The 721,362-nt window shown below is 64.4% G+C and carries 689 protein-coding genes and 13 tRNA genes (1 of these 702 cut by a window edge); 354 read left to right on the top strand and 348 right to left on the bottom strand.

The window, feature by feature from the left end:
• The first annotated feature begins 333 nt into the window (after window positions 1-333).
• Genes ACVRRC_RS14530 through ACVRRC_RS14520 form a run of 3 tightly spaced genes read left to right on the top strand, consistent with a single transcriptional unit; the run spans window position 334 to window position 3,902 of the window.
• A complete protein-coding gene (locus ACVRRC_RS14530) occupies window positions 334-990 on the top strand; it encodes a paraquat-inducible protein A (RefSeq protein ID WP_037005208.1) in 657 nt (218 codons plus the stop codon).
• Window positions 977-1,600 (top strand): paraquat-inducible protein A, encoded by a 624-nt coding sequence (locus ACVRRC_RS14525; RefSeq protein WP_048329770.1) that lies wholly within the window; start codon window positions 977-979, stop codon window positions 1,598-1,600. Before ACVRRC_RS14530 ends, ACVRRC_RS14525 begins: the two co-directional genes overlap by 14 nt.
• Window positions 1,593-3,902 (top strand): PqiB family protein, encoded by a 2,310-nt coding sequence (locus ACVRRC_RS14520; protein WP_472997150.1) that lies wholly within the window; start codon window positions 1,593-1,595, stop codon window positions 3,900-3,902. The genes ACVRRC_RS14525 and ACVRRC_RS14520 overlap by 8 nt, the downstream gene beginning before the upstream one ends.
• A gap of 101 nt (window positions 3,903-4,003) precedes the next feature.
• Here ACVRRC_RS14520 and mksF read toward each other — a convergent pair whose 3' ends face one another.
• The 3 genes from mksF to mksB all read right to left on the bottom strand — a co-directional run bounded on the left by mksF (window position 4,004) and on the right by mksB (window position 8,877).
• Window positions 4,004-6,838: an Mks condensin complex protein MksF gene (gene mksF / locus ACVRRC_RS14515; protein WP_472997149.1), complete on the bottom strand. Its 2,835-nt coding sequence runs from the start codon at window positions 6,836-6,838 to the stop codon at window positions 4,004-4,006.
• Window positions 6,835-7,524 carry an Mks condensin complex protein MksE gene (gene mksE, locus ACVRRC_RS14510; protein WP_013983820.1) on the bottom strand — a complete coding sequence of 230 codons (690 nt, stop codon included), beginning with the start codon at window positions 7,522-7,524 and terminating at the stop codon, window positions 6,835-6,837. Before mksE ends, mksF begins: the two co-directional genes overlap by 4 nt.
• 66 nt (window positions 7,525-7,590) lie before the next feature.
• Entirely contained in the window at window positions 7,591-8,877 is a 1,287-nt protein-coding gene (gene mksB / locus ACVRRC_RS14505; RefSeq protein ID WP_013983819.1) for an Mks condensin complex protein MksB, read from the bottom strand.
• Window positions 8,878-9,128: 251 nt separating this feature from the next.
• Here mksB and ACVRRC_RS14500 point away from each other — a divergent pair, with 251 nt between their 5' ends.
• Both ACVRRC_RS14500 and ACVRRC_RS14495 read left to right on the top strand, forming a co-directional pair.
• Window positions 9,129-10,226: a carboxynorspermidine decarboxylase gene (locus tag ACVRRC_RS14500; protein ID WP_014597552.1), complete on the top strand. Its 1,098-nt coding sequence runs from the start codon at window positions 9,129-9,131 to the stop codon at window positions 10,224-10,226.
• A gap of 26 nt (window positions 10,227-10,252) precedes the next feature.
• On the top strand, window positions 10,253-11,497 hold the full coding sequence (locus ACVRRC_RS14495) for a saccharopine dehydrogenase family protein (RefSeq protein WP_472997148.1): 1,245 nt from the start codon (window positions 10,253-10,255) through the stop codon (window positions 11,495-11,497).
• 63 nt (window positions 11,498-11,560) lie between these two features.
• Here the strand turns inward: ACVRRC_RS14495 and ACVRRC_RS14490 are convergent, their stop codons facing one another.
• The 3 genes from ACVRRC_RS14490 to ACVRRC_RS14480 are packed head-to-tail and all read right to left on the bottom strand — an operon-like array spanning window position 11,561 to window position 14,583.
• The gene (locus tag ACVRRC_RS14490) at window positions 11,561-12,868 is read right to left on the bottom strand and encodes a citrate:proton symporter (RefSeq protein WP_313288957.1); all 1,308 of its coding nucleotides are present in this window, start codon (window positions 12,866-12,868) and stop codon (window positions 11,561-11,563) included.
• 45 nt (window positions 12,869-12,913) lie between these two features.
• On the bottom strand, window positions 12,914-13,234 hold the full coding sequence (locus ACVRRC_RS14485) for an AtuA-related protein (RefSeq protein WP_313288955.1): 321 nt from the start codon (window positions 13,232-13,234) through the stop codon (window positions 12,914-12,916).
• Window positions 13,234-14,583, bottom strand: coding sequence for an acyclic terpene utilization AtuA family protein (locus ACVRRC_RS14480; protein WP_048329764.1), 1,350 nt, complete (start codon window positions 14,581-14,583; stop codon window positions 13,234-13,236). The genes ACVRRC_RS14485 and ACVRRC_RS14480 overlap by 1 nt, the downstream gene beginning before the upstream one ends.
• A gap of 110 nt (window positions 14,584-14,693) precedes the next feature.
• On the opposite strand from ACVRRC_RS14480, the gene ACVRRC_RS14475 reads away from it, so the two are divergent.
• The 4 genes from ACVRRC_RS14475 to rimI all read left to right on the top strand — a co-directional run bounded on the left by ACVRRC_RS14475 (window position 14,694) and on the right by rimI (window position 18,724).
• On the top strand, window positions 14,694-15,620 hold the full coding sequence (locus ACVRRC_RS14475) for a LysR family transcriptional regulator (protein WP_108242242.1): 927 nt from the start codon (window positions 14,694-14,696) through the stop codon (window positions 15,618-15,620).
• A 294-nt stretch (window positions 15,621-15,914) separates the two neighbouring features.
• Window positions 15,915-17,459, top strand: a complete 1,545-nt coding sequence (locus ACVRRC_RS14470; protein WP_472997147.1) for a 2-isopropylmalate synthase — start codon at window positions 15,915-15,917, stop codon at window positions 17,457-17,459.
• Window positions 17,456-18,262 carry a hypothetical protein gene (locus tag ACVRRC_RS14465; RefSeq protein WP_061373107.1) on the top strand — a complete coding sequence of 269 codons (807 nt, stop codon included), beginning with the start codon at window positions 17,456-17,458 and terminating at the stop codon, window positions 18,260-18,262. The genes ACVRRC_RS14470 and ACVRRC_RS14465 overlap by 4 nt, the downstream gene beginning before the upstream one ends.
• A 9-nt stretch (window positions 18,263-18,271) precedes the next feature.
• Window positions 18,272-18,724, top strand: a complete 453-nt coding sequence (gene rimI / locus ACVRRC_RS14460; RefSeq protein ID WP_014597543.1) for a ribosomal protein S18-alanine N-acetyltransferase — start codon at window positions 18,272-18,274, stop codon at window positions 18,722-18,724.
• 101 nt (window positions 18,725-18,825) lie between these two features.
• Here the strand turns inward: rimI and ACVRRC_RS14455 are convergent, their stop codons facing one another.
• On the bottom strand, window positions 18,826-19,368 hold the full coding sequence (locus ACVRRC_RS14455; protein WP_013983812.1) for a hypothetical protein: 543 nt from the start codon (window positions 19,366-19,368) through the stop codon (window positions 18,826-18,828).
• Window positions 19,369-19,558: 190 nt separating this feature from the next.
• Here ACVRRC_RS14455 and otsB point away from each other — a divergent pair, with 190 nt between their 5' ends.
• The 8 genes from otsB (at window position 19,559) to ACVRRC_RS14415 (ending at window position 24,738) form a co-directional block, all read left to right on the top strand.
• The gene (gene otsB / locus ACVRRC_RS14450) at window positions 19,559-20,335 is read left to right on the top strand and encodes a trehalose-phosphatase (protein ID WP_472997146.1); all 777 of its coding nucleotides are present in this window, start codon (window positions 19,559-19,561) and stop codon (window positions 20,333-20,335) included.
• Between the two features lie 15 nt (window positions 20,336-20,350).
• On the top strand, window positions 20,351-21,766 hold the full coding sequence (otsA, locus tag ACVRRC_RS14445; protein WP_037002483.1) for an alpha,alpha-trehalose-phosphate synthase (UDP-forming): 1,416 nt from the start codon (window positions 20,351-20,353) through the stop codon (window positions 21,764-21,766).
• 69 nt (window positions 21,767-21,835) lie between these two features.
• Window positions 21,836-22,480: a carbonate dehydratase gene (gene can, locus ACVRRC_RS14440; RefSeq protein WP_020308441.1), complete on the top strand. Its 645-nt coding sequence runs from the start codon at window positions 21,836-21,838 to the stop codon at window positions 22,478-22,480.
• Window positions 22,480-23,379 (top strand): DMT family transporter, encoded by a 900-nt coding sequence (locus ACVRRC_RS14435; RefSeq protein ID WP_019406308.1) that lies wholly within the window; start codon window positions 22,480-22,482, stop codon window positions 23,377-23,379. The genes can and ACVRRC_RS14435 overlap by 1 nt, the downstream gene beginning before the upstream one ends.
• 161 nt (window positions 23,380-23,540) lie before the next feature.
• Window positions 23,541-23,617 (top strand) — tRNA-Met (locus ACVRRC_RS14430).
• Window positions 23,618-23,708: 91 nt separating this feature from the next.
• On the top strand, window positions 23,709-23,990 hold the full coding sequence (locus ACVRRC_RS14425) for a hypothetical protein (protein ID WP_472997145.1): 282 nt from the start codon (window positions 23,709-23,711) through the stop codon (window positions 23,988-23,990).
• Between the two features lie 226 nt (window positions 23,991-24,216).
• Entirely contained in the window at window positions 24,217-24,426 is a 210-nt protein-coding gene (locus tag ACVRRC_RS14420) for a hypothetical protein (protein WP_013983798.1), read from the top strand.
• Window positions 24,427-24,576: 150 nt separating this feature from the next.
• Entirely contained in the window at window positions 24,577-24,738 is a 162-nt protein-coding gene (locus tag ACVRRC_RS14415) for a hypothetical protein (protein WP_014597539.1), read from the top strand.
• Between the two features lie 121 nt (window positions 24,739-24,859).
• Here the strand turns inward: ACVRRC_RS14415 and ACVRRC_RS14410 are convergent, their stop codons facing one another.
• The 16 genes from ACVRRC_RS14410 to ACVRRC_RS14335 all read right to left on the bottom strand — a co-directional run bounded on the left by ACVRRC_RS14410 (window position 24,860) and on the right by ACVRRC_RS14335 (window position 44,038).
• The gene (locus ACVRRC_RS14410; RefSeq protein ID WP_472997144.1) at window positions 24,860-26,122 is read right to left on the bottom strand and encodes an OprD family porin; all 1,263 of its coding nucleotides are present in this window, start codon (window positions 26,120-26,122) and stop codon (window positions 24,860-24,862) included.
• Window positions 26,123-26,394: 272 nt separating this feature from the next.
• Window positions 26,395-28,110, bottom strand: a complete 1,716-nt coding sequence (locus ACVRRC_RS14405) for a tannase/feruloyl esterase family alpha/beta hydrolase (protein WP_472997143.1) — start codon at window positions 28,108-28,110, stop codon at window positions 26,395-26,397.
• 251 nt (window positions 28,111-28,361) lie between these two features.
• On the bottom strand, window positions 28,362-28,760 hold the full coding sequence (locus ACVRRC_RS14400; RefSeq protein ID WP_011914299.1) for a DoxX family protein: 399 nt from the start codon (window positions 28,758-28,760) through the stop codon (window positions 28,362-28,364).
• 111 nt (window positions 28,761-28,871) lie between these two features.
• Window positions 28,872-30,371, bottom strand: coding sequence for a sigma-54 interaction domain-containing protein (locus tag ACVRRC_RS14395; protein WP_017245606.1), 1,500 nt, complete (start codon window positions 30,369-30,371; stop codon window positions 28,872-28,874).
• Between the two features lie 76 nt (window positions 30,372-30,447).
• Window positions 30,448-31,818: a TRAP transporter large permease gene (locus ACVRRC_RS14390; RefSeq protein ID WP_011914297.1), complete on the bottom strand. Its 1,371-nt coding sequence runs from the start codon at window positions 31,816-31,818 to the stop codon at window positions 30,448-30,450.
• A 16-nt stretch (window positions 31,819-31,834) separates the two neighbouring features.
• Entirely contained in the window at window positions 31,835-32,437 is a 603-nt protein-coding gene (locus ACVRRC_RS14385; RefSeq protein ID WP_472997141.1) for a TRAP transporter small permease subunit, read from the bottom strand.
• 75 nt (window positions 32,438-32,512) lie between these two features.
• A complete protein-coding gene (locus tag ACVRRC_RS14380) occupies window positions 32,513-33,598 on the bottom strand; it encodes a TRAP transporter substrate-binding protein (RefSeq protein WP_011914295.1) in 1,086 nt (361 codons plus the stop codon).
• 404 nt (window positions 33,599-34,002) lie between these two features.
• Window positions 34,003-34,401 (bottom strand): MerR family transcriptional regulator, encoded by a 399-nt coding sequence (locus ACVRRC_RS14375; RefSeq protein WP_011914294.1) that lies wholly within the window; start codon window positions 34,399-34,401, stop codon window positions 34,003-34,005.
• 73 nt (window positions 34,402-34,474) lie between these two features.
• Window positions 34,475-35,656, bottom strand: coding sequence for an acetyl-CoA C-acetyltransferase (locus tag ACVRRC_RS14370; protein ID WP_061373111.1), 1,182 nt, complete (start codon window positions 35,654-35,656; stop codon window positions 34,475-34,477).
• A gap of 257 nt (window positions 35,657-35,913) precedes the next feature.
• Window positions 35,914-36,543, bottom strand: a complete 630-nt coding sequence (locus ACVRRC_RS14365) for a CoA transferase subunit B (protein ID WP_014597528.1) — start codon at window positions 36,541-36,543, stop codon at window positions 35,914-35,916.
• A gap of 4 nt (window positions 36,544-36,547) precedes the next feature.
• Window positions 36,548-37,243, bottom strand: a complete 696-nt coding sequence (locus tag ACVRRC_RS14360; RefSeq protein WP_011914291.1) for a CoA transferase subunit A — start codon at window positions 37,241-37,243, stop codon at window positions 36,548-36,550.
• 85 nt (window positions 37,244-37,328) lie between these two features.
• The gene (locus ACVRRC_RS14355; protein WP_256517721.1) at window positions 37,329-38,228 is read right to left on the bottom strand and encodes a hydroxymethylglutaryl-CoA lyase; all 900 of its coding nucleotides are present in this window, start codon (window positions 38,226-38,228) and stop codon (window positions 37,329-37,331) included.
• A 161-nt stretch (window positions 38,229-38,389) separates the two neighbouring features.
• Complete coding sequence (locus tag ACVRRC_RS14350) at window positions 38,390-40,300, bottom strand: acetyl/propionyl/methylcrotonyl-CoA carboxylase subunit alpha (protein ID WP_437207881.1); 1,911 nt, start codon at window positions 40,298-40,300, stop codon at window positions 38,390-38,392.
• Complete coding sequence (locus ACVRRC_RS14345) at window positions 40,300-41,097, bottom strand: gamma-carboxygeranoyl-CoA hydratase (protein WP_041771981.1); 798 nt, start codon at window positions 41,095-41,097, stop codon at window positions 40,300-40,302. The genes ACVRRC_RS14350 and ACVRRC_RS14345 overlap by 1 nt, the downstream gene beginning before the upstream one ends.
• A 57-nt stretch (window positions 41,098-41,154) precedes the next feature.
• On the bottom strand, window positions 41,155-42,762 hold the full coding sequence (locus ACVRRC_RS14340; RefSeq protein ID WP_011914287.1) for a carboxyl transferase domain-containing protein: 1,608 nt from the start codon (window positions 42,760-42,762) through the stop codon (window positions 41,155-41,157).
• 112 nt (window positions 42,763-42,874) lie between these two features.
• Complete coding sequence (locus ACVRRC_RS14335) at window positions 42,875-44,038, bottom strand: isovaleryl-CoA dehydrogenase (protein WP_011914286.1); 1,164 nt, start codon at window positions 44,036-44,038, stop codon at window positions 42,875-42,877.
• 320 nt (window positions 44,039-44,358) lie between these two features.
• On the opposite strand from ACVRRC_RS14335, the gene ACVRRC_RS14330 reads away from it, so the two are divergent.
• From ACVRRC_RS14330 to ACVRRC_RS14285, 10 genes are all read left to right on the top strand, one after another.
• A complete protein-coding gene (locus tag ACVRRC_RS14330) occupies window positions 44,359-45,381 on the top strand; it encodes an apurinic/apyrimidinic endonuclease family protein (protein ID WP_279647747.1) in 1,023 nt (340 codons plus the stop codon).
• Between the two features lie 280 nt (window positions 45,382-45,661).
• Complete coding sequence (locus tag ACVRRC_RS14325) at window positions 45,662-47,344, top strand: AMP-binding protein (protein ID WP_013983784.1); 1,683 nt, start codon at window positions 45,662-45,664, stop codon at window positions 47,342-47,344.
• A gap of 57 nt (window positions 47,345-47,401) precedes the next feature.
• Window positions 47,402-48,007, top strand: coding sequence for a peroxidase-related enzyme (locus ACVRRC_RS14320; RefSeq protein ID WP_003280108.1), 606 nt, complete (start codon window positions 47,402-47,404; stop codon window positions 48,005-48,007).
• A gap of 103 nt (window positions 48,008-48,110) precedes the next feature.
• Entirely contained in the window at window positions 48,111-49,385 is a 1,275-nt protein-coding gene (locus ACVRRC_RS14315; RefSeq protein WP_053527788.1) for an OprD family porin, read from the top strand.
• A gap of 320 nt (window positions 49,386-49,705) precedes the next feature.
• Entirely contained in the window at window positions 49,706-50,482 is a 777-nt protein-coding gene (locus ACVRRC_RS14310; protein WP_045157748.1) for an ABC transporter ATP-binding protein, read from the top strand.
• Window positions 50,479-51,195, top strand: coding sequence for an ABC transporter ATP-binding protein (locus ACVRRC_RS14305; protein ID WP_472997140.1), 717 nt, complete (start codon window positions 50,479-50,481; stop codon window positions 51,193-51,195). The genes ACVRRC_RS14310 and ACVRRC_RS14305 overlap by 4 nt, the downstream gene beginning before the upstream one ends.
• 76 nt (window positions 51,196-51,271) lie before the next feature.
• Window positions 51,272-52,489, top strand: coding sequence for an ABC transporter substrate-binding protein (locus ACVRRC_RS14300; protein ID WP_041771818.1), 1,218 nt, complete (start codon window positions 51,272-51,274; stop codon window positions 52,487-52,489).
• Between the two features lie 69 nt (window positions 52,490-52,558).
• The gene (locus ACVRRC_RS14295; protein ID WP_003299777.1) at window positions 52,559-53,446 is read left to right on the top strand and encodes a branched-chain amino acid ABC transporter permease; all 888 of its coding nucleotides are present in this window, start codon (window positions 52,559-52,561) and stop codon (window positions 53,444-53,446) included.
• Window positions 53,447-53,448: 2 nt separating this feature from the next.
• Complete coding sequence (locus tag ACVRRC_RS14290; RefSeq protein WP_013983777.1) at window positions 53,449-54,456, top strand: branched-chain amino acid ABC transporter permease; 1,008 nt, start codon at window positions 53,449-53,451, stop codon at window positions 54,454-54,456.
• Between the two features lie 105 nt (window positions 54,457-54,561).
• A complete protein-coding gene (locus tag ACVRRC_RS14285; protein WP_026012537.1) occupies window positions 54,562-54,765 on the top strand; it encodes a hypothetical protein in 204 nt (67 codons plus the stop codon).
• Between the two features lie 64 nt (window positions 54,766-54,829).
• Here ACVRRC_RS14285 and ychF read toward each other — a convergent pair whose 3' ends face one another.
• From ychF to ACVRRC_RS14240, 9 genes are all read right to left on the bottom strand, one after another.
• The gene (gene ychF, locus ACVRRC_RS14280; RefSeq protein WP_019406794.1) at window positions 54,830-55,930 is read right to left on the bottom strand and encodes a redox-regulated ATPase YchF; all 1,101 of its coding nucleotides are present in this window, start codon (window positions 55,928-55,930) and stop codon (window positions 54,830-54,832) included.
• Window positions 55,931-55,953: 23 nt separating this feature from the next.
• Window positions 55,954-56,538 (bottom strand): aminoacyl-tRNA hydrolase, encoded by a 585-nt coding sequence (gene pth / locus ACVRRC_RS14275; protein WP_014597511.1) that lies wholly within the window; start codon window positions 56,536-56,538, stop codon window positions 55,954-55,956.
• Window positions 56,539-56,571: 33 nt separating this feature from the next.
• Window positions 56,572-57,189: a 50S ribosomal protein L25/general stress protein Ctc gene (locus ACVRRC_RS14270; protein ID WP_014597510.1), complete on the bottom strand. Its 618-nt coding sequence runs from the start codon at window positions 57,187-57,189 to the stop codon at window positions 56,572-56,574.
• A gap of 119 nt (window positions 57,190-57,308) precedes the next feature.
• Window positions 57,309-58,250, bottom strand: a complete 942-nt coding sequence (locus tag ACVRRC_RS14265; protein ID WP_003294564.1) for a ribose-phosphate pyrophosphokinase — start codon at window positions 58,248-58,250, stop codon at window positions 57,309-57,311.
• 78 nt (window positions 58,251-58,328) lie between these two features.
• Window positions 58,329-58,403, bottom strand: a tRNA-Gln gene (locus tag ACVRRC_RS14260).
• 47 nt (window positions 58,404-58,450) lie between these two features.
• A tRNA-Gln gene (locus tag ACVRRC_RS14255) sits at window positions 58,451-58,525 on the bottom strand.
• A gap of 19 nt (window positions 58,526-58,544) precedes the next feature.
• Window positions 58,545-59,405, bottom strand: coding sequence for a 4-(cytidine 5'-diphospho)-2-C-methyl-D-erythritol kinase (ispE, locus tag ACVRRC_RS14250; RefSeq protein ID WP_045157752.1), 861 nt, complete (start codon window positions 59,403-59,405; stop codon window positions 58,545-58,547).
• A complete protein-coding gene (gene lolB / locus ACVRRC_RS14245; protein ID WP_020308412.1) occupies window positions 59,406-60,026 on the bottom strand; it encodes a lipoprotein insertase outer membrane protein LolB in 621 nt (206 codons plus the stop codon).
• Between the two features lie 3 nt (window positions 60,027-60,029).
• Window positions 60,030-61,757, bottom strand: coding sequence for a tetratricopeptide repeat protein (locus ACVRRC_RS14240; RefSeq protein WP_221292567.1), 1,728 nt, complete (start codon window positions 61,755-61,757; stop codon window positions 60,030-60,032).
• Window positions 61,758-61,957: 200 nt separating this feature from the next.
• Here ACVRRC_RS14240 and hemA point away from each other — a divergent pair, with 200 nt between their 5' ends.
• From hemA to ACVRRC_RS14210, 6 genes are all read left to right on the top strand, one after another.
• On the top strand, window positions 61,958-63,226 hold the full coding sequence (gene hemA / locus ACVRRC_RS14235; protein WP_013983768.1) for a glutamyl-tRNA reductase: 1,269 nt from the start codon (window positions 61,958-61,960) through the stop codon (window positions 63,224-63,226).
• Window positions 63,223-64,305 carry a peptide chain release factor 1 gene (prfA, locus tag ACVRRC_RS14230; RefSeq protein ID WP_014597505.1) on the top strand — a complete coding sequence of 361 codons (1,083 nt, stop codon included), beginning with the start codon at window positions 63,223-63,225 and terminating at the stop codon, window positions 64,303-64,305. Before hemA ends, prfA begins: the two co-directional genes overlap by 4 nt.
• A gap of 35 nt (window positions 64,306-64,340) precedes the next feature.
• Window positions 64,341-65,168 (top strand): peptide chain release factor N(5)-glutamine methyltransferase, encoded by an 828-nt coding sequence (gene prmC, locus ACVRRC_RS14225; RefSeq protein ID WP_196111459.1) that lies wholly within the window; start codon window positions 64,341-64,343, stop codon window positions 65,166-65,168.
• A 24-nt stretch (window positions 65,169-65,192) separates the two neighbouring features.
• A complete protein-coding gene (locus tag ACVRRC_RS14220) occupies window positions 65,193-65,948 on the top strand; it encodes a molybdopterin-synthase adenylyltransferase MoeB (protein ID WP_013983765.1) in 756 nt (251 codons plus the stop codon).
• On the top strand, window positions 65,941-66,735 hold the full coding sequence (gene murI / locus ACVRRC_RS14215; protein WP_013983764.1) for a glutamate racemase: 795 nt from the start codon (window positions 65,941-65,943) through the stop codon (window positions 66,733-66,735). The genes ACVRRC_RS14220 and murI overlap by 8 nt, the downstream gene beginning before the upstream one ends.
• 83 nt (window positions 66,736-66,818) lie before the next feature.
• Window positions 66,819-67,337 carry an acyloxyacyl hydrolase gene (locus tag ACVRRC_RS14210; protein WP_013983763.1) on the top strand — a complete coding sequence of 173 codons (519 nt, stop codon included), beginning with the start codon at window positions 66,819-66,821 and terminating at the stop codon, window positions 67,335-67,337.
• A gap of 61 nt (window positions 67,338-67,398) precedes the next feature.
• Here the strand turns inward: ACVRRC_RS14210 and ACVRRC_RS14205 are convergent, their stop codons facing one another.
• The 3 genes from ACVRRC_RS14205 to upp form a co-directional block, all read right to left on the bottom strand.
• On the bottom strand, window positions 67,399-67,707 hold the full coding sequence (locus ACVRRC_RS14205) for a YkgJ family cysteine cluster protein (RefSeq protein WP_019406788.1): 309 nt from the start codon (window positions 67,705-67,707) through the stop codon (window positions 67,399-67,401).
• A gap of 74 nt (window positions 67,708-67,781) precedes the next feature.
• Window positions 67,782-69,041 (bottom strand): uracil-xanthine permease family protein, encoded by a 1,260-nt coding sequence (locus ACVRRC_RS14200; RefSeq protein WP_020308402.1) that lies wholly within the window; start codon window positions 69,039-69,041, stop codon window positions 67,782-67,784.
• 2 nt (window positions 69,042-69,043) lie between these two features.
• Window positions 69,044-69,682 (bottom strand): uracil phosphoribosyltransferase, encoded by a 639-nt coding sequence (upp, locus tag ACVRRC_RS14195; RefSeq protein ID WP_045157755.1) that lies wholly within the window; start codon window positions 69,680-69,682, stop codon window positions 69,044-69,046.
• A 259-nt stretch (window positions 69,683-69,941) separates the two neighbouring features.
• On the opposite strand from upp, the gene ACVRRC_RS14190 reads away from it, so the two are divergent.
• From ACVRRC_RS14190 to ACVRRC_RS14175, 4 genes are all read left to right on the top strand, one after another.
• Window positions 69,942-70,499 (top strand): hypoxanthine-guanine phosphoribosyltransferase, encoded by a 558-nt coding sequence (locus tag ACVRRC_RS14190; RefSeq protein WP_013983759.1) that lies wholly within the window; start codon window positions 69,942-69,944, stop codon window positions 70,497-70,499.
• A 523-nt stretch (window positions 70,500-71,022) separates the two neighbouring features.
• Window positions 71,023-72,894: a DUF1302 domain-containing protein gene (locus ACVRRC_RS14185; protein WP_019406786.1), complete on the top strand. Its 1,872-nt coding sequence runs from the start codon at window positions 71,023-71,025 to the stop codon at window positions 72,892-72,894.
• A gap of 101 nt (window positions 72,895-72,995) precedes the next feature.
• On the top strand, window positions 72,996-74,357 hold the full coding sequence (locus ACVRRC_RS14180) for a DUF1329 domain-containing protein (RefSeq protein ID WP_014597496.1): 1,362 nt from the start codon (window positions 72,996-72,998) through the stop codon (window positions 74,355-74,357).
• A gap of 259 nt (window positions 74,358-74,616) precedes the next feature.
• Complete coding sequence (locus ACVRRC_RS14175) at window positions 74,617-77,232, top strand: LuxR C-terminal-related transcriptional regulator (RefSeq protein ID WP_472997139.1); 2,616 nt, start codon at window positions 74,617-74,619, stop codon at window positions 77,230-77,232.
• Window positions 77,233-77,382: 150 nt separating this feature from the next.
• Here the strand turns inward: ACVRRC_RS14175 and ACVRRC_RS14170 are convergent, their stop codons facing one another.
• The 4 genes from ACVRRC_RS14170 to ACVRRC_RS14155 all read right to left on the bottom strand — a co-directional run bounded on the left by ACVRRC_RS14170 (window position 77,383) and on the right by ACVRRC_RS14155 (window position 79,143).
• A complete protein-coding gene (locus ACVRRC_RS14170; RefSeq protein WP_014597494.1) occupies window positions 77,383-77,652 on the bottom strand; it encodes a DUF3509 domain-containing protein in 270 nt (89 codons plus the stop codon).
• A gap of 111 nt (window positions 77,653-77,763) precedes the next feature.
• Window positions 77,764-78,018, bottom strand: a complete 255-nt coding sequence (locus ACVRRC_RS14165; protein WP_014597493.1) for a YebG family protein — start codon at window positions 78,016-78,018, stop codon at window positions 77,764-77,766.
• A gap of 85 nt (window positions 78,019-78,103) precedes the next feature.
• On the bottom strand, window positions 78,104-78,568 hold the full coding sequence (locus ACVRRC_RS14160; protein ID WP_020308393.1) for a hypothetical protein: 465 nt from the start codon (window positions 78,566-78,568) through the stop codon (window positions 78,104-78,106).
• 119 nt (window positions 78,569-78,687) lie between these two features.
• Entirely contained in the window at window positions 78,688-79,143 is a 456-nt protein-coding gene (locus ACVRRC_RS14155; protein ID WP_014597491.1) for a DciA family protein, read from the bottom strand.
• 270 nt (window positions 79,144-79,413) lie between these two features.
• Between ACVRRC_RS14155 and secA the strand changes: the two genes are divergently transcribed.
• The 8 genes from secA to ACVRRC_RS14115 all read left to right on the top strand — a co-directional run bounded on the left by secA (window position 79,414) and on the right by ACVRRC_RS14115 (window position 89,726).
• Window positions 79,414-82,152 (top strand): preprotein translocase subunit SecA, encoded by a 2,739-nt coding sequence (gene secA / locus ACVRRC_RS14150; RefSeq protein ID WP_472997138.1) that lies wholly within the window; start codon window positions 79,414-79,416, stop codon window positions 82,150-82,152.
• A 108-nt stretch (window positions 82,153-82,260) separates the two neighbouring features.
• A complete protein-coding gene (gene argJ, locus ACVRRC_RS14145; RefSeq protein WP_472997137.1) occupies window positions 82,261-83,478 on the top strand; it encodes a bifunctional glutamate N-acetyltransferase/amino-acid acetyltransferase ArgJ in 1,218 nt (405 codons plus the stop codon).
• A gap of 119 nt (window positions 83,479-83,597) precedes the next feature.
• On the top strand, window positions 83,598-84,230 hold the full coding sequence (locus ACVRRC_RS14140; RefSeq protein WP_221292564.1) for a glutathione S-transferase family protein: 633 nt from the start codon (window positions 83,598-83,600) through the stop codon (window positions 84,228-84,230).
• Complete coding sequence (locus tag ACVRRC_RS14135) at window positions 84,227-85,165, top strand: Nudix family hydrolase (protein ID WP_472997136.1); 939 nt, start codon at window positions 84,227-84,229, stop codon at window positions 85,163-85,165. Before ACVRRC_RS14140 ends, ACVRRC_RS14135 begins: the two co-directional genes overlap by 4 nt.
• A 183-nt stretch (window positions 85,166-85,348) precedes the next feature.
• Complete coding sequence (gene ahpC / locus ACVRRC_RS14130; RefSeq protein WP_013983746.1) at window positions 85,349-85,912, top strand: alkyl hydroperoxide reductase subunit C; 564 nt, start codon at window positions 85,349-85,351, stop codon at window positions 85,910-85,912.
• Window positions 85,913-86,030: 118 nt separating this feature from the next.
• Window positions 86,031-87,593 carry an alkyl hydroperoxide reductase subunit F gene (gene ahpF, locus ACVRRC_RS14125; protein WP_068506229.1) on the top strand — a complete coding sequence of 521 codons (1,563 nt, stop codon included), beginning with the start codon at window positions 86,031-86,033 and terminating at the stop codon, window positions 87,591-87,593.
• A gap of 227 nt (window positions 87,594-87,820) precedes the next feature.
• Window positions 87,821-88,948 carry a DUF3182 family protein gene (locus tag ACVRRC_RS14120; RefSeq protein ID WP_061374357.1) on the top strand — a complete coding sequence of 376 codons (1,128 nt, stop codon included), beginning with the start codon at window positions 87,821-87,823 and terminating at the stop codon, window positions 88,946-88,948.
• Window positions 88,935-89,726 (top strand): alpha/beta hydrolase family protein, encoded by a 792-nt coding sequence (locus ACVRRC_RS14115; protein WP_061374164.1) that lies wholly within the window; start codon window positions 88,935-88,937, stop codon window positions 89,724-89,726. Before ACVRRC_RS14120 ends, ACVRRC_RS14115 begins: the two co-directional genes overlap by 14 nt.
• A gap of 16 nt (window positions 89,727-89,742) precedes the next feature.
• On the opposite strand, the gene ACVRRC_RS14110 is transcribed toward ACVRRC_RS14115, so the two are convergent.
• The 5 genes from ACVRRC_RS14110 to ACVRRC_RS14090 are packed head-to-tail and all read right to left on the bottom strand — an operon-like array spanning window position 89,743 to window position 95,311.
• Complete coding sequence (locus tag ACVRRC_RS14110; protein ID WP_243364397.1) at window positions 89,743-90,771, bottom strand: ion transporter; 1,029 nt, start codon at window positions 90,769-90,771, stop codon at window positions 89,743-89,745.
• The gene (locus tag ACVRRC_RS14105; protein WP_106442231.1) at window positions 90,764-91,354 is read right to left on the bottom strand and encodes a cob(I)yrinic acid a,c-diamide adenosyltransferase; all 591 of its coding nucleotides are present in this window, start codon (window positions 91,352-91,354) and stop codon (window positions 90,764-90,766) included. The genes ACVRRC_RS14110 and ACVRRC_RS14105 overlap by 8 nt, the downstream gene beginning before the upstream one ends.
• Window positions 91,355-91,367: 13 nt before the next feature.
• A complete protein-coding gene (locus ACVRRC_RS14100) occupies window positions 91,368-93,383 on the bottom strand; it encodes a sensor histidine kinase (RefSeq protein WP_017246214.1) in 2,016 nt (671 codons plus the stop codon).
• Between the two features lie 46 nt (window positions 93,384-93,429).
• Complete coding sequence (locus ACVRRC_RS14095; protein WP_106442229.1) at window positions 93,430-94,341, bottom strand: putative 2-dehydropantoate 2-reductase; 912 nt, start codon at window positions 94,339-94,341, stop codon at window positions 93,430-93,432.
• 4 nt (window positions 94,342-94,345) lie between these two features.
• Complete coding sequence (locus ACVRRC_RS14090) at window positions 94,346-95,311, bottom strand: response regulator (RefSeq protein ID WP_014597479.1); 966 nt, start codon at window positions 95,309-95,311, stop codon at window positions 94,346-94,348.
• Between the two features lie 150 nt (window positions 95,312-95,461).
• Between ACVRRC_RS14090 and ACVRRC_RS14085 the strand changes: the two genes are divergently transcribed.
• Window positions 95,462-95,941, top strand: a complete 480-nt coding sequence (locus tag ACVRRC_RS14085) for a YajQ family cyclic di-GMP-binding protein (RefSeq protein WP_011914241.1) — start codon at window positions 95,462-95,464, stop codon at window positions 95,939-95,941.
• A gap of 89 nt (window positions 95,942-96,030) precedes the next feature.
• Window positions 96,031-96,855: a mechanosensitive ion channel family protein gene (locus ACVRRC_RS14080; protein WP_014597478.1), complete on the top strand. Its 825-nt coding sequence runs from the start codon at window positions 96,031-96,033 to the stop codon at window positions 96,853-96,855.
• A 49-nt stretch (window positions 96,856-96,904) separates the two neighbouring features.
• Here the strand turns inward: ACVRRC_RS14080 and ACVRRC_RS14075 are convergent, their stop codons facing one another.
• Both ACVRRC_RS14075 and ACVRRC_RS14070 read right to left on the bottom strand, forming a co-directional pair.
• A complete protein-coding gene (locus ACVRRC_RS14075) occupies window positions 96,905-98,605 on the bottom strand; it encodes an AmpG family muropeptide MFS transporter (protein ID WP_011914239.1) in 1,701 nt (566 codons plus the stop codon).
• Between the two features lie 38 nt (window positions 98,606-98,643).
• Window positions 98,644-99,003 carry an MGMT family protein gene (locus ACVRRC_RS14070; protein ID WP_181090865.1) on the bottom strand — a complete coding sequence of 120 codons (360 nt, stop codon included), beginning with the start codon at window positions 99,001-99,003 and terminating at the stop codon, window positions 98,644-98,646.
• Window positions 99,004-99,138: 135 nt separating this feature from the next.
• Here ACVRRC_RS14070 and ACVRRC_RS14065 point away from each other — a divergent pair, with 135 nt between their 5' ends.
• Window positions 99,139-100,143, top strand: coding sequence for a DUF481 domain-containing protein (locus ACVRRC_RS14065; RefSeq protein WP_045158883.1), 1,005 nt, complete (start codon window positions 99,139-99,141; stop codon window positions 100,141-100,143).
• A gap of 70 nt (window positions 100,144-100,213) precedes the next feature.
• Here ACVRRC_RS14065 and ACVRRC_RS14060 read toward each other — a convergent pair whose 3' ends face one another.
• On the bottom strand, window positions 100,214-100,972 hold the full coding sequence (locus ACVRRC_RS14060) for an SDR family oxidoreductase (RefSeq protein ID WP_011914237.1): 759 nt from the start codon (window positions 100,970-100,972) through the stop codon (window positions 100,214-100,216).
• Between the two features lie 100 nt (window positions 100,973-101,072).
• Here ACVRRC_RS14060 and ACVRRC_RS14055 point away from each other — a divergent pair, with 100 nt between their 5' ends.
• The 5 genes from ACVRRC_RS14055 to ACVRRC_RS14035 all read left to right on the top strand — a co-directional run bounded on the left by ACVRRC_RS14055 (window position 101,073) and on the right by ACVRRC_RS14035 (window position 104,980).
• Window positions 101,073-101,780: a HugZ family pyridoxamine 5'-phosphate oxidase gene (locus tag ACVRRC_RS14055; RefSeq protein ID WP_011914236.1), complete on the top strand. Its 708-nt coding sequence runs from the start codon at window positions 101,073-101,075 to the stop codon at window positions 101,778-101,780.
• Window positions 101,781-101,911: 131 nt separating this feature from the next.
• Window positions 101,912-102,370, top strand: coding sequence for an FxsA family protein (locus ACVRRC_RS14050; RefSeq protein ID WP_472997135.1), 459 nt, complete (start codon window positions 101,912-101,914; stop codon window positions 102,368-102,370).
• A 248-nt stretch (window positions 102,371-102,618) separates the two neighbouring features.
• Window positions 102,619-102,912 (top strand): co-chaperone GroES, encoded by a 294-nt coding sequence (locus tag ACVRRC_RS14045; protein WP_011914234.1) that lies wholly within the window; start codon window positions 102,619-102,621, stop codon window positions 102,910-102,912.
• Between the two features lie 47 nt (window positions 102,913-102,959).
• Window positions 102,960-104,600 (top strand): chaperonin GroEL, encoded by a 1,641-nt coding sequence (groL, locus tag ACVRRC_RS14040; RefSeq protein WP_011914233.1) that lies wholly within the window; start codon window positions 102,960-102,962, stop codon window positions 104,598-104,600.
• Between the two features lie 158 nt (window positions 104,601-104,758).
• Window positions 104,759-104,980 (top strand): hypothetical protein, encoded by a 222-nt coding sequence (locus tag ACVRRC_RS14035; protein ID WP_011914232.1) that lies wholly within the window; start codon window positions 104,759-104,761, stop codon window positions 104,978-104,980.
• Window positions 104,981-104,991: 11 nt separating this feature from the next.
• Here the strand turns inward: ACVRRC_RS14035 and ACVRRC_RS14030 are convergent, their stop codons facing one another.
• The 7 genes from ACVRRC_RS14030 to ACVRRC_RS14000 form a co-directional block, all read right to left on the bottom strand.
• On the bottom strand, window positions 104,992-108,048 hold the full coding sequence (locus ACVRRC_RS14030; protein WP_019406967.1) for a multidrug efflux RND transporter permease subunit: 3,057 nt from the start codon (window positions 108,046-108,048) through the stop codon (window positions 104,992-104,994).
• A 54-nt stretch (window positions 108,049-108,102) separates the two neighbouring features.
• Window positions 108,103-109,236, bottom strand: a complete 1,134-nt coding sequence (locus ACVRRC_RS14025; RefSeq protein WP_472997134.1) for an efflux RND transporter periplasmic adaptor subunit — start codon at window positions 109,234-109,236, stop codon at window positions 108,103-108,105.
• A gap of 222 nt (window positions 109,237-109,458) precedes the next feature.
• Window positions 109,459-111,081, bottom strand: coding sequence for a methyl-accepting chemotaxis protein (locus ACVRRC_RS14020; protein WP_014597472.1), 1,623 nt, complete (start codon window positions 111,079-111,081; stop codon window positions 109,459-109,461).
• A gap of 84 nt (window positions 111,082-111,165) precedes the next feature.
• Window positions 111,166-112,260, bottom strand: coding sequence for a DUF1513 domain-containing protein (locus ACVRRC_RS14015; protein WP_019406969.1), 1,095 nt, complete (start codon window positions 112,258-112,260; stop codon window positions 111,166-111,168).
• Between the two features lies 1 nt (window position 112,261).
• Window positions 112,262-113,338: an imelysin family protein gene (locus ACVRRC_RS14010; RefSeq protein ID WP_048330539.1), complete on the bottom strand. Its 1,077-nt coding sequence runs from the start codon at window positions 113,336-113,338 to the stop codon at window positions 112,262-112,264.
• 68 nt (window positions 113,339-113,406) lie between these two features.
• The gene (locus ACVRRC_RS14005) at window positions 113,407-114,825 is read right to left on the bottom strand and encodes a di-heme oxidoreductase family protein (protein ID WP_014597469.1); all 1,419 of its coding nucleotides are present in this window, start codon (window positions 114,823-114,825) and stop codon (window positions 113,407-113,409) included.
• A 168-nt stretch (window positions 114,826-114,993) separates the two neighbouring features.
• A complete protein-coding gene (locus ACVRRC_RS14000; RefSeq protein ID WP_011914225.1) occupies window positions 114,994-116,328 on the bottom strand; it encodes an imelysin family protein in 1,335 nt (444 codons plus the stop codon).
• A 167-nt stretch (window positions 116,329-116,495) separates the two neighbouring features.
• Here ACVRRC_RS14000 and ACVRRC_RS13995 point away from each other — a divergent pair, with 167 nt between their 5' ends.
• Window positions 116,496-117,068, top strand: a complete 573-nt coding sequence (locus ACVRRC_RS13995; protein WP_019406971.1) for a LemA family protein — start codon at window positions 116,496-116,498, stop codon at window positions 117,066-117,068.
• A 1-nt stretch (window position 117,069) separates the two neighbouring features.
• A complete protein-coding gene (locus tag ACVRRC_RS13990) occupies window positions 117,070-117,963 on the top strand; it encodes a GIDE domain-containing protein (protein WP_472997156.1) in 894 nt (297 codons plus the stop codon).
• 6 nt (window positions 117,964-117,969) lie between these two features.
• Here ACVRRC_RS13990 and ACVRRC_RS13985 read toward each other — a convergent pair whose 3' ends face one another.
• The 4 genes from ACVRRC_RS13985 to ACVRRC_RS13970 all read right to left on the bottom strand — a co-directional run bounded on the left by ACVRRC_RS13985 (window position 117,970) and on the right by ACVRRC_RS13970 (window position 122,702).
• The gene (locus ACVRRC_RS13985) at window positions 117,970-118,653 is read right to left on the bottom strand and encodes a spermidine synthase (RefSeq protein ID WP_019406973.1); all 684 of its coding nucleotides are present in this window, start codon (window positions 118,651-118,653) and stop codon (window positions 117,970-117,972) included.
• A 105-nt stretch (window positions 118,654-118,758) separates the two neighbouring features.
• Window positions 118,759-120,819: a putative bifunctional diguanylate cyclase/phosphodiesterase gene (locus ACVRRC_RS13980; protein ID WP_013983724.1), complete on the bottom strand. Its 2,061-nt coding sequence runs from the start codon at window positions 120,817-120,819 to the stop codon at window positions 118,759-118,761.
• 290 nt (window positions 120,820-121,109) lie between these two features.
• The gene (locus ACVRRC_RS13975) at window positions 121,110-121,691 is read right to left on the bottom strand and encodes a superoxide dismutase (protein WP_003299885.1); all 582 of its coding nucleotides are present in this window, start codon (window positions 121,689-121,691) and stop codon (window positions 121,110-121,112) included.
• Window positions 121,692-122,093: 402 nt separating this feature from the next.
• Complete coding sequence (locus ACVRRC_RS13970) at window positions 122,094-122,702, bottom strand: LysE/ArgO family amino acid transporter (protein ID WP_011914220.1); 609 nt, start codon at window positions 122,700-122,702, stop codon at window positions 122,094-122,096.
• 92 nt (window positions 122,703-122,794) lie between these two features.
• Here ACVRRC_RS13970 and ACVRRC_RS13965 point away from each other — a divergent pair, with 92 nt between their 5' ends.
• Window positions 122,795-123,685 (top strand): LysR family transcriptional regulator ArgP, encoded by an 891-nt coding sequence (locus tag ACVRRC_RS13965; protein ID WP_017246198.1) that lies wholly within the window; start codon window positions 122,795-122,797, stop codon window positions 123,683-123,685.
• Between the two features lie 9 nt (window positions 123,686-123,694).
• Here ACVRRC_RS13965 and ACVRRC_RS13960 read toward each other — a convergent pair whose 3' ends face one another.
• Window positions 123,695-123,967, bottom strand: a complete 273-nt coding sequence (locus ACVRRC_RS13960) for a hypothetical protein (RefSeq protein WP_011914218.1) — start codon at window positions 123,965-123,967, stop codon at window positions 123,695-123,697.
• 360 nt (window positions 123,968-124,327) lie between these two features.
• On the opposite strand from ACVRRC_RS13960, the gene ACVRRC_RS13955 reads away from it, so the two are divergent.
• Window positions 124,328-125,227 (top strand): hypothetical protein, encoded by a 900-nt coding sequence (locus tag ACVRRC_RS13955; protein ID WP_048329726.1) that lies wholly within the window; start codon window positions 124,328-124,330, stop codon window positions 125,225-125,227.
• 57 nt (window positions 125,228-125,284) lie between these two features.
• Here ACVRRC_RS13955 and ACVRRC_RS13950 read toward each other — a convergent pair whose 3' ends face one another.
• Complete coding sequence (locus tag ACVRRC_RS13950; RefSeq protein WP_011914216.1) at window positions 125,285-127,195, bottom strand: autotransporter domain-containing esterase; 1,911 nt, start codon at window positions 127,193-127,195, stop codon at window positions 125,285-125,287.
• A 356-nt stretch (window positions 127,196-127,551) separates the two neighbouring features.
• Between ACVRRC_RS13950 and ACVRRC_RS13945 the strand changes: the two genes are divergently transcribed.
• Window positions 127,552-128,748 (top strand): GGDEF domain-containing protein, encoded by a 1,197-nt coding sequence (locus tag ACVRRC_RS13945; protein ID WP_017246195.1) that lies wholly within the window; start codon window positions 127,552-127,554, stop codon window positions 128,746-128,748.
• 28 nt (window positions 128,749-128,776) lie between these two features.
• Here the strand turns inward: ACVRRC_RS13945 and pncB are convergent, their stop codons facing one another.
• The 4 genes from pncB to hmpA all read right to left on the bottom strand — a co-directional run bounded on the left by pncB (window position 128,777) and on the right by hmpA (window position 132,249).
• A complete protein-coding gene (gene pncB, locus ACVRRC_RS13940; protein WP_019406975.1) occupies window positions 128,777-129,976 on the bottom strand; it encodes a nicotinate phosphoribosyltransferase in 1,200 nt (399 codons plus the stop codon).
• A 403-nt stretch (window positions 129,977-130,379) separates the two neighbouring features.
• Window positions 130,380-130,550, bottom strand: coding sequence for a con-10 family general stress protein (locus tag ACVRRC_RS13935; RefSeq protein WP_003290130.1), 171 nt, complete (start codon window positions 130,548-130,550; stop codon window positions 130,380-130,382).
• A 213-nt stretch (window positions 130,551-130,763) separates the two neighbouring features.
• The gene (locus ACVRRC_RS13930; protein WP_011914212.1) at window positions 130,764-131,021 is read right to left on the bottom strand and encodes a hypothetical protein; all 258 of its coding nucleotides are present in this window, start codon (window positions 131,019-131,021) and stop codon (window positions 130,764-130,766) included.
• Window positions 131,022-131,070: 49 nt separating this feature from the next.
• Window positions 131,071-132,249: an NO-inducible flavohemoprotein gene (hmpA, locus tag ACVRRC_RS13925; protein ID WP_095461018.1), complete on the bottom strand. Its 1,179-nt coding sequence runs from the start codon at window positions 132,247-132,249 to the stop codon at window positions 131,071-131,073.
• A gap of 254 nt (window positions 132,250-132,503) precedes the next feature.
• Between hmpA and ACVRRC_RS13920 the strand changes: the two genes are divergently transcribed.
• Window positions 132,504-132,728: a DUF2188 domain-containing protein gene (locus ACVRRC_RS13920; protein ID WP_013983712.1), complete on the top strand. Its 225-nt coding sequence runs from the start codon at window positions 132,504-132,506 to the stop codon at window positions 132,726-132,728.
• 13 nt (window positions 132,729-132,741) lie between these two features.
• On the opposite strand, the gene ACVRRC_RS13915 is transcribed toward ACVRRC_RS13920, so the two are convergent.
• From ACVRRC_RS13915 to gcl, 6 genes are all read right to left on the bottom strand, one after another.
• Entirely contained in the window at window positions 132,742-133,590 is an 849-nt protein-coding gene (locus tag ACVRRC_RS13915; protein ID WP_472997133.1) for an urea transporter, read from the bottom strand.
• Between the two features lie 93 nt (window positions 133,591-133,683).
• On the bottom strand, window positions 133,684-135,099 hold the full coding sequence (pyk, locus tag ACVRRC_RS13910; RefSeq protein WP_020308775.1) for a pyruvate kinase: 1,416 nt from the start codon (window positions 135,097-135,099) through the stop codon (window positions 133,684-133,686).
• A gap of 56 nt (window positions 135,100-135,155) precedes the next feature.
• The gene (locus ACVRRC_RS13905; RefSeq protein WP_472997132.1) at window positions 135,156-136,427 is read right to left on the bottom strand and encodes a glycerate kinase type-2 family protein; all 1,272 of its coding nucleotides are present in this window, start codon (window positions 136,425-136,427) and stop codon (window positions 135,156-135,158) included.
• A 328-nt stretch (window positions 136,428-136,755) separates the two neighbouring features.
• Window positions 136,756-137,646: a 2-hydroxy-3-oxopropionate reductase gene (locus ACVRRC_RS13900; protein WP_472997131.1), complete on the bottom strand. Its 891-nt coding sequence runs from the start codon at window positions 137,644-137,646 to the stop codon at window positions 136,756-136,758.
• 71 nt (window positions 137,647-137,717) lie between these two features.
• Window positions 137,718-138,500, bottom strand: a complete 783-nt coding sequence (gene hyi / locus ACVRRC_RS13895; protein WP_020308776.1) for a hydroxypyruvate isomerase — start codon at window positions 138,498-138,500, stop codon at window positions 137,718-137,720.
• Between the two features lie 173 nt (window positions 138,501-138,673).
• A complete protein-coding gene (gcl, locus tag ACVRRC_RS13890; RefSeq protein WP_011914204.1) occupies window positions 138,674-140,455 on the bottom strand; it encodes a glyoxylate carboligase in 1,782 nt (593 codons plus the stop codon).
• A gap of 114 nt (window positions 140,456-140,569) precedes the next feature.
• Between gcl and ACVRRC_RS13885 the strand changes: the two genes are divergently transcribed.
• Entirely contained in the window at window positions 140,570-141,478 is a 909-nt protein-coding gene (locus ACVRRC_RS13885) for a LysR family transcriptional regulator (protein ID WP_013983705.1), read from the top strand.
• A gap of 5 nt (window positions 141,479-141,483) precedes the next feature.
• Here the strand turns inward: ACVRRC_RS13885 and uraH (ACVRRC_RS13880) are convergent, their stop codons facing one another.
• Together uraH (ACVRRC_RS13880) and ACVRRC_RS13875 are read right to left on the bottom strand one after the other, a co-directional pair.
• Window positions 141,484-141,894 carry a hydroxyisourate hydrolase gene (gene uraH / locus ACVRRC_RS13880; protein WP_003285094.1) on the bottom strand — a complete coding sequence of 137 codons (411 nt, stop codon included), beginning with the start codon at window positions 141,892-141,894 and terminating at the stop codon, window positions 141,484-141,486.
• A 16-nt stretch (window positions 141,895-141,910) separates the two neighbouring features.
• Window positions 141,911-142,414, bottom strand: coding sequence for a GlcG/HbpS family heme-binding protein (locus ACVRRC_RS13875; protein WP_013983703.1), 504 nt, complete (start codon window positions 142,412-142,414; stop codon window positions 141,911-141,913).
• 200 nt (window positions 142,415-142,614) lie between these two features.
• On the opposite strand from ACVRRC_RS13875, the gene ACVRRC_RS13870 reads away from it, so the two are divergent.
• From ACVRRC_RS13870 to ACVRRC_RS13850, 5 genes are all read left to right on the top strand, one after another.
• Window positions 142,615-143,289, top strand: coding sequence for a heavy metal response regulator transcription factor (locus ACVRRC_RS13870; RefSeq protein ID WP_014597453.1), 675 nt, complete (start codon window positions 142,615-142,617; stop codon window positions 143,287-143,289).
• Entirely contained in the window at window positions 143,286-144,644 is a 1,359-nt protein-coding gene (locus ACVRRC_RS13865; RefSeq protein ID WP_472997130.1) for a heavy metal sensor histidine kinase, read from the top strand. The genes ACVRRC_RS13870 and ACVRRC_RS13865 overlap by 4 nt, the downstream gene beginning before the upstream one ends.
• Window positions 144,645-144,719: 75 nt before the next feature.
• Entirely contained in the window at window positions 144,720-145,511 is a 792-nt protein-coding gene (gene xth, locus ACVRRC_RS13860) for an exodeoxyribonuclease III (protein WP_014597451.1), read from the top strand.
• A gap of 136 nt (window positions 145,512-145,647) precedes the next feature.
• A complete protein-coding gene (locus ACVRRC_RS13855; protein ID WP_017245851.1) occupies window positions 145,648-146,901 on the top strand; it encodes a sensor domain-containing phosphodiesterase in 1,254 nt (417 codons plus the stop codon).
• Window positions 146,902-147,037: 136 nt separating this feature from the next.
• Entirely contained in the window at window positions 147,038-147,490 is a 453-nt protein-coding gene (locus ACVRRC_RS13850; RefSeq protein ID WP_011914196.1) for a PA2169 family four-helix-bundle protein, read from the top strand.
• Window positions 147,491-147,550: 60 nt separating this feature from the next.
• Here the strand turns inward: ACVRRC_RS13850 and ACVRRC_RS13845 are convergent, their stop codons facing one another.
• From ACVRRC_RS13845 to ACVRRC_RS13830, 4 genes are all read right to left on the bottom strand, one after another.
• Entirely contained in the window at window positions 147,551-148,948 is a 1,398-nt protein-coding gene (locus ACVRRC_RS13845) for an efflux transporter outer membrane subunit (protein WP_472997129.1), read from the bottom strand.
• Window positions 148,945-150,060 (bottom strand): HlyD family secretion protein, encoded by a 1,116-nt coding sequence (locus tag ACVRRC_RS13840; protein ID WP_472997128.1) that lies wholly within the window; start codon window positions 150,058-150,060, stop codon window positions 148,945-148,947. The genes ACVRRC_RS13845 and ACVRRC_RS13840 overlap by 4 nt, the downstream gene beginning before the upstream one ends.
• Window positions 150,057-151,631: an MFS transporter gene (locus tag ACVRRC_RS13835; RefSeq protein ID WP_336512847.1), complete on the bottom strand. Its 1,575-nt coding sequence runs from the start codon at window positions 151,629-151,631 to the stop codon at window positions 150,057-150,059. Before ACVRRC_RS13835 ends, ACVRRC_RS13840 begins: the two co-directional genes overlap by 4 nt.
• Before the next feature lie 177 nt (window positions 151,632-151,808).
• Complete coding sequence (locus ACVRRC_RS13830; protein WP_011914192.1) at window positions 151,809-152,429, bottom strand: TetR/AcrR family transcriptional regulator; 621 nt, start codon at window positions 152,427-152,429, stop codon at window positions 151,809-151,811.
• A 223-nt stretch (window positions 152,430-152,652) separates the two neighbouring features.
• Between ACVRRC_RS13830 and ACVRRC_RS13825 the strand changes: the two genes are divergently transcribed.
• Window positions 152,653-154,584: a methyl-accepting chemotaxis protein gene (locus tag ACVRRC_RS13825; RefSeq protein WP_014597445.1), complete on the top strand. Its 1,932-nt coding sequence runs from the start codon at window positions 152,653-152,655 to the stop codon at window positions 154,582-154,584.
• A 62-nt stretch (window positions 154,585-154,646) separates the two neighbouring features.
• Here ACVRRC_RS13825 and ACVRRC_RS13820 read toward each other — a convergent pair whose 3' ends face one another.
• The 10 genes from ACVRRC_RS13820 to puuE all read right to left on the bottom strand — a co-directional run bounded on the left by ACVRRC_RS13820 (window position 154,647) and on the right by puuE (window position 165,868).
• On the bottom strand, window positions 154,647-155,459 hold the full coding sequence (locus tag ACVRRC_RS13820; RefSeq protein ID WP_019406771.1) for an outer membrane protein OmpK: 813 nt from the start codon (window positions 155,457-155,459) through the stop codon (window positions 154,647-154,649).
• A 198-nt stretch (window positions 155,460-155,657) separates the two neighbouring features.
• Complete coding sequence (locus ACVRRC_RS13815; protein ID WP_014597443.1) at window positions 155,658-156,485, bottom strand: outer membrane protein OmpK; 828 nt, start codon at window positions 156,483-156,485, stop codon at window positions 155,658-155,660.
• Between the two features lie 85 nt (window positions 156,486-156,570).
• Window positions 156,571-158,079: a uracil-xanthine permease family protein gene (locus ACVRRC_RS13810; protein WP_230387504.1), complete on the bottom strand. Its 1,509-nt coding sequence runs from the start codon at window positions 158,077-158,079 to the stop codon at window positions 156,571-156,573.
• Window positions 158,080-158,257: 178 nt separating this feature from the next.
• Window positions 158,258-159,808, bottom strand: a complete 1,551-nt coding sequence (locus tag ACVRRC_RS13805) for a cation:proton antiporter family protein (RefSeq protein WP_079328741.1) — start codon at window positions 159,806-159,808, stop codon at window positions 158,258-158,260.
• Window positions 159,809-159,942: 134 nt separating this feature from the next.
• Window positions 159,943-161,283, bottom strand: a complete 1,341-nt coding sequence (locus tag ACVRRC_RS13800) for a nucleobase:cation symporter-2 family protein (RefSeq protein ID WP_014597440.1) — start codon at window positions 161,281-161,283, stop codon at window positions 159,943-159,945.
• Between the two features lie 144 nt (window positions 161,284-161,427).
• Window positions 161,428-162,657 (bottom strand): urate hydroxylase PuuD, encoded by a 1,230-nt coding sequence (locus ACVRRC_RS13795; RefSeq protein ID WP_020307060.1) that lies wholly within the window; start codon window positions 162,655-162,657, stop codon window positions 161,428-161,430.
• Between the two features lie 83 nt (window positions 162,658-162,740).
• The gene (locus tag ACVRRC_RS13790) at window positions 162,741-163,253 is read right to left on the bottom strand and encodes an ureidoglycolate lyase (RefSeq protein WP_011914187.1); all 513 of its coding nucleotides are present in this window, start codon (window positions 163,251-163,253) and stop codon (window positions 162,741-162,743) included.
• 99 nt (window positions 163,254-163,352) lie between these two features.
• On the bottom strand, window positions 163,353-164,348 hold the full coding sequence (gene alc / locus ACVRRC_RS13785; protein ID WP_472997127.1) for an allantoicase: 996 nt from the start codon (window positions 164,346-164,348) through the stop codon (window positions 163,353-163,355).
• 75 nt (window positions 164,349-164,423) lie between these two features.
• A complete protein-coding gene (gene uraD / locus ACVRRC_RS13780) occupies window positions 164,424-164,939 on the bottom strand; it encodes a 2-oxo-4-hydroxy-4-carboxy-5-ureidoimidazoline decarboxylase (RefSeq protein WP_472997126.1) in 516 nt (171 codons plus the stop codon).
• Window positions 164,939-165,868 (bottom strand): allantoinase PuuE, encoded by a 930-nt coding sequence (gene puuE / locus ACVRRC_RS13775; protein WP_019406765.1) that lies wholly within the window; start codon window positions 165,866-165,868, stop codon window positions 164,939-164,941. Before puuE ends, uraD begins: the two co-directional genes overlap by 1 nt.
• Before the next feature lie 281 nt (window positions 165,869-166,149).
• Between puuE and uraH (ACVRRC_RS13770) the strand changes: the two genes are divergently transcribed.
• A complete protein-coding gene (gene uraH, locus ACVRRC_RS13770; protein ID WP_019406764.1) occupies window positions 166,150-166,503 on the top strand; it encodes a hydroxyisourate hydrolase in 354 nt (117 codons plus the stop codon).
• 245 nt (window positions 166,504-166,748) lie between these two features.
• On the opposite strand, the gene ACVRRC_RS13765 is transcribed toward uraH (ACVRRC_RS13770), so the two are convergent.
• Both ACVRRC_RS13765 and ACVRRC_RS13760 read right to left on the bottom strand, forming a co-directional pair.
• On the bottom strand, window positions 166,749-167,375 hold the full coding sequence (locus tag ACVRRC_RS13765; RefSeq protein WP_019406763.1) for a LysE family translocator: 627 nt from the start codon (window positions 167,373-167,375) through the stop codon (window positions 166,749-166,751).
• Between the two features lie 63 nt (window positions 167,376-167,438).
• Window positions 167,439-168,785, bottom strand: coding sequence for an NCS2 family permease (locus ACVRRC_RS13760; protein ID WP_026006664.1), 1,347 nt, complete (start codon window positions 168,783-168,785; stop codon window positions 167,439-167,441).
• Between the two features lie 351 nt (window positions 168,786-169,136).
• On the opposite strand from ACVRRC_RS13760, the gene ACVRRC_RS13755 reads away from it, so the two are divergent.
• From ACVRRC_RS13755 to ACVRRC_RS13740, 4 genes are all read left to right on the top strand, one after another.
• On the top strand, window positions 169,137-169,892 hold the full coding sequence (locus ACVRRC_RS13755; RefSeq protein ID WP_011914179.1) for a GntR family transcriptional regulator: 756 nt from the start codon (window positions 169,137-169,139) through the stop codon (window positions 169,890-169,892).
• Between the two features lie 282 nt (window positions 169,893-170,174).
• Window positions 170,175-170,849 carry a metal ABC transporter ATP-binding protein gene (locus ACVRRC_RS13750; RefSeq protein ID WP_472997124.1) on the top strand — a complete coding sequence of 225 codons (675 nt, stop codon included), beginning with the start codon at window positions 170,175-170,177 and terminating at the stop codon, window positions 170,847-170,849.
• A 41-nt stretch (window positions 170,850-170,890) separates the two neighbouring features.
• Window positions 170,891-171,709 carry a metal ABC transporter permease gene (locus ACVRRC_RS13745; RefSeq protein ID WP_185749842.1) on the top strand — a complete coding sequence of 273 codons (819 nt, stop codon included), beginning with the start codon at window positions 170,891-170,893 and terminating at the stop codon, window positions 171,707-171,709.
• An 11-nt stretch (window positions 171,710-171,720) separates the two neighbouring features.
• Window positions 171,721-172,593, top strand: a complete 873-nt coding sequence (locus ACVRRC_RS13740; RefSeq protein WP_472997123.1) for a metal ABC transporter substrate-binding protein — start codon at window positions 171,721-171,723, stop codon at window positions 172,591-172,593.
• Here the strand turns inward: ACVRRC_RS13740 and guaD are convergent.
• The 8 genes from guaD to ACVRRC_RS13700 form a co-directional block, all read right to left on the bottom strand.
• Window positions 172,590-173,897 carry a guanine deaminase gene (gene guaD, locus ACVRRC_RS13735; RefSeq protein ID WP_472997122.1) on the bottom strand — a complete coding sequence of 436 codons (1,308 nt, stop codon included), beginning with the start codon at window positions 173,895-173,897 and terminating at the stop codon, window positions 172,590-172,592. The genes ACVRRC_RS13740 and guaD overlap by 4 nt on opposite strands.
• An 88-nt stretch (window positions 173,898-173,985) precedes the next feature.
• Window positions 173,986-174,846, bottom strand: coding sequence for a xanthine dehydrogenase accessory protein XdhC (xdhC, locus tag ACVRRC_RS13730; RefSeq protein ID WP_472997121.1), 861 nt, complete (start codon window positions 174,844-174,846; stop codon window positions 173,986-173,988).
• A gap of 101 nt (window positions 174,847-174,947) precedes the next feature.
• Window positions 174,948-177,344: a xanthine dehydrogenase molybdopterin binding subunit gene (xdhB, locus tag ACVRRC_RS13725; protein WP_472997120.1), complete on the bottom strand. Its 2,397-nt coding sequence runs from the start codon at window positions 177,342-177,344 to the stop codon at window positions 174,948-174,950.
• The gene (xdhA, locus tag ACVRRC_RS13720; protein ID WP_256043340.1) at window positions 177,337-178,785 is read right to left on the bottom strand and encodes a xanthine dehydrogenase small subunit; all 1,449 of its coding nucleotides are present in this window, start codon (window positions 178,783-178,785) and stop codon (window positions 177,337-177,339) included. The genes xdhB and xdhA overlap by 8 nt, the downstream gene beginning before the upstream one ends.
• A 161-nt stretch (window positions 178,786-178,946) precedes the next feature.
• The gene (locus ACVRRC_RS13715; protein ID WP_472997119.1) at window positions 178,947-179,921 is read right to left on the bottom strand and encodes a 2-oxoglutarate and iron-dependent oxygenase domain-containing protein; all 975 of its coding nucleotides are present in this window, start codon (window positions 179,919-179,921) and stop codon (window positions 178,947-178,949) included.
• 139 nt (window positions 179,922-180,060) lie between these two features.
• Window positions 180,061-181,164, bottom strand: coding sequence for a BMP family ABC transporter substrate-binding protein (locus ACVRRC_RS13710; RefSeq protein WP_472997118.1), 1,104 nt, complete (start codon window positions 181,162-181,164; stop codon window positions 180,061-180,063).
• 203 nt (window positions 181,165-181,367) lie between these two features.
• Window positions 181,368-182,723: an 8-oxoguanine deaminase gene (locus ACVRRC_RS13705; protein ID WP_061374190.1), complete on the bottom strand. Its 1,356-nt coding sequence runs from the start codon at window positions 182,721-182,723 to the stop codon at window positions 181,368-181,370.
• A gap of 209 nt (window positions 182,724-182,932) precedes the next feature.
• Window positions 182,933-183,613 (bottom strand): SDR family oxidoreductase, encoded by a 681-nt coding sequence (locus ACVRRC_RS13700; RefSeq protein ID WP_045632549.1) that lies wholly within the window; start codon window positions 183,611-183,613, stop codon window positions 182,933-182,935.
• A 200-nt stretch (window positions 183,614-183,813) separates the two neighbouring features.
• Between ACVRRC_RS13700 and ACVRRC_RS13695 the strand changes: the two genes are divergently transcribed.
• Entirely contained in the window at window positions 183,814-186,531 is a 2,718-nt protein-coding gene (locus tag ACVRRC_RS13695) for a cation-transporting P-type ATPase (RefSeq protein WP_472997117.1), read from the top strand.
• A gap of 21 nt (window positions 186,532-186,552) precedes the next feature.
• On the opposite strand, the gene mltF is transcribed toward ACVRRC_RS13695, so the two are convergent.
• Window positions 186,553-188,013 carry a membrane-bound lytic murein transglycosylase MltF gene (gene mltF, locus ACVRRC_RS13690; RefSeq protein ID WP_017246462.1) on the bottom strand — a complete coding sequence of 487 codons (1,461 nt, stop codon included), beginning with the start codon at window positions 188,011-188,013 and terminating at the stop codon, window positions 186,553-186,555.
• A gap of 145 nt (window positions 188,014-188,158) precedes the next feature.
• On the opposite strand from mltF, the gene ACVRRC_RS13685 reads away from it, so the two are divergent.
• Window positions 188,159-188,434 carry a GIY-YIG nuclease family protein gene (locus ACVRRC_RS13685; protein ID WP_014597419.1) on the top strand — a complete coding sequence of 92 codons (276 nt, stop codon included), beginning with the start codon at window positions 188,159-188,161 and terminating at the stop codon, window positions 188,432-188,434.
• 117 nt (window positions 188,435-188,551) lie between these two features.
• The gene (locus ACVRRC_RS13680; RefSeq protein WP_017246461.1) at window positions 188,552-189,490 is read left to right on the top strand and encodes a glutathione S-transferase family protein; all 939 of its coding nucleotides are present in this window, start codon (window positions 188,552-188,554) and stop codon (window positions 189,488-189,490) included.
• 3 nt (window positions 189,491-189,493) lie between these two features.
• Here the strand turns inward: ACVRRC_RS13680 and ACVRRC_RS13675 are convergent, their stop codons facing one another.
• From ACVRRC_RS13675 to yejK, 3 genes are read right to left on the bottom strand one after another with little or no spacing between them, the layout of a single operon-like run.
• A complete protein-coding gene (locus ACVRRC_RS13675; RefSeq protein ID WP_017246460.1) occupies window positions 189,494-190,333 on the bottom strand; it encodes a DUF4344 domain-containing metallopeptidase in 840 nt (279 codons plus the stop codon).
• Complete coding sequence (locus tag ACVRRC_RS13670; RefSeq protein ID WP_045158921.1) at window positions 190,330-191,148, bottom strand: polyphosphate kinase 2 family protein; 819 nt, start codon at window positions 191,146-191,148, stop codon at window positions 190,330-190,332. Before ACVRRC_RS13670 ends, ACVRRC_RS13675 begins: the two co-directional genes overlap by 4 nt.
• A gap of 7 nt (window positions 191,149-191,155) precedes the next feature.
• Window positions 191,156-192,163 (bottom strand): nucleoid-associated protein YejK, encoded by a 1,008-nt coding sequence (gene yejK / locus ACVRRC_RS13665; protein WP_020307039.1) that lies wholly within the window; start codon window positions 192,161-192,163, stop codon window positions 191,156-191,158.
• A 159-nt stretch (window positions 192,164-192,322) separates the two neighbouring features.
• On the opposite strand from yejK, the gene ACVRRC_RS13660 reads away from it, so the two are divergent.
• The 4 genes from ACVRRC_RS13660 to ACVRRC_RS13645 all read left to right on the top strand — a co-directional run bounded on the left by ACVRRC_RS13660 (window position 192,323) and on the right by ACVRRC_RS13645 (window position 195,158).
• Window positions 192,323-193,216 carry a prenyltransferase gene (locus tag ACVRRC_RS13660; RefSeq protein ID WP_014597414.1) on the top strand — a complete coding sequence of 298 codons (894 nt, stop codon included), beginning with the start codon at window positions 192,323-192,325 and terminating at the stop codon, window positions 193,214-193,216.
• A 101-nt stretch (window positions 193,217-193,317) separates the two neighbouring features.
• Window positions 193,318-194,529 carry an MFS transporter gene (locus ACVRRC_RS13655; protein WP_045158924.1) on the top strand — a complete coding sequence of 404 codons (1,212 nt, stop codon included), beginning with the start codon at window positions 193,318-193,320 and terminating at the stop codon, window positions 194,527-194,529.
• Entirely contained in the window at window positions 194,529-194,651 is a 123-nt protein-coding gene (locus ACVRRC_RS13650; protein ID WP_013983667.1) for a hypothetical protein, read from the top strand. The genes ACVRRC_RS13655 and ACVRRC_RS13650 overlap by 1 nt, the downstream gene beginning before the upstream one ends.
• A gap of 315 nt (window positions 194,652-194,966) precedes the next feature.
• Window positions 194,967-195,158, top strand: coding sequence for a hypothetical protein (locus ACVRRC_RS13645; protein WP_011914160.1), 192 nt, complete (start codon window positions 194,967-194,969; stop codon window positions 195,156-195,158).
• Between the two features lie 29 nt (window positions 195,159-195,187).
• Here ACVRRC_RS13645 and rlmF read toward each other — a convergent pair whose 3' ends face one another.
• The 9 genes from rlmF to ACVRRC_RS13600 form a co-directional block, all read right to left on the bottom strand.
• Entirely contained in the window at window positions 195,188-196,171 is a 984-nt protein-coding gene (gene rlmF, locus ACVRRC_RS13640) for a 23S rRNA (adenine(1618)-N(6))-methyltransferase RlmF (protein ID WP_011914159.1), read from the bottom strand.
• A gap of 57 nt (window positions 196,172-196,228) precedes the next feature.
• On the bottom strand, window positions 196,229-197,398 hold the full coding sequence (locus ACVRRC_RS13635; RefSeq protein WP_013983665.1) for a YbfB/YjiJ family MFS transporter: 1,170 nt from the start codon (window positions 197,396-197,398) through the stop codon (window positions 196,229-196,231).
• Between the two features lie 97 nt (window positions 197,399-197,495).
• Complete coding sequence (locus ACVRRC_RS13630; protein ID WP_408103669.1) at window positions 197,496-199,322, bottom strand: SLC13 family permease; 1,827 nt, start codon at window positions 199,320-199,322, stop codon at window positions 197,496-197,498.
• Window positions 199,323-199,327: 5 nt separating this feature from the next.
• Window positions 199,328-199,624, bottom strand: coding sequence for a winged helix-turn-helix domain-containing protein (locus ACVRRC_RS13625; protein WP_011914156.1), 297 nt, complete (start codon window positions 199,622-199,624; stop codon window positions 199,328-199,330).
• 57 nt (window positions 199,625-199,681) lie between these two features.
• Window positions 199,682-201,064 carry a sodium:proton antiporter NhaD gene (gene nhaD, locus ACVRRC_RS13620; protein WP_011914155.1) on the bottom strand — a complete coding sequence of 461 codons (1,383 nt, stop codon included), beginning with the start codon at window positions 201,062-201,064 and terminating at the stop codon, window positions 199,682-199,684.
• Window positions 201,065-201,418: 354 nt separating this feature from the next.
• The gene (locus ACVRRC_RS13615; RefSeq protein ID WP_472997116.1) at window positions 201,419-204,253 is read right to left on the bottom strand and encodes a valine--tRNA ligase; all 2,835 of its coding nucleotides are present in this window, start codon (window positions 204,251-204,253) and stop codon (window positions 201,419-201,421) included.
• A 101-nt stretch (window positions 204,254-204,354) separates the two neighbouring features.
• Window positions 204,355-204,741 (bottom strand): hypothetical protein, encoded by a 387-nt coding sequence (locus tag ACVRRC_RS13610; RefSeq protein WP_019406745.1) that lies wholly within the window; start codon window positions 204,739-204,741, stop codon window positions 204,355-204,357.
• 73 nt (window positions 204,742-204,814) lie between these two features.
• Window positions 204,815-205,234 (bottom strand): DNA polymerase III subunit chi, encoded by a 420-nt coding sequence (locus ACVRRC_RS13605; protein WP_011914152.1) that lies wholly within the window; start codon window positions 205,232-205,234, stop codon window positions 204,815-204,817.
• Window positions 205,235-205,301: 67 nt separating this feature from the next.
• Window positions 205,302-206,792 carry a leucyl aminopeptidase gene (locus ACVRRC_RS13600; protein ID WP_192476496.1) on the bottom strand — a complete coding sequence of 497 codons (1,491 nt, stop codon included), beginning with the start codon at window positions 206,790-206,792 and terminating at the stop codon, window positions 205,302-205,304.
• A gap of 254 nt (window positions 206,793-207,046) precedes the next feature.
• Here ACVRRC_RS13600 and lptF (ACVRRC_RS13595) point away from each other — a divergent pair, with 254 nt between their 5' ends.
• Window positions 207,047-208,168 (top strand): LPS export ABC transporter permease LptF, encoded by a 1,122-nt coding sequence (gene lptF / locus ACVRRC_RS13595; RefSeq protein ID WP_013983659.1) that lies wholly within the window; start codon window positions 207,047-207,049, stop codon window positions 208,166-208,168.
• Window positions 208,161-209,222: an LPS export ABC transporter permease LptG gene (lptG, locus tag ACVRRC_RS13590; RefSeq protein ID WP_013983658.1), complete on the top strand. Its 1,062-nt coding sequence runs from the start codon at window positions 208,161-208,163 to the stop codon at window positions 209,220-209,222. Before lptF (ACVRRC_RS13595) ends, lptG begins: the two co-directional genes overlap by 8 nt.
• Before the next feature lie 79 nt (window positions 209,223-209,301).
• Here lptG and ACVRRC_RS13585 read toward each other — a convergent pair whose 3' ends face one another.
• The 3 genes from ACVRRC_RS13585 to ACVRRC_RS13575 all read right to left on the bottom strand — a co-directional run bounded on the left by ACVRRC_RS13585 (window position 209,302) and on the right by ACVRRC_RS13575 (window position 210,591).
• Complete coding sequence (locus ACVRRC_RS13585) at window positions 209,302-209,799, bottom strand: RDD family protein (RefSeq protein ID WP_013983657.1); 498 nt, start codon at window positions 209,797-209,799, stop codon at window positions 209,302-209,304.
• Window positions 209,800-209,896: 97 nt separating this feature from the next.
• Window positions 209,897-210,109, bottom strand: a complete 213-nt coding sequence (locus tag ACVRRC_RS13580; protein WP_003246255.1) for a cold-shock protein — start codon at window positions 210,107-210,109, stop codon at window positions 209,897-209,899.
• A gap of 395 nt (window positions 210,110-210,504) precedes the next feature.
• Window positions 210,505-210,591, bottom strand: a tRNA-Leu gene (locus ACVRRC_RS13575).
• A gap of 111 nt (window positions 210,592-210,702) precedes the next feature.
• Between ACVRRC_RS13575 and queA the strand changes: the two genes are divergently transcribed.
• From queA to ACVRRC_RS13545, 6 genes are all read left to right on the top strand, one after another.
• On the top strand, window positions 210,703-211,752 hold the full coding sequence (gene queA, locus ACVRRC_RS13570; protein ID WP_061374197.1) for a tRNA preQ1(34) S-adenosylmethionine ribosyltransferase-isomerase QueA: 1,050 nt from the start codon (window positions 210,703-210,705) through the stop codon (window positions 211,750-211,752).
• 14 nt (window positions 211,753-211,766) lie between these two features.
• On the top strand, window positions 211,767-212,882 hold the full coding sequence (tgt, locus tag ACVRRC_RS13565) for a tRNA guanosine(34) transglycosylase Tgt (RefSeq protein ID WP_020307028.1): 1,116 nt from the start codon (window positions 211,767-211,769) through the stop codon (window positions 212,880-212,882).
• Window positions 212,883-212,924: 42 nt separating this feature from the next.
• Window positions 212,925-213,254, top strand: coding sequence for a preprotein translocase subunit YajC (yajC, locus tag ACVRRC_RS13560; RefSeq protein WP_014597404.1), 330 nt, complete (start codon window positions 212,925-212,927; stop codon window positions 213,252-213,254).
• Between the two features lie 64 nt (window positions 213,255-213,318).
• Window positions 213,319-215,187 carry a protein translocase subunit SecD gene (secD, locus tag ACVRRC_RS13555; RefSeq protein WP_061374199.1) on the top strand — a complete coding sequence of 623 codons (1,869 nt, stop codon included), beginning with the start codon at window positions 213,319-213,321 and terminating at the stop codon, window positions 215,185-215,187.
• 12 nt (window positions 215,188-215,199) lie between these two features.
• Window positions 215,200-216,111, top strand: a complete 912-nt coding sequence (gene secF / locus ACVRRC_RS13550) for a protein translocase subunit SecF (protein WP_011914143.1) — start codon at window positions 215,200-215,202, stop codon at window positions 216,109-216,111.
• Window positions 216,112-216,188: 77 nt separating this feature from the next.
• Window positions 216,189-216,722, top strand: coding sequence for a glycine zipper 2TM domain-containing protein (locus ACVRRC_RS13545; RefSeq protein ID WP_013983652.1), 534 nt, complete (start codon window positions 216,189-216,191; stop codon window positions 216,720-216,722).
• Window positions 216,723-216,780: 58 nt separating this feature from the next.
• On the opposite strand, the gene suhB is transcribed toward ACVRRC_RS13545, so the two are convergent.
• Window positions 216,781-217,596, bottom strand: a complete 816-nt coding sequence (suhB, locus tag ACVRRC_RS13540) for a type III secretion system regulator SuhB (RefSeq protein WP_011914141.1) — start codon at window positions 217,594-217,596, stop codon at window positions 216,781-216,783.
• A 94-nt stretch (window positions 217,597-217,690) separates the two neighbouring features.
• Here suhB and trmJ point away from each other — a divergent pair, with 94 nt between their 5' ends.
• The 19 genes from trmJ (at window position 217,691) to der (ending at window position 234,334) form a co-directional block, all read left to right on the top strand.
• Entirely contained in the window at window positions 217,691-218,527 is an 837-nt protein-coding gene (gene trmJ, locus ACVRRC_RS13535; RefSeq protein ID WP_011914140.1) for a tRNA (cytosine(32)/uridine(32)-2'-O)-methyltransferase TrmJ, read from the top strand.
• Complete coding sequence (gene cysE, locus ACVRRC_RS13530) at window positions 218,527-219,303, top strand: serine O-acetyltransferase (RefSeq protein WP_011914139.1); 777 nt, start codon at window positions 218,527-218,529, stop codon at window positions 219,301-219,303. Before trmJ ends, cysE (ACVRRC_RS13530) begins: the two co-directional genes overlap by 1 nt.
• Before the next feature lie 164 nt (window positions 219,304-219,467).
• Window positions 219,468-219,959, top strand: a complete 492-nt coding sequence (iscR, locus tag ACVRRC_RS13525) for a Fe-S cluster assembly transcriptional regulator IscR (RefSeq protein ID WP_013983650.1) — start codon at window positions 219,468-219,470, stop codon at window positions 219,957-219,959.
• Between the two features lie 31 nt (window positions 219,960-219,990).
• Window positions 219,991-221,205, top strand: a complete 1,215-nt coding sequence (locus tag ACVRRC_RS13520; protein ID WP_472997115.1) for an IscS subfamily cysteine desulfurase — start codon at window positions 219,991-219,993, stop codon at window positions 221,203-221,205.
• A gap of 43 nt (window positions 221,206-221,248) precedes the next feature.
• Entirely contained in the window at window positions 221,249-221,635 is a 387-nt protein-coding gene (gene iscU / locus ACVRRC_RS13515) for a Fe-S cluster assembly scaffold IscU (protein WP_011914136.1), read from the top strand.
• A 12-nt stretch (window positions 221,636-221,647) separates the two neighbouring features.
• A complete protein-coding gene (iscA, locus tag ACVRRC_RS13510) occupies window positions 221,648-221,971 on the top strand; it encodes an iron-sulfur cluster assembly protein IscA (protein ID WP_013983648.1) in 324 nt (107 codons plus the stop codon).
• Window positions 221,972-221,978: 7 nt separating this feature from the next.
• On the top strand, window positions 221,979-222,500 hold the full coding sequence (hscB, locus tag ACVRRC_RS13505) for a co-chaperone HscB (RefSeq protein WP_011914134.1): 522 nt from the start codon (window positions 221,979-221,981) through the stop codon (window positions 222,498-222,500).
• A gap of 39 nt (window positions 222,501-222,539) precedes the next feature.
• The gene (gene hscA, locus ACVRRC_RS13500; protein WP_019406738.1) at window positions 222,540-224,402 is read left to right on the top strand and encodes a Fe-S protein assembly chaperone HscA; all 1,863 of its coding nucleotides are present in this window, start codon (window positions 222,540-222,542) and stop codon (window positions 224,400-224,402) included.
• 5 nt (window positions 224,403-224,407) lie between these two features.
• The gene (fdx, locus tag ACVRRC_RS13495) at window positions 224,408-224,746 is read left to right on the top strand and encodes an ISC system 2Fe-2S type ferredoxin (RefSeq protein ID WP_014597399.1); all 339 of its coding nucleotides are present in this window, start codon (window positions 224,408-224,410) and stop codon (window positions 224,744-224,746) included.
• A 10-nt stretch (window positions 224,747-224,756) separates the two neighbouring features.
• Window positions 224,757-224,957 carry a Fe-S cluster assembly protein IscX gene (gene iscX / locus ACVRRC_RS13490; RefSeq protein WP_014597398.1) on the top strand — a complete coding sequence of 67 codons (201 nt, stop codon included), beginning with the start codon at window positions 224,757-224,759 and terminating at the stop codon, window positions 224,955-224,957.
• A gap of 157 nt (window positions 224,958-225,114) precedes the next feature.
• The gene (gene ndk, locus ACVRRC_RS13485; protein WP_011914130.1) at window positions 225,115-225,546 is read left to right on the top strand and encodes a nucleoside-diphosphate kinase; all 432 of its coding nucleotides are present in this window, start codon (window positions 225,115-225,117) and stop codon (window positions 225,544-225,546) included.
• A 19-nt stretch (window positions 225,547-225,565) separates the two neighbouring features.
• On the top strand, window positions 225,566-226,714 hold the full coding sequence (gene rlmN / locus ACVRRC_RS13480; protein WP_472997114.1) for a dual-specificity RNA methyltransferase RlmN: 1,149 nt from the start codon (window positions 225,566-225,568) through the stop codon (window positions 226,712-226,714).
• A gap of 11 nt (window positions 226,715-226,725) precedes the next feature.
• On the top strand, window positions 226,726-227,484 hold the full coding sequence (gene pilW, locus ACVRRC_RS13475; protein WP_011914128.1) for a type IV pilus biogenesis/stability protein PilW: 759 nt from the start codon (window positions 226,726-226,728) through the stop codon (window positions 227,482-227,484).
• Complete coding sequence (locus tag ACVRRC_RS13470) at window positions 227,481-228,485, top strand: RodZ domain-containing protein (protein WP_011914127.1); 1,005 nt, start codon at window positions 227,481-227,483, stop codon at window positions 228,483-228,485. The genes pilW and ACVRRC_RS13470 overlap by 4 nt, the downstream gene beginning before the upstream one ends.
• Before the next feature lie 7 nt (window positions 228,486-228,492).
• Entirely contained in the window at window positions 228,493-229,605 is a 1,113-nt protein-coding gene (gene ispG, locus ACVRRC_RS13465) for a flavodoxin-dependent (E)-4-hydroxy-3-methylbut-2-enyl-diphosphate synthase (protein WP_472997113.1), read from the top strand.
• A gap of 16 nt (window positions 229,606-229,621) precedes the next feature.
• Window positions 229,622-230,911 (top strand): histidine--tRNA ligase, encoded by a 1,290-nt coding sequence (gene hisS / locus ACVRRC_RS13460; RefSeq protein WP_011914125.1) that lies wholly within the window; start codon window positions 229,622-229,624, stop codon window positions 230,909-230,911.
• 27 nt (window positions 230,912-230,938) lie between these two features.
• Window positions 230,939-231,580 (top strand): YfgM family protein, encoded by a 642-nt coding sequence (locus ACVRRC_RS13455; RefSeq protein ID WP_014597393.1) that lies wholly within the window; start codon window positions 230,939-230,941, stop codon window positions 231,578-231,580.
• 3 nt (window positions 231,581-231,583) lie between these two features.
• Window positions 231,584-232,732 (top strand): outer membrane protein assembly factor BamB, encoded by a 1,149-nt coding sequence (bamB, locus tag ACVRRC_RS13450; RefSeq protein ID WP_013983639.1) that lies wholly within the window; start codon window positions 231,584-231,586, stop codon window positions 232,730-232,732.
• A gap of 102 nt (window positions 232,733-232,834) precedes the next feature.
• Window positions 232,835-234,334, top strand: a complete 1,500-nt coding sequence (der, locus tag ACVRRC_RS13445) for a ribosome biogenesis GTPase Der (RefSeq protein ID WP_472997112.1) — start codon at window positions 232,835-232,837, stop codon at window positions 234,332-234,334.
• 84 nt (window positions 234,335-234,418) lie between these two features.
• On the opposite strand, the gene cysE (ACVRRC_RS13440) is transcribed toward der, so the two are convergent.
• Window positions 234,419-235,213: a serine O-acetyltransferase gene (gene cysE, locus ACVRRC_RS13440; protein ID WP_045632574.1), complete on the bottom strand. Its 795-nt coding sequence runs from the start codon at window positions 235,211-235,213 to the stop codon at window positions 234,419-234,421.
• A gap of 159 nt (window positions 235,214-235,372) precedes the next feature.
• On the opposite strand from cysE (ACVRRC_RS13440), the gene ACVRRC_RS13435 reads away from it, so the two are divergent.
• Together ACVRRC_RS13435 and ACVRRC_RS13430 are read left to right on the top strand one after the other, a co-directional pair.
• Window positions 235,373-236,521, top strand: coding sequence for a pyridoxal phosphate-dependent aminotransferase (locus ACVRRC_RS13435; RefSeq protein ID WP_472997111.1), 1,149 nt, complete (start codon window positions 235,373-235,375; stop codon window positions 236,519-236,521).
• Complete coding sequence (locus ACVRRC_RS13430) at window positions 236,509-237,303, top strand: amidohydrolase (RefSeq protein WP_125842795.1); 795 nt, start codon at window positions 236,509-236,511, stop codon at window positions 237,301-237,303. The genes ACVRRC_RS13435 and ACVRRC_RS13430 overlap by 13 nt, the downstream gene beginning before the upstream one ends.
• On the opposite strand, the gene ACVRRC_RS13425 is transcribed toward ACVRRC_RS13430, so the two are convergent.
• The 7 genes from ACVRRC_RS13425 to ACVRRC_RS13395 all read right to left on the bottom strand — a co-directional run bounded on the left by ACVRRC_RS13425 (window position 237,300) and on the right by ACVRRC_RS13395 (window position 243,565).
• Complete coding sequence (locus ACVRRC_RS13425; protein WP_061374359.1) at window positions 237,300-238,637, bottom strand: APC family permease; 1,338 nt, start codon at window positions 238,635-238,637, stop codon at window positions 237,300-237,302. The two genes, ACVRRC_RS13430 and ACVRRC_RS13425, sit on opposite strands and share 4 nt — an antisense overlap.
• 14 nt (window positions 238,638-238,651) lie before the next feature.
• Window positions 238,652-239,452 (bottom strand): 50S ribosomal protein L11 methyltransferase, encoded by an 801-nt coding sequence (locus ACVRRC_RS13420; protein WP_125856591.1) that lies wholly within the window; start codon window positions 239,450-239,452, stop codon window positions 238,652-238,654.
• Between the two features lie 211 nt (window positions 239,453-239,663).
• Window positions 239,664-240,029, bottom strand: coding sequence for a DUF2784 domain-containing protein (locus ACVRRC_RS13415; RefSeq protein WP_011914116.1), 366 nt, complete (start codon window positions 240,027-240,029; stop codon window positions 239,664-239,666).
• Window positions 240,030-240,033: 4 nt separating this feature from the next.
• On the bottom strand, window positions 240,034-240,696 hold the full coding sequence (locus ACVRRC_RS13410) for a DUF2238 domain-containing protein (RefSeq protein WP_207238679.1): 663 nt from the start codon (window positions 240,694-240,696) through the stop codon (window positions 240,034-240,036).
• A 34-nt stretch (window positions 240,697-240,730) separates the two neighbouring features.
• The gene (locus tag ACVRRC_RS13405; protein ID WP_218651033.1) at window positions 240,731-241,462 is read right to left on the bottom strand and encodes an endonuclease; all 732 of its coding nucleotides are present in this window, start codon (window positions 241,460-241,462) and stop codon (window positions 240,731-240,733) included.
• Window positions 241,463-241,562: 100 nt separating this feature from the next.
• Complete coding sequence (locus tag ACVRRC_RS13400; RefSeq protein ID WP_049325158.1) at window positions 241,563-242,420, bottom strand: carboxylate/amino acid/amine transporter; 858 nt, start codon at window positions 242,418-242,420, stop codon at window positions 241,563-241,565.
• Window positions 242,421-242,509: 89 nt separating this feature from the next.
• Window positions 242,510-243,565, bottom strand: coding sequence for an NAD(P)-dependent alcohol dehydrogenase (locus ACVRRC_RS13395; RefSeq protein ID WP_011914112.1), 1,056 nt, complete (start codon window positions 243,563-243,565; stop codon window positions 242,510-242,512).
• Between ACVRRC_RS13395 and ACVRRC_RS13390 the strand changes: the two genes are divergently transcribed.
• A complete protein-coding gene (locus ACVRRC_RS13390) occupies window positions 243,564-243,692 on the top strand; it encodes a hypothetical protein (RefSeq protein WP_472997110.1) in 129 nt (42 codons plus the stop codon). The genes ACVRRC_RS13395 and ACVRRC_RS13390 overlap by 2 nt on opposite strands.
• Before the next feature lie 121 nt (window positions 243,693-243,813).
• Here the strand turns inward: ACVRRC_RS13390 and leuA are convergent, their stop codons facing one another.
• Window positions 243,814-245,484: a 2-isopropylmalate synthase gene (gene leuA, locus ACVRRC_RS13385; protein WP_048329678.1), complete on the bottom strand. Its 1,671-nt coding sequence runs from the start codon at window positions 245,482-245,484 to the stop codon at window positions 243,814-243,816.
• A gap of 315 nt (window positions 245,485-245,799) precedes the next feature.
• Here leuA and ACVRRC_RS13380 point away from each other — a divergent pair, with 315 nt between their 5' ends.
• Complete coding sequence (locus ACVRRC_RS13380) at window positions 245,800-246,180, top strand: DUF2946 domain-containing protein (RefSeq protein WP_014597383.1); 381 nt, start codon at window positions 245,800-245,802, stop codon at window positions 246,178-246,180.
• Between the two features lie 50 nt (window positions 246,181-246,230).
• On the top strand, window positions 246,231-248,426 hold the full coding sequence (locus ACVRRC_RS13375; RefSeq protein WP_236451497.1) for a TonB-dependent copper receptor: 2,196 nt from the start codon (window positions 246,231-246,233) through the stop codon (window positions 248,424-248,426).
• A 167-nt stretch (window positions 248,427-248,593) separates the two neighbouring features.
• Here the strand turns inward: ACVRRC_RS13375 and ACVRRC_RS13370 are convergent, their stop codons facing one another.
• The 4 genes from ACVRRC_RS13370 to xseA all read right to left on the bottom strand — a co-directional run bounded on the left by ACVRRC_RS13370 (window position 248,594) and on the right by xseA (window position 252,831).
• Window positions 248,594-249,895 (bottom strand): mechanosensitive ion channel family protein, encoded by a 1,302-nt coding sequence (locus tag ACVRRC_RS13370; RefSeq protein WP_017246435.1) that lies wholly within the window; start codon window positions 249,893-249,895, stop codon window positions 248,594-248,596.
• Window positions 249,896-249,974: 79 nt separating this feature from the next.
• Entirely contained in the window at window positions 249,975-250,517 is a 543-nt protein-coding gene (locus tag ACVRRC_RS13365; RefSeq protein WP_472997109.1) for a hydrolase, read from the bottom strand.
• A gap of 19 nt (window positions 250,518-250,536) precedes the next feature.
• Window positions 250,537-251,361: a peptidoglycan DD-metalloendopeptidase family protein gene (locus ACVRRC_RS13360; protein WP_472997108.1), complete on the bottom strand. Its 825-nt coding sequence runs from the start codon at window positions 251,359-251,361 to the stop codon at window positions 250,537-250,539.
• 93 nt (window positions 251,362-251,454) lie between these two features.
• Window positions 251,455-252,831, bottom strand: a complete 1,377-nt coding sequence (gene xseA, locus ACVRRC_RS13355) for an exodeoxyribonuclease VII large subunit (protein ID WP_014597380.1) — start codon at window positions 252,829-252,831, stop codon at window positions 251,455-251,457.
• 132 nt (window positions 252,832-252,963) lie between these two features.
• Here xseA and ACVRRC_RS13350 point away from each other — a divergent pair, with 132 nt between their 5' ends.
• The 3 genes from ACVRRC_RS13350 (at window position 252,964) to guaA (ending at window position 256,808) form a co-directional block, all read left to right on the top strand.
• On the top strand, window positions 252,964-253,515 hold the full coding sequence (locus tag ACVRRC_RS13350) for a hypothetical protein (protein WP_048329677.1): 552 nt from the start codon (window positions 252,964-252,966) through the stop codon (window positions 253,513-253,515).
• A gap of 126 nt (window positions 253,516-253,641) precedes the next feature.
• The gene (guaB, locus tag ACVRRC_RS13345) at window positions 253,642-255,111 is read left to right on the top strand and encodes an IMP dehydrogenase (protein WP_013983621.1); all 1,470 of its coding nucleotides are present in this window, start codon (window positions 253,642-253,644) and stop codon (window positions 255,109-255,111) included.
• A 116-nt stretch (window positions 255,112-255,227) separates the two neighbouring features.
• Window positions 255,228-256,808: a glutamine-hydrolyzing GMP synthase gene (guaA, locus tag ACVRRC_RS13340; RefSeq protein WP_011914102.1), complete on the top strand. Its 1,581-nt coding sequence runs from the start codon at window positions 255,228-255,230 to the stop codon at window positions 256,806-256,808.
• A gap of 80 nt (window positions 256,809-256,888) precedes the next feature.
• Here guaA and ACVRRC_RS13335 read toward each other — a convergent pair whose 3' ends face one another.
• Genes ACVRRC_RS13335 through ACVRRC_RS13310 form a run of 6 tightly spaced genes read right to left on the bottom strand, consistent with a single transcriptional unit; the run spans window position 256,889 to window position 262,098 of the window.
• Window positions 256,889-257,629, bottom strand: a complete 741-nt coding sequence (locus ACVRRC_RS13335) for an amino acid ABC transporter ATP-binding protein (protein WP_019406726.1) — start codon at window positions 257,627-257,629, stop codon at window positions 256,889-256,891.
• An 8-nt stretch (window positions 257,630-257,637) separates the two neighbouring features.
• On the bottom strand, window positions 257,638-258,366 hold the full coding sequence (locus ACVRRC_RS13330) for an amino acid ABC transporter ATP-binding protein (protein ID WP_019406725.1): 729 nt from the start codon (window positions 258,364-258,366) through the stop codon (window positions 257,638-257,640).
• Window positions 258,363-259,865, bottom strand: coding sequence for an argininosuccinate lyase (argH, locus tag ACVRRC_RS13325; RefSeq protein WP_019406724.1), 1,503 nt, complete (start codon window positions 259,863-259,865; stop codon window positions 258,363-258,365). The genes ACVRRC_RS13330 and argH overlap by 4 nt, the downstream gene beginning before the upstream one ends.
• A gap of 20 nt (window positions 259,866-259,885) precedes the next feature.
• Window positions 259,886-260,572, bottom strand: coding sequence for an amino acid ABC transporter permease (locus ACVRRC_RS13320; RefSeq protein WP_013983617.1), 687 nt, complete (start codon window positions 260,570-260,572; stop codon window positions 259,886-259,888).
• Window positions 260,573-260,579: 7 nt separating this feature from the next.
• Window positions 260,580-261,242, bottom strand: a complete 663-nt coding sequence (locus ACVRRC_RS13315) for an amino acid ABC transporter permease (protein ID WP_048329676.1) — start codon at window positions 261,240-261,242, stop codon at window positions 260,580-260,582.
• Between the two features lie 13 nt (window positions 261,243-261,255).
• Window positions 261,256-262,098 carry a transporter substrate-binding domain-containing protein gene (locus ACVRRC_RS13310; protein ID WP_048329675.1) on the bottom strand — a complete coding sequence of 281 codons (843 nt, stop codon included), beginning with the start codon at window positions 262,096-262,098 and terminating at the stop codon, window positions 261,256-261,258.
• A gap of 207 nt (window positions 262,099-262,305) precedes the next feature.
• Here ACVRRC_RS13310 and ACVRRC_RS13305 point away from each other — a divergent pair, with 207 nt between their 5' ends.
• The 3 genes from ACVRRC_RS13305 (at window position 262,306) to tadA (ending at window position 265,275) form a co-directional block, all read left to right on the top strand.
• Window positions 262,306-263,226 (top strand): LysR substrate-binding domain-containing protein, encoded by a 921-nt coding sequence (locus ACVRRC_RS13305; protein ID WP_013983614.1) that lies wholly within the window; start codon window positions 262,306-262,308, stop codon window positions 263,224-263,226.
• Between the two features lie 176 nt (window positions 263,227-263,402).
• Window positions 263,403-264,773, top strand: a complete 1,371-nt coding sequence (locus ACVRRC_RS13300; protein WP_084904020.1) for a multicopper oxidase family protein — start codon at window positions 263,403-263,405, stop codon at window positions 264,771-264,773.
• Between the two features lie 19 nt (window positions 264,774-264,792).
• Window positions 264,793-265,275 (top strand): tRNA adenosine(34) deaminase TadA, encoded by a 483-nt coding sequence (gene tadA / locus ACVRRC_RS13295; protein ID WP_048329673.1) that lies wholly within the window; start codon window positions 264,793-264,795, stop codon window positions 265,273-265,275.
• On the opposite strand, the gene ACVRRC_RS13290 is transcribed toward tadA, so the two are convergent.
• The gene (locus ACVRRC_RS13290; protein ID WP_048329672.1) at window positions 265,272-266,369 is read right to left on the bottom strand and encodes an ABC transporter ATP-binding protein; all 1,098 of its coding nucleotides are present in this window, start codon (window positions 266,367-266,369) and stop codon (window positions 265,272-265,274) included. The two genes, tadA and ACVRRC_RS13290, sit on opposite strands and share 4 nt — an antisense overlap.
• Window positions 266,366-267,286: an ornithine carbamoyltransferase gene (gene argF / locus ACVRRC_RS13285; RefSeq protein WP_013983610.1), complete on the bottom strand. Its 921-nt coding sequence runs from the start codon at window positions 267,284-267,286 to the stop codon at window positions 266,366-266,368. The genes ACVRRC_RS13290 and argF overlap by 4 nt, the downstream gene beginning before the upstream one ends.
• A 274-nt stretch (window positions 267,287-267,560) precedes the next feature.
• Between argF and grxD the strand changes: the two genes are divergently transcribed.
• Window positions 267,561-267,887, top strand: coding sequence for a Grx4 family monothiol glutaredoxin (grxD, locus tag ACVRRC_RS13280; protein WP_011914097.1), 327 nt, complete (start codon window positions 267,561-267,563; stop codon window positions 267,885-267,887).
• 191 nt (window positions 267,888-268,078) lie between these two features.
• Window positions 268,079-268,441, top strand: coding sequence for a VanZ family protein (locus ACVRRC_RS13275; protein WP_020306992.1), 363 nt, complete (start codon window positions 268,079-268,081; stop codon window positions 268,439-268,441).
• 408 nt (window positions 268,442-268,849) lie between these two features.
• On the opposite strand, the gene ACVRRC_RS13270 is transcribed toward ACVRRC_RS13275, so the two are convergent.
• Both ACVRRC_RS13270 and ACVRRC_RS13265 read right to left on the bottom strand, forming a co-directional pair.
• Window positions 268,850-268,925: transfer RNA gene (locus ACVRRC_RS13270), tRNA-Asn, on the bottom strand.
• A gap of 99 nt (window positions 268,926-269,024) precedes the next feature.
• Complete coding sequence (locus ACVRRC_RS13265) at window positions 269,025-270,221, bottom strand: amino acid aminotransferase (RefSeq protein WP_079327373.1); 1,197 nt, start codon at window positions 270,219-270,221, stop codon at window positions 269,025-269,027.
• Window positions 270,222-270,518: 297 nt separating this feature from the next.
• Between ACVRRC_RS13265 and uvrB the strand changes: the two genes are divergently transcribed.
• The 7 genes from uvrB to ACVRRC_RS13230 all read left to right on the top strand — a co-directional run bounded on the left by uvrB (window position 270,519) and on the right by ACVRRC_RS13230 (window position 275,437).
• The gene (uvrB, locus tag ACVRRC_RS13260) at window positions 270,519-272,534 is read left to right on the top strand and encodes an excinuclease ABC subunit UvrB (RefSeq protein ID WP_472997107.1); all 2,016 of its coding nucleotides are present in this window, start codon (window positions 270,519-270,521) and stop codon (window positions 272,532-272,534) included.
• Between the two features lie 158 nt (window positions 272,535-272,692).
• The gene (gene gltX / locus ACVRRC_RS13255; protein WP_472997106.1) at window positions 272,693-274,174 is read left to right on the top strand and encodes a glutamate--tRNA ligase; all 1,482 of its coding nucleotides are present in this window, start codon (window positions 272,693-272,695) and stop codon (window positions 274,172-274,174) included.
• Window positions 274,175-274,341: 167 nt separating this feature from the next.
• A tRNA-Ala gene (locus ACVRRC_RS13250) sits at window positions 274,342-274,417 on the top strand.
• Window positions 274,418-274,482: 65 nt separating this feature from the next.
• A tRNA-Glu gene (locus tag ACVRRC_RS13245) sits at window positions 274,483-274,558 on the top strand.
• 43 nt (window positions 274,559-274,601) lie between these two features.
• Window positions 274,602-274,677: transfer RNA gene (locus ACVRRC_RS13240), tRNA-Ala, on the top strand.
• A gap of 42 nt (window positions 274,678-274,719) precedes the next feature.
• Window positions 274,720-274,795 (top strand) — tRNA-Glu (locus tag ACVRRC_RS13235).
• Window positions 274,796-274,987: 192 nt separating this feature from the next.
• The gene (locus ACVRRC_RS13230) at window positions 274,988-275,437 is read left to right on the top strand and encodes an acyl-CoA thioesterase (protein ID WP_106442160.1); all 450 of its coding nucleotides are present in this window, start codon (window positions 274,988-274,990) and stop codon (window positions 275,435-275,437) included.
• Between the two features lie 10 nt (window positions 275,438-275,447).
• On the opposite strand, the gene ACVRRC_RS13225 is transcribed toward ACVRRC_RS13230, so the two are convergent.
• On the bottom strand, window positions 275,448-275,699 hold the full coding sequence (locus tag ACVRRC_RS13225) for a hypothetical protein (protein ID WP_013983603.1): 252 nt from the start codon (window positions 275,697-275,699) through the stop codon (window positions 275,448-275,450).
• 97 nt (window positions 275,700-275,796) lie between these two features.
• On the opposite strand from ACVRRC_RS13225, the gene dinB reads away from it, so the two are divergent.
• A complete protein-coding gene (gene dinB / locus ACVRRC_RS13220) occupies window positions 275,797-276,861 on the top strand; it encodes a DNA polymerase IV (protein WP_026012421.1) in 1,065 nt (354 codons plus the stop codon).
• Between the two features lie 326 nt (window positions 276,862-277,187).
• On the opposite strand, the gene ACVRRC_RS13215 is transcribed toward dinB, so the two are convergent.
• Window positions 277,188-277,589: an META domain-containing protein gene (locus ACVRRC_RS13215; RefSeq protein ID WP_013983601.1), complete on the bottom strand. Its 402-nt coding sequence runs from the start codon at window positions 277,587-277,589 to the stop codon at window positions 277,188-277,190.
• Complete coding sequence (locus ACVRRC_RS13210; protein ID WP_472997105.1) at window positions 277,586-278,029, bottom strand: hypothetical protein; 444 nt, start codon at window positions 278,027-278,029, stop codon at window positions 277,586-277,588. The genes ACVRRC_RS13215 and ACVRRC_RS13210 overlap by 4 nt, the downstream gene beginning before the upstream one ends.
• An 89-nt stretch (window positions 278,030-278,118) precedes the next feature.
• Here ACVRRC_RS13210 and ACVRRC_RS13205 point away from each other — a divergent pair, with 89 nt between their 5' ends.
• Together ACVRRC_RS13205 and ACVRRC_RS13200 are read left to right on the top strand one after the other, a co-directional pair.
• Window positions 278,119-279,489: a DUF6538 domain-containing protein gene (locus tag ACVRRC_RS13205; RefSeq protein WP_472997104.1), complete on the top strand. Its 1,371-nt coding sequence runs from the start codon at window positions 278,119-278,121 to the stop codon at window positions 279,487-279,489.
• A gap of 571 nt (window positions 279,490-280,060) precedes the next feature.
• Window positions 280,061-280,651 (top strand): hypothetical protein, encoded by a 591-nt coding sequence (locus tag ACVRRC_RS13200; RefSeq protein WP_472997103.1) that lies wholly within the window; start codon window positions 280,061-280,063, stop codon window positions 280,649-280,651.
• Between the two features lie 172 nt (window positions 280,652-280,823).
• On the opposite strand, the gene ACVRRC_RS13195 is transcribed toward ACVRRC_RS13200, so the two are convergent.
• Window positions 280,824-281,888, bottom strand: a complete 1,065-nt coding sequence (locus tag ACVRRC_RS13195; RefSeq protein ID WP_472997102.1) for a hypothetical protein — start codon at window positions 281,886-281,888, stop codon at window positions 280,824-280,826.
• Window positions 281,888-283,156: a hypothetical protein gene (locus ACVRRC_RS13190; protein ID WP_472997101.1), complete on the bottom strand. Its 1,269-nt coding sequence runs from the start codon at window positions 283,154-283,156 to the stop codon at window positions 281,888-281,890. Before ACVRRC_RS13190 ends, ACVRRC_RS13195 begins: the two co-directional genes overlap by 1 nt.
• A gap of 218 nt (window positions 283,157-283,374) precedes the next feature.
• On the opposite strand from ACVRRC_RS13190, the gene ACVRRC_RS13185 reads away from it, so the two are divergent.
• Window positions 283,375-283,959, top strand: a complete 585-nt coding sequence (locus ACVRRC_RS13185) for a recombinase family protein (protein ID WP_472997100.1) — start codon at window positions 283,375-283,377, stop codon at window positions 283,957-283,959.
• A 533-nt stretch (window positions 283,960-284,492) separates the two neighbouring features.
• Here the strand turns inward: ACVRRC_RS13185 and ACVRRC_RS13180 are convergent.
• The 6 genes from ACVRRC_RS13180 to ACVRRC_RS13155 all read right to left on the bottom strand — a co-directional run bounded on the left by ACVRRC_RS13180 (window position 284,493) and on the right by ACVRRC_RS13155 (window position 290,482).
• Entirely contained in the window at window positions 284,493-285,299 is an 807-nt protein-coding gene (locus ACVRRC_RS13180) for a dienelactone hydrolase family protein (protein WP_106442158.1), read from the bottom strand.
• 164 nt (window positions 285,300-285,463) lie between these two features.
• A complete protein-coding gene (locus tag ACVRRC_RS13175; protein WP_013983598.1) occupies window positions 285,464-286,165 on the bottom strand; it encodes an ABC transporter ATP-binding protein in 702 nt (233 codons plus the stop codon).
• 2 nt (window positions 286,166-286,167) lie between these two features.
• Window positions 286,168-286,935, bottom strand: a complete 768-nt coding sequence (gene livG, locus ACVRRC_RS13170) for a high-affinity branched-chain amino acid ABC transporter ATP-binding protein LivG (RefSeq protein ID WP_011914086.1) — start codon at window positions 286,933-286,935, stop codon at window positions 286,168-286,170.
• Complete coding sequence (locus ACVRRC_RS13165) at window positions 286,932-288,188, bottom strand: high-affinity branched-chain amino acid ABC transporter permease LivM (RefSeq protein WP_011914085.1); 1,257 nt, start codon at window positions 288,186-288,188, stop codon at window positions 286,932-286,934. The genes livG and ACVRRC_RS13165 overlap by 4 nt, the downstream gene beginning before the upstream one ends.
• On the bottom strand, window positions 288,185-289,108 hold the full coding sequence (gene livH, locus ACVRRC_RS13160) for a high-affinity branched-chain amino acid ABC transporter permease LivH (protein WP_011914084.1): 924 nt from the start codon (window positions 289,106-289,108) through the stop codon (window positions 288,185-288,187). The genes ACVRRC_RS13165 and livH overlap by 4 nt, the downstream gene beginning before the upstream one ends.
• Window positions 289,109-289,363: 255 nt before the next feature.
• Window positions 289,364-290,482, bottom strand: a complete 1,119-nt coding sequence (locus ACVRRC_RS13155; RefSeq protein WP_011914083.1) for a branched-chain amino acid ABC transporter substrate-binding protein — start codon at window positions 290,480-290,482, stop codon at window positions 289,364-289,366.
• Window positions 290,483-290,681: 199 nt separating this feature from the next.
• Here ACVRRC_RS13155 and ACVRRC_RS13150 point away from each other — a divergent pair, with 199 nt between their 5' ends.
• A complete protein-coding gene (locus ACVRRC_RS13150; protein WP_013983597.1) occupies window positions 290,682-290,999 on the top strand; it encodes a DUF2288 domain-containing protein in 318 nt (105 codons plus the stop codon).
• A gap of 30 nt (window positions 291,000-291,029) precedes the next feature.
• On the opposite strand, the gene phnE is transcribed toward ACVRRC_RS13150, so the two are convergent.
• Genes phnE through ACVRRC_RS13130 form a run of 4 tightly spaced genes read right to left on the bottom strand, consistent with a single transcriptional unit; the run spans window position 291,030 to window position 294,346 of the window.
• Window positions 291,030-291,797, bottom strand: coding sequence for a phosphonate ABC transporter, permease protein PhnE (gene phnE / locus ACVRRC_RS13145; protein ID WP_013983596.1), 768 nt, complete (start codon window positions 291,795-291,797; stop codon window positions 291,030-291,032).
• On the bottom strand, window positions 291,794-292,627 hold the full coding sequence (locus tag ACVRRC_RS13140; protein WP_013983595.1) for a PhnE/PtxC family ABC transporter permease: 834 nt from the start codon (window positions 292,625-292,627) through the stop codon (window positions 291,794-291,796). The genes phnE and ACVRRC_RS13140 overlap by 4 nt, the downstream gene beginning before the upstream one ends.
• Complete coding sequence (locus ACVRRC_RS13135) at window positions 292,621-293,475, bottom strand: phosphonate ABC transporter ATP-binding protein (protein WP_213918125.1); 855 nt, start codon at window positions 293,473-293,475, stop codon at window positions 292,621-292,623. The genes ACVRRC_RS13140 and ACVRRC_RS13135 overlap by 7 nt, the downstream gene beginning before the upstream one ends.
• Before the next feature lie 19 nt (window positions 293,476-293,494).
• Window positions 293,495-294,346 carry a putative selenate ABC transporter substrate-binding protein gene (locus tag ACVRRC_RS13130; RefSeq protein ID WP_013983593.1) on the bottom strand — a complete coding sequence of 284 codons (852 nt, stop codon included), beginning with the start codon at window positions 294,344-294,346 and terminating at the stop codon, window positions 293,495-293,497.
• A gap of 230 nt (window positions 294,347-294,576) precedes the next feature.
• Between ACVRRC_RS13130 and ACVRRC_RS13125 the strand changes: the two genes are divergently transcribed.
• Window positions 294,577-294,771 carry a hypothetical protein gene (locus ACVRRC_RS13125; RefSeq protein ID WP_019405280.1) on the top strand — a complete coding sequence of 65 codons (195 nt, stop codon included), beginning with the start codon at window positions 294,577-294,579 and terminating at the stop codon, window positions 294,769-294,771.
• 65 nt (window positions 294,772-294,836) lie between these two features.
• Here the strand turns inward: ACVRRC_RS13125 and ACVRRC_RS13120 are convergent, their stop codons facing one another.
• Window positions 294,837-295,649: an undecaprenyl-diphosphate phosphatase gene (locus ACVRRC_RS13120; RefSeq protein WP_472997099.1), complete on the bottom strand. Its 813-nt coding sequence runs from the start codon at window positions 295,647-295,649 to the stop codon at window positions 294,837-294,839.
• A 261-nt stretch (window positions 295,650-295,910) separates the two neighbouring features.
• On the opposite strand from ACVRRC_RS13120, the gene ACVRRC_RS13115 reads away from it, so the two are divergent.
• From ACVRRC_RS13115 to ACVRRC_RS13095, 5 genes are all read left to right on the top strand, one after another.
• Window positions 295,911-296,798: an NAD(P)-dependent oxidoreductase gene (locus tag ACVRRC_RS13115; RefSeq protein WP_013983590.1), complete on the top strand. Its 888-nt coding sequence runs from the start codon at window positions 295,911-295,913 to the stop codon at window positions 296,796-296,798.
• The gene (locus tag ACVRRC_RS13110) at window positions 296,795-297,577 is read left to right on the top strand and encodes a hydroxypyruvate isomerase family protein (protein WP_472997098.1); all 783 of its coding nucleotides are present in this window, start codon (window positions 296,795-296,797) and stop codon (window positions 297,575-297,577) included. Before ACVRRC_RS13115 ends, ACVRRC_RS13110 begins: the two co-directional genes overlap by 4 nt.
• Before the next feature lie 120 nt (window positions 297,578-297,697).
• A complete protein-coding gene (locus ACVRRC_RS13105) occupies window positions 297,698-299,044 on the top strand; it encodes a spinster family MFS transporter (protein WP_013983588.1) in 1,347 nt (448 codons plus the stop codon).
• A 160-nt stretch (window positions 299,045-299,204) separates the two neighbouring features.
• Window positions 299,205-300,470: an Hsp70 family protein gene (locus ACVRRC_RS13100; RefSeq protein WP_014597360.1), complete on the top strand. Its 1,266-nt coding sequence runs from the start codon at window positions 299,205-299,207 to the stop codon at window positions 300,468-300,470.
• Window positions 300,471-300,574: 104 nt separating this feature from the next.
• Window positions 300,575-301,498, top strand: a complete 924-nt coding sequence (locus ACVRRC_RS13095; RefSeq protein ID WP_081104925.1) for a CHAD domain-containing protein — start codon at window positions 300,575-300,577, stop codon at window positions 301,496-301,498.
• A 60-nt stretch (window positions 301,499-301,558) separates the two neighbouring features.
• Here the strand turns inward: ACVRRC_RS13095 and rapA are convergent, their stop codons facing one another.
• Window positions 301,559-304,408: an RNA polymerase-associated protein RapA gene (rapA, locus tag ACVRRC_RS13090; RefSeq protein WP_472997097.1), complete on the bottom strand. Its 2,850-nt coding sequence runs from the start codon at window positions 304,406-304,408 to the stop codon at window positions 301,559-301,561.
• A gap of 149 nt (window positions 304,409-304,557) precedes the next feature.
• Between rapA and ACVRRC_RS13085 the strand changes: the two genes are divergently transcribed.
• The 4 genes from ACVRRC_RS13085 (at window position 304,558) to ccoM (ending at window position 306,005) form a co-directional block, all read left to right on the top strand.
• Complete coding sequence (locus tag ACVRRC_RS13085; RefSeq protein ID WP_011914069.1) at window positions 304,558-304,854, top strand: hypothetical protein; 297 nt, start codon at window positions 304,558-304,560, stop codon at window positions 304,852-304,854.
• A 1-nt stretch (window position 304,855) separates the two neighbouring features.
• Window positions 304,856-305,479: an alpha-ketoglutarate-dependent dioxygenase AlkB family protein gene (locus tag ACVRRC_RS13080; RefSeq protein ID WP_061374225.1), complete on the top strand. Its 624-nt coding sequence runs from the start codon at window positions 304,856-304,858 to the stop codon at window positions 305,477-305,479.
• Window positions 305,469-305,606, top strand: a complete 138-nt coding sequence (locus tag ACVRRC_RS13075; protein ID WP_472997096.1) for a hypothetical protein — start codon at window positions 305,469-305,471, stop codon at window positions 305,604-305,606. Before ACVRRC_RS13080 ends, ACVRRC_RS13075 begins: the two co-directional genes overlap by 11 nt.
• 288 nt (window positions 305,607-305,894) lie before the next feature.
• The gene (gene ccoM / locus ACVRRC_RS13070) at window positions 305,895-306,005 is read left to right on the top strand and encodes a cytochrome c oxidase subunit CcoM (protein ID WP_011914065.1); all 111 of its coding nucleotides are present in this window, start codon (window positions 305,895-305,897) and stop codon (window positions 306,003-306,005) included.
• 69 nt (window positions 306,006-306,074) lie between these two features.
• On the opposite strand, the gene pulA is transcribed toward ccoM, so the two are convergent.
• Entirely contained in the window at window positions 306,075-309,194 is a 3,120-nt protein-coding gene (gene pulA, locus ACVRRC_RS13065) for a pullulanase-type alpha-1,6-glucosidase (RefSeq protein WP_472997095.1), read from the bottom strand.
• Window positions 309,195-309,431: 237 nt separating this feature from the next.
• Window positions 309,432-309,902, bottom strand: coding sequence for a MaoC family dehydratase (locus tag ACVRRC_RS13060; RefSeq protein ID WP_011914063.1), 471 nt, complete (start codon window positions 309,900-309,902; stop codon window positions 309,432-309,434).
• 273 nt (window positions 309,903-310,175) lie between these two features.
• Between ACVRRC_RS13060 and fadD2 the strand changes: the two genes are divergently transcribed.
• The 7 genes from fadD2 to rarD all read left to right on the top strand — a co-directional run bounded on the left by fadD2 (window position 310,176) and on the right by rarD (window position 324,470).
• Entirely contained in the window at window positions 310,176-311,864 is a 1,689-nt protein-coding gene (fadD2, locus tag ACVRRC_RS13055) for a long-chain-fatty-acid--CoA ligase FadD2 (RefSeq protein WP_472997092.1), read from the top strand.
• Window positions 311,865-312,087: 223 nt separating this feature from the next.
• Window positions 312,088-313,779: a long-chain-fatty-acid--CoA ligase FadD1 gene (gene fadD1, locus ACVRRC_RS13050; protein WP_014597354.1), complete on the top strand. Its 1,692-nt coding sequence runs from the start codon at window positions 312,088-312,090 to the stop codon at window positions 313,777-313,779.
• A gap of 175 nt (window positions 313,780-313,954) precedes the next feature.
• On the top strand, window positions 313,955-315,640 hold the full coding sequence (locus tag ACVRRC_RS13045; protein ID WP_472997091.1) for a methyl-accepting chemotaxis protein: 1,686 nt from the start codon (window positions 313,955-313,957) through the stop codon (window positions 315,638-315,640).
• Window positions 315,641-315,827: 187 nt separating this feature from the next.
• On the top strand, window positions 315,828-317,513 hold the full coding sequence (locus tag ACVRRC_RS13040) for a methyl-accepting chemotaxis protein (protein ID WP_017246296.1): 1,686 nt from the start codon (window positions 315,828-315,830) through the stop codon (window positions 317,511-317,513).
• Window positions 317,514-317,757: 244 nt separating this feature from the next.
• Window positions 317,758-319,362 (top strand): M28 family metallopeptidase, encoded by a 1,605-nt coding sequence (locus ACVRRC_RS13035; RefSeq protein WP_014597352.1) that lies wholly within the window; start codon window positions 317,758-317,760, stop codon window positions 319,360-319,362.
• A gap of 106 nt (window positions 319,363-319,468) precedes the next feature.
• A complete protein-coding gene (gene hrpA / locus ACVRRC_RS13030) occupies window positions 319,469-323,545 on the top strand; it encodes an ATP-dependent RNA helicase HrpA (protein WP_472997090.1) in 4,077 nt (1,358 codons plus the stop codon).
• A gap of 31 nt (window positions 323,546-323,576) precedes the next feature.
• Window positions 323,577-324,470 (top strand): EamA family transporter RarD, encoded by an 894-nt coding sequence (rarD, locus tag ACVRRC_RS13025; protein ID WP_041755630.1) that lies wholly within the window; start codon window positions 323,577-323,579, stop codon window positions 324,468-324,470.
• 105 nt (window positions 324,471-324,575) lie between these two features.
• Here rarD and ACVRRC_RS13020 read toward each other — a convergent pair whose 3' ends face one another.
• From ACVRRC_RS13020 to ACVRRC_RS13000, 5 genes are all read right to left on the bottom strand, one after another.
• A complete protein-coding gene (locus ACVRRC_RS13020) occupies window positions 324,576-325,415 on the bottom strand; it encodes an FHA domain-containing protein (protein ID WP_472997089.1) in 840 nt (279 codons plus the stop codon).
• Window positions 325,416-325,472: 57 nt separating this feature from the next.
• The gene (locus tag ACVRRC_RS13015; protein ID WP_472997088.1) at window positions 325,473-327,029 is read right to left on the bottom strand and encodes a protein kinase domain-containing protein; all 1,557 of its coding nucleotides are present in this window, start codon (window positions 327,027-327,029) and stop codon (window positions 325,473-325,475) included.
• An 18-nt stretch (window positions 327,030-327,047) separates the two neighbouring features.
• Complete coding sequence (locus tag ACVRRC_RS13010; RefSeq protein ID WP_014597348.1) at window positions 327,048-327,824, bottom strand: PP2C family protein-serine/threonine phosphatase; 777 nt, start codon at window positions 327,822-327,824, stop codon at window positions 327,048-327,050.
• A 205-nt stretch (window positions 327,825-328,029) separates the two neighbouring features.
• On the bottom strand, window positions 328,030-328,761 hold the full coding sequence (locus tag ACVRRC_RS13005; RefSeq protein WP_048329659.1) for a TrmH family RNA methyltransferase: 732 nt from the start codon (window positions 328,759-328,761) through the stop codon (window positions 328,030-328,032).
• Between the two features lie 11 nt (window positions 328,762-328,772).
• On the bottom strand, window positions 328,773-330,410 hold the full coding sequence (locus ACVRRC_RS13000) for an NAD(P)/FAD-dependent oxidoreductase (RefSeq protein WP_472997087.1): 1,638 nt from the start codon (window positions 330,408-330,410) through the stop codon (window positions 328,773-328,775).
• Between the two features lie 246 nt (window positions 330,411-330,656).
• Here ACVRRC_RS13000 and rlmE point away from each other — a divergent pair, with 246 nt between their 5' ends.
• Window positions 330,657-331,277, top strand: coding sequence for a 23S rRNA (uridine(2552)-2'-O)-methyltransferase RlmE (gene rlmE, locus ACVRRC_RS12995; RefSeq protein ID WP_013983571.1), 621 nt, complete (start codon window positions 330,657-330,659; stop codon window positions 331,275-331,277).
• 431 nt (window positions 331,278-331,708) lie between these two features.
• Window positions 331,709-332,548 (top strand): bifunctional allantoicase/(S)-ureidoglycine aminohydrolase, encoded by an 840-nt coding sequence (locus ACVRRC_RS12990; RefSeq protein ID WP_013983570.1) that lies wholly within the window; start codon window positions 331,709-331,711, stop codon window positions 332,546-332,548.
• A gap of 83 nt (window positions 332,549-332,631) precedes the next feature.
• Here ACVRRC_RS12990 and ACVRRC_RS12985 read toward each other — a convergent pair whose 3' ends face one another.
• From ACVRRC_RS12985 to ACVRRC_RS12970, 4 genes are all read right to left on the bottom strand, one after another.
• Window positions 332,632-333,447, bottom strand: a complete 816-nt coding sequence (locus ACVRRC_RS12985) for an alpha/beta fold hydrolase (RefSeq protein WP_472997086.1) — start codon at window positions 333,445-333,447, stop codon at window positions 332,632-332,634.
• A gap of 136 nt (window positions 333,448-333,583) precedes the next feature.
• On the bottom strand, window positions 333,584-334,471 hold the full coding sequence (gene yghX, locus ACVRRC_RS12980) for a YghX family hydrolase (RefSeq protein WP_472997085.1): 888 nt from the start codon (window positions 334,469-334,471) through the stop codon (window positions 333,584-333,586).
• Between the two features lie 109 nt (window positions 334,472-334,580).
• Window positions 334,581-335,588 (bottom strand): ribonuclease Z, encoded by a 1,008-nt coding sequence (locus ACVRRC_RS12975; RefSeq protein ID WP_423566588.1) that lies wholly within the window; start codon window positions 335,586-335,588, stop codon window positions 334,581-334,583.
• A gap of 70 nt (window positions 335,589-335,658) precedes the next feature.
• Window positions 335,659-337,194, bottom strand: coding sequence for a type IV pilus assembly protein FimV (locus ACVRRC_RS12970; RefSeq protein ID WP_472997084.1), 1,536 nt, complete (start codon window positions 337,192-337,194; stop codon window positions 335,659-335,661).
• Between the two features lie 305 nt (window positions 337,195-337,499).
• On the opposite strand from ACVRRC_RS12970, the gene ACVRRC_RS12965 reads away from it, so the two are divergent.
• Complete coding sequence (locus ACVRRC_RS12965; RefSeq protein ID WP_192475974.1) at window positions 337,500-338,813, top strand: citrate:proton symporter; 1,314 nt, start codon at window positions 337,500-337,502, stop codon at window positions 338,811-338,813.
• A gap of 78 nt (window positions 338,814-338,891) precedes the next feature.
• Here the strand turns inward: ACVRRC_RS12965 and ACVRRC_RS12960 are convergent, their stop codons facing one another.
• The 7 genes from ACVRRC_RS12960 to ACVRRC_RS12930 all read right to left on the bottom strand — a co-directional run bounded on the left by ACVRRC_RS12960 (window position 338,892) and on the right by ACVRRC_RS12930 (window position 344,679).
• Window positions 338,892-340,055 (bottom strand): acetyltransferase domain-containing protein, encoded by a 1,164-nt coding sequence (locus ACVRRC_RS12960; RefSeq protein ID WP_011914042.1) that lies wholly within the window; start codon window positions 340,053-340,055, stop codon window positions 338,892-338,894.
• 195 nt (window positions 340,056-340,250) lie between these two features.
• On the bottom strand, window positions 340,251-340,667 hold the full coding sequence (locus ACVRRC_RS12955; RefSeq protein WP_011914041.1) for a VOC family protein: 417 nt from the start codon (window positions 340,665-340,667) through the stop codon (window positions 340,251-340,253).
• Between the two features lie 17 nt (window positions 340,668-340,684).
• Window positions 340,685-341,104, bottom strand: coding sequence for a YciI family protein (locus ACVRRC_RS12950; protein ID WP_011914040.1), 420 nt, complete (start codon window positions 341,102-341,104; stop codon window positions 340,685-340,687).
• A gap of 120 nt (window positions 341,105-341,224) precedes the next feature.
• Window positions 341,225-342,004 carry a CPBP family intramembrane glutamic endopeptidase gene (locus ACVRRC_RS12945; RefSeq protein WP_106442141.1) on the bottom strand — a complete coding sequence of 260 codons (780 nt, stop codon included), beginning with the start codon at window positions 342,002-342,004 and terminating at the stop codon, window positions 341,225-341,227.
• The gene (locus tag ACVRRC_RS12940; RefSeq protein WP_048329652.1) at window positions 341,976-342,530 is read right to left on the bottom strand and encodes a COG3904 family protein; all 555 of its coding nucleotides are present in this window, start codon (window positions 342,528-342,530) and stop codon (window positions 341,976-341,978) included. The genes ACVRRC_RS12945 and ACVRRC_RS12940 overlap by 29 nt, the downstream gene beginning before the upstream one ends.
• A gap of 77 nt (window positions 342,531-342,607) precedes the next feature.
• Window positions 342,608-343,315 (bottom strand): MOSC domain-containing protein, encoded by a 708-nt coding sequence (locus ACVRRC_RS12935; RefSeq protein WP_019405258.1) that lies wholly within the window; start codon window positions 343,313-343,315, stop codon window positions 342,608-342,610.
• A gap of 119 nt (window positions 343,316-343,434) precedes the next feature.
• Window positions 343,435-344,679 (bottom strand): M20/M25/M40 family metallo-hydrolase, encoded by a 1,245-nt coding sequence (locus ACVRRC_RS12930; RefSeq protein WP_019405257.1) that lies wholly within the window; start codon window positions 344,677-344,679, stop codon window positions 343,435-343,437.
• A gap of 122 nt (window positions 344,680-344,801) precedes the next feature.
• Here ACVRRC_RS12930 and ACVRRC_RS12925 point away from each other — a divergent pair, with 122 nt between their 5' ends.
• The 4 genes from ACVRRC_RS12925 (at window position 344,802) to ACVRRC_RS12910 (ending at window position 347,756) form a co-directional block, all read left to right on the top strand.
• Window positions 344,802-345,245: an HIT family protein gene (locus ACVRRC_RS12925; RefSeq protein ID WP_013983560.1), complete on the top strand. Its 444-nt coding sequence runs from the start codon at window positions 344,802-344,804 to the stop codon at window positions 345,243-345,245.
• Window positions 345,246-345,353: 108 nt separating this feature from the next.
• Window positions 345,354-346,361: an ABC transporter substrate-binding protein gene (locus ACVRRC_RS12920; protein ID WP_270067569.1), complete on the top strand. Its 1,008-nt coding sequence runs from the start codon at window positions 345,354-345,356 to the stop codon at window positions 346,359-346,361.
• Entirely contained in the window at window positions 346,358-347,119 is a 762-nt protein-coding gene (locus ACVRRC_RS12915; RefSeq protein WP_048329650.1) for an ABC transporter permease, read from the top strand. The genes ACVRRC_RS12920 and ACVRRC_RS12915 overlap by 4 nt, the downstream gene beginning before the upstream one ends.
• A complete protein-coding gene (locus ACVRRC_RS12910; RefSeq protein ID WP_048329649.1) occupies window positions 347,112-347,756 on the top strand; it encodes an ABC transporter ATP-binding protein in 645 nt (214 codons plus the stop codon). Before ACVRRC_RS12915 ends, ACVRRC_RS12910 begins: the two co-directional genes overlap by 8 nt.
• 5 nt (window positions 347,757-347,761) lie before the next feature.
• On the opposite strand, the gene ACVRRC_RS12905 is transcribed toward ACVRRC_RS12910, so the two are convergent.
• From ACVRRC_RS12905 to ACVRRC_RS12895, 3 genes are all read right to left on the bottom strand, one after another.
• Window positions 347,762-349,027: a DUF445 domain-containing protein gene (locus ACVRRC_RS12905; protein ID WP_472997083.1), complete on the bottom strand. Its 1,266-nt coding sequence runs from the start codon at window positions 349,025-349,027 to the stop codon at window positions 347,762-347,764.
• A 170-nt stretch (window positions 349,028-349,197) separates the two neighbouring features.
• A complete protein-coding gene (locus ACVRRC_RS12900) occupies window positions 349,198-349,596 on the bottom strand; it encodes a hypothetical protein (protein WP_011914030.1) in 399 nt (132 codons plus the stop codon).
• Window positions 349,597-349,724: 128 nt separating this feature from the next.
• Window positions 349,725-351,740, bottom strand: coding sequence for a methyl-accepting chemotaxis protein (locus tag ACVRRC_RS12895; RefSeq protein WP_394391216.1), 2,016 nt, complete (start codon window positions 351,738-351,740; stop codon window positions 349,725-349,727).
• 171 nt (window positions 351,741-351,911) lie between these two features.
• On the opposite strand from ACVRRC_RS12895, the gene ACVRRC_RS12890 reads away from it, so the two are divergent.
• From ACVRRC_RS12890 to ACVRRC_RS12880, 3 genes are all read left to right on the top strand, one after another.
• Complete coding sequence (locus tag ACVRRC_RS12890) at window positions 351,912-352,100, top strand: hypothetical protein (RefSeq protein WP_020306956.1); 189 nt, start codon at window positions 351,912-351,914, stop codon at window positions 352,098-352,100.
• Between the two features lie 50 nt (window positions 352,101-352,150).
• On the top strand, window positions 352,151-352,360 hold the full coding sequence (locus ACVRRC_RS12885; protein ID WP_048329648.1) for a hypothetical protein: 210 nt from the start codon (window positions 352,151-352,153) through the stop codon (window positions 352,358-352,360).
• Window positions 352,361-352,445: 85 nt separating this feature from the next.
• A complete protein-coding gene (locus ACVRRC_RS12880; RefSeq protein WP_013983552.1) occupies window positions 352,446-353,033 on the top strand; it encodes a LysE family translocator in 588 nt (195 codons plus the stop codon).
• Here ACVRRC_RS12880 and ACVRRC_RS12875 read toward each other — a convergent pair.
• Window positions 353,030-353,878, bottom strand: a complete 849-nt coding sequence (locus tag ACVRRC_RS12875) for an AraC family transcriptional regulator (RefSeq protein WP_048329647.1) — start codon at window positions 353,876-353,878, stop codon at window positions 353,030-353,032. The genes ACVRRC_RS12880 and ACVRRC_RS12875 overlap by 4 nt on opposite strands.
• A gap of 113 nt (window positions 353,879-353,991) precedes the next feature.
• Here ACVRRC_RS12875 and ACVRRC_RS12870 point away from each other — a divergent pair, with 113 nt between their 5' ends.
• Complete coding sequence (locus ACVRRC_RS12870) at window positions 353,992-354,417, top strand: hypothetical protein (protein ID WP_048329646.1); 426 nt, start codon at window positions 353,992-353,994, stop codon at window positions 354,415-354,417.
• Window positions 354,418-354,426: 9 nt separating this feature from the next.
• Here ACVRRC_RS12870 and ACVRRC_RS12865 read toward each other — a convergent pair whose 3' ends face one another.
• Entirely contained in the window at window positions 354,427-354,777 is a 351-nt protein-coding gene (locus ACVRRC_RS12865) for a DUF6746 family protein (RefSeq protein WP_013983550.1), read from the bottom strand.
• A gap of 450 nt (window positions 354,778-355,227) precedes the next feature.
• Here ACVRRC_RS12865 and ACVRRC_RS12860 point away from each other — a divergent pair, with 450 nt between their 5' ends.
• Together ACVRRC_RS12860 and ACVRRC_RS12855 are read left to right on the top strand one after the other, a co-directional pair.
• Window positions 355,228-356,847, top strand: coding sequence for a methyl-accepting chemotaxis protein (locus ACVRRC_RS12860; protein WP_048329645.1), 1,620 nt, complete (start codon window positions 355,228-355,230; stop codon window positions 356,845-356,847).
• 115 nt (window positions 356,848-356,962) lie between these two features.
• The gene (locus tag ACVRRC_RS12855; protein WP_048329644.1) at window positions 356,963-357,970 is read left to right on the top strand and encodes an alpha/beta fold hydrolase; all 1,008 of its coding nucleotides are present in this window, start codon (window positions 356,963-356,965) and stop codon (window positions 357,968-357,970) included.
• 26 nt (window positions 357,971-357,996) lie between these two features.
• On the opposite strand, the gene chrA is transcribed toward ACVRRC_RS12855, so the two are convergent.
• The 4 genes from chrA to ACVRRC_RS12835 all read right to left on the bottom strand — a co-directional run bounded on the left by chrA (window position 357,997) and on the right by ACVRRC_RS12835 (window position 362,655).
• A complete protein-coding gene (chrA, locus tag ACVRRC_RS12850) occupies window positions 357,997-359,355 on the bottom strand; it encodes a chromate efflux transporter (protein ID WP_048329643.1) in 1,359 nt (452 codons plus the stop codon).
• On the bottom strand, window positions 359,348-360,292 hold the full coding sequence (locus ACVRRC_RS12845) for a chromate resistance protein ChrB domain-containing protein (RefSeq protein WP_272867419.1): 945 nt from the start codon (window positions 360,290-360,292) through the stop codon (window positions 359,348-359,350). Before ACVRRC_RS12845 ends, chrA begins: the two co-directional genes overlap by 8 nt.
• A 73-nt stretch (window positions 360,293-360,365) precedes the next feature.
• On the bottom strand, window positions 360,366-361,292 hold the full coding sequence (locus ACVRRC_RS12840; protein ID WP_011914020.1) for an alpha/beta hydrolase: 927 nt from the start codon (window positions 361,290-361,292) through the stop codon (window positions 360,366-360,368).
• A gap of 136 nt (window positions 361,293-361,428) precedes the next feature.
• Window positions 361,429-362,655, bottom strand: a complete 1,227-nt coding sequence (locus ACVRRC_RS12835; RefSeq protein WP_048329641.1) for an MFS transporter — start codon at window positions 362,653-362,655, stop codon at window positions 361,429-361,431.
• Window positions 362,656-363,006: 351 nt separating this feature from the next.
• On the opposite strand from ACVRRC_RS12835, the gene ACVRRC_RS12830 reads away from it, so the two are divergent.
• Complete coding sequence (locus ACVRRC_RS12830) at window positions 363,007-365,028, top strand: methyl-accepting chemotaxis protein (RefSeq protein WP_048329640.1); 2,022 nt, start codon at window positions 363,007-363,009, stop codon at window positions 365,026-365,028.
• 42 nt (window positions 365,029-365,070) lie between these two features.
• Here the strand turns inward: ACVRRC_RS12830 and ACVRRC_RS12825 are convergent, their stop codons facing one another.
• Window positions 365,071-366,918, bottom strand: a complete 1,848-nt coding sequence (locus tag ACVRRC_RS12825) for an SLC13 family permease (protein WP_472997155.1) — start codon at window positions 366,916-366,918, stop codon at window positions 365,071-365,073.
• A 236-nt stretch (window positions 366,919-367,154) separates the two neighbouring features.
• Here ACVRRC_RS12825 and ACVRRC_RS12820 point away from each other — a divergent pair, with 236 nt between their 5' ends.
• Together ACVRRC_RS12820 and ACVRRC_RS12815 are read left to right on the top strand one after the other, a co-directional pair.
• The gene (locus ACVRRC_RS12820; protein ID WP_048329639.1) at window positions 367,155-368,111 is read left to right on the top strand and encodes an alpha/beta hydrolase family protein; all 957 of its coding nucleotides are present in this window, start codon (window positions 367,155-367,157) and stop codon (window positions 368,109-368,111) included.
• The gene (locus tag ACVRRC_RS12815) at window positions 368,108-368,584 is read left to right on the top strand and encodes a GreA/GreB family elongation factor (protein ID WP_048329638.1); all 477 of its coding nucleotides are present in this window, start codon (window positions 368,108-368,110) and stop codon (window positions 368,582-368,584) included. Before ACVRRC_RS12820 ends, ACVRRC_RS12815 begins: the two co-directional genes overlap by 4 nt.
• Window positions 368,585-368,639: 55 nt before the next feature.
• Here the strand turns inward: ACVRRC_RS12815 and ACVRRC_RS12810 are convergent, their stop codons facing one another.
• Window positions 368,640-370,586 (bottom strand): DNA topoisomerase III, encoded by a 1,947-nt coding sequence (locus tag ACVRRC_RS12810; RefSeq protein WP_048329637.1) that lies wholly within the window; start codon window positions 370,584-370,586, stop codon window positions 368,640-368,642.
• 188 nt (window positions 370,587-370,774) lie between these two features.
• Between ACVRRC_RS12810 and ACVRRC_RS12805 the strand changes: the two genes are divergently transcribed.
• Complete coding sequence (locus tag ACVRRC_RS12805) at window positions 370,775-370,987, top strand: DUF3079 domain-containing protein (protein ID WP_048329636.1); 213 nt, start codon at window positions 370,775-370,777, stop codon at window positions 370,985-370,987.
• A 31-nt stretch (window positions 370,988-371,018) separates the two neighbouring features.
• Here the strand turns inward: ACVRRC_RS12805 and ACVRRC_RS12800 are convergent, their stop codons facing one another.
• Window positions 371,019-372,248, bottom strand: coding sequence for a dicarboxylate/amino acid:cation symporter (locus ACVRRC_RS12800; protein ID WP_048329635.1), 1,230 nt, complete (start codon window positions 372,246-372,248; stop codon window positions 371,019-371,021).
• 197 nt (window positions 372,249-372,445) lie between these two features.
• Between ACVRRC_RS12800 and ACVRRC_RS12795 the strand changes: the two genes are divergently transcribed.
• Complete coding sequence (locus ACVRRC_RS12795) at window positions 372,446-372,769, top strand: hypothetical protein (RefSeq protein ID WP_048329634.1); 324 nt, start codon at window positions 372,446-372,448, stop codon at window positions 372,767-372,769.
• A gap of 73 nt (window positions 372,770-372,842) precedes the next feature.
• Window positions 372,843-373,568, top strand: coding sequence for an SIMPL domain-containing protein (locus ACVRRC_RS12790; protein WP_013983535.1), 726 nt, complete (start codon window positions 372,843-372,845; stop codon window positions 373,566-373,568).
• A 168-nt stretch (window positions 373,569-373,736) separates the two neighbouring features.
• Here ACVRRC_RS12790 and ACVRRC_RS12785 read toward each other — a convergent pair whose 3' ends face one another.
• From ACVRRC_RS12785 to ACVRRC_RS12775, 3 genes are all read right to left on the bottom strand, one after another.
• Window positions 373,737-374,663 (bottom strand): ABC transporter permease, encoded by a 927-nt coding sequence (locus ACVRRC_RS12785; protein WP_017245832.1) that lies wholly within the window; start codon window positions 374,661-374,663, stop codon window positions 373,737-373,739.
• 65 nt (window positions 374,664-374,728) lie between these two features.
• The gene (locus ACVRRC_RS12780; RefSeq protein WP_014597323.1) at window positions 374,729-375,835 is read right to left on the bottom strand and encodes an ABC transporter permease; all 1,107 of its coding nucleotides are present in this window, start codon (window positions 375,833-375,835) and stop codon (window positions 374,729-374,731) included.
• 12 nt (window positions 375,836-375,847) lie between these two features.
• Window positions 375,848-377,404 (bottom strand): ABC transporter ATP-binding protein, encoded by a 1,557-nt coding sequence (locus ACVRRC_RS12775; protein ID WP_048329633.1) that lies wholly within the window; start codon window positions 377,402-377,404, stop codon window positions 375,848-375,850.
• A gap of 251 nt (window positions 377,405-377,655) precedes the next feature.
• Between ACVRRC_RS12775 and ACVRRC_RS12770 the strand changes: the two genes are divergently transcribed.
• A complete protein-coding gene (locus ACVRRC_RS12770) occupies window positions 377,656-378,576 on the top strand; it encodes an AraC family transcriptional regulator (RefSeq protein ID WP_013983532.1) in 921 nt (306 codons plus the stop codon).
• A 1-nt stretch (window position 378,577) separates the two neighbouring features.
• Here ACVRRC_RS12770 and ACVRRC_RS12765 read toward each other — a convergent pair whose 3' ends face one another.
• The 10 genes from ACVRRC_RS12765 to trpB all read right to left on the bottom strand — a co-directional run bounded on the left by ACVRRC_RS12765 (window position 378,578) and on the right by trpB (window position 387,154).
• Window positions 378,578-379,033 (bottom strand): carboxymuconolactone decarboxylase family protein, encoded by a 456-nt coding sequence (locus tag ACVRRC_RS12765; RefSeq protein WP_011914005.1) that lies wholly within the window; start codon window positions 379,031-379,033, stop codon window positions 378,578-378,580.
• 10 nt (window positions 379,034-379,043) lie between these two features.
• Complete coding sequence (locus ACVRRC_RS12760; RefSeq protein ID WP_019405899.1) at window positions 379,044-379,781, bottom strand: SDR family oxidoreductase; 738 nt, start codon at window positions 379,779-379,781, stop codon at window positions 379,044-379,046.
• Window positions 379,782-379,904: 123 nt separating this feature from the next.
• Complete coding sequence (locus ACVRRC_RS12755) at window positions 379,905-380,375, bottom strand: nucleoside deaminase (protein WP_003280143.1); 471 nt, start codon at window positions 380,373-380,375, stop codon at window positions 379,905-379,907.
• A gap of 36 nt (window positions 380,376-380,411) precedes the next feature.
• Window positions 380,412-381,206: an ABC transporter permease gene (locus ACVRRC_RS12750; protein ID WP_048329632.1), complete on the bottom strand. Its 795-nt coding sequence runs from the start codon at window positions 381,204-381,206 to the stop codon at window positions 380,412-380,414.
• Window positions 381,193-381,996, bottom strand: coding sequence for an ABC transporter ATP-binding protein (locus tag ACVRRC_RS12745; RefSeq protein ID WP_013983528.1), 804 nt, complete (start codon window positions 381,994-381,996; stop codon window positions 381,193-381,195). Before ACVRRC_RS12745 ends, ACVRRC_RS12750 begins: the two co-directional genes overlap by 14 nt.
• A 4-nt stretch (window positions 381,997-382,000) precedes the next feature.
• The gene (locus tag ACVRRC_RS12740; RefSeq protein ID WP_048329631.1) at window positions 382,001-382,978 is read right to left on the bottom strand and encodes an ABC transporter substrate-binding protein; all 978 of its coding nucleotides are present in this window, start codon (window positions 382,976-382,978) and stop codon (window positions 382,001-382,003) included.
• Between the two features lie 50 nt (window positions 382,979-383,028).
• Window positions 383,029-383,778, bottom strand: coding sequence for an alpha/beta fold hydrolase (locus tag ACVRRC_RS12735; protein ID WP_048329630.1), 750 nt, complete (start codon window positions 383,776-383,778; stop codon window positions 383,029-383,031).
• A complete protein-coding gene (locus tag ACVRRC_RS12730; RefSeq protein WP_048329629.1) occupies window positions 383,771-384,751 on the bottom strand; it encodes an isopenicillin N synthase family dioxygenase in 981 nt (326 codons plus the stop codon). The genes ACVRRC_RS12735 and ACVRRC_RS12730 overlap by 8 nt, the downstream gene beginning before the upstream one ends.
• 385 nt (window positions 384,752-385,136) lie before the next feature.
• Window positions 385,137-385,946 (bottom strand): tryptophan synthase subunit alpha, encoded by an 810-nt coding sequence (gene trpA / locus ACVRRC_RS12725; RefSeq protein ID WP_045632375.1) that lies wholly within the window; start codon window positions 385,944-385,946, stop codon window positions 385,137-385,139.
• On the bottom strand, window positions 385,943-387,154 hold the full coding sequence (trpB, locus tag ACVRRC_RS12720) for a tryptophan synthase subunit beta (protein WP_011913997.1): 1,212 nt from the start codon (window positions 387,152-387,154) through the stop codon (window positions 385,943-385,945). The genes trpA and trpB overlap by 4 nt, the downstream gene beginning before the upstream one ends.
• Before the next feature lie 125 nt (window positions 387,155-387,279).
• Between trpB and ACVRRC_RS12715 the strand changes: the two genes are divergently transcribed.
• Window positions 387,280-388,170: a LysR family transcriptional regulator gene (locus ACVRRC_RS12715; protein ID WP_011913996.1), complete on the top strand. Its 891-nt coding sequence runs from the start codon at window positions 387,280-387,282 to the stop codon at window positions 388,168-388,170.
• 178 nt (window positions 388,171-388,348) lie between these two features.
• Window positions 388,349-388,846 carry a DUF3060 domain-containing protein gene (locus ACVRRC_RS12710; protein ID WP_011913995.1) on the top strand — a complete coding sequence of 166 codons (498 nt, stop codon included), beginning with the start codon at window positions 388,349-388,351 and terminating at the stop codon, window positions 388,844-388,846.
• A 76-nt stretch (window positions 388,847-388,922) separates the two neighbouring features.
• Here ACVRRC_RS12710 and galE read toward each other — a convergent pair whose 3' ends face one another.
• Entirely contained in the window at window positions 388,923-389,987 is a 1,065-nt protein-coding gene (gene galE / locus ACVRRC_RS12705; protein WP_011913994.1) for a UDP-glucose 4-epimerase GalE, read from the bottom strand.
• 425 nt (window positions 389,988-390,412) lie between these two features.
• On the opposite strand from galE, the gene ACVRRC_RS12700 reads away from it, so the two are divergent.
• From ACVRRC_RS12700 to ACVRRC_RS12680, 5 genes are all read left to right on the top strand, one after another.
• The gene (locus ACVRRC_RS12700) at window positions 390,413-391,597 is read left to right on the top strand and encodes a glycosyltransferase family 1 protein (RefSeq protein WP_019405908.1); all 1,185 of its coding nucleotides are present in this window, start codon (window positions 390,413-390,415) and stop codon (window positions 391,595-391,597) included.
• A complete protein-coding gene (gene glf / locus ACVRRC_RS12695) occupies window positions 391,585-392,805 on the top strand; it encodes a UDP-galactopyranose mutase (protein WP_020306923.1) in 1,221 nt (406 codons plus the stop codon). Before ACVRRC_RS12700 ends, glf begins: the two co-directional genes overlap by 13 nt.
• 98 nt (window positions 392,806-392,903) lie before the next feature.
• A complete protein-coding gene (locus ACVRRC_RS12690; RefSeq protein ID WP_437207951.1) occupies window positions 392,904-394,058 on the top strand; it encodes a glycoside hydrolase family 1 protein in 1,155 nt (384 codons plus the stop codon).
• Window positions 394,055-395,860 carry an ABC transporter ATP-binding protein gene (locus tag ACVRRC_RS12685; RefSeq protein WP_013983517.1) on the top strand — a complete coding sequence of 602 codons (1,806 nt, stop codon included), beginning with the start codon at window positions 394,055-394,057 and terminating at the stop codon, window positions 395,858-395,860. Before ACVRRC_RS12690 ends, ACVRRC_RS12685 begins: the two co-directional genes overlap by 4 nt.
• Window positions 395,857-396,072, top strand: a complete 216-nt coding sequence (locus ACVRRC_RS12680) for a KTSC domain-containing protein (protein ID WP_013983516.1) — start codon at window positions 395,857-395,859, stop codon at window positions 396,070-396,072. The genes ACVRRC_RS12685 and ACVRRC_RS12680 overlap by 4 nt, the downstream gene beginning before the upstream one ends.
• 36 nt (window positions 396,073-396,108) lie before the next feature.
• Here ACVRRC_RS12680 and ACVRRC_RS12675 read toward each other — a convergent pair whose 3' ends face one another.
• Both ACVRRC_RS12675 and ACVRRC_RS12670 read right to left on the bottom strand, forming a co-directional pair.
• On the bottom strand, window positions 396,109-397,695 hold the full coding sequence (locus ACVRRC_RS12675; RefSeq protein ID WP_126527191.1) for an ATP-binding protein: 1,587 nt from the start codon (window positions 397,693-397,695) through the stop codon (window positions 396,109-396,111).
• A gap of 82 nt (window positions 397,696-397,777) precedes the next feature.
• Window positions 397,778-399,304, bottom strand: coding sequence for an ATPase domain-containing protein (locus tag ACVRRC_RS12670; protein WP_061374264.1), 1,527 nt, complete (start codon window positions 399,302-399,304; stop codon window positions 397,778-397,780).
• 410 nt (window positions 399,305-399,714) lie between these two features.
• On the opposite strand from ACVRRC_RS12670, the gene ACVRRC_RS12665 reads away from it, so the two are divergent.
• Together ACVRRC_RS12665 and ACVRRC_RS12660 are read left to right on the top strand one after the other, a co-directional pair.
• Complete coding sequence (locus tag ACVRRC_RS12665; protein WP_472997081.1) at window positions 399,715-401,016, top strand: ABC1 kinase family protein; 1,302 nt, start codon at window positions 399,715-399,717, stop codon at window positions 401,014-401,016.
• Between the two features lie 15 nt (window positions 401,017-401,031).
• Entirely contained in the window at window positions 401,032-401,733 is a 702-nt protein-coding gene (locus tag ACVRRC_RS12660) for an SDR family NAD(P)-dependent oxidoreductase (protein WP_014597309.1), read from the top strand.
• 6 nt (window positions 401,734-401,739) lie between these two features.
• On the opposite strand, the gene ACVRRC_RS12655 is transcribed toward ACVRRC_RS12660, so the two are convergent.
• Window positions 401,740-403,827 carry a hybrid sensor histidine kinase/response regulator gene (locus tag ACVRRC_RS12655; RefSeq protein WP_472997080.1) on the bottom strand — a complete coding sequence of 696 codons (2,088 nt, stop codon included), beginning with the start codon at window positions 403,825-403,827 and terminating at the stop codon, window positions 401,740-401,742.
• A 398-nt stretch (window positions 403,828-404,225) separates the two neighbouring features.
• Here ACVRRC_RS12655 and ACVRRC_RS12650 point away from each other — a divergent pair, with 398 nt between their 5' ends.
• From ACVRRC_RS12650 to ACVRRC_RS12640, 3 genes are all read left to right on the top strand, one after another.
• The gene (locus tag ACVRRC_RS12650) at window positions 404,226-404,855 is read left to right on the top strand and encodes a LysE family translocator (RefSeq protein ID WP_472997079.1); all 630 of its coding nucleotides are present in this window, start codon (window positions 404,226-404,228) and stop codon (window positions 404,853-404,855) included.
• Window positions 404,856-405,032: 177 nt separating this feature from the next.
• Window positions 405,033-405,467, top strand: coding sequence for a DUF6152 family protein (locus tag ACVRRC_RS12645; RefSeq protein ID WP_230678708.1), 435 nt, complete (start codon window positions 405,033-405,035; stop codon window positions 405,465-405,467).
• Between the two features lie 10 nt (window positions 405,468-405,477).
• Window positions 405,478-405,951, top strand: a complete 474-nt coding sequence (locus ACVRRC_RS12640; RefSeq protein WP_019405915.1) for a hypothetical protein — start codon at window positions 405,478-405,480, stop codon at window positions 405,949-405,951.
• A gap of 55 nt (window positions 405,952-406,006) precedes the next feature.
• Here ACVRRC_RS12640 and ACVRRC_RS12635 read toward each other — a convergent pair whose 3' ends face one another.
• Window positions 406,007-406,909 carry a LysR family transcriptional regulator gene (locus ACVRRC_RS12635; protein WP_108242122.1) on the bottom strand — a complete coding sequence of 301 codons (903 nt, stop codon included), beginning with the start codon at window positions 406,907-406,909 and terminating at the stop codon, window positions 406,007-406,009.
• A 113-nt stretch (window positions 406,910-407,022) separates the two neighbouring features.
• On the opposite strand from ACVRRC_RS12635, the gene ACVRRC_RS12630 reads away from it, so the two are divergent.
• The gene (locus ACVRRC_RS12630) at window positions 407,023-407,451 is read left to right on the top strand and encodes a VOC family protein (RefSeq protein WP_019405917.1); all 429 of its coding nucleotides are present in this window, start codon (window positions 407,023-407,025) and stop codon (window positions 407,449-407,451) included.
• Window positions 407,448-408,035: a glutathione S-transferase family protein gene (locus ACVRRC_RS12625; protein ID WP_019405918.1), complete on the top strand. Its 588-nt coding sequence runs from the start codon at window positions 407,448-407,450 to the stop codon at window positions 408,033-408,035. Before ACVRRC_RS12630 ends, ACVRRC_RS12625 begins: the two co-directional genes overlap by 4 nt.
• A gap of 7 nt (window positions 408,036-408,042) precedes the next feature.
• Here ACVRRC_RS12625 and ACVRRC_RS12620 read toward each other — a convergent pair whose 3' ends face one another.
• The gene (locus tag ACVRRC_RS12620) at window positions 408,043-408,948 is read right to left on the bottom strand and encodes a LysR family transcriptional regulator (RefSeq protein WP_019405919.1); all 906 of its coding nucleotides are present in this window, start codon (window positions 408,946-408,948) and stop codon (window positions 408,043-408,045) included.
• A 152-nt stretch (window positions 408,949-409,100) separates the two neighbouring features.
• Here ACVRRC_RS12620 and ACVRRC_RS12615 point away from each other — a divergent pair, with 152 nt between their 5' ends.
• Both ACVRRC_RS12615 and ACVRRC_RS12610 read left to right on the top strand, forming a co-directional pair.
• Complete coding sequence (locus ACVRRC_RS12615) at window positions 409,101-410,147, top strand: SDR family oxidoreductase (RefSeq protein WP_019405920.1); 1,047 nt, start codon at window positions 409,101-409,103, stop codon at window positions 410,145-410,147.
• A gap of 61 nt (window positions 410,148-410,208) precedes the next feature.
• Window positions 410,209-411,522: an NTP/NDP exchange transporter gene (locus ACVRRC_RS12610; protein WP_218651064.1), complete on the top strand. Its 1,314-nt coding sequence runs from the start codon at window positions 410,209-410,211 to the stop codon at window positions 411,520-411,522.
• Window positions 411,523-411,637: 115 nt separating this feature from the next.
• On the opposite strand, the gene ACVRRC_RS12605 is transcribed toward ACVRRC_RS12610, so the two are convergent.
• From ACVRRC_RS12605 to ACVRRC_RS12500, 22 genes are all read right to left on the bottom strand, one after another.
• Complete coding sequence (locus tag ACVRRC_RS12605; protein WP_125886396.1) at window positions 411,638-412,414, bottom strand: ferredoxin--NADP reductase; 777 nt, start codon at window positions 412,412-412,414, stop codon at window positions 411,638-411,640.
• Window positions 412,415-412,444: 30 nt separating this feature from the next.
• The gene (locus tag ACVRRC_RS12600; RefSeq protein ID WP_472997078.1) at window positions 412,445-413,443 is read right to left on the bottom strand and encodes a YeiH family protein; all 999 of its coding nucleotides are present in this window, start codon (window positions 413,441-413,443) and stop codon (window positions 412,445-412,447) included.
• The gene (locus ACVRRC_RS12595; RefSeq protein ID WP_079327269.1) at window positions 413,440-413,793 is read right to left on the bottom strand and encodes a DUF971 domain-containing protein; all 354 of its coding nucleotides are present in this window, start codon (window positions 413,791-413,793) and stop codon (window positions 413,440-413,442) included. The genes ACVRRC_RS12600 and ACVRRC_RS12595 overlap by 4 nt, the downstream gene beginning before the upstream one ends.
• 23 nt (window positions 413,794-413,816) lie before the next feature.
• Window positions 413,817-414,014, bottom strand: coding sequence for a hypothetical protein (locus ACVRRC_RS12590; RefSeq protein ID WP_043942231.1), 198 nt, complete (start codon window positions 414,012-414,014; stop codon window positions 413,817-413,819).
• Window positions 414,015-414,017: 3 nt separating this feature from the next.
• Window positions 414,018-414,341 carry a ferredoxin FdxA gene (gene fdxA / locus ACVRRC_RS12585; RefSeq protein ID WP_014597291.1) on the bottom strand — a complete coding sequence of 108 codons (324 nt, stop codon included), beginning with the start codon at window positions 414,339-414,341 and terminating at the stop codon, window positions 414,018-414,020.
• Between the two features lie 182 nt (window positions 414,342-414,523).
• Entirely contained in the window at window positions 414,524-415,483 is a 960-nt protein-coding gene (locus ACVRRC_RS12580; protein WP_256068397.1) for a HEAT repeat domain-containing protein, read from the bottom strand.
• Window positions 415,484-415,493: 10 nt separating this feature from the next.
• Entirely contained in the window at window positions 415,494-415,727 is a 234-nt protein-coding gene (locus ACVRRC_RS12575) for a 4Fe-4S dicluster domain-containing protein (RefSeq protein WP_014597289.1), read from the bottom strand.
• Window positions 415,728-415,827: 100 nt separating this feature from the next.
• Window positions 415,828-417,564: a fumarate reductase/succinate dehydrogenase flavoprotein subunit gene (locus ACVRRC_RS12570; RefSeq protein ID WP_014597288.1), complete on the bottom strand. Its 1,737-nt coding sequence runs from the start codon at window positions 417,562-417,564 to the stop codon at window positions 415,828-415,830.
• Between the two features lie 11 nt (window positions 417,565-417,575).
• A complete protein-coding gene (locus tag ACVRRC_RS12565) occupies window positions 417,576-418,319 on the bottom strand; it encodes a GntR family transcriptional regulator (protein ID WP_003301428.1) in 744 nt (247 codons plus the stop codon).
• A 71-nt stretch (window positions 418,320-418,390) separates the two neighbouring features.
• Window positions 418,391-419,263 (bottom strand): ABC transporter ATP-binding protein, encoded by an 873-nt coding sequence (locus ACVRRC_RS12560; RefSeq protein WP_197932479.1) that lies wholly within the window; start codon window positions 419,261-419,263, stop codon window positions 418,391-418,393.
• Window positions 419,260-420,165 (bottom strand): ABC transporter permease, encoded by a 906-nt coding sequence (locus tag ACVRRC_RS12555; protein ID WP_243364282.1) that lies wholly within the window; start codon window positions 420,163-420,165, stop codon window positions 419,260-419,262. Before ACVRRC_RS12555 ends, ACVRRC_RS12560 begins: the two co-directional genes overlap by 4 nt.
• A gap of 51 nt (window positions 420,166-420,216) precedes the next feature.
• Window positions 420,217-421,587: an ABC transporter substrate-binding protein gene (locus ACVRRC_RS12550; protein ID WP_243364280.1), complete on the bottom strand. Its 1,371-nt coding sequence runs from the start codon at window positions 421,585-421,587 to the stop codon at window positions 420,217-420,219.
• Window positions 421,588-422,069: 482 nt separating this feature from the next.
• Entirely contained in the window at window positions 422,070-423,338 is a 1,269-nt protein-coding gene (locus ACVRRC_RS12545) for a carbohydrate porin (protein ID WP_472997077.1), read from the bottom strand.
• 164 nt (window positions 423,339-423,502) lie between these two features.
• Window positions 423,503-425,635, bottom strand: coding sequence for a PQQ-dependent dehydrogenase, methanol/ethanol family (locus ACVRRC_RS12540; protein ID WP_026006457.1), 2,133 nt, complete (start codon window positions 425,633-425,635; stop codon window positions 423,503-423,505).
• Between the two features lie 386 nt (window positions 425,636-426,021).
• A complete protein-coding gene (locus ACVRRC_RS12535; protein WP_243364277.1) occupies window positions 426,022-426,789 on the bottom strand; it encodes a lipoate--protein ligase family protein in 768 nt (255 codons plus the stop codon).
• Window positions 426,786-427,490, bottom strand: coding sequence for a 2-oxo acid dehydrogenase subunit E2 (locus ACVRRC_RS12530; protein WP_192475945.1), 705 nt, complete (start codon window positions 427,488-427,490; stop codon window positions 426,786-426,788). Before ACVRRC_RS12530 ends, ACVRRC_RS12535 begins: the two co-directional genes overlap by 4 nt.
• Before the next feature lie 2 nt (window positions 427,491-427,492).
• Window positions 427,493-427,732: a lipoyl domain-containing protein gene (locus ACVRRC_RS12525; RefSeq protein ID WP_019405924.1), complete on the bottom strand. Its 240-nt coding sequence runs from the start codon at window positions 427,730-427,732 to the stop codon at window positions 427,493-427,495.
• 4 nt (window positions 427,733-427,736) lie between these two features.
• Window positions 427,737-428,759, bottom strand: coding sequence for an alpha-ketoacid dehydrogenase subunit beta (locus ACVRRC_RS12520; RefSeq protein WP_243364276.1), 1,023 nt, complete (start codon window positions 428,757-428,759; stop codon window positions 427,737-427,739).
• A gap of 13 nt (window positions 428,760-428,772) precedes the next feature.
• The gene (locus tag ACVRRC_RS12515; protein ID WP_061374365.1) at window positions 428,773-429,843 is read right to left on the bottom strand and encodes a 2,3-butanediol dehydrogenase; all 1,071 of its coding nucleotides are present in this window, start codon (window positions 429,841-429,843) and stop codon (window positions 428,773-428,775) included.
• A gap of 47 nt (window positions 429,844-429,890) precedes the next feature.
• Complete coding sequence (locus tag ACVRRC_RS12510; protein WP_243364275.1) at window positions 429,891-430,880, bottom strand: thiamine pyrophosphate-dependent dehydrogenase E1 component subunit alpha; 990 nt, start codon at window positions 430,878-430,880, stop codon at window positions 429,891-429,893.
• 23 nt (window positions 430,881-430,903) lie between these two features.
• Complete coding sequence (locus ACVRRC_RS12505) at window positions 430,904-432,481, bottom strand: GMC family oxidoreductase (RefSeq protein ID WP_243364274.1); 1,578 nt, start codon at window positions 432,479-432,481, stop codon at window positions 430,904-430,906.
• A gap of 49 nt (window positions 432,482-432,530) precedes the next feature.
• The gene (locus tag ACVRRC_RS12500; RefSeq protein WP_048329608.1) at window positions 432,531-433,034 is read right to left on the bottom strand and encodes a gluconate 2-dehydrogenase subunit 3 family protein; all 504 of its coding nucleotides are present in this window, start codon (window positions 433,032-433,034) and stop codon (window positions 432,531-432,533) included.
• A gap of 400 nt (window positions 433,035-433,434) precedes the next feature.
• Between ACVRRC_RS12500 and ACVRRC_RS12495 the strand changes: the two genes are divergently transcribed.
• Complete coding sequence (locus tag ACVRRC_RS12495; RefSeq protein ID WP_019405929.1) at window positions 433,435-435,366, top strand: sigma-54-dependent Fis family transcriptional regulator; 1,932 nt, start codon at window positions 433,435-433,437, stop codon at window positions 435,364-435,366.
• A gap of 6 nt (window positions 435,367-435,372) precedes the next feature.
• Here the strand turns inward: ACVRRC_RS12495 and ACVRRC_RS12490 are convergent, their stop codons facing one another.
• Window positions 435,373-436,893, bottom strand: coding sequence for a phosphate ABC transporter substrate-binding protein (locus tag ACVRRC_RS12490; RefSeq protein WP_472997076.1), 1,521 nt, complete (start codon window positions 436,891-436,893; stop codon window positions 435,373-435,375).
• A 223-nt stretch (window positions 436,894-437,116) separates the two neighbouring features.
• Between ACVRRC_RS12490 and ACVRRC_RS12485 the strand changes: the two genes are divergently transcribed.
• The gene (locus tag ACVRRC_RS12485; protein ID WP_014597272.1) at window positions 437,117-438,127 is read left to right on the top strand and encodes a zinc-dependent alcohol dehydrogenase family protein; all 1,011 of its coding nucleotides are present in this window, start codon (window positions 437,117-437,119) and stop codon (window positions 438,125-438,127) included.
• Between the two features lie 116 nt (window positions 438,128-438,243).
• A complete protein-coding gene (ggt, locus tag ACVRRC_RS12480; RefSeq protein ID WP_045158657.1) occupies window positions 438,244-439,914 on the top strand; it encodes a gamma-glutamyltransferase in 1,671 nt (556 codons plus the stop codon).
• Window positions 439,915-440,005: 91 nt separating this feature from the next.
• On the opposite strand, the gene ACVRRC_RS12475 is transcribed toward ggt, so the two are convergent.
• Both ACVRRC_RS12475 and ACVRRC_RS12470 read right to left on the bottom strand, forming a co-directional pair.
• Window positions 440,006-440,398: a VOC family protein gene (locus tag ACVRRC_RS12475; protein ID WP_013983482.1), complete on the bottom strand. Its 393-nt coding sequence runs from the start codon at window positions 440,396-440,398 to the stop codon at window positions 440,006-440,008.
• A 117-nt stretch (window positions 440,399-440,515) separates the two neighbouring features.
• On the bottom strand, window positions 440,516-441,967 hold the full coding sequence (locus ACVRRC_RS12470; protein WP_472997075.1) for an MBL fold metallo-hydrolase: 1,452 nt from the start codon (window positions 441,965-441,967) through the stop codon (window positions 440,516-440,518).
• Between the two features lie 206 nt (window positions 441,968-442,173).
• Between ACVRRC_RS12470 and ACVRRC_RS12465 the strand changes: the two genes are divergently transcribed.
• Window positions 442,174-443,115: a class I SAM-dependent methyltransferase gene (locus ACVRRC_RS12465; protein ID WP_472997074.1), complete on the top strand. Its 942-nt coding sequence runs from the start codon at window positions 442,174-442,176 to the stop codon at window positions 443,113-443,115.
• Between the two features lie 13 nt (window positions 443,116-443,128).
• Here the strand turns inward: ACVRRC_RS12465 and rloA3 are convergent, their stop codons facing one another.
• The 10 genes from rloA3 to ACVRRC_RS12415 form a co-directional block, all read right to left on the bottom strand.
• Window positions 443,129-443,647, bottom strand: a complete 519-nt coding sequence (gene rloA3, locus ACVRRC_RS12460; RefSeq protein ID WP_011913968.1) for a retropepsin-like aspartic peptidase RloA3 — start codon at window positions 443,645-443,647, stop codon at window positions 443,129-443,131.
• 57 nt (window positions 443,648-443,704) lie between these two features.
• On the bottom strand, window positions 443,705-444,664 hold the full coding sequence (locus ACVRRC_RS12455) for a LysR family transcriptional regulator (RefSeq protein ID WP_200632021.1): 960 nt from the start codon (window positions 444,662-444,664) through the stop codon (window positions 443,705-443,707).
• Window positions 444,665-444,668: 4 nt separating this feature from the next.
• Complete coding sequence (locus tag ACVRRC_RS12450; RefSeq protein ID WP_019405935.1) at window positions 444,669-445,340, bottom strand: TetR/AcrR family transcriptional regulator; 672 nt, start codon at window positions 445,338-445,340, stop codon at window positions 444,669-444,671.
• A gap of 241 nt (window positions 445,341-445,581) precedes the next feature.
• Window positions 445,582-446,379: an outer membrane protein OmpK gene (locus ACVRRC_RS12445; protein ID WP_472040438.1), complete on the bottom strand. Its 798-nt coding sequence runs from the start codon at window positions 446,377-446,379 to the stop codon at window positions 445,582-445,584.
• 367 nt (window positions 446,380-446,746) lie between these two features.
• Entirely contained in the window at window positions 446,747-448,033 is a 1,287-nt protein-coding gene (locus tag ACVRRC_RS12440; protein ID WP_472997073.1) for a hypothetical protein, read from the bottom strand.
• A 47-nt stretch (window positions 448,034-448,080) separates the two neighbouring features.
• On the bottom strand, window positions 448,081-448,578 hold the full coding sequence (locus tag ACVRRC_RS12435; protein WP_472997072.1) for a curli production assembly protein CsgB: 498 nt from the start codon (window positions 448,576-448,578) through the stop codon (window positions 448,081-448,083).
• A 226-nt stretch (window positions 448,579-448,804) separates the two neighbouring features.
• Window positions 448,805-449,635, bottom strand: a complete 831-nt coding sequence (locus tag ACVRRC_RS12430) for a CsgG/HfaB family protein (protein ID WP_013983474.1) — start codon at window positions 449,633-449,635, stop codon at window positions 448,805-448,807.
• Between the two features lie 21 nt (window positions 449,636-449,656).
• Window positions 449,657-450,073, bottom strand: coding sequence for a curli assembly protein CsgF (locus ACVRRC_RS12425; protein WP_011913961.1), 417 nt, complete (start codon window positions 450,071-450,073; stop codon window positions 449,657-449,659).
• Window positions 450,070-450,453: a curli production assembly/transport protein CsgE gene (gene csgE, locus ACVRRC_RS12420; protein WP_013983473.1), complete on the bottom strand. Its 384-nt coding sequence runs from the start codon at window positions 450,451-450,453 to the stop codon at window positions 450,070-450,072. Before csgE ends, ACVRRC_RS12425 begins: the two co-directional genes overlap by 4 nt.
• Window positions 450,450-451,097 carry a helix-turn-helix transcriptional regulator gene (locus ACVRRC_RS12415; RefSeq protein WP_011913959.1) on the bottom strand — a complete coding sequence of 216 codons (648 nt, stop codon included), beginning with the start codon at window positions 451,095-451,097 and terminating at the stop codon, window positions 450,450-450,452. The genes csgE and ACVRRC_RS12415 overlap by 4 nt, the downstream gene beginning before the upstream one ends.
• 211 nt (window positions 451,098-451,308) lie before the next feature.
• On the opposite strand from ACVRRC_RS12415, the gene ACVRRC_RS12410 reads away from it, so the two are divergent.
• The 3 genes from ACVRRC_RS12410 (at window position 451,309) to ACVRRC_RS12400 (ending at window position 453,542) form a co-directional block, all read left to right on the top strand.
• Window positions 451,309-451,944 (top strand): LysE family translocator, encoded by a 636-nt coding sequence (locus ACVRRC_RS12410; protein ID WP_472997071.1) that lies wholly within the window; start codon window positions 451,309-451,311, stop codon window positions 451,942-451,944.
• Window positions 451,945-452,017: 73 nt separating this feature from the next.
• Window positions 452,018-452,473, top strand: coding sequence for a VOC family protein (locus ACVRRC_RS12405; protein WP_019405940.1), 456 nt, complete (start codon window positions 452,018-452,020; stop codon window positions 452,471-452,473).
• A 94-nt stretch (window positions 452,474-452,567) separates the two neighbouring features.
• Window positions 452,568-453,542: an SDR family oxidoreductase gene (locus ACVRRC_RS12400; RefSeq protein ID WP_011913956.1), complete on the top strand. Its 975-nt coding sequence runs from the start codon at window positions 452,568-452,570 to the stop codon at window positions 453,540-453,542.
• Window positions 453,543-453,551: 9 nt separating this feature from the next.
• On the opposite strand, the gene metR is transcribed toward ACVRRC_RS12400, so the two are convergent.
• Both metR and ACVRRC_RS12390 read right to left on the bottom strand, forming a co-directional pair.
• Window positions 453,552-454,478 (bottom strand): transcriptional regulator MetR, encoded by a 927-nt coding sequence (gene metR, locus ACVRRC_RS12395; RefSeq protein WP_011913955.1) that lies wholly within the window; start codon window positions 454,476-454,478, stop codon window positions 453,552-453,554.
• A 154-nt stretch (window positions 454,479-454,632) separates the two neighbouring features.
• On the bottom strand, window positions 454,633-455,223 hold the full coding sequence (locus ACVRRC_RS12390) for an exopolysaccharide biosynthesis protein (RefSeq protein WP_014597259.1): 591 nt from the start codon (window positions 455,221-455,223) through the stop codon (window positions 454,633-454,635).
• 161 nt (window positions 455,224-455,384) lie between these two features.
• On the opposite strand from ACVRRC_RS12390, the gene metE reads away from it, so the two are divergent.
• Complete coding sequence (gene metE, locus ACVRRC_RS12385) at window positions 455,385-457,700, top strand: 5-methyltetrahydropteroyltriglutamate--homocysteine S-methyltransferase (RefSeq protein WP_068506251.1); 2,316 nt, start codon at window positions 455,385-455,387, stop codon at window positions 457,698-457,700.
• 25 nt (window positions 457,701-457,725) lie between these two features.
• Here the strand turns inward: metE and glpD are convergent, their stop codons facing one another.
• Window positions 457,726-459,270, bottom strand: a complete 1,545-nt coding sequence (glpD, locus tag ACVRRC_RS12380; RefSeq protein WP_472997070.1) for a glycerol-3-phosphate dehydrogenase — start codon at window positions 459,268-459,270, stop codon at window positions 457,726-457,728.
• A 71-nt stretch (window positions 459,271-459,341) separates the two neighbouring features.
• Between glpD and ybaK the strand changes: the two genes are divergently transcribed.
• Window positions 459,342-459,812, top strand: coding sequence for a Cys-tRNA(Pro) deacylase (ybaK, locus tag ACVRRC_RS12375; protein ID WP_048329598.1), 471 nt, complete (start codon window positions 459,342-459,344; stop codon window positions 459,810-459,812).
• 7 nt (window positions 459,813-459,819) lie between these two features.
• Here ybaK and ACVRRC_RS12370 read toward each other — a convergent pair whose 3' ends face one another.
• Complete coding sequence (locus ACVRRC_RS12370) at window positions 459,820-460,350, bottom strand: ankyrin repeat domain-containing protein (protein WP_472997069.1); 531 nt, start codon at window positions 460,348-460,350, stop codon at window positions 459,820-459,822.
• Between the two features lie 205 nt (window positions 460,351-460,555).
• On the opposite strand from ACVRRC_RS12370, the gene ACVRRC_RS12365 reads away from it, so the two are divergent.
• Complete coding sequence (locus tag ACVRRC_RS12365) at window positions 460,556-460,783, top strand: DUF3820 family protein (protein WP_020306894.1); 228 nt, start codon at window positions 460,556-460,558, stop codon at window positions 460,781-460,783.
• Between the two features lie 18 nt (window positions 460,784-460,801).
• On the opposite strand, the gene ACVRRC_RS12360 is transcribed toward ACVRRC_RS12365, so the two are convergent.
• The gene (locus tag ACVRRC_RS12360; protein WP_045158670.1) at window positions 460,802-461,332 is read right to left on the bottom strand and encodes a hypothetical protein; all 531 of its coding nucleotides are present in this window, start codon (window positions 461,330-461,332) and stop codon (window positions 460,802-460,804) included.
• 257 nt (window positions 461,333-461,589) lie between these two features.
• Here ACVRRC_RS12360 and ACVRRC_RS12355 point away from each other — a divergent pair, with 257 nt between their 5' ends.
• From ACVRRC_RS12355 to ACVRRC_RS12345, 3 genes are all read left to right on the top strand, one after another.
• Window positions 461,590-462,240 (top strand): c-type cytochrome, encoded by a 651-nt coding sequence (locus ACVRRC_RS12355; RefSeq protein WP_020306891.1) that lies wholly within the window; start codon window positions 461,590-461,592, stop codon window positions 462,238-462,240.
• Entirely contained in the window at window positions 462,237-463,160 is a 924-nt protein-coding gene (locus ACVRRC_RS12350; RefSeq protein ID WP_472997068.1) for a c-type cytochrome, read from the top strand. The genes ACVRRC_RS12355 and ACVRRC_RS12350 overlap by 4 nt, the downstream gene beginning before the upstream one ends.
• A gap of 399 nt (window positions 463,161-463,559) precedes the next feature.
• The gene (locus ACVRRC_RS12345; protein ID WP_013983461.1) at window positions 463,560-464,681 is read left to right on the top strand and encodes a beta-ketoacyl-ACP synthase III; all 1,122 of its coding nucleotides are present in this window, start codon (window positions 463,560-463,562) and stop codon (window positions 464,679-464,681) included.
• 49 nt (window positions 464,682-464,730) lie between these two features.
• Here ACVRRC_RS12345 and ACVRRC_RS12340 read toward each other — a convergent pair whose 3' ends face one another.
• The 5 genes from ACVRRC_RS12340 to ACVRRC_RS12320 all read right to left on the bottom strand — a co-directional run bounded on the left by ACVRRC_RS12340 (window position 464,731) and on the right by ACVRRC_RS12320 (window position 468,319).
• Complete coding sequence (locus ACVRRC_RS12340; RefSeq protein ID WP_125912006.1) at window positions 464,731-465,138, bottom strand: SufE family protein; 408 nt, start codon at window positions 465,136-465,138, stop codon at window positions 464,731-464,733.
• Window positions 465,135-466,340 carry an aminotransferase class V-fold PLP-dependent enzyme gene (locus ACVRRC_RS12335; RefSeq protein WP_472997067.1) on the bottom strand — a complete coding sequence of 402 codons (1,206 nt, stop codon included), beginning with the start codon at window positions 466,338-466,340 and terminating at the stop codon, window positions 465,135-465,137. Before ACVRRC_RS12335 ends, ACVRRC_RS12340 begins: the two co-directional genes overlap by 4 nt.
• A gap of 71 nt (window positions 466,341-466,411) precedes the next feature.
• Window positions 466,412-467,446, bottom strand: a complete 1,035-nt coding sequence (gene dapD, locus ACVRRC_RS12330) for a 2,3,4,5-tetrahydropyridine-2,6-dicarboxylate N-succinyltransferase (protein WP_011913942.1) — start codon at window positions 467,444-467,446, stop codon at window positions 466,412-466,414.
• A 44-nt stretch (window positions 467,447-467,490) separates the two neighbouring features.
• Window positions 467,491-467,862 (bottom strand): ArsC family reductase, encoded by a 372-nt coding sequence (locus ACVRRC_RS12325; RefSeq protein ID WP_013983458.1) that lies wholly within the window; start codon window positions 467,860-467,862, stop codon window positions 467,491-467,493.
• Window positions 467,863-467,989: 127 nt separating this feature from the next.
• Complete coding sequence (locus tag ACVRRC_RS12320) at window positions 467,990-468,319, bottom strand: thioredoxin family protein (protein ID WP_014597248.1); 330 nt, start codon at window positions 468,317-468,319, stop codon at window positions 467,990-467,992.
• 130 nt (window positions 468,320-468,449) lie between these two features.
• Between ACVRRC_RS12320 and ACVRRC_RS12315 the strand changes: the two genes are divergently transcribed.
• Window positions 468,450-468,695, top strand: a complete 246-nt coding sequence (locus ACVRRC_RS12315) for a hypothetical protein (protein ID WP_011913939.1) — start codon at window positions 468,450-468,452, stop codon at window positions 468,693-468,695.
• 14 nt (window positions 468,696-468,709) lie between these two features.
• Complete coding sequence (locus tag ACVRRC_RS12310) at window positions 468,710-468,871, top strand: hypothetical protein (RefSeq protein WP_011913938.1); 162 nt, start codon at window positions 468,710-468,712, stop codon at window positions 468,869-468,871.
• A 40-nt stretch (window positions 468,872-468,911) separates the two neighbouring features.
• Here the strand turns inward: ACVRRC_RS12310 and dapC are convergent, their stop codons facing one another.
• Genes dapC through purM form a run of 5 tightly spaced genes read right to left on the bottom strand, consistent with a single transcriptional unit; the run spans window position 468,912 to window position 473,302 of the window.
• Window positions 468,912-470,108: a succinyldiaminopimelate transaminase gene (gene dapC / locus ACVRRC_RS12305; protein WP_472997066.1), complete on the bottom strand. Its 1,197-nt coding sequence runs from the start codon at window positions 470,106-470,108 to the stop codon at window positions 468,912-468,914.
• Window positions 470,109-470,158: 50 nt separating this feature from the next.
• Window positions 470,159-470,824, bottom strand: a complete 666-nt coding sequence (locus tag ACVRRC_RS12300; RefSeq protein ID WP_472997065.1) for a COG3650 family protein — start codon at window positions 470,822-470,824, stop codon at window positions 470,159-470,161.
• Window positions 470,825-470,877: 53 nt separating this feature from the next.
• Window positions 470,878-471,588 (bottom strand): DUF3108 domain-containing protein, encoded by a 711-nt coding sequence (locus ACVRRC_RS12295; RefSeq protein WP_011913935.1) that lies wholly within the window; start codon window positions 471,586-471,588, stop codon window positions 470,878-470,880.
• An 8-nt stretch (window positions 471,589-471,596) separates the two neighbouring features.
• A complete protein-coding gene (purN, locus tag ACVRRC_RS12290; RefSeq protein ID WP_014597244.1) occupies window positions 471,597-472,244 on the bottom strand; it encodes a phosphoribosylglycinamide formyltransferase in 648 nt (215 codons plus the stop codon).
• Window positions 472,244-473,302 carry a phosphoribosylformylglycinamidine cyclo-ligase gene (gene purM / locus ACVRRC_RS12285; RefSeq protein ID WP_472997064.1) on the bottom strand — a complete coding sequence of 353 codons (1,059 nt, stop codon included), beginning with the start codon at window positions 473,300-473,302 and terminating at the stop codon, window positions 472,244-472,246. The genes purN and purM overlap by 1 nt, the downstream gene beginning before the upstream one ends.
• A gap of 342 nt (window positions 473,303-473,644) precedes the next feature.
• On the opposite strand from purM, the gene ACVRRC_RS12280 reads away from it, so the two are divergent.
• The 3 genes from ACVRRC_RS12280 to hda are packed head-to-tail and all read left to right on the top strand — an operon-like array spanning window position 473,645 to window position 476,562.
• Window positions 473,645-474,703: a DUF2066 domain-containing protein gene (locus ACVRRC_RS12280; protein ID WP_472997063.1), complete on the top strand. Its 1,059-nt coding sequence runs from the start codon at window positions 473,645-473,647 to the stop codon at window positions 474,701-474,703.
• 60 nt (window positions 474,704-474,763) lie between these two features.
• Window positions 474,764-475,861, top strand: coding sequence for an AI-2E family transporter (locus tag ACVRRC_RS12275; RefSeq protein WP_080940972.1), 1,098 nt, complete (start codon window positions 474,764-474,766; stop codon window positions 475,859-475,861).
• Window positions 475,858-476,562, top strand: a complete 705-nt coding sequence (hda, locus tag ACVRRC_RS12270) for a DnaA regulatory inactivator Hda (RefSeq protein ID WP_013983450.1) — start codon at window positions 475,858-475,860, stop codon at window positions 476,560-476,562. The genes ACVRRC_RS12275 and hda overlap by 4 nt, the downstream gene beginning before the upstream one ends.
• A 40-nt stretch (window positions 476,563-476,602) precedes the next feature.
• Here the strand turns inward: hda and ACVRRC_RS12265 are convergent, their stop codons facing one another.
• The 3 genes from ACVRRC_RS12265 to arsC are packed head-to-tail and all read right to left on the bottom strand — an operon-like array spanning window position 476,603 to window position 477,961.
• Complete coding sequence (locus ACVRRC_RS12265) at window positions 476,603-477,013, bottom strand: DUF2069 domain-containing protein (RefSeq protein WP_011913930.1); 411 nt, start codon at window positions 477,011-477,013, stop codon at window positions 476,603-476,605.
• Window positions 477,006-477,611 (bottom strand): NAD(P)H:quinone oxidoreductase, encoded by a 606-nt coding sequence (wrbA, locus tag ACVRRC_RS12260; RefSeq protein ID WP_013983449.1) that lies wholly within the window; start codon window positions 477,609-477,611, stop codon window positions 477,006-477,008. Before wrbA (ACVRRC_RS12260) ends, ACVRRC_RS12265 begins: the two co-directional genes overlap by 8 nt.
• Complete coding sequence (gene arsC, locus ACVRRC_RS12255) at window positions 477,608-477,961, bottom strand: arsenate reductase (glutaredoxin) (protein WP_019406606.1); 354 nt, start codon at window positions 477,959-477,961, stop codon at window positions 477,608-477,610. Before arsC ends, wrbA (ACVRRC_RS12260) begins: the two co-directional genes overlap by 4 nt.
• A 156-nt stretch (window positions 477,962-478,117) precedes the next feature.
• On the opposite strand from arsC, the gene ACVRRC_RS12250 reads away from it, so the two are divergent.
• Together ACVRRC_RS12250 and ACVRRC_RS12245 are read left to right on the top strand one after the other, a co-directional pair.
• A complete protein-coding gene (locus ACVRRC_RS12250) occupies window positions 478,118-479,350 on the top strand; it encodes a virulence factor BrkB family protein (protein WP_014597239.1) in 1,233 nt (410 codons plus the stop codon).
• A gap of 147 nt (window positions 479,351-479,497) precedes the next feature.
• Complete coding sequence (locus ACVRRC_RS12245; protein ID WP_014597238.1) at window positions 479,498-479,695, top strand: hypothetical protein; 198 nt, start codon at window positions 479,498-479,500, stop codon at window positions 479,693-479,695.
• Window positions 479,696-479,697: 2 nt separating this feature from the next.
• Here the strand turns inward: ACVRRC_RS12245 and ACVRRC_RS12240 are convergent, their stop codons facing one another.
• Window positions 479,698-480,087 (bottom strand): hypothetical protein, encoded by a 390-nt coding sequence (locus ACVRRC_RS12240; protein WP_013983445.1) that lies wholly within the window; start codon window positions 480,085-480,087, stop codon window positions 479,698-479,700.
• Between the two features lie 223 nt (window positions 480,088-480,310).
• Here ACVRRC_RS12240 and ACVRRC_RS12235 point away from each other — a divergent pair, with 223 nt between their 5' ends.
• A complete protein-coding gene (locus ACVRRC_RS12235; protein ID WP_011913925.1) occupies window positions 480,311-480,766 on the top strand; it encodes a TlpA family protein disulfide reductase in 456 nt (151 codons plus the stop codon).
• Between the two features lie 7 nt (window positions 480,767-480,773).
• On the opposite strand, the gene ACVRRC_RS12230 is transcribed toward ACVRRC_RS12235, so the two are convergent.
• The 4 genes from ACVRRC_RS12230 to ACVRRC_RS12215 form a co-directional block, all read right to left on the bottom strand.
• Window positions 480,774-481,343: a lytic transglycosylase domain-containing protein gene (locus ACVRRC_RS12230; protein WP_221292309.1), complete on the bottom strand. Its 570-nt coding sequence runs from the start codon at window positions 481,341-481,343 to the stop codon at window positions 480,774-480,776.
• Window positions 481,344-481,348: 5 nt separating this feature from the next.
• Window positions 481,349-482,281 carry a hypothetical protein gene (locus tag ACVRRC_RS12225; protein WP_019406607.1) on the bottom strand — a complete coding sequence of 311 codons (933 nt, stop codon included), beginning with the start codon at window positions 482,279-482,281 and terminating at the stop codon, window positions 481,349-481,351.
• Window positions 482,282-482,290: 9 nt separating this feature from the next.
• A complete protein-coding gene (locus ACVRRC_RS12220; protein WP_045158678.1) occupies window positions 482,291-484,006 on the bottom strand; it encodes a proline--tRNA ligase in 1,716 nt (571 codons plus the stop codon).
• Between the two features lie 155 nt (window positions 484,007-484,161).
• Window positions 484,162-485,457: an OprD family porin gene (locus tag ACVRRC_RS12215; RefSeq protein ID WP_011913921.1), complete on the bottom strand. Its 1,296-nt coding sequence runs from the start codon at window positions 485,455-485,457 to the stop codon at window positions 484,162-484,164.
• A gap of 438 nt (window positions 485,458-485,895) precedes the next feature.
• On the opposite strand from ACVRRC_RS12215, the gene ACVRRC_RS12210 reads away from it, so the two are divergent.
• Together ACVRRC_RS12210 and ACVRRC_RS12205 are read left to right on the top strand one after the other, a co-directional pair.
• Complete coding sequence (locus ACVRRC_RS12210) at window positions 485,896-486,318, top strand: HIT family protein (RefSeq protein ID WP_472997062.1); 423 nt, start codon at window positions 485,896-485,898, stop codon at window positions 486,316-486,318.
• 2 nt (window positions 486,319-486,320) lie between these two features.
• On the top strand, window positions 486,321-486,527 hold the full coding sequence (locus ACVRRC_RS12205) for a SlyX family protein (protein WP_014597223.1): 207 nt from the start codon (window positions 486,321-486,323) through the stop codon (window positions 486,525-486,527).
• A 45-nt stretch (window positions 486,528-486,572) separates the two neighbouring features.
• On the opposite strand, the gene ACVRRC_RS12200 is transcribed toward ACVRRC_RS12205, so the two are convergent.
• Window positions 486,573-487,181: a cold-shock protein gene (locus ACVRRC_RS12200; RefSeq protein WP_156243608.1), complete on the bottom strand. Its 609-nt coding sequence runs from the start codon at window positions 487,179-487,181 to the stop codon at window positions 486,573-486,575.
• Between the two features lie 244 nt (window positions 487,182-487,425).
• The gene (locus tag ACVRRC_RS12195) at window positions 487,426-487,896 is read right to left on the bottom strand and encodes a Dps family protein (protein ID WP_011913917.1); all 471 of its coding nucleotides are present in this window, start codon (window positions 487,894-487,896) and stop codon (window positions 487,426-487,428) included.
• Between the two features lie 347 nt (window positions 487,897-488,243).
• Between ACVRRC_RS12195 and aspS the strand changes: the two genes are divergently transcribed.
• The 17 genes from aspS (at window position 488,244) to nadA (ending at window position 503,276) form a co-directional block, all read left to right on the top strand.
• Window positions 488,244-490,019 carry an aspartate--tRNA ligase gene (aspS, locus tag ACVRRC_RS12190; protein WP_017244772.1) on the top strand — a complete coding sequence of 592 codons (1,776 nt, stop codon included), beginning with the start codon at window positions 488,244-488,246 and terminating at the stop codon, window positions 490,017-490,019.
• A 150-nt stretch (window positions 490,020-490,169) separates the two neighbouring features.
• Entirely contained in the window at window positions 490,170-490,919 is a 750-nt protein-coding gene (locus tag ACVRRC_RS12185) for a YebC/PmpR family DNA-binding transcriptional regulator (protein ID WP_011913914.1), read from the top strand.
• A 160-nt stretch (window positions 490,920-491,079) separates the two neighbouring features.
• On the top strand, window positions 491,080-491,604 hold the full coding sequence (ruvC, locus tag ACVRRC_RS12180; protein ID WP_011913913.1) for a crossover junction endodeoxyribonuclease RuvC: 525 nt from the start codon (window positions 491,080-491,082) through the stop codon (window positions 491,602-491,604).
• A gap of 60 nt (window positions 491,605-491,664) precedes the next feature.
• Window positions 491,665-492,270: a Holliday junction branch migration protein RuvA gene (gene ruvA / locus ACVRRC_RS12175; RefSeq protein WP_011913912.1), complete on the top strand. Its 606-nt coding sequence runs from the start codon at window positions 491,665-491,667 to the stop codon at window positions 492,268-492,270.
• Window positions 492,271-492,273: 3 nt separating this feature from the next.
• Complete coding sequence (ruvB, locus tag ACVRRC_RS12170; RefSeq protein ID WP_011913911.1) at window positions 492,274-493,326, top strand: Holliday junction branch migration DNA helicase RuvB; 1,053 nt, start codon at window positions 492,274-492,276, stop codon at window positions 493,324-493,326.
• Window positions 493,327-493,377: 51 nt separating this feature from the next.
• Window positions 493,378-493,821, top strand: coding sequence for a tol-pal system-associated acyl-CoA thioesterase (gene ybgC / locus ACVRRC_RS12165; RefSeq protein ID WP_013983436.1), 444 nt, complete (start codon window positions 493,378-493,380; stop codon window positions 493,819-493,821).
• A gap of 2 nt (window positions 493,822-493,823) precedes the next feature.
• On the top strand, window positions 493,824-494,516 hold the full coding sequence (tolQ, locus tag ACVRRC_RS12160) for a protein TolQ (protein ID WP_013983435.1): 693 nt from the start codon (window positions 493,824-493,826) through the stop codon (window positions 494,514-494,516).
• Between the two features lie 11 nt (window positions 494,517-494,527).
• Window positions 494,528-494,968 (top strand): protein TolR, encoded by a 441-nt coding sequence (gene tolR / locus ACVRRC_RS12155; protein ID WP_011913908.1) that lies wholly within the window; start codon window positions 494,528-494,530, stop codon window positions 494,966-494,968.
• The gene (tolA, locus tag ACVRRC_RS12150) at window positions 494,968-495,966 is read left to right on the top strand and encodes a cell envelope integrity protein TolA (RefSeq protein WP_014597217.1); all 999 of its coding nucleotides are present in this window, start codon (window positions 494,968-494,970) and stop codon (window positions 495,964-495,966) included. The genes tolR and tolA overlap by 1 nt, the downstream gene beginning before the upstream one ends.
• A complete protein-coding gene (gene tolB, locus ACVRRC_RS12145; RefSeq protein WP_013983433.1) occupies window positions 495,963-497,264 on the top strand; it encodes a Tol-Pal system beta propeller repeat protein TolB in 1,302 nt (433 codons plus the stop codon). The genes tolA and tolB overlap by 4 nt, the downstream gene beginning before the upstream one ends.
• A gap of 48 nt (window positions 497,265-497,312) precedes the next feature.
• Window positions 497,313-497,816 (top strand): peptidoglycan-associated lipoprotein Pal, encoded by a 504-nt coding sequence (gene pal / locus ACVRRC_RS12140; protein ID WP_011913905.1) that lies wholly within the window; start codon window positions 497,313-497,315, stop codon window positions 497,814-497,816.
• Window positions 497,817-497,822: 6 nt separating this feature from the next.
• A complete protein-coding gene (ybgF, locus tag ACVRRC_RS12135) occupies window positions 497,823-498,635 on the top strand; it encodes a tol-pal system protein YbgF (protein ID WP_014597215.1) in 813 nt (270 codons plus the stop codon).
• A gap of 119 nt (window positions 498,636-498,754) precedes the next feature.
• Window positions 498,755-499,396: a 7-carboxy-7-deazaguanine synthase QueE gene (gene queE, locus ACVRRC_RS12130; protein ID WP_011913903.1), complete on the top strand. Its 642-nt coding sequence runs from the start codon at window positions 498,755-498,757 to the stop codon at window positions 499,394-499,396.
• A gap of 34 nt (window positions 499,397-499,430) precedes the next feature.
• Window positions 499,431-500,105 carry a 7-cyano-7-deazaguanine synthase QueC gene (queC, locus tag ACVRRC_RS12125; protein ID WP_026012518.1) on the top strand — a complete coding sequence of 225 codons (675 nt, stop codon included), beginning with the start codon at window positions 499,431-499,433 and terminating at the stop codon, window positions 500,103-500,105.
• A 107-nt stretch (window positions 500,106-500,212) separates the two neighbouring features.
• Window positions 500,213-500,288, top strand: a tRNA-Lys gene (locus ACVRRC_RS12120).
• Between the two features lie 199 nt (window positions 500,289-500,487).
• Window positions 500,488-501,984 carry an acetyl-CoA hydrolase/transferase family protein gene (locus tag ACVRRC_RS12115; RefSeq protein ID WP_472997061.1) on the top strand — a complete coding sequence of 499 codons (1,497 nt, stop codon included), beginning with the start codon at window positions 500,488-500,490 and terminating at the stop codon, window positions 501,982-501,984.
• A 233-nt stretch (window positions 501,985-502,217) separates the two neighbouring features.
• Window positions 502,218-503,276 (top strand): quinolinate synthase NadA, encoded by a 1,059-nt coding sequence (gene nadA, locus ACVRRC_RS12110; protein ID WP_472997060.1) that lies wholly within the window; start codon window positions 502,218-502,220, stop codon window positions 503,274-503,276.
• 108 nt (window positions 503,277-503,384) lie between these two features.
• Here the strand turns inward: nadA and ACVRRC_RS12105 are convergent, their stop codons facing one another.
• Window positions 503,385-504,815, bottom strand: coding sequence for a M48 family metalloprotease (locus ACVRRC_RS12105; RefSeq protein ID WP_011913899.1), 1,431 nt, complete (start codon window positions 504,813-504,815; stop codon window positions 503,385-503,387).
• Between the two features lie 110 nt (window positions 504,816-504,925).
• Between ACVRRC_RS12105 and ACVRRC_RS12100 the strand changes: the two genes are divergently transcribed.
• Window positions 504,926-505,177, top strand: a complete 252-nt coding sequence (locus ACVRRC_RS12100; protein ID WP_013983425.1) for a sulfurtransferase TusA family protein — start codon at window positions 504,926-504,928, stop codon at window positions 505,175-505,177.
• Window positions 505,178-505,198: 21 nt separating this feature from the next.
• The gene (locus ACVRRC_RS12095; protein WP_472997059.1) at window positions 505,199-506,275 is read left to right on the top strand and encodes an AI-2E family transporter; all 1,077 of its coding nucleotides are present in this window, start codon (window positions 505,199-505,201) and stop codon (window positions 506,273-506,275) included.
• Between the two features lie 36 nt (window positions 506,276-506,311).
• Here the strand turns inward: ACVRRC_RS12095 and ACVRRC_RS12090 are convergent, their stop codons facing one another.
• The gene (locus ACVRRC_RS12090) at window positions 506,312-506,785 is read right to left on the bottom strand and encodes a peroxiredoxin (protein ID WP_125870072.1); all 474 of its coding nucleotides are present in this window, start codon (window positions 506,783-506,785) and stop codon (window positions 506,312-506,314) included.
• Between the two features lie 14 nt (window positions 506,786-506,799).
• Complete coding sequence (locus ACVRRC_RS12085) at window positions 506,800-507,360, bottom strand: glycine cleavage system transcriptional repressor (RefSeq protein WP_013983423.1); 561 nt, start codon at window positions 507,358-507,360, stop codon at window positions 506,800-506,802.
• A 226-nt stretch (window positions 507,361-507,586) separates the two neighbouring features.
• Here ACVRRC_RS12085 and dapA point away from each other — a divergent pair, with 226 nt between their 5' ends.
• The 6 genes from dapA to ACVRRC_RS12055 all read left to right on the top strand — a co-directional run bounded on the left by dapA (window position 507,587) and on the right by ACVRRC_RS12055 (window position 512,650).
• Window positions 507,587-508,465, top strand: a complete 879-nt coding sequence (dapA, locus tag ACVRRC_RS12080) for a 4-hydroxy-tetrahydrodipicolinate synthase (RefSeq protein WP_013983422.1) — start codon at window positions 507,587-507,589, stop codon at window positions 508,463-508,465.
• A gap of 16 nt (window positions 508,466-508,481) precedes the next feature.
• Window positions 508,482-509,582 (top strand): outer membrane protein assembly factor BamC, encoded by a 1,101-nt coding sequence (gene bamC / locus ACVRRC_RS12075; RefSeq protein ID WP_020308480.1) that lies wholly within the window; start codon window positions 508,482-508,484, stop codon window positions 509,580-509,582.
• Window positions 509,583-509,676: 94 nt separating this feature from the next.
• On the top strand, window positions 509,677-510,546 hold the full coding sequence (locus ACVRRC_RS12070) for a phosphoribosylaminoimidazolesuccinocarboxamide synthase (protein ID WP_014597205.1): 870 nt from the start codon (window positions 509,677-509,679) through the stop codon (window positions 510,544-510,546).
• Between the two features lie 116 nt (window positions 510,547-510,662).
• Window positions 510,663-510,752: transfer RNA gene (locus tag ACVRRC_RS12065), tRNA-Ser, on the top strand.
• A 155-nt stretch (window positions 510,753-510,907) separates the two neighbouring features.
• Window positions 510,908-511,219 (top strand): hypothetical protein, encoded by a 312-nt coding sequence (locus ACVRRC_RS12060; RefSeq protein ID WP_472997058.1) that lies wholly within the window; start codon window positions 510,908-510,910, stop codon window positions 511,217-511,219.
• 756 nt (window positions 511,220-511,975) lie between these two features.
• Complete coding sequence (locus tag ACVRRC_RS12055) at window positions 511,976-512,650, top strand: hypothetical protein (RefSeq protein WP_312358248.1); 675 nt, start codon at window positions 511,976-511,978, stop codon at window positions 512,648-512,650.
• 353 nt (window positions 512,651-513,003) lie between these two features.
• On the opposite strand, the gene ACVRRC_RS12050 is transcribed toward ACVRRC_RS12055, so the two are convergent.
• From ACVRRC_RS12050 to ACVRRC_RS12000, 11 genes are all read right to left on the bottom strand, one after another.
• The gene (locus ACVRRC_RS12050; RefSeq protein WP_472997057.1) at window positions 513,004-513,618 is read right to left on the bottom strand and encodes a recombinase family protein; all 615 of its coding nucleotides are present in this window, start codon (window positions 513,616-513,618) and stop codon (window positions 513,004-513,006) included.
• 141 nt (window positions 513,619-513,759) lie between these two features.
• Entirely contained in the window at window positions 513,760-514,092 is a 333-nt protein-coding gene (locus tag ACVRRC_RS12045; protein WP_472997056.1) for a hypothetical protein, read from the bottom strand.
• On the bottom strand, window positions 514,089-514,304 hold the full coding sequence (locus ACVRRC_RS12040; protein WP_472997055.1) for a hypothetical protein: 216 nt from the start codon (window positions 514,302-514,304) through the stop codon (window positions 514,089-514,091). The genes ACVRRC_RS12045 and ACVRRC_RS12040 overlap by 4 nt, the downstream gene beginning before the upstream one ends.
• Before the next feature lie 170 nt (window positions 514,305-514,474).
• The gene (locus ACVRRC_RS12035; RefSeq protein WP_472997054.1) at window positions 514,475-515,251 is read right to left on the bottom strand and encodes a hypothetical protein; all 777 of its coding nucleotides are present in this window, start codon (window positions 515,249-515,251) and stop codon (window positions 514,475-514,477) included.
• A 299-nt stretch (window positions 515,252-515,550) separates the two neighbouring features.
• On the bottom strand, window positions 515,551-516,438 hold the full coding sequence (locus ACVRRC_RS12030) for a tape measure protein (protein ID WP_472997053.1): 888 nt from the start codon (window positions 516,436-516,438) through the stop codon (window positions 515,551-515,553).
• 49 nt (window positions 516,439-516,487) lie between these two features.
• Entirely contained in the window at window positions 516,488-516,715 is a 228-nt protein-coding gene (locus ACVRRC_RS12025) for a hypothetical protein (RefSeq protein WP_472997052.1), read from the bottom strand.
• Window positions 516,712-516,918 carry a hypothetical protein gene (locus ACVRRC_RS12020; protein WP_313009683.1) on the bottom strand — a complete coding sequence of 69 codons (207 nt, stop codon included), beginning with the start codon at window positions 516,916-516,918 and terminating at the stop codon, window positions 516,712-516,714. The genes ACVRRC_RS12025 and ACVRRC_RS12020 overlap by 4 nt, the downstream gene beginning before the upstream one ends.
• Complete coding sequence (locus ACVRRC_RS12015; protein ID WP_472997051.1) at window positions 516,918-517,376, bottom strand: hypothetical protein; 459 nt, start codon at window positions 517,374-517,376, stop codon at window positions 516,918-516,920. The genes ACVRRC_RS12020 and ACVRRC_RS12015 overlap by 1 nt, the downstream gene beginning before the upstream one ends.
• A gap of 339 nt (window positions 517,377-517,715) precedes the next feature.
• Window positions 517,716-518,972 (bottom strand): primase-helicase family protein, encoded by a 1,257-nt coding sequence (locus ACVRRC_RS12010; protein ID WP_472997050.1) that lies wholly within the window; start codon window positions 518,970-518,972, stop codon window positions 517,716-517,718.
• 559 nt (window positions 518,973-519,531) lie between these two features.
• Window positions 519,532-519,720, bottom strand: coding sequence for a hypothetical protein (locus ACVRRC_RS12005; protein WP_472997049.1), 189 nt, complete (start codon window positions 519,718-519,720; stop codon window positions 519,532-519,534).
• Window positions 519,721-520,526: 806 nt separating this feature from the next.
• Window positions 520,527-522,050, bottom strand: a complete 1,524-nt coding sequence (locus tag ACVRRC_RS12000) for a DUF6538 domain-containing protein (RefSeq protein ID WP_472997048.1) — start codon at window positions 522,048-522,050, stop codon at window positions 520,527-520,529.
• 280 nt (window positions 522,051-522,330) lie between these two features.
• Between ACVRRC_RS12000 and ACVRRC_RS11995 the strand changes: the two genes are divergently transcribed.
• A complete protein-coding gene (locus tag ACVRRC_RS11995) occupies window positions 522,331-524,691 on the top strand; it encodes a DNA polymerase II (protein WP_243364404.1) in 2,361 nt (786 codons plus the stop codon).
• Window positions 524,692-524,763: 72 nt separating this feature from the next.
• Window positions 524,764-525,072, top strand: a complete 309-nt coding sequence (locus ACVRRC_RS11990) for a hypothetical protein (RefSeq protein WP_048329581.1) — start codon at window positions 524,764-524,766, stop codon at window positions 525,070-525,072.
• Window positions 525,073-525,121: 49 nt separating this feature from the next.
• Here the strand turns inward: ACVRRC_RS11990 and ACVRRC_RS11985 are convergent, their stop codons facing one another.
• The 3 genes from ACVRRC_RS11985 to ACVRRC_RS11975 are packed head-to-tail and all read right to left on the bottom strand — an operon-like array spanning window position 525,122 to window position 528,269.
• Window positions 525,122-525,466 (bottom strand): YdbL family probable chaperone protein, encoded by a 345-nt coding sequence (locus ACVRRC_RS11985; protein WP_013983383.1) that lies wholly within the window; start codon window positions 525,464-525,466, stop codon window positions 525,122-525,124.
• A gap of 8 nt (window positions 525,467-525,474) precedes the next feature.
• Window positions 525,475-525,666: a YnbE family lipoprotein gene (locus ACVRRC_RS11980; protein WP_013983382.1), complete on the bottom strand. Its 192-nt coding sequence runs from the start codon at window positions 525,664-525,666 to the stop codon at window positions 525,475-525,477.
• 38 nt (window positions 525,667-525,704) lie between these two features.
• A complete protein-coding gene (locus tag ACVRRC_RS11975; RefSeq protein WP_472997047.1) occupies window positions 525,705-528,269 on the bottom strand; it encodes an intermembrane phospholipid transport YdbH family protein in 2,565 nt (854 codons plus the stop codon).
• Between the two features lie 545 nt (window positions 528,270-528,814).
• Between ACVRRC_RS11975 and ACVRRC_RS11970 the strand changes: the two genes are divergently transcribed.
• A complete protein-coding gene (locus tag ACVRRC_RS11970; protein WP_017244955.1) occupies window positions 528,815-529,162 on the top strand; it encodes a tetratricopeptide repeat protein in 348 nt (115 codons plus the stop codon).
• A 68-nt stretch (window positions 529,163-529,230) separates the two neighbouring features.
• A complete protein-coding gene (locus ACVRRC_RS11965; RefSeq protein WP_472997046.1) occupies window positions 529,231-530,703 on the top strand; it encodes a DNA recombination protein RmuC in 1,473 nt (490 codons plus the stop codon).
• A gap of 15 nt (window positions 530,704-530,718) precedes the next feature.
• Here ACVRRC_RS11965 and ACVRRC_RS11960 read toward each other — a convergent pair whose 3' ends face one another.
• Window positions 530,719-531,966 (bottom strand): MgtC/SapB family protein, encoded by a 1,248-nt coding sequence (locus ACVRRC_RS11960; RefSeq protein WP_472997045.1) that lies wholly within the window; start codon window positions 531,964-531,966, stop codon window positions 530,719-530,721.
• 292 nt (window positions 531,967-532,258) lie between these two features.
• Window positions 532,259-535,726 (bottom strand): hybrid sensor histidine kinase/response regulator, encoded by a 3,468-nt coding sequence (locus tag ACVRRC_RS11955; protein ID WP_170799198.1) that lies wholly within the window; start codon window positions 535,724-535,726, stop codon window positions 532,259-532,261.
• Window positions 535,727-536,003: 277 nt separating this feature from the next.
• Here ACVRRC_RS11955 and ACVRRC_RS11950 point away from each other — a divergent pair, with 277 nt between their 5' ends.
• From ACVRRC_RS11950 to ACVRRC_RS11935, 4 genes are all read left to right on the top strand, one after another.
• Window positions 536,004-536,564: a GNAT family N-acetyltransferase gene (locus ACVRRC_RS11950; protein ID WP_106443527.1), complete on the top strand. Its 561-nt coding sequence runs from the start codon at window positions 536,004-536,006 to the stop codon at window positions 536,562-536,564.
• 153 nt (window positions 536,565-536,717) lie between these two features.
• Entirely contained in the window at window positions 536,718-537,434 is a 717-nt protein-coding gene (locus ACVRRC_RS11945) for an AzlC family ABC transporter permease (protein WP_011913881.1), read from the top strand.
• Window positions 537,431-537,757 (top strand): AzlD domain-containing protein, encoded by a 327-nt coding sequence (locus tag ACVRRC_RS11940; RefSeq protein WP_014597198.1) that lies wholly within the window; start codon window positions 537,431-537,433, stop codon window positions 537,755-537,757. The genes ACVRRC_RS11945 and ACVRRC_RS11940 overlap by 4 nt, the downstream gene beginning before the upstream one ends.
• The gene (locus ACVRRC_RS11935; RefSeq protein ID WP_014597197.1) at window positions 537,754-539,163 is read left to right on the top strand and encodes an MFS transporter; all 1,410 of its coding nucleotides are present in this window, start codon (window positions 537,754-537,756) and stop codon (window positions 539,161-539,163) included. The genes ACVRRC_RS11940 and ACVRRC_RS11935 overlap by 4 nt, the downstream gene beginning before the upstream one ends.
• Window positions 539,164-539,202: 39 nt before the next feature.
• Here the strand turns inward: ACVRRC_RS11935 and rdgC are convergent, their stop codons facing one another.
• A complete protein-coding gene (gene rdgC, locus ACVRRC_RS11930; RefSeq protein WP_013983374.1) occupies window positions 539,203-540,123 on the bottom strand; it encodes a recombination-associated protein RdgC in 921 nt (306 codons plus the stop codon).
• Window positions 540,124-540,338: 215 nt separating this feature from the next.
• Between rdgC and ACVRRC_RS11925 the strand changes: the two genes are divergently transcribed.
• The 3 genes from ACVRRC_RS11925 to ACVRRC_RS11915 all read left to right on the top strand — a co-directional run bounded on the left by ACVRRC_RS11925 (window position 540,339) and on the right by ACVRRC_RS11915 (window position 541,496).
• Window positions 540,339-540,414: transfer RNA gene (locus ACVRRC_RS11925), tRNA-Val, on the top strand.
• 13 nt (window positions 540,415-540,427) lie between these two features.
• A tRNA-Asp gene (locus ACVRRC_RS11920) sits at window positions 540,428-540,504 on the top strand.
• 257 nt (window positions 540,505-540,761) lie between these two features.
• Window positions 540,762-541,496: an FKBP-type peptidyl-prolyl cis-trans isomerase gene (locus ACVRRC_RS11915; protein ID WP_011913877.1), complete on the top strand. Its 735-nt coding sequence runs from the start codon at window positions 540,762-540,764 to the stop codon at window positions 541,494-541,496.
• Between the two features lie 70 nt (window positions 541,497-541,566).
• On the opposite strand, the gene bfr is transcribed toward ACVRRC_RS11915, so the two are convergent.
• Together bfr and ACVRRC_RS11905 are read right to left on the bottom strand one after the other, a co-directional pair.
• On the bottom strand, window positions 541,567-542,037 hold the full coding sequence (gene bfr, locus ACVRRC_RS11910) for a bacterioferritin (protein WP_011913876.1): 471 nt from the start codon (window positions 542,035-542,037) through the stop codon (window positions 541,567-541,569).
• 192 nt (window positions 542,038-542,229) lie between these two features.
• Window positions 542,230-542,448, bottom strand: coding sequence for a bacterioferritin-associated ferredoxin (locus tag ACVRRC_RS11905; RefSeq protein WP_014597196.1), 219 nt, complete (start codon window positions 542,446-542,448; stop codon window positions 542,230-542,232).
• 259 nt (window positions 542,449-542,707) lie between these two features.
• Between ACVRRC_RS11905 and ACVRRC_RS11900 the strand changes: the two genes are divergently transcribed.
• Together ACVRRC_RS11900 and ACVRRC_RS11895 are read left to right on the top strand one after the other, a co-directional pair.
• Complete coding sequence (locus ACVRRC_RS11900; protein ID WP_020307080.1) at window positions 542,708-543,898, top strand: GGDEF domain-containing protein; 1,191 nt, start codon at window positions 542,708-542,710, stop codon at window positions 543,896-543,898.
• A 41-nt stretch (window positions 543,899-543,939) separates the two neighbouring features.
• A complete protein-coding gene (locus tag ACVRRC_RS11895; protein WP_011913873.1) occupies window positions 543,940-544,479 on the top strand; it encodes a YaeQ family protein in 540 nt (179 codons plus the stop codon).
• A 21-nt stretch (window positions 544,480-544,500) separates the two neighbouring features.
• On the opposite strand, the gene ACVRRC_RS11890 is transcribed toward ACVRRC_RS11895, so the two are convergent.
• The 5 genes from ACVRRC_RS11890 to ACVRRC_RS11870 form a co-directional block, all read right to left on the bottom strand.
• The gene (locus ACVRRC_RS11890) at window positions 544,501-545,721 is read right to left on the bottom strand and encodes an NRAMP family divalent metal transporter (protein WP_196111267.1); all 1,221 of its coding nucleotides are present in this window, start codon (window positions 545,719-545,721) and stop codon (window positions 544,501-544,503) included.
• 107 nt (window positions 545,722-545,828) lie between these two features.
• Window positions 545,829-546,626 carry a putative hydro-lyase gene (locus tag ACVRRC_RS11885; protein WP_045158695.1) on the bottom strand — a complete coding sequence of 266 codons (798 nt, stop codon included), beginning with the start codon at window positions 546,624-546,626 and terminating at the stop codon, window positions 545,829-545,831.
• A gap of 5 nt (window positions 546,627-546,631) precedes the next feature.
• The gene (locus ACVRRC_RS11880; protein WP_106443525.1) at window positions 546,632-547,558 is read right to left on the bottom strand and encodes a 5-oxoprolinase subunit C family protein; all 927 of its coding nucleotides are present in this window, start codon (window positions 547,556-547,558) and stop codon (window positions 546,632-546,634) included.
• The gene (gene pxpB / locus ACVRRC_RS11875) at window positions 547,555-548,262 is read right to left on the bottom strand and encodes a 5-oxoprolinase subunit PxpB (RefSeq protein WP_472997044.1); all 708 of its coding nucleotides are present in this window, start codon (window positions 548,260-548,262) and stop codon (window positions 547,555-547,557) included. Before pxpB ends, ACVRRC_RS11880 begins: the two co-directional genes overlap by 4 nt.
• Window positions 548,259-549,008 carry a 5-oxoprolinase subunit PxpA gene (locus tag ACVRRC_RS11870; RefSeq protein ID WP_020307085.1) on the bottom strand — a complete coding sequence of 250 codons (750 nt, stop codon included), beginning with the start codon at window positions 549,006-549,008 and terminating at the stop codon, window positions 548,259-548,261. The genes pxpB and ACVRRC_RS11870 overlap by 4 nt, the downstream gene beginning before the upstream one ends.
• Window positions 549,009-549,188: 180 nt before the next feature.
• Here ACVRRC_RS11870 and ACVRRC_RS11865 point away from each other — a divergent pair, with 180 nt between their 5' ends.
• The 11 genes from ACVRRC_RS11865 to ACVRRC_RS11815 all read left to right on the top strand — a co-directional run bounded on the left by ACVRRC_RS11865 (window position 549,189) and on the right by ACVRRC_RS11815 (window position 561,710).
• Window positions 549,189-549,716: a winged helix DNA-binding protein gene (locus ACVRRC_RS11865; protein WP_013983365.1), complete on the top strand. Its 528-nt coding sequence runs from the start codon at window positions 549,189-549,191 to the stop codon at window positions 549,714-549,716.
• A 26-nt stretch (window positions 549,717-549,742) separates the two neighbouring features.
• Entirely contained in the window at window positions 549,743-551,458 is a 1,716-nt protein-coding gene (gene recJ, locus ACVRRC_RS11860) for a single-stranded-DNA-specific exonuclease RecJ (RefSeq protein WP_125459841.1), read from the top strand.
• Window positions 551,459-551,586: 128 nt separating this feature from the next.
• Window positions 551,587-553,680: a molybdopterin-dependent oxidoreductase gene (locus ACVRRC_RS11855; protein ID WP_181120051.1), complete on the top strand. Its 2,094-nt coding sequence runs from the start codon at window positions 551,587-551,589 to the stop codon at window positions 553,678-553,680.
• Window positions 553,681-553,773: 93 nt separating this feature from the next.
• The gene (locus ACVRRC_RS11850) at window positions 553,774-554,883 is read left to right on the top strand and encodes an NADH:flavin oxidoreductase/NADH oxidase (RefSeq protein ID WP_017246092.1); all 1,110 of its coding nucleotides are present in this window, start codon (window positions 553,774-553,776) and stop codon (window positions 554,881-554,883) included.
• Between the two features lie 34 nt (window positions 554,884-554,917).
• Window positions 554,918-555,634, top strand: coding sequence for a tellurite resistance TerB family protein (locus ACVRRC_RS11845; protein WP_013983361.1), 717 nt, complete (start codon window positions 554,918-554,920; stop codon window positions 555,632-555,634).
• A 124-nt stretch (window positions 555,635-555,758) separates the two neighbouring features.
• A protein-coding gene (gene prfB, locus ACVRRC_RS11840; protein ID WP_100218733.1) for a peptide chain release factor 2 occupies window positions 555,759-556,854 on the top strand; the annotation gives its coding sequence in 2 pieces (ribosomal slippage) (window positions 555,759-555,830 and window positions 555,832-556,854; 1,095 coding nt in all).
• 63 nt (window positions 556,855-556,917) lie between these two features.
• Window positions 556,918-558,420, top strand: a complete 1,503-nt coding sequence (gene lysS / locus ACVRRC_RS11835; protein ID WP_017246089.1) for a lysine--tRNA ligase — start codon at window positions 556,918-556,920, stop codon at window positions 558,418-558,420.
• A gap of 90 nt (window positions 558,421-558,510) precedes the next feature.
• On the top strand, window positions 558,511-559,806 hold the full coding sequence (locus ACVRRC_RS11830; protein ID WP_014597185.1) for a flavohemoglobin expression-modulating QEGLA motif protein: 1,296 nt from the start codon (window positions 558,511-558,513) through the stop codon (window positions 559,804-559,806).
• A gap of 52 nt (window positions 559,807-559,858) precedes the next feature.
• Window positions 559,859-560,518 carry a Bax inhibitor-1 family protein gene (locus tag ACVRRC_RS11825; RefSeq protein WP_048329565.1) on the top strand — a complete coding sequence of 220 codons (660 nt, stop codon included), beginning with the start codon at window positions 559,859-559,861 and terminating at the stop codon, window positions 560,516-560,518.
• Between the two features lie 58 nt (window positions 560,519-560,576).
• Window positions 560,577-561,323, top strand: coding sequence for a TIGR00266 family protein (locus tag ACVRRC_RS11820; RefSeq protein WP_013983357.1), 747 nt, complete (start codon window positions 560,577-560,579; stop codon window positions 561,321-561,323).
• Window positions 561,324-561,383: 60 nt separating this feature from the next.
• Window positions 561,384-561,710 (top strand): hypothetical protein, encoded by a 327-nt coding sequence (locus ACVRRC_RS11815; protein WP_013983356.1) that lies wholly within the window; start codon window positions 561,384-561,386, stop codon window positions 561,708-561,710.
• Between the two features lie 85 nt (window positions 561,711-561,795).
• Here the strand turns inward: ACVRRC_RS11815 and lptF (ACVRRC_RS11810) are convergent, their stop codons facing one another.
• The 3 genes from lptF (ACVRRC_RS11810) to ACVRRC_RS11800 form a co-directional block, all read right to left on the bottom strand.
• Entirely contained in the window at window positions 561,796-562,578 is a 783-nt protein-coding gene (gene lptF / locus ACVRRC_RS11810) for a lipotoxin F family OmpA-related lipoprotein LptF (protein ID WP_011913855.1), read from the bottom strand.
• Window positions 562,579-562,628: 50 nt separating this feature from the next.
• The gene (locus ACVRRC_RS11805; RefSeq protein ID WP_011913854.1) at window positions 562,629-563,021 is read right to left on the bottom strand and encodes a DUF4398 domain-containing protein; all 393 of its coding nucleotides are present in this window, start codon (window positions 563,019-563,021) and stop codon (window positions 562,629-562,631) included.
• Window positions 563,022-563,300: 279 nt separating this feature from the next.
• Window positions 563,301-563,642, bottom strand: coding sequence for a hypothetical protein (locus tag ACVRRC_RS11800; RefSeq protein WP_011913853.1), 342 nt, complete (start codon window positions 563,640-563,642; stop codon window positions 563,301-563,303).
• Between the two features lie 256 nt (window positions 563,643-563,898).
• Here ACVRRC_RS11800 and ppc point away from each other — a divergent pair, with 256 nt between their 5' ends.
• The 7 genes from ppc to ACVRRC_RS11765 all read left to right on the top strand — a co-directional run bounded on the left by ppc (window position 563,899) and on the right by ACVRRC_RS11765 (window position 571,124).
• On the top strand, window positions 563,899-566,538 hold the full coding sequence (gene ppc / locus ACVRRC_RS11795) for a phosphoenolpyruvate carboxylase (protein WP_011913852.1): 2,640 nt from the start codon (window positions 563,899-563,901) through the stop codon (window positions 566,536-566,538).
• Window positions 566,539-566,780: 242 nt separating this feature from the next.
• Complete coding sequence (adk, locus tag ACVRRC_RS11790) at window positions 566,781-567,428, top strand: adenylate kinase (RefSeq protein ID WP_011913851.1); 648 nt, start codon at window positions 566,781-566,783, stop codon at window positions 567,426-567,428.
• 131 nt (window positions 567,429-567,559) lie between these two features.
• On the top strand, window positions 567,560-568,237 hold the full coding sequence (gene tsaB / locus ACVRRC_RS11785; RefSeq protein ID WP_106443520.1) for a tRNA (adenosine(37)-N6)-threonylcarbamoyltransferase complex dimerization subunit type 1 TsaB: 678 nt from the start codon (window positions 567,560-567,562) through the stop codon (window positions 568,235-568,237).
• Window positions 568,238-568,301: 64 nt separating this feature from the next.
• Window positions 568,302-568,646, top strand: coding sequence for a hypothetical protein (locus ACVRRC_RS11780; protein WP_017246084.1), 345 nt, complete (start codon window positions 568,302-568,304; stop codon window positions 568,644-568,646).
• 11 nt (window positions 568,647-568,657) lie between these two features.
• A complete protein-coding gene (locus ACVRRC_RS11775; protein ID WP_256379701.1) occupies window positions 568,658-569,515 on the top strand; it encodes a DUF72 domain-containing protein in 858 nt (285 codons plus the stop codon).
• 68 nt (window positions 569,516-569,583) lie between these two features.
• Window positions 569,584-570,276 (top strand): extensin-like domain-containing protein, encoded by a 693-nt coding sequence (locus ACVRRC_RS11770; protein ID WP_013983352.1) that lies wholly within the window; start codon window positions 569,584-569,586, stop codon window positions 570,274-570,276.
• Window positions 570,277-570,347: 71 nt separating this feature from the next.
• A complete protein-coding gene (locus tag ACVRRC_RS11765; RefSeq protein WP_013983351.1) occupies window positions 570,348-571,124 on the top strand; it encodes a class I SAM-dependent methyltransferase in 777 nt (258 codons plus the stop codon).
• 30 nt (window positions 571,125-571,154) lie between these two features.
• Here the strand turns inward: ACVRRC_RS11765 and ACVRRC_RS11760 are convergent, their stop codons facing one another.
• Window positions 571,155-571,790, bottom strand: a complete 636-nt coding sequence (locus ACVRRC_RS11760; RefSeq protein ID WP_125853358.1) for a TetR/AcrR family transcriptional regulator — start codon at window positions 571,788-571,790, stop codon at window positions 571,155-571,157.
• A 94-nt stretch (window positions 571,791-571,884) separates the two neighbouring features.
• On the opposite strand from ACVRRC_RS11760, the gene ACVRRC_RS11755 reads away from it, so the two are divergent.
• Complete coding sequence (locus ACVRRC_RS11755) at window positions 571,885-572,985, top strand: efflux RND transporter periplasmic adaptor subunit (RefSeq protein WP_043942336.1); 1,101 nt, start codon at window positions 571,885-571,887, stop codon at window positions 572,983-572,985.
• A 5-nt stretch (window positions 572,986-572,990) separates the two neighbouring features.
• Window positions 572,991-576,062 carry an efflux RND transporter permease subunit gene (locus ACVRRC_RS11750; RefSeq protein ID WP_013983348.1) on the top strand — a complete coding sequence of 1,024 codons (3,072 nt, stop codon included), beginning with the start codon at window positions 572,991-572,993 and terminating at the stop codon, window positions 576,060-576,062.
• A gap of 32 nt (window positions 576,063-576,094) precedes the next feature.
• On the opposite strand, the gene ACVRRC_RS11745 is transcribed toward ACVRRC_RS11750, so the two are convergent.
• On the bottom strand, window positions 576,095-576,655 hold the full coding sequence (locus ACVRRC_RS11745; RefSeq protein WP_169917656.1) for a TetR/AcrR family transcriptional regulator: 561 nt from the start codon (window positions 576,653-576,655) through the stop codon (window positions 576,095-576,097).
• Between the two features lie 133 nt (window positions 576,656-576,788).
• On the opposite strand from ACVRRC_RS11745, the gene ACVRRC_RS11740 reads away from it, so the two are divergent.
• From ACVRRC_RS11740 to ACVRRC_RS11730, 3 genes are all read left to right on the top strand, one after another.
• Window positions 576,789-577,382: a glutathione S-transferase family protein gene (locus ACVRRC_RS11740; protein ID WP_014597175.1), complete on the top strand. Its 594-nt coding sequence runs from the start codon at window positions 576,789-576,791 to the stop codon at window positions 577,380-577,382.
• 5 nt (window positions 577,383-577,387) lie between these two features.
• The gene (locus ACVRRC_RS11735) at window positions 577,388-578,170 is read left to right on the top strand and encodes an MBL fold metallo-hydrolase (RefSeq protein WP_472997043.1); all 783 of its coding nucleotides are present in this window, start codon (window positions 577,388-577,390) and stop codon (window positions 578,168-578,170) included.
• Window positions 578,171-578,303: 133 nt separating this feature from the next.
• On the top strand, window positions 578,304-579,644 hold the full coding sequence (locus tag ACVRRC_RS11730; RefSeq protein WP_125866182.1) for a sensor domain-containing protein: 1,341 nt from the start codon (window positions 578,304-578,306) through the stop codon (window positions 579,642-579,644).
• Between the two features lie 9 nt (window positions 579,645-579,653).
• Here ACVRRC_RS11730 and mapR read toward each other — a convergent pair whose 3' ends face one another.
• Entirely contained in the window at window positions 579,654-581,063 is a 1,410-nt protein-coding gene (gene mapR, locus ACVRRC_RS11725; RefSeq protein ID WP_041755917.1) for a GntR family transcriptional regulator MpaR, read from the bottom strand.
• 34 nt (window positions 581,064-581,097) lie between these two features.
• Window positions 581,098-582,516, bottom strand: coding sequence for a cytochrome c oxidase accessory protein CcoG (ccoG, locus tag ACVRRC_RS11720; protein WP_472997042.1), 1,419 nt, complete (start codon window positions 582,514-582,516; stop codon window positions 581,098-581,100).
• A 300-nt stretch (window positions 582,517-582,816) separates the two neighbouring features.
• Here ccoG and ACVRRC_RS11715 point away from each other — a divergent pair, with 300 nt between their 5' ends.
• From ACVRRC_RS11715 to mdoH, 6 genes are all read left to right on the top strand, one after another.
• Window positions 582,817-583,182, top strand: a complete 366-nt coding sequence (locus ACVRRC_RS11715) for a CidA/LrgA family protein (RefSeq protein ID WP_003300577.1) — start codon at window positions 582,817-582,819, stop codon at window positions 583,180-583,182.
• Window positions 583,179-583,889: an LrgB family protein gene (locus ACVRRC_RS11710; RefSeq protein WP_011913835.1), complete on the top strand. Its 711-nt coding sequence runs from the start codon at window positions 583,179-583,181 to the stop codon at window positions 583,887-583,889. Before ACVRRC_RS11715 ends, ACVRRC_RS11710 begins: the two co-directional genes overlap by 4 nt.
• Before the next feature lie 144 nt (window positions 583,890-584,033).
• Window positions 584,034-584,813: a PhzF family phenazine biosynthesis protein gene (locus tag ACVRRC_RS11705; RefSeq protein ID WP_013983338.1), complete on the top strand. Its 780-nt coding sequence runs from the start codon at window positions 584,034-584,036 to the stop codon at window positions 584,811-584,813.
• A gap of 96 nt (window positions 584,814-584,909) precedes the next feature.
• Window positions 584,910-587,201 (top strand): beta-glucosidase BglX, encoded by a 2,292-nt coding sequence (gene bglX / locus ACVRRC_RS11700; RefSeq protein WP_472997041.1) that lies wholly within the window; start codon window positions 584,910-584,912, stop codon window positions 587,199-587,201.
• 183 nt (window positions 587,202-587,384) lie between these two features.
• Window positions 587,385-588,911 (top strand): glucan biosynthesis protein G, encoded by a 1,527-nt coding sequence (locus tag ACVRRC_RS11695; RefSeq protein WP_472997154.1) that lies wholly within the window; start codon window positions 587,385-587,387, stop codon window positions 588,909-588,911.
• 10 nt (window positions 588,912-588,921) lie between these two features.
• Complete coding sequence (mdoH, locus tag ACVRRC_RS11690; protein ID WP_026006620.1) at window positions 588,922-591,480, top strand: glucans biosynthesis glucosyltransferase MdoH; 2,559 nt, start codon at window positions 588,922-588,924, stop codon at window positions 591,478-591,480.
• 43 nt (window positions 591,481-591,523) lie between these two features.
• Here mdoH and ACVRRC_RS11685 read toward each other — a convergent pair whose 3' ends face one another.
• Window positions 591,524-591,865 (bottom strand): FKBP-type peptidyl-prolyl cis-trans isomerase, encoded by a 342-nt coding sequence (locus ACVRRC_RS11685; protein WP_017245798.1) that lies wholly within the window; start codon window positions 591,863-591,865, stop codon window positions 591,524-591,526.
• Between the two features lie 229 nt (window positions 591,866-592,094).
• Here ACVRRC_RS11685 and ACVRRC_RS11680 point away from each other — a divergent pair, with 229 nt between their 5' ends.
• Together ACVRRC_RS11680 and wrbA (ACVRRC_RS11675) are read left to right on the top strand one after the other, a co-directional pair.
• A complete protein-coding gene (locus tag ACVRRC_RS11680; RefSeq protein WP_011913829.1) occupies window positions 592,095-592,793 on the top strand; it encodes a pirin family protein in 699 nt (232 codons plus the stop codon).
• Window positions 592,794-592,863: 70 nt separating this feature from the next.
• The gene (gene wrbA / locus ACVRRC_RS11675; protein ID WP_011913828.1) at window positions 592,864-593,463 is read left to right on the top strand and encodes an NAD(P)H:quinone oxidoreductase; all 600 of its coding nucleotides are present in this window, start codon (window positions 592,864-592,866) and stop codon (window positions 593,461-593,463) included.
• Window positions 593,464-593,500: 37 nt separating this feature from the next.
• Here the strand turns inward: wrbA (ACVRRC_RS11675) and ACVRRC_RS11670 are convergent, their stop codons facing one another.
• Window positions 593,501-593,986: a GNAT family N-acetyltransferase gene (locus tag ACVRRC_RS11670; RefSeq protein ID WP_011913827.1), complete on the bottom strand. Its 486-nt coding sequence runs from the start codon at window positions 593,984-593,986 to the stop codon at window positions 593,501-593,503.
• 177 nt (window positions 593,987-594,163) lie between these two features.
• Here ACVRRC_RS11670 and ACVRRC_RS11665 point away from each other — a divergent pair, with 177 nt between their 5' ends.
• On the top strand, window positions 594,164-594,703 hold the full coding sequence (locus ACVRRC_RS11665) for a DUF3087 domain-containing protein (protein WP_068506288.1): 540 nt from the start codon (window positions 594,164-594,166) through the stop codon (window positions 594,701-594,703).
• 12 nt (window positions 594,704-594,715) lie between these two features.
• On the opposite strand, the gene ACVRRC_RS11660 is transcribed toward ACVRRC_RS11665, so the two are convergent.
• The 6 genes from ACVRRC_RS11660 to ACVRRC_RS11635 all read right to left on the bottom strand — a co-directional run bounded on the left by ACVRRC_RS11660 (window position 594,716) and on the right by ACVRRC_RS11635 (window position 599,359).
• Entirely contained in the window at window positions 594,716-595,372 is a 657-nt protein-coding gene (locus ACVRRC_RS11660) for a c-type cytochrome (RefSeq protein WP_011913825.1), read from the bottom strand.
• A gap of 10 nt (window positions 595,373-595,382) precedes the next feature.
• Window positions 595,383-596,285: a copper resistance protein B gene (locus ACVRRC_RS11655; protein WP_068506289.1), complete on the bottom strand. Its 903-nt coding sequence runs from the start codon at window positions 596,283-596,285 to the stop codon at window positions 595,383-595,385.
• Window positions 596,275-596,592 carry a hypothetical protein gene (locus tag ACVRRC_RS11650; RefSeq protein WP_125912024.1) on the bottom strand — a complete coding sequence of 106 codons (318 nt, stop codon included), beginning with the start codon at window positions 596,590-596,592 and terminating at the stop codon, window positions 596,275-596,277. The genes ACVRRC_RS11655 and ACVRRC_RS11650 overlap by 11 nt, the downstream gene beginning before the upstream one ends.
• Before the next feature lie 11 nt (window positions 596,593-596,603).
• Window positions 596,604-598,358, bottom strand: coding sequence for a copper resistance system multicopper oxidase (locus ACVRRC_RS11645; protein WP_472997040.1), 1,755 nt, complete (start codon window positions 598,356-598,358; stop codon window positions 596,604-596,606).
• A gap of 279 nt (window positions 598,359-598,637) precedes the next feature.
• Window positions 598,638-599,084, bottom strand: coding sequence for a DUF411 domain-containing protein (locus ACVRRC_RS11640; RefSeq protein ID WP_049325596.1), 447 nt, complete (start codon window positions 599,082-599,084; stop codon window positions 598,638-598,640).
• A 20-nt stretch (window positions 599,085-599,104) separates the two neighbouring features.
• Window positions 599,105-599,359: a heavy-metal-associated domain-containing protein gene (locus ACVRRC_RS11635; protein WP_472997039.1), complete on the bottom strand. Its 255-nt coding sequence runs from the start codon at window positions 599,357-599,359 to the stop codon at window positions 599,105-599,107.
• A 209-nt stretch (window positions 599,360-599,568) separates the two neighbouring features.
• Here ACVRRC_RS11635 and ACVRRC_RS11630 point away from each other — a divergent pair, with 209 nt between their 5' ends.
• The 4 genes from ACVRRC_RS11630 to dsbG are packed head-to-tail and all read left to right on the top strand — an operon-like array spanning window position 599,569 to window position 603,251.
• On the top strand, window positions 599,569-600,252 hold the full coding sequence (locus ACVRRC_RS11630) for a heavy metal response regulator transcription factor (protein ID WP_013983327.1): 684 nt from the start codon (window positions 599,569-599,571) through the stop codon (window positions 600,250-600,252).
• A complete protein-coding gene (locus tag ACVRRC_RS11625; protein ID WP_472997038.1) occupies window positions 600,249-601,613 on the top strand; it encodes a heavy metal sensor histidine kinase in 1,365 nt (454 codons plus the stop codon). Before ACVRRC_RS11630 ends, ACVRRC_RS11625 begins: the two co-directional genes overlap by 4 nt.
• Window positions 601,614-601,671: 58 nt before the next feature.
• Window positions 601,672-602,487, top strand: a complete 816-nt coding sequence (locus ACVRRC_RS11620) for a redoxin family protein (protein WP_472997037.1) — start codon at window positions 601,672-601,674, stop codon at window positions 602,485-602,487.
• Window positions 602,484-603,251, top strand: a complete 768-nt coding sequence (gene dsbG, locus ACVRRC_RS11615) for a thiol:disulfide interchange protein DsbG (RefSeq protein WP_014597154.1) — start codon at window positions 602,484-602,486, stop codon at window positions 603,249-603,251. The genes ACVRRC_RS11620 and dsbG overlap by 4 nt, the downstream gene beginning before the upstream one ends.
• A 102-nt stretch (window positions 603,252-603,353) precedes the next feature.
• On the opposite strand, the gene ACVRRC_RS11610 is transcribed toward dsbG, so the two are convergent.
• A complete protein-coding gene (locus tag ACVRRC_RS11610) occupies window positions 603,354-604,025 on the bottom strand; it encodes a DUF4197 domain-containing protein (protein ID WP_472997036.1) in 672 nt (223 codons plus the stop codon).
• Window positions 604,026-604,170: 145 nt separating this feature from the next.
• Between ACVRRC_RS11610 and ACVRRC_RS11605 the strand changes: the two genes are divergently transcribed.
• Window positions 604,171-604,635, top strand: coding sequence for an N-acetyltransferase (locus tag ACVRRC_RS11605; protein ID WP_061374341.1), 465 nt, complete (start codon window positions 604,171-604,173; stop codon window positions 604,633-604,635).
• Here ACVRRC_RS11605 and plsB read toward each other — a convergent pair.
• The 7 genes from plsB to ACVRRC_RS11570 all read right to left on the bottom strand — a co-directional run bounded on the left by plsB (window position 604,593) and on the right by ACVRRC_RS11570 (window position 611,001).
• Window positions 604,593-607,094, bottom strand: a complete 2,502-nt coding sequence (gene plsB, locus ACVRRC_RS11600) for a glycerol-3-phosphate 1-O-acyltransferase PlsB (RefSeq protein ID WP_472997035.1) — start codon at window positions 607,092-607,094, stop codon at window positions 604,593-604,595. The two genes, ACVRRC_RS11605 and plsB, sit on opposite strands and share 43 nt — an antisense overlap.
• Window positions 607,095-607,239: 145 nt before the next feature.
• Window positions 607,240-607,653 carry an ester cyclase gene (locus ACVRRC_RS11595; RefSeq protein ID WP_011913809.1) on the bottom strand — a complete coding sequence of 138 codons (414 nt, stop codon included), beginning with the start codon at window positions 607,651-607,653 and terminating at the stop codon, window positions 607,240-607,242.
• Window positions 607,654-607,725: 72 nt separating this feature from the next.
• Window positions 607,726-608,094 (bottom strand): hypothetical protein, encoded by a 369-nt coding sequence (locus ACVRRC_RS11590; protein WP_472997034.1) that lies wholly within the window; start codon window positions 608,092-608,094, stop codon window positions 607,726-607,728.
• On the bottom strand, window positions 608,060-608,764 hold the full coding sequence (locus ACVRRC_RS11585) for a class I SAM-dependent methyltransferase (RefSeq protein ID WP_472997033.1): 705 nt from the start codon (window positions 608,762-608,764) through the stop codon (window positions 608,060-608,062). The genes ACVRRC_RS11590 and ACVRRC_RS11585 overlap by 35 nt, the downstream gene beginning before the upstream one ends.
• Window positions 608,765-608,831: 67 nt before the next feature.
• Window positions 608,832-609,602 carry a class D beta-lactamase gene (gene blaOXA, locus ACVRRC_RS11580; protein ID WP_472997153.1) on the bottom strand — a complete coding sequence of 257 codons (771 nt, stop codon included), beginning with the start codon at window positions 609,600-609,602 and terminating at the stop codon, window positions 608,832-608,834.
• A gap of 54 nt (window positions 609,603-609,656) precedes the next feature.
• Entirely contained in the window at window positions 609,657-610,226 is a 570-nt protein-coding gene (locus tag ACVRRC_RS11575) for a GNAT family N-acetyltransferase (protein ID WP_095460448.1), read from the bottom strand.
• Window positions 610,227-610,302: 76 nt separating this feature from the next.
• Window positions 610,303-611,001: a GNAT family N-acetyltransferase gene (locus tag ACVRRC_RS11570; RefSeq protein WP_472997032.1), complete on the bottom strand. Its 699-nt coding sequence runs from the start codon at window positions 610,999-611,001 to the stop codon at window positions 610,303-610,305.
• 30 nt (window positions 611,002-611,031) lie between these two features.
• Between ACVRRC_RS11570 and ACVRRC_RS11565 the strand changes: the two genes are divergently transcribed.
• From ACVRRC_RS11565 to ACVRRC_RS11550, 4 genes are all read left to right on the top strand, one after another.
• Window positions 611,032-611,955: an ABC transporter ATP-binding protein gene (locus ACVRRC_RS11565; protein WP_472997031.1), complete on the top strand. Its 924-nt coding sequence runs from the start codon at window positions 611,032-611,034 to the stop codon at window positions 611,953-611,955.
• Complete coding sequence (locus tag ACVRRC_RS11560) at window positions 611,952-612,683, top strand: ABC transporter permease subunit (protein ID WP_394391132.1); 732 nt, start codon at window positions 611,952-611,954, stop codon at window positions 612,681-612,683. The genes ACVRRC_RS11565 and ACVRRC_RS11560 overlap by 4 nt, the downstream gene beginning before the upstream one ends.
• 9 nt (window positions 612,684-612,692) lie before the next feature.
• Window positions 612,693-614,528, top strand: coding sequence for a GldG family protein (locus tag ACVRRC_RS11555; protein WP_017246239.1), 1,836 nt, complete (start codon window positions 612,693-612,695; stop codon window positions 614,526-614,528).
• A gap of 200 nt (window positions 614,529-614,728) precedes the next feature.
• Window positions 614,729-614,938 carry a cold-shock protein gene (locus ACVRRC_RS11550; protein WP_014597146.1) on the top strand — a complete coding sequence of 70 codons (210 nt, stop codon included), beginning with the start codon at window positions 614,729-614,731 and terminating at the stop codon, window positions 614,936-614,938.
• Window positions 614,939-615,067: 129 nt separating this feature from the next.
• On the opposite strand, the gene ACVRRC_RS11545 is transcribed toward ACVRRC_RS11550, so the two are convergent.
• The 3 genes from ACVRRC_RS11545 to dapE are packed head-to-tail and all read right to left on the bottom strand — an operon-like array spanning window position 615,068 to window position 617,447.
• Window positions 615,068-615,439, bottom strand: a complete 372-nt coding sequence (locus tag ACVRRC_RS11545) for a hypothetical protein (RefSeq protein ID WP_013983309.1) — start codon at window positions 615,437-615,439, stop codon at window positions 615,068-615,070.
• A gap of 59 nt (window positions 615,440-615,498) precedes the next feature.
• Window positions 615,499-616,305 (bottom strand): putative RNA methyltransferase, encoded by an 807-nt coding sequence (locus ACVRRC_RS11540; RefSeq protein ID WP_472997030.1) that lies wholly within the window; start codon window positions 616,303-616,305, stop codon window positions 615,499-615,501.
• Window positions 616,299-617,447 (bottom strand): succinyl-diaminopimelate desuccinylase, encoded by a 1,149-nt coding sequence (gene dapE / locus ACVRRC_RS11535; RefSeq protein WP_048329540.1) that lies wholly within the window; start codon window positions 617,445-617,447, stop codon window positions 616,299-616,301. The genes ACVRRC_RS11540 and dapE overlap by 7 nt, the downstream gene beginning before the upstream one ends.
• A 128-nt stretch (window positions 617,448-617,575) precedes the next feature.
• On the opposite strand from dapE, the gene tcdA reads away from it, so the two are divergent.
• The 4 genes from tcdA to ACVRRC_RS11515 all read left to right on the top strand — a co-directional run bounded on the left by tcdA (window position 617,576) and on the right by ACVRRC_RS11515 (window position 621,961).
• Window positions 617,576-618,409 (top strand): tRNA cyclic N6-threonylcarbamoyladenosine(37) synthase TcdA, encoded by an 834-nt coding sequence (gene tcdA / locus ACVRRC_RS11530; RefSeq protein ID WP_013983306.1) that lies wholly within the window; start codon window positions 617,576-617,578, stop codon window positions 618,407-618,409.
• A 309-nt stretch (window positions 618,410-618,718) separates the two neighbouring features.
• Window positions 618,719-619,801 (top strand): porin, encoded by a 1,083-nt coding sequence (locus ACVRRC_RS11525; RefSeq protein WP_019405778.1) that lies wholly within the window; start codon window positions 618,719-618,721, stop codon window positions 619,799-619,801.
• 175 nt (window positions 619,802-619,976) lie between these two features.
• On the top strand, window positions 619,977-620,672 hold the full coding sequence (locus ACVRRC_RS11520; protein WP_013983304.1) for a DUF2057 family protein: 696 nt from the start codon (window positions 619,977-619,979) through the stop codon (window positions 620,670-620,672).
• A gap of 158 nt (window positions 620,673-620,830) precedes the next feature.
• The gene (locus ACVRRC_RS11515; RefSeq protein WP_013983303.1) at window positions 620,831-621,961 is read left to right on the top strand and encodes a GNAT family N-acetyltransferase; all 1,131 of its coding nucleotides are present in this window, start codon (window positions 620,831-620,833) and stop codon (window positions 621,959-621,961) included.
• 9 nt (window positions 621,962-621,970) lie between these two features.
• Here the strand turns inward: ACVRRC_RS11515 and ACVRRC_RS11510 are convergent, their stop codons facing one another.
• From ACVRRC_RS11510 to ACVRRC_RS11500, 3 genes are all read right to left on the bottom strand, one after another.
• Complete coding sequence (locus ACVRRC_RS11510; protein WP_013983302.1) at window positions 621,971-622,393, bottom strand: DUF6306 domain-containing protein; 423 nt, start codon at window positions 622,391-622,393, stop codon at window positions 621,971-621,973.
• A 97-nt stretch (window positions 622,394-622,490) separates the two neighbouring features.
• Window positions 622,491-623,045 (bottom strand): peptidylprolyl isomerase A, encoded by a 555-nt coding sequence (locus tag ACVRRC_RS11505; protein ID WP_013983301.1) that lies wholly within the window; start codon window positions 623,043-623,045, stop codon window positions 622,491-622,493.
• A gap of 27 nt (window positions 623,046-623,072) precedes the next feature.
• On the bottom strand, window positions 623,073-623,981 hold the full coding sequence (locus ACVRRC_RS11500; protein WP_013983300.1) for a LysR family transcriptional regulator: 909 nt from the start codon (window positions 623,979-623,981) through the stop codon (window positions 623,073-623,075).
• A gap of 60 nt (window positions 623,982-624,041) precedes the next feature.
• Between ACVRRC_RS11500 and ACVRRC_RS11495 the strand changes: the two genes are divergently transcribed.
• The gene (locus ACVRRC_RS11495) at window positions 624,042-624,362 is read left to right on the top strand and encodes a hypothetical protein (RefSeq protein WP_013983299.1); all 321 of its coding nucleotides are present in this window, start codon (window positions 624,042-624,044) and stop codon (window positions 624,360-624,362) included.
• 30 nt (window positions 624,363-624,392) lie between these two features.
• Here ACVRRC_RS11495 and ACVRRC_RS11490 read toward each other — a convergent pair whose 3' ends face one another.
• The gene (locus ACVRRC_RS11490) at window positions 624,393-624,824 is read right to left on the bottom strand and encodes an anti-virulence regulator CigR family protein (RefSeq protein ID WP_264885018.1); all 432 of its coding nucleotides are present in this window, start codon (window positions 624,822-624,824) and stop codon (window positions 624,393-624,395) included.
• Between the two features lie 148 nt (window positions 624,825-624,972).
• On the opposite strand from ACVRRC_RS11490, the gene ACVRRC_RS11485 reads away from it, so the two are divergent.
• A complete protein-coding gene (locus tag ACVRRC_RS11485) occupies window positions 624,973-626,304 on the top strand; it encodes a DEAD/DEAH box helicase (RefSeq protein WP_264885017.1) in 1,332 nt (443 codons plus the stop codon).
• A 17-nt stretch (window positions 626,305-626,321) separates the two neighbouring features.
• Here the strand turns inward: ACVRRC_RS11485 and ACVRRC_RS11480 are convergent, their stop codons facing one another.
• Complete coding sequence (locus ACVRRC_RS11480) at window positions 626,322-626,618, bottom strand: hypothetical protein (RefSeq protein WP_014597134.1); 297 nt, start codon at window positions 626,616-626,618, stop codon at window positions 626,322-626,324.
• Between the two features lie 143 nt (window positions 626,619-626,761).
• Here ACVRRC_RS11480 and ACVRRC_RS11475 point away from each other — a divergent pair, with 143 nt between their 5' ends.
• Window positions 626,762-627,139, top strand: a complete 378-nt coding sequence (locus ACVRRC_RS11475) for a hypothetical protein (protein ID WP_014597133.1) — start codon at window positions 626,762-626,764, stop codon at window positions 627,137-627,139.
• Between the two features lie 10 nt (window positions 627,140-627,149).
• On the opposite strand, the gene ACVRRC_RS11470 is transcribed toward ACVRRC_RS11475, so the two are convergent.
• Window positions 627,150-628,004 carry a LysR substrate-binding domain-containing protein gene (locus ACVRRC_RS11470; RefSeq protein ID WP_264885016.1) on the bottom strand — a complete coding sequence of 285 codons (855 nt, stop codon included), beginning with the start codon at window positions 628,002-628,004 and terminating at the stop codon, window positions 627,150-627,152.
• 97 nt (window positions 628,005-628,101) lie between these two features.
• On the opposite strand from ACVRRC_RS11470, the gene ACVRRC_RS11465 reads away from it, so the two are divergent.
• Entirely contained in the window at window positions 628,102-628,332 is a 231-nt protein-coding gene (locus tag ACVRRC_RS11465) for a DUF1127 domain-containing protein (protein WP_013983293.1), read from the top strand.
• 8 nt (window positions 628,333-628,340) lie between these two features.
• Here the strand turns inward: ACVRRC_RS11465 and ACVRRC_RS11460 are convergent, their stop codons facing one another.
• The 5 genes from ACVRRC_RS11460 to ACVRRC_RS11440 all read right to left on the bottom strand — a co-directional run bounded on the left by ACVRRC_RS11460 (window position 628,341) and on the right by ACVRRC_RS11440 (window position 635,454).
• Entirely contained in the window at window positions 628,341-629,096 is a 756-nt protein-coding gene (locus ACVRRC_RS11460) for a sulfite exporter TauE/SafE family protein (protein ID WP_013983292.1), read from the bottom strand.
• 168 nt (window positions 629,097-629,264) lie between these two features.
• Window positions 629,265-629,822, bottom strand: a complete 558-nt coding sequence (locus ACVRRC_RS11455) for a Tll0287-like domain-containing protein (protein WP_013983291.1) — start codon at window positions 629,820-629,822, stop codon at window positions 629,265-629,267.
• A 103-nt stretch (window positions 629,823-629,925) separates the two neighbouring features.
• Window positions 629,926-631,908 carry a bifunctional tRNA (5-methylaminomethyl-2-thiouridine)(34)-methyltransferase MnmC2/FAD-dependent 5-carboxymethylaminomethyl-2-thiouridine(34) oxidoreductase MnmC1 gene (gene mnmC, locus ACVRRC_RS11450; RefSeq protein WP_472997029.1) on the bottom strand — a complete coding sequence of 661 codons (1,983 nt, stop codon included), beginning with the start codon at window positions 631,906-631,908 and terminating at the stop codon, window positions 629,926-629,928.
• Between the two features lie 66 nt (window positions 631,909-631,974).
• Window positions 631,975-634,731, bottom strand: coding sequence for a response regulator (locus tag ACVRRC_RS11445; RefSeq protein WP_185750591.1), 2,757 nt, complete (start codon window positions 634,729-634,731; stop codon window positions 631,975-631,977).
• 96 nt (window positions 634,732-634,827) lie between these two features.
• The gene (locus tag ACVRRC_RS11440) at window positions 634,828-635,454 is read right to left on the bottom strand and encodes a trimeric intracellular cation channel family protein (RefSeq protein WP_017246416.1); all 627 of its coding nucleotides are present in this window, start codon (window positions 635,452-635,454) and stop codon (window positions 634,828-634,830) included.
• A 137-nt stretch (window positions 635,455-635,591) separates the two neighbouring features.
• Between ACVRRC_RS11440 and ACVRRC_RS11435 the strand changes: the two genes are divergently transcribed.
• The 7 genes from ACVRRC_RS11435 (at window position 635,592) to ACVRRC_RS11405 (ending at window position 643,157) form a co-directional block, all read left to right on the top strand.
• Window positions 635,592-636,485, top strand: coding sequence for an HTH-type transcriptional regulator ArgP (locus ACVRRC_RS11435; RefSeq protein ID WP_011913779.1), 894 nt, complete (start codon window positions 635,592-635,594; stop codon window positions 636,483-636,485).
• Window positions 636,486-636,588: 103 nt separating this feature from the next.
• Entirely contained in the window at window positions 636,589-637,491 is a 903-nt protein-coding gene (gene cysM / locus ACVRRC_RS11430) for a cysteine synthase CysM (RefSeq protein WP_013983288.1), read from the top strand.
• Window positions 637,492-637,533: 42 nt separating this feature from the next.
• On the top strand, window positions 637,534-638,886 hold the full coding sequence (gene rlmD, locus ACVRRC_RS11425) for a 23S rRNA (uracil(1939)-C(5))-methyltransferase RlmD (protein ID WP_084904609.1): 1,353 nt from the start codon (window positions 637,534-637,536) through the stop codon (window positions 638,884-638,886).
• Window positions 638,887-638,991: 105 nt separating this feature from the next.
• Window positions 638,992-641,235 carry a GTP diphosphokinase gene (gene relA / locus ACVRRC_RS11420; protein ID WP_011913776.1) on the top strand — a complete coding sequence of 748 codons (2,244 nt, stop codon included), beginning with the start codon at window positions 638,992-638,994 and terminating at the stop codon, window positions 641,233-641,235.
• 167 nt (window positions 641,236-641,402) lie between these two features.
• Window positions 641,403-642,233, top strand: coding sequence for a nucleoside triphosphate pyrophosphohydrolase (mazG, locus tag ACVRRC_RS11415; protein ID WP_013983285.1), 831 nt, complete (start codon window positions 641,403-641,405; stop codon window positions 642,231-642,233).
• 114 nt (window positions 642,234-642,347) lie between these two features.
• On the top strand, window positions 642,348-642,887 hold the full coding sequence (locus ACVRRC_RS11410) for a DUF2058 domain-containing protein (RefSeq protein ID WP_014597124.1): 540 nt from the start codon (window positions 642,348-642,350) through the stop codon (window positions 642,885-642,887).
• Window positions 642,888-642,995: 108 nt separating this feature from the next.
• Window positions 642,996-643,157 (top strand): hypothetical protein, encoded by a 162-nt coding sequence (locus tag ACVRRC_RS11405; RefSeq protein WP_162470521.1) that lies wholly within the window; start codon window positions 642,996-642,998, stop codon window positions 643,155-643,157.
• 61 nt (window positions 643,158-643,218) lie between these two features.
• Here the strand turns inward: ACVRRC_RS11405 and ACVRRC_RS11400 are convergent, their stop codons facing one another.
• Complete coding sequence (locus tag ACVRRC_RS11400; protein WP_472997028.1) at window positions 643,219-644,553, bottom strand: erythromycin esterase family protein; 1,335 nt, start codon at window positions 644,551-644,553, stop codon at window positions 643,219-643,221.
• A gap of 202 nt (window positions 644,554-644,755) precedes the next feature.
• On the opposite strand from ACVRRC_RS11400, the gene ACVRRC_RS11395 reads away from it, so the two are divergent.
• Window positions 644,756-644,989, top strand: a complete 234-nt coding sequence (locus tag ACVRRC_RS11395; protein ID WP_011913772.1) for a hypothetical protein — start codon at window positions 644,756-644,758, stop codon at window positions 644,987-644,989.
• On the opposite strand, the gene pdeM is transcribed toward ACVRRC_RS11395, so the two are convergent.
• From pdeM to mfd, 8 genes are all read right to left on the bottom strand, one after another.
• Window positions 644,967-645,656, bottom strand: a complete 690-nt coding sequence (gene pdeM, locus ACVRRC_RS11390) for a ligase-associated DNA damage response endonuclease PdeM (RefSeq protein ID WP_061374356.1) — start codon at window positions 645,654-645,656, stop codon at window positions 644,967-644,969. The genes ACVRRC_RS11395 and pdeM overlap by 23 nt on opposite strands.
• A 31-nt stretch (window positions 645,657-645,687) precedes the next feature.
• Entirely contained in the window at window positions 645,688-648,384 is a 2,697-nt protein-coding gene (locus tag ACVRRC_RS11385) for a ligase-associated DNA damage response DEXH box helicase (RefSeq protein WP_408103612.1), read from the bottom strand.
• Window positions 648,381-650,087, bottom strand: a complete 1,707-nt coding sequence (locus ACVRRC_RS11380) for an ATP-dependent DNA ligase (protein ID WP_472997027.1) — start codon at window positions 650,085-650,087, stop codon at window positions 648,381-648,383. The genes ACVRRC_RS11385 and ACVRRC_RS11380 overlap by 4 nt, the downstream gene beginning before the upstream one ends.
• 55 nt (window positions 650,088-650,142) lie before the next feature.
• Entirely contained in the window at window positions 650,143-651,159 is a 1,017-nt protein-coding gene (locus ACVRRC_RS11375) for a ligase-associated DNA damage response exonuclease (protein WP_218421687.1), read from the bottom strand.
• A 141-nt stretch (window positions 651,160-651,300) separates the two neighbouring features.
• On the bottom strand, window positions 651,301-651,867 hold the full coding sequence (locus ACVRRC_RS11370; protein WP_472997152.1) for a hypothetical protein: 567 nt from the start codon (window positions 651,865-651,867) through the stop codon (window positions 651,301-651,303).
• 133 nt (window positions 651,868-652,000) lie between these two features.
• Window positions 652,001-654,322: a DEAD/DEAH box helicase gene (locus ACVRRC_RS11365; protein ID WP_472997026.1), complete on the bottom strand. Its 2,322-nt coding sequence runs from the start codon at window positions 654,320-654,322 to the stop codon at window positions 652,001-652,003.
• 59 nt (window positions 654,323-654,381) lie between these two features.
• On the bottom strand, window positions 654,382-654,900 hold the full coding sequence (locus ACVRRC_RS11360) for a peptidoglycan binding protein CsiV (RefSeq protein WP_011913765.1): 519 nt from the start codon (window positions 654,898-654,900) through the stop codon (window positions 654,382-654,384).
• A complete protein-coding gene (mfd, locus tag ACVRRC_RS11355) occupies window positions 654,901-658,347 on the bottom strand; it encodes a transcription-repair coupling factor (RefSeq protein WP_472997025.1) in 3,447 nt (1,148 codons plus the stop codon).
• A gap of 159 nt (window positions 658,348-658,506) precedes the next feature.
• On the opposite strand from mfd, the gene ACVRRC_RS11350 reads away from it, so the two are divergent.
• The 10 genes from ACVRRC_RS11350 (at window position 658,507) to sthA (ending at window position 668,965) form a co-directional block, all read left to right on the top strand.
• Window positions 658,507-659,958, top strand: a complete 1,452-nt coding sequence (locus tag ACVRRC_RS11350; protein WP_011913763.1) for a glyceraldehyde-3-phosphate dehydrogenase — start codon at window positions 658,507-658,509, stop codon at window positions 659,956-659,958.
• A 335-nt stretch (window positions 659,959-660,293) separates the two neighbouring features.
• Complete coding sequence (locus ACVRRC_RS11345) at window positions 660,294-661,631, top strand: Na(+)-translocating NADH-quinone reductase subunit A (RefSeq protein WP_019405796.1); 1,338 nt, start codon at window positions 660,294-660,296, stop codon at window positions 661,629-661,631.
• A gap of 3 nt (window positions 661,632-661,634) precedes the next feature.
• Window positions 661,635-662,846 (top strand): NADH:ubiquinone reductase (Na(+)-transporting) subunit B, encoded by a 1,212-nt coding sequence (locus ACVRRC_RS11340; protein ID WP_019405797.1) that lies wholly within the window; start codon window positions 661,635-661,637, stop codon window positions 662,844-662,846.
• Complete coding sequence (locus ACVRRC_RS11335; protein WP_011913760.1) at window positions 662,839-663,633, top strand: Na(+)-translocating NADH-quinone reductase subunit C; 795 nt, start codon at window positions 662,839-662,841, stop codon at window positions 663,631-663,633. Before ACVRRC_RS11340 ends, ACVRRC_RS11335 begins: the two co-directional genes overlap by 8 nt.
• Window positions 663,630-664,304: an NADH:ubiquinone reductase (Na(+)-transporting) subunit D gene (locus tag ACVRRC_RS11330; RefSeq protein ID WP_170801311.1), complete on the top strand. Its 675-nt coding sequence runs from the start codon at window positions 663,630-663,632 to the stop codon at window positions 664,302-664,304. The genes ACVRRC_RS11335 and ACVRRC_RS11330 overlap by 4 nt, the downstream gene beginning before the upstream one ends.
• Complete coding sequence (nqrE, locus tag ACVRRC_RS11325) at window positions 664,304-664,912, top strand: NADH:ubiquinone reductase (Na(+)-transporting) subunit E (protein WP_011913759.1); 609 nt, start codon at window positions 664,304-664,306, stop codon at window positions 664,910-664,912. The genes ACVRRC_RS11330 and nqrE overlap by 1 nt, the downstream gene beginning before the upstream one ends.
• 12 nt (window positions 664,913-664,924) lie before the next feature.
• A complete protein-coding gene (gene nqrF / locus ACVRRC_RS11320) occupies window positions 664,925-666,151 on the top strand; it encodes an NADH:ubiquinone reductase (Na(+)-transporting) subunit F (protein ID WP_026006610.1) in 1,227 nt (408 codons plus the stop codon).
• 127 nt (window positions 666,152-666,278) lie between these two features.
• Entirely contained in the window at window positions 666,279-667,202 is a 924-nt protein-coding gene (locus tag ACVRRC_RS11315) for an FAD:protein FMN transferase (RefSeq protein WP_472997151.1), read from the top strand.
• Window positions 667,199-667,426, top strand: coding sequence for a (Na+)-NQR maturation NqrM (nqrM, locus tag ACVRRC_RS11310; protein ID WP_011913756.1), 228 nt, complete (start codon window positions 667,199-667,201; stop codon window positions 667,424-667,426). The genes ACVRRC_RS11315 and nqrM overlap by 4 nt, the downstream gene beginning before the upstream one ends.
• Window positions 667,427-667,570: 144 nt before the next feature.
• Window positions 667,571-668,965, top strand: a complete 1,395-nt coding sequence (gene sthA, locus ACVRRC_RS11305) for a Si-specific NAD(P)(+) transhydrogenase (protein ID WP_011913755.1) — start codon at window positions 667,571-667,573, stop codon at window positions 668,963-668,965.
• Window positions 668,966-669,109: 144 nt separating this feature from the next.
• Here sthA and ACVRRC_RS11300 read toward each other — a convergent pair whose 3' ends face one another.
• The 3 genes from ACVRRC_RS11300 to ACVRRC_RS11290 are packed head-to-tail and all read right to left on the bottom strand — an operon-like array spanning window position 669,110 to window position 670,776.
• Window positions 669,110-669,832 (bottom strand): glycerophosphodiester phosphodiesterase, encoded by a 723-nt coding sequence (locus ACVRRC_RS11300; RefSeq protein WP_019405799.1) that lies wholly within the window; start codon window positions 669,830-669,832, stop codon window positions 669,110-669,112.
• Window positions 669,829-670,137 (bottom strand): hypothetical protein, encoded by a 309-nt coding sequence (locus ACVRRC_RS11295; RefSeq protein ID WP_011913753.1) that lies wholly within the window; start codon window positions 670,135-670,137, stop codon window positions 669,829-669,831. Before ACVRRC_RS11295 ends, ACVRRC_RS11300 begins: the two co-directional genes overlap by 4 nt.
• Before the next feature lie 3 nt (window positions 670,138-670,140).
• Window positions 670,141-670,776, bottom strand: coding sequence for a PilZ domain-containing protein (locus tag ACVRRC_RS11290; RefSeq protein ID WP_011913752.1), 636 nt, complete (start codon window positions 670,774-670,776; stop codon window positions 670,141-670,143).
• Between the two features lie 33 nt (window positions 670,777-670,809).
• On the opposite strand from ACVRRC_RS11290, the gene ACVRRC_RS11285 reads away from it, so the two are divergent.
• From ACVRRC_RS11285 to ACVRRC_RS11275, 3 genes are read left to right on the top strand one after another with little or no spacing between them, the layout of a single operon-like run.
• Window positions 670,810-672,057: a lipoprotein-releasing ABC transporter permease subunit gene (locus ACVRRC_RS11285; protein ID WP_472997023.1), complete on the top strand. Its 1,248-nt coding sequence runs from the start codon at window positions 670,810-670,812 to the stop codon at window positions 672,055-672,057.
• 7 nt (window positions 672,058-672,064) lie between these two features.
• Window positions 672,065-672,763 carry a lipoprotein-releasing ABC transporter ATP-binding protein LolD gene (gene lolD, locus ACVRRC_RS11280; RefSeq protein ID WP_013983263.1) on the top strand — a complete coding sequence of 233 codons (699 nt, stop codon included), beginning with the start codon at window positions 672,065-672,067 and terminating at the stop codon, window positions 672,761-672,763.
• Window positions 672,763-674,007 (top strand): lipoprotein-releasing ABC transporter permease subunit, encoded by a 1,245-nt coding sequence (locus tag ACVRRC_RS11275; protein ID WP_045632531.1) that lies wholly within the window; start codon window positions 672,763-672,765, stop codon window positions 674,005-674,007. The genes lolD and ACVRRC_RS11275 overlap by 1 nt, the downstream gene beginning before the upstream one ends.
• A 12-nt stretch (window positions 674,008-674,019) precedes the next feature.
• On the opposite strand, the gene ACVRRC_RS11270 is transcribed toward ACVRRC_RS11275, so the two are convergent.
• Window positions 674,020-674,535 carry a DUF2062 domain-containing protein gene (locus ACVRRC_RS11270; protein ID WP_011913748.1) on the bottom strand — a complete coding sequence of 172 codons (516 nt, stop codon included), beginning with the start codon at window positions 674,533-674,535 and terminating at the stop codon, window positions 674,020-674,022.
• A 144-nt stretch (window positions 674,536-674,679) separates the two neighbouring features.
• On the opposite strand from ACVRRC_RS11270, the gene ACVRRC_RS11265 reads away from it, so the two are divergent.
• The 8 genes from ACVRRC_RS11265 to murB all read left to right on the top strand — a co-directional run bounded on the left by ACVRRC_RS11265 (window position 674,680) and on the right by murB (window position 681,515).
• Complete coding sequence (locus tag ACVRRC_RS11265; protein ID WP_472997022.1) at window positions 674,680-676,905, top strand: DNA internalization-related competence protein ComEC/Rec2; 2,226 nt, start codon at window positions 674,680-674,682, stop codon at window positions 676,903-676,905.
• A gap of 71 nt (window positions 676,906-676,976) precedes the next feature.
• Window positions 676,977-677,609, top strand: a complete 633-nt coding sequence (locus tag ACVRRC_RS11260) for a MotA/TolQ/ExbB proton channel family protein (RefSeq protein ID WP_013983260.1) — start codon at window positions 676,977-676,979, stop codon at window positions 677,607-677,609.
• Complete coding sequence (locus ACVRRC_RS11255) at window positions 677,606-678,034, top strand: ExbD/TolR family protein (protein ID WP_013983259.1); 429 nt, start codon at window positions 677,606-677,608, stop codon at window positions 678,032-678,034. The genes ACVRRC_RS11260 and ACVRRC_RS11255 overlap by 4 nt, the downstream gene beginning before the upstream one ends.
• Complete coding sequence (gene lpxK, locus ACVRRC_RS11250) at window positions 678,034-679,038, top strand: tetraacyldisaccharide 4'-kinase (protein ID WP_013983258.1); 1,005 nt, start codon at window positions 678,034-678,036, stop codon at window positions 679,036-679,038. Before ACVRRC_RS11255 ends, lpxK begins: the two co-directional genes overlap by 1 nt.
• Before the next feature lie 45 nt (window positions 679,039-679,083).
• A complete protein-coding gene (locus ACVRRC_RS11245) occupies window positions 679,084-679,269 on the top strand; it encodes a Trm112 family protein (protein ID WP_011913743.1) in 186 nt (61 codons plus the stop codon).
• Window positions 679,266-680,030 (top strand): 3-deoxy-manno-octulosonate cytidylyltransferase, encoded by a 765-nt coding sequence (gene kdsB / locus ACVRRC_RS11240; protein ID WP_045632499.1) that lies wholly within the window; start codon window positions 679,266-679,268, stop codon window positions 680,028-680,030. The genes ACVRRC_RS11245 and kdsB overlap by 4 nt, the downstream gene beginning before the upstream one ends.
• A gap of 1 nt (window position 680,031) precedes the next feature.
• Window positions 680,032-680,499: a low molecular weight protein-tyrosine-phosphatase gene (locus ACVRRC_RS11235; RefSeq protein WP_014597103.1), complete on the top strand. Its 468-nt coding sequence runs from the start codon at window positions 680,032-680,034 to the stop codon at window positions 680,497-680,499.
• Window positions 680,496-681,515, top strand: coding sequence for a UDP-N-acetylmuramate dehydrogenase (murB, locus tag ACVRRC_RS11230; protein WP_472997021.1), 1,020 nt, complete (start codon window positions 680,496-680,498; stop codon window positions 681,513-681,515). Before ACVRRC_RS11235 ends, murB begins: the two co-directional genes overlap by 4 nt.
• Before the next feature lie 221 nt (window positions 681,516-681,736).
• On the opposite strand, the gene rne is transcribed toward murB, so the two are convergent.
• Window positions 681,737-684,904: a ribonuclease E gene (rne, locus tag ACVRRC_RS11225; protein WP_472997020.1), complete on the bottom strand. Its 3,168-nt coding sequence runs from the start codon at window positions 684,902-684,904 to the stop codon at window positions 681,737-681,739.
• Window positions 684,905-685,455: 551 nt separating this feature from the next.
• Here rne and rluC point away from each other — a divergent pair.
• From rluC to sppA, 3 genes are read left to right on the top strand one after another with little or no spacing between them, the layout of a single operon-like run.
• Window positions 685,456-686,409, top strand: a complete 954-nt coding sequence (gene rluC / locus ACVRRC_RS11220) for a 23S rRNA pseudouridine(955/2504/2580) synthase RluC (protein ID WP_013983253.1) — start codon at window positions 685,456-685,458, stop codon at window positions 686,407-686,409.
• Window positions 686,402-687,088: an HAD-IA family hydrolase gene (locus ACVRRC_RS11215; RefSeq protein WP_045632496.1), complete on the top strand. Its 687-nt coding sequence runs from the start codon at window positions 686,402-686,404 to the stop codon at window positions 687,086-687,088. The genes rluC and ACVRRC_RS11215 overlap by 8 nt, the downstream gene beginning before the upstream one ends.
• Entirely contained in the window at window positions 687,078-688,061 is a 984-nt protein-coding gene (sppA, locus tag ACVRRC_RS11210) for a signal peptide peptidase SppA (protein ID WP_011913736.1), read from the top strand. The genes ACVRRC_RS11215 and sppA overlap by 11 nt, the downstream gene beginning before the upstream one ends.
• 18 nt (window positions 688,062-688,079) lie before the next feature.
• Here the strand turns inward: sppA and ACVRRC_RS11205 are convergent, their stop codons facing one another.
• Window positions 688,080-688,658, bottom strand: a complete 579-nt coding sequence (locus tag ACVRRC_RS11205) for a Maf family protein (RefSeq protein ID WP_472997019.1) — start codon at window positions 688,656-688,658, stop codon at window positions 688,080-688,082.
• A gap of 104 nt (window positions 688,659-688,762) precedes the next feature.
• Here ACVRRC_RS11205 and ACVRRC_RS11200 point away from each other — a divergent pair, with 104 nt between their 5' ends.
• The 14 genes from ACVRRC_RS11200 (at window position 688,763) to ACVRRC_RS11135 (ending at window position 700,411) form a co-directional block, all read left to right on the top strand.
• Window positions 688,763-689,290: a YceD family protein gene (locus ACVRRC_RS11200; RefSeq protein ID WP_045632493.1), complete on the top strand. Its 528-nt coding sequence runs from the start codon at window positions 688,763-688,765 to the stop codon at window positions 689,288-689,290.
• A 12-nt stretch (window positions 689,291-689,302) separates the two neighbouring features.
• Complete coding sequence (rpmF, locus tag ACVRRC_RS11195) at window positions 689,303-689,485, top strand: 50S ribosomal protein L32 (RefSeq protein WP_003293518.1); 183 nt, start codon at window positions 689,303-689,305, stop codon at window positions 689,483-689,485.
• Between the two features lie 3 nt (window positions 689,486-689,488).
• Window positions 689,489-690,559: a phosphate acyltransferase PlsX gene (gene plsX / locus ACVRRC_RS11190; protein ID WP_013983249.1), complete on the top strand. Its 1,071-nt coding sequence runs from the start codon at window positions 689,489-689,491 to the stop codon at window positions 690,557-690,559.
• A gap of 61 nt (window positions 690,560-690,620) precedes the next feature.
• A complete protein-coding gene (gene fabD / locus ACVRRC_RS11185) occupies window positions 690,621-691,559 on the top strand; it encodes an ACP S-malonyltransferase (protein ID WP_053527989.1) in 939 nt (312 codons plus the stop codon).
• Window positions 691,560-691,573: 14 nt separating this feature from the next.
• Window positions 691,574-692,317: a 3-oxoacyl-ACP reductase FabG gene (gene fabG, locus ACVRRC_RS11180; RefSeq protein ID WP_011913731.1), complete on the top strand. Its 744-nt coding sequence runs from the start codon at window positions 691,574-691,576 to the stop codon at window positions 692,315-692,317.
• 193 nt (window positions 692,318-692,510) lie between these two features.
• Window positions 692,511-692,747 carry an acyl carrier protein gene (acpP, locus tag ACVRRC_RS11175; RefSeq protein WP_003283670.1) on the top strand — a complete coding sequence of 79 codons (237 nt, stop codon included), beginning with the start codon at window positions 692,511-692,513 and terminating at the stop codon, window positions 692,745-692,747.
• A gap of 164 nt (window positions 692,748-692,911) precedes the next feature.
• On the top strand, window positions 692,912-694,156 hold the full coding sequence (fabF, locus tag ACVRRC_RS11170; RefSeq protein ID WP_011913730.1) for a beta-ketoacyl-ACP synthase II: 1,245 nt from the start codon (window positions 692,912-692,914) through the stop codon (window positions 694,154-694,156).
• Window positions 694,157-694,158: 2 nt separating this feature from the next.
• Entirely contained in the window at window positions 694,159-694,974 is an 816-nt protein-coding gene (gene pabC, locus ACVRRC_RS11165) for an aminodeoxychorismate lyase (RefSeq protein ID WP_020307169.1), read from the top strand.
• Complete coding sequence (mltG, locus tag ACVRRC_RS11160) at window positions 694,971-696,041, top strand: endolytic transglycosylase MltG (protein ID WP_011913728.1); 1,071 nt, start codon at window positions 694,971-694,973, stop codon at window positions 696,039-696,041. The genes pabC and mltG overlap by 4 nt, the downstream gene beginning before the upstream one ends.
• The gene (tmk, locus tag ACVRRC_RS11155) at window positions 696,038-696,670 is read left to right on the top strand and encodes a dTMP kinase (RefSeq protein WP_011913727.1); all 633 of its coding nucleotides are present in this window, start codon (window positions 696,038-696,040) and stop codon (window positions 696,668-696,670) included. The genes mltG and tmk overlap by 4 nt, the downstream gene beginning before the upstream one ends.
• The gene (locus ACVRRC_RS11150; protein WP_472997018.1) at window positions 696,663-697,649 is read left to right on the top strand and encodes a DNA polymerase III subunit delta'; all 987 of its coding nucleotides are present in this window, start codon (window positions 696,663-696,665) and stop codon (window positions 697,647-697,649) included. Before tmk ends, ACVRRC_RS11150 begins: the two co-directional genes overlap by 8 nt.
• 31 nt (window positions 697,650-697,680) lie before the next feature.
• Complete coding sequence (locus tag ACVRRC_RS11145; RefSeq protein ID WP_011913725.1) at window positions 697,681-698,037, top strand: PilZ domain-containing protein; 357 nt, start codon at window positions 697,681-697,683, stop codon at window positions 698,035-698,037.
• Window positions 698,038-698,150: 113 nt separating this feature from the next.
• Window positions 698,151-698,936, top strand: coding sequence for a TatD family hydrolase (locus tag ACVRRC_RS11140; protein ID WP_053527987.1), 786 nt, complete (start codon window positions 698,151-698,153; stop codon window positions 698,934-698,936).
• A gap of 80 nt (window positions 698,937-699,016) precedes the next feature.
• Entirely contained in the window at window positions 699,017-700,411 is a 1,395-nt protein-coding gene (locus ACVRRC_RS11135; protein ID WP_014597092.1) for an amino acid permease, read from the top strand.
• Window positions 700,412-700,628: 217 nt separating this feature from the next.
• On the opposite strand, the gene ACVRRC_RS11130 is transcribed toward ACVRRC_RS11135, so the two are convergent.
• Window positions 700,629-701,762: an aminotransferase class V-fold PLP-dependent enzyme gene (locus ACVRRC_RS11130; protein WP_192475882.1), complete on the bottom strand. Its 1,134-nt coding sequence runs from the start codon at window positions 701,760-701,762 to the stop codon at window positions 700,629-700,631.
• Window positions 701,763-701,836: 74 nt separating this feature from the next.
• On the opposite strand from ACVRRC_RS11130, the gene ACVRRC_RS11125 reads away from it, so the two are divergent.
• The 4 genes from ACVRRC_RS11125 to ACVRRC_RS11110 all read left to right on the top strand — a co-directional run bounded on the left by ACVRRC_RS11125 (window position 701,837) and on the right by ACVRRC_RS11110 (window position 704,713).
• A complete protein-coding gene (locus tag ACVRRC_RS11125; RefSeq protein WP_011913721.1) occupies window positions 701,837-702,457 on the top strand; it encodes a TetR/AcrR family transcriptional regulator in 621 nt (206 codons plus the stop codon).
• 21 nt (window positions 702,458-702,478) lie between these two features.
• A complete protein-coding gene (locus ACVRRC_RS11120) occupies window positions 702,479-703,375 on the top strand; it encodes a radical SAM protein (protein WP_045157634.1) in 897 nt (298 codons plus the stop codon).
• A gap of 109 nt (window positions 703,376-703,484) precedes the next feature.
• Window positions 703,485-704,096 carry a DUF4823 domain-containing protein gene (locus ACVRRC_RS11115; RefSeq protein ID WP_014597078.1) on the top strand — a complete coding sequence of 204 codons (612 nt, stop codon included), beginning with the start codon at window positions 703,485-703,487 and terminating at the stop codon, window positions 704,094-704,096.
• A gap of 50 nt (window positions 704,097-704,146) precedes the next feature.
• Window positions 704,147-704,713 carry a DUF1285 domain-containing protein gene (locus tag ACVRRC_RS11110; protein WP_048329511.1) on the top strand — a complete coding sequence of 189 codons (567 nt, stop codon included), beginning with the start codon at window positions 704,147-704,149 and terminating at the stop codon, window positions 704,711-704,713.
• A 61-nt stretch (window positions 704,714-704,774) separates the two neighbouring features.
• Here ACVRRC_RS11110 and ACVRRC_RS11105 read toward each other — a convergent pair whose 3' ends face one another.
• A complete protein-coding gene (locus ACVRRC_RS11105) occupies window positions 704,775-706,430 on the bottom strand; it encodes an electron transfer flavoprotein-ubiquinone oxidoreductase (RefSeq protein WP_011913717.1) in 1,656 nt (551 codons plus the stop codon).
• Window positions 706,431-706,761: 331 nt separating this feature from the next.
• Here ACVRRC_RS11105 and ACVRRC_RS11100 point away from each other — a divergent pair, with 331 nt between their 5' ends.
• The 7 genes from ACVRRC_RS11100 (at window position 706,762) to ACVRRC_RS11070 (ending at window position 712,631) form a co-directional block, all read left to right on the top strand.
• Window positions 706,762-707,511 (top strand): electron transfer flavoprotein subunit beta/FixA family protein, encoded by a 750-nt coding sequence (locus ACVRRC_RS11100; RefSeq protein ID WP_019405816.1) that lies wholly within the window; start codon window positions 706,762-706,764, stop codon window positions 707,509-707,511.
• Window positions 707,512-708,441, top strand: a complete 930-nt coding sequence (locus tag ACVRRC_RS11095; RefSeq protein WP_011913714.1) for an electron transfer flavoprotein subunit alpha/FixB family protein — start codon at window positions 707,512-707,514, stop codon at window positions 708,439-708,441. It abuts the gene before it with no gap.
• A 123-nt stretch (window positions 708,442-708,564) separates the two neighbouring features.
• Entirely contained in the window at window positions 708,565-709,389 is an 825-nt protein-coding gene (locus tag ACVRRC_RS11090) for a substrate-binding periplasmic protein (protein ID WP_320892910.1), read from the top strand.
• A gap of 11 nt (window positions 709,390-709,400) precedes the next feature.
• The gene (locus ACVRRC_RS11085) at window positions 709,401-709,754 is read left to right on the top strand and encodes a DUF4398 domain-containing protein (protein ID WP_019405818.1); all 354 of its coding nucleotides are present in this window, start codon (window positions 709,401-709,403) and stop codon (window positions 709,752-709,754) included.
• Window positions 709,751-710,548, top strand: a complete 798-nt coding sequence (locus ACVRRC_RS11080) for an OmpA family protein (protein WP_045632486.1) — start codon at window positions 709,751-709,753, stop codon at window positions 710,546-710,548. Before ACVRRC_RS11085 ends, ACVRRC_RS11080 begins: the two co-directional genes overlap by 4 nt.
• A gap of 106 nt (window positions 710,549-710,654) precedes the next feature.
• Window positions 710,655-712,085, top strand: a complete 1,431-nt coding sequence (locus tag ACVRRC_RS11075) for an aminotransferase-like domain-containing protein (RefSeq protein WP_011913710.1) — start codon at window positions 710,655-710,657, stop codon at window positions 712,083-712,085.
• A 36-nt stretch (window positions 712,086-712,121) separates the two neighbouring features.
• Window positions 712,122-712,631, top strand: coding sequence for a hypothetical protein (locus ACVRRC_RS11070; RefSeq protein WP_019405819.1), 510 nt, complete (start codon window positions 712,122-712,124; stop codon window positions 712,629-712,631).
• A 19-nt stretch (window positions 712,632-712,650) separates the two neighbouring features.
• Here ACVRRC_RS11070 and ACVRRC_RS11065 read toward each other — a convergent pair whose 3' ends face one another.
• Together ACVRRC_RS11065 and ACVRRC_RS11060 are read right to left on the bottom strand one after the other, a co-directional pair.
• Window positions 712,651-715,218: a bifunctional diguanylate cyclase/phosphodiesterase gene (locus ACVRRC_RS11065; RefSeq protein WP_125872092.1), complete on the bottom strand. Its 2,568-nt coding sequence runs from the start codon at window positions 715,216-715,218 to the stop codon at window positions 712,651-712,653.
• 114 nt (window positions 715,219-715,332) lie between these two features.
• Window positions 715,333-715,500, bottom strand: coding sequence for a DUF2897 family protein (locus ACVRRC_RS11060; protein ID WP_011913707.1), 168 nt, complete (start codon window positions 715,498-715,500; stop codon window positions 715,333-715,335).
• Between the two features lie 158 nt (window positions 715,501-715,658).
• Here ACVRRC_RS11060 and pyrF point away from each other — a divergent pair, with 158 nt between their 5' ends.
• Window positions 715,659-716,354, top strand: a complete 696-nt coding sequence (gene pyrF, locus ACVRRC_RS11055; protein ID WP_045157637.1) for an orotidine-5'-phosphate decarboxylase — start codon at window positions 715,659-715,661, stop codon at window positions 716,352-716,354.
• A gap of 55 nt (window positions 716,355-716,409) precedes the next feature.
• On the opposite strand, the gene ACVRRC_RS11050 is transcribed toward pyrF, so the two are convergent.
• On the bottom strand, window positions 716,410-717,414 hold the full coding sequence (locus ACVRRC_RS11050) for an NADP-dependent oxidoreductase (protein ID WP_013983233.1): 1,005 nt from the start codon (window positions 717,412-717,414) through the stop codon (window positions 716,410-716,412).
• 217 nt (window positions 717,415-717,631) lie between these two features.
• On the opposite strand from ACVRRC_RS11050, the gene ACVRRC_RS11045 reads away from it, so the two are divergent.
• A complete protein-coding gene (locus tag ACVRRC_RS11045) occupies window positions 717,632-718,393 on the top strand; it encodes an SDR family oxidoreductase (protein ID WP_472997017.1) in 762 nt (253 codons plus the stop codon).
• Between the two features lie 70 nt (window positions 718,394-718,463).
• On the opposite strand, the gene ACVRRC_RS11040 is transcribed toward ACVRRC_RS11045, so the two are convergent.
• Entirely contained in the window at window positions 718,464-719,558 is a 1,095-nt protein-coding gene (locus ACVRRC_RS11040; RefSeq protein WP_472997016.1) for an SMP-30/gluconolactonase/LRE family protein, read from the bottom strand.
• A 332-nt stretch (window positions 719,559-719,890) separates the two neighbouring features.
• Here ACVRRC_RS11040 and ACVRRC_RS11035 point away from each other — a divergent pair, with 332 nt between their 5' ends.
• On the top strand, window positions 719,891-720,895 hold the full coding sequence (locus tag ACVRRC_RS11035) for a sterol desaturase family protein (RefSeq protein WP_045157641.1): 1,005 nt from the start codon (window positions 719,891-719,893) through the stop codon (window positions 720,893-720,895).
• Between the two features lie 94 nt (window positions 720,896-720,989).
• The gene (locus tag ACVRRC_RS11030) at window positions 720,990-721,238 is read left to right on the top strand and encodes an FmdB family zinc ribbon protein (RefSeq protein ID WP_019405825.1); all 249 of its coding nucleotides are present in this window, start codon (window positions 720,990-720,992) and stop codon (window positions 721,236-721,238) included.
• A gap of 35 nt (window positions 721,239-721,273) precedes the next feature.
• Here the strand turns inward: ACVRRC_RS11030 and ACVRRC_RS11025 are convergent, their stop codons facing one another.
• Window positions 721,274-721,362, bottom strand: the end of a protein-coding gene (locus ACVRRC_RS11025) for a LysR family transcriptional regulator (RefSeq protein WP_181091736.1). The gene runs 805 nt beyond the window's last position; the window shows 89 of its 894 coding nt (coding positions 806-894); its start codon lies off the right edge, out of view — the gene reads right to left on this strand; the stop codon is at window positions 721,274-721,276.

Below are 721,362 nucleotides of genomic sequence, written 5' to 3'. Positions count from 1 at the left end.
AGTGAAACGATGCATCGCCGATGGTAGTGTGGGGTTTCCCCATGTGAGAGTAGGTCATCGTCAAGCTCCTACACCAAACCCCCGATCCGCGCAAGCGGGTCGGGGGTTTGCTTTTGGGGCGCGGAAAAGCGGCCGCGCAGAACTGAGCCTGAACCGAGGCCGGCTGCTCCGATGCAGCCGGTGGCTGTAAAGGCGCTGCGGCGCTTGAGGTAAAAGTACGGCTGCCCGCTGCACTGGATCGAACTGCCTTCAAGAGCATCTTCCCTCTCGCCTGACGGCTCACCGCAGCGCGTATCGCTCGTTTAAGATAAGCGCTTTACTCGGATATCCCTCATGCCGGAATCGGCTGCTAGCCCAAGACTTGAAGAGCTTCCGATCGAGCAGCTCGTAGGCTGCCCGGAATGTGATCTGTTGATGGCAAAGCCGACGCTCAACCTTGGCGAGGTGGCCGAATGCCCCCGCTGTGGTTGTGAGCTGTTTCGTCTGCGCCATCGTATCGTCGGACCGGGATTGGCATTGGTGCTGGCGGCTCTGCTGCTCTACTTTCCTGCGAACTTCCTGCCGATCATGCAGTTGAACCTGCTTGGCAGAGTCACCCACGATACCGTCTGGAGTGGGGTGTTGAGCCTGTACAACAGCGGCATGCAGGGCATCGCCGTGGTGGTGTTTCTCTGCAGTATGGCGGTGCCGTTGATGAAGCTGCTGTGCCAGCTCGCCGTGTTGCTCTGCATCGCCATCGATCGGGCCAAGCCCTTGGGGCTGCTGCTCTACCGGTTCTATCACCATCTGCGCGAGTGGGGGATGCTCGAGGTCTATCTGCTCGGAATCCTGGTTTCCATCATCAAGTTGCGTGACATGGCGGAGCTGAGCCTTGGCGTCGGCCTGGCCTGCTTTGCCGGGCTCCTGGTGGTGCAGGTGTGGCTGGAGTTGGTGATGTCACCGCATCAGGTATGGGAAGCGTTATCGGAGCCTGACGATGCGCGCCGCTGACGCCGGGCTGATGGTCTGCCACGAATGCCACCAGTTGAATCGCGCCACGCCAGGTATCGAACATCAGCATTGCAGCCGCTGTGGGGCGCGTGTGCACATGCGCAGGCCCAACAGTGTCGCGCGCACCTGGGCCTTGCTGATCACCGCAGCATTGCTCTACCTGCCGGCGAACCTGCTGCCCATCATGACGGTGCGCATGCTCGGTAGCGGGACGCCCGATACCATCATGTCCGGCGTGGTCACGCTGGCCAAGCACGGCATGTTTCCGATTGCGGCGGTGGTGTTCATCGCCAGCATTCTGGTGCCGACGTTCAAGCTGGTAGGGATCGCCATGTTGCTGATTTCGGTACAAAGGCATCACCCGATGTCGCCGCGACAGCGCATTCTGGTGTTCCGATTCATCGAATGGATCGGGCGCTGGTCCATGCTCGACATCTTCGTCATCGCCATTCTGGTGGCGATCGTCAATTTTGGCAGTCTCGCCAGCGTCGAAGCGGGATTCGGCGCCGTCGCTTTCGCCAGCGTGGTCATCCTGACCATGCTCGCAGCCATCACATTCGACCCACGTCTGATCTGGGATAACACGGAAGCCGGGAACAAGCATGACTGACCTGCCACAAGCTAATACACGTCCGGCCTCCAGTTGGTCGGCCATCTGGATTCTGCCGCTGATCGCGCTGGCCATCGGCGCCTGGCTGGCCTGGCAGGCGTATAGCGAACGCGGCATCCATATCGAGGTGGTGTTCGACAGCGCCGAAGGCATCGAAATCAACAAGACGTCCGTGCTCTACAAGGGCATGACGATCGGTGTCGTACGCGACTTGCGGCTGGAAGATGACGACCGTCGGCAGGTCGTGGTCGCCGATATCGAAATGAATAAGGATGTCGACGGCTATCTGCGAAGCGGCACGCGCTTCTGGCTGGTCAAGCCCAGCGTCACACTGGCCGGGATCACTGGTCTGGAGACGCTGGTGTCGGGCAACTACATCGGTATGAGCCCAGCCGATGGCGAGCCGACCAAGCGTTTCGTCGCGCTGGCGGAGGAACCGCCGATGTCCGACAGTCGCATCGGCCTGCACTTGACACTCAAGGCCGAGCGCCTCGGCTCGCTGAATCGTGGCAGCCCGGTGTTCTACCGGCAGATCCAGGTGGGGCAGGTGAAGAACTATGTGCTCGCCGAGGATGACAGCACCGTGGAGGTGCAGCTCTATATCCAGCCGGAGTATGCGCACCTGGTGCGCAAGCACACCCGTTTCTGGAACGCCAGCGGCGTCACTGTCGACGCAGGGCTGACCGGCGTGAAGTTCCGTACCGAGTCCCTGGCCAGTATCGTCGCCGGGGGCATCGCCTTCGCCACGCCCGCGCACCGCAAGGACAGCCCGGCCACCGACCCGAACATCCCGTTCCGTCTCTACGAGGATTTCGACGCAGCCCAGGCGGGGATCAAGGCCGTGGTCGCGCTGCAGGATTTCGATGGGCTGCAGGCCGGGCGCACGCCGGTGATGTACAACGGCATGCAGGTTGGTCTGCTGAAAAAGCTGGATATCGACTCGGACCTCAAGGGTGCGCGCGCCGAGCTTTCGGTCGACCCGCTGTTCGAGGACTACCTGGTCGAGGACACCGATTTCTGGGTGGTCAAGCCGTCCATCTCGCTGGGCGGCATCACCGGCCTCGAAGCGTTGGTGAAAGGCAACTTCATCGCCGTTAGGCCCGGCGAGAAAGGTGGCTCGCCCAAGCGCGAGTTCGTCGCCCGTCCCAAGGCGCCGCCGCTGGATATTCGCGCCCCGGGGCTGCATCTGGTGCTCACAACTGACAGTCTGGGCTCGCTGGACGTCGGCAGTCCCGTGCTCTACCGGCAGGTCCGGGTGGGGTCGGTACAGAGCTACCAGTTCTCTCGCGACCAGCAGAAGGTGGTGGTGGGCGTGCATATCGAACAGCCGCACGCCAACCTGGTGAACAGCTCGAGCCGGTTCTGGAATGCCAGCGGCATCTCACTGAGCGGCGGTTTGTCCGGAATCGAGGTGCGCAGCGAGTCGCTGCAGAGCCTGCTTGCCGGCGGTATCGCCTTCGAGACGCCCGATCCGCAGGCTGCCGGGACGAAGAAGGTGCCGCGCTTCGTCTTGCACAAGGATAGAGACAGTGCAATCCAGCGCGGGACGCCGATCGAGATCCGCCTGGCGCGTGGCGATGGACTGAGTGCCGGTACGCCCATTCGCTACAAGGGGCTGGCCGTGGGTCAGGTGGACACAGTCACGCTGAGCGATGACCTGCAGAGTGTCGTGCTGCGTGCCCGCATCACCGCAGCGGAGTCGCGCATCACCCGGGCCGGCACCCAGTTCTGGGTCGTTCGGCCGGAGCTCGGCATCATGCGTACGGCGAATCTGGATACGCTGGTCAGCGGCCCGTACCTGGAGGTGGCACCGGGCAAGGCGGATGCGGGCGTGCAAACGCGTTTCACCGGCCAGGAGCGGGAGCCACAGAAGGCTGGTGAAGGGTTGAGCCTCGTGCTCAGCGCGGCCCGGCTGGGTTCGATCAAGCCGGGTAACGCGGTGACCTACCGCGAGGTGAAAGTCGGTGAGGTCACCGGTTACGAGCTGGGGCAGAACGCCGATCGCGTACTGATCCGCGTCGTCATCGAGCCGCGCTACGCACCCCTGGTGCACACCGGCACCCGCTTCTGGGAGACCAGTGGCTTCGGTGTGGATTTCAGTCTGTTCAAAGGTGCCAGCCTGCGCACCGATTCGCTGGAGTCGCTGCTCGAGGGCGGCGTCGCCTTTGCCACGCCTGATGGCGAACGCATGGGGCAGCGCGCTCGGCCGGGACAGACCTTTGCCTTGTTCAAGGAGCCGCAGGATGAGTGGTTTGACTGGGCGCCGAAGATCGAACTGGGGCGAGCGGCCAGTGGCAAGTGACGATCGATCCGGTACGTTATTGGTGGGCTGAGGCCCACCCTACGGCGATAGCCGAAGTGTATGAAAAAGGGCCCCGCGGGGCCCTTGTTCGTTGCAGGTGATCAGGCCGGCTCTTCGGTCCGTTGGGCTGAAGCAATGTGCTCGCCGGCGATCGGTTCGCGGCGGCTGATGTATTTCCAGTCCGCCTCGTCGATGTAGATGCCGGCCGGCCCGCTGCCGCCCTCAAGGTCGATCGCGACATGGGCCGAGACCTGAGGCTTCACCGATGCGAGGATCGGCACGAAGCCCAGCTGCAGGCTGGTTTCGATCAGCGCCTGCTGGTTGCGCTCGTCGATGTCTGCCGCCTCGTCGAGGTAGTAGGGCAGGCGGATGCGCCCGGCCTGCTCGCGATCCATCAGGTGCAGCAACAGGTACATGTTGGTCAGCGCCTTGATGGTCATGGTGGTGCCGTTGGACGCCGCACCGTCGATGTCGGTATGAATCACCGGCTGGCCGCCGACCTTGGTGATCTCGAACGCCAGCTCGAACAGGTCCTTCAGGCCCAGCTGGTTGTTGTTCGCCGCCACCAGCCGAGCCAGATACTCCTTGGCTTCCTCGTTCTTCGCGTCCTGCTCGGCGGACTGGGACAGATCGAATACCGACAGCGTCTCGCCTTCCTCGTACTGCCCGGCGCTGTGGATGATCTGGTCGATGTGCTTGAGCGCATCCTTGTTCGGCGCCAGCACGATCCGGAAGCTCGCCAGGTTGGAAACCTGGCGCTTGTTGATCTCGCGGTTGAACAGCGCCAGCTGGTGTTCCAGGCTCTCGTAGTCGCTGCGGATGTTGCGCAGCGTTCGGGCGATGTCGGTGACCGCAGCACGGCGGGCCTTGGCCAGGGTCAGTGCCTCGTCCTGACGGTGGGCGTAGGCGTTGACCAGCAGCTGCAGGCGGCGCTCGGGATCTTCCTCGCTGTCGAACTTGGCCACGCCCTTCAGGCGCACCTGGGCATACAGCGCCTCGATCTGACCGTCGACGCGCTGCAGCGCCTGCCAGCTGTCCTGGTAGTCGTTGAGCAGCGGCAGCAGGTTGTCCAGCGAGTCGTCCACCGGATCCATGTAAGGCGTACCAAACGGCAGATCTGCCGGTAGCAGCTGGCGACGTCGCAGGGCGTCTTCCAGCGTGCGCTCCTTGGCTTCCAGATCGGCCAGCTGACGGCCGACCAGCTGCAGCTTGGCGGACAGGTGCTGCACGCGCTCGGCGAAGGCGTCGCTGGTGCGCTTGAGTTCTTCCTGGGCGGCTTCGGCCTGGGCCAGCTGCTCCAGCTTCGCCGGCTCCTCGGCGGCCAGGGTCTGGCTGCGGCGAAAGTCTTCCAGCGCTTTCTGCGCATCCAGCACGGCCTGATACAGCGCCTCGGCCTGGGCCTTGCTCGCCGCGCGGTCGACGGCCACCGCATGCTGGGTCTTGAGCTGCTTGAGTTCGCGCTCCAGGCGATCCTTCTGGTCGCGCAGGGCGGCACGGTCGGCCAGGGCCTGCAGCGCCGGTGGCTCGATATGCGAGAGGTCGATGGACAGGCCCGGCACCGAGAAGGTGTCGCCCTTGAAATGATCCAGCACCGCTTCCACGGCCTTGACCCAGTCGTCGCCCTCGGCGCTGATGCCTTTTTCACCCAGCGGCAGGCTGAACAGCTGGCCATTGAACAGGCGCATCAGGCGATCCACATCGGCCTGGGAGAACTCCTCGCGCAAACGCGAGTAGCTGTTGTTGTCGGCATGGTCGAGCTGTTGCCGGACCGACTTCAGGCGTTTTTCCAGATCACGCAGGCGCTCGTCGAGGTCCTCGCTGGAGAACTGACGGGACTGCGCCAGCGCACCGGCCAGCTCGTCGTGGGCGTCCTTGGCGGCGAGCAGCTGCTGCTCCAGCACATGGGCGTCCTCGACCAGGGCGAAACGGTTCTTCAGCACCGCCAGCTCGCCCAGCCAGCGCTGGATTTCGCTGATCTCGCGTTCCAGGCGCATCAGTTCGCCAGTCGAACCGCGCTGTTCGTTCTGCAGGCCGTCCTGCTCACGGCGATAATGCTCGGCCTGGATCACCAGCTCTTCCTTGCGCGCATCGGCGTAGTCGTGCCAGGTGCCGAGCAGGTTGTCGAGTAGCGGCGACAGGCGATGCAGCTTGCCGCGCAGCAGCTCGCGCTGGGCGACACCGGCGGCCAGCGCCTCGACCAGCGGGCCGGCGGCGACCAGCGCCTGGTAGTCCTGCTCCATGCGGCGCACGTCGCGGAAGGCTTCTTCGGTGGCGGCGATATAGTCGACGCTGCCCGAGCGCAGGCTGTGCTCGAAGGCATCGAGGAACAGCTGCTTCAGTTTGGCAGCCGTGATTTCCCGCATATGCAGCAGGTTGATGAACAGCGCGCGGAAGGTCTTCAGGCTCTGCTCGCTGGTCGAGCGCAGCGGGATCAGTGTCATGTCCAGCGGGATCGAGGTATGCCCGCCGACCAGCAGCCGGCGCAGCTCGTCCGGCTTGGCCTCGTAGGCCTTGATGCCGGCGCGTTCGAGGTTGGCGAACAGCTCGCGCTGGCGCAGGCAGGTGCCGTTCTGCTGGTAATGGTCGAGATCCAGCGAGCCCTGATAAACGAAGAACTGATGACCGAAGCCGCCGCCCGGCCCGCGGCCGGCCACGCCGATCACATGCGGGCCGTGGGGCAGCATGACTTCGACGAGGATGTAGCTGGTGTCCGAGGCGAAGTAGAACTTGCGCGACTGCTCGAGGCTGTACTTGCCGAAGCTCATGTCCGACATGCGCGCCAGGATCGGGAACTGCAGCGCGTTGATCGACGCGGACTTGCCGAGGTTGTTGGCGCCGTAGACCGACAGCGGGTTTTCCAGCGGAAAGATGCCGAGGCTGTAGCCGGCGGTGTTCAGCAGGGCGAAGCGGCGGATGCCGTAGCGTTCCTGGCTCATGCTTCAAGCTCCTTTTCTTCGGCGATGGCGCGCGCCAAGGCGTCTTCTTCCGATTCTTCGGCCGCTTCCTCGATGAGGATGATGTCGTCTTCGCCCTCGTCCTCGGCGATCAGCTCCGGGGCGGGCAGCGGCAGGTCGCTGCTGTGCAGGCTGGCGGCGAGATCGCGGTCCTGCTGCACCGACAGGCAGACGTCGAGGAAACGGTGCATCGGCGGCAGGAAGCGGTAGACGCCGTTGCTGTCCTCGGCGAAGCCCAGCTGCGTCAGGCGGCGGATGACCTTCTCTTCCAATTCTTCCTGGGTGGTGACTTCGGCCTGCAGGAACAGGTCGCGGTACTTATCCAGCAGCGCCGGCAGTTCATCGCGACCGAGGCTGCCACCGTCGAGCACGGCCAGCGGGTCGCGGCCCTGGTCGGCCAGGTGCTCGACGAGGATGAAGGTGAACAGCGCCAGGCGCTGGGCGGTCTTGTTCACCTGCGCGCCCATCTGCTCCGGGACGAAGTAGTAGAAGCCGCGCGGATCGCAGACCAGCTCGAAGCCGAGTGCCTTGAACAGTGCGCGGTACTGGTCCTGCATGTTCGACAGCTGCGCGTAGGGCTCCGGCTCGCTGCGCGACAGGTGATAGCCCTTGAACAGCTCGCGGAAGATCGGCGCCAGCTGGGTCATTTCCTTGAGGTCGATGTTCATTCAGGTCGCTCGGATATCGTCGGGGTGATGGTGGACAAGCTGCGCGTTGTCCACCCTACGTAGGAGTCAGCCATTGGCATTGGCCACCAGCGCAAAGGAGCTGAGGCTGACGCGGTGTTCGCGGGTCAGGTACTCGCGACGTTCCAGGCGATCACGCTGGAAGCGGCTGTCGCGGGACAGGCGCGAGAACCAGTAGAGCAGCTCGTCGGTGGCGCCCTCGGGTTCCTGTTCCAGCAGCCAGGCCATCAGGTCCGGCAGCGGCAGTGCCTGCTGGCAACGCTCGATCATCTCCCGCGCGGTGCGCGGTGCGCGCGGCTGCTCGCCCTTGCGCTTGCCGCTGGCCCGCGGGAACTGCGCCGGCTTCGGCTCGAAGCGGGCCAGGGCGTAGACGTAGGCTTCGACCTGGCTGGCAGTGCCGAGAAAGGTGCTCTGAGGACGGGTGAACAGCGGCAGCGAGGCCTGTGGTACGGCGTCCAGGCCCTTCTTGCGGATCGCCGACAGTGCCAGTGCCGCGCCGCGGGTCACGGCGTTGTGCCGACGCGCTTCCTCGCGTAGCGGCAGCAACAGCTCGCGGGCCTTGCGCAGGGTCAGCTGGGCGGTGGTCTGCATTTCCAGGATGCGCGCATGAGTGCGCAGCAGGAGGTCGTCGTCCACCAGCTGGCCGAGGCGCTGCTGTTCGCCGAGCAGCTTCATCAGCACCTGCTCGACGCGATGAACGCCCTGCTCGAACGCGCCGTCGGCGGAGACCAGCTGGATCATCGGCTCGACGTACTCGTCCCAGGTCGCCAGCACCTCTGCATAGCGCTGGCGCAGCGGGATCTGGCGGTCGCTGGTCTTGGCCCGGTCGGCCACCGCGACCAGGGCCTGTTCGTCGTTGTCGAGTTTCTTCAGTACATCGCGTACGCGCATGTCGAGCAGGCGCAGCTGGCGGGCCAGGTCGTTGCCATCGCGAATCTCGAACGCATCGAGGATATGCCCGGCCAGGCGCTCCAGATGGCGCAGGTAGGCTTCGATCTCTAGGCACAGGCCGAGGCGGTGCTCGCGGCGCAGGTAAGCGAGGAAGTCGTGGATCTGCGCGTTCAGCTCGAAGCGGTTGGGACTCTTGGCCACCGGAACCAGGATGTCCAGGCGGATCCACTGGTCGAGCAGGGCGGTGATGTCGGTGGGCGTGCCTTCGGGTAGCTGTGCGGCGAGCTGATGGCGCAACTCCACCAGGCTCAGGGTGCCGGCGTCGAAACGCTCGCACAGCGGCTCGAGCAACGTCCAGTGTTCGGCGAGGGCACGCAGTACGCGCTTGGGTTCGATCATCGTGGCGCCAGTCCAGCCAATGAAAAAGCGCCGATTGTACTGCATTGGGCCTTCGTGATGGGCGCGCAGACAATCGGCCACGCCGTCGCGGCACGTATGGAGGCGTCACCTGAACGTCATCGCCTGAAGGTTAGCCTGGCGCCATTCGGCGACCGGTCGGGCAAGCCCGAACGTCACTAAACGTGACGAAGTGTCGATGTGCTATTTCGATCTCTGTCGGTTCCCGGCACAATTCGCACTTTTTTGCAAAAAGCGAGCTGTCGGTTCCGCCGGCGACTCCCTCGGGGCACGAACAGATGATCAAGACGCCGTATTACCTCATCGACAAACAGAAGCTTCTGGGCAATCTCGAGAAGATCGCCTACGTGCGTGAGCAGTCCGGCGCCAAGGCGCTGCTGGCACTCAAGTGCTTCGCCACCTGGTCGGTGTTCGACCTGATGCAGCAGTACATGGACGGCACCACCTCGTCATCGCTGTACGAGCTCAAGCTCGGCCGGCAGAAGTTCGCCGGCGAGACCCACGCGTACAGCGTGGCCTGGGCCGACGACGAGATCGAAGAGATGGTCGCCAACTGCGACAAGATCATCTTCAACTCCATCGGTCAGCTGGAGCGCTTCGCCGAGGCGACCGAGGGAACCATCCGCGGCCTGCGCGTCAATCCGCAGGTGAGCAGTTCGGACTACCTGCTGGCCGACCCGGCGCGGCCGTTCAGCCGCCTGGGTGAGTGGGATCCGGCCAAAATTGAAAAGGTCATGGGGCAGATCTCCGGCTTCATGTTCCACAACAACTGCGAGAACTCGAGCTTCGAGCTGTTCGACAAGATGCTGAGCACCATCGAGGAGCGCTTCGGCCATTTGCTGGAACAGGTCCAGTGGGTCAGCCTCGGCGGTGGCATCCACTTCACCGGCGAAGGCTATCCGCTCGATGCCTTCTGCGCGCGACTGAAGGCGTTCTCGGAAAAGTTCGGCGTGCAGGTCTACCTGGAGCCGGGCGAGGCGGCGATCACCATGAGCGCCTCGCTGGAAGTCACGGTGCTCGACACCCTGTACAACGGCAAGAACCTCGCGGTGGTCGACAGCTCCATCGAAGCGCACATGCTCGACCTGCTGATCTACCGCCTCAACGCCAAGATGGCGCCCAACGACGGCGAGCACAGCTACATGGTGTGCGGAAAGAGCTGTCTGGCCGGCGATATCTTCGGTGAGTACCAATTCGATCGTCCGCTGGCCATCGGCGATCGGCTGTCGTTCATCGACGCGGCAGGCTACACCATGGTCAAGAAAAACTGGTTCAACGGTCTGAAAATGCCGTCCATCGTGGTAAAGCAGCTCGACGGCAGCGTCGAGGTGGTTCGTGAGTTCGACTTTAACGATTACCTGTCCAGCCTTTCCTGAGGCCGCAGTACAAGGGGGTGAAACAATTGAAGAAAAACGTTCTTATCATTGGCGCAGGAGGTGTTGCCAAGGTGGTGGCCCACAAGTGCGCGCAGCACAACGACGAACTCGGTCGTATTGCTATCGCGTCGCGCAGCATCTCCAAATGCCAGGCCATCATCGACAGCGTCCAGGCCAAGGGCGGGCTGAAGCAGCCCGGCGAGATCAAGGCCTATGCGCTGGACGCCATGGACGTGGAAGCGACCAAGGCGCTGATTCGTGAAACAGAATCGCAGATCGTCATCAATGTCGGTTCTGCCTTCCTCAACATGTCCGTGCTGCGCGCCTGCATCGACACCGGCGCCGCGTATCTCGATACCGCGATCCATGAAGAGCCGGGCAAGATCTGCGAAACGCCGCCGTGGTACGGCAACTACGAGTGGAAGCACCTGGCCGAATGCCAGGAAAAGGGCATCACCGCCATCCTCGGTGCCGGCTTCGACCCGGGCGTGGTCAACGCCTACGCCGCTCTGGCCCAACAGGAATACTTCGACAAGATCGAGTCGATCGACATCCTCGACGTCAACGCCGGTTCCCACGGCAAGTATTTCGCCACCAATTTCGACCCGGAAATCAACTTCCGCGAATTCACCGGGCAGGTTTACAGCTGGCAGAACGGCCAGTGGACGACCAACCGCATGTTCGAGGTCAAGCGCACCGACGACCTGCCGGTCGTGGGCGAACAGAGCCTCTACCTGACCGGTCATGATGAGGTGCACTCGCTCTCCAAGCACCTCGACGTGCCGAACATCCGTTTCTGGATGAGCTTCGGCGAGCATTACATCAACGTCTTCACCGTACTGAAGAACCTCGGCCTGCTCTCCGAGCAGCCAGTGCGCACCGCCGAAGGCCTGGAAGTCGTTCCGCTCAAGGTGGTCAAGGCCGTGCTGCCCGATCCCGCCTCGCTGGCGCCGGGCTACACCGGCAAGACCTGCATTGGCGATCTGGTCAAGGGCACCAAGGGTGGGCAGCCGCGCGAGCTGTTCATCTACAACGTGGCCGACCATGAAGAGGCCTACGCCGAGACGGACAGCCAAGGCATCTCCTACACCGCCGGCGTGCCACCGGTTGCCGCGGCGCTGCTGATCGCCCGTGGCGAGTGGGATGCCAAGCGCATGGTCAACGTCGAAGAACTGCCGGCACAGCCGTTCCTCAAGCTGCTCGATGTGATGGGCCTGCCCACTCGCATCAAGGACGAGCATGGCGATCGTCCCTGGGATCAGGCCATCTGATTCCTGTCTGCTGAATGAAAAAAGGATCGCCTCGGCGATCCTTTTTTCGTTTCAGGGCTAACCTCAGACCGTGACCACGCCAAACACCACGGCTGCCGCCAGCATCACCAGGCTGATCCCCCAGGCCCACAACACGGTGTAGCGGATGTGCTTGTACAGCTCGACACCGGCCAGGCCGATGGCCAGGTACACGCTCGGCACCACCGGGCTGATGCCGAAGCCGGTGTTCTCGCCGATCAACATGGCGCTGGCCACGGCCTGCGCGTCGACACCCGCGGCTACCGCTACATCGCGGATCACCGGCAGCAGGGCGAAGTAGTAGGCGTCCGGCGAGAACAGCATGCCCAGTGGTACACCGAAGGCGCCGATGATCACGTGCAGCCAGTTGGCCGAGCCTTCGGGCAGTACGTTGATCATCCAGTGCGCCATGCCGTCGGACATTCCGGCTCCTGCCAGTACGCCGAGCAGGATGCCGGCCGCCAGCATCACCAGAGCCATCTGCATGGCATCGCTGGCATGGCGCAATACGGCCTGGTTCTGCTCCGCCAGGCTCGGGTAGTTCAGCACCAGGGCGACGCCGAGGCCCACCATGAAGCAGGCGAACAACGGGAAGGCGCCGGTGAACAGACAGACAAGGATGATCAGGGTCAGCACCAGGTTGGCCCAATAGCGCCAGCTAAGCGGGCTCAACTGACGGCCGTCGTCGCCGGGTTCTGCCGTCTGCGCAGCTTCATGGCCGGCGAGCATGCCATGGCCAAGGGGGCTGCGCTGGGCGCGCAGGCCAAGGAATACCGCCAGGGCCATCACCAGTGCCAGGCCGACCGCCTGCACGGGAATCAGCGAGATCCACAGCTGCGAGGCGTCGATGCCGGTCACCGCCGAGGCGCGCGCCGTGGTGCCGCCCCAGGGCACCATGTTCATCACCCCGGCGCTGAGCACCACCAGGCACAGCAGCATTTCGCGCTTCATGCCCAGGCGCAGGTACAGCGGCAGCAGGGCCGGAATCACCAGCAGGAAGGTGGCGGCACCGATGCCGTCCAGATGGGTCACTGCCGTCACCGCGACAGTGACCACCGCTACCGCCAGCGGCTTGCCGCCGGTGCTGCGCAGCAGGAAGTTGACCAGCGGCGCGAACAGACCACGCTCACGCATGACGCCGAAGTAGAGGATGGCAAAGATGAACAGCGTGGCTGTCGGAGCCACGGCTTTCAGCCCCTCGGTGATGAACTTGCCGATTTCCCCCAGGCCGAAACCGGCGAGGGCGCTGGCGATCACCGGCAGGGTGACGAAGGCGACCAGCGGGCTGATCCGGCGCAGCAGGATCAGGGTGACGATGAGAAACATCAGGCCGAAGCCCAGGGCGGTGATCATGTCGATCTCTCCGGTGTTGTTATTGTTGGAGACAGGGAAGGGGGCTCAGTCGGGAGGCGGCAACCTCAGGCCGAGCAGCGCGTAACTCATGCTCTTGCCGTGGCGGTCCAGCCCGGGGCTGGCGTTGACGCCACCTTCCAGGGCGTGCTCCACCACGAAGTTGAGGCCGCCCAGGTTCGGCAGCTCGTAGCGTTTCACCGTGCCGATGGCGCGGTGGCTCAGGCAGCCGGCGACTCGTTCGCAGGTCAGCTCACGGGCCAGCCAGGCATAGTGCTCAGCGGCGAAGGCGAACACCGCCACACTCAGGGTGTTGCCCTTGTCACCGGCACGGGCGTGGGCGTAATCGCACAGCAGTACATCGATCATCAGAACCACTCCAGCCGTTGCCGCACCGCGGTGCGCTCGATAAGGAAACTGGCGGTGCCGAGGGATTCGCCGATATGCCGGCGTACGCCGCCACCGCCGGCTGGGCCGTTGGTGTAGAGCGATTCGGCATCGAGCAGCAGGCGTTCCAGCAGGGTCTTGTCGCGATCCAGGAAGCTGATGCGCAGGCGCACGTCCTGGCAGTCGGCCGCCTGTGCCAGGCGCTGCTGCAGCCATTGCCCGCCAGCGTCGTTGAACAGGCTGGCGACGCCGATCACATCGATCCACGGCGTGAGCTGCGGCGCCAGCTTGGCGCAGCGTTGCAGCAGGATGTCGCGCGCCAGCGCGGCGCGAGCCACGGCGCCCGGGCCCGCGTAGGAAATCTCCGCTTCGGCGAACCACTTGCCGCGCAGGCCGACCAGGCCCTTGAGGTGCTTGGGCTGCGGTTTGCCGCGCACGCCCTCTACCGCCACCTGATCGCTTGCGACCTGCCGGACGCGCACCTGGCTCAGGTCCATGATCACATCCGGCGTCAGGTAGCTGGCCGGGTCGTGCACCTCGTAGAGCAGTTGTTCCTTGACCGTGCGTTCGGTGACGCAACCTCCGGTGCCAGCCGCCTTGCCGATGACGATCTGCCCATCGGCCGTGACGCTGGCGATGGGGCAGCCGACATTGGCCAGGTCCGGTACGTCCTTCAGACCGGGATGAGCGAAGTAGCCACCGCTGACCTGGGTACAGCATTCGAGCAGGTGACCGACTGCCGTGGCCTGGGCGATGCGGTCCCAGTCATCGGCCTTCCAGCCGAAGGCATGGCGCAGCGGTCCCACCGCCAGGCTGGGGTCGGCGACTCGGCCGCAGAGGACGATGTCGGCGCCCTGATCCAGCGCCTGGACGATGCCGTCGGCACCGCTGTAGACATTGACCGAGACCACTTCGCCGTCGAGTTGCGCGGGCAGCCATTGCGGCAGATCGATGCCGCTGCCGAGCAGGTCGTCGCCCAGTACGCAGGCGATGCGTGCCGCTTCGTGGCGTGTGCCCTGCAGTTGCTGGCGCAGGCGCGTAGCGGCTGCGGTGGGGTTGGCGGCGCCGCCGTTGGTGACGATGGCGATGCCGGCGTCCAGGCAGGTCTCCAGCACCGGTTCGAGAAAGTCGAACAGGCGCAGGGCGTAGCCGCTCTGGGCATCGTTGAGGCGGCGTAGCTGGGCTTCGGCCAGGGTGCGCTCGGCCAGCAGTTCGAAGAACAGGAAGCGCCGGCCGTCGCGACCGGCGAGGTCGTTGGCCAGCGCCAGCGCGGCATCGGGGCGATCATTGGCGAAGCCCGCGCCGCACCCGATATGGACTGTTGTGGTCATTGTCGATCCATTACACGGTCAGGTATGCAGCCAGGGTGATGCCTGTGGATTTAGTTGTGAATTCGAAATGTGATATGAATTGATAAGGGAATTTTATAAGTTGCCGAGCCATGGACATCAGCTTTCGCCAGCTTCAGGCCTTCGTCCTGATTGCCGAACACCGCAGTTTCAGTCGCGCCGCCGAGCAGGTTCACCTGTCGCAGCCGGCACTCAGCTACAGCCTGCGCAAACTCGAAGACGCCCTCGGCTTGTCGCTGCTGGCGCGCAACACGCGCAGCGTGGAGTTGACCGCCGCCGGCCTGCGTTTTCTCGAGCAGGCTCGCCGCCTGCTGCGTGACATGGACAACGCCGTGCACGACGCGCATGAGCAACTGCATCTGGAGAGTGGTTCGCTGCGCATCGCCGTGTTGCCGTCGGTGGCCATCGAGCCCCTGCCAAGGGTGTTGCAGGAATACCGGCGGCGCTATCCCGGTATCGACATCAGCCTGCATGACGGCCGCGCCGGGGAAATCCGCCAGTGGGTGAGTGCGGCCGAGGTGGATTTCGCCATCACCTCGGCGGTCGATGACCTCGGCGCGCTGGATTTCCAGCCGCTGTACGACGACAGCCTGGTATTGCTGGTACGCGGCCACGAACGCCTGCGCGGCAAGGCTTTGCTCGCTGCGCTACGTGAACAGGACTACATCGCCACCACCCGCGATACCAGCCTGCGCAGCATGGCCGATGAAACACTGCAGCGCATGGGGCTGTTGCGTGAACCAGCGTGGGAAGTGGCGTACATGAGCAGCGCCGCCGCGCTGGCGCGTGCGGGCTTGGGCTTCGCCCTGCTGCCGGCCAGCGTGGCCGACACCTTCAACAGCGACGGCAGCCTCGCCGTGCACCAGCTCGACGAGGCGCCGGCGCGCAGCATCGGCCTGCTGCAGCGCAAGCCGTGCTACCTGAGCCCGCCGGCGCAGGTCTTCGTCGCGCTGTTGCAACAGCAGGTCGGTGGGGCTCTCGGCACGACTACCGAGTCACGCGGCGATTTCGCCTCCTGAATCGATCGTGCTGGATCGCTCGGGTAGAGCGCCAATGTGCGCCTGGCGCCATGCCGGCGGCGCCCGCGCCGTCACGCTCCGGGTCGGCCTCGCCGCGCCGTCGGGCTGAGGAGCCGCTCTTGCGCGAGGCGGGTGATACCTCGGTGAACGGTTTGCCGGCGCCCACCCTGATGGGCTTGCGCGGGCATCCGCCGGGCAGCCTGCAGCTGCTCCTTCCCGCCCCGTCCATTTCACGCGACAATCCGCCCACACAGGCGCCCTGTCAGAGGCGCTCGGCAGCCGTGAGGATTTCCTATGAGCAGCAACGATCGCGTCATCATCTTCGACACCACCCTGCGCGACGGCGAGCAGAGCCCCGGCGCGTCCATGACCGGTGAGGAAAAGCTGCGCATCGCCCGGGCGCTGGAGCGGCTGAAGGTAGACGTGATCGAGGCGGGCTTCGCCATCGCCAGCCCCGGCGATTTCGCCGCGGTGAAGCTGGTCGCCGACAATATCAAGGACAGCACCGTGTGCAGCCTGGCGCGCGCCGTCGATGCCGACATCGAACGCGCTGCCGAAGCGCTGGCCGGCGCCAACTCCGGGCGCATCCACACCTTTATCGCCACCAGCCCGATCCACATGCAGTACAAGCTGCGCATGCAGCCGGACCAGGTGGTGGAGCAGGCAGTGCGCGCGGTGAAGAAGGCGCGCAGCCTGTGCGCCGACGTGGAGTTTTCCTGCGAGGACGCCGGCCGCTCGGAGATCGATTTCCTCTGCCGCATCATCGAGGCTGCCATCGACGCCGGCGCACGCACCATCAACATTCCGGACACCGTCGGCTACGCCATTCCGCACCAGTACGCCGACACCATCCGCCAGCTGCTCGAGCGCATCCCCAATGCCGACAAGGCGGTGTTCTCCGTGCATTGCCATAACGACCTCGGTCTGGCCGTGGCCAACTCCCTGGCCGCGGTGGTCGCCGGTGCGCGCCAGGTGGAATGCACCATCAACGGCCTGGGCGAGCGCGCCGGCAACGCCGCGCTGGAGGAGATCGTCATGGCGATCAAGACCCGCCAGGACCTGCTCAACGTGCACACCCGCATCGAGACCGAGCACATCCTCGCCGCCTCGCGCCTGGTCTCGGGCATCACCGGCTTTCCGGTGCAGCCGAACAAGGCCATCGTCGGCGCCAATGCCTTCGCCCACGAGTCGGGCATCCACCAGGACGGCGTGCTCAAGCATCGCGAGACCTACGAGATCATGTCCGCCCAGTCGGTGGGCTGGAACGCCAACAAGATGGTCATGGGCAAGCACTCTGGTCGCGCCGCGTTCCGTTCGCGCCTGGAGGAGCTGGGCATCGCACTGGAAGGCGACGAGCTGAACGCTGCCTTTGCCCGCTTCAAGGAGCTGGCGGACAAGAAGCATGAAATCTTCGACGAAGACTTGCAGGCGCTGGTCTCCGACACCCTGGCCGACGAGGCGCCCGAACACTTCAAGCTGGCCAGCCTGGAGGTGGCGAGCAAGACCGGCACCACGCCCGAAGCCAAGCTGGTGCTCAGCGTCGATGGAGCAGAGCGCAGCGCCCAGGCCGAAGGCTCCGGCCCGGTGGACGCCACCTTCAGGGCCATCGAGGCGGTCGCCGGCTCCGGTGCCACGCTGCAGCTTTACTCGGTCAACGCCATCACCCAGGGCACCGATTCCCAGGGCGAGGTGACCGTGCGGCTGGAGAAGGGCGGGCGCATCGTCAACGGTAACGGCGCCGATACCGATATCGTCGTCGCCTCGGCCAAGGCTTATCTCAACGCGCTGAACCTGATGCAGGTCGGCGCCAAGGCTCATCCACAGGTGGAAGGCGTTTGATCAGTGAAACCCGGCGTCGGGCCTACCTCGACGCCATGCAGGTAGCCAGCTGGCTGCCACGTACCGAGCTGCCGTTCGCTGCCCCGTCGCGGCTCGAGCTGCTGCAGCCGCCGGTTGCCGAGCCGGAGCCCGCGGCAGCCGTCGCGCCCGTGGCCGAGGTCGAGGCTGCACCGGTCGTCGAGCGGCCAGCCGTGGCGCCGACCGTCGAACCGACCCCGGCACCGCGCCCACGTATCGCCATGCCGGAGCCGAAGCCCGTGGCCGCGACCGACAGCCCTGGCGAGGAGGCCGCCGCCGAGCCCGCCAGGGCCATCGAGCCGCCGCCGCGCTTCTCCCTGCAGCTGCTGCGCGCCGGCAACGTGTTGCTGGTGGTGGAACTGCCCACCGGCGAATCCTTCCAGAGCCGTGACCCGGCCTACATCCTGCTCAAGGACCTGCTGCGCGCCGCCCGGCTGCCGGACAAGCCGCAGCAGGTCGGCGACGGCGAACCGATCCGCTGGCCGCTGCTGCACAAGGGCAGCCTTGACCAGGGCGCCGAGGCTGCGCGCGATTACGTGCAGGGTGTGATGGCTGCCGAGCTGGAGCAGATGGGCTGCGACTGCATCTGGCTGATCGGTCGCCCGGCCCTGCGCTTCGCGGGCGAAGTGGACGTCGACAACTGCTATCGCGAGGTGGCCGTGGAAGGGCTAGGTCGCGCCCTGGCGATGCCGGGGCTGGAAGCCTTGATGGAACAGCCGGCCGCCAAGGCCGAGCTGTGGAAGGCCATGCGCCGCAGCATGCCGCGCTGGCACATAGGTTCGTGAGTACGCGTGATGAGTGATGCAGTCAGCTTTCGCCCGATGACAGCGGCGGATATCGAAACCGTGCTGAAGATCGAATACGCCGCCTTCAGCCACCCCTGGACCCGCGGCATCTTCAACGATGCGCTGACTGCCTACGAGTGCTGGGTGATGTTCGAGGGCGAGCAGCAGGTCGGGCACGGCGTGATCAACGTGATCCTCGACGAGGCGCACCTACTCAATATCACCGTCAAACCGCAGAGCCAGGGCCGCGGCCTCGGCCTGCGCCTGCTGGAGCACCTGATGCAGCGCGCCCGCGAGCGAGGTGGCCGCGAATGTTTCCTCGAGGTGCGCGCCAGCAACGCGCCGGCCTACCGCCTCTACGAGCGGTACGGCTTCAACGAAGTGGGCCGCCGCCGGGCCTACTATCCGTCGGCCGATGGCCGCGAAGATGCGCTGGTGATGGCCTGCACGTTGCTGGATTGATGGCGCGTTTTTCCATGGGGCGGGCTCAGCCCGCCGCCTTGCGAGGCATCGTTCTCTTGTGGGCTAAGCCCACCCCGCGATCGGTGCGGCAGGCGGCCCGATCACTCCCCCGGACGCTTGTCCCGGCCTGAATCCAGCGGGGCGTCGCCCTCCAGTTCATCGTCCGACAGCACACTGTCGTCCTCGCGCAGCACCGCGTCGCCACCGCTGAGGCCGGTGTCCTCGTCGCCCTTGGCGGGGCCATCCCAGGGTTTGCCGTCCAGCGGGTCGTAGCGGCCCAGCTCGGCTTCGTCGAGGTCCACGTCTGCGCCGATCTCGTGCTCGGACACCACGCTCAGATCCTGATCCGCCGGGCCGCCGTGGCCGCGTTCGCGGGGTGAGCGCGAGCCGTCGTCCGGAATCTGCGTCTCTGGCGCCAGGTCATCCATGGTGGTCTCGCCGCCGGGCACTTCGCCGACCGTCATGCCGGCCTCGGCCTCGCGCTCCGGCGGGAACTGATCGGCGATTTCCTCGGCCGGCACCTGATCGCCGATGCGGCCCTTGCGCTCGTCCCGGCGCTGGTCGAAGTCGAGCGGCTCCATCGAGCCCATGCGGTCCTCGGTGTCGTCGATTTCCGTCGGGGTATAGGGTTTCTGATCGCTCATGATCGTCTCCTGTCAGGCCATCGGTCTTGCAGGTTGTGACCCGGCCGCTCGATGAAGATTCAGGTGCGCCGCTGGCCGGAACCGGCATCCGGGGCCATCCTTGATGGGCTGCGAATTCGGGCTGCAGTACCTGACCGGCAGGCGAGCGAAATGGGACGAACCACCGCGCGTGATCCGGAGTCCTACCTGCATGAACGATCAAAACGACCAACCTGCGCCTGAGGCTCGGCGCTGCGCTTTCTTCTTCGACGTCGACGGCACGCTGGCTGAAATTCAGCCCCGCCCGGAGCTCGTCTTCATTCCACCGCCCACCCTTGTGGCCCTGGAACGACTGCATGCCGACGGGATTCCCGTCGCCGTGATCTCCGGGCGCCCCCTGGCACAGCTCGATGCGTTGCTGGCGCCGCTGCAACTGCCCGCCGCCGGTGTGCATGGCGCCGAGCGCCGGGATGCCGAAGGCGAGTTGCGCAACCTGGCGCTGGATGCCCGGCAGCTGGAGCGCATCCAGCGCGAGCTGGTCGAAGCCTGCAGCGAGCACCCCGGCTTGCATCTGGAGAACAAGGGCGTCGCGTTCGCGCTGCACTTTCGCCTGGCGCCGCAGCTGGAACAGATCGCCCGCGAGCTCGCCGAGCATTTCGCCGAGCGCTACGCCGAGGTGCTGAGCCTGCAGCCCGGCAAGTGCGTGTTCGAACTCAAGCCACGCGGGGCGAGCAAGGGTGAAGTCATCCGCGCCTTCATGGCGGAGGTGCCATTCGCCGGCCGCACCCCGGTGTTCGTCGGCGATGACCTGACCGACGAGGCGGGTTTCGCCGCCGTCAATGCGCTGGGCGGGCGTTCCATCAAGGTCGGCGAGGGGCCCAGCGAGGCTCGCGAGCGGTTGCCATCGGTGCATTCGGTCGGCGGCTGGCTGGAACAGCTGCTGAGCGAGCTCGGCGAACCGGCCGGATCTATAACAAAACCAGACTAGAGCGAGATTTTTGCCATGAGCCGTTTAGTAGTGGTTTCCAACCGAGTCGCGCCGATCAAGGCGGGCAAGGTGGCTGCCGGAGGGTTGGCCGTCGGTGTCTACGATGCCCTGCGCCAGGCCGGAGGCATCTGGTTCGGCTGGAGCGGCGAGGTCAGCGCGACCCCGACCATCAACACCGAGGAAGTCGGCAACATCACCTATGTCACGCTGCCGCTGAACAAGCGTGACTACGACCAGTATTACCGCGGCTTCTCCAACGCCACGCTGTGGCCGATCTTTCACTACCGCATCGACCTGGCCCGCTACAGCCGCGAGGAATACGACGGCTACCGGCGGGTCAACGCCATGCTGGCCGAGAAGCTCATGCCGCTGCTCAGGCCCGACGACATCATCTGGATCCACGACTACCACCTGATCCCGTTCGCCGAAGCCTGCCGCCAGCTTGGCGTGCGCAACCGCATCGGCTTCTTCCTGCACATCCCGTTTCCGGCGCCGGAAATCCTCACCGCCATCCCGCCACACAACGACCTGCTCAAGACGCTCTGCTACTACGACCTGATCGGCTTCCAGACTGACACCGACCGCCTGGCCTTTCAGGACTACATCACCCGCGAGGTGCGTGGCGTCATCGAGCCGGACGGCAGCCTGACCGCCTATGGGCAGAACTTCCGCGCCGGGGTCTACCCCATCGGTGTGGTGCCGGACGAGATCCAGCAGCTCGCCGAAGGCTACAAGGGCCGCGCGCACCCCATGCGCCGCGCCACCGACACACGCCGCCAGACCATCATCAGCGTCGACCGGCTGGATTACTCCAAGGGCCTGGTGGAGCGTTTCCGCGCCTACGAGGAATTTCTCGACCGCTACCCGGCGCACCGCAACAACGTCGAGTTCCTGCAGATCGCGCCAACCTCGCGCTCCGACGTGCGCACCTACCAGCACATCCGCGAGCAGCTGGAGAGCCAGGCCGGGCACCTCAACGGGCGCATGTCCGACCTCGACTGGACGCCGCTGCACTACCTGAACAAGAGCTACGACCGCCGCGTGCTGATGGGCCTGTTCCGCGCCGCCGACGTCGGCTTCGTCACCCCGCTGCGCGACGGCATGAACCTGGTCGCCAAGGAATACGTCGCTGCCCAGGACCCGGAAGACCCCGGCGTGCTGGTGCTGTCGCGCTTCGCCGGCGCGGCCCGTGAACTGACCTCGGCGCTGATCGTCAACCCGTACGACTGCGTCGGCATGGCCGAAGCGCTCGACCGGGCGCTGAACATGTCGCTGGCCGAACGCAAGGATCGCTACGAGCACCTGATGCGCGCCATTCGCGCCGCCGACCTGGACGCCTGGCGCGACAACTTCATGCGTGATCTGCGCTCGTTCATCTCGCAACCCAGTGCCCAGCGGGCGAAGAAGGTCGAGCTGGTCGAACCCGAGTGAGCCGCGGCGGCTTGTCAAAAGCCTGCAGCGACTCGTAAGGTGCCGAGCCGACCCACAGGGACACATGAGATGAGCGAACTGGACCCGCTGTTCGAGAACAACGCCCGCTGGGCCGAAGCCATCAAGGAAGAAGACCCGGATTTCTTCCAGAAACTGGCCCGCCAGCAGACGCCGGAGTACCTGTGGATCGGCTGTTCCGATGCGCGGGTGCCGGCCAACGAGATCGTCGGCCTGCTGCCGGGCGACCTGTTCGTTCATCGCAATGTCGCCAACGTCGTGCTGCACACCGACCTCAACTGCCTGTCGGTCATCCAGTACGCGGTGGACGTGCTCAAGGTCAAACACATCCTGGTCACCGGCCACTACGGCTGCGGCGGCGTCCGCGCCTCCATGCGCGACGACCAGCTGGGCCTGATCGACGGCTGGCTGCGCAGCATCCGCGACCTCTACTACGAACACCGCGTGCACCTGTCCAAGCTGGCCAGTGAGGAAGAACAGGTCGACCGCCTGTGCGAGCTCAATGTCATCCAGCAGGTCGCCAACGTCAGTCACACCACCATCGTCCAGAACGCCTGGCACCGCGGGCAGCCGCTCGCCGTGCACGGCTGCATCTACGGCATCAAGGATGGCCTGTGGAAGAATCTCAACGTCACGGTGAGCGGGCTCGACCAGTTGCCCTCGCAATACCGTCTGCGCCCGCCGCGCCAAGTCTGATGAGTGCGCGTCAGGGCCCGGCCTTCGCCGGTCTGCTTATCGCCGTGCTCTGCTGGAGCGGCAACGCCCTGGTCGGCCGCGCCTTCCATGACAGCATCCCGCCGCTCAGCCTGTCGTTCTGGCGCTGGGTGCTGGCTACCAGTTTGCTGCTGCCTTTCGTCGCCAAGGGCATCTGGACGCACCGCGCCACCCTGCGTGCCGCCGGCTGGCGCCTGCCGGTCCTCGCCGCCATGGGCATCGCCAGCTACAACTCGCTGCTCTATACCGCCGCGCAAAGCACCGAGGCGATCAACCTCACCCTGGTGAACACCTGCCTGCCGCTGGCCACCTTTATCGGCGCGGGCTTCCTGCTCGGCGAATGGCCGCTGCGCCGCGCCTGGTTCGGCATGGCCGTGGCGGCGGGCGGGCTGCTCTACCTGATCAGTCGCGGCAGCTGGCAGACCTTCGCCAGCCTGTCGTTCCAGCGCGGCGACCTCATCATGCTGCTCGCCGTACTGGCCTGGGCGCTCTATACGCTGCTGCTGCGCCGCTGGGCCAGGCACCTGCTGGTGCCGCCGCTGGTGCTGCTGGGCGTGCTGATGCTGCTCGGACTGCCGCTGATCCTGCCGTTCTACCTGCTGGAACTGGGCCGGGTAGGGGGCTTCGCCCTCACGCCGAGCAACCTTGCCGCCATCGGCTACACCGCCGTGTTCGCCTCGCTGGTGGCCTACGTCGGCTGGAACCATGGCGTGAAGATCGTCGGCGCGGGCAGGGCGGCCATGGTCATGTACCTGATGCCCGTGTTCACCGCGCTGCTCGGCTGGCTGCTGCTGGGCGAGGCCCTGCGCACCTTCCACTGGATCGGCGGCGCCCTGATCTTCGCCGGCCTGCTGCTGGCCACGCGGCCGTCGTTCCGCTAGGGCCGTAGGATCCCGATCTGGGCTGCCGACCAGCGCGGCCCGGGCTAGGCGCCCCCACCTACGCGGCCCGACCGTTCGTAACTAACCGTTTGAAAAGGATAAAAAATCTGCGGAGCCAGGGTTGACAGCCCAAACCGACCAGAGAATAATGCGCGCCACTTGGCTACATAGCTCAGTTGGTTAGAGCGCAGCATTCATAATGCTGATGTCCCAGGTTCAAGTCCCGGTGTAGCCACCAGACAAAACAAGGGGTTAGCGAAAGCTAGCCCCTTTTTTGTTTGTGCCGGTGACTACACGCAGTCCACGGCTCGCTTTAGCAAAAGAATGCTATGAAGAAAATCGCCTCATGGCTGTTCAGAGCTGCAATGGTTCTAGGCGCGCTTGGGTGGACTGCCCTTGCTTTGCTAAGTACGGAATGCCTGTTCTTTCTCGGACCTGAAGACAGCCAGACCGAATCTTTTGCCGTCTCCTTCTATGTCTATCAACTCCTTTTGCTACCGGCGACCGTGTTGTCACTCGTTGCTTTCGTGTGGCTGACGAGGCGGCAGCACAATACGGCTTTGCTCTTGATCATCATCCCGTTTCTGTTCGTTAAGTTTCACTTGTTCTGATCTAGAGCGGTTAGCTTCTGTTGTGCGAGCGGCGAGAGCCGCAGTGCCGATTCCAGATGATCCGGCGACAGGTGCGCATAGCGCGTGGTCACAGACATGTGTCCCAGGGAACCTGATGCCTCGCCCTCGCTTAGTCGCCTTCCGCTAGACAACCAAAGGCGCCTGGCCAAAGCTAGCCGCCTTTTTTCGTTCCTTTTGTTTGCTGTTCCGTTTACCGAGGTAAACCATGCGTGAGCGTTTCGATGAGATTCGTGCCGAGCGGGATGTTCATTCCGTGGAGCCGGTTGTTTACAACCGTGATCCCCATGCCGGGCTGTGGAAGCAGATCGCACTGGGGATCGTGGTGGGTTATCTGGCGTTGGGTCTGATTAGCGCCGTGGGTTGGGCGGTGTTTGCGCGGTTCGCCTTGGGCGGGCTGCAGATAGCGGTGCCTTGAGGTCGGGCGTTTGCCCGGCGCACAGGCCGCAACGGTAGGGATTCCGGTGCATGGCGGGCCGTTGACCGTGCCGTGCGGGCGGCGCAGAATCGCGCCATTTGGCGGGGCGACCCAGCCTGCAGGTTTTCTTTTGTGTAGTAAGGGCGTGCGATGAATACCTTTCTGACGGCGGTCTCGGTGGTCGTTTGTGTGTTGGCGATCAGTGCGGGTGTGATGCTCGATGTTCGGCACAAGCCGAGCGACGAGGCGAAGCGGGTGTATACCGCCGAGCGGGTGAACGAGATTCTGCGGCGTAATACGAAGCACAGCTGAGCCGCAGGCGAGGCTGAAGCGTGAAAACAGGCGGCCCGAGGGTCGCCTTTTTCATGCCCGGAAAAAAGCCGGGCGCGGGGCCCGGCGAAGTCCAACGAGGAGAGGTGCTGTGGCGTGGTGCTTACCAGAGTGGCAGGCTGTAGCTGACGATAAAGCGGTTCTCGTCCAGATCGCTGCCGAAGTTGCTGCGGGTGGTGGCGTTGCGCAGGCGCAGGCCGAGGTTCTTCAGCGGGCCGCTCTGGAACACGTAAGCGAGGTCGGTATTGCGTTCCCAGGTCTTGCCTTCGCTGGCGCCGGGGCCGCGGTCGACGTTGTCGCCGGAGAGGTAGCGGGTCATCAGGCTCAGGCCGGGGATGCCCATGGCGGCGAAGTCGTAGTCGTAGCGGACCTGCCAGGAGCGTTCGTCCTCGTTGCCGAAGTCGTTGATCTGCACCAGGTTGACCAGCGAGTTGTCGCTGCCGGCGATGTAGGCGAATCCGGTGTCGCCGTTGAGCTGCTGATAGCCGGCACCGAAGGCGTGGCCGCCGAGCTTGTAGGTGAACATGGCGCCGAAGGCATCGGCGTCGACGTTGCTGCCGCCGTCGTCGGTCTGGTGCACGTAGCGCAGGTCGGTCTTGAAGTTCTGCTTGTCGCCGAGCGGCAGCACGTGGACCAGGCCGAAGTTGTGTTCCTTGTAGATGCCGTCCAGCCCGCCGTAGAAGTAGCTGGTGCTGAGCTCGGGCGACCAGGCGTAGCGTGCGCCGGCGAAGAGGAATTCGTCGCTGCTGGTCTGGCTGCCGAACTGGATGTTGCGGCGGCCGCCGTTGAAGGCGGTCATTTCCTCGTTATCGGAGGAGTTGCGCTGGTTGACGCGGTCGAGCTTGCCGAGGTCCAGGGTCAGGCCGTCGATCTCCTTGCTCTGCAGCCAGGCGCCGCGATAGGTCTGCGGCAGCAGGCGGCTGTCGTTGCGCATCACCACCGGCAGGATGGGTTGCAGGGTGCCGACGTGCAGGGTGGTGGCGGACAGTTTGGCCTTGGCCGTCACACCGGCGGAGCCGTAGTCGTCCTGGGCACGGTTGGGGGCGTCGCGGTCGCTCTGCAGGATGCCGGTGCCGACGCGGTCGGGGCTGGAGTCGAGCTTCACGCCGAGCAGGCCGATGGCGTCCACGCCGAAGCCGATCGGGCCTTCGGTGTAGCCGGATTCCATTTTCAGCATGAAGCCTTGGGCCCATTCCTCGGCCTTGGACTGGCCGGTGCCGGAACGGAAATCGCGGTTCATATAGAAGTTGCGCAGGTCGATGCTGGCCTTGCTGTCTTCGACGAAGGCGGCGCTGGCGGGGTGGGTGGCGATCACTACGGCGCCGCCGCAGAGAATGTGGCAGAGGGATTTGTGGTGCAGTCGCATGGTATTTCCTCTTGTTGTTGTTTTGGGCCGCTCTTGGGCGGCTACTGGGCATAGAGCGAAAGGCGTGCCAGTGGCGGAAGTAGCCGGGCTGTTCGGCTGGATCGGGCGTGCCAGAGCGCTTGCGCGTCGCATTGCCTTGGCGCGGGAGCGGCATGGGAAGCGTCTGGCTGGCTGGACATGTATGGCGCGCGGCCAGCTTTGGCGAGGCGGTGTCCAGCGCGGCGGACGGTTGGAGGAGGGCGCCGGCCGGGGAGCCGGCGCCGGGTCAGGTGCTAGCGGGTGCCCTTGCGGCTCTGCACGCAGACGAAGCTTGTGGCGGCATTCACGTCGCCCTTGCCAACGTACTTCGGCCAGCCGGGGTATTCGCACAGCGGGCGGGTGCGGCCGGGCACGCCGACGCTGTCGGCAACGATCTGCCTGCGCGGCGCACGGCCCTGTTCGACCCATTCTTCCAGTGCGCTCAGCGAATCCCAGGCAGCGTTGAACACGGTGCTGGCGGCGTGGCCGTAGCCGGGGATCTCGTAGTAGCGCAGGAAGCGCTGCGTCTTGCCCGGGCCCATGTCGCGGCGCACACGCTCGTAGTACTCGGCGGTGGCGCGGGTGCTCACCAGTTGGTCGGAGCTACCGTGGGCCATGAGGATCTTGCCGCCGTTGCGGGCGAATGCGGACAGGTCGGTCCGGTTGACGTCCTGGCGCAGCGACAGCTCGCTGATGCGCGCCTGCCACGGGCCGGGGTTCTGCGGGTCGAGGGTCAGGGAGTTGAAGGTGGGATTGCGCGTCACGAAGAAGCGCACCCATTCATCCCAGAAGCCGGAATGGTAGGGCGCGCCCTCGGCGAAACCGGTGCCGTGCACGGGCATCGGGTAGCTCGGCTGCAGGGTGTTGAGGCCGAGGCGGTTGACCACCAGCTGCACGCCTTCACCCGGCCGGCCGAGGTCGGTGCCCCAGGTGTTGAAGCCAGGGTAGTGGGTCTCGCCGCTGGCCAGCGGGAAGTTGAAGCGGATCGGGCTGTTGAACACCCGCAGCGCCTGGATCTGCGCATCCGACAGGCAACGCTGCGAGGTGTCGGCACCGCCCGGGCAGCGTAGCGGTTTGCCGTTGAGCTTGGCGCGGGCCGGGTCGAACTGCGCATTGCACGCGGCCTGATGGCTGATCACGCCGTCACGCACGCCGTCCAGCCCGTCACAGGCCTGCATCGCGGCTTCCAGCAGTGCGGCACGTTTCTCCAGGCTGGGAAAGGCGCCGGGCTGGGCGAGGGCGCGGGTGATGCGGCCGAACTGCAGGTCCAGCGCCAGGGCGTTGTAGGCGGGGTAGAGGACGATGGCGCCGTGGAAGTCGGTCGGCCATTGCTGCACCACGGCCAGTGCCTCGCGGCCACCGGTGGAGCCACCGGCGAAATAGCTGCGCTCGGGCGCGGCGCCGTAGCGTTGTTCGATCAGGTAGATGGCGGCATCGCGGGTTTTCTTCAGGGCATCGTGGGCGTAGTTGGCCAGGGCTTCGTCGTTCCAGGCAAAGGAGCCGGGGCTCGCCGGGTCGGCGACGTGCCCGGAGTCGCTACCGAACACCGCGTAGCCACGGCCGAGCGGCGTGGGTTGATCCAGCGGGCCGGCAGGGACGTTGCCGGCGACGTTCGGCACCGTGCCGTTGTAACCGCCGCCGCCGAACATCATCGCCTTGCGGTTCCATTGTTCGGGCAGCACCAGGCGCATGCGGATTGCCGGTGCGGCGGGATCGACCGGGCGAATCTCGGCGCTGATATCGCAATAGGCGCCAAAGGTCTGCGGGGCGCTGCCGCCGGCGGCCACCGGGGTCGCCGCCGTGACGCGGGCGCCGCTGGTAGGCAGGCCGATGGCCTCGGCCGGGATCTCGCGACCGAGCAGCTCGGTGCAGGTCGCCGCCTGGGCGGACTGACTGGCCAGCAGCGCCAGGGCGAGGGAGGCCAGAGGCAGGGAACAGCGCGCAAGCGAGTTGCAGGATGGATGCATCATTGAGGCTTTCCTTCTTCTTGTTTTCGGGCCATGCGCCGGGTAGGCGCATAAGCGCTCAAGCCAATGACATGCCAGCGGACGGAAGGAAGGGAGAGCAGGCGATGGCCGGTCGCCGCGCTTGCGGCGAAGGCTCTGGCGCAGGGATCGGGTCGATAACGGGGAAGGTTGCGCGAGGCGCCTGGGGCTCAGGCTGGCGAGGCAGGATGTCCGGCGCGCTGGACGACTGTCCGCCGCGCCGGACACTCAGGTGGCTAGTTGTAGCGGCCGTTCAGCCCGCCGACGCTGTAGCGCCCGGCGCCGAGCAGCAGGATGGCCAGCGAGCCGAACAGGAACAGGCCCTGCAGTTCGATGGCCCAGCCGCCCATCGGCCCGATGTCGAACAGCTCGGCCCGGTGCGCCAGGGCGAGGGCGACGACCATGTTGCCCAGCATCAGCAGGGCGCCGAGGCGGGTATACAGACCGACGATCACCAGCAGCGGGCCGACCACTTCGCCCAGGAACACGCCATAGGCGAGAAAGGCCGGCAGCCCCATGCCGGCCAGCATGCCGCCGATACCGTCGACGCCATGCAGCAGTTTGTGGATGCCATGCAGCAGCATCAGTACGCCAACCGAGAGCCTGAGAACGAGTTTGCCTGCATCGTCTGTCATCTTCGCGCATCCCAGTTGCGGCGCCGGGAGTCGGCGGCCCTGATTCCAATGTAGATCAGCCGCTGTGACATTGCCGCGTCGCGGTTGGCGCCGACCCGCGCGTTAGCCCGCTCAGCGCTGGCTCAGGCCATGCTGCTGCAGCTTGCTGTAGAGGCTGGCGCGGGAGATGCCGAGTTCCATGGCGGCGCGCCGACGGTTGCCCTTGCAGGCGGCCAGTGCACTCTGCAGGGCGCGGCGCTCGGCCTGGGCGAGAGTCTGCGCCAGCGGTTGCAGCGGCAGTTCTTCGCTCGGCGCCGCCTCGCTTGGCAGGACAGCGCTTGGCGCGCTTGACGCATAGGCCGGCGCGTCGGCCGAGCGCGCCTGCTCGCCCAGCAGCGGCAGCAGGTGCGCAGCCTGCAGCTGCGGGCCATCGGCGGACAGCTGCGCGCGCTCCAGCAGGTTGCCCAGCTCGCGCACGTTGCCGCGCCAGGGTTGCGCGCAGAGCAGCGCCAGCGCTTCGGGGCTCAGCTCCATGGGCGGTTGGCCGGAGCGGTTGGCGATGTCGTCCAGCAGGTGCTCGACCACGGCGGGGATGTCGCTGGCGCGCTCGCGCAACGGCGGCACGCGCAGGGCCAGGACGTTGAGGCGGTAGTAGAGGTCGTCGCGGAACTGGCCGGCGGCGACCTTGGCTTCCAGGTCGATATGGGTCGCGGCGATCACCCGCACGTTGAGCGCCTTGACCTGGTTGGAGCCCAGCGGCTCGACCTCCTGCTCCTGCAGCACGCGCAGCAGCTTGGCCTGCAGCGGCAGCGGCAGGTCGCCGATCTCGTCGAGGAACAGCGTGCCGCCGTTGGCCACCTCGAACTTGCCGATGCGCGCCTTGCGGTCGGCACCGGTAAAGGCGCCGGGGGCGGTGCCGAACAGTTCGGCCTCCACCAGGCTTTCCGGAATCGCCGCGACGTTGACCGCGACGAAGGGCCCGCGCGCCCGCGGTGAGAGGTTATGGATGCCCTGGGCCAGCAGCTCCTTGCCGGTGCCGGTCTCGCCACGCAGCAGCACCGTGGCATCGAGCTGCGCGGCGCGCCGGGCCTGACGCTTGATTTCGCTGGCAGCCGGGCTGTTGCCGATGAAACCGGCGATGGTGTAACGCGCCCGGCGTGCCTTGGCCAGTTCGTTCTGGGTGGCGACCAGCTGGGTCTGCAGGCTGGTGTACTTGGACATCAGCGGCTTGAGGTGGCGGGCGCGGTCGAACAGCACGAAGCCCAGCGCGCCGACCAGGGTGCCGTCCTCGTCGCGCAGTGGAATGCGGGTGACCACGAAGTGCTCGTCGCCGAAGGCCATCAGGTCGAGCATGCTCGGCTGGCCGCTTTCCACCACCTCGCGCAGGCGGCTGGCCGGCAGCACTTCCTCGATCTCCTTGCCGAGCACGCTGGACGGATCGCGAATGCCGACCTTCTCGGCGTACTTGTCGTTGATCCAGACGATGCGCGCCTGACGGTTGACCGCGATGGTGCCCTCACACTGCGCGTTGAGGTGATCGAACAACAGAGGCATGGCCACGGCACGGAAACGTTCCGGGGATACGCCGACGATCAGGCCGTGGTTGTCGAGTGCGTCGCGGGCAATGCTCATGGGCAGTCAGGGTCCGTTCTGGAGCGGCCGATTATGGTTGGCCCCGGCTGCCACGGGCAAGGCAACCGGGACATGCTCAGGGCTGGGAATACACTTCGTTCGGCAGCCAGGTGGCCAGCGGTGCGAAATAGAACACCAGGGCCAGGCCGAGCAGCTGGATGAGGATATAGGGCAGCACGCCGAGGTAGACATCGCGGGTAGTGATGCCCGGTGGGCAGACGCCCTTGATGTAGAACAGCGCGAAGCCCACTGGCGGTGTGAGGAACGAGGTCTGCAGGCAGAGCGCGAAGAGAATCGCGAACCACAGCGGATCGACGCCCATGGAGAACAGCACCGGCGCCACCAGCGGCAGGATGATCAGGGTGATCTCCACCCAGTCGAGGAAGAACCCCAGCAGGAAGGTGATCGCCAGCACGGTGAGCAGCACGCCGGTCTGGCCGAACGGCAGGCCGGTGAGCGCCGCGCGGATCACATCGTCGCCACCCAGGCCGCGCAGCACGGCGGCGAATACCGTGGCGCCGATGAAGATGCCGAAGATGAACGCGGCGGTGCGGCTGGTCTGATACAGCGCATCCTTGAGCACCGGCAGGCTCAGCCGGCGGCTACCGGCGGCCATCAGCAACGCACCGAAGGCGCCCACCGCAGAAGCCTCGGTGGTGGTGGCGATGCCGAAGAAGATCGAGCCGAGCACGGCGAAGATCAGCGCCAGCGGCGGCACCACGGCCCAGAACACGTCGAGCAGGGCACGGCCGTCGAGCTTCGGCCGGTTGACCGGAGCCGGGGCGAAGTCTTTTTTCAGCCAGGCGGTGATGACGATGTACAGCACGTACATCAGCGCCAGCATCATTCCCGGAATCAGCGCGCCCATGAACAGCTTGCCCACCGAAGCCTCCGAGGTGCCGAGGCGGTCGGCCATCAGGACCAGCATGATGCTCGGCGGAATCAGAATGCCCAGCGTACCCACCGAGCAGGCAGTGCCCACCGCCAGGCTCTTGTTGTAGTTGGCCTGCAGCATCGGCCCGATGGAGAGCATGCCGAGCAGCGCCACCGAGGCGCCGACGATGCCGGTGGAGGCCGCGAGCAGGATGCCGACCACCACCACCGTCACCGCATAGCCGCCGCGCAGCGGACCGAGCACGCGCACCAGGCTGTGCATCAGGCGTTCGGCGATGCCGGAGCGGTCGAGCATGATGCCCATGAAGATGAACAGCGGCAGGGCCACCATCAACTCATTGGCGACGATGCCGTAGATGCGCGCGTCGAGCACGCCGATGGTGCCGTCCCAGGTGAACCAGAGATTGGCGTCGAAGTGTTCGACCAGCACATAGCCGAGCACGGCGAACAGCAGGCCGATGCCGGCCAGCGACCAGGCGACCGGGAAGCCGAGCAGCAGCAGGCCCATGAAGCTGGCGAACATGGCGATGACGAGGATTTCTTCCAGACCCATGATTGCGACTACTCCATCAGGGCTGCGAACGAGTGCGGTCGCGCTCGTCCGAGGGGGCCGTCAGGGCCCGCGGGAAATTGAACAGCAGGGTGCTGCAGCGCAGCGCGCGGGACAGCAGCGCCAGCGCCACCAGCACGAGGCCGATGGGCAGCACACTCTTGAAGATGAAGCGGTAGGGCAGCCCACTGGGCGCCTGGGAGCGTTCGTTGTAGAGGTAGGCCTTGTAGGCGTAGGGGATCAGTGCATCGATCATCAGCACGATCACCGGCAGCGCCAGCAGGGCGATGGCCAGCAGCTCGATCCAGGCCTGGCTGCGCAGGCTGAAGCGTTCGCGCAGCACGTCGACGCGCACATGGTCGTCGCGCACCACGGCGTAGGCGAGGGCGAGCATCAGGGCGGCGCCGAACAAGTGCCAGGACAGTTCTTCCAGCGCAATGGAACCGCGCGAGAGGGCGAAGCGGCTGAACACGTTGGCCAGCACGACCAGCAGAACCGCCAGCCAGAGCCAGGCGCTGGCTTGGCCGATGGCGACCAGCAGGCGTTCCAGCGGCCGCGAAATACGGTTGTACGGCAGCGCGTCGGGCGCTGGCGCATCGGGAGAGACGGGCTTGAAGGACACGGCGGACCTCGGAATCTCGGCACACAGGGATAGAAGGCGGGCACGTCGCCGTGCCCGCGGGCTGCAGCGCAGCCGTCAGTCGTACTTGTAGAAGTCGCGCGGCAGGTAGCCCATGCCGTGCCAGATTGAGTGGTGCTTCATGAACTCGCGCTGGCTGGTCAGTACGCGCTTGAACATCTCGTCCTTGGCGGCCATCTCGTCGAGCACCTCATCGGTGACCTTCTGCAGCTCGCGCAGTACCGGCTCGGGCAGCACTTGGGCCTTCACGCCCTGCTTCTGGTAGTCACGCAGCGCGGTCGGCTGAGCCCACTCGCTTTCGGCGAAGCCCTTGAGCGTGGCCGACTCGCAGCCCATCTCGATGAGCGCACGGCTCTCCGGCTTCAGCTTGTCCCAGACGTCCTTGTTCACCAGCAGGTGCGAGGTGGTCAGCGTCTGGTGCCAGCCGGGCATGATGTAGTTCTTGATGATCTGGTCCAGGCCCAGCATCTTGTCCACCGCCGGCTGCGAGAACTCGGTGGCGTCGATGGTCTTGCGCTCCAGCGCCTGGTAGATCTCGCCGCCCGGCACCATGGTCACCGAGGCGCCGAGCTTTTCCAGCACCTTGCCGCCGATGCCGGCGAAGCGGATACGCAGGCCATCGAAGTCTTCCAGCTTCTCGATGGGCTTGGCGAACCAGCCGGCGCCTTCCGGGCCGATGATGCTGCACAGCATCGGATGGATGTTGCGCTGGGCGTAGATTTCCTCGAGCAGCTTCTTGCCGTCACCCTGGTAGTACCAGGCCAGGTGCGCCGGCGGCTCCATGTTGAACGGCGCGCCGGAGTACAGCGGCAGGGCCGGAATGGTGCCCTGGTCGTAGCCGATCCAGGTGTAGCCGGCCGGGTACTTGCCGCTGCTCACCGCATCCATGATCTCGAACGGCGGCACCAGTTCGCCCGGCTCGTAGTAGCGCAGCTGGATGTCGCCGCCCGAGACGGCCTTGAGCGATTCGGAAAGGTGCTTGACCGGCGTGGTCAGGCCGATCAGGTGGGAGGGGAAGGCCAGCGGCACCTGCCAGCGGATCTTCTCCGCGGCACTGGCGACGCCACTGAGCAGGCTGGCGCCGAGCAGGGTGGTGGCACCGATGGCGCAGGCGATACGGGAAAGCTTGTTCTTGGTCGACATGCAGATTTCCTTCTTGTTGTTGTTCTGTGCCCGAGGGCGGACGCGTAACCGCCCGTGGGTCGAGGGCGTTAACAGGCCAGAACAAGAACAGAGGCCGAGCCGATGCTGCCGATCCGGCGCCAGTCTTGTTCTTTGGTTTGTTCTGGCGTCGCGGGGTGGATTGCAGGTTCTGTGCCTATCACCCGCGAACGAGGAAAGGCGCGCGCTGCAGCGCTATTGGAGTGATTGCAGGGCGATAGCGGTGTCCGCTGCGGCAGACACTGCCCGGATGGATATGCGGCAGTGTCCGAAATTCTGGAACATGTCCATTTCTTTGGACGGCGCTATAACGAACGGGCGGACAAACGAATCCGGCGTGCGCAGGGCGCAACGCCGGATGAGAGGCAGGCGAGAAGGGCGTCGGATCAGCTGGCGGCTTGCTTGGCCAGTGTGCTTTCCAGAGCGGTGCGGCAGCGCTCCTCGGCGGTGTCCAGCTCCAGCTGCATCTGCTGGATGTCGAGCAGCTGCTGCTCCAGCTGCTGACGCCGCTCGGCGATCATCTGCAGCATGATGTTCAGCTGCTTCTGGTTGCCGGCCTTGGGATCGTAGAGCTCGATCAGGGTCTTGCATTCGGCCAGCGAGAAGCCGATGCGCTTGCCGCGCAGGATCAGCTTCAGCGCGACGCGATCCTTGGGCGAATAGATGCGCTCCTGGCCGCGGCGGGTTGGCGTGAGCATGCCCTGTTCTTCATAGAAACGGATGGCGCGGGTGGTGATGTCCAGCTCGTTGGCCAGGTCGGAAATGCTGTAGGTCTGTTTAGCCATGATTCCTTCCGATCATCCTCTGTCACGCCCGGTGATCCGGGCGCGTATGTCTGCCCCGCGCCGTGTGATTCGCTCAGGGGCGTTCGACTGCCAAGGCTACTCCCTGACCACCACCGATGCACAGTGTCGCCAGGCCCTTGCGCGCGTCGCGGCGCTGCATCTCGTGCAGCAGGGTCACCAGGATGCGGCAGCCCGAGGCGCCGATCGGGTGACCGAGGGCGATGGCCCCGCCGTTCACGTTGACCTTATCGGCATCCCAGCCCAATTCCTTACCGACCGACAACGCCTGCACGGCGAAGGCTTCATTGGCTTCGATCAGGTCCAGCTCGGCCAGCGTCCAGCCGGCCTTGTCCAGGCAGCGACGGGTGGCGGTGACCGGGCCGATGCCCATGATCGCCGGGTCGACGCCGGCGTTGGCGTAGCCGGCGATCTTGGCCAGCACCGGCAGGCCCAGGGCCTCGGCCTTGCTGGCGCTCATCAGCACCACCGCGGCGGCGCCGTCGTTGAGGGTCGAGGCGTTGCCGGCGGTGACGCAGCCGTCCTTCTTGAAGGCTGCACGCAGGCCGCCGAGGGATTCGGCCGTGGTGCCGGCGCGGGGCTGCTCGTCACGGGCGAAGGCGACCGGGTCGCCCTTGCGCTGGGGAATCATGACCGGGGTGATCTCGGCATCGAAGCGGCCGCTTTCGATGGCCGCCGCGGCACGCTGCTGCGACTGTGCGGCGAAGGCGTCCTGCTGGGCGCGGTCGATGCCGTACTTGTCGGCCAGGTTCTCCGCGGTGATGCCCATGTGGTAGTCGTTGAAGGCGTCCCACAGGCCGTCGGTGATCATGGTATCGACGATCTGCGCGTGGCCCATGCGCAGGCCGGTGCGTGCGCCGGGCAGAACGTAGGGCGCCAGGCTCATGTTCTCCATGCCGCCGGCGATGACCACTTCGGCATCGCCGCAGCGGATCGCCTGCACGGCCAGATGCACGGCCTTGAGGCCCGAGCCGCAGACCTTGTTCAGCGTCATGGACGGTACGGCGTGGGGCAGGCCGGCCTTGATCGAGGCCTGGCGCGCGGTGTTCTGCCCGGCGCCGGCGGTGAGCACATGGCCGAGGATGACTTCATCGACCTGGGCCGGGTCGATACCGGTCTTTTCCAGCAGGGCGCGGATCACGGTGGCGCCCAGTTCGACTGCCGGCACATTGGCCAGCGAGCCCTGGAAACTGCCGATGGCGGTGCGGGTTGCAGCTACGATGACGACGTCTTGCATGACGGACTCCGAATAAAAAAGCGCTACGCCGGGGCGTAACGCGAGGACCAGGCACGCGGCCTGGCTCCGGGAAAGGGTGCCCTCGAACGACAGGGGGCAAGCCGTTGGTCAGCGCGCTGGCAGACCGGTCGATGCCGCAGTATACGGGCGCCTGGGTGACTGGCCAGTGCTGGCGCGCCGCCGGCTCGGGGCGTTCGGGGCAGGCGGGAAGACGCAGCGGGCAAGGGGTGCTCCGGCGTGCTTCCCGCTCCCAGGCTTCAGCGCTGGATCGGGCAGCCGGTGGCCTCTTGCAGTTCCTCGAAGCTGACGCCTTCGGCCAGCTCCACCAGCTTCAGGCCCTGCTCGGTGACGTCCAGCACGCCGAGGTCGGTGATGATCCGGTCGACCACGCCGAGGCCGGTGAGCGGCAGGTCGCAGGCCGGCAGGATCTTGTGCGCGCCGCCCTTGGCGGTGTGCTCCATCAGCACCACGACGCGCTTGACGCCGGCCACCAGGTCCATCGCGCCGCCCATGCCCTTGACCATCTTGCCGGGGATCATCCAGTTGGCCAGGTCGCCCTTCTCCGACACCTGCATGGCGCCGAGGATGGCCAGGTTGATGTGACCGCCGCGGATCATGGCGAAGCTCTGCGCGTTGTCGAAGAAGCTCGAGCCGGGCAGGGCGGTGACGGTCTGCTTGCCGGCGTTGATCAGGTCCGGATCGATCTCTTCCTCGCTGGGGAAGGGGCCGATGCCGAGCAGGCCGTTCTCGCTTTGCAGCCAGACGTCCATGCCTTCGGGGATGTAGTTGGCGACCAGGGTAGGCAGGCCGATACCGAGGTTGACGTAGAAGCCGTCCTGCAGCTCCTGGGCGGCGCGTTGCGCCATCTGTTCACGTGTCCAGGCCATGGTCTCAGCTCCTCACCGTGCGTTTTTCGATGCGTTTTTCCGGGTTCGGGTTGTGCACGATGCGATGCACGTAGATGCCCGGCAGATGAATCTGGTCCGGGTCCAGCTCGCCGGTCTCGACGATCTCCTCCACCTCGACGACGCAGACCTCGCCGGCCATCGCTGCCAGCGGGTTGAAGTTGCGCGCGGTCTTGCGAAACAGCAGGTTGCCGGCCTTGTCGGCCTTCCACGCCTTGACCAGGGCCAGGTCCGCGGTCAGCGATTCTTCCATCACGTACCACTCGCCGTTGAACTGGCGGGTCTCCTTGCCTTCGGCCACCAGCGTGCCGTAGCCGGTCCTGGTGTAGAACGCCGGGATGCCCGCGCCGCCGGCACGCAGTTTCTCCGCCAGGGTGCCCTGCGGGGTGAACTCCAGGGCCAGCTCGCCGGCCAGGTACTGGCGCTCGAACTCCTTGTTCTCGCCCACGTAGGAGGAAATCATCTTGCTGATCTGCCGCGTCTCCAGCAGCAGGCCGAGGCCGAAACCGTCGACACCGGCGTTGTTGCTGATGGCAGTCAGGTCCTTCTTGCCGCTGTCGCGCAGCGCGCCGATCAGCTGCTCGGGGATGCCGCACAGGCCGAAGCCGCCGACGGCAATGGTCATGCCGTCCTGAACCAACCCTTCCAGGGCGTGGGCGGCGTTGGGGTAAATCTTGTTCATGAATTACCTCTACTTGTTGTTCTGTCCGTGCCGGGCGCTACCTGAATGGGCGCCCGACGAATAGGGTTTAGCAAGAACGGTGCCGCTAACCGGCCAGTCTGGCGCGGGCGACCCGCGAACCGTTGGCGCGCCCCAGCAGCTGGCTGATGCGCTGGCCGGCGGCGATCAGTGCGTCGAGGTCGATGCCGGTGGCTATGTCCAGCCCGTTGAACATGTACAGCACGTCTTCGCTGGCGACATTGCCGCTGGCGCCTTTGGCGTAAGGGCAACCGCCGAGGCCGGCGACCGAGCTGTCGAACACGGCGATGCCTTCCAAGAGGCTCGCATAGATATTCGCCAGCGCCTGGCCGTAGGTGTCGTGGAAATGCCCGGCCAACCGTTCGCGCGGCACTTCGCGGGCTACGGTATCGAACAACGTGCGGGTCTTGCCCGGTGTGCCGGTGCCGATGGTGTCGCCCAGGGAAACCTCGTAGCAGCCCATGGCATACAGCTCGCGGGCCACTTCGGCGACCTTGGCTGGCGATACCTCACCCTCGTAAGGGCAGCCGAGCACGCAGGAAACGTAGCCACGCACGCGAATGTCGTGTTCGCGGGCAGCCTCCATCAAAGGCGCGAAGCGTGCCAGGCTCTCGGCGATGGAGCAGTTGATGTTCTTCTGCGAGAAAGCTTCGGAGGCCGCACCGAACACCGCGACTTCCTTCAGGCCGGCCTCGATGGCCGCCTCCAGGCCCTTCATGTTCGGCGTCAGCGCCGCGTAAGTGACCCCGGCCTTGCGCTGGATCTGCGCGAAGACATCGGCGGAGCCCGCCATCTGCGGCACCCACTTGGGCGAGACGAAGCTGCCGACTTCGATATAGGACAGCCCGGCGGCGCTCAGGTCGTCGACCAGACGCACCTTGTCCGCCACGCTGATCGGCTGCTGCTCGTTCTGCAGACCGTCACGCGGGCCGACTTCCACCAGCCGGACCTGTTTGGGCAGGCTCATATGTCCTCCAGGGGTGAGCGCGATTGGTCGGCTCACCGGTTCATGTGTGTCAGCCGAGGCGTCCGGCTACCGGTGGAAAAGCCTGCGGCGTTTTCCACCCTAAGGCCTTGCGTTCGTGCGTAGGGTGGACAACGGCGAAGCCTTGTCCACCTTGGCGACCGTCACGCCTCTTCCATCTCCAGCAGCACCGCGCCTTCGCTGACCATTTCGCCTTCGCTGCAGAACAGGCTCTTGACCACGCCAGCCTGGGCGCTGCGGATGCTGTGTTCCATCTTCATCGCTTCCAGGACGATCAGCGCGGTGCCGGCTTCGACATGCTGACCGGCCTCCACCAGTACACGCACGATACTGCCGTTCATTGGCGCGGTTAGGCCGCCGTGATGCTGGTGGCTGGCCTCGGCTTCGGCGATGGGGTCGAACGCACGCACGGCCAGCCATTCGCCGTTCCACTGCAGGTACAGTGCATCGCCCTGGCGGATCGCCTTGGGCGTGCGGACGTTCTGCCGCGGCGCTGCCGGGTCGACCTTCAGCCGGCGGCTCTCGCCATTGCACTGCAGATGCAGACTGATCTGCGCCGGCATGCCGAAACGCAGCCCGTTGCGCTTGGACCACGGCGAATGGGCATCGTCGTCGCGAACCGAGGTCGGCTCGCTCTGTACGAAGCACTCGGCAGCCTGCTGCCAGAAGGCATCGGACAGCTCGCCGGCCGGACGCAGCAGTTCGCTTTCGTGGCGCGGGATAAAGCCGGTATCCAGCTCGGCCTCGGCAAAGGCGCGATGGCCGACGACGCGGCGCAGAAACGCGAGGTTGGTGCGCACGCCGCCGACGGCGGTCTCGTCGAGCATGGCCAAGAGGCGCAGGCGCGCTTCCTCGCGGTTCTCGCCCCAGGCGATCAGCTTGCCGAGCATCGGATCGTAGAACGGCGACACCGTATCGCCCTCGGCGACGCCGCTGTCGACGCGACGGCCCGGACCATCCGCGGCTTCACGGTAGAGCTCGAGGGTGCCGGTGGCGGGAAGGAAATCGTTGTCCGGGTCCTCGGCGTACAGCCGTACCTCGATCGCATGGCCGATCAGCGGCACCTGCTCCTGGCTGATCGGCAGCGGTTCGCCGCGGGCGACGCGAATCTGCCAGGCGACCAGGTCGAGGCCGGTGATGGCCTCCGTGACCGGGTGCTCGACCTGCAGACGGGTGTTCATTTCCATGAAGAAGAATTCGCCACGGGCATCCAGCAGGAATTCCACGGTGCCAGCGCCGACGTAGCCGATGGCCTTGGCCGCCTTCACCGCGGCTTCGCCCATGGCACGGCGCAGCTCGGGGGACAGGCCGGGGGCAGGGGCCTCTTCGACCACCTTCTGATGGCGGCGCTGGATCGAGCAGTCGCGCTCGTTCAGGTACAGGCAGTTGCCGTGCTGGTCGGCGAAGACCTGGATTTCCACATGGCGCGGCTTGAGCACGTATTTCTCGACCAGCATGCGCGAGTCACCGAACGACGACTGCGCCTCGCGCTGCGCGGACGCCAGCGCCTCGGCCAGGTCCGCCTCGCGCTCGACCACCTTCATGCCCTTGCCGCCGCCACCGGCGGTGGCCTTGAGCAGCACCGGGTAGCCGATCTTTTCCGCGGCAGCACGGAAGGTTTCCACGTCCTGCGCTTCGCCGTGGTAGCCCGGTACCAGCGGCACGCCAGCTTCTTCCATCAGCGCCTTGGCGGCGGACTTGCTGCCCATGGCGTCGATGGCGGAGGCGGGTGGGCCGAGGAAGATCAGCCCGGCCTGTTCGATGGCGCGGGCGAACTCGGCGTTCTCCGAGAGGAAGCCGTAGCCCGGGTGGATCGCCTGGGCGCCGCTGGCCTTGGCCGCCTCGATCAGCTTGTCGATGCGCAGGTAGCTCTCGGCCGGCTTGGCGCCGCCCAGGTCGATGCGGATATCGGCCTCGCGGGCATGGCGCGCGCTGGCATCGATGGCGCTGTGCACCGCAACGGTGGTCAGGCCCATGGCCTTGGCGGTGCGCATCACGCGGCAGGCGATCTCGCCGCGGTTGGCGACCAGCAGGGTATCGATATGGCGATTCATCACTTCTTCTCCTGCCAGGCGGGCGTGCGTTTTTCCAGAAAGGCGCTCAGGCCTTCCTGACCTTCCGGGCTGGTGCGCAGGCGCGCGATGGCCTGTTCGGTGGTCTGGCGCAGGTCGGCGCTGAAATCGCCATCGCCCACTTCCAGCAGCAGGTCCTTGCAGGCCTTGAGCGCCTGCGGGCTGTTGAGCAGCAGGTTGTCGACCCATTGCTCCAGCGCGGCGTCCAGCTCGCTGGCCGGGTAGGTTTCTGCGAGCAGGCCAAGTTCGCGGGCACGTGTGCCGTCGAAGCGTTCGGCGGTCAGCGCGTAGCGGCGGGTGGCGCGCTCGCCGATGGCCTTGACCACGTACGGGCTGATCACCGCCGGCGCCAGGCCGATGCGAACTTCCGACAGGCAGAACAGTGCGTCGCGGGCGCCGATGGCCATGTCGCAGCAGGCGATCAGCCCCAGCGCGCCGCCAAAGGCCGCGCCCTGTACCACGGCCAGGGTCGGCTGCGGCAGCTGGTAAAGGCGCTGCATCAGCTCGCCGAGTTCGTGGGCGTCAGCCAGGTTCGCCTGGTAGTCGAGTTTGGCCGACTCGCGCATCCAGCCCAGATCCGCGCCAGCAGAGAAATGCTTGCCGCGCCCGCGCAGGATGAGGAAGCGGATGCCCGCATCGTCCTGCACCTGGGCCAGCGCTGCGTTCAGTTCGCCGATCACCTGGGCGTCGAAGGCATTGTTCTTGTCCGCGCGGTTGAGCCAGAGGGTGGCCACGCCGCGCGCGTCTTTGTTCAGTTCGATGGTCTGGAAATCGGTCATCTCGGCATCCTCGATGCGACTGCAGGCGCCGGCGCGCTCGGCTGCCGGCGGCACGGATTACATGCGGAACACGCCGAAGCGGGTCGGCTCGATCGGCGCATTCAACGCGGCGGACAGCGCCAGCCCCAGCACCTCGCGGGTCTGCGCCGGGTCGATCACGCCGTCGTCCCACAGCCGCGCGCTGGAGTAATAGGGATGGCCCTGGCGCTCGTACTGTTCGAGGATCGGCTGCTTGATGGCCGCCACCTCATCGTCGCCGAGGCTCTTGCCGGCGCGCTCGCTCTGCTCCTGCTTGACCTGGGCGAGCACCCCGGCGGCCTGTTCGCCACCCATCACGGCGATGCGCGCGTTGGGCCACATCCAGAGGAAGCGCGGGTCGTAGGCGCGACCGCACATGCCGTAGTTGCCGGCACCGAAGCTGCCGCCGATGAGCACGGTGAACTTCGGCACCTGGGCGCAGGCCACCGCAGTGACCAGCTTGGCGCCGTGCTTGGCGATGCCGCCGGCCTCGTATTTCTGCCCGACCATGAAGCCGGTGATGTTCTGCAGAAACAGCAGCGGGATGCCGCGCTGGCAGGCCAGTTCGATGAAGTGCGCGCCTTTCTGCGCCGCCTCGGCGAAGAGGATGCCGTTGTTGGCAAGGATGGCGATCGGGTAGCCGTGCAGATGGGCGAAGCCGCAGACCAGGGTGGTGCCGAACAGCGCCTTGAATTCATCGAACTCGCTGCCGTCCACCAGCCGTGCGATCACTTCGCGCACGTCATAAGGCTGCTTGGCCTGTGCCGGGATCACGCCGTACAGCTCGTCGGCGGCATACAGCGGTGCGCGCGGTTCGCGGGTCTGCAGCTGGCCGAGCTTGCGCCAGTTGAGGTTGGCCACGCAGCGGCGGGCGATGGAAAGCGCGTGCTCGTCGTTCTCGGCGTAGTGGTCGGCGACGCCCGAGGTCTTGCAGTGCACGTCGGCGCCGCCCAGCTCCTCGGCGGTCACCACTTCGCCGGTGGCAGCCTTCACCAGCGGCGGGCCGGCGAGAAAGATGGTCGCCTGGTTGCGCACCATGATGGTCTCGTCGGCCATCGCTGGCACGTAGGCGCCGCCGGCAGTGCAGGAACCCATCACCACAGCGATCTGCGGGATGCCCATGGCGCTCATGTTGGCCTGGTTGAAGAAGATGCGGCCGAAGTGCTCGCGGTCTGGGAACACCTCGTCCTGTCGCGGCAGGTTGGCGCCGCCGGAGTCCACCAGGTAGATGCAGGGCAGGCGGTTCTCGCGGGCGACGGTCTGCGCGCGCAGGTGCTTCTTCACCGTCAACGGGTAATAGGTGCCGCCTTTCACGGTGGCGTCGTTGGCGATGATCATGCACTCGACGCCTTCGACGCGGCCGATCCCGGCCACTACGCCGGCAGCGGCGACATCTTCGCCATAGACCTCATGGGCGGCCAGCGGCGCGAGTTCGAGAAAGGCCGAGCCGGCGTCGAGCAAGGTGTCGATGCGCTCGCGCACCAGCAGCTTGCCGCGCGAGACGTGGCGCTGCTGGGCGGTGGCGCCGCCGCCTTCGCTGACACGGCCGAGCAGGGCGCGCAGGTTGTTCACCTGTTCGAGCATCGCCGCGCTGTTGGCGGCGAACTCCGGCGAACGGGTATTGATCTGGGTGTGCAGGATGGCCATGGTTGGCTCCGTTCAGTTCCATCATGGATGGCTCTGCCATCCACCGACTGCGGTGGAAAAACGCTTCGCGGTTTTCCACCCTACGAGGGTTGGGCGTTGTTCCGCCCGCAGCTCACCTGGATTCGTTGAACAGCTCGCGTCCGATCAGCATCCGGCGGATCTCGCTGGTGCCGGCGCCAATCTCGTAGAGCTTGGCGTCACGCAGCAGGCGGCCGGTGGGGAATTCGTTGATATAGCCGTTGCCACCGAGGATCTGGATCGCCTGCAGGGCCATCTGCGTGGCGTTTTCGGCGGTATAGAGAATCACCCCGGCGGCGTCCTTGCGGGTGGTCTCGCCACGGTCGCAGGCCTGGGCGACGGCGTAGAGATAGGCACGGCTGGCGTTGAGCTGGGTGTACATGTCCGCCACCTTGCCCTGAATGAACTGGAACTCGCCGATGCTCTGACCGAACTGCTTGCGGTCGTGGATGTAGGGCACCACCACGTCGAGGCAGGCCTGCATGATCCCGGTCGGGCCGCCGGCCAGTACCACGCGCTCGTAATCCAGGCCGCTCATCAGCACCTTGACGCCGCCGTTCTCGACGCCGAGCACGTTCTCTTGCGGCACCTCGACGTCATCGAAGAACAGCTCGCAGGTGTTGGAGCCACGCATGCCGAGCTTGTCGAACTTGTTGCCGCGGGAGAAACCTTTCCAGTCGCGCTCGACGATGAACGCGGTGATGCCGTGCGGACCCTTGTCCAGGTCGGTCTTGGCGTAGATCACGTAGGTGTTGGCGTCCGGGCCGTTGGTGATCCAGGTCTTGCTGCCGTTGAGCACGTAGCGGTCGCCGCGCTTTTCGGCGCGCAGCTTCATGGAGACCACGTCGGAGCCGGCATTCGGCTCGCTCATGGCCAGCGCGCCGACGTGTTCGCCGCTGATCAGCTTGGGCAGGTAGCGGGCCTTCTGCTCGGGGTTGCCGTTGCGGTTGATCTGGTTGACGCACAGGTTGGAGTGGGCGCCGTAGGAGAGGGCGACCGAGGCCGAGCCGCGGCTGATCTCTTCCATCGCCACCACGTGGGCCAGGTAGCCGAGGCCGGCGCCGCCGTATTCCTCGGAGACGGTCACGCCGAGCAGACCCATCTCGCCGAATTTCTTCCACATGTCGGCCGGGAACAGGTTGTCCTGGTCGATGGCCTCGGCGCGCGGCGCCAGCTCGGCGGCGACGAAGGCCTGGACCTGCTCGCGCAGCATGTCGATGGTTTCACCGAGGGCGAAATTGAGGCTGGAGTAGTTCATGGGGCCACCTGCTTGTCTTGTAATTGTTCTGTGTTCAGAGAATTCGTGCATCCGGCGGGTTCCGGCCGGCGCTCCGGTCGCAGCCTGAGCGCCTTCGGGAAGTGGCTGCTCGCTGCTTTACGTTAACGTAAAGGTCCGCCAGCGGTCTGTCAACATGCCAGCGGGCGGCGTTCTGCAAGCATAGGTGCACGGCAAGGGCGGTGCTGCCCGGCCATGGATGCCGCGGGTGGTGTTTCGTCGGCGGTCGGGCACTCGGCTCGACGCGGGCGGGACTAAACAGGCAATGGTCGGAGCGCCGGCCTGTCATCGACGAGGAATTCATGCCCCGTATCGGCTTCGCCTGCATGTATCGCCATCCGCAACAGAGCCTCTCGCTGAAGGAGCTGGAGCGCATCGAGCGCACCTTCAACCCGCGCAGCACCACGCTGCGCTGGATGGCCTCGGCGGGGCGCGAGGCGGCCGAAGCGAAGCTCGAGGAGATCGTCGAGCACAACCTGAACGCCCAGCGGGTGTTGCTCGAATACGTCGCCACGTTGCCGCCGATGCTGCGCATGTTGCGGCTGTCCAGCGACCTGCTGCCGTTCTACAGCCATGCCGAGATCGCGCCGTTTTACCGCCGCGCCGAAATGCAGAGCCGCCTCGAGGCGGGTTTCGCCGCGATCGGCGAGCTGGCGCGGGCCCACGACATCCGCCTGTCGATGCATCCCGGCCAGTACTGCGTGCTGGGGTCGGACAAGCCGCAGGTGGTGGAGAACAGCCTGGCGGAATTCGAGTACCACGCCGACATGATCCGCATGATGGGTTATGGCCGGCGCTTTCAGGACTTCAAGTGCAACCTGCATATCGCCGGGCGGCTCGGCGCCGAGGGCGTGCGTGCCGTGTGGCCGCGCCTGTCGACCGAGGCGCGCCAGTGCATCACCTTCGAGAATGACGAAAAGACCTATGGCCTGGACGACTGCCTGGGGCTCGCGGACCTCGCGCCGGTGGTGCTGGACATCCATCACTGCTGGATTCACGAGGACCGCTACATCGAGCCGGACGACCCGCGCATCGAGCGTGTTCTGGAAAGCTGGCGCGGCGTGCGGCCCACCATGCACTACTCGCAGCCGCCGGAGAGCCTGATGGAGCTGGGCTTCGCGCCGGAGCGGAAGCTGGAAATCCCCGAGTTGCTGGAGCAGGTCAGCAAGCGCGACCTCTATGCGCACAGCAAGCGCATGTGGAACCGCTGGACGAATCGCTATGCGTTTCAGTTTCTGGACCGCTTCGACATCATGCTCGAAGCCAAGGACAAGAACCTCGCTGCGCTTGACTTCCACCACGAGTACCAGTGCGAATGCGCCTGATGGGGGAGCGCGCGGCATCATTGCGAAGCACCTGAATCCGTGCCGCGATTGCCTGCATCCAGGCCTGCCATGGCAGTCTGATCTGACCCGCAACGCCCCCGCGCCGCACCGCTGGATACTGGCTATTTGCCTTCTCGCGCCCTCGACTTTCGCCTACTCCGCGACATGTTGTCACTTAGTTACCTTTACGTTAACGTAATCGTGGCCTAGGGTGACTGTCAGCAGCGCCAGCGCCCTTGCGAGTACGCCTCATAACAAACATAAGACTGAGGAAATCGTCATGAGTCTTCCGAGCTATACCTGCGGACCGCAGAGCAAACCCCTGTTGCCCATGACCATCGGCGCGGCGTTCGACCGTACCGTGGAGCGCTTCCCCCAGCGTGAGGCCCTGGTGGTGCGCCATCAGCAGCTGCGTTACACCTGGGCGGAACTGGCGGAGGCGGTGGACCGTTGCGCGCGTGGCCTGCTGGCCCTCGGACTGCAAGCTGGCGAACGAGTGGGCATCTGGTCACCGAACAATGCCCAGTGGTGCATCACCCAGTTCGCCACCGCGAAGATCGGCGTGGTGCTGGTCAACATCAATCCCGCCTACCGCCTCAGCGAACTCGAGTACGCCTTGAAACAGTCCGGCTGCCGCTGGCTGATCTGCGCCGATGCCTTCAAGACGTCCGATTACCACGCCATGCTCCACGAGCTGCTGCCGGAGCTGGAAAGCGCCGCCGTCGGGGCCCTGCAAAGCCATATGCTGCCCGAGCTGCGCGGTGTGATCAGCCTGTGCGACAAGCCGGTGGACGGCATGCTGCAGTGGCAGGCGCTGATGGAGATGGCCGAGCAGGTCGGCCCCGAGCAGTTGCGCCAGTGCGGCGAGCGCCTGCAGTTCGACGACCCCATCAACATCCAGTACACCTCCGGCACCACGGGCTTCCCCAAGGGCGCCACGCTCAGCCACTACAACATCCTCAACAACGGCTACATGGTCGGCGAGAGCCTCAGGCTGACCGAGCACGACCGCCTGGTGATCCCGGTGCCGCTGTACCACTGCTTCGGCATGGTCATGGGCAACCTCGGCTGCGTCACCCACGGCACCACGATGATCTACCCGAGCGCCGCCTTCGAGCCGCTGGCCGCGTTGCAGGCCGCGGCCGAGGAAAAGGCCACCGGCATGTACGGCGTGCCGACCATGTTCATCGCCATGCTCGACCACCCGGAGCGCCAGTCGCTGGACCTGAGCAGCCTGCGCACCGGCATCATGGCCGGCTCCACCTGCCCAATCGAAGTGATGAAGCGCGTCATCGACGACATGCACCTGGCCGAAATGCAGATCGCCTACGGCATGACCGAAACCAGCCCGGTCTCCACCCAGACCAGCGCCGATGACGACCTGGAACGCCGCGTCACCAGCGTCGGCCGCACCCAGCCGCATCTGGAAAGCAAGATCGTCGACGAGCACGGCGCGGTTGTGCCGCGCGGGCAGATCGGCGAACTGTGCACCCGCGGCTACAGCGTGATGCTCGGCTACTGGAACAACCCGGATGCCACCCGCGAGGCCATCGACGGCGCGCGCTGGATGCACACTGGCGACCTCGCGGTGATGGACGACGAGGGTTACATCAAGATCGTCGGCCGCAACAAGGACATGATCATCCGCGGCGGCGAAAACGTGTACCCGCGCGAGATCGAGGAATTCCTCTTCACCCACCCGGCGGTGGCCGACGTGCAGGTGATCGGCGTGCCGGACAGCAAGTTCGGCGAGGAGATCGTCGCCTGGGTCAAGCTGCACCCGGGCCATCAGGTCGAGGCCGAGGCGCTGCGCGAGTTCTGCAAGGGCCGCATTGCCCACTTCAAGACGCCGCGGCACATCAAGTTCGTCGACGACTTCCCGATGACCATCAGCGGCAAGGTCCAGAAGTTCCGCATGCGCGAGATCAGCGTGGTCGAGCTGGGCATCAGCGAACAGCACTGACCGGCACCGGCCGGGTTCGCCCGGCCGGCCATTTGCTCATCCGAAATGGAGCTTTCCATGGCGCTGCCTACTACTCAGTCGATCAGCCGTTTTCCGCTGCCCGACAGCCTCGACACACTGCCCTCCGACCTACGCGAGCGGATTCTTGCCGTGCAGGAAAAGGCCGGTTTCATTCCCAACGTGTTTCTCATGCTCGCCCATCGGCCGGCGGAGTTTCGCGCCTTCTTCGCCTATCACGATGCGCTGATGGAGCGCGAAGCCGACAGCCTGACCCAGGCCGAGAAGGAAATGATCGTGGTGGCGGTCAGCGCCGACCACGGCTGCCTGTATTGCGTGGTCGCCCATGGCGCGATCCTGCGCATCCTCGCCAAGGACGCGCAGCTGGCCGACCAGATCGCCGTCAATTACCGCACCGCGCCGATCTCCGAACGGCAGCGCACCATGCTCGACTTCGCCCTGCACCTGGCCGCCGGCCGCGGCGTGCTGGACGACGCCTGGCAGGCACGCCTGGAGGCCCAGGGTTTCAGCCTCGATGACATCTGGGATATCGGCGCCATCGCCGGACTGTTCGGCCTCTCCAACCGCCTGGTGTCCATGGCGCGCACCCCGCCCAACGACGAGTTCTATCTGCTGGGCCGCGTGCCCAGAAGCACCGCGCGCTGAGCGCGAGCACCGCATTACCGCATGACGTGGTAATCCGAGCCCGGGCAGTTCGCAGTCGGGCTCAACAGCTGCATCAACGATCACAACAACAAGAGAGAAAGCTATGCAACTGAAACCAGCAAGCCGAACCGTCCTGTCCGCCAGCATCGCGGCCATCGCCCTCGGTGCATCGAACGTGGCCTCGGCCGCTTTCATCGAAGACAGCAAGGCCGCTGTCGAACTGCGCAACTTCTATATGAACCGCGACTTCCGGCAATCGGGCGCCACTCAGTCCAAGGCCGAGGAGTGGGCCCAGGGCTTCATCCTGAAAATGGAGTCCGGCTACACCGAAGGACCGGTCGGCTTCGGCCTGGACGCCGTCGGGCTGCTTGGTGTGAAGCTCGATTCGAGTCCGGACCGTACCGGCACCGGCATCCTGCAGCGTGATCGCAACGCGCCTAACCGCGCCCAGGACGATTACGGCTCGGCCGGCCTGACGGCAAAGGCCAAGCTGTCAGCCACCACCCTGCACGTCGGCACCCTGCAGCCGGTGCTGCCCGTGCTGATGCGCAACGACAGCCGTCTGCTGCCACAGACCTACCGTGGTGCCTGGCTGCAGAGCAAGGAGGTCAGCGGTCTGACGCTGGACCTGGGCAAGCTGGACCGGGTCAACCAGCGCGACTCTTCGGACAACGAGGAAATGACCGTCTTCAACGGCGGCCGGCGCAACATTACCTTCGGCAGTGGCGGAACTACCAGCGACGAGTTCCTCTTCGCCGGTGGTCGCTACGACTGGTCGCCGCAGCTGGCCACCAGCTACTACTACGGTGGGCTGGATGGCATTTACGACCAGCACAACTTCAACCTGATCCATGTACTGCCGCTCGGCGACAAGCAGAGTTTCAAGACCGACCTGCGCTTCGTGCGCTCGAGCGACGATGGCGGCAGCAATGTCGACAACGATGCGTTCGGCGCACTGTTCACCTACAGGCACGGCGGCCACGGCTTCACCGGTGGCTATCAGCACATGCGCGGCGACACCGGTTTCGCCTACGTCGCCGGGGGCGATAACGCGCTGATCAACCTGCTGCAGATCAACGACTTCGGCAACGAGGACGAGCGTTCCTGGCAGGTCCGCTACGACTACGACTTCGCTGCCATGGGCATCCCCGGGCTGACGCTGATGACCCGTTACGTCTCGGGTGACAACGTCGACCGCGGTGCCGGCGCCAGCGAAGGCAAGACCTGGGAGCGCAACACCGATATCGCCTATGTCATCCAGAGCGGTCCGCTGAAGAACCTCGGCCTCAAGCTGCGCAATGCCACCACCCGCAGCAACTTCCAGAGCGATATGGACGAAAACCGCGTCATCGTCAGCTACAGCCTGCCGTTGTGGTAACCGCAACGCCGCAGTGAACCTCCTCGTTGGAATTTCCGGGCCGCACAGGCCCGGCTTTTTCGCGTGATTAGAGACGCTGCCTTCGGCTTTCCAGAGCTACGCGAACGGGATGAACAGGAAAACGGGCGGCTAGAGGCAACGGGTCTCGATATGGCGCGATGATGGCTATTTGCCTGCAAACTGCACGCTTTTATCGCTCAATCACCTGTTTGAAAAAGCCACTTGCCGTTTGCGGAAACCGATTGTTATCGTTTACGTAAAGGTCATGCAGCGACCTGCGCCATAACCAACAACAACAAATCAAGGTTAGAGGGCACCCAATGGAACCAGAGTTCGTGCTGGAAACGCGCGGCCTGACCAAGGAATTCCGCGGCTTCACCGCAGTGGATTCCGTCGATCTGAAGGTCCGTCAGGGTCATATTCATGCGCTTATCGGTCCCAACGGGGCCGGCAAGACCACCGTATTCAACCTGCTCACCAAGTTTCTTACGCCTACCCGTGGCGAAATCCTTTATCGCGGCAAGAACATCACCTCGATGAAGGCCAATGAGATCGCCCGGCTCGGCCTGGTGCGCTCGTTCCAGATATCCGCAGTGTTCGGCCACATGAGCGTGCTGGAGAACGTGCGCGTCGCGCTGCAGCAGAAGATGGGCACCTCCTTCCACTTCTGGAAGTCCGAACGCAGCCTGCGCGAGCTGGACGATCAGGTGATGCAGCTGCTCGCCGAGGTCGACCTGCAGGCCTTCGCCCAGACCCTGGCCGTCGAGCTGCCCTACGGCCGCAAGCGCGCGCTGGAGCTGGCCACCACCCTGGCGCTGGACCCCATCGTGCTGCTGCTCGACGAACCGACCCAGGGCATGGGCGGTGAGGATGTCGACATGGTCGTCGAGCTGGTGCGCAAGGCCGCCGCCAATCGCACGGTGCTGATGGTCGAGCACAACCTCAGCGTGGTCAGCCGACTGTGCGATCGCATCACCGTGCTGGCGCGTGGCTCGGTGCTTGCCGAAGGCGACTACGACAGCGTGTCGGCCAACCCGCAGGTGCGCGAAGCCTATCTGGGCAGCGAAGCCGCCGCGCTCGAGGAGGCCCACGCATGAACCCACCCATGGATCGCGATCAGCTGCGCCTCAGTGACCTTCATGCCTTTTACGGCGAGTCGCACATCCTTCACGGTGTCGATCTGGTGGTTGGCCGCGGCGAGCTGGTGACGCTGCTCGGGCGCAACGGCGCCGGGCGCACCACCACGCTGCGGGCGATCATGAACATGGTCGGGCGCCGCACCGGCTCCATCGTGGTCAACGGCAACGAGACCATCGGCATGCCGGCCCACCAGATTCCACGGCTGGGCGTCGGCTATTGCCCGGAAGAGCGGGGCATCTTCGCCAGCCTGAGCGTCGAGGAGAACCTGCTGCTGCCGCCCACGGTGCGCAGCGGCGGCATGAGCCTGGACGAGCTCTACGAAATGTTTCCCAACCTGTATGAGCGTCGTTTCAGCCAGGGCACGCGGCTCTCCGGCGGCGAGCAACAGATGCTGGCCATGGCGCGCATCCTGCGCACCGGCGCCAACCTGCTGCTGCTCGACGAGATCACCGAAGGCCTGGCGCCGGTCATCGTGCAGAAGCTCGGCGAGGTGCTGATCAAGCTCAAGCAGCGCGGCCTGACCATCGTCCTGGTCGAGCAGAACTTCCGTTTCGCCGCGCCATTGGCCGACCGTCATTACGTGATGGAGCACGGCCGCATCATCGAAGAGATCGAGGCGGCCGACCTGGATTCGAAAAAGGAGTTCCTCAATTCCTGTCTCGGGGTGTGAGCCTCAGGAAGCTGAAAACCGGCCGCAGTGGATGCCGGCCCGAACCACAACAAAAACAATCGAGAGTGGTGACTACATGAGCTTTTTCCGCAAGCGCGCAAGCGCCATCCTGGCTGCTTCCCTGATCGCCACGGCCGCCCAGGCCGAGATCAGCAACGACGAAATCCGTATCGGCTATCTGGCCGACATGTCCGGTACCTACCGCGACCTCTCCGGCCCCGGCGGCCTGGAGGCGCTGAAGATGGCAGTGGAGGATTTCGGCGGCACGGTCGACGGCAAGAAGATCGTCGTCTTCCATGCCGATGACCTGAACAAGCCGGACGTCGGCGCCAACACCGTGCGCCAGTGGATCGACGAGCGCAACGTCGACATGGTGACCGGCATGGTCGCCAGCTCCGTGGTGCTGGCGGCGAGCAAGGTGGTGGAGCAGGGCGGCAAACTGGCGCTGATCTCCGGCGCGGCGGCCTCCAGCATCACCAACGAGTTCTGCTCACCGAACCATATCCACTGGACCTACGACACCTACGCGCTGGCCAACGGCACGGCGAAGGCGGTGCTCGCCGATGGCGGCAAGAGCTGGTACATCCTCACTGCCGACTATGCCTTCGGCCACGCCATGGAAGCCGACATCACCAAGGTGGTGGAAGGTGATGGCGGCAGCATCGTCGGCAAGGTTCGCCATCCGTTCCCCAGCAGCGATTTCTCCTCCTACATGCTGCAGGCCCAGGGCTCCGGCGCAGAGGTGATCGCCCTGGCCAACGCCGGCGCCGATACCGTCAACTCGCTGAAGACCGCCAGCGAGTTCGGCGTCACCCAGTCCGGGCAGAAGCTCGCCGGCATGGTGGTGTTCCTCAACGACATCCACGCCATGGGCCTGGAAGTGACCCAGGGCCTGATGCTCACCACCGGCTGGTACTGGGACATGAACGAGGAGACCCGCGCCTGGGCCCAGCGCTACTACGAGCGCACCAAGCGCATGCCGACCATGGTGCATGCCGGCATCTACTCGGCGACGACTCACTACCTGAACGCGGTGAAGGCCGCCGGCACCGACGAAACCGTGGCGGTGCGTGCACAGATGGCCAAGACCCCGGTCAACGACATGTTCGCCAAGGGTGGTCAGATTCGCGAGGACGGCCGCATGGTGCACGACATGTACCTGGTGCAGGTCAAGACACCGGCCGAGTCCAAGGGCGAATGGGACCTGTACAAGATCGTCAGCACCATCCCCGGCGACCAGGCCTACCGGCCGTTGGCCGAAAGCCAGTGCACCAAGCTGGTCGCCAAGGACTGACCGGCTGATCCGCGCCATCACCCGGTCGGCGGCGGCCGGGTGCCACGGACTTCCTTTGGGTGGTGAACCATGACTCTCGTATTCGGCGTTCCTCTGAGCGTGCTGCTCGGGCAGCTGCTGCTCGGCCTCATCAACGGGGCGTTCTACGCGCTGCTGAGCCTGGGCCTGGCGATCATCTTCGGGCTGCTGCGCATCATCAACTTCGCCCACGGCGCGCAGTACATGCTGGGCGCCTTCGTCGCCTTCCTCGGGCTGAACTACCTGGGCGTGAGCTACTGGGTCGCACTGGTGCTGTCGCCGCTGCTGGTGGGCTGCCTCGGCATGGCCATCGAGCGCGGGCTGCTGCGGCGCATCGCCAATGAGGACCATCTCTACGGGCTGCTGCTGACCTTCGGTCTGGCGCTGATCGTCGAGGGCAGCTTCGTCAAGCTGTTCGGGGTGTCCGGCTCGTCCTACCCGATGCCGGAACTGCTGCGCGGCGGCTTCAACCTCGGCTTCATGTTCCTGCCGACCTACCGCGCCTGGGTGATCGTCGCCGCGCTGGTGGTGTGCCTGGCGACCTGGTACGTCATCGAACGCACCCGCCTGGGCTCGTATCTGCGTGCCGGTACGGAGAACCCCAAGCTGATGCAGGGCTTCGGCATCAACGTACCGCTGCTGGTGACCCTGACCTACGGCTATGGCGTGGCCCTGGCGGCCTTCGCCGGCGTGCTGGCGGCACCGATCTACGCGGTGACGCCGGGCATGGGCTCGAATCTGCTGATCGTGGTGTTCGCCGTGGTGGTGATCGGCGGCATGGGCTCGATCCTCGGCGCCATCGTTACCGGTATCGCCATGGGCCTGATCGAGGGGCTGACCAAGGTCTTCTACCCGGAGGCGGCCAACACCGTGGTGTTTCTGGTCATGGTGGCGGTGTTGTTGATTCGTCCTGCGGGACTCTTCGGGAAGGAGGCATGAGCATGACGAATACGGCCAATACCCAGGCGGCCTCGGTGCTGCAGGCCAGCGTGGTGCGCGAGCGCCGGCATGCGGCGGCGCGGCGGCAGAAGATCTTCTATGCGGTGCTGCTGGTGATCGCGCTGCTGGCGCCGCTGGCGGTGTACCCGGTGTTTCTGATGAAGCTGCTGTGCTTCGCGCTGTTCGCCTGCGCCTTCAATCTGCTGCTGGGCTACGCGGGTCTGCTGTCCTTCGGCCATGCGGCGTTCTTCGCCACCGGTGGCTACATCACAGGCTATATGCTGAGCAGCTACAGCGGACTCAGCACCGAGCTGGGCATCCTCGCCGGCACCCTGGCCTCGACGGTGCTCGGCGCGCTGTTCGGCATGCTGGCGATCCGCAGGCAGGGCATCTACTTCGCCATGATCACGCTGGCTCTGGCGCAGCTGGTGTTCTTCGTCTTCGTCCAGGCGCCGTTCACCGGCGGCGAGAACGGCCTGCAGGGTGTGCCACGCGGGCACCTGTTCGGCCTTGTCGACATGAAGAACAACTTGGCGATGTACTACTTCGTGCTGGCGGTGTTCGTGCTCGGCTTCGCCATCATCCAGCGCACCATCCACTCCCCGTACGGTCAGGTACTCAAGGCCATCCGCGAGAACGAACCGCGCGCCGTGTCGCTGGGCTACAACGTCGATCGGCACAAGCTGCTGGCCTTCGTCATCTCGGCGGCGCTGGCGGGGCTGGCCGGCTCGACCAAGACCGTGGTGTTCCAGCTGGCCTCGCTGACCGACGCCCACTGGCACATGTCGGGCGAGGTGATCCTGATGACCCTGCTCGGCGGGGTCGGCACCATCCTCGGCCCGCTGGTGGGCGCCACGGTGGTGGTGACGCTGCAGAGCTACCTGTCCAACGGACCGCTGGGCGAATGGGTGCACGTGATTCTCGGCGTGATCTTCGTGCTCTGCGTGCTGCTGTTCCGCTCCGGCATCGTCGGCTGGCTGGAGCGGCTGGTGAAGCGCAACTTCAAGTAGCGAGATACGCACGCGGCAGCGGCGCGCCGCCTGGCGATGCAGCTGCCGCGAACCCTGCGCGTGGATGCCTGCCTAATCTTCCAGGCCTCACCGGGAGACACGACCATGCTTGCCCGCGAACACTTGACCCATCCCCATCGCGCCTGGCCCTGGCCCTGGCGCGCCGACGAATCGCCGCTCAACGATCTGGACGATGCCGAAAGCGACACCGAGCTGGATGGCCCGGACGAGCTGCCGGAAGAAGTCCTCGAACAGCTGGAGAAAGTCGCGCCACCACCAGAGCCAGTTCCCGACCCAGGGCCGCTGTAACCGGCTCAGGCGGAAACGAAAAGGCCCCGACGAGTCGGGGCCTTCAGGCGAGCGTCGAGCGTACTCAGACGTTGAAGCGGAAGTGCATCACGTCGCCGTCCTTGACGATGTATTCCTTGCCTTCCAGGCGCCACTTGCCGGCTTCCTTGGCGCCGGCTTCGCCCTTGTACTGGATGAAGTCGTCGTAGGCGATGACTTCGGCGCGGATGAAGCCCTTCTCGAAGTCGGTATGGATCACGGCGGCGGCCTGCGGCGCCGTGGCGCCGACCTTGACGGTCCAGGCGCGAACTTCCTTCACCCCGGCGGTGAAGTAGGTCTGCAGATTGAGCAGTTCGTAGCCGGCGCGGATCACGCGGTTCAGGCCCGGCTCGTCCATGCCCATGGTCTCGAGGAACATCTGCATCTCTTCCAGATCGTCCAGCTCGGCGATCTCGGCCTCGATCTTGTTGCAGACCGGCACGACGATGGCGCCTTCTTCCTCGGCGATGGCGTTGACCACGTCCAGGTGCGGATTGTTCTCGAAGCCGTCCTCGGCGACGTTGGCGATGTACATCACCGGCTTGGTGGTCAGCAAGTGGAAGGTCTTGGCCAGACGCTTTTCCTCGTCGCTGAAATTCTTCAGCAGGGAGCGGGCCGGCTTGCCTTCTGTGAGGTGGGGAATCAGTTTCTCCAGCAGCGCCTTCTGCGCCACCGCTTCCTTGTCACCGCCCTTGGCGGTACGGGCGACGCGCTGCAGCTGCTTTTCGCAGCTGTCGAGGTCGGCCATGATCAGCTCGAGGTCGATGATCTCGATGTCACGCTTGGGATCGACGCTGTTAGCGACGTGGATGACGTTCTCGTCTTCGAAGCAGCGCACCACATGTGCAATCGCATCCGTCTCGCGGATATTGGCGAGGAACTTGTTGCCCAGGCCTTCACCCTTGGACGCGCCGGCGACCAGGCCGGCGATGTCGACGAACTCCATGGTGGTCGGGATCACCCGCTCCGGCTTGACGATGGCCGCCAGCGCGTCGAGACGCGGATCGGGCATCGGCACGATGCCGCTGTTCGGCTCGATGGTGCAGAAGGGGAAGTTCTCCGCCGCGATGCCGGACTTGGTCAGGGCGTTGAACAGGGTGGACTTGCCGACGTTGGGCAGACCGACGATGCCGCAGTTGAATCCCATGGTGATCTTGCCTCGGGTTAGGTTCAGGCCTTCTGGCTGTGCAGGCGCTGCATGGCGCGCGTCCAGTCGCCGGCCAGGATTTCCGGCACGACATCCAGTGCGAAGTCGATGCTGGCGTCGAGCTTCTCGCGCTCGGCCTGCGGCGCCCGCCCCAGCACGTAGCCGCTGACCAGGCTGGCGTGGCCCGGATGGCCGATACCCAGGCGCAGGCGATGAAAGCTGTTCTGGTTGCCGAGCTTGGCGATGATGTCGCGCAGCCCGTTGTGCCCGCCATGACCGCCGCCCTGCTTGAGCTTGGCGACGCCGGGGGGCATGTCGAGTTCATCGTGGGCGACCAGGATGGACTCGGGAGGAATTCGGAAAAAGCCGGCCAGTGCCGCCACCGCCTGACCGCTGCGGTTCATGTAGGTGGTGGGGATGAGCAGGCGGATGTCTTCGCCCTGATGGCTGAACTTGCCGACCAGACCGAAGTACTTGCGATCGTTGCTGAGCGAGACGCCCTCCCGGGCAGCCAGACGCTCAACGAAAAGGGCCCCCGCGTTATGCCGGGTCTGGTCGTATTCAGGGCCTGGATTTCCCAGGCCGACGATCAGTTTTACGGCAGTCACGACGGGGGCCCCTTCTTCGGCTAGGCGAGTGGATTACTCGGCAGCGCCTTCTTCTTTCGGAGCGTCTTCCTTGCTCACGCGCGGAGCGTGAACGTTGGCAACCGGCAGGTCGCTGCCGTGGGCCAGGGAAACCAGCTCAACGCCTTTCGGCAGCTTGATGTCGGTCATGTGCAGAACCTGGCCGACTTCGACGTTGGCCATGTCGACTTCGATGAATTCCGGCAGGTCTTGCGGCAGGCAGGAAACTTCGACTTCGTTGAGGTTGTGCAGGATTTCGCCGCCTTGCTGCTTCACGCCAACCGAGGTTTCCTGGTTGATGAAGTGCAGGGGTACGGTAGCGGTCAGCTTGTGGCCGGCAACGACGCGAACGAAGTCGGCGTGCAGGACGAAGCTCTTGGCCGGATGGCGCTGCAGGGCCTTGATCAGAACGGATTCGGTCTGGCCGTCGACGTTCATGCTCAGCACGTGGCTGAAGGAGGCTTCGTTTTCCAGCAGCTTGGCCAGATCTTTGGCCAGGATGCTGATGGACTGCGGGGCCTTGTCGCCACCATAGATGACGGCCGGAACCAGGGCGGCGTTACGACGCAGGCGGCGGCTCGCACCTTTCCCCAGGTCGGAACGCACTTGGGCATTCAGGGTGAAATCGGTCATTTCGTTTCTCCAGTAACAACATTACCCGTCGCGCTTGCGACCAGCGCTCGGGCTGTTGGGCAAAAAGCCCCGCGCGAGGCGGGGCACATTACGTTCAGTGCGGTGTGCCAAGCGTTCGCTTAGCGGAACATCGCGCTGATCGATTCGGCATTGCTGATGCGGCGTACCGCTTCAGCCACCACTGGCGCGATGTCCAGCTGGCGAATTCGGGTGCAAGACTGGGCGGCGGCCGACAGCGGAATGGTGTTGGTCACCACCAGCTCGTCGAGCACGGAGCCTTCGATGTTCTCGATGGCGCGACCGGACAGGATCGGGTGCGTGCAGTAGGCGTAGACCTTGGCAGCGCCATGGTCTTTCAGCGCCTTGGCGGCATGGCAGAGGGTACCGGCGGTGTCGACCATGTCGTCGACCAGGATGCAGGTACGGCCTTCGATGTCACCGATGATGTGCATCACTTCGGACTGGTTGGCCTTCGGGCGACGCTTGTCGATGATCGCCAGGTCGACGCCGAGGGACTTGGCCACGGCACGGGCACGCACCACGCCACCGATGTCGGGGGAGACGATCATCAGGTTCTCGAAGCGCTGGGCCTGGATGTCGTCGACCAGGACCGGCGAGCCGTAGATGTTGTCCACCGGCATGTCGAAGAAACCCTGGATCTGGTCGGCGTGCAGGTCGACCGTCAGGACGCGGTTGACGCCGACGACGTCGAGCATGTCGGCCACGACCTTGGCGCTGATCGGCACACGGGCCGAACGCGGACGGCGATCCTGACGGGCATAGCCGAAGTAGGGGATCACCGCGGTGATGCGCGAAGCCGAGGAGCGGCGGAAGGCATCGGCCAGCACCACCAGTTCCATCAGGTTGTCGTTGGTCGGCGCGCAGGTCGGCTGAATCAGAAAGACGTCCTTGCCGCGAACGTTCTCGTTGATCTCGACACTGATTTCACCGTCGGAAAACTTTCCGACGTAGGCATCACCGAGGGGGATATGCAGCTGACGTACGACACGCCGGGCCAGATCGGGGTTGGCGTTCCCCGTGAAGACCATCATCTTGGACACGCGCAGTACCTGCCTGAGGGTGGGTCCGATGAATAAAAAGCTGTTCAAAAGGCGAGCTCTTGAACAGCTTCAAGTGTATGGCAGGGGCGGCTGGATTCGAACCAACGCATGCCAGGATCAAAACCTGGTGCCTTACCGCTTGGCGACGCCCCTGTAGGGTCAACTTCTAGTGCGCTGATCGTACGAACCTTGGAAGGTTATGGCAGGGGCGGCTGGATTCGAACCAACGCATGCCAGGATCAAAACCTGGTGCCTTACCGCTTGGCGACGCCCCTGTATCGTACAACCCTTGTGCTACGCACTCGCTTCCTGTGCCATCCGTTCCAGGCTTCGGTGCAACATCGAGACGTTGCGGCCGCGGGCCACGAAACTCGGCAAAGTGGCTGGAAGTTGGCGGCGGACTTTATCAGCCTCGCCCTCGTTTGGGAAGCTCCCAAACACACAAGCTCCAGTGCCGGTCATCCTTGCCTGAACGAATTTGTTCAACAAGCTCAAAGCGTTACGAACTTCGGGATAACGCTTCTCGACCACCGGCTGACAGTCGTTATGACCGCCCCCTGCAAGAAGGCTGCGAACTGTAATGGCCGGGGTATTACGTGTCAACTCCGGGTCGGCAAATATTTCCGCTGTACTAACAGAGACTTGCGGCGCTATGACGACGAACCAGGGCTCGGGTAGATCGACCGGTTGCAGGCGCTCTCCGACGCCTTCGGCGAAGGCCGCGCGACCGCGAACGAACACCGGTACATCGGCCCCGAGGTTCAGGCCCAGTTCGGCCAGGCGATCTTCGCCAAGTCTGGTATTCCACAGATGGTCGAGGCCGACCAGGGTGGTGGCGGCATCCGAGCTGCCGCCGCCGATTCCGCCGCCCATGGGCAGGCGCTTGGTCAGCTGGATGTCGGCGCCCAGCGCGCAGCCGCTTTCGCGCTGCAGCAGGCGTGCGGCACGGACGATCAGGTTGCTGTCGTGGTCGACGCCTGGCAATTCGGTGAGCAGGCGGATCTGCCCGTCCTCTCGCGGACGCAAGACCAGTTCGTCACCGTAATCGAGGAACTGGAACAGGGTCTGCAGCTCGTGATAGCCATCGGCACGACGCCCGGTGATGTGCAGCATCAGATTGAGCTTGGCCGGCGCCGGCAGGGTCAGTACCTGCATTCAGCGGCCCAGCTGGCGTGGTTGCCAGTCTTTGACCACCAGGGTGATCTGCAGGTCATGACCTTCCAGACGGATGCGCTCGGGCAGGGTGAAGCCGTTGTGCTCGGCGTAGGCCAGGTAGTTCACCTGCCAGCCGTCCTGCTCCAGGCGCGCCAGGCGGCTGTCGCTGTCCAGGCTCAGGCGGCTGCGGCTGTCCGGTGCGGGCAGGCCGCGAACCCACCACAGCAGGTGCGATACCGGTAATTGCCAGCCGAGCTGAGCCTCTACCAGCGCTTCCGGCGAATCCGCTTCGAAGCGGCCTTGGCCGGCCACTTCCAGTGAAACGGCGTCCGGTCGGCCGGTCAGTCGGGTGGCGCCGCGGCCAAGCGGGCCGGACAGGCGAATATCGAAATACTCCTGGCGCTGCAGCCAGAACAGCGTGCCGCTGCCGGATTCCTGCGGCGCTCGGATGCCGATCTTGCCGCTGATCTGCCAGCCGTCGAGGGTCTCGACCTGGCTGCGGTGCACCTTCCAGGCCGCCGCGTTGCCGGGGCCTTCGACCGATTCGCGCGGGCCCATGCCGGCACAGCCGGCGAGCAGCAGGGCCAGGCAGGGGGCGACGAGTTTTTTCAGCAGGGTCATGGCTCAGGGCTTCTCCGATCCGGTCAGCCGCTTGAGCGTTTCGCGCAGGATCTGGCTGTCGGGTTGTAGTTTGAGTGCCTTCGACCAGACCGCGCGGGCCTCGCTGCGTTCACCCTTGGTCCAGAGTACCTCGCCCAGGTGCGCCGCCACTTCGTGGTCGGGGAAGCGCAGCAGGGCCTTGCGCAGCAGGGCCTCGGCTTCGCTGAGGTTGCCCAGACGGAAATTGACCCAGCCGAGGCTGTCGAGAATTGCCGGGTCATCGGGGTTGAGTTGGTAGGCCTGCTTGATCAGCTGCAGTGCTTCCTGATGGCGATCGGTGCGGTCGGCGAGGGTGTAGCCGAGGGCATTGAGCGCCATGGCATTGTCCGGCTCACGCTCGATGATGAAGCGCAGGTCACGTTCCAGTTGGCCCAGGTCGCCGCGCTTCTCGGCAAGCATGGCGCGGGTATACAGCAGGTTGAGGTCGTCGGGGAATTCGTCGAGCGCCTGCTCGACCAGGCTCCAGGCCTGCTCGGTGCGGTCGTGCTCGGAGAGGGCTTCGATCTCGATGAGATACAGCTGGATGGCATAGTCGGGTTGCTGCTGACGGGCGTCGGCCAGCACCGCGGAGGCTTCCTCGTCGCGGTTGGCGGAATACAGCAATTGACTCTGCAGCAGCTTCGCCGGGAGGAACTCGTTGCCTGGGCCAACCTGCGCCAGTGCGGACAGTGCCTTGGCATTCCGCCCCATGGCCTGATAGGCGCGGCCAAGGTTGAAGTGGGCAGCATCGACATGGCTACCGCGCTCGACCAGCTCCTCGAGGTAGACGGTGGCTTCGCGCCAGGCTTCGGCCTCCATGCAGACCAGGGCCATGGAGAAGCGCAGGTCATCGTCGGCGGGGTACTGCTGAACCAGGGTGGCGAACTCGCCCATGGCGTCTTCCAGGCGTTCCTGTTCGACCAGCAGGCGCGCATAGGTCAGGCGCAGGCGCTTGTCCTCGGGATGCTGCCGCAGGCTTTTCTCCAGCAGTGTGAGGGCCTCGTCGCTGCGTTGCAGGCTATGCAGCAGGCGCGCCTCGAGCAGGATGGAGGGGATCTGCCGCTGCTTGGCCGGCTGCTTCTGCAGCAGGGCGAGCGCTTCCTCGCTGCGATCGTCCTGTTGCAGAAGTACGGCCTTGCCAAAGGACAGCTGCGGATTGTCCGGGTGCCTGGCCAGCAGCTTGTCGAAGCTCTGCAGCAGGCCGGCGCGGGTGTCCGGATCGGTTTCCGAAGCCGACAGGGCGAGGAAGTCGAAGTGCGTGTCGCCCTGGCCCTGCAGGACCTTTTCCATGAACTCCATGGATTCCTCGTAGCGCCCGGCGCGCGCCAACTGCACGGCGGCGGCGCGCTGGGCGTCGAGGTTCTCCGGTGCATTGCGTGCCCAGATCAGCGAGGTGTCCAGCGCAGCCTGGTCGGCGCCGAGGTATTCGGCGATGCGAAAGCCGCGCTCGGCGACACCGGCATCCTGCGTCGCATGTGCCTGCTGCACATAGTTGCCCAGAGCGATATCGAAGCGGTTGCGCTGGCCGGCGAGTTCCGCGACCAGCAGTGCATAGAGGGACTGACGGGTGAACGAGCCGTACTCGGTGACCTCGCTGGCGGCGGCCTCCGGCGCAGCGTCCTCGACCGGCGGGCCGCTTTCCGGCGCTTGCTGGGTGAAGGTCTGGCAGCCGCCGAGAATCAGCAGGGCGGCAAGTGCGGCGAGTCTATTCATAGAGGGAAATGTACGGCTGGTGTGCGGTCGCGGCATGATGACACAAGCCGCAGGGCAAGCCCATGGCCCCATGGGGCGCGTAGGCCGGTTTGGCCGGCATTCGGCCGTACCAATCGAATCCGACAATCGAGGGCAATGGTTGTTCTCCATCTGGCGAAGTAGGAGAATTGCGCGCTCCGTTATCGAATCAGCGATTCTGCATGGCTTTCCTCGCGCTTGGCATCAATCACAAGACCGCTTCGGTGGACGTCCGCGAGCGCGTAGCCTTCACGCCGGATCAGATGGTCGAGGCCTTGCGCCAGCTGTGCCGCGTCACGCCCACCCGCGAGGCCGCGATTCTTTCGACCTGCAATCGCAGCGAGCTCTATCTGCAGCAGGATCAGCTGGAAGCCGACGCGGTATTGGCCTGGCTGGCCAACTATCACCGCCTCAGCCTCGACGAACTCAAGGCCTGCGCCTATGTGCACGTCGACGACCAGGCCGTGCGTCACATGATGCGCGTCGCCTCCGGGCTCGACTCGCTGGTGCTGGGCGAGCCGCAGATTCTCGGGCAGATGAAGTCTGCCTACGCGGTCGCCCGCGAGGCCGGCAGTATCGGCCCGCTACTCGGGCGACTGTTCCAGGCCACCTTCAGCACGGCCAAGACCGTGCGGACCGACACGGCCATCGGCGAGAACCCGGTGTCCGTGGCCTTCGCCGCGGTCAGCCTGGCGCGGCAAATCTTCAGTAACCTGCAGCGCAGCCAGGCGCTGCTGATCGGCGCCGGCGAAACCATCACCCTGGTGGCGCGCCACCTGCACGAGCAGGGCGTGAAGAAGATCGTCGTCGCCAACCGTACCCTCGAGCGCGCCAGTGCCCTGGCGGCGGAGCTGGGAGCGCAGGCGATCCTGCTCGCCGACATCCCGGAAGAGCTGCACAACAGCGACATCGTCATCAGCTCCACCGCCAGCCAGCTGCCGATCCTCGGCAAGGGTGCGGTGGAGCAGGCGCTGAAGCGGCGCAAGCACAAGCCGATGTTCATGGTCGATATCGCCGTGCCGCGGGACATCGAGCCACAGGTCGGCGAGCTGGATGATGTCTATCTCTACACCGTCGACGACCTGCACGAGGTGGTCGCGGAAAACCTCAAGAGCCGTCAGGGTGCTGCCCAGGCCGCCGAGGAGCTGGTCGCCGCCGGTACCGAGGATTTCATGCAGCGCCTGCGCGAGCTGGCCGCAGTGGATGTGCTCAAGGCCTACCGCCAGCATGCCGAGCGAATTCGCGACGACGAGCTGAGCAAGGCCCAGCGTCTGCTGGCCAATGGCGCCAGCGCCGAGGACGTCCTCGCCCAGCTCGCCCGGGGGCTGACCAACAAGCTGCTGCATGCCCCCAGCGTGCAGCTGAAAAAACTCTCCGCCGAGGGCCGCGTCGAGGCGCTGAGCATGGCCCAGGAACTCTTCGCCCTGCACGAGGGCACGGAAAAGACATGAAAGCTTCGCTGCTGAACAAGCTGGACATCCTGCAGGACCGTTTCGAAGAGCTCACCGCGCTGCTCGGCGATGCCGAGGTCATCAGTGACCAGAACCGCTTCCGCGCCTATTCGCGCGAATACGCCGAGGTCGAGCCGGTGATCGTCGCCTATCGCCAGCTGTGCAAGGTCCAGCAGGATCTCGAAGGCGCCCAGGCGCTGCTCAAGGACAGCGATCCCGACATGCGCGAGATGGCCGAGGAGGAAGTGGCCGAGGCCAAGGCGCAGCTCGAAACCCTGGAAGCCAATCTGCAGCGCATGTTGCTGCCCAAGGACCCGAACGACGGGCGCAACGTGTTCTTGGAAATCCGCGCCGGTACCGGCGGCGACGAGGCGGCGATCTTCGCCGGCGACCTGTTCCGCATGTATTCGCGCTACGCCGAGAAACAGGGCTGGCGCGTGGAGATCCTTTCCGAGAGCGAGGGCGAGCACGGCGGTTACAAGGAAGTGATTTCCCGCGTCGAGGGCGACAACGTCTACGCCAAGCTCAAGTTCGAGTCCGGCGCGCACCGCGTGCAGCGTGTGCCGGAAACTGAGTCGCAAGGGCGTATCCACACCTCGGCGTGCACCGTGGCGGTCCTGCCGGAGCCGGACGAGCAGGCGGCCGTGGAAATCAATCCGGCCGACCTGCGCATCGACACCTACCGCTCCTCGGGCGCCGGCGGCCAGCACGTCAACAAGACCGATTCGGCGATTCGCATCACCCACCTGCCGACCGGGATCGTTGTCGAGTGTCAGGAAGAGCGTTCCCAGCACAAGAACCGCGCCAAGGCCTTGGCCTGGCTGGCGGCCAAGTTGCAGGACCGCCAGGATGCCGCGGCGCACAAGGAAATATCCGAGACGCGCAAGCTGCTGGTCGGGTCCGGTGACCGTTCCGAGCGCATCCGTACCTACAATTTCCCCCAGGGTCGCGTCACCGACCATCGGGTCAACCTGACACTGTATTCGCTCAACGAAGTGATCGGCGGCGCCGTGGAGCAGGTCATCGAGCCGCTGCTGCAGGAATACCAGGCCGACCAGCTGGCCGCGCTGGGCGACTGATCCTTGCCGCCTTGCGGCGTTTCCACGAGCATCCCATGCCTACCATCGAGTCCCTGCTGCACAGTGCCGATCTGCCGGATTCGCCGAGCGCCAGGCTGGATGCCGAGTGGTTGCTCGCTGCCGCCCTTGGCAAGTCCACCAGCTACCTGCGCACCTGGCCCGAGCGTGAGGTGCCGGGCGACCTTGCCGAGCGCTTCGCGGCTGATCTGGCCCGCCGTCGGCGCGGCGAGCCGGTTGCCTATATCCTCGGCCGCCAGGGCTTCTGGAGCCTGGAGCTGGAGGTCGCGCCGGATACCCTGATTCCGCGTCCGGACACCGAGCTGCTGGTGGAAACCGCTCTGCAGCTGCTTCCGGCAACGCCGGCCCAGGTACTCGACCTGGGCACCGGAACCGGTGCGATCGCGCTGGCGCTGGCGGCTGAACGGCCGCAGTGGCAGGTCAGCGGTGTCGACCGCATCGAGGCCGCGGTCGCGCTCGCCGAACGCAATCGCCTGCGCCTCGGACTGGGCAACGCCCACTTCGCACGCAGCGACTGGTTCGCCGAGGTGACTGGGGAGCGCTTCCAGTTGATCGTCAGCAACCCGCCGTACATTCCTGCCAGCGATCCGCATCTGCAACAGGGCGACGTGCGCTTCGAGCCGCAGAGTGCGCTGGTGGCCGGGGTGGACGGGCTGGACGACATCCGTACGATCATCGCCCAGGCTCCCGCCCATCTGACCGCGGGCGGCTGGCTGCTGCTGGAGCACGGCTTCGATCAGGCGCCGGCGGTGCGTTCACTGATGGCGGCGCACGGCTTCGAGGCGTGCGAAAGCCGCCGCGACCTGGGCGGCCACGAGCGCGTCAGTCTCGGGCGGCTGCCATGACCTTTCTGTTACGCGAGGTGCTCGATGCTGAGTGACGAAGAACTGCTGCGTTACAGCCGGCAGATCCTGCTCAAGCAGGTCGATATCGAGGGGCAGCTGCGCCTCAAGCAGAGCCGGGCGCTGATCGTCGGCCTCGGCGGGCTCGGCTCGCCGGTGGCGCTGTATCTCGCGGCTGCAGGGGTTGGCGAGCTGCATCTGGCTGACTTCGACACGCTGGACCTGACCAACCTGCAGCGCCAGATTGCGCATGACAGCCGCTCGCTGGGGCTGCACAAGGTGGATTCGGCCATGGCCCGGCTGGAAGCATTGAACCCGCATGTGCGCCTGATTCCTTATCGCAGCGGGCTGGATGCCGACTCGCTGGATGCAGTGGTCGCCCAGGTCGATCTGGTGCTCGACTGTACGGACAATTTCGCCATCCGCGAGGCGGTCAATGCAGCCTGCGTGAAGGCCCGAAAGCCCCTGGTCAGCGGTGCGGCGATTCGTCTCGAGGGACAGCTCTCCGTGTTCGATCCGCGGCTGGAAACCAGCCCCTGCTATCACTGCCTATACGGGCATGGCAGCGAGGCTGAGCTGACCTGCAGCGAGGCGGGCGTGGTCGGTCCGCTGGTGGGCATGGTCGGCAGCCTGCAGGCGCTGGAGGCGCTCAAGTTGCTGGCCGGATTCGGCGAGCCGTTGATCGGCCGTCTGCTGTTGATCGATGCGCTGTCCAGTCGTTTTCGCGAGTTGCGCGTCAAGCGCGATCCGCATTGCGCGGTGTGTGGCTCGACCGATGAGTGATTGCAACGCCCCCGTCGGCGTATTCGATTCCGGCGTCGGCGGGCTTTCGGTGCTGCGTGAGATTCGCCGGCGCCTTCCGCACGAATCGCTGCTGTATCTGGCCGACAGCGCTCATGTGCCCTATGGCGAGAAGAGTCCGGAGTACATCCGCGAGCGCTGCCGCATCATCGCGGCATTTTTCGTCGAGCAGGGCGCGAAGGCGCTGGTGCTGGCCTGCAACACCGCGACGGCGGCGGGTGTGACCGAGCTGCGCGAGCTGTACCCGGATTTGCCCATCATCGGCATGGAGCCGGCGGTAAAGCCCGCCGCCGCGGCCACCCGCAGCGGCGTGGTAGGCGTGCTGGCCACCACCGGTACGCTGAAAAGCGCCAGGTTCGCTGCGTTGCTAGATCGCTTCGCCGGCGACGTGCGCGTTATCACTCAGCCCTGCCCGGGGCTTGTCGAGCGTATCGAGGCAGGCGACCTCGCCAGCGACGAGACACGGGCCATGCTCGAAGGGTGGGTCGGGCCATTGCTGGCGCAGGGCTGCGATACCCTGATCCTGGGATGCACCCATTACCCGTTCATTCGACCACTGTTGGCGCAGTTGCTGCCCGGCGACGTCCGTCTGATTGATACCGGGGCGGCCGTCGCGCGACACTTGCACGAACTGCTGGCCGAACGCCATCTGCTGAGCAGCGGCGAGGCCAGTCAGCGGTTTTATTGCAGTGGCGATCCGCAGCGAATGTCCGGCGTGTTGCCTACACTTTGGGGAGAACATGCAGAGGTCGAGTTGTTCTCCCGGTAGGAACTCCCGCCGCGGCGGAGTTTCTCAATTGATGCTGGCGATAATTAACCAAACAAACGCAGTGTTTTTATAAGGAAGTTCCCATGAAAAAACTGTTTACCCTGGCTGCAGTAGCGGCACTCTCGGTCGGGCAGATGGCGGCTGCTCACGCTGTGGACTTCACCGTTGCGGTCGGCCAGACCGACGAGTCGACCATGACCTATCGCCTGGGTGCGCAATTCGACTTCAACAGGAGCTGGTTCCAGACCAGCGTCGGGCGACTGACCGGGTATTGGGATGCGGGTTACACCTACTGGGAGGGCGACGAGTCCACCAGCAATCACAGCATTTCGCTGGCTCCGGTCTTCGTCTACGAGTTCGCCGGTCAGTCGGTCAAGCCTTATGTCGAGGCCGGCATCGGCGTGGCGGCATTCGAGAACACCGAGGTGGAGGGCAACCGTCTGGGGTCGTCGTTCCAGTTCGAAGACCGCATCGGTGCGGGTCTGCGCTTCGCCGGCGGCCATGAAGTCGGCGTGCGCGCGATCCACTATTCCAACGCGGGCATCAAGAAGCCGAACGACGGCATCGAGAGCTACGCCCTGCATTACCGGGTGGCGTTCTAAGCGATAACACACCCTCCTGCAGGGCTTTCGCCGGCCCTGCAGTGCGCCTGCTCACGCAGTCTCAGTCATACGCCGTGGCGCTGCCCTTGCGCTCTTCGCGGCAATCCTGCGAACCCAGTTCGAACTCCCGGCAGATCAGCGGCCGCTGCGCGTAGATGGTGCAGCGCATGCTGTCCCGGTCGAGCGCCGCGCACCAGCCGTCATCCAGCCTACGCATTACTTCGCCGCCCCAGCTGTCTCTGTCGATGAATCGCGGCGGTACGCCGGTATCGCCGAACAGCATGACTTCGAGACGGCAGCAGCACGCTGCGCAGGTGGAGCAGCTGACGGGGTCTTCGAGTTGTCGGTGGGCAATAGTCGCGTCGGTCATGGCGGCAGTCTAGCCGATGTGCGCGACTCAGGCGGGAAAGGGGGCGGCCCCAGCGGACGCTGGGGCCGTTTGTTTCAGACTTCTTCGTTCAGCTGCTTGTTGCGCCACCCCTCGCCGCCGGGCAGCACCAGGTTGAGCAGTAGCGCGATGATCGCGCACAGCGAGATGCCGGACAGGGTGAACTCGCCGTAGCCGATCGCCATGCCGCCGATGCCGAACACCAGCGTCACCGAGACGATGATCAGGTTGCGTGCTTCGGACAGGTCGACCTGATGGCGGATCAGTGTGCTCAGGCCGACCACCGCGATCGAGCCGAACAGCAGGCAGAGAATGCCGCCCATGACCGGTACCGGAATGCTCAGCAAGCCGGCGCCGAACTTGCCGATGAAGGCCAGCGCGATGGCGAATATCGCCGCCCAGGTCATGATCTTCGGGTTGTAGTTCTTGGTCAGCATCACCGCGCCCGTCACTTCGGCGTAGGTCGTGTTCGGCGGCCCACCGAACAGGCCGGCCGCGGACGTCGCCACGCCGTCACCGAGCAGCGTGCGATGCAGGCCCGGCTTCTTCACATAGTTGTTGCCGGTCACGCTGCCGATGGCGACCACGCCGCCGATGTGCTCGATCGCCGGAGCCAGGGCTACGGGGACCATGAACAGAATGGCGCCGATGTTGAACTCCGGCGTGATGAAGTTGGGCATCGCCAGCCAGGGCGCCGCGGCGATGCCGCTGGTGTCGACCACGCCGAAGGCAAAGGACAGGCCGTAGCCCACAGCGACGCCAGCGAGAATCGGCACCAGACGGAACAGACCCTTGCCCAATACCGCTACCAGCAGCGTGGTGATCAGCGCCGGCATGGAGATGAACATCGCCGTGTGGTACGGGATGAGTTGAGCACTGCCGTCGCCGGCCTTGCCCATGGCCATGTTCACAGCCACCGGCGACAGCGCCAGGCCGATGGAAATGATCACCGGAGCGATGACCACCGGTGGCAGCAAGCGGTCGATGAAGCCCGGCCCTTTCAGGCGCACGGCGAAGCCGAGCACCATGTACACGAGCCCGGCCGCCACCACGCCACCCATTACGGCCGGCAGCCCGAACTCACCCTTGGCGGCGATGATCGGGGCGATGAAGGCGAAGCTCGAGGCAAGGAACACCGGTACCTGGCGCTTGGTGATCAGCTGGAACAGGAGCGTGCCGAGACCTGCGGTGAACAGAGCGACGTTGGGGTCCATGCCGGTGATCAGTGGCATCAGCACCAGCGCGCCGAAAGCGACGAACAGCATTTGCGCGCCGGCCAGTACCTGCCGGCCTACCGGCTCCTCGGGATGCGACATGCTCAGATGTCCTTCTGCTTGGTGCCGAAAATCTTGTCACCGGCATCGCCCAGACCCGGGACGATGTAGCCATGCTCGTCCAGGCGCTGATCGATGGATGCGGTGAAGATCAGCACATCAGGATGCGCCTTCGCCACGGCGGCGATGCCTTCCGGTGCGGCGACCAGGACCAGCGCGCGAATCTCCTTGCAGCCCGCTTTTTTCAGCATGTCGATGGTCGCAACCATCGAGCCGCCGGTGGCAAGCATTGGATCGATGATGATCGCCAGGCGCTGTTCGATTTCCGGGACCAACTTTTCCAGATAGGTCTGCGCCTGCAGCGTTTCTTCGTTGCGGGCAATGCCAACCGCGCTGACCTTGGCGCCGGGAATCAGGCTGAGGACGCCATCGAGCATGCCGATGCCGGCACGCAGAATCGGTACTACGGTAATCTTCTTGCCGGAGATCTTTTCCACCTGAACGGGGCCGCACCAGCCATCGATGCTGTAGTGTTCCAGCGGCAGGTCCGAGGTCGCTTCATAAGTGAGGATCGATCCCACTTCCTGCGCCAGTTCACGGAAGTTCTTGGTGCTGATGTCTGCACGGCGCATCAGACCGAGCTTGTGGCGGATCAGCGGGTGGCGGATCTCTCGAATGGGCATTGTGGGCTCCGGCGGGCAAATAAACCGGCTTAGATTAAAGCATCGCCGGGTCAGCGGCTATTCGTGCGTCATCCGGCCAGCGGACTTGCTGCGCGCGGCGAGGGTGGGTATCTTCCCCGCCCTTTCGCGAACGGCCGAAACTGGGCTGTTCGGTCAGGTTTTTCGCTGTCCGGGTTCGCCTGGCATTACGGCGATTCAACCGCACGAGCTGCCAGCCCCGGCTGGTGCTCCCAACTAAATTCTCTGGGGGAATCGCTTCATGTCCGTCGATCTCGCACATATCCGCCAAGTCATGGCCGAGGCAGACTGCCTGTACACCGAGGAACAAGTCGAAGCGGCTATCGCCAAGGTTGCCGAAACCATCAACGCTGAACTGGCCGAGCGCAACCCGGTGGTGTTCTGCGTCATGAATGGCGGGCTGATCTTCTCCGGCAAGCTGGTGCCGAAGCTGAACTTCCCCCTCGAGCTGTCCTACCTGCATGCGACCCGTTACCGCAATGAGACCAGCGGTGGTGAGCTGTTCTGGAAGGCCAAGCCCGAGATTTCCTTCATCGATCGCGACGTGCTGATCATCGATGACATCCTGGATGAGGGGCACACGCTGGGCGCAATCATCGATTTCTGCCGTCATGCCGGGGCTGCCGCCGTGCATACCGCGGTACTGATCGACAAGGACCACCAGCGCAAGGCGCGCCCGGATCTGAAGGCGGACTACGTTGGCCTCAGCTGTATCGACCGCTACATCTTTGGTTACGGCATGGACTACAAGGGCTACTGGCGCAACGCCGCCGGAATCTATGCGGTAAAAGGCCTGTAAACGTCCCTTAGCGCGACGTCTTGCCTTGTACAGGGGCGCGCCCGCAATGGGTGCGCCTGACATCGCGGCTGTGTTACAGGCTCGCCCGCGCTGGCGTAGTGCCTGCTTTCTGTTTCGTTTCCCCCCACCAGTGCACCAAAGGTAACGCTGATCCGCGCTATTCAGCGGTACTCGTCGGTCCTCGCGCCTCGCTCTAAGCACACTGATACACGCGCCCGGGTGGTGGCATGCGCGTGGTTTGGAGCGAGATATCGCTCCCATGAATTGAACTTTAGGATAACTGGCTGGCATTTCTTCAAGCTGAGCGCGGCAAACGCTCTGCGACGGGGTTTGCGGCCCGTACATTCGCGGCTAAGCTCTCAACGTCCCTTGTACGCATGGCCTGAGCTAATCGCGCTGAAAGCCACTGCTGGGAAGGCTAATAACACTAAAGGATTACAAGCTAAATCAAACCTTAGTGCGCTTAACCCCCCTTCGGCGTCTGGGTAGGGTTGACGCACTTCGAACCAACCAGGAGCGCCTCATGACAAAAACAACAAGGCAAGGAATCTTCCAGCCGAAGTCTCTAGCTCTCGCCGTAGCGCTGGGCACTGCCGCCCCGGCCTACGCTGTGAACTTCAATATCGGCGAGATCGAAGGGCAATTCGACTCGTCCATGTCGATCGGCGCCAGCTGGTCAACGACCGATCGCGATATGGATCTGGTCGGCGTTAATAACGGCGGTACCGGCTTCACTCAGACAGGCGATGACGGCCGTCTGAATTTCAAGAAGGGCGAAACCTTCTCCAAGATTTTCAAAGGCGTACACGATCTCGAACTTCGTTATCGCGATAGCGGCGCCTTCGTCCGAGGCAAATACTGGTACGACTTCGAGCTGAAGGATGAAAGCCGACTGTTCAAGGACATCAGCGACAGCAACCGGAAAGAAGCCGCTCAATCTTCCGGCGCGCAAATTCTGGACGCCTTCCTCTATCACAACTACTCGATTGGTGACCTGCCGGGGACCGTTCGCCTTGGCAAACAGGTGGTGAGTTGGGGCGAAAGTACTTTTATCGGTAACAGCATTAACTCGATCAACCCGCTGGACGCCGCAGCGTTCCGTCGTCCAGGCGCCGAGATCAAAGAGGGGCTGATTCCGGTCAATATGTTCTACATCTCGCAGAGCCTGACCGACCGGTTGAGCATGGAGGCGTTCTATCAACTCGAGTGGGATCAGACCGTTGCCGACAACTGTGGCACCTTCTTTGCCGTAGATGTCGTTCAGGATGGTTGTGATACCAACTATCACGTGGCCAGCCCGGCGATTGCGCCGCTGCAGCCTATCGCAGAAGCGTTTGGTCAAGGCTTCGACGTTACGTCCGAAGGTGTGGTCCTGCCTCGCGCCGGCGACCGCGATGCTCGTGATTCGGGGCAGTTCGGTCTTGCATTGCGCTGGTTGGGTGATGCCACCGAGTATGGCGCCTATTTCATGAACTACCACAGCCGTACTCCGAATGTCAGCACGCAGTCGGCTGGCCTCGGAACAGCGGGGGCGCTCGGCAACGGCAATCCGTTGGCCGGTCCGCTCACCGGTATCTTGGGCCAGGTGTGCTCGGCGCTCGGCGGTGCTCCAGCTTGCTTCGCTAACCCGGCCTACACTGCTACCGTCTCCGGTCTGGCGCAGAGCGTAATGCTCGGGAACGGGCGGTACTTCCTTGAGTATCCGGAAGACATCCAGTTGTACGGTCTTAGCTTCTCTACCACGCTACCCACCGGGACCGCTTGGTCTGGCGAGATTAGCTACCGGCCTAACGCACCTGTTCAAATCAATACTCAGGATGTGACTCGCTCGTTGCTGAACCCGATCGCTCCTGGCACATCCCCTGTCGATAGCACATTCGGAGGCTACAACCGGGGTTACAACCGCAAGGAAATCACCCAGCTGCAGACCACATTCACTCACTTTTTCGATCAGGTGTTGGGCGCTGGTCGGGTGACAGTGGTGGGCGAGGTCGGCTACACGCATGTCGGCGGCCTCGAGAGCACCAGCGAGCTGCGCTATGGTCGTGACGCTATCTACGGCACTCCGGATGATCCAGCCGCTTTGGCCCGCTACGGCCGTCACGGCTTCGTAACCGCCAATTCCTGGGGCTACCGCCTGCGCGCCATCGCGGACTACAACAACGTCTTCGCCGGCATCAACCTCAAGCCCAATCTGTCCTTCTCGCACGACGTCGACGGTTACGGTCCCAACGGTCTGTTCAACGAAGGCTCCAAGGCGGTCAGCATTGGTCTGGATGCCGAGTACCAGAATATGTACACCGCCAGCCTGTCCTACACCGATTTCTTCGGCGGCGACTACAACACGCTGGTTGACCGCGACTTCCTCGCGTTCAGCGTGGGCGTGAACTTCTAAGGAGACCAGCCAAGTGTCCGGCCGATGAGGATGATCGGTCGGACATCAGCGACAGGCATGGGCCTCCGGCCTATAACAAGATCAAGAGGAACTGGAATCGTATGAAAACAACAAGAAAACTATTCAGTGTCTTGGCCTTCTCCCTGCTGGCAAGCAGTGTGATGGCTGCCGTCTCCCCTGAAGAAGCCGCCAAGCTCGGCACATCCCTGACGCCATTGGGGGCTGAAAAGGCCGGTAATTCCGATGGCAGCATCCCCGAGTGGACCGGCGGCCTGAAGACCGATGCCGCGCCGCTCAAGAACGGTCACCTGACCAATCCGTTCAAGGACGAGCAACCGAAGTTCGTCATCACCGCGCAGAACGCCGAGCAGTACAAGGACAAGCTGACCGCAGGCCAGTTGGCCATGTTCAAGCGTTACCCGGAAACCTACAAGATTCGCGTGTTCCCCACGCACCGTACCGTCGCTGTGCCGGATGAGATCTACGAGGCCGCGAAGAAAAGCGCAGTCAATACCGAGCTCGTCGAGGGTGGCAACGGCCTCGCCAACTTCACCGATAGTCGCTACTACGCCTTCCCGATTCCGAAGAATGGTCTGGAAGTGGTGTGGAACCACATCACTCGTTACCGCGGCGGTAACGTGCGCCGCAATATCGTTCAGGCAACTCCGCAAACCAACGGTAGCTACACCATGGTTCACTTCGAGGACGAGGTGGCTTTCCCGCTGGGCATGACGGATCTGGACCCGGAGCGCGCCAAGAACGCCTTGCTGTTCTTCAAGCAGCGGGTGACAGCGCCTTCTCGACTGGCTGGTAACGTGCTGCTGGTGCACGACTCGCTGGATCAGGTGAAGGAGCCGCGTCAGGCCTGGATCTACAACGCCGGGCAGCGTCGCGTTCGCCGCGCTCCGCAGGTCGCGTATGACGGCCCGGGTACCGCATCCGACGGTATGCGCACCACCGACAACTTCGACATGTTCAGTGGCGCACCGGATCGCTACGACTGGAAGCTGATCGGCAAGAAGGAGCTGTACATCCCCTACAACAGCTACGAGATCGCCTCCAGTGACCTGAAGTACAAGGACATCATCAAGGCCGGTCACGTAAATCAGGATCTGGCGCGCTACGAGCTTCACCGTGTCTGGGAAATCGAGGCGACTCTCAAGAGCGGCGAGCGGAACATCTATGCCAAGCGTCGCTTCTTCGTCGACGAGGACAGTTGGACCATCGTTCAGTCTGAGCTCTACGACGGCCGTGGACAGCTCTGGCGCGTAGGTGAAGCCCATTCGCTGCAGTACTACCAGCACAAGGTTCCGGCCTACGCATTCGAGGCGCTGTACGACATCATTTCCGGCCGCTATATCGCGATCGGCATGAGCAACGAGGAGAAGCCTCACGAGTATGGCTATCGTGCCTCTGCCCGTGACTTCACGCCGGCCGCCCTGCGTAATGCCGGGGTACGTTGATCGTCTGATATTTGGCTTGTGAATAAGGCGGCCGGATTGGCCGCCTTTTTTTTTGCTTCCAACCAGCGGATGATAATTTCCGATTAAAGAGTTCCAGTGTCAGAACGCTATCGCGCCGGCTGGACCTGCTAGCCAACGTTGCGGCCGCATGCAATGACAGGGATGGCGTTTCGACTGACGGCCGTGATAACCGAGCGTAACGCCTGGCACGCACTGCGCTGTGTTTCAATGGATTGATCAGAACAAGAGAACCGTTGCCATGTCCGTACGCTTCATTCCTGATGCGCTCAGTGCAGAGGCAAGTCCCGCAGGGCAATTCCCGTCCATTCCCCGTCTGCCTCCGCTGCACGTCCGGCGGCCTCGATTGACGCAGGCGCTGCTCGACAGCGACTGCCGGCTGCGTTTGATCTGCGCTCCGGCAGGATTCGGCAAGACCGTGCTGATGAGCGAGTGCGCTCGGCAGGTGCCGGCGGACACGCGGTTGGTCTGGCTGGACCTCGGTGGGCGAGCCTGCACGGTGGAAGCGCTGCATGAGCAACTCGGTACTGCCTTGGCAGAGCCCGCAGGCGGCGGTTCTGAAAACGACTTGCTGGCTTTGCTGCGTCGCATCCGCCAGCCCGTCTGGATCATGCTCGACGACTACCCGCGGGACTCCAGTCCCGAACTCGATGATTGCCTCGATCTGCTGCTGGACATGGGGCCGTCCACGGTCAGCTGGTGGGTCACCAGTCGGCGTCAGCCGGCGTGGAAATTGCCCCGGTTGCTCTTGCAGGGGCACCTGTTCGAACTTGAGGCCGAAGCGCTGGCATTCACGGCCGATGAGCTTGAACAGGTGCTCAAGGTCCATCGATTGGCCCTTTCCCCAGAGAGCTTCCAGCAGCTGCAGCGCGTCCTGGAGGGCTGGCCAGCCGGCGTCTGCCTGATGCTGCTGAACGCCGACGAACACGCCCTGCGCGAGCGGCTGCAGGCCGGCACACCGCTGCTCAGGGATTACGTGCAGCGGGAAGTGATGGCGGGGTTGAGCGACGAGGTGCGGCGCGCGCTGTTGGCCCTGGCGCGCATGCCGCGTTTCTCCGCAGAACTGTGCGATCACGTCCTCGACGGTGTGGGCCGCGAGATCCTCGATGTCCTCAAGACACGCCAGCTCTTCATCAGGCAGATCGACAACTGTGGGGAGTGGTTCAGGTTGTGGAAGCCTCTGGCCCTGATGCTGCAGCGCTCCGCGGAAAATGCGGCGCCGACTCAGGCGCATCTGCGTGCCTGTCAGTGGTTTGCCAGTCGCGGCGAGATGCGCGAAGCAGTGGAGCATGCCTTGTGGGCCGGGCAGCCGGAAGTGGCGGCCAATTACCTGCAGCGGTACGGCCAGGAACAGTTGCTGATCGGCGACAACGTGTCGCGCTTCCTCAAATGGCGAAGCGAGCTACCCCAAGACCTGTTCGCCAGTACTACGCGATTGATCGTGTTACAGGGCTGGGCGCTGATCATTTCGGCGCGACTCGACGAGGTAGATGAGTGCCTGGCCGAGCTCGCCAAGTTCTTCCCTCAGCCCGACGCGCGCCGGCAGGCGCAGCTGCTGGCGCAGTGGCAGGCGCTGCGGGGCTTTCTGGCGCGTCTGCGCGGCGAGCCCGAGGCGCGACAGCACTGCCTGCAGGCGCTGGAAGTGCTCTCCGACCACGCCTGGGCGCAACGCGTCCTCTGTTTGCAGGTTCTGACGCAGCAGGCCATGGCCGAAGGCGAGCTGGAGCTTGCCCAGCACTACAACAGCGAGGGCATGAAGCTCGCACGGCTCAAGGGCAGTGTGCTCTATGAGGTAATGCTCAGCGTCGACCGAATCCAGTTGCTGGAGCTGACCGGCGAGTTCGAGCGGGCAGTCGGGGTGCTTAACGAGGCACTGCAGGCCCTGCGCGAGTCGGTTCGACACAGCCCGTTGATCGGACGGCTGCAGCTGTTGCAGGGCCACCGATTGGCCTATCAGGGGCTCGACGAGCCTGCGCAGGAGGCCTACCAGCAGGGCAAGGCCGAGACCGAAACCTGCGGCGACTCCTACTGTTTCTTCGGCTACGTCGGGCTTGCCGAGCTGGCGGCGCGCAATCAGGAGTTCGCCTGCGCTTATCACTGGCTGCGCGACGCCGAGCGGCTGTCACAGTGGCGCCATGTCCCTGAGGCACGTTTCCGCGGCATCCTGCCGCTGATAAACGGAGTGGCCTGGCTACATCAGGGGGAACTGCGCAAGGCTCGCAGTGCACTCTGCCAGGTGTTGGAACTCTACGAAGGGCGCGGTTATCTGTCGCCGTCCGGCTTCTACGAATTGCTGCCGAGGGTGCGCCGCTATCTGGCTGTGATCGACATCCTGGACGGGCAGCCGGCGAAAGCGATTGCCGCGTTACGTGAACAGATCGAGCAGAACCTCGCTGCGCAGCGCCTCGGGCTTGCGTGCGAGTGCCGTTTCAGCCTGGCCGAGGCCTTGCACGTCGATGGTCAGGCGGTGGATGCGGAGGCCGAGGTGCGCCTGGCGCTGGGAGAGGCGGCTCGGCAGCATCTGGTCAAGCCGCTGTACGAACTGGCGCACCGCCAACCTCAGTGGCTGGCGCGGGTGCTGCCTGCGGTGAAGGGGGAATCGCTGCGGCAGCGTCTGTTGAGATACGAGCGCGAGCCGGAGACTACTCAGGCCGCGACGGAGGAAACCGTTCTCAGCAATCGCGAGCTCACTGTCTTGCGCCTGATTGCTCAGGGCTGTTCGAACCAGGAGATCGCCGAGCAGTTATTCATCTCGCTGCATACGGTCAAGACCCATGCGCGGCGGATCAACACCAAGCTGGGGGTCGCGCGCAGGACTCAGGCGGTGGCCAAGGCCAAGGCGCTTGCCTGGCTCTGATGCCGGGGAACACCGTTGCGCCTGGGTCAGACGCCAGGCGCAACGATACGCTGCGGATACGTTGATCGGCAGCGGGAAGAGAGTTCTTGTTGTTGTTTTGAGGACGATCGGGGGAAACGCGGCAACCTGCAGGCAGTCAGGCTGAAGCCGCTACAGCGGGGCGGGCTGCAAACCTCCGTGAAGTGCGCGTGGCGGCATCTGCTCGCCGCGTTCGATGGCGAGGCTGACCTGCAGGCTGGTGATCAGGCGTTGCAGCTGTTGCTGATCGCGCCACTGCTCCGCACTGATGAAGCGCTTCACCGCGACGCCTTCGGCGCCGGTCAGGGTCAGCAGGATGCTGCCGTCCGGCTTCTCGATGCTGAAGTTGACGTTGTAGCGGGGACGAAACACATCACTGATCTTCTGGAATGGACTCGTCATGCCTAAATACCTGTATAGGGGGTTGCCAGCAATGGACCCGGTAAGGCGATGACAAGTTTCCCGGGCGCAGCGTGTCCTGACTGCTGCAAAACGCCGCAATGCTCCTTAGCGTTACGCCTGGCTGCTCAGCTCGGCCAGCGCTTCCGGGCTGCTCTTGAAGGCCTTGGCGAACAACTCACGGTGCCGCGCCATGAAGATCCCGATATCTTCGGCCTGCTGCTCACTCAACGAGGGCGATGCCTGTTGCAGTACGGCCGCTAGCGCCTCGGCCAGCTCAAGCATTTTGTCGTGACGATCGGCTTCGGCTTTATCCATGAACAAACGCTCCAGGTCCCGACTGCTGCGGTACACCACTTCGACGGCCATTTACCACCTCGGTCATTGGCAGATTGATACTGTTTATTTGTACAGGATAAGCGGGCGCGGCGAAGATTGGTAGCGTGCCGTTGTGTCAGTGAGCGAAATGCCCTTGCAGCCGCTCGGCGTGAAACTCCAGAGTCGCGGCGCGATATCCGCTACGCAGCAGCGGCAGCGGGAGGCAGGACTCCCAGCGCGCGCCCGGTTGCAGATCGCCGGGCCCTTGGTAGGCGGGAGCGTCATAGGCACGGCGCGCAAGGTTGGTGCGTGAGCCCGGGGCATAGGCGGCCACCTCCCATTGCAGACTCTGCAGTTTCCTGTCCGTGTGGTTGACCAGTTGCACATGCAGCGGCTGAGCGCCCGGGCAGCGCTGCGGGTCGTGGGTTAGCCGGATCTCGAGGCGCGACAGCAGCTGCTCCTCACGATGTTCCTGCCAGAGCACCCAGCCGGCGACAAGCGCCAGACCGAGCACGGCCCCCAGCGAGATCGGCACCGCTCTCAGCGGGTAGCGGACCAGCAGTACCAGCCAGGTGAGGATGAGCAGGGCGCCGATTAGCATGAGCGCGCCCCTGCGGACAAACGGCTAAGCGACATGGAAGACCTCCGCATTGACCGGCTCATGCTAACCCGTGCCGGGCGAGGCTGCGCAAGGATGGGGCGCGCATTTGTAGCAGGATGTCAGTCGCTGGTTTTGCCTCGGCTGGCCAGGCGCTCGAGTGCGGCTCGTAGAGCCGGATCACGAATGCCCTGGGCGGCCGCCTGAATGCTGTCCGCGGCGTTGCTCGACAGCGGCGGTGTAGCGGCAGGCTGGTGCCTCGGTGGCGGCGGTGGCTGTACCTTGAACTGGATACGAAGCAGTCCGGCGAACTCTTCCATGGCTTCCAGCTGGCGTTGCAGACGGCGCTGCTGGTAACGCAAGCGTGTGGCCCAGTGGCCATCGGTGACGATCAGCAACAGACAGCCCTCACGCCAGGAGGCCACGCGGCAATGCTCACGCGCAGCAGGCTGCAGCTGGCTCTCCAGCAACCGCTGCAGACGCTCGAGTCGCAGCGCCTCCCCGAACAAGGCTCTGAGCGGCTTTGCTTCGCGCAACAGTGAGGCGGGTGCGCGGGCCGGTGATGGGCGAAAGGCCATGATGGTCGGAAGATCCGTGGTGACGGCATTCATGGTAACAGAAGGCCGCACGGCCGAAGCCGGCCAGTACGGGAGGCGTGTGGTTGAAATGAGGCGTCACGAGCCCCATGTTGAGCGGCGAACGGTCGCCTGCCAGCGCCATTGGCGGGTCGCCGTGCTGCGCAGTCAGGCACCTTTCCTCAGTGCCGTTTCCGAGTAGAATGGCCCCTTTGCACGTTGCCGTGACCCCACGGACGTGCCTCCATCCCCAGCATGGAAGTCTTTGTCGATATGTTTGCGCCTTTATTGAAGAAACTCTTTGGAAGCAAGAATGAGCGTGAAGTCAAACGCATGCTCAAGGCGGTGCAAGCCGTCAATGCACTCGAAGAGCAGATGCTGTCGCTCTCCGACGAGCAACTGCGCAGCAAGACCGAAGAGTTCAAGGCCCGTCTCGAGAAAGGCGAAACCCTCGACCAGATCCTCCCCGAAGCATTCGCCGTCTGCCGTGAAGCCGGCAAGCGCGTCATGGGCATGCGCCACTTCGACGTGCAGCTGATTGGCGGCATGACCCTGCACGAAGGGCGTATCGCCGAAATGCGCACCGGTGAAGGCAAGACGCTGGTGGCAACCCTGGCGGTGTACCTCAACGCACTGGCCGGCAAGGGTGTACACGTGGTCACCGTCAACGACTACCTGGCCCGCCGCGACGCCAACTGGATGCGTCCGCTGTATGAGTTCCTCGGCCTCACCGTCGGTATCGTCACGCCGTTCCAGCCGCCGGAAGAAAAGCGCGCCGCCTATGCCGCCGATATCACCTACGGCACCAACAACGAGTTCGGCTTCGACTACCTGCGCGACAACATGGCGTTCAGCCTCCAGGAAAAGAACCAGCGCGAACTCAACTTCGCGGTCATCGACGAAGTCGACTCCATCCTGATCGACGAAGCACGTACCCCGCTGATCATCTCTGGCCAGGCCGAAGACAGCTCCAAGCTCTATCAGCAGATCAACCAGCTGATTCCTCGCCTCAAGCAGCACATCGAGGAAGAAGAAGGCGTCGTCACCCAGGAAGGGCACTTCAGCATCGACGAGAAGACCCGTCAGGTCGAACTGAACGAGCAAGGCCATCAGTATATCGAAGAGCTGCTCACCGCAGCTGGCCTGCTGGCCGAAGGCGAGAGCCTCTACTCGGCGCACAATCTCGGCCTGCTGACACACGTGTACGCCGGGCTGCGTGCCCACAAGCTGTTCCACCGCAACGTCGAATATATCGTGCAGAACAACCAGGTGCTGCTGATCGACGAGCACACCGGCCGGACCATGCCCGGGCGCCGGCTCTCGGAAGGGCTGCACCAGGCCATCGAGGCCAAGGAAGGGCTGCAGATCCAGCCGGAAAGCCAGACCCTCGCTTCCACCACCTTCCAGAACTACTTCCGCCTGTACAAGAAACTCGCCGGCATGACCGGCACGGCCGATACCGAAGCCTTCGAATTCCAGCAGATCTACAACCTGCCCGTGGTGGTCATCCCGACCAACAAGCCGCTGGCGCGCAAGGACTTCAATGACCTGGTCTACCTGACCCAGGAAGAGAAGTTCGCCGCGATCATCGCCGATATCAAGGAATGCCGCGAACAGGGCCGCCCCGTGCTGGTCGGCACCGCGACCATCGAGACGTCCGAGTACGTGTCGCGTCTGCTGGAGAAGGAAGGCATCGAACACAAGGTGCTCAACGCCAAGCACCATGACAAGGAAGCCGAAATCATCGCCCAGGCCGGTCGCCCGGGTGCGGTGACCATCGCCACCAACATGGCGGGTCGTGGTACCGACATCCTGCTCGGTGGCAACTGGGAAGTGGAAGTCGCGGCACTGGAGAATCCGACCGAAGAGCAGGTTGCGCAGATCAAGGCCGACTGGCAGAAGCGCCACCAACAGGTGCTGGAGGCGGGCGGTCTGCACGTGATCGCATCCGAGCGTCACGAGTCGCGTCGTATCGACAACCAGCTGCGTGGCCGGGCCGGACGCCAGGGGGACCCAGGCTCCAGCCGTTTCTACCTGTCGCTGGAAGACAGCCTGATGCGCATCTTCGCCTCCGACCGGGTGAAGAACTTCATGAAGGCGCTGGGTATGGAGTCCGGCGAGGCCATCGAGCACCGCATGGTCACCAATGCCATCGAGAAGGCGCAGCGCAAGGTCGAAGGCCGCAACTTCGACATGCGCAAGCAGCTGCTCGAATACGACGACGTGGCCAACGAGCAGCGCAAGGTGATCTACCACATGCGCAACAGCCTGCTGGCGGCAGACGAAATCGGCCAGACCATCGCCGAGTTCCGCCAGGAGGTGCTGGACGCCTCCATCAGCGCGCATATCCCGCCGCAGTCGCTGCCCGAGCAGTGGGACATTCCCGGTCTGGAAGCGGTGCTCTACAGCGATTTCGGCGCGCGCCTGCCGATTCAGCAGTGGCTCGACGAGGACGAGAAGCTCTACGAAGAGACCCTGCGCGAGAAAATCATGCAGGCGCTGCTGGCGGACTACCAGGAGAAGGAAGAGCTGGCCGGCTCCGAGGCGCTGCGCACCTTCGAGAAGCAGATCGTGCTGCGCGTGCTGGACGACCTGTGGAAAGAACATCTGTCGACCATGGACCATCTGCGCCACGGCATTCACCTGCGCGGTTATGCGCAGAAGAACCCGAAGCAGGAATACAAGCGCGAGTCCTTCGCACTGTTCCAGGACCTGCTGGAATCCATCAAGCGCGACAGCATCCGCGTGCTTTCCCACGTGCAGGTTCGCCGCGAAGACCCGGCCGAAGAAGAGGCCCGTCTGCGCCGCGAGGCCGAGGAGCTGGCCAAGCGCATGCAGTTCCAGCACGCCGAGGTGTCCGCGCTGGATCAGCCCGAAGAACAGCCCGAGGTGGCCGGCCAGCCCGACGTCGCGGTGGCGCCGGTGCGCACCGAGCCGAAGATCGGTCGCAACGAGCCTTGCCCATGTGGCTCGGGCAAGAAGTACAAGCATTGCCACGGACAGGTCCAGTAGGCCCGACCTTGTCCCGTTGATCCACGCCGCGACCGGCCTGTGCCGCTCGCGGCGTTTTTCTCCCCGTCACCTGGCCTGTTGGCCACCACTGTCTTGAAGGAGCCCTCCATGGCTGTCGGTCTTGGTCCTTTACCTACACTGCATCCGGTTCCCGGCTTCGAGCTGGGCATCGCCTCCGCCGGCATCAAGCGCCCGGGCCGCAAGGACGTGGTGGTGATGCGCTGCGCCGAAGGTTCGCGAGTGGCTGGAGTGACCACCACCAACGCGTTCTGTGCCGCGCCGGTACTGATCACCCGCGAACGCATGCACGGTCCGGTGCGCTACCTGCTGACCAACACCGGTAACGCCAACGCCGGCACCGGGCCTCAGGGGCTGGCCGACGCCCGTCGCACCTGCGCCGCGCTGGCAGCGCTGACCGGCGTTGACGAGACTGCCGTGCTGCCGTTTTCCACCGGTGTGATCGGCGAACCGCTGCCGGTGCAGAAGATCGAGTCGGCATTGCAGGCCGCGCTCGACGACCTCTCGCCCGATCATTGGGCCGAGGCCGCGACCGGCATCATGACCACCGACACCCTGCCCAAGGGCGCCAGCCGACAGTTCCAGCACGACGGCGTCACTGTCACCATTACCGGTATCAGCAAAGGCGCCGGGATGATCCGGCCGAACATGGCCACCATGCTCGGCTACATCGCCACCGACGCCAAGGTGGCCGGCAACGTGCTGCAGGATCTGGTGCGCGATGCGGCGAACAAGTCTTTCAATCGCATCACTATCGATGGCGATACCTCGACCAACGACTGCTGCATGCTGATCGCCACCGGCCAGGCTGCATTGCCGGAGATCACATCCGCCGCCGGCGAGCTGTTCGGCAAGCTCAAGCAGGCGGTTCTCGAGGTGTTCATGGAAGTGGCCCAGGCCATCGTCCGCGATGGCGAGGGGGCGACCAAGTTCGTCACCGTGCAGGTCAACGGGGGCGGCAATCATCAGGAATGCCTGGACGTCGCCTACGCCGTGGCCCATTCGCCGCTGATCAAGACTGCACTGTTCGCCTCCGACCCGAACTGGGGCCGCATCCTCGCCGCCGTGGGGTATGCCGGTGTGCCGGATCTGGATGTGAGCAAGATCGATGTCTTCCTCGGCGAGGTCTGCATCGCCAGCCAGGGTGGCCGCTCGCCCAGCTATACCGAAGAGCAGGGCGCCGCGGTAATGGCCCGTGAGGAGATCAGCATTCGCATCGAGTTGGGCCGCGGCAGCTGCAGCGAGACCATCTGGACCACCGACCTGTCCCACGAGTACGTGAAGATCAACGCCGAATACCGGACCTGATCGTCTCGCCCCTCGCTATTCCCGTTGCGCATGGGCCCATGTGCAGCGGGAATTGCCTTCTCCACGCGTTGAGCTTTAACGTCCGCTGACTTCCTCTGTCGACGTGAGGCGCATCGATCATGGCTTTGCAACTGGTTATTGGCGACCGCAACTACTCGTCCTGGTCGCTGCGGGCTGCCCTGGTTCTGGAACTGTCCGGCCAGGCGTTTTCGGATATCCCCGTAGCGCTCTATCGACCCGAGAGTCGGGCGCGCCTGCTCAGCTACTCGCCAACCGGCAAGGTGCCGGTGCTGCTGACCGACGAGGGCCCGGTATGGGACTCGCTGGCCATTGCCGAGTACCTCGCCGAGGTTGCGCCCAAGGCGCAGCTGTGGCCACAAGAGCGTTATGCACGAGCGCTGGCGCGCAGCATCTGTGCCGAGATGCACAGCGGCTTTCAGGCGCTGCGCAGCCACCTGCCGATGGATATGGCGCGTGATCAGGCACTGGCGCAGTTGCCTGAAGCGGTGCAGGAGGACATCGATCGGATCTGCGCGATCTGGGCCGACTGCCGCGGGCGCTTCGGCCACGGCGGAGCTTTCCTGTTCGGTCAGCCAGGCGTCGCCGATGCCTTCTACGCGCCGGTGGCGTCGCGCCTGCGCAGCTATCGGGTTGAGCTGCCACCCGTCGCGACGGCTTATGTCGAGACGATCCACCAATGGCCAGCCTTTCAGCGCTGGCGCGAACGAGCCGTGCAGGAAGTGATGAAGTGAAGCGTATCCATGTTGCTGCGGCCGTCATCCGCGGGCCGGAATCGAGCGTGTTGATCGCCAAACGCCCACTCGACAAGCATCAGGGCGGTCTGTGGGAATTTCCGGGCGGCAAGGTCGAGGACGGTGAAGGCGTGGAATCGGCGCTGGCCCGTGAGCTGCAGGAGGAGTTGGGCATCGAGGTGACCCAGGCCCAACCGTTGATACAGGTACGCCACGACTATCCGGACAAGCAGGTCCTGCTGGATGTCTGGGAAGTGCTGGCGTTCGCCGGCGAGCCGCACGGTGCCGAGGGTCAGCCGCTGGCCTGGGTCGCCCCGGAGGAGCTTGTCGACTACAGTTTTCCCGCCGCCAATCAGCCGATCGTGACCGCAGCCCGTCTCCCGCAGCATTATCTGATCACCCCCGACGGCCTTGCCGTGCCGCGTTTGCTCGAAGGAATTGCGCGGGCGCTGGATGCAGGCATTCGGCTCATCCAGTTGCGTGCGCCGTCCCTCCCGCCTGCGGACTATCGGGCGCTTGCCGAGCGTGTGCTGGCCCTGTGCGCGGGACGTGCCCAACTGATGCTCAAGGGCCCACTGGAGTGGGTCGAGGACTTTCCCGGTGCGGGTTGGCACCTCACTGCTGAACAGCTGCGGCGGGCCGGAGACGGGCGGCCGGTGCAAGCGCAGCGATGGCTGGCAGCGTCCTGTCATGGGGCAGAAGAGCTGGCACTGGCAGCTGCATTGGAGGTAGATTTCGTCACCTTGTCGCCCGTGCAGAGCACGGCGACTCATCCCGGCGCGCCTACTCTGGGCTGGCAGGTTGCAGCGGACTTGCTGTCAAGCTTCGATCGGCCGGTTTTCCTGCTCGGTGGGCTACAGGCAGGCGATATGGGACGGGCTCGGCAGATAGGCGCGCAAGGCATTGCGGCCATCCGCGCGTTCTGGCCGGATTGAACCGCGGAGCCAATCGCGGGTCACTGCCGATGCCGCCTGAAAGACTGCAACTGAAATGTTTCATTGATAGTGAAAAGCAATGAAGGCTATTCCCTTAATCAATTAACAGTATGCTGTCGGGTGCGCTATCGTAGGCGCCGTCAAAGTTTTTGAATTCCTTTTCCAAAACCCCGAGGAGTTAGCATGTCGTTGATCAACACTCAGGTTCAGCCGTTTAAAGTCAATGCCTTCCACAATGGCAAGTTCATCGAAGTCACCGAAGAGTCCCTGAAGGGCAAGTGGTCCGTGCTGATCTTCATGCCGGCTGCCTTCACCTTCAACTGCCCGACCGAAATCGAAGACGCTGCCAACAGCTACGCCGAGTTCCAGAAGGCCGAGACCGAGGTGTACATCGTCACTACCGACACCCACTTCTCGCACAAGGTCTGGCACGAAACTTCGCCGGCCGTTGGCAAGGCTCAGTTCCCGCTGATCGGTGACCCGACTCACCAACTGACCCGCGCTTTTGGCGTGCACATCGAGGAAGAAGGCCTGGCTCTGCGCGGCACCTTCTTGATCAACCCGGAAGGCGTGATCAAGACCGTCGAGATCCACTCCAACGAGATCGCTCGTGACGTGTCCGAGACCCTGCGCAAGCTGAAAGCTGCTCAGTACACCGCCGCTCACCCGGGTGAAGTCTGCCCGGCCAAGTGGAAAGAAGGCGAGAAGACCCTGGCTCCGTCGCTGGACCTGGTCGGCAAGATCTAACGTCTATCTGCCTTGCTTGCCTGTCGAGGGAGCTGCTGTTCGCTCCTTCGACCCGACGCCTGGACGCGAACCGTCCGGGCGTTTTATTTCCTGAATTCCGAACGGGGTACCGCTGCTCATGTTGGACACCAATCTCAAGACCCAGTTGAAAGCCTACCTGGAGAAGGTCACCCAGCCCTTCGAGATCGTCGCGTCCCTCGATGACGGCGAGAAATCCCGGGAGCTGCTGAGCCTGCTGCAGGACATCGCCGGCCTCAGCGACAAGATCACCTTGAAGACCGACGGTGACGATGCGCGCAAGCCGTCGTTCTCGCTCAACCGCATCGGCGGCAACATCAGCCTGCGTTTCGCCGGCATCCCCATGGGCCACGAATTCACCTCGCTGGTGCTGGCCCTGCTGCAGGTCGGCGGGCACCCGTCGAAGACCGCGCCGGAAGTCATTGAGCAGATCAAGGCGCTCGACGGCGACTACCGCTTCGAAACCTACTTCTCGCTGTCCTGCCAGAACTGCCCGGACGTGGTCCAGGCGCTGAACCTGATGGCCGTGCTCAACCCGAACGTCAAGCACGTGGCCATCGACGGCGCGCTGTTCCAGGACGAAGTCGAAGCGCGGCAGATCATGTCGGTGCCGAGCATCTACCTCAACGGCGAGCTGTTCACCCAGGGCCGCATGAGCGAGGAAGAGATCCTCGCCAAGCTCGACACCGGTTCCAGCGCCCGTGATGCCGAGAAGCTCAAGGCCAAGGACGCCTTCGACGTGCTGGTGGTCGGCGGCGGCCCGGCCGGCGCCGCAGCGGCCATCTACGCCGCGCGCAAGGGCATCCGCACCGGCGTCGCGGCCGAGCGCTTCGGCGGTCAGGTGCTGGACACCATGGCCATCGAGAACTTCATCTCGGTGAAGGAAACCGAAGGCCCGAAACTGGCCCGCGCGCTGGAAGAGCACGTGCGCGAGTACGAGGTCGACATCATGAATCTGCAGCGCGCCAGCCAGCTGATCCCGGCCGGCGAAGACGGCTTGCATCGCGTCCGGTTCGACAATGGCGGCGAGCTCAAGGCCAAGACCCTGATCCTCGCCACTGGCGCGCGCTGGCGCGAAATGAACGTGCCGGGCGAGCAGGAATACCGCGGCCGTGGCGTCGCCTACTGCCCGCACTGCGACGGCCCGCTGTTCAAGGGCAAGCGCGTGGCGGTGATCGGCGGTGGCAACTCTGGCGTGGAAGCGGCCATCGACCTGGCCGGCATCGTCGCCCACGTGACCCTGCTGGAATTCGGCGAAGACCTGCGTGCCGACGCCGTGCTGCAGCGCAAGCTCAACAGCCTGCCCAACGTCCGCGTGCTGAAGATGGCGCAGACCACCGAGGTCAAGGGCGACGGCCAGAAGGTCACGGGCCTGGTCTACAAGGACCGCACCAACGACGAGGTGCACAGCGTCGAGCTGGAAGGCATCTTCGTGCAGATCGGCCTGCTGCCCAACAGCGAATGGCTCAAGGGCACCCTGGAGCTGTCGCGTTTCGGCGAGATCATCGTCGACGCCAAGGGCCAGACCAGCATCCCCGGTGTGTTCGCCGCCGGTGACGTGACCACGGTGCCGTACAAGCAGATCGTGATCGCCGTCGGCGAAGGCGCCAAGGCCTCGCTGAGTGCCTTCGATCACCTGATCCGCACCTCCGCGCCGGCCTGATCGGGCTCGGCAAACAAAAAGGGGGGCAACCGAGAGGTTGCTCCCCTTTTTCGTGGGCGATTCGTCGTGGGTGACAGGGGACAGGGAGAGTGCCCGTCCCGGCTGAGGATCATTGCGTGCTGGCTGCGGTCTACTCCGGTACACCGTGCTACCGCTCAGGTGGAAGCGAACGCCACGGCTTTGCCACTGGCGTGCATGTCGAGCAGTCCATGGAGCTGTCCACGAAGATGATGAATGCGCAAACGCTGCAGGGGTCTCGCAGGGTCGTGCTGACCTATCCCAATCGCCCGCGCGAGCCCCAGCACGAGAAGATTGTCCACGCCGCATTGGCCGAACGCCTGGCCGTGTTGCTGGGCCTGAGTTACGGCGGCGAATACGATCCGACTCGCCGCTACGACGCCCATCCTTACCTGGTGCCGTCGGGAACCGTTGTCGGTCTGCACGAGGCCCACGAGCTGGGGCTGAACGAAGAGGGCGACCTGTTCGGCGGCGTCGTGCCGCAGCCCTTCGTCGAGACCAAGGCCATCACCCATCCGCTGGTGCGTCCGGACGCCGTGGCGCCGGTCGGCTGGTCGCGCGATTTTGGCACCCAGGTCAAAGGCAGCGTGCTGGCCGGCTACAGCGCGTTCAGCCTGGAGGATGCCAGGGACGCGGGGCGACGGCTGTTGCATGAGGGGGCGGTGCGGATCAAACCGGTCCGCGCGACGGGCGGGCGCGGCCAGCTGCGCGTTGACGACAGCGATGCCCTCGACCAGGCGTTGTTCGCCCTCGACGAGAAGGAGCTGGGTCAGTACGGCGTCGTGCTCGAAGCTCATCTGGAGCGCGTCACCACCTTCAGCGTTGGTCAGGTACGTGTCGGCGGGCGTCTGGCCAGTTACTACGGTACCCAGCGACTGACCCGCGACAATGCCGGCAACGAGGTCTATGGCGGCTCGGATCTCGTGGTCGTCAATGGTGATTTCGAGGCGCTGCTGGCACTGGACCTTCCGGAAACCACGCGCCTGGCAGTCAGCCAGGCGCAGGTCTACGACGAGGCAGCTTCGAGCTGCTACCGGCACTTCTTCGCCTCGCGGCGCAATTACGACATCGCCCAGGGCATCGACGGGCGTGGCCAACCACGTTCCGGCGTACTCGAGCAATCCTGGCGCATCGGCGGTGCCAGCAGCGCCGAGATCGCCGCGCTCGAAGCATTCAGGCGGGGCAGTGCGGTGCGTGCGGTAAAGGCGTCTTCGATCGAATTCTATGGTGAACAACAGCAAGTGCCGGCCGGTGCCCAGGTGCTGTATCGGGACGAGGACGCTGAAGTGGGCTTCATCACCAAATGCGTAATGGTGGAGGACTATGGCGACGCATAGCGAGATGGTGAACATCCTGGTGGGCGACGAGCACATCGCCGGGACCTTTCTGTCACCGCCGGAAAAGATGCCCGGCGTACTGTTCGTGCATGGCTGGGGCGGTAGTCAGCAGCGCGATCTGACGCGCGCGCGGGGGATCGCCGGGCTCGGTTGCGTCTGCCTGTCGTTCGACCTGCGTGGCCATGCGCAGACCCGGGCACAGCAGGAAACCGTGACCCGCGAGCAGAACCTCGACGATCTGCTGGCCGCTTACGACCTGCTCGCCCAGCACCCGCATATCGACCCTTCGGCGATCGCTGTGGTGGGTACCAGCTATGGCGGTTACCTGGCCGCGATCCTCACCTCCTTGCGCCCAGTGAAGTGGCTGGCACTGCGCGTGCCTGCGCTGTACCGCGACGAGGAATGGCAGGTGCCCAAGCGCCAGCTGGACCGCGAGGTACTCAACCAGCTGCGCAGCCGCCGCGTGCGGCCCGAGGAAAACCGTGCGCTGGCGGCCTGCGCGGCATTCCGCGGCGACGTGCTGATCGTCGAGTCCGAGCACGATACCTTCGTGCCTCACGAAACGATCATGAGCTATCGCGCCGCCTTTCATTCCACTCATTCACTGACCCATCGGATCATCGATGGCGCCGACCACGCGCTGAGCAGTGAGCGCTGCCAGGAGGCCTATACGTCCATCCTGGTGAACTGGGCGACCGAAATGATCGTCGGCGCGCGCCTCGACGAGAAGTCGCCGATCGGCTTCAAGCCGGTCGACGAGGGCGAGGCGGGCGGCTGAGCGACGATTGTCCGCTTCAACCCGGCGGCGTGGCGGGTGGTGTCGGGCCGACGAAGCGGCTCCAGCGGCGGTCGAGAACCTGCTGCTTGAGCACCTCGATCACATCCACCAGTAGCTCCTCCAATGCCAGATCGGTGTGCTCATCCTGATAGACCCAGGCATCGAAGAACTCGTCGGCGAGATTGGCCGCCAACGCCTGGAACTGCGGGCCACGCATGCCCTCCACGGCGCCCTGCATCAGCCGTGCGGCGATATCGCCGAGGGCATCGTCAAGGGTGCTGGCCAGGCGATTGCCCAGCGGCAGGCGGCGCAGGCTGTGCATTTCCGGATTGTCCTGCAGCGCCTGGTGGATCAGCTGACTGACGTAGCCTTCGATGGCGCCGCGATTGTCGCGGTAGCCGGTTTCCAGCATGCCTTGCAGGCGCCGCGACAGGTCGTTGAGCACGCGCTGCTTGCGCGGTCGCACCACCTCCTGCAGAAGGCGCCGCGAGAGGTCGTCACTGGCGCCGATCTCCTGCTGCAGACGGCCGAACAGGCGCACCATCACCCGGTCGGAAAGCTCTTCGATCAGCAGGTAGTAATAACGGCTGAGCAGCCCATAGACGGCCCACCGGCGCATGTCGATCAGGCCCAGACGCTGCAGGCGAATGAGCAGGCTGCCAACCCGCAGTACCCGCAGCCAGCGGAACCCCGCCAGCGGAATGCAGCCGAGCACGTCATACCAGTGAGCGAACGGGTAGTAGTACCAGCGCGCATAACGGCGCTCGAACAGCGCGACCGTCCAGCCGAGCAGCACGTCGAGAAGGAAGACCGCGACGAAGGCCAGGTCGATGTACTGGAAGTTGACGTGGATGCTTTGCTGATAGCGCTCGTGCAGCTGCGGCATCAGGCTGGCAAGGGCCGTGTTGACCGGCTGCAGCGCGAACAGGCTGTCGAACAGGATCAGCGCCAGGTTCACGCAGACCAGCAGGACGATGAAGGCTTCCCAGGCGGCATGCAGCCCGTCGCGCCGTCGCGCCTGTTGATCCACGCGGTGCTCAGTCATCCGCGCCGGCTGCCGCGGCGGCGGGTTGCCAGAGGATCTCGCCACACCCCTGGCGCCGCGCAATCAGGCGGGCGGCGACGAACAGCGCATCGGACAGTCGGTTCAGATAGGCCAGCAGCGCCGGGCGCACGGTTTCGCTGGCATTGAGCTGCTGGCACCGCCGTTCGGCAGTGCGCGTCACGCTGCGGCACAGGTGGGCGAGGGCGATGAGTCGCGAACCGCCCGGCAGGATGAACTCCTTGAGCGGGCCCAGCTCCTGGTTCCAACGGTCGATGGCCTGCTCCAGGCGCTCGATCTCGCTTTCCTGCAGTGCCTGGTAGTCGGGCATCGCCAGCTCGCCGCCAAGATCGAACAGGCGGTGTTGGCACGGGCCGAACACGCTGATCAGCTCATCGAGCGCCGGCCACTGCACCTGCGCATCGGCCAGCTCGGCAAGCAGCAGGCCGAGCTGGCTGTTGAGCGTATCGACCTCGCCCATGGCCTCGACGCGGGGGTGATCCTTGGCGACCCGACGGCCGTCGCCCAGGCCGGTTTCGCCGCTGTCGCCGGTGCGGGTGTAGATCTTGGATAGTCGATTGCCCATGGTTTTTCCTTGTTCAGGTCGCAGTCGGCTCGACGGGCGAGCTTAGCGGCAGTCGCAGGGTGAAGGTGGTGCCGTGGCCGGGTTGGCACTGCACCTCCATCTGACCCTGGTGATTGTTGGTGATGATGAAATACGAAACGGAAAGGCCCAGTCCGGTTCCCTGGCCGACTTCCTTGGTGGTGAAGAAAGGTTCGAAGATGCGCTTGCGCACGTTCTCGGGGATGCCGCCGCCGTTGTCCTCCACCTGGATTTCCGCCCACGGCGGGTTCAGCCGGGTACGCAGAATGATCTGCCCGGGCTCACCGCTGTGGTGCGCATGGATGGCCTGGGCCGCGTTCTTCAGCAGATTGAGCAGCACCTGCTCCAGCTCGTTGCCGATGCAGGGCACCCGATCCACGCGCGGGTCGAAGTCACGGACGATATCGATGGCCTTGAAATCGAAGCCTTCCATCAGGGCGAAATCGTTTCCGGCGATCTCCAGGGCCTGGTCGATCAGCACCGGCAAATGACAGTCGGCCAGTTGGCGGTTGCTCATGCGACTGAAACTGAGCATGTGGCTGACGATCTTCGCGGCCCTCGAGCCGGCCTGCTGGATGCCATCGAGCAGCTGCGGCACCTCGCGGCGCTGCAGGTACTGGTTGACTGCCTCCAGGCGCACCCCGGTTTCTTCGGCCGCCTCGCGATTGCGCTCGAGCTCGGCGGAGAGCCGGCGACGTATGTTCTGAGCGTTGTGCAGGATGGCGCCGAGGGGGTTGTTGATCTCGTGAGCCATGCCGGCCGCCAGGCTGCCCACCGAAAGCATCTTCTCCGACTGCACCATCATTTCTTCCATGTTGATGCGCTGGGTGATGTCGTCGATGCGGATCACCACGCCACGACCGCCGCCGCCGGTCAGTGGATAGCAGGTGAGCGCGTAGTGGTGTGGCTCGTCGTTGCGCAGCCAGGTCACTTTCTCGATCTTTTCCACCACATGCTGCTCGGAGCTGCGGCGGATCTGCGTGAGGAAGGGCTTGAGCGGCTCGAAGGCGACGAATACCGGCTGATTCAGCGCATCGTCCAGCGGCGTGCCGGAAAGGGCGCTGGCTTCCTGATTCCATTGGGTGACGTAGAGCTGCTCGTCGAGGGCGATCAGCGCCGAGGGCATCGAGTCGATGATGCTATTGAGGTATTTCTGGAAGCCGGTGAGCTTCTGTTCGATCTTGCTGCGCACCTGCACTTCCAGCTCCAGTTTACGGTTGGAGTGGCGCGTTTCCTCGGCCAGACCCTGGGCATGGTCGAAGGCTTCCTGGGCATCGTCGCGGGCGCGCTTGAGCTGCTGCTCACGGGCTTCCATGCGCGACAGCATGGTGTTGAAGGCATCGGCGAGGCGACCGATCTCGTCCTGGTTGCCGGGCTTGGCGCGCAGGGAATAGTCCTCCTCGCGGGTGACCTGGCGCGACAGCGCCTCCAGATCGCGAATCGGCCGGGTAATGAGCTGACGGATCTGACGCGCCACCAGAATCCAGAGCAGCAGACTGGCTACCAGGATGGCCAGGCTCGCCGTCAGCGTGCCGGTGTAGAACGCGCCTGGCAGTTCGCTGCTGGCCACCATCAGCAGATGCCCGGCGCTGCCGTCCGCTTGCGGTAGCCTGACCAGCAGGTTGGCGCGGATTTCGCCAGCACGCCAGTCGGCGACCTTGTCGATCCGCTCCGGCAGCCGCAGCCGCTCACCCTGCTGCAGCTGCGCAAGGCTGTTGCCGTCGCGGTCGTAGATCACTGCTGCGCGCAGCGGAGCATAGCCGTCCAGGCGCCTGAGCAACTCGCTGGCTGCCTCGGGCGAGGACAGGGCGCGGCTGCTCAGCTCCTCGGTGGCGAAGAGTTCGCCAAGCGTGTGCATGGCTTGCGGGGCGACGCTCTGCCGCGAGATCCAGTAGGCGGCACTGATGAAGGTGAGGTTGGATACCAGCAGCACGGCGGCGAGCAGGACGAGCAGGGCGAGCAGCAGCTTGCGGCCGACCGGGAGATTTTCGAGGCGCTGACGCAGCTTCATGGAACGGGCACGGCTTGGCGGAGGGTTTCAGCAGGGTAGCCGTCGCTCAGTCCGTGGGCAATCCGCGCAGGCCGAGGTACTCCCGCAGACGGTCATGCAGATCGTGCAGCCTCGGAACGGCGACGCCCAGCGCATCGGCGGTTGTGCAGGCATGGCCAAGCAGGTAGGCGATTTCGGTGCGGCGGCCGAGCCGGACATCCTGGTGCATCGATGAGTAGTTGGCGGCGGTCGCTTCGACTACTCGCCACACGTCGCTTTCCAGCTCCTCGGCTGCCGCGTGCTGGCCGCAGGCAGCGAGCAGCCGCGAGAGTTCGTTGCAGAGCGCGGCGAGCTGAGCGCGGTGCTGGCGCAACTCGCCATTGCGGCAGTCGTGGAGGACGGTGAGCGGATTGATCGCGCAGTTCAGCGCGAGCTTGCGCCACAGTCGGCCGAGGATGTCGTCGCTCCAGGCATTGGGGATGCCGGCCCGGTCGAGTTCACCCAACCATCCGGGGGCGCAGCCGCCATCGGGGTCGCCCAGCCAGTTCTGTCCGCGGCCGGCGAACACGACACGCGTCGGTCCGTCCCGGTAGGCGCCTTCGGTGCTGGAGACGAAGATGCAGCGTACCAACGGCCACCGCTCGGCGATGGCCTGCTGGCTGCCCAGGCCGTTCTGCAGCAGGAGGATCTCGGAACCGGGCGCCAGGCGGGCTTCCAGCTGTGCGATGGCTGGCTCCGCATCGTAAGCCTTGCAGGCGACCAGTAGCCGATGGATGGGGGTGGGGGCGTCCGGCAGTTCCGCCGTGATCGCCTGCTGGCTGGTCTGGCCTGCCTCCTCGAGGGTGAGGCCGCCGGCCTGCCGGTAATCGGCGAGGCGTTCGGCCGAACGCAGGATGATACGTACCGGCAGCCCCGCTCTGGCCAGACGGGTAGCCCAGAGGCTGCCGAGCGCGCCTGCGCCGAGAACGTGCCAGGTCATCGCCTCAGGCCGGCTGCTTCAGGCGCAGCGGAACGATACGCCCGGTGCTGTAAGCGCTGGGCAGCAGGGTTGCTGCACGTTCGATGATGGCCTGGGGCGTCACCGGCAGCGCTTCGGCGTCGAGGCTGACCAGGCTGATGCCGGCCTTGATCGAGACGAAGCCTTCGCTGGTCTTCAGCGCCCGCAGGTTTAGCCCTTCGTGCAGGCGCTTGAAGCTGCTCGGCGAGCAGCCTTTCAGATCGTCGATCAGCGCCAGCAGCCCGAACTGCTTTTCGTCGATCCGGCACACCACATCCAGCGGCCGGACCAGCTGCTGCAAACGCCCGGCGATGGCACGCAGGATCTCGGCATAACCGGCTTCGCCGTAACGTTCGTTCAGCACTCCGGCGTCGGGCAGGCCGATCTGCAGGTAGCACAGTGCCGTGCCGCGGCTTTCCACCTGACGCAGGCTGGCGGCCAACTGCTGGTGCAGATAGCGGGCATTGCCCAGTCCGGTCAGCGGGTCCAACAGGCTCTGCTGTTCAAGGCTGGCGACGTTTTCCGCCAGTTGGTGATTTTCCTGCTTCAGGCGCTGCAGGGAGGCGCACAGGCGGTCGGCTGCGTAGATGCGCGGCAGCAGCTGCTCGTTCATCGTCGACTTGCTGATGAAGTCGTCGACGCCGTGGTCGAAGGCCTCGCCGAGGGCATTTTCGCTCTCGCGACCGGTGAGCAGGATGATGTAGCTGTAGTGGCCGCTGCTGGCGTCGCGCTGACGAATCTGGCCGGTGAGCTCCAGGCCGTCCATTTCCGGCATCAGCCAGTCCGCCAGCAGAACGTGGGCGGGACGCTGGGCGTGCTGCGCGAGGGCATCGGCAGCGCTGCTGGCGAAGCGTACGTCCTGATAGCCGGCTTTGCTCAGCGCGCGGCCGATCATGACGCTGGAGAATTTGGCATCGTCGACGACGAGGATGCTCAGCTGGGGGTTGGGCATGGCGAGCTCAATGAGTTGGAGGGGGACGTCCTGTCACTCCGGGGGCGGGCGCTGACACGTCGAATCGCTATAATGACCGCGCTTTCTTAACCGTCAAGACACGCGCGCTCGGCTCATGCGGCCCGTCGCGCAACATAGTGGAGGAATCCCATGCCCTCGTTCGACGTGGTGTCCGAACTGGACAAGCACGAAGTCACCAACGCGATCGACAACGCGATCAAGGAACTGGATCGACGTTACGACCTGCGCGGCAAAGGCAGCTTCGAGCAGAAGGACCTGACCGTGCAGCTGACGGCAGAAGCCGAGTTCCAATTGGAGCAGATGCTCGAGATCCTCAAGTTGAGCCTGGTCAAACGCAAGATCGATATCCAGTGCCTCGAAGTCAAGGATGCCTACGCTTCCGGCAAGACCATGAAACAGGAAGCGGTGCTGCGCGAAGGGATCGACAAGGAGCTGGCGAAAAAGATCGTCGCCCATATCAAGGATGCCAAGCTCAAGGTGCAGGCAGCGATTCAGGGTGAACAGGTCCGCGTGACCGGCAAGAAGCGCGACGATCTGCAGGAGGCCATCGCCCTGCTGCGTGGCCACGAGTTCGGCATGCCGCTGCAGTTCAACAACTTCCGCGACTGATTCCCGCCGCGCTTCGGCGCACGCATCAACCCCCCGCTTTCCTCGGTGTCCCGGCTGCGCGGACACCGATCCTTCGAAGGAGTATCTCCATGGACCTCTCCGTCGACTATCTGGTCGATCTTTCCGAAGCCTGGCTGCCGGTCGCGCTGCAGTACGGCGCCCAGGTCACGCTGGCACTGCTGACCTTCCTGTTCGGCTGGTGGCTGATCAACACCCTCACCGCCAAGGTCAGCAGTCTGCTGCAGCGCCGTCAGGTGGACCCGACCCTGCATGGCTTCATCGGCAGCCTGGCCAGCGTGGTGCTCAAGGTGCTGCTGCTGGTCAGCGTGGCATCGATGATCGGCGTCGAAACCACCTCGTTCATCGCCGTGATCGGCGCCGCGGGTCTGGCCATTGGCCTGGCATTGCAGGGCAGCCTGGCGAACTTCGCGGGCGGCGTGCTGATCCTGCTGTTCCGCCCGTTCCGTGTCGGCGAGTGGATCGAGGCGCAAGGTATCGCGGGCACCGTCAACTCCATCCAGATCTTTCATACGGTGCTTAAGACCGGAGACAACAAGACCGTGGTGGTGCCCAACGGCGCGCTCTCCAACGGCCATATCACCAACTTTTCCCGTGAGCCGCGCCGCCGTGCCGATATCAACATCGGCATCGATTACAGCAGCGACATCAAGCTGGCCCGCCAGATCCTGCTGGAGATCGCCGAGGACTCGCGAGTGTTGCGAGAGCCCGAGCCGGTGGTATTCGTGACGGGGCTCGGCGACAGTTCGGTGAACCTGTCGTTGCGCGTCTGGGTGGCGACCGCTGACTTCTGGCCGGTGACCTTCAGCTTTACCGAGCAGGCCAAGGAACGCCTGACCGCCGCGGGCGTCGGGATTCCATTCCCGCAGCGCGTGGTGCACCTCGTGCAGCATTGATCACCCTTTGCAAACGAAGCGAAGCCGGCATCTGCCGGCTTCGTCGTTTTCAGCTGCGCTCCGAGGCGCCTTCGCCCTCGCCGTCAAGCGGCTGCTGGCGAGTTCGGGTCCATTGCCAGGCGATCAATACCAGCGTCGGTATGCCGAGCAGGGCGGTGACCAGGAAGAAGTTGCTGTAACCCAGGTGCTCCACCATGACGCCGGAATACCCACCGAGCAGGCGCGGAAGCAGCAGCATCAGCGAGCTGAGCAGCGCGTACTGGGTCGCCGAGAACTTCAGGTTGGTCAGGCTGGACAGGTAGGCGACAAACGCGGTGGAGGCCAGACCGCCACTGAAGTTGTCGCAGGAGATGGTGACGATCAACATCTGCAGGTTGGCGCCCATCTCCACCAGCAGCATGAACATCAGGTTGGTGGCGGCCGATGCCGCACCGCCGATGAACAGGATCGGCAGGATGCTGAAGCGCACGATCAGCAGGCCGCCAAAGGCCGCGCCGAGCAGCGTCATCACCAGCCCGAACAGCTTGCTGACGCTGGCGATCTCGTCCTTGGAGAAGCCCTGATCGATATAGAAGACGTTGGCCATCACGCCCATCACCGTGTCCGACATCCGGTAGGTGGCAATCAGCCCGAGCAGTAGCAGCGCCTGCCAGCGGTAGCGCACGATGAAGTCGGTGATCGGCGTCAGTACCGGGCCCATCAGGATGCGCCCGGGCGCCGACAGGCAGCCCCAGCAGATCAGCAGGTACATGGTGCCGCGCGGCCAGTAGCCTCCCCAGTAGGACTGGAACATGCCGGTGGTGGAAACCATCAGGATGATCAGCACGATCACCGATACCGCCTGGTGGGCGAAGTCGAAGCGTGTCGGCCGTTGGCGCGCCTTGGCCTGGCCGAGAATGTGGCGCACCGGGACGAACAGCGCGCGGCCCACCGGCGATACGCTGCCGAGAATGAACAGTGCGTACAGTGTGGCGCGCGGCCAGGCCTGGGCGATCAGCGCGTTGATCATCGCCGGCACCGAGATCAGCAGCACCAGCAGCAGCCCGACCGCGGCCAGCTGATGATTGAAGGTGTAGCGCGAGGGTTCGTTGGGTAGCGGCGCGGCGACGTCCGGCTCGCGGATCACCAGGCTGGTGACCAGGCCTGGCACGATGAGCAGGGCAAAGACTAGGTAGGTGGTGGTCCATGCCGCCTGGTCGTAATTCAGGTTGCTGGAGCCCAGCCATTCGGCGAGGAACAGGGCACCGGCGCTGGCCAGCAGCATGGCGATGCGGTAACCGGTCATGTAGCTGGCGGCAAGGGTCGCCTGCAACTTGTCCTCGGCGATCTCCAGGCGGTAGGCATCGATGGCGATGTCCTGAGTGGCCGATGAGAACGCCACCACCACGGCGAGGGCGATGAGCATGGTGAGATTGTGCTGCGGGTTGCACAGCGCCATGCCGATCAGGCCGACGGCGATCAGCGCCTGGGACAGCACCAGCCAGGAACGTCTCCGGCCCAGCGAGCCGATCCAGGGCAATCGCCACTGGTCGAGCATCGGCGACCACACCCATTTGAAGGCGTAGGCCAGGCTGATCCAGCTGGCGAAGCCGATGGTCTCCCGGGAAACACCCGCCTCGCGCAACCACACCGAAAGGGTGGAGAACACCAGGACCGCCGGCAGACCGGCTGCGAACCCCAGTAACAACAGGGCGAGCGTGGCAGGACTGGCGTAGGCGGCTAGCGCATCGCGCCAGGTATCACGGGACATACATCAAGGTTCTGTGCTGATGGGACGAAGGGCGCACTCTAACCGTTGAGCTCCGTCGAATGCCAGCCGTGCCGACGCATGTCCACGCGGTCGTTGACGATGGTCAGGCCCTCGGCGCGCAGCCGTATGCGTTGCTCGTGCCCGGCCGCTGTGCCGGCTGGCAGGCTGAGGCGGCCGCCGGCGGCGATCACCCTGTGCCAGGGCAGGCTGGTGTCATCCGGCAGCTGCGACATCAGGCGGCCAACCCAGCGCGCGGCGCGGCCGAGGCCGGCCATGGCGGCCAGCTCGCCGTAGCTCACCACCTTGCCCGGCGGGATCTGTGACATCACCAGGTAAACGGCGGTGCGCCGAGTTTCGGCATCGGCACCGGGGGGTAACAGCGGTGCGTGGTCATTCATGCAGAGCTTCCGGTCGGTGGTGAAGGTCGGCTCGCCGAACTCGTGATCCATTCGGCGGTCTGTGCTTGCTGTAGCTGAATGCATAGGGATAATGCCAGCCTTTCAACCGACTTCGACCATAATCCCAGCACATTTATGCTCACCAGAACCCTGCTTTGCGCGACCCTTTCCGCCGTTGCCCTGCCTTCGCTCGCCGACACCGTGTGGCTGAAGAATGGCGATCGCCTCACCGGCAAGATCAGCGTGCTCGATGGCGGCAAGCTGCTTATCGAGACCGAATATGGCGGCTCGATCCCGCTGAAGTGGAACCAGATTGCCACGCTGGAAAGCGACCAGAAGCTGCTGATCAAGCAGGATGACGTCACCGGTGAGGTCGCCCAGTCGCTGCAGGCGGCCGAGCAGGGCCAGGTCACTCTGGTCAACGGTGCCGCGCCGCGCACCGTGGAGCTGGCGAGCATCACCCAGATCATCCATCCCAAGCCGCTGATCCAGGACTTCACCTGGAAGGGCAATGTCGACGTGGCGATGGACTACAAGCGTGCCGAGACCGATACCGACGACTACGACGTCTCCTTCGACACCAAGGCGCGTCACGGCCTGTGGCGGCACAATGGCACCGGCAACTACAACCGCGAGTACCGCGACGGCGTGACGGTTACCGACAACTGGGATGCCGAGTACGCGCTGGACCGCTTCCTCGACGAACACTGGTTCTGGCAGGGGCGCCTGAGCTACAAGCACGACCAGATCGAAGACGTCCGCCGCCAGCGCACCATCGGTACCGGTCCGGGTTATCAGTTCTGGGATAACGAGCTGGGCGCCTTCTCCCTGGCCGGCCTGATCAACCGCAGCGACTACCAGTTCGCCGATGGCGACAAGGAAGCCTTCTACCTGGCCGCGGTGAAGTGGGACTACAACCGCTACCTGGTGGGCAAGACGTTCGAGCTGTTCAGCACCGGCGAGCTCGGCAAGCCGCTGGAGAACGTTGCCGACTACGCGCTGGATGCCGAGGTCGGGCTGCGCTACAAGGTGACCGACTGGGCCTCGCTGAACATGAAGGCGCAGAAAGACATCATCAGCGGTGCCGACAGCGACCTCGACGAGACTCGCTACAGCATCGGTTTCGGGGTGGGTTGGTAAGCGCTGGCGATTCGTTCCCGTCTATAGAAAGAAGGCAGCCCGATGGCTGCCTTTTTGTTTGCAGGTTCGTTCAGAGGCGCAGCCCGCCGTCCAGCTCGAGGATGCGGCCGGTGTAGTAGTCGTTCTCGAAGATGTAGGCGACCGAGTGGGCGATCTCCGCCGGCTTGCCCATGCGCTTGAGGGGAATGCCGGCGGTCATCTTCTCCAGCGCTTCGGGCTTCATGCTGGCGACCATCTCGGTCTCGATGAAGCCGGGCGCCACCCCCGCCACGCGAATGCCATAGCGCGCCAGCTCCTTGGCCCAGACCACGGTAGCCGAGGCGACACCGGCCTTGGCCGCGGAGTAGTTGGTCTGGCCCATGTTGCCGGCGCGGGAGATCGACGAGATGTTGATGATCGCGCCTTCGCTCTTGAGCTCGACCATCTTCGCTGCGACTTCCCGGGTGCAGAGGAACACGCCGGTGAGGTTGACGTCGATCACCGCCTGCCACTGGGCCAGGCTCATCTTGCTGATTTCGCCATCCTTGACCTTGAGCAGCAGGCCGTCGCGCAGGATGCCGGCATTGTTGACCAGCCCATGCAGGCCACCGAAGTCCTCGGCGACGCGCGCGACCATCTCGCAGACCTGCTCCTCGCTGGCGACGTTGCACAGGTAGGCGCGGGCCTCGCCGCCGGCGGCCTTGCAGGCGGCCACGGCTTCGTCCAGACGGTCCTGGTTGAGGTCCACCAGAGCCAGGCGTGCGCCCCTGCCTGCCAGGTGCTCGGCCATGGCGCGGCCGAGGCCCTGGCCGCCGCCGGTGACGATGATGACCTTGTCTTGCAGTTGCATGCGCGTCTCCTAGTTGTCCTTGTTAAGCGGGAACGACGCCCGCCAGGGAAATCGTTATGCTGGGCGCTCCGTCGTCCCGGACCGTATCGAGGAGCCACAGGTGAGCGCCGAAGCCCGCAAGCATGCCCGACAACTTCTGCTCAAGGAATACCGCGGCGTGCTCTCCACCCATTCCCAGGCCATGCCCGGCTTTCCGTTCGGCTCGGTCGTGCCCTATTGCCTGGACGCGCGTGGCTGGCCGCTGCTGCTGATCAGTCGGATCGCCCAGCACACCCGCAATCTCAAGGCCGATGCGCGCTGTTCGCTGCTGGTCGGTGAGCGCGCCGCCGAGGACGTCCAGGCAGCGGGCCGGCTCACGCTGCTGGCCGAGGCCCGCCAGCTCGACGACGGGGCGGCGATCGAGGCGGCTGCGCAACGCTACTACCGCTACTTCCCCGAGTCGCAGGACTACCACCGCGTACATGACTTCGACTTCTGGGTGCTGGAGCCGGTGCGCTGGCGCTACATCGGTGGTTTCGGTGCAATTCACTGGCTGGACGACGTCGCCTTGGCCAATCCCTTCGCTGCCGAGAATGGCGAGGTGGAGCGGGGCATGGTTGAGCACATGAACGATGATCATGCAGCGGCCATCGCCCACTATGTCGAGCAGGCCGGGCTGTCGCAGAGTACGCCAGCGCAAATGGCCGGTATCGACAGTGAAGGCTTCCACCTGCGTGTCGGCCAGGCACTGCACTGGATAGCCTTCCCCGAGCCCTGCTCGACGCCGGGGGCGGTGCGCCAGGCGCTGGTGGCGATGGCGCGGCGCTGACGCGGTTCAGCTTGGCTTCAGCGGCGCTGCGCATAATCCGGTTACAGGCCTTTTCTCTCCCGGGTTGAATTAGGCCCGGGATGCCGCCATCTACAGAGGACTGGAAGCTGATCTTCCGCCAAGGACCATCGATGCGAATCTTCTTTGTGCTGTTTCTATTGTTCCCGCTGGCCGAGCTGTTCGTACTGATCAAGGTCGGCAGCTCCATCGGTGCGCTGGCCACCATCCTGCTGCTGGTGCTCAGCGGCATTGCCGGTGTTCTGCTGCTGCGTCTGGCCGGTTTCGCCACAGCCTGGCGCGCCCGCGAGCGCCTGGCGCGGGGCGAGTTGCCCGAGCGTGAAATGCTGCAGGGGCTGATGATGGCAATCGGCGGCGGCTTGCTGTTCCTGCCCGGCTTCATCAGTGACGTGCTGGCGCTGATCGTGCTCTTCCCGCCGACACGCAACTTCCTGTTCCGCCAGATCAACCGTCGCATGGAGGCGCAGATGCGCCGTCAGCGCGCCTTCGCCGACGACTTGCAGGCCCGCGCCAACCCGCAACCGCCCAATGTGATCGAGGGCGAATGGGAGCGACGCGATCAGGACAAATGATCCGCTCGCGCGATAACCGGCATGCCAGCAGGCATGCCGTTTTTCATTTGCGGCCATGAAAATTTCATCCGCGCCCCTTGAAATGCTCTTGAACGCCCGCATGTAGCGGACACCGCAAGGTCGCTGTCGTGTTCGACAGTCCGTCTTCTGCGGCTCGCACTGCGGGCCGCAACCGGCACAGCCGGATTTGCCCAACCCGCCGATGAAGGGTCATCGGCATGGAACCACTCTACTAGGAGAGATCGACAATGAAGCTTCGTCCTCTGCATGACCGCGTCGTGATTCGTCGCAGCGAAGAAGAAACCAAGACCGCAGGCGGCATCGTCCTGCCGGGCTCCGCTGCCGAGAAACCGAACCGTGGCGAAGTCGTTGCTGTCGGTACCGGACGTGTGCTGGACAACGGCGAAGTGCGCGCTCCGGCCGTTAAGGTCGGCGACAAGGTGGTGTTCGGCCCGTACTCCGGCAGCAACACCGTCAAGGTCGACGGCGAAGACCTGCTGGTGATGAGCGAGAACGAAATCCTCGCCGTCATCGAAGCCTGATTACCGCGAATCTCCGTACATAATTCACGAATTGAGGATCAATCAACATGGCTGCTAAAGAAGTCAAATTCGGCGACTCCGCACGCAAGAAGATGCTGGTCGGTGTGAACGTCCTGGCTGATGCGGTAAAAGCGACCCTCGGCCCGAAAGGCCGCAACGTCGTGCTGGAGAAGAGCTTCGGTGCTCCGACCATCACCAAGGACGGCGTTTCCGTCGCCAAGGAAATCGAGCTGAAGGACCGCTTCGAGAACATGGGCGCCCAGCTGGTCAAGGACGTTGCCTCCAAGGCCAACGACGAGGCCGGTGACGGCACCACCACCGCCACCGTCCTGGCCCAGGCCATCGTCAACGAAGGCCTGAAGGCCGTCGCTGCCGGCATGAACCCGATGGACCTGAAGCGCGGCATCGACAAGGCGACCATCGCCATCGTCGCCGAGCTGAAGCAGCTGGCCAAGCCGTGCACCGACTCTAAGGCCATCGCCCAGGTCGGTACCATCTCCGCCAACTCCGACGAGTCCATCGGCCAGATCATCGCCGAGGCCATGGAGCGCGTGGGCAAGGAAGGCGTGATCACCGTTGAGGAAGGTTCGGGCTTCGAGAACGAACTGTCCGTCGTCGAGGGCATGCAATTCGACCGCGGCTACCTGTCGCCGTACTTCATCAACAAGCCGGACACCATGGTTGCCGAGCTGGACAACCCGCTGCTGCTGCTGGTCGACAAGAAGATCTCCAACATCCGCGAACTGCTGCCGGTGCTGGAAGGCGTCGCCAAAGCCGGTCGTCCGCTGCTGATCGTTGCCGAAGACGTGGAAGGCGAAGCCCTGGCCACCCTGGTGGTCAACAACATGCGCGGCATCGTCAAGGTCGCTGCGGTCAAGGCACCGGGCTTCGGCGATCGCCGCAAGGCCATGCTGCAGGACATCGCCATCCTGACCGGCGGTACCGTGATTTCCGAAGAAGTCGGCCTGAGCCTGGAAACCGCTACCCTGGAGCACCTGGGTAACGCCAAGCGCGTCGTGCTGAACAAGGAAAACACCACCATCATCGACGGCGCTGGTGCCCAGGCCGACATCGAAGCTCGTGTGGCGCAGATCCGCAAGCAGATCGAAGACACCACCTCCGACTACGACAAGGAAAAGCTGCAAGAGCGTCTGGCCAAGCTGGCTGGCGGTGTTGCCGTGATCAAGGTCGGTGCCGGTACCGAAGTCGAGATGAAAGAGAAGAAAGCCCGCGTCGAAGACGCCCTGCATGCGACCCGTGCGGCCGTTGAAGAAGGCGTGGTGCCTGGCGGTGGCGTGGCTCTGGTACGTGCTCTGCAGGCCATCTCCGAGCTCAAGGGTGACAACGAAGACCAGAACGTCGGTATCGCGCTGCTGCGTCGTGCCGTCGAAGCTCCGCTGCGTCAGATCGTTGCCAACGCCGGCGGCGAGCCGAGCGTGGTGGTCGACAAGGTCAAGCAGGGTTCGGGCAACTACGGCTTCAACGCTGCGTCCGACACCTACGGCGACATGATCGAGATGGGTATCCTCGATCCGGCCAAGGTCACTCGTTCCGCGCTGCAGGCTGCTGCTTCCATCGGCGGTCTGATGGTGACTACCGAAGCCATGGTTGCCGAAGTGGTAGAAGACAAGCCGGCCCCGGCCATGCCGGACATGGGCGGCATGGGTGGCATGGGCGGCATGATGTAAGCCGACCGGCCCCTTGGCTCCATAAAAAGAACCCCGCCTCGTGCGGGGTTTTTTTTGCGTGCCGTTCAGTGCATCCTCGACCGTTCGTCAAAAAGAACGCAGGAATTAACTAGCTGAGCTACGGTCAGTTAACCACCGCCTAATCAAGGGTTTACGCCATGAAGCTGGAAATCGCTCGAGGATTGTTCCTCATCGGCGCGCTCGGAGTGACCACGCTTTGCGTAGCGGCATGGAATGAGCCCGGAGCGACACTGGTGCAGAGCAGCGAAAGCCGCAGCTATTGCCCGTTGCCGCCAGGCAGCAAATCCCGCTTCGAGGCGGCGCGCCCCGATCAGGATCTGCTCCTGCTTCTCTACGGCCTGTCACAAGGCATGCGCTAACGCCTCTGGCGTCAGGCGATGCCGGGCTCGGCGGCCTGCTGCGGTGCCTTGTCCGGCCTGGCCAGCAGTTCATAGACGGCAGGCAGCACGAACAGCGTGAACAGCGTGCCCACCGACATCCCGGTGGCGATCACCAGGCCGATGTCGAACCGGCTGACGGCGCCGGCCCCACTGGCGATGATCAGCGGCACCATGCCGAACACTGTCGCCGCGGTGGTCATCAGCACCGGCCGCAGGCGAATCGCCGCCGCTTCTTCCACCGCTTCGCGGCGGCTCAGGCCGCGCTCACGACGCAGCTGGTTGGCGAACTCGACGATCATGATGCCGTGCTTGCTGATCAGACCGATCAGCGTCACCAGGCCCACCTGGGTATAGATGTTCATGCTCGACAGGCCGAGGAACAGCGGCACCAGCGCCCCGCACACGGACAACGGTACGGTGACCAGGATCACCAGCGGATCGCGGAAGCTCTCGAACTGTGCGGCCAGGACCAGGAAGATCACCGCCAGCGCCAGGGCAAAGGTCAGGTACAGCGCATTGCCTTCCTGCACGTACTGCCGCGACGCGCCGGCGTAATCGAAGCTGAAGCCCTCCGGCGCTTCCTCGCGGGCGATGGTCTGCAGCGTTTCGATCGCCTCGCCCATGCTGACGATGGGAAAGCCCTGGATCATCGCGGCGTTGAGCTGCTGGAACTGCTTGAGTTGAGTCGGCCGGGCGCGGTCGCGTACCTTGATCAAGGTCGAGAGCGGCAGCATCTGGCCCTGCTGGTTGCGCACGTAGTAGTTGCTCAGCCAGTCGGGGTTGTCGCGGTAGGCGCGTTCGACCTGGGCGATGACCTTGTAGCTGCGGCCCTCGATGGTGAAGCGGTTGATCTCACCCTCGCCGAGCAGGGTGCTCAGGGTCAGGCCGAGGTCTTCCATGGAGACGCCCATCTGCGCGGCCTTCTCGCGGTCGATCTCGACCACGATCTCCGGCTTGTCGAACGCCAGGTCCACATCGAGGAAGGCGAACTTGCCGGACTCCTCGGCGCGCTTGCGGATGCGCTCGGTCACCTGCAGCAGCGTTTCGTAGTCGTTGGCGGTATTGATCACGAACTGGAACGGCAGGCCTTCGCCGGTGCCGGGCAGCGAAGGCAGGTTGAAACCGAAGATCTGCAGGCCGGGCAGGCGATCGAGCTTGGCCTGTACCTCGGGCAGGATTTCCATCTGCGAGCGTTCGCGCTCGTCCCAGGGTTTGAGCAGGAAGCCGCCAATGCCGCTCTGCACGCCATCGAAGCCGTTGATCTGGAACCAGGAGTAGTACTCCGGGAAGCTCTTGAATATCTCCAGGAACTGGTCGGTGTAGGCGTTCAGGTAGTCCAGGTTGGCGGTCTTCGGTGCGCTGGCCATCATGAAGACGATGCCCTGGTCCTCCTCGGGCGCCAGTTCGCTCTCGGTGAACATCAGCAACACCGGAATCAGTGCCAGCACCAGCACGGCGAACACCAGGACCACCGGGCGGGTGTTGAGGGTGCCGTGCAGGGCGCGCTGGTAGCGCTGCTTGAGGCGTTCGAACAGCTCATCCAGGCGATGGGCGAAGCCGCTGGGGTTCTCTTCGTGGCGCAGCAGCTTCGAACACATCATCGGCGACAGCGTCAGCGCCACCACACCGGAAATCAGCACGGCGCCGGCCAGGGTCAGGGCGAACTCCTGGAACAGCGCACCGGTCAGCCCCTGCAGGAAGCCGATGGGAGCATAGACCGCGGCCAGGGTGATGGTCATCGAGACCACCGGCATGGCGATCTCCCGGGCGCCGTCGAGCGCCGCCTGCAACGGCGATTTGCCTTGCTCGATGTGCCGGTGGATGTTCTCCACCACGACGATGGCATCGTCCACCACCAGGCCGATCGCCAGCACCATGGCCAGCAGCGTCAGCAGGTTGATCGAGTAGCCCATCGCCTGCATGAAGAACAGCACGCCGATCATCGACAACGGGATGGTCACCACCGGAATCAGCACCGTGCGCAGCGAGCCGAGGAACAGGAAGACCACGACGATGACGATCACCGCGGCCTCGGCCAGGGTCTTCACCACCTCGTCGATGGACGCCTGGATGAACTCGGTGGCGTCGTAGGCGATGGTTGCCTTCAGGCCCGGCGGCAGCTGTGCCTCGATCTGCGGCATGATCGCGCGCACTTCCTTGATCACGTCCAGCGGGTTGGCGCTGGGCGTGCCCTTGATACCGATATAGACCGAGGGAATACCGTCGAACGAGCTGATCGAGTTGTAGCTTTCGGCGCCCATCTCCACCCGTGCCACGTCACCCAGCAGGACGCGGCTGTCGCCCTGGGTCTTGAGCGGGATGGCGGCGAACGCTTCCGGCGTCTTCAGCTCGGTGTCGGCGTTGATGCTGGTGACTACGTACTGGCCTTTCACTTCGCCGGCTGCCGAGAGGAAGTTGTACTTGCGCACCGCCTCGTTCACGTCGCCCGCGGAGACGCCGTAGGCTGCCAGCTTTACCGGGTCCAGCCACAGGCGCATGGCGAACACCTGGTTGCCAAGGATCTCCGCCTCGGCCATGCCCGGCAGCGTCGCCAGCTTGGGCTGGATGACTCGCGACAGGTAGTCGGTGATCTGCGGGTTGGACAGCTGGTCGCTGTAGAAGCTGATGTACATCAGCGCAGTGGAGTCGGCCGCCTGCTTGTTCAGCACCGGGTCCTCGGCGTCCTGCGGCAGCTGGTTCTTGACCGAGTTGGCCTGGCTGAGCAGCTCGGTGTAGAGGCGATCGGTGTCGGCGCCGATGCGCGCGTAGACCGAGATCACCGAGGCGTTCTGCTGGCTGACCGAGGTCATGTAGTCCACCCCTTCGGCGCTGGCAAGACTCTGCTGCAACGGCTGGGTGATATAGCCCTGAATGGTTTCGGCGTTGGCGCCGGGGTAGGCGGTGGTCACCGTGATCAGTGCGCTTTCCATCTGCGGGTACTGGCGGATGGTCAGGCTGTTGAAGGCCTGGATGCCGAGCAGCACGATCAGCAGGCTGATGACGCTCGCCAGTACCGGGCGGCGGATGAAGGGATCGGTGAAGGCCATGGGCAAGTCCCTGGAACTGTTCGATGTGGCGCTGCCGCCGGAGCGGCAGGCCCCTTATTCGGACGCCGGCTCGGCGCCGTCGAGCTTGAGCGTGCGGTTCTCGGCGATGGCGACATGGGTGCCGCTGTCGAGCTTGAGCTGGCCGGCGGTGATCACCTGTTCGCCGCCTTCCAGGCCGTCGAGGACCACCACCAGGCCGTCGCGACGCTCGCCTGTGGTGACGAAGCGGCGCTCGACCACCAGGTACGGCTCGTCGCGGCTGACCCCTTCAGGAGGCGTGCCGTCGGTCACCAGCAGCACGGAGTTGCCGTACAGCGTGTAGGTGATGGCCGTTTCCGGCACAACCACCTGCGCGTTTTCGGTCGGCAACAGGACCTGCAGGTCGGCGAACATGCCGGGCAACAGACGACCGTCGGGGTTGGCCAGTTCGGCGCGGACCTGCACGTTGCGGGTTGTGGTTTCCACCTTCGGGTTCAGCGCGCTGATCACGCCTTCGAACCGCTCGTCCGGGTAGGCCGCCACGCGCAATTGCACCTTCTGCCCGAGCGCCAGCAGCGGTACGTGCTGTTCGGCCAGGAAGAAGTCGACGTAGAGCGTGGAGAGGTCCTGCAGCGTGGCGATGGGCGTGCCGGCAGCGATGTAATCACCTACATCCACCTGGCGGATGCCGATGGTGCCGGAGAAGGGTGCGAGGATGCGCTTCTTCGCCAGGCTGGCACGCAGCTGGGTGACGCTGGCCTCGGCCTTCTGCGACTGGGCATTGAGACGGTCGTATTCGCTGCGGGAGATGGCCTGGCGATCCAGCAGGCTGCGGGCGCGCTGGAACTCCAGGCGGGCCAGGCTGAGGTCCGCCTCGGCGCTGACCAGGCTGGCCTGCTCCATTTCGCTGTCCAGCAGCACGATGGCCTGACCCTTGCTGACCTTCTCGCCGGACTGGAACTGCACGTCGGTGATGGTGCCGGCGATCTCGACGCTGAGGTCGATACCCTGCGATGCCTTGAGCGTGCCGATCGCCGGCAGGCGGCTCTGCCAGTCCATGCGCCGGGCAACTTCCGCCTCGACATCGATCGCCGGCTTGGGTGCCTGGAACTGCTGAATCTGTTGATAGATCGAGTTGAACTTGAGTGCGGCAAGGATCGCAACGACGACGACCACCGCGCCCAGCATAAACAGCATGCGGCGCAACATTTTCCGATTTCCTTGGAGATGTGAGCCGGCTGTCTACTGCCGTGATCGAGGCAGCCGTTCGAACGTCCGGTCAGCGTCGCTTGGACGGTGGCTGCACTGGCGCAGCCGGACCGGGGAGGGAGGAACTTAGCCCCGAATCGGAAGCAAGTAAAGGGGGAGAGGGGGCGCAGGGCCACCGAAAGGCGGGGCGGGCGACAGGCTGTCGGGCCGCCCCGCTGATCGTCAGCCAGCGAGGCGGCGGGTGACCTCGGTGAGCTGCGCCGACAGGCCGTGCAGGTTCTGACTGGCGGTTTCGGTGCGTTCGACGTTCTGCTGGTTGATGGTGGCGATGGAGGTGATCTCGGTGAGGTTGCGCGAGATGTCCTCGGCCACCGCTGTCTGTTCCTCGGCCGCGGTTGCGATCTGCCGGTTCATGTCGCGGATCGCCTCCACGGCCTCGGTGATGCGTTGCAGCATCAGTCCGGCCTCGGTCACCTGGCCGACCCCCTGTTCGCTGCGTACCTGGCCGCTCTCGATGGCACGCACCGCATTGCTTGCGCCGGTCTGCACGGTATCGATGATCTGGTGGATCTCGGCGGTGGATTCGGCGGTGCGCTGGGCCAGGGTGCGCACCTCGTCGGCCACCACGGCAAAACCGCGGCCGGCGTCGCCAGCACGGGCCGCCTCGATGGCGGCATTGAGCGCCAGCAGGTTGGTCTGGTCGGCGATGCCGCGGATGACTTCCAGCACCTTGCCGATCCGACCGCTGTCGCCCTCCAGCCGGCGAATGACCTCGGCAGTGCTGGCGATTTCGCTGCTCATGTCGGTGATGCTGGCGATGGTGCCGCGCATCACCGCCTCGCCCTGTTGCGCGGCGTGATCGGCGGCATCGGCGGCCTGCGCCGCTTCGGCGGCATGGCGCGAGACTTCCTGGGCAGTTGCCGACATCTCATGCATGGCAGTGGCGACCTGATCGGTGCGCGAGAACTGCTCGCGGGCGCCATCGGCCATCAGCCTGGCGATGGCGTTCAGTTCGCCGCTAGCGCTGTCCAGATTGGAGGTGCTCTGCTGCAGGCGGGTGAAGGTGTCGGCGAGAAAATCGCGCAGCACGTTGGCGGCAACCGCGAGTCGGCCGAGTTCGTCGGCGCGGCTGGCGTCCACCCGCTCGGCGAACTTGCCCTGGCTGAGACGCGCGATGTGCTCGATCAGCGTGCGGATCGGCTCGATGATGCGTCGATTGACCAGCCACAGGCTGAGTAGCGCCACCACCACGCCGGCCAGGATCATGATGACCGGGCCGAGCAGCGCGGTGGCTTCGGCATCGGCCTGTATCGCCTCCGAACGCTGCCGGGCGGCCGCATGCAGCTGCTTGACCAGTTCGCTGAGCTGGGCGCTGGTGGCACGGTCGATCCCGGCCACCGCAGCATCACCGGCAAGCGGGTCGCTGCCGGCGGCGATAAAGGCGTCCAGGCCCTTGCGGTAGGCGCCGCCCAGCGTTCGATGCTCGTTGCGCAGGCGCTCGATCTGTCCGGCCAGCTCCGGTTCGTCGGCACTCAGCACGAGCAGATCGCCAAGAACCTTCTGCACCTTGGCTTCCTGTGCCTCGAACTGGCTCCAGTAGCGGTTGCGATTTTCGAGCTGCTTGCCGCGCAGCAGCACGTTCTTCCATTCCTGCACCTGCACCTTGAACTCGAGGTTGGCCTCGTCGATCAGTTGCAGCTCAGCCAGGGGCCCGTCGAGCAGCGTCTGGAATTGGTCGATATCGCTGCTGAGCATGCGGATGCAGCCGAGGGCGATGAGGAGCGTCAGCAGCAGGCTGCCGCCGATCAGCGCGAGGATCTGCGCGCGCAGGGACTTCTGGAGCATGGGCAAGGTCTCGTCGTTTGAGAAAACGTCAATGAGCATCCCTGCCGTTGCCCAGCACATCGGCCGGGTGACGTGTTTCTTGAGCTAGACGATGCGCAGATGGTTGTCCCAGAGCCCTGCCGGCATCTGCAGCGGCGTACTGGTGAAACGCTCGCCGCGGCAGTCGAACAGGCGGCAGCGGCCCTGTCCGGAGCTGACCACGAAGCCCTCGGCGACTGCCGCGACGCCAGCGCAATCGGGCAGGTGAGCCTCCTGGCGCAGCGCGGCACTGTCCAGGTCCCAGATGAACACCTTGTTGCCGCGTGGCGCGGTGACGGCCAGCAGCCGCAGCTCGTCGTGGATGGCGAGGCTGGCGGTGTACTGGTTCATGATCTGCCGCTGCGCCTCGCCCAGCGGGAAGTGCTGGAAGGGCTGCCCGGGCCGCTTGATCGCCAGCAGCGGCACGCGGTCCATCGGGTCGCCTTCGTACTGCTGGCCGCTGACGACCGTGCCGTCGGCGGCGACGGCGAGGTGGCGCACGCTGTTCATGCGCTCCGGCAGTTGTTCCTTGCTGACCAGGCTGCCGTCGCGACGCAGCAGCACCAGGCTCGGCTCCATGGCGTCGAGATTCATCATCTCGCGGCTGTCGGCCTCGGTGCGGATGCCGCCGTTGGCGATCACCAGGGTTTCGTGATCCGGCATCCACAGCAGCTGGTGGGGGCCGATGCCATGGGTCGCGTGCTCGCCGACGCGCACCAGCTCTCGGCCTTGCAGGCGGTAGACACCAAGCACGCCACGGCCGGCGTCGCGGGTGTCGTTCTCGGTGGTGTAGAACCATTCGCCATCGCGGTGGAACACGCCGTGGCCATAGAAGTGCCGGTCGGGTGGCGACGCCAGCACCTGCAGCAGGCGTCCGTCACGCGAGTCGATCAGGTAACTCTCGCGGCTAGGGCGCCGGCCGACGAACACCGCCAGCGGCAGGTAGGGATGCGGATACACGTCATGGCAGCGCTCGGCGACCGGGGTGGCGAACACCTGGCTCCCGTCGAGCCGATAGCCGACGGCATAGTGTCGTCCCTGCTGATCGTTGCGCGCGGAGAGCAGCACCGGCTGCCCGCCATGACGGCTCAGACTCCAGCCCGCGATGCCACTTGCCGCGAGCACGGCGCCACCCAGACCGAGCAGGGTTCGACGTTTCATCTCAGTCCCCGTCGTGAGCGTTGAAGCCGATCTGCACACCGAGGGCGCGGGCCAGCTCCTGCTGGTGCAGGCGATGCAGACGGTCGATGCCCTGGTAGAGCGCATCCAGTTCGCTGCGGCCCTGTTCGTCCGCCAGCAGCGCGCCGAATGGTTGCGTCAGCCCGCCCAGGTGCTGCAGCAGCTGGGCGTAAGCGGCGTCGATGCGCTGGGCCAGGTCCGCCTGCTCGGCAGGCAGTAGCGAACGCACGCCGTTGTTGTCCGCGCCTCGCCAGAGGCTTTCGGCACCCTTGACCGCTGCGGCGATGCTGGCCAGCGTGGTGTCGCTGCGCCAGCCCTCGGCCTGGTAAGGCTGCGGATGGCCCTTGGTCTGTCGACCGAGCGGGGCGCCGAGCTTCTTCTTCAGGCCGTCGAGGGCGGTGACCTGGACTCGCAGCAGCTCGGCGATCGCCTCGCTTGGCTCGGCATAGCGCTCGTTGGGGAAGCCGCGCAACTGGTCGGCCATGCCGTCCTTGTCTTCCCACTGCTGCAGCACGCCGGCGGCAAGCTGCTGCTGGTGTTCACCGATGGATGTCAGCAGCGGGCAGTAGCGGGCCTTGGTTGCGCTGTCGCCGAGATCGATCGTCTTGTCGAAGAGAACGTATTCGTAGGCGCTGAGGCCCTGTACCACGACGCTGGCACCGTCCAGATCGGCCTGCGTGAGGTTGGGCTTGGCCCCGAGCAGGGCCGTGACCTGACGCGCGACCAGGTTTTTCTTGTCCGGCCAGAACTGCACCTGCCAGGCCAGGTTGCCTTCGCCCATCGGGCCTATCAGCAAGGGTTGCAGGCCGGCCCAGGCCGTCTGCGCATGGACGAAGGCTTCGCGCGCCTCTTCGAGGGTCTGGTTGTCGGCGCAGTAGGCGATGGCGCTGGCCGCCAGACGACGGTCGGTTTCGGCCCAGTGGGTGTAGGCGGGCAGCAGGACGCCATCGGTCAGCGCCTTGCTGGTTTCGGCCTGCGGATCGGCAGGCGTGCAGGCGCTCAGCAGCAGGGCTGTCAACAGACAGCCGCTGGCCATGCGCAGGGTGTTGGAACGAATCATGGTGTCCTCGTCGGCATTGCCGGTTTGCAGCGCTCTCGCGCCGGGAAAGCATGGATACATGTGTTCACTCAGAGCGACTCGAGGAAGCTCAGCAGTGCGTTGCGTTCGTCCTGATCGAAGCCCAGCACGATCTGGCGCGATCGCTCCGCTTCGCCGCCGTGCCAGAGAATGGCTTCGAGCAGGTTGCGGGCGCGCCCGTCATGCAGGAACTGGGTATGTCCACTGACCGTCTTGGTCAGGCCGATGCCCCACAGCGGTGGGGTGCGCCACTCGCGGCCGCTGGCCTCGAACTCGGGGCGGTGGTCGGCCAGGCCTTCGCCCATGTCGTGCAGCAGCAGGTCGGTATAGGGGCGGATCACCTGATTGGCCAGCTCGGGCTCCGCGGCATCGGCGGCGGTGGTGAATTGTGGTACGTGGCAGCCGTGGCAGCCGGCGCGGTGAAACAGTGTCTTGCCGGCCAGTACCTGCGGATCACCAACGTTGCGCCGTGCCGGTACGCCGAGGTTGCGCGTGTAGAACAGCACCTGGGCGAGGATGTTGTCGCTTACCTCAGGCTCGCCGCCGTCGGGCATCGCCCGGCATTCGACCTGCCGCTCGGTGCAGCTGCTGCCGCTGAACAGGCTGGTGGACAGTCCCATGTCGTTGAAGAAGGCGTCGGCGTTCTGCTGGTTGAGGCTAGGCTGGCCGGCCTTCCAGCCGAAACGGCCGATGACGGTCTGCCGGCTGGTCTGGTCGAACACCCGATTGGGTCGGCCGGAAATGCCGTCGCCATTGCGATCGTCGGGGTCGGCATTGGCCAGCAGCGCTTCCTCTGGGATGGCTTCCAGCAGCCCGAGGCCGATCATCGGCGGTGCGATGCGCGGCGACATCAGGGTGTCGGGGTGCATGTCGCCGTACCCCAGCTCGCTCAGTTCGATCTCCGGTCTACGGAGCTCGACTTCGCTGCCATCGGCGAAACGCACGCGCTCGGTGGAGTAACGCAGGCGCACCTTGCCCTCCGGCGCGACGCCGGGAATCGCCATGTCCTGCAGCTGGCCGCCATAGCTCGGCTCCGGTGCGATGCCGCGCTCGCGGACGACTTCGGCGTGTTCCGGGCCGGCCGGAATGGACAGACGTACCAGCATCGAGACGGCACTGGCGGCATCGGCTGCCGGCGGATGCCCGCGCCCGTCCTTGATGTGACAGTTCTGGCAGGCGTTGGTGTTGAACAGCGGGCCGAGACCGTCGCGTGCGGTAGTGGACGCAGGGGCGATGACCCAGGGATTGCGGAAGAAGCTGTTGCCGACGCTGAAGTCGAGTCGGCGCATCGGTGCCAGGTTGGCCGATGGCATGGAGAACGCGTTCTGGTCGAACTTCATCACCGTGGCGTTACCGCCCGAGAGGGCTTCGCCGGGCTCGGCCTGCTCGAAGCGCGGGGTTTCGTCGTTGCCGCAGGCAGCCAGAAACACGGCCAGCAGCGGGAAGAAGCGGCGAAACGACGGGCGCATCGGGGATACCTGCGGAGCGTTGGATTAAGCCGCGCAATCTTAGCAGCCTAATCGAAATGGAATAAGAGGGATTTGCATTTGAGGATGCGGCGGATTGCAGGCTCCGCCGCCAGTTGTTCGCCGAACGGAGACACGGGCGCCAGCGCGCGGCGCCCGTGCCGCTCCCGATCAGAATTCGTGATCGGCGGTGTCCGGGTTGAGGTCGCTGATGCCGAGGGCAGCAGCAGCCTGTTCGATGGACGCGGTCTGCTTGACCAGCGCGGCGATCGCGTTGCGCACCTTTTCCTGGCCTTCGGCATTGTCGGCGGCGATCAGCTGGTCGAAGGCTTCGCCGTTGTTGGCGCTTTCCACCAGCACCTGCAGCTTGGCTTCGGTGCTTTCCAGGTCGGTCTTCAGCGTGCTGTCCACCTCCGGGCTCACGCCCTGGACCAGCGAGGCCAGGCTCGGGCCGGTCAGGGTGCTGCCGTCGACGCGCTTGTACTCGCCCAGATAGACGTTGCGGATGCCGCGGGCATTGTAGAAGTGCGAGTTGTGGGTGTTGTCGCTGAAGCAGTCGTGCTCGTCTTCGGTGGAATTGGCCTCCAGGGCGACCTTCATGCGCTCGCCGGCCAGTTCGCCGAGCGACAGGCTGCCCATGCCGAACAGCATCTTGCGCAGGCCGTTCTCCGCCGATTCGGCTTCCAGGCTGGCGCGATAGTTCTCGGCGCCCGGCTGCCACTGCTCGACCATCTCCTGCAGATCGCTGACCAGCAGGTCGGTGGCCACCTTCAGATAGGTACGGCGACGGTCACAATTGCCGCCGGTGCAGCCCTCGCCTTCGACGTAGTCGGTGTACGGCCGCTCGCCCGCACCGGGACCGGTGCCGTTGAGGTCCTGGCCCCAGAGAAGGAACTCGATGGCGTGGTAGCCGGTGGCAACGTTGGCCTCGGAGCCGGCCAGCTCGTTGAGGCTGGTCAGCAGCTCCGCAGTGATCTCGCTGGTGTCGATCTTGTCTTCGCCGACCTGCAGCTCGGTGTTGGCGATGATGTTGGCATTGGCGCCCGGGTTGCCCAGCGCATGCTGGTAGTCGCCTTCGACGTAATCGATCAGGCCTTCGTCCAGCGGCCAGGCGTTGAGCTGGCCCTCCCACTCGTCCACCACCGGGTTGCCGAAGCGGAACACCTCGGTCTGCATGTAGGGTACGCGGGCGGCCAGCCAGGCCTGGCGAGCGGCCTGCAGGGTTTCTTCGCTGGGGTTGGCGAGCAGGGCGTCGATGGCCTGCTGGAGCTGCACTGCGGTGGCATGGGCATCGCTGAACACGGCCAGCGCCAGGTCGGCATAGTGGCTGACCACAGCCTTGGCGGCCTTCTCGTCAGGCTTCTGCGCCTGCTCGGCCGGCACGCTTTCGGTCGTGCTCTGCGGGGCCGCGGTCTGGTTCGTGGGCGTCTTGTCTTCACCGCAACCGGCGAGGGAGATGGCCACGGCGAGAAGGCTGGCGGTTGCCCAGATGGGGGTGCGTAGCATGTGCGGGTTCCTTTGCGTGCGAGTGAACGAAGCCGAGGACTGCTCGGAAGCGGTCAATAATGCGAAAGATTTTCATTTTGTGCAAAGCCAATGCGTGCGCCGGCTCTCTATCGCGTTACACAGCTGCCGATAGAATGCTGGCATTCTGGAACTGCCTGGAGAAAGGGATGAGCTTGAGTATGGTGGTTGTGCTGGTGGTGCTGTTTCTCGTCGCCGCCTATGGGGTGATCCTCTACAACGGTCTGGTGCGTCTGAAGCATGGCGTCGGCAAGGCCTGGGCGAACATCGACGTGCTGTTGCGCCAGCGCCATGAAGAACTGCCCAAACTGGTGGAGACCTGCCGCCAGTACATGCAGCACGAGCGCAACACGCTGGAGCAGGTGATCAGTGCCCGCAACGCGGTTTCCAGTGCGCGCGAGCTGGGCGACGTCGGCGCACTGGGGCAGGCCGAGACCGGACTGCGGGCCGGGCTTGGGCGGCTCTTCGCGCTGGCCGAGAACTATCCCGAGCTCAAGGCCAACGACAGCTTTCGGCATCTGCAGCAGCGTATCAGCGGCCTGGAGAGCGGCATCGCCGATCGCCGCGAGCTGTACAACGAGGCCGTGAACCTGAACAACGTGCGCATCGAGCAATTTCCCGATGTCGTCCTTGCCCGTGCATTCGGTTTCAAGGAGGCGGCGCTGCTGCAGTTCAGCGAGGCGGAGAAGGCCGACGTGAACCTCAAGGCGCTGTTTGGCTGAGATGGATCCCGGTCAGCTGTTCACTTACGTCCTGGCGGCAGCCCTTTGCGTCGGCGGTGCATGGATATGCATCGATCGCTGGTCGCGTGCGCGCCATCTGCTGGACACCCCGACATCGCGCATTCGGTCAGCGGCCCAAGGCTATGTCGAGCTGGTCGGAATGCTGCGCGAGCTGGCGGTACCACAGCCGGTGGCGCCGCTGACCGGCGAGCCTTGTCTGTGGTGGCGCTACCGTATCGAGGAGTACCGCTCCAATGGCAAGCGCAGCAGCTGGAACGTGGTGGAGCGCGGCACCAGTGAAGCCTGGCTGCGTCTGGCCGACGCCACCGGCGAATGCCTGATCGATCCGCGTGGCGCGGACGTCCATCCAGCCTTTCGCCGGGTCTGGACCGGCGATCTGCGCCACCCTCGTGGCGTTGCGCCGAGCGGCTGGCTGGGCCTGTTCAGCAGTGGCAAACGCTACCGCTATACCGAAGAGCGGCTGCACGAAGGCGAGCCGCTTTACGCCATCGGCGATTTCCGCACCCGTGGTGGCGGTCGGCACGGGCTGGATCTGCCCGCCGCCAAGCGCGAGGTGATTCGCGAGTGGAAGGGTGATTTCGCCGGTCTGCTGCAGCGTTTCGACAGCAACGCCGACGGCCAGTTGGACGAGCAGGAATGGAGCCGGGTGCGCCTGGCGGCGCGGCTCGAGGCCGAAGACCGGCATCGCCAGCAGAGCACGGCGCCGGCGTTGCATCACCTGACGCGGCCGGCGGAGGCACTGCCTTTCGTGCTGTCCAGCCATGGCGAGGACGTGCTGGCGCGACGCTTCCACTGGCAGGCGGCGGGCGGCGCGCTGATGTGTCTGGCAGGTGCGCTGTGGGTGGCGTTGCAGCTGGGGGTGACGGCCTGGTAGGGCCGCTCAGCGCTTGCGCTTGTCGGCAATCCAGATGGTATGTCGGGTGCCGCGGTTGCCATGGGCGTACACCTGCACCTCCTCGGCCTTGAAGCCGGCTCTGGCGAGCTTCTCGGAAAAGGCCCGGTCAGCGCTGGCCGACCACACCGCCAGTACGCCGCCCGGCCGCAAGGCGCGGGCGCAGGCATCGAGGCCATCCAGCGAATAGAGCCAGCTGTTGCGCTTCTGCGTCAGGCCCTCGGGGCCGTTGTCGACATCCAGCATGATCGCGTCGAAGCCCTCTGGCTGAGCCCGGAGCAGCTCGGCAACATCCTGGTTCAGTACCTGGGTGCGGGCATCGCGCAGCGGATGGCCGGACTTCTCGCCGAGCGCGCCGCGGTTCCATTCGATGACCCCGGGCACCAGCTCGGCGACCAGTACCTCGGCGTCCGCGCCCAGCTGGCGCAGGGCCGAGGCGAGGGTAAAGCCCATCCCCAGCCCGCCGATCAGTACTCGAACCTGCGCTCGGCTGGCGATCCGTTTGCAGGGGATTTCCGCCAGCGCGTCTTCCGAGCCGTGCGTGCGAGTGTTCATCAGCTGGTTGCCGTTGCCACCCTGGATCTTGATGACGAAATCGTCGCCATATTCGAACAGACACAAGGCGCCCCCGGCGGGAATGGCGGCGGTATCCAGCAGTACGAAGCGTTTCATGGGCGGCTCGTCGTCGGCCGCGATGGGCCAGAAGGGCGCCGAGTGTGGCGCAAGTCGCTGGCGCTGGCCAGCGCTTGGGCGCAGCATGCCGAAGTGGCCGCGCGACTAGCGCAGCTCTGAGTTGCCCGCTCGATCGAAGGGCGCCGACTGGCGCAGCAGCAGGTCGAGATCCCGCGCCGGCAGGGGCTTGCTGTAGTAGTAGCCCTGGCCTTCCTGGCAGCCTTCGGCGATCAGGTAGGCTTCCTGCTCAGGAGTTTCGACGCCTTCCGCGATCACGGTCATGCCGAGGCTCTTGCCCAGCTGGATGATCGCCCGGACGATGGTTGCGCCCTCGTCCTGACCGATGTCCTGCACGAAGCTCTTGTCGATCTTGATCTTGTCCAGTGGCAGGCTTTTCAGATAGCTCAGCGAGGAATAGCCGGTGCCGAAGTCGTCGATGGCGATCAGCGCGCCGGAGCGTCGCAGGCTGTGCAGGTTGTGCGCCGCCGCGTCGATATCTTCCATCAGGCCGGTCTCGGTGACCTCCAGTTCGAGGGTCTCGGCGGGCAACTGATGGGCCTGCAGCAGCTCGCCGATCATGGCCGGCAGCTGCGGATGACGCAGCTGCACGGTGGACAGGTTCACCGCCACACGCAGCCCGGTATGCCCCTCGGCGTGCCACTGGCGCAGCTGGCTGCAGGCCTGGTCGAGCACCCACTTGCCGATTTCGATGATGCTGCCGTTCTGCTCGGCCAGAGGTATGAACAGGTCCGGCGGTACCAGCTTGCCCTGCGGATGCTTCCAGCGAATCAGCGCCTCGACTCCGGTGATGCGATTCTGCCGGTAGTCGACCTGCGGCTGGTAGACCAGGTGGAACTCGTTGCGCTTGAGGGCTTCGCTGAGATCCTTCTCCAGCTCCCGCCGCGCACGCATCTGGCTGTCGATGCTGGCGACGTAGAACTGATAGCGGTTGCGTGAGCGGCTCTTGGCCAGCGTCATGGTCTGCTCGGCCTTTTGCAGCAGCTTCTCGGTATTGTCACCATCCTCGGGGTACAGCGTGATGCCGATGGTGGCGCGCAGACGAATCGGGTGGCCGTCCAGGTCGATCGGATTATCCAGGTCGTCGAGCACGGCCTGGGCCAGTTCGGCAGCCTCATAGGGTTGTTCGATGCCGCTGAGCACCAGCACGAACTGGTCACCGCCCAGCCGCGCCAGTGCACCCAGGCGACCCGCCGATTCGCGCAGGCGATCCGCCAACCCCTTGAGCAGGCAGTCGCCTGCCTGGTAGCTGTACTGCTCGTTGATGCCCTTGAAGTCGTCGAGCCCCAGGCAGAGTACGGCGACCCGTCGTTGCAGGCGGCGTGCCTCGTCGAGGATATGGTCCAGCTGGCTTTGCAACTGCTGGCGGTTGGGCAGGCCGGTCAGGGAGTCGTACTGGGTCATGCGATGCAGGCTGCTCTCGGCTTCCTGGCGCAGATGCATGTTGTGCTCGATGGAGGCCAGCAGGCCGTTGGCGGTTTCCACCCAGAGGCCCAGCTCGTTGCGCTCATGTCCTCGGATCATCGGCAGTTTGTGCTCGCCGGGGCGGTCCGGATTGATCTGTGCCAGGTGCTCGATGAGCTTGGTCAGCGGGCGGGTCAGCAGCCACTGGTAGATCAGGAAGAGCACCAGCCCCAGGGTGAGGGCGCGCAGAATGCCGACGATGAAGATGACGATGGAGTCGTTGACGAATTCCTGGCCGTACTGGGCCGTGTCCAGGGTGATCCGCAGTTCGCCGTAATACTCGTTGTAGGGCGGCTTGCCGATCAGCGGAATGGAGAACTGGCGATCCTGGTGAAGGATCGGGTCGGTCAGCCAGCGGGTCGGCAGGCTGATGGGCGGGCGGATCTTCAGTGCCAGCATGCCTTCGTCCGGGTGGCCGATCGAGGCCATGCGAATCGATTCGTGCTGGAACAGGCCTTCCATCACCTGCGCGCCCATTTCCCGATCCAGGCTGTAGATGGCCTGGGTGGAAGGATCGCGCGTCATGCGCAGGATGCGCTGGGCATCGGCCTCGATCAGCTGGCGCGTCTTGTAGGCGCCGAAGATGATCTGCGCGCAGCTGAGCACCAGCCCTACCGCCAGCGCCGATAGCAGGACTACACGCAGGAGCTTCCGTGACAGGCTATTGCGCATTTCCAGCTTCAAATGAAGGTCCTTTTCCGTGCCGACGCGCGGTTGCGGAAGTATTGATAGTCATTCTGCAATCGTCAAAGAGGCAATTTACACCGGTAAGTCAGCAGCGGCGACTGTGCAGGCAGTGCCTTGCGTGATGCAAGCGCGACCCGTCATACGAAGGAAACATTGCACATCGGGCGCGCATGCAGTAGCGCTACGGCGTCCTGCCCTGCATCTTTATAGCGGCAGGCCGTGCCCGAGCCTTAAATGAAAATGCCCGCATGAGCGCGGGCATTTTGATTCACTGCTGGGGCTTGGGCTTAGCCTGCGAAGTTCTTCGCGACGAAGTCCCAGTTCACCAGGTTCCAGAACGCTTCGACAAACTTCGGACGGGCGTTGCGGTAGTCGATGTAGTAGGCGTGCTCCCAGACATCGCAGGTCAGCAGTGGCTTGTCGCCTGCGGTCATCGGGTTGCCGGCACCGATGGTGCTGGCCAGACCCAGGCTGCCGTCGGACTTCTTGACCAGCCAGGCCCAGCCGGAGCCGAAGGTGCCGATGGCGGTCTTGGTGAACTCTTCCTTGAACTTGTCGAACGAGCCGAAGGAGGCGTTGATGGCATCAGCCAGGGCGCCGGTCGGCTGGCCACCGGCGTTCGGCGCCAGGCAGTTCCAGAAGAAGGTGTGGTTCCAGACCTGGGCGGCGTTGTTGAAGATGCCACCGGAAGAGGTCTTGATGATGGATTCCAGATCCTTGCCTTCGAACTCGGTGCCTGGGATCAGGTTGTTCAGATTGGTCACGTAGGCAGCGTGGTGCTTGTCGTGATGGTAGTCGAGCGTCTCGGCGGACATGTGCGGCTCGAGGGCGTTCTTTTCGTAAGGCAGCGGCGGCAATTCGAAAGCCATGATGTATCTCCTACTCAGGTGTCGAGGATTGATGCGGCCAGCTCGGAGGGACGTGCGGGGTTTGCCGGCGTTGCCGGTGAGCAGGCGATGCATCGCGTCCTGCTCTTGCCTCTGTCGTTCCCTTCGCTCGCTACATGCTTGCGCAATCTCTGGCCGTTCACGGTCGGCCGAACAGACAGACTGAAGCCTTCCGCTCCATGTCTGCGAGCCAGCGATCATAGCACCCGACCTGCGGCAAAACCACGCGGCAACTGTATGGACTATTGGTTCCAGAGCGGTTGCGGCGCGGCGCCTCGGTTGCGGACGATCGGCTCTGCCTTGCGTGGACCGCAGGGCAGGCGATGGCGTTCCTTGGTCAGTGCAAAAAATGGACGTGGCAGGGCGCCGCAGCGTACCGCCAGTTCAGCCGGCGAATGCGAGTTGCGCGGCGATGGCGAACATCATGGCGGCCACGCCGAGGTCGATCAGGCGCCAGGTCAGCGGGCGGGCAAGCCAAGGCGCCAGCCAGGCACCGCCCAGGGCCAGCGTCATAAACCAGAGGGTCGACGCGCTGGCCGCGCCGAGCGTGTAAGCGCCCGGTTCCGGTTGCTGCGCGCCGAGCGTGCCGATCAGCACCACGGTATCCAGGTAGACATGTGGGTTGAGCAGCGTCACCGCCAGCGCTGCCAACAGCACGGCGCGCAGGGGGCGAGGCTGTGCATCTTCGCTGCGCAGGCTCTGCGGTCTGGCCGCGCGGCGCAGGGCCAGGGTGCCGTACCAGAGCAGAAAGGCCACGCCGCCCCAGCGGGTGGTCTCCAGCAACAGCGGGCTGCTCGCCAGCAGTGCGGCCAGCCCGAACACTCCGAGGCTGACCAACAGGACATCGCAGACTATGCACAGCGCTGCTACCGGCAGGTGGTGTTCGCGGCGCAGGCTCTGGGCGAGCACGAAGGCGTTCTGGGCGCCGATCGCCATGATCAGCCCCGCTGCCACCAGAAGTCCGTTGATATAGCTCTGCCAGATCGCATTCATGCCGCACGCCTCGTTCGTTTTCTGCTGGCGAGTCTGGGCATCGGCAAGCTATAAGAGAAACCAATTATGCTCAGGTGGCATTAGGAAAACTGATGTTCGATTACAAATTGCTGGCTGCGCTGGCGGCGGTCGTAGAACAGGCGGGTTTCGAGCGCGCCGCCCAGGCATTGGGGCTGTCGCAGTCGGCGATATCGCAGCGGATCAAGCTGCTCGAGGCACGCGTCGGTCAGCCGGTATTGCTGCGTGACACGCCGCCCAGGCCCACCGAACTGGGCCAGCGCCTGCTCAACCATGTGCAGCAGGTACGGCTGCTCGAACGCGACTTGCAGGGACAGGTCCCGGCGCTGGATGAAAACCGCCTGCCGGAACGCCTGCGTATCGCCCTCAATGCCGACACCCTGGCGACCTGGTGGGCGGGTGCAGTGGCGCCGTTCTGCGCCGAGAACCGGGTGCTGCTCGATCACGTGGTGGAAGATCAGGCGGTCGGGCTCAAGCGCATGCGCGCAGGGGAGGTTGCGGCCTGCGTCTGCGCTGCGGAGCGACCGGTGGCGGGCGCGCGCAGCCAGTTTCTCGGGGCGATGCGTTATCGCGCCCTGGCCAGCCCGGCGTTCATCGAGCGACATTTCCAGCGGGGCGCGCGTGCGGCGGACCTGGGGCGTGTTCCTGCCGTGGTGTTCGGCCCGGACGACCAGCTGCAGCATCGCTACATGGCGGCGGTCGGCGGCGGGGAGATCCTCCTTCACCACCTGTGCCCATCGTCAGAAGGCTTTGTGCGCCTGTTACGAAGCGGGCTCGGCTGGGGTCTGGCACCGGAGCTTCAGGTGCGTGGCGAACTTGCGCGTGGTGAGCTGGTCGATGTGCTGTCCGGGCCGCCGATCGACGTGCCGCTGTACTGGCACCACTGGCGTAACGGCGGACAGCTGCTCGACGAGCTGACTCGGCATCTGGTGCGCTGCGCCAGCGACTGGTTGCTGGTCGAGTGATGGTCTGGCTCAGGCGAGCACTCGCTGGCCTCGGTAGATGCGCACGCTGCCGCCGCTGCTGGCCGCGTGGGATACCGGCGGCGGAGCGGGCGGTAGCTGGTCGCTGAAGGCGGCGAGCTGGCGCCCGAGTTCGCGCGTCAGTTCATCGTTCGAACGCATGCAGCCGGCAAGCATGGCGGTCACGGCGTCCGGCTGATTGAGGTGGATGTCCAGTTGCTGTTCGTCGCGAAGTCTGCGACGCAGGCTGCGCATGCAGTCGATCACTGCCTTGTTCAGCTCCATGCTGTGTTCCTCGTGATTGCCCTAAGGCCCGACATCCCTGTCGGAAGTGTCTATCCGCTGGCACGGGTGATGGAGCAAGCGGCGTACCAATTTGCTGGCTGCGTCTCATCAGGAATGTGACGGGCAAGCGAAATGCCCGGCTGGCGAGGCGTGCAGACTGTCGAGCCATCGCCGAACCAGTCCCGGCAGCTGTCGGCGATCGATCCGGTGCTGGCTTTCACTGCACCGTGATGCGCGTCAGCGCCGTCGCGATGCTCTACCGCGGTGCATCCAGGGCGGCAGACGCGAGTCGCTGATGGCCGCGCCCCGAACCGTTTATACTGCGCGCTGTTTTTCGCACCGCGCCATCGAAGGTAACCCATGCGCAACGATGCTCACGACGAACTGGACAACATCCCCAGCCTGACCGCAGGCCGTGACCGTGTGGAGCCCTACCCGGCGCCGGATCTGGAGCCGATTCGCAAGGGCTCGGGCGATTACGCCGACGACACCCGTCCGCGGCAGAAGCGCCGCCCGGCCAGCGGTGGCAAGGCGAGCACGGCGCCGCTGTGGGTCGTGGTGCTGGCTCTGCTGATCAGCCTCGGCGCCCTGGGCTGGTGGAGCTATCAGAAGATCGCGATGCTGGAGATGCAGCTGGTCGCTACGCAGGAAAGCTTCGCGCGGATCAGCGAGGACGCCGCCGGAAGGCTGCAGGACATTTCCGGCAAGGTGGTGGCGACCGAGTCCAACGTCACCACCGAGAGCGAGGCGGTGAAACTTCGGATCAAGCAGCTCGAGCAGCAGGCCATCGACCTTGCTCGCCAACAGCAGGCCTTTGCCACCGAGCAGCAGAGCCTGGCCGGCCGGCAAGGCAATCAGGATCAGCGCATGGAAGAGCAGGGCAAGCGCCTGGAGCGGCTGGGGTCCGACGTGCAGAGCCAGCAGGGCACCACCGCATCGCTGGCCGAGACGGTCAAGACCCTCGGTAGCGAGCAGGCCACGCTGAAGTCTGCGCTGGACGAGCAGGCCAAGCTGGCCGGACGGATCGACAGCCTGAGCAAGGACGTGGCGGCGCTCAAGCAGGGTGGTAACCAGAGTCAGGCGATTAGCCGTCTGGAGCAGGACATCCTGGTGCTGCGCAGCGAACTGGAAAACCGTCCGGCGCCTGCCAACAATACCAATACCGCCGAATTCGATTCCTTCCGCGCCCAGGTCACTCGCACCATCAACGCCATGCAGGGGCAGATCGCCAACCTGCAAGGGCAGATCGACGGGCGCTGAGTTCACCTCGCTCGGCCGCCGCGCGCATTCGCGGCGGCGGCCTTTGAGCGTCTCCCTCTACAGATCCAAGGCCAGCGACAGTCCGAGCCCGTGGTCGCGGTTGTCGTTTCCGCGGTAATGGTAATTGGCACGCAGCGCCAGGCCGGGCGTCAGACGGTGCGTCAGGCCAACGCTGAAACGTGTCTGGTCGCCGGTCGGCACCGCTCCGGGCAGTTCGAAACTGTTGCCCGGCACGCTGTTCAAGGACATGCGCAAGTCGCGGCGGTCCTCATCCTCGCGTTCCACCTCTCGTGCCACTTCGCCGAACAGCCGCGTGCGTTCGGTCAGGGCATAGTCGCCGAACAGGCCGAGCGACAGGCGTAGCGAGTCCAGTTCCTGATCGTCATAGCTCAGGGTGGTGGAACGGGCGCCTTTCTCGCTGTATCCGTCGACGTCCACTTTCTGGTAGCTGGCACCGATGAACGGACCGAACTGCAGGCGATCGCCCGGCTGCATCAGGTTGAAGCCGGTCTTCACCGCGGCGCCCCAGAGGGTTCCCTCGGTGTCGCCCTTTTCCGTGCGCTCGGTGATGCCGAGGGCGAAGGTGCGCTTCAGGTCGTGGTAGTCCAGGTAGCCTGCGCTGAGGCTGAAGTCAGCGAACAGGCGCTGATACTCGTAACGGGCGAACGCCGTGGCGAGGTAGCTGCGCATGTCGTAGTCGGAGTCGTTTCGACCCAGCTCCAGCGAGTTTTCCGCCAGCCCGAGGCTGACGCCGGCCAGCCAGGCTTCGCTCAATCGATGGGTAACACCCAGCGACAGGCTCAGACCATGTCCGTCTCCACCACCGTAACCGTCGTACTCAGGTCGGTTGTAACCGCCCTGAACGAAGGTGCGCCATGCGCCGACCGGTTGCCAATCGCCACGCAGAGCGGCCAGCTCGGTATCCAGCTGCTGCAGGTGGGCGCGCAATGCGGAGCGGCCCATCTCCGGCAGCAGCGAGACTTCCCAGGGCGCGGACAGGATTGAATAGAGGTAGTCGGCGCTGATCTGGTGAACCGCGGTGGTGGGATGCACGGCGTCGTTGAACAGCAGGCGGCTTGGGTCCGGCGCGCTGCCGCCGAGGCTGTAAACCGGATCAGCCTGGCAGTTGCCGGCCGACGCGTCGAAACACACTGCGGTCTGCGCCACGTTGGGGTCGAAGCCGAACGCCGCCAGATCAGCGCGCACCTCGGCGAGCAGCAGGCGATTGTTCACCAGTACGTAGTTGCCGCCCTGGGCTTGCAGTTGGCTGGCCAGCTCGGCATTGAACTGGTCGCTCAGGAAGTTGAACGTCGCAGCCTGCCCGGTGAAGGCGCCCAACGGCGTGGTACCGACGTCGGGCAGATCGGAAACGATGATGTAGCGCGCTCCTGCTGCCTGCAGGGCGCCGACGCCAGCCACCAGATTGCTCGCGGCTTGGGCCATGGTCACCGGGTTGGTGTTGAGCTGGAAGATGTCGTTGCCGCCACCGTTCAGGTAATACAGGGCATTGCTGTCGACTCGCGGATTTTCCCGCAGATAACCGGGTCGGGTACGGCTAAGGCCGCCTACCTCGACGATGGAGTCGCCGTTTATCGAGTCGAGTATTTGATCGGTACGGTAACCGCCCACTGCATAGTTGGTCCCGTCGGGGTTGCCAGTCAGCAGCGCCGGCAGCAGCGGTGTGGATGGCAGGGACTGCAGACCCAGCATGCCGGCCAGTCGTTGGGTGCCGACCTCGCCGATGTATTCGCCCGGTCCGTAGGTGGGGCCGGTGCGGTTGGTGAAGCGCAACCCCCCGGTGGGGTTGCCGCCGAGCGTCGGGCTTTGCAGATCCGGAAAATTGCCCGCATCGCTCAGCGAGTCGCCGAATACGATGAACTGGCTGAACGGCCCGCTATCGGCAGTAGCGACGCTGGACACGCAGGTGAGCAGAACGGCTGCCGCAAGCGGCTTGAGAGCGCTTTGCACGGGGGTATCTCCTTATTGTTCTTTTTGTGGATACGTCGACTCGCAGACGGGGCGGGCGACCCGGTCACGCTACTGGCTGGTGTCCGTGCCGATAAGCGCTCAAAAGGGCGATTGTTCCTCAGTGGCGCTACCTCTAAGGAAGTAATGGCTGTTTGCAATCAATTCATTGTCCTGGCTCAAGGGAATGCTGGGGTCAACTGGCTACCATCGGCTCCGCTTGCGCCTGGGGTGATGCTTTCGCCCTGCCGAGTAGTCGCCGCTTTGAAATGGATTGAAGAGCCGCCATCGGTATTCGGGAGTCGCCGGAGGCGTGCCTGCTGCGAATAGACCGTCCCAGCTGGGAGCACAACAATAAGATGCCATCGCCCCTCGATTTGCTGCTCAACCGCCTGACAACGCTGCTGCCCAGCGAACTCAAGCCCAATGAACTGCGCCATCTGCTGACGCCGGGTCGCCATCCGTTGCTGCTCTGCCAGCGCAGGGCGACGCTGATCGTCAACCGTGTCCGCCTGTTCGCTTTTCTCTTCGCGGTGCTGACGCCCCTGTGGAGTCTGATCGACCTGATGGTGTTCGAGCCGCGGCTGTGGCTGGCTTTGGCCGGGTTGCGCATGATGGCCTGCCTCGCCTTCACCGGACTGCTCTTGTTCTACCGGCCGAGTGGCAACCTGCTGGATGCCTACCGCGCGATCGCCATCCTCTTCGCGATACCTACGATCTTCTACATCGCGTCACATACCCTGCTCGGCAGCTATCAGCTGGCGCAGTTCTCGGCCGTGGTCGGTGCGGGCTATGCCTTCCTGCCGTTCGTGCTGATGGCCGGGCTGACCATCTTCCCGTTGACCCTGGTGGAGAATCTGGTGCTGGCCAGCCTGCTGCTGCTGGCCCAGGCGTTCGCCGGCTATCTCAGCTGGGCCACGCTCAACTGGCCGTCGTTCGCAGGGGCGTTCTGGTTGCTGATCCTCATTGCCGGTGTCACCAGCCTGGCCAGCATGAGTCAGCTGGCATTCATGTTCGCGCTGGTGCGCCAGGCGATCCGTGATCCGCTCACGGGGGTGTTTTCCCGTGGCAGCGGAGAGGAGATCCTGCGCCTGCAGTGGGATAGCGCGCAGCGCAAGGACGGCGCGCTGGCGCTGGCCTTCATCGACCTGGATCATTTCAAGTCGATCAACGACAACCACGGGCATGAAGCCGGCGACCAGGTGCTGCGCTGCGCGGCGCGGCGTCTGGTGACGACCCTGCGCGCGTCCGACAGCCTGCTGCGCTGGGGCGGCGAAGAGTTCCTGTTGATCATGCCGGATACCGACATGCAGCAGGCGCACCTGGCGCTCGAGCGTATTGTCGGGCAAGGCCTCGGCCTGCGCCCGGACGGCGCACCGCTGACCGCCAGCATCGGCCTGGCGGAGCGGCGCTGCGATCAGGTGGGCGACTACCGGGATCTGCTGGAGCTGGCGGACAAACGCATGTACTACGCCAAGACCGGCGGGCGCAATCGGCTCTGCGCAATGGAGCCGGATGCGGTGCTGCAGCAGGGGTCGCTCGCGCTGAGCGGCTAGCCGCAGGGTAGCGTGCGGCGCGTCCGGGTCAGCCGGCAGCGACGCCGAACACGTGGCGCAGGTAGCTGACGAAGGCTTCGTCGCGGCACATGGTCTTGCCCGGCGAGTCGGAGATCTTTGCCACCGGCTGGCCGTTGCAGGCGGTCATCTTGATCACCATGTTGGTCGGCTCCACTCCCGGAATGTCGCAGGTGAGCCCGGTGCCTATGCCGAAGCTGGGTCTGCTGCGGTCGATCAGGGCGCGGTGGATGTGCAGTGCCTTGGCGAAATCCAGACCGTCGGAAAAGATCAGCTGACGGCTTTTCGGATCGATGCCGAGGCGCCGGTAGTGTGCGATGGCTTTCTCCGCCCATTCCAAGGGATCGCCCGAGTCGTGGCGCAGGCCATCGAACAGCTTGGCGAAGTACAGATCGAAGTCGCGCAGGAAGGCATCCATGGTGATGCAGTCGGTCAGCGCGATGCCCAGTGCGCCACGGTATTCGCGAACCCAGCAGTCGAGCGCCGCGACCTGACTGTCGATGAGGCGCGGGCCGAGCTGCTGGTGCGCCATGATCCATTCGTGGGCCATGGTGCCCATGGGTTTCACGTCCAGCGTGCGGGCCAGATGCACGTTGCTGGTGCCGACGAAACGGCCGGGAAAGTCGCAGCGCAGGCGCTCGACCACCATGGCCTGAACCGCGAAGGAGAATCGTCGCCGGGTGCCGAAGTCAGCCAGGGTGAAGCTGGCCAGCTCCTCGGCAGTCGCCTGCCTGCGCAGCCAGGCGAACTTTTCGTCCAGCCTGGCGCCCGCCTGTTCCAGCGTCACCTGCGCATAGCGCGCGCGGTTGCGCACCTCGCTGACGATGGCCAGCAGCGGTACTTCGAACAGGATCACATGCAGCCAGGGCCCGCGCAGATACATCACCAGCTCGCCGTCCTCGACATCCACCCGCAGGTAGCGGAGGTCGAAGCGGAACAGCCCGAGAAAGCGGATGAAGTCGGGCTGCATATAGGGGACGCGCTCGAGGAAGGCCAATTCCTCGGCGGACATCTGCAGCTCGGCCAGCGCTTCGATCTGGTGGCGGATCTCGCTCAGGTAAGGGCTCAGGTCTTCGCCGGAGCGGCTGCGAAAGGCCCATTCCACTTCCGCATTGGGGTAGTGATGCAGGACCGCCTGCATCATGGTGAGCTTGTAGAAGTCGGTATCCAGCAGGCTCTGGATGATGCGGTCCGAAAATGCGCTGCTCATCGGGTCGTTCCGTTCTGGACATCGGGTGATGGTAGCGGCAAATGGCGAGCAAGGCGCTGCCCGAAGGCCTTTGGCGTGTTGCCGAGCGGGTGCTGCCATTGGTCGACTCGCGCTGTCGATCAAGTAATTCGAAAGGCGAACATGTGCGGCCGTGCAGTTGGTCGGAATATTATCGTCACGTAGCGCTCGTTGCGGGTTTTTGATATTAACGGGCTGGCAAATATATATCGAGCGCCATAGTTTCATGTATCGATTTGATATCTATTCGATAGCAACTAGCGCAAATTTTTTAATGCGTACGGTAAAATATAATAATATCTGTCGGTGACGGGTTTGAGGCTCTGTTAAATAAGAAAAGGCAGGTGCCGAAGCGCCTGCCTTTTCTGTTTTGCCGTAGCGTTAGTTAGCTGCTGCGGCCACCGCCGTGGCTGTTCTGGCCACCCTTGCGGCCGGCCTCGGAGGCCTTCTCGCGGTCATTGGCAAAGTTGCCGCCACTGTTGTGACCGCCCTTGCGGCCGGCTTCGGAAGCTTTCTCTCGATCGTTGGCGAAGTTGCCAGGGTTGTTATTTGCCATGTGTTTTTCTCCTCGATTGGATAGACACTTTCACAAACGGCTGAAAGAGAGAGATCAATCAGCCTTCACTGCCTCAGAGGGGGTATCGCCACAGGAGTTTCGCCCTGTTTCAAAGTGCAGACGAATGGTTTTCCTCATATGCAGTAGGACTATGGCGTGATGAAATTACAAGCGAAGCGGTAAATGGGCTTATTGGAGTAGAAAAGAGTTCTGTTAATTGCAGCCGGTCAGCTTGGCCTGATAGGCGAAGCGCGCGTTTCGCTCGGCGAGCAGGCGCATGACGTATCCGATCTTCAGCGCCGTCGGGCCAAGTATGACCAGAGCGTGAGCAGCGACCACACTGCCCATCGCCAGCCGATGATCGAACAGATAGGCACCGCTGATGCCGAGCAGCAACAGCAGCACGCCACCCACCATAAAACTGTTGGCCATGAACCACAGGTTTCGGAAGCAACCGGGCTGGAACGGCATGACTGAATCTCCTCTGGAGGAGGCTCGCGTGGCGCGAGCCTCGAATGGGTCAATCGAGGGCTGATGCGGGACCGAAGAACTCGTAGCGCGTTTGCTGCTCCGGCACGCCAATGGCCTTGAGTTGCCGGCGCACGGCTGCCATGAACGGTTTCGGGCCGAGGAAGTAGGCGTCGACATCGCGGCTCTGCGGTAGCCAGTCCGCCAACTGCTGTTCGGTCAGCCGGCCGATGGCATCCGGTGCGTCAGCCGAGCCGTCGTGCTCCTCGTAGCAGTAGAAGCGCTGGAGCTGCGTGTGGCGCTCGGCGAGTGCGTCCACAGCGCGGCGGAAGGCGTGCACCCCGGCATTGCGCGCGCAGTGGATGAAGTGCACCGGCCGGGACGTCGCCAGCGCCTGCTCCAGCATCGCCAGGGTCGGGGTGATCCCCACGCCGCCGCTGATCAGCACCAACGGCTTGTTCCCGGGCGCAAGGGTGAACTCGCCTGCCGGCGCGAACAGCTCGACGATCGCGCCCTCCGGCATGTCGTGCAGCGCATTGGAGACCACGCCGCCAGGCTCGCGCTTGACGCTGATGCGATACTCGCGACCGTTGCCGGCAGCGGACAACGAGTAGTTGCGGCGCTCTTCCTTGCCATTGATTTCCAGCCTCAGACCGATGTACTGGCCGGGCAGGAACTCCATCAGCGGCCCGCCATCCTCCGCTTGCAGGTGAAACGAGGTGATCTCCTCGCTCTCCTTGACCTTGCGCGCAATGCGGAACGGGCGCGCGCCACGCCAGCCTCCCGGCGCTTCGGCCTTGGCCTGGTAGAGGCGTTCTTCCTGGCCGATGAGCAGGTCGGCGAGCTGCTGATAGGCCGCCGCCCAGGCCTCGATCACCGCATCGGTGGCGATGGCCTCGCCAAGCACCTCGCGGATGGCGCGCAGCAAGCAATTGCCGACCAGCGGGTAATGCTCGGGTAGCACCTGCAGGGCGACGTGCTTGTTGATGATCTGTGCCACCAGCGGGCCGAGAGCGTCCAGCCGGTCGATATGCCGGGCATACATCAGCACGCCGTTGGCCAGGGCGCGCGGTTGCTCGCCGCTGGCCTGGTGTGCCTGGTTGAACAGCGGGCGAACCTCGGGATGCTCGCTCAGCAGCAGCTTGTAGAAATGGTTGGTCAGGGCTTCGCCACCGCTTTCCAGCAACGGCACGGTGGCTTTGATAAGGGCGATCTGTTCAGCGCAAAGCATCGAATATTCCTCTGGTGGGAAAAACCGACGGTCGCCGTGGCGAACGTCATGCAGAGGGCTTTCAACAATCGTTCCAGCTCTGAAATTGACTTGAATCAAGGTTTTTGGGGCGTTGCTGGTGAAATTAACCCTGATTTGCACGGGTCATCCGAACCCATGAGGGTGGAATGTACACTCCGCTTGCGTGCCGAACCTTCGTCGCCGTCCGGCTTTCCTATGGGAGAGCCCGAACATTTCATCAGCTGGAGAAAGGCATGGAGATTTATCACATCACCCATGAAGACGACCGTTGGGTGCTGCGCGAAGAGGGCGACCAGCGCGCCCTGCTCGAAGCGGCTAACCGGCAGGACATCCTCGACGAAACCCGGGACTACATGAAGTTGCGCACGGCGCTGGTCAAGGTGCACGCCGAGGGCGGCGACGTCGCCGAGGAGCACCGCTACCCGCAGGAACAGGACCCGCTGGCAACCGGAGGGTGATGCCTTTTGCTGGCTAATCGACCCGGCTGGGATGGGGCGCGCGCAGCGCCAGGCCCAGCCAGGTGGCCAGCAGGAACGGCAAGGTCAGGGCCGGCAGCCCCAGTTCGATGCAGACCCGCCAGATCGCCACTGCGGCAATCATGCCCAGCAGCGGCAGGCGCCAACCGCCACGCCATTGCACCAGGGCCAGCGCGGCGAGGGCCGGGTTGAAACCGGCCTGGCCGTCCGCCCAGGGTGCGCCAAACAGGCCCGCAGCCAACAACCCCATCGCCGAGCCCGCCAGCAGCCACAGGGCATCGCGCAAGGAGGCCAGAGTCACGGCCGCCAGCAGGCAGGCGGCGGCGAGCGGCTGGTGGAGAAAGACCACCTGGCCGATACCCAGTAGCCAGGCGTCGCGCAGCGTCGTTGCGTCGGGTGCGGGGACATCGGGCGATGAAACCGACACCGGCGCGATGCACAACAGCGCGAGCAGGCCGATCAGCACGAAGGGCAGGGTGAAGCCCGGCAGGCCGCCGTTGTGGCGCAGCCGAGCGAGCAGCCAGGCCTGTAGCGGACAGCTGGCCAGCGCCGCCACGCCGACCAGCACCAGGCTGGCGCCCGACAGGCCCAGCTGGGTCACCAGCAGCGCGCCGAGCAGCGCGGCGTTGTAACCGTAGAGACCGTCGTCCCGATCAGCTTGCGGATAGCCGAGCCAGGTGGCGCCGAGGTGAGCGATCAGCACGCCGCTCAAGGCGCCGACGAGCAGTGCCGGGGCGCCACTGGCCAGCGCGAGCATGACCAGCGCTCCGCAGCCGGCATGGCGCTGCAGAAAAATCTGGGCGAAGGCATGCAGCAGGGCGCGCAGGTGCGAAGAGTCGGGCATCGGCGAAATCCAGGCGAGCGCAAGGGTGCCGACCCGCAAGGGGGCGACGACCGCTGTCGTGGGGAGGTGGGCCGGGCTTGCGCCCGGCTCCATTCAGGGCAGGACTTCGATGCGCAGCGAGTTGGTGGTACCCGGCTGGCCCAGTGGCACACCGGCGGTGATCAGCACCGTATCGCCGCTCTCGGCCATGCCCTGCGCCCGTGCCAGCTCGACGGCGTGGCCGCTGACCTGCTCCATGTCGCGCATCGGCGCATCCACCACCGAGTACACGCCCCAGGCCACCGTCAGCTTGCGTGCGGTGGCGGTGCTGGGCGTCAGGCTGAGGATCGGCGTGGCCGGCCGCTCGCGCGAGGCGCGCAGGCTGGAACGGCCGGATTCGGTGTAGTTGACCAGCACCGCCACCGGCAGGATGCCGCTGATGCGGCGGATCGCGCAGCTGATGGCATCCGGCAGGGTCGCCTCGGCGTTGGGCCGGTGCACGTCGAGCTGCGCCTGGAAGTCCGGGCCGCTTTCCACCTGGCGGATGATCTTGCTCATCATGCTCACCGCTTCCAGCGGGTAATCGCCGGAGGCGGTTTCAGCCGACAGCATCACCGCGTCCGCACCCTCGGCCACGGCGTTGGCCACGTCGGTGACTTCGGCACGGGTCGGGGCCGGGGCGAAGCGCATGGATTCGAGCATCTGCGTCGCAACCACCACCGGGCGGCCGAGCTGGCGGCAGATGCGCACGATGTTCTTCTGGATGCGCGGCACGTTTTCCGGCGGTACCTCCACGCCCAGGTCGCCACGCGCCACCATGATCGCGTCCGACAGCCTGGCGATCTCGCGCAGGTGCTGCACCGCGGAAGGCTTTTCGATCTTGGCCATGAGGAAGGCCCGCTCGCCGATCAGCTTGCGCGCCTCCTGGATGTCCTGCGGGCGTTGCACGAACGACAGCGCCACCCAGTCCACGCCCAGCTCGAGGCCGAAGGTCAGGTCCTGGCGGTCCTTCGCCGTCAGCGGCGAAAGCTCCAGCACCGCCTCCGGCACGTTCACGCCCTTGCGGTCGGACAGCTCGCCGCCGGCCACCACGCGGGTCTCGATGGCGTCGGCATGGCGCTCGACGACCGTCAGGCGCAGGCGACCATCGTCGATCAGCAGCTGCATGCCCGGTTCCAGCGCGGCGATGATCTCCGGGTGCGGCAGGTTCACGCGCCGGCTGTCGCCCGGTGTCGGGTCCAGGTCCAGACGAAAGGCCTGGTCACGCTCAAGGCGGACCTTGCCGGCGGCGAAACGGCCGACCCTGAGCTTGGGCCCCTGCAGGTCCATGAGGATGCCGATCGGCTGGTTCAGCTCCTGCTCGACCTGGCGAATCCAGGCGAAGCGCTCGGCGTGGTCGCTGTGCTCGCCGTGGCTGAAGTTCAGGCGGAACAGGTTCACGCCGGCCTCGACCAGTGCGCGCACGTCGTCGACGCTGCGGGTGGCCGGGCCGAGGGTAGCGAGAATCTTGACCTTCTTGTCGTGTGTCATGGCGGTGCTCTGGGGCAGTTGTTGTTCTGATGCGCGCCTGAACGAGGTGGAGGCCGTCAATCCGACGACGGCAGGATCAGGATGGCGCGAAAGTCGTTGACGTTGGTGCGCGTCGGGCCGGTGACGATCAGGCTGTCCAGCGCGGCGAAGTAACCATAGCCGTCGTTGTCGGCCAGCGAGTCGGCGGCACGCAGGCCCAGCGCCTCGGCGCGGGCAAAGCTGTCCGGGGTCATCAGCGCGCCGGCGTTGTCCTCCGAGCCGTCGATGCCATCGGTGTCGCCGGCCAGGGCGTAAACGCCGGGCAGGCCTTGCAGCGCTTCGGTCAGGGCGAGCAGGAATTCGGCATTGCGCCCGCCGCGTCCGTTGCCGCGCACGGTGACGGTGGTCTCGCCGCCGGACAGGATCACGCAGGGCGCGGCGATCGGCTGGCCGTGCAGCACCACCTGGCGGGCGATGCCGGCATGCACCTTGGCCACTTCGCGTGCTTCGCCTTCCAAATCGCCGAGGATCAGTGGGGTGATACCGGCGTCACGGGCCGCCTGGGCCGCCGCATCGAGGGACTGCTGCGGCGTGGCGATCAGCTGGAAGTGGCTGCGCGAGAGCATCGGATCGCCCGGCTTGAGGGTTTCCGAGCGCGGATCCTCGAGCCAGGCGCGCACATTGGATGGCACCTCGATGTGGTAACGCTCGAGAATCGCCAGCGCCTCGGCCGACGTGGTGGGGTCGGCGACGGTGGGGCCGGAGGCGATCACCGTGGCTTCGTCGCCGGGCACGTCGGAGATCGCGTAGGTGTATACGCTGGCTGGCCAGCAGGCTCTGGCCAGGCGGCCGCCCTTGATCGCCGAGAGGTGCTTGCGCACGCAGTTCATCTCGCCGATGTGCGCGCCGGAGCGCAGCAGCGCCTTGTTGATCGCCTGCTTGTCCGCCAGCGAGATGCCTTCGGCCGGCAATGCCAGCAATGACGAGCCGCCGCCGGAGAGCAGGAAGATCACCCGATCGCTTTCCTCTAGGTTGCTGACCAGCTCCAGCACACGGCGGGCGACGCGCTCGCCGGCGTCGTCCGGGACCGGGTGTGCGGCTTCCACCACTTCGATACGCCGGCAGTCGGCGTGGTGTTCGTAGCGGGTCACCACCAGTCCGGACAGTTCACCTTCCCAGACCTTCTCGATGGCTTCGGCCATGGCCGCGGCCGCCTTGCCGGCGCCGATGACGATGGCACGGCCGCTGCGGTCTTCGGGCAGATGGTCGGCGAGTACATGGCGCGGATGGGCGGCCTCGATGGCGCTGTCGAACAACTGGCGCAGCAGGGCTTGCGGGTCGAGGGTCATCTGAAGCTCCTTGTATGAGGTCTGCAACCGATTCCAGACCTTAGGGCTCGCCAATGCAAGCGCTAAGGTCTGCAATTGAAATCGACCCGCCCGGCAGTCGGGCCGTGACTCCTTGTGCCGGGCGAATCGAAAAGGTGCCGTCTGGTGACGGCGGTCGGGCTGAGATGCGCAGGTCATGCTGGTCGTGGGGAGACGCGATGATTCCGACCTGACGCACCTCTGGCCCGGCCCTTTGAGCGGCGCTGCGCGGGCGTTGCGATGACCCACCACCCGGCCTGTCTGTCCCTGAAGGTGGGGTCGCTGGCCCATTGCAGCGTGCTCGAAGGCTTTACTCCTTGCGGATCGAGAAGTTGGCCATGTGCTCCAGCCCCTTGATCAGCGCCGAATGGTCCCAGCCGCTGCCGCCGATTGCCGCGCAGGTGCTGAACACCTGCTGGGCATTGGCGGTGTTGGGCAGATTCAGGCCCAGCTCGCGGGCACCGGCCAGGGCGAGGTTGAGGTCCTTCTGGTGCAGGCTGATGCGGAAGCCCGGGTCGAAGGTGCCCTTGATCATGCGCTCGCCATGCACTTCGAGAATCTTCGAGCCGGCGAAACCGCCCATCAGCGCCTCGCGCACCTTGGCCGGGTCGGCACCGTTGCGTGCGGCGAACAGCAGGGCTTCGGCGACCGCCTGGATGTTCAGCGCGACGATGATCTGGTTGGCCACCTTGGCAGTCTGGCCATCACCGTTCTCGCCGACGCGGGTGATGTTCTTGCCCATCGCCTGGAACAGTGGCAGCGCTCGGTCGAAGGCCGTTTCGCTACCGCCGACCATGATCGACAGGGTGGCCGCCTTGGCGCCGACTTCACCACCGGATACCGGGGCGTCGAGGTATTCAGCGCCGGTGGCCTTGATCTTCCCGGCGAACTGCTTGGTGGCGGTGGGGGAGATCGAACTCATGTCGATCACCACCTTGCCGGCGCCGACGCCGGCGGCCACGCCATCGGCACGGAACAGCACGTCTTCGACCTGCGGGGTGTCCGGCACCATGACGATGATGAACTCGGCTTCCTGGGCGACCTCCTGCGGATTGGCCAGGCCGATGGCGCCGGCTTCGGTCAGTTCGGCCGGTGCCTGGTCGTGGTGCTGGGACAGGAAGATCTGGTGGCCGGCCTTCTGCAGGTTGATTGCCATGGGCTTGCCCATGATGCCGGTGCCGATGAATCCGATTTTAGCCATGAGTGTTCTCCTCGATTCTGTGGTGCAGGCCGCTGTGCGGCCCGCGTTGCTGCCTGGCGGCGCGCTGTTGGTCAGATGGCGTTGTGGCTTTTCAGCCAGCCAAGGCCGGCTTCGGTGGTAGTGGCCGGCTTGTATTCGCAGCCGACCCAGCCCTGGTAGCCGATGCGATCCAGATGCTCGAACAGGAAGCGATAGTTGATCTCGCCGGTGCCTGGCTCGTTGCGTCCGGGGTTGTCCGCCAGCTGGATATGGTTGATCGCGGCCAGGTTGTTCTCGATGGTGCGCGCCAGGTCTCCCTCCATGATCTGCATGTGGTAGATGTCGTACTGCAGGAACAGGTTGGCGTGACCGACCTTGCCGCGGATCTCCTGCGCCTGGGAGGTGTTGTTGAGGAAGAAGCGCGGAATGTCGCGGGTGTTGATCATCTCCATCACCAGGCGGATGCCGGCCTCCTCGAGCTTCTGCGCGGCGTAGCGCAGGTTTTCGATAAAGGTGATTTCCAGTTGGCCGAGATCGGCGCCACGCGGGGCGATGCCGGCCAGGCAGTTGACCTGGGTGTTGCCCAGCACCTTGGCGTAGGCGATGGCCTTGTCCACGCCGGCGCGGAACTCCTCGACCCGCTCCGGCAGGATGGCGATGCCACGCTCGCCGCCGGCCCAGTCACCGGCCGGCAGGTTGAACAGCACCTGGGTCAGCTTGTTGGCATCCAGCTGAGCCTTGATCTGCTCGGCAGGGAAGTCATAGGGGAACAGGTACTCGACACCGGAAAAGCCGGCCTGGGCGGCAGCGGCGAAGCGGTCCATAAAGTCCTGCTCGGTGAACAGCATCGACAGGTTGGCGGCAAAGCGGGGCATGGTTTTCTCCTGATCTGTAGGGATCGCATTCGGTTTCGCATTGCGGTGGTGTGGTGGCCACCCTGGGTGTTGCGTTTGCGGTGGATATGCTTCGCGACAGCCACCCTACGGTCCGAAGTGTTCGTAGGATGGAAGACCGCGAAGCGTCTTCCACGCGTCTGGTTACGGTTGAATCAGTCCAGCAATCCGACCGCGGTCGGGGCATCTTCCCGACCTGCGGCCAGCGCCTCGAACTCGTTGATCGCGTCGATCTCGGTGCCCATGGCGATGTTGGTCACCCGCTCGAGGATCACCTCGATCACCACCGGCACGCGGTGTTCGGCCATCCACGCCTGGGCCTGCTCGATGGCCGGGCGCAGGTCTTCCTGCTTGAACACGCGCAGCGCCTTGCAGCCCAGGCCCTCGACCACCGCGACGTGATCGACGCCGTAGCCTTCCATGCCGCTCTGGTCGGCATTGATGTTCTCGAAGCCCAGCTGCACGCAGTAATCCATGTCGAAGCCGCGCTGCGCCTGGCGGATCAGCCCGAGGTAGGCGTTGTTCACCAGGATGTGCAGGTAGGGCAGCTTGAACTGCGCGCCGACGGCCAGTTCCTCGATCATGAACTGGAAGTCGTAGTCGCCGGACAGCGCCACCACCTTGCGCGCCGGGTCTGCAGCAACCACACCGAGCGCCGCCGGAATGGTCCAGCCGAGCGGACCGGCCTGGCCGCAGTTGATCCAGTGGCGCGGCTGGTAGACGTGCAGGAACTGCGCGGCGGCGATCTGCGACAGGCCGATGGTGCTGACGTAGCAAGTGTCCTTGCCGAAGGCGTTGTTCATGCACTGGTACACGCGCTGCGGCTTCATCGGCACGCTGTCGAAGTTGGTCTTGCGCAACATCGTGCGCTTGCGTTCCAGGCAGTCGGCGGCCCAGGCGCGGCGATCCGGCAGACGCCCTTCGGCCTTGCGCGCCTTGGCCACGTCGACGAACAGCTCCAGTGCGGCGCGGGCATCGGAGACGATGCCGTAGTCCGGCGCGAACACCCGACCGATCTGGGTCGGCTCGATGTCGACGTGGACGAAGGTGCGGCCCTTGGTATAGGTCTCCACGGAGCCGGTGTGACGGTTGGCCCAGCGGTTGCCGATGCCGAGCACGAAGTCGGATTCGAGCAGGGTCGCGTTGCCGTAGCGGTGGCTGGTCTGCAGCCCGCACATCCCGGCCATCAGCGGATGGTCGTCGGGGATCGAGCCCCAGCCCATCAGCGTCGGGATCACCGGCACGCCCACGGTCTCGGCGAATTCCACCAGCAAGGCCTCGGCCGCGGCGTTGTAGATGCCGCCACCGGCGACGATCAGCGGGCGCTCGGCGGCGCAGAGCATGTCGATGGCTTTCTCGATCTGCTTGCGGGTTGCCGCTGGCTTATAGACCGGCAGCGGCTCGTAGGTGTCGACGTCGAACTCGATCTCGGCCATCTGCACGTCGAACGGCAGGTCGATCAGCACCGGGCCGGGGCGGCCGGAGCGCATCACGTGGAAGGCCTGCTGGAACACGCGCGGGACCAGTGCCGGCTCGAGTACGGTGACCGCCCACTTGGTGACCGGCTTGGCGATGGACTCGATGTCCACGGCCTGGAAATCTTCCTTGTGCAGGCGGGCACGCGGTGCTTGCCCGGTGATGCAGAGGATCGGAATGGAGTCGGCGGAAGCCGAGTACAGGCCGGTGATCATGTCGGTGCCGGCCGGGCCGGAGGTGCCGATGCACACGCCGATGTTGCCTGGCTTGGCACGGGTATAGCCCTCGGCCATGTGCGAGGCACCCTCGACGTGGCGGGCGAGGATATGACGGATGCCGCCATCGGCCCGCAGGGCGGAATACAGCGGATTGATCGCGGCTCCGGGGATGCCGAAGGCGGTGTCGATGCCTTCCTTGCGCAACACCGCGACGGCGGCATCGATTGCTCTCATTCGGGCCATGGATCGTTCCTCCTGGGTAACTCGATAGTTTTTATACGTGGCCCAAGCATGCCGCCCTGGATTCCGTGGAGGAATTGGCCGAGACTTCAGTTCTGTCGATATCAGGAGTATCGAATGGATCGCTATACGACCCTGCGCAGCTTCGTGCTGGTGGCCGACTGCGGCAGCTTCGCCGCCGCCGCGCACAAGGAGAACGTCACCCCGGTGGTGATGGGGCGGCGGCTGGATGCGCTGGAGCGGCATCTGGGCGTCAAGCTGATGCACCGCTCCACCCGCGGCCTGTCGCTGACCGATCTGGGTGAGCAGTATCTGGAGCGCGCCCGCGGGCTTTTGAAGGACTTCGATGAGGTGGATGCCAGCATCAGCCACGACCGCACCTCGGTACGCGGCCATCTGGTGGTGTCGGCGCCGGCGGCATTCGGGCGGCGGCATATCGGCCCGCACGCACCGGCGTTCCAGGCGCGCTACCCGGACCTGCAACTGTCGTTCAACTTCACCGACAGCGTGGTCGACCTGGTGCGCCACGGTTACGACATGGGTATTCGCATCGGCGAGGTGACCGACCCCAACTATGTGGCGGTGCGGCTGTTCCCGAACAGGCGGGTGGTCTGCGGCTCGCCCGAGTACTTCGCCCGCCACGGTACGCCGACGACGCTGGAGGAACTGACCGAGCACAACTGCCTGGCCTTCAACCTGCAGGGCGGTCAGCAGCGCGGCTGGACCTTTCTGCGCGACGGCCGGCAGGTGGCGATCCGCGTGGCCGGCAATCTGGACTGCAATGACGGTGAGCTGCTGTTCGACTGGGTCAAGCAGGGCCTGGGCATCGGCTGGCGCTCGACCTGGGAGATCCAGGCCGAGCTCAAGCGCGGCGAGCTGGTCACGGTACTCGACGAGTATGCGTTGCCGGCCTACGACATCCAGGCCGTCTACCCGCAGCAGCGCTACCTGCCGGCCAAGGTGCGTTTCTTCATCGACTACCTGAAGGACATCTACAACGCACCGGGCTACTGGGAAGTGCGCTGAGCGGCTCAGTTGCCGCGGTAGGTGGAAAAGCCGTAGGGGCTCAGCAGCAGCGGGATGTGGTAGTGCTCGACGCTGCCATCGGCTTCGAAGATCACCGGAACTTCGGGGAAAAAGGTGCTGGCCTTCTGCGTGGCGAACCAGTCGCCGGTCATGAAGGTGACACGGTAGGTGCCTTTCTCCAGCGCCTTGCCTTCCGGGTAGAGCGCCGTGATCCGACCCTGCGCGTTGGTCTCGCCGCTGTTGAGTGATTTCCAGGTGTCACCCTGACGTTGTTCCAGGGTGACGCGCACATCCGGCGAGGGCAGACCGTTTTCCAGGTTCAGCACGTGCACGCTGAGCGGGTTGCCAGCTGCGAGGGTGAGACCGGACAGGCCACTGAGCATCAAGCCGGCGGCGATTGAACGTAGTGCTTTCATGGTGTTTTCCTTTTCTTCAGTGGGAGGAGGGCAGCAGTTTTTCGATGGCGGCCACGGCGCAGGCCTCGTCGTTCTTGGCACCGCCGGCACCGGCCACGCCGATGGCACCGATCACCTCGTCGCCGACCTTCAGCGGCACGCCACCGCCGAGCAGCAGCAGTTCGTCCAGGGTGTTGAGGTTGGCGGCATCCGGCGTGCTGGCGGCGCGTTCGGCGAACAGGCGGGTCGGCGTCTTGCTCGACAGCGCGGTGTAGGCCTTGCGCTGCGCGGCCAGGGTGTTGTGCGGACCGACGTTGTCGTCGCGGCGCAAGGCAACCAGGTTGCCGCCGCGATCGACCACGGCGACCACCGCAGTGCGGTTCTGCGCATGGCAGGCATCCAGGGTCTGCTGGATCAGGCCGTCGGCCAGCGCCAGCGAGACGTTCTGCTGGGTGATCGGCGTCGGCGTGGCGGCGTTGGCGCTCAGGGCCGGGGTAAGCACTGCCAGGGCCAGCAGTGACAGTGTGGCGGCGATACGCATATCGGTAGTTCCTTGGGTGACGTGGCTTCGGGGTGCATGGTGCCGATGCCTGCCCGTCAGAACCGTTGCCAGCGCATTACGCTTTTGTAATGGCTGGTAGTCGCCGCCTCCCATAACCTAGCAGGCCGTTGAAGAACTGCCTGCGTTGCCTCGCTGACGTTCTTCAACGGCCTGCGACGCACATTTGGCAAGGTGACCCGATGCGAATTCTGGTGGTGGAGGACGAGGCCAAGACGGCCGACTACCTCAAGCGAGGGTTGGAGGAGTCCGGCTACCGGGTGGAGGTCGCGCGCAACGGCGTCGACGGCAAACACCTGATCGAGGAGGAAACGTTCGATCTGGTAATCCTCGACGTCATGCTGCCCGGGCTCGATGGCTGGCAGCTGGTGCAGGTGGTGCGCCAGCGCTCGGCGCACACGCCGGTGCTGTTCCTCACTGCCCGCGATGCGGTGGAAGACCGGGTGCGCGGGCTGGAACTGGGCGCCGACGACTACCTCATCAAACCCTTTTCCTACGCCGAGCTGCTGGCGCGGGTGCGCACGCTGCTGCGTCGCGGCCCGCCGCGGGAAGTCGAGCATTTCCACGTTGCCGACCTGGAGCTGGACCTGCTGCGCCGCCGCGTCACCCGTCAGGGCGAGCGCATCAACCTGACCAACAAGGAGTTCGCCTTGCTGCACCTGCTGCTCAGCCGTCAGGGCGAGGTGCTTTCCCGTGCGCAGATCGCTTCGCAGGTCTGGCAGATGAACTTCGACAGCGATACCAATGTGGTCGACGTGGCGATCCGCCGGCTGCGCGCCAAGGTCGACGATCCGTACCCGCTCAAACTCATCCACACCGTGCGCGGCATGGGCTACGTGCTGGACGTCTCGGCATGAGCCTGCTGCCACGCTCGCTCAGCCTGCGCCTGGCGCTGGCCTTCGCCCTTGTGGCGGTGGTGCTGCTCGGCGCCATCGGCCTCTACCTGTACCGCTCGCTGGAACGCGAGATCGTCTGGCGCGACGACCAGGCGCTGCTCGGCCGGCTGGAGCGCATGCAGGCGCTGCTGGACGACAGCGCCAGCGTCGACGCGCTGCGCCAGCGGCCGCAGCTGTACGAGAACATGCTGGGCAACCTCGACAGCCTGCTCTGGCTGCTGGATGCCCAGGGGCGTGCACTGATCGAGATCAACCCGACCCGTCTGGCGATTCCGCCACTGCCGGCCGCCGATCCGGTGGCGCTGCGGGATATCGGCGAGGCGCGTCTGGCCTGGCGACAGCTGCCCGGCGAGGCGGGGCTGACGCTGGTGGCCGGGCGCCTGCTGAGCGAGCGCGAACAGATGCTGGGCGCCTATCGCACCAAGCTGTGGTGGGCGCTGAGTGTCGGCGCGCTGCTGGCATCCGTGCTCGGCTGGTTGATCAGCCGGCGCGCGCTGCGCCCGGTGCGCCGGCTGACGCGTCAGGCCCTGGCGATCGACGTGCAGCACCTGCACCTGCGCCTCGACGACTCGACCGTGCCGAGCGAGCTGGAACCGCTGCGTGCGGCGCTGAACCAGATGCTGGCCCGGCTGGAGCAGGGTTTCGCGCGTCTGTCGCGCTTCAGCGAGGACCTGGCCCACGAGATGCGCACGCCATTGGGCAACCTCATGGGCCAGACCCAGCAACTGCTGCACCGTGCCCGCTCGGTGGAGGATTACCAGGCGCTGCTGGTCTCCAATCAGGAGGAGTACGAGCGCCTGGCGCGGATGATCGACAACATGCTGTTCATCGCGCGTGCCGAGCAGCCGGCAGCGGCCATCGAGCGGCAGCGCTTTGCACTGCCGGCACTGGTCGAGCAACTGTGCGACTACTTCGAAGGCGTCGCCGAAGAGCGCGGCATCCAGCTGCTCGACGAGACCGAGGGCGAGCTGTGCGGCGACCCCGAACTGATCCGCCGGGCGCTGGCCAATCTCGTCGCCAACGCGCTGCGCTACGGCGCGGCCGACAGCCCGGTGCGCATCGTCAGCGCTACCGGGGACGGCTGGCGGCGCGTCAGCGTGATCAACCAGGGCTCGCCCATTGCCCCGGAGCATCTGCCACGCCTGTTCGACCGCTTCTACCGCTGCGACCCTTCCCGCGCCGAGCCGGGCGACTCCGGCGGACTGGGGCTGGCCATCGTACGTTCGATCGCGCAGCTGCATGGCGGCGAGGTGGAGGTGCACAGCGACGCCAGCGCGACCCGCTTCACCCTGTGCTTGCCGGCTGATCCCGACTGACGGCGCCCAAGGACGGATGCCGGCCCGTGAGGTCACAGCTAAGGTGAATATCACCAGCTGAGCAGAGAGGCGCTTGTGGATCGTCTGAAAATCGCCACCTTCAACATCAACGGCATCCGGGCGCGCCTGCCCAACCTGCTCGAATGGCTCGAGCGCGAGCAGCCCGACGTGGTCTGCCTGCAGGAACTCAAGGCGCAGGATGCCGACTTCCCCATCGACGACATCCGCGGCGCCGGCTATGGCGCCATCTGGCACGGGCAAAAGTCCTGGAACGGCGTGGCGATCCTCGCCCGTGACAGCGAGCCGCTGGAGATCCGCCGCGGCCTGCCCGGCGACCCGGACGACAGCCACAGCCGCTATCTGGAGGCCGCGGTGCACGGGGTGATCGTCGCCAGCCTCTATCTGCCCAACGGCAATCCGCAGCCCGGGCCGAAGTTCGACTACAAGCTGGCCTGGTTCGAGCGGCTGATCGAGCACGCCGCAGGCTTGCTCGCCAGCGGGCATCCGGTTGTGCTGGCCGGCGACTACAACGTGGTGCCCACTGACGAAGACATCTACAACCCGCGCTCCTGGCGCAAGGATGCGCTGCTGCAGCCGGAAAGCCGCGCGTGCTATGAGCGCCTGCTGGCTCAGGGCTGGACCGATGCCTTGCGCGCCCAGTTTCCGGACGAACCGGTCTATACCTTCTGGGACTATTTCCGTCAGCACTGGCAGAAGAATTCCGGGCTGCGCATCGACCATCTGCTGCTCAGCCCCGATCTTGCGCCGTGCTTGCAGGCGGCCGGTGTCGATCGTTGGGTGCGTGGTCAGGAGCACGCCAGCGACCATGCGCCGACCTGGGTCAGCCTGGCGCGCGAGGCTGACTGATGGCCAAGGTGGTCGCGACGTGCGTGTGACCGCTGGAGGTGAGGCTGCGCGGCCGCGGGTTGGCGCGCAGCGGTTGTGGCCGGCCGGTCGTCAGGGCCGGCGGGTTATGTTGCAGGCGTAGACCCCGGAGGTATGGATGCTCGGACATTTGAGGCCGGTTGCGGCCGTTGAGGACCTGATCGACCCGGTTGCCGTGCTGGCGAAGCTCGAAGCCGGCAATGTGCCGATCGGCTCCATGCTGTGCGAGGCGCTGCATGCGGTGCGCAGCCACCTCGGAATGGAAGTCGCGTTTATCGCCGAGTTCAGCGAGGGGGCCCGGGTGTTCCGCCATGTCGATGGGCGGACCGAGCACCTGGTGCTGTGTGTCGGCGACTCCAATCCGCTGGAAGAGAGCTACTGCCAACGCGTCGTCGATGGCCGCCTGCCGGAATTGATCAACGACGCCACCCAGCTGCCTGCGGCGCTGGAGCTGCCGGTAACCCGCGAACTGCCGGTCGGCGCGCACCTGAGTGTGCCGATCCGTTTCAGCGACGGTGGTGTGTACGGCACCTTCTGCTGCTTCAGCACGCGGCCGGATGGCAGCCTGAACGAGCGCGATCTCAACACGCTGCGGCTGTTCGCTGCCTTCGCCGGGCGGCTGCTGGAGACTCAGGCGAAAAGCCAGCAGAGCTGCGCCAGCAAGCGCAGCCGGATCGAGAGCGTGCTGGCCGAGCGGAGCTATGGGGTGGTCTACCAGCCCATCGTGCATCTGGTGGAGAACCGCATCGTCGGCCACGAGGCGCTGGCGCGCTTCCGCGCCGACCCGCAGCGCACGCCGGACAAGTGGTTCGATGAAGCGGGTCAGGTCGGGCTGCAGAAGGAACTGGAGATCGCCCTGATCGAGGCCGCGCTGCAGGGCTTCGACCGTTTACCGGCCGACAGCTACCTGTCGCTCAATGTCTCGCCCGAAACCATCCTGGCCGGGGCGGTCGGCGAGGTGCTCGCCAGCCAGCCACTGGACCGGCTGATGCTGGAAGTCACCGAACATGCCCTGGTGCAGGACTACGAGCGGCTCGCCGAGGCACTGGAACCGCTGCGCCGCGAGGGCCTGCGGCTCGCCGTGGACGATGCCGGCGCCGGCTACGCAAGCTTCCGCCACATCCTCAAACTCAAGCCGGACGTCATCAAGCTCGACGCCAGTCTGATCCGCAACGTCGACAGCGACACCGGCTGTCGCGCCCTGGCCGCGGCGCTAATCCGCTTCGCCGAGGAGACTGGCTGCAAGGTGGTCGCCGAGGGTGTCGAGACGCAGGAAGAGCTGGCGATGCTGCGGCGTCTGGCAGTGAACAAGGCCCAGGGCTATCTGCTCGGCCGACCGTCCGCACTCAGCGCTCGCGTGGCAACGGGCTAAGCGGCTGTTCCGCAGCTGTCTCGGCGTGCCTGCGCCTTCGGGCGGTTTCGCTGAACCTTTATGGTGCGCGGGCAGTCGATTTTTAACACGGGCCAGTGCTTTTGGCCCTTCGAGTCGACTTGCCAGGAGGTACAAGATGGATACGAAAGAGACGATTTCCGTGCTCAACGATCTGATAGAGACCTGCAAGGATGGGGAAAAGGGCTTTCTCGAATGTGCCGAGGATCTGCGCGACCCGCAGCTCAAGAGCACCATGAACCAGCGCTCGCGCGATTGCGCCACCGCCGCAGCTGAACTGCAGCAACTGGTGCGCTCGATGGGTGGCGATCCGGAGACCAGCACCAGCCTCTCGGCCGACATGCACCGCCGCTGGGTCGACCTCAAGGCGATGATCACCGGCAAGGACGACGAGGCGATTCTCAACGAATGCGAACGTGGCGAGGACGTGGCGGTGAAGAGCTACCGCAAGGCGCTGGAAAAAGACCTGCCGGCCGAGGTGCGGATCGTTGTGGAACGCCAGTACCAGGGCGTGCAGCGCAACCATGATCAGGTCAAGGCACTGCGTGACGCCGCTCGCGCACGCGGCTGATCGCGCGTTACCCGTCTGCACGAAACGCCAGCACTTGCTGGCGTTTTTTTATGCCCGCATTCACTCCGTGCGCTCGGTAGCAGCATGCTCCGGCGCCCGCCAGCCGCCACCCAGGGCGCGGTAGAGTTCGATCAATCTGTTCAGCTGCGCCTCCTGCAGCTGCACCTCGGCCAGTTGGGTATCGAACAGATTGCGCTGCGCATCCAGCGCCTCCAGATAAGAGGAATAACCGCCGTGATAGCGGTCCTCGGCGATCGCCAGCGAGCGCGCCAGCACTTCGCGGCGCGCTTCAAGACGGCGGCTCTGACGGGCGAGGCTGTCCAGCCCGGATAGCGCGTTCTCCACCTCGCTGAAAGCATTGAGCGCCGCCCTACGATAGGCGTAGGCAGCCTGATTGCGCTCGGCCGTGGCCACCGCCACGCCGGCCTCCAGCCGTTCGCCATCGAACAGTGGGGCCAGTACGCTGGCGCCGAGGCTCCAGACCTTCACCGGGTCGTAATCCAGCGCATCGACGTATAGCCGGCCCAGGCTTGCCGAGAGTTGCACCCGCGGCAGAAAGCGGTCGCGCTCGCTGTCGAGGAAACGGTCACTGGCGGCCAGCTGCAGCTCGGCCTGGTACAGATCCGGCCGCTGCCGCAGCAGCGCCGAAGGCAGGCTGCCCGCCACCGCTGGAGCCTGCAGTGCGGCAAGCGTGCCCCGTGGCACCGGCCCGGGCGGGTCACCGGTCAGGCGGCGCAGGGCGTGTTCCTGCTCGAGGATGGCCTGCTCCAGCTGCGGCACCAATTGCGCGGCCGCCTCGTACTCCGAACGCGCCTGGGTCTGCTCCAGTTCGGAGGTGTAGCCCATGCGCGACCGGTCCTCGGCAACCGCCAGGGCAGCGCGACGGGACCGCACCGTCTCATGGGTCAGCTGCAGCTGACGATCCAGTGACAGCAGCGCCACATAGCCCTGCGCGACGGTCGCGGCCAGCGCCAGGCGCAGGGTCTGCTGCTCGGCTTCGCTGGCCTGGAACTGCAACTCTGCCGCCTCGCGCAGGCTGGCCAGGCGGCCCCAGAGATCGACCTCATAGGCGAACTGCAGGCCGGGTTGCGCGGCGGTGGTGCGGGTCAGGCCAAGGGGGCCGAGGTCCTGGCTGCGCTCCAGCCCGAACACCGCGTCGAGGCTCGGTAGCAGCGCGGCGCGGGACAGGCGTATCTGCTCGCGGGCCGCCGCCAGCCGTTCGGCGCCGATCAGCACATCGGTGTTGCGCGCCAGCGCACGATCCACCAGATCGAGCAGAGCCGGATCGCCGAAGCCGCGCCACCACTGTGCAACCGGTGCGTTGCCATGGTTGGGCTGGCGCCACTGCGAGGGCACCTCGTTCAGCCGGGCTTCGGGTGGCAGCGGCTGGCGCGGAGGCACGCAGCCGGCCATCACCAGCGTCAGCGCCAGCGTGCCGAGCAGGCCGGTTTTCCTCATGGCGCCGCGGTGTCCACGTGGGTGACCACCGACAGCCCCGGCCGCAAGCGCTCGAGCAGCGGCTGGTCCGGGTCGATGGCGATGCGCACCGGCAGCCGCTGGACCACCTTGGTGAAATTGCCGGTGGCGTTGTCCGGGCGCAGCAGGCTGAACTCGGAGCCCGTGGCCGGGGCAATGCGCTCGATGCGGCCGGTCAGGCGCGCGCCGTTGAGGGCATCGACCTCGAAACTCACCGGCTGGCCGGGGCGCATGTTCGCCGTCTGGGTCTCCTTGTAGTTGGCGATCACCCAGAGCTTCGGCGGCACCAGGAACAGCAGCTGCGTGCCGGCAGTAACGTACTGGCCCAGGCGCACGCCCACCTCGCTGACCCGCCCATCGCCAGGGGCGACGATCTCGGTGTTGGCCAGGTCGATCTCGGCCTGGTGCAGCGTTGCCTGGGCGATCTCGACCCGGGCCTGCAGGCCGCCCCGGGATATGCCGCTGGCCTTGAGCGTCTGCTCGGCGATCTCGATGGCGGCGCGTGCCTTGCGCACGTTGGCCGACGCGGCGCGGGCGCTGGCGCGGGTCTGGTCGCGCTCGCGGATGGACACCGAGCCGCGCTCGGCGAGTTCGTCGACGCGACGCTCGTCGGCTCGTGCCCGTGCCTCTTCGGCCTCGGCGGCGAACAGGTCGGCGCGGCGCGCGGCCAGGGTGGCGCGGTCGGCGGCCAGTTGCTGGTCGAGGTTTTCCAGTTCGAAGCGTGCGGCGTCCCGTTCAGCGCGGCGCTGGGCGACCCGTTGCTGGTACTGCCGGTCATCGATGCGTACCAGCACCTGGCCCTGGCGGACCTGCTCGAAGTCCTGCACCCGCACCTCGGTGACGTAGCCGGCGACCTGCGGCGCGAGCACCGTGAGCTGGCCGCGCACATAGGCGTTCTCGGTGGTGACCAGGCTGCCGGTGAACGGCCAGAGCTGCCAGGCATAGAGGATGGCGAGCACGCCGACCATGGCGACCAGCGTCATCAGGATGATCGAGCGGCGGCTTGGCTGGATCGTCTTGGGCGGCTCGGGCGGTGTGCCGCCGGCGTCCGTGGTCGGCGTGGTCTCAGCGTCGGGTGTGCGCGCATCGCTCATGGGGCGGAAGCCTTCTTCTGTCGCGCCAGGCGCAGGGTGTGGAACAGTGACCAGCCGAGCACGGCGATGGCGAGCAGGCCGATCAGGCGGAACACGTCATTGAAGGCCAGCACGTTGGCTTCACGCGTGACGGTCTGCGACAGGCGAGCGCCGCCGAGTGCCTGGCGCAGCTGCGGGTCGAGCTGGGTGGCGGCCACTGCCTGGCTCTGTTGGGCGAGACGGGCGGCGATGCGTGGGGCGTCCGGCACCACCTGCTCGGTCAGGTGTGCCGAATGGTACTGCTCGCGGACGATCTGATAGGTGCCGAACACGGCGGGACCGGCAAGCCCGCCCAGGCTCTGGGTCATGGAAAACAGCACGATGAAGCTGACCAGGTAGTTCGGCCCGTTGGCCAGCGCCTTTCCGATGCCGGTGATCAGCAGCGGGCCGAGGAACATGCCGCTGGCGAACGACAGCAATCCCTGGCTGAGAAAGAGGTCATGCGGGCGGGTCTGGCTGGTGGCATCGACGTCGAGAAAGCTGGCGATGCCGATCAGCAGGATCGATAGCAGTATCTGCGCCGCGGCGGTCCGTGGGCTGAAGCTCAGCGCGCTGGCGGCGATGCCCATCACCAGCCCCAGCAGAATCACCGCGTACAGCGGGCGCAGCTGATCCGGCCCCATGCCGAGCGTTTGCAGCAGGCCGACCGCGCCATAGCTCTGTTCGGACAGCAGAAAGCGCAGCGCCAGCGCACCGAAGGCGAAGCGCAGCATCTCGGCGGTGCCCAGCCAGCGTGTCTGCAGCAAGGGGTTGCGCCGGTGGTGTTCGATCATGAAGGTCAGGCAGCTGAGCAGCAGGGCCGCGATCAGTGCGTAGCCCAGCCACGGCGCCTCGGTCCACCACTGCACGCGGCCCTGGGCGAAGACTGCGGCAACCAGCGCCAGCGCCGGGGCGAAGAGGGCGAAGGTAAGGAAGTCCAGCGGCTCGAACACCTTGATGCGCTCGCCCAGCGGCAGCTTGAGCACCACCACGGCGGCCAGCGAGCAGAGCGCCAGGCCGCTTTCGAACACGTACAGGCGATGCCACTGGCCGATATCCACCAATGGTGGCGATAACAGCCAGGCCAGCGGCGTGGCGACTTGCGTCAGGCCGAAGGCGACGATCACCCCGCGCGGCAGGTGGGCCTTGGAAAAGGCCTGGAGCATGTAGAACAGCCCCAGCGACGTGGTGGCCGCTGCGGCGAAACCGCTCGCTGCGCGCACGAACATCGCCATGCCCAGGCCTTCGACGAACACATGGGCGATGCTGAGCAGCGCATAGACTGCCAGCCCCAGCTCGGCGAAATGCCGCAGGCCGTATTGCTGGCGCACCTTGATCAGCAGCAGGTTGGTCGAGACGTTGACCATGAAGTAGGCGGCCGGCAGCCAGGCGCCCTGCGCGGGCGTCAGGCCCAGATCGCCCTGGATCGCCGGCAGGTTGGCGATGAATAGCGCGTTGCCGAGCCCGCCGGTCAACCCCACCAGTACGGCAACCGCGGCGTAGGCCAGGCGCCGCGGTGGACTGTGCAGCAGGATCGCCGGCGAGCCGGGCATGGACGGGCGTTCGTGGGGTTCCCAGCGTGGTACCGGGGCAAGGTATTCGGGCATCTGGACTCGGCAGCTTGTTGCGCCGACGGGCGCGGTCCTAGGTAGGACAAGCGCTGCAACGAATTTCGCCCTCCGCTCACCCGATCACGGCATCGCCAGCAGCGGGCGCTGCCGTGCGCAGTCTCAGGCCGCCGTCGGCTCGGCGATTTCGCAGCCCCTGAGGACCAGGCGGATGATGGTGTCGGCAGCGGCATCGTAGTCCGCCTCGTCGAGCCGGGCCTTGCCGGTGACGGTGCTGATCTGCCAGTCGAAGTCGGCATAGGTCTGGGTCGCGGCCCAGATGCTGAAGAGCAGGTGGCTGGGGTCGATGGGGGCCATCAGACCCTGGTCGATCCAGCCCTGAATGCAGGCGATGTTGTGGGCGGCCTGGGCGTTGAGCTGGGCGGTGCGCTCCGGTGACAGGTGCGGGGCGCCATGCATGATCTCGCTGGCGAACACCTTGGAGGCATAGGCGTGATCGCGGGAGATGCGGATCTTGGTGCGGATGTAGGCGCGCAGCACCTCGGCCGGATGGCCTGGCTGATTGAAGGGTGCCGAGGCTTCGAGCAGCGGTTCGACGATGCTCTCCAACACCTCGCGATAGAGGTTTTCCTTGGACTTGAAGTAGTAGTAGACGTTGGGCTTCGGCAGCCCGGCGCGGGCGGCGATGTCGCTGGTCTTGGTGGCGGCGAAGCCCTTTTCCGCGAATTCCTCGCTGGCGGCTCGCAGGATCACGTCTCGGTTGCGCTCTCGAATGCTGGACATGCGGACCTGTTTGGCTGGCGCCGCCCGGCCTGGCGGCGGTTCGGCATGCTAGCACTCGCTTCTTTGCGGCCTCAACCGAGCCGCCATCCGTCGGTTCAGGCCGAGCCAAGGCTAAACGCCATCAAGTTCCCGACGGCCATGCCGCTAAATGGCCTTGCGTGCGTCATAAATTGTGTACAGTAGTGGCACTTTGATGTGTCCAATAATAACGCGAGGGCCTTCCATGCAGTTCTTCAAGCGCAGCATTCAGTGGCAATTGATCCTCAGCATGGGCGCGGCGCTGCTGGCGAGCCTGCTGATCGTCATCCTGGTGTATGCCTCGGCTGTCGAGCGCCTCGCCGAGCGCTACCTGCTCGACGAGGCGTTGCCGGCGAATATCAATGCCATCCGCAACGATATCGAGCGCACCCTGGCGGCTCCCATCACCGCCACCGCCGGAATCGCCGGCAACACGCTGGTGCACGACTGGCTGATCCAGGGCGAGGATTCGCGGCAGGCCGAGGCCATCGGTCGCTACCTCAATGGTGTGAAAGCCCAGCAGAACGCGCTGACCACCTCGGTCGCGGTGCTTGGCAGCGGCCACTACTACTCCGACGCTGGGCTGAGCCGGACCCTGTCACGCTCGACACCGGCCGATGGCTGGTTCTACAGCCTGGTGGACGGCGCCCTCGAACGCCGGGTGGAGCTGGACGTCGACAAGGCCACCGGCCAGCCGACCCTGTTCATCAACCAGCGCATCAGCGCCGGCGGACGAGTGCTTGGCGTGGCCGGGCTGGGTTACAGCCTGAGCGCCATGTCCGCACTGATCGCCGACTTCCGCTTCGGCGAGCGCGGCGAGGTCTATCTGGTTGGCAGCGATGGCCAGGTGAAGATCCACCCGCGCAGCGAGCACAACGGCCGTGCTGCACTGGCGGAGCTGGCCGGCGCGCAGGCCGCGCGGCAACTGGAAACCCAGGCGGGACAGGTGGTGCGTTTCGAACGTGATGGTGAAACGTTCCTGGCCATGGCGCAGCCGCTGGAAGGGCTCGGCTGGGCGCTGATCGCCGAGGTGCCCGAGGCGGAGATCTTCGGTGAGGCGCGGCGCACGCTCTGGACCACCAGCCTGATCGGCGCGGCCATCGGCCTGTTCTTTCTCGGCGTTATCGTTCTGCTGGCGCGCGGCCTGGTTCGGCCGATCCGCCAGGTGACGGCGGCGCTGGTGGAGATTGGTGGCGGCGGCGGCGATCTCACCCGTCGCCTGGACGAAAACCGGGCCGACGAACTCGGCGACCTGGCGCGTGGCTTCAACCGTTTCATCGGCAGCCTGCGCAGCCTCATCGGCGATGTGCTCAAGACCAGCGAGCAGCTGCGCAGCGCGGTCGGCCAGGTGGCACGGGTGGTGGACGACACCGCGGTGCGTGCCGGGCGGCAGCACGAGATGACCGACATGGTGGCCACTGCGGTGCACGAAATGGGGCTCACCGTGCAGGAGATCGCGCGTAACGCCAGCAATGCGGCGCAGGCTTCCCAGGGCGCGCGCAGCGAGGCGCTGGAGGCGCGTCAGGTAGTGGGCGAGTCGATCGGGCATATCGAGCGGATGTCCGGCGAGATCGGCCAGGCCGCGGGCTCAGTGACCGAACTGGCCCAGCAGGTGGCCTCCATCGATCAGGTGCTGGCGGTGATCCGCAGCATCTCCGAGCAGACCAACCTGCTGGCTCTCAATGCCGCCATCGAGGCGGCCCGTGCCGGCGACATGGGCCGTGGCTTCGCTGTGGTGGCCGACGAGGTGCGCACCCTGGCCAGCCGCACCCAGGCCTCGACCGACGAGATCCAGCAGATGATCGGACGGCTGAAGAACGGCGCCGAAACCGCCGTCAGCGCGATGCACGCCGGCCAGGCCGCAACGGGTACCGGTGTTCAGGCCAGCCAGCGCACCGGCCAGTCCCTGCAGGCGATCACCGCCCAGGTGGAAGCCATCAGCGACATGAACACCCAGGTAGCCGCCGCGACCGAGGAGCAGAGCAGCGTCACCGAGGAGATCACCCACAACGTGCAGGGCATCGCCGATCTGGCCCAGGCCACCGCGCAGGATGTGCAGGGCTGCCGGGCGGATTGCCAGACGCTGTCGAAGCTGGCCGAGGACCTCGGCCGGCAGATGGGCAGCTTCCGCCTGTAGACGACGGAGCCGCCGAAATGAAAAGGGGCGCCTCTCGGCGCCCCTTTTTTCTGCCCGACCTTTTAGAAGTGCGCCTTGACGATGGCGCTGAAGGTGTTCTGGTCGGTCTTGCCGACGAAGTTGCGGCTGACGTAACCGCCATCTTCGATGCCGTACTTGTTGGTCCAGTAGTCGTATTCGATACCGACGTAGAGCTGCTTCTCGCCCCAGTTCATCGCCTTGCCCAGGTCGTACTTGATCTGCGGGTTGAAGTGGAAGTTGGCATGGTATTCCTCGCCACGGGAGTTGCGGTCGTTGTCGACCACCCAGTCGATGAAACCGTCGATGAGGATGTCGGAGTTGCCCACCGGCAGGGTGTAGCCCCACACCGGGGTGATCTGCCAGACACCGTCGCCCACGCGGTCGCCGTCGGTGTCGCGGTGATAGATGTTGACGGAGAAGTAGTCGAAGCCGGGGACATTCAGGTCGAAGCCCGGGCCGATCATGTAGGTTTCCACGTCGCCTTCGCCGAACTCGTAAGTCATGGCGACCAGCACGTCCTTGATCGGACCGAAGCTCAGGTCCCGCTGAAGGATCTTGCCGAACGACAGGCGCGGCGAGAATTCGCCGTAGAAGGTGCTGTCATCGCGCCCGTTGTCGTTGCCCTTGCCGTTGTAGTGGATCGAGTCGACGAAGAAGAAGGTGTCGCCGTACTTCCAGCCATTGACGTGCTCGAAGGTGACAGTCTGCTGAATCGGCGAATCGATCTTGTAATCCTTGCCGTACAGGTAGGTCAGGCTGTTGCTGTGCCAGTGCAGCAGCCCTTCGGCCATCGCCGGAGCTGACAGCAGGCTGCCGGCGACTGCGGCTGCGATGGGGAGAGTCTTCAGGTGCATGGTGGTGCTCCTAGGGTCGATGGTGGCTTTTTGTTGTCATTGTCGTCCAATGCCGTCGTGGCGAGAAGCGCCTAACGCCTCGGCTCGCGGCTGAATTAGCCGCATTGACTCGGACATGGCGTCGCAGTATGCCGATTGCCGGCGATGCTGCCGGCCCGATCTGCAGCGTTCATGCCTGGTGGGCCGGCTTGCGTCTGGTCAGAAGTGGGCCTTGACGATGAAGTTGACCACGTTGTTGTCGGTGTTGAAGACGCTGCTGTCCTCGATGCCGTACTTGTTGCTCCAGTAGTCGTATTCGATGCCCACATAGAGCCGGCCGGCCTCGTGGTCCAAGGCCTTGCCCAGGTCGTACTTCACCTGCGGATTGAAGTGGAAGTTCTTCGCCAGGTAGTTGCCGCGTGCCTTGGAGCCGGCGTCGTTCACCACCCAGTCGATATAGCCGTCGAACAGGATGTCGGACTTGCCCACCGGGATGGTCATTGCCCAGGTCGGGGTGATCTGCCACTGACCACTCGGCTTGCCGGTGGCGCCGTCGGGCTTGCGGTAGTAGGTGTTGATGGCGAAACGGTCGAAGCCCGGCACCCTGAGGTCGACGGCTGGGCCGAGCAGGTAGTTCTGGTTCGGTGTGCCGTTGGCCAGGCTTTCGCCACGCTCGTAGGTGGCCGAGATCAGCACGTCCTTCACCGGCCCGAACGACAGGTCCGTGCCGGTGAGTTTCCCGAGCGACAGCCGCGGGCTGAACTCACCGTAGTAAGTCCGGCCGTCCTTGCCCGAGTGGCCGTTGAACCACTTGTGGTCGACGAACAGGAACATGTCGCCCCAGCTCCAGCCGCTGGCGTGTTCGAAGGTGATGGTCTGCTGGATCGAGGCCTCGCGGCCGTCCTCGCCCGAGTCGACAGCGAAGTTCTTGCCGTACAGATAGGTCAGGCTGTTGTTCTGCCAGAGCATCAGGTCGGCTGCCAGGGCAGGGGTCGTCAGCAGGGCGCCGGTGAGCGCCAGGCAGCAGGGAGCAGTCTTCAGTCGCATGGGATATTCCCTTGTGTTTTTGTTATAGGCAGGGCCGCACGACCGGCACTGCTCCGGTCGTACGGTTTGTAACGAAGTGGCGTGATCAGCCTTTGAAGTCGGCGCCTGCTGGTTGCGGCAAGGCGTCGCGACGGTGGCCGTCGTGCTCGCGGTAATCGGGGATGTTCACCGACAGCGTATTGGTGCCGACGGCATCCTCGACCAGCTCGTCGGGGTCGAACACATCGATCTCGCTCGGCTCGCGGGGCAGGAAGAGATTGAGCAGGATGGCGCTGAAGGCACCGATGGTGATCGGTGAGCCGAAGATGTTCTTCAGCACGTCTGGCATCGCACTCAGCACTTCCGGCACGCCGGCCACGCCGAGGCCCAGGCCGAGGGAAATGGACACGATCAGCATGTTGCGCCGATGCAGGCCGGCTTCGGCGAGGATCTTGATGCCGGCAATGGCCACGGTGCCAAACATGATCAGCGTGGCGCCGCCGAGCACCGGCTTGGGCATCGCCTGCAGCACGCCGCCGACTACCGGGAACAGGCCCAGCAGGATCAGCAGCCCGGCGATGTAGAAGCCCACGTGACGGCTGGCCACGCCGGTCAGCTGGATCACGCCGTTGTTCTGGCTGAAGGTGGTCATCGGCAGGCTGTTGAACACCGCCGCGGTGGCCGAGGCGCAGCCGTCGGCAAGAATGCCGGACTTGATGCGGCGCATATACAGCGGGCCGCGCACCGGCTGGCGGGAGATCATCGAGTTGGCGGTCAGATCGCCGGCGGTTTCCAACGGCGTGATGAGGAAGATCACGGCGATCGGAATGAAGGCCATCCAGTCGAAGGCGAAGCCGAAGCGGAATGGCTGCGGCACGCTCACCAGCGGCAGCTCGGCGAGGCCGGACAGATCCACCTTGCCCATCGCCAGCGCCACGGCGTAGCCGATGGACAGCGCGACGATCACCGCGGACAGCCGCAGCACCGGCCAGGGGAAGCGGTTGAGCACCACGATGATGCCGATCACCAGCCCCGCCAGGGCCAGGTTCGGCAGGGCGCCGAGATCGGGGGCGCCATAGCCGCCGGCGATGTCGGTCATCGCCACCTTGATCAGCGACAGGCCCATCAGGCAGATGATGGTGCCGGTCACCACCGGCGTGATCACCCGGCGCAGCTTGTTGATGCACTGGCTGAAGGCGATCTCGACGAAGGCTGCGCAGAAGCTCACGCCGAACAGCGTGGCGAGAATTTCCTCCGGTGTGCCGCCGCGCGCCTTGACGATGAAGCCGGCGCTGAGGATGGCGCTGAGAAAGCCGAAGCTGGTGCCCTGCAGGCAGAGCAGCCCGGAGCCGATCGGACCGATGCGCTTGGCCTGGACGAAGGTGCCGAGGCCGGAAACGAACAGCGCCATGCTGACCAGATAGGGCACGTAGGCACCCAGGCCCAGGGCACTGCCGACGATGAGGGTGGGGGTGATGACGCCGACGAAACTCGCCAGCACGTGCTGCAGCGCCGCGAAGAGTGCCGGGAGTGGGGCCGGGCGATCGTCCAGCCCGTAGATGAGATCCTGCTGGGGTGCAGTGGCGCTGCCGCTGCTCGAATCGGTTGCGGTCATGGTCAAGCCTGCCATTTGTTGTTGTACGGTCATGGGCTTTCGAGGGTCACGGCACCTCTCTCCGCGTCACCGGCTGTAGGGCTGGCGTCGGAGTGACCTGACTATAGCAATCTGTGGACAGGCGTTGGAACAATAAATTTATGCATTGTGTACAAGATGACGGATGGTCGCACCCGTCTCAGCGGTCGGGTTGCAGCTCCCGCGCCACGTTCTCCGCCAGGCCGGCACCGGCCTCGCTCATGGTCAGGTAAGTGCGATCCGCGCCGGCTTCCTGGATGCGCTGGGCGATGTCTTCGTACATCGCATGGGAGACGATCAACCCGCCAAAGCCGCTCTCACGCAGCTTGCGGGTGGAGATGATCTTGGCCTCGGGATCGTTCATCGCCAGGATCACCGCCTTGACGTCGTTCATTTCCAGGCTCTGCCAGAACATCTGGTCTTCGGCGTCGGCGAACAGGATGCGGCGGCCCTCGGCGGTATTGCGCTCGACCATCACCGGGTCGGAGTCGAGGCTGACCAGGCGATAGCCCTTGGCACTCAGGTGGTCGTAGGCGGCGCGGCCGGTGCGGCCCATGCCCATGATCAGGATCTGCGCATCGCCCAGCGACACCGGTTGCTCGTCCGGGTGACGGATGTTGCGCTCGCAGCGGATCAGTCGCGGCGCCAGCCGCTCGTATAGCGGGTGGGCAACGCGGTTGATCTGCGCCGAGATGATGAACGACAGCGCCACCGTGATCGCCAGCGGCATCAGCCACTGCGGCAACACCACGCTGGCCACGATCAGGCCGAACTCGCTGTAGTTGGTCAGGCTGGCGGCGCTGAGAAAGGCGCTGCGCGCGCGCAGACGGAAGGCGATGAACAGCCCGAAGAACAGCACCGCCTTGAGCGGCAGCAGCAAGGCCATGGCGAAGGCGAACCAGAGGGCGTCGGCGTCCGGCAGGCCGCCGATGCCGATCTTGAGGAAGAAGCCCACCAGGAACACTTCCTTGATCGCCCACAACGAGTTGGACAGCTCGCCGGCGCGCTTGTGCTTGGCGAGCATGGCGCCGAAGGCCAGGGCACCCAGTTCGGAACTCAAGCCCACGTACTCGAAGCCGAGTCCGCCGGCGACCAGCGCCAGCATCAGGCCGAGCAGGACCATCAGCTCCTCGTGGCCGCTGTGATCGAGCAGGCGGAACAGCACCGGCCGCAGCAGCGGCAGGAGAAACACCAGCAGCGCCCAGGCGGACGGCATCTTGCCGGCTGCCAGGCTCATCACCACCAGAGCGATGAGGTCCTGGATGATCAGCACGCCGATGGCGACGCGGCCATGGAAGGCGCGCAGCTCGCGCTTGCTTTCCAGCACCTTGGCCGCCAGCACGGTACTGGAGAACGACAGGGCGATGGCCAGCAGCATCGCTTCGCGCCAGTCGCTGTCGAGGATCAGCATGATGGCCGGCAGCACCAGCACGCTGGAGATCAGGAAATGCAGCAGACTGCCGCCAATGACTTCCCGGCGCACCAGGTTGCCGAGCTTGAGCTTGAGCCCCACGGTGAACAGCAGCAGGAGCACGCCCAGGTGCGACAGGTGATCGAGGATGATGCTGTCGGCACGGGTCACGCCCACATAGTCGCCCGCTGCGGCAAGGGCGAAGCCGGCGCCCAGGTAGCCGATCAGTGGCGGCAGGCCGATGAAGCGGGCAAGCAGGCCGAGGGCGAAGGCGAAGGCAATCCAGCTGGCTTCAATCACGGGGGCGGCGTCCGGCAAGGGGAGGGCGCGGCATTGTAACGGGCTGTAGCCGGTTGTCGAGGCAGCTTAAGCGGGGCTGGGAAGGGCGAGAAACGGGCGGAGAGGAGGGCGGCCGGTATGGCCGCCGCGTCGGTTCAGGCGTGGGCGCCGCCGGTCAGCGCCTCGCGCTCGGGGCCACCGAGCACGTTGAACAGCAGGTTGAGGGTCACCGCGCTCAGCGTCGCCAGGGCGATGCCGCTGTGGGTGATCGGCTCCAGCCAGTGCGGCAGCTGGGCGAAGAACTCGGGGCGCACCACCGGAATCATGCCCAGGCCGATGCTCACCGCTACCAGGAGCTGGTTGCGGCGGTCGGCGATGTCCGCTTCCTGCAGGATCTTGATACCGGTGGCCGCAACCATGCCGAACATCGCCAGGCCCGCGCCACCGAGCACCGCGGCCGGGATCGAGGCGACCAGGAAGGCGGCCTTGGGCAGCAGGCTCAGGGCGATCAGGATCAGTCCGGCGATGGCCGTGACGTGGCGGCTGCGCACGCCGGTCATCTGCACCAGGCCGATGTTCTGCGCGAAGGACGAGTGGGTGAAGGTATTCATGAAGCCGGCCAGAAAGGTCGCGCCTGCATCGCACAGAAGCCCGCGGCGCAGGCGCTTGGGGTCGACCGTTTCGCCGGTGATCCGTCCGAGGGCGAGAAACATGCCCGCCGACTCTACGAAGATGATCACCACCACCAGGCACATCGAGAGGATCGGTGCCAGCGAGAAGGTCGGCGTGCCGAAGTGGTTGGGCGTCACCACCTGCACTACCGGCGCTGCCGCCATGCCGGAAAGGTCCACCATGCCCAGCGCGCCGGCCAGGGCGTAACCCAGCCCCATGCCGATCAGCACCGAAACGTTGACCCAGAAACCGCGCAGGAAGCGGTTGACCAGCAGAATGGTGGCCAGCACCGCGGCGGCGATGCCGAGATAGTGCACCGCGCCGAACTGGCTGGTGGTGCTGCCACCACCGGCCCAGTTCACCGCTACCGGAAACAGCGACAGGCCGATGGCGGTGATCACGGTGCCGGTCACCAGTGGCGGGAAGAAGCGCACGATGCGGCAGACGAAGGGGGCGATCAGCAGGCCGAAGGCGCCGGCGGCGATGGTCGCGCCGAAGATGCCGGTCATGCCGACCCCTGGCATGCCGGCCATGACCACCATGCTGCTCACCGCGGCGAAACTGGCGCCCATCATCACCGGCATGCGAATGCCCATCGGCCCGATGCCCAGCGACTGCACCAGTGTGGCGATGCCGGCGACCAGCAGGTCGGCATTGATCAGAAAGGCGATTTCATCGCGGGACAGCCCGGCCGCCTGGCCGACGATCAGCGGTACGGCGACGGCACCGCCGTACATCAGCAGCACATGCTGCAGGCTCACCAGCAATTGCTGCAGCCAGGGCAGCCGGGTCGTCCCGGCGGGGCGGGCGTTCAGGTCGTTCATGCAAGATACCTCGGGCGCGTTTGTTATTGATTGTCGCGACAGCCCCCTGCACGGAGGGGCCGGTATGGCCTGCACCGGGACTTGCCCGGCAGTGAAACGTCATTGCAAGAAAGCCGCACGCCAGGCGTGCGGCTGGGGGTGGGCTCAGTTGGTCGGTGCGCCCTTGGCGATCCAGGCGCCGAGCAGGTCACGCTCTTCCTGGGTCATCTGGGTGATGTTGCCGAGCGGCATGATCTGGCTCGCTACCGTTTGCGCGTGGATCTTCGCGGCCTGCTGGCGGATCTGCTCGGGCGTGTCGAACATCACCCCGGCCGGTGCGCTGGAGAACATCGGGCTGCTCGGATTGGCCGAATGACAGACGGTGCAGCGCTGCTCGATCACTTCATTGATCTCGCTGAAGCGTGGCGCATCGCCATGGGCCTGGGCGGCGGCGCTGGCCTGCTCGGGCGTGGTGGCAGTCAGGTTCGGCGTGCTGCTCGGGCGGTTCGGCGAAGTGACGAAGGCCAGGCAGATCATCCCCACCGCGGCGGCCGGCAGCGCCCAGGCGAAGCGGTTGCTGTCGTGGCGGGTGTTGAAATAGTGGCGAGCCAGTACCGACAGCGCACCCAGGGCGGCGAGGATCAGCCAGTTGTACTGGCTGCCGTAGGTGCTCGGGAAATGGTTGCTGATCATGATGAACAGCACCGGCAGGGTGAAGTAGTTGTTGTGCCGCGAACGCAGCAGACCCTTGGCCGGCAACACCGGGTCGGGCGTGCGGTTCTGCTCGATGGCGGCGACCAGAGCGCGCTGCGCCGGCATGATGATGCGGAACACGTTGCCGACCATGATGGTGCCGATCAGCGCGCCGGTATGGATGTACGCGGCACGGCCGCTGAAGATCTGCGAATAGCCCCAGCATGCGGCGATCACCAGCACGAACAGCACCAGGCCCAGCAGCGCGGGCGTCTTGCCCAGCGGCGAGTCGCAGAGCAGGTCGTAGACGAACCAGCCGACGATCAGCGAGCCGAAACCGATGAGCACCGCCGCCGCTGGCGACAGGTCGCTACCGGGGGCGATCAGGTACAGGCCCGGGTTGAGGTAATAGACCACCATCAGCAGGGCCACGCCCGACAGCCAGGTGGTATAGGCCTCCCACTTGAACCAGTGCAGGTTCTCCGGCATCTGTGGGGGCGCGAGCTTGTATTTCTCCAGGTGATAGATGCCACCGCCATGGATGGCCCATAGGTCCCCCGACAGCCCTTCGCGGGGGTTGCTGCGGTTGAGGTTGTTTTCCAGCCAGACGAAATAGAAGGAGGCACCGATCCAGGCGATGCCGACGATCATGTGTATCCAGCGAATTCCCAGGTTCAGCCATTCGGTCAGATGTGCGTCCACGTTGATTACCTCTTGCACGGCGGCTGTAGCCGCCGTCCTTTCTTCTTATGGGTATCGGTCCGAGTCACCGCGCGCGGTTGGGCTCAGCGCGAAACCTGTTGGGGGTCGAGGAGGAGTTGCTGATCCTCCGTGAAGAAGTACTCGTCGCAGTTGTTGCCAGAACCGCTGCGATCGACCACCAGGAATTCATCCCGCTTTTCGATCGTCAGCACCGGGTGGTGCCAGACGCCGCGGTGGTAATTGACGCCCTGCCTGCCGTTGCTGCGGAAGGCGCGGACGTGGCCCGGTACAGGTGCATCGCCAAGTGGCGCGACCACGACCAGAAAGGGATGGCCGAGCAGCGGGATGAAGGCCTGGCTGCCCAGCGGATGACGTTCCAGCATGCGGATGACCAGCGGCATCTCGAGCGCCTCGGCGGCGAAGATGCTGATGATCGCCTGGTCCTCGGGCGCGGCGGTCTCGACCGTGGCCAGCTTGTGATAGCGGCGGGTCGAGCCGTTGTTGATCATGAAGTAGTCGCTGCCTTCGGTTTCGATGACGTCGCCGAAGGGGGCGAAGGCTTCCTTGGTCAGTGGCTCGATGGTCAGGGTGCGCATGGTTTGCTCGTTCAGTTAGTGGATGCTTTTCATTGTTCGCTGGAGCCCGCGCCCTCACCCGAAGGGAGAGGGTTCGGGTGAGGGGCTGAGTCCCGCTCCTTACTTCACCACCTTGCCAAACAGCCGTAGCCGGCTGACGCCGCCGTCCGGAAAGATGTTCAGGCGTACGTGGGTCACCGGGCCGAGCTTGGCGATCTGCTCACTGAACTCGTGCTCGGCGTGCATGGAGAGCTTCTGGCTGGGCAGCAGTTCGCGCCAGAACAGGCTCTGCGTTTCGATCTGGCTGTCGGTGCCGCCCTTCACGTAGGCCGCCTGGATCGAGCAGCTGTCGGGGTAGTTGCCCTTGAAGTGCAGCGTATCGACGACGATGCGCTCGATCTCGCCCGGGTGGCCGAGGGCGACGATCACCCAGTCATTGCCAGGGGTGCGGCGGCGGGCGGTTTCCCAGCCGTCACCCATGTTCTCGCCGCGGTTCGGGTTGAGGATGTTGCTCATGCGCCCGAAGTGCTCGTCCGAGCAGGCCAGTGCGCGGCCGCCATTGAGGGCGGCCGCCAGGTCGACCTGCTCGTTGTCGCTGACGCTGCTCCAGTCGCGGTACGGGATGCCGTGCACGCGCAGGCGGGCGACGCCGCCGTCCGGGTAGATGTTGAAGCGCAGGTGACTGACCGGCTTGTCGAAGGCGATCTCATGGTAGTGGTGGCTGTTGCCCTTAAGCTCCACGGCCGGAAGGATTTCGGTCCAGACGGTCGCGTCGCTCGGGTCGCCATCGGAGACGAAGCAGGCTTCCAGCGAGGCAGACGGCGGGTAGTTGCCGGTGAAGAAGCTGGTGTCGATATCCACGCCCTTGATCCAGCCCGGTACGCCGAGGCGGATCACCGCATGGTCGTAACCTTCGAAACGCTTGCGGCGCGACTCCCAGCCGTCCATCCACTTGCCGTTGTCATCGAATACGCCTTCCTTCCATATGGCCGGCGTGGGCTGGAACAGCCGGTTGACGTCGGCGAACCAGTCGTCGGTGACGGAAATGGCGCGGCTGCCCAGGCGTGCGTCGGCCAGGTTGACGTATTTCTCGAAGGGTACGGCGTAAGCTTTCATCGCGATCTGCCTTGAAATGGAGTGGAGCGTTCTGCCCTTGCAGCCTGTAGTGCGGTGTTGCCGGTCCCTTTCCGGCTACATGGCCTGCAGGCGGAACAGGGCGATCTTGTTGATTTCCGCCAGTGCCCGGGCGAATTCCTGTTCCGGGCTGTTGTGGATGCGCTCCTCGAACGCGGCGAGGATCTGGTGCCGGTTGCTGCCCTTGACCGCCATGATGAAGGGGAAGCCGAATTTCGCCTTGTAGGCGTCGTTGAGTTCGGTGAAACGGGCGAACTCTTCCGGTGTGCACTCATGGATGCCGGCGCCTGCCTGTTCGGAGGTGCTGGCGGCAGTCAGCTCGCCGCGCACAGCCGCCTTGCCGGCCAGATCCGGGTGCGCATTGACCAGCGCGAGCTGGGTGTCGTGGTCGGCGGCGAGCATCGCCTGGGACAGGCGGGTGTGCATCACCTCGACGTAGTCCAGCGTCTCGTCGACGCCGGCGCCGTAGATCGTCTCGGCGACCCAGGGCGAATGCTCGTAGACATCGGCGAAGGCGGCGACAAAGGCATCGCGGTCGAGGGTCGAGGGCTTGATCGTCTTGAACGGGGTCATCAATTGCGCTCCGCGGTCATGGGGTGAGTGGCGTGCCAGTGGCGGGCGATATCGACGCGGCGGGCAAACCAGACCTTGTCATGCCCCTTGGCGTATTCGACGAAGCGCTGCAGCGCGGCCAGACGAGCGGGGCGACCCAGCAGGCGGCAATGCATGCCGATGGACAGCATTTTCGGCGCACCTTCGCAGCCTTCCGCATAGAGCACGTCGAAGGCGTCCTTCAGGTACTGGTAGAAGTCGTCACCCTTGTTGAAGCCCTGCACTTGGGTGAAGCGCATGTCGTTGGTGTCCAGCGTATAGGGGATCACCAGGTGCGGCTTGACCGGCGTGGACTCCGGGTCCCAGTAGGGCAGGTCGTCATCGTAGGTGTCCGAGTCGTAGAGGAAGCCGCCGTCCTCGCGCACCAGACGCCGAGTGTTGGGGCTGGTGCGGCCGGTGTACCAGCCCAGCGGGCGCTCGCCGGTGAGTTCCGTGAGAATACGGATGGCCTCGAGCATGTGTTCACGCTCCTGGGCCTCATCCATGTACTGGTAGTCGATCCAGCGATAACCGTGGCTGCAGATTTCGTGGCCGTCGGCGACCATGGCCTTGATGACCTCCGGATGGCGCTGCGCGGCCATGGCCACGGCGAAGATCGTCAGCGGAATGTCGTGGCGCTTGAACAGCTTGAGCAGGCGCCAGACGCCGGCGCGGCTGCCGTACTCATAGAGCGACTCCATGCTCATGTTGCGTACGCCCTGCAGGGGTTGCGCCGCGACCATCTCGGAGAGAAAGGCTTCGGATTCCTTGTCGCCATGCAGCACGCTGCGCTCGCCGCCTTCCTCGTAGTTCAGCACGAAGGACAGGGCGATACGGGCGTCGCCCGGCCATTGCGGATGGGGCGGGTTGCTGGCGTAACCGATCAAGTCGCGTGGGTAGTCGGCGCTCACTGGGCTGCTTCCTGTGTGGCGGGTCGTGATGTAACGACCGGATGGCCAGATTGTATACAAGTCGATGCGTGGCTTGTAAATAGCTTTTTCGTAGCGCCTGCCGTGAAGCGCTGCGGTCGGCGGTTTTCGAGCAGGCCGCCACGACAGGCGGTATCTGCAGAGAACGGGCCAACTGCGTGTCTCTGAAACTGTGTACAAAAATATCTACAAATTGTCTTGAGTCTGTTGTTCGCGCTGGCTATGCTCCGGGTCAGTTTCCATTCAACAGAGCGGAGGTGCCCGTGGGCCGTTTGACCACACACGTACTCGATGCCGCCCACGGTTGCCCGGGCAGCGGAATCAAGGTGGAGCTGTATCGCGTAGAAGATCAGGGCCTGACGCTGGTCGCCACGCGTGAGACCAACGCCGATGGCCGCTGCGACAGCCCGTTGCTGGACGGCGCGGACTACCGGTCCGGGGTCTATCAGCTGCATTTCCACGCTGGCGACTACTACCGTGGTCGCGGTGTGACGCTGGGGACGCCGGCGTTCCTCGACGAGGTGGTGCTGCGCTTCGGCATCGACGCCGGGCAGGATCACTATCACGTGCCGCTGCTGATTTCGCCGTACAGCTATTCGACCTACCGGGGTAGCTGAAGCGACGTTTGTTCAGTGCTGACTCTTCTGGAGTCCCTTTTGCCCGCCGTAATGGCGGGCTTTTTATTGGTGAGAGTCGAAGCGCGTGACAAGAGCCGTCTGCGGCACCTGCGTCGGGTGGCGTGGACCGCGAAGGGGGCGGTACGGATGCGCCGCGCGTTTCTCGGGACGGACTGCAGGTTGCACCGCGGCAGGCGTGTTGCCCTCCGTCAGGTCGCGAGCCGGCGCTGCCAACGCCAGCCGAGTCACCGACTCATCAAGGACGCCGCTCCCGCGCCTCCAAACAGTGCCGCGCTGGTCCGGTTGAACCACGCATGCCCTTTCCCGGTGCGCAGATAGCGCGCCGCGCCCCGCGCGCCCAGCCCATAGGCCAGCTTGCAGCAGAGATCCAGTACCGCCCAGGTCAGGGTCATCACCAGCAGCTGCGGCAGCAACGGTTGCCCCGCGTTGAGAAACTGCGGCAGGAAAGCGGCGAAGAAGAGCATGTCCTTCGGGTTGCTGCCCCCCAGAATGAACGCTCGGCCGAACAGCCGACTGAAACGCGGGGCGAGGGCAGGGCTTTCGATCTCGCGGGCAGCCGGTGCCTGACGTGCCGCCTGCCAGCTCTGCCAGGCGAGGTAGAACAGGTACAGCGCACCGATCAGCTTGAGCGCGCTGAACAGGCGCTCCGAGGCCATCAACAGCGCACCAAGCCCCAATGCCGAGGCGCTGAGCAGGGCGATGGAAGCGGTTACGCCGCCGAGAAAGGCTGGCCAGGAGCGGCGCACTCCGTAGTTCAGGCTGTTGCTGATCATCAACAGCGACAGCGGCCCGGGGATGAGGATCACCACCAGCGCGGCACTCGCATACAACAACCATGTTTCCAGACTCATTACAGTCTCCTGAGAAATGAAAAAGCCCCGCCGCATGCGACGGGGCGGTGAGGCGCGCCTCGTTCAGAGAAACGCGAACTTGGCGATGAAGATCACGCACAGCACGTAGAGGCTGATGGAGACCTTGTCGCGCTGGCCAGTCAACAGCTTGAGCGTTGCGTAGGTCAAGAAACCCAGGGCGATGCCGTTGGCGATGGAGAAGGTCAGCGGCATCATCACCACGGTCACGATGGCCGGGATGGTGTCGGTGTGGTCCTTCCAGTCGATGTTGGCCAGCCCGCTCATCATCAGCATCGCCACGTAGATCAGCGCGCCGGCGGTGGCGTAGGCGGGAATCATGCCGGCTAGCGGGGCGAAGAACATGGCGATCAGGAACAGCACGCCGACGGTCACGGCGGTCAGCCCGGTGCGGCCGCCGGCGGCGACGCCCGAGGCGCTTTCCACGTAGCTGGTCACCGGCGGACAGCCGACGAAGGCGCCGACCACGCTGGAACTGCTGTCGGCCTTCAGCGCGCGGGACAGGTTCTCGATCTTGCCGTCCTCGTTCACCAGGTTGGCACGATGGGCGACGCCCATCAGGGTGCCGGCGGTGTCGAACATGTTCACGAAGAGGAAGGCCAGGATCACGCTGACCATCGCCACGTTGAGCGCGCCGGCGATGTCCATCGCCAGCCAGGTCGGCGCCAGGCTCGGCGGCATCGATACCAGGCCGTTGTACTCCACCAGCCCCAAGGCCCAGCCGATACCGGTGACCGCCAGCATGCTCAGCAGGATCGCGCCGAAGACGTTGCGGTGGCTGAGCACCGCGATCATCAGGAAGCACACCGCGGCGAGCAGGGCGGTGGGTTCGCCGAACGAGCCCATGGTCAGCAGGGTGGCCGGGCTGTCGACCACGATGCCGGCGGTCTTCAGGCCGATCAGCCCGAGGAACAGGCCGACCCCCGCGCCCATGGCGAAACGCAGGCTCATGGGGATGCTGTTGAGCAACCATTCGCGGATGCGCGACAGGCTCATGATCATGAACAGCACGCCGGAGATGAACACCGCACCCAGGGCGATCTGCCAGCTGTAGCCCATCTCGCCGACGACCGTGTAGGTGAAGAAGGCGTTCAGGCCCATGCCTGGTGCCAGGCCCACCGGCCAGTTCGCGTACAGGCCCATCAACAGGCAGCCGAGCGCCGCACCGATGCAGGTCGCGACGAAGGCGGCGCCGTGGTCGATGCCGGCGTCGGCCATGATGTTCGGGTTGACGAAGATGATGTAGGCCATGGTGACGAAGGTCGTCAGGCCGGCGAGCAGTTCGGTACGGATGCTGGTGCGGTGTTCGCTGAGCTTGAATAGCCGGTCCAGCCAGCCGGGGGCGGTGCGTTGCAAGGGTGCTGCCTGGGGCTTGCGCTTGATGCTTTCCACTGGGCTTTCCTCATCGTTCTTGTTGTCGATCACCCGGAGCACGACACTCCCGAGGGGCGGGTGATGGTGTGCCCTTCGTTCTGTTAGTTGACCGAAAGGTCAGGAAGGGCTGTCCGGATTATGCTTTTGTATACAAGAATTGCAAACACTAAATCGCCCTCGCTTGTCACGGGAGCTGGCTTGCGTGGCGCACATCGCGGATATGGCGGTGATTGGGAGACAGAATGGTAGGAAATTGATTGTGCACAAGCGCAACGATGTTTTTGCTCGTTTTGTTCGTCCGACGACTGCCAGTGAAGCCGCGAACGCAGTAAAGTTCGGCCTTGCCGACACTTCACTTGCGAGCCATCGATGAACGAACAGTTGCAGCCCCTGAAGAAGCCGAACAAGACCGGCAAGACTCGCACCGGGACGCAGGACGATATCGTTTATGCGCACATCTTCGATGCCATCCTCGAACAACGCCTGGCCCCTGGTACCAAGCTCAGCGAGGAGGCCCTGGGCGAGATCTTCGGTGTCAGCCGCACCATCATCCGCCGCGCATTGTCGAGGCTGGCTCATGAGGGCGTGGTGTTGCTGCGCCCCAATCGCGGCGCGGTGGTGGCGAGCCCGAGCGTCGAGGAGGCACGGCAGATCTTCTTCGCCCGTCGATTGGTGGAAAAGGCCATTACCGAACTGGCCGTGCAGCACGCCAGTGACGCGCAACTGGCCGAGCTGCGGCAAATGGTCATCGACGAGCGCGACTGCTTCGCCCGCGGCGATCGCGGCGCCGGCATCCGTCTGTCAGGCGAGTTCCACCTCAAGCTGGCGGAGGCGGCGAAGAACGCGCCACTGGTGAGCTTCCAGCGCAGCCTGGTGTCGCAGACTTCGCTGATCATCGCGCAGTACGAAGGGGCCAGTCGCTCGCATTGCTCCTATGACGAACACAATGAGCTGATCGATGCCATAGCCGCGCGCGACGCCGACAAGGCCGTGCACCTGATGATGCATCACATGGATCACATCGACAGCAAGCTCAACCTCGAGGAAGACAGTGCCTCGAACGACCTGCACGCGGTGTTCTCGCATCTGACCTTGATGAAGAAAAAGGCGCGTACGCCCCGCTGACCTCATTCGCGCTGCCGTTGCAGGCGGCAGCGCGCGTATCCCGCTGGCCTCGCCATCTTTCCTGTGTCGGTGCGGCATCGCAGCGGTAGCGTCAGCCTTCAGCCGCCGCCGGCTGATCTATCTCATGCCTATTGAACCGCTCTGCTACCGCTCTGCTACCGCTCTGCTACCGCTCTGCTACCGCTCTGCTACCGCGCTGTGCCTGCTGGTAAATGTTATGTTATAACTTTTATTGATTTGGTTGCTGACACCGCTTTTCGAGCGGTGCGGAGATGGAGTTTCTTGATCGTGATCGAATGTCGAGAGTTGCAGTGGGGCGCCGGCGGGCGGGCCCTCACGCCGCCGTTGAACCTCAAGCTAGCGGCCGGCAGCCTGACCGCGGTGATCGGCAGCAATGGTTCGGGCAAGAGCGGCCTGCTCAGGGTATTGGCCGGTTTGGATCGCCCCCTGGCCGGTCACATTCGAATGAGCGTGGCGCGTCCAGGCGGTGTGGTCTATCTGCCGCAGCAGCAACAGATCGACCGGCAGTTTCCGATACGTCTGCTGGAGCTGGTCAGGGGCGGTTTCTGGGGCAGCCGGCTCGGCCGTAGCGAACGCCAGGCTCGGCTACGTCAGGTACTGGCCGATTGGGGCTTGCTCGATCTGCAGACCCAGGGCCTGCACGCGCTGTCTGGTGGGGAACTGCAGCGGGCGCTGCTGGCCCGGATGAGCCTGACCGATGCGCAGGTACTGCTGCTCGATGAACCCGAGGCGGCACTCGACGAGACCGGTCTCGATCTGCTCTGGCAGCACCTCCGACGCTGGCAGCAACAAGGCAGAACGCTGGTGCTGGTCAGCCACAACCTCGACCGCCTTCGGGAGAAGCGCTGCAACGCACTGCGTATCGCGCGCAGCGGCTGCGTCGCAGCGCCGATCGATCAGCTACTCGATCGTGATCCGCTCGGGCGAGTGGCGTGACGGCCGATCTGCTCTGGAGCCCGTTTGCCGAGTTCGCCTTCATGCGCCGCGCGCTGCTCGGCGGCGTGGCGCTGGCCTGCAGCGCGGCGCCGCTGGGTGTCTTCCTGATCCTGCGGCGGATGAGTCTGATCGGCGATGCCATCGCCCACGGCATCCTGCCGGGTGCGGCGCTGGCATTCTGGCTGTTCGGTCTCAGCCTGCCTGCACTGACGCTCGGTGGGCTGACCGCCGGGCTCGGCATGGCCGGCGCAGCGGCCTGGGTCAGCCGCCGTACCGGCTTGCGTGAAGACGCCAGCCTCGCCGCGCTTTATCCCATTTCGCTGGCCAGCGGCGTGCTGCTGCTCGGCCTGGCGGGACGCAAGCTCGACCTCTTGCACTTGCTGTTTGGCTCCGCGCTGGCCGTGGACGCCGACACCCTCAGCGGCATGCTCGCCACGGCGGCGTTCAGCCTGCTGGTGCTGGCACTGATCTACCGCGCCCTGGCGCTGGACAGCCTGGACCCGTTGTTCCTGCGCAGCGTCAGCCGAATCGGGCCACTCGCCCATGCGGGATTTCTGACACTGGTGGTGCTCAACCTGGTGATCGGCTTCCAGGCCATCGGTGCGCTGATGGTGGTGGGGCTGATGATGCTGCCGGCTGCGGCCGCGCGCTTCTGGAGCCGACGCCTGCCCGTCCTGTTGCCGCTGGCTGCGCTGCTGGGCGCCCTGTGCGTATGGCTGGGGCTGCTGCTGTCGTTCTACGCCAACCTGCCCAGCGGGCCGTGCATCGTCCTGCTCGCCGGGGCGTTCTACCTGATTTCAGTCGTTGCGGGTCCGGTATATGGCCTGCTGCGTTCGCGCGCTTCAATCCAGACCGTCTGAGGTATCAACCCATGCGTTACCTGTTTCTGTTGTTGGCCCTCTGGCTGCCCCTTTCCCTGCAGGCGGCCGAAAAGATCAGCGTCGTGACCAGCTTCAGCATCCTTGCCGACATGACCCGGGAGGTCGGTGGCGAGCATATCGAACTGACCAATCTGGTCGGTCCCGACGCCGACGCGCACCTTTATGAACCCAGCCCGGATGATGCCCAGGCCTTGCTCCGCGCCGACCTGATCATCGCCAACGGGCTGGGCTTCGAACCCTGGCTGGAGCGCCTGCTGGCCAGCAGCGAGCCTGCGGCCAAGCGGATCGCTGCCAGTGCGGGTGTCGTGCCTCTGATGCTGGAAGAGGAGGGCGAGGCGGTGCCTGACCCTCATGCGTGGCAGAGCCTGACCAATGCCGAAATCTACGTGCGCAATATCGCCAAGGCGCTCGTGGCGCTCGATCCGGCGCATCGCAACGACTATGAGCGGCGTCGTGACGCCTACCTGAGCCGGCTACACGCGCTGCTGAAGAAGGCCGATACCCGTATCGGCAGCCTGCCGGCCAGCCAGCGCAAGGTGGTGACCAGCCATGACGCCTTCGGCTATCTGGGGCAGGCCTGGCAGCTCCAGTTCATCGCGCCGCAGGGGCTGTCGACCCATGACGAACCCTCGGCCGCCGACGTGGCCGCGTTGATCCGCCAGCTCCGCGAGGAAGGGGTGAGGGCCGTGTTCGTGGAGAACATTCGTGATCCGCGGCTCATCGAGCAGATCGCCGAAGAGGCGGGCGCCACGGTCGGCGGCACCCTGTACTCCGATGCGCTGGCCAGCGCTGGCCCGGCCAGCAGCTACCTCGGCATGTTCGAGCACAACCTCGATACGCTGATGCAGGCGTTGCAGCCCTAGCCAGCCTTGCGATGCACCGAGACGCCGGCGGCGAAGGTCTCCTTCACCGCGCGGTCGTCGCCGAGGATCATCAGGGCGAAGAGCTTTTCCTGCAGGGTCGTCGCCTGGCTCAGGCGATAGTCGATCAGCGGCGTCGCCTTGTAGTCGAGCACCACGAAGTCGGCCTCCTTGCCCGGCTGCAGGTTGCCGATCCGGTCGTCTAGATAGAGCGCCCGCGCGCCGCCAAGGGTGGCGAGATAGAGTGCCTTGAACCCGTCGAGCTTCTGGCCCTGCAGCTGCAGCACCTTGTACGCCTCGTTGAGGCTGGCGAGCTGCGAGAAGCTGGTGCCGCCGCCGACGTCGGTGCCCAGGCCGACGCGCACACCGAAGCCTTCCACCTTGGCCAGGTCAAACAGGCCGCTGCCGAGGAACAGGTTGGAGGTGGGACAGAACGACACCGCCGAGCCGGTCTCACCGAGGCGTTTGCACTCGTCGTCGCACAGGTGGATGCCGTGGGCGAACACCGAGCGCGGGCCGATCAGGCCGTGGTGGTCGTAGACGTCCAGATAGCCCTTGCGCTCGGGGAACAGCTCCTTGACCCACTCGACCTCCTGCTTGTTCTCGGAGATGTGGGTGTGCATGTACAGGTCAGGGAATTCCGCGAACAGCTTGCCGGCCAGGGTGAGCTGCTCTGGCGTGCTGGTCGGGGCGAAACGCGGGGTGACGGCGTAATGCAGACGGCCCTTGCCGTGCCAGCGCTCGATCAGCTCGCGGCTGTCGGCGTAGCCGGACTCGGCGGTGTCGGTGAGGAACTCCGGGGCGTTGCGGTCCATCAGCACCTTGCCGGCGATCATCCGCAGATTGCGCTTCTCGCAGGCCTCGAAGAAGGCGTCCACCGACTGCTTGTGCACCGTGCCGAACACCAGCGCGGTGGTGGTGCCGTTGCGCAGCAGCTCGCCGAGAAACAGCTCGGCCTGCTCGCGGGCGTGGGCCATGTCGCTGAAGCGGCCCTCGTTGGGAAAGGTGTAGGTTTCCAGCCAATCCAGCAGCTGCGCGCCGTAGGAGCCGATGACGCCGACCTGCGGGTAGTGGATATGGGTGTCGACGAAACCCGGAGTGATCAGCGCGTCCGGGTATTCGACAATCTCGGTGCCGGCCGCCAGGGTCGGCAGCAGTTCGGCGGCGTGGCCGATGCGCGCGACCTTGCCGTCCTCGACGACCAGCAGGCCGTCCTCGAAGTATTCATGGGCTTGCTCGATGCCCACTTCGCGCGGGTCGGCGAGGCAGTGGAGCAGGGCGGCACGGTAGGCTTTGGTGCTTGGCATGGTGACTCTCGAAAATCGTTGTATGAGGGTGATGCGTTGACATGGGCAGGCCGCCGCCGAAGGGCGTGCCTGCAACAATGTCGGGTGGTCAGTTGGTCTGGGCGCGGCGCGAAGCGGGGACCAGCATCGGTACCGGCTTTTCACCGTCCTCGGCGTTCTCCCCACCCTTTTCACCGAAATGCGCGTTGTAGGTGGCGATCACCTCGCCGGCGATGGACACGGCGATCTCCACCGGCAGCTTGCCCTTCACCTCGGCGATGCCCATCGGGCAGCGCATGCGCTGTACGGTTTCCGGCTGGAAGCCGCGGTCCCGCAGACGGTGTTCGAACCTGGCGCGTTTGCTCTTGGAGCCGATCAGTCCGTAGTAGGTGAAATCGTTGCGCGAAAGGATCGCGGCGGTCAGTTCCAGGTCGAGCTGATGATTGTGGGTCATGACGATGAAGTAGCTGCCGGCGGGCATGTTATCCACTTCCTCGACCACATCGTCGTTGACCACCTTTTCCACGCCGCGCGGAATCTCGGCGGGGAATTCGTTATCGCGCGAATCGATCCAGCGCACCTTGCACGGCAGGCTGGCCAGCAGCGGCACCAGCGCGCGCCCGACATGCCCGGCACCGAACACGGCGATATGCGCCTGCGGCTGGCCCATGGGCTCGAACAGCAGCACCGTGGCGCCACCGCAGCACTGGCCGAGGCTGGCGCCGAGGGAGAAGCGCTCGAGGCGGGTGTCACGGCTGCGCTTTTCCAGCATTTCGCGGGCGATCTGCTGGGCCTTGTACTCCAGGTGGCCGCCGCCGATGGTGTCGTACAGGCGCTCACGGCTGACCACCATCTTCGAGCCGGCATTGCGCGGCGTCGAGCCGCGCTCCTCGATGATGGTCACCAGCACGCAGGGTTCGTCTTGCTGTTGCAGGTCGGCAAGTGCTTCGATCCAGGCCGTGTTGCTCATGGTTCTGTCCTTCGTATCGCCCGGTGGCGAGTGCAAAGCGTCGCCACCGGGACGTTCGTGTTGCGCTAACGGTGGACAAGCACAGCGTTGTCCACCCTGCGTCAGGCCGGGGTGGTCTCCGTTGTCGCAGACTTGCTCGCCGCCTGCTTCAACCTGCGCATCTGTTCCACGCCCCAGAGCACGCGCTCGGGGGTCGCCGGAGCATCGATCTGCGGCTGCGCCCGGTAGTCGGCCAGGCTCGCCACTGCATCCTTGATCGCGCACCAGACCGAGATGCCGAGCATGAACGGCGGCTCGCCCACGGCCTTGGAGTGGAACACGGTGTCTTCGGGGTTCTTGCGGTTCTCCACCAGCTTGACCCGCAGATCCAGCGGCATGTCCGCCACCGCCGGGATCTTGTAGCTGGCCGGGCCGTTGGTCATCAGCTTGCCCTTGTCGTTCCAGACCAGCTCTTCCATGGTCAGCCAGCCCAGGCCCTGGACGAAGCCGCCCTCGACCTGGCCGATGTCGATGGCCGGGTTCAGCGAGGCGCCGACGTCATGCAGGATGTCGCTGCGCAGCATCTTGTATTCGCCGGTCAGGGTATCGACGATCACTTCCGAGCAGGCCGCGCCATAGGCGAAGTAGTAGAATGGCCGCCCGCGTGCGTGACTGCGGTCGTAGTAGATCTTCGGCGTGCGGTAGAAGCCGGTGGACGACAGCGAGACCTGGCCGAAATAGGCCTGCTGGATCAGCTCCTCGAAGCTGATGTAGTGGTCGCGCAGGCGCACCTGGCCGTTCTTGAACTCGACGTCTTCCTCGAAGATCTGCCACTTGCGCGCGGCGAACTCCACCAGCCGCTGCTTGATGGTCTGTGCCGCATTCTGCGCCGCCTTGCCGTTGAGGTCGGCGCCGCTGGAGGCCGCCGTCGGCGAGGTGTTGGGCACCTTGTCGGTGTTGGTGGCGGTGATCTGGATGCGCTCGATATCCACTTGGAACACCTCGGCCACCACCTGCGCGACCTTGGTGTTCAGACCCTGGCCCATCTCGGTGCCACCGTGGTTCAGGTGGATGCTGCCGTCGGTGTAGACGTGCACCAGCGCGCCGGCCTGGTTGAGGAAGCTGGCGGTGAAGCTGATGCCGAACTTCACCGGCGTCAGCGCCAGGCCCTTCTTCAGGATCGGGCTCGCGGCATTGAACGCGCGGATATCTTCGCGTCGCTTTGCATAGTCGCTGCTGGCTTCCAGCTCGGCGGTCATCTCCTCGAGCATGTTGTGCTCGACGGTCTGGTAGTAGTGGGTGACGTTGCGCTCGGTCTTGCCGTAGTAGTTGCGCTTGCGCACCTCGAGCGGGTCCTTGCCCAGCTCGCGGGCCACCGCGTCCATGATTTCCTCGATGGCGACCATGCCCTGTGGGCCGCCGAAGCCGCGGTAGGCGGTGTTAGAGGCGAGGTTGGTCTTGCAGCGATGGCCATTGATGGTGGCGTCGCCCAGGTAGTAGGCGTTGTCGGAGTGGAACATGGCGCGGTCGACGATCGAGCCGGAAAGGTCCGGTGAGTAGCCGCAGTTACCGGCGAGATCGATCTCGATGCCGTGCAGCAGACCGTCATCGTCGAAGCCGACGTCGTACTCGACGTAGAACGGGTGGCGTTTGCCGGTCATGGTCATGTCTTCCATGCGCGGCAGGCGCATCTTGGTCGGCCGACCGGTGAGGTGCGCGATCACCGCGCACAGGCACGCAGGTCCCGCGGCCTGGGTTTCCTTGCCGCCGAAGCCACCGCCCATGCGGCGCATGTCGATGACGATCTTGTTCATCGGTACGCCGAGCACTTCGGCCACCAGCTTCTGCACCTCGGTGGGGTTCTGCGTCGAGGTGTAGACGATCATGCCGCCATCTTCGGTGGGCATGACCGAGGACACCTGTGTCTCCAGGTAGAAGTGCTCCTGCCCGCCGATGTGCAGCGAACCCTGCAGCCGACGCGGCGCGCTGGCCAGGGCGGTGGCCGAGTCGCCGCGCTTGTGGGTGTGGCTGTCGAGCACGAAGTGCTTCTTGTGCAGCGCCTCGACCACGTCGAGCACCGGCTCCAGATCCTCGTAGTCGATGATCGCGGCCATCGCCGCCTTGCGTGCGGTTTCCAGGCTGTCGGCAGCCACGGCGATCACCGGCTGGCCGATGAACTCGACCTTGCCGTCGGCCAGCAGCGGGTCGCCGGGCATCACGGCACCGATGTCCAGCTGGCCCGGCACGTCCTTCGCCGTGATGGCGATGGCCACGCCCGGAATCTGGTAGCAGGGGCTGGTATCGATGTTGACGATGCGGGCGTGGGCGCGCTCGCTCATGCGGGCGTAGACGTGCAGCTGATTGGGAAACTCCAGGCGGTCGTCGACGTACACCGCCTCGCCCGAGACATGCTTGGGCGCGCTGTCATGCTTTACGCTGCGACCGACGCCGGTGACTAGGTCCGCGGTGAAAAGGGCGGCGATTTCGTCTTGAGTGCGTACAGGGCTGTGGTTAGACATAAGCGGTCACCCTCGTCTCGGTCTTTGGCGCGTGCTGTTCGACGAAGCATTTGCGTAGCAGGTTCTGTGCGACCAGCAGGCGGTATTCGCGGCTGGCACGGAAGTCGGTGAGCGGTGTGAAGTCCTTTTCGAGCGCCGTGCAGGCCCGCTCAAGCGTCTCGGTATCGAACGCGGCGCCGATCAGCGTACGTTCGCAATTCATGGCGCGCTTCGGGATGGCGGCCATGCCGCCAAAGGCGACGCGCGCTTCGTCGATCACGCCGTCAAGGATTCTGAGTTCGAAGGCGGCGCAGACGGCGGAAATGTCGTCGTCCAGACGCTTGGAAACCTTATAGGCGCGGAACAGGCGATCCGGCGTGGCGCGCGGCACCCGCACCTTCTCGATGAATTCCCCGGGCTGGCGCGCGGTGACCTTGTAGTCGATGAAGTAATCCTCGAGCGGCAGGGTGCGGCTGCTGGCGCCCTTGCGCAGGACAACGTCGGCACCCAGGGCGATCAGCAGCGGCGGCGAGTCGCCGATCGGCGAGGCGTTGCCGATGTTGCCACCGAGCGTGCCCTGGTTGCGGATCTGCAGCGAGGCGAAGCGCTGCAGCAGCTCGCCGAAATCCGGGTACTCGGCGGCCAGCGCGGCGTAACAGTCGGTCAGCGGGGCGGCTGCACCAATCTCGATATGGCGGTCGGCGATCTGGACCTGCTTCATCTCGGTGATCTGACCGACATGGATCATCACCGGCAGCTCGCGATGGAACTGGGTGACCTCCAGTGCCAGGTCGGTGCCGCCAGCAAGCAGCCGTGCGTCGGGATTGGCGGCGTAGACCTCGGCCAGTTCGGCGACGGTCAGCGGCGACAGGCAACGCTTTTCGCCGTCGCTGAGCTCGGCCATTTCACGCGGGGCGATGGCCTTGAGCTGGGCGATGGTCTCGGCTTCGCGGGCATCGAACTGGTCCGGCTGCTTGGCACAGCAGGCCTGTTCGGCGGCTTCGAGGATCGGCCGGTAGCCGGTGCAGCGGCAGAGGTTGCCGGCCAGGGCTTCGTGGGCCTGGTGCGGATCGTATTCATTGACCGCGCCGGCGTTCTTCTGCAGGGCGAACAGGCTCATGACGAATCCGGGGGTACAGAAACCGCATTGCGAGCCGTGGCAGTCGACCATCGCCTGCTGGACGCTGTGCAGCCGGCCCTGGTCCTTGAGGTCTTCGACGCTGATCAACTGCTTGCCGTGCAGCGCGGAGACGAAAGTCAGGCACGAGTTGAGGGTGCGATAGCGCAGGCGCTCGCCCACCAGTTCGCCGACCACTACGGTACAGGCGCCACAGTCACCGGAGGCGCAGCCCTCCTTGGTTCCGGTCTTGCCACGATACTCGCGCAGATACTGCAGCACCGTGGTATTGGGATCGAGTGCGCGCTCGCTGCGCAGTTCTCGATTGAGAAGAAACTGGATCAAGGCGAAGCCTCCGCTGTTGTTGTTCTGACACGCAAACTATCGCTATCTGACTTTTCGGTCAACTAATTCCTGACTCAAAAGTCAATGCGGCAGACGCGCGCAGATCGGGCGAGGCATATCGATGCGCTCGCCCCTGTTTGCATACTGCAATTAAAGCCCGTTCAGACGGGTTCGGCCTCGCCCTGCCGTCGGTAGGCATAGGTCTCGGCGAAGCGCGAGAGCATGTACCGGCTGCAGGTGGTGCTCGGGTATTTCGGCGGGTTGGTTTCGTCGTAGCAACCGGGCAGGCAGGCGATCTCGGTATCCGGATGCGGCTCGGCGAAGAACGGCATGGAGTAGCGGTCCACGCCCAGCGGGCTGATCACGCGATGGGGCGTCGACTTGTAACGGTCGTTGCTCCAGCGCGCCATCATGTCGCCGATGTTGACCACGTAGGTGCCCTCGATGGGCGGTGCGTCGATCCACTCGCCCTTGACGTTCTGCACCTGCAGGCCGCCGGCCTGGTCCTGATAGAGCAGGGTGACGCAGCCGTAATCGGTGTGCGCGCCGGCGCCTTGCTGATCGGCGCTGGTGGCGGTCTGCCGGGGCGGGTAGTGGATCATGCGAAACACGCTGATGGGCTCGACGAAGCGCTTGTCGAAGAAGTCCCGCTCGATGCCCAGGGCGAGTGCGATGGCACGCAGAAGCGTGCAGGCAAGGTCCTGCATGTCGCGGTAGTGCCCTTCCATCAGCTCGGTCCAGCCTTCGATCTGCAGCGGATGACGGTTGGGCCCGCGCAGCGGTTTGCCGGCCAGTACCTCCGGATGATCGGCAGGCATATGGAAACCCATGTCGAAGGTTTCCTTGAGGTCGCACGGCTGGCTCGGGTCCAGCTGCTCGGTGGCGACGGCACCGTAGCCGCGGTGGTGCTGGCTCTTGGTGATGTCGATCTTCAGCTTTTCGTCGGCGGGCAGGGCAAAGAAACGCTTGGCATGGCCGGTGAGGGTGGCGATGCGCTCGGCGCTGATCGGATGACCCTTGATATAGAAGAAGCCCCACTCGCGGCAGGCGCGGTCGATGGCCTCGGCGACGGCCAGATGGCCGGCCTCGTCGGCGTTATAGAGCGGGGAAATATCGATGATGGGCAGTGAGTTCATGGCTGACTCCGGGTACGGCGCCGCCGGTCTTCTCGTACCGGCGGCCTTCGAGGGCAATGCCCCCTGCGTGCGGTTCGCCCGGAGGCGGGACGGCACGCGAGATTCCGCAGTGCGCCGCTCGGGCCGGCGCAGGTGACGCTTACTTCGGCATTTCAGCCTTGACGCCCTGGACGTAGTAATTCATCGAGGCGAGGTCCTTGATGCTGGCGGTCTCGCCCTCGGCGATGCGCACTTCGCCAGCCTGATCCTTGATCGGACCGGTGAACGGATGGAATTCACCGCTCTTGATGCGGGCGATGATCTGCTCGGCCTCGGCCTTCACGTCAGCAGGCACCAGATCGCTGATCGGCAGGCTGATGCTGTCCTGCGCCAGCCCGCCCCAGAAATCCTCGGATTTCCAGTTGCCGGCCATTACCGCTTCGGCAGACTTGGTGTAGTGCGGGCCCCAGTCGTTGACGATGGAAGTCAGCACGGCCTTCGGCCCGAAGTGCTGCATGTCCGACGCGTAACCGACGGAATAGACGCCACGGCGCTCGGCGGCCTGGATCGGTGCCGGGCTGTCGGTGTGCTGGAAGATCACGTCCACGCCCTGGTCGATCAGCGCGTTGGCGGCATCGGCTTCCTTGCCCGGATCGAACCAGGTGTTGACCCACACCACCTTGATCTCGGTGCCAGGGTTGTACTTGTCCAGCGCCAGCTGGATGGCATTGATGTCGCGGATCACTTCCGGAATCGGGAAGGACGCGATGTAGCCGACCTTCTTGGTCTTGGTCATCTTCGCCGCGAGGAAGCCGCCGACGTAGCGGCCTTCATAGGAACGGGTCAGATAGGTGCCGACGTTCTTCGCCTGCTTGTAACCGGTGGCATGCTCGAAGGTGACCTTGGGGAACTGCTTGGCGACCTTCAGCGTGGGGTTCATGTAGCCGAAGGAGGTGGTGAAGATCAGGTCATAGTCGCTCTTGGCCATGTTGCGGATAACCCGCTCGGCATCGGCGCCTTCCGGCACGTTCTCGACGAAGCTGGTCTTCACCTTGTCGCCCAGCTGCTCTTCCATGTACTTGCGACCCTGCTCATGCTGGTAGGTCCAGCCATGGTCGCCGATCGGGCCGATATAGACGAAGCCGACCTTCAGCGGATCGGCGGCCGAAGCGGCGGCCGAAGCGGCGGCCGTGGTGAGAGCGGCGCTGAAGCCGATCGCTGCGGCAAGGGCGCGCAGCAGGGTTTTCCGTGAGTTGTTCTGCATGGCGGGTGACGCTCCTGTTTGTCTAGCTACAGAGCCTGTGTTGGCTGATAGCTGGTTAGCAAAAAGCTGACCAACTGGACAGATACCTTCGTTGTGCCGGATTGCGGCCGATTCGACGCGACGCCGAGGCCCGATCGAGACTTGCGCTGGTGCGCCAGTAATCCATGGAGCCCAGCTTTGGTGCAAGCCTCGATCGTGGTTGTTTAGCCGTTTACCAGTTGCCGGGCCGCCTGCTGGTGATCGGCGATCAGTCCCTGCACGTCGAGGCCTTCGACCTGACCGTCGACGACGCGCCATTTACCGCCGATCATCACCCGGTCGGCACGGTCGGCGGCGCAAAGCAGCAGCGCGGCGATGGGATCGTGGCTGCCGGAAAAGCGCAGTTCGTCCAGCTTGAACAGGGCCAGATCGGCCTGCTTGCCGACCGCCAACTCGCCGATGTCGCTGCGCCCGAGCAGGCGCGCGGAGCCGCGGGTCGCCCAGCCGAGCACCTTCTGCGGGGTGATCTTCTCGGCGCCGTAGCGCAGGCGCTGGATGAACAACGCCTGACGCGCTTCGAGCATCATGTTGGAGGCGTCGTTGGAGGCCGAACCGTCCACGCCCAGGCCGATGATGGCGCCCTTGTCCTCGAGCTCGAGCGTGTGGCAGATGCCGGAGGCCAGACGCATGTTGGAACTCGGGCAATGGCAGATGCCCACACCGGCTGCACCCAGGCGGTGAATTTCCACTTGGTTGAAATGGATGCCATGGGCCAGCCAGGTCCGCGGGCCGAGCCAGCCGACGCTCTGCAGGTAGTCCACGGTGCGCATGCCGAAGCGTTTCGCGCAGAACTCCTGTTCGTCCAGGGTCTCGGCCAGGTGGGTATGCAGACGCACGTCCCGCGCTTCGGCCAGCTCTGCGCAGGTCCGCATGATGTCGGTGGTGACCGAGAACGGCGAGCAGGGCGCCAGGGCGATCTGGATCTGCGCGCCGTCGCCGCGCTCGTGGTAGCGGTCGATAAGCCGCTCGCTGTCGGCGAGGATGGCCTCGGCGTCCTGCACCACGCTCTTGCATGGCAGGCCGCCGTTTTCCTTGGACAGGTTCATCGAACCGCGGGTGAGCATGGCACGCATGCCCAGTTCGCGGACGGCCCCGACCTGGATGTCGATGGCGTCCTCGAGCCCGCCCGGAAACAGGTAGTGGTGATCCGCCGCCGTGGTGCAGCCGGACAACAGCAGCTCGGCCAGCGCCACCTTGCTCGCCAGCTGCAGCGCCTGCGGCGTAAGCCGTGCCCAGACCGGGTAGAGGGTCAGCAGCCAGTTGAACAGCGGCTCGTTGACCACCGGCCCCCAGGCGCGGGTCAGGGTCTGGTAGAAATGGTGATGGGTGTTGACCAGCCCCGGCAGCACGACGTGTTCGCGGGCGTCGAAGATCTCGTTCACCGGCAGCGCGGGCGAGGCCCCGGCGGCGAGCATTTCGACGATGACGCCGTTCTCGACCACCAGCCCACCCGGGGCTTCCTGGTCGTTGGCGGTGAACAGGGCAAGCGGATTCTTGATCCAGATACGGTCAGCAGGCATGGCCGGCTTTCTCCTGAAGGGTTGAGTTCAGAGTAGCCAGCTCAGTTATGCCCTGTCTGCTGATCCAGGGGCGGAGGGGGTTGCTTGTGCCGCGGACGGAAAGATAAGGGATGCCACAGGGGCTGCCAAGGGCCGGTTAGCGGAGCGGTCCCGGCCGCGACCGGGACACCGGGGTGAGTCCGTTCACGGTCGATCACGGTCTTGCCTGCTCACCAGGGCAGCGCGTCCCCCAGATAGTCGATGTACCGATGCCCGCCCTGGCCGATCGCCCGCGTCACCTGCTCGGCCATGCCGCGAGCACTGGTCTCGACATCCAGCGGGGCCTGATCGCCACCCATGTCGGTCTTGACCCAGCCCGGATGCATCGACAGCACGGTCAGCTTCGTCTCGCCGAGCTTGGCAACGAAGGTTCGGGTCATGTGGTTCAGCGCGGCCTTGCTCGCACCGTAGAGGTCCATGCCCATGCCTGGGCCGACTTCGACGCTGCCGAGAATGGAACTCATGAAGACGACCACGCCCTGATCCGGGTTCACCAGTGGCAACAGTCGTTCGGCCAGGCGCACCGGAGCGACGGCGTTGGTGAAGAACAGCTGGCCGACTTCCGCCTGGCTGGCTTCGGTGGCCGGTTTGTCCTGCGGCCCGGCGATGCCGGCGTTGACGAACAGGACGTCGATCGGGGTGCCGGCCAGGCGTGCGGCCAGTTGATCGACGCTGGTCGCGTCGTCCATGTCCAGGGTCTCGATGCGCAGCTGCGGCAACCCGTTTAGCGCTTCGGCACGCTGTGGATCGCGGACGGTAGCGATCACCTGCCAGCCTGCGCTGGAGAACTGCTTCGCCAGGCCGAGGCCCAGGCCGCGGGAGGCGCCGACAATCAGTATGTTCTTTGGCATGGAGCAATCTCGAAGGTCATGACGTGGGCAAGAATAGCGCGAGGACCAGCTTCGCGCGCAGCGGGCCGGCATGCGGCAATCGACCACTGCCCGAGTGTTGCAAGCCGTTTCGTTGCGATGGTCAGAACCGCTCTGTTTCGGCTCTCATGGGCTAGTTTTGCAGTGCGCCCGGCAACGAATCATCCGCCTTGGAGGACCCAATGCCCGAACAGCAGATCCAATCGACCCGCTGGCACGCCCGTCAGGCCGAGGAGGCCTTGCTGGAGCTGGACTCCACCACTGCCGGCCTGACGCACGAGCAGGCCGCGCAGCGTCTGCTCCGCTACGGTCCCAACCGGCTCGACGAAGCCAAGCCGGCCAGCGTCTGGCAACGCGTGCTGCGGCATCTGAACAACGTGCTGCTCTATGTGCTGATCGCCGCGGCGCTGGTCACCGGATTGATGGGGCACTGGGTCGACACCTTCGTGATCATTGCGGTGGTGGTGCTCAACGTTGCCATCGGCTTCGTTCAGGAAGGCAAGGCGGAAAAGGCGCTGCAGGCGATCCGCCATCTGCTGGCGCCGCACGCAGTGGTGCTGCGCGACGGCCGGCAGCAGGACATCGATGCTGCCGATCTGGTGCCCGGTGATGTGGTACTGCTGGCGTCCGGCGACAGCCTGCCGGCCGATGTGCGACTGCTGCAGGCGCGCAACCTGCGCATCGACGAGGCGGCGTTGACCGGTGAATCGGTGCCGGTGGACAAGCAGGTCGATGCCGTGGCCGATGACGCGGCCATCGGCGACCGGATCTGCATGGGCTATGCGGGCACCCTGGTCACCCAGGGCCAGGCGCGGGCCGTGGTGGTTGCCACCGGCGCCGCCACCGAGATCGGCCGTATCGGCCGCATGCTCGAAGCGGTGGAGCAGGGCACCACGCCGCTGCTGCGAAAGATGCAGGACTTCGGCCGCATCCTGACCCTCTTCATTCTCGCCACCGGCGGATTGCTGTTCCTGTTCGGCACGCTGGTGCGTGGCATGGGGGCCGGTGAGATGTTCATGGCCGCGGTAGGCCTGTCGGTCGCGGCGATCCCGGAAGGACTGCCGGCGATCATGACCATCACCCTGGCGATCGGTGTGCAGCGTATGGCCGCACGCAACGCGGTGATCCGTCGGCTGCCGGCGGTGGAGGCGCTGGGTTCGGTGACGGTGATCTGCTCGGACAAGACCGGCACCCTGACGCGCAACGAGATGACCGTGCAGGAGGTGATCTGTGCCGGCCAGTCGCTGGACGTCGAGGGGGCCGGGTACGCGCCGACCGGCAGCCTGCTGCTGCAGGGTTCGGCGGTCGATGCGGCAGCATTGGCTGCCCACTCGCCGGCGGCGGCCGCGCTGGTCGAAGCCGCCGCGCTGTGCAATGACGCCAGCCTGCACGAAAAGGAACAGCACTGGGTGCTGGCTGGCGATCCCACCGAGGGCGCGCTGCTGACTCTGGCGATGAAGGCCGGGCTTTCGCCGACGGTAGTGCAGGTCGACCGGCCGCGGCTGGACGTGATTCCGTTCGAATCCGAGCATCGGTTCATGGCGACGCTGCATGCCTGCGAGGCGGGCAGCGAGGTATTGGTCAAGGGCGCGCCGGAACGCATTCTGGCCATGTGCTCGCAGCAGCTGGAGGCCGACGGCGTCGAGCGCTCGCTGGATGAGGCGCACTGGCACAACCAGATCGAGGCGCAGGCGCGCGCCGGGCGTCGGGTACTGGCCTTCGCCCGGTGTCGGCTGGGCGTGGGCAAGCAGGACCTCGAGCATGCCGATGTCGCCAGCGGGCTGACCCTGCTCGGCCTGGTGGGCATCATCGATCCACCCCGTGACGAGGCGATCCGGGCGGTGGCGCAGTGCCGCGCGGCCGGCATTCGTGTGGTGATGATCACCGGTGACCACGGTGTGACCGCCAGCGCCATCGCCCGGCAGCTGGGCATGGGCGAGGACATCAAGGCGATCACCGGCCCGGAGCTGGAGCTGATGGACGACACTGCCATGCGCCAGGCCGTCGCCGAGGCACGGGTGTTCGCCCGTGCCAGCCCGGAACACAAGCTGCGTCTGGTACGTGCGCTGCAGGCCAATGGCGAGGTCGTCGCCATGACCGGCGATGGCGTCAACGATGCGCCGGCGCTGAAGCAGGCCGACGTCGGCGTGGCCATGGGCATGAAGGGGACCGAGGCGGCCAAGCAGGCTGGCGCCATCGTGCTGGCGGACGACAATTTCGCCTCTATCGCGCATGCCGTGGAAGAAGGGCGTACCGTCTACGACAACCTGCGCAAGACCGTGACCTTCCTGCTGCCGATCAACGGCGGCGAGTCGCTGTCGCTGCTGTTGGCGGTGCTGCTCGGCCTGGCGCTGCCGATCACGCCGGTTCAGGTGCTTTGGGTCAACATGGTCAGCTCCGTGGCGCTGGCCATGGTGCTGGCCTTCGAGCCGACCGAGGCGGACGTGATGCAGCGCCCGCCGCGGCGACCGGACGAACCGATGCTGTCGCGCTTCGTGATCTGGCGGATCTTCTTCGTCTCGGCGCTGTTCCTGGTCGGGATCTTCGGCATGTACCAGTGGATGCTGGCGCAGGGCGCGACGGTCGAGGCCGCGCGCACCGTTGCGGTGAACACGCTGGTATGCATGGAGGTGTTCTACCTGTTCAGCGTGCGCTACCTGAAGGCGCCGTCCTTCACGGTGCAGGGCGTGAAAGGCACGCCGCGGGTGCTGGTGGCGGTGTTCAGCGTGTTCGGCCTGCAGCTGTTGTTCACCTACGCGCCGTTCATGCAGTCGCTGTTCGCCTCCGAGGCCTTGCCGCTGGACACCGGCATGCTGGTGGTAATGGCCGGCGTGGCGGTGCTGCTGATCCTGGAGATCGAGAAGGCGCTGCTGCGACGCATGGGCGTCGGCCCGTCTTGAGGTGAAACGGCGCCGTAGGGGTCAGAGCGGCGGCAGCTCTTCCATGAGGTCGGTGGAGTTGATGCCCGGGATGTGCAGCTCGCTCTTGGCCAGCTGCTGACCCTCCATCTGCGGCTGGGTCACCCAGGTGAGGATGTCGTAGTAGCGGCGGATGTTGGCCACGAAGTGCACCGGCTCACCGCCGCGGGCATAGCCGTAGCGGGTCTTGCTGTACCACTGCTTCTGCGACAGGCGTGGCAGCATCTGCTTCACGTCCAGCCACTTGTTGGGGTCCAGCCCTTCAGCCTCGGCCAGCTTGCGTGCATCTTCCAGATGGCCGCCGCCGACGTTGTAGGCGGCCAGGGCGAACCAGGTGCGGTCCGGCTCCTCGATACTCTCCGGCAGGCTGGCATGCACCTGCACCAGGTACTTGCCGCCACCCTGGATGCTCTGTACCGGATCGAGGCGATTGGTCACGCCCATGGCATTGGCGGTGCGCAGGGTCAGCATCATCAGCCCGCGCACGCCGGTCTTGGAGGTGGCTTCCGGCTGCCAGTGGGATTCCTGGTAGCCGATCGCAGCCAGCAGGCGCCAGTCGATGCCATGTTCCTTGGCGGTTTCACGGAAGGCCTTTTCATAACGTGGCAGACGCTGCTGCAGGTGCTTGGCGAAGGCATAGGCGCCGACGTAGCCGAGCACGTCGACATGGCCGTAGTAGCGCTCGCGCAGGCGCTGCAACGTACCGTTCTGCTGGGCCTGCTCGAGGAAGGCGTCGGCCGCCTTGAGCAGGCTGTCATCCTCGCCTTTGGCGACCACCCAGGCCAGGCTGTTCTGTTCGCCGACGTCGAAGCCGGCGCGGATGTTGCTGAAATACACCTGGTTCATGGACATCTCGTTGGATTCCACCAGGGTCAGGTCGATCTGGCCTTCATCGACCATGCGCAGCAGGTCGACGACTTCCACCGCATCGGATTCGTCGTAGCGCAGCTCGGGGTACTCCACCTGCAGCGAGGCCAGCTTCTCCGCCTGGCTGCTGCCCTTGAGCACCAGGATGCGCTTGCCGATCAGATCCTTCGGGCTGGTCGGTCGGCGCTGGCCGCTGTGGTAGACGACCTGGGTGGTGACGTCGAGGTAGGAGCGGGTGAAGCGCGCCAGTTCCTGGCGGCCTTCGCTGGCGACCAGTCCCGCAGCGGCCAGTGCCGGGCCGCCGGGACGGTTGAGACGGCTGAAGATGTCGTCGATGTTGTCGGCGGTTTCGATCTGCAGTTCGACGCCCAGGGTGCTGGCGAAACGCTTGACCAGCTCGTACTCGAAGCCGGCTTCGCCATTGCGATCCTGGAAATAGGTGGAAGGGCTGTTGCGGGTGATCACGCGCAGTACGCCTTCCTCCTTAATGCGCTCGAGCTCGCTGGGCTTTTCGGCGCAGCTGCCGAGCATCAGGAAGATTCCGATCGCCAACAGCCAGATGGCGCAGCGCTTGCGGAACAGGGTATGGGCAAACATCGGCGCAGTATACGCAAAGGCGAACCGCCACCATATCTGGACAGCGTTCGGCCTCTCTGCTAGGCGGGCCTGGTGGACGACCGCAGCGCGGCAGTTGGGCATAATGCCGGCCCTGCCGTTGTCGTCGCCGAGATCGTTGCCAAACATGACCGAGGTCCTGCCCAAACCCTGGTTCGTCTACCTGGTGCGTGCCGCCAATGGCGCGCTGTACTGCGGGATCAGCGACGATGCCCAGCGGCGTTTCGCCGAGCACCAGCGCGGGCGCGGGGCGCGTTTCTTCCATTCCAGCCCGGCGCAGGCACTGGTCTACGTCGAGGCCTGTGCCAGCAAGGGCGACGCGCTGCGCCGGGAAATCGCCATCAAGCGACTGGACAAGCGGGCCAAGGAACGCCTGGTCAGCCAGGCCGGGCCCGTGGCGTGAATGACGCCCTAATCAGCCGGTAGGCTCGCCCGAGCGGAGCGTCTAAGCTGATGCATCTTTCCACGACGATGCTCCGCTTCACGGGGCATCTCGACACTTCCTCTGGCGGAGCCTGTCATGCACGAGCTGATCCTGCACCACTATCCCACCTCGCCCTTCGCCGAGAAGGCGCGCCTGATGCTCGGATTCAAGCAGTTGTCCTGGCGTTCGGTGATGATCCCGCCGGTCATGCCCAAGCCGGATCTCACCGCGCTGACCGGGGGCTACCGGCGTACGCCGGTGTTGCAGGTCGGCGCCGATATCTACTGCGACACGGCGCTGATCGCTCGTCGGCTGGAAGCGGAGAAGGCCACTCCGGCGCTGTTCCCCGAAGGTCAGGAATTCACCGCGGCGACGCTCGCTCAATGGGCCGACTCGGTACTGTTTCTGAATGCCGTGAGCCTGGTCTTCCAGCCCGAATCCATGGCGCTGCGTTTCGCCCAGGTGCCCAAGGAGTTCGTCCAGGTGTTCAGCAAGGACCGCGCGCAGCTGTTCGCCAACGGCTCGGTGAGCCGGGTGCCGCTGGAGCAGGCCAAGAGCGACTGGCCGGTGTTCATGTCGCGCCTGCAGCAGCAACTGGCGCGCGAGGAGGGCGAGTTCCTGTTGGGCGCTGCGCCTTCGCTGGCGGATTTCGCCGTCGCGCACTGCCTCTGGTTCCTGCGCGCGACGCCGGTCACCGCACCGCTGGTGGACGACTATCCGGAGATCCGTGCATGGCTCGGCAAGGTGCTGGGCGTCGGCCATGGCTCGAGCAGCGAGATGTCTGGCGAGGATGCCGTGCGCGTGGCCCGCGAGGCCGAACCGGCTGCGCTGCCCGAGGAGGCGTTCGCCGATCCCAACGGTTTCCAGGAAGGCCAGCCGGTGACGATCGCCGCGGTGGATTATGGGGCCGATCCGGTCGAGGGCGAGCTGGTGTTCGCCGGAGCGGAAGAGCTGATCCTGCGCCGCAGCGACGATCGCGCCGGCGTCGTGCATGTGCACTTCCCGCGCAGCGGCTATCGCATCGAGGCGCGCTGAGGCCTACTGCGCCGCCGGGGCCGCCTGGTGCACGCTGGGCAGCTCGGCGGCCAGATCGCGGAAATAGGCGATGCGCTCGTAGCACAGCGTGAGTTCGCCGCTGATGCGGTTGAACCAGGCGTCCGGGGCGCCGCAGGTGGACATGCGCAGGGTCAGGTCCCGCGGCAGGGCGAAGGCTTCGCTGGCCTTGGCCGCCACCGCTTCCAGCTCACCGCTGGCTCGGATCTTCTCCAGTAGCTCGGTACCGCCTGCAAGGTGCGCGGGAGGGGTGTCGTAGACCACCTTGATGCGGTGTCGCAGCGGTTGCGCGGCGCTGCGCCCGAAGTGCTCGCGAAACCACTGCACGGCATGGGCGACCTGCTCGTATTCGTCGGGGCAGTACAGCGCGCGTTCCACCGGCAGGCCGCTGACTTCCAGCACCCAGTCGAGCCGATCAGGGTCGCTGCCGTAGGCCAGGCAGGCGATGTTGTAGAAGCGCTGGGCGTCCAGCGCATGGCTGTCCCAGACCGGTACCGGGGAGCCGTCGCGTTCCGCGTTCTGCCATTCCATACGCCAGTAATCGGCGACGTCCATCAGCTTGGCGTAGAAATCGTCGCGGTGCTGTTCCTGCTGCAACAGGAAAAGGCCCATGAAACCGAGCTGGTCGGCGGCGTCCTCCTCGCGGCCAAGCACAGGCAGCTGCAGTTCGCTGATCAGCAGGTGCCCCATCTCGTGCATCAGGGTGAACTCGGCGTTGGCCACGGTGAAGCGCACCGCTTCCACCGACAGCTCGGGCGCGGTGCCGCCGTCCTGCGCCGGGGCCAGCATCGGCAGCAGCCATAGCAACCAGGCGAACCGCTTCATGGTGTGCCGTCCAGATCTGCATGGCTGAACGGCGCCGGGCGGCTCGGCCAGCTCAGCGCCAAGCGTTCGAACTCACGGGCCAGCAGGCTGGCGACGATAAGGTCGCGCAGCCAGCGATGATCGGCAGGAATCACGTACCAGGGTGCCGCGTCGCGGTGGGTGCGCCCCAGCACCTCGGCCCATTGCGCCTGGTGATCGGCGAAGTGGCGATGGTCGCGCAGATCGCCCAGGGTCAGTTTCCAGCGTTTTTCCGGATGATCCAGACGGCGATGCAGCCGCCGCTTCTGCTCGCCGAGCGAGAGCTGCAGGTAGCACTTGAGGGGATGAATCCGTTGCGCGTGCATCCGCTGTTCGAACTCGGCGATCGCTCCGTAGCGTTGCGGCAGGTCCGCCACCGCGCACAGGCCGTCACGCACATCGCTGACCAGCGCCTCGTAGTAGCTGCGGTTGAACACGCCCAGCGTGCCAGGGGCCGGCAGGCGCTCCCGGTAGCGCTGGAGAAACCCCTGGCGGCGCTCGTCCGGAGTCGGTGCCTGGAAACCGATGGCCGACATCCCGAGCGGGTCGAGGCCGGCGAGCACGCGGCGCACCACGCCGTTCTTGCCTGCGCAGTCGGGGCCCTGCAGGACGAGCAGCAGGGCGTCCTGACGATTGGCCATGAGCATGCTCTGCTGCTCGCGCAGCCACTCTTTCAGCCCGGCCAGCTGTGTCTGTGCCTGCGGCCTGTCCAGCCCGTAGTCCCGCGCCGGATCATGCCCCAGCGGGGCGCTGGGGTCGCACAGGCAGTCATCGAGCAGGCTGTCCGGCAGGCGCATGGTGGGTTCAGTCCTTGCGGCGCTTGAGCTGATCCTTGAGCTGGGTGGGCAGCTGGCGAATGATCAGCATGTCGCGGTCCTCGTCGTATTCGATCTTCGAGCCCAGCAGGTGCGATTCGAAGCTGATCGACAACCCTTCGGCGCGACCGGTGAAGCGGCGGAACTGGTTGAGGGTGCGCTTGTCCGGTGGGATCTCCGGCGACAGGCCGTAATCCTTGTTACGGATGTGCTCGTAGAAGGCCCGCGGCCGGTCCTCGTCGATCACCCCGGACAGTTCCTCGAGGGTGATCGGCTCGCCGAGCTTGGCCTGGGTGCTGGCGTAGTCCACCAATGCAGAGGTCTTTTCGCGGGCCTGCTCCTCCGGCAGGTCCTCGCTCTCCACGTAGTCGCTGAACGCCTTGAGCAGGGTGCGCGTCTCGCCGGGGGCATCAACGCCCTCCTGGCAGCCGATGAAATCGCGGAAGTACTCGGAGACCTTCTTGCCGTTCTTGCCCTTGATGAAGGAAATGTACTGCTTCGACTGCTTGTTGTTCTGCCACTCGGAGATGTTGATGCGTGCTGCCAGATGCAGCTGGCCCAGGTCCAGATGCTTGGCTGGCGCCACATCCAGCGACTCGGTCACCGTCACGCCTTCGCTGTGATGCAGCAGGGCGATGGCCAGGTAGTCGGTCATGCCCTGCTGGTAGTGGGCGAACAGCACGTGACCACCGGTGGACAGATTGGACTCTTCCATCAGCTTCTGCAGGTGTTCCACGGCCTGGCGGCTGAAGGCGGTGAAGTCCTGACTGCCTTCCATGTATTGCGCCAGCCAGCCGCTGAACGGATAGGCGCCGGATTCGCCGTGAAAGAAGCCCCAGGCCTTGCCCTGCTTGGCGTTGTAGCTTTCGTTGAGGTCCGCCAGCAGGTTCTCCATGGCCTGCGATTCGCCCAGCTCCGAATCGCGGGCGTGGAGAACGGCAGGTGTGCCGTCCGGTTTTTTCTCGATCAGGTGGACGATGCAGTGACGGATGGGCATGGCGAACTCGCGGGCTGAATGCAACAGGAGCGGCAGTTTACCCGAGAGCACGGGCATGAGCGCTTGCCGGTTCTGCTCAGGGTAGCGGACACGGATCAATGTCGGGGATCGCATGCAGCGCTAGCCTGCTGACTGCATCGGCTTTGCGGGGTATGGCATGTGAACAATGAATTCCTGGCCTGGTTGGGCGTCGCGCGTGGGCGTTTCCTCCTCCTGACGCTGAGCTGCGTGGCGCTCGGCATCGCCCTGGCGGCAAGTGCGCCCGGCGGGGAACTGGTGATCGGCGAAGCCGTGCTGGTGCTGCTCGGCGCCCTGGCGGCGCATGTGGCGGTCAATGCCCTCAACGAGTGGGGCGACTACCGCAGCGGGCTGGATCTGCAAACCCGTCGCACCGCGTTCAGCGGCGGCAGCGGCACGCTCGTGGTCCTGCCGCACCTGCTGCGTCGCACACTGCTGCTCGGGCTCGGCTGTCTGCTGTTCTGCGTGCTGATCGGGCTGTCCTTCCTCTTGCGCAAGCCACAGCTGCTGAGCAGCCTGGCGCCGCTCGGAGTGGTCGGCCTGCTGCTGGTGGTTGGCTACACGCCCTGGCTGACACGGCACCCCTGGCTCTGCCTGTTCGCCCCTGGACTGGGCTTCGCCCTGATGGTCTTGGGGACGCGCATCGCCCTGGCCGGCCCGCCGAGCGCAGGCGATCTGTGGCTGACCCTGACGCCGCTGCTGTTGTGCAACAACCTGCTGCTGCTCGCCCAGTTTCCGGACGTCGAGGCGGATCGGGCGGTGGGCCGGCGTACGTTGCCGATGCAGCTTGGCTGCGACGGTGCGCTGTGGGTGGTCATCGGCCAATGGCTGCTGGCCTACGGCGCGTTGCTGCTGGCGCTCTATCAGGCCGAGATTTCCGGCGCCGGTCTGGGGCTGCTCTGTCTGCCGCTGGCTTTGCGCGCGACCTGGCTGCTGTGGCACCGGCCGCAGCGACTGTTGCCTGCCCTGGGGCTGAACGCGGGCATCAGCGTCGCGACACCGCTGCTGATGGCGCTGGGACTGACGATCCTCTAACGCCAAACCAGGCGGCATGCGGCGGCCCGAGGCAAATCGGGCTTGCCGGAAGGGTAGCCGCCGCGAGTAGACTGGCTGCCCTCTCAACAGGGTACGTTTCTATGACTGCTGCATGGCGCAATGCTGCCTGGATACTCGCCGGTGGTTCGCTGATCCTCGCCATTTCCCTCGGGGTGCGGCACGGCTTCGGCCTGTTCCTGCCGCCGATGAGTGCTGAGTTCGGCTGGGGGCGGGAAGTGTTCGCCTTCGCCATTGCCGTGCAGAACCTGATCTGGGGGCTGGTGCAGCCGGTGACCGGTGCGCTGGCCGATCGCTTCGGCGTCGCACGTGCCGTGCTCATCGGCGGCATTCTCTATGCGGTGGGATTGGCGCTGATGGCGATGTCCGATTCGCCAGCGACGCTGACCCTCAGCGCCGGACTGCTGATCGGCCTGGGCCTGTCGGGTACCTCGTTTTCCGTGATTCTCGGCGCTGTCGGCCGCGCGGTGCCGCCAGAGAAGCGCAGCATGGCGATGGGTATCGCCAGTGCGGCCGGCTCCTTCGGCCAGTTCATCATGCTGCCGGGTAGCCTGGGGCTGATCGAATGGCTGGGCTGGTCCTCGGCATTGCTGGCGCTGGCCTTGCTGGTCGCCTTGATCGTGCCGCTCGCCGGCATGATGCGCAGCCCCGCTCAGGCGCCGGCGGCGGCCGGAACGCAGCAGTCGCTGGGTGAGGCGCTGCGCGAAGCGGTCGGTCATTCGGGGTTCCGCCTGCTGGCGCTGGGTTTCTTCGTCTGCGGGTTTCAGGTGGTGTTCATCGGTTTGCACCTGCCGGCCTATCTGGTCGACCAGCACCTGCCGGCGCAGGTCGGCACCACCGTGCTGGCGCTGGTCGGGCTGTTCAACGTGGTAGGCACCTACACCGCCGGCTGGCTCGGCAGCTGCTACTCCAAGCCGAAGCTGCTTGCCGGGCTGTACCTGATCCGCGGGGTGGTGATCAGCGTCTTCCTGCTGATGCCGCTGAGCGTGTGGAGCGCCTATGCGTTCGGCATCGTCATGGGCCTGCTCTGGCTGTCCACGGTGCCGCTCACCAACGGCACGGTGGCTACCATGTTCGGCGTGCGCAACCTGTCCATGCTCGGTGGCATCGCCTTCCTGTTCCATCAGCTGGGCTCGTTCTTCGGCGGTTGGCTGGGCGGTTGGCTGTACGACCGTACCGGCAGCTATGACCTGGTCTGGCAGATCGCGATCGCCCTCAGCCTGATCGCCGCGGTGCTCAACTGGCCGATTCGCGAGCAGCCGGTGGATAGGTTGCGCGCGGCGCAGGCCAACTGATGCGTCGGCTGTGGCTCGGCGCGGCGGGTGCCCTGCTACTGGGCGCGCTGGCGCTGCTCGCCTGGTGGGGCTGGCAGCGTGGTGGCCTGGCGCTGCTGCAGCTGGGCCTGGGCACCTGCTGAGCCTGGCGGCCGTGCCGCCGGTTTCCTTCGTTCGATCCGTTTTCTTCTTCCGCTCCCGCAGTCTGGCGACCGCAACGGCCGCCAAACGGTACGGCAAGCAGGGAATCAATTGGCCGTTCACTGCTCAAAGACGAAGCGGCGTAGAAGAAGTTAAGAACAAATCGCCGGTTCTTAGCAGCAAGCTATCGGCATTTGTGCGTGCACGCCCACTAACACGTGACTGTCCGCGTCCCCTGATTTCAGGCACGGCTGTCGCATAACCGTCATCAACAGTTGGTAAATACCTGCCGCACGCAGTCAATGGAGCAATAACCGATGTCCACTCTCACCGAACTCGCCCAGCAAATCGCCAAGCTCTATCCGCTGAAGGACAAGCGCGTCGGCAAGCGATACCGCGTGGTGGGCGAGCTGGCCGGGATGACCGAACTGGAAGAGATCAACGGCGAGCCGCGCTACATCCGTACGCTGGCGCTCAAAGACCGCCAGGTCTGGGATATTGCCGTCTGATGCATCTACGGCGTTGAGCGTCGCCGCGGTCAGGACCGCGGCCAGCGCTCGGTGCGCCAGGCAGCCTGCTCGGCTGCATCGAGAAAAGTCCAGGTGACGAAGCGACTTTTCTTTTGCCCCTGGGCCATATCCAGCGCCTGAACCTGCAGCGCACCCAGGCGTTGCAAGCGCACCATCAGCGGTGCCACGTTGCCACCCTTCGATACCAGCGTACTGAACCGGTAGACCTGCTTGGCGTACGCCACGCTCTCGTCCGCCATGCGCGCAACAAATGCCGCCTCGCCACCCTCGCACCAGAGCTCTGCCGCCTGGCCGCCGAAGTTCAGCTTCGGCAGCTTGCGGCTCGGGTCCAGCTTGCCAAGATTGCGCCACTTGCGCTGACTGCCGCTGGCAGCCTCGGCCTGCGAGGCGTGGAATGGCGGATTGCACAGGGTCAACTCGAAGCGCTCGTCCGCCGCCAGGATGCCCTTGAAGAGCTGCGTCGAGGTGTCCTGCCGGCGCAACTCGATGACCTTGTCTAGCCTGTTGGCCGCGACGATGGTGCGCGCCGAGGCCAGCGCCGTGGCGTCGATGTCGCTGCCAGTGAAGCGCCAGCCATATTCGCGATGGCCGATCAGCGGGTAGATGCAGTTGGCGCCGGTGCCGATATCGAGCACCCGGACCGCGGCGCCACGCGGGATGACGCCGGCGTTATCGGCGGCCAGCAGGTCGGCCAGGCCGTGCAGGTAATCCGCCCGCCCTGGCACCGGCGGGCAGAGGTAGCCGGCAGGAATGTCCCAGTGCTGGATGCCGTAGAACTGCCGCAGCAGTGCGCGGTTGAACACCCTTACCGCATCCGGATTGGCGAAGTCGATGCTCTGCTTGCCGTAGGGATTGAGGATGACGTACTCGCCCAGCTCCGGGCAGGCGGCGATCAGCTTGGGAAAGTCGTAGCGGCCGCTGTGGCGGTTGCGTGGATGCAGCACGGCCTTCGGCTCGGCAGGGCGCGGCTGGGACGAGGTTTTGCGTGGCATCGGGTCGACTGGAGGTTGGCGGCTGGGCGCGCATTGTCCCACAACCGCCTCGGCTGGCTAGTGCCGGCGCGGCACCATCAGCATCCACAGCAGCCCCCAGAGCAGCGCGCCGGCGCCAAGCCAGAAGGCGCTGTGCAGGCTGCCGCCCATGCCCATCCAGATGCTGGTCAGCCAGGGCGCGGCGAGCTGGGTCAGGCCGTACAGCGCGATCAGTGCCGCCGACAGGCGTGGGCCCTGATGTGGCTGCAGCGCGCGGGCCAGGCGCTGGGTCAGCAGTACGGTGCCGAGGAAGGTGCCGCCGACCAGCACCGCACACAGCAGGATGCCGACGGCCCCCGGCAACAGCAGAGCGGCCAGCACGCCGAGCAGCTGGGTCAGATAGCTCAGGCGCAGGGCGATGTCGTCGCCCAGGCGCACACCCAGACGGTTCCACAGCCAGGGCGAGGGCAGGGTTGCCAGCGCCACCACCAGCCAGCTGCCGCCGATGAGAAAGTCGCCGGGCTCCACCTGCAGGCGCGCCACCATGGGCAGAAAGGTCATCGGCAGGATGTAGCCCATCCCGGCGCCGGCGTAGGAGAGAAACAGTGGCGTGCTGGCGCGGTCGAGCAGCTTGCCACTCGGCGCCGTCGCGGACGGGGCGGGTGCCTGCTCGGTTGGCAGGTCCAGTCGCGAAAGCTGGCGCCAGCCCCACCAGGCCAGTGGTATCGACAGCAGCGCCGCCGGCCACCAGCGATCGGCGCCCAGCAGATAGCCGTCGCTCAGGCTGACCAGCAGGCTGGACAGGATCAGGCCGACGCAAACGCCGAGGTAGACCAGCCCGCTGGCCGACACGCGTTGCTGTCGTGCCAGCCACTCGAGGATCAGCGAGGGCGCCTGGACGAACACCAGGCCATTGCTGATGCCGTTGGCCAGGCGCAGCGCGGCGAGGGCATCGGCGGATTCGGCCTGGGTCTGCAGCAGGCTGCTGAGCACGTGCAACGCCAGTGCCCAGGGCAGGCTGCGGCGGATCTGCGCGACGCGGTGCCAGCGCACCGCGAGCAGTGCGCCGATCAGGTAACCGAGGTAGTTCCAGCTGGCGATGCTGGCGCCTTCCTGCACGGTCAGCAGGCCGTCTTCCACCAGCCAGGGCAGCAGCGGGGTGTATACGAAGCGGCCAAGGCCGTGGACGACCAGCAAAAGAATGGCACCGGCCAGCAGGACCGGAAACAGCGCGACGCGTTGAGGCATGGAGTTGTTCTTTTTCGAATGAGGCCCCGAGCTTAACGGCTGTGCCACTTGCCCGCCATGCCACATTGAGCGTCACGGCGCCCTGCGTGGTGCCGTCTCAGAGCGGAAACACCAGCGGTACCAGCAGCACCGCGACGGTCATCACCAGCACGGTGAAGGGCACGCCGATGCGCACGAAGTCGCCGAAACGGTACTGCCCCGGGCCGAGCACCAGGGTGTTCACCGGCGAGGAGATCGGCGTCATGAAGGCGGCCGAGGCGGCGAGCGCGACGATCATGGCGAACGGGTACGGCGAGGCACCCAGCTGTTCGGCGGTGGCCAGCGCCACCGGCGCCATCAGCACGGCGGTGGCGGTGTTGGAGATGAACAGGCCGATCAGTGCGGTGAGCAGGAACAGGCAGGCGAGCAGCGCGTGCGGCCCGGCATCGCCGAGCAGACCGACCAGCCCCGAGGTGGCGAGGGCGATGCCGCCGGTCTTCTGCAGCGCGAGGGCGAACGGCAGCATGCCGACGATCAGCACCAGGCTCTGCCAGTGGATCGCCTTGTAGGCGCTGTCCATGTCGATGCAGCGGAACAGACCCATGACCAGACAGCCGATCAGCGCCGCCAGCACGTTGGGCACCAGGCCGCTGACCATCAGTGCGACCATCAGCGCCAGGCCGAGCAGGGCGAATGGCGCCTGGTTGGCCGCGGGCGCCACGTCGTCCACCTCCGCCGGCAGGCTCAGCACCAGGAAATCGCGGCTCAGACCCTGCAGGCGGTGGATGTGCTTCCAGCTGCCGGCAACCAGCAGGGTGTCGGCCGGCTTGAGCTTCTCGTCCACCAGCAGCCCCTGCAGCGCCTCTCGATTGCGCCGCAGCCCGACGACGTTGAGCTTGTGCCGACTGCGAAAACCCAGCTGCTGGATGGTCTTGCCCGGCAGGCGCGAGTCCGGTGGCAGCGCCACTTCCGCCAGGCCCAGCTCGCGGGCGTGGTCGGCATAGTAGGAGGTGCTCAGCTGCAGCGGCTCGAGACCGAGTTCGCGGTAGGCACCGAGCAGGCCGATGGCCGGGCTGGCCAGGTCCACCAGCAAGACATCGCCGACGAACAGTTCGGTATTGCCGGTGGCCATCAGCAGCAGGTTGCGCAAACGTTCGTGGCGCTCTACCGCGATCACGTTGATGCCGTACTCGCTGCGCAGCCGCAGGGCGTCCAGTGCCTGATTGGCCAGGATCGAGCCGGGCAACACGCGCAGGCGTCGCTCGCGCTCGTCGAGCCGGTAATCTCGTGCGAGATCGGCCAAGGTGTGTCGCGGTTCCACGGCCGGGCCGTGCTTGTCGGAGCCGAGCCAGCGACGCGCCAGCAGCATGTAGCCAACCCCGAGCGCCAGGATCGCCAGGCCGATGGGCGTGAAGTCGAAGAAGGCGAAACCCTCGAGGCCGGCGCGGCGCAGTTCGCTGTTGACCACCAGGTTCGGCGGCGTCGCCACCAGGGTCAGCATGCCGCTGATGAGGCCGGCAAAGGCCAGCGGCATCAGCAGGCGCCGCGGCGAGACCTTCATGCGGTTGGCGATACCCAGCACCACGGGAATGAAGATGGCCACCACACCGGTGGAACTCATCACCGAGCCGAGCCCGGCGACCGCCAGCATCAGCAGCACCAGCAGGCGCGTTTCGCTGCTGCCGGCGGCGCGCATCAGCCAGTCGCCCAGGCGGTAGGCGATGCCGGTGCGTACCAGGCCGTCGCCGATGACGAACAGTGCGGCGATCAGCACCACGCTCGGATCGCTGAAGCCGGCCAATGCCTCCTGCACGCTGAGCACACCGGTCAGGGGCAGGGCGACCATGGCCAGCAGCGCGACCACGTCCATGCGCGGCCTGTTCAGCACGAACAGGCCGACGCAGCCGGCCAGCAGGGCGAGGACCAGAAGCAGATCGCCGTTCATGGCAATCAGGGGTAATCGAGAATGGCTTTGATCTGCGGCAGCTGGCGTTCGATCCAGCCCCTGTCGATGGCGCCCCAGTCGCGGATCAGGTAGCGCCCGGCGTTATGCCGTTCGCCGTCGTCCTGGACGAAGACGCAGTCGATATCCAGGTCGGCCAGGGCGGCCAGGGTGTCCTGGGCGGTGCGGCGCGGCATGCCGGTGGCTTCCATCAACGCCGGGACGCTGCAGGCGGTGCCGCTGTCGATCAGCCAGGCGACGTAGAGACGGCGGTAGAAGCTGGTTTTGGTCTTGCTGACGGTCATGGAAGGTCCCTGGCCAGGTCGTCTGTGGGGACAGCGACCTGGCTGGGCTCGCTACGTTCAGCGCAGGGCGAGCATGCCGATGTAGGTCGCGGCGCCCGCAGTGTAACCGAGGAAGGCCAGCAGGCTGACGCGCTTGATGTACCAGGTGAAGCTGATCTTCTCCATGCCCATCGCGGCGACACCTGCGGCCGAGCCGATGATTAGCGTGCTGCCGCCGGTGCCGGCGCAGTAGGCCAGCATTTCCCAGAAGTTGCCGTCGACGACGAACTGCGACATCCAGCCGAGTTCTTCTGCAGCGGTAGCCGCCAACATCTTCTCGCTCACCAGCGGGTACATCTTCATCGCACCGGCCACCAGCGGCACGTTATCGACCACGGCCGAGAGCAGGCCGATGGCGTAGTTGATCGCATAGATATGGCCCAGCGACTCGCGCAGCGCGGTGGCAACCTGGGTCAGATGGCCCGCGGTGGCGAGGCTGGAAACCGCCAGCAGGATGCCGAGGAAGAACAGCACGCTGGGGGTGTCGACCTTGCGCAGCACGCCGACCACCGAGAGCGGGTGCTTGTCCTCGGCATTCTTGTTGCGGTGAATGAATTCGGTGGTCACCCAGAGCACGCCGAGGCCGAAGAGAATGCCCATGTACGGTGGCAGGTGGGTCACGGTCTTGAAGATCGGCACGAACAGCAGGGCGGCGAGGCCGAGACCCAGCACCAGGTTGCGCTCGAAAACGGTGGTGGTCGGCGGGTGCTTCTCGGCCAGGTGGGCACGCGGCCGCGGCCGTGGAGCTTCGCCGCGCAGGGTGAAGCTGAGGATGATCAGCGGCACCAGTAGGCAGACCAGGCTCGGCAGGAACAGGTTGACGATCACGCCCGAGGCGGTGATCTGATTGCCGATCCAGAGCATGGTGGTGGTCACGTCACCGATGGGCGACCAGGCACCGCCGGAGTTGGCGGCGATCACCACGACGCCGACGAACAGCCAGCGCTCCGGGCGACCGCGGATCAGCTTGCGCAGCAGCGAGACCATGACGATGGTGGTGGTCAGGTTGTCCAGTGCCGCGGAGAGGAAGAAGGTGAGGAAGCCGACGATCCACAGCAGGTGCACGCGCTTGCGGGTCTGGATGCGGTCGGTGATGGCCTTGAAGCCCTCGTGGGAGTCGATCAGCTCGACGATGGTCATCGCCCCGAGCAGGAAGAACAGGATCTCCGACACTTCACCGAGGTGGTGGCGCAGCGCCTCGACCACCACGGCCGACGAATCCGCCGGATCGTGGCTGCCGTGTTGCAGCAGCGGGAGGATATGGTCGGCACCCAGTACCAGAATGGTCCAGGTGAGCACCGCGGTGAGAATCGCCGCAGCGGCCTTGTCGATCTTCAGGGGATGCTCGAAGGCTATGCATAGATAGCCTATGACGAACACGACAGCCATGAGTGCATACATCGGAGGGACTCCATCTTGAGGAACCTTGCCGGGCATGCGGACGTGGCGACGCAGCCTCGGCGGCTGGCAGGGGCACGATTGGCTGTCGAAGGTGAAACAAGTCGAGGCGGTGGTCTGCCCAGGGGAACGGTGCGCGTTCGGCGCCGTGCATCGGCGCTTCGCAGCGGGTGCTCATTTCACATCGTCGAGCGGTTCGTTTTGGCTATAACGGCCTGCCAGTATGTAAAGGGGTGTTTCATGTGCGACATAGTGTATCAGCGATGCCGGTAATAACTTGTCATCAATCAAGATGACCGCCTTAAGCAAAAAGGCCAGCACCTTTCGGGCTGGCCTTTCTGTTTTGCCGGGCTCGCGTCAGAGCGTGGCGATGCGGTCGCGCTGTTCCTGCAGCTTGGCCTTGGCCTGTTCGGCCTCGGCCAGTTTGGCGCGCTCCTTGTCGATCACCTCGGCCGGCGCCTTGTCGACGAAGCCGGCGTTGGACAGCTTGCCGCCGACGCGCTTGACCTCGCCGTCCAGGCGCGCGATTTCCTTGTCCAGGCGTGCCAGTTCGGCGTCCTTGTCGATCAGGCCGGCCATCGGCACCAGCACCTGCATGTCGCCCACCAGGGCGATCGCCGAGAGCGGCGCTTCTTCGCCGTCGCCGAGCAGGCGTGCGCTTTCCAGCTTGGCCAGTTTCTTCAGCAACGGCTCGTTGTCGGCCAGACGGCGCTGGTCCTCGGCCGAGGCGTTGCCCAGCACGACGTCGATACGCTTGGCCATGGAGATGTTCATCTCGCCGCGGATCTGGCGAATGCCGAGCATGAAGGCCTTGACCCACTCGATATCGCCTTCGGCGGCTTCATCGATGCGTTCCGGGTTGAATTCCGGCCAGGGCTGCAGCATCAGCGTCGGCCCGGACTTGCCGGCCAGCGGCGCGACGCGCTGCCAGATTTCCTCGGTGATGAACGGCATGAACGGGTGGGCCAGGCGCAGTGCGGTTTCCAGTACGCGCACCAGGGTGCGACGGGTGCCGCGCTGGCGTTCAGCGCTGGCGGTCTCGTCCCACAGCAGCGGTTTGACCAGCTCCAGATACCAGGCGCAGTACTCGTCCCAGATGAACTCGTAGAGCGCCTGGGCGGCCAGATCGAAACGGAAGGCCTCGAGCTGGCGGGTCACTTCGGCTTCGGTGCGCTGGAGCGCGGAGATGATCCAGCGATCTACCGAGGACAGCTCGACCGGCTCACCATTGACGCCGGTGTCCTTGCCCTCGGTGTTTTCGAAGACGAAGTTGGCGGCGTTCCAGATCTTGTTGCAGAAGTTGCGGTAACCCTCGACACGACCCATGTCGAACTTGATATCGCGGCCCGTCGACGCGAGGGAACAGAAGGTGAAGCGCAGGGCGTCGGTGCCGTAGCTGGCGATGCCTTCGGGGAATTCGGCGCGGGTCTGCTTGGCGATCTTCTCGGCCAGCTTGGGTTGCATCATGCCGCTGGTGCGCTTGGTCAGCAGTTCATCGAGGGTGATGCCATCGACGATGTCCAGCGGATCGAGCACGTTGCCCTTGGACTTGGACATTTTCTGCCCCTGGCCATCGCGGACCAGACCGTGCACGTAAACGGTCTTGAACGGAATCTGCCCGGTCAGGTGGGTGGACAGCATGATCATCCGGGCGACCCAGAAGAAGATGATGTCGAAGCCGGTGACCAGCACGTCGGTGGGGTGGAAGGTCTTGAGGAATTCGGTCTGCTGCGGCCAGCCGAGGGTGGAGAAGGTCCACAGGCCGGAGCTGAACCAGGTGTCCAGCACATCCTCATCCTGACGCAGTTCGACGTTGTTGCAGAGGTTGTACTTGCTGCGTACCTCCACTTCGTCGCGGCCGACATAGACGTTGCCGGCTTCGTCGTACCAGGCCGGGATGCGATGGCCCCACCAGAGCTGGCGGCTGATGCACCAGTCCTGGATGTCGCGCATCCAGCTGAAATACATGTTCTCGTACTGCTTGGGCACGAACTGGATCTCGCCGCTTTCCACGGCGGCGATGGCCTTCTCGGCCAGCGGCTTGGTGGAAACGTACCACTGGTCGGTCAGCCAGGGCTCGATGATGGTGCCCGAGCGATCGCCGCGCGGGACCTTCAGCGCGTGGTCGTCGATCTTTTCCAGCAGGCTCATGGCCTCGAACTCGGCGACGATGGCCTTGCGCGCATCGAAACGGTCCATGTGGGCATAGCCGTCCGGCAGGCTGCCGTCGATCTTGTCGTTCACCGTGCCGTCGATGTTGAACACCTGGGCGCGGGCCAGCACGCAGGCGTTCTGGTCGAAGATATTGATCAGCGGCAGGTGGTGGCGCTTGCCGACTTCGTAGTCGTTGAAGTCGTGAGCGGGGGTGATTTTCACGCAGCCGGTACCGAACTCGAGATCGACGTAGTCATCGGCCACGATGGGGATCAGGCGGTTGACCAGCGGCAGCATGACGTGGCGGCCGATCAGATTCTTGTAGCGCTCGTCCTCGGGATGCACTGCCACGGCGGCGTCGCCGAGCATGGTTTCCGGGCGGGTGGTGGCGACCACCAGGTAATCCAGGCCATCGGCGGTCTTGCAACCATCGGCCAGCGGATAACGCAGGTGCCAGAGGTGACCCTTCTCGTCGTGGTTTTCCACTTCCAGATCGGAAATGGCGGTGTGCAGCTTGGTATCCCAGTTGACCAGACGCTTGCCGCGATAGATCAGGCCGTCTTCATGCAGGCGTACGAAGGCTTCCTTGACCGCCTCGGAAAGGCCGTCGTCCATGGTGAAGCGCTCCCGCGACCAGTCCACCGAGCTGCCCAGGCGACGGATCTGCCGGGTGATGTTGCCGCCGGATTCTTCCTTCCATTGCCAGACCTTCTCGAGAAACTTCTCGCGTCCCAGGTCATGACGGCTGGTGCCCTGCGCGGCCAGCTGGCGCTCGACCACCATCTGCGTGGCGATACCGGCATGGTCGGTGCCTGGCTGCCACAGGGTGTTACGGCCTTGCATGCGGCGCCAGCGGATCAGCGCATCCATGATTGCGTTGTTGAAGCCATGGCCCATGTGCAGGCTGCCGGTGACGTTCGGGGGCGGAATCATGATGGTGTAGGGCTCGCCGGAGCCTTGTGGGGCGAAGTAATTGTTCGATTCCCAGGTCTGGTACCAGGAAGTCTCGATGGCGTGCGGCTGGTAGGTCTTGTCCATGCGGCGGGACCCTTAAAACGGCTGGTCGGAAAAACGGGCAAGTATAAAGGCAAACGGCCGCGAGATTTCGCGGCCGTGCGGATTAACTACGCATTCATGGGTCAGCTGCGAGGCGGGGGTGTGCGCACCAGCCGGTCGATCCGGCTTTCCAGGCGGCGCTTGAGCTCGGCTTCGATCTGCGGCACGAAGTCGTCGATCACTTCCTGCAGGATCAGGTTGGCCGCGGTGCGCAACTCGTGATCGATATGCCGCTCGGCCAGCGAGCGGAAGGCGCTGCGCACGCTGGTTTCCCGTGGCTCGTCGTCGCTGGGGGTGGCCGCTGCGATGGCCGGCCCGGGTTCGACGATATCGGACAGCAGCGGAATGCTGTCCGGATCCACGGGGGCGCCTGTTGCGGCGGTGTCAGGGAAATCGTCGCCGAGCAGCGCGCGAATGGATTCGAGATCGCTCAGCAGTTCGGCGGGTTTGTTCGGGGCTTTCGGTGTCATCTGCGTGGTTCCGGGCTGGTGCATCCCGGCTGTTTGCCAGGGGGTATCCCTTGCTGTCTAAAGATTGGAGCGGTTAGAGCTCGACCCTTTGTGGATCATAGCCCTGGCGCCGATACAGGCGAAAATTCTCCCGGCAGGCGGTCAGCAGCTGCGGCTCCTGGTTGACGATCTCGATGACACGGCTGAAACGGTCGATATGAGCCGAGAGTGTCGGTGCCAGGTTGATCAGCAGGCCCTGGGCGGTCGGTGGTTCCTGTTCGAGCCCGATGACCACTGGCGCCTGCACCTCCTCGGCGTACTGCTCGTGCGGGATGAAACGTTCCGCGCGAAAGCTCCAGAGCAGCTCGTCGAGCCGGGTCGACTGGTCCTCGTCACTGCAGCGGACGAATACCTGCAGGCCATGTTGCCAGCCTTTGGCTGCCAGCTGGCAGGCCGCGCGCAGCCGCCCGAGCGGGTTGTCGTCCGGCAGCACGTAGAACTCGATGCGTGTCATGGACGTGCGCCCGCCGGCCCGGCGAGCGCGGGGCCGTGTCGGCCGCTGTCACGCGCGGTGATCGGGCTCATCCGTTGATCCGGTCCAGCAGATACTGGGTCAGCAGGGGCACGGGACGGCCAGTCGCGCCTTTTTCCTTGCCGCCACTGGTCCAGGCGGTGCCGGCGATGTCCAGGTGGGCCCAGGGGTACTTCTTGGTGAAGCGCGAGAGGAAGCAGGCGGCAGTGATGGTGCCGGCCTTGGGCCCGCCGATATTGGCGATGTCGGCGAAGGGGCTGTCCAGCTGCTCCTGATACTCGTCGAACAGCGGCAATTGCCAGGCGCGGTCGGCGGCGCTTTCGCCGGCCTGCAGCAGCTGCTGGATGAGCTCGTCGTTGTTGCCGAGCAGGCCCGAGGTATTGCTGCCCAGCGCGACGATGCAGGCGCCGGTCAGGGTGGCCACGTCGACCACGGCTCGCGGCTCGAAGCGCTCGGCGTAGGTCAGGGTGTCGCACAGCACCAGTCGGCCTTCGGCGTCGGTGTTGAGGATCTCAACGGTCTGGCCGCTCATGGTGGTGACGATGTCACCCGGGCGAGTCGCGCCGCCGCTGGGCATGTTCTCGGCGCAGGCCAGCAGGCAGACCAGGTTGATCGGCAACTGCAGTTCGAGCACGGCCTTGAGCGTACCGAGCACGCTGGCGGCGCCGCCCATGTCGTACTTCATCTCGTCCATGCCCAGGCCCGGCTTGAGGCTGATGCCGCCGGTGTCGAAGGTAATGCCCTTGCCGACCAGTGCGTAGGGCTTGTCGCCCTTCTTGCCGCCGTTGTACTGCAGAACGATGATGCAGCCCGGCTGGTCGCTGCCCTGGGATACCGCGAGGAACGCGCCGGCGCCGAGTTCGCGCAGTTTCTTCTCGTCCAGCACATCGAGCTTGACGCCCTTGTAGGCCTTGCTCAGCTGCCGGGCCTGATCGGCGAGGAAGGTCGGGTGGCAGACGTTCGGCGGCAGGTTGCCCAGGTCGCGGGTGAAGGCCATGCCGGTGGCGATCGCCGAGGCCTCGCGGGCGGCACGCTCGACGCCGGCCTGTTCGGCCTTGTCGCAGAGCAGGATGATCTTCTGCAGTGCACGCGGTTCGGCCTTCTTGCTCTTGAATCGGTCGAACACGTACTGGCCGTCGGCAACGATCTCCACCAGCAGGCGTGTGCGGGCATAGCTGTCGCGCCCCTTGACCTGCACGTCCTGCATGGCGAAAGCAGCATCGCCACCACCCAGATTCTTGATGACCGCCAGCGCTGCATTGACCACTTTGCGCCATTGGCGGCTGTCGAGTTCATCCGCCTTGCCGGTGCCGACCAGCAGTACCCGCTCGGCCTTGAGGCCCGGCAGGCCGTGCAGCAGCAGCGTCTGTCCCGGCTTGCCCTGGATGTCGCCCCGCTTGAGCGCAGTGCTGAGCGCGCCAGCGCTGGCGCTGTCCACGCTCTGTGCGACGCTGCCGAGCTGGCAGTTCTCGCCGAGCGGCAGGATCAGGGTGGCGGTCTTCTGGGTGGAGGCTTTGGCGCTTTTGACAACAAATTCCATGACGTGGTGTCCCCAAGACAAAGAGTCGGGTTTGCAGGATAATGCCGGGCTTATTTTCCGGTGGTTCGCCTGTTCGGTCGTTACTTGACGACTGCGCTAGGCTAGAAACGTTGCAATCGCCTGAGCTTGTCAGTGATCGCGACGACGCGACTTGCGCGCCATTACCAATTTCCAACGGTCTGCTGCGGCGGGCCGGCAACTGGCGGCTAGTTTGAGCGTTGCCGCCAGAGCCTGACAACCCTGGAGTGTCTGGTTTGATCGTCTTTCGTTACCTGTCCCGAGAGCTGCTGATCACCATGAGCGCGGTCAGTGCCGTGCTGCTGGTGATCATCATGAGCGGCCGCTTCATCAAGTACCTGGCCCAGGCTGCGCAGGGGGTGCTCGATCCGGGCGTGCTGCTGCTGATCATGGGCTTCCGCCTGCCGGGCTTCCTGCAACTGATCCTGCCGCTGGGGTTGTTCCTCGGCATCCTGCTGGCCTACGGGCGCCTCTATCTGGAAAGCGAAATGACCGTGCTCTCGGCCACGGGCATGAGTCAGCGACGCCTGCTGGCCTACAGCCTGGCACCGGCAGCCCTGGTCGCTGCGCTGGTCGGCTGGCTGAGCCTGGGCCTGGCGCCGCAAGGCATCGCCGAGGTGGATCGGATACTCAATCAGCAGGATTCGCTGACCGAGTTCGACACCCTGGTGCCAGGGCGTTTCCAGACCCTGCGCGGCGGTTCGCGTGTCACCTATACCCGTGAGCTCTCGGCCGACCGCAGTGAGCTGGGCGGCGTGTTCATTTCCGAGACCAACGTTTCGCGTCAGACCGGCAAGGAGAGCGGGCTGTCCGTACTCGTCGCCGAGAGCGGTCGGCAGGAGATTCAGCCGGACGGCAGCCGATACCTGATTCTGGAAAATGGTTATCGCTATGACGGCAACCCGGGGCAGGCGGATTACCGTGCGATTCAGTACGACACCTACGGTGTGCTGCTGCCCAAGCCGGAAGTGAGCATGGAGCTGAGCGAGCGCGAGGCGATGCCGACCCGCGAGCTGCTGGGTAGCGATAACCTTCGGCACCGCACCGAGCTGCACTGGCGGCTGTCGCTGCCGCTGCTGGTATTCGTCGTCACCGTGCTCGCCGTGCCGCTGGCCAAGGTCAATCCGCGGCAGGGGCGCTTCCTCAAGCTGCTGCCGGCCATCCTTCTGTACATGACCTATCTCGCGCTGCTGATCGCCGTGCGTGGTGCACTGGACAAGGGTCGCCTGCCCATGGCGCTGGGTCTGTGGTGGGTGCACGGGCTGTTTCTGGCGATCGGCCTGCTGATGCTGTTCTGGGAGCCCATCAGGCTGCGAATGAAGAAGCGTCGCGCGCAGCTGGAGGTGGCTCGTGGTTAAGCTCGATCGCTACATCGGTATCCACGTCTTTCTCGCCATCCTCACGGTGCTCGGCATCATCGTCGGTCTGGCGCTGCTGTTCGCGTTCATCGACGAGCTGGGCGACGTCCAGGGCAACTACGGTCTGGGCGACGCCCTGCAATACGTCCTGCTGACCTCGCCGCGCCGGTTGTACGACATGCTGCCGATGGCGGCTCTGATCGGCTGTCTGATCGGTCTCGGCACGCTGGCCAGCAGCAGCGAGCTGACCATCATGCGCGCGGCTGGGGTGTCCCTGGGGCGCATCGTACTGTCAGTGATGAAGCCGATGCTCGTTCTTCTCGTCGCGGGAATTCTGATTGGCGAGTATGTTGCGCCGCTGACCGAAGACATCGCCCAGGCCAGGCGTTCCCTGGCGCAGGGGGCGGGTGAGGCGCAAAGCAGCAAGCGCGGCTTGTGGCATCGTCAGGAAAACGAGTTCGTGCACGTCAACGCGGTACAGCCCGGCGGTGTGCTGGTGGGGGTCACGCGTTACCGCTTCGACGAGGAGCGTCGCCTGCTGTCCTCCAGCTTCGCGCGTCGCGCCAGCTATCAGGGCGATCACTGGCGGCTCGAGAACATTGCCACCACCCATTTTCGTGGCGATCACACCGAAGTCGCGCGCGCGCCCGAGGAGCGTTGGGACGTCCAGCTGACACCGCAGCTGCTCGGCACCGTGGTGATGGAGCCGGAGGCGCTGTCGATCACCGGCTTGTGGCGATACATTCACTATCTGGGCGAGCAGGGGCTGAACAACAGCCGCTACTGGCTGGCGTTCTGGACCAAGGTCCTGCAGCCGGCGGTCACCGTGGCGCTGGTGCTCCTGGCGATTTCCTTCATCTTCGGGCCGCTGCGTTCGGTGACGCTGGGGCAGCGGATCTTCACCGGCGTGGTCGTCGGCTTCGTGTTCCGGATCATTCAGGATCTGCTGGGGCCGGCGAGTCAGGTGTTCGGTTTCTCGCCGCTGCTGGCGGTGGTGTTGCCGGCCTGTGTCTGTGCGCTGATCGGCGCCTGGTTGCTGAGGCGCGCCGGCTGAGGTATCGCCGTCGCGCATGGCGACGGCGACCGGTAGAGAGGCGCGCGGCCGGCCAGGTCTGGTGGCTCGGGCGCTGCGATTACTTCTTGTGGATGTTTTTCGGCAGCTGCACCGCCTGGCTCTCGGAATAGATGTCGTGCCAGGTGCGCTTCTGCTTGTCGATCAGCATCCACCAATAGCCCATTCCCAGGCACAGCAGCGAAACGATCGCGATCAGAAAGCGCAGCAGCGCCTGCCACAGATCGATGGCGCGGCCGTCGCTGTTCTGGATGCGGATGCCCCACACCTGCATGCCCAGCGTCTGACCGTTATGGGTCCAGAACTTGGCGAAGAAGCCGAACAGGCTGAACAGCAGCAGCGTCGAGAGCAGTGGGTCGATATCCAGGCGGCCGGCGTCGGCGAGCACCTTCAGTTGGTCGCTGCCATATAGCAGGCGCAGCAGCACTTGTTGATAGAACAGGGTCACCACCATCATCAGGGCGATGCAGAGCAGGCTGTCGTAGAACATTGCTGCCAGTCGGCGCATCAGACCGGCAGCGGGGAATTGGCCCTGCGGGCTCAGCAGATGTCGGCGCATTGCTTGTCTCGATCAAGGGGAAGGCGGGACATTCTACGGAATTGCGCGCATAAAAAAGCCCCTGATGTTGCCATCAGGGGCTTTTCGGAGAGAAGGCTTAGCCCAGGATCTGAACCTGGTCGGCCTGCATGCCCTTTTGACCTTGCACGGCGATGAAGCTGACTTTCTGGCCTTCTTTCAGGCTCTTGAAGCCGTTGCCTTCGATCGCGCGGAAGTGCACGAACAGATCCGGACCGCTCTCAGGAGTGATGAAACCAAAACCTTTCTCGTCGTTAAACCACTTGACGGTACCGTTCTGACGATTCGACATGTCTTTGTATCCTTGAAACTCAAAAGTAGAATTGCCCCCGCAAAGCAGGAAGCTGGAACTGGTTGCAAGGAGTAAGAGAGTCGAGCGGAGTAGCGGATCTGAAGATCTACTGCACCAGGTCACGATTCAACAGCGACCCATGCAAACACAGTGGGCACACTCTACGATAACTCGCCGGGGAATGCCAACCCCTCGGAGCCATAGAATTTGCCTGTCCAGGCGGCGCCATTTCAGCGCTTTTGAAGGGTGGTTCGACATGCTTCTCCGCTACGGCGGATCGTCAAAGCCACGGCTGACTGTGTTGTTTTCAGTCAGCGAGAAGGCGGTAAAGCTGGCGCTTCTGCCTGTGTCGCATATCGATACGGAGCTCGCTGCGCACAGGCTTGGTACTGTGATGGTGCCCCGAGAGAGACTCGAACTCTCACGTTGTTACCAACGGCGGATTTTGAATCCGCTGCGTCTACCGATTCCGCCATCGAGGCACAGTGGCGGCGCAGTATAGGGATGCGGGGCTGAGTGGTCAATCGTTTGGCGTGGCCAGCTCGACGTCTTTCGGATAACATTTGCGCCCTTTCCGCGCCCCGAAACCGCCCATGCAAGTCGCCGATTTCTACTTCGAGCTCCCCGACGCCCTGATCGCCCGTCATCCACTTGCCGAGCGCAGAGCGAGCCGGCTGTTGGTGCTCGACGGTCAGTCCGGGCAGATGTCGCACCGCAACTTTGCCGATCTGCTGGACTACATGCGGCCCGGTGATCTGATGGTCTTCAACAATACGCGGGTCATCCCGGCGCGGCTGTTTGGCCAGAAGGCTACCGGCGGCAAGCTGGAGATTCTGGTCGAGCGCGTGACCGGCAATCGCAGCGTGCTGGCGCATGTGCGCTCGAGCAAGTCCCCCAAACCCGGCTCTCAGATCCTGCTCGACGGTGGTGGCGCAGCTGAAATGGTCGCGCGGCACGATGCCCTGTTCGAACTCGTCTTCGACGAGGACGTGTTGCCGCTGCTCGAGCGCATCGGTCACATGCCTTTGCCTCCTTATATAGACAGGCCGGACGATGCCGCCGATCGCGAGCGCTACCAGACCGTCTACGCGCAGCGAGCCGGCGCCGTGGCGGCTCCGACCGCCGGGCTGCATTTCGATGAGGCCCTGCTGGATGCACTCCGCGATGCCGGGGTCCAGACCGCCTATGTCACCCTGCATGTCGGTGCCGGCACCTTCCAGCCGGTGCGCGTGGAGCGCATAGAAGAACACCATATGCATCGTGAGTGGCTGGAAGTGACGCAGGAGGTGGTCGATGCGGTGGCGGCCTGCCGCGCGCGCGGAGGTCGGGTGATCGCAGTGGGTACCACCAGTGTCCGCTCGCTGGAAACGGCTGCACGCGACGGCGAGCTCAAGCCGTTCAGTGGCGACACCGATATCTTCATCTATCCGGGCAAGACCTTTCATGTGGTCGATGCGCTGGTGACCAATTTCCATCTGCCCGAGTCGACGCTGCTGATGCTGGTTTCTGCCTTTGCCGGCTACCCGGAAACCATGGCGGCGTATGCCGAGGCTGTGGCTCAGCGCTACCGCTTCTTCAGCTATGGCGACGCCATGTTCATTACCCGCAACCCCGCCGCGCGCGGTCCCGAGGAAACCCGATGAGCCGTACCTGCCACATGTCTTTCGAGCTACTCGCCACCGATGGCAAGGCGCGTCGGGGGCGCCTGACCTTTCCTCGCGGAACCGTGGAAACGCCGGCCTTCATGCCGGTAGGCACCTACGGTACCGTCAAGGGCATGCTGCCGCGGGACATCGAAGCGATCGGTGCGCAGATCATCCTGGGCAACACCTTTCACCTCTGGCTGCGACCCGGCACCGAAGTGATCAAGCGCCACGGCGACCTGCACGACTTCATGCAGTGGCAGGGGCCGATCCTTACCGATTCCGGTGGTTTTCAGGTGTTCAGTCTGGGGGCGATGCGCAAGATCAAGGAGGAGGGCGTCTACTTCGCGTCGCCGGTCGATGGCGCCAAGGTGTTCATGGGGCCGGAAGAGTCCATGCAGGTCCAGCGTGACCTGGGCTCGGATATCGTGATGATCTTCGATGAGTGCACGCCCTATCCGGCTGACGAGGACGTCGCGCGCCGCTCGATGGAATTGTCGCTGCGCTGGGCCAAGCGCTCCAAGGTCGCTCATGGCGACAACCCGTCGGCGCTGTTCGGCATCGTTCAGGGCGGCATGCACGAATCGCTGCGCATGCGCTCGCTGGACGGGTTGTGCGAGATTGGCTTCGACGGCCTGGCGATTGGCGGGCTTTCCGTGGGCGAGCCGAAAGAGGAGATGATTCGCGTGCTGGACTTCCTGCCGCCGCAGATGCCAGCCGACAAGCCGCGCTATCTGATGGGCGTGGGCAAGCCGGAAGATCTGGTCGAGGGGGTGCGGCGCGGCGTGGACATGTTCGACTGCGTGATGCCGACGCGTAACGCGCGCAACGGCCATCTGTTCACCGACACCGGCGTCATCAAGATTCGCAACGCGGTGCACAAGCACGACGATTCGCCACTCGATCCGAGCTGCGATTGTTACACCTGCAAACACTTCTCCCGCGCCTATCTGCATCACCTGGATAAATGCGGCGAAATGCTGGGTAGCATGTTGAATACCATCCACAACCTGCGGCATTACCAGCGGGTGATGGCTGGTTTACGCGACGCCATTCAACAGGGTACATTGGCGGCCTTTGTCGACGCCTTTTATGCCAAGCGCGGTCTGCCAACGCCGCCGCTTGCGTGACGTGCCAGAGCAAAACAATCCTTTCTGCAACAGGAGTGCTACATGAGCTTTCTGATTCCCGCCGCCTATGCCCAGGAGGCTGCCGCTGGTCCTGCCGGCACTGGCTTCGAGTGGGTGTTTCTGGTCGGTTTTCTGGTCATCTTCTATCTGATGATCTGGCGCCCCCAGGCCAAGCGGGCCAAGGAACACAAGAACCTGATCGCCGGCCTGCAGAAGGGCGACGAAGTGGTCACCTCCGGCGGCATCGCCGGCAAGGTCACCAAGGTCGCTGACGATTTCGTGGTGATCGAGGTTTCCGACAACGTTGAGCTGAAGTTCCAGAAAGTGGCTATCGCCGCCACGCTGCCCAAGGGCACGCTGAAAGCGATCTGAGCTGACTTCATTCAACACCGACGGGGCGCGCAAGGCGCCCCGCGTTCATTAAACGGGCTGCGTCATGCTCAATAGATTCCCTCTCTGGAAATACCTGCTGATTCTGGCAGTGCTCGCGGTTGCTTTTGTTTATTCGGCGCCCAACCTCTATCCGGACGATCCGGCGATCCAGGTCACCGGTGCCAGCGCGGCACAGGAGATCGGTATGGCCGATCTCGAGCGCATAAGCCAGGCGCTCGAAGAAGGTGGCATTGCGGTGAAGTCCGCTTCGCTCGACGAACAGGGCCGTGGTGGTCTCGTGCGTCTGGAGCGTCAGGATGATCAGCTGCCGGCCAAAGATATCGTTCGGCGCACGCTGGGTGATGCCTATGTCGTTGCGCTCAACCTTGCACCGACCACTCCAGACTGGCTGCGCAGTCTCGGGGCCAGCCCCATGAAGCTCGGTCTCGACCTCTCCGGCGGCGTGCACTTCCTGCTGGAAGTCGATATGGAGAAGGCCATCGAGACGCGGCTTAATGTCTCCGAAGGCGAGGTCAAGAGCCTGCTACGCAAGGAGCGCGTGCGCTATCGCAGCCTGCCGAATCTGAAGGATGCCGTGCAGCTGGGCTTCGCCGATCAGGAAACCCTCAGCGCCGCTCAGTCGCTGATTCGCAAGAACTTCACCGATTTCGAGCTGACCACCAGCGAGCGCAACGGCCAGTTCGTGCTGCGTCTGACGCTGACCGAGGCCAAGTTGGCTGAGATCCGCGAATATTCGATCAAGCAGAACCTGACCACCGTGCGCAACCGCGTCAACGAGCTGGGCGTCGCCGAGCCGCTGGTGCAGCGCCAGGGGGCCAACCGGATCGTGGTCGAGCTGCCGGGCGTACAGGACACTGCCGAAGCCAAGCGCATTCTCGGCAAGACGGCCAATCTGGAGTTCCGCCTTGCGGCCGAGTCCGATGCGCCGCGCGCCTCGACCGAAACCTTCGAGTTCCGCGAGGAAGGTCGTCCGCCCGTGCAGCTCGAGCGTACCCTGATCATCACCGGTGATCAGGTGACCGATGCGCAAGCCAGTTACGACGAAAATGGCCGCCCGCAGGTGAACATCCGCCTCGACGGACATGGCGGCGATCTGATGAACCGCGCTACCCGCAGCAATGTCCGGCGCAGCATGGCGGTGATCTTCATCGAGCAGCGGCCGCTGACTCGCTACGTGCGGCAGATGGTCGATGGCGTCGAGCAGGAAGTGCGGGTCGAGACCTTCCAGGAAGAAAAGAAGATCATCAGTCTGGCGACCATCCAGTCGCCGCTCGGCAGTCAGTTCCGCATTACCGGCCTCAATGGTCAGGGCGAATCGTCGGAGCTTGCCCTGCTGCTGCGCGCTGGTGGTCTGGCGGCGCCGATGTACTTCGCCGAGGAGCGTACCATCGGTCCGAGCCTGGGCGCCGAGAACATCAAGCTGGGCGTGCAGGCCGCGATGTGGGGCTTCCTCTTCGTCGCCATCTTCATGGTGCTGATCTACAAGTTCTTCGGCGTGCTTGCCACCATTGCGCTGCTGTTCAACATGGTCGCGCTGACGGCATTGATGTCGATGCTCAACGCCACGCTGACCCTGCCAGGTATCGCCGGTATCGTGCTGACCATGGGTATGGCGGTGGACGCCAACGTGCTCATCTTCTCGCGTATTCGTGAGGAGATTGCCAATGGCATGTCGATCCAGCGGGCCATCCACGAGGGCTTCGACAGGGCCTTCTCGGCGATCCTCGACGGCAACCTCACCACCTTGCTGGTGGGCGGCATCCTGTTCGCCATGGGTACCGGCCCGATCAAGGGCTTCGCGGTGACCCTGTCGATCGGCATCCTGACGTCGATGTTCACCGCAATCATCGTGACGCGCGGCATGGTCAACCTGATCTACGGTGGCCGCGATCTCAAGAAGCTGTGGATTTAAGGGGCTAGCACGATGAAACGCGTTATCAATTTCATGGGCGTCCGCCATGTGGCCTTCGCCCTTACCGTGCTGCTCACGGTCGCCTCGCTGGGAAGCCTGGTGGTCAAGGGGCTGAATTTCGGGCTGGATTTCACCGGCGGCACGCTGATCGAGTTGGGCTACGAGCGTCCAGTCGAGCTCGAGCAGGTTCGTGGTCAGCTGGTCCAGGCCGGCTTCACCGACGCCGTGGTGCAGAGCTTTGGTGCGACTACCGACGTACTGGTGCGCATGCCGGGCGACGATCCCCAGTTGGGTGAGCGCATCGCCAGCGCCTTGCGCAACGCCGATGGCGGCAACGCGGTCAGCGTCAAGCGCGTGGAGTTCGTCGGGCCGGCGGTCGGTGAAGAGCTGCGCGACCAGGGTGGTCTCGGCATGCTGCTGGCGCTGGGCGGCATCCTGGTGTACGTGGCGTTCCGCTTCCAGTGGAAGTTCGGCTTCGGCGCCGTGCTGTCGCTGTTCCACGACGTGATCGTGGTCCTGGGCGTGTTCTCCTTCTTCCAGATCTCCTTCGACCTGACGGTGCTGGCGGCTGTGCTGGCGGTGATCGGCTACTCGTTGAACGACACCATTGTCATCTTCGACCGGATCCGCGAGAACTTCCGCATGCTGCGCAAGGCTGAGCTGCTGGAGAACATCAACATCTCCACCACCCAGACGCTGCTGCGCACCATGGCCACTTCGGTCTCCACGCTGCTGGCAGTTGGGGCGCTGATGGTCTTCGGCGGCGAGAATCTGTGGGGGTTCTCGCTGGCGCTGCTGATCGGCGTCGGCGTTGGTACCTACTCGTCGGTCTACGTTGCCGGCACGCTGCTGGTCTGGCTCAAACTCACGCGTGACGACCTGATTCCGCCGGTGGTGGAAGAAGAGGCCGACGAGCGCCCCTGATCCTCTTTCGAACTTCCGCAGCCTTGCGAGGTCCAAGGCTGCGGAACGGGCGCAGCCCGAAGGAAGAGGATGTCACAGTGAACAAGTCCATGTTGGTCGGTACGGCACTTGGAGTGGTCGTCGCCACGGCTGGTGGAGCTTTCGCTACTTATAGCCTGGTTGATCGCGGTCCGAAGTTCGCCGAGGTGCTGGCGGTCGAACCCATCAAGGAAACCATCCGAACGCCGCGTGAAGTCTGCAAGGACGTCACAGTGACCCGGCAGAAGCCTGTGCAGGACGAGCACCGGATCGCAGGTACCGCAGTGGGCGCCGTCGTCGGTGGTCTGCTGGGTAATCAGGTCGGTGGCGGCAATGGCAAGAAGATCGCCACGGTCGCCGGTGCGGTCGGCGGTGGTTATGCCGGCAATCAGGTGCAGGGGCGCATGCAGGCCAACAGCACCTACACCACCACCGAGACCCGCTGCAGCACGGTCACCGACACGCACGACAAGATCGTCGGCTATGACGTCAAGTACGACCTGGCTGGCAAGGTCGGGCGCGTACGGATGGATCGTGATCCGGGCAGCCAGATTCCGGTACAGGATGGGCAGCTGATGGTGTCTCAGCAGTGAACTGAACAAGCTGCATAAAAAAACGCCCCTGTTGGGGCGTTTTTCTTTTGCCTCACGCTCAGCGCTTGAGCGACGGCGTAAGGTGGGGCTGGATGGTCGTCAGCACAGCCTTGAAGCACTTGGTGTTGCCGGCCACGATCTGCCCCTTCTCGAGGAATTCATGGCCGCCGCTGAAGTCGCTCACCAGGCCGCCAGCCTCTTGGATCAGAAGCGCGCCGGCTGCCATGTCCCACTCGGAAAGGCCGAACTCCCAGAACGCATCGAAGCGGCCCGCAGCTACGTAGGCCAGATCGAGGCTCGCCGCTCCGGCGCGTCGCAGGCCGGAGGTCTGGCCGACCAGGCTGCGGAACATGTTCAGGTAGCTGTCCAGGTTGTCCAGTTGGCCGTCCTTGAACGGAAAGCCCGTACCGAGGAGGGCGCCGTCCAGGCTCTTGCGCGAGCTGACGCGCAGGCGCCGGCCATTCAGGGCTGCGCCACGGCCGCGGCTTGCGGTGAATTCTTCCTGGCGGACCGGGTCCAGGACGACGGCATGCTCGAGACGGCCGCGGTATTTGCAGGCGATGCTCACGGCATAGTGCGGAATGCCGCGCACGAAGTTGGTCGTGCCATCCAGCGGGTCGATGATCCACAGGTAATCGGCGCCGTCACCGCTGCCTTCGAGCAGTCCACCTTCCTCGCCAAGGATGCCGTGATTCGGATAGGCCTTGCGCAGCGCTGCAACGATGCTCTGCTCGGCCGCCTTGTCGATCTCGGTGACGTAATCCTTTGCTTCTTTCTCGTTGACCGAGATTGCATCCAGGCGATCGGTGGAACGGACAATCAGTTCGCCGGCGCTGCGGGCGGCGCGCAGCGCGATATTCAGCATGGGCTGCATGGATCAATTACCTGGTCGTTAAAGAAAGCGCGAAATTCTATCAGGAAAGCTCGGGCGCATGTAGCGTCACCGGCGTCGCTGCAGGCTTTGGTCGATGGCGGACGGCGAGCGGCTTCCTGTAAGCTTTCCGCTGGTTTTCTTGCTGAGACTCATCGTGTCGTTGCAGAACATTCGAGTGGTGCTGGTCAATACCAGCCACGCCGGCAATATCGGCGGCGCGGCGCGGGCCATGAAGAACATGGGCCTGTCGCGTCTGGTGCTGGTTGATCCGGAAGACTTTCCGAGCCCGGACGCGGTCGCCCGGGCGTCCGGCGCGACCGATATTCTCGATTCGGCCCAGGTCGTCGCCACGCTGGAAGAGGCGCTGGTCGGCTGCAGTCTGGTGCTTGGCACCAGTGCCCGGGATCGGCGCATACCCTGGCCGCTCCTGGACCCGCGCGAGTGCGCCGCGGTATCGGTGGAGCAGGCTGCTGCCGGTAGCGACGTGGCGCTGGTGTTCGGTCGTGAGTACGCCGGCCTGACCAATGAAGAGCTGCAGCGCTGCCAATACCATGTCCATATCCCGTCCGATCCCCAGTTCAGCTCGCTGAATCTCGCCGCAGCCGTCCAGGTGCTCACATACGAGGTGCGCATGGCCTGGCTGGCGGCCGAGGGGCGGCCGACCAAGGTGGAAAAACTGGAGACCACGGCGATGCTCGACGCGCAGCCGGTCACGGTGGACGAGCTGGAAAACTATTTCGGCCACCTTGAGCAGACGCTGGTCGATATCGGTTTTCTCGACCCGGCCAAGCCGCGCCATCTGATGCCGCGCCTGCGCAGGCTGTATGGGCGCAGCGGAATCAGCAAGCTGGAGATGAACATCCTGCGGGGCATTCTCACCGAGACGCAAAAGGCGGCCCGCGGCGAACCTCACAAGCGGAGAAGTGATTGATGTTCGAACGCATGCGCGAAGACATCCAAAGCGTATTCCATCGCGATCCGGCAGCCCGCAACGCGTTCGAGGTGCTGACCTGTTACCCGGGGCTGCACGCCATCTGGATCCATCGACTTTCCCATTGGCTGTGGACCCATGAGTGGAAATGGCTGGCGCGCATGTCGTCGAATCTCGGGCGTTGGCTGACCGGGGTGGAGATTCACCCGGGTGCACGGATCGGGCGTCGTTTCTTCATCGACCACGGGATGGGTATCGTCATTGGTGAGACCGCCGAGATCGGCGACGACGTGACGCTCTACCACGGCGTGACATTGGGCGGGACCAGCTGGAACAAGGGCAAGCGCCATCCGACGCTCGAGGATGGCGTGATCGTCGGTGCGGGCGCGAAGATTCTCGGCCCATTCACGGTGGGTGCAGGTGCGAAGATCGGCTCCAACGCAGTGGTTACGCGGGAAGTGCCGCCGGGTGCGACGGCCGTGGGTATTCCTGGGCGTGTCATCGTCAAATCCAGCGATGAGCAGGAGGCGAAGCGCAAGGCGATTGCCGAAAAGATCGGTTTCGACGCCTACGGTGTCAGCGAGGACATGCCGGACCCGGTAGCGCGGGCGATCGGGCAGTTGCTCGATCACGTGCAGGCCGTCGAGGAACGACTGGAGGGAATGTGTGGCGCGCTCAAGGCGCTCGGTAGCGACTACTGCGCCAAGGAACTACCCGAGTTGCGCGAAGAGGATTTCGTCGAAGTGAAGCCTGATGCCGGAGAAGCGCGCGGCTGAAGTGCGGGTCTTGGCAGTAGCTGGTATCATGCGTCCAGCTTTGCCATCCGCCTGTACGATCAGGGTGTCTCGCTAAAGACCTACTAATTTAATAGGTCTTATAGTTGACTCAAATACTCGGGAATTGCATAATTGCGCCAAACCGTAATGCTTGGTGCAGACCGATGCGATTGACCACCAAAGGCCGTTATGCCGTCACCGCCATGCTTGATCTTGCGCTGCATGCGCAGCATGGGCCGGTTTCCCTGGCCGACATTTCCGAGCGCCAGGGAATTTCGCTTTCCTATCTCGAGCAACTGTTTGCCAAGCTTCGCCGTGGGAGTCTCGTCACCAGTGTGCGCGGGCCTGGCGGAGGTTATCAGCTGTCTCGCGACATGGCTGGTATCCAGGTTGCTCAGGTTATCGACGCGGTCAACGAATCGGTCGATGCCACCCGTTGCCAGGGGCTCGGGGGTTGTCACTCCGGCGATACCTGCCTGACCCATCACCTGTGGTGCGACCTCAGTCAGCAGATCCATGAATTCCTCAGCGGCATCAGTTTGGCCGATCTGGTCAATCGTCAGGACGTACAGCAGGTCGCGCTGCGCCAGGACATGCGCAAGGCCAGCGGCACTTCGCCGCAGATAGACAAGATAGAAACGTCCGCCATCGATTGAGCAGGGCGACCGCCTGATAGGAGATATCTGAATGAAATTGCCGATTTACCTGGACTACTCCGCAACCACGCCGGTCGACCCGCGTGTCGCCGAAAAGATGATCGAATGCCTGACCAACGAAGGCAATTTCGGTAACCCGGCGTCGCGCTCGCATGCCTTTGGCTGGAAAGCGGAAGAGGCGGTGGAAAATGCGCGTCGCCAGGTGGCTGAACTGGTCAATGCCGACCCGCGTGAGATCGTCTGGACCTCCGGTGCCACCGAGTCGGACAACCTGGCGATCAAGGGTGTCGCCCACTTCTACGCGTCCAAGGGCAAGCACATCGTCACCACCAAGATCGAGCACAAGGCGGTTCTGGATACCACTCGTCAGCTCGAGCGTGAAGGGTTCGAAGTGACCTACATCGAGCCGGGCGAAGACGGCATCGTCACCCCGGCGATGGTCGAGGCGGCGCTGCGCGAGGACACCATCCTCGTGTCGGTGATGCACGTGAACAATGAGATCGGCACCATCAACGACATCACCGCGATTGGCGAGCTGGCCCGGGCGCGCGGCATCCTGTTCCATGTCGATGCCGCCCAGTCCACCGGCAAGGTGGAGATCGACCTGGAGAAGATGAAGGTCGACCTGATGTCCTTTTCCGCGCACAAGACCTACGGGCCGAAGGGCGTCGGTGCCCTCTATGTCCGTCGTAAGCCGCGCGTTCGTCTCGAGGCGCAGATGCACGGTGGTGGTCACGAGCGCGGCATGCGCTCCGGCACCCTGGCTACGCATCAGCTGGTAGGGATGGGCGAGGCCTTCCGTATCGCCAAACAAGAGATGGCGCAGGAGAACGAGCGTATTCGTGCACTGCGTGACCGCTTCTACAAGCAGGTCGAGCATCTCGAGGAGCTGTATGTGAACGGCAGCATGACGGCGCGTGTACCGCACAACCTCAATCTCAGCTTCAACTACGTCGAGGGCGAGTCGCTGATCATGGCGCTCAAGGATCTGGCCGTATCGTCCGGCTCCGCCTGTACGTCTGCTTCGCTGGAGCCTTCGTATGTATTGCGCGCTCTCGGGCGCAACGACGAGCTGGCGCACAGCTCCATCCGTTTCACCTTCGGTCGCTTCACCACTGAAGAAGAAATCGATTACGCAGCGCAGAAGGTATGCGAGGCCGTCACCAAGCTGCGCGAGCTTTCGCCCCTGTGGGACATGTTCAAAGACGGCGTCGACATCTCCAAGGTCGAGTGGCAAGCCCACTGACCGGCGTCAAGCGCCGCACAGCCTGATCTAAGAGGATTGCACCATGGCATACAGCGACAAGGTCATCGACCACTACGAAAATCCGCGCAACGTCGGCAAGTTCGACGCCGAAGATCCGAACATCGGCACCGGCATGGTCGGCGCGCCGGCCTGCGGCGACGTCATGCGCCTGCAGATCAAGGTCAACGAGCAGGGTGTCATCGAAGACGCCAAGTTCAAGACCTATGGCTGCGGCTCCGCGATTGCCTCCAGCTCCCTTGCCACCGAATGGATGAAGGGCAAGACGCTGGAAGAGGCGGAAACCATCAAGAACACCCAGCTGGCTGAAGAGCTCGCGCTGCCGCCGGTGAAGATTCACTGCTCCGTTCTCGCCGAGGATGCGATCAAGGCCGCGGTGCGTGATTACCGGGAAAAGAAAGGTCTGCTCTGACAGGAGATTGTGATGGCTATCACCATGACGCCCGCTGCAGCTCAGCATGTTCGTCGCTCGCTGGAAGGGCGCGGCAAGGGTGTGGGTGTGCGGCTTGGGGTTCGCACCACGGGCTGCTCGGGGCTGGCTTACGTCCTCGAGTTCGTCGACGAGACCGCAGCGGAAGATTCGGTGTTCGAAAGCCACGGGGTGAAGGTGATCATCGATCCGAAGAGCCTCGTCTACCTTGATGGCACCGAGCTCGACTTCGTTCGCGAAGGCCTCAACGAGGGCTTCAAGTTCAACAACCCGAACGTTCGTGGCGAATGCGGCTGCGGCGAGAGCTTCAATATCTGAGGACGCCGTGGGTACTCCCTGTCACTTTGCACTGTTCGATCTGAAGCCTGACTTCGAGCTGGACCTTGCGCAACTCGCCGATCGCTATCGCGAGCTTGCGCGCCAGGTTCATCCGGATCGCTTCGCCGATGCTGGCGAAAGCGAGCAGCGCCAGGCGCTGGAGCGTTCGGCCAATCTGAACGAGGCCTATCAGACCCTGAAGAGCCCGAGCCGGCGTGCGCGCTATCTGCTGGCGTTGGAGGGGCACGATGTGCCGTTGGAGGCGACCGTTCAGGATCCTGCCTTCCTGATGCAGCAGATGCATTGGCGCGAAGAGCTCGAAGAGCTTCACGAGCAGGCCGATCTCGATGGTGTTGCGGCATTCAAGTCGCGGCTCAAGCAGGCTCAGCAAGGTCTCAACGACGACTTCGGTCAGATCTGGCGAGACCCCGCGCGCCGTGTGGATGCCGAAAGACTGGTTCGCCGCATGCAGTTTCTCGACAAGTTGACCCAGGAAGTGCGCCAGCTCGAAGAGCGCCTCGACGATTAACCCGCGCGACGCTCGCGTTGCGCCCGATACCAGACAGACATGGCCTTACTTCAGATTGCCGAGCCCGGACAAAGCCCTCAGCCCCATCAGCGGCGCCTGGCTGTCGGAATAGACCTGGGCACTACCAACTCCCTCGTTGCCGCGTTGCGCAGTGGCGTCACCGCCCCGCTGGCCGATGCCGATGGGCAGGTGATTCTGCCGTCCGTTGTGCGTTATCACGCCGATCGTGTGGAGGTCGGTGCGTGTGCCAAGCGTGCAGCAGCTGCCGATCCGTTCAATACCATCAGCTCGGTCAAGCGGTTGATGGGGCGAGGGCTTGCGGACGTCAAGCAGTTGGGCGAACAGTTGCCCTATCGTTTCCGTCAGGCCGAATCGCAGATGCCCTTCATCGAGACGGTCCAGGGGGCCAAGAGCCCGGTGGAAATCTCGGCGGAGATCCTGCGGGCGCTGCGCGAGCGCGCCGAGGCGACGCTGGGTGGCGAGCTGGTCGGGGCGGTGATCACCGTGCCGGCCTACTTCGATGATGCCCAGCGTCAGGCGACCAAGGATGCGGCGCGGCTGGCCGGCCTCAATGTGCTGCGCCTGCTCAATGAGCCGACCGCAGCGGCGGTCGCCTACGGTCTGGACCGTCAGGCCGAGGGTGTCGTCGCGATCTACGATCTCGGCGGCGGAACCTTCGATATCTCCATTCTGCGTCTGACCAAGGGTGTGTTCGAGGTGCTGGCCACAGGCGGTGATACCGCCTTGGGCGGTGACGATTTCGATCACGCTGTGGCTGACTGGATTCTCCAGCAGGCCGGGGTTTCCGAGGATCTGGCGCCCGGCGAGCAGCGCGAGCTGTTGAAGATCGCCTGCGATGCCAAGGAGCGCCTCAGTGTGGACGAGACGGTTCAGGTCGCCTACGCCGGTTGGGCGGGCGAGCTCCGCCGTGAGACGTTCGATGCTCTCATCGAGCCGCTGATTGCCCGAAGCCTCAGGTCGTGCCGGCGCGCGGTGCGTGATTCCGGTGTCGAGCTGGACGAGATCACGGCAGTGGTCATGGTCGGCGGCTCGACCCGCGTGCCAAAAGTACGTTCGTCCGTGGGCCAGCTGTTCGGTCGGGAACCGCTGACCGATATCGATCCGGACGAAGTGGTGGCGATCGGTGCCGCGATCCAGGCCGAGACCCTGGCGGGCAACAATCGGGACGGCGAAGAGCTGCTCCTGCTCGACGTGATCCCGCTGTCGCTGGGTCTGGAGACCATGGGCGGGCTGATGGAGAAGATCATCCCGCGCAATACCACGATTCCGGTTGCACGTGCGCAGGACTTCACCACCTACAAGGATGGCCAGTCGGCCATGATGATCCATGTGCTGCAAGGTGAGCGCGAGCTGATCTCCGACTGCCGTTCGCTGGCGCGCTTCGAGCTGCGTGGTATCCCGCCGATGGTTGCGGGCGCGGCGAAGATTCGCGTGACGTTCCAGGTCGATGCCGACGGACTGCTCAGCGTTTCGGCGCGTGAGCTGGCCTCCGGCGTCGAGGCCAGCATTCAGGTCAAGCCGTCCTATGGCCTGACCGATGGCGAGATCGCCAGGATGCTCGAGGACTCGTTCCGCAAGGCGGATCAGGATCGCGACGCCCGCGCCCTGCGCGAGCAGCTGGTCGATGCCCAGCGCTTGCTGGAGGCTGTCGAAGCAGCGCTGATTGCCGACGGGGAACGTCTGCTTTCCACCGAGGAGCGTGCCGCCATCGAGGCTCAGATGGCCGAGTTGCGTGCGTTGCTCGACAGTCAGGATGTGTCCGCCATCGAGCGCCAGACCAAACGCCTGAGCCAGATCACCGACGCCTTCGCTGCGCGTCGTCTGGATTCCACCGTCAAGGCCGCCTTGGCCGGGCGGCGGCTTAACGATATCGAGGATTGACCCAGATGCCGCAGATCATTTTCCTGCCTAATGCCGATCATTGCCCCGAAGGTGCCGTGATCGAGGCGAAAACCGGCGAGACGGTGCTGGACGCCGCGCTGCGCAACGGCATCGATATCGAGCATGCCTGCGAGAAGTCCTGCGCATGCACCACCTGTCATGTGGTGGTTCGCGAGGGCTTCCAGTCGCTCGAGGCCTCCGATGAGCTGGAGGACGACATGCTCGACAAGGCCTGGGGGCTGGAGCCCTACTCGCGGCTGTCCTGTCAGGCGGTAGTGGCCGATACCGATCTCGTCGTGGAGATTCCGAAGTACACCATCAACCAGGTGTCGGAAGGGCATTGAGGGCAAGGACATGCAACTGAAATGGACTGATGTGCAGGACATCGCCATCGAACTCGCCGAGCGCAAGGCCGATGTCGATCCGCGCTATGTGAATTTCGTCGATCTGCATCGCTGGGTACTCGAGCTGCCTGACTTCGCTGACGAGCCTAGTCGTGGCGGCGAAAAGGTGCTCGAAGCCATCCAGGCCGCCTGGATCGAAGAGGCAGAGTAACGCCTCCTGGGGCGTTCGCACCCAGCGTGCCGTTACCGTTCGGCGATCGGGCCACGCGTCCGCGGCAAGGCCCTCTACCCTTATGTTTTTAACGCCAACCCGCGTATAATCCGCGGGTTTACTCGTTCGCTTTAACCCATCAGTTTTGGAGTCCTACATGGCCCTGCAACGCACCTTTTCCATCATCAAGCCTGACGCTGTCGCCAAGAACGTGATCGGCGAGATCACCACCCGTTTCGAGAAGGCCGGCCTGCGTGTCGTCGCTTCCAAGATGGTTCAGCTGTCCGAGCGCGAAGCTGCCGGTTTCTACGCCGAGCACAGCGAGCGCGGCTTCTTCAAGGATCTGGTTGCCTTCATGACTTCCGGTCCGGTCATCGTTCAGGTTCTGGAAGGCGAGAACGCCGTCGCCAAGAACCGCGAGCTGATGGGCGCCACCAACCCGAAGGAAGCGGCTCCGGGCACCATCCGTGCCGACTTCGCGGTCTCCATCGACGAGAACGCCGTTCACGGTTCCGACTCGGAAGCCTCGGCCGCCCGTGAAATCGCCTACTTCTTTGCTGCCACCGAAGTGTGCGCACGCATTCGCTGAGTGAGCGAAGGTGAGTCCAATGATTGCCACGACCGGTAAGGTGAATCTGCTGGGTCTGACCCAGCCGCAACTGGAAAGCTTCTTCGAGTCCATCGGGGAGAAGCGTTTTCGCGCCGGTCAGGTGATGAAATGGATTCACCACTTCGGCGTCGATGATTTCGATGCCATGAGCAATCTCGGCAAGGCCCTGCGCGAAAAGCTCAAGGCCTGCGCCGAGATTCGCGGCCCGGAGATCGTCAGTGAAGACATCTCCAGCGACGGCACCCGCAAATGGGTGGTTCGGGTCGCATCGGGCAGCTGTGTGGAAACGGTGTACATCCCCCAGGGCGGCCGTGGAACGCTTTGCGTTTCCTCGCAGGCCGGCTGTGCGCTGGATTGCAGCTTCTGTTCCACCGGCAAACAGGGTTTCAACAGCAATCTCACGGCGGCCGAGGTGATCGGTCAGGTGTGGATTGCCAACAAGTCTTTCGGCACCGTCCCGGCGAAGATCGATCGCGCCATCACCAATGTGGTGATGATGGGGATGGGCGAGCCGTTGCTGAATTTCGACAACGTCGTCGCTGCCATGCAGATCATGATGGACGACCTCGGTTATGGCATTTCCAAGCGCAAGGTGACCCTGTCGACCTCCGGCGTCGTGCCGATGATCGACGAGCTGGCCAAGGTCATCGACGTGTCCCTGGCGCTGTCACTGCATGCGCCCAACGACGCGCTGCGCGATCAGCTGGTTCCGATCAACAAGAAGTACCCCCTGGACGTACTGTTGGCCGCCTGCAAACGCTATGTGTCGCGCCTGGGCGAGAAGCGCGTGCTGACCATCGAATACACGCTGCTCAAGGGTGTCAACGATCAGCCCGAGCATGCCGAGCAGATGATCGCTCTGCTGGTGGACATTCCATGCAAGATCAATCTGATTCCGTTCAATCCGTTCCCTCATTCCGGATATGAGCGGCCGAGCAACAATGCGATCCGCCGTTTTCAGGACATCCTGCATAAAGGCGGGCACAATGTGACGGTGCGTACCACCCGCGGCGAAGACATCGACGCGGCTTGCGGTCAGCTTGTCGGTCAGGTTCTGGACCGGACGCGTCGAAGCGAGCGATACATCGCTGTACGCGAGCTGCAGAGCGAGCCGGGTGCGGCGCAAACTGCTTCGAACCGATCCTGAGGGGGATGCTGATGATTCTGCGCGCTGCGCTGCTGCTTGTACTGACCGGCCTGTTGGCCGGTTGCGTGTCTTCTGGCACCGTCGATCCACTGAAGACCGACGAAGGTCGGCAGCAGGCACGGGATGCCTATATTCAGTTGGGTATCGGTTATCTGCAGCAAGGCGCGGCCGCCCGTGCGAAGACGCCGCTGCGCAAGGCGCTCGAAATCGACCCACGCAGCGCCGACGCGCATGCGGCGCTGGCACTGGTATTCCAGACCGAAATGGAAAACGACCTGGCCGACAAGCACTACCGTGAAGCGTTGTCCAGCCGCAAGGACGCGCGCATCCTCAACAACTACGGCAGCTTCCTTTTCGAGCAGAAACGCTATCCGGAAGCGATGGAGCGTTTCAGCCAGGCCGCCGAAGACAACATGTATCCCGAGCGCGCCCGCGTCTTCCAGAACCTCGGCATGACCGCCCTGCAACTGGGCAAGCGCGAGGAAGCCGAAAGCTACTTCAGCCGATCGCTGCGTCTGGATGGCCGCCAGCCCCGAGCGCTGCTCGAACTTGCGATGATGGCCTACGAAGACAAGCAGTACGTCCCAGCCAAGCGTTACTACGACAGCTTCAGCCAGATGTCCGATCAGACTGCACGGAGTCTGCTGCTCGGCATTCGCCTGGCCAACATCCATCAGGACCGCGACACGGCTGCCAGCCTGGCGCTGCAGTTGAGGCGGTTGTATCCCGGTACGGATGAGTACAAGCAATATCTTTCGGAGCAACGATGACCGCGCCGCACCAAGAACAGGCTGCACCGATGGGAAACAACCCCGGGGAAACGCTGCGCAAGGCTCGTGAAGACAAGGGCCTGACGCTGTCTGCGGTTGCACAGCAGCTCAATCTCACCGAGCGCGCGCTCGCCCGCATCGAGGCAGGCGACTTCAGCCAGCTGCCGGGTCATACCTTTGCCCGCGGTTACGTTCGGGCCTATGCCAAGCTGTTGGGTCTGGATCAGACCCGCCTGGTCCAGGAGTTCGACCAGCACACTGGCACCAACGCATCCGGCAGCAGCGTCAACAGTCTCGGTCGTATCGAGGAGCCTAGCCGTCTGTCGCGCAGTTTCATGCGTTTCTTCGGCTTCGCCTTGCTGCTGGCTCTGGCGGCAGCGGCCTGGTTCTGGTGGCAGGAACATACGGCGCGGGAAGCCAGCACAACGCCGGTCTCGGCACTTGAGCGGATCGAAGTCGAAAGCGCCGACGGCACCACCGAGATTCATCTGCTCGATCGGGCCGACGAAGTGGCCGAGGCGCCGGTCGACGTAGCGGATGGACAGCCACCTGTCGTCGATTCGGATGCGAGCGAGGCGGCCGTAACGCCAGAAAGCACACCGGAAGCTACAGGCTCGAGCGCGACGGCGGCTCCTCCCCAGCAATCGCAGCCGTTGCCGCTTCCAGAGACCGGTGATAGCGCGCCAGTGCCCGTGCAGGCGCCTGCAGCCACCGCTCCGAGCGCAGCCACTGACACACCGGCACCTGTCGCCGCGCCGGGTGAGGCTCAGCTGGAGTTGCGCTTTACCGCCGATTGCTGGACCCGTGTGACGGATGCCGATGGTCGCGTGCTGTTCAGTGCCCTGGCCAAGGCCGGTACCAGCAGGACAGTCACAGGCAAGGCGCCGCTGGACGTCCATCTGGGGTACGCTCGCGGTGCACAACTCAGTTACAACGGCGAAGCGGTGAATCTCGCCACCCACATGCGCGGCGAGACGGCGCGCCTCAAGCTCGGACAGTAAGCTCACCATGCATTCCGAATCTCCTATCAAACGTCGCCAGTCCCGCAAGATCTGGGTAGGCGGCGTTGCGGTCGGTGGCGATGCGCCGATTTCCGTACAGAGCATGACCAACACCGAAACCTGCGACGTCGAGGCGACGGTCGGGCAGATCCAGCGCCTGGCCAATGCCGGCGCTGACATCGTCAGGGTCTCGGTGCCGTCCATGGAGGCTGCGGAGGCCTTCGGCCGGATCAGGCAGCGCGTACAGTTGCCGTTGGTCGCCGATATCCATTTCGATTACCAGATCGCCCTGCGGGTAGCCGAGCTCGGCGTCGACTGCCTGCGCATCAACCCGGGCAACATCGGCCGCGAGGATCGCGTTCGGGCAGTGGTTGACGCTGCGCGTGACAAGGGCATCCCGATCCGTATCGGTGTCAACGCCGGTTCGCTGGAGAAGGACCTGCAGAAGAAGTACGGCGAGCCGACGCCACAGGCGCTGGTGGAGTCCGCACTGCGTCATGTGGACCATCTCGATCGCCTGGACTTTCAGGACTTCAAGGTCAGCGTCAAGGCGTCCGATGTGTTCATGGCCGTGGCGGCCTATCGGCTGCTGGCCGGGCAGATCGAGCAGCCGCTGCACCTGGGCATTACCGAGGCGGGCGGGCTGCGTTCCGGCACGGTGAAGTCCGCAGTGGGTCTGGGCATGCTGCTCGCCGAAGGCATCGGCGACACCATTCGTGTGTCGCTGGCGGCCGATCCCGTCGAGGAGATCAAGGTCGGCTTCGATATCCTCAAGTCTCTGCGTCTGCGCTCGCGCGGCATCAACTTCATCGCCTGCCCGAGCTGTTCGCGGCAGAACTTCGATGTGGTCAAGACCATGAACGAGCTGGAGACCCGCGTCGAGGACCTGCTGGTGCCGATGGACGTCGCGGTGATCGGCTGCGTGGTCAACGGTCCGGGCGAGGCCAAGGAGGCCCACATCGGCCTGACCGGTGGCACTCCGAACAACCTGGTCTACATCGATGGCAAGCCGGCGCAGAAACTGAACAACGAAAACCTCGTCGATGAGCTGGAGCAGCTCATCCGGCGCAAGGCCGCCGAGAAGCTTGCGTCCGACGCGGCGGTCATCGCGCGCAGCTGATCTTTAAGGAATCCCATTGAGCAAGTCCCTGCAAGCCATTCGTGGCATGAATGACATCCTGCCTGCGCAGACGCCGACCTGGCGTTATCTGGAAAGCACCTTTGCGCAGCTGCTGGAAAGCTACGGATACAGCGAGATCCGTCTGCCGATCCTGGAGTTCACCGACCTGTTCGCCCGCGGTATCGGCGAGGGCACCGATGTGGTCGACAAGGAGATGTATACCTTCCTCGATCGCAACGAAGAGTCGCTGACCCTGCGTCCCGAAGGTACCGCCGGCTGCGTGCGCGCCGTGCTCGAGCATGGCATGACGGGTGGCGGGCAGGTGCAGAAGCTCTGGTACACCGGGCCGATGTTCCGCTACGAGAAGCCGCAGAAAGGTCGCTACCGGCAGTTCCACCAGATCGGCGTGGAAGTGTTCAACCAGCCGGGACCGGATATCGATGCCGAGCTGATCGTACTGACCGCGCGCCTGTGGAAGCAGCTCGGCCTCGCCGATGCGGTGACGCTGCAGCTCAACAGCCTGGGCTCCAGCGAGGCTCGGGCGCGCTACCGCGATGCTCTGGTGGCCTACCTGCAACAGCGTTTCGAGCAGCTCGACGAGGACAGTCAGCGTCGCCTGACCACCAATCCGCTGCGCATCCTGGACAGCAAGAATGCCCAGACGCAGGCGTTGCTGACCGATGCACCGACCCTGCACGACTATCTGGACGAGGAGTCGCGGGCGCATTTCGAAGGGCTCAAGGCCCGGCTGGATGCGGTCGGCATCGCCTACGAGATCAATCCCAAACTGGTTCGTGGACTGGATTACTACGGCCGCACCGTGTTCGAGTGGGTTACCGACAAGCTCGGCGCGCAGGGCACGGTCTGTGCCGGTGGGCGTTATGACGGTCTGGTCAGCCAGTTCGGCGGCAAGCCGACGCCGGGTGTCGGCTTCGCCATGGGCGTCGAGCGTCTGGTGCTGCTGCTGGAAACGCTCGGCCTGGTGCCGGAGACGTTGAACCCGGCACCGCATGCCTACATCTGTGCATTCGGCGAGGCCGCCGAGCTGGCGGCACTGGCGCTGGCCGAACGTCTGCGTGATGAACTGCCGGGGCTGCGCCTGCTGGTCAACGCTGGCGGTGGCAGCTTCAAGAGTCAGTTCAAGAAGGCCGACAAGAGCGGAGCGCGCTATGCGCTGATTCTGGGTGACGACGAACTGGCAGGGCGCGTGGTAGGTTGCAAGCCGCTGCGCGATGACAGCGAGCAACAAAGCATTGCCTGGGATGCTCTGCCCGAGCGTCTGGCTGCCTGCCTCGAGCAGGTCTGAGACTTAGCGAATAAAAGGAGTGACAGCGTGACCTCGGGTACTGAAGAAGAACAACTGGCGCAGATCAAAGACTGGTGGCAGCGCAACGGCAAGCCGCTTGTGCTGGGTGCCGTGATCGCCCTGGTGTTGGTGTTCGGCTGGCAGTTCTGGCAGAAGCATCAGATCAATCAGGCGCAGAGCGCCTCGGTGGTTTATCAGCAACTGCTCGGCGCCGCCCTGGAATCCGGCGAGGCTGATGCCGCCGAAGTGTCGCGGCTGGGCAATCTGCTGAAGAAGGACTTTGCCGGTACGCACTATGCGCAGTACGGCAGCCTGTTTGTGGCCAAGGTGGCGGTGGAATCCGGCCGCCTGGACGAGGCCGCCAGCGAGCTGCGCGCCATCGTCGACAAGCCTGCGGACAAGACGCTGGACGAGCTGGCGCGCCAGCGTCTGGCACGTGTGCTGGCTGCGCAGGGCAAGGCCGACGAGGCGATCAAGCTGCTCGATGGCAAGGTGGATGCCGCCTTCGTAGCCAGCCGTGAGGAACTGCGCGGCGATCTGCTGGTGCAGCTCGGCCGTAACGACGAGGCGCACGCCGCTTACAGCAAGGCCAAGGAGTCGCTGTCCCAGGATGCGGCCATTGGCGGTCTGCAAATGAAACTGGATGATCTGGCCCGAGGGGAGGCGTAACCGATGCGCTGGAAGACTGCAGCATTGCTGACCCTGGCCGTACTGGCCGCAGGTTGCAGCAGCAATAGTTCCAAAGAGCCAGAGCCGGCGGAGCTGACCAAGTTCGATGCGGAGATCTCGCTGAAGAAGGAGTGGAGTCGTTCTATCGGCGAAGGGCAGGGCAAGACCTACAACCTGCTGACCCCGGTGGTCTATGGCGACCAGATCTATGCCGCAGACGTCGAAGGTCTGGTGGTGTCCATGGATCGGTTGACTGGCAAGGTCAACTGGAAGAAGAAGCTCGACAAGCCGGTTTCCGGTGCGGTGGGTGCCGGCTACGGCCTGGTGCTGATCGGCACCCTGCGCGGTGAAGTGCTGGCGCTGGATGTCAGCACCGGTGAAGAGCGCTGGCGCAGCCAGGTCAGCAGCGAAGTGCTGGCCGCCCCCGCCGTGAACGGCGATATCGTGCTGGTGCAGACCCAGGATGACCGGCTGATCGCTCTGGAGATCGACACCGGCGCACAACGCTGGAGCTACGAAAGCTCGCCGGCGGTGCTGACGTTGCGGGGTACCGGTGCACCGCTGCTGACCAATCAGCTGGCCATCGCCGGTCTGTCCAGTGGCAAGGTGATCGCGCTGGATACCCGTCGCGGCTTGCCTGTATGGGAGCAGCGGGTCGCCATCCCGCAGGGCCGGTCCGAACTGGAGCGGGTTGTGGACATCGACGGTGGGCTGCTGCTCTCCGGTGGCACCCTCTACGTGGCGACCTACCAGGGGCGCGCTGCGGCGCTGGAACTGGAGACCGGCCGCGTGCTCTGGCAGCGTGACGCGTCGAGCTACTCCGGTGTGGCGCTGGGCTACGGCAGTGTCTACCTGAGCCTGGCCGACGGTACTGTCGAGGGCATCGACGAGCGCTCCACCACTGCGCTGTGGCGCAACGAGTCGCTGGCGCGTCGTCAGCTGTCGGCTCCTGCCGTGTTGTCCAGCTACGTGGTGGTCGGTGATGTCGAGGGCTACCTGCACTTCCTGAGTCAGGTAGATGGCCGCTTCGTCGCCCGTGAGCGGGTCGACAGCTCCGGCGTCCGGGCTCGCCCGGTGGTCGAGGGCGACTGGCTGTATGCTTTCGGCAATGACGGCAAGCTGGTCGCACTGACGATTCGTCAGGCCGACTGACCGCCTGCTGGACCCGCGGCTCCGCCTGGCGGAGCCATGAATATTCGGCCGCTGCCCTGCAGCGGCCTTCGTGTTTTCTGAAATATCGCAGTGGAGAGCCGCATGGTTCCCGTAATCGCCCTGGTGGGTCGCCCGAATGTCGGCAAATCCACCCTGTTCAATCGCCTGACCAAGAGCCGCGATGCCATCGTCGCCGAGTACGCCGGGCTGACCCGCGATCGCCAGTACGGCGAGGCCAAGTGGCAGGGGCGCACCTACATCGTGATCGACACCGGTGGTATTTCCGGTGACGAGGAAGGCATCGATGCGAAGATGGCCGAGCAGTCGCTACAGGCCATCGAGGAAGCCGATGCCGTCCTGTTCATGGTCGACTCCCGCGCCGGGCTGACCGCGGCGGACCAGATGATCGGCGAACACCTGCGCAAGCGGAACAAGCGTTGCTTCCTGGTGGCCAACAAGGTCGACAGCGTCGATCCGGATATCGCCCGTGCGGAATTCAGTCCGCTGGGCCTGGGTGATGCGCTGCCGATCGCTGCCGCCCACGGTCGTGGCATCAGCCACATGCTCGAGCAGGCGCTGGGCATTTTCCCCAAGGACAACGCCGACGAGAACGGGGAAGGCGAGGAGGGCGGGGAGCTCGCGGAAGGCGAGAAAGTGGTAGCCGAAGGCCAGGAGCCCAAGCGCATTCCGGGCCCGAGCGAGAAGGAAGGCATCAAGATCGCCATCATCGGGCGGCCCAACGTCGGCAAGTCGACGCTGGTCAACCGCATGCTCGGTGAAGAGCGGGTCATCGTCTACGATCAGGCCGGCACCACGCGCGACAGCATCTACATCCCCTTCGAGCGCGACGAGGAAAAGTACACCCTGATCGACACCGCCGGCGTACGTCGTCGCGGCAAGATCTTCGAGGCGGTGGAAAAGTTCTCGGTGGTCAAGACGCTGCAGGCGATCCAGGACGCCAACGTGGTGATCTTCGTCATGGATGCCCGCGAAGGTGTCGTCGAGCATGATCTCAACCTGCTGGGCTTCGTGCTGGAGACCGGTCGTGCGCTGGTCATCGCGCTGAACAAGTGGGACGGCATGGAGCAGGGCGAGAAGGACTACGTGAAGACGGAGCTTGAGCGCCGGCTGTTCTTCGTCGACTACGCCGATATCCATTTCATCTCAGCCAAGCATGGCACTGGCGTCGGGCACCTCTACAAGTCGGTGCAGGCCGCGTTCAAGTCGGCGATCACCCGCTGGCCGACCAGCCGCCTGACGCAGATCCTCGAGGACGCCGTGCGCGAGCACCAGCCGCCGATGGTCAATAGCCGGCGCATCAAGTTGCGCTATGCGCACCTGGGTGGCGCCAACCCGCCGCTGATCGTCATCCACGGCAACCAGGTCGATGCGGTGCCCAAGTCCTACACGCGCTACCTGGAGAACACCTATCGGCGTGTACTGAAGCTGGTCGGTACGCCGATCCGCATCGAGTACAAGGGCGGCGACAATCCCTACGAGGGCAAGAAGAACACGCTCACCGACCGCCAGGTCAACAAGAAGCGGCGTCTCATGTCCCACCACAAGAAGGCCGAGAAGAAGCGCCGCGACAAGAAGCGCTGATCGCGCATTTCTGCAAGCTTGGGAACTGGGCGGGTGTTTCCTCCCGTTCCCGCTGTCGGCCCCACGTGTGGGCTCGGTGATGCCTCAGCTGTCGCCGTCGAACGACTGGTCCATGTCCAGGGCCGGTCGTGCGTGGCGCGGTTTGCCGACCTGGCGGGCTGGGTTGCCGACCACGGTGGTATGCGGCGCAACGGGGTGCAGCACGATGCTGCCGGCACCCACCTTGGCCCCCTCGCCAATCTCGATGTTGCCGAGAATCTTCGCGCCCGCGCCGATCATCACGCCGCTGCGAACCTTCGGATGACGGTCGCCACCTTCCTTGCCCGTCCCGCCCAGGGTCACGCCCTGCAGAATCGACACATCGTCGCCGACCACGGCCGTCTCGCCGATGACGATTCCGGTGCCATGGTCGAGCATGATGCCGCTGCCGATACGGCTGGCCGGATTGATGTCGATGCCGAGGCGTTCGTTGCAGCGTGCCTGGATGTACATCGCCAGCAGGCGCTCGCTGCGACCGTGCAGCTGATGCCCGATGCGGTACGCCTGCAGCGCCAGAAAGCCTTTGGAGAACAGGAAGACCTCCAGTGCACTGTCGAATGCGGGGTCGCGGCTGACGATCGCCTGCAGGTCGCAGCAGGCCGTCTCGGCCAGCGCAGGCAGCTGGTGGTGCAGCCCGGCGAAGCGATCGGTCAGGGTGTGGCTCTGTTCGATGCTGTCGGCCAGGGCGTGGCCGATGCGGTGGGCGAGCGCGCCACCGAAGTCCGGCTGATCGAGGATGGTCTGGCGGACGATCGTGGCCAGGGTCGGCTCGGTGTCCAGGGCACGTTGCGCCTGTGCGCGCAGCTCGCTCCACAGGTCGCTGACGGAAAGGTTCGACATGGCAGTTCCTTGAGGGTCGATGACGGGTTGGCCATTGACTGAACTGTAGCAGCCTGAACAGGCTGTCGGCCGGCGCGTCTCGTATCGGGTCGCGCTCATCGGCTATCCTGTCGGCCTTCGCTGCCGACTCTCAAACGGCAGGCCTGTCGGACGATCGTCATGCTCACCAGTAAATTGCCCAATGTCGGCACGACCATCTTCACCACCATGTCTCAGCTCGCTGCCGACACCGGTGCCTTGAATCTCTCCCAGGGCTTTCCCGACTTCGATGGCCCCGAGGCGTTGCGCGAAGCCCTTACGCGGCACGTCATGGCGGGCCACAACCAGTACGCCCCGATGGCCGGCCTGCCGGCGCTGCGCGAGCAGGTGGCGGCCAAGGTGGCCGGCCTGTACGGACGGCAGGTGGACGTCGCCAGCGAAATCACCATCACCCCTGGCGCCACCCAGGCGATCTTCTGCGCGATCCAGGCGGTGGTCCGCCCAGGCGACGAGGTGATCGTTTTCGATCCCTGCTACGACAGTTACGAGCCGTCCGTGCAACTGGCCGGGGGCACCTGTATCCACCAGCAGCTGAGCCTGCCGGACTTCCGGATCGACTGGCAGCGCCTGGCCGACGCCGTAACCCCGCGCACGCGGATGATCGTGCTCAACACCCCGCACAATCCCAGCGGCGCGTTGATCGATGGTGGCGATCTGGATCGACTGGCAGCACTGATCCGCGAGCGCGACATCTACCTGCTCAGCGACGAGGTTTACGAGCACCTGGTCTTCGACGGCCGGGAGCACGCCAGCGTGCTGCGTCACGAGGAGCTGTATCAGCGTGCCTTTGTCGTCAGCTCGTTCGGCAAGACCTATCACGTCACCGGCTGGAAGACCGGTTACGTGGTGGCGCCGGCGTCGCTCAGCAGCGAACTGCGCAAGGTGCATCAGTACGTCAGCTTTACCGGCGTCACGCCACTGCAATGGGCACTGGCTGACTTCATGGCGGCGCATCCGGAGCACATCTCCGAGCTGCCAGCGTTCTATCAGGCCAAGCGCGATCTGTTCTGCGACCTGCTGGCTGGCTCCCGCTTCCGCTTCACCCGCGCCGCTGGCACCTACTTCCAGCTGGCCGATTACTCGGCGATCCGCCCCGACCTCGACGACGTCGCCATGGCCGAATGGCTGACCCGCGAGCACGGTGTGGCGAGCATTCCGATCTCGGTGTTCTACCAGGATGCGCCGGCCAATCTCAGGCTGGTGCGCTTCTGCTTTGCCAAACGAGAGGAGACGCTGCGTCAGGCAGCGGAACGACTATGCGCGATCTGAACAACCTGCCCGATCTCGAACTGGCCCTGCTCCAGACCACGCTGGTCTGGCAGGATGCCGATGCCAACCGCGAGCGCTTCGCCGGGCTGCTCGACCAGGCCCGCGGTGCCGATCTGATCGTCCTGCCGGAGATGTTCACCACCGGTTTTTCCATGGACTCGGCAGCCCTGGCCGAGCCGGAAGAGGGCGCGACCTATGCCTGGCTGCGCGGCCAGGCGGCGCGGCTGGATGCGGTCGTCACCGGCAGCGTGATCATCGAGGCCGCCGACGGCAGCCATCGCAACCGCCTGCTCTGGGCGCGTCCCGATGGTGAGGTGTTGCATTACGACAAGCGCCACCTGTTCCGCATGGCCGGTGAGCACAAGCACTACACGCCAGGCCTACAACAGGCCTTGTTCGAGGTGAACGGCTGGCGGGTGCGTCCGCTGATCTGCTACGACCTGCGCTTCCCGGTGTGGAGTCGCGATCCGCACGGCACCGATCTGCTGCTCTACACGGCCAACTGGCCGGCGGCGCGCCGCGATGCCTGGAACCGCCTGCTGCCGGCGCGTGCCATCGAAAACCTCTGCTACGTGGCGGCGGTCAATCGGGTCGGCGAGGACGGCAAGGGCTACCCCTATAGCGGTGACAGCCAGGTGCTCGACTTCAAGGGCGATACGCTGCTCGATGCCGGTGATCGCGATGGCGTGTTCCGCTGTTCCCTGCGCGCCCGTGACCTGGCGGCATTCCGCGAGCGCTTCCCGGCGTACCACGACGGCGACGAGTTCGAGCTGAAGCTCTAGGGCTCGACGCCCGAGGTTGCGCTCACCGCAGCCGGGCTGCGCACCAGCAGAAGCGGCAGGCCGAAGGCAAGGACCAGCAGCCCCAGCAGCGCGCCCGGTCCCGCGTAGAGCGTGCTGGAGACGAACAGGCCCAGGCAGCTGCTGGCGAACAGCAGCGGTAGCCAGGGGTACCAGGGCACGCGGAATGGCCGTGGCGCCGAGGCCTCCAGCCGGCGCAGTCGCAGCAGCGAGAGCGCCGTCATGCACATGAAGAACCAGAATACCGGCGCGGTGTAGGCGACCATCGCCTGCACGCCGCTCTGGCTCAGCGCGCCGAACAGGATCAGCAGCAGGGTGATCGCCGCCTGTACCAGCAATGCCCGCACGGGCGTCGAGCCACGCTCGTTCCAGGCCGCGAGCCGATGCAGCCGCGGCACGTCCCGGCCCAGCGCGTAATACACCCGTGCTCCGGTGAGGATCGTCGCGTTGAGCGTGCTAAGGGCGGTAAAGCAGATCAGCAGGCTCAACCCCTGAGCCGCCCAGCTCCCGGCGACGATCTCCATCAGATCGGCACCGATCGCGTCCGACTGGCTGAGCGCCTGCAGACCGAATATCTGCAGCAATGCCAGGTTGGTCAGCAAATAGAGGGTGGTCACCAGCAGCGTGCCGAGCAGCAGTACGCGGCCCATGTTGCGCGCCGGGTTGCGCAGCTCGCCCGACAGGTAGGCGGTTTCGTTCCAGCCTCCGTAGGTCAGCAGCACGAAGACCATGCCCATGCCCAGCATGCCGAGGCCTCCGTCGCGCGGCTCGATCGCGGCCGGCGAGCTGGGGCCGCTGGAAAGCAGGCCGGCGAGCATCACGCCGATGACGGCGACTAGGGTGAGGCTGCTCAGGGCGATTTGGACGCGTTTGGACTCGCGCGTGCCGCACACGTTGAGCGTGGTCAGCAATGCCACCGAGAGCAGGGCGTGCAGCGTGCCGCCGTGGTCGCCCAGGGGCATCAGCCGTTGCGCGTAGTCGCCGTAGATGAAGGCCACCGCGGCGATAGCGCCGGTCTGGATCACGGTACCGCGGGCCCAGGCGAACATCAGGCCGAAACGGCGACCCCAGGCCAGCCGCAGGTAGTGGTACTCGCCGCCCTCGTCGGGGAAGCTCGCGCCCAGCTCCGCGTAGCACAGCGCGCCGACCAGCATCAGCGCGCCTCCGGCCAGCCAGAGGGCGATATACAGCGTCCCGCTGTCGGCATGCTGGGCTACCAGGGGCGGGAAGCCGAAGATGCCGACGCCCACCACCACGCCGACCAGCACGGCTACGCCATCGACCACCGAGAGGTCGCCGCTGTGCCGCGAGCGCATCTGGCTACTCATATTCAGCTACGCCGCGCGCTCCAGCCGGAGGCGACTCCTTCACCTTGCAGCGGGTTGATACGGTCGCCTTCCACCTTGCCCACGTAGTCCATGCCGCCCACGTTGAAGTGGAACACGTCGCCTTCGAGGCTACCGGTCACGCTGTTGTGCAGCCCCCCGGAACGCGCGACGCCGAGCACCTGCTGGAACTGCTGCTGCAGCTCGAGGGTGAAGCGGCCGTCCGCTGTTTCGACTTCCCAGCGCCCGTCGACCTTGGCCGGAACCACCCACAGGTAGACGTAGCTGCCGCCGACGTAGTCGGTGCGATCGGCCGGCCAATCGTTCATGTCGAAAGCGTGCGATACCACCCGTGTGCCAGGCTTGAGCGTATCGAGGATGACCGGGCGCAAGCGCATGTTGATCCGCGGCAGCAGATACATGGTCACTACGGTAGCCTCGGCAATGTCCTTCTTGAACAGGTCGCCCTGCTCGAAGCTGACCTTGTCGGCAACCCCCGCCGCCTCGGCATTGGCCTTGGCCTCGCGGATGCGTTCCGGGTCGAGGTCGATGCCCAGCGCCGAGTCGGCGCCGCGATCGCGGACCGCGGCGATGGCGATGCGGCCATCACCGGAGCCGAGGTCGATGACGGTATCGCCGGCCTTCACATCGGCCATCGCCAGCATCCGCGCCACGACGCGATCGGGCGTCGGCACGTACGGAACATCAAGCTCCGGCGCAAGCTGCGCGTGAGCGGGAAGCAGTGCGGTCAGCAGCAAGGCCAGGACTGCAAGCGACGCCGGACGGCGGGCGATGGCGAGCGACATGGGTGATCCCCTTGGTTCGGCCCGTTGGGCTTGGGTGGACGTTAATGTCCGGACCCACGGCTGCTCGCAAGGTTCTCGCCGCCGGTTGATGGAATGCTCGGCGAGGCTCGCTCGCTGCCTCCCAGGCCGCGTGGCACGGGCGTTGCCCTCGAACCGCCGGCTTGTAACGCGATGTGAAGGATATGCCTGCCTGTTCCGGCTCCCGTCCGGGTCACCTGTGGCGTAGCCGCCACAGCAGCCAGCCATAGATCAGCAGATTGGTCAGCACCACTACGGCGGCCAGCACGTACTGCACCGGCGTACTCAGCCAGTCGGGGTAGATCAGCGGCAGCAGGTAATGCTCGATGAAGCCCGCCTCGTAGCCTTCGTTGCCGGCCAGCCGCCGCAGCAGGTTTTCCCAATAGGTCAGCGGGCAGGCGCCGCCGCTCAGTTCGATATAGATACCCCAGGCTACGGCCGGAAGATGCAGCAGCAAAAAACCGCGTCTCCAGGCCACCAGCAGACCGCCGAACAGCACGAAAAGGATGAAGCTCAGGTGCAACAGCAGTACGGCGTCGGCACCGATCCGATAGAGCATGGCGTCAGCCCGCCGCGCCAGTACGCTGCAGATGCTCGATCTGCCGGTCCTGCGTGCCCGCCAGCAGGCTGACCGACAGTAGCGCACCGAGCAGCGCCATGAGCATGTCGGACTGGGTATCCCAGGGATCGCCCTGGGTGCCGAGGAAGTCCACGGCGCCCTGTCCCGCCAGCAGCGCCACCCACCACTCGATCAGCTCATAGAAGGCGCTGAATGCCAGCGCGACGCAGACCGCGAGAAAGCCCAGCATCTTCCCCGGCACGACGAAGCGCAGGCGCAACAGGATTTCCCGGGCGAGCAGGGCCGGCGTCACGCCCTGGATGAAATGCCCGAGCTTGTCGTAGGGGTTGCGGCTGAGGTCGAACCATTCCTGCACCCAGAAACCCGCCGGTACCCTGGCATAGGTATAGGTGCCGCCGAGAATCAGGATCAGTGCGTGAATGGCGATCACGACGTAGAGCAGGCGGGTCAGCGGAAACGACCGATGACTGAGCAGCAGCACCGGCGCGGCGATCAGCACCGGTGCGACCTCCAGCAGCCAGGTGGCGCGGTCGTATGGCGCGATGGCCGAGGCGATCAGCGCCAGCAGCACGAGAGTGCCGAGCGTCAGGTGAAGCGTTCTGTCCTGCATCGAAGTTGCCAGCATGGCCCAACCAGCCGGCAGCATGCAGCGGCACCGGGCGGCGTGCAACCGACGCCGGTTAACCCTGGCCGTCGGTGCGTTTCGCTGAATGGGACAGCGCACGGTTGCAGCGCTGCAGATCGACTGCACCGACGAAGTCGTTGGCGTTGCCCTGTTCGCAGGCGATGCGCTGATTGCGCCAGCGCTCCCACTCGCTGACCGGGTACTGACGGTTCCAGATGTCGTACAGGCGCTGGTCCTGCTTCGACAGACGCAGTTTGTAGCGCTCGCTCATGTACAGATAGGTGCGGGCAATGGCGCCGCGGCTGTATTCGGGCGGCATCGCCGTACGCTGCTTGAAGTTGACCACGAAGGGGCAGGCGCCGTACTGGCTGGGCTTTTCGCTGAGCATGCCGAAGCCGAAGTTGCTGCGGTCGCCGTTCACCTCGCCGACCACCGGGACCAGGTTGTGCAGGTCGGCCTCCGCCCGACTGAACACCGGGTCGTTGGCCGTGCAGTGCTTGCGTCCGCCCTGTTGCCAGCATTGCCGCTGATGGCCGATCACCCAGGCCGGCACGATGTGCTCCCATTCGACCCGCGCGGCCCGCTTGGGCTGTTTGCGGGGAACGTAGCCGCAGCTGGCGAGATCGATGCGGTTGCCCTTGAACTGGCAGCCGCAATAGAAATCCACCGGGCGGTCGGCATAGATGGTCCAGGCCACCTTCTTGGCCTCGCGGAAGGTGCGAGGCGCATCGGCGCAGGCGCTGGAGGAAAACAGCAGGACGAGCAGTAGAAAGCTGAAGCGGCGCATGGAAATCTCGACGACTGAACGAGTTCCGCATCCATGCGAAGGGCCGGCATTCTACCGCTAAAGCTATGAAAAGCCATATAAAACAATAACTTGTGTGATGTCACCTGGCCTTCATCTGGCCCAGGCGATTGATCCGCAGCGAGGCGAGGATGATCGTCCCGCCCACCGCGAGCAGCACGAGGTTGGTGCTGGTGCCCCAGATCAGCAGGTTGAGCAGCAGGCCTACCGGCACCGACATGTTGTTCATCACCGCCAGCGTGCCGGCATCCACCAGCGTGGCGCCCTTGTTCCAGCAGAACTGGCCCAGGGCGGTGGCCAGTACGCCCATCCAGATCAGTACCGACCATTGTGTCGTTGTGGTCGGCAGCTTCTGCGCATCGCCGAACAGCAGCCACGCGGGCAGCACGATTACCAGCGCGCCAAGAAAGAAGTAGCCGAAGCGACGATGCAGCGGTACGTCGGAGGGGTAACGCTGCGCCAGATGCTTGTAGGCCACCTGGCCGGCAGCAAAGGTGAAGTTGGCCAGCTGCATGAGCAGGAAGCCGCCGAGAAAATCGCCGGAAACGCCGTCGTAACGGATAAGTCCGGCGCCGAACACCGCGACGGCCGCGGCGACCAGTGCCCAGGGGTTGAAGCGGCGGTTGAGCGCGTCATCGATCAGCGTCACGTGCAGCGGCGTGAGCACGGTGAAGAGCAGCACCTCGGCCACCGTCAGCACGTTGAAGCTCAGGTACAGGCACAGGTAGGTGACGCCGAACTGCAGCGCACCGACCAGGGTCACGCCGACGATGAAGCCGGGCGCGACACCGCGCCAGCGGGTAAATGGCAGGAACACCAGCCCGGCGAGAACTACCCGCGTTAGCACGGCGAAATAGCTGTCCACCTGGCCGGCCAGGTAAACGCCGATCAGGTTGAAGGAAAAGGCCCAGAGCAGGGTGACGAAGATCAGATAGCGCATGCCGCCTCCACGACGAAGGCGGGCGACCTTAGCGGCTGCGCATGAAAGAGGGAAGGGCTGGCGCGCCTGCGGGCTCGCCAGCCGAACGATCAGGCCGCCTTCAGGGTGGCCATGTCGATGACGAAACGGTACTTCACGTCGCTCTTGAGCATGCGCTCGTAGGCTTCGTTGATGTCCTGCATGCGGATCATCTCGATGTCCGAGACGATGCCGTGCTCGGCGCAGAAGTCGAGCATCTCCTGGGTCTCGGCGATGCCGCCAATCAACGAGCCGGCGATGCGGCGGCGCTTGAAGATCAGGCCGAACACGCTGGGCGACGGATGCGGCGCGGCTGGTGCTCCGACCAGCGTCATGGTGGCGTCGCGCTTGAGCAGGTTCACGAACGCATCGAGGTTATGCGGCGCGGCAACGGTGTTGAGGATGAAGTCGAAACTGTTGACGTGCGCCGCCATCTCCTCCTTGTTCTTCGATACCACCACTTCGGCGGCGCCGAGGCGCAGGGCATCTTCCCGCTTGTCCGGCGAGGTGGTGAACAGCACGACCTTCGCGCCCATGGCATTGGCGATCTTCACCGCCATATGGCCGAGTCCGCCAAGGCCGACCACGCCGACCTTCTGTCCCGGGCCGACCTTCCATTGGCGCAGCGGCGAGTAGGTGGTGATGCCGGCACAGAGCAGCGGCGCGACCGCGGCCAGGTTGTCGGTGTGGCTGATGCGTAGCACGTACTTCTCGTCCACCACGATGTTGTCCGAGTAGCCGCCGAGGGTGTTTTCGCCGCCGCCGAACGCCGGACCGTTGTAGGTGCCGACGAAACCGTTCTCGCAATACTGCTCCAGCCCTTCGCCACAGGACGAGCACGTGCGGCAGCTGTCGACCAGGCAGCCGACGCCGGCGACGTCGCCGACCTTGAATGCGCTCACGGCTGAACCGACTGCCGTCACACGGCCGACGATCTCGTGGCCGGGCACGGATGGGTAGAGCGTGTTGTTCCACTCGTTGCGTGCGGTATGCAGGTCCGAATGGCAGACACCGCAGTAGAGGATGTCGATCTTCACGTCATTCGGGCCCACCTCGCGGCGCGAAAACGAATAGGGTGCGAGCGGGCTGTTCGGGTCGAGGGCGGCGTAACCGAGGGTCTGGCTCATGACGGCTCCTTTGATGATCGGGGTTGCACAGGGCAAGCCTAATGGCGAGCGCATCGGCACCGTTTGCACAATCCTGTCGATGGCTTACGTGTTTCTGCTGATTGCCGAGGCTCGCGCTGCCGACTGAACTGGGAGAGCGTCGGGAGGGGACAGTTCAGCCGCATGTTGCTGCGGTGATGAGCTGCCATAAGAAAACGGGCGCCATCGAGGATGGCGCCCGTCGTCACGTCAGAACTGAGCGATCAGCCTCAGGCGGCTGCCTCCTGCGCTTCACGCAGCGCGCGGTTCATGGCGCTGAACAGGGCGCGAATGCTGGCGGTGGTGATGTTCTCGTCGATGCCGATACCGTGCAATGGCCGCTCACCATCCAGACGCACCTCGATATAGGCAGCGGCCTTGGCGTTGCTGCCAGCGCCGATGGCGTGTTCATGGTAGTCCATGATCTCCAGCTTGACCGGCAACGCGGCCACCAGTGCCTCCAGCGGACCCTTGCCGATGCCGCGCCAATGGACGACCTCGCCATCGGCAGCCACTTCCACATCCACCGCGCTGGTGCCGTTCTCTTCCTGCAGACGATGCCCCTTGAGCGTATAGGGCGCGGTTGCCTGCAGATACTCGGCTTCCAGCAGCGCATAGATCTGCTTGGCGCTCATTTCCAGGCCCAGCCGATCGGTCTCCTTCTGCACCACCTGGCTGAACTCGATCTGCATGCGCCGCGGCAGGCTGATGCCGTATTCCTGTTCGAGGAGGAATGTGATGCCACCTTTGCCGGACTGGCTGTTGACGCGAATCACGGCCTCGTAACTGCGACCGATGTCGGCCGGGTCGATCGGCAGATAGGGCACTTCCCAGAGGCCGTTCGGGTCCTGCTGGCTGAAGCCCTTGCGGATCGCATCCTGGTGCGAGCCGGAGAACGCGGTGTGCACCAGGTCGCCGACATAGGGATGGCGCGGATGCACCGGCAGCTGGTTGCATTCCTCCACCACCTTGCGCACGGCATCGATGTCCGAGAAGTCCAGCTGCGGGTCGACGCCCTGGGTGTACATGTTCAGCGCCACGGTGACCAGGTCGACGTTGCCGGTACGCTCGCCGTTGCCGAACAGGCAGCCTTCGACGCGATCGGCGCCGGCCATCAGGCCCAGCTCGGTGGCGGCCACACCGGTGCCGCGGTCGTTGTGGGTGTGCAGGCTTACCAGCACGCTGTCGCGACGGTCGATGTGCCGGCAGAACCACTCGATCTGGTCGGCATAGACATTCGGCGTGGCGGCTTCGACGGTGGCCGGCAGGTTGAGGATCAGCTTTTGTTCCGGCGTTGGCTGGAAGACCTCGATCACCGCGTTGCACACCTCGACGGCGAACTCCGGCTCGGTGGAACTGAAGATTTCCGGCGAATACTCGAAGCGCCAGTTGGTCTCCGGGTTCTGCTCGGCCAGGCGCTTGATGATCCTGCCTGCGTTCACGGCGATCTGGATCACGCCGGCCTTGTCCTGATTGAAGACGATGCGGCGGAAGCTCGGCGCGGTGGCGTTGTAGTAATGGACGATGGCCTGCTTGGCGCCTTTCAGCGACTCGAAGGTGCGGGTGATCAGATCCTCTCGCGCCTGGGTCAGTACCTGGATGGTGACGTCGTCGGGAATATGGCCGCCCTCGATCAGCTCGCGAACGAAGTCGAAATCGGTCTGCGAAGCGGAGGGGAAGCCCACCTCGATTTCCTTGAGGCCGACCTGCACCAGTGTCTTGAAGAAACGCATCTTCTTCGCGGCATCCATCGGTTCGATCAGCGACTGGTTGCCGTCGCGCAGATCGGAGCTCAGCCAGATCGGCGCCTGGGTGATGGCCTTCGACGGCCAGGTGCGATCGGGGATGTCGATGGCCGGGAAGGCACGGTATTTATTCGATGGATTCTTGAGCATGGTCATGGCGTTTCCCCAGGTGAAGCTCGAGCTAAGCAAGTTGTCTGCCCGGTGCGGACACCGGTTTATGGTGCAAAGCTATTGCTTCGTACGCGCGCATTGCAATACATCGAAAAAAATTGGTGATTTATTTCGATTATTTCGCTTGGTGAGCGTTTTATTTCTCTTGAAGGGGGAATCTTCGCGTTCAATTGCTCGCTCGGCTTGCGGCCTCTTGTCGCAGCGGTCGAGGCGCGGCGGACGTGCGATCATCCGGTCAACCCCGCAGGATCGGTTCGGGCGACTAAGGACATGGCGGTGACACGCAAACAGCTATCGACAATGAGCATCTGGCTTGGCCTGTTCGCCATGCTGATGATTCATGCCGGCCCGCTGTTCTCCGCCATCCAGGCCGCCCAAGCGGGCGTGCAACACCATCACCACGCCGAACACCAACCGTCCGCCCATGACCTTGGGCAGCGGCATCACGCCCAGGGGCATCATGGTCAGCCGCGCACGGGTGAGCCGGCCTGGCTGACCGCGCTGGAACTGTGCGGCTACTGCGAACTGCTGACGGTCAACCCGCCGCTCAGTCTGGCCCTGCAGTTGGTGCTGCCGCGCCACGAAGCCGACCATCTCCAGCCCCTTCCCGAACAACCGCTGCCGCCAGCGCTGCGACGCAGCAGTGGTCATCCACGCGCACCCCCGCTTCTGCACAGCTGACGTCATCGACCGCCCTTGGCGGTTCAATCACCTGCAGAAGTGGAAGTTCTATGTCCAGCATTACTCATGGCTGTACGGCGCGTGCGCGCCTGTCCGAGCGTTTTTCGATTCAACCGTCGCGGCGGCGGTGGCAGTTCGCCCACGCCGCCTTGCTGGGAATGCTCGCCAGCGGCGCCCTGGCCGCCGAGCATGATCATGCCGCCCACGGCGAGCCGGGCGACAGCGTCGAACTGGCGCCCATGGTCATCACCGGAGTTGCCCAGCAATCGCCATTGACGGTCGTCACCGACCCGAAGATCCCCCGCCAGCCGATGCCGGCCAGCGATGGCGCCGACTACCTGAAGACCATTCCCGGTTTCTCCGCGGTGCGTAACGGCGGGGTGAACGGCGATCCGGTGTTCCGCGGCATGTTCGGCTCGCGTCTGAAACTGCTCTCCAATGGCGGTGAAATGCTCGGCGCCTGCCCCAACCGCATGGATTCGCCGAGTTCCTATATCAGCCCGGATACCTTCGACAAGCTGACCGTCATCAAGGGCCCGCAGACCGTACTCTGGGGCCCTGGTGCCTCGGCGGCGACGGTGCTGTTCGAGCGCGAGCCGGAGCAGTTCAGCGAGCCCGACTACCGCATCAACGGCAGCCTGCTGACCGGTTCCAACGGGCGCTTCGACCGCAACCTGGACGCCGCTGCTGGCAACAGTCAGGGCTATGCACGGCTGATGGCCAACAGTTCCCAGGCCGACGACTACGCCGATGGCAACGGCGACACCGTGCCGTCGCGTTATGACAAGTGGAACACCGATGTCGCCCTGGGCTGGACGCCCGACGAAGACACGCTCGTCGAGTTCACCGCCGGCCGCGGCGACGGCTTCGCCCGTTATGCCGGGCGCGGCATGGACGGCAGCCAGTTCCAGCGCGAGAGCCTTGGCCTGCGTTTCGAGAAGACCAACATTGGCGAGACCTTCTATGGCCTGGAGGCACAGGTCTACTACAACTACGCCGATCACATCATGGACAACTACAGCCTGCGCGACTTCGTGCCGTCGATGATGATGCCCAACCCGACGCTGTCGCGCGTCGACCGTCGTACCCTGGGAGGCCGTCTGGTCGGCACCTGGCAGTGGACCGACGTCGAGCTCAAGGCCGGGGTCGACGCCCAGCGCAGTGAGCATCGCAAGGTGATGAACCCGGCTGGCGCCGCCAATCAGATGGTCAACGCCGCCGGCAGCGACGCCTTGCCCTGGGTGCCGGATGCGATGCTGCACAGCTACGGTGTGTTCGGTGAGCTGAGCTGGCAGCTCGGCGAGCGCGAGAAGCTGATCAGCGGGCTGCGCCTGGACCTGCATGAGGCGACCGACGAGCGCGCCTTTTTCCGTAGCCACGATCCTTCCAGCATGCCCATCGTCTCGCGCAACTGGGACAACCCCACTGCCGGCGAGACCCGTCGCGACACGCTGTACAGCGGGTTCGTACGCTACGAGGAAGAGTTGGTCAGCGTGCCGGCGACCTGGTATGCCGGCCTCGGCCATGCTGAACGCTTCCCCGACTACTGGGAGCTGTTCGTCTCCAACCCCGGCCCGGTGGGCACCGTACAGCCGTTCGACTCGGTACGCCCGGAAAAGACCACGCAGCTGGACGTCGGCCTGCAGTACGCCAGGGGGCCGCTGGAGGCCTGGGTTTCCGCCTATGCCGGGGTGGTCGAAGACTACATCCTGTTCAGCTATGTGCCAGGCGTGATGCCCGGCATGGTCCGCGCCGAAGTCAGCAATATCGACGCCACCATCGCCGGTGCCGAGATGGGTGCGAGCTACCGTTTCACCAGCAACTGGAAGGGTGACGCGAGCCTGGCCTACGCCTGGGGCAAGAACCGCAGCGATGACAGCGCAATGCCGCAGATTCCGCCATTGGAAGGGCGTCTTGGCCTGACCTACGAGCGCGACAACTGGAGCACCAGTGGCCTCTGGCGAGTCGTCGCTGCGCAGAACCGTGTTGCCGAGAGCCAGGGCACCGTGGTCGGCAAGGACTTCGACGAGAGCGCTGGCTTTGGTGTACTGGCGGTCAATGGCGCCTACCGGCTGAACAAGAACTTCAAGCTCAGCGCCGGCGTCGACAACCTGCTGGACAAGGCCTACAGCGAGCACCTCAATCTCGCCGGTAGTGCGGGTTTTGCCGATTACGGACTCGAACCCACCAGTCGTGTCAACGAGCCGGGCCGCACCTATTGGGCGCGGGTCGACATGAGCTTCTGAAGGAACTGACGACGGTAAAGGAGCGGGGCGTTCCCTCGCTCCGGACGTAGGTTGGCGCTGAGGCGCGGGGTTTGAAGGCGTGGCCCGCGGCGCTGGCGTCAGGGAGGACGCAATGGGCAGTGCTCAAGGCTGCGCCATCTGCTTCGTGCCTCAGCGCCAACCTACGATTAGCCGGTTCGATCGGCACCTGCGTCGAACGGAGGCGTTTGTGCCTCGGGCAATGCCGGCGTGCCGCGTTGCGTCAGCGATTCGCCCCAATTGCGCATGTCCGCACCGCTCGGATGTTGGAACACGCGCAGGCCGAATTCCGGCAGGATCGCCAGCAGGTGATCGAAGATGTCCGACTGGATCGCCTCGTACTGCGTCCATGCCACCGTATTGGTGAAGCAGTAGACCTCCAGCGGCAGGCCGTCCGCGGTCGGGCTCAGCTGCCGCACGATCAGCGTCATGTTCTGATGGATGCCGCCGTGGCTGCGCAGGTAGCGTTCGACGTACGCGCGGAAGCTGCCGATATTGGTGATGCGGCGCGTGTTCACCGGCTCCTTGCCGCGCTCGGCGAGCTTGGCGTTCCACTCCTCGATTTCCTTGGTCTTCTCGGTCAGGTACTCGTCCAGCAGGTTGAAGCGATGCAGGCGCTCGCATTCGTCGCGGCTGAGAAAATGCACGCTCTGCTGATCCAGATAGAGGCTGCGCTTGATGCGCCGTCCTCCGGATTCCTGCATGCCGCGCCAGTTCTTGAACGAGTCGGAAATGAAGCGCTTGGTGGGAATACTGGTGATGGTCTTGTCCCAGTTCTGCACCTTGACGGTGTGCAGGGCGATGTCGATCACGTCGCCGTCGGCATTGAGCTGCGGCATTTCCACCCAGTCGCCGACGCGGATCAGGTCGTTGGACGTGATCTGCACGCTGGCCACCAGCGACAGCAGGGTGTCCTGGAAGATCAGCATCAGCACCGCGGCCATGGCACCCAGACCGGAGAGCAGGATCAGCGGCGAGCGGTCGATCAGCGTGGCGATGATCAGGATCGTCGCGATGGCATAGACGACGATCTTTACCACCTGCAGGTAGCCCTTGATCGGGTGCAGGCGCGCATCCGGACGGCGCTGATAGATCAGGTTGATGATGTCCAGCACCGCGCCCAGGGCCAGTGCGATGGTCAGCACGATGAAGCCACCGCAGACGTTGCGCACCACGGTCACGGCGCCTTCCGGCAGGCCGGGGACCGTCGTGACGCCGATCGACAGCACCAGTGCCGGGACGATGTTCGACAGCCGTTTGATGACGCCGAAGTCCTGCAGCTTGTTCTCGCGGGTGTGCTGCAACAGGTGGTACAGGCCGCGGACGAGGATGCGCTTGACGATCCAGTTGGACAGCCAGGCGGCGAAGATCAGCGTGGCGCTGGCGAGCAGCGTCTGCAGTTCGGGGTGGGCTCTTAGCCAGTCCAGCCAGCCGGCCAGGTCGTCGGACATGGGGTTCTCCATCACAGAAGGTCGGGCGCGACCTCAGCAACGCACGGTGGTCGCGGCCCGTCGGTTCGCAGCGTCCGGCTCAGCGGATGAACTCGCGGCTGATGCTCTTGAACAGCTCGGTGCCGGCGCGTTCCATCCACTCGAAGGCGACCATCTCCCGCGAGACGATCTGCGCACCGGCCTGGCGCATGCGTTCCAGGGCCAGGGCCTTGTCGCTGGCGCGGCGTGAGCTGACGCCTTCTTCGACGACGAACACCTCGTTGCCGCGGGCACGCAGGTCGAGCACCGTCTGCAGCACGCAGACGTGGGTCTCGCAGCCGCAGACGACGAACTGGCGACGTTCACCACCGGGGCGCTTGAACAGCTCGCCGTCGCCAGCGGCGGAGAAGTCCAGCTTCTCGAGGATCGCACCGTCTTCCACGCCGTCGCGCAGCGTGGCGATGGTCTGGCCGAGGCCCTTGCTGTACTGCTCGGTCAGCAGTACCGGTACGCCGACCCGCTTGGCCACCTGTTGCAGCCAGGCGGTGTGTTCGGCCATCGCGGCGGCGTCCAGGATCACCGGAAACAGGCGCTCCTGGATGTCGACGATCAACAGGGTGGAATCCGTTGCCTTGATGCGCATCGCTGTGCTTCCTCGTGGTTCAGGGTTTGTAGGCGCCGATGAAGATCGCCGGATCGACACGGGCGTCGTTCAGGCTGACGTTCCAGTGCAGGTGCGGGCCGGTGGCACGGCCGGTCGCGCCGACCTTGCCGAGAACCTGGCCGCGCGCCAGCTGATCGCCGGCCTTCACGCCGATTTCGGACAGGTGACAGAACATGCTGATCAGCCCCTGACCGTGGTCGACGAACACGGTCTTGCCGTTGAAGAAATAGTCGCCGGTGAGTATGACCTGGCCGGCCGCCGGCGCCTTGATCGGCGTGCCGGTCTTGGCGGCGAAATCCAGGCCCGAGTGCGGGTTGCGCTCCTCGCCGTTGAAGAAACGGCGCAGGCCGAACGGCGAGGACAGCGGGCCGTCCACCGGGCGGTCGAACAACAGATTGCTCGGCTGGCGGGTGCTGAACTGCCGGTAGGCGCGGTTCTGCTCATCCAGTTCACGCTCGATGCGCTTGAGGTCCGCGGGGTTCGGGTTGACCTGGCGCTGGTTCTTCAGGGTGATGTGCTGCGCGCGATAGTCGCGGTTGCCAACCTGGAAGCTGGTGCTGCGGCCATCGACCTCCAGCTGCTGGGGGCCAGCCTTTGCCGACAGCGGGATGCCGACGATGGCGATCCAGCGCTCGCCATCCTCGCGCACCACCAGGGTCGGCTTGCCCTGATAGCGGGCCTGCGGTGCGCTGGGGCCGTTGCCGAGTTCGATCACGGCGACCCCGCCGGGCACCGGTTTGTTCAGCAGGCGGGTGATGAAGCCCTCGGCGTGGGCAGGCAATGCGAGGGAGAGGGCGAACAGCAGGGCGAAGACGCGATACATGGATGGGTCCGTTGCAGGAAACGGCCCATCCTCGCGTAAACCTCCGGCAAGAGAAAGGGCCAAGAATGTCAGTAGATTGCCGGCTCGGCTTGCTTAGAGCAGCGGCAGGGTGACCGGTTGCAGATGATTGTCTTCCACGCGTACGTCGAGCTCGCCGTCGCCGAGCCTGGCCTTGAGGCGCTGGCCGGGTTGCGTCTGGCTGGCGCTGCGGATCGCCTGGCCGCGGTCGTCGAGCAGGATGCTGTAGCCGCGGCTGAGCGTGGCCAGCGGGCTGACCACGTTGAGCGTCTGGGCCAGGCCCTGCAGCTGCTGGCGGCGGCCTTTAATATTGGCCTGCATCGCCCGCGGCAGGCGCGAGGACAGATGGTCGAGGCGCTGGCGCAGCAGATTCAGCGTGCGCCCCGGATGCTGCGCGGCCAGGCGTGTTTCCAGTCGGGCCAGGCGCTCCTGGCCACTGCACAGGCGGCGGTCCAGGGCCCGCAGCAGGCGCTGCTCCAGGTCATCGATACGCTGGGCCTGCTGCTGCAGACGCTCGCCGGGATGGCGCAGGCGGCGGGTCAGGCCGTCCAGGCGCATGGCGTCGCGGTGCAGGCGATCACGCATGCGCAGTACCAGCCGTTGCTGCAGGCCGTTCAGCCGCTGCTGCAGATCGGCACTGCTAGGCGCCAGCAGCTCTGCCGCCGCGGACGGCGTCGGGGCGCGCACATCGGCGACGAAGTCGGCGATGGACACATCGGTCTCATGGCCAACCGCGCAGACGATCGGCGTGACGCAGGCATCCACCGCACGCGCCACGGCTTCCTCGTTGAAGCACCAGAGATCTTCCAGCGAGCCGCCGCCGCGGGCGAGGATCAGGGCGTCGAAGCCCTGGGCGTCCGCCAGCTGCAGCGCACGGACGATCTGCCCTGTGGCTTCGCGGCCCTGCACGGCGGTGGGGATCAGCGTCAGCTCCACCTGCGGTGCGCGGCGGCGGAACACCGAGATGATGTCGCGGATCACTGCGCCGGTCGGTGAGCTGACGATGCCGATGCGCCGCGGATGGGCGGGCAGGGCGGCCTTGCGCTCGGCGGAGAACAGGCCTTCGGCGGCGAGCTTTTCCTTCAGCGCTTCGAAGGCCAGGCGCAGTGCGCCGTCGCCCGCCGGCTCCAGCATGTCGAGGATCAGCTGATAGTCGCCACGGCCTTCGAACAGCGAGACCTTGCCACGCACCCGCACCGCCAGGCCGTCGCGCAGTGCCTGACGGATGCGCGCGGCATTCTGGCGAAACAGGGCGCAACGCACCTGGGCGTTCCTGTCCTTGAGGGTGAAATAGACGTGGCCGGAGGCGGGGCGGGCGAGGTTGGAAATCTCGCCTTCGACCCAGACCTGGGCGAACACGTCCTCGAGCAACAGGCGGGCCCGACCGTTGAGCTGACTGACGGTCAGCACTTCGCGATCGAGATTGAGGCGCTGGAAGGGATCTTTGAGCATGGTGGAGATGATAAGCCGCGCGCGGTGCCAAGCGGAAACCGAATCTGCTTGGCGTCCGTCCAGCGGGTCTTGACCAGCCAACGGGCGGCGCTAAGCTGCGCGGCCTTTCTCCATCTCCGGTTTCGAGCCGTCATGAGCCACAGTCAAGCCATCATCGTGCCGCGCATTTCCACGTTCCCTGCGCACGAAGCCAAGGCGCGGATGATTCTGCGTTGGCTGGCCGAGCGGCGCATCGTCGAGTCGCTGCCGACCACCTGTGGCCGCGGTGTTGGCGGCATGGGCTACGCCATCGCTTCCGGCGCGCGCAGCGTCGTGCAGCATCCGGAGCGCTTGCCCTTTGGCGAGGCCATCAACGGCCTTGAGGTGGTCACCAAGCGCTGCATTTACACCCCGACGCAGGGCTTCGCCGAGGAAGCCGGTTGCCCCGAGTGTCGGCGTGAAATCGGCGAGGCGCTGTTCGAAAGCCTGGACGAGTGGATGCCGCGGCAGACCGACAACTTCACCTGCCCGGAATGCGGCCACGAGGACGACATCAACGGTTTCCTGTTCATCCCGGCGTGTGCATTCTCCAACCTGGGCTTCATCTTCAATGGCTGGGGCGAGGCCGGTTTCACTCAGGCGTTTCTCGACGAGTTCGCCGAGCGCCTGGGGTTTGCCGTGGCGCTGGTGATCGATCGGCCGTGACCAGTCGGTCACCCCGGCGAGGCTGTGCCTGTCGTCGTTCGTGCCGTCGCTCACATCCGCATTGAGCGCAAGGGGGTGCGTGGGTATAATGCCGCGCTTCCTTTTTCCCGCCTGGGAGCCCCCGCCATGCTGCGTATCAGCCAAGAAGCCCTGACTTTCGATGATGTTCTCCTGATCCCGGGATATTCCGAGGTTCTGCCGAAGGATGTCAGCCTCAAGACCCGCCTGACCCGCGAAATCGAGCTGAACATTCCGCTGGTTTCCGCTGCCATGGACACTGTTACCGAAGCCCGCCTGGCCATCGCCATGGCGCAGGAAGGTGGCATCGGCATCATCCACAAGAACATGAGCATCGAGCAGCAGGCCGCCGAGGTGCGCAAGGTCAAGCGCCACGAGACTGCCATCGTCCACGACCCGGTCACCGTCACCCCGGAAACCAAGATCAGCGAGCTGCTGCGCAAGGCCCATGAACTGGGCTTCTCCGGCTTCCCGGTGGTATCCGGCAAAGAGCTGGTGGGCATCGTCACCGGTCGTGACCTGCGCTTCACGCCGAACGCCGGTGATTCCGTCGCGGCGATCATGACGCCCAAGGAAAAGCTGGTCACCGTGCTCGAAGGCACCGGCCTGGAAGAAATCAAGACCGAACTCTACAAGCACCGCATCGAAAAGATGCTGGTGGTCGACGCCAACTTCCACCTGCGCGGCCTGGTGACCTTCCGTGATATCGAGAAGGCCAAGACCTACCCGCTGGCATCCAAGGACAGCCAGGGCCGCCTGCGCGTCGGCGCGGCAGTCGGTACCGGCGCCGACACCGGTGACCGCGTCGAGGCGCTGGCTGCGGCCGGCGTCGACGTGGTGGTGGTGGATACCGCCCATGGCCATTCCCGTGGCGTGATCGATCGCGTGCGCTGGGTGAAGGAGAACTTCCCGCAGGTGCAGGTGATCGGCGGCAACATCGCCACCGCCGAAGCCGCGCTGGACCTGGTCAAGGCTGGCGCCGACGCGGTCAAGGTCGGCATCGGTCCGGGCTCGATCTGCACCACCCGCATCGTCGCTGGCGTCGGCGTGCCGCAGATCTCCGCCATCGCCAACGTTTCCGCCGCGCTGGAAGGCACCGGCGTGCCGATGATCGCCGACGGCGGCATCCGCTTCTCCGGTGACCTGTCCAAGGCCATCGTCGCTGGTGCCAACGCAGTGATGATGGGTTCGATGTTCGCCGGTACCGAGGAAGCGCCGGGCGAGATCGAACTGTTCCAGGGCCGCTCCTACAAGGCCTACCGTGGGATGGGTTCGCTGGGAGCCATGTCCCAGGCCCAGGGCTCCTCGGACCGTTACTTCCAGGACTCGTCCGCCGGTGCCGAGAAACTGGTACCCGAGGGCATCGAGGGCCGTGTGCCGTACAAGGGTTCTCTGTCGGCGATCATCCATCAGCTGATGGGTGGCCTGCGTGCTTCCATGGGCTACACCGGCAGCGCCACCATCGACGAGATGCGCACCCGGCCGCAGTTCGTGCGCATCACCGGTGCCGGCATGGCCGAATCGCACGTGCACGACGTGCAGATCACCAAAGAGGCGCCGAACTACCGCGTCGGTTGATAAGCCTCGATTGACAGGCGCTGGAAGCTGGAAGGTGGAGACCGGACATTGCACGATCCGGTCTGCGCTTCCAGCTTTCGGCTTTCAGCTTCAAGCTCTTTCCGAAGGAAGGCTCCATGTCCCATCCTGACATCCACGCTCACCGCATTCTGATTCTCGACTTCGGTTCCCAGTACACCCAGCTGATCGCCCGCCGCGTGCGCGAGATCGGCGTGTACTGCGAGCTGCATCCGTGGGACATGAGCGAGGACGACATCCGTGCCTTCGCGCCACGCGGGATCATCCTCGCAGGCGGCCCTGAGTCCGTTCATGAAGCGGGCAGCCCGCGTGCACCGCAGGCGGTGTTCGACCTGGGCGTGCCGCTGTTCGGCATCTGCTACGGCATGCAGACCATGTCCGAGCAGCTCGGCGGCAAGGTGCAGGGCTCGGACGTGCGCGAGTTCGGCTATGCCCGCGTCGATCTGGTGGGCAAGTCCCGGCTGTTCGACGGCATCGAAGACCACATGGACGACGATGGCGTGTTCGGTCTCGACGTGTGGATGAGCCACGGTGACAAGGTCACCGAGATTCCGGCCGGCTTCCATATCCTGGCCAGCACCCCAAGCTGCCCGATCGCCGCCATGGGCGACGATGCCCGCGGCTATTACGGTGTGCAGTTCCACCCGGAAGTGACCCACACCCGCCAGGGCGGCCGCATCCTGTCGCGCTTCATCCTGGAAATCTGCGGCTGCGAAGCACTGTGGACCCCGTCGAACATCGTCGAGGACGCCATCGCCCAGGTGCGTGCCCAGGTCGGCGACGCCAACGTGCTGCTCGGCCTCTCCGGCGGTGTGGATTCGTCGGTGGTCGCGGCGCTGCTGCACAAGGCGATCGGCGACCAGCTGACCTGCGTATTCGTCGACAACGGCCTGCTGCGCCTGCACGAGGGTGACCAGGTGATGGCCATGTTCGCCGAGAACATGGGCGTCAAGGTGATCCGTGCCGATGCCGAGGCGCAGTTCCTAGGCAACCTCGAAGGCGAGGCGGACCCGGAGAAGAAGCGCAAGATCATCGGCCGTACCTTCATCGACGTGTTCGATGCCGAGGCCAGCAAACTGCCGAACATCCAGTTCCTCGCCCAGGGCACCATCTACCCCGACGTCATCGAGTCGGCAGGCGCCAAGAGCGGCAAGGCCCACGTGATCAAGTCGCACCACAACGTCGGTGGCCTGCCGGAAGAGATGAACCTCAAGCTGGTCGAGCCGCTGCGTGAGCTGTTCAAGGACGAAGTGCGCAAGATCGGCCTCGAACTCGGCCTGCCCTACGACATGGTCTACCGCCACCCGTTCCCGGGCCCGGGCCTGGGCGTGCGTATCCTCGGCGAGGTGAAGAAGGAATACGCCGACCTGCTGCGTCGCGCCGACGACATCTTCATCAGCGAACTGCGCAACGCCGACTGGTACCACAAGGTCAGCCAGGCCTTCGTAGTGTTCCAGCCGGTGAAGTCGGTCGGCGTGGTCGGCGACGGCCGCCGCTATGCCTGGGTCGTCGCGCTGCGCGCGGTGGAAACCATCGACTTCATGACCGCGCGCTGGGCGCACCTGCCATACGAGTTGCTGGAGAAGGTGTCCAACCGCATCATCAACGAAATCGAAGGCATTTCCCGCGTCACCTACGATGTGTCGAGCAAGCCGCCGGCCACGATCGAGTGGGAATGATTGCAGGGGCATGCGCCCTGGCGCTGATGAAGAACCCCGGCTAGCCGGGGTTCGTTGCATTGGGTCAGCTGACCGCAATCTCAGTGAATGATCTTTGACAGGAATTGCCGGGCTCGCTCGCTCTGAGGGTGGGCGAAGAAGCCTTCTGGTGCCGCGGTCTCAACAATCGCGCCAGCATCCATGAATACCACGCGGTCGGCGACCTGCCGGGCGAAGCCCATTTCATGGGTGACCACCAACATGGTCATGCCCGACTCGGCCAGCGCGACCATGGAGTCGAGCACTTCGCCGACCATCTCCGGATCGAGTGCAGATGTCGGCTCGTCGAATAGCATGATTCTGGGTTCCAGGCACAGCGCCCTGGCTATGGCGGCGCGCTGTTGCTGGCCGCCCGAAAGCTGCGCCGGATAACAGTCTGCCTTATCGGCGATGCGCAATTTCTCTAGCTGTTGCACGGCTCGCTCGCGCGCTGCACGCTTGTCCATGCCGAGCACGTGAATCGGCGCCAGAGCGCAGTTCTCGGCGATACTCAAGTGCGGGAACAGGTGGAAGTTCTGGAACACCATGCCCACGTGGTCACGTACGCGGGTGATGGTTGAGGGTGTGTCGTCGAGGGCGATGCCCGCCACTTCGAGTCGGCCGCGCTGGAAGGGCTCCAGCGAGTTGATGCAGCGGATCAGGGTCGACTTCCCCGAGCCGCTGGGGCCGCAGATCACTAGTCTTTCCCCAGGAGCGACCCGCAGGCTCACGTCGTTCAGGGCATGAAAGGCACCGTACCACTTGTTCAAGCCGTCTATCTCGATAATTGGGGCATCGGGCATGGGATCGCTCACTTCAAGACATGGGTGAGAAACTGGCGCGTGCGCTCTTCGCGCGGCGCGGAAAACAACTGGGTGGGTGCTGCGCATTCGACGATCCTGCCGCCGTCGAAAAAGATCGCTCGGTCGGCTACTTCCCGCGCGAAGCCCATCTCGTGGGTGACCACCACCATGGTCATGCCCTCAGCGGCCAGTTCCTTCATTACCTGCAGCACCTCATTGACCGTCTCGGGGTCAAGCGCCGAGGTTGGCTCGTCGAACAGCATCAGCCGGGGCTGCATGGCCAGCGCCCGGACGATGGCCACCCGTTGCTGCTGACCACCCGAGAGTTCGGCTGGCATGGCTTGCGCCTTGTGCGCCAGGCCGACCCGTTCCAGCAGTTTCATCGCCATGGCCTCGGCATCGGCGCGGGACAGGCCGCGCAGCTTCATCGGTGCCAGGGTCATGTTGCGCAGGATGCTCAGGTGCGAAAACAGGGTGTAGTCCTGGAACACCATGCCGACCTCGTCGCGCAGCCGGGCCATCGATTCACGGCTGCTGTTCGAACCGGTCAGCGTGATCTCGCCAGCCGTCGCCGGTTCCAGGGCGTTCAGGCAACGGATCAGGGTGGATTTGCCCGAGCCGCTGGGCCCGATAACCACCACTACTTCGCCTTCGTGTATATCGAGATCGACGTCCTGGATGACCTCGGTGTCGCCAAAGCGTTTGCGCAGGCCGCGTACGGTCATCAAGGTGGTCATGATTGTGCGAGCCTCTCGGTGGCGGCTTGCAGTGCCTGCTGCGCCTCGCTCTGGCGCTGGCGACGACCTGCGTGACTGGCTCGCTCCTGCTCCAGGCGTTGGCGCGCGGCATCGATCTGTACGCGTTGGGCACTGGCCGCCGGACCGCCGGGCAGGCTGCGCGAACTGACATTGGTGATCGGGTCCAGAGCCTCGCGAACCTGCTGTTCGTCCAGGCCTAGGGAGCGGCCAAGTTGCTGCTGGGCAGCGCGTTCGACCATCGCGCTGTCGATGCGACTTGCCGGCAGCCCATCGTCCATCGCCTGGCGTACCACTGCGCCGACGACGTGGTGCGCCTCGCGGAAAGAGAGGTCGGCCGCGCTGACCATTAGGTCGGCCAAGCCAGTAGCGGTGGAGAAGTCTTCCGCCGCCTTGCGCAGCCCGGTTTCCAGATTCGGCCGCGCGGTCCGCAGGACCAGATCCAGCAGGGTCAGGCATTGCTGGCATTCCTGTGCCGACTCCCAGAAGCCGCGCATGCTCTCGCGATTGCCGTCGCCGGTATGGGTGAAGTTTGTGCCTTTGATGGTTGCGGCTGAGGCGACCAGTGAGCCGAGTATCTGCCCGGTACGCCCCTTGAGGTACTCCAGGACCACCGGGTTCTTCTTCTGCGGCATGATGCTGGACGTGCCGGCGACGCTGTCCGGGAAATCGATGAGTGCGAACTCGTGGGTCGACCAGACGAAGAAGTCTTGCGCCACGCGGCTCCAGAACACCGCCAGGAGCGTCATCTGCGCCATGCTTTCCAAGGCGAAATCCCGCGAGCCGACCGCGTCCAGGGTGTTTTCCAGGAAGCCGTCGAAACCTAGCAGCTCGGCGGTGCGCGCACGGTTGATGGCGAACGGCGTGCCGGCGAAGGCGGCGGCACCCATGGGGCTACGGTTCATGCTGTCGAGGGTCGCGGCCAGGCGCAGGCAGTCACGTTCTAGGGCCTGGGCAACGCCGGATAGGTAGAAACCGAAGGTGATCGGCTGTGCTGGTTGCAGGTGGGTGTAGCCCGGCATGATCGCGTCGGTGTATTTCGCCGCGGCGTCCAGGGCGCTCTGGCGCACGTTGTAAAGCGCGTCGAGCAGGTCCATGAGGACGTCGCGACCGCGCAGGCGGTCCAGGGTCGCCAGCAAATCGTTGCGGCTGCGTCCGATGTGCAGACGCCCGCCGACGTCGGTGCCGACCTTCTCGATCAGGTGTGCCTCGTAGTTGAAATAGGCGTCTTCGCGCAGCGGATCGAGCGTCACGGCTTGCGGGCCGACCTGCTCCATTTCGAGCACGCCGCGAGCCAGGGCGACGGCCACTGGCGCGTCTATCAGGCCGCATTCGGCAAGCATGACGATATGGGCCTTGTTGACGTCACCGAGATAGCCGAAGCCGTCGGCGAACCCTGCGAGGCGCGGTGCGTAGATGAGGTCGCAGACTTCCGCTGCGGTGGGTTCCTTGAGTCGACGGCTGACTTTGGATTCGAGCATGGGAATAGGCCTTCTGGACATCAGGGCTGAGGTTGGCCGAGTCGGGACGCATTGCGGCCCAGGCGACGTTCGAGGTAGCGGCTGAGCCAGGTCAGCGCGCTGCAAATGACGAAGTAGACGAGCAGGACCACGCTATACACCGTGAAGGCGGGGTTCACGCCTCCCATCATGGTGCTGCGCTCGACGATGATCTGGCCGACCTTGAGGAACTCGCTGACACCGACCAGCGCACCCAGTGACGTGGCCTGCACCAGCAGGGTCAGCAGGCCGGTATAAGCCGGCAGGATCGCCTTGAGCGACTGCGGCACGACGATGTACGCATAGATGTGCCAGGGCCGCAGGCCGAGCGCCCAGGCGCTCTTCCACTGGTGCCGCGGCACCGAGAGCAGACCGCCACGCACGATTTCTATGCCGTTGGCGCTGCCCCACAAGGTCAGGCCAAGGGTCACCGCGGCGAAGGGGCTAAGGTTGATCCCCAACAACGGCGCGCCGAAGAAAATGAAGAACACGTTGACGATTAGCGGTATCGAGCGGAACAGCTCTACGTAACCGTGGATCGCCCAGCTTAGCGGGCGGTTCTTCACCGTGGCCAAGGTGCCGAGCACGACTGAAATCAGCGTGGTGAACATCAGAATCACCAGTGCCAGCTTCAGGGTCATGAGCAGGCCCTTGGAAATGAACCCCCAGTTCTCGATCACGAATTCCATGGCGGCCTCATTGTTGGAAGGGGCGTTGCAGGCGTGCTTCGAGGCGTCCCGCGAGCAGCGCCAGGACCGCCACCAGAGCGAGGTAAATCACGCAGATGGCTGCGAACATCTCGATGGCGCGGAAGTCCGTGGCGATACGGTCCACCGCGACGAAGGTCAGCTCGGCCAGTCCGATGGTCTGCAGGTATGCCGAGTTCTTCAGTAGCGAGATGGCCGTGTTGAGCATGGCCGGCAGGCTGATGCGAAACGCGATGGGCACCGCGATCAGGCGGAAAAACTGCCGCGACTGCAGGTTGAGCGCCATCCCGGCCTCCCGCAGTCCCTTGTCGATTGTGGCCAGGCCCCCGCGCAGATTCTCGATCTGGTAGGCGCCCGCCCAGAGTGACAGGCAGAGCACGCCCGACCAGTACAGCGACAGCTTCATGCCCACGGCAGGCAGGCCGTAGAAGATGAAGAACAGCTGTACCAGAATCGGCGTGTTGCGGATCAGCTCGACATAGAGCACCACCAGTTGTGACAGCACTGGCAGCTTGAACAGCCTGACGCCAGCACCCAGCACGCCGATCAGCAGCGACAGGGCGATGCTCAGTGCCGAAACCTGAAGGGTCATCCATAACCCGTCGAGCAGGGCAGGCCACTGCGTGAGCAGGTAGTCGAAATCGAAGCTCATGGGAAACCGCCGATCAGTGGGATTCTTCGGGCTTGGGCTGCTCGAACACGCTCAGGTAGTAGCCGCGGATGGCTTCCGGGACGTATTGCTCGATCCACGGGCGGAAGAGCCGCTCCTCGTGCATGCGCTCGACGGCGGTGGAAAGGTAGGTTTGCCATTCGTCCTCGCCCTTGCGCAGGCCGATGGCGGCGTCGGAGATCTGGAACGGCTCCTGGACCAAGCGCAGCGAATCGTCATTGCCGGTCACCACTACCAGGGTCGCGGCGTCGTGGGTGTAGGCGTCGGCGCGGCCCTGTCGGAAGCTCTGCAGCGCATCGGCGGCACTGTTCAGGCGCAGGGTCTTTACTTCTGGCATACGCTCTTCGAACCACTTGGCCTGCACCGAGCCCTTGAGTGTTGCCAGGGTCTTGCCCTTGAGGTCGTCGATCTTTTCGATGCCGCTGTCCTTGCGGACCAATACGTCACTAGCACCCCAGCGATAGGGCTGGGTGAAGGCGATCACGCGCTGGCGCTCCGGGGTAACGCCCAGAGTGGCGATCAACAGGTCGACCTTGTGGCCGAGCAGCTGAGGCACGCGGTTTTCCGCGGTAACGCAGGTAAAGGTTACCTTGTCCTTGGAGCCGAGCGCCCATTCGGCGATCTGCCGGGACATTTCCACCTCGACTCCGGCGAAGTTGCCGTTGTTGTCCTGGTAGCCATAAGGTGGTTGGTCGCAGCGCACGCCTGCGCGCAACTTGTCCTGTTTGCTGATGGATGACGGCACGGGCGGCATGCCCTCAGCGGCCACCGAGTGGGCGGCGAATCCGAGCGAAGTGGCGACGACAAGGGCTAGCTGAAGCTTGGGGAACGATGGCATAGGTGTCTCCTGTTTTTTGTTATCGCAATGGGTGAGCCTGAGCTCGAGCGGAACCATGGCAGTTAGGAGTAGCGGAACGTTGATATGAGCCTCGCTGTGCGTTCCGATCACATTGGCGCGGGCCTTGGCTGAAGTTTTAAAGGGAATGGCTCATACTGACAAATGCTAATACGCTACCTGTCCATGCATAAATGATATGGGGATGCCGTGAACTTCAAGCAGGTGGAAGCCTTCCGGGCCGTGATGCTGTCCGGCTCCATGACCGCTGCGGCCGAAGCGCTGCATACGTCACAGCCCAATATCAGCCGGTTGATCGCGCAACTGGAGCGCCTCAACGGTTTTTCCCTGTTCGAGCGAATAGGCAGCCGGCTGGTCCCAACCGATGAGGGCACGGCATTCTTCAACGAAGTGGACAGAGCGTTCATCGGCCTGCGCAACCTTGAGCACTCGGCGCGGCACATTCGCCAGCTCGGCACCGGGCGGATACGCATAGGCGCCGTGCCGTCGCTGTCCCTTTCCGTGCTGCCACGGGCCATCCAGCGCTTTCGCGAAGGTCATGAGCAGGTCGCAATCTCGCTGCATACCAGCGACTCGACGACGGTAGCGCGCTGGGTCGCTTCGCAGTTCTGCGATTTCGGCCTAGTGTCGTTCATCGGTGAGGAAACCCCTGGGGTGCGGGCACGTCTGATCGGCGACTTGCCTGCGGTGTGCATCTTCCCCAAAGGGCATCGCCTAGCGGCGTTGGAGCGCGTCGGGATCGATGATCTCGCCGGGGAGGAGTTCGTCTCGCTGGCGCACGACGACGGCACTCGGCGCCGCATCGATCGGCTGTTTCTGCAGCATGGGGATCGTCGCAAGCTAAGCCTCGAGGCGCCCTATGCCGCGATCATCTGCGCCATGGTCGGTACTGGGCTCGGGGTGAGTATCGTCAGCCCCCTGGTGGCGCAGGGCTACCTGCATGCGGGCATCGAGGTGCGTCCGTTCGCTGCCGATTTCAGTTTCACCAGCTATCTGCTGTACGCCGATCATCGACCGCAGAACAATCTGGGTTCGCGCTTCGCGACTTTGCTACAAGCGATGTTCCTTGAAGAAAGAATGCAAGGCGGGGCTGCCGAGACGGCAGGGTGACGCCCAAGGCAGCGCTATGGCCGCTGTGGGTGTATTCCGCTAACCTTGCGCGCCATCGAACCGGGCGAAGCCATCGTGTGGCCGTTTCGTTTCGTGCTCGCGACCTCGCGCAGACGAGGCGCTCAATTTTCGACGCCCTGATGAGCCATCTTTGTCGTGCAGGAGCAGGTTTTCTCATGCGTTTTACCCGTAGACAAGTGCTCGCTGGCCTGGCCGGCCTCGGTGTTGTCGGTCTGGCCGGCAGTGGCGTGCGCTACTGGCTCGGTCGCCCGGTCGATGTCACCACCCATGATTACGAGTTGATCGCCGCGCCGCTGGATGTCGAGCTGGTGCCCGGTCACGTCACGCCCGCCTGGGCCTATGGCGGACAAGCGCCCGGCCTGGAGCTGCGCGGCCGCCAGGGCGACTGGTTGCGCGTGCGCTTCATCAATCAGCTGCCGGAGCCCACCACCATTCACTGGCACGGCATCCGTCTGCCACTGGAAATGGACGGCGTGCCCTATGTGTCGCAGCTGCCGGTGCTGCCCGGCGAATTCTTCGACTATCGCTTCCAGCTGCACGACGCCGGCAGCTTCTGGTATCACCCGCACACCACCAGCGCCGCGCAGCTTGGACGCGGGCTGGTCGGCCCGCTGATCGTCGAGGAGCGTGAGCCGAGCGGCTTCCGTCACGAGCGCACGCTCAATCTGAAGAGCTGGCACATCGACAAGCAGGGCGCCTTCACCGAGTTCAGCGTGCCCCGCGAGGCGGCCCGCGGAGGCACACCCGGGGTGCTGTCGACGGTCAATGGCAGACATGCTCCGTTGCTGGATCTGCCGGCCGGGCAGGTCGTACGGCTGCGCGTGCTCAATCTCGACAATACGCTGACCTATCGACTGAACCTGCCGGGCGGCGACGCGCGCGTCTATGCCCTCGACGGCCATCCGGTCGCGCCGCGTCCGCTGGGCAAGGAATACTGGCTCGGCCCGGGCATGCGCATCGACCTCGCGCTCAAGGTGCCACAGGCGGGCACCGAGCTGTCCTTGCGCAACGGCCCGTTGCGGCTGGCGACGCTGCGCGCGGTGGCCCATGACGAAACTGCTGGCGACTGGCCGCCGGCGCTGCCGGCCAACCCGGTCGCGGTGCCGGACCTGCAGCGGGCGGAGACGCTGCGCTTCAATTTTGAGTGGGCTGGCCATCTGTCGGCAGATGTCGAGCAGGGGGCGGCCTACACGTTCTGGCAGATCAACGGCCAGGCGTGGGACATCAACGACAAGAGCTGCGCCGAACGGCCGATCGCGACGCTGAAAAAGAATGGCCATTACATCTTCGAGCTGCGCAATCTCAGTCAGTATCAGCATCCGATCCACCTGCACGGCATGACCTTCCAGGTGATCTCGTCCAACCGACGCAAGATCGACCCCTGGTTCACCGACACCTACCTGCTGGGCAAGAACGAGACGGCACGCATCGCGCTGGTCGCCGATAATCCGGGCACCTGGATGTTCCACTGCCATGTCATCGACCATATGGAAACCGGACTGATGGCGGCAATCGAGGTGGTATGAAACAGGGTAGGGCGCAGTCGTGAGGAAACCGCTGATCATCGATCGCAGCCAGGACGAGCGGTTCATGCGCGAAGCAATGGCGCTGGCAGCGCAGGGTGCCGCATTGGGCGAAGTGCCCGTGGGGGCTGTGCTGGTGCAGGAGGGGCAGATCGTCGGGCGCGGCTTCAATTGCCCGATTTCGCGCCACGACCCCAGTGCTCATGCAGAGATGGTCGCCATACGTGCTGCCGCGCAGGCGCTGCAGAACTATCGGCTACCCGGTAGTACGCTCTACGTGACGCTCGAGCCGTGCAGCATGTGCGCCGGGCTGATCGTGCATTCGCGCGTTCAGCGAGTCGTCTATGGTGCCACCGAGCCGAAGGCCGGCGTGGTTGTCAGTCGTGGTCAGTTCTTCGATCAGGGCTTTCTCAACCACCGGGTACTGGTCGAAGGTGGCGTGCTGGCCGAGGAGTGCGGGACGGTGCTCAGCGAGTTCTTTCGCCGGCGCCGGCAGAAGGGTTAGCGCGCCGCCGTTGTCGGCTGCAGCGTTTCGTGGGCGGCAACGCTGCCTTGTGCCGGAAAGATGACGAGATGGTCGGCGGCGATGGCGATGCCGACTTCCTGTCCGGTGGGGTAGTCGGCATGGCTGGTGAAGATCGCCACCAGCTGGTTGCCGGTGGGCAGTTGCAGTCGGTACAGCGTGGACGCGCCGAGGAAGGTCTTGCCGACGATCAGTGCACGCAACGGGCTGTCCGGGCGGTAGACGATGTCATCCGGGCGCAGCAGTACGTCCACCGAGCTTCCGCTTGGCCAGTTGTAGGCACGGTTGCCGCGAATAGGACCGAGCTCGGTCTGCACGGTTTCCGGGTCGAGCAGTTGCCCGCGAATGAAATAACCCTGGCCGATGAAGCTTGCGACGAAGGGCGTCAGCGGTTCGTGGTAGAGGTTGAACGGCGTGTCCCACTGCTCCAGTCGACCATCCTTGAACACGCCGACCTGATCGCTGACGGCGAACGCTTCTTCCTGGTCATGGGTGACCAGAATGGCGCTGGTCTTGCGCGCCTTGAGGATCTCGCGCACCTCGTGGCTGAGGCGCCGACGAAGCTCTACGTCGAGGTTGGAGAAGGGCTCGTCGAGCAGCAGCAAGGCCGGTTCCGGCGCCAGTGCCCGGGCCAGCGCCACACGCTGCTGTTGACCGCCGGAGAGCTCGTGGGGATAGCGCTTGCCGAGCGCGCTCAGGTGCACCAGCTCGAGCATTTCGTTGACGATGCGCGCGCAATCGGGCTGTTTGCGGATACCGAAAGCGATGTTCTCCGCCACGGTAAGGTGCGGAAACAGGGCGTAATCCTGAAACACCATGCCGATGCGGCGCTTCTCCGGCGCCAGGGTGAAGCCGGCACGGGAAATGACGGTGTCGGCTAGCTGGATCTCGCCCTGGTGCACGGGCTCAAAGCCGGCGATGGCGCGCAGCGTGGTGGTCTTGCCGCAGCCGGACGGGCCCAACAGGCAGCCGATGTCGCCGCGATTCAGGTGCAGGTTGAGATGCTGAACGATGCTCTGCTCACCATAGCCGCAGGCCAGGTCGCGCAGTTGTAGCAGCGGCAGTTCAGGTTTCATGCGTGGTGATAGGCCGGCTCGACAAGAAACTCCAGCAGTGCCTTCTGCACGTGCAGGCGGTTCTCGGCCTGATCCCAGGCGACCGAGCGGGGGTCATCGAGCAGATCGTGACTGATTTCCTCGCCACGGTGGGCCGGCAGGCAGTGCATGAACAGCACGTCCGCGGCGGCGCAGTCGAGCAGCGCGCGGTTCACCTGATAGGGGCGGAAGGTGGCCAGGCGCGCGGCCACTTCATCTTCCTGGCCCATGGATGCCCAGACGTCGGTGCTGATCAGGTTGGCGCCCGCCGCTGCCTCGCGTGGGTCGCGCAGCACCTGCACACGCTCGCCGGCGCGTGCCAGCAGCTCGGCGTCGGGTTCGTAGCCTTCGGGGCAGGCGACCTTCAGCCGGAAGTCGAACTGGATGGCCGCTTCTATATAGGTGTTGCACATGTTGTTACCGTCGCCGATCCAGGCCACCGTCTTGCCGGCAATGCTGCCGCGGTGTTCGTGGTAGGTCTGCATGTCGGCCATCAGCTGGCAGGGGTGCAGGTCATCGGACAGGCCGTTGATCACCGGTACGCTGGAGTTGGCGGCGAAGTCGGTCAGGGTCGAATGGGCGAAAGTACGGATCATCACCGCGTCGAGCATGCGCGACATGACGATGGCCGAGTCGCTGATCGGCTCGCCGCGGCCAAGCTGGGTGTCGCGCGGGGAAAGGAAGATCGCCTGGCCGCCGAGCTGGATCATGCCGGCTTCGAAGGACAGTCGGGTGCGGGTCGAGGCCTTCTCGAAGATCATGCCCAGCACGCGATTCTTCAAGGGCTCGAACAGGACGCCGCGCTTGCGCAGATCCTTCAACTCGATGCCGCGGCGGACCAGGCTGTTCAGCTCCTGGGGCGTGCAGTCCATCAGTGAGAGAAAATGCCTTGCGCTCATATCAACTACCTTTATTGCCGCAGCGCGCGATCCGAGGATTTTCGACAGAAAAGGGGACCGACGACTGGGGAGTCGCACGGGGAGCGACGAAACGGGAAAGGCGCGATCTTATCCAGAAAGCAAGCACAGGCGCAAATCCTCGGTCCAGGGGCCTGGCAGGGCTGAATCTCAGTAATGACGGCCTTTGCGCGGCAACATAGCCGAGTCTCGCACTCGGCTTTCCGAGAGGTTTTCCGGTACAATGCCCGGCAACCGTGTCTAGCCGAGGTAGTCCATGGATATCATCGAAACCATCAAAGAGCAGATCGCCAACAACCCGGTGCTGCTGTACATGAAGGGCTCGCCCAATGCGCCGCAGTGTGGCTTCTCCGCCCGCGCGACCCAGGCGGTAATGGGCTGTGGCGAGAAGTTCGCTTACGTCGACATCCTGCAGAACCCCGAAATTCGCGCCAACCTGCCCATCTATGCCAACTGGCCGACCTTCCCCCAGCTGTGGGTCAACGGTGAGCTGGTCGGCGGCAGCGACATCATCCTCGAGATGTTCGAGAAGGGCGAATTGCAGACCCTGATCAAGTCCGCGGTAGGCAAGACCGAGGCTTGAGTTTCAGGCGCCGCAACAGCGCGCCAGTGAATGCCCGCATCCATGGATGCGGGCTTTTTTTTGGGGCCAGAGATATCCGGTAAAAGGACAGCGAGCCGCTCCATTGACCTTTGTTGCCATTTGCCGGTCAGAGATCGCGGCAAGGGCATCGCCCACCATCAATCAGTCTTCCGAGTGAGAAATTCCGCCGTATGCCCTATTTGCGAGTGTTGCCTTTTCTGATCGTGTTGGCGGTCGTTCTGTTTGCCGGTCTCAAACCCGAGCCCGTGCCCCAGCTGTTCAGCCAGCAGGACAAGCTGCATCACATGATGGGGTTCGCAGCACTGGTCTTCACGCTGCGTCTGGCGTTCCCGCGGCTACCGATCTTCTGGGGTGTCGGCCTCACGCTGGCGGCGGCCTTGGGCATCGAGATGGCGCAGGGCATGCTGCCGCATCGCACCGCCTCGCGCTGGGATATGGTCGCGAACGTGCTTGGCGTGATTTCCGGCTGGTGCTGTTGGATGCTCGCGCAAGGCTGGTGGCGTCAGCGGATGGGTACTCCGGTGCCCGAGTGAGTCGGCTGCAAGCGCTGCCCTCCACTTCTGTATGAGAGGAGGCGTAGTCCCTGGTGAGAGCCCAGCAGGCAATAAAAAAACCCAGCGCGCTGGCTGGGTTCTTGAATTTGGCTCCGCGACCTGGACTCGACTGCGTCAGCAGAACGCGCTTCAGCGCGGCCCCGCAGGGGTGAGCGAGGCGAATAACCTGGGACGCAGTCCCTGGTGAGAGTCCGGCAGGCAATAAAAAACCCAGCGCGCTGGCTGGGTTCTTGAATTTGGCTCCGCGACTTGGATTCGACTGCGTCAGCAGAACGCGCTTCAGCGCGGCCCCGCAGGGGTGAGCGAAGCGAATAACCTGGGACGTAGTCCCTGGTGAGAGTCCAGCAGGCAATAAAAAACCCAGCGCGCTGGCTGGGTTCTTGAATTTGGCTCCGCGACCTGGACTCGAACCAGGGACCCAATGATTAACAGTCATTTGCTCTACCGACTGAGCTATCGCGGAACAACGGTGCGTATCCTACTGTTTGGAAAGGAGAAGTCAACCCCTCCAGCAGTGCGCCGGGGCCGGACGCGAGGTGCGCCGTGGCCCCGGAGCGTAGGCTCAGAGCACCTGGACGATGGCGTCGGTGACGGTGCCCAGGTTGTTGCGGTTCAGCGCTGCGGCGCAGATGCGGCCGGTGCTGATGGCATAGACACCGAACTCGACCCGCAGGCGCTCGACCTGTTCGGCAGTGAGGCCCGAATAGGAGAACATGCCGCGTTGCGCCGCGACGAAGCTGAAGTCGACTTTCGCGCCCTTGGCTGCCAGTTGCTCGACCATACCCAGGCGCATCTCGCGGATTCGGCTGCGCATCTCGCCCAGCTCGGCTTCCCACATGGCGCGCAGTTCCGGGCTGTTGAGCACGGAGGCGACCACGGTGGCACCGTGGGTCGGCGGGTTGGAGTAGTTGGTGCGGATCACCCGCTTGACCTGCGACAGCACGCGCGCCGACTCGTCTCGGCTCTGGGTGACCATCGACAGGGCGCCGACCCGCTCGCCGTACAGCGAGAAGGATTTTGAGAACGAGCTGGAAACGAAGAAGGTCATGCCCGACTCGGCGAATAGGCGCACGGCGGCGGCATCTTCCTCAATGCTGTCCCCGAAGCCCTGGTAGGCGATGTCGATGAACGGCACGTGGTCCCGGGCGCGCAGCACCTCGAGGATCTGCTTCCAGTCGTTCAGGTTCAGGTCAACGCCGGTCGGGTTATGGCAGCAGGCATGCAGCACGACGATGGAGCGCGCTGGCAGCTCATTGAGGTCCTGCAGCAGGCCGGCGCGGTCGATGCCGTGGCTGGTGGCATCGTAGTAGCGGTAGTTCTGTACCGGGAAGCCGGCCGATTCGAACAGCGCGCGGTGGTTTTCCCAGCTCGGGTTGCTGATCGCGACAACGGCATCGGGCAGCAGACGCTTGAGGAAGTCGGCGCCGACCTTTAGAGCTCCGGTGCCACCCAGTGCCTGTGTCGTGACCACGCGACCTTCGGCGATCAGGGCCGCGTCATTGCCGAACAGCAGCTTCTGCACCGCGTTGTCGTAGGCGGCGATCCCTTCGATCGGCAGGTAGCCGCGCGGCGCATGGGCAGCGATGCGTGCCTGCTCGGCCTCGGCCACGGCGCGCAGCAGCGGAATGCGACCTTCTTCGTTGTAGTAGACACCGACACCGAGGTTGACCTTGTTCGGCCGCGTGTCGGCGTGGAAGGCTTCATTGAGGCCGAGGATAGGATCGCGCGGCGCCATTTCGACAGCAGAGAACAAACTCATGGTGAGGGGGCTCGAAAGAGAAGGAGTGACAGATTTCACCACCCTCGCGTCGGCGCGCAGGGTGATGCGCAAACGGGGCGGTAGTATAGCGGTCATGCCTGGCGCCTGCGATATGCTACCGAGGTTTTCTGCGGCCTTTTGGTGCGTTTTGCCCGCCGGCGGATGGGCGGTTTGATTGCTCCGGCGGCATCGACTGGCAACCCAGTTTTGGCAAAGGCCGATGGGGCAGACAAAGGTGCTGAACTGACCTTTCACAGCTCCGACATCAAGGCCATGCACGTTTACTAGAGAGGCGAAATGTCCAAGTTCGAACTGGTCACGCGTTTCAAACCGGCCGGCGACCAGCCGGAGGCCATCCGGCAGATGATCGAGGGAATCGAGGCGGGGTTGTCGCACCAGACGCTGCTTGGTGTGACCGGCTCGGGCAAGACCTTCAGCATCGCCAATGTGATCGCTCACGTGCAGCGACCGACGCTGGTGCTGGCGCCGAACAAGACGCTCGCCGCGCAGCTGTACGGTGAGTTCAAGGCATTCTTCCCGAACAATGCGGTGGAGTACTTCGTTTCCTATTACGACTACTACCAGCCGGAGGCTTACGTACCGTCATCGGACACCTTCATCGAGAAGGATGCCTCGATCAACGACCACATCGAGCAGATGCGCCTTTCGGCGACCAAGGCGCTGCTGGAGCGGCCGGATGCGATCATCGTCACCACGGTCTCGTGCATCTATGGCCTGGGCGATCCGCAGTCGTACCTGAAGATGGTGCTGCACGTCGATCGGGGTGACCGTCTCGATCAACGCGAGCTGCTGCGGCGGCTGACCGGCCTGCAATACACCCGCAACGACATGGATTTCGCCCGTGCCACCTTTCGTGTGCGCGGCGACGTGATCGACATCTTCCCCGCGGAATCGGACCTCGAGGCGGTACGCATCGAACTGTTCGACGACGAGGTGGAAAGCCTGTCAGCCTTCGATCCGCTGACCGGCGAGGTGATCCGCAAGCTCCCGCGCTTCACCTTCTACCCCAAGAGTCACTACGTGACCCCTCGGGAGACGCTGCTCGACGCCATCGAGAAGATCAAGGACGAGCTGCGCGAGCGGCTCGATTACCTGCGCAGTCAGAACAAGCTGGTGGAGGCGCAGCGGCTCGAGCAGCGCACGCGTTTCGATCTGGAAATGATCATGGAGCTGGGCTACTGCAATGGCATCGAGAACTACTCGCGCTACCTGTCCGGGCGCGATGCCGGCGAGCCGCCACCGACGCTGTTCGACTACCTGCCGGCCGATGCGCTGCTGGTGATCGACGAGTCTCACGTTTCGGTGCCGCAGGTCGGCGCGATGTACAAGGGCGACCGCTCGCGCAAGGAAACCCTGGTGGAGTACGGCTTCCGTCTGCCGTCGGCGCTGGACAACCGGCCGATGCGCTTCGACGAATGGGAGGCGATCTGCCCGCAGACCATCTTCGTCTCCGCGACGCCCGGGCCATACGAGGCCGAACATGCTGGCCGCGTGGTGGAGCAGGTCGTGCGCCCGACCGGCCTGGTCGATCCGCAGATCGAAGTGCGCCCGGCGCTCACGCAGGTGGACGACCTGCTTTCGGAGATCCGCAAGTGTGTGGCCAAGGAGGAGCGGGTATTGGTCACCACGCTGACCAAGCGCATGTCTGAAGACCTCACCGACTACCTTGGCGATCACGATGTGAAGGTGCGCTACCTGCACTCGGACATCGACACCGTCGAACGGGTGGAAATCATTCGCGATCTGCGCCTGGGCACCTTCGACGTGCTGGTGGGCATCAACCTGCTGCGCGAGGGGCTGGACATGCCCGAGGTCTCGCTGGTGGCAATTCTCGATGCGGACAAGGAGGGCTTCCTGCGCTCCGAGCGCTCGCTGATCCAGACCATCGGCCGCGCTGCGCGCAACCTCAACGGACGGGCGATTCTCTACGCGGACAACATCACCGGCTCCATGCAGCGGGCCATCGACGAGACCGAGCGTCGTCGAGCCAAGCAAATCGCCTTCAACGAAGCTCACGGCATCGTGCCCAAAGGCGTCAAGAAGGATGTGCAGGACATCCTCGAGGGTGCCACGGTGCCCGGCTCACGCAGCAAGAAGCGTCGAGGCGAGGCGAAGGCGGCAGAGGAGAACGCGCGCTACGAGAGCGAGCTGCGCTCGCCGAGCGAGATCACCAAGCGCATCCGCCAGCTGGAGGAAAAGATGTTGCTGCTGGCGCGCGACCTGGAGTTCGAGGCGGCGGCCGAGGCGCGCGACGAGATTCACAAGCTGCGCGAATTGTTGCTGCAGGTGTGAGGCTTCCTCCCGAGTCCCCAGGCCCGCTCCTGCGAGCGGCCTGTATGAGGCGTGCTATGGCGAGCGCTGCGCAGGCGTTCGGCTGGAGCCTGACGCGGCGTGCCTGCTAACATTCGCCCCTTCGATTTTCGTTTCTCCATTTTCGTCCGAGAGCTTCCATGACCACGGTTCGCACCCGCATCGCGCCTTCCCCGACCGGTGATCCTCACGTCGGCACCGCCTATATCGCGCTGTTCAACCTGTGCTTCGCCCGTCAGCACGGCGGCCAGTTCATCCTGCGCATCGAGGATACCGATCAGCTGCGCTCGACCCGTGAGTCCGAACAGCAGATCTACGATGCGTTGCGCTGGCTGGGTATCGAGTGGGACGAGGGTCCGGACGTCGGTGGCCCGCATGGCCCATACCGGCAGAGCGAGCGCGGCGAGATCTACAAGAAGTATTCGGACGAGCTGGTCGCCAAGGGGCACGCCTTTCCCTGCTTCTGTAGCGCCGAGCGCCTGGACCAGGTCCGCGCCGAGCAGATGGTCAACAAGGAGACACCGCGCTACGACGGCCATTGCATGCACCTCGACCCAGCCGAGGCCGAGCGCCGCATCGCCGCCGGTGAGTCCCACGTGATCCGCATGAAGGTACCGAGCGAAGGCGTGTGCCAGGTGCAGGACATGCTGCGCGGCACCGTCGAGATCGGCTGGGATCGCATGGACATGCAGGTGCTGATGAAGGCCGACGGCCTGCCGACCTACTTTCTCGCCAACGTGGTCGACGACCACCTGATGGGCATCACCCATGTGCTGCGTGGCGAGGAGTGGCTGCCGTCGGCACCCAAACTGATCAAGCTCTACGAATACTTCGGCTGGGAGCAGCCGCAGCTGTGCTACATGCCGCTGCTGCGCAATCCGGACAAGAGCAAGCTGTCCAAGCGCAAGAACCCGACCTCGGTGACCTTCTACGAACGCATGGGCTTCCTGCCGCAGGCGATGCTCAACTATCTAGGCCGTATGGGCTGGTCGATGCCGGATGAGCGCGAGAAGTTCACCCTCGAGGAAATGATCGAGCATTTCGACATCCGGCGCGTGTCGCTCGGTGGGCCAATTTTTGATCTGGAGAAGCTGTCCTGGCTCAATGGCCAGTGGCTGCGCGAGTTGCCAGTCGAGCAGTTCGCCGCCGAGGTACGGAAGTGGGCGTTCAATCCCGAGTACATGATCAAGATCGCTCCGCATGTGCAGCAGCGCGTGGAGACCTTCAGTCAGATCGCGCCGCTGGCCGGTTTCTTCTTCTCCGGCGCGTTGCAACTCGATCCGGCGTTGTTCGCCCACAAGAAGCTCGATGCCACGCAGGTCCGTCAGGTCATGCAACTGATCCTGTGGAAGCTCGAGGCACTGCGCCAGTGGGAGAAGGAGCGCATCACCGCCTGCATCACTCAGGTGGCCGAACACCTCGGCTTCAAGCTGCGTGATGTGATGCCGCTGATGTTCGCCGCGATCACCGGACAGGCCAGTTCCGTCTCGGTGCTCGATGCGATGGAAATCCTCGGTCCCGACCTGACGCGCTTCCGTCTGCGCAACGCGCTGGAACTGCTTGGCGGCGCTTCGAAGAAGGAAGCCAAGGAGTGGGAGAAGTTGCTGGCCAGCCTCGGCTGAGCCAACGCAGCCAAGGCGGCGTCGACGTTCGGCGCCGCCGCGTTGCGGGGCAGGACCGTTGGTCGGCGGTAAGTAATTGTTCCTGCTGCCAAAAAACTTTAGTCGCGCGGAAATTTGTTGTTGACACTGCCCAGGGGCGCCCCTAATATGCGCCCCGTCCTCGAGATGGGGCTATAGCTCAGCTGGGAGAGCGCTTGCATGGCATGCAAGAGGTCGACGGTTCGATCCCGTCTAGCTCCACCAATCTCGAAGAGCAGAATTGCCACCAGCCTGTAGTTGTAGATGCAGGTTGCGCTTGAAGGGTTTGCGTCCCCTTCGTCTAGTGGCCTAGGACACCGCCCTTTCACGGCGGTAACAGGGGTTCGAGTCCCCTAGGGGACGCCACTATTCGCGATGTTCGCATCGCACGTCGAGAGACGCTAAATCCGGGGCTATAGCTCAGCTGGGAGAGCGCTTGCATGGCATGCAAGAGGTCGACGGTTCGATCCCGTCTAGCTCCACCAAATTGCCAGCGATTCCAAGATTTCGGGATCGTCGAAGGTTTCGTCCCCTTCGTCTAGTGGCCTAGGACACCGCCCTTTCACGGCGGTAACAGGGGTTCGAGTCCCCTAGGGGACGCCATTTTTATTGCCCGTTTTGGGCATCAAGGGGTCATCTTTCATGAGATGGCCCTTTTTGTTTTGTGCGCTGGAAAGTGCCGGGTCAATGACGGGTTGCTGAATGCTCCGTCATAGCGAGCCGCAAGGCGCGTGACTCGCCGGCCACGCTGCGCTTTCATAGGCCATCGCAATCGGCCATCGAGGCATCTGACGAATGAGCTGGGATCAGCCGCAGGCGTTCATCATCGACCTGCACGTGGCATCGGAACATATCGACGAACTGGGACACGCCAACAACGCGGTCTATGTGACGTGGCTCGAACGCTGTGCCTGGCAGCACTCCCAGAGCCTCGGCCTGGGTATCGAGGACTATCACCGCCTGGACCGCGCCATGGCCGTTCTGCGGCACGAGATCGACTACCTGGCAGCGGCCTACGAAGGTGATGCACTGCAACTCGGCACCTGGATCTCGGAGTCCGATCAGCGTCTGAAGATGAAGCGAAACTTCCAGCTGATCAGGCCTGCAGATGGTGCGACGCTGCTGCGCGCGCAGACCACTTTCGTCTGCATCGAACTCTCCAGCGGGAAACCCAAGCGCATGCCGCTGGAATTCGTCGACGGCTATGGCAAGGCGCTCGTACAGCCGTACCCGCTGGAGCTGTGAAGCCTGACGCTTAGCCGCGCTGCTCGGGCTTCATCGCGTCGCTCTCGCGGCGCTTTTCCGCATCCTCGCGCCAGTCGTCCTGCACTTCTTCCTTCATTCGCTGCTTGGCGCCGTCCTCGTTGTCGCGCACATGGCTGTCGCCGTGCTTTTCCTGCTGAACATTGGTGCCTTGCGGTTGGGTATTCATCTGATCCTGATCGGCCATTGCGGCTGCCGAAAACAGGCCGCCAAGGACGATCACGCTCGCGTACAAGATTTTCATCTGAACCTCCGGTTATCGGGGCGGTAAAGGACTTACCATCTCAATAACCGACCCGTTGCGCTGAAGATTCGTTCACTCCTTGCCGGTGCCCCGTTTCGTGAGCCAGACCGCCCTTCGCAAGATCATCCATATCGATTGCGACTGCTTCTATGCCGCGATCGAGATGCGCGACGATCCCAGCCTGGCGCGCCGCCCGATTGCCGTCGGCGGCGCGGCGGATCGGCGCGGTGTCATCGCCACCTGCAACTACGAGGCGCGCGCCTACGGGGTGCGCTCGGCCATGGCGTCAGGGCATGCCCTGAAGCTGTGCCCCGACCTGCTGATCCTGCGCCCGCGTATGGAGGCCTACCGCGAAGCGTCGCGGGAAATCCATGAAATTTTCCGTACTTACACCGAGCAGATAGAGCCGCTATCGCTCGACGAGGCCTACCTGGATGTCTCCGCCTGTGAGCACTTCGCCGGCAGTGCGACGCGTATCGCCGAGGACATCCGCCGACGGGTCTGGCAGCAGCTGCGTATCACGGTGTCGGCCGGCGTCGCGCCAAACAAGTTTCTCGCCAAAATCGCCAGCGAGTGGAACAAGCCGGACGGCCTGTTCGTCGTCACGCCCGCGCAGGTCGAGGAGTTCGTGAAAGCGCTTGAGGTCAAGCGTTTGCACGGGGTTGGCCGGGTCACCGCGGAAAAACTGGGCCGCCTGGGCATTCGCACCTGCAGTGATCTGCGCGAGTGGGGGAGGTTGTCGCTCGTTCGGGAGTTCGGTGCCTTTGGCGAGCGGCTTTGGGGGCTGGCCTGGGGAATCGACGAGCGTCCCGTGCAGGTGGAAAGCCGGCGCCAGTCGGTGAGCGTCGAACAGACCTACGATCGCGATCTGCCTGATTTGGCGGCCTGCCTCGAGCGGCTTCCGGAACTGCTGCAGCAGCTGTCGACCCGCATGGCCCGGTTGGACAGCGGTTATCGCCCGGGCAAGCCATTCGTCAAACTCAAGTTTCATGACTTCACCCAGACCACCCTGGAACAGGCTGGCGCCGGCCTGGAGCTGGACGACTATGCCGACCTGCTGGCGACCGCCTTCTCACGCCGCGCCCGGCCCGTGCGCCTGATTGGCGTCGGCGTGCGGTTGATCGACCTGCGTGGCGGTTTCGAACAGCTGCGCCTGTTCTGAGACAGCGCCTCGTTCGTGCGCCGCTTGGGCGAAAAGCACGAGGCCGCTCTTTCGAGCGGCCTCGCAGGCATAAAAGAGGGGATTCTCGGCCTGCCTGTACCAAGGTCCCCGAAACTGGATACCTGGGTAATTGCATGGGCTGTGCCAGTTTCGCAGACCGGAGGGCGCCATCGTGCAGAAGAGGCGTCAGAGGCCAGCTGACGGTCGTATGGGAGGCTGTTTCCGGGATTCAGCGGGGAAAAGCGCCGACGCATGGCGTCGCGGAGTGGCTTTCGGTGCCTGAAAGCGGTGCGCAGACGCCTTCGTCTGCGCACATTTGGCGCGGCTTATTCGAGTTCCGGCCAGAGGCGCAGCGCGGCACCTTCGCCTGGCCAGAGGCGTAGCTGGTCGATGTTGGAGACGTCCCAGCGCTCGACTCGGTTGAGCAGGTCGAGGAACTGGTGCTCCTGTTCCATGATCTCCTCGGCGCACATCTTTCGTGTGCTACCCAGATTGCTGAAGCGCAGCCGCTGGCCATCGAGCTCGTAGCTGCCGAACCAGTGATTGCAGCCGGCATTGCCGTAGGCACGCCCTTCGCTCAAGGTCAGCGAGACCGGTGTGCGGCCGATCACCGGTTCGTCGCCAATCCACTCGGCGATATAGGTTACGTCGCGTTGCAGTTCCAGCGGTTCTGTTGCGCAACCGATCAGGCCGAGCGCTGCAACCAGGGGCAAGACGCGCAATGTCATAGCTGTTCCTCCTTCCGGCAACTGGGGCAACGGTGCTGGCCATCCTGGCCGGACCAGCCCAGCTCGGCGATGCGTGCCTGGGCTGCCGGCTTGCGTGCGGCCTCGCCGAGCCTGGCGTCGACGGCGAACTCGAAGTCCAGCCGCTTGCCACAGCTGTCACAGGCAACCTGCCAGTTGAGGATCTCCAGTTCGTGAAACACCGGCCCGCTGGCCACGGCCATCCACTGTCCGGGCGGGTTGATCAGATGGCGCACTTTCTCGACGGTGAGGCGCTGCGAAAGATCGCGGCTGCCCTTGAGGGTGACGATCAGTACGTCGCCGCTGCGAATCGAGCCGCCATTGCCGGTGACCTGGTAGCGGCCCGGCGCCAGTGCACGGCATTCGGTGAGGGTGTGGGCGGGGTTGAGCAGGGTGTAGCGGAAATCGTGTTCTGTGGCCATGATGCCTTGAATTCTCTAGCCTCTAGGGCTTTTGACTGAATTTGCGTAGAATCGCTGCGTAGAAATCGCTCACGTCATTTGGGGCAATTATGGCACACGACAAGCTACTGGTTCTTCGTGGGACAACCTATCACGTTCGTATGGACGTTCCTAAGGATGTGAGGCTGCTGCTTGGAAAGCGTGTGCTCACGAAGTCTCTGAAAACATCGAAACTAGCCGAAGCGAAAACAAGGGCTGACTACATTAAGTCGCAGTGGCGAACGATGATTGCTGACGCCCGAGGGCGCCTAGAGAACAACGCATGGAAAATTGAAGCTTACGACGCAATGAGTAAGTATCGTGAGCGATATGTTCTGACGGGTGATCTTGATGGGGGTGATCCCTTGCACGATATGATATTGGGCCAGAGTGAAATATTGAATAAATATATTGAGCACGCTTTCCCAGGTCAAGTTCCCCAAGAACTAAAAAAGCTGTTTCATGAGGAGGCTCATCACGCCAAGTTTTTCGGCTCACCTCCTAAGGTTGATACCTTTAATGAAGCACTTATTAAGAAATACCTGGATTATCGTCTTAAAGAAGTTGAGATTACTACTGCTGAACGTGATTGCTCAGATTTAAGGCAATTTCGTGAGTTTATGGAATCTAACTCTTACGGTTTTGCAAAAGAAACCGTAATCCACTGGATTAATGGTCTGGATGTATTGCCGGTGGTAAAAAGAAGGAAGCTGCACGCTGGGAAAGCATATATTGAGTTTGTTCGTGAGCTGAAGCATTTTCCGAGTGGAGTCGATAACCCTTTTGATGGAGTTCGGTTGGCAAGGCAGAAGAAGAAGGAGTCTCATCGGAAGCCCCGTCAGGCTTTCCTGAGGGTAGAGGTTGAAGCGTTATACGATGCTGCTGTTAAATCGGACAAGCTATTAGCATCGTTCATAGCTATTGCTGCTTATACGGGAATGCGAGCAGAGGAAATTTGTAGGATAAAAAAACAAGATATTTCTTTTGATGAAGGTGGATACGTTATTGCGATCCCCGACGAAAATGCAAAAACTGAATCCGGTGTACGTATTGTTCCAGTGCATAAGAGCCTTGAGCAGTTGATCGTCTCGCTTAAAGATAATGCGAGTGACGATGGATATATTCTTGAGTACGAAACCAACAGAAGAATTGGCAAGCGGTCGGGAGTGCTCGTGTCACGATTCTCTCTTCTCAAGCGCTCATTGAAGATGCCTGCAACAAAGACGTTTCACAGCTTCCGGCACACTGTTATTGGCTCGCTAGAAAAGTTGCAGGTACTAGAGAACATTACAGCGGATATTGTTGGGCATAAGAAAACATCTATGAGTTACGGCGTATATTCTGCTGGAACGGCCACTGTCCATAGACATGAAGCAATCAATAAAATACGACCATATTCATTTGATCTGAGTCCTTTAGGTAAGGGTAACCTGGCGGCATGATCCCGTTTGTCACAGCGAGCTTGGGGGTGAAGCCGTTAAAGAGCTTTCAGCCTCCAAAGTAGAGATCGACCGACTTGGATGGGTCGTATCGAAGCAGAACGTTAGCTTTCCGAGTTTTCAACACCGTTATGCGAACGACTATGGAAAGGAGAGTGTAAAATCATCTTAGGCAAGCCCTCTAGAAGCTTCTAGAAGGCCCCTGTAAGCGTTTTTAACTAAGCACCCGCTACGTATGTATAGGTAAGCCTCATAAAGCTTGTTTTAGGGGCTTGTAGGGGGCTCGCTTGAATGGCGTCGACCTGCCTTTGCGTGCATTGATATTAGCCTAAAAAACCTGTATAATGTTTGCCGCATTTTCCTATGTACCAATCTCGGAAAATGCAAATCCGGTAAATCCGGGCTTTCCAGCCCAAACCCTATATAACGGAATTCTCCTCAACGCCGCGTACTTTGGGCGATGGAGAGCTGTTGCCTGAGGGTTTTGTGTTTCTGGTATTTATATATCTCTATAGGAATAAACTAGTGAACATTCCAAGAGGAACAACCCTATGAACTAATTAAAGGAGAAATTATGCCTAGACCAATTATCATCAATACACCTACCTACCAGTCCTTTCCTGTTAACAACAATATTCCCAAGACAGGCGGTCTTAACAAAGCTTGGCTGGATAGGCTTATTGCAGTATCTAATCATTCTCTAGCCGCGTTCTACCAACCCCAAGGCTACATGCTTCGTGTAGCGCTAAAGCCTGGAGTTGAGATAGAAAGCTTTCTCCATGCCTTGAAATATTGGTTTGCAGAGGCTGTGGGCTTCACCACACGTCACACGCCTCTCTACGCTTGTAAATACGAGGTGAAGATGCTGACGCCAGCAGACGAGGAGTGGAGCGAAGAAGCCAACCCATCCCTTCCATTTCATCACTATCATATTGCTATAATATTGGATGGAAAACGTGCAAGGTTAAAAGGGTTAGCGTATTTTCTAAGCGAAAAACATGCAGAGTATCTTAGATCATATCATCTTAGCAAAAGCCGGACCGGGAAAGTCGCTATTCACGATTTGAAAAATGATATGGATAAATGGATTGAGCACGCTTCTTATCTATGCAAAATAAACACCTCGGCCCAAGTGCCAAAGCCATTCAACACAAGCAGAACATAAATACATCTGAAAGTGGCTCGGGCTAAGCGCCAATCGTTGTTAAGGCCGAAAAAAAGCGGCCCTACCCTATAGTTGTACGTGGGTAGGGCGCTTTTGTTATAAAAATAACAATTTAGATAACAATGGCTAACAATTCTCTTGAGGTGTTTGAATTTGATTCGGCCTCTAGCCTCTACTGCGAAAAGAGAGAGTGCTGCTTTGCATTTAGGGCAGCCCTATCTATATTCCAGTGGTCCATCAGGCAGTAAAGCATGCTTTTCAGTTCAGCCGAACTAGCATTGTGATCAGGCATCGATCTCTGCATGGCTAATACTTCGAACTCTCGGGCAGTTTGGAATAATGTCCTCCCAACGTCAGCTTTAGCGAAGAAATGGGCCAGTACGTCAACATTAAGCGACTTAAGTTGCGCATCAATGCTGCTCCTTACTCGTCTGGATACATCGTGTCCATCTACCGCATGCTCTGACACTAGCCCCAGCGCAACCTCTATCATCTTGCCTAATCCGGACTTGCCGCGTGTGCCAAAAGTGAACCCATCACTCAGCAAAGCTGTGCGCTCCGCCTGCTCTACAAAAGACAAATCCTTGAGCAGATGATCAACTCCGACCGCAATGAACGAGCATATCAAATATAGACAGCGCAGTGCCTTCTCTCGCTGCGGAGGATTAGAGACTGCACACTCAGCGAAAAACTGTGCCTGTCCAAGCCACTCATTGCAATTGTCGAATGAAAGACCTTTAGTCAAAAGGCTCTTACAATGTTTTATGCGATTTTTCCAATCACCGTCCAGTTTCCCCAAAGTGTAAGTATCTAATAGATCGAGAAACTCTTCATCACTTAGTCGAGCAGGGTTCGGGCCGTCTTTTGGGCGGAGCCTTGATAGAAACGAACCATCAAGAACAGTCACGCCGAGGTCTTTCCCGAAATCTTTGACTTCACTACGCCGATCTGTAGTGGCTACGATGGCGCTATGAGCATTGGTCGCGAGCTTTAAACCCTGAATCCAAAAGATTCGCTCAATTGCTTGAGGTGTTTTTTTGTTCTTAATATCAACAATTGTTACTTCTCGCGAAACCGAGGAGGCTCGACTGTATAGCCAAAGGTCGATATCGGTTACGTCAAATCCTTCATATCTAAAAGGAACGCCTCGTACAACGTAATACCCTGCTTTAATAAAATAAGAGCGAAGCAGCTCTTCAGTGGCATATCCTTTCGGTAATAAAGTTTGCTTAGCCATCATATAGTCCCTGTCCTTAATGCCGAAAGCATATCGTTCGTGGTCTTAGGGCTATCCTTTCGCTGCTTGCGCCGCTGTAAAGTTCTATTTTCCTCAGGGCCGGTGTATGAGCTTATGGCTGCGCTTGGTAAGGATGCTAGTGAATGTTCACTAACATCACCATTTTGTAAGGCTTGCAGAGCTAGCTGCCCAATTTCTCTCTTTTCCAATTTCAGCATAGGTCCGCGTCGGCCACTCTTTTCTCCGATACTGACGGACACCACGCCCTTAAACTCCAGAATCCTATAATCCTGGCCGATTGCGGCCACAGGTCCGACCTTTTCACCTCGAATCAGCGCCGACAGCAACCTGCTAACCATCTGAATCCTCCCTCTAGCATGGGTACTCTTGGTCATGCCGTAAGTAATGGAACTCAGAAAAGCCTTAGCCAAGTCAAAGGCATCGTCAATCATCGACGAACTGCCAAATTTTTTAAAAGCTGACGGTAATGTGACAAATCCCGTGTTCTCTGTTGAATTGCTTACAACGTTAACATCGAGCAATCCGATGGCCATAACCTTATCAAACAGAGGCTTACCGAGCATCCGTGTCGACTCAGTTACTTCGATACATGCTCGCCGTTTAAGAGCTTCTGTGAACTCAGTTAGCGCAAGCTGCTCTTGAGGCGACAGAGAGTCCAATACGGTTTTTATTTTCTTTGATTCGTCACGCCGAAAAAGATTGCCATTGAAGATAAGCTGAGTCTGGCTATCAAGGCTTTCGAAATCAGCGAATCCAATGTGTTGCGCGTCATGAAAAAGCTGAGCTGTATCATTGCTGGTAATACAAGCGGTATCTTCCAGAAATTCCTTAGCTTCGCTTGCCTCAATCGGTGCTTTCGATGCCAGTTCCGCCAATTCGATAGCCGCTGACTCTATTGCAGTTGGATCAAGGGACGTGAATATGTCGCTGGTATGCTTTAGAACCGTCGCGGAGGTCACGCCGAGTACAACCGTTTCGCCTGACGACGATTGGTCGATCAAATGGCGCTGCTTAAGCGTTTCAAGAATTGCCGGCAGCTCAAAAATCTTGTTTATGCCAGAAGCGCTGGCAAGAGTCTCAAGTTTTTCCTTCGATACTTTGCCTTCCGCATAATCGCTAGAAATAGCGGAAAGAAGAATTCCTGCTTTCCCCGCAGCGTATGTCTTTTCATACCCTTGCTGCGACATCACTCCTTGAAGCTTATTGGTGTGATGAATTATCCAAGAGCCTACAACCTTTTTCTCCATGGCAGGACATTCCTAACAGACTTATAGACTGGCGATGATATTGCCCGCAGCTGGTGCTGTCACGCTGCGTCACCCGAGGTCCTAATACCACCGATTGTGACACCTTCCAAACCCAGCCCTATAATGGTGTCTAAATATAGCTTGAAGAGATTTGACACCCAATCTATTATGACACCACCATTTAGATACCATCCAGCACAACATAAGGAGATGCCCCAATGTCCCGTACCTTCGCATACTGCCGCGTCAGTACAACCGGCCAAACCACAGCCAATCAAATTCAGGAAATCAAAGCGGCTGGCTTCGCTATCCAATCGCAGCGAGTGATTGAAGAAACCGTAAGTGGTTCAGTTCCAGCGAAAGATCGCCAAGGTTTCCAAAAGCTATTGGAGCGGATCGAGGAAGGCGACGTACTAGTGGTGACCAAGCTTGACCGGCTAGGTCGCAATGCAATGGACGTTCGATCTACGGTTGAATCTCTAGCAACCAAGGGTGTGCGTGTGCATTGCCTCGCATTGGGTGGCGTAGACCTCACTTCCCCAGCAGGCAAAATGACGATGGCTGTGATCGCCTCTGTTGCAGAGTTTGAGAGAGATTTGCTGGTAGAGCGTACACAAGCTGGCCTTGAGCGAGCCAAAAGTGAAGGGAAAAAGTTAGGAAGGCCCAGCTGCAACAAAGCGGCAGAGGTTGCACAGTTGAAGTCTGAAGGGCTTAGCCAAAGTGTAGTTGCGGAACAGCTTAAGATTTCTCTGTCCACAGTTAAGAGATTGTGGAAAAAAAACACAGAAAATTTTCATGTATAAGGGAGAGAATTCTACCTTTAGTTCTTCCTTGGCAATCGAGTCAAAAGACCGGCTTTGATATTTGAATATTTGCCAGAGTAGGGTTTACATAGTGACGGCTGGCTAAGCACCCATCTTCATATTTCTAGAAAAAAATTTAGAAAAAAGTCATTTAACAAATCTTTGAGACTTCCACACCACTCTCTCCAGCTCTGGTGGAATCACAAGAAGCTTCGGCTTCATCTTCTTACGTTCCCCGCCTTCAATTCGTCGACCGTCTTATCATGCCCGGCTGGTGGCGGTGCTGCTCGCGCCCATGCTTGCGGAGGATGCGTCCTATGCATAGCTTTTTGCATAGAAATGATGGGTGGAAAACTAAGCAGATAAAACGCTTAACCTATTGAATTTAAAAGATTTTTTAAGGAATGCACGATCTAGCGGAAATCGTGTTCGGCCATGACTCGTGTTCGACGCTGAGTTGTGCGCGCAATGCTAGCACGAGCCCCGGCGGCAGGCGTGCCGCCGGGGCGAATCGAACGCGGCGAGTCGAACGGTCACTGCGCTCGGGCAGGCGTCGACGGGCCGAACGTATCCTCGAAGAACCGCTGCATATCACGCCAGGAGCGCTCGTCGGCGGCTTTCTGATAGGCCACGTCGAGGCCGTTCTTCTGATGGGCATCGGCGCCCGGATTGGTGAAGCCGTGCTTGGCCCCCGGCAGGCTGACGAACTGGTAATCGGCGCCGGCCTTGACCATCTCGACGTTCAGGGCCGCGACATCGTCTGCGCTGATCATGCTGTCTTCGGCGCCGTGCTCGACCAGCACTCGCGCCTTGACGCTACCCGGCGCGGCGCGGGTTTCGGTGGCCAATGCGCCGTGGAAGCTGACCACGCCGTCCAGCGGCACGCCCTGGCGCGCCATGTCCAGGACTACCTTGCCGCCAAAGCAGTAGCCGACCGCACCCAGCTTGTCGGTATCCGTCTGTGTCTGCTCCTTGAGCAGATCCAGGCCGGCGTTGAAGCGGCCCTTGGCTGCATCGGCGTCCTTCAGTGCGGCCTGCATGAAGCTCATGGCGTCCTTGGGGTGCTCGGTGTTCCTGCCCTCGCCATACATGTCGATGGCCAGGGCGCTGTAGCCCAGCTCGGCGAGGTCGCGGGCGCGTTGCTTGGCGTAGTCGTTAAGGCCCCACCATTCATGCACCACCACGATGCCGGGGCGCTTGCCCTCGATGGCATCGTCGTAGGCGTAGTAACCGATCATCTTGGTGCCGTCGGCAGCGGTGTAGGGGATTTCCTGCGTCTGTACCGCGGCATTGGCGGTGACGCTGGCAGCCATGAGCAGGCCGAGCAGGCAAAGGCGCATCGTGAGGTCTCCTTGACGGGCATTAGTGGGATAGAGGCATTCGAGCAAGCATAGCGGCTGTTCGACCGTACGCGCAGCGTGAGGGTTCGTCTGGCGGCATGCCGGACCGGAAAACGAAAAAGCCCCGCCAGGACGGCAGGGCTTTTCGTCGACCATGGTTGGGGTCAGCCGCCCAGGTAGGCGTCGCGTACCTTCGGATCGGTCAGCAGGTCCTCACCACTTCCCTGCATGACGATATGGCCGTTCTCCAGCACATAGCCGCGATCGGCCAGCTTGAGCGCCTGGTTGGCGTTCTGCTCGACCAGGAACACGGTCACGCCGTCTTCGCGCAACTGCTCGATGATCTCGAAGATCTGCTGGATGATGATCGGCGCCAGGCCCAGCGACGGCTCGTCGAGCAGCAGCAGCTTGGGCTTGCTCATCAGTGCGCGAGCGATGGCGAGCATCTGCTGTTCACCACCGGACATGGTGCCGCCGCGCTGCTGATAACGCTCCTTCAGCCGCGGGAACAGGCCGAGCACCTTGTCCAGCTGCTCCTGGAAGTCCGCCTTGCCGGTGAAGAAGCCCCCCATGGAGAGATTCTCCTCCACCGTCAGGCGCGAGAATATCCGCCGACCCTCGGGCACCACGGCGATGGCCTTGCGCATGATGTCGCAGGTCTGTTGGCCGACCAGCTCTTCACCCTGGAAGCGAATGCTGCCGCTGGCCGCCTGCGGTGTGCCGCAGAGGGTCATCAGCAGGGTCGATTTGCCGGCACCGTTAGCGCCAATCAGGGTGACGATTTCGCCCTGTTGTACCTGCACGTTGATGCCGTGCAGAGCCTGGATCTTGCCGTAGAAGGTCGAGACGTTTTCGAAAGTCAGCATGCTCACGCCTCCCCCAGATAGGCTTTGATCACGTCAGGGTTGTTGCGCACCTGCTCGGGCGAGCCGTTGGCCAGTGGGGTGCCCTGGTTGATCACGTAGATGTGGTCGGAAATGCTCATGACCAGCTTCATGTCGTGCTCGATCAGCAGCACGGTGACACCGTGTTCATCACGCAGCAGGGCGATCAGCGCCTTGAGGTCCTCGGTCTCCTTCGGGTTCAGGCCGGCCGCCGGCTCGTCCAGCATGAGGATGCGCGGACGCGTCATCATGCAGCGGGCGATTTCCAGGCGACGCTGCTGACCGTAGGCGAGGGTGCCCGCCGGGCGGTTGGCGATGTCGGTGAGGTTCACCTGTTCCAGCCAGTGGGCGGCGAAGTCCATGGCCTCGCGTTCGCTCTGACGGAACGCCGGCGTCTTCAGCAGACCGGCGAGAAAGTTGGTGTTCAGGTGTCGGTGTTGCGCTACCAGCAGGTTCTCCACCGCCGTCATGTCCTTGAACAGGCGGACATTCTGGAAAGTGCGTACCACGCCCTGACGGGCGATCTTGTGGCCGGGCAGGCCGTGGATCGGCGTGCCGTCGAGCAGGATTTCGCCGGCGGTCGGCTGGTAGAAGCCGGTCAGGCAGTTGAATACGGTGGTCTTGCCGGCGCCGTTGGGGCCGATCATCGAAACCACCTGCTTGTCGTGTACGGTCAGCGCCACCTCGTTGACGGCCAGCAGGCCGCCGAAGCGCATGGTCAGGCCGCGTACTTCCAGGATCGGGCGGCTCATTGCTTCAGCTCCAGGTGCGGGCGTTGCATCGGCAGCAGGCCTTGCGGACGCCAGATCATCATCAGCACCATCAGGGCGCCGAACATCAACATGCGGTATTCGCTGAACTCGCGCATCAGCTCGGGCAGCAGGATCATCACGATGGCCGCGAGAATCACGCCGAGCTGCGAGCCCATGCCACCCAGCACGACGATGGCGAGAATGATCGCCGACTCGATAAAGGTGAATGACTCCGGCGAGACCAGCCCCTGGCGTGCAGCGAAGAAGCTGCCGGCGAACCCGGCGAAGGTGGCGCCGAGGGTGAACGCGGAAAGCTTGATCACCGTGGGGTTCATGCCGAGTGCGCGGCAGGCGATCTCGTCTTCGCGAAGGGCTTCCCAGGCGCGGCCAATCGGCATGCGCAGCAGCCGGTTGATCACGAACAGGGTCAGCAGTACCAGCAGCAGGGCGATCAGGTAGAGGAAGATCACCTTGTTCACCGAGTTGTAGGCGATGCCGAAGTACTCGTGGAAGGTCTGCATGCCCTCGGCGGCGCGGCGGTCGAACGACAGGCCGAAGAAGGTCGGTTTGTCGATGCCGCTGATGCCGTTGGGGCCGCCGGTGATGCTGGTCATGTTACGCAGCAGGATGCGGATGATCTCGCCGAACCCCAGCGTCACGATGGCCAGGTAGTCACCGCGTAGACGCAGTACCGGGAAGCCGAGCAGGAAGCCGAACAGTGCGGCCATCGCTCCGGCGATTGGCAGCGCGGTCCAGAAGCCGACCCCGTAGTAGTGCGACAGCAACGCGTAGGTGTAGGCGCCCACGGCGTAGAAACCGACGTAACCCAGGTCCAGCAGGCCGGCCAGCCCGACCACGATGTTCAGGCCGAGGCCGAGCATCACGTAGATCAGGATCAGCGTGGCGATGTCTACGGCGCCGCGCGAGCCGTAGAACGGCCAGACCAGCGCAACCAGCACCAGCGCCAGGATGATCCAGCGTTGGGTCGAGGGCAGGGTGAGGAAGTTGCCAGCACCGGCTGGCACGCTCGGCAGGCTCGGGCTGGCGGCCCAGCCGGCGGCCAGATGCGTGCGGAACAGTTGCCAGACGAACATGGCCACCGCGCAGGCGGCGATGATCCAGAAGGTGCCGGCTTCGGCGCCATGCACCTCGACGCGGATACCGACGGTGGTGAGCTTCAGGCCGAACACCGGCACCGCCACGGCGATGACCAGCAGGGCGCTGAAGAAAGCGATACGCAGATTGCCGGTCATACCTTTTCCACCTCCGGGCGGCCGAGGATGCCGGTGGGGCGGAACAGCAGCACGAGCACGAGCAGGCTGAAGGCCACGACGTCCTTGTACTGATCACCGAAGATGTCGGCACCGAAGGCTTCGGCGACGCCCAGCACCAGGCCGCCGAGCATGGCGCCCGGAATGCTGCCGATGCCGCCGAGCACTGCGGCAGTGAATGCCTTGATGCCGGCGAGGAAGCCGATGTGCGGGTTGATCACGCCGTACTGCATGCTGATCAGCACCGCCGCGATGGCAGCCAGCGCCGCGCCGATGACGAAGGTCAGCGCGATGATGCCGTTGGTGTTGATGCCCAGCAGGTTGGCCATCTTCAGGTCCTCGGCGCAGGCGCGGCAGGCACGGCCCAGGCGGGAGCGGGAGATGAACAGCGTGAGACCGTACATGGCGACGAAGGTGACCACGAAGATCAGGATCTGCATGTAGGAGATCACCACACCATTCATGGTGCTTTCACCGATGACCAGGTTGCCCGGCATCAGGTTGGGGATCGCCTTGTCCTTGGAGTCTTGGGCCAGCAGCACGACGTTCTGCAGGAAGATGGACATGCCGATGGCGGAGATCAGCGGGATCAGGCGGTTACTGCCACGTAGCGGGCGGTAGGCCACCCGTTCGATGCTGTAACCGTAGGCACTGGTGACGATCATGGCGGTGACGAAGGCGCCGATCATCAAGATAGGCAAGGCATCCAGGCCCATCATGGACAGGCCGACAATGGCGATGAAAGCGACATACGAGCCGATCATGTACACCTCGCCGTGGGCGAAGTTGATCATGCCGATGATGCCGTACACCATCGTGTAACCGATGGCGATCAGCGCGTAGGTGCTGCCAACGGTCAGCCCGTTGATCAGCTGTTGTAGGTAGTGGTAAAGCTCAGGCATCACTGCTCTCCCGAAGTCCCTGCAATTCCACCCGGTCTGGCTGCGCTGCCCACTTCGAACACACCGCACACCCTGGCGCGGCGCCACTGCGGTACGGCACCCTGCGGATCACGCATGGCGTCGGTTCGAGGCGGGCCTGCTGTTCAGGCCGCTCGTTGGATTACAGGTATGGCAAGGCGGCCCGGTGCTTGTGGCAGGGCCGCCCGCTAAAACAAAGCCCACAAGCGAGTGTGGGCTTTGCCAGGCTGATGAAAGTTACTTGGCTTCGGTCTTGGTGCCGTCCTGGTGCCATTCGTAGACGACGAAGTTGAAGTCCTTCAGGTCGCCCTTTTCATCGAACGCGAGGTTGCCGGTGGGAGTGTCGAAGGTGTTGCTGCGCAGCGCTTCGGCGACCTTGTCGGTGTCGGTGCTGCCAGCCTTCTCGATGCCTTCTGCGATGACCTGAACCGCGGCGTAGGCGGGGAACACGAACGGGCCGCTCGGGTCCTGCTTCTTGGCCTTGAAGGCATCAACCAGTTCCTTGTTGCGCGGATCCTGGTCGAAGGACTTCGGCAGCGTCACGTACATGCCTTCGGAGGCCGGGCCGGCGATGGCGGAGATTTCCGAGTTTCCGACGCCTTCCGGACCCATGAAGCGTACGTTCAGACCTTTTTCCTTGGACTGACGCAGCAGCAGGCCCAGCTCCGGGTGGTAGCCGCCGTAGTAGACGAAGTCGACGCCTTCGCGCTTGAGCTTGGCGATCAGCGAGGAGAAGTCCTTGTCACCGGCATTGATGCCTTCGAACAGGCCGACCTTGATGTTCTTGCTTTCCAGGGTCTGCTTGACGGCCGTGGCGATGCCTTCGCCGTACTGCTGCTTGTCGTGGATTACGGCGACGTTCTTCGGCTTGACGTGATCGGCAATGAAGTTGCCGGCGGTCGGACCTTGCAGGCTGTCCAGGCCGATGGTGCGGAAGATCAGCTCGTAACCGCGGGAGGTGATGTCCGGGCTGGTGGACGCCGCGGTGATCATCAGGATGCCTTCGTCCTCGTAGATATCGGACGCCGGCTGAGTGGAGCTGGAGCAGAGGTGGCCAACGACGAACTTGACGTTGTCATTGACGATCTTGTTGGCCACCGCCACGGCCTGTTTCGGATCGCAGGCATCGTCGTAGCGAACGCCCTGCAGTTGCGCGCCGTTCACCCCGCCGGCCTTGTTGATCTGCTCGATGGCCATTTCGGCCCCGATGAACTGCATGTCCCCGTACTGCGCCACCGGCCCGGTTACCGGCCCTGCCAATCCGATGCGGATCGTGTCGGCGGCCAGGCTGTAGCTGGCTGCGCCGGTCAGTGCCATTGCCAGGAAAATTTTCGAAAGACGCTGGTTGGTCTTCATAAGTGCTCCACTTGCATCGTTATTGTTTGAATCCTGCGGGCCGGAGTGCCGTTAAGAGGCGAACATCCCGAAACGCTCCGGCAACTGTACCGGCACAGTGTAGAAGTGTCTCCTCCGTTTGCACAGCCGGCAGATTCAACCGTTTGATGGGAATCGGGGCGCGGGTATCATGGCGCCTTTTTCGTTACGGACGAGTCCCATGGCCGACGACGCAAGCACTCTTTATGCCAAGCTGTTGGGCGAAACCGCAGCGATCACCTGGCAGGAACTGCAGCCTTTCTTCGCCCGCGGCGCGTTGCTGCAGGTGGCTGGCGAGGCCGATCTGGTCGAGGTGGCGGTGGCGGTGGCCGAGGACGATCAGGCCAAGGTGGCCGCCTGGCTGACCGGCGGGCAACTGGCAAAGATGCCTGCCGAGCAGGCGCAGGACTGGCTGGAGCGTGACCCCGACCTGTGGGCCGTGGTCGTGGCGCCCTGGGTGCTGGTGCAGGAACGCGTAGCGAAGCCGGCGCTGCACTGAAACGGGGCGGGCGTGACGCTGACGCCGCCCTCAGCCTCTCACCCACCGCTGCCGCGCCCAGGCGCTCAGGCTGTCCACCGCCAGCACCATCGCCAGCATGGCGAGGATCACCGTCGAGGCCTGGGCTTCCTGGAACAGGCTGAGACTCATGTAGAGCATCTGGCCGAGGCCACCGGCGCCGACGAAGCCGAGCACACTGGCCATGCGGATATTGTTCTCCCAGCGATACAGCGTGTAGGCCACCAGCTGCGGCCACAAAGTCGGCAGGGTGCCGTAGCAGAACGCGGCGACCCGGCCGCTGCCGGCCAGGCGCAGGGCGTCGGCGGGCTGCGGCGGGGTGTTCTCCAGCGCCTCGGCGAACAGGCGGCCCAGCACACCGGCAGTATGCAGCGCCAGCGCCAGGGTCCCGGCATTCGGGCCGAGGCCGGCGGCGAGCACCATCAGTGCCGCCCACACCAGTTCCGGAATTGCCCGCAGTGCATTGAGCAGCAGGCGCGACGCCGCTTGCGCGAGCAAACCGAAGCGCCCGGCCGCCGGTAGCGCCAGCAGCAGGCCGAGCAGCGCGGCGAGCAGGGTGCCAATGGCCGACATGGCCAGGGTTTCCAGCGTGCCGTGAGCGATCGCCCGCAGATGATTGGCCGACAGATCCGGGGTCATGAAGCCCGACGCGTAGGCAGCCATCTGGGTCAGGCCGTCGCGGCTGAGCAGCGCGGCGCTGTCAAGCTGCAGGAAGGTGAACGCCGCCATCACGGCGCCGAGCAGACCCAGCGGGATGAGCAGGCGCGACAGCAACCTCATGCGAACCTCCAGCGCAGCAGACGGCTGAGCAGGTCCGCCAGCAGCACCAGCGCCAGGAAGGTCAGCAGCATGCTCGCCACTTCGCCGCCAGCGAACATGCGCATCGACAGATCCATCTGCTGACCCAGCCCGCCAGCGCCGACGAAGCCCATCACCACCGATGCACGAATCGCGCATTCCCAGCGGTACACGCTGTAGGACAGCATTTCTCCGGTGGCCTGTGGCAGCACGCCGTAGAAAAACGCCTGCAACCGTGAGGCGCCGCTGCCGAGCAGGGCGCGGGCCGGCAACGGGTCGACCGATTCGAAGATCTCCGCATAGACCTTGCCCAGCATGCCGGCGTAAGTGATGGCGATGGCCAGCACGCCAGCGGTCGGGCCGAGGCCAACGGCGCGAACGAACAGCAGCGCCCAGACGATCTCCGGGATGCTGCGCAGCACGATCAGCAGGCCGCGTACCGGCCAGCGCAGGGCGTGGGTCCACCAGGCCGGGCGGCCGCCTCGGCTGAGTGCCGAAAGCGACAGCGCGCGAGTGGCGAGAAGGGCGCAGGGAATGGCGATGGCCAGCGCGAGGGTCATGCCGGCGGTGGCGATGGCTAGGGTTTCCAGCGTCGCCTGCCAGAGCAGGGCAAGGAAGTCTCCGCCATGCTCCGGCGGCCAGAAGGCGGATACGAAGCTGCCCATGGTGTCGGCGTTGCTGCCGTCGAACAGCACGCCAATGTCCAGCTCGCTCAACCGCAGGCCCGGCCAGAGCAGCGCCACGGCCAGCAGCGTCAGCAGCAGGCGGGAGGTGGCGGCAGGGTCATGGCGAACGAGCGCGGGGTTCAGCATCGTGGAATGTTCAGCTGCACGCGCGGCGCTGGTGCCGATGCCGGCGTGTGTTCGAGCTGCTCGTTGGCGTACAGCGCAGCCAGCTCGCCCGGGCCGATTTCGGTGGCCGGTTTGTCGAACAGGATGCGCCCGTCCCGCACACCGAGGATGCGCGGGAAGTGCTCCAGCGCCAGCTCGACCGCGTGCAGGCTGGCCAACAGGGTGGCGCTGCGCCGCTGTGCCTCGCGGTTGAGCAGGCCCAGCGTGTGGCTGGCCAGCACTGGGTCCATTGCCGAAACGGGTTCGTCGGCGAGGATCAGGTCCGCGCCCTGGTAGAGCATGCGGGCGATACCGACGCGCTGCAGCTGACCGCCGGAGAGCTGATCGCAGCGCATGTACAGCTTGTCCGCCAGGTCCAGGCGACCGAGTGCGTCGGCAGCGCCCTGGCGATCCAGTGGGTAGATCAGGCTGAGCAGGCTTTTCGCCAGCGACCACTGGCCGAGACGACCGGCCAGCACCGCGGTGATGACGCGTTGCCGAGGTGGCAGCGGCGGCGCCTGGTGGATCAGGCCGATGCGCGTGCGCAGGCGTTGGCGAGCTCCGGCGGAGAGCGACCAGGGACGTTGTCCGAGCAGCTCGACTTCGCCGCCGTCAGGCTTGAGCGCCGTGGCCAGCAATCGCAGCAGGGTGGTCTTGCCTGCACCGGACGGGCCGATGATGGCAACGCGCTCGCCGGGTGCGACCTGCAGGTCGATGCCCTGCAACGCCACCTGGCCGCCGGCGTGGGTATGGTCCACGCCGGCGAGCTTCAGCGCCGGGCCCTGTGTGCCGACGTGGCCCGGTATCTGCTCGGTTTGCAGGCTGTTCATGGGCGACGCAGCGATGGCGTCACTTGAGCAGGCCGGCTGCGCGCGCGGCTTCCTCGATGCCGGCATAGTTCTCCGGCTTGGTCTCGATGAAGCGGCTGGCGGCCTGCAGATCGAGGATCGCCTTGTGCTCCGGGTTGGCCGGATCGAGGGCGAGGAACGCTGCCTTGATCTTCTCGACCAGCGCCGGATCGAGGTTGCCACGCACCGTCCAGTTGTAGTCGTAGTAGGGCGGGGTGGTGGAGATCACTCGCACCTTGGCGGTATCGACCTTGCCGGCCGCGACCAGCTTGTCCCAGACCGAGGCGTTGAGCACGCCGGCGTCGGCCTTGCCGGCTTCGACCCAGGCCGCAGTGGCGTCATGGGCGCCGGAGTAGGCGATGCGCTTGAAGTACTGCTCCGGCTCGATGCCGTCCTTGAGCATGAAGTAGCGCGGCATCAGGCTGCCAGAGGTGGAGGACACCGAGCCGAACGCGAAGGTCTTGCCCTTCAGGTCGGCCAGCGACTTGACCTCGGGATCGGCGGTGATGAACTTGCTGGTGAACTGCTCATCCTGCTCGCGCTGCACCAGCGGGATCGCATCGCCGGTCTTCAGGCGCGTCTGCACGAAGGTAAAGCCGCCGAGCCAGGCGAGATCGAGGCGGTCGGATGCCAGGGACTCGACGACCGCGGCGTAATCCGACACCGGGGTGAATTTCACCGGCATGCCCAGCTGCTGTTCCAGATATTCGCCCAGCGGCTTGAACTTGCGGATCAGCTCGGTCGGGGCTTCGTCAGGAATGGCAGAAACCCGCAGGGTTTCGGCGGCATGGGTAGTGGCAATGGACAAGGACAGGGCAAGGCCGGCGACGGCTGCCAGGGAGCGCTTCAGCATTGAGGGTTCTCCGGTTCAATAGCGGAAAAAGCGCGCGGATTATAGAGCCTGGCGGCCACCGGGAGCCAAGCGAAAAGCTGAACAACTTTAAAACCGGCCATCGCCCTGACCGGACCGCTGGCGAAATATCCTGCAACACGACGAACTTTTTTCAGGCGCCAAACCTAAGGGTTCTGTAGTGGCCGAATATCAGCAATGTGCCACCCCGCAGGGCGAAGGAAACGAATGTGATGTGCGATGAGAAGCGTCAGTCGACCATGGTTTGGGCGGATGGCCACTCCTTCAGGGAGGTGGCCAGAATTCGGGAGCAGCCGGTCGAATCCAAGGATGATCCTGGCGTGGCGTTTGGCGAAAAGATGTTCACCCAGGCGCGTCTGGCGGCGTTCGTGCTCGGCCCGCTGCTGATCGATCTGCCACAAGGCTAGGGCGTCGCAAGACGATCCGGCCAAACGCCGCGGCAAGCGCTCAGCGCGAGCCGCGGCGTGATCACTCAGACGCCGCTGAACAGTACCAGCAGCACGGCGCCGAGAGTCAGGCGATAGATCACGAACGGCAACATGCCGACACGCTCCAGCAGTTTGAGGAAAAAGTGGATGCACAGGTAGGCGCTGATCGCCGACAGCACCACCCCCAGCCCCATTGCCGTCCAGTCCACGGCTACCTCGCCTTCCACCAGATCGAGCGTGCTCAAGCCGCTGGCAAGCACGATGATCGGGATCGACAGCAGAAACGAGAAGCGCGCGGCGCCGGAGCGCGACAGCCCCAGCAGCAGGCCGGCCGTCATGGTGACGCCTGAGCGCGAGGTGCCGGGAATCAGTGCCAGTGCCTGTGCACAGCCGATCAGCAGAATGTCTTTCCAGCTCAGGCTGTGCTCATCGCGCGGTTGCGGCGTACGCCGGCTGACCACGTCGGACCACCACAGCAGCAGGCCGAAGCCGATGGTTGCCCAGGCGATCACCAGCGGCGAACGCATCTGTTCCTCGATGAATCCTTTGAAAAGCAGCCCGGCGATGCCCGCCGGGATCGTGCCGAGAATGACGGCCCAGGCCAGCCGGCTGTCACCGACACGCTCGCGGCGGGCAAGGGATGCGAACCAGTCGCGGGTCATGCCGAACACTTCCTGGCGGAAGTACCAGACCACGGCGGCGAGCGTGCCCAGGTGCACGGCTACGTCGAATGCCAGCCCCTGGTCGTCCCAGCCCACCAGGTGCGGGAAGAGGATCAGGTGAGCGGAGCTCGATACCGGCAAGAACTCGGTAAGCCCCTGCACGATGGCCAGGACGATGATCTGAATTAAATCCATTGCGTGTTTCCTGCGATGTCTTCTGATGCACGATGAGCACGTGCGATGAGCGGATGGTCTGCGCGAGGCGATGCCTCGGGGCCTCCTTCAGAGGCGCTTGAAGGCGGATCGTTCCGGTTGGTCGGGCAAAATGCTGGATTGCGTTTGATGACATTGTGACATTGCGCGGTCGCATGGGGCGGCGCTGCTGCGCCTCGCGCCATGGCCGGATACGCCGGGGCGGGGCTAGAATCGGCCATTCGTTCACCAAGGAGCCGTCTCATGTCCGATCTGCCAACCATTGCCTTCGCCGGGATCGGCCTGATGGGCCTGCCGATGTGTCGACGCCTGCTGGCGGCCGGGTATCGTCTGGTGGTGTGGAATCGCTCGTCGGCGAAGTGCCAGCCACTGGTCGATCTGGGCGCCAGGGCCGTGGCGACCCCCGCCGAGCTGTGCGCCGAGGCCGATGTCGTGCTGCTTTGCCTGGCCGACACCGCCGCCGTGCGCGAGGTGCTGTTCGGCAAGGGGGGGGTCGCCGAGGGCGGCAAGGCCGGCAAGCTGCTGGTCGACCATTCCAGCCTGGAACCCACCGCGACCCGGGATATGGCGGCAGAGCTGGAGTTTCGCTGTGGCATGCGCTGGGTCGATGCACCGGTCTCCGGCGGCACTGCCGGCGCGGAAGCCGGCACGCTGGCGATCATGGCTGGCGGCCGTGCCGAGGATGTCGAGCGGGTGCGGCCGATTCTGATGAACCTCGGCCAGCGTCTGACACACATGGGCGAGGTGGGCGCCGGGCAGGTGACCAAGGTCTGCAACCAGATGATCGTCGCCTGCAATGCCCTGGTGATCGCCGAGGTGGTGGCGCTGGCCGAGCGCGCCGGGGTCGATGCCAGCCTGCTGGCGCCGGCACTGGCGGGCGGTTTCGCTGACTCCAGACCGCTGCAGATCCTCGCTCCGCAGATGGCAGCGAGTGAGTTCGAGCCGGTGAAATGGCACGTGCGCACCTTGCTCAAGGATCTCGACACCGCAGTGAAACTGTCCCGTGAGCAGGGGGCGGCGACGCCCTTGAGCGGTCTGGCCGCGCAGTTGATGCGCCTGCACGGCAGCCAGGGCAACCTGGAACGCGATCCGGCAACGCTGGTGCAGATGTACCGGGAGGGCGACCAGTGAAGATCGCGGCCAACCTCTCGCTGCTGTTCACCGAACTGCCGTTGATCGAGCGCATCCTCGCGGCCCGCGCCGCCGGCTTCGATGGTGTGGAGATCCAGTTCCCCTACGAAGTCCCGGCCATCCGGCTGAAGGACCAACTCGAGCGCGCCGGCCTGCCGCTGGTGCTGATCAACCTGCCGGCCGGCGACCTGATGCAGGGCGGCCCCGGGCTGGCGGCGGTACCGGAGAGGCAGGACGCCTTTGATGCCGCCCTGCAGGAGGCGCTGAACTACGCGCTCATGGTGCGCCCGGCCTGCGTCAACGTGCTGCCGGGGCGCCTGGCCGAGGGTGTCGAACGCGAACTGGCGCTGGAGACCCTGGAGCGCAACCTGTGGAAGACCGCCGATGCCTTCGAGCTGCTCGGCATCCGCGTGCTCTGCGAGGCGATCAACCCGCTGGACATGCCGGGATTTCTGATCAACAGCGCGGCCGACCTGCTTGCGCTGCTGGAGCGGGTCGAGCACCCCAACTGCATGGCGCAGCTGGACTTCTACCATATGGCCCGTCAGGGGCTGGACCTGCCGGACTGCATCGCCCGGCTGGCCGGGCGCATCGGTCATGTGCAGTTTGCCGATTGCCCCGGGCGCGGCGCGCCCGGTACCGGCGAGGTGGACTTCCCGGCGGCGCTGCAGGCGCTGCAGGCCGGCGGCTACCAGGGCTGGCTGGGCGCCGAATACAAGCCGGGCGAGCAGTGCAGCGAGGCCAGCCTCGGCTGGCTCGCCGAATGGCGCGCCCGCTGAACCATCGCGCGGCATAAGCGAGGCTGATGTTCGGAGACAGGAGCAGGCACAGACTCTAGAGTCATGGTCGAGTCCCGGCTGGTCTGCGGCCGGAATATAAGAACAATCGAGACCGACGTCATGCAGCCTTCTACCCAAGCTTCCAACGCCTGGCGCGTGCTGTTTCTGCTGTTTCTGGCGAATCTGTTCAACTTCTTCGATCGCACCATCCCGGCCATCATCGCCGAGCCGATCCGGCTGGAGTGGAGCCTCAACGACTTCCAGCTCGGCCTGATCGGCACCGCCTTCACCATCGTCTACGCCATTGCCGGCCTGCCGCTGGGGCGCATGGCCGACCTCGGCTCGCGGCGCAAGATCATGGGCTGGGGACTCACCGCCTGGAGCGGCCTGACGGCTATCAACGGGCTGGCCTGGAACTTCTGGAGCTTCCTGCTGATTCGCATGGGCATCGGTATCGGCGAGGCCAGCTACGCGCCGGCGGCCAACTCGCTGATCGGCGACCTGTTTCCGGCGCACAAGCGGGCCCGGGCCATGGGCATCTTCATGCTGGGCCTGCCGCTGGGGCTGCTGCTGGCCTTCTTCACCATCGGTTCCATGGTCGAGTTCTTCGGCAGCTGGCGTGCGCCCTTCTTCATCGCAGCGGTGCCCGGGCTGGTGCTGGCGGTGTTCATCTTCCTGATTCGCGAGCCCACACGCGGCGCGGCGGAGACCGTCAAGGTCTCGCAGGAACCCGTGCAGCAGCCGATCCGCAAGGTGCTGTCTATCCGGACCTTCTGGTGGCTGGTAATGGCCGGGCTGGCATTCAACTTCGCCACCTACGCCTGCAACGCTTTCATGGTGCCGTTGCTGATGCGCTATCACGGGGTTTCGCTGGTCAATGCCTCGGTCGCCACCGGTGTGATCGTCGGCCTGACCGGCCTGATCGGCCTGACCCTGGGCGGCTGGGTCGCCGATCGCATCCATCAGCGCTTCGCCCGCGGCCGGCTGATGTTCGCCGCGGTGAGCATGCTGATCGCCACGCTCGCGACCGGCTACGCGCTGCTCGCCGGGCGGATCGACGTGGGCCTGTTCGTTGCGGTCTTCAGCATCGGCTGGCTGTTCTCCTACAACTTCTATACCTGCGTCTACACCGCGATCCAGGACGTGGTCGAGCCGCGCCTGCGGGCCACGGCCATGGCGCTGTTCTTCGCCGGCTTGTACCTGCTCGGTGGTGGCATGGGCACGGTGGTGGTGGGGCTGCTCTCGGACCATTTCGCCGAAGCGGCGATGCTGGCGGCAGGGGCTGGCGAAATGGCCGAGGCGTTCCGCGCCGAAGGGCTGCACGGCGCGATGTACCTGATTCCGGCGTCCCTGCTGCTGACCATGGTGTTCCTGTTCCAGGCCTCACGGACCTTCTGTGCCGATGCCAAGCGCATGACGGCCGGAATGACTGCCGGGGCGCCTGGTGCGGAGGCGGTGCCTGCCTGACAGGGCGTTGCGTCATGGGGTTTGTGCCCGGACCAGTGATGGCCGGGCATTTTTTTTTGCGGGTAGAACCCTTGGCTGCGGCAGCCGACGATAGGCCTGCAAGCGGGTGCTACCTCCATTACACTGCGCGGCCGTTTTTTCTGTACCCGCGGACCACACCATGTTCAACGCTTCACCTGCCCGCGCCTGCGGCATCGATTTCGGCACCTCCAATTCCACGGTCGGCTGGTGGCGGCCGGATGTCGATCCGCTGATTGCACTGGAAGGTGACCAGCCGACGCTGCCCTCGGTGGTGTTCTTCAATCTCGAAGAGCGTCGCCCGGTCTACGGTCGCCAGGCGCTGGACGAGTACCTCGAAGGCTACGAGGGGCGACTGATGCGCTCGCTCAAGAGCCTGCTCGGCTCCAAGCTGCTGAAGAGCGAAACCACCGTGCTGGGCAGCGCCATGCCGTTCAAGGATATCCTCGGGCTGTTTCTCGGCACCCTCAAACAGCGGGCAGAAGCCGCGGCGGGCCGGCCTTTCGAGGAGGTCGTGCTGGGCCGGCCGGTGTTCTTCGTCGACGATGATCCGCAGGCCGACCGCGAGGCGTCCGAGACCCTGGCGGGGGCTGCGCGCAAGATCGGCTTCGGCGAGGTGTCCTTCCAGTACGAGCCGATCGCCGCGGCCTTCGACTACGAGTCGCGCATCGAGCGCGAGGAGCGCGTGCTGATCGTGGATATCGGCGGCGGTACCTCCGACTTCTCGCTGGTGCGCCTGTCGCCCGAGCGCCGTGCGGTGGACGACCGGCAGGCGGACATCCTCGCGACAGGCGGCGTGCATATCGGCGGCACCGACTTCGACAAGCAGCTCAGCCTGCACGGGGTGATGCCGCTGTTCGGCTATGGCAGCCGGATGAAAAGCGATGCACCGATGCCCACCAGCACCCACCTCAACCTCGCCACCTGGCACACCATCAACGCGGTCTACGCCCCGGCGTCGCAGCGCGCGCTGCAGAGCATGCGCTACGACATCGTCGATCCCACCGGCATCGATCGGCTGTTCCGCCTGATCGAGCAGCGCGCCGGCCACTGGCTGGCGATGCAGGTGGAGCAGGGCAAGATCGAGCTCACCGAGCAGCAGCGCTTCGCCATCGATTTTCAGCGCATCGAGCCGGATCTGCGGGTCGAGCTGAGCCGGCAGGGCTTCGAGAGCGCCATCGCCGCGCTGCTCGAACGCATCGGTGCCAGCATCAAGCAGCTGCTGGCCGATGCCGGGGTGCGTGCCGAGGAGGTCGACACGGTGTTTTTCACCGGCGGTTCCAGCGCCATTCCCGCGTTGCGCGACAGCGTCGCCGGGTTGCTGCCGCGGGCGCGCCATGTGGAGGGCAACCGCTTCGGCAGCATCGGCAGCGGGTTGGCCATCGAGGCGCGCAAGCGCTACGGTTGAGCCGGGCCGCAACGTCATTCGCTGACACAAAAACTTCACACTGACGGGTCAACGTCGGGTGCAGGCTGCGGGTCCCATTAACGGTGCTCAAGCGGAGCGTCTTCATGGAGAGCAATTCGATGGCCTATCGCATCCGACCTACTCGCAACGCCGCCAAGGAAGTGCGCAAGGCCGCCCTGCAGCGCATCGACAAGGCGATCCAGGCGCTTACGGTCGAGGCGGATGAGCGCGCGGAAGGGGTGCATCAGGCGCGCAAGCGCTTCAAGGAACTGCGAGCCCTGTTGCGGCTGGTACGCGAGCCGCTCGGTGCACGTTTCAAGCTCGACAACCGGCGGCTGCGCGACGTGGGGCGGCGCCTGGCCGAGTCCCGCGATGCCGCGGCGATGCTGGAAAGCTGGGACGCCCTGGCACGGGCCAACCAGCCACTGTTCGTCAGCGACGCGTTCCGCCAGATTCGCCTGCAACTGCAGCAGCGCGCCGCGCCGGATGGCGAGGTGCACGCGGATTTCGACGCGGAGCTGGCCGAAGTGCTGGGTGAGTTGCGTGCGCTGACCCAGGAAATGCAGCACTGGAAGCTGTCCGGCAAGGGCTTCGGGCTGCTCGCCAACGGGTTGCGCCGCACCTACAGCGACGGCGTGCGGGATCTGGCGCGGGCGGAACGGGATGCTTCGGACGAGCTGCTGCACGAGTGGCGCAAGCGGGTGAAGGATCATTGGTATCACTGCCAGCTGCTTTCGCCGTGCTGGCCGGACGCGCTGGAAAGCCGCGCCGATCAGCTCAAGCAGGTCGCCGATGCCCTGGGCGATGACCATGACCTGGCGATGATGGCCCAGCTGATGGGGCGCGAGCCCGATCTGTTCGGCGCGCCGGAGACTCGAGAACAGTTGCAGCGTTGTATCCAGCAGCGCCGCGAGCAGCTGCAGCAACGAGCGCTGCGCCTTGGCCGGCGGCTCTACGCCGAGGGGCCGAAGGCGCTGGTCACCCGAATGGCGGCCTACTGGTGCATCGCCCGGGCGGAGCGCGGTTAGCTTCGCACGTGGCCCTGGGGGCGGGCCTCAGCCCGCCGGTCAGGGCCGGAACGCGCCAGCTTATCCGGCAACCAGTACGCGTATCGCTTCCAGGCGCAGGGCGGCCTTTTCCAGTGCCGCCAGACCGTCCTCGCGTTGCTGGCGCAGCGCTTCGATTTCGCTGTCACGCACGCTCGGATTGACGGCCTGCAGGGCCACCAGTCGGGCAAGCTCTTCGTCCAGCCCGGCCTTGAGCTTGCGCTGGGCTTCGGCGACGCGTTCGACATGGCGCGGCTTGATCTTGGCCTCGGCGGCGGCGATCTGCGTGGCCAGCACGTCGCGCTGGGCCTGGACGAACTTGTTGGCGCTGGCGCGTGGCACGCTTTCCAGCTGATCGTTGAGCGTGTCGAAGGCCACCTTGGCCGCCAGGTCGTTGCCGTTGCCGTCGAGCAGGCAGCGCAGCGCCAGCGGCGGCAGGAAGCGGCTCAGCTGCAGGGCGCGCGGCGCCACCACCTCGCTGACGAACAACAGTTCGAGGAGCACGGTGCCCGGCTTGAGCGCCTTGTTCTTGATCAGCGCCACCGCGGTGTTGCCCATGGATCCGGACAGCACCAGGTCCATGCCGCCCTGCACCATGGGATGTTCCCAGGTGAGGAATTGCATGTCTTCGCGGGCCAGCGCCTGTTCGCGGTCGTAGGTGATGGTCACGGCCTCGTCGTCGCCCAGCGGGAAGCTGGCGTCCAGCATCTTTTCGCTGGGGCGCAGCACCAGGGCATTTTCCGAGTGGTCTTCACTGTCGATGCCGAACGCATCGAACAGCTGCTCCATGTAGATCGGCAGCGCGAACTGGTCGTCCTGCTCCTCGATGGCGTCCACCAGCGCCTTGCCCTGCTCGCCACCGCCGGAGTTGAGTTCCAGCAAACGGTCGCGGCCGGCATGCAGCTCGGCTTCCAGGCGCTCGCGCTCGGCGCGGGCTTCGTCGATCAGGCCCTGGAAGGTGTCGTCATCGCCATCTTCCAGCAGCGGCAGCAGGCGCGGGCCGAACTGATGTTGCAGGGCATTGCCGGTCGGGCAGGTGGCCAGGAAGGCGTTCAGCGCTTCGTGGTACCACTTGAACAGGCGCTCCTGCGGGCTGGTTTCCAGATAGGGCACGTGCAGCTGGATAGTGTGCTGCTGGCCGATACGGTCGAGGCGGCCGATGCGCTGCTCGAGCACGTCCGGATGAGCCGGCAGATCGAACAGCACCAAATGGTGGCTGAACTGGAAGTTGCGGCCTTCGCTGCCGATTTCCGAGCAGATCAGCACCTGCGCGCCGAACTCCTCGTCGGCGAAGTAGGCCGCGGCGCGGTCGCGTTCGAGGATGCTCATGCCTTCGTGGAATACCGTGGCCGGGATGCCGGAGCGCACGCGCAGCGCGTCCTCCAGATCCAGCGCAGTCTCGGCATGGGCGCAGATGACCAGCACCTTGTACTTCTTCAGCATCTTCAGGGTGTCGATCAGCCACTCGACACGCGGGTCGAACTGCCACCAGCGATTCTGCTCGTCGGCCGGTTCCTGCTGACTCTGGAAGGCGACTTCCGGATACAGCTCGGCGTGCTCGCCCAGCGGCAGCTCCATGTATTCGGCGGGGCAGGGCAGCGGGTAGGGGTGCAGCTGGCGCTCGGGAAAGCCCTGCACGGCGGCGCGCGTATTGCGGAACAGCAGGCGGCCGGTGCCGTGACGGTCGAGCAGCTCGCGGATCAGCCGACTGCTGGCCTCGATATCGCCATCGGTGGCGGCGGCGAGCAGGGCTTCGCCTTCGGCGCCGAGGAAATCATGGATGGTCTGATGAGCCTGCTGCGAGAGACGACCCTCGTCGAGCAGTTCCTGCACGGCTTCGGCCACTGGCTGGTAGCTGGAGCTCTCGGCGCGGAAGGCGTCGAGGTCGTGAAAGCGATTCGGGTCGAGCAGGCGCAGACGGGCGAAGTGGCTGTCCAGGCCCAGCTGTTCCGGGGTCGCGGTCAGCAGCAGCACGCCGGGGATCACTTCCGCCAGCTGTTCGACCAGCCGGTATTCGGCGCTGGCACTTTCCGGGTGCCAGACCAGATGGTGCGCCTCGTCCACCACCAGCAGGTCCCAGCCGGCGGCGAAGGCGGCATCCTGGGCGCGCTCGTCTTCCTTCAGCCACTCCAGCGACACCAGCGCCAGTTGGGTGTCTTCGAACGGGTTGCTGGCATCGCTCTCAATGAAGCGCTCGGCATCGAACAGCGCGACTTCCAGATTGAAGCGGCGACGCATTTCCACCAGCCATTGGTGCTGGAGGTTTTCCGGAACCAGGATCAGCACCCGGCTGGCGCGGCCGGAGAGCAGCTGGCGATGGATGATCAGGCCGGCTTCGATGGTCTTGCCCAGGCCCACCTCGTCTGCCAGCAGCACGCGGGGGGCGATGCGGTCGGCGACCTCCTTGGCAATGTGCAGTTGGTGCGCGATGGGCTGTGCACGCACGCCACCCAGGCCCCACAGCGAGGACTGCAGCTGGGCACTCTGGTGCTGCAGGGTGTGGTAGCGCAGGCTGAACCAGGCCAGCGGGTCGATCTGGCCGGCGAAGAGGCGGTCGCTGGCCAGGCGGAACTGGATGAAGTTCGACAGCTGGGTTTCCGGCAGGGTGCGGGCTTCGTTCTGCGCGGTCAGACCGTGATAGACCAGCAGGCCATCGACGTCATCGACCTCGCGCACGGTCATCTTCCAACCTTCGAAGTGGGTGATCTCGTCTCCCGGGACGAAGCGTACGCGGGTCAGTGGCGCACTGCGCGTCGCATACTGGCGGGTTTCGCCGGTCGCCGGGTAAAGCACGGTGAGCATCCGTCCATCCTGAGTGAGGATGGTTCCGAGGCCGAGTTCCGCCTCGCTGTCGCTGATCCAGCGTTGCCCCGGTAGATACTGCTGCGCCATGCTGCCTCCCGCTGTGAAAAAGCCGGCTATGGTAACGGAACGTCGCCGGGAGAGCGACGCCGATGGCGACTGCTCGACGCATGAAGTGTAGCGGTCCTGTTAAAGTTGACCGGTGCCGCGCCGACTCACAGGTAAGGAGGGCCATCAGCATGCTGCCACCCATTCCAACCGGCGTGATTCCGGTTGCCGCCCAGCAGGACGTGGTCAAGCCACGCCCCGAGGTGGCGCCGGTAACACCCGTACAGGCGAGCTCCGACGAAAGCGCCGTCACGCTCGACCGCCGGCATCCGCAGGAGAGCGCGGAAATGCTGCGCGACGAGCAACGGCGGCGGCAGCGTCGCGGCTATACCCCGGAGGAGCTGGCCAAGGGCGAGACCGACGAGCAGGATCAGGCCGCGCTCGAAGAACTGCCGCGCCAAGGGCTCTGGGTCGATGTCGAGGTCTGATGTGCCTGCGAGCGGCCCGCGCCATGTTCCATCGATCGAGCTGCCCGATGCAGCGCTGGACTACCGAGCGGACTGGGTTGACAGCGATACCGCCGATGCCTGGCTGCAGGAGCTGATCCTCGCCACGCCCTGGACGCAGCCGGAGATACGCCTCTACGGCCGCCAGGTCGCGGTGCCGCGCCTGGTGGCCTGGTACGGTGATTCGCAGGCAGCGTATCGCTATTCCGGCCTGCAGCATGAGCCGCTGGCCTGGACACCGCTGTTGCAGGAGGTCCGTCAGCGTCTGGAGCGCGAAACGGGGCATCGCTTCAATGGCGTGTTGCTCAACCTGTATCGCGACGGCGGCGATGCCATGGGCTGGCACAGTGACGACGAAGGCGAGCTGGGCCGCAATCCTGTCGTGGCATCGTTGAGCCTGGGAGCCGAGCGGCGCTTCGACCTGCGGCGCAAGGGCAGTGGACGGATTCAGCATTCGCTGCTTCTGGGACATGGTTCGTTGCTGGTCATGAGTGGCGCCACGCAGCATCATTGGCAACATCAGATCGCGCGGACCAGCAAGGTATCGCAGCCGCGTCTCAACCTGACATTTCGCCTGATCCACCGAGACCAACCACATGAGCAGTGACGAGAACCTGATCGATTTCAGCGCCGAACGTGCCCGCCGCATTCACGACCTGAACGACAAGCGACTCGAGGAGATGCGCAAGACCTTCGAGCAGGTCCTGCCGCTTGGCAAGCCGAAGAAGAAGTAGAAGGGCAAGAAGCCCTCGAAGAAACGCTGAACGTCACTCACTCCCACCTATCTCCGTTTCATACCGTTTCGTTATTAGTACCCAATGCCGCTATTCGCGCTGCATGCGCTCGGCGGCGGAATCGCCCCCGTTTCGTTCCTGATACCCCCGTTTTCTTGACCTGGATCAGTCGTTGCGCGCGCCTGGGATCGGCATCTTGCGGCCATTGACGCGGGTCAATTTTTTCCCGGTCGCCCGGGTTTACCTTGAACCCATCGAACAGCGAATCAGGTTTCGGAGGTAGGTCTCATGTTTGTCGATAATGTGGTGCTCGCAGGGGTGGTCACGGTCGGCCTGATGGTCGCCTTCCTCGGAGGCTTCGGATATTTCATCTGGAAGGACGCGCACAAGAAGCGCTGAGTTCTTCCAGATTCAAAGAGCACGCAAGGCATTTAGGCGACCTATGGTCGCCTTTTTTTTGCGCGCGATTTATCGACGGGTCTGGGGCTGGATGAACACCGTCGTCGTGAACGCCGGAACCTCGAACATCCCATTGCTTACCGTTGCCTGGCGGTTGATCGGGTCGACCGAGGCTTTGAGCACCGGATGCAACCGATAGCCATCGGCGGCCGGCAGGCGAACCCGCTTGTCCGATGCATTGATTACCACCATCAAAGCGCTGTAGCGGCGGTCCAGGTCGCGCCCCTCGCGCGGGTTATCCGCCAGGCTAAAGGCGATCACTCCAGGCAGCTGTTCAGGCCCGGTATTGTGGAATTGCAGGCGCCGTTGCACCTCGCGGGCGCTGTCGAGCTGGAACAGCTGGCTATCGCTGCGAATCTTCAGCAGCTCGAGAAAACGTCGTTTCGCCGCGACGATGTCGGTGGTGCCCGGTTTGGCCTGTGGGTCGACGATGATCCTGCGAATCAGCGGCCAGTTGTCGCCGTCCTTGTCCGCGCGTGGCAAGCCCTTGTTCCAGTTGTTGTCCTGGTAGCTGAAATCCACCGCGTTGAACCAGTCCCCCGAGTCGTAGCTGTCGCGCTGCATGGACTTTGAACGCAGGATGTCGGAGCCGAGATGAATGAACGGCACGCCCTGACTGAACAGCGGCACCGACAGCGCCACCAGGTGTAGACGGACCCGGTCGGCAACCGACAGGCTGCTGGCGAACTTGTACTGGTTGTTGTCCCACAGCGTCTGGTTGTCGTGCTTGGAGACGTAGTTGACGGTTTCCTGCGGGTCCAGCGTATAGCCGGCGGGCTGGCCGTTGTAGTCGATCTCGCTGCCCTTGCGCGTGCTGCCGTCGGCGGTGACGAACTGGAAATCGCGCAGCCCGCCGGCGATGCCGACGCGGATCAGATCGGCGGCGTGCAGCAGTTGCGCTTTTTCCTGAGCCCCGGCGCCGCTCAGCTCGTTGGGTCGCAGGTAAAGCCCGTTGGCGAAGCCCTGGTTGCTACGGATGCTGTCGCCGCCATCGAAGGGGCTGCCGCCGCGTACCGCATCACGCTGTCGATCGTTGAATGTGCCGACACCGGTACCAGCCATGTTCAGCTGGTTGGCATTGATGCCGCGCGCATTGCCGGCGACCTCGCCGAATTCCCAGCCTTCACCGTAGAAATAGGTCTCGCGATCGATGCGGCGGACCGCGCGATACGCATCGACGATCTGCTCGCGCATGTGGTGACCCATGAGATCGAAGCGAAAACCGGCGATCTTGTAGTCGCGGGCCCAGACCTTCAGCGAGTCGATCATCAGCTTGGCCATCATGCGGTGCTCGCTGGCGGTGTTCTCGCAGCAGGTCGAGGTTTCGACCGCGCCGGTGGTGGGGTTGCGGCGGTGGTAGTAACCGGGCACGACCTTGTCCAGAACCGATTTGTCAGCCAGGCCGGAGGCGTTGGTGTGGTTGTAGACCACGTCCATCACCGTGGCCAGGCCGTTACCGGCCAAGGCCTGCACCATCTGGCGGAACTCGATGATGCGCTGCACGCCTTCGGCATTGCTGGCGTAGCTGCCCTCGGGCGCGGTGAAGTGGAAGGGGTCGTAGCCCCAGTTGAAGTCATCCAGCCCGCGCAAGTCGTTGTACAGTGACTGCGCCTGGCCGCTGGCCGGGTCGAAGCCCTGCAGCACCTGGCGGATGCTTGCCGCGCTGCAGTATTGCGCCCAGCGCTGGCGGGCCTGGTCCGAGAGGTCGCAGAGCTTGGCGAAGGGATCGTCGAGGTTGATCCGCCGGGCGGGGTCTTCGTCGATGGTCGCGATGTCGAACACCGGCAGCAGCTGGACGTGGGTGAGCCCGGCCTTCTGCAGGTCGCGCAGGTGCCGCATGCCGTTGCTGTCAGGTCGGGTAAACGCGGCGTAGGTGCCGCGCAGCGCGGCCGGCAGGCTGGCGTCGCTGGCACTGAAATCGCGCAGGTGGGTTTCGTAGATCACGCTCGCTTCAGGGCGCTCCGGGCGTGGCGGACGCACCGCATCCCAGCCGGCGGGCTTGAGATCATCGGCATTCAGGTCGACCACCTGGGCGTACTGGCTGTTGCGTGACAGGCTCAGGGCGTAGGGGTCGCTGACCAGCGTCGTCTCGATCCTGCCGGTGCTGGGGCGGTAGGCGGTGACTTCGTACTGGTAGTACTGCCGATCCAGCGAACGCGGACCTTCCAGGCTCCAGACGCCGAGTCGCTCCCGCATAGGCTTGGGGTATCCCGGTAGCAGCCGTTTGGACGCATCGAACACATGCAGGCGAACCCGCTGTGCGGTCGGTGCCCAGAGCTTGAAGGACACACCTCTGCCATCGAGCGTTGCACCCAGCTCACCGTTGTAGGCGAACAGCATGTCGAGGATGCCGGCGGTCTGCACTTCGGTGGCATCGATAACCCGGTCGTCCGCGTCATAGGCGACCACCACCAGTTGGCTCATCACGGCGCGACGCAGGGCATGTGCGCTGGCCTTGATCCGGTACGCCGGGGCATCGGCCAGATGCGGGTGCTGGCGCTTGAGGCCGTTGCGCAGGCTGGCCGGTTGCATCGCCAGCGCCTGTCCGCCGCTGACGGTACGCGCCTCGCTGTCGATGCGAATGCTGGCATCGTGGGCATAGCGCAGCTCGACGCGGCTGGCGCCCGGAGCGCCGCCCACCAGCGCAAGCGTGAACGGATCGAGCCAGTGCGCACGGGCGCCCTTGATCGCCACGGCGCTGCCGCTTATTGGCGTGCTGGACAATTGCGGGTTGCCGCTGACCGTGAAGACGCGACGGCCGAGTTCGTCGAAGCGCCAGACCAGGTCGGTACCGCCCAGATCCTTCTCGTCGCCCTTGTGCATGATCAGGTTCAGGCAGCTGGCGTCGGCGCTGAGTGGGATGCGGTAGAGCGCGCCATGCTCCGGGTCGGTCTCCGCCGCCGCGAGCGGTTGCGTCCAGCTGGTTTCGGTCGCACTGCCGCTGCAGTCGGCGGTGTTCCACAGGTGCGGGCCCCAGCCGTTGTAGTCGCCGTCGGCGCGTTGGTAGTAGAGCAGGGCCTCGTCCGCGCCAGGGTCGAGCGGAACAGCCGAAGCGGATGGCACGGCCAGCGGCAAGCCGCCGAGGAGCAGCGCCGCCAGGCGCCAGTGAGCGATCGAGCGAATGAGCATGGGTGAGGGTCCCGTTGTTGTTCTTTTTGTACTGCTCGCTGGATGGTCGACGCGCGTGATCGGATCGGCATCCTTCCAGCGGGAAGTGCACGGGGGCGTAGCCAAAGGCCGTAATAGCCTTGTGCCTGTCCCCCGTCCGGGGCCGGCTCCCTGCCGACAGGCGCGGTAGAAATGAAGAGGGCGCCGCTCGGGCGCCCTCCATCTGCCGTCGCCAACCGGTGGCGAACCTGGAAATACTCAGCCGATGGAAATCGGCGGCAGCTCCTTCAGTTCGACGGTTTCCTGCTTGCGCGGGGCGAGCACTTCGGCTTCGCCGTCGACCACCAGTTCGTCGTTCTGGTTGAACACCCGGGTGGCGATGCGCACGCGGTTCTTTGGCAGCTTCTCGAGAATTTCCAGGCGCACGGTCAGCGTGTCGTTGATCTTCACCGGACGGGTGAACTTCATGGTCTGGCCCAGGTAGATGGTGCCTGGGCCAGGCATGGTGCAGGCGACCGCGGCGCTGATCAGCGCGCCGCTGAACATGCCATGGGCGATGCGCTCCTTGAACAGGGTACCGGCAGCGAACTCGGCATCCAGGTGCACCGGGTTGCGATCACCGGACATCGCGGCGAACAGCTGGATGTCCTTTTCCTCGACGTGTTTTTCGTAGCTCGCTTGCTGACCGACCTCCAGGTCGGCGTAAGGCGTGTTGCTGATCGTGCTCATGGATTGTCCTCAGGCTGGTCGGCGCACCGGATGCTGCGCCCGATGGATCGAAGCGGCTCGCGCGATCCGAGCTGGCCGGTGCCGCGCGCTGGGGCTGCATTCTAGAGGCATGGGCTGCGCTTGTCCCGGCGCCGGACCGCGTGATGCCGTGATGAAAGATTCACAGCGGTGATTAATGCGGCTCGGGCTGTTGCGCCGCGACGCCGACCTGCTAAGTTCGCCAGAGCCCGCTGTGCGTGGGCCAGACACTCTCAGGTAAAGAGGCCAATAACAATGCAGCCTGAATTCTGGAATGACAAACGCCCTGCCGGCGTGCCCAACGACATCGATCTCGCTGCCTATCGCTCGGTCGTGGAGGTGTTCGAGCGCGCCTGCAAGGCGCACGCCGACCGCCCGGCGTTCAGCAACATGGGCGTGACCCTCAGCTATTCCGATCTGGAACGTTACTCCGCCGCGTTCGCCGCCTGGCTGCAGCACCACACCGATCTGCAGCCCGGTGATCGCATCGCCATCCAGATGCCCAACCTGCTGCAGTACCCGGTCGCGGTGTTCGGCGCGCTGCGTGCGGGGCTCATCGTGGTCAACACCAACCCGTTGTATACCGCGCGGGAGATGCGCCACCAGTTTCAGGATTCCGGCGCGCGGGCGCTGGTGTACCTCAATACGTTCGGCAACCACGTGCAGGAGGTGCTGGCCGACACCGTCATCGAGCACCTGATCGAGGTGCAGATCGGCGACATGCTGCCGACGTTGCGCGGGGCGCTGGTCAATGCGGCGGTCAAGCATCTGAAGAAAATGGTGCCCGACTACAGCCTGCCGCAGGCCGTCGCCTTCAAGAACCTGCTGCGCGACGGCGCGCGCCACAGCCTGAAGCCGACGCCGCTCAGCCTGGATGACATCGCTGTGCTGCAGTACACCGGCGGCACCACGGGGGTGGCCAAGGGCGCAATGCTGACCCACGGCAACCTGGTGGCCAACATGCAGCAGGTGCGGGCCAACATGCAGCAGCTCGACGCCCAGGGTCACCCGGTGATCCGCGAAGGCCAGGAGGTGATGATCGCGCCACTGCCGCTGTATCACATCTATGCCTTCACGGTTAATTGCATGTGCATGATGGTCACCGGCAACCACAACGTGCTGATCACCAACCCGCGAGATATCAATGGCTTCGTCAAGGAGCTGCAGCGCTGGCAGTTCTCCGCCTTCCTCGGCCTCAACACCTTGTTCGTCGCGCTGATGGCCCATCCGCAGTTCAAGAAGGTCGACTTCTCCCGCCTCAAGGGCACCAATTCGGGCGGCACCGCGCTGGTTTCGGCGGTGGCCGAGCGCTGGAAGAACATGACCGGCTGCACCGTCGTCGAAGGCTACGGGCTGACCGAGACGTCGCCGGTGGTCTGCGCCAATCCTCACGGCGAGCATTCGCGGCTGGGTACCGTCGGCCTGCCGGTGCCCGGCACCACGCTGAAAGTCATCGACGACGAGGGCAATGCCCTGCCGCTGGGCGAGCGCGGCGAGTTGTGCGTGAAGGGACCGCAGGTGATGAAGGGCTACTGGCAGCGCCCCGAGGCGACGGCGGAAGTGCTAGACGAAGAGGGCTGGCTGCGAACCGGTGACATCGCCGTGATCGACCAGGACGGTTTCGTCAGCATCGTCGACCGCAAGAAGGACCTGATCATCGTCTCGGGCTTCAATGTCTATCCCAACGAGATCGAGGACGTGGTGATGGCTCATCCCAAGGTGGCAGCCTGCGCCGCCATCGGCGTGGCGGACGAGAAATCCGGCGAGGCGGTCAAGTTGTTCGTCGTACCGAGCGACCCGACGCTGACCCAGGAAGAACTGCACGCCTACTGCCGGGAGAATTTCACCGGATACAAGATGCCGCGCCATTACGTGTTCCGCGATGCATTGCCCATGACACCGGTCGGCAAGATCCTGCGCCGGGAGCTGCGCGAAAGCGCCTGATGGCGCGAGCACGGCGCCTGTCGCAGACAAGGAATGAAGTGACCGGGATATTTGTTCCGGTCACTTTATGTCGAAAGCCTCCTTCGCGGACTCTATTCGCTCCCCTGCAAAGCTGCTAACCTCGGGAACGCTTTTTGCCCGATCAGCGGTACAAAAGTTAACAAATCACAACAAAACAGCTGCCATCGCGCAGTGATAAAGCGGTTGCTTAGGAGTGGGGTTCATGACCGATAACTTCTGGAAGGATAAGTATCCTGTTGGGGTCGCCAGCGAGATCAATCCCGACGAGTACCAGAACATCCAGGCTGTGCTCAAACAGTCGTGCGAGCGCTTCGCGGACAAGCCGGCGTTCAGCAATCTCGGCAAGACCCTGACCTACGGTGAGCTGTACAAGCTGTCCGGCGATTTCGCCGCCTACCTGCAGCAGAACACCGATCTCCAGCCTGGCGACCGCATCGCGGTGCAGCTGCCCAACCTCATCCAGTATCCCATCGTGGTGTTCGGCGCCATGCGCGCCGGGCTCATCGTGGTCAACACCAACCCGCTGTACACCGCGCGGGAGATGGAACACCAGTTCAACGACGCCGGCGCCAAGGCGCTGGTCTGCCTGGCCAACATGGCGCACCTGGCCGAGGAAGTGCTGCCCAAGACCGGCATCAAGCACGTCGTCATCACCGAAGTCGCCGACATGCTGCCGCCGCTCAAGCGCATGCTGATCAACGCGGTGGTCAAGCACGTGAAGAAGATGGTGCCGGCCTACAGCCTGCCGAAAGCGGTGAAGCTCAACGATGCCCTGGCGCTCGGCCGCGGCAAGGCGGTGCGCGAAGCGTCGCCCAAGAGCGAAGACGTGGCCGTGCTGCAGTACACCGGCGGCACCACCGGCGTGGCCAAGGGCGCCATGCTGACGCACCGCAACATCGTTGCCAACATGCTGCAGTGCAAGGCGCTGATGGGCGCGAACCTCAATGACGGCAGCGAAGTGCTGATCGCGCCGTTGCCGCTCTATCACATCTACGCCTTCACCTTTCACTGCATGGCGATGATGCTCAGCGGCAACCACAACATCCTGATCTCCAATCCGCGCGATCTGCCGGCGATGATCAAGGACCTGGGCAAGTACCGCTTCAGCGGCTTCGTCGGGCTCAACACCCTGTTCGTCGCGCTGTGCAACAGCGAAGACTTCCGCAAGCTCGATTTCTCGGCGCTCAAGGTCACCCTGTCGGGCGGGATGGCGCTGCAGCTGGCCACGGCCGAGCGCTGGAAGCAGGTCACCGGCTGTCCGATCTGCGAAGGCTACGGCCTCACCGAAACCAGTCCGGTGGCCTCGGTCAACCCCATCGAGCACATCCAACTCGGCTCCATCGGCATTCCGGTGCCATCCACGCAGTTCAAGGTCATCAACGATGACGGCCAGGAGCTGGCGCAGGGCGAAATCGGCGAGCTGTGCATCAAGGGGCCGCAGGTGATGAAGGGCTACTGGCAGCGGCCGGAGGCCACGGACGAGGTGATCGACGCGGACGGCTGGTTCAAGACCGGCGATATCGGCGTCATCCAGGAAGATGGCTACATCCGCATCGTCGACCGCAAGAAGGACATGATCCTGGTGTCCGGCTTCAACGTGTATCCCAACGAGCTGGAAGATGTGCTGGCCAGCCTGCCGGGCGTATTGCAGTGCGCCGCCATCGGCGTGCCGGACGAGAAGTCCGGTGAGGCGATCAAGCTGTTCGTGGTGGTCAAGCCGGGCGAGAGCCTGACCAAGGAGCAGGTCATGCAGCACATGCACGACAACCTGACCGGCTACAAGCGGCCGCGCTATGTCGAGTTCCGCGAAAGCCTGCCGACCACCAACGTCGGCAAGATCCTGCGTCGCGAGCTGCGCGACGAGGAACTGCGCAAGCTGGGCCACAAGAAGTAAGCGCGCAGCGCCTACAAGAAACCCCGCCTCGGCGGGGTTTTTTCGTTTATGCGAACGGCGTTCATCGGCAGCAGCGGCCGTTCCCTTGAATTGGCATTTAGTCGCGTTCTTCTAGGCATGTAGTCGGTGGCACAATGGCACTACTTAACCGTGCTTTTTATAGGGGTTTGCCGACATGCTGTCCTCCTTACGTCTGCGGGCGAAGCTGCTCATGCTCGCGCTTGGCCCGATTCTGTTGCTGACCCTGATGCTCAGCGGGGTCTCGGTGCTACAGCTGCAGGATCTGGCCGACCAGCAGGAAGCGCAGACCCGCGCCAACCTGATTCGCGACCGCCGTGCCGAGCTCAAGCACTACGTCGAGCTGGCGCGCAACGCCATCGGGCCGATCTACGAACGCTCTGCCGAGGGCGACCTGCAGGCGCGCGACCAGGCGGTCGCCGTGTTCGAGCGGCTGAGCTATGGCAGCGAAGGCTATTTCTGGGGCTACGATGGTCAGTCACGCCGAGTGTTCCAGGGGGCCACGCGCGAGCGCATCGGCGAAAGCTTCGCGGACTACCGTGACCCGAACGGCGTCTACGCCATTCGCGAGCTGGTCAAGGCCGGGCAGGACGGCAGCCATTTCGTCGACTACAGCTTCGCCGTGCCGGGCAGCGATGCGCTGGTGCCCAAGGTGGGCTATGCGGAGCATCTGCCCAAGTGGAACCTGGTGTTCGGTACCTCGCTGAACCTGGATGACGTCGAGCGTGACGTGGTCGAAGCCCGCGCTGTGTTTCAGGCGCGTATCGACGGCCTGACCATGATCATGCTCGTCGCAGCGGCGCTGCTGCTGATCCTGATGGCCGGCCTCGCCATACTGATGAGCAACGCCATCCTGCGCCCGCTGCTGCAGATCAAGCAGAATCTGGACGACATGGCCCAGGGTGACGGCGATCTGACCCAGCGCCTGCCCGTGACCAGCCGCGACGAGCTGGGCGAACTGGCGACCTCCTTCAATCGCTTCGTCGAGAAGATTCATCTGCTGGTGCGCCAGGTTGCCGGTACCACCACGCAGCTGACCGGGCTGGTGAGCGCGGTGGCCAGCCAGGCGCAGCGCTCGGAGCAGGCCATGGCCGATCAGCGCAGCGAGACCGATCAGGTCGCCACGGCGATCAACGAGATGTCCGCCGCCGCCCACGAGGTGGCGATGAGCGCCCAGCGCGCGGCCGAGGCGGCGCGCGAGACCGATCAGCAGGGGCGCGCAGCCAAGCAGGTGGTGGATCAGAGCATCCAGCAGATCCACGAGCTGGTGGGCGAGCTGCGCGGCAGCGGCGAGTCGCTGGATGGCCTGCAGCAGGACGTGAAAGGCATCGTCGGCGTACTCGACGTGATCCGCGCCATCGCCGAGCAGACCAACCTGCTGGCGCTCAACGCCGCCATCGAGGCGGCCCGTGCGGGCGAGGCCGGACGTGGTTTCGCCGTGGTCGCCGACGAAGTTCGCGCGCTGGCCAGCCGCACCCAGCAGAGTACCGGCGAGATTCAGGGCATGATCGATCGGCTGCGCAACGCCACGTCCCACACCGTAGGCACCATGCTGCGCGCCGGCGAGAAAGGCGAGAGCACGCGCGAGCATGCCAATCATGCCGGTGAGTCGCTGGATGCGATCTCCGCGCTGATCGGCACCATCAATTCGATGAACGCGCAGATCGCCGCCGCCGCGGAGGAGCAGACCGCAGTGGCCGAGGAGATCAACCGCAGCGTGCACCATATCGCCGATGCGGTGGACGGCGTCGCCAGCGATGCCGCACAGGGCGCGCAGACGGCCCGCGAGCTCAACGGCCTGGCCGAGCAGCTGCAGCGGCTGGTGGCCCAGTTCCGCATCTGATCGTAGCGCTGCGTCCGCTCTAGGACGGGCCTTAGCGAAACCCTGCCCGGCAGGGTTTCGTCTTTTCCGGGGTCAAGAAAGGCGCTTTCGGGCCGATACCCAAGGCGTGCTGCGTCGTCGTCGCTTAAGCGACGCATGGATTCTGTCGCAGTCTTCTTGCTCAACCTTTCTACAGGGATCGATCAGAATGCTCTCGAATCTTCGTTTGCGAATGAAGCTGCTGCTGCTTGCGCTGGGCCCGATTCTCCTGCTGGCCATCCTGCTAAGCGGCATTGCCGTGTACGAGCTGCAGAGCCTCGCCGAGCAACAGGAAGAACACACCCGTAACAGCCTGATCCGGGACCGCCGCGCCGAGCTCAAGCACTACGTCGAGCTGGCGCGCAATGCCATCGGCCCCATCTACGAGCGTTCTGCCGAAGGCGACATGCAGGCGCGCGACCAGGCCGTGGCCATCCTCGAGAAGATGGCCTATGGCAAGGACGGCTATTTCTGGGGCTATGACACCCAGACCGTGCGCATCCTGCAGGGCAACACCAAGGACAAGATCGGCCAGAGCTTCTACGACTACCGCGACCCCAATGGCGTCTATGCCATCCGCGAGCTGGTTCGTGCCGGCCAGGACGGCAGCCATTACGTCGACTACAGCTTCGTGCTGGGTGACAGCAGCGTGCTGGTGCCCAAGGTCGGTTACGCCGAGTTCCTGCCGAAATGGAAGATGGTCTTCGGTACCTCGCTCAACCTCGATGGTGTCGAGCGCGACGTCCAGGCCGCCCGCGCGGAATTCCAGCAGCGCATCGACGGCCTGGTCACCATCATGCTGGTCTCCGCACTGATCCTGCTGGGGCTGATCGCACTGGTCGCCGTGTTCATGAGCAACGCCCTGCTCAGCCCGCTGCTGCTGATCAAGCGCAACCTGGATGACATGGCCCAGGGTGACGGCGACCTGACCCAGCGCCTGCCGATCACCAGTCAGGACGAGCTGGGCGAGCTGGCCACCTCGTTCAATCGTTTCGTCGAGAAGATCCATTCGCTGGTACAGCAGGTCGCCGGCACCACCACCCAGCTGACCGGTCTGGTCGGTGCAGTGGCCAGCCAGGCGCAGCGCTCGGAGCAGGCCATGGCCGACCAGCGCAGCGAAACCGATCAGGTCGCCACGGCGATCAACGAGATGTCTGCCGCCGCCCACGAAGTGGCGATGAGCGCCCAGCGTGCGGCCGAGGCGGCGCGCGAGACCGATCAGCAGGGGGTCGCCGCCAAGCAGGTGGTGGACCAGAGCATTCGCCAGATCCACGAGCTGGTGGGCGAGCTGCGCGGCAGCGGCGAGTCCCTGGAAGGTCTTCAGCAGGACGTGAAAGGCATCGTCGGCGTGCTCGACGTGATCCGCGCCATTGCCGAGCAGACCAACCTGCTGGCGCTCAATGCGGCCATCGAGGCCGCCCGTGCGGGTGAGGCCGGGCGCGGCTTCGCCGTGGTCGCCGACGAAGTTCGCGCGCTGGCCAGCCGCACCCAGCAAAGCACCGGCGAGATCCAGGGCATGATCGACCGCCTGCAGAGCGCCACCTCCAACACCGTCGCCACCATGCTGCGGGCGGGCGAGAAGGGCGAGAGCACCCGTGATCAGGCCAACCAGGCCGGCGCGTCGCTGGATGCGATCTCCGCGCTGATCGGCACCATCAACTCGATGAACGCCCAGATTGCCGCCGCCGCCGAGGAGCAGACCGCGGTGGCCGAGGAGATCAACCGCAGCGTGCACCATATCGCCGATGCGGTGGACGGCGTCGCCAGCGATGCCGCGCAGGGCGCGCAGACCTCTCGCGAGCTCAACGGTCTGGCCGAGCGACTGCAACAACTGGTGGGTCAGTTCCGCATCTGATCACCGCCGCAGGCGGCAGGCGCAATGCCTGTCGCCAAGGCGCGGCATTCGTTGCCGAACGCCTTTGATCTTCAGCGAAGTTCCCTCATCCCGATCAACGGTAATACCGGTGGGCGGTTGCGCCAGAACGAGACGGTGGCCGTTCGGTCTAGCTCCCTATGGCCGCGTCCGCTGATTGCCGTAGGGGACGATGGCGCAAGCCAGGCGGCCTGCCCATCAATCTCGTTGCAAGGATGAGTTACCCATGCACAAGAAAAACAATGCTGTTCGGGTAGTTGCTTCTCTCGCATTGATCGCCAGCAGCGCGGCACTTGCCGCGCCAAAGGCCGATACCGCTCAATTCAACGACTTCTGGACGCCGGCCAAGCCGAATGCGGCGCTGTGTCGTTCGCCGCTGCTGGTCGGCACGCCTGTCGGCCTGCCGCGCTGCATGCAGGCGAGCAACGTCATGAAGCACCTGGAAGCGCTGCAGGATATCGCCACGCTCAATGGAGGCAATCGCGCCTCCGGCCAGCCGGGCTACCAGGCGTCTCTCGACTATGTGCGCAGCCGGCTACAGCGCGCTGGCTATCGCGTCGAGGTGCAGGCGTTTCCCTTCCTCGCCTTCTATCCGGTGAATCCCGGCACACTGAGCGCCGTGGCGCCGCAGACGGTGCAGTATGTCTGGGAAGAGGATTTCGCCTATGCCGACCAGACCGATCCGGGCAACGTCACCGCACCGGTGGTGCCGGTGGATCTGGCGCTCGGCGCCGGCAACACATCTACCAGCGGCTGCGAACCGGAAGACTTCGCCGGCTTCCCGGCGGGCGCCATCGCGCTGATGCAGCGCGGCACCTGTCCGTTCGGGCAGAAGGCGACGAATGCCGCCGCAGCCGGCGCGGCCGGAGCCATCATCTTCAATCAGGGCGACACCGAGGACCGCAAGGGCCTGCTGGTCGCCACGCTGGGCGAGGACTATGCGGGCGGCATTCCGGTGCTGTTCTCGACCTACGACAACGGCGTGGCCTGGTCGCAGACCGCCGGGCTGCAGCTGAGCATGAACGTCGACGTGGTGCGCGAGCAGACCGAGACCTACAACCTGCTGGCCGAAACGCGGCGGGGTGATCCGAGCAACGTGGTGATGGTCGGCGCGCACCTGGATTCGGTGTTCGAAGGCGCGGGCATCAACGACAACGGTTCCGGCAGTGCGGCGCTGCTAGAGATGGCGCTGCTGATGAGCAAGGCGCGGCCGGAGAACAAGGTTCGCTTTGCCTGGTGGGGCGCGGAGGAGTCGGGGCTGGTGGGCTCGACCTACTACGTCAACCAGCTGCCGGACGAACAGAAGCAGCGCATCAAGGCCTACCTGAACGTCGACATGATCGGCTCGCCGAACTACGCCAACTTCATCTATGACGGCGACGGCTCGGATTTCGGCCTGCAGGGTCCGCCCGGCTCGGCTGCCATCGAGCGACTGCTGCGCACCTACTTCAAGCTGCGCAACGCCCCGTCGGAGGGCACCGAGATTGACTTCCGCTCCGACTATGCGCAGTTCTTCGAGGACGGCATCGCCTTCGGCGGGCTGTTCACTGGTGCCGAGGACATCAAGACCGAGGAGCAGGCGCAGCGTTATGGCGGAACGGCCGGGCAGTCGTTCGATCAGTGCTACCACACGCCATGCGACAACCTCGGCAACATATCCATCGAGGCGCTGGAGCTGCACGGCGATGCACTGGCCTTCGCCACCAGCTGGCTGTCGCTGTCTACCAAGATGATCGATGACGAGATCGCCGCGGCGGCCGAGCAGAGCATCGGCACCATGCGCATCCAGCAGGTGCAGGAGAAGTCGCGCTGGGGTCACTGGATCCGTTGATCGCCTGAATACCGCGCCGGTTCGCCGGCGCGGTCCCCCTTTTCCTACGGTCGGCCCGGCAAATCTGCGACAATCGCGCCCTTCACGAAATTGCCCACGGCTGTCCATGACCGACGCAACGCCCGCTATCGATACCCTGCTGAAGAACCTAGACCAGGCCCTGTTCGCGGATCGCCACCGCCTGCGTCGTCAGCTGCACGAGCTGAGAAAGCAACCGGACGAAGCCAGGCTCGCCCAGTGGCTGGAGCGCTTCCAGGCGTCCGCCGCCAAGGTCGAGGCGCGCCGGCAAAGCGTGCCGCGCATCCGCTACGACGACAGCCTGCCGATCGCCGCCAAGCGCGACGAGATCAAGGCCGCGCTGGAAAAGCATCAGGTGCTGGTGATCGCCGGTGAGACCGGCTCGGGGAAGACCACCCAGCTGCCGAAGATCTGTCTGGAGATCGGCCGGGGCGTACACGGGCTGATCGGCCATACCCAACCGCGGCGCCTGGCCGCGCGCAGCGTCGCCACCCGCGTCGCCGAGGAGCTCGGCGCGCCGCTGGGCGAGTTGGTGGGCTATCAGGTGCGCTTCGAGGACCAGAGTACCGAGCGCACGCTGATCAAGCTGATGACCGACGGCATCCTGCTGGCGGAGACGCAGCATGATCGCTTTCTGGAGAAGTACGACACGATCATCGTCGACGAGGCCCATGAGCGTTCGCTGAATATCGACTTCCTGCTGGGCTTCCTCAAGACGCTGCTGCCACGCCGGCCGGATCTGAAGGTGATCATCACCTCGGCGACCATCGACCTGGAGCGCTTTTCCGAGCACTTCGACGGTGCACCCATCGTCGAGGTGTCCGGGCGTACCTACCCGGTGGAAACCTGGTATCGCCCGCTGGCTGCCGAGATCGACGAGGACGGCAACCGCGTCGAGGACGACCTCACCGTCGACCAGGGCATCCTCGCTGCACTGGACGAGATTGCCGCCCACGAGCGCAGCGTTGGCCAGCGCCCCGGCGACGTGCTGGTGTTCCTGCCCGGCGAACGCGAGATTCGCGACGCCGCCGAGGTGTTGCGCAAGGCCAATCTGAAATTCACCGAGGTGCTGCCGCTGTATGCGCGCCTGACGCCGGTCGAGCAGCAGAAAATCTTCCAGCCGCGCCCGGGGCGCAAGATCGTGCTGGCCACCAACGTCGCCGAGACTTCGCTGACCGTACCGGGCATCCGCTACGTGATCGATTCCGGCACCGCCCGCATCAGTCGCTACAGCTACCGCGCCAAGGTTCAGCGCCTGCCGATCGAGGCGGTGTCCCAGGCCAGCGCCAACCAGCGCAAGGGTCGCTGCGGGCGGGTCGAGCCGGGTATCTGCATTCGGCTGTACAGCGAGGAGGATTTCCTCGGCCGCCCGGCATTCACCGACCCGGAGATCCTGCGCACCAACCTTGCCGCGGTGATCCTGCAGATGCTGCATCTGCGCCTGGGCGACATTCAGGATTTCCCCTTTATCGAGCCGCCGGATGGCAAGGCCATCAGCGACGGCTTCAACCTCCTGCAGGAGCTTTCGGCGGTCAACCGCGAGAACCAGCTGACGCCGCTGGGACGTCAGCTGGCGCGGCTGCCGATCGACCCGCGCCTGGGCCGCATGCTGCTCGAAGCCGCGCAGCAGGGCAGTCTGGCCGAGGTGCTGATCGTGGCCAGCGCGCTGTCGGTGCAGGATGTGCGCGAGCGCCCGGCCGACCGCCAGCAGGCCGCCGACCAGGCCCATGCGCAATGGAAGGACCCGGACTCGGACTTCGCCGCACTGATCAACCTCTGGCGCGGCTTCGAGGAGCAACGCCAGGCGCTGGGCTCCAATGCGCTGCGCAGCTGGTGCCGAAAGAACTTCCTCAACTATCTGCGTCTTCGCGAGTGGCGCGATGCCCATCGCCAGCTGACGCTGATCGCCCGCGAACTCAAGCTCGGTGCCCCGGCGGACAGTCGCGACCAAGGTCGTCCCCAGAAGGGCGAACCCCGTGGCAGCGCTCTCGACCGCGGAAAGACCGCAGCAGCGCCATCGGCCGAGGCCCCCGCACCGACCAAGGACAACAAGGTCAACGCCATCGTCCGCCAGCAGGTCGAAGCCAGCGAGGGCGCGCAGAAGGCCAAGAGCTATGCCGCGGTGCACAAGGCCATCCTCGCCGGCCTGCTCAGCCAGATCGGCAACAAGACCGAGGAGGGTGACTTCCTCGGCGCCCGCCAGCGGCGCTTCTGGGTGCATCCCGGAAGCAGCATCGGACGCAAGAAGCCCAACTGGCTGATGGCCGCGGAACTCGTGGAAACCACCAAGCTGTTCGCGCGCATGGTCGCCAAGATCGAACCGGACTGGATCGAGCCGCTGGCCGGCCACCTGGTCAAGAAGAACCACTTCGAGCCGCACTGGGAGAAGAAGCGCGGCCAGGTGGTGGCCTACGAACAGGTAACGCTCTACGGGCTGATCGTGGTCGGCCGCCGCCCGGTGCACTACGGGCCCATCGACCCGCCGGCGGCGCGCGAGCTGTTCATCCGCGAAGGCCTGGTGCGTGGCGAGATCAACAGCCGTGCCCGCGCGCTGACAGCCAACCGCGAGCTGCTCGAGCGCATGGACGAGCTGGAGGCCAAGGCGCGGCGGCGCGACATCCTTGCCGACGAGGAAACCCTGTTCGGTTACTACGATGCGCGCCTGCCAGCGGACATCTACCAGACCGCCAGCTTCGAGAACTGGTACAAGCGCGAGAGCCAGAAGAACCCGCAGCTCCTGATCATGCGCGAGGAGGACGTGCTCGCCCGCGAGGCCAGCGAGGTCACCGCCGCGCAGTATCCGGACCACCTGCGCATCGGCGAACTGCAGTTGCCGCTGGAATACCACTTCGAACCCAACCACCCGCGCGACGGCGTAACCCTGCGCGTGCCGGCGCCGCTGTTGCCGCAACTGCGGCGCGAACGGCTCGACTGGCTGGTGCCGGGGCTTATCGAGGCCAAGGCGGTCGCACTGGTGCGCGGCCTGCCCAAGGCGATCCGCAAGAACTTCGTGCCGGTGCCGGACTTCGTCGGGGCGGCGCTGGCCAAGATCAGCTTCGGCGAAGGGGCGTTATCCGAGGCGCTGGGTCGTGAACTCACCCGCATGACCGGCGCCCGAGTGCCGGATGAGGCATGGGCCGAGGCCGCCGCCGGGCTGGAGAACCACCTGAAGATGAACATCGAGGTGGTCGATGCGCGCGGCAAGTTCCTCGGTGAAGGACGTGACCTGGCTGAACTCACGGCACGCTTCGCCGAGGCCAGCCAGGCGGCCCTGGCGCCGTCCCAGCAGAAGGCCGAGCAGAAACCGGTCGAGGCCAAGGGTTTTGCCCAGGTCGCAGAAAAGGCTCAGGCAAAGATGGCCGGCTTGTCGATGACGGTCTATCCGGCGCTGGTGGAAGAGGCTGGGGTGGTCAAGGAAGGGCGCTTCCCGACCCAGGCCGAGGCCGAGTGGCAGCACCGTCGCGCCCTGCAGCGCCTCTTGCTGCAGCAGCTGGCGGAGCCGGCCAAGTACCTGCGCAACAGGCTGCCGGGTCTTACCGAGCTCGGCCTGCTCTACCGTGACATGGGCAAGGTCGATGCGCTGGTCGAGGACATCCTGCTGGCCAGCCTGGACAGCTGCATTCTCGATGGCGAGGCCGCGCTGCCGCGTGACGGTGCGGCGCTGGCGTCACTGGCCGAGCGCAAGCGTGGCGACTGGACCGCCCACGCCGAGCGCCTGGCGCGGCTGACGCTGGAAATCCTCAAGCACTGGCACGGCCTGCAGAAGCGCTTCAAGGGCAAGATCGATCTGGCCCAGGCGGTGGCGCTCAACGACATCAAGGCGCAGCTCGCCCATCTGGTCTATCCGGGCTTCGTCCGTGAGACGCCGGCCGAGTGGCTGAAGGAGTACCCCCGTTACCTCAAGGCCGTCGAGCAGCGCTTCGACAAGATTGGCGCGCAGTTGCAGCGCGACCGCGTCTGGTCCGGCGAACTGGGCGGCTACTGGGAGCAATACCAGGCGCGGCTGAACAAGCACCAGCAGGAAGGCAAGCGCGATCCGCAGCTGGCGCTCTATCGCTGGATGCTCGAGGAATATCGCGTCTCGCTCTGGGCACAGCAGCTGGGCACGAAGGTGCCGGTATCCGACAAGCGCCTGAACAAGCAATGGAGCCAGGTCGAGCCCTGAGTTCGGGGTGGCCTTTCATCTGGATCGAGCCATGTACAGCCACAACAGCCTGCCGGGCGTGGCCAGTTCGCTCGGCGCCTCGGCGCTGTTCGCCACGCTGTACTACTACACCACGCTGCTCGAGCCGCTGGACGGCCAGCAGGTCTACGGCTGGCGGATCCTGCTGACCGCACCCTGTCTGGCACTGCTGCTGATCGCCATCGGCCGCTGGGGCGAGGTACGGCAGATTCTTGCGCGCTTGCCCGCCGAGCCGCGGCTGTGGCTGGCGCTGCCATTGTCTTCCGCGCTGGTCGGGCTGCAGCTGTGGCTGTTCATGTGGGCGCCCATCAACGGTCACGGGCTGGATGTCTCGCTGGGCTACTTCCTGCTACCGCTGACCCTGGTGCTCACCGGGCGGCTGCTGTTCGGCGAGGCCATCAGCCGGCTGCAGGGCCTGGCCTGCCTGCTCGCGGCGATCGGAGTCGGCAACGAAATGCTGGGCGCCGCGTCGCTGTCCTGGCCGGTACTGGCGGTCGCGCTCGGCTATCCGTGCTACTTCGCGCTGCGCCGCAGGATGGGCACCGCCAATCTTGGCGGTCTCTGGCTGGACCTGGTGATCAGCCTGCCCGTCGCCGCAATGTTTGCCGTCTCCGACCGCGACACCTTGCAGCTGCTGAGCGCCAGCCCGCGGCTGCTGGTGCTGATCGCCGGCCTCGGTGCGCTCAGCGCGTTGGCCCTGGCGCTGATGATCGTCGCCGGCAAACACCTGAACCTGACCCTGTTCGGCCTGCTCAGCTATGTCGAGCCGGTATTGCTGGTGGTCGTGGCCCTGCTGCTCGGAGAAAGCATCGCTGCGTCGCAATGGCTGACCTATGGCGCAATCTGGTCGGCCATCGCCGTGCTGGTGCTGGAAGGCGCGCGGGCACTGCGGCGTGCCCGGAGGTAGCGCCGGTGCGCTACGCCGAGCCGGGGGCAGTGGCTGCGAGCTGACCGGGCGCAGGGCGGAAAAGCTGCGTAGCGGTTTGCACCGGACCTGGCTCGCGGGCGGTCGTTAGACGAGCTGCTGCACCGCCAGCCCGACGACCACCGCCAGCGCCAGCGCACCTACCAGCCAGATCAGGCGGTTCGATCTGCGAGGGCTTTCGGCGGCTGTGGTCGTGGTCGCCGCCGCGACATGCAGCGGGTTCGGCGTAGCCGGACGCGGGCGCGCGGGCTTGGGCTGAGGCGCGGGCAGATCGGCGGCGCGAACGAATACCGTGGCGTCCTCGTCGACGACTTCCGGCGCACTGACCTTGGGCCCGATCACCAGCAGGGTGGTGTTGCCCAGCTGAATCTGATCGCCCGGCTGCAGCACCGCGGTGCTGACCTTCTGCCGGTTGACCAGCACGCCGTTGGCCGAGGCGAGGTCCTTCACCTCCAGCACGTCGCCCTTGAGAAAGAATTCGGCATGGCGGCGCGACAGCTCGGCATCGCTGAAGCAGAGCTCGCACTTCACCGAGCGGCCGAAGGTCATGGAGCCGGTGATGTGATACTTGTGCCCCTGGTTCTCGCCCTTCACCACCTGCAACAGCCAGCGCGGTGCCGCGGCCACCTTGGCGCCGACCTTGGCCGGATCGACGATCTGCAGCTCGAGCGTGCCCAGCCGGAGGCGGTCGCCGGAGCGGATCTGGTAGCGCTCGCCGACCTTCTCGTCGTTGACATAGGTGCCGCCGGCAGTTCCCAGGTCGGTGAGGTAGTAGAAGCGGTTTTCCAGCAGCAGTTCGGCATGGAACGGTTCTATCCCGGCATCGCTCACGACCAGTTTGTTGCTGCGGTCGGAGCCGAGGGTGAAACGTTCATCGGCCAGCCAGACGGGGCTCTGGCGATTGTCAACGAAATGAATCCTGAGCATGTCTGAACAACCCTGAGCAGAGTGGCGATCGGGCCCGGACCGGGCAATCGCCTGTGTTTATTGGTTGAAGATCCGGTTCCACAGGCGCTTGACCGGGTTGGCCGGCGCCTGGGACGTCTGGGTGGTGGCTGGTGTGGTGCGTGGCGCGCTGGCTGCGGTGCGCGCTACCGGACGCGGTGCGCGGGCCTTGGCGACCCGTCGCGCATGGGCGTCGTGCAGCGCGAGCAGCGGCGCGTATTGCGGCGCGGCCTCCAGACCCTGCTGGATGTATTCCAGTGCCAGGGCGTACTCGCGCCGGTCATAGGCCGCTTCGGCAAGCTCGACATAGCGTTCGCTGACGCGCGCCAGCCCGTCCAGCGCGGCCTGGTTGTCCGGCAGCCAGCCCAGCACGCGCTGGTAGTAATGCACGGCGCTGTCTTCGGCCGGCTCCAGCAGCTGATCGCTGGCCAGCCGCTGCGCCGCCAGCTCCAGGGCTTCGGCGATGCGCGCATCGAGCACGCGGCGCAGGCCATCGAGCGCTTCGGCGTTGTCGGCATCCAGGCGCAGGGCCTGACGGAAATAGAAGTCGGCGTTATCGAGCGCTGGCGTGGTCAGCTGACCGGCGGCCAGCCGCGACTCGGCGCGGCCGAGCAGGTCGCTGATACGGCTGTACTGCCACCACTGGTAACCGCCGAACCCCAGGACGGCCACCGTGGCCACCATGGTGGCGCCGATCGCCGCCCAGCGGCCGAGGCCGCGCCCGCGACGCCGGCGACGGCGGCTGGGCTTGGCTTCGAGGGTGATCGCCGGCGCGATGCGCGTCTGGTCCATGTCCGGCTCGGTGAGAGTGTCGATAGCGGCCAGCAGTTCGCGACAGCTGGCGAAGCGCTGGTCCGGTTGCTTGGCCAGCATGCGGTCGAGCAGAGGCTGGTAGGGCGCCAGCGCCGGTGGCAACTGCGGCAGTGGCATCTGCACGTGGTTGAGCACGGTTTGCGGATAGCTGCTGGCGCGAAACGGGTTGGTCCCGGTGAGCATCTCGGCAAGGATCACGCCGAGGCTGTAGATGTCGCTGCGGGCGTCCAGTGGCAGGCACTGGGCCTGTTCCGGGCTGCTGTAGGCCGGGCTGCCGACGGCGATACCGAAATGCGTGAGCTCGTTGTCCAGTTCCACCGCCTTGGCCACACCGAAGTCGGTGAGCACCACGCTGCCATCGTCGCGAAAGAGGATGTTGGCCGGCTTCACGTCGCGGTGGACCAGCCCGCCGTCATGCACCACCGCGAGGCCGCCGGCCAGCTGGCGAATGATGTCCAGAGCCCGCGACGGCGAGAAAACGATGCCGCGATGCTGCGCCAGGTCGCCGCCGCCGAGGTATTCCATGGCCAGGTAATGGCGGCCATCGGCGATCTGGCCGATGTCGTGGATAGTGATGATGGCTGGATGGCGCAGCGAGGCGACGATGTGGCCTTCCTGGATGAAGCGTTCAGTAAAGGCCGCATCCTCGGTGCGCAGCAGCACCTTGACTGCCACCTCGCGATCCAGGGACAGCTGGGTGGCGAGGTAGACCTCCGCCATGCCGCCCTTGCCGAGTCGTTTGTGCAGGCGATAGCCGGGAATTTCTAGCATCCGATGCGTCATGGATAAGCTCGTGCCTGGTTACGACTTGAGGGGTTTCAACAGCATGTTGATGAAGCGGCGGCCGCGCGATTCGGTCGCCTGGGGTTGCGCGGTACGGCCGATCACGATGCAGGAAATGTTATCGCGACCGCCATGCGCATTGGCCTGCTCGATCAACTGTTCCACCAGGTTTTCCAGCGTGTCGGCAAAGGTGCAGCTGGCCTGGATCTGCGCATCGGTCAGCTCGTTGGTCAGGCCGTCGCTGCACAGCAGCAGCAGCTCGTCAGGCTTCAGGCTGCCAGCGGCGATGCCCACCTCCAACGGCGTCTCGCGGCCCAGGCAGCGCAGGATGATATTGCGCCAGGCGTGGCCCTGGGCAGCGGCGGGTTCGAGCTCGCCGGCGTCGATCATCATCTGCACCCAGCTGTGGTCGCGGGTGAGCTGTGCGATGCCGTCGGCGCTGACCAGATAGGCGCGGCTGTCACCGACCCAGGCCAGTTCGAAATCGCTGCCGTTGAAATGCGCGGCCACCAGCGTGGTGCCCATGCCGTCATCGGTGGCGGCTTCCAGCACCGCCTGGTTGGCCAGATGGACCGCCGTTTCCAGCGGTTCGCCATCCTCCACGGCCTGACGCAAGGCCACCAGGGCCAGGCTGCTGGCCACCTCGCCGCACTGATGCCCACCCATACCGTCGGCGATCGCCCAGAGTCCCAGCGTCGGCGCGCAGAGCAGCGCGTCTTCGTTATGGCTGCGCCTGCGCCCGGGCGAACTGTTTCCGGCGTAGTCCAGCAAGGAGTCGGAGAGGGTAGGTTGCATGCGTGGGCCCGCTGCGGCATGACATCGAGCGAGCATGATGCGTTGGGCCCGGGAGGCTGTCATCGGCTGGCAGCGGGGCAAGCGCAAAACTGTTAACTCGCGCAAAGGGGGGCAATGTCCCGCAGCCTGTGTTCCGGCTTTCGCGGCCCGCTGATCGGGCGGCTTTGCCTGATCGACGGAACGCGAAGGAGGCGTTTCGAAAGCGCTATCGGCTGAGCTCGTACGCACACATGTTGACCGTGGCGGCCAGATTCAGCGATTCGATGGCGCCGCAACCGGGGATGGTGAATGGCCGGGCGCCGAGTGCATTCAGCTGGTCGCGGGGCACGCCGCGGGCTTCATTGCCGAACAGGTAGCATTCGAAGGTTGTGAAAGCCGTCGATTGCACAGGCTCACCCTGCATATCCAGGCAGGCGATGCGGGCAAAGCGCGTGCGCAACGAATCCAGCGCCACATCCAGTTCCATCGGCGCATGGAAGATGGCGCCCATGCTCGAGCGCACGACCTTGGGGTTGTACGGGTCGACGCTGCCGGGGCTGAGCAGACAGCGGAAATTGCCGAACCAGGCCAGCGTGCGCAGGATGGTGCCGAGGTTGCCCGGGTCCTGGATTTCATGCAGGTAGATGGCGCGTTCGCCCGCGACGGGTGCAGCGATCGACGCGCCTGTCGCTGGCATCGGCACCAGTGCCACGATGCCTTGCGGGGTCTTGGTATCGGCGATCTGCGCCATCTGGCGGTCACTGATCAGGTGGGTCTTGAATGGGCTCTGCCATTGTTCGTAGGCATTGGTCACATACAGCTCGCTGCGCTGCAGCAGCGGGTTGAGCAGGGCCGCTTTCTGCAGCTCCAGCACCAGATGCTCGCCCTCCACCAGAAAACGCCCGAACTCGGCCCGGTACTTTTTCTGGTGCAGCTTTTTGATGTCGTCGAATTTCATCAAGGCGGCGCTCAGTGGCTCTGCACGGCGGTCTGCCCCGCTTCCGCCAGCATCGCCTTGGCCAGCGCCTCGGCGACCTTGATGCCGTCCACGCCTGCCGAGAGGATGCCACCGGCGTAGCCCGCGCCTTCGCCGGCCGGATACAGGCCGCGCAGGTTGAGGCTCTGCAGTGTTTCGCTGTCGCGGGTGATGCGTACCGGCGAGGAGGTGCGGGTCTCGATGCCGGTGAGCACCGCGTCAGCGCGATCGAACCCGCGGATCTGCTTGCCGAAGGCCGGCAGCGCTTCGCGGATCGCCTCGATGGCATATTCCGGCAGCGAGGGCGCCAGATCGCCCAGGCGCACGCCCGGTTTGTAGGACGGCTCGACCTCGCCGAACTCGGTCGACGGCACGCCGCGAATGAAGTCGCCCACCAGTTGCCCGGGCGCGCAGTAGTCGCTGCCGCCCAGCTCGTAGGCGCGCGATTCCAGACGCTCCTGCAGCTCCACGCCGGCCAGCGCATCACCGGGGAAATCCTGCTCTGGGTTGATGCCGACGACGATGCCAGCGTTGGCATTGCGCTCGTTGCGCGAGTACTGGCTCATGCCGTTGGTCACCACGCGTCCCGGCTCCGACGTGGCGGCCACCACGGTGCCGCCCGGGCACATGCAGAAGCTGTAGACCGCGCGGCCGTTCTTGGCGTGGTACACCAGTTTGTAGTCCGCGGCGCCCAGCTCCGGATGGCCGGCGTACTTGCCCAGACGGGCCTGGTCGATCATGCCCTGCGGATGCTCGATGCGGAAACCGATGGCAAACGGCTTGGCTTCGATATGCACGCCCTGGCGATGCAGCATACGGAAGGTGTCGCGGGAGCTGTGACCCAGGGCCAGCACTACATGGCGGCTGCGAAGTGTCTCGCCATTGGCCAGCACCACGCCTTCGAGCTGGCCATCGTCGATCACGAGATCGGTGACCCTGGTCTCGAAGCGTACCTCGCCGCCGAGGGCGATGATTTCCTCGCGCATCGCGGCAACCACGCCGGTAAGGCGGAAGGTGCCGATATGCGGCTTGCTGACGTACATGATCTCTTCCGGCGCGCCGGCGCGGACGAATTCGTGCATCACCTTGCGGGCGTAGAACTTCGGATCCTTGATCTGGCTGTAGAGCTTGCCGTCGGAGAACAGACCGGCACCGCCTTCGCCGAATTGCACGTTGGATTCCGGCGTCAGGGTCTTCTTGCGCCACAGCGCCCAGGTGTCCTTGGTGCGGCGGCGCACATCCTTGCCGCGCTCCAGCACGATGGGCTTGAAGCCCATCTGTGCGAGCAGCAGCGCGGCGAACAGCCCACAGGGGCCGAAGCCTACCACCAGCGGCCGCTCGGTCAGATTGGCCGGAGCCTGGCCGACCGGGTAGTAGCGGGTATCCGGCGCCGGGCGCACGTGGTTGTCGTCGGCAAAGCGCGCCAGGACTGCCGCCTCGTCACGAACCTCGACGTCGAGGATGTAGATGAACAGGATGACGCTGTTCTTCTTGCGCGCATCGTAGCTGCGCTTGAACACGCTGAAGTTCAGCAGGTCGGCGTCACTGATGTTCAGACGCTTGACGATGGCCTCGCGCAGCGCATCGGCGGGATGATCGAGGGGCAGGGACAGTTCGGTGATGCGAATCATGGCAGTAATCCTGGCCGGTGACTCCGGCAGAGGAAGCAACGAGAGGGGGGCGTGAGGCGCGGATTGTACCGGCGGCAAGCACGCCTGTCAGGCGGCGCTTACGCGGTTCCCCCGGGGCAGGTGCTGCGCCCGGCGCCCGCGGCCCGGCATTATCGGCTTATAATCGCCGCCAATTTGCCCGACAGTTGCGCAGGGTCCTGCCTGTTGGCGCGCGTCTTACCTTGATTCTCCGTGGTTGGCTCTATCATGAAACGATCCAAAAGCAGCCGTCGTTGGCTGGATGAACACGTCAACGATCCCTTCGTCAAACGCGCGCAGAAGGATGGCTTGCGCTCGCGCTCCAGCTACAAGCTGATCGAGCTGAACGAGAAGGACAAACTGATACGCCCCGGCATGCTGGTCATGGATCTCGGTTCCGCGCCTGGCGGCTGGTCGCAGGTGGCCGGCGGAATCGTCGGCGAGAAGGGCAGGGTGCTGGCCACCGACATCCTGCCGATGGGCGGGCTGGATAACGTCGATTTCGTTCAGGGCGACTTCACCGAGGACGCCGTGTTCCAGCAGATTCTCGACATGCTCGACGGCCGGCAACCCGACCTGATCGTGTCCGACATCGCGCCGAACATCAGCGGCGTCGCCGCTGCCGACCAGGCTGCCTCGATGTACCTGGTGGAACTCACCCTCGACATGGTTCGCCAGGTGCTCAAGCCCGGCGGCAATTACGTGGTCAAGGTGTTCCAGGGCGAAGGCTCCGACGAGTTCCTCAAGGACGTGCGCAGCTCGTTCGAGAAGGTGGTGATCCGCAAGCCGGAGGCGTCGCGCCCGCGTTCGCGGGAGGTCTATCTGGTGGCCAAAGGCTTCAAGGGCTAGCGATTCGGCGTCACGCAAAGGTGGGTCCGAAGGCCGGCTGCCGCTGTTGAGCGTTCTGGCGGTGCGGTCTTGAGGAATGCGGATGCGCTTGTCGATCCCTTCTCATCCATGATTTTTCAGTTCCTCGCGTCTCCGCGCCATAGTCGATGGCGTCGAGTCGCGTAGGTAGGCGGCGTAGCCCTTCTTCCCTGGCCATCGGCGGCAACTTCGAAGCTGCCCGGTTGGCCATTCCATCCAGCCAGATGACCACCCCACCAGCGCCGCGGCGAGCTCAGCGCGCCATATGCCATGCCGCGCTACTCGTGGGCATCGGGCGCAGAAAAGATTGTATACAATCTTTGACCATTCACATCTTCCTTGTATACAGTTGGCTTTCCATCCACCCGGCTTGCGGTTGAGTATCGGCAAGCCCTCCATGCACCTGGAGAACCATGGCAAGCACAACGTACTACGTCCCCAAGGGCGGACATCCCGAGCAGACTCAACTGCTGACCGATCGTGCAATGTTCACCGAAGCCTATGCAGTCATTCCCAAGGGCGTGCTGCGCGACATCGTCACCAGCCACTTGCCCTTCTGGGACAACATGCGCATGTGGGTGCTGTCCCGTCCGCTTTCCGGCTTCGCCGAAACCTTTTCCCAGTACATCGTGGAGCTTGGCGCCGGCGGCGGCAGTGACCGGCCGGAGCATGACCCGAACGCCGAGGGCGTGCTGTTCGTCGTGGACGGAGAGTTCTCTCTGACGATCGAGGGAACCCTCTACGACATGCGTCCCGGCAGCTATGCGTTCATACCGCCTGCTGCGAAATGGAGCGTGCGCAATACCGGAGCGGCGCCGGTACGTTTCCACTGGATCCGCAAGGGCTATCAGGCCGTCGAAGGCTTGCCCTACCCGGAGGCCTTCGTGACCAACGAGAACGATATCGAGCCGATCCCCATGCCGGGTACCGATGGCAAATGGGTGACCACGCGCTTCGTCGACATGAGCGACATGCGCCACGACATGCACGTCAACATCGTCACGTTCGAGCCGGGTGCGGTTATCCCCTTCGCTGAAACCCACGTGATGGAACACGGCCTCTACGTCCTGGAAGGCAAGGCGGTGTATCGCTTGAATCAGGATTGGGTCGAGGTCGAGGCGGGCGACTACATGTGGCTGCGCGCGTTCTGTCCGCAGGCCTGCTATTCCGGGGGCCCAGGCAAGTTCCGCTACCTGCTGTACAAGGATGTGAACCGACACATGGACCTGGGTCGTTTCAACCAGCGGGCCTGACCTCCAGTGCCTTCGCCAGCGGCGAAGGCACGCCTGCCTGCCCTCGCGCGGATACGCTCTGCTGCGCCTTTGCGCGCAGCGAGCTAACCGATCCGCTGCAGGAACCGTTCGATCCGCTCCAGCACCTGTTCCGGTTGCTCTCGATGCGGAACATGGCCCACCCCCGAAAGCAGCGCCTGTTCGACCTGACCGCTGGCGTGGTCGGCGATCAGCTGCGGGTGGCGTTCGGAGCCGAACTCATCGTCATCGCCATGGATGGCAAGGCTCGGACAGCCGACTGCAGGCAGCGCGTGGGCCAGCGTCCATGTGGCGAAATCCGGCGCCAGCCAGGTATCGATCCATGCGCTCAGGACCCAGTCACTGCGCTCGCCGTGATAGCGGCGCAGACGTTCGCGTTGCGCGGGGGCGGCGAACCAGGCCCTGGCCTGGCGGATGCCTGTGAGCGTGCGCTGTTCGACGAAGGTTACCGCTGACATCGTGATCATCGCCTGGCAGGCTTCGGGATACCGCGCGGCGCAATGCACGGCCATGCTGCCACCGACGCTGTGTCCGAGCACCACGAAGCGCTCGATACCCAGATGTTGCAGCACGCAGGCGAAGCCATGCGCGGCTTCATCTTCGACGAAAGTCGGCGCGGGTGGGGCAGTCAAGCGGTCGGAGCGGCCGAAGCCCAGCCGGTCATAGGCGACCACTGTTCGGCCTGTGGCATTGGCGAGGGCGGATGGGAAGTCTTTCCATTGTTCGATACAGCCGAGCGACTCGTGTAACAGCAGGATCGGGGCGTGGTTCGGGTGCAGCGCGCCGCGCTCCGGGAACCAGCTGCGGACGAACATCCGGCCGTGGGTGCCGTCGATCCACAGATCGGTCGGGCCGTCGCCGAGCAGGGTGCTGATGGTCATGGCGCTTTCCTGGAGCGGGGCGGAAGGCATAGCTGTACTGTTCTTTTACGTAAACGTCAACATGCGCGGATGAATGTATCGACCATGACGCCTCGGCTCGAACGCACCGGGTGTGGCGACGAAAAGGGCGTCGCGGTCAGCTCAGATGGCGCTGGAACCAGGCAATGGTGCGTTGCCACGCCAGCTCGGCTGCCGGCTCGTCGTAACGCGGCGTGCTGTCGTTGTGAAAGCCGTGGTGGGTGCCGGGGTAGATATAGGCCTCGTAGGGCTTGCCGGCGGCCTTGAGTGCGGCTTCGTAGGCGGGCCAGGTTTCGTTGACGCGCTCGTCCTGTTCGGCGAAATGGAACAGCAGCGGCGCGCGAATCTTCTCCACATCCGCCGGGTCCGCCTGGCGGCCATAGAACGGCACGGCGGCGCCGAGTTCGGGGTAGGCCACCGATGCGGCGTTCGCCACCCCGCCGCCGTAGCAAAAGCCGGTGATGCCGACCTTGTCGCTGGTGGTCTCGTGGGCTATCAGCCATTCGATGGCGGCGAAGAAGTCGTTCATCAGTTTCTGCGGATCGACCTGAACCTGCAGTTCGCGGCCCTTGTCGTCGTTACCGGGGTAGCCGCCGACCGAACTCAGGCCGTCGGGCGCCAGGGCGACGAACCCGGCCTTGGCCGCGCGCCGGGCCACGTCTTCGATATAGGGATTGAGGCCACGGTTCTCGTGCACGACGACGATGCCCGGCACCTTGCCCTCGGCCTTGGCCGGGCGCACCAGATAGGCACGGACCTCGCCGTGGCCTCTGGGCGAGGGATAGCGGACATACTCGGCGACGATGTCGGGGTCGGTAAAGGCGATCTGTTGCGCCAGCGCATAGTTGGGCGTGAGCGCGTCGAGCACGGCGACCGCCGTCATGCTGCACAGGGTGAAGGCGGTGGCGCGGTCGAGGAATTCGCGGCGGTTGAGTTTGCCGTGCACGTAGAAATCGTAGAGCTCGAGCAGTTCGGGGGCGAAGTCTCTGGCAGTCAGACGTTCCATCGGCGGCTCCTTCGGTGGGGCGAAAGATGGCAGGGCGGTTGCGCTGGGTGGCAGCAGCCAGTGTAGACAGCCATGTCAGCACCGGTGCGGTTGCTGACGATTTATCGGTTCAGGCCCTGGATTCGCCGTCGCGGCGCGGCGGGCGCGAAGTGGACGGCGGTTCGACGACCGTCAGCAGACCATCCTTGCCCAGATGCAGGCGCAGGAAATCCTCGGCGAGCAGCAGCTGGCCGGCGTAGAGCGCAGCGGCTTCGGCGCGCAGGTCCTCGATCGAATGGCCGCGGCCGACGTGCTTCTGATAGCGCGCGCTGAAGTGGGTCAGCACCAGGTTGGGCAAACCGACCGCCTGGGCGAAGCGCGCCACGGTGGCGGCCGTGCTGTGGCCGAAGTCGTTGCGGGCGTCGTTGGCCACGGCCTCGGTGTAGGTCGCCTCGTGCACCAGCAGCTGGGCATCCCGGCAGGCTTCGGTCAGCAGGTCGGGACGGTCGTTGTCGCCCCCGACGACGATGCGCCGCGGGCTGCGGCTGAAGCTCAGGTAGTCGTGGCTGCGCAGCACGCGCCCCTCGTGCTCGATGTCGAAGCCGCGCGCCAGCTGGCCCCAGAGCGGGCCGCGCGGCACACCGTCATGTTCCAGACGTTCGATGTCCAGCCGCGGATCGGGGCGCGCCTCGCTGAAGCTGTAGCCGTAGCAGGGCACGCGATGGGACAGCTCGGTCGCCTCGATGCGCATGCTCGGGCTGCGCCATTCGTCCAATGTCTCGACCGCATGGAAGTCCAGCTCGTAGCTCAGCCAGCTCTGACTCATGCTCAGGGTGGCGCGTACCCAGGTCTCGATGCCCTGCGGGGCGATGATCGTCAGCGGCGCCTTGCGCCCCATCATGCCTGCGCTGGCCAGCAGGCCGGGCAGGCCGTAGCAGTGGTCGCCATGCACATGGGTGATGCAGATCGCGCGCAGGTCGTGCAGCGACAGCGGCGTGCGCAGCAGACGATGCTGGGTGCCCTCGCCGCAGTCGATCAGGTACCAGGCCTTGCCGGTCTCTTCCAGCAGTGCCAGCGCGCTGACGTTGCGCGCGCGGGTCGGGGTGCCGGACGAGGTACCGAGAAAGAGCAGGTCCACGGGCATGTTCTCCAGAGGGGGGCTGGCTAGTATGCCGTACGACCGGGGGAGCGGTCCCGGGGTTGCGTCCTCAGGCGCTGCGGGCGAGCTGCTCGTCGATGAAGCGGTCATCGTCGGGGCGGTCCAGCAGGGCAGTCAGCAGACCGCTGGCGCGATTGACCTCACCACGGTCGATGCAGCCGATGGCCTCGTTGAGCCGCTCGCGCCATTGGGCGTCGGTTGCCGGCGCCGGGGCCGACGCGATGCCGATCAGCTCGTCCAGGTCCGTGGGCAGGCTGACGATCATGTCATCCAGCGACGGCATTGGTTGTACCGGTGCCGCAACGGGGGCCGGCATTTGGTCAGCACCGTGGCCAAGGTATTCGTCCATGGTCATTTCCGTCACGACTGGCACCTGGCGCTGGAACGGGTTGATGTCCGGGAAGGACGCTTCCGCCCGCTTCACGCCGGCCGGTCGGGCCTCGACCATGATTGCCGCCGTGGCGGCTGCGCTGGCGCGCCGACGCTGTAGCAGCAGGCCGCCCAGCAGGAACAGCACGGGAAGGGCGAGCAGCCAGGGGCTGGCGAGGCTGTCCGGCTGGACCGTCATAGCGGGCGCGGCAGGCGCGGGAACCGGGGATGCGGGTGCCTGGCGCTCCACGCTGACTTCACGGGGCACTGGCGCCGTGACGACGGCAGACTCCGCGGCGAGCGGGCTGGTCTCGCGTTGCGCCAGGCTCCGCTGTGCTTCGGCGAGCAGGCGATTCTGCGCATCCATCTGCGCCTGCAGGCTCAGCACCTGGGCTTCGAGTTGGCTGAGCACATCCACCAGGCCGCGATCAGCTGTCACTGGCGTCTGCCGCGCGGTGTGCTCGGGAGGAGGTATCGCTGCGTCGGCGGCCACCTCGGTCGTCGGCCTGGGCGTGGCAGGTTGCAGTCCGTCCGGCAGCAGCAGATCGGCGCCGACCCGCAGGCGGTTGCGGTCACCGCCGATGAAGGCGTCCGGGTTGAGTGCGTAGAGGTCGGCCATCAACGCTTCGTGCGAGCCGACAGCACGGCCTGCAAGCCGCTGGGTGATGGCCCAGAGGCTGTCGCCGGGCTGGATGCGATACCGCGTGCCCTGTTCGACCGCAGGCAGCACGCGAGCGTGCGGCGGTTCCACGGGTGGCGCGCTGACGATGGCCGGTGCTTGCGGCTGGGCACGCGGCAGCGCCGGCAGGTCGGGCTGGTACAGTGGCGGGTCGAGCAGCAGGGTGTACTCGCGCAGCAGCTGGCCGCCCGGCAGGCTGAGCTCGACGATGAAGTTCAGGTACGGCTCGTTCACCGGTGCGGCGGAGCTCACGCGGATCCGCTGGTCGCTGCCGTCGAGTGCCGGCACGAAGCTCAGCTTGGCGAGGAAGTCGGGCCGCTCGACTCCGGCGCGGGCAAACACGTCGCTCGGTGCCAGGCGCACCTTGATGTCATCGGCACCCAGTCCGCGCGCGTCAATCAGCTCGATGTCAGCCGTGAGCGGCTCGGCCAGCGCCGAATGCAGACGGATCTCGCCCAGCCCGATGGCGTTGGCCACGGGCGTGTAGCAGGTGGCGAGCAGAAGCAGGGGCCAAACGGCAAGACGAAAGGACGACATAAACATTCCGGGTGCCAGCAGGGCTGTGGCCGACGGCGCCGTGCAAGGCAGCCGGGCCGTGCGGGGGCTTATGGCAATTCGGCCGGCCCGCAGCGGGCGCTGCAATCATCATGGCTCGTATGATGTCATTTTGCTACCCACTTCACAGTTTTCGGATCGGCGGCGGCTGATTCACGCGTGCGACACATCAGCTCACAGATGCCGAGGGCACCCCCGGCACGGCTAAAGGTTGCTGAAAGCTTTGTTTCGTAGCCTCCCGCTCCCCCCGCTGCTTCGGCCGGACAAGAATAAAGAGGAGGTAAGCTGTGTTGACCCTGATTGGTCTGTTGACCATCTGCAGCCTAGTGGTGCTGCTGCTCGTAGGACGGATGGCGCCCATTCTGCCGCTGATTCTCGTACCGCTGGCGGGCGCTTTGCTGGCCGGCTTCGGGCTGGAGGCCATCACCGGGTTCTTCACCGACGGCCTGGGCAAGGTGATCTCCATTGCCACGATGTTCGTCTTCGCCATCACCTTCTTCGGCGTGTTGCAGGACACCGGACTGTTCCGCCCGATCATCGGAACCATGGTGAGGCTGACCCGCGGTAATGTCATCGCCGTGACGGTGGCCACCGCGTTGATCGGCATGCTGGCGCACCTGGACGGCGCGGGCGCGACCACCTTCCTGCTGACCATTCCGGCCCTGCTGCCGCTCTACCGCAAGTTGGGCATGAGCCCTTATCTGATGTTGCTGCTGCTGGCGCTCGGTGCAGGCATCTTCAACATGGTTCCCTGGGCTGGCCCGCTGGGGCGGGCCGCGGCGGTGACCGGTATCGAAGTCACCGAACTGTGGCGGCCGCTGATCGCCATTCAGGGCGTTGGCGTGGTTCTGCTGGTGGCACTCGCCGTCCTGCTTGGTCGGCGGGAGCAGCGGCGTATCGCCTCAGGGGCTGGCGGTGCGGATGCCGGCGTACTGGTCGAAAGCCACCACAGCCTTCACGAACCCACCGAAGAAGAGCGCGCCCTGGAGCGGCCGGGCCGACTCTGGATCAACGGCGGATTGTTCCTGCTGGTGCTGATCTCGCTGTTCGCCGGCGTGCTGCCGGCCGGCTACATCTTCATGATCGGTCTGTCGCTGGTGCTGCTGATCAACTACCCCGGTGGCAAGGCTCAGATGCAACGCATCGCGGCCCATGCGCCCGCCGCCCTGAGCATGGGCATGATCATTCTGGCAGCGGGCTCCATGCTGGGGATATTCACCGGTACGGGCATGCTGACCTCCATCGCCCAGGATCTGGTGCAGGTCCTGCCCGCCTCGGTCGTGCCCAGCCTGCACATCATCCTTGGCGTCTTCGGCCTGCCGATGGAGCTGATGCTGAGCACCGATGCCTATTACTTCGGTCTGCTGCCGGTGACGCTGGAAGTGGTGGCGAACCATGGCGTGGAGCCTGCCAGCGTGGTGTACGCGATGACCATCGGCAACATCATCGGCACCTTCATCAGCCCGTTCTCGCCCGCGCTCTGGCTTGCGCTTGGCCTGGCCGGTCTGGATCTTGGCCGGCACATCCGCTACTCGCTGTGGTGGATGTGGGGCTTCTCGCTGGTGCTGTTCGCCGTGGCCTGGGCGCTGGGGATGTTCTGAGCCCGTTCGCCAGCCGCGCACCGCACTGCAGCCGTCGACTTGCGTCTGAAGGCTGCCGATGCGGCATGAGACCCGAGCTTACAGGTACTTGAGCCAGGCGATGTCCCGGCGCCGGGCCTTGAGCTCGGCAAACCAGCGCACGGCCGGGTACAGCGCCACCGCCAGCACAACGGTCCACAACCACAGCGGCCAGACCGCCTCGAAGCCGAAGTGGCTGCCACGGTTCAGGCCCCAGATCGCCACCGCGGCGAGGTAGAGCAGCTTCAGCACGTAAAGGTGCAGCAGGTAGAAGAACATCGGCGCTGCGCCGAACACCGTCAGCGGGCGCAGCCAGGCGCGATCCTGGCGGCGCTCGAAGTGGCGCAGCAGAAGCAGGCCGGTGCCCAGGGTCAGGCAGAGGAACAGCAGCGACGGCGGATATTTGGTGATGTTCAGCAGGCTCATCAGTGTCCGCAGTCCATCCTCGCCAACCACCCAGGGCTGCTCGCCGTAACCGTTGATCAGGCGTAGCAGAACGAACAGCAGCAGCGCGGCCCTGCCCCAGTTGGCGAGGTTGTGCTGACGGCGTTCGGCATCGGCGTTGCGTCCGAACCAGGGGCCGGCGGCGTAGCCCAGCGCGATCACGCCGATCCAGGGCAACAGCGGGTAGGAGGTGCGCAGCCGCAGGCTGTCCGAGACCTCGAGCCAGCCGCGATCATGCAGGATGGCCCACGGCAGGTGCATGGGTGATCCGACGGGGAAGTGCAGCGGATCGAGCAGGTTGTGCCCGCCGATGATCAGCAGTCCGAGCAGCACCAGCCACGGGCGTGGCAGCCAGAGCAGCGCCGAGAGGGCGAGCATGCTCAGGCCGATGGCCCAGATCACCTGGAGGTAGATGACCTGCGGCGGGAACTGGAAGGTCCAGGCGAAGTTGACCAGGGTGAACTCGAGCGCCACCAGAAACAGCCCGCGCTTGAGCAGAAAGCTCGACACCGCGTGGCGGTCCTGATGCTTTTCGCCATAGAGGAACGCTGATAACCCGGTCAGGAAGATGAATACCGGTGCGCACAGGTGCGCCAGGGTGCGGCTGAAGAACAGTGCCGGCTCGGTGACCGCCACGTCCATCGGATCCGGCACCTGCATGTGCAGCAGAAAGGTTTCGCGGACATGGTCCAACAGCATGAACAGAATCACCAGGCCGCGCAGCGCGTCGATGGATTGAAGGCGCGCCGCAACGGGCGAGGTCAGGTCGGGGGCGGGCATGCACGGCTCATGGCAGAAGTTCGCGGACAACGGGCGCGGAGGCCTTGAGGACGTAATGCCTCACGGCCAGGGTACGGCGGCGCCCGGCAAGGTGCGATACGTTATAACAAAAGTGCCGTGCATCCAAACGCCTGTCCGTCCCGCGCGCCGCTGTGCTGCTTCGGGGGCGACAGCGGCGCGGGGGCGAGGCTGGCGTCACTCGCAGTTGACCATCCAAGACAGACCGAAGCGGTCGGTCAGCATGCCGAAACGCTCGGCCCAGAAGGTCTTCTCCAGCGGCATGATCACCGTACCGCCTTCGCCCAGGGCAGCGAACAGCTGCTCGGCCTCGGCCACGCGGGTCGGGTGCAGGGAAATCGAGCAGCCCTTGATGCCTTCGTACGGTCCTCCGCCACAGGTGTCTCCGGGCAGCGTGTCGGAGGCCATCAGCGTGCTGTCGCCGAGGTTGAGGCAGGCATGCATGATCCGCTCGCGGTACTCGGCGGGGAACTGCTCGGCATCCGGCGCCTGGGCGAAGGTCATCAGCTCCAGGGTCCCGCCCAGTACCTGCTGGTAGAAGGTGAAGGCCTCGCGGGCATTGCCGTCATAGGTGAGGTAGGTGGAAAGCTTCATCTTCGTGCTCCTTGCTGTCAGTGGTTGAGTTGCGCACGCAGGCGTTCTTCCTGCTCGCGCAGTTCGGGGGTGAACTCGGCGCCGAAGTCTTCCGCTTCGAAGACCTGGCGGATCTCGATCTCCGCCTCGCCGATGGCGGACGGCGGGCAGCGCCTGACCCAGTCGATCGCCTCCTGCAGCGAAGCGGTCTGGAACAGCCAGAAGCCGGCGATCAGCTCGCGGGTCTCGGCGAACGGGCCGTCGATGACGCTGCAGCGCTCGCCCTCGAAGCGCACCCGCGCGCCCTTGCTGCTGGGCTGCAGGCCCTCGCCGCCGAGCAGCACGCCAGCGTTGGCCAGTTCTTCGTTGTAGCGGCCCATGGCCGCAAGCACGTCCTCGCCGGGCATCTGGCCGGCTTCGGTTTGCGGTGTGGCCTTTATCATCACCATGAAACGCATCGGTCGACTCCTTCGTTGGATGGAAAGGAGCCTAGACGGGGATGTCGGGATTTCCGCTGGCTCCGATCATTGGTCGAACGGGCGCGGGACAAATCGACAGGGCGGTGGAAACTTTCCGAATCAGCGCAGCGGATAGCTCAGCAGGAGCAGATGCAGGCAGTTGAGGAGGCCATGCAGTGACACCGCCACCCATAGCCGGTCGCCGGCACAGTGAAACGCCAGGCCGTAGCCCAAACCGGCCAGGCCGGCGAGCAGGGCGAAGCCGGTCCCGAAGGGCAGATGAGCCGCGCCGAACAGGATCGCTGCGAGGCCGATGCCACTGGCCGCGCCGAAGCGACGGACCAGTTCACGCTGCAGCAGAGCGCGAAAGATCAGCTCCTCTGCGAGACAGGTGACGGCCAGATTGACGGCCAGCCAGGCGAGGAACTGCTCCGGCCACTTCGGCTGCCAGGCGAGGACGCCGCCGGCCACCGCCAGCAGCGGCACGGATGCCAGGCACGCGACCGAGACCAGCCATGTGCATCGCTTCGAGCGCCAGGCCGCGCGCGGCTGGCCCAGCCACCAGGCGAGCAGCAGCGCGGCGACCATGGCCTTGTCCGGGCTGAGCCGCAGTTGCCAGGGCGCCGCACCGCCCAGGTCCTGGGGCGGCCCCAGCGGCAAGGGGTTGAAGCCGGGCAGCAGATGCGCGGCCAGCACAATGGCGCCGATCAAGGTGGTTGCCAGCCACGGTAGCCGTGGCAGGTACGGCTCGGCCAGCAGCCAGCCGGCGAACGCCAGCACGAGCAGCGCCCCGATCGGCTCGATCAGGCCGAGTGCCAGGCCGCTCAGCAGTGTGGCGAGAGGGACGCCCAAGGGCAGCGCGGCGCGCACGTCACTGCAGCCGGTAGCGCGCCAGTTCACGGGGCGTCAGCAGGCGCATGCGCCAGGGATCGATCTGCTGCATGTCATCGGCCAGTCGCGGGTTCACGCCCATGTCGCGCAGGTAGGCCTGCGGCGTGCGTCGCGGCCGCTGGCCGATGGACAGCGCCGACTCGCCGTTGGCGAGATAGGGCCGATGCAGGCCGACATAGCCACGTATGGTGCGTTGTCGGCCGGCCGCCAGCAGGTAGATGCAGCTGCCCTGGCAGACCGCGCTTGCCGGCACCAGCGCATCGAAGCCGGTTTCGCGCAGCAGGTAGCCCATGCGCATGGCCTCCGCGGTGCTGCCGCCGATGTTGTCGAGGATCAGCAGCTTGCGCGCGTATTTGCCGGGATGGGCCATGATGCCCTTGAGCAATGCCTCGTAGTCGCCCGGCGCGATCTGCTCGGTAACCCGAGCCACCAGTACCAGCCCCTGGTCCTCGTGCTCCAGCGGCAGTACCTCGACCTTGGCGTGGGCGGTGCAGGCGAACAGCGCCAGAGCGCAGAGGGTGGCGAGGCGGAGCATCGAGCAGGCGGTCCTGTTGTGGGAGGTGGCGAAGATACCTGCCGCGCCGGCTTTCGCCTACTGCCTTTGCATGTTGCTCAGCCGGCCGGCTGCTCGACGTTCGCCAGGCCGTCGAGGCGCTTGCTCCAGTCTTCCACCGCGTTGTTCTGCAGCCTGCGTTCGACGAGCGTGCGCCAGTTCGGCACCAACGGCAGTTCGGCCAGTTCGAGCAGGTCGGCGCGCTCCAGCGGTCGGCGGTAGAGCACGTCCATCACCCGCGTCAGAGGCCAGCGCGGGTAGGCGCGCTGCTCCAGCAGCAGTGCCTGGCCGACCTGCAGCTCGCCGGGCTCGAGCACCTGGTAATACCAACCGCACAGGCCGCTTCGCTGGACGCGCAGCGACATGTCCTTCACGCCGAAGCGGTCGTTGAGCTTCCAGCAGGGCTGGCGGGTCTGCGCCACCTGCAGCAGCACGTCGCCACAGCGCAGCACGTCGCCCAGGCAGAGGTCGGCCTCGCCGAGGCCGGTGGTGCTGATGTTCTCGCCGAAGGCTCCGGGCCGCTCGAGCAGCGGTGAATGGCCGAGCTGAGCACGCCAGTGGTGATAGTGCTCGAACGGGTAGTGATGCAGCGCCTTGTAGACGCCGCCATGCACACGGCGATCGCCCTGTTCGTCGCCGGCGAGCCCTTCGCTGTCGACCGCCACCGGCCCGGCAGTGGGCTGCTTGGCGATGGCGCTGTGGCTGCCGGGGCGGGTGAAGGGCACGGCGGTGCCGACGAGCAGCTGTTCGATCCTGGCCAGTTGCATGCGGGGGCTCCTTGCTGAAGGCGGCTGGCGAAGCGCCGATTGTGCCGCAGCGCAGGCCGTCTGGCCCGCGCTTCGTGACGCCATCCCGGCAAGGGGAACCGCCAGCCGCTCGCCGCCTGCTAGGGCGCGTCGGTGGACAGCGCGCGGATCATCGCCGTGGTCAGGTAGAGCCGCGGCGCGATGCTGGCCAGTTCGATGTACTCGTCCTCCGAATGCAGCCCGGCACCGACCACGCCCATGGTTTCCAGCACGGCCGGCTTGTCGCTGCCCGGCACATAGGCATAGCCGGCATCGGTGCCGAATCGCATGGCGATGGGTTCGATGCGCTGGTCGATCTCGCTGTACAGGCGCTGGGCGGTCTCGGCCAGGCGCTTGGACGCGGAATTTTCCGCCAGCGGCGGGCGACCCTTGTCGATGCGCAGTTCGACCTGGGTGTCATCGATCAGCCGGTTCTGAATGATGCGCTGGCCGTCGGCGAGCACTCGCTCGGTCTCAGTGAGGTCCGAGTAACGCATGTCCGCCTCGGCGCTGGCCTTGTTGGGAATGATGTTGCGCTTCTCGCCGCCGTCGATCATGGTCCAGCTGACCGTGGTGCCCTTGTCCGCATCTCCCAGATCCTTGAGCTGCACCAGCTGGTGCGCCAGCTCCAGGATGGCGTTGCGTCCATCTTCCGGTGCGGAGCCTGCGTGGGACGATTTGCCCTTGACCTCCAGCATCACGGCGTTGATGCCATTGGTGGCGGTGGTTACCGCGTCGCGATCCGGCGGTTCGTAGGAGAAAACGTAATCATGCTTGCGGGCGAGTTCGGCGATCAGTGCCTTCGAGCCCGCCGAGCCCATCTCCTCGTCCGGATTGAACAGCACAGTGATCGTGCCGTAGTCGTCGAACTGCTGGTCGCGCAGCAGCTTGAGCGCATGCAGGATCATCGCCACGCCGCCCTTGGCATCGGCGACACCCGGCCCGTAGGCGCGCTGCCCGTCCATGCGGAACGGGCGTTCGGCGGCGCTGCCTTCGGCGAACACGGTGTCGTAGTGGATCATCAGCAGGAAGTTCTTGCTGCCCTTGCCCTGCAAGGTGGCGACGATATTGTCCCCTACCGAGGGCGTGGCCGGTCGGGTGCTCACCTCGGCTCCCAGTGCCTGCAGGCGCTCGACCAGCATCTGGCTGACCGTGGCCAGACCCTTTTCCTGGCCGGTGCCGGTATCCACGGCTACCAGCTGCTCGACGGTTTCGAGATAGGCCGGCTGTTCGGCTTTCGCCTGTTTCAATAATTCGGCGGGTTCGATTTCGGCAGCCACGGCGGTCACAGACGACAGGCAGAGTGCGACTGCGGCGGCAAGCGGGGCGATGGCGCGGACGTGCATCGGGAAGACCTCGGATCGCGGGGGTGTTTAAGCTCAGAGCCTCGCCGCTGGCACACGTTCAGCGTTTCACCTCGCCTGGAGAGTGCTAAGGTCTGCCTTTTCCACTTGTCGGAGAACTCCCGGTGTCCCTGACCACGACCTACGATCCGCAGAACATCTTCGCCCAGATCATTCGCGGCGACGCCCCCTGCTACAAGCTCTACGAGGACGACGACGTGCTCGCCTTTCTCGATCTGTTTCCGCAGTCCTTCGGCCACACGCTGGTCATCCCCAAGCGCTCGGCGGCCTGCAACATCCTCGATGTGGACAGCGAGGCGCTCGCGAAGGTGATCAAGGTGGTGCAGAAGCTGACCCGGGCCATCGTCGCCGAGCTCGAGCCCGACGGCGTGCAGGTCGCCCAGTTCAATGGCGCGCCGGCCGGGCAGACGGTGTTCCATATCCACATGCACATCGTGCCGCGTTACGCCGGTGAAGGGCTGGGCATCCACGCGGCGGGCAAGGCCGATCCGGCGGAGCTGGAGAAGCTGCAGGCGCGCCTGCTGCAACGCATCGCCACCCAGGCCTGATCACGGCGCCGGCCATGTCGGCGGCCGGCGCGCTTCGCGACCATCGCAGCAGCAAACAGGCACCAAAGTACAATTCGTGCCCGCCGGGGGGCTTCGTACCCTGCGGGCATGATGCCTCCCACGCTCGTCCTCGTTCGCCGTATACAGCATGTCTTCAGCGCCTGCAGCAGGTGGCTGCGGTTCGGCGTGCTGCTGAGCATCGCCGTGCTGCCCTGGTGCGCCCGCGCCGAGGCGTTGCCGGTGCTCACCCTGAGCGTGCTGCAGTTCGGCACGCCGCACTGGGAGCTGGAACACCTCAAACGACGTCAGCTGGACCACGCCAACGGCTTCGAACTGAAGGTGCGCCTGGCGGCCGACGTGCCGGCGTCGCGCCTGGCATTGTCCAGTGGCAGTGTGGATGGTGCGGTGAGCGACCTGCCCTGGGCGCAGACGCGGTACGAGGCGGGCAGCAGCTATCGCTACCTGCCGTTCTCCTCGCAGCTCGGTGAAGTGCTGGTGCCGGCCGGTAGCACGATCCGCACGCTGGCCGATCTGCGCGGCAAGCGCATCGGCGTCGCCGGCGGGCCGGACGGCATCGGCTGGCTGCTGCTGCGACGCGCCGCGGCGGAGCAGGGCATCGATCTCGCCAGGGAGGTCCGCGTGCAGTACGCCGCGCCGCCGCTGCTGGGCCAGGCGCTGCGCCGCGGCCAGCTGGATGCGCTGCTGACGTTCTGGCATTTCTCCGCGCGCCTGCGTGGCGAGGGCGGGGTGCAGACTGCCTTCGGCCTGGCCGACCTGCTGGGCGATCTGCAGCTCGACGCGCAGTTGCCGGTACTCGGCTATCTGTTTCCCGAACCCTGGGCGCAGGCCAACGAAGCGTTGCTGCAACGCTTCGCCAGCGCACTGCGCCAGAGCAAGCACGAGCTCGCCAGCGAACCGGCGTACTGGCAGGCGATCCGTCCGCTCATGCGCGCCGAGGATGAGGCGGTGTTCGCCGCGCTGCGCGACAGCTTCGTCGCGGGCATTCCGCAGCCGCTGGATGCCGCACGAATCGCCGACCTGCAGCGGCTGCTGGTGCTGACCGGCAGCGATCCGGCTCGGCTGATGCCGGCCGCGCTGTTCCAGAGCGCACCATGAGCGGCTCGCGCTGGGCCTGCTGGGTGGCGCTGCCGTTGGCGCTGCTGCTCTGGGCCGGCATCGCACTGGTGGTGCAGACACCGATGCTGCCCACGCCCGCCGCTGTGCTCGAGACCTTCTGGCAAGCGCTGAAGAGCGGCGAGCTGCCCGAGCACCTGCTGGTGACCCTGCGCCGAGTGCTGATCGCGTTCGCCCTGGCCATGGCGCTGGGCACGCTGCTCGGTGTGTGGATGGGCCGCTCGCGGCTGGCCAATGCGCTGCTCGATCCGCTGCTGGTGCTGTTTCTCAACCTGCCGGCGCTGGTCACCATCATCCTGCTCTACGTCTGGTTCGGCCTGGTGGAAGCGGCGGCGGTGCTGGCGGTGGTGGTCAACAAGGTGCCGAACGTGGCGGTGACGGTGCGCGAAGGCGCCCGCAGCCTAGACCCCAAGCTCGAGCAGATGGCGCGGGTCTACGGCTTCGACCGCTGGCAGCGCATCGCCCACGTCTGGCTGCCGCAGCTGTTCCCCTACCTGATGGCGGCCACCCGCGGCGGGTTGGCACTGATCTGGAAGATCGTGCTGGTGGTGGAGCTGCTCGGTCGCTCCGACGGCATCGGCTTCCAGCTGCACATGGCCTTCCAGGTGTTTGACGTGGCCAGCATCCTCGCCTACAGCCTGGCGTTCATCGCCGTGGTGCAGCTGATCGAGCTGGCCCTGCTGCAACCGCTCGAACGCCGCGCCTCCGCCTGGCGCGAAGCGGGCGTGCGCCATGCTTGAGCTGCGCCTGAATGGCCCCGCCGTCGGCCACCCGGTGCTCGGTGTGATCGAGGGCCGGGTGTGTGCCGGCGATCGCATCTGCCTGCTCGGGCCTTCCGGTGTCGGCAAGACTACGCTGCTCAACGCCATCGCCGGCCTCGAGCCGCGGTTGAGCCCAGGCGTGCAGCAGCGTGCCGGGTTGCGCATCGGCTATCTGTTCCAGGAACACCGGCTGCTGCCCTGGCGCACGGTGCGGCAGAACCTGGCACTGGTCGGCGCCAGCCCGGCCGACATCGAGCGGCTATTGGCCGAGGTGGGGCTGGGTGGCGCGGCCGACAGCCTGCCGGATCAGCTCTCGCTGGGCATGGCGCGCAGGGCGGCACTGGCGCGCTGTCTGGCGATCAAGCCGGATCTGTTGCTGCTCGACGAACCCTTCGCCTCGCTGGATGCCGAGCGCGCCGCCGAACTGCGCGACCTGATAGCGCGGCTGCTCGTTCGGCACCCCGGGATGGCGATGATCTGCGTGACCCATGACCCGCGCGATGCCGACTACCTGGCCAACCGCCTGTGGTACCTGGTCGGCCGCCCGGCAACGCTGCGCTGCGATGAGCCGCTGGCGGCTGGTAGCCAGAGCGGCGCGCCGCTGCGTCGGGCCTGAACCCTTCAGCCTGCCACCAGCTGCGTCAGCGCATGCAGCACCAGTCCGACCAGGCCACCGACCAGGGTGCCGTTGATGCGGATGTACTGCAGGTCCTTGCCGACGCTCTGTTCCAGCTGCTCGACCAGTTCGCGGCTTTCCCAGTTCTCCACGCGCTGAGCGATATAGGCGCCGATCTGCCCGCGGTAGCGTTCCAACAGGCCGGGGGTGGCCGCCAGCAGTTGCTCGTTGATCCAGTTGCGCATGGACTCGTCCGCCGCCAGGCCGTCGCCGAGACCGCGGCAGAGCGCGACGATACGCCAACCGATGCGCGAATCGTCGCGGGCCAGGTCGCTTTCCAGCCAGGCTGTGAGTTCCTGCCAGAGGTTGCCGAAATAGGCGCTGGTGGCCGGGTGTTCCAGCAGTTGGGCGAGGATGCGCTCGACCTCCAGGGCGTAGTGCGGGTCCTGTTCCAGGCGTTCGATGTATTCGCCGACGTGCTCGTCGAAGCGCTGGCGGATCAGGTGTTCGGGGTCGGCAGCGATCTCGGCGATCAGCGCGGACAGGCCGTCGACGAACTTGTTGGCCGACCAGCCGCTCACCGGCCGGCTCAGGCCGAGATAGCGCAGGGTGCGGATTTCCCGGCTGATGGCGTCGGCGACCAGCGCGCGGGTCTGTTCGTCCTGCATGATCGAGTCGAGGCGCAGCAGCAGTTCGTCGAGCATCGCCTGATGGCGCCCCTGGCTGGTCAGCACGCGCAGTGCCTGGGCCAGCGGCGGGGCGAGGTCGAACTTGCGCAGGCGGCCGATCACCTTGGCTTCGACAAAGGCGCGCACGCGCTCGTCATGCAGCGCGGCGATGCCGAAATGCGCGACCCCGGTGAGCCGGCGGCCGACCGCTTCGGCATTGCGTGGATGGCGCAGCCAGCCAGCCAGGCGCGAGGCGAGGTCCAGTTCCTGCAGCTTGGCCAGTACCAGCGGCGTGGCGAGGAAATGGGTGGTGATGAAGCTCGACAGGTTGCGGCCGATGCGCGCCTTGCTGCGCGGGATGATCGCCGTATGGGGAATCGGCAGGCCGAGCGGGTGACGGAACAGGGCGGTGACGGCGAACCAGTCGGCGATGGCGCCGACCATGGCGGCTTCGGCGAAGGAGGCCACATAGCCCCAGGCCGGGTGGACGGTCTCGAAACGGGTCGCGACGATGTACAGCAGGGCGGCCAGCAACAGCAGCAGGCCGGCGACCAGCTTCATCCGCGAAACCGGTGACTGCCAGGCGCTGATCAGCGAACGCATGCGGTTCCTCGTGTCGATGGTGAGCGTGTGTGCAGTAGACAGCAAAGCAGGGATGGCGGTCGGTACGCGCTGCAGCTCTGCAGGGGAGGTTCAGCAGTTGGCTGCGATGCATCGGCGGGCTGAGCCCACCTCTGGGGCATGAAGCCGTGAGGTGGGCGTCGCCTCGTGGATCAGACCTCGTCTTCTTCCTCGCGGATCAGCACGTACTGGCCTTCGGCGTCGTTCAGGCAGTCCCAGACGTAGAACATCGAGATCTTGCCCGGGCTTTCGGTGACCGCGGCATAGTCGCCGGGCACGGCGGTGAAATAGACCCCGGAATCGGGTGCCGCCTGACAGGCGATGCGGGCGACGACGAAGGCTTCCGGCGCGGTGCCGTCGAAGTAGTCGTCGCGATCCTTGGCATCCCATTCGGCCGGCGCCTGGAAGGGGCCGGTGATGACGATGCGTGCGTCTCCTAGGTCCTGCTCTTCCGCTTCCTCGTCATATTCGTCGGGGCGGTAGAGGGTGCATTCCAGAGCGTCCGGGTTTTCGAGAATGGCCGCGCGGGATTGTGGGGTGAGTGTCTGCATGGAATCTCCGACTGCGGTTGGGTGAGCTGGCAGTGTGGTGGAGCGCAGCGGGTAGCGCAATCGGTTGGATGGTCGCGCCCGCCTGCGACGCCGTCCCGCGCGGCGTCACAGGCGCTGCCTGGCGAGGGCTAGGCGCGAAAGCGCTCGACCTGGGTGCGCAGTTCGGCTGCCAGCTTGTCCAGCTCGCCGGCGGTGCCGGCCAGGTTGGCGACCACCTCGCGCTGCTCCTGGTTGGTCAGTGCGATGCTCTGCAGGTTGCTGCTGAGCAGTGTGGCGGTACTGCTCTGCTCCTGGGTGGCGGTGCTGATGGCGCTGAACTGCTCGTCGGCACTGCGGCTCTGGTCGTCGATCAGGGCGAGCACCTCGGCCACCTTGGCGTTGCGCTGCAGGCCGTCGTCCATCAACCGCTGGCCCCGTTCCATGGTGCTCATGGCGTTGCCGGTTTCGGCCTGGATCTGGCTGATCATGCCGGTGATGCGGTCGGTGGCTTCGCGGGTGCGCGAGGCCAGGCTGCGCACCTCGTCGGCGACCACGGCGAACCCGCGACCCTGTTCGCCCGCCCGTGCGGCTTCGATGGCCGCGTTCAGGGCGAGCAGGTTGGTCTGTTCGGCGATGGCGGTGATCACCCCGACGATGCTGCCGATCTCCTGCGAGCGCTTGTCGAGGCTCTCCACCACGCGGGCGGTACCGCTCAATGCCGTGGCGATCTGCGCCAGGGCCTCGGATGCCTCGTCCATGGCGGCACGGCCGACACGGGTCTGCTCGGCATTGGCGCGCGCCACGCGCTGGGTGTCGCGCATGTTGTCGGCGATGTTCAGCGAGGTGGCGCTGAATTCCTCCACCGCACCGGCCATGCTGGTGATCTCGCCGGACTGCTGCTCCATGCCTTCATTGGCGCCGCCGGAAAGCCCGGCCAGCAGTTGCGCACGCTGGCTGACCTCGCCCGAGGCGCCGCGGATACGCGACACCATGCCCGACAGCGCGTCACCCATGCGGTTGAAGCTGTCCGCCAGCTGGCCGATCTCGTCGCGGCTGCGCACGTCCAGGCGGACGCTGAGATCGCCCGCACCCAATGCCTGCGCCTGCTGCACCACGGCAGCCAGCGGCTTGAGCTTGTGCCGCAGCAGCCAGATGGTCGCGGCAACCGCGAGGATCATCGCCAGCAGGTTGCCAATGGCCAGCCGGGCGCCGATGCTCCAGGTCACGTCCTGTATCTCGGCCGCCGGCATGCTCGCCAGCACGGTCCAGGGGCCGCCTTCGAAGAGGGTCGCGACGCTGTAGATTTCCTGGTCGGCATCGCTCCAGTAGCCGCCCGTGCCGTTCTGGCTGATCAGCTCGGCTACCGTTGCAGCGGCCTGGTCGGCCTGCCGCAGATTGGCCGGCGCGACCAGCCATTGGCGTTTTTCGTCGAGCAGCGCGAGCGAGCCGGTTTCGCCGATGCGAAAGCGCGCCAGGTTGTCGAACTGGATCCGTTGTGCGTCGGTGTAGTCGAAGCCGACGAACAGCACGGCGATCACCTGGCCGGCAGGGTCCTTCACCGGCGTGTACTGAGTCATGTAGTGCCGGTCGAAGAGGAACGCGCGGCCGATGTACTGCTTTCCACTGAGTAGCAGCGGATACGCCGGGTGCTGGCGGTCCAACAGGGTGCCGATCGCGCGGCTGCCGTCCTGCTTGGTGACCGAGGTGCTGACCCGCACGAAGTCGTCGCCCGTGCGCGCGAACACGGTGGCGACACCGGCGGTCATTTCGCGGAAGTCGTCGACCACGCTGAAATCGTTGTTCAGTGGCGCGCCTTCATGCATGAGCGCTGGCGTCATGACGCCGCCGACGTCGATACGCTGATCGGTGGCGAGCTGCAAGCCATCGCTGAAGCGCTTTTCGAACAGCCCGCTCAAGCGCTGGGTGTTCTCGCGCAGGGTGCCGTGGAAGGTCGCCAACTGATCGGCCAGCAGCCGTGCTTCGCTGGCCAGATGCTGCTCCCGGGTGTTGAGGTTGGATGCGCTCAGCGAGCGAAGCGCGAAGACGGTGCTGCCGGTGATGACCACGGCAAGAATGAGCGCAAGCGCCAAGCCGAGTTGCGAGGCGATTCGAGCACGAGGCTGCTGCAAGGGATCTCCTGACCGAGCAGAAAGGATGGAAGGCATATGCTCGATACATTCGACGCTATCGGCTTGGCGACATTGATCTTTAGACGCTGCGACGGGCGTGTTGTGTGGCCTGCACCGGCTTCGGACCACCGGTAGGCCGCGCCGCGAACGTCACGGCTTTTGCCGCCTCCAATCGATACCGAGCCACCACTGACAAGCGAGGCAGGCGTGAAAACAGACGAGCTGCAGGCGGGCGAGGAGCCCGACGTGACCATGACCGACTCCGGCGAGAAGAACCCCGGCGAGGATCCGGATTTCGACGACAAGCCGACCCGACTGGACAACCCGGACGAGCCCGAGGTGCTGTCGGACGATCCGGACATCCAGGGCATCGACGGCTCCAACCAGCCGAGCTAACGCCCCAACGACCCGCCTGTGGCGGGCCGTCCCTACGCGAGGACATATGCATGGACATCTATCAAGTCAGACCCACCACGGTGGGCTGGGAGCTGGAAGACCAGCAATCCCATGAAACCGTGCTGCGCACCCTTACCAAGGACGAGATGTACAGTGCCCTGGACGCCTTCATGGACGGCCGCACGGCGTCGGTGGAGGTCATCGGTCGCGACGGTGAGGTGGAGGAAGAGCGGCCCTATCGGGGCAGCCATCACCTGTGATTCGGCAGGGCAATTTCCTTCAATAAGGCGATCTCCCGCGCCGGGTAGCCTGCGGCCTTCCTAATCCAGGCAGGCACCGCTTCTCATGGAACTCTATCTCTCGATGGCCGCCTTCGCCCTGGCGTCCTCCATCACGCCCGGGCCGGTCAATCTGGTAGCGCTGAACTGCGGTGCGCGGTTCGGCTTGCGTGCCAGCGGCCGACACATCGCCGGCGCCACCCTCGGTTTCACCCTGCTGTTGCTGCTGATCGGACTCGGCCTGTACGAGTTGCTGGAACGCGCCCCGGTATTGCTGCGCGGCATTCAGTGGGGCGGTGTGGCCTTTCTGCTCTACATGGCCTGGCGCCTGGCCGCCGATGACGGACGACTGCAACCTCAGAGTGCCACAAGTGGGCCCTCGCTCTTGCAGGGTGCGCTGATGCAATGGCTCAACCCCAAGGCCTGGCTGGCGTCGGTGGCTGGCATGGGGCTGTTCGCGGCGAACGGTGATGTGCTGCGGATATGGCTGTTCGCCGGCCTCTACTTCCTGATCTGCTACGCCTCCATCGCCTGCTGGGCGGGCGCCGGTGCCTTGCTTGGTCGCTATCTGCAGGAACCGGCACGGGTTCGCTGGTTGAATCGCAGCATGGCATTGCTGCTGGCCGCCAGCGCGCTCTATCTGCTGCTGGGCTAGTGCCGCGCGGCCCTGGCGACACGGTCGCGGTACTGCCCGGGAGTCGCCGCCAGCTGGCGCTTGAAGGTGCGCTGGAAGTGCGCCTGATCGGCGAAACCCGCGGCCAGGGCCACCTCTGCCAGCTCACGCCCCTGGCGCAGCCAGTGCTGGCTGCGCTGGATGCGGCGGTTGAGCAGATAGGCGTGCGGGGTCATGCCGTAGTGCTGCTTGAAGGCGCGGATCAGGTAGGACGGCGACAATCCGGCGGCCTGGCAGATGTCCTCCAGGCGCAGGGCTTGGGTGCAATGCTCGGCGATATATTCGGCGGCGAGCCGCAGCTGTCGCAGCGGCTCGCTGGTCGCCCCGTGCGGAGCCGGGGCCAGCGCCTGTTGCAGCTGAGTGAAGAACTCGACCGCGAGACTCTGCTTGTGCAGCGTCTCGCCCTGCGGATCGGTCAGGCAGGCATGAAGCTGCGTCAGCGCACCGAACAGCCGCGGATCGACGCTTTGAATGGCGGCATAGGGCACGAAGCGGCCATCGCTGCTCGCCCCCAGCTCGTGCTGCAGCGCCCCCAGCCAGTGCGCATCGACATAGAACATCAGGTACGACCAAGGCTGGCCGTCGATGGGGTTGCAGGCATGCACGGTCTGCGGATTGATCAGCACCAGGGTGCCGCGGCTGATCCGTGCGCGGGCGTCACCGTTGAAGTAGGTGCTGGCGCCGGCAGTGATCGCGCCGATGGAAAAGGTCTCGTGACAGTGCGCGGCATAGCAGACCTTGCGGCCATCGGCGACGGCGCGCGCTTCCAGGAAGGGCAGGGCGTCGTCGCGCCAGAAGCGGGGTTGGTCGTCGTCCGGGTTGTTCACGTTGTGCCTGCCGTCATCGATACGAAACTGGGGTCTGACTCTAGCAATCATCCGCCGCTCTGGCATGCTCGATCGTCCGGCTCGCCGCTTCGTCTTCCGCACAAGGAGTTCCCATGCGCCCGTTGCTTGTCTTCACCGCACTGCTTTCGCTGGCCGGCTGCTCGTCGTGGCAGCCCGATGCCGAGGACATCGAGCCGGTGCCAGCCGAGCGGGTGCTGGCCTATCAGCAGCCGCTGGAAAACGGCGGCGAAGTGGTGGTGACGCGGGATTTCGGCCTGCGCGGCGGCGGCTGCTACATCGCCGTGCTGATCGATCGCCAGCTGGCGGCACGCATCCATGTCGGCGAGGTGGTGCGTTTCCAGGTGCCGGCCGGCGCGCGGATCGTCAGCATCGGCACCGATCCGCTGGATGACACCCTGTGCGGCAAGCTCAGCCTGCGCCGCGAGAAGCTGGCGCAGGTGCAGGCGGGCCAGACACTGGAGTATCGCGTCATCAGCGACAACCGCATCGGCTTCGACATCATTCCGGTCGCGCCGTAGCCCGCAGGGTTACTTGATCACCTTGCGCGCGGTCTCGAGGTATTCGTTGCCGTAGCGCTTAACCTCGGCGGCGTTCTGCGCCTCGGAGGCGATATGGATTTCCTCGAGGGTGTCGGTCAGGCCATCCATCTCCTCGTTGATCTTCTCCAGCGCGTCCTTGAGCGTGTAGGTCAGCTCGTGGATCTGCGCGAGGCTCTCCGGCGTCAGGCCCTGGGCCATGGCCTGTTCCAGCCGGCTGTTGTACTCGGAGAAGTTCTTCACCGCCTCGGCCAGGTTGCGTGACGGTTGCGCGTCGGCGATGGCGTGGCTGGCGATCAGGCTGGACAGCGCCAGCACGGCAGTCTGGATGAGTGTTTTCACGACAGGTCCCATGGGTCGAAAGATGGGGCGCGAAGGTATCATTTGGCCATCTGCGCGACGTGCAGCAGCGCACAGTCTGCGCTGCGCCATTAGTCGCATGCCGGCGATGCGCCGGGCTCGTCCTGACCATGCCGAAGCGTTCGGAGGGTGATGCTGCCGACTACCCGTCAGGCCTCTGCAACGCCTCTGGCACGCCCGTTGCGAGAGTTTTTTCCCTAAAGCGAAGAGGCGATCGGCCGATAGCGATTTGCTGCTGGCCGTTCGCCGCTATCGGTGCCAGCGCTCGGGGATTCAACAACAACTACCTCGTCCCGTCTCCAGGATTGCATGGTTCCGCAAGGGAACCGCAGGCCGGCACTGCCTCGTGTCGGCATGAACCAGTCGAACCTGTTGCCTTACTTGCCAATTTGCCACGCCTTCGGCGCCGGCATGCCATATGGAAAAGAACGAATGATGCAGCAACTGACTATCCGAGCCCGTCTGTTGATCCTGATCGGGGCAATGCTGAGCGCCTGTCTGGTCATCGGCCTGACCGGGCTGAACGCGCAGCAGCGCAGCGTCGCCGGCCTCAACACCGTTTACCTGGACCGCGTGGTGCCGTTGCGCGACCTCAAGCTGATCGCCGACCTCTATGCGGTGAAGATCGTCGATGCCACGCACAAGACGCGCAGCGGGATGCTCAGCTACCAGCAGGCGCGTGATGACGTGCGGACCGCGCGGGCCGAGATCCGGCGGCTCTGGGGCGAGTACATGAACACCAGCCTGATCGACGCCGAGCGGCAGGCCTCAGCCCGCATCGAAGTGCTGATGCAGAAGGCCGACGCACCGCTGGACGACCTCGAACGCATTCTCGACCGCCACAGCGAAAAGCGCCTGGCCGCGTTCGTCATCAACGATCTGTACCCGCTGATCGACCCGATTTCCGAGGGCTTCAGCGAGCTGATCGGCTTGCAACTGGGCGAAGCCAAGGGCGAGTACGAGCGCGCTCTGGCGCTCTATCAGCGCAATCGGGTGCTGAACATCGGTTTGCTGCTGGTCATGCTGATCGGCGGTGGGATTTTCGCCCTGGTCCTGCTGCGCAGCATCAGCCGGCCGCTGGAAGCGCTGAAGCAGGCGGCAGCCTCGGTCGCCGCAGGTGACCTGAGTCGTACCATCGAGTGCCGCGGGCGTGACGAGATCACCGAGGTGCAGCAGTCGATCCGGCAGATGCAGCAGACCCTGCGCGACACCCTGCAGGACATCCAGGGCTCGGCCACGCAACTGGCGTCCGCCGCCGAAGAGCTGCATGCGGTCACCCAGCACACTGCCCAGGGCATCCACCAGCAGAACGAGGAAGTGCAGATGGCCGCCACTGCGGTCACCGAGATGTCGGCGGCGGTGGACGAGGTGGCCGGCAACGCCAACCGCACCTCCGATGCCTCGCGTGATGCCGAGACGGTCGCCGATGCCGGCCGCCGGCAGGTCACGGCGACGCGCCAGACCATTCACCAGCTCAGCGATCGGCTGCAGGAAAGCGTCGGCACCGTGACGCGGCTGGCCGAGGAAGCGGCGAGCATTGGCCAGGTCGTCGACGTGATCCGTTCCATCGCCGAGCAGACCAACCTGCTGGCACTCAACGCGGCCATCGAGGCGGCGCGCGCCGGTGAGGCCGGGCGAGGTTTCGCGGTGGTGGCTGACGAGGTGCGCAACCTGGCGCAGCGCACCCAGAGTTCGACCCAGGAAATCGAGCGCATGATCGGCGCGATCCAGAGCGCCACCGAGCAGTCGGTGCACGATATGCAGCAAAGCAGCGAATTCGCCGCGCGCAGCCAGGCCATGGCCGACGAGGCGGATCAGGCGCTGGGGCTGATCGCCGAGCGGGTCGGGCAGATCAACGAGATGAACCTGGTCATCGCCAGTGCCGCCGAGGAACAGGCACAGGTGGCCCGAGAGGTGGACCGCAACCTGGTAGCCATTCGCGACATCTCCGAGCAGAGCGCCACCGGCGCGCAGCAGACTTCGGTGGCCAGCGACGAGCTGGCGCGGCTGGCCACGCAGCTCAATCGGCTGGTGGGGCGCTTCCGCCTCTGAAGCAACTCGCCGCGGACGCGGCCGGGACATGCGCTGTCGCAATCCGGTCGCGAACCCGGCAGCACGAATGCATTCCTATGTACGGAGCTGTCTCACCGAACAGAGGAGTCGCCCCGTGAAAACTGCCTTGTCCGCTCTGGCGCTTGCCGCCGGCCTAACCCTGAGCCTGCCAGTACTGGCCGAAAGCCGGACCAGCTATGGCCCGCAGCTGGAAGGCTTCAGCTATCCGCATCCGCTCAAGCACTATCGTTTCGAGTCCCAGGGCAAGCCGATGCAGATGGCCTACATGGACGTTGCGCCGACCGGCCAGGCGAACGGCCGCACGGCGCTCCTGCTGCATGGCAAGAATTTCTGTGGCGCAACCTGGGAGCGCACCATCGAGGTGCTCAGCGAGGCCGGTTACCGCGTAATCGCCCCTGATCAGGTCGGTTTCTGCAGTTCGAGCAAGCCCGAGGGCTACCAGTTCAGCTTCGCCCAGCTGGCGCACAACACCCAGGCCCTGTTGCAGCAGGAGGGCATCGACCAGGTCAGCGTCATCGGTCATTCCATGGGCGGCATGCTGGCCGCGCGGCTGGCGCTGAACTATCCGCAGCTGGCCGAGCAGCTGGTGCTGGTGAACCCCATCGGACTGGAGGACTGGCAGGCCGAAGGCGTGCCCTATGCACCCATCGATCAGCTTTACCAGGCCGAGCTGAAGACCGATTTCGACAGCATCAAGGCCTACCAGCAGAAGTTCTACTACAACGGCAACTGGAAGCCGGAGTACGACCGCTGGGTCGCCATGTTGGCCGGCATGTACGCCGGCGAGGGCAAGGAGCGGGTGGCCTGGAACCAGGCGCAGACTTCGGAAATGGTCTTCACCCAGCCGGTGATCCACGAGTTTGCCCGCATCAGCACACCGACATTGCTGCTGATCGGCGGCCTGGACCGCACCGCGCCTGGCGCCAACCGGGCGCCGGACGAGGTCGCCAAACGCCTGGGCAACTACCCGGAACTGGGCCGACAGGCTGCCGCCATGATTCCCCAGGCCAGGCTGGTGGCCTTCCCGGACCTGGGGCATTCACCCCAAGTCGAGGCGCCGGAAGAATTTCACCGTGCCTTGCTCGAAGGATTGCAGCGTTGAGCGATTCAGCTGAGTCGCCGGATGGCTTATCTCAGCAGATGCACTGCCAGGCCGGCCACAGCGCAGGCCAGCAACACCTGGATCACGCCACGCTTGTAGCGGAACAGCGCCACGGCTGCACCTAGCGCGATCATCGCCGAGGGCCAGTCGAATCTGCCGGCGAAGCCCTCTGGCCAGAGCACGTGGTAGCCGAAGAACAGCGCCAGGTTGACGATCACGCCGACCACCGCGGCAGTGATTGCGGTGAGTGGGGCGGTGAACTTGAGCTGGCCGTGAGTCGACTCCACCACGGGGCCTCCGGCCAGAATGAACAGGAACGACGGCAGAAAGGTGAACCAGGTGACCAGACACGCTGCGAGGGCGCCGGCGGCAAATGCCTGGTCGGCAGCGAAGACCGGCTGCACGTAGGCGCCGACGAAGCCGACGAAGGCCACTACCATGATCAGCGGGCCGGGCGTGGTTTCGCCCAGCGCCAAGCCATCGATCATCTGAGTCGGGGTCAGCCAGGCGTAGTGCCCGACTGCACCCTGGTAGACATAGGGCAGCACCGCATAGGCGCCACCGAAGGTCAGCAGCGCGGCCTTGGTGAAGAACCAGCTCATCTGGGTGAGTGTGCCGCCCCAGCCGAACAGCGCCATCAGCAGAGCCATCGGCAGTATCCAGAGCACGGCGCCGATGCCGAGCAGCGCGATCAGGCGAGGCCAACGAAAGCGCGCATGGGCAGGTGGTGGGGTGTCGTCATCGATCACCGCCGGGCCATAGGATTTGTCCGCCGCCGCATGGCCACCGCCAAGGTTGAACTGACCGGGCGCGAAGCGTCCGCCCAGGTAGCCGACCAGGGCAGCCCCCAGCACGATGAGCGGGAAGGGCACGTTGAGCGCGAAGATCGCCACGAACGAGGCGCCGGCGATAGCCCACAGCCAGCCGTTCTTCAGTGCGCGCGAGCCGATGCGGTGGGCTGCATGCAGCACGATGGCGGTCACGGCCGGTTTGATGCCGTAGAAGATCCCGGCGACCAGCGACACCTCACCGTAGACAAGGTAGATCCAGGACAGCAGGATGAGGATCAGCAGCGACGGCAATACGAACAGCGCACCGGCGACGATTCCGCCCCAGCTGCGGTGTAGCAGCCAACCGATATAGGTCGCCAGTTGCTGCGCCTCCGGGCCGGGCAGCAGCATGCAGTAGTTGAGTGCGTGGAGAAAGCGCCGTTCGGAGATCCAGCGACGCCGCTCCACCAACTCCTGATGCATGATCGCGATCTGCCCGGCCGGGCCGCCGAAACTGATGAAGCCGAGCTTGAGCCAGAACAGCAGCGCCTGCCTGAAACTCACGGGCTCGCTACGCGGTTGTGCCGAGTCGGGTTGCATGCTGTTGTCATTCATCGGTCTGCGTTTCCACGGCAAAGGCCGCCAGCAATCCATCGAAGATGGCGCAGGCGGCGTCCAGTAATTCGTTGTCGCTTTCCAGGCTGGCGCGCAGGCCGGCCAGCACTCGCTCCACGCCCGCGGCTTCGGCAGGCTGGGTGCCGCCGATGTCCAGGTAGTGCACAACAGCGGCCACTCGGTCGAGCCCGGGCGCCGCCAGGGAGAAGCTGGCCTGAATGGTTTCGAAAGTGACGCGGTCGCCGACATGGCTGAAGCGCGCGCCATCGAAATCAAAGCCCAGTGCCTCGCTCGGGCAGGCTTCGGGCGTCGGTAACCAGAGGATGCGTGCCGCGGGGTCGATAAAGCGCCTGATCAACCAGGCGCTGGCCAGGCGGTCGACCCAGGGTCGGCAGCGGGTGGCCCATGTGCGTCCCTTGAACTCGTGCAACGACAGCTGCTCCAGCGCCTGTGCCTGGCTGCTCGGCTCGGCGCGTGAAAGCGCCCGGCTGATGGCCAGTTCTAGCTCGCGCAGTCTGGCGTCGGCCTGCTGCTGCGCCGCATCCGGGAAAAAGTCGATCTCCGTGAGTTGGGCGTAGGCCTTGCGCAACTTGCGCGCTTGGCGCGTCAGCGACAGCGCGGTCTCCGGCGTGACCTGGATGAGCTGAGCATCGGCCTCGGCACGCAGACTGGCGTACTCCGACGCTCTGGAAAACAGTGAGACGAAGCGCTCGCCCTGGGGATCGCACACCGGCAGAACGCAGGCATAACCCTCGCCGCCGAGGATGTCGCGCTCGACACGGGACATGCTTTCGCGACAGGCCGGCTGATCCGGTAGTAGGTAGACGCCGTCGCGCAATACCGCAGCGCCGGCTGCCTTCAGTGCTCGCCAGGCGCGCATGCGTTCGGCGGCATTCGATGTCGGCAAAGCCAATATCAAACAGAGCCAATGAACCACTGTAGAGCTCTCACGTAAATGTGTGCGAACTCTACATCACTTATCGATAGTCAGCAGCGTATTGCTGCCGAATCTAATCGCGGCTGGAGATCTCCACCGACGGCTGACTGGCGGACTTGAGCAACGCCTGCAGTGCCCTGGCGTAGGCGCTGGGTGCTACGCGCAGGCTGTTGTTGTGCGTGGCGCCCTCCACCAGCAGCAGCTCCTTGGGCGGGCGTGCGGCTTGGTAGAGCTGTTCGCTGAAGCGTGCCGGCACGTAGCGGTCATCAGTGCCGTGTACCACCAGCAGCGGCATGCCGATGCGGTCGATCTTGTCGATCGAGTCGAATTTCTGCGACAGCAGCCAGCGCACCGGCAGCGTGGTGTCGGAAACCACCGTCGCCACGTCGGCCAGCGAGGTGAAGGTCGATTCGATGATCAGCGCCCGCGCTTGCGGCGGGCTGTCGCCGCGCTCGGCCTGTTCGCCAAGCTCGGCAGCGAGGTCCACGGCCACCGCGCCGCCAAGGGAGTGGCCGTAGATGAAGCGTTTGTCCGGGTCCGGTTGCAGCGCCTTCAGACGTTCCCAGCCGACCCGTGCGTCGGCGTAGACACTGCGTTCGGACGGCAGCTCGCCCAGGCTCTGGCCGAAGCCGCGGTAGTCGATGGCCAGCACCGAGAACCCCAGGTTGCGCAGCTGCTCGAGACGGAACAGATGGCCGGTGAGGTTCCAGCGCACACCGTGCAGGTAGAGCAGCGCGGGAGCATCGGCATCGGCCGCCGGCCACCACCAGGCGTGGATGTTCTGCTGGTTGCCGAAGGTCGAGTGCGTCAGCTGCAGTTCTTCGACGCCGCGGGGCAGGCCGCTGAACCAGGACGCGTTGCCCGGCTCGATGCGAAATACCAGTTCGCGTTCCTTCTGCGCGAGCACCGAACAGCCGACCGGCAGGCCAACGGCGATCATGGCAACCAGCAACAGGCAGAGCCGGCGGGCTTTGCTGCGGAACAGGAAGAAACGCTGCAAGGGCGTTCACCTCGACGATCAGAAAGCCATAGATGGGACCCGCTTGCCGGACGATCTGCAAGACGGGTCGTCGCAGCACTGATTTACTGCATGTTGCGCGCCAGCCTGGAGGCCGCTCGCCAGGCGAGGTTCGGCATCAGGAACAGCAGGCGGCGCTGCGGGCGTCGGCCTCCTGCTCGCTGCGTTGCACCTTCCAGGCCCAGGCGAACACCAGCAGGCCGCCTACGGCCGTCGCGGCGCCGATATAACCGGTGGAGGTCCAGCCGAGTCCGGCGGTGATCGCCAGACCGCCGAGCCAGGGTCCCAAGGCGTTGGCGATGTTGAAGGCGGCATGGTTGGAGGCTGCCGCCAGGGTCTGGGCATCCGCCGCGACGTCCATCAGATGGGTCTGCAGGGCCGGTGACAGCGAGACCATGGTGCCCACGGCGAATACCGCCGGAAAGATCGTCCACACCGAGTGCGCGGCCAGCGGAAACACCAGCAGCACCAGGGCGCTCCACAGCAGGAGCCAGGCGACCGCCTGGAAACGCAGGCGATCGAACAGCCAGCCGCCGAACACGTTGCCGACGATGCCGCCGAGGCCGAAGGCGGCCAGGGCGAAGGGAATCCAGCCGGCATTGACGCCGGTGACTTCCAGCAGGGTCGGCGCCATGTAGCTGAACACGCAGAACATGCCGGCGAAGCCGATGGAGCTGATCGCCAGGGCCAGCCAGACCTGCGGCCGATTGAAGGCGCGGATCTCGTGCAGCGGGCTGTTTCGCGGCTCGTCGCGGTTGAGCGGCAGGAACAGCGCCACCAGCAGCACCGTCAGCAGGGCGATGGCGCCGACCAGGGCGAACGCGTAGCGCCAGCTCAGCCACTGCCCGAGCCAGGTGGCCAGCGGGTTGCCGATCAGGATCGCCACTGTCAGGCCCATCAGCACCCGCGCCACGGCCTGGGCGCGCTTGTCCGGCGGCACCATGGAGGCGGCCACCAGCATTGCCACACCGAAATAGGCACCGTGGGGCAGGCCGGTGACGAAGCGGGCGATCATCAGGGTCGGGTAGTCGGGCGCCAGGGCACTGGCGAAGTTGCCTAGGGCGAAGAAGCCCATCAGCAACAGCAGCAGGTGCAGGCGGTACAGCCGCGAGCCGAGGATCGCCAGCAGCGGCGCACCCACCACCACGCCCAGCGCGTAGGTACTGATCACGTTGCCCACCTGGGGTTCGCTGATGCCAAGGCCCTCGGCCACATTGGGCATCAGGCCCATGATGGCGAACTCGCCGGTGCCGATGGCAAAACCGCCCATGGCCAGGGCCAGTTCGATCAGCAGCACGGCTCGGGCGGAAAGGGGCGGAGTCGCTGCGGTGGCTGGCGCCGTCATGGATACCTCGTCACGTCGAAAGGGGCGGCATTATTCACGCTTGCGGGCTCAGGTAAAGCCCGACTGCCAAAGAAGGAGATCACAGGGTGGTGGGATTGCATCGGCGCGCCGGAGTTCGACCCTGGGGAGGGCGGCGTGCGGGTCCGAGGCGCGGAATCGGATAATTGGATGGACGGTTGGCTGACGCCGGTTTTTTAACCCTCGATCTTGACTTTGGTCAGGGTGACCGAGAGGTCGCCTCCGTATTTTGCGCGCCAAGTCTCATCTCGTTCCGATCATCCAGTTAGCCCTGCCTCGAGCGGGCGACTCGGCCGGCTTCGAGAGGCATCTCGTATCGACCAGGACAACCCCATGAAACTCGTGTTTTCCCCCGCCGAACTGCTGATGAACCGGCTCAATTATCCGAGCAAGTTCGCCCTGATCGGGCTCTTGGTGTTCCTCGCCTTTGCCAGCCTGATGTGGACCATCGCCAGCCAGCTCAACCGCACCATCGAGCGCGCCGAGAACGAACTGGTGGCTTCCGCTCTGGCGCGACCGTTATCCAAACTGGTGGAACTGACCCAGCAGCACCGCGGCGTGTCTGCGATGCTGCTGGGCGGTAAATTGGGCATGGCCGATCGCCGAAGCGCGCTGCAGGCCAATGTCGATGGCGCGACGGCGGAGCTGAACCGTGTGCTGGCCGACGACAAGCGCAGCATGCGCGAATGGCAGGACATCGGTCGCGGCTGGGACGAGATCAAGCGGGACGTCAAGGGCTGGTCGCAGGCACAGAGCTACCAGGCGCACACCGCGCTGATCGGCCAGTTGCTGAACTTCCAGACGCTGCTGTCGGACGCCTACGGCCTGACCTTCGATCCGGAGCCGCAGACCTACTACCTGATGACCACGGCGGTCAGCCGCCTGCCGTTTCTGATCGAGCGGCTCGGCCGCCTGCGCGGCAGCGCCTCGGCGATGCTGGCCAAGGGCGCGATCAGCGACGAGCAGCGTACCGCGCTGATCGTCATCACCGAGGAAATCCGCTCGGCCACGGTGGAGATGGAACGCAGCATGGAGAAGGTCATCGCTCAGCGTCCGGAGCTGCAAGTACAGCTCCAGCGGGCAATGGCGACGCTGCGCGAGCGTGGCGAGGCGGTCGACCGGGTGGTGCAGGGCATGGTGCTGCGCGGCGATTTCACCAGCACCTCATCCGCGCAGTTCTTCGACATGACCACCGAGGCGATCGGCATTGCCTACACACAGATGTACGACGTGCTGCTGCCGAACCTGGATCAGCTGCTGCAACAGCGCATCGATGACGCCCGGCAGATGTTGCACGGCAACCTCGCCGTGCTGCTGGTGGTGCTGGCGGTGATCGGCTACCTGTCGGTGGGCGCCTACCTGTCGGTAATGACCAGCATCCGCAGCCTGCGCGAGGGCAGCGAACGCCTCGCCGCCGGCGATCTCACCGCCACAATCGAGCTGGCGGCACGCGACGAGCTGCGTTACGTGGCCGGCAGTTTCAACGACATGGCCGGCGCCATGCGCGCGCTGATCGGCAGCATCAAGAGCAACTCCGACCATGTGGCCGATTCCGCGCGCAGCCTGGCGACCGCCTCGGGGCAGATTCATGTGGCATCCCAGTGCCAGAGCGATGCGGCATCGAGCATGGCCGCGGCGGTGGAGCAGATGACGGTCGGCATCGAGAGTATCGCGCGCAATGCCGGCGAGGCCGACGCGCTGGCCCATCGTTCCGGCGAGCTGTCGCGCCAGGGCGGCGAGATCGTTGCCGCAGTGGTCGAGGAGATCAGCCAGATCGCCGTCTCGGTGAGTGATTCGGCGCGTACCGTCGCCGAGCTCGGCGAGCGCTCCGGGCAGATTTCCGCGATCGTCGGGGTGATCGGCGACATCGCCGCGCAGACCAACCTGCTGGCGCTCAATGCGGCGATCGAAGCTGCCCGTGCCGGCGACCAAGGCCGAGGTTTCGCCGTGGTGGCCGATGAGGTGCGCAAGCTGGCCGAGCGCACCGCCAACTCCACCAAGGAGATCGCACAGATGGTCGCGGCGATTCAGGAAGGCACCGAAGGGGCGGTGCAGGGCATGGAGCAGGGCGTGGCCAAGGTCAACGAGGGCGTCGCCCGGGCCCAGCGCGCCGGCGAAGCCATGGGCGGCATCCGCGAGGCGGCCAATCAGGTGCTGTTCACCGTGGCAGAGATTTCCAACGCGTTGCGCGAGCAGAGCGCGGCTTCCGCCGAGATCGCGCAGAAGGTGACCACCATCGCCCGCATGGCCGAGGAAAACGGCGAGGCGGTGGGCAGCAACCACCACACCGCCAGCCGCCTGAGCGAACTGGCCGGCACCCTGCTGGACAACGTCAGCCGCTTCAAGGCCGGCTGACCGGCGAGCTGCAACGGCACCGTCCGGTGCCGTCATTGCGGTTCAGAGTGGCCAGATCCAGAGAATCGCCGGCACCGCGCAAAGCACCACCAGAATCGACAATGGCAGTCCCAGCCGCCAGTAGTCGCCGAAACGGTAGCCGCCGGGCGCCATCACCAGGGTGTTGGACTGGTGGCCGATGGGGGTCAGGAAGGCGCAGGAGGCACCGATCGCCACCGCGATCAGGAAGGGGTCGACCGAGGCGTCCATGCCGCGCGCCAGGCTGATCGCCACCGGCGCCGCGAGCACCGCAGCGGCGGCATTGTTGACCACGTTGGAGATCAGCATCACCGCCACCATCAGCAGCGCCAGGGTCGCCGCCGCCGGCAACGACTGCCCCAGCTCCAGCAGGGCATCGGCGATCAGTTGCGAGCCGCCCGTGGTTTCCAGCGCCTGGCCCACCGGCAGCATCGCTGCCACCAGCACGATCACCGGCATGTCGATGCTCTCGTAGATGCGCCCCAGCGGAATCAGCCCGACCAGGATCATCACCAGCGCGCCGGTAACCAGTGCGGTGGCGGCCGGCAGCAGGCCGAAGGCGATGCTCGCCAGGGTGATGGCGAAGATGGCGCTGGCCAGCATCACGTTGCGCGGGGTGGTGATGCTCAGTCCGCGCGACGCCAGCGGCAGGCAGCCCAGGCTGTTCAGGCTCGACTGCAGGGCATCCTCGCGGGCCTGCAGCAGGAGGATGTCACCGGCGGCGAAGCGAATCTCGCCCAGGCGCTGGCGCAAGCGCTGGCCCTGGCGAGCCACGGCCAGCACGTTGACGCCGTGGCGCTCGCGCAGGTCGAGGCCGCTGGCGCTGGTGCCCACCAGCATGGAACCCGGCGAGACGATGGCCTCGGCCAGGGTCAGTTCGCCGTGCCGGCTCTTGTGGTTCTTCTCGGCCTTCTCTTGCTCGACGGCCTGCTCGGCGGCCTCCTGCTCGTCGCGGGCCTTGTTCTCCTGCTCCTCGACATCGGCCGCCAGCTCGACGCCGGTGACATCCAGCAGCGCCTTCAGACTGTCGGAGTCGGCCTCCACCAGCAGGATGTCGCCTTCGCGCAGCACCTCGTAGGTCGACGGCATGCGCTGGCGCTCGTCGCCGCGAATCAGCGCGATAACCTGCACATCGGCTTCATCCTGCACCGCGCCGATCAGCGCGTGCAGCGTGCGCCCGGCGTACTTGCAGTCTTCCGGCACGCGCACTTCGGTGAGGTAGGCGCTGATCTCGAACAGATCACCGTTGCCTTCCTGCTCCTGGCGCCGGGGTACCAGTCGCCAGCCGAGCAGGGCGATGAACAGCACGCCGGCCACCGTCACCGCCGCGCCCACCGGCAAAAAGGCGAACATGCCGAACGGCGCCTCGCCGGCTTCGGCGCGATAGCCGGCGATGATCAGGTTGGGCGGCGTGCCGATCAGCGTCAGGGTGCCGCCGAGCAGCGAGCCGAACGCCAGCGGCATCAGCAGGTAGGATGGCGAACGGCCGCTCTGACGCGACATCCAGATCGCCACCGGCATGAACAGCGCCAGCGCGCCGACGTTGTTCATGAAGCCCGAGCTGAGCGCGACGATCCCGGTGAGCGCCGCCACCTGCGCCCAGGGCCGCTCGCCGACCTGCATCAGCCGGCGCGCCACGCTGTCCACCACGCCGGCATTGAGCAGGCCGCGGCTGAGCACCAGCACCGCGGCCACCGAAATCACCGCCGGATGCCCCAGGCCGGCGAATACCTCCTCGGCCGGCACCACGCCGGTCAGCGCGCAGGCCAGCAATGCCGCGAGGGCGACCAGGTCGTAGCGCCAGCGATTCCAGACAAACAGCACCAGCGTCGCCGCCAGCACACCAAAGACGATCAGCTGTTCGCCGGTCATGTACTTCATCTCCGATCCGCCAGGACGCCACGGCGCATCGGCGCCGGCGTCGGGGCAGCAAAAATCATGGGAACAGTCATCGCGAGTGCCCGTGCGAGGCGGGCGGCCGTGCCGTCACACTGGGGGCTGCGGCCGTAATAACAGACTGCCAGCCCGGTGCAAGGTGCCGGCAGGTTATGGCAAAAATCCGCGGCGCCGGGCAAGGTGGCAGCACAACAATTCGAAAGGTCCTTGCCATGCCTGAATCCGTTGCCCTGCACTGCACGGACGGTTTCACCCTCGCGGCACAGCTCTGGCGGCCTGCCGGTGCCGAGCGCGGCGCGGTGATCATCAGTTGCGCCACCGGTGTGCTGTCGCGCTATTACGCACGCTACGCGAACTTTCTTACCGAGCACGGTTTTGCCGCACTGACCTACGACTTTCGCGGCATCGGCGGGTCGAGGCCGCAGCGCCTGCGCAGCATGAAAATGCGCTGGCGCGACTGGGGCGAGTACGACTTCGATGCTGCGGTGCGCTTCATGCGTGAGCGCGAGCCGCACGGGCTGCTGGTGGCCGTGGGGCACAGCGCCGGCGGCTTCATGCCGGGCTTCGCCGAGGCCGCCGGTGAGGTGGACCGTTACCTCAACGTCGCCGGGCAGTATGCCTACTGGCGCGACTACGCCGCCGAGCGGCGCCTGCAGATGTACGCCAAGTGGCACCTGTTGATGCCGGCGATGACCCGGCTGGTCGGCTACTTTCCCGGTCGCCGCCTTGGCTGGCTGGAAGACCTGCCGGCCGGTGTCGCGCTGGAGTGGTCCCAGCGCGGTGCGCGACTGGAAGACAGCTATCCCCGTGAAGAACATCCGCTGCTGTTCAGCCGTTTCGGTGCGGTTCGAGCGCCAATCCTGGCGGTAAGCACCAGCGACGATGAGTTCGCGACCCCGGCGGCCATGCGCCGCGGGCTCGGCTATTTCCGCAACAGCCCGCGCCAGCTGGTGCAGCTCAATCCTCGCGCGATGGGCTTCGAGCACATCGGCCATTTCGGCCTGTTCCACGACCGGCATCGCAATGGCTTCTGGCGCGAGTCGCTGGAATGGATCGCCGAGGGCCGCAATCCCTGGCTCGCCGACGAAGTGATCGAGCCCGGCGCGGCGCTGGAGGGCAACGGTGCCATTCCCTTCGGCGCGTCGGCGGGCTATAAGCCTCGCCCATGAACAAGAGCACCCTTCAACAGCAGATCATCGCCACCCTCGAAGCCGACCGCGAGGTGGCCAAGGCGGTACTGGCCGCGACCCACGAGGCCGCCACCCATGCCGAGAGCAAGGCCGAGAACAAGTACGATACTCGCGGCCTGGAGGCGGCCTATCTTGCCGACGGCCAGCGCCGCCGCCTGCATGAGATCGAGACGGCGCTCGCCGCCTATCGCAACCTGCAGGCAGGCGTCAGCTCCGATGGCAGGGTGCGGGTCGGTGCGCTGCTCTGCCTGGATCACGACGGCGCCGAGCGCTGGTTCTTTCTCGGTCCGGATGCGGCGGGGTTGAAGCTGCAGCATGACGGGCGGGAAATACTGGTCATCACGGCGCGTTCGCCGCTGGGTCAGGGGCTGCTCGGCCGCGAGGTGGGGGACGAGGTGGAACTACGCGTCCATGGTCAGCTGCAGCGCTACGAAGTGCTGCAGATCGCATAGCGCCGGCTATTAGGGGCTAATGCCCGCCCAACGGGTGCAAGTCAACTCGGCCCGCTCAATCGGCCGCGCGCGGTTTTCTCGTCCGAGCGCCGCTCCCTCTGCGTGGCGTGGCGCTGCGTTTCTTCTTCCACGGTTTGCCGTTGCGGCCGGCGGCCACCGGCGGGCCGCTGATGGTCATGCGCAGTCCGGCGCAGCGTTCGACCAGCTTGCTCATCCACGCCGATTGCTTGGCGACGAATTCCTCCAACGGCATTTCGCCGCTCTGCACCATGTCTAGCGCCTGCTCCCAGATCGCCGTGGTACCCGGGTCGGCGATCGGCCGCGGCACGGCGTCGATCAGGCTGAACGCCGCCGGTGTCGCCGCCAGCGCTTTGCCCTGGCGAACCAGATAGCCGCGGTCGAGCAGGCCCTGGATGATCCCGGCGCGGGTCGCCTCGGTGCCGATGCCGGTGGTGTCCTTGAGTTTCTGCTTCAGCCGCGGATCGTCCACCAGCTTGGCCACGTTCTTCATCGCCTTGATCAGGTCGCCTTCGGTGAAGGGCTTCGGCGGCTGGGTCTGCTGGTCCTTGAGCGTTATCTCGCCCACGGCATAGTCCTGGCCCTGCTGCAGCGCCGGCAGGCTTTGCGGCGCATGTGCCTCGCGATTGCCCCGTGCCGGCGCCAGTGCTTCGGGCATGGCGCGTTTCCAGCCCGGTTCGACGACGCGCTTGCCCACCGCGCGTAGCGCCTGGCCGGCGCAGTCGAAGTCGGCCTGGGTGCGGTCGTACTCGTGGTTGGGCAGGAACTGCGCCAGGTAGCGCGCGCGGATCAGCTCATACACCGCACGCAGGCGCCCGGCCAGGCGTTCCAGACCACGCGCGGCGGCGGTTGGGACGATGCCGTGGTGGGCGCCGACCTTGGCGTCGTTCCACGCCCGCGAGCGACGCGACAGGTCCAGATGCGGCTGCAGCGTCGCGAGCGTCGGGTCGGCCTGCATCAGCGCCGCGACGATGGCCCGCGCTTCGCCGTGCTGGCTCAGCGGCAGGTAGCCGCAATCGCTGCGCGGGTAGGTGATCAGTTTGTGGGTTTCGTACAGCGCCTGGGCGATGTCGAGGGTTTCCTGGGCGCCGAGGCCGAGCTTCTTCGAGCAGACTTCCTGCAGCGTGCCGAGATCGAACGGCAAGGGTGCCGCTTCGCGCTGCCGCTCGGTCTTGAGCTTCAGCAGGCGAGCGCTGGCGGCGTTGCGCATGGCGTCCGCCGCCTGCTGCGCACGAGCCTGATCGAGGCAGCGGCCCTGGTCATCGCAATGGTCGTCCGGCGCCTGCCACTGCGCGGTGAACGCGGCGCTATCGGCGAGCAGCTGCACGTCGATGGCCCAGAACGGCACCGGGATGAAATCGGCGATGCTGCGGTCGCGGTCCACCACCAGACGCAGCGTCGGCGTCTGCACGCGGCCCACCGGCAGCACGCCGCGGTAGCCGGACTGGCGGCCGAGCAGGGTGAACAGCCGGCTCATGTTCATGCCGATCAGCCAGTCAGCACGCGAGCGGCCGAGGGCGGCGTGGTAGAGGTTGAAAGTCTCGGCGCCGGGCTTGAGCGCAGCCAGCGCCTTGCGGATCGAGGCATCGTCCAGCGCCGACAGCCACAGCCGGCGGATGGGCCCGCGGTAGCGGCAGTGCTCGACCAGCTCGCGGGCGATCATCTCGCCTTCGCGGTCGGCGTCGGTGGCGATCACCAGCTCGCTGCATTCGCCGAGCAGGCGCTTGACCGCCTTGAACTGGCTCGCGGTCTTCGGCTTGACCAGCATCTTCCAGCGCTCCGGCACGATCGGCAGGTCGGCCAGCACCCAGCGCTTGTAGCGCGGGTCATAGGCGTCCGGCGGGGCAGTTTCCAGCAGATGGCCGATGCACCAGGTCACCGTCACCCCGGCGCCCTGCAGGCAACCGTCGCCACGCCGGTTGGCGCCGAGCACCTTGGCGATGTCGCGGGCCTGGGAGGGTTTTTCGCAGAGGAACAGTTGCATGCGCGGCGGTGAAGGCGGTGGACGATGGCGCGAAGCATGTGCATAAACGGCGCGGCAGGCAATCATTATCTGTATGTGCATACAGTTGTTGTGCGCCGATACCGGTCGTTCTTGAGCATGATCAAGTCTGGCGGCGGCGAGGAGGCTTAGCCTGTGGCCACTGCAACAACGCCCGAAAGGCACGCGCAATGGCCAAGAAATTTCCCCTCGAACCATCCCACCCCGAACGTGTGTGCTGGGGTTGCGACCACTATTGCCCGGCAACTTCGATGGCCTGTGGCAACGGCGCGGGCCGCACCCAGCATCCGGCGGAAATGTTCGGTGAGGACTGGTATCTGGACGAATGCTGGGGCATCGACCCGGAGCTGATCGCCAAGACCCGCAAGGAATCGTCGAACTGATGCTGCGCCGGGGGCCTACCTTGGCCGCTGGCTAGCCGCGGTCGGCGAAACGCTGCACCACCACACTGCCAATGATGTCGCCCTCGACGTTGACCGCCGTGCGCACGGTATCCAGCAGGCGGTCGATCGGCAGCAGGATCGCCACGGCCTCGGCCGGCAGGCCGACCGCCTGCAACACCATCACCATGGTCACCATGCCGGCGCTGGGAATTCCCGGCGCGCCGGTCGAGGCGATCATCGCGGTGAAGAACACCACCGCCTGTTGCGCCAAGCTCAGCTCGATACCCATCAGATTGGCGACGAACAGCGCAGCCGCCGCTTCGTAGAGTGCGGTGCCGTCCATGTTCATGGTTGCGCCCAGCGGCAGCACGAAGCCGGCGATGCCGGGTCGCACCTTGAGGTTGTCCTCCGCGCAGCGCAGGGAGATCGGCAACGTCGCCGCGCTGGAGCTGGTGGCGAACGCCGTGATCAGCGCCTCGCGGGTGCCGCGGAAGAACCACAGCGGCGACCTGCCGGTCGTGAGAAAGAGAATGCCCGGCAGCACCACGATGCCGTGGAACAGCGTGGTGGCGAACACCAGCACGATAAAGCCGCCCACCGCACTGAGCAGCGCCACATCCTGCTCGGCCACCAGCTTGATCAGCAGGGCGAGGATGCCCAGCGGCGCCAGGCGCATGATCCAGCCGATGATGCGCATCATCAGCTCGAGAAATTCCTGCAGCACCACGAGGATATTGCGGTAGCGGTCGCCGCCGGCCACCAGGGCGATGCCGATGAACATGGCGAACACCACGACGGCCAGGATGCTGCCGTTGGCCAGCGCGGCGAAGGGATTCTGGAACAGGTTGGCGAAGAAGTGCAGGAAGAACTCGGGCAGCGTCAGCTGGCGCGCCTCGAAGTCGTTCATCGCCTCGGCGAACAGGTCCAGCGACAGCCCCGCGCCCGGCTTGAACAGGTTCGCCGCGACCAGCGCCACCAGCATCGCCGCACTGGTGGTGAGGGTGAAGTAGACCAGCGCGCCACCCCACACCCGATGCACCTGGTGATGCGCCTGCAGGTTGGCCACACCGACCACGATGGAGGTGAAGATCAGCGGAATCAGCACCATTTTCAGCAGGCCGATGAAGATGCTGCCAAGCAGGGTGCTGGCGTAGAGCACGCCTTCGCGCACGGGCGCATCGGCCGGCAGCGTACCGGTCAGCCAGCCGATGGCCACACCCAGGCAGGCCGCGATGAGAATCTGCAGGTTCAGGCTGGGCAAGGCGGGCGGCTCCTCGGGTCGATGGCGGTGACGTCAAGCAAGAGAATAGAAAGGTGCGGCTAAAGTTCGCAGCAGCACGGCAGCATCATACAGGCCGAGCCGCCCGGCTGAAGCCGTCTCCTGGCGCTGGCCGGTAGCAGACAAACGCCGGCCGGCGGGTTTTCATGGCCGGGCTGGGAGAAGAGAGGCAAGCGAACATGAGCGATCAGGACATCGAGCGACGCATCGCCCGCGACATCGCCAAATGGCAGCGCGGCGTGCGTGACAAGGGCGAGCCGCTGCAGATCGACGAGGGCTGGCTGCATACCCCGCAGGGGTTGCGGTTGCCGTTCAGCGTGCTGAAGAGTGCCGGCGTGCCGCCGCGCGAGGTGGAACTGCTGGCCCGGCGCGCCGCCTTGCGTGAGCAGCTCGAGGCCTGCAGCGATGCGCAGCAGCGCGAGCGCCTGACGCACGAGCTGAGCGAGCTGGAGCAGAACATCGCCTTTCGCCTGGAGGCGCTGCAGCGCCTGGGGCGGGCTTGAGCAGTCGGTCGCTGGCGTTCGCGCGGCGCTGGAGTAGCATGGGCGTCCGGTTGTTTTCTACAGGGAGAAGCGTGTGGCTACAGCACGAATCGGATTTCTGCCGGCGGCGTTGATCGCCGCGGCGGTGGCCTTCGCCGGCTGGTCGGTGGGGCAGGGCGTGGAGCGTTTCCGCATGGCCGACCGCACGGTGACGGTCAAGGGACTGGCGGAGATGGACGTGAAGAGCGACTTCGCGGTGTGGACGCTGGGCTTTCGCCGTGGTGGCGATCGGTTCGCCGAGGTGCAACAGGGGCTCAGCGAGGACCGCCAGCGGGTGCTGGACTTCCTCCGCGAGCAGGGCTTCAGCGACGAGGAGCTGGAAGTGCGGCCGTTGCAGGTGCAGGACCTGCTGGCCCGCGAATGGGCGTCGCGCGATGTGGCGCTGCGCTTCAACGGCCAGGGGCAGGTGCTGGTCAAGTCCGAGCGCGTCGATGCCGTGGCCAAGGCGGCCAATGCAGTCGATCCGCTGATCCAGGCCGGCGTGCAGCTGGATACCGAGGTCAATGGCTTTGCCGGGCCGCGCTATCAGCTGCGTGGGTTCAACGAGCTCAAGCCGCAGCTGCTCGAGGCCGCCACCGGCAACGCCCGTGAGCAGGCGACGCGCTTCGCCGAGGATGCCGGCGCCACGCTGGGGCGGTTGAAGAATGCCAACCAGGGGGTGATTCGGGTGATCGATGACGATGGCAGCGATATGGACAGTGGCCGGACCATCGGGAAGCGGTTGCGGGTGGTGAGTACGTTTGAGTACACCCTGGATTGATATAGGGCGTTTAAGCGTCCTGTGTGTCTGGCGGCGGAGGGTTTCGCTTGATGACGGTTGGCGATTGCCGAGTCGCTTGGAGGCTTGGTTCCGCCCAGCAGGGCGAAACCAAGCTCTCAAGCAACTCGCCAGCTGGCCTGGTTCCGCGTAGCCAACCGGCCCGACAAATCAATGCCCCGGCTGCCATGGCTGCCCCAGCGACACCGGCGCGTACAACCGCGTACGGATCGCATCCCGCGACAGCAGCACCAGCACCAGAATGGTCGCCACATACGGCAGCATCGCCAGCAGGTTGCCGGGGATCGCCAGGCCCAGACCCTGGGCCACCAGGTGGAGGATGCTGGCCAGACCGAACAGGTAGGCGCCGAGCAGGACGCGGCTCACCCGCCAGCTGGCGAACACCACCAGGGCCAGGGCGATCCAGCCACGGCCGGCGGTCATGTTTTCCGCCCACATCGGCGTGTACGCCAACGACATGTAGCCGCCGGCAAGCCCGGCCATGGCGCCGCCGAACATCACCGCCAGGGTGCGCACGCGCAGCACCGGCAGGCCCATGGCGCTGGCGGCGTTGGGGTTTTCGCCGACGGCCTGGATGATAAGGCCGATGCGGCTTTTCAGCAGCACCCAGGCCACCAGGGCGAACAGTGCGAAGGACAGGTACACCAGTAGATCCTGAGCGAACAGCATGCGGCCGATCACGGGGATCTCGCTGAGCAGCGGAATGGCGACCGGCTCGAAGCCGGCCAGCGGCTTGCCGACCCAGCTGGCACCGACGAAGGACGACAGGCCGACGCCGAAGATGGTCAGCGCCAGGCCCGTGGCGACCTGATTGGCGTTGAAGCCCAGCGCCACCATGGCGAACAGCAGCGAGAGCAGCACGCCGGCCAGGCAGGCGAACAGCACGCCGAGCCAGAGGTTGCCGCTGGCGAAGGCGACGATGAAGCCGATCACCGCGCCGAACAGCATCATGCCTTCCTGGCCGAGGTTGAGTACGCCGGTCTTTTCGCACACCAGCTCGCCGAGGGCGACCAGCAGCAGCGGCGTACCGGTGCGGATCATGGCGTAGAAGATATTGGTCAGCAGATCCATGTCCATCGGTCAGGCCTCGAACTTCAAGCGGCAGGCAGCGGGTGAAAAGGGAAGTAGCGCAGCGCGGACGATCATGTGGCCGGCTCCTCTTTGGCGCTGACGAGCTGGGGCTTGCGTGCCCACAGTTTCAGGCGCGGGCGGTAGAGGATCAGCACGTCGCAGGCGAGCAGGAAGAACAGCACCATGCCCTGGAACAGCTGGGTGATGGACTGCGGCAGGTTAGCCGCCATCTGTGCGTTCTCGCCGCCGAGGTAGAGCAGCGCCATCAGCAGGCTGGCGAAGACGATGCCGATGGGGTTGAGACGGCCGAGGAAGGCCACGGTGATCGCCGCATAGCCGTAGCCCGGCGAGACCTGCGGCACCAGCTGGCCGATCGGCCCGGTGACTTCGGCGACACCCGCCAGCCCGGCCAGGCCGCCGCTGATCAGCAGGGCGATCCACACCAGCTTCTTGTCGCGGAAGCCGACAAAGCCGGCGGCGCGCCTGTCCAGGCCGAGCACCTTGATCTGGAAGCCGAGAAAGCTCTTCTGCAGCAGCACCCAGACCACCACCAGCGCCAGCAGGGCGAAGTAGAAACCGGCATGCACCCGCAGGCCTTCGATCAGCTCGGGCAGCCGGGTGGCGTCGCCGAACATCGCGGACTCGGGGAAGTTGAAGCCTTCCGGGTCTTTCAGCGGGCCGTGCACGGCGAACAGCAGCAGGTTCAGCGCGATGTAGTTGAGCATGATGCTGGTGAGGATTTCGTTGGCGTTGAACGCTGTCTTCAGCCAGGCGCAGAGCCCGGCCCAGGCGGCGCCGCCGAGCGTGCCGAGCAGCAGCGTCAGCACCAGCGCCCAGCGCGAGTCCCAGTCGATGATGTTGACCGCCAGCGCGCTGCCGGCCAGGGCACCGATGAGCAGCTGGCCTTCGGCGCCGATGTTCCAGATGCGTGCGTTGTAGACCACCGCCAGACCCAGCGCGCAAAGCAGGATCGGCAGCGCCTTGACCAACAGTTCGGAGACGCCGTAGAGATCGCCGAGCGGGTCGACCAGCAGCACCTTGAGGGTTTCCAGTGGTGGATGGCCGAGCAGGGCGAACAGCAGCGCGCCGCTCAGCAGCGTCAGCAGCGCGGCCAGCAGCGGGGAGCACCAGAGCATGGCCCGTGAAGCCTCGCCACGGGGTTGCAGGGATAACAGCATGATGGGTTCTCGTCAGGCGGCAGAGGTGGAAACGGGGGCGTCGCTGGTGTCGAACTGGCCGGCCATCCAGCGGCCGACTTCGACCGGGCAGGTGCTGGCGGTGGCGCGCTGTGGCGACAGCCGGCCGTCGCTCAGGGCGGCGATGCGGTCGCTGATCTGGAACAGCTCCTCGAGGTCTTCGGAGATCACCAGAATCGCCGCGCCGGCATCGCGCAGTTCGATCAGCGCGCGGTGGATCGCCGCCGCCGCGCCGACATCCACGCCCCAGGTCGGGTGCGCGGCGATCAGCAGCTTCGGCTGCTGCAGGATCTCGCGCCCGAGGATGAATTTCTGCAGGTTGCCGCCGGACAGACTTGCCGCCGGGGTCTGTGCGTCCGGTGTCTTCACGGCGAAACGCTGGATGACCTGCTCGGCGAAGGCGCGCACCTTGCCGCGGCGGATCAGGCCGCGCTCGACCATGCCGGTCTGCTGGAAGGCTGTGAGCAGGCCGTTGTCGGCCAGGCTCATGCTCGGCACCGCGCCGTGACCGAGGCGTTCGGCCGGCACGAAGGCCATGCCGTGGCGACGGCGGGCGTCGGGGCGCAGGTGGGCGACATCGTCACCGAGAAAACGAATGCGCATGGCCTGTGCGGCCGGCAGGCGCTGTTCGCCACTGAGCAGGGCGAGCAGTTCGTCCTGGCCGTTGCCGGCGACTCCGGCGATGCCGACGATCTCGCCGGCGCGTACCTCCAGGTCGACCTCTTCGAGGGATACGCCGAACGGATCGGCGTTGTGCCAGGACAGCCGCTCCACGCGCAGGAACGGCGCGCGGCCCTCGCTCTTCGGGTATTCGGCTTCCAGCCCCTCGGCATCGCCGACCATCAGCCGCGCCAGTTCCAGGTCCGAGCATTCGGCGGGGATGCATTCACCGGACACGCGACCGCCGCGCAGCACCGTGGCGCTCTGGCACAGCGCGCGCACTTCATTGAGCTTGTGGCTGATGAACAGGATGCTGCAGCCCTCGGCCGCCAGCCGGCGCAGGGTGACGAACAGCTCGTCGGCCTCCTGCGGGGTGAGCACCGAGGTCGGTTCGTCGAGGATCAGCAGGCGGATGTCCTGCATCAGGCAACGGACGATCTCTACCCGCTGGCGCTCGCCGATGGACAGGCTGTGCACCAGCCGTTGCGGCTCCAGCGGCATGCCGTAGCGTTGCGAGACCTCGCGGATCTTCGGCTCCAGCTGCTTCGGCGTACCGGCCTTGGCGCCCAGCGCCAGGGCGATGTTCTCCGCCACCGAGAGCGTCTCGAACAGCGAGAAGTGCTGGAACACCATGCCGATGCCGCGTTCGCGGGCCTGGGCCGGGTCGCGCATGGTCACCCGTTCGCCCTGCCAGTGGATCGCGCCGGCGTCCGGCTGGGTGACGCCGTAGATGATCTTCATCAGGGTGCTCTTGCCGGCGCCGTTCTCGCCGAGCAGGGCGTGGATTTCGCCCGGCTGGATCGACAGGTCGATACGGTCGTTGGCCAGGCAGCCTGGGTACTGTTTGGTGATGCCGCAGAGCTGGAGGCGCGCGGTCTGGGATTCGGGCATGGAGGCATCCGCTGGGTTCTTCATGGCCAGGGCTGTAGCAAAAAGCTGGCCAGGCAGTCAGGAAATGAGGTGCGGCGTGACTGCGGGCGTTGTGTTGCCCGGCGTTCACAGGACGATGGTAGCCGTTGCATCGCTTTGGTGCCTCACTCCGCGAGGTGGACGAGTCGCTGCACCGCCATGGGGCGTAACGACCGCGCCGTGATCGGCCTGCTAAGCTGAACGCCTCTCTGCCTCCCCAGGGTCTCCTGCAAATGAACCAACTGGACCTTCATTCCGCCGAGGAAACGATTGCCCAGCGTGCCGCCCTGGCGCGGCTGATCGATGGCCTCGTGCGCGACGACGGCATGCATCCCACCGCCATCGACGATCTCTTCCTGATCCGCTGCAGCGCACCGAGCGAACTGGTGCACGGGCTGCACAAGCCGGCGCTGTGCATCATCGTGCAGGGCAGCAAGGAGGTGCGCCTGGGCGATGAGCTCTACACCTACGATGCGCTGCATTACCTGGTGGTCTCGGTCACCGTGCCGGTGGCCGGTCGCGTGCTGGAGGCCTCGTCCGGCGAGCCGTACCTCTGTATCCGCCTGGATATCGACCCGGCGATGGTCGCTACCCTGGTGGCTGAAAGCGCGCCGTTGAGCCAGCCCGTGGAAGGGGCTGCACGCGGGGTCTATCTGGACCGCATCGATGCGCCGTTGCTCGACGCCACGCTGCGCCTGGTGCGGCTCTTGGCCAGCCCGCAGGACATCCCGGTGCTGGCACCGCTGGCCATGCGCGAGATCTTCTACCGCCTGCTCTGCGGTCGCCAGGGGCGGCACCTGCACGAGATCGCGGTGCGCGACAGCCAGGGCCATCGCGTCACCCGCGCGATCGAATGGCTGAACCGCAATTACGTCGAGCCGCTGCGCATCGAGGAACTGGCGCAGCGGGTCAACCTCAGCAGCTCGACGCTGCATCACCGTTTCAAGGCGCTCACCTCGATGAGCCCGCTGCAGTACCAGAAGCAGCTGCGCCTGCAGGAGGCGCGGCGGCTGCTGATCGCCGAGGGGCTCGATGTGTCCAGCGCCGGCTACCGGGTCGGCTACGAAAGCCCCTCGCAGTTCAGCCGTGAGTACAGCCGGCTGTTCGGCGCCTCGCCGGTGAAGGATCTGGCCCGGCTGCGCAGCACCGCTTAATTCAGCGCGACGCCGGGTCCGGCACCTCGCGCAATGCCTGGGCGGCATCGATGGCGCGGGGAAAGCCGGCCGTCACGGTGGTCAGGTAGACCACCTCCTTCAGCTCCTCACGGCTCACGCCCAGGCGCAGCGCGTAGCCGGCGTGGATCTTCATGTAGGGCAGATTGCCCTGGGCGGCGAAGGCGGCGACCGCGGCCAGCTGGCGGGTCCGGTCATCCAGTTCGCTGCGTCCCCAGACATCGCCCAGCGCATAGCCGGTGATGCCCTCGGCGAGAAACGGATAGTCCTCGCGCAGCGCCTCGAGCACCGGTTGCCCGGCCCCGCCGGACAGGTGCTCGATGACCGCCATGCCACGCTCGTGGCGCTCGTTGCCGGCGGCGTCCAGCGAGGCGAGGGTAAGCGAGCCGAACACGGCCAGGTATGCCGCGGCCAGGGTGTTGCTGGTATGAAGGCTCATGGCGGCGTCCTCAGTAGGGGCTGGCGGTGGGACGCACCACCAGCTCGCTGACGTCGACATCGGCCGGCTGGTCGATGGCATAGGCGATGGCGCGGGCGATGGCGTCGGCCGGAATGGCGATGCGGCGGAAGTCGTCCATGGCCGAGCGGGCGGTGTCATCGGAAATGCTCTCGGCCAGTTCCGATTCGGTGACGCCGGGCGAAACCAGGGTCACGCGAATATCGCCGCCGACCTCCTGACGCAGGCCCTCGGAGATGGCGCGCACCGCGTACTTGGTGGCGCAGTACACCGCCGCGGTCGGGCTCACCGCGTAGGCGCCGATGGAGGCGATGTTGACGAACTGGCCGGCGCGCTGGCGCTGCATCAGCGGCAGGCCGGCGGCGATGCCGTGCAGCACGCCACGGATGTTCACGTCGATCATGCGGTTCCACTCGTCGACCTTCAGCGCATCCAGCGGCGAAAGCGGCATCACCCCGGCGTTGTTGATGATCACGTCGACGCGGCCGAAGCGCTGTTCGGCGAAGTCGACGAAGGCCTGGGTGTCCTCGCGGCTGGTTACGTCCAGCGCGCGGCAGGCGGCAACGCCACCGCGTTCGCCGATCTCGGCGACCAGCTTTTCCAGCCGTTCGAGACGCCGCGCGCCCAGCACGACGGTTGCGCCCTGGGCCGCCAGCAGGCGGGCCGTGGCTTCACCGATGCCGCTGCTGGCGCCGGTGATGAGTACGATTTTGCCGGTGATGTTCGACATGGGGGTTGTCCTCCGCAGGTGGATTCGGGCGACGTCGGTGACGCCGTGGTTCGAATACTGCGATGGAGGACGGTGCCGGCGTTATGGCGATCCTGCCGGGCGCTTGCCTGATTCTGGCGCTGCCTACCAGATGCCTTCGTGCAGGGCGGCCGCCTCGTCCTCCAGCAGCGGGCCGAGCACCTCGACCTTGCGCTGGCCGGCGTCGAAGACGATGCGGCACGGCAAATCCAGCGTCGGGTTTTCCGGATGGTTGCCGGTGAGGTCCTTCAGGCTGCGCTCGGAAAGGCCGTAGACCACGCGCCCAAGACCGACCCAGTAGGCGGCACCCGCGCACATGGCGCAGGGTTCGGCGGAGGTGTACATGGTGCAGCGCGAGAGGAATTCCGGCGTGTAGCGGGTCGAGGCTCGGGTCATCAGCACCCGCTCGGCATGGCCGGTCATGTCGTGGTCGGGCATGTAGGCGTTGCCCTGTTCCAGCAGCACCTCACCGTCCGGCCCGACCAGGATGGCGCCGAACGGATGGGTGCCGTTTTCCAGCGCGCGGCGGGCGACGTCGAAGCTTTTGCGCAGCAGGGCGAGATCGTCGAGAGGCATGGCGTTATCCAGACTGAGATGAAGAGGTGGTGGGCTTCAGTGCCCCGCCTTGGGCAGGCTCCAGGGAAAGTAGACCTTCTGCAGCAGCCCGATCAGGTGGAACAGCAGCAGGCTGATCACCACCAGCATCATCAACGCGGCGAAGGCTTGCGGCACCTGGAACATCGAGGTGGAGAAGTTGATGAAGTAGCCCAGGCCTTTTTCCGCCGCGACGAACTCGGCGACCACCGCGCCAATCACCGCCAGGGTGATGGAGATGCGCAGCGCCGAGAACAGGTGTGGAATCGCATAGGGCAGGCGGATGTTGCGGTACTCGCGGGCCTTCGACGCGCCCAGCGAGCGCGACAGTTCCACCAGCTCTTCCGGCGTCGCCAGGAGGCCGGTGACGCAGGACACGACGATGGGGAAGAAGGCGATCAGGAAGGTGATGAACACCCGCGGCAGGTCGCCGGCGCCCATCACCACCACGATGATCGGCGCTACCGCGACGATGGGTGTGGACTGCACGATCACCAACAGGGGATAGAGCGTGCGCGACATCAGTCGCGAGGACGCCAGCGCGATGGCCAGCGGGATGCCGATCAGGATCGACAGGCCGTAGCCCATCAGTGTCACCCGCAGGGTGGCGAAGATGTGCTCGGCCCAGGCACCGAGGCCGACCTTCTGCGTCGCCGCGAGAATGGCGCTGGGCGAGGGCAGCACGAAGCTTGGCAGCTTGAGCAGGCGGCAGGCCGCCTCCCAGACCAGCAGCAGGACGACGAAGGCGAGCCAGGGCGCGAGGCGATCGGCCTGCGTCTTCAGGCGATGTGTCCTGGGCTTAATGGTCGGCATGGCGCGAGAAGACCTTGCGGCGGATATGGTTGGCGAGCTCATTGAAACGGGGCTCCGTGAGGGTCTGCATGGACCGCGGACGCGGCAGGTCGACATCGATGATTTCCTGAACGCGGCCGGGGCGTGCCGACATCACCAGGATGCGGTCGGCCAGCAGCAGCGCTTCGGGAATCGAGTGGGTGATGAACAGCACCGTCTTCGGACGCTGGGTCCAGATATTCAGCAGCTCCAGGCTCAGCTCGTCGCGGGTCAGGGCGTCGAGTGCCGAGAACGGCTCGTCCATCAGCAGGATTTCCGGGTCGTGCAGCAATGCCCGGGCAATCGCCGCGCGCTGCTGCATGCCGCCGGAGAGTTCGTCCGGGCGCTTGTTGCCGAATTCCTTGAGCCCCACCAGTTCCAGAAGCTCCTCGCCGCGGGTGATCTCCTGGGCGGTGACACGGCCGTACTTGTGGCGCATGGGAAAGGTCAGGTTGTCGCGGATGTTCAGCCAGGGCAGCAGCGTCGGCTTCTGGAAGACGATGCCGATCTCGTCGCGCGGGCCGTCCACCGGGCTGCCGTAGATGCTGACCTGGCCGTGGGTCGGTCGCACCAGCCCGGCGAGGATGCGCAGCAGCGTGGACTTGCCGCAGCCCGAGGGGCCGAGCACGGCGATGAACTCGTGGCGGCCGATGTCGAAACTGGCGTTGTCCAGCGCCACCACCTCGCTGCCATCGGAGGAGGTGAAAACCTGGCTGACCCGATCGAAGCTGATGTTGGGGCGCGGCGTGGCGGGCAGGACGGCAGCGTTCATGGCTTCACTCGCTCAGGCTGGTGTCGATGGCGCTGGCCGGGTCGAGGGCATCAATCTGCATGCCCTGCGCCTTGGCGACCCATTCCCAGGTGGTGGCCAGACGCTTGGCGTCGAAGCCCGGGCCTTCGGCATCGCTGATCTCGTTCTGCATCAGCGGTACCGAGGCGGCGAACTGCTCTTCGGCCTGCTGCTGGTCGACTTCGGCAACCCTCTTTTTCAGCGCGGCGGCCGCTGCAGCCGGGTCGGCGATGGCGTTCTTCTGTGCCTGCCGGTAGGCCTTGACGAACTTCTTGGCGACCTCGGGATGGCTCTGCACGAAGCGCTGCGACGCTACCAGCGACAGGCCGTAGCCCTCGAAGCCGTATTCCGACCAGGGGATGGTCTTCAGCGTCTTGTCCGCCTCGCCGAGGGCACGGACGAAGCCGGGCGCGACGGTCAGCCAGTTGATGGTGGCGTCCACCTTGCCGGTGGCGAGCATCGGTGCCAGCGCGCCGGGGTCGAGCTTGAGCAGCTTGACGCTGGCCGGGTCGATGCCGTTGCGCTCCAGCAGCAGCGGCCAGACCACGTTGGAGGCGGAGAAGGTCGGGGTGGCGACCGTCTTGCCGACGATGTCCTTGAAGCTATCGATCCCCGAACCTTCGGTGGTGAAGAAGGCGTCCGGCTGCTTGTTGTAGATCGGCGCCACCGCGACCACCGGCACCTCGCCCTGGGCCTTGGCCTGCAGCAGCGAGGCCAGGCCGGCCGAGCCGAAGTCGGCGCTGTTGGTGGCCAGCTTGGTCACCACGTCGCTGCCACCGCGGGCGCTGGCGATTTCCACTTCGATGCCTTCGGCGGCGAACAGGCCCTGTTCGACACCGAGGTAGATCGCCGCCTTGTCGCCGGCCGGCAGCCAGTCGTTGAGCCAGCGCACCTTGTCGGCGGCCAGGGCGGATTGGCTGAACAGCGCGAACAGGGCGCTGGCGAGCAGGGTTCTGTTGAACATGGTGAAGCTCCTTGAAGGTTCGGCGTGTTGAGCGCGATGCAATAAACGGGTCAGCGCACGGGATGTGGTTGGCGCGCGAAGAAATCCAGCAGGGCGGCGAGCAGCGCGTCGGGCATGGCCAGTTGCGGCGCATGGCCACAATCGAGGCGCACGCGCTCGGCACCCGGCACCAGTTGCTGCATGCGCTGCTGCACCCGTGGCAGCACGGAGCGGTCCTGCGTGGCTTCGATATACAGCCGCGGCAGACGACCGAAACGCGCGGCCGTCCACTGTGCGGCGATATCGCGGCCGCCGTCGGGCTGCACTGTCAGGCGGCGCGCGGCAGTGATCGCGGCCACTGCCGGTGCATCGTGAAAGAACAGGGCGCAGGCGGCATCGCCCGGTACGCGGCTGCCGCCGGGCGCGGCCTCGAGATAGGGGCCGATGCCGCTGACCTCGGGAAAGTCGCGGGCGAGCTCGGCACAGAGTTCGCCGAAGCCCATGCCGCTGGGCAGCATCATGCCGGCGACATAGGTGACCCCGGCGATGCGCTCGGCATAACGTTCGGCCACGGCAGTGGCGGTGATGCCGCCGCCGGAATGCGCGACCAGATGGATCGGGCCGGGCAGCGTCTCGATCAGCGCGCCGACATGTTCGACGTAGCGCTGCAGCGAGACCTCGGCGAGTGGCGTGGCGTCGCTGCCGTTGCCTGGCAGGTCGAGCGCGTGCGGTCGGTGGCCGGCGCTGCGCAGGCCATCCTGCAGCGAATCCCAGACCCAGCTACCGGCCCAGGCCCCGTGGATGAGGACGATGTCAGCCATAGGTCCTCCGGTACATCTCGCGGTGGTGTTCTTCCACCGTCACCGCGGGGTAGCGCGGCGCCTCGCCGGGCGCGAGGCAGGTCGGCAGGCACTCGACCACATGGTCCGGGTTGCCGCTGAAGAAGAACGGCACGCTGTAGCGCTCGCGTCCGGACATGTTGACCACCCGGTGCAGCGTCGAACGGTACTGGTCGTTGGTCCAGCGGGCGATCATGTCGCCCAGATTGACCACATAGGTGCCGGGCACGGGCACTGCGTGAATCCAGCTCTTGCTGTGGCGATCCCAGACCTGCAGGCCGGGGTTCTCGTCCTGCAGAAGCAGCGTCAGCCCGCCGAAATCGGTATGCGCGCCACAGCCCTTTTCGCCGGGCGCGGCATTGGCCGGCTGCGGCGGGTAATGCAGCAGGCGCAGGGTGCTCATGGAGTCGCGGCAGAAGCCGGCGAAATGATCCTCCGGCAGTTGCAGCGACAGCGCGATGGCCCTCATCAGCCGATTCGCCAGCGCATTCATCGCGTCGCGATAGCGCTCCATCGTCGGGCGAAACTCCGCGAGCTCGATCGGCCACTGGTTGGCACCGTGGTTGAAACGCCCGGCCAGTACCCGCGGGTCGTCCTCGGCCAGCTCCTCGCCGATGTAGAAGCCCTCCTTGAGATCGGCCGGCGCACCGGCTTCCAGCACCTGCCCGCGCAACGGCTCATAGCCGCGATTGGCCTTCGAGAACACCTTGTCCAGTGCGCGCTTGCCGGCTTCCGGCAGGGCAAAGAAGGCCCGCGCCTGCTCGAACACCGCCTGCTGCAGCGCCGCGTCGACGCCATGGTTGGCGATACAGAAGAAACCGACCTCGCGACAGGCCGCACCGATGCGTTCGGCCACGGCGGCGCGCTCGTCGAGATCGGGAGAAAACAGCCCGGCGATGTCGATCAGCGGCAGCGCGGCGGCTTCGAGATGGCGGGCGCAAAGGGATTCATTCATGGCTCGATCCTGCTCTGCCGACCGCGGAATGGCGACCGGCGAGCGCAGTATCCGGCGCGCCGCTTGTACTCAAAAGCAGAGAATATCGAGCACGCCGATGCCGTTTCGGCAACAGCGGTGGGTGCCTTTTCTCGAGGCAACCGCTGCTTCGCCGTGGTGCGTAAGCCGGCCTGCGCCGTGTCTGGCAAAGGGACGCAGAGCGCGGAAATCCCACGCCCTTGCGCACCGTTCAGGTGCATCGAAGGCAGCGCAGGCGGGGCTGATTTTTTTCAGAAGGGTAAAGCGCTGTGCACGGCAGCCGAGTTGGCCTTGCCAAAGAACACAGGCAAAAAAAACCGCCGCCCGGATCGACCGGGCGGCGGTGCTCTGCAGGGCGACGTTGCGGTCAGGCGCGGGCGCTGCGCACGCCGGTACTGATCTGGCGGCACAGTTCCAGCACGCCTTCGACGGCCTGTGCGTTGCTCTTGGCATTGGCGATCTGATCGATCAGCGCCGAGCCCACTACCACCCCTTCGGTCAGCCGGGCGATGGCGGCGGCCTGTTCCGGCGTGCGGATGCCGAAGCCGACGCAAACCGGCAGCTCGGTATGGCGCTTGAGGCGCGCCACGGCTTCCTCGACATGCTCGAGCGTCGCCGAACCGGCACCGGTCACGCCGGCCACCGAGACGTAATAGACGAAGCCGGAGCTGCCGTTGAGTACCACGGGCAGGCGCTTGTCATCGGTGGTCGGGGTGGTCAGGCGGATGAAGTCGATGCCCGCGGCCTGGGCCGGGTCGCAGAGGTCTTCGTTGTGCTCCGGCGGCAGGTCGACCACGATCAGGCCGTCGACGCCGGCTTCCACCGCCTCGGCGATGAAGCGCTCCACGCCCATCTTGTGGATGGGATTGAAGTAGCCCATCAGCACGATCGGGGTGGTCTGGTTGTCCTGGCGGAATTCACGAACCATCTGCAGCGTCTTGGCCAGGTCCTGCTTGGCGGCCAGGGCGCGGATGTTGGCCAGCTGGATCGCCGGGCCGTCGGCCATCGGGTCGGTGAAGGGCATGCCCAGTTCGATGACGTCGGCACCCGCGGCCGGCAGGCCCTTGAGGATCTGCAGCGAGGTGGCGTAGTCCGGATCGCCGGCGGTGATGAAGGTCACCAGTGCGGCGCGGTTCTGTTGTTTCAGCTCGTCGAAGCGCGTCTGCAGGCGGCTCATATGTGTTCTTCCTGTTCGTCGTAGTGGTGCATGACGGTCTGCATGTCCTTGTCGCCGCGGCCGGAGAGGTTGACCACCATCAGGTGATCCTTCGGCAAACCAGGCGCGCGCTTGAAGACTTCAGCCAGCGCGTGGGAGGACTCCAGCGCCGGGATGATGCCTTCCAGGCGGCAGCAGGTATGGAAAGCCTTGAGCGCTTCCTTGTCGGTGATCGAGGTGTACTCGACGCGGCCGATGTCGTGCAGCCAGGCGTGTTCCGGGCCGATGCCGGGGTAGTCCAGGCCGGCGGAGATCGAGTGGGCGTCGATGATCTGGCCATCCTCGTTCTGCAGGAGGAAGGTGCGGTTGCCGTGCAGTACGCCGGGTACGCCGCCGTTCAGGCTCGCCGCGTGCTGGCCGGTCTCGATACCGTGCCCGGCCGCCTCGACGCCGATGATCTTCACACTGGCGTCATCCAGGAACGGATGGAACAGGCCCATGGCATTGGAGCCGCCACCGATACAGGCCACCAGCGAGTCGGGCAGGCGACCTTCCTTTTCCATCATCTGCTCGCGGGTTTCCTTGCCGATCACGGCCTGGAAGTCGCGGACCATGGCGGGGTAGGGGTGCGGTCCGGCGACGGTGCCGATCAGGTAGAAGGTGTTGTGGACGTTGGTCACCCAGTCGCGCAGGGCTTCGTTCATCGCGTCCTTCAGGGTGCCGGTGCCGGCGGTGACCGGAATCACTTCGGCGCCCAGGAGCTTCATGCGGAAGACGTTGGCCTGCTGGCGGTCGATGTCGGTGGTGCCCATGTAGATCACGCACTGCATGCCGAAGCGCGCGGCCACGGTGGCAGTGGCCACGCCGTGCATGCCGGCGCCGGTCTCGGCGATGATGCGCTGCTTGCCCATGCGCTTGGCCAGCAGGATCTGGCCGATGCAGTTGTTGATCTTGTGCGCGCCGGTGTGGTTGAGCTCTTCGCGCTTGAGGTAGATCTTCGCGCCGCCGCAGTGTTCGGTCAGGCGCTCGGCGAAGTACAGCGGCGAGGGGCGGCCCACGTAGTCGCGCTGGAAGTAGGCGAGCTCCTTGGCGAACTCGGGGTCGGCCTTGGCTTTTTCGTACTCGGCGGCCAGCTCGTGGATGAGCGGCATCAGCGTTTCGGCGACGTACTGACCACCGAAGTGGCCGAACAGGCCCTTGGCGTCAGGGCCGTTGCGGTATGAGGTCATGTCGGACTCCTGTGTAGGCGGGCTGCCGAGCGCGGGCCGGCAGATGCGATGGTGTCAGGGTACGGCTATGGCCGCCCGGATAAAAGCGATAAGATCGACGCAACCTGTCAGGAAAACTCACGGATATGGCGCGCGATCTACCTCCTCTCAACGCATTGCGAGCCTTCGAGGCTGCCGCCCGGCTGGGCAGTCTGAGCGAAGCGGCGCGCGAGCTGCACGTGACCCACGGAGCGATCAGTCGGCAGGTCAAGCAGCTCGAAGAGCAGCTTGGCGTTGGCCTGTTCGTCAAGGAAGGGCGCGGCGTAAAACTCACCGATGCCGGTGCGCGGCTGCGTGATGCCGCCAGCGAAGCCTTCGAGCGTCTGCGCAGCACCTGCGCCGAGCTGCAGCGCCAGACCGCCGAGGCGCCGTTCGTGCTCGGTTGCCCGGGCAGTCTGCTGGCGCGCTGGTTCATCCCGCGGCTGGATCGGCTCAATCGCGACCTGCCGGAATTGCGCCTGCAACTGTCGGCCAGCGAAGGCGAGCTGGACCCGCGCAAGCCGGGGCTGGACGCCACGCTGTGGTACGCCGAACCGCCCTGGCCGGCGGACATGCAGGTGTTCGAGCTGGCCGCCGAGCGCATCGGCCCGGTGCTCAGCCCCTACCATCCACGCTGTGCCGACCTTCGCGGCGCGCCGCCGTCGGCTGTGCTCGACGAGACGCTGCTGCACACCGCCTCGCGGCCGCAGGCCTGGCCGAACTGGGCGCGTCAGCAGGGGCTGGATCCGGCGCGGCTGCGTCTGGGACAGAGCTTCGAGCACCTGTATTTCCTGCTGGAAGCGGCGCTGGCCGGCCTCGGCGTGGCCATCGCGCCACAGCAGCTGGTGGCCGACGACTTGCGCCAGGGTCGTCTGCTGGCGCCCTGGGGCTTCGTCGAGACCCGCGCCAGACTGGCGCTCTGGGTGCCCGCGCGGCGAGTCGACAGGCGCGCCGAGCGTCTGGCGGAGTGGTTGCGCAACGAGCTGGAGCGGCAATGAGCTACGCATAACCGACACGGCTAATGCCACCACGGTGGCGTTGCTGTCGACGTGCAGCTTTCGGCGTCGACGCGCTGGCCATGCCGGCGTTGAACTCGGCATCGGCCATCGAGTCCTAGCCGCACGGCAGCGGAGCGGTTCCGATGCCTTCTGTTTCGGCTCAAAAGGAACTTTGCGAATGAATCGTTGCGCATGTGCTGCACTGGTGGCTGGTCTGCTGCTGGCCGTCACCGCTCAGGCCCAGCCACTCGAGTTCGATGGAATCGAACTGTCCAGGGACATCCCCTGTGGCGGACGGGACGTGAACATCTCCGGCAACGCCAACACCATCAGCCTGACCGGCGATTGCGGCGTGGTGCAGGTATATGGCACGGATCACAAGGTCAGCCTTGGTACCGCGACCGCGCTGGAGATATCCGGCATGGACATCAGCGTATCGGCGACGTCCGTAGCCCGGCTCATGGTCGACACCGCCAAGAATCGTGTGCGTGGCGCGGTGGTCGGTGATGGACAGACGGCGATCGTCGAGATCGATGGTGCCGAGCACGAGCTGGACCTGCGGTTCGACGGGCCCGTTCAGATCACACTCAATGGCGTCGATAACCAGCTGAACTGGAGCGGCGACGAGCCGGCGATCTCCTCGTCCGGCGTTGGCCACCGGATCGTCCGCCAATAGCGATTGGCGATACGCTGGGAACCATGGTCGCTTGCGGGCGGCTTGCGCAGCCCGAGGCGGGCCGCGCGGGGGCCGTTCAGCTGGCCAGAGCGGTCTGCGTGGTTTCCGCGTCCGCCGCGGCGACCTTGTCGGCGGCATAACCGCGAGGGTTGCGGCTCTGCCAGCGCCAGGCGTCGGCGAGCATGGTGATCAGGTCCTTTTCGGCGCGCCAGCCAAGCTCGCGCTCGGCCTTGCTCGGGTCGGACCAGCACTGGGCGATGTCGCCGGCACGGCGTGGCTTGATCACGTGGGGCAACGGGCGCCCGGTGACTTCCTCGAAAGCTGTGATCATTTCGCGCACCGAATGGCCCTTGCCGGCGCCGAGGTTCCACACCTGCGCGCCGTGCACGAGATTAAGACGCTCCAGCGCCTTCAAATGGCCTTTGACCAGGTCCACCACATGGATGTAATCGCGGATGCCGGTGCCATCTGGCGTCGGGTAGTCGTCGCCGTAGACGCTGAGCTGCTTTCGCCGACCCACCGCCACCTGCAGCATGTACGGCAGCAGGTTGTTCGGCACGCCGTTGGGGTCTTCGCCGATCAGCCCCGACTCATGGGCGCCGATAGGGTTGAAGTAGCGCAGCAGCGCGATGGACCAGCGCGGGTCGGAGTCGGCCAGGCCCTTGAGCACGTTCTCGGCCATCAGTTTGGACTGGCCGTAGGGGTTGGTCGGCACGCCAGTGGGACGATCCTCGGTGATGGGCATCACCGGCGACTCGCCATAGACGGTGGCCGAGGAGCTGAACACCAGCTTGAACACTCCGGCTTCGGCCATGGCCTGGCACAGCGCGATGCTGCCGCCGACATTGGTTTCGTAGTAGCGCAGCGGCTCGCGCACGCTCTCGCCAACCGCCTTCAGGCCGGCGAAGTGCATCACCGCAGTGATCGGGTAGGCAGCGAAGAGCGCCTTGAGCAGCGAGCGATTGCGCACGTCGCCCTTGACGAAGTGCAGTGGCCGGCCGGCCAGTTGCTCCACGCGGTCCAGAGCCAGCTGCGAGCTGTTGCACAGGTTGTCCAGTACCAGCACCTCATGCCCGGCCTGCAGCAGTTCGAGCACCGCGTGTGAGCCGATGTAACCGGCCCCTCCTGTCACCAGAATCATCTGTCTACCTCCGAAGTTCGCAGTCTTTCGACACGCTCGGGACACTGCGGCTGGCCATGGCTGGCGCTGCATGAGTCTCCGTAATTTGGGTTCGGCGAAACGGAACGGGACGGCGACGGCGAGCTGCGCGCGAGGGGTTCCGATGCCGGTTTAAATCAGGCGTCCTGCTGATAGGGACGGGGCAACGTCCGAGCGAGTTCAATTCACCCGCCAGCCGGTCGACGGCCTGTGCAATCTGATGATTGGCGGGAACCCGTACCGCTGATTGCCGTCCACTACCCGGCAGGCGGCGCGGGTTGCAGGGTTTTGCGAGCCTCGCTGTCGCCTCGAATCGATACGCCTTACGCAGGGCAGCGCTGGCTTTTCAAGTGACGGTTGAACGGCCATGGGAGGCCTGGCCGCCGCCACCGAAAACGAGGTGCTAGATGAGCTGGGCCGGCCCGTTCCAATACGACATCGGCAAATCCCGCAACGCGCAGCAGGTACCGGCCGAAGTGGTCTTCGACGATCAGGTTCCGACCCTGCTGTGTCTGTCGCATCTGCGCTGGAGCTTCGTCTACCAGCGCCCGCAACACCTGATGTCGCGTTTTGCCCGCGACTACAACGTGCTCTTCCATGAGGAACCGATTCCCACCGAGGATGCCGAGCCCTGGCTTGAAGTGCGTCCCGAGGAGAATGGCGTGCAGGTGCTGATCCCGCGCCTGCCGGCCGGCTGCGAGGGGGAGGATGCGACCCGCGTGCAGCGCCAGTTGCTCGATGGCTACCTGGAAAAACTCGGCGTCAGCGACCTGCTGCTCTGGTACTACACGCCGATGAGCCTGGCGTTCTCCGATCACCTGGCGCCCGGCCTGATCGTCTACGACTGCATGGACGAGCTCTCGGCGTTCCGCGGCGCGCCGCCGGAACTGGTGGAGCGCGAGGTGGAACTGATGTGCCGGGCCAACCTGGTGTTCACCGGCGGCTACAGCCTCTATGAAGCCAAGCGCCAGCGCCACGACAACGCTCACCCGTTCCCCAGCAGCGTCGATGTCGAGCACTTCGCCGCCGCGCGCCGCCCGCAGCACGACCCGGACGATCAGGCAGAGATTCCGCATCCGCGCCTGGGCTTCTACGGCGTGATCGACGAGCGTCTGGACATCGCCCTGGTCGAGCAGGTCGCGCGCATGCGGCCGGACTGGCAGATCGTGCTGGTCGGCCCGGTGGTGAAGATCGACCCGGCCGAGCTGCCGCAGCGCGACAACATCCACTACCTGGGCGGCAAGACCTACGACGAGCTGCCGCAATACCTGTCCGGCTGGGACGTGGCGATCATGCCGTTCGCACTGAACGAGTCGACCCGTTTCATCAGTCCGACCAAAACCCCCGAATACCTCGCCGGCGGTTGCCCGGTGGTGTCCACGCCGATCACCGATGTGGTGCGCACCTACGGTGACACCGGGATCGTGCGCATCGCCGACAGCGCCGAGGCGTTCGTCGCTGCCACCGAAGCCGCCCTGGCCGATGCCGAAGACCGCGACGGTCTCTTGGCCAAGGCCGACGAGATCCTGGGCGACATGTCCTGGGATCACACCTGGAGCCTGATGAAGGAGAAGATGCAATGCGCGATATGAGCCCGCAGGACAGCAACCCGGAACGTCTCGGCGCAGGCGCGGGCGACCAGCCACAGGCGCGCAGACGCGGCTTCGACTACCTCATCGTCGGCGCCGGCTTTGCCGGCAGCGTGCTTGCCGAGCGCCTTGCCACGGGGCTGAACAAGCGCGTGCTGGTGGTCGACCGGCGCCCGCATATCGCCGGCAATGCCTACGACTACCACGACGAGTCCGGCGTGCTGATTCACCGCTACGGCCCGCACATCTTCCACACCAACGCCCAGCGCATCGTCGATTACCTCTCGCAGTTCACCGAGTGGCGCCCCTACGAACATCGCGTGCTGGCGCAGGTGGATGGCCAGGAAGTGCCGATCCCGATCAACATGACCACGCTGAACAGGCTCTATGGCCTGAACATGACCACCGAACAGGAAGCGGCCGACTTTCTCGCCAGCCGCGCCGAGCCGGTGGAGAACATCCAGACCAGCGAGGACGTGGTGATCAACGGCATCGGCCGTGAGCTGTACCAGAAGTTCTTCCGCGGCTACACCCGCAAGCAGTGGGGGCTGGACCCGTCGCAGCTGGACAAGTCGGTGACCTCGCGCATCCCCACGCGCACCAACACCGACGACCGCTACTTCACCGACACCTTCCAGCAGATGCCCAAGCATGGCTACACGAAGATGTTCGAGAAGATGCTGGCGCACCCCAACATCAAGGTCATGCTCAACACCGACTACCGCGAGATCCGCGACGAGGTGCAGTACGACCACCTGATCTTCTGCGGCCCGATCGACGAGTACTTCGATTACCGTTTCGGCAAGCTGCCGTACCGCTCGTTGAAGTTCGAGCACAAGCAGCTCGACCAGGAACAGTTCCAGGCCGTGGGTACGGTCAACTACCCCAGCGAGGATGTGCCCTACACGCGCATCAGCGAGTACAAGCACCTCACCGGGCAGGTCCACCCGAAGACCAGCATTACCTACGAGTACCCCTCCGCCGAGGGCGATCCCTACTACCCGATCCCGCGGCCGGAGAACGCCGAGCTGTACAAGCGCTATCAGCAGCTGGCGGACGAAACGCCGAACGTGACCTTTGTCGGCCGCCTCGGCACCTACAAGTACTACAACATGGATCAGGTGGTAGGGCAGGCGCTGGCGCTGTACAAGCGCATCGAGGAAGCCGAGCACGCCGGCCAGACGCAGGCGGTCGCCGAGCAACTTGGTTGAAGCGCAACGGTCGTTATGCAAGAGCCCGAGGCGCGTGCGCTCGGGCACGGGCAGCGCGGTTAACGCTGCGGTCGCTGGCGTCATCCAAGAGGTAAACGATGCACCACCCCTCTGTATTCAAGAGTTTCTTTCTCGGTGGTTTCGAGTGCTCGAACCATCGCCGCAGCGACGGCCGCCGGCTCGACCTGCTCGCCGCGACCGGCCACGACCGCTGGGCCGCGCACGACTACGCCGAACTGCACCGCCATGGCCTGCATGCCGTGCGCGACGGCCTGCGCTGGCATCTGATCGAGCGCCAGCCGGGGCAGTACGACTGGTCGAGCTTCCTGCCCATGTTGCAGGCCGCCCAGCGCCAGGGTACCCAGGTGATCTGGGACCTCTGTCATTACGGCTGGCCGGATGACATCGACATCTGGCGGCCGCAGTTCGTCGAGCGCTTCGCCCGTTATGCCGCGGCGGTGGCGCAACTGGTCAAGGACGAGACCCGCGATGTGCCGTTCTATGCACCGCTCAACGAGATTTCCTTCTGGGCCTGGGCCGGCGGCGACGAGGCCTACTTCAACCCCATGGCGCGCGGCCGCGGCTTCGAACTCAAGCACCAGCTGGTGCGGGCCACCATCGCCGCGATGCAGGCGATTCGCGCGGTCGATCCGCGGGCGCGTTTCGTTCAGGTCGATCCGGCCATTCATGTGGTTGCTGGCAACGACCGGCCAGGCCCGCAGCGCGACGCCGAGCGCTTTCGCCAGGCGCAGTTCGAGGCCTGGGACATGCTCTGCGGCGAACAATGGCCGGGGCTCGGCGGTGCGCCGGAGTACCTCGACATCATCGGCGTCAACTACTACTCGGATAACCAGTGGTACCACGGCGATGGCAGCACCATCGCACGAGACAATCCCGACTACCGGCCGTTCAAGGGCATCCTGCGCGAGATCCATCAGCGCTACCAGCGCCCCCTGCTGATTGCCGAGACCGGCGCCGAGGGTGACCTGCGCGGCGACTGGCTGCGCTATGTCAGCGAGCAGGCGGGCCTGGCGATGCAGGCCGGTGTGCCGGTGGAGGGCATCTGCCTGTATCCGGTGCTGGACTATCCGGGCTGGGCGGACGAGCGACACTGTCCGGTTGGCCTGCTCGGTTTTGCCGACGAAAGCGGCCGGCGCTGCGTACACCAGGGGCTGGCCGATGAGCTGCGCCTGCAACAGGCGCGCTTCAGCCAGTCAAATCCGGCCCCGCAACTCGCCGCAGTGATGTCATGAACCAGGCGGCCGCCGTGCCCCAGGCAAAGGCCGACGAGCTGCCGTTGCCCAGCCGTCCGGTGGCGTTTCTCTGGCATTACATCTGCGCGCGGCCCTGGCATTTCGGCGGCCTGCTGGCACTGATCATCGGCGCGGCGAGCTGCGCGGTGGCCGTGCAGTACGGCATGAAGCTGCTGGTCGATGCGATGGCGCAGGGCACCTCGGATCGCGGTTCGGCCAACGTCTGGTGGCCGTTGGGGCTGTTCATCGGCCTGATTGTCACCGAGAACGTGTTCTGGCGCCTAGGCGGCTGGCTTGGTTGCCGTACCGTGGTGGCCAGCGTGGTGGACATCCGCGTCGACCTGTTCAAGCACCTGACCGGCCACCCGATGCGCTATTTCACCGAGCATTTCGCCGGCTCGCTGGGCAATCGCATCTCCGCCCTCGGGGCCGCGGCCGGTTCGATCTATGGCGGGCTGGCGTGGAAGATCGTGCCGCCGATCGTCGACTTCCTCGGCGCCGTGGTGGTGCTGTTCACCGTCGGCTGGCAGATGGCGGTGGCGCTGATCGTCTTCGTCGCCATCGTCGCGGCGCTGATCACCGGCTTCGGTATCCGCGGACGCAGCAAGCATCAGCGTTTCGCGGCGCAATCGGCGCGGGTCGGCGGCGAGCTGGTGGACGCGGTGTCGAATGTCTGGACGATCAAGGCCTTTTCCGCCCGGGATCGCGAGGCCGAACGCCTGGCCCATGAGATCGGTTACGAGGCGCGTGCCCAGCGACGCAGCTGGATGTACCTGGAAAAGGCCCGTGTGATGCATGACATCTGCCTGTCGGTGATGGCCGGCGGCATGCTGATCTGGGCAATCCAGCTGTGGATCGGCGGTTCGGTGACCGCCGGTGACGTCGTGCTGGTCAGCGCGCTGACCTTCCGTATCCTGCACGGCTCGCGTGACCTGGCGCTGGCTTTGGTGGATGCCACCCAGCAGCTCGGCGCCATCGACGACACCCTGCGCATCATCGTCCAGCCCCACGGTCTGGAGGACACCGATACCCAGCTGATGCTCGCCGAAGGCGACATCACCTTCGAGGGGGTCGGCTTCGGTTATCCCGAGCGCGGCATGGTGTTCGAGCAGCTCGATCTGCATATCCCGGCCGGGCAGAAGGTAGGCGTGGTGGGCTCCTCGGGGGCGGGCAAGTCGACCCTGATCCATCTCATCCAGCGGCTGGACGATGTGCAGCACGGCCGCATCCTGCTCGACGGCCAGGACATCCGCAGCGTCAGCCAGGACAGCCTGCGCGAGAAGATCGCCGTGGTGCCGCAGGAAACCGCGCTGTTCAATCGCAGCATCCGCGAGAACATCCGCTACGGCCGCCCTGACGCCTCGGACGAAGAAGTGGTCCAGGCCGCCCGCCGGGCGTTCTGCGACAGCTTCATCCGTGAGCTGCCGCAGGGTTACGACACCCTGGTCGGCGAGCGTGGGGTGATGCTCTCGGGCGGCCAGCGCCAGCGCTTGGGTATCGCTCGGGCCTTCCTCAAGGATGCGCCGATTCTCATCCTCGACGAGGCCACTTCGGCGCTCGATACCCAGTCCGAGGCCGAGATCCAGGCCGCGCTGGACAACCTGGTGCACAACCGGACGGTGGTGGCCGTGGCACATCGCCTGTCAACGCTGTCGAGCTTCGACCGCATCATCGTGCTGCGCGACGGTCGCATCGTCGAGGACGGCCCGCCACAGGAGCTGCGCCGCCGCGGCGGCGAGTTCGATGGGCTCTGGCGCATGCAGGCCGAGGGCTTCAACCGTGATACCGCTAGCGGGCCATGAAGCGCGTCGCCTTGCAATCGAGCAGCCTGCGCTCGCTGGGCTACGACCCCGAGCAGCAGATACTGGAGGTGGAATTCAGCAGCGGTGCGCTGTATCGCTACGAGGCGGTTCCGCCCGAGGTGGTGCAGGCGTTGCTGGAGGCCGACTCGCTGGGCCGGCATTTCAATCAGGTATTCAAGCCGCAGCACTATCGCTATCGGCGAATCGACTGAGCCACCACCCGCTTCAGTCAGGGTCGGAAGGGCAATCTAGACGTCCTTCGCGCCCTCGATCGCGTCGTGCAGCGAGGCGGCCAGGTCTTCGAGCCGATAGGGCTTGGCCAGCACGTTCACCCCCTCGGCCGCAGCCGATTGCTGAGCGGCCTCGGCATAGCCGCTGGTGAGCAGCACCGGAACGCCCAGGGCGCGCACACGGATCTCCCTGGCCAGTTCAACGCCATTCATGCCACCTGGCATCATCACGTCGGAGAACACGACATCCACCTTGCAGCCGTTGGCCAGCGCATTCAGCGCAGCGGTGGCACTGTCGGCGTGGCTGACGCGGTACCCCAGGTGCTCGAGCATCTCGCCCACCAGCGCGGCCACTTCCTCGTCGTCATCCACCAGCAGCACGCTGCCGAGGGAAGGGTCGGCGGCATCGTCGGCGGCGCGTTCATCCTCGGCGGGCTGCTCGGGCACACGCGCCGAACGCGGCAGCAGCATGATCACGCTGGTGCCGCGCCCGCATTCGCTTTCGATCCAGACGGTGCCGCCCGATTGCCGGGCGAAGCCGTAGACCTGGGCCAGGCCGAGCCCCGAGCCCTTGCCGATTTCCTTGGTGGTGAAGAAGGGATCGAACACCCGTGCGCGGACGTCCTCCGGGATACCGGTGCCGTCGTCGATGACCGCGAGGCGGACGAAGTCGCCGCGCAGGCCCATGACCGGTTCATCCGGCGCATTGCGTGCCTCGATCAGGATCGAGCCGCCATCGGGCATGGCGTCGCGGGCGTTGACCGCGAGGTTGAGAATCACCAGCTCCAGCTCGCCCGGATCGACTTCCACGGGCCACAGGTCCGGGGCGAACTGCACCTGCACGTGCACGTCGCCGCTCAGGCTGCGGTCGAGCAGCTCGCGCATCCGCCCGATGCGCAGCACCAGGTCGACGGATTCCGGCGCCAGCGACTGACGCCGGGAGAAGGCCAGCAGCTGGCGAGTGAGCGATGTGCCGCGCTGGGCCGCCTGGCGCATGCCGGCCATCAGGCGTTCGCGGCGTGCGGGATCGGCACGGCGGTCGAGCATGTCGAGCCCGCCGGAAATCACCATCAGCAGGTTGTTGAAGTCATGGGCGATGCCGCCGGTGAGCTGGCCGATGGCCTCGATTTTCTGCGCCTGGCGCAGGGTCTCCTCAATACGGGTGCGTTCGGCCATCTGCGTGCGCAGTTCCTGGTTGGCCTTTTCCAGCTCGCTGGTCCGTTCGACCACCAGCGCTTCGAGCTCGTGCGAGGCGCGTTCGCGCGCTTCGAGCAGCGCGCGCACCTCGTACTGGCGATGCCGCCCGCGCAGCGCCGCCTTCATGGCACTGGTGAGGGTGATGCTCTGCACCGGACGTTCCAGCAGCGAGACGTTGCGCAGCGCGGCGACCATGCGCTGGCGCCAGGCGGCCACGGCCGGTTGCTGATGCTTGCTGGTGAGCACCACGAAGGGAAAATCGGACCAGGCCGGCTGTCGGTCGACCCAGGCGGCCAGAGCCGCAAGGTCATGGCCGAACAGGCCTTCCTCGGCGATGAATACGGCGTCGGCTTCCGTTTCCGCGCGCTGGAGCACTTCCTCGAGGCTGTGGCAGACCACGGCTTCCATGCCGCTGCGGTTGAGCAGCTCGGCCGAGGCGGGGCCGTCCCGACCGATGGGGGCAAAGACGACTACGGTGGGGCTGTCACGTTTAGTAGGTGTCGTCATGCTCGTCTTTCAGTAGCTGAGCCGCATCGCCGGTGTATTCCGGTGTGCCCGAAAGGATGCCGTTGAAGTGACTCAGGGGCGGCCCGACCTGGATGCCGGTGGGACTGAAGCGGTATTCGCGGATGGTGTTCTCGTGGCGCCCGCTGCGCTTCTTCACCACCGACAGGGCCCGGCGGATGATGCCGGCATGCTCGAAATAGCGCTGCATGATGACGGCATCGCTCAGGTAGCTGATGTCGATTGGGGTATCCATTACGCCAACCAGCCCATGCTGGGCCAATACCATGATGGTGACCACCCCTTTCTGCCCCAGGTAACTCAGCAGCTCGTGCATCTGCAGGACCAGGAACTTGCCGTCCGGCATGGCGTGCAGGTAGCCGTTGAGGCTATCGAGCACCACCAGCCCGGCGCCTTGCACTTCGACGCTGTGGCGCACCGCGGCGGTGAACTCGCCGGGCGACAGTTCGGCCGGGTCGACCTGTTGCAGGTGCAGCAGGCCTCGTTCGATCCACGGTTCGATATCCATTCCCAGTGCGCGGCCGCGGGTCAGCAGGGTGCCGATGTTCTCGTCGAAAACGAAGAAGGCCACCTGCTCGCCGCGTTGGCAGGCGGCGTACGCATAGGTCAGCGCCAGCGAGGACTTGCCGACCCCGGCCGCGCCGACCAGCAGCGCGTTGGTGCCGCGTTCCAGCCCGCCACCGAGCATCCGGTCCAGCATCTCGTTGCCGGAGGAGGCCACCTCGCCGACAAAGCAGGAGCGATGCTCGGCCGCGATCAGGCGCGGATAGATCTGCAGCCCGCCCTTGCGGATGACGAAGTCGTGGTAGCCCCCGCGGAACTGGATGCCGCGCATCTTGATGACCCGCAGACGCCTGCGTTCGGCGCCATAGTCGATGGCCAGCTGCTCCAGCAGGACGACCCCATGGGAAATCGAGTGCAGCTGCAGGTCGCCCATTTCCGAGGTCTGGTCATCGAGCAGGATCACCGTGCAGCGGCGGGTGGTGAAGAAGTGCTTGAGTGCCAGCACCTGCCGGCGATAGCGCAGCGGGCTTTGGGCCAGCAGACGCATTTCCGAAAGGCTGTCGAAGATCACCCGCGTCGGGTTGGTTTCGCTGACGCGGTCGAACACCTGCTGGGTGGTTTCGCTGAGCTCCATTTCCGCCGGGTGCAGCACGGTCAGCTCCAGCTCCGGATCGAGGCTGGTTTCCGGGCTGACCAGTTCGAACACATCAATGCCATCCAGGCTCCAGCCGTGCCGCTTGGCCACCAGCTCCAGCTCTGCCTTGGTTTCCGACAGCGTCACGTAGAGCACGCGCTCGCCCCTGCGCACGCCCTCGAGCAGGAACTGCAGCGCAATGGTGGTCTTGCCCGAGCCCGGGCTGCCCTCGTAGAGATACATGCGGTTGGGGTCCAGGCCACCGCCGAGGATGTTGTCCAGCCCTTCGCTGCCCGTCGAAATACGCTGGGCTTCGTCATCCATGGGGAGATCAAGATCGTGGGTATCGGTCATTTCCATGCTCCTTACGCAGGCAGCCTCATGGAGGCTGCGTGTCCTGGTTCCTGACCTCGCGCTTCGTGCGCCGCGAGGCAATGGAACGCGCCCGTCAAAGCCGCACAAGCGGTCGGGCAAGAAGCCCCATGCCGGTTCGCCATGACCGTGTGGCAGGCGTGTTCGGCAAGCGAAAACCGAGGGGCGTAGTCATCTATTCCGACTGGGCTTTTGCCGCGCCGTTCCGCATATCGGAATTTGACCGGGCTCGTTGCAGGCGTCATCGCGACCTCAGGCGGCGCACCATCAGGCGCCCCGAGAAGCCTTCGCAGGTAGGTTCGCTGCGGGTGCGCAACAGGCTGCAACCATTGCACCTTGGATCGACATCGCGGCTGTTCCATGATCAGCCTTTGCCTTCACAGGTAGCCGCCATGTCTCGATTCTCGCGCCCCTCGGCTTCGGCGCTCGGCCGCTTTCTGCAGCTGGGCGGCACCGGTGCGCGGATCGCCGGCAATCTGCTGGTGCAACGCATCACGCCGGGCAAGGCGCGCATCGACTGGCAGCCGGTGGGCGAGCTACTGGGCGATGCCCTTGGCCAGATGAAAGGCCCGGTGCTCAAGCTGGGCCAGCAGGCTTCGCAATGGCAGGACCTGTTGCCCGAACCCATCAGCGCGGCGCTGGCGCGCCTGCAGAATCAGGTGCCCTCGCTGCCGTTCGCCGCACTGGAAGCCAACCTGCAGCGGCTGTATGACGGCCGCCTCTACGACCTGTTCGAATCCATCGAACCGACGCCTGCCGCGGCCGCTTCGCTGGGCCAGGTGCACCGCGCCCGTGATCGCCAGGGCAGGGCGTTGATCATGAAGGTCCAGTACCCCGGCATTCACGCGATCTGCGAAGCGGACCTGCGCCAGCTGCGCCGCCTGATGCCACTGGGGCGTCTGTTCGGTACGCCACTGGCGCGGCTGGAGGCGGTCTACACCGAGCTGCAGCGAGCCATCGGCGAGGAGCTGGACTATGCCGCCGAACGTGAAAACCTCGAAGCCTTCCGCGCGCACTTCAGCGGCTGGCCCGGCATCGGCATTCCCTTCGCTGCCAGCGAACTCTGTCGGCCCGGCGTGCTGGTGCTGGAGGACCGCCCCGGGCGTTCCATGGCCGAGGTCGAACAGGCGCCCGCCGATGTCCGCCAGCGCCTGGCCGAAAGCCTCTGCCAGTGGCTCGCCGAGCAGGCGTTCGGTCTGCAGCGGCTGCACACCGATCCGCATCCGGGCAACCTGGCCTGGACCGAGCGCGGCGAACTGGTGGTCTACGATTTCGGCAGCGTGCTGCGCCTGGAACCGCGTCTGCTGGCCGGTTACGTACAGATCTTCGAGGCGCTGCGCGGCACTTCCAGCGAGGCGCTCGAGGCGGGCTTCCAGATGCTCGGCGGACGTCAGCCTGGCAGCATGCCGCCGCACGGGCTGTATCGGCGCATCCACCTGATGCTGCACCCGTTGTTGCAACCGGGCGCGCAGTGGGACTTCCGCGAAGCGGCCTTGCATCAGCAACTGTCCGAACTCTTTCCGTTGCTGATGTCCGCCCTCGGCAGCCTGCAACCGGCCTCCGGCACCTTGCTGATCAATCGCACCCTTGAAGGTCACTACTGGAACCTTTACCGCCTTGGCGCCCGCCTGCCCATCGCCGACCTGCTCGCCGAGCATATCGAGCGCTGGCGAAGCGGTGCCTCGCGCCCCTGACCGCCGGAGATCGCCATGCCGTTGCAGTCATTTCCCCCAGGATTTCGCGCGCTGGTCATCGGCGCTTCCGGCAGCATCGGCGCGGCGCTGGTCGCTGCCTTGCAGGCCGACCCGCGCTGCGCGACGGTGATCGCGCTCGGTCGTGGGTCCGAACCGGCGCTGGACCTCGCCGATCCGGTCAGCATCGAACGGGCCGCGAACGCGGTGGCGGGGCAGGGGCCATTCCACCTGATCATCAACGCTGCCGGCGTGCTGCACGGCGCGGATTTCATGCCGGAAAAGCGCCTCGCCGATCTCGACCAGGCCCAGCTGCTCGCGACTTTCCAGATCAACACCTTCGGGCCGGCGCTGCTGCTGCGTCACTTCTGCGGGCTTCTGGACCGTCAGCGCGGCGTGCTCGCCATGCTCTCGGCCAAGGTGGGCAGCATCGGCGACAACCGTCTTGGCGGCTGGTACAGCTACCGCGCCTCCAAGGCCGCGCTGAACATGCTGATCAAGACGGCGTCCATCGAGGTGCGCCGCAGCCAGCCCAATGCCGTGCTGCTGGCGTTGCACCCGGGCACGGTGAACTCGGACCTGTCCCGACCCTTCCGTGGCGCCGAAATCGGCCGACCGCCCGCGGATGCCGCGCAGGATCTGCTCAGGGTCATCGACAGCCTGGGGCCCGAGGCGAGTGGCGGGTTCCATGCGTACAGCGCAGAAGTGCTGCCGTGGTAGGGCCTCTCAACCAACCGGGGTGGCGATTGCGCGGGCTACGGTTTCGGCCAGCAGTTCGAGCGAGAAGGGTTTGGTCATGAGTTGCATGCCGGGGGCCAGGCAGTCGAGGCGGGTCGCGGCCTGTTCGGCGTAGCCGGTGATCAGCACCACCGGCAGGCCAGGGCGCCGTTGCTGAAGCATTTCGGCGAGCTGGCGGCCGTTGAGCCCCGGCAGGCCGACATCGGTCAGCAGCAGGTCGAGCGAATCGAGCTGTGCGGCGACTTCCAGGGCGCTCTGACTGTCGGCGGCCAGGTGCACACGGTAGCCGAAATCCTCGAGCGCGCTCTGCAGCAGCGGCCGCACGGTGTCGTCGTCCTCGACCAACAGTACCGTGCGCCCGCCCCCTGCACCGGGAACGCGGCTCGTTGCCGCGGCCGATTCTTCCCGCGCGTCGGCAGGCGCCGCTGGCATGTGCAGGGCGACGCGGGTCCCCTTGCCCTGGCAGCTGTCGATGGTGATGAAGCCGCCGCTCTGGCGGACGAAGCCGTAGACCATCGACAAGCCGAGCCCGGTACCTTCGCCGAGGGGCTTGGTCGTGAAGAAAGGCTCGAACACCTTGTCCACCAGGGGCGCTGGAATGCCAATGCCGGTGTCGATGACGCGCACGCACAGGTATTCGCCGGTCTGCACGCCGTGGCGGGAGGCCTGCTCCGCTGGCAATTCCAGGCGCTGCGTCTCGATGCGCAATGTGCCGCCGTCCGGCATGGCATCCCGGGCGTTGAACGTCAGGTTGAGCAGGGCGTTTTCCATCTGGCCGGGGTCGACCAGGGCGAGCCCGGCGGCCTCGTCAATAGCCAGCTCGAAGCGGATGGTTTCGCCCAGGCTGCGCTGCAACAGCTCGGCAAGCGAGCGGATCAGCGGATTGACCGCGGTCGGCCGGGTCTGCAAAGGCTGGCGGCGGGAGAAGGCCAGCAGGCGCTGGGTCAGGGAGGCGGCGCGCTGCGCCGAGCCATGTGCCGCATCGAGATACCGCGGCAGGTCGTCATGGCGACCGGTATCCAGGCGCAGGCGAATCAGATCCAGCGCACCGATGATGCCAGTCAGCATGTTGTTGAAGTCGTGTGCGATGCCGCCGGTAAGCTGGCCGACGGCGTCCATCTTCTGAGAGTGGCGCAGTTGTTCCTCTGCTCGGCTGCGCTCCTGGACTTCGACGGTCAGTTGGTCGAGCGCCTGCTGCAGTGCCTGGGTTCGCAGCTCGACCTCCTGCTCGAGCTGCTGATTGAACTCGCGCAGCATCTCCTCGCTGCGCCTCTCGGCATCGACGTCGATGATCACTACCGCCGCGCCCATCGGCTGCTCGGTGTTGTCATAGAGGGGCACGCCGCTCAGGCGCAGCCAGCGTTCGCCGCCGTTTTCGGGGTAGTACCGGTAGTCCTGGTCATTTACCTGCTCGCCGCGCAGGGCACGGGCACCGACGTACTGGCTCGGCGGTATGACCTGCCCCTGGCTGTCCAGGCCTACCCAGCGCCGGGCCCGGTCGGGCGCCGCCGAAGGTATCTTCCGGTTCGGCACGTACTCGTCGTACTTGGGGTTGCTGAGCAGCGTATTGCCGTCGGTATCGATGAAGCAGACCCCGACTGGAAGGTTCTCGATCAGTCGCTCGAAGCGGGCTCGCTCATCGACTTGTGCGGACTTCTGTCGCTGCCGGGCGAGCCGCTCCCGATGCAGCTGTATGCAGGTGGCGAGGCAGCTGAGCAGCGTGGCGGGCCCGACCGGTTCTTCGAGTACCACGAAGTCGCTGATCGCCGACGGCAGGCGGGCACGGAGCACAGCATGGGGCTCGGTGCCGGAGTCCAGCAGGATGAACGGAATGGCTCCGCCGGCCGGCAGTTGCCCGAGCGCGGCGCTGAGGTTATCCAACGGCCCCGCCGCCAGCTCGTCGGCGAGCAACACGACGTCGACCGTCTCGTCGATGCGCTGTGCCAGGCTCGTCTGGTCAGTGCAAAGGCCGACGCTGTAGCCCTCGGCGGCCAGCAGCGCGGCGAGCTCGCGCCGTTTGTCGCTGTCGCGCATGCCGAGAACGATTCGCTTTGCTTCCGCAGTTTCGCCTGCCATCTGTAACGTGCGCCTTGTCTGGTTGGTGGTCCGATCAGGGCTCCCGATCGATCGGACATGGCTCGACGCGGCTGCCGGTGTCGGGCAGTGCGAAAGCAGGTCCGTCCTTGGGCGGACTGCCGACAAGCGAGAGTGTTCCCAGGAGCTGCATGGTCACCCGCTTGAGCACGGCATGGTATCGGTGAACGCCGGTGGGAGATAGGAGCCTGCGCCAAAGGGCCGCTAGACGGCCCGAACGTGTTCTGGACGTCTGCGGGTCTGTCGATCCGGTGCAGCGTGCCACGCGCGACCACGTCGAATTGGCTGCGGACTCGCCTGTCTGCTACAACGCACGTCAGCCCGGCGACCCGCGGCATCTGGCCGGTCAGATGGGCTACGAGACGACAGGAGCGCTTCCGATGATCGATCTGCCGCTGATGCTTGCCTTTATCGCAGCCGCGTCCCTGCTGACCGTCACGCCGGGTGTGGACACGGCCATCGTGCTTCGCACGGCCACGCTGGAAGGGCGGCGGCAGGCGGTACTGGCCGCGGCGGGTATCTGTCTGGGTTGCCTGGCATGGGGGGTGGCGGTCTCGCTCGGGCTCGGCGCGCTGCTGCAGGCCTCGGAACTTGCCTATACCCTGGTCAAGTTCGCCGGCGCCGCCTACCTGATCTGGCTCGGCTCGCATCTGTTGTTCAAACGTCGCGCCTCGTTCGACGCGGGCACGCTCGAGGCGCCTTCTGCAGCGAGCGGTCAGGCCTTCTGGCGCGGCCTGCTGACCAACCTGCTCAACCCCAAGGTGGGCGTGTTCTACGTCACCTTCCTGCCCCAGTTCGTCCCGCTCGGCGCGGATGTGGCCGCCTATTCGTTCTTCCTGGCCGGCCTGCATGTACTGCTGACCCTGGCCTGGTTCGCCGTCCTGATCGCGGCAACGATTCCGCTTGGCAGGCTGCTGCGCCGCCCCGCGCTGACCCGGGCGCTGGACCGGCTGACCGGTGGAGTGCTGGTGGGGTTCGGGGTAAGACTGGCGGCTTCGAGCGGTCCGTAGGGGCGCTTTCCGGGCGCTCAGCGGCACCCGCTCAGGGTGCCCAGCATCGACGCCTGAAAAAGGATGCTACACATTCCTCCCGCGATCCTCGGCACTGCAGCGCTTTGCGGTCTAAAACTCGGGAACTGCGTTCGCTGTGTCGGACGCCCAGCTATTCTTCGCTGAGGAGCCATGATCATGTCCCTATCGAGCCAAAGCCGAACCGCCCGCCATGTGATCTTTATGGCGCGCGAAGCGCTTTATCGTTTCGCCCTGACGCTGTGCGTGACAGCGATGACGCTGGTCACGACGCAGGCCTTCGCGCACCACGGCTGGGCCTGGGCCGAAGAAGAGCAGTCGGAGTTGAAGGGCACGATTGCCGAGATCTCGATGGCGCCACCTCATCCGGCCTTGCGCGTGAAGGCAGAAGACGGCCGCATATGGCAGGTCGATCTGGGCAATCCGAGCCAGACGAAACGTTCAGGCTTTACCGGGGATACCGCCAAGGTGGGCGATGAAATCACCGTGCTCGGCAACCGCACCAAAGAGCCGAACGAAGCGCATATGAAAGCCGTCCGCATCACCGTGGGTGGCAAGCAGTACGACATGTATCCGGAACGCATCGGGCAATGACGACAGGGCCATGACAGCTTTCCTGCAGGCGATTGCGGGCTGGCCCGGTGCCGTCTTCCTGCAGGAATACTGGGTCGCCTATCTCGTCGTCAACGCCGCACACATTCTTGGCATAGGGCTGCTCCTGGGCTCGATACTGCCGTTGGATGTGCTCCTATTGCGGTCTGCGCACGGCCGCGATCTGTCGGTCCTCGGCCCCTTTCTCGTCCGAGCGGCGGCAACGGGCGCCACGCTGGCGGTGGTGACGGGGCTCTGGTTGTTCTCGGTGAACCCCGTGGCGTATGCGGACAATCCTGCCTTCCTCTGCAAGGTCGCACTGCTCCTGCTGGCCATCTGCAACATTGCACTTCAGCATCGCGGCGAACACTTTCATGCCGCGCTGCATGGCGGGCCGCCGAGGGTACGCGTCCGCGTGCTGGCTGCCACATCCGCCACTCTGTGGCTATCCATACTTATAGCGGGTCGTTGGATCGGCTTTGTCTGAAACGCAGATGGCGCTGCAGGCGGCCGTAAGGCGCTTAAGAAGACCGCTGCGCCTGCTAACCGGCTTCCAACACCGGCATGACCCGCTCCAGCCGCGGACAGGCCCACTCCACAAACGCCCGCACCCGTGGCGACAGTTGCAGGCTGTGCGGGTAGACGAGCTGGATCGGCAGGTCCTTCGGTTCGTAATCCTTCAGTAGCCTCGCCAGGCGGCCATCGGCCAGTTCGTCGGCGACCTGGTAGTGCATCAGCCGGGTGATGCCCAGGCCCTGGACGCAGGCGAGGCTGGCGCTGCGGATCTGGTTGCAGGTCAGGCGCGGGGTGATCTCTTCGGCCTGTTCCCTGTCGCCGTCGCGGTAGTACCAGTGCCGGCCCTGGGCGGCGAAGAGGATGCAGGCGTGCTCCTTGAGCGCGGCCGGGGTGTCGATCGGCGGGCTGCTGGCGAGGTAGTCCGGGCTGGCGCAGGTGACCAGCCGGGTGGTGCCGAGCGGGCGCGCGACGAGGGTCGAGTCGGGCAGGTGGCCGATGCGCAGGGCGAGGTCGAGGCGCTCGTCCAGCAGCGGGACGATCTGGTCGTTCAGGTTCAGCTCCACCTGCACCTGCGGGTGTTCCTTGAGAAAGGCATTCACCAGCGGTGCCAGGTAGCGCTGGCCGAACTCCACCGGGGCGGTGAGGCGCAGCAGGCCGCGAACGCTGCCGTCCTGCGCATCCAGGCGTTGCTCAATGTCGGCGAACTCGGCAAGCATGCGCCGGCTCCAGGCCAGGTATTGCGCGCCTTCATCGGTGAGGGCCATGCGCCGGGTGCTGCGGTTGAGCAGGCGCACACCCAGGTGGCTCTCCAGCGCGGCCAGCGAGCGCACCACCGATGCCACGGACTGGCCACTGGCGTCGGCTGCCGCACTCAGGCTGCCGTTGTCGACGATCCTCACGAAATTGGCCATCGCCTTGAGCTTGTCCATTGCCACCTTCGATTTGTGCGATTGCTGCAGGGGTGTTGTCAGGTCCGCGGCATAGCTGGGATGCGCAGGGCGGCGGACACTGTCCCGGACCGACGACTTCCGGAGTTTCGCACATGAACCCACCATCCAGCCCCGCTCGTATCCTCGCCTATGACCACATCGGCATCCGTGTCAGCGACCGCCGCCGCGCCATGGCCTTCTACCAGGCGCTGGGCTTCGTCGAGAGCGCCAGCTTCCCGCTGTTCGAGGCCAACGAGATGCTCAGCCCGGACGGCGTGCGCATCAATCTGATCTTCAACGGCGCGCGTACCCGCGACGCGCACAACGTACTGCTGGATGCGCCGGTCAAGCGGCCCGGCATGACCCATCCGGCCTTTATCATCGATGACCTTCAGGCGCTGCAGCGCTGGCTGGGCGAAGAGGGCATCGTCATCACCGAGGGGCCGCATCACATCGGCCCGCGGCGGATCGCGCTGTTCATCCGGGACCCGGACGGCAACGTTCTCGAATTCAATCAGCTCGTCGAAGGAGATGCGCAATGAAACTGTACGACCTGCAAGCTTCCGGCAACTGCTACAAGGTGCGCCTGTTCGCGGCGCTGGCCGACATTGAACTGGAGCGGGTGCCGGTGGACCTCGCCGGTGGCGCGCACAAGAAGCCGCCACTGTCCGAGATGAACCCGCTGCGGCAGGTGCCGGTGCTCGAGGACGACGGCCATGTGGTTCGCGATTCCCAGGCGATCCTGGTCTATCTCGCCGGTACCTACGGCGGCCTGGCCTGGTGGCCGGACCATGCCCGCGGGCAGGCCGAGATCGTGCAGTGGCTGTCCTTCGCCGCCAACGAGGTGCAGCACAGCCTGTGCGCCGCGCGGCTGGTGGAAAAGTTCGGCTACCCGCTGGACAAGGAAGCGGCGCTGGCCAAGGCGCCGGCGGTGCTCGCGCTCCTCGATGCGCATCTGGAAACGAACGACTGGCTGGCGATGGGGCGACCTACCATCGCCGATTGCGCGGTCTACCCTTACGTGGTGCTGGCGCCGGAGGGCAGCGTCGACCTCGGCCCCTATGGCAACGTGGCGCGCTGGATGACCCGTCTGGAAAGCCTGCCGGGCTATCTGCCGCGGCCCTGACCTGCCTTCAGGCTGGCTCTTGCCCCTCGGCCTTCAGGAAGTCGACGAAGGCCCGCAGCGGCGAGGGCATGTGGCGGCGGCCGTGGTAGTAGAGGAAGGGGCCGTCGAAGGACTGCCACCAGTCCTCGAGGATGGGCGTCAGGCGCCCATCGGCCAGCGGCTCGCGGATGAAGTCCTCGAAGGTGTAGATGATCCCGAGCCCATTGATCGCCGCGCTGGTCTTCAAATCATGTGAGGAAGTGGCCAGCTGGCCTTGCGGCGGTACACGCAAGGTCCGGCCGTCCTTCTCGAACTCGAATACGCCCAGCTTGCCGCTCTCGAAGCGATGGCCGAGCAGTTGATGCCCGGTCAGCTCGCTGGGGTGGCGTGGCGTGCCGTGGGCGGCGAGGTAGGCCGGTGCGGCGGCGGCCACGAAGCGTTGCCGGCGCGGTCCGATGGGGATGGCGATCATGTCCTTGGCCAGGCTTTCTTCGTAACGCACACCGGCGTCGTAGCCCGCCGCGATGACGTCGATGAAGGTGTTCTCCATCACCACCTCGACGTTCACCGCGGGGTAAAGCTTGAGGAAGCGGTTCAGCAGGTCCGGCAGCACGAAGCGCGCCACCGGGACCGGCACGTTCAGCTTGAGGGTGCCGACCGGGCGCTGGGATTCGTCGTCGAGGTCGTTGAACGCGGCGTGGATCTCTTCTAGCGCCGGGCGCAGGCGCTCGAGCAGGCGTTCACCGGCGGTGGTCGGGGTGACGCTGCGGGTGGTGCGGTTGAGCAGGCGCAGGCCGAGGTCGCCTTCCAGCCGGCGCACGCAGTCGCTCAGCGACGAGGCCGACATGCCTCGGGTCTGCGCGGCAGCACGAAAGCCACCGGCCTCGACCACGGCAGCGAACAACGCGACGTCACTCAGATTGGGTTGGCGCATGGGTACTCCGCAAGCCATTTGGTTGTACGGATGATCGTACAGCCTGTCCAAGTTTGCCCGGATTATCACCTGATATCCGTACGCTGATAATCCTCGCGTCGGCCACCTCCATCGCAGGTCGGCCTGTTTGCAACGACGACGAGGACAGGATCATGACGCACAGAACCGCAACCGAGCCGGGCGACCTCGCCCGCCATCTGCTGAAACTGGCCAGAACGCTGATCGCCGGGGTGGCAGTGGCTGGCGCGCTGACGGCCGAGGCCGCCAACCGTGCAGCACCGAAGCCGGACTGGAGCCTGACCGACATGCCGGACCAGACGGGCCGCATCGTGCTGGTTACCGGCGGCACCAGTGGCATGGGCTACGAAGATGCGCTGGCGCTGTCGCGCGCCGGCGCCGAGGTGATCATCGCTGCGCGCAATGCCGAGCGCGGGCAGGAGGCGATCGAGCGGATACGTGAGCAGGTGCCGGATGCCCGCGTGCAGTTCGAGGCGGTCGACCTGGCCAGCCTGGCCTCGGTGCGCAGTCTGGCCGAGCGTCTGCAGGAGCGCCTACCGCGCCTGGACGTACTGATCAACAATGCCGCGATCATGGCGCCGCCTGAGCGCGGCACCTCGGCCGACGGTCACGAGCTGCAGCTGGCCACCAACTACCTCGGCCCGTTCGCCCTGACAGCGCTGCTCATGCCACTGCTGCTGGAAAGCGACGATGCCCGGGTGGTCAGCCTCTCCAGTATCGCGGCCGGGCGTGGCCAGCTGGACTTCGCGGACCTGCAGGCCGAGCAGCGCTACAACCCCTACGCTACCTACGCGCAGTCCAAGCTCGCGGTGCTGATGTGGGCCATGGAGCTGCAACGCCACAGTGACGCATCCGGCTGGGGCATTCGCAGCATCGCCGCGCACCCCGGAGTAGCCGTCACCGAGCTGGTCGAGCGCGGCCCCGGGCTGGACAGTGAGTTCGCCGCCAACTGGGCCAAGGACCGCGACAACTACCACTCCGCCGCCCAGGGCGCGCTGCCGACGCTGTATGCCGCCACTGCGCCTGATGCCATCGGCGGAGCCTACTACGGGCCGACCGGCGAGGAAGAAAAACGCGGGCCGCTGGGCTTTGCCAGGGTTCCCGACGCCGCCGCGAACCAGGCGGATGCCGCCCGGCTGTGGCAGCTGTCGGAACGCCTGACCGGCGTGCGTTACCCCTGAATTCTCGGGCGCGGCCTTGCGCTCGCGCCCTGTTCTCACTTCATTCTTCAGGAGCGCGCCCATGAGCACGCCATCCGTTGTGCATCGCCTGAGTGCCGCGATCAATGCCGAAGCGCATGAGCTGCGCCCGGCACTGAGTGGTTTCCTGCTGTTTTTCTGTCTGTTCGCCGGCTATTTCATGCTGCGCCCGATTCGCGAGTCGATGGGCATCGCCGCCGGCGTGGAGAACCTGCAATGGCTGTTCACCGCCACCTTCTTCGTCATGCTGGCAGCCGTGCCCCTGTTCGCCTGGCTCAGTTCCCACGTGCCGCGCCTGCATTTCGTCGATTGGGTGTACGGCTTCTTCTGCCTGAACCTGATGGGCTTCTCCGTGCTGTTTCTGCTGCAGGGTGACAGCGCCTGGCTGGCGCGGGTGTTCTACGTGTGGATCTCGGTCTACAACCTGTTCGTCGTGTCCGTGGCCTGGAGCCTGATGGCGGATGTGTTCGACAGCGCCCAGGCCAAGCGGCTGTTCGCCTTCATCGCTGCCGGCGCGAGCGTCGGTGGGCTGGTCGGGCCGGCGCTCAGCGCGCTGTTGGTTGGCAGCCTGGGCGAGTCGGGGCTGATGCTGCTGGCCGCCTTGTTGCTGGGCGCTGCGCTGGCGCTCAAGTTCTCGCTGATGCGCTGGCGCGAGATCGGCGGAGCAGGGCGCCCCGGCGCGGCTCCGGCGGAAAGTACGCGTCGTCCGGTGCCCGGTAACCCCTTCAGCGGCCTGACCCGGGTGATGCAGTCGCCCTATCTGCTCGGCATCGCCGGTTTCGTGGTGCTGCTGGCCACTGTGACCACCTTTCTCTACTTCGAGCAGGCACGCCTGGTGGCCGAGCTGTTCCCCGACCGCGCCGCCCAGGTTCGCGTGTTCGGCATCATCGACGTGGTCGTCCAGGCGGGCGCGCTATTGTCGCAACTCTTCATCACCGGGCGCCTGGCGCAGAAACTCGGCGTGCGCGTGCTGCTGGCCATCGTGCCGCTGCTGGTCGGCGTCGGCTTTGTCGGCCTCGCGCTGATGCCCAGCTTCGCCGTGCTCGCGGCGTTGATGATCGTGCGCCGCATCGGCGAGTACGCGTTCGTCCGGCCCGGCCGCGAAATGCTCTTCGCGCCGCTGGATGCCGAGAGCAAGTACAAGGCGAAGAACGTCATCGACACCGTCGTCTACCGCGCCGGCGATGCCATCAGCGGTTGGGGGAAGACGGCGCTGGACATGTTCGGGCAGGGCGCCGGCCTGGTCGCCGTGGCCGGCGCGATCTGCGCGCTGCTCTGGGGCTATCTCGGCTGGCAGCTCGGCAAGCAGGCGGACAGGCGAACGGAGGTGACTGGAGTGGTAGAAGCCATCCATTGAGACGGCGCATGCGAGAGTGGCTCGCGAATGAGGGAATGGGGTCAGGTCCAGACGGGCGAGCCGGCTAGTGAGCACCGCGATGCGACGCTAGCCGGCTCGCCTGTTCCAGATACGCTTACTTTTCAACGAAAGCGCGCTCGATGACATAGTCGCCCGGCACACCCTGGCTGGGCGAGGCTTGGAAGCCCAAGGCGTCGAGCTGGCCGGTGAGGGTGTGGAGCATTGCCGGGCTGCCACAGAGCATCACGCGGTCGGTCTCGGGGTTTAGCCGCGGCAGGCCGAGGTCGCCGGTTAGCTTGCCGGTCTCGATCAGCGTGTTGATGCGGCCGGTGTGGCGGAACGCCTCGCGGGTTACCGTCGGGTAATAGAGCAGCTTGGCCCGCACCGCTTCGCCAAGGAATTCGTGCGCCGGCAGTTCCTGGGTGAGGTAGTCGTGGTAGGCCAGCTCGCTGACCTCTCGCACCCCATGCACGAGCACGATCTTGTCGAAACGCTCGTAGGCTTCTGGATCACGGATGATGCTCATGAACGGCGCCAGCCCCGTGCCGGTGCCCAGCAGGTAGAGGTGCTTGCCGGGCCTGAGGTCATGCATCACCAGGGTGCCGACCGGCTTGCGGCTGACGATGAGCGAGTCGCCGACCTTCAGGTGCTGCAGGCGCGAGGTCAGCGGGCCGTCTGGCACCTTGATACTGAGGAATTCCAGGTGCTCGTCGTGGTTGGCGCTGACGATGCTGTAGGCGCGCATCAGCGGCTTGCTGTCGACTTCCAGGCCGATCATCACGAAATGGCCGTTCTCGAAGCGCAGCGCCGGGTCGCGGGTGGTGCGAAAGCTGAACAGGGTGTTGTTCCAGTGATGCACGGATAGAACGCTTTCGGTGCCGAGTGCAGACATGGGGCCTTCCTCTCTCGTGGATTGAGTCGATCAGAACAGGGTCAGCAGCAGGCTCGTCGCCAGCAGCAGCGCGGCGCTGAGCAGAGCCAGATGGGCGAAGGGCTGCCAGCCCTGGGCAAACAGGTCGCCGACACGGGTGCGCATGCCGAGCGCGGCCATGGTCAGCAGCAGGCAGGCCTGCGAACCGGCGACCAGCGCCTCGCGCAGCCAGGCCGGCAGCCAGCCGAGGCTGTTCAGCGTGAACAGGCCGAGAAAGCCGAGCAGAAACAGCGGAAAGTCCGGGCTGCCCGGTTCCTGCCGACGCAGCAGCAGGCCGATCACCAGCACCAGCGGCGCGAGCAGGGCGACCCGCAACAGCTTGGTCAGGGTCGCGACGTCGCCAGCGGTCTCCGAGACGAGATACCCGGCACCGGCCGCTTGGGCGACGTCATGAATGCTGGCGCCGAGCAGCAGACCGCTGTCGAGCGCATCCAGCCCGAGCAGGCCGGTCAGCGGCGGGTAGAGCAGCATCGACAGCGTGCCGAGGGCCGTCACGCCGACCACCACAGCGAGCAGCCGGCGCTCTTCCAGGCGCCCAGCCGGGATCACCGCCGCCACGGCAATCGCTGCCGACACGCCGCAGATCGCCACTGCCGCGCCCGCCACCAGACTGTGCAGGGTCGGTAGTCGGAGCAGCCGGCCGAGCAGCAGCGCCAGGCCGAGCACCAGCGGCACCGTGACGAGCACCAGCAACAAGGGCCGCGCACCGACCGCTTCCAGCTGCGCGACGCCAATGCGCGCGCCGAGCAGCGCCACGCCGATGCGCAGCAGTTGCCGGCTGCACAACGCCACGCCCGGCTGCATGCGTGCCTCGCTGCCCTGGCTGGCGAAACCCAGGCCGAGCAGCAACACCATCAGCAGCGCGGGCGCGCCGTAGTGTTCGGCAAGAAAGCTGCCGGCCAGTGCCAGCACCGCACACAGGGCCACGCCCGGGTAGTGCTTGCGGCACAGCGCGACGGGCGGGGCGAGCGCTTCGAGCCGGGCATTCATGCCGGATCGCCCAGATCACGTAGGTAGGCCCAGGGGTACAGGCCGCGGAAATGACCGTCGCTGAAATACAGCTGCAGACCGCTGATGCCGGACAGTTCCAGGCGGTTCACGCCGACCTCGGCGTCGATCAGCGTCAGCGCGCCGGTCTGCTGGAGGCGTTGGCAATTGGAGCAGGCGCAGGCCCGCCGCAGCGTCAGGCAGCTGATGCGGCTCTGCGCGCCATCCGGCCAGGTCAGTTCCAGCATGCGCTGCGCCTTGCGCAGGCGGATCTCGAGGGGTGGGTCGATCAGCCGCTGGGACTGTGCGATGTGAGTCGTGGCGTCGTGGTTCGATGCGGTGAAGGCGTTCATGAATCTCTCCGGGCTTGCGGCCTCTAGCGAATGAACGGCATGACAAGGTCGCGCGGCATGGGCGCCGGCCCACCGCTGACGAGCAGCGTGGGCGCTTCCGGGCTGCGCACGAAGCGTTCCGGCGTGTCCAGCGGGCGGGCGCTGCCGAGCGTGGCGGCACAGACCGTGACCAGGGCCAACACGCCGTGGCGCAAACCACTCGTCATGACAAGTTGGGGCATGCTTCAGCGCTCCAGAAAGGCCAACTTGCCGCTCTGGTCCACCCAGGTTTCGGCCTCGGCCAGCGGCGAGGCGCTCTGGGTGATCACCGGCCAGACTTCGGCCAGCTCGGCGTTGAGTTCGAGAAAGTGCTGTTGGCCTTCGGGCAAGGCGTTGTCCGCGAAGATCGCATCGGCCGGGCATTCCGGCGCGCAGAGGCTGCAGTCGATGCAGGTCTCGGGGTTGATGACGAGAAAGTTCGGGCCTTCGTGAAAACAGTCGGCCGGGCAGACTTCCACGCAGTCGGTGTATTTGCAGCGGATGCAGTTCTCTGTAACGACGTAGGTCATTTCGTTCTCCTCGAAACCACTGCGCTTGCGGATGCTGCGTTGAAGGCGGCGCGCGGGATGCTCATTTACGGCCTGTAAAACTCCGCTCCCGCGCGCGACCTTCGCCTTGGCTGGGCGCCCCCGCCCCGCTGCGCTCGTGACGTTTCGGCTTCAAGTGCTGTGCAACAAAAAGCGCGTAAAAATCAGGCCGCGGCGTCGAGTTTCGACATGGCCCAGCGGGCAAGCTTGCGGACGTCCGGGTCGGGGTCGTCCATGGCCAGTTCGACGAAGGGGCGGCCATCGTTGTGTGCGATGGCGCCCAGTGCGCCAATGGCGGCCTTGCGCAGGTTGCTCATCGGGTCGCGGGCGCAGACGCCGAGCGCCGGGATCGCGCCCACCGCACCGAGCTTGCCGAGCGCATCGACGGCCTTTTCCCGGACCTGCCAGAAACTGTCGTGCGTGGCCTCGACCAGGGGCTGCAGTGCGGCCTGGTAGTCGAGCTTGCCGATGCTCACAGCGGCCTCGACGCGCACCTGCCAGTGTTCGTCGCGCAGGATGCCGATCAGCGCCGGGCCGACCTGTTCGGGCGCGGCATAGACCAGCGCGCCGGTGGCGGCGCGGCGGACGTCGGCGTCGTCGTCGTGCTGCGCCCGCTCGATCAGCGCCGGCAGATTGGCCGGCTGCTTGAGCCAGCCGATCACCGCCACCGCTTCGCGGCGCACGCCCGGGTCGGCGTGCTGCATCCGCACCAGGGCCGGCGCCTGCGCCTGTGGATGGCGCAGCGGCTTTAGCGCACGGAGGATGCCGGCGACGACGAAGGGATCGTCGCTGCCAGCTAAGGCTTCGAGCAGCGGCAGCGCGGCGGCCGGGTCCTTGAGGTCCGCCAGCGCGTGGGCGGCGGCGTTGCGCACCACCTCGTCGCTGTCCTGCAGGGCGGCTATCAGGGCGTCGGCGATGTCGGCGGCGTCGAACTCGTCGACCACCTTGGCCGCCTCCTGGCGCACCGACGGGTCCGGGTCGTTCAGCGCCAGGATCAGCAGCTCGGCGGCTTCCGGTTCGCCGCTGTCGACCAGCTCGAGCACGGCCACGCGGCGGATGCCGGGGTCGCTCGAGGCCAGGTTGGTGGCGATGTCCTGCAGCAGTGGGTCGTCGTAGGTTTTCATCGGTCGGCCCTCAGCGCAGCAGGTAGGGAATGTTCACTGTCACCGCATCGGTCGGGCAGTCCGCCTCGCAGGGCATGCAGTACCAGCATTCGTCGTACTTCATGTGCGCCTTGCCGGTGTCCGGGTTGATCCACAGGACGTCCAGCGGGCAGACGTCGATGCAGACACGGCAACCCTTTTCGGCGATGCATTTTTCTTCGTCCACGATGACCGGGACGGCGGAACGGTGGGTGGCGACGGGCATGGTTGATCTCCTCGGTACGGCCGGCTCGGATGCCGGCCTGTAGGGGCGAATTCATTCGCCCATGGCATCAGGTGTTGGGCGAACGAGTTCGCCCCCACGGTCAGGCATTGGCGGCCTTCTTCACGCGCAGGCGGTTGTAGGCGTCCTTCTCTTCGCCGAGCGGCACGATGTAGTCGGCGATGGGTCGCTTGCCGTGGGCCATCTGGCCGTTGGCGTCCTTGAACAGGCGGGTGTGGCAGAACCACTCGGCGCTGTTCTGCTCGGGGTGGTCGACGCGGTAGTGGTACAGCCCCCAGCGCGACTCGGTGCGGTACAGCGAGGCGCGGGCGGCCATCTCGGCACAGTCGATGATCGACTGCACTTCCAGCGCGCGGAGCAGTTCGTGCGGGTCTGCGGCGGCCAGCCGCGGGACGTCCTCGCGCACGGCGAGGATGCGTTCCAGGCCGATCTCCATCTTCTTGGTCACCTTCGGTGGCTGCAGGTAGTCGTTCACCAGGCGGCGGACCTTGTATTCCATCTGTTCCGGCGGGATGCCGTCGGTGACTTTCAGCGGCGCCTGGATGCGGGCGAGTTCGGCAGCGATGAAGGCTTCGTCCAGCTGGGGTTCGGCGCGGTCCTTGACGAAGGCCGCTGCGCTCTCGCCGCAGATCTGCCCGTAGACGAAGGCGCCGAGCATGTAGTTGTGCGGCACCGAAGCCATGTCGCCGGCGCAGAACAGCCCGGGCACGGTGGTCGCGCCGGTCTCGTCGGTCCACACGCCGGAGGCCGAGTGGCCCGAGCAGAAACCGATCTCGGAGATGTGCATTTCCACCATGCGCTGGCGGTAGTCGATGTGCCGGCCTTCGTGAAAGCGTCCGCGTGAAGGCCGCTCGTTGGTGTGCAGGACGGTCTCGATCTCTTGAATCGTTTCCTCGGCCAGGTGGTCGAGCTTGAGGAACACCGGGCCGGTGCCGGATTCGAGCTCCTTGAAGAACTCCAGCATCATCTGCCCGGACCAGTAGTCGCACTCGATGAAGCGCTCGCCGTAGGCGTTGGCCGTGAAGCCGCCGAGCGGGCCGGTGACATAGGCACAGGCCGGGCCGTTGTAGTCCTTGAGCAGCGGGTTGACCTGGAAGCACTCGAGGTTGGCCAGGTCCGCACCAGCGTGGTAGGCCATGGCGTGGCCGTCACCGCAGTTGGCCGGGTTCTCGTAGGTACCGAAGAGATAACCCGAGTTCGGCAGGCCGATGCGCCCGGCGGCACCGGTGGCCATGATCACCGCCTTGGCGCGGATGATGATCGGCTCGGCGGTGCGGGTGTTCACCCCGATCATGCCGGCGATGTTGCCGTCCGGGTCCTTCAGCAGGCGGGTGGCGATGAAGCGGTTCTCGATATCCACGCGCACCCGGCGCAGGCGGCGGTAGAGGATCTTCTTGACGTTGTGGCCCTCCGGCATCGGCAGCACGTAGGTGCCGAGGTGATGGACCTTCTTCATGTCGTAGTCGCCGGTCTCGTCCTTCTGGAAATGCACGCCCCAGGCGTCGAGCTGCTCGATCATCGAGAACGAGCGCGTGGCGTAGGCCATCAGCGCCGGCTGGTGAACGATGCCGTCGTTGGCGATGGTGATTTCCTTGACGTACTGCTCGGGCGTGGCGTGGCCGGGCACGACCGCGTTGTTCAGGCCGTCCATGCCCATGGAGATCGCCCCTGAGCGCTTGACGTTGGCCTTCTCCAGCAGCAGCACCTTGAGCGTCGGGTCCTGCTCCTTGACGGTGACGGCGGCCATCGGGCCGGCGGTGCCACCGCCGATCACCAGCACGTCGGTTTCGATGACGGGGATGTCGTGAATCGTGGTCATGGTGGTCTCCTCTATTTCCGGTCGACCCGGAACTGGTACTTGAAGGCGTCGCCGCGGTAGCACAGGTATTCGAAGTCGATCGGCCGACCGCTGCGGTCATGGGTCAGCCGCTCGACGCGCAGGATGGGTTCACCGGCCTTGAGGCCGAGGTAGGGCTGGTGTTCGTCGTCGGCCAGGGTGGCGTCGAGGCCGATGGCGGCATGGCCGAGGCCGATGCCGAAGCGGTTCTCCAGCAGCGGGAAGATGTCGCCGGACAGGTCCAGGCCGAACAGGCGCTGGCCGATGTCCAGGGGGAAGTAGCTGTGTTCCAGGCACACCGGGGCGCGGTTGAGAAAGCGCACGCGCTTGACCTCGACCACATCCGCGCCGGGCGCGAGGTTCAGCGCGGCAGCCGCCGGCTTGGGTGGCTTGCGCTCCTGAATCGACAGCAGCCGCGCGGTCGCTTCGTAGCCCTGGGCGGCCATGGCCTCGCCGAAGCCCTGCAGGCGCTGCACGTTCTGCACCGCCTTGGGCTTGCTGACGTAGGTGCCCTTGCCCTGGGCGCTGAACACCAGTCCTTCGTTGTGCAGGTCGCGCAGCGCCTGGCGGATGGTGATGCGGCTGACGCCGAAGGCGGTCATCAGCTCGTTTTCCGAGGGCAGCCGTTCATGCACGGCATAGTCGCCTTCGAGGATCTTGCGTCTGAGGGTGTCGCGGATCTGCACGTACAGCGGCAGTGGCGACTGACCCGGGGCGAGCGGTTCGAGGCGGCTCATGGGCGTGGCTCCAGCCTGTCATGACAGGTCATGTCGAGCGTGGGCGCAGGCAAGGGAAGGGTATGCATGGCTCAGCCTCCGTTCTGCTGCTGAAAGGCGCGCAGGGTTTCCTGGCGGATCAGGTCTAGGCACTGGCGCTTGTAGTCGATGAAGGCAGGGTCGGTGAGCAGGCTCTGCTCGCGCGGTCGCGGCAGCTCGACGCGGATGTCGGCGATGATCCGCCCGGGGCTGGCGCTCATCACCACGATGCGGTCGGAGAGGAACACCGCCTCGTCGATGTCGTGGGTGACAAACACCACGGTGTTCCTGAACTCGCGCCAGATCTCCAGCAGGTTCTCCTGCATCATGATCCGGGTCTGCGCGTCCAGTGCGCCGAACGGCTCGTCCATCAGCAGCACGCTGGGGTAGTTGGCCAGCGCGCGGGCGATGCCGACGCGCTGCTGCATGCCGCCGGACAGGGTGCCGGGGTAGGCGTCCTCGAAGGCGGCGAGCCCCACCAGCGAAAGGAAGGTGCGCGCCACGCCGGTGGCCTCGTTCCGCGAGGCGCCGGCCATCAGCGGGCCGAAGGCGACGTTCTCGCGCACCGTTTTCCAGGGGAACAGCGAGTGCTGCTGGAACACCATGCCGCGGTCCGGGCCGGGTCCGGCGATGGGCTGACCGTCGACGGTCAGCTCGCCGCGGGTGGGTTTGACGAAGCCGGCGATGGCGTTCATCAGGGTCGACTTGCCGCAACCCGAGGGGCCGAGCAGGCAGACGAACTCGCCGGGGCGAATCTCCAGGCTGGCCTGTTGCACCGCGGCGCGCTTGCCGCCGGCGTGGTCGAATTCGATGGACAGCGCACGCACGCTGATATGGCCGCGCCCGTCGCCCTTGGCCGCGGCCTTGGCGCGCAGTCGGCTGTGATCGAGCACGGCGAGGCGGTTGTCGGAGACGATCGCATTCATGACCGGCCTCCCTGCTGCTGCCAGCGCAGCAGCGGCACGCAGGCCTTGCGCACGAGTAGCGTGCAGAGCGTGCCGAGCCCGCCGATGGTGAGCATGCCGATGATGATTTCCGGGTACTTGACCAGGGTGTAGCTGGTCCAGGTGAAGTAGCCGATGCCGTATTGGCCGCTGATGATTTCGCCGGCCAGCAGCGAGAACCAGGCTACGCCCATGCCGATCGCCAGGCCGGCGACGATGCTTGGCATCGCACCGGGAATCACCACGTGCCAGAGGATCGCCCGGTCGCTGGCGCCGAGGCTGCGGGCGGCACGCACCAACACGTCCGGCGTCTGCTCCACGCCGTGCACGGTGTTCAGCACGATGGGGAAGAAGGCGCCGAGAAAGGTGATGAAGACGATGCTCGACTGCTCGGTTGGCAGCATCAGGATCGCCAACGGAATCCAGGCCACCGCCGGAATCGGCCGGAACAGCTCGATGTAGGGCAGCAGGATGTCCTCGGCCCAGCGCGAACGACCGATGAGCACGCCGCAAAGGACGCCGAGTACCACGGCGTAGGCATAGGCCAGCGCGATGCGTTCCAGGCTGTGGACGATATGCAGGTAGAACTCGCTGCTGCCCAGCTGCTGGATTAGCGTCTGGCCCACCAGCAGCGGTGCCGGCACGTTCTCGAAATTGATGAACAGGTTGAAGCCCGTGGCGGTCGCCAGGTGCCAGATCAGCAAGGCTGCGAGCAGCGCCAGCACGCGCACCAGGTAACGCCCGGCCATCGGCGGCAGGCGACGCGGCGCGGAAGGGGTGGCAACCGGCGCTGGCTGGGGAGCCGGCGCAGCGGTCAGCAGCGGCCGGTCGGCTTCTGGCGTTGCCGGATCGCTATCGAACAGGGGGGTCGGTTTGACGCTCATGCGGTCACTCCTCGGCTTGAGGCGGGCCCGTGGCACGGGCCGCGCAGGGGCTCAGTCCAGCATCGCCACGGGTACATGGGTCAGCAGGGCGCTGCCGCCGTGCTGGGCGATGTGCTGCTCCGAGTCGCTTTTCTTCATGAAGGCCAGCACCTCGCCGCTGGCGTCCTTGACCAGGTAGGCCGCCTTGCCGAACAGCTTCAGGCCGGTGAGGTTGTCGTAGACGTAGGTGGCGTTGATGGCTTTGCCGGACGCCTTGGCGTCGGCTTCGGCGGCGAGCATGGCTGCGGTGCTGTCGTAGGCGACGATGCCCTGGTCCTGGAACCAGATCTCCGCCGGTTTGCGTCCCGGCGCGCGCGCGACCGGGCTGACCACGCTGGCGACCGCGGCGGCGTAGTCCAGGCCCATGTCGGCGTAGGCCTTCTTCAGGTAGCTGTCGTCGATCCAGGTGGCGAAATCCAGATCGGGGATCTGCATTTCCTGCTGCAGTAGGGCGTGGTCGTATTTCATCGCCTCGACCCACTGCGGCTTGATGCTCGCCTCCATGGTCGAAATGCCGCCCTGGCTGAAATAGAGGTACAGGACTTCCTTCTCCACGCCGGTCCATTCGGCGACCTTTTCCGCGGCGCGCCGAGGGTCTTCGCTGATCCATTGCTGCGCGGCCAGGGTGGCCTTGAGCACGCCCTCGACCACCTCGGGATACTGTCTGGCGAAGTCGTCGCGCACTACGATGCCGTGGAAGGTGGGGATGCCGGCCTCGCTGCCGTCGTAGATCTTCCGCGCGGTGCCACGGAATTCCATGATCTCGGACCAGGGGCAGAAGTCGGCATGCGCGTCGATCTTGCCGGCGGCAATGTTCGCTGCGCCCACCGGGGGGCTCTGGTTGACCAGCGTCACCTTGTCGGACAGCCCGGCGTCGCGCAGCACCTTCAGCGTCATGCCCCAGGCCGCACTGCCGACCGGCGTTGAGAGGCTCTTGCCGGCGAGGTCGGCAAGCGACTGCACGGGTGAGTCCTTGGGCACCACGATGCCGTTGCCGGTGCCCTTGAGGTTGTAGCCGGTCACCGCGATGAAGCGCGTCTGCTGCTTGCCGGTGGCCTGGAACTTGGCGCCATTGACGATCAGCGGGTAGTCACCCATGACACCGAAGTCGAGCTTGCCGGCGAGCATCTGGTTGGTGATTGGCGGGCCGGAGTCGTAGTCGCGAAACTCGATCCGGTAGTCGGCGTCCGCGTACTTGCCCGTGTGCGGCAGGTGCTTGTTCAGCAGGTCGAGTTTCTCCAACACGATGCCGCCGGAAACGGTGTTGGTGACCATGCTCTGATGGCCGATACCGATGCGGATGGTTTCCGCTGCCAGCGGGCCGCTGAACAGCAGGACGGATCCGATTAATGAGGTCGCAAGCAGGCTATTCCAGTTGTCCATTTGTCTTCACCTTGGCGGTTGAGCAACTTGTACTAACAGGGCATGACGCCTGCTTTAGAAGGTGCACCGGCTGTGCCAGAACGCCGCGGATTTGGACTATGTGTCTGTTTTGGGAATGGATTTCGGGCGGCGGCTGACCGCTCGATCAGGCGGCCGCCCAGCGCTTCGGCGCCCGCCGATGGTGCGCACCTAGCCAAGCCGTCCCAACGCGGCGCAGCCAGCGATGCCGCGGTTAGAACAAGTGGAACAAGTCAGTGAAGGGAGGCGACCCGCCCTCCAGTTTCAAATTGCTTGCGGTTGATCCCTATGCCAGCTGGTCTTGCTGCGGGCGATCGGGACAATCGATCAGGTACGAGCGACAGCACGCTGATTTGACGCACCCGCGGGCGGTACGCACCGGTGAGGGTTGGGTGCTGTGAGGGATTGAGCGAAGCGCAAGCGGCGACCGGCTTTGCGCGCGGTCGCCGCGCTTCATGCGCCGGTCAGAAGCTGACCACCGTCTTCAGTCCGACGACCACCACGTCCTTGTCATCGTCGAAGCCGCCTGGTCGGTGGAAGTACTGGATGTTCGGCGTCAGCGAGAGGGCGGGTGTCAGCGCCACGCGGTAATACAGCTCGGCCGGGTATTCCACGTCGGGCACCGGGTCGCCCTGTTCGCGCAGGCGACGGCGGGCATCGTCGTTGATGTCCAGGCGCCCGAGGCCCAGGCCTAGCTCGTCGTTCGGGCGCGAGGCGAATGGCGCGGAGAGCATGCCGCCAACCTGCCAGACCCGCTCGATATAGGTCACGTCCGGGTCGGACTGGATGAAGTTGGCGAACAGCTTCAACCGTCGCGCCGGCACCGCGGCGCTCTGCCAGACCTGCTGCTCGGCCATCAGGTAGCCGCCCGTGGCCTGGTCGTGCTCGGCGGCTGATGCGCCGGAAAGCGATAGGGGCAGGCCGGAGCTGTCGCGGTACAGGTCCTCGAAGTCGCCGGTATTGCGCCACAGGCCCAGCCGATAGGCGCCGGGCTGGCCGGCAAGGGTCGGCGTCCAGCCCAGCTCGGCGACCGCGTGGTAACCGGTGGTGCCCGACGGGCTGCCGAAGTTCAGGCGCTGGCTGCGTTCGGTGAAGCGCGGATTGACCTGATAGAGCGCGGTCTGCAGCGACCAGGCATCGTCCAGCTGGTAGCGCGCGGTGACGCCCCACTGGCTGATCGGCCAGGTATACCAGTTCGATGTGATGTAGCCGGGCACCGTGCCGCAGAAACCGAGGTTCTGGAACGGGCAGGCGAAGGGGTAGATATCCCCGCTCATGGGCAGGCGGCCGAGCTTGACCAGCAGGCGGTCGTCCAGCAGCGCCTGCTGGTAGTAGAGCTGCACCAGCCGGGTCGCGCTGCCGTAGCCGTAGATTTCCTGCGGTTGCAGGAGCACGCCCAGGTCCGTTTCGGCGTTGAGGTTCTCGCCGTTGCGGTTGGTCAGCGTGAAGTGCAGGCCAGCGCCGGACCAGCCGAGCAATTTGTCCAGGTCCAGCGCTGCATCGAACATCAGCTGGTCGGCGTAAGTGCTGGTATGGTCGCCGCCGCCCTGGGTGTTGCGGGCCAGTTCGTTGACGTAGGTGATTTGCAGGTCGACCCCGGCTTCGTGCAGGCGGGTGCGGGCGCCGTTCCAGTCGCCGAAGAGAAACTGGTCGGGTGAATACTCGGCCGCTTGGGCAGAAGTGAGCAGGCAGGCGACGAGAAGGCCGCTGCCGCAGCGCAGGCTTGTTGTCATTGTTCTGATCCTTTGGGATGTAACGGTGCGGGTGCCGCGAATACCGTTAGCCGCCATGGGAGTGGGCATTCACGGTATTCGCGTGCGTTTCTGCTCAGTGGTAACGCCTGGCTATTCAGGCGTTACCGGTTCAACTGTCTGGTTGGCGATCGAAGGTTGCCGGCCTAATGTCCGCCGCCAGACTTCACCCCGTCGTGTGCTTGCCTGCGCACGAAATGGCGAATGCTTTCCAGCTCTGCATCGGTCAGATCCGGGAACTTGGGCATGCCATTGACGAGCAATGCTCCACCGCGCACCACGCTCTCAAACGCTTTTTCGCTGCCTGTGAGCAAGATCGGCGACTCCCGCAGATCGGGTGCCTTCATACCCGCAACAGCCCCGGCGCCGTGGCAACCAACGCAGAGGTTTTCCGCATAGACACCCGCGCCCGTCTCGGCCTTTTCGGCATCGACTTCAAACTTCTCATCGATGATCGGCTTGGCGAGTTGCGGCGCAGGCTGTTCTGGAACGACCGCTTTTCCGTCAAGCGAGAAGGTCATGATGCGGCGCTCATGCGCACCATACTTCCAGCCATGGCTTTCAAAACCCAGTTCGCCGGAGCCGCCGAAGTTGGAGGCCAATGCACCACCAGGGCCCACCAGCAGGGACACCATCTGCTTGCCATCCAACTTGTAAGTGATCGGTGGCGCGGAGATACCGAGGCCGACGTCATAGGACCAGAGTTCTTCACCGGTGCGTGCGTCATAAGCTTTGAACAGGCCATCGGGCTCGCCCTGGAAAACCAGGTTGCCGGCCGTGGTCAAGGTACCGCCGCCCCAAGGACTCTTCTGATTTACCTGCCACACGCGCTTGTTCTTGACCGGGTCCCAGGCCTGCAACGAGCCCCGTGACTCGTGCGGGTCCTTGGTCAATTCCCAACCGGTCAGCCCCAGATAGAGTTTGTGGCTCGCCATCTTATGGCCAGGCTTCGTATTTTTACCGTCGTCCTTGAAGGTGTTGCCTAGATGGTTGGTAGGGATAAAGGCAAGATTCAGCTCGGGGTTATAGGACATCGCGTGCCATGAGTGCGCACCGAATGCCGATGGATAGATATTCTTCTCGCCGTCGGGATACCTGGCGTCGTCGGCAACGATATGGCGCTGCTCTTTCAGGTCGTACCTGGTTGACCAGTTGGCATCGGCGAATTTCTCCGCGGAGAGTACCTTGCCGTTCGAACGGTCGATCGTATAGAAGAAGCCGTTTTTGGGGGCGTGCAATACGGCGTCAACATCCTTGCCGTCTATTTTCAGATCGGCCAGCACGATGTCCATGTTCGAGTTGTAGTCCCAGGTGTCACCCGGGGCAGTCTGGACATGCCACTTGTATTCGCCCGTATCCGCATCGACCGCCACGACAGAACACAGGAACAGGTTGTCGCCACCCTCCGGGCTACGCACCTTGATGTTCCAGGGGCCGCCGTTACCTGTACCAAAGATGAGCTGGTTGTACTTGGCGTCGTACGTCCAGCCGTGCCAGGCATTACCGCCGCCGCCGTTCTCCCACCACCGGCCACTCCAGGTCTTGGCCGCCATCTCCTGAGCGGCATCCTCGAATCCATCGGCAGGATTGCCGGGAACGATATAGAAACGCCAGACCTGTTTGCCGGTTTCGGCATCGTAGGCAGTTACATACCCACGCATCGGGCCAAGTTCGGTTCCGCCATTGCCGACGAATACCTTGCCGTCGAAGGCCTTGGGATGGCCGGTGATATTCAACGGCTGGTCGTGATCGAATGTACGGGTCTGCCAGACTTCCTTGCCGTCCTTTCGGTTGATTGCAATCAGGCGGCCGTCCCAGGTGGCAATGAACAACTTGTCGCCGTAGGTTGAAAGTCCCCGGTTATGCTTCCAGAAGACCTTCTTCATATTGTTGTCGAGGATTTCTTTGGAAACTTGCGGATCGTATTCCCAAAGCTTCTTTCCCGTGCGGGCATCGAACGCACGCGTTCTGTTCATTTCGCCCACATAGTACATGACGCCATCGACCACCAAGGGCGTTCCGACCATATCTGAGCGGTCAGGTAGCGGCGCATACCATTCAGGTTTGAGTTGGCTGACATTATCTACGTTGATGTCCTTGAGCGGGCTGAACCGTTGTTCGGAGTGTGTGCGCCCGTAAGCCAGCCAGTCAGCAGTGTTTGATTCATCGGACAATTCCTTGTCTGTGATGATTCTGTCTGATGCATGCAGCGGCGTGATCGCAAAAAGCGAGGCGGCCATCATCAGGTGAACCCTTAGGTTTGACTGTTTTAATTTCATTTTTATTATTTCCTTGTTTAGGGTTTCAGGCGTGCGTGGGGTACAACGAGCATTTACGGATAAAGCTCTTCTGGCATTTCTTTTGTTATTAAGTCGATTCCGGTATGAGCCCCCGTAATGGCGCGAAACAACATGCACCTATCACGGCTTTTCGAAATCTTTATTCAAACTTCTATAACTTCTGGCCGGCTTCATTGCGCTCTGGTTGCCAGTGTTGGGGCCGTTGTGCCCTGCTGGGTGAGGCTCCTCGGAAGACGGTCACCGCTTCGCCTGGACTGGGCAGGGCGAAGTGTTGGATACCCGCGCTGGCCGGGCGGGTCGGGGGTGGAATAGCTCATGGGGTTTCCTCCGATGCATGGCCGGACCGGTTGGTGGCCGTGGTGTTTTCAAAGCACGGGGGAGGGTGGACCGGCGACCGTGCCTGTGGCCGGGCTGGGCAAGGGGCGGGCGCCGAGTTCCAGGCCTTGCCAGGCCAGCACACGTTGATAGCGGTCGGACAGCGACTCGGCTTCGCTCCAGGCGCCTGGCAGTCGCTCACCGAGCGCCAGATGACTGTCGGCCGCGCAGCGCAGGTCGCTGGCGCAGGCGTGATAGAAGCGGTTGACGATGTCGGCCATCGGTTCGCGCCAGTCGTCCATCAGCACCGCCGCATGGGCGAGCACCGCCGGGCGGCCATCACGGCTGCGCCGCCAGCGTTGCGCTGTGCCGGCCAGCTTGCGGCCTTCCAGCGTGAGGTTGTAGCGGCCGTCGCAGAAGGCACCCGGAACCGCGCCGACTCCGGCCCGCAAACCATGCTCGGCGAGCCACAGCGCCAGCGGATCGAGCAGTCGCTCGTAGGCAATGACGATGCGCTTGCCGGCCTCGTCTTCGACGGGCAGCGCGCAGGCGAGGGCGATATTGAGCACGGCAGGCGACTGCGGCACTGGCTCGCCACCGGTGTCTCGCAGCAGGATCGGCCAGCCCTGCGCCGCGCAGCGTTGGCTGGCCAGGGCGAAACCGGGGCGGCGTTCGAAGCTGCCGGGCATCACCAGCGCCTGGCCGGTCGGGCGCCAGAGCAGCAGCTGGCAGTCGAACAGGCCATCGCAGATGCGCTGTAGCAGGGCACGTTCGGCATTCAGGCCGGCCGCTACACTGAAGCGGGCGATGCCGTTCATGCCGCACCCTCCTCGATGCGCCGGCACAGGTCGTCGAGGAAGTCCGCTGCCGGCGCGCCGTTCACTGCGCGATGGTCGAAGGTCAGCGACAGGCCCAGCCATTCGACCTCCACCAGCGCACCGCTCGCGCTCAGTTCCAGCCGACGTTGCACGCCGCCGATTCCGAGGATGGCCACCTGCGGCGGGTTGAGCACCGGGGTGAAGTGGTGCACCCGCGACAGCCCCAGGTTGGACACGGTGAAAGTGGCGCCGGTCAGCTCCTTGACCGACAGCTTGCTGGCCAGCGCCTTGTCCACCAGCGCCTTGCGCGCCTGGCACAGCTCTTCGCCGTCCAGCTGTTCGGCGTTGAACAGCGCCGGTGCCACCAGCAGGTCGCCGGGCAGGGGGATGGCCAGGCCGAGATGCACCGCCGCATGGTGGTGGATCACCTCGTCGGCCAGGGTGGCGTTCAGGCCGGGATGCGCCTTGAGCGTTTCGATCACCTTGAGCAGCACGAGGTCCTGCACCGACACCGCACTGCCAGCCGCCTTAAGTTCGGCGCGGCGGGCCTTGAGCGCATCCAGCCGGCATTCGGCGTGGTGGGTCAGCTGGGCGGTGGTCTGCAGGCTCTCGAGCATCTTCGCCGCGATCATCTTGCGCATGCCCTTGAGTGGCACCCGCTCGGGGGCCAGTGCGCCGGACAGGTTTTCCAGTTGCGTCATGGCTATTCCACCTGGGCGATGACTGCGCCCTTGGCGATCACCGCGTCTTCGTCTTCGAGGATCTTCAGCACGCCGGCCACCGGCGCTTCGATCTCGAACTGGGCCTTTTCCGACATGATCTCGGCGACCAGGTCACCGGCGGCGACTTCGGCGCCGTCGCTCACCAGCCAGGAGGTGATTACCGCTTCGGCGTCACCTTCCCAGAGGTCGTCCGCGATCACGATGGGGGTTGGTTTACTCATGGGGTCATTCCTTGTTCAGGGCGTGATAGGCGGCCACGATCTTGTCCGCATTGGGCAGCGCCCATTGCTCCATGACCGGGGTGAAGGGGATGGGGATGTCGGGGAAGGCCACCCGTTGCGGGCGTGCCTTGAGCATGCCGATGTCGTGCTCGACGACGCTGGCGATGATTTCGCCGCTGACGCCGAAGCTGTGGTAGTCCTCGTCGATCACGATCAGTCGGCCGGTCTTGCGCACCGAGGCGATGACGTGTTCGCGGTCCAGCGGCACCAGGCTGCGCAGGTCGATGACCTCCGCGCTGACGCCATCCTTTTCCAGCAGCGTGGCGGCGCGCAGGGCGTGATGCACCCCGGCGCCGAGGCTGACCAGGCTGACGTCTCGGCCCTCGCGCACCGTCTTCGCCTTACCGATCTCGACGATGTAGGGCTCTTCCGGCACCGGCACCGTGGCGCCTTTCTCGGTGCCCAGCCAGCCCATGCCCTGTAGCGCCTTGTGGAAGAGGTAGACCACCGGGTTGTCGTCGCGGATGGCGGCGGTCATCAGGCCCTTGGCGTCGTAGGCGTTGCTCGGTACGACGACTTTCATGCCCGGCAGGTGGGCGAAGGTGCCGTAGAGGCACTGCGAATGCTGGCCAGCGTCCGAGTAGCCGGCGCCGGTGGAGGCCATCAGCACCATGGGCACCGGCACCTTGCCGCCGGAGAAATAGGTGTTCTTGGCCATCAGGTTGTAGATGGCGTCCATGCAGACGCCGAAGAAGTCGACGAACATCAGCTCGACGATCGGCCGCATGCCGTCCGAGGCGGCGCCCACCGCGGCACCGATAAAGGCCGTTTCGGAGATCGGCGTGTCGCGGATGCGCGTCTTGCCGAACTCTTCATAAAGGCCACGGGTGTTGCCGAACACACCGCCGAGCTGGCCGATGTCCTCGCCCATCACGAACACCTTCGGGTCCAGGCGCATCTCCTGCGCCACGGCTTCGGCCATGGCGCGGGCGACGGTGAGCTTTCTCTCTTTTACTGCTGTGGTCATGGTGGTCTCCTGCTCAGCCGGCCAGCGCGCTGGGGCTGACGATGATCTTGACGTTGCGGTCCTTGTGATTGGCCAGCTCCTCGAAGCCCTGCTCGAGGATGTTGTCCAGGCCGATGCGGCCGGTGATCAGCGGGGTCACGTCCATGCGCCCGTCGGCGATCAGGGCGATGACGTCGGCAAACTCCCCTGCATAGGCGAGCGAGCCGATCACCTGTTTCTCGGTGGCGACGATCTCGAAGAAGTTGAATTCCGAGGGCTCCTCGAAGATGCCCACCATCACGCAGCGACCGGCCTTGCGGATCACGTCGAGGGCGAGCTTGGCGGTGGCCTTGTGGCCGATGCACTCGAAGGAGGTGTCGGCGCCGTAGCCGCCGGTGAGCGCCTTGATCTCGGCGATGGCGTCGCACTCGCTGGGGTCGATGACCCGCGTGGCGCCGACTTCCAGCGCCTTGGCCTTGCGCGCAGCGGACATTTCCAGGGCGATCACCTGGCCGGCGCCGGCGGCCTTGGCGCACATGATGGTGCACAGGCCGATGGTGCCGGCGCCGACCACCACAACCGTCTCGCCGAGCAGGCTGCCGGCCTTCTTCACCGCATGCATGCCGACCGCCAGTGGTTCGATCAGCGCGCCGGCCTCCAGCGGAAAGCCTTCGGGCAGGCGGTAGAGCAGCTCGGCGGGTACGTTGACCAACTCGGCGAAAGCGCCGTTGTTCATCAGGCCCGTGAAGGCCAGCTGCTCGCAGAGGTTGTACTGGCCGGTCTTGCAGAAACGGCACTGGCCGCAGTGCTGGCAGGCATCGGCGGCGACCTTGTCGCCCGGTGCGTAACCCTCGACGCCGTCACCCGTGGCGACGATCTCGCCGCAGAACTCGTGGCCGAGGATGCACTGACCCCTGATGCCGGTGAGCGGGTGGGGCGCATCCACCGGGATGAACACCGGGCCGGCGAGGTACTCGTGCAGGTCGGAACCGCAGATGCCGCACCAGTGCACGCGGATCTGCACCCAGCCCGGTTGTGGCGCGCCGGGCAGCGGCACCTGTTCCAGGCGGATGTCCTTGCGACCGTGCCAGACGGCGGCGGTCATGGTGGCTTGGCTGTTCATCAGGTGTTCCTCGTGTTGTTCGGATCGGCTCACACGAACACGTGCTCGAGCGCCTCTTCGGGGCGTGGATAGGGGCTTTCGCGGGCGAACTGCACCGCTTCATCGATGCGGCCACGGGCGCGGGCTTCGATGTCGTGGGCCTGTGCCTCGCTCATCACGCCCTCGTCGATCAGGCGCTGGCGGTAGCCGGGAATGGGGTCCTTTTTCATCAGGCCGTCCTTCTCGCCCTCGGGGCGGTAGGTTTCGCCGTCGCCCATGAAGTGGCCGGCCAGGCGGTAGGTCTCGATCTCGATGAGGGTCGGGCCGCCACCGGCACGGGCGCGCTCGATGGCTTCGCCGGCCGCGCAGAACACGCCGTCCGGGTCGTTGTTCTCGACGAACACACCGGGCATTCCGTAGGCCGCGGCGCGCACGTGGTGCTGCTTGATGCAGGTGGCGCTGGCCTTGGCCACCGAGATGCCCCAGGCGTTGTCCTCGATGACGAACACCACCGGCAGCTTCCACAGCGCGGCGAGGTTCAGCGTTTCGTGGAAGGCGCCCTGGTTGGCCGCACCCTCGCCGATGAAGGACACGGCCACGCCGGGCTTGCCCTGCATCTGCCGCGACAATGCGGCGCCGACGGCCGGCCCCATGCCTTCGGCGATGATCCCCGAGCAGGAGAAATTCACCCGGCCATCGAACAGGTGCATATGGCCGCCGCGCCCGCCGGAAAGCCCGGTGGCCTTGCCGAAGATCTCGGCCATCATCTCGTTGAGGTCGACGCCCTTGGCCACGGCGATGTGGTGCGGGCGGTGGGTGGCGGTGACGATGTCACCGGCCTCGAGGTGCGCACAGACGCCTACCGCGCAGGGCTCCTGGCCGTTGGAGAGGTGCATCTCGCCGGGAATCGGCCCCTTGGCCATGTTGAACACCGGCGTCTTGCCTTCCATGTAGATGCGCTCGATGGATTCCTCCATGTAGCGGCTGGTCAGCATCTGCTCGTACATCCACAGGCGCTGCGAGGGGGTGGGCTGGGTCATGGTCGACTCCCTTGTAGTAGTGGTCAGATCGCGCGTTCGTTGAGCAGTCGGCCGATCTGCTCGGCCTGGCGCAGGGCCAGCGCGACGATGGTGAGGGTGGGGTTCTGGCCGCCGCTGGTGGTGAACTGGCTGCCGTCGGAAACGAACAGGTTGGGGATGTCGTGGCTCTGGCCCCACTTGTTCACCACGCCGTCACGGGCCTTGGCGCTCATGCGGTTGGTGCCCATGTTGTGGCTGGCCGGGTAGGGCGGCAGCTCGATCACGTCGGTGGCGCCGGCGGCCTCGTAACACCTGGCGGTCGCGGCGACGCCATGCTTGCGCATGGCGGCATCCATGGGGTGATCGCTCTTGGTCACCACCGGGATCGGCAGGCCGTACTGGTCCTTCTCGTTGGCGTGCAGGGTGATGCGGTTGCTCTCGACCGGCAGGTCTTCGCCGCACAGCCAGACGCCAGACATGTGGTTGTACTTTTCCATCCGCGAGGCGAACTGGCGGCCCCAGCCCTTGGGCGTCGGGTCGAGGAAGGCGGACAGGAACGGCAGGCCGAGGGCAAGGATTTCCAGGCGGTAACCGCCGACGAAGCCGCGCGAGGGATCGTTGTAGGACTCGTCGGAGATCACCCCGGCGCAGGTGGTGCCGCGGTGCATGTTCACCGGCTTGGGCATCACGGCGAAGATGCCGGCGGTGGTGTGGGTCATGTAGTTCCTGCCGACCTGGCCGGAGGAGTTGGCCAACCCGTCGGGGAACATCGAGGAAGCGGAGTTGAGCAACAGGCGCGGCGACTCGATGGAATTGCCCGCTACGCAGACCACCCGGGCCTTCTGCCGTTGGATGGCGCCCTGGGCGTCGGCGTAGACCACGCCGTTCACCTTGCCCTTGGCGTCGTGTTCGATGCGCAGCACCATCGACTGCGGTCGCACCTCGCAATACCCACTGGCTTCGGCGCGGGGAATGTCGGTGTAGAGCGTCGACCACTTCGCGCCCATCTTGCAGCCCTGCATGCAGAAGCCGATCTGCTGGCAGGCGGCGCGGTCGTCGTAGGGCTCGGTGTTGATCGCCATCGGCCCGGAGAGAATCTCCTTGTAGCCGACCCGCTTGGCGCCGGTGGCCAGCACCTTGAAGGAGTTGTGCCAGGGGTGATAGGCCATGCCGGTGCTGGGGCCGGTCACGCCCATGTGCTTCTCGGCCTTCTCGTACCAGGGCGCCATTTCTTCCAGGGTCACCGGCCAGTCCAGCAGGTTGGCTCCGGCGATGTCGCCGTTGATGCTCCGCATCCTGAATTCGAAATCACGGAAGCGCAGGGCGATGCCGGCCCAGTGCACGGTGCTGCCGCCGACGCCCTTGACGATCCAGGCCGGCAGGTTGGGGTTGTTCTCGGCCAGGTGCCAGTCGCCGGCGGCGATGCGCTTGTCGAGCCAGGAGATTTTCTTGAACATCGCCCACTCGTCGTTCTCGATGTCCTCCAGCGTGTGCCGCTTGCCCGCCTCGAGCACCACGCTGCGAATCTTCTGTTTGGCCAGCGCGTTGGCCAGCGTGCCGCCGCCAGCGCCGGAGCCGATGATCACCACGACGCCATCGTCGTCCTGGGCAAAAGTTGCCATGGGGAATCCCTCTCTTGTTCTTGTTGTCGGCGCCGCGAGGCGCCCTGGCTCAGAGCCAGTTGAGATCGTCGAAGCCGCGGTTGACGTAGCCGCCGTATTCCCACGACGAGCCCTCGTAGCCGAACAGCGGGAATAGCGTCTTGTTGTCGTACAGGCCGAACATCAGGCTGCTGCGCACCGCCTTGAAGAACGGGGTGTTCTCGATGTCGCTGAGCAGCGCCACGCGTTCGGCTTCGTCCAGCTGTTCGAAGCGCTTGCCGTGGGCCTTGCGTGCCTGCCGCTGCAGCTCGTCGAGCCCGCCGCCGATCAGCGCCGGCTCCTGTTCCGCCAGGTCGAGCAGGGGCTGTACGTAGTGGCGATCGCTGATGAAATCGTGGGGGAAGATGTCGCGACCCATGCGCAGCAGGCCGTCAGGCAGTTCCGCCTGCCGCTCTTCGGCGAGCAGGTTCACCGGGATCAACTGGCTCAGGCTCAACGCCAGCAGCGACTGGCTGGACAGAGAAAGAAAACGTCGACGGTTTAGCGTGCCGTGCGGACGAGCTGAATCGTGCATGACAGTAGCTCCTGATTATTACCAACAGCGCTGAGGGGAGCAGGCGGCTGGCGATCTTGTTATGCGAAGAGTTTGTTCCGCACAGGGTGATCAGCAGGGGTCATGCCAACTTTCATGTATGAATATTTATATACCTATCTGTCTGAAATTAAAGGATTTATCTTGTTTGAATTGGATGGCCGTAACGGTGGTGTAACGCAAGTTGCGCTTTACACCTGTAAAGCGTTGTAAAGCGCTTTACAACGTGCGGCTAATATTTGAAACGCCCAAACAGGCATGCTTCCAAAGTTCAGGCTGGTCCTGACGGTTCAATCGTTTATCCTTCAGTACACTTCATAACAATAAAGCGTTTCGCTGAGGCGCCCGTTGCCATCCGCTGCGAGCGCTTCGAGGAGGATGCATGAACCTGCTCTCCGGTCCCGTGAGCCATATCGACGCGGTGCTGACGCTGGCCAACGCGCCGCATCTTTCCGCTGACCGCGATCCGATCATTGCGCGCTCCTGGCGCCGCTGTGTGCACGACTACGGTCTGGACCCGGCGCGTCCGTCCGAGGCGCGCTTCGTGCCGCGGCAGGTTCTGCGCGAGCACCAGGACCAGGCAGACGAGCTGATCAACGTGGCCCGTGCGGGCGTGGAGCAGCTCTACCGGCAGGTGGCCGAGCTGGGCTACGTGATTCTGCTGACCGATAACCGCGGCATCGCCGTGCAGTTTCTCGGCGATCCGGCGGACGAGAAGGCGCATCGCAAGACCGGCCTGTATCTGGGCTCGGACTGGGGCGAGGACCACGCCGGCACCTGCGCGGTCGGCACCTGCATCAAGGAACAGCAGGCGCTGACGTGTCATCAGCACGATCACTTCAGCGTCTGGCATACCAACCTCACCTGCACGGCCGTGCCGATGTTCAATCCCCAGGGGCAACTGCTGGCGGTGCTGGACATCTCGGCGCTGCATTCGCCGCCATCCAAGGATTCGCAGACCTTCGCCCTGCAGCTGGTCAAGCAGTACGCGCGGATGATCGAGGACGCTTACTTCCTGCGCCTGTATCGCGACCGGCCGATCCTCTGTTTCGATGGCTCGCGGGAGTTCGTCCTGATCAACCGACGCTACCTGCTGGCGCTGGGCGATCAGGGCGAGCTGCTGGCTGGCAACACGGCCGCGCGCGGACTGCTGGCCGAACATGGGCTGGCACTGTCCGGCCCGTTCGGTACCTCGAACCAGGTGCATGTCGATCAGCTGTTCGACTGCGAACTGGCGGACGTGCTGAGTATTCCCTACGCGAGCCACGATCAGGTACGCGCTTTCCGTACCCATCGCCATCAGCTGTTCTTCGCGGCGCTGATGGAGCCGCGCCGCCGCGCGCCGGCAGCGACGGAGCGCAGCTCGCCGGCCGGGCAATCGCCGCTGGATGCGCTGGCCGACGATGACCCGGTCATGCGCAAGATGCTCGCCCGCGCACGACGTCTGTGCAGCGAACCGCTGAACGTACTGCTCAACGGCGAGACCGGCACCGGTAAGGAACGTCTGGCCAAGGCGCTGCATGAAAGTGGCAGCCGACGCAGCAAGCCGTTCGTGGCCATCAACTGCGGAGCGATGCCCGAATCGCTGATCGAGAGCGAACTGTTCGGCTACGCCCCGGGTACCTTCACCGGGGCGCGCAGCAAGGGCATGCGCGGCCTGATCCAGCAGGCCGACGGCGGCACCTTGTTCCTCGACGAGATCGGTGACATGCCGCTGCACCTGCAGACGCGCCTGCTGCGCGTACTGGCCGAACAGGAGGTGACGCCACTGGGCGCCGAGCGGCCGGTGAAGGTGGACATCCGCGTGATTGCGGCCAGCCACCGTGACCTGCGGCAGATGGTGGAGAGCGGGGCGTTTCGCGAGGACCTGTTCTACCGGCTGAATGGCGCGTCGCTGAAGCTGCCGCCGTTACGTGAGCGGGCGGACAAGGCGTTCCTGATCGACCGCGTCTTTGCCGAGTTGGCCGAGGGGCGACCGGGCAATCCGCACCTGCGTGGTGATGCGATCAGCGCGCTGCTGGCCTATCCCTGGCCGGGCAACATTCGCGAGCTGCGCAACGTGCTGCAGTACGCGCTGGCGACCTGCGAGGGGGACGAGATCACCGTGCAGGATCTGCCGGATGAATGCCTGCCGCGCATTCTCGCCCGCAGCCGGCAAGCCGAGGCGGAGCCGGAACCCGAGTCGGCCGCGGCCTTGCGCGAGACGCTGCGTCGCCATCGCTGGAACGTCAGTGCCGCGGCGCGCGAACTCGGCGTGTCACGGCCGACGATGTACCGCCGCATGCGCCTGCTGGGGATCGAGGCGCCGATCTGACGTGAGTCAGCGCGCCGCGGGCTCGGTGCCCGGTTGGCCCGCCACCTCAATATCGAAGGCGATGCTCCAGTTCTGCAACGGGTAGGGCTGGTGCACCAGGGCCTTGATGTTCGCTTCGGCGGGCATCAGGTCCTTGAGGTATTCGTAGGTCGCATCGGCACGCATGGGGTCGCTGTCGCGTAGCTGGCCGGCGCCGCCCACCTGGTAGCCGGCATAGCTGACGCGTGGCTGGCCGCTGAGTTCGCGATCGGCGCGCAGGCGGACGATGGTGTCGGCGACGATCTCCACGGCAGCGATGGGCACCTCGCCCTGGTCGTCCTGCAGCATGAAGCCCTTGTTCTTCACGTCGCGGGCCTCGTGGCCGATGTAAGGCTGGTCGAACGCCAGCGGTGGGTGCGGCACGTGGTAGTCGATCAGTACGTCGCGGCCGTCCAGTGTGGCCTGGCGGGGCGACAGGGGCACCCATTCCTTACGCTCGATGACGACGTGGTGATAGACCTTGCCGAGCATCTGGCCGAACCAGCGGTAACCGTTGGCCGACAGATGCACGCCCTTGTCGGTGTAGGGGTAGACCGGCCCGACCAGGTACCAGCCGAGCTCTTCCTGAGCCAGTTCCCATTGCGCCATGCCGACCGCGAGCGAACCGTCCTTGACCGAGGATTTGGCGTCGGTCTGGTAGCTGAAGAAGGCCGGCATCTTTTCCTGCCCGGCGATGGCCTTGGCGGTGTCGGCATAGAGGTCGTCGCGCAGCTGGCGCAGCTTGGCCTTGTAGTACGCCTGATCGTTCTTGCCGCCATTGGTATGGGAATAGTCGTACTCGCCCTGCAGCCAGAAGAATGCGCTGATGCTGTAACTGGCCTGTTGCGCGTCGGCCAGCGCCTTGGCCTGATCGACGGCCTGGGTCACGCGCAGGTATTCGTTGGTGCCACCGGTTTTCGAGAGCTGGGCAATGGAGCGACCCGAGGTCGAGGCGTTGCTGGCGACGAACAGGTGTTCCGGATCGGTGTCGCGGCCGAGGTGATGCAGATAGAGCCGACGTGCCATGTTCAGCGCGCCGACTTCCACCGATTCGCCTTCTTCCTGCGCCTGCGGCGCGAGCTTGCCGACCTTCTCTGCATCGAGCACCACGGCCGCGTTGCTCTTCTGCTGCACCACGGCACGCAGCGGGGTGAAGGCTGCTTCGCCCACCGGCTTGAACGACGCGCCGCTGAAGGCTGCCGAGCGTGGTGACTGGCCGAGCATCAGGTTGTCGTAGCGTGGCGCGACGGACAGCGCCGGCCAGCCCTCGGCGGCGGAGGCCAGCGACTGCCCGTAGGTAATGATGTGGTTGTACTTGCTCTGCAGCGGCTGGGTCAGCTCGTTGGGCTTGGCCATGAGCTCGGCGGTCACCCGCTTGTTCTCGGCATCTCGCTCGGCGAGCTGGCTCTCGGTGACTTCGGCGAAGCAGGGTGCAGTGATGCTCATCAGCGCCGCGGCAATGGCCAGGCGCAGGGCTGTGGAATGGCGGAGGCGTTGGAGCTCGGGCATGGGCGGTTCCGGGGCGGCACTGGATCGTCTGCTGAGGCTGCGTCGGACGAGCCGTAGCAGGGTGGACGCGCTTTCGACGATGGCAATCGAGGTAAGTTCGTGGCGGTCATGCCGATGCAGGATTGGCTATGCTGTCCGCCATTCCCGGGGCGGCTTCGATGACTCGAACGATGCCGATGCTGGCCGCTGCCCTGGCAGGTCAACCCGTAGCGGAGAAGTGTTCATGAGCCACAAAGCCATATTCGTACAGCCCGGCGGCGGTTATGAGCGGGTCATCGTCGGCACCAGCGAGGCCGCCCGGCCCGAGGCCGGCGAGATCACCGTGCGGCTGCGCGCCAACTCGCTGAACTACCACGACTTCGCGGTGGTGAGCGGCATGTGGGGGCCCAGCGAGCCGCGCATTCCCATGGCCGATGGCGCCGGTGAAGTGGTGGCGGTGGGTTCGGGCGTGACTGAATTTGCCGTTGGCGACGCGGTAGTCAGCACCTTCTTCCCCGACTGGCTGGCCGGCGAGCCGCTGGTGGAAGGCTTCGCCACGGTGCCGGGCGACGGTGTCGATGGCTATGCCCGCGAAATGGTCACCGCCCGCGCCACCTCGTTCACCCATGCGCCCAAGGGCTACAGCCATGCCGAGGCGTCCACCCTGACCACCGCCGGCCTCACTGCCTGGCGTGCGCTGATGGCCGACGGCAAGCTCAAGCCCGGCGACAGCGTGTTGATCCAGGGTACCGGCGGCGTATCGATCTTCGCCCTGCAGTTCGCCAAGATGGCCGGCGCCACGGTCATCGCCACCTCGTCCAGCGACGCCAAGCTGGAGCGCCTGCGGGAGATGGGCGCCGACCACCTGATCAACTACCGAACGACACCCGCCTGGGGCGAGACGGTGCGCGAGCTGACCGATGGCCGCGGCGTGGACCATGTGATCGAGGTCGGCGGGCCGGCGACGCTGGCGCAGTCGATGGTTGCCGCGCGCATCGGCGGGCATATCTCGGTGATCGGCATTCTTACCGGCATTGCCGGCGAGCTGCAGCTGGTGCCGGCACTGGTGCGTCAGTTGCGCTTGCAGGGCGTGCTGGTGGGCAGCCGCACGCAGCAGCAGGAAATGATCCGTGCCATCGATGCCAATGGCATCCGTCCGGTGATCGACAAGCGGTTTGCGCTGGACGAGATCGTCGAGGCGTTCCGTTACCAGGAGAGCAACCAGCACTTCGGCAAGATCTGCCTGGAGTTCTGACGCCGCTGCCGTGCGGCGGCCAAGCGGTACGGCGGCATCACGGTCGTCTATGTTGGATAAGTGCCCGCTCCGAGCGATGTCGGGGCGGCGCGATCACGACAATAAGGATGACTACGATGCGCTTGCTACACATCACCCAGTTCACTCTGGCGGCAATCGTCGCGACGAGCTCCGTGGCCTACGGTGCGCTTCTGGAAGGCGGGGCGGTTGCCGCTCCCGATGAATACAGCGCCAAGGTGGCCGCCCAGGTCCTGAAGAATGGCGGCAACGCGGTGGACGCGGCGGTGGCGACCGCCTTTACCCTGGCCGTCACCTATCCCGAGGCGGGCAATATCGGCGGCGGCGGTTTCATGACCCTGTACATGGACGGCAAGCCGTATTTCCTGGACTACCGGGAAGTCGCGCCGAAGGCCGCCAGCAAGACCATGTTTCTGGATGATCAGGGCGAGGTGATCGAGAACCTCAGCCTGGTGGGCGCCCGGGCAGCCGGCGTGCCTGGCACGGTGTTGGGTATGTGGGAAGCCCACCAGCGCTTCGGCAAGTTGCCCTGGAGTGAACTCATCACCCCGGCAGTCGGTTATGCCCGTGAAGGCTTCACGGTGGCCGACCAGCAATTCCAGTATCGCGAAGACGCCATCGGCCTGTTCAACGGTACGACCAACTTCGAGGACTACTTCGGCAGCATGCGTCCGGGTGCGACCTTCCGCCAGGCGGAGCTGGCCGAGACGCTGGAACGCATCGCCGACCAGGGGCCGGACGACTTCTACAAAGGCAAGACCGCCGCATTGCTGGTCGCGCAGATGGAGCGCGATGGCGGGCTGATCACCCAGCAAGACCTGGCCGACTATCGCGTCAAATGGCGTGAGCCGATGCGCATCGACTGGCGTGGCAACAGCCTGTACACCGCGCCTCTGCCCAGTTCCGGCGGCATCGCCCTGGCCCAGCTGATCGGCATCAAGGAGCGCCGTGCCGCCGACTTCGAGGGTGTCGAGCTGAACTCGGCGCGCTACATCCATCTGCTGGCGGAGATCGAGAAGCGCGTGTTTGCTGATCGCGCGGACTACCTGGGCGATCCGGACTTTTCCGATGTGCCGGTGAAGCGGCTGACTTCGCCTGAATACCTCGCGCAGCGCGCCGCCGAGATCAACCCCACGGCCATCTCCGCAACGGAGAAGGTACGACCGGGCCTGGAAAGCCATCAGACCACGCACTTCTCCATCGTCGATGCCGACGGCAACGCGGTGAGCAACACCTACACCCTCAACCTGGACTACGGCAGCGGCGTGGTGGTCAAGGGTGCCGGCTTCTTGCTCAACGACGAAATGGACGACTTCAGTGCCAAGCCAGGTGTGGCCAATGCCTTCGGCGTGGTCGGCAGCGACGCCAACGCCATCGAACCCGGCAAGCGCATGCTGTCGTCCATGAGCCCGAGCATCGTCACCCGCGACGGCAAGGTCAGCCTGGTGCTGGGTACACCCGGCGGCTCGCGCATCTTCACCTCGATCTTCCAGGTGCTGAACAACGTTTACGACTTCGGCCTGCCGCTGGAAAAAGCCGTGGCCGCGCAGCGGGTGCACCACCAGCTGTTGCCCAAGGACACGATCTACTACGACGCCCATGCGCCGCTGACCGGAGAGGTGGCGCAAGCGCTGGAAGCCATGGGCTATACGCTGGAGGATCAGGGCTGGTTGATGGGTGACATCCAGGCGATTCGCGTCGACGGCAGACGTCTGCAGACCGGGTCTGACCCGCGTGGGCGCGGCGTCGGTCTCATCGTCGAGCCGTGAGACCGGGGTGAGCGGGCGGCCATGCCGCCTGCCAACGGCGATGCGTCAGCCGGCCCTGACGCATCCATGGCAATGCCCAGTGGGCGGCGCGTCACTTCATGCGATGGATCGCGCACAGTTTGTTGCCGTCGGGGTCACGCACATAGGCGACGAACATCCGGCCCAGGCTGCCGTCACGCTCGCCCGGCGGGTCCTCGCAGGTACTGCCGCCGTTGGCGAGACCGGCCTCGTGAAACGCCCGGACCTGCTCCGGCGAGCTGCACTTGAAACCGATGGTGCCGCCGTTGGCCGCGGTGGCTTGTTCGTCGTTGATGGGCTCGGTGATTCCGAACGTGCTGCCGTCGTGGCGATAGAAGTACCGGGTATGCCCGGTCGGGGCCTTGTGCAGCATCGGCTCGCCTGCGCCGAGTACGCCGAGCACGGCATCGTAGAAGCGCTTCGACCGTTCTATGTCATTCGAACCGACCATTACATGATTGAGCATGGGCCCCTCGCTTGGGTTTGACGTGAACTTGCACTGTAGCTGGCTTCGCGCGGGCATGCTGCCCGGTGGCCAGCTGTCATGCATCGGGATAAGTCATGAGGATGGGGCTCGCGGGCCTCATGGGATAACCACCCGGCCTTGCCGGCTGGCCTGCTCGTAGCGCTCGCGGAGCACCTCGGCCAGGCGCTGCTTGGCCTGGTCCTCGCCATGGATCAGGCGGATCTCGCTCGGCCATTGCTGCATGCGCGTGACGAAGCCCACCAGGTCCGCCTGGTCGGCGTGGGCGGAATAGCCACCGACGCTGTCGATGCCGGCGCGGATGTCGATGCGCTCTGCGTCCAGATCGACGAAGCCGCCGTCCGGCCCGTAGGTCTGTATGTCCCGTCCCGGCGTGCCCTTGCCCTGGTAGCCGACGAACACCACGTTGTGTCGCGGGTCCCCCAGCATGGCCTTGAGGTAATTGACGATGCGTCCGCCCGAGCACATGCCGTTGCCGGCGATGACGATAGCCGGGCGTGCGGTCTGTGCGAGGTGTTCGACGATGCGCATGTGTTCGTCATGGCTGTCGACGGTGATGAGCTGCTTGAACGACAGCGGCTTGCGGCCTTCCTCCAGGCGATGACGGGCGTCTTCGTCCCAGTAGCCTTGCAACTCCTTGTAGGTGGCGGTGAAGCGGCTGGCGAGCGGCGAGTCGAGGATGATGGGAAGCTGCGGCCAGTCGATATCGGGGTCGCCATCCCTGGCCTGTTCTGGCGCTTCGACAGGCGTGCCGCTGGCTTCGGACGCTTCGCGCTTCTCGTGGAGGATCTCCTCCAGCTCGAACAGCAGCTCCTGCGTTCGGCCGATACTGAACGACGGAATGAGCACCGTGCCCTGGTCGGCCAGCGCCCGCTCGATGGCCGCCTGCAACCGTTCGCGGCGGTGCGCGCGATCCTCGTGACGGCGGTCGCCATAGGTGCTTTCGAGAATCAGCAGATCGGCGCGCTCGGGCGGTACCAGGTCCGGCAGCAGCGGTGAATGTGGCGCGCCCAGGTCGCCGCTGAATACCACGCGCTGGACGTCGGAGCCCTCGCTGAGCTCCAGCTCGACGTAGGCCGAACCCAGCACATGCCCCGCCGGCTGCAGGCGTACCTTGCACGCGCGGCCGTCGGTTTCGTTGAGGGTGAACCAGTGATCGTAGGGCAGGGCGATGATGCGCTGCTCGACGACCTTGAGGTAGCGCTCCAGTTGGTCCTGGTCACGGCTGATGGAGAGCCGGAAGGCATCCTCCAGTACGATCGGCAGCAGCCGGGCGGACGGTTCGCTGCACAGGATCGGCCCGTCGAAGCCCGCTGCCAGGAGGTTCGGGATACGCCCGACATGGTCGATGTGCACGTGCGTCACGATCAGCGCCTTGACACCCTCGACGGAGAAGTCCAGCGCCAGCTCATCTTCGTGCCCCGCTTCGTCGTCGCCCTGAAATTGCCCGCAGTCGATCAGTACGCTGCTGTTTTCGTCCATCCACAATTGATGACACGAGCCGGTCACGCCTTCGCGAGCGCCGTGGTGGATGAGTTTTGGATGCTTCATCGGGTGTCCTTAACGTGGACCGATAGGGCTCGGCAGAAGAGTGCGATGCCAGTGTTCGCTGACGCTAGATTGGGCAATTGGCCGTCGCGCATAGTTTCCGCCGCCTGACGAGCCGGTTCTTGCCGGCCAAGCAAACGCCACGCGGGCATGCTCCCAGACGGCTACGCCGTTTAGAATGCACGGCCCGCTGCCAAGATGCCCGTCCCATGACCACCGCCCCCCTCACGATCCTCGAACGACACCTGCTCGACGCCCTGGCCGCTGCGCCCGAGGAGATACGGCGGCTGTTTCACGGGCGGGGCCGCTGCTATCCGGGGCTGGAACAGCTGACCGTCGACTGGCTGCAGGGTGTGCTGCTGGTGGCGCTGTTTCGCGATCCCGGTGCGGCGGAGCTGGAGGCGCTGAAGCGGATGCTGCAGGCGTTGGCCGAGTCCTCGGCATGGCAGCAGCGGCAGGTTCAGCACCTCCTGCTGCAGCACCGCTACCTGCCTGACGCGCCGACCGAGGCACTGTTCGGCGACGTGCCCGCGGAGTGGCGGATCAGTGAGAACGGCCTGCACTACAAGCTGGATCTGGGGCGCAAGCAGAACAATGGGCTGTTCCTCGACATGCGCTATGGGCGCCGCTGGGTACAGGAGCATGCGCGCGGCAAGCGCGTGCTCAACCTGTTCGCCTACACCTGCGGTTTCTCGGTCGCGGCGATCGCCGGCGGCGCCGAGCATGTGGTCAACCTGGACATGGCCAGCGCGGCGCTGACCCGGGGGCGCGAGAACCACCGCCTGAACGGCCATGAGATCAGTCGGGTCAGCTTTCTCGGCCACGAGCTGTTCAAGTCCTGGGGCAAGGTCCGCAAGCTCGGACCCTACGACCTGATCATCATCGACCCGCCATCCTTCCAGAAGGGCAGCTTCGCGCTGACCCGCGACTACCAGAAGATCCTGCGCCGCCTGCCTGAGTTGCTGAACCCAGGCGGCCAGGTGCTGGCCTGCGTCAACGACCCTGATACCGGCACCGACTTCCTGATCCAGGGCATGGCCGCCGAAGCGCCGCAGCTGCGCTTTTCCAAACGCCTGGAAAACCCGCCGGAGTTTCCGGACATCAGTCCTGAGAGCGGGCTCAAGGCGTTGCTGTTCGTGGCGCGGGACTAGGGCTCAGGCCCGTTCAGCGCTCGGCAACTTCCGCACAGCTGGGCTCGATGGTGAAGGTGCGTGCCGAGTCCACCGGCCCGAGCTTTTCCAGGGTGCGCCGGCCCAGCAGCACCGGGTAGTTCATCTCGTCGCGGTCTCTCAGGGAGAACTCCTCTTCGAGCAGACGATCGCCGACGCAGACCTTCATCAGCACCACCGGCCGATCTTCCTTGCCGCCGGCGCCGCGCACGGTCAGCTCGCGCTGCAGCTTGCGCTCGATGCGCGACTTGACCAGCTTGTCTTGCTCCACGTCCTTGAGGTCCAGATCGAAGCGGACCCACTTGTCGCCGTCCTTTTCGAAGTAGTCGAGGTCTTCGGCATGCATGGACGAGGTCAGGGCGCCGGTGTCCAGCTTGAATTTAACCGTGACGTGCTCGGGCAGTATCTGGCCGCGCTCCACCCAGCCCAGCGGGGTGCCGTCGGCGGCAAGACAGGAGTAGGACGCGAGCGAGAAAAGCAGGGCAGCCGGTACGGCGAGCAGACGGGAAGCCATCAAGAACGCTCCTGAGCAGTGGGTTCGCTCAATAGAGCGGCATCCAGGGCGGAACGTTCAGCGCTGCTGCGGCGTGGTGCAGGACGAGGAGGTGCCCTGCGCCGCTTCGCGGATGGCGATTTCCTCGCTCAGTGCGCGGACAAAGGCGTCCACCGCGACCGGCAGGTAACGCGAACTGCGCACGTACACGCCGAGGTCGCTGAACACCGAGCCGCCGTCGTTCAGCGGAACGTGCACCAGGGTGCCGTTGGCCAGCTCGGCCTCAATGCCGATGCGTGTCTGGAATGCGACGCCGGCGCCGCGCTTGGCCATCTGCAGGGCCAGCTCCACCGAACTGGTTTCCAGCGGCGCCTTGTGCCGCGGGCGAGTGCGTGCGAGCAGCGGCGCCAGCAGGTGATGGATGGAAAGGTCGCTCTTGGCCAGGATCAGTGGGTACTCGGCGCAGGTGGCGAAGCTGACGTCCCGGCGCTCGGCCAGTGGATGCCCCGGCGCGACGATGGCGCCCAGGCGGAAATGACCGACGCCCAGCTGCTGCAGGTCGGCGGTACGCGGCAGGGCGAAGGCCAGGCCGATATCCGCCTGGCCGCTGGTCACCGCGTCGGGAATGGCCTGCGAGCCGAGGCTGGTTACGCCGACCGTGACGCGCGGATAGCGTTCACGCAGCTGTTCCAGCACGCCGGGCAGCAGATCGGTGGTGACGCCGGATACCGTGGCGATCTCCACGTGGCCGGTGCGCAGGCCCTGTAGCGCGTCCAGTTCGGAGCGCACACGCTCGGTGTCCTGCAGTACGACGATGACGTGGCGGGCGAAGATCTCGCCAGCGGCGGTCAGGCGCAGGCCACCGGGCAGTCGCTCGAACAGCGGCGTGCCGACCTCGTCTTCGAGCTTGAGAATCTGCCGATTGACCGCCGAGGAGGCAACGTTGAGCCGGCGCGAGGCTTCGCGGATCGACTGGCAGCGGCGCACCATGTCGAAATAATGGATGGCCGGCGAGTGGATGCGCAGCTTGCGGGCCAAGCCTTCAGCGCTCCGCTGCCGGTGGCTTGAGCCCACAGCCCTTGAGGATGATGGCGATCAGGTTGTCGCTGGCAAGGGCGAAGTCCGCGCGGGTCATCCGCTTGCCGTTGATGCGGCGGATCTGGTCGGAGAAGTCGGCGTAGTGCTGCGTTCCAGCCCAGATCAGGAAGATCAGGTGCATGGGGTCGACCGGGTCCATCTTGCCGGCGGCGATCCAGGCGTCGAATACCGCGGCGCGGCCGCGGAACCAGTTGCGATAGTCCTGGTTGAAGTGCTCGGACAGGCATTCGCAGCCGCTGATGACTTCCATGGCGAAGATCTTCGAGGCTTGCGGATGGCGCCGCGAGAATTCCATCTTGATGCGGATGTACTCGGCCAGGGCGGTGGCCGGGTCGTCGTCCACGGTGAGGTCGTCGAAGGCGGTATCCCAGAGTTCGAGGATGTGCCGCATGACCTCCACGTACAGCCCCAGCTTGCTGTTGAAGTAATAGTGAACGTTGGCCTTGGGCAGCCCGGCGCGGCTGGCGATGGCGTTCATGCTGGTGCCCTTGAAACCGTAGCGGGCGAATTCCTCGGCGGCCGCGGCGAGAATGGTTTCCTCATTCTTCTGGCGAATGCGGCCGGCAGGCTTGCCTTGGGCGGTGTAGAGCGGCGGCGGTGCGTTGTTCTTGTCCATGTTCCCTATCCGTGAGCGCGCGGGCAGTCGGCCTTCGGTGTGAGCGTTAGCCCGGCAGGCGGCCGTTACCGTTTCGGTGGGCTGAAGCCCACCCTGCGGTTCAGACCCACCGAAGCAGGGCGGTGGTTAGCTGACTGGGCTGATTCTGCACGAGTTTCGTTGCGCGAGCAGCCGTTGCGCTTGTTGAAGCGAACGCGACTGACACGGCAAGGTGCCGCCCGTTGTCCGGGCGGCGGGCGCATCAGAAATGCGCCTTGACGATGAAGTTGGTGACGTTGTTGTCGGTGTTGAAGGCATCGGTGTCCTCGATGCCGTACTTGTTCGACCAGTAGTCGTATTCGATACCGACGTAGAGCTTGCCGGGCGTGTAGTCCAGCGCCTTGCCGAGGTCGTACTTGACCTGCGGGTTGAAGTGGAAGTTCTTCTTCAGCTCGGTGTTGCCGTTCTTCTTGTCGTTGACGACCCAGTCGATGTAGCCATCGAAGAGGATGTCCGACTTGCCGACCGGGAAGGTCATGGCCCAGGTCGGGGTGATCTGCCACTGGCCGCTCGGCTTGCCGGTGATGCCGTCGGGCTTGCGGTAGTAGGTGTTCAGGGCGAAGCGATCGAAGCCGGGGATCTCCAGATCCACAGCCGGGCCGAGCAGGTAGTTGCGGTTGCGGCCTTCGCCGCGCTCGTAGGTCGCGGAGATCAGCACGTCCTTGACCGGGCCGAAGGACAGGTCGGCGCCGCTGATCTTGCCCAGCGAGAGGCGTGGGCTGAACTCGCCGTAGTAGGTATGGCCGTCGCTGCCGGAGATGCCGTTGTACCACTTGTTGTCGACGAACAGGAACATGTCCCCCCAGGTCCAGCCGCTGGCATGTTCGAAGGTGATGGTCTGCTGGATATCGCCTTCCTTTCCGCCGGCGGAGTCCACGGCGAAGTTCTTGCCGTAGAGGTAGGTAAGGCTGTTGTTCTGCCAGAGCATGGGGCTGGCCATGGCTTGGCTACTGAGGATGAACCCGGCCGCGAGGGCTGCGGTGGTCAGGCTGCGCTTCATTGAGTGTGTCTCCGTATTGGCATTTGAGTGAGCTTGTAAGTTGTCCAAGCGGTCAGGCTTTGGTCCCATAGCAAGCGCCGCGCCAATCACGGATTGCGGTTGTAGCGTAAGGTTAACTAGATGATTTGAAAGGCTATTTTGTGGCGATTGAAATCCAGGAAGCGCGCGGCCAGGCTTCCGCGCAGCTGATTGTCGGGCAGGGATGACCTGACCGATGCGTCAGCTTGCTTCAGTTTGGGGCGAGGGCGATGGCGGATCGCCAGGGTTTCGACCGAAACGGTGCAGCCGCACGGCGGTCGGGCGATGAGAAAGGTGGGATGCAGGCGTGCGACTGCCGGCGCGAGGCCGGCAGTCGGTGAGCGCCAACTCAGTGCTGGGTGACCAGCGCGCTGTTGTTGGTGCCGTTCTGGTTGATGTAGGCAGCGTTGCCGTAGCCGGCCTGGCTGACCAGGGCGTCGTTGGCGAAGCCGTGCTGAGTGACCTTGGCCAGATGGTCGTAGCCACTCTGAGTCAGCATCAGCTCGTTCAGGGTGCCTTCCTGACGCACGGTGGCCAGGTTGTCGCCGCCGGTCTGCTCGATGTCGCTGCTGTTGTGCCAGCCATGGCTGACGCCGACGATTTCATTGTCGCTGCCGTTCTGCACCGCGTTCAGCTCGTTGCCGACGCCGTCCTGCTGGAAGTGCAGTTCGTTGCCGCGACCCTGCTGATCCACCGAGGCGACGTTGAACCCGCCGTGCTGGATGGTCTTGGCGGTCTGATTGCGGCCGTGCTGGTTGATGTCGGCCTCGTTGGCTGTGCCGAACTGCTCGGTGGTCGCGGTGTTGTTGCCGCCGAACGGGCTGTTGCTCTGTGTGATGCGCGAATCGTTGCCGTTGCCGTACTGCAGCGCAAAGGCGTTCTGCGCATTGCCACTCTGGTCGATGTCCACCCGGTTGTTGTTGCCATCCGACAGCATGTAGGCCTCGTGCTGGTGGCCGGTCTGGGAAACCATGGCGTCGTTGCGCCAGCCGACCTGCTCGACTTCCGCGATGGAGCCGATGCTGGCGACCTGAGTGACATGCGCATCGTTGTCGGTGCCCTGCTGGTCGACAAGGGCGCGGTCGCCCCAGCTGGCGGTCTGGGTGACGCTGGCATTGTTCAGTTCGCCGTCCTGTACCAGCTTGCCCTGGCTATTGATCGCAGCGCTCTGGGTGATCAGACCATAGTTGTGCTTGCCGGTCTGCTCGGTGTTGGCGCTGCTGGTCGTGGTGCCGGTCTGGAAGGTTTCGGCAACGTTGTGAATACCGTTCTGGTTCTGCGTGGCGCCGGTCTTGTAGGTACCGGTCTGTTCGACCGTTGCGTCATTGCCCCAGCCGCGCTGGTTCTGCGTAGCGGCGGTCAGCGCGGTGGCGCTCTGCTGGGCATCGGCGACGTTGTAGTTGCCAGCCTGGGACTGCGTTGCGGTCGTCTCCCGCGAGTGGCTCTGCTCGACCGTCGCCTGGTTGCCGAAGCCGCTCTGGCCCTGCTTGGCCAGGTTGCCCGAACCGCCGCTTTGCAGCACTTGCGCGACATTGATGATGCCCAGCTGGTCCTGCTCGGAGGTGTTGTTGGCCGCGAAAGCCTGGGCAGTGGCGACAGTCAGGATGGCTGCTACAAGAGGTTTGAACTTAAACATTTTTGTCACTCCATGGATGTTTTAAGTACAGCGGTATTTCCCTGGGATTAGCGGTACTGGCGAACCACTACCGTCAGACCGCGGCCGCTCTGGCTGACATTGCTGCTGTGCCCGCTGCCGGTCTGTTCGATGAGGGCGCGATTGCTCGAGCCCTGCTGTGCGATGGCGGCACGGTTGTCCGCGCCGATCTGTTCGATCTGGGCCTCGTTGCCGAAGCCGTCCTGGCTGATCAGCGCCGCGTTGCCCTGGCCGATCTGTTCGATCGAGGCGCTGTTGGCGTAGCCGTTCTGAAAGATGTAGGCCTCCAGCTCCGCGCCGCTCTGGGCGATGCGTCCGGTCATGCCTTGCCCGGCCTGCTGAACGACCGCGAGCGCACCCTGCGCGCCGCTGGCGGCCTGACCGAAAACGGATGAGTGAATGGCGGAAGGAACGAGTTCATTCGGGGCCAGATCGCCCGGAATGGCGACCTCGGCATGGCCGTAAGCGGCCAGCAGGAGAATCATGGGCAACAGCAGGTCATGCGCAATCCGTTGCGAGCGTTTCATGGGCGTCCTGTCCTGATCGAGCTCAGATACCGACATGTTTGCCTCGATTCAGTGCAGAAAACATCCATCCAACGATTGAAAGTGTTGTCTGTTGGTGCGCAAGAGGTGTTTACGTGGACGCGAAAAACACCGCGGTAGCAGCGCGCGGTGTCGGTTGCATGATCGGGGCTGTCGTCAGGGCCGCTGGCGACGGAGCACCGGCCGGCGTTGCGCCGGCCGGTGTGTGTCAGTTCAGCTTGCTCAGGTACTTGCTCAGCGCAGGGTGCTCGCTGCCGTTGCCTTCGGCGGTCTGCCAGAGACGGCGTTCGACGCCCTGAGCGATCAGGTGGGCGACGGCAGCCTCGATGGCGGAGAGCACGCACAGCTGCGCGGGCTCGTTGGTGGTGTAGCCTGCCTCGGCTTCCAGCAGTTCCTTGAACTCGATGAACTTGTAGACGTTGGCGCTGCGGCCGATGGAGAAGATCGTCTTGGTGGTCATCACGTTGGACAGCACTCGCCCGCTGCGCACGTCGATGGCCCGCAGGTTCACCGTCACCTGGTCGACGCGATACTCCTGCGAGACGCCGATGCCCAGGTAGCGTGCGCCCTGGCCGCCGCTGCGCACGTTGGTTTCGTAGGCGACGATGGCGCCCTCCATGATGATGTTCGCCGCCAGCAGCGAGGGCAGTTCGGACTGGATATTGGGCGCGACATCCGGCTTGGCCTGGGAGGCACGAATGATCTTGCGCTCGGTCAGCACGTTCTGCAGGCCTTCGCGCTCGAGCACCACGAACCAGCCGCTGGCCTGCATGGCATCGACCAGCATGCTGGCCGCGCCCTGGGTCACCGCGGTGGAGAAGGAGCTGGCAGGGGTCGGTTTGTACTGCCCGGTCTGGTCGCGGAAACCGTACACCGCAGCCACCAGCGGGCCTTTCGGGCGCGGCAGCGCCAGCAGGTCCTGGTAGGTGGAGGTGCGTGGGGTCAGCGTGGGCGGATGCTGGTCGGCAGGCAGGGGCTCGCGAATGCTGCAGCCCTGAAGTAACGCCATCATCCCTATGGCTACGAATAGGCTTCTCATGGCCTTTGTTTCTCCTTGGGGTCAGTTCTGCCCGACGATGATTTCGGACATTTCTCCGGTGAGGCGGTCGGTGATTTCCACGATGAGCATGCCGGCGTCGCCGTTGTAGACGCGCACGATGAAATCGTCGGTGGTCACGGTGCCGGTCTTGCCGCTGCTCACGCCACTGAGCAGGTCGCCCAGCAGGCGCGACTCCAGCTGGCTGGTGAAGCGATCCAGCGCGGACTGGTTACCGAACAGCGAGGAACGATCCAGCGCATCCGGATCCTTCTTGTTGTTCTGCGCCTGGGCATTGCCCAGTAGCCAGGCACCGTTGAGCGGGCTGCCACCGAAGGATGGATTGACCGGGGTATAGACCAGCTCGGTGGCGCTGGCGCCGGCACTGAGCAGCAGGCCGCCGAGCAGCATGCCGAGGGGCTTGTGGGTGTGCGGTTTCATAATTCGTCCTTGGCCATGTCAATGTTGTCTTCGAACAGCGCTTCGATCTTTCGCCGATTGATTTCCTCAACCACGAAGTCGGCCGCCTCATAGGCCGGCTCCTTCATGTCCGCCACGTTGGGCTGCAGAAAGCGTCGGTACAGCGTCTGGTTCTCGTGCTCGACCCAGACCAGAACGCCCCAGCGCGCCGAGGGCCTCTCCTTGATGGCAAGGTTGAAGTCCAGGCCGCTGATGTCGTTCAGGCGCTCGCAGAAGCGCAGGTAGAACTCGTGACCGGAGCGGGAAATCGTGTTGTTGGTGATGAAACCCTGCAGCTCGGCTTCGTCTGCCTGGGCCGTCAGGCCCACCAGCAGCAGAAGCAGCGCGCCGGTGCGTTTCACGACACCGCCTCGCTGACGTGCGCGAGTACCAGCGAGGCGCCCTGGGCACGGTTGCTCGCGCCCAGTTTGCGCAGTGCGTTGTGCACATGGCTCTTGATGGTATGGATGCTCAGGTGCAGCTTCTCGCCGATCTCCGCATTGGAAAGACCCTGACCGGCGAGGGCGAGAATCTGCTTCTCCCGCAGCGTCAGTTCGTCGATCACCTGATTGGCGCTGCTCAGCTGCCGGTAGCGTGACAGCAGTGCCTCCATCAGCTCCCGTGGCAGCCAGTCGCCGCCGGTGAGCAGCGTGCGGATGCCGCGAACGAAGATGGTGCGCGGGGTGGCGCGGTAGAACACGCCACGGATCCAGGGGTGGGTTTCGACCAGCCGGCGCGCCTGGTCCGGCTGCGCATTGACCAGCGCGACCGGCGTGTCGCCGATTTGCCTGAGCAGGTGAACGTTGGTGTCGCGGTCGTAGCTCCCCACGTCGAGCAGCACCAGCGCTGCCTCTACCTCGCCGCGCGGTGCCGAGGCGTGGCTGAGCGTCCAGTCGGGGCAATCGTACAGATGCTGCCGCAGGGTGCTGTTGAGCGAGCTGCTGGCCGAAAGCAGCAGTACACGGGGGGAGTTGGGCTGATAGGCCGGCACGACGTCGTCTTTCATTCGCATGTCCTTTGCTGAATGTTGAAGGGGAGTCCTGGACGCGTGGGCTTAAGCATCCACGCGCAACTGAAAGTAGTTCAGCTTTGCGACAAAAAAAAGTCAAAAGTTGAAATTCGTGTCAGCTTTCCGACGAAGAGGGGCGGGTGATTTTCTACTGGCGCGGCTGCAGTGAAGTTCCTACGCTGATGCGGTTGGCAGATGGAGACCTGCGATGAGCGATCCCTTTTTCTGGATGGTGTTCTTTTCGGCTGCGCTGGCGCTCAACCTGTCGCCCGGCCCGGATCTGCTCTACGTGTTTTCCCGAACGCTCAGCGGCGGCCGGCGCATCGGCATCATTTCCGCGTGCGGCGTTTGCAGCGGGGCGCTGGTGCACGTGGTGTTCGCCGCGCTGGGTATTTCGGCGATCCTGGCAACGTCGGCGCTGGCGTTCACTGTGGTCAAGTACGTCGGTGCGGCCTATCTCCTCTACCTGGGCTTCCAGGCGCTGCGCTCGGCCGGTGCCGGCGGAACGCTGGCGCCCAACGCAGTGCCGCAGGCGTCGGCCTGGAAGGCCTATCGACAGGGCGTTCTGGTCGACCTGCTGAACCCCAAGGCGGCGATCTTCTTCATGGCCTTCCTGCCGCAGTTCGTGCGCCCCGAGCACGGCGCCGTACCGCTGCAGCTGCTGGTGCTGGGCGTGCTGGTCGTGGTGGTGGCGATCGTCGTCGAATGCGCGCTGGTGCTGCTGGCCGCGCGGGCGACCACGGCGCTGCGCAGCAATCCCGCGGTGAGCCAATGGCTCGACCGCGCGCTGGGCTCGATCCTCATCGGCTTGGGAATACGTCTGGGCCTGAGCGAGCGCATCTGAGGGAATTGCACGGCCCGGTACGGTTCTCAACTGGGGAAGGTTGCCGATCGGCAATCCACGACGGGAGCTGCGTATGTCAAATCAGAGCAAGCACACCTGCGCGACGCTGATCCCCTGCCTGCGCTATCGCGATGTCGCCGCCGCCATCGATTGGCTGGGCCAGGCCTTCGGCTTCGAATGCCAACGCCAATATCGCGATGAGCAGGTGGGCATCACCCACGCGCAGCTGGCCTTCGGCAACGGCATGGTGATGGTGGCACCGGTGATCGATTCCGAATATGGACGGCTGCTGCGGCAGCCGGACGAGATCGGCGGTGCTTCTACCCAGGGCCTCTACGTGATCGTCAACAGCGCCGATGCGCTTTATGCCCAGGCGAAGGCCGCCGGCGCGGAAATCGTCATCGAGCTCAAGGACGAGGATTACGGCGGTCGCGGTTTCAGCTGCCGCGACCCGGAAGGGCATCTGTGGAGCTTCGGCACCTACGACCCCTGGGCGGACGAAGCGGCCGGCACCGTGGCGCAGGCCTGAAGCCGAACGGCCGCTGCGCCGACCATCGGCGGGAATGATCGTCCCGCCGCGGTTGTCAGCTTAGCTACAGACGACTGCGGAGGGAGGAATGACGATGGCCCATGCAAATCTCCACGGCGCCCTGGTGGTGCTGACCGGCGCCTCCAGTGGCATCGGTCGCGCCGCGGCCCAGGCGTTCGCACGGCAGGGCGCGCGCCTGGTGCTGGCGGCGCGTGATGCCGAAGCTCTGGCGGAAACCGCCGACGAGTGTCGCGCGCTCGGTGGCGAAGTGCTGGTGGTGCCCACCGACGTCACCCATAGCGATGAAGTGGAAGCCCTGGCCAGCGCGGCGGCGGAGTTCGGACAAGGGCGCATCGACGTCTGGATCAACAATGCCGGCATCGGTGCGGTCGGTGCCTTCGATGAGACGCCGCTCGATGCCCACGAGCAGGTGGTGCAGACCGATCTGCTCGGCTACCTGCGCGGTGCCCATGCGGTTCTGCCGTATTTCAAACAGCAGCAGCGCGGCGTGCTGATCAACACGCTGTCGGTGGGCAGCTGGGTCGCGCAGCCGTTCGCGGCGGCCTATTCGGCGAGCAAGTTCGGCCTGCGCGGGCTGTCCCAGGCGCTGCGCGGCGAGCTGGGGCCTTGGCCGGGCGTGCACATCTGCGATGTCTATCCTGGCATCGTCGACACGCCCGGTTTCCGCGACGGCGGTAACTATGCCGGACGCTCGTTGCAGCCACCGCCACCCCTGATCGATCCGCGTCAGGTGGCCAACGCCATGGTCAGCCTGGCATTGCATCCGCGGCACACCACCTCGGTCGGCGCCACCGCGACCCTGCTGCGTCTGGCGAACTTCCTTACACCGGGCTTTGATCGGCTCAACGGCCTGATCACCGGCTTCGCCCTGGGCCGGGCACAGCGTGTGCCGACGTCGTCGGGCAATCTGTTCCACCCGCCGCTGGGGCAGCGGCGCATCGACGGTGGCTGGCGTTCGGCGGTCGATGGCGATAAGCACTGGCTACTGATCGGCGGTATCGCGGCGGCGGCCGTGGGTGTCTGCCTGTGCCTGACGCGGCGGCGCTGAACGCCCGGGTCAGCGACCCTTGGGCGCGGCGCTGACACCTTCAAGGGTGGCAAAGGAGGTGTCTTTGGCCGTCAGCAGGAAGTCGCGCATGAACGGCGAATCGAGCATGTCTGCGCGAATGCCGGCATAAAGCGTGGCGAACAGGCCCTTGTCGCCGAGACGCTTGGCGGTGACGTAGCCGCGCGAGCTGTACTCATGCAGGGCCCAGTTGGGCAGACAGCAGACCCCGCGCCCCGATGCGACCAGCTGCATCATCATCACGGTGAGCTCCGAGGTGCGCACCTGCGCGGGTTCGATATCGGCCGGTTCTAGGAAGCGGGTGAAGATGTCCAGGCGATCCCGCTCGACCGGATAGGTGATCAGCGTCTCGCTGGCCAGATCCTCTGGCCGTACGTACGGCCGCGCGGCCAGCGGGTGCTGGTTAGCCACCGCGAGCAACGCCTCGTAGGTGAACAATGGCACATAGGTGATGCCCGGCAGCTCCAGCGGGTCGGAGGTCACCACCAAGTCGAGATCGCCGCGGGCCAGGGCTGGCAGCGGCGCGAAGGAAAATCCGGACGCCAGGTCCAGCTCCACTTCGGGCCAGGCGTCGCGGAACTGGTCGATGGTCGGCATCAGCCACTGGAAACAGCTGTGACATTCGATTGCCATGTGCAGGCGGCCGGCCGTGCCACCGGCGAGGCGGGCCAGGTCGCGTTCGGCACTGCGCAGTTGCGGCAGCATCAGGTCGGCCAGTTGCAGCAGGCGCAACCCGGCGCTGGTGAAGCGCACAGGGCGGGTCTTGCGCACGAACAGCTGCAGGCCGAGGCGCTCCTCCAGCTCCTTGAACTGATGGGAGAGCGCCGACTGGGTCAGGTGCAGGCGCTCGGCGGCTTCGACGAGACTGTCGGTTTCCCGCAGTGCATGAAGCGTCTTCAGGTGGCGAATTTCCAGCATGCCGAACTACCTTGCGAAGCGGGATCGGCACCGCGCTGAGCGACAGGCGAGCGAATCCCAGAAAGAGGGTGAAGATGAGCGAGGCTCATCCTTCGCAAGTGTGTCGCAGCGCCCCCATGCTGTCGAGAGGCCGCTATCGGGCGTCAAGACCGGCTCACAGCCAGAGTCGGGACACCATGAAGGCCAGACCGAAGAAGAACAGCAGGGCGGCGATGACCATGGCGCCGTCGCGCGCCATCATGCCCAGGCCCAGCACGCTGAGCCCGGCGCCGGCGATGGAATTGCCGAACGGGATCAGCTCCAGCGGCGGCATGGTGGCGGCGATCGCCAGGCAGAGCACGGCGTTCAGCCGCGTCGCGATGCCGCTGGTGAGGAAGGTCAGCCGGCGCCGCAGCAGGCGGTCGATGTATCCGGAGATGTGTTGGAGAAAGCCGATGGCCTTGTCGTACTTGCTGCGCGAGGCGCTGCGCTTGAGCAGCCACCTGGGGAGCCAGAAGCGCTCGCGGCCGAACAGCAGTTGCACGGCGATCAGCGACACCATTACGGCAAAAACGCTGGGCAGTCCCGGAATGCCCGATAGCGGCGACAGCACCAGTAGACCCGGCACCAGCAACAGCGCACCGAAGCTGCGCTCGTCGGTCGCCTGCAGCATGCACTCGATGCTTACCGGCTCACCCGGCTCCCCGGCCTGCTCGAGGCGTTCCAGCAAGCGTTCGAGGTTCTGCGGTGGTGTTTCGGAATTCATGAGGGCGCCTTCAGGTTGGGTTCTGGTTTAGAGCCCTGGGTGCGCCAAATGCTCCAACATGAATATTTCTTACTTTGAAATGTAATTACGTGAGTTTGTTTCATTGGCTTGGCCCGCGGACAATCCTCGCATTCATGTAGAACGACATTTCGGAGTGAGTAATGGCTGTAGCGCATAACCTTGGCTTTCCACGCATCGGTGCGGATCGCGAACTGAAAAAGGCCCTCGAGGCGTACTGGAAAGGCGAGCTGGACGAGCAGGGCCTGCGTCAGGTCGGTCGCCAACTGCGGGCGCGCCATTGGCAGGCCCAGCTCGACGCCGGCATCGAGTTGCTGCCGGTGGGCGACTTCGCCTGGTACGACCAGGTTCTGAGTCATTCCTTGATGTTCGGCGTCATCCCGCAGCGATTCCGTCCGGCCGAAGGCCAGGCGACGCTGGACACCTTGTTCGCCATGGCGCGCGGCGTGGCCAGGAGTTGCTGCGGTGGTGCCCAGGCTCAGGAAATGACCAAGTGGTTCGATACCAACTACCACTATCTGGTCCCGGAGTTCAGCGTCGACCAGCAGTTCCAGCTGTCCTGGACGCAGCTCTTCGAAGAGGTCGAAGAGGCCAAGGCGCTGGGGCATACCATCAAGCCAGTGCTGATCGGCCCGCTGAGCTATCTCTGGCTCGGCAAGCTCAAGGGCGACGCGGATCAGACCCAGGCCTTCGACAAGCTGGAGTTGCTGGACCGGCTGCTGCCGGTTTACGGCGAGGTGCTGGACCGGCTGGCGGCGCAGGGAGTCGAGTGGGTACAGATCGACGAGCCGATTCTGGCGCTGGACCTGCCGCAGGACTGGAAGAATGCGTTCGAGCGCGCCTACAACCTGTTGCAGCGGGCGCCGCTGAAGAAGCTGGTCGCCACCTACTTCGGCGGCCTGGAAGACAATCTCGGTCTGGCTGCAACCCTGCCGGTGGACGGCCTGCACATCGACCTGGTGCGCGCCCCGGAGCAGTATCCGGTGATTCTTGATCGCCTGCCGGCCTACAAGGTGCTGTCGCTGGGGCTGGTCAACGGGCGCAACGTCTGGCGCTGTGATCTGGACAAGGCGCTGGAAGTGGCACGGCATGCGGCCGAACGCCTGGGCGAGCGCCTGTGGCTGGCGCCGTCCTGTTCGCTGCTGCACAGCCCCGTCGACCTCGAGCGCGAGGACAGGCTGGACGAGGAAGTGAAGAGCTGGCTCGCCTTTGCGGTGCAGAAGTGCTCGGAAGTCGCCACGCTCGCCCGGGCCATCGACGATCCGCAGGACGCCGAGGTGCAGGCTGCGCTCGCCCGCAGCCGCGTAGTCCAGGCGGCCCGCGCGCAGTCGCCGCGCATCCACAAGCCGGCGGTACAGGCACGCCTGGCCGCCATCGAGGCCAAGGACAGTCGGCGCACGTCGGTGTTCGCCACGCGCATCGAGCTGCAGCGCGCGCGGCTGCAGCTGCCGGCATTCCCTACCACGACTATCGGTTCGTTCCCGCAGACGCCGGCGATCCGCCTGGCGCGGCAGGCTTACAAGCAGGGCAGGTTGTCGCTCGGTGACTACACCGAGGCGATGCAGGCCGAAATCCGCCATGCGGTGGCGGTGCAGGAGCAGATCGGCCTGGATGTGCTGGTGCATGGCGAGGCGGAGCGCAACGACATGGTGGAGTACTTCGCCGAACAGCTCGAAGGTTACGTCTTTACCCGCTTTGGCTGGGTGCAGAGCTACGGCTCTCGCTGCGTCAAACCGGCGATCATCTATGGCGATCTGAGCCGTCCGCGACCGATGACCGTGGACTGGATCCGGTATGCCCAGCAGCAGACGGACAGGATCATGAAAGGCATGCTCACCGGTCCGGTGACCATGCTGATGTGGTCGTTCGCCCGTGAGGACGTGCCGCGCGAGGTGCAGGCGCGACAGTTGGCGCTGGCCATTCGCGACGAGGTCTGCGACCTGGAGGCTGCCGGCATCCGCATCATCCAGATAGATGAGGCGGCGTTCCGCGAAGGCCTGCCGCTGCGCCGCGAGCAGTGGCGGCACTACCTGGACTGGGCGGTGGAGGCGTTCCGCCTGTGCGCCAGCGGGGTGCGCGACGAGACGCAGATCCACACGCATATGTGCTACAGCGAATTCAACGACGTGATCGAGTCCATCGCGGCGATGGATGCCGACGTCATCACCATCGAGACCTCGCGTTCACAGATGGAGCTGCTCGAAGCGTTCCGTGCCTTCGACTATCCGAATGACATCGGCCCGGGCGTCTACGACATCCACTCGCCGCGCGTGCCGGATACCGCCGAGATGGTGCAGCTCCTGGAGAAGGCCGCCGAGTGCATTCCGGCCGAACGACTCTGGGTGAACCCGGACTGCGGGCTGAAGACTCGTGGCTGGCCTGAGACCGAGGCGGCGCTGGTCAACATGGTGGCAGCTGCCCGGCAGCTGCGCGCGGCGCGAAGCGCCAAGGTCGCCTGAGCGATGGCGCTGTCCGGGGCTCGTGTCAGCCCTGGGCGGCGTGGTCGAAGGTCGTCAGGCGTTCGGCGGTCCGGCTGTCCATGTACTGCTGCAGGCGTGCCGTTTCGGCGGCTTGCAGGAACAGCCCGAGCTTGGTTCGGCGCCAGAGAATGTCGTCAACCGTAAGCGCCCATTCCTCGACGATCAGGTAATCCACCTCGCGGGCATACAGCCCGGCGCCGAAGCATTCGCCGAGATCCTGAATGCGCTCGGTGCCCTTTAGCAGCAGCCAGCTGCGCGTGCCGTAAGTGTTCGTCCAGCGGCGGGCGACCGGGCCGGGGAGCCATGGGTAGCTGGCGCAGAGGGCATGGGCCAGAGTGGATGGATCATCGAAATGTTCGCCGCCGGGCAGCGTTGCTCCGCGGGTCCAGGCGCCTTTCATTTCCGGAAACAGCGGTGCCAGCTGGGCCAGGGCTGCTTCGGCGAGCTTGCGGTAGGTGGTGAGCTTACCGCCGAACACCGAGAGCAGGGGCGCATCGCTGCCGCCGTTGTTCAGTGTCAGGGTGTAGTCGCGGGTGATGGCCGATGGTTGGTCTGACTCGTCATCGCACAGCGGGCGGACGCCGGAGTAGCTGTGGCGGATGTCTTCACGGGCCAGCTGGTGTGTGAAGTGCGCATTGACGATGTCCAGCAGGTAATCGATCTCGCCGTCGGCGATCTGCACCCGGGTCGGGTCGCCGTGATACTCCTGATCGGTGGTGCCGATCAGGCTGAACTGCCCGAGATAGGGAATGACGAAGACGATGCGCCGATCCTCGTTCTGCAGGATGTAGGCATGGTCCCCATCGTAGAGCTTCGGCACCACGATGTGGCTGCCCTGAATCAGGCGCATGCCGTGGGGGGAGCGTTGGCGAAGCTGTTCATCGAAGAAGGACGCCACCCAGGGGCCGGTGGCGTTCACCAGGGCGCGCGCCCGGATGGAAAAGCGGCTGCCGTCGTCGCGCTCCAAGTGCAGGTGCCACAGCCCCTTGCTGCTGCGCGCGCTGACGCAACGGGTGCGGGTGTGGATATGCGCGCCCTGCTCACGGGCAGCCATGGCGTTGAGCACCACCAGGCGGGCATCGTCGACCCAGCAGTCGGCGTATTCGAAGCCGTGGCTGATCTCGTGCTTCAGTGGGCTGTCGGCGCCGAAGCGCACGCTATGCGAAGCGCCAAGCTTCTCGCGCTTGCCGAGGTGGTCGTAAAGGAACAGGCCGGTGCGGATCATCCAGGACGGGCGCAGGTGCGGTCGGTAGGGCAGCACGAAACGCAGTGGCCGAATGATGTGTGGCGCCTTGGCCAGCAGTATCTCGCGCTCGGCCAGCGCCTCGCGCACCAGACGCAGTTCGTAATGCTCGAGGTAGCGCAACCCGCCATGTATCAGCTTGCTGCTGGCCGACGACGTGTGCTCGGCCAGGTCGCCCTGCTCGCAGAGGAAGACTGTCAGGCCACGACCTGCGGCGTCTGCCGCAATTCCCGCGCCGTTGATGCCGCCGCCCACAACGGCCAGGGCGTAGACTTCCGCGAGCGGTGCAAGAAGAGGATGATTCATGGGCGCTTGTGACTACCGAACGTTGATCCGTTACGTTACCGCCATTCATCAATCATTAGCACTACAAAGCCATGACACCCGCCATCGACCTGTTGAAAAAAGCCCGCGCCGAGCATCGTGTGCACAGTTACGAGCACGACCCGAAGTCCGCTTCCTATGGTCTTGAGGCCGCCGAGAAACTGGGACTCGAGCCCGCGCAGGTGTTCAAGACGCTGCTCGCCTGCACCGAGAAGAACGAGCTACTGGTGGCCGTGGTGCCGGTGGCCGGCACGCTGGATCTGAAGGCACTGGCCCAGGCTGCCGGGGCGAAGAAGGTGGAAATGGCCGACCCCATGGCCGCGCAGCGGGCCACCGGCTATCTGGTGGGCGGCATCAGCCCGCTGGGGCAGAAGAAGCGCCTGCGCACCTTTATCGACAGCTCCGCACAGGCGCAGCCGAGCATCTACGTCAGCGCCGGCCGTCGCGGGCTGGAAGTGGAGCTGGCACCGGCAGTGCTGGCCGAGCACACAAGCGCAGCGTTCGCCCCCATCGGTCGCAGCTGACGGCGCATCAGGCTTGAGCGGCGGCGATGCGCTGCAGCAGCGCCACTGCCTCGCTCGCACCCATCATGCGCGCCGCCGCCAGAGGCGTGGTGCCTCCGGCATCGGTCGCATGCGGGTCGGCGCCCTGCGCCACCAGCCACTCGACGATCGCGGTGTGATTGAACATAGCGGCCATCATCAGTGCGCTCTTGCCGTCTGCGCAGGGGCTTTCGACATCGGTGCCTCGCTCGACGAGCAGCCTGACCATCGGCAGGTCACCCTTGAACGCGGCGCCCGCCAGCGGCGTATGGCCGCGGCGGTTAGCCAATTGCGCGTCGGCGCCGTGGTCGAGCAGTACGCTGGTGGCGGCGAGGCGGCCATGGTAGCTGGCCAGCATCAGCAGGCTGTCGCCGGCATGATTGCGCAGGTCCGCCGGCATGCCCTGGCTGAGCAGGTGACCGAGCCTGATGCTGTCGCCGCTGCGTGCGGCATGAAACACATGCTCGGCGAACGCCAGCGTGGCGTCATCCAGTTCTGCGGGTCTTGTTCGCGCTTGCATCGCATTCCTCCAGGCAAGATCGGCGGGCGCCGTGTTGGCAGCCATTGTCTGCACGCCGTCCAGGGCGCTCCAGGCAAGCCTTTCTATGCCTCGGATAGAGACGCTTGATACCGCCGCCCCGTAGGCCGCGGCAGTTGCGCTCTGCACGGACGCAGGAAGGCGACCTGTGGCAGTATCGGCGCCTTATCACCTGGCCATCAGAACGATGAAAGCCGAAGACCTCGAACGCCTGGTCACTCAGACGATGCCCTATGGCAAGTACAAGGGGCGCCTGATTGCGGATCTGCCCGGCCACTACCTCGGCTGGTTTGCCCGTGTCGGCTTTCCGCCAGGCAGCCTCGGCCAGCTGCTGGCGCTGATGCACGAGATCGACCACAACGGGCTGTCCGCGCTGCTGGAGCCGTTGCGCCGCGGCAGGACGCAGCGGCGTTAGCCTCGCCTTCGGGCCGGATTACTGTTCGGTCTCGGCACGCAGGGCTTCCAGCGCGGGCGCGGCATAGATGCCGACATCCACAGCCAGCCCCAGCAGCCGTGGCACGTCGCAGGTGTAGACCAGTACCGCCTGCAGCTCATCGTCCAGCGGCTCACTGAAATCCACCAGCACGTAACCGCCTTTCTCGGGATAGAGGCTGCTCAACTGCACTTGAATGCGGTTCAGCGCGGTCAGCGGCTCGGTCTTGGCGAGCTGCTTGGGCTTCAGCACGAAGCTGACGCTCTCGCCGAAAGACGCGACGATCTGGCTGAACAGATCCTGGTAGTCATCTGCCTGGAACAGCACCGTGTCCGGCAGGCTGCCCACCACTACCCATTCGCCCAGCGGAATGGGGAAGCTGTCGTCATAGTTGATGTCCGGATTGGCCTCCAGAAAGGCCTGCGGATCGGCATAGGCCTGGGCGGCTTCATCCGCGATCCGAGCGATTTCTTCATCGGTCATGCAACCGGAGCTGATGAGCGTAAGCAGCTCGGCGAGTTGATCTTTCATGGGTGTTCCTGAGGTGGGGGCGGGCAAGGATAGCCAACCTCGTCGCCTTGTGCGCGACCAGCGTGATTCTCCCAGAGGCCGCTTCGTCAGCTATATGCAAACGAGTTCTAAGCTTATTCTGTTTCTAGAGGTCAGCCCGGCCGCTGTGATAGCGTTTTCATGCGACAAGCTGCCGCATACCGCCAACAGAACAGAGCGTCGCGCGACGACGCCGGGTAGCGGACAGCATAACCACAACAGCTGATGAGGCGCTTTTCATGAACTCCACCCACTGGCCCCTGGCCGGCGTGGCTGCGTTGTTGCTGACGATGCAGGCACAGGCCGCCGACGGGCAGACGATCTATGCACAAGGGGGTGCCAACCCAGCCGCCATGGCCTGCGCGACCTGCCACGGCGCCGATGCGATGGGAATGGCAGCGGCGGGCTTTCCGAGACTTGCCGGAATCGCTGCGGGCTACAGCCGCAAGCAGCTCGAAGACTTTCGTTCCGGTGCGCGCAGCAACCCGATCATGCAGCCGATAGCCGCTGCGCTGACGGATGAGGAGATGAATGCCGTCGCAGCGACCCTGGAGGCCATGCCTGCTCCGACCTTCGCTGCCACCAGCCGAGCAGAGAAGGCCGAAGGCGTCGGCGCACGCCTGGCGCTGCGCGGCGCCTGGGAGCGCAACATTCCCGAATGCGTGGCCTGCCATGGCCCCGGTGGCATGGGGGTCGGCGCGAGCTTCCCGCCACTGGCGGGACAGTCGGCCCAGTATCTCGGTGCTCAGCTCAACGCCTGGCGCCAGGGCACGCGCAAGAACGATCCGAATGATCTGATGGGACATATCGCTCGGGCGATGAGCGACGACGAGGTTCAGGCCGTAGCAGGGTATTTCGCCGACCTCGGGCAGAAGGAGACCGGTCAATGAACACGCATCTGCTTCCTACGCTGCTGGCGCTGTTCGTGAGTGGCGCGGTGCTGGCCGCCGAGATCAAGATGGACGATCAGTCCCAGCTGACTCAGAAGGCGACCAAGGGTGCCGGGGAGCGCTACTTCCAGCCGCCCCAGGAAAAGGACCTGCCGAGCAACGCCTATGGCGAACTGGTTCAGCAGGGGCGAGCCATCTTTGTCGACACGCAGAAGCATGCGGCCGAGTACGTCGGCAACGGCATGAACTGCACCAACTGCCATCTGGATCAGGGCCGCAAGGCCAACTCCGCGCCGCTGTGGGGTGCCTATCCGATGTATCCGGCCTATCGGAAGAAGAACGACAAGGTCAACAGCTATGCCGAGCGGGTGCAGGGCTGCTTCCAGTTCAGCATGAACGGCACGCCGCCAGCGGCGGACAGCCACGTCATCAATGCACTGACGGCCTACTCCTACTGGTTGTCCACCGGCGCTCCCACAGGTCTGGAACTGCCGGGGCGGGCGTATCCGGAAGTCCCGCAGCCGGAAGGGGGTTTCGACATCGCCAAGGGCAAGCGAGTCTATGCCGAGCAGTGCGCGATCTGCCACGGGGACAACGGCCAGGGGCAGAAAGCCGGAGATGGTTATGTGTTTACACCGCTGTGGGGAGCGGACTCGTTCAACTGGGGCGCCGGCATGCACCGAATCAATACCGCAGCGGCCTTCATCAAGGAGAGCATGCCGCTCGGCAAGGGCGGCACCCTCAGTGATGCCGACGCCTGGCATGTCGCGGCCTACATGAACAGCCATGAGCGCCCGCAGGATCCGCGCCTGATCGAGGGTTCGGTGGAGAAGACGCGGGAGAAGTACCACGCCAACGATGGCATCAACCTCTATGGCCAGCAGGTCGATGGCGTGCTGCTCGGGCAGGGCGTCAAATAGCGCTGCAGGCTACGCTGTGAACAGAAGAGGGCGCCAAGTGGCGCCCTCTTCATATTCAGACCGTGCAGTCACGGGGTTATGCGCCGAATGGCTTAATTACAGCGATTGTAATCTGCGCAATGTTACGGATTCTTTCAGCTTTTCATGCACAATAGCTGCCATTACAGATCACGAGAAAGCGTAGCGAGCGAAGGCCGGACAAGGCGAAACGCGGATGAGACAGCAGCGTTTACCGGTGGTGAACGAGCATTTCTGCCCGCTTTCAACGCAGCCCGACCACAGTGCAGCAGCTTGCCCGAGTCTGGTTAAAGAGGCGCTGGAATGATCGTGGTTGGCCAAGGCTAGCCGCCGTACCGTCCCACCGTCAGTACGATCAAGCCCTATTCGAGAGGAACGACTGTGTACAACGTCGTCATCAGCGGTACCGGCCTTTACACCCCTGCCAGCAGTATCTCCAACGACGAACTGGTGGAGTCCTTCAATACCTACGTGCACCGCTTCAACAGCGAGAATGCCGCGGCCATCGAGGCCGGTGAGGTCCAGCCGCTGGCCGAATCCAGCTCTGCCTTCATCGAGAAGGCCTCCGGCATCAAGAGCCGCTACGTCACCGACAAGGCCGGCATCCTCGACCCCGAGCGCATGGTTCCGCGCATTCCGGAGCGCAGCAATGACGAGTGGTCGATTCTCTGCGAGATGTCGGTCAAGGCAGCGGAAGAAGCGCTGGCCCGCGCCGGCAAGACGGCGGCCGATATCGATGGCGTGATCGTCGCCTGTTCCAACCTGCAGCGCGCCTATCCGGCCATCGCCATCGAGGTGCAGGCCGCACTCGGCATCAAGGGTTTCGGCTTCGACATGAACGTCGCCTGCTCGTCTGCGACCTTCGGTATCCAGAACGCGGTCAACAGCATCAAGCTCGGCCAGGCCCGCGCCATCCTCATGGTCAACCCCGAAATCTGCACCGGGCACATGAACTTCCGCGACCGCGACAGCCACTTCATCTTCGGCGACGCCTGCACCGCGGTCGTCATCGAGCGTGAAGACCTGGCCACCTCCGCGCATCAGTGGGAGGTGCTCAGCACCAAGCTGGTGACCGAATTCTCCAACAACATCCGCAACAACTTCGGCTTCCTCAACCGCACCGCCGAAGAGTACATGAGCAACCCGGACAAGCTGTTCATCCAGGAAGGCCGCAAGGTCTTCAAGGAAGTCTGCCCGATGGTGGCGGAGCTGATCGGCGAGCACCTGAGTGAGAACGGCATTGCGGTGGAGTCGGTCAAGCGCTTCTGGCTGCACCAGGCCAACCTGAACATGAATCACCTCATCGTGCGCAAGCTGCTCGGTCGTGATGCCACCGAGGAAGAAGCGCCGGTGATTCTCGACACCTACGCCAATACCAGTTCGGCCGGCTCGGTGATCGCCTTCCACAAGCATCAGGACGACCTGCCCAGCGGCAGCCTAGGCGTGCTCAGCTCGTTCGGCGCCGGTTACTCGATCGGCAGCGTGATCCTGCGCAAGCGCTGATCGCGGGAGAGGGCCGTTCGTAGGCTGGGCTGTAGCCCAGCTATGACGATCAGCCGGTCAGCTCACGCATTCGCTGCAGCACGGCATTCATGCCGTTGCTGCGCGAGGGCGACAGTTGGCGTGACAGGCCGAGGCTTGCGAACCAGCCGGCCATGTCCACTCGGGCCAGTTCATCCGCATCCAGCCCATTGACCCGCGCCAGCAGTACCGCCAGCAGGCCGCGAATGAGCCGGGCGTCGCTGGCGGCGCGGAAATGCCAGCGGCCATCCTGGCAATGGCCTATCAGCCAGACGTGACTCTCGCAGCCGGCGACGCGGTTGGTCTCGCTGCGTTCGCCATCGTTCACCGGCTCCAGCCGTTCTCCCCACTGCATCAGCAGGCGTGCGCGCTGCTCCCAGCCAGGCGCCTGGGCGAAGGTCGCCAAGGCCTCGCGGGCGGCGTCGGGCAGTTCATTCATCGCAGCAGCTCCAGGGCCTGGTCCAGCGCATCGAAGAAGCGCTGCAGATCGTTGTGGTCGTTGTACAGGCCGAGTGAGATGCGCGTGGCGCCATCCAGGCCGAGATGCCTCATGAGCGGCATGGCGCAGTGGTTGCCGCTGCGCACGGCGATGCCCTGTTCGGTGAGCAGGTGACCGAGATCGGAATGGTGCACACCGTCGACAACAAAGCTGGCCAGCGCGACCTGTGGCGCGCCGAGCAGACGAATGCCGCTGCGCTCGGCGAGGCCGGCGAGCAACAGGTCGTGCAACGCCTGTTCATGTCGGCCGACCGCGGTGGCGTCGAGGGCGGCGAGATAGTCCAGTGCGGCGCCCAATCCGATCACGCCGGAAATCGGCGGTGTGCCGGCCTCGAAACCCAGTGGCGCAGCGTGAAACTCGGCGCTCTGGTAGTCGGCGATCCGCACCATCTCGCCGCCGAACTGCCAGTGACGCAGCTGCAGCAGGGATTCGCCGCGGCCATAGAGCGCGCCAACGCCATCCGGGCCATAGAGCTTGTGGCTGGACAGCACATAGAAGTCGCAGCCCAGCGTGGTCATGTCATGGCGCCCGTGGACCACACCTTGCGCACCATCGACGACGGTCAGCGCACCCTGCGTCTTGGCCAGGTGCAACAACTGGTCGAGCGGCTGCCAGCAGCCGAGCACGTTGGACAACTGACTCACCGCCAGCAGCCGCGTGCGCGGCCCGATCAGCCCGGCGGCCGCGGCGAGGTCGATACGCCCGGAGGCGTCGATGGGCAGCACCTGCAGCCTGGCCTCGCGCCGTCTGGCCAGCTGCTGCCAGGGCAGCAGGTTGGCGTGATGCTCGAGGGCGCTGATGACGATCTCGTCGCCGGCTTCGATCAGGTGTTCCAGACCGTAGGCAAGCAGGTTCAGCGCTTCGGTCGCGCCACGGGTGAATACGATTTCGGTCGGGCAGGCGGCATTCAGCCACTTGGCGACTTTGATACGGGCGTCTTCGTAGGCACGGGTGGCGCGTTCGGCAGGTTGGTGCTGGGCACGGTGCACATTGGCCGCACCGCAGGTGTAGTAACCGCTGAGGGCATCGATCAGTGCCTGCGGCTTCTGTGCCGTGGCGGCGCTGTCGAGGTAGGTCTGGCCTTGTGCTTCGAGCACGGCCAGAGCGGGGAAGTCAGCGCGCCAGGGGGAGAACAGGGCCATAAGCGGCAAGCCTCGTGCAACAGGGTGCGGCAAGGCAGGCGCTCATGGCTCGCAGCTTGCCGCTGCTCCCGTCAGTTATGCGCGTGCAGCGCCTCGTTCAGCTCGATGGCCGACTTGTGGGTCTTGCACTCCACGGTGCCGGTCTGCGAGTTGCGGCGGAACAGCAGGTCGCTTTGGCCGGCCAGGTCGCGAGCCTTGACCACTTTCACCAGCTGGTCGTTCTCGTCGAGCAGGCTGACCTTGGTGCCAGCGGTGATGTACAGGCCCGACTCAACCGTGTTGCGATCGCCCAGCGGAATGCCGATGCCGGCATTGGCGCCGATCAGGCAGCCTTCGCCAACCGAAATGACGATGTTGCCGCCGCCGGAGAGAGTGCCCATGGTCGAGCAGCCGCCGCCCAGGTCCGAACCCTTGCCAACGAACACGCCGGCCGAAACGCGGCCTTCGATCATGCCCGGACCTTGGGTGCCCGCATTGAAGTTGATGAAGCCTTCGTGCATGACGGTGGTGCCTTCACCCACATAGGCGCCGAGGCGCACGCGCGCGGTATCGGCGATACGCACGCCGGCCGGCACCACGTAGTCGGTCATCTTCGGGAACTTGTCCACCGAGAAGACTTCCAGCAGGTCGCCCTTCAACCGCGCTTCCAGTTGGCGCTCGGCCAGTTCGGCGAGATCCACGGCGCCCTGGTTGGTCCAGGCGACGTTGGGTAGCAGCGGGAAGATGCCGGTCAGGTTCAGGCCGTGCGGCTTGACCAGACGATGGGAGATCAGGTGCAGCTTGAGGTAGGCCTCGGGCGTCGAGGTCAGGGCTGCGTCTTCGGCCAGCAGGGTAACCACCAGCGGGCGCTGGCTTTCTGCCAGACGGGTCAGCAGGGCATGCTGGGCGGTGTCCAGCGGCTTCAGCGCGTCGGCCAGCTGCGCCGCCTGGGTGGTGGTGATGGCGATCGCCTGGTTGCCGCCGGCGTAGCCGAGCAGCGGGGCGATGGCGTCGACCAGCTCGCCGGCCGGTTGCAGCAGCGGCTGCGCGTAGAAGACTTCCAGCCAGTCGCCCTGGCGGTTCTGGGTGCCGACGCCAAAGGCGAGGCTGAAGAGGGTTGCAGACATGGGATTATCCTTTTTCGATGGCCGCGCCGTCCGGCGAGCGGCTGTCAGTTCGGCGCTGCCAGTGCGGCAGCGTAAAGATCGGGCTTGAAGCCAATCAGGGTTCTGTCGCCCAGGTCGAGTACCGGGCGCTTGATCATCGACGGTTGGGCCAACATCAGCTCGATGGCCCGGGCCTGGTCAAGATCGGCCTTGGCAGCGTCGTCCAGTTTGCGGAAGGTGGTGCCGGCACGATTGAGTACGGTCTGCCAGCCATGCTCGTTGCACCAGGCTTCCAGGTGGGCGCGGTCGATTCCGGCGCTCTTGTAGTCGTGGAACTCGTAGTTCTGCCCATGTTCGTCGAGCCAGGTACGGGCCTTTTTCATGGTGTCACAGGCTTTGATTCCGTATAGGCACAACCGCTGATCGGGTTCGGACATGGGCGACTCTCCAAGGCTCCTGCAAAACTGGACGGCGGATTATGCCACGGCTTGCCTGCCGATGGTCGCGAAGCACGGGGTCAATGCCGGTATCGCCAGGCTCCGTGGCCGCGTGGTTGCACGCGGTTCAGCCTCGTCCGGCTGCACCCAGGGCCTGCTCGATGGCCCGCAAGTCCTGCGGGCGAACCACGCGTCCCAGCTCCTGGCCCTTGCTCAGCAGAATCAGCGTAGGCCACAACTTGACCCGGAACGAACGTCCCAGCGGCCGCCCCGGACCATCTTCAATCTTCAGATGGGTGATGCCTGACCGGTCCGCCAGCGCCTTGCCGATCAGCGGTTGGGCGGCGCGGCAGTGGCCGCACCAGGCCGTGCCGAACTCCAGCAGCACGGGGCCTTCCAGCGCGTCCACGTCAGCGCGGCTTGGTTCGATGTTCGCGTAGTGCTCGGTCATTTCCACTGGGGCGGCCCTCCGGATTGCGCGTATAGGTTCGAGCCTGCCATGGGCATGACGTTCAGCCGGCGGTCTCGACCTTTTACGCGGATGCTGTTGTCCATTGATGACAATCGCAACGGTGAGGTGATGACTAATGGCACGCAAGCATTTCGAGAAGTTCGAGGCGATTTCTTCGGCGGTGCCTGCTGAAGATGCGTTCGAGGCGGTGATCGCCATCAAGCGGCGCGACAGCGACGAGGACGTGCAGGTGTTCAAGGTCGCCGACGGTCGTCGCTATGACCTGGCATCGGAAGCGGACGCCATCGCCGAGGCCGCGTTGACTAAAGTTATAGAGGTCAGCGACGAGGGTCAGCTGATCTGGGAAGAACATGCCATCTGAAAAGGGGCTACCTGATGAACGAGCATGACGAGCGGACAGAACGGCAACACGGCGAGGCGCATCCCGAGCCGCGCGACGAGCATCCGGGTGCGGACATTCCCGAGCACATGAAGCCAGAGAACCTGGAGAAGCTGCGCGACTACGGCAAGGACATGATCCCGCCTGGCGTGGCTTGAGGGATCGTCAGGCCGGGCGGTCGGACCGCCCGGTGCGCTGTCAGAGCGTTTCGATGAAGTGGCGAATTCGCTGTGCTGCTTCGATGCATTCGGCTAGCGGTGCGACCAGCGCCATGCGCACGCGTCCGGCACCCGGAGAGGCACCATCCACCTCGCGTGACAGGTACGACCCGGGCACCACGGTGACGTGCTCGCGGGCGAAGAGCTCACGGGTGAATTGCTGGTCATCCACCGGCGTTTTCGGCCAGAGATAGAAGCCACCATCCGGGCGCTGCACGTCCATCACCGGCGCGAGGATATCCAGCACCGCGTCGAATTTGGCTCGATACAGCTCGCGATTGGCGCGCACATGTATCTCGTCGTTCCAGGCGGCGATGCTCGCCAGCTGGGTCTGCACCGGCATGGCGCAACCGTGATAGGTACGGTAGAGCAGGAATGCCTTGAGGATTTCGGCATCACCGGCGACAAAGCCCGAGCGCAGGCCCGGCAGGTTCGAGCGCTTCGACAGGCTATGAAACACCACGCAGCGCTTGTAGTCGTTGCGACCCAGTGCAGCGCAGGCGCTGAGCAAGCCTGCAGGGGGATTGGCCTCGTCGAAGTACAGCTCGCTGTAACACTCGTCGGCGGCGATGACGAAGTCGTGCTCGTCCGCCAGGGCGATCAGCCTCTGCAGTGTTTCCAGCGGTACCAGAGCACCGGTCGGGTTGCCTGGCGAGCAGAGGAAGAGGATCTGACAGCGCTGCCAGATCTCCGCGGGCACGGCCTCGAAATCCGGGTTGAAGCCGTTCTCTTCGAGGCACGGCAGGTAGTGCGGCGTGGCTCCGGCGAGCAGCGCTGCGCCTTCATAGATCTGATAGAACGGATTGGGGCTGACCACCAACCCATTGGCGTTGCGATCGACCACGGCCTGGGTGAAGGCGAACAGTGCTTCGCGTGTCCCGTTCACCGGCAAGACATGGCGCGCCGGGTCCAGCGCCTCGGCAGCCAGGCCGAAACGCCCTTCGCACCAGCGCGCGATGGCTTCGCGCAGCGCAGGAATGCCGAGCGTGGTCGGATAGACCGAGAGTTGGTCGAGGTTGTCCGCCAGCGCCTGGGCGACGAAATCCGGCGAACGATGCTTGGGTTCGCCGATCGACAGGGCGATGGCGCGCTTGTCCGCAGGCGGTTGGACGCCGGCAAGCAGCGTGCGCAGTTTCTCGAAAGGGTAGGGGTGCAGCAGATTCAGGGCGTTGTTCATGAGTGCTGTTCTTTCAGGATGAGCGCGGCGACCGCCCCGCATTCGTTGTTTCAGTCGCCGCGTCCGCCGCCATAGTAAGCGCAGCCGCGCAGGGTCTGGCCGTCCAGGCGAAGTTCGGCGCTCAGATGGCTGACGGTCCCGCTGGCGCTGTCGACGCAGCGCTGCGGTGCGACCCAGAGATCCAGCTGCTGTGCATTGGCCTCGCTGGTGAAACTGAGTTGCCCGCCGGGCAGTTGCTCCTCCAGGTAAGGCAGGGCAACCGGTTCCTGCCCGGGGCGGGTCAGCAGCATGCCGCGAGAGGTCACGTTGACGGTCCAGCCCGGCTCATGGCCACTGGCGCGTAGGATCAGGTGCTTGAAATTCTCCTCGCCGCAGCCGTGGCCTTCGCGCTGCAGGCGATAGACACGGGTCAGCGCGAACTGGCCGGTCTCGTTCGGCCTGGCCTGGCTGAACGTGCCGCGCAGGTCGGCGAACAGGCGGTCCTGCCGGCCGATCACCAGCGCCTGGACCTCTTCCTGCAAGCCTGTCTTTCCCTCGAGCAGGTTGAGCAGCCGCTGGCCCTGGCAGCTCTGGAACTGCAACTGGCCATCGACCTGGCGCAGCTCGCCTTGCAGGCGCTCGGTGGCCACTCGCGAGGGTGCCCGATCAGCAAAGAAGGATTGGCAGCCGGCCAGGGACAGCAGCAGCGCGATCAGCAGGGAGCGTGAAAGGGCCATCGGTGAACTCGGAGAGATTGCGGGGCGGCGACCGCGATGGCCGCCGTGATGGATCAGTTGCCTTTGACGGTCTTGCCGCCAACGCTGCCCTCTTCGAGCATGATCTGGTACTCCTTGCCGTCCTTTTCCACCTGATGCAGCCGGACCAGCAGGTAATCCCAGTCCTTGGCGAACCAGAGGATGGTTTCACGCTTGCTCTGGGTCGGGTCGCGCACGCGCTCGACCTTGATCGCATCGACCTGACCGGCCTTGGTGCTGACCTTCTCCTGGCCGAGCACGCGGAAATCGTAGGTTTCGATTTCGTCGCCATCCACGACCTGGTAGCTCATGCTCTTCTTGCCGGCTGCCACTTCATGCTGCAGAGCCACCTGGTAGGTGGACTTGTCCAGCAGGCCGACGTGCAACGGCAGCTTCACCGGCTCGCCGCGGTCGCTACCCTCGACCACCTTGTTGTCCCAGTCGAAACGGTGCTCGACACGCTTGCCCTTGCCCAGACCGCTGCGCTTGAGGCGATAGGACTGCGGCAGGAAGGTGTCGCCTTCGGTTCGGAAGGTGCTGCGCTCGTTGAGGCTGGCGACCAGCATGGAGGCGTCGAAGTCCAGCCGCCAGCTGCCATCGTCCAGTTGCTCGAGGCTGCGCTGGGCGGTGCCACTGACCGGTACCTGTTTCCAGTCGGCGGTGTAGCTGGCGGAGAAGGGCTTGAGCTCCAGGGCCTGGACCGGAAGGGCCAGCACGGCGAGAGCAAGCAGCAAGGCGCGACGCATGGTATCTCCTAGATTTTGATCTGATAGCCGGAGACCGGCAGGGTGACGCCGTCCAGCATCGCGCCTTGTTCGGCGAGGCGCAAGCGCCCCTCGGCGAACCAGCGCATGGCCAGCGGGTAGATCTGGTGTTCGGCTACATGCACCCGCTGGGTCAGGCTTTCGATGTCGTCGCCTGGTTTGACCTGCAGGGCGGCCTGGAGGACCACCGGGCCGCCGTCCAATTCCTCGGTCACGAAATGCACGCTGCAGCCATGCTCTGCATCGCCCGCCTCAAGCGCGCGGCGATGGGTGTCGAGCCCCTTGTACTTGGGCAGCAGCGACGGATGGATGTTGAGCAGGCGGCCGTGGTAGTGACGGACAAAGCCAGGGCTGAGGATGCGCATGAAGCCCGCCAGGATCACCAGATCCGGGGCATGGGCGTCGATCAGTTCCATTAGCGCGGCATCGAACGCCTCGCGGCCATCGAACGCCTTGTGATCCAGAACGGCGGTGGGGATGCCGGCGCCCTTGGCCCGGGTCAGGCCGAAGGCATCGGCGCGGTTGGCAATCACGGCGCGAATGCGCGCCGGGTTGCCTTCGTGCTGGCTATCGATCAGTGCCTGCAGGTTGCTGCCGGACCCCGAAATCAGCACCACTACGTTGCAGGTCGTGCCCATCAATGCTGTTTCAGGTTGTTCAGTACGACGCGTTCCGCGCCTTGCGCTGCAGTGGCGATCTGGCCGATGACCCACGGTGCCTCACCGGATGCGCGCAGGTTGGCCAGGACGGACTCGACCTGCTCCTGAGCCACGCAGATGACCATGCCGACGCCGCAGTTGAGCACGCGGTGCATCTCGTGTTCGTCGACGTTGCCCTTTTCCTGCAACCAGTCGAACACCGCCGGGCGAGTCCAGCTGGCGACATCGATCACCGCCTGGGCACCTTCGGGCAGCACGCGCGGGATGTTGTCGAGCAGGCCGCCGCCGGTGATGTGGGCCATGGCCTTGACCGCCCCGGTATCCTTGATCAGCTTGAGCAGCGGCTTGACGTAGATGCGGGTCGGTGCCATCAGCAACTCGGTGAGCGGCTTGCCGGTCAGCTGGGTGTTCTCGATATCGACACCGGCCACCTCGATGATCTTGCGGATCAGCGAATAACCGTTGGAGTGCGGGCCGGAGGAGGGCAGCGCGATGAGGGCATCACCGGCCTGCACCTTGGAGCCATCAATGATCTCGCTCTTCTCCACCACGCCGACGCAGAAGCCGGCCAGGTCGTAATCCTCGCCTTCGTACATGCCCGGCATCTCGGCGGTTTCGCCACCCACCAGAGAGCAGCCGGCCAGTTCGCAACCGGCGCCGATGCCGGTGACCACGGTGGCGGCCACGTCGACGTTGAGCTTGCCGGTGGCGTAGTAGTCGAGGAAGAACAGCGGCTCGGCGCCACAGACCACCAGGTCGTTGACGCACATGGCGACCAGGTCCTGACCGATGCTGTCATGCTTGTTCAGGTTCAGCGCCAGACGCAGTTTGGTACCGACGCCGTCGGTACCGGAGACCAGCACGGGCTGCTTGTAGCCTGCCGGGATTTCGCACAGGGCGCCGAAGCCGCCCAGGCCGCCCAATACCTCAGGTCGTGCGGTGCGTTTGGCCACGCCCTTGATGCGTTCGACCAGCGCTTCGCCTGCATCGATGTCGACGCCAGCGTCCTTGTAGCTGAGGGAGGGTTGCTTGCTCATAGAATCCGGGCCTGTGAAAGGAGTGCGGGTGTCGACCGGTTGGTTGCTGCATGCGTGCTCGTGAAAACGCCGCCGGCGGCTCGGCTGTCTCGAGGAAGCCGGGCAGGCCCGCGGGCATTTCCCAAGGCCCGAATGCCGGGCGTGAGAGCGCCGGAACCGGTCTGCGGAAAGCGCGCGATTTTATCAGGCTTGCCGCATAGCGGCCATCCCGCAACGCTATCGGTGCCGCCTGACGGTTGGTGTGTCTGTGAGGTAGGCGGTTGCCGCCTCTGGGCCGCCTGTTTAAGGTGTAGCGTCCTGTCGCCCCACAATCCTGCCCCGGCTTGCCTGCGAGAATCGATCATGCGCCTTATCTATCGTTCACTCATCCTGTGCCTTGCGCTGGGCATGGCATTGCCTATTCAGGCCGAACAGCTCAGAGGCCTGTATCAGGTGCGTGAGGCCGTCTCCGGGCAGCAGGCGCAGGAGCGCGCTGCCGCCCTGCAGCGGGCATTCGACACGCTGCTGCTGCGCCTGACCGGCGACGCCGAGGTCGGCAAGCGCCAGGCTGTTGCCGCCCTACGCGAAGATCCGCAACAACTGATCAGCAAGTATGGTTATGAAGGTGAGCATATCGTCGTCGACTTCGACCCCGGCACTACCGAGCGCAGCCTGCGTCGCGCCGGCGTAGCGCTGTGGGGGGCGAATCGGCCGAGCGTGCTGGCCTGGTGGCTGAACGAGCGGGTCGAAGGCACCCAGTTGCTCGGCGACGGCCAGGACAGCGCTGCGCCGTTGCGTGCCGCTGCGCAGCATCGCGGATTGCCGTTGCGCCTGCCGTTGGCCGATCTGTCCGAGCAGCTGCTAGCCACGCCCGAAGCGTTCGGCGCGAACAGCCAGCAGACGCTGGGCGAGGCCTCCGAACGCTACGATGCCGATGTGCTGTTGGCGGTGCACGCACGCGAAGGCGACTCCGGCTGGCAGGCACAGTGGAAGGTGTGGCTCGACGATGGTCAGCGCGATGGCAAGGCGAAGGGTGAAAACCTCGAGGCGCTGGCTGACGCGGTGATGCTGGCGGTCAGTCAGTATCTCGCGCCGCGTTATGTGGTCGCGCCGGGCGCCGCTTCGGATATCACCCTGGAAATCATCGGCGCCGACGTGGCGCGCTTCGCTGAGCTGGATCGCCTGCTCGAACCCTTCGGCGGCAGCCTGCTACGGGTTGAAAGCGATCGCCTGGTCTACCGTGTCAACGCCAGCCCCGAGCAGCTGCGTGCGCAGCTGTCGCTGGCACGATTGCACGAGGTCAGCGAGGACGAGCTGCCACTGGATGCGCGGCAACCGATGGGCGAAGGGCCGGAAGGCACTGAACCCGCCCAGCCGCCAGCAGACTCCCAGGGCGGCACTGTGCTGCGCTTCCGCTGGTGATCCGCCTCCCTGCGATCGATCTCCAACCGAGACAACTGTCCTGCAAGGAAGCCATCGAGCATGACCATGAATGATTCGAACCGCTGGCTGTGGCTGGCGGGCCTGTTGCTGTGCATCTGGCTGGTGTATCTGCTGACCCCCATCCTGACGCCGTTTCTGATCGGCGTTCTGCTGGCCTATCTGGGCGATCCGCTGGTCGATCGCCTGGAGCGCTGGGGGCTGTCACGCACATGGGGCGTCATTGCCGTATTCGCGTTGTTCAGCCTGCTTTTGCTGGTGTTGTTGCTAGTGCTGGTGCCTATGCTGGGCAAGCAGATGGTCAGGCTGTATCAATTGGCGCCACTGGCTCTGGATTGGCTGCAGCACGTGGCGTTGCCGTGGGTCCAGACGCAATTCGGGTTGGAAGACGGCTTCTGGCAGCTCGATCGGCTCAAGGCGGCCTTCACCGCGCACCTGGGCAGTACCACCGATGTGCTGGGCATGATTCTGAGCCGCGCCACCGCTTCCAGCCTGGCGCTGCTGGCCTGGATCGGCAATCTGCTGCTCATCCCTGTGGTCAGTTTCTATCTGTTGCGCGACTGGGACCTCATCATGCTCAAGCTGCGCAGTCTGCTGCCGCGCAAGCGGGAGGGCATGGTGGTGCGGTTGATGAGCGAATGCCACGAGGTCATCGGCGCGTTCCTGCGTGGTCAGCTGCTGGTGATGCTGGCGCTGGCGATTATCTATGCCTCCGGCCTGATGCTGGTGGGGCTCGAGTTGGGGCTGCTGATTGGCGTGTTGGCCGGGCTCGCCAGCATCGTGCCCTATATGGGGTTCGTCGTCGGCATCGGTGCAGCGGTAATCGCCGCGCTGTTCCAGTTCGGACTGGCGCCTTATCCGCTCATCGGCGTGGCGGTTGTGTTTGCCGTGGGGCAGATGCTCGAAGGCATGCTGCTGACGCCACTGCTGGTGGGCGATCGCATCGGGCTGCATCCGGTCGCGGTGATCTTCGCCGTGCTCGCCGGTGGGCAGCTGTTCGGTTTTACCGGTGTGCTGCTGGCGCTTCCGGTGGCAGCGGTGATCATGGTTCTGCTGCGCCACGTGCACGATCTCTATAAACTCTCGGACCTTTACGCCGAGCCCGCCGGTGCACCGGCCGAACCACCCGGTCAGCCATGAAACCCATCCAGCTTCCCCTAGGCGTCCGCCTGCGCGACGACGCCACCTTTGCCAACTTCTACCCGGGCGCCAATGCTGCGGCGCTCGGCTATGTCGAGCGCCTGTGTTCGCCTGCCGCGGGGTGGTCCGACGAGCTGATCTATCTCTGGGGGCAGCCGGGCGTCGGTCGCAGCCACCTGCTGCAGGCAGCCTGCTTGCGGGTCGAGGAGCGCGGCGAGCTGGCCGTGTATCTGCCGCTGGCCGAGGTTGCCGAGTATGGACCGGCATTGCTGGACAACCTGGAGCAAAGCGAGCTGGTCTGCCTGGACGACCTGGATGCCGTGGCTGGCGACGCCATCTGGGAAGAGGCATTGTTCCATCTGTTCAACCGGCTGCGTGATGCGGGGCGGCGCTTGCTGTTGGCGGCCGATGCGTCGCCGCGCGAGCTGGCCATCAAGCTGCCCGATCTGCAGTCGCGATTGAGTCTGGCTCTGGTGTTCCAGCTGCAGCAGCTTTCCGACGAGGACAAGCTGCGGGCGTTGCAGTTGCGCGCCTCGCGCCGCGGCTTGAACTTGCCGGACGATGTCGGTCGCTTCATCCTGACCCGCGGCTCGCGCAGCATGAATGCACTGTTCGAACTGCTGGACCAGCTGGATCAGGCGTCGCTGCAGGCGCAGCGCAAGCTGACCATCCCCTTCCTCAAGGAAACCCTGGGCTGGTAGAGGATTGGCGGGCGCGCATCGCTGCGCTTCCGCCGTCCGTTCAGGCCTCGCCGGCGGCCTTGCGCTCGTATTGATAGCTCCAGCGCGTATACAGCAGCGCCGCGACGAAGAGCGTCAGGCTGATGGCCGCTTCCAGCACGCCGTAGATCATTCGCGCCGGATCGATCGCGGCCAGCACGCCCTGGATGAAGTACAGGTTGACGATAAAGCAGGTCCAGGCATGCGCGCGTGGGCTGCCGGCCAGCATGCCGGGCGCGACCAGTGCCAGCGGGATGAGCTGGATGCTGAGCACGACCCAGATGCGTGCGCCGTGCAAGTCGGCGAATGCGAGGTTCCATACGGCCAGCAGTGCTGCCAGGCCGAAAAAGCTGGCAAGGCTGATCACCCGGCTGGATTTCACCCGGGGGGCGAGCCACTCCAGCGGTGGCAAGGGTTTGCGCTTCTTAGCCACGCGGGGTCTCCAGCTGCTGTGCGGTGCGCGCCAGGCGCTGCCCGAGGGCGCGACAAAGCGCGATTTCATGTTCGTCCAACAGCCGCTTGCCATCCGCGCCTGCATGGTGGCTCGGACCGTACGGAGTGCCGCCACCGCGCGTTTCCAGCAGTGCGTTCTCGCTGTAGGGCAAGCCGAGCACGAGCATTCCGTGATGCAGCAGAGGCAATAGCATCGACAGCAGGGTGCTTTCCTGGCCGCCATGCAGGCTCGAGGTCGAGGTGAAGACACCGGCCGGTTTGCCAACCAGTTCACCGGTCAGCCACAGGCTGCTGGTACCGTCGAGGAAGTACTTCATCGGCGCTGCCATGTTGCCGAAGCGCGTCGGGCTGCCGAGGGCCAGGCCCGCGCAATTCTTCAGATCTTCCAAGGTCGCATACAGGGCACCTGCATCGGGAATGGCCGGGGCGACCGCTTCGCATTCAGTGGACACGGCGGGCACCGTGCGCAGGCGTGCTTCCAGACCGGCCATCTCCACGCCGCGGGCAATCTGCCGGGCCATCTCGGAGGTGGCGCCATGACGGCTGTAGTAAAGCACCAGGATATAGGGCGTGCTCACGGCAGGATCTCCAGCACTCTTTCCGGCGGGCGACCGACGATCGCCTTGTCGCCTGCCACCAGGATTGGGCGCTCGATCAGCCGCGGGTGTTTGACCATCGCCTCGATGAGCTCGGCTTCGCTGAGTTCGGGATTGGCCAGCGCGAGGCTCTTGTATTCATCCTCGCCGGTGCGCAGCAACTGGCGGGCGGAGAGCCCCAGCTTGTCGAGCAACGCACGCAGTTGCGCAGCGGTCGGTGGCGTTTCCAGGTAGCGCACGATGGCAGGTGTCAGCCCGCGGGTCTCCAGCAGCTCCAGCGCGCTGCGCGATTTGGAACAGCGCGGATTGTGGTACAGAGTGAGTTCGGTCATTTGTAGTTGCGTCAGGCCGGATGAGGTGGCCATTCTAACCCTCAAAGGGACGCTGGCCGAAATCTGGCGCCTCGCCAGCTCCGGGCACGCTTGTCTCGGGCTGTGGTCGTAAGCGCTGTCGCGCCAATGGCTGCAACAGCCCAGTAAGGAGAAGGGATGCATCAGCGCATCGACAACACGTTCGAGTTCGGCCGTTTCCTGGTTCGGCGCTTTATGGCCGATCAGGGACCGCAAAGCGCTGCGGCGCTGACCTACACCACGTTGTTCGCCGTGGTGCCGATGATGACCGTTACCTTCGCCATGCTCTCGGCGATCCCGGCATTCAAGGGGGTTGGCGAGCAGATCCAGTTCTACATCTTCAACAATTTCATTCCGTCCACCGGGGCGACCATTCAGGAATACCTGCTCGCCTTTACCAGCCAGGCGCGCCAGCTCACCTGGTTCGGTGTGGGATTTCTGATGGCCACGGCGTTGATGATGCTGCTGACCATCGAAAAGGCGTTCAACACCATCTGGCGCGTCCGCCAGCCGCGCCGAGGCGTCTCCAGCTTTTTGCTCTACTGGGCCATCCTCAGCCTTGGCCCGCTGCTGCTGGGCGCCGGTTTTGCCACCAGCACCTACATCGCCTCGCTGTCACTGATCTCCGGGCCGTATGCGCTTATCGGCGTCGGTACGCTGATCAAGGTCATGCCGCTGCTGCTGAGCGTGGCGGCGTTCACCCTGATCTACGCCGCTGTTCCCAACACCCGGGTGCCGCTGCGGCATGCCCTGGTGGGTGGGGTCTTCACTGCGGTGCTGTTCGAGGCGGCGAAGCAGATGTTCGGTGTCTATGTCAGCTACTTTCCGAGCTATCAGCTGATCTACGGCGCTTTCGCGGCGGTGCCGCTGTTTCTGTTGTGGATCTACCTCTCATGGATGATCGTGCTGTTCGGCGCGGAACTGGTCTGTGGTCTTTCCTCGTCGCAACAGTGGCGCCGACGCCCACTGCCGCGTCTGCTGGTGATGCTGATGCTGCTGCGCAACCTGCACGAGCGGCAGCAGGAGGGGCGCGAGCTGCATCTGCGTGATTTGCACAAGGCGGGGCTCAGGCTGCCGGAGGACGAGTGGGACGACATCCTGGGCTTCTTCGAGCAGGAGCAGCTGGTCTGTCGCACCGGGTCTGGTGGCTGGGTGCTGTGCCGCGATCTGAATCACTACAGCCTGGATCAGCTGCTGCGTTGCAATCCCTGGCCGCTCTCGGCGCGAGTCGAACTACCGGAGCAGCTCAATGAGCCCTGGTACCCGACATTGCGCCGCTCGCTCGAATTGCTGCAGCAAGAACAGGCCAATCTGTTCGGCGGCAGCCTGGCGGACTGGCTACAGGCGAACGGTGACAAAAAACGTCAGTAACGGAAGGAATGCGCAGGCCCAGATATCAACGGCGCTCATGGGCGCTCGATTTCCCTGCGCTGGGACGCGCGCAGCCACGCGTGCGGCCGGTTGGCTCAACGCTGGCACGCTTCTGGCTATAACCTGGATAGTTGAGAGGACGGCCTGATGAACGGCAAGCGCAGCACCATTCTTTATCTGCACCAGCGAGCGCCCGATGCGGCGCTCGAGGCGTTGAATCGTCTGACCGGTCTGCGCTTTACGCAGTGGCCCGAATCATTGGTCGATCGTGCCGATGCGCTGACTGGAACCACAAGTGCCGATGCGGTATGCCAGTCGGAAAAGCCGAAGGTGGTCAGCGGCTGACTTCAGGCCTGGATGGCCTGTTTCTGCGCAACGGGCTCGACCGGGTGCACGAACAGCTCTTCGACGATTACCGCCGTGACCGCCGCGGCAGGGCGTACATGAATCTGCAGATCCTCGATCTTGTGCCGAACTGGCAGTCGCGCGACGCCTGATAGCAGGATCTTGCCGGCGCCATCAGTGCGTCCGTGGTCCACGGCCGCTTCGCGAAGCTGCTGGCCATCGCGGTACTTGGCAATGAGCGACACCGTCAACCCTGGATGCCCCTGCAGTTGCAGCCAGCTTGCAACGTTGTATTCGGCGACGCGGCCCTCATAGGTGGTCAGCGCGATGACGGCTTGTTCGACGATGCGTGCGGGTACGGTACCGATCAGTTTGTCGTGATGTTGAGACATGGCTTCGCTACTGGCAGGCGGTGATGGGTGCGGAATTATAGGCAGCGCACCCGTGGCAAAACTGTGCACTTGGCCGCCGCACCACGTGACCCGACTCGCATAACGACAAAAACGCGCCGGTAACTTGGCGCCTTCGGTGGCTCCGTCAGGATATGGTGCGGTTGAGGTGCCCTTGCGGCGAGGGAGGCGGTATGCTCTGCCTAGTGTGTAGGGGATAGCCACCATGACCAGACCGCTCGCTTCGCTCCTTCTATGTTCCTGCCTGTTCCTGTCGGCCTGCGATAACGGCTGGGGTGTCGATCAGCATGGGCGCGAAATCACCGCGGCGCAGTTGCAGGGGCGTTGGCTGCTGATCAACTACTGGGCCGAATGGTGCGGGCCGTGCCGAACCGAGATCCCCGAGCTGAATGCATTGTCCGAGGCCGATCACGGGCTTGAGGTGCTGGGGGTCAACTTCGATGAGCTGCGTGGCGAGGAGCTTGCCCAGGCAGCCGAAACCCTGGGAATTCGGTTTCGCGTGCTCAGCGATGATCCGGCCGAGCGTCTGCAGTTGTCCCGTAGCGAAGTGTTGCCCGTTACCTATCTGGTGGACGACAGGGGCACCGTCCGCCAGCGCCTGGTGGGTGAGCAGACCGCCGAAGGAATACTGGCGCATCTGGCTCGCCTGAAAGACCAGTGAATTCCGGTCAGGGTTTGACGTACCAGAAATCCTGCCAGAAACCGATCACCTTGGCCGGGTAACGATTCTGGCCGAGGCTGCCGTTGTAGCGCGCCAGCGCCCGATTGATGTCGCCCTTTTCCTTCTGCAGGTAGTAGCTGAGGATCGTGCAGCCATAGCGCAAGTTAGTTGCATTGTCGGTGAGGTTGTCCTGGGGGCGTCCCAGTTCAGCTTTCCAGAAAGGCATCACCTGCATCATGCCTTGCGCACCGACGCTGGAAATGGCGAAGCGGTCGAAGCGGCTTTCGGCATGAATCAGCGCCAGCACCAGTTCCGGCTTCAGTCCGGCCTTGCTCGCCTCCCGGTGGACCAACCTCAGCAGCGACAGGCGCTCCTCGGCGTCCGGGACATAGCGTTTGAGCCGCCCGGACATGTCGACCAGCCAGACCTCGGCATCGAAGCGATCCTGAAAGCTGTCCGCCTCGGCGACCGTACGCTGCATCAACTCGCGCAGTTCCGGTTCCGGAGCCTGGCGAATGTTGGCCGCCGCCGGCAGCGCGCCGAGCAGCAATGCGAGCACGATACCGCGCAGCTTCATCGTGCTCAGTTCCCGTCGCTGCCTTCGATCAGGCTTTGCAGGAACTGCTGTTGCAGCTCCGGATCGTTGCGTGTCAGCTCGATCAGGCTCTGCTCCAGTTCGCTGGCTTCTTCTTCCAACCCCAGCTCCGACAGGCGGCGAACGCGATGTACCCACTGTGCCACATCGTCGCCCTCAAGATCGTCGAAGATCAGGTCATGGGCTTCCTGTAGCTTGCCGCGCAGCTTGTGGCTGACCAGTAGCGTGGCGTCGGCACGGGTGCCGTCCTGAGCGTCTTGCACGGATAGCTGCAGCTTGCCTACCTGTGAGATGTCCTGGTCGGCGAAGGGCCCGTCGAGAAGGTTCAGGCGCAGCACGCCGAATCTGTCCGTCGACAGCTCATGCGTATGCGGACCGGCGACAACCAGAACCGGGCGTTCGGCCCAAGGCAGGCTGGTGTATTCGAGGCGTGCGTCCCGGCGTTGTTCATTGATGCTGGCAAGGTTCTGCTGCGAGCGACCATTGGATTCGACGTTCATGAACGGGTTCATGCCGGCGAAGCCGTAGCTGATCCAGCCGCGAGTCGCCTGCTCGGGCAGATTGCCGAGCAGCACCACGTTGAGCACGTTGGCCCCGACGCCTGCCACCACCGCGACTGCACCCAGCGGGATCTCGTACAGCTCACGCCAGGGCTGGTAGGGCGTATAGCGGTCATAACGACGGGTGACTTCGAAGTCGGTCACTTCGAACGTCTTCTGCTCCTGCACACGAATTCGCCGTTGTGGCAGCTCGAGTACCTGCGGTTCGCCAAGCTCGATGCGAAGGCTGTGGTCGAGCAGCTTGCGCTCGGTGCGGGCCTCATGCTCGCTACGCTGAGGCAGGTGATTGGCGCAGCCGCCAAGCAGAAGCGCCGCACAGAGCGCGGCGCTGGTTGAAGCGACAAGATGTCGGTTGAGCATGGTTTCCGATCAGCGATGAGCACGCGAGTTGATGAAGGACAGGATTTCCGATGCGGCGACCGGCTGCGGCTGGGCATCGCGGCGATGCTTGTACTCCAGCATGCCGTCTGCCAGCCCGCGATCACTGACGACAATACGGTGCGGGATGCCGATCAGCTCCATGTCGGCGAATTTGACGCCGGGACTGGTCTTCTTGTCACGATCGTCAAGCAGGACTTCGTAGCCGGCTGCGGTGAGTTCGGCGTAGAGCTTGTCGGTGGCTTCGCGAACCGCCTCGGTCTCGTACTTCATCGGTACCAGCGCAATCTGGAATGGCGCCAGGGCGTCCGGCCAGAGAATGCCGCGCTCGTCGTAGTTCTGCTCGATGGCCGCAGCCACCACGCGGGAAACCCCGATGCCATAGCAGCCCATGATCAGGGTCGCCGGCTTGCCGTTCTCGCCCATGACCTGGCAGTTCATCGCTTCGCTGTACTTGGTGCCGAGCTGGAAGATATGACCCACTTCGATGCCGCGCTTGATCACCAGGCAGCCCTTGCCGTCCGGGCTCGGATCGCCAGCCACCACGTTGCGCAGGTCAGCAACCTGCGGCAGCGGCAGGTCACGTTCCCAGTTCAGGCCGAAATAGTGCTTGTCGTCGACGTTGGCGCCGGCAGCGAAATCCGCCATCAGGGCGACGGAGCGATCGACCACGCATTGAACCGGCAGTTTCAGTGGGCCCAGGGAGCCAGGGCCTGCGCCGATGGCGGCACGGATCTCGGCTTCGGAGGCAAACACCAGCGGGCTGGCGACCTGTTCCAGGTTGGCGGCCTTGATCTCGTTCAGTTCGTGGTCGCCACGGATGATCAGTGCGATCAGCTGGTTCTTTTCGACACCATGCACCACCAGCGTCTTCACCGTTCTTTCGACCGGCAGACCGAACTGTTCGACCAGTTCGGCGATCGTCTTGGCGTCCGGCGTGTCGACCAGGCGCAGCTCCTCAGTGGCTGCTGCACGCTCGGTTTCGCGGGGGATGGCTTCGGCCTTCTCGATATTGGCAGCGTAGTCGGAGCTGTCGCTGAAGGCGATGTCGTCCTCGCCGGATTCGGCCAGCACATGGAACTCGTGGGAGCCAGTACCGCCGATGGAGCCGGTGTCGGCCTGCACCGGACGGAAATTCAGGCCCAGGCGGGTGAAGATGTTGCAGTACGCCTGATGCATGCGATCGTAGGTTTCCTGCAGCGACTCCTGGGAGAGATGGAAGGAGTAGGCGTCCTTCATCAGGAATTCGCGTCCGCGCATCAGCCCGAAGCGCGGGCGGATCTCGTCACGGAACTTGGTCTGGATCTGGTAGAAGTTGATCGGCAACTGCTTGTAGCTGTTCAGCTCATTGCGGGCCAGGTCGGTAATGACTTCTTCGTGGGTAGGGCCCACGCAGAACTCGCGGTCGTGACGATCCTTCAGGCGTAGCAGCTCGGGCCCGTATTGCTCCCAGCGCCCGGACTCCTGCCACAGCTCGGCCGGCTGGATGGCGGGCATCAGAACTTCCAGTGCGCCAGCCTTGTTCATTTCCTCGCGAACGATGGCCTCGGCCTTGCGTAGCGCTCGCAGCCCCATCGGCATCCAGGTGTAGAGGCCGGAAGCCAGCTTGCGGATCATCCCGGCACGCAACATCAGCTGGTGGCTGATCACCACGGCATCGGAAGGGGTTTCTTTGAGGGTTGAGAGCAGGAACTGACTGGTGCGCATGTGGCCGTTATGTCCTTGCAGAGGCTGGAATTAGGCTCGGCATTGTACGGCGCGCGTGGTGCGGCGTACAGGACAGGTACGGTCGCTTGGGCGACGGAAACGAAGAGCCCGGCTTTCGCCGGGCTCCTTTGCATCGAATGAGCTGCGCGCCTGGGTTACAGGATGCTCAGCGGGTATTCGATGAAGGCGCGGATCTCGTTCAGGTCCGCGCTGCCAGCGTCACGCAGAGCGCCATTGGAACGGTAGATCGAGTTGCGCAGCTTGAGAGACAGGTCCTTCACCGGGCCGCTCTGTACGACGTACTGGACCTGGTTGAAGAACTCGCGCTCCTTGCCTTCGCCAGCACCGGTGTCGATGTTGTCGCCGTAGACGTAGGCGGTCTTCCAGAACAGTCCTGGTGCGCCAAAGCTGCTGAAGTCCAGCTCATAGCTAGCCTGCCAGGAACGCTCGTCCTTCCAGTTGAAGTCTGAGTAGTAAGAGTTGGCGACCCAGATGGAGAAACCGCCATCGCCAATGTCGTAATCGTAACCGCGGTCTCCGCTTACGCGCTGATGGGCCAGGATGAAGGCATGGGCGCCAACGGAGTACTTGGCAGCCAGGCTCCAGATGGTGTTGTCGTGCGACTCGCGATCAGCAAGTTGTGTGATATTCCCATCGTCGTCACGATCCGCGTCGGCGAATTGGACATAGTCCTTGTCATAATCGGAACGGTAGATATTGAAGTCGAAGCTCAGCGCCTGCTCGCCGCTGAACGGCATCACATAGTTGACGTTCGCATACTTCTTCTTGGCGACGTCTTCGTTGTCAGCGTAGTACAGCGATGCGCTCAGGTTCTCGTTGAATGCATATGTGCCGCCGACAACGTTGATGCTCTTCAGGCCGACGTCGTCGCGGCTCGACGAAGGCATGGAGCTGTCGGCCGTGAAGCGGCCGGCGTTCAGTTCCAAGCCTTCGATTTCGTTGCTAGTGATCAGCGTGCCGGTAAACGACTCGGGCAGCAGGCGGGAGTCGTCGTACGTGAGCACGGGCATCATCGGCATCTGATTGCCGTATTTGAGGACGGTGTTGGATACCTGGAACTTGATGGCTGCGCCGGCTTGCGACAGGTCGCGCTCGGGGTCGCCATTGGAGTCGCGCTCGAACATGGCGCCATAGTTGTAACCACGACCGCCATCCAGGCGTACGCCCAGGATGCCGTAGGCATCTACGCCGACGCCGATGGTGCCTTGAGTGAAGCCGGATTCGAACGTGGTGATGAAGCCTTGGCCCCAGCTGCGTACGTCGTCAGCGCCGTCCTTGTAATCACGGTTGTAGTAGGTGTTACGCAGCAACAGATCAAGGCTCGCGTCCTCGACAAATCCCTTGGACTCCGATTGCTGGCTGGCCAATGCCATCTGGGAGGTGCCCGCCGCTACGGCCAGGGCGATTACGCTCCACTTCATCACTTTCATTGTGATTGCTCCTTTGGTTTGAATTTGGTGCTTGCCCGTCCGCGGTGAGCGGAAAGGGTGCAACTTCTTAGTCCCGCATCAGGCTTTAGCCAGTTATGGCCGCTGTTCGCGAAAAGCCATCCAGAGAATGTACTGTGTAGCCCTAGTGCAGCGCTAGAGCAAGCTGTGTGACGCCTATTGCGGCGTTTTGAAGCCCTTGCAGCGCCTGCTACCTGCTCTTCTGCAAAAAGCGCACCCAAATGCATTTTCGAGGCTTTTGCGACGCTTCATGGCATCCAGTTAAGCGCTGTTGCACCTTCAGAGGGCGCCTTCTGATGGTGCGGCCCCATCTTCGCGCAGACAGGTCAGGGTTGTTAGCTTTCCTGTCTGGAGTATGCTTCTGAGTGTTCGGGTAGTGCAGTCCCGCACTGCTTCACAATCAGGTCGAAGGGGAGTGTCATGTTCGTTCTCGATTCACGTTTGGAGCAGGACACCCTGCCGCTCGGGGACTTCCCGCTGTGCCGGCTGCTGTTGATGAACGATGCTCATTATCTGTGGTTCATTCTGGTTCCGCGGCGCGAGGAGATAAGCGAGTTGTTTCAGCTCGATCCGGCCGACCAGCAGGCGCTGTGGCGAGAAACCACCGCGCTGGCCGAAACCGTCAAGGATACCTTCGGTGCGGACAAGATGAATGTCGCCGCGCTCGGTAATGTAGTTGCACAACTACATATGCACGTCATCGCCAGGCGTCGGGACGATGCGGCCTGGCCGGCGCCTGTTTGGGGCAAGCAGCCGGCGCAGCCCTATACCGAGGGTCAGGTAGCGGCGATCAGGGAAAAGCTGCGGTTGGTACTTACCGGCGATTTTCGTTTCGAGGAATGATGATGGATCTGGAGTCTCGTGTAACAGACCTGGAGGCGCGGTTGGCCTTTCAGGATGACACCATTCAGACGCTCAACGATGTGCTGGTCGAGCAGCAGCGACTGGTGGAACGTCTGCAACTTCAGTTGGGTGCGCTGGCGAGACGGCAGGAGGAAATGCAGAGCTCGCTGGATGCGGGCGAAGATGAGGCGCCGCCGCCTCACTATTAATTATTGCGAGCGAGATTGGCTGGTCTCGCTCGCGGCTGGACCGTCTCAGCGGGCCGAATCTACGGTGACGACATCCTCGGCCTGCAGGCCCTTGTCACGCATCATGATGGTGAATTCCACGCGCTGACCTTCCACGAGAATACGGTGGCCCTCGCCGCGGATCGCGCGAAAGTGCACGAATACGTCGTCACCGCTATCCCGGGAAATAAAGCCGAATCCCTTCGATGTGTTGAACCACTTCACGGTGCCCGATTCGCGCCCGGCTGCCGGCAGGGGGCTCGCTTTCTGGTGCGCGGGTTTCACCTTTGTCGGGCGTTCCTGGGGCGTGGCAAGGTGGAGCAGGACGGCAATCAGGGCGAGCAAGACGCTGGCCAGGGTAGCCGGTTGGCCTGCGATCTGCGGCAAGGGGGCGAGCAGGATGGTTGCTTGCAGGGCAATGGCGACCAGTAGGAGTGTCGATGTGGCGATGATGACCGGGCGGGTTCGGCTGTCGTCCAGTTTGGCAGAAGGAGCGAACTGCGCATTCAGCAGGCCGAGCATCAGCAGGCACAAGGCTTCGGGCTGCAGGAGAAGCGGCATTCCGCCGCGTAGACTGGGTACAAATGACAAAAGCAGGGCAATGACGCCCGCCAGGACATGAACGATCTTAAGCATTCTTGGTATGGCTCACGGTTAATAACACGACAGGAAGAAGCCGCAGGCCAGGATGCTCGTGGTAAACGTTGTTCGCTCAGGGCTGAAACTGCTCTGGAGGAACCGCTCGGGCTGGCTTGCAGCGCGGCGTATTTAACAGCAAAGGCGAAGGGGGCTCAAATGAGCGTGCGGCGCGGGGCTGCGTCGCATAGAGAGCGCATGTCGGATGTGGGGACAGGGCACGCAGGTGCCCTGTCGTGAAAAATTATGCCGACAGGAGGCTGCGCAGCATCCAGGCCGTCTTTTCGTGGCTTTGCATGCGCTGGGTCAGCAGGTCCGCGGTGGGCTCGTCATTGACCTTGTCCAGCAGCGGGAAAATGCCTCGAGCGGTGCGGACTACCGCTTCCTGGCCTTCAACCAGCAGTTTGATCATTTCCTCGGCCGACGGAACGCCTTCCTCTTCCTTGATCGAGCTCAGGCGGGCGTAGGCGGCATAGGTGCCGGGCGCCGGAAAGCCGAGGGTGCGGATGCGCTCGGCGATATCGTCGACCGCGACAGCCAGTTCGGTGTACTGGGTCTCGAACATGGTATGAAGCGTGTTGAACATCGGCCCCGTCACGTTCCAGTGAAAGTTGTGGGTCTTTAGGTAAAGCGTGTAAGTGTCGGCAAGCAGGCGGGACAGCCCTTCGGCGATAGCTGCACGATCCTGTTCGGCGATGCCAATGTTGATTTCCATGTGTTTCTCCTGGTGGATGGTTCAGGCCTTAGTTATGCCAGAAAACGACGCGCTGTTGTGAAGCGATAGGTTTCTGGTCCGATGCTCATGGTTGGAAGGCGTCGACCGATTCTGGGTTCCATGACCGGGCCTGATGGGCTGCCGGTGAGGGCAACGGCTGCGCCGCGGTGATTATGTCGATATAATCCCGCGCTTGTGCCTGGCAGCATCAGCATGTGCTGCAGCGCCTGGCGCCCTAGGCGGTATCGCATACGGTACAGCCGCTTGCGCAGAGCAGTGACGGCGCCATTAGCCGGTCCCAGCTCTGGCGCCCCATCGAATTCAAGATACGAGAAGCGAACTCCACCATGATGCGCAGTCACTATTGCGGCCAGTTGAACGAAAGCCTGGACGGTCAGGAAATCACTCTTTGCGGCTGGGTACATCGCCGTCGTGACCATGGAGGGGTGATCTTCCTCGACGTTCGCGATCGCGAGGGGCTGGCCCAGGTGGTTTTCGATCCCGACCGCGCGGAAACCTTCGCGACGGCCGACCGCGTACGCAGCGAGTACGTGATCAAGGTGACCGGCAAGGTGCGCCTGCGTCCGGCCGGTGCGGTGAATCCGAACATCGCGTCCGGCGCCATCGAGGTGCTGGGTTACGAGCTGGAGGTGCTCAACGATGCGGAGACTCCGCCGTTCCCGCTCAACGAGTACAGCGATGTCGGTGAAGAAACTCGTCTGCGCTACCGCTTCATCGACCTGCGTCGCCCAGAGATGGCCGAGAAGCTGAAGCTGCGCTCGCGCATCACCGCCAGCATCCGTCGCTACCTCGACGAGAACGGCTTCCTCGATGTCGAAACGCCGATCCTTGGCCGTCCGACGCCCGAGGGGGCTCGTGACTATCTGGTGCCGAGCCGCACCCATGCGGGCAATTTCTTTGCCCTGCCGCAGTCGCCGCAGCTGTTCAAGCAGCTGCTCATGGTGGCCGGCTTCGATCGCTACTACCAGATCGCCAAGTGCTTCCGCGACGAAGACCTGCGCGCCGATCGTCAGCCCGAGTTCACCCAGATCGACATCGAGACCAGCTTTCTCGACGAAGCGGACATCATCGGTATCACCGAGGGCATGATCCGCAAGCTGTTCAAGGAAGTGCTGGATCTGGAGTTTGGTGAATTCCCGCACATGCCGTTCGAAGAGGCCATGCGTCGCTATGGCTCGGACAAGCCAGACCTGCGCATCCCGCTCGAGCTGGTGGACGTTGCCGATCAGCTCAACGCGGTCGAGTTCAAGGTGTTCTCCGGTCCGGCTAACGATCCGAAAGGTCGCGTGGCCGCCCTTCGTGTGCCGGGTGCCGCGAGCATGCCGCGTAGCCAGATCGATGACTACACCAAGTTCGTCGGCATCTACGGCGCCAAGGGCCTGGCCTATATCAAGGTCAACGAGCGCGCCAAGGGCGTCGAGGGGCTGCAGTCGCCGATCGTCAAGTTCATCCCGGAAGACAACCTCAACGTGATCCTCGACCGCGTCGGCGCGGTCGATGGCGATATCGTCTTCTTTGGTGCCGACAAGGCCAAGATCGTCTCCGAGGCGTTGGGCGCGCTGCGCATCAAGCTCGGCCATGACCTCAAGCTGCTGACCTGCGACTGGGCGCCGCTGTGGGTGGTCGACTTCCCGATGTTCGAAGAGAACGATGACGGCTCGCTGAGCGCACTGCACCACCCGTTCACGGCGCCGAAGTGCACACCGCAGGAGCTGGAGGCCAACCCCAGCGCTGCGCTGTCGCGTGCATACGACATGGTGCTCAACGGTACCGAGCTGGGTGGCGGCTCCATCCGCATCCATCGCAAGGAAATGCAGCAGGCGGTATTCCGCATTCTCGGCATCGACGAGGCCGAGCAGGAAGAGAAGTTCGGCTTCCTGCTCGATGCGCTGAAGTTCGGTGCGCCGCCGCACGGCGGTCTGGCTTTCGGCCTGGATCGCCTGGTCATGCTGATGACCGGCGCGCAGTCGATTCGCGAAGTCATTGCCTTCCCGAAAACCCAGAGCGCTGCGGATGTCATGACCCAGGCGCCTGGCGCGGTGGACAACAAGGCACTGCGCGATCTGCATATCCGCCTGCGCGAGCAGCCAAAGGCGGAGTAAGCGCTACCCGAAGCCTGGTTCTGCCAGGCTTCTTCGTCTTGCGACTCCGGTCGTACGGGCGTCAAGGCGATAGCCGTTCCCCGGCTGGCGATCCAGCGGTTGGCGAACGGTTGTCGGGATTTCTGATTCAGTCGAAGAATGGAGTGAGTTATGGCTGGTCATTCCAAATGGGCCAACATCAAGCACCGCAAAGAGCGCCAGGACGCCAAGCGGGGCAAGATCTTCACCAAGCTGATCCGCGAACTGACCGTGGCGGCCAAGCATGGCGGCGGTGTCCCGGCGGACAACCCGCGCCTGCGCCTGGCGGTGGACAAGGCGCTGACGGCCAACATGTCGCGCGAGGTCATCGACCGTGCCATCGCCCGCGGCGCTGGCTCGAACGAAGCCGACAACATGACCGAGCTGAGCTACGAGGGCTACGCGCCGAGTGGCGTGGCGATCATCATCGAAGCCATGACGGACAACCGCAACCGCACCGCCGCGGAGGTGCGTCATGCCTTCAGCAAGAATGGCGGCAACCTCGGTACTGACGGTTCGGTGGCCTACATGTTCGATCGCAAGGGGCAGATCAGCTATGCACCGGGCGTCGACGAGGATGCGCTGATGGAGGCTGCGCTGGAAGCCGGCGCCGACGACGTGGTCACGCAGGAAGACGGCTCGGTCGAGGTGTATACCAGCTTCGCCGATTTCCTCTCGGTCAACGAGGCGCTCACAGAAGCCGGTTTCAAGGGGGACGAGGCGGAAGTGGCGATGATTCCGTCGATCATGGCGCCCATCACCGATGTCGAGACCGCACAGAAGGTCCTGCGTCTGATCGATGCGTTGGAAGATCTGGATGACGTACAGAACGTCTATCACAATGCCGAAATTGCCGATGAGATCATGCAGCAGCTGAGCTGAGCCATGTCGCTGGAAGGAACCGGAGGTCGCAGTCGCGCTTCCGGTTTTTTTATGGTTCGGTGTGGCGTCGAAGAAGCGTTGGGATGTGATGACGCCAGTGGCGTCGGGGCAGGCGCCTCCGTATACTCGCCACTGGATAAATAGACAGCACGGCCAAGGCATGACGCTGATTTTGGGTATCGATCCGGGCTCTCGAATCACCGGTTACGGCGTCGTCCGAGATACCGGTCGTGGTTGCGAGTACGTCGCTTCGGGCTGCATTCGCACCGGCAGCGGCGAGCTGTCGGAGCGGTTGCGGGCCGTGTTCAGTGGCGTCAGCGAAGTCATTCGCACCTATGGTCCGGTGACCATGGGAATCGAGCAGGTGTTCATGGCCCGTAACGCCGATTCGGCGCTCAAGCTGGGGCAGGCCCGCGGTGCTGCCATCGTCGCGGGGGCCGAGGCGGGATTGCAGATCGCCGAGTACACCGCCACGCAGGTCAAGCAGGCCATCGCCGGCACTGGCGGCGCGGACAAGCAGCAGGTGCAGATGATGGTCATGCATCTGCTCAAGCTGCTGGAGAAGCCGCAGATTGATGCCTCGGACGCCTTGGCCATTGCCCTGTGCCATGCGCATCACCGGCAGAGCCTGGTCCCTCATGGGTTGATCGGTGCCAAGCGAAGAGGCGGGCGGCTGCGGCTGTAGCCTTGCGAATAGTCGCAAAAAGAAAGGACCCGGCATCGTCGGGCGCTGGAGGAAGCAGGTTTGATCGGACGTTTGCGCGGCACGCTGGCGGAAAAGCAACCGCCTCACATGATTCTCGACGTCAACGGCATCGGCTATGAAGTCGAGGTGCCGATGACTACGCTTTATCGCCTGCCAGCGGTCGGCGAGCCGGTGACTCTGCACACCCATCTGGTGGTGCGTGAAGACGCGCAGCTACTTTATGGGTTCGCCGAGAAACGCGAGCGCGAGCTATTTCGCGAGCTGATCCGGCTGAACGGCGTGGGACCCAAGTTGGCTTTGGCGCTCATGTCGGGGCTGGAGGTCGATGAGCTGGTGCGGTGCGTTCAGGCGCAGGATACCTCGGTGCTGGTGCGCATACCTGGTGTCGGCAAGAAGACCGCCGAACGACTGCTGGTTGAGCTGAAGGACCGCTTCAAGGCGTGGGAAAGCATGCCGGCCATCGCAACCCTGGTAGTTGAACCTGGCAGCAAAACGGCAGTCACAAGCGCCGAGAATGATGCGGTCAGCGCTTTGATTTCCCTGGGCTTCAAGCCACAGGAGGCCAGCCGGGCAGTGTCCGCCATACAGGAAGAGAATTTGAGCAGTGAAGAGATGATTCGCCGCGCCCTCAAGGGCATGGTGTAAACCATGATCGAAGCGGATCGTATCGTCACGGCCAGCAGTCGCGATCGCGACGAGCAGTTGGATCGCGCCATTCGCCCCCTGAAGCTCGCGGAGTACATTGGCCAGCCGGTTGTGCGCGAGCAGATGGATCTATTCATCCGCGCCGCGAAAGGGCGCCAGGAAGCGCTCGACCATACTCTGATCTTCGGTCCGCCCGGGTTGGGCAAGACCACCCTGGCGAACATCATTGCCGAAGAAATGGGCGTGTCGATCAAGAGTACTTCTGGTCCTGTCCTCGAGCGGCCGGGCGACCTGGCCGCTTTGCTGACCAACCTGGAAGCCGGCGACGTGCTGTTCGTCGACGAGATCCATCGCCTCTCGCCGATCGTCGAGGAGGTGCTGTATCCGGCGATGGAGGACTTCCAGCTCGATATCATGATCGGCGAAGGGCCGGCGGCGCGTTCGATCAAGCTCGATCTGCCGCCGTTCACCCTGGTCGGCGCCACGACGCGTGCCGGCATGCTGACCAATCCACTACGCGACCGCTTCGGTATCGTCCAGCGTCTGGAGTTCTACTCCACCGAGGATCTGGCCACGATCGTCAGGCGGTCGGCCGGAATCCTCGGGCTGCCAACCGAACCCGAGGGCGCGTTTGAGATCGCCCGTCGCGCGCGCGGCACGCCGCGCATCGCCAATCGTCTGCTGCGCCGGGTTCGTGACTTCGCCCAAGTGCGCGGCAAGGGTGAGATCACCCGGCAGATCGCTGACCTTGCGCTGAACATGCTGGATGTCGATGAGCGCGGGTTCGATCATCAGGATCGTCGCCTGCTGCTGACGCTGATCGAGAAGTTCGATGGTGGCCCGGTGGGCATCGACAGTCTTGCCGCGGCGATCAGCGAGGAGCGCCACACCATCGAGGACGTGCTCGAGCCGTACCTGATCCAGCAGGGCTACATCATGCGTACGCCGCGTGGTCGCGTAGTGACGCGCCATGCCTATCTGCACTTCGGCCTCAACTTGCCCAAACGCATGAACGAGCCGCCGACGCCGGACCTGTTCGAAGGCGACATAGTTTGAAGAAAATATTGTTCTGTTACCCGATTGGCATTTGCAGGGCCGAGCACTAGTATGCGCGCGCAAGCCGGAGCTGAAATCTTCACCCACCGCTGTCGAGTCTATTACGAGGACACCGATGCGGGTGGCATCGTCTACTACGTCAACTACCTCAAATTCATGGAGCGAGCTCGTACCGAGCGGTTGCGCAGCCTGGGATTCGCCCAGTCGCAGCTAGCCGGTGAGGACTTGCTATTCGTCGTGCATTCGGTCGAGGCGCGTTATCGAGCCCCGGCGCGCCTGGATGACGAGCTGCTGGTGACCGCCGAGGTGGTCGAGCTCAATCGTGCCAGCCTGCGTTTCCGTCAGCAGGTGCGGCGTGCGGTCGATGACGTTCTGCTGTGTGAAGGGCAGGTCCTCGTGGCCTGCGTACGTGCCGAAAGTTTGAAACCCCGAGCCATTCCCGAAGCGCTGCGTGATGCCTTCGCTGGCTTGGGTCTATCCCCTGCAGGAGAGTAAGCGTGGAAGCCAACGTCGATCATATGTCCATGTGGAGCCTGATCAGCAACGCCAGCTTCGTGGTGCAGCTGGTCATGCTGATACTTGTAGGCGCTTCGGTGACCTCATGGATCCTGATTTTTCAGCGCGGCAACATGCTGCGCGCTGCCAAGCGGTCGCTGGATGCCTTCGAAGAGCGCTTCTGGTCGGGCATCGATCTGTCCAAGCTGTATCGCCAGGCAGGCAGCAATCCCGACCCTGACTCGGGTGTCGAGCAGATCTTTCGCGCCGGTTTCAAGGAGTTTTCCCGGCTGCGCCAGCAGCAGGGCGTAGATCCGGACGCCGTGATGGACGGTGTCAACCGCGCTATGCGGGTCGCCATTTCCCGTGAAGAGGAAAAGCTCGAGCAGAGCCTGCCGTTTCTCGCCACCGTCGGTTCCACCAGCCCTTACATCGGTTTGTTCGGTACCGTCTGGGGGATCATGAACTCCTTCCGTGGTTTGGCTCAGGTGCAGCAGGCCACGCTGGCCACCGTAGCGCCCGGCATCGCCGAAGCCCTGATCGCTACAGCGATCGGTCTGTTCGCCGCAATTCCGGCGGTGATTGCCTACAACCGCTTCTCGGCTCGTGGCGAGATGCTCATCGGCCGTTACTACACCTTCGCCGATGAGTTCCAGGCCATCCTGCACCGCAAAGTTCACACCACCGAAGACTGAGGCCCACGGCCATGGCCAGAATCCGCAACAGACGCAAGCCCGTCGCCGAGATGAACGTGGTGCCCTACATCGATGTGATGCTGGTGCTGCTGGTCATCTTCATGGTGACGGCGCCGATGCTTAACCAGGGCGTCAAGGTCGATCTGCCCAAGGTCAGCAGCGAGGCCTTGCCGCAGGACAACGACAAGCAGGTGTTGACCATCTCCATCAAGGCCGACAAGACCTATTACTGGAACGTTGGCAGCGAAGTCGACACCGAGAGCAAGGGTAATGAGGCGGTCGCGCTGGAAGACATGACCCGCGCCGTGGTCGCCATCATGCGTCAGCGTCCGGACACCCAAGTGTTCATCCGCGGTGATCGCGCCGTTGACTACGGGGCGGTCATGGCCGCCATGGGTGGCCTGCAGGAAGCCGGCGTGGGCAATGTCGGCCTGATCACCGAGGCCCCTTGATGCAACAGCGTGACTCGTCACCTTCGCAGAGCTATTTCTGGCCGACCGTGCTGGCGGTCGGCCTGCACGTCATCATCTTCGGCATGCTGTTCGTCAGCTTTTCCATGACGCCCGAGCTGCCGCCATCCAAGCCGATCGTGCAGGCAACGCTTTATCAGCTGAAGTCCCAGAGCCAGGCGACCACGCAGACCAACCAGAAGATTGCCGGCGAGGCGAAGAAGACGGCTGCCAAACAGTACGAAGCCGAGCAGATGGAGCAGCGCAAGATCGAGCAGCAGAAGCAGGCTGCGGCGAAGGCTGCGGAACAAAAGAAGGCCGAGGAGGCTCGAAAGGCCGAAGCGGCGAAAGCCGCTGCCGATAAGGCCGCTGCGGCCAAGAAAGCCGAAGAGGCGAAAAAGGTAGAGCAGCAGAAGCAGGCCGAGATCGCGAAGAAGAAGGCGGCCGAGGAGTTGGCCAAGAAGAAGGCGGCTGAGGAGGCCAAGAAGAAGGCCGCCGAAGAGGCCAAGAAGAAGGCGGCGGAAGAAGCCAAGAAGAAAGCGGCAGCCGAGGCGGCCAAGAAGAAGGCGGCCGAAGAAGCCAAGAAGAAGGCCGCGGCGGAAGCAGCGCGCAAGGCTGCCGAAGACAAGAAGGCCCAGGCACTGGCAGAGCTTCTGTCCGATACCACCGAACGCCAGCAGGCGATGGCCGATACCCATGGCGATCAGGTTGCCGGCAACTTCGATGATCTGATTCGGTTGCGCGCGGCAGAAGGCTGGACTCGTCCGCCGTCTGCACGGAACAACATGACGGTACAGCTGCAGGTAAACATGCTGCCTGATGGCACCATCACCAATGTCAGTGTGTCGAGATCGAGCGGTGACGTACCGTTCGACAACTCTGCGGTTGCCGCAGTCAAGAACATCGGTCGGCTGACTGAAATGCAGGGCCTGAGCCCGCAGGAATTCCAGCCTTACCGGTCATTCAAAATGACATTCACGCCTGAGGATCTTGCGTTGTGATCAACTCCCTTCGAGGTCTACTTGTCCTGCTCTGCTGCCTGGCAGGCATTGCAGTGGCGCAGGAGAAAAACATCGTCGTTACCAGCGGCGCCGATCGCGCCATCCCCATTGCCGTCGTCCCGTTCGGCTGGCAGGGCGGTACCGTGCTTCCAGAGGACATGGCGGAGATCATCGGTAATGACATGCGCAATACCGGCATCTTCCAGCCGATTCCACGGCAGAACATGATCAGCATGCCGACCCGTGGCAGCGAGATCATCTATCGCGACTGGAAAGCGCTGGGTGCGCAGTATGTGATGGTGGGTAACATCGAACCCGCTGGCGGCCGGCTGCAAGCGCGCTACGAAGTGTTCAACGTGACCACCGAGCAGCAGGTGATGAGCGGCACTGTCGGCGGTTCGCCGGACCAGCTGCGCGATATGGCGCACCATGCGGCGGATCAGTCGTTCGAGAAGCTGACAGGCATCAAGGGCGCGTTCTCCACTCGTCTGCTGTATGTCACGGCCGAGCGGATGGGGGGCGCCAATACCCGCTACACGCTGCAGCGTTCGGACTATGACGGTGCGCGGGCGGTAACCCTGTTGCAATCGCGCGAGCCGATCCTCTCGCCGCGTTACTCGCCCGATGGCCGCCGTATCGCCTATGTCTCATTCGAGCAGAAGCGTCCGCGCATCTTCGTGCAGCACATCGACACCGGCCGCCGTGAGCAGATCACCAATTTCGAAGGGCTGAATGGTGCCCCGGCGTTTTCTCCGGACGGCAATCGACTGGCGTTCGTGCTGTCCAAGGACGGCAACCCGGAGATCTATGTAATGGATCTCGGTTCGCGTCAGCTGCAGCGCCTGACCAACCACTATGCCATCGATACCGAACCCTTCTGGGGCGCTGATGGTCAGACCATTTATTACACGTCCGACCGGGCAGGCAAGCCGCAGGTCTACAAGCAGCGCCTGGGTAGCAACTCGGCCGAGCGGGTAACCTTCGTCGGCAACTACAACGCCAACCCGAAACTCTCGGCTGACGAGAAGACGCTGGTCATGATTCACCGTCAGGATGGCTACACCAACTTCAAGGTTGCCGCCCAGGATCTGCAGCGCGGCAACCTGCGGATACTTTCGGATACCAGTCTGGATGAGTCTCCCACTGTTGCGCCTAATGGCACCATGCTAATCTACGCCACCCGCCAGCAGGGCCGGGGAGTCTTGATGCTCGTGTCCATCAACGGACGCGTTAGGCTCCCGCTTCCAACAGCTCAAGGCGAAGTCCGAGAGCCGTCCTGGTCCCCTTACCTGAACTGATGCGGTATCAACGCTTTTTAACCAAAAACACACCTGGGGTTGTTACACATGGAAATGCTGAAATTCGGTAAGTTCACCGCTCTGGCTCTGGCCATGGCTGTTGCTGTCGGTTGTTCGTCCAAAGGCGGCGACGATTCGGGCGAAGGTTCGGGCGCGATCGATCCGAATGCCGGTTACGGTGCTGATTCGGGCGCCATCGACGGCAGCATGAGCGAAGAAGCCGCTCTGCGCGCCATCACCACCTTCTACTTCGAGTACGACAGCTCCGACCTGAAGCCGGAAGCCATGCGCGCTCTGGACGTTCACGCCAAGGACCTGAAAGGCAACGGCGCTCGCGTCGTTCTGGAAGGCCACACCGACGAGCGTGGTACCCGTGAGTACAACATGGCTCTGGGCGAGCGTCGTTCCAAGGCCGTTCAGCGCTACCTGGTTCTGCAGGGCGTTTCCCCGGCTCAGCTGGAACTAGTTTCCTACGGCGAAGAGCGTCCGGTTGCCATGGGCAACGACGAGCAGTCCTGGGCTCAGAACCGTCGCGTCGAACTGCGTAAGTAATTCGTCATGCGCAAGTACCGCCACGCTCTGACTTTTACAGTGCTCGGCCTGCCGCTGATGGCGGTGGCTCAAGTGCCGGTTGTGGATTACGAACAGGGTGCCGCCAGTGGCGGCTCCGGTTATTCCACGGCTGCGCCGAGTGGTGACGGTGCCTATGCCGGAGGTGGAGCTGCTGCTCCATCTTCGGCGCAGGGCATGCTCTTCATGCAGCTGCAGCAGATGCAGGAAGAGATCGCGCAATTGCGCGGCATGCTCGAGGAACAACAGAATCAGATCCAGCGCCTGCAACAAGAGGGGCTGGAACGTTATCAGGATCTTGATCGGCGCTTGTCCAGCGGGCCCGCGGCGTCCAGTAATCAGTCGGCGCCGTCGCGCGAACCGGCGGCTGCGGGCGGCGCCGGTGCATCCACTGCCTCGTCCGGACAGTCGCAGAGCGCTTCGGGTGATCCGGCGCAAGAGAAGCTCTATTACGACGCCGCATTCGACCTGATCAAGGCAAAGGACTTCGACAAGGCCAGCCAGGCTTTCGCTGCATTCCTGCGCAAGTATCCGGAGAGTCAGTACGCTGGCAACGCGCAGTATTGGCTGGGTGAGGTCAATCTGGCCAAGGGCGATCTGCAGGGCGCGGGCCAGGCTTTTGCCCGCGTCAGTCAGGCTTATCCGCAGCACAGCAAGGTGCCGGACTCGCTTTACAAGCTGGCCGATGTAGAGATCCGCATGGGCAATCGCGACAAGGCCCAGGGGATCTTGCGCCAGGTCATCGCGCAGTACCCGAATACGTCCGCGGCGCAGTTGGCACAGCGCCAGCTCAATCGCTGAATTCGCCTGCGTTAACGAACGAAACCCGCCCACAGTGCGGGTTTTTTCGTTAGAATCGCCGCCCCTATTTCCCGCAACGGAGGCGGATGGCCTGTTTAGCCGTCACGCCCGTGGCTGATATGACCCTGCGAATTACCGAGATCTTCTACTCGCTGCAGGGGGAGACGCGCACCAGTGGATTGCCCACGGTGTTCGTTCGCCTCACCGGCTGTCCCCTGCGCTGTCAGTACTGCGATACCGCCTATGCGTTCAGCGGCGGAGAGCTCATGGCCCTCGATGCCATCCTGGAGCGGGTCGCTGCCTACAATCCGCGTTACGTCTGCGTGACAGGTGGCGAACCGCTGGCTCAACCCAATTGCGTGCCGCTGCTGCAGCGACTTTGCGATGCGGGTTACGAGGTTTCACTGGAAACCAGCGGCGCGCTCGACATTTCCCCGGTGGATGAGCGCGTCAGTCGGGTGGTGGACCTGAAAACCCCGGGCTCGGCGGAAGTCGGACGCAACCGCTATGAGAACATCGTCCATCTCACCCGCAACGATCAGGTGAAGTTCGTCATCTGCTCCCGGGAGGACTACGACTGGGCCGTGTCCAAGTTGATCGAGTACGGGCTGGCCCGGCGGGCCGGCGAGGTCCTGTTCTCCCCCAGCCATGGTCAGGTCGATGTCCGCGCGCTGGCGGACTGGATCGTCGCGGACAACCTGCCGGTACGGTTGCAGCTCCAGCTGCACAAGATCATCTGGAACGATGCGCCTGGCCATTGAGCTTGAAGCCCGCCATCCTTTGAGGTATCGCGAAATGAACGAGAAGAAAGCAGTCATCCTGCTGTCCGGTGGGCTTGATTCGGCGACCGTCGTGGCCATGGCGCGTGACGAGGGCTATGCCTGTTACACCATGAGTTTCGATTACGGTCAGCGCCATCGAGCGGAGCTGCAGGCTGCCGAGCGCGTCGCGAGGCAGCTGGCGGTCGTGGAGCACAAGGTCATCGGTCTTAACCTCAACGGCATCGGCGGCTCGGCACTGACCGATACGAGTATCGATGTACCAGAGGCGCCCAGCGAAGGCATCCCCGTGACGTACGTGCCGGCGCGCAATACCGTATTTCTGTCGTTGGCTCTGGGCTGGGCCGAAGTGCTGGGTGCCCGCGATATCTTCATTGGTGTCAACGCGGTGGACTATTCCGGCTATCCCGATTGCCGCCCGGAATTCGTTGCGGCCTTCGAGCGAATGGCCAATCTGGCGACCAAGGCCGGGGTCGAAGGGCAGGGGTTCCGCATTCAGGCGCCATTGCAGAACCTCAGCAAGGCGCAAATCGTCCGGGAGGGAAGTCGACTGGGCGTCGATTATGCGATGACGGTTTCGTGCTATCAGGCGGATGACGACGGTCGCGCCTGTGGCAAGTGCGACAGCTGCAGATTGCGTTCGGCTGGTTTTGCCGAGGCTGGCCTGGCCGACCCGACACGCTATTTCTGAGGCCGGCATTCTCGGCGGGGCGTCTGCCTACGTCACTGCCTCAGGCTAAATTTTTTCAAAAAAAAGTTTGTTTTCATCAATCAAATCAGTATCATGCGCCCCGCATCGGGTCGTTAGCTCAGTTGGTAGAGCAGTTGGCTTTTAACCAATTGGTCGTAGGTTCGAATCCTACACGACCCACCATATCGCTCCTTGGAGCAGGAAAAGCCGGAGGCCACTAGGTCGTCCGGCTTTTTTATATCCGCAATTTTTGTGGCGCTTCGCTTGAGTCGTACATTCGGCCATAAGCGTCGTTTTTCTCTACGACCTTAGTAGATGGCTCAAGCGTTTTTAAACGTAATAGACTGCGACCTTCCTGATTGTCCGTTGGTTCGAGGCTCAAATGTATTCTGATCGCATCCGCTTGTCCTCTCTGCAGAACAAGGTCATGAGCGCCCAAGAGGCTGCTTCCCTTATTCGCGACGGCATGACCGTTGGCATGAGCGGCTTCACCCGCGCGGGCGAAGCCAAGGCCGTACCCCTTGCGCTGATCGACCGTGCCAAGGACGAGAAGCTGCAGATCAGTCTGGTGACCGGTGCCAGCCTGGGTAACGATCTCGATGGCAAGATGGCTTCTGCCGGCCTGCTGGCCCGCCGCATGCCGTTCCAGGCCGACCCGGTACTGCGCAAGGCGATCAACGCAGGTGAGGTCATGTTCATCGACCAGCACCTGTCGCACACCGTGGAGCAGATGCGCAACCATCAGATCAAGCGTCCCGATGTCACCATCGTCGAGGCGCTGTGCATCACCGAACAGGGCCACATCGTGCCGACCACCTCCGTGGGCAACTCGGCCAACCTGGCCATGCTTGCCGACCAGGTGATCATCGAGCTGAACCTGGCGCACAACCTGAACCTTGAAGGCCTGCACGATATCTACTTCCCGGGCGAGCGTCCGAATCGTGGCCCGATCCCGCTGACCAAGGTCGATGACCGTCTCGGCAGCGCAGCTATTCCGGTCGATCCGGCCAAGATCGCCGCGATCGTGATCACCAATCAGCCTGACTCCTACTCCACCGTCACGCCGCCGGACGAAGAAACCCAGGCCATCGCCAACCACCTGGTCGAGTTCTTCAAGAGCGAAGTGGCTGCCGGTCGCATGGCCAAGAACCTTGGCCCGATGCAGGTCGGTATCGGCAACATCGCCAACGCCGTAATGTGCGGTCTGATCGACTCGCCGTTCGAAGACCTGGTGATGTATTCCGAAGTACTGCAGGACTGCACCTTCGAACTGATCGACGCCGGTAAGATGACCTTTGCTTCCGGTTGCTCCATCACCCTCTCCGAGCGTTGCAACGATCGCGTGTTCGGTAACCTGGAGAAGTACAAGGACAAGCTGGTGCTGCGTCCGCAGGAAATCTCCAACCATCCGGAGCTGGTGCGCCGTCTCGGCATCATCGGCATCAACACCGCGCTGGAGTTCGACATCTACGGTAACGTCAACTCCACCCACGTGGGCGGCACCAAGATGATGAATGGTATCGGTGGTTCGGGCGACTTCGCGCGTAACGCCCACCTGGCCATCTTCGTGACCAAGTCGATCGCCAAGGGTGGCAACATTTCCAGCGTCGTACCGATGGTTGCTCACGTCGACCATACCGAGCACGACGTGGAGATCCTGGTGACCGAGCAGGGTCTGGCAGACCTGCGTGGCCTGGCTCCGCGCGAACGTGCGCGCGTGATCATCGACAACTGCGTGCATCCGTCCTACCGCGATGCGCTGAACAAGTACTTCGAGGATGCCTGCAAGAAAGGCGGCCAGACCCCGCATCTGCTGGGTGAGGCCATGCAGTGGCACATCAACCTGGAAGAACGCGGTCACATGCTCAAGGGCGAGTGATCCAAAGAAACCGCCGGCGCCCGCCGGCGGTTTTCGTTTGGGGCTGCGAAGGCCAGCCCCTGTGTCCGATGCTTTCCCTTTTGCCGATGCATCGGCTAGTATTCCTGCCCCGTCGAATGGCAGGAGCCTCGTCCGAATCCTGCTCCTTCCGTCTTATCGACAAGCCCGACTTTACCGTTGCCGCCGAGCTACCTGGCGCTTCGTGCAATCCCGTGTTGGCAGGACCCGCGACCATGACGCAGATACCCGAACGCTTCCTTGTGCAGGCACACCTGGCGGCGAAGCAGCCCCAGCCGCTGACGCCTGAGCAGGAGGCAAAGTTGCGCAGCGAGATCGCTGCCGAGTTGAAGCGCCAGAATGCGGTGCTGGTGGCGCACTACTACACCGATCCGGTGATCCAGGCGCTGGCCGAAGAGACTGGCGGCTGCGTTTCCGATTCGCTGGAAATGGCACGTTTCGGCAACGAACACCCCGCGCAAACGGTCGTGGTGGCTGGCGTCAAGTTCATGGGGGAAACGGCGAAGATCCTCAATCCGGAAAAGCGCGTGCTGATGCCGACGCTGGAGGCAACCTGTTCGCTTGATCTCGGCTGTCCAGTGGATGAGTTCTCGGCGTTTTGCGACCAGCATCCCGAGCGCACCGTGGTGGTCTATGCCAATACCTCGGCAGCGGTGAAGGCACGTGCCGACTGGGTGGTGACATCCAGTTGCGCGCTGGAGATCGTCGAGAGCCTGATGGATAACGGCGAGAAGATCATCTGGGCACCGGACAAGCATCTGGGCAATTACGTGCAGCGCGAAACCGGTGCGGACATCCTGCTGTGGGATGGCGCCTGCATCGTGCACGAGGAATTCAAGGCCAAGCAGCTGGCGGACATGAAGGCGTTGTATCCGGATGCGGCAATTCTGGTTCATCCCGAATCACCGCAGGCGGTTGTCGAGCTGGCCGATGCAGTGGGTTCGACCAGTCAGCTGATCAAGGCCGCGCAGACGCTGCCGCAGCAGACCCTTATCGTGGCGACCGACCGCGGGATCTTCTACAAGATGCAGCAGCTGTGTCCGGAGAAGACCTTCATCGAGGCGCCGACCGCGGGGCAGGGCGCGACCTGTCGTAGCTGTGCGCATTGCCCGTGGATGGCGATGAACACGCTCGAGCGCACCCTGGAATGCCTGCGCACCGGAAGCAATGAGATTTTCGTCGACCCGGCGCTGATTCCGCGGGCTGTGAAGCCGCTGAAGCGAATGCTCGATTTCACCCAGGCGGCACGCTTGAAGCAGGCCGGTAACGCCTGAGCCCTTCGAGAGCGGCGGATACGCACTCGACCGCGTCAACCGAGGCCACGCTTTTTCGAGCGTGGCTTTTTCATTGGTATGGTCTGTAGGGGTGTCGCGTGCTGCTTATCAACGCAGCATGTCCTCGACCATGCGCTTCTCTTCGATCAGCTGCTTCTGCCTGGCGTCGATTCGCGCGGAAATCTGGAAGTTGCTGGCGCGGCGCTTGGCCAGGTTGAGCTGCTCGATGCCCTGATCGTAGTCGCCGACCAGCGCGAAGTATTCGGCGCGCGCCTGATGCAGGCCGACAATGTTTCCGCTAAGGCCCCGGACCTCTGCGACCTGGTACCAGATGTCCGGGTCCCGCCGGCGCTGCTCGGCGAGTTTGTCCAGCTCGCGTTCGGCTTGTTGGGTCTCGCCCCGCTCCATCAACAGGTCGATATGCATCTGGCGCACCGGGTAGTTACCCGGATACAGCTGCAGCAGACGCTGTAGTCGGGTCTGCGCCTGCTGCAGGCGATTGGCTGTTATGTCGAGCTCGACCTGTGCCAGATTGTAGGTGAGGTCATCCGGAGCCTTGGCCAGCAGCGGCTCCAGGCTGCTGGCCGCATCGGCGAGCTGCCCGGCTTTCATCTGCGCCAGCGCCAGTCCGTAACGGGCGGCGTCCATCTCGGGGTTCTCATCGAGCATTGCGCGGAAACGCTTGGCTCCGACGCCGGGTGTGCTTTCGAACTTGAGTTGGGTACGCGCCCGCATCAACTGGTAGCGCAGGCTGTCCTGAGTGCCGCCCTGCGCATATTGCTCGGCTCGGTTTGTGGTGTCTGCGATGCGCGATTCGCTGACCGGGTGGGTCAGAAGGAACTCCGGTGGCTTCTGGTCATAGCGGTACTGCCGCATCAGCCGGCCGAACATCGAGGGCATGGCGCGTGGGTCATAACCGGCGCGTTCGAGGTTGACGATGCCGATACGGTCGGCCTCCTGCTCGTTCTGCCGGGAGAAGCGACGCTGGGCCTGGATGGCTGCGGCCTGGGTGGAAACGATGGCGGCGATGCCCGCATCGCCGGCCCCGGCTGCGGCTGCCACGACGCCGGCGAGCATGGCGGCCATCATCGGCAGCTGCATGCGCTGCTGGGCTTCGAGGCCGCGAGCGAAGTGTCGCTGTGAGAGGTGAGCCAGTTCGTGCGCCATCACCGAAGCGTACTCGGCTTCGGTCTGCGCATGAATAAACAGGCCACCATTGACCCCGATGATGCCACCGGGTGCGGCAAAGGCGTTTAGCTGCGGGCTGTCGAGCAGGACGAATTCCAGACGTCGATCCTGTAGCTGGCTGGTTTCGGCCAGGCGGTACACGCTGTTCTCGACGTAGTCCTTGAGCTGGGGGTCGGAAAGCTGCTTCACCTGCCCCCGCAGCAGGCTCAGCCAGGCGCGCCCGAGCACATGTTCCTGTTCCGGCGACACGATGCCCGAGCTGGCGTCGCCGAGCGAGGGCAGGTCGTTAGCCAATGTCGGTTGCACAAGCAGGCAGGTGAGCGTGAGCAGGGCGGGGCGCAGCAGTTTCATCCAGGCAGGCTCGTTGAAGTGAGAACGGCTACTGTAGCCTTGACCTTGGCTGGCTGGCCAGAGCCCCGGTGCGCTAGGTATGCTGCGTGGCTTTGCTGAGGAGGCGAACCATGAGTGAAGGTCGACCACTATCGCCCGCGTGCGATGCCGAGCTGGACGCCGTCGGCCTCGACTGCCCGATGCCGCTGCTCAAGGCCAAGCTGGAATTGAATCGCCTGCCCAGCGGGGCGGTACTCAAGGTTGTCGCCAGCGATCCTGGCTCGCAACGGGATTTTCGCAGTTTCGCCAAGCTGGCCGGCCATGCGCTTCTGCATGAAGAGGTCGAGGATGGTCTTTATCGTTACTGGCTGCGCAAGGCCTGACGGTTCGCTTCGAGGAAATACATGATCAAGGTATTACGCGGTTGGATGCAGCGCTACTTCTCCGACGAGGAGGCAGTTGTTCTCGCGGTTCTGCTGTTCCTTGCATTCGCGATCGTCTTGACACTTGGCAAGATGCTGGCGCCGGTGCTGGCCGGACTGGTGCTGGCGTTCCTGATGCAAGGGCTGGTGGGTGCCATGGAGCGTCGGCGGGTGCCGCACCTGCTTGCGGTCTGGCTGGTATTTCTGATGTTCGTCGGGGTGCTGGTGGTGTGCACGCTGTTCATCGTGCCGCTGCTCTGGCAACAGGTGCTGACGCTGTTCAACGAGCTGCCGCGCATGCTGGTGGAGTGGCAGTCGCTGCTGCTGTTGCTGCCGGAGCGTTATCCGCAACTGGTGACCGAGGAGCAGGTGCTGCGCGGCATCGATTTCATGCGTGGCGAGATCGGCCGCTACGGCCAGCTGGTGCTGACGTCTTCACTGTCGAGTCTGCCGCTGCTGATCGGGCTGATGATCTATCTGGTGCTGGTGCCGATTCTGGTGTTCTTCTTTCTGAAGGATCGCGAGCAGATCAGCAACTGGATCAAGGGCTACCTGCCACGCGAGCGCGGCCTGATCACCCAGGTCTCTCAGGAGATGAACCTGCAGATCGCCAACTACATTCGGGGCAAGGCGATCGAGATCCTGATCTGCGCCGTGGTTTCGTACGCCGTCTTTGTCGCGCTGGGGCTCAATTACGCGGCACTGATGGCGATGCTCGTGGGCGTCTCCGTCGTGGTGCCCTACATCGGGGCCACCGTGGTCACCATTCCCATCGCGCTGATCGGCATATTCCAGTGGGGCCTGGGCGACCAGTTCTTCTACCTGATGGTGGCCTACGCCATTATCCAGACCCTGGATGGCAACGTCCTGGTGCCGTTGCTGTTCTCCGAGGCGGTGAATCTGCACCCGGTGGCGATCATCTGCGCGGTGCTACTGTTCGGTGGGCTGTGGGGGTTCTGGGGGGTGTTCTTCGCCATCCCCTTGGCGACCCTGTTCAAGGCCGTGTTGTATGCCTGGCCGAGGGAGCCGGCGACCGTGGTGGTCGAGCCTGGCGAATGACGGGAAAGGCTGGCGCGGCGCCAGCCTTTATTGTTTCTACGCCTGGTTCAGTGCCTGGGCGGCCTGAAGCACGGCCTCGACATGACCGGGCACCTTCACGCCGCGCCACTCCTGACGCAGTACGCCGTTGCGGTCGATGAGAAAGGTGCTGCGGTCCACGCCGAGATACTCCTTGCCGTAGAGTTTCTTCAGCTTGATCACATCGAACAGCTGGCAGAGCTGCTCGTCCTTGTCGCTGATCAGCTCGAAGGGAAAGCCCTGCTTGGCGCGAAAGTTCTCGTGGGTTTTCAGGCTGTCGCGCGAGACGCCAAAGACCAGGGTGTTGGCCGCGAGAAACGCCTGATGGAGATCACGAAAACCCTGACCTTCGGTCGTACAGCCCGGTGTGTTGTCCTTCGGATAAAAATACAGCACGGCCTGCTTGCCGGCCAGCGACGCGAGGTCGATCGACTGGCCGCTGGTAGCCTGGGCCTGGAAGGGTGGAATCGGTTGGTCGATTGCGACTGCCATGTTGCCTCCTGATCTCAAGGGTTCTGCGGACGCCAGGGTTCGATCAGCGCATCGAGGTTGAGCGCGTCGGCAAAGTCGAGAAACTGATCGCGCAGCCAGCTGATCTGCGTGCCTGCAGGCAGGGTGACGGTCAGGGTGGCGTTGAGCATGGTGCCGCCGGTCTGTGGGGCCTGGTAGGTGTCGCAGGTCAGGCTTTCCAGTTCGACGCGGTGGTCGATGAAGAACTGGCACAGCTCGTTGAGGATATCGGGGCGGAAGACTGCGCTCACATAGGCCACATAAGGCAAGGCCTGCGGGCGGCTTTCCAGCGCTTCGCTACGAACGACATTGGCCGTGAACGCATGCTTCTTCGCGAGCCCCGGCAGCGTGGTTTCCATCCGGGCGAGAGCATCCCAGCTACCACCGACTTCCAGAACCAGTGCGCTGCACTGGCCATGGCGCGTCAGGCGAGTGCTGACGACCGCGCAGCGATTCTCGTTGGCGGCGCGGCAGAGCACATTGGTCAGCTCCATCGGGTTGGCGCCCAGGGCGCTGATGACGAGAAATTGTTCGCGGGGGAGAGGGGGGGTGGACATGCAGCATTCCTGGCGGTGGTGAATCGGTCGGCCAGCCAAGCCGAAAACGGCTAAGGGTAGCGAAAAGCGAGGGCAGAGGGAATGCGCGCCTCACATGCTGGGCTCCCTTGCCAGCTGCAGGCAGCGCTTTGCCGGCTCGGCGCGGCGTGTGTCAGGCTACTCGCAAAGCGCTGGGGAGCCTTGTACCATTACGCCTCTTTTTATTTATTCCGGCAGGAGTGGTTGCATGATTGCGGGCAGTATGGTGGCGCTGGTCACGCCCATGGATGCGCAGGGCGGTCTGGACTGGGACAGCCTGAGCAAGCTGGTGGATTTCCATTTGCAGGAAGGCACCAATGCAATCGTTGCTGTCGGTACCACCGGTGAGTCGGCCACCTTGAGCGTGGCCGAGCACATCGAAGTGATCCGCCGCGTGGTCGACCAGGTCAACGGCCGCATTCCGGTGATCGCCGGAACGGGCGCCAACTCCACCAGCGAAGCGGTCGAACTGACCGAGAACGCCAAGACCGCCGGCGCCGACGCCTGCCTCCTGGTCACTCCGTACTACAACAAGCCGACTCAGGAAGGCCTGTACCTGCACTTCAAGCACATCGCCGAGGCCGTGGCCATTCCGCAGATCCTCTACAACGTACCGGGCCGCACCGTGTGCGACATGCTGCCCGATACGGTCGAGCGTCTGTCGAAGGTGCCGAACATCATCGGTATCAAGGAAGCCACTGGCGACCTCAAGCGCGGTCGGGAAGTGCTGGACCGCGTCAGCAAAGACTTCCTCGTCTACTCGGGCGATGACCCCACTGCCGTCGAGCTGATGCTGATGGGCGGCAAGGGCAACATCTCCGTCACGGCGAACGTCGCCCCGCGTGCCATGAGCGAACTTTGTGCCGCGGCGATGGCCGGGGATGCCGAGACCGCTCGCGCTATCAACGAGCGCCTGATGCCGCTGCATCGTGCGCTGTTCCTGGAAGCCAATCCGATTCCGGTCAAATGGGCGTTGCACGAGATGGGCCTGATGGGCAATGGCATCCGTCTGCCGTTGACCTGGCTCAGCCAGAGCTACCAGGAACCGCTCCGTCAGGCGATGCGCCAAACTGGCGTGCTGGCTTAATAACAAAGGAATACGCATGAAGCGACTGGCCGGACTCTCGACCCTTGCCCTGATGATCTCTGCAACCAGTGGCTGCGGCTGGCTGTGGGGCGATGATGGATATTTCCGTGACCGCGGCAGTGACTACCTTTCGGCACGTCAGACCGCTCCGATGCAGGTCGCCGTCGATGGCGGAACGCGTCCGCTCGATCCTCTGCTGCCGATCCCGCGCCAGGTGGCTGACAATACCCACTCCGGCAAATACGAAGTGCCGCGGCCGCAGCGCCTGCAAGTGGCCGCGGACGTCAGTGATTTCAGTGTGCAGTCCTCCGGGGACTCGCGCTGGCTGGTGGCGCAGTATGCGCCGGCTCAGGTTTGGATCGCGGCCCGTCAGTTCTTCACCGACAAGGGCTTCAGCATCGCTGAAGAGCGGCGTCAGACCGGTGAGTTTGCCACTGCTTGGCAAACCGCCTCGCAACTGGACGAGGCGCTGGTGCGCAACCTGGGTATCCAGGAAGGTGAGACGCGCGTCCGCGTCCGGGTCGAGCCGGGCGTTCAGCGCAACACCAGCGAGATCTTCGTGGTCAGCGTCAAGCGTCCGGCCGGTAGCAGCACCGACGTGGCCTGGCCGGAAACTTCGAGCAACAAGGAACTCGACCGCGTGCTGCTCGACGAGCTGCAGGCCAGTCTGAACCGCAGCGCCCGCCAGGGTGGTTCCGTTTCGCTGCTCGCCGAGCGCGATTTCGATGCGCCAAGCCGCGTCAATCTTACTCAGGATGGCAGCGGCAATCCGTTGCTGCAGCTCGACAGCGACTTCGATCGTGCCTGGTCCAGCGTCGGCCGTGCCCTGCAGGCCGCCGACGTGCGGGTCGACGATCTCGACCGCAGCCTTGGCGTCTACTACGTGAACCTTAGCGAGCGTGCCGACGACCCGGACGACAAGCCTGGCTTCTTCAGCCGGCTGTTCGGTGGCGCACCGGACAAGGACGAAATCGAAGCGCGTGCCGAGCGCTATCAGGTGCGTCTGACCCGTGCGGGTAACGGTGTGCAGGTGACACTGGACAAGAGCATCGATACCGTCGCGCCAGCGGACGTCGCCCGTCGGGTGCTCAGTCTGATCAAGGACAACCTGGGCTGACTGCGAGCTGCCCCGTTACACGAACACGGATAGGCGAAACCCATGGTTTCGCCTGTTTCGTTTCTGCTGACCTGCCAACCGCGGAAAATTGCGTATGACCACTCCCACCGCCCTCAGCCTGAAGAAGATCTACTCGGGCAAGGTTCGCGACCTCTACGAGATCGACGACAAACGCATGCTCATGGTCGCCACCGATCGCCTGTCGGCCTTCGATGTGATCCTTGCCGAGCCGATTCCGGAGAAGGGCAAGATCCTGACCGCCATCTCCAACTTCTGGTTCGACAAGCTCAAGGGACTGATTCCCAATCACTTCACCGGCGACAAGGTCGAGGACGTGGTGCCGGCTGACGAATTGCCGCTGGTGGAGGGGCGCGCGGTCGTCGCCAAGCGCCTCAAGCCGGTTGCGGTGGAGGCCATCGTGCGCGGCTATATCGTCGGTTCCGGGTGGAAGGAATACCAGAAGAGCGGCACCGTCTGTGGCATCCAGCTGCCCGCCGGCCTGAAGGAAGCTGCCAAGCTGCCGCAGCCGATCTTCACCCCCTCGACCAAGGCCGCGGTAGGCGACCACGACGAGAACATCTCCTTCGAGCAATGCGAGGCGATCATCGGCAAGGAGCTGGCTGCGCAGGTGCGTGACGTATCCATCGCGCTCTACAGCGCAGCCGTCGAGTACGCCGCCACTCGTGGGATCATCATCGCTGATACCAAGTTTGAGTTCGGCCTGGATGAGAACGGCACGCTGACCCTGATGGATGAGGTGCTGACGCCCGACTCGAGTCGTTTCTGGCCCGCCGACAGCTATGAAGAGGGCAAGAACCCACCGAGCTTCGACAAGCAATTCGTCCGCGACTGGCTGGAGTCCACCGGCTGGAACAAGCAGCCCCCCGCACCTGCCGTGCCCGCAGAGGTCGCGCAGAAAACCGCCGACAAGTATCGCGAAGCATTGACGCGGCTGACCGCGTGAAGGGTACCGGACGGCCGGAATCGGTCGCCCGGCGGTGCAAGCGGCTGAAAAACGGTAAAAAATCTGTGCAGTTGGGGTTCGACAAAGCCGATCCAGCTGCTATGATGCGCGCCGCTGGAGAGATGCCGGAGTGGCCGAACGGGACGGATTCGAAATCCGTTGTACCTTCGCGGGTACCTAGGGTTCAAATCCCTATCTCTCCGCCACTATTAAAAAAGCCCTGTAATTCAATGAGTTACGGGGCTTTTTCTTTTCTACTTCTACTACTCATTTCTACTACTCCGCCTCTAGGCGGTTCCCCCCTGTTTGCCTTCTCTCGATATACTGTATGTCTGTACAGTATTGGTGGGGAGGGGCTTTCATGTCGTGCCCTGACGATTTCGAATTTTTCCTAGGTGTGCCCACTCCGGCTGAGATGTGGCAGCAGCATGCTCGCCTGCTCGAAGAGGAATGCCACGAGCTACGGGACGAGGTGAGGGCGCTTAAGGCTGAACGGCGAAGGCTGGTGCAGCTGTATGTGCAGAGCCAACAGGAGCTAAGCGAAGCGAAGGAGAAAGCCAAGGAGGCGCAGCGAGAGGCCAATCACCACTATGTTGAGCTAGTGCAGCTCCAGAACAGTATTGCGTACCCGTTCCACTATGGGCGCCACGAAGGTATGCCTAAGGAAGGCTGAGAGGGTCCAAATCGAGCATGCGACGTACATTTGATCGGCTTTTGCTGCAAGCCATGCGCCGCGCCGCATACAGCAATCTGTACATTAATTAGGCACAGATGCCCCACAGCTTATCCACAGCTTATCCCAGGGCATGCAGTTGCAATCGGATGTCTGCGCGATATCCTGTGCTGGCTCTCGGTGCCATGCCACAATATGTTGTGTTTCGATTGGAAAGACTGTTGATCTATCCAGTCGGCCCGAGTAGCATTTCCCGTGCCACACAATAATTGTGGGCAAACAAAAGCTCCAACCCTTCTGTAAAAGGTTGGAGCTTGAGTACCTAAGCGCGTGGGTTTGAGCGACCAAACTTTCCCCCACGCATCACCTCAACCCGGTTACGAATTGAGCGAGGGCCGAGACTATAGAGAACCGTCACAACATCCTCAAGGCTTTTATCACCCGTTGGCAGGGTGTGGGTCAAGGGGTGGTGTCACATTTTTCGGCCTTCGTTCTGGCGTGGTCGGGCTCACCTTGGAGACACACAATGGTTGATCCCTTCTATCCTCACGACGACAAGTCAGTATTCGTTAACGCCTACACCCGGTTTCGGCTGGGGCAGTGGGAGGACGTATGCGCCCACTGGCGGAGCCATCCAGGGCAACTGACTCTCTTCTAACCCTCTGAGGGGCGGGCAACCGCCCCTTTTCTTTTCTATGGCTGGTCTGAACCTTGGCGGCGTGGTATCACAACCGAACCACACAGGGAGGGCATTGCATGACTCAAGGAAACGAAACTTTTCATTTCACCTATCACATCCGTTCGCACGAAGGGAAAGGTAGCGTTGAGTTCATAGGGAGGCCCGAGGAGCATTTGGAACAGGAGGCGTGGAGAACTGCGCTACTCAATAGAATTTGTCAGCGAATTGCTGAGCTGGAACCCGATCTGGCGCTAACGACTAAAGACTTCATTTACCGTGATCGGAGCCTGACTGCCGCAAAGCTTGAGCATTTCTCTTACCTCCACCTTGATATAGACAACGTACCTGAGCTTTCACTGTCTCCAGACGACTACAAATTCCTATGCCTGCCGGTAGGAGATGAAAGCGCAACGAAGGAAACCGAGACAGCAAGGTTTGTATACAGCGTTGGCAAGAATCGAAAACACGGCAGTGTAGAGGTCAGACCGAGGGCTTTAGACGTACCTGCTGACACAGAGGAGAAGTGGAGGGACACAGTAGTGCGGCCTGCTGTCTATGAGGCCATAGCGAACGCGGAGCCTGACTACATTCTGAAGACGAGCAATGGTTGGTACTACATTGGTGGCGATATCACTGCGGAGTCCGAGCTTGAATCTTCTGGCCTGCTGAGCCTCTTCATTCGATTCGAGGACGGCAATGTCGATAATCCACAAGACGTTGCGTTGTACCTACGAAAAGGGCGTAAACCCTAACCCCCGCCAGACAGACCCCCATGCTTTGCACAGGTGTGGGGGAATCCCCCCTAGCAAATATCACATCCCCCTATATGCATTACGTTTGCTGAGATTCCCCGCTCGGGATATGACCGGCTTAACTCGCGCCCGCTGATCACTTTTTGAACAATCACACGAATTTAAAATATTCAATAGGGCTACAGCGTGCGCTATTGAGCGTTTGAGCAAAGGAGATACACAGGGAAGGAAACGAAGAGAACGCACGTTCTAGCGTGCTCAGCGACGCTCTAAGGGGCATTCTCGAAGGGATTTGAGGGAATGGTACAAGCCCCACCAGATAGCAGGGCTTGGGAGGGGGAGCCAGAAGGTGTTCAGCAGGCCGAAGCAGCTTTGACCCTGTACACAGTAGCGACACCAACACCAGCAAGCTTGGCAACTTGATCCATTGTCAGGCTGGGATTTCCCAGAAGCTTGCGAACCTCTGCCCACTTCTGTTCGTTGCGTGCCTTACCACCTACCTTCTCGCCGCGTGCCTTCTTGTTCTCCAAACCCTGCCGGATACGTTCAACGCGCTTCTCTTGGTCAAGACGAGCCATCGTAGCCATCAGGTCAATCAGCATTGAATTGATAACTTGCATGATCTGGCCAGTGATCCCCTTGTCATCGACGAGCTGGTGACTTGTAGGAAGGTCAGCTACCACCAGCTTCAGACCCTTGCTCTCAATAACGTGCTTAAGATTCTTCCAGTCGTCTTGTGATAGACGAGAGAGGCGATCTACCGATTCCACCAGAAGGCAATCCCCCGGCTTGGCAGCATCGAGCAACGCATTCAGTTGTGGACGATCCAGCTTAGTGCCACTGATGTTCTCAGCGTATGTGCCTATGACAGTCAGCCCGTGTTCAATGGCGAACTGCTGAAGGGAGGCCAAAGCTCGCCCGGCGTCCTGATCCTTGGTCGATGCTCTTAGATACAAATGAGTGTTCATGTGGCCCCCTATCGTTTGTCCTTGCTTTCGATAGGTGAAGGATAATCTACCAGTTAGCTATGCGCAATAGGATGAGTGATAGGCGGTCTATCATTCGTGTGCACCTTCCATTTGAGTAGACTCAAATGATAGACGTGGAAGTCAGGATTCGGTGAGCTGGTGATGCTTCATACCCTTGCGGTAGGCGGTGACGAATTCGTTTAGCCCTTCGATGGTGTTCGTGTAGGTGAGTTGGCTCGGAAAGAACATCGCCTCGTTCATCCACCCCAGGCGCAGCCACTGGCCACGGATCGACTCTTGCCACGTGTAGAAGAACTGCCCCGGTTTTCTCGTGCTGAACAAGACGCTGTACATGCCCGGCTCTGCCATCTCTTGCACGTCGATGGATACAGGTTCCCAAGCTTCCAATAACAGCGTTGGCGTAAGACCTGAAGCTGGCTTCACCAGAATCCACATATACGAAAGATCGCTCATCGAGTGGCCCTCTGACGGGCTTCGATGACATTCAGCCGAGCGCGTATCTCATTGCTGAGGACGTCTATTCGTTCGTTCTGTTTGGACAGGCGTGCATCAATATCTTGGCTTTGATGCTGCACCGTGACTACGGATTGGCTTACTTGGCGCTCCAGGGCGAACAGGTGAAACGTGATGGCTGTCAGCAGAACAGCCGTTATCAGGCGAATCATCGGATTCTCTCCTTTGAATTTAAATTTATTGAGGATTTGAGGACAAAACGGCTTAACTCAAACAACTGTTTGAATAGCGTATATGCGGGATGTAGCGGATAGGGAGGTGCCAGCGTCCTTGCCAGCTATGCCCCAACTTGTGTGATTGACAATGTGTTATAAGATAACAATTAGTATGTGGATTCAGGGAAGTTGGTGGCTGTTTCCCTGAACAAATCAGTCATAACGCGCTTCTGAAGCTCGATAAGTGGATACTCCACGCTGCGAACAAACGCTTCAGGATCAGAAATGGCTGTATCGTTGAGAACAATACTACCCGGAGCGAATGTCACTTGAGAGTTGACAGACGTATTGGTGTTTCCTTTGAGGGCATCAAGCGCAGGGCCGGAATACTTCTGAGCCTCTGTTTCCCAGTCTTTGGTGTGAGGGATCAAAGGGGATACGAACTGAGGGTATGACGGCTGCTTGATGGCTCGTGCATCTGGTATTGAGAGCATTCCGCGCCCTGTAGAGCTTGACCACGGATTCTCAGACCGTTGTTCGTTACTGGCTTCACCGTTTACAGCAGGGGCGCTCTCAGACTGCTTAACTCCCCAACTGATGAGACTTGCAGCAAGGCTTGTAGCTGAAGCGGCTACGCTGTAAAAGCTGTCGCGTAGTGGCTCCATTGCACCGTGCAATTCTGTCTGAGCTTCAGTCCACTGTTTAGCCGCCTCTGTCAGAGGCCCGTCTACAGTTCGTTGTAACTCCTCTGCGAGTTTGAGGTTTTCCAAACGAGCTTCAGCGCCTTGAATACTTCCTGATAGTTCGCGAACACGATCAGAGGCTTCTTTAGCGGACTTCTCATAACCTTTCAAAACGTCCTGCACGGATACTTCCCGATTGGACAGGGCATCGAGGAAAGCCTCTGTTCCTGTCTTACCTGTGCGCTCCGCGAAAGCTTGCATAATAAATTTCTTGATTGCTGGGTTTGAATCGGCACAACATGTTCAGCAATGGTCGTTAATCATTGCCCGCTTTATTCAAGCTGCTCATGCTTTCACATAAGATCAGATCATATCTTCACCTTCGGCTAATGCCGGTGAGGTGGCTCCCGTTTCGGATCACTTGACCCTACGTCTTTCGACTGATCGTTGAACGTTCATCTAACACTTAGATGCTTCGCTGCTGATTGCCCTCGTCTTAACGTTAGGGGTTTCCAGCAATTAAAGAGCTTTATTTTTCTGCGCATTCCGGCACAGCCAGCCTACCAATTAAGCTGTTGATTCAATTCCTCGCCACGCAAATAGCCAACACCGAGCATTTGCTGTAGCGCGTATGCTTGGCGCTCAATGCTTTGTTGATCGCCGCCATTGCCGCGTGTTGCAGTGGCGACGTTCTTGAACAGATCAAAGCCTTCCTGGGCGGTCATACCTGATGATTGCGCTTGTTTCATAAACCTTGAATACGCGGTTATCTGGCTTTCAGCAGAGATACCAAGATCATTGGACAGATCAAAGAATCCTTTAGTAAAGCTTTCTCTGCGCTCCCGACTACCACCAACCGCCGTTTCAAGTTGTAGACGTTGACCTTCACGAGTCGCTGTCTCTTTTCTTGCATCGTTGATCTTACTAACACCATAAGCAGCACCAGCAGCAACACCAGCTACTGCACCACCAATAGGGCCAAGGCGAGGAAGAAAGCCTGCTGCACTGGCTCCACCAAAACTCCCGCCGAAAGCGTCAAAGCCTCGTGGCACACCGAGATGTGATGGATAGTGGATGTTTGATCCTCCGTGACTCCCCTGAATAGTACGGATATTAATTCGAGCTGCTGAAGCTGCACGTGTCATAACACCTTGTAGTTGCTTGTTAATACGCGCTTGGTCAATGTGGACATTGCCGATAGGCACAGTGAGGAGGCGACCAATTCTGTTCATATCGGTTTGTAGGGTGCGCTGAGCGCCTAAGCTGTCCAGCGATAGCTTCTTAACCTTTAGCTCTGGAAGCGTTAGTGTTTTGGCAAAGCTTGTGGCCATATTCTTGCCGAAGGCTTGAAACCGTTTCTCAAGAGCTTTTAGTTGGAAATCGACTTTTCTAATTTCTGACTTAGGGAAGTTAATTCCAACGGAAATTGTGTATTTCGATACGATCATTGTCTCTTATCCTTGTAAGAACAAAGGGAGCTTTCGCTCCCCTGTGTTGTTAGATTAGTCCGAGCCTTGCTCTAATAATGCGATCTGTAGTTGATAGCTTAGGTTTTAGGCTCTCTAAATGGGCTTGCATAACAATATCAATGGCCCACTGAAGCTCAGCTATCGAGTATGTCTTATTTTCCTGTTTAGGAGAGGGCGCTGGAATTGTAGGAGCAGGAGATTTGGATTCTCGTGCTTTCTTTTCAAGAACGGCCATCAGGCGTTTACCATTCATCATTTGCGCCCCCCTTCGGCCCAAGGGCCATCGTTGCTTTTAAAGAGCACTTTGCTTTGTTTAGTCTCTTTCTCTTGCTCAAGAGCAGCAACCATTCCTTCAACAAAAGCAAGCAGTTCGGACTTCCGCTTTGCTTCGGATTGTTCCTGTTCCTTCAGGATTTCTGGATGGTATTTCTTCATCAATAGTTGTTCTGTCAGGTTCATTATTTACCCTCCAAGGTGGCAAAGTATTCAAGAGCATCTTTCATAGCTGCATCTTTGAGTTTTTGTTCACGCTCTTGTTCTGCTTTTTCTTTCTTCGCTTTCTCTTGCTCGAAGAGCTGAGACGCGAGGAGGTCAATATTCCGTTGCTTCTCCGCTTCCAGCTCAGCCAGATATTTCTCCTTCTCTTGTTCCGCAACTTCTTCCAAGAGATGCTGAATGTTCTCTTTCTGGAAGTAGATGTAGCAGATGCTTCCGTGCAGTTGCGGCTTACGATAAGTGGAGAGAACCCTTCCGTTCTTAGTAGCCTCAATCACAGCATCAATTGCCAAGGCGAAGGGCAGTTGGATCAGGTCAAGAGCGTGAAGGCTTGCTTTAAAATTCTCGATGGCCCGATTGCAGCGCCGGTCACACTCTTCTTGGTTGAAGGTAAAAGTGTTAATTTTTACGACTTCTTTCATAATTTGTTCCTCAATTTTAGTTGTTGCCATTTGGCGTTGTTGTGGGCATAGAAGCCCGTTATCAGAACTCTCGAAAGAGTTCAGAATCTCGTTAATGAAGTTTTATGGGTGATGCTTAGAAAGGCGGGAAAAGCAATCTCGCTTACGCTCGGCAATAATCGCTACGATGCTCTTCGCTCTTATTGCTAACCTTAATCTACTTAGAAAAAGGTGACGCTAAGGTGTCACCCTGTCTACCTGTCTCTGTATCCCGCATATGCTGGGGTTTGCAAGGTAGACAGCTTACAATCCAAGGTGTCTACCAAGGTGTCTACCCGTCTACCTAACTTGTCACCAGATTTAAAAGTTAGTGCTCGGCATTCCATCTTCCAGTTCTTTAGCTGTTGAGTTGAGGGACAAATTAGACTCAAACCCGAACGGGGTGATGTAGTAACGCTGTAGCTTCGTTTTACGCTGCTTACATCCCATTGCCAGAAGCGCGTTAGCAACTGCCATATCTGATAGACCGTGCTCGAAATCGTCTGCATATCGTTGCTTTACCCACTTAACCGTTAGAACTGCGTTAGCCTCTACAACATCCGAAAGCACTTCTTCGAGCCTGTCAGTAGTTGAGAAGCCCATAAGCTCCTGTTTGCTGATAGTCATAGGTGGTGCGTCCGTTGGGCGATGCTTGGAAAGGTCGATCTGTTCGAGATAGTCGCGCACCAACTGAAACCCACCGTTGAGCAGCCAAGGCTTGAACACGTCGTTAAGGAAAGCTGCTGTCTCCTGCACCGACTCGCGATGACGGATGAATGCGGGAATCCAGAAGCGGCGGTCGCCTTTCTCCAATACCAGCGGCAAATGGTCGTTACTGGTGATGATGAAGTTCAGATAGTTTTCAATGGTGATCGTTGGTTTATGTTTACGATGTAGCGGGATGGTAGCGTTGCCCTGGAAGCTCTTCAGCGCGTCTGTAGTGCTCTTCTTCGACTTGTAAACCTCATCCACCAACAGCAGTGTTTTACCCTCTACAACATCGTTGAAATCCCCCACAACGTCCTTCAAGCCACACACAGCGACAGACGACCTACCGAGTAGACCAGACAACAGGGTTTCGACTAAGAAGCCTTTACCGACACCGTGCTCTGATCGTAGAACAGGGGTTCCGATGATTCGCAAATCTGGTCGGCGGACAGTGTGTGACAGCCACCAGCCGAAGTAATGTCGCTCCAGTTGATCGGGAAACCAGCGCTCCAGAAACTCAATAAACGGGCCTACCTGATCCTTCGTTGTCTTAGCGCCAGATGGTTGCACTTTAGACGGCTGCCAAAGGTTGATTAGACCACCTTCAAGAACAGGGCCAGCGTTTGGTTTGAATCCTTCGCCATAAGCCCAAGGGAGGCAGGCGAGCAAGTAATCTTCTTTAACCTCAGAGTCTCTACCGCCTGCTTTTCGATAGAAATCAACAAGGATACCCGCGTCTGCTTGATCAATATTGGTGATGAGGTCGCGGAAGCGTGGGTAGGTGTTGTTACTTGGAACACGAACGAATCGAGACTTTACTGCTTCAATTGCGGTGGTGTTGTTATTGGTTTTGGGTGCTGCGTTCGACATTAATGTTTACCTCACTATGATGGGTGTCTACGATTTCTTTGTGCATACGACTGATAAGCTTATTAAGTGTGTGACTTGTGTTCGTTTCGCCAAGAGCCTTCATAATTTCAAGAAGCTCATCGGCGGCCCGCTGGTTCAAATGCGCTCTCATTGCTGCTCCTTCAATTGTTTATTGAGTAGGTGGTTTACGGTTTCCGATACAGAGACGCCTTCTTTCAGACTCAGTCGCTATGTCCTCCAACATTTGTTCGAGGCTGCTATCCAGCATCTGAAGGGATTCGATTGTGCGCAGGGTCTTTACGATCTGATGCACTTTGGAGCGGATAGCCCTACGGCTAACACAGATTCGCTGCACACAAGTGTTGCCGCAGTATCGATGGCGTGCATTAGTGGGTTCAAACTCGGCTCCGCAAACTAAACATTGTCTCATATGATTTATCCTTTATTTAGGCAATAGAAATAGGCAAAACAGACTAAAGCCTGTAGTGGGTGGGGTTTGTATTTGATTTAGCGATTTAAGGGGTGAAAACCCTTAGTAAAAGCTGGTGTTGCGTCGATATTATTGGGAAGGCTGAGCAAGCTTTATCAGCGAACCACATAACTCGTTCAATGCAGCATAAGCCATTGTTTCAATTTCATAAGCAATGCGTGCCGGGTTAGAGGGATCATTGCTTGGGTGTTGTTTGTTTGGGTGTCGGAACTCTGCAAGCAGGTTCTCCAACACTTGTGCAAACTCTTTTGCTGACATTCCAGGGTAATCCCGGTGCCTCGTCCTATGAAACCCTTTATAACAAGCTGACCTTCCGCAGATTGGGAATGGTCGCTTACGTTCTGACTCATACTTAGTGCCGCACCAACAGCAGGTGCATTCAATCTTCATAAAACCTCGCTTGGACAATCGTCCAACTAATTTATTTTAGGCAAAAATAAAGGCGTGCTCTTTCGAGAAACGCCTTCAGAAATAAAAGAAACTAACCCGACCAAACACCCAAGAGGGTGTGCACAAATTGATAGCGAGTTAGAAGCCACCACAGCACAAGAAGAGGAGAAACAAGCTGGGGTGATTGGAGGAAGTCTATAAGATTGCGTTGCACAATCTTGGGGTGTTCTGGAGAGTGGAGAAGTGTTGCGAGTTAAATTTTTCAGCCCGCCACGTAAAGCTCCACCTTCATTCTCATTCTCCCACGAAAGTTGCTGTTTGTCAACTATTAATTTATCATTCTAACTTGCGTTAGTTGTCACCTTGGTTGCCAATGCCGCATATACAGTGGGTTTCAGCTTAATGAGCTAACTTTATCTTATATTCATTTCCGACGAACGGTCATGCTGCTAACACTTGCCAAATAGCAGACGCACGAAAGAGCAGCTATCTCCAAGAGGAGGCTACTCGTAAAATTCAAAGGCGAAGGAAAGATAATACACTGGTTTTTCTATATTGCAATAGTAAGGCATAAATAAATTTATATAGGGAAAAGTAGGGTGTTAAATCTTCGCTGTCTTCTGCCTGCATCGGCACAAGGCAAAAAACGGGAACGACGATTTACACCCTCAAAACTACGGGAAACAATCGAATTTGAAGTCGAGTAGGGCGATTACCTTAGCCTTCTGCTCAAGGCTTGGACCTTTGGAATAGAGGTCGAAGGTTATTAACCCTGTTTCGTGCCCGAATAGGCCCGGCATTACGGCTACGTCCGCACCTGCCTGATGCACCAGTGTGATTGTTGTTTTCCTGATGCTGTGGAACACGTGCTGCTTATCGAAGCCTGCTTGTGTCTTGAGTCTTCCGAAACGCTTGCTGAGAGCGTCAAGGCGGTTGCCATATTTGTTGTTGCCTCCAGGCAGAAGGAAGCCATCTTTAGAAGCTTCAAGCAGTGATGATATTAGCCCTGCAATCTTGGGATGGAATGGCACCTCTCGGATACCAGCGGCACTCTTGGCTTCTGTGATTGAGAAAGAGACGGGCACACCGTCCTTAATAGTGATGGTGTCGCGGTGAATCCTGCCGATTTCTTCAAGGCGGGCACCAGAGTAGGCACCAATAGCAATCAGGTCAGCTAAGGGTTGATCCTTTTTCTCAACTGCCAAAGCGTGTAGCCGTTCAACGTCCTTTTTAGAGAATGCTTCCCAGCTAATAGCCTCGCCTTTGATTACGGGGAAATCATGGTCGGCAAATGGGTTGGGCTGGCCCTTGTACTGCTCACGCCATTCGACATCGTGCTTGCAGGCCCACTTCCAATACGCACTCGCGGACCACGTGTGCTGCTTCTTGGTTTTGGAGCTAAGCGGATTTCCGGCTTTGTCTGTGAGCTGGTCAAGGTAGGCCGACACTGTGTCGAAGCTCACCGGCTTGCCTGTCGCCGTGAGGTAGTCTGAAAACTGTTTCACACGGCGGCACATCTGGTCGATGGTCTTGGCTTCGTTGCCCTTGCGTTCTAGGGAGAGGCGGAAGGCTTCTAGACGCTTCTGTGTGATCGGCGAGCGGGGCTTGTATGTCGTGTGGTCAACCATGATCTGCTGAGCTTCAAGCGCTTCGTCTTGGCTCAAGGAATGGTTAGTAACAGCCGCAAGCGCTGATGCTCCACGAAGCAGCTCGTTCAGTGCTTTGGTGGGGCCGATACGATCTATGCCGGATGCTTGGGACTTTTGTAGGAGTAGCGTGGGCAGTTGTTCTGCTTGCTCCGTAGGAACCCCAACAGCTTTCATATCTGCGATGGTTTCCTGAAGGATCGGCCAAAGCTCTTGGATCAGCTCGGGTGTTAACTTGTGTTTGTAGTCAGGGCCACTGACTGCACGCATAACCTGATGATTCAGACTCTGGGTGTACCGGGTGCTTTGCTTTGCCAAGTCTTCCCGCCATGTGTCTCCGAGCTTCGCTTTCTGCTCCCTAGCGTCTCGAATATCTGCTTTCCATTTCGCTAACAAGGGGAGGCGGCGTTCCATTGCCTCACTGCGTAGACCTGTCTTCAGGCTTTGGACCCACACCTTTCGACCTTTGAAAGCTGGGCGTACATCCTTGGGCACGTCCAGTCTGCAATACCAAGTAGATTCGCCTTCTTTTTGGAAAATGTGGTCTGCCATAATGCGCGCCTAGAGTCTGAGTGATAGAGCCAGTTCTACTACTCAAGTCTACTACTCTTGGTGCTGAAAGGCCCGAAGTTGCGGGGTTTCTGGCTTGTGGGTGAGAGAATTTAGAGTCCCTATCTCTCCGCCATTACATATAGCCTGAACCCCTGTACTCGCGAGAGTGCGGGGGTTTTTGCTTTTCTGGGTTGGCGTTTACCGTGCGGTGCATCGGTATGCGATACGACCTGCCCGGGAGAGGACGGGCTTGCTGTTCATTCAGATGCCGGGGACGCTGATGTCGCAGCTGCAGCAGGGTTTTATCCTGACCCGCCACTGGCGAGAGACGCCTGCGGGTACCGAGGTGAGTTTCTGGCTCGCCACCGACAATGGGCCGCGGCGGGTGTGCGTGCCTTACCGGCATTCGGTCGCCTTCTTTGCGCAGGAGCGGCGCGCTTTCGTCGAGTCCTTGCTGCGACAGGAGCCTGACGTCGAGCTGCGGCCGCTCGACCTGCACGACTTCCATCATCGCCCGATCATGGGGCTGTACTGCCGGTCGCATCGCCGACTGATGGACTGCGCGCGGCGGCTGCGCGATGTCGGTGTGGACGTCTACGAGGCGGATATCAGGCCGCCCGAGCGTTACCTCATGGAGCGCTTCATCACCGCACCGGTGTGCTTCGTCGATGGCGCCGAGCACAATGCCTCGTTCGTGCAGCTCAAGCCCGCGGCGGACTATCGTCCGAGGCTCAGGCTGGTCTCGCTGGACATCGAGACCACGGCCCGCGGCGATCTGTATTCCATTGCTCTGGAGGGCTGCGGCCAGCGTCAGGTCTATATGCTCGGCCCGGAAAACGGCGATGCTTCGACCGTTGATTTTTCCCTGGAGTACTGCGAAAGCCGAGGGCAACTGCTGGAACGGCTGAACGCCTGGTTCGCCGAGCACGACCCGGACGCGATCATCGGCTGGAATCTGGTGCAGTTCGATCTGCGTGTACTGCATGAACATGCGCAGCGCTTGCAGGTGCCGCTGCGCCTGGGGCGCACGGGGGCGACGATGGAGTGGCGCGAGCATGGCGCTCGCAGCAATCACTTTTTCGCCGCGGCCGAGGGCCGGCTGATCATCGACGGTATCGAGGCGCTGCGCTCGGCGACCTGGAGCTTTTCCTCGTTCAGTCTGGAGAATGTCGCCCAGACCTTGCTGGGGGAGGGCAAGGCGATCGACAACCCCTACCAGCGCATGGCGGAGATCGACCGCATGTTCGCCGAGGACAAGCCGGCGCTGGCCCGATACAACCTCAAGGATTGCGAGCTGGTGACGCGCATCTTCGCCCATACCGAGCTGCTGACCTTTCTTCTCGAGCGGGCCACTGTCACCGGTCTAGCGGCTGACCGAAGCGGTGGTTCGGTGGCAGCGTTCGAGCATCTCTATCTGCCTTTGATGCACCGACAGGGCTTCGTTGCGCCTAATCTGGGCGAGCGCCAGGCCGAGGCGAGTCCGGGCGGTTTCGTCATGGACTCGCAGCCGGGGTTATACGAATCGGTGCTGGTGCTGGACTACAAGAGCCTGTACCCGTCGATCATCCGCACCTTCCTCATCGACCCCGTGGGGCTGATCGAGGGGCTGCGCCAGCCGACCGACGAGGCATCGGTCGCAGGCTTTCGCGGGGCGCGCTTCTCGCGCACCCGACATTGCCTGCCAGCCATCGTGGAACGCGTCTGGGAAGGCCGCGAGGCGGCGAAGCGCGAGCACAACAAGCCGTTGTCACAGGCGCTGAAGATCATCATGAATGCCTTCTACGGGGTGCTCGGCTCCAGTGGATGCCGCTTCTTCGACCCCCGGCTGGCATCGTCGATCACTCTGCGTGGCCACGAGATCATGCGCCGCACGCGGGAACTGATAGAGGCCCAGGGCCATGTAGTGATCTACGGCGACACCGACTCGACGTTCGTCTGGCTGGGCCGGGCGCATTCGGACGAGGCGGCCGAACGCATCGGTCGCGACCTGGTACAGCGGATCAACGACTGGTGGCGTGGGCATCTGCGTGACGAGTATGGCCTGAGCAGTGCCCTGGAGCTGCAGTACGAAACGCACTTCCGGCGCTTCCTGATGCCCACGATCCGTGGCGCCGAGGAGGGCAGCAAGAAGCGTTATGCCGGCCTGGTCACGCGCGCGGATGGCAGCGACGGCATGGTATTCAAGGGGCTGGAAACCGTGCGCACGGACTGGTCGCCGCTGGCGCAGCGCTTTCAGCAGGAGCTGTACCTGCGCATCTTCCACCGTCAGCCGCACCAGGATTACGTGCGTGAGTATGTGCGCCGAACCCTGGCTGGCGAGTTCGACGAGCTGCTGGTTTACCGCAAGCGCCTGCGTCGCCGGCTGGACGACTACCAGCGCAACGTGCCGCCGCATGTGCGGGCGGCGCGCCTGGCCGACGAGTGCAATGACCGCCTTGGTCGTCCGCGGCAGTATCAGAACGGCGGCTGGATCAGCTACCTGATCACCGTCGCCGGCCCTGAGCCACTGGAGGCGCGCACCTCTGCCGTCGACTACGACCACTACGTGACGCGCCAGCTGCAGCCAGTGGCGGACGCGATCCTGCCCTTTGTCGGCGACGACTTCGCCTCGCTGATCGACGGGCAGCTGGGGCTGTTCTGACCGCCAGCCGGGCGTCATCTCCGGCAGTGCGGGGTCGAATGCTTGCTCCCACTTTCCTCGCCGAGGTCGCGTATGTTCCTTGTCCAGTTGCTGTTGCCGCTTTACGACAACGATCAGCAGGCGTTGCCGAGATCGCTTTTTCGCACCGTGAGCGAGGAGCTGATCGAGCGCTTTGGCGGCTTGACCACCTACAGCCGTGCGCCGGCCAATGGCTACTGGCTGGAGGACGGCGAGAACGCGGTGCGGGACGAGACGGTGGTCTACGAAGTGATGGTCGATGAGCTGGACCGGGACTGGTGGGCGCAGTACCGCGTCGATCTGGAGCGCAGGTTTCGGCAGAAGTCGCTGGTGGTCAGGGCGCACGGCCTGACGCTGCTGTAGGCGTCAATGGGGGGCGCGATGGTCAGGCAGGCCCGACCATCGCCTCGGGTCACTTGCGGACCCAGTTGCCGTTGAGCTGGATGATCTGGCCGGGCGGCGTCTTTTCGATGGCCTTCTTGCCGGCGATGGCTTCGACGTCGCTGACGCTGATGCCGTTCTGCTTGGCAACACGGTGGTACTCGGCGCGGCGAGCCTGGTTGATCTGGCTGGCAATCTCCTCGGCGTTCTTGCTGGAGCGAACCACACCCAGATAGCCGTCGGGCTTCTCGCCGAGCATGCCGCTGGCCTTGGCTTCACCCAGGGCGGACATGGCTTCGTTGAGGGTCATCGCTGCGGCGGGCAGGGCCAGCAGGAGCGCCAGGAGCAGGCTGGTCAGTTTCAGATAGGCTTTCATGGTCGTCCTCAGAACAGTCCGCTGTCTTGGTTGATGATCGAGTCGAGCTGCTTGTCCACGCGGATATAAATCTCGTGTTCGATCTTCACGTTCAGGTTGATGTTGATCGGCTCGTTCGGCACGGCCAGTTCCACCCGCGGTGTACAGGCGCTGGCGAAGAGACCCAGCAACACGATGGTCAGCGTATGGCGCAACCGCATGGCGGTTTCTCCTGTGTCGATTTCGCGGCTGCATCGCCTTATCGGAGGCGTTCCTGCACCCGCCGTTGAATGGTTTCGCTTACCCGGTCGCTCAGCTGCAAGCTGGTCAACAGCGCCGGAATGTCCTCTTCCAGATTGATCGAGAAGTTGATCGGCCGACCACCTTCCAGGGCCGGGTTGCGGCCGTTCAGACGCAGCCCGAGGTTCAGCTTGCCGCGCTCATCATAGCGGACGTCGCTGGTGAGCAGATCATAGTGAAAATTGTGCAGGGCTTCGGTGACGATCTTCATGGCCGGATTCGCCTGGCCGAGGGCCTCGATCTTCGGCGAACGAAAGCGCAGCACGCCGCCCGGTACTCGCGCGGCGAGCTTGCCATCCTGCACGCTCAGCCCTGCGGCGCTGCGCTGCACGTCGAAGCTGCCATCGATCAGGCCACTGCCGTTGAGGCCTTCGGTCGGATAGGCGGCGAGCACGTCGCCCAGCTGCACGCCTTCCAGTCGGGCGCTGAGCCGTTGCTGTGGCGCCGCGAGGTCAAGGGTGCCGGCCGGCAACCAGAATCGCCCGCCAAGAATCCGGGTTTCGGCGGTCTGCCAGGTCAGGCGTCCCTGTGTCGGCTGGTCGACGGCTGCCTCGTAGTGACCGCGCAGCAGCAGCGGGCCAAAGGTGAAGCCGGGATTGATCTCGGCCAGCCGCAGCTCGCCGATGTCCAGACGAAGGCGGTCGCGGTGCAGGCCGGCCGTCAGGCGTGCGTCGAGGCCGGATATCTCGCTGCGGTCGAAGATGCCGGCCAGGCCCCGCGCATCGAGTGTCAGGCTCGCCGTCGGGGTGCCGCCGCCGGCGGGCAGCGTCAACTTGCCTTCGCCCGACAGGCGTCCGCTGCTGAGCTCAAGCGCCGCGGGCCACGCGGAGAGGCTGCGGGCGAGCGGATTGCCGGCGCGCAGGAAGATTTCCTGCAGCTTTGCGCCGACGTGCAATGGCCCGTTCCACTGCTGCTCGACGTTCAGCGCAAGCGTCAGTCCGACGTCATTGCTTGCGGGGCCGGTGGCGTTCAGAGCTGTAGCGTCGGCTTTGAGCTGGCCGTTCCAGCGCCAGCCTTGGCTGAGCAGCTGCGGATGCTCGAGGCGACCCAGGCGCAGTTCCAGCGGCCCTTCGGTACGCCAGGCAGTTGGCTGCTCGACGTTGCGCTCGATCTGCAGTGCCAGTGTGCGCGGCAACGCCGCGCTCACCTGACTGGCGACGATATCGCCGGTGGCAAGGCGTGCCAGACTCACACGGGATGACGGCTGCAGCTGCAGTTCGAGTTTCCGGAGGTCGGCGCGTCCGGAGAAATCCAGTCTGGCGTCGAGGTTCTGCAGCGTCAGGGCGTCCAGCTGCAAGCGCGTGCTGCGTGTCTGCAGACGGGCCTGCTCGATGTCCAGTGCATAAGGGGGGGAGGTCGCCAGTCGCATGCGCGCCTGCAGGTTGGACGGCGTGCCGCCCTGGGCCTCCACGCGAAGTTGCACGGGTAGCTGCCCAGGCGTCATCTCAGTGGCTACCGGCTCGACGCTTATATTCAGCTGACTCGGGCGTAGCGCGGCCGGCACGTCCGTCAGCAGGGTGGACGATGGACGCAGCTGTAGGTTTGCTTTCAGCTCCGTGGGCAACCACAGTCCATCCTGCCCTCGAGCGGCCAGGTCGAGGTCGCCCTGCAGCTCCCCGAGACCTATGACCGGCCAGGCGGCAGGAATGTGGGTGGAGAGGCGCAGTTCGCCCGCAGCGTTGCGCCAGGCATAAACGCCGTCATCGTTCTGTATCAGGGTCAGTGCCCAGCCTGCGCCGATGCGCATGTCCGTAGGCATATCGGGGAGGGCGGCGGTTGGCGTGGCCGTCCACTCGCTGAGCCAAGCCAGCAGCCAGGGCGCCTCCGGCAGGCTGCCCATGGAAAGCGTGCCATTCCAGCGCAACGTCCTGTCGGAATGTTCCAGCTGGTGGCGGGTTTCCAGTCGTGGTTGTTCGTCGATAGCCAGCGTGGCCTGTACGAGGCTTTCGCCGAGCGCGGAACCCTGCGCGTCGATGGTCAGTGACAGCCTGTGCTCGTTGCGTCGCAGGTCCAGGCGGCCGTCCAGCGGCAGCAACGATTCGCCCTTCCGCTCGAACCTCAGCGCCCCCCGTTCGTCGCAGCGTCCCTTAGCGCAGGGCAGGCTGATCCGCAGATCGGCTATGGTCAGTCGCTGCGGGAGCCAGGCGGCCAACCGTTCGTACTGTTCCAGATCCGTTGCTGGCGGCTCGCTGTCGTCGGCGGGCGGATACGAGCGAATCTCCAGCTCAAGCTGGTCGATTTGCAGCGAACGAGGCGGCAACGGGCGAAAAAAGCTGGGTAACCGCAGGGTGATGCCGGAGGCACTGGCAGCCAGATGAAGGCCGTTCTCCGGGTTCTGCGCATAGCGCACGCGCTCTGCCGAGATACCGCCTGAGGAAAGCCGTAGCCCCTGCCATTCCAGTAGTTCGATGCCCTGCTCATGCTTGAACCCTTGCCACTGGCTCCAGGCAACGGCACTCAGCACCATCAGCAGGGCGAGCAGCCCGGCGGCCAGCACGGAAACGGTTCTCCACGGTTTGGTCATGGCTGCGTCCATAAAGCGAGGGCTACAGCATAGCCGTAGAACGGGCCTGGGCGACGTGCGCCAGCGAGGTGCGATGCACGACAGCAGAGTTGCTTCGAAGTTCACCGGAACTCCGCGCCAGCCCTTGTGGCCAGGCACTTTGCGACCCGTGCGCCGAACTTGTGCACATTTTCGCAATGGCTCTGTCAAGGCCTTATGACAAACAGTCGCAAACCAACGAAGCCCATAGATCGTTACTAACCAATTGAAAAATAAGAATTTTTGGCATTGGCGAAAAAACCGCCAGTTTAAGCGCAGCCCCCATGAGACGTGGCATTCGACGATTTGTCTGCTGTTTGTCCACTGACTTATCCACAGCTTCTGTGGATTACTGTCTGGTGTGATTCAGATCTAATTTTTTCGCTTTTGACAAGACTTTAACTCTCGGAAAAAAGGAGTAGAGTGCGCGACCTTATTCACCAGCCCCCTTGATGTGCATGAGAACGCGTACTTCGGCTCCCGCCTCATTTGCCACCTCGACTCCAACGGCGCGCCTGCCCTTGCGCATGGCGCTGTGGTTGCTGGACAGCCAGCACCTGGGCCGGAACCAGGGCGTCAAGCGGATTGCCGGACGCCTCCTCAAGCAGCCTGCGCGCGAGGGTGTGGTCGAAGCGCAGAGCCGCCTTGGCCGCCTGCTGTGCTGCGAGTGCGACAGCCAGCGCGACCGTCGCATCGGATTCGAGCTGCTGCGCCAGGCGGCCCGGGCAGGTGATAGTCAGGCGCAGCTGGAGCTCGGCCGCCTGTGCGGTGAACCGGATCACCCCGAGCCGGCGAAGGCACGGCTCTGGCTGGAGCAGGCCGCGGCGCAGGGTTCGCATGAGGCGGCACGGGTTCTGCGGCAGGTCCGGGGCTGACCGGCATCCCTGCCTGACCGGCGTACAGCGGGTCGCTATACTGCCCGGCAACTTCGCCGGAGCCTTTCATGTCCCTTGATCCCCTCCATCTATTGATCGGTCTGGCATTCGGCCTGATCGCCCTGGCAGGGCTGTGCCTTTATCTCCAGCGCCGCCTGGTCACTGGCGAGGCCGAGCAGGCTCTGCTCGAAGAACGGCTCAGGCAGGCGATTTCGGCGCAGCAAGGCCTGACCGCACAGCTGGACGGCTATCGGATCGAGCTCGCAGAGCTGAGCGGTATCAAGTCCGAGCAGCAGGCCGAACTGGCCGCGCTGCGACGCGAGACCGAGCTGCTGCGCACGCAGCGTGGCCACGACACCGAAACCATTGCCGATCTGCAGGCCGAGCGCGACGCGCAACAGGCGGAGCTACGCCGGCTGAGCGCCGCCCATGCCGCGCTGGACGCCGAGCTGCGCGAGCAGCACAACGCCCATCAGCAGCGCCTCTCCGACCTTCAGGCCGCGCGCGACGAACTGCGCGCGCAATTCGCCGAGCTCGCCGGCCGGATCTTCGACGAGCGTGAGCAGCGCTTCAGCGAGTCCAGCCACGAGCGTCTCGGTCAGCTGCTCGAGCCGCTGAAAGAGCGCATCCAGTCCTTCGAGAAGCGCGTCGAAGAAAGCTATCAGCACGAGGCCCGCGAGCGCTTTTCCCTGGCCCGAGAGCTGGAGCGGCTGCAACAGCTGAACCAGCGTCTGGGCGACGAAGCGACCAATCTGACCCGTGCCCTGCAGGGCCAGAAGACCCAAGGTAACTGGGGCGAACTGGTACTGGAGAAGGTTCTGGAGCATGCCGGTCTGGAGAAAGGCCGCGAATACCACACCCAGGTTAGCCTCAAGAGTGCCGACGGCGCGCGCTTCCAGCCGGACGTGCTCATTCACCTGCCGGGCGACAAGCAGGTCGTGGTCGATGCGAAGGTCAGCCTGACCGCTTACCAGGCGCTGACCTGCGCCGAGGACGAAGGCAGCCGTGCGCTGGCGCTCAAGCAGCATGTGCAATCGCTGCGCAATCACCTCAAGGGGCTTTCGCTCAAGGACTACCAGCATCTGGAGGGGCTGCAGAGCCTCGATTTCGTACTGCTGTTCGTACCCATCGAAGCGGCATTCGCGGCGGCCCTGCAGGCCGATCCAGAGCTCTTCCAGGAGGCCTACGGTCGGCACATCGTGATCGTCAGCCCGACCACGCTATTGGCCACGCTGCGGGTCATCGACAGCCTCTGGCGGCAGGAACGGCAAAGCCAGAACGCTCGGGAGATTGCGGAAAAGGCCGGTGCGCTTTACGACAAGTTCGTCGCATTCATCCAGGACCTCGACGAGATCGGCAATCGCTTGCAGCAGGTGGATCGGGCCTACCTTTCTGCGCGCAACAAGCTCAGCGACGGGCGTGGCAACCTAGTCGGCCGCGCCGAGCAGTTGAAGTCCCTCGGCGCGCGGGCCAGCAAGCGACTGCCGGGTGACTGGCTGGAGCGGGCAGGGGCCGAAGCCTTCAGCGAAGCCGGCGAGTGACGCGCGGCTGAACGTTTAACGCAACAGCAGCAGCGCAAGCCCGGTCAGCAGGCCGGCAAACATGATCGGCAGCGTGCGCAAGGCCAGCTCTCGGCCGCCGATCAGGACGATCAGCATCGCCTTGACCAGGCTGTTGCTCAACGCGGCGAAGACGATGCCGCGTGCCGCTACCTCATGGGCCAGGCCGTCGCGGGCCTTGCTGGCCAGCGACAGGGTGATGGCATCGACGTCGGTCAGGCCCGCCAGCAGCGAAACCAGATAGATACCGGCGTCGCCGAACCAGCGTCGCGCGCCTTCCACCAGCAGGAGAATCAGCACCAGCAGCGCGGCGAAGCGAAGCGCCGGGCCCAGCTCGAACGGGTTCTTCAGCAGGGGCTCGGCGTCGCTGTCGGCAGCGCTGGCAGCGCGCAGGTAGTAAAACAACGCGCCGGCCGCGTAGATCGCACCGGCTGCGGCCAGGGGCAGGCTCAGCCCAGGCAGCAGGGCAGTATTGACGATGCCCACCTCCAGCAGCACGCGCGGGAACATCAGCGCCGAGGTCGCCAGCAGGCCGGCCGCCAGTGCAGCGCGCAGCTGTGGCGCATTCAGTCGGGCCAGGGTGATGGTCATCGCGGTGGACGAAACGATGCCGCCGAGCAGCGCCGTCACCAGCAGCCCATGGCGCGCACCGAAAGCGCGGATGGCCACGTAGGCGGCGAAGCCAATGCCGGCGATCAGCACCACCATCATCCAGGTGGTGTAGGGGTTGAGCGCCTGCCAGGGGCCGTAGCCCTGATTGGGAAGCGCCGGCAATAGGACCACCGAGATGAACAGCATCTTCAACGCGCCGCCCAGTTCGGCTTCGCTGAGGCGCTTCAGCGCCTGGTGCAGGCGGGTCTTGAGGCTCAGCAGCAGCGCCACCACGATGGCGCAGGCGGCTGCCAGCTGACGGCTCTCCGCAATCGCCAGGCTGCCGAGCAGGAAGGTCAGCAGCAGGGCCACCTCAGTGGTCATGCCATGATCGCCGCTGCGCTGCGCATCAATCAGGTAGCCGGCGATCACCAGCAGACCCAGCACGATGAACATCGCGACCCAGGCAATTGCGCCGAGATGGGTGACGCTCACCGCAGCAAGACCGCCGAACAGGCCCGCCAGGCCGAAGGTGCGGATGCCCGCCACTAGCTCCTGGCCGGGGCTTTCACGCCCGCTCCAGCTACGCTCCGTGCCGATCAGCAGCCCGACGCCCAGCGCCGTGGCGAGGTTGAGGAAGAAGTCCAGGGTCATTGGCCACCATGGTGAAGGGTGCAGTTGGCCATCAGTTTAGCGGTGTCGCCGCGCGACGGTTGGCTTGGAGCAGCTGATTCGTCCCCAGGTCTTCATACCGGACTGGCTGCTTTGTATCGCTGGCATCGGTCCGGGCCGGCCGCTTGGTGAGCAGGGCTTGCCAGGCGTGCTGATGCCCCGCGTTTCGGCGTCCCGGGCGAGCCGCTTTTCCCTTCGCCCCGGCTCGCTGGCCGGCGCGAAAGAGAAGGTCACCCGGCAAGCAGAGCCTGCCTGCCAATAAGGCCCGAGGCCATTACCTCAACGTCAGATGGCGGCTCATCAACGCTCGCAACGCCGCAGGCTTCACCGGCTTGGCGAGGAAGTCCAGGCCGCTGGCGTGAATGGCCGCCACCAGCTCGGGGCGCGCGTCGGCGCTGATCACCACACCTGGCACCGGTTCACCGAGGCGGGTACGCAGCCAGGCCATCAGCTCGGTGCCGGTCTGGCCCTCGTCCAGGTGATAGTCGACCAGCACCAGTTGCGGGCGAATGTCCTCGGCCAGCAGCGCTTCGCATTCGGCGCGGTTGCTGGCGGTCCAGACCTGGCAGCCCCAGCGCGTGAGCAGGCTGTTCATGCCCACCAGGATGCTGTCCTCGTTGTCGATGCACAGCACCTGGGTGCCGGTCAGAGCGCTGTGCTGCGCCTCGCCACGCTTGACCGCCGGGCGTGGCTGGCTGACGGCGCGGGCGATCGGCACCGTGACACTGAAGACGCTGCCCTTGCCCGGCCAGGAACGCACCTCCAGTGGGTGGTCGAGGACGTGGCAGAGGCCGTCGGCGATGGCCAGGCCCAGCCCCAGGCCCTTTTCGGCGCGGGTCTGGTGGCTGTCCAGGCGCTTGAACTCTTCGAAGATGACCTTGAGCTTGTCATGCGGAATGCCCGGGCCGCGGTCCCACACCTCCAGGCGCAGCGATGAGCCCTGCCGGCGCACACCGAGCACCACTCGGCCCTTGGCATAGCGGAAGGCGTTGGTAAGGAAGTTCTGCAGTACCCGGCGCAACAGGCGGATGTCACTGTCCACGCGCAGCTTGCTGCCGTGCACGCGGAAGTTGACGCCCTGTTCGCGGGCCAGTGCGGTGAACTCGGTGCCGAGGGTGTCGAACAGCGTCGCCAGCGGGAAGGGGTTGCGATCCGGGGTGACCCGGCCGCTTTCCAGGCGCGAGATGTCCAGCAGGTCGGTGATAAGGTCCTCGGCCGAACGCAGCGCGCTGTCCAGGTGCTGTACCAGTTCCTGGGCTTCCTTGGGCAGGGCGCTCTGCTGGTGCGACAACGCGGCGGAGAAAAGGCGAGCCGCGTTGAGCGGCTGCATCAGGTCATGGCTGACCGCGGCGAGGAAGCGGGTCTTGGACTGGTTCGCCGCCTCGGCGGTGCTCTTGGCCTCGATCAGTGCCTGGTTCAGTTGCGACAGCTCCTGGGTGCGTTCGCTGACGCGTTGTTCCAGGCCTTCGTTGGCGTCCTTCAGGGCACGTTCGGCCTCGCGGTACGCGGTGATGTCACTGAAACTCATGACGAAGCCGCCGCCGGGCATCGGGTTGCCGATCAGCTCGACGACCCGGCCGTTGGGGAACAGCCGCTCGGAGGTGTGGGCACGGCCCTGGCGCATCCAGTACAGGCGCTTGGCCACATGGGTATCGGGGTCGCCCGGCCCGCACAGGCCGCGTTCGGCGTTGTAGCGGATGATGTCGGCGATCGGCCGGCCGATGTAGACCAGCCCGTCCGGATACTCGAAGAGTTCGAGATAGCGATGGTTCCAGGCCACCAGGCGCAGCGACTGGTCGACCACGCTGATGCCCTGGGTGATGTTTTCGATCGCGCCTTGCAGCAACGCTCGGTTGAACTGCAGCACTTCGGAGGCTTCGCCGACGATACGCACCACGTCGTCGACCTGCATGTCGCGGCCTTCCAGCGCCGCTTTGACCACCGCACGGGTGGAGGACGCGCCGAGCACGCCGGCGAGCAGACGCTCGGTATGCGCGATCCACTGGCCGTCGGCCTGCAGTTTGGGCGAGAAGTCCTGGCCATGGCGGCGGGCGAAGCGCTGGAAGCTCTGCTCGGCGCGCTCGGCGCCGACGAAGCGCGATGCCAGGGTCAGCAGGTCCTCGACGCGCACGGCGAGCAGGCGCCGCGCACCGGTGGGGGAGGTGATTTCCTGGCCGATGAAGCGGCTGGCCTGCCAGTGCTCCGCCACGTGGGTCTGAGTCAGGATCGAGACCCAGAAGAACAGCGTGGCGTTGCCGATCAGCGACAGGGTGACCCCGAGGGTCAGGCCGCTTAGGCCGAATCCGAGGCCGCCGTTGTACATCCAGCTCAGGCCCGGGAACATGTCGAGCGGCCAGCCGAGCAACGGCAGGATCAGCGTGTAGAACCAGATCGCCGCACCGGCGGTGAGGCCGGCGAACACGCCACGGCGGTTGGCCTGTTTCCAGTACAGCGCGCCGACCATGGCCGGCGCCAGCTGGGTGATGGCGGCGAAGGCGATCTGGCCGATGGTGGCCAGGGAGGCGGTGGAACCGAGCAGGCGGTAGCTGACGTAGGCCAGCAGGAGGATCGCCACGATGGTGATGCGGCGTACCGAGAGCATCCAGTGGCGGAAGGCCTCGAAGGGGCGTTCGGCTTCCTGGCGGCGCAGCAGCCACGGCAGCAGCATGTCGTTGGAAACCATGGTGGAAAGCGCCACGCTGGCGACGATCACCATGCCGGTCGCCGCCGAAGCACCGCCGATGAAGGCCAGCAGCGCGAGCCAGGGATGCAGCTCGGCCAGCGGCAGGCTGATGACGAACGAGTCCGGAGTGACGCCCGCCGGCAGCAGCATCTGACCGGCGAGGGCGATCGGCACGACGAACACGGCGGCCAGCACGAGATATAGAGGGAACACCCAGCGAGCCAGGCGGAAGTCGCGCGGCTCGATGTTTTCCACTACCGCGACGTGGAACTGCCGCGGCAGGCAGACGATCGCCATCATCGCCACGGTGGTCTGAACCAGCATCGCTGCCCAGTTGACGTTCTCGCTCCAGAAATCGGCGAGTTCAGGCGCGTCGTGGGCGCGGTTGAACAGGTCGCCGAAGCCGTTGTACAGGCCGAAGGTGACGAATGCGCCGACCGCGAGAAAGGCCAGCAGCTTGATCAGCGATTCGAAGGCGATCGCCAGGACCATGCCGCGGTGGTGCTCGGTGACGTCGAGATTGCGCGTGCCGAAGAGAATGGTGAACAGTGCCAGGACGATCGAGACGATCAAGGCCGTGTCCCGGGTGCCGGTGCCGGCCGCCTCGATGTTGATGCCGCTCAGCACGTTCACCCCGAGCACGATGCCCTTGAGCTGCAGCGCGATGTACGGCAACACACCGACCAGGCAGATCAGCGTGACCACCACCGCCAGCAGCTGCGACTTGCCGTAGCGCGCGGCGATGAAGTCGGCGATGGAGGTGATGTTTTCCTGCTTGCTGATCATGATCATCTTCTGGATCACATGCGGCGCGAACAGCATGAGCAGGATCGGACCCAGATAGATCGGCAGGAACGCCCACAGCTGCTCGGTGGACTGGCCGACGGCACCGAAGAAGGTCCAGCTGGTGCAGTACACCGCCAGAGAGAGGCTGTAGACCCAGGGCCGCAGGCGCGGCGACATGGAGGCGCTGTTACGGTCACCATAGAAGGCGATGGCGAACAGAATGGCCATATAGACGAGGGCGACCGCGGCGATCAGCCCGCCTGACAGCGTCATGCAAACTCCAGAAAGCGAAGGTAGATGCCAGGAGGATGGCTTCGGTTGGCCGGTAAGGCGCCGAATTCAATCAGCTCTGGCGACTCTTTAATATGAGGATTGGCGAAGTTTCGCAGCAATGGCACGCCCCGTGTGCAGGGTTGCGACCAAGGTCGCATGTGTCTAGCACGGGCCTGCCAGCACCATCACCGGCTGTCCGCCGGCCACGGCATCGCGTCCACCTTGGGTTACTGTCTCGGCATCGCCGGTCCGTACCTACCGATCACAGGAGAATGTCATGCTTACCCCGCGCCCGGTAACCCTGCAGCGTGGTGCGCTGCGCCTGGAGCCGCTGATGGAGGCGGATATCCCTGAACTCGTCGCGCTGGCAGAACGCAACCGTGCAGAGCTGGTTTACATGAACGGGCCGTTGCGCCCGGACTGGTATCGCCACGCCCTGGCCGAGCAGCGTGAGGGGCGGGCGGTGGTGTTCAGCGTGCGGATGGCCGACCGACTGATCGGCACCACGCGCTTCGCCGACTTCAACATCGGCCTGCCAGCCGCCGAGCTGGGCTGGACCTGGCTGGACCAGGCGGAGCATGGCACCGGCCTTAACACCTCGATCAAGTTCCTCGTGCTGCGGCACGCCTTCGAGGAATGGCAGCTGGTGCGTCTGCAGCTGAAGACCGCCGCCAGCAACCTGCGCTCGCAGCGGGCCATCGAGAAGCTCGGTGCCGAGCGCGAGGGGCTGCTGCGCAACCATCGGCGGCTGGCCGACGGTCGGCTGGACGACACCGTGCTGTACAGCATCACCGACCGCGACTGGCCGCAGGTCCGGCAACGCCTGGCGGCCGACTGACTGCCCGGGCGGAGCTTCGCCTGGCGCCATCAGTTCGGTTATCGTGCGCTGCTTTGCCGCACAGCGGCTCGAATCATGCGGGGCTCCTTGGCTGTCATGCCGTCGTCTGACGAGGCGTGTAGGATTCTCGCGATGAGGTCTACAGGAGTTCCGATGTCCCGCTCGCAAGAGTTCGTCCATGGTTGCCGTGACATATTGCCCTTGATCCTCGGTGCGATCCCGTTCGGCATCATCTTCGGCACCCTGGCGGTGGGCGCCGGCCTGTCCGGCTGGCAGACCATGGGCATGTCGGCGCTGGTCTTCGCCGGCTCGGCGCAGTTCATCGCCATTACCCTGATCACCGGTGGGGTCGGTGCGGCGGTGGTGCTGCTGACGACCTTCGTGGTGAACCTGCGGCATGCGCTGTACAGCGCGGCGCTGCAGCCGTTCGTGAGGCACCTGCCTGGGCGTTGGCGCGTGCCTCTGGCCTTCTGGCTGACGGACGAAGCGTTCGCCGTGGTGCAGAACCGCTATGCCAGGGACGATGCGTCGCCGTACAAGCACTGGTACTTTCTCGGTGCCGCGCTGACGATGTATCTCAACTGGCAGCTTTCCACACTGGTCGGCGTCGCCTTCGGCCAGGCCGTGCCGGATATCGCCCGCTGGGGACTGGACTTCGCCATGATCGCCACCTTCATCGGCATCGCTGTGCCGATGATGCGCACGCGCCCACAGGTGGCGTCGGCGGTGGTCGCTGGCGGCGTGGCGCTGCTGACTTGGGAACTGCCCTACAAGCTAGGGCTGATAGCCGCCGCGCTGGCGGGAATCGTCATCGGTGTATGGCTGGAGCGCCGGGCCGAAACCGCTGCGCGACTGCAGGGGGCGCTATGAGTACCTGGCTGCTGATCCTCGGCATGCTGGCAATCACCTTCGTGATCCGCTACAGCTTCTTTGCCTGGCCTGATCTGCGCTTTCCGCGTGCCATCGAACAGGGCCTGCATTACGTGCCGGTGGCGGTACTGACCGCCATCGTGGTGCCCGGAATGCTGCTGCCGGACGGGCAGTGGGCGTTGAACTGGGACAACGCTTACCTGCTGGCCGGGCTGCTGGCTATCGCCATCGCCGCGGTCAGTCGCAACCTGCTGGCGACCATTGTCGGCGGTCTGCTGAGCTTCTTCGCGCTGCGCTGGGCGCTCGGGCAGTTGCCGATATGAGCGGCGAGTCGTCGAGAACTGCTGCGCGAACGGCGCCGGCCGGAAGTGCCCAGGCGCCACGCTCGCAGTTCCGTCTGCTTGGCAAACGCCGGTTTCTGCCGTTCTTCTGTACCCAGCTGCTGGGTGCATTCAACGACAACGTGTTCAAGCAAGCCCTGATCCTGGCGATTCTGTTCAAGCTCGGTACGACCTCCGACAAGAGCCTGCTGATCAATCTCTGCGCTCTGCTGTTCATTCTGCCGTTCTTTCTCTTTTCCGCGCTGGGCGGGCAGTTGGGTGAACGCTTCGAGAAGGCCGTGCTGATCCGTCGGATCAAGTTCGCCGAGATCCTCATCATGCTGGCCGGTGCCTTGGGGATGCTGCTGGGCAACCTGCCGCTGCTGCTGGTGGTGCTGTTCTGCATGGGCACCCAGTCGGCGCTGTTCGGCCCGGTCAAGTATTCGATACTGCCGCAGCAACTGACGGAGGACGAACTGGTCGGCGGCAACGCGCTGGTTGAAATGGGGACGTTCCTGGCCATTCTCGGCGGCACCATCGGTGCGGGTGTGCTGATGGCGAGCGACGCCTATGCCGAGTGGGTGGCACTCAGCGTGGTGCTGATCGCCCTGGTCGGGTACCTGGCCAGTCTCGCGATTCCCGCCGCGACGGCCGCCTTGCCAACCTTGCATATGGACTGGCACGTGCTGCGCCAGTCGTGGCGGGTTCTGCGGCTGGGCTTCGGCCAGCAGCGCGCCGTGTCACGGGCCATGCTGGGCAATTCCTGGTTCTGGTTTCTCGGTGCCACCTACCTGACCCAGATCCCGGCCTTCTCCAAGGACTACCTGGGTGGCGATGAAAGCGTGGTGACGCTGATCCTCACCCTGTTCTCGGTAGGCATCGCGCTGGGCTCCCTGCTGTGCGAGCGGCTGTCACGGCATCACGTTGAAATCGGTCTGGTTCCGTTCGGGGCGATCGGCCTGAGCCTGTGTGGCGGGCTGCTCTGGTGGCATGCCGGCGCGCATCCGCAGCCTGCAGCCAGTGTGGACTGGCTGGCACTGCTGGGCGAGCCGTCGGCCTGGTGGGTATTGATGGACATCCTCGGGCTGGGAATCTTCGGCGGCCTGTACATCGTCCCGCTGTATGCGCTGATTCAGTCGCGCAGCGTGGCGCACGAGCGTTCGCGGGTGGTGGCGGCGAACAATATTCTCAACGCGCTGTTCATGGTCGGCTCGGCGATCATCGCGATCGTGCTGCTGGTCGTGCTGAAACTGTCGATACCGCAGCTGTTCCTGGTCGTCTCGCTGCTCAGCGTGCTGGTCTGCGGTGCGCTGTTCATCGATGCACCGGAGTTCATCGAGCGCTTCCTGCTCTGGGCGCTGGGCCAGCGGCTGGGCGGGATCCTGCTGACGCAGATCGGCCTGCGCTGAGGCGGAAGGGGGAGGGGCGCCGCGCGGCGCCCCGTGCGGTCAGATGCCCTGCGGAACCTCTTCGCCGCCGAAGGCCTCGAACAGCGCCGGCAGGAACTCGCGGAAGGTCATCATCATCAGCAGGAAACTGGCGTCCTGCTGGGCGAGCGCGTCGTCGCCACCGTCCTGTTCGGCCTGGTCCTGCAGCAGTTCCTCGAAGCGCAGGCGCTTGATGATCAGCTTGTCGTCCAGTACGAAGGACAGCTTGTCCTGCCATGCCAGGGACAGCTGGGTGACCTGCTTGCCGGCTTCCATATGCTGCTGGATCTCGTCGCTGGTCAGGTCCTGACGCTTGCAGCGCACCACACCGCCGTCTTCGTGGGTGTCACGCAGTTCGCATTCGTCCAGCACGAAGAAGTCGTCCGCCGCCTTCTGAGTCTTCACCCAGTCGGTAAGCGTGGCGCTGGGCGCGATCTTCACCGTCAGCGGGCGCACCGGCAGCGAGCCGATCGCTTCACGCAGGGTGGACAGCAGGTCTTCGGCCTTCTTCGGACTGGCCGAGTTGACCAGGATCAGACCGCGCTCGGCATCGATCGCGGCGAAGGTGCCGGACTTGCGGATGAAGGCACGCGGAAGGAAGGCCTGGATGATCTCGTCCTTGATCTGGTCGCGCTCCTTCTTGTAGACCTTGCGCATCTGCTCGGCCTCGATTTCGTCGACCTTCTCCTTCACTGCATCCTTGACCACGCTGCCGGGCAGAATACGTTCTTCCTTGCGCGTGGCGATCAGCAGAAAGCCCTGGCTGGCGTGCACCAGCGGGGCGTCTTCACCCTTGCCGAACGGCGCGACGAAACCATAGGTGCTCAGTTCCTGGCTGGCGCAGGGGCGGGCGGGTTTGGCGGCCAGTGCAGCTTCGAGAGTCTCGGCATCTAGAGCGACGTTCTGGGTGAGACGGTATACGAGCAGATTGCGAAACCACATGGCGGGGTAGATCTCCGGGGAAACAAAGGAGCGCATTATTCCTGCCTGGCTGGCTGAGGCCAACCCTGAAGCAAGTTAATGCGTAGCGGGCCGGATAAAATGGCTGGCAAACCAGGGTTTTCCTAAGTCCTTGGAACTTCTGCAAATTTTTTTTCAAAAGGGGGTTGCCAAGGTTCGGAACCCTCTCTAGAATGCGCCCCACTTCGAGAGCAAACGGGTGATTAGCTCAGCTGGGAGAGCATCTGCCTTACAAGCAGAGGGTCGGCGGTTCGATCCCGTCATCACCCACCACTCGAGGTTTAGCGCAGCGGTAGTTCAGTCGGTTAGAATACCGGCCTGTCACGCCGGGGGTCGCGGGTTCGAGTCCCGTCCGCTGCGCCATATTAGCTTCACGGGAACACTGAACGCCCTGAAGCACCGAAGAAAACGGCCTTATAGGCCGTTTTTTTTTGCCTGATTTTCCGGGATGCCTCGCCGTCCCTGTTCATGCCCCCCCTGCGGCAAAATGCTACGCGGTTCCTTTCTTTGCCATCTCTTTACGATCCTGGTCGGGAGGCGCGGTAGCCAGTGCCTGGATGCGCTGCTAAGCTCGGCCATCCGCTTTCGGTAAGTCCCAACTGCGTAATTAAGGAAACAGCATGAGACTGAGACATCAACGTTTGGCACCTGCGATCGCCCTGGTCGGCCTGGTACTGGCCGGCTGCGACTCGCAGACCAGTGTCAAACTGGACACTCCGGCGCAGAAGGCGTCCTACGGCATCGGCCTGAACATGGGCAAGAGCCTTGCGCAGGAGGGCATGGATGATCTCGATTCCAAGGCTGTGGCGCAGGGCATCGAAGATGCCATCGGTAACAAGGAGCAGAAGCTGACCGACGAGCAGCTGATGGAGGCCTTCACCTTCCTGCAGACCCGCGCCGAAGAACGCATGGCCGAGATGAATGCCAAGGCGGTCGAGGCGGGCAAGAAGTTCCTCGAGGAGAACGCCAAGCGCGAAGGCGTGAAAACCACCGAGTCCGGCCTGCAGTACGAAGTCGTCAAGTCGGCCGAAGGTCGTCAGCCGACCGAGAACGACGTGGTGACCGTTCACTACGAAGGCAGTCTGACCGATGGCACCGTCTTCGACAGTTCGATCAAGCGCGGCAGTCCGATCGATCTGCCGGTTGGCGGCGTGATTCCTGGTTGGGTCGAAGGCCTGCAGCTGATGCACGTCGGTGAAAAGTTCAAGCTGTACATCCCGAGCGAGCTGGCTTACGGCGAGCAGAGCCCGAGCCCGCTGATTCCGGCGAATTCGGTGCTGGTGTTCGATCTCGAGCTGCTGGATATCAAGGGCGACGAAGCCGAGCAGCCTGCCGAGGCCGCCGAGCAGCAATAAACGGAACCGCTGGAAACGAAAACGCCCCGATCTGATCGGGGCGTTTTGCTTTGCGTCGGTTTCCGGCGGATCAGTCGTCCATCTGCGACTGCAGGTAGTTCTCCAGGCCCACCTTGTCGATCAGGCCCAGCTGCGTTTCCAGCCAGTCGATGTGCTCTTCCTCGGACTCGAGGATGTCTTCCAGCAGCTCACGGCTGCCGTAGTCGCCGACGCTCTCGCAGTAGGCAATGGCCACCTTCAGGTCCTGTACGCCACCCTGTTCCAGCTTGAGGTCGCACTCAAGCATTTCGCGGGTATTCTCGCCGATCAGCAGCTTGCCGAGATCCTGCAGGTTCGGCAGGCCTTCCAGGAAGAGGATGCGCTTGATCAGCTTGTCGGCATGCTTCATCTCGTCGATGGATTCGTCGTACTCGTGCTTGCCGAGCTTGCCGAGACCCCAGTCTTCATACATGCGCGCATGCAGAAAATACTGGTTGATGGCTACCAGCTCGTTGCCGAGGATCTTGTTGAGATGCTGAATGACCAGCTTGTCGCCTTTCATGAAGTTAGCCTGCCTGGAACGGTGGTGATTGATGCAGTCTGGCCAGCGTCGGGCGAGCTGTCAAACCTAAGTCCTTGAATGCAAAAGCCTAAATCTAGTGAGAATGGTTGCGTTCTGCATCCTGGTGGGCAACTGGCTGATTTGCAGGCAAAAAAAAGCCGGGCAGGGCCCGGCTTTCAAGGCTTCAGTCTGTCAAGCCTGAACAAAGCTCGCGGGGTAGGCCAGGGCCGCCTGGGCGTTCTGCACGTCGCTGAGCGTTTCGCGAACGACCTGCTTGGCGACGCATGCGCATTTGCCGCACTGGGTGGCGACGCCGGTCGCTTCGCGAACCTCACGATAGCTGCAGCAGCCCTCGTAGATGGCATCGCGAATCTGGCCGTCGGTGACACCCTGGCAAAGACAGACGTACATAGAGCACTACCCGTTGAATTCGTTGACGGAAGTGATGCTAATCAGAATGAGAATAATTGTCAAAGATCGTTCGTCGGCTGGCCGATGACAGCCACTCGAACAATGTGCCGCCGCCGCGATTGCCATGCCCTGCGAGGGCCGGCGTCCGTCGGCGTGAGCTGGCTCGGCGTAGGGCGGGGGCGTAAACTGCCTGCCTTTTCTGAACCTGCCTGTTGCCCGCGCCTGACGCGGGACAAGGCCGTCCCGACGGAGCCGCGCTGTGCATCTGAGCGTTCCCACCCTGACGCTGGTGGATATATATGTGCTGCTCCTGCTTGGCGTGCTGATGTTCTTCGCCTGGCGCAGCGGGCAGCGTGATGCGACGCTGGGCTTCACCTGCCTGATGCTGCTGTTCGGGACGGTTTCAACCGTGCTCGGCTGCCTGCGCGGAATGGGGATCGACGTGGTGCCGATCGTGCTCGGCAACATCGCCCTCCAGCTCGCGCTGGCCATGAACTGGACGGCGATGCGCACGTTCGTCGGTCGACCGCCGCACCTGCCCGGAATATTGGCCGGGGCGCTGCTATGGGGCGGGCTGTGCCTGGTGCCTGCGTTTTATTCATCCCTGACCGCGCGGCTATTGCTGGCTTCGGCGCTGACGGTCGTCTACACCCTGCTTGCGATGTCCGAGCTCTGGCGCAGCCGGCAGCGACTATCGGTTTCGCTGCGGCCTGCCATGGGCCTGATGCTGCTTCACGTATCGTTCTATCTGCTGCGCATGGTGGTTGACCGCGGTCAGCCGTTCGGTGACGCCGATCAGGTGAGCTTCTTTGCCTTCGTGATCTTCGAGACGTTGCTCTATGCCATCGGTATTTCCTTCGTCACCCTGGCGATGGTTCGCGAGCGCGCCGAGCAGCAGTATCGGCACGCCTCGCTCAGTGATCCGCTCACCGGCATCGGCAACCGACGCTCTTTCATCGATGCCGGGCAGGCCCTGCTGCAGCGCTGTCGTGCGCGCGGCGAGCCGGTGACGCTGCTGCTTTGCGATCTGGACTTCTTCAAGCGGCTCAACGACACCTTCGGTCATCAGGCCGGCGATCGTGCGCTGATCGACTTCGGCCAGGTGATCGCCCGGCGAATGCGACGTCAGGACGTGTTCGGGCGGATCGGCGGAGAGGAATTCGCCTGTCTGCTGGCCGATGCCGATGCGCTTGTCGGCCGGGAGGTGGCCGAGCGTATTCGCGGCGAGTTCGCCGCCATGCCCTTCGCCGAGCAGGGGCAGCTGAGTGTCAGCATCGGCGTGGCGACCACCATCTCCCGCTACGAACTCGACGAGCTGATGGCGCAGGCGGACCGGGCGCTCTATGCCGCCAAGGCGGCCGGGCGCAACTGCACTCGCCTGGCGAATGGTGACGCCGAGGCCCAGGACGGCGCAGCGCTTACCCGCGGTGCGCCCGGGTTCGGGCTTTGAGTTAGACTGCCTGCCTTTTTTCCGACCAAGAAGCCCGCCTCATGGCCCTGCAAGCGACACCCTACAAAGTCGAGTTGAATCTCACGGACCTGGACCGTGGCGTCTACGAAAACCTGCGCTTCACGGTAGCCAGGCACCCCTCGGAAACCGAGGAACGTCTGGGTGTGCGTCTGATCGCCTATGCACTGTGGTACAGCGAGCAGTTGGCGTTCGGCCGCGGGTTGTCCGATGTGGACGAGCCGGCACTGTGGGAGAAGAGCCTGGATGGCCGCATCCTCCACTGGATCGAGGTCGGCCAGCCGGATGCCGAGCGTCTGACCTGGTGTTCGCGACGTGCCGAGCGCGTCAGCCTGCTGGCGTACGGCAACCTGCGGGTCTGGCAGAGCAAGGTGATCGATGCGGTGAAGGGGCTGAAGAACCTGTCCATCGCCAGCATCGACTCCGAGGCGCTGGCCGCGCTGGTCAAGGACCTGCCGCGTAGCCTGCAGTGGGGCGTGATGATCAGCGACGGCACCTTGTTCATCACCGACGAACGCGGCCAGTTCGAGGTATCGCTCGGCTGGCTGCTCGGCGAGCGCTGATCGCGCTCGCGTACGTGGCGGTCAGGACTGCCAGAATTCCAGCAGGGCGTTGAACGACATCACCACCCCGACCGCCGTGGCCACCATCGCCAGCAGGCCGAACACCAGCATCCAGGTCGGGTGGCGATACCGGTCGCCGACGATTGCCGGCTTGCGCGACGCCAGCAGCACGCAGCCCAGCGCCAGCGGCAGCACCAGGGCATTCAGCGTGCCCGCCACCACCAGAACCTTCACCGGCTGTCCGACCAGGCTGTAGATGAGCGTCGAGCAGGCGATGAAGCCGATCACCATACGCTGGTTGTGGCGGCGGATGCTGTCGTGCAACGAGTACATGAAGGTGACGCTGGTGTAGGCGGCGCCGATCACCGATGACACCGAGGCGGCCAGCAGTACCACGCCGAAGATCTTGTAGCCGACCGTGCCCATCGAGTGGGAGAACACCGATGCGGCAGGGTTGCTCGGGTCGAGGCCGAGCCCCTGGCTGACGACCCCGAGCGCGGCCAGGAACAGGCAGATGCGCACAACGCCGGTAGTGGCGATGCCGGTGACCGCCGCTCGGGTGACCAGCCTGACGTTCTCGACGCCAGTGATGCCGGCTTCCACCAACCGGTGCCCGCCGGAGAACGAGATGTAGCCGCCAACGGTACCGCCCACCAGTGTCACGATTGGCAGCAACAGGATCAGCGGATCGTCCGGGTTGAAGCTGCGATTGACCGCCTCGAGCAGCGGTGGGCTCGACTGCAGCATGGCGTAGCCGATCATGCAGAGCATCACCAGACCCAGCACCTGCATCACCGAATCCATTACGCCCTTGGCATTGCGAAGCAGAAAGATGCCGATGATCAGCACCGCGGCGATCAGCGAGCCGATCACCGGCGGGATGCCGAAGATGACGTTCATGGCCAGCCCGGCACCGCCGATGTTGCCGATGTTGAAGGCGATGCCGCCAAGCACGATGAAGGCCGAGATCAGGTGGCCGACGCCGGGGATCACCCGGTTGGCGACATCCTGGCCGCGCAGGTTGGCGACGGTGATGATCCGCCAGATGTTGAGCTGGGCGCCGATATCGATCAGCAGCGAGACCAGAATGGCGAAGGCGAAGCTCGCCAGGTATTTCTCGGTGAACAGCGAGGTCTGGGTCAGAAAGGCCGGACCGATGGACGACGTCGCCATGATGAAGATGGCGCCGCGAAGCACGTTGCGCTGGGAGGGTGTGGCTCGTTCGGCTTGCGTAGGTTGCATTGGATACCTTCTTTTTTCTTGGCGTTGGGGCAGGTAGGGAAATGCAGCCGTGCAGCGAGTGCCCGGCAAGATTGTTGTTGTTTGGTGATGCGCAAAACCGTGTCGGGTCAGATCACCCCCAGCTGTTCGTCGCGCAGGTCGGTGATGAACATGTGCCCTGGCGCGTGGGTGATGACCAGCTCCGGCCGGGCCTGCATCGCCACCGCCTGGGGCGTCACGCCACAGGCCCAGAACACCGGGACCTCGCCCTCGCGCAGCTCCGATGGCTCACCGAAATCCGGTTTGGCCAGGTCTGCGATGCCCAGCAGTCGCGGGTCGCCGACATGCACGGGCGCGCCATGCACGGAGGGAAATCGCGATGTGACCTGCACGGCGCGCACCACCTTGTTCGCAGGCATCGGCCGCATGCTCACTACCATCGGCCCGCTCAGGCGGCCGGCGGGCTGGCAGGCGATGTTGGTGCGGTACATCGGGACGTTGTGGCCGTCCTCGATGTGTCTGACTGGCACGCCGTTGGCCAGCAGCGCAGCCTCGAAACTGAAGCTGCAGCCGATGAGGAAGGCCACCATGTCGTCCTCCCAGAAGGGCGTGATGTCCTGCACCTCCTGATCGAGCTCGCCATTGCGGTAGATGCGGTAGCGCGGGAAGTCCGTGCGGATATCGGCGCCTGGCGCCGCGTGCCGTGGCTCGAAGCTACCCGGGTCGGTGACGTCCAGCAGCGGGCAGGGTTTGGGGTTGCGCTGGCAGAACAGCAGGAAGTCGTAGGCCAGCTCACGCCGCACGATCATGAGATTGGCCTGGGCATAGCCATTGGCCAGCCCGGCGGTCGGGCCGTCGAATTCGCCCTGGCGAATCCGCTCGCGCAGTGCGGCGGGGGACAGGTCTCGGTAGGCGGTCAGGTTCATATCCATCACTCCGTCGTGGTCCGTTGCCAGCTGGCGAGCAGCCGCCGCTGCTCGCGTTGTGCGCGTTCCAACGCCACCGGCTTCAGGCGCAACACGGTGCCGGGCATGCATTGGGCCAGCTGCGCGACTGCCAATGGCGTGAGTGCGCCAAGGCGCGGGTAACCGCCGATGGTCTGGCGGTCATTGAGCAGGATGATCGGCTGACCGTCCGCCGGAACCTGAATAGCGCCCAGCGGCACGCCTTCGGAGATCATGGCCGAGCGCGCGCAGCGCAGGGTCGGTCCCAGCAGGCGAACACCCATGCGGTCGGCGCGCTGGTCGACGGTCCAGTCGCTGTTGAACGCATCGAACAGGCTCTGCCCGGTGAAATCGCCGATCTGCGCCCCCAGTACCACCGATAGCCCGGCGCCGGGCAGCGGCACCAGCGCCTGCTGGGGCAGGTTGCGCATCGTCGTGGCGTGGCCGCGCCAGTGCAGTAGGTCGCCCTTGGCCAGCGGCTGGCCGTCGCCGTTCAGCCCACCGAGCTGCTCACGGCGTACCGTGGCACAGCTGCCCAGCACGGCCGGTGCGCTGAAACCGCCGGGTGCGGCGAGATAGGCACGAACACCCTGGCGCGGTTGACTGAAGATCAGTGTCTGACCTTCCCGGATGCGAAAGGCGCGCCCGGGCATGAGAGGCTCGCCATCGAGCGTCGCGCCGAGATCGGCGCCGCAGAGTGCGAGGCAGGCATCGGTCTGAGCGCGCAGGCTGAAATTGCCGAGGGTGATCTCCACCGTGGGGGCCTGCAGCGGGTTGCCCAGCAGCCAGTTGGCCCAGCCGTGGGACAGCCAGTCAACGGCACCGCCCTGGGTCACGCCGAGGTGGCGAACGCCGCTGCGGCCGGCGTCCTGCAGAGTGGCCAGGGCTCCGGCCTGTTCGATCAGCAGGCTCATGCGGAGGCCTCCTGGAAGGGCGTGTCGTCGCCGCCGAGACGGACGAACTCGGCCCGCTCGATGGGCACGAAGCGCACGCGGTCGCCGGGTTGCCAGAGGCTGAAGCCGTCCAGTTCGCGGTCGAACAGGCGAACCGGGCTGCGGCCGATCAGGTTCCAGCCGCCCGGTGACACCAGCGGATAGATGGCGGTCTGGCGGTCGGCGATGCCCAGACTGCCGGCCGGCACCTGCTTGCGCGGCGTCGCCAGGCGTGGGCTGGCGAGGCGCTCGTCGACCAGCCCGAGAAAGGCGAAGCCGGGTGCGAAGCCGAGGGCGAAGACTTGATAGATATGCGTGCTGTGTCGCTCGATGACCCCCGCGACACCGAGGCCGCTGCGCTCGCCCAGCGCTTGCAGTTCCGGGCCGACGCTCGGGTCGTACCACACCGGTATGTCGTGCTGACGGGCACTCGTCGCCGCTGCCGGTTCCAGCCCATCGAGAGCCTGCCGTACATACTGGCGGGCCTGGTGATCGTCCAGTTGCGCCAGGTCGTACTGCACCAGCAGGGTCGTGTAGGAGGGCACCAGATCGATGAGTGCAGCGCCGAACGCATCCCGCACACGCTGAGTGGCGGCCAGCATCCACGACATATTGTCCTCGTCGATCTGATCGAACAGGCGCAGCACCAGGCTATCGATGCCGACCACCTCGATCCGCGGCGTCATGCGGGAAGCGCCTGCAGTGCCTGACGAATGCGCTGCACAGCGGCGATGGAGCCAGCGTTGTCGCCGTGCACGCAGAGCGTATCGGCCTGCAGGATCAGCGCGCTGCCATCGCTGGCGGTCAATGCTTCCCCCTTGGCCAGGCGCAGGGCCTGGTCGGCCACCGTTTCGGCATCGTGGTGCACGGCACCCGGCAGGTTGCGCGAGACCAGCATGCCGGCGGCGTCGTAGGCGCGGTCGGCGAACACCTCGAACCACAGGGTGATGCCGATTTCCGCCGCCATCGCCTGGCTTTCGCTGTTGTCGCGGGTAGACATGAGCATCAGCGGCAGGCTGGCACTGTAGGCCTTTACGGCGGTCATGACCGCGCGCAGCAGCTGTGGCTGGCGCATCATGTCGTTGTAGAGCGCGCCGTGGGGTTTGACGTAGCGGACCTGCGTGCCTTCGGCGCGGCAGATGCCGTCGAGCGCACCGATCTGATAGAGCAGCATGTTCTCCACTTCGGCCGGGCTGCAGGCCATGGAGCGCCGACCGAAGCCGACCAGGTCCGGATAGGCCGGGTGCGCGCCGATGCGTACGTCGTGCTGGCGCGCCAGCGCGACGGTGCGCCGCATGATCTGCGGATCGGAGGCGTGGAAGCCACAGGCGATATTGGCGCAGTCGATGAACGGCATCACCTCGGCGTCCAGGCCCATAGTCCAGGCGCCGAAGCTTTCCCCTATGTCGCAATTGAGTAACAGACGACTCACGATGGCTGCTCCTTTCGAGATGGGCCGGTGCGGCGGTCGAAGTCGATACACTGATAAAGTATCGATAAATTATCAACGTATTTTTCCTGTTGACCTCCGAAGTGACCGCGCGGACATTGCTGTATCCTTGCCGCCCACCTCGATACGATCGACTGCCGCTTCTTCAATCAGGAACTCAGAATGGTTGACGCCAAAAGCTCCCGTCCGTTGCGATCCTCGATCGTCGCCTCGGCGCATCTTGCCGAGCAGTCCCAGGAGCTGTCCGAGCTCGAGTACGGCATCATCGTCGCCAGCGCCGCGCTGATGCGCTGGATGGAGCGCTGCATGCAGGCCTGCGGCACGGTGGAAATGAATGCACTGGACGTCATGGTGCTGCACAACCTCACCAGCCGGGGGCGGGCCAAGCGACAGGCGGATATCTGCCTGCTGCTCAACGTGGAAGATACTCACACGGTCACCTATGCCCTGAAGAAGCTCGGCAAGCTGGGTCTGGTGGAAGGCGCCAAGCAGGGCAAGGAAATGTTCTATCGCACCACTGACAAGGGGCGCGCGCTCTGTCAGGAGTACGCCGACATCCGCCGCGAATGCCTGATCGCCTCGTTCGAGAACCTCAATATCGATCCCGATGAGATTCACCGCCTGGCCGGCATGTTGCGCGCCATGTCGGGGCTGTACGACCAGGCCGCTCGCGCCGCCACCTCCCTGTAAACGACCTTCACCGAGCCCGGAATTCCATGCGTATCGAACCCCGTCCCCTGCCCGAGCAGCTGCCCAACCTCGGCGAGCTGCCGCCGCTGCTGCAGCGCCTCTACGCGGCCCGTGGCGTGACTTGCGCGGAGGAACTGGACAAGGGGTTGGCGCGGTTGATTCCTTATAAGCAGCTCAAGGGCATCGATGCCGCGGTCGAGCTGCTGGTCGAGGCGCTGGAAAAGCGCCAGCGCATCCTGTTCGTCGGCGACTTCGATGCCGACGGCGCCACCGCGAGCAGCGTCGGCGTGCTCGGCCTGCGTCAGCTGGGGGCGGCGCATGTCGATTATCTGGTGCCCAATCGCTTCGAATACGGCTACGGGCTGACGCCCGAAATCGTTGCCGTCGCCTTGCAGCGCGAACCCGACCTGCTGGTGACCGTCGACAACGGCATCTCCAGCGTCGATGGCGTCGCGGCGGCCAAGGCGGCCGGGTTGCGGGTGCTGGTCACCGACCATCACCTGCCCGGTCACGAGCTGCCGGCGGCCGATGCCATCGTCAATCCCAACCAGCCGGAATGTACCTTCCCGAGCAAGTGCATCGCCGGTGTCGGGGTGATCTTCTACGTGCTGCTGGCCCTGCGCGCACGGCTGCGTGACCTCGGCTGGTTCGCCCGTCAGGGCTGGCCCGAGCCGAACCTGGCCGAGCTGCTCGATCTGGTGGCCCTGGGCAGTGTCGCCGACGTGGTGCCGCTGGACGCCAACAACCGCATTCTGGTCCACCAGGGCCTGGCGCGAATTCGCGCGGGGCGGGCTCGGCCGGGGCTGCGGGCGATTCTCGAGGTTGCCGGGCGCGATCATCGGCGCATCACCTCCACCGACCTGGGCTTCATCCTCGGGCCGCGATTGAACGCGGCCGGGCGGCTGGATGACATGTCGCTGGGCATCGAGTGCCTGCTCTGCGAGGACGAGGCGCTGGCGCGCGACATGGCGACCCAGCTCGACGAGCTGAACAAGGATCGCAAGGCCATTGAACAGGGCATGCAACGCGAGGCGCTGGCGCAGCTCAAGGATCTGCCACTGGAGGACCTGCCGTTCGGCCTGTGCCTGTTCGAGCCGGACTGGCACCAAGGGGTGATCGGCATCCTCGCCTCGCGCCTCAAGGAGCGCTACCACCGCCCGACCATCGCCTTCGCCGATGCTGGCGACGGGCTGCTCAAAGGGTCGGCGCGCTCGGTGCCGGGCTTTCATATCCGCGATGCGCTGGACGCGGTTGCCGCCAGGCATCCCGGCCTGATCAGCAAGTTCGGCGGGCACGCCATGGCGGCCGGGCTGTCGCTGCCACAAGCGAACTTCGGTGCCTTCGCCGCGGCCTTCGATGCCGAAGTGCGCCGCCAGCTGTGCGAGGACGATCTCACCGGTCGGCTACTCACCGACGGCCAGCTCAGCGTCGAGGAATTCCATCTGGAGCTGGCGCGTGCGCTGCGCAACGCCGGACCCTGGGGCCAGCATTTTCCCGAGCCGATGTTCCATGGCGTGTTCCAGTTGATGCAGCAACGTATCGTCGGCGAGCGCCATCTCAAGCTTGTGCTCAAGAGCGAATGCGGATCGCTGACGCTGGACGGCATCGCCTTCAACGTAGACCGCGAGATCTGGCCGAACCCGACGGTGCGCTGGGCGGAGCTGGCCTACAAACTGGACGTCAACGAGTATCGCGGCCAGGAAAGCGTGCAGCTGATGGTGGCGCATATCGCCCCGCGCTGACCGATGCATGCCGGCCGACGATAGGCTGGCTGAATCGGCTGGCATTCCCCGGCGGAACGTTCGATTGTTGCCTGCGGCCGCGGCGCCTAGAGTGGCGGGACAACAACAGCGCCATGCGGGAACCCGAAATGAGCGACATCAGCGTCCATCACCGTGCCTGTCACCTGTGCGAAGCCATCTGCGGCCTGACCATCCAGACCGAAGGCGAGCGCATCCTTTCGATCAAGGGCGACCACCTCGACAGCTTCAGCCGCGGCCATATCTGTCCGAAGGCAGTGGCGCTGCAGGACATCCAGAACGACCCCGATCGCCTGCGCCACCCGATGCGCCGCTGCGGCGATGAGTGGCAGGCCATCAGCTGGGAGGAGGCCTACGAACTGGTCGCCGAGCGCCTGGCTGAGATCCGCGAGCGCCACGGTAGTAATGCCGTGGCGATCTACCAAGGCAACCCGAGTGTGCATAACTACGGGCTGACGACCCACAGCAATTACTTCCTCGGTCTGCTGAAGACGCGCAACCGCTTCTCGGCCACGTCGGTCGACCAGCTGCCGCACCACCTGACCAGCCACCTGATGTACGGCCATGGTCTGCTGCTGCCGGTGCCGGACATCGATCACACCGATTTCATGCTGATCCTCGGCGGCAATCCGCTGGCCTCCAATGGCAGCATCATGACCGTGCCCGATGTGGAGAAGCGGCTGAAGGCGATCCGCGCCCGCGGCGGCAAACTGGTGGTGGTCGACCCGCGGCGCAGCGAGACCGCCGCCATCGCCGATCAACATCTGTTCGTGCGCCCCGGACAGGACGCCGCGCTGTTGTTCGGCCTGCTCAACACCCTGTTCGAGGAAGGGCTGACGCGTGCCAGCGAACTGCCGCTGGACGGCATCGAGGAGGTGCGCACGGCGATCGCCGCCTTCAGTGCCGAGGCGATGAGCGCCCGTTGCGGTGTTCCGGCCGAGCAGATCCGCCAGTTGGCGCGGGACTTCGCGGCGGCGGACAGGGCGGTCTGCTACGGACGCATGGGCGTTTCGACCCAGGCCTTCGGCACGCTCTGCCAGTGGCTGGTGCAGCTGATCAACCTGGTCACCGGCAACCTCGACCGGGTCGGCGGCGCGCTGTGCACCGAGCCGGCGGTGGATCTGGTGGAGACCACCAAGGGCGGCCATTTTGACGCCTGGCGTAGTCGGGTGTCGCAACTGCCCGAATATGGCGGCGAACTACCGGTAGCGGCATTGGCCGAAGAGATGCTCGAGCCTGGGGAAGGGCAGGTGCGTGCGCTGATCACGGTGGCCGGCAACCCGGTGCTTTCCACACCCAACGGGCGCAAGCTGGAGCAGGCGCTGGATGGACTGGAGTTCATGCTCAGCGTGGACTTCTACATCAACGAGACGACCCGCTATGCCGATGTGATCCTGCCGCCGACCGCACCGCTGGAGCACGACCATTACGACGCGACATTCAATCTGCTCGCCGTGCGCAACGTCACCCGCTTCAACCTGCCGGTGCTGCCCAAGCCCGAGGGCGCGCTGCATGACTGGGAAATCTTTATCGGCCTGGCCGAGGCCTACGCTGGGCGGGTGGGCGTCGAGCTCAAGCCGACCATGCCGCCGCAACAGATGATGGACCTGGCGCTGCGCCATGGGCCCTATGGTGACAAGTCCGAGCGCAAGCTGAGCCTGGCAGCGCTGGAGGATTATCCCCACGGGCTGGATCTCGGGCCGCTCAAGCCGAATCTGGCGCGGCGCTTGAAAACGCCGAACAAGCGCATCCAGGCCGCGCCGGCGCTGATGCTGGACGATCTGCAGCGTTTCGCTGCGCAGCCCCAGGCGGGTGCCGACGAGCTATTGCTGATCGGCCGCCGCCACGTGCGCAGCAACAACTCCTGGATGCACAACTACCAGCGCCTGGTGAAGGGTAAGCCGCGTCATCAGTTGCTGATGCACCCAACCGACATGGCGGCGCGGGCGCTGCATGATGGCCAGCGGGTGCGGGTGCATTCGCGGGTCGGCGTGGTCGAGGTGGAGGCGCTGGCCAGCGAGGAGATGATGCCCGGCGTGGTCAGCCTGCCGCACGGCTGGGGCCATGCGCGGCCGGGCGTGCAGCTGGATATCGCGCGGCAGCAGCCGGGCGCGAGTTGCAACGACCTGACCGACGAGCGTCAGCTGGACGTCTCCGGCAACGCGGCGCTCAACGGCGTGACGGTGCAGGTCAGCGCCGCCTGACCAGCGACTTTGCCCGCCGCGGGCTGGGCATGTGCGCGGAAACGGTCTCTACTGACGGGTGTCCAACCCGCATCCACGACAGTAGAGGCCGTCATGTCCCAGCTCTTCCAGCCGCTCAGCCTGCGCCAGCTCACCTTGCCCAACCGCATCGCCGTGTCGCCGATGTGCCAGTACTCGGCCAAGGCCGGAATGGCCAATGACTGGCATCTGGTGCACCTGGGCAGCCGCGCCGTCGGCGGCGCCGGGCTGGTGATCGTCGAGGCGACAGCAGTCAGCCCGGACGGGCGGATCTCGCCGGAAGACCTGGGCATCTGGTCCGACGAGCATGTCGAGCCGCTGCGCCGCATCACCCGCTTCATCGAGGCGCAGGGTTCGGTGGCCGGCGTGCAGCTGGCCCATGCCGGCCGCAAGGCGAGCACCTGGCGGCCCTGGCTCGGCAAGCATGGCAGCGTGCCGATCGCTGCCGGCGGCTGGACGCCGGTGGGGCCGTCCGCCATCGCCTTCTCGCCGGAGCATGCCGTGCCCGCTGCACTGGACGATGCCGGTATCGCGGGCATCGTGAAGGCGTTCGTCGAGGCGGCCGAGCGCTCATTGGCTGCCGGTTTCAAGATCGCCGAAGTGCATGCGGCCCATGGCTACCTGCTGCATCAGTTTCTTTCACCGCTCTCCAACCAGCGTCAGGATCGCTATGGTGGCTCGTTCGACAATCGCATCCGTCTGCTGCTGGAGGTCACCGCTGCGGTGCGCCAGGTCTGGCCCGAGGAGTTGCCGCTGTTCGTCCGCCTCTCGGCGACCGATTGGGTCGATGATGGCTGGAATGCAGACGAAACGGTCGAGCTTGCACGGCGGCTCAAGGATGTCGGTGTCGACCTGATCGACGTCTCATCCGGTGGCACTGCGGCCAACGCCGATATTCCGGTCGGGCCGGGCTACCAGACGCAGTTTGCCGAACGCGTGCGCAAGGAGGCGGGTATCGCCACCGGTACGGTCGGGATGATCACCGAGGCGGTGCAGGCCGAACACATCCTGCGTACCGGCCAGGCCGACCTGATCCTGCTCGCCCGCGAACTGCTGCGCGACCCGTACTGGCCGCTGCATGCCGCCGAATACCTGCGCGACGGGTCCGTGGCCTGGCCGGCGCAGTACGTACGTGCTGCCCATCGCGACACGCCGATCCGCCAGGTGCCCGAGTCGTTCGACTAGCAATCCTTTACGTCTTTCGTGTGGAGAGAATCCGATGAAAACCAGTGGCCTTCTCGATCAGCTGCTCAAGTCAGGACAGGACCTGCTGCAGAAGCAGCAATCCGGCATGGGCGGCAAACCCGGCGGTGGGGGTTTGAGTGACCTGCTCTCCGGTGTCGGCGGCGGTTCGCTCGGCAAGGCGCTTTCCGGTAGTGGCAACAGCGCGCTGGCCGCCGGCGCCATGGGCCTGCTGCTGGGCAATCGCAAGATGCGCAAGATGGGCGGCAAGGCGGTGACCTACGGTGGGCTGGCGGCACTCGGCGTGCTCGCCTACAAGGCTTACAGCAATTGGCAGGCGCAGCAGGGCGCGGCGGCGCAGCAGACGCCGCAGACCATCGATCGGCTGCCGCCGGCCGAGGTCGAGGTGCACAGCGAGGGCATTCTCAAGGCACTGGTGGCAGCAGCCAAGGCCGACGGCCATGTCGATGCCCGCGAGCGTCAGCTGATCGAGGCGGAGCTGGGCAAGCTGGCCGATGCTGATCTGCAGCAGTGGCTGGAGGCCGAACTGAACAAGCCGCTGGACCCGGCCGACGTGGCCAGTGCCGCCAGCACCCCGGAGATGGCGGCCGAGATGTACCTGGCCAGCGTACTGATGGTCGACGAGGAGCATTTCATGGAGCGTGCCTACCTCGACGAACTGGCTCGCTGCCTGCAGCTCGATCCGCAACTCAAAGGCGAACTGGAAAGCCAGGTACGTGGTGTCAGTGCCTGACCAGCCATCATGAGGGCAAATCCGTTTCCTGACCGTCCGCCGGCACGCCCAGCGGGCTGTCAGCACGGGTTGGCTGAGTTATAATCGCCGGCTTTTGCACCGTCCGATTGAGAGCTGCCTACCTATGGAAATCAACCCGATCCTCAACAGCATCAAGGACCTGTCCGAGCGCACCCAGTCAATTCGGGGGTATCTTTGACTACGATCAGAAGCATGATCGTCTCGTCGAAGTAAACCGCGAACTCGAAGACCCGAACGTCTGGAACAAGCCCGAATACGCCCAGAGCCTGGGCCGTGAACGCGCCACCCTGGCGCAGATCGTCGAAACTATCGACGACCTGACCGGTAGCCTGGCCGATTCGCGCGACCTGCTGGAAATGGCCGCCGAAGAAAACGACGAAGGCGCCGTGAACGACATCGTGGCCGAAGTCGAGCGCCTGCGCGAAATTCTCGAGAAGCTCGAGTTCCGCCGCATGTTCAGCCACGAGATGGACCCCAACAACTGCTACCTCGATATCCAGGCTGGCTCCGGCGGTACCGAGGCCCAGGACTGGGCCAACATCCTGCTGCGCATGTACCTGCGCTGGGCCGACAAGCGCGGCTTCAGCGCCGAGATCGTCGAGCTGTCCGAGGGTGAGGTCGCCGGCATCAAGGGCGCCACCGTACACATCAAGGGCGAATACGCTTTCGGCTGGCTGCGCACCGAGATCGGCGTGCACCGCCTGGTGCGCAAGAGTCCGTTCGACTCCGGCGCCCGTCGCCACACCTCGTTCTCGGCGGTATTCGTATCGCCCGAGATCGACGACAAGGTGGAGATCGAGATCAACCCGGCCGACCTGCGCATCGACACCTACCGCTCCTCTGGTGCCGGTGGTCAGCACGTCAACACCACCGATTCGGCAGTGCGTATCACCCACGTGCCGACCAATACCGTGGTGGCCTGCCAGAACGAACGTTCCCAGCACGCGAACAAGGACACCGCCATGAAGATGCTGCGGGCCAAGTTGTACGAGCTGGAAATGCAGAAGCGCAACGCCGCCTCTCAGGCGCTGGAAGACAGCAAGTCGGACATCGGCTGGGGCCACCAGATCCGTTCCTACGTGCTCGACGACTCGCGCATCAAGGATCTGCGTACCGGCGTGGAACGCAGCGATTGCCAGAAGGTGCTCGACGGCGACCTCGACGGGTACCTCGAAGCCAGCCTCAAACAGGGGCTCTGAGCGCAGCCGCACGCCTCAAGCCGCAAGCACCCCATTGAAACGATTTGACCGGGACGACCCGCAATGAGCGAACAACCGCTGAACCAGCACGCCATCCAAGAGGAAGAAAACAAGCTGATTGCCCAGCGCAAGGAAAAGCTTGCTGCCGTGCGTGAGCAGGGCAATGCCTTCCCCAACGACTTCCGTCGTGACAGCTATGCAGGCGACCTGCAGAAACAGTACGCCGAGAAGACCAAGGAGGAGCTGGAAGCGGCCGCCATTCCGGTCAAGGTCGCCGGACGCATCATGCTCAACCGCGGGCCGTTCATGGTGCTGCAGGACATGAGCGGGCGCATCCAGGTCTATGTCGATCGCAAGATGCTGCCGGCCGAGCAGGTCGAGGCGGTCAAGCACTTCGACCTGGGCGACATCATCGCCGCCGAGGGCACCCTGGCGCGCTCCGGCAAGGGTGACCTGTACGTCTACATGAACAACGTGCGGCTGCTAACCAAGTCGCTGCGCCCGCTGCCGGACAAGTTCCACGGCCTGACCGACACCGAGCAGCGCTATCGTCAGCGCTACGTCGACCTGATGGTGAACGAGGAGGTGCGCGAAACCTTCCGCGTGCGCTCGAAGGTCATCGCCCACATCCGCAAGTTCCTCGCCGAGCGTGACTTCCTCGAAGTGGAAACGCCGATGCTGCAGACCATCCCTGGCGGCGCCGCGGCCAAGCCATTCGAAACCCACCACAACGCGCTGGACATGCCGATGTTCCTGCGCATCGCGCCGGAGCTCTACCTCAAACGTCTGGTGGTCGGTGGCTTCGAGCGCGTGTTCGAGATCAACCGCAACTTCCGTAACGAAGGCGTCTCGACCCGGCACAACCCCGAGTTCACCATGCTCGAGTTCTACCAGGCCTATGCCGATTACGAAGACAACATGGACCTGACCGAGGAGCTGTTCCGCGAGCTGGCCCAGGCCGTGCTCGGCAGCACCGACGTGCCCTATGGCGACAAGGTGTTCCACTTCGGCGAGCCCTTTGCGCGCCTGTCGGTGTTCGACTCCATCCTCAAGTTCAACCCGGAAATCTCGGCCTCCGATCTCAATGATCTGGAAAAGGCCCGTGCCATCGCCAAGAAGGCGGGCGCCAAGCTGCTCGGTCACGAAGGCCTGGGCAAGCTGCAGGTGATGATTTTCGAGGAGCTGGTCGAGCACAAGCTGGAACAGCCGACCTTCATCACCGAGTATCCGTTCGAGGTCTCGCCGCTGGCCCGGCGCAACGATCGCAACCCCAACGTCACCGACCGCTTCGAGCTGTTCATTGGCGGCCGCGAGATAGCCAACGCCTATTCCGAGCTCAACGATGCCGAGGATCAGGCCGAGCGCTTCCACGCCCAGGTGGCCGACAAGGACGCCGGCGATGACGAGGCCATGCACTTCGACGCCGACTTCGTTCGTGCGCTGGAATACGGCATGCCGCCGACCGCCGGCGAGGGCATCGGCATCGACCGTCTGGTGATGCTGCTGACCAACTCGCCGTCGATCCGCGACGTGATCCTCTTCCCGCACATGCGCCCGGAACTCTGATCCACTGAGCCTCGACCCACCCGCGGCGTGCCGACTCCGGCCGTTGCGGGTATAACCTCAAGGGTACGGGGCATCCGTGAAGAGGGACTGATGAACAGCCGTAACAATCTGGACGAGTATCAGACCATCGTACGCGGGCTGTCCGACCGCATCGTCGAGGCGCAGACGCCGGTGCGCGTGCTGGACGCGGTGAAGTGGGACGACGCGACCCGCCAGGCGTTCTTCGCCGCCAAGGGCCGCGAGCTGCCCCAGATCGACCGCGCCTACTACGAAGGCCGTCCGCTGGCCTTCGACTCCAGTGCGAAGAAGCAGGAATTCCAGGACATCGAGCGCGACATCACCCGTCAGCTCGGCCAGTTCAACCCGGTCGGGCAGATCATGCGGCGCATGTGCAAGGAATACCGCATGGTCATCCGCATGCTCGAGGCGCGTGGTACGCCGGATTTCGGCATGATCTCCCAGGAACTCTACGGCGCGGCGTCCGACGCCTTCCATGCCGGCGACCCAACCCTTGCCGACCTCGGCCTGATGCTCTCCGACTACCTGAACAACATTGCCGATCGCGGTGACCTGCGCGACGAGCCGAAGAATCTCACCGCGCCGCAGGCCGTCGAGCTGCTGCAAAAGCGCCTGGACGTGGTGTTTGGCGAAGGCGAGGGCGTGATCCGCGTCTTCGAGTCCGACGGCATCCTCGCCGATGCAGCCGCCGGTGCCGACTACATCAAGATCCGCAGCGACGCGCTGTTCAACGAGCGTGACGTGCGCGCGCTGGAGGTCCACGAAGGGCTGGTGCACGTCGGCACCACGCTCAACGGCCAGAACCAGCCGATCTGCACCTTCCTCGCCAAGGGCCCGCCATCCTCCACGGTGACCCAGGAAGGCCTGGCAATCCTGATGGAGGTGATCGCCTTCGCCTCCTACCCGACGCGTCTGCGCAAGCTGACCAACCGCACCCGCGCCATTCACATGGCCGAGGAGGGCGCCGACTTCTTGGAGGTGTTTGCCTTCTTCCGCGAGCAGGGCTATGGCGACGACGAGAGCTACAGCAACGCCAGCCGCGTGTTCCGCGGCTCGACACCGGATGGTTTGCCCTTCACCAAGGACCTGTCCTACCTGAAGGGCTTCATCATGATCTACAACTACATCCAGCTAGCCGTGCGCAAGGGCCAGCTCGAGCAGATTCCGCTGCTGTTCTGCGGCAAGACCACGCTGGAAGACATGCGCACGCTGCGCCAGCTGGTGGACGAGGGCATGGTGGTGCCACCCAAGTACCTGCCACCGCAGTTCCAGGACCTCAACGCGCTGTCGGCCTGGATGTGCTTCTCCAACTTCCTCAATCACCTGAGCCTGGATCGCATCGAGGCGGACTACGCCAACATCCTCTGAGCCGACTCGACGCAGGCCCCGAATCAATCATCACGCAAGGAAGCGTAACGACATGCAAAACCCCGTCTTTGCCCGCCGGTCCAGCCCGCTGGACCGCACCCTTTCGGCTGGCGTCTACAACCTCGTCATCGGTCTGACCCTCTGCTGGGGCTTCTGGATCAACTGGTGGATGGTGGGAAACATCCCGGTCGAGTCCATTCGCAGCATCCATCCCTGGTTGTTCGTTGGCGGCTACTTTGCCAGCTGCCTGACCGGTGCCTGGCTGTTCCACAGCTCTGACAAGCCCTGGGTGAGCTTTCTCGGCTACAACCTGGTGGTGGTGCCGTTCGGGCTGATCGTCAACCTGGTGGTCAGCCGCTACGACAGCGCGCTGGTGTACGAGGCGATCCGCATCACCGCGCTGGTCACCCTCGGCATGATGCTGCTCGGCACGCTGTTTCCGCGCTTTTTCGCCAGCATCGCCAGCGCACTGACGATCGCGTTGCTGCTGGTGATCGTCGTCGAGCTGGTCGAGGTGTTCATCCTCGGCATCCACCACGGCGTCATCGACTGGATCGTGGTGCTGATCTTCTGCGGCTATGTGGGCGTCGACTGGGGGCGGGCTAACCAGATTCCCAAGACGCTGGACAACGCCATCGACAGTGCGGCCGCGCTCTATATGGACATCATCAACCTGTTCCTGCGTATCCTGCGCATTCTCGGGCGCAAGTAAGGCGAGGGCAGCTGAGGCCGCTGTCGCCGCGCTGCAATCACAGGATCAGGAGCTCGCCGTGGCCAGTCACGAACTCGAATACGAAATCCTCGGACAGTCCGCGCAGAGCGTGGAAATCATCCTCGATCCCGGCGAGACGGTGATCGCCGAGGCTGGTGCGATGAACTACATGACCGATGGCGTGCGCTTCGAAGCACGCATGGGCGATGGCTCGGCGAGCGGTGTGCTCGGCAAGCTGTGGGGCATGGGCAAGCGGATGATCACCGGCGAATCGCTGTTCCTCACCCATTTCACCAACCAGGGCAAGGGCCGCGCGCGGGTTGCCTTTGCTGCGCCCTATCCCGGTACCGTGGTGCCAGTGGACCTTGCCAGGCTGGGCGGCGAGCTGATCTGCCAGAAGGACGCCTTTCTTTGCGCGGCCTACGGCACACGGATCGGCATCAGTTTCAGCAAGCGTATCGGCGCCGGCTTCTTCGGTGGCGAGGGCTTCATTCTGCAGCGTCTGCAGGGCGATGGCCTGGCCTTCATTCATGCCGGCGGCACGGTGATCCGCAAGGAGCTGAACAACGAAACCCTGCGCCTGGATACCGGCTGCCTGGTGGCCTTCACGCCGGGCATCGACTACGACATCCAGCTGGCCGGTGGGCTGCGCAGCATGCTGTTCGGCGGCGAAGGACTGCTGTTGACGACGCTGAAGGGCACCGGCAGCGTCTGGATCCAGAGCCTGCCGTTCTCGCGGCTGGCCGAACGGGTCTACGAGGCGACCTACCAGGCTCGCGGCGAAACCCGTGCCGGCGGCAAATGAGCCGCCTGCGTCGCCGTCGAATTTGCCACAATGGCGCTCTTTGCCCTGATGAGATCGTCCATGTCCGAACGCAATCCCATTCCGCTCATCCTCACCGCCATCGGCAGCGTCGTCGGCACGGTCGCCGTGCTGTCGTACTACGGCTATCTGCATATCGCCAAGCCAGAGGACGCATTGCTGCTCGCCGACTACACCATGCTCAAGACCGTTCCCGGTGAGGATTACCGCGTGTCGTTGCAGCCAGCATCGCAAGTGGCGCAGTGCATCGACGGCGTGCTGGTGCTGTTCGATACCGAGCAGAAGGGGCTTACCGGCGTCCTGGTGGACAACAAGAAGCGCGCGGTGCGCTGCATGGAAGAGCCGGTGCCTGGCGGGCTGCTGCGCTGAGCGGACGGCTCTGCCCGCGGCCGCGGACATAAGAAAACGCTCCCGACGCAGGGCTGCGTCGGGAGCGTTCGTTACGCGGGGCTGATCAGCGCATCGACGAGCGGGGCGCCACCGGCTTGTTGTCGTCGGAGATCGTCACCTCGACCCGGCGGTTCATGGCACGACCGGCCGAATCGCTGTTGCTGGCCACCGGATACTCCTTGCCGTAGCCCTGGGAGACGATGCGCTGCGGGTCCACACCCATCTTCACCAGCGCCATGCGAACCGCATCGGCTCGGCGCTCGGACAGACGCTGGTTGTACTCGGCCGAACCGGTACTGTCGGTGTAGCCCTCGACGATCACCTTGCGCTCCGGGTTGTCGTTGAGGAAGTCGGCGAGCTTCTGCACGCTGCGCATGCCGCCAGGCTTGAGCTCGGCGCGGTCGTAGTCGAACAGCACGTCGCCAAAGGTCACCAGGGTGCCGCGTTCGGTCTGCTTGGCCTGCATGTCTTCCTGCAACTTGCGGATCTGCGCCTCGCGCGCTTCCAGACGTGCCTCGGCGCGCTGTGCCGAGGTCTTGCCCAGTTCCTCTTCGGCGCTGCGCAGGGCAATGGTCTGTTCGGCCAGCTCGATGCGGCGCTTGGTCAGGTAGGCCAGTTGGTCTACGGTCTTCTCGTCGGCATCGTTCAGATAGGCCTTGTTGGCCTTGTCCAGCATGTTGCCGGCGTCCTGGGTCTCCAGCGCGGCCAGCTTGCTGGCGCGAGAGTCAGCCTGCAGTGCGGAGTAGCTGCTGCGAGCGTCTTCGAGGTTCTGATTGGGCTGGTTGGCGCAGGCCACCAGGCCAATGCTCAGAGCCAGAAGAGTCGGTAGGGTTACGAGCTTGTGCATGACGAATTCATCCTTTGTGCAATAAATGGAATGTCGAACCTGATGCGGGCTCAGCGAACGTTGCGCATGCCTTCTTCGCGCAGCTCACGGATTCCCTGCTGTGCGTCCTCGACGGCCTTCTGCGCCTTGGCCGCTTCGGCCTTGCGCTCGGCGACGCGGGCATCCCATTCGGCCTGTTCGGCCAGCTTGCGGGCTTGTTCGTAGTTTTCCTTTTGCATGGCCAGTTCGGCCTCTTTCCATTTTTCCTGCGCGGCACGCATCTCCACGGCGGCGTACTCGGGGCCGCCCGCGCTGACTGCGCTGCGCACAGCCGATTCGGTCACCGCAAACTGCTCGGTCGGTGGGTTGCCCGCACAGGCCGTCAGCAGCAGGCCGCCCAGTGCGATGGCTGCAAGCTTGGGTAGCTGGAATCTCGAAGCGTGGGTTGCGACAGCTTTGTTCATGGTCAGTCTCCAGTTCGAATTGCTTAACGGATAGCTACCGTCCCTGGCCGGGCAGTGGGCTGATTAGGGCACTACCGATGTCGGGACATATTTTTGTGAGGCCGGACGGCGCCAAACGTTCCGTCGAAATGGCGGGCTAGAGCGGTCGTCAGCGAAACGGAGGGGAAGCGAGGACGCAGCGAGGGCAGTGCCACGCGGAATTCCGCGCGGCATCACGATAAGGGTAGGGCGGGCACCGTCGGCGCTGCCCGTCCGCGGTCGATAGTGGCGGGCGATGACTCAGCTGGCGGCGTCTGGCTCGTCCAGCATGCGCTTGAGGTGCTTGCGCGACAGCTCGAGAAAGCGCGGGGTGGGTCCCACGTCTTCATAAACCGGATCGCCCTGTTCGTCGGTCGCGATCACGTGTGTGCCGCGCACGTAGGGCAGGCTGGTTTCGACTGCTTCGAGAGCGGCGCCGACCAGTTCGCCGAGCAGCGCCTCGGTGCTGCGCTTGGGGTACATCTCGGCCAGGGCGGCCAGCCGTGCCGCGCTTTCGACATCCAGCGGGATGCTGTAGGTGGTATGGCTCATGCGGCCCTTGGCGTCGCGTTCCCAATGGCTGACAAGCTCGGAAATTCTCATGGTTACTCCTTAATGCCCGCGCACACGAGCGGTGATGGCGGTGATGACTGTGGCTTGCGTGCCGCTGCCCACGCGCGTTAGCCATCGATGCCTTGTCATGGCGGTGCGCGGTGGGCACTCTGGTTGGAGATAATTTCAGCGTAGCCGTTCAGGATCGTTTGCCCAGCGAAGCGTCTGATGCATAGCGGCGAAACGGTCGTGCAAGCCTGGCGAGGCTCGCGAAACTCATGGGCTACTGGCGGGAGGAGCAAAGGTCATGGCGAAAATCATCGATGCGCGCCTGCGCGACAACGTACACCTGCTCGGCGAACTGTTGGGCAATACCATCCGCGCGCAGCATGGCGATCAGTTCTTCGACAAGATCGAGCGCATCCGCAAGGGCGCCAAGGCTGCCCGCAAGGGCTCGGCAGAGGGCGCACAGCTACTGGCCGAAACGCTCGACAGTCTCGACGAGAGCGAACTGCTGCCCATGACCCGGGCGTTCAACCAGTTTCTCAATCTGGCCAATATCGCCGAGCAGTACCATCAGGTGCGCCGGCGCGCCGCAGGCGAGCCGGCGCCGTTCGAGATCGGGGTGTTCGCCGATCTCATCGAGCGTCTCAAGGCGGCCGGGCACGACAACGAGTTCATCGCGCGGCAGGTCAGCCGCCTGGAAATCGAACTGGTGCTCACCGCGCATCCCACCGAGGTATCGCGCCGCACGCTGATCCAGAAGTACGACGCCATCGCCCAGCAGCTGGCGGCACGGGATCACACCGATCTCTCCGACGCCGAGCGGGCGAGCATCGAGTTGAGCCTGCAGCGCCTGATCGCCGAGGTGTGGCACACCGAGGAGATACGTCGCAACCGGCCGACCCCGGTGGAGGAGGCCAAATGGGGTTTCGCTGCCATCGAGAATTCGCTGTGGAAGGCGGTGCCCAACGTGCTGCGCCAGACCGACGCGACCCTGCACCGCCTCACCGGCCTGCACCTGCCATTGGAGGCCGCGCCGATCCGCTTCGCCTCCTGGATGGGGGGCGACCGCGACGGCAACCCGAACGTCACCGCGATGGTGTCGCGCGAGGTGCTGCTGACCGCCCGTTGGGTGGCCGCCGATCTCTACCTACGCGAGATAGAAGGGCTGATTACCGCGCTGTCCATGCGCGAGGCCAGTGACGAACTGCTGCGCCAGAGCGGCGACTCGGCCGAGCCCTATCGCGTCTTGCTCAAGCCGCTGCGCCAGCGCCTGCGGGCGACACGTGAGTGGGCCCGCGCGGCCATCGAGCACGGCCAGCCAGCGCCGGCGGAAGTCCTGCAGGATTGCGCCGAGCTGCGTCGTCCGCTGGAGCTGTGCTACCGCTCCCTGCACGCTTGCGGCATGGGGGTGATCGCCGATGGCGCTCTGCTCGACTGCCTGCGTCGCCTGGCCGTGTTCGGCCTGTTCCTGGTGCGGCTGGACATTCGCCAGGATGCGGCCCGTCATGCCGCCGCGCTGGCCGAGATCACCGATTACCTCGGGCTAGGCGACTATCAGCAGTGGGACGAGCAGAAGCGCCTGGACTGGCTACAGCACGAGCTGGCCAATCGGCGCCCGCTGCTGCCGGCGCATTACCACCCATCCGCCGATACCGCCGAAGTGCTCGCCACCTGTGCAGTGATCGCCGAAGCGCCAGCGGCGTCGTTGGGTTCCTACGTCATCTCCATGGCTCACGCGGCCTCCGATGTGCTCGCCGTGCAACTGTTGCTTAAGGAGGCCGGCCTGCAGCGACCGATGCGCGTGGTGCCGCTGTTCGAGACCCTCGATGACCTGAACAATGCGGCACCGACCATCGACCGTCTGCTTTCCCTGCCGGGCTATCGCCAGCGCCTGCATGGCCCCCAGGAAGTGATGATTGGCTACTCCGATTCAGCGAAGGACGCCGGTACCACGGCGGCGGCCTGGGCCCAGTACCGGGCCCAGGAACAACTGGTGGAGGTCTGTCGCGAGCACGGCGTCGAACTGCTGCTGTTCCACGGCCGCGGCGGCACCGTCGGGCGCGGCGGTGGTCCGGCCCATGCAGCGATCCTGTCGCAGCCGCCGGGCTCGGTCGCCGGGCGCTTCCGCACCACCGAGCAGGGCGAGATGATCCGCTTCAAGTTCGGCCTGCCGGATATCGCCGAGCAGAACCTCAACCTGTACCTCGCGGCGGTGCTCGAAGCGACGCTGCTGCCGCCACCGCCCCCTGAACCCGGCTGGCGCGAGACGATGGATCGGCTTGCCGCCGAGGGTGTTGCGGCCTACCGCGGCGTGGTGCGCGAGCATCCGCTGTTCGTCGACTACTTCCGGCAGGCGACGCCGGAGCTGGAGTTGGGGCGCCTGCCGCTGGGCAGCCGGCCGGCCAAGCGCCGCGAAGGCGGCGTCGAGAGCCTGCGGGCGATCCCCTGGATCTTCGCCTGGACCCAGACTCGCCTGATGTTGCCGGCCTGGCTGGGCTGGGAGCAGGCGCTGCACGGGGCGCTGCAGCGCGGGGAGGGCGAGCGGCTGGCTGAGATGCGAGCGCGCTGGCCATTCTTCAGTACGCGCATCGACATGCTGGAGATGGTGCTGGCCAAGGCCGACGCCGACATCGCGCGGCGCTACGACGAGCGTCTGGTGCAGCCTGAGCTGCTTTCGCTGGGTAGCGATTTGCGTGACCGATTGTCGCAGGTCATCGAGGCGGTGTTGAGCCTGACCGGCCAGTCGGATCTGCTCGATCACAGCCCCAAGACCCAGGAGGCATTCAGTTTGCGCAATACCTACCTGGACCCGCTGCACCTGATGCAGATCGAGTTGCTGGCGCGTTCCAGGCAGCGGCAAGGCCCGGCGGAGAGCCCCCTCGAGCAGGCCCTGCTGGTCAGCGTGGCGGGCATCGCGGCCGGTCTGCGCAATACCGGCTGAGCGCAGCACGGGGCGCTGGCGGCGGCGTCATTGCACGCCGCCGTTGTGCGCAACTCGCGTCGAATCGCCGCATTTATGAGGGCCGATAGACCTTTTCGGGACGGCTTGTGCCGCCCCGGTGCGCTGTGTATCGTGTTCAACCTTTTGTCGCATGGCGGCAAACCAGAATTTTTGATTCGCCAGCGACGAGCCGGAACGGCCCGCTGGCAATCACCCCTTCCAAGAAACTCGAGGATTCATCCATGCGTGTGATTCTGCTGGGAGCGCCCGGTGCCGGCAAAGGTACCCAGGCAGGCTTCATTACCAAAAAATTCGGTATTCCGCAGATCTCCACGGGCGACATGCTGCGTGCGGCTGTCAAGGCTGGCACCGAACTTGGCCTCAAGGCCAAGAGCGTGATGGATGCAGGTGGACTGGTATCGGATGACCTGATCATCAACCTGGTCAAGGAGCGCATCGCGCAGCCGGATTGCGCCAACGGTTTCCTCTTCGACGGTTTCCCGCGCACCATTCCCCAGGCCGAGGCGCTGAAGGAAGCGGGCGTGCGCATCGACAACGTGATCGAGATCGCCGTCGATGACGAGGAAATCGTCGGCCGTATCGCCGGTCGTCGTGTACACCCGGCCTCGGGTCGCGTCTATCACACCGAGCACAACCCGCCGAAGGTTGCCGGCAAGGACGATGAGACCGGCGAAGAGCTGATCCAGCGCGAAGACGACAAGGAAGAGACCGTGCGTCATCGCCTGTCCGTCTACCATGCGCAGACCAAGCCGCTGGTGGACTTCTACCAGAGCCTGGCCGCCGCCGAAGGCACGCCGAAGTACAGCCGTATCGAAGGTGTCGGTTCCGTGGAAGAGATCACCGCCAAGGTCTTTGCTGCCCTGAGCTGATCATTTCGAGCGACACGCGTCGATGATGCCCGTATCCCCGGATACGGGCATTTTCGTTTCCGGCTGCGCGACGCAACCCGGTGCGTGAATACGTTAGAATCGGCGCCTTTTTCACCGACCGGAACGCCCTGATGACCACTCTGCTGGCCCTGGATACCGCCACCGAAGCCTGCTCAGTCGCGCTTTTGCATGACGGCAAGGTAGCGAGTCACTACGAGGTGATCCCGCGCCTGCACGCCCAGCGTCTGCTGCCGATGGTGCAGGCGTTGCTCGGCGAAGCCGGCGTCGCGCTGTCGGCTGTGGATGCCATCGCCTTTGGCCGCGGGCCGGGCGCCTTCACTGGCGTACGCATTGCCATCGGGGTGGTGCAAGGGCTGGCGTTCGCCCTGCAGCGCCCGGTGTTGCCGGTGTCCACCCTGGCAACCATCGCGCAGCGGGCCTGGCGCGAGCAGGGCGCGACGCAGGTCGCTGCCGCCATCGACGCTCGCATGGACGAGGTCTACTGGGGCTGCTATCGCGAGCACGGCGGTGAGATGCAGCTGGTCGGTAGCGAGGCCGTGCTTCCGCCCGAGCAGGTCGTTCTGCCGCGCGCTGCCGGCGGCGACTGGTTCGGCGCCGGCACGGGCTGGGGCTATGCCGAGCGCATGCCGGTGGCGGCGCAGGGCTGCGACGCCGCCTTGTTGCCCCATGCCGAAGACCTGCTGCGCCTGGCCGCGTTTGCCTGGCAGCGCGGCGAGGCACTGGAGGCCGATCAGGCCCAGCCGGTTTACCTGCGCGACAACGTCGCGACGCCGAAAGGGATCAAATGACGCGAGCCGTTGCCAAAGCCATGGCCGCCCGTTAGAGTCGCCGGGCCTCTGATCGAGTCCAATGATGCGCGTCGATAGCTTCTTCCCTGTCCCCTATGCAACGGATCGTTCTGCCCGTACCGGCAGGGCGGCGGACAGCTATGGCGAAACCCAGCGCTTGGCGCAGGCTCAGCGCGGCGTCGATTCGCGCACCGGGCAAGACTATCAGCCCCAGGCCGATCGCCCGCAACAGCGGGTCAACTCCAGTGCGCTGGTGGAGCGCTACGCCGCCTTCCGCTATGACGAGCCGCAGCCCGAGCGGCCGCTTTCCAGTCGGGTTGCCCTGGCCCTGGCGAGCTATACCAGCACCGCCAGCATGCCAGTGGATCTCGACGGCACCGAGGTGCTCGGGCTCGACCTTTACGCCTGAGGCGCTTTCTTCTGCCGCAGTTTCCCTATTTTCTCGGTTGCCCTTCCTGGAACGAGAGCGCCTGGCTCGGCTCGCTCTACGCGCCGGGCACCCTGCCGTCCGCGTTCCTGGCCGAGTACTGCGCGGTTTTCAACACGGTCGAAGGCAATACCACGCTGTATGCCTGGCCATCGGACGACAAGGTCCAGCGCTGGGCCAGCCAGATGCCGGACGACTTTCGCTTCTGCGCCAAGTTTCCCAGAGAAATCAGCCAGGCTGAGAATTTGCCCGCGGCGCTGGATGCGGCGCAGGCGTTCCAGCGCCTGCTGCAGCCGCTTGGGCGGCGGGTGACGCCGTTCTGGCTGCAGCTGCCCGCCAGCGTGGGTCCGGCCAGGCTTGCAGAACTGGCCGCCTTCATCGAAGGCTTCGCGGCGCCGCTGGCCATCGAGGTGCGCCATCCGGCCTTCTTCGACAAGGGTGACGGCGAGCGGGCGCTCAATCGGCTGCTGCGTGATCGTGGCGTGGAGCGCATCTGTCTCGACAGTCGGGCGCTGTTCAGCTGCCGCTCAAGCGATCCGGCGCTGTTGCATGCGCAGAGCAAGAAGCCGCGTCTGCCGGTGCGGCCGGTGGCGTTCAGCGATTCGCCGCAGCTGCGGTTCGTGGGGCATCCGCAGCTGGAAGCCAACGATCCCTTTCTCGCACCCTGGCTGGACAAGGTGGCGGACTGGATCGAGGCGGGCAAGACGCCGCACGTCTATCTGCATACGCCGGACAACCACCGCGCACCGGAACTGGCCATGCGCTTCCACCAGCTGCTGAGCGAGCGGCTGCCCGGCATGCCAGCGCTTGCCGCCGTCCGTCAGGCGCCGCAGCTGTCGCTGTTGGACTGAACGGGCCGCCTGACCAGTTTTGTAAAACACCGCGTTCAACTTCGCCGCTGCGTCGTTGCCCATAGGGTATGACCTTCGGCCGATTCTTCCTTGTTCTGCTGATGCTGCTGGCCGGCTTCGTGCTGGCGGTGCGGCAGGAACTGATCGATATCCCGCCGCGCTGGAATCCCTGGGCGCCGCTGGATATTCGCGAGCCGCCGAACCTGCTGACCTCGCTCAAGCTTCGCCGCCTGCAACAGGATCGCTCCCTCTGCGAACAGGCGCTGGCCACGGCACCGCTGCGTTACACCGCTGTGCCGGACAGCACGCCGGAACCTGGCTGCCCGGTGGAGAACAGTGTGCGGGTGCAGGGTTCGGACGTGCGTTTCAACGGGCCGTTTCTGGCGACCTGCCCACTGGCGGCCGCCTATGCGATGTTCGAGATGCATGGTCTGCAGCCGGCCGCGCAGGCTGTGTTCGGCCAGCCGGTGGTGCGTATCGATCATTTCGGTAGCTTCGCCTGCCGCAACATAGCCCGCAGCAATCGTCGCAGCCAGCACGCCAGCGCCAATGCGCTTGACCTGGCTGGCTTTCATCTGCAGGACGGCACGCGTATCACGGTGGCCAGGGACTGGCAGGGCGAGGGCGACAAGGCGCGTTTCCTGCGTCAGGTGCGCGATGCGGCCTGCAAGGCCTTCAACGTGACGCTGGGGCCGGAATACAACGCGGCCCATCACGATCACTTCCATGTGGATATGGGCGGTTTCGGCATGTGCCGTTAGGTGTGCCAGCCCGGACGTCCGCAGGCCTGCTCTGGCACAATGCGCCGCTTTGAATCGATCTCGGGTGCCCCATGTCCGCAAGCAATCCTCTGGTTCGGGTCGAGCCGCTCGCGCCGTCATTCGCCGCAGTCGCTGGCCAATGGGCGCAGCGCCTGGGTTTGCCGCAGGAGCTGGCCGAGGCCGAGTTCGCGCTGCAGGTGGGCGAGGCCGGTCTGCAGCTGCAGCTGCTCGAGGCACAGGCGCCGGGGCCGGTGCGGGTGGACTTCGTAGAGGGTGCGGCGGCGCATCGGCGCCAGTTCGGTGGGGGCAGCGGGCAGATGATCGCCAAGGCAGTGGGCATTCAGCCCGGTATCCGACCGCGGGTGCTGGACGCCACCGCCGGGCTCGGGCGCGATGCTTTCGTACTGGCGACGCTGGGCTGCGAGGTCAGTCTGATCGAGCGTCAACCGTTGATCGCGGCGCTGCTGGACGACGGCCTCAGCCGCGCGGCGGCGGACGCCGACGTGGCCGCCATCGCCGCGCGGATGAGGCTGCTCGAGGGCAACGCCATCGATCTGATGCAGCAGTGGCGGGGCGAGCCGCCCCAGGTGATCTATCTCGACCCGATGTTCCCGCACCGCGACAAGAGTGCGCTGGTAAAGAAGGAGATGCGCCTTTTCCGTCCCTTTGTCGGCGACGATCTGGATGCGCCGGCGTTGCTCTCCGCTGCCCTGGAACTGGCCAGCCATCGGGTGGTGGTCAAGCGACCACGCAAGGCGCCGGCCATCGACGGCAGCAAGCCCGGCTACAGTCTGGAAGGCAAGTCCAGTCGCTACGACATCTACCCGAAGAAGAAGCTGCAGGCCTGACCCCGGTGAGCAGATGACGCAGCGCCGGATTCAGCCGCGGTAGGCGCGCAGAAAGAGGCCCACCGCATCCGCCACATGCTGATCGCTTTCCGCCTGGCTCGGTGCCTCGGCATAGCCGATCAGCAGGCGGAAATGTTGCGCGCCCTTGATCAGCGAACAGTAGTGTTCGGCGGCGCGCAGCGGGTCGTCGATGCGCAGCAGGCCCAGGCTGTCGGCCTGGCTGAACAGCTGCTGCAAATCCAATAGCAGCTGCTGCGGACCGGCGTCGAAGAACATCTTCACCAGGCCTGCGTTCTGCGTCGCCATCGCCACCATCACCCGATGCAGGCCAATGGATTCTGGGCTGTTGACCAGCTCATGGAAGGCACGACCGATCTCCAGCAGCAGCTTCTCGATGTCGCAATCGGCCTCCACCTGAAACAGGCGCCTCGGCAGTCGCGTTTCGCAGGTGGCTTTCACCGCGGCGCAGAACAGCGCTTCCTTGTCCTTGAAATGACTGTACAGCGTGAGCTTGGAGACACCGGCTTCGCTGGCGATGGCCTCCATGCTGCTGCCTTCGTAGCCGTTGCCGAGGAACAAGACCTGCGCCGCAGCGAGGATCGCCTCGCGCTTGGCCGGGTCCTTCGGGCGGCCGGGGCCGGGCGAGGGTGAATGACTCTCTATCATGGGCGTTTTAATACTGGACTGGCTGGTACGCTATTTTTACTATACCGCGCAGTATAAGTATTCCAATCCGCTTCGCGACAGAGAGACCTTCATCGTGTTCCGACATGTCCTGTCCTTCGCCTCCGTGCTTGGCTTAGCGCTCACTCTGACCGCCTGTGGTAACGGCGAGCCGCCGCAGCAACTGCCGCGGCCGGTCATGGTCGTGCATCCGCAACCGGCCAGCGAAGCGCGCGAGAGCTACCCCGGCGAAGTGCACGCGCGCTACGAGCCTGAACTGGCCTTCCGCATCGGCGGCAAGGTCGTCGAACGCCTGGTCGAAGCGGGCGACCGTGTGCGCAAGGACCAGCCTCTGGCACGCCTCGATCCGCAGGACGTGCGCCTGCAGCTGGACGGCATGCGTGCCCAGGTGGCCGCAGCGGAAGCCAACCTGCGGGTGGCCAAGGCGGAGTACGACCGCTATCAGGCGCTGCTCGGTCGTCAGCTGGTCAGCCAGTCGCAGTTCGACAACGCCGACAATGCCTACCGCGCCGCGACGGCCCGACTGCAGCAGGCGCGGGCTGAGTTCGACGTGGCCAGCAACCAGGTCGATTATGCGGTGCTGCGGGCCACCCGCGATGGGCTGATCGCCCAGCGCCGCATCGAGGTCGGCCAGGTGGTGGCGGCCGGTCAGACGGCCTTCGTGCTGGCGGCCGATGGTGAGCGCGAGGTCGCCATCGACCTGCCGGAGCAGTCGCTGGAGCGCTACCGGGTCGGTCAGGAAGTGGAGGTCGAACTCTGGTCGCAGCCGGGCCGGCAATACCGCGGCCAGATTCGCGAGCTTTCGCCGGCGGCGGACGCGCAGTCGCGGACCTATTCCGCCCGCGTCGCCTTTACCGAACAGGAAGTGCCCGCCGAGCTGGGGCAGAGCGCGCTGGTGAGCATCCGCCGTGACGGCGACGTTGCGCTGGCGGTGCCGCTCTCCGCACTCAGCGCCGAACAGGGCAGGGCGTACGTCTGGCGGCTCAGACCCGACTCCACCGTGGAGCGTGTCGAGGTCCGTACCGGTGCGTTCGGTGAGCAGCTGGTGCCGGTGCTTGAAGGGCTCGCTGCCGATGACTGGATCGTGCTGGCCGGAGGGCAGATGCTCAGCGACAACCAGCCGGTGCGGCCGGTCGATCGCCACAACCGCCCCGTCGAGCTGGCTGCCCAGGAGTAACCGCGATGCGCTTCAATCTTTCCGCCTGGGCGCTGCAGAACCGACAGATCGTCGTCTACCTGATGCTCCTGCTGGCCCTCGTCGGTGCGCTGTCCTACAGCAAGCTCGGGCAGAGCGAGGATCCGCCGTTCACCTTCAAGGCCATGGTCATCCAGACCCAGTGGCCGGGCGCGACGGCCGAAGAGGTGTCACGCCAGGTCACCGAACGCATCGAGAAGAAGCTGATGGAGACCGGCGAGTACGAGCGCATCGTCTCCTTCTCACGGCCGGGCGAGTCCAACGTCACCTTCATGGCGCGCGACTCGATGCGCTCGAAGGACATTCCCGACCTCTGGTACCAGATACGCAAGAAGATCGGCGACATTCGCCACACGCTGCCGCCGGGCGTACAGGGACCGTTCTTCAATGACGAGTTCGGCACTACCTTCGGCAACATCTACGCGCTGACTGGCGAAGGGTTCGATTACGCGATCCTCAAGGACTATGCCGACCGCATTCAGCTGCAACTGCAGCGGGTGAAGAACGTCGGCAAGGTCGAGCTGATCGGTCTCCAGGACGAGAAGATCTGGATCGAGCTTTCCAATGTCAAGCTGGCCACCCTCGGCGTTCCGCTGGAAGCCGTGCGTCAGGCGCTGGAGGCCCAGAACGCGGTCAGCGCCGCCGGTTTCGTCGAGACCATCAGCGACCGGGTGCAATTGCGCGTGACTGGTAGTTTCGAGACGGTCAAGGAGATTCGCGACTTCCCCATTCGCGTCGCCGGTCGCACGTTCCGCATCGGTGATGTGGCCGAGGTGCATCGCGGTTTCAACGACCCGCCTGCGCCGCGGATGCGCTTCATGGGCGAGCCGGCCATCGGCCTGGCGGTGTCGATGAAGAGTGGCGGTGACATCCTGATACTGGGCGAGGCGCTGCAGCAGGAATTCGCCCGGCTGCAGCAGGAACTGCCGGCCGGCATGCAGCTGCGCAAGGTCTCGGACCAGCCCGCGGCGGTGAAGACCAGCGTCGGCGAGTTCGTCAAGGTGCTGATCGAGGCGCTGGTGATCGTACTGCTGGTGAGCTTCTTCTCGCTCGGGGTGCGCACCGGTCTGGTGGTGGCGCTGTCGATTCCGCTGGTGCTGGCCATGACCTTCGCCGCCATGAACTACCTCGACATCGGCCTGCACAAGATTTCCCTCGGCGCGCTGGTGCTGGCGCTGGGGTTGATGGTGGACGACGCGATCATCGCGGTGGAGATGATGGCCATCAAGATGGAGCAGGGCTATGACCGGCTCCGCGCCGCCAGCTTCGCCTGGACCAGCACTGCGTTCCCGATGCTGACCGGCACGCTGATCACCGCCGCCGGTTTCCTGCCCATCGCCACCGCCAACTCCAGTACTGGCGAGTACACCCGTTCGATCTTCCAAGTCGTGGCGATCTCGCTGATCGCCTCCTGGATCGCTGCGGTGATGTTCGTGCCGCTGATCGGGGAGAAGCTGCTGCCGGACATGGCCAAGGCGCACAAGCAGAGCGGCGGCGACGGCCACGATCCGTACGCCACGCCGTTCTACCAGCGCGTGCGGCGCGTGGTGACGTTCTGCGTGCGCCGCCGCAAGACCGTCATCCTGCTCACCCTGGTGATCTTTGCCGCCGCCGTGGTGCTGTTCCGCCTGGTGCCGCAACAGTTCTTCCCCGCGTCCGGCCGTCTGGAGCTGATGGTGGACCTCAAGCTGGCCGAAGGCGCCTCGCTGAAGGCGACCGAAGCGGAGGTGGCGCGGCTGGAGCAGATGCTCAAGGAGCGGGCCGGCATCGACAACTACGTGGCCTATGTCGGCACCGGCTCGCCGCGTTTCTATTTGCCGCTGGATCAGCAGCTACCGGCGACCAGCTTCGCCCAGTTCGTTGTGCTGGCCGACAGCATCGAGTCCCGCGAGGCATTGCGCAGCTGGCTGATCGAGCGCATGCGCGAGGACTTCCCGAGCCTGCGCGGCCGCGTGACGCGGCTGGAGAACGGCCCGCCGGTGGGTTACCCGGTGCAGTTCCGTGTCACCGGCGAGCACATCGATGTGGTGCGCGGGCTGGCGCGGCAGGTCGCCGCCAAGGTCGGCGAGAACCCGCACGTGGCCAACGTCCATCTGGACTGGCAGGAGCCAAGCAAGATGGTGCGCCTGAACGTCGATCAGGATCGCGCCCGTGCGCTGGGCGTGAGCACCGCGGAGCTGTCCGGCTTCCTGCGGCGAACCTTCATCGGCAACAGTGTCAGCCAGTTCCGTGAAGACAACGAGCTGATCGAGATCCTCCTGCGCGGCACTGAGCGTGAACGGCTCGAGCTGTCCATGCTGCCGAGTCTGGCGATTCCCACCGAGAGCGGCCGCAGCGTACCGCTGTCGCAGGTGGCGACGCTGGAGTACGGCTTCGAAGAAGGTGTGATCTGGCACCGCAACCGCCTGCCGACGGTCACCGTGCGCGCCGATGTCTACGGCGACGAGCAGCCGGCGGCACTGGTGCGTCAGATCGAGCCGACCCTGGCGGACGTCCGTGCGCAGTTGCCTGGCGGCTATCTGTTGGAGGTCGGCGGCACGGTGGAGGATTCCGAGCGCGGCCAGCGTTCGGTGAACGCCGGCCTGCCGCTGTTCGTCATCGTCGTGATGACCCTGCTGATGGCGCAGCTCAAGAGCTTCTCGCGCTCGGCCATGGTCTTTCTCACCGCGCCGCTGGGCATCATCGGTGTTGCATTGTTCCTGCTGCTGTTCGGCCAGCCGTTCGGCTTCGTGGCGATGCTCGGTACCATCGCTCTGTCGGGAATGATCATGCGCAACTCGGTGATCCTAGTGGATCAGATCGAGCAGGACATCGGTGCCGGGCAGGCGCGCTTCAGCGCCATCGTCGAGGCCACCGTGCGCCGCTTCCGGCCGATCGTGCTCACCGCGCTGGCGTCGGTACTGGCGATGATCCCGTTATCGCGCAGCATCTTCTTCGGGCCGATGGCGGTGGCGATCATGGGCGGGCTGATTGTCGCCACCGCGCTGACGCTGCTCTTCCTGCCGGCGCTGTACGCGGCCTGGTTCCGGGTTCGCGAAGGCGAGGCCAGCGCCCACTGACGGCGCCTATCGGGCGCGCCCGACAGGCGCGCTCAGATGCCTGCGGCGTTCAGCAGGCATTCGGCGGCGGCCTTGGCGTTCAGGGCCTGCTCGCCGGGCCCCTCGATGTGCGCCATGCTCAACGCCCCTTCGAGCAGGTACTGCACCTGCCGCGCCAGCTGCAGCGGCTGCGGCGCGTTCAGACGTTCCAGCAGCTCGCGCAGGTAGGCGAGCAACTCTGCCTTGTAGGCTGACGAGCGACGATGGATCGGATGATCCCGATCGTGATACTCCGCCGCAGCGTTGATGAACAGGCAGCCGCAGAACGCATCGTTGCCGTGAATCATCCCGTGCAGCCCATCGAAAATGCCCAGTAGCGCTTCGCGCGGCGGCAGCCTGGCGGCCCGTTCCCGCAAGCGCGTCAGCATCAGTTCGTGACGGGCGTCCAGCACGGCGAGAATCAGCTCGTCCTTGGACTTGAAGTGCTTGTACAGGGTCATCTTGGCCACGCCGGACTCGGCCAGGATGCGGTCGATGCCGGTGGCGTGATAACCCTCGCGATAGAACAGATTCTCTGCGGTGTTGAGCAGCTGGTCGCGCTTGTTCGATGCCATGGATACCTCCTGCGGTTCGACCATTATGCGGGAGCGCTCGTCGCTCGCTCCAGCTGTCGTTCCTTCGTGGTGCTTGCAGTGTACAGACAGGTCTGTCTATTATCCAGTCACACCCATCGCAGAGGGCAACACCATGAAGCTCCATGACCTGACGCTGTCCGGCAATTGCCACAAGGCTCGCCTGTTCCTGAGCCTGATCGGCCAGCCGGTCGAGCGGGTGCCGGTGAACCTGCTGGCCGGCGAGCACAAGCAGCCGCCGTTTCGCGAGATCAGCCCGCGCGGGCAGATTCCGGTGCTCGAAGACGGCGAATTTCGACTGGGCGATTCCCAGGCGATCCTGGTCTATCTGGCCCAGCGTTATGCCCCTGAGTGGTACCCGCAGGACGCCGAGACCCAGGGCCGCATCGCCAGCTGGCTGAGCTTCGCTGCCAACGAGGTGCAGCACGGTCCGGCTACCCTGCGTCTGGGCAAGCTGTTCGGCCGGCCCATCGACGAGTCGCTGGCCCAGGCGCGTGCCGCCAGCGCCTTGCGCTTGCTCGAACGGCATCTCGCGCAGCACGCCTGGCTGGCGCAGACGAGCGCGCCGACCATCGCCGATATCGCCGTCTACCCGAACGTTGCGCTCGGAGGCGATGGCGGGCTCGATCTGCAGGCATATCCGGCGCTGCAGGCGTGGTTCGCGCGCATTCGCGCGTTGCCCGGCTATGCCGGCATGCCGGGGTTATAGCCGCCATGAACGCACATAAGGTGTGGACGCTCGGTGGGCGCATCCGGCGGCTCGGCGCATTGCTATTGCTTGCGCTGCTGGCGGCAGTGACGTCGGCCAACGCCGTAGCGGAAGGGTTGCGCTTCAGTCTGGTGAGGACGGCGCAGAGCGAGAGTGGCGACTTCCTGCTGCGCCGCGGCGGTTGGCAGCATCAGCCACAGACCCAGCACATCGCCATCCTGATCGAACATCGAGGTACCCGTCTGCTGTTCGGCACCGGGTTGGGGCGGCAGATCGACGAGCAGCTGGACGTCGAACTGCCGTGGCGAACCAAGCGCTACGGCGAGGTACAGCCGGTACGCGACCAGCTGGAGCGGGATGGGCTGGCGATCGACCGCATCGTGCTGGGCTGCGTGCGCTGGGAGCATGCCTCCGGATTGGTCGACTTTCCGGGCGTGCCGGTGCTCGCCAGTCCGGACAGTCTCGACTACCTGCAGACGGCGACGCCACCAGCGGTACTGCGGAGCCAGTTCCGCCATCCGATCGACTGGCAGCCCCTGCAGTTCGATCCACGGCCTTATTTCGGGCACGCGCAGAGCCTGGACCTGTTCGGCGACGGACAGCTGGTGCTGGTACCGCTGGCCGGACACGGCGCGGTTGGCCTGTACCTGACCCTTGCCGATGGTCGTCGCTTTTTCTTCCGCGGCGACCGCCCCGAGCAGGACGTCGGCGGTGCGCAAGGCATTGCGACGTTGCGCGATGCCGACACCCAGGCATCGCTCGGCTACTACCCGCACTGGGTGCAGTGAGATGGAGGGCTGAAAAAATCAGCACGGCCAGGGGAAATATGGGCGATGCTTGAAGCAGGGCAATGGGCGATCACTCGATTCACGAAGTGTCGATCGCCCGGCCCGTGCCCAATGGCCGAGTAGGTTCGCCGCCGTGAAGACAGATAGCTGCGCGCCCCTGGCAAGGGTCGTCGATCTGCTGCTGGACGCGATCTGCGTCGTCGATGCGCAAGGCAACTTCGTTTACGCCAGCGCCGCGTGTGAACGCATCTTCGGCTATACGCCGCAGGAGATGCTCGGCAAGCGGATGATCGAGATGGTCTATCCCGAAGACCGTGAACGGACCATGGCCGCGGCCCGCTCGGTCATGGCCGATCAGCCGCTGCTGCACTTCGAGAACCGATACGTGCGCAAGGACGGCGGCGTAGTGCACATCATGTGGTCGGCCTGCTGGTCGACCGATAACAAACTGCGCATCGGCGTGGCGCGCGACATCACCCAGCGCAAGCAATCCGAAGCGATGCAGGCGGCGCTCTATTCCATTTCCGAAGCGGCGCATGGCGCGAAAGATCTGGCCGCGCTGTATCAGCAGATTCATCAGACCATTGCGCAGCTGCTGCCGGTGGACGATTTCATCGTCGCCATCCGCAATACTGCCAGCGGCGAACTCGCCTATCCCTACCAGGCGCTGGCGCTCGACGCGACTGCTCTGCCGGCGGAGCCTGCGGCGTCTCTGTGCTTTTCCGTTCTGCATGGCGCGCAAGCGTTGCGCTTCAACGCCGACTCGATGCGTGCGCTGGCGCTCCCGCTCGGTGACGGGGATCTCCACGCCTGGTGGTTGGGTGTGCCGCTCAACTCTAGCGAGGGCGTGATCGGCGTCCTGTTGCTCAAGAGCACCGCGGCGCCCTACACCGAGAAGGATCAGGAGCTGTTGCAGTTCGTTTCCACCCAGGTGGTCACGGCAATCGAGCGCAAGCAGCTCTATGCGCGTCTGGAGCGCATGGCGCAGTACGACGAGCTCACCGGTCTGCCGAACCGCGCGTGCTTCCGCGATCGACTGAGCACGGCGCTGGCACGGGTGCGGCGCAACGGCGGGCGCATCGCCTTGCTCTACCTAGACCTGGACCGGTTCAAGCAGGTCAACGACACCTACGGGCATGGCGGCGGTGATCAGCTGCTGCAGACCGTCGCCGAACGCCTCGGCGGTTGCGTGCGGGACACCGATACGGTGGCGCGGCTGGGCGGTGACGAGTTCGTGGTATTGCTGGAAAGCATCATCGACGCGGAGGACGCCCAGCGGGTGGTGGCCAAGATCCGCGACGCCTTCGAGGCGCCGTTGCCGATTGCCGGACACAGCCTGGAGATCGGCATGAGCATTGGTATCGCCCTCTACCCGGAGGACGGCGAAGTGGAGGCGCAGCTGCTCAAGCAGGCCGATGAGCGCATGTACCTGATGAAGAGCGGCCGCGGGCAGCTACCGGTGGATTGCGCCTGAGTCGGAAGCTCAGAAGGACTTCAGCATCCTGCCCAGCAGCTCCATCGCCTGCTCGCTGCGGGTGTCCCATGGATGGCCATGGTTCAGCCGCGCGCAGTTGCGAAAGCGTTGGGTGGCCGAGAAGATCGGCCCCGGCGCCAGGCTGATGCCCTGGGCCAGCGCCAGTTGCAGCAGCTGCAGCGAGTCCACCTGCTCGGGAAATTCGAACCAGAGAAAGTAGCCCCCAGAAGGGCGCGTAACCCGCGTGCTCGCTGGGAAATGGCGCGCGGCGGAGGCGAGCATCGCGCCCTGCTGCATCTCCAGTGCGTGGCGCAGCTTGCGCAAGTGGCGGTCGTAGCCGCCATGTTGCAGATAGTCGGCAATGGCGGCTTGCGCCGGCACGGAAGGTGAGATGGTGGTCATCAGCTTCAGCCGGGTGATCTGCTCGGCGTAGCGGCCGCCGGCGACCCAGCCGACCCGATAGCCGGGCGCCAGGCTCTTGGAAAACGAACCGCAATGCATCACCAGGCCTTCGCGATCATGGCTCTTCACCGGCTTGGGCGGCTCGCGGGTGAAGTACAGCTCGGCGTAGACGTCGTCCTCGATCAGCGGCACCTGATGGCGCTGCAGCAGATCGTAGAGCTGCTGCTTCTTCGCCTCGCCCATGCTCGCGCCCAGGGGGTTCTGCAGGCTGCTCATGAACCAGCAGGCCTTGATCGGCAGGTGCGCCAGGCGATCGGCGAGAATCTCCAGATCGATGCCTTCGCGCGGATGGACGGGAATCTCCACCGCTTTGAGCTTGAGCCGTTCCAGCACCTGCAGCGTGGCGTAGAACGCCGGCGACTCGATCGCCACCAGGTCACCCGGCTCCGTCACCACCTGCAGGCAGAGGTTCAGCGCTTCCATCGCACCTGTGGTGATCACCAGCTCGTCCATCGGCAACATCACGCCGCTGACCATGTAGCGCAAGGCGATCTGCCGGCGCAGGTCCGGATTGCCCGCGGTCATCTCGGCGATCACTTCGCGTGCCGGCATGTCGCGCACGCTTTGCGCCATCGAGCGTGCGAGTCGTTGCAGGGGAAACAGCTCGGGGCTGGGAAAGGCCGAACCGAAGGGTACGGTGGCCGGATCGCGCAGCGAGGCGAGCACGGAGAAGACCAGTTCGCTGACGCCCACCTCGGTGGTTTCCGCCGGGCGGGTGCTGATGTCTGGTTCGTGCAGCGGGCGCTTGGCATGTTCGCGAACGAAATAGCCCGAACGCGCCCGCGCCTGGATCAGCCCGCGGTCTTCCAGCAGGTAGTAGGCCTGGAACACGGTGGACGGGCTGACGCCATAGGTGCGGCTGGCGTGGCGCACCGAGGGCACCTTTTCCCCGGGGGCGAGCACGCCGCTGCGGATCAGTTCGGCAATCTCATCGGCGAATTTCTCGTAGCGCTTCATCGTGTCCGGGCCGTGGCGGTTGGGCATGGCCAGTCTACTGGCGTAGCGCCGCGATGGGGGCGACGAAGGTGCTCGGTGTGCTCACCCGACTGTCCGGCTCGGCCAGGTCGCTGACCTGGAAACGCAGCTCATGGCTGGAACCATCGGTGTTGGCGAGCAGCGCCACGCTGACCGGCAGATCGGCGATCTCGCCCGGTGCCAGGCTGATCTCGCGCGGGCCCTGCAGCTCGAAGGGGCCGCCGTCCAATGCCAGCGCGTAGCGGCGCGGCTGCTGCGTCTTGTTGATCAGCTTGAGGCGATACATGTTCTCGATCTGGCCCTGCATGTTCTCGCGGTACAGCGTGCGGTCGCGGGTCACGTCCAACTGCAGCTGCGGCCGCGCATCCAGTGCCCAGATGAAGGCGGCGATCATCGCCGTCATCGCCACCGCATAGCCGACCAGCCGCGGACGCAAGAGGCGGGTGATGCCGCCCTTAAGCGCACGTTCGGAGGTGTAGCGCAGCAGGCCGCGGGCGTAACCCATCCGGTCCATGACGCTGTCGCAGACGTCGATGCAGGCGCCGCAGCTGATGCAGTCCAGCTGCAGGCCGTCGCGGATGTCGATGCCGGTGGGGCAGACCTGCACGCACAGCGTGCAGTCGACGCAGTCACCGAGGCCCTGTGCTCGCGGATCACTGCCCTTGCGCCGGGCACCGCGGTTCTCGCCGCGGGCTGTGTCGTAGGAGACCAGCAGGGTGTCGGCGTCGAACATCACGCTCTGGAAGCGCGAGTAGGGGCACATGTGCAGGCACACCTGCTCACGCAGCCAGCCGGCATTGATGTAGGTCGCGGCGGTGAAGAACAGCAGCCAGAAGGCGGTGGTGGCGCCGACCTCGAAGCGGGCAAGGTCGGCCACCAGCTCGCGTACCGGGGTGAAATAGCCGACGAAGGCCAGCGCCGTGGCCAGGCTGATGGCCAGCCACAGCGTGTGCTTGGCGGCACGGCGCAGCAGCTTGGCGGCGGACCAGGGTGCAGCATCGAGCTTGATGCGCTGCAGGCGGTCGCCTTCAGTGATCTTTTCCACCCACATGAACATCCAGGTCCAGGTGCTCTGCGGGCAGGCGTAGCCGCACCAGATGCGCCCGGCCAGCACGGTGATGAAGAACAGGCCGAACGCGGCGATGATCAGGATCGCCGAGAGCAGGATGAAATCCTGCGGCCAGAAGGTGGCGCCGAAGATGTGGAACTGCTGCCGGTCCAGGTCCCACAGCACCGCCTGACGCCCGTTCCAATTCAGCCAGACGGTGCCGAAGTAGAGCAGCATCAGCAGGGCGCCGCCCAACAGGCGCAGGTTGCGGAAACGTCCGCTGAAACTGCGCGTGTGGATGGGCCCGCCGCTCTGGGCGGGCGTCAGGCGGATCGGCTGGCTGGGATCAACGGTTTCGATGATCCGCGCGGGTATGCGGTCGGTCATTGGCTTTCGCCCCATAGGCAGTTCAGGCGAGGCGGATGATCCCCGTCGAGGCTCATGCATAACAGACTCAGATGTGGCGGCTAAATACGGATCAGATCGGGTGCGGCAGTGCTGTGAGAGCGCAGGTGCCGCTAGGCCTTGACCTGCATCAGCGGAAGCTGTCGGGATCGGCTGATCCGCTTTTTTTGTCTGCATCTGATGCTGTTCTGCCGTCGCCAGGCCGGCCATAGTCGAAGCCTTTTGCCGAAGGAAGAGGAGCCAACGCATGATTCATCCAATGCTGCCGCGGGAGCATCGCCGATGATTCTCCAAGGCCTGACCTGGCTCGTGCTGCTGCAGCTGCTCGGCAATCTGATCAACCTGGTGCTGCTGCCGGCACTGCCGGGGCCGATCATCGGCATGCTGTTGCTGTTCGGCCTGTTGCTGCTGCGCCGCAGCATTCCGGAGTCTCTGGAGAAGACCGCGGCCTTGCTGCTGCAGTACCTGCCGCTGCTGCTGATCGTGCCGGCCGCCGGCATCATGACAAGCGCTGGCGCACTGCTGGATGATCTGCCAGCGATCGCCGCCGGCCTGGTGTTGTCGCTACTGATCACGGTGCCGTTCTGCGGCTGGCTGATGCAGCGGCTGATCCGCCGACTCGATCGCCAGCGGGAGGATCAGGCATGACCGTATTCGATTGGCGCACCGCCTGGGCGGCGGTGGTGGTCCATCCGCTGTTTGCCGTGGCGCTGACCCTGATCGCCTTTCAGCTGGCGCTGATGCTGTATCGCCGCAGCGGCTGGCTGGTGCTGCAACCGGTCATGGTGGGCATGCTGCTGGTGGTCGGCACACTGACCCTGGTGGACCTCGACTATGCGCGCTACCGCGACGGCGCTGCGCTGGTCGCCATGCTGCTGGGGCCTGCCACCGTGGCCCTGGCGGTGCCGCTGCATCGACATCTCAAGCGTATCCAGCAGCTGTTCTGGCCGATCGTCATCACCTTGGCGGTCGGCGGCGTGCTCAGCGTGGTTCTGACGCTGGCGATCGCCTGGGCGCTGGGCGCAGAGCTGCCGGTGCTGATGAGCCTGGCGCCGAAGTCCGCGACCATGCCCATCGCCATGCTGGTGGCCGAGCAGCTCGGCGGCCTGGCTTCACTGGCGGCAGTGTTCGTCATGCTGACCGGCGTCATCGGCACCGCGTTGGGACCGCTGCTGCTGCGCTGGGCCGGGGTCGAGCATCCCGCGGCGCGGGGCCTGAGTTATGGCCTCAACGCCCATGCCATCGGTACCGCCAGGGCGCTGGAGGAGGGCGATGAGTGCGGCGCCTTCGCTGCGCTGGGCATGAGCCTGCTGGGCATTCTGATCGCGCTGCTGCTGCCATTCGCCCTCGGTTGACGCCGCCTGCCGGACATTCCCGTGCAGGCCGCGGCTGTGGCGGCGTTGCGACCCTCACGCGCCACTGGCTAGCACCCCGTCAGACCCGTTAGAGTAGGCGGCGGTCGCTTGACCGTGCACAGGGTGCAAACCATGAAATTGCGGATGTTCCAGGTCGATGCTTTCACCGCTGAACGTTTCCGGGGCAATCCCGCGGCGGTGATACCCTTGCAAGCCTGGCTGCCGGACGAGCTGATGCAAGCCATCGCCGCCGAAAACAACCTTTCCGAGACGGCCTTTTTCGTTCGCGAGGCGGACGGGGCCTTTCACATCCGCTGGTTCTCGCCGCTCACCGAAATCGATTTCTGTGGCCATGCCACGCTGGCCAGCGCCTTCGTGCTGCTGGAACAGGGGCTGGCCCGCGCGCCGCTGACCTTTCGTGCCGCTGCCGTGGGCGATCTGGCCGTGCAGCGGCGTGCTGACGGGCTGCTGGAAATGAGTTTTCCCAATCGCGCGCCGGAGCCGGTCGCCGAGCCGCCGGCCGCGTTGCTGCAGGGGCTCGGGCTCGCGCCGGAAGCGGTGCTGCGCAATCGCCAGGCATGGTTCGCCGTCTACCGCGACGAGCAGCAGGTGCGCGCTCTGGCGCCAGATCTGCAGGCGTTGCGCACGCTGGCACCGCTGGATGTGGTGGTGACCGCGCCAGGGCGCGAGCAGGATTTCGCCTCCCGCTATTTCTGGCCGGCCAATGGCGGCGCCGAGGACCCGGTCACCGGTTCCATCCATGCCGGGCTCGCGCCGTACTGGGCCGAGCGGCTGGGGCGCAACGAACTGGTGGCGCTGCAGGCATCGGCGCGCACGGGCATCCTGCACTGCCGGGTCGAAGCGGACCGTGTGATGGTGGCCGGGCAGGCGGTGCTCTACCTCGACGGCACCATCGAACTCTAAGACGAATTCAAGGGCGCATTGCGTACGGTCCGTGACCTGCGCGATGGGTGTGCCTGTGTGTGGCTGGTCGGTTGAAACGAGAATGGGGTTGTGATGATGAAAAGGCTGTTGCCGTTTGTCCTGCTTGCCGGCGCGATGAGTCCGTTCGCCTGCGCGGCGCCGCCGGCCCTGCCGCTGGACGACCGACAGGCACTGATCGAGACCCTGCTCGAGCGCATGACCCTGGCGGAGAAGATCGGCCAGCTGCGGCTGATCAGCATTGGTGGCGACATGCCGCGCGAGCGCATCGTCGAGGAGATCGCGGCCGGCCGCATCGGTGCCACTTTCAATTCGGTGACCCGAGCCGACAACCGCCCCATGCAGGAGGCGGCCTTGCGCAGCCGACTGGGCATTCCGATCTTCTTCGCCTATGACGTGGTTCATGGCCATCGCACCATCTTCCCCATCAGCCTGGCCCTGGCTTCAAGCTGGGACCTCGACGCCATTGCCCTGAGCGGTCGGGTTTCGGCCATCGAGGCCAGTGCCGACGGCCTCGATCTGACCTTCGCGCCCATGGTGGACATCACCCGCGACCCGCGCTGGGGGCGGACGTCCGAGGGCTTCGGCGAAGATCCGTACCTTGTCTCACAGATCGCCGGCACGCTGGTGCGCGCCTATCAGGGCGAGCGCCTGAGCGCCGCGGACAGCGTGATGGCCAGCGTCAAGCACTTCGCCCTGTACGGTGCGGTGGAGGGCGGGCGTGACTACAACGTGGTCGACATGAGCCCGCAGCGCATGTACCAGGATTACCTGCCGCCCTACCGTGCGGCGGTGGACGCCGGCGCCGGTGGCGTGATGGTGGCGCTAAACACCGTCAACGGCGTGCCGGCCAGTGCCAACCGCTGGCTGTTGCGTGACCTGCTGCGCGACGACTGGGGCTTCCGCGGGCTGAACATCAGCGATCACGGCGCCATCGATGAACTGCTGCGCCATGGCGTGGCCCGCGATGGCCGCGAGGCCGCGCGCCTGGCGATCGAGGCCGGCATCGACCTGAGCATGCACGACTCGCTCTATCTGCAGGAACTGCCCGGCCTGGTCGAACGCGGCGAAGTGCCCCTCGAGCTGATCGACCAGGCGGTCGGTCGTGTGCTCGGCGCCAAGTACGACCTGGGTCTGTTCCATGATCCCTATCGCCGCATCGGCCAGGCGGTGGACGACCCCGCCGAGGTCAACGCCGAAAGCCGCCTGCACCGCGAGGCGGCACGCCAGGTCGCGCGCGAGTCCCTGGTGCTGCTGGAAAACCGCGGGCAGACGCTGCCACTGCGCAGGGATGCACGCATCGCGCTGGTCGGGCCGCTGGCCGATTCCCCCGTCGACATGCTCGGCAGCTGGTCGGCAGCCGGCGTGGCAGCGCAGGCCGTGACGCTGCGCCAGGGCGTCGAACGAGCGCTTGGCAAGGACGGCCGGATCATCCACGCGCGCGGCGCCAACGTCACCGACGATGCCGGCATGATCAAGTACCTGAACTTCCTCAACTGGGACCGCCCGGAGGTGGTCCAGGACCCGCGTCCGCCGCAGGCGATGATCGACGAAGCGGTGCGTGCGGCGCGCGAGGCCGATGTGATCGTCGCGGCTCTGGGCGAGGCCCGTGGCATGTCCCACGAATCGTCCAGCCGGACCAGTCTGACCTTGCCGGCCAGCCAGCAGGCGCTGCTCGAAGCCCTGGTCGCCACCGGCAAGCCACTGGTGGTGGTGCTGATGAATGGTCGCCCGCTGCAGCTGGGGTGGGTCAGGGAGCATGCCGATGCGCTGCTGGAAACCTGGTTCACCGGTACCGAGGGCGGCAATGCCATCGCCGATGTGCTGTTCGGCGCGCACAACCCTTCGGGCAAGTTGCCGATCTCCTTTCCGCGTTCGGTGGGGCAGATTCCCACCTATTACAACCATCCAAGGTTGGGCCGCCCCTATGTCGAGGGGCGTCCGGGCAACTACACCTCGCAATATTTCGAAGAGCCCAACGGCGCGCTGTACCCATTCGGCTACGGCCTGAGCTATACCGAGTTCGAACTGTCCAAACCGCAACTTTCCCAGCGCGAATTGAAACGTGGGCAGCGCCTGGAGGTCAGCGTAACGGTAAAGAACAGCGGAGCGCGCGCCGGCGCGACCGTCGTGCAGCTTTATCTGCAGGACCTGGTCGGCTCCAGCGTGCGGCCGGTGAAGGAGCTCAAACGCTTCGAAAAAATCCGGCTCGAGCCGGGCGAGACGCGGGTGGTGCGCTTCACTCTGGGCGAGGACGACCTCAGGTTCCACAACGCCCGGCTCGACTACGTGGCCGAGCCAGGAGAATTCGAAGTGCAACTGGGGCTCGATTCGCGAGCCGTGCAGAGCGAGCGCTTCGAGCTGTTGTAAGAAAATTTCTGTATGGAGAAACGCCTGCAGTCCGGCAACGCCGCCGCACCTGTCGCGCGCGGCACAGCGGCTGGGCTCGGGTGGTTCACCACAGCGAAGCAGAGCGAACTCTGCACAAACGTGTAATTCGGAGGCGGTGTGTTACGCATTTTTCAACGGAAGACGGGTACCCATCCGGCGCGCATGCTGGCGGGGCTGGCAGGTGGGTTGTACATGCTGATGGCCGGCAATGCGCTGGCGTTCAGCCTGGATGATGTGGCGAAGCAGGCGCAGGAACTGGCGTCCCGCGGCTATGAGGAACCGGCGAGCAACCTGCCGGAAGAGTTTCGCCGAATGGCCTTTGCCGATTACCAACGGCTGCGCTTCGACCCCGAACATGCCTACTGGAAGGATGCCGATACACCGTTCCACCTGCAGTTCTACCATCAGGGCATGCACTTCGACACGCCGGTACGCATCAACGAGATCACCGCGACGGACGTCCGCGAGATCCGCTATGACCCGGCCATGTTCCAGTTCGACGGCGTCGAGGTCGATCCCGCTGCGCTGGAAGGTCTGGGCTTCGCCGGTTTCAAGGTGCTCTATCCGCTGAACAAGAAGGACAAGCAGGACGAAGTGATGACTCTGCTCGGTGCGAGCTATTTCCGCATCGTTGGCAAGGGCCAGTGGTATGGCCTGTCCGCACGCGGGCTGGCGATCGACACGGCGCTGCCGGTGGGTGAGGAGTTTCCCCGCTTCCGCGAGTTCTGGGTGGAACGGCCGCAGCCCGACCGGCGCAACCTTGTCATCTACGCGCTGCTCGACTCGCCGCGTGCCACCGGCGCCTACCGCATGGTGCTGACGCCGGGCAAGGACAGTACGCTGGACGTGCAGGCCCGGGTGTACCTGCGCGAGCCGGTGGGCAAGCTCGGCATCGCGCCGCTGACCAGCATGTACCTGTTCGGGGCGAACCAGCCCAGCGATTCGCTGAATTTCCGCCCGCAGCTGCACGACTCCGAGGGGCTGGCGATCCACGCCGGCAACGGTGAGTGGCTCTGGCGCCCGCTGAACAACCCGCGTCGCCTGGCGGTCAGCGCGTTCAGCGTGGAGAACCCGCGTGGCTTCGGCCTGATGCAGCGCACCCGGGAGTTCAACCGCTACGAGGACCTGGACGACCGCTACGAGCTGCGCCCGAGTGGCTGGGTGGAGACCCGCGGTGACTGGGGCAAGGGGCATGTCGAGCTGGTGGAGATCCCCACGCCCGACGAAACCAACGACAACATCGTCGCCTTCTGGTCGCCCGAGAAGCAGCCGGAGCCCGGTCAGCCGCTGGGCCTGGAGTATCGCCTGCATTTCTCCATGGACGAACCGAGTCTGCACGATCCGCAACTGGCCTGGGCACAGCAGACCCGCGTGTCGGCCGGGGACGTCAAGCAGGCCAACCTGATTCGCCAGGCCGATGGCAGCACCGCTCTGGTGGTGGACTTCGTCGGGCCGGTGCTGGCCAAGCTGCCCGAGGATGCGCCGGTCACCACCCGCGTCAGCGTCGATGACAACGCCGAGCTGGTGGAGAACAACCTGCGCTACAACCCGGTCAGCAAGGGCTGGCGCATGACTCTGCGGCTCAAGGTGCGTGATCCGCGCCGGCCGGTGGAAATGCGTGCGGCGCTGGTCGATGGTGAAAAGACCCTTTCCGAAACCTGGACCTACCAGATTCCTCCCCATGAATGAGCAGGACGCAATGAACCGCATGGCTGAAGGCTATTGCGATGGCCTGGCGCTGAACGACGTCGAGGACCCGGCCAGATACCGGCAGGCCGCGGAGCAGGGCGGTCTGCTTGCCCTGCATGACGAAATGTCCGCCGCGACGAACGCCGAGCGCGGCCCGTCGCGGCGCCTGCTGGACTCCGTGGTGACCCGGCTGCGCATGGGCTGGGGCGATCTGTTCGACCGCGCCGGCATCATCCGTGAGGACCATCAGGGCCGCCCCTATCTGCAATCCACCCCGCCGATCGTTCGCACGCGGATGGTGCCGGAGCCCTGGCACACCAACATCCTGCGTCGCGGTTGGCGCCGGCTGCTGGGGCGCAAGACTCCGCGGCGCACGTTCGAACCCAGCCCGCAGCCGCTCGACGAGGCACGCTGGCGGCGCGTCGCGGCGCTGCGGCGCAGCGCATTGCTGATTCTGATGCTCGGCCAGACCGCGTTCGCCACCTGGCAGATGAAGGCGGTGCTGCCGTACCAGGGCTGGTCGCTGGTGGACCTGCAGGACGTTTTCGTGCAGCCGCTGGCCGAATCGGCACGGCAGATCCTGCCCTATGTGGTGCAGACCAGCATCCTGCTGCTGTTCGCGCTGCTGTTCTGCTGGGTATCTGTGGGCTTCTGGACCGCGCTGATGGGCTTCTTCCAGCTGCTGCGTGGCAAGGACCGCTATAGCATCTCGGCCAGCAGTCCGGGCAACGAGCCGATTCCCGCCGAGGCGCGCACCGCGCTGGTGATGCCGATCGCCAACGAGGACGTGCCGCGGGTGTTCGCCGGTCTGCGCGCGACTTACGAGTCGCTCAAGGCCACCGGTGAGCTGGAGCATTTCGATATCTTCGTGCTCAGCGACAGCAACGACCCGGACACCTGTGTCGCCGAGCAGCAGGCCTGGGTCGAGCTGTGTCGAGCGGTGGATGGTTTCGGCCATATCTTCTATCGCCGCCGCCGGCGTCGGGTGAAGCGCAAGAGCGGCAACATCGACGACTTCTGCCGGCGCTGGGGCAGCAGCTACCGCTACATGGTGGTGCTCGATGCCGACAGCGTGATGAGTGGCGAGTGTCTGACCAGTCTGGTGCGGCTGATGGAGGCCAACCCCAACGCTGGCATCATCCAGACCGCCCCCAAGGCCTCGGGCATGGACACCCTCTATGCGCGCCTGCAGCAGTTCGCTACCCGCGTCTACGGGCCGCTGTTCACCGCCGGGCTCAATTTCTGGCAGTTGGGCGAGTCGCACTACTGGGGTCACAACGCGATCATCCGGGTCAAACCCTTCATCGAGCATTGTGCGCTGGCGCCGCTGCCCGGCACCGGCTCCTTCGCCGGCGCGATCCTCTCGCACGATTTCGTCGAGGCGGCGCTGATGCGACGTGCCGGCTGGGGCGTGTGGATCGCCTACGATCTGCCGGGCAGTTACGAAGAGCTGCCGCCCAACCTGCTCGACGAGCTCAAGCGCGACCGCCGCTGGTGCCATGGCAACCTGATGAACTTCCGTCTGTTCATGGTGCGCGGCGTGCACACGGTGCATCGTCTGGTGTTTCTGACCGGGGTGATGTCCTACCTGTCGGCGCCGCTGTGGTTCCTCTTCCTGCTGCTGTCCACCGGCCTGCTGGCCATCCATACGCTGATGGAACCGGAGTATTTCCTGCAGCCCAACCAGCTCTATCCATTGTGGCCACGCTGGCATCCGGAGGAGGCCATCGCGCTGTTCTCGGCGACCATGACGCTGCTGTTCCTGCCCAAGCTGCTCAGCGTGCTGCTGGTCTGCATCCAGGGCGCGCAGGCCTATGGCGGTCGGTTGCGGGTGGTGCTGTCGATGCTGATCGAGACGCTGTTTTCGGTGCTGTTGGCGCCGGTGCGCATGCTCTTTCACAGCGTATTCGTCACCGCGGCATTCCTCGGCTGGTCGGTGCAGTGGAAATCACCGCAGCGCGGCGATGACGCCACGCCCTGGGGGGAGGCGCTGCGCCGGCATGGTTCGCAGATCGTCATCGGCGTGCTCTGGACGGCACTGGTCGCCTGGCTGGATGCGGCCTTCCTCTGGTGGCTGGCGCCGATCGTGGTGTCGCTGATCCTCTCGGCGCCGGTGTCGGTGATCACCAGCCGTACCGGCCTGGGCCTGGCCGCCCGGCGGTGCAAGCTGTTCCTGATTCCCGAGGAGTACGCGCCGCCTACCGAGCTGGCCAACACTGACCGCTACCAGCAGCAGAATCAGGCGAACGCGCTGCGCGAGGGCTTCCTCGTCGCCGTCGTCGACCCGCTGTACAACGCCCTGGTCTGCGCCATGGCGCGCGCTCGTCACGCCAAGGTGGTGCCGGCCGCGGAGCACCTGCGCGAGCAGCGTCTGGCGGAGGTACTGGCGGCGGGGCCGGCGGCTGCGAAGGGCGAGGCGGCGCGCTGGCGACTGCTCAACGATCCCGATGGCATGGCGTTGCTGCACCGCCATGTGTGGGACGACCCGGCAGGTGCCAACTGGCTGGCGCGCTATCGGGAGGAGTACCCCCAAGGCGTTCCTCACCAGGCGCCGGCCAGCGCGAGCTGAAATCGCAGCGCCATGCGGTGCGCAAGCCGCATGGCGCTGCTGATCAGTCGTCCCGGGTCAGCACTTCGAGCAGCTCGATCTCGAAGTGAAGGTCCGAATTCGGCGGAATGTGCGCGCCGATCTGTCGTTCGCCATAGCCCAGATGAGCCGGCACGAAGAGCCTGCGCTTACCGCCGACTTTCATTCCCATCAGGCCGATATCCCAGCCCTTGATCACGCGCCCGGTGCCTATCACGCACTGGAATGGCTTGCCACGCGTGTAGGAGCTGTCGAACTCCGTGCCGTCGTTCAGCGTGCCGCGGTATTGCGTCGTGATGAGCGCGCCTTTTACGACCGCCTTGCCTTCGCCGAGGTGCACGTCCTCGATTTGCAGTTCCTGGTTCATGTTCCGCCCTGGTTAGTTGAAACAGGGCGCCGTTTTGGCAGGTAAACCGATTGCGCGCAACCGCTTGCGTGAGTGCAGGGCGCGCGTTGGAGAAGTGCAGCGAGATAGATCGATTAATTCGATTTTTATTGGCGCAAATTTGCGTACATGCCGATGAAGAATCAATAGATCATCTGGCTCATTCGGTTCCGCCGGCCAGCCCGGCCGACCCACTCATTCGGAGGCTCAGATGATCGAACGTCGTCCCCATGCAGAACTCGGCCACGCCCGGCACGGTTGGCTGAACGCCCGTCATCACTTTTCCTTTGCCGAGTATCACGATGCCCAGCGCATGCGCTGGGGCCGGCTGCGTGTCTGGAACGACGATAGCATCGCCCCGCATTCGGGCTTCGAGCCCCACGGGCATCGCGACATGGAAATCATCACCTACGTGCGCCAGGGCGCGATCACTCACGAAGACAGCCTGGGCAATCGCGGGCGCACCGTTGCCGGCGACGTGCAGGTGATGAGCGCCGGCAGCGGCATCGTCCACAGCGAGTACAACCTGGAAGACGAGGAGACACGCATCTTCCAGATCTGGATTCACCCGCAGCAGACCGGTCTGCCGCCGACCTGGGGCACCCGCAGATTCCCCAGCGGCGAGCGTGCCGGGGCGTTCGTCACCCTGGCCAGCGGCCTGCCGGGCGACGACGAGGCCTTGCCGATTCGTGCCGAGGCCCGTCTGGCAGCGGCTACGCTTGAACAGGGGCAGAGCGCCGATTACCAGATCGCCGAAGGGCGCCGCGTCTACCTGGTGCCCGCGAGCGGGCAGATCGAGGTCAACGGTGTCACCGTCTCCGCCGGGGATGGCGTGGCCGTGCGCGATGAGGCACGGCTGACCGTCCGCGCGCTGGAGAACAGCGAAGTCGTGCTGGTCGAGTCGCGCTGAACGCCGCCGACGCTCGGCTATCACAACCCAAGGTTTACCCGCACACATTCACCAAGAGAGGAAAGACAAGATGGCGAAGATTCTCGTGCTGTATCACTCGATGTACGGCCATATCGAAACCATGGCCAACGCGGTGGCAGAAGGCGCCCGCCGTGTGCCGGGCGCCGAGGTGGTCATCAAGCGCGTACCGGAGACCATGCCGGAAGATGCCTTCCGCAACGCTGGCGGCAAGGTCGATCAGGCAGCTGATATCGCCGATCCGAACGAATTGCCGAACTACGATGCGATCATCTTCGGCACGCCGACCCGCTTCGGCAACATGTCCGGACAGATGCGCAACTTCCTCGACCGCACCGGAGGCCTGTGGGCCAAGGGCGCACTGCACGGCAAGGTCGCGAGCGTATTCACCTCCACGGGCACCGGTGGAGGGCAGGAAATGACCATCACCTCCACCTGGACCACCCTGGCGCACCACGGCATGGTCATCGTGCCGACCGGCTACGGTATCAGCGAGTTCTTCGACATCTCCGAGACCAACGGTGGCACGCCTTATGGCGCCTCGACCATCGCGGGCGGCGACGGCTCGCGTCAGCCATCGGAGAAGGAACTGGCCATTGCGCGCTTCCAGGGCGAGCACGTGGCGAAGATCACCAGCAAGCTCGCCGGCTGATCCCCCGGCCGGACGGCGTCCGCCGTCCGGCATCCCGTCAGGCCTCCAGCAGCAGGCCGTACATCAGTTCATCGACATAGCCATCCTCGCCGGCGCGCTTGTAGGCCGCCCGCTGCGTTCCCTCGTGCACGAAGCCGAAGCGCTGGTAGAAGGCGATCGCCCGCGGATTGTCGGCCTCCACGCTGAGCTCCACGCGGCGGATGCCGCTGGCGGCCAGCCGGTCGAGGGCGTCCTGCATCATCCGTCGGGCCAGTCCGCTGCCCTTGGCCTGCGGTGCGACCGCCAGCGTGCCCAGGTAGGCGACATGAGCCGCGCGACCGAGGTGCCGCTGCACCTTGTAGAAGCCCTGTACCTGCCCATGCTCCTCGAACACGTAGAAGCTGCCGCTTTCGAACAGCGGCTCGAACACCTTGCCGAAAGCTTCACGTGGCATGGGGTCGAAACCGAGGTAGGGCACCACATCCGGGTGCATATAGATGTCGTAGACCCGTTGCTGGTCGGCGGGTATGGCGAGGCGGCGCATGGACAGTTCCCGTGGGGCGGTGGCTGCAGCATAGCGGCTGAACCGGCGACGGGGCGATGTCTGGCGTAGGGCGATTCGCGAGAGCGTGCGAAGCGCTGCGCTGCATCAGCCGCGCGTGGGCCAATGGGGTGATAATGCGCGGCGCCTGCCATCCATTTCAGCCGAGGACAACGCCCCGTGGTGCTATTCGAGATCGTTCCGCGCAGCCCCGAAACCTATCGCCGCGAGACCCGCCGCAGCACGCTGATCGTCGCGGCCACCTTCACCATTCTGGCCATGGGCCTGTCGGGCCTGGCGGTCGCGCTGTTCGGCGAGCCGGGCGGCGACAACCTGCGGCTGAACATTGGCGGGGTCGTCGCGGGGCTGGCACTGACCGTCGCGCTGGTGCGGCTGCTGTACTGGCAACAGCCGTGGATGGCTTCGGCGGCCTATGGCTGGCGGCTCAAGCGCAGTCTGATGCGGGTGACCAACATGATGCATCAGGTCAGGGCCGGCGTGGGCGCGGGCGATCCCGCGGCAATCAAGCTGCTGCGCTTCTATCACCTTGGGCTGACGCAGATGCACCAGCTCGATGGCAATCTCACCGGGCTCAGTGATTCGGTCGCCGAAATCGACCGTCACCGCGAGGCGATGGAGGCACTGGGCATGGACATCGAGCAGAACCGGCTCGAGTCCGAGTGGCTCGAACGGGTCGGCAGGATCGAGGCGAAACGCTGAACCAGGTGTGCGTCAGTGCTGGTGACGACTGCCGTCGGAATGCCGATGCACCTTCGCATCTGTCTCGCCCTGCTCGGAAGCGCCGTGGTGATCGCCGGTCTGGCTGGAATGCTGGCCGCTGTGATCATGCATGTCCGTTTCGCCGCCGCCGTGCTGGTGGCCGTCGCTGGAGGCCACCAGCGCCTGGTATTCCATGGGAGTGAGTGACGGCAGCTGCTCGACAAAGGCGACCAGCGACCAGATGTAGTGGTCCTCCATGAATCGGCCCCACGCCGGCATGCCAGTGGACTTGAGCCCATGCTTGATGACCCAGAAGGTCGCGGCCGGGTCGCCGTCGCGGGTAGCTTCGGCCAGCGCTGGTGGGGCGGGGTAGAGGCCCTGGCTCAGCTCGGTTGGCGCGACGCCCGGCGCCAGGTGACAACCGACGCACATCGCCGCGTAGTTGCCCGCGCCGGAGCGCATCTGTTCCGCCGAGCCCAGCGGCGGCACCTCGATGTCCCGGGCGCGCACGGCTACGGCGCGTTCGCGGGCCGTCTCCAGCACGGCATGCAGCGGTGCGCTGTGCGGGTCGTCAGCGCCGACGTCGATGATGCCGGAGTACAGCACCAGCGCCGCGCCGGTCACCACCGCCAGGGCACTCAGCGCCAGCGTCGCCAGGACTGTTCTCATGCCGTACCCCTCAGAACCAGAAGCGGATGCCGGCCACCAGGCGGGTGTCGCTGACATCCTCGCCTTCGGCACGCAGCAGGTCGGCGGTGTTGCCGTAGGCACGGTTCCAGGTCACGCCGACATAAGGCGCGAACTGGCGGCTGATCTCGTAGCGCAGGCGCAGCCCTAGACTGGCGTCGCTGAACCCTGCGCCGACGCCGCGCGCCTCGTCGTTGCGCCCGTGCAGGTTGAGCTCGGCAGTGGGCTGCAGCACCCAGCGCTGGGTCAGCAGGATGTCGTACTCGGCCTCCAGACGCAGTGCGCTCTGGCCGCCTTCGCCGATGAACGCGGTCGCCTCGGTTTCCAGGCCGAACAACGGCATGCCCTGCACGCCAAAGGCCGCCCAGGTCTGCGGCGAGCCGGGTTTGAAGTCCTGGCGCACGCCGGCGACGGTTTCCCACCAGGGACCGATGGCGTGGCTCCACAGCAGCTGCAGTTCCGCTTCCTCGGTGTGGCCATTGGTACGCTCGCCCTCCGAGCGGAACGCCAGACGGTCGATGTCGCCACCGACCCAGCCGGAAATGTCCCAGGCCAGCGCGCTGCCCTCGTCGGCGTCCTGCCACTCCAGCTGGTCGGCGAGAAACAGGAAATTCGTCCCGCCCTGGTGCATGTGATGGGCCGGCAGGCTGGGGAACGCCGCGGCGCGATCCGCATCGCTGATGGCTGGGATGGGCGTGCGCGGCGACTGTCCCGGCGGGTGCGCCATCGAGCCGTGGTCCATGTGGCCGTGATCGGTTCGCCCATGATCCCTGTGCTCGTGCGCTGCCGGCGCAGTGTGGCCGACATGGCCGGAGTGGTCCATGTTCTGCTGCGCCTGGCTCGCCGCCGTGACCAGACTCAGCGCGACGGCGACGGGGAGCGGCTTAATGCGCATGCGGATTGCCCTGCTCGGCGTCCTTGGGCATGTCTTTGTCCACCGATCCGCCGCCCATGCCGCCATGATCCATGTGGCCGTTGCCCATATGCTGCTCGTGCATGTCCTTCATCTTGTCGTGGTCCATGCCCTGCATCATGCCGCCCTGTTGAGTCTTGGGCTGCGTGGTCTGCGGGGAGGCCTGTTCGGCCGGGTCGTTCTCGGCATGATGACCGTCATGCTCGCTCTGCTGCGCCTGGACCGCGTTCAGGCCGAGGGAGGCGGCCAGGCCGAGGGCGAGCAGGGTGGTGTGCTTGAGGGTTTTCATAGGCTTCTCCGTCATTCCTCTACGCGGACTTCACGGAACATTCCGAGGTCCATGTGCATCAGCATGTGGCAGTGGTAGGCCCAGCGGCCGAGGGCGTCTGCTGTGACCCGGTAGCTGCGTTTCGAGCCCGGCGGCATGTCGATGGTGTGCTTGCGCACCAGGAAGTCGCCGTGTTCGTCCTCCAGGTCGCTCCACAGCCCGTGCAGGTGAATGGGGTGGTGCATCATGGTGTCGTTGACCAGTACGAAGCGCACCCGCTCGCCGTACCGGAGGCGGATCGGCTCGGCGTCGGCGAAGGGAATACCGTCGAACGACCAGGAGAAGCGCTCCATGTGGCCGGTCAGGTGCAGTTCGATGGTGCGGCCCGGTTCGCGGCCATCCGGGTCGGCGAAGGCGCTGCGCAGGTCGGCATAGGTCAGCACGCGCCGGCCGTTGTCGCGCAGGCCGATGCCTGCGTCGTCCAGCTTGGCCACCGGCATCATGGTCTGCATGTCCACCAGAGGGTTGTTGGTCTCGCTGGCCGGATGTGCCTGCATCCCGCTGCCATCCGAGCCGTGATCCATCGCGCCATGGTCGCCGTGTCCGGCATGGGCGTCATGGCCCTGCGCGGGCGTTGCGGCAGCCTGGCCATGGGCGGCGTGATCGCCATGACCCATGTCGTCCATGGTCAGTTCGGGGCGCGGATCGGGGTTGGGCACCGGGGCCTGCAGGCCTTCGCGCACGGCCAGCGTGCCGCGGGCGTAGCCGCTGCGGTCCATGGCCTGGGCGAAGAGGGTGTAGGCGTGCTGGCTGCCGTCCGGCTCGACGATCACGTCATAGGTTTCCGCCACCGCCAGGCGAATCTCGTCGACCGTTACCGGCTCGATGTTCTGCCCGTCCGCGGCGACCACGGTGAGCTTGAGGCCGGGAATACGGAAGTCGAAGTAGCTCATCGCCGAGCCGTTGATCAGGCGCAGGCGGATGCGCTCGCCCGGCCGGAACAGCCCGGTCCAGTTGCCGTCCGGGGCCTGGCCGTTGAGCAGGTAGGTGTAGGTCGCGCCGCTGACGTCGGCGAGATCGGTGGGCGACATGTTCATCTTCGCCCAGGCCCAGCGGTCGCTGAAGGTCTTGCGCCAGCCCTGGTCGGCGACATCGTTGATGAAGTCGCCGACGGTGCGGCGGCCCTGGTTGTAGTAGTCGGCCTGCTTCTTCAGCTTGGCCAGGACGCGCGCCGGGCTCTCGTCGGTCCAGTCGGAGAGAAACACCACATAGTCTCGCTCGTAGGCGAACGGCTCGGGCTCCTCGGGATCGATGATCAGCGGGCCGTAGACGCCGAGCTGCTCCTGGAAGCCCGAGTGGCTGTGATACCAGTAGGTCCCGCTCTGCTTGACCTTGAAGCGGTACTCGTACATGCCGTCCGGCGCGATGCCGGCGAAGCTGAAGCCGGGCACCCCGTCCATGTTGGCCGGCAGCAGGATGCCATGCCAGTGGATCGAGGTTTCCTGCGGCAGGCGGTTGCGCACGCGCAGGGTCACGGTGTCACCCTCGCGCCAGCGCAGCAGCGGCCCGGGAATGCTGCCATTGATGGCCATGGCGGTGCGCCGGCGGCCGGTGAAGTCGACGCTCATGGAGTCGATGGTCAGGTCGAATTGGCTGCCGCTGAGTACCGTCGGCTGGCCGGGGCTGGTCAGCGCCCAGACGGGCTGGCGCCACAGCCCGAGTCCGGCGAAGGCGCCGCCGGCGGCGAGGCTTTTGACGAAGGTGCGCCGAGAGCTGGTCGAGTGCATGCTGGTCCTGTTCATGTGCGATGTGGCTGCGCTGGACAAACAGTCGCAGCAGTCCTGTCGCTCACCATAGCGCGGCGCATCTGACGACAAGCTGAGCCGAACATTACGGTTCTGTCAGCTTGCTGACCGGGAGGCTTTTGACGGCAGCTTGACAAGGTAAGCGAGCGGGCCGTTTGGTCTGTCACCGCGCCTGGCGACGACACCTGCGCCCGGATGGCGGCAGGCAGGGTGCCTGCCGAGGGTCGGCCCGTGTGCTGCCGCCTGCCAGGCGAGCTGCTTTCAGCGAAGTGGCTGGCTGCCGAGATAGTCGCCCAGCGCCAGGTCGCGGCCCTGACTGGTCAGCCCGATCACCTGATAGCGCTGGTGTGGTTGGCCGTAGTCCATGCCCGGCGAGCCGGCTGGCATGCCCGGTACGGCGACTCCGGCCAGATCGTCGCGCTGCTGCAGCTCGCGGATCGCTGCCACCGGCACGTGGCCTTCGACGAACTTGCCGCCAATCACGCCGGTATGGCACGAGCCCAGGCGCGGCGGCACGCCGAGGCGCTCCTTGACCGGCAGCATGTTGACTTCCACATGGTCGCGCACCTCGAACCCATTGGTTTCCAGATACTTGATCCAGTCCTTGCAGCAGCCGCAGTTGGCGTCCCGGTGTACATCGATGACCTCGGCGGCCTGAGCCGCCCCGGACATCAGCAGTGCGGCGAGTACGGTGAGATAAGGTTTCATGCGTTTCTCCAGATCTGAGTTCAGCTGCAGCAGCAACCGCCGCTACATCCACCTGTGCGGGCGGCCGAGGCGCTGCGACGGTCGAGGGTTTCGGCGGGGTATCCGGCTTCGGCGAGCGCTGCGATCAGATTCGCGTCATCGGCACTGCCGTCGATCCGAACCAGGCCGCCGGCCAGGTCCACTTCGACACCCTCCAGCGCCTGCAGCGCCGCGGTGACATGCCTGATGCAGCCGCCGCAGCTCATGCCGGTGACCTTGAGTCGAATACTGTTCATGGGTGGTTCCTCGCTTGCCAGTTCCAGGGAGCTGGCGCGATGCTCGACCTTGACTCCATGGCAAGGTCAAGCCTGATGTGCTGGGCCTCACGCTAACGCGAGCGGCCTGACGGGAGGCTGAGCGCAAGATTACTTTTCTGTCAGCTTCGTGGCGCAGCGGTGTGCGGCGCTGCCACACTTGCGCCGTCCACCACCGATGGAATATCCGCATGAAACTGCTGGTCGCCGAAGACGAGCCGAAAACCGGCACCTACCTGCAGCAGGGGCTGAGCGAGGCCGGCTTCACCGTCGACCGCGTCACCAGCGGCACCGATGCGCTGCAGCACGTGTTGAGCGTGCCCTACGACCTGCTGATCCTTGATGTGATGATGCCGGGTCTGGACGGCTGGGAAGTGCTGCGACTGGTGCGTGCCTCGGGCAACGAGGTGCCGGTGCTGTTCCTCACCGCGCGGGATCGTGTCGAGGATCGGGTCAAGGGTCTGGAGCTGGGCGCGGATGACTACCTGGTCAAGCCGTTCGCCTTTTCCGAGCTGCTGGCGCGGGTACGCACCCTGCTGCGGCGCGGCAATGCGACGGCGCTGCAGACCCAGCTGCAGGTTGCCGACCTGCAGGTCGACCTGCTCAAGCGCCGCGCCACGCGCGCCGGTCAGCGCATCGACCTGACCGCCAAGGAGTTCGCCCTGCTGGAACTGCTGTTGCGCCGGCGCGGCGAGGTGCTGCCCAAATCGCTGATCGCCTCGCAGGTGTGGGACATGAACTTCGACAGCGACACCAACGTCATCGAGGTGGCGATCCGCCGGCTACGGGCGAAGATCGACGACGGCTTCGAACCCAAGCTGATCCATACCGCGCGCGGCATGGGCTACATGCTCGACGAGCCGGACGCGCCATGATCCGGCTGTCGCTCACCGCGCGGCTGAGCCTGATGTTCATGCTTGCGGTCACCGGCGTGCTGGCGGCGGCCGGCTATTTCTTCGGCCAGCTCAGCGAGCATCACTTCGATGAGCTGGACCGCCACACGCTGCACGAGAAACTCGAGGCGAGCCGACGTCTGCTGACCGGCCTGGACGACCTGGAGCACTTCGAGCGCGTGCGGCCGCAGCTGCAAGTGCTGTTGGACGGCCATAGCGAGATGCGCGGCTTCGTTTTCGACGAGGCCGGCACGCAGCTCTTCCCCCGACCGGAGCAGCAGGCGGCGGAGCCGTCGCTGCTCATGCTGATCGGCGAGAACGAGGGTGAACTGACCCTGGAGGGCCGCGTCTGGCGGGGCGAAGCGGGGCATGTCGAGGTGGGAGGGCGGCGCCTGACGCTGCTGGTCATGCTCGATGTGACCGCGCACAAGGCCTTCTTCCATACCTTCAGCGGCTGGCTCTGGGCGGCGCTGGTGCTGTGCGCACTGCTCAGCGGGCTGCTCGGCTGGCTCCTGGTGCGCAGCGGGCTGCGGCCGCTGCGCGAGGTCACCCAGGTGGCGGCCTCGGTCTCGGCCAAGTCGCTGCGCGAGCGCATTCCCGATGACTCGACGCCGGCAGAGCTGCAGCAGCTGGTACAGGCCTTCAACGCGATGCTGGCGCGTCTGGAAGACGCCTTCGTGCGGCTGTCGAACTTCTCGGCCGACATCGCCCACGAGCTGCGCACGCCACTGAGCAACCTGATGACCCACACCGAGGTGGCGTTGACGCGCGGGCGTTCGCTGGAGCAGTACCAGGACAACCTGCATTCCAACCTTGAGGAACTGCAGCGCATGTCGCGGATGATCGACGACATGCTGTTCCTCGCCAAGGCCGACAACGGCCTGATCGTCCCCGATGCCAAGCCGGTGGCGCTGGAGCAGCTCTGTACGCAACTGCTCGACTACTACCAGCTGCCGGCGGACGAGCGCGGCGTGCGCTTCGAGCTGACCGGTGCCGGTACCATCCAGGGCGACCTGGCAATGCTGCGCCGCGCGCTGTCCAACCTGCTGTCCAATGGGCTGCGCTACACGCCGGACGGCGAGCTGATCAGGGTCACCATCGAGCGCCGCGCTGAATGCGTGACGCTGGCGGTGACCAATCCGGGGGTGACCATCGCGCCCGAGCACCTGGAGCGGCTGTTCGACCGCTTCTACCGGGTCGACCCGGCACGTCGCGAAGGCAGCCCGAGTAACGCCGGGCTGGGGCTGGCGATCACCCGTTCCATCATCCAGGCACACCGTGGCGACATCAGCTGCCGTTCGGAACAAGGGTGGACAACCTTCTGTCTGCAGTTTCCCGTCTGATGTCGCGCCTGATGTTCCGAGCGGCCCAGACCGACACGAATCAACCAACGGAGAGTAGATGCTGACACTGAATATCGGCCCGCTGACCCTGGCCATGCCCCATGTGATCCTGCTCGGCAGCCTGCTGCTGGCCAGTCTGGTCGGCTGGCGGGTCGGCCGGCGCAGCGGTCGTAATCCCGAGCGGCAGCTGTTTCGCCTCCTGCTGGTCGCCGTGCTGGTGGCCCGGTTGGCCTTCGTCGCCACCTATTGGGCGTACTACCGCGACGACTGGCTGAGCGTCATCGATATTCGCGACGGCGGCTTCATTGCCTGGCCAGGGCTGGTCGCTGCGCTGGCGCTGGGCATCTGGTGGGGCTGGCGTGACAGCGGACTGCGCAGGCCGTTGGGCATCGCGCTGACGGTCGGCGTGCTGAGCTGGGGCTTCGGCAACCTGGCCTGGTATTCCTTCGAGCAGGGCACCCGCCTGCCGGAAATGGCCCTGCGCGACAGTCAGGGACGGCCGGTTGCGCTGGAGGACTACGCCGGCCAACCACTGGTGATCAACCTCTGGGCAACCTGGTGCCCGCCGTGCCGGCGTGAAATGCCGGTGCTGGCCGAGGCCCAGGCGCGGGAAAGCGATACCCTGTTCCTGTTCGTCAACCAGGGCGAGGGGGAGGGCGAAATCAATCGTTTCATGGAGCAGGCCGGGCTGGAACTGGACAACGTGCTGCTCGACAGCGGCGGTCGGCTCGGCCAGCACGTCGGCTCCACGGCGCTGCCCACCACGCTGTTCTACAACGCCCAGGGGCGCCAGGTCGGCAGCCATCTCGGCGAACTCTCGCACGCCAGCCTGGCGCGTGCGCTGGAAACTCTGAAAGAGGCATCTACGCAGTGATTCGAACCAAGCCAATATCCTGCCTGCTGGCCGGCATCAGCCTGCTCGCATTTCCCGCCGTCCAGGCCGAAGAGCTGCCAGCGGCGATCAAGGCCGTCGAAGCGCGCGGCGCCGAGATCGTCGGCCGCTTCGATGCGCCGGGTGGTCTGGAGGGGTTCGCGGCGCGCTACAACGGGCAGGGCATGGCGCTGTACCTCACGCCGGATGGCGAGCACGTACTGATCGGCAGCCTGCTCGACGCCAAGGGCGAGGACCTGACCCGCGGACAGCTGGAAAAACTGGTGTACGAACCGCTGGGCAAGGAGATGTGGGCGCGCATGGCGGGCAGCAGCTGGATCGCCGATGGCAGGGGCGACGCGCCACGTATCGTCTACCTGTTCAGCGACCCGAACTGCCCGTACTGCAACATGTTCTGGAAGCAGGCGCGGCCCTGGGTGGAGGCGGGCAAGGTACAGCTGCGTCACATCATGGTCGGCATGCTGCGCGCCGACAGCGCCGGCAAGTCCGCCGCGTTGCTCAGCGCCAAGGATCCCCAGGCGGCGCTCAACGCGCACGAGGCGGCCGGCAAGGCGAGCAAACTCAAGGCGCTGGAGCAGATCCCGGCAGCGCTGGAAAAACAGCTCACCGACAACCTGATGCTGATGAGTGAACTGGGCGCCCAGGCCACGCCGGCGATCTTCTATCTCGACGACAACGATCGGCTGCAGCAGCATCAGGGCGCGCCACGCCCCGAGGCGCTGGAAACCATCCTGGGGCCGCGCTGACGCCAGTCCCTGGCCTGAAGCCCTCTCAGCGATTCACGCGCCCCCTCGGCGGGGGCGTTCCGCTCCGGCCCGCCGCCAGCTGCGCAGACGCGCGCCCGTGCGTCAGAGTGCGCCGAAGACCTTCTTCGCCAGGCTGGTGGCTGCCGCGGCCGGGTTCTTGCGAATGCTCGCTTCCTGCTCGGCGATCACCGTGAACAGGCCGTTCAGCGCCTGTTCGGTCACATAGCTTTCGATATTGGCGTAGTTGCCGTTCAGGCTCGCCGGAACCTTGGCCGCCACCGCGTTGTACTGCTGCGCCAGGCCGACCTGGTCGGTGGCCTGCTTGACGATGGGCAGGAACCTGGCGCGGATCTGTTCGCGGCTGGACTTGTTCAGGTACTGGGTAGCCGAATCGTCACCGCCGGCGAGAATCGCCTTGGCGTCCTGGACGGTCATCTTGCGCACGGCATCGAGCAGCAATTGCTGAGCCTGCGGCACGGCCTTCTCGGCGGCCAGGTTCATGCTGTTTTCCAGCTGCTCGACCTGGGCCCCCATGCCGACCATCTTCAGCATCCGCGAGGCCTTGCCGATGTTGCCCGGCAGCTCGATGCGCACGTTCGGGTCGCTGCTGAAGCCGCCCGGGCGCCCGAGCTGCTGCACCGCGACCTTGGCGCCCTGGCTGAGGGCATCCTTGAGGCCGGCGCTGGCATCGCGCTGGGTCAGGTCGGCGAGCGACAGGGCGAAGGCACTGACGGAGAGGGCCAGGCCGGCGACGAGAGTGGTGATGCGATACATGGTGGTTACCTTGCTGGCAGATGGGGCGTGTCTGGCGTTAGAGCGCCGGTGGATACTGACGTTGATGCTAGTGGATTCCCGGCGGCGCGACATCCAGGCGACGATGCGCTACCGTCGTGCCCCCGCAGTTCTGGAGACGTTTCACATGATCCGCCCCTACCGCCCCGATGACCTGGAAACGCTGCTGAGCATATGGCTCGAGGCATCCAGCCGGGCCCATGACTTCGTCGCGCGCAGTTTCTGGGAGGCGCGGCTGGATGACATGCGCAACCTCTATCTGCCCGCTGCGCAGACCTGGGTCTACGAGCGGGATGGCACGCTGGTCGGCTTCGTGTCGCTGCTCGATGACATCCTGGCGGCGATCTTCGTGGCACCAGCGGAGCAGGGCGCAGGCATCGGCTCGGCCCTGCTCGAGCACGCCAAGCGCCTGCGCGAGCAGCTGAGCCTGACCGTCTACGCCGCCAACAACGCCAGCATCGCCTTCTATCGTCGTCACGGCTTCCAGGTCGCAGGCGAGCAACTGGACGCACACACCGGCCACCCGGAACGCCTGATGACCTGGCAGCGTCAGGCGTCGGTCGGCGGCGGCGTCGCCTCGCTGTCGTCGTGATGGCGCTCCAGTGCGACCTGCCGGATCGACAGCCGAATCTCCGCCGGTAGCACGCGCTTGGCGGCTCCCTCGGCCAGCTCCGCGAGCTTTTCGTGGTAGCCCAGGCGGCCATTGGCATCCGTGCTGACCACACCCTGTTCCTGCATGCTCTGAATGAAGTGGCGGAACAGCGTCTTGTCGAAGAACTCGGGCGCGTTGAGCCCGTGGAGTATCGACAGGCGTTGGGCCATGACCGTGCAGAGATTCTCCAGCTCCTCGGCGCTCAGGCTGTGCTGGCCGCTGTTGAGCAGCAGCGAGGTGGCCATGTAGAAGCGCTGCAGGGTCTGCATCACCACCCGCGCCAGCAGGGTGAGCAGGACGAACTGCCGCGAACTTGGCGCCGGGCGCACGTAGTGGTTGCCGTCCACCTTGAGCAGCCCGTGCTCGGCGAAGGCTGCCAGCCACTGATCGACCACAGCTTCCAGCTCCTCGACCTCCCAGCGCATGAACAGCTCGGCACGCAGATAGGGGTACAGCGCCTCGGTGAAACGCTGGATCTGCTCGCGGCTGATGCGTGAGCTGCTCTGGAAGAAGCTCGCCAGCAGTGCGGGCAGGGCGAAGATATGCATCACGTTGTTGCGGTAGTAGGTCATCAGGACGGCGTTCTGCTCGTCCAGATAGAGGATGTTGCCCAGTGCGTCCTTCTGCTCGGCGAGCAGGTCGAGGCTCTTCACGTAGGCGATCAGTGCGTTGCCGTCTCCCTCCGGCAGCGTGGTGTGCGGCGAATAGGGCACTGCGCGCAACAGCGCCTGGTAGAGATCGAGGATGCGTGCCAGGGATTGCTGGTCCAGCGCCTGACGGCTGGTGGAGAGCATCGCCAGCGCCACCAGGTTGACCGGGTTGACGGCCGCCGCCTCGTTGAGGCGCTGGGCGATGCGCTCGGCCAGGTGGTTGGTGGCGTCGTTCAGCCACTGCGGGCGATAGTCCGGCGCATAGGCCTGCTGGCGCCAGCCGGGTTGCTCCTGCTCGAGGAATTCGTTGAGCTTGAGCGGCTCGCCGAAGTTTACCCAGACCTGCCCAAAGCGCTGCTTGAGGGCGCCGATGACCTTGAAGATGTCGAAGATCGACTCCTTCTTCTTCGCCGCGCCGCGCAATTCGCCGAGGTAGGTGCGGCCCTCCAGCACCCGCTCGTAGCCGATGTAGACCGGCACGAAGAGGATGGGCAGGCGCGACGAGCGCAGGTAGCTGCGCAGGGTCAGCGCCAGCATGCCGGTCTTGGGTTGCAGCATGCGGCCGGTGCGCGAACGCCCGCCTTCCACGAAGTACTCGACCGGGAAGCCGCGGGTGAACAGGTTGTGCAGGTATTCGTTGAACACCGAGGTGTACAGCGGGTTGCCCTTGAACGAGCGGCGCATGAAGAAGGCGCCGCCGCGGCGCAGCAGGCTGCCGATTACCGGCATGTTGAGGTTGATGCCGGCGGCGATGTGCGGCGGGGTCAGGCCGTTGCGAAACAGCAGGTAGGAGAGCAGCAGGTAATCGATGTGGCTACGGTGGCAGGGCACGTAGATCACTTCGTAGCCGCGGACGGCGTCCTGCAACGGCTCGATATGGTTGACGCGGATGCCGTCGTAGATCTTGTTCCAGAACCAGGACAGCACAACCTCGAGAAAGCGCACCGCCGTGTAGGCGTAGTCCGAGGCGATCTCGTTGCCATAGCGCAGCGCCTTGGCCTCGGCCCTCTCGATGGGGATCTTCTCGCGTTCGGCTTCCTCGCGAATCGCCTGGCGGACCTGCGGTGCGTGCACCAGGCCCTTCACCAGATTGCGCCGGTGCGACAGGTCCGGGCCGATCACCGCGGTCTTCTGGTTGCGGAAGTGCACCCGCAGCATGCGATGGACCATGCGCAGTGTGCGCTCGTGCCCCTTGTTCTGGGCGATGAGTTCGTTGAGCTGGATCGGCGCGGAGAACTGCACGCGCGTCTTGCGCCCCAGCACCAGGATGCTGAGCAGCTTGCGCAGGCGCCCGGTGACCGCCCAGCTGTCGGCGAACAGCAGCTTCCAGGCGCTGGTCTCGCGATTCGGCGACTGCCCCCAGAACACGCTGACCGGAACGATCTGCGCGTTCTCTACCGCGTTGTGCTCCAGCGCGCCGACCAGCCGCACCAGCGCCGGTGGCGCGACCAGGCGGGTACGCCGGCCGAACCAGCTGGGTGCCGGATTGAGGAAGAAGAAGGCGGCCGGCTCCACCAGTTCGCCCACCGCCACATCGGCCACCGGGCGTGGCAGCCCGGCCTTGCTGCACTCGGCATCGAGCACGGCGAGATCGCTCAGCGAGGGTTGCTGCAGCACATAGAACACCGGCTTGCTGCGATCCAGCTTGAGGGTGAAGGCGGACTGGTTGATGGTCTCCGAGCGCACCCAGGTGTACAGCACACGGCGCACCAGGGAGAAGATCAGACGGCGAACGGGGGAGCGGGTCATACGGCGGATTCGACTGTGGAAGGGGCGGAGCCCTCGAAGGCGGCAAGTGTGCCCCAAGCGAGGTGGGCGGGCAAAACCTGCGCTGCTCTGTCGGTGCCTGATCCACACCGGTATATGGCTGCCGGCAGAGCTCGGGCAAAATCGGTCAACGCCCGTGCGGTTGCCCTCGTGCCGACAGCTGAGCCTCGATGGCGGGCTTGTCGATCACCGAATGAACTTCGACGATCTTCCGGTCCCTGAATTCATAGAAGACGTTCTCGGCGAACGAGACCTTCCGCCCGTCGATGTCCAGGTCGAGAAAACGGCCCGCCGGCGAGCAGTTGAAGCGCAGCCGGCTCGCGACATGCGGTGGCTCGCTGACCAGCAGTTCGATCTCGAAATGCAGGTCCGGAATGGTGGCGTAATCGTTTTCCAGCATCTGTCGATAGCCGGCCAGGCCGATGCGGTTGCCGTTATGCCGGACCTGGTCATGCACGAAACGTCCGAGCTCGGGCCAGTCCCGGGCATTGAGGCAGGCGATATAGGCGCGGTAAATGCTGGCCAGTTCTGGCGGGGTCATTGAAAGCCTCCGTTGCGGGATTCCGGTGTCCCGTTCGACACGTGGGTTGCCCGGATGAGCCACGCCGGCGCGTCAACGGGCACGAAGGCGAGCGCCGGCACAGGCCCCGGCCGCAAACAGCAGCGACCAGAGCAGCAGAAACGCGAAGCCCACGGCGAGCAGCGGGCTGAGGGGCAGGAACAGGAGCAGGTACAGCACCTGGCCGACGACGACCCCAAGGTACAGTGCCCAGCGTGGTCGCGGCACGATGAAGCCGGCCAGCACGCCTGCTGTAAACAGCGCACCACTGTAGTACAGGCCGTCGCCGTCCCAGGGTTCGGCCTGACCACTGGCCCAGGGCGACAATGCCCAGATGAAAGCGCCGGCGATAGAGGCGATCAGCAGCGCCTGCACGACCGGGCGGGCGCTAGGGCGCATCGGCTCGCCGCGCGCACCACGCATGGATCAGCCCGGCCTGGTAAAACGGCACGGGGCAGGCAAAGCCGCCGGCCTCGATGATGGACGCGACCTGCTCCGGGGGCCGTATCGCCACGTCACGGTCATAGGCGGCACGCATCTGCTCAAGGCCTGCCGCGGGAATGCCGGCGAGGGTCATCATGTTCAGCCAGGTTTCCAGCAGCGCCGCATATGCCGGCGTGGTGACGTCCGCTGCCAGGTCAGAGCTGACCAATAGCGCTCCCGGGCCGAGTCGGGCGGCTATGTCACGAAAGAAGCCGATGCGTACGTCGCGCTCGAGAATGAACTGGGATACCAGCAGGGAGGTTGCCGCGTCGAAGGGGGCCTGCTCAGCCAGTGTCTCCAGGTAGCCCTCATGGAACTGGCAGCGCTGTTCGATTCCGGCTCGGATTGCCTTGTCGCGAAGGACGTGCAGCATCGCGCCCGATGGCTCCACCGCGGTGAAGGTCCAACCGGGTCGGCACTGGGCCAGGTGCAGAATTTCCTCGCCGGTGCCGGCGCCGATGCACAGTACCCGCGCCTCGGCCGGCAGCGGCGCGAACACCGCCTCCAGAAGAAAATGCAGCGCGTTGCGAATGGGCGCGGTTCTGGCCCAGCGCTCGTCGTAGCTGGCGGCCTGTTGATCGAATACCGCTTTGATCTCGTCGCTGCGCATGGCGGCTCCGTTTGGTGTGGTGTGGAACGCGGCGTCGCCGGGTTGCTGCGGCGGACCATTGGAAGAATCACTGGGCCGGGAGTATGCCCTTCGCCCGCAGCGCATCCAGCGCGATCCGCTGGCGCAGGGGCAGATCGGTCGCATCGCGGGTGTCCAGATTCAGCGCGAACAGCCAGGTGTCGGTGCCGGCTTCAACATAGCCGATGTACCAGCCGATGCCAGGATTGTCGCGAGCCGCCCAACCGGTCTTGGCATACAGGCTATAAGCCGGCGTGCTGTCGACGCGCATGATGGTCCTGAGGGTGTCGTAGCTGTTCGCCCGGTACGGCAGGCTGCGTGCGACCACCTGGCGCAGCAGGCCCATCTGTTGTTCGGCGCTGACGCGCAGCGAGCCATCGAGCCAGAACTCGGTGACGTTGACAGGTTGGTGCAGCTGCCCGTAATGCGCCTGGCGGATGTGGCGCAGATAGGCCGTCGCGCCCACCCGCCGGGCCAGCCTCTGGTAGCACCAGACGCAGCTGACCCTGAATGCGCTCTTCAAGGTCTGGTCGCGGTTCCAGTCCTCGATCTCGTAACGGGTGCCGTCCCAGGGGATGATCTCGTCCGCCCCGGCGATGGCACCTTCCTCCAGTGCGATCAGGGTGTTCAGCACCTTGAACGTGGACGCTGCGGGAAAAGCCGTGCCGGCGCGTTCATCGTTGTGGACGAAGCGCTGGCCCGTGGCGACGGACTCGATGACCAGTGTCCCCTCGACCCCCGCGCGTTCGAACAGACGGGCAATTGCCCCGTCCTCCGCATGGGCGAAGCCGGGAGCAGCGAGCAGTAACAGGGAGAGCAACAGGACGGGCATGACCAGGACCAGGTTGTAGGTGGGAGCGTGTTCGGACGGGGCTCAGTCGCCTGCAATCCGCTGCGCCCGATAGTCCACCTGCGAAAGACGGTACAGGCAGTGTGCGCGAAGTGGATGACCGATGGGTATGCTCGGATGCTCGAAGCGGCTCGCCTCGCGCATGCCGATTCGTTGCATGACCGCGCGCGAACGCTGATTGCCGAGCGTGGTGAAAGAGACGATTTCCGCCAAATCCAGCCTGTCGAAGCCCACCTCGAGCGCACCGCGCGCGGCCTCCGTTGCCAAACCTCTGTGCCAGTGCTGGAAGGCCAGGCGCCAGCCGATCTCCACGCAGGGCGAAAAGGGCAGCTCGGCGATCGGTATATGCAGGCCGAGGAAGCCGATGAACTCGGCGGATCCCTTCAGCTCCACGGCCCAGAAGCCCCATCCTCGCTGCTCGATCAGCGCCTGGCAGCGATCAGCCAGCGCATCGCTCTCGTCGCGCTCGAGCGGGGCAGGGAAATACTCCATGACCCGCGGGTCTGCGTTCAGTTCGGCAAAGGGCGCCCGGTCGCTCGGGCGCCATTGCCGCATGAACAGGCGTTCGGTTTCGAACTCGATCGGGTTCGGCATTGCAGTGCTCTCGGATCAAAGGAGGAGGCTGTTGCTCGCAGCTCCGTTTGCAGCAAGGGCGGCGACTTGGCCGCGGCTAACCGGAATCACCTGAATAGCTGAGCGTTAGGCGCAGCATGTCCAGGTGGCGGATCCCGACCTCGATGATCGGCTCGGGGTAGTGGTCGACGAAGAAGTCTCGTTCTATTCGCGTTACGCGAAAGCCCTGGCGTTGATAGAACGCCAGTTGATAGCCGAACGACCCCGTGCCCACTTCGAGCCGGCCGGCGCCGAGCCTGCGGTAGTGCTCGATGATCCATTCCAGCAGTGCCGTGCCGTAGCCCGCTTTCTGCCGGGTGGGTCGTACCGCGATATTCATCAGCTCATGCGCGCCTTCGCCGATCGGCCGCACGACACCGATGCCGACGACCGTTCCGTCGAGCGATGCGGCGAAGCACGTCGAGTCCGCCAGATACGAGCGCACCTTGCTCGGCGAAGGATCGGCGAGCAGCAACAGCTCCATTGGCGCCAGCGAGGCAGGAATTTCTCCGAAGCGTAGGGACATGTGTCGGTAACCACCTTGAGAGGCGGCGTGATCAGGCAGATCGATCGCCGCTTTCCATGGATTCGAGAACGTACTCCAAGCGCTGTGCGGGGTCCATTGCATCGCTTGGAGGCTTGGCGGCAACGTCCGGCAAACGTTGCCGCCAAGCCGCGTGGTTGCATTCGTCCAGTAGCTGTTCTTATAGTTCCGCCGGCATTTTTGCAGGGCCTGGCTCGGGTCGCGCGGCGGCACGCCAGGCCTTGTGCGCACTGGTGAGAGCCCATGATTGAAATAAGCAACCTGACCAAGCGTTTTGCCCAGCACACCGCGGTCGACGACCTGTCGTTCCAGGTCCAGCGCGGAGAGGTGCTGGGGTTCCTCGGCCCCAATGGGGCCGGCAAGTCCACCACGATGAAGATGCTGACCGGCTTTCTCGCGCCGACATCCGGCACTGCCCGCATCCTCGGTCACGACATCCGCACCCAGACCCTCCAGGCCCAGCGGCTGATCGGCTATCTGCCCGAAGGCGCACCTTGCTATGGCGACATGACGGTGCGTGGCTTTCTCGAGTTCATCGCCGAAGTGCGTGGTTTTCGCGGTGCGGACAAGCGTCAGCGGGTCGACGCAGCTGTCGTCCAGGTGGAATTGCAGAAGGTGCTGGGGCAGAGCATCGAGACCCTGTCCAAGGGCTTCAAGCGGCGTGTCGGTCTGGCCCAGGCGATCCTGCACGACCCTGACGTGCTGATCCTCGACGAGCCTACCGACGGGCTCGATCCGAACCAGAAGCATCAGGTGCGCCAGCTGATCCAGGGGCTGGCGCAGGACAAGATCGTCATCATTTCCACCCATATTCTCGAAGAGGTGAGTGCGGTCTGCACCCGCGCGGTGGTGATCGCCAATGGTCGGCTGGTGGCCGATGGCACGCCGCTGGAGCTGGAAAGCCGCTCGAAGCATCACCAGGCGGTCACGCTGGTCAGTGATGCGCCGCTGGACGAAGTCGCCTTGGCGGCCTTGCCGGGTGTCGCCGGTGTCGAGCGAAACGAGCGCGAGCACAGCCTGACCGTACTGGCGCAGCCCGGGCACGTGATCTTCCCGCAGGTCAACGCGCTGATCGCCCAGCAGGGCTGGGCCGTCACCGAGCTGGACGTGGAGCGCGGCCGGCTGGATGAGGTGTTCCGTAACCTGACGCGAGGGGAAGCGCTATGAGCCAGTTGCCGGTCATCTTCAGGCGCGAGCTGGGCAGCTATTTCGCCACGCCGCTCGCCTATGTGTTCATCGTGATCTTCCTGGTGCTGTCCGGGGTATTCACCTTCTACCTGGGCGGTTTCTACGAGCGCGGCCAGGCGGACCTGACGCCCTTCTTCAGCTTTCATACGTGGCTCTACCTGTTCCTGGTACCCGCTATCGCCATGCGCCTGTGGGCTGAGGAGCGCAAGTCCGGTTCCATCGAGCTGCTGATGACGCTGCCGATCACCCGCTTCGAGGCGGTCGCCGGCAAGTTCCTCGCCGCCTGGGTTTTTGCCGGGATCGCGCTGCTGCTGACGTTCCCGATGGTCATCACCGTCAATTACCTGGGTGAGCCGGACAATGGCGTGATCGTCGCCGGCTATCTCGGCAGCTGGCTGCTGGCCGGCGCCTTCCTGGCCATTGGCTCGTGCATGTCGGCGCTGGCGAAAAACCAGGTGATCGCCTTCATCCTCTCGGTGGCGGTGTGCTTCCTGTTCATCGTCAGCGGTCTGCCAATGGTGCTCGACGCTCTCGCCTGGGCGCCGCAGTGGCTGATCGACGCGGTGGCTTCGCTGAGCTTCCTGATCCGTTTCGACTCCATCAGCAAGGGCGTGATCGACCTGCGTGACCTGCTGTATTTCGTCACGCTGATCGTCGCCTGGCTGGCGGCCACCGCCGTGGTCGTCGACCTGAAGAAAGCCGCCTGAGGAGTCACCATGAAACGAGTCATCTATTCCGGTGCCGGGCTGCTGCTGATCGCGCTGGCATTCCTGCTGTTCAACGGGCTGACCGGCACGCTGCTGACCAATGCCCGGCTGGACCTGACCGAGCAGAAGCTCTACACCATTTCCGAGGGTACCGAGCGCATCCTCGAGGGGCTGCAGTCACCCATCGAGCTGCATTTCTTCTATTCGGACGAGACCGCCAAGGACCTGGTCGCGCTGCGCAACTACGCGCGTCGGGTCGAGGAGATGTTGCGTGCCTATCAGCGGGCCTCTGGCGGCAAGCTCAAGCTGCACGTGATCGATCCGCAGCCGTTCTCCGAGGAAGAAGACCGCGCCGCCGAGTTCGGCCTGCAGGCGGTACCGCTCAACCAGGGCGGTGACAAGGTCTACTTCGGGCTGGCCGGCACCAATGCCGAGGGCAATACGCAGATCATCCCGTTCTTCCCGCTGGATCAGGAGGAGTTTCTCGAGTACGAGGTCAGCCGCCTGGTTCAGAGCCTGGCGACTGCCGAGCTGCCGGTGGTGGGTGTGCTTTCCGGACTGCAGCTGACCGGTGGCTTCGACATGCGCACGCAGCAGGCGACGCCGCCGTGGATGGTGCTGGAGGAAGTCCGCCAGCTGTTCCATATCGAGAGCCTGCAGCGCGATGTCGATCTGATCCCCACCAATGTATCGGTGCTGCTGCTGATCCATCCGAAGGATCTGCCCGAGCAGACGCTGTTCGCCATCGACCAGTTCGTGCTGCGCGGTGGCAAGCTCCTGGTGTTCCTCGATCCGCATAGCGAGATCGATCCGGGCATGGGCATCGGCCCGGGCGAGTTTGGCGAGGAGCGTGTCTCTGACCTGGAACCGCTGTTCAAGGCCTGGGGCGTGCGCATGCTGCCGAAGAAGGCGCTGGCCGATGCCGCTTACGGCATGTCGGTGGGCATGGGCGCCGAGCGCCGGCCGGTTCGGCATGCCGGTTGGCTGAGCCTGCCGCGCGCCGCGCTGGACCAGGATGACGTGAGCATCGCCGCGCTGGAGAACATCACGCTTGGCAGTGCCGGCATTCTCGAACCGCTGGAAGGGGCGACCACGCGCTTCACCCCGCTGATGCGCAGCTCCGAATACGCCATGCCGGTGGATGCCGAACGCTTCGCCACACTGGATAACCCGGAGACCCTGCTGCTCGGCTTCGAGCCCACCGGCGAGCGCTATACCCTGGCAGCGCGCATTCAGGGCCCGGCCAAGACGGCATTTCCCAATGGTATCGAAGGGCGCGAGAAGGGCATCCAGGAGAGCCAGAACATTAACGTCATCGCGGTGGCTGATACCGACATGCTGGCCGACCGCATGTGGGTGCAGGTGCAGGACTTTTTCGGTCAGCGCGTGCCCCAGCCCTGGGCCGACAACGGCGCCTTCGTGATCAACGCGCTGGACAACCTCTCCGGCACCGATGCGCTGATCAGCGTGCGTTCGCGCGGGCGCTTCACCCGGCCGTTCGTGGTGGTCGAAGCGCTGCAGCGTCAGGCCGAGAACCGCTTCCGCGAGAAGGAGGAGGTGCTGCAACAGCGCCTGGCCGATACCGAGCAGAAGCTGGCCGAGCTGCAGAGCCCGGACCCCGAACAGGCATTGGAGCTCTCCGGCGAGCAGGAGCAGGCGTTGCGCCAGTTCCTCCAGGAAAAGGTGCGCATCCGCAAAGAGCTGCGCGAGGTACGCTACCAGCTCAACGCCGATATCGAGGCGCTGGGGCGCACACTGAAATTCGTCAATATCGCCCTGGTACCGCTGGTACTGACGCTGGGCGTACTCGCGCTGTGGCTGTGGCGGCGCCGCCGTAGCGCCTGATGCTGGCCCTGCACGGCAGCCATGGCTGCCGTGCAGGGCAGACGACGCGAGGCGGAAAAGGGGCTGACAGCAGAAATCCTTGGCTTATACTCCGGCGACGGCTGCTTTCGAGTCGCATTCGCAAGCTGACGAATGCACGAGGGTCAGGCTGTGGAAACCCTCTTCCGAGGAATAACAAAAAGCGAGTTGGAGAAGTGGTAATGGCTGAGCGCGAAACCGGGACCGTCAAGTGGTTCAACGATGCAAAAGGCTATGGATTCATTCAGCGGGGTAATGGCGCCGACGTGTTCGTGCATTACCGCGCCATTCGTGGCGACGGCCATCGCTCGCTGGCCGAGGGGCAGCAGGTGGAATTCTCGGTGATCCAGGGCCAGAAGGGCCTGCAGGCCGAGGACGTCGCCGGCCTCTGACTCCGGTCGCAGAAGAACGAAGCCCGTCCTGATGACGGGCTTTGTTTTTTGAGCCTGGCGACGCTCCGCTGCAGACCCCCTGGGGCCAATCTGCTGGTTCCTGGTGGGTGTTTCACGACCCAGGTGCGATCAACCCGTGCGCCAGACGATCTCTTCTTCGCCGTCGGCACTGACGCGTATCCAGCGGTCGGCCTCTTCCTCGGCTTCCTCTTCCTGCCAGCCGCCCGGGGCGCAACGGATTTCTACGCCCAGCGCCTGATGCGCCGCGCGCGCGCAGGCCAGGTCATCGGCCCAGGGCGTGGCGTCGCTTTCCAAGAGCAGGCAGTGCCATTTGCCGACCGCCTTGGGCAGCCAGGTCACTGGAATCCCGGCGGCGTTGCACTTGAAGGTCTGGCCTTTCTGCTGCCAGGCGGAGCAGGGGCCGATGGCCTCGGCCAGCCACTCGCCGACGGCTTCCTGGCTGGCATCCCTGAGGTAGATCTCGATATCGGGTTGACGCATGGGCGACTGCCTTCTGTGTTGTGCCTTGGCCTGCCTCGCATGCTATCGAGGCGTTTGCCTTAGGAAATTCGTTCGATCCAGTCGTAGCGTATCGCAACCCGCACCGCCAGCGGCGTGTCGATGACGGCGGCGCGCCGCTCGGCGCTGGCGCGCCAGCCGTGCGGGGTCATCGCCAGGAGGTCGGCGCGGGCCTGGGCGTCGTCCAGCTGCAGTTCATAGCTGATTGTTTCGCTGTGGGTCAGGCGCATGCCGTCCGGAATGAGCGACAGGTGTTTCTCGTCGTCGTAGTCGCGTACCTCGTCGTAGAGCCGCGCGCGCAGCTCCCAGAGGTGCTCGCGGGTCGGCCCCATGCGCAGCAGTCCGCCGCCGGGCGGGAGCAGGCGTCGCGCTTCCTGCCAGTCCAGCGGGCTGAACACGCTGGCCAGCAGGTCGCAGCTGGCATCGGCCAGCGGCACGCGGGCCATGCTCGCCACCAGCCACTCGAGTTGCGGGGCGCGTTTGCAGGCGCGCTTGATCGCCTCGCGGGAGATGTCCAGTGCACAGCCTTCTGCATCCGGCAGCGCGGCGGCCAGTTGGGCTGTGTAGTAGCCCTCGCCACAGCCGATGTCCAGCCAGCGTTGCGGCGCGCGCTCGGCGGCCAGCTCGGCGAGGCGCCGGGCCAGCGGCGCATAGTGACCGCCATCGAGAAAGCGCCGGCGCGCCTCGACCATCGCCTGGTTGTCGCCCGGATCGCGGCTGTTCTTGTGCTGCACGGGCAGCAGGTTCAGGTAGCCCTGGCGCGCGCGGTCGAAACGGTGGTTGGCCGGGCAGGCCACGCCGTTTTCCACCGCGCTGAGCGGCGCCTGGCAGATCGGGCAGATCAGCATGCCAGCAGGTTCACCAGGGTCTGGTAGTAGATGTCGGTCAGCACATCGAGATCGCTGGCCAGGATGTGCTCGTCGACCTGGTGGATGGTGGCATTGACCGGGCCGAGCTCGACCACCTGGGTACCCAGGGTGGCGATAAAGCGTCCGTCCGAGGTGCCGCCGCTGGTGGACGGCGTGGTTTCGCGGCCGGTGACGCTGCGGATCGCCTTGGCCACGCCGTCGAGCAGGTCACCCGGCTCGGTGAGGAACGGCAGGCCGGACAGCGCCCAGTCGATGCTCCAGTCCAGACCGTGCTTGTCGAGGATCGCCGCGGTGCGTTGCTGCAAGCCTTCGACGGTCGACTCGGTGGAGAAGCGGAAGTTGAATACCGCTTCCAGCGTGCCGGGGATGACGTTGGTGGCGCCGGTGCCGGCGTTCAGGTTGGAGATCTGGAAGCTGGTCGGCGGGAAGAACGCATTGCCATCGTCCCAGTGTTCGGCAGCCAGCTCGGCCAGTGCCGGCGCGGCCAGGTGGATCGGATTCTTCGCCAGATGGGGGTAGGCCACATGGCCCTGCTGACCACGAACGGTGAGCGTACCGCCCAGCGAGCCGCGGCGACCGTTCTTCACCACGTCGCCCACCAGGCTGGTGCTCGAGGGTTCGCCGACGATGCACCAGTCCAGGCGCTGGCCGCGCTCGCGCAGGCGTTCGACCACCGCCTTGGTACCGTGGTGCGCCGGGCCTTCCTCATCGCTTGTGATCAGGAAGGCGATCTGTCCCTTGTGGTCCGGATGGTCGGCGGTGAAGCGTTCCACTGCCACGACCATGGCGGCCAGGCTGCCTTTCATGTCTGCCGCGCCGCGACCGTGGAGAATGCCCTGCTCGTCGATGCGCGCACTGAACGGCGGGTTCTGCCAGGCCTGCAGCGGGCCGGTGGGAACCACGTCGGTATGGCCGGCGAAGCACAGCACCGGGCCTTCGTTGCCGCGAATGGCCCAGAAGTTCTCCACGTCCTCGATGTGCATTGGCTCGATGGCGAAGCCGCAAGCCGCCAGGCGCTGGCTCATCAGCTGCTGGCAGCCTTCGTCCAGCGGCGTCACGGAGGGGCGGTTGATCAGCTCGCAGGCCAGTTCGAGGGTCGGGGAGAGGGCGGGGGCGGTCATCACGGCTCCGGTACGGCGGGGAAAGGGCGCCATATTAAAGCAAAGCCGGGGCTGCGGTGACGGCCGGATGCAGTGGTCGGCACGCGGCGAGGTCTTATAATCGCCAGGTTTTTCTCCGGGGAGTCGGCATGTCTATCGATGAACAGCGTTTCGGCGGCATCGCCCGTCTGTATGGCCGGCTCGGTCTGGAGCGGCTGGCGGCGGCTCATGTGGCGGTGGTCGGCATCGGCGGTGTCGGCTCGTGGGCGGCCGAGGCGCTGGCACGCAGCGGCGTCGGCGAGATCAGCCTGTTCGACCTGGACGATGTGTGCATCACCAATACCAACCGGCAGATCCATGCGCTGGAGGGTGCGGTGGGCAAGCCGAAGGTGGACGAAATGGCCGCGCGCATCCGTGCCATCAACCCGGCATGTCGGGTTCATGCCGTGCCCGACTTCGTCACCCGCGAAACCATGGCCGAGTACATCACAGAAGGCTTGGACTGCGTCATCGACTGCATCGACAGCGTGCCGGCCAAGGCGGCGCTGATCGCCTGGTGCAAGCGCCGCAAGATCCAGATCATCGCGACCGGCGGGGCGGGCGGGCAGGTGGACCCGACGCAGATTCAGGTCGCCGATCTGAACAAGACCTTCAACGATCCGCTGGCGGCCAAGGTGCGCTCGCTGCTGCGTCGCGAATACAACTTCTCGCGCACGCCGGGGCGCACCTACAGCGTGCCCTGTGTGTTCTCCACGGAGCAGTTGCGCTACCCGAAGCCGGACGGCGGCGTCTGCCAGAGCAAGAGTTTCGTTGGCGAAGGCGTCAAGCTCGACTGCGCTGGAGGGTTCGGTGCGGTCACCATGGTCACTGCTAGTTTCGGCATGGTGGCGGCGGCGAAGGCGGTCGACAAGCTGGTCGCCGGTGCACGTCGGCCGAGCGAACGTAATGTGTTAGCCATGACAGCTAATTCTGCTGGCCCCTAGTTGTGTCAGGCGCCGGTTTCAGCACTGCTACCTCCTGACTTTCTCGAATTCGCATCTGACGGAAGTTCGTCATTCCTGTCGGCGATAGTTCTGATAGGGCGCGCCTGGTTCGATTTTTCGGCTTGTCTTATGTGCCTGCGGCGTGTCTAGCACTCGGGTTGCAGGAAGTTCCGTTGACTTAAAATATTAATAAAACAGCAAGCGCTCTGTAATGCGGGGCTCCCATACTCCGCTTCGATCAAACCAACCAAGCTTACGTCACTTGTAAACGGCGTTGATTAAATCCCAATGGAGCTCTGGAGCTTTCTGATGAAGAAGAAGTTGATTGCGGTTGTTGTGAGTGCTGCGGCCGTAATGCCTGTTCTGGCTGCGGCAGACGTCAATATCTACGGTCGTGTGCATGTTTCCACCGACTTCCTGGACGATGGTGCCGACTACTCCGAGACCAATATTTCAAGTAACTCTTCGCGCCTGGGTTTCAAGGGTGATCATCAGATCAATCCTGACCTGAAAGCATTCTTCCAGGTGGAGCAGCAGATCAACTTCACTACCGGTAGCGGAGATTCTGACAGTACCAACTTCGCCACTCGCGATACATTCGTAGGTTTGGCAGGTGATTTTGGCTCCGTACAGCTGGGACGTTTCGATAGTCCTTTCAAAGTGGCGCGCGGTCCGGCCAACCTCTTCGGTGATCAGGTCGGTGACATGCGCAACCTGACTCGTGTTGGCAATGCCCGATTCGACGAGCGATATGACAACACAGTTCAGTACACCACACCGAGTTTTGGCGGCTTCAACGCAGTGCTCGCCTATTCCGTACATGAAGGGCAGTGGGTCGAAGAAAACGAAGATTCCGACGGCATCAGCGTTGCGCTGAACTACGTTGGTGGTCCGCTCGAGGCATCCCTGGCGTATGAAACCGTGGAGGAAGACACCTCCCGTGGCGAGCGTGATGGCATTCGTGCTGCCGCTGCCTACAAGTTGACCGACGAATTCAAACTCGTCGGCTTCTATCAGACCGTCGACTACGATGGCTTCGAAGGTACCTCCGCAGCCCTGCGTGACCAGCTCTCTTCGAAGACCTATGGTCTGGGTGGCGAATTTAAGGTTGCCTCCAATACAGCTCTCAAGGCCATGTGGATGACTCGAGACGCCGATGCATCCAACTATGACGCCGATATGTGGGTAGTCGGCGTAGAGCACAAGTTGGACAAGGCTGTTCGTGTCTATGCCAACTACGCCGTCCTTGATAATGACGACAATGTCGCGCTGACTCCATGGAGCCAGGCTCGCTCCGCCAATCCGACTGGTCAGTCTATCAACGATGGCGTGAACGAAGCCCTCGGCGAAAAAGCGTCCGGACTTTCTGTCGGTCTGCGTTACGACTTCTAATCTTCTATAAGATCGGAAATATTAAGCCGGGACGCTCAGTTTAGGGTGCCCCGGTTTTTTTGTAATCAAAGTGAGATATTTCACTTCTACTGTGGCTCTCTACCTGCAGTGTCGCAGGGTTGCCAGCTCTGGTGGATAACCAGCTTAGCCCGCTTATTCTGTTCAAGGAGTCTCCATGCGTTGTATTTTCTGGGTTGCCGTTGTCGGCCTGTTATCGGGTTGTGCACAACAGTCCCACGTGAAGTTGTACCCCGGCTCCGAGCTGCCAAAGGCGCAAGTAGTGGTGGTTGAAGTACCCGATACTCTTGAAGTGATGAGCATCAATGGCCAAGAGCTGCCTTTGGCTAACTCGCGGTTCGGCACAAAGAACAAAACGCTGCATCTGCAGCCCGGTAAATATCGTATCAATGCCTACTACAAGAACGGCTTTGATATCGGCGGAGGCCTGAGTCACGAAATCGTCCGCACGCGCGGAGCGGTGTACAGCCTGGATGGTCGTGCTGGTGACGTCTGGAAGCTGGAATACAACGAGCCGGCCAACTTGCAAGAAGCTCGCGCGATGAAGGACACTTTCGCCGGCTGGTCGAAGAACCAGCTCACCGGCGAACGCATCGAGACGACAGTCGGAGCAGAACCGACTTCCGCTGTGAACCAGCTTCTGGGCGGTAACTCCAGCGCGGTTGCGCAGACCACTGTCGAGCCGCTCGATAGCGCGCAGACCCACTCGAATGTTGGCGTACCTGTCCCATCTCGAGCAGCACCGTCCCAGACCTTGCCTCACAGCGACGCGACGCTCAACACACTGCAGCAATTGTGGCTGATGCTAAGCCCGGAAAGCCGTAAGGCATTCCTCGACTGGACTCAGCAGTAAGCCGAGTGCGTGCATTTGCACTTACAGAGCAGGTTCGCAGGTAACCCGTCTGAAACGTGCATCCGGTAAATTCCCGTGTGTATGCTCCTTTGCCCCGTCGCTTGACGGGGTTTTTTATGCGCTTTTTTTCATAGCGCAGGTGAGCCAGACTGATCGGCATGCACATTCAGACCATTTCCAGAATCGCCGAGCTTGCTTCCATAGCATGGGACGCCATGCTGTCCGACACTCAACCCTTTGTCCGTCACGCCTTTTTATCCACCCTGGAAGATAGTGGCAGTGTGGGAGGGCGCAGCGGCTGGCAGCCAGCGCATTTGGTCCTACGCGACCCGCACGGCGAATTGCGCGCAGCACTTCCGCTGTACCGCAAGAGCCACTCGTACGGTGAGTATGTTTTCGACTGGGCCTGGGCTGACGCATGCCAGCGCGCCGGTATCGGTTATTACCCGAAGTTGCTCTGTGCAGTGCCGTTCACGCCAGTCGCCGGTGGTCGCCTGCTGGGCGACGCGGAAGGAGCGGGCCTCTTGATCGATGCGCTCACCGAGGGACTGGATCGAAACGAAACGTCTGGATTGCACATCAACTTCACCGAGCCTGCCGCCGACCGTCTTGTCGCAGGCCGGGAAGGCTGGCTGGAACGCATCGGCTGTCAGTTTCACTGGCACAACCGCGGCTATCGTGATTTTCAGGACTTCCTCGATGCGCTGACGTCGCGCAAACGCAAGCAGATGCGCAAGGAGCGAGAGCAGGTCACGGCTCAAGGCATCTCGTTCGAATGGCGAGAAGGGCACGAGCTCAGCGAGGCGGAATGGGATTTCGTGTATGCCTGTTACGCCAATACTTACCACGTACGCGGCCAGACGCCGTACCTCACGCGTATTTTCTTCAGCCTGCTGGCCGAGCGCATGCCAGAGGCGATCCGCGTCGTATTGGCTGTTCAGGGCGTAAGGCCTGTCGCCATGGCGTTCAGCCTGTGTGACGACAGCGGACTATACGGCCGATACTGGGGCTGCCTGGCGGAGTTTGACCGTCTGCACTTCGAGACCTGTTTTTACCAGGGCATCGACCAGGCCATTGCGGACGGCCTGCAGCGCTTCGATGCCGGCGCGCAGGGCGAGCACAAGCTGATCCGGGGCTTCGAACCGGTGATCACGCGCTCCTGGCATTACCTGCAGCACCCCGGTTTGCGAGCCGCGGTGACGGATTTTCTGCAGCAGGAGCGCGTCGGTGTGCTGGCCTATGCCGAGGCGGCGCGGCAGGCGCTGCCGTACCGGCAGGCCGGCAGCTAGCCACTTGCGTCAGGCGTGGGACGCGGCGCTGTTTTCCTCGTGGATATCCAGCATGCGCTGCAATTCGCTGCGCAGCAGCGGATCCTGGCAGCCTGGCAGATACTCGCGCAGCTTACGGATCACCCATTGCTGACCCTTGTCGATGAACGGCAGACGTTCATCCAGCGACTCGATCGCCATCGCCTTGCCGTAGAAGGCGCCGGTGTCCTTGTTGGGCTCCACGCCCAGATGCTGAAGGCAGTTGAGCAGCAGCTTGCAGCTCTCGATCTCGCCCTGGCGAATCTGCTCGAGCAGCTGCCGCTGTTCCGGGTCAGTGGCCTGTTGCAGCGATTCGCCGGCAACCTTGGCGCCCGCGCGTTCGGCGCTGAGCAGGTCCTGCAGCAGCTGGGCTTCGCCTTCCGGGGTGTTCAGTGGGCTTTGTGGTTCGGTCATGTCGCGATCTCCTGTCGGTTGAGGGTTTCGCACGCTGGCGGCAGCCGGGTATGTGCCGGCAGAAATGAAAAGGGCCGGTGAACCGGCCCTTCGGGGATCAGAGCTTCTTCGCGGTGATGATCTTCACCGGAGTCAGTGGCACGTTCTGCATCATGGCGCGGTTGCCTGTGGGGACCTGGGCGATCTGGTCGACGACCTCCATGCCGCGCACCACCTTGCCGAACACCGCGTAGCCGAAATCGCGGCTGCCGTGGTCGAGGAAGTCGTTGTCGCGGTGGTTGATGAAGAATTGACTGGTCGCCGAGTTGACGTTCTGCGTACGGGCCATGGCCACGGTGCCGCGCACGTTGTGCAGGCCGTTGTCGGCCTCGTTCTTGATCGGCGCCTTGGTGGGCTTCTGGTTCAGCCCTTCGCCGAAGCCGCCACCCTGGATCATGAAGCCTGGGATGACGCGGTGAAACACGGTGCCGTCGTAGAAACCGCTATCGACGTAGGCGATGAAGTTCTCGACGCTGATCGGTGCCTTTTCCGCCTCGAGTTCCAGTTCGATTTCACCCAGGCTGGTGGTCAGCAGCACGCGCGGATTTTCGGCAGCGAACAGGTTGCCGGCCAGCAGTACGGAACAGGCGGCGAGGGCGATGCGTTTCAACATGATGTTTTCCTGATGTTGGGGAAGCTGTCAGCCGGCCAGCGAGTTGGCCTGTCCGGCATCGTACGTCTTGATCAGCTCGATGAGAATCCGGGTGGCCGGGCCGAGCGGTTTGTCGTGGTTAGTGTAGAGATAGAACAACGGCCGGCGAATGCTGCCTTGGACCAGTGGCAGCGGCTTGAGCACGCCTTCGGCCAGCTCGCGGCCGATCAGGTGACGCGGCAGCCAGGCGAAGCCCAGACCACTGCTGACGAATGCCACGGAGGTGGCGAGGCTGCCCACCGTCCAGCGCTGCTCGGCGCCCAGCCAGCCGGCGTCGCGCGGCTGCCGCAGGCCGCTGTCGCGCACCACGATCTGCATCTGACTCTGCAGGTCCTGCACGCTGAGCTTGCGTCCCAGTTGATGCAGGGCGTGGTCGGCATGGGCGACGGCGACGAACTCCACGGTGCTGAGCTCGCTGCCCAGATAGCCAGTGATGTCCAGGCCGCTGATGGCCAGATCCGCCGTGCCGTCCTTGAGCACTTCTTCCACGCCGGACAATACCTCCTCGCGCAGCCGAACCCGGCAGCCACGGCTCTTGGGCATGAAGTCGCTGAGGGCGCGGATCAGCTTGGCGCTGGGGTAGGCGGCATCGACCACCAGGCGCACCTCGGCTTCCCAGCCTTGTTCCATGTGGTGCGCCAGTTCTTCCAGCTGACTGGCCTGTGTGACCAGCTGTCGCGACCGGCGCAGCAGCACTTCTCCTGCCTCGGTCAGCACTGCCTTGCGCCCGTCTATGCGCAATAGCGGCACGCCGAGCTGCTCCTGCATGCGCGCCACGGTGTAGCTGACCGACGACTGCGACCGATGCAGCGCTTCGGCCGCCTGGGCGAAGCCGCCGTGATCAATGACCGCCTGCAGGGTGCGCCACTGATCGAGGGTCACACGGGGCACTTTCATTCCTTCGGTTCCTTTAGCAAGGTCTGTTACGCTGGCCCTTCTGTCGAGGAGCCCCGTCAAATGAAAACAATCGGTTACCTGCTCTTTGCCCTGTTGCCAGTCGCGGCCAGCGCCGCCACCTATCCCGTGGACATCGATCAGCAGCTCAACGGCGCCGAAGTCACCGTGACGCCGCAGGTTATCGACCGCGATCTGGCCGGCCTGCTGCTGCACAACTACGGGGAGACGGCGGCCGTGTGTACGGCCGTGTTCCAGAACGGCCCGGAAGCACCGCGCACCCGGCGCACGGAGCTGCAACCCGGTGAGCGCAAGGCGCTGACGTCGAAGTTCAAGCGCGACGTCATCCGGTTGCGCATCAAACTGACCTGCGAACCGAAGTAGCTCGGCCGCCAAGGCGCCAGCCGTACGGGATCAATCCAGTACGTTCTCCAGGATTTCGTAAACGATGCCCGTGGCGATGGCCACCAGGATCACGTCACGCCCCAGTTGCTTCCATTCATAGCCTTCGTAGCGTGGCAGATGGCCGAGCAGGCGATTGTCCAGGTTCTTGGCGATGCCCGGCGGTAGTGGTTTGCCGCGCGCCAGGTTCTTCTGGATGCCAGGGGGCAGGGACGATGGCGGCATGAGCAGCTCGCGGTGGTTGCGCAGCGTGATGCGAATCGCGCCGATATCCACGGACGGCCCCTGGTGATGATATTGCTGCGCCGGCGCCTGCCCCTGGCCGCGCTGAGCCTTGTACTTACTGTTGCCGGGGTGATCGTTGTTCGGCTGCGCCGCCGTCACCGTGGAGAGTGCCAGTGAAAGCGCGCCGGCCAGCAGCGCGATCCGCTTCATCGAGTTCATGCGAACCTCCTGGGCATTAAGCCGCTTCGCTTTGTCAGCTTAGCCTGTGTTTGCCAGAGAAAACATGCCGGCTGTTACAGAACGCGCCTTTGCCGGGCAGACCGGGTAACCTATGCCATCGTTCTTTTCGACCTCCGAGGTAGCTCCCTTGTTTGACCAATTCGCCCTGCACGAACGCCTGCTCAAGGCCGTCGCCGAACTCAAATTCGTCGAGCCGACCCCGGTGCAGGTGGCGGCGATTCCGCCGGCGCTGGAAGGGCGCGATCTGCGTGTAACGGCCCAGACCGGCAGTGGCAAGACGGCTGCGTTCGTGCTGCCGATGCTCAACCGTCTGATCGGCGATGCCCGGCCGCGGGTCGACGTGCGCGCGCTGATCCTATTGCCGACCCGCGAACTGGCCCAGCAGACCCTCAAGGAAGTCGAGCGCTTCTCGCAGTTCACCTTCATCAAGTCCGGCCTGATCACCGGTGGTGAGGACTTCAAGGTCCAGGCCGCGATGCTGCGCAAGGTGCCGGACGTGCTGATTGGCACGCCGGGCCGGCTGATCGAGCATCTGAATGCGGGCAACCTGATCCTCAAGGATGTCGAGGTTCTGGTGATCGACGAGGCCGATCGCATGCTCGACATGGGTTTTGCCGAAGACATGCAGCGTCTGGTAGGCGAATGCGAAAAGCGTCAGCAGACGCTGCTGTTTTCTGCCACCAGCGGCGGCGCCGGGCTGCGCGAGATGGTCGGCAAGGTGCTGAATGATCCGCTGCACCTTCAGCTCAACCGCGTCAGCGAGCTGAACGAGTCGACCCGGCAGCAGATCATCACCGCCGACGATCCGGCGCATAAGGAAAAGCTGGTGCATTGGCTGCTGGCCAACGAGACCTATCAGAAGGCGGTCATCTTCACCAACACCCGCGCCCAGGCCGATCGTCTGTACGGTCATCTGGTGGCAGGCGACATCAAGGTCTTCGTGTTGCACGGGGAGAAGGACCAGAAGGAGCGCAAGCTCGCCATCGAGCGCCTCAAACAGGGCGGTGTGAAGGTGCTGGTGGCCACCGATGTGGCTGCGCGCGGCCTGGATATCGAGGGCATGGACCTGGTGATCAACTTCGACATGCCGCGTTCGGGTGACGAGTACGTGCACCGCATCGGCCGTACCGGACGCGCCGGCGCCGAAGGGCTGGCGATCTCGCTGATCTGCCACAACGACTGGAACCTGATGTCCAGCATCGAGCGCTACCTCAAACAACGCTTCGAGAAGCGGGTGATCAAGGGGCTGAAGGGCACCTATCAGGGGCCGAAGAACCTCAAGGCTTCGGGCAAGGCCGCTGGCAGCAAGAAGAAAAAGATCGACAAGAAAAAGGGCGTAGAGAAGAAGTCCAAGCCTGCCGGCAAGCGCCCGAACGGTGCCAAGCGGGAGACGCCGTCACCTGTCGTCAGCCAGGACGGCATGGCACCGCTCAAGCGCAAGAAGCCGACGGCCGAGTGACACTCGGCTGATTCGCCCTAGCGTTGCGCGTCGGCCGGCGGAATGTCTGCCTCGCGCTCCGCTTGCTCGATCTGCTGCAGGCGTTTGTCATAGGCTTCGCATTCGTTGCCAAGCTGATCGGCGCTGCGCTTGGCGTCCATCTGTCGAATCTCCTCGTTGATCTCTTCTGCCCGGGCCGGGTTGCTCTTGGTGAGCTGATTGACCCGTTCGGCCAGCTGTTCCGCCTTGGCATTGACCTCGTCCGGCGTGCAGGCCGCATGGGCGGTCGGTGCGGCCAGCAGGGCGGCGGTCAACGTAATCGTCAGCAGTTTCATGGCTGTGTCCTCGCTCAGTCGTTCCTAAAGGTGGATTGCCGCCCAGCCGCTTTAGTTCAGCGCGAACCGGCGGCCAGCGAAAGCGGTCGGTATGTACAGGCGCCCTGTCTACGGGGCGGAATACCTGCTACGGGAGAATGGCCATGAGCTACAAATGGGACCTGATCCAGCGCTTGCTGCATGAAGTGCAGGACAGCGCGAACGATACATTCAAACCACGTCGCTATGCCGAGGAGCATGCCGCGCAGCTGGAGAGCGAAGGCAAGTCCATGCCCAATCTGGACAGCCTGCGTGCCGAGGCGGCCGACTACGAGAGCCTGTTGTTCGAGGGAGGGTTCATCGCCAGTCGCCCCGAAGAGCAGGGCGGGAACGGTGAGAATTTCGTTCTCACCGAGCGTGGCTCGCGCCTGCTGGCGATTCTCGACTCGCCTGCTGAGCAGGACCGGCGCCAACGCCTGGCGGAAAAGGGCGAGGCTGCTCTGGTACCGGAGGTGTTCGACCAGCTGGCCGCCGGCGTTTAAGTCGTCGCAACTACAGCCGGAAACCGTCGACGATATAGCCGGCCAGGGTCTCGCTGACCGGTGAATGCCGTTGCGGATTGCGTAACAGGACGATGCTGGTTTGCGGCAAGCCGGGCAGCCCGTCCGCCTCGCCAAGGATATTCAGCTCAGCCGGGATCAGACTCTGCAGCTGCGCTGTCAGTGCCAGCCCGGCGCCGACGATGGCCATGATCGCGGCGAGACTGGGGCTGCTGTAGGCGATCCGGTAATCGATCTCGCGGGCGTCCAGCGCGTTGCACACCCAGGCGCGGCAGAAGCAGTCGGTATTGAAAGTGGCCAGCGGCAATGGGCGCTGGTCGTCCAGGTTGAAGCCCGGAGCAGCCGCCCACACCACGTACTCCTGACGCAGCAGCTGGCCGATCTCCGTACCCGGCTCACGAGTGATGATGCTCAGGTCCAGATCGCGGCGCTGCAGCAGCTGGCTCGACGGCTCGCAGTGCACCTCCACCTGGACCAGCGGGTAGGCCTGGGCGAAGCGGGCCAGGATGCCCGGCAGAAAGCGCATCACATAGTCGTCCGGCGTGCCGATCCGGACCGCGCCGACCATGTGCGGCTGACGCAGCGTGGTCATGACCTCGCCATGCAGCTTGAGAATGCGCCGGGCATAGCCCAGCAGGATCTGCCCCTCGGCAGTCAATCTGACCTGACGGCCGCTGCGTTCGAACAGCGGTCGTTCGAGCACATCTTCTTCCAGGCGCTTCATCTGCATGCTGATCGCCGACTGGGTGCGGTTGACCGCGACTGCGGCCCGCGTAAAGCCGCCGTGATCGGCAATGGCGACGAAGCTGCGCAGCAGTTCGGTATCGATGTTCGGGTAGCTCGCCATTCATCAATCCTCAAGATGCCAGGCATCAGAAACATTCGTTGGATTGATCATAATCGCCGCGCGAGACTGGCGCCAATCCAAACAGGAGGGCGCTGTGATGAATATGCAGAAGATCGTTTCGCACAGGCTTCATCTACCCGAAGCCGCTCGGATTGCCGGACCTGCGTTGCTGAAGCAGGGCTGGTTGAAGCTGCGGCGCTGGCACGAGCTGGCACGGCAGCGGCGGCAGCTGGCCAGTCTGAGCGACGAGATGCTCAAGGACATCGGCCGCAGTCGTGCCGACATCGAGTGGGAGGCCAGCCGGCCTTTCTGGGATGAACCGCGCTAGGGCCGAACTCAATGGCCCAGCAGCAGCTTCTGTATCCCCAACGACAGGCTGACGAGCACCAACATCAGTGCGAACAGCCGCTGAAGGAGGCTGCTGTTGAGGTACTGCGCGAGGCGATTGCCGGACAGCACGCCGAACGCGCCACCCAGGGCCAGCCCTCCCAGCAATGCCAGCGGCGGCTCGGCATCGGTCAGGTAGAGCAGAAAGCCGCCGCCGCTGACGACAGCGATCACGGCCATGGATGTCGCCATCGCGCTGAGCAGCGACAACGAGGTGAACCAGAGCAGTGCCGGGACGATGAGGAAGCCGCCCCCGACACCCATCAGGCCCGACAACAGACCGACACCCAGGCCTATGCCGAGCAGTGCCGGGTAGCGGTCCTCGGCGTTTTCCTTGGCCGGCAGGCTGGCACCGCGCCACATCCGCCAGGCCGACCAGAGCACCAAGAGGCAAAAGCCGATGATCAGTGCGCGCTCGGGAATGAACTGGCCCAGCCATTGGCCGGCGGCATTGCCGGGCAGGCCGCAGAGCGCCAGCAACACCACCGGGCGCCAGGCCACCTGGCCCAGCCGCGCCCGCGGAATGGCGCCGATGAGTGCAGACATCGCCACGGCGCCGAGGCTGACGCCGATGGCATCGCGCAGCGGCAGGTGCAGGCTTAGCAGCAGCGGCAGCGCCACCAGAGAGCCGCCGGCACCGGTCAGGCCGAGCAGCAGTCCGAGGATCAGGCCAATGCCCAGCGCTTCGAGCAGCAGTACATCCATCAGGCGCAAGCGGCCGAAAGGGAAGCAATGCGGAGAGTGGTATCTGGCTGCATGAATACTCCATCGTGAGCGCTCGTCTCCATCGTTGGTACGTCCGCTTTGATGAGCGTTCCCCACGAGGATGCCGGGCCGTGGCGGTGCGCGACCGCCCGCGGAGTGTAAAGCCTATCAGGGCGCCAGGGCACGGCTCAGGGTGAATGCGCCACGCAGATCGCCTTCGCGGAAGCCGCGCGCCTGGTCCTGCGGGTAGTGCTTGTCGAGCAGCTGCAGCAGTTCCGGTTTGATGTTCTCGCCATGGCAACCCAGGCAGGCCTCGGCGGTACCGATTGCCTGCATGTAGCGATATTCGCCGGCAACCACTTCGCCATGGCTGAGCTGTTGAACAGGCTCACCGGCAGCGGCGCGCTGGGCGAACTGCTCCAGCACACGACGCTCCCAGGCATCCGGTGCGTTGTCCGGATTGCGCAATTTGAGGGCGGTGCGGCCGACGGTCCAGGGCGCCTGGCTGTGCTGGGCGGCAATGCTCGGCGCCAGGGACTGACAGGCTTCGACCGCCTGCGCCGGGCCGCCATCGGCCATCGCCTGTTTGACGGTGCCGAGCAGCTGTTGCTGGAACGGGGCGATCAGGCCGACGGCCTCGACGCGCAGTTGCTCCGGATCGGCCGCAGGGGCCGCTTGGGTGCCGAGGGAAAACAAGCCGAGAGCGAGCAGAGACAGGGTTTTCATGGGACCTACGCCGGTTGCTTTGTATAGTGGGGGGAGTATCTTTCGGCGCGCGCCTCGATGCAAGCCGTCACCGGCAGGGTGACGGCTTGCGCTGTCTGCTCGTTCAGGTGCCGCGAATCAGCTTGCGTAGCAGGAAGCGGTTGGGATGGCAGGCTTCTGCCACTTCCCGTGGCAATGGTAGCGGCTCGTCATCCAGCCAGGCTGCAAGCAGCTCGCCGGAGAGCGGCGCGCTGATCATGCCGCGCGAGCCGTGGGCGGTGTTCACATAGAGGCCGTCCAGCCAGGGGCAGACGGCCTCCACGGACTGCCGCGCGTTCCTGGCCAGCGCCGCGTAGGTTTCGGCGAAGCGCTGCGGGTCGGCCAGCGGCCCGATCAGCGGCAGGTAGTCCGGGCTGGTGCACCGGAACGCGACGCGGCCCTGCAGGGCTTCGGTGCGCTGCGGATCGGCCTGCAGGCGTTGGTAGAGGTCAGTCGAGATCTGTTCGAGCATCTCCAGGTTCGCCTGGTGCTCGGCGACACTGGGGGCGTCGTCGGTCTGCTGGAAATTGAAGCTCGCGCCCAGGGTATGGGTGCCGTCTCGTGGCGGTGCAACGTAGCCCTTGGCGCACAGCACGGTGCGCAACTGGCCGCTGCGGGCCGTGGCGGGGAGGGCAGAAATCTGCCCGCGGATGCGTTTGAGCGGTAGCCAGGCGCTCTGCTCGAAGCGCGCCGCATCGGCTGCGCCAGCGAGCACCACGACCGGCGCCTCGGCCAGCACGCCCTCGCCGCCGAGCACCTGCCAGGCCTCGCCGTGGCGGCGCAGATCGAGGGCCTCCCGATGCCGCAGCAGCTCGATACCCGGTCGCTGCAGCAGCCAGCGGCACAGCGCGGGTGGATGGGCCCAGCCGGCATCGGGATAGAACAAGCCACCTTCGGTCAGGGCCACGCCGGCCAGTGCTTCGGCGGCGTCGCGTTCGAGCGGATGAACCAGTGAGGGCGGAAAAGCCTCCGCCAGCTCAGCCTGGCGTTGGCGTTCCTTGTCGTCGTAGATCAGTTGCAGCACACCACAGGCTTGCCAGTCCTGGCCCTGCTGCAGGTGGCCGAGCAGTCGGCGGGTATAGCTGAAGCCACCGACCACCAGCTTCGACAGCGCGGTGCCGTGAGCCGATAGCTTGAGGTAGAGCACCCCCTGCGGATTGCCGGAGCCCTCCTGCGCGGCGTCGGCATGGCGTTCCAGAACGCTGACCCGCCAGCCACGGGCGGCCAGCGCGGCAGCCGTGGCGCAACCGGCCAGGCCGGCGCCGATCACCACGGCACGGCGTTCGCGGACGGTACGGCCTGGCCGGGCGAACCAGGGCTTGTCTGCCATCTGCGCAGTGCTCGATTGCAGGCGACCGCGCAGGATCTCGCGCTTGTGGCCGTATCCCGGCACACGCTGCATGTCGAAACCAGCCTCGATCAGACCGCGACGCACGAAACCGGCGCTGGTAAAGGTGCCCAGAGTGGCGCCCGGTGCGGATAGCCGGGCCATTTCGCTGAACAGTGCCGGTTGCCACATCTGCGGATTCTTCGCCGGCGCGAAGCCGTCGAGAAACCATGCATCGATGCGTGCGTCCAGGCTGGGCAGACATTCCAGCACGTCGCCGACCAGCAGGGTCAGCACCACTCGCCCGCCAGCGAAGACCAGGCGCTGATAGCCCGGATTGAGCGCGACGTATTGTTCGAGCAGTTGGTCGGCCTGGGCCTGCAGCTCCGGCCACAGCGCCAGCGCGCGCTGCATGTCGGCGAAGGTTAGCGGGTGCTTTTCGACGCTTACGAAATGCAGCCGCGCCCGGGCACTGGCGCTGCGTTCGAACAGTTGCCAGGCGCAGAGGAAATTCAGCCCTGTGCCGAAGCCGGTTTCACCGATGACCAGACACTCGTCGGGCTGCATGGCGGCGAAGCGGCGGGGCAGATCGTTCTGCGCCAGGAATACGTGCTCGGTCTCGGCCAGCCCGCTGGCGCGGGAGAAATACACATCGCCATAGTGGCGGGACTGCGGCAGGCCGTTCTCGTCCCAGTCGAGCTCGGCGTGCTGGAAGGCGTCTTGGGCGGGGTGATCGTTCATCATGGTTCCTGATCGGTCAGGGGCGGCGCGAAAGGAGTAGGGCCGGGCAATGCCCGGCCCGGTCGGTCAGCCGTTGGCGTGGATTTCCTGCTCCAGCCGGCCGATGGCAGCGTCGAGTTCATCCAGCGCCGCCTCGCTGTCCGGATGGTTCTGCTTGAGCAACGTTTCGCTCTGCTGACAGGCGTTGCGCAGCTGCGGGACCCCGCAATAGCGCGTCGCGCCATGCAGGCGGTGCACGCGTTCGATCAGAGCCTGGCGGTCACCGGCCAGTCGCGCCTCGCGGATCGTGCGGCGATCGCCTTCCAGCGACTGCAGCAGCATGCCGAGCATGTCGTCTGCGAGGTCTGCCTTGCCCGCGGCCAGGCGCAGACCTTCCTCTTGATCGAGCACCTTGAGGCTCTGCTCCGCTGTTGGCGATGCCTCGGCGATGCGCTGCGGCTGACTGCGCAGGGCCAGGCCGGTCCACTTGAGCACGACCTGCGCCAGCTGGCGATCGCTGATGGGCTTGGTCAGGTAGTCGTCGAGGCCGCTCTGCAGCAGCGAGCGCTTCTCGTTGGCCAGGGCATGGGCGGTCAACGCGACGATCGGCAGCGGCGTGCTGCTGCTGGCCTGCTCCCATTGGCGAATGGCTTCGGTGGTCTGGCGACCGTCCATGCCCGGCATCTGCACGTCCATCAATACCAGATCGAAGCTGTGTTGCTTGACCGCCTCCAGCGCGGCAGGGCCGTTGTCCACCGCCACCACGTCGGCACCCATGTCGCCGAGCAGAGTCTTGACCAGCAGGAGGTTGGCCGGATTGTCGTCGACGCAGAGCACCTGGGCGGCGCGGCTGGGCGCGGCAGCGGCGGGCTCGGCGTAGGCCTGGTTGGGCCGCACCAGCTCCACCAGCACGCGCTGCAGCTTGCGTGTGCAGGCCGGCTTGCCCTGCAGCTGGGTGTAGCTGTGCGCTTCGGGCAGCGAATCGTGATAGCTGGCCTGTTCGGTAGTCGGGCAGAGCACCACGCATTTGCAGCCGAGCGCCTCGATCTCCGCCAGTCGGCGGCTGAGCGCCTGTGGCTCGATCTCGCGGTTGGTAACACCAAGCACGGCCAGATCGATCAGTTCACTGCTCTGGCGGCGTGCGCTGATGGTGCTCTGCATCTGGTCGAGCGTGTCGAAGGTCTGCACCTCGAGGCCAAGGCTGTGCAGCTGGTGCTGCAGGGCCTGACGAGCCAGTGGGTGCTGCTCCAGCAAGGCGATACGGCGTCCCTGGAGGGCGGGGTGGGGCAGGTCTTCGGCATCATCGCGGGCCTTGGGCAGGCTGAGGCTGATCCAGAATTCGGAGCCCTCGTCCGGGATGCTGTCGACACCGATCTCGCCACCCATCTGCTCGATCAGCCGCTTGGAGATGACCAGGCCGAGGCCGGTGCCGCCGGGCTGGCGCGACATGGAGTTGTCCGCCTGACTGAAGGCCTGGAACAGCGCGCGCAGGTCCTGATCGGTCAGGCCGATGCCGGTGTCCTGCACGCTGATGCGCAGCTGGGCGCGCTCGCCATTGTCGTCCTCGACCATGGCGCGCACGGCGATGGTGCCTTCGTTGGTGAACTTGATGGCGTTGCTGATCAGGTTGGTCAGCACCTGCTTGAGGCGCAGCGGGTCGCCGACCAGCGACAGCGGCGTGTCGCGATAGACCAGGCTGACCAGCTCCAGCTGCTTGGTATGCGCCGCCGGTGCGAGGATGGTCAGGGTGTCCTCGATCAGGTCGCGCAGGTTGAACGGAATGGTATCCAGCACCAGCTTGCCGGCCTCGATCTTGGAGAAGTCGAGAATCTCGTTGATGATCCCGAGCAGGCTGTCGGCGGATTTCTCGATGGTGCCCAGGTAGTCCTGCTGACGCGGCGTCAGGTCGCTCTTCTGCAGCAGTTGGGTGAAGCCGAGGATGCCATTGAGTGGGGTGCGAATCTCGTGGCTCATGTTGGCCAGGAACTCGGACTTGATACGGCTGGCCTCCAGCGCCTCCTTGCGTGCCAGGTCCAGCTCGATGTTCTGGATTTCGATGGTTTCGAGATTCTGCTGCACGTCCTCGGTGGCCTGGTCGATGCTCTGCTGCAGTTCTTCGCGGGCGCTGAGCAGCGCCTCGGCCATGCGGTTGATGCCGGACGCCAGCTCATCCATTTCATGGCTGCCCAACGGCGGCAGGCGGGTTTCCAGATGGCCGTCCTTGAGCTGGGCGACCGCGGCCTTGACGCGCTGCAGCGGCAGGCTGATGGCGCGGCTCATGCGCAGCGCGAGCAGCGCGGTGATGATCAGCCCCGCGCCGACCAGGAACAAGCTGGTCAGCAGGCTGCGATAGCCGCGCAGCAGGGTGTTGTGGTGTGACAGTTCCAGCTCCAGCCAACCGATGAGCTTTTCTTCCGGCCCGCGGGCTTCGTCGGCGAGGTTGAGGTGACGGCTGAGCACCGGCATCAGGATGCGCGTATGGTCCATGCTGCTGACGCGGGTCAGCCCTTCCGGATCGCCCGGTGGTGGCGGGGTCAGCATGCGCGGCCCGGCATGCACCCGCTGCACGCGCTCGGGGTCGAGGATGGTCACTGCGCGAACGTCGGCCTGGTCCAGCACCTGGGTCAGGATGCGCTGCAAGCGTTTGTCGTAGCCCAGGTTCATCGCCGGGGCGGCCAGCGGCGCGAGCTGCTCGGCAATCAGTTGGCCACGCTCGTCGAGCTGGTGCCGCATTTCCGACAATTGCATCCAGGTGAAGTAGGCGCCGAGTACCACTGCCAGCAGGGTGCTGGGCAGCAGCGTAAGCATCAGCACGCGGCCACGAATACCTAGGTCTTTCAGCACATCCATTCACCGATCCGGGATTGCGAGCGCGCTAGTGTAGCGGCTCGGACGTGGCGAATCTGCTGGTGCGATCAAGCCCGGTCGCCGCACCTTCGATCATTCCAGGCCGCGGATGTCCTTGCCGTTGAAGTCCGGCAGCTTCCAGCTGAACGTCATCGCCAGCACGCGGAACAGGAAGCCACTGCCCAGCGCGGCGAGGGTGGCCAGGGTGGTGTTGATCTCCAGCCAGAGCATGCCGACATAGAACACCCCGGTGAACAGCGCCACGGTGGCATACAGCTCGCGTTGCAGCACCATCGGCACCTGGTTGCAGAGCACGTCGCGCATCAGGCCGCCGAAGATGCCGGTGATCACGCCGGCCAGTACTACGATGGACGGATGCGCCCCCATGCCCATGGCGATATCGCAGCCGATCACGGTGAATGCCACCAGGCCCAGACCGTCCACCAGCAGGAAGACCATGCGCAGGTGATGCAGGTGGCGCGCGATGAAGCCGGTGACGATCGCCGCGCCGATGGTGAAGGTGAGGTACTCCGGGTGTGCGATCCAGCCGACCGGGTAGTGGCCGAGCAGTACGTCGCGGGCCGTCCCGCCACCCAGTGCCGTCACCGTGCCGAGCAGGCAGATGCCGAACAGGTCCATGCCGCGGCGCATGCCCATGATGGCTCCGGACATGGCTTCAGCCGTGATGGCGATCAGGTAGATGGTGTGCAGCAGTTCCACGACGACTCTCCGAGGCTACGCTGCCCGCGGTTGGGGCGGGGCAGCTCGATGTGCGCGATTATGGGGCAAGCATGGCGTTATTTGACGTGGCTAAGTATTTTTAGGCCATACAAACATTTTCTTATCTGGCGGACGGCATGAATCTCGACCCAAAGCAGACCGAGGCGTTTCGCAGCGTCATCCGTACCGGCAGCTTCGAGCAGGCAGCGCAGCGTCTGCACCTGACCCCGCCGGCCATCTCGCAGCGGGTTCGCGCGCTGGAGAGCGCGCTCGGCAGCGCGCTGGTGGTGCGCAGCCGGCCATGTCGGCCCACCGAAACTGGGCAGCGTCTGCTGCAGTACCTCAAACGTGCCTCGTTGCTGGAAGCCGACCTGCTGGCCGATCTGGCCGAACGCAGCGATGCCCCGCTGGTGGTGGTCGCGGCGCTCAATGCCGACAGCCTGGGTACCTGGTTCTTCCCGGCCCTCGCCGAGGTGCTGATCCGCGAGCGGGTGCTGCTGGACCTGACGGTGGAGGACCAGGATCACACATACAGCCTGCTGGAGACCGGCCTGGCGATCGGCTGCATCAGCACCGAGCCCAAACCGATGCGCGGCTGCAGCGCCAGCCCGCTGGGCAGCATGCGCTACCGCCTGGTGGCCTCCAGCGAGTTTCGCCAGAAGCACTTCGCCAACGGGCTGACCCGCAACGCCGCGCGCAAGGCGCCGGTGGTGGCCTACACGCGCAAGGACACCCTGCAGTCGTCGTTCCTGCTGCGTCGCTTCGGCCTGCCCGAAGGTGCCTATCCCTGTCATTACGTACCGGGTGCCGAGCCCCACTTCAGCGCGATCCGCTACGGCCTGGGCTACGGCATGGTTCCCGAACTGTTGCTGCATGAGGCGCTACGCGCTGGCGAGGTGGTCGATCTGGCCGCCGACGAACCGCTGGAGATCGCGCTCTACTGGCATACCTGGAAGGTGCAATCGCCGCGAATGGAACATCTGTCGCGGCAGATCATCGAGGCGGCGCCGAAGATCCTGGCGCGACCCTGAGCGGGTTCGTCTGTTGCGGGCGCGACGCCGCGTGGCCGATACGTCTGCCCGTCGTCGAGTGTTGCCGGTATCATGTCGACCTTCTCAGATGCCGTGCGACGCCATGACTACACACTATCCGACCATTGCCGACTGCATCGGCAACACCCCGCTGGTTCGCCTGCAGCGGATGCCGGGTAAGACCAGCAACACCATCCTGGTCAAGCTCGAGGGCAACAACCCGGCCGGCTCGGTCAAGGACCGCCCGGCACTGTCGATGATCAACCGGGCGGAGCTGCGCGGTGATATCCAGCCGGGCGATACGCTGATCGAGGCGACCTCCGGCAACACCGGTATCGCCCTGGCCATGGCGGCCGCGATCAAGGGCTATCGGATGATCCTGATCATGCCGGACAACTCCAGCGCCGAGCGCAAGGCGGCGATGACCGCCTATGGCGCCGAGCTGATCCTGGTGACAAAGGAGCAGGGCATGGAAGGCGCCCGCGACCTGGCGCTGCAGATGCAGGCCGAGGGACGCGGCAAGGTGCTCGATCAGTTCGCCAACGGCGACAACCCGGAAGCCCACTACAGCAGCACCGGCCCGGAGATCTGGCAGCAGACCGCTGGCAGCATCACCCATTTCGTCAGCTCGATGGGCACCACCGGCACCATCATGGGCGTGTCCCGCTACCTCAAGGAGCAGAATCCGGCGGTGCAGATCGTGGGCTTGCAGCCGATGGAAGGCGCGGCGATCCCCGGCATCCGCCGTTGGCCGCAGGAATACCTGCCGAAGATCTTTCAGGCCGAGCGGGTCGATCGCGTCGTCGACATGTCCCAGGACGAGGCCGAGCAGACCATGCGCCGCCTGGCGCGCGAGGAAGGCATCTTCTGCGGTGTGTCCTCCGGCGGCGCGGTGGCCGCGGCTCTGCGTCTGTCGCAGGAAGTGGAGAATGCGGTGATCGTGGCGATCATCTGCGATCGCGGTGACCGCTATCTGTCGACCGGCGTTTATGACGCACCCAATTGAACGGCTTGCTGGCCGGCATTCCCATAACGCAGGGGGCCGTTGATGGCCAAACGTAGCGGCGCTCTGCGCTTTCAACCCAGCGGCGGCGAGCGCAAGCCCCAGGTGCCGGTTGGCAAGAAGCAACGGCTGAGCATCGAGCGGCTCGCCCATGACGGCCGTGGCATCGCCTTCGTCGAGGGGCGCACCTGGTTCGTCGAAGGCGCATTGCCTGGTGAAACCGTCGAAGCGCGCGTGTTGAACGCGCGTAGCCAGATCGTCGATGCGCGCTGTGAGCGGGTGTTCGAACCCAGTGCGGTACGCCAGCACGAGCCATGCCCCTTCGCTCGTCGCTGTGGCGGCTGCACCCTGCAGCATGCCGCCATCGACGATCAGCTGGCACTCAAGCAACGTACCCTGGGCGAGCAGCTCGCTCGCCTGGCCGAGCTCGAGCCGGAACGCTGGGCCGAGCCGCTGACCGGTCCGGCTTTCGGCTATCGACGTCGAGCCCGGCTGGCGGTGCGCTGGCACACCAGGGACAAGCGCCTGGAGGTGGGCTTTCGTTCCACGGCCAGCCAGGACATCGTCGCCATCGACCAGTGCCCGGTTCTGGTACAGCCCTTGCAGACGCTGCTGCCGGGGTTGCTCGAGGCCTTGCACGGGCTGACAAAGCCGCAGGCCATCGGCCATGTGGAGCTGTTCAGTGGCACCGCCGAGGCCGTGCTGATCCGCCATACCGCGCCGCTGCCGGAGATCGACCTGGTGCGCCTGCGGGCCTTTGCCCGCGCCCATCAGGCACAGCTCTGGTTGCAGGGCGACGGCGAGCCGCAAGCCGATGTGCCCGGGCAGGCGCTGGGCTACCGCCTTGAGGCCTGGGACCTGGAGTTGGCCTGGCGGCCGGGAGATTTCGTTCAGGTCAATGCGCCGGTGAATGAGGCGATGGTCGCCCAGGCGCTGAGCTGGTTGGGCGCCAGCGCGGGGGAGCGGGTGCTGGACCTGTTCTGCGGGCTGGGCAATTTCAGCCTGCCGCTGGCGCGCCAGGGCGCGCAGGTGGTGGGGGTGGAAGGTGTCGAGGCGATGGTGGCGCGGGCGCAGGACAACGCGCAGCGCAACGGCCTCGAACAGGTGCACTTTTATCGGGCGGACTTGTCGAAGCCGCTTGCCGACGCACCCTGGGCGCGCAGCGGGTTCGATGCTGTGCTACTTGATCCGCCCCGTGACGGTGCGCTGGAGATCGTCCGGCAGATGACGCAGCTCCAGGCGCGCCGCGTGGTCTATGTTTCATGCAATCCGGCCACCCTGGCGCGCGATGCGCGCGAGTTGGCCAGCCAGGGCTTCCGCCTCAAGCGTGCCGGGCTGCTGGACATGTTCCCGCAGACGGCCCACGCCGAGGCCATGGCGTTGTTCGAGCGGGATTGACGCTCGGCGCAGTATTTTTTGACAGGCGACTGGCCTGTGGTTCAACCGACCGGCACGCAGAATGCCGGCGTTCATGGCGCAGATGCTGCGCAGAAGGGAAGGTAGATGGTACAGGTCAGAGCGGTTCAGCCGATCAATACGGACGGCAGCATCAACCTGGATGGCTGGCTCGATCATGTGTTGGGGATGGACCCGGCACTCGACCGTGCGGCGCTGAAGGAGGCCTGCGAGTTCGCCCGCGAAGCGGAACAGCAGGCCAATGCCGCGCAGAACCTCTGGAGCGAAGGCACCTCCAGCTATCAGATCGGCCTGGAGATCGCCGAGATCCTCGCTGACCTCAAACTGGATCAGGACAGCCTGGTCGCTGCGGTCATCTACCGCGGCGTGCGTGAGGGCAAGATTCAGCTGGCCGATGTGCACCAGCGCTTCGGGCCGGTGGTGGCCAAGCTCATCGAAGGTGTGCTGCGCATGGCGGCGATCAGCGCCAGCCTCAACCCGCGCGAATCGCTGGTGCTCGGGTCCCAGGCGCAGGTGGAAAACCTGCGCAAGATGCTGGTGGCCATGGTCGACGACGTCCGCGTCGCGCTGATCAAGCTGGCCGAGCGCACCTGCGCCATCCGCGCGGTGAAGCTGGCCGACGACGAGAAGCGCCAGCGTGTCGCCCGCGAGGTCTTCGACATCTACGCACCGCTGGCCCACCGCCTGGGCATCGGCCACATCAAGTGGGAGCTGGAGGATCTGTCCTTCCGCTACCTCGAGCCGGAGCAGTACAAGCAGATCGCCCAGCTGCTGCACGAGCGTCGCCTCGACCGCGAGCAGTACATCACCAATGTCGTCCAGCAGCTCAAGGACGAACTGACCGCGGCCGGCATCCAGCCGGAAATTGACGGACGCGCCAAGCACATCTATTCCATCTGGCGAAAAATGCAGAAGAAGGGCCTGCAGTTCAGCCAGATCTACGACGTTCGTGCCGTTCGTGTGCTGGTTCCGGAAGTGCGTGACTGCTACACCGCGCTGGGTATCGTGCACACCCTGTGGCGGCACATTCCCAAGGAATTCGACGATTACATCGCCAACCCCAAGGAGAATGGCTATCGCTCGCTGCATACCGCGGTGATCGGCCCCGAGGGCAAGGTGCTGGAGGTGCAGATCCGCACCCACGCCATGCACGAGGAGGCCGAACTGGGGGTCTGCGCGCACTGGCGCTACAAGGGTACCGACGTCAATTCCGGTTCGGACCACTACGAGGAAAAGATCGCCTGGCTGCGTCAGGTGCTCGAATGGCACGAAGAGCTGGGCGACATCGGCGGCCTGGCCGACCAGTTGCGCGTCGACATCGAGCCTGATCGCGTCTATGTGTTCACTCCGGATGGCCATGCCATCGACCTGCCCAAGGGCGCGACACCGCTGGATTTCGCCTACCGGGTGCACACCGAGATCGGCCACAACTGCCGCGGGGCGAAGGTCAACGGCCGCATCGTCCCGCTCAACTACAGCCTGCAGACCGGTGAGCAGGTGGAGATCATCACCAGCAAGCACGGCTCGCCGAGCCGCGACTGGCTGAACCCCAACCTGGGTTACATCACCACGTCACGTTCGCGGGCAAAGATCGTTCACTGGTTCAAGCTGCAGGCGCGCGACCAGAACGTCGCCGCCGGCAAGGCGCTGCTGGAACGCGAGCTGAGCCGCCTGGACCTGCCGCCGGTGGATTTCGACAAGCTGGCCGAAAAGGCCAACCTGAAGAACGCCGAGGACATGTTCGCCGCCCTTGGTGCCGGCGACCTGCGCCTGGCGCATCTGGTCAACATGGCCCAGCAGCTGGTCGAGCCGGAGCGCGGTTACGATCAGCTGGAGCTGATCCCGCGGCGTTCCGCGCCACACAAGCCCGGCAAGCGTGGCGATGTGCAGATCCAGGGCGTCGGCAACCTGCTGACGCAGATGGCCGGCTGCTGCCAGCCGCTGCCGGGCGACCCGATCGTCGGCTACATCACTCAGGGCCGCGGTGTCAGCATCCACCGCCAAGACTGCCCGTCGGTGCTGCAGCTGGCCGGTCGCGAGCCGGAGCGGATCATCCAGGTCAGCTGGGGCCCGGTGCCGGAGAAGACCTATCCGGTCGAGATCATGATCCGCGCGTACGACCGTGCCGGTCTGCTGCGTGATATCTCGCAGATGCTGCTCAACGAACGCATCAACGTGCTGTCGATGAACACCCGTTCGAACAAGGAAGACAGCACCGCACAGATGACGCTGACCATCGAGATCCCGGGGTTGAATGCGCTGGGGCGTCTGCTCAGCCGTATTTCGCAGCTGCCGAATATCATCGAGGCCAAGCGTCAGCGCGCTTCCTGATCTTTCCGAACGGCTGCGCTCGATCCGGCGTAGTTGAAGGCCTACCGAAAAGTGCGCATTGGCACCAGCCAACTCCGCTTTTCGGCAGGCGTTCGCCTAGCCGGCTCTTCGCTCGCGACGCCCGGCGCTGAGCGACCGTCGATAGCCAAGTCTCCTTGAGGAATCCCATGTACCAACTCCCCGACCTGCTGCACCTGATGGCCCGGCTGCGCGATCCGCAGCACGGGTGCCCCTGGGATCTGCAACAGGACTACGCGAGTATCGTCCCGCACACGCTGGAGGAGGCCTACGAGGTGGCCGATGCCATCGAAAGTGGCGACTTCGAGCATCTCCCCGGCGAGCTGGGCGATCTGCTGTTCCAGGTCGTCTACTACAGCCAATTGGCCCGGGAGGAGGGGCGCTTCGACTTCGCCACGGTGGTCGATGCCATTACCCGCAAGCTGGTGCGCCGACACCCGCATGTCTTTCCGGATGGTGACCTGTACGGCTCGCCGGAACTTCCGCGGCTCGATGAGGCGGCGATCAAGCGGCGCTGGGAGGAGATCAAGGCCGAGGAGCGCGCCGAGAAAGCCGCCGCGCCCGAGCAGCTGTCTCTTCTCGATGACGTTCCCAGCGCATTGCCGGCGCTCAGTCGCGCGGCGAAGCTGCAGAAGCGCGCCGCCCAGGTGGGCTTCGACTGGCCCGAGGCGCTGCCGGTGGTGGACAAGGTGCGCGAAGAACTGGACGAAGTGCTGGAGGCGATGAGCGAAAACGATCCGCAGGCCATCGCCGAAGAGCTGGGCGACCTGCTGTTCGTGGTGGTCAACCTGGCGCGCCATCTCAAGGTCGATCCGGAAAACGCCCTGCGTGCGGCCAACGGCAAGTTCGAGCGGCGCTTCCGCTTCATCGAACAGGCCTTGCGGGACGCGGGACGACCCATCGAGAATTGCGACCTCGAAGAGCTGGACGCCCTCTGGGGCGAAGCCAAGAAGGCCGAGCGGTCGCCGTCCTGCGGCTGAAGACGGCGCGCAGAGGTGGATGTCGTCTTGCGCATCCACCACAATGCCGCTCGGCGCCGCGAGGATTCGCAGCCACCGCGCCCATTTGAATTCACCCAAAAGACGAGCCGAAACATGAGTCTTTCCCTCCGTGACCAGCTGCTCAAAGCCGGGCTGGTCAACGAAAAGCAGGCCAAGCAGGCCGTCAAGCAGAAGCAGAAGCAGCAGCGCCTGGAGAAAAAGGGGCAGGTCGAGAAGGACGACTCCCAGCGCCAGGCCGCGTTGCAGGCCCAGGCCGAGAAGCTCGCCCGCGACCAGGAACTCAACCGTCAGCAGCAGGAGAAGGCGGAGCAGAAGGCCCGCGCCGCGCAGATCAAACAGCTGATCGAGACCAGCCGCCTGCCGAAGCTGACCACTGAGGACTACTACAATTTCGTCGACGACAAGAAGGTCAAGCGCCTTTCGGTCAACAAGCTGATGCGTGACAAGCTGGCCAGTGGCTCGCTGGCGATCGTGCGGCACGGCGGCGGCTACGAGGTCATTCCGCGCGAAGCGGCGCTGAAGATCCAGGAGCGTGACCCGCAGCGCGTGGTGCAGCTCAACATCCGCACCGAAGAACCGGATGCCGACGATCCATACGCCGCCTATCAGGTTCCCGACGACCTGATGTGGTAAGCGCCGCGGGTGGGCGTGGCCTCCGACGGAAGGTGGGATAGAAACGCCTCGCCCGGCCCTCTACTACAGACCTGCCCGCTGCCGCGGGTGCATGCAGTGGAGGACATCATGCCCGCTCAATCGCTTCGTTATACCCCCAATGCTGACAGCCAGTACTGGCGCGCCGCCGGCGTGCCGGGCGATCCGGAGGAGCCGGGAGTGCCGACCCAGCCATCTGAGCCTGGTGAGCCCACCGTGCCGGATCAACCACCACCTGCGCCGGTGGCATAAGCCGGCTGTTAGTCTCTTCATGCATGACTGCGTCGCAGCGCTCCGGTGCCGCGACGCAGGCTTACTCCCCGAACGGGTAGGTATCCGGCACGACGCTCGCGTCGATGTCCTGCGGGCCGATGGGCGTCACCGCCTGCGTCTGCTCCAGCCAGATCAGCGCGTCGAACTGCTCGGCCAGGATGGCGCGAAAGTAATGACTCTGCCGCTCCGTCAGAGGCCGGTAGATGACGCCGATCGCACGCTCCAGTCGTGGATGGCTGAGCGCCTCGCGCAGCTTGCCCCGATCATCCCGCCAATCGGTCAGTGATGCCGGCACGCCGGCCCGCAGGAACAGCTGCTCCCAACTGTCGGGCCGCGACGGGATGACCTGCTTGCGCCGCATCGGCTCGTACCAGTTGTCCGCCGCGGCGACCTCGCCGCGGTCGGTCGCCATGCCGATCAGCACCGCGTCGCGGCCGAAGGCCGTGCGGCAGAGTTCGCCGATATTGAACTCGCCACCCCAGCCCATCGAGGTCGCCGCGGCATTGCCGATGTGCGAGTTGTGCGCCCAGACCACTGCCTTGGCATCCGCGCCGCGATGATCGAGCAGGGCACGCAGCGTATCGAACATGTGCCGGTCGCGCAGATTCCAGGACTCCGTCGAGCCGCGGTACATCGCCCGATAGTAGTGCTCCGCGGCAAGCACCACCCGCGCGTTGCGTTCGGCATTGAAGAAGCGCTCGCCGTCCTGGTCGATGTACGCCAGGCGCTGGGTGAGCAGAGCCTGCAGTTGTTCAATGACGGCGTTTTCGCAGGAAGGCTGGCCGAGCATGACGTTGCGGCCGTAGTCGGCCGGGTCTTCCTGCCAAGGGCTCAGGCAACCATAGCGCCGCCGGGCAGCGGCGGCGGCCGCCGGATCGGTGCGATCCAGATAATCCAGCACTTCGCGCATCGAGCTGCCGAGGCTGTAGACGTCCAGGCCGCGAAACTCGACGCGTTGTTCGGCGGTCAGCGCGGCATTGTGCTCACGCAGCCAGCGCACGAAGCCGTCGACCTCGCGATTGCGCCACATCCAGCTCGGGAAGCGCTTGAAGGCATTTTCGGCCCAGGCGACGGGCTCGCGCTGCCGACAATGGCAGTCGATGCGCGCGGCATCGGGCCAGTCCGCCTCGACCGCGACGATGGAGAACCCGTGCTGTTCGATCAGCCGCCGGGTGATCGCGGCGCGGGCCCGATAGAACTCGGAACTGCCATGGCTGGCCTCACCGATCAGCACGACCCGCGCGTCGGCGTAGCGCTCGAAGGCGTCGGCGAAGCGCGGCTCGTCCAGGGCGGGCAGGGGCTCGGCATGCTGGCGCAGCAGGGCGACCAGCTGATCCTCTGATGGCTCGGATGAATGTGCACGGGAGGCGCTCATGGGGTCGGACTCATTCTTCTCGTCGAACAAGGACACCACGGATGACTGGCCATCCGGAGTGTTGTTCCTCGTCCTGCAATTAAAGCTGCTAACTTTGAGGTGAGGGACCGAACTGCCGACGCCGGATGGGTCTAAAAACTTACAAAAACCAAAATGGGCGTTATTACGTTCACACGGGTTTCTTTAAGGCGAGGGGCATTCCATGACGACCTGGATCATTGCGTACAACAAAGACGGCAACACTTCGATGCTGAAGATCGACTCCGAACACCAGCCCGACATCGACGATGCGGTCGAACTGGTGACGCGCAAGGCGGAGGAGCTCTATCCGGATCAGGAAAGCGAGCACGAGCACGACCCCGATCTCGAGGACACTCCCGCCACACGCCTTGCCGAACGCTACGGCATCACCATCACCGGTATATCCCAGGCCTGACCGGCGCCGAGTGCGCCACCGGCCACACCTCTCCATCCCCCACCACATAGATTCGCCAGCTGTCTTCGGTTGCCACCGTCATCGTGCCGGTGAAGCTGCCGAAGGCTGGCAGCAGGCTGAGTCGTTCGCCGATGCAGAAGCAGGGCAGGCGCAGGCGCTGGCGCCCGCGACCCTGTAGCGGGAAGGCAGGGTGAACGTGGCCCGCCAGCACGTGGTGGCTGGGGTGCGGCTGCGGTTCGTGCTGCAGCGCGTACGGGCCGAGCAGCAGTGGCTCGTTCACTACGTCGATGCCGAGCTGGGCCGGCGGGTCTCCTGCACGGCGGTCGTGGTTGCCGCGCACCAGTGTGATGGCCAGCTGGGGATGGCGCGAGCGCCATTCGGCCAGGCGCGCAAGTGTGGCCGGCGCATGGGATTCGGGTGCGTGCAGGAAGTCGCCGAGAAAGATCAGCTGGCGGCAGCAGTATCGGGCCAGCAGGCCGTCCAGCTGGCGCAGGTTGGCATCGGTGGTGCCATGGGGCACAGGCTGGCCGAGGCGACGATAGGCTGCGGCCTTTCCAAAATGGATGTCGGCCACCAACAGAGCCTGCTGTGCGGGCCAGTAGATCGCCTTTTCCGCCAGCAGCCAGAGTGTGGCGCCGGCCAGTTCGATGGGCTGGTAGGCGTTCATGATCCGTCGGTTCGTCCTGTGGTTCGGTTCATCAGGCGGGTTTGGCCTTCCTCGTGCGCGGCGTGCCGTCCTTGCGTGCGCGGGGCTTGCGTGGTCGCGGGGCGTCGCGCTCGATGGTGATCGTCGATTGTGGCTCGGGCTGGTAGCCGCCGGGACCAGCAGCCTTGTCCAGCTCCGCCACCATGCGGCGGATGCGGTCGGCGAGCTTCTCCGAAGTCATGCTTTCGCGAAAGCGCTCGACCATCAGCGGAAAGGCCAGCGGGGTCGCGCGCCGCACCTGATGGACGTCCAGACGGCGCTGTTGCAGGCGTTGCAACGTCTGCTGCAAGCGCTCGACTTCCAGCTCCTGGCGCAGCACCTCTTCCTCGGCCTGGGTCAGCAGCAGATTGCCCGGATCGTACTGGCGGAACACATCGAAGAACAGGCCACTGGAAGCCTGCAGCTGACGCGCGCTCTTCTGCGCACCCGGGTAGCCGGAAAATACCAGCCCGGCGATGCGCGCGATCTCGCGAAAACGGCGGCGCGCCAGCTCACTGGCATTGAGGCTGGCGAGCACGTCGTGCAGCAGGTCGTTTTCGCTGAAGAGCTCCGGCGTCAGCCAGTGCAGCCAGTCCACCTCGGTGGCCGAAAGCAGTTCGAAGCCATAGTCGTTGACCGCGATGGAGAAGGTCAGCGGTTGACGCTGGCCCATGCGCCAGGCCAGCAGACTGGCCAGACCCAGGTGCACATGGCGCCCGGCGAAGGGGTAGAGGAACAGGTGCCAGCCTTCGCGGGACTTCATCACCTCGGCCAGCAAGGTGGTCTTGGTGGGCAGCGCCGACCAGTCCATCTGGACGCGAAGCAGCGGTTCGACCAGGCGCATTTCGGGGGTGGTGAACTGCTCGCGCGAGGCAGCACCGAGCTGCTCGACCACGGCATCGGCCAGCTCGCTGGATAGCGGCATGCGACCGCCGTTCCAGCGGGGCACGGCAGCCTTCTTGCCCGTCGCGCGGCTGACGTAGGCGGTCATGTTCTCGACCCGCACCAGTTCCAGCAGGCGACCGCCGAAGAGGAAGTTGTCGCCGGGGCGCAGGCGCGCGATGAAACCTTCCTCGATGCTGCCCAGCGAACGCCCGCTGCCGCCCTTGGCCCAGAACCTCACCGTCAGGCTGGCGTCGCTGACGATGGTGCCGATGCTCATGCGATGGCGCAGCGCAACGCGACGACTGGGTACTTTCCACAGGCCGGTTTCGTCCGGCTCGACCCGCTGATAGTCGGGGTAGGCCGTCAGCGAATGCCCGCCATGACGGACGAAGGCCAGCGCCCATTGCCAGTGCTCGTCGGTCAGCTCCCGGTAGGACCAGGCCTGGCGCACCTCGGCGAGCAGCTCATCCGGGCGGAAGCCGCCGCCTAGGGCCATGCTCACCAGGTGCTGCACCAGCACGTCGAGCGGGCGATGCGGTGCGCTGCGGGCCTCGATGCGGCGCTCGGCGATGGCCACCTGGGCGGCCGCGGCTTCCACCACCTCCACGCTATGGGTGGGCACCAGGGTGACCCGCGAGGTTCGCCCCGGCGCGTGTCCGGAGCGGCCGGCGCGCTGCATCAGCCGCGCCACGCCCTTGGGCGAGCCGATCTGCAAAACTCGCTCGACCGGCAGGAAGTCCACGCCCAGATCCAGGCTGGAGGTGCAGACCACGGCCTTGAGCGCGCCCTGCTTGAGGCCCAGTTCGACCCAGTCGCGCACCTCGCGTGCGAGTGAGCCGTGGTGCAGGGCGATCAATCCGGCCCAGTCCGGCCGCGCATCCAGCAGCGCCTGATACCAGATTTCCGACTGCGAGCGGGTATTGGTGAACACCAGGGTAGTCGCGGCGGAATCGATCTCTTCGACCACCTGCGGCAGCATGCGCAGGCCGAGATGACCGGCCCAGGGGAAGCGCTCGATGCTCGGCGGCAGCAGGGTGTCGACGCGCAGGTCCTTGTCCATCTTGCCCTGCACCAGCCTGCCGCTGCCGGGGTGCAGCAGCACGTCCAGCGCGTGGGGCTGGTTGCCGAGAGTGGCGGAAAGGCCCCAGACGATCAGCTCCGGCATCCATTGACGCAGGCGCGCCAGGGCCAGTTGCAGTTGCACGCCGCGCTTGTTGCCCAAGAGCTCGTGCCATTCGTCCACCACCAGCATGCGCAAACCGGCGAAGGCTTGGCGTGCATCGGCGCGGGTCAGCAGCAGGGTCAGGCTTTCCGGCGTGGTGACCAGCGCGCTGGGCAGACGCCGTCCCTGCCGCGCACGCTCGGCACCGCTGGTATCGCCGGTGCGCAGGCCGATGCTCCAGCCGATGCCGAGGTCGTCCAGCGGCGCCTGCAGGGCGCGGGCGGTGTCGGCGGCCAGGGCGCGCATCGGGGTGATCCAGAGCACCGTCAACGGCGCTGGCTTGTCCGTCGCGGTGGGAGAGGGTGCCTTGGTCGCAAAGCGATTCAGGGCTCCGAGCCAGACGGCGTAGGTCTTGCCGGAGCCGGTGGTGGCGTGCAGCAGGCCCGATTCGCCATCGCCTATCGCTTGCCAGACCTCCTGCTGGAACGGGAAGGGTTGCCAGGCACGGCTGGAAAACCAGCCCGCAGCGAGGCTCTCCGCCCCGTTCCTTACCCCCGGCTCCTCTTCCTGAGGGAGGGGGTGGTGATCGTGTGGCTGCTCGGCTCGGCTCTTGGGAGAGGGTTGGGATGAGGGCCGAGCGGGTGCCGGGTGCCTTGGTTTCATCCCAGCAATTCCCGCAGGGTGGCCAGGGTATCGGCTTCCTCCACCGGCTTGTCGAGGCGCCAGCGCAGCATGCGCGGGAAGCGCACGGCGATGCCGCTCTTGTGGCGGCTGCTGGCGGCGATGCCTTCGAAGCCGAGTTCGAACACCAGGGTCGGCGTGACGCTGCGCACCGGGCCGAACTTCTCCACGGTGGTCTTGCGGACGATGGCGTCGACCTTGCGCATTTCCTCGTCGGTAAGGCCGGAATAGGCCTTGGCGAAGGGCACGAGCTTGCGCTCAGGGTCGCCCGGCTCGCCGTCCCAGACGGCAAAGGTGTAGTCGGTGTAGAGGCTGGCGCGGCGGCCATGACCGCGCTGGGCATAGATCAGCACGGCATCGACGGAGTAGGGGTCGATCTTCCATTTCCACCAGACGCCGACGTCCTTGGTCCGACCGACGCCGTACTGGGCCGCGCGCGCCTTGATCATCATGCCTTCCACGCCCAGCGCGCGTGAGGCTTCGCGCTGGCGGGCCAGATCCTGCCAATCCGCTCCGCTCACCAGTGGTGAAAGCATCAGCTGCGGGCTGGGGCATTGGCCCACGACCGCCTCGAGCTGCACCCGGCGTTCACGGTGTTCGCGTTGCCGCCAGTCGTCGCCCTGCCATTCCAGCAGGTCGTAGGCGAGCACCGCCACCGGCGCATCCTGCAGCACCTTGGCGGTCAGGTTCTTGCGTCCGATGCGCTGTTGCAGCAGGGCGAACGGCCGCACGCCGAAGCCATCGGCGCTGGGCTCGCCGGTGCTGGCGGCGTCGAACAGCTCGCCGGCTGGGGTCTCCGGGGCATGCTTCCAGACCAGGATCTCGCCATCGATCACCGTGCCGTCGGGCAGGCAGCGAGCCAGTTCGCACAGCTCGGGAAAACGCTCGCTGACCAGCTCCTCACCGCGCGACCAGACCCAGATCTGCCCGTCGCGCTTGACCAGTTGGGCGCGGATGCCATCCCACTTCCATTCGATGAACCAGTTGTCCGGCGCGCCAAGCAGCGTGTCGAACGTGTCCACCGGGGCCTGCAGCGCATGAGCGAGAAAGAACGGGTAGGGCTGGCCACCACGCTGGGCATGCTCATGCTCGGATTCTTCGGCGATCAGCGCGCGGTAGCCCTCGGCGCTGGGTCGATGGGACAGGTCGGTGTAGCCGACCAGGCGCTGCGCGACGCGCTTGGGGTCGAGGTCGGCCAGCGAGGCCAGCGCGCGGGTGACCAGCAGTTTCGACACGCCGACGCGAAAGGCGCCGGTGATCAGCTTGATGCAGACCATCAGGCTGAGCCGGTCCAGCTGTGCCCAGAGCGCCGGCAAGCGTTCGGCCAGCTCCTCCGGCGGCAGGCCGCGCAGCGGTAGCAGTCGGTCCTGCATCCACACGGCCAGCCCGTCCTCGGAGCTGTGCTCGGCCTCGGACATCAGCAGCGAGATGGTCTCGGCCATGTCGCCGACCGCCTGGTAGCTTTCCTCGAACAACCATTCGGGCAGGCCCGCCGCCTGCATGGCGGTTTCGCGCAGGACGCGGGTCGGGACCAGTTGACGCGGGCGACCGCCGGCCAGGAAGTAGACCGCCCAGGCAGCGTCGGCCGGATCGGCCTCGCGAAAGTAGTCGCGCATCGCGGCCAGTTTGGCATTGCTCGACGTGGTGGCGTCCAGGCGACTGTAGAGCGTGGCGAAGGCTTTCATGCGGCGCCTCCGCTTCGGCGGTCGCCGCGGCACGGGAAAGCGGCGTGGCCTTCGATCATGCGGTGCCCTCCGTCGCGGCATCGTCCTCTTCGCCGTATTCGGTGGCGAAGGCCTGGGCATCAAGGCCGCGCATTTCGCGCAGGTAGCGCACCAGCACCGCAACGGAGCCGTGGGTGACCATTACCCGTTCGGCGCCGGTCTGCTCGATGGCCCAGAGCAGGCCTGGCCAGTCGGCATGGTCGGAAAGCACGAAGCCGCGGTCGACGCCGCGGCGACGGCGGGTGCCGCGCAGCATCATCCAGCCGCTGGCGAAGGCGTCGGCATAGTCACCGAAGCGGCGCATCCATGTGCTGCCGCCAGCCGAGGGCGGGGCGAGGATGATGGCCTGCTTCAGGCGCGGATCACCCTTCTTCAGGTCACCGGCATACACCGTCGGCGGCAGGTGGATGCCGCCCTCGCGATAGACCTTGTTCAGCGGCTCTACCGCGCCATGCACGACGATGGTGCCGATGCTTTCATCCAGGCCGTGCAGGATGCGCTGCGCCTTGCCGAAGGCATAGCAGAACAGCACCGAGGCACGTCCGGCCGCGGCGTTGGCGCGCCACCAGTCGTTGATCTCGCGGAATACTTCGCCCTGCGCCGGCCACTTGTAGATCGGCAGGCCGAAGGTCGATTCGGTGATGAAGGTATGGCAGCGCACCGGCTCGAACGGCGCGCAGGTGTCGTCCGGCTCGACCTTGTAATCGCCCGAGGCGACCCAGACTTCGCCCTTGTATTCCAGGCGCACCTGGGCCGAGCCGAGTACATGACCAGCGGGATGAAAGCTGAGCTTTACGCCGTGATGCTCGATGGATTCGCCATAGGCCAGCGTCTGCAGTGGCATGTCGGCGGCGATGCGCGAACGCAGGATGCCTTCGCTGTCGCTGGAGGCCAGGTAATGGCCCATCCCCCAGCGTGCGTGGTCGCCATGGGCGTGGGTTATGACGGCGCGATCGACCGGCCGCCAGGGGTCGATATAGAAATCACCGGGCGGGCAATACAGCCCTTCGGGGCGGGCAACGACAAGATCCATGAGTACAGGCGCTTTGCGGGCTTGTAGGTTTGGAGCATGGCGCAGCGCTGCGAGTTCGCCCGATCAGCGCGAGGTGGGCCGAAGCCCACCCTACCGGTCGCTGTAAATGGCCGGGCGGCTGTTTCTTGCGGTGCGCTGCGATCAGTCCGTCAGCTTGAGGTGCGATATGTCCGGCTTGGGCCCGTCGACGGCGCGCGGCATCTCGCCCATGTCGCTGCCCACCGGAGCCAGGCTGAATTGCGAAAGGTCCACGCGCGGGGCCTCGGGTTCGGGACGGGCGTCCTGCAGGTCGACGCCAACCGGTGCGATACCGAAGTCCGGCGCCTCGACGTCGCTGAAGGCGGCCATGTATTCATCCCGCGGCGTCACCTTCAGTGCGCCAGGTGTCTCGCCGGGCCGAGCCGTTGCAGGTGCGGTGCTCGCAGGGGTAGCGACAGGCGTGGCGGGTGGTGGCGCCAGCTCGATTTCCTCGACATCCACCGGCATCGGTTTGACCTCGACCTGGGCACCGGCGCGCTCCATGGCCTGGCGGTATTTTTCCACCGCAGCGAAGTCCAGGTTCTGCTTGATCACGATGCGGCGCCCGGAGAACAGCAGCGCGATGCGCTGGGCATCGGCCTGGAACAGCCTGGTCAGGTTGGCTTCGACCTGTTCGAGCTTCGCGCCGGGGAGCAGCTGGCCGGAAAAGGCAATCTCGTAGAGGCTCATGGGTTGCTCCTTGTAGCGCTGGCGGGTGGGGACGGCCATGCCGTCGTCTGGTGAGAAGTTAAACGAGGTGGCGATGATCTGGCAAAGCGCGAAATGCTGCGCTTGTCGGCGTCACAACTTCGCCAGGCATGGCTCAAGGCAGCGGCGCGAAGAGCGCTTCGATGTCCTGCTCGGCCAGCTGCCAGCCGCCTTCACCGCTGCCCTCCAGCACGCCGGCGGCCAGCTCGGCCTTGCGCGCCTGCAGCTCGCGGATACGCTCCTCGACGGTGCCGCGGGTGATCAGACGATAGACGAACACCGGCTTGTCCTGACCGATGCGATAGGCGCGGTCGGTAGCCTGGTTCTCGGCAGCGGGGTTCCACCAGGGATCGTAATGGATCACCGTGTCGGCGGCCGTCAGGTTCAGTCCGGTGCCGCCGGCCTTCAGGCTGATGAGAAACAGCGGCACTTCGCCGGCCTGGAAGCGTTCGACCGGCATGCGTCGATCATCGGTCTCGCCGGTCAGCTTGACGTAGGTGATGCCGCGCTTGAGCAGCGCCTGTTCAATCAGCGCCAGCATCGAGGTGAACTGGGAAAACAGCAGCACGCGGCGTCCTTCGCTCATCAGCTCGTCGAGCATGTCCAGCAGGCTGTCCAGCTTGCCCGAGCTGCTGCCGCGAGACGTCGCAACGGCATCGCCCTTGAGCAGGCGCAGATCGCAGCAGACCTGCCGCAGCTTGAGCAGCGCCTCGAGGATGACCATCTGGCTGCGCGCCAGGCCCTTGCGCTCGATTTCATCGCGGACCTTGCGGTCCATGGCCAGGCGTAGCGTCTCGTAGCGTTCGCGCTGGGCGGGCGACAGCTCGACCCAGTGGACGAACTCGTTCTTGGCCGGCAGCTCGGTGGCCACCTGTTCCTTTGTGCGGCGCAGCAGGAACGGCCGGAGGCGCGCGCGCAGATGTGCCAGACGGGCCTCGTCGCCATGCTTCTCGATGGGGTTGCGGTAATCCTGGGTGAAGCGCCGCGCATCGCCGAGCCAGCCGGGCATGAGGAAGTGGAACAGCGACCATAGCTCGCCCAGGTGGTTTTCCAATGGCGTGCCGGTCAGGCACAGCCGTTGCCGGGTCTGCAGCTCGCGCACCGCCTGGGCGGCCTTGCTGGAGGGATTCTTGATGTGCTGCGCCTCGTCAAGGATCAGCAGATGCAGCGGTTGCTCGCGCAGCACGGCGATGTCGCGTGTCAGCAAGGCGTAGCTGGTCAGCAGCAGGTCGTGATCGGCGATCCCGGCGAAGTGCTTCTGCCGGCCACTGCCGGTGAGCGTCAGCACGCGCAGGTGCGGGGCGAAACGGCTGGCTTCGTCCTGCCAGTTGGGGATCAGGCTGGTGGGCATCACCACTAGCGCGGGGCGGTCCAGGCGTCCGGCCTGCTTTTCGGCGAGGATGTGTGCCAGGCTCTGCAGTGTCTTGCCGAGGCCCATGTCATCACCGAGGATGCCGCCGGCGCCCAGCTCGCGCAGGGTCTGCATCCAGGCCAGGCCCTGCAGCTGGTAGGGCCGCAGGGTGGCGTTCAGCGAGGCGGGTGGCTGGCCGGGCTGGGCGCCAGGGCTGTGCAGGCGTCGAGCGAATGCACGCAGCTGCTCGCCCCCGCGCCAGTGCGGCGCCAGGCCTTCCAGGCCGGCCAGGCGCGCGCCGTCGGCCTTGCTCAGACGCAGCGCGGGGCCATCCATCGGCTCGCGCATATAGAGTTCGCCAAGCGTCGCCAGGATCGGCTTGATGCGGGAGAAGGGCAGAGCCACCTGCAGCGGTTGCCCGTCGCGTCGCTCCAGCTGCACGCGCAGCTGCTCGTCATCGCCCCGCTGGGCCAGTGCCCGCGGCGTGAGCAGCTGAGGGCTCTGGCGGATCAGGCGCAGGAGCACGGGCAATATGCCGATGCGCTGGCCGTCGACGACGACACCGAGGTCGAGGTCGAACCAGTCTTCCGCCGCGGACTCGTCGATCTCGGCGTACCAGGCGTCGATGGCGGTCAGGTCGTAGGCGAAGCCCGGGTGAATGTCGATCTGCCAGCCCTGGCGACGCAGCTCCGGCAGCTGCTGCTGGACGAACCTGATCCAGGCTTCTTCGCCGGGCAGCTGGAACATCTCCGCCGACTCCTTCGGCAAGGCCAGGCTCTGGCGCAACGCGGGACGGAAGCCCAGCTGCTCCAGCTGCTTGCGCAATGCCTGCTCGGCCTGCGGCTGGCGGGCGATGAGCTGGAGCTCGTCGTCCGCCGGATGGCGAATGCGCTCGCCGTCGCGCTTGCCATGCACGCGCGCTGAGCCATAGAGAAACGCCAGGCCCGCCCGGTGCTGGTATTCGCTGACCATGCGCCGGTTGCCGGGTTGGTAGTTGGTCGCCAGATGGCTGCCCAGGCTGAGCAGCGGCACCGGTGCGAGATCGTCGATCCGCCGCTCCGGGCGCGAAGGCAGTGCTGGGGCCACGGTTCAGGCCCCCGCTGCAGGGATGCGATGCCGCCGCCGGGGCCGCAAAGGCGACAGGCTCATAGCCGTCTGAGCTCGATCAGCAGCCCGAGGCTGTCGTGATCGATGTAGGTCAGCCGGCCGGGTACCAGGCGGACCCGCTGCGTCAGGCGTTCGCTGGCGAGCAGCTGGCCGTACTCGCCGAAGCGGTTGACCCAGAACGTCATGTCCGTCTGCATGTAGCGGCCCGGTCGCAGCTTCAGCGTGCCCTGGATCGGATAGTGTTCGAAGTGGCGCTGGCCCTGGTGAATGGCGATGGCCGGGCCGTCGTCGCTGACCGGCTGCTGCCAGGCGCGGTGCAGCAGCACCTGATAACCCTGCTCCGGGGTCAGCCGGGCGGCGATGTGCTCCAGCGCCGGCTGCCGCTCGGCGCGGCGCTCCAGCGGCAGGGCTTGCCGCGCCCAGTCGTAAGGCGCGTGCCGGCTGGCCTCCAGCGGCGTGGCGTGGCGGAACAGGATCAGCTCGACGCGATACAGCGCCTCGGCGTGCACCTGCGGCGACAGCCACAATAACAACAGGGCCAGATAGCGACGCGGCATCTAGGAACCTTGCTCGTTGGGCGCCAGCCGCTCAAGCAGCGCTTCCAGGGTGTTGAAGCGCTCCTCGGGACGCTCCATGGGCACCTGGAATTTGAACAGCGTGGCGCCTTCGAACTTGTAGCGGTTCGGCTGGCTCTGGATCAGCTTGATCAGCACCATCGGGTCAACCGAAGTGTCGGCCGAGAACTCGATGCGTCCGCCCTGCGGGCCGGCGTCGATCTTGGTGATGCCCAGCTTTTCGGCCTGCAGCTTGAGCAGGGTCAGGCGCACCAGGTTCTTGGTCGGTTCGGGCAACAGGCCGAAGCGGTCGATCATCTCTACCTGCAGTTCCTTCAGGCCGTCCTCGTCGGCGGCGTTGGCGATGCGCTTGTAGAGAATCAGGCGCGCGTGCACGTCCGGCAGATAGTCCTCGGGGATCAATGCCGGCAGGCGCAGGTTGATCTCCGGGCCGCCACCGAGCGGCTGCTCCAGGTTTGGTTGTTCGCCCTTGCGGATGGCCTTGACCGCACGCTCGAGCATTTCCATGTACAGGGTGAAGCCGACGGCCTGGATCTGCCCGCTCTGGCCTTCGCCGAGCAGCTCGCCGGCACCGCGGATTTCGAGGTCGTGGGTGGCCAGGACAAAGCCGGCACCGAGGTCCTGGGCGTTGGCGATGGCTTCCAGACGCTTCTGCGCATCATCGGTCATGGCCTTGCGCGGCGGGGTGAGCAGATAGGCATAGGCCTGGTGATGGCTACGGCCGACGCGGCCGCGCAGCTGGTGCAGCTGGGCCAGGCCGAACTTGTCGGCGCGCTCGATGATGATGGTGTTGGCGCTGGGCACATCGATGCCGGTTTCGATGATGGTCGAGGCCACCAGCACGTTGAAGCGCTTGTGGTAGAAATCGCTCATCACCTGCTCGAGGTCGCGTTCGCGCATCTGTCCGTGGCCGATGGCGATGCGTGCCTCGGGTACCAGTGTCTGCAGGTCGGCGGCGCACTTCTCGATGGTCTTGACGTCGTTGTGCAGGTAATAGACCTGGCCGCCACGCAGCAGCTCGCGCAGCAGCGCTTCCTTGATGGTCGGGTTGTTGGCCTCCATGACGAAGGTGCGCACCGACAGCCGGCGCGCCGGTGGCGTGGCGATGATCGACAGGTCGCGCATGCCGGCGATGGACATGTTCAGCGTGCGCGGAATCGGCGTGGCGGTCAGGGTGAGGATGTCCACCTCGCTGCGCAGCGCCTTGAGCTGCTCCTTCTGGCGCACACCGAAGCGGTGTTCCTCGTCGATGATGACCAGGCCCAGGTTGCTGAACTTGACGTCGTCCTGCAGCAGCTTGTGGGTGCCGATGAGGATGTCGATCTTGCCGTCGGCCAACCCGGTAATGGCGTTCTGCACTTCCTTGGCGGACTTGAAACGGCTCATCACCTCGACCCGCACCGGCCAGTCGGCGAAGCGGTCGCGGAAGCTGTTGTAGTGCTGCTGGGCGAGCAGGGTGGTGGGCACCAGTACCGCCACCTGCTTGCCGCCGTGCACGGCAATAAAGGCGGCGCGCATGGCGACTTCGGTCTTGCCGAAGCCGACATCGCCACACACGAGGCGGTCCATCGGCTTGGCGGAAAGCAGGTCCTCGCGCACCGCGTCGATGGCGGCCTGCTGGTCCGGCGTCTCCTCGAAGGGGAAGCCGGCGGCGAAGGTTTCGTAGTCGACCTGCGGGTCCTTGAAGGCATAGCCCTGGCGCGCGGCGCGGCGGGCGTAGATGTCGAGCAGTTCTGCAGCCACGTCGCGCACCTGCTCGGCGGCCTTGCGCTTGGCTTTCTGCCAGGTTTCCGAGCCGAGCTTGTGCAGTGGCGCCAGGGCGTCGTCGCTGCCGGTATAGCGGGCGATCAGATGCAGGCTGGCGACCGGCACGTAGAGTTTGGCCTCGTCAGCGTACTGCAGCAGGAGGAATTCCTGCGCCTGGCCTTCGATTTCGAGGGTGACCAGCCCCTGATAGCGGCCGACTCCATGATCGATATGCACCACCGGCGCGCCTTCGCGCAGCTCGGTGAGGTTCTTGATGACGTTGTCGCCGCCGTCGCGACTCTTCTCGCGACGCCGGCGTTGCATGACGCGCTGGCCGAACAGCGGGCTTTCCGCGACCAGGGCGACTTCGTCCAGCAGCAAGCCTTCGTCGAGCGGGGCGATGGCGATCGCCAGGCGCTCCTCGCTGGCGAGGAACCCGCCCCAGCCTTCGACTTCCTGCGGGCGCAGCTTCAGGCGCGCCAGCAGCTCCAGCAGCACTTCGCGGCGCCCCGCGGACTCGGCGGTGAACAGCACGCGCCCCGGAAAGCCGTCGAGGAACTGGCGCAGCTTGCCCAGGGGCTCGCTGGCCTTGGATTCGATCGCCAGTTCCGGCAGGGGCTGTGCAGGGAAGCGCTCGCGGCCGATGCCCGGCTCCACGTCCTGCTGGCTGGCAACCACGCGCGGCCACAGCTTGAGCCGGGCGAAGCAGTCTTCCACCGGCATGAACAGCTCGGCCGGCGGCAGCAGCGGGCGCTCGGGGTCGACGCGGCGCTCCTCGTAGCGATTGCGCACGTCATTCCAGAACTGCTCGGCGGCCTGCTCGATGCCGGGCAGGGAAAACACCTGGCTGTCTTCGGGCAGATAGTCGAAGAGGGTTGCCGTCTCCTCATAGAAAAGCGGCAGGTAGTATTCGATACCGGCGGGCGTGATGCCGGTGGACAGGTCCTGGTAGATCGGGCAGCGACGGAAGTCGACGTCGAAACGCTCGCGGAAACGTGCGCGGAAGCCGGTGACCGCTTCCTTTTTCAGCGGAAATTCCCGGGCTGGCAGCAGACGGATCGACTCCACCTTGTCGATGGAGCGCTGATTCTCCGGATCGAAAGTGCGCAGGGTTTCGATCTCGTCATCGAACAGGTCGATACGGTAGGGCAGGGCGCTGCCCATGGGGAACAGATCGATCAACGCGCCACGCACGGCGAACTCGCCATGTTCGTAGACCGTGTCCACGCAGCGATAGCCGGCCGCTTCCAGACGCAGGCGCATCTGCTCGACATCCAGCTTCTGCCCAACATCCAGCACCAGGCTCGAACCGAGCAGAAAGCGCTTGGGCGCCAGCCTGTGTAGGGCGGTGGTGATCGGCACTACCAGCACGCCATGGCTCAGTTCAGGCAGCTGGTAGAGCGTGGCGATACGCTGGGAAACGATGTCCTGGTGCGGCGAGAACAGGTCGTAGGGCAGCGTTTCCCAATCCGGAAAATGCAGAACCGGCAGATCCGGAGCGAAGAAGGCGAGTTCTTCCTGCAGGCGCTCGGCGCTCTGGCTGTCGGCGGTGAGGAGGAGCGTGAAGCGTTTGGCGTTGCTGGCTGCTTCGGCAATCGCCAGGCTCAGCGCGGCTCCTGGAAGATTGCCCCAATGTTGCTTGCCGCTGGCGGCAGGCAGAGGGGGAAGGCGCAAGACGGACACGAGTGGGCGTGGCTCCGATGGAAAAAATAGGCCGCCGGGATTGTAACTATCGAGGCGCTTGGCTGTCAGTGTTTCGTCCGCTGCAGATTGCCGGCGCTAGGGTGCGCCGTCATAATGTAGCCCCTTTTCTCAGCCCCTACATGTTGGAAGGAACTGCCCGTGACTCAGAAGCCCGACCAGTGTCTTGGTGAATGGATTGACCGCGAAGCCCTCGCCGAAGCGATGATTCCGCTGATTGGTCAGCTGTATCGCAACAACAACGTGGTGACTTCGATCTACGGCCGTGGCCTGATCAACCGTTCGGTGATCGCCATCCTCAAGGCGCACCGTTTCGCCCGTCACCGCATCGCCGACGAGACCGAGCTGTCGGTGCACGACACCTTCCAGATCCTCAAGACCATGAGCGAGATGAACCTCGGCGCCGCCTCGGTCGATCTCGGCAAGCTGGTCGCCAAGTACAAGGACGCCGGCAACGGCCGCAGCCTCGAGCAGTTCGTGCGCGAAGAGCTGGCCGAGGTCGCCGACAAGCGTCACGCTGCTACCGGGCACAAGGGTACTGACGTCGTGCTGTACGGTTTCGGCCGCATCGGCCGCCTGCTGGCGCGCATCCTGATCGAGAAGACCGGTGGTGGCGACGGTCTGCGCCTGCGCGCCATCGTCGTGCGCAAGGGTTCCGACAACGATCTGGTCAAGCGCGCCAGCCTGCTGCGTCGCGACTCGGTGCATGGTCCCTTCGATGGCACCATCACCATCGATGAGGCGAACAACACCATCACCGCCAATGGCAACCTGATCCAGGTGATCTACTCCAACGATCCGGCCTCGGTGGACTACACCCAGTACGGCATCGAGAACGCCCTGCTGGTGGACAACACCGGCAAGTGGCGTGACGCCGAAGGTCTGGGGCAGCACCTCAAGTGTCCGGGCGTCGCTCGTGTGGTGCTGACTGCACCGGGCAAGGGCGAGCTGAAGAACATCGTGCATGGCATCAACCATGGCGACATCACTGCCGATGACAAGATCATCTCCGCGGCGTCCTGCACCACCAATGCCATCGTGCCGGTGCTCAAGGCGGTGAACGATCAGTACGGCATCGTCAACGGCCACGTCGAAACCGTGCATTCCTATACCAACGACCAGAACCTGATCGACAACTTCCACAAGGGCAGCCGCCGTGGCCGTAGCGCTGCGCTGAACATGGTCATCACCGAGACCGGCGCCGCCACTGCAGCTGCCAAGGCGCTGCCGGTGCTCAAGGGCAAGCTGACCGGCAACGCCATCCGCGTGCCGACGCCGAACGTGTCCATGGCCATCCTCAACCTGAACCTGGAGAAGGCCACCAGCCGCGACGAGATCAACGAGTACCTGCGCCAGATGGCCATGCACTCTGACCTGCAGAAGCAGATCGATTTCGTCAACTCGCAGGAAGTTGTATCCACTGATTTCGTTGGTTCTCGCCATGCTGGCGTAGTGGACGCCGAGGCGACCATCTGCAATGACAACCGCGTCGTGCTGTACGTCTGGTACGACAACGAGTTCGGTTACAGCTGCCAGGTGGTGCGTGTAATGGAAGACATGGCAGGGGTCAACCCGCCGGCCTTCCCGCGCTAAGCGTCGCGGTGGCAAGCAGAAACGGGAGCCCTGGCTCCCGTTTCGCGTTTCTGGCGCACCGGTTCGAGCGTAAATCCTGCGAGGTTGAGCGGCCGGTGATCAGGGGCCGGGTGCGGTCGAGATAATTTTGCTTCTCTTGTCTCGAGTCAAAAATCCGCAATACCTGGGTGGTCAGTCAAGGCATACGACCTCTATAATCGGGCGGATTTTTTACCTGGGTCCGCGACATGGTGTCGCGCCAATAACGTATTGGTGCGCGCAGTGCAATCCTACTTTGCGCCATGCCGCCGGGCCTGCCAAAAAAAGCTTTCTAAAATCAGTGGTTAGGCAAACCGATGATCAATATAAAACGAGGGCTTGACTTGCCCATAGTCGGCGCGCCGACGCAGCGTATCGAGGCCGGAAGGCCCGTACGCAGCGTCGCCGTCATCGGCTTCGACTATCCGACCATGAAGCCCACCATGGCTGTGCAGGTCGGTGATCGGGTCAAGCTGGGGCAGATCCTTTTTTCCGACAAGAAGTCCGAAGGCGTTCACTACACGGCGCCCGGTGCTGGCGTCGTCAGTGCAGTGCACCGCGGTGAAAAGCGCGTGCTGCAGTCGGTGGTCATCGACCTCGAGGGCGATGACGAAATCACCTTCGCGAGCTACTCGTCCGACCAGCTGGAAGGCCTGAGCAGCGAACAGGTGCGCGAGAACCTGCAGCAGTCCGGCCTGTGGACCGCACTGCGCACGCGTCCGTTCAGCAAGGTGCCGGCGGTCGATGCGGTGCCTAACTCCATCTTCGTGACAGCCATCGATACGCATCCCTTGGCGGCCGATCCTGCGGTGATCATCGCCGAACAGGCAGAAGCCTTCGAGGCAGGCCTCAAGGTGCTGGGCAACCTGGCCAAAGTGTTCCTGTGCAAGGCCCCAGGCGCGTCGCTGCCCGGCGAATCCCTGGCCAAGGTGCAGGTCGAGGCCTTCAGTGGCCCGCATCCGGCGGGCCTGGCCGGTACCCATATCCATTTCCTTGATCCGGTGAGTGCAAGCAAGAGCGTCTGGACCATCGGTTATCAGGATGTGATCGCCGTCGGCAAGCTGTTCACCAGCGGACGCCTGTGGGTCGAACGCGTCGTCGCTCTGGGCGGCCCGGTCGTCGAGAATCCTCGCCTGGTTCGCACCCGCCTCGGTGCCAACCTCGACGAGCTGACTGCCGGCGAACTGCAGCCTGGCGCCAATCGCGTCGTATCCGGCTCGTTGCTGGGCGGTCGTACCGCCCATGGCGCGTTCGCCTATCTCGGTCGCTACCACCAGCAGGTATCGTGCCTGCGCGAGGGCAAGGAGCGCGAGATGCTGCACTACATGCGTGCCGGCGTGGAGAAGCACTCCATCCTCAACATCTATATCTCCAAGCTGATGGGCGGCAAGAAGTTCGCGTTCTCCACATCCACCAACGGCAGTCCGCGCGCCATGGTGCCGGTGGGCAACTACGAGGAGGTCATGCCTCTGGACGTGCTGCCGACCCAGCTGCTGCGTGCCTTGATCGTGGGCGACACCGAGGTGGCGCAAAAGCTTGGCTGCCTTGAGCTGGATGAAGAAGATCTGGCGCTGTGCACCTACGTCTGTGCCGGCAAGTACGAATACGGCCCGATCCTGCGGGACAATCTGACCCGCATCGAGAAGGAGGGTTAAGGCATGGGCATTCGCGCATTCCTCGACAAGATCGAGCATCACTTCGAAAAAGGCGGCAAGTACGAAAAGTGGTATGCACTGTACGAAGCGGCCGACACCTTCCTCTATCGTCCCGGTAGCGTCACCAAGACCACCGCTCACGTGCGCGACGGCATCGACCTCAAGCGCATGATGATCACCGTCTGGCTGTGCACCTTCCCGGCGATGTTCTTCGGCATGTGGAACACCGGCTACCAGGCCAACCTGATCTATGCGCAAAGCCCCGACCTGCTGGCTGCCCAGGAAGGCTGGCGTTTTGCGCTGATCGGTGCTTTTGCCGGCTTCGATCCCAACAGCCTGTGGGACAACTTCATCCAGGGCGCGGCCTACTTCCTGCCCATCTACGCGGTGACATTCATCGTCGGTGGCTTCTGGGAAGTGCTGTTCGCCTCGATCCGCAAGCATGAAGTCAACGAAGGTTTCTTCGTGACCTCCGTGCTGTTCGCCCTGATCCTGCCTCCGACCATCCCGCTGTGGCAGGTCGCGCTGGGCATCAGCTTCGGCGTGGTGATCGGCAAGGAAATCTTCGGCGGTACCGGCAAGAACTTCCTCAACCCGGCGCTGACCGCGCGGGCCTTCCTGTTCTTCGCCTATCCGGCACAGATGTCCGGTGATGCCGTGTGGACCGCGGTCGATGGCTATGCCGGTGCAACCGCGCTGAGCCTGGGCTTCGCAGGTGGCATCGAGAATGTGATCAGCAGCGGCATCACCTGGATGGACGCCTTCGTCGGCACCATTCACGGCTCGATCGGTGAAACCAGCACCCTGGCCATCTTCATCGGCGGCGTCGTCCTGATCGGCAGCAAGATTGCCTCCTGGCGCATCGTCACCGGCGTGATGCTGGGCATGATTGCGCTGAGCACGCTGTTCAACCTGATCGGCTCCGAGACCAACCCGCTGTTCGGCATGCCCTGGTACTGGCACATGGTCGTCGGTGGCTTCGCCTTCGGCATGATCTTCATGGCGACCGACCCGGTGTCGGCCTCCATGACCAATACCGGCAAGTGGGTGTTCGGCATCCTCATCGGCGTCATGGTCGTGCTGATCCGCGTGGTCAACCCCGCCTTCCCGGAAGGCATGATGCTGGCGATCCTGTTCGCCAACCTGTGTGCGCCGCTGATTGACCATTTCGTCATTCAGGCCAATATCAAGCGGAGGCTGGCACGTAATGTCTAGTCAGAAAGAATCCACCGTTCGCACGCTGACGGTAGCCCTGTTGGTCTGCCTGGTGTGCTCCATCTTCGTGGCCGGTGCCGCCGTGGCATTGCGTCCGACCCAGCAGGAAAACCGCCTGCTGGACAAGCAGCGCAGCATCCTGGCCATTGCCGGCCTGGGTGAGGCCGGCATGTCCGCGAACAAGGTCAAGCAGCTGTTCAACGAGCGTATCGTTGCGCGTCTGGTCGATCTGGAAACCGGCAAGTTCAGCGACGAGTTCGACGCCAAGACCTTCGATCCGCTGGTCGCGGCCAAGGACCCTGCGCTGTCCAAGGCCCTGCCAGGCGAGCAGGACATCGCCTCGATCAAGCGTCGTGAGCGTTACAGCACTGTCTATATCGTCGAAGGCCAGGGCGAAGGCGAGATCGATACGCTGATCCTGCCAGTGCGCGGTTACGGTCTGTGGTCCACCCTCTATGGCTTCATGGCCGTCAAGGGTGATCTGGATACCGTGGCGGGCTTCGGCTTCTATCAGCACGGCGAAACGCCCGGCCTCGGTGGTGAGGTCGACAATCCGAAGTGGCGCGGCCAGTGGCCGGGCAAGGAACTGTTCGACGACAACGGCAAGCTGGCCGTACAGATCGTCAAGGGCGGGGTCGACCCGCAGAGCCCGCGTGCCAATCATCAGGTCGACGGCCTGGCCGGCGCGACCCTGACCAGCAACGGTGTCAACAGCCTGTTGCGGTTCTGGCTGGGCGAGAACGGCTTCGGTCCATTTATCGCTAATCTGCGCGCTGGGGAGGCTTGATCATGTCGCAACCCACTGTGAAAGAAGTACTGCTCAACCCGATCTTCAACAACAACCCCATTGGCCTGCAGATCCTTGGGATCTGTTCGGCACTGGCGGTGACCTCCAACCTCAACACCGCGTTGGTCATGTCGGTGGCGCTGACCCTGGTCTGTGCCTTCTCGAACCTGTTCATCTCGATGATCCGCAGCCAGATCCCGAACTCGATCCGCATGATCGTGCAGATGGTGATCATCGCCTCGCTGGTTATCCTGGTTGACCAGGTGCTCAAGGCCTATGCCTTCTCGCTGTCCAAGCAGCTGTCGGTGTTCGTTGGCCTGATCATCACCAACTGCATCGTGATGGGGCGTGCCGAAGCCTTCGCCATGCAGAACCCCCCGTTGCTGTCGTTCTTCGACGGTATCGGCAACGGCCTGGGCTACAGCGCGATGCTGATCGCCCTGGGCATCATTCGCGAGCTGACCGGCGCCGGCAAGCTGATGGGCTACACCATTCTGCCGGCCGTCAATGACGGTGGCTGGTACCTGCCCAACGGCATGATGCTGCTGCCGCCCTCGGCGTTCTTCCTGATCGGCCTGTTCATCTGGGGCATCCGTGCCTGGAAGAAGGAGCAGGTCGAGAAGCCTGCCTTCAAGATGGCGCCGCAAGTCTCCAGCAAGGAGGCTTACTAATGGAGCATTACATCAGCCTGTTCGTCCGCGCCGTGTTCATCGAGAACATGGCCCTGGCGTTCTTCCTCGGCATGTGTACCTTCATCGCGATCTCGAAGAAGGTGGAAACCGCCATCGGTCTGGGTATCGCGGTCATCGTGGTGCAGACCATCACCGTGCCGGCCAACAACCTGATCTACACCTACCTGCTCAAGAGCGGTGCGCTGGCCTGGGCCGGCCTGCCTGAAGTGGACCTGAGCTTCCTGGGTCTGCTGAGCTACATCGGTGTGATCGCGGCCATCGTGCAGATTCTCGAGATGACGCTCGATAAGTACGTACCCAGCCTGTACAACGCGCTGGGCGTGTTCCTGCCGCTGATCACCGTGAACTGCGCCATCATGGGTGGCACGCTGTTCATGGTCGAGCGCGACTACAACCTCGGCGAGAGCGTGGTGTACGGCATGGGCTCCGGCCTGTCCTGGGCGCTTGCGATCGCGCTGCTGGCGGGTATTCGCGAGAAGCTCAAGTACAGCGACGTGCCGGATGGTCTGCAGGGGCTTGGCATCACCTTCATCACCATCGGACTGATGTCGCTGGGCTTCATGTCTTTCTCTGGCGTACAGCTGTAAGGACGGGACGAACTGATGAGTTACGAAATTTTCCTCGCCATCGGTATGTTCACCGCCATCGTGCTTGCGCTGGTGGTGATCATCCTGGCTGCGCGCGCCAAGCTGGTGTCCAGCGGCGACGTGTCCATCGAAATCAACGGTGAGCGAACCATCACCGTGCCGGCCGGCGGCAAGCTGCTGCAGACGCTGGCTGCCAACAACATCTTCCTCTCGTCCGCCTGTGGCGGCGGCGGTACCTGCGCGCAGTGCAAGTGCATCGTCGAGAGCGGTGGCGGCGAGATGCTGCCCACCGAGGAGTCGCACTTCACCCGTCGTGAGGCCGGTGAGGGATGGCGTCTGTCCTGCCAGACCCCGGTCAAGGCGGACATGAAGATCGAGGTCCCGGAAGAAGTCTTCGGCGTGAAGAAGTGGGAGTGCACGGTGGAGTCCAATCCCAACGTGGCCACCTTCATCAAGGAGCTGACGCTTCGTCTGCCGGAAGGCGAGAACGTCGACTTCCGCGCAGGCGGCTACGTCCAGCTGGAGTGCCCGCCGCACGAAGTGCGTTATCGGGATTTCGACATCCAGGAGGAGTATCGCGGCGACTGGGACAAGTTCGATCAGTGGAAGTACGTATCGAAGTGCGACGAGACCGTCATTCGTGCCTACTCCATGGCCAACTATCCGGAAGAGCGCGGTCTGGTGAAGTTCAACATCCGTATCGCCTCGCCGCCGCCGGGGCGTGACGATGTGCCGCCGGGCAAGATGTCGTCCTACGTGTTCAGCCTCAAGCCGGGCGACAAGATCACCGTCTACGGACCCTTCGGTGAGTTCTTCGCCAAGGACACCGACGCCGAGATGGTCTTCATCGGTGGTGGTGCCGGCATGGCGCCGATGCGTTCGCACATCTTCGATCAGCTCAAGCGTCTGAAGTCCAAGCGCAAGATGAGCTTCTGGTACGGTGCGCGCTCCATGCGCGAGGCCTTCTACGTCGAAGAGTACGATCAGCTGCAGGCCGAGAATCCGAACTTCGAGTGGCATCTGGCGCTGTCCGATCCGCTGCCGGAAGACAACTGGGACGGCCCGACCGGCTTCATCCACAACGTGCTGTACGAGAACTATCTGAAGGACCATCCGGCTCCGGAGGATTGCGAGTTCTACATGTGCGGCCCGCCCATGATGAACGCCTCGGTCATCAAGATGCTCACTGACCTGGGTGTGGAGCCGGAGAACATCCTGCTCGACGACTTCGGCGGCTAGCATGATCCGAGCTTCACTCAGATCCATTGCTGTCGCGTCTCTCCAGCCCGTCATCGCTGTCGCTCTCGCGACAGCCCTGACGGGCTGTCTGTTTCAGGAAAAGGTCGAAGCCTTCACCGGGCCGACCATGGGCAGTACCTATACGATCAAGTACGTGCGCAGCGGCGATGTTCCAACCAAGGAAGTCCTGCATGGCGAGGTCGAGGCCATCCTCGCCGACCTCGACAAGCAGTTGTCGACCTATCGCAGCGATTCCGACGTCGAGCGTTTCAATGCCCTGCCGGGTGGGGCCTGTGAGCCAATGCCGCAGGCGGTGCGCGAATTGGTCGCAGCGGGCGACCAGCTGTCGGCGGACAGCGACGGCGCATTCGACCTTACACTCGAGCCCTTGCTCAACCTTTGGGGCTTTGGCCCGCAGGGGCGCAGCGAGCGTGTTCCGTCTGAGGAAGAGATTGCCGAGGCGCGAGCGCTGACGGGCCATCGACATTTGCGTATCGAAGGCGATCAGCTGTGCAAGTCGGTCTCGCTGCAACTGGACTTCAACAGCATTGCCGCGGGATATGCGGTGGACCGTGTGATCGATCGCCTGAAAGAACTGGGCGTGCGCAGCTATCTGGTGGAGATCACCGGAGAGCTCAAGGCCGAAGGCCGCAAACCCGACGGATCGCCCTGGCGCGTCGCCATTGAGGCCCCCCGGGACGACCAGCGCGTAGCGCAGAAGATCATCGAGCTCGACGGAATGGGCGTCTCGACTTCCGGCGACTATCGCAACTATTTCGAGCTGGAAGGGCGGCGCTATTCGCATACGCTGAACCCGCTGAGCGGCCGGCCGATCGAGCATCACCTGGCTGCGGTCACGGTGATCGACAGGTCGACCTTGCGCGCGGATGGGTTGTCTACCGCGCTGATGGTATTAGGCCCGGAGCAGGGTCTGGCGCTGGCTGAGCGTAACGCCATCGCCGCGTTTTTCGTCGTCCGTGAAGGACAGGGTTTCGCAACAACTAGCACCAAGGCTTTCGATGAGCTGTTCGGTGCGGGAGTAGAGCAATGACCTGGTTACTGGTTTTCCTGGTGATGGTACTTGTCGTGGCCGGCATGGCCATCGGCGTGATCATGGGGCGCAAGCCCATCGCAGGGTCGTGCGGTGGTATCGCCAATCTGGGCATCGAGAAGGAATGTTCGATCTGCGGTGGAAGCCGCGAGAAATGCGAGGAGGTGAACGAAGCGAAGCGCTCGGCCACCACCGACCTCGCCTACGACGCCACCAAGCGCTGAACTGTGCGTCGCCGCGAGCTGACCGCCCAGGCGGGGCGGTGGCCGCGGCGAGGCGACTGACAGCGCGCAGAACCTTTTTGAGTTTCGGCTTCGGCGAATTTGTTGACAGCAGCGGCGTACCTCGCTGCGTTTTCAGGAGTGTATATGGCGGTCTATAACTACGATGTGGTGGTACTGGGTTCTGGTCCAGCCGGGGAGGGCGCGGCGATGAACGCCGTCAAGGCGGGACGCAAGGTCGCCGTGGTAGACAACCGTCCGCTGGTCGGAGGCAACTGCACGCACCTGGGCACCATCCCGTCCAAGGCGCTGCGCCATTCGGTGCGGCAGATCATGCAGTACAACACCAACCCGTTGTTTCGCCAGATCGGCGAGCCGCGCTGGTTCTCCTTTCCTGATGTTCTGAAAAGCGCCGAAAAGGTCATCAGCAAGCAGGTCACCTCCCGTACCAGCTATTACGCGCGCAATCGCATCGACACCTTCTTCGGTACTGCCAGCTTCTCCGACGAGCAGAGCGTGGAAGTGGTCTGCCTCAACGGCATGGTGGAAAAACTGGTCGCCAACCAGTTCGTCATCGCCACCGGCTCGCGCCCCTACCGGCCGGCCGATATCGATTTCAACCATCCGCGCATCTACGACAGCGACACCATCCTGACTCTGAGCCACACGCCGCGTCGGATGATCATCTACGGTGCCGGTGTCATCGGTTGCGAGTACGCATCGATCTTCAGCGGCCTGGGTGTACTGGTCGATCTGATCGACAACCGCGAGCAGCTGCTCAGCTTCCTCGACGACGAGATTTCCGATGCGCTGAGCTACCACTTGCGTAACAACAACGTGCTGATTCGCCACAATGAAGAGTACGAGCGGGTCGAGGGGCTGGAGAACGGCGTGATCCTGCACCTCAAGTCGGGCAAGAAGATCAAGGCAGACGCCTTCCTCTGGAGCAACGGGCGTACCGGCAATACCGACAAGCTCGGCCTGGAGAACATCGGTCTGAAGGCCAACAGCCGCGGCCAGGTGCAGGTCGACGAGCACTATCGCACCGAGATCGGCAACATCTATGCGGCCGGTGACGTGATCGGCTGGCCATCGCTGGCAAGCGCCGCCTACGACCAGGGTCGCTCGGCCGCGGGCAGCATTGTCGAGAACGATTCATGGCGTTTCGTCGATGACGTGCCGACGGGCATCTACACCATTCCGGAGATCAGCTCGATCGGCAAGAACGAGCGTGAGCTGACCCAGGCGAAGATTCCCTACGAAGTGGGCAAGGCATTCTTCAAGAGCATGGCGCGGGCGCAGATTTCCTTCGAGCCGGTAGGGATGCTGAAGATCCTGTTCCATCGCGAAACCCTTGAAGTACTGGGTGTGCACTGCTTCGGTTACCAGGCGTCGGAGATCGTCCACATCGGTCAGGCGATCATGAATCAGAAGGGCCCTGCCAACAGCATCAAGTACTTCGTCAACACCACCTTCAACTACCCGACCATGGCGGAAGCCTATCGGGTAGCGGCGTTCGACGGGCTCAACCGGCTTTTTTGAGCGGCTCCGGCCGGCGGCCTGAGCCGGCTGGAGAGGGCTGGGACTCCCGGGATTGGCACTGGCCGAACCGGGAGAGCTTCTGATCAGGTGAGACGATCCGGCAGCGCCTGTGCTGCCGAGTCGCCGCAGGCGCAGGTTTAACGGTCAGGCCTGCGCCAGCGTGCTCACCGCCAGGCCCGGATAGTCGGTGATCAGGCTGTCCACGCCGAAGTCCGCCAGGCGCCGCATCAGCGCCGGTTCGTTCACCGTCCAGACCGAAACATGCAAGCCCTGCTTTCTTGCCTTCTCCAGGCGTTCCGGGGTGCACAGCGTCCACTTCAGTGCCAACAGATCACAACCATGCTGACGGGCCACCTTGAGCGGGTCGAGCCAGTTGTATTCTGCGACCAGTCCGCGTGAGATTTCGGGAGCCAGTCGATTCAGAGCCCGCAGGACCTCCCGTGAACTGGAGGTGACCGTGATTCGCTCCTTGAGCTGATAACGCTCGGCCAGCTCTTTGATCGCCATTACCGTGCGTGCGGCGCGAACCCGCGAAGCACTCTTGACTTCGAGCTGCCAGTGCTCGAAATCGCACTTCTCGAACAGCTCGCTCAGCCGTGGAATGGGGCAGGGCGTCTTCCAGCCCGGGCCGCCCTGGCGGGCGTCGTACTTCACCAGTTCTGCGGCATCGTGCTGGGCAACCTTGCCTCGGCGACCGGTGGTGCGCTTGAGCGTCGGATCATGGATGACCATCAACTCGCCATCGCGGGATAGGTGCAGGTCCAGCTCGCAGCGGCGTACGCCATGCTGCAGGCATTGCTCGAAGCTCGCCAGGGTGTTCTCCGGAGCTTCGCCCTTGGCGCCGCGGTGGCCGTAGATGAGTGTCACGGTTGTTGATCTTCCTTCACGGGTGGTTGAGCGCGCTGGTGGTGTCGGACGCTGTTGATGACTCGGTCGCGTTCGAAATAGACGGAGAATTCCCGATAATCCCAGCGGGTGATCGGCGGCTGGCCAACGGCCGGGTGCTCCTCGTCGGCGAGCCCGAAACGGTCCAGGACCTTGATCTTGGAGTCGCCACGCGCGGGCATCGCCATCTCGGGCTGGCCTTGCTGGCCGACGGGTATGCGAATTTCTTCGGCGAACAGCGACGGGCTGAATGTCAGTGTGAACAGCAGGGTCGCCAGGCGGCGCATTGGTCAATCTCCTTGCAGGCTTTCCAGGGCCAGGCGCCTCTCCAGCGCCTGTTTCTGCAGGATATGCCGAGCAAGCAATTGTCGCTGTGCATCAGTCAACGCTTCGAACTCGGTGCCGATGTCGTAGCGGCCGTCCTGCATCGCGGTGCTGTAGATCACCCGTGCCGGCAACAGTAGGCCGAGCCCTTGCGGCAGCAGGACCAGCTTCAGCGTGACGACCTCGCCTTCCGCCAATGGCTGTTCGCTGACGAAGCTGATGCCACCTTCGGAAAGCACCACCGGCTGCGGTGCGCTCTGATCCTTCAGCAGGTCCTGCGCCAATGCCTGCCCCAGCAGCTCGATTCGCTTGTTCTGTACCTTGAGGTAATTGGCCAGCGTGCGGTTGCTCTCGGCAATCTGGCGTAACAAGTGCTGTGCTTCGAAATCCAGCTGATGAAGCTCCCCGAGCAGGTTGAACAGCGCAGGCAGAGGCTCGCTTCCGGCGGGGTGGTCCTGGCTCGCCGGGATGATTTCCAGTGCCACGCGATCCTCGATACGGTAGTATTCGCGGCGTTCTTCAGTGTCTTGTGTCGGCATGGCGATACCCGGGTAGCGTTGATGGCCAGAGTGTATCAGGCCCCGCGGTGGCGTCAGCTGCATGTTGTTTTCCCCCGCCAGCGAACCCGTCGATCTATGTTCAGACCGCTGTCCGTGTACATCGGGGCGCGCTATACACGCGCCAGACGTCGCAGTCTCTTCGTCTCCTTCATTTCCCTGACATCCATGATCGGGCTCGCACTTGGCGTGCTGGTGATGATCGTCGTGCTGTCGGTGATGAATGGCTTCGACCATGAGATGCGCACTCGCGTGCTGGGCATGGTGCCTCACGCGACCATCGAAAGCCCGACGCCGATCAACGATTGGCAGGCACTGGGCGCACGCCTCGAACAGCATGCCCAGGTGCTGGCCTCCGCGCCCTTCATTCAGAGCCAGGGGCTGCTCACCCATCAGGGCCAGGTGACCAAGATCCTGATCAATGCGGTCGAGCCCCAAGCGGAGCGACAGGTGTCGATCATCGACCAGTTCTTCCGCGAAGGCGCGCTGGATGATCTAAAGCCCGGCGAGTTCGGCATCGTCATCGGCGACAAGGCAGCCGCCAAGCTCGGCGTTGCGGTCGGCGACAAGATCACCTTCGTCGCCCCGGAAGTGACCGTGACCCCCGCGGGCATTTTTCCGCGCATGAAGCGGTTCACGGTCACCGGCATCTTCCATGTCGGTGCCGGCGAGATCGACGGTTACGTCGCCCTGGCCAACATTGCCGACATGGCTCGCTTGCAACGCTGGCAGCCGGATCAGGTGCAGGGGCTGCGCCTGCGCTTCGCCGATCTGTTCCAGGCGCCGCGTATCGCCTGGGAATTGGCCGGTCAGCTCGGCGACGACTTCTATTCCCGCGACTGGACCCGCACCCACGGCAACCTCTACCAGGCGATCCGCATGGAGAAGGCCATGATCGGGCTGCTGCTGCTGCTGATCGTCGCGGTCGCGGCCTTCAACATTATCTCCACGCTGGTGATGGTGGTGACCGACAAGCGCGGCGACATCGCCATCCTGCGCACGCTGGGCGCTACGCCGAAGCAGATCATGGCGATCTTCATGGTCCAGGGTACGGTGATCGGCGTGGTCGGCACTCTGGTCGGCGCACTGCTCGGCATGTTCGCTGCCGTCAATGTCAGCAGCTGGATCGCCGCGCTGGAGCGGCTGATCGGGCACAAGTTTCTGAGTGCCGACGTGTATTTCATTGACTACCTGCCGTCCCAGCTGATGGCGGCCGATGTGATCCAGGTCTGCGTCGCCGCGCTGATCCTGAGTTTCCTCGCGACCCTGTATCCGGCCTGGCGTGCCGCGCGCACCCAGCCGGCAGAGGCGCTACGTTATGAGTGAGCGGGTTATGAACGAGCTGTCTTCGCAAAAGCAGGCGGTGCTGAGTTGCCGCAACCTGGGCAAGCGCTACGAGCAGGGCCCCGAATCGGTGGAGGTCCTGTCCGGGCTGCAACTTGAACTGTTCCCCGGTCAGCGCGTGGCCATCGTCGGCAGCTCCGGCTCGGGCAAGAGCACGCTGCTGAACCTGCTCGGTGGGCTCGATACGCCGAGCGAGGGCAGCGTCTGGCTGGCCGGCGAGGAGTTGTCGGCGCTAAACGAGAAGGATCGCGGGCTGCTGCGCAACCGCGCATTGGGCTTCGTCTATCAGTTCCATCACCTGCTTGCCGAGTTCACCGCGCTGGAGAACGTTTGCATGCCGCTGCTGATCGGGCGCACGCCGATCCCGGAAGCGCGGCAGCGAGCGTCGGCTCTGCTGCAGCGGGTCGGCCTCGGCCATCGCCTGGAGCACAAGCCTGCAGAGTTGTCCGGTGGCGAGCGGCAGCGCGTGGCCATCGCTCGGGCATTGGTCAACGAGCCGGCACTGGTATTGCTCGATGAGCCAACCGGCAACCTGGACCATCACACCGCGCAAGGCATTCAGGATCTGATGCTCGAACTCAGCACCTCGCTGCATACCGCTTTTCTCGTGGTTACCCACGACCGCCAGCTTGCCGCCCAGATGGACCAGGTGCTGCGGCTGGAAGACGGGCGCCTGGTGGCCGAATGATGTTCAGGCCCATCAGCGTTTTCATCGGCAGCCGCTACACCCGTGCCAAGCGGCGCAATCATTTCATTTCGTTCATCTCGCTGACCTCGTTGATCGGCCTGGCGCTGGGTGTGCTGGCGATGATCATGGTCCTGTCGGTGATGAACGGCTTCCAGCGTGAAATGAGCGCGCGGATTCTCGGGATGGTGCCCCACGCGACGGTCATCGGTGAGCAGCCGCTGGATGACTGGCAGGCGGTTGCCGCGCGCCTGTCGGCACACCCGCAGATCGTCGGCATGGCGCCGGTGACGCAGCTCGAAGGCATGCTGTCGTTCAAGGGCAGCATGCAACCGATCCAGATCAGCGGCATCGATCCGCAGGCGGAGGCGCAGGTGTCCATCGTTGGTGAGCGTCTGGTCGGCGGCAGCCTGGATGCGCTCAAGCCCGGCGAGTACGGTGTGATCATCGGTCTGATGACCGCGCGGCGATTCGGGCTGAAGCTGGGCGACAAGCTGACGTTGATCGTCCCTGAGGTCAGTTCGTCTCCCGGTGGCGTCACGCCGCGTATGCAGCGGCTGAACGTGGTCGGGGTGTTCAAGGTGGGCGCCGATCTGGACGGCAGTCTGGGGATGATCCATCGCGCCGACGCCGCGCAGATCCATCGCTGGATGCCGCAACAGGTTCAGGGCGTGCGACTCAAGCTTGACGACCTCTACCGTGCGCCGGAGGTGGCCGCACAGGTACAGGCCACGCTGGGCGAAGGTTACCGCGTGGAGGACTGGTCCTACACCCAGGGCAGCCTGTTCAGCGCGATGAAGATGGAAAAGACCATGATCGGCCTGCTTCTGATGCTGATCGTCGCGGTAGCCGCATTCAATATCATCGCCACACTGATCATGGTGGTCGCCGACAAGCGTGCCGACATCGCCATTCTGCGGACGCTGGGGGCGACGCCGCGGCAGATCATGGCCATCTTCATGGTCCAGGGCAGCATCATCGGCTTCAGCGGCACCGTGATTGGCGTGATCCTGGGTGTGCTCGGCGCGCTGAACGTCAGCGACCTGGTGACCTGGCTGGAACGGCTCTCCGGACAGCACATCTTCAGCTCCGACGTCTATTTCATCAGTACGCTGCCTTCGGAGCTGCGTCTGGATGACGTGGTGCTGGTATCGCTGGCGGCGCTTACCCTGAGCTTTCTCGCCACGATCTACCCGGCCTGGCGCGCCGCGCAGACCCAGCCTGCCGAGGCCCTGCGCTACGAATGACCGGCTCGGCCATCAACGACGGCCGTTCTGCCGCCGCCGCCAGCTGCGGCCAACCCACCAGCGCCAGTAGGCCTGGGTGAATACATAACCGAGCACCGCCAGCACCAGCCCGCTGACCAGGGAGCCCAGGTACAGCGGCTGCCAGTTGTGCTGCAGCATGTAGCGTACCCAGGCCAGGCTCAGTTCTGCCGGCATGCTGGAGGCCGGGGTGTCCAGCAGCCAGGTGCCGATCTTGTAGTTGCAATAGAAGACCGGCGGCATGGTCAGCGGGTTGGTCAGCCAGACCAGCCCCACTGCAATCGGCAGATTGGCTCTGGAGGGCAGGGCGCAGACGGCCGCTGCGAGCATCTGCATCGGCATCGGGATCATGGCCCAGAACAAGCCGATCGCCATCGCGCGGGATACCGAATGTCGATTGAGATGCCAGAGATTGGGATCGTGAATCAGCGCGCCGAGAAAACGCAGGGACTTGTTAGTCTTGATGCGATCGGGGTGCGGCATGTAGCGTTTGAAAAAACGACGCGGCATGAAGGTTCTCTGAAGGCAGCAGCCGGGCGATTATGCCTTGAATCGCGGTGCGACGCTGACAGTAGTTTTGTGACATTACGTCTACGCCTGCGACAGATTGCCCCGCTTCGATAACGGTCCGGAAAGGATTTCTGGAGACTGAAAATGCGCACATGGATGCTTGCGCTCGCCGCGGGTCTGGTCCTGCCACGCTTCCTTCCTGCCTTGCCCGCGCAGTGGTTCTGTGCGGCGCTGGCGGCTGTCGGACTGCTGCTCCTGCTGCGTCACCGCTGGGTGGCGCCGGGCTTGTTTCTGCTGGGCTTGAGCTGGGCCTGCTACCAGAGCCAGAGCGCCATCGACGACCGCTTACCGGCGTCCATGGACGGTCGTACGTTCTGGATCGAGGGACGGGTAGTGGGGTTGCCCAGCCGTATCGGCAATGTGGTGCGCTTCGAGCTCGACGACATCCAATCGCGCCATGCCGGGTTGCCATCGAAGGTGCGGCTGTCCTGGTATGACGGTCCGCTGCTGCAAGCCGGCGAGCGTTGGCGCCTGGCGGCGCGACTGAAGCGACCGCATGGCATGGTCAATCCCCACGCCTTCGATTACGAAGCCTGGTTGCTGGCGCGACGCATCGGCGCCACGGGCACGATAAAGGCAGGCGAGCGCCTGACGGCGTCGACGGCAAGCGACGGATGGCGCGATCAGCTTCGGGCGCGGCTCATGGCCATTCCGGCATCCGATCGGCAGGGCGCCATCGCGGCACTGGTGGTGGGTGACGATTCCGGTTTGAGCCGCGGCGACTGGCAGGTGTTGCAGGACACCGGCACCGTCCACCTGATGGTCATCTCCGGACAGCACATCGGCATGCTGGCGGGGCTGCTCTATGGTCTGGTCGCATTGCTGGCTCGCCTGGGTGCGTGGCCGCGGCGGTCGCCCTGGTTGCCCTGGGCGTGCGGGCTGGCGTTAAGCGGTGCGCTGGCCTATGGCTGGCTGGCCGGTTTCGAGGTACCGGTGCGTCGTGCCTGCCTGATGGTGACGGTGGTGCTTGTCTGGCGATTGCGCTTTCGCCATCTGGGTGTCTGGTTGCCGCTGCTGCTGGCGCTCGATGGCGTCCTGCTGATCGATCCTCTGGTGACATTGCAGCCCGGGTTCTGGCTGTCGTTTGGAGCGGTGGCAGTTCTGGCATTGGCGTTCTCGGGGCGGCTCGGCTCATGGCGCTGGTGGATGGCCCTGACCCGGGCGCAGTGGGCGGCCACCCTTGGTCTGCTTCCGCTGTTGCTGGCCCTCGGATTGCCGATAAGTGCGAGCGGGCCGCTGGCCAATCTGCTTGCCGTACCCTGGGTGAGTCTGACCGTGCCCTTTGCGTTGCTCGGTACGCTCCTGCTGCCCGTGGCCGGGGTTGGCGAAGCGCTGCTGTCGGTGGTGGGCTATTCGCTGGCATTGCTGTTCGACGTCCTGGCGGCGATAGCCAATTGGCAACCCGCCTGGATTGCGGTCGGCCTGCCCGTCTGGGCGCTGGCGTTAATCGGGCTGGGCGTCCTGTTGCTGTTGCTGCCCGCGGGTATTCCGCTGCGTTCGCTGGGTTTGCTGCTGCTGTTGCCGCTGGCGTTCCCGCCTCGTGTCGAGGTGCCAGACGGCCGGGCGCAGGTCTGGGTATTGGATGTGGGGCAGGGCCTGGCGGTGCTTGTACGCACCCGCGAGCATGCACTGCTCTACGATGCCGGGCCGAAGCAGGGCGACTTCGATACGGGCGAGCGGGTGGTCGTCCCTTCGCTCCGGACCCTTGGCGTGACTCGGTTGGATCTGCTGTTGCTGAGTCATGCCGATAATGATCATTCGGGCGGTGCGGACGCGGTTCAGCGGTTGCTGAGGGTTGATCGGGTGGTCAGTGGCGAGCCGTCGCGCCTTGCGCCTGATCTGGGCGCCGAACGTTGCGAAAGCGGTAGCAGCTGGCAGTGGAACGACGTGCGCTTCAGTCTGTGGCAATGGCAGATGGCACGCGACAGCAATCAGCAGTCCTGCGTGCTGCAAATCGAGGCCAATGGTGAGCGGATCCTGCTCACCGGCGACATCGACCAGGCCGCGGAGCAGGCATGGCTGGCAAGCGAACAGCGCACCCCATCGCACTGGCTGTTACTGCCCCACCATGGCAGCCGCAGCTCGTCGTCAGAACCGTTTCTGCGCGGCGTCGCCTCCCATGCCGCGCTGATCTCGCGCAGCCTGCACAATGCCTTCGGCCAGCCACACCCAAGCGTGGTCGAGCGGCTCGAGACCCTCAATATCCGGGCCTACGACACCGCCTTGCATGGCGCAATCCGCATAGAGCTGGGAAGCTTTTCGCCTCCTCGGCTACAACGTTCGCAGCGACGATTCTGGCGGGAAAAATGAGAACGGCGGCCGTCGGCGACCCGGTGACCCTATGCTAGAGTGGCGCCACTTTTTCGAGGGGGATTCATCTCGTGTGGGAGCTGGTCAAAGCAGGCGGCTGGATAATGCTGCCAATCATCCTGTGTTCCATCGCAGCCGCCGGCATCATCGCCGAGCGCCTATGGACGCTGCGTCCGAGCCGTGTCACACCTCCGCATCTGCTAGGCCAGGTCTGGAAGTGGATCAAGGACAAGAAGCTCAGCAACCAGAAACTCAAGGAGCTGCGCGCCGACTCCCCGCTGGGTGAGATCCTCGCCGCCGGCCTGAGCAATTCCAAGCGTGGTCGCGAGATCATGAAGGAGTGCATCGAGGAGGCCGCCGCCCGCGTCGTTCACGATCTGGAGCGCTATCTCAACGCCCTGGGCACCATCGCCGGCATTGCACCCTTGCTCGGTCTGCTGGGGACCGTGCTGGGCATGATCGAAATCTTCAGTGCCTTCATGGGCTCGGGCATGGCCAACGCACCGCTTCTCGCAGGAGGCATCGCCAAGGCGCTGATCACCACCGCTGCGGGCTTGATGGTCGGTATCCCCGCGCTGTTCTTCCATCGTTTCCTGCAGCGTCGCGTCGACGAACTCGTCGTCGGCATGGAGCAGGAGGCGATCAAGCTGGTGGAAGTGGTGCAGGGCGACCGCGATGTCGATCTCGGTGAGGAGAAGGCGTGAAATTCCGTCGCAAACCCCGGGAGAACGTGGAGATCGGACTCGCACCGCTGATCGACGTGGTGTTCATCCTGCTCCTGTTCTTCGTGGTCACCACCACCTTCACCCGTGAAACGCAGCTCAAGGTCGACCTGCCAGAAGCGGCCAGCGGCACACCGCCTCAGGATGCCGAGGTTCGCCAGCTGGAAGTGCTGATCGATGTGGCTGGCAATTATTCGCTCAATGGCAAGGCGCTGCTCAAGAGCGATCTGAATTCGCTGATGGCCGCGCTGAGCAAGGAGTCCGGCGGCGACAACCGGTTGCCGATGGTCATCAGCGCCGATGGCAAGACGCCGCACCAGGCGGTCATCACGGCGATGGATGCCGCAGGCAAGCTCGGCTTCGCCCAGCTGCGGATCACCACGGTCGAGGCGCAGGCGTCGCCCTGATGTCCGTCGCCGAGCGCCTGCAACGTGCCTGGTATCAGGGGCATCCGGCTTTGTGTCTGCTGGCGCCCCTGGAGCTGCTGTACCGGCGAGTGGTCGAAGCCAGGCGCCGGCGTTTCCTCGAAGATCCGAACACCTCCTATCGTGCTCCTGTTCCGGTTGTCGTCGTCGGTAACATCACCGTCGGTGGCACGGGCAAGACGCCGCTGATCCTCTGGTTGATCGAACACTGTCAACGTCGCGGGCTGCGTGTCGGGGTCGTCAGCCGTGGCTACGCTGCCGAGCCCCCGACGCTGCCGTGGCGGGTTCGCGCCGAGCACCCGGCACAGCACTGCGGCGATGAGCCTCTGCTGATCGTTCAGCGTACGGGGGTTCCGTTGATGATCGATCCTGATCGCGCGCGCGCCGTTCGTGCTCTGCTCGAGCAGGAGCCGCTCGATCTGATCCTCTCCGACGACGGTCTGCAGCACTACCGTCTGGCGCGCGATCTCGAACTGGTGCTGATCGATGCCGCGCGTGGGCTTGGCAACGGCCGCTGCCTGCCGGCTGGCCCCCTGCGTGAGCCGCCTGAGCGGCTTGGCGAGGTGGATGCCGTACTGTTCAACGGCGCCGCCGCCGATACCGTCGAAGGGTATGCGTTCAGCCTTCAGCCGGTTGGCCTGGTCGAGCTGAGTACCGGTCGACGTTGGCCGCTGGATCACTACCCGGCCGGCCAGCAGTTGCATGCGGTGGCGGGTATCGGCAACCCGCAGCGTTTCTTCGACACGCTCGAGACGCTACACTGGCGACCGATTCCGCACGCCTTCGCCGATCACGCCGATTACAGCCCGGAGCAGCTGAAGTTCAGCCCCGAGCTGCCACTGGTGATGACGGAGAAGGACGCGGTGAAATGCCGGGCGTTCGCACCCCCGGGTTGGTCGTATCTGCAGGTGCAGGCCGTGCCCTCCACGGCGTTCGTAACCTGGTTCGACGATCAGCTGGCGCGATTGCTGCCCGATCTCTCTTAAGCCGCTCGACCTGCCGCCGCGGTCGATCGCTTCCAAGGACTGCGCATGGATACCAAACTGCTCGACATTCTGGCCTGCCCACTATGCAAGGGGCCGTTGAAGCTCGCCGAGGACAAGTCGGAACTGATCTGCAAGGCCGATGGCCTGGCCTTTCCCGTGCGTGACGGCATCCCGGTAATGCTCGAGAGCGAAGCGCGTACTCTGGATGTGGATGAGCGTCTGGACAAATGAGCACCGCCTATACCGTCGTCATTCCGGCCCGCTACGCATCGACCCGATTGCCCGGCAAGCCGCTGCAGGACATCGCCGGCAAGCCGATGATCCGACACGTCTGGGAGCAGGCGCGCAAGAGCGCGGCTCAGCGTGTAGTGATTGCCACTGATGATCAGCGCATCGTCGATGCCTGCACAGCGTTTGGCGCAGAGGTCGTGCTGACCCGCGCCGAGCATAACTCCGGCACCGATCGTTTGGCCGAGGTGGCCGAGCAGCTCGGGCTGCCTGGCGATGCCCTCGTGGTCAACGTGCAGGGCGACGAGCCGATGATTCCGCCGGCTGTAATCGACCAGGTCGCCGCCAATCTGGCGGACCATCCGGAGGCTGCCATCGCTACGCTGGCCGAACCTTTGGCGGATGCTCAGGCGCTGTTCAATCCCAATGTTGTCAAGGTGCTCTCGGATATCAACGGCCTGGCGCTGACCTTCAGCCGAGCGCCGCTGCCCTGGGCGCGTGACAGCTTTGCCGTGGACCGCAGCCAGCTACCGCCCGGCGTCCCTTACCGGCGGCACATCGGCATCTATGCCTACCGTGCTGGATTCCTGGCCGACTTCGTGTCCTGGGGCCCGTGCTGGCTGGAGGATACGGAGTGTCTGGAGCAGCTGCGTGCGCTCTGGCATGGGCGGCGCATCCATGTGGCCGATGCCGTCGAAGCTCCTCCCGCCGGGGTCGACACGGCTGAGGACCTGGATCGGGTTCGCCGTTTGCTGGGTGGCTGACATGAAGGTGCTGTTCGTCTGCATGGGGAATATCTGCCGTTCGCCCACGGCCGAGGGTGTGTTTCGCCAGCGGATCGAGCAGGCCGGCCTTGGCGCGCGAGTCGAGATCGATTCCGCCGGAACCGGCGACTGGCATGTCGGCAAGGCGCCAGACCAGCGAGCGTGCGAGGCGGCGAGACGGCGTGGTTACACGCTCGACGCCTTGCGCGCCCGGCAGGTTTCCATTGCGGACTTCCAGCGCTTCGATCTCATCCTGGCAATGGATCACGACAATCTGGCACGGCTGCAGGCTCTGCGCCCGAAACACGGCGCCAAGGCGGAAGTCGACCTGCTGCTGCGTCGCTACGGGCTTGGCTGCGACGTAGTGCCCGACCCTTACTATGGCGAAGCAGACGGCTTCGACAACGTGCTGAATCTCATCGAAGAGGCCAGTGATGCGCTGCTCGCCGAGATAAAGGGGCGACTGTGAGCCTTACCATAGAAGCAAACCGCTCCCTCAAGCCATTCAACACCTTTGCCGTAGACCAGCGTGCCCAATATTTCGCCGAGGCGCACAGTGATGCCGATGTGTATGAGGCGATTGCCCGTGCGCGCCAGCTTGGGGTGCCGCTTCTGCCGCTCGGTGGCGGAAGCAACCTGCTACTGACTCGCGATGTGCCAGCCCTGGTGCTGCACATGGCCAGTCGAGGCAAGCGGATCATCGACGAGTCGGCCGGTCAGGTGATCGTCGAGGTGGAGGCCGGGGAACCCTGGCATCCCTTCGTGCTCTGGAGTCTGGAGCAGGGCCTGATGGGGCTGGAAAACCTGAGCCTGATCCCCGGGACCGTGGGCGCTTCACCGATTCAGAACATCGGTGCCTATGGGGTCGAGATCAAGGATGTCTTCTCCGGTCTCACGGCACTGGATATCGAAACCGGGGCGCTTCGGGACTTCGCGCTGGCCGACTGCGCATTCGCCTATCGTGACAGCGTTTTCAAGCAGATGCCGGGGCGCTATCTGATCCTGCGGGTGCGTTTGGCTCTGCGCCGCCAGGCCCCGTTGCATCTCGAATATGGCCCGATCCGCCAACGGCTGGCGGAGCAGGGGGTCGTCGAGCCCACGGCTGTGGATGTCAGCCGTGCGGTCTGCGCCATTCGCAGTGAAAAGCTGCCGGACCCGCGGGAGCTGGGCAATGCCGGGAGTTTCTTCAAGAATCCGCTGGTGAGCGCCGGGACGGCGCAGGCGCTTCGCGCGGCTTATCCCGATCTGGTCGCCTATCCGCAGGACGCTGGCTTGGTAAAGCTGGCTGCTGGCTGGCTGATCGAAAGAGCTGGCTGGAAGGGATTTCGCGATGGCGACGCCGGCGTTCATCGGCTGCAGGCACTGGTGCTGGTGAACCATGGACAGGCTACCGGCGAGCAGCTGCTGGAGCTGGCGCGACGGATCCAGGCCGACGTGCTCGAACGCTTCGATGTCTCCCTGGAAATCGAGCCGAACGTGCTCTGATCGGTGGTCGATTGCCTGCAACCGGCCTGGATGGGCAACGTTCGCCGGTCCCAAAGAGATAGCGGTACCCGACGCCCGATGCAGTGCATCGGGCGTTCTTGTATCTGCCGCTACGTTCGCCGGAGATGCGCTGCGCTAGAGCTAGATGCAACGCATTCTCAGGGTTGGACGAAAACAAAAAAAGGGATGCCGAAGCATCCCTTTTTCAACACCCGTGCCGTTTAGCCTTGCGGCTTCTCACGGTTGTCCGTTTCGGAGCCTTGAGCAGGCTGCTCCGATTCCTCGGCAGCAGGCTGAGGCGCCTCGTCGAGTGCTGGCGCTACCGGCTTGTGCTCGCTTGCATCGTCGGCAGGCACTTGCTCGGCAACCAGTTCGGTCGACTGTTGCTCCACTGCGGGCTGCTGCTGGGCAGGCACAGGCTCTATCGTCTGCTCGGGCTGAGCGTCTGCTGCCTGCTGAGCGACGGGCTGCTCCGGCTGCGTGTCCACGACCGGCTCGCTGGCGACGATCTCAGGGCTCGCCAGCGGTTGCTCCGCTGCGGCCTTGGCTTCGGCTTCAGCTGCCTCCTTGGCCAGGCGCTCGGCTTCGCGTTGACGGCGACGAACCTCGCGCGGATCGTTCGGTGCGCGGCCGCTCGGCGTCAGCGTCGGGGTGGCAGCCAGTGTCGCTTCGGGCTTCTCGACAATAGGCTCCGGGGCGGGCTGGGGCGCTGCTTCCGGCTGGGCGACCTGCGCTACCTCTTGCGGCGCTTCCTCGGCCGGCTGTACCGGAATATCGGTCGGCGCCTCGGCTGGTGCAGGTTCTTCGCTGGCTTTGCGCTCGTCGATGCCTTCGCTCGCAGCAGGCTGGGCGACTGGCGCGTGTTCGACGATCGTAGCGACGCCTTCGCTGCTGGTCTGAATCACCGTGTCTTCGGGCAGCGTCGCCTGGGGCGCGGCTTCGGTGTCGGCGGTGTTGGCGGCCAGGGCGGCGGCAGTAGCGGCGATGGCGATTTCCTCGGTCTTCACCGGGGCATTGCTCTCGTCGGCGTCTTCGATTTCGTTGCCGTTGGCATCGCGCTGGCGTTCGCGACGGTTGCTGCGACGACGCTGACCACGGGAGCGACGACGTGGTCGCTCGCTGTCGTTGCCTTCCGCGCCTTCGTTGGCTTCCTGAGCATCTTCGGTCTCGCCGATTTCCAGAGCCTGCTGCAGCAGTTCATCCGCAGGCGCTGCCTGCTGTTCGGCGCGCGGCTTGCGCTCTTCGCGCGGGGCGCGTGGCTCGCGGGGCTGGCGCTCGGCCTGCTCCTCCTGCGCTACTGTCGGTGCTTCGTCGATCGGAGCGCGCAGTTCACGCTTGCGCTCTTCGCGTGGCTTGCGCTCTTCTCGCGGAGCACGCTCGCGACGTGGCTGGGCTTCAGCGGCCTCTGCCTGCTCGCGGGGCTTGCGCTCGTCGCGCGGCGGGCGTGGCTGGCGCTCTTCACGCGGCTGACGTTCTTCGCGAGCCTGGCGCTCCTCGCGGGGTTGCCGTTCTTCGCGCGGCTGACGCTCTTCACGCGGCTTGCGCTCCTCGTCACGCCCATTGCGGGAATCGCGGCGGCGATTCTGTTGACGGCCACTGCGGCGCTCGTCGTTGCGCTGCGGACGGGCGGATGCCGGCTTCTTCTCTACTTGCGCCGCGGCCTGGGGCTCTTCGGCCTTGCCCGCGAACAGACCAACCAGCGATTTGATCAGGCCCTTGAACAGGCTTGGTTCCTGCGCGGGCGTAGCCACGGGCGCTTCCGCAGGTGCCGGAGCGGCGCTGGTGGCGGGTGCGCTACGCTGCGGTGCGGTCTTGACCGCGGCCTCCTGGCGAACCAGGGTGCGAGTCGAACTGACCGGCTGGACTTCTTCGGCCTCGCTCTGGCTCATTTCGTAGCTGGCCTGGCCGGCGATGATCTCCGGGCTGTCGTCACGCAGGCGCTGAACTTCGAAGTGCGGCGTTTCCAGGTGGTCGTCCGGCAGGATGAAGATGCGCGCGCGGGTGCGCAGTTCGATCTTGGTGATGGCGTTGCGCTTTTCATTGAGCAGGAACGCCGCGACCTGGAAGGGCACGCGGGCGCGGACTTCGGCGGTGCGATCCTTGAGGGCCTCTTCTTCGATCAGGCGCAGGATCGCCAGTGACAGCGATTCGACGTCGCGGATGATGCCCTGGCCGTTACAGCGCGGGCAGACGATGCCGCTGGTTTCGCCCAGGGAAGGGCGCAGGCGCTGGCGGGACATTTCCAGCAGGCCGAAACGCGAAATGCGGCCGACCTGAATGCGCGCGCGGTCGGCTTCCAACGCTTCGCGCATCTTTTCTTCGACAGCGCGCTGGTTCTTGGCCGGGGTCATGTCGATGAAGTCGATCACGATCAAGCCGCCGATGTCGCGCAGGCGCAGCTGGCGGGCGATTTCCTCGGCCGCTTCCAGGTTGGTCTGCAGTGCGGTCTCTTCGATGTCGCCGCCTTTGGTGGCGCGCGCCGAGTTGATGTCGATGGACACCAGGGCTTCGGTCGGGTCGATGACGATGGAGCCGCCGGAAGGCAGTTTCACTTCACGCTGGAAGGCCGTTTCGATCTGGCTTTCGATCTGGAAGCGGTTGAACAGCGGCACGCTGTCTTCGTACAGCTTGATCTTGCTGGCGTACTGCGGCATCACCTGCTGGATGAAGCTCAGCGCCTCGTCCTGCGCCTCGACGCTGTCGATCAGCACTTCGCCGATGTCCTGGCGCAGGTAGTCGCGGATGGCGCGAATGATGACGTTGGATTCCTGATAGATCAGGAATGGCGCGTCGCGATCCTGGGAGGCGTCTTTCACCGCGGTCCAGAGCTGCAGCAGGTAGTCGAGATCGCACTGCAGTTCTTCGCTGGAGCGACCCAGGCCGGCGGTGCGCACGATGAGGCCCATGTCGGCTGGAATGTTCAGGCCATTGAGCGCTTCGCGCAGTTCATTGCGCTCTTCGCCCTCGATGCGGCGGGAGATACCGCCGGCTCGCGGGTTGTTCGGCATCAGCACCAGATAGCGGCCGGCGAGGCTGATGAAGGTGGTCAGGGCCGCGCCCTTGTTGCCACGTTCTTCCTTTTCGACCTGGACGATGACTTCCTGGCCTTCGCGCAGCACATCCTTGATGTTTACGCGGCCTTCAGGCGACTTGCTGAAGTACTCGCGGGAGATTTCCTTGAGGGGGAGGAAGCCGTGCCGTTCGGCACCGAAGTCAACGAAGGCGGCTTCGAGACTGGGCTCGACGCGGGTGATCTTGCCCTTGTAGATGTTGGCTTTTTTCTGTTCGCGGGCACCGGATTCGATGTCCAGATCGAACAGGCGTTGGCCGTCGACCAGTGCGACACGCAACTCTTCGGGCTGAGTTGCGTTAATTAGCATTCTTTTCATGTAGTACCGTCGGTTTCCGTGGCATCCGGAAACGGCGTTCGGCACACACGACTCTCGCGGTCGGTGTCAGGTGAGTCAGGAATGGTTGTAAGGCACTCCAGTGTCCAGCGATGTGCGGCCAAATGGGCCGGCGTCGCGACGACGTCTCCTGCTTGCTGTCGGAACAGAAGCAATGGTTCGGGAGGAGGAATCAGGCATCGGTAGCGGACGGAATGGAGCGTCTGTGAAAGCCTTTGCTACGCAATCCGATGCTGTGCATCTCCACCCAACACGCATACTTTGAAAATCGGGTGCCGCTCGCAGAATCCGGGGAGCGGGTTGTTATCGCGATTCCCCAGTGGGGGCACGCATCATGTCTTCAAGGCTTGTTTCGCAACTTCACCGCTACTTGAGGGAAGCTCCGTCGGACGGCCTCACGTCCTCGAACATTTTTGCCAGTCAGGGCGGGCGTATCATTGGCCTCCCGTGACCTGGCCGCTTTTGGCGGCGTTCGCGACTATAACAGCAATGTTTAAGTGCTTCAATTCCATGAAAATTGGTATGATGCCGCGATGACCAATACCCCCTCCCAGACCTCCGGTGTGCAAATACTCGAGGTCGCTCCGGAACTTGCCGGCCAGCGCATCGACAACTTCCTTCGTACCCAGCTCAGAGGCGTTCCCAAGACGCTGATCTACCGCATCCTGCGCAAAGGCGAGGTGCGGGTGAACAAGGGGCGGATCAAACCCGAGTACAAGCTGCAGGCCGGCGATCTCGTGCGCGTGCCGCCGTTGCGCCTGGCCGAGCGAGACGAGCCCGAGCCGCTGGCCCAGGGGCTGCTGGAGCGGCTGGAGAGTGCCATCGTCTACGAGGACAAGGCGCTCATCGTGCTGAACAAGCCGGCCGGCATCGCCGTGCACGGCGGCAGCGGGCTGTCCTATGGCGTGATCGAGGCGTTGCGCCAGCTCCGCCCGGACGCCAAGGAGCTTGAACTGGTCCATCGCCTCGATCGGGATACGTCCGGCCTGCTGATGGTCGCCAAGAAGCGCAGCATGCTGCGCCATTTGCATCAGGCGCTTCGTGGCGACGGTGTGGACAAGCGTTACATGGCGCTGGTGCGCGGCCGCTGGGATACCTCGAAGAAGCAGGTCAGTGCGCCGCTTCTGAAGAATACCCTGCGTTCCGGAGAGCGCATGGTCGAAGTGACCGAGGACGGCAAAGAGGCGCTGACGCTGTTTCGTGTGCTGCGTCGTTTCGGTGATTTCGCGACGCTGGTCGAGGCCAAGCCGGTGACCGGGCGTACACACCAGATTCGTGTGCATGCACGCCATGCGGGGCACAGTATCGCCGGGGACAGCAAGTATGGTGACGAGGACTTCACTCGCGAGGTTCGCGAGTTGGGTGGCAAACGTCTGTTTCTGCATGCCTATGCGCTGAAGGTGCCCCTGCCGGATGGCGGGGAGCTGTCGCTGGAGGCACCGGTCGACGAGGTGTGGGCTCGCACGCTGGAGCGTCTCGGTGAGTAACTACAAGGTTCTGATATTCGATTGGGATGGCACCTTGGTCGATTCGATCGGGCGTATCGTCGAATCGATCCATGTTGCAGCTCGGTCCTGTGGCCTGCCGCAAGTCGACGACACGGCGGTCAAGGGCATCATCGGGCTGGCGCTACCTGAGGCCGTCGAGGTGCTGTACCCGGGACAGGTCGATGCGGCGCGGGTCGAGGCGTTTCGCCACCATTACGGTGAACATTACCTGGGGTTGGAAGCTCAGCCTTCCATGCCGTACCCAGGTGTTACCGAAGCACTCTCGGAGTTCCGCGAGGCTGGTTATCTGCTCGCGGTGGCGACCGGCAAGGGGCGTCGTGGGCTCGATCGCGTCCTGGCGGGGCAGGGGTGGGAAGACTTGTTCGATATCACGCGTTGCGCGGATGAAACGGCAAGCAAGCCTGATCCTCTGATGATTCACGAGATCCTCGCGCACTGCGGTGTCCGCCCGGAGCGGGCGCTGATGATCGGGGATTCGGTGTTCGATCTGCAGATGGCTCATCGTGCTGGGGTGGACAGCGTTGCGGTTGGCTACGGTGCGCAGCCGCTGCATGTCCTGCAGCAGTTCGAGCCGCGCCTGGGGATCGACCGTTTTTCGGAGCTCGGCAGTTGGCTGCGCTCCATGGCTGGTTCTGAGGTGAATGCATATGTCGGATGAATGGAAAGCTCCGGTGGATGAGTCCAAGGACGATCGCAGCAGCTGGAAGTTGCTGGAAAAGACCCTGCTTGCGGGCGTTCAGGAGCAGCGGCGTGCTCGGCGCTGGGGAATATTCTTCAAACTTTTGACTTTCATCTACTTGTTCGGAGCGCTGGCGCTGTTTTCGCCGGCGCTGCAGCTAGGGAAAGGCAAGGCTGCGCGGGAGAGCCATACCGCGGTGATCAACGTGCGCGGAATGATTGCCGACGAGGAATCCGCGAGTGCGGATAACATCGTGGGCGCCTTGCGTGCGGCCTTCGAGGACGCCAATACGAAGGGTGTGATCCTGCGCATCAACAGCCCTGGCGGCAGTCCGGTTCAGTCGGGCTACATCTATGACGAGATTCGTCGCCTGCGCGGCGAGTACCCGGCCATCAAGGTCTATGCGGTGATCACCGATCTGGGTGCTTCGGGCGCCTATTACATCGCCAGTGCGGCCGATGAGATCTACGCGGACAAGTCCAGTCTGGTCGGCTCGATCGGAGTGACCGCGGCCACCTTTGGTTTTGTCGATACCATGGAGAAGCTCGGTGTCGAGCGTCGTGTGTATACCGCGGGCGAGCACAAGGCGTTTCTGGACCCGTTTCAGCCAGAAAAGCCGGAGGAGACCCGGTTCTGGCGAAGTGTTCTGGCGACCACTCATCAGCAGTTCATCGATAGCGTCAAGCGTGGGCGCGGTGAGCGTCTCCAGGATGCGCAGCATCCGGAGTTGTTCTCAGGGTTGATCTGGTCCGGCGAGCAGGCACTGGAGTTGGGGTTGGTCGACGGTCTGGGTAGCACCGCCTACGTCGCGCGCGAGGTCGTCGGTGAGCCGGAGATCGTTGATTTCACGGTGAAGGAGTCGCCATTCGATCGTTTCACCAAGAAACTGGGAACCAGCGTCGCCGAGCGTCTGGCGATTCTTGCTGGGCTGCAGGGGCCGGCGCTACGCTAGCTGTGTGGATGGGCGTCGTCAGGGAATGTCGATGCCTTCGTTCAGTAGCATGTCTACCAGGCGAATCAGCGGCAGTCCCACCAGGCTGGTGACGTCCTCGCCTTCGGTTGAGCGGAAAAGGCTGATGCCCAGTCCTTCGGCCTTGAAGCTGCCCGCGCAGTCGAAGGGTTGTTCTGCTTTCAGGTAGCGTTCGATGCGTGCCTCGTCGAGCGTCCGGAAGTGCACGGTAAAAGGCACGCAGTCGGTCTGGATGGTTCCGGTTTCGCTGTTGAGCAATGCCAGTCCGGTGAGAAAGGTGACCTTGCTGCCACTGGCGGCCTGTAACTGCAGCTTCGCGCGTTCGAATGTGTGCGGTTTGCCGAGAATGGCCCTGCCCAATACTGCAGCCTGATCGGAGCCAATGATGAGATGGCCCCGGTAGTGCTCGGCCAGTGCTCTGGCCTTGTGCTCGGCAAGTCGGCGCACCAATTGCTCGGCTGTCTCGCCTGATAACGGAGATTCGTCGATATCCGGTGCGCAGCTGGTGAAAGGCAGTTGCAGGCGGGACAGCAGTTCCCGACGATAACGAGAGCTGGATGCGAGAAGCAGGGGGCGCATGTTTCCTCCTTTATATATAGCGGCTGGCATTGTATGCGCTGCGTCGTGAAGCTGGGCGGAATTCCTTTGACAGGTGACAGGCACGTCCCTAGAATGCCGCGCTTATGTTGAAAGGACCGATACCTCCGCACGTAGATCCGCGCAAGCTCGCAGACCGAGCGGCCACTCTTGAGGGTGCGCTGCAGTTGTCGCAGCTCAAGCGGCTCACCGATCCTCTCGAAGAAGATCAGGGTGTGGTGCGCGCCAGTTTTGCCTTCGGGCGCGACGAGCAGCGTACTGTGGTTATCCACAGTCAGCTCGACGTTGAGGTCAAGATGATCTGCCAGCGTTGTCTGGAGCCGGTTGTTCTGCCAATTCACAGCGAGTGCGATTATGCCGTTGTGAATGAAGGCGCGAGCAGCCTGCACCTGCCCAAAGGCTATGACGTGCTGGAAGTGGGAGAGGATCCTCTGGATCTGCTGGCGCTGGTCGAAGACGAGCTGTTGCTTGCTCTGCCGATTGTTCCACTCCATGACCCTGAAATTTGCCAGCCGCCGGTTGGGCCAGATGAGCCTGAGCCGAGTGAGGACGAGGTAACGCGGTCCAACCCGTTCAGCGTACTGGCGCAGTTAAAGCGTGACCCAAACGTTTAGGAGTTGATCCAAATGGCTGTTCAGCAGAACAAAAAATCCCGTTCCGCCCGTGACATGCGTCGTTCGCACGACGCGCTCGAGCCGAACGCTCTGTCCGTGGAAAAGAGCACCGGTGAAGTTCACCTGCGTCACCACGTTTCCCCGGACGGTTTCTACCGTGGTCGCAAGGTGATCGACAAGGGCGCTGACGAGTAATCCTTGTCCGCTCCGGTCATCGCGATCGATGCAATGGGTGGGGACTTCGGTCCCCACTGCATTGTTCCGGCCAGCCTTTCCTGCCTGGCTGAAAACCCCTCGCTGCATCTGGTCCTCGTCGGCCAATCCTCTCTACTCGAACAGCTGGTCGCCAAGCATCCCGGTGTCGATCGTGCGCGCCTGAAAATCGTCGATGCGCCCGAAATGGTCACGATGGACGAGCGGCCCGCTCAGGCCTTGCGCGGCAAGCCACGTTCCTCGATGCGTGTAGCGCTCGAGCAGGTGCGTGACGGTGGTGCGCAAGCCTGCGTGAGTGCCGGCAATACCGGCGCGTTGATGGCGTTGGCGCGCCAAGTGCTGAAAACCCTTCCAGGTATCGACCGTCCGGCCATGGTGACCGCACTTCCGACGCGGGGTGCTCCGTGCCTGTTGCTGGACCTCGGTGCAAATGTCGACTGTCCGGCCGAGCAGCTCTATCAGTTCGCGGTGATGGGGGCCGTGGCGGCGGAATCCCTGGGCAGGCAGCAGCCTCGGGTCGCGCTGTTGAATGTCGGCACCGAAGAAATCAAGGGCAATCAGCAGGTCAAGCTCGCGGCTGCGTTGCTGCAGCAGGCGGCTGGCCTCAACTATCGTGGTTTCATCGAGGGCGATGGGCTGTATCGCGGCGAAGCAGACGTCGTGGTATGCGATGGTTTCGTCGGTAACATCTTGCTCAAATCCAGCGAGGGTCTGGCTGGCATGCTGGTCGCCAAGGTCGAGGCGCTGTTCAGGCGCTCGATTGCAGCACGTATCGTTGGTGCTGTTGCGTTGCCGCTGTTGCGTCGATTGCGCGCGGAGCTCAATCCGGCGCAGTACAACGGTGCTAGTTTTCTAGGGCTGCAGGGAATCGTGGTCAAGAGTCACGGCAGTGCTGGCGCTGATGGATTCAAGGCGGCCATTCGCCGCGCAGCGCAGGATGTCGAGCATGATCTTCCCGCGCAGCTACGAGACCGTCTCGGGCAGTTTTTCAGAGTCGATGGGTCATCCGGTGGGACGGATGATGTGACCGCTCGAGATGGCTGGCCATCCAACTGAAATTCGGTACGCCTGCATGGGCGTGTTCTTCAGACGAACAGAACCATAAGAGAGCCGTTTCATGTCCGCATCACTCGCTTTCGTCTTTCCCGGTCAGGGTTCGCAATCGCTCGGCATGCTGTCCGAGCTTGGTGCTCAGCAGCACGTCATCATCGACACCTTCGCCGAAGCGTCCGCTGCGCTGGGTTATGACCTCTGGGCGCTGACTCAGCAGGGGCCGGAAGAGCAGCTCAATCAGACCGACAAGACCCAGCCGGCTATTCTTGCAGCCTCTGTCGCGCTCTGGCGCCTGTGGCAGGCAGAGGGTGGTCCGCGACCTGCCTTCGTTGCCGGGCATAGCCTTGGCGAGTATTCGGCGCTGGTAGCTGCCGGTAGCCTGCCGTTCGCCGATGCAGTCAAGCTGGTCGAGCTGCGCGGGCAGCTGATGCAGCAGGCGGTGCCGGCCGGCCAGGGCGGTATGGCAGCGATCCTTGGCCTCGAAGACGCCGATGTATTGGCCGCATGCGCCGAAGCCGCACAGGGTGAGGTGGTCAGTGCGGTCAACTTCAACGCGCCGGGTCAGGTAGTGATCGCTGGTAGTGCTGCGGCCGTGGAGCGCGCCATCGAGGCGTGCAAGGCCAAGGGGGCCAAGCGCGCAATGGCGCTGCCGGTCAGTGTACCGTCGCATTGTGATCTCATGCGCCCAGCGGCCGAGCGCTTCGCCGCGTCGGTCGAGGCAATCGCCTGGCAGGCGCCGCAGATTCCGCTGGTACAGAACGTCAGCGCGGCCGTGGTGGCCGATCTGGATGCGCTCAAGCGCGATCTGCTGGCGCAGCTGTACAGCCCGGTGCGCTGGGTCGAATCCATGGTGGCCCTGGGTGACCGCGGAGTGACTTCGCTGGTCGAGTGCGGCCCCGGCAAGGTCCTGTCCGGTCTCAACAAGCGCTGCGTCAAAGGCGTCAGCACCTACAATCTCGATACCCCCGAAGCCTTTGCCGCGACTCGTGACGCATTGGCTTGAACAAGGAGAATGCTATGAATCTGCAAGGTAAGGTGGCGCTGGTAACTGGCGCGAGCCGCGGGATCGGCCAGGCCATTGCCCTTGAGCTAGGTCGTCAGGGCGCAATCGTGATCGGCACTGCAACCACGTCGTCTGGTGCGGAGCGCATCGCCGAAACGCTGAAGAACAACGGCATCGAAGGTGCCGGTCTGGTGCTCGACGTCGGTAACGACGAATCCGTCAGCAGCACCCTGGAGCACATTCAGCAGCATCTCGGGCAGCCGGCGATCCTGGTCAACAATGCCGGGATCACACGCGATAACCTGATGCTGCGTATGAAAGATGATGAATGGTATGACGTCATCAATACCAATCTGAACAGTCTGTATCGCCTTTCCAAGGCCGTGCTGCGTGGCATGACCAAGGCGCGTTGGGGGCGGATCATCAATATCGGTTCGGTGGTTGGTGCCATGGGTAACGCCGGGCAGGTAAACTACGCCGCAGCCAAGGCCGGTCTGGAGGGTTTCAGCCGTGCATTGGCTCGTGAGGTCGGTTCGCGTGGTATCACGGTGAACTCCGTGGCGCCTGGTTTCATCGATACCGACATGACTCGCGAGTTGCCGGAAGCCCAGCGTGATGCGCTCCTGGGGCAGATTCCCCTGGGACGTCTCGGTCAGGCCGAAGAGATTGCCAAGGTCGTCGCGTTTCTTGCATCGGATGGTGCTGCCTATGTCACTGGTGCAACCGTGCCGGTGAACGGCGGCATGTACATGAGCTGAGTGTGACGCCAAACGCAGGAGGACAGTCAAACGGCTGTCTTTAAATTAGCTATAAAACTGCAGCTGGTTTATAGACAGATGGTTGAAGGGCAGGCCATGCTTGCCTGCTTCCAACTTGAAATGCGGAAAACGCTTTCTATACACTACCGCGCAGACCAGCTGCCTGATTTTTCCATAGGAGTGAAAACAAGGTATGAGCACCATCGAAGAACGCGTCAAGAAAATCGTTGCCGAGCAACTTGGCGTTAAAGAAGAGGAAGTAACCAACAGCGCTTCCTTCGTCGAAGACCTGGGTGCCGACTCTCTTGACACCGTTGAGCTGGTGATGGCTCTGGAAGAGGAATTCGAGACCGAGATCCCGGACGAGCAGGCTGAGAAGATCACCACCGTTCAGGAAGCCATCGATTACATCAACGCGCACGCGCAGTAAGTTGTAATCCGCTCGGAATCAGGAAAGCCGCACTGCCTTGATCGGGTAGTGCGGCTTTTCTTTGAGAGGGATTTTATCGAGGCTGCGGGCGCTTGCCTTGCGCTCGAACCGTTCCTGTCGCGGCAGGACTGAGCCAAGTACGTTTAGGTATAGGAGTAATCGCTGTGTCGCGTAGACGCGTCGTAGTCACCGGGATGGGCATGCTTTCGCCTCTGGGTAACGATGTGCCAAGCAGCTGGCAGGGTATTCTTGCTGGTCGCAGTGGCATCGGCCTGATCGAGCACATGGATCTTTCTGCCTACTCCACTCGTTTTGGCGGGTCGATCAAAGGTTTCGATGTCGAGCAGTATCTGCCCGCGAAGGAAGCTCGCAAGCTCGACCTCTTCATTCAATACGGCCTCGCTGCCAGCTTCCAGGCCGTGCGTGACTCGGGCCTGGAGATCACTGACGCCAATCGTGAGCGCATCGGCGTAGCGATGGGCTCCGGCATCGGCGGCCTGACCAATATCGAGAACAGCTGCAAGGCGCTGATCGAGCAAGGACCGCGGCGCATTTCGCCGTTCTTCGTGCCTGGCTCCATCATCAATATGGTGTCCGGTTTCCTGTCGATTCACCTGGGTTTGCAAGGCCCCAACTATGCGATCGCCACCGCCTGTACCACGGGCACCCATTGCATCGGCATGGCGGCACGCAACATTGCCTACGGTGAAGCCGACGTGATGGTTGCCGGTGGTTCCGAGATGGCTGCCTGCGGGCTCGGTATCGGTGGCTTCGCCGCGGCGCGTGCGTTGTCCACTCGCAACGATGACCCGGCCGCCGCGAGCCGTCCCTGGGACAAGGGGCGCGACGGATTTGTGCTGTCCGATGGTGCCGGTGCGCTGGTGCTCGAGGAGCTCGAGCATGCCAAGGCGCGTGGCGCCCGCATCTATGCCGAGTTGATCGGCTTCGGCATGAGCGCCGACGCGTTTCACATGACCTCGCCGCCCGATGACGGCGCCGGTGCTGCCCGTTGCATCCGCAATGCGCTGAACGACGCTCAGCTGAACGTCGAACAGGTGCAGTACATCAATGCCCACGGTACCTCGACGCCAGCCGGCGACAAGGCCGAGGCGGCGGCCATTCGCAGTGTGTTCGGTGACCACGCCTACGAGCTGTCGGTGAGCTCGACCAAATCGATGGTCGGTCACCTGCTCGGTGCAGCCGGTGCCGTGGAAGCGATCTTCAGCGTACTGGCCATTCAGGACCAGGTGGCGCCGCCGACCATCAACCTGGAGGAGCCGGACGAGGGCTGTGACCTGGACTTCGTGCCGAACCAGGCCAAGCCGCGGCCGATCGATGTGGTCGTCTCCAACTCGTTCGGGTTCGGCGGAACCAACGGTTCGCTGGTGTTCCGCCGGTTCGCCGAGTGACGTTGAGCTGGTTGAACGGGCAGCCCGCCGATGGACTGCCCGTTCACGATCGCGGACTGGCCTATGGCGACGGGTTGTTCGAAACGATCCGCGTGACGGGCGGCCGGGCGCGTCTGCTGGAGCGGCATGTCCAGCGCCTGGCCGAAGGCGCGCAGCGCCTCGCCATTCCCCTCGACATCGATGAGTTGCGCACTGAGCTGCTGCAGTTCTGCCAGGCGCTCGGCCAGGGCGTCGCCAAGCTGATCGTCACCCGTGGCACCGGCCAACGCGGCTATGCACTGCCACAGCCGTGTCGGCCGCAGCGTCTGCTGCTCGGCTCGCCGCTTCCGGCCTACCCAGCGCAGCATGCCGAATGCGGCATTCGGCTCTTCCCTTGTGACACACGGCTGGCCGAGCAACCGCGGCTTGCGGGGATCAAGCATCTGAATCGTCTCGAGCAAGTGCTGGCGCGTGCCGAGTGGCAGGATCCGGCTTTTGCCGAAGGGCTGATGCGGGATATGTCCGGGCGCGTGATCGAGGGCGTCTTCAGCAACCTGTTCCTGATTACCGAGGGCCACTTGCGAACGGCCTCGCTTTCTCGCTGTGGTGTCTCCGGCGTAATGCGCGCCGAGATCATGGCGCGTGCCGCCGGCCTTGCGCTGCCAGTCAACGAGTGCGATATCAGCTACTCGGAACTGCTGCAGGCCGATGAGGTTTTTGTCTGCAATAGCCTCTACGGCATCTGGCCGGTAACAGGTTTGGCCGAGCGCGTCTGGTCGGTCGGTCCGCTGACCCGTAAACTGCAGACCGTTGTTGCCGACCTGTTGAGTGATTCGTGATCCGTAAACTTCTTGCCTTGCTGCTGACGCTGTTCGTGTTGGCAGCGATTGCGCTCGGGCTGTTCGCCTGGAAACAGCATGCTGCGCTGGAACAGCCCTTGGCTGTCACCGATGAGGCTCTTCTGCTCGAGGTGAGGCCCGGCGATACGCCCAGCGGTGTGTTTCAACGGCTGGAAGCGGAGGGCGTGCTGGATGACGCATTCTGGCTGCGCCTCTACTGGCGCCTGAACCTGTCCGGGCAGAGCTTGCACAGCGGTGAGTATCGTCTCGCGCCGGGCATGACCGCGCGGGACATGATCGGGCTCTGGCAGCGGGGCGAAGTCGTGCAGTACAGCCTGACCCTGGTTGAAGGATGGAACTTCCGCCAGCTGCGCAGCGCGTTGCAGAACCAGACCAAGCTGGAACAGACGCTGGATGGCCTGTCCGATGCTGACATCATGGCGAAGCTCGGTGCGCCGGAGCTGCATCCGGAAGGGCGCTTCTTTCCCGATACCTACCGATTTACCCGCGGAACGTCCGACCTGGACCTGCTGCGCCGTGCCTTCACGCGCCTTGAGCAGGTGCTCGAGGAAGAATGGCAGCAACGTGCGCAAGGGTTGCCATACAAGGATGCCTATCAGGCCCTGATCATGGCCTCGATCATCGAGAAGGAAACGGGAGTGCCGGAGGAGCGGGGCGAGATCTCCGGCGTCTTCGTCCGTCGACTGGAGCGTGGCATGCTTCTGCAGACAGACCCGACGGTGATCTATGGAATGGGTGAAGCCTACAAGGGACGTATCACCCGCACCGACCTGCGCACGCCAACCCCATACAACACCTATACCAACGCAGGGCTGCCGCCGACGCCGATCGCCATGGTCGGACGCGAGGCGATTCGCGCCGCGCTGAACCCGGTCGACGGCTCCAGCCTGTATTTCGTCGCCCGGGGCGATGGCAGCCACGTCTTCAGCGACACCCTCGAGCAACATAACCGTGCGGTGCGCGAGTATCAGCTCAAGCGCCGCGCCGACTACCGCTCCAGTCCGCCGCCCCGGCAGGCCCCGGTCAATAGCGAGAACGCTCAATGAAAGGACTCTTCGTCACCCTCGAAGGCCCCGAAGGCGCTGGCAAGAGTACCAATCGCGAGTACCTCGCCGAACGCCTGCGGGCACGGGGGCTGGATGTGGTGCTGACCCGAGAGCCCGGGGGCACGCCACTGGCCGAGCGCATTCGTGAACTGTTGCTGACGCCGGCGGACGAGCCGATGGCAGTGGATACCGAGCTGTTGCTGGTGTTCGCCGCGCGTGCGCAACACTTGGCGCAGGTCATCCGTCCTGCGCTGGCACGAGGGGCGGTGGTGTTGTGCGATCGCTTCACTGATGCCACCTATGCCTATCAGGGTGGCGGTCGCGGGCTGTCGCTCGAGCGGATCGCTCAGCTGGAGACCTTCGTGCAGGGCGATCTGCGCCCTGATCTGACGCTGATCTTCGATCTTCCGGTGGACGTGGGGTTGGCCCGAGCCGCTGCGCGAGGACGTCTGGATCGTTTCGAGCAGGAAGGCATGCGCTTCTTCGAAGCGGTGCGCAGCGCCTATCTTCAGCGCGCGGAAGCGGCACCTTCGCGCTATCGGGTGATCGATGCGGGCCAAGCGCTCAATGCGGTTCAGTGCGATGTCGAGGCGCTGATCCCTGAGCTGTTGGTGCGTCTCGATGACTGACGTGCTTCCCTGGCAGGTCGATCTCTGGCGGCAGCTGGCGGGGCGCGCGCAGCATGCGCATGCCTACCTGCTGCATGGGCCCGCCGGCATCGGCAAACGGCTGCTGGCTGAGCAGCTGATGGCGCTGCTGCTCTGCCAGCGTCCGGTCGAGGCCCGCGCCTGCGGCGAATGCAAGGCCTGCCAGCTGCTTGCCGCACAGACCCATCCGGATCACTACGTCCTCGAGCCCGAGGAAGTCGACAAGGCCATCCGGGTCGATCAGGTCCGCGATCTGGTCGGTTTCGTTACCCAGACGGCGCAGCTGGGTGGGCGCAAGGTGATCCTCCTGGAGCCCGCCGAGGCAATGAACCTGAATGCGGCCAATGCTTTGCTGAAAAGCCTGGAGGAACCGTCCGGTGACACGGTGCTGCTGTTGATCAGTCATCAGCCCAGCCGTCTGCTGCCGACGATCAAGAGCCGCTGCGTCCAACAGGCCTGCCCGTTGCCAGGCCGCCAGCAAAGCCTCGACTGGCTCGCCGCGCGCCTACCCGAGCTTGGCCCGGAGCTTCGCGAACAGTTGCTGACGCTCGCCGCCGGGTCGCCGCTGGCGGTGCTGAAGTTGCACGAGCAGAAGGTGCTGGAGTTGCGCGCCCAGGTGGTCGACGGGGTGAAGAAACTGCTCAAGCAACAGCGATCGGCCAGTCAGCTCGCCGAGGGCTGGAACGCGTTACCACTGATCCTGCTCTTCGACTGGTTCTGCGAATGGGCGCATCTGATCCTGCGTTACCAGATGGCCGGCGATGAAGCCGAGCTGGGCGCTGCCGATATGCAGAAGGTGCTGCAGTATCTCGCGCAGAAATCCTCGCAGCAAAAAGTGATCGCCCTGCAGGACTGGTTGCTCGAGCATCGGCAGAAAGTGCTGGGCAAAGCCAACCTCAACCGTGTGTTGCTTCTCGAAGCGCTGCTGGTGCAGTGGGCAACGCTGCCCGGCGCGGGCTAGAATCGACCGGAACTTTCGTTAGGAACACCGCATGAGCCTGCCAGCAAATCTTGGTCCGCGTAACGGCATCCTGTCCCTGACCATCAAGGACAAGTCGGTGCTCTATGCCGCGTTCATGCCCTTCATCAAGAATGGTGGGTTGTTCATTCCGACCAACAAGAGCTACAAGCTCGGCGACGAAGTGTTCATGCTGCTGAACCTGATGGACGAGCCGGAGAAGATTCCGGTGGCTGGCAAGGTGGTCTGGATCACCCCCAAGGGCGCCCAGGGCAGTCGTGCCGCAGGCATCGGCGTGCAGTTCAACGAGGGTGACAACACCGCGCGCAACAAGATCGAAACCTATCTGGCCGGCGCGCTGAAGTCCGATCGTCCTACCCATACCATGTGAGGGTCGGCGTCCCGGTGCCGTACGTCAGGCGTCGTTGTACCGCCTACCTTTTCTGATTCCCCGCCATTTGCTCTACAATCGCCCCCTTTCCGCGATAGCAAGTTGCGCCCTCCATGCTGGTAGATTCCCACTGTCACCTTGACCGACTCGACCTGACCGCCCATGACGGGTCGCTCGATGCAGCGCTCGATGCTGCCCGAGCGCGAGGGGTCGGACACTTCCTGTGCATCGGGGTCAGCGCCGACAACGCGTCGGCGGTCAAATCGCTGACCGAGCGTTACGCCGATGTCGACTGTTCCATCGGTGTACACCCGCTCGATCTGGAGCCGACCAGTCAGCCGGCATTGGACTGGCTGCTGGGCGAGCTGCAGCATCCGCATGCCGTTGCCATCGGCGAGACAGGGCTGGACTACCACTACGAGCCCGAGGCGGCCGAACTCCAGCAGCAGTCGTTCCGCCTGCATCTGGAGGCCGCCCGACTGACCGGCAAGCCGGTCATCGTGCACACCCGCGAGGCACGCGCAGACACCCTGGCGCTGCTGCGTGAAGCCAGCTTGCCCCAGGCCGGGGTGCTGCATTGCTTCACTGAGGATTGGGAGATGGCCAGGGCCGCTCTGGACCTTGGTTTCTACATCTCGCTTTCGGGCATCGTCACCTTCCGTAATGCCGACGCGCTGCGTGACGTCGCCCGGCAGGTCCCTGCCGATCGCCTGCTGGTGGAGACCGATTCGCCCTATCTCGCACCGATTCCCCACCGTGGCAAGGCCAATCTGCCGCAGTACGTGCGCGAGGTGGCCGAGTTCCTGGCGCAGCTGCGGGGTGTTTCCTTCGAACAGCTGGCGGAGCAGACCACCGCCAACTTCAGGTCGCTTTTTCCGCTTGCCCGGGTTCGCGGCTGAAAGGTCGCGGTTTCCGTGCTTGCAACCTGCCTGATCTGCCGCGCGCTGCGCACTTCGTACTTTATCCGCAAGGTGGCGTAATGACCGCTGAGACGCTGCACACCGGGCCGTTGCAACGAGGCCTGAAAAACCGCCATATCCAGCTGATTGCCCTCGGCGGGGCGATCGGCACCGGCTTGTTCCTGGGTTCCGCCGGGGTGCTGAAGAGCGCCGGCCCGTCCATGATCCTGGGCTACGCCATCGGCGGCTTCATCGCCTTTCTGATCATGCGTCAGCTGGGGGAAATGATCGTCGAAGAACCGGTAGCCGGTTCCTTCAGTCATTTCGCGCACAAGTACTGGGGAGGCTACGCAGGCTTTCTGTCCGGCTGGAATTACTGGGTGCTTTATGTGCTCGTGGGCATGGCAGAGCTGACCGCGGTGGGCAAGTACGTGCAGTTCTGGTGGCCGGACGTGCCCACCTGGGCGACTGCCGCGGCGTTCTTCGTACTGATCAATCTAATCAACCTGAGCAACGTGAAGGCGTTTGGTGAAACCGAGTTCTGGTTCGCCATCATCAAGGTCGCCGCCATCATCGGCATGATCCTGCTCGGATTGTTCCTGCTGGTGAGCGGGCAGGGCGGCGAGCAAGCGAGCATCAGCAATCTCTGGAGCCACGGCGGGTTCTTTCCCAACGGTTTCAGCGGCATGGTGCTGGCACTGGCGATCATCATGTTTTCTTTCGGCGGTCTGGAGCTGGTCGGCATCACGGCGGCAGAGGCGGCCGATCCAAAGACGGTGATACCGAAGGCGATCAATCAGGTCGTCTACCGCATCCTGATCTTCTATATCGGTGCTCTGACCGTGCTGCTGGCGCTCTATCCGTGGGATGCGCTGCTGCAGACGTTGGGGGCGGCGGGTGATCCCTACAGTGGCAGTCCCTTCGTCCAGATCTTCTCGCTGATCGGCAGCGATACGGCCGCGCATCTGCTCAATTTCGTGGTGCTCACCGCCGCGCTGTCGGTCTACAACAGTGGCGTGTATTGCAACAGCCGCATGCTCTACGGCCTGGCCGAACAGGGCGATGCGCCGCGCAGTCTGATGAAGATCAACGCTCGTGGTGTGCCGGTGCTCGCCATCGGCGTCTCGGCTGTGGTGACGCTGCTCTGCGTGCTGGTGAACTATCTGCTGCCACGGGGCGCGCTAGAGTTGTTGATGTCGCTGGTGGTTGCCGCGCTGGTGATCAACTGGGCGATGATCAGCCTGGCCCATCTGAAATTCCGACGGGCAATGCAGCGACAGGGTGTGGTACCGAGCTTCAAGGCGTTCTGGTTCCCGCTCAGCAATTACCTGTGCCTGGCCTTCGTCAGCGGTATCCTGGTGATCATGCTGTGGATTCCCGGCATTCGTCTGTCGGTGTTCGCCATTCCGTTCTGGGTCGGCTTCCTCTGGCTGTGTTTCCGGTTGCGGGCGCGCGTCGGTGCTGCGTCGACTTGAGCGGCTCACGAGCGCGCAAAAAAAACCCGGATTCCTGAGAAACCGGGCCAAGACCATTAGGAGTATGAAATCGCAATCCAGGCGACCTCATCTGGCCAGGCAGTGGGGGGATTGCCTAGCCAGTGACTCAAGTATTAACGCTGCATTAGCGGTCTGCTGGCGGATTTCCGCGCTTTTTAAACGCATTTGGAATACATGTCTCTCTGGCTGATCGCCGTCAGTGACTTGCCAGCTCATGCAGAAGCGCCAGGGTTTCATCGATGACGCGCTGCGGCGTGTAGAAATGCGGAGAGAAGCGAATGCCGCCGCCACGCAAGGCGCAGACGACTTGCGCCGCCTTCAACCGCTCGAAGAGTGCTGCATTGTCCCAGCCATGCAGGCGGAAGGTGAGGATGCCGGCCCGACGCTCGGCTGTTGTCGGCGACAGGATGTCGACTCCGCCCAGATCGCCTAATCCCCGAGACAGCCATTCGACGCGTTCGTCGAGGGCTGCGGCGACCTGCTCCATGCCCACTTCCTCCAGCAGGGAAAGACTGGCCTCGAGCGCCATCGCCCCGAGCAGGTTGGGACTGCCGCATTCGAAGCGTCGTGCGCTGCGGGCCGGTTCCCAGTCCGTGCGATCGTAATCGCCGGCGTGTTCCAGCATGTGCCAGCCGTACTCGTGCAGCTTCAGCTGATCGCGCAGGTCGCTCCGGCAATAGAAGACGCCGAGGCCCTCGGGGCCGAGCATCCACTTGTGGCCGTCGGCCATGGCGAAAGCGCAGCGATTCTGCTGGACATCGAAGGGCAGGGCGCCAAGCTGCTGGATCGCATCAATGCACAGCAGCACACCGCGCTGCTCGCAGCCTTCGCCCAGACGTGCAAGATCCAGGCGCAGGCCGCTGGCGTACTGCACCGCGCTGATCGCCATCAGTCGTACCCGCGGCCCGCAGGCCGCCAGCAGGTCGCCTTCCGGATCGACACCCTTAAGGCTGACCTGAACGACCTCCACGCCGAATGGCTGCAGCGCCTCCCAGACGACACGGTTGGATGGAAATTCTTCATCGCTGATGACGATGCGATCACCGCTTTTCCAGTCCAGGCCAAAGGCGACAAACGACAGTGCTTCGGACGTGTTCTTGACCAGTGCCACGTCGGCGCTGCTCGGTGCGTTGAGCAGGCGCGTAAGGCGCTGGCGCAGGCTGCGCTCGACCGTAAGCCATTGTGGATAGTCACGTGCGCCGAGGGTGGCGTTCTGCTCGGCAAAGGCAGTGACGGCACTGGCGGCTCGCCGAGGCCAGGGCGCGACGGCAGCATGGTTGAGATATCGCAAACCGACTATTTGCGGAAATTCGTCATTTATGTGAATCATCGCTGGATGCCCCGTGCATTTGATGACCGGTTAGGCATAATGACCGCCTCGATTTCTCATCTAAGCAGCCTCCTATGCAGAATGAACCCCGTAAGGTCCGCGAATTTCGTCGCCGCGAACAGGAAATCCTCGATACCGCGTTGCAGCTCTTTCTCGACCAGGGAGAGGATAGTGTCACGGTCGAGATGATTGCCGATGCGGTGGGCATCGGCAAAGGCACCATCTACAAGCACTTCAAGTCCAAGGCCGAAATCTACCTGCGGCTGATGCTCGACTACGAGCGCGACCTGAATCAGCTGCTGCATTCCCCGGATCTTGATCGCGACAAGGAAGCGCTTTCGCGCGCCTATTTCGAGTTCCGCATGCGCGACCCGCAGCGTTACCGTCTGTTCGACCGCCTCGAGGAGAAAGTGGTCAAGGGCAACCAGGTCCCGGAGATGGTCGAGCAGCTGCACAGCATCCGCGCATCCAACTTCGAACACCTGACCCAGCTGATCAAGGGCCGTATCGCCGAGGGCAAGCTCGAAGACGTGCCACCGTATTTCCATTACTGCGCCGCCTGGGCTCTGGTGCACGGCGCGGTCGCGCTGTATCACTCGCCGTTCTGGAGCAATGTGCTGGAGGATCAGGACGGATTCTTCCAGTTCCTGATGGATATCGGTGTGCGCATGGGCAACAAGCGCAAGCGTGATTGAGGTCGGTGCAGGCGAAGCACAATGAGCATGAGCGAGTTTCCCGTCCGCTATATCGAGCCGGTATTCCGGCCGCCGAGCGAAGCGCATTCATTAATCCTGCCGGTGACCAACGGCTGCTCGTGGAACGCCTGCACGTTCTGCGAGATGTACACCGCGCCGCAGAAGAAATTCCGCGCCCGCGATGAGGTGGAAGTGCTCGAAGAGATTCGCCGCTGCGGCGAGCAACTGATCGTTCAGCGGGTGTTTCTGGCCGATGGCGATGCGCTGGTGCTGCCGACTCGCAGGCTGCTGAAGATCCTGGAGCAGATTCGCCAGTGCCTGCCGGAGGTGCAGCGCGTGTCCAGCTACTGCCTGCCACGCAATCTGCGCAAGAAGTCGGTCCAGGAGCTGCGTGAGCTGGCGGACGCCGGGCTTGGCATGGCCTACGTTGGCGCTGAGTCCGGTGACGACGAGGTGCTGGCGCGGGTCAACAAGGGCGAAACCTACGAGTCGACCCTGAGCGCGCTGGACAAGCTTGGCCAGGCGGGAATCACCCGTTCGGTGATGATCCTCAATGGCCTTGGCGGGCGGGCGCTGAGCCGGCAGCATGCGCGCAATTCGGCACGCCTGATGAACGCAGCGCAGCCCGAGTTTCTTTCCACGCTGGTGGTCAGTTTCCCGCAGGGTGATGGGCGTTTTCGCCAGGGATATGAAGACTTCGAGCCGCTACCGCTTTCCGACCTGCTTGTTGAGCTGGAATGGCTGCTGGGTGATCTTCAGTTGCGTGACACGGTGTTCCGCAGCGACCACGCCTCCAACTATCTGGTGCTCAAAGGCACGCTGGGAGCCGACAAGCCGCGCCTGATGCGCCAGCTGCGCGAGGCGATCGACGATCCCCGTGCCGCGCCTTTGCGCCAGGAGTGGCAGCGCGGGCTGTGAGCGGCAGACGAACTGGTACCAGCACCATCGGCCGGCCGATCTGGCGTGGATGCTGCATTGCCGGTGCGATTGCCGGTTTTCCGACACCGGCCTCTGGAGGGTGAAATCCATGCGTTTTCTATTAGGCGTGCCAGGTTTGCTGGCATTGCTTGCCCTGGCTGGCTGCATGAAAGTCAGCGACATGGCCGAGGGCACCCGCTACCACCTGAGGGATGCCGGTATTCTCGATCACAGCGAGACACGCCGGGCCAGTTCATGGCGTCTGCAGCCGGATTCCTTCATCTATATCGCGCAGGGCCATTTCGTACCCCCGGGTGATGTCTATCCGCGGCCGAATGTCGTGGCGGAGGAAGCCTTCAACGGCTTCGTCGAATACTTCCCGCTGGTGCGCCGCGCTCGCGAGCCGGCCGGGCTGGAGGAAGCCATGACGCAGGCCTCTGCGGTCGGCGCCCATTACCTTCTGTATCTGCGCTACGCAGCGGCGGACGATCGCATCGGCAGCTTCGACGAGCTGAACGAGCAGCGCGCACTGGATCGGCTTGGCGTGGATTCCGGCGTGGTGCAACTGATGCTGATCGAAACCGGCACGCACTATCTGGTCGATACCGCGCGCATTCGCAGCCGTGGCGGGCTGCTCGGCATTTACGATGCCAGACCCGAGCATCTCCTGCGGCCGCCTTTGCAGGACTATGCTCGTCGGTTACTGGGTCTGTCACGCTGAGGGATGTGGCAGTATCGAAGCCGACATAGCTGCGAAGCGAGGAGAACGGGATGAACGAGACAGGCAAGGCGGGAGACCTGCTGGCCCAGCTCTCGGCGGGCGAGAAGAAGGGGCTGCCGCCGGTGCATTTGTGGAACCCGCCGTTCTGCGGCGACCTCGACATGCGTATCGCACGAGACGGTACCTGGTTTTACCAGGGCACGCCCATCGGGCGTCCGGCGATGGTTCGTCTGTTCTCCACAGTGATTCGACGCGATGGCGATGATTACTTCCTGGTTACGCCGGTGGAAAAGGTCGGTATCCAGGTCGAAGATGCGCCCTTCGTCGCGGTGCGGCTGGACGTGAGCGGGGAGGGCGAAGCGCAGCTGCTGCGTTTCGTCACCAATGTTGACGATGTGGTGGAGGCCGGTCAGGAGCATCCGCTGCGCGTCAGCCTCGACCCGCAGACTCAGGAACCATCGCCGTACATTCACGTGCGCGCCAATCTCGAGGCGCTCGTTCATCGCAACGTGTTCTATCAGCTGGTGGATCTGGCCGTGCCGGGTGATGTGGACGGTGAGAGCTGGCTCGGCGTGTGGAGTGGCGGTCTGTTCTTTCCCATAGGACGTACCGAGTAGCGTCGCGGTATACCGGTTTCAACGGCATAAAAAAGGCTCCCGAGGGAGCCTTTTTCGTTGCTTACATGTTGGGGTAGTTCGGCCCACCGGTACCTTCCGGCGCGACCCAGGTGATGTTCTGGGCCGGGTCCTTGATGTCGCAGGTCTTGCAGTGCACGCAGTTCTGCGCGTTGATCTGGAAGCGCTTGCTGCCATCGTCGTTGCTGACCACTTCGTAGACGCCTGCCGGGCAGTAGCGCTGAGCCGGCTCGTCGTACAGCGGCAGGTTCTTGTCGATCGGGATGCTTGGGTCGGTCAGCTTGAGGTGAACCGGCTGGTCTTCCTCATGGTTGGTGTTCGAGAGGAACACCGAGCTGAGCTTGTCGAAGCTCAGTTTGCCGTCCGGCTTCGGATACTCGATCTTCTTCGACTCGGCGGCCGGCTTGAGGCACGCGTAGTCCGGCTTTGTGTCGTGCAGCGTGAAGGGAATCTTGCCGCCGAAGATGTTCTGGTCGATGAAGTTGAACGCGCCACCCTTGATTGCGCCCCATTTGTGAATGGCAGCGCCGAAGTTGCGGCTCTTGTACAGCTCGTCGTACAGCCAGCTGTTCTTGAAGCCTTCTTCGTAGGCGCTCAGCTCGTCACCACCTTCGCGACCGGCCAGCAGCGCGTCCGCCGCAGCTTCGGCGGCCAGCATGCCGGACTTCATCGCGGTGTGGCTGCCCTTGATCTTGGCGAAGTTCAGGGTACCGGCGTCGCAGCCGATCAGTGCGCCGCCGTTGAAGACCATCTTCGGCAGGCAGTTCAGGCCACCTTTGGCGATGGCGCGGGCGCCGTAAGAAACGCGTTTGCCGCCCTCCAGGTACTGCTTGATCACCGGGTGGTGCTTGTAGCGCTGGAACTCGTCGAACGGCGACAGGTGCGGGTTGCTGTAGGACAGATCGACGATCAGGCCGACCACGACCTGATTGTTCTCCAGGTGATAGAGGAACGAGCCGCCAGTGTTCTCGTCGTTCAGCGGCCAGCCCGCGGTGTGCACGACCAGACCTTGCTCGTGCTTGGCGGGGTCGATGTCCCACAGTTCCTTGATGCCAATGGCATAGTGCTGCGGGTCGACATTGGCGTTGAGCTGGAAGCGGTTGATCAGCTGCTTGCCGATATGTCCGCGGCAGCCTTCGGCGAACAGCGTGTACTTGGCACGCAGCTCCATGCCTGGGGTGTACATGCCTTCTTTCGGGTTGCCTTCGCGATCGACGCCCAGGTCACCGGTGACGATACCGCGCACGATGCCGTTTTCGTCGATCAGCGCTTCCTGGGCGGCGAAGCCCGGGTAGATCTCGACACCCAGGTTCTCGGCCTGCTGGGCCAGCCAGCGGCACAGGTTGCCCAGGGAGATGATGTAATTGCCTTCGTTGTGCATGGTCTTGGGGACCAGCGCATTGGGCAGCTTGCTGGCCGCTTCGGCGGTCTTCAGCAGATAGATGTCGTCACGCTTGACCGGCGTGTTGAGCGGGGCGCCGAGTTCTTTCCAGTCGGGGAACAGTTCGTTCAGCGCGCGAGGTTCGAAGACCGCGCCGGACAGGATATGGGCACCTACTTCGGAGCCTTTCTCGACGACGCATACACTGATTTCCTGACCAGCGTCGGCGGCTTTTTGCTTCAGGCGGCAGGCTGCGGATAGGCCTGCAGGGCCGGCGCCGACGATGACAACGTCGAATTCCATGTATTCGCGTTCCATTAGGCTTTCTCCTACTCAGGGCTTGGTTGTTATATAAGTGGTGGAGGGCTGTGATCGGCCCCTGACCGAGCCGGGCCGGCGCATTATATATAGACGCTCGAATCGGTCCAATACAAACGTTTGTTTGAATTTTCTGGAAGCCTGTTAGAATCGGCCGAACCGCGAGGTTATGACGGGTCATATGCGTTGTTGACCCCGTCTGCGGCCTGCGGTCAAGATACGGACGGTTTGCACTCGCCGAACACGGCAGCGGCTATCGAAACCCCAAGCCACGAGCAAGGCTCGGTTCGCCTCGGCGGAATTCTATTCACCGGAGAGTAACGAGGAATCCATGAAGGTTCTTGTAGCTGTCAAACGAGTGGTCGATTACAACGTCAAGGTTCGCGTCAAGGCGGACAACTCCGGCGTTGACCTCGCCAACGTCAAGATGTCGATGAACCCCTTCTGCGAGATCGCCGTGGAAGAAGCGGTTCGCCTGAAAGAGAAGGGCGTGGCGAGCGAAATCGTTGTCGTCTCCATCGGTCCGACCGCTGCCCAGGAGCAGCTGCGCACCGCACTGGCGCTGGGCGCCGACCGTGCCGTGCTGGTCGAGTCCAATGACGAACTGAACTCCCTGGCGGTTGCCAAGCTGCTCAAGGCCGTGGTCGACAAGGAGCAGCCGCAACTGGTGATCCTCGGCAAGCAGGCAATCGACAGCGACAACAACCAGACCGGCCAGATGCTCGGCGCGCTGACCGGCTACGCCCAGGGCACCTTCGCCTCCAAGGTAGAAGTGGCTGGCGACAAGGTCAACGTCACCCGCGAAATCGACGGCGGCCTGCAGACCGTCGCGCTGAACCTGCCGGCGATCGTCACCACCGACCTGCGTCTGAACGAGCCGCGCTACGCGTCGCTGCCGAACATCATGAAGGCCAAGAAGAAGCCGCTGGAAGTGCTGACCCCGGATGCGCTGGGCGTCGTCACCACGTCCACCGTGAAGACCCTGAAAGTCGAAGCACCGGCTGCTCGCAGCGCCGGCATCAAGGTCAAGTCCGTGGCTGAACTGGTCGAGAAACTGAAGAACGAGGCGAAGGTAATCTAAATGACTATCCTGGTTATCGCTGAACACAACAATGCCGTCCTCGCGGCCGCTACCTTGAACACCGTCGCCGCCGCCAAGGCCATCGGTGGCGACATCCACGTGCTGGTAGCCGGCAGTGGCTGCGGTGCCATCGGCGAAGCAGCCGCACAGATCGAAGGCGTAGCCAAGGTACTGGTCGCCGACGATGCGGCTTACACCAACCAGCTGCCCGAGAACGTCGCGCCGCTGATCGCTGATCTGGCCAAGAACTACAGCCATGTACTGGCCGCTGCCACCACCAACGGCAAGAATTTCCTGCCGCGCGTTGCCGCACAACTGGACGTCGACCAGATCTCCGAGATCATCTCGGTGGAAAGCCCGGACACCTTCAAGCGCCCGATCTACGCTGGTAACGCCATCGCCACCGTGCAATCCAGCGCGCCGATCAAGGTGATCACCGTGCGTTCGACCGGTTTCGATGCCGTGAACGCCACCGGTGGCTCGGCTGCGGTTGAGCAGATCTCCGGTACTGGCGATGCGGGCAAGTCCGCGTTCGTAGGCGAAGAGCTGGCCAAGTCCGACCGTCCCGAACTGACCGCAGCCAAGATCGTCGTTTCCGGCGGCCGCGGCATGCAGAACGGTGACAACTTCAAGCATCTGTACTCGCTGGCCGACAAGCTCGGCGCCGCGGTCGGTGCATCCCGCGCCGCCGTCGATGCCGGCTTCGTGCCGAACGACATGCAGGTCGGCCAGACCGGCAAGATCGTCGCACCGCAGCTGTACATCGCCGTCGGTATCTCCGGTGCCATCCAGCACCTGGCCGGCATGAAGGACTCCAAGGTGATCGTCGCGATCAACAAGGACGAGGAAGCCCCGATCTTCCAGGTTGCCGACTATGGCCTGGTTGGCGATCTGTTCGAGATCATTCCGGAGCTGGAACGGCTCGTCTGAAGCTGATCGCTGTCGAAAGAACCCGCTCATGTAGCGGGTTTTTTCATGGGCGGTCAGCGGGTTCGTCGGTGTACCATCGGCGCAACCGTTTCGCACCCGCTCAACCGCACTAAGAGGATTTTCATGCGTTTCGCCTTTGCGTTGAAATCGGCCTTGATCGCGTTGACCCTGGCGACGCCGCTCACGGCAACGGCCGCGGGAAAATGTGATCGCCTGGTGGCAACCGGTGCCGCGGACAACCCTCCGTTTCTCTGGCGCGATCCGCAGAACCCCAAACGGCTGATCGGTGCCAATGCCGATCTGCTCGGGCAGATTGCCGATTCCCTCGGACTGAAGCTGGATCTGCTCTACACGGGCGATCGAGCGAAGGCGCTCGACGAGGTACGCAGCGGTCGGGTCGATGTGCTGGCCGATGCGACTCTCAATGTGCAGCGCCTGGAAGAGCTGGATTTCGTGCACCCGGCGATCATCCAGCTGCAGACCGTCGCCTGGGTACGCAACGAGCCGGGCTTCTTCTATGCCAGCCGCGAGGACCTGAAGGGGCACGGCGGGCTGACCGTTGGCGCCGGACGTTTCGGCAGCGAGTTCGATGCCTTCGCCAAGAGCAGCCTGCAGTTGCAGCAGGTCAACAGCCTCGACCAGGGCTTGCAGAGACTGGTCGCCGGCGGCAGTGATTACCTGTTGCACGAGCGCTACAGCACGGTTGCCGCGGCGGATGCGTCGGGCATGCTGGACAAGATTCAGCGGCTTGATCCGCCAGTGGTCGGGCGTGACATGCACCTGGCCATCTCGCACGATTCGGCCTGCAACGATCCCTGGCTGCGCGGACAACTGGCGCGGAAAATGACAGAATTGCGTGCCGCGGGTGTGCCGGAACAGCTGGTGGCGCACAACCTGACCGTCTGGAAAAACCAGCAGGCGGAGCGGCCAAAGGCTTCGAAAAAGTAGGATTCAGCGTGTTGAAACGTCTCTTCCCCAGCGCATCACTGGCCTTCTTCATGCTGGCCGGATGTGCCAGCGATCCCGCACCGACCGCTCAGCTGCAGCTGAGCGAGCAGGCCGTGGCGCAGGCCCGCTCCATGGAGGCCTCCAGGGCCCATGAGGAACTGGCACTGGCCGAAAGCAAGCTGAGCGCTGCGCGTGCAGCGCTGCAAGCCGGTGACAATCGTCAGGCCCGCATGCTGGCCGAGCAGGCGGAGCTGGATGCCCGCCTGGCGGAGGCGCGTGTGCTGAAGGATCAGCGCCAGGCACAGATCGACGATCTGAATCGACGCATCCAGCGTCTACGCCAGCAGTTGGGAGAGGTCCGGTGAACATGCGTTTCTTCCTCGTCATGGCCGCGCTGGCACTGACCGGCTGCTCGAGCCAGGACACTGAGCATGAGCTCGCCCAGGCGTCGGCCGCGCTGGAGCGCATTCAGGCTGACGGCATGGTTCAGCGCGGTGCGCCGAAGGACCTGCAGCGAGCGCTGGAGACCCTGCAGCGCGCCGAACGCTTCAATGACTACTGGGGGGGAGCCGAAGACGCTCGCCATTACGCTTACCTGAGCCGACGCTACAGCGAAATCGCCGCGCGGCAGGGCGAACTGTTGCAGCATCAGGAGCAGGTGGCGCGTCTGGAGATGGAGCGCGACCGACTGCGGCGCATGCTGCAGGATGCCCAGCTGATGACCGCTGAACAGCAGGGGCGCTGGCTGGAAGACCAGATGATGAGCCTGGCCGCCAGCGAGACCGACCGAGGTCTGGTGATGACCCTGGGGGACGTGCTTTTCCACCCTGACAGCGCCGAGCTTGGTAACTCGGCCAACCGAACCTTGCTCAAGCTGGTGCACTTTCTTCAGCTCAATCCGCAGCGCAAGGTGCGCATCGAAGGCTACAGCGACAGCCGTGGCGATCCGCAAGCCAATCTCGAACTATCGCGCGCGCGGGCGCAAACGGTGGCCGACCTGCTCATCAGCCTGGGCATCGAAACCGAGCGCGTCGAGGTGCGCGGCTACGGCGAGCGCTTTCCGATCGCCGAGAACGCCTCTGCACGCGGGCGCGCGCAGAATCGGCGCGTGGAAATACTGTTTTCCGATGCGGCGGGCAATCTCGGCCCGGACCGCTAGCGCCCCGTCTGGATAGACTGTTTCGCCCACATGCTGCGTAACTGTATTGGTCCGCAGGTGGTCCGCTGAGCTACTGTTACGGTTCAGTTGGCGGGAGACCGGCGAGATGACCAATCTGTTGCTCTATCAACGCATTGCCCAGCAGCTCGCCGAGGACATCCGGCGCGGAGTGTATCGGCCTGGCGAACGTGTACCTTCGGTGCGCAAGATGAGCCGGCAGCTGAGCGTCAGTCACGCGACGGTGCTGCAGGCCTACGCCAACCTGGAGGATCAGGGCATGATCCGGGCGCGTCCGCAGTCCGGCTTCTATGTCCACCAGACGCCGGTCCTCACCGCGCCGACACCCGATATCGCGCGGGTCGAGCGGCCCACGCTGGTCACGCGCAGCAGCATCATCAACCAAGTGCTCAGCGAGTCCCGTCGCGAAGGGCTGATTCCGCTGGGCGCCGCCGTGCCGCATGTGGATTATCTGCCGGTCAGGGCTTTGCACCAGCAACTTGCCAAGGTCACGCGCTTCCAGAGCCCGCGGGCGTTCAGCTACATGTTCAGTCCCGGCTACGAGCCGTTGCGTCGTCAGGTGGCGATCCGCATGCGCGACGCCGGCGTGGTGGTCGATCCCGGCGAGATTGTCATCACCCATGGTTGCGTCGATGCACTGCAAATGTCGCTGCGGGTATTGACCCGGCCCGGTGATCTGATCGCCGCCGAATCGCCAACCTATTACGGCCTGCTGCAACTGGCGGACCTGCTGGGACTCAAGGTCATCGAAATTCCCAGCGATCCGGATACTGGCATGAGTCTCGAGGCGCTGCAGCTGGCAGCCGGGCAATGGCCGATCAAGGCGCTGGTGCTCACGGCGCGGCTGAGCAACCCGCTGGGTGTGAGCATGCCCGACCACCGGCAGAAGCAATTGCTGAACCTCGCGGCCCGGTTCGACATCCAGATCGTAGAGGACGATATCTACGGTGAGCTGATGTTCGAGCAGGACCAGTACAAGGCGCTGAAGTCCAACGACCGGGACGGGCGGGTCATCTATTGCTCGAGTTTTTCCAAGACCCTGTCACCCGGAGTGCGTATCGGCTGGGTCATCGCCGGACGCCATCAACCGGAGATCGAGCGCCTGCAGACCTTCAGTACCCACTCGGCCTGCAGCGTGACGCAGATGGCGGTGGCCGCGTACCTGGAGAATGGTGGCTATGATCGACACCTGCGGGCCATCCGCCAGGAGTACCGCAAGAACCTCAGCGCTTTCCAGCTGGCGGTGCAGCGCTATTTCCCGGAAGGCACGCAGATGACGCGGCCCAAGGGCAACTTCATTCTCTGGGTCAGTCTGCCGGTGAGGGTCAATACTCAGGAACTGCACGTGAGGGCGCTGGAGCAGGGTATCAGCATCGCGCCGGGTCTGATCTTTAGCAACACCGAGCAGTTCAATCACTGCATACGGCTCAACTGTGGCCTGCCGTGGAATCATGAAACCGAGCGGGCGCTGCGTACGCTCGGGCAACTGGCGTCGGAGCTGTGCCGGGACGCACAATAGACGCTCCTGAGTCGTTCGCCGTGAGGAAAGATGCCGATGCCGAGGCCGCCCCTGTTGTTGCTGTTGTTGGCCTTGCTCGGTGGATGCGAGCGCGAGGAGCAACCTCGGGATGCCGAACGGGAAACGCCACAATCGCAGCAACCGGCAGCGGAGCCCGTTGACGAGGCACAGGCGCCGCCTGATCTGGATATCGAGGTGGCGCCGGTGGAGCAGGCAGCGGAAACCGAGCCACCGCCTGTGCAGATCAGCATTCCGGAGCCCGAACCTCAGCCCGCGGCTCGACCGCGCCCCGCGCCAGCCAAGCAGCCGGAGAAGCCGGCCGAAGTCGAGCTCGTCGAGCCGGTGCTCGACCTACGCCTGCCGGAAGAGCTGGCCGAAGAGTTGATGCCTGCGCCAAGCAGCGAATCCATCCGCCTGCTGCCGCCGCTTTTCGACGCGGCGAAACCGTCACGCTCGATGCAGATCGGCGGTCGCCTGATCTCGGGCGAAGACGATGACGAATCGCTGATCGAAGGTGCGGAAATCCAGTTCGAATTCAAGCGCTGATGCTGCTCCATCGGCGCGCCTAGCTCTGGCGCTCCGCTGCATGCAACATCGTCCATAGGTCCTGCGCAGGCAGCGGATGGCTCATGTGGAAACCTTGCACCTCCGTGCAGCCATCGTCGGTCAGCAGGCGCAGCTGTTCTTCGGTTTCCACGCCCTCGGCCGTCACCCGCATCCGCAGGCCACGGCCCAGCTCGATCAGGGCGCGGACGATGGAGTGATCTTCGATGGACTGGCCGATGCCGGCGACAAAGCTGTTGTCGATCTTGATCACGTCGAAGGGGTAGTGCCGCAAGGTGGTCAGGGACGAATAGCCGGTGCCGAAGTCGTCCACCGCGAGGCGAACACCCAGCGCCTTGATGCGCTTGAGCAACTCCAGGGTGTTCTGGGTTTCGCGCAGCAGTGCGCTCTCGGTCACCTCCAGTTCCAAGCGGTCGCCGGCAAGGCCGTTGTCCGCCAGTGCCTGGGTGATCTCTTCCAGCAGCCGATCATCATGCAGCTGAAGCGGTGAGAGATTGACCGATACCACCGTGTCGCCCGGCCAGCGCGCCGCCTGCTGGCAGGCCTGACGCAACACCCAGCGGCCGAGCGGGATGATCAGCCCGGTTTCCTCGGCCAGCGGGATGAACTGCTCGGGCAACAGCATGCCGCGTTGCGGATGATCCCAGCGCACCAGTGCCTCAGCGCCAATGATGTGCAGCCCCTGGCTCTGGTAACGCGGCTGGTAATGCACCTCGAGCTGCTGCTCGGTGATCGCCACGCGCAGTTCCTCTTCGCGGCGCAGCCTTTCATGCAGGCGCTGATCCATCTCCCGGCCGTAGGCGCGCCAGGTGCCTCTGCCGGCGTCCTTGGCCTGGTAAAGCGCGATGTCGGCACAGCGCAACAGTTCATTGGCCTGGTTGGCGTCGGTCGGTGCCAGCGCCACGCCGATGCTGGCGCCGATGCTGATCTGCTGATCCTCGTAGATGAACGGAGCGCTCAGCGCATCGATGATTCGGTTGCACAGCCGATCGATATCGTTGTCTTCGCCCATGCGATGGAGCACGACGACGAACTCGTCGCCGCCCAGGCGCGCCACCAGGTCGCCATCGCGGGTGCGCTCGCGCAGACGTGACGCGACCCCGATCAGCACCTCGTCGCCGGCCGCATGGCCAAGGGTGTCGTTCACCGGTTTGAAGCGGTCGAGGTCGATATACAGCAGCGTCAGGGTCGAGCCGCTACGCAGCGAGGCCAGGTTCTGCTCGAGGTAGTCACGCAGGCGGCTGCGGTTGGGCAGCCCGGTCAGTGCGTCATGCTGCGACAGGTATTGAACCCGCGCCTGTGCCCGGGTCTCCTCGGTCACGTCGCTGGCGGTGCCGCGGTAGCCGAGCAGCTTGCCGTCGTGCTGGATGGTGCGCGCAGCCAGCCGGCAATAGCGCTCGCAGCCATCGGCGGCGCGGTAGCTGCTGCGCAGCGGTGCGCTGTGGGGCGCCTCGAGCCAATTTTGCAGCGCCGCGCTGTCGGTGATCAGCAGCTCCAGCAGCGGGCGGCCCAGCCACTGTGCCGGTTCGTGGCCGGTGATCTGCCGGAAACGGTTGGAAAGGAAGGTCAGGCGGGCTTGTTCGTCGGTCTCCCAGATCCAGTCGGAGGCCGCTTCCGCCACATCGCGGAAGCGCTCCTCGCTCTCGGCCAGCGCTGAGCGGCTGGAGGCGAGTCGTGCGTAACTGACGTCTAGCAGGTGCATCACGCGCAGCGCATGGCGCACCAGCAGCCAGGCCAGCAGCCCAAGGCCGAGTGCCACGGCGGCGAGAACGGGCAGGGTGACCAGAAGCAACAGGCGCCCCGGCTGTGGCGCCGTCCAGGTGAAGTGGACGGCTGTTCCATCCTCCAGCGCCTGGCTGATGATCGGCCCGGTCTGGTCCGACGGCTCGACGAGCAATCGCAACTGCTCCACAGCGTACTGCCCGCCGATAGCTTCCAACCGCGCCGTGTCGAGCACATCGACGAAGACGAGCGTGGATGGTGGTCCTTCGTGCTCTTCGATATCTGCCCCACCCGTGGCCAGCGACGCAGCCGCGACCACCGCGGGTTGCCCGTCGACCCAGAGCAGGGCCGAGGCGCCGGCGTCATTCTCAGCCGCAGCACGGGCCCGCGTCAGCAGCTCGGGCAAGCCGTGCTGCAGATACTGGAACGCATCCACCGACTGCAGCTTGCCCTGGATGACGGCGTACGGGGTTTCGCCCGTCGGGGTGATCACCAGTACCGCCTCGTAGTCGAAATCCTTGTACAGCGAAGGGCCAAGATTGGCCTGCGTGAATGCCCAGTTCACATCGACCTGCTGATTGAGGTGCACGTACGCGTCGCCCCAGAAGGCGTAGTCGACGATGGAGCGGTTCATCCATTCGTGCTGTGCCTGCAGCGCCTTGCCAGCGAGAAAACGGCTCTGTTGCAGGGCGTCCTGGTCGATCTTGCGGGCGATATGAACGACCGCGAAAGCGGCCGCGACGATTGCCGCCACCAGCAGCGCGACCATGCCGGGGAGAATGCGACGGGCAAAGATCGCCTTGGCCTTCGGGTTGGTCGGGCCGTCAACGGGGAGGGGAGATTGCATTAAGAAAGTCCTGCCAGAACTGCATGATCGCGGCAAACGGGCATAGTGCCACTATTGAGTGCGGCGGGCATCTGTAAACGTCTGCCGGTACCTGCGCCCGGCATCGGCCGGCGCTCAGCGGTCGCGCGACTCCTGTGCGTCGGCCTCGGCATTGCGCTGGGCAATACGCTTCTTCTGCTCGTCGGTGAGCGGAATTTTCCGGGCCGTGGAGCGCAACATCAACAGACTGCCGACGATCGAGCCGAGCGCGACGACCAGAATCAGCCAGAAATACCAGGGCATGGGTTCCTCCAGACAGGCGAGCGGTTTACGCACTTTACTTGGGTGCGCCCGAGCGGTCACCGTTTTGCTGATCATGCCTGTTTGGACCCTGCGCCGAGGCTTTCGTCGCATGGGACATTTTCTGCGACAATGCGCGCCGAATTTCCCGAGGACATGCCATGACCTGCCAGACTCCGATTATCGTAGCGCTCGACTTCCCCTCCCGCGATGCCGCACTGGCATTGGCCAGGCAGCTCGATCCGCGGCTGTGTCGGGTGAAGGTCGGCAAGGAGCTGTTCACTCGCTGCGGCCCGGCGATCGTCGAGGCGTTGCAGGCAATGGATTTCGAAGTCTTCCTCGACCTCAAATTCCATGACATCCCCAACACCACGGCGATGGCGGTGAAAGCCGCTGCCGAGCTGGGTGTGTGGATGGTCAACGTGCATTGCTCCGGTGGCCTGCGGATGATGGCGGCCTGTCGCGAGACACTGGCCGGCATGTCCGGTCCCGCGCCGCTGCTGATTGGCGTCACCGTGCTGACCAGCATGGAGCAGGACGATCTGGCCGGCATCGGGCTGGACGTCGCGCCGCAGGAGCAGGTACTGCGTCTGGCCGGTCTTGCCGCCCAGGCGGGGCTGGACGGACTGGTGTGTTCGGCCCAGGAAGCCGTGCCGCTGAAAGCACAGTTCCCGGCGCTGCAACTGGTTACACCGGGTATCCGGCCTGCGGGCAGTGCCCAGGACGATCAGCGCCGGATTCTGACTCCGGCTCAGGCCATGGCGGCGGGGTCCGATTATCTGGTGATTGGTCGCCCGATCAGCCAGGCCGCGGACCCGGCGAGCGCGCTGGCCAGCGTGGTAGCCGAACTGGCGTAAGCGCGACGAGAAGGCCGAGCCACTGGGCTCGGCCTGTGACTTCACCTCGTTACGCTCAGCTGACCTTAAGGACCAGCTTGCCGAAGTTGCCGCCGGTGAACAGCTTCATCAGTGTTTCGGGGAAGGTCTGCAGGCCCTCGATGACGTCCTCCTTGCTCTTGAGCTTGCCGCTGGCCAGCCACTCGGCCATGTCGCGCATCGCTTCGGGGTAGCGCGAAACGTAGTCGGTGACCACCATGCCCTCCATCCGTGCGCGGTTGACCAGCAGCGACAGATAGTTGGACGGGCCCTTCACCGCTTCCTTGTTGTTGTACTGGCTGATGGCGCCGCAGATCACTACCCGCGCGCCGACGCTGAGGCGCTGCAGCACCGTGTCGAGGATGTCGCCACCGACGTTGTCGAAGTACACGTCCACGCCGTTCGGGCACTCACGCTTGAGCGCCGCGGCCAGGTCCTCGTTCTTGTAGTCGATGGCGCCATCGAAGCCGAGCTTCTCGGTGAGGAACCGGCACTTGTCCGCGCCGCCAGCGATGCCGACCACGCGGCAGCCCTTGATCTTCGCGATCTGCCCGGCAATGCTGCCGACCGCGCCGGCGGCCCCGGAAATCACCACGGTCTCGCCGGCCTTCGGCTGGCCGACCGACAGCAGTGCGAAGTAGGCGGTCATGCCGGTCATGCCCAACGCCGAGAGATAGCGCGGCAGTGGTGCCTGTTGCGGATCGACCTTGTAGAAGCCCTTCGGCTCGCCAAGGTAGTACGCCTGCACGCCCAGGGCGCCGTTGACGTAATCACCTTCCTTGTAATCGGGATGCTGCGAGGCGATCACCTTGCCCACGCCCAGTGCACGCATCACCTCGCCGATGCCGACCGGCGGGATGTAGGACTTGGCGTCGTTCATCCAGCCACGCATGGCCGGATCGATGGACAGATACTCGACCTTGACCAGAATCTGATTCGGTCCAGGCTCGCCCAACGGTTTCTCGACGAACTCGAAGGTCTCGCGGGTCGGTGCACCGACAGGTCGCTGGGCGAGCAGGAATTGCTGGTTGAGCAGGGTCATGAACGTTTGCCTCGTAGTTGCGAAAGGTTTGGTGTAGCTCGCCCGGCGCGCAGCTGCAAGGGACGTCGGAGCGCTGGAATGCACAGGCATCCACTTCGGTGATATGACCGCGGCGGCGGTGAAATGCCCGTACGCATGAGGGTATAAGTCTGACCGGGACGCCTGGCGTGGTCATTTCAGGCACAAAGCGAGTCGAAAATCTTCGGGAAGAACAATCATGAGCATGACATTCTCCGGCCAGGTCGCCCTGGTAACGGGCGCGGCGGCCGGCATCGGTCGCGCCACGGCGCTCGCATTCGCCCAGCAGGGGCTCAAGGTGGTACTGGCGGACATCGACGAGGCGGGCATCCGCGACGGCGCCGAGGCCATTCGCGCCGCGGGTGGCGAGGCGATCGCCGTTCGTTGTGACGTGACGCGCGACGAGCAGGTCAAGGCGCTGATCGAGCAGACGCTGGTGCAGTACGGCCGCCTTGATTATGCGTTCAACAACGCCGGCATCGAGATCGAGCAGGGGCGTCTGGCCGAGGGCAGCGAAGCGGAGTTCGACGCGATCATGGGCGTCAACGTCAAGGGTGTCTGGCTGTGCATGAAGCATCAGCTGCCGGTCATGCTCGCCCAGGGCGGCGGCGCGATCGTCAACACCGCATCGGTCGCAGGACTCGGTGCCGCGCCGAAGATGAGCATCTATGCGGCGTCCAAGCATGCGGTGATCGGCCTGACCAAGTCGGCGGCGATCGAGTACGCCAAGAAGCAGATTCGCGTGAACGCCGTCTGCCCGGCCGTGATCGATACCGACATGTTCCGCCGCGCCTATGAAGCCGACCCGCGCAAAGCGGAGTTCGCGGCCGCCATGCACCCGGTCGGGCGCATCGGCAAGGTGGAGGAGATCGCCGCGGCTGTGCTCTATCTGTGCAGCGACGGCGCCGCGTTCACCACGGGCCACGCCCTGGCAGTGGATGGTGGGGCGACCGCAATCTAGTTTCGAGCCGGCTGGCTCCTGCGGCCCCAGATGAAGCGGCGGGCGCCACAGGCGCCACCCCGATACTGGGTCAGGTGAAGGTGGCGCCTCTCGCGTTCACGTACAGCGCATAGAGGGCGTGGCTGCTGGCCATGAACAGGCGGTTGCCCTGCACACCGCCGAAGCACAGGTTGGCGCAGCGTTCCGGCAAGTGAATATGGCCGATCGCCTTACCCTGTGGATTGAAAACCCGTACGCCGTCCAGGCCTTCCGGGTTGGCTTCCGGCGAGCCGGAGCTGCCCCAGCCGCACCAGAGGTTGCCGGCCTCGTCGCACTTGATGCCGTCCAGTGCACCATGGCCGGTCGCCTCGATATGCCGGCTGCGCTCACCCAGCGTACCGTCGCCGTTCACCGCATAGGCCCACACCAGGCGGTTGGGCTTGGCGCGGCCCTCGACCACATAGAGCGTGCTCTCGTCGGGCGAGAAGCACAGACCGTTGGGGCCGGCGATGCCCTCGATAACCCGGGTCACCTCCAGCGTGCTGCCATCGATGCGGTAGACCGCGTCCGGCAGCTCGGTTTGAATCTTGTGCCCCTCGTAATAGTTGCCAGCCTGGAAGGGCGGATCGCTGAACCAGATGGACCCATCGCGCTTGACCACCACGTCGTTCGGCGAATTGAAGCGCTTGCCCTGATAGTTGTCGGCCAGCACGGTGATCGCACCGTTGTGCTCGGTGCGGGTCACGCGCCGACCCAGTTCATGCGTCGTGGAGCCTTCGCAGACCACCAGCCGGCCCTCGCGGTCGCGGGTCAGGCCATTGGAGAAGTTTGCCTGCTCGCGAAATACGCCCAGCGACTGGCTGATCTCGTCCCAGCGCATGATGCGGTTGTTGGGAATGTCGCTGAGCAGCAGGTAGCGCCCGTCGCCAACCCATACTGGACCTTCGGCCCAGCGCAGACCGTCGGCGATCTTCTCGACGCTGGCGTTGAACAGGCGCAATTGCAGAAAGCTTTCATCCAATACTTCCAGGGATGGATCGGGGTAACGCCTGCTGAGTGGCTCAGCTGATTGAGCGAGCCGCGGCAGCGCCATGCCGGTAGCCAGCAACGCGGTGGAGCAGGCAACGGATTGCTTTAGAAAGCGGCGCCGGGAACCAGGTGATGAGTGTTGTTCTTGTTCGTTCATTTGAGGGGACCCTTGTTCGAAATCGGAGGGGGACCGCGAACGAATCATAGTAGAGGTATGACGACTTGCAATATGTCAAAAAACATAGGCGAAGCCGTAAGTGTTTTTTGTAGGTAAATTAGGGTGTTATGAGGGCGTGGCGTTGTATAGTTGTACTACAACATGATCTTCAGCAGTCCGGCGCGGGCCGTACGCCGCTCCTGCGGCCTGCGTGCGTGCCTGTTCGTAGCGGAGCAGGGAAGGCCTGCAACTATCGTATGATAAGCATTCGCATATACGAAGCGTTTCGCCTGCCTCTATAATCCGCCACCTTTTTTCCGAGGCGGCCAGGCATGGGCGTTTCCGACTCCTTCCAGCGGTACCTGATCGATCCTTTCGTACAGCAGTTCACCAGCCTGTTCGACCTCAACGGTCGCCTGGGCCTGCTGTTTCTCGGCGTGTCTTATGCCGTCGCCTATCTGCTATTTCGCTACCGACGACAGCATGGGCTGACGCAGGCGATGTCGTTCTGGGCCTTTCTCGGAGGCTGGCGCGTGCACTGGCATCCTTCGGCGCGTCTGGACTACCGCTACTACTTCGTGCGGGGCGTGCTGAAGGTCGCGCTGGTGGTGCCGATCGTGGCGCTCGTCGATCCATACATCCTGCGTTCGGGCGACTACATCGCCTTTTTCGAGAACCTCTGGGGTGCGCGGCCGCAAGTCGGGCAGAACCTTTCGCTGACGCTGCTCTACGGGTTCGGCGTGTTCATCATCAGTGACTTCGCCGGCTACTGGGTGCACCGGGCGTTCCACTGCGGCTGGCTGTGGGAGTTTCACAAGGTGCACCATTCGGCACCGGTGATGGTTCCGCTGACGGCCAGCCGGGTGCACTTTCTGGAGAAGATCGTCGGCCGGTTGGTGGATCTGGTGCTGCTTGGCGCCTACGCCGGCATCTTCTGGTACGCCTGCGGCGGTGAGATCAGCCGCTACACGCTGTTCGGGGTGACCTATCTGGTCTTCATCTTCAACGCGCTGGCTTCAAATCTGCGACATAGCCACGTCTGGCTGTCGTTCGGGCCACGTCTGGAGCACATTCTCAATAGCCCGGCGCAGCACCAGATCCACCACAGCGATGCGCCACGGCATTTCCACAAGAACTTCGGGACCAATCTGTCCATCTGGGACTGGATGTTCGGCACCCTCTACGTCACCAGCGCCAGCCCCGAGACGCTGCGCTTCGGTACCGCGGAGCAAGACTCGCACCGCTACCTGACGCTCTACAGCCTGATCCTGATGCCATTCGTGGATACGGCCCGCAAGCTCATGCCCGCCAGTCCGCCGCGCCGGGTCGACTCCTGATGTGGCGGCGGGGCTGAACGAACGGCTCTTTCGCTCGTACAATCGCGCTTTGTCCCATCCAACGGCCAGGCCCGTCTACTCAAGAGGAATCGCCATGCCGACCTACGACTATCGCTGTGAAGCCAACGGCCAGGTTTATGAAGTGCGCCATGCCATGGCGCTGCGCCCCAGGACCTGGGGTGAGCTGCGTGTGGCCGGCGCGCTGGCCGAAGACGCCGCCATTGCGGATGATGCGCCGGTGACCCGGCTGCTGACCGCCGCCGGAGTGGTGAGCAGCCGGGTGCTGAAAAACCCTGAAGCGCCGGCCTGCGCGCGTGGCGGTTGCGCCGGCAATTGCCGCTAGCCATGGCCCCACCGGGGCGCCGCCTGATCCACCTCCTACACGGCTTTGGCGATCTGCTCACGCAGCCATTGATGCGCGGGATCGCGGTGCGAACGCTCGTGCCAGAGCATGGCCATCTCGTAAC

Source organism: Stutzerimonas sp. LR2 (genome assembly GCF_055755175.1).
Note: the sequence above shows the minus strand (reverse complement) of the source record. Positions and strands in the feature narration are given on the sequence as shown.

Bases quoted from the DNA above. Each gene is read 5' to 3' on its own strand.
- ACVRRC_RS14530 (WP_037005208.1), top strand. From the start codon at position 334: ATGCCGGAATCGGCTGCTAGCCCAAGACTTGAAGAGCTTCCGATCGAG.
- ACVRRC_RS14525 (WP_048329770.1), top strand. From the start codon at position 977: ATGCGCGCCGCTGACGCCGGGCTGATGGTCTGCCACGAATGCCACCAG.
- ACVRRC_RS14520 (WP_472997150.1), top strand. From the start codon at position 1,593: ATGACTGACCTGCCACAAGCTAATACACGTCCGGCCTCCAGTTGGTCG.
- mksF (WP_472997149.1), bottom strand. From the start codon at position 6,838: ATGAGCCAGGAACGCTACGGCATCCGCCGCTTCGCCCTGCTGAACACC.
- mksE (WP_013983820.1), bottom strand. From the start codon at position 7,524: ATGAACATCGACCTCAAGGAAATGACCCAGCTGGCGCCGATCTTCCGC.
- mksB (WP_013983819.1), bottom strand. From the start codon at position 8,877: ATGCAGTACAATCGGCGCTTTTTCATTGGCTGGACTGGCGCCACGATG.
- ACVRRC_RS14500 (WP_014597552.1), top strand. From the start codon at position 9,129: ATGATCAAGACGCCGTATTACCTCATCGACAAACAGAAGCTTCTGGGC.
- ACVRRC_RS14490 (WP_313288957.1), bottom strand. From the start codon at position 12,868: ATGATCACCGCCCTGGGCTTCGGCCTGATGTTTCTCATCGTCACCCTG.
- ACVRRC_RS14485 (WP_313288955.1), bottom strand. From the start codon at position 13,234: ATGATCGATGTACTGCTGTGCGATTACGCCCACGCCCGTGCCGGTGAC.
- ACVRRC_RS14480 (WP_048329764.1), bottom strand. From the start codon at position 14,583: ATGACCACAACAGTCCATATCGGGTGCGGCGCGGGCTTCGCCAATGAT.
- ACVRRC_RS14475 (WP_108242242.1), top strand. From the start codon at position 14,694: ATGGACATCAGCTTTCGCCAGCTTCAGGCCTTCGTCCTGATTGCCGAA.
- ACVRRC_RS14470 (WP_472997147.1), top strand. From the start codon at position 15,915: ATGAGCAGCAACGATCGCGTCATCATCTTCGACACCACCCTGCGCGAC.
- rimI (WP_014597543.1), top strand. From the start codon at position 18,272: ATGAGTGATGCAGTCAGCTTTCGCCCGATGACAGCGGCGGATATCGAA.
- ACVRRC_RS14455 (WP_013983812.1), bottom strand. From the start codon at position 19,368: ATGAGCGATCAGAAACCCTATACCCCGACGGAAATCGACGACACCGAG.
- otsB (WP_472997146.1), top strand. From the start codon at position 19,559: ATGAACGATCAAAACGACCAACCTGCGCCTGAGGCTCGGCGCTGCGCT.
- otsA (WP_037002483.1), top strand. From the start codon at position 20,351: ATGAGCCGTTTAGTAGTGGTTTCCAACCGAGTCGCGCCGATCAAGGCG.
- can (WP_020308441.1), top strand. From the start codon at position 21,836: ATGAGCGAACTGGACCCGCTGTTCGAGAACAACGCCCGCTGGGCCGAA.
- ACVRRC_RS14435 (WP_019406308.1), top strand. From the start codon at position 22,480: ATGAGTGCGCGTCAGGGCCCGGCCTTCGCCGGTCTGCTTATCGCCGTG.
- ACVRRC_RS14425 (WP_472997145.1), top strand. From the start codon at position 23,709: ATGAAGAAAATCGCCTCATGGCTGTTCAGAGCTGCAATGGTTCTAGGC.
- ACVRRC_RS14420 (WP_013983798.1), top strand. From the start codon at position 24,217: ATGCGTGAGCGTTTCGATGAGATTCGTGCCGAGCGGGATGTTCATTCC.
- ACVRRC_RS14415 (WP_014597539.1), top strand. From the start codon at position 24,577: ATGAATACCTTTCTGACGGCGGTCTCGGTGGTCGTTTGTGTGTTGGCG.
- ACVRRC_RS14410 (WP_472997144.1), bottom strand. From the start codon at position 26,122: ATGCGACTGCACCACAAATCCCTCTGCCACATTCTCTGCGGCGGCGCC.
- ACVRRC_RS14405 (WP_472997143.1), bottom strand. From the start codon at position 28,110: ATGATGCATCCATCCTGCAACTCGCTTGCGCGCTGTTCCCTGCCTCTG.
- ACVRRC_RS14400 (WP_011914299.1), bottom strand. From the start codon at position 28,760: ATGACAGACGATGCAGGCAAACTCGTTCTCAGGCTCTCGGTTGGCGTA.
- ACVRRC_RS14395 (WP_017245606.1), bottom strand. From the start codon at position 30,371: ATGAGCATTGCCCGCGACGCACTCGACAACCACGGCCTGATCGTCGGC.
- ACVRRC_RS14390 (WP_011914297.1), bottom strand. From the start codon at position 31,818: ATGGGTCTGGAAGAAATCCTCGTCATCGCCATGTTCGCCAGCTTCATG.
- ACVRRC_RS14380 (WP_011914295.1), bottom strand. From the start codon at position 33,598: ATGTCGACCAAGAACAAGCTTTCCCGTATCGCCTGCGCCATCGGTGCC.
- ACVRRC_RS14375 (WP_011914294.1), bottom strand. From the start codon at position 34,401: ATGGCTAAACAGACCTACAGCATTTCCGACCTGGCCAACGAGCTGGAC.
- ACVRRC_RS14370 (WP_061373111.1), bottom strand. From the start codon at position 35,656: ATGCAAGACGTCGTCATCGTAGCTGCAACCCGCACCGCCATCGGCAGT.
- ACVRRC_RS14365 (WP_014597528.1), bottom strand. From the start codon at position 36,543: ATGGCCTGGACACGTGAACAGATGGCGCAACGCGCCGCCCAGGAGCTG.
- ACVRRC_RS14360 (WP_011914291.1), bottom strand. From the start codon at position 37,243: ATGAACAAGATTTACCCCAACGCCGCCCACGCCCTGGAAGGGTTGGTT.
- ACVRRC_RS14355 (WP_256517721.1), bottom strand. From the start codon at position 38,228: ATGAGCCTGCCCAAACAGGTCCGGCTGGTGGAAGTCGGCCCGCGTGAC.
- ACVRRC_RS14350 (WP_437207881.1), bottom strand. From the start codon at position 40,300: ATGAATCGCCATATCGATACCCTGCTGGTCGCCAACCGCGGCGAGATC.
- ACVRRC_RS14345 (WP_041771981.1), bottom strand. From the start codon at position 41,097: ATGACCGATTTCCAGACCATCGAACTGAACAAAGACGCGCGCGGCGTG.
- ACVRRC_RS14340 (WP_011914287.1), bottom strand. From the start codon at position 42,762: ATGGCCATCCTGCACACCCAGATCAATACCCGTTCGCCGGAGTTCGCC.
- ACVRRC_RS14335 (WP_011914286.1), bottom strand. From the start codon at position 44,038: ATGAACTACTCCAGCCTCAATTTCGCCCTCGGTGAAACCATCGACATG.
- ACVRRC_RS14330 (WP_279647747.1), top strand. From the start codon at position 44,359: ATGCCCCGTATCGGCTTCGCCTGCATGTATCGCCATCCGCAACAGAGC.
- ACVRRC_RS14325 (WP_013983784.1), top strand. From the start codon at position 45,662: ATGAGTCTTCCGAGCTATACCTGCGGACCGCAGAGCAAACCCCTGTTG.
- ACVRRC_RS14320 (WP_003280108.1), top strand. From the start codon at position 47,402: ATGGCGCTGCCTACTACTCAGTCGATCAGCCGTTTTCCGCTGCCCGAC.
- ACVRRC_RS14315 (WP_053527788.1), top strand. From the start codon at position 48,111: ATGCAACTGAAACCAGCAAGCCGAACCGTCCTGTCCGCCAGCATCGCG.
- ACVRRC_RS14310 (WP_045157748.1), top strand. From the start codon at position 49,706: ATGGAACCAGAGTTCGTGCTGGAAACGCGCGGCCTGACCAAGGAATTC.
- ACVRRC_RS14305 (WP_472997140.1), top strand. From the start codon at position 50,479: ATGAACCCACCCATGGATCGCGATCAGCTGCGCCTCAGTGACCTTCAT.
- ACVRRC_RS14300 (WP_041771818.1), top strand. From the start codon at position 51,272: ATGAGCTTTTTCCGCAAGCGCGCAAGCGCCATCCTGGCTGCTTCCCTG.
- ACVRRC_RS14295 (WP_003299777.1), top strand. From the start codon at position 52,559: ATGACTCTCGTATTCGGCGTTCCTCTGAGCGTGCTGCTCGGGCAGCTG.
- ACVRRC_RS14290 (WP_013983777.1), top strand. From the start codon at position 53,449: ATGACGAATACGGCCAATACCCAGGCGGCCTCGGTGCTGCAGGCCAGC.
- ACVRRC_RS14285 (WP_026012537.1), top strand. From the start codon at position 54,562: ATGCTTGCCCGCGAACACTTGACCCATCCCCATCGCGCCTGGCCCTGG.
- ychF (WP_019406794.1), bottom strand. From the start codon at position 55,930: ATGGGATTCAACTGCGGCATCGTCGGTCTGCCCAACGTCGGCAAGTCC.
- ACVRRC_RS14270 (WP_014597510.1), bottom strand. From the start codon at position 57,189: ATGACCGATTTCACCCTGAATGCCCAAGTGCGTTCCGACCTGGGGAAA.
- ispE (WP_045157752.1), bottom strand. From the start codon at position 59,405: ATGCAGGTACTGACCCTGCCGGCGCCGGCCAAGCTCAATCTGATGCTG.
- lolB (WP_020308412.1), bottom strand. From the start codon at position 60,026: ATGACCCTGCTGAAAAAACTCGTCGCCCCCTGCCTGGCCCTGCTGCTC.
- ACVRRC_RS14240 (WP_221292567.1), bottom strand. From the start codon at position 61,757: ATGAATAGACTCGCCGCACTTGCCGCCCTGCTGATTCTCGGCGGCTGC.
- hemA (WP_013983768.1), top strand. From the start codon at position 61,958: ATGGCTTTCCTCGCGCTTGGCATCAATCACAAGACCGCTTCGGTGGAC.
- prfA (WP_014597505.1), top strand. From the start codon at position 63,223: ATGAAAGCTTCGCTGCTGAACAAGCTGGACATCCTGCAGGACCGTTTC.
- prmC (WP_196111459.1), top strand. From the start codon at position 64,341: ATGCCTACCATCGAGTCCCTGCTGCACAGTGCCGATCTGCCGGATTCG.
- ACVRRC_RS14220 (WP_013983765.1), top strand. From the start codon at position 65,193: ATGCTGAGTGACGAAGAACTGCTGCGTTACAGCCGGCAGATCCTGCTC.
- murI (WP_013983764.1), top strand. From the start codon at position 65,941: ATGAGTGATTGCAACGCCCCCGTCGGCGTATTCGATTCCGGCGTCGGC.
- ACVRRC_RS14210 (WP_013983763.1), top strand. From the start codon at position 66,819: ATGAAAAAACTGTTTACCCTGGCTGCAGTAGCGGCACTCTCGGTCGGG.
- ACVRRC_RS14205 (WP_019406788.1), bottom strand. From the start codon at position 67,707: ATGACCGACGCGACTATTGCCCACCGACAACTCGAAGACCCCGTCAGC.
- ACVRRC_RS14200 (WP_020308402.1), bottom strand. From the start codon at position 69,041: ATGTCGCATCCCGAGGAGCCGGTAGGCCGGCAGGTACTGGCCGGCGCG.
- upp (WP_045157755.1), bottom strand. From the start codon at position 69,682: ATGCCCATTCGAGAGATCCGCCACCCGCTGATCCGCCACAAGCTCGGT.
- ACVRRC_RS14190 (WP_013983759.1), top strand. From the start codon at position 69,942: ATGTCCGTCGATCTCGCACATATCCGCCAAGTCATGGCCGAGGCAGAC.
- ACVRRC_RS14185 (WP_019406786.1), top strand. From the start codon at position 71,023: ATGACAAAAACAACAAGGCAAGGAATCTTCCAGCCGAAGTCTCTAGCT.
- ACVRRC_RS14180 (WP_014597496.1), top strand. From the start codon at position 72,996: ATGAAAACAACAAGAAAACTATTCAGTGTCTTGGCCTTCTCCCTGCTG.
- ACVRRC_RS14175 (WP_472997139.1), top strand. From the start codon at position 74,617: ATGTCCGTACGCTTCATTCCTGATGCGCTCAGTGCAGAGGCAAGTCCC.
- ACVRRC_RS14170 (WP_014597494.1), bottom strand. From the start codon at position 77,652: ATGACGAGTCCATTCCAGAAGATCAGTGATGTGTTTCGTCCCCGCTAC.
- ACVRRC_RS14165 (WP_014597493.1), bottom strand. From the start codon at position 78,018: ATGGCCGTCGAAGTGGTGTACCGCAGCAGTCGGGACCTGGAGCGTTTG.
- ACVRRC_RS14160 (WP_020308393.1), bottom strand. From the start codon at position 78,568: ATGCTAATCGGCGCCCTGCTCATCCTCACCTGGCTGGTACTGCTGGTC.
- ACVRRC_RS14155 (WP_014597491.1), bottom strand. From the start codon at position 79,143: ATGGCCTTTCGCCCATCACCGGCCCGCGCACCCGCCTCACTGTTGCGC.
- secA (WP_472997138.1), top strand. From the start codon at position 79,414: ATGTTTGCGCCTTTATTGAAGAAACTCTTTGGAAGCAAGAATGAGCGT.
- argJ (WP_472997137.1), top strand. From the start codon at position 82,261: ATGGCTGTCGGTCTTGGTCCTTTACCTACACTGCATCCGGTTCCCGGC.
- ACVRRC_RS14140 (WP_221292564.1), top strand. From the start codon at position 83,598: ATGGCTTTGCAACTGGTTATTGGCGACCGCAACTACTCGTCCTGGTCG.
- ahpC (WP_013983746.1), top strand. From the start codon at position 85,349: ATGTCGTTGATCAACACTCAGGTTCAGCCGTTTAAAGTCAATGCCTTC.
- ahpF (WP_068506229.1), top strand. From the start codon at position 86,031: ATGTTGGACACCAATCTCAAGACCCAGTTGAAAGCCTACCTGGAGAAG.
- ACVRRC_RS14120 (WP_061374357.1), top strand. From the start codon at position 87,821: ATGATGAATGCGCAAACGCTGCAGGGGTCTCGCAGGGTCGTGCTGACC.
- ACVRRC_RS14115 (WP_061374164.1), top strand. From the start codon at position 88,935: ATGGCGACGCATAGCGAGATGGTGAACATCCTGGTGGGCGACGAGCAC.
- ACVRRC_RS14110 (WP_243364397.1), bottom strand. From the start codon at position 90,771: ATGACTGAGCACCGCGTGGATCAACAGGCGCGACGGCGCGACGGGCTG.
- ACVRRC_RS14105 (WP_106442231.1), bottom strand. From the start codon at position 91,354: ATGGGCAATCGACTATCCAAGATCTACACCCGCACCGGCGACAGCGGC.
- ACVRRC_RS14100 (WP_017246214.1), bottom strand. From the start codon at position 93,383: ATGAAGCTGCGTCAGCGCCTCGAAAATCTCCCGGTCGGCCGCAAGCTG.
- ACVRRC_RS14095 (WP_106442229.1), bottom strand. From the start codon at position 94,341: ATGACCTGGCACGTTCTCGGCGCAGGCGCGCTCGGCAGCCTCTGGGCT.
- ACVRRC_RS14090 (WP_014597479.1), bottom strand. From the start codon at position 95,311: ATGCCCAACCCCCAGCTGAGCATCCTCGTCGTCGACGATGCCAAATTC.
- ACVRRC_RS14085 (WP_011914241.1), top strand. From the start codon at position 95,462: ATGCCCTCGTTCGACGTGGTGTCCGAACTGGACAAGCACGAAGTCACC.
- ACVRRC_RS14080 (WP_014597478.1), top strand. From the start codon at position 96,031: ATGGACCTCTCCGTCGACTATCTGGTCGATCTTTCCGAAGCCTGGCTG.
- ACVRRC_RS14075 (WP_011914239.1), bottom strand. From the start codon at position 98,605: ATGTCCCGTGATACCTGGCGCGATGCGCTAGCCGCCTACGCCAGTCCT.
- ACVRRC_RS14070 (WP_181090865.1), bottom strand. From the start codon at position 99,003: ATGAATGACCACGCACCGCTGTTACCCCCCGGTGCCGATGCCGAAACT.
- ACVRRC_RS14065 (WP_045158883.1), top strand. From the start codon at position 99,139: ATGCTCACCAGAACCCTGCTTTGCGCGACCCTTTCCGCCGTTGCCCTG.
- ACVRRC_RS14060 (WP_011914237.1), bottom strand. From the start codon at position 100,972: ATGCAACTGCAAGACAAGGTCATCATCGTCACCGGCGGCGGCCAGGGC.
- ACVRRC_RS14050 (WP_472997135.1), top strand. From the start codon at position 101,912: ATGCGAATCTTCTTTGTGCTGTTTCTATTGTTCCCGCTGGCCGAGCTG.
- ACVRRC_RS14045 (WP_011914234.1), top strand. From the start codon at position 102,619: ATGAAGCTTCGTCCTCTGCATGACCGCGTCGTGATTCGTCGCAGCGAA.
- groL (WP_011914233.1), top strand. From the start codon at position 102,960: ATGGCTGCTAAAGAAGTCAAATTCGGCGACTCCGCACGCAAGAAGATG.
- ACVRRC_RS14035 (WP_011914232.1), top strand. From the start codon at position 104,759: ATGAAGCTGGAAATCGCTCGAGGATTGTTCCTCATCGGCGCGCTCGGA.
- ACVRRC_RS14030 (WP_019406967.1), bottom strand. From the start codon at position 108,048: ATGGCCTTCACCGATCCCTTCATCCGCCGCCCGGTACTGGCGAGCGTC.
- ACVRRC_RS14025 (WP_472997134.1), bottom strand. From the start codon at position 109,236: ATGTTGCGCCGCATGCTGTTTATGCTGGGCGCGGTGGTCGTCGTCGTT.
- ACVRRC_RS14020 (WP_014597472.1), bottom strand. From the start codon at position 111,081: ATGCTCCAGAAGTCCCTGCGCGCGCAGATCCTCGCGCTGATCGGCGGC.
- ACVRRC_RS14015 (WP_019406969.1), bottom strand. From the start codon at position 112,260: ATGAAACGTCGAACCCTGCTCGGTCTGGGTGGCGCCGTGCTCGCGGCA.
- ACVRRC_RS14010 (WP_048330539.1), bottom strand. From the start codon at position 113,338: ATGATTCGTTCCAACACCCTGCGCATGGCCAGCGGCTGTCTGTTGACA.
- ACVRRC_RS14005 (WP_014597469.1), bottom strand. From the start codon at position 114,825: ATGCGCCCGTCGTTTCGCCGCTTCTTCCCGCTGCTGGCCGTGTTTCTG.
- ACVRRC_RS14000 (WP_011914225.1), bottom strand. From the start codon at position 116,328: ATGCTACGCACCCCCATCTGGGCAACCGCCAGCCTTCTCGCCGTGGCC.
- ACVRRC_RS13995 (WP_019406971.1), top strand. From the start codon at position 116,496: ATGAGCTTGAGTATGGTGGTTGTGCTGGTGGTGCTGTTTCTCGTCGCC.
- ACVRRC_RS13990 (WP_472997156.1), top strand. From the start codon at position 117,070: ATGGATCCCGGTCAGCTGTTCACTTACGTCCTGGCGGCAGCCCTTTGC.
- ACVRRC_RS13985 (WP_019406973.1), bottom strand. From the start codon at position 118,653: ATGAAACGCTTCGTACTGCTGGATACCGCCGCCATTCCCGCCGGGGGC.
- ACVRRC_RS13975 (WP_003299885.1), bottom strand. From the start codon at position 121,691: ATGGCTTTCGAATTGCCGCCGCTGCCTTACGAAAAGAACGCCCTCGAG.
- ACVRRC_RS13970 (WP_011914220.1), bottom strand. From the start codon at position 122,702: ATGAATGCGATCTGGCAGAGCTATATCAACGGACTTCTGGTGGCAGCG.
- ACVRRC_RS13965 (WP_017246198.1), top strand. From the start codon at position 122,795: ATGTTCGATTACAAATTGCTGGCTGCGCTGGCGGCGGTCGTAGAACAG.
- ACVRRC_RS13960 (WP_011914218.1), bottom strand. From the start codon at position 123,967: ATGGAGCTGAACAAGGCAGTGATCGACTGCATGCGCAGCCTGCGTCGC.
- ACVRRC_RS13955 (WP_048329726.1), top strand. From the start codon at position 124,328: ATGCGCAACGATGCTCACGACGAACTGGACAACATCCCCAGCCTGACC.
- ACVRRC_RS13945 (WP_017246195.1), top strand. From the start codon at position 127,552: ATGCCATCGCCCCTCGATTTGCTGCTCAACCGCCTGACAACGCTGCTG.
- pncB (WP_019406975.1), bottom strand. From the start codon at position 129,976: ATGAGCAGCGCATTTTCGGACCGCATCATCCAGAGCCTGCTGGATACC.
- ACVRRC_RS13935 (WP_003290130.1), bottom strand. From the start codon at position 130,550: ATGGCAAATAACAACCCTGGCAACTTCGCCAACGATCGAGAGAAAGCT.
- ACVRRC_RS13930 (WP_011914212.1), bottom strand. From the start codon at position 131,021: ATGCCGTTCCAGCCCGGTTGCTTCCGAAACCTGTGGTTCATGGCCAAC.
- hmpA (WP_095461018.1), bottom strand. From the start codon at position 132,249: ATGCTTTGCGCTGAACAGATCGCCCTTATCAAAGCCACCGTGCCGTTG.
- ACVRRC_RS13920 (WP_013983712.1), top strand. From the start codon at position 132,504: ATGGAGATTTATCACATCACCCATGAAGACGACCGTTGGGTGCTGCGC.
- ACVRRC_RS13915 (WP_472997133.1), bottom strand. From the start codon at position 133,590: ATGCCCGACTCTTCGCACCTGCGCGCCCTGCTGCATGCCTTCGCCCAG.
- pyk (WP_020308775.1), bottom strand. From the start codon at position 135,099: ATGACACACGACAAGAAGGTCAAGATTCTCGCTACCCTCGGCCCGGCC.
- ACVRRC_RS13905 (WP_472997132.1), bottom strand. From the start codon at position 136,427: ATGACCCTCGACCCGCAAGCCCTGCTGCGCCAGTTGTTCGACAGCGCC.
- ACVRRC_RS13900 (WP_472997131.1), bottom strand. From the start codon at position 137,646: ATGGCTAAAATCGGATTCATCGGCACCGGCATCATGGGCAAGCCCATG.
- hyi (WP_020308776.1), bottom strand. From the start codon at position 138,500: ATGCCCCGCTTTGCCGCCAACCTGTCGATGCTGTTCACCGAGCAGGAC.
- gcl (WP_011914204.1), bottom strand. From the start codon at position 140,455: ATGGCCCGAATGAGAGCAATCGATGCCGCCGTCGCGGTGTTGCGCAAG.
- ACVRRC_RS13885 (WP_013983705.1), top strand. From the start codon at position 140,570: ATGGATCGCTATACGACCCTGCGCAGCTTCGTGCTGGTGGCCGACTGC.
- uraH (WP_003285094.1), bottom strand. From the start codon at position 141,894: ATGAAAGCACTACGTTCAATCGCCGCCGGCTTGATGCTCAGTGGCCTG.
- ACVRRC_RS13875 (WP_013983703.1), bottom strand. From the start codon at position 142,414: ATGCGTATCGCCGCCACACTGTCACTGCTGGCCCTGGCAGTGCTTACC.
- ACVRRC_RS13870 (WP_014597453.1), top strand. From the start codon at position 142,615: ATGCGAATTCTGGTGGTGGAGGACGAGGCCAAGACGGCCGACTACCTC.
- ACVRRC_RS13865 (WP_472997130.1), top strand. From the start codon at position 143,286: ATGAGCCTGCTGCCACGCTCGCTCAGCCTGCGCCTGGCGCTGGCCTTC.
- ACVRRC_RS13855 (WP_017245851.1), top strand. From the start codon at position 145,648: ATGCTCGGACATTTGAGGCCGGTTGCGGCCGTTGAGGACCTGATCGAC.
- ACVRRC_RS13850 (WP_011914196.1), top strand. From the start codon at position 147,038: ATGGATACGAAAGAGACGATTTCCGTGCTCAACGATCTGATAGAGACC.
- ACVRRC_RS13845 (WP_472997129.1), bottom strand. From the start codon at position 148,948: ATGAGGAAAACCGGCCTGCTCGGCACGCTGGCGCTGACGCTGGTGATG.
- ACVRRC_RS13840 (WP_472997128.1), bottom strand. From the start codon at position 150,060: ATGAGCGATGCGCGCACACCCGACGCTGAGACCACGCCGACCACGGAC.
- ACVRRC_RS13835 (WP_336512847.1), bottom strand. From the start codon at position 151,631: ATGCCCGGCTCGCCGGCGATCCTGCTGCACAGTCCACCGCGGCGCCTG.
- ACVRRC_RS13830 (WP_011914192.1), bottom strand. From the start codon at position 152,429: ATGTCCAGCATTCGAGAGCGCAACCGAGACGTGATCCTGCGAGCCGCC.
- ACVRRC_RS13825 (WP_014597445.1), top strand. From the start codon at position 152,653: ATGCAGTTCTTCAAGCGCAGCATTCAGTGGCAATTGATCCTCAGCATG.
- ACVRRC_RS13820 (WP_019406771.1), bottom strand. From the start codon at position 155,459: ATGCACCTGAAGACTCTCCCCATCGCAGCCGCAGTCGCCGGCAGCCTG.
- ACVRRC_RS13815 (WP_014597443.1), bottom strand. From the start codon at position 156,485: ATGCGACTGAAGACTGCTCCCTGCTGCCTGGCGCTCACCGGCGCCCTG.
- ACVRRC_RS13810 (WP_230387504.1), bottom strand. From the start codon at position 158,079: ATGACCGCAACCGATTCGAGCAGCGGCAGCGCCACTGCACCCCAGCAG.
- ACVRRC_RS13800 (WP_014597440.1), bottom strand. From the start codon at position 161,283: ATGAACGACCTGAACGCCCGCCCCGCCGGGACGACCCGGCTGCCCTGG.
- ACVRRC_RS13790 (WP_011914187.1), bottom strand. From the start codon at position 163,253: ATGCGCACCCTGACCATCGAGCCACTGACCAAGGAAGCCTTCGCCCCC.
- alc (WP_472997127.1), bottom strand. From the start codon at position 164,348: ATGAAAGCTTACGCCGTACCCTTCGAGAAATACGTCAACCTGGCCGAC.
- uraD (WP_472997126.1), bottom strand. From the start codon at position 164,939: ATGACCCCGTTCAAGACGATCAAGCCCTCGACCCTCGACCGCGATGCC.
- ACVRRC_RS13765 (WP_019406763.1), bottom strand. From the start codon at position 167,375: ATGAGTCTGGAAACATGGTTGTTGTATGCGAGTGCCGCGCTGGTGGTG.
- ACVRRC_RS13755 (WP_011914179.1), top strand. From the start codon at position 169,137: ATGAACGAACAGTTGCAGCCCCTGAAGAAGCCGAACAAGACCGGCAAG.
- ACVRRC_RS13745 (WP_185749842.1), top strand. From the start codon at position 170,891: ATGCGCCGCGCGCTGCTCGGCGGCGTGGCGCTGGCCTGCAGCGCGGCG.
- ACVRRC_RS13740 (WP_472997123.1), top strand. From the start codon at position 171,721: ATGCGTTACCTGTTTCTGTTGTTGGCCCTCTGGCTGCCCCTTTCCCTG.
- guaD (WP_472997122.1), bottom strand. From the start codon at position 173,897: ATGCCAAGCACCAAAGCCTACCGTGCCGCCCTGCTCCACTGCCTCGCC.
- xdhC (WP_472997121.1), bottom strand. From the start codon at position 174,846: ATGAGCAACACGGCCTGGATCGAAGCACTTGCCGACCTGCAACAGCAA.
- xdhB (WP_472997120.1), bottom strand. From the start codon at position 177,344: ATGTCTAACCACAGCCCTGTACGCACTCAAGACGAAATCGCCGCCCTT.
- ACVRRC_RS13715 (WP_472997119.1), bottom strand. From the start codon at position 179,921: ATGAACTCACTGCCCATCATCGATATTTCCCCGCTCTATAACGCCGAC.
- ACVRRC_RS13710 (WP_472997118.1), bottom strand. From the start codon at position 181,164: ATGCAGAACAACTCACGGAAAACCCTGCTGCGCGCCCTTGCCGCAGCG.
- ACVRRC_RS13705 (WP_061374190.1), bottom strand. From the start codon at position 182,723: ATGCCTGCTGACCGTATCTGGATCAAGAATCCGCTTGCCCTGTTCACC.
- ACVRRC_RS13700 (WP_045632549.1), bottom strand. From the start codon at position 183,613: ATGCCAAAGAACATACTGATTGTCGGCGCCTCCCGCGGCCTGGGCCTC.
- ACVRRC_RS13695 (WP_472997117.1), top strand. From the start codon at position 183,814: ATGCCCGAACAGCAGATCCAATCGACCCGCTGGCACGCCCGTCAGGCC.
- mltF (WP_017246462.1), bottom strand. From the start codon at position 188,013: ATGTTTGCCCATACCCTGTTCCGCAAGCGCTGCGCCATCTGGCTGTTG.
- ACVRRC_RS13685 (WP_014597419.1), top strand. From the start codon at position 188,159: ATGACCGAGGTCCTGCCCAAACCCTGGTTCGTCTACCTGGTGCGTGCC.
- ACVRRC_RS13680 (WP_017246461.1), top strand. From the start codon at position 188,552: ATGCACGAGCTGATCCTGCACCACTATCCCACCTCGCCCTTCGCCGAG.
- ACVRRC_RS13675 (WP_017246460.1), bottom strand. From the start codon at position 190,333: ATGAAGCGGTTCGCCTGGTTGCTATGGCTGCTGCCGATGCTGGCCCCG.
- ACVRRC_RS13670 (WP_045158921.1), bottom strand. From the start codon at position 191,148: ATGCGCCTGCCGGACAGCCTGCTCGATGACTGCCTGTGCGACCCCAGC.
- yejK (WP_020307039.1), bottom strand. From the start codon at position 192,163: ATGCCCATCCGTCACTGCATCGTCCACCTGATCGAGAAAAAACCGGAC.
- ACVRRC_RS13655 (WP_045158924.1), top strand. From the start codon at position 193,318: ATGACTGCTGCATGGCGCAATGCTGCCTGGATACTCGCCGGTGGTTCG.
- ACVRRC_RS13650 (WP_013983667.1), top strand. From the start codon at position 194,529: ATGCGTCGGCTGTGGCTCGGCGCGGCGGGTGCCCTGCTACTGGGCGCG.
- ACVRRC_RS13645 (WP_011914160.1), top strand. From the start codon at position 194,967: ATGTCCACTCTCACCGAACTCGCCCAGCAAATCGCCAAGCTCTATCCG.
- rlmF (WP_011914159.1), bottom strand. From the start codon at position 196,171: ATGCCACGCAAAACCTCGTCCCAGCCGCGCCCTGCCGAGCCGAAGGCC.
- ACVRRC_RS13635 (WP_013983665.1), bottom strand. From the start codon at position 197,398: ATGCCTCAACGCGTCGCGCTGTTTCCGGTCCTGCTGGCCGGTGCCATT.
- ACVRRC_RS13630 (WP_408103669.1), bottom strand. From the start codon at position 199,322: ATGAACGGCGATCTGCTTCTGGTCCTCGCCCTGCTGGCCGGCTGCGTC.
- ACVRRC_RS13625 (WP_011914156.1), bottom strand. From the start codon at position 199,624: ATGACCGTCAGCAAGACCAAAACCAGCTTCTACCGCCGTCTCTACGTC.
- nhaD (WP_011914155.1), bottom strand. From the start codon at position 201,064: ATGTATGCACTCATGGCTGTCGTGTTCGTCATAGGCTATCTATGCATA.
- ACVRRC_RS13615 (WP_472997116.1), bottom strand. From the start codon at position 204,253: ATGGACAAGACCTACCAGCCGCACGCCATCGAGACTTCCTGGTACCAG.
- ACVRRC_RS13610 (WP_019406745.1), bottom strand. From the start codon at position 204,741: ATGACACCGAAAGCCCCGAACAAACCCGCCGAACTGCTGAGCGATCTC.
- ACVRRC_RS13605 (WP_011914152.1), bottom strand. From the start codon at position 205,234: ATGACACGCATCGAGTTCTACGTGCTGCCGGACGACAACCCGCTCGGG.
- ACVRRC_RS13600 (WP_192476496.1), bottom strand. From the start codon at position 206,792: ATGGAATTTGTTGTCAAAAGCGCCAAAGCCTCCACCCAGAAGACCGCC.
- ACVRRC_RS13585 (WP_013983657.1), bottom strand. From the start codon at position 209,799: ATGCGCCGACATCTGCTGAGCCCGCAGGGCCAATTCCCCGCTGCCGGT.
- ACVRRC_RS13580 (WP_003246255.1), bottom strand. From the start codon at position 210,109: ATGTCGAATCGTCAGAACGGTACCGTCAAGTGGTTTAACGACGAGAAA.
- queA (WP_061374197.1), top strand. From the start codon at position 210,703: ATGCAAGTCGCCGATTTCTACTTCGAGCTCCCCGACGCCCTGATCGCC.
- tgt (WP_020307028.1), top strand. From the start codon at position 211,767: ATGTCTTTCGAGCTACTCGCCACCGATGGCAAGGCGCGTCGGGGGCGC.
- yajC (WP_014597404.1), top strand. From the start codon at position 212,925: ATGAGCTTTCTGATTCCCGCCGCCTATGCCCAGGAGGCTGCCGCTGGT.
- secD (WP_061374199.1), top strand. From the start codon at position 213,319: ATGCTCAATAGATTCCCTCTCTGGAAATACCTGCTGATTCTGGCAGTG.
- secF (WP_011914143.1), top strand. From the start codon at position 215,200: ATGAAACGCGTTATCAATTTCATGGGCGTCCGCCATGTGGCCTTCGCC.
- suhB (WP_011914141.1), bottom strand. From the start codon at position 217,596: ATGCAGCCCATGCTGAATATCGCGCTGCGCGCCGCCCGCAGCGCCGGC.
- trmJ (WP_011914140.1), top strand. From the start codon at position 217,691: ATGGCGGACGGCGAGCGGCTTCCTGTAAGCTTTCCGCTGGTTTTCTTG.
- cysE (WP_011914139.1), top strand. From the start codon at position 218,527: ATGTTCGAACGCATGCGCGAAGACATCCAAAGCGTATTCCATCGCGAT.
- iscR (WP_013983650.1), top strand. From the start codon at position 219,468: ATGCGATTGACCACCAAAGGCCGTTATGCCGTCACCGCCATGCTTGAT.
- ACVRRC_RS13520 (WP_472997115.1), top strand. From the start codon at position 219,991: ATGAAATTGCCGATTTACCTGGACTACTCCGCAACCACGCCGGTCGAC.
- iscU (WP_011914136.1), top strand. From the start codon at position 221,249: ATGGCATACAGCGACAAGGTCATCGACCACTACGAAAATCCGCGCAAC.
- iscA (WP_013983648.1), top strand. From the start codon at position 221,648: ATGGCTATCACCATGACGCCCGCTGCAGCTCAGCATGTTCGTCGCTCG.
- hscA (WP_019406738.1), top strand. From the start codon at position 222,540: ATGGCCTTACTTCAGATTGCCGAGCCCGGACAAAGCCCTCAGCCCCAT.
- fdx (WP_014597399.1), top strand. From the start codon at position 224,408: ATGCCGCAGATCATTTTCCTGCCTAATGCCGATCATTGCCCCGAAGGT.
- iscX (WP_014597398.1), top strand. From the start codon at position 224,757: ATGCAACTGAAATGGACTGATGTGCAGGACATCGCCATCGAACTCGCC.
- ndk (WP_011914130.1), top strand. From the start codon at position 225,115: ATGGCCCTGCAACGCACCTTTTCCATCATCAAGCCTGACGCTGTCGCC.
- rlmN (WP_472997114.1), top strand. From the start codon at position 225,566: ATGATTGCCACGACCGGTAAGGTGAATCTGCTGGGTCTGACCCAGCCG.
- pilW (WP_011914128.1), top strand. From the start codon at position 226,726: ATGATTCTGCGCGCTGCGCTGCTGCTTGTACTGACCGGCCTGTTGGCC.
- ACVRRC_RS13470 (WP_011914127.1), top strand. From the start codon at position 227,481: ATGACCGCGCCGCACCAAGAACAGGCTGCACCGATGGGAAACAACCCC.
- ispG (WP_472997113.1), top strand. From the start codon at position 228,493: ATGCATTCCGAATCTCCTATCAAACGTCGCCAGTCCCGCAAGATCTGG.
- bamB (WP_013983639.1), top strand. From the start codon at position 231,584: ATGCGCTGGAAGACTGCAGCATTGCTGACCCTGGCCGTACTGGCCGCA.
- der (WP_472997112.1), top strand. From the start codon at position 232,835: ATGGTTCCCGTAATCGCCCTGGTGGGTCGCCCGAATGTCGGCAAATCC.
- cysE (WP_045632574.1), bottom strand. From the start codon at position 235,213: ATGTCGAACCTTTCCGTCAGCGACCTGTGGAGCGAGCTGCGCGCACAG.
- ACVRRC_RS13435 (WP_472997111.1), top strand. From the start codon at position 235,373: ATGCTCACCAGTAAATTGCCCAATGTCGGCACGACCATCTTCACCACC.
- ACVRRC_RS13430 (WP_125842795.1), top strand. From the start codon at position 236,509: ATGCGCGATCTGAACAACCTGCCCGATCTCGAACTGGCCCTGCTCCAG.
- ACVRRC_RS13425 (WP_061374359.1), bottom strand. From the start codon at position 238,637: ATGCGCTCGCGGCACAGCGGCGACCTCTCGGTGGTCGATGGCGTAGCC.
- ACVRRC_RS13420 (WP_125856591.1), bottom strand. From the start codon at position 239,452: ATGTCGCTCGCCATCGCCCGCCGTCCGGCGTCGCTTGCAGTCCTGGCC.
- ACVRRC_RS13415 (WP_011914116.1), bottom strand. From the start codon at position 240,029: ATGCTCTATCGGATCGGTGCCGACGCCGTACTGCTGTTGCACCTGAGC.
- ACVRRC_RS13410 (WP_207238679.1), bottom strand. From the start codon at position 240,696: ATGCTGCCGGCTGGTTGGGCCATGCTGGCAACTTCGATGCAGGACAGA.
- ACVRRC_RS13405 (WP_218651033.1), bottom strand. From the start codon at position 241,462: ATGCGCCGCTTCAGCTTTCTACTGCTCGTCCTGCTGTTTTCCTCCAGC.
- ACVRRC_RS13400 (WP_049325158.1), bottom strand. From the start codon at position 242,420: ATGCGCTATCTGATCTTCGTCACCCTGCTCTGGGCCTTTTCCTTCAAC.
- ACVRRC_RS13390 (WP_472997110.1), top strand. From the start codon at position 243,564: ATGACGGCTCCTTTGATGATCGGGGTTGCACAGGGCAAGCCTAATGGC.
- ACVRRC_RS13395 (WP_011914112.1), bottom strand. From the start codon at position 243,565: ATGAGCCAGACCCTCGGTTACGCCGCCCTCGACCCGAACAGCCCGCTC.
- leuA (WP_048329678.1), bottom strand. From the start codon at position 245,484: ATGACCATGCTCAAGAATCCATCGAATAAATACCGTGCCTTCCCGGCC.
- ACVRRC_RS13380 (WP_014597383.1), top strand. From the start codon at position 245,800: ATGAGCATCTGGCTTGGCCTGTTCGCCATGCTGATGATTCATGCCGGC.
- ACVRRC_RS13375 (WP_236451497.1), top strand. From the start codon at position 246,231: ATGTCCAGCATTACTCATGGCTGTACGGCGCGTGCGCGCCTGTCCGAG.
- ACVRRC_RS13370 (WP_017246435.1), bottom strand. From the start codon at position 249,895: ATGTCCGACGACCTGGCCGGCTGGCTGGACTGGCTAAGAGCCCACCCC.
- ACVRRC_RS13365 (WP_472997109.1), bottom strand. From the start codon at position 250,517: ATGCGCATCAAGGCAACGGATTCCACCCTGTTGATCGTCGACATCCAG.
- ACVRRC_RS13360 (WP_472997108.1), bottom strand. From the start codon at position 251,361: ATGTATCGCGTCTTCGCCCTGCTGTTCGCCCTCTCCCTCGCATTGCCT.
- xseA (WP_014597380.1), bottom strand. From the start codon at position 252,831: ATGCTCAAAGATCCCTTCCAGCGCCTCAATCTCGATCGCGAAGTGCTG.
- ACVRRC_RS13350 (WP_048329677.1), top strand. From the start codon at position 252,964: ATGAGCCACAGTCAAGCCATCATCGTGCCGCGCATTTCCACGTTCCCT.
- guaB (WP_013983621.1), top strand. From the start codon at position 253,642: ATGCTGCGTATCAGCCAAGAAGCCCTGACTTTCGATGATGTTCTCCTG.
- guaA (WP_011914102.1), top strand. From the start codon at position 255,228: ATGTCCCATCCTGACATCCACGCTCACCGCATTCTGATTCTCGACTTC.
- ACVRRC_RS13335 (WP_019406726.1), bottom strand. From the start codon at position 257,629: ATGCCCGATGCCCCAATTATCGAGATAGACGGCTTGAACAAGTGGTAC.
- ACVRRC_RS13330 (WP_019406725.1), bottom strand. From the start codon at position 258,366: ATGACCACCTTGATGACCGTACGCGGCCTGCGCAAACGCTTTGGCGAC.
- argH (WP_019406724.1), bottom strand. From the start codon at position 259,865: ATGCTCGAATCCAAAGTCAGCCGTCGACTCAAGGAACCCACCGCAGCG.
- ACVRRC_RS13320 (WP_013983617.1), bottom strand. From the start codon at position 260,572: ATGGAATTCGTGATCGAGAACTGGGGGTTCATTTCCAAGGGCCTGCTC.
- ACVRRC_RS13315 (WP_048329676.1), bottom strand. From the start codon at position 261,242: ATGAGCTTCGATTTCGACTACCTGCTCACGCAGTGGCCTGCCCTGCTC.
- ACVRRC_RS13310 (WP_048329675.1), bottom strand. From the start codon at position 262,098: ATGCCATCGTTCCCCAAGCTTCAGCTAGCCCTTGTCGTCGCCACTTCG.
- ACVRRC_RS13300 (WP_084904020.1), top strand. From the start codon at position 263,403: ATGCGTTTTACCCGTAGACAAGTGCTCGCTGGCCTGGCCGGCCTCGGT.
- ACVRRC_RS13290 (WP_048329672.1), bottom strand. From the start codon at position 266,369: ATGAAACCTGAACTGCCGCTGCTACAACTGCGCGACCTGGCCTGCGGC.
- argF (WP_013983610.1), bottom strand. From the start codon at position 267,286: ATGAGCGCAAGGCATTTTCTCTCACTGATGGACTGCACGCCCCAGGAG.
- grxD (WP_011914097.1), top strand. From the start codon at position 267,561: ATGGATATCATCGAAACCATCAAAGAGCAGATCGCCAACAACCCGGTG.
- ACVRRC_RS13275 (WP_020306992.1), top strand. From the start codon at position 268,079: ATGCCCTATTTGCGAGTGTTGCCTTTTCTGATCGTGTTGGCGGTCGTT.
- ACVRRC_RS13265 (WP_079327373.1), bottom strand. From the start codon at position 270,221: ATGAGTTTGTTCTCTGCTGTCGAAATGGCGCCGCGCGATCCTATCCTC.
- uvrB (WP_472997107.1), top strand. From the start codon at position 270,519: ATGTCCAAGTTCGAACTGGTCACGCGTTTCAAACCGGCCGGCGACCAG.
- gltX (WP_472997106.1), top strand. From the start codon at position 272,693: ATGACCACGGTTCGCACCCGCATCGCGCCTTCCCCGACCGGTGATCCT.
- ACVRRC_RS13230 (WP_106442160.1), top strand. From the start codon at position 274,988: ATGAGCTGGGATCAGCCGCAGGCGTTCATCATCGACCTGCACGTGGCA.
- ACVRRC_RS13225 (WP_013983603.1), bottom strand. From the start codon at position 275,699: ATGAAAATCTTGTACGCGAGCGTGATCGTCCTTGGCGGCCTGTTTTCG.
- ACVRRC_RS13215 (WP_013983601.1), bottom strand. From the start codon at position 277,589: ATGACATTGCGCGTCTTGCCCCTGGTTGCAGCGCTCGGCCTGATCGGT.
- ACVRRC_RS13210 (WP_472997105.1), bottom strand. From the start codon at position 278,029: ATGGCCACAGAACACGATTTCCGCTACACCCTGCTCAACCCCGCCCAC.
- ACVRRC_RS13205 (WP_472997104.1), top strand. From the start codon at position 278,119: ATGGCACACGACAAGCTACTGGTTCTTCGTGGGACAACCTATCACGTT.
- ACVRRC_RS13200 (WP_472997103.1), top strand. From the start codon at position 280,061: ATGCCTAGACCAATTATCATCAATACACCTACCTACCAGTCCTTTCCT.
- ACVRRC_RS13195 (WP_472997102.1), bottom strand. From the start codon at position 281,888: ATGGCTAAGCAAACTTTATTACCGAAAGGATATGCCACTGAAGAGCTG.
- ACVRRC_RS13190 (WP_472997101.1), bottom strand. From the start codon at position 283,156: ATGGAGAAAAAGGTTGTAGGCTCTTGGATAATTCATCACACCAATAAG.
- ACVRRC_RS13185 (WP_472997100.1), top strand. From the start codon at position 283,375: ATGTCCCGTACCTTCGCATACTGCCGCGTCAGTACAACCGGCCAAACC.
- ACVRRC_RS13180 (WP_106442158.1), bottom strand. From the start codon at position 285,299: ATGCGCCTTTGCCTGCTCGGCCTGCTCATGGCTGCCAGCGTCACCGCC.
- ACVRRC_RS13175 (WP_013983598.1), bottom strand. From the start codon at position 286,165: ATGCTGACTTTCGAAAACGTCTCGACCTTCTACGGCAAGATCCAGGCT.
- livG (WP_011914086.1), bottom strand. From the start codon at position 286,935: ATGAGCCGCCCGATCCTGGAAGTACGCGGCCTGACCATGCGCTTCGGC.
- ACVRRC_RS13165 (WP_011914085.1), bottom strand. From the start codon at position 288,188: ATGACCGGCAATCTGCGTATCGCTTTCTTCAGCGCCCTGCTGGTCATC.
- livH (WP_011914084.1), bottom strand. From the start codon at position 289,108: ATGCCTGAGCTTTACCACTACCTACAACAGCTGATCAACGGGCTGACC.
- ACVRRC_RS13155 (WP_011914083.1), bottom strand. From the start codon at position 290,482: ATGAAGACCAACCAGCGTCTTTCGAAAATTTTCCTGGCAATGGCACTG.
- ACVRRC_RS13150 (WP_013983597.1), top strand. From the start codon at position 290,682: ATGGCCGACGACGCAAGCACTCTTTATGCCAAGCTGTTGGGCGAAACC.
- phnE (WP_013983596.1), bottom strand. From the start codon at position 291,797: ATGAGGTTGCTGTCGCGCCTGCTCATCCCGCTGGGTCTGCTCGGCGCC.
- ACVRRC_RS13140 (WP_013983595.1), bottom strand. From the start codon at position 292,627: ATGCTGAACCCCGCGCTCGTTCGCCATGACCCTGCCGCCACCTCCCGC.
- ACVRRC_RS13135 (WP_213918125.1), bottom strand. From the start codon at position 293,475: ATGAACAGCCTGCAAACCGAGCAGATACCGGGCCACGTCGGCACACAG.
- ACVRRC_RS13130 (WP_013983593.1), bottom strand. From the start codon at position 294,346: ATGCTGAAGCGCTCCCTGGCAGCCGTCGCCGGCCTTGCCCTGTCCTTG.
- ACVRRC_RS13125 (WP_019405280.1), top strand. From the start codon at position 294,577: ATGTGCGATGAGAAGCGTCAGTCGACCATGGTTTGGGCGGATGGCCAC.
- ACVRRC_RS13120 (WP_472997099.1), bottom strand. From the start codon at position 295,649: ATGGATTTAATTCAGATCATCGTCCTGGCCATCGTGCAGGGGCTTACC.
- ACVRRC_RS13115 (WP_013983590.1), top strand. From the start codon at position 295,911: ATGTCCGATCTGCCAACCATTGCCTTCGCCGGGATCGGCCTGATGGGC.
- ACVRRC_RS13105 (WP_013983588.1), top strand. From the start codon at position 297,698: ATGCAGCCTTCTACCCAAGCTTCCAACGCCTGGCGCGTGCTGTTTCTG.
- ACVRRC_RS13100 (WP_014597360.1), top strand. From the start codon at position 299,205: ATGTTCAACGCTTCACCTGCCCGCGCCTGCGGCATCGATTTCGGCACC.
- ACVRRC_RS13095 (WP_081104925.1), top strand. From the start codon at position 300,575: ATGGAGAGCAATTCGATGGCCTATCGCATCCGACCTACTCGCAACGCC.
- rapA (WP_472997097.1), bottom strand. From the start codon at position 304,408: ATGGCGCAGCAGTATCTACCGGGGCAACGCTGGATCAGCGACAGCGAG.
- ACVRRC_RS13085 (WP_011914069.1), top strand. From the start codon at position 304,558: ATGCTGCCACCCATTCCAACCGGCGTGATTCCGGTTGCCGCCCAGCAG.
- ACVRRC_RS13075 (WP_472997096.1), top strand. From the start codon at position 305,469: ATGAGCAGTGACGAGAACCTGATCGATTTCAGCGCCGAACGTGCCCGC.
- ccoM (WP_011914065.1), top strand. From the start codon at position 305,895: ATGTTTGTCGATAATGTGGTGCTCGCAGGGGTGGTCACGGTCGGCCTG.
- pulA (WP_472997095.1), bottom strand. From the start codon at position 309,194: ATGCTCATTCGCTCGATCGCTCACTGGCGCCTGGCGGCGCTGCTCCTC.
- ACVRRC_RS13060 (WP_011914063.1), bottom strand. From the start codon at position 309,902: ATGAGCACGATCAGCAACACGCCTTACGCCGACCTGGAGGTCGGTCAG.
- fadD2 (WP_472997092.1), top strand. From the start codon at position 310,176: ATGCAGCCTGAATTCTGGAATGACAAACGCCCTGCCGGCGTGCCCAAC.
- fadD1 (WP_014597354.1), top strand. From the start codon at position 312,088: ATGACCGATAACTTCTGGAAGGATAAGTATCCTGTTGGGGTCGCCAGC.
- ACVRRC_RS13045 (WP_472997091.1), top strand. From the start codon at position 313,955: ATGCTGTCCTCCTTACGTCTGCGGGCGAAGCTGCTCATGCTCGCGCTT.
- ACVRRC_RS13040 (WP_017246296.1), top strand. From the start codon at position 315,828: ATGCTCTCGAATCTTCGTTTGCGAATGAAGCTGCTGCTGCTTGCGCTG.
- ACVRRC_RS13035 (WP_014597352.1), top strand. From the start codon at position 317,758: ATGCACAAGAAAAACAATGCTGTTCGGGTAGTTGCTTCTCTCGCATTG.
- hrpA (WP_472997090.1), top strand. From the start codon at position 319,469: ATGACCGACGCAACGCCCGCTATCGATACCCTGCTGAAGAACCTAGAC.
- rarD (WP_041755630.1), top strand. From the start codon at position 323,577: ATGTACAGCCACAACAGCCTGCCGGGCGTGGCCAGTTCGCTCGGCGCC.
- ACVRRC_RS13020 (WP_472997089.1), bottom strand. From the start codon at position 325,415: ATGCTCAGGATTCATTTCGTTGACAATCGCCAGAGCCCCGTCTGGCTG.
- ACVRRC_RS13015 (WP_472997088.1), bottom strand. From the start codon at position 327,029: ATGACGCATCGGATGCTAGAAATTCCCGGCTATCGCCTGCACAAACGA.
- ACVRRC_RS13010 (WP_014597348.1), bottom strand. From the start codon at position 327,824: ATGCAACCTACCCTCTCCGACTCCTTGCTGGACTACGCCGGAAACAGT.
- ACVRRC_RS13005 (WP_048329659.1), bottom strand. From the start codon at position 328,761: ATGAAATTCGACGACATCAAAAAGCTGCACCAGAAAAAGTACCGGGCC.
- ACVRRC_RS13000 (WP_472997087.1), bottom strand. From the start codon at position 330,410: ATGATTCGCATCACCGAACTGTCCCTGCCCCTCGATCATCCCGCCGAT.
- rlmE (WP_013983571.1), top strand. From the start codon at position 330,657: ATGAAACGATCCAAAAGCAGCCGTCGTTGGCTGGATGAACACGTCAAC.
- ACVRRC_RS12990 (WP_013983570.1), top strand. From the start codon at position 331,709: ATGGCAAGCACAACGTACTACGTCCCCAAGGGCGGACATCCCGAGCAG.
- ACVRRC_RS12985 (WP_472997086.1), bottom strand. From the start codon at position 333,447: ATGACCATCAGCACCCTGCTCGGCGACGGCCCGACCGATCTGTGGATC.
- yghX (WP_472997085.1), bottom strand. From the start codon at position 334,471: ATGGAACGTCTGACTGCCAGAGACTTCGCCCCCGAACTGCTCGAGCTC.
- ACVRRC_RS12970 (WP_472997084.1), bottom strand. From the start codon at position 337,194: ATGTCGTCCTTTCGTCTTGCCGTTTGGCCCCTGCTTCTGCTCGCCACC.
- ACVRRC_RS12960 (WP_011914042.1), bottom strand. From the start codon at position 340,055: ATGCCCGCCCCCGACCTGACCTCGCCCGTTGCGGCGCGCCTTCAATCC.
- ACVRRC_RS12955 (WP_011914041.1), bottom strand. From the start codon at position 340,667: ATGAAGCTTTCCACCTACCTCACCTATGACGGCAATGCCCGCGAGGCC.
- ACVRRC_RS12950 (WP_011914040.1), bottom strand. From the start codon at position 341,104: ATGCGTTTCATGGTGATGATAAAGGCCACACCGCAAACCGAAGCCGGC.
- ACVRRC_RS12940 (WP_048329652.1), bottom strand. From the start codon at position 342,530: ATGCTCCGCCTCGCCACCCTCTGCGCTCTGGCGCTGTTCGCCTGCACC.
- ACVRRC_RS12935 (WP_019405258.1), bottom strand. From the start codon at position 343,315: ATGCAACTGGCCAGGATCGAACAGCTGCTCGTCGGCACCGCCGTGCCC.
- ACVRRC_RS12930 (WP_019405257.1), bottom strand. From the start codon at position 344,679: ATGCACGTCCGCGCCATCGCCCCGCTTGCCGCCGCAGTCGCACTCTGC.
- ACVRRC_RS12920 (WP_270067569.1), top strand. From the start codon at position 345,354: ATGATGCCTCCCACGCTCGTCCTCGTTCGCCGTATACAGCATGTCTTC.
- ACVRRC_RS12915 (WP_048329650.1), top strand. From the start codon at position 346,358: ATGAGCGGCTCGCGCTGGGCCTGCTGGGTGGCGCTGCCGTTGGCGCTG.
- ACVRRC_RS12910 (WP_048329649.1), top strand. From the start codon at position 347,112: ATGCTTGAGCTGCGCCTGAATGGCCCCGCCGTCGGCCACCCGGTGCTC.
- ACVRRC_RS12905 (WP_472997083.1), bottom strand. From the start codon at position 349,027: ATGCGTTCGCTGATCAGCGCCTGGCAGTCACCGGTTTCGCGGATGAAG.
- ACVRRC_RS12900 (WP_011914030.1), bottom strand. From the start codon at position 349,596: ATGCAGACACTCACCCCACAATCCCGCGCGGCCATTCTCGAAAACCCG.
- ACVRRC_RS12895 (WP_394391216.1), bottom strand. From the start codon at position 351,740: ATGCCTTCCATCCTTTCTGCTCGGTCAGGAGATCCCTTGCAGCAGCCT.
- ACVRRC_RS12885 (WP_048329648.1), top strand. From the start codon at position 352,151: ATGGACATCTATCAAGTCAGACCCACCACGGTGGGCTGGGAGCTGGAA.
- ACVRRC_RS12880 (WP_013983552.1), top strand. From the start codon at position 352,446: ATGGAACTCTATCTCTCGATGGCCGCCTTCGCCCTGGCGTCCTCCATC.
- ACVRRC_RS12870 (WP_048329646.1), top strand. From the start codon at position 353,992: ATGCGCCCGTTGCTTGTCTTCACCGCACTGCTTTCGCTGGCCGGCTGC.
- ACVRRC_RS12860 (WP_048329645.1), top strand. From the start codon at position 355,228: ATGATGCAGCAACTGACTATCCGAGCCCGTCTGTTGATCCTGATCGGG.
- chrA (WP_048329643.1), bottom strand. From the start codon at position 359,355: ATGAATGACAACAGCATGCAACCCGACTCGGCACAACCGCGTAGCGAG.
- ACVRRC_RS12835 (WP_048329641.1), bottom strand. From the start codon at position 362,655: ATGACGGCGCCAGCCACCGCAGCGACTCCGCCCCTTTCCGCCCGAGCC.
- ACVRRC_RS12830 (WP_048329640.1), top strand. From the start codon at position 363,007: ATGAAACTCGTGTTTTCCCCCGCCGAACTGCTGATGAACCGGCTCAAT.
- ACVRRC_RS12825 (WP_472997155.1), bottom strand. From the start codon at position 366,918: ATGACCGGCGAACAGCTGATCGTCTTTGGTGTGCTGGCGGCGACGCTG.
- ACVRRC_RS12820 (WP_048329639.1), top strand. From the start codon at position 367,155: ATGCCTGAATCCGTTGCCCTGCACTGCACGGACGGTTTCACCCTCGCG.
- ACVRRC_RS12815 (WP_048329638.1), top strand. From the start codon at position 368,108: ATGAACAAGAGCACCCTTCAACAGCAGATCATCGCCACCCTCGAAGCC.
- ACVRRC_RS12810 (WP_048329637.1), bottom strand. From the start codon at position 370,586: ATGCAACTGTTCCTCTGCGAAAAACCCTCCCAGGCCCGCGACATCGCC.
- ACVRRC_RS12805 (WP_048329636.1), top strand. From the start codon at position 370,775: ATGGCCAAGAAATTTCCCCTCGAACCATCCCACCCCGAACGTGTGTGC.
- ACVRRC_RS12795 (WP_048329634.1), top strand. From the start codon at position 372,446: ATGAGCGATCAGGACATCGAGCGACGCATCGCCCGCGACATCGCCAAA.
- ACVRRC_RS12785 (WP_017245832.1), bottom strand. From the start codon at position 374,663: ATGGACATGGATCTGCTGACCAATATCTTCTACGCCATGATCCGCACC.
- ACVRRC_RS12780 (WP_014597323.1), bottom strand. From the start codon at position 375,835: ATGCTGTTATCCCTGCAACCCCGTGGCGAGGCTTCACGGGCCATGCTC.
- ACVRRC_RS12775 (WP_048329633.1), bottom strand. From the start codon at position 377,404: ATGCCCGAATCCCAGACCGCGCGCCTCCAGCTCTGCGGCATCACCAAA.
- ACVRRC_RS12770 (WP_013983532.1), top strand. From the start codon at position 377,656: ATGAACCAACTGGACCTTCATTCCGCCGAGGAAACGATTGCCCAGCGT.
- ACVRRC_RS12765 (WP_011914005.1), bottom strand. From the start codon at position 379,033: ATGAGCCTTCATACCAGCAACACCCTGGCCGCGGCATACCTGGCCGTG.
- ACVRRC_RS12760 (WP_019405899.1), bottom strand. From the start codon at position 379,781: ATGTCGAACATCACCGGCAAAATCGTACTCATCACCGGCGCCAGCAGC.
- ACVRRC_RS12755 (WP_003280143.1), bottom strand. From the start codon at position 380,375: ATGCCTCTCGACGATCTCGCCCTGCTGCGCAAAAGCTTCGACGTCGCC.
- ACVRRC_RS12750 (WP_048329632.1), bottom strand. From the start codon at position 381,206: ATGCCGACCATTAAGCCCAGGACACATCGCCTGAAGACGCAGGCCGAT.
- ACVRRC_RS12745 (WP_013983528.1), bottom strand. From the start codon at position 381,996: ATGAACGCTGCCGTCCTGCCCGCCACGCCGCGCCCCAACATCAGCTTC.
- ACVRRC_RS12740 (WP_048329631.1), bottom strand. From the start codon at position 382,978: ATGTTCAACAGAACCCTGCTCGCCAGCGCCCTGTTCGCGCTGTTCAGC.
- ACVRRC_RS12735 (WP_048329630.1), bottom strand. From the start codon at position 383,778: ATGGCTGACATCGTCCTCATCCACGGGGCCTGGGCCGGTAGCTGGGTC.
- ACVRRC_RS12730 (WP_048329629.1), bottom strand. From the start codon at position 384,751: ATGAATGAATCCCTTTGCGCCCGCCATCTCGAAGCCGCCGCGCTGCCG.
- trpA (WP_045632375.1), bottom strand. From the start codon at position 385,946: ATGAGCCGCCTGCAGACGCGCTTCGACGAGCTGAAACAACAGAACCGC.
- trpB (WP_011913997.1), bottom strand. From the start codon at position 387,154: ATGACCTCATACCGCAACGGCCCTGACGCCAAGGGCCTGTTCGGCCAC.
- ACVRRC_RS12715 (WP_011913996.1), top strand. From the start codon at position 387,280: ATGGCGCGCGATCTACCTCCTCTCAACGCATTGCGAGCCTTCGAGGCT.
- ACVRRC_RS12710 (WP_011913995.1), top strand. From the start codon at position 388,349: ATGAATCGTTGCGCATGTGCTGCACTGGTGGCTGGTCTGCTGCTGGCC.
- galE (WP_011913994.1), bottom strand. From the start codon at position 389,987: ATGATTCTGGTGACAGGAGGGGCCGGTTACATCGGCTCACACGCGGTG.
- ACVRRC_RS12700 (WP_019405908.1), top strand. From the start codon at position 390,413: ATGAGCTGGGCCGGCCCGTTCCAATACGACATCGGCAAATCCCGCAAC.
- glf (WP_020306923.1), top strand. From the start codon at position 391,585: ATGCGCGATATGAGCCCGCAGGACAGCAACCCGGAACGTCTCGGCGCA.
- ACVRRC_RS12690 (WP_437207951.1), top strand. From the start codon at position 392,904: ATGCACCACCCCTCTGTATTCAAGAGTTTCTTTCTCGGTGGTTTCGAG.
- ACVRRC_RS12685 (WP_013983517.1), top strand. From the start codon at position 394,055: ATGAACCAGGCGGCCGCCGTGCCCCAGGCAAAGGCCGACGAGCTGCCG.
- ACVRRC_RS12680 (WP_013983516.1), top strand. From the start codon at position 395,857: ATGAAGCGCGTCGCCTTGCAATCGAGCAGCCTGCGCTCGCTGGGCTAC.
- ACVRRC_RS12675 (WP_126527191.1), bottom strand. From the start codon at position 397,695: ATGGAAGCCGTGGTCTGCCACAGCCTCGAGGAAGTGCTCCAGCGCGCG.
- ACVRRC_RS12670 (WP_061374264.1), bottom strand. From the start codon at position 399,304: ATGACCGATACCCACGATCTTGATCTCCCCATGGATGACGAAGCCCAG.
- ACVRRC_RS12665 (WP_472997081.1), top strand. From the start codon at position 399,715: ATGTCTCGATTCTCGCGCCCCTCGGCTTCGGCGCTCGGCCGCTTTCTG.
- ACVRRC_RS12660 (WP_014597309.1), top strand. From the start codon at position 401,032: ATGCCGTTGCAGTCATTTCCCCCAGGATTTCGCGCGCTGGTCATCGGC.
- ACVRRC_RS12655 (WP_472997080.1), bottom strand. From the start codon at position 403,827: ATGGCAGGCGAAACTGCGGAAGCAAAGCGAATCGTTCTCGGCATGCGC.
- ACVRRC_RS12650 (WP_472997079.1), top strand. From the start codon at position 404,226: ATGATCGATCTGCCGCTGATGCTTGCCTTTATCGCAGCCGCGTCCCTG.
- ACVRRC_RS12645 (WP_230678708.1), top strand. From the start codon at position 405,033: ATGTCCCTATCGAGCCAAAGCCGAACCGCCCGCCATGTGATCTTTATG.
- ACVRRC_RS12640 (WP_019405915.1), top strand. From the start codon at position 405,478: ATGACAGCTTTCCTGCAGGCGATTGCGGGCTGGCCCGGTGCCGTCTTC.
- ACVRRC_RS12635 (WP_108242122.1), bottom strand. From the start codon at position 406,909: ATGGACAAGCTCAAGGCGATGGCCAATTTCGTGAGGATCGTCGACAAC.
- ACVRRC_RS12630 (WP_019405917.1), top strand. From the start codon at position 407,023: ATGAACCCACCATCCAGCCCCGCTCGTATCCTCGCCTATGACCACATC.
- ACVRRC_RS12625 (WP_019405918.1), top strand. From the start codon at position 407,448: ATGAAACTGTACGACCTGCAAGCTTCCGGCAACTGCTACAAGGTGCGC.
- ACVRRC_RS12620 (WP_019405919.1), bottom strand. From the start codon at position 408,948: ATGCGCCAACCCAATCTGAGTGACGTCGCGTTGTTCGCTGCCGTGGTC.
- ACVRRC_RS12615 (WP_019405920.1), top strand. From the start codon at position 409,101: ATGACGCACAGAACCGCAACCGAGCCGGGCGACCTCGCCCGCCATCTG.
- ACVRRC_RS12610 (WP_218651064.1), top strand. From the start codon at position 410,209: ATGAGCACGCCATCCGTTGTGCATCGCCTGAGTGCCGCGATCAATGCC.
- ACVRRC_RS12605 (WP_125886396.1), bottom strand. From the start codon at position 412,414: ATGTCTGCACTCGGCACCGAAAGCGTTCTATCCGTGCATCACTGGAAC.
- ACVRRC_RS12600 (WP_472997078.1), bottom strand. From the start codon at position 413,443: ATGAATGCCCGGCTCGAAGCGCTCGCCCCGCCCGTCGCGCTGTGCCGC.
- ACVRRC_RS12595 (WP_079327269.1), bottom strand. From the start codon at position 413,793: ATGAACGCCTTCACCGCATCGAACCACGACGCCACGACTCACATCGCA.
- ACVRRC_RS12590 (WP_043942231.1), bottom strand. From the start codon at position 414,014: ATGCCCCAACTTGTCATGACGAGTGGTTTGCGCCACGGCGTGTTGGCC.
- fdxA (WP_014597291.1), bottom strand. From the start codon at position 414,341: ATGACCTACGTCGTTACAGAGAACTGCATCCGCTGCAAATACACCGAC.
- ACVRRC_RS12580 (WP_256068397.1), bottom strand. From the start codon at position 415,483: ATGAAAACCTACGACGACCCACTGCTGCAGGACATCGCCACCAACCTG.
- ACVRRC_RS12575 (WP_014597289.1), bottom strand. From the start codon at position 415,727: ATGCCCGTCGCCACCCACCGTTCCGCCGTCCCGGTCATCGTGGACGAA.
- ACVRRC_RS12570 (WP_014597288.1), bottom strand. From the start codon at position 417,564: ATGACCACGATTCACGACATCCCCGTCATCGAAACCGACGTGCTGGTG.
- ACVRRC_RS12565 (WP_003301428.1), bottom strand. From the start codon at position 418,319: ATGAGCCGCCTCGAACCGCTCGCCCCGGGTCAGTCGCCACTGCCGCTG.
- ACVRRC_RS12560 (WP_197932479.1), bottom strand. From the start codon at position 419,263: ATGAATGCGATCGTCTCCGACAACCGCCTCGCCGTGCTCGATCACAGC.
- ACVRRC_RS12555 (WP_243364282.1), bottom strand. From the start codon at position 420,165: ATGAGCGTCAAACCGACCCCCCTGTTCGATAGCGATCCGGCAACGCCA.
- ACVRRC_RS12550 (WP_243364280.1), bottom strand. From the start codon at position 421,587: ATGGACAACTGGAATAGCCTGCTTGCGACCTCATTAATCGGATCCGTC.
- ACVRRC_RS12545 (WP_472997077.1), bottom strand. From the start codon at position 423,338: ATGACAACAAGCCTGCGCTGCGGCAGCGGCCTTCTCGTCGCCTGCCTG.
- ACVRRC_RS12540 (WP_026006457.1), bottom strand. From the start codon at position 425,635: ATGAAATTAAAACAGTCAAACCTAAGGGTTCACCTGATGATGGCCGCC.
- ACVRRC_RS12535 (WP_243364277.1), bottom strand. From the start codon at position 426,789: ATGAACGGCATCGCCCGCTTCAGTGTAGCGGCCGGCCTGAATGCCGAA.
- ACVRRC_RS12530 (WP_192475945.1), bottom strand. From the start codon at position 427,490: ATGACGCAACTGGAAAACCTGTCCGGCGCACTGGCCCCCGAGCGGGTG.
- ACVRRC_RS12525 (WP_019405924.1), bottom strand. From the start codon at position 427,732: ATGAGTAAACCAACCCCCATCGTGATCGCGGACGACCTCTGGGAAGGT.
- ACVRRC_RS12520 (WP_243364276.1), bottom strand. From the start codon at position 428,759: ATGACCACAGCAGTAAAAGAGAGAAAGCTCACCGTCGCCCGCGCCATG.
- ACVRRC_RS12515 (WP_061374365.1), bottom strand. From the start codon at position 429,843: ATGACCGCCGCCGTCTGGCACGGTCGCAAGGACATCCGCCTGGAACAG.
- ACVRRC_RS12510 (WP_243364275.1), bottom strand. From the start codon at position 430,880: ATGACCCAGCCCACCCCCTCGCAGCGCCTGTGGATGTACGAGCAGATG.
- ACVRRC_RS12505 (WP_243364274.1), bottom strand. From the start codon at position 432,481: ATGGCAACTTTTGCCCAGGACGACGATGGCGTCGTGGTGATCATCGGC.
- ACVRRC_RS12500 (WP_048329608.1), bottom strand. From the start codon at position 433,034: ATGCACGATTCAGCTCGTCCGCACGGCACGCTAAACCGTCGACGTTTT.
- ACVRRC_RS12495 (WP_019405929.1), top strand. From the start codon at position 433,435: ATGAACCTGCTCTCCGGTCCCGTGAGCCATATCGACGCGGTGCTGACG.
- ACVRRC_RS12490 (WP_472997076.1), bottom strand. From the start codon at position 436,893: ATGCCCGAGCTCCAACGCCTCCGCCATTCCACAGCCCTGCGCCTGGCC.
- ACVRRC_RS12485 (WP_014597272.1), top strand. From the start codon at position 437,117: ATGAGCCACAAAGCCATATTCGTACAGCCCGGCGGCGGTTATGAGCGG.
- ggt (WP_045158657.1), top strand. From the start codon at position 438,244: ATGCGCTTGCTACACATCACCCAGTTCACTCTGGCGGCAATCGTCGCG.
- ACVRRC_RS12475 (WP_013983482.1), bottom strand. From the start codon at position 440,398: ATGCTCAATCATGTAATGGTCGGTTCGAATGACATAGAACGGTCGAAG.
- ACVRRC_RS12470 (WP_472997075.1), bottom strand. From the start codon at position 441,967: ATGAAGCATCCAAAACTCATCCACCACGGCGCTCGCGAAGGCGTGACC.
- ACVRRC_RS12465 (WP_472997074.1), top strand. From the start codon at position 442,174: ATGACCACCGCCCCCCTCACGATCCTCGAACGACACCTGCTCGACGCC.
- rloA3 (WP_011913968.1), bottom strand. From the start codon at position 443,647: ATGGCTTCCCGTCTGCTCGCCGTACCGGCTGCCCTGCTTTTCTCGCTC.
- ACVRRC_RS12450 (WP_019405935.1), bottom strand. From the start codon at position 445,340: ATGGACAAGAACAACGCACCGCCGCCGCTCTACACCGCCCAAGGCAAG.
- ACVRRC_RS12445 (WP_472040438.1), bottom strand. From the start codon at position 446,379: ATGAAGCGCAGCCTGACCACCGCAGCCCTCGCGGCCGGGTTCATCCTC.
- ACVRRC_RS12440 (WP_472997073.1), bottom strand. From the start codon at position 448,033: ATGTTTAAGTTCAAACCTCTTGTAGCAGCCATCCTGACTGTCGCCACT.
- ACVRRC_RS12435 (WP_472997072.1), bottom strand. From the start codon at position 448,578: ATGAAACGCTCGCAACGGATTGCGCATGACCTGCTGTTGCCCATGATT.
- ACVRRC_RS12430 (WP_013983474.1), bottom strand. From the start codon at position 449,635: ATGAGAAGCCTATTCGTAGCCATAGGGATGATGGCGTTACTTCAGGGC.
- ACVRRC_RS12425 (WP_011913961.1), bottom strand. From the start codon at position 450,073: ATGAAACCGCACACCCACAAGCCCCTCGGCATGCTGCTCGGCGGCCTG.
- ACVRRC_RS12415 (WP_011913959.1), bottom strand. From the start codon at position 451,097: ATGAAAGACGACGTCGTGCCGGCCTATCAGCCCAACTCCCCCCGTGTA.
- ACVRRC_RS12410 (WP_472997071.1), top strand. From the start codon at position 451,309: ATGAGCGATCCCTTTTTCTGGATGGTGTTCTTTTCGGCTGCGCTGGCG.
- ACVRRC_RS12405 (WP_019405940.1), top strand. From the start codon at position 452,018: ATGTCAAATCAGAGCAAGCACACCTGCGCGACGCTGATCCCCTGCCTG.
- ACVRRC_RS12400 (WP_011913956.1), top strand. From the start codon at position 452,568: ATGGCCCATGCAAATCTCCACGGCGCCCTGGTGGTGCTGACCGGCGCC.
- metR (WP_011913955.1), bottom strand. From the start codon at position 454,478: ATGCTGGAAATTCGCCACCTGAAGACGCTTCATGCACTGCGGGAAACC.
- ACVRRC_RS12390 (WP_014597259.1), bottom strand. From the start codon at position 455,223: ATGAATTCCGAAACACCACCGCAGAACCTCGAACGCTTGCTGGAACGC.
- metE (WP_068506251.1), top strand. From the start codon at position 455,385: ATGGCTGTAGCGCATAACCTTGGCTTTCCACGCATCGGTGCGGATCGC.
- glpD (WP_472997070.1), bottom strand. From the start codon at position 459,270: ATGAATCATCCTCTTCTTGCACCGCTCGCGGAAGTCTACGCCCTGGCC.
- ybaK (WP_048329598.1), top strand. From the start codon at position 459,342: ATGACACCCGCCATCGACCTGTTGAAAAAAGCCCGCGCCGAGCATCGT.
- ACVRRC_RS12370 (WP_472997069.1), bottom strand. From the start codon at position 460,350: ATGCAAGCGCGAACAAGACCCGCAGAACTGGATGACGCCACGCTGGCG.
- ACVRRC_RS12365 (WP_020306894.1), top strand. From the start codon at position 460,556: ATGAAAGCCGAAGACCTCGAACGCCTGGTCACTCAGACGATGCCCTAT.
- ACVRRC_RS12360 (WP_045158670.1), bottom strand. From the start codon at position 461,332: ATGAAAGATCAACTCGCCGAGCTGCTTACGCTCATCAGCTCCGGTTGC.
- ACVRRC_RS12355 (WP_020306891.1), top strand. From the start codon at position 461,590: ATGAACTCCACCCACTGGCCCCTGGCCGGCGTGGCTGCGTTGTTGCTG.
- ACVRRC_RS12350 (WP_472997068.1), top strand. From the start codon at position 462,237: ATGAACACGCATCTGCTTCCTACGCTGCTGGCGCTGTTCGTGAGTGGC.
- ACVRRC_RS12340 (WP_125912006.1), bottom strand. From the start codon at position 465,138: ATGAATGAACTGCCCGACGCCGCCCGCGAGGCCTTGGCGACCTTCGCC.
- ACVRRC_RS12335 (WP_472997067.1), bottom strand. From the start codon at position 466,340: ATGGCCCTGTTCTCCCCCTGGCGCGCTGACTTCCCCGCTCTGGCCGTG.
- dapD (WP_011913942.1), bottom strand. From the start codon at position 467,446: ATGTCTGCAACCCTCTTCAGCCTCGCCTTTGGCGTCGGCACCCAGAAC.
- ACVRRC_RS12325 (WP_013983458.1), bottom strand. From the start codon at position 467,862: ATGTCCGAACCCGATCAGCGGTTGTGCCTATACGGAATCAAAGCCTGT.
- ACVRRC_RS12315 (WP_011913939.1), top strand. From the start codon at position 468,450: ATGGCACGCAAGCATTTCGAGAAGTTCGAGGCGATTTCTTCGGCGGTG.
- ACVRRC_RS12310 (WP_011913938.1), top strand. From the start codon at position 468,710: ATGAACGAGCATGACGAGCGGACAGAACGGCAACACGGCGAGGCGCAT.
- dapC (WP_472997066.1), bottom strand. From the start codon at position 470,108: ATGAACAACGCCCTGAATCTGCTGCACCCCTACCCTTTCGAGAAACTG.
- ACVRRC_RS12300 (WP_472997065.1), bottom strand. From the start codon at position 470,824: ATGGCCCTTTCACGCTCCCTGCTGATCGCGCTGCTGCTGTCCCTGGCC.
- ACVRRC_RS12295 (WP_011913935.1), bottom strand. From the start codon at position 471,588: ATGCGTCGCGCCTTGCTGCTTGCTCTCGCCGTGCTGGCCCTTCCGGTC.
- purN (WP_014597244.1), bottom strand. From the start codon at position 472,244: ATGGGCACGACCTGCAACGTAGTGGTGCTGATTTCGGGGTCCGGCAGC.
- purM (WP_472997064.1), bottom strand. From the start codon at position 473,302: ATGAGCAAGCAACCCTCCCTCAGCTACAAGGACGCTGGCGTCGACATC.
- ACVRRC_RS12280 (WP_472997063.1), top strand. From the start codon at position 473,645: ATGCGCCTTATCTATCGTTCACTCATCCTGTGCCTTGCGCTGGGCATG.
- ACVRRC_RS12275 (WP_080940972.1), top strand. From the start codon at position 474,764: ATGACCATGAATGATTCGAACCGCTGGCTGTGGCTGGCGGGCCTGTTG.
- hda (WP_013983450.1), top strand. From the start codon at position 475,858: ATGAAACCCATCCAGCTTCCCCTAGGCGTCCGCCTGCGCGACGACGCC.
- arsC (WP_019406606.1), bottom strand. From the start codon at position 477,961: ATGACCGAACTCACTCTGTACCACAATCCGCGCTGTTCCAAATCGCGC.
- ACVRRC_RS12250 (WP_014597239.1), top strand. From the start codon at position 478,118: ATGCATCAGCGCATCGACAACACGTTCGAGTTCGGCCGTTTCCTGGTT.
- ACVRRC_RS12245 (WP_014597238.1), top strand. From the start codon at position 479,498: ATGAACGGCAAGCGCAGCACCATTCTTTATCTGCACCAGCGAGCGCCC.
- ACVRRC_RS12240 (WP_013983445.1), bottom strand. From the start codon at position 480,087: ATGTCTCAACATCACGACAAACTGATCGGTACCGTACCCGCACGCATC.
- ACVRRC_RS12235 (WP_011913925.1), top strand. From the start codon at position 480,311: ATGACCAGACCGCTCGCTTCGCTCCTTCTATGTTCCTGCCTGTTCCTG.
- ACVRRC_RS12230 (WP_221292309.1), bottom strand. From the start codon at position 481,343: ATGAAGCTGCGCGGTATCGTGCTCGCATTGCTGCTCGGCGCGCTGCCG.
- ACVRRC_RS12225 (WP_019406607.1), bottom strand. From the start codon at position 482,281: ATGCTCAACCGACATCTTGTCGCTTCAACCAGCGCCGCGCTCTGTGCG.
- ACVRRC_RS12220 (WP_045158678.1), bottom strand. From the start codon at position 484,006: ATGCGCACCAGTCAGTTCCTGCTCTCAACCCTCAAAGAAACCCCTTCC.
- ACVRRC_RS12215 (WP_011913921.1), bottom strand. From the start codon at position 485,457: ATGAAAGTGATGAAGTGGAGCGTAATCGCCCTGGCCGTAGCGGCGGGC.
- ACVRRC_RS12210 (WP_472997062.1), top strand. From the start codon at position 485,896: ATGTTCGTTCTCGATTCACGTTTGGAGCAGGACACCCTGCCGCTCGGG.
- ACVRRC_RS12205 (WP_014597223.1), top strand. From the start codon at position 486,321: ATGGATCTGGAGTCTCGTGTAACAGACCTGGAGGCGCGGTTGGCCTTT.
- ACVRRC_RS12200 (WP_156243608.1), bottom strand. From the start codon at position 487,181: ATGCTTAAGATCGTTCATGTCCTGGCGGGCGTCATTGCCCTGCTTTTG.
- ACVRRC_RS12195 (WP_011913917.1), bottom strand. From the start codon at position 487,896: ATGGAAATCAACATTGGCATCGCCGAACAGGATCGTGCAGCTATCGCC.
- aspS (WP_017244772.1), top strand. From the start codon at position 488,244: ATGATGCGCAGTCACTATTGCGGCCAGTTGAACGAAAGCCTGGACGGT.
- ACVRRC_RS12185 (WP_011913914.1), top strand. From the start codon at position 490,170: ATGGCTGGTCATTCCAAATGGGCCAACATCAAGCACCGCAAAGAGCGC.
- ruvC (WP_011913913.1), top strand. From the start codon at position 491,080: ATGACGCTGATTTTGGGTATCGATCCGGGCTCTCGAATCACCGGTTAC.
- ruvB (WP_011913911.1), top strand. From the start codon at position 492,274: ATGATCGAAGCGGATCGTATCGTCACGGCCAGCAGTCGCGATCGCGAC.
- ybgC (WP_013983436.1), top strand. From the start codon at position 493,378: ATGCGCGCGCAAGCCGGAGCTGAAATCTTCACCCACCGCTGTCGAGTC.
- tolR (WP_011913908.1), top strand. From the start codon at position 494,528: ATGGCCAGAATCCGCAACAGACGCAAGCCCGTCGCCGAGATGAACGTG.
- tolA (WP_014597217.1), top strand. From the start codon at position 494,968: ATGCAACAGCGTGACTCGTCACCTTCGCAGAGCTATTTCTGGCCGACC.
- pal (WP_011913905.1), top strand. From the start codon at position 497,313: ATGGAAATGCTGAAATTCGGTAAGTTCACCGCTCTGGCTCTGGCCATG.
- ybgF (WP_014597215.1), top strand. From the start codon at position 497,823: ATGCGCAAGTACCGCCACGCTCTGACTTTTACAGTGCTCGGCCTGCCG.
- queE (WP_011913903.1), top strand. From the start codon at position 498,755: ATGACCCTGCGAATTACCGAGATCTTCTACTCGCTGCAGGGGGAGACG.
- queC (WP_026012518.1), top strand. From the start codon at position 499,431: ATGAACGAGAAGAAAGCAGTCATCCTGCTGTCCGGTGGGCTTGATTCG.
- ACVRRC_RS12115 (WP_472997061.1), top strand. From the start codon at position 500,488: ATGTATTCTGATCGCATCCGCTTGTCCTCTCTGCAGAACAAGGTCATG.
- nadA (WP_472997060.1), top strand. From the start codon at position 502,218: ATGACGCAGATACCCGAACGCTTCCTTGTGCAGGCACACCTGGCGGCG.
- ACVRRC_RS12105 (WP_011913899.1), bottom strand. From the start codon at position 504,815: ATGAAACTGCTGCGCCCCGCCCTGCTCACGCTCACCTGCCTGCTTGTG.
- ACVRRC_RS12100 (WP_013983425.1), top strand. From the start codon at position 504,926: ATGAGTGAAGGTCGACCACTATCGCCCGCGTGCGATGCCGAGCTGGAC.
- ACVRRC_RS12095 (WP_472997059.1), top strand. From the start codon at position 505,199: ATGATCAAGGTATTACGCGGTTGGATGCAGCGCTACTTCTCCGACGAG.
- ACVRRC_RS12090 (WP_125870072.1), bottom strand. From the start codon at position 506,785: ATGGCAGTCGCAATCGACCAACCGATTCCACCCTTCCAGGCCCAGGCT.
- ACVRRC_RS12085 (WP_013983423.1), bottom strand. From the start codon at position 507,360: ATGTCCACCCCCCCTCTCCCCCGCGAACAATTTCTCGTCATCAGCGCC.
- dapA (WP_013983422.1), top strand. From the start codon at position 507,587: ATGATTGCGGGCAGTATGGTGGCGCTGGTCACGCCCATGGATGCGCAG.
- bamC (WP_020308480.1), top strand. From the start codon at position 508,482: ATGAAGCGACTGGCCGGACTCTCGACCCTTGCCCTGATGATCTCTGCA.
- ACVRRC_RS12070 (WP_014597205.1), top strand. From the start codon at position 509,677: ATGACCACTCCCACCGCCCTCAGCCTGAAGAAGATCTACTCGGGCAAG.
- ACVRRC_RS12060 (WP_472997058.1), top strand. From the start codon at position 510,908: ATGTCGTGCCCTGACGATTTCGAATTTTTCCTAGGTGTGCCCACTCCG.
- ACVRRC_RS12055 (WP_312358248.1), top strand. From the start codon at position 511,976: ATGACTCAAGGAAACGAAACTTTTCATTTCACCTATCACATCCGTTCG.
- ACVRRC_RS12050 (WP_472997057.1), bottom strand. From the start codon at position 513,618: ATGAACACTCATTTGTATCTAAGAGCATCGACCAAGGATCAGGACGCC.
- ACVRRC_RS12045 (WP_472997056.1), bottom strand. From the start codon at position 514,092: ATGAGCGATCTTTCGTATATGTGGATTCTGGTGAAGCCAGCTTCAGGT.
- ACVRRC_RS12040 (WP_472997055.1), bottom strand. From the start codon at position 514,304: ATGATTCGCCTGATAACGGCTGTTCTGCTGACAGCCATCACGTTTCAC.
- ACVRRC_RS12035 (WP_472997054.1), bottom strand. From the start codon at position 515,251: ATGCAAGCTTTCGCGGAGCGCACAGGTAAGACAGGAACAGAGGCTTTC.
- ACVRRC_RS12030 (WP_472997053.1), bottom strand. From the start codon at position 516,438: ATGATCGTATCGAAATACACAATTTCCGTTGGAATTAACTTCCCTAAG.
- ACVRRC_RS12025 (WP_472997052.1), bottom strand. From the start codon at position 516,715: ATGATGAATGGTAAACGCCTGATGGCCGTTCTTGAAAAGAAAGCACGA.
- ACVRRC_RS12020 (WP_313009683.1), bottom strand. From the start codon at position 516,918: ATGAACCTGACAGAACAACTATTGATGAAGAAATACCATCCAGAAATC.
- ACVRRC_RS12015 (WP_472997051.1), bottom strand. From the start codon at position 517,376: ATGAAAGAAGTCGTAAAAATTAACACTTTTACCTTCAACCAAGAAGAG.
- ACVRRC_RS12010 (WP_472997050.1), bottom strand. From the start codon at position 518,972: ATGTCGAACGCAGCACCCAAAACCAATAACAACACCACCGCAATTGAA.
- ACVRRC_RS12005 (WP_472997049.1), bottom strand. From the start codon at position 519,720: ATGTCAGCAAAAGAGTTTGCACAAGTGTTGGAGAACCTGCTTGCAGAG.
- ACVRRC_RS12000 (WP_472997048.1), bottom strand. From the start codon at position 522,050: ATGGCAGACCACATTTTCCAAAAAGAAGGCGAATCTACTTGGTATTGC.
- ACVRRC_RS11995 (WP_243364404.1), top strand. From the start codon at position 522,331: ATGTCGCAGCTGCAGCAGGGTTTTATCCTGACCCGCCACTGGCGAGAG.
- ACVRRC_RS11990 (WP_048329581.1), top strand. From the start codon at position 524,764: ATGTTCCTTGTCCAGTTGCTGTTGCCGCTTTACGACAACGATCAGCAG.
- ACVRRC_RS11985 (WP_013983383.1), bottom strand. From the start codon at position 525,466: ATGAAAGCCTATCTGAAACTGACCAGCCTGCTCCTGGCGCTCCTGCTG.
- ACVRRC_RS11980 (WP_013983382.1), bottom strand. From the start codon at position 525,666: ATGCGGTTGCGCCATACGCTGACCATCGTGTTGCTGGGTCTCTTCGCC.
- ACVRRC_RS11975 (WP_472997047.1), bottom strand. From the start codon at position 528,269: ATGACCAAACCGTGGAGAACCGTTTCCGTGCTGGCCGCCGGGCTGCTC.
- ACVRRC_RS11970 (WP_017244955.1), top strand. From the start codon at position 528,815: ATGGCGCTGTGGTTGCTGGACAGCCAGCACCTGGGCCGGAACCAGGGC.
- ACVRRC_RS11965 (WP_472997046.1), top strand. From the start codon at position 529,231: ATGTCCCTTGATCCCCTCCATCTATTGATCGGTCTGGCATTCGGCCTG.
- ACVRRC_RS11960 (WP_472997045.1), bottom strand. From the start codon at position 531,966: ATGACCCTGGACTTCTTCCTCAACCTCGCCACGGCGCTGGGCGTCGGG.
- ACVRRC_RS11955 (WP_170799198.1), bottom strand. From the start codon at position 535,726: ATGACGCTGTCAGGCGGGCTGATCGCCGCGGTCGCCCTCGTCTATATG.
- ACVRRC_RS11950 (WP_106443527.1), top strand. From the start codon at position 536,004: ATGCTTACCCCGCGCCCGGTAACCCTGCAGCGTGGTGCGCTGCGCCTG.
- ACVRRC_RS11945 (WP_011913881.1), top strand. From the start codon at position 536,718: ATGTCCCGCTCGCAAGAGTTCGTCCATGGTTGCCGTGACATATTGCCC.
- ACVRRC_RS11940 (WP_014597198.1), top strand. From the start codon at position 537,431: ATGAGTACCTGGCTGCTGATCCTCGGCATGCTGGCAATCACCTTCGTG.
- ACVRRC_RS11935 (WP_014597197.1), top strand. From the start codon at position 537,754: ATGAGCGGCGAGTCGTCGAGAACTGCTGCGCGAACGGCGCCGGCCGGA.
- rdgC (WP_013983374.1), bottom strand. From the start codon at position 540,123: ATGTGGTTTCGCAATCTGCTCGTATACCGTCTCACCCAGAACGTCGCT.
- ACVRRC_RS11915 (WP_011913877.1), top strand. From the start codon at position 540,762: ATGAGACTGAGACATCAACGTTTGGCACCTGCGATCGCCCTGGTCGGC.
- bfr (WP_011913876.1), bottom strand. From the start codon at position 542,037: ATGAAAGGCGACAAGCTGGTCATTCAGCATCTCAACAAGATCCTCGGC.
- ACVRRC_RS11905 (WP_014597196.1), bottom strand. From the start codon at position 542,448: ATGTACGTCTGTCTTTGCCAGGGTGTCACCGACGGCCAGATTCGCGAT.
- ACVRRC_RS11895 (WP_011913873.1), top strand. From the start codon at position 543,940: ATGGCCCTGCAAGCGACACCCTACAAAGTCGAGTTGAATCTCACGGAC.
- ACVRRC_RS11890 (WP_196111267.1), bottom strand. From the start codon at position 545,721: ATGCAACCTACGCAAGCCGAACGAGCCACACCCTCCCAGCGCAACGTG.
- ACVRRC_RS11885 (WP_045158695.1), bottom strand. From the start codon at position 546,626: ATGAACCTGACCGCCTACCGAGACCTGTCCCCCGCCGCACTGCGCGAG.
- ACVRRC_RS11880 (WP_106443525.1), bottom strand. From the start codon at position 547,558: ATGAGCCTGCTGATCGAACAGGCCGGAGCCCTGGCCACTCTGCAGGAC.
- pxpB (WP_472997044.1), bottom strand. From the start codon at position 548,262: ATGACGCCGCGGATCGAGGTGGTCGGCATCGATAGCCTGGTGCTGCGC.
- ACVRRC_RS11865 (WP_013983365.1), top strand. From the start codon at position 549,189: ATGGTTGACGCCAAAAGCTCCCGTCCGTTGCGATCCTCGATCGTCGCC.
- recJ (WP_125459841.1), top strand. From the start codon at position 549,743: ATGCGTATCGAACCCCGTCCCCTGCCCGAGCAGCTGCCCAACCTCGGC.
- ACVRRC_RS11855 (WP_181120051.1), top strand. From the start codon at position 551,587: ATGAGCGACATCAGCGTCCATCACCGTGCCTGTCACCTGTGCGAAGCC.
- ACVRRC_RS11850 (WP_017246092.1), top strand. From the start codon at position 553,774: ATGTCCCAGCTCTTCCAGCCGCTCAGCCTGCGCCAGCTCACCTTGCCC.
- ACVRRC_RS11845 (WP_013983361.1), top strand. From the start codon at position 554,918: ATGAAAACCAGTGGCCTTCTCGATCAGCTGCTCAAGTCAGGACAGGAC.
- lysS (WP_017246089.1), top strand. From the start codon at position 556,918: ATGAGCGAACAACCGCTGAACCAGCACGCCATCCAAGAGGAAGAAAAC.
- ACVRRC_RS11830 (WP_014597185.1), top strand. From the start codon at position 558,511: ATGAACAGCCGTAACAATCTGGACGAGTATCAGACCATCGTACGCGGG.
- ACVRRC_RS11825 (WP_048329565.1), top strand. From the start codon at position 559,859: ATGCAAAACCCCGTCTTTGCCCGCCGGTCCAGCCCGCTGGACCGCACC.
- ACVRRC_RS11815 (WP_013983356.1), top strand. From the start codon at position 561,384: ATGTCCGAACGCAATCCCATTCCGCTCATCCTCACCGCCATCGGCAGC.
- lptF (WP_011913855.1), bottom strand. From the start codon at position 562,578: ATGCACAAGCTCGTAACCCTACCGACTCTTCTGGCTCTGAGCATTGGC.
- ACVRRC_RS11805 (WP_011913854.1), bottom strand. From the start codon at position 563,021: ATGAACAAAGCTGTCGCAACCCACGCTTCGAGATTCCAGCTACCCAAG.
- ACVRRC_RS11800 (WP_011913853.1), bottom strand. From the start codon at position 563,642: ATGAGAATTTCCGAGCTTGTCAGCCATTGGGAACGCGACGCCAAGGGC.
- ppc (WP_011913852.1), top strand. From the start codon at position 563,899: ATGGCGAAAATCATCGATGCGCGCCTGCGCGACAACGTACACCTGCTC.
- adk (WP_011913851.1), top strand. From the start codon at position 566,781: ATGCGTGTGATTCTGCTGGGAGCGCCCGGTGCCGGCAAAGGTACCCAG.
- tsaB (WP_106443520.1), top strand. From the start codon at position 567,560: ATGACCACTCTGCTGGCCCTGGATACCGCCACCGAAGCCTGCTCAGTC.
- ACVRRC_RS11780 (WP_017246084.1), top strand. From the start codon at position 568,302: ATGCGCGTCGATAGCTTCTTCCCTGTCCCCTATGCAACGGATCGTTCT.
- ACVRRC_RS11770 (WP_013983352.1), top strand. From the start codon at position 569,584: ATGACCTTCGGCCGATTCTTCCTTGTTCTGCTGATGCTGCTGGCCGGC.
- ACVRRC_RS11765 (WP_013983351.1), top strand. From the start codon at position 570,348: ATGTCCGCAAGCAATCCTCTGGTTCGGGTCGAGCCGCTCGCGCCGTCA.
- ACVRRC_RS11760 (WP_125853358.1), bottom strand. From the start codon at position 571,790: ATGATAGAGAGTCATTCACCCTCGCCCGGCCCCGGCCGCCCGAAGGAC.
- ACVRRC_RS11750 (WP_013983348.1), top strand. From the start codon at position 572,991: ATGCGCTTCAATCTTTCCGCCTGGGCGCTGCAGAACCGACAGATCGTC.
- ACVRRC_RS11745 (WP_169917656.1), bottom strand. From the start codon at position 576,655: ATGGCATCGAACAAGCGCGACCAGCTGCTCAACACCGCAGAGAATCTG.
- ACVRRC_RS11740 (WP_014597175.1), top strand. From the start codon at position 576,789: ATGAAGCTCCATGACCTGACGCTGTCCGGCAATTGCCACAAGGCTCGC.
- ACVRRC_RS11735 (WP_472997043.1), top strand. From the start codon at position 577,388: ATGAACGCACATAAGGTGTGGACGCTCGGTGGGCGCATCCGGCGGCTC.
- mapR (WP_041755917.1), bottom strand. From the start codon at position 581,063: ATGAAGCGCTACGAGAAATTCGCCGATGAGATTGCCGAACTGATCCGC.
- ccoG (WP_472997042.1), bottom strand. From the start codon at position 582,516: ATGACCGACCGCATACCCGCGCGGATCATCGAAACCGTTGATCCCAGC.
- ACVRRC_RS11715 (WP_003300577.1), top strand. From the start codon at position 582,817: ATGATTCTCCAAGGCCTGACCTGGCTCGTGCTGCTGCAGCTGCTCGGC.
- ACVRRC_RS11710 (WP_011913835.1), top strand. From the start codon at position 583,179: ATGACCGTATTCGATTGGCGCACCGCCTGGGCGGCGGTGGTGGTCCAT.
- ACVRRC_RS11705 (WP_013983338.1), top strand. From the start codon at position 584,034: ATGTTCCAGGTCGATGCTTTCACCGCTGAACGTTTCCGGGGCAATCCC.
- bglX (WP_472997041.1), top strand. From the start codon at position 584,910: ATGAAAAGGCTGTTGCCGTTTGTCCTGCTTGCCGGCGCGATGAGTCCG.
- ACVRRC_RS11695 (WP_472997154.1), top strand. From the start codon at position 587,385: ATGCTGGCGGGGCTGGCAGGTGGGTTGTACATGCTGATGGCCGGCAAT.
- mdoH (WP_026006620.1), top strand. From the start codon at position 588,922: ATGAACCGCATGGCTGAAGGCTATTGCGATGGCCTGGCGCTGAACGAC.
- ACVRRC_RS11685 (WP_017245798.1), bottom strand. From the start codon at position 591,865: ATGAACCAGGAACTGCAAATCGAGGACGTGCACCTCGGCGAAGGCAAG.
- ACVRRC_RS11680 (WP_011913829.1), top strand. From the start codon at position 592,095: ATGATCGAACGTCGTCCCCATGCAGAACTCGGCCACGCCCGGCACGGT.
- wrbA (WP_011913828.1), top strand. From the start codon at position 592,864: ATGGCGAAGATTCTCGTGCTGTATCACTCGATGTACGGCCATATCGAA.
- ACVRRC_RS11670 (WP_011913827.1), bottom strand. From the start codon at position 593,986: ATGCGCCGCCTCGCCATACCCGCCGACCAGCAACGGGTCTACGACATC.
- ACVRRC_RS11660 (WP_011913825.1), bottom strand. From the start codon at position 595,372: ATGAGAACAGTCCTGGCGACGCTGGCGCTGAGTGCCCTGGCGGTGGTG.
- ACVRRC_RS11655 (WP_068506289.1), bottom strand. From the start codon at position 596,285: ATGCGCATTAAGCCGCTCCCCGTCGCCGTCGCGCTGAGTCTGGTCACG.
- ACVRRC_RS11650 (WP_125912024.1), bottom strand. From the start codon at position 596,592: ATGAAAACCCTCAAGCACACCACCCTGCTCGCCCTCGGCCTGGCCGCC.
- ACVRRC_RS11645 (WP_472997040.1), bottom strand. From the start codon at position 598,358: ATGCACTCGACCAGCTCTCGGCGCACCTTCGTCAAAAGCCTCGCCGCC.
- ACVRRC_RS11640 (WP_049325596.1), bottom strand. From the start codon at position 599,084: ATGAAACCTTATCTCACCGTACTCGCCGCACTGCTGATGTCCGGGGCG.
- ACVRRC_RS11635 (WP_472997039.1), bottom strand. From the start codon at position 599,359: ATGAACAGTATTCGACTCAAGGTCACCGGCATGAGCTGCGGCGGCTGC.
- ACVRRC_RS11630 (WP_013983327.1), top strand. From the start codon at position 599,569: ATGAAACTGCTGGTCGCCGAAGACGAGCCGAAAACCGGCACCTACCTG.
- ACVRRC_RS11625 (WP_472997038.1), top strand. From the start codon at position 600,249: ATGATCCGGCTGTCGCTCACCGCGCGGCTGAGCCTGATGTTCATGCTT.
- ACVRRC_RS11620 (WP_472997037.1), top strand. From the start codon at position 601,672: ATGCTGACACTGAATATCGGCCCGCTGACCCTGGCCATGCCCCATGTG.
- ACVRRC_RS11610 (WP_472997036.1), bottom strand. From the start codon at position 604,025: ATGTATCGCATCACCACTCTCGTCGCCGGCCTGGCCCTCTCCGTCAGT.
- ACVRRC_RS11605 (WP_061374341.1), top strand. From the start codon at position 604,171: ATGATCCGCCCCTACCGCCCCGATGACCTGGAAACGCTGCTGAGCATA.
- plsB (WP_472997035.1), bottom strand. From the start codon at position 607,094: ATGACCCGCTCCCCCGTTCGCCGTCTGATCTTCTCCCTGGTGCGCCGT.
- ACVRRC_RS11595 (WP_011913809.1), bottom strand. From the start codon at position 607,653: ATGACCCCGCCAGAACTGGCCAGCATTTACCGCGCCTATATCGCCTGC.
- ACVRRC_RS11590 (WP_472997034.1), bottom strand. From the start codon at position 608,094: ATGCGTGGTGCGCGCGGCGAGCCGATGCGCCCTAGCGCCCGCCCGGTC.
- ACVRRC_RS11585 (WP_472997033.1), bottom strand. From the start codon at position 608,764: ATGCGCAGCGACGAGATCAAAGCGGTATTCGATCAACAGGCCGCCAGC.
- ACVRRC_RS11575 (WP_095460448.1), bottom strand. From the start codon at position 610,226: ATGCCGAACCCGATCGAGTTCGAAACCGAACGCCTGTTCATGCGGCAA.
- ACVRRC_RS11565 (WP_472997031.1), top strand. From the start codon at position 611,032: ATGATTGAAATAAGCAACCTGACCAAGCGTTTTGCCCAGCACACCGCG.
- ACVRRC_RS11560 (WP_394391132.1), top strand. From the start codon at position 611,952: ATGAGCCAGTTGCCGGTCATCTTCAGGCGCGAGCTGGGCAGCTATTTC.
- ACVRRC_RS11555 (WP_017246239.1), top strand. From the start codon at position 612,693: ATGAAACGAGTCATCTATTCCGGTGCCGGGCTGCTGCTGATCGCGCTG.
- ACVRRC_RS11550 (WP_014597146.1), top strand. From the start codon at position 614,729: ATGGCTGAGCGCGAAACCGGGACCGTCAAGTGGTTCAACGATGCAAAA.
- ACVRRC_RS11545 (WP_013983309.1), bottom strand. From the start codon at position 615,439: ATGCGTCAACCCGATATCGAGATCTACCTCAGGGATGCCAGCCAGGAA.
- ACVRRC_RS11540 (WP_472997030.1), bottom strand. From the start codon at position 616,305: ATGCTGATCTGCCCGATCTGCCAGGCGCCGCTCAGCGCGGTGGAAAAC.
- dapE (WP_048329540.1), bottom strand. From the start codon at position 617,447: ATGACCGCCCCCGCCCTCTCCCCGACCCTCGAACTGGCCTGCGAGCTG.
- tcdA (WP_013983306.1), top strand. From the start codon at position 617,576: ATGTCTATCGATGAACAGCGTTTCGGCGGCATCGCCCGTCTGTATGGC.
- ACVRRC_RS11525 (WP_019405778.1), top strand. From the start codon at position 618,719: ATGAAGAAGAAGTTGATTGCGGTTGTTGTGAGTGCTGCGGCCGTAATG.
- ACVRRC_RS11520 (WP_013983304.1), top strand. From the start codon at position 619,977: ATGCGTTGTATTTTCTGGGTTGCCGTTGTCGGCCTGTTATCGGGTTGT.
- ACVRRC_RS11515 (WP_013983303.1), top strand. From the start codon at position 620,831: ATGCACATTCAGACCATTTCCAGAATCGCCGAGCTTGCTTCCATAGCA.
- ACVRRC_RS11510 (WP_013983302.1), bottom strand. From the start codon at position 622,393: ATGACCGAACCACAAAGCCCACTGAACACCCCGGAAGGCGAAGCCCAG.
- ACVRRC_RS11505 (WP_013983301.1), bottom strand. From the start codon at position 623,045: ATGTTGAAACGCATCGCCCTCGCCGCCTGTTCCGTACTGCTGGCCGGC.
- ACVRRC_RS11500 (WP_013983300.1), bottom strand. From the start codon at position 623,981: ATGAAAGTGCCCCGTGTGACCCTCGATCAGTGGCGCACCCTGCAGGCG.
- ACVRRC_RS11495 (WP_013983299.1), top strand. From the start codon at position 624,042: ATGAAAACAATCGGTTACCTGCTCTTTGCCCTGTTGCCAGTCGCGGCC.
- ACVRRC_RS11490 (WP_264885018.1), bottom strand. From the start codon at position 624,824: ATGAACTCGATGAAGCGGATCGCGCTGCTGGCCGGCGCGCTTTCACTG.
- ACVRRC_RS11480 (WP_014597134.1), bottom strand. From the start codon at position 626,618: ATGAAACTGCTGACGATTACGTTGACCGCCGCCCTGCTGGCCGCACCG.
- ACVRRC_RS11475 (WP_014597133.1), top strand. From the start codon at position 626,762: ATGAGCTACAAATGGGACCTGATCCAGCGCTTGCTGCATGAAGTGCAG.
- ACVRRC_RS11470 (WP_264885016.1), bottom strand. From the start codon at position 628,004: ATGGCGAGCTACCCGAACATCGATACCGAACTGCTGCGCAGCTTCGTC.
- ACVRRC_RS11465 (WP_013983293.1), top strand. From the start codon at position 628,102: ATGAATATGCAGAAGATCGTTTCGCACAGGCTTCATCTACCCGAAGCC.
- ACVRRC_RS11460 (WP_013983292.1), bottom strand. From the start codon at position 629,096: ATGGATGTACTGCTGCTCGAAGCGCTGGGCATTGGCCTGATCCTCGGA.
- ACVRRC_RS11455 (WP_013983291.1), bottom strand. From the start codon at position 629,822: ATGAAAACCCTGTCTCTGCTCGCTCTCGGCTTGTTTTCCCTCGGCACC.
- mnmC (WP_472997029.1), bottom strand. From the start codon at position 631,908: ATGAACGATCACCCCGCCCAAGACGCCTTCCAGCACGCCGAGCTCGAC.
- ACVRRC_RS11435 (WP_011913779.1), top strand. From the start codon at position 635,592: ATGAATCTCGACCCAAAGCAGACCGAGGCGTTTCGCAGCGTCATCCGT.
- cysM (WP_013983288.1), top strand. From the start codon at position 636,589: ATGACTACACACTATCCGACCATTGCCGACTGCATCGGCAACACCCCG.
- rlmD (WP_084904609.1), top strand. From the start codon at position 637,534: ATGGCCAAACGTAGCGGCGCTCTGCGCTTTCAACCCAGCGGCGGCGAG.
- relA (WP_011913776.1), top strand. From the start codon at position 638,992: ATGGTACAGGTCAGAGCGGTTCAGCCGATCAATACGGACGGCAGCATC.
- mazG (WP_013983285.1), top strand. From the start codon at position 641,403: ATGTACCAACTCCCCGACCTGCTGCACCTGATGGCCCGGCTGCGCGAT.
- ACVRRC_RS11410 (WP_014597124.1), top strand. From the start codon at position 642,348: ATGAGTCTTTCCCTCCGTGACCAGCTGCTCAAAGCCGGGCTGGTCAAC.
- ACVRRC_RS11405 (WP_162470521.1), top strand. From the start codon at position 642,996: ATGCCCGCTCAATCGCTTCGTTATACCCCCAATGCTGACAGCCAGTAC.
- ACVRRC_RS11400 (WP_472997028.1), bottom strand. From the start codon at position 644,553: ATGAGCGCCTCCCGTGCACATTCATCCGAGCCATCAGAGGATCAGCTG.
- ACVRRC_RS11395 (WP_011913772.1), top strand. From the start codon at position 644,756: ATGACGACCTGGATCATTGCGTACAACAAAGACGGCAACACTTCGATG.
- pdeM (WP_061374356.1), bottom strand. From the start codon at position 645,656: ATGAACGCCTACCAGCCCATCGAACTGGCCGGCGCCACACTCTGGCTG.
- ACVRRC_RS11385 (WP_408103612.1), bottom strand. From the start codon at position 648,384: ATGAAACCAAGGCACCCGGCACCCGCTCGGCCCTCATCCCAACCCTCT.
- ACVRRC_RS11380 (WP_472997027.1), bottom strand. From the start codon at position 650,087: ATGAAAGCCTTCGCCACGCTCTACAGTCGCCTGGACGCCACCACGTCG.
- ACVRRC_RS11375 (WP_218421687.1), bottom strand. From the start codon at position 651,159: ATGGATCTTGTCGTTGCCCGCCCCGAAGGGCTGTATTGCCCGCCCGGT.
- ACVRRC_RS11370 (WP_472997152.1), bottom strand. From the start codon at position 651,867: ATGAGCCTCTACGAGATTGCCTTTTCCGGCCAGCTGCTCCCCGGCGCG.
- ACVRRC_RS11360 (WP_011913765.1), bottom strand. From the start codon at position 654,900: ATGCCGCGTCGCTATCTGGCCCTGTTGTTATTGTGGCTGTCGCCGCAG.
- ACVRRC_RS11345 (WP_019405796.1), top strand. From the start codon at position 660,294: ATGATCAATATAAAACGAGGGCTTGACTTGCCCATAGTCGGCGCGCCG.
- ACVRRC_RS11340 (WP_019405797.1), top strand. From the start codon at position 661,635: ATGGGCATTCGCGCATTCCTCGACAAGATCGAGCATCACTTCGAAAAA.
- ACVRRC_RS11335 (WP_011913760.1), top strand. From the start codon at position 662,839: ATGTCTAGTCAGAAAGAATCCACCGTTCGCACGCTGACGGTAGCCCTG.
- nqrE (WP_011913759.1), top strand. From the start codon at position 664,304: ATGGAGCATTACATCAGCCTGTTCGTCCGCGCCGTGTTCATCGAGAAC.
- ACVRRC_RS11315 (WP_472997151.1), top strand. From the start codon at position 666,279: ATGGGCAGTACCTATACGATCAAGTACGTGCGCAGCGGCGATGTTCCA.
- nqrM (WP_011913756.1), top strand. From the start codon at position 667,199: ATGACCTGGTTACTGGTTTTCCTGGTGATGGTACTTGTCGTGGCCGGC.
- sthA (WP_011913755.1), top strand. From the start codon at position 667,571: ATGGCGGTCTATAACTACGATGTGGTGGTACTGGGTTCTGGTCCAGCC.
- ACVRRC_RS11295 (WP_011913753.1), bottom strand. From the start codon at position 670,137: ATGCGCCGCCTGGCGACCCTGCTGTTCACACTGACATTCAGCCCGTCG.
- ACVRRC_RS11290 (WP_011913752.1), bottom strand. From the start codon at position 670,776: ATGCAGCTGACGCCACCGCGGGGCCTGATACACTCTGGCCATCAACGC.
- ACVRRC_RS11285 (WP_472997023.1), top strand. From the start codon at position 670,810: ATGTTCAGACCGCTGTCCGTGTACATCGGGGCGCGCTATACACGCGCC.
- lolD (WP_013983263.1), top strand. From the start codon at position 672,065: ATGAACGAGCTGTCTTCGCAAAAGCAGGCGGTGCTGAGTTGCCGCAAC.
- ACVRRC_RS11275 (WP_045632531.1), top strand. From the start codon at position 672,763: ATGTTCAGGCCCATCAGCGTTTTCATCGGCAGCCGCTACACCCGTGCC.
- ACVRRC_RS11270 (WP_011913748.1), bottom strand. From the start codon at position 674,535: ATGCCGCGTCGTTTTTTCAAACGCTACATGCCGCACCCCGATCGCATC.
- ACVRRC_RS11265 (WP_472997022.1), top strand. From the start codon at position 674,680: ATGCGCACATGGATGCTTGCGCTCGCCGCGGGTCTGGTCCTGCCACGC.
- lpxK (WP_013983258.1), top strand. From the start codon at position 678,034: ATGTCCGTCGCCGAGCGCCTGCAACGTGCCTGGTATCAGGGGCATCCG.
- ACVRRC_RS11245 (WP_011913743.1), top strand. From the start codon at position 679,084: ATGGATACCAAACTGCTCGACATTCTGGCCTGCCCACTATGCAAGGGG.
- kdsB (WP_045632499.1), top strand. From the start codon at position 679,266: ATGAGCACCGCCTATACCGTCGTCATTCCGGCCCGCTACGCATCGACC.
- ACVRRC_RS11235 (WP_014597103.1), top strand. From the start codon at position 680,032: ATGAAGGTGCTGTTCGTCTGCATGGGGAATATCTGCCGTTCGCCCACG.
- rne (WP_472997020.1), bottom strand. From the start codon at position 684,904: ATGAAAAGAATGCTAATTAACGCAACTCAGCCCGAAGAGTTGCGTGTC.
- rluC (WP_013983253.1), top strand. From the start codon at position 685,456: ATGACCAATACCCCCTCCCAGACCTCCGGTGTGCAAATACTCGAGGTC.
- sppA (WP_011913736.1), top strand. From the start codon at position 687,078: ATGTCGGATGAATGGAAAGCTCCGGTGGATGAGTCCAAGGACGATCGC.
- ACVRRC_RS11205 (WP_472997019.1), bottom strand. From the start codon at position 688,658: ATGCGCCCCCTGCTTCTCGCATCCAGCTCTCGTTATCGTCGGGAACTG.
- ACVRRC_RS11200 (WP_045632493.1), top strand. From the start codon at position 688,763: ATGTTGAAAGGACCGATACCTCCGCACGTAGATCCGCGCAAGCTCGCA.
- rpmF (WP_003293518.1), top strand. From the start codon at position 689,303: ATGGCTGTTCAGCAGAACAAAAAATCCCGTTCCGCCCGTGACATGCGT.
- fabD (WP_053527989.1), top strand. From the start codon at position 690,621: ATGTCCGCATCACTCGCTTTCGTCTTTCCCGGTCAGGGTTCGCAATCG.
- fabG (WP_011913731.1), top strand. From the start codon at position 691,574: ATGAATCTGCAAGGTAAGGTGGCGCTGGTAACTGGCGCGAGCCGCGGG.
- acpP (WP_003283670.1), top strand. From the start codon at position 692,511: ATGAGCACCATCGAAGAACGCGTCAAGAAAATCGTTGCCGAGCAACTT.
- tmk (WP_011913727.1), top strand. From the start codon at position 696,038: ATGAAAGGACTCTTCGTCACCCTCGAAGGCCCCGAAGGCGCTGGCAAG.
- ACVRRC_RS11150 (WP_472997018.1), top strand. From the start codon at position 696,663: ATGACTGACGTGCTTCCCTGGCAGGTCGATCTCTGGCGGCAGCTGGCG.
- ACVRRC_RS11145 (WP_011913725.1), top strand. From the start codon at position 697,681: ATGAGCCTGCCAGCAAATCTTGGTCCGCGTAACGGCATCCTGTCCCTG.
- ACVRRC_RS11140 (WP_053527987.1), top strand. From the start codon at position 698,151: ATGCTGGTAGATTCCCACTGTCACCTTGACCGACTCGACCTGACCGCC.
- ACVRRC_RS11135 (WP_014597092.1), top strand. From the start codon at position 699,017: ATGACCGCTGAGACGCTGCACACCGGGCCGTTGCAACGAGGCCTGAAA.
- ACVRRC_RS11130 (WP_192475882.1), bottom strand. From the start codon at position 701,762: ATGATTCACATAAATGACGAATTTCCGCAAATAGTCGGTTTGCGATAT.
- ACVRRC_RS11125 (WP_011913721.1), top strand. From the start codon at position 701,837: ATGCAGAATGAACCCCGTAAGGTCCGCGAATTTCGTCGCCGCGAACAG.
- ACVRRC_RS11120 (WP_045157634.1), top strand. From the start codon at position 702,479: ATGAGCATGAGCGAGTTTCCCGTCCGCTATATCGAGCCGGTATTCCGG.
- ACVRRC_RS11115 (WP_014597078.1), top strand. From the start codon at position 703,485: ATGCGTTTTCTATTAGGCGTGCCAGGTTTGCTGGCATTGCTTGCCCTG.
- ACVRRC_RS11110 (WP_048329511.1), top strand. From the start codon at position 704,147: ATGAACGAGACAGGCAAGGCGGGAGACCTGCTGGCCCAGCTCTCGGCG.
- ACVRRC_RS11105 (WP_011913717.1), bottom strand. From the start codon at position 706,430: ATGGAACGCGAATACATGGAATTCGACGTTGTCATCGTCGGCGCCGGC.
- ACVRRC_RS11100 (WP_019405816.1), top strand. From the start codon at position 706,762: ATGAAGGTTCTTGTAGCTGTCAAACGAGTGGTCGATTACAACGTCAAG.
- ACVRRC_RS11095 (WP_011913714.1), top strand. From the start codon at position 707,512: ATGACTATCCTGGTTATCGCTGAACACAACAATGCCGTCCTCGCGGCC.
- ACVRRC_RS11090 (WP_320892910.1), top strand. From the start codon at position 708,565: ATGCGTTTCGCCTTTGCGTTGAAATCGGCCTTGATCGCGTTGACCCTG.
- ACVRRC_RS11075 (WP_011913710.1), top strand. From the start codon at position 710,655: ATGACCAATCTGTTGCTCTATCAACGCATTGCCCAGCAGCTCGCCGAG.
- ACVRRC_RS11070 (WP_019405819.1), top strand. From the start codon at position 712,122: ATGCCGAGGCCGCCCCTGTTGTTGCTGTTGTTGGCCTTGCTCGGTGGA.
- ACVRRC_RS11065 (WP_125872092.1), bottom strand. From the start codon at position 715,218: ATGCAATCTCCCCTCCCCGTTGACGGCCCGACCAACCCGAAGGCCAAG.
- ACVRRC_RS11060 (WP_011913707.1), bottom strand. From the start codon at position 715,500: ATGCCCTGGTATTTCTGGCTGATTCTGGTCGTCGCGCTCGGCTCGATC.
- pyrF (WP_045157637.1), top strand. From the start codon at position 715,659: ATGACCTGCCAGACTCCGATTATCGTAGCGCTCGACTTCCCCTCCCGC.
- ACVRRC_RS11050 (WP_013983233.1), bottom strand. From the start codon at position 717,414: ATGACCCTGCTCAACCAGCAATTCCTGCTCGCCCAGCGACCTGTCGGT.
- ACVRRC_RS11045 (WP_472997017.1), top strand. From the start codon at position 717,632: ATGAGCATGACATTCTCCGGCCAGGTCGCCCTGGTAACGGGCGCGGCG.
- ACVRRC_RS11040 (WP_472997016.1), bottom strand. From the start codon at position 719,558: ATGAACGAACAAGAACAACACTCATCACCTGGTTCCCGGCGCCGCTTT.
- ACVRRC_RS11035 (WP_045157641.1), top strand. From the start codon at position 719,891: ATGGGCGTTTCCGACTCCTTCCAGCGGTACCTGATCGATCCTTTCGTA.
- ACVRRC_RS11030 (WP_019405825.1), top strand. From the start codon at position 720,990: ATGCCGACCTACGACTATCGCTGTGAAGCCAACGGCCAGGTTTATGAA.